The following is an 804,460-nucleotide window of genomic DNA, read 5'->3' as shown; positions in this document are numbered from 1 at the left end:
AAGGAACCGATCGATAAGGATTTGCACAATGGCCCGCATTCATATTCGCTACTGCACACAGTGTCAGTGGCTGCTACGCAGCGCTTGGTATGCGCAAGAACTTCTCTCTACGTTTGGTGAGCAGTTGACAGAAGTCGCGCTCTCACCCTCTCACGGCGGTACTTTCGAGATCTGGTGTGATGACTCGCTTCTCTGGGAGCGTAAGCGAGATGGTGGGTTTCCCGACATTAAAACGCTCAAACAGCAGGTGCGCGACCAGATCGATCCTGCCCAAGACCTGGGGCATATCGACCGATGACGCAAGATCAGCAGGCAGTACTGTATGGCTTGGGCGCCGTCGCGCTTTGGTCGACCGTGGCGACGGCATTCAAAGTCGCCCTGGCCTGGATGAGCCCGCTTGAACTCATGTGGTTGGCCGCTCTGGTGTCCTGGATGCTAATGGGCGCCATCGTCGTCAAGCAAGGGCATATGCGCGTTGCGCTACGCTGGGGGTGGGGGACGGCGCTTTGGGCTGGGTTAATGAACCCCGTGGCTTACTACTTGTTGCTATTTGCTGCCTATGACCGGCTACCTGGCCAAGAGGCCATGGCGCTCAACTATACATGGGCACTGGCGATGGCTTTTTTGGCAGTGCCGCTGCTGGGACATCGTCTCACCCGCTCGGATGTAGGGGCTGGTTTGGTGGCTTACAGCGGCGTTTGGGTCATTGCTACCCGAGGAGAGGTCTTCAACGTTGCTTTCGAAGATCCTCTGGGGGTCGTTTTCGCGTTGGCATCGACACTGGTATGGGCGCTTTACTGGCTGCTCAATGCGAAAGACGCGCGGCAGCCGTTGGTAGGGCAGTGGCAGAATTTCAGTGTTGGGTTACCTGTTTTAACACTATTGTTACTTTTTGGCCCTGGCCTGCAGTGGCACGGGTGGTCTGCGCTTGGGGCTGGTGCGTATGTCGGCCTCTTCGAAATGGGCGTTGCGTTCGTGCTTTGGCAAATGGCCGTGCAGAGCGTTTCACGAACTGCCAAGGTCTCTAATCTGATCTTCTTGTCGCCGCCTGTCTCCCTTTTGCTGCTGTTCTTGGTCGTCGGTGAGCCAATGCGGCTGTCTACCCTAGTGGGTTTAATACTGATTCTGTGCGGGTTGGCGATTCAACAGATTCCCCAAGCACGGCGTGAGCCAGCGCTGTAGTGTGTTTTTTTGGCCGCTTATTGTAAATTTTTGTGACTTTTGTTTTTATAGCTTGTCACTGCCGCTAATACGATTAATTTAAGCTAATATCATCCCGTTAGGGTGATTTAACTAAGACAATATCACCAGCGACGATAGCCAGCTTCATGTTGATCTGGCAGTGTTTAGTCGGGGTAAGCAGCCCAGGGGGTGACAATGCGTCGTGTGTTGTTACGAAGGAAAGGCGACTTGCTCATCGGTAGCGAAAACGTTCATTAGGGATCTCTGGCCATGAAAGACAACGTTACAACGAAACGCACACCTCTCTCACTTCAGCGCGCTGTCCGACCCTGGACACTGACCACGCTTGCCTGTTTACCGCTGACGGCGCTTGCCCAGCAGCTGCCTTCTACGCTGTACGCGCCTGGTATGACCGATCTCAATACCACAATTCAGCAAACGATCGTGAGTAACCCGCAGGTCAATGCAGCTTGGAACAATTTTAGCGCGGCGGGAAGTGATGTGCGCGTGGCTCAGGGTAACTACCTGCCGTCGATCGACGTGACGGCCGGGGTGGGGCGCCAAGACCAGCAAAACGATGGACGTGGCAGTTACAGCAGTGACTTTGCCGAGCTCACTCTGACGCAAATGGTATTCGATGGCTTTGCGACACGCAGCGAAGTAGAGCGCTTGGATCGTACGCGCCTCATCGCTTACTTCGAGTTGCTGGGGGCCAGCGAAACGGTAGCGCTGGAAGCGTTTGAAACCTATCTAGATGTCTTGCGATTCCGAGAAATGGTCCGCTTGGCGCAAGATAACTATCGCGAACACCAGCGTGTTTTCTCGCAGATCGAAGAGCGTGCACTGTCTGGTGCTGGGCGTGGAGTGGATCTGGAGCAAATCAGCGGTCGTTTGGCGCTGGCCGAATCCAATTTGATGACCGAAGCTTCGAACCTGCATGATGTGACGGCACGTTACCAGCGGATCGTCGGTGAGCTACCACCGCAAAATATGTCGCCTGCACCCTCGCTGGCTGACGAGCTGCCCAGCGATGTCAGCGAAGCAGTGCGAATGGCCTTTGAGGGCAATCCCGATTTCCATGCGGCCATTGAGAACATTGCCGTTCAGCGTGCTGAGCAAAATGCCGCTCGTGCCGCCTTCATGCCACGCCTGGATATTCAAGGCCGTACCGGTACCAATAACCAAGACGACTCGATCGCTGGTCGCAGCGATGAGCACAGCATTCAGCTCGTGGCAAGCATGAACCTCTATCGCGGTGGTTCTGATAGTGCCGCGTTCGAAGCTGCCACGACGCGCATCGAGCAGGCCGTCAATCAGCGTGAAGTGGCGTGTACCAATGTCCGTCAGACGACACAAATCGCCTACAACGATACGCAGCGTCTTAATGAGCAGTTGCGCTATCTCAACGACCACCGCCAATCCATCGATCGCGTGCGTGGCGCTTATCAGCAGCAGTTCGATATTGGCCAGCGCACCCTTTTGGACGTGCTGGACAGTGAGAATGAGTACTTCGAGGCCAGCCGTGCCTATGCCAATGCGGAATTCGACCTGACACTGGCCCAGGCGCGGACGCTGGCCGCCATGGGGCAGCTCATGCAAACGTTGGAAGTGGTCCGTGAAGACATTCCAACCTTGGCAGAGTTGGGCTACGAAGATTTAGCGCAAGACCCTGAGATGGCCTGCGCTACCGATGGCCCGCGTGGCTTCACTCTGGAAGATTTCACCCGTGGCATTTCCGCTTCGTCGTTGTCCAGCGACACGCTCACCACCGCCTACAACGAGCCGAGTGAGCCAGTCGTGATGCCAATCGATGCGCCTGTGTACGCCAACGCAGCGGTTGAGCCTGAGGCCATCGAGAGCAGTCTCTATATTCAAGTCGCCTCGCTAAGTGCCGCTGAGCGCGCTCAACAGTTAAGCGTTGAGTTAGGAGAGCAGCTAACAAGCCAGTCACGGGTGTATGCGTCGGCGGGAAATTATCGCGTTCAACTGGGGCCGGTGGCCTCGTTCAGTGATGCTCAGGCGCTACAGCAAACGCTACAACGAATGGGGTATGGTGATGCCTTTGTCACCAATGGTTAGAGCATCCAGCGTCTATGAGTAACTAGCCATCCTCTGAGCCTGCCGCGCAGGGCGGCAGGCAAGCACTACCCATTGGGTGTGTAATACGAGTCGCTTAATGCGTTTTAGGGTAATGAGGTCTTTGTGACACAACCAAACCTGAGTAGGGCGGAGGCTCCCCATTCGCGATCGGATGAAATCAGCCCCAATGAACTAGAGGGGCGTGATGAGCTGCTTGAGTGCCTCAAGGTAATCGCTTCTTTTCATCAACATGAAGTGTCATCGGAAGCACTTCGGGCAGGCCTGCCGTTGGAACAGGGCAAATTGACGCCCTCGGTGTTTGGGCGAGCTGCCTCACGGGCGGGTTTGACGGCTAGAATTACTAAAAGTCGGCTGTCTGGACTGAATCCAGCGCTATTCCCGGTGATTCTTCTGCTCGAACCCGGCCGAGCCTGTGTCTTGTTGGGGCTGGATCTTAAGCAGAAAAGAGCCCGCGTCATTTTTCCCGAACTCTCAGAGTCGGACGTCGACATTTCTCTCGACGAGCTTTACGCGGGTTATAGTGGCGAGGCTATTTACGTTCGCCCAAAGTTTTTAGCTGATAACGCATCCGAGCCGGGCGTTAAAAAACGCCGTGACCAGCACTGGTTTTGGGGCGTTATTCGTGAAAATCGTCGGCTTTACCGCGATATCGTTCTGGGGTCGGTGGCGATTAACGTATTCGCCATCGCCATGCCCCTATTCGTTCTCAATGTTTACGATCGTGTCGTGCCTAACCAAGCAACAGAAACGCTTTGGGTGCTCGCCGTCGGTATTTTTATCGTTCTCTGCTTCGACTTGGCCCTAAGGCTAATGCGAAGCAGCTTTGTCGACTTGGCCGCCAGCCGGGCAGACGTCAAGCTCTCATCAAGTATCATGGCCAAATCACTGGGGCTGCGTTTGGAAGAGCGGCCCGCCTCGACGGGGTCCTTCACCTCCACGCTTCAGTCGTTCGAATCAGTGCGTGCCTTTATCGGTTCTGCAACCATCCTAGGCATCGTGGACTTACCGTTCGTGCTGATGTTTGCCGCCATTATTGCGCTGATCAACCCCTGGCTCGTGCTCCCTGTACTGGTTGGGATCGTATTCGTATTGCTCTACGCCTTGGCGGCTCAAGGAAAGCTCCACGAACTTTCGCAAACGACCTGGGAGGTCGGCGCGCAGCGTAACTCGCTCTTGGTCGAGTCCATCTCCCAGTTGGAAAACGTCAAAGCGTTACGGGCCGAAAGTCGCATCCAGCGTCATTGGGAAAAAGCGTCGGCCTTTCTATCCAAGACCGGCGCGCAATTGAAAATGGTCAGCACGTCGGTCTCTAACGTCGCTCAGTGGGCACAGCATAGTGTGGCCGTTTGCGTCATCATCGTCGGGGTGTATCAAATCATCCAGGGGAATCTGACTCAGGGTGGCCTGATCGCTGCCTATATGCTCTCTTCGCGAGCCATGGCGCCTATCAGTCAAGCCGCTGCACTGCTGGCTCAGTATCATCAATCCTCCACCGCACTAGAGTCATTGAATGCGGTCATGAATAAAAAGGTAGAGCGGCACGAAGGCAAGGCGTACGTAGAAAAGCCCAGCTTTGCAGGCAATATTCGCCTTGAAAAAGTGACGTTACGCTATCCCAATGAAGAGCGTGACGCCTTGAAGGATGTTTCTGTTACGGTCAAAGCGGGCGAAAAAGTGGCGCTCCTGGGGCGCATTGGCTGTGGAAAATCGTCGCTCAATAAACTCGTGCTAGGTTTTTATCAGCCCACCGCCGGGGCGGTGCTGGTCGATAATGTCGATATTCGTCAGCTCGACCCGTTACAACTACGCCGCCACATAGGCTATGTGCCTCAGGATGTCAGCCTATTTTCAGGCTCGCTGCGTGACAATATCGTGGCAGGGGGTGGTAGTGACCGAGTGGATGACGATGCGCTGCTGCGGGCCATCGAGCTAGCGGGGCTGGAAAGCATGGTCAACAGCCATCCTCATGGCGTCGATCTGCAGGTAGGCGAGCGCGGCCAAGCGCTATCGGGTGGGCAGAAACAGTCGGTTGCCATTGCCCGCGCGTTGGTTCAAGACCCGCCCATCTTATTACTGGACGAGCCTACCAGCTCTATGGATAACGCCAGTGAAGAGACGTTCAAAGCCAATCTAAAAAACGTCGCAGCAGGCAAAACCATTCTCGTCGTAACGCATCGTACCTCGCTACTCTCTCTGGTGGATCGTATTATCGTCATGGATGCAGGTAAAGTCGTCGCCGACGGTCCGCGGGATACCGTGGTGGAAGCGCTGCGCAAAGGCCAAATCGGGAGGGCTTCGTAATGGCGCGTAAATCCTCCTCGACATCCGAACAAAAAGGCTTTGAAGCGATTGGGCGCTTCTCTGAAAAGGGCCAAAAACCGTTTCGACCCTTTATGGATCGCCTGTTTGCCAAACGAGTGACCTCCGCGCACCTCAATCGTGACTGGGCGAGCGACACCGACTGGGCGCGAATGCAGCAAGAGCCCATTCGGGCGCGGCTGTTTCTTTATACGGTTCTGTTGGCGATCGTGGCGCTGCTGATATGGTCTTACTTTGCCGCTATTGATGAAGTGACCCGCGGGTCTGGACGGGTGATTCCTGCCAGCCAACTTCAGCGTATCCAGTCCTTTGACGGCGGGGTGATCGAACAGATCATGGTGCGGGAAGGGCAGATGGTGAGCGCCGGTGAGGTGCTGATGCAGATCGACCCGACCCGGTTCGTCTCGGATTTTCGTGAAAATCGCGCCCAGCGATTCGCTTTGGAAGCCCGCGCTGAACGTCTGCGTGCGCTGGCGACCGGTACGGCTTTCGAGCCCTCCGAAGAGCTACGCCAGGAAGTGCCCAACATCGTCATGCAAGAGCGTGAGGTATACGAGAGCCGACGCGAAGAGCTGCGCGAGCAAAAGAACGTGTTAGAAGATCGCGTTCGCCAGCGCGAGCAGGAGTTGCGTGAGGCAGAGTCACGACGGGATACCGCTGCGCGTGAGGCTAGCATGGCCAGCCAGGAGCTGAACCTGACGCGGCCACTGCTGGCCTCGGGAGCGGTTTCTGAAGTCGAGGTGCTGCGTTTACAGCGGGAAGTTTCACGAGCATCTGGTGAGAGGAGTCAGGCCGATGCAGCGGTTGCCCGCCTGCAGGCAGCCGTCGAGGAGGCGCAAACGCAGCTGCGAGAGCTGGATGCCGAGCGTCGAAGCGAGTGGCGTAATGACCTCGCGCAAGCGCTGGGCGAGCTCAACGCACTACAGCAGTCGGGTACGGGGCTGCAGGATAGAGTGCGGCTGACGGAAATTCGCTCGCCGGTGGATGGCATCGTGCAGCGTATTCACATCAATACCATTGGCGGTGTTGCCCAGCCTGGCCAGGAAGTGGTGGAAATCGTGCCTACCGATGATCAACTGCTCGTGGAAGCACGGATTGCGCCTCAAGACATCGCCTTCCTTCACCCAGGCCAGCCAGCCACCATCAAGCTCACCGCCTACGACTATGCCATCTACGGCGGTCTACAGGCAGAGCTTGAGCACATCAGTGCCGATACCATCACCGATGATGACGGCAACACGTTTTATCTGGTGCGAGTGCGCAGCTTAGAGAATGAAAACGTAGCCGACCGGCTGCAGGTAATACCGGGCATGACGGCGCAGGTCGATATCGTCACCGGTAAGCGAACGGTGATGCAGTTTATGCTGAAACCTGTTTTAAGGGCGTGGCGAGATTCCATGGGGGAGCGCTGATGAAACACTGGTTTATCACAACAGATGGCAGTTTAAAGGCGCGGTGGAAAAAAGCGTTCCAAAATGTAGGAGCTTCGACGCCAGCCACCTACGAGCATCAGATATCACCCAACGATCTCGCTTGGCTCTCGACGACCGTCGAGAGCTGGCCCTCACTACTGCCTAAATTAGTCGAACAGGGTGCCATTGTCGTGGTGCTTAGCTACACCCCTGATGACCGAGAGGCGCTGAGTGCACTGGATCTGGGCGCAAGAGGCTATGTGCACACCCTGGCCGCCGCCGATGTGCTCAACCAAGTGGCGCTGGTCGTTACGAACCAGGGAGTCTGGGTAGGGCAAGAGTTACTGGCTAAAGTACTTGGCGGTACGTTCAAAGCTCTTCAGCAGCGTGTTGATCATGACCGCTACCAGCATAGCGATTACTTAGGGCTGCTGACCGAGCGAGAGCGCGGTGTTGCACTCGCGGTTGCGCGTGGTGCTACCAACAAGGAAGCGGCCCGCCAGTTGGATATCACCGAGCGAACGGTGAAAGCGCATTTGAGTGCTATTTTCAAGAAGTTGGAGGTGCGTGATCGGTTGCAATTGATCCTCAAATTAGCGCCAGTAGCAGAGCAGGCAGATATGTAGCTCGACTGCCGAAACGTGACAATCTCCTATATATACGTTTACTACCACGAGGCCTTAAGGGCCTCGTTTTTTTGTCCATCGGTACAATACTTTTTTGTTCCATACCCTCCTAATCTCGCTGTATATGCCACCGATCTATCTAGTCCCAACGTACTAGCGGGCGGCAACCTACAACGAGTGAGGAGTGACACATGGCGACGGCAACGGTTATCGCGATTACAGGTCAAGCATGGGCGCGTGACGAAGACGGCAACCTACGCGAATTGCGTATCGGGGATGTCCTTCAGGAAGGTGAAACGCTCATTACCTCTGCCGACGGCCGTGTCGAACTCGACTTTGCTGACGGCACGGGCGCTAACGTCGTCGAAGGTGGCCAAGAAGTCGCCGTCACATCCGATCTCGTCAGCGACTTGATCGTTGCCACCGATGCCAGTGCGCAAGATGACGATCTAGAAGCACTCCTCGCCGCGCTCGATGACGAAGATGGTGACCTGCTCGATATCCTAGACGCGACAGCCGCAGGTGCGGGTGCCGGCGGTGGCGGCGGTGGTGGCAACAGCTTCGTACGTGTTGCCCGTATCGCCGAAGAGACCGACCCCCTTAGCTTTAGTACAGAAGGCGGCTTAGAAGGCGCCGAGTTCGTTGAGTTTGATGGTGGTGCCGTTGCGGCTGACGATGGGGAGGATGTGACTGTTCCCACCCCTGCTCCAGAGCCCGGTGCTGACGTTGAGATTATTTTGACGGCTCCTCAGCAGGTGACAGAAGGTCAGCAGATTACGATAACTGCCACTGTCAGTGTTGCACCACAAGGCAGCCCGCTAGTGATTACGCTCAGCAACGGGCAGCAGATCACTATTGCCATTGGTGAGACTACCGGCAGCGTTACGTTCGATAGCCGTCCAGATGATGCCTACTTGCAGGGTGATGGATCAATTGCGATTGGCATTGATACGGCCACGGGAGGCGGATATGACACTATCGATACCACCTCTGAAGCCAATGTGATTGTTAGCGATGATAATGACATCACCACCATTACATTGACCGTTCCGGAAACCGTCACCGAAGGCGAGCCGATCACCGTCAGCGCGAGTGTTAATAACGCCCCGCAAGGCAGCCCGCTGGTCATTACGCTCAGCAACGGCCAACAGATCACCATCGCCGTGGGCGAGACCACCGGCAGCGTGACCTTCGAGAGTCGTGCTGACGATGTTTACCAGCAAGGCACCGACACGCTGAACCTGAGCATCGAGAGCGCCGAAGGCGGCAACTACGAAGCCCTCGACAGTGGCGCCACCGCCGCGGTCACCATCAACGATGACGCCGACGCTACCACCATCACGCTGAGCGCCCCGAGCGCCGTCACCGAAGGCGAGCCGATCACCGTCAGCGCGAGTGTTAATAACGCCCCGCAAGGCAGCCCGCTGGTCATTACGCTCAGCAACGGCCAACAGATCACCATCGCCGTGGGCGAGACCACCGGCAGCGTGACCTTCGAGAGCCGTGCTGACGATGTCTACCAGCAAGGCACCGACACGCTGAACCTGAGCATCGAGAGCGCCGCAGGCGGCAACTACGAAGCTCTCGACAGTGACGCCACCGCCGTGGTCACCATCAGCGATGACGACGACGCTACCACCATCACGCTGAGCGCCCCGAGCGCCGTCACCGAAGGCGAGCCGATCACCGTCAGCGCGAGTGTTAATAACGCCCCGCAAGGCGGCCCGCTGGTCATTACGCTCAGCAACGGCCAACAGATCACCATCGCCGTGGGCGAGACCACCGGCAGCGTGACCTTCGAGAGTCGTGCTGACGATGTCTACCAGCAAGGCACCGACACGCTGAACCTGAGCATTGAGAGCGCCGCAGGCGGCAACTACGAAGCCCTCGACAGTGACGCCACCGCCGCGGTCACCATCAACGATGACGCCGACGCTACCACCATCACGCTGAGCGCCCCGAGCTCCGTCACCGAAGGCGAGCCGATCACCGTCAGCGCGAGTGTTAATAACGCCCCGCAAGGCAGCCCGCTGGTCATTACGCTCAGCAACGGCCAACAGATCACCATCGCCGTGGGCGAGACCACCGGCAGCGTGACCTTCGAGAGTCGTGCTGACGATGTTTACCAGCAAGGCACCGACACGCTGAACCTGAGCATCGAGAGCGCCGAAGGCGGTAACTACGAAGCTCTCGACAGTGACGCCACCGCCGCGGTCACCATCAACGATGACGCCGACGCTACCACCATCACGCTGAGCGCCCCGAGCGCCGTCACCGAAGGCGAGCCGATCACCGTCAGCGCGAGTGTTAATAACGCCCCGCAAGGCAGCCCGTTGGTCATTACGCTCAGCAACGGCCAACAGATCACCATCGACGTGGGCGAGACCACCGGCAGCGTGACCTTCGAGAGTCGTGCTGACGATGTTTACCAGCAAGGCACCGACACGCTGAACCTGAGCATCGAGAGCGCCGAAGGCGGCAACTACGAAGCTCTAGACAGTGACGCCACTACAACAGTCAGCGTCGTCGACGATAATGACACCGTCACCGCCACCCTGAGTGCCGACGCCTCCAGCGTGGCCGAAGGCGGCACCGTCACCTACACCGTCACCCTAACCGGCCCGCAAGGCGCCGACCTCACGGGCCACAACGGCCTCGAGTTCCGCCTGGCCGATGGCAGCACCGTCACCATCGCCGCCGGACAGCTCAGCGGCAGCACCACCGTGACCGCCGCCGATGACGCCTTCGTGGGCGGCCAGGACACCCTGGTCAACCGCATCGACGCGGTGCTCAACAACAGCGACAGCGAGTTCGAAAACCTCGTCACCGCCGGCAACACCAGCGTCACCGTCACCGACGAACCCGGCACCCCCGGTAACCCCGGTGATCCCGGCACGCCCAACGGTGGCGACGGCATCACCGTCAGCATCGTGGCCGACAAAGCCGAGTTCACCGAAGCCGAAGCGCAGACCTTCACGGTCCGCCTCAGCGAAGCCGTAGATCGTGACGTCACCGTCACCCTGGACGGCGGCAACACCGTGACGATCATCGCCGGTGAGACCGAGACCACCTACACCCGTCCCGCCCAAGGCGACGACGTGTTCAACGACGGCGAGACCGTCACGGTTGAACTCGAAAGCGCCGCGGCCAGCGACGGCACCGCGTTCGAGAACGTCACCCTGGGTGACGCCGCTGAAACGCAAGTGGTCGACACCATCGACACCGTGACCGCCACCCTGAGTGCCGACGCCTCCAGCGTGGCCGAAGGCGGCACCGTCACCTACACCGTCACCCTAACCGGCCCGCAAGGCGCCGACCTCACGGGCCACAACGGCCTCGAGTTCCGCCTGGCCGATGGCAGCACCGTCACCATCGCCGCCGGACAGCTCAGCGGCAGCACCACCGTGACCGCCGCCGATGACGCCTTCGTGGGCGGCCAGGACACCCTGGTCAACCGCATCGACGCGGTGCTCAACAACAGCGACAGCGAGTTCGAAAACCTCGTCACCGCCGGCAACACCAGCGTCACCGTCACCGACGAACCCGGCACCCCCGGTAACCCCGGTGATCCCGGCACGCCCAACGGTGGCGACGGCATCACCGTCAGCATCGTGGCCGACAAAGCCGAGTTCACCGAAGCCGAAGCGCAGACCTTCACGGTCCGCCTCAGCGAAGCCGTAGATCGTGACGTCACCGTCACCCTGGACGGCGGCAACACCGTGACGATCATCGCCGGTGAGACCGAGACCACCTACACCCGTCCCGCCCAAGGCGACGACGTGTTCAACGACGGCGAGACCGTCACGGTTGAACTCGAAAGCGCCGCGGCCAGCGACGGCACCGCGTTCGAGAACGTCACCCTGGGTGACGCCGCTGAAACGCAAGTGGTCGACACCATCGACACCGTGACCGCCACCCTGAGTGCCGACGCCTCCAGCGTGGCCGAAGGCGGCACCGTCACCTACACCGTCACCCTAACCGGCCCGCAAGGCGCCGACCTCACGGGCCACAACGGCCTCGAGTTCCGCCTGGCCGATGGCAGCACCGTCACCATCGCCGCCGGACAGCTCAGCGGCAGCACCACCGTGACCGCCGCCGATGACGCCTTCGTGGGCGGCCAGGACACCCTGGTCAACCGCATCGACGCGGTGCTCAACAACAGCGACAGCGAGTTCGAAAACCTCGTCACCGCCGGCAACACCAGCGTCACCGTCACCGACGAACCCGGCACCCCCGGTAACCCCGGTGATCCCGGCACGCCCAACGGTGGCGACGGCATCACCGTCAGCATCGTGGCCGACAAAGCCGAGTTCACCGAAGCCGAAGCGCAGACCTTCACGGTCCGCCTCAGCGAAGCCGTAGATCGTGACGTCACCGTCACCCTGGACGGCGGCAACACCGTGACGATCATCGCCGGTGAGACCGAGACCACCTACACCCGTCCCGCCCAAGGCGACGACGTGTTCAACGACGGCGAGACCGTCACGGTTGAACTCGAAAGCGCCGCGGCCAGCGACGGCACCGCGTTCGAGAACGTCACCCTGGGTGACGCCGCTGAAACGCAAGTGGTCGACACCATCGACACCGTGACCGCCACCCTGAGTGCCGACGCCTCCAGCGTGGCCGAAGGCGGCACCGTCACCTACACCGTCACCCTAACCGGCCCGCAAGGCGCCGACCTCACGGGCCACAACGGCCTCGAGTTCCGCCTGGCCGATGGCAGCACCGTCACCATCGCCGCCGGACAGCTCAGCGGCAGCACCACCGTGACCGCCGCCGATGACGCCTTCGTGGGCGGCCAGGACACCCTGGTCAACCGCATCGACGCGGTGCTCAACAACAGCGACAGCGAGTTCGAAAACCTCGTCACCGCCGGCAACACCAGCGTCACCGTCACCGACGAACCCGGCACCCCCGGTAACCCCGGTGATCCCGGCACGCCCAACGGTGGCGACGGCATCACCGTCAGCATCGTGGCCGACAAAGCCGAGTTCACCGAAGCCGAAGCGCAGACCTTCACGGTCCGCCTCAGCGAAGCCGTAGATCGTGACGTCACCGTCACCCTGGACGGCGGCAACACCGTGACGATCATCGCCGGTGAGACCGAGACCACCTACACCCGTCCCGCCCAAGGCGACGACGTGTTCAACGACGGCGAGACCGTCACGGTTGAACTCGAAAGCGCCGCGGCCAGCGACGGCACCGCGTTCGAGAACGTCACCCTGGGTGACGCCGCTGAAACGCAAGTGGTCGACACCATCGACACCGTGACCGCCACCCTGAGTGCCGACGCCTCCAGCGTGGCCGAAGGCGGCACCGTCACCTACACCGTCACCCTAACCGGCCCGCAAGGCGCCGACCTCACGGGCCACAACGGCCTCGAGTTCCGCCTGGCCGATGGCAGCACCGTCACCATCGCCGCCGGACAGCTCAGCGGCAGCACCACCGTGACCGCCGCCGATGACGCCTTCGTGGGCGGCCAGGACACCCTGGTCAACCGCATCGACGCGGTGCTCAACAACAGCGACAGCGAGTTCGAAAACCTCGTCACCGCCGGCAACACCAGCGTCACCGTCACCGACGAACCCGGCACCCCCGGTAACCCCGGTGATCCCGGCACGCCCAACGGTGGCGACGGCATCACCGTCAGCATCGTGGCCGACAAAGCCGAGTTCACCGAAGCCGAAGCGCAGACCTTCACGGTCCGCCTCAGCGAAGCCGTAGATCGTGACGTCACCGTCACCCTGGACGGCGGCAACACCGTGACGATCATCGCCGGTGAGACCGAGACCACCTACACCCGTCCCGCCCAAGGCGACGACGTGTTCAACGACGGCGAGACCGTCACGGTTGAACTCGAAAGCGCCGCGGCCAGCGACGGCACCGCGTTCGAGAACGTCACCCTGGGTGACGCCGCTGAAACGCAAGTGGTCGACACCATCGACACCGTGACCGCCACCCTGAGTGCCGACGCCTCCAGCGTGGCCGAAGGCGGCACCGTCACCTACACCGTCACCCTAACCGGCCCGCAAGGCGCCGACCTCACGGGCCACAACGGCCTCGAGTTCCGCCTGGCCGATGGCAGCACCGTCACCATCGCCGCCGGACAGCTCAGCGGCAGCACCACCGTGACCGCCGCCGATGACGCCTTCGTGGGCGGCCAGGACACCCTGGTCAACCGCATCGACGCGGTGCTCAACAACAGCGACAGCGAGTTCGAAAACCTCGTCACCGCCGGCAACACCAGCGTCACCGTCACCGACGAACCCGGCACCCCCGGTAACCCCGGTGATCCCGGCACGCCCAACGGTGGCGACGGCATCACCGTCAGCATCGTGGCCGACAAAGCCGAGTTCACCGAAGCCGAAGCGCAGACCTTCACGGTCCGCCTCAGCGAAGCCGTAGATCGTGACGTCACCGTCACCCTGGACGGCGGCAACACCGTGACGATCATCGCCGGTGAGACCGAGACCACCTACACCCGTCCCGCCCAAGGCGACGACGTGTTCAACGACGGCGAGACCGTCACGGTTGAACTCGAAAGCGCCGCGGCCAGCGACGGCACCGCGTTCGAGAACGTCACCCTGGGTGACGCCGCTGAAACGCAAGTGGTCGACACCATCGACACCGTGACCGCCACCCTGAGTGCCGACGCCTCCAGCGTGGCCGAAGGCGGCACCGTCACCTACACCGTCACCCTAACCGGCCCGCAAGGCGCCGACCTCACGGGCCACAACGGCCTCGAGTTCCGCCTGGCCGATGGCAGCACCGTCACCATCGCCGCCGGACAGCTCAGCGGCAGCACCACCGTGACCGCCGCCGATGACGCCTTCGTGGGCGGCCAGGACACCCTGGTCAACCGCATCGACGCGGTGCTCAACAACAGCGACAGCGAGTTCGAAAACCTCGTCACCGCCGGCAACACCAGCGTCACCGTCACCGACGAACCCGGCACCCCCGGTAACCCCGGTGATCCCGGCACGCCCAACGGTGGCGACGGCATCACCGTCAGCATCGTGGCCGACAAAGCCGAGTTCACCGAAGCCGAAGCGCAGACCTTCACGGTCCGCCTCAGCGAAGCCGTAGATCGTGACGTCACCGTCACCCTGGACGGCGGCAACACCGTGACGATCATCGCCGGTGAGACCGAGACCACCTACACCCGTCCCGCCCAAGGCGACGACGTGTTCAACGACGGCGAGACCGTCACGGTTGAACTCGAAAGCGCCGCGGCCAGCGACGGCACCGCGTTCGAGAACGTCACCCTGGGTGACGCCGCTGAAACGCAAGTGGTCGACACCATCGACACCGTGACCGCCACCCTGAGTGCCGACGCCTCCAGCGTGGCCGAAGGCGGCACCGTCACCTACACCGTCACCCTAACCGGCCCGCAAGGCGCCGACCTCACGGGCCACAACGGCCTCGAGTTCCGCCTGGCCGATGGCAGCACCGTCACCATCGCCGCCGGACAGCTCAGCGGCAGCACCACCGTGACCGCCGCCGATGACGCCTTCGTGGGCGGCCAGGACACCCTGGTCAACCGCATCGACGCGGTGCTCAACAACAGCGACAGCGAGTTCGAAAACCTCGTCACCGCCGGCAACACCAGCGTCACCGTCACCGACGAACCCGGCACCCCCGGTAACCCCGGTGATCCCGGCACGCCCAACGGTGGCGACGGCATCACCGTCAGCATCGTGGCCGACAAAGCCGAGTTCACCGAAGCCGAAGCGCAGACCTTCACGGTCCGCCTCAGCGAAGCCGTAGATCGTGACGTCACCGTCACCCTGGACGGCGGCAACACCGTGACGATCATCGCCGGTGAGACCGAGACCACCTACACCCGTCCCGCCCAAGGCGACGACGTGTTCAACGACGGCGAGACCGTCACGGTTGAACTCGAAAGCGCCGCGGCCAGCGACGGCACCGCGTTCGAGAACGTCACCCTGGGTGACGCCGCTGAAACGCAAGTGGTCGACACCATCGACACCGTGACCGCCACCCTGAGTGCCGACGCCTCCAGCGTGGCCGAAGGCGGCACCGTCACCTACACCGTCACCCTAACCGGCCCGCAAGGCGCCGACCTCACGGGCCACAACGGCCTCGAGTTCCGCCTGGCCGATGGCAGCACCGTCACCATCGCCGCCGGACAGCTCAGCGGCAGCACCACCGTGACCGCCGCCGATGACGCCTTCGTGGGCGGCCAGGACACCCTGGTCAACCGCATCGACGCGGTGCTCAACAACAGCGACAGCGAGTTCGAAAACCTCGTCACCGCCGGCAACACCAGCGTCACCGTCACCGACGAACCCGGCACCCCCGGTAACCCCGGTGATCCCGGCACGCCCAACGGTGGCGACGGCATCACCGTCAGCATCGTGGCCGACAAAGCCGAGTTCACCGAAGCCGAAGCGCAGACCTTCACGGTCCGCCTCAGCGAAGCCGTAGATCGTGACGTCACCGTCACCCTGGACGGCGGCAACACCGTGACGATCATCGCCGGTGAGACCGAGACCACCTACACCCGTCCCGCCCAAGGCGACGACGTGTTCAACGACGGCGAGACCGTCACGGTTGAACTCGAAAGCGCCGCGGCCAGCGACGGCACCGCGTTCGAGAACGTCACCCTGGGTGACGCCGCTGAAACGCAAGTGGTCGACACCATCGACACCGTGACCGCCACCCTGAGTGCCGACGCCTCCAGCGTGGCCGAAGGCGGCACCGTCACCTACACCGTCACCCTAACCGGCCCGCAAGGCGCCGACCTCACGGGCCACAACGGCCTCGAGTTCCGCCTGGCCGATGGCAGCACCGTCACCATCGCCGCCGGACAGCTCAGCGGCAGCACCACCGTGACCGCCGCCGATGACGCCTTCGTGGGCGGCCAGGACACCCTGGTCAACCGCATCGACGCGGTGCTCAACAACAGCGACAGCGAGTTCGAAAACCTCGTCACCGCCGGCAACACCAGCGTCACCGTCACCGACGAACCCGGCACCCCCGGTAACCCCGGTGATCCCGGCACGCCCAACGGTGGCGACGGCATCACCGTCAGCATCGTGGCCGACAAAGCCGAGTTCACCGAAGCCGAAGCGCAGACCTTCACGGTCCGCCTCAGCGAAGCCGTAGATCGTGACGTCACCGTCACCCTGGACGGCGGCAACACCGTGACGATCATCGCCGGTGAGACCGAGACCACCTACACCCGTCCCGCCCAAGGCGACGACGTGTTCAACGACGGCGAGACCGTCACGGTTGAACTCGAAAGCGCCGCGGCCAGCGACGGCACCGCGTTCGAGAACGTCACCCTGGGTGACGCCGCTGAAACGCAAGTGGTCGACACCATCGACACCGTGACCGCCACCCTGAGTGCCGACGCCTCCAGCGTGGCCGAAGGCGGCACCGTCACCTACACCGTCACCCTAACCGGCCCGCAAGGCGCCGACCTCACGGGCCACAACGGCCTCGAGTTCCGCCTGGCCGATGGCAGCACCGTCACCATCGCCGCCGGACAGCTCAGCGGCAGCACCACCGTGACCGCCGCCGATGACGCCTTCGTGGGCGGCCAGGACACCCTGGTCAACCGCATCGACGCGGTGCTCAACAACAGCGACAGCGAGTTCGAAAACCTCGTCACCGCCGGCAACACCAGCGTCACCGTCACCGACGAACCCGGCACCCCCGGTAACCCCGGTGATCCCGGCACGCCCAACGGTGGCGACGGCATCACCGTCAGCATCGTGGCCGACAAAGCCGAGTTCACCGAAGCCGAAGCGCAGACCTTCACGGTCCGCCTCAGCGAAGCCGTAGATCGTGACGTCACCGTCACCCTGGACGGCGGCAACACCGTGACGATCATCGCCGGTGAGACCGAGACCACCTACACCCGTCCCGCCCAAGGCGACGACGTGTTCAACGACGGCGAGACCGTCACGGTTGAACTCGAAAGCGCCGCGGCCAGCGACGGCACCGCGTTCGAGAACGTCACCCTGGGTGACGCCGCTGAAACGCAAGTGGTCGACACCATCGACACCGTGACCGCCACCCTGAGTGCCGACGCCTCCAGCGTGGCCGAAGGCGGCACCGTCACCTACACCGTCACCCTAACCGGCCCGCAAGGCGCCGACCTCACGGGCCACAACGGCCTCGAGTTCCGCCTGGCCGATGGCAGCACCGTCACCATCGCCGCCGGACAGCTCAGCGGCAGCACCACCGTGACCGCCGCCGATGACGCCTTCGTGGGCGGCCAGGACACCCTGGTCAACCGCATCGACGCGGTGCTCAACAACAGCGACAGCGAGTTCGAAAACCTCGTCACCGCCGGCAACACCAGCGTCACCGTCACCGACGAACCCGGCACCCCCGGTAACCCCGGTGATCCCGGCACGCCCAACGGTGGCGACGGCATCACCGTCAGCATCGTGGCCGACAAAGCCGAGTTCACCGAAGCCGAAGCGCAGACCTTCACGGTCCGCCTCAGCGAAGCCGTAGATCGTGACGTCACCGTCACCCTGGACGGCGGCAACACCGTGACGATCATCGCCGGTGAGACCGAGACCACCTACACCCGTCCCGCCCAAGGCGACGACGTGTTCAACGACGGCGAGACCGTCACGGTTGAACTCGAAAGCGCCGCGGCCAGCGACGGCACCGCGTTCGAGAACGTCACCCTGGGTGACGCCGCTGAAACGCAAGTGGTCGACACCATCGACACCGTGACCGCCACCCTGAGTGCCGACGCCTCCAGCGTGGCCGAAGGCGGCACCGTCACCTACACCGTCACCCTAACCGGCCCGCAAGGCGCCGACCTCACGGGCCACAACGGCCTCGAGTTCCGCCTGGCCGATGGCAGCACCGTCACCATCGCCGCCGGACAGCTCAGCGGCAGCACCACCGTGACCGCCGCCGATGACGCCTTCGTGGGCGGCCAGGACACCCTGGTCAACCGCATCGACGCGGTGCTCAACAACAGCGACAGCGAGTTCGAAAACCTCGTCACCGCCGGCAACACCAGCGTCACCGTCACCGACGAACCCGGCACCCCCGGTAACCCCGGTGATCCCGGCACGCCCAACGGTGGCGACGGCATCACCGTCAGCATCGTGGCCGACAAAGCCGAGTTCACCGAAGCCGAAGCGCAGACCTTCACGGTCCGCCTCAGCGAAGCCGTAGATCGTGACGTCACCGTCACCCTGGACGGCGGCAACACCGTGACGATCATCGCCGGTGAGACCGAGACCACCTACACCCGTCCCGCCCAAGGCGACGACGTGTTCAACGACGGCGAGACCGTCACGGTTGAACTCGAAAGCGCCGCGGCCAGCGACGGCACCGCGTTCGAGAACGTCACCCTGGGTGACGCCGCTGAAACGCAAGTGGTCGACACCATCGACACCGTGACCGCCACCCTGAGTGCCGACGCCTCCAGCGTGGCCGAAGGCGGCACCGTCACCTACACCGTCACCCTAACCGGCCCGCAAGGCGCCGACCTCACGGGCCACAACGGCCTCGAGTTCCGCCTGGCCGATGGCAGCACCGTCACCATCGCCGCCGGACAGCTCAGCGGCAGCACCACCGTGACCGCCGCCGATGACGCCTTCGTGGGCGGCCAGGACACCCTGGTCAACCGCATCGACGCGGTGCTCAACAACAGCGACAGCGAGTTCGAAAACCTCGTCACCGCCGGCAACACCAGCGTCACCGTCACCGACGAACCCGGCACCCCCGGTAACCCCGGTGATCCCGGCACGCCCAACGGTGGCGACGGCATCACCGTCAGCATCGTGGCCGACAAAGCCGAGTTCACCGAAGCCGAAGCGCAGACCTTCACGGTCCGCCTCAGCGAAGCCGTAGATCGTGACGTCACCGTCACCCTGGACGGCGGCAACACCGTGACGATCATCGCCGGTGAGACCGAGACCACCTACACCCGTCCCGCCCAAGGCGACGACGTGTTCAACGACGGCGAGACCGTCACGGTTGAACTCGAAAGCGCCGCGGCCAGCGACGGCACCGCGTTCGAGAACGTCACCCTGGGTGACGCCGCTGAAACGCAAGTGGTCGACACCATCGACACCGTGACCGCCACCCTGAGTGCCGACGCCTCCAGCGTGGCCGAAGGCGGCACCGTCACCTACACCGTCACCCTAACCGGCCCGCAAGGCGCCGACCTCACGGGCCACAACGGCCTCGAGTTCCGCCTGGCCGATGGCAGCACCGTCACCATCGCCGCCGGACAGCTCAGCGGCAGCACCACCGTGACCGCCGCCGATGACGCCTTCGTGGGCGGCCAGGACACCCTGGTCAACCGCATCGACGCGGTGCTCAACAACAGCGACAGCGAGTTCGAAAACCTCGTCACCGCCGGCAACACCAGCGTCACCGTCACCGACGAACCCGGCACCCCCGGTAACCCCGGTGATCCCGGCACGCCCAACGGTGGCGACGGCATCACCGTCAGCATCGTGGCCGACAAAGCCGAGTTCACCGAAGCCGAAGCGCAGACCTTCACGGTCCGCCTCAGCGAAGCCGTAGATCGTGACGTCACCGTCACCCTGGACGGCGGCAACACCGTGACGATCATCGCCGGTGAGACCGAGACCACCTACACCCGTCCCGCCCAAGGCGACGACGTGTTCAACGACGGCGAGACCGTCACGGTTGAACTCGAAAGCGCCGCGGCCAGCGACGGCACCGCGTTCGAGAACGTCACCCTGGGTGACGCCGCTGAAACGCAAGTGGTCGACACCATCGACACCGTGACCGCCACCCTGAGTGCCGACGCCTCCAGCGTGGCCGAAGGCGGCACCGTCACCTACACCGTCACCCTAACCGGCCCGCAAGGCGCCGACCTCACGGGCCACAACGGCCTCGAGTTCCGCCTGGCCGATGGCAGCACCGTCACCATCGCCGCCGGACAGCTCAGCGGCAGCACCACCGTGACCGCCGCCGATGACGCCTTCGTGGGCGGCCAGGACACCCTGGTCAACCGCATCGACGCGGTGCTCAACAACAGCGACAGCGAGTTCGAAAACCTCGTCACCGCCGGCAACACCAGCGTCACCGTCACCGACGAACCCGGCACCCCCGGTAACCCCGGTGATCCCGGCACGCCCAACGGTGGCGACGGCATCACCGTCAGCATCGTGGCCGACAAAGCCGAGTTCACCGAAGCCGAAGCGCAGACCTTCACGGTCCGCCTCAGCGAAGCCGTAGATCGTGACGTCACCGTCACCCTGGACGGCGGCAACACCGTGACGATCATCGCCGGTGAGACCGAGACCACCTACACCCGTCCCGCCCAAGGCGACGACGTGTTCAACGACGGCGAGACCGTCACGGTTGAACTCGAAAGCGCCGCGGCCAGCGACGGCACCGCGTTCGAGAACGTCACCCTGGGTGACGCCGCTGAAACGCAAGTGGTCGACACCATCGACACCGTGACCGCCACCCTGAGTGCCGACGCCTCCAGCGTGGCCGAAGGCGGCACCGTCACCTACACCGTCACCCTAACCGGCCCGCAAGGCGCCGACCTCACGGGCCACAACGGCCTCGAGTTCCGCCTGGCCGATGGCAGCACCGTCACCATCGCCGCCGGACAGCTCAGCGGCAGCACCACCGTGACCGCCGCCGATGACGCCTTCGTGGGCGGCCAGGACACCCTGGTCAACCGCATCGACGCGGTGCTCAACAACAGCGACAGCGAGTTCGAAAACCTCGTCACCGCCGGCAACACCAGCGTCACCGTCACCGACGAACCCGGCACCCCCGGTAACCCCGGTGATCCCGGCACGCCCAACGGTGGCGACGGCATCACCGTCAGCATCGTGGCCGACAAAGCCGAGTTCACCGAAGCCGAAGCGCAGACCTTCACGGTCCGCCTCAGCGAAGCCGTAGATCGTGACGTCACCGTCACCCTGGACGGCGGCAACACCGTGACGATCATCGCCGGTGAGACCGAGACCACCTACACCCGTCCCGCCCAAGGCGACGACGTGTTCAACGACGGCGAGACCGTCACGGTTGAACTCGAAAGCGCCGCGGCCAGCGACGGCACCGCGTTCGAGAACGTCACCCTGGGTGACGCCGCTGAAACGCAAGTGGTCGACACCATCGACACCGTGACCGCCACCCTGAGTGCCGACGCCTCCAGCGTGGCCGAAGGCGGCACCGTCACCTACACCGTCACCCTAACCGGCCCGCAAGGCGCCGACCTCACGGGCCACAACGGCCTCGAGTTCCGCCTGGCCGATGGCAGCACCGTCACCATCGCCGCCGGACAGCTCAGCGGCAGCACCACCGTGACCGCCGCCGATGACGCCTTCGTGGGCGGCCAGGACACCCTGGTCAACCGCATCGACGCGGTGCTCAACAACAGCGACAGCGAGTTCGAAAACCTCGTCACCGCCGGCAACACCAGCGTCACCGTCACCGACGAACCCGGCACCCCCGGTAACCCCGGTGATCCCGGCACGCCCAACGGTGGCGACGGCATCACCGTCAGCATCGTGGCCGACAAAGCCGAGTTCACCGAAGCCGAAGCGCAGACCTTCACGGTCCGCCTCAGCGAAGCCGTAGATCGTGACGTCACCGTCACCCTGGACGGCGGCAACACCGTGACGATCATCGCCGGTGAGACCGAGACCACCTACACCCGTCCCGCCCAAGGCGACGACGTGTTCAACGACGGCGAGACCGTCACGGTTGAACTCGAAAGCGCCGCGGCCAGCGACGGCACCGCGTTCGAGAACGTCACCCTGGGTGACGCCGCTGAAACGCAAGTGGTCGACACCATCGACACCGTGACCGCCACCCTGAGTGCCGACGCCTCCAGCGTGGCCGAAGGCGGCACCGTCACCTACACCGTCACCCTAACCGGCCCGCAAGGCGCCGACCTCACGGGCCACAACGGCCTCGAGTTCCGCCTGGCCGATGGCAGCACCGTCACCATCGCCGCCGGACAGCTCAGCGGCAGCACCACCGTGACCGCCGCCGATGACGCCTTCGTGGGCGGCCAGGACACCCTGGTCAACCGCATCGACGCGGTGCTCAACAACAGCGACAGCGAGTTCGAAAACCTCGTCACCGCCGGCAACACCAGCGTCACCGTCACCGACGAACCCGGCACCCCCGGTAACCCCGGTGATCCCGGCACGCCCAACGGTGGCGACGGCATCACCGTCAGCATCGTGGCCGACAAAGCCGAGTTCACCGAAGCCGAAGCGCAGACCTTCACGGTCCGCCTCAGCGAAGCCGTAGATCGTGACGTCACCGTCACCCTGGACGGCGGCAACACCGTGACGATCATCGCCGGTGAGACCGAGACCACCTACACCCGTCCCGCCCAAGGCGACGACGTGTTCAACGACGGCGAGACCGTCACGGTTGAACTCGAAAGCGCCGCGGCCAGCGACGGCACCGCGTTCGAGAACGTCACCCTGGGTGACGCCGCTGAAACGCAAGTGGTCGACACCATCGACACCGTGACCGCCACCCTGAGTGCCGACGCCTCCAGCGTGGCCGAAGGCGGCACCGTCACCTACACCGTCACCCTAACCGGCCCGCAAGGCGCCGACCTCACGGGCCACAACGGCCTCGAGTTCCGCCTGGCCGACGGCAGCACCGTCACCATCGCCGCCGGACAGCTCAGCGGCAGCACCACCGTGACCGCCGCCGATGACGCCTTCGTGGGCGGCCAGGACACCCTGGTCAACCGCATCGACGCGGTGCTCAACAACAGCGACAGCGAGTTCGAAAACCTCGTCACCGCCGGCAACACCAGCGTCACCGTCACCGACGAACCCGGCACCCCCGGTAACCCCGGTGATCCCGGCACGCCCAACGGTGGCGACGGCATCACCGTCAGCATCGTGGCCGACAAAGCCGAGTTCACCGAAGCCGAAGCGCAGACCTTCACGGTCCGCCTCAGCGAAGCCGTAGATCGTGACGTCACCGTCACCCTGGACGGCGGCAACACCGTGACGATCATCGCCGGTGAGACCGAGACCACCTACACCCGTCCCGCCCAAGGCGACGACGTGTTCAACGACGGCGAGACCGTCACGGTTGAACTCGAAAGCGCCGCGGCCAGCGACGGCACCGCGTTCGAGAACGTCACCCTGGGTGACGCCGCTGAAACGACGCCGCTTGAAACGCAAGTGGTCGACACCATCGACACCGTGACCATCAAGCTCAGCGCCCCGGATGCCGTTACCGAAGGCGAGCCGATCACCGTTAGTGCGAGCGTCGACCACGCTCCGCAAGACAGCCCGCTGGTCATCAGGCTAAGCAACGGCCAACAGATCACCATCGCCGTGGGTGAAACCACTGGCAGCGTGACCTTCGAGAGCCGTGCTGACGATGTCTACCAGCAAGGCACCGACACGCTGAACCTGAGCATCGAGAGCGCCGAAGGCGGCAACTACGAAGCTCTCGACAGTGACGCCACCGCCGCGGTCACTATCAGCGATGACGCCGACGCTACCACCATCACGCTGAGCGCCCCGAGCGCCGTCACCGAGGGCGAGCCGATCACCGTCAGCGCGAGTGTTAATAACGCCCCGCAAGGCAGCCCGCTGGTCATTACGCTCAGCAATGGCCAACAGATCACCATCGCCGTGGGCGAGACCACCGGCAGCGTGACCTTCGAGAGTCGTGCTGACGATGTCTACCAGCAAGGCACCGACACGCTGAACCTGAGCATCGAGAGCGCCGAAGGCGGCAACTACGAAGCTCTGGACAGTGACGCCACTGCCGCTGTCACCATCAGCGATGACACTGACGCTGCCACCATTGCCCTCCACGACATTACTGTGAACGAAGGCAGCGGAACGGCTACGATCAGTGCCACATTGAGCCATCCAGCGGGTAAAGAATTCACGGTGACGTTGAGTAATGGAGCGACCATTACGTTTGCTCCTGGAGCAACGGAAAGCACCTCGACTGCGTTTGCTATTCAAGGTGATGATGTTTACCTCGATAGTGAAAGCTATGAAGTCTCGGTGAGTGATTCAGGCGATCATAATTTCGAAAGCTTGGATATCAGCGATAAAGCTACTGTGACAGTGAACGATACCGTTGATACGACGACCGTCAGTATCAGTGCGATTGTCACTAAAACGTCTGAAATCAACGTAGGTAACGTTGATACGACCAGCAGTTTTACCGTAACTGCTTATAAAGGTAACGGTGAGGTGGGGCAGATCTCTAAGGTCACGGGAACCGTCCATGATGGCTTTGGTGTGGTTGGCTCTTCATCGGGCGGTGCAGCCAGCAGCGAGCTTGGCTACGTTGGAAATGGCCAGAGTGAGAAGATTGCGGTTGAATTTAACAACCAGGTCAAGTCTTTTGACGTTCAGTTTGCATGGCGAAATAATGCTGAGAAGGCACGTGTAGACTTCTTTGACAGCGAAGGGAACTCTGTTGGTTGGGCTGTCGTGTCGGGCGGTGGCAGTGCCACAGATGCGTTAGTGACTTATTACGACGCTCAAGGCAATGTCACAAAAACAGAACATGCGCCGGGTGGCTCTGATAGGGTAGATAACGCTTATACGTTCGAGCCTGGAAGCGGCTTGCTCTTTACTCGAGCTGAATTTACAGCCGTTGGTCATGATGATGACTATTTGATACATGCTATCAAGTATAAAGAAGTGCTGTCTGAAGATGCGGCTACGATTGATGGTCCTTCTGACGTCGTCTTTGATATACAGACGTCCAATCCGCCGGATGTGAGCCAATATGATTTTGAATACACTTTCCCAACTGCACTCGTGGAAGTGGCCGGTACACAGTATTTAGTTAACCTTGACCGCAATGGTAAGGGGACGCTATCGGTAAGTGCGGACGGGAATAGCGACCTGACAGCAACAGTGCTTGAAGTCAATGGCAATTTCGAATCAGTAGCTGTGCCAGAAAGTGCCACTCTCTACAAAGGCCTGTTGGTTGTTGGCAGTAACCTAGATGATGATGGTAGCCAAGCGGCGCCGCCAGCACATAATACGCCTAACCCGCAAGAGCCCAATAGTGGTGTGATTCAAGGTGGCTCTGGTAACGACGTCATCATTGGTGATGTCGGTGGGGCGAAAGTGACTGTTGAGCCAGGCGGTAACTATAATATTGCCCTAATCGTCGACGTCTCGGGGAGTATGGGTAATGCTTCGGGCACCGCCGGTCTAACTCGGATGGAGCTAGCCAAGCAGGCGCTCTCACAACTTGTTACCGAGCTTGCGGGCCATTCCGGCGTCATCAATATTGCACTGATACCGTTTGCCGGTAGCGGACAAACGTCCATCAAAGCATCGGTAAAAGATTTACAAAGTGGCGAGCTTCTTAAGAACTTGACTGACGCCATTGATACGTTAAGTGCTAACGGCGGTACGAACTATTCTGCCGCGTTCAATGCCGCCGAGCAGTGGTTTAGCGGTAGTGATGCCAAGGCTGGGTATGAGAACCTAACCTTCTTTTTAACCGATGGTGATCCCACCTTCTACGGGGCTAACGATCAAGGGCCAGGGAACTCAACAAATGCTGACGTGTTGCGCGCCTCTATCGATGCTTATGGATCGTTGGTGCAGGCTAGTAGCACGAAGGTCTATGGCGTAGGCATTGGAAATGGGGTCAATCAAGATTATTTGAACTTCTTTGACAATACCAATAGCTTAGGTCAAGGAACTGTCAGTGTAATCGATACCGTTACGTTGGCTGATTTTAGTGGCAGTAATGACGTACTTGACAGAGCGTCTAATTGGGCAGGAGCTGGCAGTAATGGTCGCTTTGTCATCGATCAAGGCTATCTGCAAATTTCAGATTCAAGAAACCAGGGTGCCTTCTCTGTTACGAGCGATCAGTTTAACGTGGCCGCCGATGGTAGCCAGTTACGTTTCTCTTACTCCACTTTTAGTAACTCAAGTGACGTCTTTGGATATCAGCTTCAAAAATTGGTTGGAGGCTCTTGGAACTCGCTCATCAATAGCGGTTTGAGTAGAACGGCTGGCTCTACCATTGTCATCAATGATCTGGCTGCAGGTGACTACAGGCTTGTCTACTCTGTAGATGACCGGAGTAGCAATAACTCCAATGCAACAATGTCTTTGAATGAAATTAGCCTAGTGTCTCCTGTACCCGTGACAGCCGCTATTGGCCAACCACAAATCGTCAATACAGCAGATGAACTCTCTGTTGCGTTGAACCAAGGATCTACCGAACTGGAGTTGGCAGACGTCGGGGACGATATACTCCGTGGTGGTGAGGGTGACGATATTATCTTTGGCGATGCTATCTTCACTGATAATTTGACATGGGAGGGACGCGACTCGGCTGAGCTTCCTGATGGTTCTGGATTGAAGGCTCTGAAAGCGTACCTTGAGGATGATCTGGGCCGTGTGCCAACAACGGATGATATTTACAACTACATCAAGGATAACTATGAGAGCTTGGTAGATCCGGACCCTGTTAAAGGTGGCAATGACACGCTGATTGGAGGTCAAGGAGACGATATCTTGATTGGCGGACTCGGTGCCGATACTTTCAAGTGGGAGCTCAATGATCAAGGCACTACCGATCAACCTGCCACTGATATGGTGATGGACTTCAATGCTAGTGAAGGGGATGTTTTGGATATCTCTGAGTTGCTTCAGAACGAAGAGAATGCCACCGATCTGAGTACCTATATCGTTGCAGAAGAGGAGGGGACGGACACGGTTCTATATATCAGCTCGGACGGCAACTTGGCCGGCAATAAAGAGAACGCAGACCAAGTAGTTCGCTTAGAAGGTAAGAGCTTCTCTGACTTCGGCGGCGGAAGTGCTCAGGATGTCATTCAGCATATGTTGAATAACGACCAGCTCAAAATCGATCAATAACCCCTCACTCAACCCAAAGGCCGCCTCCGGGCGGCCTTGTTGTCTCTAACGAAGGTTTACGTTTCGCAACCAATCGGCGCGTTTACTTACAGAGGAAGCCGCTATGCTCTACATCAAACGAAATGCCCGTGGGGAGATTGTGATGCTCAGCAAAGAGCCCTCGCCTGAGTGTAATGACACCATCGCGGCGGACTCGCCGGAGGTGTTTGCCTTTCTGGCCCAGCAAACGGGGCAGTCGGCGCAAATGATCGCGTCGGATTTGGCGTTTGTACGGGTCGTCGAAGATATGCTGGAAGTGTTGCTGGAGAAGGGCGTGCTCAGTTTTACCGACTTGCCTGCTGCCGCTCAGAGCAAGGTGATGGAGCGTAAGTCGCTTCGTTCTAAGAACGATGTCAACTTGATCGGTGATGATGGCGGTATTATCTGACGCGGCAGGTGCCGCGTCATTCCTATCGTGTTATTTCTTCGAGTCGTCTTCCGTGTTAGCTCAAGCGAACACCGGGCCCCGTTGCACCGTCCACGCCTGTGCGGAATAGGCTTTGTAACTCCTCCGAGTCAATGACCCCCTCAGCGATGACCTGGATACCCAGGGAGTGGCACAGCGTGGCCATGCCGCGCACGATGGTCTGCTGCTCGTTCGAGACGTGAATCCCACGAATCAAGCTGCTATCGACCTTCAGGTAGGCAAGCCCCACATCGTGCAAGTCAGCGAGTTTGGTGAATTCGGCACCCACGTGCTCGATGCCGAACTGACAGCCGAGTGGGCGAAGAGCACTACACAATCCGCGTAGGCTACCAATGGAGTGGGCCGTTAACGTTGCGGGTACTTCGAAGCACAGCTTGCTGGCGAGAGCGGGCTGCTTTTCTAACAGTAAACGCAGCTCGTTGACGAACTGGGCATTGTTGATCGATGCAATCGAGAGGTTAACACCGATACGCTGATCAGGATTTGCCTCGAGTTGTCCCAATGCTTTTTTGACGACGGCCATATCCAGCGCGGGCTCGAGAGCGAAGCGCGTTACCCAAGGAATGAAGATACCGGCGGTCTGCCAAGCATTGGCAAGTTCCAATCGTGCGGGACATTCATAGTGAAGCACCTGGTTCTGGGCATCGATCACGGGGAAATATGCCAACTGTGGGCCTTGTTCGATGGCCACGGTCAGTGCGGTTCGCCACTCGTTATGGTTGCCAAATAGCGACCCTTGTTCCCGTTGGCGTAGGGCAATATTCGTTGAGCTGCTACCGCTTTCGGCTTCGGCCAGGGCGTCGTCTAAGGTAGCCAGTAGCGGCCCGCGTTCGTCGTCTGAGTGATACGCTACGATCGCGGTGGCCAAGCGTACATCGGCCTGAGGGGCGCTGGCAGTAACGGTGGCCAGCGCTTGCTGCAAACGGGGCAGCAGGGCATCCGGCTGCTCTTCGAGTGGTAGCATGAGCAGGAAGTCGCTGCCGTTCAAACGGCCGATGAGCGCCTCGTCGGCGCTGGTTTCCAGGGCGGCAAGTGCCTTAACCAACGTACTGAGCAGTTGGTCGGTGGCTTGGTGGCCAAGCTGATCGTTCAAGTGCTCTAGCGCCTGTACACGCACCATGACCATCAGGCCGGTGGCACGGGCATCGTCGCTACCCAAAAGTGAGGCCAATCTGCCCATCAGCACATCACGGTTCAGTGCGCCCGTCACCCGATCATGCTGCAAATCGCGACGCAGCTCATCGAGCTTTTGACTCTCTTGGCTCAGCATTTGGCGTACATTAGCGGACAGCACGTTCATCGCCTGGGCGACTTCGCGTAGCTCTAAGGTGCGGGGCTCTTGGATAGTCGTGAAGCGTCGCGCGCTGATATCTTTAGCTTGAGCCACAACGCGTACCAGCGGGTGCTTGATGCCCCGCACCAAGACGGTGGCAATCGCCAAGCTAATGGCACCTGCCAGCAAAAACCAGCCGGCAAGCTCTAGCATACTGCGCCATAGAGAAGCGTAGGCGTAGCTGTGCTGACTCTCTAGTTCCAGTGTACCGAACTGTCGCCAGCCATCTTGAATCGTTGCAGTACCGGTGGGGACATCAAACTGCACTAAGCTTCTAAACCATGCAGGCACGTCGCCGCTATATCCATCGGCGCGGCGCTCGACAAGAACTTCGCCCTCGGCGTCACGCAGAATGATCGAACGATAGTAGCCGGTATCGAACTGTGCAGAGATCAGCAGCTCCAGAATCACTAGATCTTTGTCGAGCTGGCTCATGGACAGGGCCAAGGTGGTGGCATTGTCTGCGTTCTTGATGCGCACTTCCTGCTCGATGTAGTCACGGCTGCTGGTAATACTGATCGCTAAGCTACCGACGAACGACAGTAGTAAGAGCGCAATAATGGCCAGCCAAAGCTGTTTAATCAGCGACATAGCGCCAGTCCTCTTAAATGAATCCTTGTGATTGCATCCGCCCGATCACGCTGCGCCAGCGCGACAGTCGTGCCAGTGGGTCGGCACGGGATTCTGAACCGCCACCTGCCCAAAGCCCGTCGCTGTTGAAGCTAAAAACGGGATCTAGATCGTTACGTTGGGAAGCGGGAGAAATAGAAGGCGCAATGTTATCCAGTACCAGTGGCTCGGCGTTCGGCGTCGAGTAGTAACCTAGCACCATGTGGGCTTGGGTGATTTGACTACGGCCAATTCGGGCGCGAACGTAGATCATGCGCAAGCGCTCACCCGGTACTCCCAACTGCTTTAAGGTAATGTATTTAGCAATGGAGTAGTCCTCACAGTCGCCTTGACCTTTACCTAGCGCTTCCAGGGGGGTGGCCCAAAAGTCTTCCTCTCCCCAAACGCGAATATCCTCCACCCAGCGGATGCGGCGGTTGAAAAAATCATTCACGTCACGCAGTTGGGCTTGTACATCCTGGCCGCGCAAGCGCTCCAGCAGGGCGAACCACTCTTCTAAAACGCTGAGCCCCCCCTGTCCATATAGCTGCTGCATACTTTGCCGAAGCCGTTGCGGGTTGAACGCCACAGCAGAGCTGGGATTGATCCCCAGCCCAACGCCCAATAACAACGCGCCAGCAGAAGCCAGAAACTGCCGGCGCGATAGGGAGCAGCATGGAGGGGATGATGAAGTCGACATGGACGCCATTAGCGTTGGTCAAATATCGCTTAAGACTACAAGCTAAGGCGTAAAAGCGCTATATCTCCTCAGTAGAAAGTACCAATGTTTACATGACGGGTTCTTCTTGGTGTGGTTTTGCCGTTAAGTCCATACCCAGTGCACGCATGACAGCTAACATCGTCTTCAGCGTTGGGTTGCCTTGCTCGCTGAACGAACGATAGAGCTGTTCACGGGAGAGGCCAGTTTCGCGAGCAAGTTCTGTCATTCCCTTAGCGCGCGCTACGATACCCATCGCTTTAGCAACATAAGTGGCATCTCCGGTTTCCAGGGCATCAGCGAGAAAGAGAGCGATGGCTTCATCGTTCTCTAATGCTGCTGCCGGGTCATAGTCGTAAATCTTATCGCTCATGATTCCTCCCATTGTGCTGCCAGACGCTGCGCTGTATCGATATCGTTTTGCTGCGTGCTTTTATCGCCACCACATAAAAGGATGACAAGTTCGTTACCGCGTTGTTTAAAATAGACACGATATCCTGGGCCATGATGAATACGCAGTTCACTGATGCCTTGGCCAACGGGTTTTACATCGCCAGCTAATCCGTTGGCTAGCCTGAAAATACGAGCAGCAATCAGTGCTTTTGCGCGCGAATCACGGAGCTTACGTTCCCACCGTCGGTAAGTGTCGGTCTGTTTAATAGCAATCATAAAAATATTGTAGTTCTTAGACTACATGCGTGCAAGCTATGAAAAACCGGTGCTTAGCCAGTCGGTGCTGTGCACCAAGTATACTACTGAGAAGAGGCCCGATACGTCTCTTCCAGCATGGGTTCAAGGGCGGGCCAAACGTTATCTAAGATAATGGGCTGTGCGTCAGCGGTAGGATGGATGCCATCGCTTTGCATTAATTGTTGATTGAGAGCGATATCTTCCAGCAAGAAGGGCACCAGCGAGAGCTCGTACTCCTGTGCCAGAGAGTGATAGACGCCGGTGAAGGCATCGCGGTAGGCTTGACCGTAGTTCGGCGGAATATCGATCCCTAGGAGTAATACTTCCGCACCCGCTTGCTGGCTCTGCTCGATTATAGTGGCTAAATTGGCGCGCATTTGAGCGGGAGGTAAACCGCGTAAACCATCGTTACCGCCAAGTTCTAAAAGAACGATATCCGGCTGACGCTGTCCGATAATATCGGCAAAACGTTGGGCACCGCCTGAGGTGGTCTCTCCGCTGATGCTGGCGTTCACCACCTGTGCGTCACCCTCGAGGCGCTCTGCCAGCAGCGACACCCAGCCCTGCTCCTGCTCGATACCATAAGCCGCACTCAGGCTGTCTCCCATGACGAGGAGCGTTGGCAAGCCCTCTTCGGCAGTGCTGGCTTGCAGCGGGACAGCCCCCAAGAATACGACCAGTAGAAGGGTGCTTGATAGACCACCACGAACGGCCGTTTGCCACGACTGAAAGGTCAGTATCTGCGTCAACCATGCTGGAACCACGCGTTTTTGTATCGCTAATATCCAAAGAGCTACAGGGAATTTACGCTTCATGTCTTACTCCTCTGACCCTACATCCCATACCGTGACCGAAGGTGCGCCGTTGCGCTCGCCCCACACCGACCCATCTGCTGCCCAGAAGGTTCCCCAAGCAGCCGCTAGCCAGCCCGTCCTGCAGGCCGAAAAGCTCGCCAAACGGGTGACCAGCGGTGAACGCACGCTAACTATCTTACATGACTTATCGTTGAGCGTAGCGGCCGGGGAGAGTGTGGCTATATTGGGCAAAAGCGGCGCGGGTAAATCCACGTTGCTGGGCTTGCTGGCCGGGTTGGATACGCCCAGCGACGGCGAATTGACTCTTTTTGGCCATGCCTTGAGTCGCTTGGATGAAGATGGTCGTGCGGCATTACGAGCGGGGCGAGTGGGCTTCGTGTTCCAGAACTTTCAACTGCTGCCGACGCTCAGCGCACTGGAAAACGTACTGCTGCCCCTAGAGCTCTCTCCTCGAGCCGGAGAATCGCACGCTGCCCAGCAGTGGTTGGAGCGTGTAGGGTTGGGGGAGCGCACGTCTCATCAGCCTAAGCAGCTTTCCGGCGGAGAGCAGCAGCGAGTAGCCATTGCACGCGCTTTCGTGACGGACCCCGAGCTGGTGTTCGCCGATGAACCTACCGGCAACCTAGACCCGGATACCGGTGCGCAGATCATCGACCTGCTGTTTACGCTCAATAAAGAAGCGGGCACGACGCTGATTCTCGTGACACACGACCACGCCTTGGCGCGCCGATGCGACCGCTGCCTGCGGCTGGCCAACGGCCAGCTCGTGCCGTTCGAACCGGCCCCAGTCAACAGCGAGGAAGGCGATGAGTGATATCAACTGGCGATTAGCCGCGCGGAGCCTCAAGCGCGACCTTCGCGCGGCGGACGTGCGAGCGCTGTTCGTGGCCCTGGTCTTGGCGGTGGCCGCGTCCACCATGATTGCGTTCTTCCTTGACCGCTTAGAGCGTGGTTTGGAGCGTCAAGCGGGTCAGATGCTAGGGGGCGACTTAGTCCTCGAACAGCGCGACCCGTTTTCAGACGAGCTGCGCGCCACTCTGAAGCAGGCTGGCTTCACGCTGAGCGATCAAGTGGATCTAGTCTCCATGATCAGCCAAGGGGAGCGCTTTCAGCCCGCCAGCCTCAAGGCAGTCGATGATGTGTATCCGCACTATGGTGTGTCACATGTGGACCGAGGAAACGGCGTTGAGCAAATCGCGTCAGGCCCGCCACCGGGCGAAGCCTGGGCCGATCCTCGGCTGGCCGAGTTGGTCGAGATCGCGATAGGCGACCGCGTACAGGTGGGGCAAGCGGAGCTGACCATTAGCGGGATTATCGAACGCGAAGCGGACCAGTCCGCCGGTTTTGGTAACTTCAACCCGCGCTTGATGCTCAATACCGCTGATCTCGAATCAACCGGGCTGGTACAGCCAGGGTCCCGTATCGAGTTCGAACTGTTGGCCGCTGGTCCACCCGAGGCATTGGATCAGGTTCAAGGGTTGTTGACGCAGCTTCGCCGTGACGGTGTCGAGGTGCGTGATGTTCGAGTCGATCGTCCGCAGTTGGGTAATGCGCTGCAACGGGCAGAAAGCTACTTGGGCTTGGCCGGTTTGGCGGCAGTGTTGCTGGCGGGTGTCGCGGTGGCGATGTCGACCCGCCGTTACGTAGAGCGCCACCTGGATACCGCTGCGCTGCTGCGCTGTTTCGGTGCCAGCCAGTATCAGCTGGTGACGATCTTTAGCCTACAGCTGCTGGGACTGGCGTTGATGGCCTCGCTCATCGGCGCGCTGTTGGGCTTGGTGGGGCAAGCCGTGCTGCTGTGGCTACTGACCAGTTTCCTGCCCATGACGCTGCCGCCGCCGGGCATCATGCCGCTATGGCTGGGTATTTTCACGGCGCTGGCGGTATTGGTCGGCTTTGCCGGGCCAACGCTGCTGCGTATCAAGCAGGTGAGCGCGCTCAAAGTACTGCGACGTGAGTTAGACCCGCTCCCGCCCGCGGCGTGGCTGGTGGTCGGCGTGGCTGGCATCGTCTTTGGAGGGCTGCTGTGGCTCTACTCGGGCAGCTTCTCGCTGGCCTTGGCGCTGCTGGTGGGCGGGGCAGTCCTCCTGTCGCTGCTATGGGGCGTGAGTTCCCTGTTAATGAGAGGCATGCTACGTGCCCTACAGCGCTTGACGGGCGGCAGTGAATGGGCGCAGGCGTTGCGTTTGGGGGGAAGACAGTTAGCCCGTCGTAAACAGGCGGGGCTAGGCCAACTGCTTGCCTTTTCGGTCACGTTCTTTGCCATGGCGATGATCGTGTTGGTGCGAGGCGATCTGCTCACGACATGGCAAGATCAACTGCCCGCTGACACGCCCAATTACTTTGCCATCAATATACAGCCCAGCGAACGCGATGCTTTCGAGCAGGCGGTCGCGCCTCGAGTAGAGACCCAAAGCACACTCTACCCGATGGTACGTGGGCGAATTACACAGATTAACGGCCAAGCACCCAGGGAGGCCGTACCTCCTGATGCTCGAGGCGATAACTCGCTACGCCGTGAGTTGAACCTCACCTGGCAATCAGAGCTGCCCGAAGGGAACCAGGTGGTGGCGGGGCAGTGGTTTGTCGCGGAGCCCCAAGGCTGGATGAGCGAAGTGGATGCCACCGCCTCCAGCGAGTCGCAAACCGTACCTATTTCGGTAGAGGATGGTTTGGCTGAACGCCTTGGTTTGGGGATAGGAGACGAAATCACGTTTGCCGTGGGGAGCGATAGCATCACCACGCATATTCAAAGCCTGCGTAGCTTGAACTGGGATAGCTTCAATCCGAACTTCTTCGTGATCTTCCCGCCCGGCGTGTTGGAGTCGTTTGGTCATAGCTTCATCACCGCCTTTCACTTGCCGGATCAAGAGCAGGGGCTGGTGCGCGAGCTGGTCAGCGACTTCCCAGGGGTGTCTCTGCTCAATGTGGATGCCATTCTAGGGCAGGTGCGCGACGTGCTGACCCAGGTCACTCGGGCGGTAGAACTCGTGCTGGTTCTAGTCCTGTTAGCGGGTGTCAGCGTGCTTTACGCTGCGCTTACCGCCAGCCGCCCGGTGCGTGCCCATGAAAGTGGTCTGCTAAGGGTGTTTGGTGCAGGTAACCGTATGATTTCCCGAGTGCAGGGGGCCGAATACGCGCTGCTCGGGTTTGCCAGCGGCGTGTTGGGAGCCCTATTGGCAGAGCTCGCTACCGCGGCGCTCTACCTCTATTGGCTGGATCTTACACCCCGCCTGCACCTGGGTCTGTGGCTAGCACTTCCCATTGGCGGCGCGCTGCTGATTGGTTTGATTGGCCACGCACTCTCCTACAGCCTGCGCAAACAAGCCCCCGCGGCGAGTCTGGGATTATTAGGCGAGGCGTAGCGTCTCTCTTACAAAAGGCGGTCACGAGCCGCCTTTTTACTACCTGGACGGCAGTGGCGGTATCGTGACTTGGTGATATGCTGAAGCCTTTCAACAGGGAGGTCAGGGTATGCGTAGTAAGGTAATGACATGGGGCGTTGCAGGGGTGTCATTTTGGCTGGTCATAGGGACTGCGCATGCGTCGCTAGAGCAGTTCGAGGCGGATTTGCAGGCGGAGTTGGCGGGCGACGATGCTCGAATGGCGATTGGGCAACTGGTGGAAGAAGCCAATGGCTATGTCGCAGAGGATGTAGCCGTTACCTACCCCAACGGCGATCTGCTCTCGATCGACCGCTATCGCGTGGACGGTCGATACGCGCAGCCCGAGTCGATTACGCTAGACGGCATCCGCCTCACGGAGCTGGGATTCGACACGCCCGTGTTGACGGTGGGCGAGCTGGTCATGCGAGACCCTAGCGCGGCCGTTCCCTCACTGGCCTCTTTCGAGACCGAAGACAGTACCCTCAATGCACTCAGCTTGACCGATATGACCTTTCGGTTGGAGGGTAGCCTGGGCGATGAACTAGCCGCCGAGTTCGATAGCCAAACGCTTGCTGGCTATCTCTCCATTGACGCTCTCGAGCTGGAGGAAGTGAGCCGTAGCGCCGTGGGTTTGATTGCGCTGCAAGGGGTGAGTGGGGAGTTCGATGATCTCGCCACCGGCATCTCCGCAACGCTGGCGTTAGGCGACATGCGGATCGAGGCGCTGGAAGGGCTCGACCAGCCCGGCGAAGAGCGCCTCGAACATGCCGAGTTGAACGGTTTCAGCTTGACCAGCGAGCAGTGGAGCGTGCTGCTGGATAACGCTTGGGTCAAAGGTAACAGCTACCTAGGCGAAGCAGGCTTTCGCGGTGCCGAATTCGATCTGGGGGGGCTGATTGACCTAGCGCCACCTTCCGAACGCGATGAGCTGCAGGCGTTGAATCGTGTGCTGACGGGCGGAACCGGGCGTTTGAGTGCCGAAGGGCAGAGTGCTTCCCAGTGGCATGAGCCCGAACCCGGCGAAGCGAACGGCCGTGCGCGCCTCACCTCCGAAGGCTATCTACAGCTGGACGGCGCAGGCGGGCTCGAATTCTCCATGGATGTGCCCATTAGCCTACCGAAGGGCGCCACACTCGAGCAGGCCAGCAAAAACCCCTCGCTGTTCGAAGCAGCGACGCTTTACGGTGGCAACGCGACCGTGGCTTACCGCGATGAGGGGTTGCTGCCGCGTATAGCCACCGAAATGGCGGCACAAGGGAGGATCAGCGAAGAACAGGCGATTTCGCAAGCCTGGTCGCAGGCCCAGCAGCTCGGGCCGCTCGTAGGCCCACAGCTCACCAAACTGATGGTGGGGATGGTGGATATCATGGCCGGAAAGGCCCAGTCGCTGACCGTTCACGTGGCGGTACCCAATCCCTTTATGCTCAATCAATTCATACTCGACCCCATGGGCAGCAGCGAGCGGCTCACCTTTACCTTCGAACTCAAGTAGCGTGGTTGTCCAGTCGGTCAGTTTTTAGCGCGGCTGGCAACATGAAACATGCTCATGCAAGACCTGACGCGGATGCGATGAAAGTCGCGTCCGGCTGCGGTATCATAGCCGCCTCGCTTCTCCATGATGATCCTTTCGTAACGAGGTTCCCGCCGATGTTCAGCCGCGACATGACAATTGCTGGATTCGATGATGCGCTGTTTGATGCCATGCAAAAAGAAGTGGCACGCCAAGAAGCCCACATCGAACTGATTGCTTCCGAAAACTACGCCAGCCCCCGCGTACTCGAAGCACAAGGCAGCCAGCTGACCAACAAATACGCCGAAGGCTATCCCGGCAAGCGCTACTACGGCGGCTGTGAATTCGTCGATATCGCCGAGAACCTGGCCATCGACTACGCCAAGCAGCTGTTCGGCGCGACCTACGTCAACGTGCAGCCGCACTCGGGCTCGCAAGCCAACAGCGCCGTGTTCCAAGCGCTGGTCACGCCAGGCGACACCATCCTCGGTATGAGTCTGGACGCGGGCGGCCACCTGACCCACGGCGCCAAGCCGAATTTCTCCGGCAAGCACTACAATGCCATTCAGTACGGCCTGAACGAGCAAGGCCTGATCGACTACGATCAAGTCGCCGAGCTGGCCCGTGAACACAAGCCGAAAATGATCATCGCCGGTTTTTCTGCCTACTCGCAAATCGTCGACTGGGCGAAATTCCGTGAAATCGCCGATGAAGTGGGTGCTTACCTACTGGTCGATATGGCCCACGTCTCTGGCTTGGTCGCTGCAGGCGTCTACCCCAGCCCGCTGCCCCATGCTCACGTGGTGACCTCCACGACGCATAAAACCCTGCGTGGCCCACGCAGCGGCGTGATTCTGTCGGCAGAGAACGACCCGGACATCGAGAAGAAGCTGCAGTCAGCGGTGTTTCCGGGCGGCCAGGGCGGCCCGCTGATGCACGTGATTGCGGCCAAAGCGATCTGCTTCAAAGAAGCCATGGCGCCCGAGTTCAAAACCTACCAGCAGCAGGTGGTCAAGAACGCTCAAGCCATGGCGTCGGTCTTCATCGAGCGTGGTTACGATATCGTCTCAGGCGGTACTGAAGACCACCTGTTCCTGCTGTCATTGATCAAGCAAGGCGTGACCGGCAAAGATGCGGACGCCGCGCTTGGCCGCGCCCATATCACCGTCAATAAGAACGCCGTGCCGAACGACCCGCAAAGTCCGTTCGTCACCTCTGGTCTGCGTATCGGCACCCCCGCCGTGACCACTCGCGGTTTTGGTGAGCAAGAGTGCGCACAGCTTGCCGGGTGGATTTGTGACATTCTCGACGTGCTCGCCAAAGGCGAAGACACCAGCGCGATCGAAGCCGACGTGCTGAATAAAGTCGCGGACGTATGTGGTCATTTCCCGGTGTATAAATAAGCACTGCATAGCCACGTGGTATGCAGAAGCGCTAGCCCTAGCGGGCTAGCGCTTTTTTTGTTGAAGTGCACCTATCAGGCCGAGGGGGGATTTTGGCGAATGATGCTTACCTTTTGCTGCTCTTTGGTCCATTTGCCTGCTTTCTTGTCGATATACTGGAAATGCTCGTTGGTGAAGCTTCCCTGGTTGCAAGCGTGACGGTAGGAAACCGTGGGCACGTCTGCTTGATCCAATAGCTTGATGAAAACGCCTGGCCCGGTCAGCTCGAAGACGTTGGTAAGCTGATTCTCGACAATGTTTTGATGTACCTGCTCGATCAATTTCAGCAGATTGGGATTGCCCGGGCGGCTGGCGATGAAGTAATTGCTCAACTCTCCTTTACGTGTCGTCACATACAATTCGTCGATATCTGCTGGTACGACCCGACCCAACGGCCAGATAGCGTGGGCATCGATATCCAGGTAAACGCCGCCATGTTTATACAGCGCCAATAGCCTCCAAAAATCGGCTTGGGCAGCACCAATTTGCAGCCTGTCGTAGCTCTCGAGCCACTCTGGGCTGAAGTTCTTTTCGATGAAGTCGTGGCGCGCTTGGGTGATCATGAATCGATACTCAAAGCGCGGTGCCATCAGGCGGTTGAACAGATAGTTGAGATACACCGGCAGGGTGACTCGGTTCGTAAAGTTGGTTTGCCAAATGATTCGAGGGATACTGCTCTCTTGCTTCGACGAAAGCCAAGGGGCTGCTCTTTCTGGCAGGGTAAAGCGCTTGGCAGGAAAGAGCGCGTGAAACCCATAGCTCAGCATCTTGGTAATGTTGGCAAACAGTTTGATCACCCGGCTGATGGCCACAATATGAGGCTGGCGGGTACGGCGACGTAGAGACATAGTCGTCCTTTCGATGAGCAAATGAAAAGCCTAGCGTATCGGCTAGGCTTTCAGAAGGTACTGTGCGTCAAATCGGGTGTTTTACCATCCGCCCTGAGCCTCTAATAGGCTGCGCATATTATTATCCAAAGGTAGCTGGAAGTCTGCACTGCCTAGCACCATGGCATCACCAGCGCGTACGACGCGGGCACTTACGTATAGATAGTCCTGGCCCTGAGCGTAGGTGCCCATTAGGATGGAGCGCGCATTGTGCTGAGAGCTTAGCCGTTGAACTTGGCGCGATAGAATCAATTCCCCCACGCTCTCTTCGATAAACATGCTATCGCGCATTTTGACTTCGCGAACCTGCATGCCTTGTTGGGCGAGTGAGGAGGCCATGATCTCGGAACTGATCCGACCAAAGGTCGACGATTGACTCAGATTATCGATACTGACGAACGTGGCTGCAATCATCGGGCTATAGCGAGTCAAGTCAGGATTGTTAGCGACCATCCGCTGCGCCGCTTCATGGGCGAGCTCTGACAAGTCTGGTTCTGGTTCTTGAGGTTGGGCGCTATTGCCTAGGTTAGCGCAGCCTGCCAGCAGTAGCGTCATGCAAAGCGTAGCCAACATGTCAGTGCGAAGCAGGCGCATCGACGGTAACGCAAAGATTGAGCGTAGAGACATAAACATTACCAAGTATCAGTGATAGAAACAGTCGACGTCGTAGGCGTTCTAGGTACCCGATGCGGGGCGTATTGGCGGCGATCACCCGAGTTAATGTAATAGATATTGGAGGAGGAGTAGAGGATTTGATCCTGTTCCACTATCTGGGTGGTGATGATGATTTCTTCATTGCCTTTGGGTGTCCAGCTACCGCTGGTGGTATCGGCCACCATCGCCGCTGGGATGAGCGCAAGTGCTGGTTCACTCCAGTTACCTAAAGGAATACTGGCCACCGCGATGCCGCTCGCTAAGGCCGTGTAAGCGCCAAAGGGTGGTCGTGTATAGCCACGATCTCGGTGCTCGACGACTTCCACATCGATTTGAATCGTGGCGCCGTTGGCACGTGGCTGTGTCGTGACGCTACCGCCGCCGGATACGAGCTCGCTGGTTAGCAGTGTTCTAAAGCCACGCTCGAATTCCCCGCCACTGTAATAGGAGCCGTACTGCTCATGCTCCGGCGCCGCAATGTGCAAGTCGCGAAAACGCACTCGTTCGCTGGATAAAATGCCCGCGGCTTCATGCTGTGCAAGGACCTCCCAATGCTGGGCTGCCTGCATCTTTTGCTGTTCCGAATAGGGGTATGTCGTAGCAATGGGCGCTTGGGAAGTGCTGGCGTAAAAACAGCCGCTGAGCATCAGGCTCGCAAGTCCCAGGCCAACGGGGCGTAAATAACGGGCAATGGGGTGTGTCATAGGACGAGTGCGCACCTGGTAGTTCCTTATCGCTACTAATCGGCTTTTTGATAGACTAGTTTGCCATGCTTAGCATAGATCGGCCACGAGGTTAAAAACTTGAATGAGTAATCACCCCCATGCTTGAGGACCACCGTAGCGGCCCGCGTCATGATTCGCTGCTATCGACATACCCTGAGGACGATAGCAACAGCGGATGGATGATTAGCTATATCGATATCATGACGCTCCTCGTCGCGCTGTTCGTCATCATTATCGCCGCCGCCGGCGTCACGGGTCCCAATTGGGCCCCTGACGAGCCAGTAGCGGACACAAGCACGGCCCATACGACACCATTGGAAGTGCCTTTGCCAACCCTGCTGGAGGAGCGGCGCCAGTCACGTCCGCTGATGCCGACAGTGGTGCCGGGTGAGCTCGACCCCATGGCGATCAGCGCCGCATTGGGTGTTGCAGGACTGCCGCCACGCGTCGCACGTTCGCCCAGCGCGCCGCCCTTATTGGCGCTTCCCGCTGATGCCGATGCAGAGCCCAGTTCAGAGTGGAACCTGGTCGCATCGCTGACGGACAGTCGCCAGGCCAGGCGGCCGTCTCCCTCTCTGTCACAGCCGCTTCCCCGGTTGCCCACGCCACTGGTCCAGGTAGAAGCACCGTCGGAGGCACTGCCTTTGGCCGATTATATGGTGCTGCTCACGGACCGGCCGCCGGTGAACGTCCGCGAGGTGAGCGATGAGGCAATCAGTGGCGCGCTTGCGCTGATGGACAACCTCGCTGAACGGGTCGATACCTCGCCTTACTTACCCAACCTGGAGGGTGTCGAAGTCTCGCGTGTGGCAGAGGGAATTAGTCTGAGGGTGCAAGATAGGCTGCTGTTCCCTTCGGCAACCGCCGAACTGACCCAGGGAGGTGCCTCGCTGGTGGGTAGTCTGTTGGAAACGATCCAGCGTTACGAGGGGGAGGTGTGGGTCGAAGGCCACTCCGATAGCCAAACTATCAACACCCCGGAATTTTCGTCCAATTGGGCACTCTCCAGCGCCCGTGCCATCGCCATCGTCGAAGCCTTGGAAGCGGCTGGCGTTGCTGCAGAGCGCTTGCGAGCCGTGGGGTTAGCCGCGACGCAGCCGCTCGAAGACAACAGCACCGCAGAGGGTAGGGCGCGTAATCGCCGTGTCGAAGTCGTCATTCACGTAGAGTGATGTTTTCGTCGAAGGGGGATGTACTAAATGAGCGTGTGGGAGGAGTGAGCTGAAAAAAAAGCCCGCCGGGGGAGGCGGGCATGAAAGGGCTTGGCTCACTGCAGCCCACTGACATCAGGTGAGGGGGTGTACAAGGTTGTCAGTGGGTACAATTCGAGTATAGCTATTTGCGAGCGTTTGCCAAGGCCTTGTGCAACTTTTTTACAGGTATTTCACGACTAGATATTTCACGACTGGGGTTGTTTATGACGCCCTAAACCGCACTATGTTAGTGCATTTTAGGTGCTCTATTTTGGTGCTCTCGTAATCGGTCATGCCGATTCTTTTTTAAGTTTTTGATTTATTTTATATAAATAGTGTTGGCACACATTCTGCTTTATTGCTTATCTGAGAACGACGCCTGAGTAACGGCTTTTCAGATTGCGATAAGGTGGCGCCATGAACGAACACTCCCGCACGACACAGACTCCTCCCATGTTGGCGAGTCTTCCTCTCCAGCCTCTTGGAAGCCCTGATCCGGCGCTGACACCACGTTTGGTGGTGACCGATCTCGACGGGTCGCTGCTCGATCATCATAGCTACGATTTTTCGCCTGCAGCACCTTGGCTCGCACGCCTGAAACAGCTGGGCGTGCCGGTGATTCCGGTGACCAGCAAAACCCGTGCCGAACTAGTGACGTTGCGTGAGTCGCTGGGCCTGACCGCAACGCCATTCGTAGCGGAAAACGGCGCAGTGATTGGCTTGCCCCCAGGCTGGTGCCATGCGCGGCTGGATCGCCCTGGTAGCGGTCGAGATGGGGTGGTCGTCAAGCACACCGGCGTGGACGTTGGGTTCATCCGCGCGCGACTGAACGTGTGGCGCACGCGGCTGGGCGTGCGTTTCACTCGAATGAGCGAGCTCGATATCACTGAGGTCATGTCGCTGACGGGATTGGATGAGACGCGCGCGAGAGCTGCCCGACAGCGCGAAGGCAGCGAGCCGCTCATCTGGCAAGACGACGACACTGCCCTAAAAAATTTCCGCTTAGCGCTAGAGGGCGACGGCCTGATGCTGACTCAAGGTGGGCGTTTTTGGCATGTAATGGGCAACGCTTCGGATAAAGGCAGCGCCGTCGATTGGCTCATCAAGCGCTTTACTGCGCTGCGCGGCCGTCCGCCGCTATCTCTAGGCCTGGGCGATGGCCCCAACGATATATCCATGCTCGAGGCGGTCGATCAGGCCGTGGTCATCAAAGGGTGCCACGAACTGGCCGTCACCCCGTCGAATGAAGCGCTGTATCGCACTCGAGCGGCCGGACCCGCCGGCTGGGCCGAGGGGGTGGCCTACTGGTGGGGGCGAGACGACCGCCGACTAGCGGCGGCCCCAGTACTGCTAGCCGTCACGGCCTAACCCATCAAGAGGTTCGCGTATGAGTGACTTCCATCAAAACGGCGTCATCACCGATTTTCATAATCTTACCCGTCGCCCGGTCGAGGCGCTCGAGCAAGAGCTAAGCCAGTTCGCCAACCGTCGACCGATGGGGCTCATCCTGCCGTCGCTGTTTTCCGAGTTGGAGGGACCCGCGCTATCGGCGATCGTCGATGAGTTGGTAAAGGTGCCGTATCTCAATGAAATCGTGATCGGCCTGGATCGTGCCGACCGTGAACAGTTTTTGTATGCCCGCGAGTTTTTCTCCCGTTTGCCTCAGCACACGCGCATTTTATGGAACGACGGCCCACGTTTGCGCGAACTCGATGCCGAGCTGGAGAGCCACGGCCTGGGCGCACTAGAGCCCGGCAAAGGACGCAACGTGTGGTACTGCGCGGGATACGTATTGGCCTCCGGCCGTTCATCGGTGGTAGGCCTACACGACTGCGATATTCTCACCTATGACCGTAGCTTGCTGGCGCGGCTCATGTATCCCGTGGCGCATCCGCGCTTCAACTACAGCTTCTGTAAAGGGTATTACCCTCGTATTGCCGAAGGAAAGTTGAATGGCCGCGTGTCGCGGTTGATGGTGACGCCGCTGCTGCGGGCGCTCAAGACCGTATGCGGGCCGCTGCCTTATCTGGATTATTTGGATAGCTTTCGTTATCCGCTCTCGGGCGAGTTTGCAATGCGCAGCGACGTGCTGGAAGGCATTCGTATTCCCGCCGACTGGGGGCTTGAAATCGGCGTGCTGTCCGAACTCCAGCGTAACTACTCTCATCGTCAACTATGTCAGGTGGATATTGCCGATGCCTATGACCACAAGCATCAACCCGTCAGCGAGGGGGATGCTACCGGTGGCCTGAACCGAATGAGCTTGGACATCGCCAAGGCCCTGTATCGCAAGTTAGCGACGCAAGGAGTGAGCTTTAGCAGTGAAGACTTCCGCACGCTCAAAGCCACGTACTATCGTTTGGCGCTCGATTTGATCGAAGCTTACGATCACGACGCCACCATGAATGGCCTCAGTTTGGATCGTCACTGTGAAGAGCAGGCGGTAGAGCTGTTTGCCAGCAACCTGTTGGAAGCGGGAAACCTGTTTTTGGACAATCCCCGGGAGCGGCCCTTCATTCCTAGCTGGAACCGCGTACAAGCCGCCGTGCCCGACCTGTTGGCCAGGATGCACGAGGCGGTAGAGCTGGATAATCAAGGCAAGGTCTAGTCGAGGCGTATTAGGCATGGCATGGCCTCCGCCGTGCTAGGCGGAGGCCATGTCTGGGCGATTAAAAATCGCTAAAGGAGGAGGAGCGGGCCATAGGTGGGGTAATGGCGGCCTGTGGTGCTTGGTGGTCGAGCTTGAAGTTCGTCACTAAATGGCGGAGCTGGGTGCTCAGCTGCGCGAGTTGCTGGGTCGCGTGGTTACTCTGCTGTACCAACCCTGCGTTTTGCTGCGTCATTTGGTCCATCTGTGTCACGGCCTGATTGACCTGCTCGATACCGCTGCTTTGTTCGATGGTGGCTGCCGAGATGTCCTGCACCAGCGTGCTGAGCTGCTGAATGTCAGCCACTACACCGTTGATCATTTCACCCGTGTTTTTAACTTGGCGGCTGCCTGCGACCACCTGAGCATCCGCGTTTTCGATCAAACCTTTGATCTCCTGGGCAGCAGACGCCGAGCGGCTAGCCAACTGGCGAACCTCGTTGGCCACCACCGCAAAACCACGCCCCTGCTCCCCCGCGCGGGCTGCTTCTACAGAAGCGTTAAGTGCCAGAATGTTGGTCTGGAACGCGATGGCATCAATGGTATTGACGATACTGCTCATCTGCGTGGCGCTGTTGTTGATGTTCTCCATGGTATGAATCACCGACGCCATGGCGTCGCTGCCACGTTGAGCACTTTCCGCCGTTTTGGTGGCGAGGGTACGAGCATGGTCAGCATGGTCGGCGTTCTGCTTCACCGTTGCCGTTAGCTGCTCCATGCTGGAGGCGGTCTCCGCCAGCGACGCAGCTTGCTCTTCGGTACGGGTGGAAAGCTCTTCGTTGACGCCAACGATTTGCTCCACGCCGTGATTCACCTGATCCGCGCCGTGGTGAATGTCACTGATGGTCCCAGCCAGCGTTTCGCGCATGCGGTTGATGTCATACAACAAGCTATGCTGATCGTTAGCGGAGAGGGTGGCCGCTTGAGTAAGATCGCCATCGGCGATGTGACGTACTACCGTGGCGGCATAGCGTGGATCACCGCCCAGTCGGCGGGCAACGTCACGAATGACCCAGCCCATCAGGAGGGTGACCGGTACACCGATCACCAAGAGGATGAAGGCGGAACGAATCAACCGGGCAATGAAGGCGGCATTGATATCGTCGACATACACGCCAGCCGCCAGCGACCAGCCCCACTCTGGCAGGTAGGCAACATAGCTCACTTTAGGCACTTGGTCGTCACCGCTAATACGCCGTGAGTAGTAGTCCACGTGGCCACCACCGGCTTGGGCAACGTCCAAAAAGGCTGAATAGAGTCGCATACCGCTGGCGTCTTGATAGGCGCTCATATCCTCGCCTCTGGGGCGGTTAGGGTGCGAAACGATCGCTAAATCGTCATCGAAAGCAAAGACGTACTCCCCCTCACCAAAACGAACGCTGGCGATGCTGTCGATGGCTCGCTGCTGCGCTTCTTCTTCGGTCAGTTCGCCGCTCTCGGCGCGTGCCTGTAGCGCTTCTAACTGTCCATGGATGCTGCTCACGATATGCTGAATACTGTCGCGTCGTTCACTTTCGATGGTTTGGCGGTTTTCCCACGCTAACCACCCCACCAGCAGTAGCATCGCCACCCAAATGATGCCCAGCGTGCCCCAAAGTTTCTGTGTCGTTGTCAAACGGTTCATGGTGTCCCTATAAAAAATTCCAAGCAGTAAGTAAGCCCTCACTGTTATCGGCCATTATCGTTCATACCTTAGTCGAGTGAATCGAAAAGTAGGGATGGAAAGCACTATTAATTCTTTAATGGTATAAATATATAACTTTATTTGCGCTACACTCAGGGCACGTACTCAACGACAGTTATCCATCAATGGGAGGCTCTCGATGCAACGCCCCATCGTGACCCACTTTTTCGACGAACCTACCAATACATTCAGCTATGTGGTGCAAGATCCCGACAGTGCTGCGTGCGCCATCATCGACTCCGTACTGGACTTCGATTACGCCGCTGGCCGCACCGACGTTCGCTCGGCGGAGCAGATCATCGCCTTTGTGCGCCGCCAGGGGTTGACGGTGGAATGGATCTTAGAAACGCACGTACACGCCGATCATCTGTCGGCGGCCCCCTATCTACACTTGGCGCTAGGCGGCAAGACCGGTATTGGTGCCCATATCGTCGATGTGCAGGAAATATTCGGTAAAGCCTTCAATGCAGGCTCGGAGTTTGCCCGAGACGGCAGCCAGTTCGATGCGCTCTTCAAAGAGGGCGATGTCTTCGCCATTGGTGGGCTCGAAGGGCGGGTGCTGCACACGCCGGGCCACACGCCCGCCTGTCTGACCTACGTGATAGGCGACGCCGCGTTTGTGGGGGATACCTTGTTCATGCCGGACTACGGTACCGCGCGCTGCGATTTCCCCGGCGGCGACGCACGCACGCTCTATCAATCCATTCAGAAAGTGCTGGCGCTACCCGAAAAAACGCGGCTGTTTTTATGCCACGACTATCAAGCACCTGGACGTGAGCACTATCAACATGAGACGAGCGTGGCCGAGCAGCGCCGAGCGAACGTCCATGTGCATGACGGCATTAGCGAAGAGGAGTTCGTCAAGATGCGTACCGAGAGGGATGCCACGTTAGGTATGCCGCGCCTGATCATTCCTTCGGTGCAGATCAATATGCGGGCGGGGGAAATGCCCCCAGCAGAAGATGACGGGCAAGTGTATTTAAAAGTGCCGATCAACCGGTTTTGATGTTGGAAAGTAGAAGGCGAGATCATCAGTCATGAATGAAACAGCCAATGGGTTGGCAAGTTTGCAAGGGTTGATGGGAGGCGTGTTGATAGGCCTCTCAGCGGTATGGCTAATGGGGGCGCTGGGCCGTATTGCCGGTATTAGCGGCATCATTGGAGGGCTGGTGACCCAGCGCCCGAGAGGAGACAGCGCGTGGCGCATGGCGTTCTTGGCTGGGTTAGTCAGCGGCCCGTTGCTGGTGATGGCGGCCGGGGGCGGGCTGGGTAACGTGGCAGGCGTGCCCGGTGCGGTGATCGGTGAACCCGCAGGCGGCGTGCCGCTCATGCTGTTGGCAGGCCTGCTGGTAGGGGTAGGCACGGGACTTGGCAGTGGCTGTACCAGCGGTCACGGCGTATGTGGCTTGGCGCGTTTGGCACCTCGGTCGATGGCGGCCACCGTCACCTTCCTGGTCGCGGCCATCGCGACGGTCTATGTGGTTCGCCATGTCATGGGAGGTGGAGCATGAGGGTTCCAGCGGTAAAAACAGCGGCGGGATATCTCGCTGGCCTGCTGTTCGGTGTCGGACTCGCGATCTCCGGGATGACCGACCCCGCGCGCGTGCTCGGCTTTTTGGATGTGGCTGGTGCCTGGGATCCGACGTTGATGTTCGTACTGGGTGGCGCCGTTGGCACCACGTTCGTGGGCTATCGCGTGGTCTTCGCTCGCGGCACGCCGCTGTTTGGCACCCACTTCCAACTGCCGAGCAAGCAAGAGCTGGACGCCAAACTGTTAGGCGGCGCGGCGCTGTTTGGCGTGGGCTGGGGGCTATCGGGTTACTGCCCTGGTCCTGCGATCGCCTCCATCGGCGGAGCAACGTTGCCGCTGCTCGCGCTGTTGGCGGCCATGGTGTTGGGCTGGTTCATTGCTCAGCGGCTGTCCCACTAGCCAAATGGGCAGCAATACCAGCCGCATCGACGCTCTCATGGCGCTTCGCTACCCATCATCTCGATGAAGCGCTCGTCGCTGGGTAGGCCTTGAATACGGTCTATGCGGACCGTGCCGCTGTCGGTTTCGCGTTGGAACGCACTGGTGGGAGTGGCGTAGAGGCCGAGCTGTTCGAAGAGTTGATTGTTGTCGTAGACTTGCTCTTCGATGTCTCGTGGCTGTGCGCTGGGAGAGAGTTCATCGCCCTCACTATGGCGATGTAGCGCGGCGGATGGGGCCTCGGCGCCCAGTATCGTGGCGGCGAGTGCCGGGCTATTGGGGGCTAGAATACCCACCATGATATGGCGCAGCTGCACTTCGCCAGCCTCTACCCAAGGGCGGGTTTGCTGCCACAGCTGACGGCAGTAGGGGCAGTTGGCGTCAGTGAACGTGTAGATGACGCGTGGCGCATCCGGGTTGCCATCCTGGATCCAGTGGCTCTCTTCGAGCAGCGCCCACGTGTCGGCTTCCAGCGGCGCTCGTACGTGCTCATCGAGCTGGGCCTCAGTCAGGTCGGTGCCTTCACCGTCGACCAGCGTGCCAATGATCGCATGCTCTCCATCGGGGGTGAGATAAATCGCCATGTCCTGCCCTTGCACGCTGGCCCCAAAGCCGCGCATTCCGCCCGGTGCATCGAACTGACCATGAATCGTCAAACCCTGGTTGGCGAGCGCCTGAATGGGCGCGGGCAGCTCGTCAGCGAAGCTGACAAAGGCAGTGCTAGCTGTCGCGGCCAGCAGGCTGACACGACCGAGACTTTTTAATGAAACCCATGACATCGCATAATCCTTTCAGTAAAACGGCGTGGGGCACTCGCGCCTCCTTGCCTCGTGACATGATCGTCACACAGTATCGCAGCGGATGATTATGTAAGAGTGACGATCATGGATGCCTGAGTCGTTATGTCGCAAGCGTCAAGCGTCAGCCACCAGCCAGCACACGGCATAGGGTGGCAGCGTCGCGTCATGGTGAGTACTCGCGCTGCCGATCGGCTGCCAGTCATGCTGAGTAAGCGTTTGATGGAGGGCATCCCCTGCGTGAGTGAGATCGACCTTGCCATCGGTCACGTTGTAGAGCGCGAGTAGGCGTCGACCGTCAGGCAGGGGGCCACGCTCGAGGGCGAGCAGCTCAGGGGGAGTGTCGATCACGCGCTGCGGGGCGTTGGGGTGGAAACAGGGCTCTTGACGACGCTGTGTTAGCAGCCGATGCAGGGCATGAAAAACGTCATGAGTCGGGGTGGCGGGGCTCTCTAATAACAAGGCAAGCTCATCGAGCTGCCAGCGTCGGCGGTTGATCGAGCGCAGGCGGCCGCTACGTTCCACACCTTCCACATCGTTCAGCGTGCCGGTGAGCGTGTGGATATAGAGCGCAGGGATCCCTTGCAAGCTGAGCATGATCGCTTGGCTGCAGAGAAAGCGTGCAATTTGCCACGGGTCCGGGCCACGGCGAGTGCCGCGCATCGCCTCGAACCATGTGATATTGATCTCGTAGGGCGTGTCGCTGCCGTCAGGATTGCTGCGCATACTGACAAACCCACCAAAGCGATGCATCAATTCCAGCAGCGCGTCACGCTCGTGGTCGGGTAGCAGGCCTTCAAGAGGCCGTACACCTATACCGTCGTGGCTGGCGGTAAAGTTCAAGTAGGTACACTGCGGCGGCAGTACCGGGAGGCTGTTCAACCACGTTTGTAGCGTCGTCGCTTCCCCGCGGGTCAGGGTATGCAGTAAAAGCGGGGGCAGGGCGAACTGATACACCATGTGGGCTTCGTCGGGAGTGCCCTGCGTCAACCGCTCCAAGCCAAAGTAGCTGATGTTTTCGGCGTGTGGCACGTTGGTTTCGGTAATCAACAGCGTGCCGGGCGCCACCTCATCCACGATAGCGCGCAGTAAGCGCACGACGGTATGGGTCTCTGGCAGATGGATGCACGGGGTGCCGAGCCGTTTCCATAGAAAGGCCACTGCATCCAGGCGAATGATGCGCACGCCTTGCTGCAGGTAGAACAGCAAAATGCCGACGAACTCGAGCAGCACGTCCGGGTTTTCGAAGTTGAGATCGATTTGATCTTCCGAAAAGGTGGCCCATACGTGGCGGGTGCCGCGGCGCGTCGAGATCGGCACCAATAACGGGCTGCTGCGCGGGCGGGTGACCTGGGAAACGTCCGTGTCAGGATCCACCTCTATGAAATAGTCGCGCCCGGGTAGGCTGCCGGTGAGATAGTCGACGAACCAGAGCGACTCTCGGGAGACATGGTTGAGTACCAAGTCAGCCATCAAGTCGTAGTGGCTGGCTAGGGTTTGGACGTCCGACCACGCGCCCAGCTCACTATTGACCTCACGATAATGAATCACCGAAAAGCCGTCGTCGCTGCTCCAAGGGAAAAAGGGCAGCACGTGAACCCCACTGACGGTGTCTCCCAGATAACGTTGCAAAAACGTATCCAGCACGGCTAGCGGTGGCGTTCCTTCATCGACGATCGAGTCGCCGTAACAGATGACCCACTGATCCTTTTCGCTCCACATTGGTGCATCGACAGACTGACCGTTAACGGTCGGTGCAGCGTTTGCTCCCCCGCGAAAATGCGCGACGTGTTGACCTATTCGCCGCTGCACTTCCCCTGCACGCGGGCCGTATAGGTGGGTGAGGTAGTGGTGAACGGTCTTTTCGAAATCGGTCATAACGGGCGTCCTTTCAATCATCCTTCGACAAACGCTGCAGCTTGTGTGCCAAATCGTTACAATACGTCGAGATAGGGGCCGTATAACACCGCCATGCGATAGCTCGGCGGTCGGCTACCGCCGACAGCTGGCGATAAAACAGTTTACAAAATAGCGAAGGGCTCGTAGAGCACGCACCGTGACGCTGCGTCCCTTCGTTCAGGCTGACACGCTGCACGTACTGGTTTTAGTGCGTACTGATAATAGGTTGACTGCCATGCATTGCCCTTTTTGTGGTGCAAACGATACGAGAGTGACGGATTCCAGGCTGGTGGCAGAGGGTGACCAGGTGCGCCGACGCCGCCAGTGCGCCAGCTGCCATGAGCGTTTTACGACGTACGAGACCGCTGAGTTGATCATGCCGCGGGTGGTGAAGTCCGACGGTTCTCGCGAGAGTTTCGATGAAGCAAAGCTACGTGCGGGGATGCTCCGCGCACTGGAAAAACGCCCGGTCAGTGCCGAGGCGATCGAAGCCTCGGTAGAGCGCATTCGTCAAACGTTGCGCGCACGTGGTGACCGTGAGGTGAACGCCCGGGAGGTGGGCGAGGCGGTCATGAAAGCGTTACGTAGCCTCGACCAAGTGGCTTACATTCGTTTTGCCTCTGTATACCGCAAGTTTCAGGACCTGGATGAGTTTCGTGCTGAAATCGATCGGCTCTCCCAAGAGCCCTCCGATGAGCCGGCCGGGCAGGGATCACCGAACGGAGCGTCATAATGGGTGAGTTCTCCACTGCCGATCATCGCTACATGGCCCGCGCGATTCAGCTGGCCAAGCGGGGACTTTACACCACCGACCCTAACCCAAGAGTGGGGTGCGTGATCGTGCGCTTCGATAGCGATGGAGACGCTCGCATCGTGGGGGAGGGGTATCACGTGCGGGCTGGGGAACCTCATGCCGAAATCCATGCGCTTCAAGCGGCAGGCAACGCTGCACAGGGCGCGACGGCGTACGTCACGTTAGAGCCGTGTTCTCACACGGGGCGCACGGGCCCTTGTGCCGTGGCCCTGACCAAGGCGGGTGTCCGTCGCGTGGTGGTCGCGATGCAAGACCCCAACCCCCAGGTCAGCGGTGGCGGTATCGCACACTTGGCCTCCGCCGGTATCGACGTGCAGGTAGGTTTGCTGGAAGCCGACGCCCGGGCGCTCAATCCCGGCTTCATCTCGCGCATGGTGCGCCGCCGTCCCTTTGTGCGGCTGAAGATGGCCATGAGCTTGGATGGTCGGACCGCGATGGGCTCAGGTGAGTCGCAATGGATTACCGGGCCCCAGGCGCGCACGCAGGTGCAGCGCCTGCGGGCGCGGTCGAGCGCCATCCTGAGCGGCGTAGAGTCGCTCATCATGGATGACTCCCGGTTGACGCTGCGCGCCGACCAATTAGCCTTGGGCAACGCCGACGACATCACCCAGCGCCAACCCCTGCGAGTGATTCTTGATTCTCGCCTGCGTCTTCCTCTGGCGGCAGCGTGTCTGCGCGAGCCCGGGCGCACGCTGATCATCACCACTGACCAGCACAGCGAAGAGAAACGGCACCGGTTGGCGCAGGCCGGGGCCGAGATTCATGTGTTGCCTGCCGAAGGCGGGCGCATTGCACTGGCTGACATGCTGCGCTGGCTGGCAGATAATGAGCAGGTGAACGAACTCTTGGTAGAAACGGGAGCGACGCTTGCGGGCGCGCTGCTGGAAGCCGGCCTGGTCGATGAAATGCAGCTTTTCGTCGCGCCGACATTGCTGGGCGGCGAGGCAAGACCGCTGTTTTCCCTGCCGGGAATGACCCAGATGGCCGATCAAAAGCGCTTGACGATCCTCGAGTCGCGAACCGTGGGAAACGACTGGTGGATCATAGCCGCCCCGCACGCTGACTAGCGCAAGCCGTCATTGCAAGGTACCCTGACGCCCGAATTCGCATACGATGCGAGCCTAATTTTTGGAGATTCCATGGCGCACTCCTCTTCAGAGGGTTTATCCCCCATCGCTGAGCTGGTAGACGACATTCGCCAGGGCAAAATGGTGATTCTCATGGACGATGAGGATCGCGAAAACGAAGGCGATATCATCATGGCCGCCGAAATGGTGAAGCCAGAGCATATCAATTTCATGGCGCGCTATGCCTGCGGCCTGATCTGCATGCCGATGACCCGTGAGCGCTGCGAGCAGCTCAATCTGCCGCTCATGGTGCGCGATAACGGCTCCGGCTTTGGCACCAAATTCACGCTCTCGATCGAGGCGACCGAAGGGGTCACCACCGGCATTTCAGCCGCCGACCGCGCCCGTACGGTGCAAGCCGCCGTTGCGCCGAATGCCAAACCGACGGATATCGTTCAGCCAGGGCATATTTTTCCGCTGATGGCCGAACCCGGTGGCGTGCTGCGTCGCGCAGGCCATACCGAAGCCGCTTGCGATTTAGCCGCGCTGGCCGGATTAGATCCCAGCGGCGTCATTTGTGAGATCATGAACGATGACGGCAGTATGGCCCGCCGCCCTGAGTTAGAGGCCTTTGCCAAAGCACACGATATCAAGATAGGCACCATCGCCGACTTGATTCACTACCGGATCGTCAACGAACAAACGGTAGATCACGTAGAAACGACGCAAGTGACCACCGTCCATGGTGAGCTGGCGCTGCATGTGTTCCGTGATCGTATTCAGGGCGCTCACCACCTCGCGCTCGTGAACGGGCAGCCCACACCCGAGCAGGCCACTACCGTGCGCGTGCATTTGGCCGATACCCTGCGCGATGTGATGGGGCTGATGAAGGGCGATCAATGCCGTTGGGATGCTCACCGCGCCATCGAACAGATTGCCCAGGCGCCTGCCGGGGTGTTCGTACTGATCGATGACGGGCGGCCACATCAAGATTTGAAGGATCAGCTAGATATCTATCTGGATCGCGTGCGTCAGCCGCGCACCAGCGACTCTGATGGCTCTGGCAATTATTTAACGATTGGTACGGGTTCGCAAATTCTACGCCATCTCGGCGTGGGTAAAATGCGCCTACTCAGCTCGCCGTGGAAGTTCTCAGCGCTCTCTGGGTTCGACCTAGAAGTGGTCGAGCGGCTGGGGCCCAATGACACGGCCGACGAGCCAACTTTTCAGCAGGAATAAATCGATGCAATCCCTTTCGCAAATTGAAGGTACCTTCGTAGACGTCGATGGGCGCTACGTGATCGTGGTGGGTCGTTTTAATCACCACGTCGTGGATAGCTTGGTAGAAGGTGCCGTCGACAGTCTGACGCGCCACGGTGTGGACATGGAAAACATCCACATCGTTCACGTCCCCGGTGCATGGGAGCTGCCCCTAGCCGTCAAGCGCGTGCTCAACGTGATGAAGCCCGATGCGGTGATTGCGCTTGGCGCCGTCATTCGCGGCGGCACACCGCACTTCGAGTACGTGGCGGGGGGCTGCAACACGGCCATCAATCATCTTCAGTTGGAGTTCGATACGCCAGTAGCCAACGGTGTGCTGACCGTCGAGTCCATCGAGCAGGCCATCGAGCGTGCCGGCACCAAGGCGGGTAACAAAGGCACTGAGGCGGCCATGGCGGCGATGGAAATGGTCTCTCTACTGCGTGCCCTGCCGGTGGGAGATTCCCAATGAGTGAGCGTCGTGAGCGCAAGCCCTCAGCCGCACAGCAGGGGCGTCACGCCGCCAGGGAATTAGCGGTACAAGGGCTTTATCAATGGCAGATGACCGGTAAATCGATTACCAGCATCGAAGCGGAATTTCGCAGTCAGGTGGCCGACGACGATCTCGAAGATCACGAGAACTGGGTCAAGGTCATGGAAATCGCCGACAAAGCGCTGTTCCATGAGCTTTTACACAACACGGTGCGCTTCAAAACCGAGCTGGACCGCGAAATCGCCCCGTTGTTGGATCGCCGCCTGGAAGATTTGGACGCGGTAGAGCTGGCCATTCTTCGCTTGGGAGCGTACGAGCTCTCCCGGCGAATGGAAGTGCCTTACCGCGTAGTGATTAACGAAGGCGTTGAGCTGGCAAAATCATTTGGCGCCACCGACGGCCATAAATACGTGAATGGCATTCTCGATAAGCTAGCCAACCGCTTACGAAGTGCCGAAGTCAGCGCCCGCCGCTTGTAAGCGGAGGGGGCTGATCAAGCGTTTAAGGGGCCTTTGTGCTTGCCGAATTCGATCTGATTCGACGTTTCTTTATGTCGCCGCAGGAGGCGCAAGCGACGAATGGCGTTGCCCTAGGATGCGGCGATGACGCCACCCTATTGATGCCTCAGGCCGGCCAAGAGCTGGCCGTGAGCGTTGACACGTCAGTGGTGAACGTACACTTCCCTCATGATGCGCCGGCTCAGGCAGTCGGTCACCGGGCGTTGGCGGTGGCCCTCAGCGATTTGGCGGCCATGGGAGCCGTCTCGCGCTGGTGCTTGATGGCACTGACGCTCGACCAGCGCGCCTTCGAGGATGACGCTCATGCGGAACAGTGGCTGTCCCGCTACGCGAGGGGGTTCCATGCGCTTTGCCAGCAGCATGCCACGGTGCTGGCGGGCGGCGATGTCACGTCCGGTGAGTTGAGTATCGGCGTTACAGTCATGGGCGAAGTGCCTGCAGGATCAGCAATGACCCGGTCAGGCGCCCGTCCAGGCGATGTCGTGGCGGTAACCGGGGCGCTAGGCGGCGGCGCGGGCGGGCTAGCGCTGTGGCAACGCGGTGAGCGAGACCTCGCACATCCGTTGCTCCAGCGCTACCTCATGCCACAGCCAAGGCTCGACGCCGGCATCGCTCTGCGCGGAGTGGCGACGGCGGCGATGGACATCTCCGACGGCTTGTTGGCGGATTTGACCCACCTGCGAGAGGCGTCTCACGTGGGGGTCGACCTGGCCCCCGAGTCGCTACCGCTGGCCGAGGGACTGGTCGAGTGCCTCGGCCACGAGCAAGCCCTGACGGCAGCGCTCTCCGGAGGAGACGATTACGAACTCTTGGTCACGCTACCGCCCGATCAAGTCACTAAGGCGGTTGCTAAACTGGCCGAGAGCGGCCTGTCGCTGAGGGTGATTGGTCGCTGCACGGAGACGTTGGGCGTGACGGGCGTGCCTGACGGCGGAGCGACGGGCTGGCAGCACTTCCGAGGGGGTGCATCATGAACCGTGCACCAGCGAGCGTTTGGCGACGCCCCACTCACTTTTTTGCCTTCGGTTTGGGCAGCGGGACAGTGCCTTGGGCACCGGGCACGTTTGGCACGTTGGCGGCCATTCCCTTCTACTGGATGATGGCCGACCTTTCCCTCGGTTGGTACTTGGGGATCGTGCTGGCCGCATTTATCGTTGGGGTTTGGCTATGTGACAAAACCTCCCACGACCTGGGTGTGCACGATCATTCGGGGATCGTCTGGGATGAGTTCGTTGGCTATTGGATTACCATGGCCGCCGTGCCATTCTCCTGGGAAGCGGCGCTGTGGGGGTTCGTGGTGTTCCGCATTTTCGATGTCTTTAAACCGTGGCCCATTCGCTGGGCTGACCGCCGAGTGGCCGGTGGGTTTGGCATCATGATCGACGATGTCATGGCAGGGATTTACGCCTGGAGTACCATGCACCTGTGGTTTTGGCTGCATTGATCGACGGGTGGCGTGGAATCGGGTCTCGTTGAGGGGCCGTTCAAGGAGATAGCATGCGCAAGGAACGTTTGATCGTGCCTGTTCTCGCGACGATTGCCGTCGTGTGGATGGTCGCGCAACTGCTATCCAGCGTGCTTTTCGAGCGCAGCCTCCGTCAGGCGCTCGAAGATCTAGAGGCACGCGGCGAGTGGCGTGTTAGCCAGGTAGAGAATCGACAAGGATGGCTCACTTCTCGGGGGCGGCTGATTCTTTCGCCGCTGCTGGGACGCCCCTGGCGTCTAGAGCTCACCTACCGAGCACGACACGGGGTGTTGAGTACCGATGTCGAAGGCACGCTGCTGCCGCGCTTGGATAGCGTGCTACAAAAGGCGGTGGGTGAAGTCTCGGCACCGTCGGTCCCCCGTTGGCAGGGCCGCTATCAAACCTTGAGCGGTCATACCGAGCTGCGCTTGGCACTGGCTCCCTTCGTCATTCAGCAAAACGGGCGCGAGCTGGAGGTTCGCGGTGCCCGAGTACGCTTGGAAGGCGTGTTTGGGGATTGGCGTCTGCGTGGACTGCTCGATCAGCTCACCCTGACCGACGGCCTATCACAACTCACGCTGGGTCCCGCCACCTTGGAAAGTCGCTATACCTACATCGACGATGCCTACCACTTTGCCCAGCGTGACCATCTGCACATCGAGCAGCTAGCGTTGCATTACCCTGCCTACGACATCAACGTAGCGCCTCTGGATCTCCATAGTCACATGGAGCTGGATGAGAGCGAGCTTCGTCTAAAAGGCGAGCTGGTCGTCGGCGACGTGCATGTGCCGAGTGAAGCGCCTGACACCCCGCTCCTGAATGGTCGTATCGAGGCAGAACTCTCGCGTTTGAATGGGGATGCCGTTCGGCAAACGATTCGTCGACTGCGCCAAGAGGCCGCCTGGGGAGACACTAGCTTGCCCATGGCAGAAGGGTTATTGGCTCGCTTGGAGCCCGACCTGCGTCAAGTATTGAGTGACTCTCCGCGCCTCGATATCACCACCATCGCCTTGGACAGCCCGTTATTGGGGCTGCAAGTCAATGCCGAGGGGGCCCTGTTCTTCGATGCACGTCGCTTGGAAGAGCTGAGCGTAACGTCACTGGATAAGCCGGTCGAACGCGCTCGCTGGATCGAGCGCATCGATGGTGACTTCGTGTGGCACGATGCGCCTACCGTGGCAGCGCTCTGGCTGGGGTTACCACTGGGCACCCGTGAACTGCAGTTCGACGTGATTCGAGGCGTATGGCGCGTCAACGGTCGACCCATGCCATCGTTGTGGCCGCCTAACGAGGGTTAGGTAAAACGCTTTTAGGGTTGAAGTTTTCCCACCCTGCCCACATTCCTTTCAACATACAAAGCGGCAACAGCCGCAGGCTACTGTTGATGGAGGGCGCATGAGCGACCAGGATTACGACCGCGATCAAGAACCCCTAGATTGGCTCACCGATGCTGAGTCACAGGAACAGGACGCTCAAGAGCAGAGCGCCCACGGCGAGGCCTACCGTTCGGACGGTGAGCGGGTAAGTTCGCTCGTGCCCGCCAGCGATATGTTGCCCGAGCGCATCTACTTGCTTCCGATTCATAATCGCCCCTTTTTCCCCGCCCAGGTGCAGCCCCTGGTCATCAACCGCGAACTCTGGGAAGAGACCATGCGTCGCGTTGGCAATACTCCGCACCACACCATTGGTGTCGCGTTCGTGGGTGAGCAGGGCGTCGACTCCCTGGATCACGACGGTTTTCCTGAGATTGGTACCGCCGTCAAGGTGCATAAGCTCAAAAGCGAAGATCAGCAAATCCAGTTCATTGCCCAAGGACTCCAGCGCTTTAAAATTCAGCGATGGCTCTCCAAAGAACCGCCGTACTTGGTGGAAGTCACCTACCCTAAAGAGCCGGTCAATGCCGAAGACGAAGAGACCCGTGCCTACGCCATGGCGATCATCAACGGCATCAAGGAACTGCTGCCGATCAATCCGCTCTACGGTGAGGAACTCAAACACTACTTGAACCGTTTCAGCCCCCACCAGCCAGGACCGCTGACCGACTTCGCTGCAGCCATTACGTCGGCCAAAGGCCCCGAGCTTCAGGATGTGCTGGCCACGCTGCCAGTGGCGGAGCGAATGCACAAAGTGCTGCCGCTGCTGCGCAAAGAGATCGATGTGGCTCAACTGCAAAGCGAGATCAGCGAGCAGGTCAACGCGCAGATGCAGGAGCGTCAGCGGGAGTTTTTCCTCCGCGAGCAGCTCAAGGTCATTCAGCGCGAGCTGGGCATCTCTAAAGACGATCGAGAGAACGATGTCGATACGTTCAGAAACCGCTTGGAAGCCCTGGTGGTGCCCGAGCGGGTGCAGGCGCGCATCGATGAGGAGTTGAACAAGCTCAGCGTGTTGGAAACCGGTTCCCCAGAATACGGCACCACGCGTAATTACCTCGACTGGCTGACCTCGTTGCCTTGGGGTGTCACCAGCCAGGACAAGCTGGATCTTGCCCATGCTCGTCAAATCCTCGACCGCGACCACGACGGCTTGAAAGATGTCAAAGAGCGCATCATCGAATTTCTGGCCGAAGGTACCTTCAAAGGTGATGTGGGCGGTTCTATCGTGCTGCTGGTTGGCCCGCCAGGGGTGGGGAAAACCTCCATTGGCCGCTCCATTGCCGAGGCGCTGGGTCGCGAGTTCTACCGCTTCTCCGTGGGCGGCATGCGAGACGAGGCCGAGATCAAAGGCCATCGTCGCACCTACGTAGGGGCGATGCCCGGCAAGTTGGTCCAGGCTTTCAAGGAGGTCGAGGTCGAGAACCCGGTCATCATGCTCGACGAGATCGACAAGCTAGGTCAGTCCTTCCAGGGCGATCCCGCCTCGGCCCTGCTCGAAGTCCTCGACCCTGAGCAGAACGTCGACTTTTTGGATCACTACCTCGACGTACGCATGGATCTGTCCAAGGTGCTCTTCGTATGCACGGCCAACACCCTGGATAGCATTCCTGGCCCGCTCTTGGACCGTATGGAGCAAATTCGTCTGTCGGGCTACATCGCCGAAGAGAAGCTGCAAATCGCCAAGCACCACCTTTGGCCGAAGCTGCTAAAACGCGACAACCTGCCGAAGAAACGTATCAACCTCAGCGATGCCGCGCTCAAACAGGTCATCGAGGGGTATGCACGTGAAGCTGGCGTTCGCCAACTGGAAAAGCAGCTCCACCGTATCGTGCGCAAAGCGGCGGTGAAACTGCTGGAAGAGGATATCGAGACCGTCAAAATTTCGGTCAAGAACCTCGAAGAGTTTCTTGGTGCTCCGCTTTTCCGCAAAGAGAAAGTGCTCAAAGGCGAAGGCGTGGTGACGGGGCTTGCCTGGACCTCCATGGGCGGCGCGACGCTCCCCATCGAAGCGGGCAAAGTGCACTCGCTGGATCGCGGCTTCAAGCTGACAGGCAAATTGGGCGATGTCATGAAAGAGTCTGCCAACATTGCTTACAGCTACACACTGGGTCACTTGGCCGAGTATGGTGCGGATGCCGACTTCTTCGACTCGGCGTTCGTGCACCTGCACGTGCCTGAAGGCGCCACGCCAAAGGATGGCCCCTCTGCCGGCGTGACCATGACGACGGCGCTGCTATCGTTGGCCAAACACCAGGCCATCGACCGGCCGCTGGCCATGACCGGGGAGCTGACGCTCACGGGGCAAGTGCTGCCGGTAGGGGGCATTCGTGAGAAGGTCATCGCCGCGCGCCGAAGCGATATCTTCGAGGTGATTCTCCCTGAGGCCAACCGTCGTGATTACGAGGAGTTGCCCGACTATCTCAAAGAGGGCATGACCGTTCATTTTGCCAATCGCTATAGAGATGTCGCCAACGTGGTCTTCAAATAGCGATTGAGCCTGACCCTCTTTCTGTTCACGCCTGCGCCGCTCTGAAGAGAGCGGCGCTTTTTTATAGCTATTCACTGGTTAGGTGCCCGGTAAATTCGTGATAATAGTTCAAAATCAATTATTAAAAATAAAACCTCTGGGGAGCTTCTATGCGCAATAACCAGCCCGTTACGCAACGTGAATACGTGCTCGACGAAGAGACGGTACTCATTTCACGCTCGGATTTGAAAGGGAACGTCACCTATGCCAACGCTGCTTTCGTAGAAGTCAGCGGCTATTCGAGAGATGAACTGCTGGGAGCACCGCACAACCTGATCCGTCACCCCGATATGCCCGAAGCGGCCTACGCCGATTTCTGGAAAACCATTCAAGCGGGCGGAACGTGGCAGGGAACGGTGAAAAACCGCCGCAAAAATGGCGATCACTATTGGGTCAACGCTACCGTCGCCCCCTTGCGAGACGGCGATCGCATCGTGGGCTATACCTCCCTGCGCCGTAAAGCGTCGTCAAAGCGCATTGCCTTGGCCGAGCAGGTGTACGCCGACATACGTGAAAAGGGCAAGTCGCGCCGCTACACGCTACAACAAGGCGCATTGCAGCGCCGGGGGCTGGGTGGCATTGTCGCCCGCTTTCAATTCACCAGTCTCAAAGCCAAATTGATCGGGATGGTCGTGGCAGCCGTCGTGTTGCTAGGGCTATCGGGTGGGCTGGGTCTTTACGGCTTGAGCGTGTCTGGTGAGCGACTGGAAACCCTCAACCGTTCTGGATTGGAGTCCGTCGCCGATTTGCAGCTCATCGAGCGCCATATTGGGCTGGCCGTCGAGGAGCTAGAGCCCGCCGTCAGAAACCCGCGTCGTGTCGATATGGAAACGGTATCGGCACAATTGGCGGCCAACACTCAAAGTGCCCAAACACTATGGGAGGCGTATCGCCAAACCAGCAGCGCGTCGTCAACGGTGCTTCAGGGGTTCGATGAAGCGTTCGCCGCTTGGCGCGGCGGCGTGACGGGCGCCATCGAAGCGATCGATCAAGCCAACGGTTTTGCAGCGTTCGAGGCGCTCAATAGCGTGGTGCTGCCCGCAACGGCCAATATCCGAGAGCTCAACAGCCAGCTAGTGGACGACGAGCGTGCCGGTGCCGCCGATCTGGTGGAGGACGCACGACAAGGCCGTCAGCAGATGTTCATTGCTCAGCTAGTACTGCTGTTGATCGGCCTTTGCATACTGGTGGCGCTCAGCGTGTTCATTTTGAAGTCGGTCTTTCGCAGTTTGGCGGGGGCGCGCTATATGACGTTTCAAATCGCGGCCGGTAACCTGGCGGCGCGTGAGCGTCGCCAGAGTAACGATGAGCTGGGGGAGCTGCTCTATTCGTTGGATACGATGCGCTTCAGTCTCTCTAGTATCGTGGGCGACGTCGAAAACCGCGTGTCGGTCGTCACGCCTGCGATCCAACAAATTGCTGCCGAAAACGAGGAGCTTGCTTCGCGCACGGAGCAGCAAGCGTCGTCGCTGCAGCAAACCGCCTCGAGTATGGAGGAGATGACCTCCACCGTTCAGCAGAATAACGACAATGCGCGTCAAGCCACGGAGCTAGCCCAGCAAAATGCCGCCAGCACGCGGGATACTCGCCAACAAATGGAGCAGCTCGTCGAGCGCATGCAGCGCATTGCCAAAAGCGCTGAAAAAATGACCGAAATGATCGGCGTCATCGACAGCATTGCTTTCCAAACCAATATCCTGGCGCTCAACGCCTCGGTAGAGGCCGCCCGTGCGGGCGAGCATGGCCGGGGCTTTGCCGTGGTCGCCAGTGAGGTACGCACCCTAGCCAGTCGTAGTGCCGATGCCGCCCAGGAAATTCGTAAAATGATCGATAGCACGACGCAAGAGGTGAGCGGCGGGCGTAGCGCTGTCGAGCAAGCCGAGAGCGCCATCGAGAACGTCGTGGCGCAGGTCAGCCGCGTCAGCGAGCTCATGGCCTCGATCAGTACGGCATCGAACGAACAGAGCAGCGGGATTGGTCAAATCAACGCCGCCATTGCCGAGATGGATAGCGTCACCCAGCAAAATGCCACTAAGGTGCAGTCGATTGCGGCCTCGGCAGACAACTTGGCACTGGAGGCCTTCGAGCTGGCCAACGTCGTCGATGCCTTCCGCCTAGAGGGCGCACAAGCCGAGAGTATCGGTGCTGCACGCGAAAAATTGGCACGTGCCCAAAGAGCCATCAAGCAGAACGTTCCAGGACTGCCTAGTGACGCGCCGTCGAAACACGCCCGTCGTCAAACGCGTTCGTACACACCGCCCCAAGACGAACAGGAGGAGTGGGATACGTTTTAAGGCGCTTCATGGGAAGCGCTGCGTTTAATCACCATTGATGATTCGCATGGTCGATCATTTGAATATGCCACCCGCCGGGTGGCATATTTTTTGCTGCGTTTTTGTGGATGGGCGTAGGTCGGAAAGTGGATCGACGCTCGATAACGGCTTGGTAAAAAGGACGTCGCTGGGTCACAGGCAAAACAGGCCTTTCATAAAAAAACAGTAGGGGTTCTTGATGAGCATATCCAGCCAAGCAGCATTCGAACTCTCTGATGATCAAGTGTTGATTTCACGCTCTGACCGCCAGGGAAAGATCACCTACGTGAACCAGACATTCGTCGATGTCAGTGGCTACGCGCAGACAGAGCTAATGGGGGAACCCCACAGTGTCTTTCGTGATCCGGACATGCCTGCGATGGTTTTCAGCAATATGTGGACGACCATCGAAAAGGGAAAAACGTGGCAAGGGGTCGTCAAAAATCGCTGTAAAAATGGCGACACGTATTGGGTACATACCACGGTAGCACCGTTACTCGATGGTCAACGAGTGGCAGGCTATACGGCGATTCGCCGTAAAGCCGGACAAAAAGCCATTGCCCGCGCCGCCAGGGCGTATAGCATTATGCAACAGGGCCGAAGCCGAGGGTTCAAGCTCCATCATGGTGCATTACGGCGCACCGGGGTGCGCGGATGGGTGCAGCGTTTTAGCTTCAGCAGTATGCAGGCCAAACTGATGGGGATGGTCATTGCCGCTATTGCGCTGCTGGCCGTGGCGGGGGCCGCCGGCGTGTATGGCATCACCAGCTCTGCTGACCGGCTGCGCACACTGAACCAAACCGGGCTCGAAGGGGTGGCCAATCTGCAGCAAATCGAGCAGGGTACCGCTCAGCTCTTGCAGGCGCTAGAGCCTGCCGTGCGTAACCCGCGACGTGCCGATCTGGATCTGCTCGAAGAGCAGTTGAACACACTCCAAGGTGATATCAACCAAACATGGCAGGGGTTCACCGCCCAGCGCACGGAAACCAGTGGCGTTCAGCAGGGGCTGACGGCGCATTTGACAACGTTCTTGAGCGGCGCTGACACGGCGTTCACCGCGATACGCGATGGCAATGGCTTTGCGGCGTTCGAGGCGTTCAACGATGTCGTGAAGCCGACCTCCGATAGCATTAGTGCCACCATCAATTTGCTGGTCGATAATGAGCGTGCCGCGGCTCAAACACTCATGGCCAATGCAGAGCGTCAGCAGCAATGGCTCTTGTGGGGGCAGTTGGGCGTCTTACTCTTCGGTATTTTGCTGATGGTAGGGCTCAGCGTGGCCGTGCTACGGTCGTTGATCAAGTCGCTCAATGAAGCACGTCGCGTCACGTTTCAAATTGCAGCAGGTAATTTGGCCAATCGGGTCACCCTCAAGCGAAACGATGAGCTTGGCGAGCTATTGGCTTCTCTGGAAACCATGCGTGCCAGCCTCTCAGGATTGATTACCGAAGTCGGCAACAAAGTGGAGATCGTCACGCCCGCCTCGGAGCACATCCATCAGCAAAACGAGGAGTTGGCTTCACGCACCGAACAGCAGGCTTCGTCGCTGCAGCAAACGGCCTCCAGCATGGACCAAATGACCGCAACGGTGCAGCAAAATACCGAAAACGCGCGTCAAGCCAATCAACTGGCCATGCAAAATGCGACGACCAGCCGCGAAACGGGTGAGCGCATGCAGGCCTTGGTGGAGCGGATGGAGCGCATCGCGGCAAGCGCCGCTAAAATGAACGATATCATCACGGTCATCGATGGTATTGCTTTCCAGACCAACATCCTGGCCTTGAACGCCTCGGTCGAAGCCGCTAGGGCAGGTGAGCAGGGCCGAGGATTTGCCGTAGTCGCCAACGAGGTACGCAATTTAGCCGGGCGCAGTGCCGATGCGGCGGGCGAGATTCGCCGATTGATCGATACCTCCTCTCAAGAGATTGCCGGTGGCGCGGATGCCGTCAAAGAGGCCGAGCGATCTATCGAGCAGGTCGTCAATCAAGTGATGCGGGTAAGCGACATCATGGAAGAGATCAGTACCGCCTCGGACGAGCAGAGCAGCGGCATTGCTCAGATCAACACGGCGGTCTCTGAAATGGATCATGTCACCCAGCAGAACGCGACCAAAGTGCAGTCGATTTCCAGCGCCGCCCAGCGCTTGACCCACGAAGCGCTAGACCTAGCGAACGTCATTGCCGCCTTCCGGTTAGAAGGCGCGGAGGAGGAGAGCAGCGAGACAGCGCGGATGCGACTGGCTCAGCGTAACGATCCAGCTCCCGGCCTACCGTCGCAACATGCGTTACAAGCGCGCGCAGAGGCGCTATCCACACCTGCGCCCAAGCGTCGAGAAACGGCCCCTGCCGAGGAGGAGTGGGAGACCTTTTAAGGAGGCATCAGCATCCCACGCGTTTGGTTGCCCTCTACATCTAGTCTAGGCGGTGCGCTCATGCCACAATCTAAGGCCGCTGGATTCAATTGCCTGCCGCCACGTATGCGGCAGGCCACGATAAAGATGTAGAGGACACCATGCCTGAGTACCGCTCCCGTACCACCACCGCTGGCCGCAATATGGCTGGCGCTCGTGCCCTTTGGCGTGCCACCGGTATGAAAGACGACGACTTTCATAAACCGATCATTGCCGTTGCTAACTCGTTTACCCAGTTCGTCCCAGGACATGTGCACCTAAAAGACATGGGGCAGCTGGTGGCGCGCGAGATCGAAAAAGCGGGAGGCGTGGCCAAAGAGTTCAACACGATCGCCGTGGATGACGGGATCGCCATGGGCCACGATGGCATGCTCTACTCGCTGCCGAGCCGCGACATCATCGCCGATAGCGTCGAGTACATGTGTAACGCCCACTGTGCCGATGCGCTGGTGTGTATTTCCAACTGCGACAAGATCACACCAGGCATGTTGATGGCTGCGATGCGTCTCAATATTCCGGTCATCTTTGTCTCCGGCGGCCCGATGGAAGCCGGGAAGACCAAGCTGCTGGATCACGGCCTCGACCTCGTCGATGCCATGGTCATGGCGGCCGACGACAGTGTCGACGACGAAACCCTCGCCGAAGTCGAGCGCAGTGCTTGCCCTACCTGCGGCAGCTGCTCGGGCATGTTCACCGCCAACTCCATGAACTGTCTGACCGAAGCGCTAGGGCTAGCGCTGCCGGGTAACGGTACCGTGCTGGCGACCCACGCTGACCGTCGTCGTTTGTTCGAGACCGCGGGGCATCGCATCGTCGAGCTGGCCAAACGCTATTACGAAGGTGAAGAGGCGCACCTGCTACCCCGCGCGATTGGTAGCAAAGCCGCTTTCAAGAACGCCATGACGCTGGACATCGCTATGGGCGGCTCGACCAACACCATCCTCCACCTGCTGGCCGCCGCCCAAGAAGCGGAAATCGACTTCACCATGGCGGACATCGACCGTCTTTCTCGGGAAGTGCCGCAGCTATGCAAGGTGGCCCCCAATACCCAGAAGTACCACATCGAAGACGTTCACCGTGCCGGGGGGATCATGGCCATCCTGGGTGAACTGGACCGCGCGGGCGTATTGGATACCTCGGTGCCGACCGTCTATGGCGACAGCCTGAAAGCGGCGCTGGATGAGTGGGACATCATGCGCTCGCCAAGCCCAGAGGTGGTGGAGTTCTTTAAAGCAGGCCCCGGCGGCGTTCCCACGCAAACCGCGTTTTCGCAAAGCGCCCGCTGGCCGAGTCTGGACGGCGACCGTGCCACCGGCTGTATTCGCGACCTGGCGCATGCGTTCTCTCGCGAGGGCGGCTTGGCCGTTCTCTACGGCAACATCGCGCTGGATGGCTGCGTCGTGAAGACCGCCGGCGTCGACGACTCCATTCTGGTCTTCGAGGGCAAAGCCCACGTGGTGGAGTCGCAAGACCAAGCGGTGGCCAACGTCTTGGATGGCAAGGTGAAAGAGGGGGATGTGGTGGTTATCCGCTACGAAGGTCCCAAAGGGGGGCCGGGCATGCAGGAGATGCTCTATCCAACCTCTTACTTGAAATCGAAAGGCCTAGGCAAAGCCTGCGCGCTGCTCACCGATGGCCGCTTCTCTGGCGGCACCTCTGGGCTGTCGATTGGCCACGTTTCCCCAGAAGCAGCGGCGGGCGGCGCCATAGGCTTGGTCGAGCAGGGCGACACCATCTTGATCGACATTCCCAACCGCGCGATCAACGTGCAACTGAGCGATGCCGAGCTGGCCAAGCGCCGCGAGGCAATGGACGCCAAAGGTAAAGATGCCTGGAAGCCCGTCGAGCAGCGCCCGCGTAAGGTCACACCTGCGCTCAAGGCGTATGCGCTGCTCGCTACCTCTGCGGACAAAGGCGCGGTGCGCGATCTGTCCAAGCTAGATTAAGTGACACCACAGCCCGTCTCGTGCGGGCTGTTTTTTTGCCAGCCTGAACCGTCACATCGACTAAGGATTGTAATGAAGGCGATCATCAACGTTGGCCTCGTTGGCTATGGTTTTGCGAGCAAGACGTTCCACGCCCCGCTCATCCAAGCAACCGAAGGGATGGACCTAGTGGCCGTCTCATCGAGCGATGCGGCCAAAGTGCAGGCAGACCTGCCCAATGTAGAGGTAGAAAGCCAAGCGCTGGCGCTATGTAAGCGACCGGATATCGACCTGATCGTCATCCCCACGCCAAACGACACTCACTTCCCGTTGGCCAAAGCGGCGCTCTCTGCTGGAAAGCACGTGGTGGTCGATAAACCCTTCACCGTCACGCTCTCCGAGGCCAAGCAGTTAAAAGCCCTGGGAATGGACAAAGAGCGGTTGATATCGGTGTTTCATAACCGCCGTTGGGACAGCGATTTCCTGACGCTCAAAGCGCTTTTGGAAGAAGGGACGCTGGGGCGAATAACGGGATTCGAGTCGCGCTTCGATCGCTTTCGCCCCGAAGTGCGTGATCGCTGGCGTGAAAAAGCCACCCCTGGCGGCGGTATTTGGTACGACCTAGGACCGCACCTCCTCGATCAAGCCTGCGAACTGTTTGGCATGCCCAGTGCCATTTTGCTCGAGCTAGGCGCACGCCGCGACGGTGCCAGGGCCGACGACGACTTTCTCGCTTTGCTGGAGTATGACGATCGACGTGTCAGCTTGAGTGCCGGTACGCTGGTGGCCGAGCCGACGCCGCGCTACCGCGTGCATGGCACGAAGGGGAGCTACATCAAATACGGCCTAGACCCGCAGGAAGATCGTCTGAAAGCCGGGGAGACGCCGTCAGCCGCTTGGGGCGCAGATGGCCCTGGCATACTCACGCTGCGCGAGGGAGAAGGCGAGGAGGCGCCACTGGTGCGCCACGATCATCCTTCTCTGCCAGGTGATTATCTCGCCTATTACCAAGGGGTGAGCGCGGCGATTCGTGATAAAGCGCCGCTTCCAGTGGATATCGATGACGCCCTTCGCAGCATGGCGCTTCTGGAAGCGGGCCTAGACAGCCACCGCCAGCGTCGCTGGATTCCGCTCAAGCATCATCTGTAATGCTCAACAGCCAGAACGCCCGGCGCGTTCTGGCCGTTGAACCAGGCGGTTAGAGCAAATCCATCTCACTACGGCGCTTCTCTTCGCGCAACTTATCCCGCGCAATATAGAGCGCTGCGATGGCGCGCGCTTCATGGAAGTCTTCGCGCATCAGTAGCGCGGGTAACTCTTCGAAGGCATGGGTCTCGACGATCAGCGGCTCGGGCTCGTCGCCCGGTAAGCGCTTGGGGTAGAGGTCCGTCGCCATGAGAACCTGCATACGGTGGCGCATGTAGTTAGGTGCCAACGACAGCTCGACCAGCGGTTCGATGCGATGTGCACCGAAACCGCACTCTTCCATTAGCTCGCGATTCGCGGCGGTCACGATGTCTTCACCGGGGTCGACCAAGCCTTTGGGTAGCGTGAGCACGTAGTCCTCGAACCCTGCGGCATACTCCCGAATGAGTAACACATGCTCTGGGTCGGGCATGGCAATGATCATGACCGCGCCTCGATCAGCGCCGGTCAACCGCTCGAACTGTCGCTCCTCTCCGTTGGAGAAGCGTAAGTCCAGCGCTTCGATTTGGAACAAGCGGCTTTGCGCAACACGCTGGCGCCCCAGGATTTGCGGCTTGCGTGGGTAGCCGTTTGGCGTATCGCCGTGTGCTGTATCGTCGCGTGACATCCTGCCTCCGTGGCTGCAAAAAACGGGTTACGCTACAATAGCACGCTTACTCTTTCAGACTGGAGCGGCAATGATTGATTGGCGAGAGATCGATACCGTCCTGCTCGATATGGATGGCACGCTGCTGGACCTCCACTTCGACAGCCACTTTTGGCTCGAGCATCTGCCACGTCGCTACGTCGAGCTGCACCAGTTAGACCAAGCCAGTCAAGACGCGTTGAAAACCCGCATCATGGGGGAGCAGGGGACGCTGAACTGGTATAGCCTGGCGTACTGGAGCCGCGAGCTCGATGTCGACATCGTCGCGCTCAAGCGCGAAGTGCAACACTTGATTGGTCTGCGCAGCGATGCACACGATTTTTTGACGTGGCTAAAGCAGTCGCACCCCCGGGTCGTATTGGCGACCAACGCCGACCGCGCAAGCTTAGCGTTGAAACTCCCCCTCACGGGGTTGGAAAACTACCTGGACGCCATCATCTCATCGGAAGACGTGGGGGCAGCCAAAGAGGAGCAGGCGTTTTGGTTGGCTCTGCAAGAACGGGAGCCGTTCGATCCTGCTCGTACGCTCTTCATCGATGATAACCCCCGCGTTTTAGAGAGCGCTCGCGAGTTCGGTATCAAGCATCTGTTGGGTATCAAGCAGCCCGATAGTCAGCGCCCCGAAAAAGAGCTGCAGGAATTCATCGCTCTGGATCGATTTGCCCAACTGCTGCCAGCCGATCTGCCAGGGCAGCATCCACCCACCTGAGGAGAGCGTGAATGAGTGATAGCGTTCGCTTGGATAAGTGGCTATGGGCAGCGCGGTTTTTCAAAACCCGCGCCTTAGCCAAAAAAGCCATTGAAGGCGGAAAAGTTCACTACGATGGCGCCCGCGTCAAAACCAGCAAGAACGTCGAACTGGGCGCGCTGATCCGCGTTCCGCAGGGCTGGGATATTTTCGAAGTGGAGGTAACGGCGCTCTCGGATCAGCGTCGGGGTGCCCCCGAGGCGCGCAAACTCTATGCAGAAACCCAAGAGAGCGCGACGCGACGTGCCAAAGAAGCCGAGGCGCGGCGGCTGACCAATGAAGTCATGCAGCACCCCCTCAAGCGTCCTGACAAAAAGCAGCGGCGCGATATCCAGCGTTTTCAGCGTCAACAAGGGGAGTAAGCCGCGGCTGACTCCCAGCGCTCTCTTTTGACTCTCTCTTTCATGGTCTCGTTATGTCCGATCAAATCCAACGTTTTCTGTTCGACCAAACCAACGTGCGTGGCGAAATCGTCACGCTCGGTACCGCCTATCAGGAGGTGCTCGACCGACACGCCTACCCACCGGCAGTGAACCAACTGCTGGGTGAGCTCCTGGCGGCGGTGGCGCTACTGACCGATACCGTCAAGCTCGATGGCACGCTCAGTATCGAAGTGCGTGGCCAAGGGGCGCTCGCTCTGCTCATGGCGGAATCCAACCCAGGTGGCGAGCTGCGAGCGATCGCGCGCATTGCCGAAGACGCCGCGCTGCCCAGCGAGCACGCCAGCTTCCGCGAGCTGGTCGGGGAGGGGCAAATCGTGATTACCCTAGACCCGCGAGAGGGCCATCGCTATCAAGGGATCGTCGCGCTGGACCACGACACGTTGGGTGGCTGCCTGGAAGCCTACTTTGGCCAATCCGAGCAGTTGCCGACCCGGCTTTGGCTCGCAGCCGATGGTGAGCGGGCAGGCGGCCTGCTGCTTCAGCGCCTGCCGGATGCGTCGCAAAATCAAGACGTCGACGCCTGGGAGCGCAGCGTGTACCTGGCCGACACCATCAAGTCAGAGGAGCTGCTGGGTCTGGAGCAGCGTGACGTGCTCTACCGTCTTTACCATGAAGAAACCGTACGGGTCTTCGATCCCAAAACGCTCCGCTTTGGCTGCACCTGCTCGCGGGAGCGCATGAGCCACGCGCTCTATACATTAGGAAAGGACGAACTGCGCGATATACTGCACGAGCAAGGCGCCATCGACACTCAATGCCATTTTTGTCACACGAAATATCACTACACCGCCGCCGATATTGAAATTTTATTGGAAGACCCAGGTGCGTCGCCGCCGGTGATTCACTAATTGTGTAGTCGGCGCTGGCTGGGCATGCTATTTGGCCTATCGTCTAGACCTCCCAGGTGGTCCCGTCTAGCGCCAGGCGGGCAAACGGTTGTTTGAAAAGTTACTGCGCTGCAACACAAAATGTAGTGGTATTGTAGTAGTTTAACTACAAGATATTTGCTCGAAGCCCCCGTTTCCCGGGGGTTTTCTTTTTGCCATAATGCGCCGGACTTCAGCGCACCTAGTCAGCTGTGACCACCCTGCCAGCGGCTAGGATGATTTCTCAAGGCGTCGGCGACGCCCGGTAAATTAGAGACCCAGGAATCGACATGACCACGACTCAAGCCGCCCCCCAAGCCCACGTTAATCTCAGCAGCGCCGAACTGATCGAGCACGCCGTGGCCCGTGGTGAAGGCCGCCTGTCCGCCAATGGTGCCCTGGTAGTCAATACAGGACTACGCACTGGGCGTTCGCCGAAAGATCGTTATATTGTCGATGAGCCGACCACCCGCGATAGCATCGACTGGGGCAGCGTCAACCGTCCCTTCGACGCCGACAAGTTTTCCGCCTTGTGGGCACGGGTCGAAGAGCACCTGGAGAGTCGTGATCACTTCGTCGCCGAGCTTCACGTTGGCAGCGATGCCACGCATTACCTGCCAGTACGCGTCACGACGGAAACCGCTTGGCAGAACCTATTTGGCCGTACCATGTTCGTGCGCCCTCAGGCCTACAACCAAGCTGCGAAAGACGAATGGACGATCCTTAACGCCGCCGGTTTCGAGTGCGACCCGAACCGTGACGGCACGAATTCCGATGGTTGTGTCATCATCAATTTCGCCGAGCGCAAAGTATTGATTGCGGGTATGCGCTATGCAGGCGAAATGAAGAAAGCCATGTTCTCCGTCCAAAACTTCCTGCTGCCAGCGTCCGACGTGCTGCCGATGCACTGCTCGGCCAACGTCGGTGAAGATGGCGAGACCTGCCTGTTCTTCGGCCTCTCGGGTACCGGTAAAACCACCCTGTCTGCCGACCAGGCACGGTTCTTGATTGGTGACGACGAGCACGCCTGGGGCGACGGTATCGTCTTCAACATGGAAGGCGGCTGCTACGCCAAGTGCATCGACCTGTCCGAGAAGAACGAGCCGGTCATCTGGAACGCGATCAAGTTCGGCACCGTGCTGGAAAACGTCGTCCTCGACGACCGTCGCGAGCCGGATTACGCCGACGACAGCCTGACCCAGAACTCCCGTGCGGCTTACCCGCTGGAGCACGTCGAGAAGCGCGTGGCGGAAAACCTGGCGGGCGAGCCGAACGCCATTGTCTTCCTGACCTGCGACATGTCGGGCGTGCTGCCACCCGTCTCCATATTGTCCAAAGAAGCGGCGGCTTACCACTTCCTGTCGGGCTACACCGCTAAGGTCGGCTCTACCGAAATGGGTTCGTCCGAAGGTCTGGCGGCAACGTTCTCCACCTGCTTCGGTGCACCGTTCTTCCCGCGTCCGGCCCGTGAGTACGCGGACCTGCTGATCAAGCGCGTCGAGAAAAAAGACGCTCAGGTCTACTTGGTCAACACCGGCTGGACCGGCGGTGCCTACGGTGAAGGCGGCTCGCGCTTCTCCATTCCGACCACCCGCGCGATCATCAGCGCCATTCAGTCGGGCATTCTGCGCGATGTAGAGACCAAACACATCGATGGCCTGAACCTGGATGTACCGGTCGCCGTGCCGGGCGTCGACTCCAGCCTGCTCGATCCGCGTGACACCTGGGCAGACCGCGACGCCTACGACCGCCATCTGCAGGAGCTGGCCACCAAGTTCGTCGATAACTTCAAGAAATTCGAAGGCGTCAACGACGCGATCATTCAAGCGGGCCCGCAGCTGACGTGATTTTTTACGTCTCGCGAACAGTTGCCGAACGTAAGGGCAACTAAGTAGTCAGAAAGGGACGGTGCGTAGGCACCGTCCCTTTTTCTTATCTGCTTGTTTCTCTTTGCTATTCGACCGTTGTCGATGGGAGTCACGCCAATGAAACGTCGCCACTTCCTAGGACTGGCAGGGTTGACCGGTTTGGCCGGTGTATTGCCGGGAGTCTCGTTCGGTTTTCCTCGTCTCGATCTCGAAGCCGCCCCGGATTTGGATACGCTGGAGCTGAGTGAAGAGCAGTGGCGGGAGCGCCTCTCTGACGACGCCTTTTATGTACTGCGCGAAGAGGGCACCGAAGCGGCGTTTTCGAGCCCCCTGGATGAACAGTACGGTGAGGGCGAGTACCGGTGTGCAGGCTGCGACTTGCTGCTGTTCACCAGCGCCATGAAGTACGACTCGGGTACCGGTTGGCCGAGTTTCTTCGACCATGTCGAAGGTCACTTGCTGACCAAACTGGATTTCAAGTTGGTCTGGCCGCGCACCGAGTACCACTGCGCCCGCTGCGGCGGACACCAGGGGCACGTGTTCGAAGATGGCCCTGAGCCTACCGGCCTGCGCTGGTGCAACAACGGCGTGGCGCTGCGCTTCGTACCTGCCTAGCGGTATCGGGTGTCGGCCACGCAGCCCATGCGACCCAAGCCATGCCACCCAAGCCATGCCACCCTAGGTGGTTTGTGGTACCTTGTCGACACCTCGAATGCTGCATGAGTTAGTTGCACGTTATGGATGTCAAACAACGCATTACTGCACGCTTGGCCGAAGAGCTAAGCGTCCGGCCGGAACAGGTCGCCGCCACGGTAGAGCTTCTGGATGGGGGCGCTACCGTGCCTTTCATTGCCCGTTACCGTAAAGAAGTCACTGGCGCGCTGGACGATACGCAGCTTCGCCAGTTGGACGAACGCCTGCGTTACCTGCGCGAGCTGGAAGAGCGTCGTGAGGCGGTATTAGCCGCCATCGATGAGCAGGGCAAACTGGATGCGAGCCTTAAAGCGACCATTCAAGCCGCCGATACCAAGCAGCGTTTGGAAGATTTATACCTTCCCTTCAAGAAAAAGCGCCGCACCAAAGCGCAAATTTCCCGTGAGGCGGGGTTGGAGCCCCTGGCCGACGCGCTGCTGGCGAATCCAGCGCTCGAGCCCGAAAGCGAAGCCGCCCACTACCTGCGTGAAGCCGAGGGGGATATCCCCGCCATCGATGATGCCAAAGCGGCGCTGGATGGCGCCAAGCAGATTCTGATGGAGCGCTTTGCCGAAGACCCGGAGCTCATTGGTCAACTGCGCGAGCGGCTATGGCAAGAGGGCGAACTCAGTGCGCGCGTGCTGGAGGGCAAACAGCAGGAGGGCGCGAAGTTCTCCGACTACTTCGAGCACGACGAAAAGCTGGCGAAAGTGCCCTCGCACCGGGCGCTGGCCATGCTCCGCGGCCGCAACGAAGGCATCTTGAGCCTGGCGATCCGCTTGCCGGGCGAAGACGACGCGCCCATCCATCCCGCCCAGGTAGCGATTGCCAAGCAGGTGGGCATTAGCGATGAGGGGCGTGCAGCGGATAAGTGGTTGAGCGAAGTGGTGCGCTGGACCTGGCGTGTGAAGCTCTACACCGCGCTGGAAACCGAGCTGCTGGGCCGCCTGCGCGAGCAGGCCGAACAGACCGCCATCGACGTGTTTGCCGCCAATTTGAAGGATCTGCTGCTCGCCGCACCGGCCGGACAGAAAGTGACCCTGGCGCTCGACCCCGGCCTACGTACCGGCTGTAAAGTAGCGGTGGTCGATGCCACTGGCCAGTTCGTCGACCAAGCCACCATTTATCCCCATGCGCCGCAAAACCGCTGGGACGAGTCGCTCAGCGTGCTCGCCAAGTTGGTCAAGCAGCATGGCGTGGAATTGATTGCCGTGGGTAACGGCACCGCCAGCCGGGAAACCGACAAGCTCGCGGGCGAGCTGGTAAAAGCGCTGGCCCCGGCCCATCGGCTGAGCAAGGTAATGGTATCCGAGGCGGGCGCATCGGTGTATTCGGCATCCGAGTACGCGGCGCGCGAACTGCCGGATCTCGACGTGACCATTCGCGGTGCCGTCTCGATTGCCCGCCGCTTGCAAGACCCCTTGGCCGAGCTGGTGAAGATCGAACCGAAATCCATCGGCGTCGGCCAATATCAGCACGACGTTTCCCAAGTGCAGCTCTCGCGCAGCCTGGAAGCGGTCATCGAAGACTGCGTGAACGCCGTGGGCGTGGATCTCAATACCGCCTCCAGCGCGCTGTTATCACGTGTGGCAGGCCTCAGCGCGGCGATCGCCGACAATATCGTGGCGCAGCGTAACATTCAGGGGGCGTTCAAGAGCCGTAAAGAGCTACTTGAAGTGAGCCGCCTGGGCCCGAAAACCTTCGAGCAATGCGCAGGCTTCTTGCGTATCAGCAACGCCGAGAACCCGCTGGACGCCAGTGCGGTTCACCCCGAGGCCTACACGCTGGTAGAGCGCATTGCCAAGCAGAACAGCCGCGACGTGAAAGGGCTGATTGGCGACAGCGCCACTCTGAAAGCGCTCAAGCCTGCCGACTTCGCCGATGAGCGCTTTGGTGTGCCTACCGTAAGCGACATCCTCAAAGAGCTGGATAAGCCCGGTCGCGACCCGCGCCCGGAGTTCAAGGCCGCTGAATTCCGAGAGGGCGTCGAAACCCTCAACGATTTGAAGCTGGGCATGGTGTTGGAAGGCACCGTCACTAACGTGACCCACTTTGGGGCGTTCGTGGATATTGGCGTTCATCAAGACGGCTTGGTGCATATCTCGGCGCTGTCCGACCGCTTCATCGATGATCCGCGCAGCATCGTCAAGGCGGGGGATATCGTCACGGTGAAAGTGATGAGCGTGGACATTCCGCGTAAACGGGTGGGGCTATCCATGCGCTTGGATGATGAACCGGAACAGCCCGAGGTGTCGGGCAGTCCGGCCTCGCCAGCGCCGCGCAAGCCTGCCCGAAGCCAGCGCCAAGGTGGCAAGCGTCCAGTGGGACAGCAAAATGAGGCCCCTGCCGCCATGGGGGCGCTCGGTGCTGCGTTGCTCAAAGCCAAGCGGGGCAAATAGTCGCGTGTCTTGAATATTTCACCATTGCCGCCATATCCTGCTGTCTATTCTCGATTAGAAAGCAGGGTAATGGTTATGGCGATGCCAGCTGATCTCAACGAGGCCTGCGCGATGCAGGCCTTACTAACAAGGAGTGTTCACCTTGTCTGAACCACTCACTGTGCCACCCTCGCTCACCGCCCAGGTAGAGCGGCTGCTGCCGAGCGCGCGGTTAGGGCGTTTGGGTCGCCTGCGTCGCGGATTGGAAAAAGAGGGTTTGCGGGTCGATGCCCATGGCCATATCGCCCAAACGCCTCACCCGCACGCGCTCGGATCGAAACTGACGCACCCGCATATCACCACCGATTACTCCGAAGCGCTGCTGGAGTACATCACCCCGGTCTACTCCGAGCCGAAGGAGGCACTGGCCTTCTTATCTGATCTGCACACATTTACCTATCATCATCTAGACAGCGAGTGGATCTGGCCGGGCAGCATGCCAGCACGTCTTTCTGGTAACGACAGCGTACCCATTGCCGATTACGGTCGCTCCAATGTGGGCACCATGAAGCACGTTTACCGCAAAGGGTTGGACGTGCGTTACGGGCGTATCATGCAGGCCATTGCAGGCGTGCATTACAACGTGTCGTTGCCAGAGGATATGTGGCACGCCCTACGGGAAATGGAAAAAGCCACCAATATTCCCTTCAATGATTACCGCTCGACCCGATATTTCGGGATGATTCGCCACTTTCGTCGCCATAGCTGGCTGCTGCTCTATCTGTTTGGCGCCTCGCCGGCCATCGACAAGAGCTTTCTGCCGAATGGCCACGTGCCGGATAAACTTCAGCCGCTGAGCGACGACACGTATTACGCGCCTTATGCGACCACACTGCGCATGTCGGATCTTGGTTACCAGAACAAGGTGCAGGCGCAGCTCAAAATCTGTTTCAACTCGCTGTCGAACTACGTCAATACGCTGCGTCATGCCATTTCCACTCCCTGGCCCGACTACGAAGCACTCGGCGTGAGAAACGGCGACGAGTGGCGGCAGCTCAATGCCAATATCCTGCAGATCGAAAACGAGTACTACAGTGATATTCGGCCCAAGCGTGTTGCCAAACACAACGAGACCCCCAGCCAAGCCCTGGAGGCGCGTGGCGTCGAGTACATCGAAGTGCGCTGCCTGGACCTCAACCCGTTCGACCCGCTGGGCGTCACCGAAACGCAGATGCGCTTCGTCGATACCTTCTTGATGTGGTGTCTACTTAGCGATAGCCCATGGATTTCCGACGAGGAGTGCGACCGTTTGGACGATAACCGTCGCCTAGTGGTAGAGCGGGGGCGCGATCCGGAGCTTCGTCTCACGCGGGATGGCGAGTCAGTCACACTGCCTGAGTGGGGCGAGCAAATCTTTGCGGAGATGGCCGATGTGGCGCGGCTGCTCGATGCGGTCGAAGAGGGCAAGCCCCACGCTGCTGCGCTCGACGAATTGGCGCCACGCCTTCAGGATCCATCGCTAACACCGTCAGGGCAGATGCTGGCGCGTCTGCAGGAAAGCAATGGCTCACTGAGCGATACGCTGCTTGAAATGGCGCAGGCGCAAGCCGATAAGCTAAAAGCCACGCCCATGTTACGCTCTCGCGAAGCACTGCTGGCGCAGTTGATCGATACCTCGCATCAGCAGCAACGGGATATCGAAGAGGCCGACCAAGAGAGCTTCAGCGCGTTTCTTGAGAGCTATTTTGCCAAGGCGCGTGAGTCACGGGCGCTGTCCGCTTTACCCTCCGAGGATGCCCAATGACCCCTTCCGCTATTCGTCCGGCGGCGCTTGCCGGTGTTGCCTTTTGCGTATTGATGATGGCCGTTGCCTTGAGCCTAGAGCACATTGCTGGCTTGGAGCCATGTCCGCTATGTATTTTTCAGCGCGTAGCGGTCATCGCGGCTGGCTTGGTGCTAGCCATGGCGGCCATCCATAACCCCAAAGGCGGTGTTGGCAAAGGCATCTACGGCATATTGGGGCTGGCTGCCGTAGGCACTGGCGCCTTCATTGCTGGGCGGCATGTGTGGCTGCAGGGGCTGCCTGCCGATGAAGTGCCGAGCTGCGGCCCAGGGCTCGATTACATGATGGATATCCTGCCCATGCAGGACGTTGTCGCCATGGTGCTGACAGGGTCAGGCGAGTGCGCTGAGATCGACTTCATGCTGTTAGGGCTGTCACTGCCTGCCTGGACGCTGATCGGTTTTCTGGTGCTGGCCCTGGCGCCGCTGCGTATGCTGTGGCTAGCCATCAAGCGCTAGCATAGTCGTTAGGCAGCCGATCTATCGACGGCTGTCTAACGCAAGCGTTGACTATCGAAGACGTACTCTCCAGTATCAAGGAAATCATTCCCGCCAGGATTGACAGAGGTAGAAGGAAAAGCGAGTCTAGCCCTGTTCAAGGCGGCTATCTGCAAGGAGAAAGCCCCATGCTCGAAGATTGCAAAAATGCCCTGGAGCGCTGGGGGGGCGTGCACAGCCTGATCGACCGCTGGCTGGATCAACGCCGAGCGCTGCTGGTGAGCTTCATTGAGCTAAAAGATGCCTGTGACGCGGAGCTGGAAGCCGTGAGCAAGGCGCGCATCGACACCTTTAGCGAGCTGCTGATGGACTACATCAGCGCGGGTCACTTCGAAGTGTATCCGCAGCTAGCGGAAGAAGCCAAAGCCTTCGACGACGATAGCGCGCTGCAAATCGCCGGTAAATTGCTCGAACGGCTAGAGATGTCCACGGCCATGGTGCTGGAGTTCGACGAGGATTTCGCCTCTTCAGTACGCTGCCAGCAAAACCTAGCGCGCCTCCCCGCCTGGATCGACCGCCTTGCCAAAGGCCTGACCGAGCGCTTTGCCCTGGAAGACCAGCTCATCGCCCGCTTGCACGCTGCCCACAGCCCCCAGCAGGCCAAATCCCCCGCCTAACATCTCATCATCAGGCAGCGCGCCCGCTGCCTGATGCACAATGCTTCACCACTCACCACTCACCACTCACCACTCACCACTCACCACTCACCACTCACCACTCACCACTCACCACTCACTATTCACCATTCACAATTTATTTATCACCCCTTAACTTACCTCCAATCACTAGCATGCACGGAGTAAGCAGGAGGGTAAGGGCGGTGGCGAAGGTGAGGCCGCCGGCAATGGCGCTGGACATTTGTGTCCACCACTGGGCAGACGGGGCGTTGAAACCTAATGCCGGGGCAAACAAATTGACGTTGACGCCCAACACCATCGGCATCAACCCCAGTACGGTCGTAATCGCGGTGAGTAGCACCGGGCGCAGGCGTAAACAGCCTGCTTCCAAGGCCGCTTGAGCGGGGGGCATGCCCTCGGCGCGCAGCTCGTTATAGGTATCGATCAAGACGATATTGTTGTTCACCACGATACCCGCTAGCGCGATGACCCCCATACCCACCATCACGATGCCAAAGGCTTGGCCGGTGATCAGCAACCCCATCAACACCCCGGCGGTCGAGAAAACGATCGCCGACAGCACCAGCGCGGCTTGGTAGTAGCTATTGAACTGCGTCACCAGAATCAGTGCCATCAAGCCAATCGCAACCAAGAAAGCGCTGACCAGAAACTGCATCGACTCCTGCTGATCCTCTTGCTCACCGGCGACGTTGACCATCAAACCGTCGGGCAGTTGGCCTTGGCCAGCGTCCAATAGCGCGCGCAGCCGCTCATCGGCCAAGAATCCTGGCGCTAAGTCGGCTTCGACCGTAATGGCGCGACGGCCATCGATGCGGTTGAGCGTGCCCACCTTGGGCGCAGGAGTGATCTCGACGAAGTGGGAAATCGGTACCTGGCCCCGTGGGGTGTTGATGGTCAAACGTTCGAGCTGGTTCAGCGTGCGCCAGTTCTCTGGTAGGCGCACGCGAATATCCACCTCGTCGTTGACCGTGGGCGGGCGGTAAGATGCCACTTGTAGGCCGGTCGTGAGTAGCTGCACGGCACTGCCAATCGTGGTGATGTCGGTTCCCATACGGGCGGCCGCTTCGCGGTCCACATTCACCTGCCACTCCACGCCCGGCAGGCTGCGGTTATCCTGAATATCGGTAAAACCGCCCAGTTGGCGCATCATGGCCGTCAATTGATCGACTCCCGCATCGGCCACCTCTGGGTCCGTCGCGCTGACTTCCAGGACGATGGGCTTACCGCCGCCGGGACCCATTTCCTGCTCTTGGAATTCCAGAGTAATGCCTGGGATGTCTTGGGTGCGCTCGGCCATGTCCGCCAAAATGGTGCGCGCCGGGCGACGCTGATACCAGTCGATGAACTGAAACTGCAGCATGCCAATCACATCGCTACCCATCTGCTGGTCAGGCACGGCGTAAGAGCGCGCATAGAGGGCTTCCACTTCGCCCATGCCTTCCAAACGCTGCTCTACGCGCTGCAGGATGGCATCCGTCTCTTCTGCCGAGAAATCACCGCGAGCGCGGACCAGCACTTGGGCGCTGTCGGGTTCGACGTTAGGAAAGAAATCCACGCCATGATTGAAACGTGCATAGCCGGTGTAGAGCAGGGCGATGAGCAGTACCGCAAACAGCAGTACCCAGGCCGGATGCTGCAGCAGGCGGCCTAATAGGCGACGATAACCACGCCCGAGCGCCGTGCTTTCGTCTATCGGCCCGGAGCCGCTAGCGTGCGAAGTGCGGGTGAACAATCGGCCGAGCGTAGGCAAAAACACCAGCGCCATGGCCAGCGAGGCCAGCAAGCATAGAATCACCGTAGCAGGCAGGTACTTCATGAATTGGCCCACTACACCCGGCCAAAACAGCAGCGGGATGAACACGGCGAGTGTCGTTGCCGTAGAGGCGATGACCGGCCAGCTCATGCGTGAGGCGGCATTGAGCCACGCTTGATGCGGCGCTTGGCCGTCGTGCAGATGCCGGTCGGCCAACTCGCTGACGACGATAGCCCCATCCACGAGCATGCCCGCGACCAAAATCAGGGCAAACAGCACCACGATATTGAGCGTGAAGCCAAACGCCCACACCAGCAGAATGCCGGTCAAAAACGCCCCTGGAATCGTCAGCCCTACCAGCAGCGCCATCCGCCAGCCCATCACGGCCACCACCACGATCAGCACCAGCACCACGGCGGTCAATACGTTATTGAGCAGCTCCGAGAGCATGTTCTGCACGGTCACCGATTCATCGAGAATGGTGGTGACACGCAGCTGCTCCGGCAGCAGCTCCTCTGCTTGGGCAAAAGTGGCCCGCACCGCCTCGATGGTGGCAATGATATTGGCCCCGGCGCGTTTGGAAATTTCCAATACCACGGCAGGCTGGCCATCGATCCGGGCGAACCCTTCCGCCTCTTTGTAGGTCGGGTGAATCCATGCCACATCGCCAAAGGTGACGACTTGGTCATCCTCGACCTTCACCGGCATGTTCATCACGTCGTTCAGCGACTCGATGATCCCAGGCACTTTTAGCGCTAGTCGCCCTGCACCGGTGTCCAGGCTGCCCGCGGCCACCAAGCGGTTATTGCGCGACACTTGATTGAACAGCGTATCGAAATCGACGCCGTAGCTCTCCAGCACCAATGGGTCGACGACGATTTCCAACAGGTCTTCCCGCTCCCCCGCGATGTCCACTTCGAGCACATCGGCAATGCCTTCGATCTCCTCTTTCAAGCGCCGGGCAATGGTCATGCGCTCGCGGGTATCCAACTCACCGGAGAGGCCAATGCTCAGCACAGGAAACTCGGAGACATTCACCTCCATCACCCGAGGCTCTTCGGCTTCGTCGGGTAGGCTGCTGCGGGCAATATCGACACGCTCACGGACGTCGGCCAGCGCGGTATCGGGATCAAATCCGGGGTCGAACTCCAGCGTCACCGAACCGTGCCCTTCGCTGGACTGTGCGGTGAACTTACGCAGCCCCTCGATGCCACGAAGCTCTTGCTCCATGGGGCGCACCAAGAGACGCTCGCCATCTTCAGGGCTCACGCCCTCTAGGGCGAGCGACACATAGATGATCGGGATCGTCACGTCCGGGTTCGCCTCTTTGGGAATCATCTGCCAAGCGGTCGTCCCCGCTAGCAATAGCCCGACGAGCAGTAGAAGCGTAGTGCGTGTATGGGTGAGGGCGGCATTAATCAGTCGACGCATGACCACCTTCCTGGGCAGACACGGGCGTCACTGCGTCGCCGGGGCTCACCAACCCCGCGCCCAGTGTGATCAGCGTGACGGGGTCGGGGAGGCCGGTCACGTAGGCGCGTTCGGTGTCGGCGCTCACTAGCTCGACCGCCGTTTGCACCACGCGGTTTTCGTCATCGACATGTTTGATGGCTAACTGACCACGATCATCCAGACTAAACAGCGCGGGAGAGAGCGTGTGCACCTGTCGAGGGGGCAGGGTGATGGTGAACTCCGCGCTTCCCCCGGCCAAGCGTAAGCGTTCGGGGTTATCCAGGGCGACTTCGATATAGAAAGTGCGCGTCGCCTCCTCGGCGCGGCTGCTGATGTAGCTGACCTCGCCGGTGAGCGAGCCACCGTTGAGCAGGCGCGCCGTCACAGGCAGGCTAACGGCCAATTCGCCTACCTGCTGTTGCGATACCCACGCGGTGCCGGTCAAACGGCGATCATCTATCAAGCGCGCCCACTCTTCGCCAGGCTGGAGCAGGTCGCCAAGCTCCACCTGAACACGATCCAGCACGCCTTCGAACGGGGCCGTGGGGCGGGTGTCTTCGAGCTGCTTCTCCAACTGAGCCACTTGAGCCGCGCTGGCGCTGAGTGCGCTTTGCAGGCGCAGCAGTTCCGGTTGCGAGATCAGCTCACGGCGGCGCAGGTTTTGGGCACCGGCGTACTCGGCCTCGGCCAGTGCCAGTTCGTCTCGGGCTTGCTGTAAGCGCTCGGGCAGGGCGTCGTTATCCAGCACGAGTAGCGTTTCCCCCTGATTCACGCTCTCCCCTTGCTCGATAGGTTTTTCGGCCACGTAACCTGCGACGTTGGCACGCAGTACCGTCTCACGCTCGGCGGTAAGTTGGCCCTGCAGCACCTGCTGGGGAATATAGGGTGTGCTCTGTTGCCTGTTGACCTCCACACGGGGCAGGGCGTTGGCCTCTTCCGCGTTGTTCTCTGGCGGAGACGATTGAAACTGCTGAAAATCGCCGACGGCCAACCAAACCACTAACGCCAGCACCAGCAGGCTTGCCAGCGCATAAGAAGGGGGAATTCGTCGCATGGGAAGTCACTGTTCCAAGGAAATGACAAAATAGATAGCGCGGTAAGGATGGTACCGCAGCCCGTCACACCATAGCGTAACTGGCCGTTTTCAGCGAGTATCAAGCCCGCGTGCAAATGGGTAGTCGTCTCATGTCTGATTGAGTTTTTGAGCATCTGGGCATAACATCGTGGCGCTATTCTTTACCAGGCGAACCTCCATTAGGCGAACCATCAAGGAGCAATGATGAAAGATCCAGTCCGTATTGCGATTACCGGCGGTGCCGGTCAAATCAGCTACTCTCTTATTTTCCGTATTGCCGCTGGCGACATGCTGGGGCCGGATCAGCCCGTCATTCTCCAGCTTCTCGAAATTCCCCAAGCGATGGACGCGCTGAACGGCGTCGTGATGGAAGTCAACGACTGTGCGTTCCCGCTGGTACAAGACATCGTCGCCACCGACGATCCGAACGTAGCGTTCAAAGATGCCGATTTCGCCCTGCTGGTAGGTGCACGTCCGCGTGGCCCGGGTATGGAGCGTAAAGATCTGCTGGAAGCCAACGCTGCGATCTTCTCCGTGCAGGGTAAAGCACTGAACGACCACGCCAGCCGTGACGTCAAAGTGCTGGTCGTCGGTAACCCGGCCAACACCAACGCGCTGATCGCTTCTTGCAACGCGCCGGATCTGGATGCAGGTCAGTTCACGGCCATGACGCGTCTGGACCACAACCGCGCGCTGACGCAGCTGGCTCAGAAAACCGGCAAGCACGTCACCGATGTCGAAAACATGATCATCTGGGGCAACCACAGCGCCACCCAGTATCCGGATCTGGCCCAGTGCAAAGTCGACGGCAAAGCCGCTTTCGATCTGGTCGAGCGCGACTGGTACGAAAACGACTTCATCCCGACCGTTCAGCAGCGCGGTGCTGCCATCATCAAAGCGCGCGGTGCGTCCTCTGCCGCGTCTGCCGCCTCTTCCGCCATCGACCACATGCGCGACTGGGCGCTGGGTTGCGACGGCATCGTCAGCATGGCGATTCCCTCCGACGGCAGCTACGGCATTGCCGAAGGCATCATCTACTCCTACCCGGTGCGCTGCCAGGGTGGCAAATATGAAATCGTCCAAGGCTTCGAACTGGACGCGTTCAGCAAAGAGAAGATGCAAGCCACCGAAAAAGAACTGCGTGAAGAGCGCGCCGCCGTCGAGCACCTGCTCGGCTAAACGCGCCGTTTGGCACCCGCCAACCGCATCCACCCCGCAAGCCATGCTTGCGGGGTTTTTTATGCCCAGCGCAATGGATTTGGATGGAACGTTATGTCGCTTGCGGGATAGCTTCAGTGGATAAACCCGTAGCGCGGCGTAAGCGGAGCGCACCCGCGAAGCAATCCGAGAAGCGTTGCCGATGGGGGCGCGGTGGGTGTTGGTGGCGTTTTGCGGTTCGAGGGAGTGTTGGGTTCGATGGCTTCATCGGGGCGGCTGGCGCCGCCTCCGCGAGTGCCTCTTTCGCTCGTTGCTCTCGCTCTTTCGTTACGCCGCGCTACGGGGGGCCTCGATTCACCGTGATGTGGTAGCCGGGTGCTCGATTTGTCGAGATGTATAGTAGCTGGGCACCTAGATGTCTCGTGGTGGTGGCGTCAGCAAATTTCCATACGGTTTCGGCCGCTACGTTTAGCTTCGTATAGGGCTTGGTCGCTTCGTGCGAGGAGGCTGGACAGGTCTTGGCTGGGCTGGGTGAGGCGTGTGACGCCCAGGCTCAACGAGACAGGGTTAGGCGTGGGGTACGTGTGCGAAGCCACGGTTTGAAATCGTTGGCGTAATTGTTGGCCTATGCGCAGTACAGCATCGTCATCGACGTCTTTCAGCAGGAATACGAACTCATCGCCGCCCAAGCGGGCCATCAGAGCGTCTGCTGGCAATGTTTGTTGAGCGATATCGCCCAGGGCGATCAGTAGGTGATCGCCCGCGGCGTGGCCATAGAGGTCATTGACCTGCTTGAAGTTGTCCAAATCGACCAGGAGTAGCGCCCCAGGTTGGCCTGGGGTGATGCGCTTTAGCACGCGAAGTGCCTGGGTTTCGAAGCCACGCCGATTGAGCAGTGACGTTAAGGCATCGCGTTCGGCGAGATGCGTGATGTGACGCTCTCGCTGGTAGCGCACGGTGCCGGTCATCGAGAGCGCAATCAGCAAGATGGCCATGGCACCCTCCACCAATGAAACGCGAATGATGGCTCCACGAAAGGCCATGAGGTCGACCAGCGTGTTGGGGGCCAAGGGCAGCAGCCCCTTGGCGATGTAAAAAAGACCGTGAATCAACAAGACGTAGTGCAATTGGCGAGTGCCGAGAGTGGCGCTGCTGGACTCCAGTTTGAGCGCCCAACTAGCCCTCAAGGCGAGCAGCCCTACCAATAACGAATTGAGTGCCAGATAGAGTTTGGAGCTGGTCAAGGGGGCGGGGAGTAGCAGCAGTGCGCACCAGATGACGACCAGCAGCCACCAGGTCTGGCTGGGACGTTGGCCGACGAAGCGCAAGACGCCCCGCAAGAAGAGCCAGTGGGCCAGGATCAGCAGGCCATTGGCAAACCACACGCCGACCAAGAAGAAACCATTGGCGCGTAGCAGTGAAAGACTTGAGCCCACCGTGATCGTGGCAAACCCTGCCGCCCATAGCAGCAGCGCCCGTTCTCGAGCGCCACGCCACTCCATCAGCAAATAAAGCGCCGCTGCAGCGGCAATGGCGATGGTTAGCGTCAATAGGGTAGGTGGGTCGAATGCCATTAATCCCGCAAGCTCATGATTCGCCAGTGTCGCTCTTCGGCCACTTGGCGAAGCGTATCGTCAGGATCTACGGCGACGGGGTTATCGACCACTTCCAGCAGCGGCAGGTCGTTATGGGAGTCGCTATAGAACCACGCATCATCGAGGGTGCACTCTTGCCCTTCCAGCCACGCTTCCAAGCGGGTAACTTTGCCTTCCCGGTAGCTGGGCACACCGGCCACGCGTCCTGTGTAACGGCCATCGACCATCTCGGGGTCGACAGCAATCAGGTCGTCCACGCCCAGCCGCTCGGCAATCGGACCAGTGATGAAACGGTTGGTGGCCGTAATGATCAGCAAGGTATCGCCCTTGGTGCGGTGTCGCGCCAGCAGCTCTTCCGCCTTGGGTAGAATGTTCGGCTCGATCTTGCTAATCATAAACTGTTGGTGCCAAGCAGCAAGTTGCTCTGGGCTATTGTCAGCCAGCGGTTTCAGCGCCAGCGCCAGAAACGCCATCATATCCAGCGTGCCGGCATTGTAATCGGCGAGAAAGCGCTCGTTGGCCTCGCGGTAGGCCACCGGGTCCACCGCACCTTGCTCCACCAGAAACTCCCCCCAGGCATGATCGCTATCGATGGATAGCAGCGTATTATCCAGGTCGAAAATGGCCAGACTCACGGCGCTCCCCTTGACGGTCAATGTTCGTTAGTTATAAGCGACACAAAGCGCGGGATTATCGCAGAGTCACCTGGGTTTAACCACTTAGCGTTATATTGTATTGATACGGTTGTCTCCCTTATGGAAAAATGGGGACAACTGAAAATTTATGAAGGTGATGTCCGTGATCGACGCTGACGGCTTTCGCCCCAATGTTGGCATTATCATTGCCAATAGCCAGGGGCAGCTGCTTTGGGCGCGTCGTGTAGGGCAAAATGCGTGGCAGTTTCCCCAGGGAGGCATCAAAGCAAGCGAGACTCCACAACAAGCGCTTTTTCGTGAACTCCACGAAGAGATCGGCCTAACCGCCGACGATGTTGATATTGTCGCCTGCACCCGGGGCTGGCTGCGCTACCGTCTGCCACGACGCATGATTCGTACCCACTCACGGCCGGTGTGTATCGGCCAGAAGCAGAAGTGGTTTTTACTCAAAATTCGTTGCCAAGAAAACCGCATCTGTATGACGGCCACGCCCAAGCCGGAATTCGACGGTTGGCGATGGGTTAGCTACTGGTACCCACTTGGGCAGGTAGTACCGTTCAAACGAGAGGTCTATCGGCGCGCACTCCGGGAGCTTTCCCCGCGTGTGCAGCGCTTGGCACAAGATGATGAAGGATAACGCGCACACCGTTGCGGGGTAAACGCAGCGGTCACCGGCGGGAGAATCCCTCAGCGAGGCAAATAATAGTGAATAGTAAAACGTCCATGCTTGAGGTGCTGCGACGCGTTATTCAAGAAGTGAATGGCGCAAGAAACCTCGATGCCGCGCTGTCGACCATGGTGCGCCGGATACGCAAAGCCATGCAGACCGACGTGTGTTCCTTTTATCTCTACGATAAAGAGCTGGAGTCGTTGGTGCTGATGGAAACCATCGGCCTGCGTACCCAAGCCGTGGGTCGTGTCGTGTTGCCGCTGGGTGAAGGCCTGGTGGGGCTGGTGGCCAAACGCAGTGAGCCGCTCAACCTGGAAGATGCTCGGTCGCACTCCCATTTTCGCTACTTCGAAGCCACGGGCGAAGAGCGTTACTCCAGCTTTTTAGGGGTGCCCATCATCCACCAGCGGCACATGCTCGGGGTGTTGGTGGTGCAGCAAGCGGAAAAACGCCGCTACGACGACGAAGACGAAGCCTTTTTGGTCACCATGGCCGCCCAGCTAGCCGGTGTGCTGGCGCATGCATTGGCCACGGGCAACCTCTCGCGACCGGCACTGCCGGGCGGCCAAGCCATGTTCAAAGGCGTGGCGGCGTCGCCCGGCATGGCCATGGGCGAAGCCGTGGTGATTACCCCGCCTGCCGATCTCAACAGCGTTCCTGATCTGATTCCCAGCGACCAAGAGTACGAAATCGCTCGCTTGAAAGAGGCCATTGGCAAAACCCGCGATGAGATTCGTGCGGCGGCAGAGCGCTTGGTCAATCGTATCTCCTCTCAAGAGCTAGCGCTGTTCGACGTCTACCAGCAGATGTTGGGCGAAGCGGCACTCTCCGAAGAAGTCGAAAAACGAATTCGGGAAGGGCAGTGGGCGCCTGGGGCGCTGGCCGATGTCGTTCGCCGCCACGTTCAGTACCTGGAGCGGGTAGATGACGACTACCTGCGTGAACGAGCGGCGGACATCCGTGATCTTGGCCGCCGCGTGCTGGCGCATCTTCAAGAAGATACGCCTTCCACCCCTGAAACCTATCCGGATAACGCCATTCTGGTAGGCGATGAAATCAGCGTGGCCATGCTGGGAGAAGTGCCCCGCGACAAGCTCAAAGGGTTGGTATCGGTGCGGGGCTCCAGCACGTCTCACGTCGCCATCGTCGCGCGCGCCATGGGCATTCCCACGGTGCTGGGTATGGTCGATCTCCCGTTGCCGCGTCTCAATGGCGCGCCCGTGGTGCTGGATGGTCACCGGGGGCGCTTGTTCGTTCGCCCGGCGGCCGAGCTGCAAACTCGCTATGCCAGCCTGATTGCCGAAGAGAAAGTGCTGAGCGAAGTACTCGAGCACGAGCAGGACCTGCCCAGTGAAACCCCCGACGGCTATGAGATGCCGCTGATGGTGAATACCGGGTTGGCGGTGGATGCCTCTGCGCTACTGAAAAGCCGCATTGGCGGGGTGGGGCTCTACCGCACCGAAGTGCCGTTCATGATCACCGAGCGCTTCCCTGGTGAAAAAGAGCAGATGCGCATGTACCGCGAACAGTTGGAAGGCTTTGCGCCCCTGCCGGTCGTCATGCGCACGCTGGATATCGGCGGCGACAAAGACTTGCCTTACTTCCCCATCGAGGAAGCCAACCCGTTTCTGGGCTGGCGGGGCATGCGGGTGACCCTGGATCATCCCGAGGTGTTGATGGTTCAGCTACGCGCCATGCTCAAAGCGTCCCACGACCTGGGCAACCTCTACGTTCTGTTCCCCATGATCACCAACGTCGAAGAGGTGGATGAAGCCATTCGTCTGCTCGATCGCGCCATCTTGGAACTGGGCGAAGAGGGCATGAGCGTCGAGCGGCCCAAGGTGGGGGTAATGATCGAAGTGCCCGCCACGATCTATCAGATGGACGCGCTGGCCAAGCGGGTCGATTTCTTCTCGGTGGGCAGTAACGACCTCACTCAATACCTGTTGGCGGTAGATCGCAACAACCCCCGCGTCTCGAGCTTGTACGATGCGCTGCACCCTGCCTTGCTCGGCGCGTTGCAAGAGCTTGCCCAAGACGCCAAGCGGCTCGACAAACCCATCTCGCTATGTGGTGAGTTGGCAGGGGACCCGGCGGGCGCGCTGCTGCTGATGGCGATGGGCTTTACCAGTCTCTCCATGAACGCCCCCAGCTTGCCAAAAGTGCGTGCAGCGATCCGCCGCGTCACGCTGGCCGACGCCCAAGCGCTGCTCGATGAGATCATGCAGCTCGATACGCCCGCGCGGGTTCATGAGCATCTCAATAAGCGATTGGACGAGTGGCAGCTATCGCACTTACTACCCCCTCGCGATTAACAGCGGCTACCGCGTCTCGCAGAGAACGTTTAGCGTCGTGTCACCCAGATAGCGACCGAAGGGGCCAAAACGCTGTTCGGTCAGGGTGGCGTTGCCTCGGGCGTCGAGCGTCAACCATGTGGTCGCGCGGGTGCCGTACTGCTCGCCAACGATGAAAGCCGCCGAAAGCTGGCGCTCGAGCTCGAGCCCAACGCCGGTATCCGGTAAAAGCGATATCTCCGCCAACGCGGAATCATGCAGCGCACCGCCGGTGTCACGCCGCCAGCGGTGCTCATCGCTGTCTGCCAGCGCCTGTCGCGCGGCCTGCAGTTTGGGCCATGGCGTATTCAAGTCGGCATTCGAAAGCCCATGACACCCAGGGGTGACCTCTCTCAGCGCGACGCCGTCGTACCCGCGGTGCAAGTGCCAACAGTGTTGGGGCGTCGCCACCAGTAAATTGAAGCCCGCGTAGCGCTCGGCATGTCGGCTTGCCAGGGCGTCGAGCCACTCGGCAGGGTCGCTGGCGGTCAGCGCACCCGAGACCAATTCGCCCCGGCTGGGGGCGTTTGCAGGGGTGACTAAGCGCGTGTCGCGCACGTTGGTGAGCGCGGCGACCACGCCATGCCGATTGGCCGCCAGCCACGTGCCCCCGGCTTCTAAATCGCGGCCTCCATATAAAGGAACATCTTGCCAAGTACCTAGTGGCGCAGTAGGGCGCGCATGGAACTCATCGCGATTGCCTGCCAAGCGAAACGGCGTAGCGCTATCGGGCGCCCAATGAAACGTGATTAAACACATACGAAGCCCTTGAACGGCAGCAGGCGTGCCGCTTTGTGTGAGTGGTGTACCGGCGTGGCATGACAGGTGTGCGGTGTCGACGTACACTTAGCACAGAAACGTGCGGCATAAAACGTAAGGATTCACGCCATCGCTCTTTACAAGGCATGCTGCCCTTTGCCAACCAGGAAGTCGAGAATGATGCAACGCTATCAGCGAGAGCACTTCTGGAATGCCGTTATCTGGCCGGTGTTATGGCCACTGCTCCTCGTACAGGCCGCCTTAGTGCTGCTCTGTGTGTTGGTAGGTGCCGTGATTTGGTTAATGTCACCTGGCCAGGCTTCGTGGTCCACCACACTCTGGCTCACGCTGACCCTGCTGCTGGGAAGCTGCCTGAACGTCGGCGCGTTTTTGATGTTGATCAAAGCACGGGCCAAGTTCAAAGATGCCTTGTTCATCCAAGGCCTCAATGAGCTGGAACGGCGCATCGATACGCTGCAGCAAGGCATCATGCCCCATGCGGCGTTGCTGCTGGACGAAGAGAGTCAAGAGCGCCCGCTCAAGCGGCTCACCCGCGCCAACGATCAGCTGGCAAGCTTGGTGAGCGCGTTACAGAAAAGTGGCCATGTCGCTACCGCAGAGACCGAGCAGTCCAAGTCCGACCAAGCGCTGCTGGATGACCTGCACCACCAGCAAAAGCAGCTCAAGCACCTCATGGCAGGAAGAGAGCGTGCCAGAGAAGAGTCGCGTTTGAAATCGGGTTATCTAACGCTCATGCAGCGGGAAGCCGACAGCCTGTTCGATCATCTTGGCACCATGCTGACCGAAGAATCCTCAGAAGCCTGTCGGCAAAACGTCACCCACGTGCGCGAGCGCTTGGCCGATATTCGTTCGCTGTTGGCCAACTTCGTTCAGCAGAGTGTGAACGAAGCCGATACCTACGATCTTCCTCTATCCAGCGAGCAAAGCCCGCGTGTGCTGGTCGTCGATGATGGCCCTGTGAACCTCATGCTCGCGCGGCAAATGCTCGAGTTGCAAGGGCTACACGTTGAAGGCGTGAGTAGCGGCGAACAGGCGCTCGAGCGTCAGCAGTCTGCGTTCTACGACCTGGTATTCATGGATATCTTCATGCCGACACTCGACGGGCTGGAAACCACCCGCCGCTGGCGCCGGTATGAGCATCAGCACGCGACCAAACGAAGTGTCATGATCGCCCTGACCGCCAATGCCGATAACGCCGGGCAAGACGCCTGCAGCGCCGCCGGGCTGGACGACATCCTCGCGAAACCCTACCAGCCCGATACCCTACACGGCATGATCAAAAAATGGTTGCCTAACGCCTTGGAGAAGCCCAACGAATGACCTTCGCAGCCATTTTGGCCAGTTATCTATTGCTCGGTGCCGCTGCAGGCACCATGGCCGGTTTGTTTGGTGTGGGCGGTGGCATCATCATCGTCCCCGTTCTGGTCTTTGCTTTCGGGCTGCAGGGCATTTCCCCCGAGATCACCATGCACCTTGCGGTGGGCACCTCGCTCGCCACGATCGTCGTGACGGGCGCCTCTTCAGCGTTGGGCCACTTTCGCAAGGGGAGTGTGCACCGTGCCTGGTTCATGGCGTTATTACCGGGCTTGATGCTGGGCGCCATTGGTGGGGTCTTCATTGCCGGTAATTTATCCGGCACCGTATTAGGCACCTTGTTTGGCGTCTTCGTGCTCTTGCTGGCCACTAAAATGGTCATGGGGCTGACCCCCAAACCGGGCACGCTGGCCCCCAGCAAATTTGCCATGACCCTCGCTGGAGGCGTGGTCGGGGCCATTTCGGCGCTATTTGGTATCGGGGGCGGGGCGATGACCGTGCCTTGGTTATCGCGCTGCGGTGCCACCATGACGCAGGCGGTGGGAACCTCTGCCGCCTGCGGCTTACCAATAGCGGCAGTAGGAGCGATCACGTTCATCGTGGTCGGCTGGGGCAATTCGCTGCTACCCCCTTGGGCGACGGGCTTCGTCATGTGGCCTGCGTTCATAGGCATCGTTGCGACCAGCGTGCCGTTTGCCCGTCTTGGCGTGCGCTTGGCTCACGTGTTACCCGCCCATGTCCTACGTTACTGTTTCGCTGCGCTGCTCGCTGTGGTGGGGATACGCTTCATACTGGCGTAACCCCGCCATGACAGGCGATGGCATGTCTTTTATTCAATTAGAGAAAGTGAATGATCAACTACCCAACGATAGATCCTGTCGCGATTTCCCTCGGCCCGTTGCAAGTGCATTGGTACGGCCTCATGTATGTGGTCGGCTTCGTGGCGGCGTGGTGGCTAGGCTGCAAACGTGCCCCGCGTCTAGGAATGAACAAAGACGACATCGGCGATTTGCTCTTCTACTGCGCCATTGGGGTGGTGGCCGGTGGCCGCTTAGGGTACGCGCTGTTCTACGGCTTAGAGCAGTGGCTGGCTGACCCGCTATGGATCTTCCGCGTTTGGGATGGCGGCATGAGCTTCCACGGCGGCTTGATAGGCGTACTGCTGGCCGCTTGGCTATTTGCCCGCCGCAAGCATCTGGCTTTCTTTACATTGACCGATTTCATTGCACCGCTCGTGCCCATTGGCCTTGGCGCAGGGCGCATTGGTAACTTTATCAACCATGAGTTGCCCGGCCGCGTGACCTCGCTCCCCTGGGGCATGCCCTTTCCCGGAATGGGGCCTGAACCCCGGCACCCATCGGCGCTCTACGAGGCGCTATTAGAAGGCGTCGTGCTATTTGCGATCCTCTGGTGGGTGTCTGCCCAACCCCGCGCACGTGGGTTCGTTTCAGGTCTTTTCCTGTTGGGTTATGGCGTCTTCCGCTTCATGGTCGAGTTCGTACGCATGCCCGATGCCCACATCGGCTTCATCGCTTTCGGCTGGGTCACCATGGGCATGCTGCTTACGTTACCTATGATCGCACTTGGGCTGGTATTCATAGCGTGGTCGCGTCATCAGCCTGTGGATGCCAAGGGGTGAGTAGTGAGTAGTGAGTAGTGAATGAGTGGTGAGTAGTGAGTAGTGAGTGGTGAGTAGTGAGTGGTGAATGGTGAATGGCGGGGGCACGCTCTCGTTGGTAGCCAATCAACACTGGGCGGCCTAGAATACAACCCCACATCCGCTGTTAATTTGGAACTTCTGTGACTGTCACAACGCCCACGCCTACCATGACATCAACGTTGCCCGCGTTGGAACAGCCTTACCTAGACCTGATGCGCACCGTGCTGGAGCAGGGCGTTGATCGCGGCGACCGCACCGGTACGGGGACGCGCTCGGTGTTTGGGCATCAAATGCGCTTTGATTTGTCCCGCGGCTTTCCACTGCTGACGACCAAAAAGCTACATTTGCGCTCCATCATCCACGAGCTTTTATGGTTTCTGAAAGGGGATACCAACATTGGGTATCTCAAAGAGAACGGCGTGCGTATTTGGGACGAATGGGCCGATGAGCACGGCAACCTGGGGCCTGTGTATGGCTACCAGTGGCGTAGCTGGCCAAACCCCAAGGGCGGCAGTGTAGATCAAATCGCCAATGTCCTCGAACAGATCCGCACGAACCCCCAGTCGCGTCGTTTGATCGTATCGGCATGGAACCCTGGTCAAGTCGATGAGATGAAGCTGCCGCCTTGTCACTGTCTGTTTCAGTTCTACGTCGCCAACGGGCGACTCTCCTGCCAGCTTTACCAGCGCAGTGCCGATATTTTTCTGGGCGTGCCGTTCAATATCGCCAGTTACGCGTTGCTGCTTAGCATGGTGGCCCAGGTCACGGGCTTACTGCCGGGGGAATTCGTTCACACGCTAGGAGACGCGCACCTGTACAGCAACCATTTGGAACAGGCGAACGAGCAGCTTGAGCGCACACCCATGCCACCGCCCAGGCTCGTGCTCAATCCAGAGGTCACGAACCTATTCGACTTCACCTTCGATGATATTCAGATCGAAGATTACGCGTCCCATCCGCATATCAAAGCAAAGGTAGCCGTATGAGTCAGCAAGCCACCGCCTATGAACCGCTGGTGCCCGTTGCGATGATCGTCGCCATGGCCAAGAATCGCGTCATTGGCGTCGATGGCAAGCTACCCTGGTACTTGCCTGAAGATTTGAAATTCTTCAAACGCATGACCCAGGCCAAGCCGCTGGTCATGGGGCGTAAAACCTTCGCCTCCATTGGCAAGCCGCTGCCCAATCGTCTCAATATCGTCGTGACTCGGGATGCCCAGTTTAGTGCTGAAGGCGCGCGGGTGTGCCATGAGCTACCGGCTGCGTTAGCGCTGGCCGATCAGCAGGCGACGATCGAAGCGGCAGAAGAAATCATGGTCATGGGCGGCGGCGAGATTTACCGTCAATCCTTACCGTTTGCCCAACGTCTCTACATCACGGAAGTCGATATAGAGGTGGAAGGCGATGCGCACTTCCCCGTGTTCTCGACGGAAGAGTGGCAAGAAGTTCAGCGAGTCGCCGGGCAGCCCGCAGAAGGGCAGCCAAATTATGACTTCGTCGTGTACGAGCGTGTCAGCGACTGATTTGGGTCAAAGGAGGGGGTTATGGCCGCCAGCGTACTGCATCTACTAGAAACGTTAGAAACACGGCTCGAACAAAACAAGGCCGAACTCATTGCGCTGCGCGAAGAGAATCAGCAGTTGAAACAGCAGCTAGCCGCGCTATCGACTCGCGCCTCAGGGGAGCCTACGGCATCGCCCGCTGAACACGAGACCGATGTCGCGGCGGCAGAAGAAGTGTCGAACAAAGTACCCGAGCACGTGCCAGCGGCGGTCAGCGAGCCAGCAACGCCAGATGTGCCAGAAGCCGTCACGCAACCCTCGCCGCAAGCGTTATTGAAGCAGTGGTATCAGCGTTACCCACATGCCTTCTTCAAAGGGCACACCAAACCCTTGAAAGTGGGGATTCACCAGGATTTGGCCGAGCGCGAGCCTTGGCCGAGTAAATTGATCCGTCGGGCGCTGGCCAACTACGTCAATTTGCCGCGTTATATCAAATCCATGCGTGAAGGAGCAGAGCGTGTCGATTTAGATGGCCAGCCTGCAGGCAAGGTAGACAAAGAAGCCGCGAAACATGCCAATGAGCGGCGGCAAGAAGCGCCCACGAAAAATCGAATGGAACGTCCGGCTCCCCCCACGAAAAGTCGCACGAATAAAACGCAGCCAGCCGCGAGTAAGTCATCGCCAAACGATGAAAAGCTCCCCGCGAGAACGCCCGTTCCAGAAAAAAGTGAGCAGAAAAAACCGCTTACCATGGAAGAGAAGCTCAAAGGCCTGCAGCAAAAATTCGAAGGGCGCTGAGACCTGAATCCTTGGACGGGGTTCCATAAAAAAACACAAATCGTAAAAAAACACTGTTTTTTTCTATTGCGTTCCCTGGAATCCCGGTATAGAGTTTGACCTGCGAGCATTGGACTATAACAAGGCTTTGTTGAGGACATGTCGCATACCTCCGGGAAAAACCGGCGGATGAGAAAAAGAGCATGGCCCGCAAGCCACTTACTGGCTTCTTCGAAGGCCAGTAATAACGATCGAAACAGTAAGCTAGTTAAGGAACCTACATCATGAAAAAGACACTTTTAGCGACTGCTATTGTTGGTGCCCTGGGCGCCTCCGCTGCAGCACAAGCAGCTACCGTTTATGACCAAGACGGCACCAAACTGGACGTCTATGGCCGTATCGCCATGGGTATCGCCGGTGGCGGCGCAGAGTACAACTCTGACGGCCAGAAAATCGACAACAGCGAAGAGTTCGTAGACGTTTACTCTCGTCTGGGTCTGCGCATGAGCCAGGAAGTGACTTCCGACCTGACCGCTTTCGGTCGCGTTGAGTGGCGCTTCACTGGTGACGAGCGCACTGGTCCGAGCGGCAACGGCAACTCTGGCTTCAACGAAGTTCGTCAGAGCTACATCGGTCTGCAAAGCAACCAGTACGGTACTTTCCAAGCCGGTAACTTCGACAGCTTCTACAACCAGTTCGTATCTCTGCCGTTCGACGTATACATCGACCGTGGCCTAGAGTTCTCTGGTCACCCGAAACAGTCTCGCGGCGACTCTATCGGTTACTACACACCTGACCTGCAAGGTTTCACTGCGTTCCTGCAGCTGAAACACTACAGCGAGCGTGGCGAGCTTGAGCCGGTTCGTGAAGAAGGCAACGTAATTGCACCGCAAGGTGGTGTTCGTTACCAGCAAGGTCCGTTCACTGTAGGTCTGGGCTTCGTTGAAGACGTCGTTCGTGGCGGCGGTAACGGCGAAATGCTGGGCGGCCTGATCGGTTCTTACGACATCAACGACCAGTTCTCTGTTCGTCTGGGCTACGAAGGCCGTGAGAACAGCGATACTCTGGGCGGCGGTTACGACATCGTTGGTCTGGGTGGTACTTACGCCACTGGCCCGTGGGCATTCACTGCTGACGTATACGACGTAAGCGAAGACGGTGCTGATGCAGACGACCGTACTGCATGGGCCCTGGGTACTTACTACAAAGTTTCCAGCAACTTCGACGTGTTCCTGGAGCTGAACCAGCGTGACCAGCAGTCCATCGACGTCACCATCGGTGGCAGCGAAGGTCCTGTTAACGTTGAGCGCGCTGACGGCGACGACATTTACTACCTGACAGGCGCTCGTTACCACTTCTAAGCCTGGGTCAAACCAAGCTTGATGCTGTAACTCCTGTAGTAGTTAATGAACCGGCCCCTTTTGGGGCCGGTTTTTTTGTAGCGATAGAAAGGTCAGGTATCTCCTTCACTCGGGATTCATATTGAGATAACTGCTCATTGCTGGGCTTAATTGTTACAATATAACGTTGCTTTGGTTTGTGTGAGCAATACAAAGCACCAAACGTCACAATTAACCGCAAGGGAAACCGATGAAACGGTCTGTTAAAGCAGTAGTGGTAACGGCAGTCGCAATGGCGCTAGGGGGAGTGGGCACAAGCGTCAATGCAGCGACGCTCTATGATGAGGAGGGCACGCAGTTCGATATCTACGGGCGTCTCGCCATGGGCGTGGCTGGCGGAGGACCAGGCGTCGATTCGGCAGGCCAAAAAGTCAGTGACAGCGCAGAGTTCGTCGACGTGTACTCCAGACTCGGTTTTCGAATGAGCCAACGAATAAGCAACGATGTCAGCGCCTTTGGGCGCTTAGAGTGGCGCTTCACGGGTGACGAGCGCAATACCGAGCAAGGCTTTAATGAGATTCGTCAAAGTTATCTTGGGCTAAAAATCGAACGCTATGGAACAGTGCAGGCCGGTAACTTTGATAGCCTCTACTACCAGTTTGTCTCTGCGCCGTTCGATGTTTACCTGGACCGAGGGTTGGAGTTCAGTTCTACAGGCTTACAGTCGCGTGGCGACGCCATCGGTTATTACACGCCAACACTCAATGGCTTCACCACCTTTTTGCAGGTCAAGCATTACAGTGAGCGGGGTTTGACCGATGCCGAGCAGCGCCGTGAAGGGAGTGTGCTAGCCGCCCAAGGCGGGGTTCACTATCAGTATGGCCCGCTGAGGGTAGGGGTGGGCGCCGTTGAAGATGTGGTTCGTGGTGGCGGTAATGGTGAGATGCTTTACGGTGTGATGGGGAGCTTCCAAGCCACGGATAGCATAAGCGCAAGGTTAGGTACCGAATGGCAGGGGCAGAACACCCAATATGGCGGCGGCTATGAAACGGTGGGGCTAGGCACGACGTATGTGACGGGGCCTTGGGCATTCACGGCCGATTACTATCGTATCAACCGAGACAACCAGGGCAATAGCAACGCCTGGGCAGCGGGTAGCTACTACAAGCTCTCCAGTGCCTTCGACGTCTTTGTCGAGCTGGCAGATAGCGACGCACCAGGGCTTGCTCAGCGTGGTGGCTTGAAAGACGCGTATTGGCTTACCGGGGCCCGTTACCATTTCTAAACATTACACCATAAGCCGCGTTGCAGAGCCCCATCGGCAGCGCGGCTTGAGCTTGTAAGGTTAGCCGCTGATTCTGAAGCGAAGAAAGTAGCAAGGTTTGTGAATTCTTTAGGTATCTTGTGCAAGGCAGCAGCAAAAAGAGTATTATTATACCTTTGGCTAAAGTTGTCTTTTTAAATTATTGGCTTATGAAACGCTAAAGCAACAATGATGCTCATTCTTTATTGATTATTATTCTTATATGGGCGCTAGTTTGACTAAGGCAATGATTTGACCGCTACAAGAGTCACGGATGATCAGGAAAATATTGCAAAGCCAGCTGCTCACTACGTTGGGTGCGCGTGGGCTCGCGGCTGGTGGTACGTTTTTGCTCTCCTATGTGCTGGCAACCTTTGTCAGTATACAGGCGTTTGGTGCCTTTATGCTGTGCCTGTCTCTCATGATTGGCATGCAGGTGTTTGCAAGCCTTGGCACAGACCGAGCCACGTTAAAATATATGGGGGTCGCCACCTCAAATAATAATCGTCGAGAAGTGGCGTGGATCTACAAGCACGCAATGCTCGTCAATCTCATCATGGGCAGTGTGCTGGGCGTAGGCCTATGGCTTGCGGCCCCATTACTGGCAGAAGCCCTACTTTCCACGACCGACCAAGCCATAGAAAGCCTACGCGTTACGGCGCTACTTTCCCCCATCTACAGCATGATTTACTTGTGCAACTTTTTGATGAAAGGCTGGGGTAGGGCGAACATATCTTGCCTATTTGAGATTGGTTGTATTTCCATTGTGCTCAGCCTAGTCGTGCTGGTGTCCACATGGGCGGGGGTTTCCCTTAGTGCCTTCAGCCTAGTCGCCGCACTTGGCGGTATCTTACTGATTTATTTATTCATCGCCTTATGGGTTGTACTTAGTTTTTATCGGCGCAGCGCATTGGTAGTAAAGCCGGAAGTGAGCTTCACAAAAGGTTTTTATCGCCATCTCCCAGATTTCCTACTTGTAGGTATTATTTTTTATTACACCCAATGGGGAGTAGCCCTTGTGCTTGGGGCATTCCACAGTGAAAGCGACGTAGCGCTGTTCAGCTTGGGCTTGCGTCTAGCGATGATTATCGGCTTCATCCTTACCGTATACGACAGCATCTTAGGGCCTCGATTCTCAAGGTTGCAGCATGAACGCGACCATGTAGGGCTGAAGCGGTTAGCGCAGAAAAGTGCCTTTCAAATGAGCTGTTTCGCGCTGCTACCTGCCATCGTTTTCATGATCTGGCCAAGCGACGTGCTAGCACTGTTTGGAAGTGACTATCGCGGTGCTACCGGCGTGGTGAGAATCCTAGTAGTAGGGCAATGGGTGAACGTAATGACAGGCTCGGTCATATTGCTGCTTTTAATGGCAGACCAACAGCAGGCAGCCCGAAATATACTAATCTGGTCAGTAATAGTGGGCGGCATCGCATCCTTATTACTCATCCCACGATACAGTGCTGAAGGGGCAGCGTATGCGCTGCTGCTGTGTCTATTGGTGCAAAACGGCGTGGCGGTGTACGTGGTGAAAAAGAAGTTCGGTTTTATGATGACCGACTGGCGATACGTGGTATCGCGCAAGAACCGTAATGGAAAAACGTAAAGTGAGCGCGAATGATTAAGCTTGAAAAGGAATTTTTCCTCCAAGAAGGCATGGATTACAGCTTTATTAATCCTTTTTCATTGGGAGTCGTGGCACAGGAGCTGAGCGAGCAAGAGTGCGATCGCATTCATTTTTATGCAGATGGCATTGCGGTTGTTCTCTATGTGCGGCTGTTCAAGCAGAAAAAAATTATCCGTACGAGCTTTGATGACACCTCGATTGCCCCCATGGTGTTCACGCATGCACAAGCCAATGGGCTCACTGTGTCATTAATAGGCGGCACTGAAGAGAATATGCATGAAGCTGCTCGGCTACTGCAGCAAAAATACCCCAGCCTAACATTGGCATATGTTCGGTCAGGATATTTTACTGACAATGAAGAGCGTACCCAGAGCCTTCAGCGCGCAGCCAGCTGCGATATCGTCGTGGTGGGAATGGGAGCAGGCAAGCAAGAGCGACTGTTGTTGGACCTACGTGAAACGGGGTGGAAAGGCACTGGGTTTACCTGCGGCGGCTACCTAGACCAGTTTGTGCATGCGAAAGGCCAAGATTACTACCCCGCTTGGGTAGATAAGCTTAACCTTCGCTGGCTTTACCGTATGGCCAAAGAGCCCCGCCGCTTATTAAAACGCTACTTAAAAGATTACCCCTATTTTCTGATTAAATACGGTAACAAGATTGAGTGACTTATGATTCCTAAAAAGATACATTTTTGCTGGTTTGGCGGTAATCCAATGACGGGGCTATACAAAGAGTGTATGGCAACATGGCGGGAAAAGATGCCCGACTTCGAGGTCATTGAGTGGAACGAAACGAACATTGATCGTAGTAACCCTTTTATTAAGTATTGCCTTGATAATAAAAAGTGGGCGTTTCTTTCCGACTATGTGCGCATGGCGGCATTGTATGAGCAGGGGGGAGTCTACCTTGATGTTGACATGGAAGTAGTGCAGTCCCTTGAGCCACTGCTGGATAGCCAATGCTTCCTTGGGTATGAAGACGAAGGACGGCTGAACACGGCAGTGGTGGGCGGCGTACCAGGGCATCATTTCTTCAAAAATGCACAAGCGTTAATTGAAGCACGCCACGAGCAGAAAAAGCCTTACCTGATAGCGCCGGAAGTCGCCAACGCATGTGTTGAGCAAGATGCTAGCGGAATCGATCTCAAACCATGGCACTTTTTCTACCCGTACAATCCCTATGCTAAGGCCCATAACCGTAAACAGCTAATGTATTGTTATATTCAAAGCGACACTTATCTCATTCACCACTGGGGGAAAGGATGGAAAATGGGCATAGGTGAAAAAATTTTTCGAAAGCTTTTTAAATAGTCGTCGGCGAACAGCAAGGCCAAAACATCTTCACAGTAGATAAGGCGCTTGGGAGCAAGGAATGCAACGTCGTTACTCGTTTAGGCATGATATTATTCAATCTCGAAAAAAAGGGCAGTCATTAGTGGCCATTCTAATGATGTTCTTAATCGTGGGATTAGGCGTGGCGGGTGCTCTATCACCTTGGGATTATAATGTACTGCCAGCAGTGCCTATGATGGAGCTAATGGTGCTGCTGCTATCTGTATTGGTGTTTCCGCCTAAAAGTCGTCTGTCCTGGCTTTTTATGCTGTCGGCAGGCGCTTATCTTTTAGCTACTTTTATCATTGCTGTCATCATAAACGATGCTCATATACTTGACTATGTACAAGCCTATAAAGCGTTCTTCTATGTGGCGCTGCTATGCTCGTTTATTGACGAAACGCTATTTAAAAAAGGACATGTCGCTACGTTTTTCTATGTGGTGTTGCTTCTTTTCTTTTTAAAATACTCTTATTCCCGCCTGCTAGGGTTGGACTCTTGGGTCAGTCAAAGGCCAGGTATTTTTACGGAAAATAATTTTGAATTAGTGTTGTTGATATTGTTGCTTTACTTAGTGCTACCTGTCATGCGGTGGCGATTTTTAGCGTTTGCAACAGTCATGCTGATTATCTTTCTGTCTGGCTCGCGAAGCGCATTTCTCTGCTTTGCTGTCGTTTATTTCTTTAGTGTTTTTCGCCTAGGGAAAAGCTTCATCAAGCAGTGGCTGTTGCTCTTTCCGCTATTGGTCTTGCTGGCGTATGGCATTGTCTCCGACCGAATGGATATCTCTCTCGGTGGTGGCGGAAGCGGCACAACTGTGCAAGCACCCAGCATGCCAGCGCCGGAGGCGCCGCAGGGATCCGTAACATCTCCAGAGTCTGGAGAGGCCGTGGAGCAAGAGCCACTAACGTTCCGCTCTTTTCTCGAGCGTGGTGCCTCCATCGATAGGGTGCGCTTCTTGCTTTACTTTCTGGATGAAACAGAAGATTGGCACTGGGGGAACGTCCTATTGGGAACGCAGCCGCTAACGCCCCTTTCGGCGCAGACCTGTGAGGATCTCTCCTACTGGAGCGATCTACATAGCTTTTCAGGAGATGGAAGCTGTTATTCCGTCATTCTGCACTCCTACATCATTCGTGTGCTATTTGACCATGGCGTAGCAGGACTTTTGTTCCTCATCGTGTTTACCGTTTATGCACTGAGAAAGAGTGGCTATAGCTGGGCAGACACACTCTGTGTTCTAGGGGTGCTGTTAGCCTCGTCACTTTCGGTATCCGCCTTCAACAGCGTGTTTGCCGTGCTCTCGATGATCTTTTATCTCGCTCATGAACGAAAGGCCGATAGTGACACGCTTTTGAAGGGTAGTGAGCGAACAGTGCAGAAAGTCTGAAAAGCCGGTGCCGCCCTATAATTAGAGAGTAAGTAGAGACCTAGCGATGCAATCACAGAGTAAATTTAAGCGCGCTCAGAAAAGGGGCGTCATCTTTTCAGAGCGCTATCCGCCGAAAATTATTTTCCCAGCTTTCGATATGCTTATCGTGATGTTGTCTGGGTTGCTCGCCTACTTGATCCGTTTCGACACGGTGCACCTGCACGAGCGCTATATGCTCGCGTTGGTGTGCATGGCGCTTCTGGTAGTCGTGGCAAACAGCTCGACAGGTAGCTATCGGCGCTGGCGTATTTCTTCTACGTTTAGCATTCTTTCTAAGCTCCTGCTCGTCTGGGTAGTGATAGGTATCATTGTCACTTCAATTATTTACTTTGCGCATGCCTCTGAGCGCTACTCCCGGTTATGGGTAGGGCTAACTTTACTGTTCTCATTTTTGCTGGCCTCCAGCGCACGGGCACTAGTGCAGTACGGGTTGCGGCGTATACGTATTCGAGGAGGCGCAAGGCGGCCGGTCTTTCTAGTCGGGCCTTCTGGCAATGTACTTCATGTTGCAAGGGGAATGCGCTCTGCTTCCTGGGAAGGGCACTCCATTGCGGGGGTAGAGCGCTTAAATGGCGTTCCATCCCAAGCGCAACTTGAACGCATTGCTAACCGGATTAGTGTCTCAGGCGCTGCAGAGGTATGGATTTGTGTACCGCTAGAAATGGGAGAGGTGGTACATAGCCTTTTTTACACACTACGTAACCACACCGAAGAGATTCGCCTCATTCCGGATTTTAAAGACATGCGGTTGTTAAACCACCGCACAAGCGAAGTGGCAGGGCACCTGGCCATTGATCTGAGTGTTACCCCGATTAACGGCATGTCACGGCTAGTGAAGCGAGCTGAAGATATCGTGCTGGGCAGCCTTATTTCCTTGATGATTCTGCCCGTGTGTTTGGCCATCGCCGTGGTCATTAAAGTCACCTCACCCGGTCCTATACTGTTCAAGCAACACCGTGCAGGCTCCAATGGAAAAGTATTTAAAGTCTATAAATTCCGCTCAATGAAGGTGCACCAAGAAAAAAGTGGAACCGTCACACAGGCAACGAAAAACGATGACCGCCTAACGCCGATTGGTGCTTTTTTAAGGCGCACGTCTCTTGATGAATTACCGCAGTTTTTTAACGTGCTACAAGGACGTATGTCCATTGTTGGGCCTCGCCCGCACGCGTTGGCGCACAACGAATATTACAAAGAGCTGGTGGAGTCCTATATGCGTAGGCACAAAGTGAAGCCCGGTATCACCGGCTGGGCACAGGTGAATGGCCTGCGCGGCGAAACCGAAGCACTCGAAAAAATGCAGCGAAGAGTCGAATACGATCTTTGGTATATCGATAACTGGTCCGTATGGCTTGATTTAAAGATCATTTTTATGACGGTGTTCAAAGGCTTTAAACATGCTAACGCCTATTAGTAGGAGCGCATCATGATCTTAGTAACAGGCGGAACGGGCTATATTGGCTCCCATGTGGCAGTAGAGCTGCTGGAAGCTGGCCACCGCGTCGCTATTTTAGATAATTTGGTGAATAGCGATGTGTCGGTGATTGAGCGAATTGAAAACATAACACGCCAGCGTGTGGCATTTTATCAAGGCGATGTGCGTGACTCAGCACTGCTAGCGACTGTTTTTCAAAACCATCCCATCGAAGCCGTCATTCACTGCGCAGGCCTTAAAGCCGTTGGTGAAAGCGTTGCTGACCCGCTCGCTTATTATGATGTCAACGTGTACGGAGCCATTGCCCTTTGCCGAGCGATGGCCAAGGCTAACGTCAAGCGGCTGATTTTCAGCTCTTCTGCGACTGTTTATGGCGTAGAAGCAACACCACCTTACTGCGAAACCATGGCTCGGGGCAGTTGCACCAGCCCCTATGGTTCCTCCAAAGCAATGGTGGAGAAACTGTTAGAAGATTTAGGCAGTAGCGACCCCGAGTGGTCAGTGACAATTCTGCGCTATTTCAATCCTATTGGGGCTCACCCTAGCGGTATGATTGGTGAGTCTCCTCAGGGAATCCCCAACAATTTAATGCCTTATATCAGTCAAGTGGCGGCAGGGGTATTGCCTGAGCTGTTAGTGTATGGAAACGACTACCCAACCCCTGATGGCACCTGCGTCCGCGATTACTTGCACGTGGTCGATCTTGCTAAGGGGCATCAAATGGCACTTAAAACGCTGATGCAGCCAGGGGTGAAACACTACAACTTAGGCACGGGGCAGGGGGTGTCTGTCAAGCAAATGATAGAAGCCTTCACACAAGCCACCCAAGTGCCAGTGCCTTACCGTTTCGCACCGCGTAGAAGCGGGGATATCGCTGCTTTTTGGGCCAGTGCCAATAAAGCGCAAAGCGAACTTGGCTGGCAAGCCCACAAGAGCTTGCATGAAATGATGGTAGATACCTGGCGGTGGCAGCAATACGTCGCCCAACGCTAGACCGCTAGCACAGCGAACTCGTGGTAAGGGAGTATGCCGCCTGTGCTAGTATCGCCTTCCTAAATGAATTGCCCGGCTGGGCCATGAAAGGAAGTCTGTTGAAATGCTGGCGACAACACCCTCTCCCCCTCCTACATACAGTAGTGCTCCTCAGCTATTTACAGGAGCCTCTGTTTTCCTACTAGCCGCCATTGCACTGGTCGTGCCCAGTGGTTATTCACTGGGTGCATTGCTACTGCTTCTCGCCGGGCTTGGGCTCATTGCTACTAAGCGCGTCCCTACCATTACCAAGCAAGATGGGGCCATCATTGCCGTGCTGCTTGCCTATGCGGCCATTACGATGTTCGAGGCCTGGTGGGACGGACAAGGCAGTAAAGGGTTCGATAAACCAAGCCGCTTTATTTTGGCGATTCCTGCGCTATTTTGGATGTTGCGCTATCCTCCAAAACTTGCATTCTTATGGAGTGGAGCGGCCACGGGTGCGCTATTAGCATGTGGCTGGGCTGGCTGGCAAAAGCTTGTGGAAGGAGTAGATCGTGCGCAAGGCCATACGCATGTCATTCAGTTTGGCAATCTGAGCATGCTTTTGGGCGTACTGTGTATGGCTGGGCTCGGCTGGGCAGTGGTTCAGCGAAAACGGGGCTTATGGATAGCACTTTTGTTGGCAGGTGCCATGGCGGGTGTACTAGGGTCGCTGTTTTCGGGCAGTCGGGGTGGATGGGTCGGCTTCCCCATTGTGCTACTGGTGCTCTACCGCGCCTACGGTACCCAGCTCTCAACAAGGCTGAAGATAATCGTAATAGCTACCGTACTAGTAGGCGGGGCCACGGTGTATGCTGTTCCACAAATAGGCGTGCAAGATCGGGTTCATCAGGCGTTTAGTGATATTTCTCTCTATGTGTCGGGTGAAAACCGCTCAACATCGGTTGGTTCACGTTTCGAGATGTGGCGTGGAGCGGCGCTTCTCATCCAAGAGAAGCCATTAACCGGCTGGGGCAGCAATGGCTATGCGGAAGCGATGGCCAACTTCGGCGAAGCGGGTGTTATAAGCGAAGAAGCGGCGCAATATGGCCACGCACATAATGAGTTCATTGATGCCTTCGCAAAGCGTGGGGTATTGGGGTTGGTGGCACTATTGACACTCTACTTAGTACCGATGAGATTATTCGCTCAGCAACTTCAGGCACCCTATTTACCAACGCGAGCAGTCGCCACGGCGGGCGTTTTGTTACCCGTTACCTTCCTGGACTTTGGTCTCTCTCAGGTGTTTTTGGAGCACAATAGCGGCGTCATGATGTATGCCTTCATGCTCGTGGTCCTGTGGGGGTGTTACCGCGCTACTGCTCGTCAAGAAGTTCAACACCACTAAGTGAGCGAACTGTCGGGTGCAGACATTCTGACGTCCGGCAGTATCCATCCAAATAGATATGGATCACTGGTTCGCTCGCGACGAATAGTATCCTTGCAAGTGAACTGATGGCCTATCTCAGCAAAGCATGTCCTCGCCACCGACCCCTCTTAGCCTTGTCAAACACAGGAATACGTATGTTAGGTCGTCTCGGTTCGATCTACCGGTCTGAAGCTTAACAAACGCTTTTGGCCGTATAGGGGGCGGGAGGTGGGTGGTTTCAAAGGGCTATATAGGTGGTTTCGGAGGCCTGGAAGGCGCCAAAATTAAATTTGCTGAGTGTACAAGCCTTGTCAACGTAGAGCCTCAGCGGTTAATCCCTTACAATGCTGGGTGCTTTTTTGATAGCGCCGGTTCATCACATTTCATCCGCACAGCGTAGGGCAAGGGAATGCGCCCGTTATAATCCCTGGGCGGTAGCGTGCCTTTTTATTGGAAATCATCATGTCAAACTCCCTCATTTTCATAGCGCGGCCAGCTCGCATGCTGTTGGCCGCCTTGAGCGTTGCCGTCGTTAGCGGCTGCGCTACCTACCCGAGCGGCAACCAGCAGCAGGTGCAGTACGTGCTTGGTAACGACACTGCCAAGCCGCTGCAAGATGAAAACCTCAACGGCTTTCTCGCACAAGCGCCTGCCGGTGCCGTGCTCAACCTAGTACAAAGCCCTTGGGGCGATAACGTCGAGATTGTGGCCGATGCGCCCTATTTGGCGGCCAGTGGTCGCGAGTGCCGCAAACTGCGGGTCATCGAGCAGGGTAGCGGTGCTGCCCGTACCGCGCTGACCTGCGCGACCCCCAACGGTTGGGTAAATCAGCGCATGCTGCTGCCAGAAAGCCAGCAGGGCGCGATGTCGCTTTCGCCAACGACGCACTCCCCAGGAACTACACAAGGGCGCTATTAATGAGCTTGCAACGCGTAATGAAACGGCTTTCCCTCACGCGCCCGGCAGCGGTGTTATCACTGGCCCTGTTGGGCACTGCCGTCAGCAGCGTTAGCTGGGCGCAGAGCATAAGCCTACCCAATACCATTCTCCCGGAAGATCAGGCCAGCCAGCAGCGGGTAGAGCCTCCGGTGAACGACACTCCCCGCGCCGACTGGCGCAGCGGCACCTACGGCCCGGTGGCGAACCAGCCCCAGCAAAACCCCGATGCGCTACCCCCCTTTGGGGCCAACCTCTTTACCGGTGGCTTTCGTGGGGCGATGGGAGACGGCCTAAATGCCGATTACCAAGTCAAACCCGGCGACCAAATCACCGTGCGTGCCTGGGGGGCGTTCGAGTTCGACCGCGTACTGCCGGTGGATGCCCAGGGCAACATCTTCATCCCAGGCTCCGGCCCGCTGAATGTAGAAGGCCAAAACAGCCAGCAGGTGGATAGTCGCGTGCGCGGTGCGATTACATCGGTCTACCCCGATAACGTGCAGGTGTATACCAACGTGCAGGGCGTGCAGCCGGTGGCGGTGTTCGTCACAGGCTACGTGGAAAACCCAGGCCGCTACGCGGGCACGCCCAACGACTCCGTGCTCTACTTCCTCGATCAAGCGGGTGGTATCGACCAAGACCTCGGCAGCTACCGCCAAATCCGCGTGATGCGTAATAACCAAACCGTGGCCACGGTGGATCTCTACGACTTCCTGATCAACGGCAGCATCGCGCGCCCGCAGTTTCAGGATGGCGACACCATCGTAGTGGAAGAGCGCGGCCCGGCCATTGCCGTAGTGGGCGATGTGCATCGTGAGCACCGCTACGAGCTAGTGGGTAACCAGCTAAGCGGTGCCGAGCTGGTAGAGCTTGCCCGCCTCCGAAGCGGCGTGTCTCACGTACTGCTGCGCGGCGACCGTGCCGACGGCCCCATGGCGCAATACTTCCCGCTGAACGAGTTTTATAGCCAAACTATTCGCAGCGGCGATGAAGTGGCGTTCAGCGCCGACCAGCGCAGCGAAACCATCGTGGTAGAAATCGAAGGCAGCTACTACGGTCCTTCGCGTTTTGCATTACCCCGCGATGCCCGCTTGAGCGAACTACTGGACGCCATCCCCGTGCCGGAAAACATGACCGCCGTGGAAAGCATTTCACTACAGCGTGAAAGCGTGAAACAGCAGCAACAGCAATCCATGGAAGACAGTCTGCGCCGCCTGGAAACCACCTATCTCAGTGCCCAGTCCAGCACCAACGAAGAAGCGCAGATTCGTGCCCAAGAAGCCGAGCTGATTCAAAACTTCGTGCAGCGCGCCCGCGAGCTAGAGCCCAGCGGCCGTTTGGTAGTGGCCTACAACGACCGCATTGCGGATATTCGCCTGCAAGATGGCGATGTGATCACCATTCCGGAAATCAGCGACTCCATCCTGATCAGCGGTGAAGTACTGGTGCCGCAAGCGGCGGTCTACCGCCCGGGCATGAGCGTGATCGACTACATCGAAAGCGCTGGCGGCTTCACCCAGCGCGCCGACGACGACCACATCCTGCTGGTTCGCCAAAACGGCGCGGTGGAAAACGCCCGCAACACGCCGCTGCGCCCGGGCGATGAAATCCTCGTGATGCCCGAAGCCCCCACCCACAACCTGCAGCTAGCCGCCACGCTCACGCAAATCCTCTACCAAGTGGCCGTCGCCACCCGCGTTGCTGTGGATTTGTGATTGGTAAATAGTGAATAGTGAATGGTAAATAGTGAATGGTGAATAGTAGGTGGTGAATGGTGAATAGTAGGTGGTGAGTAGTGAGTGGTGAGTGGTGAGTGGTGAGTAGTAGGTGGTAAATAGTGGAAATAGTGTCTCGTAGCGCGGCGTGACGAAAGAGCGAGAGTGCGAGCGTAAGAGGCAACCGCAGCGGCGGCCCGGCGCGAAGGGCGGCGCCATCCACTCCAATGCCGCCACCAAATATGACGACGTCACCTAAAACCAAGTAGTCCTTTACGTTCTCTTCAAAAGAAACGGCTTCATGAATAACTCACATAGCGCCCCAAAAGGGGCGCGCACCCCTTGGCAAGTCACCCGCAGCGTGTGGTACGCCATGTTCCTGCGGGAAGCACTTTCCCGCACCATGGGCGACCGCATGGGCTGGTTCTGGATGGTATTTGAGCCGGTAGCGCTGGTAGCCGTTATGGTAGGGATACGTAGTTTCGTAAGAGGCGGTAATCTGATTGCCAATGCAGAATTTATCCCTTGGCTTATCGCGGGCATGATGGGCTTTTTCTTAGTGCGTGAAGGTATGATGCGTGGAATGGGGGCAGTGGAGGCTAACCGCTCGCTGTTTGCGTATCGCCAAGTACAGCCTATTGACCCAGTACTCGTGCGTAATTTTTTAGAAGGAGCGCTGCGCAGTTTTGTCTTTTTGCTATTTATTGGCGGTGGCCTAATGCTGGGCCAAGACATGTATCCGGATAACGCCATTAGAGCCATGGCAGCTTGGCTCTCACTCTGGTGCTTGGGGCTTGGGCTTGGGCTCGTTACTTCTGTCTCAGCCACTTTGGTGCCAGAAGTGGGTAAAATTGTTCAGATGCTTTCACTACCTCTAATGATTTTATCGGGCGTTATTTTCCCGCTAAATAATATGCCCCACTGGCTGCTGGAATACCTCATGTTGAACCCTATTCCACATGGGCTGGAAACGCTGCGATTAGGTTTTTTTGAAAACTATAAAGTAGTGCATGGCACCAGCATGCTTTACTTCTGGTTATTTACTTTCTCATTAATAGCGATGGGGCTGCTAATGCACCTGCGCTTTGTTGATCGTTTAAAGGCAAAATAATTCATGCAAGTCTCTCTTGGACGTTTTATAAAGAAGTCGCCCCAGTGGGCTATTGCGTTTGCCGCTATTCTTCTGGTGTCTTTCTATTGGTTTGTGTGGGCAGAAGAGCGCTATGTTTCCCGTGCAACGGTGGTGCTAGAAAGCCCTCAAGTGGCCACACCTGAATTTAGCCTCTCATCGTTAATGGGCAGCGGTGCGGGGAATACCTCTGATTTACTGCTGCTCCGCGAGCACTTGCTTTCGGTCGATATGCTGCGTCTGCTGGATGAGCAGCTCGGCATTCGCGAACACTACAGCGAGCACGGCGACTTCTTCGCCAAGCTGCGCGATCCCAATGTACCCATCGAAGACCTACACGAGTACTACTTGCGCCGAGTAGAGGTCGAGCTAGACGAGTACGCAGGTGTGTTGAACATTCGTGTGCAAGGCTACACGCCCGAGTTTGCCCATGACATGGCATCGCTGCTGCTAGAAGCTGGCGAAAACCACATGAACGAAATGGGCCATCGCCTAGCCGATGAGCAAGTGCGTTTTCTAGAACGGCAAATGGTGCGGTTAGAAGAGCGCTTTGAAGAAACCCGCGCCCAACTGCTCGAATTCCAGAACGAATACGGCTTGGTATCGCCCACCGCCACGGTAGAGAGCATTAACCAAGTCGTGGCCACGCTAGAAGGCGATTTAGCCCGCTTACAAGCCCAGCGTAACGCCCTGGCCAGCTTCCAAAGCTCCCAGTCTGCTGAATTACGCCAAGTAGAGCGCAACATTGCAGCACTCCGCGACCAAATTGTGGAACAGCGCGACCGCCTAGCCCAAGCCACGGGCAATTCGCTCAACCGGGTCTCTGCCGAGTACGAAACCCTAGAGCTGCAAGCCCAGTTCGCCCAAGAGACCTACTCTAGCGCCCTGGCCGCCCTTGAAAACACCCGTTTAGAAGCCGCCCGCCAGCTCAAACAGGTCAGCGTGCTACAAAGCCCGCTGATGCCGGAATACCCCACCGAGCCCAACCGGCTCTACAACAGCAGCGTCTTCGCCATCATCACCATCTTCCTAGCCTTCATCCTCAGCATGATCATGATGATCGTCAAAGACCACCGCGATTAGGATTGTTGGTGAGTGGTGAGTGGTGAGTAGTGAGTGGTGAGTAGTGAGTTGGTGAAGGGAGCCGCCACCCCGTAGCGCGGCGTAACGAGAGAGCGAGAGCAACGAGCGAAAGAGGCACCCGCAGCGGCGGCCCGGCGCGAAGGCGTCTGCAAGACGCCCAAACCAAAAGTACAGAAAGTAAATATGCATAGTCACCGTTTCAAGGTAAATATTCATATAACACGTCATGCCCGTGAGCGCATGGCTACTCGAAATATTTCAGAAAATGAACTGCTAGAATTGGTAGAGCAGGGAACCGTAAAATACAAAGATGCTACGCGGTTTTGGATAGCGCGATATTTTGAAAATCGTCAAGACAACCTCTTGTCGATTGCAGCAGTCTTGGAAGAGAAAATAGTGGTAAAGACAGTCATGCATCACTTTGAGTGGGAGGATAAGTAATGCGAACTACCTACGATGAAGCAGATGATATTCTAGTTCTGCACCTATCCGAAAAGCCTACCGTTAGGGAGGTTTCTCAAGATTGGCATACACATATTAGTTACGCTGAGGATGGCACGATCAATGAAATCGTCATTCTGGAAGCCTCGAAGCAAGGTGCATGGCCACTCTTAAAAAGCCAAGCCGCTTAACGAACCCCATCACCGCTCCTCGCTGCTCCAGCGGGTGCGCTCGTCTACACCGCGCTACGGCTTATCGCTATCATCGGCAACCACCCCGTAGCGCGGCGTAACGAGAGAGCGAGAGTAACGAGCGAAAGAGGCACCCGCAGCGGCGGCCCGGCGCGAAGGGCGGCGCTAGCCGCTAGCCGCCCCGATAACGCCACCAAACGCCAAAATGCCTCATTGCTAGAAGAAAGCACGCTCAAAAAGCACGAAAAGGAAGTCAATGCTCAACATCACCCACCACGGCGGAGCCAAGGGCGTAACGGGAAGCTGCCATCAGCTCACCCTCGATAGCGAACACTCACTGCTGATCGACTGCGGGCTATTCCAAGGCGAAGACGCAAAAGAAGACGCTTTCGATCAGCTACAAATCGAATTCGATATCAGTACGGTCAAAGCGCTGGTCATCACCCACGTACACATCGACCACGTAGGCCGGTTGCCTTACCTACTGGCTGCTGGGTTCAAAGGGCCCATCATCTGCTCCATCCCCTCGGCCAAACTGCTGCCCCTGGTGATCGAAGACGCCTTAAAAATCGGCTTCACCCGCAACGCCCAGCTCATCGAGCGTTTCCAGCAGCAGCTAGAAAGCCAAATTGTCAGCGTGCCCTACGGCAAATGGCACAACGTGGTCGAAAACACCGAAGAAGGCCACATCACCACACGGGTAAAACTCAAGCGGGCAGGGCACATTCTTGGTTCCAGCTACGTAGAAGTCGCCCACCAGTACCCCAATGGTGAAAAGGAACGAGTGATATTCAGCGGCGATTTAGGCGCGCCCTACGCACCGCTACTCCCTGCACCACAATCCCCCTACGGCTGCGACCAGCTAGTACTCGAAAGCACCTACGGTGACCGACACCACCCTGACCGCCGCCAGCGTCGTGCCACACTGAAGCATGCCATCGAGCAAGCACTGACTAACGGCGGCACGGTCATGGTGCCCGCCTTCAGTATAGGCCGCACCCAAGAGCTACTCTATGAGCTGGAAGGCATCATTCATGAAGCCGAACGCAACGCCAAACGCGGCTTACCCAAAAGCCAGTGGCAAGCGCTAGAAATCATCGTCGATTCACCGCTCGCCGCCCGCTTCACCCAGGTATACCGCCAGCTAAAACCCTACTGGGACAAAGAAGCCCAACGCCGCCTACGCAGCGGCCGCCACCCGCTCAACTTCGATAACCTCTACACCGTAGAAAGTCACGACGCCCACGAGCAAACGGTAGCGTATTTAGCCAACACAGGCCGCCCCGCCGTAGTGATCGCCGCCAGCGGCATGTGCGCAGGTGGGCGCATCATGAACTACCTAAAAGCCATGCTAGGCGATGAACGCCACCAAGTACTGTTTGTAGGCTACCAAGGCGCAGGCACCCCAGGCCGCGCCATACAGCAGTACGGCCCCCAAGGCGGTTGGGTAGACATAGACGGCCAGCGGATCGATATCAAAGCAGGCGTCACCTCCATCAGCGGCTACTCAGCCCACGCCGACCAAAAAGGCCTGCTCAACTTCGTCAAACGCATGCGCCGCTGGCCTCATATCATCCATTTAGTACACGGCGAACAAACCGCCCGCAGCGCGCTCAAACGTAAATTGGAAGCGATGTATGTGCGTAAAGGAAGGGGGGTGAGAGTGGTGGATAGTGAGTGGTGATTGGTGATTGGTGATTGGTGAGTAGGGAGTGGTGAGTGGTGAGTGGTGAAGGGTGAGTGATGAATGGTTTGGGGAGGTGGGATGAGGAAGCATCAGGAGTTGAGAGTGTGGCAGCAGACGATGGATCTTGTCGAACATGTATACACACTCACCAAAACCTTCCCAGATGATGAAACATACGGCCTCACCAGCCAAATGCGGCGCAGTGCAGTCTCCGTTCCCAGTAACATCGCTGAAGGTGCCGCCCGGGGCAGCACACAAGAGTTCATCCGTTTTCTCTACATCTCCCAAGGCTCACTCAGTGAATTAGAAACGCAGTTGCTCATTGCACAGCGCCTTAACTACTTACCAGATATTTCGTTAGCACTAGCATCTATTAACCAAGCGTCTTCCCAGCTAGGCGGCTTAATCAAACATTTAAAGAATCGGTGAGTAGTGAGTAGTGAGTAGTGAGTAGTGAGTAGTGAGTAGTGAGTAGTGAGTAGTGAATGGTGAGTAGTGAAAGTAAATGGCAAGCCCACATAATCTGCTCACCATTCACCATTCACCATTCACCATTCACCATTCACCATTCACCATTCACCATTCACCATTCACCATTCACAAACCCAAAATGATCGAAATAAACAACCTCTACAAGCGCTACCACAACCACCACGGTAGCGATTGGGTGCTCAAAGACATCAATCTCACCATTCCTCAGGGCGTCAGCGTTGGGTTGATTGGTTCGAATGGTGCGGGTAAATCAACACTCCTACGCCTGATTGCCGGAATGGACTCCCCCGAACGCGGTGAAGTGATCCGCCGTAGCCGCGTTTCCTGGCCGGTAGGGCTTTCAGGCGGCATGCAAGGCAACATGACCGGACGGCAGAACGTTAAGTTCGTCGCCAGGGTGCAAGGCAGCAGCCCAGCAGAAGTAAAGCGGGTGATAGAGTTCGTCGAAGACTTTGCCGAAATCGGCGCAGCATTTGATGAACCCATTCGCACTTACTCCTCCGGTATGAAATCCCGGATCTCCTTTGGCTTATCGCTCGCCTTTAACTTCGATGTGTACATTTCAGATGAAGCCACCGCCGTAGGCGACAGGGCCTTCAAAGCCAAAGCCAAAGCACTCTTTGAGGAAAAAATAGGCAAAGCATCGCTGATTATGGTGTCTCACTCAGAAGGCATATTGAAAGATCTCTGCCAAGCAGGCGTATACCTTAAAAAAGGCTCCGCGTATTGGTACGACGATATTAACGAAGCCATTACTGCCTACCACCAAGACGTAGATGCCAAGCGCAAAGCAGGTGAGAGCACCCTGCCTAGCGATGTGAAAGGTGCAAAACGCTATCTAGCCGAATGCCACCAAGTGCTCAAAAGCGCCCAGGAGCTGCTAAAGGATATTCAAGAAGAGGGCACAGGCGGTGAAAAATTAAGTGCAGCCAAGCAAGATGTAAAAGCCGCACGAGAAGCCGCAAAAGAAGCACGCGAACACTTGGAAGCCCTGCAAACATCTGCACCTGCCAAAAAGTAATCCACCCACATAGCGTGTGAAAGTCATTGGCTACTGCTAAGCAAGCAGTACTGACGGGCATTGATACGAAGGAAAGTATGAATAGCAAAACATTTCTAATTACCGGCGGTGCGGGCTTTATCGGTTCTGCTGTCGTGCGTGAGTTGGTGGCGAATACACAACACCATGTGATTAATGTCGATAAGCTCACCTACGCGGGTAATTTAGAATCGCTAGTGACCGTTCAGGATAACGAGCGCTACACCTTCATACAGGCCGATATTTGCGACGCCCCCGCCATGCAGCGCCTGTTTGATGAGCATCAGCCAGACATCGTGATGCACCTAGCTGCTGAAAGCCACGTAGACCGCTCCATCGATGGCCCAGCCGAGTTCATCCAAACCAACGTAGTAGGCACCGCCGTACTGCTAGAAGCCGCCCGCGCTTATTGGAAAGCGCTTCAACAGCAGAATGCCGCCAAGGCCGAAGCCTTCCGCTTTCACCACATCTCCACCGATGAAGTCTACGGTGACTTGGAAGGAACGGACGATCTCTTTACAGAGACAACGCCCTACGCGCCCAGCTCGCCATACTCCGCTAGCAAGGCCAGTTCTGATCATCTGGTACGTGCCTGGCAGCGCACCTACGGCCTGCCCACACTAGTTACCAACTGCTCGAATAACTACGGCCCGTATCACTTCCCAGAAAAACTGATTCCGCTGATGATCCTCAATGCCTTAGCAGGCAAGCCGCTGCCCGTGTACGGCGATGGCCAGCAAATCCGAGACTGGCTCTACGTGGAAGACCACGCCCGCGCGCTCATCAAAGTCGCCACCGAAGGCCAAGTAGGCGAAACCTACAACATCGGCGGGCACAACGAACAAACGAACTTACACGTCGTAGAAACCATCTGTGACATCCTGGACGAGTTGGTGCCCTTAAAGGCAAACGAGAGCACACAAAACGCCACTCACCATTCACCATTCACCATTCACCACTCACCATTCACCATTCACAACTCACCACTCACCACCTACAAACAACTCATCACCTTCGTCACCGACCGCCCCGGCCACGACGTACGCTACGCCATTGATGCCAGCAAAATTGAGCGCGAACTCGGCTGGAAGCCAGCAGAAACCTTTGAAACCGGGCTGCGCAAAACGGTCGAATGGTACCTCGCGAACGAAACGTGGTGGAAACGCGTACAAGACGGCAGCTACCAAGGCCAACGCCTTGGCAGCCTATAAGGAGTCAGCCCCATGACCCCTAACCACTCACCAAACACCACTCACCACTCACCAACCACCATTCTCATCACCGGCGGCAACGGCCAAGTCGGCTTTGAGCTTCAGCGCCAGTTTGCCCCGTTGGGCACTATTCTTGCCCCCACGCGGCAAGAACTTGATTTAACCGATGCCAGCGCTGTAGATGCCTACTTAACGCAGCACCAGCCCGCGCTGATTCTGAACGCTGCCGCCTACACAGCGGTAGATAAAGCCGAAAGCGAGCCAGCGCAAGCCCAGCGGTTAAACGCCGAGCTACCGGCGCAACTAGCCGCGTATGCCGCCAAGCAGGGCATTACGCTAGTGCACTACTCAAGTGATTACGTATATCCCGGCAACGGCGAAACCCCCTGGCAAGAAGACAGCCCCACAGCGCCATTAAGCGTATACGGGCAAACCAAGCTGGAAGGGGACGAAGCCGTTGCCAAAAGCGGTGCCCATTACCTGATATTCCGCACCAGTTGGGTATACGCCGCCCGTGGCAACAACTTTATGAAAACCATGCTGCGCCTGGGCCGCAAGCGCGAATCGCTTAACATCGTGAACGACCAAATAGGCGCGCCCACCCCGGCACGCCTAATCGCCCAACTCACCGCGATGTCATTCACTACCCATGGTTCCCCAACTCACGATTCACAAATCACCACTCACCTCCAAAAAGGCATCTACCATCTTGCCCCGCGTGGAGAAACCAGCTGGCACGGCTTCGCAAGCGAAATTTTCCAGCAAGCCAGAGAGGTAGGTGAAGCATTAGCGGTAACGCCTGAGCGCACCCAAGGCATCACTACCGCGGATTACCCAACACCGGCTAAGCGGCCGTTAAACTCACGCTTGGCACTAAGTAAGCTAGAGCGAGCACTAGGCATCACTATGCCTACATGGCAAAGCCAGCTGGCGCTAACGCTGCAAGAACACCTAGAACATTATTAAGTCACGGAAAGCACAGCACACGGAAAATCCTTATTAGTTATTAGTCATTAATATCATCCGTGTAGTCAGTGATTCCCCGTGGCAAAATGAATAAAGAGACCCCAATGAGTCAAAGCACACCCAGAAAAGGCATTATTCTTGCCGGTGGCTCGGGTACGCGCCTGCACCCCATTACTCGGGGCGTTTCAAAGCAACTGCTACCCATTTACGACAAGCCGATGATCTATTACCCGATATCGGTACTCATGCTAGCAGGCATCCGTGAAATACTCGTGATCTCCACACCGGAAGACCTTCCCCAATACCAAAATTTGCTCGGCAGTGGTGAAGATTTTGGCCTTCGATTTGAATACGCCGAACAGCCAAGCCCAGATGGCCTAGCGCAAGCCTTTATTATTGGTGAAGAGTTTATCGGTGAAAGCTCGGTATGTTTGGTATTAGGGGACAATATTTTTCATGGCCAGCACTTTTCTGATCAGCTAAAGCGAGCCAGTGCCCATACAAGTGGAGCGACGGTGTTCGGCTACTTGGTAAAAGACCCCGAACGTTTTGGCGTTGTAGAATTTAATGAAACCGGCAAAGCGATCTCAATTGAAGAGAAACCCAAAAAGCCGAAATCTGCCTACGCAGTCACGGGGCTTTACTTCTACGACAAAGACGTGGTCGAAATCGCCAAACAGGTCAAGCCCTCTGAGCGTGGCGAGCTAGAAATTACCAGCGTGAATAACGCCTACCTACAACGTGGCGATTTACGCGTAGAGCGCCTAGGCCGAGGCTTCGCCTGGTTAGACACCGGCACCCACGATAGCCTCTTGGAAGCCAGCCAGTACGTACAAACCATCGAACACCGGCAAGGCTTGAAAATCGCCTGCCTTGAAGAAATTGCCTGGCAGCAAGGCTGGATCACAAGCGAACAGCTAGCCCACTTGGCCAAACCCCTAGCCAAAACTCAATACGGCCAATACCTCCAGCGCCTTTTAAAAGGTAAAAAGTGATTTTTTTATTAGTGATTAGTGATTAGTGATTAGTGATTAGTGAATAGGTAATAGTAAGTACATTCACCACTCACCACTCACCACTCACCATTCACCATTCACCATTCACCATTCACCATTCACCATTCACGGCTCCCCAATGCAATACGAAAAACTTGACATTCCCGATGTGGTTCTACTCACGCCACAGGTGTTTGGAGACGATCGGGGTTTTTTTATGGAAACCTTTCGCCAAAGCGATTTCGAAGCGAATTGTGGTGATTACCAGTTTGTTCAAGATAATCATAGTAAATCCAAGCAGGGCATACTGCGTGGGCTGCACTACCAGCATCAAAAGCCACAGGGCAAACTAGTGCGCGTTACCCAAGGTGAAGTATTCGACGTAGCGGTTGATATGCGTAAGCACTCAACCACATTTGGGCAATGGGTGGGAGTAACCCTAAGTGCAGCAAACAAACAAATGCTATGGGTGCCCCCAGGTTTTGCCCATGGCTTTTATGTAATAAGCGAAGAAGCAGAATTTCAGTACAAATGTACTGACTATTACGCACCTAACGATGAGGTATCCATCCGTTGGGATGATGCCGCAATAAATATTCAGTGGCCTTTGGTTGATGCAGGGTCCCCCAGCCTATCTAAAAAAGATGAGGTGGGTTTGGAGTTTTCAAAAGCACCTTATTTTTGGTAGGGGTTGATAGATATGCAAAATGATATGAAAAGCGCTCAGAAAGCCCTGTTGTCTGTGTACGTGTCAACAAAATGCTTTGAATCTGATGATGCTTTTATTAAAGAAGACCTCGCGGGGTTAGAAGGTGCTGCCCAAAAAGGCATAGAGGTCGAAAATGGCTCTAAAGCAATGTCAGCTGAAGAAGTAACAGAGAATGAAGTTAAGCTGTTGCTAGATTGGTTGAAAAAGAGTGCTGATCATCACTGTCATATTATTTGGCCGCACCCTGTGCCGTGGCTAGCAGCCAATATGGATAACGGTCAAAGTGCCAAAGAAATACTGTGGCTCTGGTGCAGTCAGGCGAATGCTGTTGTTGATTTCTATAAAAAAAATCGTAGCCAAGTAACAATGGAAGGCTACGTGCCTGGTGTGAGCGTAAATGACTCACCTTCTCTCATTAGCTCTCTGACATTAAAAAAAATACCCTCCATTAATCTGTTGATGGCGAGCCAGCTGCTACTAGATGAAAAGTTTTTACAACAGTCCTACAGCTATTTAAAAGCGTGCAGTGTCCAAGTTGCCCCCTTTAGCTTGTCTTCGTTAGAGTTAGTGGAGAAATGCAAGGAGGAAGCTGTACGGCCATTAGTAGCGGAGCAGCTGGCAGAGGAAAATGGGTTGCTGCTCGAGCAGCTCTTAGTAGTTCAAGAAGAGCTAGAGGCAAACTTCATAAAGCTTAATGAGTTTAAGCGTGTCAAGAAGGACTATGAGTTAGTGCTTAACCAGCTGCACCAGACACAAGAGCAGCTGGTAGAAAATACAGCAGGAACGCAACACTATAAAAAACAGGCGGAGAGCCGCCAAAAAACCATTAATGTACTTAAGCAAGAACAGCAAGTGATTCGTCACCAGTTTGAGCGTATTACCCAGTGGCTACGAACCAGTGGCCAACGCCATGCGGCAGCCGCTTATCGCTATAGCCGCCCCTTCAAACGTGCGCTACCCAAGCAGTTAGCCTCTATTAAAGCGAGCAGCTTCTTCGATGAACAATGGTATTGTGAACAATATCCGGATGTAAAAAGATCAGGCATCGATCCCGCTGAACATTATTTGAAATTTGGCGCGATTGAAGGTCGTAACCCAAGCGATTGCTTCGATACTTACTTTTATTTGTGTGAGTATCCCGATGTGGCCGCCTCTGGCCAAAATCCATTGCTCCATTACATTCGCTACGGCCAGCATGAAGAGCGACTTCCCGCTAAGCCGCGTAAAAGCCTACCGGCCCCTATCCAGCACTAAGCGAAGCGCCTACTAAGCTGCCTAATAAAGCGAGTCATTATGAGCACACACTTACTCTATCTAGGGCCATTACGGCCTGAAACAGTTTCCTTGCTAGAACCACTAAGCTCTACAGAGCAAGCTTTGTTCGTTATGCCTTCAGAGAGCAGTGAACAGTGGAAAGAGGTGCAGACTGCCTTTCCCAACGCAACGCAGCAGGTGATGAGAGTTGCGGAAACAAGTGGTGAAAAGCCCTATTATGAATTTAATTTGCCAGAATTTAACGCCAGCCAGCCCGCTACAGGGCTGTATCAACTGTATCCAGGTTTAGAGCTTATTGAAAGCAATCCCCAGCCCTTGGTGTCCGTCGAAAAACTGTTGAGCGAGCTTGAGAATCCGCATGTGAATACCCTAGTGGTTGAGCAACCGGAACTCGTATGGCCGCTGCTGCAAGCGTTGGCAGCACTACCCATCTCCAAACAGATCAACAGGATATGGTTCAGGTTAGGGTCGGTACCGCTTTATCAAGGCATGCCTGCGGCAAAAGAAATACTGAGCTGGTGCCAAGAGCAAGGGTTTGAGCTCAAGGCTACGCATGATGAAGACCCAGATTTACCGCTGCTCCAATTAAGCCGTCACCCATTTTATAACCGTTGGCAGGATGAAGCCGAACATTCAGCTGCATTGGCTGAGCAGTTAAAAGCCGCCCAAGCCGCCATCGAAACCAGCCAAGCAGAGCATCAAACCCTTTCCGCCCAGCACGAACAGCTACAGCAGAGATATGAAGCACTGCAAGCGCAACAGGCCGAGCAAGCAGCGCAGCAAACAGCGTTGCAAGAAAAGCTCGCCGAGCAGCAAGCGCTTCAGATAACAATGGAACAATTGCATAAAGATATAAATAAAAAATTTGAAGAGCAGCATGGCTTTATTAAAGACGCTGCCAATGCGTTGGGTCAGCATATCACACGCCGTACAGCTGATTAGCATTGAGTACTGCATAAGTAACTGATTTTAGTGACTGAGAGTTAGAGAGCATGGATGTGACACAACGAATTGTTGCTAACGCTGCAAAATATTTTCGAAAAGGCAATTATCAAGAAGCCTTAAGCCTGTACCAACAAGCAGCTAAGCTTTATGATACCCGCTTTTTTAGCGCTAATATCGCTGTATGCCAGCAGCGGATAAACGGCAAAAGACCTAGCGATCAAGTAAGGCAAGCTTTGCCTGCTGAATCGAGACAGCTAAAAGAGACGCAAAGCTTATTAGAGCATTATTACCGCCGCTGCCAAGAACTGGAATATCAACTGTTAGAAACCGCCACGCCATAGGCAAGGAATAGGGAACACCAATGAAAGTTTTAACCGTGTTTGGTACACGCCCTGAAGCCATCAAAATGGCCCCGCTAGCATTACAGTTAGCGGAAGATGATCGTTTTGAAGCCAAAGTGTGTGTAACGGCCCAACACCGCGAAATGCTTGACCAAGTGCTAGCGCTATTTGAGCTAACGCCCGAATACGACCTCAACATCATGAAACCGGGCCAAGACCTCAACGATGTTACCTGCGGTATTTTGCAAGGGTTAAAGAGTGTTCTGGAAGAGTTTAAGCCGGATATTGTATTAGTACACGGTGATACGGCCACTACCTTTGCCACAACGCTCGCGTGCTACTACCAGCAAATTCCCGTAGGCCATGTAGAAGCGGGCTTGCGCACGGGCAACCTGTACTCACCCTGGCCGGAAGAGGGCAACCGCAAGCTAACCGGCGCGTTAGCTGCCGTACACTTTGCCCCCACCAATACCTCCAAGCAAAACCTGTTAGAAGAGGGTATTGCCCCCGCCACTATTCACGTAACCGGCAATACGGTGATTGATGCGCTGCTGGAAGTGGTTGCAAAACTCAAGAACCAGCCGGAGCTTGCTGCAGAACAATCCAAACGCTTCCCCATGCTAGATGCTAGCAAAAAGCTAATTCTGGTCACCGGCCACCGGCGTGAAAGCTTTGGTGGTGGTTTTGAGCGCATTTGCCAAGCCTTGGCGGAAACCGCAAAAGCGCATCCTGAAACACAAATTCTCTATCCCGTACATTTGAACCCCAATGTACGGGAGCCGGTAAACCGCCTGCTAGCCGATGTGGGCAACGTGCATTTGGTAGAGCCGCAAGACTACCTGCCATTTGTTTACTTAATGAACCAAGCGCACATTATCCTGACAGACTCTGGCGGTATTCAAGAAGAAGCGCCCTCATTAGGCAAGCCCGTGCTGGTAATGCGCGATACCACTGAACGCCCTGAGGCCGTAGAGGCAGGTACCGTGAAATTAGTAGGTACCGATGTAGCCGCCATCACCAGCGCCCTCAACACGCTGCTAACCGATGAGCAGGCGTACAACGCCATGAGCTACGCCCACAACCCCTACGGCGATGGCAACGCCTGCCAACGTATTCGCGATGTGTTAGCGAAGTAGTACGCGTGCTAGCTTTGTCATGCTACGGAATAGCCCGGATGAGTGGGATAAAAGAAAGAGTACTTATTTGTGTAAGTACCTGTTGCTATAAGAGCTTCTCTGTATAAGTACTTATCCGTGTTTTCAGTGGCTAACTAACTTTACCTTTTGCAAGAGCATGAAAATGAAATTCGATACTATCTCCATGATTGGCTTGGGCTACATTGGCCTACCTACCGCTGCGGTATTTGCCTCACGTAAGAAAAAAGTCATTGGCGTTGATGTTAACCAGCACGCCGTAGACACGATTAACAGCGGCCAGATCCATATTGTAGAACCTGAGCTGGACATGGTGGTACACGCCGCCGTTACTGAAGGTTTTTTACGCGCAACCACCAAGCCTGAACCCGCTGATGCCTTTATGGTGGCAGTACCCACGCCGTTCCACACTGACGAGCATGGCCAGAATCACAAAGCCGACTTGAGCTATATTGAAGCTGCTTCCAAATCCATCGCTCCCGTTCTGAAGTCAGGCAACTTAGTGGTGCTGGAGTCTACTAGCCCCATTGGTGCCACCGAGCAAATGGCGGCATGGTTAGCAGAAGCACGGCCAGACCTCACATTCCCGCAAACTCACGGCGAAGCCTCGGATATCCGCATTGCTCACTGCCCAGAGCGTGTACTGCCCGGCCATGTGATTCGTGAGCTTGTTGAGAACGACCGCGTGATTGGCGGTATGACCCCTAAATGTGCCGAAGCTGCCTGTGCACTTTATGAAATAGTGGTAGAAGGCGAGTGCGTGCCTACCACTGCCCGCACGGCAGAAATGGCCAAGCTGACCGAGAACAGCTTCCGCGATGTGAACATTGCGTTTGCCAACGAACTTTCCACTATTTGCCACGAGCTAGACATTAATGTGTGGGAACTGATAGCGCTGGCAAACCGCCACCCACGGGTCAATATTCTGACCCCTGGCGCAGGCGTAGGGGGCCACTGCATCGCTGTAGACCCCTGGTTTATCGTAGATGCCTGCCCAGAACAAGCCAAGATTGTTCGCGCCGCCCGTGAAGTGAATGATGCCAAACCCCAATGGGTGCTATCGCGCGTAAAAGAGGCGTTAGATTATTACCATCAACAAAACCCTGAAGCTAAACGCAGTGACCTTACCGTGGCCTGCTTAGGCGTTGCCTTCAAACCCGATATTGACGACCTGCGCGAAAGCCCCGCCCTAGGCATTGCAGAACAAGTAGCCGCCCTAGGTTGCCGTCTACAGGTAGTAGAGCCCAACATTGAAGCTCTGCCTAAAACACTTCAACACCCCAACGTAGAACTAAAAACCCTGGAAGAAGCGCTAACGCAAGCAGACGTAGTGTGTGTACTCGTGAAGCACAAACCGTTTATCAAAAATGTCGAGAAAGTACGTGAAAAAGAGAGCGTCATCGACGCCGTAGGCTTACTGGGCTAAAGCCTATCGTAAGAGTGAGGGGGTGATGAGCAGCACAATCATCCCACTCACCATTCACCACCCACCACTCACCATTCACACTTCATCAACGGACACCCATGGACGAGTTGCTTTCACACGCCTCTAAGCTAGCGGAAACCTCTGCGCAACCAATCAATGTGCCTATTCAAGGAAGAATTGCCTATGTGGTAAGCCATGGGCAAAGTTACGCCAGCAACGGCTACGCGATTAGAACCCAAGGGATTGCCCACGCATTGAACCAGCACGGGTTTGAAACACTCTGCTTTGTGCGCCCAGGCAGGCCGTGGGAGCTGAACGCAGAAAGCAACGTAGCACCGGAAACAACCATTGAAGGCGTGCGTTATATTCATACACGCTGGAAAAGCGATGCCACCCCAAAAAACGGCAAGCCGCTGTTAGAAGAGAGCATCAATAAGTACATAGAGTTATTCAGGGTGTACCGCCCCAGCGCGGTATTGGCCGCTTCTAACCATGCAGTGGGACTGCCTGCGTGGGTGGCCGCTAAGCGGTTAGGCCTACCGTTCTATAACGAGGTACGCGGTTTTTGGGAGCTTTCACGTGCCGCCCGCGAACCCGAGTATGAAAACAGCGCAGCCTTCCAAAAAGAAGCCGAGCGTGATGCCTTTGTAGCACAGCAGGCGCAAAAGGTATTTACCCTCAATCAACCCATGCAAGAAGAGCTGGTAAAGCGCGGCGTAAAGCCTGAAAACATTGCCATTGTGCCTAATGGCGTGACCGCGCTTCCCAGCATCAAACCAGCTAACCCAGCTTTGAAAAAACGCCTAGGCATTGAAGAGGGCGATAAAGTAGTAGGCTATATTGGCAGCTTTAATGCTTATGAAGGCATAGAGGTACTGCTGGAAGCCTGTGCCCAGCTGGTAGCCCAAGGTGAAAAAATCAAGCTGCTGTTGGTAGGTGACGAGCAGCCGATCACCAAAGTAGTAGGCGACCATAGTGTAACTAAAGAAGCAGACAGCACCCCTTGGTTGATACAAGTAGGGCGGGTACCTCATGAGCAGGTAGGCGATTACTACGCATTACTGGATGCAGTCGTGATTCCCCGCAAGCCGCTAGCCGTTTGCAACATTGTGCCGCCGATTAAAGCGGCAGAAACGCTTTCTTACGGTAAGCGCCTAGTGGTTTCTGATATAGCACCCTTGATAGAATACGCAAAAGAAAACAAAGGAGTCGTGAGTTTTAAAGCTGATAATGCCAGCAGCTTGGCCGAATCTCTTCAGGGGGCACTGAAGCTTCCGGCACCCAAGTCGAGTACCGAGTTACTGTTCTCCGCGCATACCGTGACGATGGCTAAGGTGTTGAAGGGGGGAGGGGCGGGGCAAGTGCAGAAGGCTGCGCCAAAACCAAAACTTCTCACGACTATCGATCCTCTGGTCAAGCTTGCCCAGCGTCTAGCCAAGAAATGTCAGTCCGCGCTTCTTCCCACTGAAGGGCGAGTGGCCTTGGTGGCAAGCTACCACTGGGGCGTTAATAAACCAGGCTATGCCAAGCGTGTTCAGCAGTTGGCCAAGCGGTTCCAGGCTAGTAACCAGGAAGTGCTGTGCATGGTGGGCCCCTTTGGGGTTGGAAACCAAACACAGTTTGGAGAGCCCGAAGTGATCGAAGATGGTGTGCGTTACTTGCACGGCCAGTGGCCGCAGGGAGCGGCCCCAACCACGGCTGAAAGCGGTTTTATCTCCAGCGTCGAGATGTTTAGCGAGTGGTTCAAGTCGCATAGGCCCCAGGTGGTCGTGGCTGCGGGGGACTTCACCTCGGCTTTGCCAGCCATTGTGGCCGCTCGGCAGCTATCACTCCCGGTCATCAAGGAGCAGCTACACTTCGCCGATGTGTTTGAGGAAACTCAGTCCCTTGGTCTTTTCGAGAGACTTGACTTCGCCCAGAAATTTGCCGCCGAGCAGGCTTGCCTAGAGCTGGCAGATGCCAGCTACTATCTCTATCCGGGTGATGAGGCTAGCTGGGATGCCCTACGGCAGGTTGTGGACCAGGTGTGCCTTGATGCACCATCAGAAAAACCGTTAGCAACGCTCAAGCCAAAAAGCCGCTACACCGTCAGGCAGCCTGTTGAAGGCGCCGGGCTCTACTTTCTTGAACTAAATGCTGAGGACGCTGCCAGCGGTAACCCGAAAGGTATCGTGGCCAGCTTTCGGTTTCTGGGCAGGGATGGCAAGCCTTTGCCGGAGAAGCTACCGGGTTTCTCATCGTCCAAAGATTTTTCCCACTATCAGTACGTCGATACATCTGCAGCCAATGGGAGGCACCGCTCGCTGGTGTTCCAACTGCCCGCTGGTGTTAACCAGGTGGAGGTCGACGTTGTTGCCTTTGTGACTCAGGACCGGCTTACCCTGCATAATGCCAGAGTCGGCAAAGTCAGCCTGGTGGAAGTTGCTCGCTGGCTTAGCCTCAAGGTACCAGGCGTTCAGTGGATCAAAGCCGTAGACGTCTTTGTTCACAAGGAGGGCGCTGCTAGCCTGCGCCTGGCGCTTCTCGATTATAAGCACCGCCTTTCAAAGCACCCCAATGACCAAAAGCAGCTCAACGGAGCCATTCAAGAAATGGTCGAGCTGGACCGTGCCTGGTTGCCTGAGCTGGCCCATAGCGGCAAGATATTACCGATCAAGGCAAACGGCCGATTGACCGTGGCCCACCTTCATAAGACCGCTTACCCCTATGAGAATACGGGGGGAGCGATTCGTTGCCTGAACACAGCGCTCTCTCAACAGCGCATGGGCATCGATCCCTATATCGTCACGCCAATTGGTTACCCCCTCTCCGCTGGCGTTGAAGGGGCCAAGAACCATGAGATGATCGAGGGTATTGAGCATTTTCGCATCGGTGCCAATACCAATGGCCTGCGAGGCATTTCCCTCGCGGATCGTACACGTTACTCGGCATTCCATATCGCTAAGCTACTTAAGCAGCGTGGGGCCAGCGTGATTCATGCGGCCTCCGGAGTGCGCGGCTACGAGCTTGCCTTGCAGGCATTGGCCCTGAAGAGGCTCACAGGGCTGCCGCTGCTTTACGAAGTCCGTTCCTTCCACGAGCATACCTGGACACCGGTACGCAACGATGTAATGGAACTCGAAAGAACGCAGCTGCGGGTGATAAAGGAAAACTTCTGCATGGACGAGGCCGATTTTGTCACTACCATCTCCTACAGCATGAAGAAGATCCTGATTGAGCGGGGCGTGGCGCAGGAGAAGATCGAGGTCATCCCCAACGCTATCGATGAAAGTAAGTATCTCGGCAAGACCTTTTCGCCGATGCCCATTCCTGGACTGGAAGGGGCTGAGTTGGTGGTCGGGTATATCTCGAATATGTCACGCCGTGAAGGGCACCAGTACCTGATACGGGCCATCCATCAGCTGCGTCAGAGAACAGGCCGCGATATCCGAGGGCTGCTGGTCGGTAATGGCCCCGAGCGCGAGAGTCTGGAGCAGTTGGCTGCCGAGCTTGGCATGGAGAAGATGATCGTCTTCCCGGGAGAGGTCGACCATAGCCAGATCAACGCCTACTACAAGGCTATCGACCTGTTCGTAATCCCACGCATTCCCGATTACGCTGCGGATTGGGTGACGCCGCTCAAGCCCTATGAGGCCATGGCCCTGGAGCGGCCGATCATTGTCAGCGACCTGCCTGCCCTAAAAGAGATCGTTGGTGATCATGAAGAGCGCGGGCTGGTGGCCAAGCCTGCTGATGTGGAAAGCCTGGTTACGCAGCTGCAGCGCTACATCGATGACCCAGCCATGCGTCAAAGTAAGGTGAATACCGCTAGAGAGTGGGTGTTTGCTGAGCGGACCTGGAGCGCCAATGCCAAGCGTTACGATGCAATCTATCGCCGCTTGATGGCGAACCATGACATTAGCGACAAGGAGATGCCGCATGCTTAATATCGTCAAAACACCTGAAGGACTCTGGCAAGAGTTTGCCAGGTTGGCCAAGCAGCCAAGCGTTATCGATTCTGAGCTGCACGATGAAACGAATGACCACTTCGTGCTTGCCTATGGCCCGGTCGCCCAACGCAATCAGTTCCAGGCACTGCTCTACTCGGCGCAGGATCAGTTCAACGTCAGCATCGTGCCGATTCATGACCTTGGCCTGTGTGGGGAGATTCCCTGGCCCGGCAAGGTAATCTGCCACTTCCATTGGATTCATGACAAGACGAAGAATGCCAAGACCGAGGCTGAAGCGGATGAAGCAGTGGTGTACTGGGAAAACTTGCTGCAACGCATTAAGGGGAATGGTCATAAAATCGTGTGGACAGTCCACAACGTGATGCCCCATGAAACGGTGTGGGTCGAGCAGGACAAGAAGATTCACCAGATGATGGCTGACGCCGCTGATGCCCTGCATGTCATGGCAAGTGACAGTGCCACGCTCACCGCACCTTACTATACCCTGGACGAGCGCAAGATGTCCGTGGTGCCACACCCTACGTATGAAGGGGCTCAACCGGACGAGGTTTCTCGGGCCGAAGCGCGCACTCAACTGCAGATCAGCGAGGATGAGTTTGTCTTTCTTTCCTTCGGCGCAATCATGGAATACAAAGGTTATGATCGGCTCATGGCCGCCTACGACCAGTTGCGTGGTAAGACAGCAAAGAAAACGAAGCTAATAATCGCTGGGCTGCCATCGGATAAAGCATTAGTAGGGAAAATAGCTGCTTGGGGTGAGGATAAGCCGGATGTCATTCTTGATATGACGCCTGTACCGCACGATAAGCTACAAGTCTATTTCCGCTCTGCTGATATCTCAGTGTGCCCTTATCGACGGACCATGAACTCGGGCGCTGCTATGATGGCTATTACTTTTGATGTGCCTGTGCTTGGCCCCAACAGTGGTGGTTTTTTGGATATCGAAACTAGTGGTTGTGGTGTTACGTTCAATAACACAAATGACTTGGCACTTGTTGAAAAGATGCGTTCTTTGGCTGATGAAAAGCTGTTGGCAAGTGAAGATTTAGTGAGGGCTAAGAAAAAATTAACCCCTCTGGCTATATCGAAATGTTTTTTTTCTAATATTAAAGAGATGGTGGTCTAATTGTTAAAGTATTCTCCCTCCCCATATGTTACTTGGATTAAACATTTATCTGAGTATGAAGGCGGTTCTTGCGTAATGGTTGAGAAAGATGGAGGTGTAGAGATACTCGTTCATCCAAATCACAAACCGCTTTTTGTGCCTAATTCTGGCAATTTATATAACACAATAGATAAAGAAGATAAGACTATACAGCTTTATTTTTATTCACTTGCTTGGGTTGTGCCTATCCTGGTTCAAGGTGATGAGGCAAAAGTTGCTGCAGCTTTAAGTGTAGTATCAAATATTTTTGATATCCCAGCTGAAGATGAGCGCACCGGTGCTTGGAACATGCTATGGGATGATCATGCTGTATGTGAGCGGCTTTGCGTTATAATTGAGTTGTTACTAATAGACGAGCTGCGATTTCGTATAAATTGGAAGAAGTTTGAGGATCATCTTGAAAAGACATATGGTTATATAGAAAAACTGGTGCGCAGTGATAGGTGGCTTAATAATAATCATCGCCTATTTCATTTTTTAGCCTCGTTTGTTTATTACCATTATAAGTGCAATGACGAAAAAGTTGCAGAGTTTGCAAGTCATATTTCAAATTTTTGTCATGATCTGATAGATATAGAAACTGGGTTTGCAAGAGAGCAGTGCATATCATATTGCTTTTTTGATATTAATGTTGTCGAGAAAGTGATGAAAACACTTTCTGGACTATCAATTAGGATTGACTTTGATGTCGATGATGTGCACAAAAAACTTCTTCATCATATTAATGCAATAGCGTTTCCTGATGATACATTGCCTGCCAGTGGCGATACTCCTTATGGCTTGAAGTTAAGTAGTTTTCAAAAAAAGTTTAATGTTTCTGATTCTGATTTAAGTGGTTATTGGGCGAGATTGGATAAGCTAGGTTTCTATCGCGGAAAGTCTAAGGATGAAAAGTTTCAATTCTTAATGTTAGATCATAATGCTGAGAGTGGCCATGGTCATTATTCACCATTGCATATAGATCTATGGTGTTCAGAATTTGGTCCAGTTTTGGCTGATGCTGGGGGGCCATATAAGTATGGTGATAAGCAACGATATAATTGGTTTAGAGCTTTAATGGGTCATAATTCGTTAGCTATTAACGATGTTGGTGAATACAGTCATAAAATGGTTGACATTGTTTCTGACAGAAGTGGTGTTAGTGGCTTTATTCGGTATGATAATGCAAGCCACTCTAGAATTGCTTCTGCTTATGAGAATGAATTTATAATTTCTGAGAATATTTTTTCAGAAAAAGATTGGAGTATATATTATAGTTTTGCTCCAGGGGTTTATGTTGATGAGTTGAATCCTGCTGCTTTCGTACTTCAAAATGAAAAGGGTCACAAGCTTTTGTTTTCTTTTTCATCGGAATCATTGCCAATAGTAATTAAGAAAACTAGTCGTTGTATCGGTCACTCTTTATCAGTCGAAGGTGATAGCCTGCATGTATCTGGAGGTAAAGGGATGATGTCTTATGCGATCAGTATTAAATCGCTTTGAAACGAGATGATTAAATTTCTAAATGAACTGTTCTATTTGGATGGATTGTTTTGATGGATAAGTTGGTTGATCCTTATTTCGAGTTTTTTGGTGACTTTTTAGAGCGAGAAGTTCCAAATGCCTACAGGATATATTTAAGAGGTCGGCGATATCTTGAAGAAGGTAACGTTGAAATGGCTAAAAAATGTGAAGCGCTAAACTATCTTCTTCATAATAGCGCAATACCATTTGATTCAGTTTTGGGAAATAATACTAGATTTGCTTATGGGGGTATTGGTGTTATATTGCATAAAGATGTAGAGGTTGGTGATCATTGTACTATTGGTGCTAATGTTACATTAGGTGCAAAAAGAGATTTTGGTAGAAAAAAATTAAATGGCGATTTGACAAGTACCCCTCTTTTGGAAGATTGCGTTTATCTTTCTGCTGGTGTGAAGATTGTTGGAGCTGTTGTAGTAGGTGCATTTTCTATTATTGGGCAAAACTGTGTGCTAACTAAAAGTGTTCCACCCTTTTCAGTAGTTGTAGGTGTCCCAGGTAAAGTGGTTGACTCTATTACACCTGAGAATATTCATCAATATAGGAGTACTTTTCTGCCTTTAAGAAGGTTGAGTGATGATGAATTTAATACCATGTTTATGGATTATTATTCCAGGTTTTCAAAAATTTTGTAGCGATTTTGTTGGTAGGTTACCTCTAATCTATATTAGTGGTATGTCAAAGTGTTCTAGAATAAATTAGGTGAAAGAAATGCATATTTTAATCATAGCAGGAGGGGCGGGGTCGCGACTTTGGCCTGTTTCTCGTGAGTCTAATCCCAAGCCATTCATTAAAATAGAAGATGGTTTATCACTTCTTCAGAAAACATTTTTGCGTGCTAATGGGATTGATGATGTTGAAAGTGTAATGACGGTTACTAACTATGAGCTCTTCTTTCGCACTGAGGATGAATACAGAGATTTATTCCCCTCTATGCCACTCCATTATCTGCTTGAGCCCTTTGGGCGCAATACTGCCCCAGCCATGTGTGCAGGAGCTCTAGAATTAAAAAATAGATATGGCGACGATGCATTAATGTTGGTATTGCCAGCAGATCATTTAGTTCGAAATGACGCCGCTTTTACCAAAGCAGTAGCTTTAGCTAGTAAAGCTGCCGAAAATGGGCAGTTAGTAACCTTCGGTATTCAGCCCACTCATGCAGAAACCGGCTTTGGTTACATTGAGGTGCAAGAAGGTAGTGATGTGACTGCGAATCAAGTGCTGAAGGTTGCCCGTTTCGTTGAGAAGCCTGACCATGAACTGGCTCAGCAGTATCTAGCAGGTGGCCGACACCTTTGGAACTCTGGCATGTTCTGCTTCCGTGTGGGCACGTTGCTGGAAGAGCTGGATTCTCATGACCCAGACTTGTTGCAGTGCGTGTCATTAGCCCTGGAAGCGGCGAGTTGTAGCGAAGGTACAGGACATACCGTCACACGCTTGATGCCTGAGACTTTCGGAGCTGTTAAAGACGATTCTATTGACTATGCCTTAATGGAGAAATCTGACCGAGTTGCGGTAGTTCCGTGTGACCTAGGATGGAGCGATATCGGCTCTTGGCAGGCTATGGCTGGGCTCGTGGAGCCAGATGAATCAGGAAACCGAATTGTTGGTAAGGCTGAAGTAGAGGGAAGTCTCAATACCTACATTCGTAGCCCTCATCGTCTTACCGCTGCAGTAGGCGTTGAAGATCTGATAATAGTGGATACTCCCGACGCGCTGCTGGTGGCCCACAAAGATCGCAGCCAGGAAGTGAAAAAAATCGTCCAGCGACTCAAGGCCAGTGGTGGTGAGTTGCATCAGCACCATGTCACCGCACATCGCCCTTGGGGCACCTATACCGTGCTGGAAGAAGGCGAAGGTTTTAAGATGAAGCGCATTGAAGTAAAACCCGGTGCTTCGCTTTCCCTTCAAATGCATCATCATCGTAGTGAACACTGGATTGTGGTCCGCGGCACCGCCAAGGTGGTCAACGGTGATCAGGAGATTCTGCTGCGTACTAACGAGTCGACCTATATTCCTTCCGGCCATAAGCACCGCCTGGAGAACCCAGGAATCATTCCGCTAGTGATGATTGAAGTGCAGAGCGGCGAGTACTTGGGCGAGGATGATATCGTGCGCTTTGAAGATAGCTACGGGCGTTGCTAATCATGAAGTCTCCCAATATCAACGAGGTTTTGGCGGAAAGTGGGGTGGCTTTTGGCACCAGCGGGGCACGCGGGTTGGTTGAGCGGTTCACTGATGATGTTTGTGCGGCCTTCACGGCCGCCTTTTTATACGTTATGCGAGAACAAGGTGAAATCAATCAGTTAGCCATCGGGCTTGATCGCCGCCCCAGCAGCCCAGCGATGGCTGCAGCATGTACTGCTGCTGCCCGGGCGTTAGGTGTTCAGGTAACCGACTACGGTGTGCTTCCAACGCCAGCACTAGCTCTCCAAGCCATGGCCGATGGTGTGCCGGCTATTATGATTACTGGTAGCCATATTCCCTTTGATCGCAACGGGATTAAGTTTTATCGGCCGGACGGTGAGATTACGAAGGCAGATGAGCAAGCCATCATGCAGGTTGCAAAGGCATTACCTTCCCTGTCTGATGTCAAGCGTGAGATCGTGAGCAACCGTGCCTCAGACAGCTACAGAGCACGCTACAGTGAGTGGTTTTTTGGTCAACCGCTACTTGGTCGGCGCATTGGGCTTTATCAACATTCTGCAGCTGGTCGAGACCTAAACCAGCGAGTACTTGAGGATCTTGGAGCTGAAGTGGTGGTGCTCGGCCGCAGCGAACAGTTTGTCCCGGTAGATACGGAAGCTGTCAGCGATCAAGATCGCGCCAGAGGAAGAGACTGGGCACGTAAATATCACCTTGATGCATTACTGACAACCGACGGTGATGGAGACCGACCGTTGTTGGCCGATGAGCAAGGTCATTGGCTACGTGGCGATATTGTCGGCCTGTTGTGCGCTCGAGCGCTAGGAATCCAGGCGCTTGCAATACCTGTTAGCTGTAATACTGCCATTGAATTGTGCAAGGCATTTAATAAAGTCTTACGTACGCGCATTGGCTCTCCTTATGTATTAGCTGGGATGGCGCAGTTGGCCGTGGAACATGAGCGTGTCGCAGGTTTCGAGGCGAACGGAGGCTTTATGTTGGGTAGTCCAGTGACAGCAGTAGAGCGTGGGCTTGTCTCGTTACCAACCCGAGATGCATTGCTCCCCGCGCTAACCCTGATGGTGGCGGCTGCTCGTGAGAGTAAACCGCTTTCGGCTCTAGTAGCCGGGCTGCCAGAGCGCTATACCTACAGTGACCGGGTCAAGAACTTCCCTACTAAACAGAGCCAGTCTCTTCTGGTCCGCTGGCAGTCAGACCTTCCTGCTATGCAGGCGGCGCTGGGCTTGGATTGCCAAATTATCCGGGTAGATACCACTGATGGCCTGCGAGTTACCTTGGACAACGGTGATATTGTGCATTTGCGGCCATCAGGAAATGCGCCTGAATTACGCTGCTATGCAGAGTCTGATAGCGAGAATCGGGCAAGTGAACTAGTTTTTCATGTTTTGTATAAACTAGAGTGCTGCGTTAAGCATGATCATTAAGCTATGCCACGCAAAATAAAAGCTAAGTAGAGGGCTGGATGAATTGTTTTCTTTGGACTGAGGCATCTCAGGAACGCTATAAACTGACACTGAAGCAAGAACCATTTCAGCCTTTTCTATTTTTGAGCTTTCTAGAGTTTTCTCAGGCTCAAATTGTGTTAGATATCGGGGCTAATGTTGGTATGTACAGTTTGCTATCTACACTCGCAGATTCAGTAGATACCATCTATGCCTTTGAGCCGGAGCAAGTCGCTTACAAAGCATTAGAAAAAAATATTTTGCTTAATGGGGTTGGTGGTAAAGTCCAGCCGAGTAATTATGCTATTTCTGAGAAGGAAACAATACTAAAATTTGCTACCCATGCTCCCATGGCAGGCGTCAACGGTGTTTTAGATTCGTCAATTCATGACTCCAGACTTTTCAATGAATTTACGGATGTTGAGGCGGTTTCAGTTGATGGATTAGAAGGCCTGAAAGGTAAAGTGTTGGGGATAAAAATTGATGTTGAAGGTCATGAGCTGAATGTTGTTCACGGAGCTAAGCAGACCCTTTTACATTCTCCTGCAATTGTACAAGTAGAGCACTATCTTGGAGGGAGTATTGATCGGGAATTGTCTGAGCTAGGCTATTTTCGAATTTTTGCTGCTGGGCATGACCACTACTTTACAAATATTAAGAACTTCGCAAATCCTCTGTTTGTCATGCGAGCAATCGAGTATGCGGGCACACTTCTAGTTGAAAGTCAGGCAGGCCGTTGGCCTATGGATGGAACAATAAAATATGCGGTATCTCTATCGGCTCATAAGAGCGATGGTAAGGTGAAAGTTAGTACTGAGAAAGATAGCCGCTTTTTTTCAGAAGATGTTGAGTATGCATTTTACCTTTTGGAGAATGGTAAGAAAGTTGACGAAGTATGGTATACCCCTGAGCCCTACACTGAGTTTCCTTTTAACGAAAAAGCTGAGTCTATTGAAGTTAAGGGCTTTGTTCGTGAAAGAAAGGTTCCCGAGAAGAAAGCGGCGACGGGTTTGTTTGTCAAAAAGCCTGTTGAAGGCTATCGAGCAGAGTCAGCTGTTGATGAAGCACTAGGGCTGCCGAGCCAGTATACGGCAGTTGCCAATCAATTAGGCGGTGCATGGTTGGGCTACTCTGATCTTAATCTTGCTCCCTTGTTACAAGTCGTTGCGGATGAAGAACCTAAAAGCATTCTTCAGCTGGGCGGCGATTTATCAGCGTTTGCGATTGCTCGTAAGCTTAAACAAAGTCATCGAGGGCATTTAAATGTTCTCTATGCACAAGGCCAAGCCTTTTCGTTCAAGCAATGCTATCAGAGTATTGGTGAAGGATCTCAAGTTCTTTCTCGCTGTATGAGTATGCATAGTGTTTCTAGCGCTTATGAGTTTGAGACAACGCTAAGATCTTTAATACAGCACTTACACTCAGTGGTCCATGTACTGATCAGGGGGCAGTTTCTTGTAGATATTGGAATAAGCGTTGCGGAGTTGATACCGTTGTTTATTGACCTTCCCAAGGGCAGTAAGCTGTATACAGAAGGCCTTGCCAATACATCATACAGGCAAGAATTGACTGAGTTGTCAGCTAAGTATGACGTAACTATAGAGTGGCTTTATCCGCATTCGACGATAAAGATGCCTGGCAAGCTGAGTTTTGAAGAGCCTCAAGGCGTTACGGATAACGGGTTATGGGCGATGGATGAGACGCTGGAACAAAGTGCCGGGCTTTTATTTTCAGCTACAAGTGACGACCACCCCGAACGTGCCTTTGGTCTTGACTTCTCTTTGCCTGAGTCTCGCGACAAAGGTAATTCTAATAATAATTAATATTTTGTTGTGCTATTTTAGGTGATGACCCCGCTTATAGGTGAGTGGGCCATAGACTTTTTAAGTTTTAAGTGGGAAATAAATAGGTATGTGCGGAATCGTCGGCGCCGTGGGCGCAATGGAATGTAACCCTTTTTTGCTCTCGGGCTTGAAGGTTCTTGAGTACCGTGGATATGACTCTGCCGGATTAGCGGTGTTAGATACTTCTGGAACATTGGTGCGTGCTCGGGCTAAGGGCAGGGTAACTGAGCTTGAAACACGTGTTAAACAACAGGCACTTAGCGGTACTATCGGCATTGCCCATACCCGTTGGGCAACCCACGGGGTGCCCGCAGAGCGTAATGCCCACCCGCATATCTCGGCAGGCTTGGCCGTGGTGCATAACGGCATTATCGAAAACTACGAAGCCCTGCGTGAACAGTTACAGGCGTTGGGCTATGTGTTTACATCAGATACCGACACCGAAACTATCGCTCACCTTATTCAAGCGTGCTTTAAAGGTGAAATAGGCGAACCCGCAGAAAACCTGTTTTCAGCTGTTCAATGTGCGGTCAAGCATTTAACCGGGGCGTTTGCTCTGGCGGTCGTCAGTGAAGAAGAGCCGGATGGCCTCGTGGTGGCCCGTGAAGGCTCGCCGCTGATGCTGGGCATTACGGAAGAGGGCCACTACGCCGCATCTGATGCCTCTGCGCTGCTCTCAGTCACTCAGCAAATGATGTATCTGGAAAATGGGGATGTTGCCCGTTTAACCCGTGATGCGGTGGTGGTGGTAGATGCTGTTGGCCAACCTGTTAAGCGAGATGTCGTTACCTCTCACCTTTCTGCCAATGCGGTAGAACTGGGTGAGTTTAACCACCACATGCAAAAAGAGATGTTTGAGCAGCCCCAAGCGCTAGGCAATACGCTGGAAATGCTCAGCGGGGCAGGGCAGCTGCACCCCGGTATTTTTGGGGCCGATGCTCAGGCCGTGTTTGAGCAGGTAGATTCTGTATTGATCTTGGCTTGTGGTACATCAAGCTATGCGGGCATGACTGCCAAGTACTGGATAGAGCAAGTGTCCGGTATTCCTTGCAACGTGGAAATTGCCAGCGAATACCGCTACCGCGTGAGTGTGCCCAACCCGAACCAGCTGGTGGTAGTAATATCTCAATCTGGTGAAACCGCAGATACGCTAGCTGCGTTACAGCACGCCAAAACGCTGGGCCACACCCATACGTTGGCCATCTGTAACGTGCCAGAATCCGCCATTGTGCGTGAAACCGCTCTGCGGTTTATTACCCGTGCAGGGCCAGAAATTGGCGTGGCCTCTACTAAGGCGTTTACCACTCAGTTGGCTGCGCTGTTTTTGCTTACCTTGCTGCTGGCGAAGGGCAAGCAGCGGCTATTAGAAGCCGATGAAAAGGCTTACCTAGAAGAACTGCGCCACCTGCCCATTGCGGTTGAAAAGGTGTTGAAGTTAGAACCTAGCATTCAAGCTTGGTCACAGCAATTTGCCAATAAACACCATGCGCTGTTTTTAGGCCGTGGCCGCCACTTCCCGGTTGCCTTGGAAGGCGCGCTGAAACTTAAAGAGATCTCCTACATTCACGCAGAAGCCTACCCAGCAGGGGAGCTGAAACACGGCCCGCTCGCCCTGGTCGATGCCGAAATGCCCGTGGTGGTGGTGGCCCCCAACGATGAAATGCTGGAAAAGCTAAAAGCCAACATGCAGGAAGTGAGTGCCCGCGGTGGTCAGCTGTATGTGTTTGCCGATGGTGATAGCACAGTGAAGCCATCTGAAGGAGTGAATGTACTGGCAATGCCAGAACACTACGGCTTGCTTTCTCCCGTGCTGCACGTGGTGGCACTTCAGTTGTTCTCTTATCACGTAGCGTTGGTAAAAGGCACCGATGTGGATAAGCCGCGCAATTTGGCTAAAAGTGTCACTGTGGAGTAAGGCGAGTTGAACAAGAATTCTTTAAAAGTACCTTCTATTCGTTTTCAAGATATTGAGCGGGCAAGTTGCTGGCTCTCCGCTTCAGCTAACCTGTTAACTTTAGGTACAGCTATCGGTATTGTGATAGGTTTTGCGCTAGTATGGCATTATTTGAATGGCTTTGAGATTGGCTATGAGATTGTAAATGTTTTAGGATCTCCACAGCATCTGCTAGTTGCTGCTGCTGTTGCCCTGGCGTTTTCGGTTTGGCTAGTTGGTCTTTTTCTAATGATTCCTTCTATGCTTAAGATCTTGAGTGACCCTAGTTCTCGTTATAGAGAAAATACGAGTTGTATCCCAATATGGTTTTTTCATCTTATATTGTGTTTTTCCCCGTTTATTTTTTTCTCTTTATTGCTCTGGCTTGATGTGCCGATTTTTTTGCAAGTTACACTTTTTATTGCGTTGCTAACTATGCAAACTGCCATGTTTTATTTTTTTCATGGAGGCCCGCCTAAAAAGAAATGGTGGGATGATAATCAAGGAATTGGGTGGATAGGCTATGTTCTATCACTTCTGTTGATACTTACAGTTCTGTTTGCGCTGCTTTGCTACGGACTCTTATTGATAGGTAAATTAGCATATCAAAGTACTGAAGCAGGCGGTTTAGGCCTATCTCTGGTTTTAGTGGGATATTTTCTTTATTGCATGGTTATAGTATTGAGTGTGCACTGGCGGCAGGGTGTGATTAGTTATCTTGCCTCTGGCTTAGTTGCTATTTCATTACTTGCTCTATTTTTCGCTAATATTAATAACAGTGCTGTCGCGCTCATTCGAATAGGCCATTATCAAGGCGATTTTATAGTGACTGAAAAGGTGATAGATAAGCTAGGTGAGGAGCATAATTTTCAGTTAGCTGCCATGTTGACAGAAGATATATGGAAAATTGAAAACGCTTGGGTGATTGCTAACCTTCCAGACCGGATCATTCTTTCTCCCACGAAAGATATTGAAGGGAAATTTTCGATCCCAAAAGCTGAACTTCGCCCAACATCCTACTGGTTTGATGGTCATAACTGATAATGTTGTGGCGTTACCTGAGTGGCGATGCACTGCCCTCCGAACTTGCCCTTTTGCACGTTACAGCACGCGCATTCACTGTGGTCTTTCACCCCTTCACGACTAATTTTCATTTTGTACTCCTCATCATCTATTTTTAGGTTTTTAAATCATGCGACACTATTTTGGCACCGACGGCGTTCGCGGCCGTGTAGGCGAATTCCCGATGACACCGGCCTTTGCTATGAAGCTAGGCTGGGCGGCCGGTAAGGTATTGGGTGCTGAAGGCGTTAAAGAAGTTCTTATCGGGAAAGATACACGTGCCAGCGGTTATATGCTGGAATCTGCTTTAGAAGCGGGTTTTTCAGCAGCGGGTGTGAATATTGCGTTGGTAGGCCCGCTGCCTACGCCTGCGGTGGCATACCTTACCTCTACGTTTCGGGCCGATGCGGGCGTGGTGATCAGTGCGTCTCATAACCCGTTTTACGATAACGGCATTAAAATTTTCGGCCAGGGCGGCTTTAAGCTGACCGATGTTCAGGAGCAAGAAATTGAAGCCATGCTGCATATTGCCTTAGAAGGCGGAATGGAATGTGTGGAATCGGAAGCGTTAGGTAAAGCTCGCCGTGTTGATGATGCCGCTGGTCGTTACATCGAGTATTGCAAAGCTGTGTTGCCCAGCTCGTTAAGTTTGCAGGGCCTTAAGATAGTGGTCGATTGCGCGAACGGTGCAGGCTACAAAGTGGCTCCGGCCGTGTATAGAGAGTTAGGCGCAGAGGTGATCAGTATTCACGACCAGCCTAATGGCGTGAATATCAATGCCAAGTGTGGCGCAACCTCAATGGGTAGCCTATGTGGGGCAGTGCTGGCCCATGAAGCGGATTTGGGTATTGCGCTGGATGGCGATGCAGACCGCTTAATGATGGTGGACCACACAGGCACCGTAGTAGATGGTGATGAACTGTTATTCCTGTTAGCAAAAGATGCCAAGCAGGCGGGCTACACTGGTGGTGTAGTGGGCACGCAGATGAGCAATTTAGGGCTAGAGCAAGCCTTGAATACATTAGATATACTGTTTGTGCGTGCTCAGGTGGGCGACCGCTATGTGATGGAACAGCTTAAAGCCACTGGTTGGCGTTTAGGTGGGGAAGGCTCTGGGCACCTGCTAAGCCTAGACCACGCCTCCACGGGTGATGCTATTATTGCCTCACTACGTGTGCTTACCTCGTTACTCAATCAAAGTAATACGCTGTTTATGGCGAAGCAGGGCATGCAGAAGTTGCCACAGGTATTGGTTAACGTGCGATTTAAAGCTGACGAAGGGGATCCGCTCGCGAGCCGAGATGTGCAGCAAGCTCTGCAAGAAGCCGAGTTAAAGCTAGGTGCCGAAGGACGCGTCTTGCTGCGTAAGTCTGGTACAGAACCGTTGATTCGGGTAATGGTGGAAGCCAGCGATGCTTCTCTTGCTGAGTGGTGTGCACAACATATTGCGAATTCTTTGCCTCAAACGGTGTGAACATCTATGTACCTCGTGATTACTTAGGTGGCACGATACGGCCGTTACTAATTTTATTAGCTCTTATTCATCTGCCTATTGCTAAGTAGGCTTTTATTTTAATACTAGGCTTGATTATTATGCTGTTTCAAAAAGGTAATGAGCTACTGCGTGATGGCGCTTATAAACAGGCTGCTCAGTACTATATAGATGCATTGGCGCAGCATGGTAACTTGGCACCAATTTGTGTAAATTTGGCATTTTCGCTAAGAAAGATTGATGATTCATTATTTGTAAATCAGCTGCTGAAAAATGCTTTTATTGTTTTATACCCTAAGACGCATCTTAAGAAATATCAGCGGATCGCTGATTCAGGGTTGGTAGATGAAAACTGGTATAGAGAAAGCTATAAAGACTGGTTAGATAGCGAAGTCGACGTGGTTTTTCACTATTTGGTTGTTGGCTGGTGCCTGGATTTTTATCCGTCTGCAAGTTTTAATGGAAGTGCTTATCTTTCGGCTAATTTTAAGCTCTCAGTTAAACGTGAAAACCCACTTATTCATTTTTTATATAGAAAAAATAAAAAAGAGAAAAGCAAAGAGAAAAGCAAAGAGAAGAATGTATCTGAAACCTCCAACTTAGCCATTCAACTCTGGAATGGCCACTCTGAATCGGCGCTGAAAGCCTTGGAGGCTCTGCACCGTGATGATAGCAATACAGAGGTGTCTCGCTGGTGGGCGTTGTGGCATATCGCTAGATGGCGTTATTTCTGTGGCGAATTTGAAGAGGCTCTAGCGCTAGCTAAGCAAATGCAACAACTGGCGAAGGCAAATCGGTCACGTAAAGAAACGGTGTACTTGGTCTATTTCTGCTTGCTGATGCTGGGGCAGCCAAAAGAGGCGTACACAGAGCTGCAAGCGTATGTGCAACAAAACCCCAACGATGCAGATGCTAAATTTGCGTTAGCCAACGCTGCAGAAGACGATCAGCAGCGCATCGCGCTCATCAATCAAGCCTATGCTGTGCATGGCTTTTCTGGCATACGGCTGAAAGATAGAGCCAAGCCGCTTTCGATGAGTAATGTAGTGGGCCTGCCTGCGGCGAAGGTGAAAGGGCGTTTGAAAGTCTCGATTGTGATGCCTATCTATAATGCCGGTGAGCAGGTGCGCATTGCGATTGAATCGTTGTTAGCGCAAACCTATGAAAATATTGAAATCATCGCGGTAGATGACTGCTCGCCCGATAATACCTTTGAGATACTCAAGGCGTTAGAGAAACAGGATGCGCGGGTAAAAGCCGTACAGCCTACTAAAAACGGTGGGGCCTACGCTGCCCGCAATGTTGGCCTTAGCTACGCTACGGGTGATTTACTCACCACCCACGATAGTGATGACTGGTCTCACCCGCAAAAAATTGCCACCCAGGTGGCCTATTTAGAACAGCACCTTGATGTGAAAGGCTGCTCTGCCCATTGGATTCGCGCCCACGAGAATTTGGCCTTTACCCAAAACTGGCGGCCTAATAATGTGCTTATCCATTGGAGCCAATCATCGTTCATGTTCCGCCGTGAAGTGTTAGAAAGCATTGGCGAGTGGGACCATGTGCGCATCGGCGGCGACACCGAGTACATCTGGCGAATGCAGGCGCACTTCGGCAAAAAGGCATTCGCTAAAATCTACAGCGACACGCCGCTTGCCTTTGCACTGGATGAAGAGTCTTCCCTCACCCGTACTAAAGCCACGCATGTGCGCACGGTGTACTTTGGGCTACGGCATATTTACCGTGAAATCTGCGCATGGTGGCACGCCAATCACGCTAACTTGCACGTGAAAAACGCGAAAGAAAAGCGCACGTTCCCAGCCCCCCGCAGCATGTTTGAACGTTCAGACGAGCCGCTGGTATTCGATACCGTGATCGCTGGGGATTTCTCCCGCTTGCAAGATTGCCAGCAAGCCGCACGCTGGGTGAGCCAGCACGGCAGCCAGAAAGTGGCGCTGTTCCACTGGCCTAGCTTTCATAAAAAACCAGAGTCACTCTGCAACCTCTATTTTGAAATGTTACATCAAGGCAAGGTTGAGCCTATTGTGATGGGGCAGGTTGTACAGGCTGAGAGTTACTACGTTACAGAGCAAGAGTTGCTCGACTACACTTTAGACGGCTACCCAGAGCTAATAGGCTTGGATACTTGGAAGCTTTGGTATACATAAATAAAGAGATTTTCTATGACAATTGCTGCTCTAGCACATAAAGGCCTATTGGACGTTTCTCCTGCTGTGTCAACTATTGATGATGCTGAGGTTAGCTTAGCTTTTGCGCTGGATAAAGGGTATGTCGAGTGCTTCAAAGTCATGCTGGCAAGTATGGCTAAGCAGGGCGCGCTTTGTAATAGTCCAATCGTGATTTACTCGGATGATGAGACGCTTTTTGATGATCCAATTATCAAGCTAGTGTCTGATAAACAGGTGCTTTTGAGAGGAAGTAAAAAAGACACTATCTATTCTCTTGCAAGAGATAACGTTAAAAGGCCCGAAAAATCAGACTGGAATCGTGGCACTTTTCTCAAGTGGTGTGTGTTTGAACCACAGGCCACTCGTCGATTGCTTTTCTTAGATGTCGATATGTTGGTGCTAGGTTCACTGGAAGGATTGTTGAATAGCTCGAAAGATACTCCTCTGGTGACGTGCCCTCAATTTCAACAGTCGTTGAAAGAAGGCGATGTGCAGAACCAGCTTTTGGATATGCTGAGGGGAGATTTTGATGCAAAGCATAAGCGGCGTATTAATTCTGGTGTGATGTTGATCAATGAGGCTTTGTTAACGGATGCGTTTTTTGATGAAATAACGGGGTATGCAGGCCAGCGCGTTGCCATTCATGAACAAGGTCATCTGAGTGATTATTTTGGCAAGAAAAGCGACCTTTTTGCTATGGCGCCATCTAAATACAATTACCAGGACAGCTATCTCCGGTTGTTGAAAAATGAAGGCTACCAGGAAATTCTAGATCAGGTTTCAGTACTACATTATGCAGGCGGTGCAAAGCCTTGGAATGATGCCGGTAGCAAACTAGCTGGTTTGGCTTCTATCGATATTTGGCACGAGTATAAAAAACTCGCTCATGATGTTCTTTTATACCGGTAAGTAGGTAAACAAGTGATTGAGTTTTTAGAAGAAAGTCTGCCTAGCAATGTAGTGTTCAACGCTTCTTTTGATCCGAGTAGTCGTGTGCTACTGGCGTCGCACACAGTCACAGCACTGCAGAATAATAAACTAAAAATAAGTATTAAACAGCATTCTGGAAAAAAGCCCTTGGCGGGCGTTGTGGTTTCTATTGGGGCTGTCGCTGGTCATGTTTCCATATCTTTGAGCGATCATTCTCAAAAAGTGACTATTGGTCACTATGTTAAAGGCAGTTACATGCTGCGCCTTACTAGAAAAGCATTAGTTGCTATTGGTGATAAGACAACCTCTAATGGTATCAGTGTTTACTGCAATAACTCAGGTTTTTCGTGTGGGGTTGACTGTATGTTTTCTAGTGATGTTTTAATACAGACATCCGATCAGCACGGTATTGTGGATCTGGAAAGCGGAAAAATTATTAATGATGAGTGGAAAACCACGGTGCTTGGCGATCACGTTTGGTTGGGTAGAAATTCAAGCCTAGCTCCCAACGTTACGATTGGTGAAGGATCCGTAATAGGTACCGGGGCTATCGTCACAAAAAATCTGCCTGAAAAGGTGGTTGCTGTGGGCGTGCCAGCCAAGATTGTTAAAGAAAACCATTCCTGGAGTCGGCAACCAGATGCTTTTGACGATTTTTCTTTGCAATATATCCAAGAGCTAAGCTAAGCAGCTCTGTAGCCTTAAGTAAGAACACGTCTTGGTGTCTGAGCATACTAGTTGATGAATAAGCTTTGGATAACCCTTGGTACCTTGCTTTTTTTATTGTTATTGGCATGGCAGCCTTGGGAAGCAACCTCAACCCTCGACGATGCTATAGAGCGCTTCGAGAGCAAACCGCTATCTCCAGTAGGGCAAGCCATTCTCGATCATCCTCTAACCTATTTAGTCCCTTTAGAAGGAATGGGTGGAACGCAGGCACTCAAAGTTGAGTATCAAGGATTTGAAAGAGGGAGTAGGCGGGTGGTTGCTACACCGCGAATTCCTCGCGCCGATGTTTACGAGCTGTCGTTTTGGGTACGGTTTTGTGATGGCTTTGATTTTGCTCGTGGCGGCAAGCTCCATGGATTAGGCCCTGCACGCCCGGTAACAGGAGGCGACGGCATTACGCCTGAAGGGTGGAGCGCTCGCCTGATGTTTCGTGGTGATGGGGGCTTACAAACCTACGTTTATCACCAAGACATGGCGGGTAGGTTTGGCGACACTGACGTGGCCAATGGTTTTTCATTCGAGCCTGGCCGCTATCATCACATTGTCATGCGCGTCCAGATGAATACACCGGCGTCGGCCCGTAATGGCAGCATTGATGTTTGGGTTGATGATAAACTGGTCATCCAGCACGATGCGCTTCGCTTTCGTGATCGTGTGACACCCGAGAGCAACATTCAGCGTCTTCTTTTCAGCACGTTTCATGGGGGCAGTAGCCCAGAGTGGGCACCTCGAAACGACGACGGCAGTTATAAAACCGATTGCGCCTTTTTTGATGACATCACAGTAACGTCATCAACGTGATTTTTGGTGGAGTATTTTAAGGATGAAGATTGCAGTAGCTGGCACCGGTTATGTGGGGCTCTCTAACGCGATGCTTCTGGCCCAGCATCATGACGTGGTCGCGGTAGACATCGTGCCTGAGAAGGTCGAGCTGCTGAACAACCGCGTATCACCTATTGATGATGCTGAAATTTCAGCGTTTTTGGCGCGTGAAGACCTGCATTTTACGGCCACCCTGGATGCCGAAGCCGCTTACCAAGATGCGGCGTTTGTAATTATTGCCACCCCTACGGATTACGATCCACAAACCAACTACTTCAACACTAAAAGCGTTGAAGCGGTGATTCAGCAGGTGATGGGTATTAACCCAAATGCGGTCATGGTGATTAAATCTACTGTGCCGGTAGGGTATACCCAAGAGGCCTCTGAACGCTTTAATACCGAAAACCTGCTGTTCTCTCCTGAGTTTTTGCGGGAAGGTAAGGCGCTTCACGATAACCTTTACCCTTCGCGCATCATCGTGGGTGAGCGTTCTGAACGAGCGGCTACATTTGCCGAGCTGCTTAAACAGGGGGCGATTAAGCAAGAGGTTGACGTGCTGCTTACCAACAGCACAGAGGCTGAAGCCATCAAGCTCTTTGCCAATACGTACTTGGCCATGCGCGTGGCGTACTTTAACGAGCTGGACACTTACGCCGAAACCCACGGGTTAGATGCCAAGCAGATTATTGAAGGCGTGGGCCTAGACCCGCGAATTGGCAAGCACTACAACAACCCAAGCTTTGGATACGGCGGCTACTGCCTGCCTAAAGACACCAAGCAGCTGCTCGCCAACTACGAGGATGTGCCGAACAATATGATTCAGGCCATCGTTGACGCAAACCGCACCCGTAAGGATTTTATTGCCGAGTCGGTAATGCGCCGTAACCCTGAAGTGGTTGGGGTGTACCGTTTAATTATGAAAACGGGGTCTGATAACTTCCGCGCCAGCGCCATGCAAGGCGTGATGAAGCGCTTGAAGGCTAAAGGCATCGAAGTGGTGGTGTATGAGCCGGTGCTGAAGGAAGAGAAGTTCTTCGGCTCTAAGGTCATTCGTGATTTCTCCACCTTCAAAGAGACATGCGACGTTATTCTCGCTAACCGTATGGTGGAAGAGTTACAAGACGTGGCGGATAAGGTGTATACCCGCGACCTGTTTGGCAGTGATTAAGCTTGGCCCGTCGGTCATCATCGGTTGTTGTAAAATCGGTTGTCGTAAAAGGGGCCTGTAAGGGCCCTTTCCTTTTTAGTGAATAGGCGGTAAGCACGTTGTTAAGCCAATTGTTAAAGCGCTGGTTCGCACGCAAGCCTGCTGCTGAAAGTGCAGAGCAGCAGGCGGCTCGGCTTTCGTTCGATGCCCAGTGGTATTTGGCGCGCTACCCGGATGTGGCGGCTGCAGGCATGGACCCATGGCAGCACTATTGGCAGCATGGGCGCTTTGAAGGGCGGCTGCCTCAGCAAAATCGTGCGATTGCCTGGGAGCACGCCCTTTGGCGCGGTGCCGAGGCGGTTATGCTACCTCGCTTGCAGCGGCTACTAAGCGATGAAACGGTCAGTGCTGAAGAGGAGCTGTCGGCTCGGGTGGCGCTAGCGCGTTGGTTCCGTTGGCAGGAGCAATGGGGGCAAGTGGTTGCGCTGTTAATGCCTAACGGCGTGCTTGCCCACCCGCCACAACAGGCGCACGCGCAGCAGGAGCGTGAGCGTTTACATACTTTACTGTTACTAACCGAGGCGTATTGCCGGTTAACCGGTGATGCCGCTGAACCCAGTGTGCTCTCTCAACTTAGCCAAGTTGTCGAAGCGCTAGAGGGTGAGTTCCCCAACTCGCCGGATACCGCCTTGGCCCGAGCGAATCTGTTATGGGTGCAGCATGATCCCGCGACGACTCAGCACTTTAAGACTGCTCGGCTTGAGCACCTGAACCGGTTTTTTTCGGCCCATGGATTAGGCGAATTAACGCTTCAGCAGCCGTCCCAGCCGCTTACCATTGATAACCTGTGCGCGGTGGCTATGCCTGCGCCCTCTAATAGCGACCAGGCTTGGCCGTTGGTGAGTGTCATTGTGCCGCTGTTCAATGCCGGGGCGTCTATTGATACGGCCTTGGGGTGCTTACTGGCCCAGCGGGGCGTTCGGTTAGATATCGTGGTGGTGGATGATGCTAGCCAAGATGACTCCGCGGCGCGCGTACAACGCTGGATAGCCCGCTGCCCACCGCATATCACCCTGCAATGCATTCAGCACGAGGTGAATCAAGGCGCTTATGCCGCTCGTAATACGGGAGCTGCCCAGGCGCGTGGCGATTACATTACCGTGCACGATAGCGATGATTGGTCGCATCCCGATAAGCTGCGTTTGCAAGTGGCAGCACTTGAGCAGCACCCCCATGCCAAGGCGTCGTTGAGTGATTGGGTGCGTGCGACGCCAGCACTGCTATTTCATCGTTGGCGGTTAGACGAGTATGGCTGGGTGTACCCCAATATTTCTTCGCTGATGGTGCGCCGTGAGGTACTCGATACACTGGGCTACTGGGATGATGTAAAGGTCAATGCCGATACCGAATACCGGGAGCGTTTGGTGGCTGCCTATGGGGAATCGGCCGTGCAGCACGTACTGCCGGGTGTTCCGTTAGCGATCGGCAGGGCGAGTGCGGAGTCGCTTAGCCAGCGCAGTGAGTCCCATCTTATTTCTCAGTTTACCGGCGTTCGGTATCACTACATGGCGGCTGCACGGCGTTGGCATCAGGCGGCTTCTACCCCGGCGGCGCTCTATATGCCGCGCTACCCGCAGCAACGCCTGTTTTATGCGCCTACTGCTATGCTTCGCGATGGTAAACAAAACGCCTCCCCGCTGGCGCTGGAAGACCAGTTAAGAGCCTCTGGGTTATTCGATGCGGGCTGGTACCTAACGCGCTATATCGATTTACAGCAAGCCATGGTGGACCCCTTCGAGCACTTCTGTCGGGCTGGTTCAGCAGAAGGGCGTGACCCCGGCCCAGGGTTTTCAACCAGCGGTTACCGCCGCCGCCATGCCAATGCGTTGGCGCAAACAGGCCTATCCCTTAGCGAGCAAGCCCCTTGGGAACACTACCTGCTTCACGTTGCTGATTTGCCAGAGCAGCAGGCTATTCAAGAAGCGCTGCCAGAGTGGCAAGGGCAGCCGATGATAGCAGGCAGGCCTACGGTGATGGTGTGCGCCCACCAGTTAGGTTCACAGCTGTTTGGTGCAGAACGTAGCTTGCTGGATGTGTTGGATGCCATGCAGGCGCTGAGCTGGAACACCATTGTAGTGCTCCCTGAGGCCGGTAATGCCGATTATGAGGCCGAGTTGCTGGCGCGGTGTTGTGTATTAGCCGTGGTGCCTTATGGCTGGTGGCAGGTGGGTAAAGTGCCAGTAGAGCCGTGTGTGGCTCACCTTCAGGCGATGATTGGGCGCTACTCTGTACAGGCGGTGCATGCCAATACCCTGGTGTTGGATGAGCCGCTGGTGGCAGCCAAACGCGCTGGCGTGCCAGCCGTAGTGCATGTCCGTGAACTGCCCGCGCATGACCCGGCGCTGTGCTCTACGCTTGGTGCAACTGCAGAGGAGCTGCGCCTGCGGGTGCATCACTGCTCGGATATCGTGATAGCCAACTCCCAGGCGGTGGCCCAAGCGTTTGATGGTGAAGCACTGAAAGATGCCTCACCCATCTACGTGGTGCCCAATACCATTCACATGGCACCGCTATTAACGTTGCCGGTTCCCCAGCCATCTCCTGTGTTCAACGTGGGTATGCTGAGCAGCAACTTGCCCAAAAAGGGGCTGGACGATATTGAGGCGGTCGCGAGGCGCCTAGAAGGCGTTATAAACGTGCAGTTTCGTCTTTACGGGCCTGAGACCCCGGCGATGAACGCGCTTATGGAACGCGTAAGTAAAGGCTTGGCACCGTCATCGCTAGTGCATGCGGGGTACGTGGAACATCCTGTCCAAGCGCTTGCCGAGGTGGATGTGGTGGTGAACCTCTCGCGTTTCCAGGAGTCTTTTGGCCGAACTGTACTGGAAGCCATGGCCGCAGCGCGGCCTGTCGTGGCTTACGCTTGGGGGGCGCTGCCGGAATTGGTGGTGGACGGTGAAACGGGTTATCTCATCCCTTTCGGCGGAAGCAGCCACATAGATGAGCAACCAGTTGCACACGCAATGGATTCAACCGCTGAAAACGTCGCTGAAAAAATCGCGTTCTTGGCTCAGTCGCCTGATGTGGTTGAGCAGCTTGGCAAAGCGGGCCGAGAGCGGGCGCTTGCTCATTTTTCTGCCGATGCACTGGCGGCGGCGCTTCAAAAGGCTTATCAGCCCTGGTTGTGAAACACAGATATTAATCTCGTACACCGACCGCTTATCACCAACCCTGGGTCATTCGTGGCGTTAATGCGGTATTGAGTGATGAATATTCACCTTGGCGATGATCACGTTTTAGGTTGTGTGGGTCGCTGATCGCTGGGTTAGACAAGGAATGCACTGTTTGGGTACGAAACACGAGTTAAAACGTAGTTTGAAAAATTGGTTAAAACGCTGTTTATCAGACCGGCCTGCTGATGCCCTGGAAGGCGCTCCGGTGAAAGCGTGGTCGTTGGATTATCCTTCACCAGAGCGCGAGGCGTGCTTTGTCGCTGCTGGCCGAGTGGTGCAGGGCTGGGTGCTGTTTGATGACGCTGCGTTTGCAGACAGTGCAGAACGCGATGCCGTGCTCAGCAGCGCCCGTGTGGCGGCAGGCTGGGATGCGGTTTATGAGTTAAGCCATCCGCTGGAGGTGGCGAGGCCCGATGTGATTGAGAGAGTGCTGCAAGCAGAGCCTTCACAGCACGCTCAACGACATTGCGGGTTTCGATTCTCTATTCCTCATCGCGTTAAGCGCTTCAAGCTTTGGTTGGTGATTGATGATCAGCGCTGGCCGCTTAAAGATATTGTGATTGAAGAAGAGGGTAATACGCCGCTGCCTTCTGTTCTAAAAGTGCTGAAAGGGCGGGATGGCTGGCTGTTTCTAGATAACGATACCAACGGCAGCGTTGACCAATATGCGGGGCGTTTGCTGCTCACCGCCGAGGGGGTAGGCGCTTGGCAGCACTACCTGCAGGAAGTTGAGCGGCAGGCCAACTTACAGCAGGCTCACTATGCGGTGCTCGTTGCGCCTTCTAAAGAGAGCGTGATGGGGCCGCGCTATCACCCGGTGGCGGAAGGCAGTACAGGGCCTATTTTTCAGCTGCTGGCGCTGCCAGAGGCAAGCCGGTTTGTTTACCCCGTGCCAGCGTTAACGGCATTGGGGAATGACGCCTTTATTCAAACGGATACCCACTGGGCACCCTTGGGTGCGTTAGCCGCCACCAAGGAGTTGGCACTGGCACTTGGAATCAGCGCAGAGGCCATAGAGGCGCAGTTCGCAGCGGATAGCTACCATGCACGCTCAGTCGGCGGGGATCTGGGGAATAAGCTAGAACCAAAGCAGCGTTGCCAGGTGCAGTCGCTTCGCTCGTTCAACTACAACCGCTGCCGGTATTTTGATAATGGGTTGCCCAACTTTGGCCGCTTGTTGGTCTTGGTAAATGAAGCGGCCTTACTCCCAGTTACCTGCCTCATTTTCGGCTCCTCCTCCAGCTACTCGACGTTTAACTATCTTTGCCGATTGTTTAAGCATGTCGTTTTTGTGCATAGCGCAGGTAGCCTAGACCCTGAGCTTATTTCCGCCGTGAAGCCGGAGTATCTGGTGATTCAAACCAATGCCCGTTTTGTGGTGCAAGTGCCCAAAGTGGAGCAGTCGCTGCACCAGTTAATAGATGAAAAGCGTGCCCGGCTCAGTGATGACGACATCGTGCAGGTGAATAAGCGCCAGGTGCTGGTGCCAGAAGATGACGCGGTTATCCAATCACTTGGTTTGGTGGCTTGGGCATCGCTGTAACCCATTGGTTTAGAAACCACACTAGGCGTGTGGGTTCTTGTTGGGGCTGGTAACATGCCTCTTTCTGTATGCCGGACGTTTGTTTAATGAAATTGATGACTGACCAGCTCAAGTCTGCATGGCCTTTGCACCAACGCAGTCCCGCTCACTTTGCGCCTATACAGCAAATAGAGGCTGGTAAGGGCGGGGAGTGGGTGAGTCATGGCGAAACCCCCCTACTGAATATGCAGGGGGCGCTGCCTTGGCCCGGCTGGAATATGATCGAGATAGAGGCAGAGCCCAGCATCGCCGGTTCTGCGGCGACGGTCACGTTTGAGTCGTCTCGCGCTACGGTCTCCTACGAGTTTCCTATTCGTCACGGTAAAGTGACCAAGCGCATTGTGTATGTGCCTTGGGGGGTAAAGCGTGCAACATTGATGCCTATGGGGTCTGCTGGGCGCTTTATGCTGCGCCAGTTGCGGTTTGTGTGGCTTACCCCACCCTTTGCGTATAACCGCATGCTTCAGCGGCTTGCCAATATTCACGACCACTACCGGGATTTACCGCTGCCCGAGGTCATGCAAAGCCTCAAGCAGCAAGCAGCCAAGCAAGGCCGGAAGTGGCAGCAGATTGCGCTTGAAGATTATGAAACCACGCTGATCAGTATGTCGATTAAGCGCCATTATCAAAAATGGATACGCTTAATCGAACGCCGCCGTGCGCCCAGCGAACACGATGTGGCTAAACAGCGTCATCTTCAGCGTTTCGAGTGCAGCGTGCTGCTGCTGAGCAGTACCCTTGAAACACTGCCCTTGGCGCAGTTCAAAGCTCAGCTGGGCGAGAGTTTGGCGAGTGTGGCTGAACAGTCGTTGGCGGCGCATCAAGTCGTGCTTTTATTATCCCCCAACCGGCGCGAAGCCCTGCAGCATTGGCTGGAAGAGTGGCAGCGGGAACTTGCTGGCTTGGTGGTAGTAGAGAGCGAAGCAACGACCCTGGCCAGCCAACGCGTTGAGGCGCTCACTTACTGCGAACATGCCTGGGTGTGGTATTTGCGGCCAGGGGATCGCTTGGCCACGGCAGCCATCTACTATGCGGCTAAGATTGCTGAAGGTAACCCCCAAGCGAAGCTGCTTATCGCCGATGAAGATGCATTAGATGAGCATGGAATACGCCACTCACCGCGCTTTAAGCCCGACTGGAACCCAGACTTACTGCTCTCTATGCCCTATACAGGGCGTGCGGTGTGCTATCAGCACGCCATTATTCCGCGTTTATCCGCTCAACAGTGTGGCGAACACAGCGACCATGCCGATTGGTTAGATTATGCGCAGGTGCTCAGCGTTGTTCGTCGTGCTGATTTTAGCCCTGAATGGGTGGCACATGTGCCACACGTGGCCTATCACGGCCACCCAGAAACGGTCTCGCTTTCTTATGTGCCGCTGGTGCAGCAACACCTCAATAGCGTGCACACCCAAGCGCAGGTAAGTGAAGGGCTGTTGCCGGGCACTCAGCGAGTGCGCTGGCCGATGCCATCGCCTGAGCCGTTAGTCAGCCTGCTGGTGCCCACTCGAGATGGCGTGAATATTTTAAAGCCCTGCGTAGACGCTATTTTGGATCGCACGGACTACACCCACTTTGAATTGCTGATTCTGGATAACCAGAGCACCTGCCCGGAAACCCTGGCCTATTTGAAAGAAGTCGCCGCGCGGGATTCCCGCGTGAAGGTGCTGTTGTGGGATGCGCCCTTCAACTACTCCACGATTAATAACTTTGGTGCCGCCAATGCCAAAGGCAGCATTATCGGCTTGATCAACAATGATGTGGAACCCACCGAAGGTACGTGGCTAACGGAAATGGTGGAGCAGGTGTCTCGCCCCGAGGTGGGCTGTGTGGGGGCGAAGCTCTATTACCCCAATGATACCGTGCAGCATGGCGGTGTGATTCTTGGGCTTGGCGGGTTAGCCGGTCACGCTCACCGTTTCTTCCAGCGCGATGACGATGGTTACATGGGGCGCTTGAAGGTCACTCAAAACCTCTCGGCGGTGACGGCTGCTTGCCTACTGCTTCGTAAAGAGGTGTTCGATGAGGTGAGCGGGCTGAATGAGCAGGATTTAGCCGTTGCTTACAACGATGTAGATTTATGTATTAAGGTGCGCGAGGCGGGGTACCGCAACGTTTGGACCCCTTATGCGGCGCTTTATCACCATGAGTCTATTTCTCGCGGGGCGGATGACACCCCTGAAAAGCGGGCGCGTTGGCTGAGTGAGTACGCATACATGCGTAAAACCTGGGGCGAGCTGTTAGATAGTGACCCTGCCTATAACCCTAATTTGACGCTGGTGCATGAAGATTTTTCGCTCCGTTAATGCTGTGCAGGGGGCGCTTGATCGGGTTAGTGCCGACGGGGTGCGGGGTTGGTGTGCTTCTTCCCCGGCGGTGAGCATCCGCGTGAATGGTATGCCCTATTTTTCCGCCTTTTGTCATGTGGAACGGCGCGATGTGCAAGCTGCCTTAGGGATTGAAAAACCGGTGGGCTTTAATGTGCCACTGCGTTTGGCTTTGGGCGACATGGTGGAGGTAGCCGGTGTGGATTGCCAACCGTTGCCGGGCAGCCCGCAGCGTGTAGGGGCTAGTGCTTGGTTGCCTGTTTCAGCAGCCCAACGGCCCGCTTTTGCACCATTAGAAGCGCTTTTAAAAGCATTTGGTGCCAGCCATTTCAAGCCGTTTTTTAAGCGCAGTGCTGAACTTACCGCCGTGGCGCTACGGGGTAATAACCAGCCCGATATGCTGGTCAAGCTAGCAGGCACGCCCGCCCATATTGCTGATATCAAGGCGTTTTATCGGCAGGTAATAGAGCCCCATGCATTGCCCGCGCCTGGGTTGATACCGCCATCCACTACGCCATTACCAAATGACTATTTGATATACCGTTATGTAGACGGTGCATCGTATTCGGCAGCGTCACAGCTATCAGACAGCGCTCGGCAGCAGGTCATTCAGCTGCTAGCAACGTTGCATGCCATACCTGGCGGTACCTTAAAGCGTGAGAATACACAGCAACCCTACTGGCAACAGCTGCAGCGCCAGGTGTTACGTCAAGCGCTTGCCACACTGGATATCGCTTATGTCCGGCAGATAGTCTCCATGCGCCGCCTAGTTCAGCGGCTGCCTACGGTGCTTTCCCATGGCGATTTACACGCAGGTAATGTGCTGGTGGATGACACTGAAGGGGCGCTGGCTTTAATTGACTGGGACCGCTGGGGGGCATTGCCAGTGGGCTATGATGAGGCGTGTTTTTTGCGTGGCCTGCCATTTCGACAGGCATTGGATTACTTGCCTAAACAGCGTGATCTACGGTTAGGGTTTGCGATTATTAGCTTTTGGCTAGGTGTCGTGCAAAACGAGCAGTTTCGCACAACATCACAAGCGCAAGAGATGATGGGTTATATTGAGGGGCGCTTGTGAACCAGCCAAGCAGATGGCTCGTGCTCAGCGATGGCGCTAAGCCTACCGAGGATATTTACTTCCTCGAATCCGCTGTACCGGCACTGCGCGAGAAGGGCGTTCAGGTTGAACGGGTAGTGGCTGCGCGTTTTTTCGCAGCGGCAAGGTTTCACGGCCCATCGTTACTGCGCCGTTTTGCGGGTGCGAATCTTTTGCTCTGCCGGTCGTTGCCCTTTAGTTGGCTGCGCTGGTTGGCCCGCCATCGCCGTGACTTCGGTTATGTGGTGTATTTAATTGATGACGATATTGTGGCCGCGGCTGACGATGTCACGCTGCCTGCGGCGTACCGCCAGCGTATGGCGGGTATCGCAAAACGGCAGCCCGACTTGCTAGCCCTGTGCGATGAAGTGGTGGCCTGTAGCGATGCACTGGCTGCACGCTTTTCAGCTAGGCATCCCAATGTATCAGTATTAACACCACCGTTAATCGCGCCGCTCCCCACTCTGAAACATTTTGATGCACCACCTTCGGTGCACTCACCGTGGCAGATTGGTTTTCATGGCACCCGCGCGCACTTACAGGATCTTCTTCACATTACGCCTGCCCTTAGGGCATTGCTCAACGCACGCCAGGATAGTCAGTGTGAGGTAATGCTGGGTAAACATACGCCTCCGGCACTAGCCTCATTGCCTAATCTATCGGCGCCTGACCCCTTGCCTTGGTCGGTGTTTCGCCATTATCAGGCGCGCCGACGGGTCCATATCGGCTTGGCACCGTTATTGCAAACTCCCTTCAACGAAGGGAAGTCGTTTATTAAGTTCTTAGACATCGCAGCGATGGGTGGCGTGGGTATCTACTCGAAACGCTACCCTTACACAGAGGTGGTGCAACACGGTGAAAATGGATTGCTGGTGGGGGATACCCCCGATGAGTGGCGAGCCGCGCTGCAACAATTGCTTAATAATCCTGAGGCGACTGCTAACATGGCGCAACAAGCAGCTGCCGATGCGCTGCGCGTAGGTGCACCTCAACATGCGGTCGATTTTTGGCAGGCGCGTCAGCGTTAAGCGTCAGGCTTTTGATTTTAAGGGAGTAATAGAATGGATGCCGTTATACAGGCTTTTTTTGACCAAACTCCAGATGCCAATGTGGCAAAAGAGCGGGTTGCGTTTGGCACGTCCGGCCACCGTGGGCGCGCCACCGAACGCACGTTTAACGAAGCGCACATTATCGCCATTACCCAGGCGGTGGTAGATTATCGTAAAGAGGAAGACTACCAAGGCCCGCTGTTTTTAGGCGTGGATACCCATGCGCTATCACGCCCCGCCTGGGAGTGCGCGCTGCGGGTGCTGGCGGCGAATAAAGTGCCGGTGATGGTAGAAAAAGGCCACGGCTACACCGCGACTCCCTTGGTCAGCCACGCAATCTTGCAGCACAACGCGCAGCAACGCCACGCCATGCCTGCCATGAAAGCTGACGGCTTGATTATCACGCCTAGCCATAACCCGCCGGAAGATGGCGGTATTAAGTACAACCCTTACCACGGCGGCCCCGCCGATACCGAAGCCACCCAATGGATTGAGCTACGCGCCAACGCTTATTTGCTGCGTCAGCTAAGCGATATTGCGTTAGTGCCGTTGGAAGAGGCGCTTGCCCACGCCCAAGAGTATGACTTCACCGCGCACTATGTAGCGCAGTTGGGTCACGTGGTTGATATGGCGGCGATTCAAAAAGCCAACTTAACGCTGGGCGTAGACCCCATGGGCGGCACGGCGCTGCCCGTGTGGCAGGCGATTGGTGAGCATTTTGGCCTGAACCTGGAAGTCGTGAACACCACTCTTGATGCCAGCTTCGGATTTATGCCGCCCGATCACGATGGCAAGATCCGCATGGACTGCTCCAGCGCGGATGCCATGGCGAATCTGCTGAAGATTAAAGACCGCTTCGATATCGCCTTTGGCAACGACCCGGACGCCGACCGCCACGGCATTGTGGATGCCAACGGGCTGATGAACCCAAACCACTTTTTAGCGGTGTGTGTGGATTACCTGATTAGCCATCGCCCGCAGTGGAGCGATTCGCTGAAAATTGGTAAAACGCTGGTCTCTTCTTCCATGATTGACCGTGTAGTGGCGTCGCACAACCGCGAGCTGTTTGAAGTACCGGTCGGTTTTAAGTGGTTTGTGGATGGCCTGCACGAAGGCTGGCTTGCGTTTGGCGGCGAGGAGAGCGCTGGCGCAAGCCTGCTCACCCAAGACGGCGAGGCGTGGTCTACCGATAAAGACGGTATCGTGCTGTGTTTGCTGGCTGCTGAAATCATGGCCGTGACCGGTAAAACGCCCAGTGAGTATTACCAAACCCTCACCGAGCGCTTTGGCGAGCCGTTCTACAAGCGGGTCGATACCGCCTGCAGCGCGGAAGAGAAAGCTGCATTCAAAAAACTCACCGCCGAGAGCATCACCGATACCACGTTGGCAGGCGACCCGATCACCGCCATATTGGTAAAAGCGCCGGGGAACCAAGCCGCCATCGGTGGTTTGAAAGTCACCACCGAAAACGGTTGGTTCGCCGCCCGCCCCAGCGGCACGGAATCGCTCTACAAAGTGTACGCGGAAAGCTTCAAAGGGCCGCAACATCTCGACGAGCTGATTGAAAGTGCCACCACGCTGTTGTCGAGCGTGTTGACAGGGCAGTGAGTGATTCAAGATAGGCTCGCGTAGCGCGTGCGCTCCTAGGTTAAATGGAGTCTGGTGGAGTCGTGCGCTTTTCATGATGTTGTAAGTTATATGATTAACATTGGAGAGATATGGGCTGGCGTGACGCTTGCTTAGTAAATATAGGTGGCATCGCCTGTCAAATATCAAGGAAGACATATGTACACACCGTTATCAGCTCCTACTCAGCGTGTTTATACACCCGTTAATGCTCTGGTCGCTCATGCTGAGCGCCTGCAGGCTCAATCGCTCAGTGATTTGCTAGGTACGACGGAGTCCGCACAGCGTCGGGCGGAGTCTCTTGCATTCACCTTTGGCCCCCTACATGTTGATGCCAGCAAACAGCGTGTCACCTCTGAAACGCTTGCTTTGTTGGTGGAGTGGGCTCACAGCTGTGGGCTGGAATCGAAACGCCAGGCATTTTTCGGTGGTACTGAGGTTAACCCTTCTGAAAAACGGCCCGCGTTGCACATGGCCGCTCGCTGGCCAGCCAACAAAGCAGCGCCCGAGGGGATGGAAGCTGCAGCGGCATTTTGTCAAAAGCAGCACGCCAAAATGGCGAGTTTGGTTCAGCGAGTTCACCAAGGCGAGTGGTTTGGAGCGACTGGGCAAGCTATCACTGATATTGTGCACATCGGTGTAGGAGGCTCTGATTTAGGCCCCAAATTGGTGAGTGAGGCACTGGCAGACCGCCCCAGCCGTACCAAAGTGGGGGTGCACTATGTTTCGACGATGGATGGATCGCAACTGTTGCCCTTGATGGAAACGCTTAACCCAGCGACAACCTTGCTGGTACTGGCGTCAAAATCTTTCACTACGGCCGATACGCAATTTAATGTCCGTACCGCGCTATTGTGGCTTAGTGATGCGCTTGAAGTCGAAGAAGCAACCATTCGCCGCTATCAGTTGCTCGGAGTGTCATCTAAACCCGATAAAATGACCGAATTTGGCATCCCTGAAGCGCATCAATTGGCATTCAAAGAGTGGATTGGCGGCCGGTTTTCGTTATGGTCTCCGATTGGTGTGAGTGTGGCTATGCAGCTTGGGGTAGAGCACTTTGATGCTCTTTTGGCTGGCGCGCATGCCATGGACCAGCATTTCACGGCCACGCCATTAGAAGCGAATCTACCTGTGATCATGGCGCTACTGGGTGCTTGGAATTGTCAGTTTTTGAATATCCCGACGCATGCCGTACTGCCTTACGATGGTCGCTTGAAGTGTCTGGCTGCTTACTTGCAGCAGCTAGAGATGGAATCGAACGGGAAAAGCGTTGGCCTAGATGGCCGCTCCATCAATCATGCGACGTGTCCTATTTTGTGGGGCGATGTTGGACCAAACGCACAGCATGCTTTTTATCAGTTACTACATCAGGGCGGCCATACCGTCAGCGCTGATTTTGTTGCAGTGGCAGAGCGATCCGCTAGCGCGTTTGACAATGCAAATACCGCGCTGCAAGAGCAGGAAGCACTAACGCTGGCGAATTGCTTGGCACAATCGCAGCTTTTTGCGCTAGGGGATGATGCCATACCCCCTGCGTTGCGTGGCTATATGGCCCAAGGATATCGAGGCAATCAGCCTAACTCCGTTATACTGCTTAAATCGCTGAATGCTTGGTCGATAGGCGCGCTGTTGGCGCTGTATGAACATAAAGTGTTTGTTCAGTCTGTATTATGGAATATCAATCCTTTTGATCAACCTGGCGTAGAATTGGGTAAGCAGTTAGCGAATAGCTTATATCAAACCCTGGCGGGCCAGCCGATTGAACATCAGAATGTAGAAGATCCCGGTACTGCTCAGCTGCTGCGTAAAGTGAGTGAGTGGCGTCAGCAATGTAATGAAAAAGGAAGTGGTAAATGACTCAAGTACGCAAAGCGATTATTCCGGTAGCCGGTTTTGGTACGCGTTTGCTCCCGATCAGCAAGGCGATTCCTAAAGAGATGGTGCCGGTGGTGGATCGCCCCCTTATCCAGCACGTAGTGGAAGAAGCGCTGGCGTCGGGTATCAACGAAATCATTTTGGTCACGCGTGCCGGAAAATCGGCCATTGAAGATCACTTCGATGCTCACTTTGAACTCGAGCACTCGCTGGCCAGCAAGGGTAAAGATGCGCTGCTGGAAACCCTTTCGGCCATTTCGCCTAAAAAGCTGAAAGTGACTAGCGTTCGTCAGCCCAACGCCAAAGGGCTGGGTCATGCTATTTTCTGTGCCGCACACCTGTTAGATCAAGATGAGCCCTTCGCGGTGATTCTGCCGGACGTACTTGTCAAGCCGCAGGTAGGCAGCAACGTGTGTGATTTGGGTAGTATGGTTGAGCGTTGGAATGCGAACGATGCGTCGCAAATCATGGTAGAAGCGGTGCCGCAAGAAGACGTTTACCGTTACGGCATTGTCGACTGCGATGAGCCAGCCGCGGGTGAGAGCGCCACCATGCGTGGCGTGGTGGAAAAGCCCAAGCCGGAAGACGCGCCATCGCGACTTTCTGTCATTGGCCGCTATGTGCTGCCGTACCGCATCATGGAGCTGCTGCGCGATCAGCCGCCGGGTGCGGGTAATGAAATCCAGCTAACCGATGCCATCGACCGCTTGATGCAAGAAGGTCAAACCGTGCAGGCGTTCCGCATGCATGGCCGCACCTTTGATTGCGGGCACATCGAAGGCTGGCTGCAAGCCAACACCACGCTCGCCCGGGAAGCGGGATACGACGTTTGACGAGCTGTTGAACACTAAGTGTTTGAAAACCGTCCTATGGGCGGTTTTTTACTATCTGGGGGGAGTATGCGGGAATTACTCGAACAGGTGTTGGCCATTGCCAAGGACGCTGATCGCGCCATTATGACCGTGTATGCTCGTGAGTTTGATGTCACGGTTAAAGAAGATAACAGCCCGCTCACAGAAGCGGATCGAGTGGCGCATCAAGTGATACGGCGCGGGTTGGAGGCGCTATCGACGACGCTGCCGATCTTGTCGGAAGAAGATATAGAGGGCTTTTCAGGCGTGGGGAAAGAGGGCCGCTATTGGCTGGTCGACCCGCTGGATGGCACCAAAGAGTTCATCAAGCGTAATGATGAGTTTACGGTGAATATTGCGCTGATTGAACACGGTGCGCCTATTTTGGGGGTTGTCACGGCGCCTGCGCTGGGAGTCGCCTATATCGCTGCAGACGGTATGGGGGCTTTTAGAATCGACGCTGATGGACAGCGCCATGTAATTCAAGTGGCCGGCAAACCTTCACCAGGAAGCGCATGGCGGGTACTGGGCAGCCGCTCCCATGCAAGCCCCGCCTTGTCCGCTTGGTTGGAGACGCTGGGCGCTTATGAGATTCAGCCCATGGGAAGCTCGCTGAAAAGTTGTCTGATTGCGGAAGGTAAAGCCGATGTGTACCCACGGTTAGGCCCCACCAGCCTCTGGGATACCGCTGCCGCCCATGCCGTCGTGCGTTATGCAGGTGGTCGAATAGAGACCTTGGAAGGACAGCCGCTTAGCTACGCCAACCCTGCCGAGCCCCTGAATCCCTCCTTTATCGTGTGGGGATATTCGTAGCCCGACTACGATATTGCCACTCACCACTCACCACTCACCACTCACCACTCACCACTCACCACTCACCACTCACCACTCACAATTCACCGCTTCTCTAAACTCTCTACAGAAAGTTCAACATGTTGTGGGCGTTGGAGAACGTTGAGCAATACGATGGCGCGTTCTTCACCTTTGCAGCGGGTGAAGATGGCTTCTAGGTCTTTGAAGGGGCCGTCGGTGATGGTGACTTTTTCGCCAGCGGTGAAGTAACTGTGGCTGCCTTCTTGGCGATGGGGCTGGGCACGCAGGGTGTCGACGAGGGCGTCGGGTACGGCGATGGGCGTGTTGCCAAAGGTGAGCAGGCGCAGGACGCCACGCGTAGAGCGGATGGGCCGCCAGTTGCTGACGACCTGGTCTAAACGGATGAATAGATAGTAGGGAAACAGCGGCTCGGTGACGGTAGTGAGCTTGCCTTGCCGTTTGCGTTTGACATCGAGGACCGGGTGGAACACCTCATAGCCTTGATTGACGAGGTGTTCGGCGGCGCGGAAGGATTCGCTGCCTTTGCATTGAATGACGTACCAGTGGGCAGTGCTGGTCTCGATGGTTTCTTCTGCCATATGTTGCTACCCCTATTGCCCAGGTGGTTCTTCAGGTTAACGTGCCACCTTCCAGGCGGCTATCGCCGCCCCCGCGGGTGCCTCTATCGCTCGTTGCTCTCGCTCTTTCGTTACGCCGCGCTACAGTATTGGCATTCACCATTCACCATTCACCATTCACCATTCACCATTCACCACTCACCACTCACCACTCACCACTCACCACTCACCACCACTCACATCCCTTCGGCTAACAGCTTCTCCAGTACCTCTAGCGTCTCGTCGATGTGCGCTTGGGTGTGTTCGCATGAGAGGAAGAAGCGCAGGCGGGCGCTTTTTTCCGGCACGGCGGGGTACAGGATGGGCTGTACGTTGATGTCTCGCGCGAGCAGTGCGTTGGAGAGGTGCGCTGCCAGTGGCGAGCTGCCAACGATGACGGGAACCACGGCGGAGCCGCTGCTGTGGCCGGTATCCATGCCTCGGGCTTGGGCTTGCTCGAGGAAGTAGCGAGAGATGGCCTGCAGTTTGGCGACGCGCTCGGGTTCTTGGGGCATCAGCTCCAACACTTTGAGCGAAGGTGCGGCCACTTGGGCGGGCATACCGACGCTGTACAAAAAGCCCGGTGCGAAGTAGCGCAGCGTCTCGACTAACGCGGTGCTACCCGCAATGTAGCCACCGCAGCCGGAGAGCGTTTTGCTCATGGTGCCCATCCAGATATCGACATCGGTGGGGTCGATGGCAAAGTGTTCACGCAGGCCCAAGCCGGTTTTGCCCATCACGCCGAAGGAGTGGGCTTCATCCACCATGAGCCAGGCTTGATGGCGCTGTTTGAGGGCAATGAAGCGCGGCAGGTCGGGGATGTCGCCGTCCATGCTGTAAAGCCCTTCGATCACGACCAGGACGCGCTCGAACTGATGGCGGTGTTGGACAAGCAATGCCTCCAAAGCGTCCGGGTCGTTGTGGCTAAACGACATGCGTTTGGCGCCCGAGAGCTGCGCGCCCACCAACGAGCTATTGTGGATGTACTCGTCGTGTAGGATGAGGTCTTTTGGGCCGAGCAGATAGCCCAACGTGGAGACGTTGGTTGCGTGGCCGCTGACGAACGCGACGGCGTCTTCAACGGCGTAAGCGCTGGCAATGGCGCGTTCGAGCTCGCCGTGGATAGGGCGTTCCCCAGAAACGACGCGGCTCGCCGAGACGGACGTCCCGTAATGAGCGGCTGCCTCGCTAGCGGCTTGCACCACACGGGGGTCGCCGGAGTAACCCAAGTAGTTGTAGCTGGCAAAGTTGATGCAGGTGCGGCCATCCATCACGCTCGTGGCCCCCGCCAGGCCCTCATGTACCTTGAAGAAGGGCACCTCCAGGCCGAGCTGCTCAGCGCCTTGGCGCATCATCATGAGCTGCTGATAGCCTGGGTGCGCATCGAAGCGCGTAAAGCGCTCGGGCACGGAACGGGCTGCCCCCGCGCCTTGGGCGCTGGGGGCAGAGGGAGCGGCGGCTCTGGCGGTGGGGCGCTGGCGCGCTTTTTCCAGAAGCTGGCGTTTTAACTCAGAACGCTTGGCGGTCATGGTGTCTCGGTCGCAGGGGAGGATGCGGGCTCGCTGTTGATGCCATCCGCACCGTGGCGGGCGGCCAGAGAGGCTAACGCATCTTGTGGCGACTCTTCAACATCCTCATCGTGCTGGTGCAGTTTCTGAATCAGCACGCCCGCGAGCTTGTCGAGCGTCGACGCTTCGCTGAGCACCATCACCGGTACTTGGACGCCTAAACGGTTCTCGATGGCCGTCATTAACTCGACCCCCATGAGCGAATCGAAGCCCATGTCGTAGACCGAGCGATTCACGTCGATTTTTTCTTCATCGATCAGCAGAATGCTGGCCAGTTCGGCGCGCAGCAGCTCGGTGATCGTGCTGTGCAGCTCTTCGGGCGAGAGATCTGCCAGCAGGGCACTGATGTCGTCGTCGCTATCCAGGCTACCGTCGTCGTCGCTGGCGCGGGCAACCTCATCGAAGCGCGGCACGCTGGAGGTGGGCAGGAAGCGCGCCAGCGCACCCCACTCGAGCTCTAACACACCCAGGCTTGGCCCAGGCGTCAGCAGCATTTGTTCGAGCACCTTGAGGGCGTCGTCTGAGCGTAGTGCCGAGCCGCCCAGGCGCTCTTGCAGTGCGTCGCGGGTGCGGGTGTTGCGCGCCAAGAAGCCAACGTCGTCGATGGCGCCCCAACGCACGCAGGTGGCCGGTAGACCTTGGGCGCGACGGCGGGCCGCGAATGCTTCGAGCCAGTGGTTCGCAGCCACATAGTTGGCTTGGCCAGGGTTGCCGAACAGGGTAGTGGCCGATGAGTAGAGCACGAAGAAGTCGAGGGTGTCGTTGGCCGTTAGCGCCTCTAAGTGCTTGGCACCGTCGATCTTCGGTGACAGCACGTTTTGAATCCGCTCGGCATCCAGGTTGCGAATCAGACCGTCATCGATGACCGTGGCGGCATGCACGATACCGCGCAGCGGACTGAGCTCGCGTTTGGCGCGCTCGAACACCTGTGCCAGGGCATCGCGGTCGGTAATGTCACACGCCGCCGCCAGCACGTTCACACCTTGCGCTTCGAAGTCAGCCACGGCTGTTTGCGCTTCTTCACTGGCCGGGCCGCTGCGGCTGAGTAGAATCAGCTCGCGTGCGCCCTTATCGACCAGCCATTGTGCGGTTTTTAGGCCAAAGCCACCCAGGCCGCCGGTCACCAGGTAGCTGGCATCGCTGGGTAGCTGCATGTTGGCGGTGCCTAGCTGCTCCTGGCGCGGCGGGGCAATGGGCTGCTCGTAGGTGACGACGACCTTGCCGATCTGGCGCGCCTGCTGCATGTAGCGGAAGGCATCGATGACTTGGCTGTGGCTGAAGGCGGTAAACGGCAGCGGGCTCAGCGTGCCGTCGTTGAACAGTGCCATCATTTCGCCGAACAGGCGCTGTGTGAGGGCCGGCTGCACTTTCATCAGCTGGTCGGAGTCGATGCCGAAGTAGCTCAGGTTGTTGCGGAACGGCCGTAGACCGATATGGGTATTTTCGTAGAAGTCGCGCTTGCCAAGCTCCAGGAAGCGACCGAACGGGCGTAAAGCGCGCAGGTTCTGGTTGATGGCTTCACCGGCCAGGGAGTTGAGGACGACATCGACGCCCTCACCCTGGGTGTCTTCGAGGATCTCTTCCGCGAAGGTGAGCGAGCGGGAGTCGTACAGGCGCTCTTCGCCCATTAGGCGGAGGAAATCACGCTTCTCTTCCGAGCCCACCGTGGCGTAAATCTCGGCCCCCATCCACTGGGCGATTTGTAGCGCGGCAATGCCCACACCGCCAGCAGCGCCGTGAATCAGCACTTTTTCGCCGGGTTCTAAACGTGCCAAGTGTTTTAGCGCGTAGTACACGGTAAAAAAGGTCGTCGGGATGGTGGCGGCAGCGGCGTAGCTGACGCCTTCCGGCAGGGGCGCCACAGCGTGCTGGCTGGCCATCAGGCGGTCGCTGAAGCTGGCGGGACCAAACCCTACGACGCCTTGGCCGGGTGTTAGGTGGTGAACGTTGCTGCCCACGGCCACCACTTCACCGGAAAATTCGAGGCCGAGGGTGGGGCCAGCAAAGCCGTTTTCGATGGCTTCATCCGACAGCAAGCCCAGGGTATACATGACATCGCGGAAGTTGAGGCCGGTCGCTTTGACGCGTACCTCGACGTCGTCAGCGCCAAGCTCGGGCAACTGGCGAGGCCGCCACTGCAGCTGGCGCAATTGGCCGGGCAGGGCGAAGCCGAGCGTCATGGCTTGGCGCGGTGCGGGGTTGCTGGCGGTATGCGGGTGCGGCGCAGGCAGGGTACGCAGGCGCGTGGCAAGGCGGGTGCCTTCTTGCGTCATCACCAGCTCGTTTTCGCTATCCGGTTCCGCGATAGAGGCCGCGAAGGTGGCGAGCGCAGACGCACTGGGGGCATCTGGCAAGTCAACGAGGGTGACGCTGTGGCCCACGGCCTCGTTGGCCAGCGAGCGGCCAAAGCCCCATAGCGCGGCGTCGTCGGCACGCTGGTAGCCTTGAGTGGTCAGCCATAAGGTCACATGGCAGCCTTGCGCGTCCAGGCCGCTCGCTTCCAGCGCCAACGACCACTGCTGCGCGGCGAAACAGCGCTGCGTTTGTGCCTCGGTGGACGTGCTGCCTAGCTCACGCAGATCGAGCACGTTCAGTGCTACAGGTGTGTCGGTGAGGTCGGCCAGCGCGTCATTGAGTAGCGTTTGCGGCGCTGCGTCGCTGATCCGAAGCCATACGCGGTGGCCCGTGTGGTGGCTTAGATGCTCCGCCAGCTCTGCAGCAAGCGCTTCTCGTGATGCATCGGCTACCACCAGGGTCTGCGCGCTGGCTACCTGCGCGTCGGTGTCACCAAGCTCTGGGTGTTGCGCATGCAGCAAGTAAGCGCCCGCTTCCTCTAGTTCGATAGGCGCGGAAACGCTCAGCCCCTGGTGGCTCAGCCACTCGATCAGCGTGCTCTGTTCGAGCGCCGCTTGGTCGATGCCCGGCGTTGCCAGCAGGTCGTCCAGCCAACGGCTCGGATGAAGGCCAATCACCATGATCTGCGCGCCGGGCGCCAATTGTGCGGGCAGGGCGTCGATCAGTTGGCGTGTGCGCTCGGGTTGGGTGACATCTGCGCTGACGAACGCAAGCTGTGCCTTTTGCGCGGCTGTCAGCGAAGGTAGCGCCTCGTCTAATGGCTGAATGTCCATCAGCGGGTAGCGCTCTTGCAGCTGTTCCGCCTGGTGGCGCGCCGTGTCGCTCGTGGTGAGCGCGCGGTAGCGATAACGGTCGTTCGTACCTGGGGCGCCGTGGGCAAGCTGTTCCAGCAAGCGCTGGCCCAACGCGGGCGCGCAGGGGCCTGCTTCCAGTAGATTGAGGCGTTGGCCATCTGGCAGGGTGGCCAGAGAGGCCTCCATCAGCGCACCTAGCTCATGGGCCAGAACTTGCCAACCGCTTTCACCCACCAGGACACGATTGATGCCGGCCAAATGCTCGGCAGTGATGCCCAGGCTTTCCAGCGTATCACGGCCATTGAGTAGCGGTTCACGGTGCAGGCCCAAGCGGCCGACGAGGTGAATGGGCGCGAAGTAGTCGGGATACTCCTGTACCAAGAGCTGCCAAATGGTCTCTGGCGCTGGGGATGCGTCGTCATCGCCGCCATTAGCCTGCTGGACGAAGGCCTCGCTAAGGCTATCGAGCAGGGGGGCAACCTCTTGCGCATAGCGCTGGCCAGTGCTGGCGGTGTAAGCATCGTTCAAGCCCATCAGGCGCGTCAGCGCGTCTGCGGGAAGCGGTAGCGCGGCGGCTTTCAGCGGAGCGGGCGTGAGCTCCACGTCTAAATAGCTAAAGTGTTGGTGGTGCGCACGGTTGAGGCGAATGGCCTTGAAGCGTGTTTGGCTCAGCACCGCCACGGCGCGCCCTTGGGCATCGTAAAGCTCGAAGTCCGCCGTGAAAGAGTGCGGAGCGCGTTTGCCCATGACCGCACGCGCCAACACGGGCGCGCCTGCCTCGGCATTGACTTGGATACGACCGACGCGCACCGGTACGAAGGCGAGTTGGGCGGCGAATTCACTGTGCTGTGCCAGCAGCGGAATGAACATTTGGAAAGCGCTATCCAGAATTCCTGGATGCACGTGTAGCGTGTTTAACTGAGCCGTCACCGCCTCTGAGAGGGCGATTTCTCCAATGACGCTATCGCCCTCGATCCAGCCGCGTTGAATCGCCTGAAACGCTGGGCCATAGTGCAGGCCAATGCGTTCGGCCATGTGCAGATGCTCGTCCAGGGTGTAGTCTGCATCGCGTTTGGGTAGCGCTGGCGCCCTGCGGTTGAGCAGGAAACCGCGGCTTTCGCGCATCCGGCGTGCCACGGCATTGAGCTGCCACTCGCTTCCCGTGGCGGGCTCTCGGGAGTGGATGGCCAGACGTCCATCATCGGGGTCGAGGGTGAGACGCATGGTACGGCCATTGGGCCCGTCCAGCAGCAGCGGGGCGCGAATCTCCAGCTCTTCGATATCGAGAGCCGGCGTCTCTTTCTGGTGTAGCGCGGCGGCCAGCGCCAGCTCGACGAAGCCCGCGCCGGGGAAGACGGCCCCTTCACCCACCACATGGTCGGCCAGCCAAGGCTGTCGCTTGGTGTCTAATTGGCTTTCCCAAGTGTGCTCTTGCTGGGCCAGCGGGTAGCCAAGCAACGGGTGCTGGTAATAGCGCGCCAGCAGGCCTTGCCCATCGTGGGTGCCCTGGACCCAGAGCTGGGTGCGCTGCCATGCGTAACGTGGCAGCAGCACGCGTTGACCTTCCACGGGAAAAAAGTGCTGGCTGTCGAGGCTCAAGCCACTGAGCAGCAGTTGGCTGGTGGTGCGGTTCAAGCCCTCTAACCCTGACTTGTGACGCTCGATGGTGCCGAAGACCAAGCCGCTGCGCTCTTGCTGGCGCAGCGATTCGTTGAGATAGCGGCGTAAGATCGGGTGCGCCCCGACTTCGACGAAGACGTTGTAACCCTGCTCGATGAGGGCGGTCGCTGCGCTATCGAAGAGCACCGGCTCGCGGATGTTGAGCCACCAGTAGTGGGCATCCAGTTGTGTGCCTTCACTGATCGCCCCGGTCACGGTAGAGACGTAGGGGATCTGGGTGGCTTGGGGCTCGATGTCCGCCAGCGCGTCGACCACACCCGACTGGATGCTATCCATGGCAGGGCTGTGGAAGGCGTAATCCAGCGGCAGGCGCTTGGCAAAGGTGCCTTCGGCACTCAGCGCAGCTTCCAGCTCGCCGAGCTGGTCGCGATCGCCCGCCAGGGTAATGCCTTTGGGGCTATTGATGCCCGCCAGACTGATCTTGTCGAATTCGGGCTTGGCGAGCCAAGGAGTGATCTCATCGGCACTCATCGCCACCGCCGTCATTTCCCCTAGGCCGCGAGTTTTGCCCTGATAGTCACTGCGGTAATAAATCACTTTGACCGCGTCTTCCAGGCTCAGTGCGCCAGATGCCCACGCGGCCGCTACCTCGCCTACGCTGTGCCCAAACACGGCGGCTGGCGTGATGCCTTGCGCTTTTAGCCACTCGGTCAGCGCTACCTGCAGGGCAAACAGTGCGGGCTGGGCGATTTCGGTGCGTACGAAGCGGCTCTCTTCGCCTTCTGACCGGTTGCGGCCTGCTAATTCATCACGCAGAGAGAAGCGACCGTAGCGCTGGAACAGAGCGTCGACACGGTCGATGGCGGCCGTGAAGTCGGCGTCGGTATCCAGCAGGTCATGGCCCATGGTTTCCCACTGGCAGCCGTTACCGTCGTAGACGAACACCGGGCCTCGGGCATTGGCGAGGCGCTCTAGCGTCATGACGGGGCTGGCCTCTCCTTCGGCAAACTGGCGCAGTGCCGTGGCGGCTTCGTCAGCGCTGCTGGCAAAGCAGAGCGCGCCGTGGCTGTGTTGCTCACGGTGGTGATAAAGCGTATGGGCTATATCGTAAAAATCCTGCCCGGATACCTGCAGGTGCTTGGCCAGCGCCAGCGCATTGTCGGTCAGGGCCGCTTCACTGCGGGCGCTAAGGCGAATGGGCAGCGGGTTAGCGGGTGTTTGGCGAGGCGTTTCCGCTTTTTCCGGTGCGCTCTCCAAAATGACGTGGGCGTTGGCGCCACCAAAGCCAAACGAGTTGATGCCAATCACCAAACGGCCTTTGGGTTTCAGCGGTTGGGCTTTGGTGACCACGCTCAAGTTCCATTCGTCGAACTTGATGCGCGGATTCAGCTTGCGAATGCCAATGGTCGCGGGCACCTCGCGGTGCTGCAGGCTATAAAGCGCTTTGGCAAGCCCCGCCACGCCCGAGGCGGTTTCCAAGTGGCCGACATTACTTTTTACCGAACCAATCGGCAGCGGCGTTTGCCGATGCTTGCCAATGGCCTCGCCAATGGCGCGGGTTTCGATGGGGTCGCCAACGGCGGTGCCGGTGCCGTGGGCTTCTAAATAGTCGATCTCATCGGGGGAGATGCCCGCTTGCTCGTAGGCGCGACGCATCAAGTCGGTTTGAGCGCTGGGGTTGGGTACCGTCAGGCCGGATTTATGACCGTCGGTATTCACGGCTGACCCGGCGACCACGGCCAGTATGTTGTCACCGTCGGCGACGGCTAAGTCGTAATCTTTGAGCAGGAAAAGTCCTGCGCCTTCGGAGCGTACGTAGCCATTACCCGCTTCGTCGAACACCTGACAGCGTCCGGTGGGCGACAGCATGCTGGCTTTGGAAAAGATGATGAAGCCATAGGGGTGCAAGTGCAGGCTGATACCGCCCGCCAGCGCCATCGTGGTTTCACCGCTGCGAATGGATTGGCAAGCTTGGTGAAACGCCACCATCGAGGACGAGCACGCGGTATCCAGCGACATGCTGGGGCCGTGCAGGTCGAACACGTAAGAGAGACGGTTGGAGGCGATGCTCGAGGTGTTACCCGTGGCGGTAGAGGCATCGATGGCGGCCATGTCATCCGCCAAGCGGTACGAGTAGTCCAGGCTGGCGACACCCACGAAGACACCACACTGGCTGCCACGCAGCGTGCTGGGTACGATGCCGGCACTTTCCATGGTTTCCCAGGCGAGCTCTAGCAGCATGCGCTGCTGCGGGTCCATGTTGGCGGCTTCGCGGGGAGAAATGCCGAAAAACGCTGCGTCGAACCCGCTAATATCGCCCAGGCTGCCCGCTGCGAAGGTGACGCTGGTGCCGGGGTGGCGTTTGTCTGGGTGCCAGAAGGCGTCGTGGCTCCAGCGATCTGGGGCCACTTGGGTGACGAGGTCTTTTTCGGCTTGCAGGTCTTGCCAGAACGTTTCAGGGGTGGTGCCGGGGAAACGATGGGCGGCGCCGATGATGGCCACACGTTTAGTCATTCTTGCTCCTGAGGTTCTGGTTCTGCCTTGATCACATCGTTACTTATATCGTGTCCAAACACTTGTTTAAATAGCCGAAGGCCAAGTTCGTTGGCGGCTATGTCCTGCGGCGGCTGCTTGGCAGGCGTTTGGTCGGGCGGCGTTGGTTGCGTCGACCATATCATGTATGGGGTGCTGCCCGTAGGGGGCATGAAGTGCCCGTAGGCATCTGGCAGTATAGGCACATGGTCGCCATACCAGCCCAGTATGCCAGGCCTCATGCGCTCGTTTAGCGCGGTTTTAACGTTCGCCAACATTTGATCAGCTTCACCTAAGTGGTGCAAATAGACGGCGAGTTCACGCAGGTGGTCTGCAAGCGGCCAAGTCGCGTTGGGTAGGGTCGCCGCCAAGCGTGCCTGCGTAGGCGCCTCCAAATGCAGCGGGCCGTGGTTTTCCATGGTGATCACGAAAATAAACAGCGGCCTATTATCGTCATCTTTCAGCAGGCGTCCAACCTTTCGTGCCACGGCCTGGTCACCGATGTATTGCCCGTGTTTGTCGCTACTGTCAAACGCGCTGATATCGATGAACGTATCGAAACCCAACTGCGGCATGACGTTATCGCGCATGTAGAAGGTAGCGGGGTAGGGGTGCACGCAAATAGTGCGGTATCCCTGCGCGCGAAAAGCGCTCGCCACGCTGGGTAGCGGGTGACGGCTTAGCGTGCGGTAGGGGTTGAACTGGCGGGCACCCCAGGTGCTGGGTGCCAACCCCGTGAGCACGGCGCATTCGGTGCGTACGGTATTGGCCCCCCAGGCCGGCACGCTCAGTTCGCCCTTTTCGACGGCCTCGGTAAAGGTGGCATCGAAATGTTGCAGTAGCGTCGGCGCAACCTCTGGACACCATGGGCGCGGATCGAAAAAGGATTCGCTCTGGACCAGGACGACATTGGGTCGCTCGGCGCTATCTTGCGAAGCGACGGCACTGGGCTGGCTGGCAGCCGCGTAGGGGGATGCCGAAGGGGCAGGCGGTGACGAGCGCATCAATGCTACCCCATAGGCCCAAAGGCTGGCATATAGCCCCACGCGATGTAGGTCCTCGACCGGTTGCAGGGACATGGCGCCGAGTGAGCGTAAACCAACGGCTACCAGCACCGCCCCGAGCCCGGCGAGCAGTCCGGTGCTTTGTAAAAAGAGCACAGTGCTCCACTGGCTAACCAGCGACGGCTCCACATAGAGAAAGCCGCCAATAGCGATGGCCCCCGCGCTGCTGGCCGCGATGGCGAGGCCAATGCCAAAAAACGGGACATAAAGCCGTGGGTGCAGGATGGCGTCCCAGAAGTACTCGAAGTCGTGGCAGATGAACGGTTCGTTGAGCGTTTTGGACTTGGTATTGCTCGACTGGACCACCACGAGCTGGAGCGATAGCACGAAGACCACGGCAAACCAGGGGCGCTGGAGCAGCAGCGTGAAAAGCCCAAATAGCAGTAGCCAACTACCAAGATGGATCACATTGGCTGCCATCGGGCGCTGCCAGAGAGGAGCAGGCCGTGGAGACAGCAGCGCTTCGAACGCTAGGCTGAACACTAGCCCGATGAAGAGCGGCAGGCTAAGCGATAGGAGCAGGTGGTCAAGCATCTTACCGGCCTCCTACATGATCGAAACCCAGTCGTTTGATGAGCCACTGCGACACGCCTGCTGGCAAGACGGCCAGCCACCAAGTGCCGAAGTTGAGCGGAAACGGGAAGCTGACTCGCGCACGGTTGGCGCGAATGCCACGAACGATCACTTTGGCGGCTCGTTCGGGTGGCCACTCAAAGGGCTTGGGGCCAGGCATGGCATTGCACATGGGGGAGGTGACGTAGCCGGGCATGACGACCGTTACCCCGATGCCGCAGGGGGCGAGCAAGCCGCGCAAGGCTTCGCCATACGCTTTGATGCCCGCTTTGCTGGCACTGTACGTGGGCGTGCTGGGTAGTCCATGCCAACCTGCCAGTGAGCTAATGAATACCAGTTGGCCGCTACCCCGTGCGCGCATGGCGGGCACCAAGTGCTGCGCCATGGCAATGGGGGTGATGAGGTTGATGTCCAGCAAGGCTTGAACATCGGCCCAGGGCTCGAGCTCGCCCAACTGATCAGGATGTGTGTTCTTGCCTGCGTTGGCGATCACGATATCCGGCAACTGCTCGGCACTGAGCGTAGTAAGCCACTGCGCCAGTGCCTCCTCATCGGTGAGGTCGATGGAGGAGAGCGACACGTCAGCCCCTTTTTCGCGACAGGCGTTAGCCACGTGCTCTAAGGCGCTGACGTTGCGTCCATGCAGAATGAGATGCGTCTGGGGCGTCGCATACGCCTTGGCGAGCGCTCCGCCGATGGCCCCCGTGGCGCCGGTAATCAGCACGCAGCGTGTGTGTGGTGTCTTCGTCGAGTACGTTGCATCAACACTCACAGCAGCTTCTCCAGAGGGGATGGGCAGGCTTCTAATATGTGCGCAGCATTATTGACTGCGAGATCGATGCTGGGCTGGCAGTAAAAACCGCCGTTTACCTGGGCGGTATGCATCACGGTATTGCGAAAATAGCCAAACAATTCGTCACTGGGCGGTGGTGGCTGGTGCCAAAACTCCTCCAGCGAGCCTTCGTAGGTAAGCCCTGCCAGATTATAAATGGGGTCGCTGAGCGCAAAGGTGGGGCAGTGTGATTCCAGTGAGACGATGCCCACGGTACTGTTCACCGTGACGGTGCCCACTGCATGCTTGATCAGCGCATTCAGATCGCCGGACTCGAGGTACACGATGCGCCCATCCAAGCCGTAAAAGTCTGAGAGACGTTGAATGATGGAGGGGTAATCCACGAGTCCCATATCGAGCGGATGGTTCTTGATGCACAGCAAGGCATCGCTTGGTGCATGCTCGGCAAACGAGCCCATCACGTGGTCCATGACCTCTTCCATGTTGGCGTAGGGAGAGTGGTCACGAATTTGCGCATCGGTATTTAGCTGCAACGGCAGCATGAAGTAGGGCTTGCCGCTTCCGATCAATCGTTTAATCCGTGCTGCGTCGCGTTTTTTCCACTGTTTGAGCAGCGTGAAGCGCTTTAGGTAGCCCGCATACTCCACCGGTGCGGTAATGGGCGCGTGGTTGCGATAGCGCGGTGCGACCAGGGGGTTCGCCAGACCGGCGACATGGTACGCCACATCGTGCATGGCGCGGATTTTAAACGATGAGCGAAAGCGTACCGGAGAGGGAAGCTCAGGTAACGCTTTGCCCGTTTCATAAAACCAGGTGGGATCGCGAGGCAGCAGCGAGTGGCCGTTGACTCCCTCACGTTCCAGCGTGATCCAGAAGGGGCGGAAGTAGCCCTCTTCAAACACGTGGGTGCGAATGCCTGCGGCCGGGGCTTGGTCGACCGCCGGGCGGTGCACGGGACGCCGGTCGCCGAACAGGACCTGGTCGGTAATGCCGTAGCGTTGCCATAGTGAGGTGACGAAGGCGGGCAGCTCGCTCAGAGGGCCGCGAAACAAGTGGCTATGACTGTGCGTGCGCTGCCAATAGAGGAGATCGCCCGCGTTGAAGTTAACTTTCACCACGCGGTGGCCGTCGTCGGTGAGGCGTCGGGCTAAGCGTTGGTAAAAGGGCGAGCAAACGCCTTGTAAGAATAAGAATGCGCGCTTCTGCTTCAACTCAATGGCTTCCAATCAACAAGTTACGATAGCAGCGATAAAGGCGCTGCTTCCATGTAAGTAGCGGTGTTTGTGCACTAGATTGTTGTAACTTTGCCCGCTCCAATAGGCTGACGACGGTCTCGGCATTGCAAAGCTGACCAGAGGTGGGGTCGACGTAATTGGGGTACAGCAATAGCGTGCCAGCAACGAGGGCATCCAGGGTGAGCGTCCGGTTGCGCCTTGGGCAGCGCAGGGCGTCTTGCGTTAGCCCCCAACCCGCATAAAAAGGCAGGCCATAGGTCGTCACTTGACGATGACGCAACAGAGCTTCAAAACCGGTCAGCGAGCTCATTGTATGCACGGCATCCACGCGCTCTAGCAACGCGGTGATGTCGACGTGGCTGGCGTCCAAATCATACAGACGTTTGGCATCAGTATCGAGTTTGCCCACTCGAGCCCCGCTGATCACATCAGGGTGTGCTTTGTAGATGATGAAAGCGTTCGGCTGAGATTGGCGCACGGCTTTTAGCAGTGCGCTATTGGTGCGGATCTCCGGTGAGCCGGTGGCGATGGACGCATCGCTCTCGACTTGTCCCGGCACCAAAATGACCGTTCGATGATCGGGTAAGGCAACGTCAGCCGCCCCAGGGACGTTATATTTCGATAGCTTCAGGGTGACGAGGCGCTGGCGCAATTCGGCGGCCCTGGCCAGTAAGTCATCGCTAAATTCATGCTCGTTGAGCAGCGTTTCCAGGTCGCTTGGCTGACTGGGGTCGTAATAAATACCGTGGCGATCTATCACCAGCGACAGGGGTTGAGTGAGGTCGACGCCCAGGCCTACCGAGCGGATAAAACCGTCTTCCATGCGCCAAAGATGAGGCAACAGTTCGCTGTGCTGCGTTTTGAAGGTGCCGTCGATACGGCTCGACCATACCAGCAGCCGTTGCGTCTCGACGGCTTGCTGGGGGAGGCTCTTTTGGTAACGAACGCGGGCAGCAGGACCCAGAAAATCGCTGATGAAACGTCGCTTCCAAGAGGAGAAGCCGCAAGCGAGCCATGCGCCTTTCAACCGTTCTTGCTGACGCTTTTGGTCAGCGATGAGGTATATCGTCTCTTCCAGCGTGGATGGCTGGCCCGTGTAGGGGTTAACGTAACGGCAATAGCGAAGATAGGCCGCCGCGAACACTTCTGGCAATGTACGAGAACGCGTGCGCCGCGGGCAGGGGAGTTGGTCTTGGGTCAGGCCCCAGCCAGCATAGAAAGGGGTGCCAAAGCAGTGGACACGTTTGCCCGCCATGAGCGCTTCGAAGCCAAGCTGGCTAGTCACCACATAGACATCGTCGACTTGGTCGAACAGGGCCCAGGGGTTGATATCTTCGCTGATCACCTGGCAGCGCGGGTGTTGAAGAGCGCTGGTAAGGTGCCCTTGCTTTTTACCCGCAATCACATCGGGATGAATTTTGACCAGCACTTTGGCCTGGGGGTGATAGGCCAGTGCGTGCTCCAGCATGGCTGAAAAACTGGCGGCGCTCGCGCCACCATACTCGATGGATGCATCCCCCGCCGTTTGGTCGACCACTAACACGCTGGCGCCACTAGCGCTCAGAGGCTTGTCCGGCGCATGGTTATATTTCGATAAGCGATAACGCTTTAGTAAGGCGATGCAATGTTCTGCCCTGGATACTTCTTCCGACGAAAAGTCGGCGGTCGCTAGCCACTGCTCTAGGTCGCTGGGTCGTGAGGCATCGTAATAAATGCCGCTGTAATCCACTACGAGACTATGCGGTTGGTAACCGGCACTACTAAGCCCTAAAGAGCGTAAAAAACCATCTTCCAGGGCGACGTAGGGAAGACGACGCTTGTCGGCGTAGCGCCTCGCTCGGCGGCTGGTAGGTTTCAACCCCCATCCAATGACGGCGTCTGGCTGGGCGCTGAGGGGACGAAGCGGGAGGACGTCGTCGAATTCTCTTAAAAATGCGGCGAGTGGTGTGATGCTGCCAATGCCTTTAGAGGTGTAACCCGCCGTACGTTTTGCCATGGAGTGTGCCGAAATGTTTTGTCGGGTGGTTTGCGAGATAGGCGGCGAACATACGTGAAATAAGCGTGGTTATCAATTCGCACGCGCTTGGCTTAGAGTTAAGGCGCTTTCGTTACGCAAAGAAACGGTTTAGAAAAAAATAGCTAAGTTGATTTGTCTCAACGCGCACATTTCAGTTGTTTTTGATAAGTTATTTCTTTCGAGCCATGATAGCGTCTGAACTCGCGAACCCCATTCAAGGAAAGTTAACGAAATAGGGATTTCTGGTGCGCCTAGCCCCCCTGATCCATCGACTGATTACGTTTCGTTCGCTAAAAAGCCGGCTGCTGCTGGGGCTTTCCTGTGCGCTGGCCATCTTGGCGGGGGCCGTGCTGGGCATGGCGTGGCAGGTCGGCAAAATCATGGTGCACGAGACCAATATCGCCCACCTGCGCTATGAAGCCGATTTGCTGGCCGATGAGATTACCCAACAGATCAACCAGCGCATCAACGCGCTACAGCGGTTGAACGGGGCCATTGGGCTGTCAGACGATCCCACCTGGTTGAATTACGAGCTGCAAAAGAACGACTCCCTGCTGGCTTGGTTCGAAGGTTTGGTGGTCAGCGATGAGAACGGCGTGATTTTGAGCGACTGGCCGAGCGTGGTGGGGCGAGTGGGCCTCGAGACCAAAGACCTCGAGTATTTCAAAATGGTGCGCGGTATTCGCCGCCCCTACGTGAGCGAGCCCTTCGTGGGCCGGGCTAGCGGTATGCCGCTGGTGCTCATCAGCATTCCTCGTTTGGATGAAAACGGGCGTTTTGCGGGCTTTGTCGGGGGCATCGTCAGCCTCAAGAGCAGCGGACTCTTCAATCGTTTGAGCACCATTCGTTTGGGTGACAGTGGCTATGCGGCCGTTTCGACCGCTTCTGGCAAAATTCTTTACCATCCTGATCACGAGTTGGTGAACGCCGAGATCAGCAACGTCCAATTGAACCCGATGTTAGAGCTTGCGCTGGCGGGTTGGAGAGGGGAAGGGGTTGCCGAACTGTCGAGTGGTCGCGTAGCGCTGCAAGCGTATGCCCAAGTGTGGCCAGCCGATTGGATAGTAGGCCTGTTTTTGCCCACCACTCAAGCACAGTTACCGCTCTCGGGGTTCATTTATAAGCTGCTGGGCATTTGGTTCGTCCTGGCGTTACTCATGATGCCGCTCTTATGGTGGCTGCTGGCGCGCATTCTCAAGCCATTGGACCATCTTGAATCGCAAATTGGTGAAGTGGGTAAGGGCGAGCGCGCGAGTCTCGATCTCGCCACCAGCATGCAGGAGTTGCAGCAAGTCGCGATGACTTTCAACCGCGTAGAGCATGAGCGCCAGCAGTTGGTCGGCCATTTGCAAGAGCGCCAGGCGTTTTTGGATTCCGTATTGAGCGCTACACCCCAGGGCATGTTCGTTGCCAATTTTGGCGGCAAGATCACTTATATGAACCCGGCACTGCTGGAGATGCTGGATATCCCTCCCGATACGCCCATGGAGGCGTGGATGGAGCAGGTGCACCCTGACGACCGAGAAGGGGCGAGGGACATGTGGGTTCACAGCTTGAAAACCGGTAGCGATTTCGTGCGCCAACTACGGTTCGTGCGCAGCGACCATGAAACGCTGTGGCTGGACATTCATGCACGGGTGGTCATGTTGTCTCAAGGGGGGCACTCGCTGGGCTTGGTCGGGGTCGTGAAGGACATTACCGAGCGTCGCCAGCAAGAGGCGTTGCAGCGCTGGGAGGCAGAGCACGACCCGTTGACGGGGCTACTCAATCGACGTGGATTCGAGCGCCGGTTGGAAGAGGCGTTTGCCGACTTCCAGAAGACCAGCACGCCCTCTGCGCTGCTTCTCTTCGATCTGGACCATTTCAAGCCTATCAACGACGAGGGCGGCCACGCGCTGGGAGACGAGATGCTCCGCCGTATCGCTCAAATCGTGGCCTGGGAAGTACGTCGCAGTGACCATGTGGCGCGCCAAGGGGGAGATGAGTTTGCTGTGCTGTTACCCAGCTGTACGCTGGGACAGGCCGAGCGTATCGCAGAGTCGTTGCGTCAGTCGGTGAGCGAGGTGACCGTGACCCATGAGGGCAAAGAGTACAGCGTGACGCTCAGCATCGGCGTGACGACCTTCGATGAAAGCGACGAAACGGTCGATGTGGCGATTTCCCGGGCAGATGCGGCCAGTTATGAAGCCAAAGGGGAGGGGCGAGACGCCGTGGTCGTCAAATTGCCCGAACAGTTCGACCCTATAGAGCTGTTCGATTAAGACGCGTCTGGGAAACCTTCCCGCTGCCAAGTGATCAGCCACTGGGGGAGCGCTTCGGCGGGCATGGGGCGCGCAATACCGTAGCCCTGGGCCAAGTAGCAGCCCAGCGACAGCAGCGCTTGAGCGTGTGCCAGGGTCTCGACGCCCTCTGCTAGCACGGGGCGCGCGAACTTCTTGGCCAAGAATACGATACTCTCTACGATCGCACGATCATCTTCGCTCGCCAGCATATCGCGAACGAAGTCTCTATCGACTTTGATCAACTGCACCGGCAGGCGGCGAAAGTACGCCAGCGACGAGTAGCCGGTGCCGAAATCGTCCAGCGCCACGTCGATCCCCAGCCGTTGACAGTTTTCGAGCACATGCAGCGCCGCTTGCATGTCATCCAGCGTGGCGGACTCCAAAATTTCGATGGCCAGCAGCTTGGTGGGCACATCGGCATAGCGAGCTAATAACTTTTCCAGCTGAGGCAAAAATCCTTGGTGCAGCAGGTGCTGCGGGCTGACATTGACGCTGACCTGCAGCGAAATACCGACGCGTTGCCACTGCTGAAGCTGTTTCAGAGCGGCTTCGATGACCCACTCTCCCAGTAGAAACTCCAGTTCGCTGCCTTCGATGAGGGGTAAAAACTCACCTGGAGCGCAAATCCCCCGCGTAGGATGCTGCCAGCGGATCAGCGCTTCGGCACCTACCACCTCTTTCGATTGCAAATCGACTTGAGGTTGATAGAAAAGCTGGAACTCGCCGTGACTCAATCCATGCTGAATGGCGGTGCGCTCTTGCTGACGTAGCCGGGAAAGGTACTCTTCATCGGTGCTGTAGCGAACGCACTGGGAGACGCCTTGGGTTTTGGCTTTATACAGCGCTTGGTAAGCGTGTCGAAAGAGCGTGTCAGGGTCTACTTCGTCCTCTGGGAAACACGTCATCCCAATGCACGTCGTTAGCTTTAAGCTATGCCCATGTACCTTCATGGGTTGCTGGATGGCGCTTTGCAGCGCTGCGCTGTTGAAGTGCTGGGTGGGGGCGACCACCACGAACTCATCGCCGCTAAGCCGTGCGGCAATGCCTTGCCCGCGCAACGGTTTGATCGACGCCTGCAGGCGTTTCGCTATCCGCGTTAGAATACGATTACCCACGGGGTAGCCGAACATGTCGTTAAGGCGTTTGAAATCATCGATGTTGAGTACGTAGACCGTCAACGGTTCGCGCTGCTGGATGAGCGCCTCTAATTGCGTGCGGGCTAAGCGTTGATTGGGTAGTCCCGTCAATTCATCGATGTTCGCAGCTTTATACAGCGCTTCTTCGTGACGCTTCGTGTCGGTAATATCCGACTGAATGGCAATGAACCCTCCACCTGACTGCTCGCTATCGGGAAGTGGGTTACAGCTAATGTGCACCCAATAAGGCGTGCCGTCTTTACGGTAGTTGAGCAGCTCTTCTTCGAACCGCTGCCTGTCGCGCAGCGCATGCGCAATACGCCGCACGGTGGCTTTATCGGTGGCGCTTCCCTGGACTAGCTTGCCAGGTTTTTTACCCACGGCTTCTTCGAAGGTATAGCCGCTTAGCCGTGTAAAGCCGTCGTTGATCCACTCGATATTGCCCTTGGCATCGGTGATGACGACACCGTTACTGGTATTTTTGGCCACCATCGACAGGCGGGCAATGGCCTGCTGGTCTTGGCGCTGCTGACGGTGATTGCGAAGGTTATTGATGAACTGCCCTATGCTACCTAGTAGCGGTGCCAAAAATTCGACCAGGGCGTCGTCATAGCCGTTCGGGCGGTTAGCGAGGCCAATCATCCCGATACAGTGGCCGTTAGAGTGAATCGGCACGCCCAAGAAGGCATTCAGCGGCGGATGCCCTGGCGGTAACCCGCCTCGTCGGGTATCGAGGGCGGGCGTATTGGAGATCACCACCTGTTGATGGCGCATTACATGACCAAAAAGGGTGTCGAGATTGCTGAACACCATTCCATCGGGAGCATTCTGATCATAAAACAGCTTGGAGGCTCGATCCCACGTGATGTCGGTGATTGCGTGGGCGACGAGGTAGGGGACCTGGCTCTCGTTATATAGCACCTCGCCAATGAAGCCATATTCGCTGCTGGTCAATGCCAATAGATCTTCGAGCAGCGGGTCGAGCGCTTTGGCATTGCCTTGGCCATCGATGAAGCTCGCCTGAGCACGCATGATGGCTTGCTCCAACGCCTGCTGGCGCAGTAATTGGGTTTCGATCTGTTTACGCGGAGTGACATCCAGCATCGTACCGATGAGCTGCACCACGTGGCCGTTGACCACTAGCGGGTTGCCGGTGATTCTGACCCAGCGCGGCTCGCCACTGACCGTGATCAATTGAAACGTGTCGTTAAACGCAAGGCCTTGCTCGATAGCCGAATCGATGGCGTCCATCAGGCGCTGGCGGTCTTCGGGAGTATAAGCTTCCATGCGCTGCTCGAAGGTGCGAGCATCACGCTTGTCTACGTCGTAGAGCTCGTTGACGACATCGTTCCAGTGCGTAGCGCGACTGGGAACGTCCATTTCCCAGAGACCAATCGCTGCGTTGCCAATGGCATCGTAGGCACGTTGAGATACATAGTGCTCGAACTGCAGGACCGCGCTACTGGCCAGTTGCTGAAGTAGCGCGCTTTGTACGCTGGAGAGCCGACGGGGCTGGGTATCCATGACGCAGAGCGTGCCGATGATGCTGCCATTGTCTGCGATCAGAGGCGCTCCGGCATAGAACACGATGTGCGGAGGCGAACTCACTAGGGGTAATTGCTTTAGCGAGGCGTCCTGGCGGGCATCTTGTACTTCGTAGAGCGCTCGTTTTTCGATGGCGATGCCGCATAATGAGTGTTCTCGCAGCATCCGCTGCGTGGATTGGCCCACGCTACTCTTGACCCACACATGGGTGTCATCGACGAGCGTCATTAGCGCAATGGGCGTATCGCAGTAGGCAGCAGCCAGTTGAGTGATACGGTCGAAGTGGTCGTCAGCCGACAAGTCCCCTAGCGTATAACGCTTGAGCGTGAGAAGGCGCTGCTCTTCGTTTTCATGGTTGAGGGGCAAAACCATAAGTGACCTATCAGTGACGGTGCGCGTTTGTGCTTACTTTCCCTTATGGTGACGAGACTGTCTAGCGAGTCGACAAATCTCAGTCAACGGTAGAGTATAAGAGGATGCTGATTCGACTGAGAGCGACTTCGTGGACTTACTTGAACTCTTTACACGCACCTTAGACGTTACCCTGCCTGTTTTTGCCATGGTGTTCATCGGGATTGCCTTGAAGCGCCTGGGCTGGATCGATAGCGCCTTCATTTCGACCGCCTCGTCTCTCGTGTTCAAAGCCACACTGCCCACGCTGATCTTTCTCAGCCTAGTCAAAGCTGACTTGAGCGTTGCTCTAGATGTGCCGTTACTGCTCTTTTTTGCCCTCGCCACGTTGGGCCAGTTTTTGCTGAGTTGGGGTTGGGCGCACCTGCGCGTGCCAAGAGCCGACCGCGGCATTTATGTTCAAGGAGCGTTTCGCGGAAATTGTGGGGTCGTAGGCTTGGCCTTGGCGGCGGGCATGTACGGCAATTATGGGTTATCCGCCGGTAGTTTGCTGCTGGGGGTGGTGATCGTGATGTATAACGCGCTCTCCGTCGTTGCCTTGGCGGCCTATCAGCCCGGCCAAGCGACCGATTGGCGGAGTTTGCTGGGTCATATCATCAAAAATCCGCTGATTCTTTCGGTGTTTGCTGCGCTACCGTTTACAGCGTTTTCCATTTCGTTGCCTAGCTGGGTCATGACCTCTGGCGACTACTTTGCTTCCCTCACGCTGCCGCTGGCGCTGATCTGTATTGGCGCGACGCTCTCGGTTACCAGCATGCGCGAGGGTAGCCAAGTGGCGCTCAGCGCCAGCAGTATGAAAATGGTGGTTTTACCCGTGCTTTCCACATTGGCTGCGTGGCTGATGGGGTTTTCGGGGAATCAGCTCGGCTTACTGTTTCTTTTCTTTGCCAGCCCCACCGCTGCCGCCAGCTTCGTGATGGTCAAAGCGATCAATGGAAACGTGGCCTTGGCCGCTAATATCATCGCCATGACCACGCTCATGGCCAGCGTGACCGTGACACTGGGTATCTTCGCTCTTCGCCTGCTCGGTTGGATATGACCTTTGCCGATGCAAAACCGCGGTTGGCCGGGGCGGATCAAACCGCTATACTATGCGCCCCGTAAGTCCCTGTAGCTCAGTAGGATAGAGCAGCCGCCTCCTAAGCGGCAGGTCGCAGGTTCGACTCCTGCCAGGGACGCCAAACGCCCCCATGTCTTCTTCATTTCTAACGACTAGCGCGGCGCGCCTAGTGTTTGCACCCAGTAGTGCGTAAATCGCGAGTCACTATCTTCCGCGTGCGCCATGCCCATGTCGGTAAAGGCATCGTTCATGAGGTTGCGGCAGTGGCCTGGTGTAAGCGAGCGCCAGCTTTGGCACTACTTAGCGGCGCAGTTGGCACCGCCCAGCACTTAGCATAATTCGTAATTTTGCACCCAATTTGGCACAGCTTTTAACCAAAGAGTTCTGACCACTTCGATATCAAGTTGTTCTCGTCAACCTCATTCAAAATCTTTTGCCCGCCTGGCCAGACAACCGCAATATCGCAGACGCTAGAAACTGATAAGCTGGTTCTGGCTACCTGTTGCATAGTCTCAACTATCAACCTCATGTTTTGAGCTAGTGCTTCACTTATATCTACATTGTCCCCAGGCAATTGCATTTTTTCGTTCAACAAGGCGTCTAATTCAACTGCTTCATCAAAGGTGAAGTCGCTTGGGGGGAAGCATTTTGCTCGATATGATTCAAGGCCAACCAGATTTTCTTGGTTCAAGGATGGGTGGTAAGCAGCCATTTTTAAAACAGTCCCAGGGCCTTCAGGGGCTGGAGATGAGTAACTGGCAAGCCAGCCTGTTGTCTGTAACGCTCTGGCAGATACACTCGACTCTGGGTGGGATCGCAAAAAGCTATTTCTAGCATCATGTATAGCTGAAAGGACTTGATCCATATAACATATCTTTGCCGTCTGTAGGTGCTCCTTGACTGGGGTAAGCAGCTCAACCAATCCGCATCCCGTTACGACGCCGAAAGGCGTGTGAACTATTTTATCTGCTTGCTGATGGACTGGGTGCATATCCCCAGCCGAGTCGATGCATACCTCTGCTTTATCGGCAGCAATCAGGCCTACCTTTCCCATGTGAATTGCTACTAGAAGAGTCACATTATCGCCCCTTTAAAATAGTCCCGCCGGTTCAGCCTCAACATCCCAACTTAAGATCACCACCTCCTTGGCATCTGACCCTTTCCCACCCCCGACGGTGTAGCGGATGTCGGTGGTTTCGATGTGGTAGTCCGAGAAGATCCGACGGATGTCTGAGTGGTCGTTGAGGCTGATGATGGCCTTGCCTTTGAGCTTGGCCAGCATGCTCGCCATTTCCTCATACTGCTCTATGCCAAAGGGTACCCCATATCCTTCTGTCTGCCAGTAGGGCGGGTCCATATAGAACAGCGTGTGTGGGCGATCGTATCGCTCGATGCAGTCTTGCCAGCTTAGGTGTTCGATGAACGTGCTGGCCAAACGTAAGTGTGCAGTGGACAGCGACTCCTCCAGGCGCAGCAGGTTTAGCCCTGGCGGGGTGGTGGTGGCGGTGCCAAACGTCTGGCCTTCGATGCGGGCACCAAAGGCGTTCTGCTGTAAGTAGTAGAAGCGGGCGGCTCTCTGGATGTCCGTGAGCGTTTCCGGGCGTGTCATTTTCAGCCACTCGAACACCTGACGGCTGGAGAGCGCCCACTTAAACTGCCTGACGAACTCTTCTAAATGGTTCTGAACCACACGATATAGGTTCACCAGATCGCCGTTGACGTCGTTTAGTACCTCAACGTCTGCGGGCGAGGGGCGTAGGAAGAACAACGCGGCCCCTCCTGCGAATGGTTCGACATAGCACTGATGCGGCGGCATCAGCGGGAAAATACGATCAGCGAGGCGGCGCTTGCCGCCCATCCAGGGAATGATTGGGGTAGCCACGAGGCATCTCCTTTGGTGGTTTGGAGCTCGTGGCTCTCTGCTGGTTTAAGTGCCTGCAGCGCGGGCACTTTATTTCAATGAACTGATAGTCGCTGACGTTGGCCAGCTTGCGATTGCACTGCTTACAACGGATTTCGATTAACACCATGTCAAGCCTTCTAACGTTCTAACGTTTGGCTTAGACTGCTTGTGCCTCGCGAGGCAGGGGAGTCTAGGCCGACTTGCAGGCTTGATCTGCTTGTTGGTGGCCACCTCGGGTGTTACAGCACCTTATGTGGCCACTCCTCTTTTAAAATTTGGCCCCTTCTGGGGATGATCGGGTGTTGATAGGTAGCATCCAGTGGCATGGTTTAGTGCCTAAGTATTGCCCCTCAGTACGGGGATCTAGCTCATGGATGAGCTTCTACACCTCCCAGCTAAGCCCCTCAATGCTCTCAATCTCTCCCGCCACTACCTGGGCCTGATACTGACCCTCCAGCGCGATCAGTGCGCCACGGCGTTGCGCGATGGCCTGAAGCGCTTGCTCAACGTCTGATAGGGGGTGATTAGCGTGGAACTGGCCGTCGCTATCTTTCCACGCTGCGAATGTGGCTTGCTGGCCTTCTCGGGCGAACTGGACGACCTCTAGTAGAGCGGCGCGGTTGCTGGGGTCTCCGCTGTAGCGGATGCCGTTGACCACTACTCCAGCCGCTTCCGCCTTTTTCCTTAACTCTTCCAGTGCTGCTGTTAATGCCATTTTACGCTCTTCTTGGCGCATCTCGGCAGTTGTGACGTGTGCATCATTTAACCAGCTCATTCTGACACCTCATCTTCTGGCTCAGGCACTATGTCATACGGAGGTAATTCAATCGGACCGCTGTGGTTTTCCAGCACCAGCGGTGAAGGGAAACGCGTTTCGTTAGGGGCATTGGGGCCGTGTCCCAAATGGATCGTGCATTCGTACTCTTCACCGTTTCTCTTCACAGTGCCTAGCGCGTGATGCTTGGCAGTCGCGCCGTCGGGAAGTTCTGATAGGTCATAGTCAGTGCCGTTGATGTTAAGCACAGTTCCAGCGAGGTTTGCGGTGGTTTCTTCGTCACTACGAATGGGGGATAGATTGAGTGTTAGCTTCATGTTGCTCTCCTTTAGTACCATTTTAGCCAGCCTGAGAATATTAAGCGCTCGCTGTTAGTACCCGGCGCTGAAGAGACACCTGCGGTTTTTAATCGTAAAGCGTATCCCGCTGTAGGGTCTAAAAATAGTGCTCTTATATTTTCAAAATACAGTGCTGGATTAGGCGAGCTAGTAGAAACATGCGCCACTGTTATTGCTGGTGCAGAGCCAGGGATATATACAACCGGCGGTGTAAAGAACTGCACACCTGAGTCAGCAACGTTTACATCTTTCACACTTGAGAAGAAAAGGCTCCCATCAGCAAACTTCACATACTCTCCGTTCGCGTTTGAGCCACGCTCTATAATTGCTCCAGTGGGTACACCTCCGGACTGGGACACGGTACCAATGACGTTTTTATCGTGGAAAATTCTAAAATCGAATGATAAATCTTCAGCAACCCACCCCCGAATAAATGCACCCAAATTAGAAAACATTAACCGAATAGAATGCCCTGAACTGAGTCGGTACAAATCGACCCCAGGCCAATACTTAGCCCCCAATAAATCATTACTACCAGATGCACCAGCACCGTAATAAAACTGGTTCGCAGAGGGAGCTGCATTAAAATCCGATAATTGGTAACCCTGACCACCAAGGCCCCCAAAACCTTTAGCCATTAGTGGCCCATCACCACCTTCTACTTCACGGTTATAAGCCGCGCCTGCAGCATTCGGCAATCCACTGCCTGGCTTATGAACAATATTGTCGGCGTTGACGCTGGCGGCGCTTTGCGCGGCGGAGGCTGCTGCTGTGTCGACCGCTTGACGCTGCTGGTCGACGTGTTGGCGGTCAGCCGCCACGGCGAGCCGATCATTACCCACTTCTTCGCGTAGTGTTTGGCACTGCTGCACATAGTCAGCGCAAGCTTGGGCGTTGCTTTGTGCCGATAGGCCCATGATTACGGCTTGTTGAAGGCACGGTATAAAGCGGACTGTATAACCCAGGCCGTCCAGGCCTGTGTTGGGGTCGGCGTCGTCGGTGTAGGTCTGGCCGTTGCCGCCCAGCGCTTCGGGGAACGTGACGCTGTTCATTACAGGATCTCCAGGAGTGACATGGCGTTCTCATAGTTCGCGTAATAGGGGTGCGTGATGCCATTCAGCTCGGTTTGCTGGGCAATCATGGCCCGCGCAAAGTTGGTAGGGGATGGCCTCGGTGACCAGAGGTAGAGGATCTCGCCGACGATATCTTGCGTGCGCTGCAACCGGTGCAAGCGCAGGAATGCCTCGTCTTCTGTGAGGTTCGAGAGTTGAAAATTGACGGTACGCTTCGGCGTGACGCGGCGGGCGTAGCCAGTCCGCGCTGCATCACCTGCACGGGTGATCTGGGTACCGCTGTCGTAGCCGTGCTGAACGCCGTAATCGAGGTTGTAGCGAGGCTGCCAGACGTCAGCGAGCATCACGCGCCCTAACGTGATTGCACCATCCAGGTTGCCGGTATCGAGCAGCTCCACATGCACGCTGCTGCCCAGCAGACGGTCAGCGAAAAACACCGTCATAAGCGGGGTGTATGCGCTACGGTCTTCTTCCGTCAGCCGCCGGTTCCAAAAGTTGTCGTTGCCCCACACCACATCATCCAGGCCGTACACCACCGGCCAAACGTTTTGCCAACCGCTGTCGTAGATCTGGTCGGTTTGTTCAGGGTCGCGGTAGACACGCGCTCGTACCGTGGCGGCTGCACTGAGGTTGTGGGCGAGGATGGCCAACACGTACAGCGGGCGTCGCCGGTCGGTCGTGATAGAGAACTGGGTATGGGCCGGGTCGAGCGATGCCGATTTTGAGACCACCGACGTGCGGTTGTCCTTCACATGCTCCAGAGGCAGCGTGCTTAACCACTGACCACCGCTGACCACAGACGTGTCGATGTAGTTAGGCCAGCACAGCGCTATTTTCTTGGAATCAAGTGCCATGGTTAGCCCCACAGGTTCAAAGTGATTTCGTCGGTTTGCGCGTTGAGCCGGTAGCCTGTCACACGCATCGCTCGGCCCACGCCGTAGCCTTGGCGTGGGGTGATCAGCGTTAGGTTGCCGCCCACGGTGGGCAGTAGCGCCTCATTCGCTTCGACCGTGACCGTGTCGCGGCGGACGCCCAATAGGGCAAGCACGCGGTTAGCGACTGCCTGGCTCTGCGCGTAGCTGGCAAGCACGCTGTTAATCGTGAGTTCACCGGCTAATGGATGGCGTTCAATCACGGTTTCATCGGTGGCCACCACGCGGCGAGTCTGTCGCGCCAAGCGGGCGCGGCGGGACTCAGAAACGTTACTCTCAAGGTCCGGCTGCACGGTTTCGATGCGGTCGCAGTCGATGTTCACGCGCCACACCGGCAAGCCACCTGGGCCTGCGCCGGTGGCGCTGCGGCTGACGGTTTGAATGGCGTAGTCACGAATCGCAGCCTCAGTTGGCTCTGGTTCTTCCCAGGTGCCTAAGCGCAGCACTTGGTCAGCCTGTGCGGTGAGGTAGCCGCCGATGCTATCGGCGATACGATCTAGCAGGTCTAACGTGTTGGTTTGGGTGGTGATATAGAAGCGCACCGCGCCGTAGGCGTTAAGCGCGGTCACATCGCTTGCATGTAAGGTGTAGCCGCGTTCTGCCGCCAACGCCTGGGCAACGGCACCGGCACGTGGGTCGGCTTGGGCGGCATCGACGGTGAGCGTGCCCGTGGCGTTATCGCCTAGGCGCACATAGCCCTGGTAGGCGCGAAAGGTGCCTTCAACAGGAGCGGTGCTTTGCAGCTGCGCCAGGCTGCTATACGCGCCGCCGTTATTGAGCGCCACGCCTTTGTCGTAAACCGCTCGAATTGTGCAGTCGGGCAGCGATGACACTTGGTAGATGAGCTTGGCCGTGTTGACCTGCACCGGCTGGGCGTTGCGTACTTCACCGAACACCAACGGCTTGGGTTCGCCTGCGATGTCGTCTTGGGTGCCTTCCAGTCCATTGGGCAGTACGTTATCACCGGCATAGGTTTCCATGGGGTGCGGCGAGCGTAGCGGCTCCAGGGGGTCGCGCAGCACCACCGATACTTCGTCATCTGAAAACGCCAAGCGTGCGACTGTGCCGACCACTTGAGGCTCGCCATCAAGTGCTAGCACCATCTCGCGACCGTCCACGGCGTAGTCTGCGAGGTAGTCCAAGCCGCCATCAGTGTTGATCAGCGTCGTTTCACCGTAACCGCTGCGGCTCTGTTGCAGCAGTTGGCCAGCGTAGAGGCCTGCCTCGTATAGCCCAGGCTGTTGGATGCGAGGGTCATAGAAGTTGTCTGCCTCATCTAGGTAGCGGCCTAAGCTAAAGCGCAGCGTTTGTGGCTGGTTCTCTTCGTCGCGGGCTTGAATTGTGAGTGTCCACGTCATCGTTTCGCTGCCTCCAGCCGCTTGTCGTCTTCCATCTTTTTCAGCATCCGGTTGCCGCGCTCAGTGGCGGCGATCTGCTGAGTTGCGGCGGCTCCGCGCTGGTTGTTAGCGGCAGCCAGGTGCTTGTTGCTTTCACCCTGCAAGCGGGCGTTATCGCGGCGTAGCTCGGCGACTTCGCGTTTGAGGTCGCGCAGGGTTTCCACGATGTCGCTGTTGCCCAGTAGTGGGTAGTTGGGGAGTGGAGCTGCACGCGGTGTTGTTGTTGAGCCTACCGCCTGCCCACTGTTAAGCGCTTCGAGCATGCCGCGAACGCCTGGCTGCTTAACGACTTCGCTACGTACGACGAACTCTTCAGCATGCACAATACCTGCCGGGTCCCACTTGCCGCCGGGGCCTGTCCATCCGCCGTTTGCGAATGGTGCCAGCTCACCGGTTAAAGAGCGGTATTCCTGGCGCATGCGCTCCAGTTCGTTCTCTCTGCCGTCTGCTAGTTCTAAGCGTCGAGCCGTCCACGCGGCCTGCTGGCTTTGGTATGTCCAGCCTTGTATCTGGCTTAGGAAATTACCTTGATCACCATCTATCCAGTTGTAGCTGCGGTACCTGTCCACGTTGCCATTTGCGTTTTGGCCAGTGGCGGCTGCTAACGAGTAAAACTCATCAATTTTCGACTGTGTGGCAGCTGCATCAGCCCTTATCGATGACGCTTGGCGTTCCTTTGAAATACGGTCACGCTCGGCCTGCTCTGCCGCTGCCCGCTCGCGCTCAATCCGGGCGCGCTCTGCATTCGCAACGCCCAGGGCGTTGATAGAGTCGGTGAGGCTATCGATGCCGCTGTTGAAGCCCACCATCTGATCGGTTGAGCGTGCCATTTCGCTCACTAGCCCATTCAGCTCACGCAACTGGTCGCGGGCCTGTTTTTCCAGTGAGTCGGTGTTTGCTTCTGTGCCTTCGTTGGAGCGGTTGAGTGCTTCGAGTCGGCTGATCGTGCCGCTGCCGTCGGCATCTAGCTTTTGGAAGATGCGCCGCAGCTCTTGGTCGCTAGCGAGGCCATTGAACGCGCCGTAAAACTCGTTCCAGTCGATTAGGCCGGAGGTATCGAGGTCGATAGCGTCGAACATCGGTTTCAGCGTTGCACCGATGCCGCCCGCTAAACCTGACAGGCGAGCGTTGCCCAGCTCTTGACGGCTGATGATGCCATCGCCGTTCACGTCGATTTCACGGATGAGCCGCTTAATTTCGTCGTCAGTGGCGATCGGAGAGAGCGCTGAGCGTACTTGTGCAGAAGTGAGCTGGTTTTTATCAAGCTCATTCATCTTGTTGCGTAGAACCGTGCCGAGCACGGTGTCGCTCGGTAGCGACTGGATGATGACGCTCTCCAGACCTGACATGACGCCGTCGCCGTTGAGATCCACCGCACGCAGAATGGCCGTTAATTGGGCATCACTGGCTTTGCCGTTCATGACGATCGCGAGCTGCTCGCGGGTCAGTACGCCATCAATACCACCTGCCAGGGTAGTGAAATACCCGGCTAAATTTCCCGCTATATTGCTCGGGTTATCGCCTCGCAATACATCGCTCAGCTGGGTGCTAATGCCTTGAGTTTGCTCACGTAGGGCCGTTTTAATCTCATCGGCCAAAAACTGCTCAGCACTGATCGATTCCGGCAGTGCCCGGATAGCGTCGTAAACATCTTGCTGTATGCGCTGGCCAGCGGCGCTGCTGGCGTTATATGCCTTGTTGGCATCCAGCACCTGCTGGGCGTACTGGGTGATGTTCTGGAGCGCCGTACGGTCGCCGTTTTCAGCGAGCACGAGCTGGCGGGCGAGCTGCTCTTGGGCGGTGGCCAGGTTCATCTCTGGCGTGCCGCTGGTGGCCTGCTGCTGGTCTAGCCAGTTGCCGATATTGCCGAGCTGCTGGTTTAACTGGTCGCGTACACGCGCCACTTCGTTTTGATAGTTGCGCGCTGCCTGGGTCGCGTTCTGCTGAACCGCGATCTCATCCTGAATCGCCCAAATGCGCTCCTGGGTGGGGCGTAGGGCTTCGTCGATCGTTGCTAGTTCGCGCTCGCGCTCAAGTGCTAGAGCGCCTTCGGCATCGCCCATCAGGTTCAGCAGCTCGATCTGCTGGCTGAAGGACTGGCGGTCGAAAGTTTGCCAGGCTTGGCGCACTTGCGCTTCAGTGTCAGCAACAACCGCGCTGGCGTCGGCGAGCATCTGCTCGAACTGTTGGCCAACACGCTCTAGGCCTCGCTCGATTTCGACAAGCGCCGGTGCTAGGTTCATCGCCTGGTTGTACAGCTCACGCCCGGAAGCGGTGGTGAGATCGATGCCGTCTACCAGCTCACGCAGGGCGTCGGTGGATTCGATCACGCGCCCGGTGCGGGCTGTAAAGGCACCCATAGACTGTGCAGCGGCGTTCATAGCGCGCTCTTGGCGCTCGGCTTCGGTGAGTACGTTCTGATAGTAGAAGTCGGCGCGGGCGCTGAACGCATCGATGCCGCCTGCAAGCTCAGCGAGGTGGCTGGCTGCATCGCCACCAGCCAGTGATGCGGCCAGGCTATTCTCGTGCAGCTGCTCTAGGATCGGGTTGATGCCGTTGAGCGCGGTCGCTAGGCGGCTGAGCGTGTCTACGGTGGTCTCGCCAGCGCGGGCGTACTGACTAGGGTCTGTGACCGATTGCGCGGCGCTGTTCACCACGTTTTGCAGCCACTCTTGAACCGCTTGCTCTACCTCCGCTTCATCCAGCCCTTTGGTGCTGATACGGGTGAGGCCGCTGCTGAACGCGTTCAAAGCGCTGGATTGCTGCCCTAGGGTTTCGAGGGTGACGGCTAGCGATGCTTCTTGCGCTGCGTAGGCGTCTTGCAGCATTGCCTCCAGTTCGCCATTGAGAGCGCTCGTACGGGTGCGTGATTTGGAGCTGGAGAACCAACCGCCGCTCTTGCGCTGGTTCTCGAATTGATTACCGGTGATGTCGCCAGCGGAGACACCGAGATTCAGCCCGGCGTCTTTGGTTTCCCAGGAGCCGCCGAAGATCCCGCCCAAGGCAGAGCCCAGGGTGGAGCCAGCGAGCGCGCCCAACGGGCCGCCAAAATAGGTGCCCACCGCGCCGCCGATGGTGCCCAGCGTGCTGGAGTGCTTACCCTGGCCAAACAGCTGGCCACCGAGCCAGCTACCCGCCAAGCCTGCGCCCAGGCCCGCCAAGCCCTGCATGCCGCTGAAGTTGCGCAGGCTGCCACCCATGAAACTGGTGCCGCCACTGGCCCCCATGCCTGCCGTGGCGCTGCCTGCCCAGCCGCTTGAGTAGGCCGTGGGCACGCCACCCCATTGGATGCCGCCCAGGCCGCCCTGAAGGGCATTCCACATATTGCCCACGCTGCCGGGGCTGATGCCAAAGCCGCCGCCAGGCTGGCCACCGGCACCACCCCCAAAACCCATGCTGGCCGCCAACTGCACCGTGATAGGCCGGGTAATGGTCATGTGCAGCAGCTCGGCGAGGGTTTGATCCCAGACGCGCTTGATCGTGTCAGTAGCGCTGCGACTCCCATCTACGGCACCTAGCCAAAGGTCGGCAAAGCCATCGTCTAAGCGCCGTAGACCATTAACGCGCAGTTCTTCCATCGCGCCTTCCATGGTGTAGAGGGCGTTGGTGGTGCTGGTGGCCAGGTCGCTGGCGTCGTTTTGGGTGTCGATGTACGCGGTTTGCAGCGCGCCGATCATCTGGAGGTAGTCAGCGACGCCAATGCGGCCCATGGCGAAGGCGAGGTTGAGGGTGTTCTGGTCTTGCGCCAGTTGCACGACCTCGGCCCGGCCTGGGCGTAGGCGGTTGCGCAGTTGCTCAAGGCGGGCTGAGAATGCGGCGGCCGCATCCGCTTGTTGGCGCATAGATTCAGAGTTGGCGGCATTGGCCGAAGAACTTTGCTCTGTTGTCTTGATCGTTTCAAACAGCCACTGGTCGAGCGTTTTGAACTCGTGGGTGGTTTGCCTGGTAGCGTTCTGGAGAGCATCCGCCTCCTCGCGGTTTTTCCGCTGAGCTGTTTGAATTCGAACTTGCTCAGCCCATAGGCTAGCGAGCGCTTGTTCTTGCTCGCCGATTGCTTCGGTAATACTTTCAGAGATGCCTTGATGCGAGTTTTCGTAGAACCGCTGTCGAGCCGTTAACTCTGTCAACTGTGCCATCGCTTCCTGGGCTTGTAGTGACACCGCCTCCAGAGCGTTCACTAGCGTGTCATAGTTGGCATTTAACGCCGCGACGTTACCGCTGCCTATCGCTTGAGCATACTCTTCAAGCGCCCGTTTGGTGTTTTGGGCCGTATCGTCGATCAGACCTAATTCTTCTCGATAGGCCAGCATGGCACCTGTCGCAGCGCCTAGCAGCGTAATGGCGATGCCCAGCGGGTTGGCACGCACCGCAGTATTAAACGCCCACTGCGCCACCGTGGCGGCGACCAATACGGATCGATAGGTGGCATACGCACCCGCCGCCGTGCCGACGATGGTAGCGGTGGTGGTCATAAGGCGGATGTGCCCATCCAGGTCGCCGGAGGCCAAGGCATCATTGAATCTGAAAATGTTGTTGGCAGTGGTGTTGTAGAAGCTGGAAAGGCGCTCTCCGACGCTGAGGTAATCGCCTATCTCAAGCCGGGCTTCTTGCATTGCCTGGCTCAAGGTGTCTTGGGCACCCGCTAAGCCTTGCGCTTCCGCTTGCGCAACACCACCGTATTGGGCGGCGAGTTCGCTCAGGATGAATCCCTGGGCTTCTGCCACGCGGTTGGTTTCCACCATTTCCCGAACCATATCGCGTTGCGCAGCGGTAAACACCGTGCCGGATCGCGTTAGTGCGGTCATGCCTGTCACGGGATCTTCCAATGCTTTGGCGACCTGCAGTATGGTGCTGTTCAGGTCAGTGCCCATGGCTGCTGACAAGTCCAGCGCACCTTCGATCGCTTGGTCGAATACTTCACCCCGGATATTTCGAAACGTCATCAGCGTCTGCTGCGCCTGCATGACGCCTTCGGTGCTTTGCAGTGTTGAGAGCGCTAATGCGCGAGACTGCTCCAGCATCTGCTGTGCTGTACGCTCCGCTGATCGCCCGGTCGTTTCAATCAACTGCTGCTGACGAAACAGGTTTCGCTCAAGTAGCTCTGACTCTCGGCGAATCTCCGACCACTCATTGCTAATGCCACGAATACCCACAAAGCCCACCAGCGTTGTCAGCGCTGCTGTAGCCATGCGTTGCATACCTGCCAAGTGGTTAGAAACGGTGGTGACTTCACCGCCGGTTGCCCGCAAGGCGTTAGCGGCTTTGGTGCTTTCTGTTTGCGCCGTACCACCAAAGTCACGCAGCGAGCGCTCAGCGCGCCCACCCTCACGCTCGGTGGTACCGCCAAACTCACGCACTTCACCCTGCGCATTGCGCAAGGTGCCGGTGAGCTGGCGGCCATCGCCAGTGAGGGTGACGCTAAGCGTTAGATTGTTTGCCACGGTGTGTCCTTCTAACGTTTAGTTGCGGGGTTTGTTCATAACGCTGAGTGCGCCGAGTTCGATGATTTGCACTTGATCCAGCCGCTCAAGTTGTTGCTCTGGGGGAAGCTGGTAGAGGCTGATAACGCTGATCACCGCTTGCACATCCAGCCCTTCGCGGCGTCCTTCCATACCTCTAAAAAGCCATTGGCGAGAGCAGCGAATGAAGGTTTCGACGGCTTGCCAGTTCTCTGGCAGCACTTCGAACAGCTCAGGCTCGGCTTCCTCTGCCTCTGCCTCCTCGGCTAGCTCGCCGCCTAGGGTGATGCCCAAGGCGGCGAGGTCGTCCTTGACCAAGTTGGGCTTGCCGTTACTGGCTTCTGCCCAGTGCTTGCCTGCGTCGATCAGATTCGCGGACGGTTCTTTTTTGAGACGCTCTCTTGGTAAGCCGTGACCAGTGCGGTGCTCGCGGCGGGGTCGTTTTTCACGGCGTGCAGCAGTGCTTCACCCTGTAGCGGCTGGCCATCTTCACCTGGTACCTCCAGTTCGCTCACACCAATCAGTACATGATCCAGCAGCAGCGAGTCGGCGGGCATTTCACGCAACTTGTCCTGCGGCAGTGCTTTGAACTTGGCCGTGAATTTCCCGGTCTGCTCTTTGCCTGCTTCGTCGTAAATGGTCAGCGAGACGGGGTAGGTGTATGAGCGGTTGGTGTTGAGTTTGAACACGGGTATTTCTCCTGGGGTTAATCGCGTTTGAAACGCTGGTTAACTGCTGGTTAGCCGAGGCTTAAGGGACTTCTGGAATCGGGTTACCCACGACGATCACTACTTCATCGTTGCCTTCGGTGGGCTCGGGCATATAGTTGATGCTCAGCATCTGGATACCGTCTTGATCGGCGTAGGTCGGTGATTCGATGCCGACCTTTTGCATGCTGATCTCGATGCGTTCTTCAGGTGTTTTACCGTGCACGAGCTTCAGTGGGCCGGTGGCGGCGTTTTGCGACATCTCGAAGTAATTCACCGTACCAACACCCGGATCTTCGATACTCAACTGACCGGAAGGTGAGCGACCAGTGATCTCAATGTCGTTGGAGCCAACGATTTTTTTGTGGATGACCTGACCCGACATATCCAGTGAGAACTGGTTAAACGGTACGGTTGCCCCCATGAACGCCAGCGGCTCAGTGTTGAGCGTGTTAACGGCCAACGCCGCACGCCACTGGCTAAGCGTGACGTTAGGCAACTGTTCAGCTGTCACGGGGCTGATCAATGCACGGAAGGTGAACCGGATCACCGGCATGTTTTCAGCGTTGACAGTGAAGGCAGGAGTGCCTCGCGCCCCGCGCCCCTTATGCAGGTTGCCATCAACGTTGCAGAAGAAAACGCCGGAGTCTTCGTCTTCTGAGACGGGCGAATAGATCACGCGCTCGCCGACCTCAATCACTTCGCTCCAGCCACAGGCGCGCAGCAGCTTGCCCCAGGGCGGTGGCGTGCCCAGCTCTCCGCTGGTGTTCCATTCCACCTCAACGACCGCTTCCACATGCTTTTCGCCGGGGGCCTGCGGTGAGTTGCCGTAGTACGGCCGCACAAAGTTGCGCTCGATATTGCTGCCCGATAACGGCGTGACGGTAATCTCGCGCATCAGGATGGCATCTGTTGCTGCTTCGGGCGTTGTGGTGCCATCGTTGTATTCGGATTCCAGAGCGAATCGCATCGCCCGGCGGTTCGTTTTCAGGCTCACGGTGAAGTCTCCTCAAGTGGCCAAAAGTATTCGGTGGTAAACACGTCAGCCCAAAACAGGGCGTGGCTTTCCAGCGCCAGCAGTTGGCCGCGATGCCATTTCACGGGGATGTCGCAACCGGCTGGCAGCCAGTTGATCAAGCCGTTCAGCGCGGGCTGCCGCAGCCTAGCCAGTTCGTCGTCACCTGATGTCGCCACTGGGCCAAGCGGCGCGTTCGTGCGTTTAATACCCGTGACCAGGAGCACTTCGGTTTTCACCCGGTGGCGTGCCTGGTTGCTCATTGGCCCGTGGCTCACTGTCTCGCGCCCTAGCACCAGCATCATGTTGGGCAGGCCCACCTTGTTCTTGGCCGCTTCAACATCGGCGGCCAGCTTCACGCTGGGCAGCCCTTCCAGGGCGTTTAAACGGTCGAGCCACGGGATGAGCGAGAGCATTACTTGGCCTCTTTGCCTGGTTCGTCAGTTGCTGCTGGCTTGGCAGGCGGAGCGGCTAGCTCTACAACCAGCGCGGGGTCGTCGCTGATCGACTTGTAGGCGCTGCCTTTGTCGTCCAACGTCAGGTACTTCCATTCGTTGGTGAAGATCACCCCGCTGTTGGTGCGCTTGGCCCCGGTGGCTTTGGTCTTTACTCGCACCTGTACGTCTTTGCGTGGTATCGGCTTCTCAGCGCTTTGCTCGGTAGGCGCTGCTTTGGTGGTCTGTTTGGCACTCATGGTGGCTCCTTATGTCCAGGGATGGACGGTATCCCGGCGCGCCAGGACGTTAGCGCGGCGGGTTAAAAACCGCCGCCGTTGAACACTTGGCGGCCTGGGTTCATTTGCACGCTGCCTGCGCTGCTGCTGGCGGGGCCGGTCGAGATGCCCAGCTTCACTTCACCGCGTGACACGCTGCGTAGGAACTTCACGGCGTCGTCGTAGCGCTTCTGCACCTGGTCGGTCGCGTGTTCGTCGTAGAGCCGGTAACGGGCGATGTCGCAGGCGTAGGCGGTGACGATGCGCGGCACGGGCGACAGCGGCACGCGGTAGCCTGCCGCGCTGACGTAGCCATCGATCTCGCCGCTGGCGTCGTCGCAGGCGCGATCAATCACGGCGTCATCCATCGTGCCATCCTGATCGTGAGCCAGTGAGAGCAGCTCGTCTTCGCCAAAGCGCTCGATGAGATCCGCTTTCGTGCAGTACGGCATCGGTTAGGCCTCCGGCTCGCTGGTCGCTTCAGCCAGCGGGAAGGTGCAGTCTTCCACTTCCAGGGCCGGGTCATCGCGGAGCTGCTGGAGCTGTTCTTCGCTGAGCAGTTCTAGCGCGATACCCATGCCTTCGCGGTTGAAGCGGAAGCCAGCGCGGCGGCGGCTTTTGATGCGGCGCTTGGTGCGCACGAACACGCCTGGCATTTCTTCGATGGGCGGTAGCGCTTTGCCGGTGCCATCACCTGTGACGGTGTTGCCCTGGGCCTCGGTGGGCTGGGTCGCTTCGGTCTGCGCCGCTTCCTCCGTGGCTGCCGCATCTTCGCTCGCCTGAGCTTCCTGCTCATCGCTGGGCGCTACGGCGTCTGCTGCCGCCTCCGGCACCGGCTCGGCCTGTTCTTGGGGCTGGGCCTCGGTCGCGGCTGCTGCGGCTTTGTCTTGCTTGGCCTTGGCAGCGGCGCTTTGCTTACGTGTGGTCATAGGGGTGCTCTCCGTTGCGCAGTGCCTGGATCAGCAGGCACTGCGAATTGCGGTTTAACGTGCCGTTAAGCGCTGGTTAACCAGGGGTTCAACACCAGCGTTGAGGTGTTGGCCCATTTGTTGGTCTCACCGCCAGCGCCCAGCTGGCTTTGAAGCACGGCACGGGCAGCCCCTTCCATGGAGTTGGGCACCATGGTGTGCGAGTGGCGCAGCGCCAGCGGGCGTTCGTAGTCGCCTTTCAGCGTCGTCAGTGCTTGGCGGGCTTCTTCGTAGTTCTCGGCGGTAAACGGCTTGCGAGAACGCACGGCGAGCTGCCAAAGACCGGCACCTGCATTCACGCGGGCATCCACACCGAACAAAAACTTATCGGTCATGAATATTTGCGCGTCGTTGAGATCGGTAATGGAGCGGAAGTTGTAATCACGGCGCTTCTGGAACATGACCGCTTTAATCACGCGGGTGTTGTCCATCACGTACCAGGCGTCGCCCGTGCCGCCCATGTCGTTACTGACGGAGATCTCTTTGCCCGACTTATCCAGCACAGGGTGGTCGGTATCGAACAGCGGCTGGCCGTCGTAGCACTCGGGGTTGCCTTCCAGCACTTCTACGGCGAGTTCGTTGGGGTGCTCGCGGGAGCTTCGACCAAACTCCTGGAAGACCGGCGACCAAAGGCCGTAGGTGTCGTCTTCCACAGCATCACGTGAAACGCCTTCCGTTAGCTCGAAGGGGCGATTCTTGATCGAGAAGGCGGCACCTTCGAGCGAGTGGATGACGCGATCACCCAACCATTCGCGCATGCGCGGCAGGCTCTTGAGGAACGGGTACACTTCCACGGCAGTGGTGCTGGGCACGGTGGTACAGAACAGCTGGTACAGCGCCGCCTGTTCGCCTATCGAGCTAAAGCCCTGCTGGAAGGCCGTGTTGTAGGCCTGGAACAGCACCTTCAAATTGGCTTGGGTAAGATTCATGTAGGCAGTCCTTACGCGATAGCGGCGAGAGCAGCCACGCCGTTAGTCGGGTCGATGTTGACCCACACGCCTGCGTCGTCGACGTCGTCGACAATGCCAGCGGGGGAGCGAGTCGCGGTGCCGTCGGTTTTGGCGACGGTCTGGTTATCGACGATGTAGCAAACCTGGCCGATGTCGGCGGCGGTAATCTCGTCGGCACCGGCAGAGTTATCCAGGCGGAAGTTTCCGCGTTTCACTTCCACGACCTGGTCGCCATCGCCGCCGCTGGTGTTGTCTTGGTAGTGCTCGAACACACCGGCAGCGGTCAGGCCGGTGGCGGTGGTGCCTGGCTCGGTAAAGCCAGTGGCATTGATGACGGCGATGGTGCCCGCGAAGCACTCGGTTGCCGCCGCGACCAGATGGCCACGAGACAGCCCTAAGCGGTGCGGGGTGTTTCGGTTTTGGGTTGCAGCGGTCACGGTGTGATCCTCTTGCGTGTGGAGTGTGGCCAGCCGTTACGCTGGGTTAGCGGCGCGGTACTGCTCGGGCGTTAGGCCCATCGCCTTGCACACCGCCAGCTCGGTCTCGTTGAGCTTGCCGTCGCCTTTGGTGTCTTTGCCCTCCGGGGGCTTGCCTTGGGTCTGGGTGGTTTTTAGTGCGGCGATGCTGGGTGCTTCGGCCAGATGAGCTTTGCAGGCGGCTAGGCCGCTCTTACGTAGCCAGTCCGCCGTTTTCTGGCCGGGGATGCGGCCATCTTCCAAACCTTCCTTGATCAAGGCGTCCAGCTCGGCGGTCTCACTGCCTGACTTGAGCGCGGCCAGTTGCTGAGTGGCTTCCTGGTACACCTCAACCGGCACGTACTGGCTCATGTCCGCAGGGGCTGTTGCACTGGAGGCCTTGAGCGCCGCCACGGCTTCCGCTGGCTTTGCGTCGTCTTTGGCACCTAACGCGGTGCGGAAGGCGTCGGCATCTGCCTTGGCGGCTTTCAGTGCGGCGATGGCGGTGTCGATCTGTTCGTCGGTGGCATCGGTGGCCAGGCCGAGCGTGGCAATCAGTTGTTCACGTTTCACGGTGTCGATCTCCTGGGCGTCAACATTGACGTCGTGGGTAATCGCCATCCGAGCGGCGGCCAGCTGCGCCGCGCCCTCATCAATGGCGGGGGTGTTGGTCAACGCCAGGTGCAGCAGATCGAGCGGCACGCCGTTGGCGTCGTAGGGGAATACGGGGGAGAGGTAGCGGTATTCGGGTGGCTCGCCATTGGGGCCTTCTTCGATAGCAGCACGCGCCTTGGCCGTCCAAGTCACCGTGCCGTACAGGCCATCTTCCCGATACTCAAGCGAGCGCGGGTCGACCCAGCCAGACGCAGGCGCGGGCTGGCCGTTCTTTTCGGAGTAGAGGATCTGGTGCTCGTAATCGATGGCGATGTCGGTGCTGCGCGCAGCGGCCAAGCGGATGATGGCTTGCGCGGCTTCGGCAGACAGGTGCCAGGGGCCGGTGCCTTCAGCAGCCCCACGCGGTGCGTGAAAGGTGCCAGCAGGCATCAGGCGCGTCTTGTTGTCGGTGACTTGCACTCGGAGAGCGCAGGCGGCGACGCGGGGCTTGGTGTGAAGGCTGTGTGTAGTCATGCCCCCATGATCGGGGGCGGGGGAGGCTAGCGGGATTTAGCGTGGGTTAAAGGAATTTATAGAGGGAAAGCTATTTTTTTGAGCCTGTTTCTTTATCCCTTCGTGTGCGGATCTGGTGTTCCATCGCTTGAATATGTTTACGGCTGATAATCTCAGGTAGATGAAATGAAGAGAGAATTCCCAGGCTGGCTGAGAAAATAAGGACGCGTTCCAGCCAAAGCTGCACACAATCGGGCCATTGAGCTTCTAAACTCGTTAAAAACGCAAGGATAAGCACCATTAGGTATAAGTAAAAAATTAACTTATACAGAGCCAATTCCCCACGTATAAGCTCCAGATAAAAGGTATCTTGTCTCCAGTTCCTACCTCTCAGAACGCGGTCATTTGCGACGATCGCCATTACCGCTGCCAGGAAACCAGTAAGAATTGAAAAGACAGTGATAAGCACGCTCACAGCATCATCGCTGGAGTGATACCAAGGCTGTAGCTTCCATGCGTTCAGCGCAGCGATGGCAACGCTTACACAAGCAAGGATAGGCTTTGTAAAATTCCGCCTTGGTTGATTCTCGGTCATCGTTGCCAAGCACCTCGTTGCATTAACTCATCTCTGAACCTGTCGAGCTCTTCCCACGCGTCCAAGTGGTCTATGTCATTTCTATACTCTTTTCTGTAAAGCCTAACGACTTTGGTTAGTATCACATCGCCTGATTTGATTTTGTTGCCTGATCGCGTGGTGATTGTGACCTCCGCATCGTCAGGTATTTCATCCACAAGCTCTTGGGCAGCTTCGTCTATCGTTCTAAGCAGAATAGGTGACTGAATGCTTTTATGCTTGGGCCTGATCGTCGTGGTTACGTTGACCTCACCCCAGCTTCTAGCGAGGGCTTCTAGCTGTTCTTCGTTTTGAGCGCCGCCGGAAAAAATAGCCTGTAGCCCGCGCTTCATATCTCTGATTGACTGGTGCACACCGCCATCTCTCCTTTCTGCGAGAGCTTCTGTGGCAGCATACATGGTCCCTTTTATGGCTAGTGATTCCACGCCTTCTGTCACTAGGGTTTGTCGCTTATCTTGATTAGAAGCAGGATGAAAGTCGAAAGCCTGAGCATTCGGGGGAAGGTTGGCGCTATCAAAAAGCCCTTTTAAATATCGGTATACCACACCGTATCCGCGTATAGCTCCGTCAGTGATGACCAGCACATCATTTCCATCAATGAGTACAAAGGCCTCTGCTAATTTGAAAGCGCGATTCTCAAGTGGTTCATGAGGTGTATCGTCATCGTCAACGCCTTCCGTATTTAGCCCAAGCGTGCCGATAGATTCGTTTGGAGTACCACCGCCAAGCGACAATTTGATAACAGCACCTTCTGTGTCCCATTCACGGTGACGAACCCTCACTCCAACGACCCCTAACTGGCGCATAGGTACATGTGTGTCTGTCGATGTTGGCTTTAGTCTCAGAGCTTGCCTGACAAGCTCCTCAAGGGTGGCACCTGGATCGTAATTTTGACTGTAAACAGCGCGTACATAATGAATCTTCTTTTGAGCTTCGCGTCGTGACATCCTGCCATCCCCTGTATTTTTTCTGCCTCCAACCTTCGATGATGACTCTATATCGAAATCTAACGCACGTCTAACGCGCCTTTGGTTACAAATTCGAGTCAGCGTAGCGGGCAACGCCTTAGCGGCGCTTACAGAGGCACGTTGCGGGATGGCCGTTAGAGACTTAGGTGGTCGGCGAGGATGCCCAGCACTTCGTCTTCGTCGTCATCGTTCAGGCCGATAAATTCACGGCTGGGGATGTCGCCCCAGAGATACGGGAACTCCGCTTTGGTACCGCCAAAGTTCTGCATCGCGGCGTAGACCATTAGGCTGCCCCATTCGACGCCTTCGCTGCTGGCGCTGTAGCTGAACTGCTTGGCGAGCTGCTTGCTCTCGCCTTCGAGTACGCGGCCATGCCCTTTGCGTTTTTCAGTCACTGAGGAGTTGGGTGCCCAGGGCGTGCCGTCCGGTGTTTCTTTATCGCGGAAGCGTTGCTGGGTGCGGTTGATCATCTCTTCACCAATGCTCTTCATCGGTGCGGTGAGGTCGTCGCCTTTGTTGATCAGTTCCTGAATGGCGCGTTCGATGGCGTCGGTATTGGCGTTGATGGTGATCACGGTTCTCTCCTATACTGCTTATGTGGTGCGAAAGACCAATATTCGCCTGGTGTACCCTGCGCAAGCAGATGAGGTATCTGGGGATGGCGAACCAGCGTTGCACCACGTTCCTCAAGCGCAGTTCCTCTAGCGCACGCGCTCCATCTTCTGTCTCACTTCCCGCTCGGCTTTTTCATCGCTCACGATAAACAGCGTGAGGAAGTAGTTCTTCTTGCCATCGCTTGTCCGCTTTAGCGCGGCTCTGTACAGCCGTTCGCCCAGGCTTAGATAGACCATGCGCCCTGGTTCGCCTTCGCGTTGGTACACCTCGCCTTCATCCAGTATCTGCTGAATGCGGCGGTAATCCTCCAGCCCCACTTCGGGGTGGCTGACCTTGTGCGCCGTTAGGCTCTCTTGAGAGAGCAGCACCACGGGCGACTCAGCCCCTAGCACCTGACGTTCCAGCGGCGGCACTACGGCCACGGGATATTCACCTCGCACTTCGCCATTCCAAAAGCGGTTGAATAACGGCGCTTCGACCAGGTTGGCGACGTTCTGCCGGGCAATCGTGGCCTCTACACTATCCAGCCGGTTCAGGCGGGCCGCGATCGCACGCTCGGTGGCGGTTTGCCCTGGGGCGTAGTCCCACCCTGGCTGGATGCCGTTGGGCACGGTGATGACTTCGCCGGTGGTGTTATCGACGCTTTCATACGTGCCGTCGTTGGGTGCTGTGTCCGACCCCTCTTTGCCCAGGCGGCGCAAGCCGCGTTCGTTCAGGGTTTCCACACCGCAGTTACAGCCAAAGCCATTCGGCGGGTAGTGCGCTTGCCACCAAGGGTCATCGGCCCTTAGCACCAGGTTGTTCCAGCGTTGGTGCTGCTGGCGTGGGTTTTCGATGGTGTTGTGGATGTAGCGCCAGTAGGGGCGCAGGCGCACGACGTCCGGGTCGGTCATCTGTGCCCACCGGCCAGCGGCGTAGGACGTATCGAGATTTGTCTTGTAGATAAGCCGGGTGCGCCAGGCGCGGCCTGCTTTGCTGCCTTCGCCTGTCCAGCCAGTCCAACCACGCCGGGCCACGATCTCTTCAAACTGCTTGCGGAACTCACCCAGGCTTTGGCCGTTGCTGATCGCATCGTCCACCGCGCCGCGCAGATCCGCGAGCAGATCCGCCTTAGTGGCACCCGCCACCACGAACGCGGCGTCGTTTTGATCGCGGGTGATCTGGCCGCTGCGAGTCGTGGGCATGTTCAACTTGTTACGGAAGAACTCGGTTTGCTCTGCGAACGGGCGGTTGAACTGGGCACTAATCGGCATCGCCGGTTTCCTCATCGACGCTTGCACGACCTGCCAAGTTAGCCGCCTCAAACGCGGTGGCCATCACGTTGGCCAACTCGGTTTCATCCAGGTCATCGAAGGCTGTGGCGATCATCTCTTGCAGCTGCTCAAAGCTCTCGGCCCGTTCTGCCAACTGCTGCACTTGGTTGACCCAGGCGTCTACGATCGGCTGCGCCTTGTCGTCGAGCTGGTCGAGGGTGGCATCGCGGTAGTAGCTGGGCTGGCCGGGTTGCGTGGGTGCCTGGCGCAGGGCGGCTAGCGGTGGCCGTGAGGCGGGAATGCGCAGGGCCCCAAACGGATTTGGCGCTGCCTTTGGCATTAGCACGTCTTCACCTTTGGCCGCTTTGGGGATGCCGCTTTTCTCATGGAACCACCACATGGGCACTTTTACGCCCATGTCCACAATCGTCGGCAAGCTCTTGGAGAGGCGCTCCAGGTCTTCGGTTTCGCCACAGTCGAGGTAGAAACGAGGCGCACGCTGTGGCTTGTCGATGCCGAAGTTGAGCGCGGCCATGGGCCACAGGATGGCATTACGGATGCTGCCTGCGTACTGGCGGGCATCGGAGCGGATCAGGCTCATCTGCCCGCGTTCATGCACGTTGCCCAGTGCGTTGGTGTTGGTGCCTTCACCGGTACCGCTGGTGAGCGTGCCGCCCAAGATGGCCTTGGCTTTGGCGCGCTCGCACCAGTCCATCATCGTTTTGAAAATATCCGACGATGCGCCTTTACCCGCAGCTTCCATGAACTCAATGCCCATGCCCTCCGGGATGATGCCCGCCGCGTTCTGGCCCAGCGTGACCACGGCGCGCAGCAGCGTTGCCTTCTCTCGCTCGGTGGCGTTGCGTGGGTACTTACCGATGCGCGCCGGTAGGCCGTAGATTTCCAGCAGCTGCGCCAAATCGCCAAGTGCGTAGTTCTGGAACAGGTAGGGCCATGCGAGCATACGGTGTAAACCCATGCGAGCGACGTAGCCGGATTTAGCGCGGTGGCGGTGTTGCACCCAGCCCAACGGCCACAGCTCCTCACCCGTGGCGCTGTTATCGCGCAGGGTGATGCAGTTCTGGTCGTCGGGGTGGAGCCTGAACCAGCTATGGGGGCGCAGCGTGGGCTGCTCGATGTAACGCAGTGCGCCGTCGCGCTGCCAGGGCAGCTCCAGGTTGGCCCAGCCGTGGCCGATGCCGGTGCCGAGATCCAAGATCAGGTCTTCGACTTCCAGCCCTGAGAACACCTCAATGGCGTGTTCGGTGGCGCGTTTCTCTTGGGCGCTGGCGTTATCCGGTGGCACGATCTGCCACTCGCGCTCTGCGGCTAGCTGACGGCGCTTGCCTAGGTCGGCACCGATCTGGGGGTCTTTCTCCTCCATATCATCGAACAGTTCAGACTGCGCCTTCAGGTCGCCTTGTTCGGCGGCTTCCAGGATCTGGTACAACCGCGCAGGCGTGAGCCCCTTGGTGGGGTGCTCGGCGAACTCGCGCTTGAGCTGCCCGATCCGGGCGTCATTGGTTTGTTGCTCTTTGAGTGCGGGCGCGTTGGCTTTGACCAGGTTGCGCCGATACTTCGCGGTGGGGCTTACCATGCGCCGCCTCCTATTCCAAAACCGTGCATATCAATGTCGTCGCTGTCGTCGTCCTGGCGGGAAGCACCAGGCAGGGGCGCGGGGGTAAATTCAATCGGCACCACATCCATCAGGCTGGCGTAGTGCGCGAGCGCTAAGGCGATAGCGGCATCGCCGTGGCGGTCTTTGCTGTCGCCAGTTTTGGCATCGGGCAGCTTAGGCACGCCCTTGATCACTTGCAGGGCGCGCAGGTCGTCGACTACTTGGCTGTCGCGGGGCAGCGTGATGAGTTCGTCTTCGAACGCGGCTTTGAACGGGGGCATGTTGTTCAGGTACCAGCTTTGGGAAAGCATGATGACCTCGACAATGCTGCCGTAGCGCTCGGCGGCTTGCTCTGCCAGGTACTGGCCGTTGCCACGACCGTCCAGTGCGCCGCCTTGCAGGCGCGGCAGGCGGTCCACGATGAAGAACAGCACTTGCTCTTGCTGCTTGAACGGCACGTTGCGCAGCTCTACCAGGAACGGCACCTGGCGCACGAGCTGCTGAGTGATGGCCATGGGGGCAATCACGGTTAAGTCGCCGCTGCGGCCAAAGTCTTCGCCAAAGCAGTGGGCTAAACGCGGGTCGAGTTTGTCGAGCAGCGGCAGCAAATGCTCTTGGCACCAGGCGTCTATCTCTAGGGCGCGGTAGTGCTCCGGTACCGCGTTGAATTCGGCACTGCCTTCAAAGCGAATCACCGGCGCATCGACCATGCGCGCCTCGATCATGGCGCGTGAGAGGTAAGCACCGCCGCCTGCCTTGGGCACGCAGTAGTATTCCTCTAGGGCGTCTTCCCGCGTGGCGGTGTCCTTGAGCAGGTTGGCCTTCCATTCTTCCTCTGACTCTGGCGTCCAGGGCTTGCCGCGCACTTGGCAAATGCGTTTATAGAGCCCTTTCTCGCACGCATCATCCAGCGTGATGCGGTGAACGCTGTAGCGCTTCTTGCCTGCACGGCTGTCTTGAATCAGCTCATTGAACAGGTTCTCGACGCCGTTATGAGTGCTGATAAGGCGCACTTTCGCGCCCCACATGGTGAGGGCTAGTGCGGCCTTGAGTACTTCGGCGAGCTGATCGTGGAAGGCGGCTTCGTCAATCGTGACGTTACCCTGGCGGCCACGCATGTTGCTGGGGCGGGAGCTGAGCGCTTGGATCTTGAAGCCGCTGGAAAAGTGGATGTTGAAGGTGAGGATGTCTTTGTCCTCGTCCTGGTACAGCTCCTCCTGGATGTGGCTAGCCGCGCGATTGAAGGCCTTGGCCCACATGGCGCAGGCATCGATAAACTCGATGGCCATGTCTTTGTTGGAGCCGACATAGAAGTGGTTGGTGCCCCCGGCGGCTTTGGCGCTGCTGGCCGTTAACACGGCATCGGCAGCCTCACCCCAGGTCAAGCCGGTACGGCGGCTCTTCTCGGCGATCTTGAGGTCGGAGTCGTCTTCGATCCACGCCTTTTGGTAGGGCAGCAGGACGGATTCGGGGAGTGCGCTCATTTGTTCAAGAACCCTCGAATAAGTGCGGCCACCACAATTGCATAGCCAAGGCTGTCACCAGCCTTAACGATGGCCTGTGCAATGGTGAGTTCGTCCATTAGGCAATCCCCAGGATGTCGCGCTTGATGGCGTCGATGGCTTCGCGGCTCATGCCCTGAGTCGCCATGCTGGTCTCGGCTTTTTCCGCTGCCTCTCTGGCCACTTCCACCCGCAGCTCCTTGGCCCATTTCTTCTGGCTCAAACTCACGCGCCCAATATCGGCCAGCGCTTTGGTCACGCTGCCGAGCTGCTTGGCAGCTTTGGCGGGGTCTTCTTCGGCTTTGCGCATGGCGATAGAGATGCGCAGGAGCTGGTCTTGCACGATGCGGGCGGTGGCGTCGATCAGGTGGCCGCTTTCGTCTTCGCCGTCGCTGGCCATGGCGCGGGCTAGCTCGGTGGTTTTACGCACGTCGCCCATGGCTTCTTCGAACTCCTCTTGGAGATCTTGGCCATAGCGATGCACTGAGCTTTTGGAAACGTTATAACCGCGCTCACCTAGCCACCCGGCTAACGCTTCATAACCTTGGAAGCCGCTGCTGACGAGCTTTTCGTTTAGCTCTTCGCGCACCTCTTGTGGAAGGTCAAACACCTTATTGCGTGGCGGCATGGCTCATGCTCCTGGGCGCGGTTTGGCGACGCCAGGTACATTGGCGAGGCCTTCGGCACAGTCGGCACCGCGAGAGGTGAGGGTCACGATCCAGCCAGCGCGGGGCTGCTGGGCAATCACCAAGCCTTGTTCTTCCAGCCAGGCAATATCGCCGTGTAGCTTGTCGCGGCTGATGTGGTGGGCATAGGCACCTTTCAGCTCATCGTTCAGGCTGTATTCGTTGGTCGTGAACTGGCTGCGGCGCGACAGAATCCGCAGGATGCCCAAGCGGCGGCCCTCGGTTTCAAAGTCAGAAAAGTGTTGCCCGGTCATGAACGGCCCCCTTGGTTCAGCAAATAGTCGTTAATGCGATTGACCTGCACCGACGTGCTTTTTTGGTTAGCGCTGATCTCCGCCAGCAGTACGTTGGTGCGAGCCATTTGCTCCTGTAGCTTTTCGATGTCTTCGTGATCGGGTAGGCGTTCCACTTTGTGCTCCAGGTTGACCACTTTCTTCTCAACGCCATCGATACGATCATTGGTGCCTTTAATCGCGGCTTGGCTGGCGCGGTGCTTGTTCAGCCAGTAAACGTAGGCCGCCATGAGCGCGGTGAGCAGTGCCTGCATCACGTCGAAGATCACCTTGGCGGCTGACCAGTTGATGAGTTCCATTGCGTTCCCTTAGTCGGTTTCTTCTTCGTCGTCTGCCATGGCTTGGCAGCGGGTTGAGCGTTCACGCACACGGGCAACCTTCAGCCAGCCGCGTGAGCCCCATTGGTGGAGTTGGGTGATGTAGAGCGCGACATCTTCTTGTGTGTAGTCGCCCACCGGTGGGCGTGGCACGCTTTCTGGCTCGGTCGTTCCGGCAGAGGGCGCGCACTGATACACCCGGATGGTGGGCGCAGGCGGTGGCGTGGGTGGCATAGATTCACACGCGGCAAGCGCAGCGCTGGCGGCGAGGATCACGATGGTTCTCATTGCAAAGCCTCCAGCGTTGAGCGCAGCACTGGGGCCACGGGGCCGTTGTCGCTGGCGGGGGCGCGGCGGATGCGCTGGCGCAGGTCGTCGTAGTCTTCCGCTTGTTCGGCCAATGCTTCTTGAAGCGCTTTAATCTCAGCCTCTACGGCACGGCGTTGGCGCTCGACGTCGGCCAGTTCATCCATGGCAGCGAGTGTCTGTTGGCGCGCCTCTTGGGTGCGCTGCTCGGCGCTTTCTGCTGCCTGACGTTCGATGGCCACCATCTCTTTTAGGTGGTTGACGTAGATGTGCTGAAACCACAGCCCCAGCACCAGCGCGCCGATCAGCGCGAGGATGGCCTTGTTCAACATGGCGCACCCCCTTGCCAGCCAGCGCGCTCATAGCGTGGCGTGAGATCAAGCAGGATGTGGCGCACGTAGTGGCGGTTTTCGCGCCGTGCCCAGCTAGCGCGGCTGGTGTACTGCTCGACGCTGCCAAACCACACGCGGGCATCGTCACCGGCGGCGGTGGCTAAGCGCCTATCGCGGTTTACCCAGCCGAGGCCGCCGTTGTAGGCGCTGAGCGCGAAGGCCCAACGCTGGCATTCGTCAGCGGCGCTGCTAAGCCGCTGCCAATGCCAACGGTTGTAACGCGCTTGGGCGCGCATGGCCCAGGTAGGGGAATACGGCGCAGCGCGGCCTAGGTCGGGGTAGATCTCGGCAATCCATGCGGAAGTAGACGGCATAAACTGCGATAGCCCTTGCGCACCCACCGGGCTATTCACGTTAGGCCGCCAGCCGCTTTCCTGGTGGATTTGCGCGGCATGCACGGCCACGCGGCCATTCATGCCCCATTCCTGCTGCACGATGCGCGTTAGCTCGCGCTGGTAGCCGTTCGCCGCGCTAGGGATCTGGGCGTGTGCGGGTTGGCAGAAAGAGAGGAGTAGCAGCGTGGCCAGCATTAGGCAGAGCGCTATCCAGGTGCCGCATTCGCGTAGGTAGGCTTTGAGATTGTTCATTCGGGCCGTTCCTCTCTGAGCCCTGACTCCACTTGAGCCAGCAACTGTTTCAGGCGCAGGTACAGGGGCAGCACGCGAGCGCCAGGCGGCAGCGCGTCGATCTGCGCTTTGACGCGCTCGGCTTCTGCGAGCAGCTCAGCGGTGCCCATATCAGACCCCTAGGCCTAGCGCCAACAGAGCAGCGGCAATAATCAGGGCACGGCGAAGCATGAGCAGCTCCCATAGGGTGCGCTCTTTGGAGTCGCGGTCGGGGTTGAAGGCGTCTGGGCGGGCGTAAGGGAATATTGAACGGTCGATCCAGTAGCCGAGGTAGGCACCCCAGCACAATTTGGTGAGCGACCAGAGCAGCACGCCGAGTTGGTGCGGATATAAGAAGCTGACGACCAAGGTGGTGATGATGGCGAGGATCAGCCAGGGGCCAATGCGGAGTTTGTCGAGAAGGTTGTGGCGGGTTTGGGGTTTCACGAAGGTGACCTCAAGCAGGTGGGCGTAAGCACAATGCAGTGAGGTTCAGGATAGGGCGGCGGGGTGAGGCGTCGGGATTAGCGGGAATTAAAGAAAACAACCCGCCGAAGCGGGTTTGTTGGGAGTTCAGGCAGGCTGCGTTATCGCAAGTGCAGCTCTGCCATTGTATTGATGTACTGCATGCTTTCGTTGAGCCGGGAGACGGTGCGTTGATGCATTTCCAAATCCACAATGTCTGCATCGCCGTACGCGTCGTTACCTTCGCTGGCTAAGCGATTGGCAAATTGCGCATAGAGAGCCATGTGACTTTCCATGTGGCTATAGAAACGATCGCATCGCTCCCCGTACTCTTGTTGTACTTCAACTCTACAGAGAGCGGCTAAATCAGCAGCTACTTCAGTGGAAACTTTGTACTCTGAAAATGATGGATTAGCTTGCGCTGTAGCTGTCGTGGTGGCCAATAACGCCAGTGCGACTCCTGCAAGTGCTTTCATGTTCTCCTCCCTTAAAACAACCCAGGCTGGATGCGGTTGCGGTGCAGTGCCCGCTGTTCGGCCAAGATCTTGTAGATCTGGATTACGTTCTTATCGTAGCGCCGTGCCAGCTCGGCGTGGTTGCTGCCGTTAAACTCGCACCATATTTGGTGGTCGCGCAGCGCTCGGTCGAGCTGGTCGCCTTTGGCTAAATAGAATACCTGCCCGCCGTGGTAATACGCCAGAATTCTTAGGGTGGAAAACGCTAGGCGTTGGGCGATGCGCGGCTCCAGACCTATCTCGACGTATTCCGCTTCGATCACCTGCAGCATGTCCACCAGTGACTGTGGCCAGTGGCGGGCTAGCTCTGGGTCGGGCAGGCGTTCTAGGGCATCGGCGGGGATCTTATCGAACCCAAAATCGAGGTTGTCGTCATTTGAGGTCATAGGGGTACCGTCCTTGCCGTTTGGCGTCGATGATGAGCCCGGTCATCAGGCGGTGTAGCTGGTCATCGTCTAACCAGTCCACTCGCTCAACGTCGAACATCCGCTTGGCCATGTTGTCGGCGTAGGCCCATGGGCGCTCTGCATGGGTGAGCATCGCTTCAATCTTGCTCATCACGTTCTGGCGTGAGCGCGGCGGACGCGGTGCCTTCCGGCCTGCTTTCTTGGAAGGCTTGGGCTCAAAACCGAGGCGGCGAAACTCGTGCATAACGCCGCCCACGGTGCGGTTTGTTAGCGCTTTGGCACTGCTCACGCCAGCGGTGCGGGCGAGGATGGCGCGGTAGTCTTCATCACTCAGGCCCAACTGCGCCTTGGCGATATGGATCTGGGCCAGCTTGCCTTTGCTGATCATCACGCTACCTCTTCGGCCTTGATCTCAAGATCTGGAAAGTGCTTCTTTAGATGAGCCACCACAGCGCCTTCCGTGCCAAAGGTGGGCACTACGCCAACGACCCGAGGCGTGACCATGCGATCGGCTTCTTTCTTGCCAAACGCCCGCTTCGCATGCGCATACACTTTTTTGCGATATGCCGCGCGCTTCATTGGCCGCCAGAATCGCCCTTCGGGATACACTGGCTTTTCATCCTTGGTTTCGGTCCACTTACCTTCCACCGCGCCATTCACGTAGACGATCACGAAGATCTTCTTACCGTCATGAGCCTTTTTCAGCGTCAGCTCGTAGCCATCGGCCAGTAGCTTTACGGCACCGCCCAGGTGCCGTAAGCGCTCTTTGATATCTGTCCACTTATCCATTTCTCTCCCCTTGGCTGCTCATCAGTGCCGGGCCACCACGCCCAGCAGACGCCCCCTCTTCACAAGAGCGGGGGCGTTTCGCTTAGTGGATGGTTGTTTGGGTAGTCGCGTGTGCGTCTTGCAGCTCCAGCGCTTTGGCGATGGCCAGCATTCCCAGTAGGGCTAAATCGCCGGCCTTTTTCATCTGTGGCGACTCGGGTTTATCGCCATTGAATCCGGCGTATACCGTGAATCCGCCAGCTTCGTTGGGCTCAATCGTGATCATGGCCTGGGTGCTGGTTTTGGTTGGCTCGCTCATGCCACACCTCGCTGGTGGGTGATGTGATAGCGGTACTGGATGCCCGCCAGTGGGTCTGCATCGCGCAGGTAGTCGCTGCGTACGTTGACCTTTGGGCCGTACACCTGGCGTGCGACGGTCAGCGCCGCTTCGCGATGCGTGGCACCCGTGGCACGCTTGCCGCGCAGGGTGGCGACATATCCGCCCATGGCGGCGCTGACGCGGATCGAAGACGCATTCAAAACGGTGCTCATTGGGTCACCTCGTCGGTCATGTTCTCGCTCGCCCAACGCCATGCGGAGTGCTTCCATTTGCGCGGCGGTGGGTTTGCCTTGAGCCACTGCTTGGCCTGCGCGGCACTGATGCCGCGTTCTTGTAGCTGGTAGAAATAGGCGCACTTGCTGGGCATGGTTAAACCCCCGCGATATCTAGGCTGATGGGCTGGTATTGGTCGGTGCTGCCGACGCGCTCATAGATGCGGATGTAGCTTTTGGAGCCTGTCACTTGCACCGCGTCACTAATGGCGTCCATCGCCTTCAGCCAACGCTTGTCCTGAATGTTTAAGCGTCGCAGCCCCAGCACTTGGCCGGTGCGGATGTTGCCCGCTTGGTCGACGCGGAAGGCGTCTTGAACGATGGTGGCCACCTCGGGGCGGGCGTCGGTTGTCCAGTCGCGCAGACAGTCTTCGATCAGCCCTTTGGCAGCCTGTAAGCGCTCATCGAAGGTGATGGTCTCGGAGATGGCGCGCAGCACCTTGTAGCGGCCACAGAAGGAAACGAGCTGCACGTTGCCTTTCTTGCCGCCGATCTGAACGTCGTACTCCTGGGCGGAGGTCTCGATGAGCGCGGCGATCTCGCTAAACACATCGGCTTTGAAGTCGCGTAGCTGGTCGCGAAGCTCGGTGGCGCGGTCGACGATGGAGAGCACCAGTTCATCGCGGATCTGATCGATTTCTTTGATCTGGGCTTCGGGAATCAAGCGGCCCTTGGCATCCATGCGGAAGCCTTCGGGTACTTGCTGAATCTCTGTAGTGGCGGTGTTCATGGTTAGGCTCCTTTACGGGCAAAGTTGGCGCTGCGGTTACGGGGGTTGTGGCGGTGGTGGTGCATCGGCTCGACATAGGCACCGTTGCGCTGGCGTATGGCCTTGTTGTTGCCGATGCCCAGCAGGAACTCCTCCCACACGGCGTATTCACCGGGCAGCTCGAACGGCTTTTCTTCGGGGGCTTCAGGAGCCGCTGCCTGCTCTGCTAGGCCGGTGTCCCAGCGCTGCCAGATGCGCAGCACTGCCATTTGCTGCTTGGGTAGCAACGGCTCTGGCTCTAATGCCAGGCGCTCAAACTGCGTGGGGTTGATCAGGTACTGTGCGAGATCCACGCCGTGGCGGGCGATGCGCAGGGCGATGAAGCGGTCGGCGTAATGCTCGATATGGGCATCGCTGTACGTTCTCATGGCTGTTCTCCCTGACTGGCTGCCCCTTTCAGTAGGTCGCTCAGGCGCTTGGGGGCGTTGGCTTTTTCAGCGGCTTTGTCGTGTTGCGGCGGGCGCTGATGGGTAACGTGCGCTTTGCGCTGTGCTAACCGCTCATGCTCGGCAAGTACGTCATCGGTGGTGCGCTCGCGTAGGGGGGCAACGGCGGCGCGGTTTGCAGGCTGTTTGGCACTGCTTTGAAAACCGTTACGCGCTTGCTCTTCACGCTGCTTTTCCACGTCGGCGGCGTGGCGGTCGGCGCAGTTGGCCACTACCTCATAGAGGTAGCCGTGGCCGGTGAGCGGCAGGTTGCTGGGCGGGCGCTCTAGCAGTTGATCTAACGCCATTACCCAGACCTTGAGCGGGGCTTGGCGGGTGATGCCTTTGCGTTCGATCACTTCACTGGCGATGACGTCTTTCAGTTCGCTAAGCAGGCGGGCGCTTTTGGCGCTGGCCAGCGCACGCGATTTGGGCCGGAACATGCCGAGGTAGCGCACGATGCGACTGCTCAGTAAGGCGGGCATTTCCAGCGCGGCGGCCAGCGCCTGGTTGTGTTCGCCCTGGGTGACGAACGCGGCCATGTCGCCGCTCATGCCGCATTCGGGGCAGGTGGCTTTGAGGGTCATTGGGCTTCTCCCTGCTGGCGGTCGGGGTTGTTCGGGCAGGTTTGGCAGCTGCGCCATAGGCGCATGGCCATGGGGTTGTGGGTGGGCGCTGGGCGCGAGCGGTATTCGCGGCACTGTTCCACGCTGATGGTGCGTTCTTGTGCAGGGCAGTTCAGGCCGTCTAGCGCTTCCAGCACCTTCTTTTCGATGCTGCTGGTAGAAGGGCTGGGGTAGCGGTTAGCGAGTGCCAAAGAGACCGCGCTGCGCGAGACGCCGATACGATCACCGGCCATCTTGCGATTAGTGGCGCGCACTTCGTTGGCGAGCAGGGTGATCCAGCGGGGCGGCTCTTCGCCCCAGTTGGAAATATCCACGCTGCGGGTGCGGCGAATGGCGTTCATGGCTCACCCCCTTCGGTTTTGATTACGCGGGAGTAGATGACGGTGCCGGTATTCGGGTCGTACATCTCTTTCGTGCGGCGAATCTGCGGGGCCATGGGGCCGGTCCAGCGGCTGGGCACCAATCGGTAGCGACCCGGCACACCGGGCGAGGCGGGTGTCACAACGCTGAGGTAGTCAGCGCGCACCAGCATCGTGATGTATTCGTCAGCCGTCGTTTTGGCCACCGGCTGGTGAACGGTACTGGCGGCATCGGCCAGCTCTGCACCGGTGAAGTCGCCGATGATTTTGAGGGTGCGCCACATTTGCTCACGGCCTGGCGGTGGCGGGCAGGTGCCATCGCGGCGCACACGCGGCGCTTCTATGCCCACGTCTCGCAGTAGCGTGTATACGGCACGTTCGCCGGGGCGCTTACTGACATTGGTACGCTCTATGTAACCACCGGCGGCTAGGTTGCGAAGGTAGTCGACAATGCGGTGTTGCTTGACGCGGCGAACGCACTCTAGCCCCATCGCCGTTTGAATACTGGCCATGGTGATGGGCGCATCGGCATCGTTGAGCTGGCGAATAGCGTCCCAAATGTATTGGCGTGGCGGCACATCACCGGCCATGGTGGAGGGTTTCTTCTTGGACATGCTTAACCCCTCCGCGCCGGTGGTTGGCCGGTGTGGATGTCTTGCTCGCTCCACTCGCGTAGGCCCACTGTCTTCCAGCCTTGAGCGCTGGCTTCGGAGTGGATCTGGTAGAGGTTCACCGCCACACGGCGCAGGCAGCCTTTGACGCGGTTGTTTATGGCGTCCAGCAGGTCGTCTTCGATGGTGATATCGGGGTAGCTCTTGGCGGCTAGGGCACACACGTCGTCTAGGCTGGCCGCTTGGGCGGGCACCCATTCCAGTACGCGGTTATGCAGGCGCTCCAGGCGAGCCATGGAGGCAGGCACGCGCTCTTCACCGATCAGAATCAGGGTGCCTTGGCTGGCGTTATAGATGTCCGTTAAAACGTTGGCGGCGGCTTTGTCGATGACGTACTGAACGTCATCAATAATCAGCGGGCGGCCAGAGCGGGAGAGCTGCTCGGCGATCTGGTCGACCATCTCGCTCAGCGTCTTCATGGGGATGATGCCCATCTCGCGCAGGATGGCGACGACAAAGGCTTTCTTCGTCCAGCTTTCGCGGCACTCGACGTAGTAGGCGCGGTGCAGGTTAGCGGCATAGGCGGCTGCTAGGCTTTTGCCGTAGCCGCTGGGGCCGTACATGACGACCAAGCCAGGTAGTTCTGGTGGGCGGTTGGCGGCGCTTTCGACAGCGGCGGCCAGTAGGCCAACGTTGGTGAGTGGTACAATGGTGTTGACGCTCATAGTGCTTCCTTATCCAAGGTTGGGGTGTCGTGGGCCGTGGTCTAGACGGCCCGTCGGTTGCGGGCGGGTGACAGCCCGCCCGCTTCCATTACGCGCTGGATGGCGCGGAAATCGTTGTGGTGCTGGTAACTGTCGTGCCACTGGCGTGCCTGTTCGGGCATGTCTTCGTTCTGCTGAAGCTGGGCATCCAGCTTTTGCCAAAGCCGATAACGCTCGACTTTGTTTTGGGGTATCTGAAAGCGTGTGCCTTGATCGGCCAGTTGCTTGGCATAGGCGCGGCCTTGGGCTGCCTGCTTTTCGTCTGATTGACGGGCGGCGGGGGTAATCGTTCTGAATTCCACATCGCTGCCGGTGACCACCTTGGCTTTTTGCACCAAGCGGTTGAGCTGGCCTTTTTCGCGTTTTTCGGCGGCGCGTTCGATCATGCTGGCAGGCATCGCGGGGGTGGCGTTGCCATCCAGCTGGGCATCGCCGAGGTATTCACCTTCCAGGGTGAAGATGCCGACGCAGCCGGTGTCGCGGTAATCCCAGGCCACGCGGATCTCTTCGCCGTGGAAGTCGCGCAGGGCATCCATGAAGTAGACGCCGCCATTGATGCGCACTTCGCCACGGTTGGTTTTGCGCACTTCTTGTGGGCGCATGAGCGAGGAGACCACATCACTGGGTGCGGTGAGCGCCTCAAAGCCTTCGGCCTCGGCACTTTTCCAGGCTTCCATGGGGCTTTGGTGGCGCAGCTTTCCGCTGTCTAAGTCGCGCACTTTGGGCAGCCCTTTGTGGGGCCGGTGGTTATAAACATCCAGGGCGTCGTTCAAGCGCTCGAAGAACTCTTGAAACGTGGGAATAAACGCGGGCTTTAACCCTTGTTTAATATCGCGGCGGCTTAACTTGTGCGCTTTGGTGGCGGCTTCTTTATCCATATCTGCGCCAATAAAGCTGGGCATCTCTTTAGCCAGTTTCACCAGGATGGTTTGGTGGGCACGTTCAATGACGCCGCGTGCCTGGGAGTTGTAGGGCAGTGAGTGGGTAATGCTGCCACCCAGGCGGTCGACCACTTCGTAAACAGTGGCGTTGTCAAAGCCTGAACCGTTATCGACGTAAAACAGGTTGAACATGCCCACGCGGCTCACGGCATCGCGCAGGGCATCCAGCGTGGCCACGGTGGATTCGGCAAGGTTGAGGGCAAAGCCGACGATGCGCCGGGTGCCCCAATCGATGATCAACGTGATCTCGGGCCGGAAAGCCTGGCCGGTGAGTGGGTTGATCACTTCGGCGTCGAAGGTGTGGCCATCCGCTACCCACACATCGTTGGGCAGTAGCGCGTCGCTGGTGCGGCGCTTGAATGGCTGGAGCGCCTTCAGCTCATGCGCGCCCATGCGGCCACGCTCACGCGCTTCGGGTGAAAGCTTCGCAAGCCAGCGGCGCACCTGATGTATAGAGGGATGCGGTGGCTCGGTTTGTTCGACCAGCAGCTGGTAGGCCGCTTCTACGCTGGGCTTCTGCGGTTTCTGGTAGCGCTTGAGAAAATCTCCCGCCCACGACGGCATGCTCATATCCGCCTTGCGGCGTTTGGGGGCGAGGCCGCGTTCACCGTGCTTGCGGAAGTCAGCGATCCAGCGCTTGAGAGTGCGCTCGCTAAGGGAGCGAGTTTCTGTTTTACGGTCGTTGGCCAACACCACCCGTTCTTTTAAGTAGGGCGTTAGATCGTTCTCCCTCGCGTGGGAGACTAACGTTTCGATAGCGCGCTGCTGGCTGACCATCTTGCTCATGCGTTCGATCTCGCGGACGAACGCAACGCGGGCACCCATTACTTGGCGCTGGGCATCGGTGAGTTGCTGCTGGCCTGGGCGCTGCTCTTCTTGCGGCGGCGCTACGGTGCTAGCAGGCGCAGGAGCAGCTTGGTCGGCCTGTGCCAACAGCAGGGCGTTCTGGGTTTCTTTGGGTAGTACGGCGAAGGCGTATTCGTAACCGCCGCCACGTCCCATACGTTTCTGTGCTTCCCAGCGTTGAGTATTGGCTTTGGCCTTAACACCCTGAACGGTGCCGGGCATGCCTGGTAGCCCGGCCAACTCTTTGGCGGAGTACCAGTTCATACACGCCCCCGCTTGAATAGGCGGGCGTTGCACTCTGCGGTAGATTGGGAGGTGCGACCCAAACCCAAACCACCCTTAGAGGAACGCCCATGAAACTGCTTGACCGAGTTGACGGCTTGATGGCTTTTACAAAAGCAACCATTGATATCGCCAGGGGTGGAGGTGACCCGGCCACTGTGGTTATTGCTCTGCGTGAGCGTTTGCAGACGCTGAGAGAGGATCTGTTGACGGTGCGCGAGGAGGTAACGACGCTTCGTGAAGAAAAACGTGAACTTGAGGAACGGCTCGCTCAAAGAGCGGAGTTTGAGAGCGAGCGCCACATGTACACGCTGGTAACGCTCGAAACGGGGAGTGTTGTATATAAACGTGACGGCCTTGGCCAAGGGGCAAATAGCAAGCCAGTTTATTTTTGTGCCCACTGTTTCGAGAAACGCAGACGCTCGATCATCCAAGTGAATAAACCAGGATTTGGCGAGGATGGCGCTTATTGCCCTGAATGTAGCGCTACTTTTATTCTCCCCAACGATAAAGGAAGAGGTGAGTCCTTCATTTTTAGTACAGAACGCACACGTGGGTTTTGAGCGCCAACTTTCTAAACGTGACCAATATTGTTGGTACGGTTTGGAGGGATGAAATGTCATTTCTCTTCTCCCATTAGCTTCTTCAGGCGACGTAGATCCGCATTTACACGCTCTTGCACACGCGAGAGCTTTCCGTACTCAGCTGCCAAAGCCTCACGCCCATACGCCACCCGGCCACCGCGCAAATGCACGAGCCAATCGGTAAAGGCGTGGCTTTGGCACACCTCTTCCAAAAGCGGAATGCGGTAGAAAGGAATGTTGTGGTCGGCGCGGCCTGGGCTCGACCACGCATCCAGCATGTGCTTGGAAACGTCGTCACCTGAGAGGCGGCTCATTTGCGCGGCAATCTCGTAGCGGTCTACCGGGCACTCTTTCAGCACTACCCCTACTAGCTCGCTGACCTGGGAGGCATAGTTACCGCTGCCTGGCGTAGGCACGACCGGTACCGGCACTTCGAAGATGTCTAGCGTTAAGTCGTCTTTGACACGGCGCATGGTTATGCCCTCCGGGCCAATTGACGATGCGCGATAGCGTTAGAGCCGCTATCATGCAGACTTAATGTTGATGCGCTCTTTTCCGCTCGATTGGGGCGCTGACGGCAGGGGGTGCCATCGTTGTTCCAGCGCTCAGGCCAAATCACTGCAGGCTTGAGATCTAACGCTGCTGCGATAGCTCGTTCCATACGTGGGTAGGGCGTGCGCTTTACGGATGCCAGCGTTCCCAGCTCTACGCCAAGGCGGCGAGATAACTCCGCCAACGTAAGGCCACGAGAACGGATCTGATATTTGATCCACTCCCATCGCGCCGTTGGGTTGGTAGGTATGTCCAGTTTCATAGCGTCACTCCGTGGCGTTTTTTCTGGCTGTCTAACCCTCACTTGTGAGTAAACATAACGCTATTCGGTTAGGTGATCAAGTCGGATAGAGGTTTTTAAAGTTCTTTTCGACTATCAATTTAGTCGAATATGGTTAATTTGCTGATGTTTCAAGGACTTGGCTAAAGATGAAAGTTGAAAGCTCAGATAGCCCAACGCTTTCAAGTTCAAAGAAAGAACTTGAAAGAGATGAAGCGTTTATCGAGCGCCTGCGTAGTCTTGCTGAAGCCCATGGGAGTGTTAACGCTTTAGCGAAAGCGGCTGGTGTATCGCAAAGCGGTTTGCAACGCTATCTGAATGGAGGTGAGCCTAGTCGGAAAGCGCTTATCGCAATCGCGGTTGCTGGTGGCGTTTCATTAGAGTGGCTGGCAACAGGAAGCGGTGAGTCAGCGATAACTGAGGGTCATCAAGCAGAAGTGCTTGGCATGGAGGACTACGCCTTTGTGCCGCTGTATGACGCACAGTGCAGCGCCGGGGCGGGTGCCTGGAATGAGAACTGTCGTGTGCTCACGCATATCAGCTTCACGCGCTACTCATTGCGTAAGCAGGGGCTGACGCCGGATCACCTATCAGCGATCCGCATTGACGGCGATAGCATGGAGCCGGTACTGCACAGCGGTGATACGGTGCTGATCGATCACACGCGCACCACGATTGAGGGCGAGGGTATCTATATCCTGCGCCTGGATGGACACCTCTACGCCAAACGGTTGCAGCGCAACTTTGATGGGGTCGCCATCATCAGCGCCAACAGCGCGTACGACAAGGTGACCGTGCCGCGTGACCGTCTGGCAGAGCTGGAGATTATCGGGCGGGCTGTTTGGTCGGCTGGGTGGTTGTGAGGCTGTGCCAAATATCTAACGAAAGAGGCCGCTCCACATAGGAACGGCCTCTTTTTCAATTTGCGCATCTTTGGCACTGCTGGTGTCTATCTTGCGGGCGCTTTATACTGGCTTCCTGCATGTAACTCTCTGAATCTATGGCGCTAAATTTCGCCGCTCGTCCCACCTTATCCCTCTTTGTTGTTTATAGTCCCACATTAGGCCGCTGTGCCATATCTCCTGCTAACCCACACCTGGGCTTTCGATCCAGCTTTCGATGGCTGCGTCGGCGGTGGTGTGGCCAGCGGCGATGTTCTCGCCAATCCTTCGCCACCTATAGCCGTGCTGAGTAGCGCGATCACTCATGCTGCTGCCGCCTTGCCCGGTATGGCTGAAGTAGTCGTTCGTGGCCATGTCGTCGGCGTGAGCTTGGGCGGCGGTGGTGAGCGAGCAGCTCCAAGTAAGGGGGCTAGCGGCATCGAAAGAGCGTTCGCCGCATTGGCGGGCTTGGCCTCGAGCTTGGTTGACGCGGTCCAACATCGTTTGCTGCCGTTCGGTGGGAGCGCACGCTTCAGACGTGGGGGATGCCTCATTGGCGGATAAGGCGGGCGCATGCGTTATCCAGACCGTTGCCATCCACGCGATCGAACAAAGCGCCCGGGCAGCCGGGCGCTTCATGAACGGCTTATCCACCGAACTTCTCGTTTTCGCCCAAGTTGGGTGTGGCGTCTTTTTTGAGATTGGCTTTGGCGATTTCGTACAGCTGGAACGTTTTGCTCTCTTTGGCTTTCCAGTGCTCACCCATTTCTACTTTCACTTCCAGTAGGGCGACATCAGGGTCGTCTTTGCCTTCAGGGAACCAAGCCGCGACGAAGGGGTTCCAGTACTTGTCGATCAGCTCACGGTCGTCGATGACGTTGGCCTTACCGGATAAGGAGACGTAGACACCGTCGTCTTGGTCCGAAAAGCTAAGACAGACATCGTGATCGCTTTTGGTTTCCAGTACTTTTTCAGCACTACGGCGAGTATAGAACCAAAGCGTGCCGTCGTAGTCGTCTTGCACGAGGTGCATGGGGCGGGCGCGTGGCATGTCATGGTCTAACGTCACCAGCATGCCGACTTTGATATCCTTGATCATTTTCCAGATTTTTTGCTTATGCTCTGGGCTAGACATGGCGTCACTCTCCTTATGAATGGCTAGCAGTGGGCGATTGCCAAGCGCCTCTTTCTGGGGCAATGCTTATGCAAAAGCTAATAGGATTCGTGCGGTGTTGTACAAATCCTTTCATTAGCCTAGCTGCCATTGAGGAGATCAGCAAATCCGCTCTCCGGGGAGTTCGATAATGAATTCGCCACCGCCGCCCTTGGCATCTCGGTAGTACACCTCGCCCCCCAGCTGCTGGGCAATTTCTCGGGTAATGGCGAGCCCCAAGCCGGTACCGGGGAGCTTGCGCGTGTCACTAGCGTCCGCTTGGGAAAAACGCTTGAAGAGGTGGGGTTGAAAGTCGGGGTCGACACCTGGTCCGTGATCGCGGACGCTAATGTTGACGGTTGACTGTTGGTGCGCAACGGAGATTTCGACCGGACGATCTTTCGGCGTGAATTTGACGGCATTCGACATCAAGTTGGTTAGCGCTTGAATCAGCCGTGGACCGTCGACGTTGACGCGCACCTCTGGCCACTGTGGCGTGGCTTCAATACGGACCCCGTGCTGCTCTCCGTACCCGGCCATGGAGTCGATCGCCTCTACCACCAGCGGGGTCAATGGCTGCGCGGCCAGGTTCATGGGCATTTTGCCTGCCACCAATTTCTCCATATCCAGCAGGTCGTTGATGAGCGTGGCAAGCCGCTGCACGTTGCGCTGGGCGGTTTCCAACAGCGCATTGGCGGGGGCGGGCAGTTCGCCCACGACGCCGCCTGCCAGAAGCCCTAACGAGCCATTGATGGAGGTGAGCGGGGTGCGCAGTTCGTGGCTCACGGTAGCGATGAACTGATTCTTCATCTTATCCAGCCGTCGTCGCTCGGTAATGTCCTCTATCAGTGACCAGATGACGGGGCGCCCGTCGGGGTCATGGCTCAGCATGCCCTGCAAACGAACCGGGTAGCGGCTGCCATCCTTGCGGATGTACTCTTTTTCGAAAGGCCCGTAGCGGCCCTCGTTTTTGAGGCTCACGAGTACTTGCTCTTCCATGGCTTGGTACTCTCGGGGCGTAAGGTCCCAGTAGCTGAGCTTGACGAACTCGTCGCGGGTATAGCCGGAGGGCAGCGTCAAGGCGTCGTTGAGATCGATGAACTGCCCGGTCTCGTAATCGTTGAGCGCAATGCCAATGGGAGCAAACTCAAAAAGGCCTCTAAGACGACTCTCGTTGCGCTCCAGGGCTTTTCGTGCCAACTCTTGTTCATGGATATCGTGCAGGTAGCCATGCCATAGCACGCTGCCATCGGCGAGCCGCTCTGGCCGCGCCTGACCGGCTGTCCAGCGGTACACGCCCTGATCGTTTCGTACGCGATACGTGGCATGCCAGTCCCCGAGCGCGTTGGCGGAATGCTGTATGGCGGACGCCACGGATGCCAGGTCGTCTGGATGGATGCGCTCGAAGGCGGGAGTGGCGTCTTGGGCCGCCTGTTTGGGCGTCATGCCGTAAAGGGTTTGAATTTGCGGTGAGCTGAACGGGAACGTGGGCCGTCCGTCGGGAAACTGTCGGTACTGATAAATGACGCCAGGCAGTTGCGCCATGAGCTTGGTAATCCGCTCGTTGCTCAAACTGTTGGTCAAGGTATCAGCCAGCCAGCGGGCGAGTAGTCTTAGAAACAAGGTTTCGCTTTCATCAAACTCGCTGCCCCGGGGTGAGGCTGAGGAGAAGTTGAGCGTACCGAACACTTGGCCCTCCACTTCGATGACGATGGCGGCATAGGCGCCAAGAGGAAAGGCTTGATAACAGGGGTGAGCATGAAATTCACTGTTGGCGACATTGGCGATAAACAGCTCTTTTTTCTGTCCGGTGAAGAGTAGTTGGCACCAAGTGCTGCCTAAATCGAAGCGCTCACCGGCCGCCAGTGGCATGCCGGGGGCGCACTCTACCCATCGAGCGGTGTATACCTCGCCCTCGATCTGGCTGAGGATCGCTAGGTCCAAACCGAGATAGTGACGCGTCGTATGCAGTGCATACTGAATTTTGGCATCGAGGGTGTCGAGCGTATTGAACGCGATATCGTTGAGCAACAGCAGCGCATCGTGGTGTTTGCGAAGCTGCACGCGGGCTTCGTGCTCACGGGTAATGTCGACGATGAACCCTTCCATGATCAAGGGGTGTTGGGCATCGCCTGTCACCCAGTTGCCGCGCTCTTCGACCCAGCGCCAACGGCCATCGCGGTGGCGTATCCGGTACTCAATATGCCAACCTTCGCTGGCGGCGCGGGCGGTTTCGATCGCGTCGCCCACGGCGGCGGCATCGTCGGGATGAATGATGTCGGCATAGCTGAGGCACGCGTTATTGATGAGTTCTTTCGCGGTATGGCCGCTGACCTGGTCGATTTGCCCGCTGATGTAGAGCATGGTCCAGTTCTCATCCGGTAAGCAGCGATAGGTCACCCCGGGCATGTTGCTCAACAGTGACGCAAACTCATCCCGGCTGGCTTGCAAGGCCTGCTGCGCCTCGATCTCGTGGGTGATGTCGGTATGGGTACCATACATCAACAGCGGCTGACCCTCTGAGGTCCAGTCGAACACCTGCCCGCGGTCGTGCACCCACACCCAGTGGCCCTGCTTGTGACGCATTCTTGCTTTGCAGCTATAGCTTTCCGTTTCCCCTCGAAAATGCGCATCGAGTAGGGCGGCGGAGTGAGCCAAGTCGTCGGGGTGTGCAAGGTCCAACCACGTATTGATGGTGATGGGGCAGAGCTCTTCCAGCGTATAGCCAACGATCTGTGCCCACCGCTCGTTGAAAACGGTCTCTCCCGTTTGTACGTTCCACTGCCAGGTGCCGACGCCGGTGCCTTCGATGACCAATCGGGCACGGCGCTCGCTTTTTTGCAGTGCCAGCGACAGCGCAGAGTGAGATGCGTGGTGACCGATATCGCCCTGGATCAGTGCCTCTATCGTAGCGGCGATGTCGTGAAGCAGCGCAATCTGTTCTTTCGTGAAGACTCTTGGAACCGTGTCGAACAGGCAGAGACAGCCTGCCGAGCGATCTGAAGACGTAGCCAACGGTATCCCGGCAAAGAAGCGGACGAAGGGGGCGGCCTGAACCATGGGGTGATCGGCGAAGCGGATATCCGCCTGGGCGTCCTCGACGATCAAACAATCGCTTGGAAAGAGCGCATGGCGACGAAATGTGTGTGCTAACGCGGCTGCGCTGGTTTCCGACAGGCCCTGGCTCGTCGCGAGCTCCAAGCGGTCATGTTGACGTAGATAGACTTGCACGATGGGCACGCCGAACACCTGTTGCGCGAGGCGCGCCACACGCTCGAAACGAGGGGGCTTGCCATCGTTCAAACCGTGGTCAACATTCGCTTCTAACGAAGGTGCAGCGCGGCTTATTGAGCCCTGGGGTGTTTTCATGGCGTGACCATCGAGTGACCTACTGAAAGTGTGCAAGGGTGACGACGCGCTAGCCGATGCGCTTAAATTTATATTGGTCCGTCAAGCTGCCTTCACAGCATAATGGCTTATGGTGGTGGGGTGTAGAGAGAGACGTGGCTTGAGCGTCGTTGAGATGTGAAAAATTGTGGAGCGCCGTTTGGCGGGCCTGATGCGGCGAAGTAGAGTGAGGAGTACCACGAATGAAACATAGCGTCTTAATAATGATGGTGGCGTTAGTGGGCTGTGCGGGAGGAGAAGGCGCTGATATGCAGACGGCGGCTGCGGCGTATTGCGTCAGCCTGGGCGGCGAGCGCCTCACCCGCGAAAGCGCTTTCGGAACGGGACGTTACTGTCGACTGCCGGATGGCCGGGTCGAAAACGAGTGGCACTTATATCGAACAGAGCGATTGGATAATGATTAACGCCACCACCGAATAGGCGTTTGAAACGCATCAAACGTGCTATCAACGCAATTTTGAGCGTATAAGGTTAGTGTCAATAAAAAAATAGGGTGAGCTGGTGGGTCACGCCAGCTAGGGGATCGGATGGGTACGTTCAACGTCTTGTTGCGCTTTTTTTGCGTAGGAATAATGGCTGGCTTGCTGTTGCTGTCCGGTTCTTCGGCCTACGCTAGCGCGCCTGCACCGCTGACCGATTGGGAGTATCGCTGGGGAGATGCTTCTTTAGAGGATGACGCGCCTTGGAGCCCCATCGATTTTCCTTCTAACCCCCCGGAGCGCAACGGCCAGAAGTCCGTGTGGTTTAAAACGGTCTTGCCAGAGGGAGAGTGGCGTGACCCGGTGTTGCACATTACCAGCATTAACTTGGTGGGGCAGATCTACCTCGATGGCACGCTGATTTATCAGCATGGCGATATGGAGGCGCCTCGTTTCATCGGTTGGCCGTGGCATTTGGTTCCGCTGCCGGAGAATTCGGCGGGCAAGACGCTGGCGCTACGTGTCCACTCCGATTACACCAGCATCGGGCTGTGGGGCGATGTAGAAATCACCGATCGTATCGATGCGCTGAAGGGGATGCTCCACGCTTCGGTACAGGACCTTGCGGTGAGTGCCTTCAGCCTGCTACTAGCGACGTTGGCAGCGATTTTTGCCATGATTGGGCCTGAGCGTCGGGGCTTTTTCGCCATCGCGCTGTTTGCGTTTTCGTCAGGGTTGATGCTGTTGGCAGAGACCCCCGTTCGGCAGCTGTTGGCAGACGCGCCGCTTACCTGGGACATTTTAAGAGCCGCCAGCTACTTTACACTGCCCATTGCCATAGGCTTGTTGCTGAGCCACTGGTTGGATGGTGTACCAAAGCGCTGGATGAGGCGTTTATGGCAGCTCCATTTGGCGTACCTCGTGGCTTCGATTGGTCTGGTCGCACTTGGCGTGGTGAACTTGGCACTAACGTTCCCCATATTCGATGTGCTGCTGTTGCTCACGCTCCCCCTCATGCTTCTGCTGGCGCTGCTGCGAGTGCGTCGTTTGAATTTGGAGCAGCGGCTGTTCGTCACTAGTTTCCTGCTGTTTGCGCCACTTCTGTTGCTGGACATGTTGGTGGCGCACGAGCTGATCCCTCGGCGCGATGTGCCACTGAGCTATGGGGCGTTGGGCTTCTCTTTGGCTATCGTGGGGATTTCGCTGTGGCACTACCGTCATACGCAGCGTCAGCTTGCTGCGGCCAACCAGACGCTAGAAGCACAGGTGACGGCGCGAACGGCAGAGCTAGATACCTTGGTCGAGCAGCTCAAGGGGCTCTCGCTTCAGGATGCCCTGACCGGCCTCAATAACCGTCGCCATTTCGACACCTTGCTACATCAGGAAATGGCGCTCGCGCAGCGTAAGGGAAGCCTGCTCTCGCTGCTGATGATCGATATCGATCATTTCAAGAAAGTGAACGATAACTTTGGCCACGACGCTGGCGATGCCGTTTTGATCGAGGTCGCGGCGCTGTTAAAGAAGCATTTTCGCGGTACGGACGTGGTGTGCCGGTTGGGGGGCGAGGAGTTCGTCGCGCTCCTACCGGGCACCGGAACGGCCGAGGCGCAAACGCGTGCCGAGAAACTGCTGAAGGCACAGCGTAACCAAGCGTTGAGTCACCTTCATCAGCCGCTTGGGCGCATTACGCTCTCTTGCGGAATCGCCACGTATCCGGCTCACACCATGGACCCTAAAAGGCTACTGCGCTTAGCCGACACAGCGTTGTACAAAGCCAAGAATAACGGCCGCGACCGTTGTGAAGTATGGGAAGGGGCCGTGTCGTCCAGCGAGCAGTAGCTAGCGGCTATGATGACTCGTTTTGCCAGACGTTTGGCCATGCCCAGCCATCTTTATGCACGTAGGCAGCCAGTAACCGCTGTTGGCGGGTGGCAAGCTGTTGATGTATATCTTGGTGAGCGGCGGTGATGCCAGGCAATCGTTGGTACTCTGCTAGCGAAGGTAGCTCTGGGAGGGTAGGGGTAGGGTCGATGAACGCGCTGTCTAACGTCGCGAGAAAGTTTTCAAGCGTGACGATGCCCGTTTTAAGCTGTTGCCGCGTCGCGTGGTCGATATCGGGGCAAGCAATTCGTGCAATGACCAGCGCTTGATAGAGTTTCGCGAGAGCAACCGGTAGCGATTTTTGACGGTTAGGGTCGTGATAATAGTGCAAAATGGGATACGCCAGATGCTGCTGCCCCAACCGGCTAATGGCCTGTTGGAGTGGTTGTAGCTGCTGTACCAAGCTTGTGTACTTCCCATTATCATGGGTCGCGCGAAGAATTTGTAAGGGGCTATTGCCCAGCGCATGGATGGACAGCGCGACATGGCGTTTTTCGGTGACATTGGCCATGATGCTCAGCATATACGTAATGGTGAGCGTAAAGAGAAAAAAGCCGTTGGCAGCTGCCAGCGGTGGTGCAAGCCGCCAAGTGTCGCTGCCCGGAACGAAGTCGCCGTAGCCCAGAGTGGTCAATGTATAGCCCGCATAGTACAGGCGCTCGACATCGTTGGCAGGGGCTTTGGTCGTGGCGTTCACCACGGCGTCTTCGGTGCTGCAAAACAGTAGCCACCATCCGACTAGGGCAAGCAGCAGCCAAACGGTCATCAAACCTACGGTCAGCCAAGGGCCTGCTGCAGACAGTACGCGGTGGCAGCGATGACGTTGATGCAATGCCAGTAACAGGGTCCATACCGTGCTAATGGAGCGGTTGGTCAAAGGGCCAGAGTGAGAGGCAGACAGCGTCGTCTTGATGGCATCATAATTGGCAAGGGTTATTAGAAGAATGCCAACGATACCGAGCCAGTGATGTCCTATCATGCTCGCTTCCTAGTTCGAAGAATCGGATGGGGTGACACTCACCACCACTTCATAAATACGCCAATCATAATGATTCAGCATGGCCTCTGCCGAGGCAACGCGCTCGGCCAGTCGATGCGTATCGCGCGGGACAATGAACGCTTCACCGCTGAACACGTGTCCCTCTTCTCGTAGTCGAACGGCAGCGTCCAAGACCCACTCGTATCGTTTGAGTGCCGTTTCCAGCGACTCGGCTAACGGCTCGGGTTGGGTGTTCGACGTAAATCGCGGGCGGCGATCCAATAAATCACCCACGGCCTCTTTCAGGTTCACTACGCCGTCCTTGGTCACATCGATGGCGATGAGCGCTGCCGCTAGCGCATCTGCCCACCAGATACCGGCACCAATCCCCAAAATGCCGATGATCGCTGCCAAACCGGTCATCCAGTCCGCTTTGCTCATCTTACCATCGACATAGACGGTTTTTTCATGCACCTGTATGGCGGCTTTGGTCTGCAAGCGGCCAATCACCATGGGAGGAATCACGCTATAGATGAGGGCACCGATCATTAACCAGCCCATCCAAAACGTATGCCCAAAGAGCGAGATAGCGCCTACTGAGGGGTGCTCATGACTGATCAGTTTCATGATCGAATCCAGTAACAGCAAGCTTCCCATCAGGCTCAGTGCCGTGGCCGCGCATAAAAACGCAATCACCGTGGCGCGCTGGTAGCCGTAGGGAAAGGTATCGTTAGGGGGGCGGTTACGAAAATGCATGGCGATCAAGAATGCCACAGGAGGAATGAGCGATAGGATGTCCTCTATCCAGGCCGCTTTCATGGCTTGGCTGCTGCCTAACACCAGCCCAAGCACCAGAATGATTGAGACCCGAAACCCCAAGTTCCACCACTCCAGTCTCACCAAATAATCGAGCTGGCGCTGTTTGTCAGCAGGCATACGGTAGGGCTTGCGTATTTTCATTCAGCGGCCTCGACGCGTTTTAGCTGCTCATAGAGAGAGGATTGGGCATTGAGATGGCGTTGAAGCGCCAACATGAGGGCGTTTTCCCCTTTGGGTAGCGCCATCACATGGTGTTCGCTGGTGAGTCGATGAGCCGTTGGTCGAAAGCCATGGGCCTCTAACCACCATTGAGGGCCAGCTACCCAGCCCGGCGCGTCATGCACGCGCTCGGTGATCACGGGAGTCGCACCCAGCGCACGGATCGACTGCGTGACGCTATTGAGACGCGCCACGGCGATGTCTTGGCCCTCGAGGGCAGCGTCGCCCGCTGCGTGAGCGCTAGGGTGATGAGGCGCGATACCAATGACATGATGTGAGGTGAAGTACGGGCGTGTCGTGGCGGCTAGCTGAGTAAGACGCGTATTGTGAGTAAAGCCGCCGGCCACGATATCGAGCTGGTGGTGGTTGAGCGCTTTCAGTAGCTCGTTTTCACTGCCCCAGTGCCACTCGATGGACGCATCGAGGCTATTGGCAAACTGGGATAGAAGGCCGATGTCCACCCCTTTGGGGCCCGCAGCGGTAGCGATGACCCAAGGTGGGTTTTCCGTGATACCGATGAAGAGTGTGCCGCCCTCGATATCGCTCATTTTGCGTTCTACATTTTGGGGATAGCGACAGCCAACAAGCGTTAAAAAAAACGCTATACATAGGCATAGTGCGTAACTTTTATGTGACGATTTTTTTCTCACGTTGATGTAAATCTTAGTATTAAAGGGGCGGCTAATAAGCGGCTACTTTTATGTTTCGTTCACTACTGCATGATATAACGAACACAGTAGAAACAGCCGTACTGTTATCAGCACGGCTGAGCCATTGAAAGACAATGTCGTTAAAGGCGCGGACATTAAGCGGCAATGCTCGCACAGGCGTTGGCACACTGTTGGCAAGCTTGGGCACACGCTTGGCAGTGATCAGCGTCGTGTTTGGCACACTCGTCGGCACACTTTTGGCAAATGTCGGCGCAAAGTTGGCAGATGTCTTTGGCGTATTCGCTGTTTTGGGCCATGTAGGACGCCGCCAAGCGACAGATCTGAGCGCACTGAATATCCATGCGTATGCACTCGGCCATTTTGTGTACTTCATCCTCTTGAAGGCACTGGGTAGCGCACTGGTCACAATACGCGGCGCAGATATGACAAGCCTCGATTTTTTCCTTGAACGCTCCAAAATGCATCGTCAGCTCCTGTAGCCACTCTAGTCAACGAATGGGAGGTATTCCCTTATGGGTCGAGAGTTAAAGCTAGCCGACGATGAGACAACGTACCTGCAATGCCTCTAATTTTTAATATTGTTTAATTTTTAAATAAGGTTTTTTTAAGCATTGTATAGCTTATGTTGAGCCTAAGGGGGAATGTCAAATAATGTGACATGCTAGGTAACTACCGTTACTTTTTTTAGCGTCTGAGCCATAGTACGCCTACTGGGCTTGCAGGTGTAAAAAGTATTCTCCCAAAGGGGGTGGCAATGCGTAATAACGGCTATGTATCACAAACGAATTATCCGATTGAACCCGATGACTTCTTAATCTCCCGCACGGATATCAACGGCTATATTACGTATGCCAACCCGCGCTTTATCGAGGTGAGCGGCTTCGCCATCGAAGAGTTGATGAATGAACCGCACAATGTCGTTCGGCATCCGGATATGCCGCCCGAGGTGTACCGGGATATGTGGGCAACCCTGAGAGAAGGGCTCTCTTGGCAAGGATACGTCAAAAATCGCCGTAAAAACGGCGACCACTACTGGGTGCACGCCAATGTCGTGCCCGTCGTCGATAAAGGCGAGCTACAAGGCTACGCGTCGCTTCGCTCTTATGCGGGGGAAGAGAAGGCGCGCTATTTCGATCACCTGTATCGTCAAATGCGTGAAAACAACTGCCCCTACTATTTAAAGCGCGGCAAACTCAAGCGCAAAGGGTTGCGCGGCAAGTTGCCATCGTTTCAGTGGGAGGGAGTGAAGGCGCGCGTCGTTCTGTCGTCTTTGGCGAGCGTAGCGCTACTGGGGGGTGGCTTGTGGATCACGCAACGCTTTTCTCTCGAGAGCTGGTCTTTGGTTGTGCTTGCCCTAGTGCTGGCAAGTGCGATCTGGTCGGTGAACGCGTTGCTGCTAGGCTCCTTGAGTCGTTCGGTCGCATCGCTGAAAGACATTGCGCTGCAGCTGGCAGCGGGCAACTTGAACACGGTGATTCCTTCCACTCGCCGCCAATCGCTTCGTCAAACGCTGGAGGCACTTCAGCTCATGCGCCGCTCGCTGCTCTCTACCGCCAGTGATATTCAGCGCAATATGGACACCATTGGCCCGGTGGTGAGCCAAATTCTAAGCAATAACGCCAACATGGCGGATCGCCTGGAACAGCAAGCCTCCGCAGTACAAGAGACGGCTGCCAGCATGGAGGAGATTTCCAGCACCGTGCGTCAAAGCGCCTCGAATGCGCAGCTTGCGAGCAAGGCGGCCGATACCAACCTCGCCGAAGTGGGCACCGCGTCGCGCCTGACAGACGAGTTGGCTCAGGCCATGGACGCGTTGACCAAGCAGTCCGAACGGATGAAACACATGGTGCAAGCCATCGATGCCATCGCGTTTCAAACCAATATTCTGGCTCTCAATGCGTCGGTGGAAGCGGCGCGTGCTGGCGAACACGGACGTGGCTTTGCGGTAGTAGCCCAAGAGGTGCGAAAGCTATCCAATCAGACCGCTGAAGCGGCCAAAGAAGTGCAACGCATGATCGTGGACACCAATCAAAGCGTGCTGGAAAGCGCGTCTCATACGCGAGAAACGCAAGCGGCGACCCAGCGTATCCGACATGCCAGTCAGCGGGTCAACGACCTGATGGCAGAGATTAGCCGAGCGGCCAGCGAGCAGAGCGACGGCGTTGCCCAAGTAGGACTAGCCATTGCCGAGATCGACAGCACGACCCAAGCCAGCGCCTCGGATATGGAGAGCTACCGGCGGGTGGCCGATACGCTCAGTGGGGAAGCCGCCGCTCTGACCAACAGCGTCAACGCCTTCAGAACCTCACAAGGCGCGCAGCCTTTGCCAGCGCTACGCCGCTCGCAGCCGCTTGGGCGCTATCAGTCCGCCGCCAAAGCGCTGCCCTCCAAGCAGTCGTCAGCGGGTGAGTGGGAGCAGTTCTAGTCCTAGCTGTGACCATCGCGCCTTGGACTGCTCAACCATGCTGCCCGGGGTGCGATTTTCCTGACGATAACGGGTAAACTAGCGCCCCTTTAAACTGTGGTGGCTAGAGGCATGCACCCGACCTACGAATTAACCGACGCTGGCGACCGCTACTTTGATGGCTTGGCAGATAAGTTCTCTCGCTCGCTCTACCAAGCACCCCGGGGCGAGCTGCGCCTCGCGATGTTGGACTATCTGCTGCCGCGAATGCTGCGCTTGACGGCCCAGCCCGTGCTGGATGTTGGCGGTGGGTTGGGGCAGCTCTCCGGCTGGTTTGCCGCACGTGGTCACACGGTCACCATGGCGGAGCCTTCCCACGATATGCTGTCCCACGCCAAGGCGTGGCACGCTGAGCAAGAGGCCGCTGTGGCGTGGCCACCGGGGCAGCTTTGCTATGTGGAGGCTCCTCTACAGGCGCTGCCCAGCCAAGCACTTGGTCCTTGGCCGCTGATCGCCTGTCACGCGGTGTTGGAGTGGTTAGGCAATCCCGAGCAAGCGCTGAACACCCTCGCAACGCTGCTTGCTCCCGGTGGTCAACTGAGTCTGATGGTGTTCAACCGCGACGCGCTGCGCTTTTCCAACGTGGTGAAGGGCAACTATCAAAAAGCCTTGAGCGATCAGTTGGAAGGTAAAGGCAAGCGCCAGCGCTTAACGCCGATTACCCCCGTTACCCATGACGAGATTGGCCAGTGGGTGAGTCAGAACGGCTTACGTATCGAGAGCGTCGCGGGTATCCGTATTTTTCAGGATTACGTGCGTCAGGCGCCTGAGAAGGCAAGCGATCAAGCAGCATTGCTGGCGCTTGAAAAGCAGTATTGCCAGCAAGACCCCCATTGGCGTTTAGGCCGCTATTTGCTTTATACCGTTACCAAACCCGAGGCTGATGTATGAGTGCTCAACTGCCTACTTGCCAGCTGCTAGAACGTTACTACGGGCAGGCCGCTCGGCTATGGCCTGTCGCGCCTCCAGACGATACGTGGCTGTTAAACCACTCCGCCGCGATGGTGAGTGACAATGTTGCCCTGCGGGAGCAGTGGCAGACCAGTGCGCGTCAAGCCATGAGTCCTTTCGCGCCGTTCGACTGCCTACCCGACGGTCAGGTGGTGCTGTTTTGGCCCAAAGCCCATCAGCTAGGCAAATGGTGGCTGGCGTGGCTCTGCCACGTGCTGCCTGACGATACGCCGGTCGATATCGTGGGCGAGCATCAAGGGGGCATCAAACGCGTGCCCAAGATACTGGATGAGCTGGGCATGGCATGCGACAAGCTCGATAACGCCCGCCGCTGCACGCTCTTTGCCACCCGCACGGTGAACATGGCAGCGCCTGAGAGCGCCTGGCAAACCTTTGACGCCCTGGATATGCGTTTGGTCAGCCACCCAGGCGTGTTTGGTCACGGCAAAGTCGACGAGGGAACGCAGCTTCTGCTGCAGGCCCTGGAGACAGCGCTGCCGAAAAAACCGCTAAAAGTGCTGGATATGGGCTGTGGCGACGGCATCATCAGCGCGTGGCTCGCCAAACGCGGCCATGCGGTCACGGCTGTCGACGTCAGCGCCTTCGCCGCCGAAGCCTGCCGACGAACGCTGCGTGAGAACGCGCTGGAGGGCAGGGTGCTGGAGAGCGACGTTTACTCGGCGTTGGACGACGAGCGTTTCGATGTCATCGTGAGTAACCCGCCGTTTCATCAGGAGCGAGACATCAGCTATGGCCCCAGCTCGCGCTTGATCGATCAAGCGGTAGAGCACCTCCAGGCAAAAGGGCAGTTGTGGCTGGTGGCCAATGCGTTTCTGCCCTATCCTGAGCGATTACAGCGCGCGCTGGGCGAGTTCGAGACGCTGTCGGACAACCGGCGTTTCCGGGTGTATCGCGCCGTCAACTAGTCGTCTTTGGCGTCGAGCTCATGGGCCGCTTGGCGTATCGTAGTGAATGGCCGTCACGGTATAGAACGTTTCGCCGTTGGGAGTCAGCACCGTGACGTCGTCATCGACCTCTTTGCCCAACAGTGCCTTTGCCATGGGCGCGTCGATGCTGATCCAGCGCTTTTGCGTATCGAGCTCGTCGTGGCCGACGATGCGAATCTGAAGTGTTTCTCCCTCGTCGTCCTCCAGACTCACGTAGGCCCCAAAAAAGACCTTGTCGGTATTGGCGGGCAGTCGGTCCACTACCTGCAACTCGTCGAGCCGCTTGGTGAGATAGCGGATGCGCGCAATGACCCGGTTGAGTTCCTTCTTGTTATAGGTGTAATCCGCATTTTCGCTGCGGTCACCCAGCGCGGCGGCTTCGCCCACTTTGGCGGATAGCGCCGGGCGCTTTACCCGTGAAAGGTGATCGAGAATGCCGCGCAGTCGGGCGGCCCCTTCGGCGGTGATCAAATTGCTTTTGGGCGCTTGGCGTGGGTCTTTTGCCGGATCCCGCCAGCGGGTCATGTTGCGACCTTTCATACGTCCATCGTCTCCTTGTACGCCCAAACGGGCGCTTCTGCGGGTAGCCATAAGCTTACGTCGAGGGGGTGTTTTATAACAACGTCGTGAATGTCTGGCGAATCATTCAAACGTTCGTTACATTGTCTAGGTAAGCTATCGTTGGGCTTTAAGGCCCCGATGAAAAAGCCGCTACAACAACAAACCTGGAGGTTTCCATGCGCGCTATTCCCTTTTTCCGCTTGTTGATCGCCGCCGCCCTGGGCAGCACGCTGGCGCTGGCCCCCTTGAGTGCATCGGCGTTCGAGGGGGAGGTCTTTTCACTCAAGAACCGTTGGGAGCACACGGTGACGCAAATGCCCGCGAATCAGCGGGAAGACACGCTGAAAGCGCTCGCCAGCGAAGCCGAGCAGCTCGCCAACCAGTATCCCAATGAGGCCGAGGTGCTGATTTGGCAGGGTATTGTGCTGGCCTCCTACGCGCGTGAACGCGGTGGATTGGGCGCGCTGGGGACGGCCGGTGACGCCCGCGACGTGTTGGAGCGCGCCATCGAGATCGACCCCACGGGAGGCAACGGCTCGGCCTATGTCACGCTGGGTGCTTTATATGACCGAGCCCCAGGCCGCCCGCTGGGATTTGGTAACAGCGATACTGCCGAGCGCATGTTCCAGCGCGCGCTGGAGCTGCGCCCGGACGGCATCGATGTCAACTACTACTACGCGGCGTTTTTAAAAGAAGAGGGCAACACCCCAGCGGCGCGCGAGCATGCCCAGCGCGCGGTGAACGGCACGGCCCGAGAGAATCGCCAGGTGTCCGATGAGGCGCTGCGCCGTGAGGCCGAGGCGTTGCTTGGTCAGCTATGAAATGATGTACCTTTTCCCCTGAACCCTACGCGCGGTTAATCACCGCATTGGCATTCCCGGTGAGCAGCATTGATAATAGGACGATTGTGAACACCGGGAGTGCCGTATGGGCCCTACGCTTGGTCGTGAGGATGTCGAGCTCATCCAACGCGATACCCTCTATCAAGGTTTCTTTCGCCTGGAAGCGCTGGAGCTGCGCCATCGCTTGTTCGAGGGTGGCTGGAGCAAAGCCATGCGCCGCGAAGTGCATCACCGCCACGATGCGGTCGGTGTGCTTTTGTACGATCCACACCGTGACGCGCTGGTGCTAGTCGAGCAGTTTCGCGCCGGGGCGATCGATGACCCTGCCTCTCCGTGGAAATTAGAATTCGTCGCGGGTCTCGTGGATAAAGAGGAATCCCTGGAGGACGTTGCCCGCCGCGAAGCGGTGGAAGAGGCCGGCTGCCAAGTAGGGCAACTGACCAAATTGCACACCTACTACCCTAGCCCCGGCGCCTGCAACGAGCGTGTGACGCTGTTTTGCGGCCTGGTGGATACCCAAGGGCTAGGCGGTGTGTATGGCGTGGACGATGAGCACGAAGACATCCGCGTGCATATCGTCACGTTTACTCGTGCTTGGGAACTCCTAGAGCAGGGAAGACTCGACAACGCCATGTCGTTGATTGGGCTGCATTGGCTGGCGGGGCAGCGGGCATCGCTGCGTGCCGCCTCGCAACGCGCCGCCCTCTCGACGACGGACGCCAAGCGAACCCAGTAAGGAGTCATCATGGCAAGAGCCGCCTACGTTACCGATTTAAAAACCCTGCAGGGCGAATGCAGCGCGAACTATTTGCGCCTGTTGCGTCTGGTGGGGGATATGGAGAGCGGTCAGCGCCGTGATATCGCCCTGCGTGGCGACCACCAGCACTTTGGCGATCTGCATCTCACCATTCTTCAGCAAGCGCCCTATACCACGCTGGTGGAAGTGACCCAGAGCGGGCCACTGGATAGCGTCATCGAAGGGCCGCGCATGCGGGTACATCTCTATCATGATGTGCGTATGGCGGAGGTCATCGATTTTCAGCGCGAACGCCACTTCAGCGGCCGCTACCGCTATCCCAACGCCCGTATGCACCAGCCGGACGAGAAGCTTCAGCTCAATTGCTTCCTAGGCGAATGGTTGGCCCACGGCCTTGCCCATGGGCATGCTGTGGACATACCCGAACTACGTTAATTCACGTCGTATACGATTCAGGTCAAGGGAGCCAGGTGAATGCGGCTTATCCAAATCACCGATTCACACTTACATGCAGATAAGCGGGCGCGCTCCCGCGCGGGAATTCCGTGGCAGCAGTTCCAGCGCGTATTGGAAGCCGTTGCTGCCGAGCGACCCGACGTCGTCGTGTTCACAGGGGATGTCAGCCAAGACGAAACTGCCGCGTCCTATGCCCACGCCCGAGAAGCGCTGAGTGCGCTGCCCTGTCCGTGGTTTTGGATACCGGGTAACCATGATCAGCTAGAGCTGATGAGTGCCGAGCAGCCGCTGCTCGACGAAGTGGATTTGGATCAGTGGCGCTTACTGTTGCTCGATACCCAGGTCGTCGGCAAGCCCCACGGCGAGTTAGGGAGCGATACCCTGAGCGCGCTGGCAGGGCGGCTCGAGCACGACGATCGCCCGACAATGATTGCCATGCACCACCCGCCGGTGGATGTGGGGGCTGCCTGGATGGATGCCATCGGCCTGCAAGACCGCGAGGCGTTTTGGCAGATGTTGAGTGCTTACCCGCAGGTCAAGATGATTCTGTTTGGCCATGCCCATCAAGCTTATGCGCAGTTTCATCCAGTGGCAGGCAGTGATATCGGGGTCTACGGCTGCCCGGCCATGTCAGACCAGTTTCTGCCGGGCGCAAAGGCGTTTGCTATCGATGAAGCGTCGCGCCCTGGCTATCGTATCGTCGATATTCACAGCCATGAGTGGCAGACCTGGGTGGAGCGCGTCGCCGTCTAGCGGCTGTTAGGCATTATGGTTCTAAAAAGATAGTTATTAATTCTTTTGGGTTATTATTGACCTGGCGTTACCCTACCCACAAATGCCCGCCTTGCGTTTCGTACGCGCTGGGCAGTGTACCTGTTTGCAAAGGCTTCCTTGAAAAGCCGTCTAATAAACGCAAGCACCGTTTTGTGAGGGAGTAGGTAATGAACCAGTTTTCTGCGCCGTCGGCGGCGTCGCAACAGGTGCCAAGCGCACCAGATGCTGCCCGACTGACCCACTTGAAGCAGCTCGAAGCCGAGTCGATCCATATCATTCGAGAAGTGGCGGCGGAGTTCAGCAATCCGGTGATGATGTACTCCATCGGTAAAGACTCCTCGGTGATGCTGCACCTGGCGCGCAAAGCCTTCTATCCCGGCACGCCGCCGTTCCCGCTAATGCACATCGACACCACCTGGAAATTCCGCGAAATGATCGCGTTCCGCAACCGTATGGCGGAAGAAGCGGGCATGGAGCTGATCGTGCACACCAACGAGGAGGGGCGGGCGGCCAATATCAACCCCTTCGATCACGGTAGTGCCAAGTACACCGACATCATGAAAACCCAGGCGCTCAAGCAGGCCTTGACCCAACATGGTTTCGATGCCGCGTTTGGCGGTGCGCGCCGCGACGAGGAAGCATCGCGCGCTAAAGAGCGCGTTTACTCCTTCCGTGACAAGTACCATCGCTGGGACCCGAAGAGCCAGCGCCCCGAGCTGTGGAACGTCTACAACGCCAAGGTCAATAAAGGCGAGTCGATTCGTGTCTTTCCGCTCTCCAACTGGACCGAGCTGGATATCTGGCAGTACATCTACCTTGAGTCGATTCCGATCGTGCCGCTGTATTACGCCGCCAAACGCCCGGTGGTCGAGCGCGACGGCATGCAGATCATGGTGGACGATGACCGTCTGCCGTTAGCGCCTGGCGAAGTGCCCGAAGAGAAGTGGGTGCGTTTCCGAACCCTGGGCTGCTACCCGCTCACCGGCGCGGTGGAGTCCAAGGCCGCCACGCTGCCGGAAATCATCCAGGAGATGCTGTTGACCAAAACCAGCGAGCGCAGCGGCCGTGCCATCGACCACGACCAGGCCGGTTCCATGGAGAAGAAAAAGCGTGAGGGGTACTTCTAATGGCACACCAATCGACGTTAATTGCCGATAACATCGAGCAATATCTGCACGAGCACGAAAACAAAGACCTGCTGCGCTTCATTACCTGCGGCAGCGTCGATGACGGTAAATCTACCCTCATCGGCCGGATGCTCCATGACTCCAAGATGATCTTCGAGGATCAATTGGCAGCCATCACCCAGGCCTCTAAAACCAGCGGCACCACCGGCGATACGGTGGATCTGGCACTGCTTGTGGATGGCTTGCAGTCCGAGCGCGAGCAGGGCATCACCATCGATGTGGCCTATCGTTTCTTCTCCACGGACAAGCGCAAGTTCATCATTGCCGACACGCCGGGACATGAGCAGTACACCCGCAACATGGCCACGGGCGCCTCGACGGCCAGTTTGGCGATCATTTTGATCGACGCACGTTACGGTGTGCAGACCCAGACACGTCGCCACAGCTTCATTGCCGACCTGCTGGGTATTCAGCACTTGGTCATTGCGGTCAATAAGATGGACTTAGTGGGCTTCTCGGAAGCGCGCTTCAACGAGATCGTCGACGAGTACCGCGAATTCGCCACCAACCTGCAGGCGCCGGACATCCGCTTCGTGCCAATGTCAGCGCTCAATGGCGACAACGTCGTCAACCGCAGCGAGCAAACGCCCTGGTACTTCGAGGATGGCCAGCGCTACGAGAGCAAAACGCTGATCGAACTGCTGGAAAACGTCGAGATCACCCGCGACCAGAACCTCACCGACTTGCGTCTGCCTGTTCAGTACGTCAATCGCCCGAACCTGGACTTTCGGGGTTACTGCGGCACGCTCTCGGCAGGAGTGTTGCGCCCAGGCCAGGCGGTCAAGGCGCTGCCGTCCGGTAAAACGTCCCGTGTGGCGCGCGTGGTGACCTTCGACGGCGACTTGGATGCGGCCTATCCCGGCCAGGCGGTGACCGTCACCCTGGAAGACGAGATCGACATTTCCCGCGGCGATTGGATCGTCAGCGCCGATGCCGAGATTCCGCTGTCGAACGTCTTCAGCGCCGATATCGTGTGGATGCACGAAGATGCCCTCACGCCCGGCAAGCTCTACGACATCAAGCTGGCCACCCGGGATTTGGCGGGGCAGGTCAGCGCCATCGAGTACCAGATCGACGTCAACACGCTGGAGAAGCATGCCACCGATGCGTTGAGCCTCAACGCCATTGCCCGCTGTGAGGTGGAGTTGACCGCCGCTATCCCCGTCGACGACTATCGCACCAGCCCAGGCACTGGCAGCTTCATCGTGATCGACCGGCTGACCAACGTGACCGTGGGCGCGGGTATGATTCGCGGCGTGGCGAACGCTCGCGAGCAGGCGGTGACCACCGACTGGGCTGCCTTCGAGCGCGATCTGAACGCCCTGGTGCGTAAACATTTCCCGCATTGGGAAGCCAAAGATATTGGGTTGCTGCTGGGACGCTAACACTGCCCCCATTGAACCCTTGTTGACGCCGCTCTGCGGCGTCAACTTTTAGGTAAAGCTGAATCGAGACACCAAGGAGCCAGAGTCGATGTTAACCCTATTGGACGGTGGTTTAGGGCGTGAGTTAAAGCGGCTGGGAGCGCCGTTTCGCCAGCCGGAGTGGTCGGCGCTGGCGCTCATGGAAGCCCCCGAGTGTGTGACCCAAGCGCATCGCGCGTTCATCCAAGCGGGCGCCGAGGTGATTACCACCAATGCCTATGCCGTCGTGCCGTTTCATATTGGCGAGGCGTGTTTTGCCGAGCGCGGCCTGGCACTGGCGACGCTGGCGGGAAAGTTGGCGCGTGACAGCGTGGCGGGGGAGGCGGTGACCGTCGCCGGATCGCTGCCGCCGCTGTTCGGCTCCTATCAGCCGGCGCTCTTCGATGCCCAGCGCGCGCCCGAGCTGTTGGCGACGCTGATCGAAGGGCAGGCCCCTTACGTGGACGTGTGGCTGGCAGAGACGCTGAGCGCCACGCAGGAGGCTCGAGCGGTGGCCACCGCGCTGGGGAACGATCCTCGTCCGCGCTGGTTCTCGTTCACCTTGCAAGACGCCGACGAAAACGGCGAACTGCCCTGCGCGCTGCGCTCCGGCGAGGGAGTAGCGGTGGCGGTGAGTGCGGTGCTCGAGGCGGGTGGCGAGGCGCTGCTGTTCAACTGTAGCCAAGCCGAGGTGATGGAAGAGGCGCTACGCCAGGCGCAGGCGGCCATGGACGCCAAAGGGGCCACGCTGCGTTTGGGGGTGTACGCCAATAGCTTCGTGCCGCAGAGCAACCGCATCGCCGCCAATGCCGGTGTGAGCGATATGCGCGATGACCTAGGGCCAGACGCCTACGCCGACTTCGCCAAGCGCTGGCAGGCGGCGGGGGCCACCATGATCGGCGGCTGCTGTGGCATTGGCCCGGAGCATATTGCCAAGTTGGCCGACGCGGTACGCCGCTAATCGCTGGTTGTTATTGATTGCAGAGGATGAATCACCCCATGAAGAAAGCAACGAACTTGCCCGGTGAGGGGCGTGCGGCAGGCGTGACACGGCGCCAGTTTCTGCAGCACTCCGCCGCGCTGTCGGTGTCTGCCAGCGCTTTGGGCGGGCTACTGCTGCCACGCTGGGCGAGCGCGCAAACGGAGGTCACTCCGCAACGCGGCGGGCACCTGGTTTTGGCGATTGACAATGCCTCCACCAGCGACCGCCTGGACCCGGCCTATTACTTCGAGCAGTACATGTACCACGTGGGGCGCCAGCTGTTTAACACCCTGACCGAACTTCACGATGACGGGTCGCTGGCGCCCGGTTTGGCCGAGTCTTGGGAAACGAACGATGCGACGCACTGGGTGTTTACCCTGCGGCAAGGGGTGACGTTCCACAACGGCAAGACCCTCACTGCGGAGGACGTGGTGTACTCGCTGAACCATCACCGTGCCGAGGAGTCGCCCTCGGCGGTGAAGGGCTACATGGAGCAGATCATCGAGCTGACCGCCCGTGGCAGCCACGACGTGGTCATGACGCTCTCTGCCCCCAATATGGATCTGCCGTATTTGCTGGGAGAGGTAAACTTTGCCATCACGCCGGCAGGTGCCAATTTCGATGAGGGCATCGGCACCGGGCCGTTCGTGCTGGAAAGCTTCGAGCCGGGCGTGCGTACCCTGGTCAAGCGCAACGACAACTACTGGAAGTCGGATCGTGCCTTCGTCGATAGCGTCGAAACCCGCGCCTTCAACGATGCCACCGCCCGGGTGGCGGCGCTGATGAGTGGGTCGGTGCACTTCGTCAACCGCGTGACGCCGAGCATCGTCAGCCGTTTGGAGGGCGCGTCATCGCTCACCATCAACCGTAATTCGGGCAGCTTCCAAGTGACGTTTCCTGGCTTGGCTGATCGTGCGCCCTTCGATAACAAAGACGTTCGTTTGGCCATGAAATACGCCCTCGACCGAGAGCAGCTGTTGAATCTGCTGGTGCAAGGCTATGGCCAAGTAGGTAACGATACGCCGCTGTTCCCCAGCAATCGTTATTTCACCACCGACCTTCCCAGCCATGCCTTCGATCCTGACAAAGCGCTTCACCATTGGTGTCAATCGGGTATGGACAGGCCCATTCGGCTGAGTACTGCGGATGGCGCTACCTTCGAAGGGGCGGTCTCGGCAGCGGAGCTTTACCAACAGTCGGCCCAGCGCGCAGGCATCCCGCTGGAGGTCAATCGCGTACCCGCCGATGGCTATTGGTCGGAAGTGTGGCGTCAGCACGAATTCTGCGCGTCCGGTTGGTCGAGCCGCCCTACGGCGGATGCCTATCTCTCCATGGTCAATTTATCCAACGCGCCGTGGAACGAAGCGCGCTGGGCCAATGAGCAGCTCGATCAATTGATCATCGCGGCGCGCGGCGAACAGGACGAGGCCACGCGGCGTCAGATGTACCATGACATTCAGGTGCTCTATCAGCAGGAGGGTAGCACCGTGGCACCGCTGTATATGGATTCGATTTCGGCCAATCGTGCCAACGTGCGGGGGTATGTCGACGTGCCGGGAGAGGTAGCGACTCGCTCGGTCGAAAAGATGTGGATCGCCAGTTGAACCGAGGGTGATTCCTGCGCCAGCCCGTTCAATGCGGGCTGGCGCTTTGTCGATAGGCTTACTCAGCGTTGGGGAAAAACAGCTGTTGGCCGTCTACTTTAAAGTCGGCAATCGCCTGCTGGCCTTCCTCAGAGACCAGCCACTGGTGCCACTGGGCAGCTAAATCGTGCTTCAAGTGCGGATGACGCTCCTCCGAGAGCAGTAGACTGCCGTACTGATTGAACAGCGCCTCGTCGCCTTCGAACAGCAGCGTGAGGTTTTGCGGATTATCGAACGCGACCCAGGTGGCACGGTCGGTAAAGGTGTAAGCGTCCATACCCGCAGCGGTATTCAATGTCGGGCCCATACCGCTGCCCAGCTCCCGGTACCACTCGCCTTGGGGCGTCACGCCCGCATCTTCCCACAAACGCAGCTCGGCGCGGTTCGTACCGCTATCATCGCCGCGTGAGGCAAACGGTGATTCGCTCTCGGCGATACGTGCAAAGGCGTCGGCAACGCTCTCGCTGTCACTGATGCCCGCCGGGTCGTCACTGGGTCCTACGATCACGAAGTCGTTGTACATCACGTCCAAACGCTCCGTAGCGTAACCCTCCGCCACGAACTGCTCCTCGCCTGCCGTATCATGTACCAGAAGGCTGTCGGCATCACCACGGCGGCCGATTTCGAACGCCTGTCCGGTGCCGACGGCCACCACGCGCACATCGATGCCGGTGGCCTCGGTGAAGGTGGGAATGATGGCGTCGAACAGTCCTGAGTTTTCGGTCGAGGTCGTAGAGGCGAGCGTAATGAAATCGTCATCCGCGAGTAGCGAAGCGCTCCAGGCCAAGGCGGTCGTGCATACGCTGGCGGTGATTAGCGTGGTGGTTTTGTTCACGGTCTGCTCCTTTGGGTCTTGTTCAACGCTGGGTGGGGCTTACCAAACCAGCTCGCCCCGGATGAACGCCCTGGCCTGGGAAGAGGTCGGGGCGTCGAAAAAACGCTCGGCGGGGGTGTGTTCCAATACCTGTCCGCCATACATGAACAGCACGTCATCGGCGAGCCGCTTCGCCTGGTGCAAGTCGTGGGTCGTCATCACGATGCGCGTGCCGCTCTGGTGAAATTCGTTGACCGCGTCCTCGACGGCCTTGATGGCGGCAGGGTCGAGGGCCGAGGTCGGTTCATCCAAAAACAGCACGGCGGGGTTCAGCAGCCAAGCGCGGGCCAGGGTTAGACGCTGCTGTTCGCCGCCCGACAGCACCCGGGCAGGGCGCTTGGCCAGTGCGGCAAGGCCAAATTTTTCCAACGCTTGCAGGGCGAGCGCTTGGCGTTTTGGGCGTGGCACGTCTTTGACGGCCAGCGCATAGCGCAAGTTATCGATCACCGAGCGGCGTAGCAGAACCGGCCGCTGGAACACCATGGCCTGCACCGGCGGCTTGCCCTCCCAACGGACTTGGCCGCTACTTGGGCTGAGCAGACCGTGGGCCAAGCGCATGAATAGGCTTTTACCCGCTCCGTTGGGCCCCATGATGAGCGTGCGCTGACAGCCGGACAGCGTGAGCGTGGTCGGCACCAACAGGGCGTGGCCGCGGTGGGTAAAGCTCGCCTGCTGAAAGTGCAGGGCTGGCACATCGGCCAGTGGGGTGAGAGAGGAGGAAGTGAGCGGTGCGTTCATCCTAATCGCCTCTTGGCCGCTTCACTGACCGCATGGGCCAGCGCGTTGATCAGCGTGACCAGCGCCAGCAGGATGATGCCCAGGCCGAGTGCCAACGGCAGATCGCCCTTGCTGGTTTCCAGCACGATGCTGGTGGTCATCACGCGCGTCACCCCATCGATATTGCCACCGACGATCATCACCGCACCCACTTCGGCACTGGCACGGCCGAAGCCAGCCAAAACGACCGTCAGCAGGCCAAAGCGTGCATCCCACAGCAGGGTGGGCATCATGCGTAGCGGCGTTAGCCCGAGTGAGCGAAGCTGTTCGTCATACTCGTGGTGCAAGGCTTCCACTTGTTGGCGTGTCAGCGCAGCGATAATGGGAAAGACCAGGATGACTTGGGCAACCACCATGGCGCTGGGTGTGAACAGCAGGCCAAGCGATCCCAGCGGCCCCGCTCTGGAGAGCATCAAATAGACGCATAGACCCGCCACGACCGGCGGTAACCCCATCAGCGCGTTGAGCACCACGATCATGCCGTTGCGACCAGGGAAGCGCCACAACGCCAGCGCGGCACCCACCGGCAGCGCCAAAGCGCTGGCGACCAGCACGGCGCTCAGCGACACCTGCAGCGAAAGCGCCACGATGTCGATCAAGTTCGAGTCCATGCCCAGAATCAGCGTGAGCGCCGTGTAGAAAGGATTATCACTAGCTGCCATAAGGACCTGATTCAATAGCACCGGGTTGCGCACACGCCAGTGCGATGGCCGCGGAATAAAGAGAAAAATTCAGCATGTTCGTCAAGCTGCATAGTGTACGTTTACTTGATGTAATGCATTGGTTGCTGAAATATATGCAGTCATACGCAGTTGGATGCAGGATGAACCATGCCGAACGACTATTTGACCACCGCTGAAGTGGCAGACTATTTGCGTTTGAAAGAGCGCAAGGTGTACGACCTCGTCCGACAAGGTCATATTCCCTGCAGCCGTGCTACGGGAAAGCTGCTGTTTCCTCGGCAGCACATCGATATGTGGGTGCTTAGCCACTTGGAGGGCGACCAAGCGCAGCGGCAGCCGCCGCCGCCCGTGTTGGTGGGCAGCCAGGACCCGCTGTTGGAGTGGGCCGTGCGCGAAAGTGGCAGCGATCTGGCCTCGTTGTGTCAGGGCAGTGGCGACGGCGTGCGCCGCTTGCTGGAGGGCAAGGCGATGCTGGCGGGAATTCATTTGCTGGACGCAGCTTCCGGGCGCTATAACGAACCGGCCGCGTTGGGCCTTGGGGGCGTGCGCGATTTGATCGTATTGCACTGGGCCACACGACGCCAGGGCCTGCTGTTAGCTCCGGGTAATCCGCTGGGCATTCAATCGGTGGGCGACATTGCCAAGCGCAAAGCCGTGCTGGCCCATCGCCAGCCGGGTGCCGGGGCCGCGCAACTCTTGAGCTGTTTGCTAGAGCAGGCGGGCATCCCTCCGGAAGCCCTGAGATGGTCGGCGCACCCTGCGCTCAGCGAAGACGACTTGGCGCTGACCATCGCTCAGGGCGATGCCGATGTCGGTCTTGGTATGCAGGCCGCGGCACAGCGCCAGCAGTTGGCGTTCGTCCCGCTCGTAGAGGAGTCGTTCGATGTAGTGATGCATCGACGCAGCTATTTCGAGCCTGCCGTACAGGCGCTCTTTGCGTTTGCCCGTACGGCCCGTTTTGCCCAGCGGGCCAGTACGCTGAGCGGTTACGATGTGCGCCTGCTGGGTCGCGTGTTGTACAACGCTTAAGCGCCCAGCGGCTGGACGATTTCGGTATCTGCGCTTGACGATTGTATAAGATGCGCCACACTGGGAGAGGCGTTGTAAACGCACACTCATCACGAAAAGGAGAGCATGATGAATCAAGCACTGAACGGTAAACGCGTGGCTATTTTAGCCACCGACGGTTTCGAAGAGTCTGAGCTGAGCGTACCTCGCGCGGCGCTTCAAAAAGAAGGTGTCGAGGTGCATGTCGTGTCCCCGGAAGGCAAGGGCATTCGCGCCTGGGCCGAAACCGATTGGGGCGATACTTACGATGCCGATAAGGCGCTAGCCGATGCCCACGAGTCGGACTATCACGCCCTGGTCCTCCCAGGCGGTCTGTTCAACCCTGACGAGCTGCGTTTGAATGAAGGCGCGCTGAGCTTCGTCAAAGCGTTCTTCCAAGCGGGCAAGCCCGTTGCTGCCATCTGTCACGCGCCTTGGATTCTCATTAATGCAGGCGTTGTCGACGGGCGCAAGATGACCTCCGTGCCCAGCGTTGCCCAAGACCTGCGCAATGCGGGTGTCAACTGGGTCGACGAGCCGGTAGTGGTCGATAGCGGTCTCGTGACCAGCCGTACTCCTAAAGACCTGGACGCCTTCAACGCCAAACTGCTGGAGGAGCTGCAGGAAGGGCGGCATTCAGGTCAGCACGCTTAATGGCGTGGTACCACCAGTGGGCAAGCTTCGCCAAAAGGCTTGCCCACGTCATTGCAAAACCGATGAAGCGGGACAGCGGCCGCAGTGGGGTGATGGTACATCCCTATCGTGGCTATGGCTCTCAGCAGGAAGTTTTCGTTATGGGCCGAGTGTTCCGCCAGGCGGCACTCGGTCGCGCCATTCCTAGGCGCGGCGTGCTGCGTGATACCGCCGATGTCGCGCGTCGCGTCTTTCGTCGTGGCCTCGCCAATGCCCAGGTAGATCTACGAATTGGCGACAACGAGCTCTGCTTGACCACCGACCGCGACGGCTACTTTGATGCTCACTTGCCTATCAAAACGCCCTTGCCGGTCGACGTTTCCTGGCACCGCGCCGATATTTTGGTGCGCGCCAAGGGACACCCACCCGTTCGTACCAGCGTCGAGGTCTATGTTCCGCCTCCTGAAGCGGATCTGCTAGTGATTAGCGATATCGATGACACGGTGATGTTCACGGGTGTCGCGGAAAAGCTCAAAATGCTCTATCGGTTGTTCGTGCGTAAGCCGCACCGCCGAACGGCATTCCCCGGTGTGGCGTCGCTCTACCAAGCGCTTTACCGTGGCCGAACCGAAAAGGGTGAACGCCCGATCCTATACGTCTCCCGGGGTCCTTGGGCTATTTATGAGATGCTGGAAGCCTTTTTCCAAATGAACCGGATTCCGATTGGGCCAATACTGTTTTTGCGCGAGTGGGGCATCTCCTGGCGCAAACCATGGCCCCGCCGAGCGGAAGCGCACAAACGAGAACTCATCGATCGTATGCTGGCGTTATACGACGACATGCCCTGCATCTTGATTGGTGACAGCGGTCAACATGACCCCGAAGTTTATACGGAGGTCGTCAAAGCCTACCCGGATCGGATCAAATCGATCTACATACGTCGTGTCGATAACAATCCACAGCGGGAGGCCGCCATTCAGCGCTTGCGCGATGAGTTAGCTCATACCGAGTGTGAGCTCGTTCTGGCGGCAGATAGCATTTTGATTGCCGAACACGCCCACGCCCAAGGCGATATTTCGGCGCGTGGCTTGCAGGCCGTTCAGCGTGATGTGGAAGCACATCGCAACGAGCCTGCCTAAGCTGTGTTTCCCCGCCATTCGTGATAAAAACTAATCTCGAAGAGCGTTTCTCGAAGAGCGATTCTCGAAAACTATTATCGAAAACCCTATTCGAATAACGAAACGCTACTCGAACGGTCCTCTCATTACCCATCGATAGGGTGATGCTGGCGTATTCCTAACTGGCAGGTCTGCGGTGTTGCGATGCTGATTCTTCTTGTCGTATTGGCACTGGCCATTTTCGTCTTGCCCAATCTGTGGGCGAAGTGGGTGTTGAAGCGCCATACCCGTGGGCGTGACGACTACCCGGGCACCGGCGCGGAGTTGGCCGAGCATCTGCTGCGCCGCTTGGGCGTCGAGGGCGTGCGAGTCGAGCGTACCGAGCAGGGGGACCATTACGACCCCGAATCGCGCTGCGTGCGCTTGACCCCCGACCATTACGATGGCCGCTCGCTCACGGCGGTGACCGTTGCCGCCCATGAAGTGGGTCATGCCATTCAGCACCATGAAGGCTACGCGCCGCTGCTGGCTCGCAGCCGCTTGGTCACGTTGGCGCAAAAAGCCGAAAAGCTGGGCGCCATTTTGATGATGGCCGCGCCTTTTCTCTTCCTACTCACGCGGTTACCCGGTGGGCTGGCCATGGTCATTGCCATGGCGGTGATCAGCTTCGGCACGGCGGCGCTGGTGCATCTCGTCACGCTGCCGGTGGAGTTCGATGCCAGCTTCAATCGTGCGCTGCCGCTGCTCAAAGAGTACGTCCCGCCCGCCGATATGGCCGGTGCCCGCCACGTGCTCACCGCCTGCGCCTTTACCTACGTGGCCGCGTCACTGGCCAGCGTGATGAACCTAGGCCGCTGGCTGGTGATTCTCCGGCGTTAGGCGACGCTGAGATTGCCTACGTCGGCTTGTTTGCCAGAATCACCGCCCGGCGCGGCGCCGGATAGCCCTCGACGGTGCGGCTGCGATCATGGGGGTCGAGAAAGTCCGCCAGCGACTGGTAGGTCATCCACTCGGTGGAGCGCTGCTCGTCGAGTGTCGTCACTGCTTCGTCAACGACCCGCACATTGGTATAGCCGCAGCGCGAAAGCCAGTGGTACAGCGCTTTGGAGGAGGGCAGAAAGTAGACGTTAGGCATGGCGGCGTAACGCTCGCCGGGGACGAACACGGTCTGCTCGTCGCCTTCCACCACCAGGGTTTCCAGTACCAGCTCGCCGCCGGGGGCCAAAGCGTCTTTTAGCTGCTGCAGGTGTTCGAGCGGCGATGGACGGTGGTAAAGCACGCCCATGGAGAACACCGTATCGAAGAAACCCAGGTTCTCCGGTACGTCTTCGATACCCACCGGCAGAAACTGCGTGCGGCCGTCGTCGGCGTTGCCAACGAAATGGCGCACTGCCTGGAACTGCCAGTAAAAGCGCGGCGATGGGTCGATCACTAACACGAAAGCGGCACCTGCACCCGCCATCCGCCAAGCGTGATAGCCGCTGCCGCCGCCGACATCCAACACTTTGCGATACTTAAGCGGTGCCAGATGCGGGGAGACCCTTTGCCATTTCCAATCCGAGCGCCACTCGGTGTCGATCTCGATACCCCCCAGGCTAAACGGGCCTTTGCGCCATGGGGCCAGCTTGCGCAGCAGGTTGAAGCACTGGCGCTGCTGGCTGTCGGTGAGCTCGAGTTCGACTGTCAGCGTATCGCTGTTCAAATCCACACGGCGCTCGTCCGGCAGCGGCGGCAGTTTGGCCACGGCTTTTTCCCAGGCAGAGAGGTCGCCGTGGCGCTGGCGGTCCAGTCCGCTGGCGAGCTGCTCGGGGAGTTTGGCCAGCCAAGGCGTCAGCGAGGCATCCTGGGCCGCTTGGTCCAGAAACGCTTGATACAGCACGCGATGATCGTCGGGGAGTAGCGCCACCTTAACCCTCCTTGAAGGCGATCAGCGAGGTGAAGTTCAGGTACTGGAACCAGGTCATGGAGCGGGGGAAACCCGCCAGCGACAAGCGCTCGTGCAGCGCATCGAGCGTATCGGGAATCAGCACGTTCTCGAGCGCGGTGCGCTTTTGGCTGATCTCCATATCGCTATAGCCGTTGGCACGCTTGAAGTCGTGGTAGCGCTCGACCCGCCAGGCATTGTCGCGCTCGTCGGCATCGACGGTCTTTTCCGACAAAATCAGCACGCCGCCGGGCTCCAGTGCATCATAAAGGCGCTCGAGCAGCGCATCCCGGTCGGCCGGGGGCAAGAATTGCAGCGTAAAGTTGAGAATGATCATCCCCGACGGCGCATACTCGTAGGTACGAATATCGGCTTCTTCGACCTGCAACGCATGGTCGGGGCACTCCTCGAGAAAGGTCTGCTTGGCGCGGACGGCCATGGCCGGGGAAAGGTCGATACCGGTATAGCGGAACGCATCGGCGGGCAGGGCGCCTGCCAGGGCAAGGCCGGAGGCGCCCAGCGAGCAGCCCAGATCGTACACGTGGGCACCGTGGCGCAGATGGCGTTTGGCAATCAGGCTCAGCATACCCAGGATTTGGCCATAGCCGGGCACCGAGCGGCGGATCATATCAGGGAAGCATGCGACGACCTGCTCATCAAAGGAGAACCTAGCCACCTTGTCTAGGGGTGTTGAAAAGATAGCGTCGCGGTAAGATGCATCACTCATGGGCAAGCCAGGATGGTTAATGAGGTTGCGTAGTTTACGCGCCCTTGTTATCGCAGAACAGGCCTGATCCATTCAGATTCCTGCCTCACGGAACGACGCCACAGGAGAGGGCACATGGCTTTCGCAACAGCAACTCCCGATACGCTTCCCGCTTGGCAAACGTTACAGCAGCATGCGCAAGCGCTTAAACACGTTCACTTGAAAAACCTGTTTGGGGACGACCCTGGACGCTGGCAGCACTTTACGCGTCAGGTAGCGGGGCTGACCCTCGATCTTTCCAAGCAGCGTTGGGACGACGATACGCTGGAGCATCTGCTGGCGCTGGCGCGCGAAGCGGGTGTTCCAGGCGCTATCGAGGCGCTGTTGAGCGGCAAACGGGTGAACGTCAGTGAGAACCGCCCGGCGCTGCATACTGCCTTGCGCTTACCTGCGGATGCGAGCCTGGACGTGGAAGGCGAGGATATCGTCGAGGCCGTGCATGACAGCTTGGCGCAGATGGAGCGTCTGGTGCAGCGCCTGCACGCTGGCCAGTGGCGTGGGGCCACTGGCAAGCCGATTCGTCACGTGGTGAACTTAGGTGTGGGCGGCTCGGATTTGGGGCCGCTCATGGTAACCCATGCGCTATCGGACTATCGGCCCCGGGATATTCATCCGGTCGAGGTGCATTTTGCCTCGACCATGGATGGCTCGCAGCTGGCGGATTACCTCAGCCGTTTCAACCCGGAGACCACGCTGTTCGTGCTGTCGTCCAAGTCGTTCACCACCATCGATACGCTCTCCAATGCGAACACGGCCCGCGACTGGTTGATCGGGCGACTCACCCAGCACGCCGACCTGCCGGACGCGAGCCCTCATGCCAAACCGGTCAGCGAGGCGCTGATCGTGCGCCAGCATTTCATCGGTGTATCGGCCAGCCCTGAAAAGATGAGTGAATGGGGGATAGCCTCTGACCATCAGCTGATGTTTTGGGAGTGGGTCGGCGGGCGCTACTCGCTGTGGGGCACCATTGGGCTGCCCATCGCACTGGTGGTAGGCATGGCGCATTTTCGAGAACTGTTGGCGGGTGCCCACGCTATGGATAGCCACTTCCGCGATGCGCCGCTGGCCGACAATCTGCCGGTGCTGTTGGGCTTGGCGGGCATCTGGAACGTCAACTTTCTGGATATTCGCGCCCACTCGATTCTGCCCTACGACGGACGGTTGGAGTACTTTGCCGCTTACCTAGAGCAGCTCGAGATGGAGTCCAACGGTAAGTCGGTCACCCGACAGGGCCAAGCAGTCAACTACTCCACCTGCCCGGTACTCTGGGGGCAGCTCGGCCCGAACGCCCAGCACGCCTTTTATCAGTTGCTGCACCAGGGCACCCAACCGGTGGTCTGCGATTTCATTGCTCCCCTGAAGCGTTACGACGAGGTAGAGGAGCCGGATACCCGCCGCCACTTGAAGGCTCAGCATCGCCTGGCGTTGGCCAACTGCTTTGCACAATCCCGCGTGCTGATGCTGGGGGATGACGCCCTCGACGAAGAGGGCCCACGGCCCGAGCACAAGCGATACCGGGGCAATCAGCCCTCGACCACGGTGCTGCTGGATCAGTTGACGCCCGCCACGTTGGGCGCGCTGATTGCACTTTACGAGCACAAGGTCTTCGTTCAGGCCGTCATTTGGGACATCAACCCCTTCGATCAGTGGGGCGTCGAGCTGGGTAAGCAGATTGCCACCGATACCCAGGCCATCATCGATGGCGAGGGCGATATCGCTCGTATGGATGCGTCTAGCCGCGGTCTCATCGAGGCATTGTGGGCGGCAGAGCAGGCGTAGGCCGTTCGATCTATATGGCTGGATATACAGCTTTTTGCTTTTCCGCTATCCTGTGTGCGTTTAGGCGCGGTCTATCGTGTTGAGCCTCTGTGATGAGTGTTCGAGGTGGCGTCTTTGCACGCCACTCAGCCAGACCGCGTCTGCGCTTTTGTTCAGTCCGTTTTTTCAGGAACCGACGTTACATGACCCAGTTTGATGCCTCCCAGTACGGCGCGAGTTCGATCGAGGTCCTTTCAGGGCTCGAGCCGGTGCGCAAGCGTCCCGGTATGTATACCGATACCTCGCGTCCCAATCACCTCGCGCAAGAAGTCATCGACAACAGTGTCGACGAGGCGCTGGCCGGGCATGCGTCGAGCATTAGCGTGGTGCTGCAGAGTGACGGCGCCATCGAGGTGCAGGATAACGGTCGGGGCATGCCCATCGACCTGCACCCGGAGCACGGCGTATCGGGGGTCGAGCTCATTCTCACCAAGCTGCACGCGGGCGGTAAGTTCTCTTCGTCGAGCTACCGCTTTTCGGGCGGCCTTCACGGCGTGGGCGTCTCGGTGGTCAATGCGCTGTCGCGACGCTTGGAAGTCGAAGTCACCCGCGACGGCGCCCGCCACGCCATTGCCTTCGAGCACGGCGAAAAGGTCGAAGAGCTGCACGAAGTCGGTAAGGCCGCCAAACGTGCCACCGGCACCCTGGTGCGCTTCTGGCCGGACGAGAGCTACTTCGACAGCCCGAAGCTCGCGCTCTCCAAACTCAAACACCTGCTGCGCGCCAAAGCGGTGCTTTGTCCAGGGCTCGCGGTCACCCTGGTCGAGCCGGATGGCACCAAAACCGAGTGGGCCTACGCCGATGGCCTGCGCGACTACTTGGCCGAAGCCACCGATGGTTACGAGGTGCTGCCCAAAGAGCCGTTCGTCGGCCACTTCAGCGACGACGAGCACGGCGTGGACTGGGCCATTCAGTGGCTGCCGGAGGGCGGCGAGGCGCTGCTCGAAAGTTACGTCAACCTGATTCCCACGCCCCAGGGTGGCACGCATGTCAACGGCTTTCGGTCTGGCCTGCTGGACGCCCTCCGGGAGTTCTGTGAATATCGCAGCCTGCTGCCACGCGGCATCAAGCTGACCGCCGAGGATTTATGGGAGCGCGCCTCCTTCGTGCTTTCGGTGAAAATGCTCGACCCCCAGTTTGCGGGACAGACCAAGGAGCGCCTCTCGTCGCGCACCATTGCGGGGTTCGTGTCCGGGGTCGTCAAAGACGCCTTTTCGCTGTGGCTGAACCATCACGTCGAGCAGGCCGAACAGCTAGCCGAGCTGGTGATCAGCGCCGCCCAGCAGCGTCAAAAGAAGTCGAAGAAGGTCGCGCGGAAGAAGGTCACGTCAGGCCCAGCGCTGCCCGGCAAGTTGGCGGACTGCTCCGGTCAGGATCCGGCGCAGAGCGAGCTGTTTTTAGTCGAGGGGGACTCGGCCGGTGGCAGCGCCAAGCAGGCGCGTAACCGCGATACTCAGGCCATCCTGCCGCTGCGTGGCAAGATCCTCAACACCTGGGAAGTCGACTCCCACGATATTTACGGCTCCCAGGAAGTGCACGATATTGCCGTGGCGATTGGCGCCGACCCCGGCAGCGCCGACCTCGAAAAGCTGCGCTATCACAAGATCTGCATCCTGGCGGATGCCGACTCCGACGGGCTGCACATCGCCACGTTGCTCTGCGCGCTGTTCGTCAAACACTTCCCCGCTCTGGTCGATGCCGGGCATGTCTTCGTGGCCATGCCGCCGCTCTACCGGATCGACCTGGGTAAAGAGGTGCATTACGCCCTGGATGAGAGCGAGAAAGCCGCCATTTTGAAACAGCTAGCGAAAAAACGCGGCACCCCCAACGTTCAGCGCTTCAAAGGGCTGGGGGAGATGAGCCCGCTGCAGCTACGCGAAACCACCATGGCCGTGGAAACCCGCCGTCTCGTACAGCTCACGCTGGACGAGGGCGACGGCACCCTGGAAATGATGGACATGCTGCTCGCCAAAAAGCGCGCCAGCGACCGCAAGAAGTGGTTGGAAGATTACGGTAACTTGGCAGACATTGAGGTATGACCCCCCGATGACCATGGATATTCAGGTAGCGGAGGGCGACGTCGAGCGTCTGTCCCTGCGCGATTACACCGAAAAAGCGTACCTCGACTACTCGATGTACGTCATTCTAGACCGCGCGTTGCCCAACATTGGCGATGGCATGAAGCCCGTACAGCGGCGCATCATTTACGCCATGCGCGAGCTGGCGCTGCACGCCAATGCCAAGTACAAGAAGTCGGCGCGTACCGTGGGTGACGTGCTGGGTAAGTTCCATCCCCACGGGGATAGCGCCTGCTACGAAGCCATGGTGCTGATGGCGCAGTCGTTCAGCTACCGCTACCCGCTGGTGGATGGCCAAGGCAACTGGGGGAGCCCCGATGACCCCAAATCGTTTGCGGCCATGCGCTACACCGAGGCCAAGCTTTCCAAATTTGCCGAGGTGTTGCTGAGTGAGTTGGGCCAGGGCACTGTGGAGTGGGCGCCCAACTTCGATGGCACCATGCAGGAGCCGGTGGTATTGCCCGCGAGGCTGCCCCACGTGCTGCTCAACGGGGGCACCGGGATTGCCGTGGGCATGGCCACCGATATTCCGCCCCATAACGTCTCCGAGGTGGTGGAGGCCACTTGCCATCTGCTGCGTCACCCCGAGGCCACCACGGCGGACTTGATGGCGTTCGTCCCTGCCCCGGATTTCCCGACGGATGCAGAGATCATCACGCCGAAAGCGGATCTGCGTAAGCTCTACGAGACCGGCCGTGGCTCGGTCAAGCTGCGCGCCCGCTACGTGCGCGAAGAGGCCAATATCGTCATTACCGCCGTGCCTTATCAGGTTAGCGGTGCCAAGGTGTTGGAGCAGATCGCCGCGCAAATGCAGGCGAAGAAGCTGCCCATGGTCGCCGACCTGCGCGACGAGTCGACCCACGAAGAGCCAACCCGCCTGGTGATCGAGCCGCGCTCGAGCCGTGTGGATGTCGAATCGCTGATGGCGCACCTGTTTGCCACCACGGATCTCGAAAAGAACGTGCGGGTCAACATGAACGTGATCGGCCTGGATGGGCGCCCGCGGGTGATGCCGCTGACCGACATGCTGGGGGAGTGGCTGCGTTTCCGCCGTGCCACCGTGCGCCGCCGCTTGGAGCACCGCCTTGGCAAGGTGGAAGATCGGCTGCATATTCTGGAAGGCCTGCTCACGGCGTATCTGAACATCGACGAGGTGATTCGTATCATCCGTGAAGAGGATGAGCCCAAACCTGCGCTGATGAGTGCCTTTGGCCTGAGCGAGCGTCAGGCAGAAGCGATTCTCGAGCTGCGTCTTCGTCATCTCGCCAAGCTGGAAGAGATGAAGATTCGCGGTGAGCAGGACGAGCTGGAGAAAGAGCGGAAGACCCTGCAAGGGCTGTTGGCGAGCGACGCCAAGCTCACCACGCTGATCGAAAAAGAGATTCGCGCTGCGGGTAAAGAACATGGCGACGACCGCCGCTCGCCGCTGGTCGAGCGCAGCGAAGCCAAGGCGCTGTCAGAAGTGGAGCTGCTGGGCGCCGACCCGATTACCGTCGTGCTGTCGGATAAGGGGTGGATTCGTGCGGCCAAAGGCCACGATATCGACCCGGAGGGGCTCTCTTATAAAGCGGGCGATGGCTTTCGTCTCGCTGCGCGTGGCAAGACCAACCAGCCATTGGTGCTGTTGGACGATACGGGCCGCGCGTATACCTTGGCGGCACATAACTTACCCAGTGCCCGAGGGCAGGGCGAGCCGGTGACGGGCCGCGTGAATGTCGCCGCCGGGGCACAAATGGCGGGGTTGATGCTTGCGCCGCCTACCACGCGCTTTCTGCTGGCCAGCGACGGCGGTTACGGGTTCGTGGCTCAGCTCGAAGCGCTCACGGGCAAAAACAAGGCGGGTAAAGCCGTGCTCAGCGTGCCCAAGGGGTGTAGCGTCATGCCTCCCATCGAGGTGCCGGAGGGCGAAGGGCTGTGGGTCGCCTCGGTCTCCAATGAGGGGCGCTTGCTGCTGTTTCCTCTGGATCAGTTGCCGGAAATGGCCAAGGGCAAGGGCAACAAAATGCTCGATATCCCCGGCCCCCGCGCGTCGCGCCGGGAAGAGTTCGTGCGCGACATCGCCATCGTGACGGAAGGAAGTGAGCTCATCATTCATGCTGGCAAACGTAAATTGACGCTCAAAGCGGACGATCTCGCGTATTATCGCGGTGAGCGCGGCCGGCGGGGCAGTAAGCTGCCGCGTGGTTTCCAAAAAGTCGATCGTTTAGAAGCAGGGGAGTAACGGATGGCACGCGGGAATGTGGTGGTCACGCTGATAGCGCCGCGCCTGACGGCAACGGTGGAGCTGGCAGTGGCGTCGCTCATGGAGCAGTTTGGCCTACAGGAGGAGCGTCGCCAGACGTTGGCGGACACGGCACGTGGCAGCGTCATGGATTGTTTGGAGCTTCACGTCAGCGGCGCGCCCGAATCGCTCACGGCGCTGCGTCAGGCGGCGCTGGCGTTGGGGGATACCCATGGTGTGGATCTCGTCGTACAGCCACTCCGCTCCGGCGAGGCGCCGCGTTTGGCCTGCTTCGACATGGACTCGACGCTGATCGAGGCGGAAGTGATCGACGAGCTGGCCCGGCGCCATGGCGTCGGTGAAGAAGTAGCAGAAGTGACCGAGCGAGCCATGCGCGGCGAGCTGGATTTCAAAGCCAGTTTCCGCGAGCGCATGAGCAAGCTGGAAGGTCTCGAAGAGTCGGTACTGGCGAACATTGCCGCAGAGCTGCCGCTCATGGAGGGCGTCGAGCGCCTGCTGGTCAATTTGAAACGCTTGGGCTTCCGAACCGTGATTCTTTCCGGGGGCTTTACCTATTTCGCTCGCTATTTGCAGGAGCGGCTGGGTTTCGACGAAATTCATGCCAACGAGTTGGTCATCGAGCAGGGTAAAGTGACCGGCGCGGTGCAGGAGCCCATCGTCGATGCGGAGCGGAAAGCGGCGCTGCTGACGCAGATCGCCAAGCGGGAAGGGGTGCCGTTGGCGCAGACCGTTGCCGTGGGCGATGGCGCGAACGATTTAAAAATGCTCGCGACGGCAGGCATGGGGGTGGCCTTTCGCGCCAAACCGCTAGTGCGGGCAGAAGCGCGACAAGCCATTTCCGTGGCGGGGCTGGATGGCGTGCTGTATCTGCTGGGCTATAGCGACGCTGAGCTTCTCTAAGTCGGCGACGGATCGGTGAAAACGGCGGTGCTGATCTGCTCAGCGCCGCCGTTTTATGAGTGGCTATCTGTTAATCATCGCTAGCGCCGCTATCCGCGGTTTGAGGGCGTATTCCTTCATACTCCTCGCGCAGCGATGTGAGTCGTTCCGTCTCGCTGTCGGTGAGCGGTGGCGCGTTCCATAGCGGCTCGCCGTTGGCATCGTTGACGCCCAAGAGGGTCAGCGATAGTTCGGCATTGCGGGGAATTTGATCGTTGCCCCAGGGCCCGAAACGGTTGGGCGCTAGGCTCCAGGTGGCGCTTTCGCCGGGCGCTAGCCCCCCTGAAATCACGTAGTAGAAGGTTTGATCCACCCAGGCGATATCCCGCTCGGGGCTTTCCAGTAACCCACGCAGCATGAGCTCTGAGATAGTGTGATCCGTGCCATTCGTTACGGCCAATTCGATCACTGGCTCTAGCGCGCCAAAGGGGCTAGTGGCAAGGTAGTAGCGAGCGTTATCGATGCGGATTTGTGCCAAGCGCTCCTGGTCACGCTGAGCGTTAGCCTGTTTGGCTTCGAGACGATTGAGCGTGCGCAACGCTTGCTCGCGTTCACGCGCGCGTCGTTCGCGTAGCATGCTGTCGGCGCGCTCGATGATTTCATCTCCTGTCAGTCCATGCATGTACGCATTGGCCGATTCGGCAATTTCAGCCGCGTTCATGCGCTGGGGATTGAAGGGATCGATACCGCTAAACGATGACATGGCAATGATTTTGACCGCGGTATCGAACTCGTCGCGCTTGTAAGTGGGCAGCGACTCGCGCACTTTTTCGATCGATACCACCGCGGCAGGCATGGAGCTCGTATCCACCTTGGGGTCGGAGCAGCCCGCAAACATCAGGGCAGACAAAGAAAGTGCAGATAGCCTGAGTAGGCGCCACATAGTTACGTTACCTCATAAAATCGATCGGCAAGAGCTTACCGGAAAGTGGCATTTGCCACTACTTTCTGTCGAGTACTTCTCAGGCTGATCGCCAAGTCTTTTGCTGCTTGGTCGGCGGTTTAGCAGCCGACCAAAAAAAAGCGCTGGCGAGATGCCAACGCTCGCAGAGAGAGGCGATGCCTAGCCGTGCCCTTTGTCCGGGTGGGGCACCGGCTTTTCACCGACTTCTTCTGAACGTAACTCAATCGGTTTGCCCTGGGTCTTTTGAGTATGCTTCAACTGCATATGAAGGCCGGTTTTGGCCAGCAGATGGGCGCTGACCGGTGCGGTGATGAAGAGGAAGAGCGTGATCAGCAGCTCCTGGATATCCGGTTTACCATCGACGCTCCAGAAATAGCCCATGGAGGCAATCAGCATGCAGCCGATGCCGAGCGTGGTGGCTTTGGTAGGGCCATGTAAGCGCATGTAGAAATCGCGCAGGTGTGCCATACCTAACGAGCCGATGAATACGAATACACCGCCCGCTAACAGCAGCAAAGAAATGATCGCTTCAACGAAAAATGGCATCACTGCACCCCATCGATCAGGTTCATTCGATAATATCTCCGCGCAGAATGTATTTGCACACGGCCACGGTGCTAATAAAGCCGAGCATGGCGATCAGCAGGGCCGACTCGAAATAGGTCTTACTGTTGAGCCATAACCCGAGCAGCACGATCAAGGCGATGGAGTTGACGTACATGGTGTCCAGCGCCAGCACCCGATCAGGGAGGTCGGGGCCCACCGTCAGTCGGTAAAGGTTCATTAGTAGAGCCATCACCACCAGCGCTAAGGTGATATAGAGCGCAATACTCAGCATTCGTAAATCTCCTTGAGCGGCCGTTCGTAGCGTTCGCGAATTTGCTCGATGAGCGCCTCTTCATCGTCCACATTCAACGCATGGATCAGCAGGGATTTGCCATCCATACGCAGGTTGGCCGATACGGTTCCCGGCGTCAGGCTGATCGTGCTGGCGAGCAGCGTGATGGTAAAACGCTCCTCCAACATCAGGGGGTACTCGATGAAGTGGGGTTTGAGTTTGCGCCACGGGTTCGCGATCAGGTACGCCACCTCGAAATTGGCGGTCACGATATCGCCTAATACTCGCAATCCAAAGCGCAGTAGCAGCATGGGTTTGTTGATACGTGGCCGGGCATCCCAAAAGCGATGGGTCAACAAAGGAATCACGATGGCCAGCGCGCCCCCCAATACCAGCTGACCAAAAGCGTAGCTGCGTACCAGGAGCAGCCATACCAGAAGCAGCAGTAACGATAGCACCGGTGTGGGTAGCCATTTGCGTGGGATAATCATGGTGTTTCTCCTGCGTCGGGCAGCAGCGTTTCGATCAATCGCTGAGGGTTGGCAAGCTGCTCACCCGTGGCTTGGGTGTAGCTGCTTACCGGCCCGGCAAAGGCCACCAGCAGCGGCGCAGCGCTGAGTAGCCACAGCATGCCCATCCACTGATAGCGGGATAGCGGACTGCCGCTAGGGCTGCCCCGGTGGCTGCGCCAAAACAGCGTTGAGCCCGCCCGGGAGAGGGCGATGAGCGAGGCGAGACTGGCCAGCAGCAGCAGCGGCCATAGCCACACGCGCTGGGTGCCCTCGGCCGCTACCAGGACCATCGCTTTCCCCAAAGCACCCGACAGCGGTGGCATTCCCACCACGGCAATCGCACCGATGAAAAAGGCGATCGCCAGCGCATTGCCTTGTACCAGTGGGCGTCCTTTGACGATCCGCGTGCCGGCCTTGCCGCGCTGTAAGCCAATCATTTCCGCCAGTAGGAACAGGCCACCGGTCACCAGGGTCGTGTGGATGAGGTAGTAGAGCAGGGCAGACGTGGCCTCGGCGGAGCGCATGCCTACACCCGCCAGCAGCGTGCCAACCGAAATCAACACCAAGTAAGCCACCAACAGGCGTAGGTCACGGGCGGCCATCACGCCCACGCCAGCCGCTGCCAAGGTGGCAAGGGCTAGCCACCATACCCACGGCTGTTCCAGCGCGACGAGCCCGCCTGCCTGCTCGCCAAACATCAGCGAATAGACCCGAAGAATGGCGTAGATACCCACCTTGGTCATGATGGCAAACAGGGCTGCCACCGGGGCAGGTGCCGCTGCGTAGGCGCGGGGGAGCCAGAAATAGAGCGGCAAAATGGCCGCTTTCAGGCCAAATACCACCAGCAGCATTAACGCACCGGCCGTTACAAGCCCTTCACGCTCGGCGGGCAGGCTGGCGATTTTATAGCCCATATCCGCCATATTGAGCGTGCCGGTGGCCCCGTACAGAATGCCAACCGCAATCAAGAACAGCGACGAGCCTGCCAGGTTGAGCACCACATAGTGAACGCTGGCCTGAATGCGCGCTTTGCCGCCGCCGTGTAGCAGCAGTGCGTAGGAAGCCAACAGCAGCACTTCGAAGAAAACGAACAGGTTGAACAGATCGCCGGTCAAGAACGCGCCGTTGATACCCAGCAACTGCCACTGGAACAAGCCGTGGAAGTTACTGCCTTTCTCGTCGTCGCCACCGCAGGCAAACACCACAGCGCCCACGGCTAACAGAGACGTCAGGAGCACCATCAGCGCGGAGAGGCGGTCGAGCACTAGTACGACGCCAAACGGGGGTTGCCAGTCGCCCAACGCGTAGTAGGTGATATCGCCGCTGGCGGCTTGGTGCAGCAGAGCAATCGAAGCTAGCAGCAATAGAAACGTGGCAACGACACTGACGGCGCGCTTGTAATGCACGAGCCCCTGGCGTTGGTAAAGCAACAAAATACCTGCGACCAGCGGCAGTACCACGGGCAATACAATCAGATGCTGAATCATTCGCGGTCTTCCTTTTTACCATCCACGTGGTCGTTACCGACTTCGCTACGCGCCCGCATGGCGAGAATGACGACGAACGCCGTCATGGCAAAGCCGATGACGATGGCGGTGAGGACCAGTGCTTGAGGAAGCGGGTCGGCGAACTGAGAGCCCTCATTGACTAACGCGGCGCCATCCGTGGTCAGCCCGCCCATGGAGAACAAGAACAGATTGACCGCATAAGAGAGCAGCGTAAGGCCCACCACGACCGGGAACGTCCTTCCACGCAGCGTCAGATACAGCCCGCAGGCAGTCAAAACGCCCGTGGTAATGGCGTAGAGCATTTCCATTAGTGGGACTCCTTTTCGTTCGGCGTGTCGTGGTGGTCGGACATCTTCGGATCGGTCACCGGTCGGTGCGGTGTCGTCACCTTGCCCAAATTGGCCAAAATCATCAGTGTGGCGCCCACCACCGCGAGATACACACCCAAGTCGAACAGCAGCGCCGTGGCAAGCTCGAACGTGCCAATCAGCGGTAGACTGAAATAGCCAAACGACGAGGTTAGGAAGGGGTAACCCAGCAGCCAACTACCCAGCCCGGTGAGGGTGGCAATGGCCACACCGACCACGGCGACGGGCTGGAAGGGAAAGTTCAGGCGCTCCTGTGCCCACTCGACGCCCCGCGCCATGTACAGCAGGATCAACGCAACCGCGGTGATCAAACCGGCAATGAAGCCGCCGCCGGGCTGGTTATGGCCGCGTAAGAAGATGAAGGCCGAGACCAGCAGGGCCAACGGCAGCAGTGCCATGGAGATCGAGGTCAAAATGGCCGGGTAGCGATCCGGCGACCAGACGCGCCCTTCGCCATCGCTGTGTGGCATGAACAGGCGCAGGCGGTTGAGCAGTTTGAAAATGGCCAGGCCGGCAATCGCCAATACGGTAATTTCGCCCAGCGTATCGAAGCCCCGGAAGTCGACCAGGATGACGTTGACCACGTTGTAGCCGCCGCCGCCAGGCTTGCTGTTCTCCACGAAGAAGTTGGAAATCGAAAGCGTCTCGCGAGTCATCACCGCGTAGTTCAAACTGGCCACCACAAGGCCCAGCGCACCGGCTAGCAGGATGTCGCGTACGTTGCGCATCGGACTCGATTCGGTTGGTGTTTTTTGCGGCAGAAAGAAGAGTGCCAGCATGAGCAAAATCATCGTCACGACCTCCACCGACAGCTGGGTCAACGCGAGATCCGGTGCGGAGAAGCGGGCAAAGGTCAGGGCGACGAACAGGCCCACTACCGACAGCATCAATAGTGATATCAAACGGTAGCGGTGGGTGGCCGCAGTAGCGACACCTCCAAACATCAGCATGCCTGCGCCGAGCAGTACGACGCCATCGATGGGCTGATTGCCTTGGCTCCCCGTCAGTTCTTGGATGCTGGCAAGACCGATCACCCCCATGAGTAGAGCGGCCCCCAGTAACCAGCCCATGTAGCGCTGTAGCGAATTGCCTTCCAGCTTGGTCATGACCTGTTCGGCGCGATAGCCGGTGGTAAGGATCAAACGCTCGAAAACGCGACGGGCATCGACGCTGTCGAAGGGCTGCATGAAACGACGCAGATCGGCATGGCGCCAGTACATGGCAATGCCCGCTGCAAAGGCGAGCAAGCTCATCATCAATGGCAAATTCACGCCGTGCCAGATGGCGAGATAGAACGATAACGGCTCACCCAACACGGTGTGGGTGGCTAGCTCCAAAATACCGGTCGCAAAAAAAGCAGGGAATAGGCCCACCAAGACACATAGCGCGACCAAAAGCTCCACGGGCAAACGCATGAGGTGAGGCGGCTCGTGAGGGGCTTTGGGCGTCTTCTCGCGGGCGGGCTTGTAGAAGACCGCATGGACCAGTCGCAGCGAGTATGCCACCGAAAGAATGCCGCCCAGCGCCGCCAACGCGGGCAGTACCCAGCTCAAGCCGCCCAGCACGGGAGTGGCGAGTGTCTCGGTAAAAAACATCTCTTTCGATAAAAAGCCGTTGAACAGCGGTACCCCCGCCATGGCGGCGGCGGCCAAGGTGGTGAGCAGGGCGGTGACCGGCATCGCTTTTTTTAGCCCGCCAAGCTGCTTCAGCTCCCGGGTGCCGGTTTCATGGTCGATGATGCCCGCGCTCATGAACAGCGCTGCTTTGAAGGTGGCGTGGTTCAGGATATGGAACAGCGCCGCCAGCACGGCCATGGGGCTGCCAATCCCCAGAAGTACGGTGATCAAGCCCAAGTGGCTGACGGTCGAAAACGCCAAAATGCCTTTCAAGTCGGTTTTGAACAGCGCAAACCACGCGCCATAGAGCAGCGTGATGGTACCCACCAGTGGCACGATCACGCTCCACAGCGCGCTATCGGCAATGGCCGGATGCAAACGCGCCATAAGAAAAATGCCCGCTTTCACCATGGTGGCCGAGTGCAGGTAAGCCGATACCGGCGTAGGAGCCGCCATGGCGTGGGGAAGCCAGAACTGAAAAGGAAACTGTGCGGACTTGGTGAACGCTCCCAGTAATACTAGGACCAGCATCAGCGGGTAGCGCGCATCCTCGACGATGGCAGCGCCGCTAGTCAGTACGACATCCATGCGGTAGCTGCCTGCCATATCACCCAGCAGTAGCAGGCCCGCCAGCAGAGCCAGTCCGCCTGCACCGGTCACGGTCAGTGCCATGCGTGCCCCTTTACGAGCATCGCTTCGGTAGGACCAAAAACCAATCAGCAGAAACGACGATAGGCTGGTCAGCTCCCAGAACAGCCAAAGTAGGATCAAATTGTCGGACATGGAAATGCCGACCATCGATGCCATGAACAGCATCAAGAATGCGTAAAAACGTCCAAAAGGCTCATCGCTTGCCAAATAAAAGTGGGCATACAATAGAATTAACAGTCCTATGCCCAGTATGAGCAGGTTGAAAAGCAGCGACAGGCCATCAAGGCGAAACGCCAGCTCCAGGCCAAGGGCGGGCATCCAGTCGGCTGCAAAACGCAGCACTTCGCCCTCCAGCAGGGCCGGAATTTGCAGCAGCGTGAGTAGTAGCGCCGTTGCTGGCAGTATGCCCGTGGCAAGCGAGCACCAAGTGCGGCCGCGTTGGGCAGTCAGTGCCGGCACCAGTACGCCCAGTAACGGCAGTAAGGCGATCCACAGCAGTGTCATGAGGTCATCCAGCGCAAAAAATCAAAAAGTCCCCCAAGCAACGAGCGTTGCCCAGGAGGCGAAGATACATCAAGTGAAACAACAGGATATCACTTGTATGGAAGGTGCGTGATTTTAGTATAAAGTGTCGACGTTAATCGTTAAGAGACTCCTTGCTCCATGAGTGAACCCTTTAATACCTGGCAAGCCCGCTTTGAAAAGCTGCGTAGCAACAAGTTTTTTGAAGGGTTGGTCATTTCCATTATCGTGATCTCTGCGCTGGTGATTGGCGCGAAAACCTACGAAGAAACGTCCCGAATAGAGCAGTGGTTGCTCTATCTGGATGTCGCCGTCACGGTGTTCTTCCTGGTCGAGATTCTGATCAGAATGGCAGCCGAGCGCAACTTAGTCAGCTTTTTTAAGAAGGGCTGGAACGTTTTTGATTTTTTGATCGTCACCGCCAGCCTGATTCCCATGGACGATTCGGAGATGGTGCTGCTGGCGAGACTGCTACGGATCTTCCGTGTACTGCGCTTGGTATCGATGATTCCCGAGCTACAGATGCTGCTCGCGGCGCTGGTCAAGTCGATTCCCCGCATGGGCTACGTCGTACTGCTCATGTTCATCATCTTTTATATCTATGCGGCGCTGGGAAGCTTTCTTTTTCACGACGTGGATGAGTTTTTATGGGGCAACATCTCCATTGCCATGTTGACGCTGTTTCGCATTGCGACGTTCGAGGACTGGACGGACGTGATGTACGCCACTCAGGAAGTGTACGTTTGGAGCTGGATTTACTACTTGACGTTCATTTTTCTTACGGCGTTTATTTTTCTTAATATGATGATAGGTATCGTGCTGGACGTGATGCAAAAAGAGAGCGCGCAACTCGATACCGACTATGAGGAAGGCGATCCGGCACAGCTGCAGGCGCTGCGTGATGACGTCCACTCGCTGAAAATGCAGCTCGATCGTATGGAAGCCGCCATGGCAGAGCGTCATGCAGCTACGACGCCTCCACATCGCCCTTCAGACTCTGCGACAACCGATTAACGACAGGAGCGCCACTATGATGCTGTCCGACCCCTCTAAAAAGTATCGCCCCTTCGTGGCCGTGGACTTGCCTGACCGCCAGTGGCCAAGCCAGCGTATCGACACTCCGCCCATCTGGTGCAGCGTGGATCTGCGCGATGGCAACCAGTCGCTGATCGATCCGATGGATCAAGAGCGTAAACAGCGCCTGTTCGACATGCTCTTGAAAATCGGTTTCAAAGAGATCGAAGTGGGTTTCCCTTCCGCGTCGCAAACCGACTTCGACTTCGTACGTTCGCTGATCGAGCAAGACAAAATTCCTGAGGACGTGACCATTCAGGTGCTGACCCAAGCGCGTCCACACCTGATCGAGCGCACCTTCGAGGCGTTGAAGGGCGTCAAGAACGCCATCGTTCACGTCTACAATGCCACCGACCCGATGTTTCGTCGGGTGGTGTTCAACGTGGATAAAACCGAGTGCGTGCAGATTGCCGTCGATGCGACAGCACAGATTCGTGACTTGATGGCGTCCAACTCGGAGACGAACTGGACTTTTCAGTACTCCCCCGAGCTATTCACCACCACCGAGATGGACTTCGCCGTCGAGATCGTCGAGGCGGTGATGGATACCTTTGGCCCTAGCGTCGACAATAAAATGATCGTCAACCTGCCGGCCACGGTGGAAGTCGCCACGCCGAACAACTACGCCGACCAGATCGAGTGGTTCTGCCGCCATGTGAAAAAGCGCGATACCCTGATCGTCAGCGTTCACCCGCACAACGACCGTGGTACTGGCGTGGCGGCCGCCGAGCTAACGCTGATGGCGGGAGCGGATCGCGTCGAGGGCACGCTGTTTGGCAACGGCGAGCGTACGGGTAACGTGGATATCGTCACGCTGGCGATGAACATGTATACCCAAGGCGTTCACCCGCAGCTCGACTTCTCCAACATCACTCCCATCATGCGTGAGGCCGAGTATTGTAACCAGTTGCCCGTTCACCCACGTCATCCCTATGTGGGCGATCTGGTCTTCACCGCATTCTCGGGCTCTCACCAGGATGCCATCAAAAAGGGCATGGCCGACCGTCGCGTTCACCCTGAAGCGCCGTGGGATGTCCCCTACTTGCCCATCGACCCCCTAGACGTTGGCCGTAGCTACGAAGCGGTCATTCGCGTGAATAGCCAGTCGGGCAAGGGCGGTATCTCCTACTTATTAGAGCAGGAGTACGGGATCGAACTGCCGCGCAGACTCTCTATCGAGTTCAGCCAAGTGGTCCAGGAAGTCGCCGACCGCACGGGTAAAGAGATCACCTCGCAGATGATCTACCAAGCCTTCGCCGACGAATACTTGGAACAGCGTTCACCCCTGGCACTGGTCAACCATCGCCTCTCGTCCGAGCCAGATAGCCCTAAAGTGGCGCTGGAAGCGACGGTCGAGAATGGTGGTCAGCGGCAAACTCTGACCGGCGAAGGCAACGGCCCGCTGGCCGCGTTCATCAAAGCGCTGGTGGCAAGCGGGCAAGAGGTGGAAATCATCGACTACCACGAGCACTCCCGTGGCCAGGGAGCCGATGCCGAGGCCATCGCCTACGTCGAGGTGCGTATCGATGGCAAAGCGGTGTTCGGCGTAGGCACCGATGAGAGCATCACCAGCGCCTCCATGAAGGGAGTGCTGAGCGCCATTAATCGCCACTACTCCACTCAGCCCGCAGCGGCAAACGTGACGGCAGCGACATTGGGATAAGTGCTCAGACGATTCCTCCAAAAAGGATATCAACGCACTGACAGTGGGCGTTAATCAAAACGGAGCTGCCCCCTATAGGCCGCTCCGTTAATGGATGCCTCAACCGCCGACGCTATTCTGGCAGGGCGTAAACGGCGATCTGATCACCTACCTGATTTTTCAGAATGGTATTGCCACCAGAGACGAAGGCGACGTATTGCCGGCCCTCGTACTCATAGACCGCGGGGTTGGAGACGGAAGGGGCTTCGGTTTGGTCCGACCATAGCTCCTCACCGGTTTCCAGCGAGTAGGCACGTACCTTGGCATCCATCGAGGCGCCGATGAAAATGACGTTACCTGCGGTGACGGCTGGACCGCCAATGGTAGGCGAGCCCCAACGTTCGGGCATGAAGAAGCCATACTGTTGAGAAACGCCCATTGGTCGGCGCCATTTGATGTCTCCCGTGGTCATATCGATGGCAACGAGTTCGCCGAAGGGCGGCTCCCAGCAAGGCATGCCCCAGCGATTGAGCGCGACTTCCAAACGCATACCGTAGGGCGCTCCTTCCTGAGGGGCGAAGCCGCTTTCGTTGCCTGATCCGCTATCTGCTTTTTCATAGGCCTCGCGCTCATATAGCTTGATGTACTGCACGATGTGCGAGGTATTGACAATAGCGGTCTGGCTGTCAGGCTCGAAGGCCACTCCACCCCACTGCACGCCGCCGGCGCTAATGGGATAGCCCAGCGTGCCTTCACCTTGAGTCGTCGGTGGGGTGTACATGCCTTCGTAGCGGAGTTCATCCCAGAGCGCCGAGCATTCGCCAAAGCTGACTGCGTCGGCAAGCGCCCAAACGTTGGGTTTCTCGGATTGATCCAACAGCGGTACCGGTTTGGTCGGGAATGGCTGGGTGGGCGCGTAAACCTCACCTTCGACGCTACCGTCGCCGCTCGGCACTGGCCGCTCTTCGATAGGCCACACGTCCTCGCCGGTTTCGCGATTCACCACGAAGAGAAAGCCCATTTTGGTCGCCTGAAGCAGTGCCGGGATCTCTTCGCCATCGACGGTAATGTCCATCAACGTCGGGGCCGCAACGGTATCGTAATCCCAGATATCGTGGTGAACCCATTGGCGTGACCACACCACCTCGCCTGTCTCGATATCCACGGCGGTGGTGGATGTTCCTAAGGGCACTTCCTCGGTGCGATTGCCGCCCCAGTAGTTGGGGGATGGCGAAGACACGGGTAAATATACCAACCCTAGCTCTTCATCAGCGGACATATGTGTCCACACGTTAGCCGTTCCGCTCTGCTCTCGCACCTCATCAGAGAGCGCCTGGAATGTCCATTCGCGCTCGCCGGTGCGCGCATTGATGGAGAAGACCGTGCCAGGGGGCGCCTGCTCGTAGGCCCAATCATTGCCTGCCCAGCCAAGAATCAAGTGGTCGCCCACAACGGTGGGAGGCTGCAGTAATGACAAGGGCCATTTATCGTGGGTGTCGTTCCATTGATTGACGTCGAGCACGCCGTTCTCGGCAAAGTCTGCGCACTGTTCGCCGGTATCGGCGTCGACTGCAAACAGCTGGGCATCCATGGTGCCCATGTAGATTATTTTTTGGCAGGGCTCGCCTGCTACTGAATCATTCGCCTCCCAATAGGCGACACCGCGATTCTTCAAGGCGGGCTGGGTGAGAGCTTCCAAGGAGGATTGTGTATCGAAACTCCATTTCTCTTCACCACTTGCAGGGTCAAGTGCCAGGATCCGGTAAAACGGCGTGCCGATGTACAGCGTATCATTGGCAAACACCGGCGTGGCTGACCAAACCGTCGCGGGCAGATCGCCTGAGCCATCGGCCACATCGCCCGTATGCAACTCCCAGACTTTTTCCAAATCGGCGACGTTATCTGCAGTGATCTGATCGAGCGGGCTGTACTTCTGGGCGTTGAGCTGGCCGTGGAAGCTGTCCCAGGTAGGCTCTCCAGGTACCAATGGGATGGGCGCGGCGCTAGAAGCTGTTTCCAATGAAGCATTGTCTTGCGCTGTTGATGGTTCGTTCTCGACTGAGACCTCCTGAGCCATGAGCGGCAACGGGGTTAGGCCGAGGGTCAAAGCGGTCATCGCGCTTAAACCAGGCTTAAAGGACATCAGTGGAGCGCTGGAGAAGGATAAACGGGTCGTCATGAGCAACTCCTTAAGAATGGGCAAGGTGCGCTGGGCGCATCAGGTCGAGTATCAGGCCTATCAGGCCTACTACCATGGCTACGCCTATCCACCATTGATGAAGTAGCACAGCGGCGAATCCCGTGCCGCCGAGACCCAGCAGAATGAGTATCCGGAGGAAAATGGCAGAGCCGGGACCTTGAGTAGACGCCAGTAGCAAGGCCAATATGGCAAGCGCGAGACAGGCCAAGATGGCTACCAATGCACCGAGTGTTCCAGTGACGCCGGTCAGTGGAGTGAAATAGGCATACAGCGCGATGGCAAGCCCCGTAAGCGACGCGATTAGCAGGACGATCGCGCCCGATTTTGAGGGAAAAGATGACGACATGACGAGTTGGCCTCCTGCCGTGGGTGGTTCCTGATCTGAAATCTAACGCCGCATCAAGCAGAGTTAGACTTATAAACCTAGCAGAAAACGACATCCTTACGATCTGGAAACATGCAAAAGCTCCAAAGACGCCTATCCCGTTTTCGTAAGCAGAGGGATAGCGCGTGCATGTTGGGTGCCTGATATGGTTCTACTTGCGACAAGACTAGGCCTCTTTGGTCGGCGGCATCCCCGGAACAGCTTTCGAAGGAGGCGTCATCGCGGATCAATGACGAGAAGTAGCTATTTAAAACGCTCATTATTTCAATACATGTGCAGAGCGTCGCTAGTTTACCCAGTATTTATGAAGGCTCTGTTGATCAAACCTTAGAGGCCCAAGCATAGGCAGGAGGTGTTGCTCATCACGGCGGATGAACTGGTGGCTGTACGCTGGGCCTATCTGAAAGATGTAAACTAACGTCTCGGTCGTCGCTTCATTGCTGAGTCACCCGAGCTACTGAGAGCCGCAGTTTTACCAAATGTATCACAGCGGCGTTTTACTCCCTTTTCCGGGGATCTCCCGCACCAAGCGCGGCATCAAAAAACCGGGCAAATGATCGCGCAGTGCAGCCACCAAGTCGCGGGCTTCGTCGTCGGGCACATCGAAATGGGCAGCGCCCTGTACAGGATCGAGTACATGCAGGTAGTAGGGCAGAATGGCTGCCTCGAACAGCCGCTCCGACAGCGCTGCCAAGGTGGCGACGTCATCGTTGATGCCGCGCAGCAGCACGCTCTGGTTGAGGAGCGTTGCGCCCGCTCGTTTGAGTCGCGCGCAGGCATCGACGACCGCCTGATCGATCTCGTTGGCGTGGTTGATATGCAATACCACGACCGTTTGCAGGCGTGTCGATGTGAGCCAGCCGAGTAAAGCGTCATCTACTCGGTCAGGAATCACCACCGGTAGACGGGTATGAATGCGCAGTCGCTTGAGGTGAGCAATGCTTTCTAACTGTTCGACCAGCCAGGCCAGTTGGCGGTCATTGGCCGCCAACGGGTCACCACCCGACAAAATTGCCTCGTGTAGGGTCGTGTCGCTACGTAGGTAGTCGAGTGCTTCCTGCCACTGCGCTCTTGAGGGGGAGTTATCGCTGTAGGGGAAATGGCGGCGAAAGCAGTAACGACAGTTGATCGCACAGTTAGGGCTGGCGATCAGCAGCACCCGGCCCGCATACTTATGGATCAACCCTTTCGCTGGCCGATGGTCGGCCTCTTCCAGAGGATCGACGACGTAGCCTTGAGGCGTCAGCGCCTCTTCGCTTAGCGGCATCACTTGGCGCAACAAGGGGTCGTTGATGTCGGCATGGGCGATTCGTGTGAGGTACGCTTCCGGCACGCACACGTCGAAAAGGTCATGCCCTATTCGAGCGCCCGCTAGCCAGTCACGGCTCAAACCCAGCCGTTCACACAGTATTTGTGGGTCGCGAATGGCGTGAGTAAGCTGCTGCTGCCAAGTGGAAGGCACCCGTGCGTCACGATGGCTTTGCGCTTCAGACGCGGCAATAATGATGTTCTCCTGCAAAAAAGCCCTCCTTCGGGTTATCATGCGCGCACTTATTGAGCGACGCCATAGGCAACGTATGGCATCGCGCATCACCTGTCGAAGCCAATAACTGAAATGGATGATTGAGAAACATTATGGCGAACTATTCTACCAACGAATTCAAGGCCGGTCTGAAAGTAATGCTCGACGGCGACCCTTGCTCGATCGTCGAGAACGAGCTGGTCAAGCCGGGTAAAGGCCAAGCGTTCAACCGCGTCAAGCTGCGCAACTTGATGACGGGTCGTGTCGGTGAGCGTACGTTCAAATCTGGCGACTCACTGGAAGGTGCCGACGTCATGGACCTGGAAATGGAGTACCTCTACACCGACGGTGATATGTGGCACTTCATGAAGACCGACGGCTCTTTCGAGCAGTATGCCGTCGAGAAAAAAGCGCTCGGCGATACTGAAAAATGGCTCAAAGAGCAGGTGCCGTATACGCTGACCCTTTGGAACGACAAGGCGATCTCGGTCACGCCGCCCAACTTTATCGAGCTGGAAGTAGTCGAAACCGATCCCGGCTTGAAGGGCGATACGGCCCAGGGCGGCTCGAAGCCAGCCACACTGTCGTCAGGTGCCGTGGTTCGCGTTCCGCTGTTCATTAACCAGGGGGAAGTCCTGAAAATCGACACCCGTTCTGGTGAGTACGTATCACGCGCTTGATCGCGCGATAACCAAAGCGGCAGACGTAGTCGCTCGAGCATTTCATTGATAAAGCCACGCGATACTATTGCGTGGCTTTATGCTGTTAGGGAGAAGGGAATGACACTGAACTGGCAGCCAACGGCAACGGTGGACACCTTGCGCGAGCGCGCTCGCTTGATCGCTACGATGCGCGCCTTTTTTGCCGCGCGGGACATATGGGAAGTGGAGACGCCAGTGCTCGGCCAGGGAGGGAGTACCGATGTGCATTTGGTGTCGCTAGCGACGCTTGCCCGCACGGATAAAGGTCAGCGCAAACTGTGGCTGCAAACCTCGCCCGAGTTTCATATGAAGCGGCTGCTGGCAGCCGACAGCGGCCCCATCTTTCAACTGGCCAAAAGCTTTCGTGATGGTGAAGTGGGGGCACGACACAATATCGAATTCACCATGCTGGAGTGGTATCGCCCTGGATTCACACTCGCACAGCTGATCGAGGAAACGACGGCGTTGGTGGCGCACGTACTGCCGCAGTCACCGGGCCCGGTGGTGCACTACCGTTATCGTGAACTTTTCCATCGTCACTTGGAAGTCGACCCGTTCACCACGTCGCTGGAAACGCTGCGAACGCTAGCGGCGCAGCGGGGCAATATGTCGGCCCAAGCGCTAGCCGAAGAGGGGCGCGATACGTGTCTGGATCTATTGATGGGCATGGTCATCGAGCCCACGCTTGGGCAGCAGGAGCTGAGCGTGGTAGTGGATTACCCGGCGAGCCAGGCGGCGCTGGCGCGCCGCCATCGAGATGCCGATGGTGAGTGGGTGGCGTCGCGCTTCGAGCTATACATGAACGGCATCGAGCTGGCCAACGGTTACGATGAGCTGACCGATGCCGAAGAGCAGCGCCAGCGTTTCGATGCGGATAATGCCGAACGCCGCCGGTTAGGGCTGACGGAAGTGGAGGTCGATGCTCATTTGCTGGCAGCGCTAGAGCAGGGGCTGCCCGCCTCTTCCGGCGTAGCGCTAGGACTGGATCGTTTGATTCAGCTGGCGCTGGGCAAAGCACGTTTGGAAGAGGTCTTGGCGTTTTCGACGGCCAACTGCTGACCAATAGCGTTGGCCGTCTTGCATTAAGGCGTGGCTGTCGCTAGGGACTGGCCCATCTGGATTTTCGTCCCTAGCGCATGGTTGCCGAACGTAATGGGGTTGGCAAAGCACATGACCACGGTGGAACCCAGCTTGAAGCGGCCCATCTCCGCGCCTTTTTCCAGCACGATGGGCTGCCCGAAGCGCATACGCTGCGGGTGGCCCGACAGCGGCGTGACCTGACCAGACCAAACCGTCTCGATGGCCGCCACGATCATGGCGCCCACCAGCACCATGGCCATCGGGCCGTGTTCGGTATCGAAGATACAGACTAAGCGTTCATTACGGGCGAACAAGCCGGGCACATGGTTAGCGGTAGCTTGATTGACCGAGAAGAGACGCCCAGGCACGTAGATCATTTCCCGGAGCGTGCCGGTTACCGGCATATGCACGCGGTGATAATCGCTTGGCGAGAGATAGACTGTCGCAAAGCTGCCGTTCAAAAACTCATCGGCCAACCTTTTGTCGCCGCCCAGCAACGTTTGAGCGGAAAACGTGTGCCCCTTGGCCTGCACTAGCATGCCCGCCGTGGTGAGGCGGCCAAACTGAGAGAGCGTGCCGTCAGCAGGGCTCAGCACACCGTCACCCAGTGGGCGCGCATCGGCTCTTAGCGCCCGGGTGAAGAAGTCGTTGAACGTGGGATAGGCGGTCGGGTCTGGCTCGAGCGCCTGGCTCATATCCACGTTGAAGCGCTTGATGAACGCATTGATCAGAGTGTTTTTTACCCAAGGGTGATCGCACTGACCAAACTTACCCGTTAGGCGTGATAGGGCGTGCTGAGGCAGCGGGTACTGCAGCAGTGAAAAGGCTTTTTGGGAAAGAGTCACAGTAATGTCTTCATTTCTCGATAGGTGTGTCGTCGCGATTGCCCCACTCGCCCCAAGATCCCGCATAGCCGCGCATGTTGAAGCCAAGCGCCTTGCCGACTAGCCAAGTAAAGCTGCTGCGGTGATGGCTTTGGCAGTGAGTGGCAATTTCCATGTCGGGAGTGAGTCCAAGCGCATTGAGTTCGGTCATCAGCTCGGCGTAGTCGCGGATTCTCAGCGCGCGGCTGCGATCCATGGCGTCCAGCCAATCCATGTTCACTGCACCAGGAATGTGTCCTAAGTGTTTGTTATTACCGCGTTCGCCGTCGTACTCCGCCTTGGAGCGGGCGTCCCAGATGGCAAACCGCTTGTCGCCGAGCTTCTCTTTGATCTCGTCGCAGGTGATGGCGACGTTGGGGTTGAGAATCTCGGCGTGGTAGTCGCTGGGTGTCGGGGCGGTCAGCTCGGTGCTCTCTTCCAGCCCTGCGTCACGCCAGGCGTGAATGCCGCCGTTCAGGTAGGAGTAGCGGGTGTGGCCAATCAGCTCCAGCGTCCAGAGCAGCCGTGCCGCCCAGCCGCCGCCTTCGTCATCGTAGGCCACCACATGGGTGTCGCGGGTCAATCCCAGCGCGCTAAACAGCCTAGAGAGAAATGCGACCGATGGCACGTCATTGGGGACTGGACCTTCCCCGCGCATCAGGTAGCGGAAATCGAGATAGACGGCGCCAGGAACGTGGCCTTGGCGGTAGCTGTCGCCGTTGACGGGCACGTCGATGATGAGCAGTTGGGGCGCCTGCAGGTGCGCGTGTAGCTGCTCCGGCTCGACGATGAGCGGGAGTAGGTTGTGCTCTGATGAGTGGCTGGCAGTGCTCATGTCCGGTTCCCTGTCCTGGATGGTAAAACGAACACGACAGGGTGTCGCGATGCCACCCCATCATGGAGAATTCGTTACTACGGGTTCAAGCTATCGAGTATGCGTCGGTAGCTGGCAAAGCGCTCTGGATGAATCTTGCCTGCCTCGACGGCCTCTAGTAAAGCACAGCCTGGCTCATTGCGGTGGCGACAGTCGCGAAAACGGCACAGGCCCAAATAGGGATGAAACTCGATGAAGCCCTCGGTTACGTCCTGCTCGTCCAGATGGATCAGACCAAATTCCCGAATCCCTGGTGAGTCGATCAGCTCGCCATTGCTGACCTCGTCGCGGCGCATGGCGTAGAGCCTTGCCGTGGTGGTCGTGTGGGTCCCTTTGCGTGAATCTTCCGACAGCGCGCCAATGCGTAGGTTTTCATCGGGCAAGAGCAGGTCGATCAATGAAGACTTGCCCACCCCGCTTTGGCCGACGAAGACCGATGTGCGCCCCTCTAACTGCTGGCGCAGCGCATCCAAACCGTGGGGATTGGCCGTTGTCGTGCGTATGACGGGATAGCCCAGCGCACGATAACGCTCCAAGAGCTTACCTAGTTCGCCGCCATCGTCGGGCAGCAGGTCCGTTTTGTTGAGTACCAGTACCGGCGCGATTCCCGTCGCTTCGGCAGCGACCAGATAACGGTCGATCAGGTTGGTGTGGGGCGCGGGCTCCACGGCAAACACGATCAGCAGCTGGTCGATGTTGGCCGCGACCGGCTTGAGCTGACCGCGGGGGTCGGGACGCTTTAAGATGCTGTCGCGCTCTTCGCGGGCAACGACCACCCCCGAGCCGTCCTGGCCTGCCCGCCAGATGACTCGGTCACCGGTCACCAAACCCTCGAGGTTGGCGCGCAGGTGGCAGCGTATGGGCGTCCCGTCGGCGTCACGAACTTCCAGCGTGCGGCCAAAATGGGCCATGACGCGGCCCGGCTGTTCGGGGCCATATTCGCCCGCGGAGAGCTTTTCGGCGTCCTTGGCATCACGTTTTTCGGCACGCTGGGCGCGTTCGGCTTGGATTTTCTCGACGCGCCACTGCTGCTGACGGCTTAATTTACGTTTGCTCATGACCACCCGATGATCGTTACAATAGACGGCATTGTACCCATCTAGGCGGCCCACTGTCCTGTATGGGGTGCGGGTTGGCGCAAGATAAGCGACACTTTTGTTCACTGCGCCGAAACAAGGGCGACTCTGACCAAGGAATGAATGTAATGAGCGAGCAAAACGGCGCACCGCGTAGTGACCTGTTGGTGTGGATCGATTTGGAAATGACCGGTCTGGAACCGGATAAAGAGCGTATTATCGAGGTGGCGACACTGATCACCGATGCTCGTTTGAATGTCGTGGCAGAAGGGCCGGTGATCGCCGTCAAGCAGCCCGATCGCTTGCTGGCCAATATGGACGATTGGAACCAGAAAACTCACGGTGAGTCTGGATTGGTGGCGCGCGTGAAAGCGAGCACCGTCGAGACGCAAGAAGCAGAGCGTCAGACACTCGATTTCTTACGCCAGTACGTCGTTGCAGGCTCTTCGCCGATGTGCGGCAACAGTATTCACCAGGACCGCCGCTTTTTGGAGCGGGAAATGCCCGAACTTTGGGCGTTTTTCCACTACCGCAACCTGGATGTCTCGACCGTCAAAGAGCTGGCCAAGCGCTGGAACCCTGGTGCGCTGGCGGGCTTCAAGAAGCAAAACGCCCACTTGGCCATGGACGACATCAAGGAGTCGATCGCGGAACTGGCCCACTATCGTCGCACGTTTTTACGCGTGGAAGATGGCAGAGACGAAGAGGAGTAGCGTTCAGGCGCGCGTGGCGATACGCGCATCTCGCTTGCGGCGCTGCTCCGCGAGTGCCCAGGCAACATGTTCACGCACTAGGTCGCTTGGGTAGGCCCGTCTGGCCCATAGCGCGGCCTCGACGGCATCGCTCCACGGGGCGTTGCCCAGGCCAACGGCGAGATTGCGCAGCCAGCGCTCGTAACCGATGCGGCGAATGGGGCTACCGGCGGTCTTGTCGAGAAACTCCTCTTCGCCCCAACTGAACAGCGCAATGAGCGAGGCGCGATCGAGATCGTGGCGTGGCGTGAAGTCTGCTTCTTGGGTGATTTTCGTGAAGCGTGTGAACGGGCAAACGAGCTGGCAATCGTCGCAGCCATACACGCGATTGCCCATGGCGCGCCGATACTCTTCGGGTATGGCGCCGGGTAGCTCGATGGTGAGATATGAGATGCACTTGCGCGAATCGACGACCTTATCGTCCACGATGGCCCCGGTGGGGCAGGCAGTGCGGCAGGCGCTACAGCTACCGCAGTGCTCCTGCTCGAAGGGCGCATCGACGGGCAGGGGGAGGTCGGTATACAGCTCGCCAAGAAAAAACAGCGAGCCTGCTTTGGGGTTCAGTAGCATAGCGTTTTTGCCGAACCACCCCAAGCCCGCCTTCTGGGCAAGCGCGCGCTCCATCACCGGCGCCGAGTCCACGAAGGCGCGGAAGCCAAATTTTCCTACTTCCCGCTCGATTTGCTTGGCTAGCTGCGCCAAACGTTTGCGCATCAATTTGTGATAATCACGCCCCAATGCATAGCGAGATACGTAGGCGCGGTGCGGCTGCCCCAATACTTTGGCACTCTCTACTTCGGCGGGCAGATAGTCCATGCGCACGCTGATCACCCGCTGCGTGCCGGGTTCCAGCTCCTCGGGGCGCGTGCGCTTGGTGCCGTGCTTGGCCATGAAAGCCATCTCGCCGTGATAGCCACTCTCCAGCCAGCGGTTCAAGTGCGCCTCGTGGGCAGCTAGGTCCGTGTCGGCGATGCCGACCTGTTGAAAGCCCAACTCGCGTCCCCACTGCTTGATCTGCTCGGCCAGCCGATGCAGGTGGTCATGGGTCAGAGCGTCGCTGGAGGGTGGAAATGTGATGGAACTTGGCATGGTCAGTCAACGGTGATGCGTTAAGCGCGCTATGCTAACGCATTAGCCGCTGGCACGACATGCCGCGTATGACGACGCGGGTAAGGTATGCGCATGAGGGTTGATTTAAGGCCTTTACAAGGAGTCATTGTGTCTACGTTGAACACCTCTTCACTTCGTCCTCTCTACACCGCATCACAGGTCCGTGAGTTGGATAGGCGTACCATTGCCGGGGGGATCGACAGCTTTGCCTTGATGCAGCGAGCGGCCTCCAGCGCTTGGCACAGTTTTCGCTCGCGCTGGCCCCAGGCGCGCAGCGTGACCGTGCTGTGTGGCGGCGGTCACAACGGCGGTGACGGTCACGTGCTGGCAGCGCTGGCCATGCAGTCGGGCCTCAAAGTGCAGCGTCTTTCTCTGAAGCCGCTAGATACGCTTTCTGGTGACGTGGCGCGCGCCGCCGAGCTGGCCACGGCTGCAGGCGTCAGCTTCGAAGAGTGGCAGCCAAGCACGACGCTGACTGGCGAGGTCATCGTCGATGCGCTGCTGGGTACGGGATTGACCGGTGAGGTCGAAGGCAGCGTCAAGCAGGCCATTACGGCCATTAACACCGCGTCTCAGCCCGTGCTGGCGCTGGATATCCCTTCGGGAGTGTCGGCCGATACCGGCGCGATGCTGGGTACGGCGGTCGAGGCCACCTGCACGGTAACGTTCATTGGCGACAAAATCGGCCTACATACTGGCGAGGCGCCTGCCTACGCCGGTGACATCGATTTTCGCCCCCTGGGCGTCAAAGCGCAGGCGTTTTTCGATATTCCGCCGACCGCTTGGCGGTTGGATGAGGCAATGCTCAGTGAGGCATTGCCACCTCGTTCGCGCACCAGCCATAAGGGGAGCCTAGGGCACGTACTGGTGATGGGCGGCGCGCCGGGGTTTGGTGGTGCGGCGCTGCTAGCCTCTCAGGCGGCAGCGCGCTTAGGAGCAGGTAAGGTGACGCTCGCTACCGCACAGGAACACCTGACTGCCAGTCTCGTGCGCTGCCCAGAAGTCATGGCGCGTGCAGTGCGTAGCGGGGCCGACGTGGCCGAGTTGCCCGCCAATGCGGATGTCGTGGTGGTTGGGCCAGGGATGGGGCAAGAGGCCTGGGGCCAGGCAGTGCTGCAAAGTGCACTACAGGCATCGACACCGCTCGTCATCGATGCCGATGCGCTCAACCTGCTGGCCAGTCGCTGGCCAACGCTTCGTCGGGACGACTGGATATTGACGCCTCACCCTGGCGAAGCGGCCAGACTGCTGGGCTGCAGTGTGGCCGATGTCCAGGCGGATCGTCCGGCGGCCGCCCGGGCGTTGCAGCGCGCCCGTGGGGGCGTCGTGATTCTGAAAGGTGCTGGCAGCCTGGTGGCGGGTCCCAGCGGACTGGTCGTCTGCCCTTACGGGAATCCCGGCATGGCGAGCGGCGGTATGGGCGATGTGCTGAGCGGCATGTTGGGCGCCTTGATGGCTCAACTGGGCGGCTTGGAGCAGAGCGCTTGGCTGGGTACGATGCTGCATGCTCTGGCAGGCGACGAGGCGGCCAAAGCCGCCGGAGAGCGTGGCCTGTTAGCCAGTGATCTGGCATCCTATGCACGAGTGCTCATTAACCCGTGAAGGCGGCCAACATGCAGGTGCAATTGAACGATGAAGTGGCCCACGTTGCCTTTGGTGAGGCGCTGGGTCGAGCGCTAAGTGGTCGCGGGCGCGTTTATTTGGAAGGCGATTTAGGGGCAGGTAAAACCACCCTGACGCGCGGCATTTTGAGAGCATACGGCTATCAGGGAGCCGTTAAGAGCCCAACCTATACTTTGGTGGAGCCTTACGAGCTGGGCGATCAACGCATTTACCATCTGGATTTGTATCGTTTGGCAGACCCAGAAGAGCTTGAATTCATGGGCGGACGAGACGTTCTCGCCGATGATGCTCTTTGTCTGATCGAATGGCCCAGCAGAGGCGAGGGTTGGTTACCCGCACCCGATGTGCGCATTCAGCTCTGCGTAGCGGCGCAGGGTCGAACGGCGCGTTTGACGGCCGAAACCGCCTTTGGCCAGCGTGTCTTAGCGCCGTTGGAGGCAAGGATCATCGATAATTCGCGGGAGAGTGGTGGGATTCAATGGATATGAAACGACCCCTCGTTCGGCTATTCATCCGCTGCGCAGTAGGATGTGCGTTTTTATTGACCGCCAGTGCGACCACCGCGCAGGCGGCCAACGTCGAGAGTATGCGGCTTTGGGCGGCACCCGATCACGCGCGTTTGGTGTTCGATCTCACGGGGGCCACGCAAGCCAACGTATTTTCGTTGGACAATCCGTCACGTCTGGTGATCGATCTAGACGACAGTCAGCTCAATACCGATGCCTCCACGCTGCCACTGGAAGGCAGCGCCATTTCCGCCGTTCGCACGGGGGTGCGAGACGAGGGCGGCTTGAGGGTGGTGCTCGAGCTTAACCGTGCTATCGAGCCTCGTCATTTTACGCTTCCGCCTAACGACCAGTATGGGCATCGTCTGGTGGTCGATCTGGAGTATCCCGGCGAGAGTGCAGTGGAAAATCCCATCGATCCCATCGAAGCGATGATTCGTGACCAGGAGATGATGGCACAGCGCTCGGCCCAGGCGCGGCTACCCGGCGTAGAGGCCGACGTGCCATCTCCAGCGCCAGATCAGCCGCCGGTAGAGGTGCAGCCCGCTCAGCCGCACCCACAGCGGGACATTATCATTGCCATCGACGCCGGGCACGGTGGCGAGGACCCGGGTGCCATTGGCCCGGCGGGCACCCGTGAAAAAGATGTCGTGCTGGAAATTGCCCGTCGGCTCGCCTCCGACGTCAATCGCACGCAGGGGTTCAAAGCCGTGCTGATTCGCGATGGCGACTACTACCTCGGTTTACGCCAGCGCACCCAACTGGCTCGTGAGCAGAAGGCCGATTTCTTCGTCTCGATTCACGCCGATGCCTTCACTAGTCCCCGCCCTCAGGGTAGCTCGGTGTATGCGCTGTCACAGCGTGGGGCGACATCAGAAACGGCACAGTGGCTGGCCGATAGTGAAAATCGCTCGGATCTGATCGGCGGTGTCGATGGCAGTTTGTCGCTGCGTGACAAAGACCAAGTGCTGCGCGGGGTGCTGCTGGACCTTACCATGACCGCGACGCTCAACGACTCGCTGTCGATTGGCGGGCAGGTACTCGAACAGCTTGGGCGAGTCAACCGGTTGCATAAATCCCGGGTCGAGCAGGCGGGCTTTATGGTGCTGAAATCACCGGATATTCCATCGCTGCTGATTGAGGTGGGCTTTATATCGAATCCCGACGAAGAGCGTCGCCTGCGCGACCCAGTGCACCAACAGGGGCTTTCGACGGCCATTTTCAGCGGCCTGCGCGACCATTTTCAGCGTAATCCACCGCCAGCCAGCCTGCTGGCGTGGCAGCGGGATCATCAGCGCAGCCCCACGGGCGACGAATATCGCATCCAATCAGGCGACACGCTCTCCTCGATTGCCGTTCGCCACGGTGTCCCGGTGAACCAGCTGAAACAGGCCAACGATTTGAATGGCGACATCATTCGTGTGGGGCAGGTGCTACGTATCCCCAGTTCGTGACACGCATGCTTAATAAACCACTTAGATGCTGAATATTGAGGTGTTGGTTGACTGAATTGAACTCGTTCTCTGGTCGTATCCATGTGCTCGACCCTCGCCTGGCCAACCAAATTGCCGCAGGTGAGGTGGTCGAACGCCCTTCGTCAGTCACAAAAGAGCTGATCGAGAATGCCATCGATGCGGGCAGTCAGCGGATCGAAGTAGAGATCGAACAGGGCGGCGCAAGGCTGATCAAAGTGCGCGATGACGGCATCGGTATCGGCGAGGCGGACCTGCCGCTGGCATTAGCGCGCCATGCCACGAGTAAGATCAGTAGCCTCGAGGATCTGGAAGGGGTTAGTTCACTGGGCTTTCGTGGAGAAGCGCTGGCGTCGATCAGTTCTGTGTCGCGCTTGGAGCTGGTCTCCAACGCGGAGGAAGATCCCCGCCTGGGGTGGCGGGTCGTAGCCGAAGGGCGCGGTATGGAGGCCCGGGTGACACCTGCACCGCACCCCCGGGGCACCAGTGTCTCGGTGCGCGACCTGTTTTTCAACACGCCCGCGCGGCGCAAGTTCTTACGCACTGAAAAGACCGAATTTGCCCATGTGGAGGAGGCCTTTCGTCGTCAGGCGCTATCGCGTTATGACATTGCATGGGTGTTGAAGCACAATCAGAAAGTGGTGCATCAGCTTCCCCAGGGAGATTCACCCGCCTCTCGTGAGCGGCGTATTGCATCGCTGTTGGGCAAGAATTTTATCGAACACGCCCGCTACATCGAACGCGAAGCGGGTGGCCTGCGGCTCAGTGGCTGGGTGGGATTGCCAACTCACTCGCGCTCACAGGCCGATCAGCAGTACTTCTTCGTCAATGGCCGCGTGGTCCGCGATCGCCTCGTTGCGCATGCGGTTCGTCAGGCGTATCGCGACGTGCTCTACAACGGTCGCCACCCGGTGTTCGTGCTTTATCTTGAGCTCGATCCCGACGTGGTGGATGTCAATGTCCACCCAACCAAGCATGAAGTACGTTTTCGTGATGGGCGTATGGTGCATGATTTCCTATACTCCAGTTTGCACCACTGCTTGGCGGCCTCCAAGCCCACCGATGAGGAGCAAAATGAGGTGGCTGCTCCGACGGGCCAAGTCGAAACCGTCTCTAGCGTGGGCGATGCGCCAGAGACTCCCCGCTGGCAGCAGCAGGGTATGCCGCTGTCGGAAGCGTCCGAGCGACACCCCGGCGCTGAGCGGGTGCGCCGCTTTATGCAGGGGTATCAGGCGCTGCATCCCGATCACGAAGAGACGCTGTTAACGCCACAACCTAGCCCGCCCCACCCGCACACAACCGCATCGGAAGTGCGTGAGGCGCCGCCACCTGTCATGCCGGAGCATGATGCCACGACAGCGCCGCCGCTTGGCTTTGCGCTGGGCCAGCTGCATGGCGTGTACATCTTGGCACAGAACGCACAGGGACTCGTTCTGGTGGATATGCATGCAGCCCACGAGCGGATCGTCTACGAGCGTATGAAAAACCAGCTGGCAGCGGCAAAGGGGATCGATACCCAGCCGCTGCTGGTGCCCGTGTCGCTGGCGGCCAGCCGCAGCGAAGTGGCCATCGCAGAGAGCGAGCGTGACGCCATTGCTCAGCTAGGCGTCGAGCTGGATGTGGCTGGTCCGGAAACGCTGCTAGTACGCCAGCTGCCCGCGCTGCTGGCCCAGGCCGACCCCGAGGAGCTGGTGCGTGAAATGCTCGAAGAGCTGTCACGCTATGGTCGTACGCATCAGGTCGAGGCGCGTATTCATGAACTGCTCTCTACCATGGCGTGCCACGGCAGCGTGCGGGCCAACCGGCGTTTGACGCTCGATGAAATGAACGCGTTGCTACGTGATATGGAGCGCACTGAGCGCAGCGATCAATGTAATCATGGCCGTCCCACTTGGACGCAAATGAGCATGAAAGCGCTCGACCGCCTATTTTTGCGCGGCCAGTGACGATGAAAAGGACTAACGGAGTGCGTCGAGCATATGGCTGATACACGCCCCTGGGCGATATTTCTAATGGGGCCGACGGCTGCTGGCAAAACCGACGCTGCGATAGCGCTCCATGAGCAGCTAGGCCATGAACTGATCAGCGTCGATTCTGCCATGGTCTACCAAGGCATGGATGTGGGTAGCGCCAAGCCCAGCGCGGCAGAACTGGCGCGGGCGCCTCACCGTTTGATCGATATTCGTGATCCTGCAGCCCCCTATTCAGCGGCAGATTTTCGTGAAGACGCCCTGCGTGAAATGCGTCAAATCAGCGCAGCCGGTCGAGTGCCGCTATTAGTGGGTGGCACGATGCTTTACTTCAAGCGCTTGGTCGAAGGCGTGGATAATTTGCCAGGAGCAGACGTTGCCATTCGCGAACGCCTGGAGGCACAGCGTCAGCATGAGGGATTGGCTGGCCTGCATCGCACGCTGGCCGAAGTCGACCCATCCTCAGCGGCACGTATACACCCCAATGATCCTCAACGGCTGATGCGCGCGTTGGAAGTGTACTATGCGAGCGGTCGGCCGATGAGCGAGCTATGGGCAGAGCAGCAGCCGGAAACCTTTCCATGGCGGGTGCTGTCGATAGCCCTAGCACCCAACGAACGACAGGTGCTTCATCAGCGTATTGCCCGGCGTTTCGAAATGATGTTGGCAGAGGGCTTGATAGACGAGGTCGCTGCCCTCAAAAAGCGTAGTGATCTTCATATTAACTTGCCATCCATGAAGAGCGTTGGCTACCGTCAGGTATGGGAGTATCTAGACGGTGCTTATGATCGCGATGAACTCGTGGCACGAGGTATCATTGCCACTCGTCAGCTTGCCAAGCGTCAATTGACGTGGCTGAGAAGCTGGCCGTCCTTGACATGGGTCGATTCGCAGCAGCCAGATGCGCTGGATAAGCTTCTGAAATTCGTGCGTGAAAGCGGTGCTTAGCGTAAGATAGTGATTTCGTAAGCAAGTGTTTTCGAGTGGCCGGCTAACGCGTTTGACACATTAGGCCTTTCGGGCAACAAGATTGCGGCGTAGCACCAGTAGGGCACGCCATTTGATAACCAACCCCAACGACAGTTTTAGGGAGAGCAACATGTCCAAAGGGCAGTCCCTTCAAGACCCGTACCTGAACATTTTGCGCAAGGAGCGCATTCCGGTCTCTATTTTCCTGGTAAACGGCATTAAATTGCAGGGCCAGATTGAATCGTTTGACCAGTTTGTCATCTTGTTGCGCAATACCGTCAGTCAGATGGTTTATAAACACGCTATTTCCACGGTGGTGCCCTCGCGCAACGTGCGTTTGCCGGCACAGGATCCGTCAGCACCCGACGCTGACATCTAACACCGCTGGATAGCAAAAGAGTCCATGAGGTATTGATTGTTTTTTGAACGCCCAGACGCCGGTGAAACGGCAGTACTTGTTCACGTAGATTTCTACGATGAGCAGGCACGTGAAGACCCGGGTGAGTTCTTGGAGCTCGTGCGCTCTGCTGGCGCAGAGCCCGCGACATTGCTCACAGCGAGTCGACAGCGGCCTGATTCCCGCACCTTCATAGGGTCAGGTAAGTTGGACGAGCTGCGGGCAATGCTCGCAGCTCATGACGCTGAACTGGTTATCTTCAACCACAGTTTAAGTCCTTCCCAGCAGCGCAACCTGGAGCAAGAGCTCAAGTGCCGCGTGTTGGACCGTACCGGTCTGATACTCGATATTTTTGCGCAGCGGGCACGAACGCATGAAGGTAAGTTGCAAGTAGAGCTTGCTCAACTCGAGTACATGTCCACGCGCTTGATTCGCGGCTGGACGCACCTCGAGCGTCAAAAAGGCGGTATCGGCCTGCGCGGTCCCGGCGAAACACAGCTAGAGACCGACCGTCGTTTGCTACGCGGCCGTATCAAATCGATTCATAAGCGCTTGGATAAAGTGCGCAGCCAGCGTGAGCAGAACCGGCGTGCTCGAGCCCGTGCAGAAATTCATAGCGTGTCGCTAGTTGGCTATACCAACGCGGGTAAGTCGACGCTATTCAATGCGCTGACCAGCGCTGAGGTCTACGCAGCGGATCAGCTCTTTGCGACCCTAGATCCGACACTCCGTCGTTTGGAAATCGAAGACGTAGGGCCTGTCGTCATGGCCGATACCGTCGGTTTTATCCGCCACTTGCCGCATAAGTTGGTGGAAGCTTTTCAGGCGACGCTGCAAGAAGCGGCGGAAGCGACGCTGTTGGTGCATGTCATCGATGCGGCCGACCCTGACCGCGATCTTAACGTTGAGCAGGTCGATAGCGTACTGAAAGAGATTGGGGCGGATAGCGTTCCGGTACTCAAAGTGATGAACAAGATCGACAAACTCGATAGTGCGCCACGTATCGAGCGAGATGGTCACGGCGTACCTGAGGTGGTCTGGCTATCGGCTCAGCAGGGCCAAGGGCTTGAGCTGTTACATGAAGCGTTGACCGAGCGGCTCGCCAACGACGTGATTGGTTTTTCGCTCACCCTGTCGCCAGAGCAAGGTAAGCTGCGCGCAGGCCTGCATGAACTCAATGCCGTGCGCGAAGAGAGTTTTGACGAGCAGGGGCGCTCCGTATTGGATGTGCGCTTGCCGAGGCGCGACTTCAACCAGTTGATGGCTCAGTTGGGAGAGCGTGCCAATACCTATTTACCAGAAGCATTACGCGAATCTGACGAATGGTAGCCCATCGAGTACCTACCCCCATAGTCATCGGCTGTAAAGGTATGGTACAAGATTGATATAGCAATAATATCAAAAGCACCCGGCCTTGCATTCAGTATCAAGGCAAAGTGCAGGTGAACACCTTAGTGGAGACGAAGTATGGCCTGGAATGAGCCCGGTGGTGGCAACCAGCACGACCCCTGGAGCGGTGGCGGCCGACGCGGTAATGGCGGCGATCGCGGTGGGAACAATGGTGGTGGAAACAACGGCGGCAATAATGGTGGCAACAACCAGGGGCCGCCTGATCTGGATGAAGCGCTGAAAAAGTTCCAAGACAAGCTCAACGGCATGCTAGGCGGCAGCGGCAAGAAGAGCGGCGGTGGTGGCGGCAAGAGTGGTGGCGGTAAGCCTCGTAACTCGTTTGCTCTGCCAGGCCTTCTGCTCATCGTGGCGCTTGCCATCTGGGGAGCCTCGGGCTTCTATCTGGTGGACCAATCGGAGCGGGGCGTCGTGCTGCGTTTTGGTGAGTACCAGGGCATCGTCGAGCCGGGCCTCCAGTGGAACCCGCCGCTCATCGATGACGTGCGCATGGTCAACGTGACGCGCGTACGCTCTGTCTCTCAAACTCAGTCCATGCTGACGCGTGATGAAAACATCGTCGAAGTGGAAATTTCTGCTCAGTACCAGGTCGCGAATCCGCGCGATTTCGTGCTGAACGTTCGTGATCCGGCGCTCTCCATCGAGAACGCACTGGACTCTGCGCTGCGGCACGTGGTCGGTGGCACGGACATGATCGATATCCTGACCTCTGGTCGTGAGATACTCGGTAGCTCCGTCGCGAGCCGTCTGCAAACGTATCTGGATGCCTATGGCGCAGGTATTCGCCTGCAAACCATCAACATCGAATCCACGTCGGCACCTGCGCCCGTCATCGATGCTTTTGATGACGTTATCCGTGCCCGTGAAGATCGTCAGAGAACGATCAACGAAGGTATGGCGTACGCCAATGCGATCATTCCGGCCGCACAGGGTCAGGCTCAGCGTATCGTCGAGCAGGGCCAAGGGTACCGTGAGTCGGTGGTGGCCGAAGCACAGGGTCAAGCTAACCGTTTCAATGCGCTGCTGACCGAGTATCGCAACGCGCCGGAAGTGATGCGCGAACGTATGTACCTGGATGCCATCGAAGAAGTCTTTGGTGGGACGCCGAAAGTTCTGCTGGACGTGAGCGACAATGCGCCGCTGATGTATTTGCCACTCGATCAAATGCGCGGCGGTAGCAGTAACGACAGTCGTTCGGCGAGCAATGATAGCGGTGCTAACAGCAGCGATACGGTCGATCCGCGCGTGTTAGAGTCGCTGCGAGGCAGCCAAAGTAGCTCCTCATCGTCGTCCAGCAATAACCCCATTCGCAGGGAGGGCCGCTAAATGATTAATAACCGATCCCTGCTTATCGTAGGTGGTTTGGCCGCCGTCGCGTGGCTAGCGAGCAACAGTCTTTATGTCGTGGATGAAACCGAACGCGCTGTGAAGCTGCGCTTTGGTGAAGTCATCGAAGAGAATATTCAGCCGGGTCTGCATGTAAAAATTCCGATTGCGCAGACCATCCGCAAGTTCGACGTGCGGCTGCTGACGCTGGATACCGATACTAGCCGTTATCTGACTCTTGAGCAGAAAGCGGTCATCGTCGACTCCTATGTCAAGTGGCAAGTCGTCAACCCGACCCGCTACTACGAGGCTACCGCAGGCGATGAACTGATGGCGATCCGCCTCATTCAGCCGCGAGTGGATGAGAGTCTGCGTAATGAATTCGGTCGTTTGAATCTTCAGGAAATCATTGCCGAGCGCCGTGATGACCTGATGACAGGCCCCACCGAAGAGCTCGATCAGCTCATGCGTGAAGAACTCGGCGTGGCGATTCGCGATATTCGTATCAAGCGCATCGACCTGCCTGAAGATGTCTCGGCAGCCGTCTTCGAGCGCATGCGCTCAGAGCGTGAGCGTGAGGCTCGCGAGTGGCGCGCACAGGGTCAGGAAGAGGCCGAGCGGATTCGCGCTAATGCCGACCGTCGCCGTCAGGTGCTGCTTGCTCAAGCCAACGAGCGTGCCGAGACGCTGCGCGGTGAGGGGGATGCCGAAGCAGCCGCTATCTTCTCGCAGGCTTATAGCCAGGACCAAGAGTTCTTCGCTTTCTGGCGCAGCCTGAACGCTTATCGTGAAAGCTTCTCTGGCGATGGTAATCTGCTGGTGCTAGAACCGGATAGCGACTTCTTCCGCTATCTACGCAGCGCCGTTCCCGACAGCGCCGAGTGATGCGCCCATCCCGCCAAGCACTGCGCTTGGCGGGGTTCATATAGCGCATAAACGTGATAGACTTTACCTACCGGGCGTCGCCCGGTTTTTTTGTGGCCCTCGTTTCGTGAACGTTCCACACAGCGCCTCGTGAGGCAGCGAGTGGTGTCGTTAGAAAGGGCCTTCATCGTCTCGCAGGATTGTTCACATGACCATCGCTGACCGCTGGCTACTGCCCGACGGCATGGATGAGGTGCTGCCGCCTCAGGCAAGCCGCATGGAAGAGCTGCGCCGTGCGCTGCTCGATCTTTACCATTGCTGGGGCTACGACCAGGTCATGCCGCCGCCGGTGGAGTTTTTGGACTCCTTGCTGACCGGTACCGGTACGGACCTCGATCTTCAAACGTTCAAGCTGACCGACCAACTGACGGGTCGCATGATGGGCGCCTCGGCAGACGTCACACCGCAGGTGGCGCGGATGGACGCCCACTCCCTAAAACGCCAGGGGCCAGTTCGGCTGTGTTACTGCACCAATGTGCTGCGTGCCAAAGCCGACCAGCATCAAGGGGGACGCAGCCCAATGCAGGTCGGAGTCGAGCTGTTTGGCCATGCTGGCCTCGAAGCCGACAGTGAGATTATTCATCTGGCGCTTGCCAGTCTTCATGCGGCAGGCGCTGACGAGATACATTTGGCATTAGGGCACATCGGGATCTACCGTAGCCTGGTGGAAGCCGCTGCCCTTAACGATGAGCAAGAGCGCGCGCTGTTCGAAGCGTTGGCGCTTAAATCGCCGGGGCAACTGGTTGAGCAGGTCAGTGCCAGCGTTAGCGACCCTGTGTTGGCAGATATGCTAGTGGCGCTAGGCGAGCTGCATGGGGATGCCAGCGTTCTGAGCGAGGCGCGCGAGCGTTTTGCTGGCGCGCCTACCCCCGTGACGGCGGCGCTAGATCAGCTCGAGGCGCTTTACAAAGGCGTTTTGGCGCGCTTTGACGTATCGCTCTATTTTGATCTAGCGGAGCTGCGCGGTTATCAGTATCACACGGGTATGATGTTCGCGGCGTACGTGCCCGGCTATGGTCATGCGCTGGTCAAAGGTGGGCGCTATGATGATACTGGGCGCGCGTTTGGCCGAGCCCGACCCGCTACCGGCTTCTCCATGGACCTGAAGCAGTTGGCATCGCTGGCATTGGCGTCACCCAGCCAGGGGGCCATTTGGGCGCCAGCCCAAGAAGAAGAGTCGCTCAACGCTGCCATCGTCGCGCTGCGTGAGCAGGGTGAACGCGTAATTCAAGCGCTGCCTGGGCAGCGTACTGGGCCGGCGGAGCACAGCTGTGACCGCCGTCTTGAGTTTATCGATGGTCGTTGGCAGACAACGGCCCTGACACAAGAGACGAGTGCATAATGGGTAAGAATGTCGTAGTCCTGGGTACCCAATGGGGCGATGAAGGCAAAGGTAAGATCGTTGACCTGCTCACCGAATCCGCTGCTGCCGTGGTGCGCTTCCAAGGGGGGCATAATGCCGGTCACACGCTGGTCATCGACGGTGAGAAAACCGTCCTACACCTGATCCCCTCGGGTGTGCTACGTCCAGGTAAAACCTGTGTGATCGGTAACGGGGTCGTATTGTCACCGGAAGCGCTGATCAAAGAGATCCGCGAACTGGAAGCGAAGGGCGTTCCCGTTCGTGAGCGTTTGCGTCTTTCCCCGGCGTGTCCGCTGATCCTGCCTTACCACGTGCGTCTCGACCAGGCACGTGAGAAGGCCCGTGGCGTGGCTAAGATCGGCACCACCGGTCGCGGCATTGGCCCGGCATACGAAGACAAGGTGGCGCGCCGTGGTCTACGGTTGGGTGACATGCTCCACCGTGAGCGTTTTGCCTCCAAACTCGGTGAGGTGCTCGACTACCATAATTTCGTGCTAGTGAATTACCACGGCGAACCGGCGGTAGATTTCCAGGAAGTGCTCGATAGCGCCATGCAGATGGCCGAAGAGTTGCGCCCCATGGTCAGTGATACCGTCAGTATGGTGCACGACCTGCGCAAGGCCGGTGAGAACATTCTATTCGAAGGCGCCCAAGGTTCGCTGTTGGATATCGACCACGGTACTTACCCGTTCGTCACCAGCTCCAACACCACGGCTGGCGGCACGGCAACCGGCTCTGGCGTCGGCCCGCTCTATTTGGACTACGTGCTGGGTATCACCAAGGCTTACACCACGCGTGTTGGCTCGGGTCCGTTCCCCACCGAGCTGTTCGACGATCATGGTCGTCACCTAGCCGAGCGTGGGCACGAGTTTGGCGCGACCACCGGGCGTCCACGTCGCTGCGGCTGGTTCGATGCGGTAGCGCTGCGTCATGCGGTGCAAATCAACTCGGTTTCCGGTATCTGCCTGACCAAACTGGACGTGCTGGACGGTTTGGAAAACATCCGTGTGTGTGTTGGCTACCGCAGCAAGGATGGTGACGTGCTGGATAACCCGGTGGATTCAGAGGGCTACGAAGCGGTAGAGCCGGTCTATCACGATCTGCCAGGCTGGAAAGAGTCCACACTGGGCGCTAAGAAGGTGGAAGACTTACCGGCTAATGCCCGTGCATACATCAGCTTCCTCGAAGAGCAGGTAGGCACCAGCATCGATATCATTTCTACCGGTCCCGATCGTATTGAAACCATCGTGCTGCGCAACCCGTTCGAAGGCTAGGTCGCACACCCTCAGGTGATACCCAAAGGGCGGCTTGGCCGCCCTTTATCGTGCTTAGAAATCGATGCCTCGCCGGGCCTGAAGGCCGTTGTTGAAAGCGTGTCGCACCTCCTGCATGTCGGTCACGGTGTCCGCCATGGCCACCAGCTCACGGTGGGCATTTCGCCCGGTAATGATCACGGTTTGTTCCTGCGGACGGTCCAGTAGCGCCTGTTTGACCGTGGCGATATCGAGATAGCCAAACTTCAGCATGTAGGTGAGTTCGTCCAACACCACGAGATACGTCTCGGGGTCTGCCAGCATTTTCTGCGCTTCTTGCCAGACCTCCATACAGGCGGCGGTGTCCGCTTCGCGATTTTGCGTATCCCAGGTAAAGCCGGTTGCCATGATAGCGACGCTCAAATGTGGATCGTCTTCCAGCCGATTGCGCTCGCCACACTCCCATAACCCCTTGATGAACTGCACCACGCCTACTTTGTAGCCATAACCCAGCGCGCGCGTGACGGTGCCCCAGGCGGCGGTGGTTTTGCCTTTTCCGTTACCCGTGTTGATGAGCAGCAGTCCGCGCTGCTCGGTGGCATTGGCGACTTTTTCGTCCACTCGCGCTTTGAGTTTTTCCATCGATGCTTTATGGCGGGTATCGCGATCACTCATGGTCTCTCCTCTTTGAAAGAGTGCAGGGCTATGTCAGCAGGTTACGACAGAGGCGCACAATTTAACATCGCCCTGAGAGGTGTTTGTATAGCTTTTAAGCTTGACGTGACCGGCTTGCAGAGTTTTTGTCCAGCTTTTTCTAAGAGAATTGGCCGGTTGGGGGCTTGCTGCTCTAGAATGGTGGGTCATGTCTTGTTAGGAATAGTGCCATGCCCTCATTTGATATCGTGTCAGAATTAGATCAGCACGAAGCCGCCAATGCGGTGGACCAGGCCAATCGTGAAGTCCAGTCACGCTTCGACTTCAAAGGCGTCGATGCCAGCTTCACGTTGGAAGGCGATAAGGTGCTGCTCGAAGCCGAAGTAGATTTCCAGCTCAAGCAAATGCTGGACGTGTTGCGTAACCGACTGATTGCCCGCGGTATCGACGCACGTTGCATGGATGTCAAAGATGCCGTGCTGTCCGGTGTCAAGGCGCGTCAAGAGGTGTTACTCAAGCAGGGGCTCGACCAAGCTGAAGCCAAGGATGTGGTCAAGCGCATCAAAGGCAGTAAGTTAAAAGTGCAGGCTCAAATTCAGGGTGAAAAAGTGCGCGTGACGGGCAAAAAGCGAGATGACCTGCAGAGTGTCATGGCGCTACTGCGTGGCGAAGAGGGGCCTGACTTGCCATTACAGTTCGACAACTTTCGCGATTGACGATCACAAAAAATATTCATTGAGTAGCGCCGTATAGGCGCTACTCGACTACTGAAAAGCTTACAGGAGTTTCGCGCTATGTCTGATCCGCAGCCGGTTTATTTAAGCGACTACCAGCCACCCGCCTACCACGTAATTCATACCGAGCTGACGTTTGATCTTGACCCCACCGAGACCCGTGTGAAAGCACGTCTGACCATGCAGCGCCACCTAAGCGCTGACGCGGCTGCGCCGCTGGTGCTCGATGGTGAGCATCTATCGCTGCGCGCGCTTGCCATCGATGGTCAAGCGTTGAGCGATGCCGATTACCAGCTCACTGATGAAACGCTGACGATTACCCGTGTACCTGCTGCCTTTACGTTAGAAAGCGACGTGGCGATCTCGCCCAGTAGTAATACGGCTTTGGAAGGGCTTTATCAATCAAATGGCATGTACTGCACGCAGTGTGAAGCAGAGGGCTTTCGACGTATTACCTATTATCCGGATCGCCCCGATGTCATGGCCACGTTCAAGGTCACGGTCATCGGTGATGCGCAAAAGGAGCCGGTGCTCCTCGCCAACGGCAATCCGGTCGAGCAGGGAACGCGAGAGGGCGGCCGTCACTTCGTGACCTGGGAAGATCCGCATCCCAAGCCCTGCTACCTCTTTGCGCTGGTGGCTGGGGATTTGCAAAAAGTCGAAGATCACTTTACGACCATGAGCGGCCGCGACGTGACGCTGCAGCTGTGGGTAGAGAAGGAGAATCTCGATAAAACCGACCATGCTATGGCCTCACTCAAGCGCGCCATGCGCTGGGATGAAGAGACTTACGGGCGCGAGTACGATCTGGATCTGTTCATGATCGTGGCGGTCAACGACTTCAATATGGGGGCCATGGAGAACAAAGGCCTCAACATCTTCAACTCCGCGGCGGTGCTCACGCACCCCAAGACCGCCACCGATGCGGCGTTTCAAAATGTCGAAGGGATCGTTGCCCACGAGTATTTCCACAACTGGTCGGGGAATCGCGTGACGTGCCGCGATTGGTTCCAGCTCTCGCTAAAGGAAGGTTTTACGGTATTCCGCGATCAGTGTTTTTCTGCGGATACCAATTCAGCCCCCGTCAAGCGCATTCAAGACGTCTCGTTTTTCCGCACCGCGCAATTTGCCGAAGACGCAGGTCCCACGGCGCATCCGATTCGTCCGGATCACTATATCGAGATCACCAACTTCTACACGCTGACTATCTATGAAAAAGGGGCAGAAGTGGTGCGCATGCTGCGCAACCTGCTGGGCTGGGAGGCCTTCCGCCGTGGCTCGGATCTCTATTTCGAGCGCTTTGACGGGCAGGCCGTGACGATCGAAGACTTCGTGGGCTGCATGGCCGAGGTATCGGGCATCGATTTAAGCCAGTTCATGCGCTGGTACTCCCAGGCGGGCACGCCGGAAATCGATGCCCACGGTGAGTACGACTACGCCAACGCCGAGTACCATTTGACGCTTCGCCAGCGCACGCCAGCCACGCCCGGACAGCCGGACAAGCAGCCGCTGCACATTCCGGTACGCATGGGCCTGGTGGGCACCAAATCCGGTCAGGATTTAACGCTCACGCTCGACGGCAACAAGATTGGGAAAGACGCGGTCATTCACCTGACCGACGATGAGCAGACCTTCATCTTCACGGAAGTGGCCGAGGCACCCGTGCCGTCGCTACTGCGCGATTTTTCCGCACCGGTCAAGCTGCACTTCCCTTATTCCCGCGAAGATTTGGCCTTTCTATTGACCCACGATAGCGATGGTTTCAACCGCTGGGATGCCGGTCAGCGATTGGCGCTACTGGCGCTGGACGACCTGATTGCTGCCCATCGAAACGGCGTCGAAAAAGTGATGGACAACCGAGTGATCGAGGCATTCCGCTTGCTCTTGACCTCTTCCATGGACGATAAAGCGGTGCTGGCCGAGATGCTGACACTGCCCTCGGAAGCCTATATCGCCGAACAGCAGCCAATCGTCGACGTGGATGCCATTCACGCTGCCCGCGAGTTCGTGCGCCAATCCCTGGCGCTGGCACTGCGTGATGAGTTCTTGGCCGTCTATAAGGCGAACGTCAGTGACGCCCCATACGCGCCTACGCCTGAACAAATGGCTCAGCGCAGCCTCAAAAACGTAGCGCTCGCTTATTTGATGTCCATTGAGGACGACGAGAGCGTCGCGCTGTGTGAAGCGCAGTTTGCGACGGATCACAACATGACCGACGTTCGCCACGCGCTGACACTGCTCGTGCACAGTGATCGTGACGACGTGTCGGCACCGGCTTTGAAAGCCTTTGGGGAAGCCTGGGCTCACGATCCACTCGTGATGGATCAGTGGTTTACGATTCAGGTAACGCGCCCTCAGCCCGATGTACTGGAGCGCGTGGAGTACTTAATGCAGCACCCTGCGTTCTCGATGAAGAACCCCAACAAAGTGCGTGCGTTGATTGGCGCTTTTGCGCAAAACCGTATCAATTTCCACCGCCTGGATGGCAAAGGGTATGCCCTGTTGGCGGATGCGGTGATCGAGCTCAACCGCCTCAACCCTGAAATTGCCGCGCGGCTGATTACCCCATTGACGCGCTGGCAGCGGTTCGATGAGACACGACAGCAGTTGATGCGAGCAGAACTCGAAAGAATCAAACGCGAGCCGCTGTCGTCCAACGTGTTCGAGGTGGTCGAGAAAGCGCTGGCATAACGTGCATCCAGTGAATTAACCATGGAGAGGGAAGACACCGGTGACAGACCCACAACAGCGTTATTTATTGATTATCAACGGTAAGTCGGCCGGGAATCCGGCGCTGCGCGACGCCGTCGAAGCGCAGCGCAAGGCAGGGACGCCCATCATTGTTCGCGCGACGTGGGAAGGTGGCGATGCCGCTGATTTTGCAGCCCAAGCGCTCGATTTGGGCGCGACATGCGTCATCGCATGCGGTGGTGATGGCACCGTCAACGAAGTCGTCAATGGACTCATGCGGCTGCCCCATGACCATCGTCCGAGCTTGGGCGTGGTGCCGATGGGCAGCGCGAATGATTTTGCCACTTCGGTGGGGTTACCTTTGGAGCTGGATCGCGCACTGGCGGATGCCGTTCGCTTGCCGTCTGCGCCCATCGATGTGATTCGTATGACGGCGGAAGCCAGAGGCGAACCGTCGGTATGCTATTACATCAATATGACCACCGGTGGTTTCGGCGCAGAAATTACCTCCTCTACCCCCAAAACGTTAAAACGCATGTTAGGGGGAGGAGCCTACTCACTGATGGGTGCGCTCAAGGCGTGGCGTCATCGCAGTTATCGCGGCACGTTGCACTGGGGCGATCATGAGCAGGCCGCGTCACTGCTGCTGCTGGCACTGGGCAATGGGCGTCAATCGGGTGGGGGGCAGGTGCTGGCCCCTCGTGCCAAGCTCGATGATGGGCGATTGGACGTTCTGCTAGTCAAAGATTTTCATTCGGTGACGGAGCTTCCTGCGCTGCTCGGCGAGCTACAGCAGTTCCCCGCAGAAGGGCGTTATGTGCGCTACTTCACTGCCAGCCAGTTGACCGTTACCACTCGGTCCGATGATGAACCTTGGCCGCTGACCCTGGATGGTGAGGCAAAACGCTATCAACGATTTACCGCTGAAGTCGTCCCGCTAGCGTTGAAGGTACGCTTACCAGAAGGCTGTTCGCTGTTGTCTGCCAACGACCGCCACTAATGAATTCGAACCATTAAGGAGCATGACTCGATGAGCTACCGTGTATGGATGCCGCTACTGGCCAGTTTGGCCCTACTGCTGAGTGCCTGCGGCGACAGTCAAGAAGAGGCAAACGTCGTACCGGAAGAGAGCGCGGCCGAGCAGCCCAGTGAGACGCCAGCCGCTGCACCTGACACCGGTAGTGACGATGTTCCTTCGCCCTCCCAGGTGGAAGACGACATTGAACGTCAGGCGTCCGAGGCGTCCGAGCCTTCCAATGCTCAGGAAGACCTGTCTTCCACCGCCAGTGAGCCAACCTCGGAGCCCCTGCAGGCGGACGAAGAGACGCTGGCCGCCGACCCCGACGAAGCCCTTGACGAAGCTAGCGCAATGCCGGGTGAAACCACGCGTTCTGATGTCGATGACGTGATTGCCGAGACCGAGCGTCGTTTCGAAGAGGCACAGCGTCAGTTGGAGCAACAGTTTCAAGAAATCGAGCAGCAGTCGCCCGAACTGGCGCCCATGGAGAACGACCCCATCGAGCCAAGCTGGGAGCGCGAAAGCAGCTTACCCGAAGGCACTTCCGTGGAAGGAGGGTTAGAAGCGCAAGATGTGGATGCGCTCATCGAAGATACCGAACGTCAATTCGAAGAGGCCCAGCAGCGCCTAGAAGAGCAGTTCCAAGCCTTGGAGAGTGAGCGCCCCACCAATGGTGCACCCCTGGCGTCTGACGAACTCCAAGACCGCGACGTTGGTGACGACCACCCTGTTGAAGAGCGCTCTACCAATGACGATAGCGAAGCGCAAGAGGCCGAAAGCTCCTCGGACGACACGTTGGATACATCGTCTTAAGAAGGAAACCCCAACCTATAAAAAAGGCCCGCATTCGCGGGCCTTTATCCATTCGGTGCGGTTCAAGCAACGCGAATGTTGGAAGCCTGAAGGCCTTTTTTACCCTGAGTCACCTCGAAGCTGACTTTCTGACCATCTTGCAGGGTCTTAAAACCTTCAGCTTGAATTTCAGAGAAGTGGGCAAAGAGATCGTCACCGCCGTCATCGGGAGAGATGAAGCCGTAACCTTTGGTGTCGTTGAACCACTTGACAGTGCCAGTTGCCATCGTTCATATCCTTAACGTGCTTAATGATTGAGCAGGCGACGCTCTGCCAACCTGCCAAATTCACTTTAGAAGCAAATAATCAGCACGTCCAGTCACGTGATTAAGATTCTTTATCACTCAGCGAGCCAAGTACATGATGGAACTCAACCTCATCGATGCGCAGTTCATTCCCTTTTTAGTGGCCATCACGCTGCTGTCGATAAGCCCAGGAGTCGACACGCTTCTGGTGATTCGCAACACCGCGCGAGGCGGTATCCGAGACGGCATAGCCACGAGCGTAGCCATTTGCTGTGGTTTGTTCGTTCATGCCACCGTTTCGGCGTTGGGTATCTCGTTCATTTTGCTGCAGTCGGCCTGGGCGTTCAACATGCTGAAGTTGGCAGGGGCGGCGTATTTGATTTGGCTGGGGGTCACGAGCCTGCTGGCAGCCCGCCGAGGAACGCCGCTGCCGGTGAAGGGCGTCCTGAAGGAGGCGGCGCCCGTTCCGCTGTGGCAGCCAGTCAAAGAAGGGCTGCTATCCAACGTGCTCAACCCCAAAACCGTGGTGTTCTACATGGCGTTTTTACCTCAGTTCATCGCGCCAACTGACCCCGCACTCGTCAAATCCCTCTGGTTGGCGGGCGTGCACTTCGTGATTGCCAATATTTGGCAGATTAGCGTCGTGTTGATGGTTGGTGGGGCGAGTAAATGGCTGGCCAGCGCACGCTTTGCGCAAACCTTGAATGCTGCCACTGGCGCGGTGTTGGTCGTTTTCGGCGTGCGGCTGGCGCTGGAGCAACGCCCGGTGTAACCGGGCGTTGTGGGGGGATCGCGATACGCGTCGCTGGGACTAGCGCTGTACGAGGGCGCGGTCGTAGCGCACGGCCTGCTCGCTTTCGTTGAGTAGCGAGACCCCATCGCTGCTACCGCCGTTGGCTAAGCTCTCAAAAATCACCCGGTAGCTCAGCACTGCCTGTACGTAATCGCGTGTCTCGCGAAATGGAATACTCTCCACGAAGAGATCGAACGACTCCATGCTCTGAGTGCCTAACCACTGATCGACGCGTCCAGGTCCTGCATTGTAGGCAGCTGTGGCCGCAAGACGATTGCCTCGGTAGCGCGCGAGCTTGTCGCGCAAGTAGGTACTTCCAAGGCGAATGTTCAGCTCAGGATCCAGCACGCCGTAGGGACCGGGGTCGTTCAGCCCCAGTTGACGGCTCACTTGGGCGGCCGTGCCGGGCATCAACTGCATCAAGCCCCTAGCGCCTGCGGGTGAGAGCGCCACCGGGTTGTACGCACTTTCTCGGCGGGTAATTGCCATTAATAGGTAAGGGTCTACCCCTGTTTGAGCGCCCCATTGAAGGAAGCTCTCGCGGTAGGCGGGAGGAAAGCGCCACTCCAGGGCGTCCCACATTTTGCCTGCAATGGTGGTTTGTACTAGCCGTGCGTGCCACTGCTGCTGGGCGGCATAGTCGGCTAGCGCGCGGGCTTGCTGGGGCGTGCCGTGCTCGATGGCGTAAAGCCACTCGCTGTTGGCTAAACCGTCTTCACCGATACGCAGCAGCGCCTCGGTGCGCTGCACGACCGGTAGTCGTGCCGTCTGCTCGCGGGTAGCCTCGTCGAAGTGATGGCGCTCGTTGTTGAGTCGGTAAGGCTGGTCGATTCTATCGGCGGCGGCGAAGCCGTAGAAGCTGCGGTCAGTGGCTGCTTGCTGATAACGTGCCATGGCCGCCTCGGGGTTGCCAAGCTGCTCGTTGGCGCGCCCCAGCCAATACTGCCAGCGACTGCTCGCTTGCTGGCTCGCGGGCATTTCGGCAATCCAGTGTACGACGTCGGTCCACTGGCGGTCGGCCAGCGCGCGACGCACGCGCAGCTCCAGTACGCGCTCGCTGGCTAGCGAGGGCAGCACGCTATCGACCCAGCCGAGCGTGCCGGGCAACTCCCGAACGAGGGTGTAAAACGCTAGCTCTTCCTCGATGACTTGGCGCTCTTGCGCCGTCAAGTTCAAGCGAGGCGAGAGCTGCTGCCAAGCGGCGAAAGCGGTAGGCGTGTCATCTCGGGTCAGGCGCTGCATGGCGGCTTGGTAGAAAGCCGCCGTGGCCCTGCACTCCGGGCCTAGGCAGGTGGGGGCGCTGGTGATGGCCCTGGCGTTGTTGCTGACCGCGTCCACCGTGTCGAGGGCCGTTTGCCACTCGCTGCTCAGCAGTCCGCCTAGGTAGTTACTCAGGCGCGATTCGCCCGCTTGCCAAGCTAGCATCTTGCGTTCCCAGATGGCGGTCGCATCGATAGTGCCATCGGCCCGTAGGCGGTTGAAAAGGGGGTCACAGGCATCGGGCTGTGAGCTTCCTACTCGCCAAAGCGCCAAGCCCGCGCGTCGCGACTCTTCTGGGGCACGGTCGATGAGCGCCATGTAGTAGTAACACTGACGTGCCGTTCCAGCAGGCTCGCCATCGGCGACGGTGAGTAGATCGCCGTAACGTCCTGCATGACCATATTTGGCAATGGCTTGGCCGCGCATCCATTCCGATAGCGGAGAGTCGGCATGCTGTTCGATGAACTGCAGCACTTGACTGGCGGCCACGTTGGGCAACTGGTTGCGTAAGCGGTGATAGGTGACATAACCGCTGAGTATGTGTCCTTCGATGGCGCGCTCATCGATGTGTTGCCACTGCTGCTGGCGTGCGGCGTTGAGCGCATCACGCATAGCGTCATCAGTGGCTGCCCAACTCCCCGTCGGTAGGCCGATGATGGCTGCTGCACACAGAGTGCGAAGGGTAGAACGTAATGGCGTAGCCGGCATGGCACTCCCTCTTGCTCGGTGGTGGGGTCAAAGGCGCAATAGTGAACTATACGGACAAGTGAACTATACGCACAGATAAGGTTCTGACAATCGTGACACTAAGAGGATTCGATAACGATGGCACGATTATCCGTTTGGGGATTGTTTCGTCGATTGAAAACACGCGTATGGGCCGTTAAACGTATCGCCCGTGCGCTCAAGCTATTTTTACCCATGACCCGCGATGTGCTGAAAGGAGATTTCAGGCCGATTCCCTGGTCTGCGTTTGGCACCATGGCGCTGGCGTTGGCCTACCTGGTCATGCCATTCGATCTGATCCCCGACTTTTTGGTGCTGCTAGGTGTGGTCGATGACGTATTGATCGTGGGCTGGTTACTAAATCGCGTCGATACGCAGTTGGCCGACTATCGCGCTTGGAAATCGGCTACTGAGGCAGCCACCGCTTCTTCACACACACCTTCTTGAAATCCCTTCGCTTATCCCCATATTGAGTTCACTACCTTTTCCGCCTCTGCCTATGGGCAGAGGCGTCAAGCAACACGTGATCAATGAGGGCTAAGCGCATGACCACTGCGACCCATGAAGAAACTCTTGGCTTTCAGACGGAAGTCAAACAGCTCCTGAATCTGATGATCCACTCCCTGTACTCGAATCGGGAGATTTTTCTACGCGAGCTGATTTCCAACGCCGCCGATGCCTGTGACAAGTTGCGCTATGCCGCACTCGATAACGACGCTCTATACGAAGGCGATAGCGAGCTGCGTATCGAGATCGAGCACGACCGCGACGCCAACACCATCACGCTGCGCGATAATGGTATCGGCATGAACCGCGAAGATGTGATTGCCAACTTGGGCACCATCGCGCGTTCCGGTACGGCAGAGTTTTTGAAGCAGCTCTCCGGCGAGCAGCAAAAAGACGCCAAGCTGATCGGTCAGTTCGGGGTTGGTTTCTATTCGGGCTTCATCGTGGCCGACGAAGTGGCCGTACGTACTCGTAAAGCAGGCACCGCTGCATCGGAAGGCGTCGAGTGGCGCTCCAAAGGCGAAGGCGAGTTTACCGTTGCCGACATCGAGCGTGACGCTCACGGCACGGAAATCACTCTGCATTTAAAAGACGATGCAAAAGAGTTCGCCGACGACTACCGCCTGCAAAGCTTGGTGCGCAAGTACTCTGATCACATCGAAGTGCCGGTGCGTATGCCCAAGGTCGAAACCGCCAAGGATGACGACGGTAACGAGATCGAAGGTAGCGAAGTGACGACGTGGGAAACCGTCAACGAAGCTACCGCGCTGTGGGCGCGCCCGAAGAGCGATGTCAGCGACGACGAGTATAAGGCGTTCTACAAGCACGTTGCCCACGACTTCAGTGACCCGCTTACCTGGAGTCACAATAAAGTCGAGGGTAAGCTCGAGTACACCAGCTTGCTCTACGTGCCGGGCCGCGCACCGTTCGACATGTTCGACCGTGACGGCTCGCGCGGTGTGAAGCTTTACGTGCAACGTGTCTTCATCATGGATGATGCCGAGCAGTTCCTGCCCCTCTACCTGCGTTTCATCAAGGGTGTGCTGGATACGCGCGATCTCTCATTGAACGTCTCCCGTGAGTTGCTGCAGCAAGATCCCAAGGTCGACAAGATCAAAGGGGCGCTCACCAAGCGTGCGCTGGACATGCTCAAGAAACTGTCCAAAGATAGCGAGCAGTATCAAACGTTCTGGAACACCTTTGGCAGTGTGCTGAAAGAGGGCCCAGGTGAAGACTTCGCTAACCGCGAAAAAGTCGCTGGCCTCCTGCGTTTCGCCTCTACCCATACCGATACCGCCACGCAAGAACACTCTCTGGCGGATTACGTCGAACGTATGAAAGAGGGCCAGAAGAAGATCTACTACGTGGTGGCGGATAGCTTCAATGCAGCGAAGAACAGCCCGCACCTGGAGATTTTCCGCAAGAAAGGCATCGAAGTGCTGCTGCTCTCTGACCGGATCGACGAGTGGCTGATGAGCCATCTGACAGAATTTGACGGCAAGCCCTTTGCCGATGTGGCAAAAGGTGAGCTGGATCTTGGGGACGTAGAGGACGAAGCCGAGAAAAAAGCCCAGGAAGAGACGGCCAAGGCGAAGGAAGATCTCGTAAAGCGCGTCAAAGAAGCGCTGAGCGATGGCGTTCAAGAGGTCAAAATCACCCATCGTCTGACCGATTCGCCCGCTTGCGTGGTGTTGCCCGAGCACGAAATGGGCTATCAGATGCGCCGTATCATGGAAGCGGCCGGGCAAAAACTCCCGGATGTGAAACCCATCCTCGAGCTCAACCCCAACCATGCCCTAGTGGCCCGTTTGGAAAATGCAGAGGGTGATCTATTTGGCCAGTTAGCCCACATCCTTCTGGATCAGGCGATCATTGCCGAGGGCGGTCATCTGGACGACCCGGCTGCCTACGTGAAGCGTCTCAATAGTGTGTTGACGGCTTAATGCCCTAAGCTCGCTAGTCGCGGCCCGCTTGGTCAACCAAGCGGGCCGCTTGTTTTGTTAAGGTAGTACTTATCAAAATGGGGGGTGTTGAGGCCCACCGTTACGTAAAAGAACTCAGGACATGGCTATGGCAGAGCAGCAAAGTAACGTCGCGGTGCTGGGGGGCGGGAGTTTTGGTACCGCGCTGGCCAGTATCGCTGCCGACAATGGCGCTAACGTGCGTCAATGGTTGCGCGACGAGGCGCTGGTCGCGCAGATCAACCGAGAGCACCGCAACGGCCGCTATCTTCCCGACTATGCGATCAACCCTGCCGTCACCGCATCGACCGACTTGAAAACGGTGCTGACGGGTGCCGAACTGGTGCTGATTGCCATCCCGTCGAAAGCGTTTCGCAGCGTGGTGCAAGCGGCCAAGCCTTGGCTCTCGCCCGAACAAATCCTGGTCAGCACCACCAAAGGGATTGAGCAAGATGGCTTTTTACTGATGAGCCAAGTGCTGGAGCAAGAGACCGGCTTCCCCCATATTGGCGTCATTGCAGGGCCTAATTTGGCCTCCGAGATTGCTGACAAGCAGTTGACCGCCACGGTGATCGCCAGTGCGGATGCGCTAACGCGCACTCGAGTACAGCAAGTGCTGGGCTGTCGCTATTTCCGCGTTTACGCCAGTAATGATCGTCACGGCGTGGAGCTGGGGGGCGCATTAAAGAATATTTACGCCATTGCAGCGGGCATGGCCGCGGCGCTGGGGATGGGGGAGAACACACGCAGCATGCTGATGACCCGAGCGCTGGCCGAGATGAGCCGTTTCGCCGTTGCCCAGGGGGCCAACCCCATGACGTTTCTTGGTTTGGCAGGCGTGGGCGACCTGATCGTCACTTGCTCGTCTAACTTGTCGCGCAATTACCGCGTGGGCCATGCACTGGGTACGGGGCTGTCGTTAGAGGAAGCGGTGGCTGCGCTTGGCCAAGTGGCGGAAGGCGTCAATACCGTCAAGCTGGTCTGCGCAAAAGCGCGCGAGATGGGGGTTTATATGCCGTTGGCCGAAGGGTTGAATCGTGTGCTCTTCGAAGGCGTGCCTGCCGAGGACATGGCGGGAACGCTCATGATGGGCGAGCAGAGTAGCGACGTGGAGTTCATTCTGCCCCGCGAAGCGGTTCAGCAGGCGCATCGCGAGCAGGCTCATCAGGATCAGCAAGGCAGCGGAGGTTCCCATGAATAGCCACCGACAGCAAGGTAGTTGCAGCGTATTGATCATGCGTCATGGCGAAGCCGCGCCAGGTTTTCCAGACCACGCCCGGCCGCTGACGCCCAGGGGGGAGCACGAGGCCGAGACCATGGCTCGCTGGCTGGCGACGCGTATCGATCAAGGCGAGCTGTCTAGGCCAACGCTCTACGCCAGCCCTTACGTCCGTGCTCAGCAAACCGCCCAGCGAATCAGCGATGCCCTGGGCGCCCCCCTCAATACGCTGTCCTTCATTACCCCGGAAGATCCGCCCGGCGATGTCAGCGACTGGTTGCTCAGGCATCCCGTTGACTCGCCGATCATGCTGGTTAGCCACATGCCGCTGGTGGGCGACTTGGCTGGGCTGTTGGTCGAAGGCGCGCCAAGCCAGGGCGTTGGCTTCCCCACGGCGGCCATTGCCGAGCTAGAGGCTGACGTCTGGGCGGCAGGCTGCGCGCAGCTCAAGCGTTTTACTCAGCCGAGTCAACTGGCTTAACGAGACGCTCGAGACCAAAAAAGCGGCTGCCGAGGCAGCCGCTTTTGGTTGATGGCCGTGCCGACTAGCCGTGGCTAGAGCAGCGCATCCAACTTCTCTTTCAACAAGCCGTTGACCTGCTGGGGGTTGGCGGTGCCGCGTGAGGCTTTCATCACCTGGCCCACGAAGTAGCCAATCATCTTGCCACGCTTCTCGGGCTCGGAATCACGGTACTGCGCCACCTGTGCCGGGCTTTCGGCAATGACTTGGTCGATCATTGCTTCGATGGCGCCGGTGTCGGTCACCTGTTTTAGGCCTTTGGCCTCGATGACGGCATCTGCGCTCTCGCCCTGGCCGTTCCACAGCGCTTGGAAGACCTGCTTGGCGGCTTTGCCGTTGATGGTGTCGTCCAGCACGCGGCTGATCAACTCACCCAGCTGTTGGGCGGATACCGGACTGTGTTGAATGCTCAGGTTCTCCCGGTTCAATGCACCAGAGAGCTCGCCCTGTACCCAATTGGCTGCCTGCTTGGCGTCGCCACAGACGCGATGCACTTCTTCGAAGAACTCCGCCATGTCACGGCTGGCCGACAGCACGTTGGCGTCGTACGCCGAGAGGCCTAGTTCGCTCTGGAAACGGGTGCGCTTGTCGGCGGGTAGTTCCGGCAGTTGGCTGCGCAGGTGGTCCAGATAGGCCTGGTCCAACACCACCGGTAGCAGGTCGGGGCAGGGGAAGTAGCGGTAGTCGTTGGCTTCTTCCTTGGTCCGCATGCTGCGGGTCTCGTCACGCTCTGGATCGAACAGGCGAGTCTCTTGGACGACTTTACCGCCATCTTCGATGAGCTCGATCTGCCGCTCGACTTCGAACGCAATGGCGCGCTCGACGAAGCGGAAGGAGTTGACGTTCTTGATCTCCGCCCGGGTGCCAAACACGTCTTGGCCTTTTGGACGTACCGACACGTTGACGTCGCAGCGCATCGAGCCCTCGGCCATGTTGCCATCGGAAATACCCAGGTAGGTCACGATGGAGTGAATCGCTTTTAGATAGGCGGCGGCTTCTTTGGCGCTGCGCATGTCCGGCTCGGAGACGATCTCTAAAAGTGGCGTGCCCGCCCGGTTCAGGTCGATCCCGGTCATGCCGTGGAAGTCTTCGTGCAGCGATTTGCCGGCGTCCTCTTCCAGGTGGGCGTGGTGAATACGAATCCGTTTGGTGGTGTCGTCATCCAGCGTGATCTCGACTTCACCCGCGCCCACGATGGGGTGGTACATCTGACTGGTTTGGTAGCCCTTCGGCAAATCTGGATAGAAGTAATTCTTACGGTCGAACACCGAGACTTCAGGGATCTCGGCGTGGACGGCGAGGCCAAACTGCACGGCCATGGCGACGGCCTGCTCATTGAGCACCGGCAGCACGCCCGGCAGGCCCAAGTCGACGGCGCAGGCCTGGGTGTTCGGCTCGGCGCCAAACGCAGTGGAGGCGCCGGAAAAGATCTTAGAGCGCGTTGCGAGCTGAACGTGGACCTCGAGCCCGATCACGGTTTCCCATTGCATTAGGCGTTCTCCTCGGCAAAAGCAGGCAGTTGAAGGTGCCAGTCGGTCGCTTGCTGGAACTGGTGAGCAACGTTGAGCAGCTGCGCTTCGGCAAAGTGGGTGCCCAGAATCTGCAGGCCTACCGGGCGGCCACCGGCAAAGCCAGCGGGAACGCTAATACCTGGGATGCCTGCCAGGTTGACGGCGATGGTGTAGATGTCTTGCAAATACATGGAAACCGGATCTTTCTTGGCGCCCAGGTCGAAGGCAGGCGTCGGTGAGGCGGGGCCCATGAGCACGTCGACATCCTCGAAAGCATCGAGAAAATCTTGACGAATCAAGCGACGAACCTGCTGCGCTTTGGTGTAGTAGGCGTCGAAGAAGCCCTCCGATAGCGTGTGTGTGCCAATGAGAATGCGGCGTTTCACCTCTTCACCGAACCCTTCCGCCCGTGAGCGGGTGTAGAGGTCGACGAGATCCGCAGGCGCATCGCAGCGATGACCAAAACGCACGCCGTCGAAGCGCGATAGGTTCGACGAGGCCTCGGCAGGGGCGATGACGTAGTAAGCCGGAATCGCGTAGTGGGTGTGCGGCAAGCTGACGTCGCGCACCGAAGCGCCCAGCGATTCATACACTTTCACCGCGTCACGAACGGCCTTCTCGACCTCGGGGTCCAGGCCGTCACCAAAATACTCCGTCGGTAGGCCGATTTTGAGGCCAGAGAGCGGGGCGTTGAGCGTCTCGGTGTAGTCCGGCACGCCACGGGCGACGCTGGTGGAGTCGCGTACATCGTGACCGGCAATCACGTTCATCAGGTGCGCACAATCTTCGGCAGTGCGTGCCATGGGGCCTGCCTGGTCGAGACTGGAGGCGTAGGCGATCATGCCGTAACGAGAGACACGTCCGTAAGTGGGCTTCAGACCGGTAATGCCACAAAATGCTGCTGGCTGGCGTATGGAGCCGCCGGTGTCGGTGCCCATAGCCGCGGGTACGAGCCCGGCAGCCACGGCAGCAGCGCTACCGCCCGAGCTTCCACCGGGCACGGCTGAGAGATCCCAAGGATTTTTGACGGCACCGTAGTGGCTGTTTTCGTTGGAAGAGCCCATGGCGAACTCATCCATATTGGTTTTACCCAGGCTAATGGTGCCTGCAGCGCTCAGTTTTTCGACCACGGTGGCATCGTAAGGCGCGATAAAGTTATCGAGCATTTTGGAGCCGCAGCTAGTTTTCACGCCTTGGGTACAAAAAATATCTTTTAGCGCTAGAGGAATTCCGGTGAGCTTGCCTGCTTTACCGCTGGCTCGTGCTTTATCAGCGGCGTCGGCTTTTATGAGCGCCTGCTCGGCGGTCACGGTAATGAAGCTATTCAGCTGGTCGTCGGTTTTCTCGATGCGCTGTAAAAAATGAGACGTCAGCTCTCGGCAGGAGAGTTCACCACTGTCTAAGGCGGCGGCGAGCTGCGTTACGGTTTTGTCATGCATGACCCGGAAGCTCCGTTCAGAGGCGGATGGAAGGAGTGGAAACGAACGATGAGCGCGGCTTATTCGACCACGCGCGGGACCAGATAAAGGCCGTTTTCCACTGCCGGGGCGCAGTGTTGGAACGTATCGCGCTGATTCGTTTCGGTGACCTCGTCGGCGCGAAGGCGCTGGGTCGCATCGAGCGGATGGGACAGCGGCGCGACGCCTTCGGTGTTCAGGCTCTGGAGCTGGTCGACCATGTCCAGAATGCGGCTAAGATCGTCGACGAAGCCGCTGGCTTGGTCGTCGCTAACGGCGAGTCGGGCCAAGTGTGCGGCCCGGCGCACATGAGATTCTTCAAGCGCCATGATCGAGGTTTCCTCGCAATGGTGATGGAACATATTTCGCTTTGAGCGGTATACGTACGGTCATCTTAAATTCGTCTGACGGAGCAGACGTGGAAAATAGCCGCAAAAGGTACCACATATTGGCCTTGGCGGGCAGTGTTCGGGACGACTCGTGCTTGCTGCCAAGGGGTTGCGGTGATACCGTTTGCATCCGCACAGGGTTCCCGGTCTGCACTAGGTAACAACATCCATGTTCAAACGTTTGAGGGGGCTGTTTTCCAGCGATCTGTCGATCGACTTGGGTACGGCCAACACACTGATTTATGTACGCGGTCGTGGCATCGTGCTCGATGAACCGTCCGTAGTCGCCATTCGCCAGTCTGGCAACATGCGCAGCGTCGCCTCGGTGGGTGCCGATGCCAAGCGCATGCTTGGTCGCACGCCTGGCAATATTACGGCCATTCGTCCGATGAAAGACGGTGTTATCGCCGACTTCACCGTTACCGAGCAGATGCTTCAGCACTTCATTCGCAAAGTGCATCAAAGTACGTTCCTCACCCCCAGTCCGCGCGTTCTAGTCTGCGTGCCCTGCATGTCGACGCAGGTGGAGCGACGCGCCATTCGTGAATCGGCGGAAGGCGCCGGCGCGCGTGAAGTGTTCCTGATCGAAGAGCCCATGGCGGCAGCGATCGGTGCTGGCTTGCCGGTGGAAGAAGCGCAGGGCTCGATGGTCGTGGATATCGGTGGGGGCACCACGGAAATCGCGATCATATCGCTCAACGGCGTCGTATATTCAGAATCGATCCGCGTAGGCGGTGACCGTTTTGATGAGGCGATCACCGCGTACGTGCGCCGTCACTATGGCAGCCTGATTGGTGAAGCGACGGCTGAGCGTATCAAAGAAGAGATTGGCTGTGCTTATCCAGGTGGCGAGCTGCGCGAGATCGATGTGCGTGGCCGTAACCTTGCCGAGGGTATTCCACGCAGCTTTACCTTGAACTCCCACGAAATTCTCGAAGCACTGCAAGAGACGCTGGGCTCTATCGTAGCCGCCGTCAAAAGCGCGCTGGAGCAGTCTCCACCCGAGCTGGCCTCGGATATCGCCGAGCGCGGCTTGGTGCTGACCGGCGGTGGCGCACTGCTGCGTGACCTGGATAAGTTGATCGCCGAAGAGACCGGCTTGCCGGTGATCGTGGCGGAAGATCCGCTGACCTGCGTTGCACGTGGTGGCGGCAAGGCATTGGAGATGATCGATCAGCACACGTTTGAGTTGCTGTCGAGCGACTGATCGCAGCGGTTTATCGCGGGGGATTGCCTATCAAACCGCTGTTTTCACACGGGCCGCTACCCGGTTACCGGCTATTCTTCTGTGTTGTGGCGGCAAGCGCATTGATGTTTGTCGACCACCGTTTCACTCGCATGGAAGATCTGCGCGCCCAAATGACCACGATCGTTGCACCCATTCAGTGGGCGGTTAGTGTGCCCAGCGACCTGCTGAACTGGGGGGCGCTGGCGCTCTCCGACCAGCAGGCGCTGGTGGATGAAAATCGACGCTTGCGCGAGCAAATTTTGACACTTTCCCACCGTGGTCAACGCTTGGCGAATTTGACTGCTGAGAACGCGGAGCTGCGCCAACTGCTGGGTGCCGCCGAGCGGCGGGACATTCCCTATATGACGGCGGAACTGCTGTCGTTGGACAACGACCCTTTTAGCCATCAGATGGTGGTCGACCGTGGGCATCGCAACGGTGCCTACGTGGGGCAGCCGGTGATCGATGCATCAGGACTCGTCGGCCAGGTGACGGCCGTCTCGGCATACTCGAGTCGGGTCTTGTTGCTGGCCGATGCCAGCCACGCGCTGCCGGTCCAGGTCAATCGCAACGGTCTACGCTTCATTGTTCAGGGCACTGGCCGCTACGGTAGTGTGAACGTGCTTCACGTACCGGATACGGCCGATATCCGTGAAGGTGATCTGCTGACCACGTCCGGATTGGCGGGGCGCTTTCCGCCGGGCTACCCCGTGGCGAGGGTAACTGAGGTTTATCACGATCCTGGCCAGCCGTTTGCTCGTGTGGTCGCTGAACCATCTGCCCAGCTCCAGCGTTCGCGACATTTTTTGCTGCTTTTTCCACCTCCCCGTGAAGAGTTGGATCCGTCTATTTGGGATGAGTCCATGGAGATTTCAGCCGACGCGCTCCATGCTGCTCAGCGGCTTGGGCAACCAGCCCCCCCGTCCGAAGAGGAGGCGCGCTAATGGCACGTGCGCCGATGGTACCGCTCGTGGTGGTCTGGCTCAGTCTCGTATTGGCGCTGTGCCTGCAGGTCATGCCACTTGCTGATGGTTGGCAAGTGTTTCGCCCCGAATGGGTGGGGCTCATGCTCATCTACTGGTGCATGCGTGCCCCTGATAGAGTCGGTGTCTTTCATGGCTTCGTATTTGGCCTATTGATGGATCTCATCGAGGGGACGGCACTAGGGCAGCACGCGCTCATCCTGTCGTTACTGGCGTTTTTAGCGGCGCTGGTCTATCCCCGTTTTCGCGCTTACTCGTTGGTACAGCAATCGGTGCTGGTGCTGGTGCTGCTGGGATTGGTTCAGCTCATCGAGCAGTGGCTGCGCACGTTGACCGGCGACTTCTCGATCCACCTCTCTTTCTTGATTCCCTCGCTGGTGAGCGCGCTGCTGTGGCCGTGGCTGGCGACGATGTTCCACGCCATCGAACGGCGCATGGCCAATGCGTGACGTTGCCACGACTCCCGTGCTCTGCTTGGCGTCTGCTTCACCGCGACGACAGGCGCTGCTCGCGTCGATCGGCGTGCCCGTCACCGTCATGCCCAGTAACGTCGACGAAACGCCCATCGAGGGAGAATCCCCCGCCGCTTATGTTGAGCGGCTGGCCATTGCCAAGGCAGAGGCAGCGACGGGGAAAACCACGCTGCCCGTGCTAGGGTCGGACACGGCGGTGGTCGTCGACGATACGATTCTGGGCAAGCCGCGCGACCAGCAGCACGCGGCTGATATGTTATCGCTGTTAGCAGGGCGGTCGCACCGAGTACTCACGGCAGTAGCGGTCAGCGGGTCGCGGGGTATACTCTCCTGCTGTGTGACCACCGAGGTCATCATGCGCGCGTTAACGGCAGACGAGATCGAATGCTATTGGCATACCGGTGAACCTATCGATAAAGCGGGCGGGTATGCCATCCAGGGGCTAGCCGCTATTTTTATCGAACGAATTCAAGGCAGTCATTCCGCCGTGGTAGGGCTGCCTCTTTTTGAAACCACGCGCTTGCTTCGCCAGCAAGGGGTTCCCATTTGGGCGGGCCGTTATCTTACGTAGCCACCGACTCATCGCCCGCTGCGCTGGCAAGGAATTGGACACCCAATAAGGAATTTTGCATGAGCGGTGAAGTCCTCATCAATTTAACGCCCATGGAGACCCGCGTTGCGCTGGTAGAAAACGGCGTACTGCAAGAGGCGCTCATCGAGCGCTCTCGCAGGCGCGGTATCGTAGGCAATATCTACAAAGGCAAAGTCGTTCGCGTACTGCCTGGCATGCAGGCTGCTTTTGTCGATATTGGCTTGGAGCGTGCGGCGTTCATCCATGCACACGAAGTCATGCCGCCCGGCACTCCTAGCGAGGAGCAGCAAACCATTGGGCAACTGCTCCACGAAGGCCAAGCCCTGGTCGTTCAGGTCACCAAAGATCCCATCGGCACCAAAGGGGCGCGTCTAACCACGCACTTATCGATCCCCTCGCGGTACTTGGTTTACATGCCTGACTCGCCACACCACGGCGTGTCGCAGCGCATCGAGGACGAGCGTGAGCGTGAGCGCTTGAAGATGCTGCTAGATAAGAGCATCGAGGAGCAAACCCTCGAGGTGACAGGCGGCTTCATCGTGCGGACTGCCGCAGAGGGCGTGGGTGATGAAGAACTGGCCAGCGATATGTACTTCCTGTTGCGCATTTGGCGAAAAGTCAGCGAGCGCAAAATCACTGCTGCACCGCCCAGCGTCATTTATGACGACCTGCCGCTGTTCATGCGCACGCTCCGAGACGTGATGCGCGATGACATCGAGAAGGTGCGCATCGATTCCCGGGAAAATTTCGTCAAGCTCGTGGAGTTCGCAGAAGAGTTCATGCCCGATGCGGTCGACCGTATAGAGTACTATCCCGGTGAGCGTCCGATCTTCGATCTCTATAGTGTCGAAGACGAGATTCAGAAAGCGCTGGGGCGCAAGGTGCAACTCAAATCGGGCGGGTATTTGGTCATCGACCCGACCGAGGCCATGACGACCATCGATGTGAATACCGGTGGCTATGTGGGGCATCGCAATCTCGAAGAGACGATTTTCAAGACCAATTTGGAAGCCGCCACTGCCATTGCGCGCCAGCTTCGTTTACGCAATCTGGGCGGTATCATCATCATCGACTTCATCGATATGGTGGATGTCGAGCACCAGCGTCAAGTGTTGCGCGTGTTAGAGAAAGCGTTAGAGCGTGATCACGCCAAAACCAAATGCACCGGTGTTACCGAGCTTGGACTGGTGCAGTTAACGCGTAAGCGTACCCGGGAAAGCTTAGAGCAGACTCTCTGCGAAGCATGTCCGACCTGTGGCGGCCGCGGGACCCTCAAAACTCCAGAAACCATCTGTTACGAAATCTTCCGGGAGATCCTCCGCGAAGAGCGTGCCTATAGCGCAGAGACCTATATGGTGCTGGCGTCGCAGCCGGTGGTGGATCGCCTGCTGGATGAAGAGTCTGCCGCTGTCGCCGATCTGGAGACCTTCATCAATAAAACGATCCGTTTCCAGGTCGAGCAGCACTACTCTCAAGAGCAGTACGACATCGTGCTGATGTAATGATGTCATCACGCTCTCTCGTTCGCGGCTGTTGGATCAGCGTCGCTGCCGTGCTGGCGACGCTGGCTGTGGTGCTGCTGGCGTTTCGTCTATTGGCCAGCCAGGCGGATGCCTTGACCCCACGTATCGAAGCCATGCTCGAAGCGCGCATCGGGGTGCCGGTACACGTCGACCGGCTAGCACTCTCGTTAGAACGTAATGTTCTGCACCTAGCGCTCGATGAACTTAAGGCGCAAACCCCTGAGGGACAGGCCTTGGTGGAGGTCGACCGCCTGTCGCTGCGTCTTGATGTCTGGGAGAGCTTGCGTCGGTTGGCGCCCATCTTCAGCGATGCGCGTATGTTTGGGCTGCGCTTTCATCTTTACCAACAGCAGGATAGCGGATGGGGGTGGCCCTCTCCGGCCGAACTCCCCCTGGGCGTGACGCCCCAGCCCGACGTCGACCTCGACGCCTTAGATGCTTGGGCGGGCCTGTTACTGCGCCAGCGCGTCTGGGTGGATGATAGTCGCGTCACCCTGCATGGCGCGGAGCAAACCGTGATGCTGCACGCGCCCACGCTCTTGTTGAGCGGTGATCGGCGACGGACGCGTCTAGAGGGCGCGCTGACCATCGTCGATACGCCTGATGCGGCGAATGCCGAGCTTCCGGCCATGACCCTTCATGCCGAAATGCAGCCAGGAAAGCAGGGGTTTAGCGACTTTTCGGCGGCGCTTCAGCTGGACATGCAGCTTGACCACTTGGTGGTACTGGCCGCCCTGTTTCGGCCGGATCGGATGCCTTTTTTGGAGCAGGTGGGTGGCCAGGTACAGCTTTGGGGCCGTTGGCAAGAGGGTGCCTTGGTCGATGCGCGGCTGGCACTGGATGTTCCTGAGCTCACTCTACGTCAGGATGTCGAATACGCCGTGCTTCGCAATATTCAGGCCAGCGGACAGTGGCTGCGTGATGGCGATGGGGGGGAGGCATGGCTCAGCGGCAGTGCCGAGACCGTCGAGTGGGCACAACCCGAGGGGGGCAGCGATGGCCCGGCACTACCACGTCACTGGTATCTATCGCATCAACCCGGACAGTGGGAGTTGCGCACCAGCGCATTCGAGCTCGCCTCTTTGGCGGCGTGGCGTGAGTATGCACTATTGCCTGAGTCGGTGACGCGGGTTCTGCAAACACTTTCACCCCGCGGGCAGGTGCAGGGCTTACGTCTAGGCCAGCGTGACGGCCGTTGGGGGGTCGATGCAGCCCTGACCAACGTTGCCGTTTTGCCATGGCAGCAGGCACCGGGCGGCGGGCCGCTGGATGCCTGGGTTCAGGCGCGCGATTTGCGTGGGCGTGTGACCTTTAATAGCGCGGGCGATAGCGCGCTTTACTTCCCTGAACTGTTTGATGCGCCGATGCAGCTTGGCCATGCAGAAGGGGTCGTCGAGTGGGTTTACGACGGCCCCAATACCATGATCAGCGGTCGCGATCTGAACGTCGATTGGGAGGGAGCTCGTGTCAGCGGTGGCTTTGGCCTGATCACTGGGCAGCAAAACGGCCAGTTCGGTCTCGACATCGCCTTTGCCGACGTGGATGCGCGCGCTCGTCCGCTCTCGCAGTGGCTGCCGATGAAAGCGTTCGACCCAGCGCTGCGCGATTGGTTGGCCAGCGATATAGGGGGCATGGTGCCTCAGGGCTCTTTGAAGCTCAGCCAGCCGCTGGGGCCGCGCGCGTCATCGGATCAGCTATCGGCAACGCTGGCACTGGCGATCGAGCAGGGCTATCTACCGATAGCGCCTGATTGGCCCCTACTAGAGGATCTTGAGGGACGCTTGCTCTGGCAAGGAGGCGTATTGCAAGCCGAAGTGGCGCATGCGCAGAGTCAGGGTGTGGAAGTCGCCAATGGTGTGGTACGTATGGAAGAGAAGCAGCCACTGATGCTATCGGCAGACGTACATAGTCATGGCGCTGCGTTGCTGAGTTTCCTTCGCGCCATGCCCGACATGGATACGCTACCCCTCGACGCGCTGTCGGCGCAGGGACATCTTGACGGTGACGTCGCGCTGGAGCTGCCACTCGAATCCCCAGAGATGCTTCAGCTCGAGATCAATGTCCGCCCGGTGCTATCGGCTGTCGGCTATACGCCGCTGCCTATCACGCTGCGCGAACTGGGGGGGGAACTTCACTGGCAACAAGTGGGGCAGGCGCATACCCTGACCGGCGACTTGAGTAGTCAGTGGCAGGGAGGGGATTTACGGGCGACATTCTTGGCCGATGAGCGCATCGCCCTTGAAGGGAGCGTAGCGACCTCAGCGCTCTGGTCGCTGGCGAGCGTGCCTGCCGAACAAGCTCGTCAAATCATCGACGGTAGCACGCCGTGGCAAGGGGAGGTCACGCTGACGCCTAGCCCCGTGGTGACGTTGCAAAGTCGCCTTCTCGGCGTGACGAGCGAGCTGCCCGAGCCGTTTGCCAAGCGCAGCGAAGAGGCCTGGCCGTTACAGTTACGCGCTGAGTTGGCCTCTGGGCGTACTTCCGTTGAGTTGGCCGATAAGCTCGTGGCCAAGGTACACTCTTTAGAGGGTGGCGCACAGGCAGGGCAAGTAGCGCTAGGCAGCGCGGTATCGCGCTCCGGCTGGTCCCGACAGCCGGGCTGGCGCTTGGATGCAGGTCTTGACACACTGGACCCGTTGGCGTGGCAAGCAGCCCTTGCTCCGCTGATGTCAGGAAATCTGGAAAACGCTTCCAGCCGTGGTGACCGTTCGCCTTTCGACGTGCGGCTGCGCACTGAGTGTCTGATGTATCGTGAGACCTGTCTGGGTGCGATGACGGCTTCAGGAACGATCGAACCTCGGCGTGCAGCCTTAACCCTCAATGGTGATGTGCTGAACGGCCGGGTCGACTACCAACCTGCCAGCGAGCGTCCGCTGGACATCGCCATCACCACGCTGACGCTGAATCCATTGTTCGATCTCCCCGCCAACACCCACGATGCCAGCGTCGCTGCTCCCGACTCCTGGATCGAGGCGGTCGATACCCAGTACGCAGATCCCGTGCCAATCCCAGACGGCTTGGCGGCGCTGCCTAATGGCCGGTTGCGACTGGCGGAAGTGAGTGTGGGTAATCGCCGCTACGGACCGCTTACCGCGTTTTGGCAAGCCGATGAGCGTCGTTTTACGCTTGCGCCGGTGGGGCTGACACTCGGTCAGCTCTCTGCGCGAGGCGAACTGGTGTGGGAGGGCAATGCGGTGAACAGTCGAACCCGCGCCGATATTTCTATTCAGGGAGGCGATGTCGGTACGGCGCTAGAGCGGCTAGGGCAGCCGGTGGCCATGCGAAGCCGTACGACGGATGTATCCGCCAACCTCACGTGGCCCGGCGCACCCTGGCAGGTGGATTTGAGCCGAGCCGGTGGAGAGATGAGCGCGGATCTTCGTGATGGGCGTTTCGTGACGCTCGAATCGACGCCAGCCCGCCTGGTTGGACTGCTCAATTTCGATAACATTCTGCGCCGCTTGCGCTTCGATTTTTCCGATTTGACGGGTCAAGGCACCGCCTTCGATCGTGTGCACGGTACCGCTGACGTGGCCCAGGGGCAGCTGCTGCTGCGCGGCCCCCTACAAATTGATGCCCCTGCGACCACGCTGACGCTGACAGGAAGTGTTAACCTCTTACAGCGTGAACTCGATCAGCGTCTCGGCGTCACACTGCCTGTGAGCCAAAGTTTACCCATCGCCGCCATTGCGGTCGGCGCGCCCATCGTTGGCGGCGCGCTATTCATTGCCGACCAGCTATTCGGCGATGCGTTGGATCAAGCAACCACTCTCTATTATCGCGTGCGAGGTCCTTGGACCTCGCCGCAAGTGACTTTAGAAGGCCCCCAATGACCCCACAAACAAGCGATATCGAGTCTGCCGTTTCCATTTTGCTTACCCCTGGTGGTCTCGATCTTGACGCCCTGGATACTGGCCTTGGTTATGCCCTGGGAGCGGGCATCGATTATGCCGATCTCTATTTTCAGCGAACTTGGCAAGAAGGGTGGGTGCTGGAGGATGGCGAGGTCAAAGAGGCCAGCTATAACATTGATGGTGGCGTGGGCGTGCGCTCGCTGGCGGGTGAGAAAACGGGGTTTGCGTACTCCAATCAAATCACCGCCGATGCGTTGATGGACACCGGGCGAACGGCGGCTGGTATCGTTCGCAGCGGAAAACAGTTACCCGGTCAGAAAGTAACGCCGGTCAGCGCCGCCGCGCGTTATTCAGGAATCGATCCGCTTGCCGGGTTATCAGCGGAAGAAAAGGTCGCGATGTTGAAAGAGGCCGATCGCATAGCGCGAGCCGCAGATCCCAGTATCAGCCAAGTGAGCGCGTCGCTCTCTGGCACCTACGAAGTCGTGTTGGTACGCGCCAGCGACGGCACCCTTGCCGCCGATATTCGCCCCCTCGTGCGTTTCAACGTCAGTGTGATTGCGGCCAAAAACGGCCGCCGGGAGCGCGGTGGCGCGGGCGGCGGTGGTCGTTACTCGATGTCGCGTCTGCGTGATGAAGGCGTGGCCGAGCGCTACGCAAAAGAAGCGGTGCGTCAAGCGCTGGTCAACCTGGAGGCCGTCGACGCACCGGCCGGGCAGATGCCGGTGGTGTTAGGGGCGGGTTGGCCTGGTATTCTTCTGCACGAAGCCGTTGGGCACGGATTGGAAGGCGATTTCAACCGCAAAGGCAGCTCGGCGTTTGCCGGGCGGATGGGGCAGCAGGTCGCCGCCAAGGGCGTCACGGTGGTCGACGATGCCACGGTGGCCGATAGCCGTGGCGCGCTCAGTGTGGACGACGAAGGCACGCCCGGTCAGTACACGCCGTTGATCGAAGACGGTATTTTGACGGGCTATATGCAGGATAAGCTGAATGCGCGCTTGATGAAAATGGCGCCCACCGGTAATGCGCGTCGCGAGTCGTTTGCGCATTTGCCAATGCCACGTATGACCAACACGATCATGCTGGCGGGGCAGGATGATCCTGACGACATCATCAAAAGCGTCAAGCGGGGTATCTATGCCGTCAGCTTTGGCGGCGGTCAAGTAGACATTACCTCGGGTAAGTTCGTCTTTTCGGCCAGCGAAGCTTACATGATCGAAGATGGCAAGATCACAGCGCCGGTCAAGGGCGCGACGCTGATAGGCAACGGGCCCGAAGCCATGGGCAGAGTGTCGATGATTGGCCATGACATGGCGATGGATACCGGCATTGGCGTGTGTGGTAAAGAGGGGCAGGGCGTGCCCGTCGGTGTCGGTCAGCCCACGCTTAAGCTGGATGAGCTGACCGTCGGCGGTACGCAGTCTTCATGACTGGCTTACAGCGCTAGCGTCTCACGCAGGTGTTTGAACAGCTTGCGCGAGCTGGTGGGGGGCTTGCCCTGTTCGCGTTCTTTACGCGCGTTGCGCACGAGTTGGCGCAGCGCTTGCCGATCCGCATTGGGATAATCGACCACGAAGAGATCGACGGCATCGTCGCCCTCGTCGATCATGCGGTCTCGCCACTTTTCCAGGCGATGAAAAGCATGATCGCGCTGCTCTTTTTCTTGTTCGATGGCGTCGAAAACGCCTTGAATGGCCGTTAGATCCTCTTTGCGGATGAGCTTGCCAACGTACTGCATGTGACGTCGGCGGCCCTCATGGGAGCGAATGCGAGCGGTTTCATCGATGGCGCGCAGCATATCGTCAGACAGCGGAAAGCGTGAGCGTTCGGTGGGGTTCATGGCAATCAGGGTTTCGCCAAGCGCCTGTAAGGCGTGCATTTCTCGCTTTAGCTGCGATTTACTGGGGCGCTCTACCTGTTCGTCGATGTCAATTGGCTCGGGACGTTGCTTGGGCATATAGCTACTCACAGATTAGATTCGTTCGCAGCATTATATCAGGCTGTGACCACAACATTGATCCGCCAACGCGTTTCAGGCGAAAAGGAGGCCACATGGCACAGGCATTTGATGCATCGGCGCAGCAGGCATTACTGACACAGCGCGCTGAAGAAGCGCTTGCCCTAGCAAAGCAGCTAGGTGCAGATGCTGCTGAAGTGGGTGCCAGCGTCGATCAAGGCATGGGCGTCAGCGTTCGTTTAGGCGAGGTGGAAACCGTTGAGCTGTCGCGCGATCAGGGAATTGCGGTAACGCTATACGTGGGCAAGAGAAAGGGGAGCGCCTCGTCTACCGATGCCAGCAGCGCGTCGATTCGCGCAACGGTCGAGAAAGCGCTCGCGATCGCGCGCTATACCGGAGAAGATCCTGCCGCCGGTTTGGCAGACGCGTCGCTGATGGCCACCGAGCTACCCGATTTGAAAGTCCACCACCCGTGGACGCTCACCACGGATGAGGCCATCGACCTGGCCCTTCGCTGCGAGCAGGCTGGACGCAGCGCGGAGGGGATTCATCAGTCGGAGGGTGCGTCACTCTCCAGCGGCGAGGGTGTCCGTGTTTATGCCAACAGCCACGGATTTTTGGGCACTCAAAAAGGCAGCAATCACTCGCTCTCATGCATGCTGATCGCCCAGGACGATCAGGGTATGCAACGCGACTATGATTACACCGCCGCACGTAATCCACACCATTTACGCAGCCCGGAAGAAGTCGGTCGAGAAGCGGCAACTCGCACGCTTCGCCGACTGGGTGCGCGTCGGCCACCGACCGGTACCTTTCCGGTGCTGTTCGACCCTACGCTAGCCAGCGGCCTGATCGGTCATCTAATGAGCGCCTTGGCAGGCGGTGCGCTATACCGAGAAGCCTCTTTTCTGTGTGACCGTCTGGGAACGCCGCTTTTTCCCGATTGGTTTGGCTTGGAAGAGCGACCCATGGAAGTGGGGGCGACGGCGAGCTCGCCGTTCGATGCCGAGGGCGTGCAAACCCGTAATAATCGATTCATCGATCGGGGGCAGGTTGCCAGCTACATGCTTTCTGCTTATAGCGCACGGCGTTTAGGTATGCACTCGACTGGAAATGCAGGTGGCGCGCGCAATTTACGCCTGCTGGCTCCGTTAACGCCACGAGCCGAGCTGTTGAGTCAGATGGGGCAAGGTATTTGGGTCACCGAACTCATGGGGCAGGGGGTGAACGGTGTGACCGGTGATTACTCGCGGGGAGCGGCAGGCTTTTGGATTGAAAACGGTGAAGTTCAGTACCCAATCGAGGAGTTCACGATCGCCAGTAACCTGAACAAGATGTTTGCCGGGCTGAGTGGCGTAGGGGATGACACGGATACACGGGGCAGCATTCACACGGGGAGCTGGCTGGTGGATGCGATGACCGTGGCGGGCAGCTAAGCGTTCACGCTGCATCGATTACTGATCTTCTTCAAACCGAGCGTCGAATAGCGCCTCGATAGCATCGAGCGCTCGTTCGGCGTCTTCCCCTTCTGCAATGACGGTGAGCTCGGTACCGCAGGGCGCGGCGAGCATGAGCAGTGACATGATATTGGCAGCATCCGCTTTTTGCTGCTTCTTGTACACATGAATCTGGGCAGAGAACTGCTGGCCACACTGAACCAGTTTGGTGGCTGCGCGGGCGTGAAGGCCGCGCTGATTGGTAAGGGTCAACGTTCTTTCGGGCACTCTGGTTCCTTTTTGCCGAGTGGAGTTTTAGGGAGGGCTCAGGGAGTACTGGGCGTCGCCGCCGTATGTTGGGTTGTCGGCGTTTCGCTGAGCGTGTACTGCAGCCCTAGCTCGCGATGCCTCAACTGCACTTCCCCTGTTTGTTTGACGAGCCGCTGTGCAAGCTGCTCGATCATATAAACGGACCGGTGTTGGCCGCCCGTGCAGCCAATGGCCACGGTCATATAGCTGCGATGGCTATTTTGATAAGCCGGTAGCCACTTCTCCAGCCACGTTTCAATATCGCTTGCCATGGCCTCTACCACGGGGTAGCCGCTCAAGAAGTCGATGATGTTGGCGTCGCGACCGGTATATTGGCGCAGAGTAGGGTCCCAATAAGGATTGGGCAAGCAGCGTACGTCGAACACGAGGTCGGCATCCAGCGGAACGCCGCGTTTGTAGCCAAAGGACTCGAAGGTGAGCGTCAGTTGATGCTGGCGCTGATGAGCTACTTGGTCGGTAATGCGGCGTCGCAGATCGTGTACGGAGAGTCGAGACGTATCGATCAATAAATCGGCGAGGTCGCGAATGTCATTCAGCGTCTCTTCTTCTTTGTTGATCGCTTCTTCCAGCGTCATGTCGCTATCACGGGTGAGGGGATGACGACGGCGGGTGGCCGAGTAACGCTCCAGCAAAATACGCGCATCGGTTGTCAGGTAGATCACCTGAAAACGAATTTCCCGGTGGCGCAATTCTTCAAGTAGCGCTGGCAGACGCTCCAGCGCAGTAGGTAAGTTGCGTGCGTCGATACTGACGGCAATCCGGGTGCGCTCACCCTGGGCGCGCAACTCGTCGATAAGCGAGCCCAACAGCATGGCAGGCAAGTTATCGATCGCGTAATAGCCAAGATCTTCCAGCGCTTGTAAGGCGATAGACTTACCGGAACCTGAACGGCCGCTAATGATCACCAGTTGCATAGCGTCTCTCTTGGCGTTTGAGCGTAAGAAGTAAAGACAAATTGAAGGAGTAGATCTGTTACGCAGCTTGTTCGCGTATCTTGGCCGTTATCAGCGTCAACAGTTCTTTTTGGCTGCCTGCTTTGCGCAGCTGTTGGCGAGTATCGGCGTCGTTCATGATCGTCGCGACTTGTCCGAGCAAAGCAAGGTGCGTGTCATCGGCTTCTTCAGGCACCAGCAAAACGAACACGAGATCGACCGGGTCCCCATCGATGGCATCGAAATCGACGGGTTCCGCCAGTTTCAAAAAGCCAGCAATGGGGGCACTGCAGTGTGGGCTTCTTGCGTGGGGAATGGCAACACCGTTGCCAATCCCCGTGCTGCCAAGACGCTCGCGCCCAATCAAACGACTGAACACTTCTTGGCTGTCAAGGCTGGGCGTGTTTTGGGCGATGAAGGTGCTGAAAAACTCCAGCACCCGCTTTTTGCTGCCCCCGGGTACGTCATAAAGCACGCGCTCCGGGGGGAGAATGGTTTCCAACGTCATTGAGTTAACGCACGCCTGCGCCTTGAGCGCGAGCTTGTGCTTTTTCCTTGTGTTTGACGAGTTGACGATCGATTTTGTCCGCAAGGGCATCGATGGCAGCATACATATCGTTATCGAGTGCCTCGGCATGAAGGTCAGCACCGGCGGCATGTAGCGTGCACGTTGCCTGCTGGCGCTCCTTTTCGACAGATAAGGTCACTTGTACCGTGGTGATATTGTCGTAGTGTCGTTCGACGCGTTCCAGCTTTTCGTTAACGTAGTCACGCAAGGCGTCAGTCAGTTCAACGTGATGACCAGTGATGTTTACTTGCATTGACGTGCTCCTTATCCATCGGGCTGTACTTCGATTGTAACCCTTTTTACGCTATTGCAAAGCCCTTGCGGTGAGTTTGTCACGACCAAGCGTTTAACTAGCGTAAACGGCGGCGCTCGCTCGAAGAGGGAATGCCCATCGACTCGCGATATTTCGCGACGGTACGTCGTGCCACGCTTATTCCGCCCTCTTCGAGAAGCGTCACCAAGCGACTATCGGAGAGCGGTTTGCCTGAGGGCTCCTCTTGAATGAGCTTTTTGATACGTGCGCGAATGGCCGTGCTCGAGTGGCTGTCGCCGCCGTCTTGGCCACTGACTTGACTGGAGAAAAAGTATTTCAACTCGAACACGCCACGCGGTGTATGAATGAACTTCTGTGTCGTCACGCGTGAGATGGTCGACTCATGCATCTCTACGGCTTCGGCGATGTCGGCCAAGATCAGTGGCTTCATGGCCTCTTCGCCGTGCTCTAGAAAGCCAATTTGGCGAGCGATGATTTCACGCCCCACGCGCAGCAAGGTGTCATTGCGGCTAGAGAGGCTTTTGATCAGCCAGCGCGCTTCTTGAAGGTGCTCTTTCAAGAACTGGTTGTCCTGGCTCTTGTCGGCGCGTTTGATCAAGCTGGCGTAGTCGGGTTGGATGCGTAGCCGTGGAAGAGCGTCCGGGTTGAGCTCTAAATGCCAGCCTTCGTTGTCATGGCGCACGACCAGATCGGGAGTGATGTAGCTATCGTCGGTCACGCCGTAGGCGCTGCCGGGTCGGGGATCGAGGCTGCGAATTAATCGAATGACGTCATCCAGCTGTTCATCGTCCAGGCTCAAACGGCGCTTGAGGAGGCGCATATCGTCTTTGCCTAGCGCCTCCAAAAACTGTCGTACCAGCCGTTTGGCTGGCATCAATAGCGGGGTGTCTTCCGGCAACGCAGCAAGTTGAAGCATCAGACATTCGCGCAGGTCGCGAGCGAACACGCCGGTCGGCTCGAACTGCTGCAAGCGCAGTAGGGTATTTTCCACTTCCCGTTGGCTCAAGCCGTCATGACCTTGTGCTTTGAGCCCTTCACGAATGTCGTTGAGCGGCTGGGTAAGATAACCATTGGCGTCCAGCGCATCGATCAGGCTCTCCGCAATTGCATATTCCCGTGAGCTGACATCGGTCATGGCCAGTTGCCACAGCAAATGGCCATGCAGGCTTTGGCCAGCGGCTTGGCGCTCGAAGTCGGGTCCTTCGCTACCACCGCTCAGACTGCCCATGTCTTGGTAGGTGTCCGACCAGTCGCTGTCGACGGAGAGTTCGTTGGGAATGCTGTCAGACCACTCGGCCTCTTGCGGCTCGCTGACTGCCTGTTCCCCAAACTCGTCCTCTTGCTCGAGCATAGGGTTGGCGTCAAGTGCTTGCTGAATTTCTTGACGGAGGTCCAGCGTAGAGAGCTGCAGCAGGGCAATGGCCTGTTGCAGCTGGGGTGTCATGGTCAGCTGTGTGCCGATACGCAATTGGAGAGAAGCTTTCATGACCATCTGAGAACCACTCGTTAATCAGAAAGCTCCACCCTAGAGCGAGTTATGGCTAGGTGCAAGTGCAATAAGCATGCCACTAAAAGAAAAGTTTGGTCAGGCCTCGGTTTAGAGCCGGAAATCAGCGCCCAGATAGACGTCGCGGACCTTTTGGTTATTGAGAATCTCCTGGGCGTTTCCACTGGCGATGATGTGGCCATCGCCAACGATGTAGGCGATATCGCAAATATCCAGGGTTTCACGCACGTTGTGGTCGGTGATCAAGACGCCGATGTGGCGTTTTTTGAGTGCGCGGATAATGGTTTTGATTTCGCCGACCGAAATAGGGTCGACCCCTGCAAAGGGTTCGTCGAGTAGAATGAACGCGGGCTCGGTGGCCAGCGACCGCGCGATCTCTACTCGACGGCGCTCGCCTCCTGAGAGGCTCATGCCTAGGTTGTCACGAATATGGGTGATATGAAAATCTTCGAGCAGTGACTCCAGGCGAGCTTCTCTGGCACTGCGATCGAGCGTTTTGCGCGTCTCGAGGATGGCCATGATGTTATCGGCTACCGAGAGCTTGCGAAAAATGGAGGCCTCTTGGGGAAGATACCCAATGCCTGCCATGGCGCGTTCGTGCATGGGCGCGTGGGTCAAATCCAGATCGTCGATACCCACATTGCCCGCATCGGATTTGACCAGTCCGACGATCATGTAAAACGAGGTGGTTTTACCGGCTCCATTGGGGCCCAACAGTCCAACGACACTGCCCTGGGCGATTTCCAGGTTGATGTCCTTGACGACACGGCGGCGTTTGTAGCTCTTCGCTAGGTGGTGGGCGTAGAGCGTTTTGACAGGTGCGGAATCTGCAGACGTTGATGCTGCCACGTGTGGGCGCTCCCTATTGTTCCGGCTGAAGGGTCATGCGAATGCGCTGGTTGTCGCTACCGTTCACGTCGGAGCGAGCTTGCACCACTTCCTGGTCGATGAAGTACTCCAGGCGGCCCCCTTGAAAGCGGTCGCCTTGCTGGGTCAGTTCGGCTTGGTCGATCAGCTCCACGCGGCGTTCGGCGACATGATAGATGATGCGCCGTGCCCAACCTTCCATGGGGGTCTCCTGGTCGTCGAGACGATTGCGCAAGTAGGCACGCTCACCCGTGGCAATGGCTTGAGAAAGTTCCCCTGCATCATTGCGCTGAATCTCGACGCGTTCGCCGCGCAATTGCATTTCGCCTTGACGAATATCCACGTTACCTGAGTAAACTGCGGTGCCCGCGCGCTGGTCGAGGTCCAGGCGGTCGGCTTCTACTTCGATGGGTGCTTGGCTTTGCGCCATGGCAGCCGTCGCCAGCGGTAGCGTTAAAGCAAAGAGGGTGCTGCGGAGAGAGGCATTCATCGCGACTCCTAGGGGGTACGAGTGGCCGGCGGATGCACGCCGCGCACGTTGTTGGTCAGGCGGACCTGGCTGTCATCCAGCCAAACGTCCATGCGGGAAGCTTCCATACGCTGAGGGGGCTGCTGCAACAGCACGGGCGTAGTGCTCCAGGCGTGGCGGGTCACGCCATCGTAGTTGAGTTGCTGTGTATCGAGCTGCCAACCCTCTTCAGGCGCGAGCAGCCGGGCAGACCCGCGCAGCGTCAAGGCCTGAGTATCGGTATTCAGGGTGCCGGTATCCGCGGTCGCCAACCACTCCCGCTGTTCGCTATCGAACAGCGTAGCACGTGGCGACACGACATCTGTCATGGCCGTTTGAGGTGTATGCACTAGCCGGGGAGTGACCAGCGACTGCTGAATCGTCCCCGATTCCCCAAATAGGGTGATTTCGGCATTCTCTAATACATGACCTGGCTCCTGAGCGCGCGCTTGCTCGTCGATATCTCGCTCTTGGGCGCTGCGCGGGTCGAGCCAAACCAAAAGCATGCCCAGGACGACGACCAGTGCCGTTACCCAAACTCGTTTTCTGAGCTTTACGCCCATCATGAGTGCCTGTGAAGATAGGTGTCGAGTACGGCATCCCAATGCCCTTGGGAGGTGAGCAGCGTATCGCAAATTTCACGCACCGCGCCGTGCCCGCCCAGCCGTTCGGTGATCCAATCGGCGTGGGTATGCATATAATCGGGTGCATTGGGGACCGTGATGCCAACGCCTGCGCGCTTGATGGGTGCCAAGTCTGGCAGGTCGTCCCCGCAGTAAGCGACTTGTTCGAGCGTAATATCCAGCCGCTGGCAGAGGGCTCGCAGGGTCGTGAGTTTGTCTTCGCAGCCTTGATGCACATGGCTGATACCTAGTGCCGCAGCGCGCTGGCTGACCATCGGCGAATCGCGGCCGGTGATGAGCGCCACATGAATGCCAACGCGTTTGAGCAGTTTCAAGCCATGCCCATCCTGAGTGTGAAACGCTTTGATCTCGATGCCGTCGGCTTGAAAGTAGAGTCGGCCGTCCGTCAAAACGCCATCTACGTCTAGCGCAAGTAGTTTTACGCGGCGGAGCCGGTCGAGTAGTGCATCGGGTAGGGCCATATAGCCTCCTTAACATCCATGGCAAAAAGCGTTATCACGCAGTTAAATCACACCGCTGGCCAGTAAGTCATGCATATGTAGCGCGCCGATGGGACGCTGTTGCTCGTCGACGACGGCCAGCGCGGTTATCCGGCTATCTTCCATAATACGTACCGCTTCGGCTGCTAGCACGTCAGGACCGATGCGTTTGCCTGGGCGCGTCATGACGTCGTCGACTCGCACATCGCGCAAGTCATGAAATTGGTCCAATGTGCGTCTCAGGTCACCGTCGGTATATACACCTGCCAAACGGCCTTCGCTATCGATGACGCAGGTGAACCCAAGCCCTTGGCGTGTGATCTCTAAAAGCGCATCGCGTAGCGGGCTACCCAATGCAACCTGAGGCAGCCGCGTGCCGTCGTGCATGAGATCGCGGACTCGCAGCAGCAGCCGCTTGCCGAGGCTTCCGCCCGGATGAGAGAGCGCAAAATCTTCCGCTGTAAAGCCACGTGCTTCAAGCAAGGCCACGGCAAGGGCGTCCCCCAGTGCTAGCGCGGCGGTGGTCGAGCTTGTCGGGGCAAGATCCAGCGGGCAGGCTTCGCGCTCGACGCCGCTGTCCAAATGGGCATCGGCGTGGCGTGCCAGGGTAGAGCCTGGACGTCCAGTCATGCTCACCAGCGGGGTGCCAAGCCTTTTAAGCAGAGGGAGTAGCGCCGTGACTTCAGCTGTTTCGCCGGAGTTAGAGAGCGCCAACACCACGTCGGTACGGGTGATCATACCGAGATCGCCGTGGCTGGCTTCACCTGGGTGTACGAAAAAGGCGGGCGTGCCGGTGCTTGCCAGTGTGGCAGCCAGTTTGCCTGCAATATGACCCGACTTGCCCATGCCGGTCACTACCACGCGGCCTTGGCAGGCGAGAATGAGCTGGCAGGCATGGTCGAATTGGTCGTCTAGCTTGGCTTGGAGGCCGCCGATGGCTGCTTGCTCGATTTGCAGCGTGCGCAGCGCACTTTCACGCAGTTGGCTGGGTGTAGAGAGTGGCTGGCCCATGGCATGTCTCGTTTTCATGATGTGAATGGGTAGCTGGTAAGAATAACATCTTGCGGCGCTATTTAGCTAAATCACGACAAGGTCGTCGATGGTATGGAGGGCTCCATTGCATGAACGATGGTGCGCTCACTATTAGCGTCGCTGCTGTTGAGAGTAGCGTTGGATCATGATGTTCGATACTATTTCGAAAACACTGTTTTTTAAACTGCCCTGTGGCTTGTCGGTTTATACTGACGCGTTCTGGCATCAACGAGGAAGGTCAAACATCACATGACGGATGTACCCTTCATACAGGTCGAAGACATCTACTTTTCCCGTGGTGAGAGCGAAATTTTTCGCGGTGTCAGCATGACCATACCTCGCGGGCAAGTGACGGCCATCATGGGGCCAAGCGGTACCGGTAAGACGACGTTGTTGAAGCTCATCGGTGGCCAGCTCACACCCGACCGTGGACGTATCCTCATCGATGGGCAGGACGTGCATCGGCTCTCACGTAAAGCGCTATTCGCGCTGCGCAAACGCATGGGCATGCTGTTTCAAAGCGGTGCCCTGTTTTCGGATTTGGACGTTTTTGAAAACGTTGCGTTTCCGCTGCGCGTTCATACGGACCTGCCGGACGCGATGATTCGCGATCTGGTGCTATTGAAGCTTCAGGCGGTAGGGCTGCGCGGCGCGAAGCACCTAACGCCCGCCGAGCTGTCCGGAGGGATGGCGCGTCGGGTGGCGTTGGCGCGTGCCGTGGCACTCGACCCTGAGCTAATACTCTACGACGAGCCATTCGTCGGCCAGGATCCTATTTCCATGGGCGTGCTGGTGCAACTGATCAAACGGCTCAATCAGGCGCTGTCACTCACCTCGGTGGTAGTGTCGCATGACATCAAAGAAACGCTGAGCATCGCGGATTACCTCTACTTGATCGCCGATGGTCAAGTCGTTGCTCACGGGACCCCCAGCACGCTGGAAACGAACCAGGATCCTCGCGTCAACCAATTCATGCACGGCAAGCCAGACGGTCCCGTGCCGTTTCACTATCCCGCAGACCCACTTCACCGGGATATCTTCGGTCACGATTCAGTCACAAAGGCAGGGTAGATGCAGGGCAAATTGACACAATATGCGTCGCGCGTGGCCCGTCTGGGGCGAAAAAGCAGCGATGTCGTCGAGGCGCTGGGGCGCGCGACGGTGTTTCTAGCGCAGTCGGCGATAGGCGTGCCGTCACGGGAAGGGTGGTCGCTTTGGATGCGCCAAATGCACTTCGTCGGAGTGCTGTCGCTGGCCATCGTCCTCGTGTCGGGGCTGTTCATTGGCATGGTGCTGGCGCTACAGGGATACACCATTTTGGTGGATTTTGGTGCCGAACAGGCGCTGGGCCAAATGGTGGCGCTCTCACTGCTGCGTGAGCTTGCCCCTGTGGTGGCTGCGCTGCTGTTTGCGGGGCGAGCCGGGTCTGCTTTGACCGCCGAAATCGGTCTGATGAAAGCCACCGAGCAGCTCACTAGTATGGAGATGATTGGCGTCGACCCGCTGCGGCGTGTGGTGGCGCCTAGGCTGTGGGCGGGTTTCGTGGCGTTACCGATATTGACCGTGGGCTTCAGTGTCGTGGGCATTTGGGGCGGCTACTTGGTCGGTGTCGAGTGGCTGGGCGTGTTCGAGGGCTCGTACTGGAGCAACATGCAGGCCAGCGTGTCGTTTCTCGACGATGTTGGTAACGGTATGATCAAAAGCGTGGTCTTTGCCCTCGTCGTAACCTGGATCGCCGTGTTTCAAGGCTATGACCTCGTGCCGACTTCCGAAGGGATCTCCCGAGCCACCACCCGCACGGTGGTATATTCCTCGCTGGCCGTGCTTGGATTGGATTTCGTTTTAACTGCCGTGATGTTCGGCGGTCTTTAAGGGTGGAGTAATGTCATGAAACGCAGCAAAACCATGGAGTTCGGTGTTGGCCTATTTATGTTGGCTGGCATCGTCGGGCTGGTATTTCTCGGCTTGCGGGTCAGCGGCTTAACGCTGTCGGCCCCCTCCGATACGTTCCGCCTGGAGGCCAATTTTGCCAACATCGGCGGGTTGAAGCCGCGTGCTCGGGTCACTATGGCGGGTGTGACCGTAGGCCGAGTAGAGGCCATCGAACTCGATACTCAGTGGTACGACGCCCGTGTAACGATGACGCTGGATAGTGCGCTCGAAGGGCAGCTGTCTCAAGACACCACGGCTGCCATCTTGACGGCCGGCTTACTGGGTGAACAGTACATTGGGTTGAGTGTTGGCGGAGCGCCAGAGGTGTTGGAAGAGGGCGACGTGATTCGCGACACACAGTCCGCTCTAGTGTTGGAAGAACTTATTCAGCAATTCGTATCCAATATGGTCAGCAACGGATGATGGTCAGTCACTCATTGCCATCGGTTTTTTCCTGCAAGAGGTCATGAAGATGTTCAACCTTTATTCTGCTTTTATTCAGCGCTTCGCGTTGGCTGCTGTGCTGATGCTGGCGCCGCTAATGGCGCAAGCGCAAACGCAGTCCCCCGAAGAAGTGGTTCGTGACAATGTCGAATCCTTTATGAGCCAACTCGATGGTAAGAAAGCGTACTATGCCGATAACCTCGATGAGCTAAAAGCATTGGTCGACGAGAGCCTCGATGACGTGGCGGATTTTCGTTACATCGGCGCTAGCGTCATGGGTAGCTATTTCCGCAATGCAACGCCCGAGCAGCGGAGCCGGTTTGCCGACGTGTTCCGCCAAACGCTGATCGATACTTACACGCGTGGGTTGGTGACGTTTGATTACAACGAGCTACGTGTGCTGAACCAGCAGCGCGGCCAGCGCTACGAAGACCAGGCCAGCGTGGATATGGAAGTCGTGGCAAACAATGGTCAGGTCTACCCAGTGAGCTATAGCCTTCGTCTGTCGGATGGTGAGTGGCGTGTAGTGAACGTCATCGTCAACGGCATCAACCTGGGGCTGACTTTCCGTAATCAGTTCGATCAAGCCATGCGTGACAATAACCGCGATTACGATGCAGTCATACGTGGTTGGGCGCCTGAAATCGGTGTCGATGAGCTGGAGCAGGGAGGCGATGCGTGACATCGCTCCTCTCTCGCTCAGAGGTGACGCTGTCCGCACAGGGCGATTCGCTGATGGTCGCAGGCGACTTGACCATGAGTGTCGCCGCCGACGTGGCCGCTCGCGGCGTTCAGTGGCTGCGTCAGTCCGATCATTCTGAGGTCTGTCTGGATTTTGCGAAAATCAATAAAGCGAGCAGCGCAGCGCTGAGCGTGCTGTTTGAGTGGCTACGTGCCTGCCAGGCGCTCCAGGTCAAGGTGCGATCCATCGTGCTGTCGCCGCCGCTGCAGCGTTTGGCGTCTTTGGCAGAACTCGATACCTTGGTTTCACAAGACGTTTTTGCAGACATCGCGTGATCTCTAGAGCAGCCCCCGGGCTGCTCTCTTTATAGTGGGCACGGCTCGGCATCGCCAAGCGAGCCGCTTTTCTTTATCATGTTCGCCCATTACTCACTATTTCAACGACCCCAAAGGAGTTTCCTGTCTCATGCAACCCAACGAGGTAAAAGCACTGCTTGAATCCCGCATCGATGGGTGTGAGTTTCACATCCAGGGTGAAGGCTGCAATTTTCAGGTGATTGCGGTTGGTGAAGCCTTTGAAGGTCTTTCTCCCGTTAAGCGCCAGCAGCTCGTTTACGCCGCGCTCAGCGACGAAATCGCATCGGGTGCCCTACACGCGATCAGCATCAAAACGTTTACACCGACGCAGTGGCAAACTGCGTCGGAAAACGCTCAGTAACGGTCGCCCCCATGGATAAACTCATTATTACGGGTAATGGCTCGGTCGATGGAGAAGTGTGGGCAAGCGGTGCCAAAAACGCGGCGCTGCCCATTTTATGTGCGAGCCTTTTGGCAGATGGGCCGGTAGTCATCGGTAATTTGCCGCATCTTCAAGATATTACGACCACGCTAGAGCTGCTTGGGCGGATGGGCGTCGAGCCGGTCATGGGTGAGAAGTTGAGCATTCAGCTTGATGGCTCCCAAGTGACCCAGTGCCATGCGCCCTACGAGCTAGTGAAAAAAATGCGCGCCTCCATTTTGGTGTTAGGGCCGCTGCTGGCGCACTTCGGTAAGGCGGACGTGTCGCTGCCTGGTGGTTGCGCCATTGGTTCGCGCCCGGTGGATCTGCACCTGCGTGGCCTGGAGGCCATGGGGGCGGAGATCCATGTCGAAGCAGGCTATATCCGTGCCCGTGTTGATGGGCGTTTAAAAGGCGCTACGATCTTTTTCGACACCGTGACCGTGACCGGCACGGAAAACTTGCTGATGGCAGCGACCCTGGCAGACGGGCGGACCGTTCTCGAGAACGCCGCCCGAGAGCCCGAGGTCGTCGATCTCGCCGAGTGCCTGATCAAAATGGGCGCGCAGATTCGAGGTCACGGCACCGACACCATCGTCATCGACGGTGTTGCGTCGCTGCATGGCTGCGAGCACGATGTCATGCCCGATCGTATCGAGACCGGCACGTTTTTAGTGGCCGCCGCCATGACGGGTGGGCGCGTCAAAGTGAAGCGTACGCGAGCCGATATCCTGGAAGCCGTGCTTGCCAAATTGGAAGAGGCGGGCGCGACGATCGAGAGTGGCGACGATTGGATATCATTGGATATGCACGGTAAACGCCCGAAGGCCGTCAATATTCGTACGGCGCCGTATCCCGCATTTCCTACTGACATGCAGGCCCAGTTCGTTGCCATGAATGCCGTTGCCGAGGGGCATTCAAGGGTCGTGGAGACCATCTTCGAGAATCGCTTCATGCATGTTCAAGAGCTAAACCGCATGGGCGCCAACATCGTCCTGGAGGGTAACGCCGCGTTGATCAATGGCGTTGATAAACTCTCGGGCGCTCCCGTCATGGCGACGGATCTTCGTGCGTCAGCGTCTCTCGTCATTGCTGCCATGATGGCTGAAGGGGAAACCTTGGTCGATCGGATCTATCACATCGATCGCGGCTATGAGTGTATCGAGGAAAAATTACAGCTGCTGGGGGCGAAGATTCGCCGTATCCCCGGCTAAGCCACGCGGACAACACTGGCCTTTGACCATGAGTAAGCAACTGATTTTGGCCCTCTCGAAAGGGCGTATCTTGGAAGAAACCCTTCCGCTACTGGCAGATGCGGGCATTACACCTGCCGAGGATCTGAGTAAAAGCCGCAAGCTTTTGTTCGATACCAACTTGCCGGACGTCAAACTGGTGATTATTCGTGCCACTGACGTGCCAACCTACGTGCAGCTAGGCGCGGCGGATGTAGGTATCGCCGGTAAAGACGTGCTGCTGGAGCACGGCGCGGAAGGTCTTTACGAGCCGCTCGACCTGGATATTGCGCGGTGCAAGCTGATGACGGCAGGCGTGACGGGGCAGCCGCCCGCCAAAGCGCGACGCCGTGTAGCGACCAAATTCGTCAACGTGGCACGTCGCTACTACGCAGAGCAGGGTATCCAAGCAGAAGTCATCAAGCTTTATGGTGCCATGGAGCTCGCACCGCTGATGAATTTGGCCGATGAGATCGTCGATATCGTCGATACCGGTAACACGCTGCGCGCCAATGGTATGGAGCCGCGCGAGCTCATTGCCCACATCAGCACGCGTTTGGTGGTCAACAAAGCCGCTATGACCATGAAGCACGACCGTATCAAGCCGCTGCTAGCGCGTCTGGAAAGCGCCGTAAAATCGCGTCAGACGCAGCCTATTGAATGACAAGAGGTTCATCATGAGCGATACAACCACAGCTACCATTGCCCGCCTATCGACCCGTGATGCGGCTTTTCATCAGCGCCTAGATGCGCTGTTGGATTGGGAGGGCGTGTCTGATAAAGCGGTGCAGGCTCGTGTTGAAGAAATCTTGGCAGACGTCAAACAGCGTGGCGATCAGGCGGTCATCGAGGCAACGAATCGTTTTGACCGTTTGTCCGTCGACGCCATGGAGCAGCTATGCCTCACGCCTGACCAGTTAAAAAAAGCGTATGATGGATTGCCTGCCGAGCAACGGGATGCGCTAGCGACTGCCGCCGAGCGCATCAAGCGCTACCACGAGCGGCAAAAACCGACCTCCTGGCAATACGAAGAGGCTGACGGGACGGTGCTCGGCCAGAAAGTCACGCCGCTCGATCGGGCCGGTATTTATGTGCCGGGTGGGAAGGCTGCCTATCCGTCCTCCGTATTGATGAATGCTATCCCTGCCCACGTGGCGGGCGTGCGTGAAATCGTCATGGTGGTACCTACGCCCGATGGCGTGTTGAATGATCTAGTATTAGCGGCAGCGCATCTGGCGGGCGTGGACTACGTGTTCACCATTGGCGGCGCTCAAGCCGTCGCCGCGCTGGCTTACGGGACACAAAGCGTTCCACGTGTCGATAAGATCGTGGGGCCGGGTAACATCTACGTCGCCACGGCTAAACGGGCCGTATTTGGGCAGGTCGGTATCGATATGATTGCGGGGCCTTCGGAAATCATGGTGGTGTCGGACGGGAAAACCGACCCGGATTGGATCGCCATGGATCTCTTTTCTCAGGCAGAGCATGATGAAGATGCGCAAGCCATTCTCGTGAGCTGGGACGCCGAGCATTTGGATGCTGTGGCGAGTTCCATCGAACGATTGCTGCCGACGCTAGAGCGGGAGCCAATTGCACGCGCGTCGCTGAATCGCCGCGGTGCATTGATTCTGTGTCGCGATCAGGCAGAAGCCGTCGAGATGATCAATCGTATTGCGCCAGAGCATCTCGAGCTGTCAGTGGCCGAGCCCGGCGCATGGCTGGATGATATTCGCCATGCAGGGGCGATCTTCATGGGGCGACACACGTCGGAAGCGTTGGGCGACTACTGTGCAGGCCCGAACCACGTCCTGCCGACGTCGGGAACTGCGCGGTTCTCCTCCCCGCTAGGCGTGTACGACTTTCAGAAGCGCTCCTCGATCATCCATTGCTCACCTGAAGGGGCATCCGAGCTGGGTAAGGTGGCCTCCGTACTGGCGCGTGGCGAATACCTTACGGCTCATGCCCGTTCAGCGGAGTATCGCATTCGCAATCGATGAGCAGTTCGGTCGGGCAGGGCGGCGCTAGGAGCCGCTCTGCCGGTCGGCCGATGTGGCATTGGTCGGCACGGGACGCTCGCCTACCTCAACGGTCATTTCCATGCGTTCGCCGCCGCGTACGATCGTCAGCGGCAGCGACGTCCCTGGTGGGATCGACGCGATATCGCTCATGGTCGCCCTAGCATCCAGAATGACCTGTCCATCGATGGAGAGCAGTACGTCGCCTGGCTGTAAGCCTGCCTGGGCGGCAGGTCCGCCACTCACCACGCCTGCGACGATGACGCCCTGGGGCGTACGCAACCCAAACGACGCGGCCAGCTCGCGCGAAAGCGCTTGGGCCTCGATGCCCAGCCATCCCCGAATGACTCTTCCGCGCGTCACCAGCTCATCCAATATGCTGTGTGCGAGGTTGGCGGGAATCGCAAAACCAATTCCCTGAGAGCCCCCGGAGCGAGAGAAAATGGCGGTATTGATACCCACCAGAGCGCCCTCTGGATTGACCAGTGCCCCGCCCGAATTACCGGGGTTAATGGCTGCATCGGTCTGAATGAAGTCTTCGTAAGCGTTCAGGCCCAAATGGCTTCGTCCAGTGGCGCTGATGATGCCCATGGTGACGGTCTGCCCCACGCCAAAGGGGTTGCCAATGGCCAGCGCCACATCGCCGACGGCGACCTCCTCCGAGTCAGCAAGCTCGATGACCGGCAAGTCTTCTAGACCGATCCGCAGCACGGCCAAATCGCTCTCTGGATCGGTGCCGATGACCTCTGCCAGGGTTTCGCGACCGTCGCGAAGCGCGACCTGGATTTGGTCGGCGCCGTTGATGACGTGATGGTTGGTCAGTACATAGCCATCATTGCTAACGATGACGCCCGATCCGAGGCTCGACAGCATACGCTGGTGGGTGGTGGCGTCGTCGCCACTAAAAAACTGGTTGAAGAACGGGTCGGACATTAGCGGGTGCTGGTCGCGCTCGACGATGCGTGAAGAGTAAATGTTCACCACGGCGGGAGCGGCTTGGTTGACGGCATTGGAGTAACTGGCTGGGCCTTGATGTCGGGTCAGCGGAGCCGCTTGCCTGATATCCGGTGCCGGGCGATTCGCGCTTGATTCACTGCTAGTGGTGGGCACCAATGCGGGCGGAGTCTCGACGTTAGCAGGCGGAGTCTCCGACACGGGGGGCGTGTGGCGGAACGGGTTGGGTAGCTGCTCAGGAAAGGCGAGCAGGATAACGGCCGCTAGCAGAAGCCCCGTAAGTACGGGCCAGAGATAAGGCAGCACTGAACGGTGCATGCGAAAGTTCCTCAGCGTGTGGCAGTCTAAACGGTCGCGAGGTTCGCGATAACGTAAAGCGAGTTTTACAATGGCGCTATGGTAACACCGAATGACGCTGCGCCTCACGGGGCTGGACTTAATTGTGAAAAGGAGGGAACGTGAATCATCGTGATCAACTGGTCGCTGCCTGTGACCACCAGTTGCGCTCTGCTCAATTCAAAGATTTCACGGTCAATGGCCTGCAAATCGAGGGACGAGAGCAAGTGCGTCGCGTCATGTCGGGGGTAACGGCCTGCCAAGCGCTGCTCGACGAGGCCGTCGCATGGCAGGCCGATATGGTGCTCGTTCATCATGGCTATTTCTGGAAGAACGAGCCTGTTGCCATCACCGGTATGAAGCAGCGTCGGATCAAAACGTTGCTGGCCAACGATATCAGCTTGCTGGCTTACCATTTGCCGCTTGATGCTCATACAGAGATGGGCAATAACGCGCAGTTGGCCAAGCGAATGGGCTGGAAAGTCGAGGGATGCCTAGACGGTGAGTTGGGAGAGGGGCTGCTCTGGTCGGGCCGGTTGGTGGTTCCACAATCGATTGGCGAGTTGGCCCGCCAAGTAGCGGGTGTTCTCGCCCGCGAGCCGCTGCTGGTCGAGGCGCCGTGTCAGAAGCCAATTGAGCGAGTCGCATGGTGTACCGGTGGTGCGCAAGACATGATTACGGAAGCCTATGAGGCCGGTGCGCAGGTGTTCGTTTCAGGAGAGATCTCTGAGCGGACGACCCATTTAGCGCGTGAAATGGGAATTCATTACTTGGCAGCAGGCCATCACGCGACCGAGCGCTACGGTGTGCAAGCGCTCGGCGAGTGGCTGGCCAGTGAGTTCGATGTTGAGCATCGCTTCGTCGACATTGATAACCCCGCCTAGCGAAAGGCTTCAGCTGTCGCACAGGTGCAGACCAGGGTGATACTGACACGTTGCCCTGGTCGCGTCTGAGTCATGCAAAAATGCGCTCATGAATAGGTTAGTAGCGTGGCGGCTGAGGAGAGTCGTCGTCGGTTGCTTTGCTCTCTTTCAAGCCGAAATCTTCCGATAGCGTACCGTTTTTGCCAGCGGCGTAATCTCTTGGCATGGCAACGCTTGAGTCGCTGTCTGGCATCGCAATGGGCTCAGAAGGCGTTTTGACGCTGGGTAATTTCCACTGCTTGGCTTCGTCTTCGATGTGCTGTTCGAGGTGATCAGCCTCATGGCGAATGTTCTCAAGGCGCTGCTGTATGCCCGTGAGGTGGCTGCTCATGTTTTTCTTCAAGTCGGCGATCTGGTGCTCACGTTCAAGCAGTGTCTGCTTGAGTGAAGCGACGTCTCGCGCACCTTTGCTAAAGAGCCGATAGCATACCAAGCCGATGACGAACCCTACGGCCAAGCCGATAAGTGCAAAAGTAAATGGCGAGCTTGCTTCCACAGTCCTTCTCCCTAAGTAATGCGCGCCACCAGACACAGGGGCGTGGCTTTAAATACGCACCCATTATAGGCGCGTCTCAGTCGGTTGGGTCAATCCACTCATGCGCTTAGCCTTCAAGCGACGTATAATCACCCCCATTTTTGTCGAGTCCGTTTTGTTAGGCGCCCCTAGCGGTGCCAGCAAAAAGGTATGGGCCATGCGTTGCGGGAGCACCTTCATGCCATCAGTATCTGAGCGTCAGGCCTCCGGCCACACTCGTCGCCCCACGCCGCTTGAGCGCTATCAAGCCGACCTCAAGCGCAGCGATTTTCAGTATGACCCGGCCCAAGAGCAGGCGGTCAAGCATCTCCAGCGGCTCTATGATGAGCTGTTGGCGACGCCAACGACGGTGCCCAAGGCTGTGGTGGCCAGCAAAGGAATCAAAGCCAAAATGGCAGGTTTGCTGGGTAAGAAGCATGCGCCTGCCAAACCGCCGTTGCCCCAAGTAAAAGGGCTCTACTTCTGGGGAGGCGTGGGGCGTGGTAAGACCTACTTGGTCGATACCTTTTATGAAGCGCTGCCGTTTCCTGAAAAGATGCGCACGCACTTTCATCGCTTCATGCAGCGAGTTCACAATGAGCTGACCCATTATAAAGGCGAGAAAAACCCACTCACGCTTATTGCGGGTAAGTTTGCCGCCGAAGCGCGTGTCATCTGTTTCGATGAGTTCTTCGTCAAGGACATCACCGACGCCATGATTCTCGCCAACTTGCTTGAAGCGCTTTTCGAGCGTGGCGTGGTGTTGGTGGCGACCTCGAATATCGTTCCCGACGAGCTGTATAAAGATGGATTGCAGCGTGCGAGATTCGTGCCTGCCATTGAATTGCTGAATCGTCATTGTGAGGTGGTCAATGTCGACTCGGGTATCGATTATCGCCTGCGGGCGCTGGAGCGTGCTGAAATTTTTCATGCGCCTCTCGACGCTGCTGCCGAAAGAGAGCTGGCGCGCAGCTTTCGAGAGATTGCTGGTCAGTCAGGTGAGGAGAACGCGCCATTGGAGGTCAATCACCGGGTGCTTAAAACGCGTCGCTTGCATGAGGATGTCGTGTGGTTTGAGTTTGCTGAGCTGTGTGACGGGCCGCGTAGCCAAAATGACTATATCGAACTAGCCCGCGAGTTCCATACCGTTTTGGTAGCCAACGTGCCGCGTATGGACGGCAAGACAGACGATCAAGCACGACGCTTCATCAATATGGTGGACGAGTTTTATGATCGTGGCGTAAAGCTGTTGATGTCGGCAGAGGTGCCGGTGGAATCCCTCTATAGTGACGGGAAGCTGACCTTCGAATTCCAGCGCACGCTATCTCGGCTGCAGGAAATGCAGTCGCGCGAATACTTGGCGCTGGCGCACAAGCCCTAGCGTGGGGGATATAAAAAAAGTCATGGGACACTTAACTTGAGCAGATGGTTACTGTAGAATGCCGCCTCGCTGCACGTTGCTGGCATTGGTCGGCAACCAAAAAAAATAGGGATGGTGCTCCGCCGCTTGGCGGTGTGAGTTACCCAACACACTTAATCTGGTGATTTCATCCATGAAGACGTTCAGTGCTAAGCCGCAGTCCGTCCAGCGCGACTGGTACATTGTCGACGCTACGGACAAAACGCTCGGTCGTCTGGCAACCGAGATTGCTCGCCGCCTGCGTGGCAAGCATAAGCCCGAGTTTACCCCGCACGTTGATACCGGCGATTACATCGTTGTCGTTAACGCAGAGAAAGTCCAAGTGACGGGTAACAAGGCAAAAGCCAAGACTTACTACCGCCACACAGGTTACCCGGGCGGTCTGCGCTCCATGACATTCGACAAAATGATCGATCACGCTCCCGAGCGTATCATCGAGTCTGCCGTGAAAGGCATGCTGCCGAAAGGTCCGCTGGGTCGCGCCATGTACTCCAAGTTGAAAGTGTACGCCGGTGCCGAGCATCCGCACGCTGCCCAGCAGCCGCTTGAACTGAACATCTGAGGAAATCTTCGCCATGACACAGCAGTATTACGGTACCGGGCGCCGCAAGACTTCCACCGCTCGCGTGTTTCTGAAGCCGGGTTCCGGCAAAATTACCGTCAACAACCGCGAGCTCGACCAGTACTTCGGTCGTGTGACGGGTCGTATGGTTGTGCGTCAGCCGCTCGAGCTGACCGAGACGCTGAACCAGTTCGATGTGTACGTCACCGTTGAAGGCGGTGGCGGCTCTTCACAAGCCGGCGCTATTCGTCACGGCATTACACGTGCCCTGATGGATTACAACGAGGACTTGCGTCCTACGCTGCGCGCAGCGGGTTATGTCACCCGTGATGCTCGTCAGGTCGAGCGTAAGAAAGTCGGTCTGCGTAAAGCACGTCGTCGTCCGCAGTTCTCCAAGCGTTAATTCTACGCTATGCGGCAAAAACGCCCAGGTCAAAGACCTGGGCGTTTTTTATTGGAATATCAAAAAATTATAACGCTCCTACCACCATGGTCCGGGGCGGTTGTTCTTGTGCAGAGCGTTTTGTTTTTTTAACATAGACTGTATTTGATATTCGTCGTCGCAAGACGCCTTTGCGACGGAACGGGTAAGCTGATGGGAGAAACCAGAAATGGCAGATAACGGCGTAAACAAAGGTCGGCGCCGTTTCCTCGTGGGCGCCACCTCCGTTGTGGGGGCGGTTGGCGCTGTCGGGGTTGCGGTCCCCTTTGTGGCATCTTGGCAGCCTAGTGCCAAGGCAAGAGCGGCAGGCGCGCCGGTTCAAGCGGATATTTCCAAGCTTGAGCCAGGTCAGCGTATGACCGTCGAGTGGCGTGGTCGCCCGATTTGGATCATTAATCGTACGCCTGAGATGATCGAACGGACCGAAGCGCTAGGGGCTGACAGCTTGGCGGATCCAGAGTCCGAAGTGCCACAGCAGCCTGCCTATATCCAGGGTGGTCTGCGCTCGATCAAGCCTGAGATTGGTGTCTTGATCGGCATCTGTACCCATTTGGGCTGTTCTCCCTTGTATCGGCCCGAGCCGGATGCGGAAGGGGTGGGCGTCGATAACTGGCCGGGTGGTTTCTTCTGCCCATGCCACGGCTCTCGTTTTGACTTGGCCGGTCGCGTCTTTAGCAACGTTCCTGCGCCGACGAACCTTGAAGTGCCGCCCTACCGCTTTGAAAGCGATGACATCATCGTGGTCGGCGAAGATGAGGAGAGTGCCTAATGGCTAATCCAAATAAGGCGAAGGCCGAGAGTGGCATCATGCGCTGGGTGGACGACCGATTCCCCGCCACGCAAATGATGCAAGACCATCTGACGAAGTACTACGCGCCGAAGAACTTCAACTTCTTCTATATATTTGGCGTGTTGGCGCTGCTGGTGCTGGTCAACCAAATCCTGACCGGCGTTTGGTTGACCATGAGTTTCAATCCCTCTGCCGAAGGCGCGTTTGCCTCCGTCGAGTACATCATGCGTGATGTCGAATGGGGCTGGTTGATTCGCTACATGCATACGACGGGGGCATCCGCCTTCTTCGTGGTCATCTATCTGCATATGTTCCGCGGCTTGCTTTATGGTTCCTACAAAGCGCCACGTGAGCTGGTGTGGATTTTTGGTATGGCCATCTATCTTCTGCTGATGGCCGAAGCCTTTATGGGCTATCTGCTCCCATGGGGTCAGATGTCTTACTGGGGGGCGCAGGTCATTATCTCGCTGTTCTCGGCCATCCCGGGTATTGGCCCTGATCTAGCGCAGTGGGTGCGCGGTGACTTCCTAATTTCAGGCATCACGTTGAACCGTTTCTTTGCGCTTCACGTCGTTGCGTTGCCCATCGTGATTTTGGCATTGGTCGTGCTTCACATCATTGCTCTGCATGAAGTGGGTTCTAACAACCCTGATGGTATCGACATCAAGCAGAAGAAAGACGAGACCGGCAAGCCGCTCGACGGCATCGCTTTCCACCCGTACTACACCGTGAAGGACTTGGTGGGTATTGCGGTGTTCTTGTTTGTCTTCAGTGTCGTGGTGTTCTACTTCCCGGAAGGGGGGGGCTACTTCATCGAGCGGCCTAACTTCGAGCCGGCTAACCCGCTGAAAACGCCTGACCACATTGCACCGGTCTGGTACTTCACGCCGTTCTACGCCATTCTGCGTGCGATTACCTTCTCGCTGTTTGGTCTTGACGCTAAGTTCTTGGGTGTCGTCTGCATGGGTGCGGCCATCGCGGTGTTGTTCGTGCTGCCGTGGCTCGACCGTAGCCCGGTGCGCTCGATGCGCTACAAAGGCTGGATGTCCAAAGTCATGCTACTGCTGTTCTGCATTAGCTTTGTGATTTTGGGCGTTCTAGGTGTGTTGCCGTCAACGACAGGTCGCACCATCTTGGCGCAAGTGTGTACAGCCATTTACTTCGCCTTCTTCCTGCTGATGCCGTTCTACACCAAGCTGGAGAAGACCAAACCCGTTCCGGAAAGGGTGACTGGCTAATGAAAAAGCAACTATTAGCACTGCTCTTCGCAATCGTGCCAGTCACCGCGATGGCGGCTGGTGGCGCAAGCGTGCCCCACAGCATGGAGCCTGACCTGCACGACCAGGCGTCGCTGCAAAACGGTATGAAGCTCTACGTCAACTACTGCATGGGCTGTCATTCACTAGAGCATCAACGCTTTGCACGTGCTGCGGATGATTTGGGTATTCCGCAAGATCTAGTGGAAGAGAACCTGATCTTCTCCTCGGACCTGGCATTCAATGACCAAATGCACATTGCCATGGACCGTGGGGATGCAGAGTCTTGGTTTGGCGCTCCGCCGCCTGACTTGACGCTGGAGGCGCGTTTACGTGGCACCGACTGGATCTACTCCTATCTGTTAGGGTTTTACAAAGACCCTAGCCGCCCAACCGGTGTCAACAATACGGTCTTTGATTTGGTGGCGATGCCTAACGTGTTGGAGCCTCTCCAAGGCGTTCAGGAATTGGTGTGTGCCGAAACCGATCAGCCGGTGGCGGGACAGTCTCCCGACCCGCTATCAGGTAAGTATCAGTCTTGTGATGTGCTGCAAGTGACTCAACCAGGGGCGATGGAGCCAGCCGAGTTCGAGGAAGCGGTATATGACTTGACCAACTTCCTGGCCTACGTGGGTGAGCCCTCCAAGCTGCAGGCGCAAGCCCTGGCACCTAAAGTGCTCATCTTCATCTTTATTTTTGGTGTGATTGCTTACCTGCTCAAGCGTGAGTACTGGCGAGACGTCCACTGATCGATAAAGTCTGATAGGTCGTTCGGGCGCACGGCGAGAGCCGTGCGCCTTTTGCTTGTCTTTAGTATCGCTTTGTATCGCTGGCTACCTTCCCATAAGAGGGTGCTGGCATGTTATTATCGAAAATTGTTTTGATGCGAGGATGCTTTCATGGGTGTTGTGGCCAAGCGGTCGTCAATGATCTTTTACTCAGGTAGTGATGATCATTTCAGTCATCGAGTGCGCATTGTTTTGGCTGAAAAAGGAGTGGCGGTCGACATCGTTGATGTCACCGAAGAGCAGCCGCCTGAAGAGTTAGCAGACCTCAACCCGTACAACAGCGTCCCGACGCTGCTGGACCGTGATCTGGTGCTTTACGAGTCCAAGGTCATGATGGAGTACTTGGATGAGCGCTTTCCTCATCCGCCGCTGCTGCCGGTCTATCCGGTAGCGCGTGCACAAAGCCGACTATGGATGCATCGCATCGAGAGGGAGTGGTGTCCGATGCTCGAGCAGATTCGCACTGGCGGTAAAAAAGAGGCCGAGAAAGCGCGTAAAGAGCTGCGCGAGAGTCTGATCGGTATTTCACCGATCTTCGAAGACATGCCTTACTTCATGAGCGAAGAATTCACGCTGGTGGATTGCTGTTTGGCGCCGATTTTATGGCGTTTACCGGAGCTGAACATCGAACTGCCCGAAAAACAGGTCAAACCGCTGCTGGGTTACATGTCTCGGGTATTCGAGCGTGAAGCGTTTAAAGCATCTCTGAACGAGCGTGAAAAAGAGATGCGCGCTTGAATTCATTCGGCCTCTTCCTGTTAGAGGCCATTCACGTTAGGAGGAGGGAGCCTTATGAAGTCGAGTCGTCCCTATCTCGCCCGAGCCCTTTACGAGTGGCTGTTGGATAATGAGCTGACACCGTACCTCGTGGTGGACGCTACTCAGCCTGGTGTCGAGGTGCCGAGGCAGTTCGTACAAAACGGACAAATCGTACTCAACGTGGCGCCGACGGCTGTTCGCGATCTATTCATGGAAAATCAGGCGATTGGTTTCAATGCGCGTTTCGGCGGTCAGCCCATGCAGGTGATGATCCCAACGCCTGCGCTGATTGCTATTTATGCCCGTGAGAATGGTGCGGGTATGGTGTTTGGTCATGAGCCTGAGCTAGATGCAGAAGGCTTCGATGAGCATGATGATTCGTCTGACGAGTCGGAAAGCGCGGGTTCGGAGGCTTCGAAACCTGAGCTGACCCTAACGGAGACCACGCCGGACACGCCGTCCAGCGACTCTTCCGAGGCTGACACTAGCGCTGCAAAGCCCAAGAAGAAGCCCACGTTGCGTGTCGTTAAGTAACTTCTTGGGGGCGTCATACATAAAAAAACCTCGCCAGGCATCTGGCGAGGTTTTTCCGTTTATGGGGACTAATCGAGGTAATCGAACACCTTCACGATGCGCTGAACGCCCCCTACCGATGAGGCAGCATTGACGATGCGGTCAGCCTCTTCACGCGTCACCATGCCCATCAAATAGACGCTGGCATTTTCCGTGGTGACCTTCAGCTTTGAAGAGTCAATGCGGTCATTGGTGGCGAGCTGGCTGATGACATTGGTGGTGAGCCAAGTGTCCGTCAGTCTCTGCGTCGCGGGTAGATTGGCCGCCACGGTCAGTTCGTTGTGGACTTTTTGCACGCCACGCAGGTTGGAGGCCACGCTACCGGCCATGTTTTTTAGTTCTTCGCTGGGTACTTGTCCGACGAGTAGTAGGGCTCCATTATAGCTGTGAGCGCGGATGCGGGCATCGCCAAGGCGGGCATCTGCGCGGGCCAGGGCGCGCTCTACTTCTCGCTCGATGGTGGCATCGACGGCTTCTACGTCATTGCTGCGTTGGCCGTAGTTGGACGGGTTGGAGGCGCTATTGTTGGCGCAACCACTGAGTGCGATCGCACCACAAAGCGTTGCAGCCAGTAAGGTTTTGGAGGAGAAGCGCAGGGCCATGAGAATGACTCCTTGATCAGTAGGGATTCGCAAAACGCGCGTGATTAGTCAGCGCCGCCAAACAGTTGTTCGTCAATTAAATCACAAAGACAGTGAATGACGAGCAAATGCACCTCTTGAATGCGCGCGGTGGAGGTGGCGGGTACGCGAATTTCGCAGTCATCTTGGCCTAGCAGCGAGGCCATGTTGCCACCGTCACGTCCGGTGAGCGCCACCACGGTCATGTCACGGTCGTGGGCAGCCTGGATGGCTTGAACGACGTTAGCCGAGTTGCCGCTGGTGGAGATTGCCAGCAAGACATCGCCAGGCTGGCCCAGTGCGCGGATCTGCTTGGAAAAGACTTCGTTGTAGCTGTAGTCGTTGGCAATGGAGGTGAGTGTCGATGTATCGGACGTTAGAGCCAAGGCAGGTAGGCTGGGGCGCTCGCGCTCGAAACGATTCAGTAACTCAGACGAAAAGTGCTGGCTATCGCCAGCGCTACCACCGTTGCCACAAGCGAGAATTTTCCCTTCGTTGACCAAGCACTGCACCATCATTTGACTGGCGACCTCGATGAACGGAGGCAAGACTTCGCTGGCGTAGGTTTTGGTATCGATGCTGGCATTGAAATGGCTGAGTATACGAGATTGAAAGTCCATCAGGGCTTCCTAGTTAAGAGTATTAATACGCGTCGAAAGCCGCTTGCTCCCATTGGAACTCGAGAGCGGGCGGTCTGCCTGTGATGGCTAGGATATCAAAGCGACAGGGGCATGCGAGATCATGTCGTGCAAGATAGAGCGTTGCCGCACGAATCAACCGGCGGCGCTTTTGCGTGTTGACCATTTCGAGTGGATGCCCATGACGTGTCGTGGCGCGATGTTTTACTTCGACAAAGACCAGCGTGTCGCGGTCGTACATCACCAAGTCCAATTCACCGCCCTTTACATGGTGATTGCTGGTCACGAGCTTGAGGCCACGCTGCTGCAGCCATTGAGCCGCTATTTGCTCAATGGCTGCGCCGCGTGAACGAGCGGTCTGTGAGTTACTGCTCATTATCCCGCAAACCGGGGATCAAAATGGGGGAAGGCGTACCGTTCTGGAACTTGGCCCAGGGGAGTTCGCGGTGAATTCGCCCATCATTGGAGAGCGATAGCGTGCCGGTGCTGCCGTTCAAACCGTTCAGGTCAGACAGATCCGACATGCGTTTAGCCAGTTCGTAGGCATCCACGCCCATGGCCATCAAGCGGAACATGGAGGCGTCCGCCTCATCGCGTAGCGCTTGGTAAGTGGGGTAGAAAGGCAGTACTTCTTCACCGCCTACCGCGGCATCTGGAATTTGCCACGGGATATCCATGAACATGACGTCATTGAGATCTTGGTCCAGGCGCGTTTGTAAGCGGCCTTCATGGAGATGTGACGTGGCGTAGATGGGCAGGTCCGGCGCGTAGTAGTAATCCAGCGTGGGCGGCACTTGGCGTGCGTAGTCCGGGAGCGCCAGTAGGAAAAGGGCATCAATGTTGCCAAGGCGAGCGCGTTCTCCGCTGACATTGAGTGCCGTTTGCACCGCATTCGATACCGGGCTGCTGGGGTTGTAGCGCACGGCATTCGTGACTTCGCCACCTAGGCGCTGATACTCGTTCCAGAAGGCTTCACCGACTCGGCGGCCCCAGTCGTTATCGGGCACCATGAGCGACATTTGACGTTGTCCATCCTGGTAGGCGCGGCGTGCCGCTTGGCGCGCCTCGTCTTCCGCCGACAAGCCATATTGCAGCAGGCGCTGGGCCTGGTTGTTTGCGCTGCTACCGTAGTTAAGTGCCAACGTAGGTAGTGGCACGCTGTCACGCTGTTCGAGCTGAGTGACTTGGTCTTTATCGAGCGGCCCGATCATGAGTTGTGCGTTGATCTGTTGCGCCCGGCTATAGAGCTCGTCGAGGGAGAATTGCGCAGCGTCGATGAAGCTTAGCTGAACGCCGTCAGCGCTAATCTCGTGATGGCGGCGCATGGCGCTGGCTATAGTGTTGGCAACGCTGCTCAGTGGGCCGGACTCTGGCAGTGCAACAATGATACGTCGAACCTCGGTGCCGTCCAGTTCAGGAAGCGCGACTTGAACAGAGCCCGGCTGCTGGTCTAGAGCCTGTTGTGCCCACTGACGACGCTCGGCCAGCGTCTGCTGCTGGTTCGCCTGCATGGGCAGCTCGTCATCCAGGACCTGTGTGGCGCGAAGGACGGCACGCGGATCGTTCAGGCCGCGGGCAAGTTCCGAGAACAGCATGGCCCAGCGAACACGGTCGGTATCGTTGAGCTGCGCCTCGTCGATGCTATTGGCGGCATCGAAGGCGTTTTCACGCTGGCCTTGGCGGGCCAGAATGTTGGCCGCTTCCAAGCGGGTGCGGGCAGCTTGCTCCGGCGCTTGCTGCTCGGCCTGACTGAGCAAGCGTCCTGCATCCTGATCAGGCACTCGATCAACCACGCTGGGGGGCTGCATGGCGCACCCGGTGATGAGAAGTGCCATGAAGGCAGTGGCCAATAGGCCACGAAGTGACTGTTTCATGTATCCTTCCTTAGTTTCCATTTGCGCTGTCGCGGTCTATCAGCTGGTTAGCGTGGCTTTTTCACAAGCATAGCGCACCGTCAGGGCAAGCCATCAACAAATCGGGAGTCATGATGACACACCAACATCCGGGCACATTGTACGTGGTTGCCACGCCAATTGGGAATTTGGACGATTTGACCCCGCGCGCCGCTCGCGTCTTGGCCGACGTATCACGTATTGCGGCTGAGGATACTCGGCATAGTGCGCGCCTGCTCGGCCATCTTGGTGTGAATACGCCGATGATGTCGTTGCACGAACATAACGAAGCCCAGCGAGTAGATACCCTGGATGGCTATTTGTTGACGGGCGAAAACATTGCGTTGATCAGTGATGCGGGCACGCCGCTGATTTGCGACCCAGGGTTCGTGTTGGTGCGTGAGCTACGCGCTAGAGGCCGAAGCGTCGTGCCATTGCCCGGTCCCTGTGCGCTGATTACGGCGCTATCCGGTGCTGGGCTGCCTACCGATCGTTTTACGTTTGGCGGTTTTTTACCTGCCAAGCCAAGCGCTCGCCGCCAGACGCTCGAGCAGTGGCAGTGTCGTGAGGAAACGCTTGTGTTCTATGAATCGCCCCACCGCATTGTTCACACGCTGGAAGCGTTGTGCGACCAGATGCCCGATCGATTCGTGGTGTTGGCCCGTGAGCTGACCAAAACGTACGAGACGTTTCTGCAGGGCTCTCCGGCATCGCTGCGCGATCGGCTCGCGGATGATCCTAACCAGAGTCGTGGCGAATTCGTGATCATGATTTCGGGCGCACCCAAGATGGAGCCGAGCGATGAGCAGACGATGTCGGCCGACGAACTGCTCGCTGCTTTGCTGGCCGAAGGTATTGGCGTCAAGCAGGGGGCGTCGGTTGCGGCACGAATGCTAGGCGGGCGCAAGCAGGAGTGGTATGCCCGGTTGCAGGCAATGAAAGGTCAGCATTGAGGCGAACGCGGGGCACTGGTATGCTTGCCGCCGGAGTTGGCCAGACAGTCGCCGCTGGTGTGCCCGTTAGGGCCGCCGGGGGAGGAAAGTCCGGGCTCCATAGGGCAGAGTGCCAGGTAACGCCTGGGCGGCGTAAGCCGACGGAAAGTGCAGCAGAGAGCAGACCGCCTAAGTCTCTGACATCAACCTCAGGGGCCGGTAAGGGTGAAAGGGTGCGGTAAGAGCGCACCGCGCGCCTGGCAACAGTGCGTGGCATGGTAAACCCCACTCGGAGCAAGACCAAATAGGGACCCAACGGCGTGGCCCGCGCTGGGTCCGGGTAGGTTGCTTGAGCGCTGCGGTGACGCAGCGCCTAGAGGAATGACTGTCCACGACAGAACCCGGCTTATCGGCCGACTCCCCATTTCCATGAAAGGCGTGCCCGGCGCGCCTTCCCAAATTTTGTGTGAGAGTACCATGCCTTCTGCTGACGCTGATCAGGTCACCCGTTTTCGTCATACCAGCGTTTTATTGGAAGGAGCGGTAGATGCCCTGGTGCATGATCCAGAAGGCGTTTACCTAGATGGCACCTTTGGTCGTGGTGGTCACTCCCGGTTGATTCTTTCCCGTTTGAGTCATCAAGGTCGTTTGCTGGCCATGGATCGCGACCCACAGGCCATCGCAGCGGCCGCTGACATAGATGATCCTCGGTTTTTTATCACTCAGCGCGAGTTCGCCCAGCTGGCGGAGTTTGCCAAAGAGCAAGGGCTCTATGGCAAGCTTTCCGGCATTCTGCTGGATGTGGGTGTCTCATCCCCCCAGCTCGATGACCCCGAACGCGGGTTTAGCTTCATGCGTAACGGTCCGCTGGATATGCGCATGGACCCTACCCAAGGGGAGAGCGCGGCCGAGTTTTTGGCCCGCGCCAATGAAGCCGATATTACCCATGTCTTCAAAGCCTACGGGGAAGAGCGCTACGCCAAACGTCTAGCGAATGCCGTGATAAAGCGTCGCGTAGAGAAGCCCTTTACCCATACGGTGGACTTGGCTGAGGTGCTGAAAGCCGCGCACCCTGCGTGGGAAAAAGGGCGCCATCCGGCCACCAAGGCATTCCAAGGGCTGCGCATTTATCTCAATGGGGAACTTGACCAGCTCGATGCCGCCTTAGAAGCAGCGCTCGAAGCGCTGGCACCCGGTGGGCACTTGGTGGTGATCAGCTTCCACTCGTTGGAAGACCGTCGTGTGAAGCGTTTTATTCGACATCACGTGCGTGGAGATACCCATCTGCCCCGAGGGGTACCCATTCGTGACGATCAGTTGAACCGCCGTCTGGAAGCGCTGGGTAAAGGCAGTCGTCCAAGTGACGAGGAAGTCGATGCCAACCCCCGCGCGCGAAGTGCCGTCATGCGGGCGGCGCGTAAGCGAGGCTAATCATGAGTATGGAGCGGTTAGGGCTCTGGGCTTCCACGCTAAGGGCAGAGTGGCCATTCAAACTACGTCTTCGTTGGTGGCCCATGACGATGATCGGGCTGTTTATGGCCTGTTTGCTGACCGGTTTGGCCGTGGTCACGACGACTCACATGACGCGCACGCAGTTTGCCGAGTTGCAGCGGTTGGAGCAGGAAAAGAATCAGTTGCAAACCGAGTGGGGGCAGTTATTGCTGGAGGAGGGGGCCTGGTCAACGCCGGCCCGCATTGAACAAATTGCCACGGAACGGCTAGAGATGCGCATTCCTGACGTAAACGATGTCGAGGTGATTCGGCCATGAGGCGTGAAGGTCGGGGAGGGACGTCCCGCCAATATCCCATCGCGCCGCCGCTTGCCGGTGGGCGCTTTTTCTTCATCTTATTGGCCATTGGCTTGGCATCGGCGATTCTGATTGGACGGATTACGCTGCTTCAGGTCATCGACCGCCCCTTCTTGCAGAGCCAGGGTGATGCCCGCACGCTGCGCCACGAAACCATTCCCGCCCACCGCGGGATGATCACTGATCGTAACGGGGAGCCGCTGGCGATTTCGACGCCGGTCGTGACGCTTTGGGCGAACCCTCAAGAGTTGCCTACAGACGCCATCCAGCGTGTCATGCTGGCGCAGGCGCTGGGGATGTCACTGGATGACTTCGAGTCCCGAGTGGCGCGCTACAGTAGCCGCGAATTCATGTATTTGCGCCGACAGATGACCCCAGACGCTGCGCAGCGCATCCTCGATCTGCGCACGCCGGGTGTCTATCCCCAGCGTGAATACAAGCGCTACTACCCGGCTGGAGAGGTGGCGGCCCAAATACTCGGCGTCACCAACGTAGACGACGTCGGTCAGGAGGGCTTAGAGCTCGCTTATCAGCCCTACCTAGCGGGTCACCCGGGGCAGCGTCGCGTCATCAAAGACAGGCGCGGCCGCTTGGTGCGAGAGTTGGGTGTGATTCGTGAAGCGCAGCCGGGTGGAGAATTAACCCTGGCGATCGATCAACGTATTCAGTACATGGCCTATCGGGAGCTGCGTGCCGCCGTTGCCGAGCACCAAGCAGACGGTGGCGTGCTTGTGATGATGGATGCCCGTACCGGTGAAGTACTGGCGATGGCCAACTTTCCCTCTTATAACCCCAACAATCGCGCCGGGTTAGACCCTCGCGGCTTACGCAATCAAGCGCTGGTCGATGTGTTTGAACCGGGATCGGTGATGAAGCCTCTTGCTATGGCCGCTGTGCTGGAAAGCGGCATCGTTGGGCGCGATGCGGTCGTAGATACCTCGCCGGGGTGGATGCGGCTCGACCAGTTCACGATTCGCGATTTCCGTAACTATGGCGAATTGGATCTGGCGGGTATTCTCGAAAAGTCCTCGAATATTGGTATGTCACGTTTGGCGCTTCAGCTCAGCGATACGGCCATCTGGGAAAAATACAACCAACTGGGCCTAGGTCAAAGCCCAGGTACAGGGTTTCCTGGAGAGTCTACGGGAACGTTACCGGCGCGGATTCAGTGGTCACGCAGCGAGCGAGCCGCGCTCTCTTATGGGTATGGGCTCTCGGTGACGGCGGTCCAATTGGCCAGTGCCTACACGGCGTTAGCCAATGACGGTCAGCGTCTACCTCCTTCGTTGTTGAGGTTGTCAGAGCCCCCGCCAGGTATTCCTGCCATCGAGCCTAGCGTTGCCAACGACCTACTCGATATCTTGGAGACGTCGGTGGGCGCTTACACCGGCGGTCGACGAGCTCGGGTAGAGGGGTATCGCGTGGGCGGTAAAACCGGCACCGTGCGTAAAACGGGACAGCAAGGGTATGCCACCGATGCGTATCGCAGCGTGTTTGCTGGCATTGCTCCGATTTCGGACCCGCGTATCGTGACGGTGGTCATGATCGATCACCCTAAAGCGGGCGAGTTCTATGGTGGCGCCGTAGCCGCTCCGGTGTTTTCGAGTGTCACCGGCAACGCTCTGCGGCTGTTGGATGTACCGCCGGATTACGAGGTCGATTAGTGTTTAAGGAGATGGCATGACTCTATGCCCAGACCAGTTACGGAAAGCGTTACGCTTGGTATGGCCGAGCGCCGAACTGCCAGCGCTGCCTGACCTACCTCAGCAGCTTCATCTGATCACCGATTCTCGCAAGCTCCAGGCAGGCGATGTGTTCGTTGCCGTGCCCGGCAGCCAGAGTGATGGCCGAGCGTATATCGAGCAAGCGTTGGCAAGTGGAGCCGCCCTCGTGCTGGCGCATACCAAAGAGAGTGACGTGAGCCTGGACGAACGCGTGCTGTTTTTGCCGCATTTGTCGCTGCGTCTGGGTGAGCTGGGTCGGGCGTTGTTTGACGTGCCGAGCGGGCTTGAGATCATTGCAGTCACGGGAACCAACGGCAAGAGCTCGGTGACCCACTACATTGCCGAGCTCAGCGAACGCTTGGGGACACCTGCCGGTGTGATTGGGACCTTGGGCGTAGGACGACCGGGTCAGCTGTTAGAAAGCGGGTTGACGACGCCTGGTCCCCTTGCCCTGCAATCGACGCTGGGTGAGTTGGCGCGCCAGGGCGTCAAGCGGGTTGCGCTGGAGGCCTCTTCCCACGCGCTGGATCAGCAGCGCTTGGACGCGGTGGATGTGAACGTCGGGGTATTTACCAATTTGACCCGGGATCATTTGGATTATCACGGCAGTATGGCCGCTTACGCAGCGGCAAAGGCAAAACTCTTCCGTCGAGCCGAGTTGACATTGGCCGTTGTGAACGGTGACGACCCCTTGGCTCGCTTGATGCTGGCCGGGTGTGACCAGCGCGTGCGCGTGTTGGCGACTGGCAGCGATGATGCCGTCACGCTACGGGTGCTAGATTGGCAGCCGCATGCCCTTGGACAGCAGGCGCTGATTGCGACCCCGGAAGGTGAGAAAGCGCTGCAGCTAGGTCTCATGGGGCGGTTCAATCTGGACAACGTGTTGCTGGCTATCGCCGTGCTGTATGGATTGGGCGAGTCATTGGAGTCGCTGTTCGCGGCAGCGGCTAGCCTTTCCCCAGTGCCGGGACGTATGGCGTGCTTTGGTGGTGATCGTGCACCCAGCGTGGTAGTAGATTACGCCCACACGCCAGATGCGCTACAGAGTGCGCTAGGCGCGCTGCGCGCCCATCTGGGTAGCCGGGGCAAGTTGTGGTGTGTGTTTGGCTGTGGGGGAGAGCGCGATACGGGAAAGCGCGCCGAAATGGCCAGCGTCGCTGAGCAGCTAGCCGACCACATCGTGGTGACCGATGATAACCCTCGCGGGGAGTCGGCGGCGCGTATTCGTGAGCAAATTCTCACTGGCTTTACCGAACGTGCGACGGTCGACGAGGTCGGTGATCGTGGCCAAGCTATTCTCCACGCGGTACATCAGGCCTCGCCGGAAGATGTGGTTCTCGTGGCAGGTAAAGGTCACGAAGCCTATCAAGAGATCGATGGCGTGCGTCATGCGTTTCAAGATGACGAGCAGGTTCGAGATGCATTAGCGACTCGAGGTGTCGTCTGATGTGGACGTTAACAGAAGTGGCCGCTGCACTGGGTGTCGGCGTGTCGCCCATCAATGGCGCTCAATGGGTGTCGTCTGTCGTGACCGACACGCGGAAAATCATTCCTGGATGCCTGTTTGTCGCATTAAAAGGACCGCGTTTCGATGGCCACGCGTTCGTCGAGCAAGCAAGGGAGCAGGGGGCTGTCGCCGCGTTGGTGGAGCGTCAGGTAGAAAGCGCTCTGCCGCAGTTGGTGTGTTCGGATACGCGGCTTGGGCTGGGGCTGTTGGCCAAGGCTTGGCGTCGTCGGTTCGACCTCCCGCTCATCGCCGTCACCGGTAATAGCGGCAAGACCACGGTAAAAGAGATCACCGCTGCCTTGCTGTCACCGCTCGGTGACGTACTAGCGACCTCGGGCAATTTGAATAACGATATCGGTGCGCCGCTGACGCTGTTGCGTTTATCTCACGAGCATCAAGCGGGCGTGATCGAGCTGGGTGCTAATCATCTGGGCGAGATCGCTTGGACGAGCCAGCTCACCGCACCGCAAGTAGCAATCATTACCAACGTGACCGGGGCGCATGTTGGCGAATTTGGCGGCATGGGGCAGATTGCTCAGGCAAAAAGTGAGATCTTATCTGGGCTTGGGTCCGATGGCACGGCCGTCATCAACCGAGACGATCGCTACCACGATTTTTGGTCAGCTTGTGCCGCCCCTAGGCGTTGTGTCAGCTACGGCTTACATGAGGATGCCGACGTTCACGCCCAGGCACTTTCCTGCGACCCTCAGGGGCGGTATGCTTTCACGCTTGTTGCGCACGGCCAGCGCCTCGGTGACGTTAATCTGCCACTGATTGGGAAGCATAACGTCAGCAACGCACTCGCTGCATCGGCAGCGGCACTGGCGCTCGGCGTGTCATCGCAAGACGTGGTGGCCGGGTTGGGCGGATTGACGTCACTGTCAGGTCGCCTAAGCCTAGTGGCTGGTCTACGTCATTCTACGCTGCTCGATGACACCTACAATGCCAACCCCGGCGCAGTGAAAGCCGCGCTAGACGCGCTAGCCAGCTTTCCAGCGCCACGCTGGTGCGCGTTGGGGGCGATGGGGGAGTTAGGCGGCGAGTCGCAAGCCCTTCACGCCGAGGTGGGTCGCTACGCTGCGTCGCTGGGCATCGATATGCTGGTGACCTACGGCGAAGCAGCCCGTGCGGCCTCGGATGCCTTTGGTCGTGGGCAGCATTTTGACGATCACGAGACGCTTGTGCGTCATATTATTCATTCTCTTCCACCCCACGCCACATTGCTGGTGAAAGGGTCGCGTAGTGCTGGCATGGAAACGGTCATTACGGCATTGCGCGCGGATGAAACAAGGTAAGCGCCGTTCATGTTACTTCATTTGGCGAATTTCTTAGCCCAATATCAGTCTACGTTTCAAGTTTTTAACTATTTGACGTTACGCGTGATTTTGGCAGCGCTAACGGCATTGATGCTGTGTCTTTGGTTAGGACCGTGGGTCATTCGCCGACTGGTAGAAGGCCAAATTGGCCAAGCAGTGAGAGATGATGGCCCCCAGTCGCATCTCTCGAAAGCGGGCACCCCGACCATGGGGGGCGCGATGATTCTATTGGCAATTGCCATTAGTACGCTGGTCTGGGGCGATTTGACCAACCACTATGTGTGGGTCGTGCTACTGGTGACACTGGGGTTTGGGGCGATTGGTTGGGTCGATGATTACCGTAAAGTGGTCGAGAAGAATCCCCGAGGCCTGCCAGCGCGTTGGAAATACTTCTGGCAGTCGGTCGTGGGTATTGGAGCGGCCGTGGTGCTCTACGCAACGGCCACCACGCCTGCAGAAACCAGCCTGCTCATTCCCATGTTCAAGGACGTCGCGCTTCCGCTGGGCGTCTTTTACATCGTGCTGAGTTACTTTGTGATCGTGGGTAGCTCGAATGCCGTCAATCTCACTGATGGCTTGGATGGTTTGGCGATCATGCCGACCGTGCTCGTGGCCATGGGGCTCTCGGTCTTTGCCTACGCCAGCGGCAACGCGGTATTCGCGAACTATCTCCATATTCCTTTCATTCACGGTACCGGTGAGCTGGCGGTCTTTTGCGCCACCATCGCGGGCGCTGGTCTTGGCTTTCTGTGGTTCAACACGTATCCCGCCCAAGTGTTCATGGGGGATGTCGGTGCCCTGGCGCTGGGCGCGGCGCTCGGCGTGGTGGCGGTCATCGTTCGTCAAGAGATCGTGCTGTTCATCATGGGCGGTATTTTCGTGTTGGAAACCGTCTCCGTGATCTTACAGGTGGGCTCCTACAAACTCACCGGTCGCCGTATCTTCCGCATGGCCCCGTTACACCACCATTATGAGTTGAAAGGGTGGCCGGAACCTCGGGTCATCGTGCGCTTTTGGATTATTACGGTGGTGCTGGTACTACTCGGCCTCGCCACGCTGAAACTGCGATAAGTTGAGACCCGATAGGCGGCGTTAGGGCCGCCTTTAGCGCAAGGCAGAAGGAGCCACATGGTGCAGGTACCCAACGGATTTACGGTGGTCGTCGGGCTAGGAGTTTCTGGCCAGGCCATTTGCCGTCATCTTACCCAGTTGGGTAGGCCGTTCATGGTGGCGGATACCCGCGAGACCCCGCCGGGACTCGAAGCCTTTCAGCAAGCGCACCCTGCTGTTCACGTACACTGCGGTGCCTTGACACTGTTGGATATGCGCGATGCGTACGAGGTCGTCGTCAGTCCCGGTGTCGATCCCTATACGGCAGGTTTGGAGGGGTTGTTAGAGCGTCATAACCCGACCACCGGAGAGCCTATGCTCGTGGGGGAAATTGCGCTGTTCAAGCGTGCCGTCAAGGCACCCATCGCCGCGATTACCGGGTCAAATGCCAAATCCACCGTTACCACACTGCTCGGCGAGATGGCCGCTGCCTCGGGAATCAAGGCCGCGGTGGGGGGCAATTTAGGGACACCCGCGCTCGATCTGTTGGCGGAGCAGCCGGACGCTGAGCTCTTCATTTTGGAGCTATCCAGCTTTCAGCTAGAAACGACCCCGTGGCTAGGCGCTGCGTCGGTAGCGTTCTTGAATCTTTGCGACGACCATCTGGATCGGCACGGCGACTTGGCGGGTTACCGTCAGGCCAAGCAGCGCATCTTCCTGGGGGCCGATCACGCCGTGGTGAACGCAGACGACGACCAGACGTGGCCAGAGCCGATGCTAGACCATGTCGAGTACTTCAGCAGTGAGCCACCCATCGGCCAGTCCTGGGGGCTCGACGAGCGCCAGGGGCGCTGGTGGTTGATGCATGCGCAGACGCCTTGGTTGGCGGCTGACGAGCTTCAGTTGGCGGGTCGGCATCATTATGCCAATGCGCTGGCTGCACTGGCGATGGGAAACGCGCTAGGCTTTGGCCGCGCGGACATGTGCCGTGCTCTGCGAACATTCGCGGGTTTGCCCCATCGAAGCGAATGGATCGCCGATATTAACGGGGTCCGCTGGGTCAATGATTCCAAAGGAACCAACGTTGGGGCCACGCTGGCGGCCATCAACGGTATTGGTCCCACTCTCGATGGAAAGCTCATCCTGCTGGCGGGGGGCGTGGGCAAGGGCGCTGACTTTACGCCCCTAACGGCTCCACTTGCTGAGTGTGCCCGAGCGGCGATCGTGTTTGGCACCGATGCGCCTCGTTTGATGGAAACGCTGGCAGGGGCACTGCCCGTGGAGCGGGTCGAGCACTTGACGCAGGCCATGGAAGTCGCCTTTGCCATGGCCGAGCCCGGCGATTGTGTGCTGCTGTCTCCCGCCTGTGCCAGCTTGGATCAATTTGCTAACTATCAAGCCCGTGGTGATGCCTTTCGTCAGTGGGTGATACATAAACGCAATGAGTTGACGACATGAGCGACGAGTCACTTAGCCGACTACAGCGCCTGCGCGCTGCTCTGACGACCCAGCATCTTCCCTGTGATATCTGGTTGATTCTTGCCGTCGTAGCGTTGGCTGGGCTGGGCTGGATCATGGTCAGCTCTGCATCCATAGGGCTGCTAGAAAATAGCTACCACTATTCCCGGCAGCACGGCATTTTTCTCGTGCTGGCCATTACGGCTTGCCTGTTCATGCTGTGCGTGCCGCTGGAGCTATGGCGTCAGAACGCGGCGCTCATCCTGCTCGTCAGTATTTTCATGCTCGTGGTGGTACTGATCGTCGGTCAAGAAGTGAACGGCAGTAAGCGCTGGATTTCTCTGCCGGGGCCGCTACCGAGCCTGCAGGTCTCGGAGCTGGCAAAAGTGGGGCTGATTTTCTACATGGCGGCGTTCATGTCCCGCTTCACTTACGAATTGCGTCAACGGGCATTTACCATGTGGCGGCCGTTGGCCGTACTGGCCGTGCCCGCTAGCCTATTGTTTCTCGCACCAGATTTCGGCGGTATGGTGGTCTATACCGTGTGTGTCATCGGCATGCTGATGATGAGTGGCGCCTCGTTGACGCTGCTACTGGGCAGCGGCGGGGTGTTGGGGTTTGGCGCGGTCATGATGGTCGTCATGGAGCCTTATCGCTTGGCGCGCTGGACCAGCTTTCTCGACCCTTGGGCCGATCAGTTCGCCACCGGTTATCAGTTGACCCAGGCATTGATTGCCTTTGGTCGTGGCCATGTCACCGGCACTGGCCTTGGCAATAGCGTGCAAAAACTTCACTACCTGCCGGAAGCGCATACGGACTTCATTTTTGCCGTGGTGGCCGAAGAGTTGGGCATGTTGGGCGCTATTGCCGTGGTCCTGCTGTTTACCCTGTTCATCGTACGCGCGATGTGGGTAGGCCGTCGGGCAGAGCTGGCAGGTCATCTATTCGGTGCTTACGTCAGCTATGGCATTGGATTCATCGTGGCCGCTCAGGCGTTCATCAATATGGCGGTGAGCTCAGGATTGCTCCCTACCAAAGGGCTCACGTTGCCGCTGATTAGTTATGGCGGTTCGAGCCTACTGGTGACCGGTATGATGATTGGGCTGCTGCTTCGGGTCGATGCCGAGACCCGTCATCGCCCGCGTCGTACGCCGACGCCCTACCGCGCTCGCCGAGAGCCGCGTTTATCGTAATTATTCAAGGAGCCGTTTGTAGTGACCAACTCACGTCGACGGATATTGATCATGGCCGGGGGAACCGGCGGGCACGTCATTCCTGCGCTCTCGTTGGCGCATGCGTTACAGGCCAAGGGTGTCGACGTGGAATGGCTAGGAAGCCCGCGCGGTATCGAAAATCAGTTGGTGCCCAAGGCAGGTATTCTACTGCACACCATTGCCATTGGAGGGCTGCGCGGTAAAGGGCTCGCTGGCTGGTGCAAAGCCCCTCTCAATCTTTCCAAGGCGGTGTTGCAGGCCCGACGTGTTATTCAGCGTTTCAAGCCCGATGTCGTCGTGGGTCTGGGGGGCTTTGCCAGTGGTCCTGGCGGGTTAGCGGCGTGGTTGTCACGGGTGCCGCTGGTCATTCATGAACAGAATGCCGTCGCGGGTCTCACCAATAAGGTGCTGTCTCGGCTGGCGACTCGAACCTATGCGGCTTTCGACGATGCGTTCGGCCACCGCGCCGAGGTCATCGGTAACCCGGTGCGCGAAGAAATCGCGGCATTGGGAGAGTGCCCCAGACAGACGACCGAGCTGGAGGGCCGTCCGCTGAGGCTATTGGTAGTTGGTGGCTCTCTGGGTGCCGTTGCGCTCAATGAGCGGCTTCCCGCAGCGCTGGCTGCGCTACCGCCAGAGCGGCGTCCCGATGTTCGTCATCAAGCCGGTAAAGAGCGTGATGTCGCCACGGCTCAAGCCTATGCGGAACGGGGCATTGTCGCGGACGTTAGCCCTTTTATTGATGATATGGCAGCAGCCTACGCATGGGCTGATCTAGTGGTCTGCCGTGCGGGGGCGTTGACGGTGGCCGAGCTGGCGGCTGCCGCCAAGCCTGCCCTGTTGGTGCCTTTTCCCTTTGCTGTCGATGACCATCAGCGTGTCAATGCCGATGTGTTGGTCAAGGCGGGAGCGGCGCAGTGCGTGGTGCAATCGGCCCTCACGCCGGAGCGTTTGACTCGATTACTCGATGAATTATTAGACCCTGACAGGCTGGCAGACATGGCGTCGAAGGCGCGACAGGCCGCGCACCTCGACGCTACAGAGCGTCTTGCAGCAGGCTGTTTGGGCTTGGCGAAGCAAGGAGAAACTGCGTGACCGATTCAGTGACTAACATGCCGCCGCAAGGGGTCCGTCCGTCGGGCCCCGGTATGCGTCGTATTCAGCGGCTGCATTTCGTGGGTATCGGTGGGGCAGGCATGTGCGGAATCGCCGAGGTATTGGCGAACCAAGGCTACCAAGTCAGCGGTAGCGATATGAAAGCATCCCCCGTAGTAGAGCGGCTGCGCCAGTGCGGTGTCACGGTGGCGATCGGCCATGCAGAAGCAAATGTTCGAGGGGCTGACGTGGTCGTCGTCTCCAGCGCCATCGATGAAACCAACCCTGAGATAAGCTGGGCCCATGAGCACCGGGTGCCGGTGGTGCGTCGTGCCGAGATGCTGGCAGAGTTGATGCGTTTTCGCCACGGCATTGCCGTGGCGGGTACCCATGGTAAAACCACCACGACTAGCTTGACGGCCACGCTACTCGCAGAAGGAGGGTTGGACCCAACGTTCGTCATCGGTGGCAAGCTGACGAGTGCAGGCGCCAATGCCCGTTTGGGCGAGGGCGATTATCTGGTGGCCGAGGCCGACGAGTCCGACGCGTCGTTTTTGCACCTGCAGCCCATGGTATCGATCGTGACCAACATCGATGCCGACCATATGGCGACGTATGGCGGTGACTTCGAGCGGCTCAAAAGCACCTTCATCGAATTTCTACATAATCTGCCTTTTTATGGATTGGCCGTGCTGTGCATAGATGACCCGCATGTGCGCGGTTTATGTGAGCAAGTAAAACGGCAGTTCGTGACGTATGGCTTCGATGACGATGCCGACTACCGTATCGTCGATTTTGCACAGCAAGGTGGCGAAGTGTCGTTCACTGCGCTGCGTCCAGGTGGCGCTGCACCGTTGGCCATTCGACTAGCCATGCCGGGTCGGCATAACGCGCTCAATGCTATGGCGGCGATCGTAGTGGCGACGGACGCAGGCGTTAGCGATGAGGCGATTCAACGGGGCCTTACCGGGTTTGCAGGTGTTGGACGTCGTTTTCAAGTGCATGGACACTTCCCTGCCCCCACGGGGGGAGGTGAGGTCATGCTGGTGGACGACTACGGGCACCACCCCCGCGAGGTCGACATGGTGATTCAAGCCGTGCGAGCGGGTTGGCCCGACCGCCGGTTGGTGATGCTCTACCAGCCCCATCGCTACAGCCGAACGCGGGATCTCTACGAAGACTTCGTGCGTGTTCTTTCCCAAGTAGATACGCTGGTGCTCTTGGACGTGTACAGTGCGGGCGAAGCCGTGCTGCCGGGAGCCGAAGGGCGCACACTAGCCGGTTCTATTCGCCAGCGAGGCGAGGTCGATCCGCTATTTGTCGAGCACAAGCATGAACTGCCCGCTTTGCTGACCAACGTGTTACGTCCCGGAGATATCCTAATTACTCAGGGGGCAGGGGACGTGGGCGGTATTTCGCTACGTTTGGCGCAGGCCAGATTGGAGTTGGATGAGGTGGCGTTATGAACGGCAGTCAAGTCGGCTCCTTGGAGCGCGTCGTCGTGGTATATGGCGGCATTTCCGCCGAGCGAGAGGTGTCTCTCAAAAGTGGCGCGGCGATTTTAGCTGCCCTGAGGCGACAGGGTGTCGACGCGATCGGTTATGACCCTAAAGAGGGCGGCCTCGCTGGGCTCGAGCGCTTGGATCCCAGCGCGGTGTTCGTTGCGCTGCATGGTCGCGGTGGAGAGGATGGTACCTTTCAAGGGGCGCTAGAGCTGCTGGGCGTACCCTACACTGGAAGCGGCGTCTTGGCCTCTGCGCTGGGAATGGATAAACAGCGCACCAAACAGGTGTGGCAGGCCGTAGGCCTGCCCACGCCTGAGTGCATCATGCTCGACGAGCGCGCCGACTGGGTCGCTGTGGTCGAGCGGCTCGGGCTCCCGATGATGGTCAAACCGGTGCATGAGGGCTCCACCCTGGGCATCAGTATCGTCAAGAGCCAAGAAGAGCTTCGAGCGGCGTATACGGAGGCGGCCAAATTCGATGCGCGTGTAATGGCCGAACGATTTGTCGTCGGCGATGAGTACACCGTAGCGCTGCTGGGAGATGATGTCTTGCCTGCCATTCGCGTTGAGGTGCCAGGCGGTTTCTACGACTACGAAGCCAAGTACATCGCCAACACTACGCAGTATCACTTACCCTGTGGTCTATCCTGGGAGGATGAGCAGTCCCTGGCAGCGTTGTGCAAAGAGGCGTTTGCCGCTGTAGGAGGCGAGGGGTGGGGACGTATTGACGTCATGCGTGACACGTCAGGTCAGTTCTGGCTCATCGAGGTCAATACGGTGCCGGGAATGACCGATCATAGTCTCGTTCCGCAGGCGGCTGCCCACGCAGGTATTGGCTTCGACGAGTTGGTCTTGCGGATCCTACAGACTGCCCTCTCAGCGGCCAGCGCATCATGATGGGCTCGGTAAAAGGGACGTTATGAAAAAACGCAACGCATGGTTGGGCGTTGTGCTATTGGCGCTGCTGCTGGGTGCCGGTGGTCGAGCGCTATGGCTATGGTTGGATCGCCCCATCGAGCGCGTGTCGATACGAGGCGAATGGGAGTACGTCAGCGCCGACTATCTGCGCACTCAGTTAGCACCCTTGGTACAAGAGGCAACGTGGCTATCGGCTGACTTGGGGGAGCTTCGGCGCCGTGCGCTCACCATCGGCTGGCTCAATGAAGTGCGAATCTCGCGTGAGTGGCCGAATGCGTTGGTGTTCGAACTGGTAGAGCAGACGCCAGTGGCGCGCTGGAACGATGACTTTCTTTTGAATCCCGAAGGCGAGCCGTTTGCTTTTGCGCCGCTAACCGTACCGGCAGGGCTTCCCGACTTGGCAGGACCAAGTGGCAGCAGTGAAGAGGTGTTGGCTTACTATCAGCGCTTGTTACCGCATTTTGCCGGGTTATCGCTATCCCTCTCTCAGCTGCGGTTAGAACCGCGCGGAGCTTGGCGTTTGCAGCTATCCAGTGGTGCCTGGGTCATGCTGGGTCGCCGCCAGCACGGCGAGCGTTTAGCGAGATTGTCAGCCTCATGGCAGCGCGAGCTGGCGAATGTCAGTGATCATATTCGTTACATCGATTTGCGTTACCCTAACGGAGTAGCGGTCGCTTGGCATGGAGAAACAGAGTTTCAGGAAAATGAGTCCACTCCCAGTGCAGAGTAACGTTCGATGACAATGTGCAAAAAGCGGGTAAAGGTGAGTGATCGCCAACGCTGAAAAAGCCGCAAATGGGGTTTAAATTGCGGCTAAAGCCAATTATCGTGGGTACGGACTAGTCGTATAGCGTCTATTGTTTCTATACTATGTGTCGAGCGGAGCTGTGGGTCTGTTTTTATTATCCAGTCAGCGGTTAACCCGCATCAGCGAGTTTCAAGTTTAACGTTACTAATTTTAATTTGGCGGAAGCTCTTTTTTGCTCAGGCAAATAATGTACCCGCCGTATTCATTAAAACAATGGCAAGGAGATTTACCGACTCATGGCAGGCTCACCCAACGCATCCAATATGGTTGTCGGGCTGGACATTGGAACGTCCAAGGTCGTCGCGATAGTCGGTCAACCCACCGATGACGGTGGAATTGAAATTGCCGGTATCGGTTCTCATCCGTCGCGCGGCATGAAGCGTGGTGTCGTCATCAACATCGAATCAACGGTTCAGTCGATTCAACGTGCTGTCGAAGAGGCGGAGTTGATGGCAGGTTGCGATATCCACTCGGTGTATGTGGGTGTGGCGGGCAGTCATATTAGCTCGATGAACTCCGATGGCGTAGTGGCCATTAAAGAGCGTGAAGTGACGCCGTCCGATATCGACCGGGTGATCGATTCTGCTCGCGCGCGGGCGATCTCCGAAGGCCAACGCGTACTGCACGTATTGCCTCAGGAGTTCTCGATCGACGCCCAAGGGGGCATCCGAGAGCCGCTGGGCATGTCGGGCGTTCGTCTGGAAGCGCAAGTGCATTTGGTCACGGCAGCCCTCAACGCCGTCCAGAATATCGAGAAGTGCGTACGACGCTGTGGTTTGGATGTCGACGCGATCATTCTCGAACAGCTGGCGTCGAGTATGGCCGTGCTGACCGAAGACGAGCGAGAGCTCGGGGTGTGCATGGTCGATATTGGTGGCGGCACGACCGATATGGCGATTTTCAGCGAAGGTGCCATTCGTCATACGGCGGTGATTCCCATTGCCGGTGATCAAGTCACTAACGATATTGCTATGGCGTTACGTACCCCGACGCAGCACGCTGAAGAGATCAAAGTGAAGTATGCTTGCGCGCTAACCCAGTTGGCGGCAAGTGATGAGATGATCAAGGTTCCCAGTGTCGGTGATCGTCCGGCCAGAGATCTGTCACGCCAAGCGCTGGCAGAGGTGGTCGAGCCGCGTTACGAAGAGCTGTTTACCTTGGTAAGAGACGAATTACGCCGCAGCGGCTATGAAGATATGGTGGCTGCGGGTGTGGTGCTCACCGGCGGCACTTCGCGCATGGAGGGTGTAAGCGAGCTGGCAGAAGAGATATTTCACATGCCGGTTCGTATTGCCTGCCCGCAAAATGTCAGAGGCTTGGCAGATGTGGTTCGCAATCCTATCTATGCGACGGGCGTTGGTTTGCTGCATTATGCACTGCAGGAAACGCGTCATGGGCAAGGCCTAGAAAGCCACGGGGGAGGCGTTGCGGCCCATAAAGGGCGTAACGAATTAGCCCGGCGTGATATCAAGGATGGCCATTCGGCGCTGGCAAGAATCAAAGGCTGGTTCAAAGGAAATTTCTGATAGGGCCGCAAGCGCGGTTCAGGAGACGGGGCTTATGTTCGAATTGGTAGATAACGCACCCTCGAGCAGTGCGGTCATCAAAGTAGTGGGCGTTGGCGGCGGTGGCGGTAACGCTGTCAACCATATGGTCGAAAGCAACATCGAAGGCGTCGAGTTCATTTGCGCCAACACCGATGCTCAGGCCCTCAAGCGCGTATCGGCAAAGACGGTGCTGCAGTTGGGTGGTGAAATCACCAAAGGGCTCGGGGCAGGTGCTAACCCTGAAGTAGGGCGGCAGGCGGCCATGGAAGACCGTGAGCGCATTGCCGAACTGCTGAGCGGCGCCGACATGGTCTTCATTACGGCAGGTATGGGCGGCGGCACCGGCACTGGCGGGGCGCCCGTCGTAGCGCAAGTCGCCAAAGAGCTTGGCATTTTGACGGTGGCCGTGGTGACACGCCCCTTCCCCTTCGAAGGGCCCAAGCGAATGCGTGCGGCAGAAGAGGGAATGAAAGAGCTCTCCGAGCATGTCGACTCGTTGATCACTATACCCAACGAAAAGCTGCTGTCGGTCCTAGGCAAGAACGCCACGCTGCTGACGGCGTTCAGCGCAGCCAACGATGTGCTGCTGGGCGCGGTGCAGGGTATTGCAGAGCTGATCACCAGCCCAGGGATCATCAACGTGGACTTTGCCGATGTGCGCACCGTCATGTCAGAAATGGGCATGGCCATGATGGGGACCGGCGGCGCTACGGGGGAAAACCGCGCCCGTGAAGCCGCTGAAAAAGCCATTCGCAGCCCGCTACTCGAGGATATCGATCTTCATGGCGCGCGCGGTATTCTGGTCAACATTACCGCAGGCCCGGATCTTTCCATCGGCGAATTCAACGATGTGGGTGCAACGGTCCAAGAATTTGCATCTCAAGAGGCGACCATCGTGGTGGGTACCTCCATCGATATGGAAATGTCCGATGAGCTGCGCGTTACGGTGGTGGCGGCCGGACTGGATGGTAGCAAAGCCAAGGCGACGGCGGCGCGAGAACCGGCTCGTCGCTCTGCGGCGGAAGCCGGTGGTTCCGATTATCGTAAATTGCAGCAACCCACTGTCATGCGCCAGCAAGCCACGGCACGCGCCGAAGCTCCCGATGCAGCGCCAAAGCCGCGTGCTGAAAAGCGTCGTGCAGCGGATGCCGACGACTACTTGGATATCCCCGCGTTCCTGCGTCGTCAAGCGGATTAACCCCCGCCATCGGGTTCATTGCAGCAGCAAACGAGAGTTTTATTGGTTAAAACGCTCGTTTGCTGTTAAAGTGAACACTGTTTGATAACTTTCTTCCTTTGCGGATCCTGTAGCAGCTTGCTGCAAGCCGCCGTCATTAGAGCTTGACCACTACCCATGATCAGACAACGCACACTACAAAACGTCATTCGCGCCACTGGAGTGGGTCTGCACTCCGGCAAAAAAGTCCATATGGCTTTGCGTCCGGCACCGGCCAACACCGGCATTGTGTTTGTCAGAACCGATCTGGATCCCGTGGTACATGTGCCTGCCCGTGCCGAACTGGTTGAAGACACCACGCTGTGCACGGCGCTCTCTTATGAAGGTGTCAAAGTCGCGACCGTCGAGCACCTTATGTCCGCCTTTGCGGGCTTGGGCATCGATAATGCCTACGTCGATATCAGTGCCCCGGAAGTGCCCATCATGGATGGTAGCGCCAGCCCATTTGTCTTTTTGATTCAGTCTGCGGGCATTTTGGAGCAAGAGGCGGCCAAGAAATTCATTCGCATCAAGCGCCGCATTGGTGTGACCGATGGTGATAAAGAAGCCACTTTTTTGCCTCACCAAGGTTTTAAAGTGTCGTTTGCCATCGATTTCGACCATCCGGTTTTCGAGCAGCAGAAGCAAACTGCGCTGATCGACTTTTCGACCACGTCGTTCGTCAAAGAAGTCTCCCGTGCGCGAACTTTTGGCTTCATGCGCGATCTCGAGTACCTTCGCTCCAACAATTTGGCTCTTGGGGGCAGCCTCGAGAATGCGATCGTTGTTGATGATTACCGTATCGTCAATGAAGGTGGCCTGCGCTATGAAGATGAGTTCGTCAAACACAAGGTGCTAGATGCCATCGGTGACCTGTATCAGTTGGGCTATAGTTTGATTGGCGAATTCCGCGGCGTGAAATCAGGCCATGCGCTCAATAACCAGCTGTGCCGTGAGCTAATGGCTCAGCCTGATGCCTATGAAATTGTCACGTTCGAAGAAGAGAAAGCCGTGGCACCCATCTCTTATGCGGCTCCAGCGATGGCGTAATTCGTCAAAATAAAAATGTCTGGGGCGTTGAGTTGAAAACGTGACATGGCTCCCCATCTACAAAGCACTGCTTCGGCGGTGCTTTTTGCGTGTAAGGGGAGGCGCTTTTAAATTACGTTTTGGTGTCTTTCGGGCGAGCGTGAGAGGCCAGGCGCTCTAGGGCATGTTTGAGGCTGAGGCTGTCAGTGTCTTTGGCGCATTCGGCCAGGGTTTTGCCCGCACTGTCGGAAAGCGTTCGCGTGAAGCGTCTGGGTGACTCGATGGGGCGTACGGGGCGCACTTTAAGGGTGAACCCTGTTACTCCCTCAAAGCCAGGGAGCTGGTGAAGCAGCGATAACAGGCGAGATTGTTCGTAGCGTAGCCACGTCAGCCAGCTCGCTTGCCCGCTGATGAGGGTCAAGCGCCCATTGCTAAAACCGCCTACGAAAATATGTTCACGCATCTCTTCGGGTAAATGAGCACGGAGATGCCGCTGTGCTTGATCGATCAAGCGTGATTGTCGCATGAGCTGGCCGACGCCGCCTGACTTGGTTAGCAGTTGGGCAATGGGCTGTGCGCGAGAACGCTTAACCTTTATACTCATCAACTTGATTCCTAGGGTGTTGCGAGTGGCGTCGTACTGGTTACTACGTGCATCACCTGTGATTGACCGCCAATAGACAGAGCCTAACACGCTCAGGAGCCAGTCCACAGCATGTCATCAACGTCAGAGATCGAATCCGCTTCGCTAAAGCGTCCTCGACGCTATGGCCTGGCGCGTTGGTGGTTGGCTGGTTTGCTGGTGAGTTGTTTACTACCCGCTAGTTTACACCCATCCGACGCGTTGAGAAGCAGCGACCGTGGTGTTTGCATCTGCTTTTGGATGCCTGCCATGCTTCGCGCGAAGTCTCATTGGATCGCGAAGAAACGGCGCGCGCTTCGCCGCTGGTTTCATCGCCAAACGCGACGAGAGCCCCAATCCTTCCGTCGCCCGTTACCTTTTCTTCGGTTTGCGCTCCCGCTCGTCGCCGCAAGCGATGTCGTGACGCCCCGTGGCCCGCCTACTCGATAATGCCTCGCTTGATTACCACCCTTTTTGCCTGATACCTGAGCGTACCTGGATGGGGCGCTCACGATGATTTGGAAATTTCATGATTAATAATTTGTTACGTAAAGTGGTCGGCTCCAAGAACGACCGTGAAGTCAAGCGCATGCAAAAAAGTGTGCAGAGCATCAATGCATTGGAAGAGACCCTGGCGGGCCTAAGCGATGCAGAGCTTCAAGCAAAAACTCCAGAACTACGTCAGCGTCTAGACGAAGGGGCAACGCTGGACAGCCTCTTGCCCGATGCGTTTGCTGTGGTGCGCGAGGCCAGTAAGCGGGTGATGGGGATGCGTCATTTTGACGTGCAGATGGTGGGGGGTATGACCCTACACCGCGGCCGTATCGCCGAAATGAAGACTGGTGAAGGTAAAACCCTGGTCGCCACGCTCGCGGTCTATTTGAACGCGCTGACTCGCAAAGGCGTTCATGTCGTGACCGTGAACGACTACCTCGCCCGTCGCGATGCTGAATGGATGCGCCCCCTGTATGAATTTCTAGGGCTCACGGTGGGTGTTATTTTCGCCGGACAGACGGGGGAAGAGAAGCGTCACGCGTATCAATGCGATATTACCTACGGCACCAACAACGAGTTTGGCTTCGACTACCTCCGCGACAACATGGCGTTCTCACTGGAAGACAAAGTCCAGCGCGGTTTGCACTACGCCATTGTGGACGAAGTCGACTCCATCTTGATCGATGAAGCGCGCACGCCGCTGATCATCTCCGGTGCGGTGGACGAAAATACGGACCTCTACGGCATCGTGAATCGTTTGGCTCAGCAGCTCGAGCAGGGGGAGGTCTCCGAAGATGACGAAGCGCCAGTGAGCGGCGATTTCGTGCTCGACGAAAAGCAGAAACAGGTAGAACTGACCGAGCAAGGACACAATAAGGTCGAAGAACTCATGCGGGCCGAGGGGCTGCTGGGGGAGGGCGAATCGCTTTATGCTGCGCAAAACCTCAACTTGCTGCAGCACATGCACTCGGCGCTACGTGCGCGTCACCTCTATCACCTCGACGTGGACTACATCGTCGCGGAAGGTCAGGTCGTGATCGTCGACGAACATACCGGTCGTACCATGCCTGGGCGTCGTTGGTCCGAGGGGTTGCACCAGGCCGTCGAAGCCAAAGAAGGGGTGACGGTTCAGCGTGAAAGTCAGACGCTGGCATCCACTACCTTCCAGAACTACTTTCGTCTGTATGAAAAGCTGTCGGGCATGACTGGCACGGCGGACACCGAAGCGTTCGAATTCCGTCAAATTTACGGTCTGGACGTCATCGTCATCCCTACCAACCGTCCGTTGGCGCGCAAGGATCTCAATGATCTCGTCTACCTGAGCGCCGAAGAGAAGTACGAAGCCATCATCAAAGACGTCAAGGCAGAAACAGAGGCGGGTCGCCCTGTGCTGGTCGGTACGGCGTCGATCGAAACGTCCGAGTACCTCGCACGCCTGATGCGCAATGCAGGCTTGAAATTTAACGTGCTCAACGCAAAACAGCACCAAAGCGAAGCGGAAATCATCGCCCAGGCGGGCCGACCAGGTGCCATTACCATCGCCACCAACATGGCGGGGCGTGGAACGGACATCATGTTGGGTGGCAACTGGGAGGCCGAGGCAGCCAAGCTGCAAAACCCCAGTCAAACCCAAATCGATACGCTCAAGGCCGAATGGCAAAAGCGCCATGATGCGGTTTTGGAAGCGGGTGGCCTGCACGTCGTGGGTTCCGAGCGGCACGAATCACGGCGTATCGATAACCAGCTTCGCGGTCGCGCCGGGCGTCAGGGGGATCCTGGCTCGACACGCTTCTTCCTCTCCTTGGAAGATAGCCTGATGCGTCTGTTTGGCTCGGATCGCGTGAAGCGTTTGATGCAGGCGTTGGGGCTCGAGCGTGGCGAAGCCATCGAGCACAAAATGGTCTCTAACGCGGTCGAGCGCGCACAGAAGAAAGTCGAAGGCCGTAACTTCGACATCCGTAAGCAGTTGCTGGAGTACGATGACGTCGCCAACGACCAGCGCCGCGTCATCTATGAGCAGCGTAACGAAATTCTCGCCTCCGACGATGTCTCCGCCGCTGTGTTAGGTATTCGTGAGGAGGTCATGGAGGAGGCGATTAGCGACTACGTGCCCCCACAAAGTCTGGCTGAGCAGTGGGATCTGCCTGGGCTGGAAGCGCACCTGAAAACGGAGTTCAATCTCGATGCTCCGGTCGTGCAGTGGGCGGACGAGGATGAGCGCTTCAGTGAAGAGAAGCTGCGCGAGCGCCTGCAAACCATGCATCGCGACGCGTACCAGGCGAAGATCGAGTCCGCTGGTGAAGCGCTGATTCGTCGCTTCGAGAAACAAGTGATGCTGCAAGTGCTGGATACCCGCTGGAAAGAGCATCTGCAGTCCATGGATCATTTGCGTCGCGGTATCCACTTGCGTGGCTATGCACAGAAAAACCCCAAGCAGGAGTACAAGCGCGAGTCCTTCGAGCTGTTCCAGCATCTGTTGACCAACATTAAAGCCGATGTCACGCGCATTCTCAGCCACGTTCAGGTGCGTCAGCCAGAAGAGGTCGATGCGCTGGAGCAGAAGCGCCGTGAAGAGCTGGCCCGTGAAAAAGCCACGGCTGCCAGCCGCCACGATGCGCCCGATGCCGAGCCTGGCGAGGCCGCACCCGGTGCCGACGGTCGCCCGCTGCGTCGTGAAAATCCCAAAGTAGGCCGCAACGATCCTTGCGTGTGTGGTTCGGGTAAGAAATACAAGCAGTGCTGCGGAAAATTGAGCTAATCACGCGCTCTCGTCAGCGAGCGTAAAGGAGAAAAACATGGCGGTGGGACATCTTCCCTTTCCGGAATTGCCACCTCTTGACGGGGTGCGTCTAGGGACTGCAAAGGCGGGCATCAAGAAGCCGGACCGCCGTGACATGGTCGTGATCGAGCTGCCTGAGGCGGCCACCGTCGCCGGTGTGTTCACGCGCAATGCGTTTTGTGCCGCTCCCGTGGTGGTGGCTAAGACACACCTTGAGGCGTGTGCAAAGAACGGTCTGTCTGCCCGGTACTGGCTGATCAATACCGGCAATGCCAATGCGGGTACGGGTGAGTCAGGACTGCAGGATGCCTATGCCAGCTGCGCCGCGGTGGCCGAGCAAGCCGGGGTGGACGCCACCCAGGTACTGCCGTTCTCGACTGGCGTGATTGGCGAGCCATTGCCCATGGCCCGCCTTTTGGCGGGTTTGCCAAATGCGCTGGGGTCGTTGGCTGATTCAAGTCAAGCCTGGCAGCAGGCAGGGGAAGGCATTCTTACTACTGACACTCGCGCAAAAGGCGCGACGGTTAGCGTGGCGATTGGCGACCAGCAGGTGACCATCAACGGCATTACCAAAGGGTCGGGCATGATCAAACCCAACATGGCGACCATGCTGGGATTCGTCGTTACCGACGCGGCGATTGAGCAGCCCTTACTCGCCTCGCTACTCCGGGAAACGGTGGATCGCTCTTTCAACTGTATCACCGTGGATAGCGATACTTCTACCAACGATGCCTGCATGCTGGCAGCGACGGGCACGGGGGCGCGTATCGAAAGCGACGAGCATATTGTCGTGTTCCGCAATGCACTGCAGCGAGTGATGACCGAGCTAGCTCAGTCGATCATCCGCGATGGCGAGGGGGCGACTAAGTTCATCACCCTGCAGGTGAACGATGCCTGCACGCGCCAAGAGGCGCTGGACGTAGCATTTACCGTGGCCCATTCGCCGCTGGTCAAAACCGCCCTTTATGCTTCCGATGCCAACTGGGGGCGTATTTTAGCGGCAGTGGGACGGGCACCGGTGGAGTCGTTCGATGTCAGCCGTGTCGTCATTGATTTGGGCGATGTGCGACTGGTGGAGAACGGTGGCCGTGCTAATAGCTACACCGAGGCAGCTGGCAGTGCCGTCATGGCCGAGGAAGAGATTACAATTCGCATTAATTTGGGGCGTGGTGACGAGGCGGCCACTGTGTGGACCTCGGATCTGTCCCATGACTATGTGTCCATCAACGCGGATTACCGCAGCTAAGTCTGTGGCAACGTGCTAACGCAGCGAGATAGCGCCGTGCAAGCATGGCGGTGCGCACAAAGTGGATTAGACGTAATGAGTGTAATGGTAAAACGACGGGTACATGTTGCGGCGGCTGCAATGATCAGCGCCGATCAAAAGCACGTGCTGATCGCGCGTCGGCCTTCCAACGTCGATCACGGCGGTTTATGGGAGTTTCCTGGCGGTAAACTGGCCCCCTATGAAACTGGGTTAGAAGGCCTGAAACGTGAGTTGCATGAAGAGTTGGGCGTGGAGATCGTCCGTGCTCAGCCGCTCATTCGCGTTCACCATGAGTACCCTGATAAGCATATCTTGCTCGACGTATGGCAGGTGCATGAGTTCGCCGGCGAGCCGTTTGGCCGTGAGGGTCAAGCGGTGCGGTGGGTGCCGATGAACGAGCTGGTGAACTACCCGTTCCCGGCAGCGAACCTGCCGATCCTCCGCGCTGTGATGCTACCTACTGAGTATTTGATTACCGGTGAAGAGCCTGACGACGAGCGCTTCGCAGCGCTGCTCGAGCGCGCTCTGCGCGAAGACAATATTCGTCTTGTTCAGCTGCGTGCCAAAAGTTTGGATGAGGCAGCCTACGTGGCTCGTGCCGAGCGTGCGCTCACGCTTTGCCGTGAATATGGGGCAAAACTGCTGCTCAACGGTGAGCCTACGCTCTTGGAACAGGTCGATGCCGATGGCATCCATCTGACCAGTGCGCGGTTGATGGAGCTGGATCGTCGCCCGATTGCCGAAAACAAGTGGCTGTCGGCATCAACGCATGACCAGAAGCAGCTCTCCCAAGCGGCCGTGTTGGGGTGTGATTTCGTCACCCTGTCGCCGCTACGCACTACGCCTTCGCACCCGGAAGTGGCCCCCATGGGCTGGCACGACTTCCAACAACTGGTGGAGCGGGCCGGTATGCCGGTGTTCGCGCTGGGCGGCATGACCCGCTTCGACGCCAACCACGCGCGCGCGGTGGGCGCGCAAGGCATCGCCTCTATTCGCGATTTTTGGAAGTAAGTACTTTTGCCGTGGGTACTCTTGCTGTAGGTACGCTTGTCTGATCGCCAATAGTAAAACGCCTGCTCTGGTCACAGGGCAGGCGTTATTAGTTGTTAGGGAGAAGTAAATACCTAGTCGCGGTAGCGGCGGGTCAGGTCGCCATAGGCGTCGACCCGGCGGTCGCGCAGGTAGGGCCAAATACGTCGGGTGTTTTCGCTACGCGCCATATCCAGGCTTACGACCAACTGCTCGGTCTCTTCACCCGCATGTGCTAACAGCTCGCCTTGTGGGCCGCAAATAAAGCTACCGCCCCAAAAAGCGATACCGTCGCCCACGCCGGAGTGATCCGCTTCAAGGCCGATGCGGTTGGCCACCAGGACTGGCAGACCGTTGGCAACGCCATGGGCTCGCTGAATGAGCGTCCACGCCTCTTTTTGGCGCGCCTTTTCGGCGTCGTCGTCGTTAGGGTCCCAGCCAATGGCGGTGGGATAGAGCAGCAGCTCGGCACCCGCCAGCGCCATCAGGCGCGCCGCTTCCGGATACCACTGGTCCCAGCACACCAAAATCCCTAACCGCCCCACGGACGTGTCGATGGGCGTAAAGCCCTCTTTGCGGGTGTCGTCGGCGTCGCCAGGGGTGAAGTAAAACTTTTCGTAGAACCCTGGGTCGTCGGGAATGTGCATCTTACGATACTGACCCACTCGCCCCTGAGCACGGTCGTAGACCACGGCAGTATTGTGGTAAAGCCCCGCTGCGCGTTTCTCGAACAGCGAGCCTACCAGCACGATATCCAGCTCTTTGGCCAGTGCCGCTAGCCGCTGGCCGGTGGGGCCGTCCAGTGGTTCGGCAAGATCGAACAGTGCCGGGTCTTCGTATTGGCAGAAGTAGTGGGTGGCGTGCAGCTCTTGTAATAGTACGAGCTGTGCTCCTTGGCTCGCTGCTTTGCGAATGCCCGCTTCGCTTTCGGCTAGACTGCGCGCTTTGTCCGGCCATGCGGCTTGTTGAATCACCGCCACGTTGAGTGTCTGAGACATGCTGCTCTCCTTAAGAGTGAGTGGTCGCAGGCACAAGCGTACCTTTGGGTAGCTGCATGGTTAAGCAGTGCAGGCTGCCGTGCTGTCGAATCACGCTGACGCACTCGATGGGAATCAGAGTATGTTCCGGGAACGCCACGGCCAGCGCCTGGAGGGCCGTGACATCCGCAGGATCTCCGTAAGTGGGTACGAGCACGGCGTCGTTAATGATCAGAAAGTTAGCATAGGTGGCTGGCAGGCGATGACCGTCTTCAGGATCGAAACAGGCCTGGGGCCAGGGAAGCGGAACGAGCCGGTAGGGCTCGCCGTTACGCTGACGAAACGCTTTTAGCTCCTGTTCCATGGCCTGGAGGGCCGTATAGTGGCGATCGGTGGGATCATCGCAGCGCACGTAGGCAATAGTGGTGGGGCTACAAAAACGAGCCAGTGTATCCACATGACTGTCGGTATCGTCACCTTCTAAGTGCCCGTGCGTTAGCCATAGTATTCGGTCGACACCAAAGTCGTCTGCCAATCTCGCTTCGATATCGGCACGGGAGAGTGACGGGTTGCGGTTGGTATTCAGCAAGCACGCTTCGGTGGTGAGCAGTGTGCCCTCGCCGTCGGTTTCGATGGCGCCGCCTTCCAGTACCATGTCACGCGAGGCCACCGGACAAGCCCATACGCCTGCGTCTGCCAGCCACTGCGTCAGCTGATTGTCCCGCTCGGCGGGAAATTTACCGCCCCAGCCGGTAAAGGTGTAATCCAGCAGCAACGGTTGGTCATCGTCATCCAACACCGTCATCGGCCCGTGATCCCGCGCCCAGGTATCGTCGGTGGGTGCGACAATGAGCAGCAATTGCTGTTGGGGAATTCCATACGCCTCGAAAGTGGCGGTCAGACGCTGGTAAGTCGCCTCGTCGGGCACGCAAATGATCACCTTCTGGTAGCGCGCGGTGGCCAGTACGATTCGCTCTAGCGTGGCTTCGATACGCGCCAGCATATAGGCCCAGTCGCCGTCAGGGCGGGGCCAAGTGAGCTGCAGACCATCTTGAGGATGCCACTCGGGCAATAGGCGGTGAGTATGGGTAGCCAACGTCAACGGTGCTCTCTCTAGTCAGAATAAGCTTACCCAGCGGGCAAGAGGAACGGGCGCAATTTAGGGGGTTGCCTCACAACTTGCAAGCGTTACTGACCATCGAGGGAACGCTGTGGGTAGCCGCCACTCTAAGGCTGCGTTTGCACATGCAGCCATGCTAAAAAAACCGTACCATGGACGCCCATTATTAAGGAATGTCGTCATGCTTGATCGTTTGCCTTTTCTGGTGGGGCTGCGCTATGTGCGCGCTAAACGCCGGAACCATTTCATTTCATTTATCTCTCTGACGTCGATGCTGGGACTGATGCTGGGCGTGGCGGTGTTGATTCTCGTCTTGTCGGTGATGAACGGCTTCGATCACGAGCTGCGTACGCGCATTCTGGGTATGGTGCCCCACACTAAGATCGAATCCCAAGAAGGGCTGGTGGAGTGGGAAGCGTTAGCTGAGCGGCTAATGCAGCGTGAGCGGGTGATCGGTGCGGCGCCCTACGTCGAGCAACAGGGCATGTTCTCTGCCGGAGGCCGTAATCAAGGGGCGATGGTCAATGGCATTCACCCTGACTGGGAAGATCGCGTCTCCATCATTGGCGAGCATATGCGTCAGGGGGAGTTGGCCGATCTCGTGCCCGGCGAGTGGAATGTCGTGTTGGGCTCTATGCTTGCACGTCGGTTGGGCGTGGGAGTAGGGGACCGTGTGACGTTGCTGGTGCCTGAAGCCTCGATTACACCGGCAGGCGTATTTCCACGACTCAAGCGGTTTACCGTGAGCGGTATCTTTAGCGTCGGGGCCGATCTCGATGCGAGCCTTGCCTATGCCAACATTGAAGACATGCAAACGCTGGCTCGCATGGGTGATGCAGTGGGTGGGTTACGCCTGGAGCTGGATGACCTGTTCATTGCCGGTAGTGAAACCCAAGCCATCGTCAATGAGCTGGGCCCTGGCTATCGTGGCACCGACTGGACGTTTTCCCAAGGAAACCTCTTTCAAGCGATTCAGATGGAAAAGCGCATGATCGCGCTGCTATTGACGGTGATCATCGCCGTTGCCGCTTTCAATATCGTCTCGACGCTGGTGATGGTGGTCACCGACAAGCGCGCCGATATTGCCATTTTACGCACCATTGGTGCCACCCCGCGGTCGATCATGGGGATTTTCATCGTGCAGGGACTGGCGATTGGATTGATCGGCATTGCCGTTGGCGTTGCGGTGGGTATCGTGCTGGCGCTGACCATTGCCGACCTGATCGCTTGGTTCGAGAGTGCCTTTGGCATTCAGTTCCTGGATGCGGGGGTTTATTTTATCAGCGATCTTCCATCTCGGTTGGTGTGGAGCGACGTGCGTGACATCGTGCTGGCCGCGTTTGGTCTAACCTTCCTCTCGACGCTTTACCCTGCATGGCGAGCCGCCCGAGTTCAGCCTGCCGATGTACTTCGCTATGAATAAGGAGGCTCAGATGACGCCAACCAACGCCAACGCCATCATGTTGGAATGCCGCGAGCTTACCCGCGTTTACAGCGAAGGCCCACAGGATCTGACCGTGCTGGATCAGCTCGAACTCACCGTGCACGCGGGCGAGCGCGTCGCGATCGTGGGTAGTTCCGGGTCGGGCAAGACGACCCTGTTGAACTTGCTGGGAGGGCTGGATCGACCCAGCTCAGGCAGCGTGGTGATTGGCGGCGAACCGCTGTCGGGATTGAACGAAGCCGCACTGGGCCGCTTTCGCAACCAGTACATCGGTTTCGTATATCAATTCCACCACCTGCTGGCGGAATTCACGGCCGTCGAGAACGCGGCACTGCCGCTGATCATTCGTGGTCAGTCGAAAAAAGCTGCCGAGCAGCGTGCCATGCGGTTACTGGAGCGGGTAGGTATGAAGGCTCGCGCCGATCATAAGCCAGGTGAGCTGTCTGGAGGCGAGCGCCAGCGGGTAGCGATTGCCCGAGCACTCGTCACAGACCCAAGTCTGGTTTTGATGGACGAGCCAACGGGTAACCTCGACCAAGCTACCGCTGCCACCATTCTGAGCTTGATGGACGAGCTGGCCAAGGAGAGCGCCTGTGCCTTTGTGATCGTTACTCACGATGTGAGCCTTGCCGCCCACCAAGATCGGGTGATGAAGTTGGATGGAGGCCGCCTGGTGGCTCAGGCGAGGTGAGTCAATCATCAAACTCCGATTCGATGCGGGCTCGGCGCCGCCGTCTTTTAAGGCGGCGGCGTTTCCAGTTATGGGAGACGTGCCAGCGCCAGATTAAGCGAATCCCGATGTTCGCAACAATGGCCAGTACGAGGGCTGTGATCAATGATCCCAGCAACAGTGGCGGCAGAATGTCGTGCATCTGCTCGGCAATCCAGCGCGTCGAAATACGTGAAGGAGCCTCCCGCGCAGGGGCGCCTAGCAAAAACGTACCGATGCGATAATTGACGTAAAAAATCAGCGGCATGGTGAGCGGGTTGGTGACCCATACCAGGCCGACCGAGAGGGCCAAGTTACAACGGCTCAGCCGCGCGCCCAATGCTGCCACTACCATCTGAAAGGGGATGGGCAGCATTGCACAGAACAACCCGACGCTGAACGCGTTGGCCACGCTGCGTCGGGTCAGTAGCCATAGGCCCGGGTCCGCAATTAGCGGTGCAATGAAGCGCAGCGAGCGCTGACGCTTTAATGTGTCGGGCTTTGGCATGTAGCGCTGCAGGAAACGGCGCGGCATGTCAGGTACTCTTGAAATAAGTTGTTGCTATTATCCATATCGCGCAGGGCTTCGGCTATGGCGCATGCAGGAATGGTGAGCCACCAGGGAGGGGTGCATGGGCCAAGGCATCGCGATGCCCGCGGCAGTCGCGGCGCTGATAGGCGGTTTTTTCGCGTGGTGGACCGGGGCGCAGAGCGGCCCATGGTGGCTTCCATCCGTCATGGGCATGGGCGTGCTGCTGTGTCTGGCTTCTCGTCCTAACGCGTTACCGTGGCTGTTCATTGCTGCGGTCGTTGCGGTGAGCATTCAGCAAGAGTGGTCACGCCAACTGCCCGTCGGACTGAGCGGGCAGGATATCGTCATCGACGCCTACATCACTGAGGTGCAAGAGCAGCCGGGCGCAAGGCGGCTGCGCTTGAAGGTCGAACGCTGTACGGCCCCTCGACACTTACCTAGTTGCGAGCGATTGGGAAGTGTCAGGGTTAGCGCATACGACCATGCTTTCACCCCAGGCGAGCGCTGGCGGATGACCGTGCGGCTGCGCCCGCCCTCTGGATTTCTCAATCCGCATACGTTCAATTACGAGCAGTGGCTGTGGCGCGAAGGGATACATGCCACGGGTTACGTACGCGCGAATCCTGCGCCCCAGAAGCTGGCTGCGGCGACGCCCCGATTGCGGTCTTGGGCGCAGGATTATTTGGCACAGAGTCCTTTGGCGCCTCGCACCCAGCGGTGGTTGGCGGCATTGACGCTGGGCGATAGCGAACAGCTCACGCAAGACGACTGGACGCTGTTGAACGCTACGGGGACCACGCATCTGGTGGTGATTTCTGGCCTTCACGTGGGGTTGGTGGCCTCTTTCGTGCTGCTATTGGGTCGCTATGGCGCCCGTCTGATAACACCCACTGATTGGCGCCTGCGAACATGGCCCTGGTGGTTGGCGGGGGCAGCGGCCATTGCCTATGCGGCACTGGCGGGACTGGCACCCCCGGCGATGCGGGCGATGATCATGACCCTGCTGGGTCTATGGGTGCTTAGTGGACGCCATGCCCCCGGCTCCTGGCAGGCGTGGTGGTTAGCCTTAGCGCTGGTACTATTCTTCGATCCTCTCGCGCTTTGGCGGCCAGGGCTATGGCTATCGTTTCTGGCGGTTGGCTGGCTCATTCTCTTATGGCAAGGGCGTCCCCGACCCGTGGGAATAAGGGGGTGGTGCTGGGCGCTGCTGCGTTCGCAACTGTTGCTCGCGCCGTTGATGGCCGCTGCAGTGCTGCTGGCATTCGGGCGAGTAGCCCCCGTGGCGCCGCTGGTCAATCTGATCGCCGTGCCGTGGGTTAGCTCGATAATGGTGCCTAGCGCGCTGCTTGGTTGGCTACTCTCACCGCTACCTGGCCTGGGCGCGCTGACGTGGTGGGCGTTCGAGCAGGCGTTGGGAGGGTTCCACTGGCTGTTGCGCCTCGCGGTCGATGCAGCACCTCTTTGGCAGCCGCCCTCATCGATGGTCTATCCCCTGGCGGGTAGCCTAGTGCTGGTATCGCTGTGCTGGGGGCTGCCCGCCATTCCGCGTTGGCTGGGTATCGCATCACTGGCGCTCGTCGCGACACTCCCCTTATGGCCTAGAGAGCCGACGCTAGCCCCTGGACGGCTGGACGTAACCGTCTATGACGTGGGGCAAGGTCAGTTGGTCGAGCTGCGCAGCGTCCATTATCGGATGTTATATGATACGGGGCCGCGTTTTCGTAGCGGCTTCATGCCTCTGCAAAGCCTGTGGCCCCCTGGCCAGCTCATTGATCGAGTCATCGTCAGTCACGCGGACACCGACCATGCCGGTGGCATCGAAGCACTGCTATCCGAACACCGCGTCCGCCAGTGGTGGGCTCCTGAGGGGGAAGTGTTGCCGGTGGACAGTCACCCTTGCCAGCAGGGGCAGCAGTGGCAACAGGACGGTGTTCGCTACCGTATCCTTTGGCCACCGAAAGGGGAGAATGCGCTCTCCTCGAACGACCGCTCCTGCGTGTTGGTGGTAGAGGTCGGCGAACATCGTTTGCTATTGACAGGAGATGTCGGGCGACAGATCGAGCGACAGCTGCTCAACCAGCTCGATGGCCCGGTAAGCGTCCTAGTGGCAGGGCATCACGGCAGCTCGACAAGCTCTAGCGTTCAGTTCGTGCGCGATACCTCTCCCAGCCACGTCGTGTTTAGCGCAGGAAGGGGTAATCCGTTCGGGCATCCCGCCGATGAGGTGGTGCGTCGCTTTCGCCAGCAGAAGAGCTGCCTGTGGAGTACTGCCCACGATGGCGCACTGCGTTTTTCGCTTATCCCGCAACAGCCTATTGAGCTGCGGTCTCTGCGCGTTCTTGCAGGTGGTCATCAGCGGTGTTGAAGCGGGCCACCATCAGGTAGAATCGCCGACACTGCACACTACTGCCGGGAGCGCGTGTGACTGATTCAGGTTGGATGTTATATAGAAGGTTATTGGGGTACGTAAAGCCACACTGGCGTGCGTTTGCGCTAGCGGTGGTAGGGTTCGTGATTTATGCCGCATCGAGCACGGCGCTGGCGGAGATGATGAAGCGACTGATTGACGGCATCCAGAATCCAGATGCCGCTTTTCGTTTGTTTTTGCCGCTGTTCGTCGTGCTCATGTTCGCCTCTCGCGGGCTAGGAACGTTCTTGAGCACCTATTTCATGGCTTACGTTGGACGCTATGTCATTCACACCCTGCGCTGCGACGTATTTGCCCATTTGTTGCACCTGCCGGGGCGCTTCTTCGATCACCACTCTAGCGGCCATCTGGTCTCACGCGTCACTTATCATGTCGAGCAGGTGGCGGGCGCCGCCACCAATGCGGTCACGATCATTTTACGAGAAGGGCTGTTCGTCATTGGGCTGATCGGTTATCTATTCTGGACCAACTGGATGCTGACACTGCTGTTTCTGGGCGTCACGCCAATCATTGCGGGTGTCGTGAGCTATGTAAGCAAGCGCTTTCGACGTATCTCCAAGCGCATTCAGCACTCCATGGGTGATGTGACGCACGTTGCTTCAGAGGCGCTCTCCGGTTACAGAGTGGTGCGTACCCACGGTGCAGAAGCGTATGAGAAGCAGCGTTTCGAACGGGTCAGTGAAGAGAACCGTCGCCAAAGCATGAAGGAGGCCATGACGCGCGCGGTCAGCTCGCCTGTGGTGCTAATGCTGGTGGCGATTTCCATGGCGCTATTGGTTTGGCTGGCCATGGCCCCTTCACTCATGGAAGACATGACGCCAGGTGAGTTCGTTGCCTTCATTACGGCAGCGGCGCTGATGATCAAACCGGTTCGTCAGCTCACCGAAATCAACGGTGAGATTCAGAAAGGCATTGCCGCGGCGTCCGAGCTGTTTGGCTTGTTGGATCTGACGCCTGAACAAGACGAGGGCAAACGCTTACCCAACAAACTGAGTGGCCACGTGGTGATCGAGGATGTCAGCTTTCGCTATGACGACGACCACCCAAATGTGCTGCACCACATTGATCTCGACGTTGCCCCCGGCGAGTTGGTGGCGATCGTGGGGCGCTCGGGGAGCGGAAAATCCACTTTAGTGAGCCTGCTACCGCGCTTCTATCGACCGAGTGAAGGGCGTATCTTGATCGATGGCGTCAATGCTGACGAGTATGCCTTAGGCCCGTTGCGCCAGAACATTGCTTTGGTCTCCCAGCAGGTAACGCTGTTTAACGCATCGATTGCCGCCAACATTGCCTATGGGGAGGCAGATCCTGATCCTGTCGCTATCAAAGCCGCCGCCGAAGCCGCCTATGCCAGCGAGTTCATCGAAAAGCTGCCCGAAGGCTTCGCGACGATAGTTGGGGAGAATGGTGTCATGCTTTCAGGCGGTCAGCGTCAGCGGCTTGCCATCGCTCGGGCGATCTTCAAAGATGCGCCTATTTTGATCTTGGATGAAGCGACTTCCGCCCTCGATACCGAATCCGAGCGCTATATTCAAAAAGCGCTGGAACACGTCTGTCAGGGGCGAACCACGCTAGTGATCGCCCATCGCCTCTCTACCATCGAGCGTGCCGACCGTATCCTTGTGATGGATCAGGGACGCATCGTGGAGCAGGGGACGCATTTTGAGCTGTTGGAAAAAGCCGGTGCCTACGCAGCCCTCCATCAGCTTCAGTTTCAGGAGAGTGAATGAGCTTGTCGCAGCGCTGGCTGAAAGCCGCCTATGAAGGCAGCGCGTGGCTGACGCCGCTCTATCCGCTCGGCTTTTTATACCGTTATCTCATGAGGCGGAGAGCGGCGCTTTACCGTCGTGGTGATAAGCCAACATGGCGAGCGCCAGTGCCGGTGATCGTGGTCGGCAATATTAGCTTGGGGGGAACCGGTAAGTCGCCACTGGTCGCATGGCTAAGCCGTTGGCTCAAAATGCAAGGGTTTTCACCGGGTATCGTCACACGTGGCTATGGCGGAAAGGCGCCGGTCTATCCCTTGCTGGTGACGCCGTCAACCGACCCGCGTCATAGCGGTGACGAGCCGCTCATGCTAGCTCAGCAGACCGGTGTACCGGTCGTTGCCGATCCGCAGAGGTCACGCGGGGCCGATATGCTGATGCGGCAGGGGTGCGACGTGTTAATTAGCGATGATGGCTTGCAGCACTTGGCGATGGGACGCGATATTGAGTTAGTGGTGGTTGATGGTGCCAGAGGGCTCGGCAATCGTCGTTGTCTTCCGGCGGGTCCACTGAGGGAGGCGCCGGCGCGGTTGGCGAGCGTAGATGCAGTGATCATTAACGGAACTCCCCAGCGTCCGCTGGGTATTGAGGGGGTGCCCATGACACTTGTACCCACGCGTTGGCGCTACTTGAAGACTGGGCAGGAGTGGCCACTTCAGCCGCTGCCATTTTCTCTTCCTGTCGATGCGATGGCGGGAATTGGCAATCCTCAGCGCTTTTTCGATACGCTTCGATCATTGGGTGTTAGCGGAGCGATGCACCCTTTGAATGACCATCAGCCTTTCGATGCCAGCACCTTTCAGTTCGTATCGAAACGCCCCGTTATCATGACGGCCAAAGACGCCGTGAAGTGTCAGGCGTTTGCACCGCCTGATAGCTGGGTATTAGACGTGGAAGCGCAGCTTCCACACGCATTCGAGGACTGGCTGCTCAATAAGCTGTCCGACTTGACTCAAAGGGGAAGCACCGATGGATAAGGAATTATTGGCGATGCTGGTTTGCCCACTATGTAACGGCAAACTGAAGTATGACCGAGACGCGCAGGAGCTTTGCTGCCATTACGATGGATTGGCGTACCCTATCCAGGACGGCATTCCTGTCATGCTGCCTGAAGAGGCGCGACGCATGGATGCCGATGAAAAACTCGCTACCTCGCCTGGCCGCACTGGGGAGGCGTGATGGGAGACACATCGACGCCGTTCATCGCCGTATTGCCCGCGCGTTTTGGCTCCTCACGGCTGCCGGGGAAGCCGCTCCTAGACATTGCGGGAGAGCCGATGGTGGCCCACGTGTGGCGGCGGGCCTGCCAGAGCCAAGCCAGCCGCGTCGTGGTCGCCACCGATGATGATCGCATTCGCGACGCCATGCTGTCTTACGGTGCAGACGTCGTCATGACGCGCGACGATCACCCGTCGGGTACTGATCGACTGGCCGAGGTCGTCGAGCAGCTCGGTCTCGACGACGAGACGCTGGTAGTCAATGTCCAGGGTGATGAGCCGCTTATTCCTCCCGTACTCATCGACCAAGTGGCGCATCGCTTGGCCGATGATCCCGATGCTGCGATGGCCACGTTGGCGGAACCGATCACGGATGTAGATACGCTCTTCAATCCTAACGTGGTGAAAGTCGTGCGCTCATTGCAAGGGCGTGCGCTTTATTTCTCTCGGGCACCGATTCCGTGGGATCGGGAGCACTTCACACGCCAGCCCAACCTATTGGAAACCGATGCATGGCTACGCCATATCGGTATCTATGCCTATCGGGCTAGCTTTTTGGCAGCTTATCAGGATTTGCCGACCTCCACGCTGGAGCAATTGGAGCAGTTAGAGCAGCTTCGCGCTCTCCAGCATGGCTACGCGATTCAAGTGGCGTTGGCCAGCGCGGTGAATCCTGCCGGTGTGGATACGCAAGAGGATCTAGCGCGTGTCAGAGCGCTGCTGGCGGTAGAGGAGGGGCGGTCATGACACGCGTACTGTTCGTTTGTCTGGGCAACATCTGCCGCTCGCCCACGGCGGAAGGCGTATTTCAGCAGGCGTTAGCGCGTGCAGGGCTCACTCATCTTGTCGACATCGACTCCTGCGGCGTAGGCGATTGGCACGTGGGTAAAGCCCCTGATCTGCGTGCCCAGGCGGCCGCACGTCGGCGTGGCGTGGACATCAGCCACCTGCGTGCCCGACAGCTAACCGCGAACGACTTCCATGCGTTTGATTACGTGCTAGGTATGGATCATGACAACTTGGCGGCCATCCATGCGTTACAGCCCGCCGATAGTCAAGCCAATACAGGGTTGCTATTGGCGTATGCCGGGTTGCCCAATACGGATGTGCCTGATCCCTACTACGGCGGAGAGGAGGGATTCGAGCAGGTATTGGACATGATCGAGCAGGCCAGTGCCGGATTGATCGACGAGTTGACCCGTGGTCGCTGACGCTGTGAATCAACCAGCAGCCTGGGTGGATTTGTCTGCCGCCAATACGCTGCGTCTGCCTTGTCAGGTGGAGCATTATGCCGCGCCCACTTCGCTAACGAGCCTACAGGCGGCGCTTCACCATGCCCATGCTCGGCAGTGGCCCATAACGCTGCTCGGCGGTGGCAGCAACGTACTTTTGCCGCCTACTCTCATGGGCATGGCGTTGCGCCCAGCGCTTTGCCACTGGTGGTTGGAGCGCCAGGATGAGAGCGTCGTGGCGTTCGTCGGCGCTGGCGTCAACTGGCACTCGCTGGTCATGGCCTTGGCGGCCAGAGGGCTTTGGGGGACGGAGAATCTAGCGCTCATTCCAGGTGATTGCGGTGCGGCTCCGGTACAGAACATTGGGGCCTACGGCGTCGAGCTGAGCGATGTGCTGGAAGGTGTCCAGGTGGTCGAGTTGGACACGGGCGAGGTGCGCTGGTTGAGCGCTCAGGCCTGTCAGTTCGGCTATCGAGATAGTATCTTCAAACGGGCACTGGCTGGTCGAGTGGTGATTACCCAACTGGCACTTCGGCTCTCCGAGCGCCCACGTCCCGTGCTGGGCTATGGCGATTTGGCCTCTCGTGTGACGGCTTCACCCACGCCGCTGGCGGTCGCTCAGGCGGTTTGCGCCATTCGACGAGAGAAGCTGCCAGACCCGGCCGTGCTCGCCAATGTGGGTAGCTTCTTCAAGAACCCGCTGGTGGACGAGTCGCAAGCGCAACGCCTTCTACAAGCATATCCGCAGATGCCGCACTTTCCTCAAGCTCACCACCAAACCAAGCTGGCGGCAGGATGGCTGATCGATCAGTGTGGCTTGAAGGGCTATCGTGACGGCGCTTTCGGCGTGCATGAGCGTCAAGCCCTGGTACTCGTGCACTTCGGGGGAGGCGACCGTCCTGGGCTGCTGCGTTTTGCTGAAAGCGTGGCAAACGCTGTATACGATCGGTTTGCCGTCACGCTGGAGCCCGAGCCTCGCGTGGTTTAAGCAAAGCATCGAGTGGCTATAAAAAACCCCGCCGAGGCGGGGTTTTTTGTGCTTGGCCGTTACTCTTGCGAGTTCTGACCTTGAGCGTTCTGCTGCTTGCGCAGCTCACGCGGATCGTTATGGGCACGACGGCGACGACGGCGGGGTTTAGGCGCTTCTTCATCGGTGGCAATGCTAGCTGGCGTTGGCGCAGACACCTCGTCGGTCGAGGCAGTGGCCGCGGGTTTCTGCTCGGACGCATGGGCAGTCGCTGATGTGGCTTCATCGGCGACGGCATCGCTGGGCGTCTTCTCGGCAGTTCGTTCGCTTGCCGGCGTGGTCGCCTCTGAGGTCGGTGCGTCGTTTTCAGGCTTCGCAGAGGGCGTTGTGTCAACGTTGTCCTGCTCCGCTTCTGCCGTGGGTTGGGCATCGACGTCTGCTACTGGCGCTACCGATACGTTGGTCTTCGCCGCTTGGGCGTGTGCTTTGTCAGGCGCAGCGCTGCTTGCCTCGGTCTCTGCCGGAGTGGCCGCGGGCGCTTGAGGCGCATTCGTGGCCTGCGGCGCCTTTGCGTGATCAGTTGGCTGAGCCTGAGCATCGTTCGCATCGGCAACGCTTGCATCCGGCACTTCGGCTTTGGGGGCCTCAACTGCTGACGACTCTACGTGGGGTTCTTGCTGCACGTCCGTGGTGCGTGCGCGGTCTGTAGTAGCGTCGTCAGGCTCCGCGTGGCTAGCTGCTTCCGTGGAGGCGGGCTCGGGCTGCGGTCTGCTCGGTGCCGCTGCTTCTTGAGCGGTGGCTTCCGGCTTGGATTGACGACGCTGGCGCGTCGGTTTGCGAGCTTTGTCGGCACTGTTGACTGTGCGCTCTGTGGGAGTGCTCTCTTTGGTGCTCTCTCCAGTGCTGCCGCCAGTACCTTCGCCAGCGCTCACTTCGGACGTCTGGTCGGCCTGATCGCTTCGTAGGGTCGCGGCATCAGTCGGTGCCTCGGTGGCCGTTGCCTGAGAGGCTTCGGCTGTCTGTGTGGAGGCCTCAACCGTGGGAGTCACGTCAGCAGGCGCTGTGTCGGCCATGCCATCAGTGGCTTGAGGAGCCTTTGCAGCTTCGGCTTGCAGCTTCAACTGCTCGGCTTCCGCCTGCGGATTGAGTGCCTGTTTACGCGAGCGGTTACGCGGGTTGTTGCGGGTGCGCTTTGGCTTGCCGTCATCTTGCTGTCCGTCGTCGGCTTGCGCCGCAGGTGCGCGCTCCTCTTGCTTATCCTGCTTGGGTTTGCCGTCCCGTGGCTTGTCGCGACGAGGCTCCTGAGGTTTGCCAGACTCTTCTTTGGACGTCTCTTTCTGGGCCTCTTTAGGACTCTGCTGACGCGGGTTTTTCGCGTTCTCTTGGCCTTTGCTATCGTCCTGTTGGGGGTGGCGGCGGCGATTACGCGTACGGCTTGGGCCGCTGCGCTTGTCGCTGGCATCTTCATTACGTGATCCGGTGTTTCCCGCCGCGTTGCCGCGCTGATCGTTCTTGGCGTTATCGCTGCGCTGTTCCTGCTTAGGCGTGCTGTCGCTGCGCTCCTGGGCCGGTTTGCTGCGGCGCTCGTTGCGTGGCGGGCGGCTTGGCTGCTCGGACTGCTTGCGTGGCGCTTCTGCCTCTTTAGCCGTCTGCTGAGCGCTGTCATCGCCGCCCAATAGCTTGGCGAAGCCGCGAATGAAGCGGCCGAGTACGCTGGGCTGTTCGGCGGTCGGCGCTGGAGCGGCGGCTACCTTGGCAGGCGCTTCTTCGGTTTGTAGCGATGCAGGCGCCGGGGCGTTATGTACGACGCTCTTCACGGCAGCTTCGGCACGCTGCGCAGGGGGCGCAAAGCTTGGGTCTGGCTCTTTGCCGACGTCGGTGTCGGTCGACAGCTCGAAGCTGGAGAGCGAGTGGCTATCATCTTCGTCTAAATGATCATCCCGCAGGCGCTGGACATCATAATGCGGCGTGTCCATGTCAGGGCTGGGAAGCAGGACCACGCGAACCCCTTGGCGTGACTCTATGTCTGCCAGCACGCTGCGCTTTTCGTTCAGCAAGTAGGTGGCCACGGACACTGGCAAGATGGCGCGTATTTGGGCGCTGCGCTCTTTCATGGCTTCTTCTTCGATTAGACGCATGATCGAGAGTGATAGTGAGCGTACGTCCCGAATGGTGCCCTGTCCGTTGCAGCGCGGGCACACCACGCCGCTGGTTTCGCCGAGAGAAGGGCGCAGGCGCTGGCGCGACATTTCCATCAGACCAAAGCGAGAAATGCGACCGATTTGAACCCGCGCGCGATCCAGCTTCAAGGCATCGCGCATGCGGTTTTCGACTTCACGCTGGTTGCGCGCGGGCCCCATGTCGATAAAGTCGATGACGACCAAGCCACCAATATCCCGCAGGCGCAGCTGTCGGGCGATCTCGTCGGCGGCTTCCGAGTTGGTTTGCAGTGCCGTTTCCTCGATATCGCTACCCCGCGTGGCACGGGCGGAGTTGATGTCGATCGAGACCAGCGCTTCGGTGTGGTCGATCACGATCGAGCCGCCTGATGGCAGCTTCACTTCCCGCTGATAGGCGGTTTCGATTTGCGACTCAATCTGGAAACGGGAGAAGAGTGGAACTTCGTCCGCGTAGAGCTTGATCTTCTGCTGGTACGAGGGCATGACCTGGCGAATGAACGCCAGCGCCTCGGCGTGAATCTCGGGGCTATCGATCAATACCTCGCCGATATCCTGGCGCAGGTAGTCGCGCATGGCGCGAATGATGACGTTGGATTCACGGTAAATCAGAAACGGTGCCGAGCGTTTGCCTGCTTCCGTCGTGATGGACTCCCACACCTGAACGAGGTAATCCAAGTCCCACTGTAGCTCCTCGGAGCTACGTCCGATGCCGGCCGTACGAACGATCAGTCCCATTTTATCAGGAACGGTGAGCTGACCCATTGCATCTTTGAGCTGGCTGCGGTCATCGCCCTCGATACGGCGTGAAATCCCTCCTGCGCGTGGGTTGTTGGGCATCAACACCAAAAAGCGACCCGCGAGACTGATAAAAGTGGTCAGCGCTGCGCCTTTGTTGCCGCGTTCCTCTTTATCGACCTGAACGATGACTTCCTGGCCCTCTTTTAGCACCTCTTTGATGCTAGGGCGACCAGAGACGTCTTTGATGAAGTATTCGCGCGAGATCTCTTTCAGAGGAAGGAAACCGTGGCGCTCGGCACCAAAGTCCACGAACGCGGCTTCGAGAGAGGGTTCTACTCGGGTGATCTTACCCCGATAAATATTGGCTTTTTTCTGTTCCCGAGCGCCGGATTCGATATCCAAATCGTAAAGGCGCTGTCCATCTACCAGTGCGACCCGCAGCTCTTCAGGCTGGGTCGCGTTAATTAGCATCCGTTTCATGTTGTCTCACGTAGCATGGCGTGCCGACATACTTTTGAAAGCGTGCGTCGGCGAATCGCTGGGTGCTGCGTGCTTGTGCTCGGCGCATGGTTATGCTGACGCATTAAGCCGGGAAGGCAGTCGTGCCGACCCGGCCGAAAGGGCGTTGAGTACGTGGCGGCGGCAGAACATGTTTCGGTGGCTGTCACGTCCATCCGGCTCTGCTGACACCGCCTACACCTGGCATTCATCGATTCGCCAACGCCGGTATCGGCACAGCGTTGATCTTAGCGCCCTAGCGTTGCAACGACTTGTGACGAAAAGAGGCTGCAAGGCTGAGGCGTAACGTTTATTTAGTGACGGGCCCGCCGTTTCTGGCCGAGCCTGACGTTCTCTCTCGTCCGACGGGTGTCAAACGACAGAGTTACTACATTTCAATACGTTGTCAGTAGGCAGTGCGTACACTTATCACTACTGAGTGCGCTCTGACCTGCGTGTTGGTCGTGCAGGTGCGAAGCCAAAACGTGGAACATCCTTCTTTATACCAATGTTATAAAAGCGGGCCACGTTCGGCCCGGCCACGTTGGCCGATGAGCGCTTTGGAATATAACAGTAAAGACAACCACCAGCAATTGACGCAATGCCGGGAGCTCTACGTTAGAATGCCGTTTTTAATCTGACGTCAAAGAATGTCACCAGGAGTAAGCGGCAATGTCCGAAGGGCGTGAAGTACAGTGGGTGGAAATCGCCCCGGAACAAGCAGGTCAGAGAATCGATAATTTTTTGATGACCCGATTAAAAGGGGCTCCCCGCGCACTGATTTACCGTATCGTTCGTAAAGGGGAAGTTCGGGTCAATAAAAAACGGGTCAAAGTCGATTATCGCCTGCAGTCGGGTGATTTGGTGCGAGTGCCGCCGCTGCGTCTTGCCCCTAAAGAGGCGGTGAAAGAAGTCAGCGATAATCTGCGCGACCTGCTGGTGGGAAGCGTGATCATGGAAGGGCCCGACTGGATGGTGATGAACAAGCCGTCGGGCTTGGCCGTCCATGGGGGAAGTGGTGTCAAGATTGGCTTGATCGAGGCTCTTCGCCAAGTGCGTGACGACCTGACGTTCTTGGAGTTGGTGCATCGTCTCGATCGCGATACTTCCGGCTGTTTACTGCTCGCCAAGTCCCGTGATGCGTTGGTTACTCTCAACGAGTCTTTGAAAAAACACGGCATGGACAAACGCTATTTGGCGCTGGTGGCCGGACGCTGGCCTGCCCGCAAAACCTACGAAAGCGCGCGGCTGGATCGTTTCGATGCAGGCAACGGCGAGCGGCGCGTGCGGGTAGACCCCAATGGTAAGGTGTCACGCACTCACTTCTCCGTGATCGAGACGTTCGAAAAAGTCACGCTGATCGAAGCGGAGCCAGTGACCGGTCGCACTCACCAAATTCGCGTGCACGCTGCCCATGCAGGGCATGCGCTATTGGGTGATGATAAATACGCGACCCGTGAAAGCGCAGTGCTGACCAAGCAATTGGGCTTGGGCCGCCTCTTTCTACATGCTCGCTCGCTGACCTTTCCAGAGCCTGGTAACGGCAGACCTGTGACGGTTAAAGCGCCGCTTCCAGAGGCACTTGAAGAGACGCTCAAGCGCGCACGTCAATGAGAGAAATGCTATGCGTTACGAGCTGATTATTTTCGACTGGGACGGCACGCTAATGAATTCCGTGCCCAAAATCGTCGCTTGCATGCAGGCGGCGGCGATGGATGCCGAGTGGGGCGAACTGGACGTCAGTGCCATCGAAGACATCATCGGTTTAGGGTTGCCTGAGGCAATCGCCAAGCTATGCCCGGGCATTGCGTCCGAGCAGGCCGAGCGGCTGCGCCAGCGTTACTCCCATCACTTTGTAGAGGGCAATACGACGCCAATGCCTTTTTTCGACGGGGTAGAGGCGCAGCTGGCGAGATTGCGGGAGCGACCCCAGCAACGTCTTGCGGTCGCGACGGGTAAAAGTCGTCGCGGTCTCGATCGAATCTTTCGTGAGACGGGGAGCGGCGAGTTTTTTCACGCGAGCCGCACGGCCGATGAGACACGTTCAAAGCCACATCCCCAGATGCTAGAGGAGATTTTGGCCGAGCTGCAGGTGCCAGTAGAGCGCGCTGTTATGGTGGGAGACACCGAATACGATTTGGAGATGGCCCGCGCCCTGGGGATGGATCGGGTGGGGGTGACCTACGGTGTGCACACGCCCGCTCGTCTGGCGGCTAGCCAGCCCGTGTGGGTGGCTGACGACATACCGTCACTGTTCGATTGGCTCTACAGCGAGCCGCTATACAGACAGGCCTAGACGTGAATACACGCAACGTAGGAGTCGACGATGAGTGATGATCAGCGGCGTGACGAGCGCCATGGAGAGGCACCCAGCAGCCGTGATCCATCGAGTGAGCATGATCGCTGGACGCAAGGACCTGAAGTGCCTGCGCAGCAAAAGCGGGCAGCGCAGACAGATCACCAAGAGGACGATGCAGAGACCCTAAGAGAGCGTCAGCGGCTAGCTCAGCTTGAGATGATGGATCGTTGGATCGGTGGTGTGCTGACCGAGCAGCGTAGAAGCCGCCGCTGGAAGCTATTCTTTAGGTTGATGTTACTCGCGCTGGTGCTCATCTCGCTGACGACGACGCTCTATCGGGTATTTTTGGCAGAACCTACCGCTGCAGTGCCCGCGCAGCAACACTTGGCGTTGATAGAAGTGCACGGAGTGATTGCCAGCGATGCGCCTGCCAATGCGGAGCGCATCATCCAAGGTTTGAATCAAGCCTGGGACAATGCCGGTGTTGCCGCCGTGGTGCTGCACATCGACAGCCCGGGAGGAAGTCCTGTCCAGTCTCAACGTATTTATACCGAAATCATGCGCCTGCGCGAGCAGGGTGATAAGCCGATCATTGCAGTGATCGAAGATATCGGTGCCAGCGGTGCTTACTACGTTGCGTCGGCGGCAGACGAGATCGTTGCGTCTCCGGCCAGCTTGGTGGGATCGATTGGCGTGATTTATGCGGGATTTGGCTTTCAAGAAGCCATTGCCGAGCTGGGAGTCGAGCGCCGAGTCATGACGGCGGGTGAGAACAAGGCGTTTCTAGACCCCTTTCAGCCGTTGGACGAGGACGTGGCGCGCTTTTGGCAAAGCGTGCTCACCCAAACGCATGAGCAATTCATTGGTGATGTGCGAGCGGGGCGCGGAGAGCGTTTGAGCGATAACCCGGATATTTTTTCCGGGCTAGTCTGGAGCGGCGAGCAGGCGCTTGGCTTAGGGTTGGTCGATGAGTTGGCGAGTCTAGAGCAGGTTGCCCGTGCACAGGTGGGCGAGGCGTCCTGGGAGAACTACACGCCTCGTTTAGATCCCTTCGAGCGGCTAACGCGCCGATTTACTCAAGCGGCTGCCGAGGTGCTGGGTGTGCACACTAGTCATGCGCCGATAAAGTTTCAGGCCCAGTAGCGTCAGACGTCGCCAAGGGGTTCATGCCCACGTGGCGAAGCATGTCGCAAAGGGCGATGAGGGGCAGTCCGATCAATGCGTTGGGGTCACGGCCCTCCAGACGCTCGAATAGTGTGATTCCCAACCCCTCCATGCGAAAGCTTCCGGCGCTATCGAGGGGTTGCTCAAGGGCAACGTAACGTTCTATTTCCTGTTCGCTCAAGGTGCGGAATACCACCTCGAACGGCTCGATATGCACGTGGTGGCGCTGATGTCGCGTGTCGACCAGAGCGAGTCCCGTCAAGAACGTGACCTTACGGCCCGAAAAACGCGCTAGATTGGCACGTGCGCGCTCCGATGTGTGTGGTTTGCCGAGAATGTCACCTTCGAACAGGGCAATTTGATCAGAGCCAATGATACAGTGGTGGGGGAAACGCTCGGCCACCGCGTTGGCTTTGCTCAGCGCAAGGCGGTGAACGAGTGCCTGCGGGGATTCGTTATCGAGGGGCGTCTCGTCGATGTCAGGGGAGTGACATTGGTAAGGTAGCTGCAGACGGTCTAGCAGCGCTTGGCGAAAGCGAGAGCTAGACGCAAGGACGAGGGGGGCGTTTTGCATTTGCGGCACTGTCGTCTCCTTTTGACTGGGATGGCGCCATCAGCACGGGCATTGAGTGTAGCGAAAGCGCGGCGACATGCCTAATAGCCCCGTTTTCACCGAGCTATCGATAAGAATTATGCTATGAGCTTTGACACCAGGGGGGCGAGTGCCTATCATTGCGCGCCTATGTTGACCTCACAACTCCCCAGCCGGGTTGAGCCTTATAAGCTTGCAGCCCGCCGCGAACGACTCGAAGGCTTAGTGGCGCTGAATAAGCTGCCCCGCCTTGCTGAAGAAGCAGGCGACCAAACGGGCGACTGTCATGTCGTACTCGAGTTTGGTGTCGATGCCCAAGGTCGCCGCGAAATTCGTGGCCATTTGCAAGCGACGCTGGCACTGCCTTGTCGTCGCTGTATGGTGCCGCTTAGCCAAGACGTTTCCAGTGACTTCCTGCTTGGGATGATTACCGACGAAGCCTTGGCCGCCGAGCTGCCTGCCAGTCATGAGCCGGTGCTGGTGGAAAACGAACAGCTGGACCTGCTGACGGTGGTCGAGGATGAGCTCATTCTCAGCCTTCCCCAGGTGGTCTACCACGATGAGACCGAATGCCATGTCTCGGCGGAGCAGCTGGTCAGCAAGACCGAAGGCGCGGCGGACGAGTCCGCTTCAGCCAAGAATCCTTTCGCGGTGCTCAATGCTTTGAAAAGCAGTGGCGCTTTGAAAGGCAAAAAGTAAGCATCACTTACCCTACATACCTTGGAGTAAACACTCATGGCAGTTCAACAGAACCGTAAAACTCGTTCCAAGCGCGGCATGCGTCGTAGTCACGATGCGCTGAGCGCACCGACTCTGTCTCAAGACAAAGAAACGGGCACCACTCATCTGCGTCACCATGTTTCTCCCGATGGTTTCTATCGCGGCCGTAAGGTGGTTGAGGTTTAAGCCTTAACACTTTACGAGTGGCATAACAGCGTGGGTGCAATGCGCCTAGCGATCGATGTCATGGGGGGTGACCAAGGCCCTCGTGCCATTATCGAAGGCTCTGCAAAGGCGGTCATCGAGCGACCTGACATTGAACTCACCCTGTTCGGCCCGCGTCAGCGTATCATCGCTGAACTTTCGCGCTTGCCGCAGCCTTTGGCTGCGGCAGCGTCACGTTTAGTCGCCTGCGATGTTTCTGATGCAGTGCCGCCCAGCGCATCGGCTGCCTGGGCGCTGCGGCGTGGGCACGAGACGAGCATGGCGCGCATGCTGCGCTATGTAGCAGAAGGTGGCGCCCATGCCGGGCTCAGTGCTGGCAATACCGCGGCGTTAGTCGCGCTGTCGCGGCGTGAGCTTGGCATGATCTCTGGGTTCTCCCGGCCCGCTATCAGTACTGCCATACCCTCACGGGGCGGTCGACGTTGCTACCTGCTGGATTTGGGGGCAAATGTAGATTCCCCCGCCTCACGGCTCGTTGATTTTGCCGTATTAGGGGCTGCTATGGCGCACTGCATAGATGGGATCGACCGTCCTCGCGTTGCGTTATTGAACGTTGGGGCAGAGGCCACAAAAGGCAGTGTGACCGTGCGGGAGACGGATCACTTGCTTCGGGAGTGTGCATCCTCACTGCCATTTGTATATCTAGGCTATGCGGAAGGTGGCGACATCTTTCAAGGCGAGATCGATGTCATGGTGTGCGATGGCTTTGTCGGTAACGTGACGTTGAAGGCGAGCGAAGGTTTGACTCGTATGTTGGTTGAGCGTGTGCAGTGGGCGTTTGAATCACGCCTATGTGGACGTTTGGCAAGTGTACTGGCCAAACCTGTGCTGAAACGGCTCAAGCAGGAGCTTGACCCCGTACGTTATAACGGCGCAAGCCTACTTGGGCTAAAACGGATTGTGGTGAAGAGCCATGGGAGTGCCGGTGCAGATGGGTTCTACTACGCTATTCAGCGAGCCTTGCAAGAAGTAGAACGCGATCTGCCAACCCAGCTTGCCAGTCGCTGGTCTTGAACCGAAGGCAAGCAAGACGCCACAAAACGTCGTACGATTTTTGCGGGTTATCGGTGGCCATTGGAGATGCCGTTCGCTGCGCGTCAGCGTTACCGATGACTACGCCTATCGCTCAACTGAGCAAATGCCTACAAGAGCAAAGGTGAACGACATGTCTCAACCCCTTGCCCTCATTTTTCCCGGGCAAGGCTCTCAGCAGCTTGGAATGCTGCGGGAGCTGGCCGAGCGCTATAGTGTGGTGGGAACGACATTTGAGGAAGCGTCCGATGCGCTGGGCTATGACCTATGGAAGGTCGTCCAGGAAGGCCCCGAAGATGCACTGAATGCAACGGCTTGCACCCAGCCAGCGCTGCTCACATCCAGCGTGGCTATCTGGCGAGTTTGGCAGGAGCTGGAAGGCCCTCGCCCTAGCGTAATGGCAGGTCATAGCCTTGGCGAGTACAGTGCGATGGTCTGCGCGGGCGTGATGGGCTTTGCCGAAGGTGTGCAGCTCGTTCGTCTACGTGGTGAAGCCATGCAGGAGGCCGTTCCCGCTGGCGAAGGCGGCATGGCTGCGATACTTGGTCTTGACGATGCCGTTGTTGAAGCCGCCTGCGCTAGCGCCGCCCAGGGTGACGTCGTATCGGCCGTGAATTATAACTCTCCTGGGCAGGTGGTCATCGCTGGCAGTAAAGCGGCGGTTGAGCGTGCCATTACGGCCTGCCAAGAGGCCGGTGCCAAGCGTGCACTGGCTTTGCCCGTTTCTGTACCGTCCCACTGTGCGTTGATGCGCCCCGCTGCCGAGCGTTTGGCCAATGCGATGCAATCGATCGAGCTACGCACGCCTCGCTACACCGTCATCCAAAACGTCGACGCCCAAGCCCATGCGGATGTCGACACGCTTCGTACGCGCTTGATCGAGCAGCTCTATCAACCTGTGCGATGGTCCTCTTGCGTTGAAGCCATGGCAGAGCAAGGTGCTAATGTCTTCATCGAATGTGGCCCGGGCAAGGTGCTGACCGGCCTCAACAAGCGTATCGTGCGTGGTGCCAAGGGATTGGCGGTCAACGACCCCGACAGTTTGGACGCAGCGCTCGAGCTTGCGCGCGAAACATTGGCGGGTAATGCGTGATAAACGGCGAATATCAGCTACCCTTGCTTAGTTCAGTGGAAGGAAACGTGTTATGACGCAAGAGAAACGTGTCGCCCTAGTAACGGGAGCAAGTCGCGGCATTGGTCGTGCCATTGCTCACGAGCTTGGTCGTCAGGGCCGTATCGTCATCGGTACGGCCACTAGCGACGCTGGTGCTGAGAAAATCGATGCCGATTTGAAAGCCAATGGCATTGAAGGCGCAGGCATGTGCCTGAACGTCACCGATCAGGCGAGCATCGATGAGGTGTTAAAGACGATCGGTGAGCGTTTTGGGGCTCCCACGATTTTGGTTAACAATGCAGGGATTACCCGTGATAACCTCCTCATGCGGATGAAAGAGGAGGAGTGGGATTCCGTGATGGATACCAACCTCAAATCCGTCTACCGTGTGAGCAAGGCTTGCCTGCGTGGCATGACCAAGGCGCGCTTTGGTCGAATCGTATCGATCAGTTCGGTCGTCGCGACCATGGGTAACTTGGGTCAAGCGAACTATGCAGCGGCCAAGGCTGGCATGGAGGGCTTTAGTCGTGCACTTGCGCGCGAGGTAGCGTCACGTGCCATCACGGTCAATGCCGTTGCGCCGGGTTTTATCGCCACTGATATGACTGAATCGCTGCCCGAAGCACAGCACGACATGTTGCTGAAACAGATTCCTTTGGCACGTCTGGGCGGGCCAGAAGAGATTGCTGCTGCCGTTGGCTTTTTGACGAGTGACGCTGCAGGGTATATCACTGGTGAAACGCTGCACGTGAATGGCGGTATGAATATGCGTTGATGGCCTTGGGTTTGGCGGTTGCGTCAACCTAAGGGCGTCTATAAACTACCCCGCAGCTTTTGGCTTGCGGTTTCCAAATAGCTGGTTATCTATAACGGCTAATGTGAACGACTGGAGTACGTTGATGAGTACTATTGAAGAGCGCGTAAAAAAAGTAGTGGCAGAGCGCCTGAACGTTAAAGAAGAAGACATCCAGAACAGCTCTTCTTTCACTGAAGACCTGGGTGCCGACTCTCTGGACACCGTTGAGCTGGTGATGGCATTGGAAGAGGAATTCGATACTGAAATTCCTGACGAAGAAGCCGAAAAAATCACCACGGTTCAAGAAGCGATCGACTACGTAAACGCCCACCAGTAAGGGCGCGATCATCGCGAAGAGCCAGGGTGGGGTGTCTCCCGCCCGTATTAAAAAAGCCGTCCTGATAGGGGACGGCTTTTTTGCTTTACGCTCTCAATGAATATAACGTTCAAACTCCGTTATACTAGTCACCAAATTTCTGCAGCAAATGACCCAGATGGGTCGTGTCACCATGGATGCCTGGAGGAAAGCTGATGGCGCGAAGAAGGGTAGTGGTAACTGGGTTAGGCCTGGTGACCCCAGTGGGCAATAGCGTAGACGAGTCGTGGGCCAATATCGTCGCAGGGAAAAGTGGCATTGCGCCTATCGAGCACTTCGATACCAGTGGCTTCAATACACGCTTTGGCGGTTCGGTAAAGAATTTCGATATCAGCCCCTACTTGAACCCCAAAGATGCACGCAAGATGGATCTGTTCATTCAGTACGGCATGGCGGCCGGTGCGCAGGCCATCCAGGATTCAGGCATAGAGTGTAACGACGAGAACGCCGAGCGCATCGGTGTGGCTATCGGTTCAGGCATCGGCGGCTTGCCAATGATTGAACATAACCACAATGCGCTCAATAAAGGCGGCGCGCGCCGCGTGTCGCCATTCTTTGTGCCGGGGTCCATCATCAATATGATCTCGGGCAACATGGCGATCCAGCACGGCTTCAAAGGGCCGAATATTGCCATTACGACGGCATGCACCACCGGTACGCATAATATTGGCTACAGCGCACGTACCATCGCCTACGGCGATGCAGACGTGATGATTTGTGGCGGTGCGGAAATGGCCACGACGCCGCTGGGTTTGGGCGGTTTCTCGGCGGCGCGTGCGCTTTCCACACGCAATGACGACCCTGAAGCGGCAAGCCGTCCTTGGGATGCCGAGCGCGATGGCTTCGTGCTCTCGGATGGTGCGGGCGTGTTGGTGTTAGAAGAGTACGAGCATGCCAAAGCACGTGGAGCCCACATTTATGCGGAGCTTGCAGGCTTTGGAATGAGTGATGATGCCTATCATATGACGGCACCTCCAGAGGACGGCCGTGGCGCGGCGCTCTCTATGAGTAATGCGATCAAAGATGCCGCCATCGATCCATCGGCCGTGCATTATATCAATGCTCACGGTACGTCGACGGCGGCTGGTGATTTGGCGGAGAGCCGTGCGATCGAGAAAGTGTTGGGTCATGCGGCTCAGCACGTGGCCGTAAGCTCCACCAAGTCGATGATTGGTCACTTGCTGGGAGCTGCTGGCGCCGTTGAAGCCGTTTTCAGCATTCTGGCCATTCGTGATCAGGTTGCGCCGCCCACCATCAACCTGGACAACCCTCAGGAGGGCTGCAATCTCGACTACGTCCCCCATACCGCTCGTGACATGCGTATCGATGTAACGCTGTCGAACTCGTTTGGTTTTGGTGGCACGAACGGCTCGCTGTTGTTCAAAAAGGTATAAGCCTTGATGCCGATGCCCCAGGTGCCTTTCGATGACCGCGGGCTGGCGTATGGCGATGGTCTATTCGAAACCGTCTTGCTACGTGATGGGCAGCCCGTGCTGTGGGAGTACCATCACGCCCGGTTGGCAAAGGGCTGCCAACGTTTGAATATTCCATTGCCGTCTGCTCGGCAGCTGTCTCAGGCGTGGCAAGCCCCCCCTAGGGCCGCTCTCGAGGTTCTCAAGCTCATTTTGACCCGTGGGAGTGGTGGTCGTGGCTACGCGATTCCTAACCAGGTAGCGCCCCGGCTGATGACTCGGCGTACGCCCTTTACGACAAACGAAACGCACTGGCGTGAGGGCGTATGCGTTCGTATGTGTCAACTGCGTTTGGGGCATCAACCGCTTCTGGCCGGGATCAAACATCTCAATCGGCTAGAGAACGTGCTGGCGCGTCAGGAGTGGCAAGAGCCTGACATCGCCGAAGGGTTGCTGACCGATCAAGCGAGTAATGTCGTGGAGGCCACCAGTATGAACCTGTTCTGGTCGTCAGAAGGGCGTTTGTATACGCCCTACATTGATCGTTGCGGTGTAGAGGGCACCCTGCGTGCTGCCTTGCTGTCTGAGGGCCTCATCCACGAAAGCCGGTTGTCCGCTGCAGCGTTGTCAAGCGTGGAACGGCTTTGGGTCGGTAATTCAGTTCAAGGGGTTTGGCCCGTGCGTGAGCTACGCGATGCCCACGGCAGTCGACTAGCGGCGTGGCCGCGCTTCAAGGCGGATCCGCTGCAAGTCGCGGCGCATCGGCTGCTCGGTTATCCAGGTACATTTCTATCGTAGGCAACCCCATAACTTGATCGAGGTATCAACGTGAAACGGTTATTTGCCGTCTTAGCGGTATTGGTAGTGCTGGCGATTGCCGCCGTGCTAGGTGGCTATGCCTATTGGCAGCAGCGCCTTGCGGCACCCATTGTCGTTGAGGAACCCATGCTTTACCAAGTGCCTGCGGGTGCTGGATTTCATCAAGTCGTACGTGACCTGGCTTCTCAAGGTGTATTGAAAGACGTCTGGGCGTATCAACTGCTGGCTCGTATCGACCCAGAGCAGGTGCCGCAACTGCGGGTGGGGGAATATCGGCTGATGCCCGGGATGAGCGGACTGGATGTCATTGCGTTATTGGGCAGCAATAACGTGGTGACATATTCGTTGACCGTACCGGAAGGTTGGACGTTTCGCCAGATGCGCACGTTGCTCGATACGGCCCCCAAGCTCGAGCATCGCACGACTGGCATGAGTGACGAAGCGATCATGACGCTTTTGGGGCGTGAGGGAGCTCATCCAGAAGGTTGGTTCTTTCCCGATACCTATCGCTACCATTTGGGCATGAGCGATGTGGATATCTTGCGTCAGTCCCTGCAGCGGATGGAGCGTATTTTGGAAGAGGTCTGGGCAGAGCGGGATGAGGATCTCACTATCGGGTCTCCTTACGAAGCACTCATCATGGCCTCGTTAATCGAACGCGAAACCGGAGCGCCGGAAGAGCGTCGGGAAATTGCCGGCGTTTTCAAGCGGCGTATGGAGCGCGGCATGCGTCTTCAAACGGACCCTACGGTCATTTATGGAATGGGCGAGCGCTACGAAGGGCGGATTACCCGTGCCGACCTGAGGGAAGCGACTCCCTACAACACGTACGTGATCGATGGTATGCCGCCGACACCCATCGCCATGCCAGGGCGTGCCTCGTTGGAAGCTGCGGTGAATCCGCTACCTGGTGAAACACTCTACTTTGTGTCGCGGGGAGATGGCACCCACCATTTTTCACGTACCCTGCGTGAGCACAATAATGCCGTCAACCGCTATATTCGTAATCGTTAAATCGCTGCCATCGACCAAGATGGCGTATCAATTGAGTAAGGGGCAGCAATGAGTAAGCGTGGGCGCTTCATCACGCTGGAAGGCGGTGAAGGGGTCGGTAAGTCGACCAACGTGGCGTTCGTCGAAGCGTGGCTGACATCGCGTGGAATCGATGTGGTGCGCACGCGGGAGCCGGGAGGCACGTCGCGCGCGGAGGCCATTCGCGAGCTGTTGCTAGACCCTGCGCCCAACGAGCCGCTCAGTGTCGATGCGGAGTTGTTGCTCGTCTTTGCCGCCCGTGCACAGCATTTGGCGGAGAAAATTCTGCCAGCCCTGGCGCGCGGCGCATGGGTGGTCTGTGACCGTTTTACCGATGCGACCTTTGCCTATCAGGGCGGTGGGCGAGGTATCGATACGTACCGAATTGCTCAGCTAGAAGCATTCGTTCAGAAAGGGCTTTCTCCTGATTTGACGCTTTTGCTCGATATGCCGCCTGACGCTGCCAGAGTGCGGCTAGAGGGGCGTTTACGCGATCTCAATACGCAGCGTGACCGGTTCGAGCAAGAGCGTGTCGAATTTTTCATGGACGTTCGCCAGGCTTACCTTGAGAGAGCTGCATCTGCTCCGGAGCGTTTTGCTCTCATTGACGCGGCCCAGCCGCTGCAAGACGTTCAAATGGTGCTGGGTCGTGTGCTGGAAGAGCGGGTTGCGCAATGGCAGTAACCGGCGTCTTGCCCTGGCACCACTCGACCTGGCAGCAGTTGGTGCGTCTGGCCGATAGCGGACGTTTGCCCCATGCGCTGCTGATCAGCGGTGCTCACGGCGTCGGCAAACAGCAGTTAGCGGAGGCGCTGATCGCCAGAGCGTTGTGTGCAGCGCCAAGCGAGCAGGCCTGCGGGCAGTGTCATAGCTGTGCCATGCTGGCGTCAGGCTATCACCCTGACTTGCTGCGGGTGTCGCCGGAGGAGGGGAAGCGTCAAATTCGTATCGACCCTATTCGCGATGTGAATCGGTTCGTGTCGCAAACGGCGCAGCAGGGCGGTTATCGCGTCATTGTCATTTCCCCGGCGGAAGCGATGAACGTTGCCGCGGCCAATGCGCTGTTAAAAAGCTTGGAAGAGCCTGGCGACAAAACGCTCTTTATCCTGCTCTCGGACGTGCCGTCTCGCACGTTGCCGACCATTCGCTCACGCTGTCAGCAGTGGCCACTGGCCAGCGTAGCGTTCGAGGCATGTAAAGGCTGGCTGACGCAGCATCTGGGAGGTGATGAGGCGCACTTTTGGTGGCGTGTCTCCGGTGGTTTACCGCTCTTGGCAGTGGAGCTTGCCGCTCCCGACGAGCGTGCCCTGAGGCATCAAATTCACGACTGTTTCGAGCAGTTAGTGCGCGGGGCAGAGCCGGTATCCGAGGCAGCAAGGTTGGACCGCCAGGCGATCGATGCCATCTTATGGTACGGTATCGCTTGGCTTGAGGACTTGATTCGTCTGGGGCTTTCCGGCGAGCAGAGTGTGTTGCACAATCCTGATTTGGTGCCACTCTACCGACAGGCGGTAAAAAACGGTCGCGTTCAAGACTGGTTCCGGCTGCTGGATTATGCCCGAGAGCAGCGCCGCTTGTTCGCCGTAGGGGCCAACCCAAATCCCCAACTCGTTTTGGAAGCGTGGCTAGTTCGCTGGTCTGCGCTGCTACGCTCCTAACCACTGGTTGTAACGAGGTCGTGATGGCTGCCCAAAAAGCGCTCTCTTTGACGATACCGGATGTACCAACGCTGCTGTCCGCCTACATGCCCTTTTTGGACCGAGGTGGGATTTTCGTACCGACGAAAACACTCTACAGCCTGGGGCAGTCGGTCATGCTGCTGCTGACCCTGCCAGGGGAGAGTGAGCGTCTTTCGGTGACAGGACAGGTGATTTGGATATCTCCCGAAGGCGTGAGCGGTCGGCGTATGCCGGGCATCGGCGTTCACTTCAGCCAGCAGGATTACTCCGTTCGCGACCGTATCGAGACGCTGTTGGCGGGCCAGCTCGATAAAGCGCCCCCTTCATTTACGCTTTAATTCAGCGATTTTTCTATACACTCAAAGAGCCCTGCATGTTTGTCGACTCTCACTGCCATCTCGATCGTTTATCGGAACATACCCACGGTGGCGACGTAGCAGCCACCCTGGCCGCTGCGCGTCAAGCGAACGTTAGCCAGTTTCTCGCGATTTCGACGACGCTGGAGGAGCTGCCTGGGCTGGCCGCCATTGCCAGAGAGCACCCTGACGTTGCGATCTCCGCCGGTCTGCACCCGCTGCATCAGACGGCGCACGAACCCAGCGTGGACGAGATCGTCGAAGCTGCCGAGCAGTATGGCGCGGTGGCCATTGGCGAGACCGGGCTGGATTATCACTACCAGGAGAGCGTACCGCTAAGCGTCCAGCATGAGCGCTTCAAACAGCACCTAATGGCCGCAAGCGAATTAGAACTACCGGTGATCATTCATACCCGTGAGGCGAAAGACGATACGTTGGCGCTGCTGCGGGAGCACAGCAATCCTCAGGTGGGGGGGGTGATTCACTGCTTCACCGAAGATCTGGAGATGGCCCGGGAAGCCGTGCGGCTGGGTTTTTACATTTCGCTTTCCGGTATTATCACCTTCCGTAACGCTGCGTCACTGCGTACCCTGGCACGCCAGCTTCCACTGGATAGGCTGCTCATCGAAACCGACAGCCCCTATTTGGCACCCGTTCCCCATCGCGGAAAGCCCAACGAGCCCGCGTGGGTCGTCGAGGTGGCTGAGTGTATTGCCCGTGAACGAGGCATCAGCGTCGATGAAGTTGCGATGCAGACGACGGTGAACTTCTACCATCTTTTCCGGGCTGCCGCGCCCGATGCGCCTGCCCATGTGAAAGAGGCGCTGGCACGATCTGGGCTGGTAGTGTAACGCGCTATCTTTTGGGGAGCATGGCAATGAACATTGATCGGCTACTTCAGCAATCCGGCGGCTCGGCGACCATTCCCCCTGTCGATACTTGGCAGCCCGAGCTCACGGGCGATATCGACATACGCATCCAGGCGGATGGCACTTGGCTGCATGAAGGCAAGCCTTTCGCACGCCCGGCGATTGCCAAGGTGCTTGCCAGTCTTTTGCGGCGGGATGCGGAAGGGTATTGCCTGGTGACCCCCGCTGAGCGCTGGCGCGTCAGCGTCGAGGATCGTCCATTAGTGATCGTCGAGGCCGATTTTCGCGACGACGCCTGGTGGCTGACCACCCAGTTCGAGGATGTGGTGCGCCTGGACGCTGATCATCCCTTATCGCTGTCGATGACGCCTGAAGGTGATTTAGCGCCCGAGTGTGCCATTCGCTTTGGCTTGGCAGCTCGGCTGCACCGCAACGTGTTCTATCGCTTAGTGGAGCAAGCCCGCGTCGAAGAAGCGGCAAGTGGACAAACGGTTTGCCGACTCCATAGTGCAGGAAGCTGGCATCCACTTGGTCAATGGAGCGATAGCTTGCCAAGTGAGGCGCCGTGAAGCTAACGGCCGAACAGCAAGCAGTGGTTCACCATGGCGAAGGGCATGCTCGTGTTGCCGCCGTGGCGGGAGCGGGTAAGACCACGACCATGGCCGCTCGAGTACTTCATCTGCTATCGAGCGGCGTTGCTCCCAAGCGAATGCTGGTGCTGATGTTCAATCGTTCTGCTAAAGAGGATTTCCAGCGGCGCCTGGCCACCATGGCCCCAGATGGGCAACCGCTGCCCGATGTGCGCACGTTTCACTCTCTGGGGCATCGTCTGACGCAAAGCTTGTGCCGTTGGGGGGCGCTGGCCCCTAGACGGTTACTCTCTGCCGAGTGGCAGATGGAGCGCTTGCTGCGTCAGGCTAGTTTGAACGTGCTGGCCGACCAAATGGAGCGCCGTGACGCTGCGCTAGAGGGCGACCGCCTGGAAGCACTGGCGCATTTTTGCGGGTTGGTAAAGGCGGAAATGCTATCTGCCGAGACCCTCTACGAGCGGCTTCAGTTCGAGCCTGACACCGATTACTTTCCTGCTGCCTTCGCCGAGGCCGAACGCCTTTTGGAGGCGGAAGGAGTGATGAGCTATGCGGATCTGCTCTACCGTCCCGTAGAGGCCCTGGAAGCCGATGACGCACTTCGCCAGCGCGTCGAGGGGTTTTTGGATCACGTGATCGTCGATGAGTATCAGGACATCAATACGGTTCAGCAACGACTGCTCGCCGTGCTGGCCGGTTCCACTGCGAGCGTTATGGCGGTGGGCGATGCCAACCAGTGCATATACGAGTGGCGGGGGGCACGCCCTGATACGATGCTGGAAAACTTTACCGCGACGTTTGGTGACGCCACCGACTATCCGCTCTCAATGACCTTTCGTCATGGGCACGCGCTGGCGCTCACGGCCAATCACGCCATCATGGCCAACCGCCGACGGCCTGATCAGCTCTGCTTGGCAGGGGCTCGCAACCCGGCGACCCGCATCAACGCAGGTCAAGGCAGCCGTTTTTTGCTGGATGCGCTGATCGATTGGCAATCGCAAGGGCGCGCTCTGAGCGATGCCAGCCTGCTCGTGCGCAGTTGGGCACTGTCGGTGCCGTTCCAGCTCGCACTGCTTCAGGCGGGTATTCCCTTTCGAATGTTGCGAGAAGACCGCTTTGTGTTTCGCTTGCCTTTGGTGCAGGCATTGGCGGGCTATCTGAAGCTCTCCAGGCGCCCAGAGCTGTTACAGGATCCCGAGCAGTTGCTGCTGTTATTAGCTCAGCCAACCCCGTTCGTTGCCAGAGAGCGCTTGCAGCGCCTGGCCTACCAGCTTGCGAGTACTCAGCAGTGGCCGGAGCGCCATGAACCCGTGCTGGCCGCATTGAAACCGCTTCAGCGGCGCACCCTCAAAAAACGCTGGGAATTGCTGTGTGAGTTGCCGAGGCTGAGTGCTTGGCCACCGGCAAAACTGCTCAGTCACGTGGTCGAGGTTATCGATGCAGAAAAGACGTTGAAGCGTGCCGCTGCGAGACGCGACAAGGGGGAGGAGGACGTACGACTGCTAGATGTACTGATCGAGCAGGCCGAGAGTGTACAAGACCCCGATGCGTTCATCGAACTGCTCGAGCGCCCCGTGGAGAATCAGGCGGGTGGCGTATTGATCAGTACGGTGCACGGTGCCAAAGGCCTCGAATGGCCTTTGGTGGCGGTGGCCGGGGTCAACGAAGAAGACTTTCCTTACTACAGTCACGATAACCCCCTGAGCGACGAGCGATTGGAAGAGGAGCGAAGGCTATTTTACGTCGCCATTACTCGTGCCAAAGAGCAGTTGCTCGTTCTGCACGATGGCGGTGTCCACAAGCCAAGCCGCTTCATTGCTGAAAGTGCCTGGCAAGACGGTATGCGCATTGCCGAGCATCTTGCACACGCCCAGCCACCGAGTGACCCGGTAGCGGTGAATGCACCAAGCTTGGTCGAGCGCTACTTGAAAAAGATCGGGCGCGAGGATATTGCCCTGGCGGCACCTCAGGTGAACGAAACCGTGGCTGGTTATCGTGTACACAGCCATTTCTACCCTGGTCAACGGCTGCTACATGCGGTGTTTGGCGAAGGTGAAGTGGCCGCCGTCGAAGGCAACCCCTCCGACCCCGTCATCGACGTTCGCTTTGTCCAAGCCGGCCGGCGACGTTTGATTGCCCGTCGTGCGCCCATCGAGATCATGGAGTCCGCAAGCTAGCGTTGACGTTCCGTTTAGCTTGTCAAGGAGGCTCTTTTAACTGTTGTCAGGACCGATTGGTTCAATGGCGTTTGACTTAGTCTAGTCTGGCCGATTAAATGCTTGGCAGTTAACCATTTATCCAGCAGGTAATCGGCATGCTAAGGCAGTTTGTCAGGTCGTGCGCCATTTCCCTTGCGGTTTACAGCGGCGTTATATCGGCCGACACGTCACTGCCCAGCGTTAGCCTGAATGGGTTCGGCACGATAGGTGTCGTGCATTCAGATATTACTGATGCCGATTTCGTGGCCGATCCGTTCGCCTCCTCGGGTGCGGGTTTCAGCGGGGAGTGGAGTGCTGAAGTTGATAGCCGATTGGGGCTTCAAACGACGCTTGCCGCGACGTCTTCCCTCTCCGCGACCGTTCAGGTGGTCAGCGAAAAACGCTTCGATGGCTCCTACTCGCCGGATATCGAGTGGGCCTATCTTCAGTATGACGCGACGCCGTCGTTAAGCTTTCGCGTAGGTCGCATGGTGCAAGGAAGCTTCATGAATTCCGAGTACCGCAAAGTGAGTTTTGCTACCCCTTGGATCAGACCGCCTGCTGAGATTTATCGTCTCGTTCCCGTCGCCAATTTCGATGGAATCGATCTTCGCTATCGCTACTATTTGGGTGAGGCGATCAACGATGTGCGTCTGAGCTATGGTGGCGGTAGCGTGGAGTATGAGACAGGAGATATCGACTCTTCCGACTCGTGGGGCCTTTCTCAGCATACGCGGTGGGGCAATACGACACTTTTTGCCAGCTATGGCGAGCTCAGTGTACAAGCCGATGAGTTGACCCAGTTCTTCGATGTTTACCGGCTTTTTGGGCCTCCGGGAGAGACCTTGGCCGAGCGTTATGAAGTCGATGGCAAACCCATCCGCATTTTGAGCTTTGGCGTCAACTACGACCCCGGTTCATGGTTTGTGGAGGGGGAGTGGGCCAAGTTTTCTTCGTCGACTCTCCTGGGCAGTAGTGAAAACGCTCACTTGACGGCGGGCTATCGTATTGGCCAATGGACCCCCTATGCGGCACTCGGACGTGCCCGTGTTCTGAGCAATCGATCCGAGCCCGGACTGACCCCTGGATTTTATCCCTCTCCCTTTTCTGAGGCGGCCGTGGTGCTCAACAGCACGCTGAATGCCGTGCTGTCGTCTGGGCTATCACAAGACAGCAGCACCCTTGGTTTGCGTTGGGATTTTCGCCCGGGGATGGCGCTAACGGCACAATATGACCATATCGATTTTCGCTCCGGTTCCCCTGGCGGGCTGATCAATCAGCAGCCCAATTTCCAGCCAGGGGGCAATATAAATCTGTTTAGCCTCGCGCTCGACTTTGTGTTTTAAGGAGCGTGACAATGGCAAAGCGACTATCTCAAGCATGCTGTTGTTTACTGCTCGGCTTGCTTCCCTGTGCAGGCGTTGCTGACTTGGTCGTGGTGGTATCTGCAGAGACAGGACTGACTCGGATCCAGCGTCAAGAGCTGAAAGACCTTTATTTGGACAGCCGAACGCGGCTTCAAGGGGGGGCGGCGATAACGCCTATCGACCAATCCGAACGGTCACGTGAGCGAGACGAGTTTTATCGTCGCTACATCGAAAAGACACCGGCACAGTTGCGCGCCCATTGGGCGAGGTTGATTTTTACTGGTCGAGGCCAGCCGCCTCAAACGCTTGCCGATAGCCAGGCCGTGGTAGAGAGGCTCGCTCGCGACCCCGGCGCCCTTGGCTACATTGATGCCCGTTATTTGGATGATCGGTTGCGGGTGGTGACGATTGAGTAACCTCAAAGGACCATCGCTGCGCCTGGACGCGCAGCATAGGGTACATTCGTGGCGCGATCGATTAGCCGAACCATTGGTGCTTTTTGGTACGGTCGGCCTTTTGATCGTGCTGATCATCGTAAGCAGTACCCACTATTTGGTCAGTCGTGAGCAAGCGGCGATCAGGCGTCAAATCGAGCATTCGATCGGCGATATAGCAGATACCTACGAAGCTAGGGTGTTGAGATCGCTGCGAGAGATCGATGCCACCTTGAAACTCGTCGATTTCGTCGCTACCCAGCAGCGTTCAGATATCTTGACCACGCTTTCTGAGAGGAACTTGCTGCCACCCGGGTTGATTTTTTCAGTGAGCATCGTTGATGGACAAGGAAGGGTAAAAGAGAGCACGAGCCCTTGGGAGCTAGCCACACAGGGCGACACTTTTCCCACGCTGCCAGATGTAACCGAGTTAGTGGTCGAGGCGTTTTCGGCGGCGGGGCGCCAACAGCTGCTATTTGCTAGAAAGCTTAGCAATGAGAGTAACGTCCCTGAGTGGGTGACGTTAACCGTCAGTGCTGACTACTTCGTCAGTGGGTATGATGCGGGGTCACTGGGGGAGCGCGGGTTACTCGCGTTAGTGGATGCTGGGAACGTCACGCGTATTGCCCGAAGTGGCTCCCAGCTAACCTCTCGCACCATCATGGCGTTGCCGTCCTATGACGAGATTATGAATAGCGACGATACGCCCTTCCTCACGCATTGGATGGAGGTCGAGAGAATGACCTTGGTCCGGCCGCTGTTTCGTTTTCCTCTGTCCATCGTGGTAGGTATCTCGGTGGAGGAGCAGTTGGCGAGTGCTTACCCGATGGCGCGTCGCTACTGGTTGCGTGCGCTGTTTGTGAGTGTCGCCGCCCTGATGTTTCTTGGGCTCTTGGCGCGGCTTAGCCATCAGTTGCAGCGAGAGCGTCAGCGAGTGATGGATGAACGGCTGCGCCACGCCCGCCATATCGAGCACCTTGCGTTTCACGATACCCTGACCCAGCTACCTAATCGAGCTTACCTGAGCTATGTGGTGGACCAAGCGATTGGGCAGCATCGTGAGTCAGAAGAAGGCTTTGCCTTGCTGTTCTTGGATTTGGACCGCTTCAAGAGCGTCAACGATACCCAAGGCCATGAAGCGGGAGATAAGTTGCTACGGCTGGTTGCTAAGAGGCTGCTGGCTTCCGTGCGCGAACATGATGTCGTTGCTCGGCTGGGGGGCGATGAATTCGTTATTTTATTGAGAAACATCACCCAGCGAGAGCCTGTGACACGAATTACCGAACAGCTGGTGACCGCTATACAAGAGCCTTTCGCTTTACAAGGGCAAACGTGTTTGATTTCGGTCAGTATTGGCGTGGCGTTATTCCCCCATGATGGGGCCGACGAGCAAACGTTGATGAAGCGTGCTGATGCCGCCATGTATCGCGCCAAGCAGGCGGGCAAGAACACCGCGTATTTTCATGAGCGGTGGTCGGTGTAAGAGCGCGAAGGTAGCCAGAGGCATGTATGCTGCCCCTTTGAAGGGGCAGCAACAATCGAGGTGGACTTACATATTGGGATAGTTCGGTCCGCCGCCACCTTCTGGTGCTACCCAGGTGATGTTCTGGGCAGGGTCCTTGATATCGCAAGTCTTGCAGTGCACGCAGTTTTGGAAGTTGATCTGGAAACGCGGCTGGCCTTGATCGTCTTCGACGACTTCATACACGCCCGCCGGACAGTAGCGCTGCGCGGGCTCGGCGTATTTAGGTAGGTTATGGCGAATCGGTAGGTCGGGGTCTGCGAGACGCAGGTGGCAAGGCTGATCCTCTTCATGGTTCGTGTTGGACAAGAACACTGACGTGGATTTGTCGAACGATAGCTTGCCATCCGGCTTCGGGTAGACGATTTTCTCGAACTCAGCGGCCGGCTTCAGCGCCCCATGATCGGTCGTCGTATCATGGACGTTAGGTAGTTTATTGCCCAGAAGTTGATTCACGAAGTTATAGGCACCGCCACCTACCGTACCGTATTTATGAATGGCGGGTCCGAAGCTCGCACTCTCTTTTAGCTCCTGGTAGGCCCAGCTAGCTTCCCACTTGCTGGTGAAGTTGGCGAGCTCTTGTCCCCCTTCATCACCCTCTTTGATGGCCTCGAAGACGCTCTCGGCAGCCACCATGCCCGATTTCATGGCGGTATGCAGGCCTTTGATTTTGGCAAAGTTTAGCGTGCCCGCGTCGCAGCCAATCAGCAGACCACCTGGGAACGTCATTTTCGGCAGGCAGTTGAACCCACCTTTGGCAATGGCCCGTGCGCCGTAAGCGACGCGTTTCCCGCCTTCTAGGTATTGGCTGAGCTCCGGATGATGTTTCATACGTTGGAATTCATCGAACGGGGAGAGCCACGGGTTTTGGTAGCCAAGATCCATGATCAGTCCAACGACGACCTGCTGATTCTCTGCATGGTAGAGGAACCAGCCGCCGTGGGTGTTGCTATCTAGCGGCCATCCGGAACCGTGCACCACTAGGCCAGGTTCGTGCTTGTCGGCGGGCACATCCCACAGCTCTTTCAGGCCAATACCGTAGTGCTGCGGATCGCGGCCTTCATTCAGAGAAAAGTCGTTGATCAGTCGCTTGCCCAAGTGGCCTCGCGCACCCTCGGCAAAGAGCGTGTACTTAGCGCGCAGCTCCATACCAGGCATATGGCCATCTTTGGGCGTGCCATCGGCACCCACGCCCATATCACCAATCAAAATACCGCGAACGACATCCTCTTCGATGATGACTTCCTGGGCGGCAAAGCCAGGGAAAATCTCGACGCCCAGCGACTCCGCCTGTTCCGCAAGCCAGCGGCACAGGTTGCCCGCACTAATCACGTAGCGCGTCAGATCGCCGCCAGTGTTGTGCATGCTTTTGGGAACGAGCGCATTGGGGATTTTCTGCGCTTTCTCGGCATCTTTGAGCAGATATACCTCGTCGCGAACGGCGGGCGTCGTCAGAGGGGCGCCGCGCTCTTCCCAATCAGGAAACAGCTCTGCCAGTGCGCGGGGTTCGAAGACCGCGCCAGATAGAATGTGGGCGCCCACTTCCGAGCCTTTTTCGACGACACAGACGGTGAGTTCCTGCTCGGCTTCGTTTGCTTGTTGCATCAAGCGGCAAGCGGCTGCAAGGCCTGATGGGCCTGCGCCGACGACGACAACGTCAAAGTCCATTACATCGCGCTCAACGTTTTCCACCCGGTTTCTCCTTATTCTCATAAGCGCCATCGTTGTCGGGCTAGTGAATAGGCACTAGCTTATGAAAAGATGGCCTTAATTTAAAACGGTCGTTTGCTTCTGGTTATCTCCCATGATAGGCATAATACCCGTGTCAGGTCACCCCTACGATGGCAAATGCGCACTTTATCCATACTGATTAGGCAAGTGACTCCCATGGGCTACGACCAAGGCCGCACGCAGAGAGAGTTGTTGATGGTGGGTAGGCTGTGGCAAATTGATAGGGTTTTTCATTTACCAGCCTATCAAACGCTTGCATGAATTTTTTAGCGTTGCCCCGTTAGTGGCGGCGCCTGTTCGGGTTAACGGCCTCTATCACGAGCCAAGCGAGGAACCTATGAAAGTACTCGTCGCGGTGAAACGCGTCATCGACTACAACGTCAAAATCCGCGTCAAAGCGGACCACTCCGATGTGGACCTTACCAACGTCAAAATGGCCATGAACCCCTTCTGCGAAATTGCCGTGGAAGAGGCGGTGCGCCTGAAAGAGAAGGGCGTGGCCACCGACGTCGTGGCCGTCACGGTCGGCCCCAAGGCCGCCCAAGAGCAGCTGCGCACCGCGCTGGCGCTAGGGGCCGACCGCGCCATCCACATTGAAACCGACGAGCGCGCCGAATCGCTGGCGGTGGCCAAGCTGCTGGCCAAGGTGGTGGACGACGAGCAGCCCGGTTTGGTGATTCTCGGTAAGCAAGCCATCGACACCGACAACAACCAGACCGGCCAGATGCTCGCCGCGCTGACCAACCTGCCGCAAGGCACGTTCGCGTCGGAAGTGGCCGTAGACGGCGACAAGGTCAACGTGACCCGTGAAATCGACGGCGGCTTGCAAACCGTTGCCCTCACGCTGCCCGCCATCGTCACCACCGACCTACGCCTCAACGAGCCGCGCTACGCCAAACTGCCGGACATCATGAAGGCCAAGAAAAAGCCGCTGGATGTCAAAACCCCCGCCGACTACGGCGTCGAGGTGGCCTCCAAGGTCACGCTGCTCAAAGTGGAATCCCCCGCCGAGCGCAAAGGCGGCATCAAAGTCGCCTCGGTGGACGAGCTGATCGACAAACTGAAAAACGAAGCCAAAGTGCTTTAAAAGGAGCTGATCTCATGAGCATTCTGGTACTTGCCGACCTGCATGAAGGTCAGTTAGCGGGCGCCACCGCCCACGTCGTCGCAGCGGCCCAAGCCATCGGCGGCGATATCGACGTGCTGGTGGCCGGTGAAGGCGTCCAGGCCGCCGCCGACGCCGCTGCCCAGCTCGACGGCGTCAACAAAGTACGCGTGGCGGACAACGCCGTGTACGCCCACCAGCTGGCCGAGCCCATGGGCGCGCTGCTGGTGGAGCTGGCGGGCGACTATACCCACGTACTGGCCAGCGCCTCCACCACGGGTAAGAACGTCCTGCCGCGCCTAGCGGCGCTGAAAGACGTCAGCCAGCTATCGGACGTGATTGGCGTCGACAGCGCCGATACTTTCCTGCGTCCGATCTACGCCGGAAACGCCATCGCGACGGTGAAAAGCGACGACGCGCTGAAAGTGATCACCGTGCGTACCACTGCCTTCGACGCAGTGGGAAGTGGCGGAAGCGCCAGCGTGGAAGCGGTGGACGTGGTCGTCGACAACGCCCAATCGCGCTTCGTCAAGCAAGAGCTGGCGCAGAGCGACCGCCCCGAACTCGGCGGTGCCAAGGTGGTGATCTCCGGCGGCCGCGGCATGGGCAACGGCGAGAACTTCAAACTGCTCGACGGCATTGCCGACAAGCTGGGCGCGGCCATCGGTGCGTCACGCGCGGCGGTGGATGCTGGCTTCGTGCCCAATGACATGCAGGTGGGCCAGACCGGCAAGATCGTCGCGCCTGAGCTTTATATTGCGGTGGGTATATCCGGTGCGATTCAGCACCTGGCGGGCATGAAAGACTCCAAGGTGATCGTCGCGATCAACAAAGACGACGAAGCACCGATCTTCCAGGTGGCCGATTACGGTCTGGTAGGAGATCTGTTCGAGATCCTGCCGGAGCTGGAAAGCAAGTTATAAGCTATTGAACTGCTTGCCTAGCAAAAGCCGACTTCGCCAGAAGTCGGCTTTTTTATTGCGGGCGGGTTCGATAAACTGACAATAGTTGACTAAGGTACTGGGATAAAGGTTTGCCGCCCATGGTAAAAAATTGCCGTGGCGGTGGTTGAAAAGGGTGAAGTAAGACCACACCTACTGTAGTGAACGCAATAGAAGCCACTCAAGGAGAAGATAGCATGGCACATACCCTTCCTGAACTGCCGTACGCCTACGATGCACTCGAGCCGCACATCGATGCGATGACGATGGAAATTCACCACTCTCGCCACCACAATACCTATGTCACCAACTTGAATGGTGCGCTGGAAGGTACTGGCCTTGAAGATGTGCCAGTGGAAGAGCTGATCTCCAATCTGGACCGCGTACCCGAAGAAAAACGTCAAGCCGTTATCAATAACGGTGGTGGGCACGCGAATCACTCCATGTTTTGGCAAATGATGTCGCCTAAGGGTGGCGGCCAGCCGCATGGTGATATTGCTAAAGCCATCGACGCCGAGTTGGGCGGCTTGGATGCATTTAAAGACGCTTTCAAAAAAGCCGCGTTGGGCCGTTTCGGCAGCGGTTGGGCATGGTTGTCCGTCACGCCTGAGAAAAAACTAGTCGTCGAAAATACCCTCAACCAAGATAGCCCGTTGATGCACGGCAACACGCCCGTACTCGGTCTGGACGTTTGGGAGCACGCTTACTACCTGAAGTTCCAGAACAAGCGCCCCGACTACGTCGATGCCTTCTTCAATGTGGTGAACTGGGACGATGTCGAGCGTCGTTACCAAGCCGCCACCGCCTAAGACTCACGCTTCGTGAGCGCGATGTAAGCGCTTTACATCGCCTAAAACCGTCCCCTGATCAGGGGGCGGTTTTTTTGTGCCTGGGTATAGCGCTGGGCATGAGCTGTCAATAACCTGTGGATGAAAAAATACCATATATGCTTGAATTGATTTTCTCTTGGTCTATATATAGTATGCGTGGTGACTTTTAGAGAGGTAGGGCAAGCGCTGCGCACTACCTGAAAACTGCCGCTATGAAAAGGAAAAATAGCCATGGAAATCCAAATTTATAGCAAGCCTGCCTGCGTCCAGTGCACCGCTACGTATCGTGCGCTGGATAAGCAGGGTCTCGACTACACCGTCATCGACATTACCGCTGAATCAGGCGCACAAGCAGAAGTCGAAGCGCTTGGCTATCGTCAACTACCGGTCGTCGTGGTTGGTGAAGAGCACTGGTCGGGCTTCCGCCCGGATCGCATTCAAGCGCTGGCGTAATCGTCACCCATGCACACGGCTGACGTGGAAGCCAATCAGGCAGGTACGCTGGTCTATTTTTCCACCAAGTCAGGCAATACCCATCGTTTCATAGAAAAGCTTGGTTTGGGTGCACAGCGGCTACCGTTAAATCGTGAAGCCCCTACGCCACGCATCGAGCAGCCCTATATATTGATCACCCCCACCTATGGGGGTGGTTCGGCCAACGGGGCCGTGCCAAAGCAGGTAATTCAGTTTTTAAATGACGCGCACAATCGACACCTTATACGGGGTGTCATTGCTGCTGGTAATACTAATTTTGGTGACGCATACGGTTTGGCGGGGCGAATTATTGCCCAAAAGTGCCAGGTGCCACTGCTTTATCGTTTTGAATTATTTGGCACCGATGACGATGTCGCCAAGGTCCGCAAAGGAGTAGAAGAGTTTTGGAAACGTCAAGCTCAGTCTCTAAGAACGTAGCTGCAAAAAACTCGACAGATCAACGCCCTGCTGCGGGAGCCACCGAGGCGCGCACGCTGGATTACCATGCGCTGAATGCGATGTTGAACCTGTACGGTGCCAACGGCGAGCTGCAGTTGGACAAGGATCGCGAAGCGGCGCGTCAGTACTTCCTTCAGCATGTCAATCAGAACACGGTGTTCTTCCACTCTTTAGAAGAGAAGTTGGATTATCTGGTGGAAGAGCAGTACTACGAAGCCGACGTGCTGGCGCAGTACAGCTTCGCGTTCGTCAAAGCGCTGTTCGAGCAAGCGTATGCGTATAAATTCCGCTTCCCGAGCTTCCTGGGTGCGTTCAAGTACTACACCAGCTACACGCTCAAAACCTTCGACGGCAAGCGCTACCTCGAGCGGTATGAAGACCGCGTCTGCATGGTGGCGCTGACCTTGGCTCGCGGCGACGAAGCGCTGGCCAAGTCGCTAGTCGACGAGATCATTAGCGGTCGTTTCCAGCCCGCGACCCCCACCTTTCTGAACTGCGGTAAGCGTCAGCGGGGCGAGCTGGTCTCTTGCTTCTTGCTGCGCATCGAAGACAACATGGAGTCCATCGGGCGCTCCATCAACTCTGCGCTGCAGCTCTCCAAGCGTGGCGGCGGCGTGGCTTTCTTGCTCAGCAACATTCGCGAATCCGGCGCGCCGATCAAGCGTATCGAGAATCAGTCATCGGGCATCATCCCGATCATGAAATTGCTCGAAGACGCCTTTTCTTACGCTAACCAGCTGGGCGCTCGTCAGGGGGCCGGGGCGGTCTATCTCAACGCTCACCACCCGGATATTTTGCGCTTTCTGGACACCAAGCGTGAAAACGCGGACGAGAAAATTCGTATCAAAACGCTATCACTGGGCGTGACTATTCCTGACATCACCTTCGAGCTGGCCAAGCGTAACGACGATATGTACCTCTTCTCGCCTTACGACGTCGAGCGCGTCTACGGCGTACCGTTTGGTGATATCAGCGTGACCGAGAAGTACCATGAAATGGTGGCTGATGCGCGCATTCGTAAACATAAGATCAATGCGCGCGCCTTCTTCCAAACCCTGGCTGAACTGCAGTTCGAGTCTGGTTACCCATACATCATGTTCGAAGATACGGTCAACCGCGCCAACCCGATTGCGGGTCGTATCAACATGAGTAATCTCTGCTCTGAGATTCTGCAGGTCAATACGCCCACCGAGTACGATGACGATCTCGGCTACCGTCAGGTAGGGCAGGATATCTCCTGTAACCTCGGGTCGATGAACATAGCCAAGGTGATGGATTCTGGCGATATCGGGACCAGTGTCGAGATCGCCATTCGTGGCCTCACCGCCGTGTCTGAAATGAGCAACTTGCGTAGCGTTCCCTCTATCGCTGAAGGTAATGCCAAATCTCGCGCCATCGGCCTTGGTCAGATGAACCTGCATGGTTTCCTGGCCCGCGAGCATATCTACTACGGTTCAGAAGAGGGGTTGGATTTCACCAACCTGTACTTCTATAGCGTGGCGTTCCATGCGCTTCGCGCGTCGAATCGACTGGCCATTGAGCATGGCGAGACCTTTACTGGTTTTGAAGACTCCACCTATGCGTCGGGTACCTTCTTCGACAAGTACACCGATCAGGCGTGGCTCCCGCGTACCGAGAAAGTGCGTCATCTCTTCGAGCGCAGCGGCATTGCACTGCCTACGCAAGACGACTGGCAATCGCTCAAAGCCTCGGTGATGGCGCACGGCCTGTACAACCGTAACCTGCAAGCGGTACCGCCGACCGGTTCTATCTCTTACATCAATCACTCCACGTCGAGCATTCACCCGGTGGCGGCGAAGATTGAAATTCGCAAAGAGGGCAAATTGGGTCGCGTTTACTACCCGGCACCTTTTTTGAACGAAGAGAACTTCGACTACTTCCAGGATGCCTACGAAATCGGCCCTGAAAAAATCATCGATACTTACGCAGAAGCGTCCAAGCACGTGGACCAAGGCCTCTCGTTGACACTGTTCTTCCCGGATACGGCCACCACGCGGGATATCAACAAGGCGCAAATTTACGCTTGGCGTAAAGGCATCAAGACGCTTTATTACATCCGTCTACGTCAAAGTGCTTTAGAAGGCACCGAGGTGGAAGGCTGCGTCTCCTGCACGCTTTGAACGGGTAACGCTTTTAAGATGATGTTTGTGAGAGAACGCTGATGACCATGATGCAACGTTTGTCGCGAGTGAATGCGATCAACTGGAACCGCCTTCAGGATGATAAAGACCTTGAGGTGTGGAACCGTCTGACCAGTAACTTCTGGTTGCCGGAAAAAGTGCCCCTCTCCAACGACATTCAGTCTTGGAATACGCTGACGCAGCAGGAGAAGCAGCTGACCATTCGCGTATTTACCGGTCTGACGCTGTTGGATACCATTCAAAGCAGCGTGGGCGCGCCCGTGTTGATGGAGGACGCACGCACCCCTCATGAAGAAGCGGTATATACCAATATCGCTTTCATGGAGTCGGTGCATGCCCGCTCCTACAGTTCGATTTTCTCGACGCTGTGTGCCACGCGGGATGTGGACGATGCCTTCCGCTGGAGCGAGGAGAATCCGACGCTGCAGATGAAGTCAGAGCTGATTTTGAATCGCTATCGCTCCGACGATCCACTCATGCGTAAGGTGGCGAGTGTTTTCCTGGAATCGTTCCTGTTCTACTCAGGCTTCTACCTGCCGATGTATTGGTCCAGTCACGCCAAACTGACCAATACCGCTGACCTGATTCGTTTGATCATTCGTGATGAGGCGGTACACGGCTATTACGTGGGCTACAAATTCCAGCAGGCGTTGGCAGAAGAGACGCCCGAGCGGCAGCAGGAAGTGAAAGACTACGCCTACGAGCTACTGCTAGAGCTTTACGACAACGAAGTTCGCTACACGGAATCGCTGTACGATGACGTGGGTCTAACGGAAGACGTGAAGAAATTTCTTCACTACAACGCTAACAAAGCCTTGATGAACCTGGGTTTTGAGCCGCTATTCCCCAGTAGCGTGACGGACGTAGACCCAACGATCATGGCCGCGCTGTCGCCCAGCGCGGACGAGAACCACGACTTCTTCTCAGGGTCGGGATCCTCTTATGTCATTGGTAAAGCCGTCGCCACCGAGGACGACGACTGGGCGTTTTGATAGTGCTGCCAATGGGTGGGGGCGTCAGTTATCTGGTGGATGAATGATGCAAACAAGTAACGCGAATGTATTGAAAATAGCAGCCGCCGTAGTGAGCGATTCAACAGGTCGATTGCTATTGGTGCGTAAACGCAATACATCTTTTTTCATGCAGCCAGGCGGCAAGATCGATGCAGGAGAAACTGCCCTAGAGGCTCTTTGTCGTGAACTCAATGAGGAGTTGGGGCTGATAGTGAATAGTGACCGTCTCTCTCCACTCGGATTGTACTCAGCGCCCGCTGCCAATGAGCTAGGTGTGATGTTGGACGCATATCTCTTTAGCCTTGTGCTTGATGAGCGTGTCACGGCGGCAGCTGAAATAGCTGAAGCAAAATGGGTGACTCGGGAAGAAGCATGGCAGCTCCCTTTGGCGCCACTCACTAAAGAGCATATCGTAGCAAATCACCATTAATTTTAATTAGTCATCAAGGCGCCGGTAGGCGCCTTTTTTGTGTGCAGAAAATACGCTGGTGACTGAATGTTAATGATAAATATTGTCATTAATTCTATTAGTGGTACGCTATGCACTGCACGCGTTAAACGCAAATCGTTCTTATACCTAATGAGTTTTAGCACGCCGATCGTGATGGCGCGCTGAGCAGTGACGGAGACATAACGTGCGGAACAGGCCTTTCTTTGCCTTGCGTGGATGCTGTCTAGCGGGCGTGCTAGCCAGCGGTGCGCTCATGGCAAGTGATGAGACGGTGGATCAAGCGGCCCAAAGTGTCGAGGCCCAGCAAGCCCAGTCTGAGCTGCAGCAGCAAATCGATAGGGCGGATGAAGCCACGCGATCCGCCATTGAAGAACTTCGCCGCCTGGAGCAGGAAACCCGCCAGATGGAAGCCGCCAACGCCACGCTCAGCAGCCGCTTGGTCAGTGAGGCCGAACGCCAGCAACGTTTGAATCAAGCGCTGGATACCTTGAGCGATACGCGCGCAGCGCTGCCCATGATCGAACAGGATATGACCGAACAGCTCACTCGATGGATCGAGTCAGATCTTCCCTTCTTGACCGATGAGCGCCTCGCCCGGGTGGCGTCTGCAGGTAGCCCTGAGGCGAGTAGTGCCGAACGCATTGCGAGCCTGATCGAAGCTTGGCGTGCAGAACTCGCTTATGGACGCGAGGTTGATAGCTGGCGTGGCCGCTTGGAGATAGAGGGCGCTTCCCCCAGGGAGGTGGAATACTTGCGGATTGGCCGTATTGGCTTTTATTACTTGACACCGGATGGCCGAGAGGGCGGTGTCTGGGATAAAGAAGAGAGAACTTGGCTCGCGTTAGACGAGCCCGCTCGTCGCCAGGTACGTAATGGACTGCGGATTGCGGCCGACCAGCGTACCCCAGAACTTCTAAAGCTCCCGCTCTCGATCACGGCTAATGACCAAGGAGGGCAGCCATGAGTCTGTTTTCTCGCTCCAAGGCTAGGCTTTGCCTCACCCTATTGGTCGGCGTGTTGACCAGCAGCGTTGGCATGGCCCAAAGCGACGATGTCAGCTCGTTAAGAGAGGCCCGCGAGGCTGCCCAGGCGCGTGACCAGGTGCGTCTTCAATCTTTCTTGGATGATCAAGACGCGCTAGAAGCCGCTTTGCAAGAGGCGCGTGATGCCCACTCGGCTGCCGAGGAGCAGCAGGCTGCGCTCGAAGCGCAACAGGATGAGCAAAACGAGCAGGCGCAGGCACTTGCTCAGCGCCAGGCGGAACAAGGCGAGGCGTTAACGGCGCTACTGGCGGAGCTAACGCGTCATAGCGAAGAGGTTCGCAACGAGCTAGGCGGCGATAGCTGGCTAACGCTTGAGGCCGATGCTTTGCCACCGCGTTTGAACGATGTCGACGTGCTCGAACGGCAAAACATTGAGGCCGTCGTTGATCGTCTAGCGGCTCTCACCATGGATACGGGCCGTGCCGAGCGCTTGGCGTTACCGGTAGCAGATGCCAGCGGTGACATAGCGTCGCGCAGCATCGTGCGACTGGGTGATTTCGCTGCGTTCACCGAGTCTGCGCTGCTTCGACAAGGGCAAGATGAGGAAGGTGGCCTCGCCGAGGTGCCACGCACCCCCGCCGATATTCGCGATCTATTAGCGGCTTATCACAGCGGCGAGAGCCGCGAATTCGCTATCGACCCTACCCAGGGCAGCGTGCTCGAAGCGCTGGCCCAGCAGCCCACGCTATGGGAGCGCTTTCAGCAGGGCGGTTACGTCGGTTACGTGGTCGTGGTGCTAGGGGGCATCGGCCTGCTAGTCGCCTTGGCACAGTATCTGTATCTGTTGGTGGTCAGCGCCCGCGTGCGTCGCCAGCGTCAAGCGCTGCATCAGCCCAGCGCGGACAACCCTTTGGGGCGTGTTCTGCAGCGCTTTAAAGAAATGGACAAACATCAAGCGCCGGAAGCGCTCGAAGCAAGGCTGGATGAGGCGGTACTCGCCGAGCTACCTAAAATCGAACGTGGTCAACCCATCGTCAAGCTGCTGGCCGCCATTGCGCCGCTGATGGGTCTGCTGGGTACCGTGACAGGCATGATCGTGACCTTCCAGGCCATCACGGTCTTTGGCACGGGGGACCCCCAGCTCATGGCAGGGGGGATCAGTCAGGCGCTGGTCACTACCGTGTTGGGTCTCGTCACGGCAGTGCCGCTGCTGTTTGCCCAAACGGCGCTGTCTAGCCGCAGTCGCTTCATTGTTCAGGTGATCGAAGGCGAAGCAAGCGCCACGCTGGCAGACCATCTGGAAGCGCAGTCCGCTGGCCATGCGCACTCGGTGACTTAGTATGCCTACGCTACCCCTATGGCTTTCGCCCGTCGAGCGGTTGCTCGATGCAGGTGGTGCCGTCATCGTGGTGCTGGCGCTGGTGGCCGTGGCGGTGTTCGCCATGGCGATCGAGCGGTGGTGGTACTACCGCTTCAGCTGGCGGCAATCGCGACATGAGCTGGTGCGTCGCTGGACGGCCCGTAACGACCATCGCAGTTGGAGCGCGCGCACGCTACGCCATGTGTGGAGTGCTGCACTGGTGGCCAAGCTGCGTCGGCCGTTGCCTTGGATCAAGCTGCTCGTGGCGCTTTGCCCGCTGCTCGGGTTATTGGGAACGGTCACGGGCATGATTACCGTTTTCGATAGCCTTTCGATGAGTGATACCCACCAAGCCCGAGCCATGGCCGATGGGGTTGCCCGGGCTACGTTGCCCACGCTGACGGGCATGGCCATTGCGGTGGTGGGTATGTTGTTTATTAGCCGTTTAGAGCACGTTATTCGTCGCGAAGACCAGCGTCTGCATGACCGTTTAGCGCGTGCCTTGGAGGAGAGTGATGCGTAGACGCCGTTCCATAGAGGCTGCTGACGATAGCAATGAGGTAAACCTGACGCCGATGTTGGACGTGGTGTTCATCATGCTGATCTTCTTTATCGTCACGACCAGCTTTATCAAGGAGAGCGGGGTGGACATCGATCGCCCTGAGGCCTCAGCGGCCACTCCGCGTCCCGATGCGCAAGTGTTGATTGCCGTCACGCCGGAAGGAGCCGTATGGGTCGATGGCCAGCCAGTGGACGTTCACCGTGTGGGCCAGCAGGTGGCTGGAATGCTGAGCGGTGAGGGCTCCGTGGTTATTCAGGCTGACCGGGCGTCGACGACCGGCGTTCTGATCGAGGTCATGGACCGCCTTCAGCAGGCGGGCGTCGAGCAGGTTGCCGTGGCAGCGAGCCGGAGTGCGCCATGATGCGCCATGTGTTGTCGATGCTAGGTGGTATCGCTCTGGCCGTTGGACTTCTCTGGATGCTGGCACTGCTGGTCGCTCCCCCCGAGCAGCAGGTGGATGAGCCCATCATGTCGATGTCGATGACCATGGTGGAGGCACCGGAGGTGGCGCCGGAGCAGGAGACATCGCCCCCTGTACCTACTCAAGCCGCTTCAGCGCCACCGCCCATGCCCGTGCCATCACCAGCGCCGGTCGCCACGAGCGCGATTGCGCTGCCAGATGTAGAGCTACCCGACGCGCCGGTAGAGCCCGTCGAGTTGGAAAGCGAGCTGCCGGAGCTGACCGAGGTGCGCCCTGAGCCTACGCCGCAGCCCCAGCCCCAGCCAGCACCTGAGCCCGCCCCCGAACCTTCAGAAACGGCGGCCCCCTCTCCTGAGCCTGCCACCGCGCAGCGGGAAGCGGCACCAGCCGCAGAGCCCGCGCCCTCGAATGAGCCCGTGAGTGTCGGTCAAGTGGCGCCCACGAATCGCGTCAACCCGTCTTATCCTCCACGTGCTCAACGCCGAGGTTTGGAAGGGTTTGTGGAGGTGGAATTTGTCATTCAGCGTAATGGAAGGGTAGATGGAGGCTCCATTCGGGTAACCAATGCACAGCCTCGCCGGGTATTCGAAGACGCCGCTCGTGAGGCAATTGCGCGCTGGCAGTTCGAGCCCAGCCAGCAGCTGCGGCGCGCCACCCAGCGTATCGAGTTCCAGTTAAGGTAGCGGTGACATGTCTCGTATAGAAAATACGCCAAACAGGCCCGTCGTTATGGTTGACCACAAACGCGCGTTAACACAATGGATAGGTATCGTGTTGCTAAGCGCGTTGAGCGTCACCGCAACGGCCAATGAGCCGCTACCGGGCGATATGATTCAGGACCTGAACCGGCTCCAGAGTCAGTTGGCCAGCCAGACAAGCGGCTCAGCCGATCCTGACGTGCTGAACAGTATCATCGCTCATGCGCGCGCTCAGTCCGAGCGACTCGCAGGTGGTAACCGTGCAGATCAATGGGCGAGTGCGCTGTATCATCAGCTAACCGCCAGCGCACTGGTGCGTCAGGGGGACCCCCTGGCTGCTGCCGACGAGCTTGCCAGTGCCCGTCAGCGGCCAAGTGTCCCCGATAGTCAAGTGCGTCGCTGGTTACGTGACGAAGCGTCGCTGCGCCGTGCCGCAGGAGAACGGGGTCAGGCTATCACACTGTACGAGCAGTGGCTGAATGAGTCGTCGGGCAGTGATCGCTACGCGGAAACGGCTTGGCAGCTCGTACGCCTGTTGGCGGAAGAGGAGCGCTGGCAAGAGGCGATGGAGTGGCTGGCGCCGCTGCTTGAACAAGGGGAGTTGACGGCTGATCAGCAAACGCTCACCCATGTCGTGCTTCGAAACACAGGGGATAACGCACAGGCACTTGGCTGGCTGCTGAATGGGTTGAGTGCTGAGAGTGACGCCGAGGCGTGGCGTCAGGCTGCCGGTCTTGCCCAGCAGGCCGGCCAACTGGGCGTGGCCGCCGCCGTTTGGGAGGCAGCCTGGCAATTGGGTAAGTTTTCTACGCCTGAGGAACGCCGCACCCTGATCGAGCTGCATATGGCCGGGGGGACGCCTGCGCGCGCTGCCGAGCACTTAGAAGCGGCGCTAGAGGCGGATTCGCTTCCCCGTGATGAAGACACGCTTCGCCTGCGCGCCACGGCTTGGCAGCAGGCCAAGGATGTCGATAAAGCGCTAGCGGCGTGGCGCGAACTGGCCGCGCTGACCCAGACAGCGGAGGATTGGCGACGTTACGGCCAGTTAGCTTATGGGTGGGGTGAAGACGCACAGGCCGAAGCGGCCCTGACCCAGGCGGCCGATCTAGGCGATGACCAAGCAGAGCAGTGGTTGGCTTATTTCGATTGATGGCTGCTTCAAGCGAATGTGATATAAACATCGGGCTGCCTGTAGGGGCTGTCCGGTTGCCTTGCTCGTCGAGGCCTCTCTTCCATCGATACATTAGACTGCCATGAATAAAACAACGTATTTACCCGCCGTACTGCTGGTTGCGGGTACGCTCGCTGGCTCGGCGGCTCACGCTCAAGAGCGGAACCTCACCCTGTCGCCTGGCTTCATGCCCGACCCCATGCAGCGCAGCTATGTATCAGGCGGTGGTCAAGACGCCAGCGGTATCTTTGGCACCGACATGCGTGGCGTAGGCTGTTCAGGCAGCATTTCACAAACGCCGGATCACATCATGACGCTGAACGACCGGTTCGATTTTTTGCAGATATGGAACCAGTCGGGAGCCGATACCACCTTGGTCATCGACGGCCCCGGGCGCTTTCTACTGTGTGACGACGACGGGGGAGAGGGTCTCAATGAGCGCATCGAGCACAGCGACTGGGTGCCGGGTGAGTACCGTATTTATGTCGGTAGCTATGGCGGCGGAGTTCATAACTATGGCCTGTTCGTCAGCGAGCTGCCTGGCAGTCGCCTCGAGGGAGCGAGCGGGGGCTATGCCGATACCAGTGAAGATCGCCATCTAGCGATTTCACCCGGTTTCTCTCCCGATCCCTGGCGGGTCAGTTTCGTGTCTGGCGGCGCGCAGGAGGCCGCGAGCCAGTTTGGAACGGACATGCGCGGCAACCGCTGCCAAGGTAGCGTCGCCACCACGCCCGATCATCAAATGACGCTCAACGAGTCCTTCTCTTATCTGCAGCTTTGGACACTCGCCGATGGCGATACCACGCTGATCGTCGATGGCCCTGGCAAGTTCCTGCTGTGCGATGACGACGGCGGAATGGGCCTCAACGAGCACATCGAATACACGAATTGGCCCGCTGGTGACTACCAGATTTACGTAGGCAGCTACAGCGACGATTATTTGAACTACCAGCTCAGTATTTCCGAACTGGCGTCAGAGGGCCCCAGCCGCTAACTAAGCCGCGCCGGAAAGTCTGTCCGGCGCCACCTCATCACGCGCTTAGGGTGAGCGTAAAATCGCTCCAGGTGGGAGCGTGGTCGGACGGGCGCTCCATGGCGCGTAGCGGGTAATCGATACCTGCATCGGTCACGCACTCGGCCAGCGGCTTCGAGACCAGGATGTAGTCGATGCGCAGCCCTCGTTTGGGGTCGCGATCAAAGCCCTTGGAGCGGTAGTCGAACCAGCTAAACCACTCATCGTTGTCTGGATGGCACAGCCGATAGCTGTCGCTCAGCCCCCACGCTTTGATGCCTTCCAGCCACTCACGCTCGATGGGCTGAAAACTGGTTTTGCCTTCTCGAAGCCAACGTTTGCGGTTGGCTTCACCAATGCCGATGTCTTGGTCCTCAGGCGAGATATTGAAATCGCCCATGACCGCCAAGCGCTCGTTGGGAGCATGCTGGGTATTAAGCAGGTTGGCGAGCTGTCGATAAAAGCGCGCCTTGTGCGGAAACTTGGTAGGGTGATCGATACTTTCGCCTTGAGGGAAGTAGCCATTCCATACCGTGACGGGTTTGCCGTCTTCCACGAGCAATTTGACGCCAATCATGCGCCGCTGGGCATCGTCGTCGTCATCGGGAAAGCCGTAATACACCGCTTGCGGCCGTTGACGGCATAAAAGTGCAACGCCGTAATGCCCTTTTTGGCCATAGTAAAAAACGTGATAGCCCATGGCTTCGACGTCAGCCGTGGGAAATTCACTGTCTTGCACTTTGGTTTCTTGAAGGCCGATGACATCGGGCTGATGGGTGTCGATCAGCGCTTGAAGCTGGTGCAGTCGTGCTCGAATTCCGTTGATGTTGAACGAAACCAAACGCATCAAGACGGCTCTCCTGGTGAGTTGTCGCCCGCTTTGTCAGGATGGATGGCGATCGTTTGGCCACTTTGCTGGCGCGCCAGCTTGCGCACCGCCTGAAGCTTGCGCTGCTGCTGCTTTTTGGCGACGAAGCGGCGCGACGAGGTCACCTGATCAGGATTCTCATGGCGCCACTTTTTATAATCTTTGCGGCGACCAGTGCGGATCGTTACTTTATCCGCCAATGAACGAGTCTTTTTCTTACGCGTCATGTCGCGCTCCCTGGGTTAATGTAGGCCTTATTCTAACAGGCTAGTGTGCTCCTTCGACAGCAGGGCGCGCTCTTATCGCCAACCCCTGGTACAATGCGCACTTCGTGATGCCTAACATCCACAGCAATGGACAGATACACAGCCTATGAGCGAGTCGGAACAGACCACAGCATCGGCCCAGAACCGCAAGCCAAAACGTCGTCGTCGTAAACCGCGTCGTCGTCAGTCGAACTGGGATCTTCGTCAGTTTCAGGTGCCCGCCGTTGCCGGCAAGTGGCGCTTCCATGACTTTGATCTGCCGCTGCCTTTGATGCGTGCGATTCACGCCCAAGGGTTCGAGTACTGCACGCCTATCCAAGCGGAAGCACTGCGCCATACGCTGTTGGGAGGCGACATCGTCGGTAAAGCGCAGACGGGAACCGGTAAAACCGCCGCCTTTTTGATCTCCGTGTTGGCCTATTTTCTCGAAGAGCCCACACCGGAGGGCCAAAAGCCGGGGGCTCCCCGCGCGCTGATCATCGCGCCGACCCGTGAGCTGGCGCTGCAAATCGAGAAAGACGCCAAGGCGCTTGCGCGCTTTACTCAGCTTAATGTCGCCAGTGTCGTCGGCGGCATGGATTATCAAAAACAGCGCGATAGCCTGAGCAAGAAGATCGATATCCTGGTCGCCACGCCTGGGCGCCTGCTTGATTTTCATCAGAAGCGTGATATCGACCTCTCTGAAACCGAAGTGCTGGTGCTCGACGAAGCAGATCGTATGCTCTCCATGGGGTTCATCCCCGACGTGAAGCGGATCATTCGCTACACGCCAAAAAAAGAGGAGCGCCAGACGTTCCTGTTCTCGGCCACCTTCACCGACGATATTCTCAATCTGGCGAGTCAGTGGACGCTCGATCCGGCGCATGTCGAAATCGAAGTGACCGTTGAAAATCAGGCGGATATCGATCAGCGGGTCTATCTCGTCTCCGATGACGACAAGCAACGCCTGCTGGTCAAGCTACTGGAGCAGGAGAGCTTCGAGCGCGTTATGGTGTTCGGAAACCGCCGCGATCTCGTGCGTAAGTTGGATGACCTGCTGAAAAAAGCCGGTGTCAGTGCGGCCATGCTATCGGGTGATGTGCCGCAGAATCAGCGCATCAAGACGCTGGAAAGCTTCCGCGAAGGGGACGTGCAGGTGCTGGTGGCCACCGACGTGGCCGGCCGCGGAATTCATATCGAAGACGTGAGCCACGTGATCAACTATACCTTGCCAGAAGACCCGGAAGATTACGTTCATCGTATCGGACGTACCGGCCGTGCCGGGGCGAAAGGGGTGTCGATCAGCTTCGTCGGCGAAGAGGACGCTTTCTCGTTGCCTGAAATCGAGCGCTATATCAACGGTAAGTTGCCCTGCGAACACCCGCCGGAAGGCATGCTGTAACTCGGATGTTGAGTGACGCGCTAAAAAACGATATCCAGCAGGCTTACCGTAACGTGGTGGAGAAGCTCGAACTCACACCGCGTTACGGGCAGCGCTTGATGATCGCCGAAATCGCCCGAACCTTGGGCGACATCGAGTGCGATAGCGAGGGAAAGCGCGTTAGCGATAGCCACGTCTGCGTGCTGGAGGCCGGTACTGGCACGGGCAAAACACTGGCGTATCTCATTGCGGGGCTGCCCATCGCCAAGGCGCAGGGTAAGCGCTTGATCGTGTCCACGGCCACCGTGGCGCTTCAAGAGCAGGTACTCAACCAGGACTTGCCCTCACTGGCGAGCCATAGCGGGGTTGCCTTTCGCTACGCGTTAGCCAAAGGGCGTGGCCGTTACGTTTGCGTAGCGCGGTTGGATCAAGCGCTAGAAGGAAGTGAGCCCAACCCAACGCTTTCGCTATTCGAGCAGTCGTTGCAAGCCGATAGCAGCGACTTCAACGTGCTGGCCACCGATATGGCCGACGCTTACGGCAAGGGCGACTGGGAGGGCGACCGCGATACCTGGCCGGTGTCGATCGATGACTCGCACTGGCGACAGCTTACGGTCGACCATCGCCAGTGCACCGGTCGCCGGTGCGGCCATTTCGGTGCTTGTGCCTTTTTCCGCTCGCGACGAGAGCTGGAAAATGCCGACGTGATCGTTGCCAATCACGACCTCGTGCTGGCGGATCTAGCCCTGGGGGGCGGTGCGATTTTGCCGGACCCCGCCGACTGCATTTTTGTCTTCGACGAAGGTCACCACCTGCCGGACAAAGCGCTATCGCACTTTGCTCACCGTTTTGCCGTGCATGGTTGTCTACGCTGGTTGAAAACATTGAAAACCAGTCTGACGGACTTGCACCAGGGGCTGGCGGTTCAGCCTACCATCGCTCGGCTATTGGCAGGGTTGCCCGAATTGCTGCATGGCTTGGAGCCCGCGCTGGGCGATGTGTTTAGCATGGGGCATCAGCTTGCCGGGCGAGAAAACGGCCTTGCCGATGAAGAAGCCAGCCACCAGCAGCGTTTCGAGAAAGGCCAAGTGCCTGAGGCGCTGCGCGAACAGGCACAACAACTACTGGTCATGTTTGCCACGCTGTCGAGGAGCTTGGAGAGCATTAGCGATATCTTACGGGAAAGCCTCGATCCCGATAAGCCAACCGGCCTGGATCGGGAGCAGGCGGAAGCTTGGCTGCCGCTGATGGCGCTGCTGCATGGCCGCGCGCTGGAAGCCCACGCGCTTTGGCAGGCGTTCAGCGAGCAGGATGCTCCCAATGCGCCACCCAGTGCGCGCTGGTTAACGCTGAGCCGTGTGGCAGGGGAGCCGGAAATCGAGTTTTCGGCGAGTCCCGTCTCCGCCGCACATACCCTCGCCAAGCATTTGTGGGGCCGCTGCCACGGGGCCGTGGTGACCTCCGCCACGCTAACGGCGCTAGGCCGCTTCGAGCGTCTGCAAGAGCGCGCCGGTTTGGCAAACCGCTACCGCTACCAGGCGCTGCCCAGTCCTTTCGACTACGCCAACGCAGTGCTGCGGGTGCCTGCCGAAGCCGCAGACCCCGGCGACCGAGAGGCGCACGAGCGGGCGATCGTGAGCTTTGTCTCGCAACTGGGAGAGGAGGAAGCAGTGCTGGTACTGTTCTCCTCGCGAGCTCAGCTGCGCGCGGTCGAAAAGGCGCTGCCCGTTGCGGCAAAAGAGCGCATCCTGGCTCAAGACGCACTGCCCAAGCGGGAGCTCATCGAGCGACACAGAGCAGCGGTGGATGGTGGCAAGGGGAGCGTGATTTTTGGCTTGGCGAGTTTTGCGGAGGGGATCGATTTGCCGGGAGATTACCTTACCCATGTCGTGATTACCCGGCTGCCGTTTGCCGTGCCCGATGACCCCGTAGGTGCAACGCTGGCCGAGTGGATCGAGAGTCAAGGCGGTAACCCCTTCATGCGCATCAGTGTGCCGGATGCCTCGATCAAGCTCGTGCAGGCCTGCGGTCGCTTGATCCGAAAAGAGAGTGATCGCGGAGTGATTACGCTGTTGGATCGCCGAGTGATCACACGGCGCTACGGTCAGGCGTTGTTAGATGCGCTGCCGCCTTTCAAGCGTGACATCCAAGCCTAGGGATTAGGCAACGTTAAATAGCGACAACCAAAATGCCCCGCCGTGCGGCAGGGCATTGTAGAGGGCGAGGCCGCGTTATTGAGCGGTGGCGCGCTTGGCCAGTACCGGGGCGAGTTTCTCGTTCATGCGCGTGAACGTCTCGACGGTCGTGTCCCAGTCGATGCAAGCGTCGGTGATTGAGACGCCGTACTGCAGTTGGTTCAAGTCTGCCGGTACTTTTTGGTTTCCCCAGCCAATGTTCGATTCCACCATCAAACCAATGATTGAGGTGTTGCCTTCTAAAATCTGATTGGTGACGTTTTCCAGCACCAGCGGCTGCAGGGCAGCGTCCTTGTTCGAGTTGGCGTGGGAACAGTCGATCATGATATTGGCTGAGAGGCCGGATTTTTTCAGCTCTTTCTCTGCCAGGGCGACGCTGACGCTATCATAGTTAGGCTTTCCGTTACCGCCGCGCAGCACCACATGGCCATAGCCATTGCCGCGGGTACGGATGATGGCCACTTGTCCCGCTTGGTTGATGCCCAAGAAGTTATGCGGATTTGCCACGGACTGCAGTGCATTGATCGCCACGTCCAGGCTTCCATCGGTACCGTTTTTGAACCCAACGGGACAAGAGAGGCCGGAAGCCATCTCGCGGTGCGTTTGGGACTCGGTCGTGCGCGCGCCAATCGCTGACCAGCTGATGCAGTCTTGCAGGTACTGAGGGGAGATCGGATCGAGCGCCTCGGTGGCCAACGGCAGGCCCATTTCCGCTAGGTCGACTAGCAGTTTGCGGGCAATGTGCAGGCCTTCGTCGATTTCGAAAGAGTCGTTCAGGTGAGGGTCGTTGATCAACCCTTTCCAGCCTACGGTCGTCCTCGGCTTTTCGAAATAGACGCGCATCACGATATATAGGCTATCGCTGACTTGTTCCGCTAGCGTGCGCAAACGGCGTGCATAATCCAGCGCGGCCTCGACATCGTGAATGGAGCAAGGGCCCACGACGACGAGCAAACGTGGGTCTTTACCATCCAGGATGTTTTGAATGGTCCGACGGCCCTCGATCACCGAGCGTTCGGCGCTTTCCGTGAGCGGGATGGTATTTTTCAATGCTTCGGGGGTGGTAAGAACATCCTGAGCGAGGACGTTGAGGTTACTAACCTGTTGATCTGACATCTTGCTACCTGTGCGTGCGCGATGGACGAAACGTGGTCACTACTATGGCGCGTTAGGGTGGTAAAAATCAATTGTTACGGAACTTTGCATTAAGGAAAAATGTCAGCCTCAGGGTTTCGAGAAAGGGGGTAAGCGCTTGATGCGCTGCTAAGAACGCGTAACACTAGACGGCATTGTCGCAAGCTGCCTTGCGCGCCACCACCGGCGGTAGGCCGAGATTGCTTGCTGATGTCCTCCATGAAAATTAATAGATGCCCAAGGGACGCTATGCTGCTTGCTGTGAAGGCCCGATTACTAGGGCGACAACGAAACAACGCTCGGCATCAAACGTGCGAGCCAAAGGAGCGTGTGAATGGGCACTCGTGAAACGGATCAACAGTTGGTTGAACGTGCTCAAAAAGGTGACACACGCGCTTTTGATCTACTGGTAAAGAAGTACCAGCATAAGATTATTGGGTTGATCGGGCGCTACGTGCATGACCACGCAGAAGTGCAGGACGTTGCGCAGGAAGCTTTCATTAAAGCCTATCGAGCACTGGGTAAGTTTCGAGCGGAAAGCGCGTTCTATACCTGGATGTATCGTATTGCCATCAACACGGCTAAAAACCATTTAGTGTCACGCGGTCGCAGACCGCCCGGTAGCGATTTAGATATCGTCGATGCTGAAATCGTCGATCAAAGCGGTCGTTTGGCGGATTCCGAATCACCTGAGGCATCCATCGCCCGCGACCAACTGGAAGCCGCCGTCTTCGAAGCGATCGAAAAGCTGCCAGATGATCTGCGCACGGCCATCACACTGCGCGAGCTGGACGGTTTGGCCTATGAAGACATCGCTCAAGTCATGCAGTGCCCGGTAGGCACCGTGCGTTCGCGTATCTTTCGTGCCAGGGAGGCAGTGGATGAGCACATTCGTCCGCTGGTCAGCACCGCACGTAACAGCCGAGATGAGTGATGTATGCCAGGTTGTTCATGTAGGCGGCGGTCACAAATACTTACGTTTTTGTATTTTTAGTGAACTGTCTCGCAAGTGAAGCGTCATAGAGGCTGTCTAGCATGTTCGAGTTGAACCGTTGACTGTCATGCATGAGCGATAAATGAGTCATTAGGTCTTGGCCTGCGAGGTTTTGCGGCTAAAACACGCATGAGCCGTGTGGTCGCTGAACGTCTCCTAACACAGTGTGAGGGTGTGAAGTATGAGTCAAAACACACGGGAATCACTTTCAGCATTGATGGACAACGAAAGTGATGAGCTTGAATTGCGCCGAGTGTTGAAATCACTGCCTGACGATGCCGATGCGGCAGAGACGTGGCGTCGCTACCACCTAGCGCGCAGCATGATGCAGCGGGAGCGCAGCGTGGATGTCAGCGTTGATCTCTCTGCTGGTATCATGGCGCGCCTCGAAGACGAGCCCGTGCCGTCCGTCGAGAGTGACGTTACGACTGTACCTGCCCGCACGGGAGGCATCTCCTTTGCCCGCGGCGCCGGGGTGGCGGCTGCCGTATCGCTCATGGTGATTACCGGCGTACAGTTCTTCAACGGTAACGGCTCCACCGGTACCGCCCAGCCAACAGGCAATACGGTGGCGTCGCAGTCTAACCCTGGGACGCAAGTGCAGCCAGTGAGTTTGAGTGCGGCTCAGCCTGCATCGATGGTTGCATCAGACATGCCTATGTTCGAGCCAACCCCATTCCGGATTAGCGGACAATCGGGTAGCAGTGGTTTGATGAATATCAGTGAGACGGGGTTTTCAACGCCCGTGGCACCCCAGGGTATGATGGCGCAACAAGCAACGACCATCGATGTGGATCAACTTCGTATGCTGCAATCCTATCTTGAGCAGCATGCACAAGGCGCTGCGATTGGTGGTGGCGATAGCTGGACACCGCTGATGCGTTCATCAGTGACCGAGCCGTTAGGCCAGCGATAAATCGATAGCTAAGGTTGACCTTAATCGTTCTAAAGAGGCTGTTTGATCGGTATGGCGACTGCTAAGAAAAGCGTTTGGGGAGTGGCGCTGGCGCTCGGTATGGCTGGCGCTGGCCTTATCCCGACTCTGGCCCTCGCCGATGTGCAGCCGCCCATCGTTTGTTCGGCGCTTGACGACGAATCATCCCCTGACACCGCTTTGGCATGGTTAGCGCGCAGTATGGTGGCAGGGCACTGTTACGATTTTCAGGCCCGAGCCGTGACCATCGATGCGATAGGTGTCAGAACGTTGGCGCTCTCTCATCGTATTCGAGATGGCGTGCGCCAGCAGGTCGTTCAGCACTTGGATGGACCGTCCGTGAGTGTCGAGAGACGTTCCATTGCAGGCTACATGGCACGCTTTACCCCAAACGAGGGCAACGATCTAAGCGCCTCTCAAGCTTGGGCTCAGCACATCGCTTCTTATTACGATGTCTCTTTGCAAGAAAACACCCGTGTGGCGGGGCGTGACGCAGTTGCGCTTCGTTTTGTGCCACAAGACCAGCAGCGCTACCAGCATGTATGGTGGGTCGATAAATCAACGGGACTGCTACTCAAGCATGTCTTGAGTGACCATCAAGATCGCGTGTTAGAAACCTTCCAGATTACCCAACTGCAATCTCCTGTGCTTTATGAGGGGCACGTTGCCAGCGACGTGACCACCGAACGGTCTTCTTTCTCATGGCGAGTAGACTGGTTGCCTGAAGGGTTTATTGCTCAGCCACAAGAGCCAGGTCAGTCAGCAGAGAATCAGCAGGTTTTTAGTGATGGTCTAGCGGCGGTGAGCCTCTTCGTCACTCCGGTCGAGCAACCCATGCTCGAAGAGGGCGTGCATCGATTAGGCGTATCGACTGCCGCCATTTCGATGCTGTCAGAGGGCGAGCAGCGCTGGCAACTGATTGGTATCGGTGAGCTTCCGCCGGCTACCATGGAGCGTGTCGTGCAATCTGTGCGTATCGAGCCTCGATGATGACTATGTCGGACGCTGGATGTGGAGCGCTACTCAGAGTAGGTAAAGTAGCTGGTTACACCGATACCGGACTGATCGTTGATGTCTCGCTGAGCGGTGCTTGCCAGCGCTGTGCGGAGGGACGTGGTTGCGGGATGGGGCTCTTGGCGCGTCGCCAGCAGCAGCGAATTATCGTTTTTGCTTCTGCCCCTCGCCCCTCACTTCCGGCGGCTTATCCTCTGAACAGTGACGTCACTATTGCGCTACCCAAGCGTCAGATAAACTATCTAACGCTTCTGATTTATGTCATTCCTTTGCTGTTAGCGTTATTGGTGGCAGGCGCTGCTTCGCTACTTGATGCGCGCGAATGGTTGAGCGTAGCGCTCTTCTTTAGCGCCTTGATGTGCAGCGTACTGGCCCTTAAATATCTACTGCGCGAGCGGATGGAACGCTTCCGTCCACGCTTGGTCAGTTAGTTGTTCCGTAGCTCGCTAAGAGTTGCACTCCCTTCGTTTCGTATCTGCTTGACTAGGAGCTGTTGCATGAAGCGCTTGGTTCTCCCCTCGACACTATGGCTCTGCTTGGTCGCGATGTTTCTGATCGGCCAAAATGCCTATGCGCAAACGCTGCCCGATTTCACTGAGTTGGTAGAAGACGCTGCACCAGGCGTCGTCAATATTTCCACCAGTCGAACGGTGCAGCGCAGCCCAGCCCTCCAAGGGTTTGGCAATCAGGAAATTCCCGAAATTTTCCGCCACTTCTTTGGCGATAGCTTTCCAACACCTCCCGGTGGTGGAGGTGGTAGCCGTAGCCAAGAGCGACAGTCGCTTGGTTCTGGGTTCATCATCAGTGCCGATGGTTATGTGATGACCAACGCACACGTAGTGCAGGACGCCGATGAAATTCTGGTGCGTCTCAATGACCGCCGTGAACTACCCGCTGAATTGATTGGTAGTGATGCACAAACCGACGTGGCACTGCTGAAAATCGATGCCAACAACCTGCCAGTGCTCAATTTGGGCGATTCCGACGAGCTGAAAGTGGGGGCTTGGGTCGCGGCCATTGGTTCTCCCTTTGGCTTCGATCACTCGGTGACGGCGGGTATCGTCAGTGCAATCAACCGCACGCTACCTCGTGATGCTTATGTACCGTTCATCCAAACCGACGTGGCCATCAACCCGGGTAACTCCGGCGGCCCGCTGTTTAATCTGGAAGGCGAAGTCATCGGTATCAATTCGCAAATCTTTACCCGCAGCGGTGGCTTTATGGGCCTCTCGTTTGCCATCCCAATCAACGTGGCGATGGACGTGGCAGATCAGCTCCGTGAAGATGGCCGTGTAAATCGTGGGTGGTTGGGCGTGATGATCCAGCCGGTGTCGCAGGATCTAGCCGAGTCTTTCGGTATGAGCGAAGCGGTTGGTGCTCTGGTTGCCGATTTAGATCCCGAAGGCCCTGCGGCTCAGGGCGGCTTGCAAGCCGGTGACGTCATCATCGAAGTCAACGGTGAAGAAGTGGATCGCTCCAGCACCTTGCCGCGGCTGATCGGTCGCGTTGCACCCGGTAACGATGTCGAATTGACGCTGATGCGAGATGGCGAGCAGGTGTCGGAAACCGTTGAGCTGGGTAGCTGGCCAGATATGGCGTCATCCGCCTCGGCATCGGGCAGCGATAACCAAGTGCGGTTAGGCGTCGCCGTTGCCGAAGTCGATCAAGCAACGCGTGAGCGTTTGGGGATCAGTGGCGGCGTCGAAGTACGCCAGGTCGAACCGGATAGCGTTGCGGCGCAGGCAGGGCTGCGTGCTGGCGACATTTTGGTGAGTATTGACCACCGCAGTGTCTCTTCGGCGGACGAGCTGATGCAAATCGTCGAAGCGCTACCGAACGACCGAGCGATTCCCGTGCGTCTCTATCGCGACGGCCGCTCGCTGTTCGTTGCCCTTCGCCTCGATTAACCCAAGCGTCAATTCCCTCCAGTCCGGCGGTTCTCGCCGGACTGCTGTTCCTATCCCGCGCATATCGCTACAATAGCGCTTATCTTTTGACGAACTTTGGCAATGCAGTGGTGCGGTTTCCGTTTTTTCGCCCTTCGGCCCAGCGCCGCAACTCCCACGCTTGCGCACCAATAAGGTAGAACACACTCGATGTCTCATGACGTTTCCAGCGGAAAGCTCAAGCATATTCGCAATTTCTCCATCATTGCCCACATCGATCACGGTAAATCGACGCTGTCGGATCGTCTGATTCAAACCTGTGGTGGTTTGACCGAACGTGAGCTGAAAGAGCAAGTGCTCGACTCCATGGATATCGAGCGTGAACGGGGCATCACCATCAAAGCTCAGTCCGTCACGCTGGACTACACCGCTGCCGATGGCCAGGTGTACCAGCTCAACTTCATCGATACCCCTGGGCACGTCGACTTCTCCTACGAAGTGTCGCGTTCGCTCTATGCCTGCGAAGGGGCCCTGTTGGTCGTCGACGCGGCGCAGGGGGTGGAAGCGCAGTCGGTAGCTAACTGCTACACCGCCATCGAGCAGGGGCTGGAAGTACTACCCGTACTCAACAAGATCGATCTGCCGCAGGCCGACCCGGATCGCGTCGCCCAAGAGGTAGAGGAAATCATTGGCCTGGACGCCACTGACGCGTGCCAAGTGTCTGCAAAAAGCGGTATTGGCATCAACGAGCTGCTCGAACGGCTGGTGCGAGACATTCCGCCGCCTAAAGGTGATCCCGAAGCGCCCCTGCAAGCGCTGATCATCGACTCTTGGTTCGATAACTATCTGGGCGTCGTCTCGCTGGTGCGCTTATTCGACGGCACGCTGCGCAAAGGCGATAAGATCCGTATCAAGTCGACCGGACGCGACTGGAACGCCACCGAAGTAGGCATCTTCACACCGCTGCGCAAAGAGACCAACATTCTGCGCGCCGGTGAGGTCGGCTTCATCGTGGCCGGTATCAAAGAGATTCACGGCGCGCCGGTGGGGGATACCATTACCCATACCAAGACACCAGACGTACCACGTTTACCGGGCTTTCAAAAAGTGAAGCCGCAGGTCTACGCCGGTATGTTCCCGGTCAGCGCCGACGATTACGAAGATTTCCGCGATGCCTTGGAAAAGCTGGCCCTCAATGATGCCTCTCTCGAGTACGAGCCGGAGAACTCCGATGCGCTGGGCTTTGGTTTCCGGGTGGGCTTCCTTGGTACGCTGCACATGGAGATCATCCAAGAGCGTCTGGAGCGCGAGTACGATCTAGATCTGCTCACCACGGCGCCGACGGTGGTTTACGAGCTCGCCATGAAGAACGGCGACATTCAGTACGTCTCCAACCCCTCCAAGCTACCCGATATGGCCGATGTCGAGCAGATGCGTGAGCCTATCGTGCGGGCCAGCATTCTGGTGCCTCAGGAGTTCGTTGGCAACGTGATCGCCGAGTGTGAACAGCGCCGCGGCACCCAGCTCGACATGCAGTTTCTGGGTAACCAGATCCAGCTCACCTACGAGCTGCCCATGTCGGAAGTAGTCATGGATTTCTTTGACCGTTTAAAATCCATCTCGCGTGGCTATGCGTCGCTCGAGTACAACTTCGAGCGCTTCGAAGCGGCAAAACTCGTGCGCTTGGATGTGCTGATCAACGGTGACAAAGTCGATGCGCTGGCGGTCATCATTCACCGCGACCATGCTCACTCCCGCGGCCGTTTGCTGGTGGAGAAAATGAAAGAGCTGATCCCCCGTCAAATGTTCGACGTGGCGATTCAGGCAGCGATTGGTGGCCAGGTCGTGGCCCGCTCGACGGTAAAAGCGCTACGTAAAAACGTCACGGCGAAATGTTACGGCGGCGACGTCAGCCGTAAGAAAAAGCTGCTCGAAAAACAGAAAGCCGGTAAGAAGCGGATGAAACAGGTGGGGCGTGTCGAAATTCCCCAGGATGCCTTCCTTGCTGTGCTCAAGGTAAACGACTAGGGATACGAACCCCACATGGATTTTTCACTGTTATTGGTACTTGCGGTCGCGCTCTCAGGGGCCATTTATCTGTTGGATGTGCTGGTGCTTCGGCCTAAGCGCCGTGAGCGCGTGGCAAAAGCAGAGTCGGCCACCATGGAAGGGCTGGATGCGCCGACGCGGGAGAAGCTCTTAAAAGAGCCTTGGCCGGTCGACTACTCGCGTTCTTTCTTTCCGGTGCTGTTGGTGGTGCTGGTGGTGCGCAGCTTCATCATCGAGCCATTTCAAATTCCCTCTGGCTCCATGAAGCCCACGTTGGAAGTCGGCGATTTCATTCTCGTCAATAAATTCGCCTACGGCCTACGTTTACCGGTCGTTCATCATCGTTTTTTGGAAGTAGACGATCCCGAGCGGGGCGATGTCATGGTGTTCCGTTTTCCTGAAGAGCCATCGGTGAACTTCATCAAACGCGTGGTGGGGCTGCCCGGCGACCGTATTCGCTATGAAGGTAAGCAGCTCTATGTCAATGGCGAGCCGGTCAGTAAGGCATTGATCGAAGAGGGGCCGATGCTTTCCCCTCAGCAGCTGTTGCTGGAGGAGGAGTTGGGTGACGTGAGTCACTTCATCTATAACAATCCCCGTGATCCAGGCCCGCAAATGCGTGAAGTGGTCGTACCGCAAGGCCACTATTTCATGATGGGCGATAACCGCGACCACTCCAACGATAGCCGCTACTGGGGCTTCGTGCCGGAAGAGAACATCGTCGGTCGCGCCTTTGCCGTGTGGATGCATTGGGATGGCGGGCTACCTAGCTTTACCAGCATACGGCGTATCGAATGAAGCAGTACCGTTTTCAAATCGTAAGTGTGGTTGTCTTAGTTAACGTCAATGACGTAGGAGCACTGTGAGTAATTCCTTAACCGCTTTTTGCCGACGAATCGGCCATACCTTTGGCGACCCAACGCTTTTGGAACTGGCCATGACTCATCGAAGCTACGGTGGTCGCAACAATGAGCGCCTGGAATTTCTGGGTGACTCCATCGTCAATTTCGTGATTGCCGAAGCGCTGTTTCAGCGCTTTCCCCAGGCGCGGGAAGGGCAGCTCTCGCGTTTGCGCGCCCGCTTGGTCAAGGGCCAAACCCTAGCGGAGCTGGCCCGAGAAATGGCCTTTGGCGAGTGCTTGAGGCTGGGGTCGGGAGAAATGAAGAGCGGCGGCCATCGCCGTGAATCGATTCTAGCGGATGCTGTAGAAGCCGTGATTGGCGCGATTTATCTAGACGCTGGAATGGATGCCGTGCGCGAGCGCGTACTCGCATGGTACGCCGACCGCCTGGAAAACATCTCGCTGCAAGATACTCAGAAAGATCCCAAAACACGCTTACAAGAGTTTTTGCAGTCGCGCCAAGCGGCGCTGCCACGTTATGAAGTGGTCTCTGTAAAGGGTGAGGCGCATGCCCAGACCTTTACCGTGGAGTGCTACATCGAGCTTTTAAGCGAGCATACCACGGGTAAAGGCCCCAGCCGCCGCCATGCCGAACAGCAGGCTGCGGAAGAAGCATTGTCCTATCTCGAGCAACCCCCTGGAGACAAATCATGAGCCAAACCTGCGGCTTCGTGGCCATCGTTGGCCGTCCCAACGTAGGCAAGTCAACCCTCATGAACCGGATTCTGGGGCAAAAAATCTCGATCACTTCTCGGCGACCGCAAACCACGCGCCACCAAGTGATGGGTATCAAAACCGTCGACGATACGCAGTTCATCTATGTCGACACGCCGGGCATGCACATCATGTCCAAGGATCGTAACAAGGCTATCAACCGCTTCATGAACCAAGCGGCGACCCAGGCACTGCGCGATGTCGACTGCGTGGTGTTCATCATCGACCGCACCCGTTGGACAGACGAAGACCAAGCCGTACTGAAGCGTCTAGAGCACGTGAAGGCGCCGGTCATTCTCGCGGTCAACAAGGTCGACCGTCTTCAAGACAAAGGCGATCTGCTGCCTTGGCTGGCCGATGTGGGCGCACGCCGTGAATTTGCCGCCGTGGTACCCATTTCTGCCAAGCATGGCACTCAAGTAGAGACCCTGGAAGAGGAAGTCGCCAAGCACCTGCCCGAGAGTATCCATTTCTTCCCGGAAGACCAGATCACCGATAAAAGCCTGCGTTTCATGGCGGCTGAACTAGTGCGTGAAAAAGTCATGCGTCAGCTCGGCGACGAGCTGCCCTACCAGATGACGGTCGAGATCGAAGAGTTCCGCGAGACCGAGCGGGTCACGCATATCAGCGCGCTGATTCTGGTAGAGCGTCAGGGGCAGAAGGTGATTTTGATTGGCGAGAACGGCGACCGAATCAAGAGCATTGGCCGCGAGGCGCGCCTGGACATGGAGCGTGCGCTGGGGACGAAAGTCATGCTGAATCTCTGGGTGAAGGTGAAGCGTGGCTGGTCGGATGACGAACGGGCGCTGAAGAGCCTGGGTTACGATCTCGATTGAGTGGCTCCATGACCGCCGAGCCTGCGTTTTTGCTTCACCGCCGTGCCTACCGTGAAACCAGCGCGCTAGTCGATCTATTGACACTCGACCATGGCCGCATCCGTGCGGTAGCTCACGGGGGGCAGCGGCCCGGCTCGAAATCTCGTCAGCGGCTGCAACCCTTTACCCCGCTGTTCGTCTCCTGGCGCGGCGAACGAGAGCTGAAGCGACTGACGTTGATGGAGTCGCGTGGGCACACCGCGTTGCTGGCCGGCGAGGGGCTGCTATGTGGCCTGTACGCTAACGAAATTGCCACTCGCTTGCTGCCCCTTGAACTCGCGGCGACCGAAGTGTTTGCTTTTTACAGCGCGCTGCTGGAGGCACTGCCAGTGCCCGCCGAGCGCGGTCTGGCGCTCAGGCGGTACGAATGGGCGCTTCTGAACGTGCTCGAGGCCACGCCGCGCTTTAGCACCCCAGAGGGAGGTGCGCTGGACCCACATCAGCGCTACCGTTTCGAAGCCGACACTCGCGCGTTCGTTGCCGCACCTCAAGGCATCGAAGGACGTACCCTTCGCTTAATCGAACAGGGTGATTGGCAGCCAGCGGGCCTGGCCAATGCATTGAAAGCGGTCATGCGGGCAGCGCTGGCTCCTCACTTAGGAACTACCGCGCTGCGTTCCCGTGAATTGATGCTGGATTTGGCTCGCCGCCGTCATCGCTCTTGAGCCACCGTTACCACTGATCGCGATAGTGTTCTATCGCTGTTGATTGATTGGAGTCTCTGCATGCACCCCCCACGGATTTTACTCGGCGTAAACATCGATCATATCGCCACGCTGCGTCAGGCGCGTGGTACACGCTATCCCGACCCGGTGCAGGCAGCGCTGCTGGCCGAGGAGGCAGGAGCCGATGGCATTACCGTTCATTTGCGCGAAGACCGTCGCCATATTCAGCCCCGCGACGTGCGGCTTTTGGCCGAGGTGCTCAATACGCGCATGAACCTGGAAATGGCCGTCACCGAAGAAATGCTGGCGCTGGCAGAAGAGGTACGCCCGGCACACGTGTGTTTAGTGCCTGAAAAGCGCGAAGAGCTCACCACCGAAGGCGGCCTGGATGTGGTTGGCGGCTTCGAGCAGATCGCTAGCGCCTGCCAGCGCTTAGCGGCGGCGGGGTGTGACGTGTCGCTATTCATCGACCCCGACGAATCACAGATCGATGCTGCCCATCGTGCCGGTGCGCCCACCATTGAGCTACACACTGGCGCTTACGCCGACGCCAAGCCGGGCAGTGCCGAGGCCAACGCCGAGTATGATCGCCTCAGCGCGGCGGCGGTGTACGCGGTTTCACTAGGCTTGGTGGTCAATGCCGGACACGGTCTGCATTACCACAATGCGGAAGCGATTGCCGCACTGCCCGGCGTCAACGAGCTCAATATCGGTCATGCCATCATTGCCCGAGCGCTCTTCGTTGGTTTGAAGGAAGCCATTCAAGAGATGAAGCGTTTGATCATCGCGGGTCAGGAAGCGGGCTTGATGGCCGCCCTGGACGCCCACGAACATGACCACGATCACGGCGATGGTCACCACTGCTGCAGTCATTGATATGATCGTCGGAATTGGCTCGGACATTGCTCGGGTTGAACGCTTTCGTCAGGCCGTGACGCGTCACGGTCCTCGTTTTGCGCAGCGCATCTTAGGGCCAGACGAGCAGCGTGCATGGCAGTCGAAGGGGCAGGCGACGGCTTATTTGGCAAAACGCTTTGCGGCCAAGGAGGCTTTCGTTAAGGCGCTTGGGCTAGGGCTCCGCCAGGGCATGCAGTGGGGCGAGATACAGGTGCTCAACGATGCACTGGGTAAGCCGAGCCTCAAGCTCAGCGGTGAAGCGCAGCGCCGATTTCTCGAAAGCGGCGCCACCGCCGCCCACATTACCTTAAGCGATGAAGCCGATTATGCCGTTGCTTTTGTCGTACTGGAGCGATGACGTCGGTCATCACTTTTCGACCAGCGCAGCCCGCTCCTGGCTGAGTCTTTCCATGGCGGTGTAGAGCTCGTCCAGCAGCGTTTCCACATGCCGCAGTCCGCTGGTGCGCAGCCGCGTTTCCAATGTTTCTACCAGTAGCGCAAGCTCCGGCGCACCGCAATATCGGCTAGCGCCATTCAAGCCGTGTACCCAATCCAGTAGTGTCGTCAAATCCTCCGCTGCAAACGCACGACGGATGTGTCGCTCGCTTTCGGGCAGGCTATCGATGAGCCGTACCAACTGCTGCTTGGCCAGCGTTTCTTTGCCACCAGCCAGTCGGGCACCCAGCGTCAGGTCGACGGCAGGCAGCGAGCTTGAGGGTTCGATAGGGGCTTGCAAGGCGCGAGTGGGCTCTGTCGACGCAGGCTTGGCTGCCACCCCTAAAAAGCGCTGGAGCAGCTGCTGTAGCTGAACATCGTCGATGGGCTTGACCATGACGTCGTCCAACCCCTCGGATAGCCACTGCTGGCGTTCCGCGCTCAACACGTGGGCCGTCACCGCAATGATGGGGCAGCGTGCCCAGCTATTGTTGATACGTCGCAATGCTTGGGTCGTTTGAATGCCATCCATACCGGGCATTCGAATGTCCATGAGCACCATGTCAGCGGTGGCATGTTTGGCAAACTCTAACGCCTCATGGCCGCTCTCGGCGAGTGCGATTCGCAGGGTATCGCTCTCCAGCATCGCTTTGAGCAGCTCGCGGTTAGGCGCATTATCGTCGACGATCAAAATCGTCAAGCGCGGGGCCGGTAGCGGTTTAGAAACGTTGGCGCTGGGCGCTGTCTGTGCCTGTGGCTGCAAGAGGTGGCGTAGCGTGGTGGCCAGCTGCGCTCGGGTAAATGGCTTGCACAGCATCTCACCACCGTGGGGAAGCTCCCAGGTGGGTAGATCGAAGCTGGTGGTATTGGCCAGCACCAGTACCGGACAAGGCGTCTGCTCAATGACCGACTGCCAGTAGCCTTTTCGCTCGTCGTTAAAATCCTCAGCCGAGAGGCAGAGAATCAGCAGTGACTCATTGCCTGCATCGATGAACGAGACAGGACGCGCTCCCCAGCGCTCTAACAGGTGCTCGAGCACGTTGCGGGTAGGAAGGTGCGGCTCGTGAAGTCGAATGATCGGGCCATCCAGGGTCAATTCTGGAGGGCGTTCGTCGGCAAGATGCGCCAACAGCGGCAGAGTGAAAGAGAACGTCGAGCCTTTGCCGAGTTCACTATCGACGGTGATTTCACCGCCCATTCGTTGAATGAGTTGGCGGCAGATGGTCAGCCCAAGACCGGTGCCGCCAAATTGACGCGAATGGCTGGGCTCTGCCTGGGAGAAGGCACTAAAGAGCTGCTGCTGATGCTCTTCGCTCAGCCCGATGCCCGTATCGCTGACGCTAATGTGCAGCACGACATGCTGCCCCTCTTGGTTCTCTAGCATCACGCGAACGATCACCTCCCCCTCGGTGGTGAACTTGATCGCATTGCCTAGCAAGTTGTTGAGCACCTGATGAATGCGCAGCGGATCGCCACAAAGCGGCGTGGGCACGTCGTCGTACACCATGGCGACCAAATGGAGCTGCTTGCGCTGCGCTTCCGGGGCATGTAGGCCTATGATCTCATCCACTAAAGCAACGATATCGACGTCCACCTCTTCCAGCGTAAGCCGGTCGGCTTCCAGTTTGGAGAAGTCCAAGACATCGTTCACCAGCATGAGCAGGTTGTCGCAGGCGCGACGAACGTGTTCTAGCCACTCTTTTTGACGGCTATCCAGCGAAGAGCGCCCGAGTAGGCGGCAGAAACCCACGATGCCATTGAGCGGCGTGCGGATTTCATGACTCATATTGGCTAGAAATTCGGATTTGACCGCGTTGGCCCGAAGTGCGCTGCGGTGGGCGAGGTCTAGCTTGATGTTCTGCTCTTCGATGGTTTCCATCGACTCTTGCAGCTCGCTGGTCGCCTGCTCGATTTGACTCTGCATATCTCGTTGAGCCTGTTGGAAATGCTCGGCCAGTCGATTGATGTGTTTGGCTAGCTGCTTGAATTCGGTGGGCTTGGCGTGGGACATCACGAGGCTGTAATCGCCACGGGACAAGCGATATAGGGCTTGGTTGGCCTCTTCGATAGGTCGGCTGGCGTAGCGGCTGATGGCAAAGGCCGCCAGGAATAGCAGCAGGCCGAGCAGCATGCCACCGAGGCTCAAGCTGGCGATCAAACGGTAGCGCTCGAGCGTTAGTGCGCGGATATCCATCTCGGCTTCCAACCAGCCGTTGGTAACAAGGCTGGTCCCACCCACCGCCTGACTGGTGATCGGTACCTGTAGGCGCCACGTGTCTTCCTCTTTGGCGATGACGGTCACGTCGGGCGCGTTCAGGCGCGGCGGAGGCGGCATCGAACGGCCCAGTACCAACAAGCGGTTGCCCTGCTCGTCGAACAGTGTCACCGCTCTTAGACCACGGTGCTCCAACAACTGACGGGCCAACGCTTCCAGTCGTGGCAAGTCGCCATCGGCCATGGCAGCCCCAAGGCTGGGAGCTAGCAATTCTCCAGCGCTGGTCAACCGATCTTCGAGCACGCTTCTACCGGTATGTTCATTTTGCAGAACCAGCAGAACGGCCATGACGGCATAGACAAGCAGAGGGAAACCAAGCAGAGCGAACAGCAGGCGCGTATTTAATGACATGAAAGAAGCTCGTCGAATCTGGAAGGTTGCCTGTCCACTCACAGGCAGCACCGATATAATGCAGCATAACGGTTACGATAAGGAGTGTCCGATGAATTATCCCACGCTCGAAGAGGTGGTGGGCAATACGCCCTTGGTGCGCCTTAAGCGCATCAGTGCTGGAAAGAACAACACGCTATTGGCCAAGCTGGAGGGGAATAACCCGGCCGGCTCGGTCAAGGACCGCCCGGCGCTTTCCATGCTCAGCGAAGCCGAAGCCCGCGGTGAGATCTCGCCGGGAGATACGCTCATCGAAGCGACCTCTGGAAATACCGGCATTGCACTTGCTATGGCAGCGGCCATCAAAGGGTACAACATGACGTTGGTCATGCCGGAAAACGCCTCCGCCGAGCGCAAGCAGGCCATGGCCGCTTACGGCGCCAAGCTGATCACGGCCAGTAAAGAGGGCGGTATGGAAGAAGCGCGGGACATCGCTGACGCCATGATCGCTCGGGGAGAAGGCAAACCACTGAACCAGTTTGCCAACCCGGATAACCCGCTGGCGCATTATCGTACCACCGGGCCGGAAGTGTGGCGGCAAACGGGCGGAGAGGTAACCCACTTCGTGAGTTCAATGGGAACCACCGGAACGATCATGGGCGTGTCGCGCTACCTGAAAGAGCAGAATAGTGCGATTCAAATCGTCGGTTTACAGCCCGCCGATGGGGCCAGTATTCCAGGCATCCGCCGCTGGCCACAGGAGTATCTGCCCGCCATATTCGAAGCGCCGCGGGTGGATATCACACTCGATATCAGTCAACAGGAAGCCGAGACACACATGCGCCGTTTGGCCCGTGAAGAGGGCATTTTGGCGGGCGTGTCATCGGGTGGCAGCTTGGCAGGCGCCCTGCGTATTGCCGAGCAAACCGAAAATGCGGTCATCGTGTTCATTGTGTGTGACCGTGGCGATCGCTATCTCTCCACGGGCCTGTTCGCCCCGGAGGTATAGATGGCTATGTTGGGTAAGCGGCGGCCACCACGGCCCGCCTCGGGCCACTCTGGGTTGGCCCGCCAACCTTACAGCAACGGCGTGCCGACCAAGCAGCCTATCGGCATCGATGTCGGCGCGCCGCTGTCGATCGAGCGTTTGGCCCATGATGGGCGTGGCGTGGCCCATCACCCGGACGGTAAAACCGTGTTCGTCGATAGGGCGCTGCCTGGAGAGCAGGTCGAGGTGGCGGTACATGTCACGCGCAAGCGCTTCGACGAAGCGCACGTCAAAACGTTAGTAACCCGCTCTCCCCAGCGTGTAGAGCCGCCGTGCGCGCATTTCGGCCACTGTGGCGGATGTGATTTGCAGCACCTAGCGCTCGATGCACAGCGTGCCCATAAGCGTGAGGTCGTTAGTGAACTGATGGCCCGTCAAGGCGTGAGGCTATCGGCGGTGACGCCCATTAACGGGCAGTCCGAACACTATCGCCGACGGGCTCGTCTAGGCGTCAAGGTCGATGGTCAGGGTAACGTGCGCCTGGGATTTAGAGCAGCCAATAGCCATCGGTTGGTCGATATCGAACACTGCCATGTGTTGGTGCCGTCGCTACAGGCGCTACTAGACCCGTTAAAACAGCTGCTTATCGAGTTGGATGCACCGCGCTCCATCGGCCATATCGAATTGCTCTCGACCCCTAAGGCCACGGTAGTGCTGGTGCGACAGCTCAAAGAGCAGCCTCAAGATAGGGGGCGCTGGCAATCCTTTGCAGATCAACACCACGTGTGTTTTGGCATATGGCTGGGCCGGGAGTCACCCTCGCTGCACTGGTATGGTGAGGCACCTGCACTAGAAGAGCGCTATTCATTGAGCGCATTGGGCGTGACTGACTCACAGACCGCTGACGAACTGGTGCTGACGTTTGCCCCCGGCGATTTTTTACAAGTAAATGCCGAAGTCAACCAAAAGATGGTGGCGCAGGTGATAGCATGGTTGGCGCCTGGACAAGGAGGGCGGCTGCTCGACCTGTTTGCCGGGATAGGGAACTTCAGCCTGCCGATAGCCGCTGCAGGAGCCAGCGTGCATGCCGTAGAGGGAAGCGCCGCCATGGTCGAGCGCTTGAAAGCCAATGCGGAGCTGAATCGACTGGATGTGAGTGCCCAGCAGGCGGATCTCAATGAGTCGACGGCAGTCAAGGCGCTGCTTGATGAACACCCGGTCGATGCGGTGGTACTCGATCCGCCGCGCAGCGGTGCCGAAGCCGTATGCCAAGCGCTAGGGCGTCGAAAAGTAGCGAAAATTGCCTATGTTTCCTGCGATCCGGCTACGCTGGCCAGGGATGCGGCACACCTTGTGCATGCAGGTTATCGCGTCGAGCACGTCGCCGTCGCGGATATGTTTCTACACACTGCCCACATGGAAACGCTGATGCTGTTTGAATACGCGGGCTAGTCTGCCCTTTGCAGCAAGCATTGGTGGCGGCGGTGTGAGGCCGTCACCCAGAAAGGATGAGTGAACGTCATGGTGAAAGTGCGTGAAGACCAACCGCTGACAGAAAGCGGAAAGGTGGACATACAACAATGGTTAACGCGCCTTCAAGAAGATGTGCGCCTACGCGAACCCGAACGCTTATTGGAAGCCTGTGAGCTGGCCGAGCAGTTGGAGCGAGAAGCACCGCGTACGCATCGCGTGTGGCTATCGCCGGGCTCTAGCTTCCGTATGGGCCTCGAGATGGCGGATATCCTCGCCGATCTCAAACTCGATCAGGCCACGCTGGAAGCCGCCGTTCTCTACCGCGCCGTGCGGGAAGGGCTGTTGAGTTTAGAAGGTGTCAGCAAGCGCTTTGGAGAGGAGGTCGCCAAGCTGATCGACGGTGTGCTGCAAATGGCCGCCATCAGCTACCCATTGGCACCTAACCATGGCATGAGCCAGCACAACCAGCAGGAAAACCTGCGCAAAATGCTGGTGAACATGGTCGGTGACGTACGCGTTGCGCTAATCAAAATTGCCGAGCGTACCTGTGCGCTACGTCAAGTTAAAGATGCGCCCCGTGAGAAATGCCTGCAAGTTGCGCGGGAAGTGGCCGATATCTATGCGCCGCTGGCTCACCGACTGGGCATTGGTCAGATCAAGTGGGAGCTTGAAGACCTGTCGTTCCGTTATCTACATGAAGAGGATTACAAGGCCATCGCCAAACTCTTGGCGGAAAAGCGCTTGGATCGCGACCGATACATTCACGACGTGGTGGAAACCCTTAAAGGCTTGATGGAGGCTCAGCATATTCACCGCTACGACGTGAGCGGGCGAGCTAAGCATATCTACTCCATTTGGCGCAAAATGAAGCGCAAGCGGATCGATTTTTCCCAGGTACACGACGTGCGCGCCGTGCGTATTTTGGTGCCTGAAGTCACCGACTGCTACACCGTACTGGGTATCGTCCACTCTCGCTGGCACCATGTACCCAACGAGTTCGACGACTATATCGCCAACCCCAAGAAAAACGGCTATCAATCGCTGCATACGGCCGTCATGGGGCCGGATAACAAGGTGCTGGAAATACAGATTCGCACCTTCTCCATGCACGATGAAGCCGAGCTGGGCGTGTGTGCCCACTGGCGCTATAAAGGCCACGACACCAACGCTAAAAGTCGCAGTTACGAGGATAAGATCGCTTGGCTGCGCCAAGTATTGGAGTGGCAGGACGAAGTGGGCGGATTTGGCGACCTGCGCGAAGGACTCTCCAGCGATGTTGCCCCAGACCGCATTTACGTGTTCACGCCAGATGGGCACGTTATCGACCTACCGCGCATCGCGACACCCATCGACTTTGCTTATCGGGTTCACACCGAGATTGGCCATCTTTGCCGGGGAGCCAAGGTCAATGGGCGTATCGTGCCTCTGACCTACAAACTCAAGACGGGCCAGCAGATCGAGATTTTGACCGCCACCAAAGGTGGCCCCAGCCGCGATTGGCTCAATCCCAGTCTTGGCTATGTACGCACGTCGCGAGCGCGTGCCAAGATTCAAGCGTGGTTCAAGCATCAGGCCCGTGACCAGAATTTGGACGAAGGGCGCACGCTCTTTGAGCGCGAAATGCGGCGTCTGGATGTGGAAGGGCTGGATCTGGCCAAGCTCGCCAAAGCCGTCAACTACCAAAATGCCGACGACATGTACGCGGCGTTGGGCGCGGGCGACCTACGTATCGGTCAAGTGCTGCATCAGGCGCAGCAACTGTTTGGTGAAACCGACGACCAAGAGCAGCTCGATCGCCTGCTAGCCAAACCCCGCCGCCAGCCCAGCAAGGCGACCCAAAGCGACATCACCGTGCTGGGCGTGGGCAACCTGAAAACCAGCATGGCCAACTGTTGCCGCCCTGTGCCCGGCGAGCCGATCGTCGGCTTCATTACCCAGGGGCGTGGCGTCACCGTGCACCGCCAGGACTGTCCCAACATTCTCCAATTGCGCATGGAAGAGCCCCAGCGCATTATCGAAGTGGAGTGGGGCGAGCGGGCACACACCCGCTACCCGGTGACCATCGAGATTCAAGCCTGGGACCGCTCCGGCCTGCTGCGCGATGTGACCGGTCTCTTGGGTAATGAAAAGGTCAATGTGCTAGCGGTCAACACGCTCACGGATACCGACGAGGGCATCGCCCGACTGCGGATTACCCTGGAAGTGGACGGGCTGGAGTCGCTCGGCAGACTCTTTTCACGTATCCAACAACTGCCCAATGTCACCGAAGTGCGCCGTTTGCGTAACGCCGATCCCGAGAAAAGTGCCCGTAAAGGAGGGGCCTGATGCGTCATACCCTGGAGGATTTGCTCACCCTAATGGCCGTGCTGCGCGATCGGGAGCAGGGCTGTCCATGGGACATCAAGCAGGATTGGGACAGCATCGTGCCCCACACGCTGGAAGAGGCTTACGAAGTGGCCGACGCCATCGAGCGTCGCGCCTTCGACGAACTGCCCGGCGAGCTCGGCGACCTGCTTTTTCAAGTGGTCTACTACGCCCAATTTGGCGCAGAAGAGCAGCGCTTCGATTTTCACGATATCGTCGATACGCTGACCGCCAAGATGCTGCGCCGTCATCCCCATGTGTTCCCAGACGGCACGCTGGCGTCACGCCGCCCGACCGGCGTGAGTGCCGATGAAGTAAAGACCCAGCAGGTGAATAGCCGCTGGGAAGCGCTCAAAGCCGACGAACGCGCCGAGCGTGCTACGCAACCTCCTTCGGTGCTGGACGATGTGCCCCGAACGCTGCCTGCGTTAAGCCGCGCCGCCAAGCTCTCGAAGCGGGCCGCCCGCGTAGGCTTTGATTGGCCGAATGTCGAGGGAGTACTGGCCAAAATTCGCGAGGAACTGGAGGAGGTCGAAGAGGCGCTGGCGGCGGGGGATCGACAGCACGCCCAGGAAGAGGTCGGCGACCTGCTATTTGCCGTCACCAATTTGGCGCGCACATTGGGTACCGATCCCGAACAGTGCTTGCGCCGTACCAACGCAAAATTCGAACGTCGCTTTCGTTTTGTCGAGCGCGCGCTTACTGAATCAGAGCGCCCTCTGAACGAGGCCTCGCTGGATGAGATGGAAAGTCACTGGCAAGCCGCGAAAGCACAAGAACAACGCTAATGTCACAACCTATCAACGCGACCCCGCAAGGAGGCCACGCCAATGAGTCATGATCTACACGAATCACTGCGCGATAACGTGCGTATTCTGGGGGACAGTCTTGGGCGTACCATCGCCGATGACTTAGGCCAGTCGTTTGTCGATAAGATTGAAACCATTCGTGCCCACGCCAAGCGCGGTCGCCAGGGCGACTCGCTTCAACAGCGCCAGCTCATCGAGTATTTGCGTCAGCTACCCGAGCGGGACCTGCTCCCGGTGACCCGCGCATTCAACCAGTTCTTGAATTTGGCCAATATCGCCGAGCAGCACTACCGGGCACGGTTCCGTCGGGTGGAGGATTACAAACCCGGTTCGCAGCCCGCGCTAGGGGAGCTCTTGGGGCGCGCTCAGCAGGCCGGTAACTCGCCCCGCAAGCTGGTGGAAACCCTGGCTAATATGCGCGTCGAGCTCGTACTGACAGCGCACCCCACCGAGGTCATCCGTCGTACGCTGATCCAAAAATACGATGCGATCGATGAGTGCTTGACTGCGATCGAAAGCTCCGAGGATTACCCCGAGCGCGGTGCCCGCGCCCAAGGCCGCTTGGAAGAGCTGATCAGCCAGGCGTGGCATACCGACGAGATTCGCCACGAACGCCCCACGCCGGTAGACGAAGCGAAGTGGGGCTTTGCCGTCATCGAGAACTCACTGTGGCAGGCCGTGCCGGATTTTCATCGCGACCTGGATAACCTGCTGCTGGACACCGCAGGCGAACGCCTGCCGCTGGATGCCGCGCCGATCCGCTACGCTTCCTGGATGGGCGGCGACCGTGACGGCAATCCGAATGTCACCGCCAAAGTGACCCAGGAAGTGCTGCTGCTAGGCCGCTGGATGGCGGCGGACCTCTACTTGCGTGATTTGGAACAGCTCAAGACCGAGCTCTCCATGTGGAAAGCCAACAGCGCCCTCAAAGCCGAAGTGGGCGACGTGGCGGAGCCTTACCGCGAGCTTTTGAAACGGCTGCTCACCAAAATGGAGGCCACCCGCGACTGGGCGAAAGCGCAGCTCGATGGCCGTAACTATGACGGCGGGCCGATCATCGAGACCCGCGACCAGATTTATGCGCCGCTGCTGGCCTGCTATCGCTCGCTCTGCGACGTGGGGCTGGATACCATCGCCAACGGCGCGCTGTTGGATACACTGCGCCGCGTGGCCGTGTTCGGTGTAACGCTGACCAAGCTTGACCTTCGTCAGGAAGCCAGCCGCCACGCCCAAGTGATGGAAGAACTCACCAGTTCCCTGGGGCTAGGTCATTATCAGGAGTGGAGCGAAACCCAGCGCCAGGAGTTTTTACTAGCGGAGCTTGACTCCCGTCGTCCGCTGATCCCGCGTCGCTGGGAGTGTTCGGCGGAGTCCCGTGAGGTCATTGACACCTTCAAGGTGATCGCCCAGGAGCATGCAGAAGCGCTCGGCACCTACATTATCTCGATGGCCGCCGAACCATCCGATGTGCTCACCGTGGCGCTGCTGATGAAGGAAGTGGGGGGGCAAGTTTCGTTGCCCATTGCACCGCTGTTCGAAACCTTGAACGACCTGGACCACGCGGGCGATGTGATCGACAAACTACTGGCATTGCCGGGCTATCGCACGTTGGCTAAAGACCGTCAAGAGGTGATGATCGGCTACTCGGACTCCGCCAAAGATGCGGGGCAATTGGCCGCTGCCTGGGCGCAATACCGTGCCCAGGAAGCGCTGGTCAACGTGTGCGACAAGCACGGTGTTGATCTGACGCTGTTCCACGGCCGCGGCGGCACCGTGGGCCGCGGGGGCGGCCCGGCCCATGCGGCGATTCTCTCCCAGCCGCCGGGCTCCGTGAACGGCAGCCTGCGCGTGACCGAGCAGGGCGAGATGATTCGCTTTAAGTTCGGCCAGCCAGATATCGCCCTGCGCTCCATGGAAATTTATGCCTGTGCAGTGCTGGAAGCCACTCTGCTGCCACCTCCGGCACCCGAGCCGCACTGGCGCGAAGAGATGGATCAACTGGCCAGTGTTGCTCATGCTGCTTACGTTGGCGTGGTTCGCGAAGATCCCGATTTCGTGCCCTATTTCCGTGCGGTGACGCCGGAGGGGGCGCTGGGCAGGCTGCCGCTTGGTTCGCGACCTACCAAGCGTCGCCAGGACGGCGGGGTGGAAACGCTGCGTGCTATCCCATGGATTTTCGCCTGGACACAGATCCGTCTAATGTTACCCGCTTGGTTGGGCAGCGGTGAGGCTTTTTCCCGACGCGTGGAGCAGCCCGGCGGCCGCGAAGTATTGCAAGAAATGCGCACCCAATGGCCGTTCTTCGGCACTTATCTCGACATGTTGGAAATGCTGCTGGCCAAGGCTGATGTCGCCATTGCCGCTTACTACGAGCACCGCTTGGTGGACGAGCCCTCGCTGAAAGCGCTGGGCAAGAAACTCCGCGAACGCTTCGAACGTCTGGAAGATGTCGTGCTGGATATCCTGCAGCAGGAAAAACTGTTGGAGAACACGCCGCTGATCCGTCAAGCGATCGATGTACGCAACCCCTACATCGACCCGCTGCATGGCCTCCAAGCGGAGCTTTTGCAGCGTAACCGCGATGCCGATGGGGCGATTAGCCCAGATCTCTCCCGCGCACTGATGGTCACCATGGCTGGCATTGCGGCTGGCCTGCGTAACACGGGATAAGCTAATAGCTGCCTACCTGCGCCGCTACCGCTAGGTGGCGGCGCTTTTCTTTACGTTCAGCGTTGGAGACAGGGACATGACTGTAGACGCTCAGGCTGTATTGGCCTTCTGGTTTCAGGAACTGACGCCCGCACAGTGGTTTAAAAAAGACGACAACATGGATCGCCAGATAGCCGAACGATTCAGCGACGTGCTGGCGCGGGCGGCTGCATGCGAGTGTTTCGAGTGGCGTCGCACGGCTCAGGGTCGGCTAGCGGAGATCATCGTGCTGGATCAGTTCTCACGCAACATTTACCGCAACGAGGCGCGAGCCTTTGTCAACGACGCGCTTGCGCTTGGGCTTGCCCAGGAAGCAGTGGCCAATGGGGCTGACCAGACACTCTCGGCGGTGGAGCGCAGTTTTCTCTATATGCCCTATATGCACAGCGAGTCGGCGGCGATTCACACGGTGGCTCTGCAGTTGTTCGATCAGGCGGGGCTTGAAAACAACCTGGATTTCGAAAAACGTCACAAGGCCATCATTGACCGCTTTGGGCGCTACCCGCATCGCAATGCACTGTTGGGTAGACCCTCTACCCCAGAAGAGATCGAATTTCTCCAGCAGCCCAGCTCCTCTTTTTAACGTTTATTTAAGCTACATGGCGTTTTATGTCGTTACGAACATCGATCCGTATCAATAAATACATCAGCGAAAGTGGCCTCTGCTCCCGCCGCGAAGCCGACCGCTTTGTCGAGCAGGGCAATGTGTGGATCAACGGACGCCGCGCCACCACCGGTGATCAAGTGGTCCCAGGAGACCGGGTAAAGGTCAATGGCCAGGAGATCGAGCCGCAAGAGGAAGAGGACCTCGTTCTCATCGCCTTGAACAAACCGGTGGGTATCGTGAGCACCACGGAGTCGGCAGAAAAGGACAACATCGTTGATTTCGTGAAGCACGGCACACGCATTTTTCCGATCGGCCGCTTGGATAAAGATTCTCAAGGGCTGATTTTTCTCACCAACAACGGCGACTTGGTCAATAAGATCCTGCGCGCTAACAACAACCACGAAAAAGAGTACGTGGTAACGGTGAATAAGCCGATCACCGATGAGTTCATTACGGGTATGCAGGGCGGCGTACCGATTCTGGGGCAGATGACCAAAAAGTGTCGAGTGGTCAAAGAGTCCACGTTCGTTTTCAATATCACGCTAGTGCAGGGCCTCAACCGACAAATTCGCCGAATGTGCGAATACTTTGGCTATGAGGTGACGCAGTTGGTACGCACCCGCATCATGAACGTGTCGCTGAAAGGGCTGGCGCTGGGGGATTGGCGTGATTTGACGCCTAAAGAGATCGAGACGATCATCGCCCTCACCGAAACCTCCGCCGTCGCACCGGAGAAGAAAGCGTCCGAGAAGAAAAAGCCAGCCAGGCCCAACTACAGCGGCGGTAGGAGTAGCACGAAGGAGAAAAAGCCGGTGTCCAAGCGCGCTTCCCCCGGTGCCAAGGCGGGTAACAAAACACGTAAAGACGCCAAGGCCAAAGGGGCCGTGCCCGGTAAACCGAGTGCCAAAGGAAAACCCGCTGGCAAACCAGCTGCGAAAGGTAAGGGTAGGCCCGGCGGTAATCCGGTGGCGAAGGGGGTGGGTAAGGGCTCAGTGAAGGGTGGTCGCCCAAGCGGTAAGCCTGCCGGTGGCAAGCCACCCCGCGCACGGGGAAAGCGTTAATCGCCCCGCGTTGGCTTGCTAAAAGCTAAAGTTGTCCGCGCGGCTTGCGGGCGTTTGCATAGAGCCACTACGTTGAAGAGTGCCCGGATCAGGAATACGAAGAGGACGCTAGGATGGCAGACGATACTTTGAAAGACGCAAAAATAGTCGATCACCACGGCTTGTTAGTTGGGCAGGTGGTCAACATTAGTGAGCGCCAAAATGCCGAGATACGTACACCCTACGGACGCCACTTTTGGGTGAAACCAGAGTCGTTGGCCAAGAGCCAGGGGCAGTGGTGCTTATTGAAGGATTTCAAGGCATATACGGCGGATAACACGGAAACGGTGTGGTCGGAGAGCGACCTGGACGCCGCCGCCGATGACACCTTTCCCGCCAGCGACCCGCCCTCCTTCACGCTGGGCGATGAGGGCAAAGGCCGCTAAAGGGCAGGCATCTGCAGATACAAGGCGGAATTCGTCAGTAGCGGTCAGAAAATAGAAAGTTGGCAATTAACTCTTTGCCGCCTTCGGTGGCAAACGACTCTGGGTGAAACTGAATGCCGTGAATGGGGTAGTCGCGGTGCTTCACGCCCATCAGCTCGAATTCACCCGCCGACTGCCAATGGCTTCGCTCGGCAAACTGCGCGGCGGTCAGCTCACCCACCGTGGCAGTGACTTCCAGGCACTCCGGCAGCGTTGCCGCATCGGCAATCAGCGAGTGGTAACGCATCACCTCGAGCTGGTCAGGCACGCCTTTGAACACCGAGCGATTATTGTGATGGATGGGGCTGATTTTGCCGTGCATCGGCAGCGGTGCTTTGATTACTTTGCCGCCAAACACATGAACGATGCCCTGCATGCCCAAACAGACGCCCAGTAGTGGCGTCGTTTTGCCCAGCTTTTCGATGACTTCGGCGCATACGCCAAAATAGCGAGGGTCATCCGGTGAGCCGGGGCCAGGCGAGATAATGATGCGGTTCGGTGCCATGGCTTCAATCGCTTTAAAATCAATCTGGTTATTGCGCTTCACCACGATCTCGAAGTGAGGCAGCTCGCCGCGATTCTTCTCCGTGGTCAGAATCTCACCAATAAACTGGTAGAGGTTATAGGTGAAGGAGTCGTAGTTATCGATGATCAGCACCTTCATGCGGGGCTCTCCGTTTCCGTATCCATAAAGGGGGCCAAGGCCTTGCGGGTGCCGGCAAATTTGCGACGAATCTCCTCGTATTCATCGTCGGCGTTGCTGTCATACACGTTGCCGCCGCAGGTTTGCACGTAGGCGTGCTCGCCGTTGACGAACACCGTGCGAATGGGGATCGCAAAGGTGCAGTCGCCGTTGAAGGAGAACTGGCCCACCGCGCCGCCGTAGGGGCCGCGCCCGTCGGTTTCCAGGTCGTCGATGATTTTCATCGCCTCGATTTTGGGCGCACCGGTGAGCGTGCCTGCCGGGAAGTTGCTGGCCAGCGCGGTAAACATATCTTCGCTCTCGGCAATGATGCCGACGATCTCGCTCGAAATGTGTTGTACGTGGCTGAAGCGCTTGATATCCATCAGGCTGCGCACTTTGACCGTACCAAACTGCGCCACTCGGCCAATATCGTTGCGGTGCAGGTCCACGATCATATTGTGCTCGGCGATCTCTTTGGGGTCGTTGAGCAGCGCGCGGGCAAGCTGGGTATCCTCCTGGGGCGTTTGGCCGCGCAGGGTGGTGCCCGCCAGTGGGAACGTCTCCATCTCACCCTGGCGCAGGCGGAACAGCAGTTCGGGGCTCGCGCCAATCAGTTTCTGCTCGCCAAACTTCACGTAATACATCTGCGGTGAGGGGTTGATGGTGCGTAACTGGTCATACAGTGCTAGCGTATCGCCCTGAATCCGAAAGCGTTTCTTGAAGCCCACTTCGCACTGGAAAACCTTGCCGTCGATGATGTCCTGCTTCACCTTGGCCACGGCCTTGGCGTGCTCGGCCTTACTCATGGTGTCGCCCAGCGCGGTAATGCGCAGCGGGCCTGCTGGCTCGTCGTCGGCGTCGATCAGCGTCTGCAGAAACGCGTAACGGCTATTGTCGTAGTAGAAGTAAGTGACTTCTCCGGTCATCTTGTCGAGAATCAGGCCGTCTTTGTACAGCCCAAAGCGGAACGTATCGAAGTCGTCGCTGGCTTTTAGCGTCAGCGACGGCTCGAAGTACTGCATGGCGTCGTAGCCCAGGTAGCCGCTCAACCCTCCCGCGTATTTACGAGAAATGATGTTTTGCGGAATGAGACTGCGCAGTAGTTCGTAGGGGTTGTCGCTGGGGTAGTGGTTGGCATCGCCGTCGCGGCTTTCGATGGTCAGTGTGTTGCCATTGGCATAGAGCGTGTACTCGGGGTCGAAGCCAATGATCGAGTGGCGCGCCATGTGGCTATCTTCGCCCAGCGACTCCAGCATGTAGCAGGTATCGAAGCGCCGCTCGATTTTCTGAAACAGGGCAAAGAAGTCGCAGTCTGCCGCCAGCGTGACGTAGTGGGGCTTACGTGGCAGTGTGAACGGCTGTGGGCCTGCCGCAGCGCCCGTATCGGTGGTGCTCATAGGTGTTCATTCCGTGAAGAGGCTAACATCGTCAGCGCGCGTGATCCGCGTGACACGGTCGCAATACCCACGCCCAGGGTTTCAGCGATTTTGCGATGGGGCACGCCTTCCCGCAGCAGCTTAAAAATCTGTAGGCGTTTGCTGATTTCTTGGTACTCTGCTGGCGTTAGCAGGCTGGCTAGCGCTTCGTCCATGGCGTCGGGCGTGTCGATCGCAAGCAGGTGGCGCACCAAGTCAGCTTGAAACGTATCGTGTAAGGACATCATGACACCGAGTGGTTACTCATGTACTAGTGTACTAGTACGTTAACCGATTGCTCAGGGAAGTCAAGTCGCAGCAACGTTAAGGAATCGTCATGACCGGCTATTTTATTCAAGCATTCATCTATTTAGTGGCGGCGGTGATTGCCGTGCCGCTGGCCAAGCGGTTCGGGCTCGGCTCGGTGTTGGGCTATTTGGTGGCTGGGGTGGTGATTGGCCCGGTGCTCGGGCTGGTCGGCCAGGAGACCACTACCATTCAGCACTTTGCCGAATTCGGCGTGGTCATGATGCTGTTTTTAGTCGGTATGGAGCTAGATCCAAAAGGCTTATGGGCCATGCGGGTGCGCCTTCTAGGCCTGGGCGGTTTGCAGGTGGTGCTGACCGCAGCGGCAGGCGCTGCGATTGCCTGGTGGCTTGGGCTCGTTTGGCAAACCGCGTTAGCCGTGGGGCTGATTTTTGCGCTTTCCTCCACCGCCATCGTGCTGCAAACCCTGAACGAAAAGGGCCTTTCCAAAACCGAGGGCGGCCGCAGCGCCTTTTCGGTGCTGCTGTTCCAGGACATTGCCGTCATTCCCATGCTGGCGCTCATCCCCTTGCTGGCGCTGCCCGAATTGATGGGCGCTCCCGGCGACGACCACGGACATGCGGGACTAAGCCTAGTGGCGCATTTGCCCGCCTGGGCGCATGCTCTCGTAGTCGTCGCCGCCATTGGCGGTGTGATTGTCGGCGGTTACTACTTGGGGCCGCTGCTGTTTCGCTACGTGATTGGGTCCGGACTGCGGGAAGTGTTTACCGCCTCGGCGTTGATGCTGGTGATTGGTATTGCTGCCTTAATGAGCCTGGTAAACCTATCGCCTGCTTTGGGGGCGTTTCTGGCCGGTATCGTTCTGGCCAATAGCGAGTTCAAGCACGAAATTGAAGCCAACATCGAGCCGTTCAAAGGGCTGCTGCTGGGGCTTTTCTTCATTACCGTGGGCGCAGGGATTAACTTTGACGTGCTGGCGGCGGAGTGGATCACGGTGCTGGGGCTTGGGTTAGCGGTCATCGTCGTGAAAGCGGCCATACTGCTGGCGCTGGCGCTGCTGTTCAAAGTACGCGGCAGCAACGGCTGGCTGTTCACGTTGAGTCTTGCTCAGGCGGGGGAATTCGGCTTCGTGCTGCTGACCTACAGCGTGCAGAACAGCGTGATTCCGGTAGCGCTCTCTCAGGTGCTCTCGCTGGTGGTGGCGCTGTCGATGTTCTTAACGCCGCTGCTGTTTATCGCCTATGACCGCTTGGTGCTGCCGCGCTATCAAACCGCCAAAAATGACCCCCGGGAGGCCGACACCATCGAAGAGCAGGCGCCGGTCATCGTGGCGGGCGTGGGGCGCTTTGGGCAGATCATCTGCCGTCTGCTGCGGGCCAATAACATTCCCATCGTGGCGCTGGATCATGAAATCGAGCAGATCGAGAACCTGCGCAATATCCGTATCAAGAGCTATTTTGGCGATGCAAGCCGCTCGGATCTGCTGGAAACCGCCGGTATCGAGCACGCGCGCTTGCTGGTGGTTGCCATCGACGACCGTGAGCGTGCAGTGGGTATCGTCAAGCACGTCAAACAGTTCTACCCCAATGTATGGGTGCTGGCCCGCGCCTTCGACCGGGGCCACGGCTACCAGCTACGCGAGGCCGGAGCCGACGACGTGATCAGCGAAACCTACCACTCGGCGCTGGAGCTCGGCGGTCATGCGCTTACTGCCATGGGTGTTCACCCCATGCGCGCCAAACAGATGACCTGGGCATTCGTGCAAAACGAAGATGCCCATGCCGACGAACTGTTCGAAGCCTGGAAAGAGATCGACGAAGGCATCAGCTTCAGCCCGCGCTATGGCGAACTCTTCATGAAGCTGGAAGAGGCGCTGAACTCAGCGATGCATTAGGAGTGGCAGCCGCCGCAACAGGAGGAAGTGCCGGTTTGGACGGTCCCCGCTCAGAACCGCGAGCAGTCAGGGGCTCCGGCGAGAAATGCCTAGGCAGGGTAATGTCGTTTAAAACGGTAGATGCAGCGATGCGCTAAGCATATTGAGGTGGCTGAGCGAGGGTGCATCGATACGCTCGTACTCCAAACGGCTGATGAGACGGTTAACGGTCATGGTGGCACCAAACCCTTGCAGTAGGGCAGTGCCGCCCTCTTCCTCGATGGGCTGGTCGGTGTCGCCGCGCCACTCGGTGAGGCCCGATTTGGCGTAAATGCTGAAAGCACCCATACGAATGCCGGCGACGATGGCGCCACCCAGGCTTAACGTATCCATGATGACCGGATTGGCACTGGAGGCGAGAGGGACTTCATCGCTTTCGCGGTAGGCGATTTCAGCGCCAATGTCTAGCTGGGGAAGCTGCCAGGGGCTGAAGCCAGCGGTGAGCCGAAAACCAGAGGTGTAGCTGTCCAAGCTGCTGAGATCGCTGCCTTCCAACACCACGCCGTTATCGAGGCGCATCCATTCGCTATTGGGGGCTGCATAGGAGAGAGCAGGAGCGTCATCATCGGCCAAGGTGGCTTCTAGGGGTAGGAGCATGCCGAACAGACTCAAGAGCAGGGTGCTTGCCAAGCGGTTCATTGGCGTTCCTCTTGTCCTTTCTCGTTGACGTTATCCCTAACAGCCTAGCAACGGGCGCTGATTTCCACCACGTTAATTGCGCCGTTGGCCAAATTTTCTAGCAAATTTTTTCCCATCTGCACAAACCTCTCACCGAACACCCACTGCGGCGAAAGCACAGCGGCATGCGCTGCCTGCTCTTTTTGCCGCTGGCGCTGGCGCCATTCAAGTGCCGTGTCGCTCCAGTCTTCGCAGTGTCGAATATCGAAGCCCGCCGTTTGCAGTCGCTGTGTCAATGCCGCCAACGTCAGCAAATGCGAGTGTGTCGGCTCTTCTGCCCAGGGCACCGGAAAACGCAGTGCCTCGCAGTGAGGGCCGCTGACCACCTCATGCATCACCAGCTGCCCGCCGGGGCGCAGCACGCGGCGACACTCGGCCAGCACGCGGTGGGGGGCAGGCATGTTCATCAGACTGTGTTGAAACAGCACCGCATCGAAGCAGGCATCCCTAAACGGCAGCGCGCGGGCATCGCCCGTCACACAGCGCAGCGTGCCTGCTGATGAAAGGGGAGCCGACGGTTTGGCGGCTAATTGGCTGATAGCGTCGTTAAGGGCGCTGAAGCGGTGGGTAATATCCAGCCCAGTGATATGTAAGCCCAGCGCGGCACCTTGGCGCATTAACCCTCCCAGCCCGGCACCCATATCCAACACCTGAGAGGCGCTATGATCGAGAAGGCCCAATAGCCGGGCAGACGCCGCGATACCACCAACATGCAGCTGATCCAGCGGGGCGAGCTGGTGCAGGGTGGGGCCATCGGGGTAGTGGGCGCGCAGTTGGGTGAGAATATCCTGGTCGCGCAGCCCTTGGTGATAATGGTCAGCTAGGGAATTGGGCATGGGACGTCTCGAGTTGGGTCGACGACTGATGAGCAGAGTTGCCTAAACGGGGCTTTCGTCATCTCTGTCGAAAGCCCCGCGCTCAGGGTAGCTGGGTGGGATCGCCTGCTACTTTTCATCGAGTCCCAGTTCTTTGATCGAAATTTCGCGCATCTTGAATTTCTGTATTTTGCCGGTGACGGTCATTGGAAACTCATCGACAAATTTGAAGTAGCGCGGGATCTTGAAGTGGGTGATTTTACCTTTGCAGTAGTCGCGTAACTCTTCACCAGTAATCTCGCCCGCGGTGGCGTTGAGTTTCACCCAGGCGATTAGCTCTTCGCCGTACTTTTTGTCCGGCACGCCGGTGACCTGCACTTCTGAAATGGCTGGGTGTGCGTACAAGAACTCCTCGATCTCTTTCGGGTAGACGTTCTCGCCGCCGCGAATCACCATGTCTTTGATGCGCCCAACGATCTGGATGTAGCCCTCGTTATCCATGGTGGCCAAGTCGCCGGTATGCATCCAGCCCGCTTCATCGATGGCCTCGGCAGTGGCTTTGTCATTGTTCCAATACTTCAGCATCACGCTATAGCCCCGGGTACATAGCTCACCGATTTCTCCGCGAGGCAGAATGCCGCCGTTGCCGGGGTCGACGATCTTGCTCTCCAGGTGGGGCTGGGTGCGGCCCACGGTGGAAACACGTTTGTCGATGGTATCGTTAGCGCCGGTTTGCGTAGAGACCGGGCTGGTTTCGGTCATGCCGTAGGCGATTTGCACGCCCTTCATGTTCATCTTGTTGATGACCTGCTTCATGATCTCCGCCGGGCAAATGGAACCCGCCATGATGCCGGTGCGCAGCGTCGAAAAATCGGTGCTAGCGAAATCCGGGTGTTCGAGCTCGGCGATGAACATGGTGGGCACGCCGTAGAGCGCGGTGGCTTTCTGCTCGTGAACGGCGTTCAGCACTTTACCCGGGTCGAAGCCTTCATCGGGATAGATCATCGCGGCGCCGTGGGTCATGCAGCCCAGGTTACCCATCACCATGCCGAAACAGTGATAGAGCGGTACTGGAATCACCAAGCGGTCTTCGCTGGTGAAACCCATGCTCTCCGCCACGAAAAAGCCGTTGTTGAGAATGTTGTGGTGCGAAAGCGTAGCGCCTTTGGGGAAGCCGGTGGTGCCTGAGGTGTACTGGATATTGATTGGGTCATCGAACTGCAACGTGGCCTGCAGGTCGTCTACGTCGGTTTGGCTCACGTTGTCGGCTTCGGCAATGAAGTCTGACCAGCGCCACATACCGCTGTGCTTGTCGGCACTCAGGTTGATGATGCACTCCAGTTGCGGCAGTGTCTGCGACTGAAGCTGGCCTTCGGCGCAGCTGCTTAGCTCGGGCGCTAGCTCGAACAGCATCGAGGTGTAATCGGACGTTTTGAACCGGTGGGCGGTGACTAAAAAGCGCGCGCCAGACTGATTGAGCGCGTACTCCAGCTCATGGGTGCGGTACGAGGGATTGATGTTGACCAGGATCGCACCGATTTTGGCGGTAGCGAACTGGGTCAGCGTCCACTCACTACAGTTGGGGGCCCAAATTCCCACGCGGTCGCCTTTTTTGACACCCAGTGCCAGCAGCGCACGCGCACAGCGGTTCACTTCCTGCTGTAGCTCGCGGTAGCTCCAGTGTATGTTTTGGTGTAGCGCAATCAGCGCGTCATTATCGGGATATTGAGCGGCAATTTGGTCGAACTTGTCGCCAATGGTCATGCCCAGAAGCGGCTTGTCAGCCGTGCTGCTGGTGTAGCTGGGCAAACGGCTAGAAGCGGGTGCAGGTGATACCATGATCGATCTCTCCGATATGTTTTTCTTGTCTGAACGGGAAGTGATGCGTTTCTAATTATTAGGGAGTGCGTGAGCTGCCCAGCGCCAGCGCAACTTTGGCGCTGGGCTGGCGCCCCAACTGCCGCGTGATCCAATCGCCGGTGTCGATCACCGCCTGAAGATCGATCCCCGTCTCGATGCCTAATCCTTCGAGTAAGTAGAGGACGTCTTCGGTGGCCACGTTGCCCGACGCTCCCTTGGCGTAGGGGCAGCCGCCCAAGCCCGCCGTAGCGGCATCGATGACGCTGACGCCTTCTTCCATCACGGCATACAGGTTGGCGATGGCCATCCCGTAGGTATCGTGGAAGTGGGCGGCCAGCTTCTCGATCGGTACCTGCTGGCGGGTCGCGTCGATCATTCGCTTGGCGGCCAGCGGCGTGCCTACGCCTATCGTATCGCCCAGCGAAATCTCGTAGCAGCCCATCTCATAAAGCGCGTTGGCCACTTCCGCGACTTTTTCGGGGGCGATGTGCCCCTCATAAGGACAGCCCAGCACGCAGGAGACGTAGCCGCGCACGCGAATGCCTGCCTCGTTGGCGCGGGCAAGCACCGGTTCGAAGCGCGCTAAAGAGTCGGCAATCGAGCAGTTGATGTTCTTCTGTGAGAACGCTTCCGACGCGGCGCCGAACACCGCGACTTCCTCGACGCCTACCGCCAGGGCGCTCTCGAGCCCTTTGAGGTTAGGCGTTAGCGCCGAATACACCACGCCGGACTGGCGCTGGATACCGTGCATGACCTCGGTGGCATCGCCCATTTGCGGTACCCACTTGGGCGACACGAAACTGGCCGCTTCAATATGACGAATGCCCGCCTTCGCCAGCCGCTCGATCAGCTCGATTTTGGTGCCGGTGGGCACTAGGGTGCCCGGTTCGTTTTGCAGCCCGTCGCGGGGGGACATTTCGAATAGCTTGATAGACGTAGGCAGTGTCATGTTCGGCTCCTATTCGCTGGGGGCAAAGTCGAGTAGCACATCGCCCTGGCCGACGGTATCGCCTGCTTGGAAGTGGAACGTCTCGACGCTGCCATCGGCGGGAGCGGTCATGGTGTGCTCCATTTTCATAGCCTCCATCACCATCAGCGGCATGCCTTTCTCCACCGATATGCCTGGCTCCACCAGCAGCGCCACCACGGTGCCGTGCATGGGGGCGGTGAGGGTGGATTCCGTTTCGTGGTGGCCGTGATCGATGGCATCGATGCGTCGCCACAGCAGGCGGGTTTCACCGCTAGGCTCGGCCATTACGACGACGTGGCCGTCTTTGCGCGCCTGCAAACGGCGGCGGTGGCCGTCGAGCGTGACGGCGACGGCGTCGCCTTCCAACGGCTGTAGACTGGCACTCAGCGTGCTGCCGTCGATGGTGAGCTGCCACTGAGCCTCCAGGGGCGCGCGCTTTCCTTCGACGACCACGACGGCAGAGTCGCTATCCGGCGCTTGGGCGCTCGACGGGTCACACAGTGCGATGCGGATGGTATGCGGCGCATTCAGCCGGAAACCGTCGTGGCGGTCCCAGGGGGAGTCGCTTTCACACTCTTGGGCGAGCTGGTGCAGGCCAATCAGTGCGGCGCTGGCGTAGTCTTCCGTGGAGAACTGTCGCGGAGCAAACAGGGTGGCTTCGTTGCGTTCGATGAATCGCGTATCCAGCTCGACGTTCTTGAAGCCCGGGTGGTTGGCCAAGCGCTGCAGGAAGGCGCGATTGGTCACCACACCCTGCACGTCCAGGGCGGCCAGCGCGCGATTGAGCGTTGCCAGCGCCGCGTCGCGATCCACGCCGCGAACGATGAGCTTGGCGAGCATCGGGTCGTAGTGCATCGACACCGTATCGCCGCTCTCTACGCCGCTGTCCAGGCGTACTTGATCCGCGCCTAGCCCGGCACCTTCCAAGTCCAGCGCAAAGCGGGTCAGCAGACCGGTGGCGGGTAGGAAATCCTGCTCCGGGTCTTCGGCGTAAAGGCGTGCTTCGAAACTGTGGCCGGTAATGGTCAGTTCCTCTTGTCGGCAGGGCAGCGGCTCGCCCATGGCGACTCTTAGCTGCCACTCCACCAGGTCTTGGCCGGTAATCATCTCGGTGACCGGGTGTTCGACCTGTAGGCGGGTGTTCATCTCCATGAAGTAGAACGAGCCGTCGGCGTCTAGCAGGAACTCCACCGTGCCCGCGCCCACGTAGCCAATCTCTTTGGCGGCGCGAACGGCGGCGTCGCCCATGGCGGCGCGCAGTTCAGGTGTCATGCCCGGGGCGGGCGCTTCCTCGATCACTTTTTGATGGCGGCGCTGCACGCTGCAGTCCCGCTCGAAGAGGTAGACGCCGTTGCTGTAGCGGTCGCAGAACACTTGTACTTCCACATGGCGAGGCTGTACCAGATACTTTTCGATCAGCATGCGGTCATCGCCAAACGCGGCTTTCGATTCCCGGCGGCAGCCATCCAGCGCCGCTTTGAAGCCCTCGCCGCTTTCGACGACGCGCATGCCTTTACCACCGCCACCGGCACTGGCTTTGAGCATCACCGGATAGCCGATCTTATCGGCCTCGGAACGCAGTAGTGCATCGTCCTGGTCGTCGCCATGGTAGCCGGGCACCAGCGGCACGCCCGCATTCGCCATGCGCGCTTTGGCGGCAGATTTGTCGCCCATGGCGGCAATCGCAGAAGCGGGCGGGCCGACGAAGGTAATGCCCGCTTGCTCCAACGCTTTGACGAAGGTGCCGTTCTCGGAGAGGAAGCCGTAGCCCGGGTGAATGGCGCCGGTACCGGTGCGTTGGGCGGCCTCAATCACCGCGTCAACGTTCAGATAGCTTTCCCGGGCGGCGGCAGGGCCGAGGCGCACGGCTTCATCGGCGTCACGCACGTGGCGGGCGCTGGCGTCCGCATCTGAGTAAACGGCGACGGTCTTCAAGCCCATACGCCGGGCGGTACGCATCACGCGGCAGGCGATTTCGCCGCGGTTAGCCACCAGCAGCGTGTCGAATTTGGTTGGGGTCAACGTCATGAGCGTGGCTCCGCAGCGTGTTTGTGTTCTTCGGGGGACGTCCAGGCGGGGCGGCGCTTGTCGAAAAAGCTGGCGAGGCCCTCTTGGCCCTCGTCGCTCACTCGCAGCTTGGCAATCACCTGGCAGGTGTGCTCACGGGTGGCGTCGCTATCCGGTGCTTGGGCCACGGCGGCCAGCAGCGCTTTCGTTGCCCGCTGCGCTTGGGGAGAGCCCTGCAGCAGCGTGTCGATCATCGCGTCCACGGCGCTATCCAAGGCGTCGGGGTCTACCACTTGGTGGGCCAATCCCAGGGCGAGCGCAGTGGGGGCATCCATGATTTCCGCGCTCAGCGCGTAGCGGCGCGTCTGGCGCGGGCCAAGCGCGCGTTGCACGTAGGGGCTGATCACCGCTGGCGACAGGCCAATCTTGACCTCCGAGAGGCAGAACTTGGCCTTGTTGGAAGCGATGACGATATCGCAGCAGGCGGCCAAGCCCACCGCACCGCCAAACGCCGCCCCCTGTACGCGGCAAACGGTCGGGCAGGGCAGCGTGTCGAGCCCGTGCATCAGCGCCGACAGCTTGCGGGAGTCGGCGAGGTTATCTTCCAGGTCGTAATCGACCATGCGCTTCATCCAATTCAGATCAGCGCCTGCGGAGAAGCTTTTGCCTTCGGAACCGAGCACCATCACCCGAACGTCACCTGAGCTTGCCAAGTCATGCAGCTTTTCCAGGTGTGCGTTGAGTTCGGCAATCAGGCTGTCGTCAAAGGCGTTATGCACCTCTGGGCGGTTTAAGGTGAGCCGCGCCACGCCTGCTTCGATGAGTAAGGTCGAGTAAGCCATGTGTGCGCCCCTTACATCCGGAACACGCCGAAGCGTGTCTCTTTGACTTCCGCATTCATCGCAGCGGCCAGTGACAGCCCCAGCACGTCGCGGGTTTGTAGCGGATCGATCACGCCGTCATCCCATAGGCGGGCGCTGGCGTAGTACGGGTGGCCCTGGTGCTCGTACTGGTCACGGGTAGGCTTCTTGAAGGCCTCTTCATCCTCTTTGCTCCACTCACGGCCTTCGCGCTCGTACTGCTCGCGTTTTACTTGGGAAAGTACCCCCGCCGCCTGTTCGCCACCCATCACCGAAATACGTGCGTTGGGCCACATGAACAGCAGATTGGGGTCATAGGCTCGGCCACACATGCCGTAGTTCCCGGCTCCGAAGCTGCCGCCAATCAGCACGGTGTATTTCGGCACGTTGGCGCAGGCCACGGCGGTGACGAGTTTCGCGCCGTGCTTGGCTATGCCTTCGTGCTCGTACTTGGAGCCGACCATGAAGCCGGTGATGTTTTGCAGGAAGACCAGAGGGATCTTGCGCTGAGCGCACAGCTCGATGAAGTGCGCGCCTTTCACGGCGCTTTCCGAAAACAGCACGCCGTTATTGGCCACGATGCCGACCGGATAGCCGTGGATGTGGGCGAAACCGGTTACTAGCGTGTCGCCGTAGTAGCGTTTGAACTCGTCAAAGTCGGAGCCATCGACGATGCGGCCGATGACTTCGCGCACGTCGTAAGGCTTTTTCAGATCGATGCCGACGATGCCGTAAAGTTCGGACGGGTCGAGCTTCGGCGGCCTGGGTGGCTGCATGGCCAGCTGGCCGCGTTTTTGCCAGTTCAGCCGCGACACGCAGGCGCGGGCGAGTTGCAGCGCATGGGCGTCGTTTTCGGCGTAGTGGTCGGCTACGCCGCTCACTTTGGCGTGAACGTCCGCCCCGCCCAGGTCTTCTGCACTAATGCTCTCGCCCGTGGCGGCTTTCACCAGCGGCGGGCCGCCCAGGAAAATCGTTCCCTGCTCTTTGACGATGATCGACTCATCCGCCATGGCAGGTACATACGCACCGCCAGCGGTACAGGAACCCATGACCACGGCAATTTGCGGGATGCCTTCGGCGGACATCGTGGCCTGATTGTAGAAAATGCGCCCGAAGTGGTCGCGGTCGGGGAAGACTTCGTCCTGGCGGGGCAGAAAGGCACCGCCAGAATCGACCAGATAGATACACGGCAGGCGGTGCTTGCGGGCGATCTCTTGCGCGCGCAGGTGTTTTTTGACCGTCAGAGGAAAGTAGGTGCCGCCTTTCACGGTGGCGTCGTTGGCCACGATGACGCATTCGACCCCCGAGACGCGGCCAATGCCGGTCACCACGCCAGCGGCCGGCACATCGTCGTCGTAAACGTGGTGGGCGGCCAGCGCAGAAAATTCCAAAAACGGCGAGCCTTCGTCAATCAAGTGGTCGATGCGATCACGTACGAACAGCTTGCCACGGCTCTCATGGCGGGCACGCGCCTTCTCACCGCCGCCTTGCGCAATGGCGGCGGTGAGATCGCGCAGTTGGTGGACTTCGCCGCGCATGGCGGCGTCGTTGGCTTGAAACGCATCGCTGCGCGGGTTGATCTGTGTCGAGAGTGTGCTCATAGCCCGGCCCCGGTTATTATTGTTAAAGACTTTCGCTAAACAGTTCGCGGCCAATCAGCATCCGACGGATTTCGCTCGTACCAGCGCCAATCTCATACAGCTTCGCGTCGCGCAGCAGGCGGCCGGTGGGGTATTCGTTGATATATCCATTGCCGCCCAGTAGCTGAATGGCGTCCAGCGCGACCTGGGTGGCTTTTTCGGCACAGTAAAGAATGACGCCAGCGGCATCCTTGCGTGAGGTTTGCCCACGGTCGCAGGCGGCGGCGACGGCGTATAGATATGCCCGGCAGGCGTTTAGGGTAGTGTACATGTCGGCCACTTTGCCCTGCACCAGCTGGAACTCACCGATAGACTGGTTGAACTGCTTACGCTCATGGATATAGGGAATGACCACATCCATAGCTGCCTGCATGATGCCGATGGGGCCTGCCGCCAGGACGGCACGCTCGTAATCCAAGCCGCTCATCAAGACACGAACGCCTTTGCCGACTTCACCTAGTACGTTTTCGGCGGGCACGCGGCAATCTTGGAAGACCAGCTCGCAGGTGTTGGAGCCCCGCATACCCAGCTTGTCGAGTTTCTGGGCAGTCGAGAAGCCCGGCATCCCTTTTTCGATGATGAAGGCCGTAATCCCTTTGGAGCCAGCATCCGGATCGGTTTTGGCATAGACCACCAGCACGTCGGCATCCGGCCCGTTGGTGATCCACATTTTGTTGCCGTTGAGCACGTAGTGGTCGCCATCTTCTTTGGCGCGAAGCTGCATGGACACCACGTCGGAACCGGCACCCGGCTCTGACATGGCCAGCGCACCTACGTGGTCACCGCTGATCAGCTTGGGCAGGTATTTGGCTTTCTGTTCGGCTGAGGCGTTGATCTTGAGTTGGTTTACGCACAGGTTGGAGTGCGCGCCATAAGAAAGGGCCACCGAGGCGCTGGCGCGGGAGATCTCTTCCATGGCAATGCAGTGGGCTAGATAACCCATGCCGCTGCCGCCATCCTCTTCCGGTACCGTAATGCCCAGTAGCCCCATATCTCCGAACTTCTTCCACAAATCGCTTGGAAATTCGTTGTTCTGATCGATCTCCGCGGCGCGAGGAGCGATTTCGCTGGCGGCAAAGGCGTTGACCTGCTCACGCAGCATGTTGAGCTCGTCGTCGAGGCCGAAATTGAGTTCTGTATAGTGGGAAAACATGGTCAATCACCTTGTCTTTGATTGTTAATGGTCGATGGTTAGCAGGTCGTTGGTTTGCGCGTTGCGTTTGCCGTCATTTCGAGGTGGCCGGATGCTTCTCGTTGAGCTCTTCCAGGGCCTGTCGGCAGCGGATCTCCGCACTCTCGAGCTCTAGCTGCACCATCGTGATGTCTTTCATCTGTTGCTCTAGCGCCGCTTTACGCTCGCTGATCTTACTCAGCATCAGGTGCAACTGTTTTTCACTGCCGCTGCGGGTTTCGTCCCACAGTTCGAACAGCTCACGAATCTCTGCCAGCGAGAACCCCAGCCGTTTGCCGCGAAGCGTCAGCTTCAGCCGTACACGATCTTTGCTGCTGTAGATGCGTGTCTGGCCGCGGCGGGTGGGGTGCAGCAACTCTTGATCTTCGTAAAAGCGAATGCTGCGCGTGGTGACATCGAATTCACTGGCTAGCTCGCTGATCGAGTAGGTCTTGCTCATGATCGTTATTCTCGTCGATAGGGGAATGTCCCTATGGAACACTGACCATGAGGCTAAAACAAGTTTACGTTAACGTAAAGCTGACCTTGGCAGCGGGTGCGTAACGCTGAATTTTTATAACTCGTTGTTAAGTAAGAAATATAGTGTTTTATTTGGATGCGCCAGCATGGTGCGTAGACCAAAGTTGTAATTGTAATACCCACTGAGAGGTTGCTAGTTTGCAGCTACACCTTACGTTCAGGTAAGGATGCGTTGCTGGCTAACGAGTTTCGCTTCCCACCGTACAAGAACAACAAGAGGCGTATTACCTCATGCGTGCAGACGAAGTGACCAAGGGGCCAGTGCTCGAAACACGAGGGCTGACCAAGGAGTTTCGCGGCTTCACCGCCGTGGATAACGTTAACCTGCAAGTGCAGGAAGGGCATATCCACGCGTTGATTGGCCCTAATGGGGCAGGAAAAACCACGGTGTTCAACCTGCTCACCAAGTTTCTCCCCCCTACACGGGGTGACATTCTCTATCGTGGCCAATCCATCACTAGCAAAAAATCCAACGAAATCGCCCAGCTGGGCTTGGTACGTTCGTTCCAAATTTCGGCGGTGTTTGCTCATATGACCGCGCTAGAAAACGTTCGCGTGGCGCTCCAGCGCCAGCTGGGCACCTCCTTCCATTTCTGGAAATCGGAAAAGTCGCTGGATCACCTCAACGACCGCGCTCTGGCGCTGCTCGATGAAGTAGGCTTGCGCGAATACGCCGATACGCTCACCGTCGAAATGCCCTACGGCCGCAAACGCGCGCTGGAAGTAGCGACGACGTTGGCCCTGGACCCCAGCATGATGCTGCTGGACGAACCCACTCAGGGGATGGGCGCCGAAGACGTCGATCGCATCGTGGCACTGATCAAGCGAGTCTCCCAAGGCCGTACGGTGCTGATGGTCGAGCACAACTTGAGCGTGGTCAGCCGGCTGTGTGATCGCATTACCGTGCTGGCGCGGGGGGCGGTGTTGGCAGAGGGCGACTACGACAGCGTGTCGCGTAACCCCTTGGTGCGTGAAGCCTATATGGGCAGCGAAGCAGCAGAGGAGGCGACTGCATGAACACCGCTGAAGCTCTCGACTATCAAGATGCGCCCGACAATCAAAGCTTGGAAATGCTGCGCGTGCAGGACCTGCACGCCTTCTACGGCGAGTCGCACATTCTGCACGGCGTGAATTTTGACGTGAAGCGGGGTGAGCTGGTCACTTTGCTGGGCCGCAACGGTGCAGGGCGTAGTACCACGCTCAAAGCGATCATGAACATGGTGGGTCGACGCACGGGGTCGATCGTCATCAATGGCAACGAAACGCTACGCATGAAGCCGCACCACATTCCTCGGTTAGGCATTGGCTACTGCCCGGAAGAGCGCGGCATTTTCGCAAGCTTGGACGTGCATGAAAACCTGCTGCTACCGCCCACCGTGCGTTCCGGCGGTATGAGCCTAGACGAAATTTACGCCATGTTCCCCAATCTCTATGAGCGCCGTAGAAGCCAGGGCACGCGGCTCTCAGGCGGCGAGCAGCAGATGCTGGCCATGGCACGTATTCTGCGTACCGGCGCACGTTTGCTACTGCTCGATGAGATCACCGAGGGGTTGGCCCCGGTCATTGTGCAGAAGCTGGGCGAGGTACTGGTGCAGTTGAAGGAGCGCGGTATGACCATCGTGCTGGTCGAGCAGAACTTCCGCTTTGCCGCGCCGCTGGCCGATCGCCACTTCGTGATGGACCACGGTCAAATCGTCGAAGAGATCACGGCAGAGCAGTTGCCGTCACGGCGGGAACACTTGAACAGCATGCTGGGGGTATGAATCGCACACTATCTAAACGGTAAGTACGGCCTTAAAAACAACAAACGCAGTACAGATGCTCCACACATCAACGCTTTAGAACGTCCGCATCATAAAAACAAAGGCCCTCGGGGCCAGGAGACGAACATGACCTTTATGAAAAAAACGCTGGCCGCCAGCATCGCCGTTGCCGCTGCCTCTAGCATGGCGATTTCGACCGCTCACGCCGAGATCAGCGATGGCGAGGTACGTATTGGCTATTTGGCCGATATGTCCGGCACCTATCGCGATCTGGCAGGCCCAGGCGGTCAAACCGCCATGGAAATGGCGGTGGCCGATTTTGGCGGTAGCGTGAACGGCTCGCCCATCGTGGTGTTTAGTGCCGATGACCGTAACAGCGCCGACGTAGGGGCCAACACCGTGCGCGAGTGGATCGATCAGCGCAACGTCGATATGGTCGGTGGCCTGGTGGCCTCATCGGTTTCCATTGCCGTGACCAAGGTGCTGGAAGAGAACGACGGTCTGGGTATCGTCTCTGGCTCGGCAGCATCCAGTATTACCAATGAACACTGCACCCCGAACCACATTCATTGGGTATACGACACCTATCCGCTGGCCAACGGTACGGCAAAAGCCGTCGTCGAACAGGGCGGCGATAGCTGGTTCCTACTGACCGCTGACTACGCCTTCGGTCATGCGCTGGAAGCCGACGTGACCAGCGTGGTCGAGGCCAACGGCGGCGAAATCGTCGGTGGCGTGCGTCATCCGTTCCCCACCAGTGATTTCTCCTCCTATATTCTTCAGGCACAAGGTTCTGGCGCGAAAATCGTGGGTCTCGCCAACGCCGGAGCCGACACGGTCAACGCCATTACCACCGCCAGCCAGTTCGGCTTGACCCAAAGCGGCCAGCAGCTTGCGGGCCTGCTGATCTTCTTGAACGACGTGCACGCGCTGGGCCTGGAGGCCACCCAAGGTCTGCTGCTGACCACCGGTTGGTACTGGGATATGGATGACGAGGCGCGCGCGTGGTCCGAGCGTTACTTTGAAGAGACCGGACGCATGCCCACCATGGTGCAAGCTGGTATTTACTCCAGCACCATGCACTACCTGAAAGCCGTGGAAGCCGCAGGGACAGATGACCCCGAAACCGTGCGCGCCAAAATGGCCGAAGAGCCGATCAACGACTTCTTCGCCCGTAACGGCAGCATCCGTGAAGATGGCCGCATGATCCATGACATGTACCTCGCTCAAGTCAAAACGCCGGAAGAGTCCACCGGCGAATGGGATCTTTACGAAATCCTGAGCACTATCCCTGCCGCAGAAGCCTACCGTCCGCTATCAGAAAGTCAGTGCTCGCTGGTGCAAAACTGAGGGGCTAAACGCCGCGAGTCAGGGTGTTGGTCGCCTTGGCTCGCCGCCAAGCAAGCCGTAACGGCGTAATGAAAAGGCGTTATTCACTATAAATGCGCTGGGGCGGCCCGCTGGGCTGCCCGCTTAGCGGCGAGGAGAGTCATACCATGACGATGATATTCGGCGTGCCAATGGCCGTGTTCATGGGCCAGCTAACGCTTGGGCTCGTGAACGGTGCCTTTTACGCACTGCTTAGTTTGGGCCTGGCGGTCATCTTCGGCCTACTGAAGATCGTCAACTTTGCCCACGGGGCGCAGTACATGCTGGGCGCCTTTGCCGCGCTGCTGGGCTTTCGTTATCTGGGCATCAATTATTGGCTAGCTCTGATTTTGGTGCCGCTGGTGGTGGGCGGTTTTGGCATGCTGATGGAGCGTTTTCTGCTGCGTCGCATTGCTCACCTGGACCACCTTTACGGACTACTGCTGACCTTCGGATTAGCGCTGATTTTCGAAGGCACGCTGATCAACTTTTTCGGCGTTTCTGGAGCGCGTTACGCCACCCCCGAGATTCTGCAGGGCGGCCTGAACCTGGGCTTCATGTTCCTGCCGACCTACCGCGCATGGGTATTGGTAGCGGCGCTTGCTATGTGTCTTTTCACCTGGTTCATGATCGAGCGTACCCGTTTGGGCGCTTACCTGCGGGCGGGTACCGAAAACTCCCAGCTCATGCAGGCGTTTGGCGTGAACGTACCGCTGCTGATTACGTTGACCTACGGGTTCGGGGTTGGGCTTGCCGCCTTTGCAGGCGTGCTGGCGGCACCGCTGTACCCGGTGTCGCCCACCATGGGATCTAGCCTGCTGATCGTGGTGTTTGCCGTGGTGGTGATTGGCGGTATGGGCTCGATCTTAGGCGCTATTTTGACGGGGTTGGGTATGGGGATCATCGAAGGGCTGACCAAGGTGTACTACCCCGAAGCCTCTAACACCGTGATCTTTTTGGTCATGATCTTGGTGCTCATGTTACGCCCCGCTGGGCTGTTTGGTAAGGAGGCTTAACCATGACAACCACGTCTTCCTCTTCATCTTCGGCCACGTCGCTGCCCTCGGCAGTGCAGGAGCGCCAGCGGCGCGCCAAACTCCGCCGCAACATGTTTTATCTGGCGCTGTTGGTAGTGGGGTTGGTTGCGCCCTTCGTAGCGTACCCGGTCTTTTTGATGAAGATTCTCTGTTTTGCGCTGTTTGCTTGCGCGTTTAACCTGCTGTTGGGCTATGCCGGGCTGCTCTCGTTTGGCCATGCGGCCTTCTTGGCGACCGGTGGCTATGTGACGGGCTATCTACTGGCCAGCTATCCAGGTCTCACGCCCGAACTGGGTATTCTCGCAGGCACGGCGATGGCGACGCTGCTGGGGGCGCTGTTTGGCGTGCTCTCCATTCGCCGCCAGGGCATCTACTTCGCCATGGTAACGCTGGCGCTCGCACAGCTGATGTTCTTCGTGTTCGTGCAGTCGTCGTTCACCGGTGGGGAAGATGGCCTGCACGGTGTGCCGAGAGGGCATCTGTTCGGGATGCTCGACCTGAGCAGTAACCTCGCCATGTACTACTTCGTGTTTGCAGTTTTCGTGTTCGGCTTTGCCGTCATTCAGCGCGCCGTTCACTCCCCTTTTGGGCAAGTTCTGAAAGCCATTCGTGAAAACGAGCCGCGTGCCGTGTCGCTGGGCTATAACGTGGATGCCTACAAGCTGTTGGCATTCGTTCTCTCGGCGGCGCTGGCGGGGTTGGCGGGTTCCACCAAAACCGTCGTCTTTCAGTTGGCCTCGCTCACCGATGCTCACTGGCACATGTCGGGCGAAGTCATTTTGATGACGCTGCTGGGCGGCGTCGGGACGCTGCTCGGTCCTCTAATGGGAGCGGGGCTGGTGGTCAGCTTACAGCACCTGCTGGCGCAGTCGCCGCTAGGTAACTGGGTGAGTGTGATTCTCGGCATCATCTTCGTGATATGCGTACTCAGCTTCCGTAGCGGCATCGTTGGCGAGCTGGCCAAGATGTACCGCAAGAACTTCAAATGACCGATTCCCGTTAACCGCGTCTGTCCGTGGATTGGGTGCCTTTGGGCACCCTTTTTTCTGCCTGATCGGAAGCGTTGGCCACCTTCTACGCCAAAGGTATTGGGGGATTGGGTTGCGCCGCACAAGCTAAAAATATAAGTTAACGTAAACGTCAACATTGCCAATAATGACAACAACCGTGTGTGACTGTCCCACTGCCTCAAAAGGGCGCAGGCCACCCACGCGCTGTGGAGATACGCCATGAATTTCGAGCTAAGTGAAGACCAAGTCGCCTTTTCCGATATGGCCCGAGCGTTCGCTCAGAACGAGCTAGAGCCCCACGCCGCCGAATGGGACGCAGAATCTTTTTTCCCTGTCGATGTGATTCGTAAAGCAGGAGAGTTGGGCTTTTGCTCGCTCTACGCCCCGGAAAGCGTCGGTGGGCTGGGACTTTCACGGCTGGATGCCAGCATCATTTTCGAGCAGCTCTCGATGGGCTGCACTTCCACTACCGCGTACCTCACCATCCATAACATGGTGACCTGGATGCTGGCTGATTTCGGCACGCGGGAGGCCGTGGCGCAGTGGGGCGAAAAGCTGGCGACGGGTGAGCTATTGGGCTCCTACTGTCTGACCGAGCCCAATTCAGGGTCCGATGCAGCATCCCTTAAAACTACTGCAAAGCGCGATGGTGAACACTATGTGTTGAACGGCAGCAAGATGTTCATTTCCGGGGCGGGCAGTACCGACTTCCTGGTGGTGATGGCTCGGACCGGCGGTGAAGGCCCCGGCGGCGTTTCCGCCTTTGCGGTGGATGCCAAGAGCGAGGGCATCAGCTACGGCCGTAAAGAGGACAAGATGGGCTGGAATAGCCAGCCCACCCGTATGATTACCTTCGAAGACGTGCGCGTCCCCGCTAACCACCTGCTGGGTAACGAAGGTGACGGTTTCAAAATCGCCATGAAGGGGCTGGACGGCGGGCGTATCAACATTGCCACCTGTTCCATCGGCACGGCCCAGCAGGCGCTGAATAAAGCCCGCGAGTACATGCTCGAGCGCAAGCAGTTCGGCAAGCGTTTGGCCGATTTTCAGGCCCTGCAATTTCGCCTGGCCGATATGGTCACCGAGCTCGTCGCCGCCCGTCAGCTAGTGCGCATGGCCGCCACCAAGCTGGACGCGGGTCACCCGGATGCCACCACCTATTGCGCCATGGCCAAACGCTTCGCGACGGACGTGGGCTTCAAAGTATGCGATGAAGCGCTGCAGCTTTATGGCGGCAATGGCTACATCAAGGAGTACCCAATGGAGCGCTACGTGCGTGATACCCGCGTACACCGTATTCTGGAAGGCACCAACGAAATCATGCGGCTGATCATTTCCCGCCGCGTACTGGCCGACGGTGCCGCCGAGCTATAGTCGCCGGGGCACCTGCCACCGAGCCCCTTTCATAACAAGGACAAACGATGAGTTGCGTACTGTTTGAAGAGCACACCACCCAAGATGGCCATGTGATTGGCGAGATCACCTTGAACGCCGAGCGCTCGCTCAACGCGCTGACGTTGGACATGATCGAAGAGATCCTACCGCGCCTGAGTCAGTGGCAATCTGACGATCGGGTCGTGGCCGTGCTGCTGGATAGCGCCGGTGAGAAAGCCTTCTGCGCCGGTGGCGATGTGGTCAATCTCTACAAAGCCATTCAAGGCGAGGGGGCCGCCGATTTCCCCGAGCGCTTCTTCGAGAACGAATACCGTCTGGATTATCAGCTCCATACGTTTCCCAAACCGGTGATTTGCTGGGGCAACGGCATCGTGATGGGCGGCGGCATGGGGTTACTCAGCGGCAGCAGCCACCGCATCGTCACCGAAACCTCGCGGCTGGCCATGCCGGAAGTCACCATTGGGCTATACCCAGACGTGGGGGCGAGCTGGTTCCTCAACCGTTTGCCGGGCGGTGCCGGGCGGTTTTTGGCGATGACCGGCGGGCAAATCAACGCACCGGACGCGGTTCATTTAGGCCTGGCCGACCGCGCCATTGCCAGCCACCACCGTGGCGCATTGGCTGAAAAGCTGTTGGCCGCTAACTGGGGCGAGGGCGCAGACACCGACGCCCATGGCGTGGTGAACCGCGTGCTACGCGAGCTGGAGCAAGCCTCCCAAAACGTCTTTGCGGAGATGGAAGCGCCGGTTTACAAGTTTGCTTCCCTGATTCGTGAGCTAATGGACCACGACAACGTCGAGCAGATGGTCGAGGCCGTATTGGCCGTGCAGACCGACGACCAGTGGTTCAGCAAAGCGCAAAAAACCTTGGCCCACGGCAGTCCCGTGTCGGTCAAACTGATCCACGAGCAGCTCAGCCGCGCCAAACACATGTCGTTGGCGGAAGTCTTCCAATTCGAGCTGGCGCTTTCGGTGCAGTGCTGCCGCCACCGAGAGTTCCCCGAAGGGGTGCGCGCGCTGCTGGTGGATAAAGACGGTCAGCCAAGCTGGACCTATCCGGATGTGGCCTCGGTCGAACCTGCTTTCATCGACGAGTTGCTGGCATCGCCTTGGGATACCAACCCGCTGGCAGACTTGGCATAACGTACCCTCATGCACCGCACATGACACGCTAACAAGGACAAAAAGATGACTACCGTTGCGTTTATTGGATTAGGCAATATGGGCGGCCCCATGGCCGCCAATCTGGCGAAAGCAGGCTTTACCGTGCGGGCCTTCGATCTCTCCGCTCAGGCGCTGGAGACCGCCCAATCGCAAGGCTGCGAGGTTGCCGCCACCGCCACAGAGGCCGCTACCGACGCCGATTTCATCATCTCCATGCTACCCGCAGGCAAGCACGTGCGGGGGCTTTACGTAGACGGCGCCGCGCCGCTGTTCGACGTCATCAAACCCAGTGCCTTGGTGATCGATTGTTCTACCATTGACGCCGACACCGCCCGCCAAGTCGCCGCCGCCGGAGCAGAAAAGAGCATTGGTTTTATGGATGCGCCGGTCTCCGGTGGGGTAGGCGGTGCCCAAGCGGGCACGCTGACGTTTATCGTCGGTGGCTCGGAAGAGCAGTTCGCCCAGGCGCAGCCGGTGCTGCAAGCCATGGGTAAAAACATCTTCCACGCGGGCAACCACGGCGCGGGGCAGGTCGCCAAAGTGTGCAACAACATGCTGCTGTCGATTCTGATGGCAGGTACCTGCGAAGCGATCAACATGGGCGTCAAAAATGGCCTCGACCCCGCCGTGCTGTCGGAAATCATGAAGCAAAGCTCCGGCGGCAACTGGGCACTGAACGTCTACAATCCTTATCCAGGGGTCATGGAAAACGCACCCGCCTCGAAAGGCTACCAAGGCGGTTTCCAGGTCGACCTGATGATCAAAGACCTCGGCCTTGCCATGGATGTCAGCCAGCAAAGCGCATCCCCGGTGCCCATGGGCTCCGCCGCTCGCTCGCTGTTCACCCTGCATAAAGCAGGCGGTAACGGTAAACTCGACTTCTCCAGCCTGCTCAAGTTGTATCAAGATAAGAGTGAGTAGTGAGTGGTAAACCGTGAGGCGATGGCGTAGCGCGGGGTAACGAGTAGCGCGAGGCACCTGCGAAGAGCGGCAACGCCGCCCTGGCTCGCCACTTCAATCTATCTAGCATAAGGACTTCCATGTTTACGCTTTGGGGCCGCAACAACTCCACCAACGTCAAAAAAGTACTCTGGGTACTGGAAGAGCTAGCGCTGCCCCACGAGCAGATCGTGGCGGGCCTGCACCACGGCGTGAACGACACGCCGGAATACCTCGCCATGAACCCCAATGGCCTGGTACCGCTACTCAAAGACGACGCGACGCAAAGCGTGCTGTGGGAGTCCAATACCATTCTGCGCTACTTGGCAGCGCAGTACGCCCCTAACCACTTCTGGATCGAAGAGCCCGCCAAGCGGGCGCAGATGGAAAAGTGGATGGACTGGTCCACCAGTCTGCTCACCCCCGCCCACCGCACCATTTTGATGGGGTACGTTCGCACCCCGCCGGAACAGCGCGATAGCGAACGGCTAAACCCCGCCATTGCTACCTGTGAAAAACTCCTTGCCCAGCTAGACACCGCGTTGAGCCAGCAGCCTTGGTTCTCCGGCGACGCCTTCGGCCTCGCCGATATCGCCATCGCTCCGTTCACTTACAACCTGCTCAACAGCGGCCTCTCCTGGCAACCCCGCCCGCACCTCCAGCGCTGGACAGAACGACTCGCCGAACGGCCCGCCTACCGCAAGATCGTGATGATTCCCGTTACCTAAAAACTCATTTTGAGCTCATCGTTTATTGTCGTTGCCGCTGAAGAGGGGCAATTATCCCGTAGCGCGGCGTAACGAGCCACGCGAGGCACCCGCTAAGGGCAGCATCGCTGCCCCTGTGCTGTTGTCTTAAAAGCCGACTTCCACTTGCGCCAACTCCCTATCCAACCCCTTCAACACCTCACACCTCAACCCATACCGCTCGGCACATTCAATCAACGGCCCCAAAATCGCCCCTCGCTCGGTCAGCCGTTTGGCCTCCACATCCTGCAACATCGAGGCTTTATTGTTCGCGGTGTTCTCCACCACCTGCCACACCAGTTCCAACCAGGCGGCTTCACCCTCGCCACCGTTCGGCGGCACAACCCCTTCCTTCGCTAAAATCGCCGCGACTTCCCTCACCACGGCCACTACGCGGTCTGAATAGGCATCTCCACGAAGCTCCCCATTACGCACGCCATGCAGCGCTACTAACGGGTTAATCGCCGCATTCACCGCTAACTTCTGCCACAGACGGCTGCGAATATCGTTCACCGCCGAAGCAGTAAGCCCAGCCTCACTCAGCAGCACCGCTAAGGATGCCGCTAACCCGGCGTGCTGGTTATCCAAATCCCCCACAAACGTTGGCCCGCGCCCGGCGTGTACTACGCCATCATCCCCGGTTAAGTACGCCCCCTGAGTCGTGGTGGCGCACAGCACCGGCCCGAACCACGTGTCGGTAATGCGCGGCTGCGCATAAAAACCGTTCTGCCACAGTACCAGTGGAGTAGAAGGGGGTAGCGCGCTGGTAATATTCGACAGCGCCGCCTCGGCGGCCATGGCTTTGGTGGTGATATGCACGAACGCAGGTGGTGCAGGCGTATCCGCCACCAACTGTTCAGCGGTAAGTGAGGTTAAGTGCTGAACATGCACGTCGCTTTCCGGTGTGGTTAGCACCTGCCGCGATGGCAATGCACGGCGGCCAATTATCGTCACATCAACGAGCGGGGCTAGGAAGTGCGCTAACAAACGGCCAATGGCCCCAGGGCCAAGAATCCAGTGGGTGGTCATGGAGGAAGCATCTTCAGCAGCGAACGTGTTGCAAAGCTTACCTTTTTCGGTGTGAAGAGGCTAAGAGTGAAAAGAACGGTGTGTGACTAGTTTCAATTGACGTCGATTCAAAAGATATGCCAATTCGTTCGGTAGTGTATTTGAAGAGGTCTAATCAAGACGATGAGCAAATGGTGGAGAACAATCCCGGTCATCAGTGGAAATCGCGCACAATCCACAAAAATAGAGCAACAAATGGAGCGGTAAGCCAAACCACAATAACCCTCAGCCCGATAACCCCCCAGGACCACCCACAAAACCGCTCAACAGCCGTTCGATTTCCTGGGCAGGCATCGGGCGGAAGAAGAAGAATCCTTGGATGAGATCGCAATGTAGGTCGCGCAGCAGGGAGAGCTGTTCGGCGTTCTCGACGCCTTCGGCCACTACCTCTAATCCCAATCGATGACCGATGAGGATGGCGCCTTCCAGAATGGCTCGGTCTTTTGGTTGGGTAGGCGCATCCTGAATGAAGGAGCGGTCGATCTTCAGGGCCGTGGCGGGGAAGTGCTTGAGATAGCTTAGGGAAGAGTAACCAATCCCGAAATCATCGATCGCAATGCGAATACCCCGATGATAAAGACGCCAAAGGTCTTCGAGGACGGTCTCGTCGGCTTCGATGAGGATGTTCTCGGTCAACTCGATGCCGATATCCTGCGGGGCCAAGCCGTGGCGCTGTAGCGTGTCCTCGAAACGTTTGAGGGCGCCGGGACGTGTCAGTTGCCGTCCCGAGATATTGATGTCGATCCGATGCTGATGAAACCCCTTGGCACGCCACGCTACCTGCTGGTGACAGGCTTCTTCGATGACCCAGTCGCCGAGACGATGGATCAAACCGGAGCGCTCGGCCAGCGGGATGAACTCGGCAGGCGAGATCGTCGGGCCCTCGGGGGGCTCCCAGCGCAGCAACGCTTCGAGGTTCTCTATTCCTCCGCTGACCGCGGAGACTTGCGGTTGGTAGTGCAGGGAGAGTTCGCCATTATCCAAGGCCTCTTCGAGTCGCGACGAAAGATAGTGCTGGCGAACCAGCTCATCATGCAGCTTCTGCTGGAAGAAACGTACGGTACCCCGGCCCTCGAGTTTGGCCCGGTTCTTGGCCACATCGGCATTTCGTATCAATTCCCGTGACGATTCACCATTGTCAGGAAAGAGCGCCACGCCCAGGCAGGCCGTGACCTGACGCTCCCGCCCATCCAAGACGAACGGTTTCCGAAAAACATTCTGAATACGACGAACCACGCGTTCGACATTGGTGGCTAAATGGCCGCAGGGAAAGGCCAGCACGAACTCATCGCTAGAGACGCGAGACACCAGGTCAGTGACGCGCTGGCACTCCCGCAGGCGTCGAGTCAGCTCCACGAGCAGGCGATCGCCCTGGTCATAACCAAGGGCATCATTGATCTCGACGAAGTGATCGATATCTAAATAAAGGGTGGCAAGACTGTTGCCCACACGGCGACAGGATTCCAGCAGGTTGTCCAGGTCCATCTCGAAGGTCTGCCGGTTAGGGAGATGGGTGAGCCTGTCGAATCGGGTGGCAAACTCCAGGTCCCGGTGGGCACGTTTCTGGTCAGAAAGATCGACATCCACGCAAAACAGCAAGGGGGCATCGGTATGCTCATTGAGCATCAGGTGCTGTGAATAGACCGATATCAGTTCGCCGGTTTTGTGCATGAGTTCGAGCTCTCCGGCGGGTATGGCGACGCCTTCTTCGATCCAGGCGCTATGCGCCTGAATCACTCCCTCACGCATAGGGCCCGGAATGATCAGGTCCTCCAGTAACTCTCCCAAGGCCTCTTCAGGTGTATAGCCATAGAGGCGGGTGCTGCCTTCGTTCCAGTAAATGACGCGTCGATCGCGGTCGTACCCTTGAACGGCCACTTTGGGAAGGCTTTCCAGCAGGGTGCGAAATCGTTGTTCACTTTCTAAGTATTGGCGGCGTACTAACTCGATCTCTTCTCTGCCTGCATCATGTAGATCGACGTCCTCCGCTGGCGGCGGCTTGGACACCTGACACCGCTCATTGGAAAACGCCTTGGGGTGCTTCTTCGGACGTTCCAGATCTCTGTGATGTCGGGAATCGCGGGCAGTCATGGGATCCACTTAAAGAAAAACACTTTCAATGGCCATCATAAGGGTAACCATAAGGCATTTTGTTGTATTTATCCTACACCTATTGGTAGGAGATGAATTACTCCGATATAACGCCGACGGTCTGATCCTTTTGGCAACAAAATCACTCTTTTTACCTACATTTCTTTGACATATCCTTGCAACTCTTTTCATTTTTCTTCTGTTGGCCGGGGTATTGATACCGGCCGCACCGGGCAATTCCGCCCAAAGAACAGGAGAATACTCACATGAAACTCGATACTCTCACACACGGTGTCGAACTTCCCTCTATGTCTGTCCATCCCATTGCCGAGTATTGGCGTCCGGAAGTGATCGAGGCGCTGCGGCATCAGGATTGGGCGAAGACCGATCTTCGCGAGCGAATCGATCTGGCTGCCTGGCAGGGGTTCGTGGCGGACTTGCCCCGCGATCCTTATGTCAATCTTCGCTGGAAGCGGATGTCATGGCTCGCTCTGAATGATCAGGGAGAGGTAGAGGATATGGGCCAGTGCCCCATGGCACAGGGAGGCGCTTTCAACGATGCGGAAAGCATGGCGGATCGCTTGCGGTATTATGATCCGCTGACGCAAGCGTTTTTAGAACGCCCCGATGTCAAGGCCTTCGTTCTCGCCTGGGCAACGCTTTGGGGCATCGGTGCGCACGAACCCATTCTGATGCAGATCACTGGGGTTCGCGGGGAAGGTGCCGTCGACCCTCTTCAGGGGCAGGGGATTCATGCCGATGGCTGCAAGGCGCTTAGCATTCTGGTCCTCAATCGGGAAAACGTCGCGGGCGCCGAAAACCACCTCTTTGCCGACAAGGCGGGCACGCAGTCATTGGTCGATATCACGCTGAACCCTGGTGATATTCTTCATCTGCGCGACGATCGGCTGTTTCACAGTGTCGATGGGATCGAACAGCTCGATAGTGAGGCCCCTTTCGAGCGTTTTATCATCATTATAAATAGCCGATTCGTGGATGATTTCCAAAACCGGATATTGCGTCGTCATTTCCCAAAAGCGGTCCTCAATGAGCGTCGCTGACACTCGCGGTAACTTGAACAACGAGTAATCACAGCGCCCCCGGGGTTCCGGGGGCGTTTTGCGTCGAGTCACTGTTTTCAGGGAGCGACGCGGTTACTGGCACTGGTGAAGCCCATCAATGAAATATCCAAATCTATACGGTCGCCGCGGGGACCTATCATGCTGAGGGTGGCTGTCGTTCCATTGCGCAGCTGTTGCAGCATAGCGGGCTCGATGGGGGCGTCAGCGCGGCAGCCTTGTTCCTGACAAACCTGATAGGGGAACTGGATAGGCTCTCCATTATCCACCACTAACTGCAAGCCCGCTGCCAAGCGAACCCCCAGTGGCACGAAGAAGCTCATGACGGGTCCGTCGATTTGCGGGGGGTGTTCGAGCACGACCTGCATCAATGGTTGGTCGCCGCCGGGCTGTGTGACCATTTGTACCATCGCGCAGCGAGCCGGGCCTTGGCTATCTTGGCAGCGTACTTCCCAATCTTGAAACGACTCGGTCGTGACATTACTTCCAGGTGCTGATCCCGGCTGTTGGCCGAAGGCGCTGGATGAAAACGCCAAGATCGATAACAGTCCCATCGTGCATAAGGTTTGAGTAAACCGGTGTGGCATTGCCTAATCTCCTATAGGTTTATGGATGGTGGATGAGGCTACCACCATGCCTGCTTGCTCCCTCGATATCCAGCGTAGTGACGATAGGCGCCAGGGTCGAGTGGGGACGCCTCTCTTCGACGCTAGTTGCTAACCTTTAGTAAGCTGCTTTGCCAGCGAAGCGACGTATACTCTGCGTCATGTTTCTCGATTTAGGCGACCTTTACGCATGTGTCTTCGATGTGTCAGACCCGTTTTCTTCCTCGCTCTATTGGCTTTGCTGGCGGGCTGTGGAGAAACGCCCACCGGGCGCTCCCAGCTGGCTCTGGTACCCGGCCCGTTAATGGCGGATATGGGCGCCGATGCTTTCGATCAGTTACGCAACACACAACCCATCAGCCGTGATGCGCAAGCGAACCAACTCGTCCAGTGCGTGGCGCGTTACGTGGTGGCCGGTGCCGAGGCGAGCTACCCTGGGCTCGATTTCCCTGAACGCTGGGAGGTGGTGGTATTTGAAGACCCTTCCCCCAATGCGTTTGCGCTGCCGGGCGGGCGGATCGGTGTGCATAGCGGCTTGCTGCGAGTGGCGCAAACCCCTGCACAGCTCGCTGCCGTCATGGGGCATGAAGTGGCTCACGTACTGGCCGACCACGGCAACGAACGCTTGACCCAAGAGCTGGGCATCAAGGCCGTGCTCGTAGTGGTAGGGCTGTTGGGAGAGGGCGAGTTTGGTAACCAGCAACTGATGCAGGCGTTGGGCGTGGGCGCTCAACTGGGCATTAGCCTGCCGTTTAGTCGTACTCACGAAGAGGAGGCCGACTTGATGGGCCTTGAGATCATGGCTCATGCCGGGTTCGACCCTCAGCAGAGCGTGGCGTTATGGCAGAACATGGCGGCTGCGGGTGGGGGGCAGCCGCCGGAATTCCTGTCCACCCACCCTGCCCATGAATCGCGCATACGGGCACTGCGAGGGGCGCTGGAAGAGGCCGATGCGACTTACCGCACGGTTGCTCCAGCGCAGTGTTGAGCAGAGCAGCCACCTTGTATTATCGAATTGAAAAATGGCGGAATAACGTGGGGAGTGTGGCGCTGTGCCGTTACAAAAAAAGCAGGATGTGGTGCATGGGCTAACCGGCCAATTTTGCGATGCTAGGCGTGAGCAGAGGTATCGTTGGTCTATCCAAGAACGCGTGCGAAGCGAGTTCCGTCTTGCCGTGAGCGTGGCGGCTGGTGTGTTTGGCATGTTTGCCATCGCGGATTACTACTTGTTGGGTCTTACCCGTGCGTTTTATACGCTGTTGGCCCTGCGCGTTGTGGTGGTCAGTCTATGCCTGTTGGTGGTGTATTTGGTGCGGCAGGGTAGCAAGTGTGATGACCGTCGTTGGCTACATGCCATACCGTTGTGGGTATTCGCCACGGGTATCATTTTGATCGTGCCGTTGCGTCCTGAGAGCCTATCCACGCAAATCACGGCCGTAGTGGTAGCCACGATGGCGTTCTATCTGCTGATTCCCAATCGCTTGATGATCGTGACGGCGGCAAGCCTCTATCTAAATATTGGCTTTTTAGTGGCGGCGGTGCTGTTTGCTGATGTGGCACCCGTGCCGACACTGTTGATCTCGTTGCTGCTGATCATGGGCATGGTGGTGGGGTTTTTTGCCTTGCTGCGCCTGGAAATCTTGCAGCGCAAGCAGTATGCGCTATTGCATGAAGAGCGCGATCAAAATAGCCAGCTTCATCAAGAAATCGCCCATCGGAAGTCGTTAGAAGAGCAGTTGAGGGTGCTGGCTGAGCGGGATGCGTTGACGAAACTCAATAACCGGGGCCACTTTATGAACGTGGCTAAACAGCTGCTGCAGAGCTGCCAAGCCGATCGTACGCCGTTCAGCCTATTGATGATCGATGTGGATCACTTCAAACACATCAACGACACCTGGGGGCACAGCTATGGCGATGGGGTGCTGGTCCGTATTGCCGAGGTCTGCGCCAATGCGCTGCGCCCATCGGATGTGATCGGACGCTTTGGTGGGGAAGAGTTCGTGGTGGCTCTGCCGAGCACAAGTGCTGCCGAGGCGGAGCACATCGCCGAACGCTTGAAGCAGCGAGTGGCGGCATTGGTCTTTAAAGATGGCGTGAGCGAACTGACACCGAGCGTCACCATCGGCGTAGCCACCAAAGATGCAGAAGCGAGTGGATTGGAGGCGTTGATCAAACGCGCTGATGAATTACTCTATGAAGGCAAACGCGCTGGTAGAGACCGCGTGGTGGTAGGCCGCGAAGGTCTCAGTCCCCGTTAACCAACCGGCTTTGATGTGATGTTGCCCAGCCAATGGCTACTACTTGCCGATCTCGTGCTGATTCTCCACGTGCTGTTCGTCGCTTTCGTGGTGGTTGGCGTGGTGGCTATTTACGTTGGGCGAGGATGCCGCTGGGCGTGGGTCCATCATCGTCCGTTTCGGTTACTCCATTTGAGCGCCATTGGTTATGTAGTGGCGCAGGCATGGTTAGGAGTGGTATGCCCGTTAACTACCCTGGAAATGGCGCTACGCGCCGAGGCGGGCGTTGCTACCTATGCAGGATCGTTTATTCAGCACTGGTTGCATCGTTTGCTTTATTTCTCCGCGCCAGAATGGGTGTTTGCGGTGGTCTACACGCTGTTTGGTGGATTAGTGCTGGCCAGTTGGTGGGTCGTCCCACCGAGGCGGCGAGGTAAACCACGCGGTTAAACACTCTACATGGTGATATATATTTGAATAACCGGCGGTTAGCCAGCAATGCCGTGCCGATTTCGAGAGACAGATGTAACCTCCCATCCCAATAGCGCCACCCCTGACACCGTTGGCCCTCGGCAGGCCATTTTGTTGATGGCAGCCGTCACTTGCTGCGCCTATTTTGAAAATATATGATACGTATATATTGTGTATTCATTTCATATATTAGGTGGCGTGATGGGTATCGTGAAGATTGACGATCAGTTGCATGAAGAATTGCGCAAAGCGAGCACGGTGATGGTGCGTTCAATCAACGCACAGGCGGAGTATTGGATCAAAATAGGCATGCTGGCTGAGGCAAACCCCAGTATGTCTTTCACTGACATTATTCATGAACAAATGAAGCAAGCCGACGTGGATGTCAGGAAGGTGATGGGTGAGTAGGGTTGCGCTGAAAAGTCCAGCAGAGCTTGCCTTGATGCGTGAGGCTGGAAAGCTGCTGGCGCAGGTATTTCACTATCTCGACACGCGCATCGTGCCGGGGATCTCGACGATGGCTATCGACCGCTGGGCCGAGCGTTACATTGTCGATGAACTGCACGCCCGGCCGGCGAGCAAGGGCCAGTACGATTATCCCTTCGTATTGAATGCCTCGGTGAATCACGTGGTATGTCATGGTATCCCATCCGACACCCAGATATTGACATCGGGGGATATCGTTAATGTGGATATCACCCTGGAAAAAAACGGCTTTATCGCCGATTCCAGCAAAACGTATTTGGTAGGGGACGTGACGCCCAACGCCAAGCGTTTGGTGGATAAAACCTATGAAGCCATGTGGCAGGGTATCCATGCGGTCAAGCCCGGTGCCACATTGGGCGACGTGGGGTACGCCATTCAGTATCACGCTGAACGCCACGGCTATTCGGTTGTACGTGAATACTGCGGCCACGGCATTGGTCGTGAGATGCACGAAGAGCCTCAAGTGCTGCACTATGGTAAGCGGGGCAAAGGCCTTACGCTGCAAGAGGGAATGGTGTTCACCATTGAGCCCATGATCAATATGGGCAAAGCCAAAATCAAAACCAAGCGCGATGGCTGGACCGTTGTCACCAGCGACAAAAAGCTCTCGGCTCAGTGGGAGCACACCGTGGCTGTGACGGCGACGGGGGTTGAAGTGCTGACGCTGCGCGATGACGAACACCTACCCGTCCTCAGCGATTAGCGCGGCGTCATCATCCTCTTCTGGCGAAGCGTCCCATGTGCGTTAAGCTGAAACGGCAGGTGCTAACATGTGCTTGTCGTACTGCGCTAATGCTCAAAGAAAAGGATGTCGACGATGGCGAAAAAACCAACGGATAAGGGCAATATGCCCACACAGCAGCCACGCGCCACGGTTGCTTGTGGCCCTGAGAAGCTGCTGCTGGACGCCCTGGAGCGCGGAGGGAGCTGCCTGGAGACCGGGCGCTTTCTCATTAGCTATCGCGATGGCCAAGTGGAAGAGGGCATCCAGGCATTGAAAGCCCATCACCTACGCGTCGCGGATGCCCGTGACTTCAACGATCAAGCGGTGAGCCTCGAGGAAGCCGGAGATGCCGAGGCAATGGTGTTTCCTGAGATCGGCGTGGCGCTGATCGGCGGTGATGCCATCGAGCATCATGGCATGGGCGTGCTGGATGCGCTTGCGGCAGATAGCCCCATCGAGATCATCGAGCCGGAGTATTTTGCGTTCTCGGAACACTCGGAGTATCTCCGTGGCTTCTTACGTGCTGCCACTACTATCGCACAGGATTTGGGCGTAGAACTGGATAGCGAAGAGGCCCCGTCCGAACTAGAAACAGCGCTGCGGCCGACCTGGGGGTTAAGCCGATGCAAGGTGCCGCAAAGCTGCTGGAGCGGAGCGGGCATCAAAGTCGCTGTATTGGATACCGGCATGGATCTGGGCCACCCCGATTTTGCAGGCAGGGAGTTCGTTACCCGCTCGTTCGTTGGAGAGGCCGTCCAGGACATGAACGGGCACGGTACCCACTGTATCGGCACCGCCTGCGGCCCTCAGGCTCCTGCCGGTACGACGCCGCGCTACGGCATCGCTTACGACGCGCAGATTCAGGTGGGAAAAGTCCTCACTAATGCCGGCAGCAGTACCGGAGCCGGCGTGCTGGCCGGTTTGAACTGGGCGATTGCCAATCGGTGTGAAGTGATTTCGATGTCGTTGGGCAGCCAAAGCCCGGTACAGGCGGCCTACACTCATGCCGGGGCCGCGGCGCTGCGTAACGGCAGCCTGGTGATTGCCGCCGCGGGGAATGCCGCGACGCAAACGGGGGCACCGGCCAATTCGCCCACGGTGATGTCGGTGGCGTCTCTAGACCCCAGCTTATCGCCCTCTAATTTTTCCAACTACGGAAAAATTGAGATTGCGGCCCCTGGCCGCGATGTTTTTTCATCGTGGCCACGGCCCACGCGGCATAAATCGATCAGCGGCACCAGCATGGCCGCGCCCCACGTGGCGGGCTGCGCGGCGCTCTGGGCACAGTCGGATGCCTCGCTGCGTGGCCGCAAACTCTGGGAGCAGTTAGTGGCTTCTGCTAAAGCGTTGCCTCTGCCTGACGCTCAGGTAGGCGTTGGACTGGTGCAGGCCCCTTAACTCTCACTATGCGCTGGGTGTCTAAGCTCCAGCGCCCAGCGCACGACTTGTGGAGAGACACTCAATGGCAACGGTCACGCTATGGCTAATCACGATCTCCAGCGATCAACCGATTCAAGACATCGCCACCCGCCTCAGCGCCGAAGGGCTCATCGTACGTGAGGTGCTAGAGGAGATCGGCTGCATTACCGGTGCTGCCGACGATGCCACCGCGCAGCGGCTTAAACAGGTGCAAGGGGTGTTAGATGTTGCTCCCGATGTACCCATGGATCTTGGCCCACCGGGGGCAGATGAGACGTGGTGACGACCACTATTATCATCCTGTTAACTAACCGAAATTCCTATGGTCATGCACTAAAGTAGCTTCTGTACTGAGGCGACGTCAGCATTGGACGACGTTCATTTCGCTAAGTAGTGAAGGGCTACGTCATGCCTCCCATTTCCATCGATGTGCAATTCACTGAGCTCATGAATCAGCTCCGTCACTTAGGTGCCATTCGGTTTGTGATGATGGGAGTTTGTGCCGCCTTTACTATTGGGCTTCTAACGGCACATTACTCACTGCTAGATGAATGCAACATGCAAGCAATCGAGCGCGCGTTTCATACTCGAATGATCGGCATTATCATCATCGTACTCTTCGCCATCTTCGAGTTATCAGCAAGCTGGCAATACAAACAATTTGCTGATCGAGCGAAAGCGTTAGAGGGCGAAAATGGCGCTGTGTTCAAAGACAGAAAAGTACGCTTATTTGGCCTTGTCACACTCATATCGCTGATCGTTTACGCGCTGCTTCTGGTAGTTTGGTGGTTTTTGTAGCAACGCGTCGCCAGGCGGGAGTGCCTAGACCGTTGCTTTCTTGGTTCGCCGCTTCCCCGCCGCACTGCTGCGGCTCCCCGTGGTTTTCTTACTGCCGGTACTCTTGTTGCCAGTACTTTTACGTCGCGTATAGCTTTTCTTAGAAGTACCGCTGCGTTTGGCGGGGCTAGCCGCCTCGCCTTGTGCGTTTTGTAGGCTGTGGCGCAGTTTGGCCGCGTCGCTTTGGCCGAGCAGCGCGCGTAGGTCTTCTAGCAGCGCGTGTTGAAAGGCGTTGGGGTCGTCTTGCTGTTCGGAAATGGCCCGCAGGCGCTGCTCCCAAAGGGCGGTACGTTCCGGCGAGCTGACGGCGCTGGGCAGGGCGGCGATGAGCGCGCAGCCGAGTTTGGTGGCGCGTAGGGCTTTTTGCTGTCGCACCAAGTAGCCTCGCTGTACCAGGGTTTCGATGATGCCAGCGCGAGTGGCTTCGGTACCCAGGCCATCGGTGTCACGCAGCGTACGGCGCACCTCTGGATCCTCCACGTAGCGGCCAATGTTCATCATCGCTTTGATCAGGCTGGCATCGGTGAACGGCTCCGGCGGCCGGGTTTCTTTCTCTTCCACGCCTGTGCCAAGGACCTGGCAGGCCTCGCCTTGGGTGAGCGGCGGCAGCGGCGGGGCTTCTTCGCGGGTGGTGAACAGCGGCTTCCAGCCAGGGTCGAGAATGCTTTGCCCGCGGGCGCGAAAGACTTCGTTTAGCAGAGTGAACTCGGCTTTCACTTCGAAGGTGCGCAGCGGACGGTAGAACTGCGCCATGACGTTGCGCACGATCAGCCGAAATACATGGGCTTCGGTAGCGGAAAGCTGGCTGACATCGGCGGGTTTTCCCGTCGGAGCCAACGCGTGGTGCGCGCCTACCTGCTTGTCGTTCCAGGCTTTCGAGCGCAGGGTGAAGTCGGCCCCGTCGAGCCATCCTCGTAACATGTCGTCATTCTGGCAAGCACCACTTAGGCTGCGCTGGGCAAGCGCCAGGTGCTCCTCGGGCAAGTAGCGGCAGTCGGAGCGAGGGTAGGTAATCAGCTTGTGCTGTTCATAAAGCCGCTGACAAATATCCAGCACCATCTGGGCGGAAAGCCCGTGTCGACGGGCGGCATCAACCTGGAGGGCTGAGAGCGAGTAGGGTAGCGGGGGCGCTTGGCGTTTCTCCTGCTGCTCTAGACTGCTGAGTGTACCATGCGTGCCGGGGAGCTGGGCGGCCAGTGCATCAGCGGGCGTGCGGTCCGTCAGTCGGCCTTGATCATCCAGCGGTTGATGGGCTTTCGGTGCCCACCACGCGCGCAGCTGCCCCTGCGCCACCTGTAAATCTACCCAAAGCGGGTAGAACGGGTAGGGCTTGAAGTCGCGGATGCTGTTGTCTCGCCGCACGATCAGCCCCAGCACCGGGGTTTGTACCCGGCCCACCGAGAGCACGCCATCGTGCCCGGCCTGGCGGCCGGTGAGCGTCCAAGCGCGCGTCAGGTTGATGCCGTATAGCCAATCGGCCCGGGAGCGAGCCTGGGCGGCCTGAAACAGCGGCTGAAACTCAGCATTCGACCGCAGGCTGGCTAGCGCTCGGCTGACCGCTGGGCGGTTGAGGTCGCTAATTAAAAGCCGCTGCACCGGGCCACGGTACTTCAAATGTTCGATCACCTCTTGCACCAGGAGTTGACCTTCACGGTCTGGATCGCCTGCGTGCACCACGCTGGTCGCCTGTTTGATCAGTTTGCGAATCACCGCGAGCTGGCTGCGGGCTTTGGGGCGCGGGGCGAGTTGCCATGTGCCGGGCACGATGGGCAGCCGGTCGAGGCGCCACTGTTTATCGGCAGGGTCGTAGGCTTCAGGTGGGGCTTGCTCCAGCAAGTGACCCAAACACCAAGTCACCGTGGTATCGCCGCACACAATCGCGCCTTCCTGGCGCTTGCCGCCACCGGGCAGGGCGTCGGCAATGGCACGGGCGAGGCTGGGTTTCTCGGCGATAATCAAGCGCATACGGTAGGGCCCTGGCAGCGGTCTTCGACAGAGGGTCATGGTAGCAGAAGCCGCCCGGCGGTTGGGCGTGAGGCGTGAAAATTTATACAGCTACTCGAAGGGTGTCGCGTAAAATTTTGGCGTATAGTTTTTGTATAAAATTAGCGAATTGAGTAAGCTGATACTAAATCTTAAGAGGTCAAGTTCATGCGCGAGCGCGGTAGAACACGACGGTTATTTGGGCTGGGTGCCCGCACGGGTGGGGCTTTGCTTAAAACGCGGCTGGGAGGCCAAGCGGATTGGCGGTCGCTGGGCGAGGCGCTTTTCGAAGGGCTTTCGGAATTGAAGGGCCCGGCCATGAAGCTGGCGCAAATCATGTCCCAGTGGGATGACCTGCTGCCACCCGATCTTGCCAACGAGCTGGCGCGTCTACAGCGTCAGGCTGAACCCATGCCCTGGACTAAGATTCACGAGGCGCTGGTGCTCCAGTACGGCGATATCGACCAGCACTTCCATGAGATCGAAGAGCGCCCCTTTGCCAGTGCCTCCATGGGGCAGGTTCATAAAGCGGTCACGCTAGACGGCGAGACGGTGGTGCTCAAAGTGCAGTATCCCGGCCTTGCCGACGTGTTGGAGAGCGATCTAAAGCAAGTCAAGCGCATCATGGGGCTGGGGCGCTGGTTCAAGGTGCCCCAAGCACGGCTGGATGCGCTGTTCGAGGAGCTGGCGGCGGGCCTGCGTGACGAGCTGGATTACCACGCCGAGGCCGAGGCGCTGGCTCGCTACCGGGAGCGCTACCGTGATAATCCCGCGCTGGTGATCCCTGAGCCGCTGTTCGAACTCTCTGGCCAGCACGTGCTGGCCATGCGCTTTGTCGACGGCACGCCGCTGCGCGATTTAGAAAGTGCCGACGACGCTACACGGCAAAAGGTGGCGGTGGCACTGGCAGATTGGATCACCGAAGAGCTGTTTACCTACCGTGAACTGCACGCCGATCCCCATGCGGGTAACTTCGCTTGTGACGACCAGGGCCGTTTGGTGATTTACGATCTAGGTGCGGTGATCCCCGTCCCCGAAGCGCGGCTCAAAGCCATGATGCAGCTACTGGATGCCACCCTGGCTCGAGACCCGCTGGCCATGGATGAGGCGCTAATGAAGATGGGCGGCCGCCAGGGCCAAGGGGCACCGCTGGCACTGTATCGGGAATCCGCCGAGTGCATTACGCCGCTGTTTGCGCCCGGCGAGCAGGATTTTAGCGACGTGCGCGTTCACCGCCGCTTGCGGGAACTCACTCCTAAAGTATGGGCGGCCATGGACCGCCTGCAGCCACCGGCAGATACGCTTCTGCTCTCACGTGCGCTCAATGGCCACTACTGGAATCTGGTGCGCTTGAAGGCGCGTTTGGACATGCATGGACGCACCGAGCCGCTGCTGCGCTGGGCTAGAGGTTCGGCATGAGCCGTATCAGCTCGTCAATGGCTTGAGCCAGAACACCAGGGTCTTTTCGGTCTCCTGGTCATGGCCGCGATCTTTCCAGGCAAAGCGTGCCCGCAGGTTTGGGTAGCGCTGGTAGCCTTGGCTCTTCCAAAAGCCGTTCAGCGGTGCATATGCTGGCGGTTTGTCAGGATGATCGACCTCGCGCTCGACGGCGCAAAAGGCCGCCGTTTCGAATCCTCGAGCCTTGGCATGAGCTTCCCGGGTTTGCATGAACGCTTTGCCAATGCCTTGACCACGATAGTCGTGTAACAGCACCGACTCGCCGTAATAAAAGACACCGGTGGGGGCGATGCCCGCCGTTTCGAAAGGCTGACGAAATGCCTCCACCTCGTTGACCAGCGGTTGGCCCGTGGAGGCCCCCACGAGGCGTTCACCATCGAAAGCGAGCACGAACAAACTGGCCGGATTGTCTGCGTAGCGGCCCAGGTAATCTGCCTCGTAGTCCAGATCACCTTCGTAAAGGTAAGGGTAGTCGTGAAAGACCTGGATGCGCAGCCGCGCCAACGCGTGTAGGTGAGGGGCTATGGCGCGTCCCTGGCGAGTGATTAGCTGAAGATCGTTCATCGCGTCGTCGCTCTTGTCTAGCATCGTTGTCGTTACACTAGCAGGACCAGGGGCGAGGGCCAATCCTCCTGCGTGTGGCGCATCGACCGTGTTAGACTATGCCGCCGAATAGTCGGTGACCGATCAACGTGTTGGAGATGGCAATGCTAGCGGTATGGGTCGATCAACTGCTGGGATTTGCCTCAGGGGCACTCTCGGCAATCAGGCAGCAGGAACACTACCCCGATTTCATGACCTGGGTGCGTGACCAAGGCGCTGCCTGCTTCAACGATAACGTGGCGACAGCACAAGCCTTGGCGCCCATTCTATGGTCGCAGACACCCTTGGAAAGGTTGAATTTTGCCTGCGAACCCTTGGCGACGCCAGGTCGCAACGAGCCTTGCTGGTGCGATTCAGGGCGCAAATACAAGCAGTGCTGCTACCGCGTCGAGTTTCCAACGGACATTCCCGAGCAGATGATGTGGATGCTGTCGCTGCGCGAGTGGAAGGGCGCCACGCTGAAAGCTGCGCTGGAGAGCCAGCAGGCACCGGCGCAAGCCCTGCTGGAAGCGGGATTAATTGCCGCTGAGAGTGGTCAAACGGGCCGCTCTATGCAGATTTTAGAGTCGCTGTTCGATGGCAGCGACTGGTCGCGCCTGCCTGAGCAAGCCGAGCCCGCTTTCGAGATTCTGTTGGATATCTACCAAGAGCGCGGTTTTACTCGCAAGCGCGCCGATTTACTGGACGACGTCATGGAGCGTGGGCCGCTCTTCCTGCGTGGCGTCGCCCTGGAGCGGCTATGCTTGATGCACTTGGATAACGATGATCTAGACAGCGCCCGGGCGGCGTTCGTAAAAGCCCAACAGGCGCTACCCGATTCTCCAACGCTGGCGTATATCGAAGCCATGCTGCTGCTCCACGAAGGCCATGAGGCCGAGGCTAAAGAGCGTGCCAACTTTTGGTATCGCCGCTTGGTGCGTCAGGGTGATCTGGAGGAAGACCAGCTCGACTTCTTGGCCGCTTTGGCGGATAACCCGGGTGCCACGCTGGCCGATCAGCTCTTGAGTGCCGAAGAGGACATGGCCACGCCGCTGGTCTCCCTCCAAGCGCTGTTGGCCGCGCTGCCCGTGGCGCCAAAGCTTTCGATCGAGCAGGATCCGGACTCGGGACGGTTGCTTTACACCACCTCGGCTCGTGAAGAGACGCTGTTTGCTGCCTGGCACGAGCAGTTCCAGGTCATGGTAGACGAGGACGTGGCCCTGGGCTTCCGTGACGATCCTTGGGGCAATGCCGTGGAGTGGATGTCGGCGTTGTGCGCACATCCGGAGTGGCTAGACGCCCCTCAGGTGGTGCAAGATCTGACGTTGGCACTGACCAGCCGCTTCGGCAGCTTGCCGTGGATGGCGCCGTCGCTGCTGGAGCCGCTGGCCCTGCGGTTGTCACGCTGGTTGGAACAGGCGCGCGCGGCTGGCGAAGGCAGCCTATGCTGGGACGATGCCGATAACGCCATTTTGCTGCGCACCGGTTTGGCGCTGGTGGTAGGCATGGAGCGCGGCGCTCGCCAGCACTCCCGAGAGCTGGCCGAAGAACTGCTGACCATCGATCAAGAGGACAGTTTGGGTTTGAGAGAACTGGTGCTCGATCAATTGCTACGCGACGACCGTAACGCAGAAGCGCTGGCGCTGACCGAAGAGCCCCAGAAAGACGATGGCTCACTGTTGCTGGGGCTGCTCATGGGACGCACGCTCGCGCTTTATCGTTTAGGCCAGCAAGACGCGGCGGAGTTGGCCATTCAAGCCGTCAAGGCCCATAATCGCCACGCGCTGGAGATGATTTGCGCCGAGAATCCGAGGCCTTCCATGCCCCATGCCGATGGCCAAGTGGACCCGGGTTCACGGGCGGAAGCGTGGCAGTATCGTACGCTGATGCGTGACCAGTGGCGCACAACGCCTGGGGCGCTGGAGTGGCTGGCCACTCACTGCTGATGACGGCTCGTCTCGTTGGACGAGCGGCTAATCACGTGCGCCGCTCGTCGGAGCGGCCACCAGCTGCTTGTCGCGGCTTATCCATATCGCCAGCACGATGGCAGGCAAGCCAAGCAGCGTCGCGATGACGAAAAACGTTGGATAGCCTTGAGCGCTCACCACGATGCCGCCAAAGCCGCTCAGGAATTTCCCCGGTAGTGTCATTAGCGATGAAAACAACGCGTATTGTGTGGCGGTATAGGCGCGCGAGGTCAAGCTCGACAAGAATGCGATAAACACGGCACTTGCCAAGCCGTTGGCCAGATTATCGCCGATGATCGTCACCACCAGCATGGGTAGCTGGTTACCGACCAGCGCGAGCACTGCAAACAATAGGTTGGTGATCATCACCAGCCCCGCACCCACTATCAACAGCGCTCCAATACCGTACCGGGCGACTAGCAGTCCCCCCAAAATCCCCCCTGTGATACTCATGGCGATCCCAAACACATTGGTGACGTTAGCAATGGTCGCCAGCGAAAAGCCCAGGTCGATATAGAGCGGATTGGCCATGGAGGCCATGGCCAAGTCGCTGATACGAAATACGGCAATGAAGATTAAAAGAGCGATCGCTTTCACGCCGAAGCGACGAAAGAAATCGGTAAACGGGCAAACGATAGCGCCAATGGCCCAGGCCCCCAAACGTCGCAGTGTTTTAGGCTGCCCCCGGCTGGCACGAATGAAGGCGCGTACTTTGGGTTCATGGATGAGCTGCACGGTTAACGAGGCCCGCTTGGGTTCGGGGCGAATCAACACGGTCATCACGCCAATGCCCACCAGCGCCGCCATGGTCAGATACGCCGCGTGCCACGAAACCGCCGAGGCCACGTAGAGCGCCCCGGCGCCCGCTGCTAACAGTCCGCCGCGATAACCGATGATGTAGGTCGATGCCATGGCTGCCTGCACATCGTCATCGGCGGATTCGATACGATAGGCATCGATGGCAATGTCCTGCGTAGCGGAGCCAAATGCCACCAGCAGTGCAAAGGCGGCCACCCAACCCAGATTGCCTACCGGCTCTAGCCCCGCTAGCCCGATGAGGCCAGCTGCAATCATCCCTTGGGCGAGTAACATCCATCCCCGGCGTTGCCCAAAGGCGCGGGTCAGTAGCGGTAGTGCGAGCCGGTCTACCACCGGGGCCCAGAAGAATTTGATCGAATAGAGCATGCCAATCCAGGCGAAAAAGCCGATGGCGGCAACGTCGACGCCGTCGCTGCGCAGCCAGGCCGAGAGTGTCGAGAACACCAATAAAAAGGGCAAGCCTGCCGAAAAGCCTAAAAACAGCATGGTGATCACGGGCGCTTTGCAGTAGATGCCAAGCGCCGCCAGCCAACTGCGCTGGGGTATCGGGGTGGGCATGAAAGGGGCTTCTCCAGAAAGAAAACATCGGTGACGTGGCCCGCTGGAAAACCCGACGATGTTAGACTGTGCCAAGGATTCATGGTCAGCGTGCCATGACAAAGGCGACAGCTTACCGGAGAGGAGTTTTCCATGTCGATTACCGCCCATCAGGTAGTGACCTTGCACTACGTACTCAGCGATGTGCTCAGCGATGGTAGCACCCGCGTGCTGGATGACTCCCGTGCACGTCAAAAGCCGCTGGAGTACCTTCACGGTCATGACAATATTCTGCCGGGCCTCGAGCGTGATTTAGCCGGTAAAACCGCAGGCGATGAAGTGAGCGTCACGCTGACGGCGGCGGATGCGTATGGACTGCGTAACGAAGCGTTGGTGCAGAAGGTGAGCCGCGCTTCGTTTGGTGGCGCGGACATCGAGCCCGGTAGCCGTTTTCAAACGGAAGGCGAAGCGGGGCCACAAATCGTGACCGTGCTGGCCATTGACGGTGATGACGTCACCGTGGACACCAATCACCCCCTGGCTGGCCACACACTGCGCTACCAAGTGAGCATTCTTGACGTGCGTGAGGCAACCCGTGCCGAGCTTGCCAAGGGCCACCCGCTGCCGCCGGGCACCGAACATAGTAAAGTAGAAGATCGCAAAGTGTTGTAAGCCCCCCCTAAAAACTGACCTGCATCAAGTGCACGGCTGCCTTTGAGGCGGTCATTTTGAAAGCTTGATCCAGGTCAGTTTCCTCTTGGCTGAACGCAGTACGATGGCCCCATACATCACAGCGGGAGGGGAACATCATGTACTGGGACGACGCTGTTATTTTTGGCTTGGCCACGGTCGCCTTAGTGATCGCTTTCATGGTGGGGTGGGTAGGCTTCGTGATTCGTGACCACCTGCGCAAAGACGAACGCAAAAAACCGTGATTGCAACGACTCTCATGTGCAGATAGCTCGCAGCGTGATACTGCTTTCGTCAATCGACGGTATCAGTCGTCAGGGGAGGGGGCTTACGCCAAGGTGTAAGCTTCCTGTTGCCGGCCCTTTTGGGTCGGCTTTTTTGTGCTTTTTACTTCACTAATTCTCATTGGCCACGGACCCCCAAAGGGAATCGATTGAGCCGAAAGTGTTAATAGACGTTGAAGAGCATTGGCCTTCTTGCTCTGGTAAAGTGCATGGATCTTATCGTGCACTAAACCAAACTAGGAAGCTGCCTGCTATGAATGCTGTTCCGTCTCGTCTGCCCCTGCGCTTCGGTAGGGCGTGCTCCAAAGCAGCCATGGTCCTCGTTACCTTATTACTGGTTGGCGTGTCGCCCGCGGTTCAAGCACAAGCGCTGAGCTTGATCAATGGGGAGTCCACGCAAAAGGTAGCACTGGGTGATTTGCGTGATCGTGCCGATACCGCCTTTACCGTTTTCGATCCTTTCCAAGGCCGTGATGTCGACATGCGCGGCATCTCTTTCCGTGATTTTTTGATCGAGCATTTTGGCGAGGTGCCGCCGACATTGCACTTTACCGCCTGGGATGATTACGAGGTCAGTCTTGGCGGCTGGGACGACCCGAGTTGGTACTTGGTGACCATCGAAGATGGCGAGCCCCTAAGCCTGCGCTCGCGGGGGCCCATCCGGCTAGTCGAGCGGGAGTATTCTGGACGAGATATCGAAAACTTGCGCGACTTCAACGACTGGATTTGGATGATTCGCAGCATTGAGGCACAGTGGTGACCTCTCCAGATCCAAATAAGCAGCAAGGCTTGTCAGTTCGCTGGGGGGTGCATCGGCTGTTTAACTGGCTGTCGCTGAGTCTGATGAGTTTCGTGGGCCTGATGGTACTGATCGTTTACGAAGCGCGCTGGGTCTACCCTGAAATCCAAGCCTATTTCAGCCAGACCGGCAGTCTCACTGGCCAGCAGTTGGCGACCCGTGCCCGAGGCTATGTGCAGCGCGCTCAAGAGGAGCTGTTGGTCGCCGCCTCACCTCTCGAAATCAATAGCGCTCGTCACTCGCTGGAACTTGCCTACGGTCTGTTCGACGTGGACGTTTACCGTCAAAAATATGCCTGCACCGAACCTAGCTTGGCACTCATGGATGAACTTGCCGAGCTCCTCGATACTCAGCAGGTCGCCCCCTTCGATGCCGCTCATGCCCTGTTCATTCCGGTTCAGTGCCTGACTCGCATCGAGATGAATCAGCTAGACCAACGCGGTATGGTCATCAATGATTTTTCATCCAGCACACGTCGGCACCATCAGATACTGACGTACTTAAGCGTGCTAATTTTTGCGCTGGGCCTGCTGTTTTGGATCATGCACCAACGCCAGCTCAAACGCACCGAGCGGGCGAATTCGGAAAAAATTGCCTGGATGGCTAGGGCCATGTGCGACCCTCTGACCGGCATTGGCAATCGCAGCGCGCTCTACCAAGACGTTGCGGCGTATACAGGTTGTTCGATGGGCTTGATCCTGGTCGATATCGATTTCTTCAAGCAGTATAACGATGCTCTGGGCCACCCGGAGGGGGACTGCCTGTTACGGAGGCTCGCAAGGCTACTGAAGAGCGCATTGGGAGAACAGGCGCGTCTTTACCGGCTCGGGGGTGATGAGTTTGCGGCACTACTGCCATGCCCCAACGACCAAATGCTGGTGCATCATTGTGAAGCACTGCAATTGGGACTGGAAGAAGCCCAATGCCACCATCCAGCGCATCCCGACAATAAGGACGTGACGTTGAGTATTGGGGGCGCCCGCTTTGTGGCCGACGCTACTTCGTTCGCGGCGGCCTATGAAGCGGCCGACAAAGCGCTTTATCAAGTCAAAACCGCAGGGCGCGACGGCTGGCAAATTACTGCAAGCGCATGACGTCGTCGTACATGGGGGCCAAACGGCCCAGCATGTCGTTGCGGGCGGCTAGCGGTACGTTTTCATCCGCCATGGCGGCGTCGAGATATTCCACCACACGATTGAAGTGGGCGTTGGTGATGCCCATGGTTTGGTGGGCGCGGTCCATGGGTGGGCCATCATACTGACAGGGGCCATCGGCCACATCGCAAAGTTGCGTCGCAAGCGAAGCTGCAAACAGATCGATGTTGCTATTGGCGAAGTAGCTGACGATCTCGTCGTCATCGGCAATGCGGTAAAGCAGATTCTCGACCACTGCATCGATGGTCGCCTGTCCGCCCATGCGCTCATAGAGCGTGGCGTTCTGGGGCTGATGTGCGCTGCAGCCTGTGATGAGCAGCGCTCCAGCGAATACGCTCGCCATGGTCGTGCAGCGTAACGCGCATAGTGATCTCATCTTGAAAAATCCCATGGCGGCTCCTTTCGTGATCTTTTTGATTAGGCGTTGTAGGGGGGGGGTATAAGCCTGGTGGGTCGGTGTGAACGATTTAGAACGCTGCTTGCAGCGAAAGGTAGCCGCCACGCTGAGACGGCAGCCCGGCGATATCGCCTAAATCCAACCACGCGCCGGTCAACGAGACGTGTTTATTGAAGAAGTAGGCACTGTAGACACTTTGCCAATCCTCCTCTTCGGTAACGCTCAGGTTGTCGGGTTTTTGGCGGTATTCGGTCCCTACAATCCAGTTGGGAGTGACGAAGACCCCAACACTACCTTCCGCCATCCATGCGTGACCGCCTTGATCCCCGCCAAATCCTAACAGGCCGCCCTGGTTGGCTGAGGTGTTGCGCAGCGTACCGTTGATCAGCACGTTACGCCCCAAGAAAGCATTGAAGAGCAGTTTGCTGGCACTCAAGTAGGTATCGGTACCGTTCACGTCATCGGCTCCGAGGGCCGTTGGCACGCTGCCATCCACCAGACGTTTATGCATGACGCCAGCGCTCCATATGCCAAGCGGGTGATACAGCACGTCCCCGAAGAGGCGTACTTTTGCTCCGTAAATGTTCTGCTCCAGTTCTCCACCTAGCGTCGACAGCTCGAACGATTGGCGAGCAATGGAGAATTCCATGCGATCATGGAGGTTTAGGCTGGCGCTGGTCACAGTGAGTCGATAGTCATCGACCCAGGCGCGTGTTGCCGCAGCGGTTACGCCGATTTCATCGTCGCTTGCGGTGCTCGACAGCACGGCCCAGGGGGAGAGGCCGCCCCCGGCTGCTCCCTCAATGGCACTGACGGCACCGGTGCCTAGAATACGGCTGCCCGCCATGCTGGCGGTAGCGACCAACAGCGTACTGAGCGCGGTCGCCGTGACAATGGCGCGCCGTTTTGATGAGCCAGTCTTGCGCATAACGTTCCCTTTTTTAATTAGTGAGCCGTTTCGGCCGAGAGTGACAACGGCTTGAATTCGTCTAGCCAGTCGGTGATGGCTTCCGCGGGCATGGGTTTGGCAATCCAATAGCCCTGAAGATAGTCGCAGCGTAGGTGGCTCAATATCTCGGCACTGGCGCTGTTCTCTACCCCTTCCGCAACGATCTTGAGCCCTAAATGGTGGCCCATCTCGATGGTCGAACGGACGATGGTGAGATCTTCTTGCTGGGTATCCAGCTTCAAAACGAACGATTTATCGATTTTGAGCTCATTGACCGGTAACCGTCTGATTTGCGCCAGAGATGAATAGCCGGTGCCATAGTCATCAACGGCAATCGTAAGCCCCATTTGGCTAAGCGCCATTAACGTTTCAGTCGCAGCATCAACATCTTGCATGACGGCGCTTTCGGTGACTTCCAGTGCAAGCTGGTCAGGCGACAGGCCGTAAGTCTCGAACAGCTCGTGGATATGCATTGACAGGCCAGGATCGATCACGTCGCTTGCCGAGAGGTTGATGGCCACCGAGAGATGGCAACCTTGACGTTTCCAGTCGCTAAGCTGCTCACATACGTGGTCTAGCATCCAGTCAGTGAGTAAGCCAATATTGCCGGAGCGTTCGGCCAAACCGATGAATTCGTCCGGGGGAACGAAACCGAGCGTGGGGTGGCGCCAGCGCATCAGCGCCTCGAATTGGCAAACGTTGCCCGTGGTGGTGTCGACTTTGGGCTGGTAGGCCATCCATAGTTCACCGTTGTCTACCGCTTCCTGAAGATCACGAATCAACATGAGCTGGCGCAGGTGCTGTTCGTCTTGGCCCTCTACGTAGCGCTCGTGGGAGTGACGGTGGCGACGCGCTTTATCGAGGGCAATGTCCGAGCGACGCAGTAGCAGTTGGGCGCCGTCGCCATGGGTGGGATAACTGACTTCACCGACAGAGAGCGATGGGACGATCAGCGATTTTTCCAAGCTAATCGGTTCGCTGATCTCTTCGATTATCTCTTCACGTTTGCGCTGGTCAAGCTCGGGCGCGTCGATCATCAGCATCAGCTCGTCGCCATCCAGGCGATACGCCTTTTCGACGGGGGCGGGCAAGCGGTGCAAACGTTCAGCGAGGGTCACCAGAAGATGATCGCCGAGCTCGTAGCCGAAGGTATCGTTGATGTCGCGAAAGTCATTGATGGATAAACGCAGCAGTGTAAAAGGTGTCTTCAACCGAATGTAGCGTTGGATGTCTTCAAAAGCGCTGACTCTGTTGGGCAGATTAGTGAGTAGATCGTGACGCGACTGATGCAGCAGCGTGGCTTCACGCTCGGCAATGTCCCCCTGCATGGAGAGTAGCGTTTTGGCTAATTGATTGGTCTCGGTCACCGAGCTGCCGCTTGCGATAGTGTCGATATGCTCACCCTGACCAATACGTTTAGCCGCTTGGGCTAGCCCAATTAGCGGCTTGCTGATGCTTCGTGCGCTCCAGAGCGCCACGACCAGCGTCAAAAGCAGCATTAGCGCAACGATACTCAGTAGCTGCCACTGCAAGCGACTGTAAGCCCCCAGTAGCTCGTCGCGGGAGAGCTGAATGAGCGCGAATGTTTGGAAGTTTGGGTCTGCCATCAAGGTCGTCTCATAAGAGAAGTAGCCATTCTCCTGCGACAGTTGATGACTGGGCGTGTAAGCACCCTCTATCAGTTGTTTTCCGCTATCGCTCATCAAGCTGACGGCCAACTGATCGCTATGGGAGCTGGCGAGGTAACTGATATCGCCACTGGCGTCGTAAGTGACGATGCTGACTTCCAAGCCGGTGAGTGCATTGAGCTCTGAAGTCACGTTCTCGTCGATCAAAAACCCCATGCCGACCCAGCCAATCAGATTGGGCGCGCGTACCGGTAGGAGCACGAACTCGTAAGGTTCGCCATCATTGATCACCACACCGACTCCGCTGCCGGTTTGCTGGGCACGTTGAAACAGGTCTGGAAACGGCATGGGGCTGTTTTGGGCATGGTGGCTGCTGGCTAGAACGTTACCGTTCAAATCGCTCAGCATCACCAAGTCGGCCTTGGCACGATCGCCATGATTGGCCAACACCGAGTAGAGCGTGGCCGTATCCTGGGTGGCAACGGCGCTTTTAAAGCCAAAATCCTCGGCGAGAATGGCCACGTTACCTAGTAACTGCTCGCCGCGAATGTTCAGCAACTGCTCAAACACCCTGGCACCGACCTCCAAGCGCTGATTGCCTTTGGTTAACGCATCGTTTTGGGTCGCGCGCAAAAACGCGATCCCCGTTGCCAGCTGTGAAATGATCACGACCGTCAACAGAACGAGCGTTAATCGCGTGCGAAAGCGCATGGTTCCCTCGTTCAGTGACTATGCGTAGCGTTTTGAAAACGCTGTTGCAGCGGCGAGAGTGTAGGGGCGGGGGGAGGCACTGCGTTGAGCTCCAACGCCACGGTCAAAGTGTCAGCATCGCTGATCTCACCTTCCCACCATACGTTCTGACTATCGTCCATGCGGCTATGCCATACGCGCATTCGGTGGGCGCCGTCGGGAAGCGCTGGGAGGGAAAGACGGCCTTCGCTGTCAGTCAGTGCTGCATAAGGCGCATCGCTGACCACGATGAACGCCTGCATTTGGTCGTGAATGTTGCAACCCAGCACCACAACGCCGGCTTGGTCAAAGTGAACGGGCGGCGGTGTTTCGCTGAGAAACAACTCGAGCTCGAAGGTTTTCGCAGGTGAAAAAGAGAAAACGTGGTGCCGCGTGGTATCTTCGTTCGGAAACGCCACATAGCTGCCGGTAGGGATCGTTGTGACTCGGGGGTTAAAGGAGGCATTACGCTGAACGATATTTTTCGTCTGAATGTCGCTAGGCGCGGCAGGCTGGTAATAGACCTCCACTACGGCATTTTCCAAGGGGATGCCATCGGTGTCGGTGACGCTTACATTCGCGGCCTGTGCAGCAAAGCTCGTCATGGTCGTCAAGCAACCAAGCGTCCATAGAGTGAGGGTAAAACGCACACCTTGACGCAATGTAAGCATGGGGAGTTACCTAAGTAAGTACGAGATGGCCAATCATGTAATGATTATGTGGCAAAGTCATGTTGATGCACTAACGATCTACTCACAGAAAGTAAAAAGCATCAGCATCCGACTCTATATCGGCACCTGCAAGCTCGGCTTGAGGATGCCTAGCGCCAGTGGTTTTGCCACGCATCGAACACCCGTTCCGGGTACCACGTTTTACCTAGACTGCCATTGTAGCGAGCGAGTGCGCGGGTAAAGTCGCCCCGTTCGATGGCTAGATAGTGGGCGAGAATCGTGCAGCCATAGCGCAGATTGCGGTTGGGATCGGTGAGATCGTCCATGGGTAGGCCAAGCTCTTCTACCCAAAATGGCATGATTTGCATCAAGCCGACGGCACCCGCAGAAGACACTGCCTCGGCGTTAAAGGCGCTTTCTACCTGGATGAGTGCCAATACGAGATCGGGCGGTAGCCCGGCGAGCCGAGCTTCTTGGTAGAGGCGCGTCAGTAGAGCGTGGCGCCGCTCAGGCGAGGCGACAAATCTGGCAAGCGGCGCATCCTTGCGGCTGCGCCACTGCTGTAACTGCCACTGACCATAGGGCGTTCGTAGATCGGCGGCTTCCAGCGTAGCTCGCAGTGGTGGCTCCGCCACGCTGGGCGAAGCGATGGCGGTCATCATTAGGATGACCGCCATCGTCCTTATCACATGTCGCTGCCGCCAACGCCCCCGAAAAGAGCTCAGTGACATACGTGCTGATTACTTAGCGCTAATAAGGCCCGCTTGTTCACGCAGGAAGTCCACGATGTTGTCGGCAGGGATCATGGTGGCCTCGCTGTCGCGACGTCCTTTGTACTCCAACTCGCCGTTGTCCAGGCCGCGGTCGCCGATCACTACGCGGTGTGGCACACCCATGAGCTCTAAATCGGCAAACTTCACACCAGGACGCGTATCCCGGTCATCTAGCAGGACGTCCAAACCTGCTGCGGTCAGCGTTTGGTAGAGGCGCTCGGACTCTTCGCGCACACGCTGTGATTTATGTGCATTCATGGGCACCAGCGCGACGTGGAAGGGGGCAATGGCATTGGGCCAAATAATGCCGGCATCGTCGTGGTTCTGTTCGATCGCCGCCGCGACCACGCGCGTTACGCCAATGCCATAGCAACCCATCCATGGATGGCTGGTTTTGCCATTGTCGCCCAGCACGCTGGCATTCATCGCTTCAGAGTACTTCTTGCCAAGCTGGAACACGTGGCCGACTTCGATGCCACGCTTGATCGAGAGCGTGCCTTGGCCGTCAGGTGACGGGTCGCCTTCTACCACATTACGAAGGTCGGCGACCTGTGGCAGAGCTGCATCGCGTTCCCAGTTGATGCCGAAGTAGTGTTTTCCGTCGATATTGGCACCTGCGCCGAAATCGCTCATCAGGGCCACGCTTCGGTCGATGATGATCGGCATTTCCAGGCCGACCGGGCCTAGCGAGCCGGGACCTGCACCCACTGCCGCACGGATTTCTTCCTCGTTGGCCATGGTCAGCGGGGCTTTTACCTGGGGCAGGTTCTCGGCTTTGACTTCGTTGAGTTCGTGATCACCGCGCACCAGCAGGGCAATCAGGCCGCCTTCTGCTGCATGTACCATCAAGGTTTTAATGGTCTTTTCAATAGGCAGCTTGAACTGCTCCACCAGCGTGGCAATGGTTTTGGCATTGGGGGTATCGACCAAGCGCATCTCCTCGCTGGGAGCGGCGCGCTCGACGTTGCTGCCGAGTGGTGCGGGCAGCGCTTCGGCTTTTTCAATGTTGGCAGCGTAATCGGAGGCATCCGAGAAGACGATATCGTCTTCGCCGGAATCGGCCAGCACATGAAATTCGTGAGAGCCTGTGCCGCCAATGGAGCCGTTATCGGCAATCACCGGGCGGAAGTCGAGACCAAGGCGAGTAAAAATGCGCGTATAGGCGTCGTACATACCCTGGTAGGTCTCTTTGAGAGATTCCTCGTCCAGGTGGAAGGAGTAGGCATCCTTCATGATGAATTCACGCGAGCGCATCACGCCGAAACGCGGACGAATCTCATCACGGAATTTGGTTTGAATTTGGTAGAAGTTCACCGGCAGCTGCTTGTAGCTGGCGATCTCTTTGCGCACGAGATCGGTGATGACTTCTTCATGAGTGGGGCCTACGCAGTAATCGCGCTCGTGGCGATCTTTCAAACGCAGCAATTCCGGGCCGTACTGCTCCCAGCGGCCAGACTCCTGCCATAGATCGGCGGGCTGAACGGCAGGCATCAATACTTCTTGGGCACCGGCCCGGTTCATCTCTTCACGCACGATAGCTTCCACTTTGCGCAGAGTGCGTAGCCCCAGGGGCAGCCAAGTGTACAGGCCCGAGGTGAGACGGCGGATCATCCCGGCGCGCAGCATTAACTGGTGGCTGATGACTTCAGCATCGGCCGGGGTTTCTTTTAATGTCGCAATCAATAATTGGCTGGCGCGCATGGGTGTGAGCATTCCTTGGTTAACAGCGGTGACGCTGAATGTTGTATCGAACGTAGCGCTTAATCGAGCGTTGAATCGCGCATTGTACGGCGAAGCGGGTAAGGCGGCAAAATCCTAATCGGCTCGGTGAGCGTGCGCGGTAGCGGAAGTGTGCTAGAATCGAGCGGCATTTGAGTCGATAGTCGTTGATTTGACCATAACAAGCAGCCATGCGTCGGCTATCGGGACGTTTAGTTTTCGAGGGAACCTCCATGCAGCAAGCAGTTCGCCGTTGGTTAACGGGGGCCGTTATAGGCGTCTCCATTGTGGCATTGAGCGGTTGTGGAACCATGTTTTACCCTGAGCGTAAAGGGCAAATGAGCGGCGATGTCGATCCAGTCGTGGCGATTGCCAACGGTGTGGGTTTGCTGTTTTTCATTGTGCCTGGAGTAATTGCTTACGCCGTCGATTTTTCGAATGGCACCATCTATCTCCCTAGTGCGAGTAGCGCATCGGTAGATGTTCATCATTTAAACGACGCGATGGACATGGCCTCTTTGGAGAAGCTGCTGTCAGAGAAAGCCGGTCAGCCCGTGAGCTTGGAGAACGAGCTGCTGGTGATCGAGGAGATGGACAGTTTGGATGAGGCTCTGGCCATGGTGAGGATGTCCGGCGTGTTGGATGAAGAGCGGCTGGCCACAATGTGAATGGTCGGCGTCTGTATACCAACGCCCCTCTTAAACGCCCCTGTCAGGTTACCTGACAGGGGCGTTTATCTATTGCTGCACAGCTTTTACGATGTTGCTTTCGCTGAGGTTATTTTCAATACCGTCAAGCCGACTACCAACCCCCAAAAGGCTCCCCCGATCCCCAGCAGCGTAATGCCCGAACCGGTCAGCAAAAAGGTCACGATGGCTGCGTCGCGCTGCTCGCTCTTTTCAAACGCACTTGCCAACCCTGCGCTCAGCGTGCCAAGCAGGGCAATACCCGCCAGCGCTAGGACAAGAATACTCGGTAATGCATTGAAGATGCCGGTGACCGTGGCGCCAAATATACCCATCGCCATATAGAAAACACCTGCGGCAACGCCAGCGGTATAGCGTTTTTTAGGGTTTGGGTGCGCATCTGGCCCCAGGCAAACCGCAGCGCTAATGGCGGCCATGTTCAACGCATAGCCGCCCAACGGGGCGAGCAGCAGCGTAGCGCCGCCTGTCCATGTCATCAGCGGCGAGCTATTGGGCTGGTAGCCTGCTGCCCGTAAAACCGCAACACCCGGTAAATTTTGAGTCGCCATAGTTATCACGAACAGCGGAATACCGATACTCAGCATCGTCATTGGGTTAAACACTGGGGCAGTAAAGACCGGGAGCGTGGGTGTTAGCGGAATATCCTGGGCACTGATTTGGCCTTGCAGCAGGGCTACCACGACGCCGGTGAGCAGCACCCCCGGCACCGCGAGCGTTGGCCATAAACGCCTGCCTACCACCCAAGCCGTCAACATCACAAGCGGTAGCAGCCACTGGCGTTCCATGGCGTTAAAAAGTTCTAGCCCAAAGCGCAGCAGAATACCGGCCAGCATGGCGGCGGCAATGGCGCTGGGGATATGGCGCATCAAGCGCTCGAAAAGCCCCGTCACGCCACACAGCGTGATCAGTAACGCTGAAAAAAGAAACGCCCCGATAGCCTCTTCGATCGGAATGCCAGGTAGGCTCGTGGCGAGAAACGCCGCGCCTGGCGTCGACCAGGCCGTCAACAGCGGCATTCGGTAGCGCAGCGACAGGCCCAGTGAGGTCACACCCATGCCAATGCCCAGCGCCCAAAGCCACGAGCTAATTTGCGCCGTGCTGGCGCCGGCGGCCGCTGCGGCTTGAAAGATGATCGCCGCCGAGCTGGTGTAACCAATCAATACGGCAACGAAGCCCGCAATGACGGTTGATAGACTAGTATCGCGCCATAGGCTAGGCGCAGGTTCGGCGTGAGTAGTGGAGGGCGCTTCCATGGGTGGCCTCGTGCAAGCTGGGGTGGCACTATGTGCGTCATAACGTACAAGCGCCACGTTACCACTGTGCGCTATAGCGCACAACTGGAGTTGAGACAGGGTTTGAAATAGGACCTGAAACAGGAGAGAGGAATGGCAATCGAACCGCACACCATTGCTGCACATATTGCGGGGACAGTGCGTCAGTTGCGCAAAGAGCGCGGCTGGAGCCTTGACCGGGCGGCCGGTGAAACGGGGGTGAGTAAAGCCATGTTGGGTCAGATAGAGCGCGGTGAGTCTAGCCCTACTGTTTCGACGCTCTGGAAGATTGCCAGCGGCTTTCGGGTATCTTTCTCGACACTGTTCGATAATGACAAACCCGCGTTAGGTGAGCTACACCGAGATGGTCGAGAGTCCGTCTGGGGTGATGACAGCGCCGGTATGCAGGCGCGCTTGCTGTTTCCCTACGACCCTCTGCTGGGGTTCGAGATGTTCATGATCGAACTTGCCCCTGGAGCGATCAGCGAATCATCGGCCCATGCCAGCGGCGTGGTGGAACACATCGTGATAGTGGAAGGGGAGATGGAGCTGCGCATTGATGAGCGCTGGCAAACGCTGCGGGCTGGCGAGGGGCTGCGTTTTTTTGCTGACCGGCCCCACGCCATGCGCAATAACACGGAGGGCCGGTTACGCTTTCACGATGTGATTCATTATTTGCCCGGCGCGGCGTCGGGCATTTGAGCGCGCAGCCAGTTGAGTTCCTCGGCCCAGATCTCGGGTTCGATGGTCTCCAGAATCATCGGGATGCCTTGGATGCGCTGGTCTTGCATGATAGCGCTAAAAGCGTCCAGTCCGATATTGCCCTTACCTAGGCTGTGATGTCGGTCGACGCGGCTGGCAAAAGCGCTTTTGGCGTCGTTCAGGTGCATGCCGCGCAAGTACTGGAAACCCACGACCTTGCCAAGCTCATCCAGAGTGGCCTGTGTCGCGTCGCGGGTGCGGAGATCGTACCCAGCAGCGAAGGCGTGGCAGGTATCGATGCATACGCCTACCCGTGATTTATCATCGACTTGCTCAATAATCTCGGCCAGGTGCTCGAAGCGCCAGCCGAGGTTGGTGCCTTGACCTGCGGTATTTTCGATCACCGCGGTCACGTCCTGGGTATCCGCCAGCGCTTCATTGATCGAGTCGGCAATACGCGACAGACACTCGGTATCGCTGATTTTGTTCAAGTGGCTGCCGGGGTGAAAGTTGAGCAGCGTCAACCCTAGCTGCTCGCAGCGTTGCATCTCGTCTAGAAACGCGGCACGGGATTTTCTAAGCCCCTCTGACTCTGGATGGCCCAGATTAATCAGATAGCTGTCGTGGGGCAGAATTTGCTCTGGGCCAAAGCCGTGGTCTTGGCAGGCCTCCTTGAAGGCGGCAATGGCCTCGTCCGTCAGCGGTTTCCCCTTCCACTGACGCTGATTCTTGGTGAACAGCGCAAACGCCGTTGCACCGATCTCGACCGCGCGCAGCACGGCCTGATCCGCGCCGCCCGCTGCACTCACATGAGCACCCAGATAGTTCATCATTTCCCTTAAGTGGCAGGTTAAGCAGACTGGCCCGCACGTTGGCGATTATCTAAATATCGCTTAAAGGCGGCGGGCTCATCGGTAATGGCACTGGTCACGCCCCACGACCAGCGGCTGGCAAAAGCGCTGGGGTCGTTAGCGGTGTAGCAGAGTATCTGGTAGCCATCGCGGCACATGGCAGCGGCTTGCATCTGCTTGAGCCTTGGCCAGTGGGGGTGAATACTAAACGCCTGTACCGCCTCACACTGCTCACGCCAGTGCTTGGGCACACTACCAAACAGGGCGCCTAGTGCCAGTGCTTCTTTAGGGGCGTGGTGTCGGCAATGGGCAAGGGCGGTCGAGTCAAACGACGAGATCACCACCCGCTCGGGAGGTAGAGCCTCTAAAACGACGGGCAGTACCTCATCCACCAGGCGGATGGGGTCACGGCCTTTATTGACCTTGATCTCTAGGTTAACGCCCATCTCCAGCTCGTTCAGCAGGGAGAGCATGGCCTCCAGGCTGGCCATTTTTTCTCCGGCAAAGCGATCACCAAACCAGCGGCCTACATCGAGCTGTTGGGCCTGCTGCCACGTGAGGTTGGCAAGCTCTCCTCGACCATCCGAGCAGCGGCTCACATCGCTGTCGTGCCAGATGACGGGTGTATCGTCTTTCAATAGCTGCACATCCAGCTCTACCCAGGTGGCACCGGCTTGTTGGGCCGCACGGACGGCGGTTAGGGTGTTTTCAGGCGCTGCCGCTGAGTAGCCTCGATGGGCAATAAGCGTAGGAACAGAAATAGCAGGATGCGTCATGTCCAGTCCGTGGGTAGTGGCTGATAAACGGAGTGATCACCATTGTTGGCACAGTCTAGCACGCAGCCATGACAGCCGTGTGTCGGTTTAGCGGGCTAATCACTTGATTTAATGTGCCCAACGCGGTTGGATAGCGTCCAGGGTATGTCCAATAATCAATAACAGGAGTCTCATGAATGTCTAAGCGTATCCAGTTTTCCAAGACCGGTGGTGCCGAGGTGTTGGAGTGGGTGGAGGTCGAACCGGCTGCCCCCGCCGCCGGCGAAGTGCGTATCGCCAATAAAGCGGTGGGGCTCAACTTTATCGATATCTATTTCCGCACGGGGCTGTATCCCGCGCCTGCCATGCCGTCTGGGCTGGGAACGGAGGGCGCTGGCACGGTGGATGCCGTCGGCGAAGGTGTGACGCATCTCAAGGTGGGTGACCGTGTGGCGTATGCCCAAGGCCCGCTGGGTGCTTATGCGGAATTGCACACGCTACCTGCCGCTAAAGTCGTCAAATTGCCTGACTTTATCGATTTCGACACTGCCGCTGCCAGCATGCTCAAAGGCCTAACGGTGCAGTACCTGCTGCGCCAAACCTATGCACTCAAGGGCGGTGAGACCATTTTGTTCCACGCGGCGGCTGGTGGCGTTGGCTCCATTGCTTGCCAGTGGGCCAAAGCGCTCGGCGTCAAGCTGATTGGCACGGTCAGCTCCCAAGAAAAAGCCGATCTTGCCATGGCCAACGGCGCTTGGGCGACCATCGACTACACCAAGGAAAATGTGGTGGAGCGCGTACGCGAACTCACCCAGGGTGAGATGTGCGACGTGGTTTATGACTCCGTCGGTAAAGATACCTGGGAAATGTCGCTGGACTGCTTGAAGCCCCGCTCGTTGATGGTGAGCTTTGGCAACGCTTCTGGCCCCGTCGATGGCGTGAACATCGGTATTCTGAACCAGAAGGGCGCGCTTTTCGTCACGCGCCCGAGCCTGAACGGCTACGCTGACACGCGTGAGCGCCTAGAAATGATGTGCGACGAATTCTTCGGCATGATCGAAAGCGGAAAAATCCACATCGACGTGGCTAACCGCTACCCGCTACAAGAGGCTGGCAAGGCACAGGATGCGCTGCAAAGCCGTAAAACGACGGGCTCTACGATTCTATTGCCGTGATACCTACTCGTTATCGACACTTACTCGATATCGACGTAAGCACCCAACTGACGCATTCGGCTCTCAAAACGGGTCACGTTGTCGACCAGCTGGTCAGGGCCGAATGCCACGCACTCCGCTAGAATCGCTTCGCTGAGCGTAATCGCCGCCAGTATCGACGGGAAAAAGTGCGGCGTGGCGTTGGCGACGGTAAACGTCATGCAGGCACCCGGCACGAGTGGCGATCGCAGCGTATCGGTAATCACGATGGCTTGAACGCCGTTGGCGCGGGTAATTTCCAGCGCCTTCATCGTCTCGGCGCAGTAGGGCTCAAAGCCAAACGCCACCACCACATCCTGCTCACTGAACGGAGCCAATTCGGTGAGCAAGCCTCCCTCCTGGCCGCGAATGAGCGTCACTTCCGGCATCGCAATGCGCCCCACGTAGGCAAAGTGGTACGCGCAGGCGAAGGTGTCTCGAAACCCGACCACGGCGACTCGCCGTGCGGCCAAGATTCGCTCGGCGGCCTCTTTGACGCGCGTTTGGTTATCCGCCGTAAACAGCCTGCCAATATTATCGAAGGCAGCGTCGCCTACCTCCGCAAACAGCGCCGCTTCTGGTTTTCGGTGCTGCTGCTTCAACTGGCTGGCGCGGCCGGATAGCTCCACCGGCGCTGCTTGCACTGCCGATTGAAACACTTCCCGAAATGGCTCGTAGCTCTCGAACCCAAGCCGCTTGGCTAACCTGACCAGAGTGGAGGGAGTGACGGATGCTGCCTGAGCCGTTTTGCGGATCGACTGAAACGCCATCTCTGCAGGGTGTTCCAGCACATAGCTGGCGGCACGCTTGAGCTGTGGGCTAAGCGCTGCGTAGCTCTCGGCTAGCTGCAGGTGAATGCTGTCCAGGCTGATGGCGTGAGTGGCGTTGTCTGGCATGGCACCCTCTTTCATGGAAAATAAAACATTTGTACCAATTATAAATGTTTTTGCTACAGATGTATTGACGCCGTCCCAGCGACTACTTTATCGTTCAAAAAACACATTCGTTTCTTTTTATTTTAAATAAAGAAACAAACGTTTCGTTGAGTTTTGACGACTGTTCCGAGGAGGTTAGAAAAAGCACCATGCCTGCTGACGCTACTGCGCTGCCCAATTATGAAACGCTGCTGGTGAGTTTAAATGCCCGCGTAATGACCGTACGACTGAATCGCCCGCAGCGCCTCAACGCCGTTGTTGAGGCGCTCTACCAAGAGCTGCTGGATGTGCTGCGAATAGCACAGCAGTCGCCTCAGGTCCGGGCGGTGGTGCTGACCGGTGAAGGGCGCGCGTTTTGTGTCGGTGCCGATATGAAGGCCCACGGCAGCGCTAAGCGCACGCTGTTTCAGCGCCGGGCCTATTTGCAGCTGGGTAACGACGTATGCGAGGCCATCACCCAGCTCGGTAAGCCGGTGGTGGCGGCAGTGAACGGTTATGCGCTGGGGGCAGGCGCGGAAATGGCCGTCGCCTGCGATTTTGTCGTCATGGCCGATGACGCGCAGATAGGCTTTCCAGAAACCAGTATCGGGACGTGCGTAGGTGGCGGCGTTTCCAAACTGCTTCCCCAACTGGTGGGGCTCACTCAGGCCCGCCGCCTGCTCTACTTAGGTGACAAACTTTATGGGCCTGAAGCCGCCGAGATGGGGCTAGCGCTGGCGAGCCATCCGCAAACGCAACTGATGGCCGAAGCCCAGCTGCTTGCCGAACGGCTGGCCAAGCAGGCGCCTGTGTCCATGGCGATGTTAAAGCCGCTGGTCAATCGCAGTACCCATACAAGCATGGAGAGCCAGCTACAGCAGGAGTTGGACGCGGTGTTTACCTGTTCCACGACCGATGATTGGCAAGAGGGGGTCGATGCCTTTGCCGAGCGGCGAGCGCCTAATTTTCAGGGCCAATGAGTGTGGGCTTAACCCTTAAAAACGAGTTCTGAATCAAGCCGTCGCGCACTTCTTTGTCAAACAGGTTTCGCCATGAACACTATCGAAGGTCATCTTCCAATCCGCAGCCCGCTGCATGACATCTTAGCCCCCACCGGCATTGCCATCGTTGGAGCCTCTGCGGACCCGACCAAGCGGGGCTATAAAGCCATGATCGGGCTGATCAACGGCAGCTACCGGGGAAACATCTACCCGATCAACCCAAAAGCCGATCATATTCTAGGTGTGAAGGCGTGGCCCTCTATTGCCAAGATGCCGGGCAGCCCCGAGCTTGCGCTGCTGTGTACGCCTGCCGCCACCGTGCCTGCGCTGATTGCCGAGTGTGGCCGCCGGGGGGTGAAAGGGGCGGTCATTCTGGCCAGCGGGTTTGGCGAAACCGGCGAAGAGGGGGCAGCGCTGGAGGCACAGATGATGGAGATCGCCCGTGCCCACGGCGTGCGTATCATCGGCCCAAACACTTCTGGCATGTTTAACCTGCACCACCAAATTAACTTGCTGGCGCTGGATAACGTCAAGCCGGGTGATATCGGTATTATTTCCCAATCCGGCAATATGCTGCTCTCTCTTGCGCTGGAAGCCCAGCATAACGGGCAAGTGGGGTTCAGCACCTACGCTGGTCCTGGCAACCAGAGCGATATCGGCTTTAACGATTACCTGCGCTATTTAGGGGAGGACGAGCACACTCGCGTGGCTACGCTCTACGTGGAGGGCTTCCGTGATGGGCAGCAGTTTCTGAAAGTGGCCCGTGACGTGACCGCCATGAAGCCGGTGGTGGTGTATAAATCCGGTGCCACCGAGCAGGGCCAAAAAGCCGCCAGCTCCCATACCGGTGCGTTGGCCGGTAGCTACCAAATGACCGTCAATTTGTTGCGCCAGGCAGGCGTTAGCGTGGTGCAGTACTCCGATGAAATCCTGCCCGTGGCGGAAGGATTGGGGCGGCTCCAAAAAGCCCCCGGTAAGCGCGTGGCGGTGATTTCTGACGGCGGTGGCCAAGCCACCATTGCCGCCGACCGGTTATCGGAAGCGGGACTGACACTGGCCGAGCTTTCTGACGCTACTCGCTCTGCACTGCGCGAGGTGTTACTGCCTCAGGCATCTACCCTTAACCCGGTGGACGTGGCAGGCTCCTCGGATGCTAACCCTTCGCTGCTTGCACGCTGCATCGAGCTGGTGATGGCGGATGAAGGCGTCGATAGCGTCTTTCTGGTGGGCATGTTCGGCGGGTACAGCCTGCGTTTTGCAGAATCACTGATGGGCGACGAAATGCGCGGCGCAGAGCGCATGGTAGAGCTTGCTCAAGCCTCTGAGAAACCCCTGGTGATTTACAGCCTTTATGCGCCGATCAAACCGCCTGCGTTGCGCCGTCTACACGAAGCCGGTTTGCCGGTGTATTCCTCGATTGAGCATGCGGTGCGCGTGCTTGCTGCCCTAGGTGAGCGAGGAGAGTACCTGGCCCGCCAACAGGCACAAGAGACGATAGCGCCCGCCGCGCCATCGGAAACAGGCAAGACCATGCTAAAAGCGGCCAAGGCGGAAGGGCGCGATTTATTGGAGTTTGAAGCAAAGGCGCTGCTGGCGGAGCACGGGATTACCGTACCTACCGAGTGGCTGGTACGCCAGGAGGAAGAGCTGGCCAAGATCGCCGAGCAAACCGCAAAAGCGCCGCTGGCGATGAAGGTGGTTTCAAAAGACATTCTGCATAAATCCGACGCGGGCGGGGTCAAGCTCAACTTAGTGGGTGACGCCGCACTGCGCGATGCCTTTCAGGCCATTCACTCAAACGCCCAGGCTTACGACCCGAACGCCGAGATAGAGGGCGTGCTGGTCACGCCCATGGCTGAGAAAGGCGTCGAGATGATTATCGGCATGCTGCGCGATCCGATGTTTGGCCCGGTGCTGATGTTTGGCTTAGGCGGCATTTTCGTGGAGGTGCTAGAGGACGTTGCCTTCCGCTCGCTGCCGCTGACCCTGCGCGACGCACGCTCCATGGTCGATCAAATTAAAGCGCAGAAAGTGCTGGCAGGGGTGCGGGGGGCTGCAGGGGTCGATAAGGAAGCGCTAGTGTCGCTGCTGATGCAGGTGTCTCAGCTCGTAGAGGCTTACCCAGATATTTGCGAACTAGACTTGAACCCGGTGATTGCCTATCCAAAAGGCCATTCTGCCGCTAACTACGCCATCGTCGATGCCCGAATCATTGTGGAGCGCCAACCATGAGCCAACCATTACCCGCATTAACCGATACCACTCTCACTCTAGATAATCGTGTGGCGACACTTACCCTTAATCGCCACGACGTGCGTAATGCCTTAACGGGCACCGCACTCGTTGACGACATCGTCGCCACCGCCGCCTGGGTGAATGGCTGCCAGGAGGTATCGGTGCTGTTGATTACCGGAGCGGGCAGTGCGTTTTGTGCCGGTGGAAACGTAAAAGACATGGCCGAGCGCGGCGGCGATTTTGCGGGGGATGTGGCGGAAGTCGCCGAGCGCTACCGCACGGGCATTCAGCGGATGCCGCTGGCACTCCATAAGGTCGAAGTGCCCATCATTGCCGCCGTCAATGGTGCGGCCATCGGTGCCGGATTCGATTTGGCCAATATGGCGGATATGCGTATTGCCTCTCGCAAGGCGAGCTTTGGGGAGACCTTTCTCAATCTGGGGATCATTCCCGGTGATGGCGGGGCATGGTTCATGCAGCGGCAGATTGGTTATCAGCGTGCCTTCGAACTGACGCTCTCTGGCCGAGTGATCAGTGCCGAGGAGGCGTTTGCTTACGGCATAGTGCTGGAGGTGGTCGAGCCCGAACAGCTTATGGAAACCGCGATGGCCCATGCCCAACGCATTGCGGCTCAGCCGCCCAAGGCGACACGTCTGACTAAACGGCTAATGAAAATGGCGCCGGATATGGAGCTGAGAGCCTTTCTGGATGTCTGTGCCGTTTTTCAAGGCATGTGTCATAACGAGCCGGAGCATCTTCGAGCCGTGGAGCGGCTGATGGCACGTATGAAACGCTAACCCGCGTCTTACCACTGGCAGTTCGTGGCGATATTGATTTGCCAGAGCTTGTACGTTCGTATAGTCATCGTCTAATGTGTCGCTCAGTACGCTGCACTTTCCTCGTCGGGAGAGCGGTGGGTATCACATAGGGAGATGGCGCTCTGATGACTCTGGAAAGTTTAGGACTGACCCCCAGCACGCTGGTGTTTATCGTGTTGGGACTCACGCTGGCAGCCTTCATCTGGGGGCGATTTCGTTACGATTTAGTGGCCCTGGCGGCGTTGCTAGGCTCGGTGATGCTGGGCCTTGTCCCTGCCGATGAAGCGTTTTCCGGTTTTGGCCATCCAGCGGTGATTACCGTGGCGGCCGTGTTGGTGTTAAGCCGTGGTTTCGAGCGCTCTGGCGTGGTGGATGTCATTGCCAATCAGGTGCTCAAAGTGGGTGAGCGCTTGATGCTACAGCTACTCGTGTTGGTGGGCACCGTGGTGGTGCTTTCTGGCGTGATGAATAACGTCGGCGCACTGGCGCTGTTGTTACCGGTGGCGATGCGCCTTGCCCGTGAACACAATACATCTCCCTCATTGCTGCTGATGCCGCTGGCATTTGGCTCTCTGTTGGGTGGTCTGACCACGCTGATTGGCACGCCACCCAATATCATTATTTCCGCCTACCGAGGCAATATCACTGGCGACAATTTTGGGATGTTCAGTTTCTCGCCCGTGGGAGTCGCGGTGGCACTGGTGGGGTTGATGTTTATCGTGATCGTGGGCTGGCGATTGACGCCCAAGCGCAATAGCCAAGCCGCTACGGACGATATGTTCGATACCGCCAACTACTTGGTCGAGCTGAAAGTGACCGAGGATTCCAAAGCCAACGGGCTTACCCTGCAGCAGCTGCGCGACGAACTGGAGGAAACCATTCCCGTCTTGGCGGTGGTACGTGAAGACAACCGTCGAGCAGGCTATCAGTTTCATGGCGTGCTTCGCGAGGGCGATATTCTGCTGTTGGAAGCGGGTCCCGACGAGCTGAAACTACTGGAAGATAAAGTGGGCTTGAGCGCGATTGCCGAGCCGGAAGAGCCTGAGGAGGGGCAGTCAAAGGGCGATGATGAAGGCAAAGACGATGAACGTCAGCCGGTCGATACCGAAGGGTTGCAGCTCATCGAAGCCGTCGTGCGCAACGATTCGATGATGATCAATCGCAGCGTGCGCCAGTTACGTCTCAACCATCAGTTTGGCCTGCACCTCGTGGCCGTAGCCCGTGACGGTGGCCGCTTGAAACAGCGCCTGCGCGACATTCGTTTTCAAACCGGCGACGTGCTGCTATTGCAGGGCAGCGAAAACGAAATCGCCGATAGTTTATCGACGCTGGGTTGTTTGCCGCTGGCCAACCGCGAGCTTCACCTGGGACAGCCGCGAAAATTGGCCGTTTCAGTGGGGATTTTCGCCCTGGCAATCGTGGCCATGCTGCTCGATTTGCTGCCTGCTGCCGTCGCCATGAGCAGCGCCGCACTGGTGTCTCTATTGATCGGCGTGCTGCCCTTGCGTGATGGCTACCAGGCCATCGACGGGCCGGTGATCGTGTTGCTGGCCGCCATGCTGCCGGTGGGTGAAGCGCTGGAGACCAGCGGCGGTGCAGATATCATCGCCGAGGCGCTGCTACGGTTTGGCGTGGAGTGGCCGATCGTCGTGTCCTTGGTGGGGCTATTTTTGCTCTCCATGCTGCTCTCCAACGTGGTCAACAACGCCGCGGCGGCGCTGCTCATGGCGCCCATTGCGTCCAGTCTTGCCAACGGCTTCGACGCCTCGCTCGATCCGTTTTTAATGGTGGTGGCCGTCAGCGCCTCCTGTGCGTTTTTAACGCCCATTGGGCACCAATCGAATACCTTGGTTCTCGGGCCAGGTGGTTACCGGTTTGGCGACTACTGGAAACTGGGACTGCCACTCTCGCTGGTGGTCATGGCCACTGCCATCCCAGCCATATTGTGGGTATGGCCCCTGTAGAAGATCAATGGAGCACTGGGCTCCGGCCTGTTCGTGGTTCGCGCTATTAGATTCCGAAAATTTTGCTAATCTATTACGCACATAGACCAATAAATATCGAACAGGCCGGGCTTATGAATCAACAGTATCGCCAGGATGCCATCGTCGAACTGGTTCGCCAGCACGGCTACATGAGTATCGAACAGCTCACCGAACACTTCGCGGTCACGCCACAAACCATTCGTCGAGACTTGAACACTCTGGCCAACGAAGGTCGCGTGCGCCGCGTACATGGTGGTGTCGGGGTCGAGTCAAGTACGGTCAATACGGCTTACAGCACCCGCAAAACGTTGCACCTCGAAGAGAAAGAGCGCATTGCCCGCTGCTTGGCACAGCATATACCCCATCATGCCTCGCTGTTCATCAATATCGGGACCAGCAATGAAATGATCGCCCAAGCGCTACTGGAGCACCAAGGTTTGGAGATCATTACCAACAACCTCAATGTGGCGGCGATTCTGCAACACAAAGAGGACTTCACGGTGATCATCGCGGGCGGTCAAGTGCGCTCCCGTGATGGCGGGATCATCGGCGAAGCCACCATCGACTTCATCAATCAGTTCAAAGTGGATTATGGAATCATCGGGATCAGTGGCATCGACGAAGATGGCTCGCTTCTGGAGTTTGACTACCAAGAGGTACGCGTTGCCCAGGCGATCATTGCCAATTCGCGAAGGGTGTATTTAGCCGCAGACTACTCGAAATTCCACCGAAACCCAGTGGTGCGCCAAGGTAACATTTCCCAACTGGATGCGCTGTTTACCGATCGTAAGCCCCCCGAGGCGATTCAGCGACTGCTCAACCAGCACGATGTGGCGCTGCACATTGCTTAGCGCCTGTCACGACAGTGCTCAGGCTTTGGCTAAGGTGGCAGAGTTTCATACTTGAGCATTCCAGGCGCCTAGAGTAGCCTCTGATGATAATAAAACGAAACAAAACAGACAAAATCGAAAGAACCTACAACAAAGTGAATGCGCTATGTCCTCCTTTATTCTCGCCATCGATCAAGGCACGACCAGCTCCCGCGCCATTCTTTTTGACCGCCAAGGCCAAATTGCGGCAGTTGCCCAACAAGAGTTTCCTCAACACTTCCCACAAGATGGGTGGATCGAACACGACCCGGAAGATATCTGGGAATCGGTGATCGCGACCTGCCGGGAAGTGCTCAGCAAAGCCCAGATAACCCCCGAGCAAGTGGATGGGGTCGGCATTACCAACCAGCGTGAGACCACGGTGGTGTGGGATCGCGACACAGGCAAGCCGCTGTACAACGCCATCGTTTGGCAAGATCGTCGCACCTCCGAGCGCTGTCAGGCGCTACGCGACGAGGGGCATACTGAGTTAGTACAGTCGAAAACTGGCCTATTGATCGACCCTTACTTTTCTGCCACCAAACTGGCCTGGATTCTCGATTGCGTCGAGGGCGCCCGCGAGCGTGCTGCCCGGGGCGAGCTGGCGTTCGGCACCGTCGATAGCTTTTTGATGTGGCGTTTGACCGATGGTAAACGTCACGTGACCGATGCCACCAATGCCTCGCGCACGGCGCTGTTCAACATTCATGACCAAACCTGGGACGAAGAACTGCTGGCGCTATTTGATGTACCCGCCAATATGCTCCCCGAGGTGAACGATTCCAGCGATGATTTTGGCACGGTCGAGGCCCACTGGCTGGGCGCGCCGCTGCCGATTGCAGGTGTCGCGGGTGATCAGCAGGCGGCGCTGGTGGGGCAGGCGTGTTTCAAACCTGGTATGGGTAAAAGCACCTACGGCACCGGCTGTTTCATGATCGTGAATACCGGGGAAACGGCCTCGGTATCGCGTAATCGCCTGCTGACCACCATTGGCTACCGTATCAACGGCAAACCTACTTACGCCATGGAGGGGAGTATTTTCGTAGCAGGCGCCACGGTGCAGTGGCTGCGAGATGGTCTGAATCTGTTTGCGGATGCCTCGGAAACCGAAGCACTGGCCCAGAAAACCCGCAGAGGGCACAGCGTTTACTTGGTGCCTGCGTTTACCGGCCTGGGCGCCCCGCACTGGGACCCTAAGGCCCGTGGCGCTATTTTTGGCCTGACGCGTGACACTGGCATCGCCGAAATCGTCGCGGCGGGGCTTCAGGCGGTGTGTTACCAAACCCGCGACCTGCAGCACTGCATGAACGATGATATGGAAGCGTCACCGGGTAACCTCCGTGTGGATGGCGGTATGGTGAAAAACAGCTGGGTCATGCAGTTTTTGGCCGATATGCTCAATGTCCAAGTTGACCGTCCGACCATTTTGGAAACGACGGCCCTGGGGGCGGCTTACTTGGCAGGGTTACGTCTTGGCTGGTACGACACGTTAGAGGAGATCGAGCAGCTCTGGCGTTGCGAGCGCAGCTTTACGCCCTCCATGGAAGAGGCGATCCGTGAGAAGCTCTACCAGGGCTGGTTGGATGCGGTATCCCGGGTGCGCTCTACGTAAAGAACGTCGCCGCGAAGCGCCATAAAAGATGCCGTTGTCAAACAGCGGCGTTTTTTTATGGCGGTTTTTTAACGAAGCCATCGTCCTTGGTCGTATAGAGAAATCGTTATTTAGGAGTAAACTGCATCCGTTTTTAATGAGCAGGCGTTTTTCATCTTTTAAAGGCGCGTTAGTTCTTCTCCATTGATTTTTTCTTACCCTTTTAAAACAGTCGTTTAACTCTCTTCTTGAAAGTCTACGTCATCGATAGCGCTTCTATGGGTGTTATGTAGTCAAACTACAACCCAGCCTGCTGCCAATGATGCATTGTGAGCATGGCAGCCGTGAACCATAGTGAAGTCATGGATCAGGGCGGTGTTTTGTTATCCCGATACGTCGCACTCATCCTTGCTACATACCGAGGCGCTGCCGTATTACCAGGGCGCTTAAGGCGAAGGTCTTGTAACGCTTGTGACCGTTTCGCAGTTACCGAACTGGGCACTTACCCGGCCCAGCATGAGTAGCAATGTCACCATTCGTCGTTAATTAAGATGGCTGCTCGATTATTCATTACGAAGTATCAAACAATAACGAGCAGCGGCTGACCATACCATGAGGGACTAACCATGAACTGCATCGAATTGAGCCAACAAGCCGACCGTATCGCTAGCTCTTTCAGCAAGCAAGATTTAGCCAAGCTAGTATTGGCGCTGAAGAGCAATCGTGAGTCGCTCCAACATGCCGTCGAAGTCATCGACACCATTGATAGTCGTTCGGGCTGTACGCTGGAAGAAGCATGGGATGAGGTATTAGCGGGCGATTCTCAACTTCTCGTCGAACACGAAGAGTGATGCCTTAACACACTGACTCACGATATTAATACCCCCTGCTATTGCGTTAGCAGGGGGATTTTTATGTGAGCAAGAGTGACGGTTTAGGATGATCGCTTCTGTTTAAGAGAGCGTTTCAACCGGCGGCCGAGATGTATCACGATTCTCTTTGAAGTAGGTGGTAAACCGTTCTTCTGCTTCTTCGCCAAAGAGGACCCGACAGGCCTCTTTGAGGCCTGGCGACTGGCGCAGCTGCTCATGGTGAACGACCAGCGACACCTTGGCGCGGCGGCGTAAGAAGTCTTCCAACTGCGTGATCATCTCATGGTCACGCGCGTGCTCGAGTTCGCAGCGGATGTACTCGGTGCCTTCGATCAAAATATCGGCTTCAGAAGGGTCTTGGCGAATTTTCTCAAGCATGGGAATCGCTTGTTCTGCATAACGTCGCCATAGTCTTGAGGAGAGCGGCTCTGAAGAGGTAGCCGCCGTCATGGCATCCAGGTTCATGCGCTTGGCTTGATCCATAAACTGCTGCTTCACCGGCTCGGGCGGCTCGCCATACCAGTGAAAGTTAGGATCGCTGAGCGCCACGCCAAGCGCTTTTACCTCTTCGGCAATTTCATCGCCCACGTTGAGGCAATCAGTGAGCTTGCCGCCAAAGATACTGATATGGGCACTCTCTGCATTGGTATCGATGACATGCTTGCGCGATAGCTGCAGGAAGTCGCGGTCGCTGCCCTGGTCGGCCTTGATGGCGAGAGGGCGTACCCCGCAGCGCGTCGATATGATGTCGGCTTGGGTGAGCGGTTTGTCGAGCGTCAGGCGCTTGTTGATGTTCTCCAAAACGAACGCGATATCGTCGGCGGTGACGTCGACCTCGGGGTGCTCCATATGGGTGTCGGTGGTGCCGACACAGGTGCGGTTGCCCATCGGAATGACGAAAAATAAGCGTCCATCATCGGCAAAGAACGCCAGCACCCGCTTGGTGTCGGTTAACTGCGGCACAATCAAGTGAATGCCTTTCGAGTAGAGGTGCTGGTGGGACGTTTTTTGCCCCGTCAGGGCATTGTGCTGGTCGACCCAGGGGCCAGCGGCGTTGATCAATACTTTGGAACGAATATTGAAAGTGCTGCCATCCATTACGTTGCGGGCTTTGGTCACCCACACGTCGCCTTCACGCTCAGCGCCCAGCGATTCGACATAGTTGGCAGCGACGGCACCGTAATTGAGCGCATGGCGCACGAAGTTGAACACGAAGCGAGCGTCGTTATCATGCAGGTAAGCATCCGAGTACTCGAACCCGCCAACGGCACCTTCAATGTCGATAATCGGCTCTTCTTGCTTGATCTTTTTGGGCGAGAGTAGGCGCGGTAGCTTGGTAAAGCCGTTGCCCATGAGCCAGTAAAGCCAAGTGCCCGCCCACAAATAGCGCGGAGAGTGGCGGAAACCTTGTGTAATCGTGGTGAGGAAACGAATTTCTTGAACGGTAGACGGGTAGCTTTTGATTAAGTGGTTGCGGCTTTTGCAGAGCTTACGTACCAGCGCAAAGTCTTTGCTTTCCATGTATTTGATGCCGCCCCAAACCAGGTTCGAGGAGTGCATGCTGGTACTGCCAGCAAAGTCGCCACGGTCGATTAGGGCTACTTTAGCACCTTTGCCCGCAAGAGCAGCGGCGGTTGCTGCACCATTGATGCCGCCACCGATAATCAGTGCGTCAAAGTCATCAGTGTGCAATTTCTCGACATTACGGTTACGCAGTTTCATAGCGGTTCCAATTAATTAAGAAAAAGCCCCGTGTCGGTTGCGGTCTCAACGAGTGGAGAGGGCAACAATGCCCGCCGCTGATGACACCACGGAAAAGGGGCGGGCTGGCGCCCGCCCTATAGGTCTTAGCGGGTGCCGGCCGCCATCCATGCTTCCATCATTTCATCGTAAGGAACGGTGGTGCCTTGCGGCATCTCGTTATCCAGCTTTGCTTTGGGTGCGCCTTCCTGGTCAAGCCAGTACTGCGGGTCGCGTTCTTCGTTCAGCACCGGGGCATAGCTGTCGAAGACGTTGGCCCGTGCCAAGCGGTTCATGGTGTTGTCCATGTCGGCGGCGAGCTTGTCGAGGCCTTCTTGGGGCGTGACTTCACCACTCATCACCGGTGCCAGGTTCTGCCACCACAGCGGTGCCATGCGTGGGTAGTCCGGTACGTTGGTGCCGGTAGGGGTCCAGTTAGACTCGTTGGGGCTGCGGTAGAACTCCACCAGGCCGCCCAGTCGGGGTGCCATTTCGGTCATCTGCTCGGAGAAGATGTCCGACTCGCGAATTGGCGTTAGGCCCGCCATCAGTTTTTCCAGCGAGGTGGTTTTCGCCACGGTGAACTGGGCAAACAGCCAAGCGGCCGTGCGGCGATCTTCAGGCGTAGAATCGAAGAAGGTCCAGGCACCTACGTCCTGATAACCCACCTTCATGCCCTCTTCCCAATAGGGGCCAGTGGGAGAGGGTGCCATGCGCCACAGCGGGTTGCCTTCGTCGTCGGTGACGGCAACAGACGGGTCGGTCATGTCGGCGGTGAAGGCGGTGTACCAGAAGATCTGCTGAGCGATATGGCCCTGGGCGGGCACGGGGCCAGCTTCACCAAAGGTCATGCCCTGGGCTTCGGGCGGTGCGAAATCACGCAGCCAATCCACGGCTTTCTGCATGGCGAAGACGGAAGCAGGTGAGTTGGTCGCACCACCCCGGCTTACGCTTGCGCCGACCGGCTGGCTCTCTTCATTCACACGAATACCCCAGTCATCCACCGGATTGCCGGACGGTACGCCGGGGCTACCCATGCCTGCCATGGAGAGCCAGGAGTCGTGGAAGCGCCAACCCAAAGAGGGGTCGCGGCGGCCGTAGTCCATGTGCCCGTAGACCTTAGTACCGTCGATCTCACCGACATGCTCGGTAAAGAATTCGGCGATATCTTCATAAGCGGTCCAGTTGGTGGGCACGCCTAAATCGTAGCCGTAAATGTCACGGAACTGCTCTTGCAAGTCTTCACGCTGGAACCAGTCATAACGGAACCAGTACAGGTTGGCGAACTGCTGGGTAGGGAGCTGATAGAGGCTGCCATCGGGGCCGGTGCCATACTGCAAACCGATGAAGTCGTCCAGGTCCAGCGTCGGCAGGGTATAGTCTGCCCACTCGTTCTCCATGGCTTCGCTAAGGTTGATGGTGGTGCCGTAGCGAATATGCGTGCCGATGGAGTCGGTGTCGTTGACGAAGCCGTCGTAGATGCTGTTGCCCGACTGCATCTGGTTCTGCATGGTGTCGACCACGTCACCTTCGCCGATGATGTTATGGGTCAGGTTGATGCCGGTCAGCTCGCTAAACGCGGGAGCGAGCACTTCGCTTTCATACACGTGCGTGGTCAGGCCTTCCGCTACGGTCTGAATATCCATGCCCCGGAACGGCTCGGCCGCTTTGGCAAACCAGAGTAGTTCTTCGATCTGCTCCTCGCGGCTGAGCGTCGAATCTTGGAAGTGCTCGTCTACCAGGCGCTCCGCTATGGCCCGCGCGTCGTGGTCATCTGCCATGAGACTTCCCGATGCGAGCATTAGGCTAGCGGCGAGGGTAGTGAGTTTGAACTTGTTATTACGCATGTTGACCTCGTTTTGTTGTGCTCTTCCTTGATGACGTGAGCGTCCTTGATACCGCCGTACATCCGCTGAGAAAGCCGTTGGCCTAGCCCCAGCGCATCAACACCAGCAGCCATACCGCTGATAGTGCCAGCGCTATCCAAATGGATAGCGTTGTGAAGCCAATCACCCCCAGGTGAATAAACGCGGCGGAGAGCAGGCCGATGAACAGCCGGTCGCCGCGGGTGGTGCTAATGGGTAGAAACCCCTTGCGTTCGACGGTGGGGGATAAGATCTCCCACAGCGTCATCCCTGCTAGCATCGCTGCAATGGATGAAAAGAAAATGGCAGTCGGTGTCGTCCATACCATCCAAGACATAACGGTGCTCCTTAGGTGCGGCCCAGGGCAAAGCCCTTGGCGATATGGTTGCGAACGAAGTACACCACCAAAATGCCCGGCACGATGGTCAGCACCCCGGCGGCGGCCAGTGTGCCCCAATCGATACCCGACGCGGTGGAGGTCCGTGTCATGATCATGCCAATCGGTTGGGCATCGGTCGCTGTTAGCGTGCGAGCCAGCAGCAGCTCGACCCACGAGAACATGAACAGGAAGAAGAGCGTCACACCGATACCGGAACGGATCATAGGGATGAAGATCTTGATGAAGAAGCGTGGAAAGCTATACCCATCGATATAGGCCGTCTCATCGATCTCTTTCGGCACGCTGCTCATGAAACCTTCCAAAATCCAGATGGCCAACGGAATGTTGAACAGGCAGTGGGCCAACGCCACGGCAATGTGGGTATCGAACAAGCCTACCGAGTAGTAGAGCTGGAAATAGGGCAGCAGGAACACCGCAGGCGGTGCCATCAGGTTGGTGAGCAGCCAGAAGAACAGGTGCTTGTCGCCGATGAAGCGGTAACGGCTGAACGCATAGGCGGCAGGTAGCGCCACACAGATGGTGATCAGCATGTTGAGCGCTACATACAACATCGAGTTCACATAACCCATGTACCAGCTTGAGTTAGTGAAAATGCCGATGTAGTTATCGAACGTCAGGTTTTGGGGCCATAGCGTCATGGAGCCCAAAATCTCGCTGTTGGTTTGCAGCGACATGTTGATAAGCCAGTAAATTGGCAAGATCATCAGAAACAGATAGAGCCCCAAGAGAAACCGCGCGCGAAAGCGACTGCGAGCGTTGCGCTTGCGCCGTTGGGCCGGGGTCGTGCGGCTAAATATGGTGTTGTACTTCTCGCCCTGCTGGGCGTTGTCTATGCGGTACATATCATGCTCCCCCGTGCGGGTTCTTATCTTTTTGCATGTGCATGATGGTGGTGTAGAAGACCCAGCTCACCAGCAAAATGACCAGGAAGTAGATGATCGAGAACGCGGCAGAGGGTCCTAGATCCTGCTGGCCGATGGCCATGGTGGCCAGTGACTGGCTCAGAAAGGTCGTGGAGCTACCCGGGCCGCCGCCGGTCAGTACGAAAGGTTCGGCGTAAATCATGAACGAGTGCATGAAACGCAGGAGCACCGCAATGACCAGCACGTTGGTGAGCTTGGGAAGCTGGATGTAGCGGAAGATGGCCCACTTGGAGGCGCGGTCGATACGCGCGGCTTGGTAGTAAGCCTCGGGAATCGAACGCAGGCCGCTGTAGCAGAGCATGGCCACCAGTGGGGTCCAGTGCCACACGTCCATCAAAATGATCGTCGCCCAGGCATCCCCCGCATTGCGGGTAATGTTGTAGTTGATGCCCAACTCCCGCAGGCCCCAGCCCATCAGGCCGATATCGCCACGGGTGAAGATCTGCCAAATGCTGCCCACCACGTTCCAAGGGATCAGAAGCGGCAGGGTAATCAAGATCAGTACGGCAGAGGCCTGCCAGCCGCGCTTAGGCATGATCAGCGCAATGCCAATGCCCAAAGGCACTTGGATGGCGAGAATGGTCAGGGAAAACAAAATCTGACGCACGAAGGCATCGCGCAGCGCCGAGTCGTTCAAGATGCTATGAAACCACTCGGTACCGGTGAAGAAGCGGGCATTAGGGCCGAGCACGTCCTGTACCGAGTAGTTGACCACGGTCATCAAAGGAATGATGGCGGAAAAGGCCACCAGCACCAGCATGGGAAGTACCAGTAGCCATGCGCGGTTATTGAGTACTTTGTTATTCATGGCCGATCTCCACTAGGTATTCATCGACATAAAGCGCGATGTGCTGATCGGAAAACGTGGCGTGGGCCGCGTCCCCGATCGGCGCATGCCCCTCGGGCAGCCTTGCCTTGAACAACTGGCCATTGAGGGTAAAGCTCAGCAATGAATAGGTGCCCAAGTCCTGCAGGTTGACCACTTCAATAGGTACGCTGTCAGCCCCGGGGGTTTGGCTGACGGAAATGAACTCAGGGCGAATGCCGAGTTTGATATTGCTAGAGCTAGACGCCGCCACGCTGCGGCTAATGGCCTCGTTCACAGGTAGTGGCAGATCGCCAAACATCACATTGCCCGCTCGATGGGTAACGCTCATGAAGTTCATGCCTGGGCTGCCAATGAAGTAACCCACGAAGGTATGCGCCGGTTTTTCGAACAGCTCACGAGGCGTGCCGAACTGCACCACCTGGCCGTCGTACATCACTGCGATCTTGTCCGCGAAGGTAGAGGCTTCGAGCTGATCGTGGGTGACGTAGATCATGGTGATATTGAAGCGCTCATGGATCTCTTTGAGCTTGCGGCGCAGCTTCCACTTCAGCTGTGGATCGATCACCGTGAGCGGCTCATCGAACAAGATGGCGGAGACGTCGTCACGCACTAGGCCGCGGCCCATGGACACTTTCTGCTTCTCATCGGCGGTGAGGTTTTTGGCTTTCCGAGAGAGCAGCGGCGTAAGATCGAGTATGTCGGCAATTTCACGAACTTTCGGGTCGACCTTGTACTCGGGAGTGTTCATGTTGCGTAACGGAAAAGCCAGGTTGTCGTACACCGTCATGGTGTCGTAGATCACCGGGAACTGAAACACCTGGGCAATGTTGCGCTCCTCCGGTGGCAGCTCGTTCACGCGATGCCCGTCGAACAGTACGTCACCTTCTGAAGGCTCCAGCAGGCCCGAAATGATGTTCAACAGCGTTGATTTACCGCAGCCCGACGGGCCCAGCAGGGCATAAGCGCCGCCCTGATGCCACACGTGATCCATCTGACGAATCGCGTAGTCGCTGTGGCTGCTAGGACTTTTGCTATAGCTGTGCGCCAAGCCTTTTAAAGTAATCTCAGCCATGGGCAACGCTCCCTTGAGCAGAAGAGGGGATGTGCACGGTGCTGCCCTGTTTATCGAAGGCGTAGAGCTGATGCGTTGGGAAGTACACGTTGATCGCATCGTTGACGTGAAACTCGTGAATTCCCGCTAAATGTAGCACCAGTGGGAAGCGCTCATGGCGCACGTGTAAGAACGTTTCAGAACCGCTTATCTCGGCGACGTCGACCCTGACTGGCAGCTCGAGATCGTCGACTGACTGTGGGTTGAGGGTGATATGAGAGGCGCGCACGCCAAAGTCGTAATCGCCAGGGGCTAGCATCTGCAGCGCTGGGTCGCAGGGAAAATGTAGCGACTGATCGAAGGTGATGTCCGTCGCGGTGAGTTTGCCGGGCACGATGTTGATCGGCGGCTCGGAGAACATCTCGGCGCTGTGGCGACCGTTGGGCTCGCGATAGACTTGCTCGGTGGGGCCGTACTGGAGCAGCCGTCCTTCGTGCAGCACGGCCGTATTGCCGCCGAGTGCCAGCGCTTCGTTGGGTTCGGTGGTCGCATAAACGGCAATGCAGTTACGGGCTTTGAACAGCTCACGCAGCTCGTCGCGGAGTTCTTCGCGCAGTTTGTAGTCCAGATTGACCAACGGCTCGTCGAACAAAATCAGATCGGCATCTTTGACAAGTGCCCGTCCCATGGCCGTCCGCTGCTGCTGTCCGCCGGAGAGCTCTTGCGGGTAGCGATCAAGGAGATGTTCGATATGCAGCATTTCGGCAATGCTGCCGACACGGCGATCGATTTCCTGCTGAGGCGTTTTGGCTAGTTTCAGCGGTGAAGCAATATTGTCGCGTACCGTCAGGCTGGGGTAATTGATGAACTGTTGGTAGACCATCGACACGTTGCGTTTGCGAACCGACACGCCCGTGACGTCTTTGCCGTCCATGAAGATGCGCCCGCGGGTAGGTTGCTCCAAGCCTGCCATGAGACGCATGAGCGTGGTTTTGCCTGCTAAGGTCCGTCCCAGCAATACGTTGAAGGAACCGGGTTCCAGTTCGAGATCCACCCCACTGATGTGGGATTGACCCCCGACGACATGGTCGATGTGTTGCAAATGTAAGGACATGCCAATCTCGCTAGCGTCGTTGTTATTGATAGGTGGTATCGATATGGGTGGTATCGTCGATAGTTGCGCAGCGCGCTGATCGCGGGATGGGTGGTTGGTCATGTTTGTTGACCGTTTATTATCAGACAACCTACCCAGGCGATATTTTCATTAACGAAAGGCTAGTTGATCATTTTCGAACTTGCAACGCTTTTGATGGCCGTTTGTATTCGCTTTTAGGCGTAGAAAGAGCCCGAATGGTGCTTTTTTGACTCGTTGAATCGACAGCTGAGCGTTCGGCAATGGCTTTTGAGTGCTTTCATGTTCGTTTGCTTCGTTTTAGAACATGACGTCCGCGCAAAAAAAACCGGCCCCAAAAGGGCCGGTCGAGGGTCTCGCTAGATGAGGGTCGTGTTATTTGACGCTGGTTTCTGCCGATGGTGACGCCTTGGCCGATGTTGCGTTGTGGTCGATCAATGTCGACTTGTCGTTGGCAAAGGCGTCGTAAGCGAAGTCATCGACGGTCAGCATTTCCAGTACTTCGGCTTCGAACGTGCGCATGAAGGCAGCGTCCTCTTCGTTGATCAAGCCTTTCTCCAACGCGGCTTCCACACGTGCTTCGGGGTGCAGCGCGGTGTGTGGCAGTTCCCCTTTGGCGTAGGCTTTGTTAACCGTGCGGTAGATCGATTCGGCGCGGTCGTAATCACCCAGCAGAGCGTTATAGCGTGCCAGCGGATTGCTCACCGCACCGTCGTCTTTGTCCCAGGTGTTCGAAAGCAGCTTGCTGCGCAGCGCGCTATGAGTCGATACCCGCTGGGCAATATCCCGCGCCAGGTCGTCATGGGGTTTGTTCCAACGGCGGCCCGTCGGCATGACAACCACTTTTAGCACCTTGCCCAGGGCGCGGTTGGGCAGGTTGTCGAAGATCTCGACAAACGCCTGTTCAGCGCGGTTGAGCAGGAACTGCAGGCTGTAGTGCAGCAGCGCTTCTTCGCCTTCTACCTTGTTGCCGGTGTGCCACTGCTTGAGCACCATGGATGCCAGATAGAGGTTGGAGAGAATGTCGCCCAGTCGTGCCGAGAGCATTTCGCGCTTCTTCAGCGTGGAGCCCAGGCTGGCCATGGCGGCGTCGGCGCAGAGGCCAAAGCCGGCTGACAGGCGCGCGATGTCCTGCGCGTAGCCAACGGCCGGACCGCTGAACGGCACGCTGGGCTTGCCGAGGCCGAAGCCCAGCGTGAAGGCGCGGGCCGCGTTGCCGAAAATCAGGCCCGCATGACCAAAGAACGCCTTGTCGAATGCTTTCGCGTCGTTGGCATCCTTGGCAGCCAGCTCCTCCAGCACGTAGGGGTGGCAGCGGATGGCGCCCTGACCAAAGATCATCAGGTTGCGGGTCATGATGTTGGCGCCTTCCACAGTAATGGCCACCGGGTTGGCGCTATAGCCAATACCCAGATAGTTACGCGGGCCAAGCGTGACCGCTTTACCACCGTGAACATCCATTGCATCGCTGAGTAGTACGCGCTGGAACTCGGTCAGCTGGCTTTTCAGAATGGCCGAGGGTACCGCCGGTTTCTCGCCGTGATCGATCAGGTTAGCGGTTTGGTACACCGTGGCGGCGGAAATGTAAGCCAGCGACGCCATGCGCGCCAACGGCTCTTGAACGCCTTCCATTTCAGCAACCGGCACGTTGAACTGACGACGCACGCGGGTGAAACCGCCGCTCCAGCCCAACGCGTAACGCGCGGTGCCGGTGGCGCCCGAGGGTAGCGTGATGCAGCGGCCAATCGACAGGCACTCGACCAGCATACGCCAGCCTTGGCCGATCATATCCGGGCCACCGATGATGGTGTCCAGCGGTACGAACACGTCTTTGCCCTTGATCGGGCCATTCATGAACGGGCTGCCAATAGGGTGGTGGCGACGACCGATGTCCATCCCTTGGGTGTCGCGGGGAATTAGCGCCAGGGTAATGCCCCGATCTTCTTCGTCGCCGAGCAGGTTGTCCGGGTCGAAGAGACGGAATGCTAGGCCAACCACGGTGGCGATGGGCGCCAGGGTGATCCAGCGCTTCTCGAAGTTCAGGCGCACGCCGACCACTTCCTCGCCATTAATGACCTGCTTACACACCACGCCGGTATCCGGCAGGGAGGTCGCATCGGAGCCTGCACGGGGGCCGGTGAGGCCAAAACAGGGAATTTCACGACCATCGGCCAGGCGCGGCAGATAGTGGTCTTTCTGCGCTTCGGTGCCGTACTTCAGCAGCAGTTCGCCCGGGCCCAGAGAGTTGGGCACGCCTACGGTGACCATCAACGTTTCGTTGGCGGAGAGCTTTTGCAGCACCATGGACTGCGCTTTGGCCGAGAACCCCAGGCCGCCGTACTCCTTCGGAATGATCATGCCGAAGAAGCCCTCTTTCTTCAGGTAATCCCACAACTCCTGGGGCAGATCGGCGCGCTCACGGGCAATCTCCCAAGCGTTGCACATGCCGGCAGCTTTGGCGCACTGGTTGTCTAGAAACGCCTGCTCTTCATCACTCAAGCCGTCGTCTTTGAAGTCGAGCAGCGATTGCCATTGGGGTTTACCCGAGAAGAGTTCGCCGTCCCAAGAGACGCTGCCCGCTTCCAAGGCGGTACGCTCGGTCGCCGATACTTTGGGAGCGACTTTTTTGAAGGTGGCAAAGATGCGCGGCGTCAACCATTGGCGACGCAGTGCAGGTAGGCCTGCAACGGCCACTGCCGCAGCGCCAATCAACAGCAGTGTGCCCACGATTGGGGCGCCGAGTACCAGGCCGGCTAAGCCCAGTACGCCTAACAGAGCAAGCGCAGGGGTGGCCCCTGCCTCGCGACGCATCACCACGAGCAAGCCGGCAGCGGCAAGCACGATGAGGAGTAAGGTGAGCATGGGTGTTCTCCGTGGGTGGTTATCGATGAACGTATTTAAACGTATGTTTGAATATTCGCAGAGTCATGATGCTTAGTGCAAGCCTTTCACCGTCATACGTTCGCTTTATATCTTCAATGTAGCGCAGTTAGGGCATAAAAAAACGCCATGGCGCGAGGCCATGGCGTTTTGACGCAGCGGGTTGGCGAACCCGTGTCGATATCGGCTTACGATGCCTGCTTGGCAGGCGCGCCGTTGGCGACATAGTAGTCGACGTTGGCACGGGGCAGGGGCTCGCGTCCGCGAATGCGGTCGGCGATTTTCTCCGCCAACATGATGGTGGGAGCATTCAAATTGCCGGTAGGAATGACCGGGAACAGCGAGGCATCCACCACGCGCAGCCCTTCGAGCCCGTGTACCCGGCCTTGGGCATCGGTGACGGCCATGTCGCCTTCGCCCATGCGGCAGCTGCCGCAGGGGTGGTAGGCGGTTTCGGCGTGCTGTTTGACGAAGTTGTCGAGCGCTTCGTCGCTCTGCACGTCTGGACCGGGGGCGATTTCCCGGCCTCGATACTGATCGAAGGCGGGCTGGGCGATGATCTCGCGCGTCAAGCGAATCGCATCGCGGAACTCTTCCCAATCCTTCTCCTTGGCCATGTAGTTGAACAGAATGCTGGGTGCCGCATGGGGGTCTTTCGACGTAAGGCGAATGCGTCCACGGCTCTCTGAACGCATGGAACCGACGTGGGCTTGGAAACCGTGCGCCTCGACGGCACTTTTACCGTTATAGCTGATGGCAATGGGCAGGAAGTGGTACTGCAGGTTGGGCCACTCCTCGTCATCGCGGCTACGGATGAAGCCACAGGACTCGAACTGGTTGCTGGCGCCCACTCCGGTGCCCTTGAACAGCCATTCTGCGCCGATTTTCGGCTGGTTGTACCACTTTAGCGCCGGGTAAAGCGAAATGGGCTCCTTGCACTCGTACTGAATGTACATTTCCAGATGGTCTTGCAGGTTTTCGCCGACGCCGGGCAGTTCATGCACGACGGGAATGCCCAGTTCTTTCAACCACTCAGGATTGCCCACGCCGGAGCGCTGGAGGATTTGCGGCGAGGCAATCGCACCACCGCACAGCAGCACTTCGCGACGCGCGCGAGCCTGCTTGGGCTGGCCTTTCTGCTCGTAGCGGACGCCGACGGCGCGCTTACCATCGAATTCGATCACGTCGGTGACGGCGCGGGTTTCGATGGTCAGGTTGCTGCGCTGTTTGGCCGTATCCAGGTAGCCACGTGCGGTGGAGGCGCGGCGGCCCTTCGGCGTCACGAAGCGGTCCATCGGGCCGAAGCCCTCTTGTTGGTAGCCGTTGACGTCATCGGTTTCTGGATAACCGGCTTGCTTGCCCGCCTCGATAAAGGTGCGGTAAAGCGGATTGTTGCCCGCTTTGGGCGTGGTCACGCTGACGGGCCCGTCGCCGCCGTGGTAATCGTTCGGGCCGATATCGCGGGTTTCGCTCTTCTTGAAGTAGGGCAGGCAGCTCAAGTAGTCCCACTCCTCCAAGCCGGGCTGTTTGGCCCAGTGGTCGTAATCAAGCGCATTGCCGCGGATGTAGCACATGCCGTTGATCAGCGAGGAGCCGCCAAGGCCCTTACCACGGCCGCACTCCATACGGCGGTTGTCCATATGGGGTTCGGGGTCGGTTTCGAACGCCCAGTTGTAACGCTTGCCCTGCAGCGGGTAAGCCAGCGCCGCAGGCATTTGGGTGCGAAAATCGAAGCGGTAGTCGGGGCCGCCGGCCTCCAGCAGCAGCACGCTGACATCGCTGTCTTCGGTCAAGCGCGTGGCCAGCACGTTACCCGCTGACCCGGCGCCGATGATAATGTAATCGAACTCAGTTGCTTGAGACATAGCGGTTCTCTCATCAAGAAGGAGGAGTGGCGTGTTCGAAAGCTGGGTTCAGCCTTAAAACACCGACTCGAACGGTCCCATCTCGATCTGTACGGACTTGGTTTGCGTGTAGTGATTGAGGGTTTCTACACCGTTTTCACGGCCAATGCCGGACTCTTTATAGCCGCCCACCGGCATTTCGGACGGGGATTCGCCCCAGGTGTTGACCCAGCAGATGCCGGCTTCTAACCGGTGAATCACACGGTGCGCGCGGTTCAGGCTTTCGCTGAAGACGCCGGCGGCTAGGCCGTATTTGGTGTCGTTGGCGCGACGGATGACTTCCTCTTCGTCGTCGAAGACCAGTACTGACATGACCGGGCCAAAGATCTCCTCTTTGACGACACGCATCTCGTCGGTGCAGTCGGTGAACACGGTGGGGGCTGCCCAGGCGCCTTTGGCCCATTCGCCGCTGTCCCACGCGTCGCCACCGGCCAGCACGCGTGCGCCTTGCTCTTTGCCCAGCGCGATGTAGGAGAGCACTTTTTCCTGATGTTCGAAGCTGACGAGCGGGCCGAAGTTGACGCTTGGGTCCATGGGGTCGCCCGCTTTGATGCGCGCCACGCGCTCGACCAGCTTGGCCTCGAACGCGTCTTTGACGCTGCGCTCGACGAACACGCGGGTGCCGTTGGTGCAGATTTGGCCGCTGGAGTAGAAGTTCGCCATCATGGCGGCATCGGCTGCGCGGTCCAGATCCGCATCGGCAAACACGATCAGCGGAGATTTACCGCCCAGCTCCATCGTCACGTCTTTCAGCGTGGAGCCACCGGCGGCCGCCATGACCTTCTTGCCCGTACCGACTTCACCCGTGAACGAGACTTTGGCAATGCCCTCGTGCTCGGTCAGCATGGCCCCGACGCGGCCATCGCCCTGCACCACGTTGAATACGCCGTTGGGCAGGCCAGCTTCACTGAAGATTTCAGCCAACTTCATGGCCGTTAGCGGCGTCACTTCGCTGGGCTTGAACACGATCGCATTACCCGCTGCTAGCGCCGGAGCGGCTTTCCAGCAGGCAATTTGAATCGGGTAGTTCCATGCACCAATGGCGCCGATCACACCCAGCGGTTCGCGGCGGGTATATACGAACGAGCTGTCGCGCAGAGGAATCTGGTGGCCCTCGATGGCGGGGGCAAGGCCTGCGTAGTACTCCAGGGCATCGGCACCGGTCACGATATCGACGCTGGCGGTTTCGCTGATGGGTTTGCCGGTATTGCGCGTTTCCAGCTCGGCGAGTTCGTCGTTGCGTTCGCGCAGAAGTGCCACGGCGCGTAGCAGGATGCGCGAGCGCTCCATGCCGGTCATGGCGGCCCACTCGCGCTGGCCACGCTGTGCGGCCTGAACGGCGCTATCGACATCGGCTTGGCTTGCTTGACCAATGGTGGCCAGCAGGCTGCCATCATAAGGATTGGTCACGGTAAACGTCTCGCCGGAGGTGGCATCAACCGGGCGACCATCGATATAGAGGGGCTGTACGTCTTGAGCGGCCATGTCGATCTCCTTAATAAAGTTCGGCAGTGGATGCGTCTTGAAAGCATCCGTAATGTGTCAGTAACTGGTCGAGATAGGTGTGCGCAAGATGGCGCGCCTCAGCGGCATCCAGGCCTTCGGGGGCCAGCGCGCCGCGCAGCCATAAGCCATCGATCATGGCCGCCAGACCACGGGCCGCGTTGCGCGCATCGGCTCGGGGCATGACGCGATGAAACTGGTGGCACAGGTTGGTATATAGGCGGCGGTCGTTGACGTATTGAAGACGTTGCAAGACGGGCTTGTGCATGCTGCTTGCCCAGAAGGCAAGCCACGTCTTCGCGGCAGGCCCGGTGACCTGAGTCCTGTCGAAGTTACCCTCGATAATGGCACCAATATGGGCGCGGGGAGAGTCATCTTCTAGTGCACGGCGTCGCGCCGCAACGGCATCGCTGAGATCGGTCAAAATTTGCCGCATCGTGGCTTCCAGCAAGCCATCCTTGCCGCCGAAGTAGTGGCTAATGATGCCAGCGGAAACCCCCGCATGACGGGCGATACGCATGACCGTCGCCTCGGCAAGACCCATTTCGTCAATGGCCGCCATCGTTGCCTTGATTAACTGCTGGCGGCGTATTGGTTCCATTCCCACCTTTGGCACAGCTATCTCCTAATGACGTTGAATGCCCATTGGCTCCTCACCTTGAAATGAAGGAGTAGGCATGATTACCTAACCATGATGGCATTTTTTTATTGAACGTTCAATCAATAAAAGTGTGTCGAATAGTTTCTCGCCTCTGCATTGCTCGCCGTAGAGGGCGTTTCAACATAACGGATAACGAGGAAAGACGACGGATGAAACAGCTAACCAAACGCCACTTGAGTGCTCTGTTCGTGACCGCCTGCCTGCCGATGACGGCTGCTGCCAATGAGTGTAGTAGCGTTCGTTTTGCCGAGGTGGGCTGGACCGATATCACCGCCACGACGGCCTTGGCCAGCGAAGTATTGGAAGCGCTAGGCTATGAACCCCGTGTCGATACGGTCTCGGTGCCCATTGCCTACGCCGGCATGCGTAATGACGATTTCGACGTCTTCTTGGGTAACTGGATGCCCTCCATGGCCTCCATCAGCGACCCCTACATCGAGCGTGGCGAGGTCGAACGTCTAACGGCCAACCTCGAAGGGGCCAAGTACACACTGGCAGTGCCGCAGTACGTATATGACGCGGGCGTGACCTCGGTGAATGATCTAGCCGAGCATGCCGATCGGTTCGAGCAGCGCATTCACGGCATCGAGGCGGGCAATGACGGCAACGAACTCATTCAGCAAATGATCGATGATGATGCCTACGGGCTAGGTGATTGGCAGGTGATCGATTCCAGCGAGGCGGGCATGCTGGCCGAGCTGAGTGCGCGGGTTCCCAATGAGAAGTGGATGGTGTTCCTGGGTTGGGAGCCGCACCCCATGAACACCAATTTCGAGATGGCGTACCTGTCTGACGCAGACGACTATTTTGGCCCCAATCTCGGTGGCGCGACGGTCTATACCAATACCCGCGCTGGTTTCGTCGAGTCTTGCCCGAACATCGGTGAGTTGCTGAGCAACATGACGTTCACGCTGGAGATGGAAAACCAGTTGATGAGCGCCATCATGGACGAGGGGGTCGAACCTCGAGAAGCGGCGCGTGACTACCTGAGTGCACATCCCGATGTATTGGAGGCGTGGTTGGAAGGCGTGACGACGCGTGATGGCGGCGACGCACTACCTGCCGTACAGTCGGCGTTGTAAGCGCGTGCGTTGAGCGCATGAAAAGGCAGGCCATTTCGGCTTGCCTTTTGCCGCTAATATAGGCATACTCTGCACCCGCTGATCTCGGAAAGGCTACGTAGCTCAGTTGGTTAGAGCACATCACTCATAATGATGGGGTCCCCTGTTCAAATCAGGGCGTAGCCACCAATCAGCGTCAGTATGCATTCAAACGCATACGACTATGGTGGCCCCTTAGGTCCTCCCGCAACGCTAAACTGCGAACCCCGCCAGGCCCGGAAGGGAGCAACGGTAGTGGTGGCTGCGTGTGCCGGGATGTGGCTTTTGGGGCCGCCTCCATTTCTGAGTTCTACTTTCCAGACAATTACCCTTCGTCCTAATTCTTTACCGCCTGTTAAGTCTACTGATTGCTCATGATCGCATCGTCGGAATGTGGGCAATGTCATCTGTCCGGTAAAAGTGCCAGTCATTGAATGGTGAGGGCGCTTCTGGAAAGCACCCTCGCTCTTGGCATGTGCTGATTGGCAACCCTCGTTATCACTCCATATGGAGTTGGTTGGAGGGAAGGGCGGGGCCACCCAACGAAGCGCCGTGATGGCTGACGAGCGGTCGCGATCCCGAGAGTTTACGCAGTGACACGTAAAACACCGGTGTCAAGAACAGGCCAAACAGAGTGACGCCGATCATGCCCGCAAACACCGCCGTGCCAAGTGCTGCGCGTACCTCGGCGCCTGCGCCGGTAGCGATCACCGACGGTAAAACTGCTGCCGTGAAAGCAATCGAGGTCATGATGATCGGCCGCAACCGTAGTCGGCAGGCTTCCAGGGCGGCTTCCACGATGCTCTTGCCCTGCAGTTCCAACTCGCGGGCGAATTCCACGATCAGTATGGCGTTTTTACACGCCAGGCCAATCAGCACGACCAGCCCTACCTGCACGAAGATATTGTTATCGCCACTGCCAAACCATACGCCGATCAGCGCGGCCAGCATCGACATGGGTACAATCAGAATGACGGCGAGTGGTAGCGTCCAACTCTCGTAAAGCGCGGCCAACACCAAAAATACCAGTAGGATCGACAGCGGGAAGACGATCATCGCCGCATTACCCTGGGTGGATTGCTGGTAGCTCAAGTCGGTCCATTCAAGCGCCATGCCTGGTGGTAACACTTCTTCCGCCAGGGCGTTAATAGTCTCCATTGCTTGGGCAGAGGAGAGGTCGCGGGGATCAAATTCGCCGGCCAAGTCCGCCGCTGGGTAGCCGTTGTAGCGCAGCACCGGGTCGGGCCCGAAGGTTTGCTTGATATCTACCATCGTGCCGATGGGTACCATCTCCCCCCGATCATTACGGGTACGTAGCTGGGCGATATCTTCAACGCTGGTGCGGTAAGGAGCGTCTGCCTGGGCGATTACCTGCCAGGTGCGGCCAAAGCGGTTGAAGTCATTCACGTAGGTCGAGCCAAGATAGGTCTGCAGGGTATCGAACAGTTCGGTCAACGGCACGCCTTGGGCCTTGGCTCTCAGCCGATCCACCTCGGCATCCAACTGCGGTACGTTGGATTGATAGCTGCTGATCGGAAAGCCCATCCCCGGTGTTTGCGCAATCGCGCCCTGGAGTTGATTGACCGCCTGCTGCAGCGCCCCGAAGCCAAGATTGCCGCGATCCTCAATGAATAGCTGGAACCCCGATCCATTGCCCAGGCCAAGAATCGGTGGTGGCATGAAAGAAAATGCAAACCCCTCTTTCAAACCACCAATGCCCTGGTTGATGCGGGCATTTATCTCCGCGGCGCTAAGGCTGCGCTCATCAAAGGCGCTGAGAGTAAGAAAGGCCACCCCGGTGTTGGAGGTGTTGGTAAACTGCAGCGCGTTCAGGCCTGGAAAGGCAATGGCGTGCTCCACGCCTTCGGTCTCCATGGCAATATCCACCACGTCCTGAAGCATCTCGTCGGTTCGCTCCAGCGACGCCCCTTCCGGCAGGATGACGCCAGCAATCAGGTAGAGCTTGTCTTGCACTGGAATGAAGCCAGGCGGAACTGCTTTGAACATCACGCCGGTGCCTAATAGAAGTAGGGCGTAAATTACGAACACCGCGCCACGATGCTTTAGGGAGCGGGCCACGCTGCTCTGGTACTTGTTGGAGCTGGCATTAAAGAAACGGTTGAAAGGACGGAAAATCCAGCCGAACAGGGTATCTATCACACGGGTGAGGCGATCTTTGGGCGCGTTATGGGGCTTGAGTAGCATCGCCGCCAGCGCGGGAGAGAGCGTCAGGGAGTTGATGGTGGAGATCACCGTGGAGATGGCAATCGTCACCGCGAACTGTCGATAGAACTGACCGGTCACCCCAGACAGGAAAGCCATGGGGATAAACACTGCGCACAGTACCAGGCCTACGGCAATGATAGGGCCAGAGACTTCCCGCATGGCCTGATGAGCGGCGGCCTGTGGCTTTAAGCCCTCTTCGATATTGCGCTCGACGTTTTCCACCACCACGATGGCGTCGTCCACCACGATACCGATGGCCAACACCAGGCCAAACAGTGTCAGCGTGTTGATGGAGTAGCCCAGCAGGTAGAGCGCGCCAAAGGTGCCGATCACCGAGACCGGTACCGCCAGCAATGGAATGATAGAAGCTCGCCATGTTTGCAAGAACAGCGTGACGACCAGCACCACCAGCAGTACGGCTTCCAGTAGGGTGGCGATCACCGACTTTATAGAATCATTCACAAAGATCGTGGTGTCGTAGACGGCTTCGTACTCGACACCTTCAGGGAACTGCTCGGACAGCTCCTCCATGGTGGCAATCACCTGCTCGCGAATCTCCAGCGCATTGGCACCCGGTGCCTGGAATATACCCACTCCTACCGCGTTATTGCCGTCTAGCTGCGAGCGCAGCGTATAGTCCCCGGCACCCATTTCCAGCCGGGCCACATCCGCCAGCCTCAGTATTTCGCCGCTGTCACCACGACTAAGTACGATGTCACCAAACTCTTCCACCGTTTCCAACCGCCCGCGGGCGTTGATCAGAGTGAGAAAATCGCTATTCGCGATGGGTTCGGCGCCCAACTGCCCGGCAGAGACCTGCACGTTCTGCTCGCGCATGGCCCCAACGACATCGCTGGCCGTCAGGCCTCGGGCGGCTATTCGGTCTGGATCCAGCCATGCGCGCATGGCGTAATCTCCGCCACCGAAGATTTGCGCATCCCCTATCCCATCGAGCCGGGCGAGTCGGTCGCGTACATTCAGTCGAACATAGTTGCGCAGATAAAGGGTGTCGTACTCACCGCTAGGTGAGGTTAGATGAACGACCATCAAAAACGTTGGCGATTGTTTCTGGGTAGTGACGCCTTGACGACGTACGGCTTCCGGCAACCTAGCCTCTGCCTGGCTAACGCGGTTCTGCACGCGAACCGCCGCCTGTTCAGCATCGGTGCCGGGACGGAAGTTGACGGTCATTTGCAGTACGCCATCAGAGCCTGCAACAGACTTGAGGTACATCATGTCCTCAACGCCATTGATGGCTTCCTCCAACGGCGTCGCTACGGTCTCGGCAATCTCCTGCGGATTGGCACCGGGGTAAACGGTTCTCACCACCACTGAGGGCGGCACGACATCCGGGTACTCGCTTATCGGTAGATTGGGAATGGAGATCAGCCCCACCGCCAGAATGATGATCGATAGCACGGCCGCAAAAATCGGACGGTCCACGAAAAAACGGGAGAAATTCATGGCGATTTACTCTTCCCTGGCCGCAATGGCGGGGGGCTCATTGGAAGCACGGATGTTAGCCACCGGTGCGGTCGCTACGCTTTTGGGGCTCACTTCCATACCGGGGAAGAACACTTTTTGTACACCATTGACGATCACTCGATCACCTGCTTGAAGCCCATCGATGATGACGGTACGTTCTGCTACCTGCCTTCCTGTGGTGACCTGTCGCTGTTCTGCTAGGTTATGCTCATTGACGACATAGACGTAGCGGCGATCTTGATTAGTCAGCACTGCCTTACGGTCTATCAGTAAGGCTTGCTCTAAGCGAGCAACCGGCATTTCGACCCTTGCAAACTCTCCAGGCCGAATGCGGCCATCTGGATTGGCCAGCACCGCCCGGAATTGTAAGGTGCCCGTACTGGGATTTAAGTGATTGTCGATAAAGTCTAGGGTGCCCGTGTACTGCCGTTGCGGGTCGCCGCCCAGTTCGATGGCCAAGTGATTCGACACCTCATTGCTTAAGAGTGCACGGCTGGCAAATGCAGCTTGCTCGTCTGCATCAAAGTAAACGTGTACCGGATCAATACTCACCAGCGTGGTCAACAGGCTCTGGTCGGCATTGGCTAGGTTGCCGCGAGTTACCATCGCCCGTCCGACGCGTCCACTAATCGGAGCCGTTATGCGTGTATACGCGAGGTCAAGCTCGGCGGTCTGCAGCGCAGCTTCGGCAGCAGCCACCATAGCGCGGTTATTATTCAGAGCCGATTGGCGCTGATCATGCACCTCTTGGGAAATGGCCTGACGCCCCAGTAACACCCTGGCACGCTCGGCCTCGCTGCTGGCCTGAGCCAATTGGCTCCTGGCTTGTGCAAGATCCGCTTGGGCCGCGCTCACGCGGGCTTGGTAGGGACGTGGATCGATGAGAAACAGTAACTCTCCCTGTTCGACCAGGTCGCCCTCTACAAAGGCCACCTCTTGGATATAGCCGCTAACCCGAGCTCTCAACTCCACCGTTTCGGCGGCTTCTACCCGCCCAGTGAATGACTCGCTCAACACCATCGGCTGAGTTACCACTTCCACTACGTCAACCTCGGGTGGCGGCTGCGAGGGGGCGGCTGCCCCATCGCTCTGAGCCTCGCAGCCAGCGAGTAAGACCATGATGAGTAAAAACGGTATGACAGCCCGACTACGTTCAAGGCGGACTCTTCGAGAAAAACTTCTCATGAGGGTTTGCTCCCTTGGCTACCGGCAACCAGTAGCGGCTTTCGTTATGCTTTTGGAGGGCACGTTGGCAGTCATGTCGTTGGTTCAGTAGCGCCAGATTCGACCAGAGACCCTAAGCACTGATTGGATACGAGCTAACATAGGGGATCGGGGATCGTGAGAGGTATCAGGTTCCTGCGGAAAGATTGCCTAATTCTGTCGCAGTGAGTGAAAGCACAAAGAAGCCGGTGGAGGCGAAATAACGACGTGTCTCGGTGCAAAGGAAAGATGACAACCTGATGACACTGAGTGCGAATTGTCGGTTTCGACGGTGTACTTGCCTAATTCTGCAAAACCAACCGAAAAGCCTTCGGTTCTTCAGGAGAGGGCATATACTGCAAATTATTAAGGAGGAAATCCCGTGACCGTTATCGCGCCCGAACAGATTGCCCAGTGCAGCGACAGCTTGTTACCGCAATTGAGCCAGGTCGTCCGCCGTTGGTCGCCGCTGGAAGCCCTTCAAGACACGGCGATTGCCGAAGTCCAACTGGTGCGCACTGATGCCCCTAGTAGTTTTCACTGTGCCGTCTATGAGCCGTGCCTGTGCTTCGTTATTCAGGGCAGCAAAACCGTATTGCTGGGTGACAAGGAGATCATCTACACCGGCCCCAGCTACATGGCGAGCGCCGTTCATTTACCGGTGGTGGGCAGGATTGACCATGCTTCACCAGAAAGACCTTTCCTAGCAGTAAAGGTCTCGGTGGACCCCCAGGAGGTGGCGGGACTAATACTAGAGTTAGGGGATAGGGCTCCAAATGGGGGGCGTGATGCTATCTGTCCTGAGATGGACTGCGGGTTAACGTCGGCGTACATGGATCCCCTGATGCAGGGCGCGCTCTATCGTTTGTTAAGTCTACTCGACTCACCGGAAGATATTCAGGTGCTTTCGCCGCTAGCGCGACGAGAGTTAATCTACCGAGCATTAACGGGTGCCATGGGCCCGCACATGCGTCGGTTTGCTGCCTCAGACTCCCAGGCTAATCGGATTGCGCAAGTGATTGACACGCTTAAAGAGCACTATGCCCAGCCGCTTAAGATCCGCGAATTGGCAGCGACCGTTAACATGAGCGAATCGACGCTTTATCATAGCTTTCGTCAAGTGACACGCATGTCGCCCCTGCAGTTCCAAAAGAAGCTGCGTCTACACGAGGCGCGACGGCTGATGCTGGCGGAGGGGCTCGAGGCAGCCACTGCAAGCTACCGGGTAGGCTATGAAAGCCCTTCCCACTTCAGCCGCGAATATAGCCGCATGTTTGGCGCACCACCACGCGCCGACGTCAGCCAGTTGCGAAGGGCATACGCAGAGTCGCAGCCCGCCTGAACAATAGCGTCATGGGTAGTTGCTGCAGTGGATTTCCCTCTCTCATCTGGATAGTTTCATGAAAACCGTACTGCGCTGGCTGGCTGCCATGACGGCCTTGTTGGTCTTATTGCTGGCAGGCCCGGTGTGGATATTGGCCAGTCAACAGGTCATTACCGATGGGCACTGGTCGAATCTCGATCGTTCGTCTGCAGGGTTGGCCCCCTCTCCGGATCGCGTCCAAGATGCTGTCGTACAGGTCTATGCGGCCCGTGCCTATAGCTGGCGCGGCGCCTTTGGTGTGCATATTTGGATTGCGACCAAAGCAGAGGGGGCGCGGGAGTATCAACTGCATCAAGTGTTGAGCTGGCGACGCCCAACGGTCGTCTCCTCCATCGATACGCCTGACCGAGCCTGGTTTGGACACCCGCCTGAGCTGCTTGCTGACTATCGCGGCGCGGCGGCTGCTGATTTGATCCCCCATATACAAGACGCCGTAGCGCGCTATCCGCAAGCCGATCTGTACCGAGTTTGGCCAGGACCCAATAGCAACAGCTTCATTGCTTGGGTGATCCGCGAGGTCGATGGTTTCGATGTGGCGCTACCCACGACCGCCGTGGGGAAAGACTATCTGTTCAATGGCGTCGTCGCCCGTGTGCCCAGCGGGACGGGGTATCAACTCTCGCTGGGAGGCGTGTTGGGCATCATGCTAGCGCTGGAGGAGGGCATCGAGCTCAACCTGCTGGGCATGAGTGTCGGTATCGATATTATGCGCCCCGCTCTCAAACTGCCTGGCATTGGTCGACTGGGTATGCCTGCCAAGGTGGCGGGAAGCAGTAACGCATCGTCGTCAGCGCAGTGATATGGCGTTGCCAGTCTTGAGTAGACGTGCACATGTCTTTCTAGGCACTTTTGTTCTAAAATGGTGTTTGTAGACATTAAGCTGGGAAGAGCCATGCAAACAGCGCAAGAGTTTGCCCATGATAAGTCAGCGGCTGCGGTGGGGTTGAAAGCCGCGGTACGTATTCTCGAGAAGTGGCGAGCCTCTGGAGAGCAAGGCGAGGCGATTCTGCGCGTCTCTCACAGTACCTACGCTCGTGCTCGGCGCGGCGATCTGGCAGCGATCAAGTTAGATAGTGACCAGCTTACGCGTATCAGCTATGTGCTGAACATCCACGCGGCACTGCGTATGATCTTCGATAACCCGGACAACCTGTATGGGTTCGTGAACATGGTCAATCACAACCCCTTTTTCAATGGTCGCACACCGCTGGCCATTATGGGCACGGGGGACTTTGCCGCGCTTTACGAAACCTATAAACGCATCGACAGCCTGCGGGGTGGGCAGTGGTAAAGGCGGCTGATTTGCCCGTACTGCCAGCCCGTGACGTCACCGGCTATCGGTTGGTGAACAGTAAATTCCCGCCCATCGATTTGTTCGATGACGTGGCAGGCCCTGACGAGTTCGCCGCTCTCCATGCGCTTCAGTCGCTCACCAACCCGCGGTTGCAAAACGAGGTGGGGGACTTGGCGCTGCTGCCGCTCGACCAGATTCCTTTCGGTATTCGTGGCTGCTCGTATGCCGTGGCGCCCTTTACGCACATCAATCCCGAAGGGTCACGTTTCAGCGATGGCAGTTTTGGCGTGCTGTATTTTGCCGATACGCTGGAGACTGCGATTGCGGAGGTCAAACATCATCAGCAAACGTACTGGCGGCGCGTGCCAGGTCTTCGCTATGAGCGGTTCGTTTTTCGGGGGTTGAGAGGCGTCTTCAATGAGGTATCAATAGGCGATGCGCTGACGCTGCCGAGCGATCATCTCGTCTACGCCCCCGATCATTACACGGCGTCTCAGCCCTTCGGTAGAGACGTCCGACGTATGCTGAACGGTCTCCGTTACCGCTCGGTCCGTCGACCCGGTGCCCACTGTTGGGCGCTCATGACGCCGCGTCATGTGACGGACATCATCCAGACCACCCATTTGGAGATGATCTGGAGCGGCGCCATCACCCAGGTGAATCATCTACGTGTCACCCAGCCATAGAGGCGTGCGGAAAAGAGGTTCAGTTATTTTGCTGCTGGTCAGTAAAGCGCTGCATGATCGTGAGCGTCTCATCGCTGACATGGTGTTCCATGCCTTCCGCGTCGATGCGGGCAGTGCTGTCGTCCACGCCTAACGCTCGCAAGAAATGCAGCACGATATCGTGACGAGCACGAGACGTTTCCGCCATTTTTTGACCTTCGTCGGTCAAAAACAGCGAGCGATATGGCTTGCTGGTCACCAGACCTAACTCGTTCAATCGACGGATCATTTTCGATACCGTCGCTTGACTAACGGCCATTCGGTTAGCAATGTCGGCCGCGCGCGCCTCACCGCGATGACGAATCAGGTCGCCAATCAATTCGACGTAGTCTTCGATGAGCTCCGTTTCGTGGGCATTGCGCACGGCTTCGTATTGCTGGGCGTGCTGTTCCACAGGCGGTAGTGCATCACCACTGTGTCCAGAGGGGGGTGAGGTGCGCCGCTGTTGGTGATCACTCATTGGCAAAGGTTATCAAAGTTAGTGGAAACGTTAATTGGCGATGGTAGCGCATTTTTGAAGATAATTGTTAGCCAAGGCTAAACTGTTTGCACATTGCTTTTTTGTTGAGCTAAAGTTATCTGTAACACGAGCCTAGCACAGAGGAGAGATCCAGTGGCTAAACCATACTTGCTAGCAGCCTTGAGCGTGCCGTTCGCCTGGTGTGGCGTTGTGACCAGTGCTCAGGCCGATGAGTTGCAAAACCCGCCCATCGAGATTGCCGTGACGTTTTCAGTTCTTGGCGACTTGGTGAAGAAAGTGGCCGGCGATGATGCGAACGTCACGGTACTGACACCGATCAACGCCGAAGTGCACGAGTGGGAGCTCACCCCAGATAATTTTGCTGCGCTCGAGGACGCCGACATCGTTTTTTATAACGGCTATCAGCTCGAGCAGTGGATGCGCCAAGTATCGGCGACGGTCAACGATGACATACCTATGATCGCCGTGGCAGAGGCGTCGGGTTACCCGACGCAAACGATCGTCACCGGTGAGATGGAAGGCGACGTGGACCCACACCTGTGGATGGACCCGCGGGCTGCCAGTGCCTATGTGCAAGCCATTGCCAACACGTTGGAGGATAGCCTGCCCCATCAAGCCGATGCGATTCAGCAGCGTGCAGCGGCACTGGAAGCGCAACTGCACGACCTACATGTCGAGCTCCAAGAAACGCTCGAAGCCATTCCCGAAGAGCGCCGCGTGCTGCTCTCCAGTGAAGCAGCCTTTCTCTACTTTGCCGACGCGTATCGGTTCGAGCACGACGGCATTTGGGGGACCAATGCCGAAACAGAGGGCTCTCCGCGTCAGTTGATGCGGGTCATCGATCGAATCAACGAGCGTCAACCGGCGGCACTGTTTTGGGAAAGCACGATTTCTGACCGCCATGTGACCAGTATCGCACGTGATACGGGGCTGCCCGTTGCCGGGCCGCTGTATGTCGACTCGTTGAGTGAGCCTGACGGGGAGGCTGCCGACTACTTTGCCATGCAGCGTCATAACGTTGCCTTGCTGCGTCGCTACTTGGCTAGCGAGTAAATCACGATGTCCTCACTACCGTCTCAACCAGCCAGCGCCATCGATGTGAGCGGTGTCTATGCGGCTTACCAGCGTCAGCCCGTGCTAGAGGATATTCACCTCTCGCTGCCAAGCGGGCGTTGGACGGCCATCGTCGGGCCGAACGGCGCAGGCAAGTCGACGCTGTTTCACGTGCTGACCGGTAGTATGAAACCCTTACGCGGCCGCGTGACGGCATTTGGTCAAGCCATCGAGCACCATCGAAAAGCCGGGCGCATTGCCTACATGGCCCAGCGAGAGGCCATCGAGTGGGACTTCCCTATTTCGGTGTGGGAAACCGTGATGAGCGCCCGCTATGGCCACATGCGTCAAGATGCGTGGTGGCGGAGGCTGCTGCCTGCGCGGTGGCATTCATCACGGCATCGTGATGCGGTGGAAAAGGCGTTAGACGACGTTGATATGCTGGCATATGCCGAGCGGCCGATCGGGGCCTTATCGGGCGGACAAAAAAAACGCGTGCTGCTAGCGCGTGCGTTAGCGCAAGAGGCGAGTATCCTGCTGCTCGATGAGCCGCTCGCGGGGGTCGACCCACCTAGCGAGCGACTCATTCTCGACGTGCTCAAACGCGAACGTGAAGCCGGACGAACCATCGTGATGGTGACGCACGATATGCCGGGCGCGCGTCGCTACGTGGATCATGTGGTACTGATCAATCGATTCATTCGCGGCGAGGGCGCGCCCGACGAAATGCTGAGCGATAGCAAGTTGGCCGAACTTGCGGTGAGTTCTATTGCAAATTCTCCAGCGGATGTCGAGCGTGTCCGCCTTCCTGCATTTGCCAGCAAAGAATAGGCGACTCGAATGTTAGAAACGTTGGATGCTTGGAGTAGTGCGCTGGTGGCGGGGCTCATCGCGGCGCTGATGGTGCCCGTGAATCTAATGCCCGACAGCGTATCAGAGGCGTTTCAGTACGCCTTCATGCAGCGTGCGCTGCTCACGTCGATGATGGTGGGAGCCATCTGCGGCATGCTTTCGTGTTACGTCGTGCTCAAGCGTTGGTCGTTGCTGGGGGATGCGATCTCTCATGCGGTGCTGCCCGGGGTGGCGGTTGCCTACCTGCTGGGCCTGCCTTTTTTTATCGGTGCCTTCGTCACAGGAGCGCTGACGTCGCTCGGCATTGGGGCGATCGAACGGCATACACGGATCAAATCCGATGCCGCCATGGGCATCATGTTTACCGGGGCATTTGCGCTGGGCGTCGTGCTAATCAGTAAAATCGCCTCCAGCACCCACTTGATGCATATTCTGTTCGGCAACGTGCTAGGAGTGCAACAGTCGGCACTACTGCTCACGTTGGCGGCCAGCCTCGTTGCGCTGCTGATGGTATGGCTAGCTTATCGTCCGCTCATGCTCTACGCCTTCGATCCGACTCAGGCGCAGGCACTCGGCTTCAATACCGGCGTGATTCATTACGGTTTGATTCTGCTGCTCACGCTCACCATCGTGGCCAGTTTGGAAACCGTCGGTATCATCCTCGTGGTGGCCATGCTGATTACCCCGGGCGCCACGGCCCACTTGATGACCGACCGCTTCAAAACGATGCTGTTTATCTCCGTGGGGATTGGGGTGGGGTCTGCCGTGTTGGGGCTATGGCTCTCGTTTGCGTTTGACGTAGCGTCCGGTGGCACCATCGTCTTGGTGGCAACGGGGTGCTTCTTCACGGCGCTGCTGTTTTCGCCCAAGCACGGTGTGCTGATGCGGCTCTGGCGGCATCGAAGCTTGGGCGGCGCTAATTAGTTTCCCACCCGATGACGAGCCGTGGGTAGTCGATGATCCCAATGACGCTGTGTTTTGCATCGACGACCGGTGCTTGGGATAAACCAAACTGAGCAAACAGGCGAGCGCAATAGCGAATATTCATTTCCGGACGGACGCTAATGATCGGTTTGCTCATGATTTCGTAAAGGCTTACACGGTCTGCAGAGCGATTGACTGCGAGCACTTTTTTAGCAATATCAGAGGCTAACACAAGCCCCAGTTCATCTTTCTCATCGCGCCTATCAACGATGATAGCGGTGGCATCGTATTGCCTCATTAATTCAATGCCGTCAGTAACGGTCATAAAACCATCGGTCGTCACATAGCGTGAGTGCATGACGTCCTGGGCAGTGCGCTCCGTCAGTGATGAGCTTGCCATTGTTAAAGCCTCTCTCTAGCCTAGCGGTTGATCGAATGCATCTTCGAGGGATTTCACTTGGTGTGCGACGCCTACCGCATCCTCGACGTCTAGCTGAAAGGCGATGCCTGTTCCCGACGTGTCGTCAAATGCACCCACTTCCGCGATCGCTTCGAGAATTGAACGGCTAATATGCTCCTCCACTAAAAAGAGCAGCACGTCGCGTTGCGACGTAATGTCCATGCCAAAAATGCCTTTTGCTTTTTTTAAGCCTTCGCCACGCGCGTTATTGATGACAGTGGCGCCGGTGGCTCCAGCATCTCTAGCTGCCTGAAGTATCTGGTCGCTTAGCTCATCTTCTACAAGTGCGACAATGAGTTTAAAGCGCATGGGTATCTCCTTGATGAGGCTTTGTCACTGACGTGCCTGAGAGCGGCTGTATTTTCGATGGCCTATTGCTTCGCCATCGAGCAATTTGGGCGTATCCCATTACCGTGATAATAGGGAATAGGCAGGCAAGCGCGATCATTCCAAAGCCATCCATTAACGCGCTACGACCGGGTATCGAGGAGGCTAATCCAAGACCTAGCGCGGCGATGATCGGCACGGTAATGGTCGATGTCGTGACGCCCCCGGAATCGAATGCAAGAGGGATAATCGACTTTGGGGATCGTAGGGTTTGTACAATCACTAGGCAGTAGGCTCCTAGCACGAACCACTGCAAAGGTAGGCCCATGACGATGCGCCATGCGCCCAGGGTGATTCCAAAGGCCATGCCGAGGGCAACGGCGAGCCGCAGGGTAAAAGGGTTGATCGTACCGCCGGATATTTCGCCAGCTTTGATCGACACCGCGATCAGCGATGGCTCGGCAATCGTAGTGCTTGCGCCAATCGTAAACGCGAAAATATAGACCCAGTAGTAGTCGCTCCAATGCCGCTGAGCTCCCTCTGTCATGGCAGGTAGAAAATCGGGGTGCGTCAATTGGCTAGCCATCAACTCACCCATGGGAAACAGGGCTTGCTCTAGCCCTATCAAAAAGAAAGAGAGTCCTACCCATACCATGAAAAAACCAATAGCGACCTTAAGAAACCGTTTGACCGGCTTGCGGATCACCAAATATTGGAAGCCAAAAATAATCGCCACGATGGGAAGAATATCGCGTAGCGTCCCCCAAAAAACAGCCAGCATATTCATGATCTTCCCTCTGCAACGAGATCAAGGCCAACAATACCGAAAAGCAGTACGAAAATGATGGGCATAACGGAAGCAAATGCAATCAAACCAAAGCCGTCCAGCATAGGGTTGCGGCCTTTGATGGCCGTGGCCAAGCCAACACCGAGTGCCGTAACAAGAGGGACAGTAATGGTCGATGTCGTGACACCGCCCGAATCATAAGCAATGCCAACGAGCTCAGCAGGCGCTAACAGCGTCAAGAGCAGTACAAGAATATAACCACCAATGATCATCAAATGCAGCGGCCAGCCTTTGAAGATACGCAGTACGCCAACGACCACGGCGGTGCCTACGGAAAGCGCTACGATCATGCGGAGCGTGAACGCAAAGGACGTTTGTGCGAGACTGCTATTCTCGATCAGACCGCTTTCGGAGACGACAATCGCTGCGCGAGCCGCCACGGCAATCAGTGCTGGCTCTGCGACGGTGGATCCAAACCCCAGTGCAAAAGCAAATAGAAGGAGCCAAACGACAGAACCTTTATGAACGAAAGCACGTGCGAGGTTCTCTCCTAAAGGAAACAGTCCCAGCTCTAGCCCCTTGATGAAGAGCGTTAGCCCGATCACTACAAACAGTAGCCCTAGTGCTAAATCGAAAAGCGCCAATGTATCGGGCAGAGGTTGTTGGATGACGAGCGTTTGAAAGAAGCTCAGAACCAGTACAACGGGTAGCAAATCCCGAAGGCTGTTTTTGAGCTGCAGGGCGAGAGAGTGAATAAAGTTCATTAGCGCCCTTTTTCAATGGCTGATACGTCTATGCTCATCAGTGTAATGGTTACGCATGTCGTCTCTTTTGATCTAGGACACGTTGCGAGTGTTCTCTAGTCAACAAAGTTGGCTGCCTAACAGCAGCATCGAAGGGTCTAGTGCGTGCCAGCCCCACCATGCCAGCAATATCAAGCCACTCACTATCGGTAGAGCAATCAAACTCCACCATAGACTTGAACGCATCATGTCGTCACCTGTCCCGCAGAGGGGCGTGACAGCGGCTTCTCACTGATGAACCAGTGGAGCGCGGCGGCGACCACGGACAGCACGATGGCAATCTGCCACACCGTATCGTAGTGGCCGGTGAGGTCGTACAAAAATCCACCCAGCCACACGCCCATGAACGAGCCCAGCTGATGAAAGAGAAACACGATGCCGCCCAACATCGAGAGATGGCGAACGCCAAACACCGATGCGACGATACCGTTGGTGAGCGGAACGGTGGAGAGCCATAACAGCCCCATGGCGATCCCGAAGAGATAAGCGCTGGTCGTTGTCAGGGGTAGGGCGATAAAGGCTGTGATGATCACGCCCCGGATGAGGTAAAGCCAGCTCAATAGGCGCGGTTTCGACCAGATACCCCCCATCCAGCCAGCGGTGTAGGTGCCCACGATATTGAACAGACCCACCAGCGCGAGCACCGTGGTGCCGACTTGGACGGCCAAGCCGTTATCGAACAGGTAGCCTGGCAAGTGGACCGCAATGAACACCACTTGGAAGCCGCAGACGAAAAAGCCCAGGCAAAGTAGCCAAAATCCTTTTTGCCCCGCCGCTTCGTTAAGCGCATCGCGCAGGCTCAAGTCGCCCAGTGCCTTGGGGCTGGGCCGGTCTTTGAGCATCGCGCCCAGCGGTATCATGAGTGCGGCAATCGCCCCCATGGCCAGGAGCGCAGAGGACCAGCCTAGCCACTCGATCAATCCCAGCGTGCCGGGCAGCATGGCAAATTGACCAAACGAGCCCGCCGCACTGACGATCCCCATGGCCATGCTGCGCTTCTCAGCGGGAACGGCCCGGCCGACGGCGCCCAGAATCACCGAAAACGTCGTTCCCGATAGGCCGAAGCCAATCAGCAGACCCGCGCTGACGGTCATGCCGAGCGCGCTGGTCGAGAGGCTCATGAAGCAGAGCCCCAGTACGTAGAGGATGCCGCCCGCCACGATGATTTTGGCCGCGCCAAAACGGTCGGCCAGCGCCCCGGTAAACGGCTGGGACAGCCCCCAAATGAGGTTTTGGACGGCCAGTGCGAACGCAAAGACGCCGCGCCCCCAGCCGAAATCGCTGCTCATGGGCTCGAGAAACAGCCCGAACCCATGACGCAGCCCCATGGCCGTGGAAATAACCAAGCTGGCGAGCACGATCAACAGCAGCGTATGGTGTTTCTTGAGGGCCATGGCACGTCTCTTATGGTGGATTGGTTAACGCGTTAATCAACTATCGCATGGCATTGGCGACTTTAGAAGCTTCCAAATAGGGTGCCGAGCGTAATCACACTCATCAGCGCGGCGATGGGGAGCACGATGGTGACCATGGCGACATTGCCATACGACTGGCGGTGGGTCAGCCCGCAGATGGCCAGAAGTGTGATGACGGCGCCGGAATGGGGGAGCGTATCCATGCCGCCCGCGGCCAGCGTCGCCACGCGGTGCATGAGCTCTGGGTCGATGCCAGCCTGTTGCGCCATGGCCAGATACTCGCTACCCAAGGTTTGGAGTGCAATGGAGAGCCCGCCTGAGGAGGAGCCGGTGATGCCTGCCAGCACGCTCATCGCCATGGCTTCGGAGATGAGGGGGTTACCGGGGGAGACATTGAGCACCGCATCGCGAAGGATGGCAAAGCCTGCCAAGCTGGCGATGACCGCGCCGTAACCCACTTCAGAGGCCGTGTTGAAAATAGGTAGCAGTGAACCAAAGCAGCCTTGATTGATGGTGACTTTCAAGTCTTGCCAGTGGTGCCAGCGGGTGATGATCAGCCAAGCCGAGGCGCTCAGCAGGGCAATCAGAATGGCCCAAAGCCCGGTCTGTCGGCTGGGTGTGACGTTATCGAACGCGTCGCTGATGAAGCTCAGGTCCATGGCCGGGAATACCCCGTAAGTAAAGAGGGCATTGAGGCCAATCACCATAACCAGTGGAATCAACGCGATGGCCAGCGGCATGCCGGGTGCTGTGTCAGTGTCGCTGTGGGTATCGGTTTCACGTTCCGTGTGGGTACCGTAACCCTCCCCTTGAGCAGCGGCTTTCTTGACTCGGGACTGAAGGTAGAACGTTCCTAAACCTAGCATGATCAACCCAGCGACGATGCCAAGCCCCGGTGCCGCGAAACTGTTGGTACCAAAGTAAGGAATGGGAATGGCGTTTTGGATGGCCGGCGTGCCGGGGAGCGCCGTCATGGTAAAGGTGAAGGAGCCTAGAGCGATGGAGGCGGGGATAAGGCGCTTGGGCACATTGGCCTGGCGGAACAGTTCACGGCTGATCGGGTAAATGGCAAAGGCCACGACGAACAGCGAGACACCGCCATAGGTCAGAACGGCACAGGCCATGACCACCGTCAGTACCACGTGATGGGTACCCAACCGCTTTACGATGCCATTGGAGATCGACTGGGCGGCGCCTGAGTCTGCCATCAACTGGCCGAAGAGCGCGCCCAGCAAGAAGAGAGGGAAGAACTGCATGACATAGTTGCCCAGGGCGCCCATGAAGGTATCGGTGTAAATGGGCAGTAAAAAAGCACCGTCGCCTGATAGTAAAACCGCTAACGCGGCCATTAACGGCGCAAGGAGGAGGACAGAAATGCCGCGATAGGCAAGCAGCATCAATAGCGACAACGAAATAATAATGGCGAGCATGCCCATACAGGCTCCTAAGCATTTGTTAATTTAGTAAGCGGTGCGTTTAAACAAAGGCCGGGATACTAGGCATAATGTTGCATAGCAGCAATAGCGTTGTGACTAAAGTCGTAACCAAAAGAGAGCGTCACTTTCGCCTGATTAAGCGCGCCCCATCTGTTAAAATCCGCCACCTTTGGCGTTGATGACCTTCCAATAACCCTGGGTATTTCCATGAATGCAGTAATTCTTGCAGTGCTCGTCATGGTGGCACTGTCACTTCTTCGCGTGTCCGTCGTTTTCGCACTGGTGGTTGGTGCGTTGGTAGGGGGGCTGGTCGGAGGCCTTTCCCTAGACGATACGCTCAGCGCGTTCAACGAGGGCGTCGGTGGGGGCGCTCAGGTGGCGCTGGCGTACGCAACGTTAGGCGCTTTTGCCGTGGCCATCTCTCGTTCTGGGTTGCCGGACATGCTGGCGAACCGATTGATCACTCTGTTGGGTAAAGAAGCGACCGCCGCCCACCAAGCACGGGTGAAGATGCTGCTGCTGGTGGCCGTACTGCTGGTCGCGATCTCCTCACAAAATGCCATTCCGGTCCATATCGCGTTCATTCCCGTGCTGATTCCACCGCTGCTGGCGGTGATGAATCGTCTGCAACTCGACCGCCGCGCCGTGGCCTGCGCTTTGACCTTTGGTCTTACTGCGCCCTATATGCTGCTGCCGGTAGGATTCGGGGCGATCTTCTTGAACGATATTCTGTTAGCCAATCTCAACAGTGCCGGAGAGCCACTAGGGCTTGAGATCTCGCGTGGCATGGTGCCCATGGCCATGGCGCTTCCGGTGGGCGGCATGGCCATGGGCCTGTTGGTCGCCCTACTGTTTAGCTACCGCGGCCAGCGTAGCTACGCGAGTAAGGACGTGGCCGCGCCCAATGGCCAGACGCACACGCCTGTCGAACCGCACCTCTTAGGGTTAGTCATGTCAGGCGTGGCGATCGTGGCAGCGTTAGGCCTTCAGCTCTACACCGGCTCGATGATCGTTGGAGGCTTGGTGGGTATCGGCTTGCTGTCATTGGGTGGTATTTTCAAATGGCGCGAGGCTGATGATCTGTTCACCAGCGGTATGCGGATGATGGCTTTGATTGGCTTTATTATGATTTCGGCGGCAGGCTTTGCGGAAGTCATGAAAGCCACCGGCGATATCGACTCGCTGGTTGCGGGTGCCTTCGATCTGTTTGGCGATAATCGTGGCTTGGCCGCTTTGGTCATGCTGCTGGTCGGCCTGTTCATTACCCTGGGCATCGGCTCTTCGTTCTCAACCATTCCCATCATTGCGGCGATCTTCGTACCGCTGGCCGTGCAGTTTGGTTTCTCACCCATGGCGACTGTAGTGCTGGTGGGCACCGCTGCCGCCTTGGGCGATGCGGGGTCGCCAGCCTCGGATTCCACTTTGGGGCCCACCTCAGGATTGAACGTAGACGGTCAGCACGACCATATGTGGGACAGCGTGGTGCCCACGTTCCTGCACTATAATCTTCCGCTGATTGCGTTTGGCTGGCTGGCGGCCATGACGCTTTAAGCACACTCAATACTTACCAAAAGGGCAGCGCTAAGGCTGCCCTTTTTTGATGGAAGTGCTTGATGAAAGCGCGTTGAGTGGATAAGACGTTACTGTTTAGGCAAGTGCGCTTCAAAGGCACTTAGCAGACCACGGAGTAGGGACAGCTCTTTGCGGCTAGGCTGTGCACGGGCAAACAGCGCTTGAAGCTGCTCTTCGGTACGGGCGTGGGGCTGGGTTAAAAAACCGCTTTGCTGCATCAAGCGGCCAAGATGTTCCTGGAAATAGCCAAACTGTTCGCGGCTAGGCGGCGTGGCTTCCAGCGGGCGCTGATACTCAAAACCGCTGACGTCGCGCTTGCGCCAGGCGCGATGCACTTCGTAGGCAAGAATCTGGACCGCTTGCGATAGATTGAGAATGCCATACTCGGGATTGGCGGGAATGCTGACTTGGTGGCTGCAGCAGCGAATCTCATCGTTGGTCAACCCGGAGCGTTCGCGGCCAAACACCAGGGCCACCGGGGCATGATGGGCGTTGTCGATGACTTGCTGGGCCATCTCGTCAGGCTCGTCGAAATGGGGCAGCGGCATGCTGCGTAGCCGAGCGCTGGCGCCGATTACCTGCACGCAGTCGCGTACGGCCTCTTCTAGCGTGCTCACACAGCGAGCATTCTCCAGTACGTCCGTGGCACCGGCGGCTAGGCGAGTGGCTTCTTCATCGGGAAATGTACGGGGATTGACCAGCACAAGCTCTGTCAGTCCCATGGTTTTCATGGCGCGGGCTGTAGCGCCAATGTTGCCCGGGTGGAATGTTTGCACCAGCACGATACGAATATTGGAAAGCACGGGAAGTCGAACCTAAAAGCTGCCAAATAAAGTCGGTGATGGTAGCACGCTTTATGACGCCATGAAGGCGGCAGCAACGAAAGAACCCCGCCGAAGCGGGGTTCTTAATGACGTTAAACGTCAGAGCGTTAGGCTCATGGGTGCATTACATCATGCCGCCCATGCCACCCATTCCGCCCATGCCACCCATATCCGGGGCAGCTTCTTTCTCTTCCGGGTCGTCGGCGATCATGCACTCGGTGGTGATCATCAGGCCAGCAACGGAACCAGCAGACTGCAACGCAGTGCGGGTTACTTTTGCCGGGTCGAGAACACCCATTTCGAACAGGTCGCCGTACTCGCTGGTTTGCGCGTTGTAACCGAAGTTGCCTTCACCATCTTTCACGCGGTTGATGACCACAGCAGCTTCTTCGCCCGCGTTGGTGACGATCTGACGCAGCGGTGCCTGCATGGCACGAAGCGCCATGTTGATACCGTGGTTCTGGTCTTCGTTGTCACCGGTCAGGCCTTGTACTTTGGCCATCACGCGTACCAGGGCAGTACCGCCACCAGGTACGACGCCTTCTTCTACGGCAGCGCGAGTTGAGTGCAGAGCATCTTCAACACGGGCTTTCTTCTCTTTCATTTCAACTTCTGTTGCTGCACCGACGCGAATGACGGCAACGCCGCCTGCCAGCTTGGCAACGCGCTCTTGCAGCTTCTCTTTGTCGTAGTCAGAAGAGGTTTCTTCGATTTGCGCGCGGATTTGATTAACGCGCGCTTCGATGTCGTCTTCAGCACCTGCGCCATCGATGATGGTGGTGTTCTCTTTAGACATGGTCATGCGCTTGGCAGTACCCAGGTGATCCAGGTTTGCCTGCTCAAGGGTCAGACCTACTTCTTCGGAGATCACGGTGCCGTTGGTCAGGATAGCGATATCCTGCAGCATCGCTTTGCGACGGTCGCCGAAGCCAGGTGCTTTGGCAGCCGCAACTTTCACGATACCGCGCATGTTGTTCACGACCAGCGTCGCAAGCGCTTCGCCTTCGATATCTTCAGCGATGATGGCCAGCGGCTTGCCTTGCTTGGCAACGGCTTCCAGCACCGGCAGTAGTTCGCGAATGTTGGAGATCTTCTTGTCAACGAGCAGGATGTACGGATCTTCCAACTCGACGGTCATGGTGTCTTGGTTGGTGACGAAGTAGGGCGAGAGGTAGCCGCGGTCGAACTGCATGCCTTCAACCACTTCAAGCTCGTCTTCAAAGCCGCGACCTTCATCAACGGTGATGACGCCTTCTTTACCGACTTTTTCCATCGCTTCGGCGATGATTTCGCCAATGCGCTTGTCGCCGTTGGCAGAGATCGTGCCTACTTGCGCAATGGACTTGGTGTCGGTGCAGGGCACGGACATCGCCTGAATCTCTTTGACCGCTGCGGTCACGGCTTGGTCGATACCGCGTTTCAAATCCATCGGGTTCATGCCCGCGGTCACGCCTTTCAAGCCTTCCGCTACGATGGCCTGTGCCAGAACGGTGGCCGTGGTGGTACCGTCACCGGCGGCGTCGGAAGTCTTGGAAGCGACTTCTTTCACCATCTGGGCGCCCATGTTCTCGAACTTGTCTTTCAGTTCGATCTCTTTTGCGACAGAGACACCGTCTTTAGTGACGGTCGGCGCGCCGAAGGATTTGTCCAAAACCACGTTGCGGCCTTTCGGGCCCAGCGTGACTTTAACGGCGTTCGCCAGGACGTCGACACCACGTGCCATGCGTTTGCGAGCATCATCGGAGAACTTAACTTGCTTAGCTGCCATGTTCGTTACTTCCTAACAATTGAAATAAAAATGGGAAAGTAATTAGCCGAGTCGGATTAGCCTTCGACGACGGCCAGAATATCGGCTTCGCTCATGATCAGAACTTCTTCGCCGTTGATTTTTTGCTTCTCAACGCCAAAGCCGTCTTTAAAAATCACCGTATCGCCCACTTTTACATCCAGTGGACGTACGTCGCCGTTATCCAGAATACGGCCATTACCAACGGCCAGAACTTCACCACGCGTGGGTTTTTCCTGCGCATTACCCGGTAGCACGATGCCGCCAGCGGTTTTCTGCTCTTCTTCCACGCGACGGATGACGACGCGATCGTGCAAAGGACGGATATTCATGCTCACGTTCTCCTGAGGTTCGTCAAAGCCCAAAAGGGGCAGTTAGCTTAAAGGGATTTCCGCGGGCTCAGCCCTCGGAAAGCGAAGGCGTGCTGCCTTCATGTCAATGGCGAAAGCAAAGCCTTCGCCGAACCTGTGTGCTGACACAAAAGTGGGGGCTGCCCAACGCCTTTCAAGGGGTAGGTATGAAAAAAAATACCTCGCCACCTTTGGCAATCAGGTGAATGACTTAGCGACGGCGCGGCTCATCGTCACCGCTTATGAATTCACCTTCGATAGGGCCTTCTTCACGATGGGAGGAGGGCTGTTCGTTCGACCGCCCCCAGTCTTCTGCGCCACGCTGATACGTGTGCCGATGCGAAGCGCTTTTTAAACCAACCCAGGTCAGGGCTTTCATGAGTAGTTGGCGAGCGTTGGGAATCAAGCAGGCGATACCGAGCGCGTCGGATAGGAACCCTGGGGCAAGCAAAAGAGCGCCACCAAAGATGAGGGCGGCGCCAGTCAGTAGCTCCTGAGAGGGGATTTCACCCATTTGCATGCGCTGTCGGGCGCGGGCGAAGGTGGAGACACCTTCCTTGCGAATGAGGTGAAGTCCGATGAAGCCGGTGCTTAACACCAATATCAGTGTGGCCAATAAGCCTATCTGGCTGCCGAGTGAAAAAAGCAGCACAAAGTCCAGTAGCGTAAAGAGCGATATAAAGAGAAGAATAGGCATAGCCAGCTCCAAGACGGTCGTAATTAACGGATATGGTGACAGAAATATAAAAAACAAGCAGTCCCATGAGTGTCCCAACGCCCTGGTGGGCTCGATATTTTTCGTGGGCTATTCTATGCTGCAATGCAAAAAGAAAGGCGACGCGTGCTGGATGGGTTGTCAATGCGGCAGACAAACCTGCTAAGGAGAGAGAGATGCAAGTGGACAAGAAAGTGATTGCAATAACGGGGGGCGCTCGAGGCCTTGGGTTTGCTATTGCGCAACGGTTAGGTAGACAAGGAGCCCACCTTGCGCTGTTGGATATGAGTGCTGAGGCCCTGGATGGGGCGGTGTCTGCTTTAAGTGCAGAGGGGGTGACCGCTCAGGCTTTCGTAGTCAACGTTGCAGATGAGGCATCCGTCGAGCGTGCGTTTGCCGATATCGCCGATCGAATGGGCCCGGTCAGTGGCTGTGTGAACAATGCTGGGATTACTGATGATGGCCTATTGATCAAAGCTAGAGATGGCGTCGTTGAAAAACGCATGTCACTCTCCGCGTGGCAGCGCGTACTGGACGTTAATTTGACGGGGGTATTCTTATGCGGTCGTGAGGCGGCGGCCCAGATGGTCGAGGCGGGACATGACGGCGTTATCGTCAATATTTCCAGCATTTCTCGCGCGGGCAATATGGGGCAAAGCAATTACGCTGCCGCCAAAGCGGGAGTGCATGCCCTAACCGTTACGTGGGGAAAAGAGTTGGCACGCTACGGGGTGCGCACCGGTACCGTCGCGCCTGGCTTTATCGAAACCGAGATGACGGCCTCGATGCGTCCCGATATGTTAGAAAGAATCGAATCTAACGTTCCGTTAAAGCATTTAGGCGAGCCGGATCATATTGCTCAAAGTGTCGCGTTCATTTTTGATAATGATTATTTCACCGCACGCATTATCGAATGTGATGGGGGTTTGCGGCTTTAAAACCGCTTACCGATGACGACGCTGCGGTTAGAATTGAAAGTAGTCTCGCTGAATATCACGCTGAAAGTACATTTCTAAACGCAGTGTCATTGCCCAGCGGGGGTCGTAACTATCCTCGCGCTGAAAATGCAGCTCTGGTATGACATCGCCAAACAGAATGCCTTTGTGAAGATCGCGACGGTAGCGGGTTTGTAGGTAATAGTTGGTCATGCGTGGATTGGAAGCGCTTTCACCAATCGCAATGGCTGAATGACGTAGTGCACTGCGGTCGTTCAGACGCTGATTGAGCTGAGCGACTTCGCTAAACTCCAGCTTGTCTTCTTCCTCTCGCCATTGGACGGTAGTGATAAAGCGCAAATGTCTATTTTCGGAGAGTGGGCGACCTATGTCCCACGTCGTGCGTGCCGAATAGCCTTCATTATTGAACCAGGATAGACGGTTGAAGGACTCCAGCTGCCAGGGGCCGTCGCCAATGTCCCACAGCCGCTCGCTAGTGAAACGAACATACGGGTCGAGTGGCATACGTAGGCGAATACCTGCGCCTATCCGATTGCTCCAATTTTCTCGTTTATCACGGCTTTCTAACCAATCGAGGCCAAATGTAGACGTGCTGCGGTCTCTCTGATCATTGTAGAGGCGACCCGAACCTTGATCGGCTAGCGTACCCTGCGACTCTTCTGGATCGCTCTCGACCACGAGTCTCAAACGCTCCTCGGTGGTGGGCAGGTCGATGCGATAACGAACGCTAATGTCACCGTTGGTGCCGTCACCTTCCATCCAGTCGATTTCTTGGCCTAAACGTAAGTAGGACTTGTTTTGGACAGTGGCCGAGTGTTCACCGCCAAAAAAAGCATCAATATTACGAGACGTATTGTCGACCCAATTGCCGATGCGGGCGCGGAAAGGTTCTACCCGTTCTTCGGCCCAGTCAGGTAAGTCGCTGTCTTCCTCATCCGCATGCACACCGAACGAGAGGGTACTCAGCGCGCCTAACCAAACGAGCGCAATGATAGGTTTCATAGGAACGTCCCCGCCTTTTAATTAGGTGCGCACATCATTGTGCTTTATGCATCTCGATGGCTTTTGCCCACTCCAGTACTCGCTTACGATCGCGCCGACTGTTCATGCGCTCGGTATCTACTTTAAGTGGCGTGAGTTGATGGAGCGGATCTGCGTTTAAATCCAAAGCAAAGCGCCTCGAGGCACCGACCGGCATATCTTCGGAGCCATAAATTGCGATGACTCGTATCTCGAGCTCTGGTGTTTGCTCTTGCAAGGTGCCTTGGTCTAGCTTCCAGTGCTGAACCAACTGATCCACGATCGAGCCAAACGACTGTATGTGCAAATAATCTCCCGATGCCAAAGGCCCCTGATGGGTGCGGTAGCACTCTTCGTTGTCATCCCCGCTTTGCTGCTGATACTCGACGACATCCAATTCATACACTCCTTCGCGAGTGTGCAGGACGGCGACCAAGTGTTGAATATAGATAGCCTCACTGCTCATATTGCTGATCAAGCACAGGGCTTTGGTGCCGATACCTTTACCCCGATTGACGATGATGCGAGGTCGGCGTTGTCGCACGTAGCCGTTATAGAGCAATTGCGCGTAAAACACCCATACGAACAGTGTACAAATACTGGCCACTGCAGAAATTGCCTGAGCATTGTCGTTCAGCCATTGCATAAGTTGAGATCCTTCTCAAAATTGACGGCGTAGATAGACCGATAACGTAGCCTAAAAAAAGGGCGAAGTCAGCTAGTTAGGTTGATACGATGAAGGGGAGTTGGAAACAAAAAAATTCGGCTAGCTATGCGCTACCGAATCCTTTGAGGTTTTACATTTTAAATTGGTGCGGATGGGGAGACTCGAACTCCCACACCTTACGGCACTAGAACCTAAATCTAGCGTGTCTACCAATTCCACCACATCCGCAGAAGACGAGGCGTATATTATCAACTTCAGCGTTAATGTCAATCACGATGCGCTGCTATTTTGACTGTCAGACATGGGATGTACATACAATGATGAAATGGACCATGGTCATGAATCAGTGGCTTAAGCGAGGTTTGCCAGGTTACTGCGCCTTTTGTTTGTGCTCTCGAGCAACTGAAAGCGGATGGTGTGAGGAGTGCTATGCGCAACTGCCTTGGAATCGAGTGAGCTGCGAGCAGTGTGCCGAACCGCTTTTGGGCGCCGGTGAGAGTCGCTGCGGCCACTGTTTGGTAGAGCCGCCGAGCTTTACGATCACCACTGCAGCACTTTGCTATCAAGAGGTTGTGTCGCAACTAGTGCATGATTTCAAATTTCAGGCGTCGCCTCGTGCCGGTCAGTTGCTAGTGAATTTGATGCTTTCACAACCACCGCCCGCGTTGGGTAACGCTTTGCTTCCCGTCCCCATGTTTCCAGCGCGGGCTAAAGAGCGTGGCTTTAATCAAGCACATTGGCTGGCCAAACGGCTCGGCAAGAACACGGGTATGCCAGTCCTTCGAGCGCGTTGTATCAAACAGGTGCCTTCACAACGCTCTTTGAATCGTAAAGAGCGGCGCCGAAACGTAAGCGACGCCTTTAGGATGGAGGGGGGCATACCTGAACATGTCACCATCGTCGATGATGTAGTCACCACAGGGGCAACCGGCCATGCCTTGGCCGCCGCTGCGCTGGCACAGGGTGCGAAGCGCGTGGACGTGTGGGCAGCTGCTCGCACACCCTTTCAGAAGAGTTGATAAACTAGTCAGCTCTTTTAAGGAGTCATTTATGTCGCATCCGTTTAGTGCGCTGTCACCTGACCTCGTCATGTCGGCAATAGAGTCAATCGGTATCTGGCCTTCAGGGGAACCCTTTGCTTTGAATAGCTATGAAAACCGTGTGCTGATGTTCCGTGATGACACGGGTGCCCGTTGGGTCGTGAAATTTTACCGGCCGGGACGTTGGTCCAACGAAGCGATCGAAGAAGAGCACGCGTTCTTAACCGAATTGACCCAGGCAGGCGTGCCTGTCGTCGCACCTTGGCGAGATGCGCATTACAAATCTTTGCATACGTTTGGGCCATTTCGTTTTGCGCTGTTTTCTCAATGCTCTGGTCAAGCGCCGGAGTTGGATAACCCGGACCACTTGTTTGCCTTAGGGGAGGTGTTAGGACGGCTTCACGAAGTGGCAGCGCAAGCCCCTTTTCAGCACCGTGACACGCTGCGGCTAGCGGAAGGTGTCAGTGATGCCGAGCGGCGTGTTCTGGCAAGCCCGTGGCTGAATGACCATCAGGCGCGCGCTTATCAACGGGTAGTGAATAAGATACGTCAACATTTAGAGAGCGTAGCGTTGAGCGCTGAGTGTATGATTCGGGCTCACGGTGACTGCCACTTAGGTAACGTATTAGGTCGTGATGGAGACTTCCATCTGGTCGATTTCGACGACTGCTTGATGGCGCCTGCCATTCAGGACGTTTGGATGCTGTTACCCATGGAAGAGCCTCAGCAGTGGCGCACGCAGCTTAGTGAAATCGTCGAGGGGTACGAAGAAACCAGGCCATTTCCGCATGAGCAAATGTCACTCATCGAGCCTTTAAGAGCGTATCGTCTCACACGACACGCGGCTTGGTTGGTTAGTCGCTGGGAAGACCCGGCTTTTCCTCGCGCATTTCCCTGGTTGGCGGAAGCGGGTTACTGGGATCAACACATACGACAGCTCGAGCAGCAGTTGCTTCAGTTAGAAACGCCATTGTGGCTGGCCTAGCATCGAACAACGATGAGGAAAGGACACAGCGACCTTTCGTATTCAACGACGAAAGGCCGCGGTATGAAAAAGTAGGCGTTAATTAGGCTGTTCAGTCGGCGCTGGGTTTTCGATACTTTGGTCAGGATCAGGGCGTTCGCCAGGAATTGGGTTGGCCACGCCTTCACCATTGGCTTGACGCCGAGTCGCGTTTATCTCGGCAGAGGGGTTATCTTGCGCGGCGATCTGAATGCTTTCATCCAACGTAAGAACGAACGATTGTCCAGGTGCAAGCGTGCAGTCACTGTTACCGCAGGGGATACCATATTGGCCATCTTCTGCGTAAGCGCTCGCAGAGAATGAGCCGGAGTAAATGGCGCTTTCTGCATCATGGGTTTCAATGCAGGTGGCATCCTGCGTGGTAATACGTATGCGATCACCGTTTAGCTGTGCGTTCGCCACCAGCAAGCAATATTCAGGAAGCGCGTCTGTGGTCCCGTTAGCGGTCGTTGGATGAAGAAGAATGTCGCTATAACGTGACTGGGTATTATCGAACGCCAGAGCCTCGACGACTTCAACGCCCACCTTTGCGCCGCTTGGCAAGGTCAGCATCGACTCTTCTGCATAAGTGGAGGATACCCATAACGTACCCAGCAGGGCGGCTAGCCAAAAGGGCGATGATTTAAATGACATGGCTTACTCTCAACAGTGATACCTGCATTGTCAGCAGGAAAATGATGCCCATAGCATAGCACAGCTCTTATAGTGCCGAAGGGGGGTGCGTGTCACTCTGCCACAGCCTGCTTAGGTGCGTTAAAATAGATTAATAGGCCGTTCTTGTTGTACATAAATTTTTTAAGGTATATTTTTTGTACAGGATGGTTGTCCAAGATAGGCGTTCAGCTAGCACGCTAGGTAAGGCAGCTAAACGGATAACACTGCAAGCTAAAAATAGTTTGCCGAAAATGAGGCTCGCTGGCGCGATGACATTGCTGCAAAGCGATTGAGTGATAGCGAACAAGCACAGTTTAATGAGGCCTACCATGACCGACGACATCGCCCAACATTACCGTCACATCATTACCGCTTTGGGTGAAAACCCGGATCGCGAGGGCCTAAGAGATACGCCCAAGCGAGCCGCTAAGGCCATGCAGTTTTTGAACGCTGGTTATCACCAGTCGCTCGAAGAGATCGTCAATGGCGCCGTGTTCGAATCACAAACCGACGAAATGGTGTTGGTCAAGGATATCGAGCTCTACTCGATGTGCGAGCACCATTTGCTGCCATTTATTGGCAAGTGTCACATAGCTTACTTGCCCAGTGGCAAGGTGTTGGGTTTGTCCAAGTTCGCGCGCATCGTCGACATGTATGCGCGACGTATGCAGATTCAGGAAAACCTGACCAGAGAAATTGCAGAAGCGGTGCAGCAAGTCACCCAGGCGCGAGGAGTGGCGGTCGTCATCGAAGCTCGACACCTTTGCATGATGATGCGTGGGGTCGAAAAGCAGAACTCGAGCATGACCTCTTCCGTCATGCTGGGAGGGTTCCGCAGTAACCAAGCCACTCGCCAGGAATTTTTGACATTGATTAGTTAGGCCGAGTGGCGCTGACCTTTTGTATCAAAGGTTTGGTGAAACGCGTCGTTTCGTCTTAGCATGAACGGGTCAATGAGCCGATTAGGCCGTCATTTGGTCAGGAGTCTGTCATGGAAGCGCTGAGAGAAACGCAGCTATATTGCCCATTTGCCTATATCGATGGCAGTTGGGTAGCCGCTGACAGCGGTGAGCAAATCAACGTCACGAATCCCGCTACTGGCGAGCCAGTAGGGGATATCCCTCGACTGGGTAGAGCGGAAACCGAGCGTGCCATCGAGGCAGCCGATGCAGCACTGCCGGCATGGCGGGCGCTAACTGCTCAAGAGCGGGCGGACTTGTTGCTCAAATGGCATGATTTGATGCTCGAACATAAGCAGGATCTCGCGCTTCTCATGACGCATGAGCAAGGTAAGCCGGTCAAAGAAGCTGAAGGTGAAATCGTTTATGCTGCGAGCTTTCTACGTTGGTTTGCTGAAGAGGCTCGTCGCGTTTACGGTGAAACGATTCCTGCAGCCAATGCCAATCAGCGCATCGTCGTTACCAAGCAGCCCGTGGGTGTAGTGGGGGCGATCACTCCTTGGAACTTCCCAGCAGCGATGATTACACGCAAAGCCGGTGCCGCTCTGGCTGCTGGTTGCACGATCGTTGTCAAGCCTGCAAGCCAAACCCCGTTTTCGGCGACGGCATTGGCTCTGCTAGCCGAACGTGCAGGCATCCCTCGTGGTGTGTTCAACGTGGTGCCTGGCAGCGCGTCAGATATTGCCAAAGCGCTGACTGAGTCTCCCAAGGTTCGCAAAATCACCTTTACAGGATCGACGGAGGTGGGGCGCAAGCTAATGGCTCAAGCAGCGGAACACATCCAAAAGATTTCGCTTGAGCTGGGTGGCAATGCGCCGTTCATTGTGTTCGAAGATGCGGATTTAGACGCCGCGGTAGAAGGCGCCATGGCGGCAAAGTTTCGTAATGCGGGTCAGACATGCGTATGTACGAACCGATTTTTGGTTCAATCCAGTGTCATCAATGCGTTTTGCGAAAAACTGGCCGTTGCGATGAACAGTGAACTCAAAGTGGGGGATGGTACTAAGCCAGGCGTAAACATCGGGCCGTTAATCGATGAGAGCGCCGTGAAAAAGGTGAGCGAACACGTCCAGGATGCCGTCGATCACGGTGCCGAACTTCTGCTAGGTGGCCATCCGCACCCCTTAGGGGGCAATTACTTTACGCCTACGCTCATCAGTTTTGCCACCGATGCCATGAAAGTGGCGCATGAAGAGACGTTTGGTCCGCTTGCTGCCGTGTTTCCTTTCGATGATGAGGAAACCGCTATCGAGATGGCCAACGATACTCAGTACGGCTTGGCGTCTTACTTCTATTCCCGGGATTTGGCTCGCGTATGGCGTGTAGCAGAGGCGTTAGAATATGGCATGGTAGGCATTAATACCGGCCTTATCTCCAATGCGGCGGCACCGTTTGGTGGCGTCAAGGCGTCAGGTCTCGGCAGAGAAGGGGGACATCAGGGCTTGGAAGAGTACCTGGAAACGAAGTATCTCTGCATCGATCTTGGTAAGTAGTTCATCATAGACCTGAAAGCCCTCACTAGTGAGGGCTTTTTTAATGCAGGTGAGATGACCTGACCGTTTAGTGGCGGAAGTGACGCATGCCGGTGAAGACCATGGCAATGCCTGCTTCGTTAGCCGCATCGATCACTTCTTGGTCGCGCATGGAGCCGCCAGGCTGAATGACGGCAGTGATGCCAGCGGAAGCGGCGGCGTCGATGCCGTCCCTGAAGGGGAAGAAGGCATCGGAGGCCATCACTGAGCCTGGTACGGAAAGCCCTTCATCGGCGGCTTTGATACCTGCGATCTTAGCGGAGTACACGCGGCTCATCTGTCCTGCGCCGACACCAATGGTTTGGCCCGCTTTTGCATAAACGATGGCGTTGGATTTCACGAACTTGGCAACGCGCCATGCAAAGGTGAGATCGCGCATCTCTTCGCTGGTCGGGGCGCGCTCGCTGACCACGGTGAGCGCCTCTTCAGTGACCATCCCTTGATCACGATCTTGTACCAATAGGCCGCCATTCACACGTTTAAAGTCGAATGCAGGCTGCGCAGTACCCGGCCAATGGTCGCCGACATCCAGCAAGCGGACGTTCTGTTTCTCCGCCACGATGCGGGCCGCTTCATCATGGACGCCAGGCGCAATGATGACTTCCACGAACTGGCGGTCAACGATGGCTCGCGCGGTGTCCGCATCAAGCGGCACATTAAAGGCAATGATGCCGCCAAAGGCGCTGGTGGGGTCGGTGGCAAAGGCCTTGTCGTAAGCTTCCAATGCGGTCGCGCCTACGGCGACCCCGCACGGGTTGGCGTGCTTAACGATGACACAGGCGGTCTCGTCAAAGGCTTTCACGCACTCGAATGCTGCGTCGGTATCGGCCACGTTGTTGAAAGAGAGCGGCTTGCCTTGCAGCGTTTTGGCGGTGGCTACACTAGGCTCGCTGGCGGCGGGGTCGACATAGAACGCAGCATTTTGATGCGGGTTTTCGCCGTATCGCATGTCTTGCTTTTTGTGAAGCTGCAGGTTGAAGGTGCGAGCAAAGGTGGTGCCGTCGCTGGCGACCTGGCGGCCCAGGTAGTCGGCGATGGCGCCGTCATAACCGGCGGTATGTTCGAACGCTTTAACGGCCAGGTCAAAACGCGTGGAAGCGCTGACTTGGCCCGCATTTTCGTCGAGCTCGCCAAGCACACGAGTGTAATCGTCGGCATTCACCACGATGGTGGTATAGGCATGGTTTTTGGCACAGGCGCGCACCATGGTGGGGCCGCCGATGTCGATGTTCTCGATGGCATCTTCGAGCGTGCAATCTGGTTTAGCGACCGTTGCTGCAAACGGGTACAGGTTGACGACCACCATATCGATAGGGGTGATGTCATTGTCAGCCATGACGGCATCGTCCTGGCCGCGGCGCGCCAAAATGCCGCCATGGATTTTCGGATGCAGCGTTTTGACCCGACCGTCCATGATTTCTGGAAAGCCGGTGTGTTCCGATACTTCTTTTACCGTCATTCCGTTTTCTTTCAACAAACGGTAAGTGCCGCCGGTGGAGAGCAGCTCGACGCCGTGTGCGGCAAGGCCTTGGGCAAACTCCACGATGCCGGTTTTATCGGATACGCTCAGCAGGGCGCGGCGGACGGGGGTAGGGGTGCTATCAGCCATAAGGATGCTCGTCATCTACGGGTCTAAGGTGAAAAAACGGCAACGCCCCATCAAGGGGCGTCACTTTCAATCAATCCATACTGCTTGAGTTTTTTGCGTAGCGTGCCACGGTTCAGGCCAAGTACGTCGGCGGCGCGAGTTTGATTACCGTCGGTATGCTCCATCACGCACGCTAACAGTGGGGCCTCTACTTCGGCCATCACCATGGCATATAAGTCAGATGTTTGGCTGCCATCGAGATGCTCGAAGTAACGGCGCATGGCGGTCTCTACCGCTTCTCTCAGTGGCTGTGGCTGTGCGCTGGCGGAGGGGGCTGCTAGCGTGCCTGAGAGTCGTGAGGAGCGTTCGCTGGAGAGCAGGTCGCGTTCAGTCATGCCGCATGGCTTCCTTTGGCTAGCAGACGCTTCGAAGCGTCCTGGGTCATGGCGTTGTGGATCCAGTCAAACTGCTCGTCAGGCGTGGTCAGAGCGTTGAACTGCTGCTTGAGCGTGCGCTGCTGGGTATTGTTAAAGCGCGTGTCGTCGTCGAGATACCAGCCGACGTGCTTGCGCGCGATGCGCACTCCCATGGTGGTGCCATAGAAGTCATGAAGTGCCTGCAGATGCTCCAGCAGGACGCTGCATCGCTCAGCCAAGCCGGGTGATGCCAAGTGCTCACCATGGGTCAGGTAATGCGTGATTTGTTGAAAAATCCACGGATTGCCCTGTGCGCCGCGGCCAACCATCACTGCATCAGCGCCAGTGTAACGCAGCACATGAGCGGCTTTCTCCGGGGTGGTGATATCGCCATTGGCAATCACGGGGATCGTGAGGTGCGATTTTATGTCGGCGATCGTGTCGTACTCGGCTTCACCAGTATAGCGCTGTTCGCGGTGACGGCCATGAATGGCCAGCGCTTGGATGCCCGCAGATTCCGCCAGCTTGGCAATACGCAGTGCATTGTTAGAAGCGGCACACCAACCGGTGCGTATCTTGAGCGTGACGGGGATGTCCACCGCTTTCACAACGGCATCTAAAATCTCGGCGACCAGCGTTTCATCACGCATGAGGGCTGAGCCAGCGGCTTTGTTGCACACTTTTTTTGCCGGGCACCCCATATTGATGTCGATGATTTGCGCGCCTAGTTCGACATTGAGTCTCGCCGCCTGCGCCAGCATCTCGGCATCCCCGCCAGCGACCTGCACGACCCGTGGGTCGGGTTCGCCCTGATGATCCATACGTAGCTGGGATTTGCGCGTGTGCCAAAGCGAAGGGTCTGACGTGACCATCTCTCCCACGACCCAGCCCGCGCCTAACCGACGGCATAGCTGGCGAAATGGGCGATCAGTGACGCCCGCCATCGGGGCCAGCATGACCGGGTTAGGCAGTTGGTAAGGCCCAATCGCAGGTGGCGAAGTAGTCATCAACGTCATGGCGGTATACTTTGCTAGGCATGAAAGCGGCGAGTAGGGCGTTTCAAGGGAGCGTATGATACGCCTACTCGGCAAGCTATTGAAGGCCAATCCCGATTTTATGCGGGGCGACGGCCTGTCAAACGCACCCAGCCCTCTCGAAGGGTAGGCTCATCCATGTAGAGCCCTTGTGCTTCGTAGGCTTCTCGTACTTCGGTGGCTTGGTTGGCCAGTATGCCTGATAGCGCGATACGGCCACCAGGGGCCACGTGTCCAGCAATCGTATTGGATAGCTCGACCAGTGGGCCTGCTAAAATGTTGGCTGTAACGATGGGGTAGGGGCCGCCTTCCAACTGTTCAGGGTAACAGAGAGTGAACTGCTGGGCGTCGATGGCATTGCGCTCGGCATTGTCACGGCTAGCCTGCAATGCTTGCGGGTCGATATCCGTGCCATCGGCGTGGGAGGCGCCTAGCTTCAAGGCCGCAATGGCGAGAATGCCAGAGCCACAGCCGACGTCCAGCACATCTTTGCCCTGCAGTTCATGGTTTACCGCTAAACCATCCAGCCACTCGAGACACAGCGCGGTGGTCGGATGAGTGCCGGTCCCGAACGCAAGGCCCGGGTCGAGGATCAGATTGACCGCGCCCGCCTCGGGCGGCTCATGCCAACTCGGCACGATCCATAGTCGTTCCCCCATGCGCAGCGGCGTGAAGTCATCCATCCACTCCCGCTCCCAGTCGCGGTCTGCTAGCAGTTCGTACTCGATGGCCGGGCAGGGTTCACCTGGCATCTGTTCTGCCCAAGCCGCTTCGATACGGCTCAGCATGCCATCGATCCCATCAAGATCGTCGTAAAGCCCCGTCAATATGGTGTCTTGCCATAGCGGTGTCGTGCCGCGCTCGGGTTCGAAGACCGGGTCGTCGTGGGCATCTTGCATACCAATTGCCGTCGCGCCCTCTTCGAGCAGTAATTCTTCGAGAAGCTCGGCTTGTTCGGGAGCGACGTGTGCTTTTAATTGGAGCCAGGGCATGGGGAGTCTCCACGGCGAATAAGGAAGAAACAAACGGGTGATATCATCAAGACGACATCACGAAGCGGGTACATTAGCGGAATGATAGGGGCCACCTCACGAAAATGCCCGCCAATAGGCGGGCATCGTCGCCACCAAAAGATTAGCTGCTCAGCTTTTTCTCGAGGTAGTGGATATTGACACCGCCCTGGCGGAAGTAGCTATCGCGGACCAGGTCTTTCTGCAGGTCGATATTGGTTTTGATGCCTTCGACCAGCAGCTCGTCGAGTGCGTTGCGCATGCGCGTCAAGGCGATGTCGCGGTCAGCGCCCCAGGTAATCAACTTACCGATCAAGGAGTCGTAATGCGGCGGTACGGTGTAGCCGGTATACAGGTGTGAGTCCATGCGAACGCCGAGCCCACCAGGCGCGTGAAACAGGGTCACCTTGCCGGGAGACGGCATGAAGGTGCGCGAATCTTCAGCGTTAATACGACATTCGAACGCATGGCCGTTCAGCTTCACATCTTCCTGGCGAATCGACAGGGGTAGGCCAGCTGCAATGCGCAGCTGCTCTTTGACGATATCGACACCCGTCACCATTTCCGTCACCGGGTGCTCGACCTGAACACGGGTGTTCATTTCGATGAAGAAGAATTCACCATCTTCGTAGAGGAATTCGAAAGTGCCCGCGCCGCGATAGTTGATCTCGATACACGCTTGGCGACAAGCGTCGAGTACTTTCGCGCGCGCGTCAGGATCAAGGCCTGGCGCAGGTGCTTCTTCTAACACTTTCTGATGTCGACGCTGCAGCGAACAGTCGCGGTCATAGAGGTGAATGGCATTCCCCTGGCCGTCAGCCAATACCTGCACCTCCACATGGCGAGGCTTCTCTAGAAACTTCTCCATGTAGACCGTTCCGTCGCCGAAGGCTGCATGCGCTTCGGTTTGCGTGACGGTAATGGCAGACAGTAAGTGGCCTTCGGTGTGCACCACGCGCATACCGCGGCCGCCGCCACCCGCCGCTGCCTTGATGATCACCGGATAGCCAATGCGCTTCGCTGTGGCCAAGTTGGTGGCGTCATCGTCGCCAAGCGGCCCATCGGAGCCAGGCACAGTGGGAACGCCCGCCGCTTTCATGGCGTTGATAGCGCTCACTTTGTCGCCCATTAAGCGGATGGTCTCAGCGCGCGGGCCGATGAAGGTGAACCCCGAGCGCTCTACCTGCTCGGCAAAGTTGGCATTCTCAGAGAGAAAGCCATAACCGGGGTGAATGGCGCTCGAATCAGTGACTTCCGCCGCGCTGATCAACGCCGGGATGTTTAAGTACGACTGCGCTGATGAGGCGGGGCCGATACACACGGCTTCATCGGCGAGACGAACGTGCATCAGTTCGCGATCTGCCTTGGAGTGAACCGCTACGGTTTTGATCCCGAGTTCTTTGCAGGCGCGTAAGATACGAAGGGCAATCTCGCCGCGGTTCGCGATAAGTACCTTGTCCAGCATGGGAGAATCCACCCGTGTTGATATGAAAGATTAAGCGAGGACGATCATCGGTTGATCGAATTCCACTGGCTCGCCATCTTCCACTAGGATGGCCTCGACCACGCCATCGCGGTCAGCTTCGATTTGGTTCATCATTTTCATGGCTTCGACGATACAAACGGTATCGCCTTGCTTCACGGTGTCGCCCACTTCAACGAAGGCTTTGGCACCCGGTGCCGGGCTGCGGTAAAAGGTGCCTACCATGGGGGAGTTGACGGCTTCACCACGGTAGCTGGCACCCTGAGGCTCGGCTTCGGCCGGCGAAGTGGCTGCCGATGCTTGAGGAGCTGCCGGTGCGGGCTGCGCGTACTGCGGCATTGGCTGCGGCTGCCAAACGGCGCCATTGGGGTGACGGCTAATACGAACCGACTCTTCACCTTCTTGAATTTCGATTTCGCTGATATTGGACTCTTCCAGCAGCTCGATTAGTTTTTTGACTTTGCGAATATCCATCCGTAGGCCCCAAAAGTTGATCAAATTAGCACGTTGTCACAGGCCGACTAGGCCCGTATCGCGTGGCGCTCGCAAGCGCAGTAAACCAAATTCAAAAACGAAGAGAACGAGGCACGATCTCGAACGTTACCCCACGCTCATCGCTAAAAGATGCATTTTTAGCAAATATGGCTGCGGAGTTTGCCGAAAAACTCTACCAGTGTCTAGTATCCACCTAAAGAGGAGCAAATTTTGCGATTTAAACAATTGTTTGACGACGTTCGCGACACAGTGGCTGTAAAGGTGTGCTGAAGCGCTGTCGTTTAGCGTGTTGCCTGTCTAGCTCTCTTGCCAGCGTTTGAAGGCATTTAAATGCTGCACGAGGGCTCCGGCAGACACCTCCCCTTGGATACGCGCTTCACGCACTTCTTGCCCTTGGTCAAACAGTAGCAGGCTAGGAGGACCAAAGAGTTGGAAATGATCGAGTAGTTCTCGGCTCTGCGTATTGGTCTTCGTGACATCGACCGAAATGAGTTGAAAATCGTTCAACGCCTCGGCGACTTGCGGAGTCGGGTAGACATCACGCTCCATGAGTTTGCACGATATACACCAATCGGCAGTGAAGTGTGCAAATACGGGACGTCCTTCGTGTGAGGCTTGCGCTAGGACAGCCTCTAGCGCATCGAGACTGTCGACGTCTTCAAATTCTAGCGTGTCCACGGCCTGGGCAGTGCCAGAGGTAGTGGCCGCCAGAGGGCGAAGCGGGTTGCTACTGCCCTGAGCCGCGCCAAGCACCAGAGCGACCCCCCATGCCAGTAGCATCAAGCCTAGCGTTTGGCGCACTTTGGCCCAGCCAGATGTGCTTGCCGTCGTGAGAGCGCCAAGTGCAAGTGCGCTGCCGATGGCTAGCGCCGCCCACAGCAAGAGCGCCACTGAGGGGGCGATCAAACGCTCGACCATCCAAACGGCAACGCCGAGTAATAAAAGGCCAAACGCAATTTTGACGCCATTCATCCAGCCGCCAGAGCGTGGCATTAGTGTGGCGCCAAACGTGCCGACGAGCAATAGTGGGACCCCCATGCCGAGCCCTAGTGCAAACAGCACGGCGCCGCCCATGGCGGCATCTCCGGTTGAGGAGATGAATACTAATGCGCCCGCAAGGGGGGCCGTGACGCAAGGTGATACCACCAGTACCGATAGCGCGCCGGCAGCGGCGAGACCAAGTGGGCCGCTGCGCTGGGCGCGTGCTTGCCAGGTGTCTACTTTACCGGCAAGACGTGGCGAGACACGTAGATCGAACGCACCAAACATCGCCAACGCAAAAAGGCTAAACAGAATGGCGAAGGTGATCAGAACCGGTGCTGACTGTAAATGTGCCTGGAGGTTCAGCCCCGCGCCAAATAGGCCCATCAATACGCCCACCAGCGCATAAGTGACGGACATGCCAAGTACGTAGCTGGCAGAAAGTAAGAAAGCACGGGGTTTGGTGGGGTTCTGTCCAACGACGATGGACGCCAGGATTGGGATCATGGGCAGCACGCAGGGGGTAAAGGTAAGACCGATACCCGCGAGAAAAAAGAGCCCAAGAGCGAGCGGTAGACTGGTATTGCTGATGAGCGCGCTGAATTGGCTATCCTCACTTTGCGGCGCAGCGAAGCCAGTGTTTCCGCCCGCTAGTGAGGCTGAGTCGTTTGATGCGGATTCGCCTGAAGCAGCCGACGTTGATGCGCTTGATGTTTTCTCGTTTTGCCAGTGGGCAAATACGCTGGGGGGCGACGCTTCAGCAGCCGTCAAGGTAATTTGCTCTGGCGGGTAGCACAGCCCTGCATCGGCACATCCCTGAAAGGTCAACGCGATGTCGATAGGACCGCTATAGGGTTGGCTAAGCGGGATATCGAACACTACTTTTTCGCGGAAAACGTACACGTCTCCCATGAATTCATCAGTAGTAAAGATGCCCTGTGGCAGGGTGGGCGTACCGAGTTCAATGGAGGGTTGCTCGCTTGTGACCGACAGCTGATGACGGTAAAGATAGTAGGCATCGGCAATGTCGAAGCCAACGCTCAGCGTTTCCCCATCGTGCCATGCGCTCGGCTGAAACGCTTCCATGACGGGCAAGAAGTCGCTGTCGCTGCTGGAAGAGAACCACTGCCCGTGGGCGAATAGAGGTAGCCAACAGAGCATGAAAAACAAGCTGAAACGTCGCATGAGTGGCACGTAGTATCCTTACGCAGTGATATCGAAAGGGCGCAAAAGAGCAGGATAACGCACCTGTCGAGGTTGGCGTACTGTCTGCGGTGACGTGACGCGGTCCTACGCCGTTCATCCCTACGTAAAAGGCCGCCTCGAGAGGCGGCCTTTCATAGGGCAGTGAGGCTTATGCTTTCTTGTAAGCAGCGGCCGATTTTTCGATAGCTTTACGCGCAGCTTCTACGCCTTCCCAAGACTCGACTTTCACCCACTTGCCTTTTTCGAGGTCTTTGTAGTTCTCGAAGAAGTGTGCGATTTGTTGGCGCAACAGTTCGGGCAGATCGGTCACTTCCTGAACGTCGTCATACAGCGATGAAAGTTTCGGGTGCGGTACGCAGACCAGTTTGGCATCTTCACCCGCTTCATCGGTCATGTTCAAGATGCCCACCGGGCGTGCGCGAATGATGCTGCCGGGCGCAACCGGGTGAGGAGTGACGACCAGGGCGTCCAAGGGGTCGCCGTCATCTGCCAGAGTATGCGGAATGAAGCCGTAGTTGGCCGGGTAGAACATGGGTGTAGCCATGAAACGATCAACGAGGAGGGCACCCATATCCTTGTCGATTTCGTACTTAATCGGCGCGTGGTTAGCAGGAATTTCAATGGCCACGTAGATATCGTTGGGCAAATCCTTTCCAGCGGGGATGTTATCAAAGTTCATCGTTGGTTCCTTGGCTTGGCTTTTCTTACCTAGTGCAGATTGCAGTAGCTAAGCAGTTGATGCATTGCATTAATGGTGAAGAATTATACGAACAAGGTGGATAGATTACCAATGCGACATAGGTGTTTGCCGTCACATACCCGCATCGATGGCAGCTTGACCTTCCTCGGCGATCTCGGTGGCGTCTCTTGGTGCATTGGCTGGGTAGTGGGCATGGCAGGGTGTCTTTTTGTGCTACTCTCGACGTTTGGTGGGCATCGCTTCGTCATGCCAGCATGTATGATAGCGCCTGATGCAGTAAGGATCGCGAGAAGTGCTCGCAATGATCGTTGCGATGGTGAGCCGTAAGTCTAGGAGGATGAGTTGGCGCACGCCCAGTTGCTAATGAGTTATGGACAAGCGTTCGTAGCCCCAGAACGCCGGCAGCACCGCAGTTCAATGTCGGTACGCCTACCAGAAGCGCCGCTGTTGAAGTTAAAGGGCGGCTGCGCAGTGATTAGTGACTCGATTTCTCGCAATACGATGGCGAAGCAGGCGGGGGATTTGAGCGTGCGCGGATTTCTCGCCGATTATTACTCCACGCCTGACCACTGGGACACCAAGACGTCGGCAACCCGCGTGCTACGTGCGTTGAATAGTTGGTGTTACAGCCAGAGCCAGCATGTCAAAGAGGGTAGCTTCGTCTCGTCGCTCTCGGCCATGGTGTTTTTAGGTCGCGAAGGTCATCTGTTTCACATGGGAGATACGCTGGTCTTTCGCCTGCGAGGTGCCGAGTTTGAGCAGCTTACCCGTGATCACGTGACCGATGTGGGTGGGTATCGCTACCCCTCTCGCGCGTTAGGCATGGATGGCAGCGTCGATATCGATTACACCCATCTGGGCTTGAAGCAGGGTGACTTGTTCGTTTTCACCACTCAGGCCGTGCGCGGCACCTTGATGCCCTCTGATTATGTGCGGCTCATTCGCCAAGATGCTAGCGACCTAGATGCTGCTTGCGAGCGCTTGGCTGGCGAGGCAAAGCAGCGCGCGCAAGAGCGAGGGTATGGCGGCGATCAATTTTGCTTCCAATTACTCCGCATCGACGAACTGCCGGAAGAGGCAACCGATCACCCCAGCTTACTATATGGCGACCTGCCCATTCCTCCCGAATTGGCTCCCGGCGAGCGTCTAGATGGGTTGGAGGTGCAGGCCGTGCTGTCACGCAATGCACAGTCGAGGGTGTATCGCGTCCGCGATGTCTACAGTGATCGAGTCATGGTGATGAAGGCACCAAGCCCCGAGCTATCGTTGCGTAACGCCTATCTAGAGCACTTTTTGCTGCAGCAGTGGGTGGTCGAGCGGGTGAACTCCCCCTTTGTCGTCAAGGTCATGGAACCATCACGCCCGCGAAGATACCTCTATTACCTCATGCAAAACGTAGAAGGTGAGACGCTGCGTCAATGGGCCGAGCGGCACCCCCAGGCCAGTCTTGCTCAGCGTTTGGATATCGCCAACCAGTTGGGTAAGGCGGTCCAAGCCCTGCACCATCGCGACATCATTCACCAACAGATCATGCCTGACAACGTGCTTATCGACTCGCACGGTAAGCTCGTGCTCGCTGACTTTAGTGCTTGCCATATGCGAGAAGTCGATGGACACCGCCACTCGGGCGAGCTGCTTCGTCAAATCGGTTTCAACGAACATACAGCTCCAGAGTATGCGCTTGGCGACAGCGTGGGTCGCCGCAGCGACCAGTATTCGTTGGCTTCTACGGTCTACTGGCTTTTGACCGGGGCATTACCTTATACGCTTACCCCCAATAAGTTGCGTTGCCATACCGATCTGGAAGAGCTCAGCTACCGTAGCGCTCGTACCACCAATCCAGAGATTACCCCTGCGCTTGACGAGGCGCTGCGTCGCGCGCTGGACCCGCAACGGCCACTGCGTTTTCGACGGATGTCGGAGTTCCTTCACGCGCTGAGGCTACCCCTGGGGCGTGCTGTGCAACGCGAAGAGCCCCGCACCGAGTCTCGACGCTTTTGGCAGGGCGTGGCGGGTATTTTGCTGCTGCTGTTGGTGCTTTCGTGGCTGCTGCGCTAGGCACGTTTCAAGCGCATACTGCGAATGTCAAAAGGGCGATGACACGAATCATCGCCCTTTTATCTTTCGCCATCTCTGATGTTAGAACAGAGGTTACAGCGTGAAGGTTGGCAACTTCTGTTCCACTTTCGCAAGCTTCAACTTGGCGACTTTCGGAAGACCATTCTCGAACGGCGGAAAATCTTCGCCCTGGATCAGCGGTGATAAGTAGTCACGGCACGCTTGGGTAATATCGAAACCGCTGTCGCTGATAAAGTCGCGGGGCATGAACTTCTCTTGGTTGGCGATTTGCGATAGCGGAGCAGAAATCACGTCCCACTGGTACGGGCTTTGTGAGATGCGGCGTATGGCCGGCATCATGGAGTTTTTGCCCGCCAGCGCCAGCGTGACCGCTTCACGGCCAACGGCATAAGCTTGTTCAACATCGGTTTTGGAAGCCAAGTGACGCGCCGCACGCTGCAGGTAGTCGGCCACGGCCCAATGGTATTTGTAGCCCAGGTCCTGCTTGATCATGCCGGCCAGGGTGGGCGCCACGCCGCCTAGCTGGCGGTGACCAAAGGCATCGGTATTGCCTGCATCCGCAAGGAAAGTGCCATCTTCGTAGCGCGCGCCTTCCGACACCACGATCACGCAGTAGCCAAATTTTTTGACGCTTTCATCGACTCGCGCCATGACCGCTTTACGGTTAAATGCCACTTCCGGGAAGATAATCAGGTGCGGTGGCTCGCCTTCTCCTTCGCCAGCCAGGCCTCCAGCCGCAGCAATCCAGCCCGCATGGCGTCCCATCACTTCCAGTACGAACACCTTGGTCGAGGTGGCGCACATGGACGCGATATCCAGCGACGCTTCCCGGGTCGAGGTGGCGATGTACTTCGCGACGCTGCCGAAACCAGGGCTGTTATCAGTGATGGGAAGATCATTGTCGACGGTTTTGGGAACGTGAATGGCCGTCAGCGGATACCCTAGTTTTTCGGAGAGCTGCGAGACTTTTAGGCAGGTATCGGCACTGTCGCCACCGCCGTTGTAGAAGAAATAGCGAATGTCGTGCGCTTTGAAAACCTCGATAAGACGCTCGTACTGCGCGCGGTGCGTATCGATGTCTTTCAGCTTGTAGCGACAAGAGCCAAACGCTCCGCCCGGGGTGTGTCGCAGAGCGGCAATGGCGTCATCGCTCTCCTGAGTGACATCGATCAAATCTTCCGTCAGTGCACCAATAATGCCGTTATGGCCGGCATACACCTTGCCGATCTGATCAGGGGCTTGCCGGCAAGCTTCGATAACGCCACAGGCGCTGGCATTGATGACGGCGGTAACGCCACCGGACTGGGCGTAAAAGGCATTATGCTGGGCCATGGAAACGTCTCATCTCCTCAAAACGGGTGGGATATCACATTGTGGCGGCAAGCGTTGGCTGCATTGCTTGCCTGAGAGCCAAGCGCTCGTAAATGACGTAAAGTTTATCGTAAAGCCATTTTTGGTGCATTAGATGCTGTTTCAAAAGCGCTGCTGGCGGATTTATTCATCGCCGCCATCTAGCGCTTGTTCACGCTGAGCCAGCCGCCAGCCGCCTAAGTCTTTGTAGCGGTTGACCATGGCGCAAAACAGTTCGGCCGTTCGCTCGGTGTCATAGCGTGCCGAGTGGGCCGCCTTGTTGTCGAACTCGATCCCCGCGGCACGGCACGCTCTGGCTAGCACGGTTTGTCCATACACAAACCCCGCCAACGTCGCCGTGTCGAAACTGGAAAAGGGGTGAAACGGATTGCGCTTGACGTTGCAGCGGTTGGCCGCTGCATTCAAAAAGCCATGGTCGAATGCCGCATTGTGACCCACGAGTATCGCCCGGGAACAGCCGTGCGCCTTTAGCGATTTGCGTATGGGTCGAAATATTTCCCCTAGTGCTTCAGCCTCGCTTAACGCAACGTGCCGACGAAGCGGGTCATCCAGATTGATGCCGGTGAAATCCAACGCTGATTGCTCGACGTTGGCGCCTTCAAAAGGGTGAACATGATACGCGTAGGTGGCATCAGGCAGTAAATTGCCGTCGGGGTCCATGGTGAGTGTGACCGCTGCAATCTCCAACACGGCGTCCGTTTGGGCGTTAAACCCACCTGTCTCCAAATCAATGACAACCGGTAAGTAACTGCGAAAACGCTGGGCCATCAATTCGCGGGCAATTGCCTCGCTCATGCAGCTCTCCTTAGTAAAGCGAGTAGTCGGTCAGGGGTAGCGGTCAAGCTAGCCGCTAGGGTTTGGGTGATTCTAGCAGCTTTACCCCCAAGGCGTCGTTGACGGTATTCGCTGGGCATCGAGAACGCTATACTGACAGTTTGAATGAACAAGTAGTGCGTAAGGGCGCTACTCCTTCTGGTGAACTGCTTTTTACAAGGAGCAAAGAATGTCCGATGTCAAAAAGGTTGTGCTGGCATATTCAGGCGGCCTGGACACATCCGTTATCGTCAAGTGGTTGCAAGAAACCTACAACTGCGAGGTTGTGACCTTTACTGCCGACATCGGTCAGGGTGAAGAAGTCGAGCCTGCCCGCGCCAAGGCTCAGGCTCTCGGCGTCAAAGAGATTTACATCGAAGACCTACGCGAAGAGTTCGTGCGTGACTACGTCTTTCCGATGTTTCGTGCCAATACCATCTATGAAGGTGAGTACCTGCTGGGCACCTCCATCGCTCGCCCGCTGATCGCCAAGCGCCTGATCGAAATCGCCAATGAAACCGGCGCCGATGCCATCTCCCATGGCGCAACGGGTAAAGGTAACGATCAAGTGCGTTTCGAACTGGGCGGTTACGCGCTAAAGCCGGGCGTTAAAGTCATTGCTCCCTGGCGCGAGTGGGACCTGACGTCTCGCGAAAAGCTGATGGCTTACTGCGAAGAACACAGCATCCCGGTGGATTTCTCCAACAAGAAAAAGAAATCTCCCTACTCCATGGACGCCAACCTGCTGCACATCTCCTATGAAGGCGGCATTCTGGAAGATCCGTGGGCGGAAGCCGAAGAGGACATGTGGCGCTGGAGTGTTTCTCCCGAAGCTGCGCCCGAGCAGCCCACTTACGTTGAGCTGACGTTCGAGAAAGGCGACATCGTGGCCATCGATGGCGAAACGATGAAGCCGCACGAAGTGCTCGAAAAGCTCAACAAGCTGGGCGGCGACAACGGTATCGGACGTTTGGATATCGTCGAAAACCGCTACGTGGGCATGAAGTCGCGGGGTTGCTACGAAACGCCGGGGGGGACGATCATGCTGCGTGCCCACCGTGCGATCGAATCACTGACGCTGGATCGTGAAGAAGCGCATCTTAAAGATCAGCTCATGCCCAAGTATGCCGAAGTGATCTACAACGGCTATTGGTGGAGCCCTGAACGCCGCATGCTGCAAGCCGCTATCGACGAGACTCAGAAGAGTGTTTCTGGCGTGGTGCGTATGAAGCTGTACAAAGGCAACGCAACGGTCGTTGGCCGCAAGTCCGAGCAGTCTCTGTTCGATGAGTCCATTGCCACGTTTGAAGACGACGCGGGTGCGTATAACCAAAAAGACGCCGAAGGCTTCATTAAGCTGAACGCGCTGCGTCTGCGTATTGCCGCTGGCAAAGGCCGTCAGCAGAGCTAGCGTTGAGCGGTGGCCAGTGAACACTGGCCACCGCCTACCAGGAGTCTTTATGTTTAAAAGATTGCTTTCAGGCCTGTTTGGGGGCCACGGCAGCGACGAAACGAACACCGGCACCAAAGCCGCCGAACCGGTGGAGTACAAAGAGTATCTCATCGTTTCGCAGCCCGATCATCAAAGTGGTCAGTATCGGGTCAGCGGTTGGATCCGTAAACTGGACAACCAGGGCGGGGCGCAGGAGCACCGTTTCGAGCGTTCTGACATGGTGCCTGGGCGGGACGCCTGCGACGCCTTGATGGTGTCGAAGGCGCAACGCTATATCGATGAAGTGGGCGATGCGATGTTCGAGCCAGACCCTCGCCGGGAGAACCCACCCACTAGCTAATGTGCGAGTCCATTAGCGTTCGTGCTTCAGCCGCCGCCTGCAGTATCAACTCTGCAGGCACATCGGCAGGAGGGCTGCCGCGCTCAGTGGCTTCGATATGTGCAAGCAGCTCGCCAAGTGGGCCTTGACGCTGGATAAGCGCCTGATGGATCGGCTGGCTCAGTGGTAGCTCCTTAAGCATCGTTTCGAGGTCGATCCCTATGATGACCGGCATATGCGAAAAGAGTCCGGTGATAAAGCCTTCTTCCTCGTCTAACCCGCGCTGTTCGGCAAGTGCTTCGCATGCAAATGCCCGAGTCAATCCGCTAATGAGGTTGATTTTGCTCGCAGGATTATTCCCCGCTAACATGATGATCGATACCAGCGTGCGTAACTCTTTCAACCCGATGATATGAATACAGTCGAGAAGTTTGTGGACAGGGTGCTGAGCTGCCTTTTCTGCCGAATTGGCGCGTTTGAGGACGGCGTTCAATAAATAGGGGTCACGAGCAATGAACGTACTCAAAGCAGGCAAGCGCACTCTATCGCTGTAAAGCTGAGCCAGCAGTTGCATTTGATTAGCGCGTGACGTGCTATGTCGCTGCGTGCTTGTGGTTTGTACCTGAGGCCGCTGGTAAAAATACCCTTGAAATAAGCTAAATCCAAGCGCCTTACACTTTTCAAACTCTTCGTAAGTTTCTACACGCTCGGCTAACAGCGTGTAGCCCTCTTTATAAAGGCGTTGAATGAGCGCAGTGGGGAGCCCGGTAGAGATATCGAATTTAACAATATCCGCTAAGGCTAATAATGCACGGTTTGCGTCGGTCAATTCGAAATCATCAAGCGCTAACGTATAGCCTTGGTATTTCAGCTTACGTAATGCATGCAATAGCGCGTCATTGACCTCGATGTCTTCGAGTATTTCAATGACGATTTGACTCTGCGGCAGGCCGCCTAAATCGGGGTTGAGTAACCACTCGCCAGAGGCATTGATAAAAAGCTTACGTTGGCCACACAGTTTATCCAGGCCAATTTCATAAATAGCGACAGCACAAGCTCGAGCGGTGGCTTGCACATCATCGAAAATGGCGGCACTAATGGCCGAACAGTCGCCACGATACAGTAGCTCATCAGCTACATGTTGTAGGCGAGCGTCGACAATTGGCTGTATTGCAATGGTGTACTGGTCGGTAGTCGTCTTATCTTGCGCTGACCCTTGCATAATGCCGCTGCTCCAACTGTCAGAGGGAAAACGGGCGGACGCGCAGAATAGCGTAAAAATACAAACGTGTGCTAGTTACACTAGGTCACAGTGCGTTGAATGGCACAATTGTTTACTTAAACGATGTGTCGTGGAAGCGAAAGCGTCATCGCAGCACCGCCTAAAGAAGAAGCGTCTACCCAGAGCTCGCCACCTAAGTGGTGAATAATGGCACGGCTGATGGGTAAGCCTAAACCGCTTCCTTTGGGCCGGTGAGACGCATGCTCGTTTTTCGATAACGTCAATTGATAAAACTTTTCGAATACATTGTCACGTTCACCGATCGGGATGCCTGGCCCATTATCCTCAACGCTCAGGCAATATCCTTGGTCCGCTTCGTAAACATGTAAACGTATGCGCGGATGTTCTGGGTTGGCAAACTTTCGCGCATTCTCCAACAGATTGATGATGACCTGTTCAAGGCGATCTGGATCGGCCATGACGGGCGCATTGGAGACATCACAGACCCACTCGACATCGATGCCCTGCTCGGCGTGCAGTCGTGCCAGTGCTTGGCGGCTTTGCTGCGCAATGTGAATCAAGTCAACCGTAATGGGCTGGAGGGATAGGTGGCCGCTCTCGAGCCGCGCCAAGTCAAGAATTTCGTCGATCAATCGAGACAAACGCTCACTCTCGAGCACCATGATGTCCAGAAATTGCTGGCGTTTTTCAGCCTCAATGGTGGGTGTGTCACGCAAAATCTCGGCAAACGAACGGATGGAAGTGAGCGGAGTGCGAAGCTCGTGACTGACCATCGCCACGAACTCATCCTTCATTCGATCCACTTCCCGCAGCTGCTCGTTGGCACGGCGCAGCTCCTCGCCAATGCGAGCTAACTCCTGGGATTTTTGCTCTAATTGGCGGTTGTACTCCAAAGCCTGCGAGGTCGTGTCGAGAATGGTGAGTACCGAGGCCATGTCCAGTGCCTCACCGCGTAGAACGGAGTGTATCAAGACGCTGGCAGACGCGTTGCCAAGCGACCCGGCCAGAGCTTGTTCGGCACGAGTGATCAACTCTCTCGACGCGGGACGTTGCTGAGCATCGGTCTCCTTCAAGAGCGAAGGAGGGGCGTTGCGAAATACCTTGTGCGTTGCCCCATGGCCCAGATAGCGGACGAGTAGGGCATACAAGTCACCTTCGGTAGTTTGGCCTTGCCAGCTAGACGCTGTAGGTAAATGGGGGTGCAGAGCCTCGGTGAAGAGCGCTGCCTGCGCATGCTCCATGGGCGTGGCTCGCGTGAAGAGCGACACAGCGACCAATAAGCCGACGTTTGCGGTCATGCTCCAAAACAGCGAGTGTGTGTAGATATCCCACCCGCTGAGTCCCAGTAAGGCGTAGGGGGCGAGCCAGCCGATGCCCCAAGGGCCTTGTGTCATGAACTCTGCTTCCAACCAACCGGACTGGGCAAATCCCGGCAGTAGCAGCGTGTAGCACCATACCCAAAAGCCTGCCACTAATCCCCAGGTGGCGCCTTGACGAGTCGCCCCGCGCCAATAAAGGCCGATCAATAGCGCAGGTGCAAATTGTGCCACGCCCGCAAACGAGACCAGTCCAATAGTCACCAAACTGTAGCTATCGCCAATCAGTGCATGGTAGAGATAGCCCATGATCAAAATGACCAAAATGGCGATACGCCGGATGTTCAAAAGCCAAATGGCGAGGCGACCATGACGTCCTGTTTGCCAGCCTTTTAGTTTTAATAAAAGTGGCATCACTAGTTGGTTACTCACCATGGTAGACAGCGCGATGGTCTCGACGATGACCATGCCGGTGGCCGCCGAGAGTCCGCCAATGAACACCAATAATGGTAAACCTTCTAGCCCTGCGGAGAGCGGTAGCGTGAGCACGAAGCTATCCGGGTCACTCTCGCCCAAGAGGACGCCTGCCAACGCAATGGGAATGACGAACAGGTTGATCAGTAGCAAATAGAGCGGAAAGAGCCAACTGGCACGCTCCAAGTGCTGCTCATCCACGCTCTCTACGACCAAGACTTGAAACTGCCGAGGCAACGTGAAGAAGGCCAAAAACGCGAGCATTAGCATGCCGACCCAGCCCGTCGCACCACCAGGAACGTTCTCCAAATGCATGCTAGTGATGAGCGCTGGCGCCTCGGCAGCGGCTGCTAGAAGAGCGCCAGGGCCTTCGAACAGGAGGAAAGTGACGAAGATACCGACTGCCAGAAACGCCACCAGCTTGACCAAGGACTCGACGGCGATGGCCGCTACCATGCCTTCATGTCGCTCGCTGGCATCAAGATGACGCGTGCCGAACAGAATGATGAACAGGGCCAAGACGATCGCAATCCAAAAGGAACGATCCATCCAGAAGCGTTCATGTTCGAGCGTGGTATCGGCACCTAGGGGATAGTTCATCAGCACCGCATGACTCACCGTGATGGCTTTGAGCTGGAGTGCTATATACGGCGTAATCGTGATCAATGCCATGACGGCCACCAGTGCGCCAAGTAGCGAACTTTTCCCATAACGGGCGCTAATGAAATCGGCGATGGAAGTGATACGCTGCCGAGCGGCGATCCGCACCATTTTGCGCAACGTAAAAGGGGCCAGCAGCATGGCCAGCGTGGGTCCCAAATAGATCAGCAAGAAGCTAGGTCCGAACTGCGCTGCGCGCCCGACGCTGCCGTAAAACGTCCAGGCAGTGCAGTACACGGCTATCGATAACGCATAGACAGTAGGCGAGTTGATGAGTGAGCGCCCCTGTTCGGCTCGTCGGTCCCCCCAGGCTGCGACCAAGAAAAGCAGGGCTAAGTAGCCAAAGGCGGCGCCCAACACTACCCAGTCGCTGCGCATGTTCATGGTTGCTTGGGGCGTTTTGCCAGCCAGGCAGCCAGGCCAATCACCCACCCCCAAGCCAAGAAGAGATAGAGCGGTAGCCAGCCCAGTATACCAGGCAACCGATCGACTATAAGTAAGATGGGCGGGCTGAATAAAAACAGCGCCAGCAGCCCAAGGGCGAAGCGACGCGCCTGCTGCCGAGGGTGAGGGGCAGGTGCATTATGGCGCACTGGCGTCTTCCTTATCGAACGCATTGGCCTGGAGGGCCAGCAGCTCCTCTAACGTGTCGATGCCGCGGGCTTCTAAGCGGGGCAAGAGGGCTAGCCAAAGCTCGGCGGTGACGCGAGCATCGCCCAGTGCGGTATGCCGGGTGTTGGGCGGAAAATGTAAATCATAACGCCTGGCTAACGTATCCAGGTCGTGCCCATCCAGCGCTTCATCTAGCGCTTTGGAGATCAGCAGCGTGTCCAGCACGGGGATGTCGAAATGAACGCCGTGCCCGCTGATGGCCAACATGTCGAACGCCGCATTATGAGCGAGCATGACGGCGTCCCCCACGTAATCCCGGAACTGGCCCAACACGGTGTGAAGCGGTTCTGCATCCGCTACGTCCGCATCGGTAATGCCATGAATGACGGTGCTGGCGGCGGGAATGGGCCGTTGGGGATTGACGTAGTGATCGAACGCGTCGCTTGCCAATAAGCGGCCATTGACGATGCGACAAGCGCCAAGGCTTACCACCGTGTCTCCCCGGCGTAGCTCGAGACCAGTGGTTTCCGTATCGAACGCCACGATCTCCAAGCAGCGTAGCGCCCGATGGGCGAGGGCTTCGTCGGGCGCAGGTAGCTGTGCGATACCAAAATCATGAAATTCCGGACGAGGGGGAGCCATCTCCCTTGGCGCGTGAGTTTGTGTAATCGCGGGTAGCGGGAGTCGCAGTCGAGCATGGCACTTATCCGCATCGGCTACGCTCCAAATATCTGTAGCGTGCTGACGCAGAATATCGGCCACCGCCGGGCCAAGTGGTAGCGTGTTCAAGATCGTATCTCGCCAAACGCTGAGTTCGCCTTCAGGAACGGGCGCGCCCTGCCACATCAAGTCAACGTAGGCACGTTTCGGTTGAAGCGAGATTTCTCCTTCAAAGCCACGGGTAGGCAAGTGGCAGCGAAGATGGTCCACCAATGATGCGAAGAGTTCGATCAGTGCCGGGGCATCCCCTTTGAACCAAGCGGGAACACCAATCGGTGTAATCAAACGGTGGGCTGGGTCGAGACGCTCATCCAGCGCCTGCCAGAAGTCATTGGACCAAATGGGCCGCAAGCGTTCACCGTGATACTGAAGATCATCCAGTAGCGTGGCGAACTCAGCCACGTGCTGATTCAGTGCTTGGCTCTCATCGTGCATGACCCCCTCTAAGCGTGTTCGCAGTTCAAGGGGGACGCTCGTGACGTGAATATGACGCAGCGCGTCGACGGCACTGCTAACGTTGGCGGCATGCTGGCGCAGTGGCGGGAGGCGACGGTTGAGCTCGGCCCGCACGCCCATTTCATTGTTCCAAGTGGTCGTGGCATCGCTACAGGTCACGAGCGTCTCGCGCTCACTGCCGGGAACCCGCCGAATCACCACTTTTACCCAGCGCTGGCCGCAGTGGGTGAGCATTTCACGTGGTGAACCATCGTCGGGCAGTTGTGCCATGGCATTGGCTAGCGTTGCGGTCGGCAGTAGGGCATCCAGACGCTTCCCCAACCCTAACCCGGTATTGCCAGTAAAGAACGTTTCGGCGGCTTGATTGAACAGCATCACCCGACGATGCCGATCACACAGCAGCAGTGGTGTTTCCAGTACCTGAAGCAGGGTTTCCAACTCTTGCCGAATACGCGAAGCGCTACGCGCCCCCTCGGCATGGGCGGTGGCGAGCCGCATGCGGTCGGCCCGCCAGCTTTGGCTGACGCGGCGTAGATCAGGGCCTAGCCCTTTTAGCCAACCTTCTGGAGCCTCCTCGTCTTGGGCGTCTGGGTTGGCCACCCACCGGGCCAACTGAGTTTGTAAATGCCGTAAGGGCGCTAATAAACGACGTTCTAGCAGTACGCCCATCAGGCACAAAGTCATCCCCCCGGAAAGGCTGCCAAGCCACAGCGCCACACGCGCCAAGCCGGAGAGCGCGATCTGACTATCCAGCCACGCCGCAAACAGCACGCCGCCCAACAGGCTGATGCCACTGAGAAGCAGCCAAGCACCCACCAGGCGCTGTCGCTTTGGAAGGCCTTTGAACATCATGTGTCACGCTCGCCAAGCAGTGCTTTGACTTTCTCGACTAATTGGTGGGTCGAGAACGGCTTAGTAACGTAGTCATCGGCACCCAACGCTAATCCCTTTTCGCGCTCTACTTCCCGTCCATGTGCCGTTAACATGATGACCGGCAGGTGCTGCTCGCGCTCTGAGCGACGCAGCTGTTCCAATACTTCGAAGCCACTGATACCCGGCAGGCTAATGTCTAGCAGCAGCAGGTCGGGAGAGGTGTCGGCAATTCGCTGCAATGCCGTTTCACCGTCGGTAGCGGTAATCACCGTCAGCCCGGCATGGGACATGAGGAACTCGAGGGACAGTAGAATATTCGGTTCATCATCGACCACTAATACATTGGCCATTACGGTTTCCCCAGCGGCGTTAGATGCGCAGTCAGACTGCAAGCGATGATTTAAGTGTATGTAGCGTGAGGCATTCGGCCAAGACGACCTTGGCCGAATGTGACATACGGCGAGGACGTTTCACCGGTAGAGAGATGATGCGCATTTTATTGTTATCGGCTTACGAAGCGGTTAGCCACCGCTATTGGGCAAATACATTGATGGCGGAGGTGACCGAAGTCGAATGGACGCTGCTGAGCTTGCCAGCGCGTCACTTCTCTTGGCGTATTCGTGGCAACCCTTTGAGTTGGTGGTTGAAAGAGCAGGCGACATTGAGCCAGCGCTACGATGTGGTCCTGGCGACTTCCATGGTGGATATCGCCACGTTGGTGGGATTGTTCCCCCACTTAGGACAGGCACGCAAGGTGGTCTATTTTCATGAAAACCAGTTTGCTTACCCGGAATCCAGCGAGCAAATTCCCCAAGTCGAGGCAAAGATGGTCAACCTGTACGCTGCGCTGGCGGCAGATGAGCTGGTATTCAACACGGCCTACAACCGTGACTCCTTTTTCGATGGCGCGCGACGTTTCTTGAAAAAAATGCCGGAGAATCTGCCCGCGGCCCAACCCCTTGAACGTTTGCGGAGAGCGGCCCGCATCGTGCCCGTGCCGATTGCTGCCGCCGGTGGTCGTGCGGTCGTCAACCCCAATCCGCAGCGACTGATTTGGAACCACCGCTGGGAGTATGACAAAAACCCAGAGGATTTCTTCAAGGTACTGTTCAAGCTTAGCGAGCAGCAAGTGCCGTTCGAGTTGGCGGTGTTGGGACAGCAGTTTCGCGAGGTGCCGGGGATTTTCGCCGAGGCCCAGGAGCGTTTGGCGGCACATATCGTTTGCTGGGGGGCACAGCCAGAGGCAGAGTATCGCGCGCTGCTCGAAGGCGGCGGCATCGTCGTGTCGACCACCTGGCATGAGTTCCAAGGATTGGCCATCATGGAAGCCACCCAACGAGGTGCCACGCCGCTAGTGCCGGACCGGCTTTGCTTCCCGGAGCTTTACCCAAATGAATATCGCTATGATGGCACGCAAGAGGGGCTGTTTCATCGTTTAAAAGCGTGGTTATTGGATCCGACGTGCCAGCCTGCGCCGCTTGACACGTGCTCCTGGGAGTGGCCGCAGTGGCAAGCCGTATATCGTCAACTGCTGATGCAAGGGGCGTCGAGTGACTCCATGCGCCGGGTGGGCCAGTGAACGATCGCCGTATGGCGGCGCATCTTGTCGGCAAGCCCAGGGTGATGATCACGAATCACCTGCTCGGCAAAATTCGATAAAAATCGCGATTTCAATACGGCCCTCGCACGGTCCACACCGCTATCTTGATAAGGCGTTGACGCCAAAAGCATAAAACCGTCCTTGGGAATTCGCCCCGCGCGCATGTTGGCCTCGATAATGCTTGCGGCGGTCGACAATGGGGCCGCTAGGTCTGGTCCGTAGGGACCGATGATCAACGCGGTGTTAGGTAGGTGCAAGAAGTCGAAGCCGCGTCCAATGCAGATGACCCACTCGCGATGCTCGATTTCGAGCTCTCGGGTCACGCCGCTTAGCTCGCTTACATGGGCCATGTTGCCCAGCAGCAGCGGCAGCAGATCTCGTTGAACATCATCAGGCATGTCGGGACAAAGGCTCGCTAACGTGGCATGTAAATCATTCGCTGGTCGATCGATCCAGTCGCGTATATCGAGCACCTCGCCACCTTGGCCGTGAAGAATCATGGCGTCGCTGTCGGTTTCAAAGCCGCACACGAGCGGGTAGACCTGCTGATGGTCGTGGCCAAACAGCTGGCCTGCTTGCTGAGCAATGGCGTACGCGTGGGCTTTGGCCGCGTCGGCATCGCAGTTGAACCCGGCGCACCCCCGTGCGGGATGTCCGCTGGAAAAATGGTAAGTAATCAGCAACAGCGTGGCGCGACCGCTCTGAGTGGCTTGCAAGACAGTCTCGGTGAGCAGCTCGCCGAGATAAGGCCAGCCTAGGTCGAAAATACCGCCTAGATTACGAAACGGTGTGATGATTCCAAGCGGTGTCTGCGTGGCGTGGGGAATATGGATTCGGCCATCCATACATTTCATCACCACAATCGACGTCGGATGCTTGGCCATATAGCGCTGGCGGGCCAGCCAGGCATCGGGGCTGCAAAAACGTTCGGCGTGCTGCCTGGAAAGTTGCAGCAGGGCATCGATACGCTGGGTAATAGGCTGGCGGTAGAGGTCAGCAGTGGTGCTTGGCATGGGACGATCCTGGCGGTGGCATGCCGTTAGGCAAGCTCGGTCTTTTCTTTATAGTCGCACAGATCTTCGATGATACAGCTACCGCAGCGAGGTTTTCGCGCAATGCACGTGTAACGCCCATGTAGTATCAGCCAATGATGGGCGTCTTGCTTGAAGACACTGGGGACATGGCGCAGCAGCTTTCGTTCGACCTCGATGACGTCCTTGCCCTTGGCGATGCCGGTGCGGTTCGATACGCGAAAAATGTGCGTATCCACCGCAATGGTAGGCTGACCAAAGGCCGTATTTAAAATCACATTGGCGGTCTTGCGACCCACCCCGGGGAGCGCCTCAAGCGCTTTGCGAGTTTGCGGGACCTGACCGCCATGCTGGTCGACCAGCAGGTGGCAGGTTTTCATGAGATTGTCTGCCTTGGTATTGAACAGCCCAATGGTTTTGATGTGCTGTTTTAGGCCGTCGATACCTAGTTCGATAATGGCTTGGGGCGTATTGGCGACCGGAAAAAGCCGGGCCGTTGCTTTGTTGACGCCTACGTCGGTGGCTTGGGCGGAAAGCAGTACCGCCGCGAGCAGCTCGAACGGCGTGCTCCAGTTGAGTTCGGTGGTGGGGTGCGGGTTTTCCGCCTGTAGGCGCGCGAAAATCTCATGACGCTTTTGGGCATTCATGGTGTGTTCTCTTGGTTACTTGATGGTGCCGGTCACTCGCACGCGCCGCTCGGCGCGCGGGGTGCTCGTCGTCGGCGCTGCCCGGAAAGCGCGCCGCGCATCCAGCGCATTTTTGAGTGCGATCAAAAGCCCGGCTACGAAGAAAGCGCCAGGCGGCAGAAGGAAAAAGAGAAACTGGTAATCCGCCACCAGGGTGATCTGCCAGTCAGCGGCCACGGGCCCCAACAGCAGCGCCATGTCGCTCAACAGGGTGCCCTGGCCCATGAGCTCGCGAATCGCGCCCATGAGCACCAGCACGGCACCAAACCCCAATCCCATCATCAAACCATCGATCGCCGCGGGCAGCACGGGTTGGCGGGAGGCAAACGCCTCCGCGCGACCCAATATGGCGCAGTTGGTCACGATAAGCGGAATGAAGATGCCTAGTATTTGATACAGCGAATAAGCAAACGCGGCCATCAGCAGCTCGGCGCAGGTCACGAAGGCGGCAATCACCATGACGAACGCAGGCAAGCGCACGGCACTGGGCACTTGGTGGCGAATCAGCGAGATCGTCGTGCTGGACCCCACCAGCACCAACAGTGTCGCCAGCGCCAAGCCTAATGCGTTCACTACGCTGGCGCTGACGGCCAGCAGTGGGCATAGGCCGAGTAATTGCACCAGCGCTGGATTGTTCGACCAAAGCCCTTCACGGGCCAGCTCTCTCCATTGGCTCATAGGGCTGAATCCTGCCGGGCGAGCTGTTGGTGATAATAGCGTAACGTATCGTGTACGGCGTTGATCACGGCCCGTGGCGTGATCGTTGCGCCGGTAAAACTGTCGAAGTCGCCGCCCTCTTTACGAACCGCCCAGCCGCTGGGGGATAGGCTTTGTAGGCTCAATCCGTCGAACGATGTGATCCAGTCGCTCCGGGAGCGTTCGATATCGTCGCCAAGCCCTGGCGTCTCTTGATGGTGAGTGACGCGCACACCGGTTATCTCGCCGCTCTGGTCAATGGCTACTAGCAGGCGAATCTCGCCATTATACCCTTGGCGGGTAACGACCGGCAGAATGGTGACGGCGTCGCCGCCTTGCTGCACCCGCCAACCCTCTTGTGGCATCCGGTGGCCCAATAATGAGGGAGCGGGTAACGAAAACGTGCCCTCTAGAACGGTTTGAACCGGTGCCGTGTCCAGTGACCCGGGGAGTACTTCCTGTAGCTGACGATGCTGATAGGCGAGCTGATGCGCGGCAATACGTTCCGCCGTCACGGCGCGGGTGAGGGTGACGCTACCGGCAGTGACGAGGGCAAACAGGCCCAGAGCCAACGCACCGCGTCGCATGGCGTGCTGGGGCGTCATGGCGCGCTCCTCTTGGTGCCGGAGTGAGCGGTAGATTGCCCCACTGGGCGTGGTACGCTGACAGTATCCAGCAGTGGCACGCAGAGGTTCATCAGCAACACCGCAAAAGCGACGGCATCGGGATAACCGCCTAAATGTCGAATCAGGATGATCAGTACCCCAATGCCCGCGCCGTAGAACAGCTTTCCCCGGCGGCTGGTGGCTGACGACACCGGGTCGGTGGCAATGAAAAAGGCGCCAAACAGCGTTGCCCCAGTGACAAGATGAAACAGCGGAGAGGCAAAGTGGCTGGTGTCGCTGGCGTAAAACAGCGCAGAGAGCAGCAGCATGCTGCCCAGCATGGCAACCGGGATATGCCAACTGATCAGCCGCTTGACGATCAATACCAAGCCCCCTATCAGCCATGCCAGGGCGATATTGCGCCAAGCCGCCAACGTGCCTTCTGGAAGTGGCGACGATGCCCAGAACTCACTGGCGAGCACGGCCTCGCCCTTGTGTTTGAAGGCATCGAGTGGCGTAGCGCCGCTGAGTGCATCCAGCGTGGTCATGGGCACGGTTCCTAATATTTGCGGCCATAACGTATCGGACCAGATTGCTTGTGGAGGTGCCCAGAGCGTCATTTGCGTGGGAAACGATACGAGCAGAAGTGCATAACCCACCATTGCAGGGTTGAACGGATTGTGGCCCAAGCCACCGTAAAGTTGCTTGGCAACGACGACGGCGGCGATCACACCCACGCCTATTAGCCACCATGGGCTGGCAGGCGGTAGTGAGGCACCTAGCAAAACCCCGGTGAGCAGGGCGCTGGCGTCATTGAGCGTTGGCCAGACGGGGCGACGGCGTAGTCTCAGAATGAACGCTTCAGCGGCGACGGCCAAAAGCGCCGCGATCAGTACGTTGCTGAGCACCCCGAGTCCAAAATAGAGCGTCATCATCCCGAGACCGGGTAGCATGGCGGCGATGACCCAGCGCATGGTATGAGCTGTCGAGGGAGTGCCCCCTAGATGAGAGGCGTGCATCATGCTCATGGGGCTTCCTTATACTCACTGGCGGCGCGGGCTTCGGCCAGTCGCGCTTCTGCCGCTTTGAGATTCTCTTGAGCAGTGGCGAGTTGGGTCTCCAAGTCGTCGTGGCGCTGCTGCGGGTCTTCAGCGGCGGCCCGCGCCAATACTTTCTCCGCTTTACGCACGGCCGCTTTTGCAGCCGTTTGAGCAATGCGCAAGCTGCGCAGATCCGCCACGGGGAGGGAGGGCGAGTCCATGGTGCCATTCGCGCTGGGCGACTGTTGGGCAAGGCGAGCCTGGCGGCGCGCTTTCTTCTCTGCCTCTTCTCTGGCCAGCCGTGCCTGACGAAATTCAAAGCGATGTTTGGCGTGTTCCGCTTTGGCGGTCTCGATGCGTTTATGTCGAATGCGCTGTTTCGCCGAGCGGTAGTCCTGCACCAGGGGGATCGCGCTCGGGCAAACGTAGCTGCAGGCACCGCACTCGATGCAATCGAACAGATGGTGAGCGTCGAGGGCGGTGTCGTTTTGGGCGCGGGCATACCAGTGCAACTGCTGGGGAAGCAATTGAGCAGGACACACGCTTTCACACGCTCCGCAGCGAATGCAGGGGGCTTCCGCTGGCGCTGGCGGCAGCTCCTCTTCTGTGGCAGCAATCAGACAGTTGGTGGTTTTGGTGACGGGAGCGGCCAATGAGGTTAGAGGCGTACCCATCATCGGCCCGCCGACTACCACGCGATGGAGCCGTTCTTGCACTAAGCCCACCTGCTCCAGAAGCGACGCGATCGAGGTGCCTACACGCACCCAGTAGTTGCCAGGATGAGCAATGGCATCACCGGTGAGCGTGACGACTCTTTCTACCACAGGCGTCCCGTCGCGAACCGCTTGCAGTGCCGCCATCAGCGTTCCGGGGTTGTGGCACAGCACGCCGATATCGGCAGGTAGACCGCCGCTGGGCACGTCGCGATTCAGCAGTTTTTTGATGAGCTGGCGTTCCCCCCCACTGGGGTAGCGCGTCTCGATGACCTTGAGTGCCACCTTGGCGGGCCGCCCAAGGTCAGCGAGAACGGCTTGGAGCGCTTGACAGGCCTCAGGCTTGTTATCTTCGATACCGACGATGATGTGTGCGGCTCCGCATAGACGGGCCAGCAACTGAGCTCCCTCGAGCACATCCGCCGCATGGTAACGTAGCGTCAGGTCATCGGCGGTAATGTAAGGCTCGCACTCGGCGGCATTGACCACTAGCGTGTCAATCGCGTGCTGCTGGCTGACATTGGCTTTGAGGTAGGTTGGAAAGCCTGCACCGCCCAGGCCCACCAGCCCCGCCTCGTCCAGTCTTGATAGCAGCGCGTCGCAATGGGTGGTGCGCCAATCCAATGGCGGTAGCGTTATCCGGCGATCTTCACCATCGCCTTGAATGACGATGTCGCTGTCGGTGATCTCGATCACGGTGCCGCTGATACTGGCGTGCACATTGGCTGAGACCATTCCGTCGCGACGGGCGACTGGCGTGCCTGTGTCGACCGCATCGCCCACGTTCACGCAGGGCAGCGCCGCTTTACCGGTGTGTTGCGACAGCGGTAGCGCGACCACATTGGGCAGCGGTGCGATGCGCAGCGGCGCTCGATTCGAGCGCTCTTTGCGTTCGGGCGGGTAGATGCCGCCTGGAAAGTCATTGGCTCGCATGCACGCTCCTAAGTGGTTGGCGGTCGCTCACGATCGGGTCCCACTGAGTCAGCGGTTTGCGTCGGGGCAGCATATCGATGCAATCCACCGGGCAGGGCGCCACGCAGAGGTCGCAGCCGGTACATTCGTCCTCGATCACCGTATGCATCTGTTTGGCCGCGCCGACAATGGCATCCACCGGGCACGCCTGAATACACTTGGTGCAGCCGATACACTCGGCTTCGCGAATGTAGGCCACCGTATCCTCATCAGTGGCTTCGCCGTCCAGTGGAGCGGGGTCACGGCCCAGCAGGTCCGCCAGTGCTTGTATGGTCGCATCGCCCCCGGGAGGGCACTTATTGATGGCGTCGCCCTGATTGATCGCTTCGGCGTAGGGTCGGCAACCGGGGTAGCCACACTGACCACATTGGGTTTGAGGCAGCAGCGCATCGATGTTCTCGACGAGGGGGTTCTCTTCGCCTTTGAAGCGAGCGCTTGCCATACCCAACAAGGCGCCAAACACGATGCCCAGGCCGGTAAGGACGCCAGCGGCGCTCAGCACGCCCCACCATGAAAAAGGTTCGCTCATGGTCGTTACCCCTGTGCCAATCCAGAAAAACCAAGAAACGCCAGCGACATCAGACTGGCAGTGATCATGGCAATGGCCGCACCGCGAAAGGGTTTGGGCACATCTGCACTGGCCAAGCGTTCGCGCATGGCAGCGAATAGCACCAACACTAGCGAGAAGCCTAACGCCGCGCCTAGACCATACAGCGTGGTATGGAAAAAGCTTAGCTCGCGGTTGAGCGACAGTAGTGCTACGCCTAGCACGGCGCAGTTGGTGGTGATGAGCGGCAGAAATATACCTAATACCTGATGCAATAACGGACTGAGCTGGCGCACCATGATCTCGGTAAATTGCACGACAGCGGCAATCACGACGATGAAACTGATGGTTCGTAAGTAGGTGACGTCCAGCGGAACGAGCAAGCCATGGTAAACCACGTAGCTCGCGGCGGACGCGAGGGTCAAAACGAACGTGGTCGCCAGTGACATGCCCAGAGCCGATTCGAGCTTGTTCGACACGCCCATGAAGGGACAAAGCCCGAGAAACTGGACCAGCACGAAATTGTTCACCAGCGCGGTGGTGATCAGGATGACGAAGAGTTCATTCATGACGGCGTATTTTGCTTCGAAATTGGGCAGCTGACTAGAGACGGCTCGAAGAGGATGACACAGTGGCGACCTTGTGCTTTGGCAAGGTAGAGTGCTTGGTCGGCGGTCGTCATGATGGCGCTGGGGAGTGATGCCTCGCTATCGTCTAGCATGCCAATCCCAACGCTGATGGTGACATGTTCGCAGACCGGGGAGCGTTCATGGCGTAAGTGTAACTGATCCACGGCATCGACCAGCGCGTTGGCAAGTGTCTTGGCGTGCTGTGAGGTGACGCCTGGCAGCAACGCACTGAACTCCTCGCCGCCGGTGCGTGCGATGAAAAAGCCGTGACGGCTTGCCACGTCCTGTAGTGCAGCGGCTACTCGTTTTAAGCATTCGTCGCCTTGTTGATGGCCGTAGCCATCGTTGTAGAGCTTGAAGTGATCGATATCGAGCATCATGACCGCCAGCGGTGCCACCTCCTGCGTGGCTTGACTCACCGCAGCCGTCAAGCGCTGGTCGAACAGCCGCCGATTGGGTAGCTCTGTCAACGCATCGTGGGTGGACATACGCAATAGCTCCGCATTGAGCTGGTGCTGGCAGGCGAGCTGCTCGCGAAATGCCCTGGAAAGGAGACCGATTTCATCGCGACGCTCGGTCAACCCCTCGCTGTCATCGAATTGGCCCGCAAACTGTGTGAACGCAGTGAGCTGGCGCAAAGGCTTCAGCACCATACGTTCTAGCAAAAACAGTACCAAACCAATGACGAGCAGCATCAAACCCGCCGTCCACACCAACAGATAGCGAAACGTAGTAAGGTTTGCCAGGTACTGCACGCGATTGAGTTCTATCGTCAACGACACGGCCTCGGAAGTGCCGTAGGCAGCGAACAAGTGAGAGGCCGTTACCTGATCCCCCGAGAACGTGAGCTCGGTTGAATGGGCAGCGGCAAAGGGCTCGACCTGCAGCGATAGAGAGAGCCCTGTGTAATCCGTCATTCTTTCGAGCCAAGCATCATCCAGGGCGCGGACCTTGAATAGCCAGCCGTTAGGCGGACCGCTCTCGTCGGTGTGGAGTATGTGGCTGGCGGCGACAAGGGCGGGCCACTGTTCGATGTACATGGCCATTGGCGCTACCTGGGTAGCGATGGCCGACTGCATGGTATCGACCCAGGGTGCCATCCACGCGCAGGGACCAACGGCGGCTGTGCAGGTTTGGTAGCGCCCGGTGGTCGGCTCCAACCCCGCCAAGAAATGAACCTCACCTTGTAGCGTAAAGAACGCCATGAGGTGATAGTTCATATCTTCGAACATTTGCTGGCTAAAATTGACCTCGGCGTAGCGAGGATAGCTGCCCTCGATGAACTGGTAGGTGTCATCCCAGTGTGCCCAGTCCTGCGCCTGAGCAAGCAGGCTTTCCTGGTTGAGCTCGAGGCTACGCGTCGCCCGGTCGAGTTCACGCTGCACCGCAGTGCGCTCTTCGGCTTTCAGCGCTGGAAAAATCAGCCATTTGCTGATGGCTGCGAGTGCTACCATGGCCACGATCAATACTCCGCCCAGTACGGCAAAGAAACGAAAACGCAAGGACAAGGAGAAGCGCTGGCCCATAGAGCAGACTCATGTTGTTGTTAATGAATGAAGGCCACTAACGGTGTGAATGAAAGTCCCTTAAAGACGAAAGGGGCAGGCTCATCGCCTTGCCCCTTTCGTCCATGAACGGCGGCGTTACGTTACACGTTGACCTGGTTCCGCGCCAGCGTCCGGTGAGAGCAAATAAATGCCCTCTTTGTTAGCCGAGGCGAGTACCATACCTTCGGAAATGCCAAATCGCATCTTGCGAGGCGCTAGGTTGGCGACCATGACGGTCAGGCGGCCTTCCAACGCTTCGGGCGAGTACGCAGAGCGAATGCCCGAGAAGACGTTGCGGGTTTCGCCGCCCAAATCCAAGGTAAGCTGGAGGAGCTTGTCAGCGCCCTCGACATACTGCGCTTTGGCAATGCGTGCAATACGCAGGTCCACTTGGGCGAACGCGTCAAAGTCGATTTCCGCAGCGATGGGCGTCTCGGCCAGCGGGCCCTTGGGTGCGCTTTTCAACTTCTGCTCTTCGACCAGATCCTCTTTCGATGCCTCGATCATTGCATCGATTTTCTCACGCTCGACGCGAGTCATGAGCGGCTTGAATTTGTTGATCGAATGATTGACGAGTACGTTACCACGGCTTCCCCAATCCAGAGTGTCAACATTTATAAACTCGCGTGCCTGCTCGGCCATGGCGGGGACGACGGGTGCCAAGTAGACCATCAGCTGGCGGAACAGATTAATGCCGACCGAGCAGATGTCCAGCACCTCCTGGTCACGTCCCTCTTGCTTGGCCAGCGCCCAGGGCTCTTTTTCAGCAATGTAGGTATTCGCTTCATCGGCCAATTCCATGATTTTACGCATGGCGCGGCTGAATTCGCGGGCTTCGAAATCGGCGGCGATCTCGTCGCCTGCAGCGATGAAACGCGCGACCATTTGCGGCTCGGCGCAATGCGGCGAGAGCGTGCCGCCACCGAGCTTTTTGACGAAACCGGCGCAGCGGCTAGCGATATTCACGACCTTACCCACGAGATCCGAATTCACGCGTGCGGCGAAATCCTCGAGGTTCAAGTCGAGATCATCCACTTTCGAGGTGAGCTTGGCAGCAAAGTAGTAGCGCAGGTACTCAGGATTGAGGTGTTCGGCGTAGGTGGCCGCTTTGATAAAGGTGCCGCGGGACTTCGACATCTTCGCGCCATCGACGGTCAAGAAACCGTGGCAGTTGACCGCGGTGGGAGTGCGCAGGTCGGCACCGTGGAGCATGGCGGGCCAGAACAGCGCATGAAAGTAGACGATGTCTTTACCGATGAAGTGGTAGACCTCGGCGTCGGAGTCCTTTTTCCAGAAACGGTCGAAATCGAGCCCATCGCGCTCGCATAGGTTTTTGAAACTGGCGAGATAGCCAATCGGAGCGTCGAGCCAGACATAGAAGTACTTGCCTGGGGCGTCGGGGATCTCGAACCCAAAATAGGGCGCGTCGCGGGAAATGTCCCACTCGTTGAAACCGGACTCGAACCACTCCATTAGTTTGTTACGGATTTGCGGCTGCACGTGGCCGTCGTTGATCCACTCCTGTAGAAAATCAGCGAAGTCCGGCAGTTTGAAGAAGTAGTGGGTAGAACTCCGCACCTCGGGCGTTGCACCAGAGATGGCGGACACCGGATTGATCAAGTCTGCTGGCGTGTAGGTCGCGCCGCATTTTTCGCAGTTGTCGCCGTACTGATCGTCCGAATGGCATTTCGGGCAGGTGCCTTTGATGAAGCGGTCAGCAAGAAACAAGCCTTTCTGCGGGTCGAACATCTGCTCGATATCGCGAGTCGCGATATGGCCTTTGTCACGCAGGCGGGTATAGATCAATTCGCTAAAGTGGCGGTTTTCGTCCGAGTGCGTGGAATGATAGTTATCGAACCCTACACCGAAGCGGGCAAAATCTTCCTGATGATCTTGTGAGACGCGCTCGATCAGCGCTTCTGGCGAGATACCTTCCTGCTCGGCACGCAGCATGATCGCCGTGCCGTGCGCATCGTCGGCGCAAACGTAGTAACACCGCTGGCCACGGCTTTTTTGAAAGCGTACCCATATATCTGTTTGGATATACTCCAGAAGGTGACCGAGATGAATGGCGCCATTGGCATAGGGAAGGGCGCTCGTCACCAGAATGTTGCGCGGGGCAGTATTGGACATGGTGAGTGAAAATTCCGGTTAGACAATACAAATAAAGACGTCGAAGGGGAGGTGCTTCGCCGGTAACGTCAGGTTGAAGGCGAATTAGTCGCCAGTAACAACGGCTTAGTAGAGCGCCTGCTCTTCTTGCACCACTTCGCGCAATAATTCTAAGAACAGTTTATCAGCCTCGGAGTGCTCGGCAGGGTCTTCGGGAATATGCACGCTGGTCGTGTCAGAAATTTCATTGGCAATGCGCGCCATGACGGCTGGGCTGCTGCCTTCGGTGAGCTGCGAACGGGCAATGGCCAAAGACTGCTCGAGAATTTTAGGATCTTGTAGTAGTTTGCGGATAAAGCCGCGTAGCTCATTGATAATACGTGTTTTTTGAATTTCTGATGCGGACATGGGGAGTCTCCTTAAGACCGCGCTTGGCAAAACGACCAAGCGTGACCAATGAATGCCTTGACCATAGCACTTTTTCTACTCGTCAGCATGCGCAGATTGACGGCTAAAGACTCAGCCTGCCTGCCTTGTGTTTCACAGGGTTGGCGTACTGCTCGAGCCAATAGGGATGCAGTGCTTCGGGGACACTGGCCAAGCGCGCCTTGAACCGCTCACGATCCTGTCGAGTAATTGCTTTACGGGCGACCAGCTCGGGTGACTCGCCTAGTGCTTCCAGCGCCAAATAGTGGCTGGGGAAGAGGCGATAGCCGCCAATGACTTGCCGATCGATTTCAGCGGCCACCTCGTCGGGGGTGGCCATGTCGGCACCGACCGGCGTGCCGAATTTGAGCTGAACGCGCCCTTTAGACCCGGTGATCCCTGCTACGATAGAGCGAATGTCTTCAAACTCGCTTTTGGCGTAGCTGCCCTGGTGGGCGATATCGTGCAGCTCTTGGGCTTTTTGCACGTCGCAGGGATCATACTCGTAGCTGATCGAGACCGGCACCAACTTGAGCTCGGCAATGGCGTCACCAAACACCATGTCGCGTTCGGCGTGACGTTTGGCCATGATGAGCATTTTGATGATGGCAGGGTCCGTTCGGTCAATGCCGTTTTTGGCACGGCCTTCGCGCTGAGCCATCCATATGGAGTGGTTGTCTTCGGTAATCGAGTGGCGGATATACGAAGAGAGCTGCTGATAGGCGGCCAGCATGGCCCGCTTGCCGCGCGCGCTGCGAGGCACGATGAAGCTCTTGTTAAGGCGCATCAGGTCGGTGACATAGGGTTTTTTCAGTAAGTTATCACCTATGGCGATGCGCACGGTGTCTCGTCCCGCTTCATAAAGCGCATAATTGACGAAGGCAGGATCCAGTGAAATGTCGCGGTGGTTACCAATGAAGAGGTAAGCGCCGTCATCGTCGAGTTTGTCGAGGCCCGACACATCGAAGGCATCGGTCGTCGTGCGGATCATGCGCACCATATAGCTGGCAATGCGCATCTGAAATTCTCGGACGCTGGTCACTCCTTTGACTTCTCTTCGAACGGCATGGCCTGCCAGCGCGCGCGCCAGCGGTGGCGCCCACTTGGCCATGCGGGGCAGCCGGAAGCGGGTTAGCGCATCGAGCAGCTCGCTGTCGCGAGAAAGCCTTTCGAGTACATCGGCTACCTCATGATCCGCATAAGGACGAATGTCGGCCCAGGGGTCATTCGGCGTGTCAGCGTGTGGTGCGTTATTGTGTTGAGTCATGCGATCCGTTGGGTATCTACTAAATAATCGAGTGACGGTATCTGTGCGTATCGTTCGTTAGGCGTCTGATGGAGTCGTCGGTTCCCGCTGAGTTTCGCCACCGAGCCATTCGAGTAGGCGGGATACGTCCTCGGACAATGCCTGTGCCATCAAAATAAAATCGGTTTCCAATCGAGCCAGCGCATCGTCGCCGTCATCGGCATGATCCGCTTCTTCGATGAGCGCGTTGCCAAAGCGTAGCGATTTGAGCGCTAGATCGTCGTGCAGCACGAAGCTTAGACGGCCGTCGAGACTCATCGCCAGTTTGCTGGCTTGGCGCCCGCTTTCGAGAAGCTGTTGAATTTCGTCGCTGTCGAGATCGACCTGGCGCGCGCGCAGTACGCCGTCGTCACCTTTGGCCTTGAGCTCCACTTGGTCGCCAAGCTGGAGGTCGGCAGGGCGGCTGGCCGGGTCGCCAAGCCAAGTAGTCATGGCGCGGATGGGCAACGTTTGGCTACTGAGCGGCGTGACTTTCAAGCTGCCGAGGGTTTCGCGCAGCAGGTCCAGTACATCCTCAGCGCGGCTGCGCGAGCTGGCATTCACGCCAATGAGCTGACGCTTCGTGTCCCACCAGAGGTCGATTTTTTGGCTGCGGACGAAGGCGCGGGGCAAGAGCGCTTCGGTAACTTGCTCTTTGAGTGCCATTTTTTCTTTACGGGTCACTTTACGCCCTTCGCTGGCCTCGATGTCAGCGACCTTTTCATCGACTTCTTCTTTGACGACCGAGGCGGGAAGCAGACGTTCCTGGCGCAAGGCCGAGAGTAGGCGGTGCCCCTGAATCTCATGGACACGCTGGTCGCCGCCTAGCCGTCCGGCAGGAGCCGTCCAGCCCAAGCGGCGTGCATCCGCATTGCCTAGCGGCTTGGCCGCGTGCTCATCCAGTGCATTGGCCAGGGTTTGGCTATCTAGCTCGGGAGCGCCGTGCAGGCGATATAAATGCAGGTGCTTAAACCACATGTCACCGATCCTATGAAAAAGGTGGCACATTATGTCGAAACGCGGCCTTTCCTACCAGCACCTTGGCGCAGCGACTTGCTGTTGCACTAGTTTAAAACTTGTGTTTGATTTGCAAGGTGTTAACGATTCCTTGCCCATTTCCATAAGCAGTGAACAAGAGGATGCTATGTCTGAATCAATTTCCCAAGTTGGTATGCGGGTTCGTGGTTACCATTTGGATGGCTATGGCCATGTCAACAATGCGCGCTACTTGGAGTTCATGGAGGAGGGGCGATGGGCGTTCTTTGATGAACATCCCCGGCTCATTGGGCAGCTTCACAGTGCTGGTCGCGCTTTCGTCGTCGTCAATTTGAACATCGACTATCGCGCGGCGGCCGTGCAGGGGGACGATTTGCAGGTATTCACGGGCATCGTCGACGTGGGTGAGCGAAGTGCGCTCTGCCATCACCGCATCATTCGATCTGACGGCACCTTGATCGCCCAGGCCGACCTCACCTTCGTTCTGTTGGATGTGAAGGACAATAAAGCCGCCGCCATCGAAGGGGAGGTGCGCGATGTGCTGCAGGGGATGGTCGTGGCCAAGGAGTCGTTCACGCCCTGAGTGGTAATGGTGGTGTCATCGACTGCCCTTGATGCGTATGCAGTGGTATGATGGCCTGGTCTCTGCGCGCCGTCTTCCCGTGCTAAGTCTCGTACGGCAAAAGACGGCATTTTCAAGCGCTTTCAACTCTCGCAGTGCCAATGCAGTGCAAAGGATCTGACTTTCATGGGTGACATCGCCAGAGAAATCTTGCCCGTCAATATTGAAGACGAGCTCAAACAGTCGTACCTCGACTATGCGATGAGTGTCATTATCGGTCGCGCGCTCCCCGACGTGCGCGACGGCCTAAAGCCCGTTCACCGGCGTGTGCTGTTTGCCATGCACGAGCTGGGCAATGACTGGAATAAACCGTACAAAAAGTCGGCGCGTGTCGTCGGCGATGTCATCGGTAAATACCACCCGCACGGAGATAGTGCGGTGTATGACACCATCGTACGCATGGCGCAGCACTTCTCCATGCGTCATGTGCTGGTGGATGGACAAGGTAACTTTGGTTCCATCGACGGTGACAACGCGGCGGCCATGCGTTACACCGAGGTGCGCATGGCGCGCCTAGCCCACGAGCTGCTGGCGGATCTCGAAAAAGACACGGTCGATTGGGTCGATAACTACGACGGCACCGAACGAATCCCAGACGTGCTGCCTACGAAAGTTCCCAACCTGTTGATCAACGGGTCGTCGGGCATCGCGGTGGGCATGGCGACGAACATACCGCCGCACAACATGCGGGAAGTGATCGACGGTTGCTTGGCGCTCATCGACGACTACACGCTCTCGGTGGATGATCTGATGCAATACATCCCCGGTCCTGATTTCCCCACCGGGGGGATCATCAACGGGCGTGCGGGCATTCTCGATGCCTATCGCACTGGCCGTGGACGTATTTACGTACGCGCGTGCCACACCATCGAGCACGACGATAAAACCGGCCGTGACCATATCATCATCACCGAGCTGCCGTATCAGGTGAACAAGGCGCGGCTGATCGAGAAAATTGCCGAGCTGGTCAAAGAGAAGAAAATCGACGGCATCGCCGAGCTGCGTGACGAGTCAGACAAGGATGGCCTGCGCGTGGTGATCGAAATCAAGCGCGGTGAGTCCGGCGAGGTCGTCGTCAATAACCTGTTTGCGCAAACTCAGCTTCAGAACGTGTTTGGCATCAACATGGTGGCGCTTGAGAACGGCCAGCCGCGTACGCTCAATCTCAAAGAGATGCTCGAGGCGTTCATTCGCCATCGCCGCGAGGTCGTCACCCGCAGGACGCTTTTCGAACTCAAGAAAGCCCGTGAACGTGGTCATCTGTTGGAAGGCCTAGCCGTTGCTATCTCCAACATCGATGAGGTCATCGAGCTGATCAAGGCCTCTCCCAATGCCGCTGAAGCGCGTGAAAAGCTGCTGGCGAAGGTGTGGCGGCCCGGGCAGGTGACGGCCATGCTGGAGCGCGCTGGCGCGACTTCCTGTAAGCCAGAAGAGTTGGAAGAGGGCTTTGGCCTCAACCCCTCGGCCACGGAATATCGGCTCTCGCCCGCCCAGGCGCAGGCCATTCTAGAGCTTCGCCTACACCGTTTGACCGGGCTGGAAACCGAGAAGCTGCTCGATGAGTATCTCTCCATCCTCGAAAAGATCGCCGAGTTTACCGAGATTTTGGCCTCCGCCGATCGCCTGATGGAAGTGATCCGCGAAGAGCTACATGCGGTGCGTGATCAGTTCGGGGACGATCGCCGCACGGAGATCCAGGCAAGCCACTTGGATCTTTCCATCGAAGATTTGATTGCCGAAGAGGACATGGTCGTCACCGTTTCCCGCTCGGGCTATGCGAAGACGCAACCGCTATCGGATTATCAGGCGCAGCGCCGCGGCGGTCGTGGCAAGTCGGCGACGTCCATGAAAGACGAAGACGTCATCGAGCACCTGCTGGTGGCCTCGACCCACGACACCGTGCTGCTCTTCTCCAACCGTGGCAAGGTGTACTGGCTGAAAGTGTACGAAATGCCGAATGCCAGCCGTGGCTCCCGTGGTAAACCGTTGGTCAACATGCTGCCGCTGGAAGAGGGCGAGTCGGTCAACGCCATTTTGCCGGTGCGCGACTATGACCCCGAGCACTACATCTTCTTCGCTACAGCCAATGGCACGGTGAAGCGTACCAGCCTCGAACAGTTCTCCCGTCCGCGCAGCGTTGGTTTGATTGCGATCGATCTTGAAGAGGGCGACCGTTTGGTGGGGGCGGCGATTACGTCGGGCTCCGATCACGCGATGCTGCTCTCTTCCAACGGTAAAGCGATCCGTTTCGAAGAGGGTAACGTGCGCGCTATGGGCCGTACCGCTCGCGGCGTGCGTGGCATGCGTCTCGCCGATGAGGCGGAAGTGATCAGCCTGATCATTCCCAAGAGTCAGCAGATCGATGCCGAAGCCGATACCGACGCAGATGTGGATGCCCCAGAAGAAGCCCTTGCTTCAAGCGAAAGCGAGGGCCAGATATATATCCTTACGGCCAGTGAGAATGGATACGGCAAGCGTACACGCCTCGAAGAGTTCCCGCTGCGCGGCCGAGGTGGACAAGGCGTCATCGCCATGCAAACCAGTGAGCGTAACGGCTCGCTAGTGGCGGCGATGCAGGTCTACGACAGCGACGAAATGATGTTGATCACCGATCGCGGTACGTTGGTACGCACCCGCGTGGAGGAGGTCTCCATCACCTCCCGAAACACGCAAGGGGTCATGCTGATTCGTTTGGGGAAAGAAGAGAAATTGGTGAAAACCGTTCGCGTGGACGAGCCTGAAGAGACGGATGACGTAGACACGGGCGAACCAGCAGACGCAGACAATGGCGCACAGGAACCGGGAACCGATGACACGTCATTATAATTTTTGTGCAGGGCCCGCAGCCCTGCCTAGCGCCGTACTCGAGCGCGCCCGTAGCGAGCTGCTGGACTATCAAGGTCGCGGCTTGTCGGTCATGGAGATGAGTCACCGCAGCGACGAGTTCGTTGCGATTGCAGAGCGCGCCGAAGCCGATCTTCGTGACCTGTTAGCCATTCCTAGTCACTACCGCGTGCTCTTTCTTCAAGGCGGCGCGAGCATGCAGTTCTCGATGATTCCGATGAACCTGCTGGGCCAAGGGGGCAGTGCCAATTTCATCCAAACGGGGATTTGGGGGAAGAAAGCGCTGAATGAGGCCAAGCGACTGGGTTTTGCCTGCCACGTCGCGGCCAGCAGCGAGGCAAATGGGCATACGGCCGTCCCGGGTGAGGAATCACTGACGATCAGCGATGATGCGGCTTACTTGCATTACACCTCCAATGAAACCATTGGAGGGTTGGAGTTCGACTACATCCCGCAGTCGATTCGAGTAGATGGCAACGACGTGCCGCTGGTGTGCGACATGTCGTCGAACATCCTCTCTGGCCCCATTGATGTCAGTGAGTTTGGCGTCATTTATGCGGGCGCTCAGAAGAACATTGGTCCGGCAGGTTTGACCATCGTCTTGGTTCGCGATGACCTGCTGGGAAGCGCGCCCAGCACCATCCCGTCACTATTCGATTATCAACTGCTGGCGGAAGCGGGTTCCATGGTGAACACGCCACCTACTTACGCGTGGTATTTATCGGGCCTTGTTTTTCAATGGTTGAAAAACGATGTGGGTGGCTTGGAAGCGATGGATGCGATGAATCAGCGTAAAGCGCAAAAGCTATACGCCGCGATCGACGGCAGTCGTTTTTACAGCAATCCCATTGCGCGACAGAACCGTTCTCGTATGAACGTACCGTTCGTACTGGCAGATGAACGTCTGGACGCGGTGTTCTTACGGGAGGCCGACGAGGCTGGGCTGCTCAACTTGAAAGGGCATCGTAGCGTAGGCGGCATGCGCGCTAGTTTGTATAACGCCGTTCCCGAAGAGGCGGTCGATGCTTTAATTGCCTTCATGGCGGATTTCGAACAACGAAGAGGCTAACCAACATGTCCGATACGCCGATCCATTTAGACGACTTGCGTCAACGTATCGACCAGTTGGATGGCGATATTCTGCGCTTGATCAGTGAGCGAGCGAACTGTGCTCAGCAGGTCGCTCATGTGAAGCTTGCTCAAGATAAAGATGCCGTCTTCTATCGTCCTGAGCGGGAAGCGCAGGTGCTGCGACGCATCATGGCGCTGAATAAAGGCCCGCTGGACTCCGAAGAGATGGCTCGCTTGTTCCGTGAAATCATGTCGGCCTGCCTCGCGCTGGAGCAGCCGGTCAAAGTGGCTTACCTCGGCCCAGAAGGCACGTTTACCCAGCAAGCCGCGCTGAAGCACTTTGGTGAAAGCGCGGTCAGCTTGCCCATGGCCGCGATCGACGAAGTGTTTCGTGAAGTGGAAGCGGGCGCGGTGAATTATGGCGTCGTCCCGGTGGAGAACTCCACCGAAGGCGTCGTCAATCATACGCTCGACACCTTCATGGATTCGTCCATCAAAATTTGTGGCGAAGTGGTGCTGCGTATTCATCATCATTTGTTGATCAGCGAAACCACGCGTCAAGACAAAGTATCGCGGATCTATTCGCATCCGCAGTCATTTGGCCAGTGCCGCAAATGGTTGGACGCGCATTATCCCCATGCCGAGCGTGTGCCGGTGTCGTCCAACGCAGAAGCAGCGAAGCTAGTGAAAACCGAGTGGCACAGCGCTGCGATTGCTGGGGACATGGCCGCCAAGCTTTACGGTTTGGAGCGCATCGCCGATAAAATCGAAGACCGTCCGGATAACTCCACGCGCTTTTTGATCATCGGCAATCAAGATATTCCCATGTCGGGTGAAGACAAAACCTCCATCGTCGTGGCCATGCGTAACCAGCCGGGTGCGCTGCACGACCTGTTGGAGCCTTTTCATCGTCATAAGATCGATTTAACGCGTATCGAAACGCGCCCGTCACGTACGGGGGTTTGGAACTACGTTTTCTTCATCGATTTCAAAGGCCACCGCGACGAGCCACAAGTGGCGGCGGTACTAGAAGAGGTGCGCCTGCGCGCATCCGAGCTTCGCGTGTTGGGCTCCTACCCTCAGGGCGTGCTGTGACAGTGTCGGCGCGCTCGAGTAAGCACACTCCTTGCCTCGAATCACGTGTGCTGATCGTGGGTCTTGGATTGATAGGAGGGTCATTGGCCGCTGCGCTTCGCGTCGACGGCTATCAGGGCCATATCGTGGCCTGCGATCCCAATCCAGATGAGATCGCGCTCGGCATCGAGCTTGGGGTCGTCGATTCTGGGGGCACTCGGCTTGACGAGCTGCTCGAGGGCGTCTCAATGGTCGTCCTGGCAGTGCCTGTGCTGGCTATGGAGAGCGTCATGGCCCAGTTGGCCGCGGCGCTCCCTCGTGCGGCTCGCGACGTCGTCATTACCGACGTGGGCAGTACCAAGGCAACGATCCGCGAGTGTGCCGAGCGGGTCTTTGGCAGCATGCCGCCGAACATGGTGCTAGGTCATCCTATCGCAGGGTCCGAAAAGAGCGGTGTGGTGGCGGCCAACCCCACGCTGTATGTGAATCATAAGGTGATTTTGACACCGGAGCCCAACGTCGACGAGCAGGCGCTGATGCGAGTAGAAGCGTTATGGCTGGCCTGTGGCGCGGACGTTCTCCACATGAGTGTGGAGCGCCATGACCAAGTATTGGCGCGCACCAGCCATCTGCCCCACCTGTTGGCCTTTTCCCTGGTGGACACCCTAGCGCGTCAGGATGAGCGGCTGGATATTTTTCGTTATGCCGCAGGCGGGTTCCGAGACTTCACGCGCATTGCGGGCAGCGATCCGGTCATGTGGCGGGATATTTTCATTGCCAACCGAGAGGCAGTGCTATCGTCGCTGGATGATTTCGAGGCCGGTCTAAAGCGTCTGCGTCAAGCCGTGGAGGAGGGGAATAGCGATGCACTCATCGCCACCTTCGATCGGGCCAGTCATGCGCGTCACTATTTCGATACGTTATTGAACAAAACCAGTTATCAGGCGGAATATCATATGCAACCACACGGTAAAGTGACTTATCGGGTGCAGCCAGGCGGCAAGGCGCAGGGGCGCCTGCGCGTGCCGGGCGATAAATCCATGTCCCACCGCTCGATCATGCTAGGCGCTCTGGCCGAAGGCGTGACGGAAGTCAAAGGCTTCCTGGAGGGCGAAGATAGTCTGGCCACCTTACAGGCCTTTCGTGAAATGGGGGTGGCCATCGAAGGTCCGCACCAGGGACGCGTGACCATTCACGGTGTTGGTATGCACGGTCTCAAGGCGCCGGCAGGCCCGCTGTATGTGGGTAACTCTGGCACCGCCATGCGCCTGTTTGCCGGGCTGCTGGCGGGTCAGGCGTTCGATAGCGAATTGACTGGCGATGAGTCGCTCACCAAGCGTCCAATGGGCCGAGTGGCCGACCCGCTGCGCCTGATGGGCGCAATGATCGACACCGCCGAAGGCGGTCGCCCGCCGCTGAAAATCCACGGTGGCAAAGCGCTGAAAGGCATTCACTACGATATGCCCATGGCCAGCGCCCAAGTGAAGTCTTGTCTGCTGCTCGCGGGGCTTTATGCCGAGGGCGAAACCCGTGTGCGTGAGCCGGCGCCGACCCGTGACCATACCGAACGCATGCTCAATGGGTTTGGTTATGAAGTGTCCCGTGAAGGCGATACCTGCTGGCTGCAAGGCGGCGGTCGACTCACTGCAGGGCCCATCGACGTTCCCTCCGATATCTCTTCGGCGACGTTCTTTCTCGTCGCGGCTGCGATTACGCCAGGTTCCGATATCGTTTTGGAGCACGTGGGCATCAATCCGACGCGGATTGGCGTTATTAATATTTTGCAGCTCATGGGCGCTGATTTAACGCTTCAAAACGAGCGCGAAGTGGGAGGCGAGCCGGTTGCCGATATTCGTATTCGTTACGCGCCTTTGAAAGGCATCGATATTCCCGTCGATCAAGTGCCGCTGGCCATCGATGAGTTCCCCGCGCTGTTCATTGCGGCGTCCAATGCGTACGGGACGACGCGCCTGCGCGGCGCAGAAGAGCTTCGCGTGAAGGAGTCCGACCGTATTCAGGCAATGGCCGATGGCCTTGCGGTGCTTGGCGTTGAACATACGGTGGTAGAGGATGGTATCGACATTGTCGGTAACGGCAATGACAGTGGCCCGAGCTATGGCGGTGGTCGTATCGATAGTCTGGGCGATCACCGTATTGCCATGGCGTTTGCCATTGCGTCGCTACGTGCGGGTGCCGAGATCATCATCGATGACTGTGCCAACGTGGCGACCTCGTTCCCCGATTTCGTCGCGCTCGCTCAACGGATTGGGATGAGCATCGAGGTGGAGGGTGCCAATGACCACTAAGGTACCTGTGCTGACGATCGATGGCCCCGGCGGTGCCGGTAAAGGCACGATTAGCAGCCTCGTGGCCGAGCGGTTGGGTTGGCATCTGCTGGATAGTGGGGCGCTTTATCGTTTGACGGCGCAAGCCGCCGTCAAACATGGCGTCTCGTTGGAGAATGAGGCGGCACTGGCGAGTATCGCGGCATCGTTGGATGTCGAGTTTCCGGTAGAGGATGGCTTGCCTTGCACGCTCTTAGAGGGTGAGGACGTTGGTCGCGCCATCCGTACAGAGCAAGCCGGTGAACGCGCCTCCAAGGTGGCCGCTTTGCCGCAAGTGCGTTCGGCACTGCTCCAGCGCCAGCGCGATTTTTGTCAAGCGCCTGGGCTCGTGGCAGATGGGCGCGATATGGGAACGGTCGTCTTCCCCGATGCCCCCTTGAAGATTTTTTTGACGGCCAGTGCCGAAGAACGGGCACGCAGACGGTATCTACAGTTGCAGGAAGCAGGGGTGGATGCTAGTCTGTCGAGTCTTTTAAAGGAGATTCAGGCACGCGATGCACGCGACACGCAGCGCAGTGTGGCTCCTCTCAAGCCGGCAGACGATGCCATCACGCTTGATACCACGCGCCTGAGCATACCGGAAGTGGTTGATCGGCTGACCGAACTGCTTGCCCAACGCGGCATGGCTGACGGCATTTGATTCTCCCTTGCGGCGTTTTTGGAAAGGTGTCACGACGTGGCAGGGCGACAGCCTCATCTCAGTGAGCCCGGTCAGGTCTAACCAGCGCTAACGCCTCCAAAAGCTGAGTGACATTAGGCCCGTACTCGCTGGTGGTACGGAGAAGGCAGTTATGCCTCAACAACGTTGATCACGTAGGAAAACCATGAGCGAAAGCTTTGCTGAACTGTTTGAACAGTCTCTTAACGACATCAACATGGAGCCAGGCGCCATCGTCGCGGCTCAGGTTGTCGACATTGACGGTGACTGGGTTACCGTTAACGCGGGTCTGAAGTCCGAAGGACAAATTCCTGCGGCACAATTCCGCGATGAAAACGGTGAACTGACCATCGCCATCGGTGACGACGTTCACGTTGCATTGGAAGCCGTCGAAGATGGTTTCGGTGAAACACGTCTGTCCCGTGAAAAAGCCAAGCGTGCAGAAGCTTGGAAGATTCTGGAAGCAGCCTTCGAGAAAGACGAAATCGTCAAGGGCGTGATCAACGGTAAAGTCAAAGGCGGCTTCACTGTCGACGTCGACTCTATCCGTGCCTTCTTGCCGGGCTCTCTGGTTGACGTTCGTCCGGTTCGTGACACTGCGCACCTGGAAAATAAAGAGCTGGATTTCAAAGTCATCAAGCTCGATCCGAAGCGCAACAACGTCGTCGTATCGCGTCGTGCCGTGCTGGAAGCAGAAAACAGCGCCGAGCGTGAAGCGCTGCTGGCCACTCTGCAAGAGGGTCAGCAAATCAAAGGTATCGTCAAGAATCTGACCGATTACGGTGCCTTCGTTGATCTGGGCGGCGTCGATGGCCTGCTGCACATCACCGACATGGCGTGGAAGCGCATCAAGCATCCGTCTGAAATCGTTGCCGTTGGCGACGAAATCAACGTCAAAGTGCTGAAGTTCGACCGTGAGCGCAACCGCGTATCACTGGGTCTGAAACAGCTGGGCGAAGATCCGTGGGTCAACATCAAAGACCGTTACCCGGAAGGCACCAAAGTGCACGCGGTCGTCACTAATCTGACGGACTACGGCTGCTTTGCTGAGCTGGAAGAGGGTGTCGAAGGTCTGGTTCACGTGTCCGAAATGGACTGGACCAACAAGAACATTCATCCGTCTAAAGTCGTTCAAGTGGGCGATGACGTTGACGTGATGGTTCTTGATATCGACGAAGAGCGTCGTCGTATTTCTCTGGGTATCAAGCAGTGCACTGCTAACCCGTGGGAAACCTTCAACGCCGAGTACAACAAGGGTGACCGTGTTTCCGGTACCATCAAGTCCATCACTGACTTCGGTATCTTTATCGGTCTTGAAGGCGGTATCGACGGTCTAGTTCACCTGTCCGACATCTCCTGGACTGAAACAGGCGAAGAAGCCGTTCGTAACTTCAAGAAGGGTGATGAAGCAGAAGCGGTTATTCTGTCTATCGACCCGGAGCGCGAGCGCATCTCCCTGGGTATCAAGCAAATGGATTCCGATCCGGTTGCCGAGTACCTGTCTGTCAACGACAAGGGCAGCATCGTGACTGGCCGCGTTGTGGAAGTTGACGCCAAAGAAGCGCACGTTGAGCTGGCGACAGACGTTATCGCTATCCTCAAAGCCTCTGAAATCAGCGCTGACCGTGTTGAAGATGCACGCAACGTTCTGAATGAAGGCGACAGCGTCGAAGCGCGCATCGTGAGTGTCGATCGTAAGAGCCGTCAGATCAATCTGTCGGTGAAAGCGAAAGAGCAAGACGATACTCGTCAGAACTTGAAAAAACTGCGTGAGCAAGAGCCGGAAGCTGCCGGCGGCCCGACGACCATCGGTGATCTGATCAAGCAGCAGATGGGTCAAGACTAATTCATTAGTCTATTGCCTATGAAAGCGCCGCCCCTAAGGGCGGCGTTTTTTTTAGCAAACATTTATTTTGTCTCGTTCTGAGTGTTTGTTCGTTATTAATCGCGGTGTTTTTTTGAAAAAGTGGCTTTAAGCGTTACCTCGTTGTCGAAGTTGTCGCTTAAAAAAATGTTTAGTAAGTAGGTCAAAATCAACTAGACTGTTGTCAATTAGCATAATTAAGGCAATAATGTCATCGCATCCTGAACTCGTCGGTATTGAGTTGTCCAGCTGAATACCATTGCCGTTGAATCTAAGCAGAAAGGGACCCCTCATGTCTTTGTTAAACGACTACATCCAGAAAGAACAACAGCTCAAGCAGCTACAAGAAGAGTTGCAGCGCTTAGAAGGTGATCAGCGTCTTAAGAGCGAGCTAGAATTTAAAGCTAAACTTGAAGCATTGATGAACGAGTTTGGTAAACGTCCTGCCGACGTCATTGCGCTGCTCGACCCTTCAGCGGACCAGCGTGTCAATGCTAAAGCACCTGCCTCTGCCTCACGCCGCAAGCGTCGTTTGAAGATTTACAAGAACCCGCACACGGGCGAAGTCATCGAAACACGTGGCGGCAACCATAAAGGCCTGCGTAGCTGGAAAGACGAACACGGTGACGATACCGTCGAGTCTTGGCTCGTTCGTATGGAAGATTAAGGTCGCCGTACCGGCACTTCTGCAAAGAAGTGCCGGATTTGCTTAAAGGGTAATGAAAGAACGACGTGCCAAAACGCTATAAGCCCTGGCAGTACTCTAAGGGAACGCGTAGCTCTAAATGACTTGGGTGCCATAGCACTCTTGGTGGCTCGCCGCTGATTTGAAACGCCTCTTCTTGTTGAGTGACGCGACAGAGGGTGGAAGCCAATACATCAGAAAGCTGTTCGAATTGCTCAAAGCGACTGCTGGCATAGTGTTGAGCAGGCGAGTCTACCCTTCGATAAGCCAATGGAAGTGCCAAATTTTCCATGGTTGCTGTGGGTTCTAAATAGAGGCCAACATCGGTTCTTGCTTTGCTATGGTGCTGTGACGTATCTAATGCAGACACGGTGTCGGCCAGTAGGTCTGGCAAAGCAACGGTCGGCGTGGCACGTCCCAGCTGTGCCTCAAAGCAGCTTAGGTGACTAGCGTGGTGTTTTTTGTTTCCCAGCCCTAAGATGGTGTCGGGCGCTTCATAGACACGCATAAAAACGGCCTGGCGCGGGCGGCTCTTCTCTATAGAAGTGATAAACTGATGTCGATGGGCAGTCAAATGTCGCATACCGCTGAGTGCCTGGCGATAATGCCGTGGCGTTAGCTGGTAGCGTCTTTGAAAGGCTCTCGAAAAAGAAGAGTGATTGACGTACCCGCAACGTAAGGCGATGCGAGCTATATGATGCGACGTCAGCGATAATAAAACGGCGGCGCGCTCCAAACGACGTTGCTCTCGGTAAGCACTTGGGGATAGATGAAAGCATTGTCGAAATTGTCGGCGTACCTGCGATGCGGAATAGCCCAGGTGATTGGCTAAGTCTTCGATACTCAATGATTGATCGAGCGTGTCCTGTAGCCAGATTTCAGCTCGTGACATGGCAATGAACATTATCTGGCCTCCTATGCGTCAGTCATACAGGTCAGTATTTGCCTGTAGAGCACCGTCCCGGTGCGTATGGTGCAAGTGCTGGTAGCTCTTCAGCCCAATTCTCTGTGCAGAATGTTGAGGAGAGAGCTAATATTCATGGCGTCGATAGCGCAAAATGTCACCATTGATACGCTATCGGTAAACCACTGTTACCGATTAGTGTTGCTAGAACGGTATTGTCTTTATGCTGCTAAGCTCAAGCAAAGGCAAGTTTGCTCTGCATGTTTACGCGTTTGTGCACAGTTTTTCGTGAGATTGACCTATTAGGCAGACGTATCGACCATTTCTGTAAGGTGTAAATGAAACATCAATGAAATATCAAAAGGTTCAAAAGCAACTGGATGAGCGTGAAAAGCTACGTAAATTTCGTGAGCTGGATGACGCCTTTGCGCAAGCACTGCGTCAGTTGGACGATCCTGATAGTGATGTTGATATCCCCACTGGGCCGCCTGTGCGCTCGTTAGAGGCACTTGAAGCGGATGATCAGGCAGCGCACGAAAGAACGCAGCAAGCGCGCTTTGCAGAGCGCCTGACAGCGCTCATGATCGAATACGGTCAGTCAGACCGTGAAGTGAAAGAGCTCATCGAGACGCTACTTGCTTACGGTTTATGGGAAATAGATCAGTTACCGGTGGTAAAAAGTGATCCACTAGCGGTAGCGGTAAACGCGTAAGCTAGGCAAAAACACATCACTTTCTAACTTTTCATCCCGCCGTTTGGCTCGTGTTCGGTGTGCAGGTGGTTCTGAAGGAGGCGCCTTTATGTGTGGCAGGCGTCCTTCGTGGGCAGGCACGATCAGCGGCATGGCAATATTTAGCGCCCGCCGCGTGTGTCCGTCTTCGAGAGGCTCTGTATAAAAGAGGTTAGCCCGCATCAAAGGCGCCTGATTCTGTACCTGAGCCAATGGCTCACTACTGGGAATGCCAGCGAGCTTACGTAGCTGTATGCGAACGTGCGGGGCATCGCTATCGAGCTGCAATAGCTTCTGCTCTGCTTGCTGGACAGTAATGCGTTTGATGGAGCGTCCGCTGCTGTACCACGCTAACCGAACTCGCGCGACAGGCGCATCGGCAATGGGAAGTTGACGCCAGCACTGTTTTAAATGTAAGCGCGCCATCCCCCCTTGGCGTAGCACACTATCGACCCCTGGGTGACGTTGAGGAAGGCGTCGTTTTACTTCACTGAGCCCACTTGGCTGACTTTGCTTGATCCGTTGCAGTAGGGCCCTAATGGTGCTCTTGACCGTATTAACCGCGTTGAAGGCGTCCATCAGTGGCTCATCTGCGGCAATGAGGGCAATGTAATTACGTGTTTCTCGCCCGTCTTGATCTTGCTGATGCCACATGTCGAGCAGTGCGTTCCTCAACCAATGGGGATCACTGGTGCCTTCCAAATGCCATGTCGGAGATGTGCGGGTTTCATAGAGCGTTGCAGCACGATGAATGGCCGCCGTTAGCTGGTCGAAGTGAGCATCCAGTTCATGCAGCAACCGGTAGTGCGCAGGCGTGGCGTTAGGCATGGGCAAGGGGGCGACTCAAGTGAGTGGTGCGTCTTTATCGGCTTGCGCCAAAAGCGTTTCGATATCGGCCTCATCCATGGCGGACTCTCCAGATATACGGTGCGACTCTTCAGCCCAAGCCCCAAGATCGAGAAGTTGGCACCGTTTACTGCAAAAAGGACGATAAAGACTATTGGGTTCCCAAACTACCCGTTTGCTGCACTGCGGGCAATCGACCTCTAGAGGGGCGTCATTGGCGGGAATCGTCACAGGGTAAATCTCCTTTAAGTTATAGGGTCTCGATACTGCCGGTCCAGTGCGAGCACTTGGCGGCGGGTGTCGTCACGCCCCCGGCTATTATCGATAATATCGTCGGCACGAGCGCATCGCTCGTCGCGGGGTAGTTGGGCGGCGAGAATAGCACGCACCTGCTGTTCGCTCACATGATCCCGGGCCAACGTGCGCGCAATCTGCTCGGCTTCGGAGACATCTACGACGAGCGTGCGATCTACTAGCGCGTCCTGCCCGGATTCGAAGAGCAGTGGAGAGACAAGCAACACATAAGGCGAATGAGCCCCTAGCCGCGTTAGGTGCTCAACCAACCGTTCACGGATGCGTGGATGGGTGATGGATTCCAACCAAACACGCTGGTTGGCGTCTTCAAAAACGATGTCGCGCAGTGCGGCTCGGTGCAGGGTGCCGTCTTCGTGCATTACCTCGGGGCCAAAGCGTTCGATGATGGCATCGAGCGCTGGCTCGCCAGGCGCCACGATGTCACGCGCTACGTCATCGGCATCCACCCAGCCTATCCCTAACTCTCCGAACAGGCGGGCAACGGTCGATTTGCCTGAGCCAATACCGCCAGTAACGCCAATAATCATGTCATCCCTTGAGTGAAAAGTGACTATGTCGGTCAGTAGAGCAAAGCCAAATAGAGCGCCATGAGATCATCCCCCACGAGCAAGCCCACCCAACCCGCCAATGCCAAAAAAGGCCCAAAAGGCATGGCTTGGCCACGTAGCCTAGGCATCAGCATTTGGACCACTAGGCCAATGAGCGCCCCGAGTCCTGCCGATACGATAAGCAATAGGGGAAGCATACTCCACCCTAACCACGCGCCCAATGCGGCTAGGAGTTTGAAGTCCCCGTAACCCATGCCCTCTTTGCCCGTCACGAGCTTGAAGAGCCAATAAAAGCTCCACAACACGAGATAGCCAGCCATCGCTCCCAGTACAGCATTCGATAGCATGACGGGCTGGTACAGAAGTTGGTAGGCCAATCCTGCCCACAGTAGCGGCAGTGTCAACATGTCTGGCAGCAGATAAGTACGCAAATCGATGACTGCCAATGCCAGCAGTGTCATGCAAGCAGCGTAGATCCACAGGCTCGATAGTTGCCAGCCATGCAGTGCCAGAACGGTAACTGCCAGCACGCTTCCGATGAGTTCAACGATGGGGTACTGAGGGCTAATACGCGTTTGACAGTGCGCACAGCGCCCGCGGCGTTTTAGCCAACCGATCAGTGGCAGATTGTCGTGCCATGCAATCGCGTGCTCGCAACGAGGACACATCGAGGGTGGGTAAGCGAGATTGAAACGCGGGGTAGACTCTGTTGGTTGTTCTAGCGAAGCGAGCGCCTCGTTTCGCCACTGTCGCATCAGCATGACCGGCAGTCGGGTGATCACCACATTCAGAAAGCTACCCAAACATAGGCCCATCATTCCTGCAAAAAACGTCAATAGTAGTGGCGGTAAACCCATGGTGCTCCTAACAGATTGAGTGGCGCGCTTTATAGCGCCGTGCCGATTTCGAAAATGGGCAGATACATCGACACTACGACACCGCCAACCAGGGCGCCAAGCACGACAATGATGATGGGCTCCATGAGTGACGTCAGCGCGTCGACTTTATTATCGACTTCCTCTTCGTAATAATCTGCTACGCGGTTGAGCATTGCATCGAGCGAACCGGCCTCTTCACCGATGCTCACCATTTGAACGGCGAGGGCGGGGAAACGGTTCGTCATCCGCATGGCAAAATGTAGCTGCTGGCCCGTCGTCACATCCTGGCGCACTTCATTGATGGCTTTGATATAAACACGATTATCGGCCGCTCCGGCGGCGGTTTCTAGCCCCTCGATCAGCGGTACCCCAGAAGCAAAGGTCGTGGCAAGCGTGCGCGTGAACCGCGACACTGCAGATTTATGCATGATATCGCCAATCACCGGGAGCTTCAGTAGCAGGGCATCGAGCCGATACGCCACCTTGGGAGAGCGGCGAGAGGCCGTTTTCAACAGCATGACGCTGCCGACGAGGAAACCCAAAGCGTGCAGCCAGTACTGCTGGGCCAGATCAGAGAGATTGACGGTGAATTGTGTCAATGCGGGTAGCTCGGCGCCAAAACCTTGAAACATGCTTTCGAACTCAGGTACCACTTTGATCAGCAGCAGCATGGTTACCCCCACGCCGATGGCCATGACCGATGTGGGATACCAAAGGGCTTTTTTAACCCGGTTTTTGAGCGACTCGACTTTCTCTTTGTAGCTGGCGATGCGTTCGAGCATCTGATCGAGCGCGCCAGCCTGTTCACCAGCATCCACCAAATTGACGAACAGACGGTCGAACTGCTTGGGGTGTTTGGCCATGGCGCTGGAGAGACTGTCCCCCGAGGAAACGTCTTCCATGATGTGTTGTGTCAACGCGACCATTGCAGGCTTCTTCAAGCTTTCCGACACGGCCTGAAGTGCCTGCAAGATAGGAATACCAGCCCGCACCATGGTCGCCATTTGGCGAGCGAAGACCATGATATCGACATTGGTGACTTTGCCTCGTCCACTGAAGCTGCTGCGTTTTTGAATTTTGCTGGCCACGATGCGCTGTTTCGCCAGCTGCTCGACGATCTCGGCTTTGGTGCGACCAATCAGCTCGCCTCGCATGGGGCGATCCTGCGGACCTTTGCCCGCCCACTTCCAGCGATGAAGCGGCGCGGGTTTATTGGCGCGGCGTGCCTTGGCTTTAGCCATGGGCGGCGTTACTCCTTGCTGATACGATTGACTTCTTCCAGGCTGGTGCTGCCATCCAGAACTCGGCTCAAGCAGCTCTGATACAGGCTAGGGTAGCCTTCGCGGCGTGCCTGCTGGTCGATCTCGATGGCGTTGCCATCGCGCATGATCAGTTGGCGCATGTCATCGGTAATCGGCACCACCTCGTAAACGCCTAAACGCCCTTTGTACCCCTGGGTGCACTGCTTGCAGCCCACCGCTTTATAGATCGTCGCGTTGCGGATATCTTGCTGAGTGAAGCCTGCTTTACGAAGCGCCTCCGCCGGAATGTCGGCTGGTGTTTTACACTGATTACACAGTTTGCGTGCTAGTCGCTGTGCAATGATCAGGCTGACCGAGCTGGCGATGTTATAGGTTGCCACCCCCATGTTCGCGAGACGGGTCAGCGTTTCCGCCGCCGAGTTGGTATGCACGGTAGAGAGCACCAAGTGGCCGGTTTGGGCCGCTTTGACCGCAATTTCTGCGGTTTCCAAATCGCGAATTTCCCCCACCATGACCACATCTGGGTCTTGGCGCAGAAATGCGCGCAGCGCACTGGCAAAATTGAGCCCTATTTTAGGCAGCACGTTGACCTGGTTGATGCCCGATACTTTGATTTCGACCGGATCTTCAGCGGTGCAGATATTGCGTTGAACTTGGTTCAAGATATTGATGCCGGTGTAGAGCGTCACCGTTTTACCGCTACCCGTGGGTCCCGTCACCAAAATCATTCCTTGGGGCTTTTTCAACGCATACTCATAGGCGGCCTGCTGTTCAGGACTAAAGCCGAGCTGGTCGATCCCGAGTTGAGCGGACGTAGGATCCAAAATCCGCAGTACGACTTTTTCTCCCCATACCGTGGGTAGCGAGTTCACCCGAAAGTCGATAGAGCGGGTCCGCGACAGTTGCAGCTTCAAGGCGCCATCTTGTGGCAAGCGGCGCTCTGAAATATCCAGTCGAGACATGATCTTCAAGCGGGCCGCAATGCGGTGGCGCAGCGCAAAAGGTGGTCGTGCGATTTCGACCAACATGCCATCGATACGGAAACGCACCCGGTACTGCGTTTCGTAGGGCTCAAAATGAATGTCCGACGCGCCTCGGCTGATCGCATCGAGCAGGATTTTATTGACGAATTTAACGACCGGCGCGTCATCGCTATTTTGAGCGGCTTTGTCGAGTTCGACCTCGTCTCCATCAGCGTGCTGAACGATATTGAGCGCGCTGACGGCATCATCGATATTTTCGAGCTCATCGAGCATGCTGCGCTCGTTCTGCGCTAGGTACTGCACTAGCGTGTTGCGCAGTTGATCGGCAGGCGCCAGAACGCCATCCACACTCAGCCCTGTGGCGAACTGCAGTTCATCGAGCTGTGTCAATGTGGCCGGGTAGGGCACGGCGACGGTCAGACGGTGACCATGGCGAGCCAGAGGCAAAATATCCAGCCGCTCGAGTATTTTGACGGGGTAGTCGCTGGCAGGTGGTAGTGCGCTGACACGTATGGCTTCGAGATCCACCACCGGCAAGCCATATTCCCACGCAGCCGCCACCGCTGCGGCATCCGCATCGACCAGGCCACTATCGATGACATGTTGCAGTAGCGATATCTCGAGTTCAGCCGCCGTGGTCTCTGCAACGGTCGCTTGCGCATCCGTTAAAAGACCATGCTTGACCAGGCGCTTAGCAATGCCTCGCAACCCTCCATTGAGGGCCGCATGGCTAAGCGTCGACTCTGGGACGGTTTGGCTCATGGCGTACTCGGAAGCTAAAGAATCGTGCTGAGAGTTGTACCATATTTGCCTGACGTGAGGTACTGACGAGGTGCTTGCAACGTACCCAAATAGGCTGAAAAAACGTCGATGAGCGGTTGAGAAACCTGGTTGCCAACCCTAAGGCGGTAGGCTAGTGTAAGCCGTATGTTAGGCCTAGGTTCACTTACCTTTGGTCTGCTGATGACTCTACCACTGCAAGGGAACCCCGCAATGCAAACAATCCAATCCAACCAGCCCCGTCGCTTCAAGCAGCAGGGCTTCACCCTCATCGAGCTGCTGATCGTTGTGGCGATTATTGGTGTGCTTGCTGCTGTAGGGGTGCCTCAGTATCAGAATTATGTTGAGCGTGCTGAGCTCACAGCTGAGTATGGGGAATTGAACTCGTATAGGGCTTTAGTAGAGGCTGAAGCAGTGTCCAATAATACTTCTCAAGATGATGTAGCAAGCGCCCTTGGAATCCCAACTGCTTTACCTGAAGACGGCAGCGAAAATGTAGCTTTAACCTCCTTTGGTGGAGAGGACAGCCAAGCAGTATTAAGTTCGGAAAACTTTACTTACACACTGTCGGATAACGCATGGAATTGTGATCCAGTAGCGGGTTCAACGGCCGCAGGGTTGGCTACTTCAAACCCATCGCAGCTACCGCAGGCCTGCCGCTAAGTCATTCTATAAGCCGCTTACCTCAAGCGGCTTTAATCTTTCCACACTCTCTGCGCAATTGCCTTTTACACTCAAAGCTCCTAGCTAGAATTACTGTCTTCAGGAGCTTGCGATGAAACCCATCACTTTAGGCATTGTGATCACCGCGCTACTTTGGCAAACCTCTGCGATGGCTCAGCCTGCCCATGCGCCAGCCCACGGTGCGCGCCAACACCACGATCAGCGATCCCATGAGCACTCGTCGCGCCACGAAGAGTCTCGCCGACATCATCAGCGGGATTATCGCTCGGTCGATTTGCCACGTATCAACGAGCGTGAGCTGCTTCGCTTATTGAGTCAGTACGATGCGCCCCGTGCCGAGCCGTTGCCGCCGGGCATTCAGCGCCAATTAGAGCGCGGTAAGCCGCTGCCGCCTGGTATCGCCAAGCGCTTTGATGGCCCGCTTGCCAACCAGTTACCTCGATACCCTGGCTATGAGTGGGAGCGTGTTGGCGCGGATGTGGTGTTGATCGAAGCAGCCACGCGTGTCGTGGTCGACGTGCTGGTCGACGCACTGCGCTAGCCGCCGAAAAGAGCAGCGTTTATGCTAGTTTATGTGTGATGTACCTCATAAACAGCAGGAGCACTTATGGCGAACGTTTCCTTGGAAGAGCGCTTGGCGCTGGCCATATCGATTGCGGAAGAAGCAGGGCAGATGATTCGTCATGCTCGTGACCAGCAATCATTTAGCCAGCGGTTAAAAGCGGGGATAGAGCTCGTGACCGATGTCGACGTTGCCGTCGATAAGCTCATCAGTGAGCGATTAGACGCGCACTTTCCCGGGGAAGCACGCCTTAGCGAAGAGTTGCGTCCTGAGGAGGCCTTACACAACCCCGCCGAGCAGTTATGGGTAGTGGACCCCATCGATGGTACGGTGAATTTTGCCCAAGGGCTTCGTCACGTTGCCGTCTCGATTGGATGGATCGAGCAGGGTGTCGGCAAAGTGGGGGTGGTACACGCGCCGTTTTTGAACGAGACGTTCAGTGCCGCTCAGGGGCTGGGGGCATTTTGCAATCAGCGGCCTATAGCACCAAGTCATGCAGTGTCCCTCGACAATACGTTGGTAGCCACTGGTTTCCCCTACGATAAAGCTGCCCGTAAGGCCCTGTTGCCTCGTTTGGAGGCGGCGCTGACCCATTGCCAAGACGTACGACGTAATGGCTCTGCGGCGCTGGATATTTGTGACGTGGCCTGCGGACGTTTAGACGCCTACTACGAAACCGTCTCCCCCTGGGATTTTGTCGCTGGCTGGGTCATTGCCCGTGAGGCAGGCGCACGCGTGGGGCATCTGGTAAACGTACCCAAGGAGGTGCCGGCCGACCTTTACCCTGAACAGCTCTTGATCACCACGCCGAAGGTGTATGATGCAATGGCCAAGCTGTTAAAAGAGTCGGATCGTTAGTGGCCTCTTGGACGCATCGGCAACCATTTGAAAAGAAAGCGCAAAAAGGGCTTTTCATTTGGCTAATAAAGCGCTAGTATACGCACCGTCTTGAGGCAAATGCCAAACAGACATCGGAGTGTGGCGCAGCTTGGTAGCGCGTTGCAATGGGGTTGCAAAGGTCGCAGGTTCGAATCCTGTCACTCCGACCAATACTGAAAAGCCGCTTCGTTTATCGAAGCGGCTTTTTTGTGTTTCACTCAACATAAAAACGGGCCCCGTTTCAGGGCCCGCCGGGTAATAAAAGGATTAGCGGTGACTGTCGCTAGGGGAGTTGGGCTGCCGAGGCGTGCTTCTTCCTGACATCGGTGTGGAAGCGCCCGATGGACGCTTCCGCTGCCCGCGTAAGTCATTCCAGGCTGCTTTGGCTTTCTGGCGATTGGCTGGCTTGCGAAGCCAGTTGACGAGGGCCATCACTATCCATTTCCTCATAGAAACCTCCGGGTTTCCTGTGCGCCAATTATCGGTCTCCGGTTCTCATCTCTGCGTCACAATTGTGTATGTGTGAAACGTCATCAGCAGCGAGATGATTATCCCTGCGCTTTGTGATCGGCGAGCGCTGCCGCCACGGCCTCTTCCCATTGACCGGCGGTAATACCCCAGTGCTCCATTTCTGCTTGATCGGGAGCGCCTTCTGCGGCGCTGTTGAGCTCCTCGGGGGAGTTACGCTCGAAACAGTGCTTGGCGAAGGCTTTAGTTTTACCGTCTTGCAGTTGGTCGATCATTTCCATATCGAATTTCTCTCCTTGAGACGCGGTGATATGACTCCATGGCCGACGGCGATGTGTGGTCGTCGAACTCAGGCTTAGTGTAGCGGCAATTGGGCTACTCTGCAGAGAGAAGGAGGCTGTCGATCATGCCCAATACGTATCGATGATGATTTTCAATGCAATACTGGCCAGCAGGCACATGATCAGGTTATCGAACCAGCGATGTGGCAAGCGCTTACCTAACCGAGCACCCAAAGGCATGCCAGTGAGAATCACTATCAGCGCACCCAGGCTGTAGAGAGTGCGTTCAGCCGTCAGAATGCCTGCGCTTAGAAGGGCAGGAATTTGCACCAGAGTGATGGCGACGAAGAATACCGAAATGGACCCGATGAAGACGCGTCGCTCCAGTCGCATGGCGTTTAGGAAAGTGACCGATGCCGGTGCGGACATTCCTGCGGCGCCTTGAAGCAATCCCGCCAACAGGCCAACGGGAAGAGCGATGCGTTCGGCCACGGATAAAGGTAGCGTGGCCGAACGTTTGGAAAGTTTGATGGCAAGATACATGGCAATGGCGCCCGCGACTCCCAGCGAGAGATAGTCTGGCGAGATGACGACGAGCCCCCAGGTGCCGAGGACGATGCCTACGCCGCCAGCGATGGCGAACGTCAACAAAAAGCGCCAGGGCAAAAGGGAGTGGCGGTATTGCCATACCTGAAGGGCATTGCTAAATAAATTAGGCGCAACCAACACCGCAATGGCCAATTTGACATCGTAGAGCATGGTCAGCACTGGGACGACGACAACGGGTACGCCAGAGCCGATCGCACCTTTGATGATGCCAGCAATGACAAGAGTAAGCAGGGCTATGATCACGGTCAGAACCTGTCGGCAGGCACCGATGTGCCTGCCTGGGCGATAGTGCTATTTCAGCACGTAGCAGGGCGTGTAGGGCTGCCCATCCAGTTTCATGCGGCCTTGAGCAACAAACGAGCTGAGCAGGGCGTCCAGTCGCTCCATGAGCGCCGGTTCGGCGGTCAGCACGAACGGACCATGGGCTTCGATGGCTCGGATGCCAGGTTCTTTGACATTACCTGCCACGATGCCAGAGAAAGCACGGCGGAGGTTGGCGGCTAGCTCATGCGTGGGCTGCTGGCGGTGGAGTGCTAGCGCACGCATGGCGTCGTGAGTGGGCTCGAAGGGGGCTTGAAACTCACGCGCGATGGTCAAGCGCCAGTTGTAATAGAACGCATCCTGGTGTTGGCGGCGGAAATCGGCAATTTGATCGATGCCCTCACGCATTTTACGCGCGACCGCCACCGGGTCGCCGGTAATGATGGTGTAATAGCGGCGGATCTCCTCTCCCAGCGTGTAGACCAAGAACTCGTCGATTTTTTGGAAATAAGCCGCCGAGCTGGCTGGGCCGGTGAAGACGAGCGGAAAAGGAATCTCTTTGTTGCTGGGGTGCAGCAAAATGCCCAGCAGGTAAAGGATCTCTTCGGCGGTGCCCACGCCGCCGGGAAAGACGATGATGCCATGGCCTAGCCGAACGAACGCCTCAAGGCGCTTCTCGATGTCGGGCATGACCACCAGTTCGTTGACGATGGGGTTGGGGGCTTCGGCGGCGATGATACCCGGCTCCGAAATACCCAGGTAGCGGCCATCTTTACGGCGCTGTTTGGCATGCGCCACGTTGGCACCTTTCATAGGGCCTTTCATTGCGCCAGGGCCACAGCCGGTGCAAATGTCCAAATCGCGCAACCCAAGGTGGTAACCCACATCCTTGGTGTACTCATACTCTTCGCGAGAAATCGAATGGCCACCCCAGCACACGACTAGACTCGGGTCGCGGCCCGGTTTAAGCGTGCCCGCCTTGCGCAGGATGTGGAACACCGCGTTGGTCGTGCCTTCGCCGGTGGTTAGGTCAAAACGGTTATGGTGCTGAATCTCGTTATAGACGTAGACGATGTCGCGAATGATCGACGAGAGATGTTCACGAATACCGCGAATCATGCGCCCATCCACGAAGGCCTCAGCGGGGGCATTGGTCAGCTTCAGCCGAATGCCCCGGTCTTGCTGTAGGACCTCGATATCGAAGTCTTTGTAGGCTTCGAGGATCGCCAAGCTGTCATCGGTGGGGCTGCCGCAATTGAGAACAGCCAGCGCACATCGGCGCAATAAATCGTGCAAACCACTTTTGGACGTGCTCTTCAGCCGGTTGACCTCATGCTGAGAGAGGACTTCAAGGCTGCCTTCGGGAGAAATAATGCTGGAAATCGTGGCACGAGGCGCTGGGGTCTGCGTCATTAGTTGAACTATCCCTAAGTGTGTTCATAACGAGCCTGCATACTAGCACGCTGCTTGGTACGGTTCAGCAGTGGGTCCTGCGACCGACCCCGCGGGGTTTATGCTACTCTAGGCCAGCGGCGCGCACGGTAGGCCGAACCGCGACGGTGACGTTAGTACGCCAAAGAGCGGCTAACGATGATGGATAATGAGGATGTTGTTCGAACCCTATGTTTAATGCCCAATATTTTCGGACGTTTATAACGTTGGTGGAAACTGGCAGTTTCACACGAACGGCGCGTCGCCTAGAAATGACGCAGCCAGGGGTTAGCCAGCATATTCGCAAGTTGGAAAGCTATCTGGGCAAAACGCTGCTCGAGCGTCGTGGTAGGAGCTTCACACTGACCGAATCGGGACGTCGTGCCTACGACTATGCGTTAAAGCTGTTTGCCGAGCATGAGCAATTTCGCCATGGTCTCGATGATGATTCGCTGGATAGCGGCGAGTGCCGCATCGCCTCGCCCGGCAGTGTGGGACTGATGTTCTACCCCTATATTCTAGGGCAGCAACAGATGCATCCCAATCTAACGGTCAATTACAGCTTTGCGTTCAACCATGAGATCGTCAACGACCTGTTAGAAGGGCGGTACGACATCGGTATCGTGACCGAGCAGGTCAATCATCCAGAGCTTACCTGTACGGTATGGCATAAAGAGCCGCTTTGCTTGGTGGTGCCCGCTGACTTTGCAGGCAGTACGCTATCGGAGCTAATGGGCATTGGCTTCATCAATTACTACGACGGTATCAATCACGCCAACGCGCTGTTGCGCGCGAATTACCCCGATGATTTTCGCTCCATGACACACTTTCGCCATCAGGGCTTCACTAATGAGGTCAGCATGGTGTTGGACGCCGTAGCACGTGGCTTGGGCTTTACGGTGGTGTCGCGCCTAGTGCTCGAAACATCGCCTTGGCAGCGGCAGGTCAAGGCGTTAGCGCTGCCGCAAGCGATTAATGAAGTTCTCTATCTATTGCGCCGCCAAGACTCCGTGCTGCCTAAGCGCTATGAAAAACTGCTGAACGGTTTTCACGACCAGCGTCTTCAAGAAACGACGCCCCTGGTACCCGAATAACGGGCCAGGGACGCTATTGGCTGCTAAACGCTCAAGCGTTATTGGCGATATTCGTCGATACTAGGGCACGAGCAGATCAATTGGCGATCGCCAAAGACGTTGTCGACCCGGTTCACCGAAGGCCAATATTTAGACGCCATCACCGCTTCGGTAGGGAAGGCGCCAAGCTGACGGTCGTAGGGCCGTTGCCAGCTGCTATCCATCAGGTCGGCTTGCGTATGTGGCGCATTCACCAGCGGGTTGTTATCCAGCGGCCACTCACCGCTTTCAACCCGGGCAATCTCTTCACGAATCGCAATCATGGCATCGCAGAAGCGGTCAATTTCATAAAGCGACTCTGACTCCGTCGGCTCGATCATCAGCGTGCCCGGCACCGGGAACGACATGGTCGGCGCGTGGAAGCCATAATCCATCAAGCGCTTGGCGATATCCTCTTCACTAATGCCAGAGGCGCTCTTTAGCGGACGGATATCGATGATGCATTCGTGAGCGACCGTGCCGTTCTGACCGCGATAGAGAATCGGGTAGGAGGCTTCTAAACGCTTGGCAATGTAATTAGCGTTGAGAATGGCCAACTCGGTAGCCTCGCGCAGACCACGGGCTCCCATCATCTTAATGTACGCCCATGAAATCGGGAGAATGGACGCACTGCCGAAAGCCGCCGCCGAGACCGCGCCGCTGTCTGGATTGACACCGTTAATGGGCGTCACCACATGGTTGGAGACGAACGGAGCAAGGTGCGCTTTCACACCGATGGGGCCCATGCCGGGGCCACCGCCGCCGTGGGGGATGCAAAACGTTTTGTGCAGGTTGAGGTGAGAAACGTCACCACCGAAGTCACCAGGGCGGGTTAGGCCCACTTGGGCATTCATGTTTGCTCCATCGACATACACTTGTCCGCCATTCCGGTGTACCACGTCACATACCTTGCGAACGTGAGATTCGAATACGCCGTGCGTCGATGGATAGGTAATCATGACCGCTGAAAGACGCTCGCTGTGCTGTTCGGCTTTGCGGGTCAAATCGTCTAAGTCGATGTTGCCGTTTGCATCACATTCGACGACGACCACTTCCATGCTGAGCATGGCGGCAGAGGCAGGGTTCGTGCCGTGTGCCGAGCTAGGAATCAAGCAGACGTCACGGTGCGCTTCACCTTGTGCTGCTTGGTAACGGCGAATTGCCAGCAGGCCCGCGTACTCCCCCTGGGCACCCGAGTTGGGCTGCATCGAGATGTGGTCATAGCCGGTGACTTCGACCAGAAACGCCGCCAATTCATCGATCATTTGATGATACCCCGCCACTTGGTCGCGGGGCGCAAACGGGTGCAGGTTGGCAAACGCAGGCCAAGAGACAGGAATCATCTCGCTCGTCGCATTGAGCTTCATGGTGCACGACCCCAGCGGAATCATGGCGTGGGCTAGCGACAAATCTTTGTTTTCGAGACGCTTTAGGTAACGCAGCATTTCGGTTTCGCTGCGATAGCGCTTGAACGTTGGGTGCGTCAGGAAATCGCTGTTTCGCTGGTACGCCGTTGGAATCCCACTTAGCTGCTCGGCAACGACCTGCTCATCTAGTGCGGAAACCGCCAAACCATGCTCATCGCCCAGCAGAACGTCGAAAAGGGCGGCGACATCGTGAGCAGTGGTCGTTTCGTCCAGGCTGATGCCTACGTCACCATTGGCGAAATAGTGCAAGTTGATGTCGTGGGTCATGGCGCGGCCATGAAGTTTACCCGCGTCCACCTGCGTGAGGCGCAGCGTATCGAACCACGTGTCGTTGGCTAGCTGAACGCCTGCGCGCTTCAAGCCGGTTGCCAGCACCGTGGTGAGGCGGTGCACGCGGCCAGCAATTTTTCGCAGACCTTCAGCCCCATGATAGGTAGCGTAGAAACCAGCGATATTGGCCAGTAGCGCTTGCGCGGTGCAAATGTTCGAGGTCGCTTTCTCACGACGAATGTGCTGCTCGCGGGTCTGCATGGCCATACGTAGCGCCGTTTTGCCTCGGCTGTCTTTGGAGACGCCGATGATTCGCCCTGGAATCGACCGCTTGAGTTTGTCGGAGGTTGCGAAGAAAGCGGCATGTGGCCCACCAAAGCCCATAGGCACACCAAATCGCTGCGAGTTACCGACGACGATGTCTGCGCCCATTGCGCCCGGCTCTTTGAGGAGTACCAGGCTGAGCAAATCGGTCGCTACACATGTCATGATACCGCGCGCTTGCGCCGCCTCGAGCATTGGGGCGAGATCGATAACGCGGCCGCTAGCAGAGGGGTACTGCACCAGTGCTCCAAATACATCGTGCTCGGCAAGGCGCTCGGCAGGAGCGATGATCAGTTCGAAGCCGAAGAACTCTGCGCGGGTCTTCACGACGTCTAGCGTTTGCGGAAAGAGGTCGTCGGCGACGAAAAAGGCGTTCGACTTGCTCTTTTTGTTGCCACGCTTGCAAAGCGCCATGGCCTCTGCGGCGGCCGTGGCTTCATCCAGCAAGGAGGCATTGGCCAGTTCCATGCCGGTTAGGTCCATGATGACCTGCTGGAAATTGAGCAGACCTTCCAGGCGGCCCTGAGAAATTTCCGGCTGGTAAGGCGTGTAGGCGGTATACCAGCCTGGGTTTTCCAGCACGTTTCGCTGAATCACTGCTGGCATATGGGTGTTGTAGTAACCCTGGCCAATATAGCTCTTGGTGACGCGGTTTTGACGGGCAAGCTGGCTCAAGTACTCCAACGCTTCCGCTTCACTGCGAGGGTCGTCAAGGGCAAGTTCACGACCAAGACGAATATCGCTTGGCACGGTTTGCTCGATCAGGTCTTCCATGCGCTGCATGTTGAGCGCTTTTAACATGGTGGCGACATCGTCGGGGCTTGGCCCGTTATGGCGTTTGATAAAAGCATCGTGGTCGGCCAATTCGGCCAAACGGCGTGATTCGAAAGGCATGGGGAGATTCCGGACGTGATGAGAAAACCGTGCAGAGGCGATCGATCAGCGCCTGTCAGATGGGCAGGCGCTGAGGCGACGTTGATCAGTCGTCGTTGCTTAGCGTCGCTTGATACGCATCGGCGTCTAATAAGCCTTCAAGGGCTTGGTCGGTGACACGAACTTTCATGATCCAGCCACCTTCGTAAGGGGCATCATTGACCGTTTCAGGGGCGTCTTCGAGGGCTTCGTTGACTTCCACCACTTCGCCATCGACGGGGGAGTAAAGGTCGGAAGCCGCTTTGACGGACTCGATGACACCAAACTCCTTGCCTTTATTCAGGGCTTGACCGACCTCGGGTAGCTCGACAAACACCACATCGCCTAATGCTTCTTGTGCGTGGTCAGTGATCCCAACGGTCACGGTGCCGTCTTGGTTGTCCAGCACCCATTCGTGGCTGGCAGCGTAACGAAGATTGGCAGGAAGATTGCTCATGATGTTTCCCTTTGCATTCAGTGGACGGAACAACGGCATACTAGCGCTTGTCGTTCGCCTTGGCGACTGTAGCCAGCTCGATGGAGCTTATGAGTCTCTCTATGGTACCGTGTTTCTTATCGGAAACAAGTTTCTTCATTGGTACTAAAACCTCACTTGTGGAGCGCCTTTTCCTAGCCTCCGGTCGTTTGTCGATTTCATAAAGAGAAGCTTTCTCTGCTAGCAAGCGACACGGGCGTGGATGCCCACTAAGAAAATGGTGTAAAACATACTCATCATGCGTTTTTCCAGCGAGAATTAAGCGCTATGGTAGAGACGCTTGGTGTTTTCATCTGCCTGATGGGTGGTGGGTGAGCAACCTAACCTTCATAACAAACGCATCAATCGAATTGGGTAAGGAGAGTCGTGTGGAAACGTTGACCAGCCTATTAGGCGCTATTAACGGGGTTGTGTGGGGCCCGTTGATGCTGATCCTGTTGCTAGGGGTCGGTATCTATCTGCAAATTGGCTTGAAACTGATGCCGATACGCAAACTCGGCATGGGTTTCAAGCTAATGTGGCAAGGACGAGATGCCAAACCGTCTGCAAAGGCATCGTCAACGCCCAGCGATGAGGGGGAAATTTCTCCCTTTAACGCGCTGATGACCGCGCTATCGGCAACGATTGGTACCGGTAATATCGCCGGTGTGGCAACCGCCATTGCGCTCGGTGGCCCTGGCGCCGTTTTTTGGATGTGGATCACCGCGTTAGTGGGTATGGCGACCAAGTTTGCCGAGGCAGTGCTGGCGGTGCGCTACCGGGAGACCGATAGCACCGGTTATCATGTGGGCGGGCCGATGTTCTATATCAAAAATGGCCTAGGCCGTAAGTGGCTCTGGTTGGGCGGCCTGTTCTCTTTCTTTGGCGCAGTGGCGGCGTTTGGAATCGGTAACACCGTTCAGTCCAACTCGGTAGCGGACGCCATGGATGCCACTTTTGGTGTTCCTCACTGGTTAACCGGCGTCATCATCATGGTCCTGGCAGGCGCGGTGATTCTCGGCGGCATCAAACGTATTGCCAAGGTTGCTGGTAAACTGGTGCCGGTGATGGGCATTGCCTACGTCATTGCGGGCTTGCTGGTACTGGTCGTCAATGCAGGCCAAATTGGCGATGCCTTTGGGCTGATCTTCTACTACGCCTTCAACCCCATGGCAGCGGCCGGTGGGTTTGCTGGTGCCGCGGTGATGGCTGCCATCCGCTTTGGTGTGGCGCGCGGTATTTTCTCCAACGAAGCCGGTTTGGGGAGCGCACCTATCGCCCACGCAGCGGCACAAACGAAAAATCCGGTACGTCAGGGTTTGATTGCCATGCTGGGGACGTTCATCGATACCATCATCGTATGTACCATCACTGCGCTGGTCATTTTGACCTCGACGGTGTGGATGGAAGGAGAGGCGGGAGCGTCACTGACCGCGCTCTCTTTCGATGCAGCGCTGCCTGGTTTTGGTAACCAAATCGTGGCCATTGCGCTGGCGATCTTTGCCTTCACCACGATTTTGGGATGGTCTTTTTATGGGGAGAAGTGCTGCCAGTTCCTGTTTGGCACTCGCTCCATCATGCTCTACCGCGTATTGTTCGTGCTGGCCATTCCGTTGGGTGCCATTGCTCAGCTGGGCTTTATCTGGCTGATGGCCGACACCTTCAACGCCATGATGGCTATCCCCAACCTGATTGCGTTGGCGCTGCTCTCTCCCGTTGTCTTCAAGCTGACTCGGGATTATTTTGCAGGTAAGGACGTGCTGCCGGGCGAAGCCCTGGATCATGACAAGTAAGGCCTGCGCTTAAGGGCCATGCACGTTGTAGTAGAGCCGGGAAGCCTAGTCAGGCTTCCCGTTTCTCTTTTTTGATAGAGGATATGCCATGACTGATCTGAACCGAACGCCACTTCACACGCTGCACACACAACTGGGTGCCAAGATGGTACCTTTCGCTGGGTACGAGATGCCGGTGCAGTACCCGTTAGGGGTGAAAAAAGAGCACGAGCATACCCGACAGTACTGCGGTTTGTTTGATGTGTCGCATATGGGACAGATTCTAGTGTCGGGTGAGCAAGTCGCTGAAGCGCTGGAAAGCTTGATTCCCGCTGATTTGGTGGGATTGCAAAAAGGGCAGCAGCGTTATGGTCTTTTCACCAGTACCGACGGTGGCATTCTCGATGATCTGATGGCCGTCAATGCAGGGGATCACTTCTATCTGGTGGTGAATGCGGCATGCAAAGAGCAAGATATTGCCCATTTGCGTGCCAATTTGGGGAATAGCCACCAAATTGACGTGCTCGACCGCGGGTTGCTGGCGCTACAAGGACCCCAAGCGCGGGAAGTGATGCAGCGACTTTGCCCCCAGGCTTGCGAATTGACGTTCATGCAGCATGGGCGTTATACCCTGGCGGGGCATGACGTTTGGGTCAGCCGCAGCGGCTACACCGGTGAAGATGGTTTCGAGATCTCTGTCGCTGCCGACGAGAGCCAAGCGTTAGCAGAGACGCTACTGGCTGAGCCGGAAGTCGAAGCAATTGGCTTGGGGGCTCGGGATTCTCTGCGCCTTGAAGCAGGCTTATGTCTCTATGGCCACGATATGGATCAGAACACCACGCCCGTCGAAGCCGGCTTGATTTGGGCCATTGGTAAGTCGCGTCGGCGCGGTGGCGAGCGCGCAGCGGGTTTTCCGGGTGCCGATGTGATTCTGCATCAAGTGGATGCCAAAGATCATCCCCGAAAGCGCGTGGGCTTGGTCGGAGAAGGACGAGCGCCGGTCCGTGAAGGCAGCCTGCTAGTTGACGAAGCGGGTAACGAGATCGGTGTGGTGACCTCGGGGGGCTTCGGACCTAGCGTCGGTAAACCCGTCGCCATGGGGTATGTGACTCGAGAATGGGAGGCTCCCGGTACCGCCGTCTATGCACTGGTGCGCGGCAAGCAGCTCCCGATGAACGTCACTTCCATGCCTTTCGTAACGCCCGGCTACTATCGAGGATAGTCGTTCAGATAGTGGAAGAGCCCCTCATCGTGGAGGGGCTTTTTGTCAGCGCAGTACTTGTTGTCAGCGCAGTACTTGGCGCGGATCGATGGGTTTGCCTCCTTGGCGTAAATCGAACAACAAATCATAGCGCTGTGTTGCGTTGCTTTGTCCCACTTCGCAGAGCTCGTCCCCCGCGCTGACTTGATCGCCTACGCGGACCAATATTCGTTCGCAAAGGGCATAGACGGTTTGCAAATTGTCTGCATGGTGAACGATGACGACATCGCCAAGCTGCCGCATGCTGTCTGCAAAACGAACCTCCCCGGGGGCGACGGCCTTAGCTCGGGCACCTTCCTGCGTGGCGAGTAACATGGGTTGCAGGGTGCCACGGCTATCCGCCCCAAAGCGGCGCACCACGCGGTAATCCTCCAGTGGCCATGGCCAACGACGCGCTGACGCGGGCAGGCTCGCGCTGGGTGCGGGTGTCGGCGCCGATGAAGCACTCGACGAGCTGGTGCTTCGTGAACCGTTACGCTGGCTTGACGGCGTGGTTCTGGCCGCACTGCTGAGAGGAACGCTGATAATTTGTCCGACGCGCAGCCCGGTCGGCGACGTGCCCTGATTCGCGCTCTGTATACGTCCGGACGTGGTACCAAAATGTCGTGCGATGCCTGAAAAGGTATCCCCAGGGCGAATTTGATAGCGGTAAGGGCCGCCAGAAGGCGCTCGTTCCTGCTGAGTGGGGATGAGTAGACGCTGTCCCACCGCTAAACGGCGTGGGTCGACGCCCGGATTGAAGCGCTCGAGTCGCTCCAGTGGTACGTTGGCTCGCGCCGCGAGCTGACCAAGCGTATCGCCTCGTCTAACGACTACCCAGTCACCACTGATACTGCTCGTCGAGCTGGCGGCAGGCACGCGCTGTCCCGAAGAGGAGGGCGACGAGCCAGCACAGCCAACGAGCATGCTCGCCAATACGCAAATCGTCAGCCAGTGGCTTAATCGTGGTCGCTGAGGCGGTCCAGCAAGGTATCTTTTTCCTGCCAGAGTGAATTGATCCATGCGTGGAAGCGTTCCTTGTGCTGCGGTTCGTCATGGTAATGAGCAGTCGACATCCACTCCGGAATGTCGAGCTGCCGAGCTTTAAGCGTAATGGGGGCTTCTTGACCACATAAAAAGCCTAAGAACGTGGGCGATGGGTTGGTATAGCTGATGGTGACATCTAAAATGCCATCTAACTGGTCGCCTAAAAGGCTCAATACTTGGGCAATACCGCCTGCTTTAGGGCGCAACAGGTGCTGAAAAGGGCTTTGTTGAGCGTCTCGCTTGGCGACGGTGAAGCGGGTCCCCTCGACAAAATTAAAGATCGCAATGGGCGCATGTCGTGCCCGGCGGCACATCCGCTCGGTGGATTCTCTATCCACGGTAGCCAGTCTAGGATTTAGCGCAATTTGTTCACGGCTGAAGCGGCGCATGAAAGGAAACTCGAGCGCCCAAAAAGCGAGGCCGACGATGGGAATCCAAATGAGCTGATGCTTGAGGAAAAAGCGCGGCATGGGAATACGGCGATGCAGGGCCATGAAAAGAATGAAAATATCGGTCCAACTACGGTGGTTGGAAATGACGAGCCACCACTGTTCTGAACTCAATGCATCGGGCACGTCAATCGATACATCGGGCTTGAGCCAGCGTCGCATCCACCATAAGTTGACGCCAATCCAATTTAGCGCCACGGCACAAAGCCCTTTCAGCAGCCACTCCTTTTGTCGCCGCCCAGGAGCGATGACTTTCAGCAGTGTCAACAAAATGAGGGGAACGCCCCAAAACAGCGTGCACAACGTCAGCAACAAGATGCTAACGCCCCCTTTTATGATTGGCATACCACAATCCTCACAGCGACCTGACAGCGTGTCCTGTCTTACTCGACACGCGCTCTAGGATAAATGCTAATGGATCAACGTCACGCTGCCCAGCATAACCGCATCAAGATGTTAGGACGACGCCAACAGCGAGGGTGTTTTGATGCATTCCAATAGAACGCTGCGCAGCGCATGGGCGGCTACCGAAAGTTCTTCTTGCGTGAGGATGCCCACTCGACAAGCGATACTGGGTGCTTCAAGGGGCACGCAGTGAGCCCCTAGTTCATGCATTTGCCGAATGCACATCGATGGGACAGCGCTAACCCCCAGCCCCTCCGCCACCATACGGCCCACCGTGGCTAGCTGATGGCTCTCGAAGGCGACGGGAAGCGCCATTTGGCGTTTCCCGAGTTCCTGTTCCAATAAACGCCGTACCATCGAAGGGCGCTGAAGTGTCATGAAGTCGTGCGCCAGGAGCTGCTGCCAAGAGAGCGAGGTGGAGCCCGCCAGCGGGGAGGAGGAGGAGACGACGGCAACGAATCGATCCTCAAAAAGCGGCGTGAAATTCAAGCTACCAGTGCCTTCCGGAGCGAAGGCAATGCCAATTTCTACCTGCCGAGAGCGGACCATGTCCATCACCTCTTCATTGATGACGTCATGAACGGTGACGTTGATCTTAGGATACTGCTGACGAAACTTGATCAGCGCGCTTGGCAACAAGTTACCGGCAAATGAGGGCATGGCGGCCACGCTGAGTCGTCCCAGCTGGAGGGTGAAGCGCTGACGCAGTCGCTCTTCGGTATTGTCCCATTGGGCTAGCAAATGCTTGGCGAGAGGGAGTAGGGACGCTCCCTCGGGGGTAAGTCTCACGCTTCGCGTACTGCGGATGAGTAGTTTTCCGCCGAGAGAATCCTCTAACCCTTTGATAGCAAGGCTCAAGGCGGGCTGTGAAAGGTGCAGACGCTCGCATGCTTGAGTGAAGCTGAGGGTTTGCGCTACAGCCAAGAAGGCGCGAAGCTGCTTAACGGTCATGGCGTCTCTTTATAAGTTGTTAAAATAAATTGATAAGAAAAACAAACTTAACAAATATATCATCCGAGACAACACTGGCAATAGGGCGACAGCCGAGCTAACGCTGCTTACACTGTTTCAATCAGCATTCTCGACACCGAACCGTATTCAACAACAACGTGAGGCATGACAATGGCAGGATTCGATAAGCGTGTGGCTTCCTACGAAGAAGCAATGGAAGGCATCGAGAGCGGTATGACCGTAATTGCCGGTGGTTTTGGGTTATGTGGTATCCCTGAAAACCTAATTGCCGAGATCAAACGTCGTGGCGTCAAAGACCTTACCGTGGTTTCCAATAACTGTGGCGTGGATGGTTTTGGTTTGGGCGTACTGCTCGAGGACCGCCAAATCAGTAAGATTATCGCCTCGTACGTGGGCGAGAACGCCCTGTTCGAACAGCAGATGTTGAACGACGAAATCGATGTCGTACTGACGCCACAAGGGACGCTCGCCGAAAAGATGCGGGCAGGCGGGGCGGGTATTCCTGCATTCTATACCGCCACCGGCTATGGCACGCCGATTGGTGAAGGCAAAGAAGTACGGGTCTTTGATGGACGTCATTACATTTTGGAAGAGGCGATCAAAGGCGATTTTGCAATCGTTAAAGGCTGGAAAGCCGACCGGTATGGCAACGTCATGTATCGCCATACGGCACAGAATTTCAATCCCATGGCGGCAACCGCAGGCAAAATTACCGTCGTTGAAGTTGAGGAGATCGTTGAGCCAGGTGAACTGGAGCCCAGCCAGATTCATACACCGGGAATCTACGTCGATCGCATAATTCAAGGTACGTTCGAGAAACGTATCGAGAAGCGCACCGTGCGCAGTTAAGCGAAGAACGCCAACAATCAACTCAGGACTAAGACAAGAGGTGGCACCATGGCTTTAACTCGTGAACAAATGGCGCAGCGTGTAGCGCGTGAATTGCAGGATGGTTTCTACGTCAATCTAGGTATCGGTATTCCCACGCTGGTGGCCAACTATATCCCGGATGGCATGGATGTCATGCTCCAGTCCGAAAATGGGCTGCTAGGAATGGGGCGGTTTCCCACCGAGGAAGAAGTAGATCCAGACATGATCAATGCGGGTAAGCAGACCGTTACTGCCCGACCAGGGGCGGCGATTTTTTCCTCCGCTGAGTCGTTTGCCATGATTCGCGGCGGTCATGTGGATTTGACCGTTCTGGGTGCGTTTGAAGTCGACCAAGAGGGCAACATTGCGTCCTGGATGATACCCGGAAAGCTCATCAAAGGCATGGGCGGCGCCATGGATCTCGTGGCAGGTGCAGAAAACATCATTTGCACCATGACCCATGCGTCGAAACACGGCGAATCCAAATTGCTAGAAAAGTGTAACTTGCCTCTGACAGGTGCTGGTTGCATCAATCGTGTGTTGACGGACCTAGCCTATTTGGAGATCAAAGATGGCGCCTTCATTCTCAAGGAGCGAGCGCCAGGCATTAGCGTCGAAGAGATCGTCGAGAAAACCGCTGGTAAACTGATCGTTCCCGATCACGTCCCGGAAATGACGTTCGACGAATAAGCGTTTTTCTTTCAGTAGCATAAGGCGTGGGCGAGCGCTCACGCCATTTCGCAGCGAGTGTGAAAAGGCAGCAAAATCTCTGCCACACGTTCGTGATCATCACTGACCTGTTTTTGAATCAGGGCTAATCCACCCAAGCACAAGCGGTGCTCGTCGCCGTCGTTGAAGACCATTTTTTGCGGCATCGCCGGGTAAAAACGGTGCTCGAGTAGATTGGAAACGGAAAAGACACCGTTTTGTTGGCCACTTAGTGGCGGCATGCCGGCCTTCTCTAACTGTTCGTTTAGGGTGGCGAGGGGTGCCTGCATTCGATGGCAGTCGAAACCGGCATGATGCAGCCGAGGCCCCATGACGGCAAGCCAAGCGGCCAGTGGGTGCGCGCTGTGTAGCTGTCGGTAGAGTGTCCATGAGGGCATTGGCCAAGGCCTACCTCGGCACAAAAGATTATGCCCTTTGCAATCAGCCGGGTGGCTTTGATGCACCAGCGTCGTCAGCGCTTCTCTGGGCGCTTTCGAAAGCGTGCCTATTTGTAGCTCAGCAAGGACCAGCCAACTGGTATCGTCGCTGGGAGCCATCAAGTGAATCAGCAGCCCTTTGTCAGCCATGGCGTAATACCCCGCCGAGCGGTAGCCCATGCGTGCCAAAGGGAGTCCTAGAGCGTTCATGGCGAAGGGGCCGTAATTCAGCGTGACCAGCGTCAAGTATTCTGCCTGGGTGCTGAGCGGCCATAACCTTAAGCTGCCGATATCGGGGTGGGTGTGGACGTAGTCCAGCCACAGCTGTTGTAAAAACTCCTCGCGCTGCATGGGGAATCCTCGCCGCCTAAAGACGTCCGTAAGTCAACGGATAGTTGAAAGGTCAGTATAGGCAAGCAAGGAATTGACAGGTTCAACGGGCTTAAACGGCCAATTTAACGCCTATTAGGAAGCCAGCAGCTGTTTTTCACGCACGAACTGATCAAATTCGGTATAGCCGCCGACGTGCTGCTGATCGACGAAGATTTGAGGAACGGTATGGATGGGCTTACCCGCCGTTTTGGCGATATCGTCCTTGGTGACCCCTTCTGAGGGCATGTCCACATAGCGGTAACCGTCGATCTTGCCGCTGTTTTCAAGATGCTCGGCAAGTTGTTTGGCGCGAACGCAAAAAGGGCACGACATGCGCCCAAAAATGACCACAAACATGGCAGTGACTCCTTTACGATATGAGCGTTAAATGAAAATCGATGCTCATTGTGGCGTAGGGAGCGCTTTTTAGCCAATAGCGCCACGCTACGTTTGCTATAAAGCACACCAATCAGCGACATAGATCAGGAGAATCCATGCAGACCTTGGCACCGCATGAGTATGGACATTTAGCCGAGCTGGCTAAGTGTTATCGCGATGATCATTTGGCAACGCTGAAGCAGCAGCCGCACTTCAACCCTCGATTAGGGGTGGATGCTCTCTGTTTTCAACATCTCGACACGCGGATTAGCGGTGCTAGCGTCATGGCGGGTGCACTGATTACCCCCTGTGAGCTGTGGTTGGTGGCGTTACCGGAACAGGCTACGTTACAGGCTCCGCTGGATTCGCAGTGTGTGCTGGCGCTGCCATCTGGCCGTTATGCGTTGGTGTTGGAGCGTTTGTCTACGGGTATCGAGCTCTACAAGCGAAAGATACTGGATGACTTGAGCGATCTAGAGTCTTTGCAAGAAACGGCTCGCCTCGCCCAGCGCATGATGCAGCAGTTGATGACGCAGCCCAGCGCTGCTTATGCGTCGCCCGAGTAGGCAGAAGCAGTAGGTGGCTCCTATACTCACCAACGTTTATCTCTTCATTTTCATGTACGTCATAAAAGGAAACTGGGATGGCATCGCAAAAAGCGACAACACCACGGGTTGCCGTGGTAACGGGTACCAGCAGTGGCATCGGGGAAGCCGTCGTTCGACATTTCTGTGAGCAGGGGCATCAAGTATTGGCCGTCGACTTCAACCCGGCTGGTAAAGAGATTGCGGAGGCAGCAGGTGCCGCGTTCTATCAAGCGGATCTTACCGATCCCGATGCGTGTCGTGGCGCGATCGCCGAGGCGGTCAAGCGTTTTGGTGGCGTGGATATTCTCGTCAATAACGCAGGCATTCAGCATGTTGCTTCGATCGAGACTTTTCCTGAAGCGAAGTGGCGCCAAATCATCGATCTGATGCTGACAGCCCCTTTCCTGCTCACCCAGGCCGCCTGGCCTTACATGCGTGAGAAGGGTTGGGGCCGTGTGGTGAACATCGCTTCTATTCATGCGCAGGTGGCGTCACCAGGCAAAGCGGCGTATATCAGCGCCAAACATGGCATGATCGGGTTGACCAAAACCGCAGCGCTGGAGGGTGGCGAGCAGGGCATTACAGCAAATGCGATTTGCCCAGCATACGTGAAAACGCCGCTGGTCGATAATCAGATCGCGGATCAAGCGAAGCTCAATCATATGGATGAGCAAGAGGTCATCGAGAAGATCATGCTCAAAAATGCCGCCGTCAAACGCCTCATCGAACCATCCGAAGTGGCTCAGCTGGTGGCTTATCTGACCTCGGACGCGGCAGGGGCCGTGACGGGGGCTAGCTGGAACATCGACCTTGGTTGGACGGCGCACTAAACAGTGCCGATTGCCTGCTCTCCTAAAAGACTCATGGGGGAGCAGGCTCAAAAGCTTAGCGGCGAACCGGACGTTTTTGCAGTTTGCGCTGCAGCGTGCGGCGGTGCATGCCCAGTGCCCGAGCTGTCGCTGAGATATTGCCGTCGTGCTCTTGTAGCACTTTTTGAATATGCTCCCAGGTGATCCGGTTGATGGAAGGAGGGTTGTCTGCCAATTCCACATTGGGATCGGCATCAGGATGCTCGAACGCTGTCATCACATCATCTGCATCCGCTGGTTTGCATAGGTAGTTGATGGCGCCCAGTTTGATGGCCTCGACTGCCGTCGCGATACTGGAATAGCCGGTCAGCACCACGATACGACAATCGGGCACGGCAGACAGGAGATCGGGCAGCAGTTTGAGTCCAGAGCTGTGTTCCAGCTTCAGGTCCAGAGTGGCCATGGTCGGCTTGAAGTGTGACGCAGTGCTCAGCGCTTGATCGGCATCATGCGCGACCATGACCTCAAAACCTCGCCGGGTCAAGGCGCGGCTCAGTACGTGGCAAAACATCTCATCGTCATCGACAATCAGCAGGCGCTGCGCTTGGTTCTGCATACTTCCCTCGTTTGTCTTGATCACTGTTGCCTCCGCTTAGTTGGGCGCTGAGCCGCGTGGCAGCGTGACCTCGGTCAGCGTTCCACCTTCGGGATGATTGTACAGGCTTACGCCGCCGCCGAAGCGGTTGATGGTGGCATGGGTGAGAAACAGGCCAATGCCCAACCCTTTGCTTTTGGTCGAGACGAACGTATCACCTAGCTGGTCGGCAATCGACATGGCCACGCCTGGGCCGTGGTCGCGTATATCGATGATCACGCTGTCGTCTTGCCAATCCAAACGAATCGCGATGTGTTCAGGGTTGGCGTCTGCCGCGTTATTCAATAAATTGGTCAGCGCCTGGTCCAGCGTGGCATCTACCGCTAGCCAGGGTCGGCCGCGGCGCTCTGCGACGTCGAAGCGATGACTGACATCGGGACGAATGACCAGCCAGCGCTGTACCACGCCCGCTAGCCATACTTCGGCGTCCAGCACTTCGGGCTCGGCCATGCGCCGACGGTCGGCACTCGTCACCAAATGCTGCAGGCGTGACTTGCAGATATCGACCTGCTGACGTAACAGCGCGATATCCTCCTCCAGTGCGCTATCTCTTGTTGCATCGGCCTGCATCTCCTTGAGCAGGACGGCCATCGTCGACAAAGGTGTGCCCAGCTCGTGGGCAGTGCCCGCCGCTTGGGTGGCAACGGCCAGTACCTGCTCGTTACGAAGGGCGGCTTCACGAGTACGCGATAGCGCTTTGTCACGACTGCGCAGTGCATGCGCCATTTTATAGATAAAAAACGTCACGAGCCCAGCCGACAGTCCAAAGTTGAGCCACATGCCCAAGATATGCAGGCTCAGCGGTCCTTCGCTACTGATATGGCCCAGCTGTGGAATCGGGTGATAGTAAAACATCAAGAAGCTGTAACCGGCCATGGCACAGGCTGCGATGATCCAGGCGTGCCGCCAAGGCAGCGTTGCAGCTGCAATGGTGACAGGGACCAAGTAGTACGTAATGAAAGGGTTCGTAGAACCACCCGAAAAATAGAACAGCAGTGTCAATCCGGCGATATCGGCCAAGAGATGCGATAGGTACTCGCCATGGCTTACGGCCTTGGGTCGGCCTAACCGCCACCAAGTGGCAATGTTGAGCAGCCCCATGGCAATGACCACGCTCACTACGGCCGTGACGGGTAGGTCGAATGCCAGGAGTTCGATGCCAACGATGATGGCCATCAAAAAGCCCGTCCAGGTGATCCCCCGAACGATGGTAAGCCGAACCAGGTTACGATTGGGCGTAGAGAGCGGTAAGGGCAGGGCAGTAGGCATGGTTCGACTTATTTGCTCGATGTTTTGACGCTATGAATGACGAACTTGATGAAAAGTGTCATGACAAACGTCAGCCAACCCGCCGATGCTAGCAGGTTGAACAGCAATATTTTGGGAGGAAGCCACGCCGAACCGAGGAGTGCCTCCAGCATGATATGAAAAAACATGGCTAGCAATAGCGGCAAGGCAAGCGTGTGGATCCACATGTCGGTGCGGCGTTTGCGAATGTGATAGCGACGCAGTAAGTGGCGTAGCGGCCTATGTGCCCAGCTAAAGAGTACCAGCGTTGCCACGACGAACATCACCGCAAGTGTCGGTTCGGTGCTTTGACGGTGCATCGATATGGAAATGGACCATGCAAGCCCCAGCCATGCCAACCCTTCCAGGCTGGCAATGAAATCTGCATAGCGGCGTACGTTCTGCATAAACAACTGAATCCTTGATCTTACAGCGTGGCGTCATGATACGACACTTGCGCGGACCTGTGGGAGCACGCGCAGATTTATCCTAACGGCGTATTGGGTATACTGTGGCCGCTCGCAGATCCCCTTCACCTAGATCAATAGGATTCGCCGTGGACGCTATTACTTTGACCCGCCCTGACGATTGGCACCTACACTTGCGTGATGATGAGGCACTTCGTGCCGTGGTGGGGCACACCGCCGCACAAATGGGTCGCGCGATCATCATGCCGAACCTAAAACCACCGGTGACCACGACAGAGCAGGCCGTCGCGTACCGCGAGCGCATCCTTGCCGCTTTGCCCAAAGGCAGCACCTTCGAGCCGTTGATGGTCCTTTACCTGACGGATACGACACCGCCCGAGGAGATCGAGCGTGCCGTCGAGAGTGGTATCGTCAAAGCCGTGAAGCTATATCCAGCAGGGGCCACGACCAACTCTGCCTCGGGTGTGACAGATATTGCTCACTGCGACGCCACCATTGCCATGATGGCAAAGCTGGGTATGCCGCTGTTGGTGCATGGAGAGGTCACCGATCATGAGATCGATATTTTTGACCGGGAAGCGGTGTTCATCGAGCGCGTTATGAAGCCGTTGTTGGCGCGACACCCTAACTTGAAAGTCGTATTCGAACACATCACCACGCAGCAGGCGGCGGAGTTCGTGGCTAGCGCGCCTGATAACGTGGCGGCTACTATTACTGCTCACCACCTTCTTTTCAATCGCAACCAGATGTTGGCTGGTGGTATCCGCCCTCACTACTATTGCCTGCCCATTTTAAAGCGCGAGCAGCATCGCCAAGCGCTGTTGAGAGCCGCTACGAGCGGAAGCCATAAATTTTTCTTAGGCACCGATAGCGCGCCCCATGCCAAGGGCGACAAAGAGTCCAGCTGTGGCTGCGCGGGTGCTTACACCGCCCCAGCCGCCATCGAGCTCTATGCCACTGCCTTCGAACAGATGCAGGCCCTCGACCAGTTGGAAGCGTTTGCGAGCTTGAATGGGCCACGCTTTTACGGCCTTACCCCGAATGCGGATAGCATCACTCTCGAGCGTCGTGAATGGACGCTGCCAGCGAGTTATCCCTATGCGTCTGGACAAACCATCGTGCCATTACTGGCGGGCGAGACGTTGGCCTGGGCGATGAAGAAGTAGCGGCTAAGTAGCATAAGTGCTCACATAAAGTGCTCTTAACAAAGCACTTTCAATGGAAAACGGAGCCTGGGTGGCTCCGTTTTTTTATGCATGGGCGAGCGACGAATATGAGCCGGGTTTACTGCTGTCCTAATGTCAACAGCATTTGATCGACCATGCGCGAAGAGTGGTCGGCCGCGGTATCGAGAAACTGCTCGAAAGAGAGGTGATTGTCGCCGCTGCCGGGGATGTCGGAGAGGGCGCGAATGACCACGAAAGGGCAGTCATAGAGGTAGCACGTTTGGGCAATGGCCGCGCCTTCCATCTCGACGGCAAGCATGGAGGGGAATTGAGCGCGTGTGGCGGCTACTCGATCTGGATCGGCCATGAACGCGTCGCCTGTAGCAATCATCCCTTCACGCACGTTGACTTCTCCCAGAGCGGCAATGGCGCCACGAGCGATCTCGCGTAGGCGCTTATCCGCAGGGTAAGCGGCGGGCATGCCGGGCACCTGGCCTAATTCGTAGCCAAAGACGACGGCATCGACATCGTGATGGCGAAGCTCATCGGAAATGACCACATCACCAATGGCCAAATCGGTGGCAAAACCGCCTGCTGAGCCCGTATTGATAATGGCATCCGGCTGGTGACGCTCGAGTAAAATGGCCGTGCCTACCGCTGCGTTCACTTTGCCGATACCCGATTGCAAAATGACGATCTCTAGGCCATGGCGCGTGCCGGTATGAAAGACGAAACCGGCGTGTTCGTAGCGTTCAGCGTTTTCGAGCTGTCCCGCTAAGATGCTCACTTCCTGCGCCATAGCGCCAATAATTCCAATGCGTTGCACGGGTATTCTCCGTCCTGATGCGTTGAGTACAATCGAAGGGCATTCGGTCTTTACGATTGCTGGTCGTGGCGTTCAGCCGCTTCTAACGTGTTCTCTAACAGTGTGGCGACCGTCATGGGGCCCACCCCCCCCGGAACAGGCGTGATGTGACTAGCGCGCTCGGCAGCGGCGGTAAAATCTACATCACCTACGAGAGTGCCATCTGCCTGGCGATTGATACCTACATCGATGACCACTGCACCCGGTTTGATCCACTCACCCTTGACGATACCTGGTTTGCCCACGGCGACGACGACTAAGTCAGCGCGGCTGACGTGACTGGCCAAATCTTGTGTAAAGCGGTGACATACCGTCGTGGTACAGCCCGCCAACATGAGTTCCAACGCCATGGGGCGACCAACGATATTGGAAGCGCCTACGATGGTGGCATCGAGTCCGCGCACTTCGACACCGCTTTGGGCCAGCATGGTCATGATCCCTTTGGGCGTGCAGGGGCGTAGCGAAGGGAGTCGCTGAGCCAGTCGACCCAAGTTGTAGGGGTGGAAGCCGTCGACATCTTTATCTGGGCGTATACGTTCGAGAATGGGGCGAGCATCCAAATGGGCTGGCAACGGTAACTGAACCAGGATGCCATCGACAGTGGGATCAGCGTTTAATTGGTCCACCAGCGTCTCGAGCGCTTCTTGCGAGGTGTCGGCAGGTAGCGCATGTTGAAAAGAGAGGATGCCTGCCTGTTCGCAGGCACGGTGCTTGTTGTTGACGTAAACATGAGAGGCGGGGTCCTCGCCGACCACGACAACGGCTAGTCCGGGAGCGCGAGCGCCCGCTTGCTGGCGCGCCGCGATGAGATCGGCCACGCGTTGACGGACATTAGCGGCGATGGCTTTACCATCGATGAGTTGGGCGGTCATGTAATGAGATCCCTATGCGGTTTAAAAGCGAAGCAATGACAAGCGCCGACGACAAGGCGCGTTTTAAAGAGAAGGCGATTTTCGCATGGTAGGACATCAAGGCAAAGCGCCCAGCGAATCAATCACTTTAAGTGTTGACTTTAAAATCAGAAATAGTAATATATGCCTCGCTTGAGACGGGACACGCAGCAGCGTCTAAAGCAAGCAATCGGGATGTAGCGCAGTCTGGTAGCGCGCCTGCTTTGGGAGCAGGATGTCGGGGGTTCGAATCCCTCCATCCCGACCACTTGCCTAAAACGGAAGGTGTTAATCTGCTTCTCCAAATTTTGGTTGTGGTCAAGTGCTCATCCGTATTCTTTGGATACATCATGTGCGCCCATAGCTCAACCGGATAGAGCAACGGCCTTCTAAGCCGTAGGTTGCGGGTTCGAGTCCTGCTGGGCGTGCCAATCAAATACGTATCCGTGTTTGTTTTCCAGTCGGATGTTATCAAGCGCGCTTTCGTCAGTGGTGGATGTAGCTCAGTGGTAGAGCCCCGGATTGTGGCTCCGGTGGTCGTGGGTTCGATCCCCATCATCCACCCCATTGACGAACAAGCGTATTGTTTTACAGGTTGTGGTGGATGTAGCTCAGTGGTAGAGCCCCGGATTGTGGCTCCGGTGGTCGTGGGTTCGATCCCCATCATCCACCCCATTAACCTGATCGCTGTTTTCTTGCCTCTCATATTTTCCCTCTTTTCTTCTCCTTCCTTTTTGTGCTTCTTCTTATTTGTTCGGCCGTTTTGTTTATCTCGGCATGACTTTTATCCGTCCCTCCGCTGTCACGGTGATGGGCTCCGGTTGACCCAGTAAATACCCCTGCGCGTAATCGATTCCCAGTGAACGCAGCGTGTCCAATGTCGATTGATGTTCGACGTATTCGGCTACCGTGTCGATGTGCAGAGCTTTCCCAACCGCATGAATGGCTTCTACCATCGCGCGATCGATAGGATCGGTATGAATATTGCGGATGAAGCTGCCATCGATTTTGAGGTAGTCGACGGAGAGTTGCTTCAAGTAGCTAAAAGAAGAGAGACCGGTGCCGAAGTCATCGAGGGCAAATCGGCAGCCTAGAGATTTGAGCGACTGAATCAGTTCGCTCACCTTGGAGAGCTGTGCAATCGCAGCGCTTTCGGTAATTTCGAAACATAGGGTGCCGTCAGGCAGACTGGCACCACGCACGTGCTGTATCAGCTCCTGACAAAAATCGCTGTCTGATAGGGAGTCCCCCGATAAATTGATCCCCCACTGGCCAATGGTATCTCCCTCAGCGCAGCGATGGCGGTCACTCAGCCAGGCGAGCGTATTGCGCACCACCCAGCGATCGATGCGGGGCATGAAGTGATAGCGTTCAGCGGCAGGTAGAAAGCTGCCAGGAGCGATCAGTGTGCCGTTCTCCTCCAAGCGCAGCAAGATCTCTCGATAGCCTGAGTGATGACCGTTAACCGCGGTAATAGGCTGTGCGAACAAGCGAAATGTATCGTTATCCAAGGCATTTTGCAGCCGCTGAACCCACTGCAACTCTCCATGACGCTCTAGTAGCAGATGATCGTCCGGTTGGTAGCAATGAAGACGATTTCGACCCGCTTCCTTGGCGGTATAGCACGCAGCATCGGCGGCGTGGAGTATGTCCGACAGACGCATGGCGTGCTCGGGCGTCATCGCGACCAAGCCGATGCTAACGCCAATGCCAAAGGTGTGGCCTTGCCATGCAAAGCGAAAATGTTCGATATCGCGACGAATCGCTTCACAGATGATATTGGCCTTCTTCATCGGGCAGTGAGTCAAGACGAGCGCAAATTCGTCCCCGCCTAGACGAGCAACCGTATCGCTATCCCGAACGTGTGCTTTCAGTTTTAACGCTATCTGTCGCAAAAGCTCATCCCCCGCCAGGTGTCCGCAGGTATCGTTGACGATCTTGAATTGATCCAGATCGAGATAGCAGAGCACGTGGTGGTGCTTCTCCTCCTGGGTGAGCAGTTTGGTCATCAGCGTCTCGAAGGCTCGCCGATTGAGGAGCCCTGTCAGATTGTCATGGGTCGCCTGGTAGCTGAGCTGTTCCGAAAGCTGTCGGGTCAAACTAACGTCTTGAAACACCACCACGGCACCAAGAGTCAGGCCGCCCCTCGAACGAATCGGGGCAGCGCTGTGCTGAATGGGCACGCGTTTGCCGCTATGGTGCAGTAGCTGGCAATGCTCGCTGAAATGCACCGCACGATGTTGGGTCAATACCTGTCGCGCGGGATTGCTGATGGGCTCGTCGCTCAGCTCGTCGCGAAGCTGATAAACGGTGTGAATCGGTTTGTTCGTCGCTTCGGCGAGCGTCCACCCTGTTAGCCGTTCGGCCTCACCATTGATAAAGGTAATGTTACCGCTGGCATCACAGGTGATCACGCCGTCGCCAATGGACGCTAGCGTGGTACGGGCCAAGTCTCGCTCTCTATTCAACTGCTCCTGAAGCTGCTTGCGCTCGGTGATGTCGCGCACCATGCCAGAACACTCTGAAGCCGAGCCGATAGCACCTTCACTTATTTGGAGTTCCAAGTAACGCACTTGCTGGTCCTCCAGTCGAAGCTTGATTTCATGCTTAGCGCCAGGGGCGAGGGGGGTATGGGGAAGCAGCGTGGTCACCGGACGACCAACCAGCTGTTCGGCGTCCACGTCGAACAGTGCTTCTGCGCCGGGATTCAGTCCCGTCAGTGTTCCATCGGCTTGCCAAGTAATGACACCATCGCGCAGGTTGCGCAGCATGACCTGCGTATGTCCCACTGCGCGTTCCAGCGCCGCTGATACACGGTTGTAACTAGCGGCGATTTCGCCTACTTCGGTGAACGGGTCCGCTTCGATCCGCTGGCGCATATCGCCCTGCCTTTCATGTTGGCGCATATGCTCGAGGAGTTGGTGGAGTTCGTTCTTGGCGCCATGCTCGGCGAGGTTGAGCCCCATTTTTTCCGCGTCCTCAGAGACCCGCAGAGGAAGAAAGCGACGTGTGATGCGAAACAGCATCCAGGCCATGCCAAAACTCCAAAGGCCGCAGGTCAACACGCCGAGTAGTTGAGTCCCAAATTGCTCCATGCGGCTAACATCGTTGCCAAGTCTGCTCATGTCCGCGAACCAAGGAAGGGCGAGGGTGCCCCACACACCGCTAACCAAATGAGCTGGGATGGCGCCTACTGCATCATCGATACGCTTTTTCAGCAGCCATTCGCTGGCCAGTACCATCAGCACGCCGCTTACGCTACCCAGTAAAAAGGCGGCATGGAGTGACAGCGCATGAGCACCTGCCGTGACGGCCACCAGACCAGCGATGGCCCCGTTGATGGCATACATGACATCGGCGTAGCGGCGCACCCGCCAGCCCACCAGCAGGGCCGATAAAATGCCGCCTACGGCACCCAGCATGGTGTTGGCGATAATCCCAGGCACGGAGCTATTCAGCGCGAGTGTGCTACCACCGTTAAATCCAAACCAACCCAGTATCATGAAGAGCGCCCCCAGCATTGCCAGCGGCAAGTTCCCCGCTGGAAACGCGGTGGGGGGATGATCGATCTGAAAGCGCCCTTGGCGCGGACCAATGACGATTACGGCTGCGAGGGCTACCCAGCCGCCAACACTGTGCACCACGGTCGCCCCGGCAAAGTCGATGAAGCCAAGTGTGGCCAACCAGCCAGGCATGCCTCCCAGTAAGCCGCCCCAGGCCCAGTGGCCGAACACCGGGTAAATCAATAGGGCAATCCAAAAGGCGGTCCATAAATAGCCAAGGAAAAGCATGCGCTCGGCAACGGCGCCTGCAACGATGGTAGCGGCCGTGGCGCAAAACATGGCCTGAAAGATGAAGACCGTCATGAGCCATGCGTTGGTAGGTTCCAATTGCCAGCCAAACAGGGAGCTGCCTAGCCATCCCATTTGCGAAACGCCAAACATCATGCCGAAACCGGCTAGCCAGAAAACGCTAACGGCAATAGCAAAATCCGCCAAGTTCTTCATTGCTACGTTGATGGCGTTTTTCGTGCGCGTAGTGCCCGCTTCCAAACAGAGAAAACCTGCTTGCATGACGAAGACGAGCGCTGCCGCCCATAGCACCCAAAGCGTGTCGATCAAGGTGGAGTCGAAGCTATCGGCCATGGTGTTTTCCTTGTACTGTTTTGGTGCATCGCAGACATGAAGGGGGTGCAAAGAATGTCGAGTTGCTTCTCATGGACGCAGCGTCCAGCCTAAAAGTGTCCATAACGATGGAGTGGCTCAGGTAGTGTTAATGGTAATGAAGCAATTGTTGTGCCGCGGATAGTTAAGTCATCCTTTATTGCGCTTTAAGCGTGATAAATGACTAAAAATGATAGATAAAACAGTTTTTATGACTGTGCAAATGCGGTTTGATTGGTGATATTTTTCAGTATGTTAACCATGCTGCTCACAGTATGAGTCTGAACAATATCCAGATAGAAAGGAGTGCATCAAAATGGCGCGTCAAACGGTGGTGTTGGGGGCAGGCATGGTAGGGGTCAGTATTGCTTGGCAGCTGCAGAAACGTGGCCATCAAGTCACGCTGGTCGATCGTCGCCAACCTGGCCGAGAAACCTCGTTTGGTAACGCGGGCATCATTCAGCGAGAGGCGGTTCGGCCCTATCCGTTTCCTCGCGATATGAAGACCATCCTTAGCGTGTTGCCTAATCGTCGTGTCGATATCCGTTACCGGCCTGCCGGAATGGTCAATGCCGCTTCACCGCTGCTGAGCTACTGGCACCACTCCTCATCTCGGCTTTATAAAAAAATCGTGCCCGAGTACGCCTCACTGATTCAGCTTTGCCTAGACGCCCATGGCCCGATGATCGAAGCGGCAAAGGCCGATCATTTGGTGCGTAAGGAGGGCTGGTTGGAGATATATCGCACTCAAGCGAAGCTCGATAAACGCATTCAAGAAGCTAAAGAGGCCCGCGAACTCTATGGCGTCGAATTTGCTGTGCTCAACCGCGCTGCGTTAAGCGTTAAAGAACCGCAGCTTGGTGATGACATTATTGGTGCCATTCACTGGCTCGATCCCTGGACCGTTGCTGACCCCGGTGGCCTGGTGGCGGCGTATGCGACGTCATTCGAGGCCATGGGTGGGGAGTTGTTACAGGCCGATATTACCGGCGTCACCCAGCACGGTGAGCGCTGGACCGTAACGACCAACGCAGCGTCGTTAGAGGTAGATCAAGTCGTCATGGCCTTGGGGCCGTGGGCGGGCCAGTGGATGAAGCCGCTGGGCTACCATTTCCCAACGTTCGTAAAGCGCGGCTATCACATGCACTATGCGACTCAGCCAGAAGCGAAGCTGAATTACTGGTTGATGGATGCCGAAGTTGGTTATTTGCTGGCACCTATGAATGCGGGAGTGCGCTTGACCACTGGCGCGGAGCTGGACCGTCTTGAATCCCCAGCCGATGAAGAGCAATTGGGCGCTGCTGAGAAAGTCGCGCGCTCGATCTTTCCACTTGGGGAACGCAAGGACAGTGCGGCATGGAAAGGGGCTCGTCCATGCCTGCCGGACATGAAACCCGTTATTGGCCCAGCACCGCGCCATCCCGGCCTTTGGCTTGCGTTTGGCCATGGCCACCAAGGGTTTACTCTGGGACCTGCGACTGGCCAATTACTAGCGGATATGATGGAAAATAAACCAACGGCCATCGATATGAGTCCCTTCCGTGCGGATCGTTTTTAAACGCCTTGTCGCACATCTTTACATAATCACGAGGGAGAAACATGGCTCCGTCGGTTTGGGTTTGCTAGGCTATGGATGTCATCTATAGGAGTGAGGTGTAGTATGGATGTAGCTGCAAGCAATGCCGTCAGCACCGCGCTGTACATGAATCAGGCGCAAACCGCTGAGCAAGCGCAAATGCAAATGTTCCGCGAGGCTCTGGACGTTCAAGCTGAGCAAATCACTGAAGTGTTGGCATCTGCTGACACCGGTGCTCAGCCGAACCTTGCTCAAGAGGGTAGCGTGGGCACCCAGGTGAATACCTACGCCTAACGCTTGCTCTTGTTGAGTGCTTGCCTCAATAGACCCAAACGCCGACACTGTCGGCGTTTTTTTGTGCACTGGACGTTACTCACGTGGTGGTATGCCGTTGCAGGCGACTTGCGTTACCATAGGCTTATTGCGTCGAGGATTTGGCGCCAAGTTTTAAGTCATCACGTTGCACCTTCTTAGAGAACTCCATGTCTGACGCCCAAATAGCGCGCGAAGCCGAGCTGCGCCGTACTTTTGCGATTATTTCGCACCCTGACGCCGGTAAAACCACGATCACAGAAAAGATGCTGCTGTTCGGGAATGCCATTCAGCTGGCGGGGTCGGTGAAAAGTAAACGTAATGATCGCCACGCAACGTCCGACTGGATGAAGATGGAGCAGGAGCGCGGTATTTCGGTCACCACCTCCGTGATGCAGTTTCCTTACGGCGGCCGTATCGTCAATCTGCTGGATACGCCGGGTCACGAGGATTTCTCCGAAGATACCTATCGTACCCTGACGGCGGTGGATTCTGCGCTGATGGTCATCGACGGCGCGAAAGGCGTCGAAGATCGCACGATCAAGTTGATGGAAGTATGCCGTTTGCGCACGACGCCCATTCTGACGTTCATCAATAAAATGGATCGCGATATACGCGATCCCATCGAAGTCATGGATGAGGTCGAAACGGTCCTCAATATCCAGTGTGCGCCGATGACGTGGCCGATCGGGATGGGGCGCCATTTCAAAGGGGTGTATCACCTCTACAATGATGTCATCCATCTTTACACGCAAGGGCAAGGCAACCGTATTCCTGAGGATAAGCGAATTGAGGGATTGGATAACCCTGAGGTAGACGCGATCCTGGGCGAGGAGCAAGCCGAAGAGCTTCGCATGGAGGTCGATTTGGTGCGCGGCGCGTCTCACGAATTCGACTTAGAAGCCTATCGTCGTGGTGAACTGACGCCGGTCTATTTTGGTACCGCCATGGGTAACTTTGGCGTGCGTGAAATGTTGGATGGCTTCGTTGAGCATGCGCCATCACCACAACCTCGCGAGACCGATACCCGCGAAGTGACCGCGAAAGACGAGCGATTCACTGGTTTCGTCTTCAAAATTCAAGCCAATATGGATCCGAATCATCGTGACCGCATTGCGTTTCTGCGCGTCTGTTCGGGTAAGTATGAAAAGAACATGAAAATGCGCCATGTGCGCATTGGTAAAGACGTCAAGATCGCCGATGCCCTGACGTTCATGGCCTCGGACCGCTCTCAAGTAGAGGAGGCGTGGCCTGGCGATATCATCGGCTTACATAACCACGGCACGATTCAGATTGGCGATACGTTCACCGTCGGTGAAGATATGCGCTTTACGGGGATCCCTCATTTCGCTCCTGAGCTTTTCAAGCGGGTTCGCCTAAAGGATCCTCTCAAGATGAAAGCGCTGCAAAAAGGCCTGCAGCAGCTCTCTGAAGAGGGCGCTACGCAGGTATTCATGCCGATGGACAACAACGACCTGATTCTGGGGGCCGTGGGTACGCTTCAGTTCGATGTGGTCGCCCACCGTTTGAAAGAGGAGTACAAGGTCGACTGCCTTTACGAGGGCGTCAATGTGCAAACCGCACGCTGGGTCTATTGTGACGACGCGAAAATGCTCGAAGAGTTCAAGCGTAAGGCAAGCGCCAACTTGGCTATCGACGGTGGTGGCTATCTAACCTACATCGCGCCGACGCGGGTCAACCTGCAAATGACCCAGGAGCGCTGGCCAGACATTCGTTTCCAGCCAACCCGCGAGCATTAATATCCGCAAGGGGGATAGATGCTGATAGACGCCCACTGTCATTTGGACGTTGCGGAGTTCGAGACGGACCGTGATGCCGTCATCGCCGCTGCGAAGGCCGTGGGCGTCTGCCGCTTCATCGTGCCTGCGACGGTGCGGCAGCGTTGGCCGCATGTGCTGGCGCTCGGCGAGCGTGACGATGTCCGCATCTGTCTCGGGCTTCATCCTTACTTCATTGAGCACCATCACCCAGATGATTTGACGGCTCTCGAGGCGCTGGTCACCCAGCAGCTCGAGGGGGCGCCTAAGGACCGGCCGGTGGCGATTGGTGAGTGCGGTATCGATGGTCGTTTTACCGATAGTCTGGACGCTCAGTGGCACTACTTCGATGCCCAGCTTTCTATCGCCAAGCGAAGCCGTCTACCGGTCGTGGTTCACTGCGTCAAGGCCAATGACAAAGTCAGTCAGCGGTTGCGCCAACAAGCGTTGCCAAGGGCAGGGCTCGTTCATGCCTTTTCTGGCTCCTACGAACAGGCCGCCAAGTTTTTGGATATGGGCTACATGCTGGGATTGGGGGGGGCGGTGACCTATGAGCGTGCTCAAAAGTTACGCCGCGTAGTGGCAAAATTGCCTGATGATGGGTTCGTGCTGGAAACCGATAGCCCCGATATGCCGTTAAGTGGCTACCAAGGCCAGCGCAACGAACCTTCGCACGTGGCGCAGGTGGCGAAGGTAGTGGCAGAGTTGAGAAAACAGCGCTTCGCAACCGTGGCGGCATTGAGCAGTGCCAACGCCGCCCGGCTGTTTGCATTAGACGATCAGTTCTGAGCAAGCTGAGCGGCTATCTGCTCAGGGTCCAAGCGCTCAATCGGATAGGGAAGCGCCTGCAAGGTAAGAGGTGTTGTCTGCCAATAGACGGTCACGCCGTCTTCCATCACCTTGGTATTCATTACGGCCAGAAGCTCGATGTGCTGATCATCGCTGGTTGCACTGCTGACGACTTCGCCTAACGATTTACCGCTCTCATCCATTAGGGTGGCACCCAGCTCGGGCAGCGAGGCAGTGTGTGCGCGGGCGTGCACGAGGCGCTTCTTGACTTGGCCGCGGAAATGGGCGCGGGCAACGACCTCCTGGCCGGTATAGCACCCTTTCTTGAAACTAATCCCGCCCAACGCTTCCCAATTCAGCATTTGTGGTAGGAACTGGTCCTGCTGAGCGGCTGTGAGCCACGCCAGTCCGCTACGGATATCTGACAGCTTCCAGGCGTTGAGCAATGCCTCGCTGTCTGTCAAGAGATTTTGAGGCTCTTCTTCGAACATGAATAGCCAACGAGGAGACCCTGGGAGGCGTAGCACCGTGCCAGACGTGCTAGTGGCGTGGGTGTAGGGCTGCTCTGGCAACGTCACGCCCAGACAATAGGCCAAGTTTTCGGCTGACTCACTGACGCCTGCGAAAATGATGTTTTGTGCCACTGTTAACTCCGCTTTGTAAAAAGCGGCAAATTTGTTCAGGTGTTTGGCCAGATCATTCGCCAGAGAGGCGTCGAGAATCAGCCGATAATGATTCATCTCGAGCCTACACAGCTGTCCGTTGGCCAACATGCGGCCCTTTGGGGTACAAAAACAGGTAAGCGGCGCAAACGAGCCGTTTGCCAATCCCACTTGCGCGCTGGTTTGACCTTGCAAGAATTTCTCCGCATCGGCCCCTTTGATATCCAGTGCAGCATATTGATCCAACCGTACGGCACTAGAGGGCGGCGTCTTCTCCATGGTCATGGTCGCTCCTGAACATTGTGGGTAAGCATCGTCTATCTTTATCAAAATGTGGGCAGACTTGTTGGATTGCAAGGCCTTGACGGCATGCTAGACTCTTCATTCTGTATCAGGTTTGCATAGGTAATGGTCGTTGCCGGTTACCACGACGCAACCTAGGCAAACACTTTTCCTCGAAAGGACGTTCCATGGCAGTTCAATCATTGAGTTTTCAGGGTGTTACCACCGCAGAACAAGTCAACAAAATTACCACCGCTCTGATGATGTTGGATGGCGTCGATAGCGCTGAAGTGGGGCGCTATGGTGCAGAAGTGGAGGGGCGCGCGAAACGAGACGCTCTCATCAAGGCCATTGAAAAACTCAACCTGCGCATCAAGGTATCGTAAATGCACCCGCCTATCGTGGTGATCAGTGAACGAAATAGCGCCTTTCGTCAGCGCGTCGAGGTCAACGGCATGGATGACCTCTTTGCGGACGTGCCCACGGTGGTAGGAGGAGATGAAAGCGCTCCAGATCCCCATGACTATTTTGATATTGCGCTGGGAACCTGCAAGGCGATCACGGTCCAAATGTACGCCAAACGTAAGCAGTGGCCGTTGGAAGGGGTGACCGTCACAGTGCAGCGCGATGACAGCGGCGAACGCCAAGGTCACTACAAGCTGGACGTGACGTTAGAGCTTCATGGCATCAGCGTTCCAGAGCAACGCGCTAAACTGGAGGAGATAAGCCATCGCTGCCCGATCCAACGCCTGATGACCCAGGCGACGATCGAGATAGCCACCCACACCGTGTAGGCCCATTCGCCAATAGGAGCAAAGATGAGCAAGGAATTTCGTCTGCAGTCAAAATTTCAGCCTGCGGGCGATCAGCCTGCGGCCATCCGCGGGTTGATTAGCGGTTTGGAATCCGGGCTTGCCCATCAGACGCTGCTTGGTGTCACCGGTTCGGGTAAAACCTTCACTATGGCCAACGTGGTTCAGCAGTTGCAACGACCCACGATCGTCATGGCGCCCAACAAAACGCTAGCAGCCCAGCTTTACGGGGAGTTCAAGTCGTTCTTTCCTGATAACGCCGTCGAGTACTTCGTTTCGTATTACGACTACTACCAGCCAGAGGCCTACGTGCCTTCTTCAGATACGTTCATCGAGAAAGACGCTTCGATCAATGACCATATCGAGCAAATGCGCCTGTCCGCCACCAAAGCCCTGTTAGAGCGTCGGGATGCGCTGATCGTCGTTTCCGTATCGGCGATCTATGGTTTGGGGGATCCCGATCAGTACTTGAAGATGCGTCTTCATTTTACACGCGGTGAACTGATCGATCAGCGTGCGTTTTTGCGCCGTTTGGCCGAGCTTCAGTACACCCGTAACGATATGGATTTCCGTCGCGGTACCTACCGCGTGCGGGGCGATGTCATCGATATTTTTCCAGCGGACTCGGACGAAGAGGCGGTGCGCGTCGAGCTGTTCGACGACGAAATCGACTCTATTCGTTTGTTTGATCCGCTGACCGGCGATGTTCGTGGTCAAGTACCTCGCATGACGATCTACCCGAAGTCCCACTACGTGACGCCCCGAGAAACCATTCTTGAAGCTATCGACGCCATCAAAGCCGAGCTCAAAGAGCGCTTGGAGTGGCTGCGTCATCACGAGCGTCTGGTAGAGGCTCAGCGGCTAGAGCAGCGAACGCTCTACGACATCGAGATGATGCTCGAATTGGGCTACTGCAACGGGATTGAAAACTACTCGCGCTACCTCTCAGGCCGTGCTCCTGGCGAGCCGCCTCCCACGTTTTTCGACTACTTGCCGGATGATGCGCTGCTGTTTATCGACGAGTCACACGTCAGCGTGCCTCAAGTGGGAGGGATGTACAAAGGCGACCGTTCGCGTAAAGAAACGCTGGTGGAGTATGGATTTCGCTTACCGTCCGCGTTGGATAACCGGCCGATGAAGTTCGAGGAGTGGGAGGCGATCTCACCCCAAACGATTTTCGTGTCGGCGACACCTGGGCCTTACGAGGCCGAGCACGCAGGTCAAATCGTCGAGCAGGTCGTGCGACCAACGGGCTTGTTGGATCCGCAGATCGAAGTGCGCCCGGCCAGTTCGCAGGTGGACGACCTGCTGTCGGAGATTGGCTTACGTAACGCCGTTGGCGAGCGTGTGCTGGTGACAACGCTGACCAAGCGCATGGCGGAAGACCTGACGGATTACCTCGATGAACACGATATCCGGGTGCGCTACCTGCACTCCGATATCGATACGGTCGAGCGTGTCGAGATCATCCGAGACCTGCGGCTGGGTAAGTTCGATGTCCTGGTGGGTATCAACCTGCTTCGGGAAGGGTTGGACATTCCTGAAGTATCGCTGGTCGCCATTTTGGATGCCGACAAAGAAGGCTTCCTGCGCGCTGAACGCTCGTTGATCCAAACCATTGGACGTGCCGCACGCAATGCCAGCGGCAAGGCGATTCTGTACGGTGATCGAATCACCGATTCCATGCGTAAAGCGATCGATGAGACCGAGCGACGCCGTGCCAAACAGATGGCGCATAATGAAAAGCATGGTATTACGCCCACGACGGTCACGCGCTCCGTGGCGGACATCCTCGAAGCGGCCCAAACGCCGGGTAAAAAGGGCAATCGCCGTAAGGGTAGCGAGCGTAAAGTGGCCGAGCTATCGGGCGGATACGATGTGGCGTCCATGAACCAGCAGGAGCTTCTGGCCGCCATCAGCAAGATCGAAGATGCCATGTTCGAAGCAGCGCAAAACCTGGAGTTCGAAGAGGCTGCCCGGCTCCGCGACCAGCTGCATCAAATGAAAGAAAAACAGCTGGCGCTAGGATAACCGATGCCCGAAGGTCCCGAGATCCGCCGAGCGGCGGATCGCATTGAAAAGCAGATTGGTGGAAAAATTCTCGAGGATGCCTGGTTCGCCTTTCCCGAGCTTGCCAGTCAAGCCAGCTCGCTGATCGGTGTCAGGGTGTCGGCAGTGGACTCGTGGGGAAAAGCCATGCTGATTCGGTTTGCCGACCGTCGTGTGCTTTACTCGCACAACCAGCTTTATGGCGTATGGAAACTGCATGCTGACGACAAGCCACCCAATACGTCGCGCTCCTTACGAGTTCGTTTGGTGGCGGAAGGGCGTGCTGCTAGTTTATACAGTGCTTCTGACGTTTCGCTTTGGGAAGAGGACAGGCTGGCGCATCATCCGTTTTTATCCCGTTTAGGACCTGACTTGCTGAGCCAGCAAGTCAGTGCTGCCGACGTAGAGCAACGTCTTTTGTTACCGGCGTTTAGGCGCAGAAGTTTGGGAGCACTACTGCTCGACCAGGGGCTGGTCGCCGGCCTGGGTAACTACTTACGTTCTGAGATTCTGTTTTTTTCCCAGTTGCATCCCAAGCAGCGTCCTTGTGACCTCACGAGTGAGCAGCTAGCGGTGTTGTCGTCGCGCATCATCGATATTACCCGCACGGCTTACCGAACAGCAGGTGTCACCAATCAGGACGCGTGGATCGAACAAGCCGTTGCCTCTGGTGAGTCTCGCCGCCAATGGCGGTTCAGCGTGTTCGAGCGTGCCGGATTATCGTGCCACCGCTGTGGTTATGTGATTGAACGTACGACAATAGGGTCACGGCGACTCTATTGGTGCCCTCGGTGTCAGCCACCTCCTTCCCCGTAAATTTTATACCGTTATCTCAATTTTGATGATTCATAATCCTACCAAAGAGCTAAGTGAACAAAGCGCGTAGCCCACTGGATTGGCTGCCGCCTTGGGCCTCAATACGGTATACTTCCCGCACACTTAGACGGCCGCCAAGGCTGCAGCCTAGACGTTAACCGAGGAGCTGTTAATCCATGACCGTGATTCGCCAGGACGACGTGATCCAAAGCGTTGCCGATGCTCTGCAGTACATCTCTTACTACCATCCCAAAGATTTCATTGACGCCATGGCGGCGGCCTACGAGCGGGAAGAGAACCCGGCAGCCAAAGATGCCATCGCACAGATTTTGATCAATTCCCGCATGTGCGCTACGGGTCACCGCCCGATTTGCCAAGACACCGGCATCGTGACGGTCTTCGTACATGTGGGCATGAACGTCACATGGGACGCCGAGATGAGCCTTGACGACATGGTCAACGAAGGCGTGCGTCGTGCATACCAGTTGCCGGATAACGTATTGCGAGCCTCGGTTCTGGCCGATCCGGACGGCAAGCGTCAGAACACCAAAGACAACACGCCCGCCATCATCCACCATAAAATCGTGCCGGGCGATAAAGTCGACATCCATGTGGCCGCGAAGGGAGGCGGTAGCGAAGCAAAATCGAAATTCGCCATGCTTAACCCTTCCGACAGCGTAGTCGATTGGGTAATGGAGCAGCTTCCCAAAATGGGGGCGGGCTGGTGCCCACCGGGTATGCTGGGTATTGGGATTGGTGGCACCGCTGAAAAAGCGATGGAGATTGCCAAAGAAGCGCTGCTCGACCCTATCGATATCCAAGAACTACAGGCTCGCGGTGCCAGCAACCGTGCCGAAGAGCTGCGTCTCGAGCTATTCGACAAGGTGAACAAGAGTGGTATCGGCGCGCAGGGGCTGGGGGGCTTGACCACCGTGCTGGATATCAAAGTCAAAGATTACCCCACCCACGCGGCGAACAAGCCAGTGGCGATCATTCCCAACTGTGCCGCTACCCGCCACGCCCATTTCACGCTGGACGGTTCCGGCCCTGTGGCCTTACCGGCGCCGAAGCTCGAAGACTGGCCGGAAATTACCCGTGAAGCGGGCGACAACGTGAAGCGTGTCAATCTGGATACCGTCACCCCCGAGGAAGTGAAAACCTGGCAGCCTGGCGACACGCTGTTATTGAACGGTAAACTGCTCACGGGCCGTGATGCGGCTCACAAGCGCATGGTCGATATGATCGCCAAAGGCGAGCCGCTGCCTGTCGATATGAAAGGTCGTTTCATCTACTACGTTGGGCCGGTCGATCCGGTGGGTGACGAGGTAGTCGGCCCGGCTGGCCCTACGACGGCGACGCGAATGGACAAATTTACCCGTACGATGTTGGAGGAGACGGGGCTATTGGGCATGGTGGGTAAGGCCGAGCGTGGTCAAGCTGCCATCGAGGCAATTCGTGATAACCAAGCCGTTTATCTCATGGCGGTGGGTGGCTCTGCCTACTTAGTGGCGCAGGCCATCAAGAAATCACGGGTCGTAGGGTTCGAGGACCTAGGGATGGAAGCCATCTACGAATTCGAAGTGGAAGACATGCCCGTTACCGTTGCGGTGGATAGCCAAGGCACATCGGTGCACCAGACCGGTCCGGCCAAATGGAAAGAGATCATTGCTGAAAAAGCGTGATAGGCTGATGCAATAGACGTTGTATCACGACAGGAGCCCCGTTTTAGCGGGGCTCCTGTGTATGGAGCGACGTCGTGAGACCTAACGGATGTTGAGGAATAGCCCATGACCTCTTGGTTGCTAGGGACAGGGATTATGTTGATTCACGTGCTGGGTATGATCTCGGCCGTGATGGCTCTGATGTCGAGTCGCACGTCACAAGGTGCAGTCGCGTGGATCATTTCATTACTGACGTTTCCCTACGCCGCAGTCCCTGCCTACTGGCTATTTGGTCGTCCACGTTTTTATGGTTATGTGACCGCAAGAGGCGCTCGCGATTCGGTACTGCGCCGGGTGCTCGTACGTTATAGGCATAACGTAAAACCTCACGTTGCACACTCTAACAATACCGACATACAGGCCGTCGAGCAGTTGGCCATGATGCCGTTGACGAAGGGCAATAGCACCAAGCTTTTGATCGATGGCAAAGCAACGTTCGAGAGTTTGTTCCAAGGTATCGAACAAGCGCAGGACTACCTGCTCATCCAGTTCTTCATCGTCCGTGACGACGAGTTGGGTCGACAGCTCCACCGACAATTGAGCGCGGCGGCCAAGCGAGGAGTGCGCGTCTATTTTCTGTATGACGAAATTGGCAGCCGTAAACTCAACGACAGCTACTTTAACGAGTTGAGAGAAAACGGCGTCGAAGTATCGCCATTCCGTTCGTCACGCGGACTCAAACACCGTTTCCAGCTCAATTTCCGAAACCATCGCAAGATTGCTGTAGTAGATGGTAAGCAAGGGTGGATTGGCGGCTTCAATGTGGGGAACGAGTATCTAGGTAAGAGCGCCAAACATGGCCCTTGGCGAGATACCCATTTAAACGTGCAAGGCCCTTGCGTGTTGGGGTTACAAGAAGCCTTTTGGGAAGATTGGCACTGGGCAACAGGAGACGTCCTTACCTTGAACTGGCATGCAGAGTGCCACCCACAGCAAGATCAGCAAGTAGTCATCGTGCCTTCTGGCCCAGCCGACAAGCAGGATACCGCAGGGTTACTCGTACAGCAGCTGATTCATAGTGCCAATCACCGCTTTTGGGTTACAAGTCCCTATTTCGTACCCGATCAAGGCGTACAAGACTCGCTACGGCTAGCCGCCATGCGTGGTGTTGATGTACGCGTGATGATTCCAGAACGGCCAGATCATTTACTGGTGTTTCTTTCCGCCTTTTCGTTTTTGCCTGACATGTTAAGAGCAGGCGTAAAAATATACCGTTATCAACCTGGGTTCTTGCATCAGAAGATCATGCTCATCGATGACTCTTCAGCAACAGTCGGTACAGTAAACTTAGATAATCGTTCGTTTCGGCTAAATTTTGAGATTACGGCATTCGTGCCAAGTGCTGATTTTGCTGCCGATGTGGCCACCATGTTAGAAGCCGATTTTGCAAGGTGTCGCCGTGTAACGCTCGATGAAGTGAGCCAGCGACCTATGTGGAAAAAGGTCGTTTCTCGCGCTGCTTATTTAATGGCCCCCGTGCAATAGAGTCTCAGCGTCACCAACGGACGAAACTCTCAACGAACAAACAATAGGAGACATGGGTGAACCTAGAAACAAAATGGCTGGAAGACTTTGTCGCCCTTGCAAACACTCGGAGTTTTTCAGCCTCTGCCCGACAGCGCCATGTCACCCAGCCCGCGTTCAGTCGGCGTATCAGGGCCTTGGAGCAGGCCGTTGGCGTCACCCTGGTGGATCGATCCACCACCCCCATTGGGTTGACCTCGGAAGGGCAACTCTTTTTGGTGACTGCACGCAATTTAGTCGAACAGCTTAATGAATCGTTGAGTCATTTACGCGGCTTGTCGATTGCCAACGAAGCGCTGGACATCGTCGCGGCGCATTCGCTCGCGCTGAGTTTCTACCCCCCCTGGATCTCAAGACTGCAAAAAGGGCTGGGGGAGTTGCCGACGCGCTTGGTCGCCATGAATGTCGGTGAAGCCATTCATGTGCTTCGCGAGGGTAACTGCGATCTGATGCTGGCCTACTACGACCCTTTCGCGACGATGCAGTTAGATGCGGAGGTCTTTCCATCGTTCTCCATCGGTAAGGTCAAGATGTTGCCCGTCTCACTACCTGATACGCAGGGTAAGCCGCTATTTTCGCTGCAGCGTGATAGCTCGATTCCTTATTTGGCTTATACCCAAGGGGCCTTTCTAGGTCGCAGCGTGCGCATGCTGCTGAAAAATGACCCATTACGAATGAAACTTCGAACCGTTTATGAGACGGCGATGGCCGAAGGTTTGAAGGGCATGGTATTACAAGGCGTTGGTGTTGCTTGGATACCTGATTTTTGTATACGCGACGAGTTAAAAACCGGCAAGCTCGTGAGAGCTGGGGATGAGAGTTGGGATATACCGCTAGAAATACGTCTCTATCGCTGTTCGCTAGTGCACAAGCCGGGGGTAGAGCGGCTGTGGCGGCAGATGATGAAACTGCCGCGTGATTTCTTGCAGGCCTAAACGTGTAGCTCTAAAGAGAGCCAAAATCTGCGGGCAGGCCGAGGAAGTTTTGGATAATGAAAAAATGGTCTTCAAAGAGGCTTTCGGGCTCCAGGTCGGCAAGCGCCACCCAGCGTGCGTGATCGCCGCCCTTGACGGGTTTAAGGCGGGGCAACTGCTGGTCGGGCCGCAAAGCAAAGTAAAACGCCTCGGCCAACGTGCGACCTCGCCAGCTGCGGTGTGGCTCATCGAACAGCCGCTGACCCTTTAGCGAGCCTTTCAAAACGGGCTCTGGTACTTTCAGCCGGAGCCGTTCGCGAAGTTCACGCAAGCAAGCATCTAGCAAACGCTCATGGGGGTTGATGAAACCACCGGGGAGGGCGAACAATCCTTTGCCCGGCGCCGCCGTACGCTTGACTAACAGCACATGACCCGACTGAACGACAACAGCGTTCACCGTGACGAAAATAGGCGGATAGGGTGCCTGGGACCAGGCGTGACGATATTGGTCTAGAAGCTGCTGCTCTTCCAGCAGCCGATGGTAAGCATTTCCTTTGCAAAAATCTCTGACGCTCTCTACGACGCCGGGTGGCAAGTCATGGTAAGCACCGGTACTCAAGTAGTCATCGGTAGAGCCAGGGGAACGAAACAGCCGCTCACGAATGTGACTAGCTGAAATACCTTCGACCAACGGGACACTGACGGACTCCCACTGGGGGAAAAGCGAGAGATAGTAGCTTGATTGGCCGCGACTCGCACCAATGAGCCCAATGCGCGGTAAGCGTGCATTGGCGGGGGTAGCCAGATCGCGCACCTTGCGCTGTACGTCTCTCACCCACACATCATCGTTATAAAGCGCATCCAACAGGGGAGTGATTTCAAGCCGCTGATTGTCCGCATCGTCAAATCCTGAGCGAAGCATCGATTGGCGCTCATTGAAATGCCAGGGATTGCGTAACGACCGTGCTTGCCAGGATGAGCCCACCATGACGATCACTTGGCGCGCTTTTTTGAGCGCTTCTCGAATAATGGCCAGATGCCCCAAGTGGGGTGGCTGAAATCGACCTATGAACACTAAGCAATCAAAGTCGTAAGATGTGGCAGATCGGGCTGCATCTGAGTTCATCGCATTTCCTGATTGCGGAAAATGAAGAATAGAGCGGTGCCATTATGATCGCCACCCTACATCCCTGCAATGCAATCATGACTGCGCTCAACGCTTTGATTAGGTATGCTTATTCATTCGTTGTCAGACCGGCGTTGCAAAAGAACGCTATACACTGCGTTGAAGGGAAACACTATGATTAAAAAGACACTCACGTTTTGGTGGAACGTGGTTCAGGATGCAACGTCGTTATGGCTCGAGCGCAATGCGTTCAGTTATGCCGGATCATTGGCATTTTATACGCTGTTTTCGCTCGCACCGACGGTTATCATTGCCGTTACCGTGATTGGTGTGGTGTTAGGAGAAGAGGCCGCCCAGGGCCAAATTGTCGCCCAATTACAAGGCACTTTAGGAGTGGATGCGGCCTTGGCGATCGAGCAAGCCGTGGCGCAATCGCGCATTGAAGAGTCGGGTATCCTGCCGACCTTACTTGGCTTTATTGCGTTACTCGTCGGTGCCACGACCGTCTTTGCCCAGATGCAGTTCTCGCTCAATACCATTTGGGGAGTGACCGCTAAACCGACCAGTAACAGTGCATTTATTTTCATCAAAAACCGACTGCTCTCGCTGACCGTCGTACTTTCGATTGGCTTTATTCTGCTCGTCTCGCTTGTGCTCGGTGTCATGCTCAGAGGGATGCTTCACGCTGCTAATGATCTTCTCCCTTTCGCAAGTCTACTGACGACGACCGCAGAATCTTTGATTTCACTGGCCATGGTCGCTTTACTCTTTGCCACTATCTTTAAAGTACTGCCGGATGTCGTGTTACGCTGGCAGGATGTATTGATTGGCGCTGTCGTCACTGCCGTGCTTTTCACCATTGGGCGCAGCGTGATTGCGATCTACTTGGCTTATACCGCGACGGCGTCGACCTATGGAGCGGCGGGGTCCGTCGTCATGATTCTTTTGTGGGTGTACTATAGCTCGCTTATTTTGCTGTTTGGTGCTGCTTTTACGCGCTCGCTGCTGTTACGCCGTGGACGTCCGCTAGTGCCACGCAATAGCGCCGTACTGGTCAAGCGAGAACTGCTTTGATGTCAAGGAGTGGACGATGGCTCAATGCTGTGTACGTGCATTCGTAACGGGAAAAGTGCAGGGCGTCTGGTATCGCCGTGCTACTCAAGAGCAAGCACTCTTGAGAGGCGTCACCGGCTATGCGAAAAACTTGCCTGATGGTCGTGTGGAAGTGCTCATGTGTGGCCAGGTTGCGGCCGTCTCAGAGCTTGGTCAATGGCTATGGCAAGGTCCACAAGGGGCGCAGGTCACTCATGTCACGTTGGAGACACTCGAGAACCAACACGCCCCTGACCACTTCTCGACCTACTAGATACGTGCTACTGGCACTGGGTGAAAAAGTTAGTGAGCCTCGGTTTGCCAAGCGCGGATATTGTCGGCAGTGAGGCCAACGATGTTTTGCCGTGCTTCAGGCGTTATCCAAGCGTTGTGAGGCGTTACGATCAAATTGAGCGGTTCTGCTTTTGCCAGAGCATCGAGGAGCGGATGCCCGTTTTTGGGCGGCTCGGTAGGCAGCACATCGACCGCTAACCCACCAATGTTCCCGTTACGAAGGGCCTCGAGCGCCGCCACTTCGTCGATGATGCCGCCACGGGCACAGTTGACGATCAAGAGTGACGGCTTGGCCTTGGCAAGACGCTCCTTGTTGAGAAGGTGTTTCGTAGCCTCGTTCAGCGGACAGTGTAGGCTGATGACGTCGGCGGTGGGCAGCAGTTCGTCCAAGGACGGCCGCTGATCGTTGTGCTCATTGCCGGGTCGGGCGGCAAACGTGACCTGCATACCAAAGGCTTCGGCTAAACGTGCCACTTCAGACCCCAGTTCCCCTTGGCCGACCATGACCAGTTGCTTGCCAGACAACTGCAGTGTGGGATGTTCCTGCAAGCAGAAAAAGTCACTGTCCTGCCATTTTCCATCGGCAATGTCCGCTTGATAGCGGGGGAGGCGATTGGCCAATGACAGCATGAGCATGAGGGTATGTTGCGAGACACTGGCTGTGCCATAGGCCGAGACGTTCTTGACGGCGATGTTATGCGCTTTAGCGGCCTCCAGATCGATGTTGTTCAGCCCAGTGGCCAGCACACAAATGAGTCGCAACGAAGGTAGCTGAGCGAGCGTGTCGGCGTCGAGTTTGACCTTGTTGACGATCGCGATCTCTGCTTCGACCAAGCGTTCACGAGCTTGCGTCGTGGTGCTCTGCTGATGGATCTCTAAGTGCGTGACAGCGTTACGAATCGCCGTCAAATCGATGTCTGGGCCAAGGCTTTGGGCATCCAGTATGACCGCGTTGGGCATTGCATGTTCTCCATTCATTGCCGAAAGCCGCTTGGCCTTGCTCGGCAGGGGGCACAAAAGGGTATAATGACCGCTCTATCGACCGCAGTCTTGGAATTTATCCTGGCAGGCCACATATTGTCAGCCTGGTAACGTCGGGTGAACCGCGATACCGACAAGACGAAACCTGTTGGAGTTGAGCTTTTTCAGGAGCCATCAACATGCCCATCTATGAGTACGAGTGCAAGGCCTGCGGCCATCGCATGGAAAAACTTCAGAAAATTAGCGCAGATCCGTTAAAAAGCTGCCCTGCATGTCAGCAAGATGATCTGGAGCGCTTGGTCTCTGCAGCCGGGTTCCGCTTAGCGGGTGGCGGTTGGTACGAAACTGATTTCAAGACAGGCAGCAAAAAGAATCTTGCTGCTGAAGGACAAGCTTCCGGTAGCGCGAAAAGCGATGCCAGCAGCACGTCAACAAACAAAGGCGCCGCGGCATAGCCGCGGCTGTCAGGGCCATGGCCCAAGACAACTTAATTGCCACGAAACAGAACAGGATGTGACATGCGCAGCCATTATTGCGGCCAGCTTAACGAAACATTGGTGGATCAAACGGTCACCGTTTGCGGTTGGGTTCACCGCCGTCGTGACCACGGTGGGGTTATTTTTCTCGACATGCGCGACCGTGACGGTATCGCCCAGTTCGTCGTCGACCCCGATACCGCCGAGGCGTTTGCTAATGCCGATCGTGCTCGCAGTGAATACGTTCTGCGCATCACTGGCCGCGTTCGGCTGCGCCCCGAAGGCACTCAGAACCCCAACATGCCCACCGGCATGATCGAAGTGCTGGCAAAAGACGTCGAGGTGCTCAATACCGCCGCAACGCCGCCTTTCCAGCTCGACGAGCATGGCAAAGTCGGTGAAGAAGTGCGTTTGAAGCATCGCTATATCGATTTACGTCGGCCCGATATGATCGAGAAACTGCGTCTTCGTTCGCGTATTTCACATAGCGTTCGTGCCTACTTGGAAAACCAGGGCTTTCTCGATATCGAAACGCCGGTACTGACTCGTGCAACACCTGAAGGCGCGCGAGACTATCTGGTACCTAGCCGCACCCATGCAGGCAGCTTCTTTGCGCTACCGCAGTCTCCCCAGCTGTTCAAGCAGCTGCTGATGGTGGCGGGTTTCGATCGCTACTACCAAATTGCCAAGTGTTTCCGTGACGAGGACCTGCGCGCTGACCGTCAGCCGGAGTTTACGCAGATCGATATCGAAGCCTCTTTCGTGGAAGAGAACGACATCATGGGCATTACCGAAGCCATGATTCGTCAGTTGTTCCAGGAAGTGTTGAGCGTCGAACTTCCCGAGTTCCCGCGCATGACCTGGCAAGAAGCCATGGACCGCTTTGGTTCCGACAAGCCCGACCTGCGTATTCCGCTGGAGCTGACGGATGTCGATGACCTCATGAAGCAGGTCGATTTCAAAGTCTTTTCCGGCCCGGCCAGCGCAGACGACGGTCGTGTAGCGGCGCTCAAAGTGCCGGGTGGTGCCAAACTTTCCCGTAAAGAGATCGACGACTACACCAAGTTCGTGGGTATTTATGGTGCGAAAGGCCTGGCGTGGATCAAGGTCAACGAGCGTTCAAAAGGCCTGGATGGTCTGCAGTCGCCGATCGTCAAGTTCATGGAGAACGTCGTCGAGGAGCTGCTGGACCGTGTGGGAGCCGAGGATGGCGACATCATCTTCTTCGGTGCCGACAAAGCGCGTATCGTCAATGAAGCCATTGGGGCGCTGCGCGTCAAGCTCGGGGCCGATCTTGACCTCTACACCCAGGCGTGGGCTCCGCTCTGGGTCGTTGACTTCCCTATGTTCGAAGCCGACGACCATGGCCGCTTAAGCCCGCTTCATCACCCGTTTACGGCACCGTCTTGCTCGCCGGAAGCGCTGAAGGCCGACCCTGCCAAAGCGCTCTCCCGCGCTTACGACATGGTGCTTAATGGTACGGAACTTGGCGGTGGCTCTATCCGTATCCATGACCAAACCATGCAGAGCACCGTGTTCGAGATTTTGGGTATTGGGCAAGAAGAAGCGCAAGAGAAGTTCGGCTTCTTGCTGGATGCGCTGCAGTACGGCGCACCGCCCCACGGCGGCCTTGCCTTTGGTTTGGATCGTCTGGTCATGCTCATGGCGGGCGCAAAAACCATTCGTGAAGTCATTGCCTTCCCGAAAACGCAAAGTGCGGCTTGTTTGATGACCGACGCCCCGGGTGAGGTCAGCGCTGACCAGCTCAAAGAGCTCAACATTCGCTTGCGCCAAAAAGTAAAGGCGGATGCTGCGGGCGAATAAGATCGCCTTATCGCATTGACGAGTCAAACACCGACGCGCCAGCGTCGGTGTTTTTGTTTCAGGTAGTACTAAAGGAAGAGGGCGAAGAGAAGTGTCCATGGACGAAAGACAGCCCCCTACGACGATTAGAATTCTGGGGATCGATCCAGGTTCCAGGATCACCGGGTATGGAGTGATTGACCTAGTAGGGATGAAGCCACGCTATGTAGCCAGCGGCTGCATTCGAACGGCTGAGGGAGCGCTAGAGCAGCGCCTGGCTCAGATTTATGCAGGGATTGGCGAGGTGATAGGGCATCATCGCCCCGATGCCGTCGCCGTCGAGCGGGTGTTTATGGCCAAAAATGCAGACTCCGCGCTGAAACTCGGTCAAGCCCGTGGAGCGGCGCTGGTCTGCCTAGCGAACCATGGATTAAGCATTGCCGAGTACGCAGCGCGGCAGATCAAACAGGCGGTAACCGGGCAAGGGGGAGCCGATAAAAGCCAAGTTCAGCACATGGTCACTACGCTGCTTGGCCTATCGGCCACCCCCCAAGCGGATGCTGCCGACGCGCTGGCGATTGCCTTGACGCACGCCTATGCAGGGAGTGCGCTCGTCATGGCGACGCCATCTCGCAGTAAACGCCGCGCTACCGGTCGTTGGCGGCTTTAGGGTTACTGGTCATCTGTACAGAGTAGCTTTATAGTGACCGCTACTTCGAATGGCTGTGAGGCAAAGGATGATTGGACGTTTGACGGGCTTATTGCTGGAAAAACAGCCGCCGTGGATGGTGGTTGACGTTCACGGGGTAGGTTACGAGCTCGAAGCCTCAATGAACACCTTCGTGGCGCTGCCAGCCCCTGGCGAGCAGGTGATGCTATATACCCATCTGACAATACGTGACGATGCCCATTTGCTTTATGGCTTTGGACGCGAGCATGAACGGGCATTATTTCGTGCGCTAATCAAAGTCAACGGCGTCGGCCCCAAGCTCGCCTTGGCGATTCTATCCGGTATGGATGAAGACGCTTTTATGCGCTGCGTGCGAGACGACGACAGCAAAGCACTGACGAAGCTGCCAGGAGTGGGCAAAAAAACGGCGGAGCGTTTAATCATCGAAATGCGCGACCGCTTTCCGGATTGGGAGCAGGGCAGTCATGCTCCCCTCGCTTTAGAAGCTACCAGTGGACGAGCCGCGCCTAGAGACCATTTGGCAGACGCAGAAGCCGCTCTCGTCAGCCTGGGTTATAAGTTGACCGAGGCGGCCAAAATGCTCGCCGATGTTGATCCGAACCAGAGCACCGAAGCCCTCATCAAAGCCGCATTGACCAAGCGAATGTCTGGTTGAGCTGTACGGGTATCATGAGTACGCCTTGGTAAGCACTCCAGAAGAGTCACTATGTTAGAACACGACCGATTAATTGCCGCCGAGCCCGAGCAAGGCGAAGTGCGCATCGACCATGCGATTCGTCCCAAGCACCTTAAGGATTATATTGGCCAGCCACGGGTGCGCGAGCAGTTGGAGATTTTCATTGGGGCGGCAAGGCTGCGCGAGGAGAGTCTGGACCACACCCTAGTCTTCGGCCCGCCAGGGTTGGGCAAAACGACGCTCGCAAACATCATTGCCACTGAAATGGGCGTCGGGTTGAAATCGACGTCTGGTCCGGTGCTCGAGCGCGCCGGCGACCTTGCCGCCATGCTCACTAATCTCGAGCCTGGCGATGTGCTGTTCATCGATGAAATCCACCGCCTCTCTCCCGTGGTAGAGGAAGTTCTGTATCCGGCGATGGAGGATTTTCAACTCGATATCATGATCGGTGAAGGCCCCGCAGCGCGATCCATCAAGCTGGATCTGCCAAAGTTCACACTGGTAGGTGCCACGACACGAGCAGGACTGCTCACGTCTCCGCTACGCGACCGTTTTGGCATCGTGCAACGCCTCGAATTTTATAACCTCGAAGAGCTGACCGAAATCGTCGCGCGCTCCGCCCGCTTGCTTGGCGTGGAAACCAGCCGTGAAGGGGCCATCGAAGTCGCCCGCCGCTCTCGTGGAACGCCTCGTATTGCCAATCGGTTGCTGCGCAGGGTACGCGACTACGCCGACATCAAGGGCGACGGCGTGGTGGACGTGACGCTCGCCGATGCGGCACTCAATATGCTAAACGTCGATCATCACGGGTTGGATCATATGGACCGACGCCTGCTGCTGGCCATGATCGACAAGTTCGATGGCGGTCCGGTCGGGGTCGATTCACTGTCTGCCGCCATTGGCGAAGAGCGCGATACCATCGAAGACGTCATCGAGCCGTATTTGATTCAGCAAGGCCTAATGATGCGTACCCCCAGGGGACGCGTGGTTACCCGCCAAGCTTGGTTGCACTTCGACCGCGTGCCCCACGAGCATTCGATCAATGCCGAGGGAGAGCGTCGACCATGAGCGAAACATTTAGCATCCCCGTGCGGGTTTATATGGAAGATACTGACGCGGGGGGAATTGTCTACTACGTTAACTACTTGAAGTTTATGGAGCGTGCACGCAGTGAGTGGTTGAGAGATTTAGGCCTCGACCAGCAAACGCTGCTAGACGAAGGTACGCAGCTAGTGGTATACCGCATGGCCTGTCACTATGCCAAACCGGCCCGGTTAGATGAGGCGCTCACGGTGACGGCCAGCATCGCGGAGCAGGGACGCTGCCGAATGACGTTCGCGCAGCAGGTTTTTCGTGAAAAGGAACTCTTGTGCTCTGCCACAGTCGAGATAGCCTGCTTGCACGCAGCAACACTGCGCCCTAAAGCGTGGCCATCATCACTTAACACCGTATCCCGTCGATAACGACACTAATTGATTGAAGAGGGCAACTGTGAACGATAACGCCATGTCCATTCCCCACTTGATAATGAGCGCCAGCACGGTCGTACAGCTGGTCATGTTGCTGCTCGTGGTGGGGTCAATTCTCTCGTGGGTGGTGATTTTTCAGCGCAGTATCGCGCTACGACGAGCCAAGCAGGAGTACAACCAGTTCGAAGAGTCGTTTTGGTCTGGCGTTGACTTGAACGAACTCTACCGTGAGATTCCTGCGGACGATCCTCGGCACGGCGCAGAGCATATTTTTCAAGCTGGTTTTCGTGAGTTCAATCGCTTGATGCCCAAGACTCGCAGTGCTGACACCGTACTCGAAGGCGTTCAACGCAGCATGCGTGTTGCCTGGTCGCGGGAAGAGGATCGTCTGACTCAGCATCTCGTGTTCTTGGCAACGGTCGCCTCTGCCAGTCCCTATATCGGCCTATTTGGCACGGTGTGGGGCATCATGGGGTCGTTCCAGTCGCTCTCCATGACGCAACAAGCCACGCTCGCCACGGTGGCCCCCTGGATTGCAGAGGCGCTGATTGCCACCGCCATGGGGCTCTTCGCCGCAATACCCGCCGTTATTTTTTATAACCGTCTCTCCAACAATGCGTCCCGCCTACTGGGCAAATACGAAGACTTTGCTGAGGAGTTTCACGCCATTTTGCATCGTAATCTGCAAGGGCGTGACGGCAAACCTAGCGCTGGTTAAGGGAGTCTGCCATGCAAGGTCCGTTCAATCGTAGTGGCAAAAGCAAGCCGATGGGGGAAATCAATGTCGTCCCCTTCATCGACGTCATGCTCGTGCTGTTGGTCATCTTTATGATTACCGCTCCTATGCTGACGCAGGGTGTTCAGGTCGACCTTCCACAGGTCACCTCCGAGCCTATTGAGACTCAGGAAGATAATGACCCGATCATCATCTCAGTCGATCGAGAGGGCGGCTACTTCATTACGTTGGGTGAGGACTCGACGGCCGTGACGCTCGACGAGATGTCGGAAAGGGTCGTGGCCATTCTGCAACGCCGCCCGGGAACACCGGTCATGGTGAGGGGTGACCGCAATGTACCCTATGGCCAGATCGTTCTTCTGATGAGCACGCTGCAGCGCTCGGGTGTCGCCAACGTGGGGCTGCTTTCCGAGCCGCCGCAAGATGGTTAAGGGCGAGTCGCACATGGCTGTGAAACCACCGCGTGACCCTCAAGACGTTGGCTATACGTGTCCGACGATTTTGGCCATTGCCGTGCACCTGCTCGTCATCGTGTTTAGCTTGATAAAGCTACCCAGTATGACGGCCGAGCCTGACTCCTCTTCGATCGTACAAGCGACGTTCGTGAGCACGGAAACGTTTACCGATCAGGCTCAGCAAGTCATCGAGCAGCAGGCGGCTATGAACAGTGCCACTGAGCCTGAAACGCCCGATCCAGAACCGCCCAGCGAAGAGCCCTCTGCAGAGGAGCAGGCCGCCGCCGAAGCCCAGCGACAAGCGGAGGCCGAAGCGGCTGAACAAGCCCGCGCCCTCGAACAAGCGCAAGCAGAGGCCGAAGCCGAGGCGCAGCGTCGTGCTGAAGAGGCTGAACGGTTGGCCGAACAGCAGGCAGCCGAAGCTCAGGCTCGCGAAGCCGAAGCGCAGCGTGCTCGCGAAGAAGCAGAAGCCCAGCGTCAGCGAGAGGTGGAAGCAGAGCGTGCACGAGCGGAAGCGGAGGCTCAGCGTCAGCGTGAGGCCGAGGAACAGCGCCAACGCGAGGAAGAAGCTCAACGTCAGCGCGAGGCGGAAGAGCAGCGTGCTCGCGAAGAGGAGGCTAGACGTCAGCGCGAAGCCGAAGAGCAGCGCGCACGTGAAGAAGCCGAAGCGCAACGTGCTCGGGAGGCAGAGGCGGAGCGTCAGCGCGAAGAGGAAGCTCGTCGCCAACGAGAAGCAGAGGAGCAGCGCGCGCGTGAGGCAGAAGCCCAGCGCCAACGGGAAGCCGAAGAGCGTCGCGCCGCAGAGGCGGCAGAAGCCGCTATGCAGCGCCAGCTCGCTGGAGAAGCAGAGGCGGCTGCCAATGCTCAGCAAGCACAGCAAGCAGCCAATAGCTTCATCAACATCGTGCGCCGTGCCGTTGAGCAGGCGTGGCTGATTCCGCCCGCTGCGAGTGATTCGATGAGTGCTACGATACAAGTACGGCTTGGCCCATCGGGTGAGCTGTTAGCGACTTCTGTGGCCGCCTCCAGCGGCGACAGTGCATTTGATCGTTCGGCCATGCAAGCGGTCGAGCATGCTGCCCCGTTCAGCGAGTTACGTGACTTGCCAGCGGAGCAGCAGCGTTCTTTACGTCAATTTAATCTGCGATTTACCCCGGGGGATGTTCGCTGATGCAAACGTTAAGCAAAGTGTGGCTCTTTTGCGTACTGCTACTGATCAGCAGCGTAGCAAGTGCCAATCTAACCATTGAAATTACCCGCGGCAGTGATCAAGCGCTGCCCATTGGCGTCGTTCCCTTTGCAGGCAACGAAGGATTACCCGAGGACGTTGCTCAAATCGTGCAAGACGACCTCGAGCGTAGCGGTTTTTTCGCACCGCTCGAGCGTAGCGCCATGTTTGACCGTCCCAGCCAAGCGTCGGACGTCGAGTTTGGCACCTGGAGGTCGCTGGACGTTCGCTACCTCGTCGTGGGGCGTGCCCAGCAAACAGGTGGGGGGTATGAGTTACAGTTCGATTTGGTCGACATTAGTGGCCAGCGCCCCATGATCAGTGAAACCGTCACGGCGAGCAGTAACGATCTTCGCGGCGCAGCGCACTACATCAGCGATCAAATCTTCGAAGCCATTACGGATATTCGCGGTGCATTTTCGACGCGCATTGCCTATGTGACGGCTCAGGGGCTGGGCGACAACATGCAGTTTGGCCTGTACGTTGCCGATGCCGATGGCCGCCGCAGTCAGCAAGTATTGACATCCGATCAGCCGATTATGTCACCGGCATGGTCCCCGGATGGCCGCAAACTTGCTTACGTCTCGTTCGAGACTGGCAAGCCATCTATTTACATCCAGGATGTCAATACAGGCCAGCGCGTTCAAGCCACCTCGTTCGACGGCATCAATGGCGCACCGACGTGGTCTCCCGATGGTCGCCGTATCGCCATGTCACTTTCTAAAGACGGTCAGCCAGAAATTTACGTGCTGGACGTGGCCAATCGTTCTTTGGAGCGTATCACTCAAAGCAATAGTATCGACACCGAACCCGCTTGGTCTCCGGATGGGCGTAGCCTGATTTTTACCTCCGATCGCAGCGGCGGCCCACAAATCTATCAGACCTCGCTGGGTAGTGGAGAGACCAACCGATTGACCTTCACGGGTAACTATAACGCCCGTGCACGCTTTTCACCTGACGGTGAAGAGATCTTTATGATTCACCGTTCGAGCCGCGGTTTCCAAGTGGCCAAGCAAAATCTTGATGGCGGTCGCTTGGTGGTGTTGAGCGAATCCACAAGAGATGAATCTCCTAGTGTTGCACCGAACGGGACCATGGTAATCTTCGCTACCCAACAGGGTAATAGCGGAGTACTAAGTGCCGTTTCAGCCGATGGCCGCTCGTCATTTAGGTTGCCCGCAGCACAAGGTGATGTACGTGACCCTGCGTGGTCGCCTTTCTTAAATTAATAGATGAACAGCACTAATCTCTGTTTTCAGGCAAGGAGTCTGATTATGCAACTTAAGCCGTTGGCTCGCTCATTGGCAGTCGCGTTATCTATCGTAGTGATCGCTGGCTGTTCCAGCACCGGCGGAACCCAGGACGGTGACTCGTACGGAAGCCAGGATGGCAGCAGTATGGGTGCTAACACGTCGGGTGTGGGCACAGGTGGTCAGTATGGTTCAACATCGGGTTCAGGCGCTGGCCAGCAGGCCGATTCGCGCATTCCTGAAGTGCGTACGATCTACTTCGATTACGATCGTGACACGATCAAGAGCGAGTATGAATCCGTCGTGATGGCGCATGCGCGCTACCTGCGTGCCAACCCGAATGCCCGTGTGGTTTTGCACGGCCACACCGACGAACGTGGTACTCGTGAATACAACATGGCACTAGGCGAGCGTCGTGCCGGCGCCGTGCAGCGCTTCCTGAACATTCAGGGCGTTTCTCCGTCACAAATGAGCGTAGTTAGCTACGGTGAAGAGCGTCCGGCAGCGAGCGGCCAAAACGAAAGTGCTTACTCGCAGAACCGTCGCGTCGTCTTTAACTACTGATCGTATTGGCGTGTGCAGGCACGCCAATCGCATCGCTCGGAGCTAATATGAATCACAGTCTCAAGCGCTATGTTGAGAGGCTGTGCGGTGCGGGAGCCCTGGCGCTCCCGCTTTCCGTATTGCCCTTATCATTTTTGTCCGGTACAGCATTGGCACAACAGCCCCTCGTGCAAGATCTCTCTTCTGGTTCTTCCAGCGGCTTTTATCAGCAAACGCAGCGGCAAGAAGCATCGGGGGGCAATCTGGTGCTGTTCAATCAAGTGCAGGAACATCAGCAGGAAATCCAGCAGCTACGGGGCCAAATCGAAGAGCTGCGGCATCAATTGGAGCAATTGCGAAACCAGTCGCAGCAGCAATACCTGGATATCGAAGATCGCTTGATGAGCAGCGCGCCAAGTCAAATCGAGCAGGCCACTCCTGAGGTCGAGCCCGAGGCTGCAGAGCAGGTCGTACAGGCACCTTCCTCGCGAAACGTTTCCGAAGATGCCCAGGCCGACTATCAAGCTGCCTTTGCCCATGTACAAGCCCGCCAATTTGGGGACGCTATTGCGGCGTTCGAGGCCTTCGTGTCCAACCACCCCGATAGCAGCTTGACCGCGAACGGTCATTACTGGCTTGGCGAGCTCTACGCTGCGGAGGGTGAGCTGGACGCTGCAGACCAAGCGTTTACCCGTGTCATCGAGCAGTACAGCGGCAGTACCAAAGTGCCCGATGCGCTCTACAAGCTTGGCTTGGTCAAAGCACGTCAAGGGGAAGCTCAACGCAGTCGTGAACTGTTAGAGCAGGTCCGCGACGACTATCCGCAAAGCAGTGCCGCAGGGTTGGCCAACGATTTCTTACGCCAATCCGCAGGTTAACAAGTGTGAAGAGAAACGCCTCAAGGAAACCTCATGAGCTGTAAAATCGACTATCAACCAGCGCCCAATCTGCTCGAAAATCGCGTCGTGTTGGTAACCGGTGCGGGAGATGGGATTGGTCGCGCGGCGGCATTAGCCTATGCCCGCCATGGGGCTACCGTGGTGCTGTTAGGGCGCACGATTGCCAAGCTTGAACGCGTTTATGATGAAATCGAAGCAGCGGGAGGCCCACAGCCCGCCATTTTTCCGCTCAACTTCGAAGGCGCGACCCTCAAGGACTTCCATGACATGGCAGAAACGCTGGACAAAGAGTTCGGGCGTTTGGATGGCCTATTGCATAATGCGGGATTGCTGGGCCGTATCACTCCTTTCGAGCAGTATAATCCTGAGCTGTGGGAACAGGTGATGCAGGTCAATATCAATGGTCCCATTTGGATGACACAGGCGCTGCTGCCGTTGCTGCAAGCATCCGATGATGCTTCGGTAGTTTTTACGTCGTCTAGCGTAGGGCGGAAGGGCCGCGCTTACTGGGGAGCCTATTCGGTCTCCAAATTTGCAACGGAAGGCTTTGTGGAAGTGCTCGCTGACGAGCTGGATAAGCAGCCCAACGTGCGGGTCAATACGTTGAACCCTGGGGCAACGCGGACACAAATGCGCCGTACCGCTTACCCTGGAGAAGATCCCTTCACGCTGCGCACGCCTGAAGAGATCATGCCAACATATCTATGGCTCATGGGGCCCGATAGTAAAGGCGTCAGCGGCCAGAAATTCGATGCCCAGCCGCCACGCGCCTGACCGTTTCTCTTTTTAAGTCGTTCGGTGGCCGTGCAAAGCGGCCACCAGCTCGGCGCAGGTCGCAAACCATAGGTCGGCGGGCCACTGCTGATAGTCCTCCTCTTCACTGATATAGCCATAGCCCACGGCCACGGCGGTCATGCCAGCCGCTTTGGCGGCTTCCATGTCTCTCACATGATCCCCGACGTACCAACACGCCTCGGGTGGAATGCCCAATCGCTTTGCTGCTTCCCAAAGTGGTTCAGGCGCTGGTTTTTTGACCCTCAAGTCATCAGCACACAACAAAGCCCCCGGGGTAAGCGCCAGCGCCTCGATCAATGGTTCGGTATAGCGGCGTGGTTTGTTGGTGACGATTCCCCACTTACGTGCTTCCCCCTCCCAGGTAATCAACCACTCATCTAGGGGAGCGAACAGTCTGCTATCGACGGCCAAGGCCTGCTCGTACGCATCCAACAAGAACTGCCTGGCCGCATCGTGCTCAGCACTACCCGCCTCCAGTCCGAGTGCCAACGTCACCAATGCGCTGCCGCCATTCGAGACTTGGGCGCGTATGACGTGAAACGGCAAAGGATCTAAACCGTGATGCGCACGCAGTGCATTCGTCGCCGCCGCGAGATCCGGTGCGGTGTCGACCAGCGTGCCGTCCAAGTCGAATAGAATCGCAATGGGGGGAGTAGCTGACGTCATCATTCGCTCACTTTACGGCAATACATCATATAGTTAACCGACACATCGTGGGGCACCAAGCGATAATGACGCGTAATGGGGTTATACGTCAGCCCTGTTTGTTCGCGTACTTCTAGCGCTGACGAGCGTGCCCATTGGGCCATCTCAGAAGGGCGGATGAATTTCGAGTAATCGTGAGTGCCGCGGGGCAATAATTTGAGCACGTACTCTGCGCCTACAATGGCAAACGCGTAGGATTTTGGTGTTCTGTTCAACGTAGAGAAAAAAACATAACCACCGGGACGCACCAGTACGCTACAGGCACGAATGACCGAAGCAGGATCAGGGACGTGCTCCAGCATCTCCATGCAGGTCACCACATCGTAATGACCAGGCTGTTCGGCTGCTAAGCCTTCGACGCTAACATGGCGATAATCGACCTCGACCCCACTTTCTTCAGCATGCAAGCGGGCAACGCCAAGCGGTGCTTCGCCCAGGTCGATACCCGTCACATGGGCACCTCGATGGGCCATCGCTTCACTCAGAATGCCGCCACCGCAGCCAACGTCTAAGACCTTTTTTCCGGCAAGCCCCGCTCTGGCATCGATAAAATCAAGTCGCAGTGGATTGATATCGTGGAGCGGTTTGAATTCACTGTTTGGATCCCACCAGCGACTGGCAAGTGCTTCAAATTTCGCAACTTCTGCGGCGTCGACGTTGTCTTGGTGGCGCCCAGTAGTGCTATCCTGAAGTGTCTCTGGCATGGTGTAACCCCTATCAGCGATGAATGGTGAGTAGTCGATGCGCCCTTTGCCATTGTTAGGCGAGGTGCCATCCACTCTTACGTTGAGTATGATGGTTATTCTAACCACTCCTGGCGTGGAACGCATGGAAAGGAACGCAGCATGAGGCCTAACACTTTATTTTACCGGCGCTTATCGGATAAGGAGAGCCGCTGATGAAGGTACTGCTGCATGGAAGTGAGCTCAGCGCGGCCACGGCGGCGGCCGCCCTGGCCTGGGTCGGACACCGTGTAGATTGGCTGCTCCACGACAGCGTTCCGTGGTCCACTCTGGTCAATGCAGATTGGCTGCGGCGCGAGCCTTCTCTCATGGGGCATATCGAACAGGCCATGGCTGCTGGTAACTTACGTGTCATCGACGCCCCGGAGATGTGTAAGACGCCCGATGTTGTTTGGCTAGGGCTCTCTCCTAGCCAGCGACAAGCGGCCAGCACGCTTCTCGGGCACGGCATGTTCGACGCCTACAGTGGGGCAGTATTGGTCAATAACTCGACGTTCCCGGTAGGCGAGACGGAACGGCTGCACTCTCTCATGGGGCAGCAGCATAGTCGTGTTGCCCTGCCTGATACATTAGAGGAAGGACGTGCATGGCAATCGTTTACGCGGCCCATGCGCTGGCTGCTGGGTTGTGATGACGCCAAGGGCGAACAGGTGACTCGAGAGCTACTGCGCGCTTTCAACCGTCGTAGCGAAGTGTTTCAGTGTATGCCTTGTCGGGCAGCGGAACTGACCAAGCTGGCCATCAATGGCATGCTCGCGACACGCATTAGCTACATGAATGAGATTGCGGGGTTGGCGGACACGCTGGGAGTCGATGTCGAACACGTTCGCCAGGGAATGGGGGCCGATACACGTATCGGTTTTGAGTACCTCTATCCGGGCTGCGGCTTCGGCGGGCCCAATTTTTCGAGGGATTTGATGCGCCTAGCCGACGTACAATCCGCTAGCGGACGTTACTCGGCGTTGCTCGAGCAAGTCATGGACATCAATGAGCAGAAGAAAGAGACTCTGTTCAGAAAACTATGGGGGTTCTTCGAAGGCGATCTAGCGGGTAAAACTGTGGCGATATGGGGAGCGGCCTTTAAGCCCGGCACCGCACGCATCGACCACGCGCCGGTGCTCACGTTGCTCGAAGCCTTGTGGGCACAGGGCGTCACGGTCAAGCTCCACGACCCGGCCGCCACTCATGCGCTGCACGCTACCGTTGGCCAGCGGGACGGTCTAATGACTTTCGACGCAGATCCCTATTTGGCTTGCCAAGATGCGGATGCGTTGATGTTAGTGACCGAATGGAAGGCCTACTGGAACCCCGATTGGCATCGCTTAGCGAGTCTCCTCAACGCAAGGCTTATTTTGGACGGTCGTAACATTTACGATCCGGCTTTTGTGGCGAGCTGTGGCCTGCATTACCGAGGGATTGGGCGCCGCGCCGATCCAACGACGCTTTAAGGAAACATCATGTCTGACGCGACTTCATCTCAGCGTATTGTTCCCGATGTGGATCAAAGCCTGACGGCGCATCATTTACGTCATCGCAGAGGCCCGAAGCTTTGGCCCCTGTGGCTCATGTTAGTGTTGATTCTACTTCTCTTGGGAGCTGCGGCGGCGGGATTGTGGTACGAGAGAGAACGGCTGCTGGGCGAAGTACATCGCGTTAGTGGTGAAGTCTCTAATCTACACGCCAGGCTGGACTCAGGTGACACGGATGCTCAGGATGCGTTAACCTTTGTACAAGCTCAAATGACGACGCTGTTTCAAGAGCAGGAGCAGCTCTCCATTGCGCTCACCAATACCCGGGAAGAACTCTATGGGCTGCTGACGGATAATGAGGAGCTAGTCTCCGATGAAGCACTGGAGCCACTCGCTTTACAGTTGGAACAAGTCCAAGAGCAAGCCGAGTTACGCGACCGTCAGCTCGCCTCGATACGCTCTTCGTTGGATGCGTTGGAGCAAGCAGGAACGTCAGGGCGGCAAAATTTGGTCGAAGAAGTAGCGCATTTGGAGAACGTTCTGGGGCAGCGTCTGACCTCCATGGAGCGCCAAGTTTCCAGCGACCGAGAAGCACTAGAGGCACAGTTTCAAAACTGGCAGGCAGAGGTCGAGCAGCAGTTGACTCAGCTATCAAACGACGTGACGGCCGTTGCATCAGTCGATGAATCTGCCACTCAGGCGGAGCTATCGGCCCTTCAGGAGCAGTGGTCTCAACGCTTGAGTACACTCGAAAGCGACGTTAGGCAGGTCCGCCAAGCGCAGCTTGCCTTTAGCGCGCAGATGGAGATGCTGAGAAATTAAGTACCTGTTTATGCGGTCAAGTGTAGTCGCCACACAGCCGGTCATGGGGTTAGGGATATCACGGTATGGGAAGACAACGGCATTGGCCCTCGGCCAAACAAATGGCCTGTGTAGTGACACTGCCACTTTTATCGGTTGCCACCTCCACATGGGCGTTAGAGGCGGCTATTAGCGGTGTCAGCGGTCAAGTCTCCGATAACATCGGTGCTTACTTGGAAACTATCGACGCCGAACAATACACCGACACGCGTTTAGAGGGGGAAATTCGCCAGCGTAGCCAAGAGGCCATGCGCGTATATGGCTACTATGAGCCCGACGTCACGGTGGATCTAAACGCGACGCCTATTTCCATAAGCATAGAACCAGGCCCACAAGTCACGATCGAAGTGCTCGACATCACCCTCAATGGAGATGCCAACGACGATCCACCGTTCCAAGAAGCGCTAGATGACTTTCCTCTCAAAGAAGGCGACCCTTTACGTCATGCTCCATGGGATAACTTGCGCTCGCAGTTCGCTGGGTTAGCGATCGAACGCGGCTATTTCGACTGGGGCTTCTCCGACCGCAGAATGGAAGTCCGTCCTTATTTGGAAAGCGCGCGTCTCTACATGACCTTCGATAGCGGCCCTCGTTATCAGTTTGGCGAGACGTTGATCACGGGCAGCCATATCCAGCCCGAGCGGTTACGTGAAATGCAAACCTTCGAAACAGGGGACCCTTACCTCGCCGAGTCGCTAGCCCGCTATAATCAGCGGCTGGCGGAAACAGGTTGGTTCAGTTCTGTTTCTGTGAGGCCACGCTTGGAAACCGCGCAAGAATTGACGATCGCTCCTCCCAGCGGTGGATCTCCCTGGTGGAACGAAGCGACGGCATCGCAACCCCAGCGTCCGCGACTGAGCAGCGCAGCACTGGCCAGCGCACTGAGCATTCACAGCCACAATGACACTCGGCTTCCCATCGACATCAATGTAGAGCCCGCTGATCGACACCAATTCGAAGTGGGTGTGGGCTTTGCTACCGACGTGGGCCCCCGTCTCCGCTTTGGGTGGCAACAGCCCTGGATCAACCGGTTTGGCCATAGCCTCAACCATGATCTCTATGTATCTGCTCCAGAGCAGCGGTTTACCGGTGTGTACAACATTCCGCTCGAAGATCCCCTACGTGACAGCTACCGTCTCCAATACGGCGTGCGAAACGTCGATGATAGCGACACCCAGTCGTTAGAAGGCACGGTGGAAGTGGCGCGGCGCTGGGAGTTCGATAACCGCTGGGTGCAAACGCTTTACTTCAGAACGACCTATGAAGATTTTACTCAAGGTGGTCAGGCAGACGAAGTTTGGCTGTTCTATCCCGGTATTCAGTGGTCGAGAACCCGCACGCGCCCTCAACGTTTTCCGTTATGGGGCGACCGCCAGCAGCTGTCGATCGAATACTCCGACCGCGCCTGGGGATCCGATGCGCGATTCACCCGGCTCACGGGGGATACTGAGTGGATTCGTATGATCGGTAACGATAATCGCTTTTCTGCACGGTTGAGCATAGGGGCCATTGAGACGGATGACTTTGACAAACTACCGCCTTCGCTACGTTTCTTTGCCGGCGGTGACCGCAGCGTACGTGGCTACTCCTACGAGAGTTTGTCCCCCCGCAACCCAGAAGGGCGTTTACGCGGTGGCCAGCAAATGCTGACGTCGACGCTTGAGTACCAGCGCCGTGTGACCGGAGACTGGTGGGGCGCCACCTTCATCGATGCCGGTGATGCATTCGATAATTGGGGGCCCAATGATCTCAAAACAGGCGCAGGGGTAGGGGTTCGCTGGATCTCTCCTGTAGGGCCTATTCGCTTCGATATAGCCCACCCCTTCGATGTGGACGACGCTTTCCGCGTGCACTTCTCTATCGGTCCGGAATTCTAGGAGAGCGCCTTGACTCAGGTCGATAAACCAACAGCCCCACAGCGTCAGCCGCTCTCGGCCAAACGCCGCCTCTGGTTAGCCCTATGGAGCTTGCTGCGTCTGCTCATCGTCTTCCCGCTATGGGTGCTGGGCATAATCATCGTTATGCTCGGCGTTGCCTTGTCGCCTTGGGGGACGGAGCAGCTGTTCTCGCAGGGCGAACAGCGCGGTTTCTTTACCTATGAACAACAAGAGGGCGCGCTTCTCGATCGTTTTCGTCTTCAAGGCTTTCAGATGGCCGTTGCAGGCACTCGGATCGAGATTGATGATGTCGAGCTTGCGTGGGCAGAAGACTGTTTACTCTCCGGTAAGCTTTGCCTGGAGTCACTGCGGATAGAACAGGCTGACATTCGTCTCTCCAGCGGGTCAGGGGCGGAAGAGCCGCCTCAAGAAGAACCGGGGCCTTTAAATATAACGCTGCCGTTTCCCATTGAGCTGCGCGACATCGCACTGAATGACGTGCGGCTTACCTTGGGCGATGGTACTCGTATCGAATGGACAGCATTTACCACCTCGATCTCTGCTGAAGGGCAGCAGGTCACCATTGCACCCACGACGCTCGAATCGCCGTCGATCTACTTGCCGCCATCTCCAGGTGTACTGCTGACGCAAGACACCAACACAGCATTGAGCGCAACTGCCATTGACGCTGCCGTGCAGGCCACTCGCCCCGTCGAAGCTGACGATGGAGCGCCGTCACTTGCGCTGAGCGATCGGGAGCGCCTGTCGCTACCCGAATTCACCATGCCAATCGACGTCGAGTTGGCCTCCTTGCTCGTCACGGATGTCGATATTTCAGGTGCCTTCGAGTACCAGGTCGAGCGACTGTTGTTAGAAGCGCAGGCACGGGAAAGCCGTATCACGCTCAGTACATTGGAGCTTGCCACCCCAGATGCCGATGCCAGTTTAACGGCTGACATCAGCTTGAGCGGTGATTATCCCCTGGATGCGGCGCTTCGCGCAGAGCTATGGTTGCCCGACATTTTTCCCGCGCTAAGGGGAGAGCAGGTAGCCCTCGATCTCTCCGGTAGCCTTGCCGACTTGACGGCTGATCTAAGGTTATCCGGTCAGGTGGGAGCTACGTTGACGGCTCAAGTCGATGCGCTTGCGCCCACGCTGCCTTTCGAGGCACGTCTCGAAAGTGATCGCTTGCAGTGGCCGTTGAGCGACCCTTCCAGCGAAGGTGCAGGCAGCGAAGAGACCGATAGTGGCAATGAAAGCCAAAGCGACCCCTATATACTGGAGAACCTCGATCTCGCTGTCAGTGGAAGCCTAGCGTCGTATCGAGTGAACTTGGCCACGGTGGCGCAAGGCCCTCAAGTTCCAACGACCGCCATCGAATTGGAGGGTGAAGGGGATTTGTCCTCTTTCCGCTGGCTCCCGCTCGCGATCACCGTCGATGAGAGCGTTGTGAGCAGTGAAGGCGAAGTGAACTGGTCCGAGGCCATCGCCGTGGACGCACAGGTACGTTTGGATGCGTTGGATCCTTCACTCTTCGTCCCCCAGTTGGAAGGCAATCTCAGCGGCAGCATCGTGGCGAGTGTCCGCCAGCGGGGAGCGCGCTGGGACGTCAGCGTGCCTGAACTCGATATTCAGGGGCGATTGCAGGAGTATCCTCTCACTCTTCAAGCAGAACTCGCCGCCAACAGTGATCTAGAAGTCGATATCCAAACGCTGCTATTCACCCAAGGCAATAATCGCCTGACCGCGTCTGGTCAAATGAGCCAAGAGGCAATGTCCCTAGAGGCCAATATCGCGCTCAACCAATTGCAAAGCCTCCATCCTGATCTAGCCGGGGAGCTGACCGGCGACATTCAGGCACAAGGCAGCTTTACGCAGCCTAACATCGTAGCGAATGTGAACGGCCGCAATCTGCGTTTTGCCGAGAACCGCTTAGCGGTGCTTTCGCTATCTGGAAGAGTGGAAGGTCTGGATGATCCTGACCTACGCATCGACCTGGATGCCCAAGGCGTCAACGCAGCAGGTCAATCATTGGCCTCTGTCGCGTTGGTTCTGACCGGCCGACTCTCAGAGCATGCCCTACGCCTTGATGCCACCGGCGACACCAACAATGTTCTAAGCCGCGCGAACGTGGCGCTTAATGGCCGTTTCAACCAACAAGCTCAGCGTTATCAAGCCCGGCTGACACCTCTGGAAGTCGATTCGGAGGCTGGGGACATCCGACTGGAAGAGCCTCTGGACATTACTTACAACCTGGCCAATGGGCAGGCCAACCTCAGCCCGTTTTGTCTGCGTCGCTTGCAGGGAGGGCTAGTGTGCTCTGAAGAGCCAATAACGGCCTCTGCTGACCAAGGGCGCGCCGTGCTGAGCGTGCGCGAGGTGCCTATGGAAATGTTGGAGCCGTTCCTGCCAGAGGAGTGGAGCTTCCAGGGGGACACCACGGCCGATCTAGTCGCTAGTTGGCGTCAGGGCGGCGCACAGTGGCAAGCCAATCTTCAATTATTGAGTGAGTTGGCCATCACTGCGGTTAACGATTATGGCCAGCCCGTCGAGCTACCGGTGATCGATCTCGATACACGAATCGAAGCCAATCAAGCGCAAGCGCAGGCAGACGTGCTGTTATCCCTCTCCGAAGCGGGAGAATTGACGCTCAACTTGGCGGTTAACGACCCTCTAGGTCAGGGTGCCCTAGACGGTCAGCTGCGCGCCAATAACGTCACTCTAGCGCCGTATCGCCCCATGGTAGTGGGTATGGACGAGTTAGAAGGCGGCCTGAATGGCACCGTTACCATTGGCGGCTCGACTAGCCAGCCGGACTTACAGGGTGAGCTTGCTCTGCGTCGTTTAAAAGTGAGCGGGCCAGACATTCCCATTGCGATCGTGGATGGTGAACTAGCCGTTGCCTTCGATGGTGAAGAGGGGGAGATCGATGGATTCATTGCCGCAGAACGCGGACGCCTTAACATCAGCGGTAACGCCTATTGGCCCACCGGTGACGCCTGGCGAATCGGGGTCGATCTCAATGCAACACAAGAACCCTTGCTCGTCGTTCTCCCGCAGTTTGGCCGCTTGGAGGCAGCGCCGGACATTCGCATACGCGTCACTCCTGAGCGTCTTCAAGTTCGTGGTAACGTGGACCTCCCCTGGGCGCGTCTGGAGGTCGGTGATTTACCAGCGTCAGCAACATCACCTAGCCCCGATGAGATCATCATCACCGAGCGAGATGACCGCGAGGCCGAGCGCCAAGCACGTCTGGCCGCAGAAGCAGGCAACGACCCCAGCGCGGCCGACGAGTTAGCATCCACCGGCATGGTGCTTGACGTTCTGATCACGCTCAATCTTGGCCGGGATATGCAGATTTCAGCTTACGGGCTGGAATCAGGGCTGAGCGGCAGTCTCGAAGTTCGCCAAGACAGCGGCGCGCTGCAGCTATTTGGCGATGTCAATCTCGTCGATGGCCGCAATCTCGTCGATGGCCGTTTCCAAGCCTTTGGCCAGGATCTGTTGATTCGTCGTGGTCAGCTTATTTTCAGTGGGCCACCTGGACTTCCGGTATTGGACTTCGAAGCCATTCGAAACCCTGAAGTCACCGAAGATGACGTGATTGCTGGCTTGCGGGTCACCGGCAACGCAGAGCAGCCGAACGTCATGATCTTCTCCGAACCTGCGATGGACGAAACGCGCTCCCTTTCGTACCTGCTGCGCGGCCGGGCACCGGATGCGTCGGGTGGCGGGATCGACAGCGCGTTGACCACGGCGCTGATCGGAATGTCATTAGGACGGACGGGCGGCGCCGTGGGCTCGATTGGGGAAGCATTCGGTATCGACGATCTTACGCTGGATACCACCGGTGCCGGTGATGATAGCCAGGTCGCCGTGAGCGGTCAGCTCACTGATGACTTACGCATTAGCTACGGTGTAGGTATTTTCTCTCCCATCGCGGAACTTACGTTACGCTACACGCTTTGGCGGAACCTGTATGTTCAAGCAGTGTCTGGAGCTAACCAGGCAGTGGACCTGATCTATAGATTCACCCGTTCGGGCGATCCTTATATTTATCCCCAGCAATAGAGAGGGTGTTATGACGCTATTGACGAAAAAAAGCGCACCAGAAGGGCGCCACACACCTATCGAGACAAGCGACCTTCATACCATTACCGGACACTCGATCCATCCTCCTTATCCGGAAGGACATGAAGAGATCGTGTTCGGTATGGGTTGCTTTTGGGGAGTTGAGCGCCTTTTTTGGCAGCAGCCGGGGGTATATGTCACGGCGGCTGGCTATGCCGGTGGCACGACGCCCAACCCGACCTACAAAGAAACCTGCACTGGCCTGACCGGCCACACCGAAGTCGTCCGGGTCATTTTTGATCCCAAACAGGTCCCTCTAGAGACTCTGCTGCAAATTTTCTGGGAGCAGCACGACCCAACGCAAGGTAATCGCCAGGGTAACGATATCGGCAGCCAGTACCGTTCAGCCATCTTTACCACCACGGACGCGCAGCTGGCGGTCGCTCGGCAGAGTGCCGAAGCCTTTCAGCAGGCCCTTACACAAGCCGGTAAAGGCACTATCACCACAGAAATCAGACCGCTGGACGTTTTCTATTATGCCGAGGCGTATCATCAGCAGTACCTCGATAAAAATCCGGGGGGATACTGCGGCTTGAAAGGCACAGGCGTCACCTGCGCCATAGGGTAAAGGACATCATTATGCAGCATCGATCTTCAAGGGGGCGAAGAGCCCCCCAGTGGGCATGCGTCATGACGCTACTAGGGCTTTTTGCCATGAGTGCAAAGGCTGAGCAGTCTCTCCCTGCAATGCCGCAGACGGCAGAAGATACGCCGTTTGCGAGCGAACGTGAGGCGGTCATTTGGCGCCAAGACGAACTCAAAGACCTGGAGCGTCTGCTCCGGCAGCTTCGCTTCGACTTGGTCAACAATCAGGATGCTCGTGGAGCAGCCCCGCGACTGGCAGAGTTGCAAGAGAAAGCGACCCAAGCCCATTTTTTGCCAGCCTTTATTGCAGGAACCGATGGACGTGGCTCTGACGCCAAGCCAGACATCTGGGAAGAGTGGGAAGATTTTGCTGCCGGGTTCACCGACCTGGAAGAGAAAGTGAGCGTTTTGGTAGAAGCGGCAGAACGGGAAGATTACCGAGCAGCGACGCGCGCGTTTTCCGATGTTGGACTGAGCTGTCGTAGCTGCCACCGAGCTTACCGCTACGACTGACGGCAACGGATCGTGGCGATGGTGGAGCTGTTGCATTAGGGACCGAGAGGAAAATCGCCATCAGTCGCTAGGCTGAACACGGTCGATGCGATACAGCGTTTCGACTTGATCGAGGCCACTGACCGTACAGTTCAAGTCTTTGACGCGGCCGTCGCTCAAGCCGTATACCCAGCCGTGTACCGAGACCGACTGGCCGCGTTGCCAAGCTCGCTGCAAGATTTTCGTCCGGCATAGGCTACTGACCTGGGCGTTGACGTTTAGCTCACACATGCGGTCGATCTGCTCCTCTAACGGCAGATGCTCCAGGGTGTCACGATGGCGTGTGTACTGTTCGCGGACCGAGTGTAGCCAGTAGTCCACCACCCCGCATTCTCCGCCGGTCACGGCTGCTTTGATGCCGCCACACCCGTAGTGGCCCACGATCATGATATGGCGCACGTTGAGCACATCGACTGCGTACTGGACCACCGAGAGCGCGTTCATATCGGTATGGTGAAGCAGGTTGGCGACGTTACGGTGAACGAACACTTCGCCAGGCGGCAGAGCAATGATCTGGTTGGCCGGTACGCGACTATCCGAGCAGCCGATCCATAAATAGTCTGGGGATTGTTGGTTCTCCAACCGTTTGAAAAAGTCCGGATCCTCTTTGCGCATGCGCTCAGCCCATGTGCGGTTGTTCTCTAGCAGCGTTGCAATTCGATGAGGCATCCAATCTCCAGGCGGCATTGTTAGTTGAGTTTATTCGGGGGCCAACGGCGTTGTTAACAAACTGTTGCGTTTTTAACCTCCCTTGCCCGCAAGGTCAATCTTATTAGCTCTTACCCAACCGTGGTAAGTTCGGCAGAGGACAGGAGATAACCATGTCAGCAGAGGCTGCATATGACTTCGATTTATTCGTGATTGGCGCAGGCTCCGGCGGCGTTCGCGCGGCACGTATGGCGGCGGCGGCTGGAGCTCGCGTGGCGATTGCAGAAGATCGTTACTTAGGAGGCACCTGTGTGAACGTGGGCTGCGTGCCCAAGAAGCTCTATTCATATGCGGCACACTTTCATGACAGTTTCGATGACGCAGCGGGGTTTGGCTGGCAGCTGCCATCCCCTGCAACCTTTGATTGGCCGACTCTGAGAGACAACAAAACCAGCGAGATCAAACGACTCAACGGTATCTATCAGCGCATGTTGGAGGGAGCAGGGGTGACGCTCTTCAACGCGCGCGCCCGGGTGACCGATCCGCATACGGTTACTTTGTCCAATGCCGAGGGCGACGTCAGCATCAGTGCCGACAAGATTTTGCTGGCCACCGGCGGCTGGCCTTGGGTGCCTGAGTTCCCTGGCAGCGACCTTGCCTTGACCTCCAACCAGATATTCGACCTGGAAACCTTCCCCGAGCGTTTTTTGGTGCTGGGGGGCGGCTATATCGCCGTTGAGTTTGCGAGCATTTTTAACGGTTTAGGTAGTGAGACGCACCTGATTTATCGAGGCGATCTTTTTTTGAAAGGCTTCGATCAGGAAGTACGAGAATTCACCCGAGACGAGATGGCTAAGAAAGGTGTGAAATTACATTTTGCTGCCAACATTGCTCGTATCGAACAGTCGAACGGCGCGCTGCAAGTGGCACTCACCACGGGTGAAACGCTGGAAGTAGATGCCGTTTTGGCGGCCACTGGCCGCCAAGCCAACGTGACCGGTCTGGGCGTCGAGTCGTTGGGTATCACATTAAATGGTGATGGCAAACTGCCGGTCAATGAGCGTTATGAAACCACGGTGCCTTCGATTCTCGCCTTGGGAGATCTGATCGAGGGGCCTGAATTGACGCCGGTAGCGCTGGCAGAAGCCATGCAATTAGTAGACATTCACTTCCACCAAAAAGCGCCAAGGCCGTTGAATTACGACACCATCCCCACCGCCGTTTTTTGCCATCCTAACATTGGCACGGTGGGACTTTCGGAAGAGGCTGCAAGGGAAAAATTCGATAAAATCCGCGTCTACCGTACCGATTTTAGAGCCATGAAGCATACGCTTTCCGGAAGTCAGGAACGCATGCTGATGAAACTTATCGTCGATGACGCCAGCGACGTAGTCGTAGGTGCCCATATGGTGGGCGAGGAGGCCGGTGAATTGATTCAAGGTATCGCCATCGCGGTACGCGCTGGGCTGACCAAAGAAGATTTTGACCTTACCGTTGGCATCCATCCCACCGGAGCAGAGGAGTTCGTGACCATGCGCACTCCCTCCCGTTATTGAACGGCCTTTTGCTTATGCAAGGCGAGCATCGGCTCGCCTTTTTTGTCTCGCGTAGCGGTCAGCCTGATCTAAACTCATTGAGTGATCTCGCCAAGAGCAGGCGTGGGAGTCGGCCTGTTTGATAACCACAATTTATGGAAAGTAGGGAGATGAATAATATGGCTTTTGAATTGCTCATAATCAGCTGTTATAATGAAACTCAAATTCGCTACAGCGAAGCATAACCATGAGTACGCCCATCAAGCCGTTTACACCCTCTGCCGAGCTGGCTCGACCTACCGTTGCAGACGCCGTGGTAGGCCATGCAGAAATGCCAATGTTTATTCGTAAGCCTAATGCCGACGACGGTTGGGGCATTTACGAATTGATCAAAGCGTGTCCACCGCTCGACGTGAACTCAGCCTATGCGTACCTGTTGCTGGCGACCCAGTTCCGAGATACCTGCGCCGTTGCCACCAATGAAGAGGGCGAAGTCGTGGGATTCGTTTCGGGTTATGTCAAAGACAACGCGCCAGATACCTATTTCTTATGGCAAGTAGCGGTGGGTGAGAAAGCGCGTGGAACGGGGTTAGCACGCCGTTTGGTAGAAGCCATCATGTCGCGCCCCGAACTGGATGATGTCCACCACCTCGAAACCACCATCACACCTGATAACCAGGCTTCTTGGGGGCTGTTTCGACGCTTGGCAGCGCGCTGGCAGGCTCCCCTCAATAGCCGGGAATATTTCTCCACTGAGCAGTTAGGTGGAGAGCACGACCCGGAAAACCTCGTCCGCATCGGGCCGTTTCAGACGAACCATATTTGATCTGTCGTCTTGAGCGAGCGTTTTCCCGCTCGTGTTGACCTAGCTGCTTTTCTCGCTTGGCTCACAACACTGATATGGAGGTCGCAAATGCAGACCCAGACACTCGAACGCATGGAATCCAACGTTCGTACCTACTCACGTTCGTTTCCCGTTGTTTTTACGAAGGCACAGAATGCACGTTTGACCGATGAAAATGGCCGAGAGTATATCGACTTTCTGGCCGGTGCCGGCACGCTGAACTACGGCCACAACAATCCGCACCTAAAAGAAGCCATGATTGACTACCTGTCCAGTGACGGTGTGGTTCACGGCTTGGATATGTGGACCAGTGCCAAACGCGATTATCTGGAAACACTGGAGAACGTGATCCTCAAGCCCCGCGGGCTCGATTACAAAGTGCATCTGCCAGGTCCGACGGGCACGAACGCCGTTGAGGCAGCCATCCGCTTGGCGCGTGTTGCTAAAGGTCGCCATAACATTGTGACCTTCACCAACGGCTTCCACGGCGTGACCATGGGCGCACTGGCTACCACCGGCAACCGCAAGTTCCGTGAAGCTACCGGGGGGATTCCCACCCAAGGTGCCAGCTTCCTGCCGTTCGATGGCTACATGGGCGAGCACGCGGACACATTGGACTATTTTGAGAAACTGCTGAATGACAAGTCAGGCGGTTTAGACATTCCTGCAGGTGTCATCGTCGAAACCGTGCAAGGCGAGGGCGGCATCAACGTTGCGGGTCTGGATTGGCTCAAGCGCTTGGAGGGCATTTGCCACGCCCACGATATTCTATTGATCGTCGATGACATCCAGGCAGGGTGTGGCCGTACGGGTAAATTCTTCAGCTTCGAGCATGCAGGTATCACGCCGGATATCGTAACCAATTCGAAATCGCTGTCGGGCTTTGGACTGCCATTTGCTCATGTGTTGATGCGTCCTGAACTGGATAAGTGGAAGCCCGGTCAGTACAACGGAACTTTCCGCGGCTTTAACCTAGCCATGGTGACGGCGACTGCAGCGCTGAAAAAATATTGGTCGAACGATACCTTCGAGCGTGACGTGCAGCGTAAGGCACGTATCGTTGAAGAGCGTTTTCAGAAGCTAGCGGCACTGCTGACTGAAAACGGCATGCCGGCAACTGAGCGCGGTCGCGGTTTGATGCGCGGTATCGATGTCGTGTCGGGTGATATCGCCGATAAGATTACCAGCACGGCCTTCGAACATGGCCTGATCATTGAAACCAGCGGTCAAGACGGGGAAGTCGTGAAGTGCCTATGTCCGCTCACCATTACCGACGCAGACTTGTTGGAAGCACTGGATATTCTGGAAACGTCAGTTAAGACTGTCATTAGCGCGTAGTTGAGCGTTAGTCTAACCGTCCTAACGCCATTACGTCCTTGAATAGGAACGGGCAGCCTGTACGGGCTGCCATGCAACGGAGCACGTTATATGATCGTTCGTAATATTGAAGAAGCTCGTCAAACGGACCGCCTAGTCACCGCGGAAAACGGCAACTGGGATAGCACCCGTCTCGTGCTGGCCAACGATGGCGGAAACTTCTCGTTCCACATCACGCGTATTTTCGAAGGCACCGAGACGCATATTCACTACAAGCATCATTACGAGTCCGTTTACTGCATCGAAGGGGAAGGCGAGGTAGAAACCCTGGCGGATGGCAAAATTTGGCCCATCAAACCAGGCGATATCTATATACTGGATCAGCACGATGAACACCTGCTGCGTGCCCATAAGACGATGCATCTGGCCTGTGTTTTCACGCCGCCGATCACTGGCAACGAAGTTCATCGTGAAGATGGCTCTTACGCGCCTGCTGATGAATAAACTCTTGCTTTGATGTCGCTAGTGAAAGCAGCTTGGCGTGCCGCCAAGCTGCTTTTTTAATGGCTGCCTAGCGGTCGACTTGTTCGAATACGAGCGTTATTTCTCCCAGTGTCAGGCCAAATTTGCGCATGGCGGTGCGGTTAATGAGTCGCCCGTCGGGCTGAAGGTACATCCAGTCATCCATGGTGAAACTGAGCGTACGTCCTCCCACGTCGATGTCGAGTGGGTAGCGCATGTGAAACGCGTGGCCATATTGCCGGGCATCGACTTGGCCCTCGACGTCATTGGCGGTACCAATCCAGCGGTGCTCGTCGACACGCTCGAATTCCCAAACGCGCTGGTCGGTTTCACCATCGGAAAATACGAAGGCTTCATCTAGCGTTAGCGTGTCGCCCTCGAAAGTACCCGTGATATCGACTGTAAAACGCCGCTGTACTTCACCTGAGTAGTCTTGCACCATTCCCCAAGCGCGAGTTTGGCCCGTAAAGTACTCCGCAATGTCTAAGCGGGGGGCGGTATCAGCATACTCCTCGATGTTGACGCTGGTACAGCCAGTAAGCAGCACAACACTAGATACGAGCAAGAAGGCACGCAGGCGCTTTCGTGAGAGTTTCATTGAGGAAATCCTTGATATCAATGTCGAAGTGTATAGTTATTGTAGGAGAAAATATGGCGGTTCAATAGATGCTGTTAGCGCTATGCCATGCTAGACGTTATCCTCAGTTCGCATAATATATATTATGTTAAATCAGATGAAATGGTCTGATGAAAAACCGCTACCATGTTGGACAAGCGGACTGCCTTCTCCTTATCATTCGTGCTCTTACTGTCCAAGGATATCCCTCGTTATGCGCTCAGGTGTTTTATGGCTAATGGCCGGTTTGTCAATGTCGTTTGCAGGCTGCGCAGTGACACAGCCAGAGTCGAATGAACCGCCGCCGTTGAGCGAGGCCTCGTTCAATAACCGCATCCTTGAACTTGAAGCGTCCCTTTCACAACGTTGTGAAGCGACGACGCAATTGCATGAACAGCAAAGTAGTCAGCAGCAGGTGCTAACGGCCGACGTTCGCGAGGTAGGCAGCTTGTTGCGGCTAATGCGCCAAGATATTGCGAGCTTGGAAGCACGCGGTGAAGAGCCCGTCATCATACGTGAAGAGTGCAGTGTCACAGAGCCTGCAGACAACAAAACGCTGCTGGGACGCAGCGAATGGGTGGGATTACCCAGCATTGGTACTTATCTGAAGGCTCGGGTGGACTCAGGGGCCAACACCTCTTCCCTGTCTGCCGCTGACATCACGCGTTTTGAGCGTGACGGTGAAGACTGGGTGCGTTTCAAGTTAGCGCTCAATGATGACGACGTCGTCGTCGATCAAGTGCGCGATGAGTGGATCGAGGCGCCTATCGAGCGACGCGTCAAAATCGTGCAGGCTTCTGGCGAAGAGTCCCGTCCTGTCATTTCTCTACTCATGACATTGGGCCCCATCCGCGAAAATGTCGAATTCACCTTGAACGACCGTACGCATTTGGATTACCCGGTGCTACTGGGTCGTCGCTTCATGATGGATATTGCCACGATCGATGTGGCCGAAACGTATCTGCATGACCGCCCGGAATTTCCAGGTGGTGAGCCCTCTGAAGAAGCGGCTGACGATGAAGCGGCCGATCAAGACGATACCGAAGAGTAATACCACTCCCCTGCCGCTTTACGCTGAAAGGAATCACCATGTCCCGGTTGCCGTTTTATTTTATCGTTGGGTTACTACTGCTGGTCGGGATCGTCGCCAGCGTGCATCGCCATTTACAGTTCGAGATTCCCTGGTTTCCAGGCGAACAGCGCCAAGTGTGGGAAATTGAAGCAGTCATTAACTTCAACGCACAAAATGGTCCAGTGCAGGTCGATTTGGCGTTGCCATCTCACCAGGCCGGGTTTCGCGTACTGACTGAAAACACCGCCTCATCCGGTTATGGGCTTGCCTATCAGGCGGATGAGCTGGGTCGGCAAGCCCAGTGGACCATCCGTGAGGCAGCAGGCAGCCAGCAACTTTATTACTCCGTGCAGATGCTGGTATCCCCTGATTCGCGTGCGCCCGTACAAACGCCGCCCGGCATTCCAGCCGTCACTCCCTGGGAAAGCCCCTACGACACGGCGGCCAACCAGCTAATCGAGCGCGCCTGGGGGCGTAGCGCCAATAACGCCACGTTCGCTCGTGAACTTATCTTGGATATCAATGGCGAGCGACAAGGTGAAAACGCCCGCTTGCTGCTAACTCAGATGCAGCCTTCCGCGCTGATCGTTCGCCTTTTGAATCAGGCAGGCGTGCAGGCAAGAGAAGTCAGCGGTTTGCTCCTCGAGGACGGTCGCCGCCGCCAAACGCTGAGTAGTTGGATTCAAGTATTCGACCAAACCGCCGAAGAGTGGGCGCTGTTCAACCCTGCCACTGGCGAGCAGGGACAGCCTGATAACCTGCTGCTGTGGGAAACCGGTGGTCGTGCCGTACTCGAAGTGCAAGGTGGCACTAACTCTCGCGTATCGTTCTCGATGTTGACCCATTATCAGCCAGCATCCGCGGCGGTCCGTAACCACTACTCGGACGATACGCTGCTGAATTTCTCGATTCACAGCCTACCATTAGAAGAGCAAGCGCTGTTCCAAACGATCCTTTTGATACCGATTGGCGCGCTGGTCGTGGTGTTCCTACGTGTGCTGGTGGGCGTAAAGACATCGGGCACGTTCATGCCGGTACTGATTGCGCTGGCCTTCATTCAAACGACGCTACTGACCGGTTTGATTGGGTTCTTGCTGATCGTCGCCGTTGGCTTGATCATCCGTAACTACCTTTCTTACTTGAATTTGCTGTTGGTGGCGAGGGTGTCGGCGGTCATCATTACGGTCATCGCGATCATCTCGATCTTCACTGTGCTGGCCTACCGTATGGGTTTGAGTGCCGGATTGACGGTCACGTTCTTCCCGATGATCATCCTAGCGTGGACCATCGAGCGGATGTCGATCCTTTGGGAGGAGGAAGGCCCCAAGCAGGTACTAATCCAGGGCGGTGGTAGCCTGCTGACCGCCGTGTTGGCTTTCCTGGCCATGAACAACCCGTGGGTGCGCCATATCACGTTCAACTTCCTGGGCGTGCAGCTCATCTTGATGGCATTCATTTTGCTGCTGGGTAATTACACCGGCTATCGCCTGCTGGAGTTGCGCCGTTTCAAACCCATCACCGAAGACGAGAAGCCGTCATGAGTTGGCTGAAAAACTGGACGTGGCCTACCCGTCTTCGGGATAAAGGCATCGTGGGTATGAACCGGCGTAACATTCGTTACATAGGGCGGTATAACGCACGTCGGCTCTATCCGCTGGTGGATGATAAGTTAAAGACGAAACTGCTGGCTCAGCAGTACGGCATTACCACCCCTGAGCTGATTGGCACGGTCACGACACAGTTTGGTGTTCAACACATTAGCGAAATGCTAGATGGCCATGCGGGATTCGTGATCAAGCCTGCCAAAGGGAGCGGTGGCAAAGGTATTTTGGTCATCGAGAAAGTAGAGAATGGTTTGTTCTACAAACCCAGCGGTGCGAGCCTAACGATCAGCGATATCGAACGTCACGTCTCCAACCTCCTCTCGGGGTTGTATTCGCTTGGTGGTTCACCCGACGTGGCCGTGATCGAAACGCTGATCAATTTCGAAGAGAGCTTATTGGAGTATACCTACGAAGGCGTTCCCGATATTCGCGTCATCGTCTTCAAGGGTTACCCAGTCATGGCGATGATGCGCCTCTCCACCGCCGCCTCCGATGGTAAAGCGAATCTTCACCAAGGCGCCGTCGGCGTGGGGTTGAACATTGCCACCGGGGCAGCGCTGCGTGGCGTGCAGTTCGACCGTCCTTGTTACAGCCATCCCGATACGGGGCACGACTTGGCCAGTCTGGTCGTACCCCAGTGGGAAACACTGCTGCACCTAGCGGCGGGCTGCTACGAGATGACCGGCCTTGGCTACCTGGGGACCGATATGGTGTTGGATCGTCAACACGGACCAATGCTGCTGGAGCTCAATGCCCGACCCGGCTTGGCGATTCAGATGACCAACGGCGAAGGCTTGCGCCGTCGCTTGGATCTCATCGAGCGTCAACCCGACAACGTCCCGGTGGCCAAGCGTGTCGCGTTTGCCCAGCACCACTTTGCGCGCAAGAGCGAGCTGGTCGATACCCCTGACACACCTTCGGCAACGGCGTAGACTGCTTGTCTAATGCCCAACGAGTGATCCAATGACAGAAGCCAATACGCTATTGCAGCAAGCAGAATCTCAGTGCCACACCCGCGGTGTTCGGTTCACCCCGATACGCCGCAGGGTGCTTGAGCTCATCGCAGAGCATGGCGGAGGGCTGAAAGCGTATGACCTGCTGGACCAGCTTTCTACGGAGCACGCTGCCGCTCGCCCGCCCACCGTCTACCGCGCGCTGGAATTTCTTATCGAGCAGGGGTTGGTGCACCGTATCGAATCGCAGAATGCGTATGTCGCCTGCGCCTGCCCTGAGCATACCCACGGCTTCCAGCTGCTCATCTGCCGTCAATGTGGTTACGTCGAAGAGCTGCACTTGGATGAAATCAGCGATCAGCTTGCGGCCCTGGCAAAGCGCCAAGGCTTCAACGTCGAGCGTCAAACCATCGAGCTTCAGGGTTTGTGCCAAGCGTGCCGAACAGCGAGTAATGCCTAATGTCTCAACTTGACTCAATGACTCCCAAGCAATTTTTCAAGGCGCTAGAGTCCGCCTCACCCACCGATAGCTTGCCCTCATTGGCCACACTGTTAGATGCTGTCCAATTCAACGAAGATGGCCTAATCCCCGCCATCGCCCAGCAGCACGATACCAAAGAGGTGCTGATGATGGCATGGATGAACCGCGAAGCCCTTGAGGAGACGTTGACCACGCAGCGAGTATGCTACTACTCGCGCTCGCGCCAGAAGCTTTGGCGCAAAGGCGAAACCTCGGGCCAACAACAGCGCCTTATTAACGCGGCGCTGGACTGTGACGGCGATACGCTGCTCGTACAGGTCGATCAAACGGGGCCTGCCTGTCACACTGGACGTCGCAGCTGTTTCTATGTCTCGTTAGGGGCAGACGGCGCAAAGATCACCAGCGAGCCGATGATCGATCCGGCAACGCTTTACGGTAAAAAAACACCGTGAAAAACGTATGGCGGCTCCTGCAGCGAGGCTGTCATAGATTACTGACCGCCATATTGGTGGGCTGCATACGCATCTACCAATACACTCTCAGCCCATTATTGGGCCCGCGGTGCCGCTTTTGGCCAAGCTGCTCTGCCTACGCCATCGAAGCGCTCCAGGTGCATGGTCCGATCAAAGGAGGCTGGATGGCCGCCAAGCGCATCGTAAAATGCCACCCTGGCCATCCAGGGGGCATGGATCCGGTACCCGGTGGGCGCAGCGAAGCGTTATGCCGTGATGATCAGGAGCAAACGTCAAAGCGCTGCTGCTCGACCTGCGGCCATCACTAATCGCGTGCTCCTCGTTTATCACTGCTTGGCTACTTGATAAATACGCTCTAGCATCGCGTGTAAGCCATTACTGCGCGTTGGCGAAAGATGTTTATCAAGCCCCAAGTCTTTATCAAGCCCCAAGTCTTTCAAGAAATGCGGCTCGGTCTGACTGATCTCTTCTGGCGTACGCTCGCTATAGATGCGTAGCAGCACGGCGATCAGTCCAGAGACAATGGCCGCATCCGAGGTCGCTTTAAACACGAGCTTGTCACCCGCCTGTTCATGGCACATCCATACATTGGATTGGCAGCCCTGAATTTTGAACTCGTCGGTTCGCCGCTCTTCGGGAAAGTCAGGAAGCTGCTTGCCCATATCGATGATGTATTGATAGCGGTCCATCCAGTTATCGAACATCTCGAACTCTTCCACCAGCTCCTGCTGGGCTAGCTCTGCGCCTGAAGTCGCCATGGCGTATCCTTTGGGTTGATGAGTCTTTATAGCCGCTATTATAACGGTTCAGCCCGTTTTTTTGGGGGCGTTTTCAAGCGGTGTCGCTGCTGCTCGTGATGCCACTCGTCGGCTTCGGTGTGTAAATAGCGACGGGTGGTATCCAGCTTGGCGTGGCGGGCGCTTTCCGCCAAGTAGCGTAAGCTAACGCCTGATTGCGCTTGGTGGGTAATCGCCGTATGCCTCAGCCAGTGAGGCGTTGCTCGCCGAAGCGCCTCGACATAAGCAGGCTTGCCGCCCTTCTCTTCGAGTGCGTCAGCAGCGTTGGCCAACGTCTCTTTGATCAATCGGTAAAGCTGGTTGTCGCTTATACCTCTGCGCTTATCCAGCGCGCGAATCACCGGGGTTGGCTCGTGATAGCCTGGCAATGATACGAGACCCAGCGCTTCTCGCCAGGTTTGCAGGCTCTCGAGCATGTCCACGGGCACGGGTATGCGGGCTTGCTTACTGCCCTTCCCTATCACGCTCCACCACCAGCGACCTTCGACTTCGTGAAAGTCACTCATTTGAGCATTGGCCATCTCGCTAACGCGTGGCGCTAGTAGGTAGGCAAAGCTAAAGATAAACCGTCTTCGGGCACCCTCATAAACGAGCCGTGCGTCATTGCTATGGCTCGGCTGGTTTAGCCACTGCCACAACCAAGCCCATAGCGGCTGCTCCAGATAGCGCTCTATGCGCTGCCCCTGATTGTTCATTCGCCGCGCTTTGTCGCGCATCAGCGCAAAGGGGTTGTGCCCTACCCAGCCGGCCTCCACCAGCCAGCTAAACAAGCCCTGCAGAATGATCAGGCTCTGCCGACGACTCGTGGGAGAAAGACCGTTTCTAAACGGCCGCCACTCAGGATGCTCTCGGGGTTTTGAAGGCCCCACCCATACTGCCCGGGGCTGCGGGTTCTCTAGAAAAGCTTCGAACTGGCGCAGTAATTCACGGTTCATATCGGGCAGCCGTTTATCCTGGCTGGCTAGCCAAAGCAGCAATCGTTCGGCTTCTCGCCGGTAGCTTTTGAGTGTTTGTGGGCTGTCTCGATACTCCGTTAACCACAGCAGCACGGCCTGGTGGTCGTTGTCCGCTTCGATTCGTGAACGCAGATGAGGAGACAGCGCTCGTTGGCTCGCTGGCCAGTGACTCCCCTCCCGCTTATCGCTGATGCCAGTCTCCGCACCAATGGGTGCGTACTCGTCCGGGCCAAATCGAGTCATTGAAGGGGGCATGCTGGCTCCTTGCTAGCCGTGGTCTATATCGCTGTGAGCAGTGTGGCGTTACAGCGTTATAAATTCAAGATAATGAGCGTAATCTTGAATTTTACTGTTATTAAATAAATAATATTACGTTTTATTTATTACGTAATAATTGTTTTTTTCTAACAAAGACAGGACAATGCCCCTCAAGTAACGCCACTCAACGCATGAGGAGGACGCAATGGCGCGCAACGGAGTTCAGTACAGTGACGTTCAGCAAGCAATCGACACGCTGCTTGCTCAAGGGGACTCCCCCAGCGTGCAGCGTATCCGCGAAGTGCTTGGCACCGGCAGTTTTACCACCATCAGCGAACACTTCCGGCAATGGCGCACCGAGCGTGAGCAAAATCGCGATGTACCGCCTCCCAAAGGGGTACCAGAAGTCGTCGTCAATGTAGCCAGTGAGCTATGGCGGGAAGCGCAAGAGTCGGCCTACCAAGCCCTAGTGCACTATCGAGAAGAGGCCAATCGTCAGGTGGAGGGCGCGCAGCGAGAAGCGGCCGAAGCACGTCAACAGGCTGCCAATGCCGAACAGCGTGAAAGCGCCCTGGCCGAGCACCTTCGCCACACAGAACTACGCCTGGAGGTGCTTCAGCGTGACCTGGGCGAAAGCCAGACCCATGAACGTCACTGGCAGCAGCAGGCTGAGAAAGCCGCTGAAGAAGTTAGCCACTATCGAGGGCAATTCGAGCAAGCCCAGCAAACTCTCAAAGCGGATCAGCAGCGTTTTAATGAGCAACAGGCCGCGCAGCAAACTGCTTGGGAGCAGCGCTTGGCCCAAGAAGAGCAGCGCAATGAGGCGTCAGAAGGCAAATTGATGGCGTTATTGGACACGCTGCGTCAAGAGCGGGCTCAAGAAGAGAAAGTGCTGCAAAAGCGTCTACAGCAGCGGGAAGAGCGAGCAGAAGCGCTATCCAAAGAGGTTCGGCAGGTGACCGATGAACTACATCGCTATCAGCAGGAAAGCGCCTCTCAGCAGCAGCGCTTGGCAGAGCTCGAGCGCCACAATGCCGAGCTACAAACGCAGCGCAGCGAACTGCAGGTAGCGCTGGACAGGGCGAATCAGGCATTAGAGGCACAGCAGCAACAAGCACGCGATAGCGATCAGTGGCAAGAACAGCTATGGCAGCGTATGGCGTCCTTGCAAGCTCAGTTGGCGGCACTACCAGAAGCACTCACGCCGCCTGCCAATGACCCGACCCAACCAAAAAAGCCACCCCAATAGTGGGATGGCTATTCGCTATCAAGAGCGACGTTTAGCGCTGGCAGGTTAGTAAACCTAGCTCATGCGACCACGCTCTTTTTGGCATCTGCCGGATACGCTCAGCGGTAGTAGGCGTTCGTGGTATCGGTGTGATCGGTCACGTCACGGATACCTGCCAGCTCGGGAATACGCTCCATCAGTGTCTTCTCGACACCGTCCTTGAGCGTGAGATCCACTGCGGCACACCCCTGGCAACCCCCGCCAAAGGCCAGGATGGCCACTTTGTCGTCGGTCAGTTCGACGAGTTTGATTTCACCGCCATGCGCCGCCAGTCCAGGATTGATTTCGCTGTAGAGCGTGTAATTAATGCGATCTTCGAGCGGACTGTCGGCATTGACCTTGGGCATTTTGGCATTGGGGGCCTTGATGGTCAGTTGGCCACCCATGCGGTCGGCGTTGAAATCGACCACCGCTTCTTCCAAAAAGGCAAGGCTGTTTTTGTCGAGAAAAACGTTGATTTTCTCGAGTTCGAGTTTGACGTCAGTGGGCTCTTCTTCACCAGGACGGCAGTACGCCAAGCAAGTTTCTGCGTAGGGAGTGCCGGGTTGAGTGATAAAAATGCGGACGGCTATTCCCTCGACGTTCTGTTTTTCGAGCAGTTCGGCGAGATATGTTTGTGCGCTGTCGGTAATGTCGATACCAGGCGCTTCGATAGTCGTGGTCATATGGGACACTGTCCTCCCGTGGTAGTGGCAACGCCACATCACATGTCATTTGCCACTATGGTAAGCAAAACCGCCTGCCGACACAATCCCGAGTATTTTAGTCGGCTATTGCGGTGTGCATGAGAAAGCCTAATAGAGAGACTGCAATAACTTCACGCCCACGTTTGCTGCCCTACAGGGTGCCCTTTGGTATGATAAGCCCCGCTCACCTATCGACGACTATAAAAAACATCCTTTCCGACTGCGACGCTGGAGAATGTCCCCTGCCATGGCTGCTAGTGATTTGACTGCTTCCCTCACCCATCGCCTTTCCCAACGCATTCTCATTCTGGATGGCGGTATGGGCACCATGCTGCAGAATGCCCAACTCAGCGAGGAGGATTTCCGCGGAGAACGCTTCCGCGCTTGGCCATCGGATCTGAAAGGTAATAACGATCTACTTGCGTTGACCTGCCCCGATGTGGTCGCCCGTATCCACCGCGACTATCTGGAAGCGGGCGCAGACATCCTGGAAACGAACACGTTCAACAGTACTCGGCTCTCTCAAGCCGATTACGGCATGGAAGACCTGGTGCCGGAACTCAACCGCGAGTCGGCTCGCCTGGCGCGCGAGGTGTGCGACGCCGTGGCGGCGGAGACCGATGTCCCGCGTTATGTGGCCGGGGTGCTGGGGCCAACGTCGCGCACGGCGTCGCTTTCGCCCGACGTCAACGACCCCGCCAAACGTAACGTCACCTTCGACGAATTGCGTGACAACTATTACGAAGCGGCCAGCGCTCTGATCGAAGGCGGTGCCGATTTGATCATGATCGAAACGATTTTCGACACGCTCAACGCCAAAGCCGCCATTTACGCCCTCGAGGAGTTATTCGATGATCTCGGTCGTCGTTTGCCGGTGATGATCTCCGGCACGATCACCGATGCCTCGGGCCGCACGCTGTCCGGCCAAACGACAGAGGCCTTTTGGAACTCCGTGCGTCATGCTAACCCGCTGTCGGTGGGCTTGAACTGCGCCCTGGGGGCCGAGGAGCTGCGCCCCTATCTGGAAGAACTCGCCACCAAAGCCGATACGTTCGTCTCTGCCCACCCTAACGCGGGTTTGCCGAATGAGTTTGGCGAGTACGACCAAACTCCAGAAGAGATGGCGGCGATCGTTGGTGAGTTTGCCCAGAGCGGCTTGGTCAACATCATTGGCGGCTGCTGCGGCTCGACGCCTGACCATATCCGCGCCATTGCCGAAGCCGTGCATTCTATGGCGCCCCGTCAAGTGCCTGAGCGCAGCAAAGCGTGCCGGCTGTCGGGTCTCGAGCCGTTCAACATCGAAGCCGACTCGCTGTTCGTCAACGTAGGCGAGCGCACCAACGTCACCGGCTCTGCTCGCTTCAAGCGCTTGATCGTAGAGGAAGATTTCACCACGGCTCTAGAAGTGGCTTTAGAGCAGGTCGAAAACGGCGCGCAGATCATCGACATCAACATGGATGAGGGGATGTTGGAGTCGCAAGAAGCCATGGTGCGCTTTTTGAACCTGATCGCAGGCGAGCCGGACATCGCCCGCGTGCCCATCATGATCGACTCCTCGAAGTGGGACATCATCGAAGCGGGCCTGAAGTGCGTTCAGGGCAAGGCAGTGGTCAACTCGATCTCGCTCAAGGAGGGGGAAGCCGCCTTCCGCGAACAGGCCACCAAGTGCCGTCGTTTTGGCGCCGCTATTGTCGTCATGGCGTTCGACGAAGAGGGCCAGGCCGATACGTTTGCGCGCAAGACCGAGATCTGCGAGCGTGCCTACCGGCTGCTCGTCGACGAGATTGGCTTCCCGCCAGAAGACATCATTTTCGACCCTAACATCTTTGCCATCGCCACGGGTATTGAAGAGCACAACAACTACGCCGTCGATTTCATCGAAGCCACCCAATGGATTCGTGAACACCTACCCCACGCCATGGTCTCTGGGGGCGTGTCCAACGTGTCTTTCTCGTTTCGAGGCAACAACCCCGTGCGGGAGGCGATTCACTCGGTCTTTTTCTACCACGCCATTCGTGCGGGCCTCACCATGGGCATCGTCAACGCGGGGCAGCTCGCAGTCTATGACGACCTGCCCACCGAGCTGCGTGAAGCCGTCGAAGACGTTGTGCTCAATCGCCGCAGCGACGGTACCGAGCGATTGCTGGAGATCGCCGATCAGTACAAGGGCGACGGCAGCGGCGCCGCCAAGAAAGAGGATCTTGAGTGGCGCAGTTGGCCGGTCAACAAGCGTATCGAGCATGCGCTGGTGAAAGGGGTCACCGCATACATCGAAGAGGATACCGAGGAAGCCCGAGCCCAGGCGGAACGTCCTATCGAGGTGATCGAAGGTCCGTTGATGGATGGCATGAACGTGGTCGGCGACCTGTTTGGGGCGGGTAAGATGTTTTTGCCCCAGGTGGTCAAGTCCGCCCGTGTCATGAAGCAGGCGGTGGCGTATCTGATTCCCTTCATCGAAGCGGAAAAAAGTGAGGACACTCAGGCCAAGGGCAAAATCGTGATGGCCACGGTCAAGGGTGACGTCCACGACATCGGCAAGAACATCGTCGGCGTGGTACTGCAGTGTAACAACTACGAAGTCATCGACCTGGGCGTCATGGTACCGACCGAGAAAATTCTCCAGGCCGCCATCGACAACGATGCCGATATCATCGGCCTCTCTGGTTTGATTACCCCGTCGCTGGACGAGATGGTACACGTTGCCAAAGAGATGCAGCGCCGCGGTATGAACCTGCCGCTGCTGATTGGCGGCGCCACCACCTCAAAAGCACACACGGCGGTGAAAATCGAACCGCAGTATGAGCACCCCGTGATTTATGTCACCGACGCATCTCGCGCCGTGGGCGTGGCAGGCAGACTGCTAGCCCCCAATTTGAAGTCGGCCTACGTGGCCGAGATCCGTGAAGAGTACGAGAAAGTCCGCGAGCGCAACGCCAAACGCCGCCCCAAAGCGGCAGACCTGGACTATACCCAGGCGCGTAAACGACGCTTTCGCACCGATTGGGTAAATCACACGCCCGCCAAGCCGAATACCCTGGGTCTGATGACCTTCGACGATTACGACCTGGACGACTGGACGCCCTTCTTCATGAGTTGGCAACTTGCCGGGAAGTACCCAAAAATCCTCAATGACGAAGTGGTGGGCGAAGCCGCCCAGAGCCTGTTTGCCGATGCGCAAGTGATGCTACGCAAATTGATCGATGAACAGCGCGTGCATGCCCGCGGGGTCATTGGTTTATGGCCCGCCAACAGCGTGGATGACGACGTGATCGAGGTCTACGCCGATGAGAGTCGCACCAAGGTTATCGAGCGTTTGCACCACATCCGTCAGCAAACCACTAAGGGCCGTGACGGTATCTGCTACAGCCTGGCTGATTTCATCGCCCCGAAAGAGAGCGGCAAACCCGACTGGATTGGGGGCTTTGCGGTGACCACCGGACATGGCGTGGATGAACTCTCCAAAGCCTACGAGGCCGCCGGTGACGATTACAACGCCATCATGGTACAGGCGCTGACCGATCGGCTAGCCGAAGCCTTTGCCGAACGCATGCACGAGCGGGTGCGTAAAGAGTTTTGGGGCTACGTGCCCGAAGAGGCGCTGGATAACGATGCGCTGATTGCCGAGAAATATCAGGGTATTCGCCCTGCCCCCGGCTATCCTGCGTGCCCTGACCATACTGAAAAAGCGACGTTGTTCCGCCTGTTAAACGCCACGGAGAATACTGGCCTAACGCTCACGGAAAACTTTGCTATGTGGCCAGCGGCCGCCGTGTCGGGCTGGTACTTTGCGCACCCCCAGTCGAAGTACTTCTCCACCGGCAAAATCACCCGAGATCAGGTCGAGGTGCTGGCCGAGCGCAAGCAGATGCCGCTGACCGAAATGGAGCGTTGGCTCTCGCCGGTGCTCTCTTACGACCCTAGTTGATCGACTCATCCATGACGCCGGTAGTGCGCCGTCAAGGTAAGGTCATGCGTTTGGCCCTTCCGATCATGTTGGGCATGCTTTCTCAGAGCGTGCTCAACTTGATCGATGCTGCCCTAGTGAGTCATCTGGGACAAGAGGCGTTGGCAGGGGTCGGACTCGGCGGCTATGCCATGTTCATGATGACAGCGCTGGTGTTCGGTCTCTCTTCCAGCGTCCAGTCGCAAACCGCCCAGGCAGTAGGTGCCAATCAAAGTTGTCTTACACGTCCCCTAGGGTCCGGGTTGGTCATTGGTGTGGCTGTCGGTTTACCCATCTCTTGCATCGCTTGGTGGCAGGCGCCGGAGCTCATCCGATGGATTGCTCCCTCGCAAGCGGTCACGCACATTGCCGTCGACTACTTTCGCTTGCGGATCGTCGCACTGACCGCCATCGCGCTGACGCTATGCCTGCGCGGCTACTGGAACGGGCGACAGCAAACGCACCTCTACCTTCGTATCATCGTCGTCGTCCACACAACTAACGTTGCACTGAGCGCGGCTCTCATTTATGGGGTCGCTGGACTGCCAGGCTTAGGGGTGAACGGAGCCGCCATCGGTACGACCTTGTCACTGCTCTTGGGACTGGGGATCTGGGGAGTCATCACGTGGCGACAGTGTCAGCCAAACGCGCTTTCGATACCCTCCTGGCAGAGCATTTTGTCGACGCTGACGCTAGCGTTTCCCCATTCGCTACAGCAGCTTTGGTTTGCCGCTGGTTATGTCGTGCTCTTTTGGCTACTGGGTAAACTCGGCACGCCGAGCGTTGCGGTCGGTCATGTCTTAGTGAATCTATCTCTTCTGCTGATTCTACCAGGCGTGGGCGTTGGAGTGGCGGCCATGAGTCTTGTCGGCGAGGCGCTGGGCCGTGACGATCGGCAGGCGGCACACCGCTGGGGCATTGACGCCTTGAGCGTTGCCGGTATGCTGCTGACTGTTTTAGCGTTACCAATGCTGGTGATACCCGACACGATTCTAGGCATTTTCTTTACCAATGAAGCGTTGGTTCAGTTAGGGAGACTGCCCCTGCAAATTACGGGCCTGATGATCGTGTTCGACGCCGCCGCGCTAGTACTGGCGCAGGCGTTGATGGGCGCTGGTGCTCAGCGTACCGTCATGCTGCTCACGCTAGGGATGCAGTGGCTACTCTTTTTACCCCTGGCGTGGTGGGTCGGTATTTGGCTCGGTTACGGGTTAGTCGGGGTCTGGTTGACACAGCTCTTTTACCGGCTGATCAACTCCACTGGCTTTTTATGGGTGTGGCAGCGCCGCCGCTGGTTAGTCCATGACACTCACTCGCAGTTTAAATAGCATTTAACGATAAAAAGATAATTATATATTCTTTTGTAGAATATGACGCCCGCGTTAGAGTGACGGTATATTACCGTCCGTCTTGACGTGACCATTTCGCTTTTAGCAGGATCGTGCCACATGTACCGTTATGATATTCACGACCAAACGCTGGTTGACGAGCGCGTAGCGCAGTTCCGCGATCAGATGGAGCGCTACCAAGCCGGTCGTTTGGGAGAAGAAGAGTTTCGCCCGCTGCGGCTGCAAAACGGCCTGTACATTCAAAGGCATGCGCCGATGCTACGTATTGCTATACCTTACGGTATGCTGGCGGGCCATCAGCTGCGTGCTTTGGCCGAGATCACTCGCCGCTACGACCGCGGCTACGGCCACTTCACCACGCGACAAAACCTGCAGCTCAACTGGCCTGCACTGGAAGACGTGCCGGATATCTTGGCCGAGCTGGCCAAAGTGCAGATGCACGCCATCCAAACCAGCGGTAACTGTATCCGCAATACCACCAGCGACCAGTTTGCGGGGATTGCCAACGACGAAGTCGAAGACCCGCGCCCTTGGTGCGAGCTGATCCGCCAGTGGTCTACCTTACACCCCGAGTTTGCTTACCTGCCGCGCAAATTCAAAATTGCCGTCAGCGGCGCCGCCCAAGATCGGGCAGCGATTCAGGTTCATGACATTGGCCTGCGCTTGTGGCGCAACGCTGACGGCGAGCTTCGCGTCAAAGTATTGGCGGGTGGCGGTTTAGGCCGCACGCCGATGATTGGCGACGTGGTGCGTGAGGACCTGCCCTGGCAGCACCTGCTGACCTATCTCGAAGCGTGCGTGCGGGTTTATAACCAGTTCGGTCGCCGTGACAACAAGTTCAAGGCGCGTATCAAAATATTGGTGAAGGCACTCGGTATCGAAGAGTTCCGCCGACGTGTCGACGAAGAGTGGGCGCATTTGAAAGATGGCCCCCAGACACTGAATCAAGCCGCCGTCGACGCGGCCAAAGCGCACTTCCCCGAGCCTGAGCGCCGCTCGGTGGCCGACAGCTCGGTGGAAGCGTTCGATCAACTGCGTCGTGACAATCGCAGCTTTGCGCGTTTCGTCACCAATAATGTGACCGACCACAAAGTGCCGGGGTATAAAGCGGTCACACTGTCGCTGAAGCGCCGCGAGCATGCTCCAGGTGACGTGACTGCCGACCAGATGGACGCCGTGGCCGACCTCGCCGACCGCTACAGCTTTGGCGAAGTGCGGGTGACTCACGAACAGAATTTGGTGCTATCCGACGTGCCAGTCGACGAGCTCGAAGCGCTTTGGAAAGAACTGGATGCCCTGGGAATGGCCAACCCCACTGTAGGCACGCTGAACGACATCATCTGCTGCCCTGGTGGCGACTACTGCAGTCTTGCCAATGCGGTCTCCATTCCCATTGCTCAGGCGTTACAAGAGCGCTTCGAAGATTTGGATTTCCTGTACGACCTGGGGCCCCTGGATCTCAACATCTCAGGCTGCATGAATGCCTGCGGACACCACCACGTTGGCCATATCGGCATTCTTGGCGTGGATAAAAAAGGCGAAGAGTATTACCAAGTCTCGATTGGCGGTAATTCAACGGATGACGCCTCACTGGGTAAAATTCTGGGCCCCTCTTTCTTCCGTGAGGACGTGCCGGGCGTGGTCGAGAAGGTGCTCGAAGTTTACGTAGCCGAACGTCACGAAGATGAGCGCTTTCTGGATACGTATCGCCGTATTGGCCTAAAACCCTTCAAGGAGCGTGTTTATGCCCAGCAATGATACCCAAGTCGAGGCAATGGAACAGACCCCGGTCCACGTCGATCACTTGATCGACAACGGCGAACTGGCCGCGGAAAATGCTTGGTGCGTCTCCTACGATGCGCAAACACTGCCCGAGCAGCGCCCTGCCTTCGTCCCCCTTGCGCTATGGCAGAACAACCAGGCTGATACAGAACTGGCACCGCTGCTAGCGAGCGACACAGAGCTCAACGCTGAGCTGGCTAGTGAACTAAAGGCAGCACCCGCCGTCGCCGTCGACTTCCCCGCTTTCACCGACGGGCGTGGGTACACCATTGCCCGCCTACTCAGAGAACGTTACGGGTTTACGGGAGAGATACGTGCGGTAGGTGACGTTCTGGTCGATCAGTTGGATTACATGCGTCGCTGCGGTTTTTCGACCATGGCATTACGAGATGATCAGCACCCAGAAGATGCTCTGCGCGCCCTCAATGCGTTTAGCGTCCGGTACCAGACCGACGTAGAAGTACGCCAGGCGCTCTTCGAAAAGCGTTTAGCCACTACCCACTAAAGACAAGCTGCATCGCTAACGCCGACAAGGGCATGCCTTTGTCGGCGTTTTTTGTTTAGCCGCGCCGTTTCTGCTGGCGCTCGCGATTATTGGCTTTAGCACGGTCGCTTTTGCGTAGCATGATCCAGGTAGCGCCGAGCCCGCCTTCAGAGGGCTGGGCCGACACGTAAGCCTGCACCTCATCGAACTGAGCGAGCCACTTGGCGATATAGGAGCGCAACACGTTGGCCGGGCTGTCCACCTCCCGCCCTCGCCCATGAACGACCATTACCGAGCGGAGGTCGTGGGCATAGGCCTCCTGAATAAAGGGAAAGAGCATGCGTCGACACTCTGCTAGCGGTCGGCGAAGCAGATGAAGCTGGGCTTGCACGCTGTATCCGCCATGCTTCAATTTGTCGACCACCCCTTGTTGAATACCTTCACGGCGAAACTCGATAGGATCGAAAGGTGGCAGTAAATCGACGAAATCGTCCGAGAGAAAGTTACGCTCATCCAAACGCTCTTCGGCGCTTTCGCGTCTGGCCAACTGTGCTTCCGATGGCCGCTGACGTTGGGGACCTGTATCTGCACGATTGCGCTTTGGCAGTGGCTTCACATCACCCACTAACGCGCGGAAGTCCATTTCATCACGAAGTGACTGGCTCATAACAGGCTCCTCCGATAGGGTCTAGGCCTAGACAGCGTAATGTATCTTAGCAAAATCACCGACACTGCTTAAGACTTGTCTTATCACAGGCCGTTCTGCACCCTATACATCTACCTATCACCAAGGAATGAGATATGAGCTGGGGAAAGCGATTAAGCGTCGGGTTGCTGGCTGGCGCGGTAGGCGTGACCGCTTGGCTCTGGCTGACCATGCTCAGCCCATGGTTCTATGAACGGCCTGATGAGCTGCCCACGATCGAACAGCGCACCCACCAAGTATTCGTTTACGGCACGCTGCGTTATTGGCCGGTTCGTTGGATTGTCATGGGAGACTCAGGCTCGCCAGAGCCGGCACGCCTGGAAGGGTTCGAGCGTCATGGATTGGATCTCTCGCCGAGTGATCATAGCCATGTCGATGGTCTATTGTTGACCGTGTCACCACGCGCGCTCGAGCGCCTCGATCGTTATGAACGGCTCGGCATTCGCTATGAGCGCGGCATTCGCTATGAGCGCATAGAGCAGACACTGGCCGATGGCACCACCGCGTGGGTTTATGTTCGGCTTCCGGAAGTCAGCCTGATCGATAGCGCTCCTGCCTATGGGATAGCTCTGTTACCATATGAGGCGTTGCCAGTGACCGCTCAACGCCTGGTCGCTCTGCCCACCAATTAGGATACGTCATGAGTGAAGCCACGCCTTTTGTCTTGATTCTGTATTACTCCCGTTCAGGAGCTACGGCAGACATGGCCCGCCAACTAGCAGCGGGCGTCGAGAGCATTCCCGGTATAGAAGCGCGACTGCGCACGGTACCTTCGGTTTCCCCCACCTGTGAAGCCGTCGACCCCGAGATTCCCGCTGAAGGGGCAGTCTACGCCGACCTGAACGATTTACGCCACTGCAGCGCACTGGCGTTGGGTAGCCCTACGCGCTTTGGCAATATGGCCGCGCCACTCAAGTTTTTTCTCGACACCACTAGCAGTCTTTGGATGAACGGCGCGCTAATCGACAAGCCCGCCTGTGCGTTTACCTCGACGTCTAGCTTGCATGGCGGCCAAGAAAGCACGTTGCTGACCATGCTGGTGCCACTTTTGCATCACGGTATGGTCTATGCGGGCATCCCCTATAGCGAGACGGAATTACTGAGCACTCAGCATGGCGGCACGCCTTACGGGGCCAGCCATGTGGCTGGCACACGCAGTGACCGACCGGTTGACGAGCACGAACGAGCGTTGTGCCAAGCACAAGGAAGACGGCTCGCCAAACTCGCGTTAGCCTTACATAAAATGCGCCAGGAGACGTCGTCATCATGAGACAGTGGTTAGAGACGCTGGAAGAGAAACACGGACTCGACACGTTGACGCGACAAGCACGACTGTTAGTGCTCGTCAGTTTTGGCGTGCTGCTTCTGCTGGTGATTTATCGTGGCTTCTTCGTACAGGGCGAAACGTTCAATTGGCGACCCGTGGTGGCGTTCATTTTGCCTTTGGTGCTGTTCTTGCCATCGATCATTGGTCAACGTGCCCGTGGGCACGCTTGGCTTGCCTTCGTCAGCTTGCTCTACTTCACCCAGGGTGTGATGTTGGCGACCTTGCCAGAACAGGGAATGAGAGGCGTATTAGAAGCGCTTGTATCGCTGGCGCTCTTTACGGGCTGCATGGGCTACGCGCGCTTTCGAAGCCGACAACTCCGTCTTAACGGTTAAACGATATCAATAAAACCATAGCCAGCCACTGACGCCTGCTGCGATCAGCAGCGCCCCAACGGCGTAGCAAGTTTGCCTGCGCGACGAGACGGGTTTTGCGTCGACGGGCTGGCTATGAAACCTTTTCACTCCCGTCAACATGGCGGGAATGAGCCGCTCGCCTTGTAGCGTGTGCCAAAGTAGCCCTGCGACATGCAAACCAATCAACACTAACAGTAGATCGCTATTGAGTGAGTGTAACTGAGCGAGCAGATCGCCCATGTTAGCGCCTAACACACCGTAAAGCGGTGCCTGAAAGAAAATATCATCGCTCAAGAACAGCCCACTCAACGCTTGAAATCCAAGCGACACTAGCAACAGCACGACCATCCACCCGCCGAGCGGATTATGGCTGGCGTAGGGAGATGCGCGCCGTGTCATTAGCGCTTTGGTATAGCGTGCGGTAGTCCTAGGGCCATATACGAACGTACTAAAGCGAGCATAAGGGGTGCCCACCCAGCCCCAGATCAAGCGAAAAACGAGTAACCCAATGATCAAATAGCCCGCCTGAGCATGTACTTCCAGCGGAAATAGAAAGGGCTGACCCATGGTTTTAGTGGTGTAGAAAGAAATAATCACCGCTGCCAGCAGGGACCAATGAAACAAGCGGATGAACGCATCCCATACGGCTATGCGTGTCGTGCGGCTCTGCATCGCGCTATCCTCAATCTTCGTACGGGTATATTTTCGCATTTATGGCAATATTCTCATAGAAGGATTCCGCGAGCGCTCCAACGCTGTGTCACTGGGCCATCCTGAACGAACAACACTTGAGCTTTAGCGTTAGACCAGCGAACATGACCTCAATGTAATTTATCACCTCAGGGGAGCTTCACCGATGACACGTAACATTGCCGACGTCAGGCGTGACTATGAGGGCGGGCGTTTGGACGAAACGCACACCTCCGACGACCCATTCGTGACGTTCGATGAGTGGTTCAGTCTGGCCCTTGACAGCGAAGGTAAAGATGGCAATGCCATGACGCTCTCTACGGTCGACAGTCAGGGTCGTCCCCATGCACGCGTTGTGCTGCTGAAAGGGTTCGACGAGCGAGGCATGGTGTTTTTCACCAACTATCATAGCCATAAAGGTAGCGAGCTGAGCAATGTGCCCTATGCCGCTCTCACCTTTTGGTGGCCGTCTCTATCACGTCAAGTGCGGATAGAGGGCCCGGTGGAGCAAGTTTCCGCCGAAGAGTCGGATGAATACTTTGCCAGTCGCCCACGCGGTAGTCAGCTCGGTGCTTGGATTGCCACCCAAAGCGTGGTGATTCCTGACAGGAACTGGATCGAAGAGCGTCAAAAGCGCTTCGAACAAGCTTATGAAGGCCAGGATATTCCCCGCCCTATTCACTGGGGAGGCTATCGGGTAAACCCGGAAATGATCGAGTTTTGGCAGGGGCAGCCCAGCCGCTTGCACGACCGACTGCGCTACGAACGGCGCGACGGCGGTGAGTGGAGCCGCTTCCGTTTAGCGCCCTGATGCCCAGGCGCAAGACGTAACACTCAAACGGTCTGCGGGTGACAAGCCACAGACCGTTCATTGGAAGGGTCAATCCGGTTGACTCTCCAAACGATGGCGCTGCCACTCGCTGTCGGGTTCATTCAGGCGCAGTACGGCATCGATCACCTGCTCTTCCATATTGTAACGGCAACGAAAACCAAGATGTTTCATCAACGCTCGCATGGGGTGATTATCCACCATGATTTTACCGATCATTTCGAGCGTGCCGATACTGGTGCAGTAGTCGATCATTTTCTTCATCAGTAGACTGCCAATGCCCAGTCCCTGAAGATCATCCCGAATGATCACGGAGAACTCGGTGCGGATATTGTCAGGGTCGTTCCATACCCGAACCACCCCCAACATCTCCTTACTGCCATCATCGTGCTGATGCTCGGCGATGAATGCCATCTGACGGTCATAGTTGATATGCGACAAAATCGACAAGTCGCGCTGGGTAAGGTTCGACTTGTTATGGAAGTAGCGGAAACGGATGCTCTCCTCTGAGAGCTGCCGGTGAAAGGTGGTGATCAGTGGTGCATCCTCTGCGCGGATGGGTCGCACTTCTACCTGCCAGCCATTTTTCAACGTCACCCACTGACGAAGCTCTTCCGGGTACGGCATGATCGCAAAACGCGCGGGGTGCCCCAGATCCATGGCAAAATCCACTGCCAACATACCGTCGCGGTTCAACAGCAATGGATTGAGCTCCAGGCCACGTAAATCGGTCAAATCCGACGCCATTTGGGAAAGTTTGACTAGCAACTGGCATAGATGCTGGATATCCCTCTCTGGGTCGGCGGAGTGCTCGCGGATCAAAGAGGCCGCGTGGGTGCGCCCCACGACGTCGGAGGCGAGGCTCATATTGAGCGGGGGCAACGCCACCTGCCGGTCAGCCAACACGTTGACCTTATACCCCCCAATACCAAACACGATCAGCGGCCCAAATACCGGGTCCCGGGTGATGCCTGCACAAATCTGCATCGAATGTTTGCCCCGCTGCATCGGCTGCAAACAGTATTCGCGGATGGCATGCTCGGGAAATTTCTCCTGCACTTTATCGCCTAATTGCCTCACCCCGTCGGCGACTTGTTCGGGCGTCTCTAAATCTTGCAGTAACCCAGCGGAAATCTTATGCGGATGCTTGCGGTAGCGATACGGCCGACAGTTTCCTTCGTGAACCACTTTCAGCGCCTTTGGTCCTGGAAAGCGTTCGGCGACCACCAAGGCTTCTTCTGGTGAGTTCACGTAGGCGCTGGGGGCAGTGGGTATACCATAAGCTTCCAATACTTGGGCGGTTTCAGAGTGAGCGAGAGTTTGGCGGCCCTGTTCTTTTGCTTGCTTGATCAGCGCACGACACTCGGCGCGAATCTCTGGGCTCGTGGAAAACGGCAGGCTGGGCGGTATTTCATGCAGCAACGCCTGAACGCGCTGATAATCCACCATATGCATAAAGGCCTTCACCGCTTTTTCAGGTGACGTATAGGTAGGAATACCCGCGAGGTTGCAGACATGTCGCGCATTGAGCGCCTCTTTCAAACCCATCCAACTCGTGAGTAAATTACGTTTGAAAGAGCGACGGTGATCGATGAGCGCTTGAGCCGTGACCTGGGAAGGCGCTAAACGTGTAGGTGCATGAACGACTAGGACGGCATCGACGTTCGGGTCAGCGGTGACGATTTGCAGCGCCTCAACAAACCGCTCCGGAGTCGCGTTTCCGCCCAAGTCCACCGGGTTTTCGCCGGGCTTGCTCATATCGACTTGACTTTTATGTAACGCCGCTTGGGTTTCGGGGCTGAATTCAGCCAGCTTGCCACCCGCGCTAATTAACTTATCGATGGCCAGCATGGCAGGCCCAAGTCCATTGGAGACGATTGCCAAGCGATCACCGCGTAGCGGTTTCATACGTGACAGCGTTTCTAGGGCATCGAGCATTTCATCCGAATCGTTGACACGCACCACGCCGGCACGTGCAAAAGCGGCATCGAACACGACATCGCGATTGGCAATGCCCGGCGTGGGCGGCATACCAGATATGTCCGACTGAGCGGTGCGACCACTTTTAATCGCCACCACGAGTCGGTTGCGTGAGGCATCCCGGACAGACGTCATAAAGTGCTGGGCATCCGTCACCCGCTCGAGATGTAGAAGAATCGCTTGCGCAGGCGAATACTGATTGACGTAGTCGATGAGATCCGGCAATAACACATCGACACTATCGCCAACGGTAATGAGGTGAGAGAAGCCCACATCTCGGCCCGCTGCCCAGTCGATCATCGCATTGGCCAGCATTCCTGATTGGCCTAGATATGCTACGCGCCCCGCCTTGATCGGCTGGCTGGCATACGAAGCATTGAGTTTTTTTCCCGGTACGATTAGCCCCATACACTCCGGGCCTAGAACGCGGATGCCGGATTCACGGGCAGCCTGCAGCATGCGCTGGCGTATCGACCCCTTGCTGCCCTCCTCACGGTCTAGGTACGCACCCCCGGAAAGCACCAAAGCCGCCTTCACACCGTACTTACCCAACTTTTTAATCAGTCTGGGAACGCCCTCAATGGGCGAACACACGACGGCGAGATCAGGAATGTCGGGCAGTTCCTCCACTGTACGTACGCAATCTACGCCAAACACCTTTTCATAACCTTTCAGGTTAACGGCCCAGAGCTTGCCTCTGAATTGGCCATCTTGCAGGTTGCCCAACACCAAACCACCCAAAGATTCTGGCTTTTCAGAGGCACCGAACACCGCCACCGAGCGAGGTTCGAAAAAATGATGCAGAAAGCGTGTGCTCACTATGCGTCTCCCTCTGACATGAATGACTAATGTGTACGACTTATTGACACTGTCGCGCAAGCCCTCGAGGCGATTAAGGTGATGCTAACGTTACCGGAGCGCTCGAATGATCACTGCCTACCTTACCCACCCCGACTGCGTATTGCATCATATGGGGCCAGAGCACCCTGAAAGCCCCTTGCGGCTAGAGGCGATTCGGGCGCGCCTGTCACTTTCTGGACTGTTACAGCAAACCATGCAGGGCGATGCCAAAGAGGCGAGTGACGAGGCGTTGGCCAGGGTTCATCCTTTGCGCCACCTTCATGCCTTGGAGAAATGCCTGCCTAGCGAAGGAATCGTGACGCTGGATAGCGACACCATGATGAACCCGGATAGCTTGAAAGCAGCGCGTGTAGCCGCAGGTGCCGTCATTCGCGGCGTGGATCAGGTGTTCAAACGGCAAGCGGATAACGTCTTTTGCGCCGTGCGCCCCCCCGGCCACCATGCCGAAGCAGCCGATGCCATGGGCTTCTGCTTTTACAACAACATTGCCGTGGGGGCCGCCCATGCAAAAGCAACCTATGGTGCTAGACGGATCGCCATTCTCGATTTCGATGTTCACCAATGCAACGGCACCATCGACATTTTTAAGAACGATCCAGACGTGCTCATTTGCACCAGCTTTCAATACCCGTTTTATCCTTGGCGTTACTTGCGCAGCGAATGGCAAAATGTGGTGAATACACCGCTGGAAGTCGGTACCGGCAGTGAAGAGTATCGACGAGTCATCGAACGTCATTGGCTCCCCGCACTGCATGCCTTCAAACCCGACCTGGTAATGTTATCGGCAGGGTTCGATGCTCATAAAGAGGACCCAATGGGCGATATTTGCTTAGAAGATGAAGACTTCTATTGGGTAACGCACCTGGCCATGGAAATTGCGGCGCTTTATGCCGACAATCGCGTCGTGTCCGTACTAGAGGGAGGTTACAATCCAACCTCCCTTGCCAGCAGCGCCGAGGCGCATATCAAAGCGCTTTTGGGACTCCCCTTCACCGATGCTCCCTAGTGGCGCCCTGAGCGCAAGAGCTGTGGTACCATGCGGCGTTCATGTTGCCCTCTACCTCACGTGACCGTTATGACCGCCACTTCTGAAGAGCACGCAGCGCTGCGCATCGCGTCAGGGCGAAAGCCGTTCGTCGAACCACTACGGTTGGGCGAACGGCTCAAACAGATTCGACTAGCTAATCAATGGACGCTGGAGGACGTGAGCCAGCGTACCGGTATAGCTCGTTCTACGCTTTCTAAAATCGAGAACGACCAAGTCTCGCCAACGTTCAGCGTAGTACAGAAGCTAATGAGCGGTCTCGATATCGATCTACCGCAGCTTTTTACGCCTCCCAAGCGCGAGCGCTACACCATGGGACGTCGCGATCTGACGCGTAGAGGAAAAGGCCAACTGCACCCTACCCCAACCTACGAACATGAACTGCTGGGCCATCAGCTCGCGCAAAAGCGCATGATCCCATTTAAAACGATCGTTCGAGCACGCAGCTTTGACGAATATCATCAGTGGGTACGGCACGATGGCGAGGAGTTTTTAATGGTACTGCACGGCGACATCATGCTTTATACGGAATTCTATGCACCGTTAGTGCTAGCGGAGGGGGACAGCATCTACTTTGACAGTGACATGGGCCACGCCCTAGTCTCTACCAGCCAAGAAGATGCGGTCGTGCTATCAGTATGCACTCGCGGCGATCTGGTATAACCCTGTTCAGTCGGCTATAGACAGTTCGTTGGCTTAGGTAACCCAGCAATACGAGCCAAACGTTTTGGCGGGCTGCCGGGGAATAAACGCATTAAATAGACCGAGCGCCCTTTTTCCTCGCCTAGGGCTTGCTTGGTGGCTTTGACTAATGGGCGCATCGCCGGCGCCATTTCGTAGCGCGTATAAAAATCCCGAACCACACGAATGAGCTCCCAATGCTCCTCCGTCAGTGCTAGCCCTTCATCCGCAGCTAATAATGCGGCAACACCATCGTCCCAGTCGCTTTGCTTAACTAAATAGCCCTCAAGGTCAATTTTGATTTTTTTATTTGCATCAAGATAACGGTATAAATTTGTATCGTTCATTAATCAGTACCAAGATAAAATCTTCGTATGCTGCTCGGTCAACGCAACAAACCCTCTCATATCCAGCCATCGATCTTGAGACACGGGGAAAGCTGGATACACACCCCGAGATATTGCGTCTTCTTCCAATATAAACACGCGGATATCATTTTCCAGGTGCCAGCCCCGCCAATTAACGTGCAGTAACGCTTGAACGGCATCTTCGATGAGCAAAATACTATCGCCCTCGGCAATGGTGAGGAGCATCTGTTCTGCGGGCTCGCTATGCGTGGGCTTGTTCAAAATATGTAACATGGCGCTGCCCATTCAAAAATTCATCACTTGAGAGTGGCGATGTAACAACTCGGGCAACCCCGCGTCGGCCACTACAGTCGCCCCCTCTACTAGCTGGTCGACTTGCAAGTGCAGCGCATCCAGCGCGCTTTGTGGCACTAACAGTTGATCGATGTCGTACATCTCCAGCATATCGATGGTCGGTAGCGTCGCTTTCTGCCCTGGCGCACCCGTTTTTTGCTCTTTTAGCAGGGCCAGTACGCCCTGCCCAAGAAACAGTAGACTGACCGTTTGGCCAAACGCGGCCGCTACCAAAGCCACGTCCAGCCCCTCTCGCAGGGCATTGGAGCTATACGGCGCATGACGAATGATCACCAGCCGCTCGTTTTCATGACTCATCGTACTGCTCCCTACGCAAAGGTGATCACACGATCGCAACGCTGTTGAAGGGCGAGCAATTGCCCCAGGCCGGTCAATTCGAACGGCGCTTGTAGGTTGAAGTGCGTTTGGCCATGGCGCTTGGCCTCGGTCTCGCTCATTATCCCCCGGCGCAGCGCGGCAGCAATGCATACTTCCAGTGCAACGCCATGCTCGTGGTGCAACGCAATCCACGCATCACGCATGTTGAGTTCGTCTTGTGGCGGAGTCATTAACTGTGAAGCGTTATGAACTCCCTCTTGATAGAAGAAAATTCCCGCCACTCGGTGACCTGTATCAATGAGCGCCTTGGCAAAGCGAAGTGCCGAGTGCGGTGCTGCACTGGCGTAAGGCGCGCCCATGACCAATAAGCCGTACTCCATTGTATCGTCTCTTACTGAACCCGTGAAAAAAAACAGACCCTACCTAGTAGGGTCTGTTGGGGATGCCGCGTCAAGTGACAGCCTGCATGCTAACGATCAGTCGTTGCTCATGATACCCAGAATAGAGAGCAGGCTGACGAACAGATTGTAGATAGAGACGTAGAGCGTCACCGTGGCGAGGATGTAGTTCGTTTCACCAGCGCGGTGCACGATTTCACTCGTTTGATAGAGGATCGCGGCAGACGCAAATAGCACGAAACCTGCAGACACCATTAGCGACAGCGCGGGGATGTTGAAGAAGATACCCGCCACCATGGCGAGGATCAGCACGATGGCACCCGCCATCAGGAAATTACTCAAGAAGCTGAAGTCTTTTTTTGTCGTTAGCGCCACAGCAGACAGGCCAATGAACGTCAGGCCGGTCATGGCCAAAGCGTTCATGATCAACGCGCCACCGTTTGGCAGCGTTAAATAGGCAGAAATAATCGGCCCTAGGGTGAACCCCATGAAACCCGTAAACGCAAAGGTTGCCAGCAGACCTGCTGCGGAGTTGGCGGTCTTGTGGACCAAGAACATCAAGCCATAAGCCCCAATGAAGAACACGAAAATGTTCATCTGCTGGATACCCATGGCTACAGAGGCGCCCGCCGTGACAGCCGAAAACAGCAGTGTCATGGCCAAAAGAGCGTAAGTGTTGCGCAACACCTTGTTGGCACTAGCGCCGCTCACCACACTCTGGGGTTGCGTTCTCGCCGTGTTCGAATCGTTAAAAGCCATGTATCTATGCTCCCTAGTGGTCATACTATCAACGGACAAGGATGCCGTTAGCTAGTTCCAGACGCAAGTCTTAGTCTTCCACGCTAAACATCCGCGTTCGTGTCTCTCCTTTCGATTGGGTTGACTATGCTTTAACTCCTACACCCACTTGGACAGATCCATGCGCCATAAAATTCCTACTTCATTTACTTGCTTCGGTCTTTTGACACTCGCGTCGCTGTCGTTCGCCACGACGGCTAATGCGTATACGCCCAGTGGAGAGGACGTTAGCTACGATGTAAACGGCGAACGTTTCGAAGGCTACTTCATCTCAGGGGGCGACAACGCCAAGGGGAGCGTCATCATCGTCCACGATTGGGACGGTATAGATGATTACGAACGACAGCGCGCCGATATGCTTGCAGAGCAAGGATACGATGCGTTTGCCGTCGACCTATTTGGGGCAGGCAATCGTCCCCAGGCCACTGAAGACAAGCAGGCAGCCACACAAGCCCTTTATCAAGACCGCGAACGCATGCGAACGCTGACACTGGCAGGGCTCGATCAAGCACGAGCATCAGGCACCGCCACACAGGCGGTCATCATGGGGTATTGCTTTGGGGGTGCAGTCGCCCTAGAGATCGCTCGTTCGGGCGAAGCCAACGATATTGCTGCTTACACGAGTTTCCATGGCGGACTAGACACACCCGATGGGCAAGCCTATTCAAGTGACACGCCGCCGATTTTCATTGCTCATGGCGGTGCTGATGAGGCAGTGAGCCTAGACGATGTGGCAACTCTAGCGGAGGAACTGGAAGCCGCGGGAGTGACGTATGAAGTCGGCATCTATTCGGGTGCACCGCACGCGTTCAGTGTCTTCGGCAGCGATCGTTACCACCCACGTGCCGATGAGCAGTCCTGGGCAACGTTCAATCAGTGGCTAGAAGAGATGCTGTAGACACACGGTAGAAGGTCACCGAATAAAAAAGGGTAGCTGATGCTACCCTTGTTCGATGCCCGAAGGCTCGGCTTTTATGCCATGAAATGCTTACAGCAGCGGCGGCTCGTGATCGTCGCCATCTTCTTCTTTTTGCGGTGTGACGACCGTCGACGTGACTTGGCGAGCATCTTGAGCGTTATAAAGACGCGCATCGATAATACTCAGCACGCTTAACTGTGCAAACAACACCGCAAAACAAACGATTAAGCCTTTTAACATGGTCGTGGCCCTTTGCCAGACGAAACGCTCGTCTGAATGATGAGAATAGTAGCGCAGGGCCAATAGAAAGCAACGCGGCGCTCAAAATAAATGGCGCGTCTACTAGGCGAATTCTTCGGTATCGATATCCGCCTGCTGTGCTTCGTTGTAGCGCGCGCCAGCGACATCGTTGGGACGCATCATTTCGTTGAGCAGCGCAAGGTCTGGCTCGCTCAACACCAGCTGTTCGGCTCGTAGATTTTCCCGCATATGGATGACAGAGCGCGTACCGGGAATCGGTACGACATGGCTCCCCTGCGCTTTTACCCACGCCAACGCCAACTGGGCGGGAGTGACCTCCAAGCGGCTTGCCACGGCCGTGAACTGCGCCAGCAGCGCGAGGTTATGGTGACGATTATCGCCATTGAAACGCGGCATTCCGGCGCGCATGTCGCCCTCGGTAAAGACGGTATCGGCATCGATGGCGCCGGAGAGAAACCCCCGACCCAAAGGGCTAAACGCCACCAGCGCCGTCCCTAGGATTTGGCACGTCTGGCTCAAGGCGATCTCGGGATTACGTGTCCATAGCGAGTATTCGGATTGCACCGCCGCAATGGGATACTCGGCGTGCGCCTTACGCAGCGTGTCGGCCGAAATTTCTGAAAGACCGACGCCCCTGATTTTTCCCTCCTCGACCAGCCGCCCCAGTGCGCCCACACTCTCTTCGATGGGCACTTGGCGATCCATACGATGAAGGTAATAAAGATCCAGGTGATCGGTTTGCAAGCGCGCCAGGCTCTCTTCACACTGCCGGCGCAGCGTCTTGGGCCGCCCGTCGATCACTCTTTTGCCGCTCTCTGGGTCCATGGCCATGCCGCATTTGCTAGCCAAGAAGAATCCTTGCCGTTTGGACGCGAGCGCCTTACCCAGCAAGCGCTCGTTAGCCGTCGCACCATATAGCGTGGCCGTATCAAAATGGCGATATCCCATTTCGAAGGCCTCGTTAAGTGCTCGTATGCCCGCTTGCTCGGGCACGTGTTGCCCATAGCCATGGGATAAATTCATACAGCAGGCCACTTCTTTCAAACGATCATAAAACGCTGACATACCACTCCTCACTCAATAGGCAGACCATCAATAGAAAGATCACGACGCTATCGTCTGCCTGGACTGCAAGATTGCACAAACAGGCACCTGTGTCCCCAGCCAATCCGGCAAGCGGTGTTCGAGATAATATCGCGGCCGCCAAGGGGCGCCCTCGATGAAACCAACATGGCCGCCACTGGCCCAGAGTTCCAGCGTCACACACTCTGGTATCATATCGGCCTCGGGTACGCTGTGCGGGTAAATGAAGGGATCGTCTTGGGCGTGCACGATCAGCGTCGGCACTTGAATGGCTGATACGAAGAAGGCGCTACTGCAGCGTCGGTAATACTCCTCAGCGCTGGCAAAGCCGTGCAAAGGGGCCGTGACGCGACCGTCGAAATCCCAAAACGTTTCCATTCCGTCCAACGTTTCCAGAGACGTCAAACGCTCAAGCTCTTGCTCTCGGCCCTGCGTACGGAAAGCTCTCTGTTTGGATTCCACATAATGACGCAAACCGCGTAGAAATCGCGCCTGGTAAACCCTCGAGAAGCCATGGCGAATTCGTTCGGCACAGTGGTCCAGCCGAAACGGTACTGATACCGCCACGGCGGCTCGGAGCATGCTTTGGCTGCCTGTCTCACCGAGATATTTCAACAGCACGTTGCCGCCTAGGGAGTAGCCCACGGCCACGAGCGGCTTATTCGGATAGCGTGCGGCTAACTGCGTGACGATATCGGCAAGGTCTTCGCTGGCACCGGAATGATAACCACGGGCTCGATGATTGGGTTCGCCGGAGCAGCCGCGCCAATTGACCGCCACACTTTGCCAACCCTGCTCGGCCAGCGCCTGCTGCTGGCCTAGAATGTACAGCGATGACGAGCTCCCGGTGAGGCCATGGAGTAGAATAGCGCAGCGCGTCGCTTCCCCTCGTGGCCCGTACCAGTCCAGATCGATGAAATCGCCGTCCTCCAGTGTGATACGCTCTCGATGACGCTGGAGCCGAGGCGTGGCTCGAAAAAGAGGGCTATACAGCGTTTGCAGATGCCCGCCGGGTAGCCAACGCGTTGGACGAAAAGTGAAAGGGGAAGAGCGCATGCCATGAGTACCCGCCGAGAAAATCGTCGATCAGCTTAGCAAATTTTCGATAAAAAACGGCGGTTGAGCGCTCTTCTCAGTTCTAATCGTCGACATCGACTTTACGTAAATCATCGACGGCCACCCCGCTTGGCAACTCCTCTGGTGATGCAGGCAGCCAAACCGGTGATAGATCACTATCTTCACGACCGTCTTTATGGGTATGGCCAGGAATGCGATACACCACCTGCTCATGTCGATGATCCCACGCGTAAATCCTTTCCATATGCGCTCCTTGTGACTTTGAAACTTTTCGATAGGGTCATGCACGCAACGATAGACCCGTAACGCCCGAGAGGATTCCCTGTGCTTTGCTATAGTCAGGCTTCCTCTCTCCTAGGAGACACCTATGCTTGCTCTGCAACGGCTTCGTAAAACCTTCAGCACGCCTCAGGGCAAACTCCAGGTACTGGGTGGGGTCGACCTCCATCTCGCCCGCGGCGAAAGCCTCGCGCTGATGGGCGAGTCCGGTAGTGGCAAGTCCACCCTGCTCCATCTTGCCGCCGGCCTGGATACACCCGATAGTGGTCAAGTCGTTATCGATGGCCAGTCACTCTCCGAGCTCAATGAAACCCAGTGTGCCCTTCTCCGCCGTCAGCAGTTAGGGCTGGTGTTTCAGCAATTTCACCTCGTGCCGAGCCTGAACGTTGCCGACAACCTACGCTTGCAGGCAAGGCTAGCAAACAAAGAAGATCCTGGGTGGAGCCGTTATTTAATAGAGCGGTTAGGGCTTGCCGGGCGTGAAGCGCACTACCCCGAACAGCTTTCCGGGGGCCAGCAGCAGCGGCTTGCCATTGGACGAGCGCTCGCCGTGCGCCCGTCGCTCCTGCTGGCCGATGAGCCCACCGGCAATTTAGACGAGCAAACGGCGGGGCGCGTGCTGGAGCTGCTGCTTGAACTGGTCAAGGAGACCCGCTGCGCGATGTTGATGGTGACGCACAGTCGCCGCGTTGCTGCGCCACTGGATCGCTCCCTGCGTTTACATCGTGGCCAATTTCAGGACGCTGTCGCATGATGGGACGTGTACTGAGGACACTGCTCAGCCACTATAAGCGCCACCCGACGCAGTTGGCGATGCTACTAATAGGTTTATGGGTCGCCAGCGCGCTATGGAGCAGCGTGCAGGCGATTAACACCACTGCAAAAGAGAGCTATGCCCGCGCTAGCGCACTGTTCACTGCAAGCAGCGACCAGCTCGACCGCTTGGAAGGCGCACCGCTGGGCATGGACGACTACCTAGCGCTACGCCGGGCGGGACTGCCTGTTTCACCGCTGCTCGAAGCCACGATCCTCCACCAGGGCACCACCCTAACGCTACTGGGTATCGACCCCTTCACGCTCCCCTCCGGTGACGGCACTAGCTCGCTCACAGCGTTCATGACACCTCCTTGGCAGACACAGCTCGCAGCGGACTCCCTACCCTCCATTGGGCTGAACCGCGCGGACGCGCCAGGCGCAACACCCCTCCTTGGCGGATACCACTTACCGCCCTTAACGCTGCGTAATGATCTCCCTCCCGGCACACTGGTCATGGACATTGGCGCGCTATCTGCGCTGCTTGGCGAGCGGGCAACGCTTAGCTTGGTCGCCGAACCAGACGCCATTAGGCAACCCCCTAGCGGCTACCGAATGACCCGGGCGGCCAGCGTGGCCTCACCGGGCCAGTTGACCGATAGCTTCCATCTCAACCTGACGGCACTGGCTTTTCTTTCCCTGATCGTTGGACTATTTATCGTCCAAGCCACGCTTGGCTTGGCCATGGAGCAGCGGCTGGCGACGATGCGCACGCTACGGGCACTGGGAGTACCGGCCGCTACACTTACTGCCGCCATATTGTTGGAACTTTTAGTGTTAGGTGGCATTGGTGCCGCCGCCGGATTGGTCAGCGGGCTGTGGCTGGCAGGTAAACTCCTGCCTGATGTCGCTAGTACGCTAAACACACTCTATAGCACCGAGGTGCAGAGCGCCTTGAGCCTGCCTTGGCATTACTGGCTTGGAAGCCTCGCCATCACACTGGGTGGCTTGTTGCTTGCCGGTAGCGGTACGCTATGGCGTGCCGCCACGCTCGATGTGCTTGCCTTGGGCCATGACCACGCTTGGCGAAGCAGCTATCAGCGCCAGCTACGCCGCCTCACCATCGCGGGGGGCGCTGCAGCACTCACGACGCTGGGGCTGGCACTCTGGTTGAGCAGACTTCCTAGCGGCAGCGGCTTACTGCTGAGTTTTGGACTCGTCGCGGCTCTGCTACTGACCTGTGCGCTCTGCTTACCGCCGCTTCTTGACATCTTACTACGCTGCTTGCAGCGCATCTTTCGCCGCGCCGCCCTGCTGCAATGGTCCGTGGCCGATATGCAGCGGCAGCTTCCTCGACTATCGCTGGCCATGATGGCGCTCCTCATCGCCCTGGCTACGAATTTAGGGGTGAGCAGTATGGTCGGCGGCTTTCGGCTGACCTTTTTAGAGTGGCTGGACCAGCGTCTCACGGCTCCCCTATACATTAACGCCGCTCCCTCGACCCTAGCGCCCCTCAACATGTGGCTTCACGAACAAGCGAGCGTGTTGGACACTCTTCCCACCGCCAGAGGCACGGCGGAGGTACTCGACGTGAGCACGGCGTCCGCGCATCAAGCCCCTCCAGCAGGCGCTGTTTCGCTCTTCGGGATCCATCCCATACCCAGACTGACCGACTACTGGCCCCTGCTAGCCACCGAGCGAGGCATCTCTGCAGCTTGGCAAGCACTGCGCGAAGACGACGTATTCATCAACGAGCAAATGGCGTTTACCTATGGCTTTGTCCCCGGGGACACTCTGACACTCGCCACTCGACAGGGCAGCCAGGAAGCGACCATTGCTGCGATCTACCCTGATTATGGCAACCCGCAGTCGCAGATCGTCATGACCGTCGACGCGCTAACCCAACGCTTTGCGGGTGAGCTGGCTACCGTGGGGGTGGCTCTGCGAACCGACGCAGACGAAGCGCGGTTTCGTCGCGACCTCATGGATACGTTCGGCCTGTCAGGTGAGGCGCTGGTGGACCAGCAGGAGATCAAGCGAACGGCGAGGCAAATTTTCGAGCGCACCTTTACTATTACCCGCGCGCTCAATGCACTTACCCTCGGCGTGGCCGCCTTGGCACTGCTGGCCACACTGCTGGCCCAGGCGCATCAGCGCCAGCGTCATCTCGCCGCGCTATGGGCGCTGGGAGTGCCACGCAGGACGTTGGTGGTGCTACCGTTGATGCAGTTAGGCGGACTCTCGCTTCTCACCGGGCTATTAGCCCTACCGCTGGGCATTGCGATCACTTGGCTGTTGGTGGCCGTCATCAACGTCGCGGCGTTTGGCTGGCGATTACCGCTCCAACTGTTTCCCAGCGACATCATGACGATGTTGTTGACGGCGGTCGGAGTGGCACTGCTTGCGGCCATCCTTCCCTGCTGGAAGCTCTGGCGCAGCGCGCCTAGCACGTTGCTCAACGAAGGAGTCACATGAACAAACGCACCCAGCGAGCGTTGCTGACCGCGTGGATGATCGGCATGGCCACCCTGCTGGTGGGTTGCAGTGAGCCAAGTGACATGTCGTCCCCCCAAGCGGGCTTTGCTGGACTAGGAGCGGAGGCAGAAGGTTACGCCCAGGCTAGTGCCGAGACGCCGCTCGTTTTCCCCGACGACCACGGACCCCATCCCGACTACCGTATCGAGTGGTGGTATCTTACTGCCAATTTGGAGGATAGCGTCGGCCAGCCGCTAGGCCTTCAATGGACGCTCTTTCGCCAAGCACTGATGCCCCCCGATGAGCGTCCAGCGCCTATTGAGTGGGCCAGTGACCAAGTCTGGATGGCTCACATGGGATTATCTAAAGGGGGCACGCATTTGGCGGCGGAACGCTTTGCTCGCAGCCACAGTGAACAGTCCCAGGGTCAGGCGGGCGTCACGGCGTCGCCGTTTCAAGCTTGGATAGACGATTGGCGCTTTCAAAGTCCCGCCTCCGCGAACTTCGAGCACTTCACCCTTAGCGCCTACAGCGGTGAGGGCAATGAGCGCTTTGGCTACGCGCTAACGCTGTCGGCAAAAGGCCCGCTGGTGTGGCACGGCGACAACGGATTCAATGCCAAAACCGTGCAAGGCCAGGGGTCGCATTACTACAGCCAGCCCTATCTACAGATCGAAGGAAGCGTCACACTCAATGGCGAACAAACGAGCGTGACCGGCAGGGGCTGGCTGGACCGCGAGTGGAGTAGCCAACTACTCACCGCGGAGCAGACCGGTTGGGATTGGTTTTCCCTGCACTTGAACGATGGGCGCAAGCTAATGGCCTATCGGCTACGGGGCGGCGGAGAGAACGGCGGCGACTACTCGTTTGCCCATCTGTTCGACGCGAATGGCCACACCGAGCAGATAGGCTCCCAGGAGATTACCCTGGCCCCGCTTACGACCGAGCGCGTCGCGCAGCGCGATATACCGACGACCTGGCAATTGGAAATGCCCAACGCCGGGTTGGATCTCACGATCGAGGCCCGCCATCCCAATCGCTGGATGCCGACCACCGTGCCCTATTGGGAAGGGGATGTGACGGTGCGAGACACCATCACGCAAGAGGCGCTAGGAGTCGGCTATCTAGAAATGACCGGCTACGCAACGAGCAAATGAGCCGTATTCACTCGCGCTCGCCCGCGATGGGCTGCCAGCCTTGGGGTGAGTAGCGCTCCAGGCCATTTTCGCCCAATCGCGTTAGCCACAGCCAGCGGTGGTGAATCAACTCGGCAACGACCGGCTGGCGCTCGATGATGGCCTCGATACGCGCCTTGGGCGCATCCACGACCACCGTAAGACGCAGCGGTTCGTGGTGCAGCGTATCGCCATCGCGCAGCGACTGCTCTGGCAAACCGATACGTAGCTGGGGGGAGTTCCCTTCGATCACGCCCACGTGACCGCCCACCACCGAATGCAATAGCTTGTTGCCCCCACCGTACAGGTCGGGTACCACGGTCGACGCGTAGTACTGCAGATTGATCCAACTAGCGACCAGCATTGGCGCCATCATCAATCCTTCCAGTACGCTGCCTTCCGGGTCTTGCTCGGGGTAGTACTCGTGCAGAAAAGCGCGGCCATCCAACGCTTTACCTTGGGTGCGCGCCCTGGGCGCGAGAATCAACGCGGCGTTATTGACCAGACCCCACTCCGGGCGCGGCTGCGACCAGTCGGCGCCGCGCATGGCCATACTCTCCAAGCGCTCGGTGGCACCCTGTTTCTCGACGCCCAGAGCGGGAGCACGCTCCAAGCGGGTGGCCGCACCGGCGCGCTGGGCAGCAGTTTCGAAAGCCCTCAGTGCGCTTTCCAACGTCTCGGGCATCTGCTCGTCGTGATAGACGTGCACCCGGTCGGTCAGCGTACAGTGCGTCGCCGCTAGCGCGAAAAATGGCGAAGGCAGCACGATACCCATCTGTGGCAACGCCTGCTGAACCTCCGTGTCATTCAGTAGCGCAGCGGCGACCCGGGCATTCATGCCGCCACCCTGGCCGCCACAGGCACCGCAGGTCAGCCCGGCGTGGTGGGGGTTGTTGTCACTTTGTGAATCGTGCCCCACCAGTACCAACAGCGAAGCGCTTGGGTGCCCCAAGAGCGTGAGCAGGTTTTTCGCCAGAGCCACCTTGTCATGGCCTGCAATCGGTTCGCCGTCGTAGGTATGAAACAACCCTTCGGGCGCCTCGCACTGCGGCACCGGTGCCTGCTTGCGCAGACTGTCTTTGATCAGCTTCCAGCCCCAGGCAATCCCGGTGGTCTCGACGAGCGTGAACGTCGAGAGCGGCGCGTATTTGGCATGGCGTACGCTTTGACGCTGGCTCTCTTGCTGATAGCGCTGAATGCCTTGTGCATGAGGATCAGGCGTGCCGATGCGGTAGGCGGGCTTCAGCAGCCCCGGCACGCGGGGTTGAGCCCGCTCGGGGCCGGTGTCCGCATCGGCGACCGGCATGCCGAAAAACCCGGCTACCCCAAGCGTGCCCACCGAGGCGTCGGCGTTCTCCAAGTGGCGACGAAAGCGCTCCGAACGTACGTCGATACAAAACGCAGCTTGCACCTTGGGTACGTGGGGCAGCGGCTCACTCGGTGCCGCCAGCACCGATGCAAGCGCGCGCTGATACCCCAGCTCATAGGCGTGCTGCCAGCACCACAGCGCCTCGTGTAGGTCAAGCGTGCTCTGCCCGGTTTGCCACTGGGAAAACCATTCTCTTCGCTGAACGGTGGTGAGCTGATCGACTCCGAGCCACTCCCAAACCAGCGCCATGGCCGCCAGCTGGTGTATTCCAGCACTCGGCTGTTGATCAGCCGAGTGCCACCCAATCCCCTGACACCAGGAAGCCCAGCCGTTGACTCTCAATAGCAGCGTATGGGTCAACGCCTCGAAGGCCTCTGGCGTCAGCGCCCAATCCGCTGCGACCTGCTCGACCGCGGCCATGGGCTCATCGGGCAGCGTCCGTAGCGACTGGCGAAGCGTTTTAGGCCAGCGTAAATCGTGCTGTACCGTATGTTTCCAGAAGGGATACAGCGACTCCCCAGTAGGATTTGACCAGCGCTGCTGATGCTGGTCGAAGTAGCTGGCGCAGCTTTCTGCAAGCGCATTGAACCCATCGTGCCCTTTCAGCACCTCCCAGGCGCTGCGCAGCGGCGTGGCTGCTTTCGGCGGAGATGCCAAGTAGCCGACTAGGCTCTGTTCACTGTAAGCATAGCCGCCCTGACGCAGCGCTTGCTGCACATCCTGAGATGTGATGCGCCCCGCCTCCCATGCATGGCGATAAAACTCGGCGGGCATGGTCATTGGCTGCCCAGCACGGCGGCTCAACGCTTGGCTCACCTGCTCGATGGGCTGATGTTTGAGCCCCCACCAAGGGTTGACCGCAATCCACTGATCCAGAGGCCATACCGGGGCAATGGCGTCGGTGGCACGCTTCAAAGCATCGAGGTACGACGACGTCATGACCACTCTCCTTTCAAACCGTGGGCCAGCGGTGCAGGACGTGACCAATCATGAATGGGAGCAATGGCATCGACGGCGCGCTGGAACGGCAGCGCCAAGTAGAGGCCTTGGCTAAAGTGAACCCGCCAGCGCGCCACACAAGCCGCCTGCGGAAAGAGCGTGACCGCTCCGGCGGCCAGCACCAAACTCGCCAGCATCAGCGTGCCCAGCAAGCCCGCCATCAGCGTCAAGGGGGCATACGCACTGGGTAGCGCAGGCGCGAGCATGCTGTGAAGCAAGGCATACAGTGGCACCAGCCCCAGCGCCATGACGAATAGCGCTAAACGCTTGCGCTTTGCCGTGCCCACGGGCATGCCCAATAGCGTGCTACCCACGGCCAAGCTCAGCAGTGCCCCGAGTAGCGGGTTGTGGCTTACCAGCGTGGGGAACACGGCCAATACCACTGCGGCAAGCGCAGCCGCAGGCAGCGCAAGGGCCAGTCGCTGACGGATCGGGGCCAGCGGCAAGCGCTCACAGCGAGCCGCACGGGCGGTACGGCCAGACGCCAAGAACGAGTGAGCTTTGTAGAGCGAGTGCGCCAGCAGATGCGCCAACGCCAGGGTGTAGGCACCGACGCCGATTTCGAACAGCATGAAGCCCATCTGCGCACAGGTCGACCAGGCCAGCGCGTGCTTGACAGACGTTTGGGTCAGCATCGTCATGACGGCCACCAGAGCCGTGAAACCACCCACGGCGATGAGCAGATAGTGCCCCAGCGTCAAGCCATCGAAGACTGGAAATAGACGTAGCCACACGAAGCCCCCCAAGTTGATCACCCCTGCATGCAGCAGCGCCGACACGGGCGTGGGTGCTTCCATGACTTTGATTAGCCAGCCGTGCATGGGCACCTGGGCACACTTACACAGTGCCGCCACCGCCAGGGCAACGGAGGCCGCCTCTACCTGCCAGCCACCTGAGCCAGCGGCAGCCGCGGCAAACAGTTCGGGCAGTTCGAACGTGCCAAAACGCGCATAGAGCAGCGCTACCGCTGCGATCAGCGCAATATCGCCGATACGGCTGACGACGAATTTCTGCCAGGCCGCCCGCTGCGCCTCCACACGCTCGGGATAGAGTGTCAAGAGATGGTGCAAGGCAACACTGACGCCGACCCAGGCAATCAACATCACGACCAAGTGATGGGTAAACACCAACAGCATCACGCTGGCGAGGACGACCAGACACCACGGCAAAAAGCGACGCTCTCCCCGGTCACCTTTCAAGTAGCCCTCGGCAAAGCGCAGTAATACGGTACCCAGCAGGCTGATGAGCAGCGCCATCCACACCGCCAAACCGTCGGGGTACAATCCTAAAGGCTGGGCGGTTTCGGGCAGGCCGGTCGGTAACCCCCAGGCATCCATCAAAAGCAGCGCGCCCACGGCAAGGCTCGCTACCAGCGCACTTAGGGTCAGTAGACGGCCCGCTTTCCATGCACGGCCTAGCGATTTGGAGGTGCCAGCTCGGGCGCTCGCGCCTGCCACTACCAGTAGCGATACCGGAATCAGTAGCCATAACGCGAGCAGTGCCAGCACCGCGAAGTCGATGAATTGAGGCATAGCCGTTCTCCCTTGGTCGTATCCCAAAGACTATGCCGCCCTCGTCACCATATAAAAAATAGTTTATATCTGATAAAACGTTCGCTAAAAAAGAACGAAAAGACCCACCTTGCTGAGATCTCCTGCCATGAAGCTCAACTACCACCATCTTTACTACTTTTGGCAAGTGGCAAAATTAGGCCATCTCACCCGCACGGCCGAGGCGCTGCATGTCTCTCAGTCGTCCCTCTCGCAGCAGATTCGTCAGTTAGAGGAGCGCTTGGGCCAAGCGCTGTTCATTCGAGAGGGGCGCCAGCTGCATCTTTCCGAAGCCGGCAGGCTCGCCTTCGATTACGCCGAGGCCATTTTTACCCAGGGAGAAGAGCTCAGCGCGCTGTTCGCCGAGGGTGGCCACGCCCACCGCGAGGTCGTTCGCGTGGGGGCGGTCGCCACGCTGTCGCGTAACTTTCAGGAGGGGTTCGTAAGGCCGCTTCTAGGTCGAGACGATTTGGATTTGATTTTGCAAAGCGGTGGGCTCGACGACCTGCTCAGACGGCTTTCTGCCCATAAGCTCGACGTGGTGCTCTCGAACCAGCCCGTTCGCGGCGATAGCGAACACCCCTGGCACTCTCAGCGACTGGCGCGCCAGCCTGTGAGCCTGATCGCCACGCCTCATCTTTCCCCCCCGCCCATATTTCCTAGCGCGCTAAACGGGCATGCTTTCATCTTACCCGGCGTGGAAAACGCTACGCGCCACGCGTTCGATCAGCTTTGCGGCCATCATCGTCTCACGCCCAAAATCGCCGCCGAGGTGGACGACATGGCCATGATGCGTCTGCTGGCGCGGGATACCCAGCACATCGCCGTCATGCCACCGGTCGTCGTGCGTGACGAGCTCAATAACGGAACGCTCAAAGATTACGGCGCGCTCCCCGGCGTCTGGGAAGAGTTCTACGCCATTACCATCCAGCGCCGGTTCGAGTCGCCTAGCTTGAAAGCGCTGTTAACACGCACGGGGGAATCGCTGCTGGATTGAGCCAGAAGTGAACGTAACGCAATTCGCTAAGTTTGGCTAGGAATCGTGGACAGCTTAATTGGCATCAAAAAAACCCGCCGAAGCGGGTTTTTAGGCACCATTTACGTCAAGGTCTTTCCCAAAGCATGCTCCCTGAGGGATCGTCCAGGCGAAGCACCTCAATACTTAGACTGGCGTCATCACCAATCGATGGGTTGCCCCATGGGCCAGTGCTATCGGGCGCTAAATTCCATTCCAACGTTTCGCCCGGCTCGATACCGCCAGAAATGGTGTAGTAGAACGTCTCGTCGACCCAAGGCACCGAACGACCTGGGCTTTGCAATACACCTCGGAAGTGCGCCCTCGCGACTGGCTCGCCAGTGTTGTTGGTCACGCGCAACGTTATCACGGGAGCAGCATTCAACGAGTCATCTTCAATCAACTGGTACTCGGCGCTTTCGATAACGAAGCGGTCCAGCATTTCTTGCGCAATGGGAATGTCAAGATCGTCAGCCTCTTTGCTTTTCTCGGGGAGCTCTCCCGCGAGTTCGAGCACCTCAGGGCCGCTAAGGCCGTGCAGACTGCGACGAGCCTCTGTGGCCATGTCTTCAAGTTCATCATCACTTAGCTCGCTGATCTCGACAATCGTCATCCCTTGCTGAGATCGACGCATCAACAGAGCTTCGACGGCTTCGTTAAAGCGCTCTGCCTCTGCTTCATCTAACGAGGCGCGAATTTCTTGAAGTGACCTGTCGAAATAGCGCGGGTTTGAGCCGTCAATGGTCGGTTCTGCATGGGCAATGCCTGACATGGCCAACGCTATCGCTAGAGCTAATACCCGTTTCATAAACTCACCGTCCTATTGGTTGAGGTATCAACATAAGCCAAATGGCCGCGTTTGGACATTCTCAACTTTCATGGCCAAGCTACTCATAAGTCTTGATGGTCTTGATGGATTTACTGAGCTGTAATCCTACATTCTGCCAATAATACTGCCCCACACGTTGCTGAGGTGTACCTTTTGGCATGAACTCAATGTAGTCACCCGTTGGTCAAATCTCCATAACGGAGCCAGACGCACGAGCCTTGCGATGTGGTTTGATGCGTAATTTCATGTGTTAGCTTTTATGTTCCGCCCGCACCTACAGGTGTCCGCAAAACATCATTAACCTAAAGCTTGTGCTCATTATCCGTTAGAGACATCGCATTCTCCTGTTGAATTCCCATCATCTCAACAGAGGATTGTTAGTTGCTACATGGATTAGAGCAAAATCGTACCAGATGTGTGGGTTAGCAGGAGATATGGCACAGCGGCCTAATGTGGGACTATAAACAACAAAGAGGGATAAGGTGGGACGAGCGGCGAAATTTAGCGCCATAGATTCAGAGAGTTACATGCAGGTAGCCAGTATAAAGCTCCAGCAAGATAGACGCCAGCAGTGCCAAAGATGCGCAAATTGAAAAATAGGCCGTTCCTATGTGGAGCGGCCTTTTTCGTTAGATGTTTGGCACAGCCTCACAACCACCCTGCAGACCAAACAGCCCGCCCGATAATCTCCAGCTCTGCCAGGCGGTCACGCGGTACGATCACCTTATCGTACGCGCTGTTGGCGCTGATGATGGCGACCCCATCAAAGTTACGCTGTAACCGCTTGGCGTAGAGGTGTCCATCCAGACGCAGGATATAGATACCCTCACCCTCAATCGTGGTGCGCGTGTGATCGATCAGCACCGTGTCACCGCTGTGCAGTACCGGTTCCATGCTATCACCGTCAATGCGGATCGCTGAGAGGTGATCCGGCGTCAGCCCCTGCTTGCGCAGTGAGTAGCGCGTGAAGCTGATATGCGTGAGCACACGACAGTTCTCATTCCAGGCACCCGCCCCAGCGCTGCACTGCGCGTCATACAACGGCACAAAGGCGTAGTCCTCCATGCCTTGCACGTCTGCCGTACCGTTCGCCTCATCACCAAACGCTAGCCACTGCATATCTTTGCCCAACGCATTAGCAATTTGCGCTAGGCGATCAAGCGTCGGATAGGTATCACCGCTCAGATAACTGCGTATCGCACCCTCAGAAAGACCACACCTGCGTGAAAAAGCGCGCGCACTCTCTCCTCCGAGCACGCTTTTCAAGCGTGCGGGGAAGCATCCGATTCCATCAGTAGGCATCGGATGCTGACCTTCATCTTGCTGCTCAATATCCTTTTCTTCGTAACCCACTGTTTTAAAACCTTATACGCATAAAAAAGCGCAAAATACGCAATTAAAAACAACGGATGCTCATTTATCCGCTTGATGTGCGTTTTTATCCGCGTTATGTTTATGGGGAACCACAGGTTAGACACCCCAAAAAAACGCCACTGAGGTGACGCCATGAACAGAGAAATTCCAATCAATCCATCTCAGCGTTGGGAGTGGCTGAAATATCAGCTGCGAAGCAAAGGCTACAGCTTGCGCAAATTAGGCGACGAGCTAGGCGTCACCGATAACGCAGTCCAGCTAGCTAAGTACACGCCCTACCCCCGCATGGAGCGCGCTATTGCCAAAAAGCTTGGCTTTGCTCCACAAGCTATTTGGCCAGAGCGCTGGAACCATGATGGAACCCCCTGCCGAGAGCGCCCCAACCGTTCAGAAAAGCTGACAGTCGTAAAAGCGCAAAAACGTTTATGCGACAAGGATAGCGTTTCTAACGCTTCGGCGCATCGTCAAATGGCGCAGGGAGCGTAGCCATGAAGCGCGTCAAAGACACCCAAACGCTAGACATCTTTGAGGTACCGGCTCCAGTCGTGCCTGCACCAGGTAGCGGTAACTACGCCGCTCAGGTGAGTGAGCTAGTAGGGGTAGTTCTCAAAGAGTGCCCCGTTGACCGTTATGAGGTGGCGGCGCAAATGAGCCGTCTATCGGGTGACGACGTTTCCAAACACATGCTGGACGCCTGGAGTTCTCCTGGACGTTGTGACCACAACATCCCCTTCTACCGCATTCCGCTATTAGAAGAAGTTTGTCAGAGCCACATTTTTACCAATTGGCTAGTGCATCAGCGTGGTGGCCGAGTGGCCTATGGCCGTGAAGCACTCGCTGCGGAATATGGCAAACGCCAGCAAATGCTCGAAAAGCTCAAGCAAGACATGAAAGAGCTGAAGCGTTTAATGGGAGATGTGGAATGAACTGGTTCACCGCCAAAGAGCTGGCAGGTCTACCAGGGCTGCCTGGCACCGAACGAAACGTGCGCGAATACGCCAAGCGCCATGGTTGGGAAGGCCAACGCCGCATAGGCAGCAAGGCCGTGGAATACGCCTTCGCCGTACTCCCCAAAGAAACCCAGAACGCCCTGCTGCTGGCACAGGCGGATAAAGCCGCGCCCACGCCTGCTAGCACCGTTGCGCCGCCGCAAGAAGAGCAGCGCCCAGGCCAGCAACAACTGACCGATGCACAGCGCCAAGTGATGGGTGCCCGCGTTGCGTTCGTCCGCGAGATCGAGCGCATGAGCAAGATGGTCAGCCAGCAGCGCGCAATCGAAACGTTAGTCGCTCACGCCCAAGCCGACGATCTAACGCCTTACCTCAAACAGCGGGTAGTGCTAGCCAACGACCGTAAAACAGAAACTCGCACCCTTAGCGAGCGCACCCTCAAGCGCTGGATCGCTGACTTCCGCAAGCACGGTGAACGCGGCCTAGCGCCCAAACGCCGTAAGGCCGATATGAGCATGCCGCCGTGGGCGGGCGATTTTCTCAAGCGCTACCAGAAGCCGCAAAAGCCCAGCGTGGAAGCGGCCTACCAGTTGCTGGTCGAACAGACTGAGCCGCCACACCCTTCCATACATCAGGTGCGCCGCTGGCTAGCCAAGCTTTCACCGGAAGCGCGTGAGCGTGGCCGCATGGGTGCCCACGAGCTGAAAGCTCTACAGCCCTTCAAGCGCCGCACCAGCGACGCGCTACTGCCGAATGACGTGTGGGTAGCGGATGGCCACACCTTCGATGCCGAAGTGATCAACCCGCTCACCGGCCAAGCCTTCCGACCCGAGATCACCTTAATCATCGATTGGGGCACCCGCCGCATCGTTGGCTTTGCCCTCAACTTGGCCGAATCCACCGTGGCCACGCTGGATGCACTGCGCGATGCCGTGAGCCGCGTCGGCATGTTCAACCTGTTTTACGTCGATAACGGCAGCGGCTTTGACAACGCCACTGTTTATGAAGTGGTCGACCGCCTAGGGGGCAGCATCACCCACTCACTGCCTTATAACTCCCAGGCACGCGGCGTCATTGAGCGCGCCCACAAAACCATCCTAGTGAAACTAGCAAAACAAATGCCCAGCTTTATTGGCGCAGATATGGATAAAGAAGCCGCCACTAAGGCCCACAAGTTCAGCCGCCGCGATATTAAACAAGGGTTAAAGCCCGCCTTTATTCCCACGTTTCAAGAGTTCTTTGACCGCTTAAACGACGCCTTAGATACCTATAACCATCGGCCCCACAAAGGGCTGCCCAAAGTGCGCGACTTAGACAGCGGCAAGCTGCGCCACCAAAGCCCCATGGAGGCCTGGAAAAGTGCCGAGGCCGAAGGCTTTGAAGCGCTCACCGCGCCCTCCGATGTCGTTGCCTCGCTCATGCGCCCGCAAGAAGTGCGTAAAACCAACCGTGGCGAAGTGCGCATCAATGGCGGCGTCTACTTCATGGACGCCCTACGCGACTTCCACGGCGAAGAGATCCGCGTGGCCTGGGATTACCGCGACACCGGTTGCGTCGGCATCTTCACCCTGGAAGGTGAATACCTCGGCGATGCCCAGCTAGATGGCAACGCCACACCCGCGATGCCCGCCAGCATGATCGAACGCGCCGCCGAAAAACGCGAAAAAGGCCAGCTCAACCGCTTGGTGCAAAAAGCCAAGGTGGTCACCGGCAGCGATGTGGAAATCAAAACGATTACCCCCGCCGCCCGCCAATCAGACGAAAAGCAGGCAGCCCAAGGCCGCGCCTACGCCAAGCAACTGGCGGATCAAGGCACACGCTTTCAGATACCCCACAACAAGATGGAGCGCTATCGGCTCTGGAAGAAGCTGGATGGACAACTACAGCAAGGAGAAGAAGTACCCGAAGCCGCCCGCGAATGGCACGAGCGTTACCAGCACCACAACGATTTAAAAGCCATCGCCAAAGTGATGGATACCGAAATGGATGCAGGTGGGCGGCAACCCACCCGCACCCGACGGGCCGTCTGAACCACGGCCCATGACACCCGCAGCAATTAAGGAACTGATATGAGCGTCAACACCATTGTACCACTCACTAACGTTGGCCTACTGGCAGCCGCTGTCGAAAGCGCCGCCAACCGCCCACCAGAACTACCCGGCTTAGTGGTCATGTACGGCCCCAGCGGCTACGGCAAAAGCCTAGCAGCCGCCTATGCCGCCAACATGCACCGCGCCTACTACGTCGAGTGCCGCGAAAGCTGGACGAAGAAAGCGTTCGTGGTCGCCATACTACGCGAGATGGGCATCATCCCCATGAAGACGCTCAGCGAGATGGTCGACCAGATCGCGGAGCAGCTCTCCCGCTCTGGCCGCCCGCTGATTATTGATGACGTTCAGTACGTCATCGACAAAGCCGCCGCCAACGTCCTCACCGACATCTATAACGCCAGCCAAGGCACCCTGATTCTGATCGGTGAAGAGCGCGTGCCTGCCTCCATGGCTCGCCTGGAGCGCCTGCATAACCGCGTACTGGAATGGGTGCCCGCCCAAGCCGCCAGCCTAGACGACGTGTGCGCCCTAGCCGCCAAGAGCTACCCCGATATCACCATCGAAGACGACCTGCTGAACGCCATCAACAACCGCGTTAAAGGCTGCCTGCGCCGTGTGGCGGTGAACCTCTACCAGATCCACTCCGAAGCCAGCGCTCAAGGCTGGAAGACAGTGGGCCTACGCGAGTGGAGCGAGCAAGACATCCACACCGGCCAACCACCGGCGCGGAGGGGTTAAGGCATGGCGAAACAAACGCAACTCACCGCCCAAGGCCTCAAGGGAGACCGCCAAGCAATGTGGGAAGCTATCCGCAGCTTCCACATCCAAGGCCGATCTTTTTCGATCACTGACGTATGGGAACACATTGCGATCGGTGTTTCGCAAAACCGAGTACGTGACTACTTCACCGGCCTCAAAAAAGCAGGCTTTATCGAATGCACGGCATTTCCGAAAGGAGGATCTCGCTACTACACCTTGGTGAAAGACATTGGTGTAGAAGCTCCCCGTGTACGGCGCGATGGCACTCTCCCCCCACCCCTAGGCAGGGAACAGATGTGGCGCACCCTGAAAATCATTGGTGAGTGTACCGCTGCCGAACTCGCAGATGCCGCCAGTACTCCCGAAGTGTCGGTCAGCCATGAAACCGCCATCGAGTATCTGCGTTACCTCACTTATGCCAAATACGTGACGATCACCCGCCAAGCAACGGCAGGCACGGGGGCCGTTAACGCTAAGTACCGGTTCAACGCCAGCCGCTGGACAGGGCCGATTGCCCCACAGATCCGACGCACTCAACAGCTCTTCGACCCCAACACCAACGAAGTAGTGTACAGCCGCGTCACCAAAACCGAAGGGGGCGAGCCATGAACGCCATTCGCCGCACACGCGCCGTAGATATTTCCAACTGGGGCGAAGAGCCGCCCCGCTGGATCACCCTGCTGGCCAACGAGGTACGCGCCACCAATCGCAAGATGGCCGGTGATCGTATCGGCGTATCGCGCAGCGCGGTCTCTTTGGCACTGGCTAACCGCTACCCCAGCCCATCTACTAGCAGCATCGAAAAGAAGGTGCTGGAAGCGCTAGACGGCCTGAACTGCCCCGCGCAGGAACGCACCATCAGCGTTGAACAATGCCGCGAGTACCGCTCGCGCCCAGCGCCCACCCACAACCCCATGGCCATGCGCCTATGGCGCAGCTGCCAAACCTGCCCGAACAACCCCGACCGCCAGCAGGGAGAAGACCAATGACCCTCAAAGCCACCTGCCCTGAATGCGGCATGAGCGGCGACATGGCCGCGTTCGTCACCCAAGGCGAACACAACCAGGCACTAGCCGCCGCGCTAGAGATGCCCGCCTTGCTGAGCAGCCGCATCGTGCGCTACCTCGGCATGTTCCGGCCCAAATCGCGCGCCCTGGCCAGCGCCAAAAGCGCCCGCCTGCTGGGCGAGCTGAAAGACGTCATCACCAGCGGCGTGATTGAGCGTAAAGGCATCACCCGTGAAGCGCCGCTCAAGGTCTGGGTGATGGCGCTGGATCAACTGCTAGAGCGCCCACCCAGCAACCTACCGCTCACCGGCCACGGCTACCTCTATGAGGTAGTGGCCAACTGCGCCGACCGCCACGCCACCGACGTGGAAAAGCAGAGAGAGGAGCAAGTTCGTAGCGGTGCCAAACAGCCTGCAAGCCGCGCCGCCGTTGCCCCCCTGCGCGAGCGTTCCACCGATGACGTACTTGCCGAACACGAACGGTTAGCCCAGCGCAAAGCGCACGTTACTCATCAGCGCCCGCCGCAACACGACAAAGCCGCTGAAAAAGCCAACGCCCCCAAACGCCTGAGCGACCTACTCAAAGGGGCAGCCAGTCAGGGAGAACAACAATGAATACCTACACCGACAGCGAACTGGAGTACTACGCCGACCGCTTCATGCGTCTGCGCATCTTCCGCCACGGCATCAACTTGGCGCAGTACATGGCAAACCCAGTGGCCTACGAGCTGCTCGACCTCCCGGTTGAACCGCTACTACCCACACAGCAAGCGGCCATGTTGCGCATTTGGCAGCGCTGGGACACTGGCCTAGCAGCGGCATCCGAAACCGCCAATGAAGACGACGACATCGAGATCCAAGCCGCCGCCTGGGACTGGCGCGACCTGCTCGACCGCTGGCGTGAAGAAACCGCCGAAGCCGAGCGCGCCTTAGACCGCATGAGCCAGCGCAACGGCGCATACGTCGAACCCATGCGCCACCACCGCCACCATGGCCGCAACCGCACCGCCGCCAACTTTGCACGCAAGGGAGCCTGATATGAGCACACACACCGCCAACCCCGTGCTGCGCCTGATCGACACCGACGAAATCGGCACCGCCAGCGTAAGCCAACTGCTGCACGACCTGGGCGCCGACAGCGCTGAACAGGTCGCGGTAGGCATCACTCGCAGCCACCAATTTGAACCGTTCGCCGCTCTGATCTGCCTGCACGGCCCCCACACCCAGCGCTATCTCGACGCCATTAACAACGTCACGCGGGATATCAAACTCGACCAACGTTTTGGAGCCAACCAATGAACAGCCCAGCCACTGATACCACCCAGATCCCCGACGGCTACCGCATGGATGCTAAAGGGCGACTGATCCCCGAAGAGAGCATCAAGCCGATTGATCAGGCCCGTGATGAACTCGCCATCGAGCTGGTGACCAAGGCCATCGAGCTGAACCGACAACTGCAGCAGTTCAAAGCCGCCGCCTTTGGCGACATCGAAACATTCGTGCAGCTCTCTGCCGAGCAGTACGGCGTCAACGTGGGCGGCAAGAAAGGCAACGTCACGCTGCTGAGCTTCGATGGCCGCTACAAGATTCAGCGCCAAGTAGCTGATCACATCACCTTCGATGAGCGCCTCGAAGCTGCTAAGGGCTTGATTGATGAATGCTTGAAGGATTGGACGTCCGGCGCTGGGCACGAAGTGAAAACCATCGTTCAGGACGCCTTTCGCACCGACAAGCAAGGCAACCTGCGTACCGGCGCGGTGCTAGCCCTGCGCCGCCACGACTTCGACGACAAGCGTTGGCTCAAAGCCATGGATGCCATCGCCGACGCGGTGCAGGTCACCGGTTCCAAAAGCTACGTGCGGATCTACGAGCGCATCGGCGATACCGAGCGTTACCAGCCTATCAGCCTGAACATCGCGGAGGTGTAACCCATGCCCAGCAAGTGCGCCTATTTCTACCAGCTACAAGAACGCGGCATCAGTGCCGCGCAGGCCAAGCAGTGGCTCAAGAAGAACCCGATGCCGCGTAACTGGAAACACAGCGCTTGGCGTTGGGCCGCTGAGAACATGACCGACGAGGTGACCCAATGAGCACCGTTTTGAATGCCTCCTCCATCCGCGTTAGCCCCGCCATGGGCGGCTTTGTTGCCACCCTGCGCGGCAAACGTGCCACTGGTATCACGCACCGCGACGCAGCTCTCAACGTAGCGCGTCAGGTGTATGGGCCAAAGGTCAACGTACGCAGTGATTACCTGCGCGATGCAGATCCACTCGCGGGTATCCAGTACCGCTACCACATCACCCACCAGCGAGGTGTGGCATGAGCGAGAAAGTAAAAACCAGCACCAAGGCCATGATCACGATTGAGCCTAACGAAGGTGGCGGCTTCACGGTATGCGCCGGATTCAATGGCGATAAAGCCGAGACGCCACAGCTGAAACAGGCAGGCAAGTTAGCGCTGCTGGGAATGCTGGCCATCAAAGAGGCCTTGGAAGAAGTCGGCGGCACCACTCCAACCACCCTCCATTAAGCGAAACGCCCTGCCAATAGCGGGGCGTCTGCTGGGCGTGGTGGCCCAGCACTGATGAGCAGCCAAGGGGAGAGAAATGGATAGCAAAGCGTTAGACAAAATCAAGAAGTGCCTACGGCTTGCCAAGTCGAGCAATGCCAATGAAGCCGCCGCCGCATTGCGCCAGGCGCAAAAGCTGATGGCCATTCATGGCGTCACCAGCGAAGACGTGGCCTTGAGCGATGTGGAAACGCACACCGCTAAAACAGGTGCGGGGAAAACGCCGCCCGCCTACATCACCATGCTGGGCTCTATGGTGGCCAGTGCCTTTGGCGCTGAGAAGGTCTATCAGCAGGTTTACGACGGCGAGCGATGGGCGCTGAATGTTGAGTTCTACGGCGTCAATGGTGCTGCCGAAGTAGCGGGCTACGCCTTTGAAGTGCTGGGCCGACAGCTAAAGCGCGATCGTAGCGCCTACTTAGCCACGCTCAACAAGCGCCTAAAGCGAACCACCAAGGTGCGCCGTGGCGATCTCTACGCACAGGCATGGCTTAACGCCGTGGCTAAACAGGTGACACGCCAGCATCGCACTGAAGCTGAGAACGCCATTGTTGAAGCCTACAAGGCCAAACGCTGGGAAGACCTGGACACAATGAAGCCCCGCGATAACACCAAGGGCATGCGCAGCCATGATCTCGGCGCTATCCACCAGGGCTACCAGGACGGCAAGAAAGTCAGCTTCCACCAAGGTGTGAATGGCAGCCGACACGCCCAGATCGGTGAGGTAGCGTCATGATCAGCAAAGGCAAGCTCGCTCAAATTCACATCGCCAAGGCCCAGCTGGGCCTGACCGATGAAGACTACCGCGCCATCCTCGCTCGCACAGCGGGCGTGAGCAGTGCCAAAGAACTCACCAACCGCACCGTTGGCGGCGTGATGTATGAGTTTCGGCGGCTGGGGTTTGAGCCTAAGCCCGCCAAAAAAGCGGGCCGCAAGGCACCGCGCCCACCGCGCTCACGCCAGAGCGTGATGAGCAAGATTGAAGCTATGCTGACCCACGCAGAGCGCCCATGGGCCTACGCCGACAGCATGGCAAAGCGGATGTTCGACGTTGAGCGAGTGGACTGGTTAGACGATGACCAGCTACACCGCCTGATGACCGGGCTCATCATCGACGCCAAACGGCAAGGACGGTACCCCGATGACCTCAAATGACGACAACCTCGATTTTGGGTTTGATGAGATCCCCGCCGATGCCCTGGAGCGCCTTCCAGACCCAGAGCTGGCACGTCACTGGCCACAGTCACTGGTGGACATGCTGCAGGTGATCGAAGCGGAGTACATCGAGATAGGTCTGGAGCCACGAATCGCCCAACGCCTAGCGTTTTCCACCCTAAGAATTCTGGCGTATTACCACGGCGGGCAGGTATTCTATTTAGCCAAAGGGGATCAGCTCGACCGAGCGCTGCGCGACCACCAAATATGGTGCGAGTTTAACGGCAGCAACCACGCCGAACTGGCACGGCGCTATGATAAAAACGTGATCCAGATCTACAAGATCCTGGCCGAACAGCGGTCATTGCACCGCAACCGCATCCAGCCAGGGCTGTTTTAAGGAGAAGGGCTATGAAAATAATGGCAGGATTTATAGTAGCCAGTACTGCGTTGCTTGTTGGCTGCAGCGAAGGCAATGCGACCAGCAGTGTCACCATCGACGAAGACGCTATTAAATCAACCGTGATGCAAGACAGCGCTGCCCAAGACTTTTTGGTCACCGATGATGGCGCTATCTACGTTGGAGTGCTGGACAACGGCAGCAACCGAGATGGGTATGCAGCGTCTGTATGTGAAGTGGTGCGGGAAAACGCCACTGGTGAAGGTAATCGCCTAGTACGTATTATCGACATTGCGGCTGTCTCCAGAGGAGAAGGGTTCAAGACACTTGGTCGCCATCAGTGTGAGGTATAACCCCAACCAGCTCCTGAACAACGCCTCCAACAAACCCGCTTCGGCGGGTTGTTTTCTTTAATCCCCGCTAATCCCGACGCCGTACCCTACCGCCCTATCCTGACCTCATCGCATGGCAACCCCTACCTGCAATGAGGCTCCCCCGTGAACCCCCAAACCCGCCACAACCTGCTCGACAAACTCCGCATCGGCCCCTGGCTGATCCTCGCCATCATCACCACCTTGGTCGTCAGCTTCTTATATCCGCACCAACTCGGCGTGCTGCTCTGGTCGCTCACCAAATTGTGCTGGGGAGCCTACCTCGGCTACTGGATCGACCGTTCGATATTCCCCTATGCCCGCCCGGATGGCTTCAACCCCGACCGCGATCCCAAAGAGCGCACCCTATGGGAGCTGCTCATGCTGCGCCGCGCCCTAATTATCGCCGCTGCTCTGTTGGCGCTAGGCCTAGGGGTATGACATGGGCACCGCTGAGCTACTGGCAGAAGCCGAGCGCGTCAAAGCGCAAATCGACGCGCTGCCGCCTGGCGCTCGCGTGCTGCCCCTGTACCTGCGCCTGAAACAGTTGCTGACTCAAGTCGAGTCAGGGCTCAAAGAGGAACGGCCCGAATGAACAATCTTAAAGCCTACCTGCGCGAATGCGGCACCTGGATAGCGCTCTGCCTGGTGCTGGCCACGCTGCTACTGCTCTCGTTCTGCCAGCCCGCTCATGCCCAGATCCCTAGCGCGGCGAACGGCTACCAGCGCGAACTCACCCGCGTCGTGCAGCAGGAATGGGGCATGAATGGCCGTGTGGCCGTGCATGCCGCGCAGATCCACCAGGAAAGCGGCTGGCGGCCCAACGTGAATAGCCCTGTGGGTGCGCAAGGGCTATCGCAGTTTATGCCCAGCACCTCGGCATGGATTGCCGAGATCTACCCCGACCTGGGCCGCGCTGCCCCGTATTCCCCTACCTGGGCAATGCGCGCCCAAGCCCGTTACAACAAATGGCATTGGCAGCGGCTCAGCGGTTCTGCCAACGAATGCCAACGCTGGGCGTTCGCGCTCAGCGCCTACAACGGTGGCCTCGGATGGGTGAACCGCGATAGGCGCTTAGCCACCGCCGCCGGTGACGATGCCGGCGTGTGGTTTGGTAGCGTCGAGCAGTACACCAGCCGCGCCAGCTGGGCACGTCGTGAAAACCGCCACTACGTGCGCCACATCCTGCTCGACCTTACACCCCGCTATGCGGGTGCTGGCTGGCAAGGGGGTGCGCCATGTTGAACAAGGCCATCATTGCGCTGATCGGTGCGCTCGCTCTAGGGCTGTGGTTTCAGCACATCTATGTCAACCACCTAAAAGAGATGGTGGCCATCGAACGTCAGGCAGCAGAAAGCGCCGAGCAGCGCACCCAGGAAGCACGCCAACAGGCACTCGCCGCCATCGATGAGCTGGCCGACGCCGAGCGCCAACGCCGTGCCGCCGAAACCGATATTAAAGCGCTTCAAGAGGAACTCGCCGAGCAGGCCGAGAGCTACGACGCCCTACGTCAGCGCATCCGCCGCGCCCCCGCCAGCGACAACGGCCCCGTGGCCCCGGTGCTGCGCTCAACGCTGGAGGCACTGCCATGAGAACCGTCGTGATCCTCGCTGCCAGCGCCGCGCTTGCTGCCTGTAGCAGCACGCCTGCCGAGCAACCAACGCCCCCCGCGATCACCCTTTACCAGTGCGCTGCCCCAGCGGGCATGACCGCACCAGAACACCAGCCGCTGCGCCCCGTGGGCAACTACACCCAAGAGGACGTCGCGCTCTACATCACTGACTTACACCACTGGGCAACGCGAGGCTGGCGGAAGCTCGCCCGCGTGCGCGAACACGCCGATAAGTGCGTGGCCAGTAATGACGAAGACGACGAGGACTGAGGGGAACATGGAAATTACCAACGTATGGGATGCCCGCTTTTTGTTTGAACTGCTCAAGAACGGCTTCCTGCTAGCCGGTGGCGTGTACGTGTGGTGGACAACGCGCAACCGCGCCACCAGCACGGCCATCCGTGAAGTGCATGCACGCATTGATGAGGTGGATCGTCACGTGTCACGCCTAGAACAAACGCTGGAAAACCGCCCAGGCTTCAGCGAAATCGACAAGCTGCGTGGGGAAATGGCGGGTATGAACAGATCAGTGGGAGAGCTGGCAACGCAAGTACAGGCCAGTAACGCTCTCCTCAACCGCTTGCACGAATACCTGCTGACGGAAAAAGGGAGCCGATAAATGAGCTTACAAGACTTTGAAACCGAAGGGCGACGCCTGTGCATCCTGCGCATTCTCTCGCGCCGAACGCATTTCACCACCAATGAATACTCGCTCAATGACGAGTTGAAAGGCGCGTATGCCCATATCGTAAGCACTGATCGGCTACGCAGCGACTTGGCTTGGCTGGAAGAACAAGACCTCGTCATTCTACAAAGCCCCCGAGCGGGATTGATCATCACGCTCACCTCACGCGGTAGCGACGTAGCGGAAGGGCTAGCCAAAGTACCAGGCATCGCCAAGCCGCGCCCAGGAGCGTGACCCATGCCGCCACGCAACAAGGTCTTTGACCTTCCCCAAGAGGTGCGCGAAGAGTTAAACGAGAAGCTCGTTAGCAGCGGCTTCCAGGGTTACGAAGCGTTAGCCGGGTGGCTAAGTGATCGCGGCTATAACGTTTCCAAAAGCTCCGTGCATCGCTATGGCCAGGATCTCCAAGAGGAGTTCGAAGAAGCCATGGGCAGCGTTCGCCGCACCACCGAAATGGCCAAAGCCATGGCGGATGCCGTGGAAGACGACGAAGGCAACTTGATCGACGCCACGGCGCGCCTGGTGCAAGAGCACCTGCTACGCATCTCGTTAGAGTTTCGCAAGATGGAAATCGAGCCAGATGCTGCCGCCCACCACCTGGGCAAGGTCTCCAAAGCGCTGGATAGTCTGGGCCGGTTATCGCTGAGCCAGAAGAAACACGCCAAGGAAATGCGTGCCGAAGTGGCTAAAGAAGCTGCCGCCAAAGCTGAAACCAGCATGGCTAGCCAAGGCATGAGCCGCGAAGCCATCGACGCCATCAAGCGCGACATCCTGGGGATTGCCTAATGAGCGCACTTCCCACAGCGCCCGCTGCCGCGCTGCCTGAATCCGTTCTGCTGCCCTACCAAAAAGCGTGGATCGAAGATGACTCAGATCTCAAGATTGCCGAGAAGAGCCGCCGTACCGGCTTAACATGGGGCGAAGCCGCCGATGCTGTGCTGTCCGCTAGCAGTGCCAAAGCTGCGGGGGGCACCAACCACTTCTATGTGGGCAGCAACAAAGACATGGCCATCGAGTTTATCGATGCCTGCGCCATGTGGGCCAAGGCCTTCAACCGCGCCGCTAGTCACATCCAGGAGGAGCTGTACCACGACGAAGACAAGGATATTTTGACCTTCAATATCCACTTCTCCAGCGGCTTCAAGATCCAAGCGCTCAGCTCGCGCCCCAGCAACATGCGTGGCCGTCAGGGTAACGTCACCATTGACGAAGCAGCCTTCCACGATCAGCTGGCCGAAGTACTCAAGGCCGCGCTTGCCCTCACAATGTGGGGCGCAAAGGTACGCCTGATCAGCACGCACAACGGCGTTGAAAACCTGTTCAGTGAGCTGATCCAGGACAGCCGAGCAAAGAAAAAGCGCTACAGCGTCCACCGCATCACCCTGGATAACGCATGCGAGCAAGGTCTCTATAAGCGCATTTGCCAAGTGCGCGGCAAGCCCTGGACGCCAGAGGCAGAGGAAGAATGGAAGGCCAACTTACTCAAGGACACCGCCACGCGGGAAGACGCTCTAGAGGAATACTACTGCGTGCCGAAGGCAGGCGGAGGTGCCTACCTCTCCCGCGCCATGATCGAAGCACGCATGGTCGATGCCCCGGTGATTCGCTATGAAGGCAGCGCCGAATTCAACGCGGTACCGGAACACTACCGCGCCCTAGAGATAGACGCCTGGTGCCAAGAGCAGCTGCTTCCGCTGCTGGATAAGCTCGATCCCAAGTTGGCTCATTGCTTTGGCGAAGACTTTGGCCGCAGCGGCGACTTAACCGTGATTGCCCCCATGGCCATCACCCAGCAGCTCGTGCGCCAGGTGCCGTTCCTAGTGGAGCTGCGCAACGTGCCGTTCAAGCAGCAAGAGCAAGTGCTGTTCTTCATCGTGGACCGCCTGCCACGCCTACAAGGCGGAGCGCTGGACGGTCGCGGCAACGGCCAGTACCTGGCAGAACAGGCGGCAGAACGCTACGGCAGCATTGTAGAAGTGATCATGCTTTCCCAAAGCTGGTACCTGAACAACATGCCCCCGTTCAAAGCCGCGTTCGAAGACGAACTCATCACGCTGCCCCGCGACAGCCAAGTGGTCGACGACCTGCGCGCCCTGCAAGTGATCAAGGGCGTGCCTAAGCTGCCGGATGCCAAAACCGGCGACAGCAAAGACCGCCACGGCGATGCCGCTATCGCCCTAGCGCTCGCGCACTACGCCAGCCTGATGGATGTGGTACCGATTGAATTCACCCCCGCGCCCCTGCCTGGTGCTTCCCGCCAGGACGACGACAGCGACGACATTGATATGCACGGTTTTGGAATAGGAGGCGGCGCATGGTAAGCCCCACCGCGAAGTATCGGCGCAACCTGGTCAAAGCCAACGCGCCCGCACTGAAAGAGCAGCAAACCAACGATGCACGTATTGGTCAGCTCAAGCGCGAATTTGCCGAGCACCCCACCAAGGGGCTCACGCCTGCGCGCCTGTACCAGATCCTTGAGGCCGCTGAGCAAGGCGACCTGAAGGCGCAAAGCGAGCTGTTCGATGATATGGAGGAGAAAGACCCTCAGATCGGTGCCGACTTGGGCAAGCGCCGCCAGCTCGCCGCAGAGCGTGAGTGGCAGATCGTGCCGCCAGATAACGCCAGCGCCCAAGAGAAACGCGCCACCGAACATGCCATTGAGGTGTTCTCAGGGCTTGAAGTCGAAGACCTGATCTTGGATCTCGGTACCGGCATCGGCCACGGCTGGGCCAACCTGGAGCTTTCGTGGCAGCGTGATGGCGCACTGCGCTACATTGAGCAGCCCACGCTTCGACCGCACTCTTGGTTCCGCTTGCACCCCGACGACCAGAACTGCATCACCCTGCGCGATAACAGCGCGACCGGTGAGGAGCTGTGGCCGTTGGGCTGGGTGCAACACCGACACCGAGCCAAGAGCGGCTACGTCGCTCGCATGGGCTTACACCGCATGCTGGCATGGCCCTACCTGTTCCAGAATTACGCGCTTGGCGATTTGGCGCAGCTGCTGGAAATCTACGGCCTGCCTGCTCGTATCGGTAAGTACCCACGCAACGCCACCGAGCGAGAGAAAGCGACGCTCTTACGCGCTGTGGTCACGCTAGGCCAGAACGCGGCGGGCATCATCCCGGAGGGCATGGGCATCGAGTTCATGGAGGCTGCGGGTAAAGGCGCATCCTCGGATATTTTTAAAACGATGATGGACTGGTGCGAGCGTGCCAAAGCCAAGGCCATCTTGGGCGGCACGCTCACCAGCGGCACCGGAGAAGGCACCAACACCAACGCGCTGGGCAATGTTCACGAACGCGGGCAGATGAGCCTGATTCGCTCCGATGCCCGCCAATACGCAGGCAGCATTCGCAACGCGATTCTCTGGCCCATGGCCGCGCTCAACTTCGGCATTGATAAGCCGCAGCGTGCGCCTCGGTTCTACCTCGACTGTGGCGAGACTGAGGATCTCGAACGCCTCTCCAAGAGCCTGCCCACCATTGTGGACATGGGCGTAAAAGTGCCCATGTGGTGGTTCCATGAGAAAAGCGGCATCCCCAAAGCTGCCGAAGGCGAAGACGTACTGATGCCAAAGGCAGCGCCAAACCCGTTCGGTGCGCTGCGAATTCCAGCATCACGGCCACCCCTCGCTGCCCTACGCCAAGCGCCCACGCAACCGGGCCAGCCCAGCTACTACCGCGATGCCACGCTGGACCAGCTCGATGACCAAGCGCAGCCGATCGTAGACGCCTGGGTCAATCAGGTGCAGCAGCTCGTCGAACAGGCCAGCAGCCTAGAGCAGCTGCAAGAGCTGATCGCCACAGCGTTCGATGACCTGGATGAAACCGAGTTGGCCAACGTGATGGCCACCGCATTTGAAGCGGCTAACTTGGCAGGTCGTGCAAGCGTCGATGAGGAAATCGGCGATGCCGATTAGCGCCCAGTTCAACCGCCCGTTCCCGGAACAGGTCACATTCTTCCGTAACAAGCTGAACTTGCCCACCACGCGCTCCGGGCAAATCACCCGCGACCAAAACGACGCGGCCTTCGTTGTGGCCGGTGCCACCAAGGCGGATCTGCTGGCGGATCTACGCGGTGCGGTCGATGACGCCATCAGCAAAGGCCAAAGCCTAGGCGAGTTTCGCCAGCAGTTTGAGGAGATCGTGGCCAAGCGAGGGTGGACCGGCTGGACAGGTGAAGGCAGCAAAGCGGGCCGGGCATGGCGTACCCGGCTTATCTACAAGACGAACCTCGATACCAGCTACGCCGCTGGCCGCTGGGCACAGATGACCGACCCGGACGTCGTGCGCCTGCGCCCCTACTGGCGCTACATCCACAACACAATCGAGAACCCACGCCAGCAGCACCAGCGCTGGAACAACCTGGTGCTGCGTGCCGATGACCCGTGGTGGCAAGCGCACTACCCGCCGAATGGCTTTGGCTGCAACTGCGGTGTGGAAACACTAAACGAACGCGGCCTGCGCCGCCTGGGTAAAGATGGGCCGGATGCTGCGCCGAATGACGGCACTTATGAAAGCGTTGATAACACCACCGGCGAAGTGGTGACGGTGCCCAACGGCATCCAGCCAGGGTGGGACTACGCCCCAGGGCAAACGGCAACGGAGCGTGCGATCGCTGCACGGCTAGAGCGCTTGGGTGGCGTCGAGGCCACCATTGCTCGGCAGAACGTAGCGCAGCTGGTAGACGCGCCCATATTTAACCGTTTTATGAGCGGTGAGATAGGCGGGGAATTCCCGGTGGGCGTTGTACCCACCGCAGAACGCCAGGTGTTTGGTGACGACTCCCCCGTGGTGTTGCTCTCTCAAGCGGCGCGGCAGGCTAACCCGGAGATCAGCGCGAACGACTACCGGCGCATTCAGGAAGTAATCGACGGCGGCGAGGTCTATCAGCCATCGGATCTCGCGCGCCTGGTGTATCTCATCATCGACGGCGTGACGTACCGTGCAGAGCTACGCCGTGAAGCCGAAGCAGGCAGCTACTACGTGACCCTGTTTAAATCCGAGACCGACACACCACCGGCGGATGCCGTGAGGCTACGGTAGGAGGACTCATGATCAACGCCAACACCGACGCCATCAAACGCGCCATTCAGGAACTGATCAACAAAGGCGACGACCTCACCGCACCGATGAAGTCGATTGGCGAGGAGATGATCAACCGCACTCAACAGCGGTTCAGAGACAAGGAAGCGCCGGATGGCACGCCCTGGCAAGATAACTCCCCCGTCACAGAAAAGCGCAAAGGCCATGGCCGCGTACTCGAAGGCGAAAGCAAGCAGCTCGCCAAGCAGTTCAGCTACAGCGCCAGCAGCGAAGGCGTCGAATGGGGCAGCCTGATGGTCTACGCCGCCATGCAAAACTACGGCGGCACCAAGGCCGAGTTTCCCCACTTGTGGGGTGACATCCCAGGGAGAGAATTTGTCGGTCTCAACGATGACGACGAAGACGAAGTGCTGGCCACCCTCGCCGACTATTTGACTGAGTCTTAAGAAAATTGAAAAAAACAAAATTGATCTAACGTTTCATACAAATTAAAGTTACTGGGGGAATGACAGTAGTTTCCATATAAAACAATCGGTTACGTAAGGGAGCGGCGAATGCCTCAAGATAAAGCAAAAATTACTTTCTATAAAATTACCGAATGTGGTTTTTACGGACGTGGAGAAGAAGCCCCTGAATTCGGGAATATGCAAAGTTTGCTTTCTAGTCTTGAGGAATGGAGTGGAGGAAAACAGCTTGTCGAAACAAAAACTTATGAACCTAGTGGCATTGATGAGCAAATGCCTTGCTACCTCCTAAACATACATCGCTTGAACAACAATTGGTTAGTGACCATTTGGAATGAGACGCCCTCTACCGACGGACAAACTGCATCAGCCGTTGGAACCTCTAGCGTTGGCAACGCAGAGATTGTGATGAATGAGCTACCAGAGGGAGGTATACCTGGGTTCGCAACTTATTTTTGGTTTCTCCCTGATCTGGAAGTTTTTGCAAGCATACGTTTTCAACATTTGATCACCGGACAGAAGCCGATGCAGCTTTACATGGAGTCATACCTAGCGGAATTTTCTCCTTATGTAGTATTAACAGATCCTGATGACGACACAGATATTGAAATCATTGGTTATAAAGCAGCTGACGACGGGGAAGCTCAGCATTTGTACCCAAGATTTAGAACATGCCTGTTCAAAAAGCCCGGCAATCGACAGTATCTTTTTGATAATGCACAGTTTATCCGTAAAATTATATGTAAGTCATCGCTAAAGCTTAGCAGACCTGAAGACTTGGGCGACTGGCAAAGGTTTCTCACCAACGTCCGTCTCAGAAGCGCTGAACCTAATGATGAATCAGTCAAGATAAAATACGAGGTGGGTGCTAGCCTTTCTCGTGCTGACCTCAATGAGCTTGTAAACGACTGGGATCAACAGCACGAGCGTCAGTGGGATGATTATGGTTTTAAAATTAGAGGGGAAAAAACTATTCACTGGCTGAGTCACTCTATAGCTAGAGACGAATTCCAGGTTGAAGTTCAGAGAGATAACGCTGAGGTCGTCAACGCCCACAGCCTGTTAAGTGAACTCAACCGCCTGCAGCCCTCAATAACTAGGCTCTTAAATTAAAGTGATGATACGAGTACTTGCCTACGTAGCGTCCATTGCTATCTTGACTATGTCTTTTTGGCTTGGACGTGAAGTCCCTTTCAGTGAGCAGTGGCCCTTGTTTGAAGCGCTGCGCACCACTGCCGCAATCATTTTTGCGGTTGTTGGTGCTTGGTTAGCAATTATCTATCCAGATCGCTTAAAAATTTCTTTTAGCCAGCTCAAAGGGGGAAAGAAAACTGCTCAAAATGGCTCAGGCATCGGAAAGCTTTTCACGCCAGTTGCGCACTCTACCGCTATTTTGTGTGTGATATTGCTTTTAGGAATCCTTGCCCCTCTCATCAAGACGATTGACGTGCTTCACGACCACGTTGAGTTACTGCGCGGATGCTCTTACCTAGTTCTATCATCTCTTACGCTATGGCAATTATGGACTGTCATTCTGTCTTTGGTGCCCGCCGATGTAATTGTCACACAATCAAATAATGATGAGCGTAGGCAAAAAACACTGAATGGCCTAACTTCTCAAGCGCGATTTGAAAAGCGCCCACCAGAAAGAGATGAACGGAAAGGTAAAGACGATGAAAGCGGAAACTAAACATGGCTACTCGTTTGTGATTCAAGCTTGCCGCAACGAAGCTTTCTAACCGCCGATAATCACCGACCTGCTACGATGCCCCGACTTTTCTGTTACAGCCGCGTTAGACCCACGTTAGATGTCGATTTTGATGGACAATAATGCTGCTCGGCTCTTGAGATCCCACTTTAAGTCCTCTTCAAGCCCCTAAAACTCTTTAACCCACGCTAAATCCCGCTAGCCTCCCTCGCCCCCGATCATGGGGGCATGAAAACACAAAGCCTTCACACCAAGCCCCGCGTCGCCGCCTGCGCTCTCCGAGTGCAAGTCACCGACGACAAGACGCGCCTGATGCCTGCTGGCACCTTTCACGCACCGCGTGGGGCTGCTGAAGGCACCGGCCCCTGGCACCTGTCTGCCGAAGCCGCTCAAGCCATCATCCGCTTGGCTGCTGCGCGCAGCACCGATATCGCCATCGACTACGAGCACCAGATCCTTTACTCCGAAAAGAACGGCCAGCCCGCTCCTGCGTCTGGCTGGGTGGACCCGCGCTCGCTTGAGTATCGGGAGGATGGTCTGTACGGCACGGTGACTTGGACGGCCAAGGCGCGTGCTGCTATCGAAGAAGGCCCCAATGGCGAGCCACCCGAATACCGCTACCTCTCCCCCGTTTTCCCCTACGACGCCAACGGTGTGCCGCTCGATCTGCTGCACCTGGCGTTAACCAACACCCCCGCCATTGATGAGGGCGCGGCGCAGCTGGCCGCCGCTCGGATGGCGATTGCCCATGACGTCACTGACGACGCCCAGGAGATCGACACCGTGAAACGTGAACAACTGATTAAAACCCTTGGCTTGGCCGCTGAAGCAACCGATGAGCAGATCGACACTGCCATTGCTGCATTGAAAGCCGCCAAGGCAGATGCCGACGCCTTCCGCACCGCGTTGGGTGCCAAAGACGACGCGAAGCCAGCGGAAGCCGTAGCAGCGCTCAAAGCGACTAGTGCAGCCGCTACCCCGGACATGACGCAGTTTGTGCCCGTAGCCGTGTACCAAGAAACCACTCAGCAGCTTGCGGCCCTGAAAGCCAACAGCAACACCGCTGAACTGGAAGCGCTCATCACCGAAGGCCTTAACGATGGCCGTATTGCCGGTAAAGCCACCGCCGATTGGCTGCGCACGCAAGGCCTAGCGGCCTGCAAGGCACACATTGAAGGTGCCCCAAGCATCGCCGCACTAAAAGCCACACAAACTCAGGGCAAGCCCCCGGAGGGCATCGAGACCAAAGGCGACGGCAAGCTGACTGACGCCGAGCTGGCGGTGTGCAAGAGCATTGGTCTAACGCCCGAGCAGTACCGCGCCGCCAACCCCGCGTAACGACGGCACCCACTAACTCCGCAAGAGGATATCACCGTGGCTCTTAGCAAAAACCGCAATACGCCGTACCGCCATCACACCAGCCGTAACTATCCCTTAGCAGCCAGTGCCGTGGTATTTGCAGGCGGCATCGTGGCCCTGGCCGCCAGCGGCTTTGTGGCGGCGGGCACTACCGCAACCGGTTTGGTGGCCGTTGGCGTCGCGACCCACTACCAAGACAACACCACCGGCGGTGCAGGTGACCAGCACGTCGATGTGAAGATCGGCTGCTTTGCCTTCGACAACTCCGCAGCGGCAGAGGAAATCACCGCCGCTGATGTTGGCAAGCCCTGCTACCTGGTGGACGACCACACAGTGGCCAAAACCGATGGCGAGGCGACCCGCTCCCTTGCCGGAATCATCGACGGCGTAGACGACTTTGGCGTGTGGGTGCTGATTGACCCCACCTCTGGCGTCTACCTGTAACGCCCTACTAACGGCCCGCTTGGCCCAAGAGGATAGCAACCATGGATTTGAATAACGCCAACCTGAACGCCCTGTTCAAGGCCTACCGGGCCAACTTCCAGCAAGGCTTTAACTCTGTCGGCGACGCGGGCAGCGTTTACGAACAGTTCTGCACAGTCGTGAACAGCACCACCGCTGTGGAAGTGTACCCATGGCTCAAAGCCTTGCCGCGTATGCGTGAGTGGCTGGGTGATCGAGTCATCCACGGCCTGGAAGGCGCGGACTTCTCGATCAGAAACCGCAAGTTCGAGCTGACTGCTGGCGTGCCTCGCGACAGTATCGAAGACGACACCTACGGCCTGTATGCACCGGTGTACGAAGAGTTTGGTCGCTCCAGCCGTCAGCACCCCAATGAAATCGCCGTTGAGGTACTGGCCGCCAACCCAATCTGCTACGACGGCAAGCGCCTGTTTGCCAATGACCATCCGGTGCTGGATGCCAAAAACAAGCTGGTCGGCGTTTCCAATGATATGGGCGGTAATGGCGCGGCTTGGTACGTCATGGACTTAACCCGTGCCATCAAGCCGATGGTGTTCCAGAAGCGCCGTGATTATGACTTCCGCGCCCTGACCAATTTGAACGACACCCAAGTCTTCATGACCGACAACTTCCTCATGGGCGTAGATGCCCGAGTGAATGCCGGTGCAGGCCTGTGGCAACTGGTGGTGCGCTCCAATCAGCCGTTCAACGCAGAGAACTATGAGCTGGCTCGCAAAAAGCTTCAGGAATTGAAGGGCGACCATGAGCGGCCACTGGCCCTGCGCCATAGCCACACCATGGTGCCGAGCAACATGGAAGGCCCCGCACGGCGTGTGCTCACCAACGCCATGAATGAGGCAGGCGCGACCAACGAATGGGCCAACACCTCACAGCTCATCATGAACCCCTGGCTGCCCAGCGCAGCGGCGTAACGGAGCACTAACCCATGCCGTACTGCACGAAAGCGGATCTCATCGCACGGTTCGGCGAAGACGAGCTACAGGCCATCGCCCATGACGCTAATGGTGAGATTGATGACGCAGCCGTCGACCGCGCCTGCGACGACGCCAGCGGCGAGATCGACGGCTACGTGAGTGCGGCGGGCTACCCCGTACCGTTGTCGCCCGTGCCGCGCATCGTCACCGCATACGCCTGCGACATTGCCCGTTACCGGCTGTACGACGAACACGCTAGCGAGCAGGTGCAGAAGCGCTACGACGACGCGGTGAAGTTCCTGCGCTCGGTCTCGCGTGGCGAGGTCAAGCTGGGCATCTCCACCGGCCCTTCATCCAGCAGCGCAGGCAGCGTGCACATGAACCCAGGCCGCCAGGTGTTCAACGGCGGCGGTTTTTAGGAGATGGCCATGAGTGCCAAACAGACCACAAAAGCGCCTGAGCAAAGCGCTGAGAAGAAAGCCCCGCCGGTACCGCGCAAAGACGTCCAGGTGCGGGTGAAAACGAAAGCCACCGGTGCCAAACGCACCAACAGCGGGGTGATCTTCACGAACGAGTGGAAGTACCTGACGCTGGACGACAAAGGCAGCGCCTACAAAGCCATCAGCGACGACCCCGCGCTGACCGTAGAGCTAGCCCCACCGCCTGCTAAGCCAGCGGCTGACGAACCAGGCAAAGAGGCCACGTAATGCTCTCGCTCACGCCCTGGCTAGCACGGCTTAACGCGCTGGGTGGCCCCAAGGTGCAGCTAGCTGCTGACGTAGACGCTGCCCAGAACACCAAGCAGAACCCCAGCAGGATGCTGGTGTTAGGGCGTGAGACCGTCATTCACCATGACATGAGCAACGGAGCCGATCACCTGGTGCGGCCCGAGGTGCTGCTCGTTACCGGCATTCAGCGGCGCAACTTACCGCTGGGCAATACCGACGATGAGTTGGCACTACTGCGCGAGCCGATGCTGAACAGCCTGATCAACTGGATACCGGACGACTGCGACAGCGCCATCAAATGGCAACGCGGCCAAATCCTGAACCTAAAGAGTCACGCCCTTTTCTGGGTCGACGTATTCACCACTGAATACCGGTGGTAGGAGAACGAACCGTGAGCATGAAAGAAAACCGCCGGGCGCTCAGAGTCGCCCTAGAATCAGAATACAACGACGGCACCACCACGCCCGATTCCGCTATTGATGCGGTACTGGCGCGTGAAATCACCACCACCCCGCTGGCCGGTAACAACATCGAGCGCAACTTCGTGCGCCCCTACTACGGCAACTCACCTCAAGCCCCCGGTGAAAAGCATATTCAGGTGGTGGTTGAGGTGGAACTCAACACCAGCGGTGAGCTAGGCACCCCGCCGCCGTGGGGCAAGATGCTGCGCGCATGCGGCTGGAGCGAAGTCATTGAAGTGGGCGAGCGCGTCATCTACAGCCCTGTCTCTGATGACGAAGACTCGTGTGTGTTTTTCGCCCACATGGACGGCAACCTTCACAAGGGGCGCGGCGCACACGGCACGCCAGAGTTCACGCTGAACGGTAACAGTACGCCGGTGGTTCGCTTCACGCTGTACGGATTGGTTAGTCCAGTCACAGCAGAGGAGTTGCCAGCAGTCACGTTGAGCCAGTGGCGTAAAGCCTTAACGGTCAACAGTACCAACACTGAGAACCTCAGACTGTACGGTGCCAGCTCTCCCTTCAGCCAGTTCTCGCTCAACATGGCTGGCCAGGTCGAGCACATGTCTGAAGTCGTGGGTGGTGCAGATATCGAGATCACCGGGCGTGGCCCTTCAGGCACCGTGCAGATCCAAGACCCTGGCGTCGGCGTAAAGGACTACTTCGCCATTCACCAAAACGCCGAAATCGGCGAACTCCAGCTCACGCACGGCAAAACGCCGGAAGAGATGATCACGTTCTACATGCCCGCGATCGGCATTGAGCAACCGACATACAGCGGCGTGAAAGGCAAGCAAATGCTCACGATCAACTACATGCCCGAGTCAGTCGACGGCAACGACGAAGTACGCATCGTCGTGGGCACCCCAATTCCCGAAGCCCCTTAACCACCGGCTAACCAGCACTTAACCAGCGTTTCAAGCGCGATTAACCCCAGGAGAAAGACCCGTGTTCACAGTTAATACAAAGCGCACCTATAAGTACCCCGTTTCACTCACCGTGTATGACGAACACGGCAAAGAGAACAGCGGCAAGTTCAAAGCCGTATTCAAAGTCATGCCACAAAACGAACTTCGCGATATGCCCGCCGACACGCTGCTGCTCGATCAGGTGCTGGTGGGCGTCGAAGACATTTGCCTAACGGACGATGAAGGGAAAGAGCTGGCAGGCGACGACAAGCTGCAAGCCGCCAAAAATGATCCAGCGATCAGCACCGCGTTGGTCAACGCATATCACGAGAGCGTCTCAAAAAAGAACCGTCCGCGAACCTAGTCGAGGCTGGTGCGTACTGGGCTGAGGCCAGCAGTGGCCAGCCCAACTTGGTCAAGGAAGACCTCGCCGCCTTAGGCATCACCCTAGGCGGCGAGCTAGCCGAAGAGGCGGAAGCAGAAGCCGTCGAGCCGGAGCTGTTCGAAGTGCTGCCAGAGAACTGGCAAGCCCTCGAAACCTTCCTTCGCTGCTCTCGCCAATGGCTCTGCAGGGGCATGGAAGGCCACCGCGAAGGGCTAGATGTACAGGCCATTATTAGCGTTATCAGCCTCTACCAGCTTTCACCATCAGAACAACTTGAGCGGCTGGATCAAGTGCAGCTTATCGAGCGCGGCGCGCTCAGCGTCATGAACCAACCCCGCAACTAAACGTTAGAAGGACACACCGTGGCGAACAATCTAACGCTTAGCGTCACCCTCACTGGCGATGGCCGCCAGCTTTCGGGCACTCTCAAAGATGCCCGGAATGACGTGCGGGAATTTGGTACCACCACCGAGCGGGAAAGCCGCAAAGCCGATACCGCGCTCACGGCACCAGGCCGTAGCGCGGTGACGGTCTCAGAACACCTACGCGATGCAGGCCGAGAGGCACGCACGTTTGGTACCGAAACCGCCCAAGGTGGGCGCGTGGCATCTCAGGCGCTGTCTCAAACCAGCGGCGAAGCGCAAACCGTCACCGGCCATTTAGATCAGCTAAGAACGGTAGCCGCAGGCGTAGGCGTTGCCCTGGCCACCATCGGTGCTCGTGACTTTGTAATGAATGCCTACGCCGCTGTTAGTAGCTCTCAGCAGCTTCAGGGGTCACTCAAAACGGTGACTGGGTCGATTGAGAACGCATCAGCAGCATGGGATACGCTGTTAGGTTTTGCCGCTGAAACCCCCTTCACGCTGGATCAATCAGTCCAAGCGTTTATTCGCATGCAGTCACTCGGCTTAAACCCCAGCCTGGAAGCGCTGCGCTCTTATGGCAACACCGCCTCTGCCATGGGTAAAGACATGATGCAGATGGTGGAGGCCGTCGCCGATGCCACCACTGGCGAGTTTGAGCGCTTAAAAGAGTTTGGTATTCGTGCCAGCAAAGAAGGTGAGCAAATATCATTCACCTTCCAAGGCGTGACAACCACCGTGGCCAACAGCGCCGCAGCTATCAGCCAGTACCTGCAACAGATTGGTGAGAACCAGTTTGCAGGGGCAATGGGCGACCAGATGGACACCTTGAGCGGTAAGGCGTCCAACCTGGAAGACACCATCTACCAGTTCTATCTTGCCGTGGGTGATGCAGGGGCTGCCGATATATTCGAGAGCACGCTTGCCAACGCCAGTAATACGGTTCAATTCCTCACCGATAATATCGACACACTGGCAACAGGCGCGGAATTAATGGCCGTGCTGATTGGCGGGCGCGTCGTTGTTGCGTTGGCCAATGTCACTGCGGCCAAGGTGTTGGCCACACAACAGACTATCGCCTATCAACTAGCCTTGGCTCGTATGGCAGGTGTGTCTGGTACCGCCGCCGCTGCCCAAACGGCTTTAGCAGGCGCTACACGCGTAGCTTCTGGCGCAATGATGCTATTGGGTGGCCCCGCTGGTGCTGTCGCACTAGCAGGCTTAGCCATTTACACCTTCCGCGACGAACTGGGCCTAACCATTCCCCAGATCGACGCCAACACCACAGCGGTCAACCAGCTGACGAATGGGCTTGACGACATGAACCAGGCCGCTGCTCAGCTCAAGCTGACATCGCTGGTGGGTCAGTTGGCGGAAGTACGCGCACAGGCTGAAGTGACAGCTGAAGCCTTTACCAAGGTCGGCCAGATCGAAGGCGATGGCGGCGGTGGTTTCTTGGGCGTTGACGTAACGGCACAGACCAATGCCGTTCGTGAGCTGGGCGAAACCAGCAACGCTACCCAGCAAGAAGCCGCCAACCTTGAAGCGGCTATTGCGCTAGTAGAAAGCCGAATTGGTCAGTTGGGTGAACGCAATCGCGAAGTCACTCCCACGGTTACTGAAATTGGCGATGCTAGCGAAGCCGCTGCGGCAAAGGCCAAAGAGATGGCGAAAGCAGCCAGCGAGCAAGCCGACGCTATCGAAGCCCTACGCAACCGCATGATCCCCCACCGCCAAGAGACGGTGCAGCTCGCCCAGGATCAAAACACCCTCAACCTGGCATTCGCCATGGGCCGTGTCAGCGCCGCTGACTACTTATCGCTTATGGGCGCGCTGCAGCAGTCGTATATGGAGGTCACCGACACCTCTAAAAAAGCAGCCGACCAAATCAGCGTGGATGTTTCTACCTGGACCACCATCTCTGAAAACGGCATCCGCCGCGTGGACGATGCTGGGGTGGATCTCTGGCTCGGCCTGATTGATGGCAGCCGCAACGCCATGGATACCGTCAAAGGCGGCATTCAGCAGTCGCTCGCTGAAATTGCCCACATGCTCACCACCCAACGGCTGACGGTGGCCATCGCGGGTTCGCTAGGTTTTAACACTGGCGGTGCAGGTGGTATGGGGGGCGCCGGTGCTAACGGTGGATTTGGCATAAACCCCGGCAGCATTAACAACGCGTGGCATGCACTGCAAGGCGGTATCGGCGGCATTCAGTGGGGCGGTGTTGGCAGCGCATCAGCGTATGGCGGTACCGGCTTTGCAAATGCGGCCACCAGTGGCCTGGGGCAAACCGGCTTCATGGGCGGCAGCCTGAACAACTTCAGCGGCATGCAGGGCTTAGCGGGCCTGGGCGCAGGCTTGGCGGGTAACTGGCTCGGCGGCCAACTGTTTGGCCAGGGTAAGCATTCCAGTACACTGGGCACTATCGGCGGCGCGGTGGGCACCTATTTTGGCGGCCCCTTGGGCGCGCTTGCTGGCTCCACGCTAGGCTCTGCACTGGGCGGCATCTTCGGCGGCTCCTGGGAAACCAAAGACGCCGGGCTGAATCTCGGCGTCTCTTCTGGCGACATCACCGGTAATCAGTTCGAGAGCCAACGCAAGAGCGGCGGCTGGTTCTCCAGTTCTAAATCACGCACCCGCACTAGCGCTCTAGATGGCGAGCTTGAGGCGATGCTGCAGGACGCCTACGCCGCCCAGGAAGCATCGCTAGCCGTGACGCTAGAAACCCTAGGGCAGCAATCCAGCGCATTAAACGCGTTCAGCAGCGGCCTCACTCGCATCAGCACCAAAGGGCTGGATGAAGCGGAGGTAGAGCAAGCGGTTCAAGAGTGGCTGCAAAACGTGGTGAACAGCGCCGCGCAATCGGTTACCGACCCCAGTCAGTACGCCCGCGCAGGTGAGACCACCGTAGACACACTCAGCCGCCTAGCGACCGCGCTCAACGGCATCAACCCGATCCTAGAGCAGCTGCACGAGAACAGCCTGGCAGCCTCGCTAGCCGGTGGCGATGCCGCCAGCCACCTAGCCGAGCTGGCGGGCGGCATCGATGCGTTCAGCGCCCGCGCCGACTTCTACTATCAAAACGTACTCACCGAGGCCGAGCGCCAAGAGCGCGCTATGAACGCCGCCGCGCAGTCTATGGGTGCCTTTACAGCACGCACCGGGCGCGTGATCGAATCCACCGATGCCCTGCGTGAGCTTGTCGACGGTATCGACCTCACTACCGTCTCCGGGCGTGAGCTGTACAACCAGGCAATGAACCTAGCCCCGGCCCTGGTGGAAATCGAGCGCGGCCTGGAGCGTGTTGGCCAGCAGTTCGAGCAGATGCTCGCCGACGCCAGCGCGGTTGTTTCTGACGCTGAAGCGCAAGTGCGCCAAGCCTGGCAAACCTTCGACCGCCAGTCCTTCAGCCAGCAGATCGAGCTGCTGAACCTGATGGGCGATGCCGAAGGCGCTCTAGCACTTGAGCGCGAACGCGAACTAGCCACGATCGACGAAGCCCTACGCCCCACCCAGGAGCGCATCTGGGCGATTCAAGATGAGATCGCGGTTCAGCAGAACGCGACCCAGGCAGCACGTAACTACCAGAGCGAAGTGGCGCGTGTACGCGACCAGCTCAACCAGCAGCTAGGCAACATCGGCAACTGGCTAGACCAGCAGATGGCCACCAGCGGCACCCCAGAGAGGAACCTGGCCACGGCACAAGAGCAGCTCGCTCGCCAGCTCGTGCTCGCTGAAAACGGCGACCGCACGGCGCTCCAGAACATCACTCAATACGCGCAGCAGGTGCTGGAGGCCAATAAGGCTTATAACGCCAGCAGCGCCGCTGGACAGCGCATCCAAGAAGACGTTTATGCGGCTATCCGAGCGCTGCCGGAGTCGATTAGCGCTGAGCAATTCCTGGCCGATGAGATTAAAACGGCCCTGCGTGAGCAAACACAAGGCATCAGCACTCGACTGGGCGACGTGCTACGCGGCGATAACCCATCCAGCATTGCGGGCAATTTAGCCAACTACTTCGAGACGCTAGCAGGCGGCATTGATGGCGTACTGACACGCGAGCAGCTCGCGATAGTCATGAACGGCAAAGCCAGTGATGCCCAATTAACGGCCATTCTGCGTGCGGTGGATCTCAACAGCGACGGCGTCATGTCAGGCCTGGAGAGCGTCATCATCCAGTCGCTACCGAGCGACACCGTGCTCGGCACGGTTCTACGCAACAAGATGAATGAGCTTGATAAAAACCAGCTCACTTCTGCACAAGTACGCTCAGCGCTCTCTCCGATCGCCACTGACGACGAAATTAAGCGGCTCATCCGTGAAATCGACGTGAACGGCGATAGCATTATCAGCCGTCAAGAACTGGGCAATGCTCGTCTATCAGGCCTCGCAGGCGGTATTGGTGCCGCCTTGAAGCCGATGTTCGACGCGATCGACCTCGATACCTCCGGCCTGATCGACTGGAACGAGTTTTACGGCGCATTTAGTGGCCTCGCAAGCGACCAAGAGCTGAAGCGTATTTTCGCTAAATTGGACGCCGACGGCAGCGGCACCATCAGCCGACTCGAAGCGCTCAACCGCTCAAACGAAGGCACCGAAGCAAACACCGACTCATTGGAAAAACAGGCCCGCGACCAGTTGCGTGAGTTGAATGGTTTGGTAAGCGAGATGGCACGCTCCACCGATCAGATGGTGGGCTTCAACAGCGGCATCGATAGCCTCACCGACTCTATCAACGCCTTGGGCGTCGCCAACGCAGAGCGCGCCCGAATTGAGCGCGAGCGGGCAGCGGCGGAACAGGCCGAGCGTGACCGTATTTCAAAGGAACGCCAAGCGTCATCGATAAGGGCTGATGCAGCTGCCACACAGTCGAAAATTGATGAGTTTTACTCGTTAGCAGCCGCCACTGGCCAAAACGCAAATGGCAACGTGGACAGGTACCGCAGCTACAACTGGATAGATGGTGATCAAGGTAATTTCCTAAGCCAGATACAAGGCTGGACATACCAAAGCCAGCAGGCCGCGTGGACGGCTCGGCGCTTAGAACTAGCAGACGGCAGAGAGAACGAACTGGAGCGCATGCGCCGGGAATACCGCTCACTGACCGGTGAGCTGGCACCGTTCGCCAACGGCGGCTGGACAGGCCCCGGCGGCAAGTGGGACCCGGCAGGCATCGTGCACGCTGAAGAGTTCGTCGTACGTAGCGAAGTCGTTAAGCAGCCAGGCGTTCGCGGCATGCTCGAAGCCCTCAACAGTGGGCAGGCGGTAGGCTCAACACCAACACCGCGTGCCACACCACTCCCCAGTTACCCGCTGCTGGGCAACAGCGACATCGTGGAAACCCTACGCGACCTAAAACGAGAAGTCGCAGAGCTACGCCGCGATAACGCCCGGCTCCAAGGCGAAAGCAACAAGCACCTGGCAGCCGCCAACAACCAGCGCGGAGCCGCCGCCACGCAGCAGATCGCCGCCACTGAGCGCGGCAATCGCATGCTGAAAAAACTGGAAGACGACAAGCGGCTGGAGGCGGCGAAACGATGACGTGGACACTCACCATTCAAGCTCGCGACGAAGAGAACCAGCCGCAAACGATCCGCTTTAGCTTGGGCCGCTACATGGATGATGCCGACCACTTCTACGACCCGCGCATTATGCAGCCGGGCTTGTATGAAGCGGGGCTTTACGCTGGCCAACTGCTGCAACAAAGCCGCAGCGGCTACGGTGAAACGACGCTGATCAACGCCGATGGCGGCTTGGACTACCTCGCAGACTACGCCGTGGACGGTCGCGAGATGGTGCTCGCTCTCGATGGCGTGCCGCAAGTAGTGGGTACCGTCGCACGCCTGGCGTTTTCAGATGACGAAGTCTCTGTGGTGCTGCGTGATCCGCTGGAGCCGCTACGCTCGCCGCACCCCATGGAGACCTATGCAGGCGATAACGTACTGCCCAATGGACTGGAAGGCACCCAAGACGACATCGCAGGCGAACCTAAGCCGCTGGTGTTGGGTGAGGCCCGAAACGCCCAGCCGGTGCTGGTCAATACTGCGAAGCTGATCTACCAGGTGTCATCGCTGCCCGACTGCACGATTCAAGCGGTTTACGACAAAGGCGTGGCGCTTGATAACGGCGGTGCCTATACAAGCCTGGCGCAGCTGCAAAGCACAGCTCCGATTGAGGGCACCTTCCGGGCTTTTCAGGGCTATATGCGCCTAGGCGATAACGCTACGGGCACGCTCACCGTCGATGCCGAACAAGCCGACCCACGCGCCGGTGCCGTTGCCCAAGCGTTGGCGGCAGAACGCGGCTACACCCTGCATGAAGACGATGTGACCACGCTGAATACCTACGGCGCAGTGCGTGTCTACCTCACCACTCAAACCAACACGTTAGACCTGCTCGATCGTATCGCGGAGAGCATCGGCGGCTACCTATCCGCACAAGCTGACCAAGTTCTGCGTTTAGGCACCTGGGAAGAACCCGAGCCAACCGACACTGCGATTCGTGACTACGCGATTCAAACCGTCAGCCGCAGCGCCACCGGCGCTGGCCCCGGCGGGCTGCCAGTGTGGCGCGTCAATATCGACTGTGACCGCATCGAAACCGTGCAGCCGGACCTTGAGAGCAACGTTTCTGAGGCCCGCCGCGCTCGCTTGGCGCGACAGACTCGCCGCGTGGTGGCCACCGATGAAACTGTGATTGAACGCCATCCATTAGCCGGTGAACTCACGATTAACAGCGTGCTGGCCAGCTACGCGCAGAGCCAGGCAGTCGCTGACCGCGTGCTGGCCCTGCTCGGCGTCCGCCGCGACACAGTCACGGTCGAAGCCAATGAGGCGCTACTGCCCACCGTGGGCGGCAACCTAACGCTGATCACTCCTCGCCAGGGCTACGGCGCAGGCCGAACGATGCGTGTGACAGGCTACCGGCTCAACGCGCAAACCGACGAAATCACTTTGAACCTGTGGGGCTAACATGGCACTTGATCCTAAAAAAATAGCGCTGTGCTGGCCTAACTACATCGATACGTCCGTAGTCAGCGGCGGCGAATGGTTAAACACGCTGCCCCTGGAGCATGTTAAGGACAACCGTACCTCAGTGGTCTCCAAATCGGCATCGCTCGACCCGGCACATACACAGTTCTCAATCACGACCGATCGGCGACGCCCGCTGTACGTATTAGCCATCCTCGCTCACAACCTCAGTGCAGCTGCCACAGTGCGTGCGCGTGTCTACCGCGACCCTGAGCAAACCGACCTGATCTACGACACAGGCTGGCAAAACGTTTGGCCTGTGGTGTACGGCCTGGATGATGTCGTGTGGGGCAACGACAACTTCTGGAACCGGCGGCTGACCGAAGAAGACCGTAGCGCCTACACCCCGCTCATGACTGTATTTTTCGCTGACCGTCTGCTGGGCAGCAGCGTGCATGTGGAGCTGCTCGATACCGGCAACCTGGACGGTGCAATCACATTAGGGCGCGTGATGCTCGCTGACGTCTGGCAGCCCCGCTACAACCTAGATTACGGCGTTCAGCACGGCTACGACAGCGGTACCCAGATCACCCGTGCAGGTGATGCAGCGCGGACTGGCTACGCCCGCCGCGTGACGCCCAAGCGCACCGTGAATTTTCAGCTCTCGAACCTCAATGAAGACGAGGCATTTTTGCGCCTTCATCGGTTGCAACGCGCGCAAGACATCGTCGGCGAGATCCTCTATCTGTGGTCGCCGGTACCCAGCGCCGCCAACTTCGCCCGCACGATGATTGCCCAGCAAACCGAGCTGAACGGCATCACGCACCCCTATCACGCGAACTATGAAAACACGATGTCACTACTGGAGATCCTATAAATGGCGAGCGTAACGTTCCCCGAAGCGCTGGGCGGTAACGGCCAGACCTACACCGACGACGCCGACCCCAACACAGGCCTGGACGGCCTGGGTTATACCGTCCGCTTTATACCGTGCCTTCAACAAGCCGTAATCATGGGCCTATCGGCCCAAAGCAACGCCCAAGCCGCCGCTGAGTATGTGCAACAGTGCCAAACACTACGTGAAGAAGTAGGTAATGATCGGCTCGCCGTGGCGGCTGACCGTCAACACGTCGACCAGCAGCGTCAAGCGGTCGACACAGCAGCCGCCTCCGCCGCGCAAAGCGCGGCTAGCGTCAACGCAGACAATATTGTTCACGCGCCGGGCAGTGGGTTGCCGAATGAGGCAGGAGAAGCTTATAGCCGAGGGGTTGTGGGTGGCCCTGGTGATTTAATCGCTCAGGGAGCTTTTGGGTTTGGTGCAGCTATCTCGCCGCCTGTTTGGCCTCTAGCATCTCTAAATGACAATCCGACCAGTGTGCCGTCGGGATTATATCGAGTAAATCAATCGGTTCCAGGATCGCCGGGTTTCGGCACGTTGTTCTGGCAAAGATACAATGCCACGGAGGGCACTTTAACGTGGAGAAATATTGCTGGGGCAACAGTCCGTGTACAGGAACGTAGCTATTCCGGCGTGTGGGGTGAGTGGAGTCGCGTTTTTCACGACCGCAGCATCCTCGGCACAGTCTCACATTCAGACGGTGTCCCCACAGGCGCTATCTTCCAGCGTGACAGCAATGACTTTGGATCATGGTCTAAATGCGCAGATGGCACTGTGGAGTTTAAGTCAACAACTATTTCTAATATCCAAGTAGATATAGCTGAGGGTGGCTTATATAAGAGCCAAACCATTGCATTTACCTATCCCTTGCCAAATTTAAGCTTCCCGCGAGTTTACGGCTGCACCAACAACGATTCGACAGCAGTGGCTGTGAGTGTCGGAGCAACACAAGCGAATGCGCGCCTGATCAAAGGTTCTCCTGGTTCGGGCGGTCAATTATATCTTCAGGGCTTAGCCTATTGGTTCTAAAAAAGAGGCTTAAAATGAAACTGAAATTTCTAGCGGGCGCTGGCCCTGCATCTTACGCAATTAGTGGTTTAGTAGTTAATGGTTTCGACCTTTCGCCATTCAGTGAAGGTGCACAGTTTGTCGGTAACGATCAGACGCGAGCGTCTGGCATTTTCGACATGACCTGGAGTGAGAGTGAGCTGCATGTCGTACTGGCACAACCCACCCAGACTGGCGACATTCCTTGGGGTGCCCGTGCAGCCGGATGGTTTGATGCAGCAACATACGATCCTGAAGCTCGCTACGTCGAAGCAACTAATTCGCAGGCCATAGAGCTGATTGAAAGCGGCAAGGCAGAGTACTGGCGCGACCCAACCACTGGAGCATGGACGGTACGTCTCATCCACCACGAGCCCCAAAGCATGGAGCCTGCCCAATGAGCGCTCAACCTTGGTTTATCCCCGCAGAACAAATAGCGCAGCAGCGTAAAGCACAACTGCTAGCTTCACTGGAAGAAGCCCGCAAAGCTGCTGAGGCCGAGGGCGTGGTCATCAACGGCATTCGCTACAGCGGAGACCCCAGCAACCGCGCCGCTCTACTAGAGGTCGTCCAGTTCGCCCGTGAGGGCCAGCAAGCAACCTTCGCAGCATGGAAAGATAGCGACGGCCAGTTCCACGCCAATCACCCCCTATCAGACGTCGAGCAAGCCCTACAGGCCATCGCACAACGCCGTGGCGCACTGATCGCATTGGAGGGGCAGTATCAGGCCCAAATAGTGGCGGGAGAGATTGGGAGCATTGAGGGGCTTAGCTGGCAGGTTTAGAAGCTCATCCATGAGCTAGATCCCCGTACTGAGGGGCTATCACTTACAATTGCTAATGACACAAAGATCACTCGCGATCATCCCCAAAGGGGCATACTTACATAAAATAGTGTAGCACAGGGAGGAGTGGCCACCCGAAGTGCGGACACATCGAGGGTGGCCACCAACAAGCAGAACACTTGTAAGTGGGACAAGGCGGTTCTCTCTATAGGATTACATCTCTCAGTTAGTTTAGCTCTATAATCAAGACTTACTAATGAGATGGAGTATCCGAAATGGCGGCAGGCGTACGCATAGAAGGAAATAGTTTTGCAGATCTCACTGGGGCCAGTGTATGCAATAACGGAGGTGACGGTGTCAGTGTCGCATCCGGTAGCATTGCGATACTAGACAACGCAAAAATTACCGGCAATAGAGGCGATGGCGTTGTTGTATCAGACAGCCAAGTCTCTCTTTTGAATGCACTTATAGCAAATAATGGGCCACAGGTTGTTTATGAAAATCTAGGAATTGACCCCAAGGCGGTGCCAAAAAAACAACTCGACACACTACTTGCGTTGGCTATTGAGTGTAAATCTCAAGGCCAGGAAGAGACAGTTATTCATAGGATTCTTAGTGCCGCTGCAGCCGGTGCTGGACTTTTAGCAATAGAGCCGATGACAGCTGCTTTGGCTATTGTTGCAGCATCAGGCATAGAGGTATTGAGAAAGTATCGTGAAGCGATAAGAGCAGAAGAGGAGTGACCACCCTAGGTGCGGACACACCTAAGGTGGTCACCAACAAGCAGAACACACCTGCAAGTCGGCCAAGACTCCCCTGCCTAGCTAGGCATTAGAGAGTCTAAGCCAAACGTTAGATTCGTTATAGGCTTGACATGGTGTTAATCGAAATCCGTTGTAAGCAGTGCAATCGCAAGCTGGCCAACGTCAGCGACTATCAGTTCATCGAAATAAAGTGCCCGCGCTGTAGGCACTTAAACCAGCAGAGAGCCACGAGCTCCAAACCCTTAAAGGAGACGCCTCGTGGCTACCCCAATTATTCCTTGGATGGGCGGCAAGCGCCGCCTCGCTGATCGTATTTTCCCTCTGATGCCGCCGCACCAGTGCTACGTAGAGCCCTTCGCAGGAGGGGCCGCGCTGTTCTTCCTGCGCCCTTCTCCCGCAGACGTCGAGGTGTTAAACGACGTCAACGGCGATTTGGTAAACCTGTATCGCGTGGTTCAGAACCACCTAGAAGAGTTTGTTAGGCAGTTCAAGTGGGTGCTATCCAGCCGACAAGTGTTCGAGTGGCTAAAGATGACTCGACCAGAAACGCTCACGGACATCCAGCGTGCAGCTCGCTTCTACTACTTACAGCAAAACGCCTTCGGTGCCCGCATCGAAGGCCAAACGTTTGGCACCGCTACCACCACCCCACCAGGGCTAAACCTGCTACGCCTAGAGGAGACGTTGTCCGCTGCACACTTACGCTTAGCCAGCACGTTCATCGAACACCTAAGCTGGCAAGACTGCATCGAGCGATACGACCGCCCACACACGCTCTTCTATATGGACCCGCCCTACTGGCAGACAGAAGGATATGGAGTACCCTTTGGCATAGAGCAGTACGAGGAAATGGCGAGCATGCTGACCAAGCTGAAAGGCAAGGCCATCATCAGCCTCAACGACCACCCAGACATCCGCCGGATCTTCGCGGGCTACCACATCGAAACCACCGACATACGCTACACCGTCGGCGGCGGCAAAGGCTCAGACGCCAAAGAGGTGCTGATCTTCAGTTGGGATGTAGATGCCGAACCGGCGGGTTTGTTTTAGGCTGGTCGCTTTAGGAGGTACATATGGCTGAAGTAAAACTTAAAGATTGCTACTCCGCTCGTGAGCTAATTGATTACCTATCGCCGTTAGATCGAGAGCGATGGCCAAGAGGTCATTATGTATTTCGCGGGCAGCCTTGTGCTAGTTATGGCCTTGCTCCAGCGGCATACCGCACTAACAGCTTCTTCACCCCTAACAACATGCTAGGTCGCTTAGGAAAAGTGCAAGCACAGGGCCAAGTATTTTTCGAAGTTCAAGTGCTCATCTCTTTCTTAGAAGCCTGTGATGGGTCTGGTATTCAGGTCGCAGGCGACTCTACTGAATTACGACAGCTTCTTGAGCAGCCTGATCGTTATTACATCAGACCAAGTGAGTGGCCGCCAAAAACTGTGTTACCGGTACTTGCCACCGCCCAACATCATGGTGCACCAACTTGTCTTCTTGACTGGACAAGAAGGTCTTTTGTCGCAGCCTACTTCGCTGCTTCCGGGGCTCTCAGATCTACCCAGCAGCAAAGCCACCTAGCTGTATGGGCTCTCAATATTCACAACCATATGGCCTGGGAAAATATTTCCCTTGTGAAGATGCCGGGTGGTACTAGCGCCAATCTTGCCGCTCAAGCAGGCGTATTCACGGTATCGAGTATAAAAGCAACAAGGGGTGAGCATTTCGAGTCGACAGCCCTGGAGTATCAAGAAGATGTCTACAGACACCAGTCTGAGGAGCAGCCTGGCTTGATTAAAATGACGCTTCCAGTCAGTGAGGCGGGTGAATTACTTCGGTTATGCTCGGACTTAGGCGTTAAAGGATCAGTTTTATTTCCTGGCTATGAGGGGGCAGCTCGGGAAGTTAATGACTATGCCTATGCCAACCTACCGAACCCATTCAAAAACGAGTCTTTCAGCGGTGCCAAATAGGCTATGAAATCATCCTAAACCCAGCAAATAGCTCGATGCCAAATACGGCGCAAGGAAGTGCCAAATGCGGCGCGCGCTTACAAGATGACACACTGAAAGACCGGTGCCTTTTATAAAGGGCTTGTAGGTAGGAAGGAAGCGCGGGGCCTAGAAACGAAAAAAGCCCCTGACGAATCAGGGGCTTTTCGAGATAAGTGGCGGAGGGACAGGGATTCGAACCCTGGATAGGCTATTAACCTATGCCGGTTTTCAAGACCAGACAACTAGCCTCAAATTCCCTCTTAAAAACAGATGCTTAGAATACAGCAGTATAACGGTAAGCGGTTATACTCGTGTATTTTTGCTCTGTTCCCACCTAAATCTCAAGCCTTACCGTTCCCCTATATTACCATGTTGCGCCTCCCCTGCTAACCTGAATTGAAGCCACCAAACTCCTCAAGTGCCCTCGCCGATGACGACAGCCGGACGCCTGAACGACAACCGCTATAAGTATCTGGCACTCCAATGGCGCAAAGCCATGGAGCGGCGTGGCTGGCACAACATCAGAAAAGGCGTGCCGACCAAGAGAGTCGTGGAGTTTCACATCATCTATCGCGGAGAGCTGCATAGCGGGCGCTGCAAAGTCAGGCACCTCAGCGCTCAAGATACCTACGACCCTGGCACGCTTGCTTTTTTGTTCAGGCGAACTGACCAGATCACGGAAGGCGTTTGGCGATTGCCCCGCGATCAGAATGCAGAGCTAGGCTGGGTGGTTCGAGATTTTGACTTGGGCGGATAATGCAACGCGTGCGACATGCTGATAGCGGCGTAAAGGCGTTGCATTCCTGATTGGGTTAGTGGCAGTGGCGAGTGCCTGCCTTTGTATCGCGGTGACAACCATTGCTGTCAGTACGACCACCATGCTCGACTACATCTTCGCTGCTGATGCTAGTAGCTGCGGTGACATTGCCAGCCGCCATCAGCGCGCCTGCGAGCATTAGGGCTACTAATACCTTTTTCATCATCGCTTCCTCATTAATGATGGCACAGTGCCAACCGTTGGAGATTAGCACCGTTCTCAGATAGGCAAAGCTGACTTTAGTCAAAAGCCTACTTAATTTTTATCATCAGGTCGCACCAATTGCGAAATTTTATTAGTCTTCCCGCACACTTGCAGGGATGACTATGATGAAACAACTTTCCTTCCTTATTGCCTTTTTCCCGGCGTTAGTCCTACCTGGCCAATCCGTCGCCGATGTGCCCTCCTCTTTCAATGCGTCCAAACGTATTGCTGAAGAACAAATCTATTACGATCAGGACACGTCTTTTTACTGCGGTTGCCAGTTCGACTTTGAAGCTGGCCCCAATCTGGACGCCTGCGGTTACGAGATTAGAAAGCAGACAAAACGGGCAAGCCGTATCGAGTGGGAGCATGTAATGCCAGCCTATGACTTTGGACGACAACGCCAATGCTGGATAGACGATGGCCGGGATAATTGCCGCAGGACAGATGAGGTATTCAGGCGCGCAGAGGCAGACTTGCATAATCTGGTACCGGCAATTGGCGAGGTCAACGGCGACCGATCCAACATGCGATTCGGTATGGTTAACTCGCCGGTACATGAATACGGCGCTTGCGACGTGGCAGTCTCATTTGAGGAGCGCACCTTTCAGCCACCACCACATCGTCGTGGCGACATAGCGCGCACCTACTGGTACATGCGTGACACCTACGGTATTGAGATCAGCCGACAGCAACAGCAACTCTTCACGGCTTGGGCTAACCAAGATCCGGTCGATGAATGGGAGCTAGAGCGAAACCGCCGAATTGCTGCTGTTCAAGGGAACGCCAACCCCTATGTGGGAGAGGTCGCTATTCAATCAACGCCTGAGCTGGTTAGGCCTGCGCCTGTAATCCCTCAGAACTCAGCAAGCTCTGAATTTAGCTGTTCGACCAGAAAAACTTGCGGCTCCATGGCGTCCTGTGAGGAGGCAATGTTCCACTTGAATCAGTGTGGAAACGGTCGCCTCGATGGTGATAGTGATGGCGTACCTTGCGAGTCGATTTGTCGATAATTAAAAAGCCGCCCGTAGGCGGCTTGGTAAGCTGATAGTTTTTTAGGCTACTAAGCGAACGAAAAGCTTTTCTTCAAGCTCTGCATTTACCGCGTAAGTAGCTGCGCCGATCCAGCGCCGCGCCTCAAAAATGGAGCGGCCGATCATGGCTAGCGGCTTGTCGTCTGATTCAAGATAGCGCGACTGAATACTTAGCACTGCCGCTTCGATGCTGCTTAAGCGCACAGAAACATAATCATCCAGTAGCGTTGCCGCATCCTCAGATAGGCCGCTTTCGCCCAGCATGGACACAACATCTATTTGCAGCGCCTCGCTGGCAGTAAGCGCCGTGGCTTTCAGATCAATAGCTTCCTGCAGCAGCTCCAACTGCTGGATGGTGCCCATTAGGGCCCCATAATGCACGTCCTCAACATCAGCAGATAGAGACGTTAAAAGGCTGGCGGCATTGCGCACAAGGTCGTTAGCGTATTTTAGTCGGTTCATGCCGCTTGCCCTCTTTCTGACTCCCATAGCTGCTGCAGCTTCACCAGTCCCTTGCCAGTGACGAGAGCGGTCACCGTCTCCTGCAACCCTTGCTCTGGATGCTCCCAATGGCCGATTTTGGTGTCCAGAAGGCCTGCATCGATCTTGGATTGATAGGGCTCATTCCGGCGAGTTACCCAACTATGTTGGCGAAGAAATGCGAACAAGCGTGTTCGCCCGGTGCCAATCACCTTCGCTGCTTGGCCAACTGTGATTGCGTCATGAGACAACTCGACAGCCTTTGCGAAGGCGATTTTAGGCGCGGCGGCTTGCAGTGCTCGCTCTTGCTGCTCAAGGCGCTCAGCCTGATCAGCGGCTAGGCGAAGTGCTTCTGCCATTGATTGAGGTAATTGCGGTTGTGAGCGCTGCTTTTCAAGCTCCTGCCAGCGATCTACGAGCCGGGCTGTGAACTCCGGGCAGAGCTGAGCTACCACTACATAGCTATCGCGCTTTCCTTGCTCGCCTTCAAAGGTGTAGAAGGACTTGGGTTTTGTGGCTGTTTGAATTACCCCCAATGGGGGTAATCCAATAACCATGCGGGCTACGAGCCGTTCGATAGACTGTTTTACTTTGTCGTGACGCGCTCCAACAATCTCCGCAATTTCCAGGCTGGTCATGCGCGCATTGTCTGGATTGGAAAATAATTGACTGCTATTATTCACGTCATCACCTTTCGTAGATGGTTGGTGGTAATCCGAAGCCCTAGCGACCCCCATCGCTGGGGCTTCTTCATTTTTAGCTTGCCTTCTGCTCACGTTGCCGCGCCTCCTTGACAATTTGCTTAAGGACGCCATTCATGCTCCTGCAATCACGGCTTCCCTTTTCTTTAATCCACTCCAGATCGTCTCGGTCAGTACGAAATGGAAAAGGACTTGCTTGCTTGGTTCTCATGCTGTTCTCCTATGTGAACACATCAATAACTTAGATTCTTTTAGATTCAGAGTCAAACAGATTCTTTGAATCTTTTTGATACCCCTCGCACAATATGATCATTGTCCCGAGGAAAAGAGTCATGAGCGATAAGCAACAAAAAGCCCCATACCCTTTGAGAATGCCTGATGAGATGAGGGATCAGCTAAAGGAGTGCGCACACAATAATCGTCGTAGTCTTAATGCTGAAATTGTGGCGCGCTTGGAGCTCAGTTTGTTGGAGGAGGCACATCTAGGTGCAAGCATGGAAGGCCCCGACTATGATGACGAAGAGGATAAATTCGAACCAATATATCTGGATGTCAGTGAAGATGAGCTGGCAAAAATGCTATCAAGGGTTCACAAGGATTTTCTTAACAAACTAAAGAAAGAGCATGGAGTCAAAATCAAAGACAAAGATGAATAAGCACGAGATGAGCATCAGAAATACAACGAAAACCACCAAACCTTAGCAGCAAATTACTATCTAAGAAGCATCGATATGCGCTATGTTGTCACGATATACACCAATACCCATGTGGTTTCTGGAAGGAGGTAACCATGGCTATCTCCGCGATGCAGGCGGCAAAAACAGCATGTGCCGCGTCTGGGTGGACGCTGAGCAACCTACAGCTGCACAAAATTCTCTATATCGCTCACATGGTCTACTCTGGCGAATATGGAGAGCCTCTCATCAATGATGAGCGTTTCCAGGCTTGGGACTACGGCCCGGTGCTACCCTCTGTTTACAATTACGCCTCAGGCTATGGCAGCTCAAATATACAGAATATTTTCAATCACATTCCTGACGTTGCGCCATGGGAAGACGAATACTACACAATCGTCCGAGCCGTGAATGAGCTTGGCCCCCTCGACCCGTTCAGGCTGGTTGATATTACCCACGAACCTATTTCAGCGTGGGCGCACGCGTACGCCCCTGGCATGCGCCACGTTGTCATCGATCAAGAAGCTATCCTAAATGAGTACCGATCACGATTCTCCGAAGCCTGACCGCTTCCGTACTCTCGCGAATAAAAACGCGGCCTCCGACCCTGAGAATGCAAGAAGTACGGCTGAGGCAGAGCTTGAAAAAAAGCTGGCCTTCGAGCAGGATGCTCGCAAAGAGGACAGATTCGTTTTCATGATCATTCTGGTGGTCATCTTCAATGCGTGGGGATTGCAAAACGCGTCTACCTGGACCTTGCCGCTATTGATCGGCATCCTCCAGCTATTTGCCCTTGTGGTCTTGGCACGGCGCTTTGGTGTTCAAGAAATCCAGTATTGGCTCAACCAGTTCCTGGCGCACATGGGGCCTGGTAGCGCAAAAACTGAGCGGCCTACACCTCAGTCAAAGGTTGAGCCAAAGCCCGCCGAACCAATCACCCCGCATAATGGGGACGACAAGCAATAGCAGGCCCTCGCATTGCTCTTCCTTTGAGGCTAGTCTTTCCGCTGCTACAGAAAAGTTGACTCCAGGACTCTGGCAGGGAGAACATATATGCTTAATGCGGTGAAGCTGGTATTGCTAGCGCAATCATATACTGGCGCTTTTTTCGTTATGTCATGGTGGCACGATGATTTACAGTTCGCGCCCTGGTGGCTTAAAACGCCTGTGTTTATTGTGGTGTGTACATTTCTTATTGCCCCAGTATTTTGGATGCACTTAGATAACGAGGAATGTAAGAAAAACAGCCGCAGATCAGAGCGGCTGCAATATCTCGAAAAGAAACACTATTTTTCAGACTGAACCGCTCCCTCTGCCTGGTTATAAAGCAGGTTAAAGAAATCCACTTCGCTATCCATCGCATCTTCAATCTCGTCGAGCTGCTCGTCACGCTCTTCAGGAGTAAGGCGTTCATCGGCTTCGATGGCGTCACGCACCTTGCGTAGTTCTGTCAGCGTTTTTTCAAGATCCGTCGCCATATCAAACAGCCCTATCTTGCCGCCATGCTCGTCATAGAAGCTTCGCGCCTCCTCTTTGGGTAGATTAATAAACTCCTCATGCAGCTGCCCAACCTCGGTACGGCGCTCGTAGAACGTTTGAATATCGCCGTACTCATTGACCTCAGACTTGAAGCGGCCCACAAACGGAATGCGGTGGGCGTCGATGGTCTCGCCAGTCGCTGTGCGCTTAATGCTGTCGGCCACTTTCTCAGTAAACGACCAAGCACCGCCGCCGTAATAGTTGACCACATGCTGCAGTACGTCAGGGCTAACATCGATACCGCCTGACCGGTACTCGCTGCCGCCTGTCAGCTCATTAATGAACTGGGCAAAGCTTTGGTAAGCCGATGGCGTAGAGCGGAAGGCGAGTGAGCTATCCGGCTTGGGCGTGCCGAAGGGGAAATTGTCTTTGAAGATCACGCGGCCTGCAAAGTCTTCGTTAACGGCTACCTGGGTCACCGAGCCTAACAGTGTAGGCGTGAGGTTTTTCATCACCAAGTTGGATGTATCCTCTGAATCTTGGAAGCCGATGGGTGAGAAGCTACCAAGAATAGCCAGCGTCATATCTTTACCCGCCTCTGTCAGCGATGATTTACCCGACATGACGGATTCAGCGTGCGTGCCGATGTTTGAGAATACGTTATATCCATAAGGCAAAGGAATGCGAACATAGTCCTTGCCGCCTGTCATGATGATCAGGTTGCGCTCTTTGACGTGACCGGGAATCTTGTCATAGAACAGCTCGCCGTCATCATCCTCGTCTGAAATCATGCGGTTGAACATGGCCATTGCGTAACTGCCTACGGCCATACCTACCGCTAGCTTTTGAGCGGCGTTCATGCGGCCCCAGATGTTCATCCGGTTACCGCCCACCGGCGTATCTTTCACGGTGGCCATGGTGCGGGCGACGTTCATGGTGCCCTGAATGGATGCGTTGGCGAACATGTACGCAGCATTAAGCGCAGTACCTGCCTCACCGCGGCGGTTAAAGTTGACCGTTAGATTTTTGGCTAAGCTGGCGGCCTTCTTGCGGCTAATGCCTGCCCTGCGCGCATTGACGTAGGCGGATAGGCGCACCGCGTTTTCAACGGAGCCGTTCATGTTCTCAACGAAGTCGGCTACGGTCTTCTTCGCCTTCAGCATATTGCCCATAGTGCCGCCGTTCTCGCGACCAATAATGCTTTTGATCTCTTTGGCTTGGCCAGCCAAATCCTTCATATCGAAATAGCCTGTTTTGGCCCCATCCTCGATAAACTCATCGAACCAGCGGTCCCACTCGGTATTGCGCGGCGCACCAGGGTCGGCCAGCCCTCGATAGGCCGCTTTCATTGCGCGGGGAATATCTCTCGCGGTCTGCCTAGCAATCTTCTGGCCTTTTATCTTGCCGTCGTCCCGGGTCTGCTCTGCGGCCACGTTGAGCAGCGCCGTCTGCACGTCTCGGGTGAAGTTGGTCAGCATGAACTCAGGGTTATAGCTGGTCATCATGGCAGATAGAGCACGCGTGCCAGCTGCGGCAGTACGTACCAGCAGGCTGTTCTGCTCGGGGCCTACATTGCGCATGGCGTTCAGTAGGCGCTGGTCGTTGATTTTAATGTAGTACGTGCGGCCCGCCTTCTTGGTTTTGAAATAGCGCTCATTCATTTCCATAGCTACCGGGCGATCTTCCACCTCAATGCGCTTGGTGCCGTCTGCGTTAGTGCGCTCGACCTGAGTGCGCTGACTATCCGGGTCGTTGTTGGTGAACACCTGCCATAAATCAGGGTTGGGATTGTCGGTGATCAGCGATAGCAGAGCGTTGCCGACTTCGTTTTTGCGCTTGCGAATCACTGACTCAGTGGTATCGACAATCGCCTGCGTAGAGGGTGAAGCAGCTTTTGATAAGCGACCAAGCGCCGTTTTGGCTTCTCGCCCACCAATCTCATAGCCGCGACCCGAACGCATCCGGCCACTACCGTCTTGACCTACCGGTACATCTTCATCATTCGCCCAACCTTTCAACGGCACGTAGTAGTCATAGCTGGCGTCCCAGGCGTCTAGCGTTTCATCAGATTCAAGCCCGCCTTCGCGGATTATCTCGCGGCGATGTGCCAGCATGTCATCCACGATAGCGGCCAAGCGCTCAAGCCGGAGCTTCTTGCCGCTGCTTTCGGCCTCTTGCATGATGGCGGCCGCTTCGGAATTAGTCATGCCTGAGCCGCCATCTGCGTAGCGCGGATCATCAGGGTTGCGTTCGGCAACACGGGCATTGCGCTCTGGCGCATGGCGAGCATAAAGGTAGGCGTCCAACTCTTCTTGCTGAATGCCGCGCGCAGCCATGCCTTTGGCTAGCTTCTCGACGTAGTTGCGGCTTAGCTCATTCAAGTCACGCTCTGTTTTACCGTGGAAAAGCTCCTCCGCTAGGTACACATCATTGTCTTCATTGATGTTGCCACCGGCTTTCTTGATCGCCTCCTGCGTGACTTTGAGGCGGTTCATTTTGTCGGCCATTTTACGTAGCGCGGTTTGACTTAACGTTTCATCCGGCAGCGCGAAGTTGGTGCTGTCGCTGTCATAGTCACCAACAGGTGTGGGGCTAAGACTGAAGAGCATGTCATCTGCCTGCTGAGACGGTTCACGATACATGCCTTCGCTGATCTCAAAGTCTCGCTTTTTACCTTTGTTGTCGATAAAGCCAAAGCGCTTGTAAAACTCCCGCAGTCGGCGTGTATTGCCTCCAAAATCTGAGGAGGGAGTCAGCGCCAGGGTGACGTCATTGGCATCTGCCCAACGCGCTAGGTGTTGCATCACTTGGCTGCCAGTGCCTTCTTCGCGGCCGTTATCAGGCACTACAATGCGAGAAAGGGTTGCTCGCTTCCCTTTGCTCATCAGGTCTATCTTTAATCCAGGGTGTGCTTCGCTTAGCTGTGCTGCCACCTCTTGCGCGGATAAACCGTCCAAGGGGGTGTTCAAGCTGAAGAGTGTCGTTTCTGAGCCGTTAGCTTGCTGCTCGCGACGCAAGTACTCCCGGGAACGCTCTGAAAGCTGCATTACATCTGCGTCCGTCCAGCTCATGCTGGGGAAAAAGCGGCGCAGAAGTTCACGGATTTTGGCAACAGCGCGACGCAGCACACTAGGTTGCCAACCCTTCTCAGTAAGGTGGGCTACCATCTCTTCAGCAATGGTAATTTGGTGCTCAGGGTTAGACCGATCTAGGAAGGGATAGCTTTCCAGCACCTCTTTCAGCGCTTCGCGCCCACGCGGATCTAACGGTAGCGTGTTATAGACTTGATGCATGACCGGCTCTAACTCTTCGCCCAACACGCCACGAATACCCTTATGGCCTACCGCTTCGTGAACGGCAGTTTGTACACCTTCTTCAATGCTGGCGACATTATCAGCAACGACATACAGCTCTTCGCCAATAAACATGCCACGCACATCCCGTGGATTAACACCACGCAGCATCATGCCCAGCAAGGCCTGCGGCGGCAGCTCAGTCGTGGATTGAATAATACGGGTACCGGCTAGCTCTGGGGATTCGGTCACTGCAGCAGAAATGTCAGCGGCACTAGGTACATCATTTGGCTGACGTGGCGCTGCCTCTGGCTTAGTACTAAATAGGGCGTCTTGCTCTGTCGATGTTTTAGTTTGATCTGTGCCGCTTAGTACTTCTGCAACGGGACCTTGCCCCCTTCTGTACGCTTGGGTCCACTCACCTTGGCTAATAAGCACTGAGCTCCCGCGCTCTACATTAGTGGCTTGAATGGTGCCATCTTTATTAATTGAGTCGACGGTATAGGCAGCGTCAGCCTTTGAGTAGCCAACATCGATCAACAACTTGACAGTATCGCCCACCACCGCACCGCCAAAAACATCGCTAGCTCGCTGTTGCCGTGGTGTTAATGGCGTGGGCTTTCGTAATTTGGGCGCAGCTGCTGAGGGCTGTGCTGGCTGTGCTGGCTGTGCTGGCTGTGCTGGCTGTGCTGGCTGTGCTGGCTGTGCTGGCTGTGCGCCAAAGATATCACTCTGCCCGCGTGCTGCGGCAATATCAGCAGAGCGATTGCTACCACTAAGAATAAAATCATTAGCGTCTAGGTCTGCTTGGACGCGCTGTTCCTGCTCGCGGTGCTGATCGGCTTCTACTTGTCCAGCCTGCTGAACCTGTTGCTCCCGCTGTGCTAGGCTTTCCTCTGTCTGGGTTTCGAGCAGAGGCGCGGCCTGGGCGCGCTCATCCGATGCGGCCAATTGCTTGGCCTCGGTCAGCGTTTTACCCGTCGCGTAGTTGTTACCTTGGTCATAAGCTTGCTGGTCAGCGAAGACCATGAACATGGGGATACGGCGTCCACCACTGCCCATAGAATGATCGGCAATAACAGTGCCGTCACTACCTTCCCATACTCGCCTGCCGTTGCTGCGCCGCTGCCAACTCATTTTCTCCGCAGACGTCGCTTGCTGTGCTTCTGCGGCCTGGGCTGAAGAGCCTGTAGTCGCATGCGGGGAATCTTGAATCGCAAAGCCCCATCCACCCGCTATCTCAACAGGTTGGGCGTTAGGCGTATCTCGGAAACGCTTAGATAGCTCAACGGCTTTGCGCGTTTGGAAAGGCGTGCCGTCGGTCTTTAGCGTTACGCCTCCTTGTGATTGCCCTGAGTCATCGCCCACTCGTTGTTGGCGTGCACCCGCTGCTCGTGCGTTGTTTCGTCCAGGTACTGGGTTATCTTCTCGTTGCTCCAACCCTGCTTGCGTAGCCTGTCCGTCGCTAGGTGCTGGTGTACGTGGTTGTTGCGCTGCTGCTGTGTCAGAGCCATTAAGCAAGGTCTCCTTGAGTTGTCGCGTCACGCTGGCCAGTGTTTCGCCTTCTTTCACGCGTCGCGCGGCTTCATTAATCTTCTGGTTAATTTCTGGCGTCGTGGTGGCCCGCTCAAGTAGCGAAATCGCGTCTGCCGAGGTTTCTTGCAGGGCGTTGTTGCGATCTTTGGCGATGCGGTTACCTGCCTGCTCCGCTGTTTGAGCGTTTTCGTTCAGCGTAGCGAATAAGCGTTTATCGCGCACCAGAGTTTGACGCAAACTGTCCATGACACGAACACGCTCACCAATGAGCGATTCAGCGGGGTCTTCGCCAAACAAGCCACCTTGCTCGCCTTGGCTTTCTGCAAAGCCTGCCTGGCGTACTTCATTCGCTAGGAGTGCGCGCTGGTTTTCATTGCTCGGCTTTACGCGTTGAAATACGTCAATCGCCGCCATTTGTTGCTCAGGCTCGCTAAACGTACGGCCAATAGTAGCACCGTCTTTTTCGGTGATTACGCCGTTCAGCACTGCACCAAAGGCATCGTTAGCTAACTTGGCAATATCAATACCATCACGCACTAATGGCGAGGTGCGCGGTAGGTCAAAACGGTTAATTGCCTCGGAGGGCTTTACATCGGTATTACGGAATACCTTAGCGGCATCCATGGCAGTAGCGCTGCCTGCCGCAATATTGGCGGTGGCTGCTTCTATGCGTGCATCTTCTACTGTTACACCATCAGCCTCGCGAAGCACCACGGCATTTACGTCGGGCTGCTCAAGCTGACGGGCTAAGCTAATGCGGTGGTGGCCATCGGCAGCGTATAGCGTGCCATCTAGACGCTCATGTAGCACCAGGTTACCGGCGCGTAGATCATCCCATTTCTCGACGCCTTCCAAGCGCGAGTCTACGCCATCCTGATTGACGTTAGAACGGAACTGGTACGCCTGTGGGTCTACTTGAATGTCAGCAACTGGCACGCGACGCGGCGTCATTCGCTCAGGGTTTGGCGACGGCTGGTCGGGGGGAAGCGTTGGCTCAGCAGTATGTTGCGCAAGTGGCTGTGCAGGCGCGGCTTGTGGGGCTTCTTCGGTCTGCTCATTTTGTCGCGACATGTCGGGCGCAGCAGGTGAAGATAGCTCATTGTCAGCGGGCTGCTGGCCTTCTATATCAATCGTGGTATCAGGCAAGTCAGCATTGGGATCGTAGTCGGCGATACCATCTTGTGCTGCCTGCTCCCGCCATGCTTCTTCCCACTGGGCGTTGCCATCCTCGTTAGCGCTAGACGTGCCTGCTTCGCTCTCAGTCTCGGGCGAATTAAGGCGGTCCATGACGAGTGTGAAGCGCTCAGACGCGCTTTGTAGCTGCTCACGAATAGGCGCAAAGGCGTCGCTATCGTTTCGCGTGCGCGCTATGGTTTCCGCTTCCAGCGCCGCTGAAATCTCGCTGCTAACGGCGTCCAGCTCTGCAACGGCGTCGCTATCACCACGTTCTTCAGCAGCCGCTCGCAGTGCCTTAAAAGCGTCGCCGTAGCTAATAGAGTCACGCACCTCACGCTCAGCGGATGACAGCTCAAAACGAGGCTTGGCGATTAGTTCGGCAGCGGTGCCGACTGCCTCAGCATTAGCGGTTTCGGCTTCTGGAGTCGACGCTTCCTCTGGAGCGGGGGAAGATTGCTCCGTAGGGGATTCGCTAGGCTCTGGTTGCTCGCTTCCCTGCTGGTTATTTCCTCGCATCTCCATGGCGGCGGTACCAGCTCGCACAGCGCCCCCGGTGGGGCCGCCAACAATTACGCCACCTGCCGCTCGGCGAGCAGCGGTTGTGGCATTCCAGCCTGTCTCTGTGCCCACAGACTCCCCAGCGTACTCAATACCGCCTTCTTGAATCGCCTCAGTCACACTTTCTGTAGCGGCGGCGCGACCAACAGCCCCGGGTATTTGTCGTGCGCTAGTTACAGCATTTCCACTTCCTGGAAGTAATCGGCCAAGGGCAAAGCGGTCTAGCAGCACAGAGGCGGCAGCCGTCGGGCCAGAGACGGCATAGTCGCGACCTTCCGGCATTCCTTCGCGGTTATCGTTTGCTACACGCCCTTCGCCAATTTCTTGAGTCCGGGCAGCTAGATAGGCAGGTAGGTTAATCACCAAACCCGCCATATCAGCAAGCGCAGCGGGCCCTTGCTCAGCAGCTGCGCCTGCAATGGTTTTAAGGCTTGGCTCGTCTAATGCGCGGTCAATCGTGTAGTTAGGCTGATAGCCGAGGCCGATATCTTCTACCGCCTGCCCAGTGTCGATAAGTCCAGTACTGGTGTCTTGGGGCTTGGCGCGCATAGTGAAATCTAGGCCAAATCCACCTAATTCAATATCTGGCTCGTACCCACGCGCGCGCATCTCGTCAACGCTGCCACCGATCACGCCTGGATTAATCCCTCCAAGCGCATCGGTAATCGCCTGCTCTCCGCGATCTGCTACGTTGCCCACAAACTGCAGCGCATTCCCCGCCAAATCGAGGCCGCGCTCACCAGCGTTACGCAAAGCGTTGCTGGCTAAATTGGGTGTTTCGGGCTGGCTATCGTCAGCGCTGGGCTGATTTTCACGCTCACCAAATACATCAACCGCCGTACGGGTAAAAAATTGGCTTTGCACATCATCACGTAGCGACTCTGGCGTATTAGGCTCTATAGCACGGCGGTAGAACTCCCCTCGCACACGTTGTTTGGTCTGCCAGTCAGCGGCCTGAAAGTCTGGATCGTTGGCGATGTCTGTCCATTTAGGCTGAGTTCGATTATTGGCGGCGTTCACACGCGGCTCCTTCAAGGCTAGAAATATTTGTTCAAGATGGCAGCGGCAGGGTCTTCGTCAGTTTCTTCGCCAGGTGCTGGGCCAGGCCTCAAACCGCGCTCTCGCTCTGGCTGCGACGGTTGGTCTGCACTAGAGCTTGCCGTCGTCGAAGACTGCCTTGATGCGGGTATGCTTAATCCTGCGGGCTGACGTCCAAAGGCACGGCTTTCTAGCTCGGGTAACATATCCCGAATGGCCTGTCTTTCGCCTTGAAATTGAGCAAGCTCTTCATCGCTCATGGTGTTCGCTGCGCCAGGCGCGCTTAATATGCTTTCGATATCTTCTAGCCGACCCGTGTAATATTTGAGCTCGTCACGTGAGGAGTCGTTGCTGCGATTCAGCATTTGCCATGCCGCTTCGCGGCTGGGGGCTAAGCCATTGCTCACCAAATATTCGATATCTTTTTGCGTGGCTGTTGGCCGATCCCAATAATTGCCCCCTGACTGCGGCGCGCGACCAACCACCGACTCCAGTTTTCCAGTATCCATGTTTCGCTGTAGCAATGAACCGCCAGGCCCCTGCACTTGCTCCCAGCGCTCCTTCGAGTCACCACGCAGCAGGCTGAGTACCTGAGTGGCGCGCTGCTGGGCTTCTGGCGTGCGCATGGTGTTGCGAAGTAAACGCATACCCTGCACCTGCTCCACCAGCGCTTCGATCGGCACTGCCTTAATAAGATCATCCTCAGCGGTACCGCGCCCTTCGGTCATCGGCGCTCGGTAGATGTTGCCGTCCTCGCCCACTACTTCCAGTTCAAGCATAACGCTATGCCCGTCCGTGCCGGGGTACATGCCAACCACTCGCTTTTGGCCGCCATCGCCGCGGTTAATCTCAGCGCCAAACATTTGATTGAGGGCTTCCAGGCTTTCGGGATCGTTGGCGTCGACAGTGGTATCAGGGTCAATCACTGCCATGGCCTGGTTGATCGACGCGTCTGTCTGCGGGTCTAGCGCGGCCCAAAACTTCGGGTACCGGCGCAGGGTTTCCAGTTCATCCTCGGCTACATCCATGCCGGAGCCGATCTTGCCGAGCGTGAACTGTATTTCTTCCATATCGCGCTGCCGCTGCACATCTTCTTGCTGGGCACTGAACTGTTGCTTCTGCATGTCGAATTGCTCGGCTTGCATCGCATCCTGTTTTTCAGCGCGCTCATTCTGGAATTGCTGCTGCTGATACTGGTTCATCAGCCCAAAGCCCTGCGCGAAGCCACTGGCCAAGCCGCGTGTATCGAGTCCTGCCATGGTGACCTCCTAAAAGATTGAGCTGGCGAGAAAGCCAACGCCCGCGCCAATCGCAGCGCCTACTGGCCCTCCGGCCATCATGCCGATACCTGCGCCCGTGCCGATGGCGCTCATCTTCTGGGTTTTCTCGGCTTGCTCCATTTGCTCTTCGGCTTGCTTGGCTTGGCGCTGCTGGCCCGATAGATCACTTAGCCCCTGCATGGCCTGGCCTTCCATTTGTTGGCGAAGGCCTAATAGTCCGTAGCTCATTGGTTCATCACCCTGTCAGGAATATTGGAGAGGCCCATGCCGCCCGCCAGAATGGCGTCCTGACGATCTTGGGCAGAGATGCGTGCCTCATTGCCCGCACTCACCATGGAGGCGCTACGTTCTAGGCTGGTGCGACGCTCTTCGGCGGCTTGCTGCTGGGGAGTCTGGCTAATGCCGTACCCTTGGCGCTGCTGGGCAAGCCCTTGCTGGCTGCTGTCGAACGCCAAGCCCACGGCATTGCTGGCATTGGCAGCGGCTGCGCCTGGGGCGTTGTTGTCTTGGGCCACGCGGGCCAGCTCATCGACGTACGGCGCAAAGCGGTTCTTCCAGTCTGTCCATTGGGCGCGGTTGAGCTGGCCAAGTAGTTGTGAGGCTCCTTGGTCGCCGCGCATGGCTTGGCTTGGGTCAATGCGTTGCTGTGCCGTTTGAGAGGGCGCGTAATTAATCTGCCCTAGCGTGGGTTGGTATTGCATGGTTCCCCCTTACCCATTCCACAATTGGTTAGACACGTCGATAGCTGTCTGGCTAATGCCGCCATCCATACCTAATCCAGAATTGGGGGCACTTAAGTTATCTAGACCGTAAGCAGTTCCAGCGCCCGCCACTTGGCCAACCAGCTGTAGGTTGGCGCTGCGACGGTTAAAGCGCGTAGCAGCGGATTGCCGAGCATCGGCCGCCGACTGGCTGGCAACGCTCGATAACCCTTGCTGTGCTTGCCCTGCCTGCCCCTGGCCGATGGCCACAATATTCTGCAGGCCCTGCACCTGCTGGTTCTCTTGCTCAAACTGAGCGCGCCCGAGGGTTTCACCGCCTGCGCTGGCACCGCCCAGCGCGATGCCGCTCATCGTGGATTGCGCGCGACCGCTAGAAGGGTCGATGCCTGCTTGGCTTAACTGCAAACCCGCTTGGTCACTTGCCTCACTCACGGCCTGCTGCTGGCTTTGCAGCGTGCGGCCCGCGATGTAGCTCATATTGGCGTCGCTGGTCATATCGCCCACCGACTCCATGTACGCGTTCTCAAGCGGGGCTAGCTTCTCTTGGGCAAAGTTCCACTTTTCGGCAGCGACTTGGGCCAGCTGGCGTTGCTCAGGGGTATCCTTAACTGTGTTGTCACCACCGCCACCGCCGCTCACTGGTCACCCCCGTTCAGCGATGCGTCGACATCTTGCTGATACGTTTCGTCTTGCGTGGGGTCGAGTCCAGCCAAGTAGTCATCAAGGCCGTCTTCATGGAAGTGGTCGCGAATCGATAAGCTGACCTTGTTCATCCACTCATAGCCACCGACCAGATAGGCACACTGCGTCACCACGGCCGTTAACTGGTCGCGAAGCACGAAGGCTAGGGTTTTGTAGTGGCGGCTGTCAGAGCGCTCCAGGCACGCGCTATCACGCCAGTCTTGCAGTGCGCTGGCCATTAGCGGGCGTAGATAAGGTTCATGCTCGCGGTAAAACGGATTCGCAGGCAGCTCAATCAGCGCTTCCCAGAACGTGCGGATTAGCGTGGTGTCGGCTACTGGGTTGTCTTTATCAACGAGGTCGTCGAGCGTTTGGGAAATACGAAACAGCATCTCGCAAAATTGCGCGGCCGCTTCGTTATTGCGGAGTACGCCACGTAAAAACGTAGCTTCATTCTGGCGGGGCATGCGGCACCTCACGGTGGGGCAATTGAACAGTAATTATATCATCGTTAGTTGCTGCTTGAATCTATTAACTAGCATATGCATCTCAGATGCAGATGCTGCTTTGCGAACAAGAGACTTGGTTTTGATACGCGCCAACTCAATCTGTTGTGTCCACTTTTGACGCCTTTGATGCTGATGAAGCACAGAACTAACTAGCACATCCAGCGGCATTCCTACCTCGATAGCTTCGGCCTCCAAATACTCGCCTCCGCCCTGGTTGGCTTCTAGTAGTTTTTGACGATGCAGATCGAGCAAAGCAGGATCTACATACCGTTTATCCGCAGCCAAGCTGTCAATCAAACTCAGATAGTGCAGCTTCGCGGCCTCACGGCTTTTGAAAGTACACGCATTAAGCATTGCCAACAGTCACATCCTCGATGCAGTCTAAATAATCAAAGCGACCATTAAATGATATTTGATATGTTCCTGGCACATCATAGGTTATAGACAAAGGCTGGCTATCCGTAAGTGTGCTGACATTATTGGTTGAAACCTTTAGGCCAACAGGCAAGCCAGTTAGAACTACTGTCATCCCCTCTACTAATTTTTCGAACTGCAACATTTTTTTGTGTTTCACACTGCCAGAGGCAGTATCAACATAATGGCTTGCATCGCTAACAGCATCATCACAAGGAACATACAGATAAGGGCCTGACGTCACCTGTAAAATCTCTCCACGACTATTTGCCATAGCATAACGATATACGTGGTCATCCATGTTAGCTACCTCAAGGTTGCGATTAGGCCTATCGACCTACCAGTGATATTCCCATTGCCCCACACATACACACTAAATACGTTTGTGTTGGTCGTTCCTCCTACATGCGCTGAAACACTCATGGCTCCTGTGCCTCCTGGCCTAGCCACTACCACCTCGCCATCACGCCGTATTTCGAACCCATTAATCGAACCATCCGTAACACCAAACGACACGCTGACGAGCACATTTTGACCCTGAGAGTTAATCGAAGCCGCGATAATGGGTACTTTTCCCATGGTAGGAATAAAACTGAGTAGACTTGAGGCTGCAGAGGAGACGGGGATAGTGACGGCACGTCCTTTTATTTGGAGTGTGTCGACATACGCATCTCCTGTGAAAATTTTATTGCCATCTATCAGTGTAGAGCTGGGGCGCGTCCAGCTATCCGTTCGCCCTTTTGCTTCGCTGCCTTCCCTAGCTTCATTCTTTACCGTGTTGGCAGAGCGGCCATTCACTAGGTACGTGTCAGATGCTGTGTTGTCGGCCGTTCGATCTGCGTTTGCCGGTGGGCCTCCGGTTACCTGCGTAAATTCAACAGGGCCACGATACACGCCCTGATTGAACTCAACGGTGCCATTCTGCCGGATTCGCCAACCGCTTTGACCCGCGATGTAGTTACCTGACTGAACATCACCGTAAAACCGAGCCGCCTCAGCGACGCTTAGGTTATCTGCGTCAATTGCATCGGCACGGATTAAGCCACCTGCGGTTGTGACAGGCGTACCATCATCAAGAAAGAACTTACCAATGGTAATGGCACCTAGCTGGCCCTCTTGGATGGAGCCATTGCGAATCATGGCCATATTCATGTAGGCCACATCATTCACGATGGTGAACGGCCGCCGCTTGTTGGCATTCGTGCGTCCTACAAAGAAACGATCCACGTCAAAGCCCGCATCCACCTGGGAGCCGTCGTTGTAAACACCAAAGCCGCCCACCAGCCCATTCGCCTGAACCTGCACGGTGTACAACGCACCAAGGCTGGTCAGCTCGCCGTCGACTCTCGTAATTTCCGTCTCGAACGTCTGCTGCACACCTGCGAGGTTGTCGCCTAGCTCAGAGGCTACGGTCGTGACTTGGCTGGATAAGGCCTGCGTCTCAGAGGCGAGAAGGCTTTGCGTCTGCTCGATGGCGGCGAAAGCGTCCCCGAGCTCTACCTCTAGCCCATCGATTCTGCGCGCCGTCGCTTGCTTATCATCGGTGCGCACCTCTTCCAGCCCATAAAACGTTGCCGCCGCCGTTTTGCGCGTCGCTGACATCACCCGCTGAATCGAGCCCAGCAGCTCATCCTCTGCCGCCCTAATACGTGCTTCTTCGGATACCAGCACCACATCATCGCCCACCGACGCCATTAGGCTTTCTACGTCCAGCGCTAATGCGTCAACCGCCGACGACCAAGCCTCACGCTCGGCCACAATGTCAGCCGTATTATTTTGAGTTTGAGCTGTCAGCGTTTGAAGGTCGGAGGCCAGCGCGTCGATCTGAGTACTACGCGTCTCTGACTCGTTTTGAATAGACGCAGTATTGGCATTGAGCTGCGACAAAAACGCCTGTAGCTCATTCGCGACGGCTTGCTCCTGATCCGCCAGTGCCTGCTGAATTTGTTCGATCGCCGCGGTGACTTCGGGTATGTCGACTTCGGCAAACGTCACCAGCACGCGATCTACCAGCACGCTCTTACCTGTTCCCGATGTGTCGCCCCAAATCACCAGTTCATGCGACGCCCCGGCATTACCTGCCGGAACATCAACGATCACATCGTAAAACGCATACTCGCTGGTAGGCGTTAAGCGCACCCACTCGCCAAAGACACCGTCCACGCAGTAAGCAACGGCAAACTCACTACTGGCGTTACTGCTCGGACGCTTGGCATAAAGCGAAAAGCGCACTTCATTGCCTGCAAACTCGGTCGCTGTATCGGCATCCACGGCACGGCGTACGCCCCCTGTTTGCGGATTAGCGCTCGACTGCGAAGAGGTAATACGAGCCGCTTGCTGGCCTGCGTAAACATCGCTGGTTTCCGCAGCAAGAGCGTTGTTGCTGGTAGCAGACCAAGCGTTGAAGTCGCTCCCCGCCTCGAAACTGCTGGCAAGAGAGGGCCTAGCATCGAGGCGCGCCGATAAAATGCCAACCTGCGTCGACAACGAGCTGAATTGATCGGTGCGAATTTGCTGCTCAAGAAGAATCAGTGCTTCGTTATCGTCGACACTGCCAAACAACTGGTCGATCTGCGTAGCAAAGACTTCGTTGTCATTAATACGCACTTGCGACATAGAGTAGATCGAGGCCGCATTGGCATTGTAGGAAGCCGCTATCACGTTTTGCTGTAGAGCCAGCAAGCTGTCTTCTAGCTCAAGCTGCTCTACGGCTTGCGTTATCGCGGTCGTGAGATTCTCCACTTCCTGCTGAATCGCCTGGGCGCGCGCTTGAGCCTCAAACGTCAAGCCGTCGATTCGCTCCAGTCGCTCGCTATCAAGGGCGGCAATACGCGCCTCGCGCTCTTGGGACAAACGGTTCGCTACCGTGCCATCCAGTGATTCAGGGCCATTCAGAGCGGTATCAAGCTCTCCTATGCGGGCGATCTCTTCCTGCAGCGACTGCGCCAGAATACTGTTATCAATCTCTCCGGTGATTAGCTCGATGACATAGCCAAGGTCTGCTATCGGCGCGGCATAGGTGCCGTTAGGGCTATTGGGCGGCCCCTCTACATCTGCAATCGAGGTAAACGTGATCCAGTAGTAATAACCCTTGAGCTTTGTGGGGTCGTTAGGGTCAACCGCATCGTCACGCACGTAGTCGGTATAGAAGCTCCCGTTCTCGCGACCAATCAGCTCCGCGTTTGCGAAGTTATCTTCTTCGCTGCGAAAGATGCTGGTATAGGCATGGTTGCGGTACTGCTGGCCGGGAATCGTCCAGCTCAGATTGATCATGCCGTAGAAACCGCCCTGCACATCAAAGCCTGCAGGCGCGGGAGGAATTGTGAGATCAGGAGCGGGCGGCAGTGCACCAGAATCCAAGTTCCCATCCTGGCCAGGGCGCATACCGGGCTTTAACCGCCCAATGCCGCTATCCAGAATATCGCGCAGCGTTACTTTGCGATCTAAGGGGTCGCCGCGCACGCCTTCACCGGTTTCCAGAATCTCCGTCATGGCGGCAATCAGGGGGCGTAACTCGCTCGGTGCCTTGGGCGGCACGGGCGGCAGTGTCCGACGGCGTCGGTTCATGGGCACCTCACGGTGAGCCTGAAAGGGTTAAATCAATTCGCTAGGGGAAGTCGCGATCTGGATGGACTGCACTTCGTGGCTACTTTGAATCTCGATCTCCCAATCACGGCACAAGGTGTAACCCGCCGGAAGTCGAAACATGCCGGAATTGGGAACTTGCGTATCCAGCACTTGGTTGCCGTCTGCAAGAATGATGAGGCGAACAGGGTAGTCGGACGCAATCAGCTTGCCGCAGGTAAAGCCTGCGCTGCCTGGAGGTACTTCATGCAAGCGCGAACGCCACGTGTAAGTCATTGGCACGCCCTGTCCCCATGCGCTAATAGCATCGTCTTGGATCAGGTAAAGCGCACCTGCTGCTATGTCGTGATACCCGCCGCTGGCATCGATATCCAAAAACTCAACGCCTTCACCGGGCGTAAACACCATGCAGCCACCTTCATAGAAGGCAAGGTAACGACCATCGTAACGATAAGCGTGCATCGTCTCAGGATTCAGCGCTTGCCACTGGTCTTTGGTAAACACCTCGGCAGTCACCACGCGGGCATCACGACCCCCGGCAGCAACTAGCCCTTCGTGGCCTGCGTAAATAACGTACTCGCCCATATCCACTAGTGAGCGCGCGGATATGCAGGGCTGGTCAACGTCTAATTGCATGGGCGACATAGCTTCAGGACTGGCACCACTGACAAGGTAGGGCTGCCCTTGCGTGGCCACGATCAAGCCCGACGACGTAGCGCCAATGGCGACGATGTTGTCTTTGAAAGCCAACTGGTAAGCCACTGGCCACGCGTGCGGCAAGTAAGCCTCGCTAAAGCACAACGTGTTTTCAAAGAATCCGGCGAGAATGCCGCCAGGGAGAGCCGTTAACCCGTGCAAGCGAGCATCAGGCATATCCCACTCCACCGAGGGCAATGCGCGTCCAAGCTGGGCGCTAGTGATATTGTCGAAGTATTCCGTGTTGGCGATGTTCACATCGGCCACGTACTGGTAAATGCCACCCGATTCTGCGCGGTAAATGCGTTTCGTCACAATGTCGTGACTACCGCTCGGCACGCTTGGCAATGCCAGCTGCACCTCGCCACCCGCAGGCGCGCCACTGACCATATCCCAACGCTCAATGATATTGCTGGGCGCACTGGGCGGCCCCTCCTCACCAAAGCGAGAGATCAGCGTGACTACGTACGAGGTTTCCAGCGTGGTCGGTGGGCGTTCGCTGATAGGTGTCCGCCCACTTGGGGGGGTCGCTGACGGCGCATTTGTAGGCGCGGGAATGCCCAAGCGGAAGCTATTGCCGGGGTATGGCGGCGTGCCGCTGGTAATATCGCTAATGCCACCCATCTTTGGCGGGCCATCACCGGTCCAGTACACGCGTGAAAAGTCGTCATTCGCGAGCGGCAACTTCACAACGTCAACGTTCTTTCCAAGGCCCCACGTCAACCAGTAACCCTGGCCTTCATTTCCCGCTGGGTAGCGGTAAAGCGTGGAAGGGTTCGCCACCGTGCTAAGTGACTCAACCGCGAGCGGTGCACGTTCGGGCTTGAGCGTACCCCGTTTCAGGTAAACATTTCGCGCGAGTTGGGCATTGTTTTCTGGCAGTAGCCGCGCGCTTAAGATCGGCAGCTCGCCGCGAAAGGCGCTATGTTGGATTTTCAATATGTCCACCTTTCAGGCATAAAAAAACCGCTTACGCGGCCGTTGTTCTGATACGTTTTGCTGCCCTACCAGCTGATAGCGTTTACGGCCTCATCTGTCCCAGCCGTCTTCACCGCTTTAACCAGCCGCTGCCGCTTCCCCGTCAACTGCTGAAACTGCGTGAAACGCTCGGCATTACTCACCACCGCTTCGCACAGCTCGGCCAGCGTTTCGGTGCCGTGTTCACCGTTCCGACCTATCAGAATGTTGTCGAGCACAGGCGTTGCCGGGGCGTCGCCTTGCGGGGCTGCGTGCCAATCCAGAAACGCCCGCGCCTCGCGGTTCTGTTCTGTCCAGCTTTGCTGCTCGATCTCGGGATACTCTTTAATCAACGGCTCGGCGGCGGCGGTGTAAGCGTCGTTGATCTCTTTGATCTTTGACGCTTGGGCCTCTGCTAAAAGCTCGGCGTCGGTTTTGGGCAGCGTAACTTCTGCATCTGCTAACCAGCTCATGGGGTGGGCTCCTGTTCTTCTTCGGGCACTACGTCGTACATCGGCAGCTCAATCGGGCCGTTGTGGTTTTCCAACACAATGGGCGCAGGGAACCGCGTTTCGTGCGGGGCGTTGGGACCGTGGCCTAAGCGGATCGTGCATTCGTACTCGCTGCCGTTGCGCTTCACGGTGCCGAGTTCGGGATGTTGAGCGGTCGCGCCGTCGGGTAGTTCAGAAAGGTCGTAGTCGGTGCCGTTGACGGTTAGTACCGTGCCTGAGATTGCGGCGGTAGTTTCTTCGTCACTGCGGACGGGAGAAAGATTTAGTGTAAGTTTCATGGGTGCTCCTTAGTACCAGCGGCCGATGGCGATTACTTCGTATCTGAGGTTAGAGACCGTCACGGCGGATGTTCTGTATGCTCTAAGGGACGTGCTATTGTTAGATGTCCCTGAATCACCCAGCCCAGCCCATGTGCCGGATGCACCAAACGACGATCCCAATGAAACTACAGGGTTGCTAATAAAAGCCGCGGGAAAACTTACATTTATAGACGGTGTTGAAAATAAAGCCCCCAAAGGTGAAAAAACACCACTTGGGAAGGTGCCTCGTAAAAAGCATATGAGCGTCCCATCAGCGAACTTTACATAGTCCCCGTTCGCGTTACTCCCACGCTCAATAACCGCACCCGTCGGTACACCGCCTGATTGGGACACGGCGCCTAAAATGTTTTTATCATGTAACAGCTTAAAATCGAACGATGGACTTCCCCCTACCCAGCCCCTTATAACTGCGCCCAAATTAGAAAACATTAATCGAATAGAATGCCCGGAACTGAGTCTGTACAAATCGACCCCAGGCCAATACTTGGCTCCCAACAAATCATTGCTACCAGGTGCCCCAGCACCAAAATAAAACTGGTTAGCAGAGGGTGCCGCATTAAAATCCGATAATTGGTAACCTTGCCCCCCCAGTCCAAACGCCCCTTGGGCCATCAAATCCCCAGGCCCCGTTACCCCCCGGCCACCAAACACATCAACAATCCCCTGCACTTGCGCGCGGTCGGGGAACTCTGCAATCAGCGACGCGGTTGAACCTGAGCGCCGGTAGAGGCGCATATACGCACCGCTGCCCGGTACGCTGAAATACTTGCCATCGGCCGTGTTCTGCCGCCCTTCCGTGATCGTCGGATAAATGGCGCTAAGGCCCATCGCCGCGTCGCGGAAGCGAACCACCTCCTCTTGCAACGCGGCGTTTGTTTGTTCTAGCTGTACAACAGCTTGCTCGAATGACATACGACCCCCTAGATAAATCGGCGTGGTTGAACGCGCGCGCCCTGCTGCTGCCCGTAAACCGATAGGCGATAAGCGTCGTTAATACCCGCCTTAAAGTAGGTTTCGTGGTAAGCCGCCTGCTCGACGCTGCGCCACGGCTGAGGCAATAGCAGCAATCGATGAGTCGCGCCGTGGCGCAGCGTCTCAAAGTGCTGGCGGCGCAAATCGTCTGGCAAGCTGCCGTCGCTAGTCGGCTTGACGGCAACACGCGCTGTAAACGTATCGCCATCGCCCACCCGATGAATGCTTACGCTTTCCGGCGATAGCTGCTCATAGTCGACGCCTGGGGTCATAACGCGGACGTCACGGAAGAGCGTAAGCACCCGCACGCAATGGGTGCCCTCGGGAGCTATCACGACTCCCTCCTGTGTTACAGGGGCGTCAACGATCCAGCCATTGCCGTCCTGACACAGCCGGAACTCTGCCCATTTGATAGCGTCGCGAACGGTCATTAGTGGCGATTCAGGAACGTCCTGCACCACTGTTTGTAGCAAATCCATTACTGACGCGTCCGCGGCGGATTGGATGAGTTGTCAGGCGCGTTCGGTGAAATAGCTCGCGCCACTTCCACCTTTTGGCCCAGCGCCCCCATATACGCCTGCATGTGCATCTGGGCGCGGTTAAGGTTGGCCGCGTGTTCAGCGTCTTTGGAGTAGGCGCGGTACAAGATGTAATCGGTAATCACCGGTGCGTAGCTGTCATTGAGCCGTATGGTTTCAGCTTCTAGACCGGTAAGGCCTAGCGCTACATCATGCGGCGATGGCGTCGAGGAGTAGATCAACTCAACCTCAGCGCCTACAGCAGCGGGCGGATAAACGTAGAATCGCGTAGGGTCTTGGTCATCGAACATGTACTGCTCGATATCCACGCTTGGGTCATCGCCATGCCAGCTCCGTCGCGTGGTATCTAGTGAGCGCCGCGTGGTCACCATGATGCCCATCTTCTGGCTAGCGGCAGCGGTATTGCGTACCACGTCAATCAGACGCATGCCATCGCTAGGAATTTCTTGCCGAGTGCCAGCGACGAGCTCAACGCTGGTATTGATCGCAGAGGCATCGGGCTTGATCTGGACAATGGCCTGGTAGGCTTCATTCAGCCAACCGATCAGCTCTTCGTTCGTCCAGCGGGTACCGGCGGCCGTCACTTCCTGCAACACCAGCTTGGTGTTACGAATGACGGTGCCTACAGTCGTGACGGCCATCGCTTACACCTCCTGCATGTAACGGTTTTTAGCCAGCGCAGCCGTCCACGGGAAGACGCGCCCATTCTTCAGATGCTTAAGCATCCGTCCTTGATACTTAGGCTTTTCGTGCTCTTCAGGCTCGGTTGGCATCTCGTTAGGTGTAAGCTCTTCAGACGTGGTGACGCCCTGCTCTGCTAGCGTTTCGGCGGCCTCCAGCAGCTCGGCCCGGATGGTCTCAACGCCTTGGCGCTTATTGAGCTCAACACCTAGCTTCTCGGCTAGTGGGTCGAAATCATCCTTGGTCACCGCGTCTTCAATTTGCTCAATCAGTGTCTTGGTCATGCGTGTTTCCTCACGGAAAGTAAAACGCCACCCCGAAGGGTGGCGATATGGAGCGCTTAGGCGGCGCGCTCGGCGTACAGGTGGCCCATGGCGTTGGGGTCAATGACCTCATAGCCAAAGACGTTCAGGCCGCGCACCAGCTGGCCGAAGTCCTGCGGGTTAGGCAAGTTCTCCATCTTGGTCATCTGCGACGCGAAGGTGAGCGCCTTCTTGTGACCAAAGATTGCGTTAGTAGCCTGCCGTGTGGTGGTGGCGTCTGTGACCTTCGACATGTTGTTGCTGATATACACGTCGAAGCGGTCCAGCATCCCTACCTTGCCGTTACGGAACACGGAGGTGTTATCACCCATGGCGCTCGCGTCGCGCAGGTCGGACTTCTTGAGCATGCCGTTCATCCAGGCGGGCAGAACAATCCAGCGGCCGTCGTCAGGCACGTTCTGCTCATCCAGTACCGAACCACAATCCACCAGCACATCGAGGATGTTGGTTTTGTCCACGGATACTGGCGCGCCCGCCTCACCCATGTTGTACCCGCCAGACTCACGACCAGCGGCAGCGCCTGCGTTCTCTGCGGCCGCGTCGGCGAACACGTCACCGAGAATCACCTTGTCGATGGCGATCTTCATCTGCTGGCCAGCATCGTCCGACCAGTTATCCATCAACTTGATATCGGCTTGATACTCGTCAACGTCGTTCACCTCAAAGGCAAAATACTTCGCCTTGTCGATGTGCAGCTCGACCTTGTCGCTGGTCGGCTTCTCGTAGTTGAGACCGCCGCCAACTTCATAGTCGCGGATGGTGATAGACGGCGTGGTGCGAATCATCACCGTATCACCTTGCGACTTGATCTCACCCTCGTAGTCAGTGTTGGAGATTTCAGCGAAACAGGTTCGCTGATACAGCTTTTCAACCATCTTTCCCGACCAGACCTGCGGGATAAACCCGGAGGCAGACGTGCTGGAGTAGTCGGGATGCGATGCGTCGCGTGTTGGACCTGCCATTGGAATACCCTCTTATCGCCTCACGGCGAGGAATCGGAACCGCCAGCCGGGTTATCGAACCCGGCCTTCACGTTGGGCGGCAAAAATATCGGCTTCCAGGCGTTGCGCTTCGTCAGCGGAGTAGCGGCCAGCAGTCTTGTCGCGATAGAACTGCGTAATGTCGGCACCGGTCCACAGCTTCCCGCCTTGGGCTTGCGGTGTGGGCGCTGCTTTCGTGGTGCGCGGCTCTACTTGCTCATCGGGGACTTGGCGCTGCTGCTGCGTTGGTTTCGCCTGATTCAGATAGAGTTTGAAAACGTCGGCCACCCCTTTGGCGTCTAGGTTCTGTTGCGCCTGACTGAGGGCCTGTTGGTACTGCTTGCCTGTTTGTGGGTCGAACTTACTGAGGAATTGCAGGAAAGCGGCTTCGCTGTTGACCTGTCGGAAATTGGGCACCGCTTGCTCTAGGCTCACCCAAAAGCGTGCTTCAGCGTCTTCGTGCTTCTCGGATTCGAGACGATCCAGGCGCTCCTGCAGCTCTTTGGTGTTACCGGCATCAGCTGGGGCCGCTCCCTTTTGGGTCATGCGCTCGATAAACGTCACCAGGTCTTCGCCATACTCCTGCTTGAAGTGGGCGAGCTGTTCGTCAGTAATGCCGCTGTTATCGGGCGCTTTATGCTCCTGCGCTTTCAGTTGCTGGTCTTTGCCCGCAACCTGCTCTTTCAGTTGTTCAACCTCTTGGCGCAGCGCTGGCAGCTCGCTGTTGTACTTGCCTTGCAGCACTTGAAAGCGGTGTTGCCAGTAAAGGGCGTCTTGGCTTTCAGGCTTAGGCTCGTCCTTCGGTGGCTCAGCGGGTTGCGCGTCGGGCTTGGCAGTGTCCGGCTTCTCAGCGTCGCGTGGCGGGTTTTGCTCACGATCAGGAGCCTTGGCCTTATCGGCGTCGGGATTCTCTGGCTCGCGGTCAAAGTGCTTAGCGGCAGCGGCAGCTTGTGCCTGTACGGACTGGGGTAGTGACATTTCAACTCCTATGACGCCTCTCGGCGTGTCTGTGAGCCGGGCTTAGCCGGGGTTCACGATTCGGGTAACGGGTTCAACCTGCAGTGTTGAGCGTTGCCCACAAAAAAGCCGCCTCCAAAGAAGCGGCTTGCTTGTGAGGCCGGGCGAACCCGGCTACTTGAAACGTTTATCAATTACCTCGCGTGCGGTTTTCAGCTTTTCGATCAAACCGGCCAACGCGGTCGCCTCGCCCTGCTTGCGCGCAATCTCGTTACTGTCGCGGCATTGCTCCAGCTGGTTGCGACAGTCCTCGCGCTGGGAGTTGAGGATATCCAGAAGATGCTGGCCCTCGGGGCTGGCGTGGATTCGCGACAGGGCTTTCCATTGCGGCTCGTTCATTCTGGCCTCTCTGCGTTTCGGCAATGAGCTTAGCGATCTCTGCCAGCAGGTGTTGGGCATCCAGCGGTGCCATTTGCTGGGCGATCTGGGTGTCGGCTTGGGTTTCGGCCGCGTCGGCGCCGTACTTCTGCGCCTGAGCCTGCTTGACGGCCACTTCAGCCTGCGCCTTGGCTTGCTCAATCTGTTGTTGAGCCTCTAGCTGCGCTTGCTGTGCCTTCTGCTGCTCGGCTAGGTTCTGCTCCATTTGCTCTTTCGTGGGAATCAGGCCTGGCATATCCAGCTTCTCAGCCACGCTATCCAACAGCTTGCGACGGCCTTCCATGCCCACGATGCCCATGTCCATTTCATTTTGAGTCAGCTGCAGGAACTGCTGGCGTAGCATGTTCGTCTGCTCGCGAATCAGCATGGCAGAGCTACCACGCGCGACAACGTTGCAATCACCTTTGATGCTCGGGTCTTCGCTGTACTGCATGTTGTAGAGCCAAAGCGCCTCGATCACTCGGCGCAACACGCCGCGGTCAATATGCCGGATGGCGTCTTTGATCCCCTTATTCGCGGATTCCATGAGCATCGATAGGCCACTCGCAGTATTACCAGCACCGCCTACGTTCTCATTGCCATAGGTGTAGCGAGGGATGTTGGTCGCATCATCGGCACGTCGTTCAAACTGATCGTAAACAGCGAGCAATTCAGCCGCGTTACTGCTGGGCTGGTAAAAACGAACGGCGGCGTTATTACCGGTGACCTGACTGTCTTTGGTACGCCAGATTTTCCACGGATAAATGTTGGTCGGGTCTTCCTGAGGTTGCAGGCGGTCTTCATACACTTCCACTTGCGGCCCAGAGGAAATAGCGAGGTTGTTAACCAAGCTGCGTGCCGTGGCGTTGCACACGTCTTGAATATCAGCCATCAGCTCGGGGATAGCCTGGCCCCAGAAGCTGCCTGGTACCGGTTGATAGCTCGCCTTGTGGTAAGGTCGACGCTCCAACGGGTCGCGGTTGATGCGCACGCGTATAACGTGCTGACCAATCAAGATGGCTTCAATCTCATACTCTGCCAACGGGTCTTCAATATCGTCGGGATTGACGCCCCACTGCAGTAGCGTTACGCCCTGGGCACCGCCGGAGTAGATCAGCCCGTCAATGGTTTCGCCGTGGGTTAGCCATTCATGCCCGCGCCCTTCTAGCTCGGCCCGCTCTCCATCGGTCCAAAGCCAGTCGCGTAAGCCGCCTTGGCCATACTGCTCCAGAACACGACGGATAGATTCTTCATTGAATGACGGCACACCAATCAGTTGGTTGAGCTGCATTCGGGTAAAGCGTGCACGCTCAATGATGAACGCGCCGTCATCCACATTGGTGGCGTCTGGACTGGGATACATATCGAACGGTGATACCCGTTCAAACTCAGGCCGGATAGTGGTGCTCTTGACCGGCTGCCAGCCTTCTAGCCATTCCAGCGTGGGCACGCGACGCAGGATGGGTGCGCGCACGAACGCAGCGGGATAAGTGACAAAGTCGTCAACGAACTGCTCAAACGCCTCACTCCAGCCGCCTTCGGCTAGCTGATCGGCTATCACATCTTCATGGCGCTCGGCGGCTTCCTCTGCCTTCTCTTGCGCCATTTGCCGCACTTGCTCGCGCGCCTGTTCGATCAGCGCTGCCATATCAACTTGCTGGCCTTCTTGCTGTGCCTGCGCTGCCTGTTGCTGTAGCTGTTGAAACACGGGCATCACGTACTCATCGGGTACGTCAGCCACTGGTGTAGGCTGTAGGCCCCAAGGCTGTTCATTCGCAGGCATCATGATGTCGCGAATCCAAGCCCCGGCGGCGCGACACTTGGTGGCGGTCAGCATCATGTAAATCTCAGCACCGCCCTCCTTGCGGATAGCAGCCAGCTTGCTCGGGTCGTACTCGCCTTTACGGCGGCGAAGGCAATCCAGCAAGCGGTATTCGACCTCCTGCTTAGCGGTCTTGGCGGACTCCCATGAACGGCGAATATGCGCGCCCAGTGAAGACTCCATCAGCTGGCGACAACGCTCTTCCTCTGCGGCCATTTGCTGGGCTTCGGAAGCTTGCTCGGCGTGCAGGGTCGACGCTGACTTGTACTGCAGCAGTCCCAAACTAGCCATTAGCAGCACCCTGCGTTAGCGCCTTGTAGATAGCGGCATCGGCAGCACGCTTATGGGTACGCATGCGCTGTACGTTGCGGCGCATCGGCCCGAGCTGCTTGAACAGGTCAGTGATATAGCCAGCAGGGT

738 protein-coding genes, 8 tRNA genes, 4 other RNA genes and 1 pseudogene (1 of these 751 cut by a window edge) are annotated in these 804,460 nt (G+C 57.3%); 457 read left to right on the top strand and 294 right to left on the bottom strand.

The window, feature by feature from the left end; genetic code table 11:
* The first annotated feature begins 28 nt into the window (after positions 1 to 28).
* The 8 genes from FRH_RS18505 (at position 29) to FRH_RS18470 (ending at position 27,925) form a co-directional block, all read left to right on the top strand.
* Positions 29 to 298, top strand: a complete 270-nt coding sequence (locus FRH_RS18505; RefSeq protein WP_139526857.1) for a SelT/SelW/SelH family protein — start codon at positions 29 to 31, stop codon at positions 296 to 298.
* Positions 295 to 1,182 (top strand): DMT family transporter, encoded by an 888-nt coding sequence (locus FRH_RS18500; RefSeq protein WP_239286462.1) that lies wholly within the window; start codon positions 295 to 297, stop codon positions 1,180 to 1,182. The genes FRH_RS18505 and FRH_RS18500 overlap by 4 nt, the downstream gene beginning before the upstream one ends.
* Positions 1,183 to 1,452: 270 nt before the next feature.
* Positions 1,453 to 3,261: a TolC family outer membrane protein gene (locus FRH_RS18495; RefSeq protein WP_139526862.1), complete on the top strand. Its 1,809-nt coding sequence runs from the start codon at positions 1,453 to 1,455 to the stop codon at positions 3,259 to 3,261.
* Positions 3,262 to 3,471: 210 nt separating this feature from the next.
* Complete coding sequence (locus FRH_RS18490; protein ID WP_281998183.1) at positions 3,472 to 5,583, top strand: type I secretion system permease/ATPase; 2,112 nt, start codon at positions 3,472 to 3,474, stop codon at positions 5,581 to 5,583.
* Positions 5,583 to 7,013 (top strand): HlyD family type I secretion periplasmic adaptor subunit, encoded by a 1,431-nt coding sequence (locus FRH_RS18485; RefSeq protein WP_139526864.1) that lies wholly within the window; start codon positions 5,583 to 5,585, stop codon positions 7,011 to 7,013. Before FRH_RS18490 ends, FRH_RS18485 begins: the two co-directional genes overlap by 1 nt.
* Positions 7,013 to 7,639 carry a response regulator transcription factor gene (locus FRH_RS18480; protein ID WP_044628520.1) on the top strand — a complete coding sequence of 209 codons (627 nt, stop codon included), beginning with the start codon at positions 7,013 to 7,015 and terminating at the stop codon, positions 7,637 to 7,639. Before FRH_RS18485 ends, FRH_RS18480 begins: the two co-directional genes overlap by 1 nt.
* 191 nt (positions 7,640 to 7,830) lie before the next feature.
* On the top strand, positions 7,831 to 27,498 hold the full coding sequence (locus FRH_RS18475; protein ID WP_281997496.1) for an immunoglobulin-like domain-containing protein: 19,668 nt from the start codon (positions 7,831 to 7,833) through the stop codon (positions 27,496 to 27,498).
* 103 nt (positions 27,499 to 27,601) lie between these two features.
* A complete protein-coding gene (locus tag FRH_RS18470) occupies positions 27,602 to 27,925 on the top strand; it encodes a tryptophan synthase subunit beta like protein (RefSeq protein WP_139526945.1) in 324 nt (107 codons plus the stop codon).
* Positions 27,926 to 27,980: 55 nt separating this feature from the next.
* Here the strand turns inward: FRH_RS18470 and FRH_RS18465 are convergent, their stop codons facing one another.
* The 5 genes from FRH_RS18465 to FRH_RS18445 all read right to left on the bottom strand — a co-directional run bounded on the left by FRH_RS18465 (position 27,981) and on the right by FRH_RS18445 (position 31,922).
* On the bottom strand, positions 27,981 to 29,888 hold the full coding sequence (locus FRH_RS18465; protein ID WP_153842729.1) for an EAL domain-containing protein: 1,908 nt from the start codon (positions 29,886 to 29,888) through the stop codon (positions 27,981 to 27,983).
* A 13-nt stretch (positions 29,889 to 29,901) separates the two neighbouring features.
* Positions 29,902 to 30,615, bottom strand: coding sequence for a transglutaminase-like cysteine peptidase (locus tag FRH_RS18460; protein WP_153842730.1), 714 nt, complete (start codon positions 30,613 to 30,615; stop codon positions 29,902 to 29,904).
* A 79-nt stretch (positions 30,616 to 30,694) separates the two neighbouring features.
* On the bottom strand, positions 30,695 to 30,997 hold the full coding sequence (locus tag FRH_RS18455; protein WP_044630743.1) for an addiction module antidote protein: 303 nt from the start codon (positions 30,995 to 30,997) through the stop codon (positions 30,695 to 30,697).
* Positions 30,994 to 31,293 (bottom strand): type II toxin-antitoxin system RelE/ParE family toxin, encoded by a 300-nt coding sequence (locus FRH_RS18450; RefSeq protein WP_239296521.1) that lies wholly within the window; start codon positions 31,291 to 31,293, stop codon positions 30,994 to 30,996. Before FRH_RS18450 ends, FRH_RS18455 begins: the two co-directional genes overlap by 4 nt.
* A gap of 83 nt (positions 31,294 to 31,376) precedes the next feature.
* Positions 31,377 to 31,922, bottom strand: a complete 546-nt coding sequence (locus FRH_RS18445) for an arylesterase (RefSeq protein WP_281998182.1) — start codon at positions 31,920 to 31,922, stop codon at positions 31,377 to 31,379.
* 205 nt (positions 31,923 to 32,127) lie between these two features.
* Here FRH_RS18445 and FRH_RS18440 point away from each other — a divergent pair, with 205 nt between their 5' ends.
* The 4 genes from FRH_RS18440 to glyA all read left to right on the top strand — a co-directional run bounded on the left by FRH_RS18440 (position 32,128) and on the right by glyA (position 38,428).
* Complete coding sequence (locus FRH_RS18440; RefSeq protein ID WP_139526950.1) at positions 32,128 to 32,943, top strand: ABC transporter ATP-binding protein; 816 nt, start codon at positions 32,128 to 32,130, stop codon at positions 32,941 to 32,943.
* On the top strand, positions 32,936 to 35,494 hold the full coding sequence (locus FRH_RS18435) for an FtsX-like permease family protein (RefSeq protein ID WP_281997495.1): 2,559 nt from the start codon (positions 32,936 to 32,938) through the stop codon (positions 35,492 to 35,494). Before FRH_RS18440 ends, FRH_RS18435 begins: the two co-directional genes overlap by 8 nt.
* Positions 35,495 to 35,603: 109 nt before the next feature.
* Complete coding sequence (locus FRH_RS18430) at positions 35,604 to 37,007, top strand: hypothetical protein (RefSeq protein WP_153842732.1); 1,404 nt, start codon at positions 35,604 to 35,606, stop codon at positions 37,005 to 37,007.
* A 155-nt stretch (positions 37,008 to 37,162) separates the two neighbouring features.
* The gene (gene glyA, locus FRH_RS18425; protein ID WP_281997494.1) at positions 37,163 to 38,428 is read left to right on the top strand and encodes a serine hydroxymethyltransferase; all 1,266 of its coding nucleotides are present in this window, start codon (positions 37,163 to 37,165) and stop codon (positions 38,426 to 38,428) included.
* A gap of 74 nt (positions 38,429 to 38,502) precedes the next feature.
* Here the strand turns inward: glyA and FRH_RS18420 are convergent, their stop codons facing one another.
* The 3 genes from FRH_RS18420 to FRH_RS18410 form a co-directional block, all read right to left on the bottom strand.
* Positions 38,503 to 39,315: a glycosyltransferase gene (locus FRH_RS18420; RefSeq protein ID WP_153842734.1), complete on the bottom strand. Its 813-nt coding sequence runs from the start codon at positions 39,313 to 39,315 to the stop codon at positions 38,503 to 38,505.
* Positions 39,316 to 39,396: 81 nt separating this feature from the next.
* Positions 39,397 to 39,981, bottom strand: coding sequence for a FlgO family outer membrane protein (locus FRH_RS18415; protein ID WP_281997493.1), 585 nt, complete (start codon positions 39,979 to 39,981; stop codon positions 39,397 to 39,399).
* A 5-nt stretch (positions 39,982 to 39,986) separates the two neighbouring features.
* Positions 39,987 to 40,727 carry a hypothetical protein gene (locus tag FRH_RS18410; protein ID WP_348773455.1) on the bottom strand — a complete coding sequence of 247 codons (741 nt, stop codon included), beginning with the start codon at positions 40,725 to 40,727 and terminating at the stop codon, positions 39,987 to 39,989.
* A gap of 104 nt (positions 40,728 to 40,831) precedes the next feature.
* On the opposite strand from FRH_RS18410, the gene FRH_RS18405 reads away from it, so the two are divergent.
* The 3 genes from FRH_RS18405 to FRH_RS18395 all read left to right on the top strand — a co-directional run bounded on the left by FRH_RS18405 (position 40,832) and on the right by FRH_RS18395 (position 44,534).
* Positions 40,832 to 41,905: an OmpA family protein gene (locus tag FRH_RS18405; RefSeq protein WP_281997492.1), complete on the top strand. Its 1,074-nt coding sequence runs from the start codon at positions 40,832 to 40,834 to the stop codon at positions 41,903 to 41,905.
* Between the two features lie 474 nt (positions 41,906 to 42,379).
* Positions 42,380 to 43,294 carry an HAD-IIB family hydrolase gene (locus FRH_RS18400; RefSeq protein WP_239296601.1) on the top strand — a complete coding sequence of 305 codons (915 nt, stop codon included), beginning with the start codon at positions 42,380 to 42,382 and terminating at the stop codon, positions 43,292 to 43,294.
* Between the two features lie 19 nt (positions 43,295 to 43,313).
* Positions 43,314 to 44,534, top strand: a complete 1,221-nt coding sequence (locus FRH_RS18395; RefSeq protein ID WP_139526964.1) for a glycosyl transferase — start codon at positions 43,314 to 43,316, stop codon at positions 44,532 to 44,534.
* 61 nt (positions 44,535 to 44,595) lie between these two features.
* Here FRH_RS18395 and FRH_RS18390 read toward each other — a convergent pair whose 3' ends face one another.
* Complete coding sequence (locus tag FRH_RS18390) at positions 44,596 to 46,197, bottom strand: methyl-accepting chemotaxis protein (protein ID WP_239296530.1); 1,602 nt, start codon at positions 46,195 to 46,197, stop codon at positions 44,596 to 44,598.
* 199 nt (positions 46,198 to 46,396) lie between these two features.
* On the opposite strand from FRH_RS18390, the gene FRH_RS18385 reads away from it, so the two are divergent.
* The 3 genes from FRH_RS18385 to FRH_RS18375 are packed head-to-tail and all read left to right on the top strand — an operon-like array spanning position 46,397 to position 48,187.
* Positions 46,397 to 47,263, top strand: a complete 867-nt coding sequence (locus FRH_RS18385) for an MBL fold metallo-hydrolase (protein ID WP_139526967.1) — start codon at positions 46,397 to 46,399, stop codon at positions 47,261 to 47,263.
* 31 nt (positions 47,264 to 47,294) lie between these two features.
* The gene (locus FRH_RS18380; protein ID WP_281997491.1) at positions 47,295 to 47,768 is read left to right on the top strand and encodes a YeeE/YedE family protein; all 474 of its coding nucleotides are present in this window, start codon (positions 47,295 to 47,297) and stop codon (positions 47,766 to 47,768) included.
* Positions 47,765 to 48,187, top strand: coding sequence for a DUF6691 family protein (locus FRH_RS18375; protein WP_281997490.1), 423 nt, complete (start codon positions 47,765 to 47,767; stop codon positions 48,185 to 48,187). The genes FRH_RS18380 and FRH_RS18375 overlap by 4 nt, the downstream gene beginning before the upstream one ends.
* Before the next feature lie 35 nt (positions 48,188 to 48,222).
* Here FRH_RS18375 and dsbG read toward each other — a convergent pair whose 3' ends face one another.
* Positions 48,223 to 49,005 (bottom strand): thiol:disulfide interchange protein DsbG, encoded by a 783-nt coding sequence (dsbG, locus tag FRH_RS18370; protein WP_281997489.1) that lies wholly within the window; start codon positions 49,003 to 49,005, stop codon positions 48,223 to 48,225.
* A gap of 135 nt (positions 49,006 to 49,140) precedes the next feature.
* Positions 49,141 to 50,901 carry a sugar phosphorylase gene (locus FRH_RS18365; protein WP_281997488.1) on the bottom strand — a complete coding sequence of 587 codons (1,761 nt, stop codon included), beginning with the start codon at positions 50,899 to 50,901 and terminating at the stop codon, positions 49,141 to 49,143.
* Positions 50,902 to 51,157: 256 nt separating this feature from the next.
* On the opposite strand from FRH_RS18365, the gene nrdR reads away from it, so the two are divergent.
* The 13 genes from nrdR to FRH_RS18300 all read left to right on the top strand — a co-directional run bounded on the left by nrdR (position 51,158) and on the right by FRH_RS18300 (position 68,235).
* Positions 51,158 to 51,655, top strand: a complete 498-nt coding sequence (gene nrdR / locus FRH_RS18360; protein WP_139526974.1) for a transcriptional regulator NrdR — start codon at positions 51,158 to 51,160, stop codon at positions 51,653 to 51,655.
* Positions 51,655 to 52,803, top strand: coding sequence for a bifunctional diaminohydroxyphosphoribosylaminopyrimidine deaminase/5-amino-6-(5-phosphoribosylamino)uracil reductase RibD (gene ribD, locus FRH_RS18355; protein WP_281997487.1), 1,149 nt, complete (start codon positions 51,655 to 51,657; stop codon positions 52,801 to 52,803). The genes nrdR and ribD overlap by 1 nt, the downstream gene beginning before the upstream one ends.
* 72 nt (positions 52,804 to 52,875) lie before the next feature.
* On the top strand, positions 52,876 to 54,042 hold the full coding sequence (gene ribBA, locus FRH_RS18350) for a bifunctional 3,4-dihydroxy-2-butanone-4-phosphate synthase/GTP cyclohydrolase II (RefSeq protein WP_281997486.1): 1,167 nt from the start codon (positions 52,876 to 52,878) through the stop codon (positions 54,040 to 54,042).
* A 4-nt stretch (positions 54,043 to 54,046) separates the two neighbouring features.
* On the top strand, positions 54,047 to 54,535 hold the full coding sequence (gene ribE / locus FRH_RS18345) for a 6,7-dimethyl-8-ribityllumazine synthase (protein ID WP_139526976.1): 489 nt from the start codon (positions 54,047 to 54,049) through the stop codon (positions 54,533 to 54,535).
* Positions 54,532 to 55,035: a transcription antitermination factor NusB gene (gene nusB / locus FRH_RS18340; protein ID WP_139526977.1), complete on the top strand. Its 504-nt coding sequence runs from the start codon at positions 54,532 to 54,534 to the stop codon at positions 55,033 to 55,035. Before ribE ends, nusB begins: the two co-directional genes overlap by 4 nt.
* Positions 55,036 to 55,070: 35 nt before the next feature.
* Complete coding sequence (thiL, locus tag FRH_RS18335; protein ID WP_281997485.1) at positions 55,071 to 56,048, top strand: thiamine-phosphate kinase; 978 nt, start codon at positions 55,071 to 55,073, stop codon at positions 56,046 to 56,048.
* The gene (locus FRH_RS18330; protein WP_139526979.1) at positions 56,045 to 56,518 is read left to right on the top strand and encodes a phosphatidylglycerophosphatase A; all 474 of its coding nucleotides are present in this window, start codon (positions 56,045 to 56,047) and stop codon (positions 56,516 to 56,518) included. The genes thiL and FRH_RS18330 overlap by 4 nt, the downstream gene beginning before the upstream one ends.
* A gap of 53 nt (positions 56,519 to 56,571) precedes the next feature.
* On the top strand, positions 56,572 to 57,837 hold the full coding sequence (locus tag FRH_RS18325) for a DUF945 family protein (RefSeq protein ID WP_281997484.1): 1,266 nt from the start codon (positions 56,572 to 56,574) through the stop codon (positions 57,835 to 57,837).
* Positions 57,838 to 57,934: 97 nt separating this feature from the next.
* Positions 57,935 to 60,400: an endopeptidase La gene (gene lon, locus FRH_RS18320; protein ID WP_281997483.1), complete on the top strand. Its 2,466-nt coding sequence runs from the start codon at positions 57,935 to 57,937 to the stop codon at positions 60,398 to 60,400.
* A gap of 149 nt (positions 60,401 to 60,549) precedes the next feature.
* The gene (locus FRH_RS18315; protein WP_281997482.1) at positions 60,550 to 62,733 is read left to right on the top strand and encodes a PAS domain-containing methyl-accepting chemotaxis protein; all 2,184 of its coding nucleotides are present in this window, start codon (positions 60,550 to 60,552) and stop codon (positions 62,731 to 62,733) included.
* Between the two features lie 217 nt (positions 62,734 to 62,950).
* Positions 62,951 to 65,122 (top strand): PAS domain-containing methyl-accepting chemotaxis protein, encoded by a 2,172-nt coding sequence (locus FRH_RS18310; protein WP_281997481.1) that lies wholly within the window; start codon positions 62,951 to 62,953, stop codon positions 65,120 to 65,122.
* 140 nt (positions 65,123 to 65,262) lie between these two features.
* Positions 65,263 to 67,107 carry a dihydroxy-acid dehydratase gene (gene ilvD / locus FRH_RS18305; protein ID WP_139526984.1) on the top strand — a complete coding sequence of 615 codons (1,845 nt, stop codon included), beginning with the start codon at positions 65,263 to 65,265 and terminating at the stop codon, positions 67,105 to 67,107.
* 72 nt (positions 67,108 to 67,179) lie between these two features.
* Positions 67,180 to 68,235, top strand: coding sequence for an oxidoreductase (locus FRH_RS18300; RefSeq protein ID WP_281997480.1), 1,056 nt, complete (start codon positions 67,180 to 67,182; stop codon positions 68,233 to 68,235).
* Positions 68,236 to 68,284: 49 nt separating this feature from the next.
* Here the strand turns inward: FRH_RS18300 and nudE are convergent, their stop codons facing one another.
* Complete coding sequence (gene nudE, locus FRH_RS18295; RefSeq protein ID WP_281997479.1) at positions 68,285 to 68,899, bottom strand: ADP compounds hydrolase NudE; 615 nt, start codon at positions 68,897 to 68,899, stop codon at positions 68,285 to 68,287.
* 70 nt (positions 68,900 to 68,969) lie between these two features.
* Here nudE and yrfG point away from each other — a divergent pair, with 70 nt between their 5' ends.
* From yrfG to rsd, 9 genes are all read left to right on the top strand, one after another.
* A complete protein-coding gene (gene yrfG / locus FRH_RS18290) occupies positions 68,970 to 69,647 on the top strand; it encodes a GMP/IMP nucleotidase (protein WP_139526987.1) in 678 nt (225 codons plus the stop codon).
* 11 nt (positions 69,648 to 69,658) lie between these two features.
* Positions 69,659 to 70,048 (top strand): ribosome-associated heat shock protein Hsp15, encoded by a 390-nt coding sequence (hslR, locus tag FRH_RS18285; RefSeq protein ID WP_139526988.1) that lies wholly within the window; start codon positions 69,659 to 69,661, stop codon positions 70,046 to 70,048.
* A gap of 53 nt (positions 70,049 to 70,101) precedes the next feature.
* Positions 70,102 to 70,977 carry an Hsp33 family molecular chaperone HslO gene (gene hslO / locus FRH_RS18280; protein WP_281997478.1) on the top strand — a complete coding sequence of 292 codons (876 nt, stop codon included), beginning with the start codon at positions 70,102 to 70,104 and terminating at the stop codon, positions 70,975 to 70,977.
* A gap of 308 nt (positions 70,978 to 71,285) precedes the next feature.
* Entirely contained in the window at positions 71,286 to 72,842 is a 1,557-nt protein-coding gene (locus FRH_RS18275; RefSeq protein WP_281997477.1) for a phosphoenolpyruvate carboxykinase, read from the top strand.
* 138 nt (positions 72,843 to 72,980) lie between these two features.
* Positions 72,981 to 73,478, top strand: coding sequence for a peptide-methionine (R)-S-oxide reductase MsrB (gene msrB / locus FRH_RS18270; protein ID WP_153842746.1), 498 nt, complete (start codon positions 72,981 to 72,983; stop codon positions 73,476 to 73,478).
* A 122-nt stretch (positions 73,479 to 73,600) separates the two neighbouring features.
* Positions 73,601 to 75,955 (top strand): Tex family protein, encoded by a 2,355-nt coding sequence (locus tag FRH_RS18265; RefSeq protein WP_281997476.1) that lies wholly within the window; start codon positions 73,601 to 73,603, stop codon positions 75,953 to 75,955.
* A 142-nt stretch (positions 75,956 to 76,097) separates the two neighbouring features.
* A complete protein-coding gene (gshA, locus tag FRH_RS18260; RefSeq protein ID WP_281997475.1) occupies positions 76,098 to 77,738 on the top strand; it encodes a glutamate--cysteine ligase in 1,641 nt (546 codons plus the stop codon).
* On the top strand, positions 77,735 to 78,235 hold the full coding sequence (locus FRH_RS18255) for a disulfide bond formation protein B (RefSeq protein ID WP_281997474.1): 501 nt from the start codon (positions 77,735 to 77,737) through the stop codon (positions 78,233 to 78,235). The genes gshA and FRH_RS18255 overlap by 4 nt, the downstream gene beginning before the upstream one ends.
* 167 nt (positions 78,236 to 78,402) lie before the next feature.
* Positions 78,403 to 78,891 (top strand): sigma D regulator, encoded by a 489-nt coding sequence (gene rsd / locus FRH_RS18250; RefSeq protein WP_139526997.1) that lies wholly within the window; start codon positions 78,403 to 78,405, stop codon positions 78,889 to 78,891.
* 136 nt (positions 78,892 to 79,027) lie between these two features.
* Here rsd and FRH_RS18245 read toward each other — a convergent pair whose 3' ends face one another.
* Positions 79,028 to 82,096 (bottom strand): efflux RND transporter permease subunit, encoded by a 3,069-nt coding sequence (locus FRH_RS18245; RefSeq protein WP_281997473.1) that lies wholly within the window; start codon positions 82,094 to 82,096, stop codon positions 79,028 to 79,030.
* The gene (locus tag FRH_RS18240; protein WP_281997472.1) at positions 82,080 to 83,171 is read right to left on the bottom strand and encodes an efflux RND transporter periplasmic adaptor subunit; all 1,092 of its coding nucleotides are present in this window, start codon (positions 83,169 to 83,171) and stop codon (positions 82,080 to 82,082) included. Before FRH_RS18240 ends, FRH_RS18245 begins: the two co-directional genes overlap by 17 nt.
* Before the next feature lie 225 nt (positions 83,172 to 83,396).
* Between FRH_RS18240 and FRH_RS18235 the strand changes: the two genes are divergently transcribed.
* A complete protein-coding gene (locus FRH_RS18235; protein WP_016913321.1) occupies positions 83,397 to 84,371 on the top strand; it encodes a malate dehydrogenase in 975 nt (324 codons plus the stop codon).
* Between the two features lie 413 nt (positions 84,372 to 84,784).
* On the opposite strand, the gene FRH_RS18230 is transcribed toward FRH_RS18235, so the two are convergent.
* Positions 84,785 to 85,924 (bottom strand): GGDEF domain-containing protein, encoded by a 1,140-nt coding sequence (locus FRH_RS18230; protein ID WP_281997471.1) that lies wholly within the window; start codon positions 85,922 to 85,924, stop codon positions 84,785 to 84,787.
* Positions 85,924 to 86,580 carry an HAD family hydrolase gene (locus tag FRH_RS18225; protein WP_139527001.1) on the bottom strand — a complete coding sequence of 219 codons (657 nt, stop codon included), beginning with the start codon at positions 86,578 to 86,580 and terminating at the stop codon, positions 85,924 to 85,926. The genes FRH_RS18230 and FRH_RS18225 overlap by 1 nt, the downstream gene beginning before the upstream one ends.
* A gap of 163 nt (positions 86,581 to 86,743) precedes the next feature.
* Here FRH_RS18225 and FRH_RS18220 point away from each other — a divergent pair, with 163 nt between their 5' ends.
* Together FRH_RS18220 and ptsP are read left to right on the top strand one after the other, a co-directional pair.
* On the top strand, positions 86,744 to 87,238 hold the full coding sequence (locus FRH_RS18220; protein WP_139527002.1) for an RNA pyrophosphohydrolase: 495 nt from the start codon (positions 86,744 to 86,746) through the stop codon (positions 87,236 to 87,238).
* A gap of 86 nt (positions 87,239 to 87,324) precedes the next feature.
* On the top strand, positions 87,325 to 89,586 hold the full coding sequence (gene ptsP / locus FRH_RS18215; protein ID WP_281998180.1) for a phosphoenolpyruvate--protein phosphotransferase: 2,262 nt from the start codon (positions 87,325 to 87,327) through the stop codon (positions 89,584 to 89,586).
* Positions 89,587 to 89,592: 6 nt separating this feature from the next.
* On the opposite strand, the gene FRH_RS18210 is transcribed toward ptsP, so the two are convergent.
* Positions 89,593 to 90,363, bottom strand: coding sequence for an NRDE family protein (locus FRH_RS18210; protein WP_281997470.1), 771 nt, complete (start codon positions 90,361 to 90,363; stop codon positions 89,593 to 89,595).
* Between the two features lie 177 nt (positions 90,364 to 90,540).
* Here FRH_RS18210 and FRH_RS18205 point away from each other — a divergent pair, with 177 nt between their 5' ends.
* From FRH_RS18205 to FRH_RS18125, 17 genes are all read left to right on the top strand, one after another.
* Entirely contained in the window at positions 90,541 to 91,704 is a 1,164-nt protein-coding gene (locus FRH_RS18205; RefSeq protein WP_340162662.1) for a response regulator, read from the top strand.
* The gene (locus FRH_RS18200; RefSeq protein ID WP_281997469.1) at positions 91,701 to 92,498 is read left to right on the top strand and encodes a sulfite exporter TauE/SafE family protein; all 798 of its coding nucleotides are present in this window, start codon (positions 91,701 to 91,703) and stop codon (positions 92,496 to 92,498) included. The genes FRH_RS18205 and FRH_RS18200 overlap by 4 nt, the downstream gene beginning before the upstream one ends.
* Before the next feature lie 50 nt (positions 92,499 to 92,548).
* On the top strand, positions 92,549 to 93,337 hold the full coding sequence (lgt, locus tag FRH_RS18195; RefSeq protein ID WP_281997468.1) for a prolipoprotein diacylglyceryl transferase: 789 nt from the start codon (positions 92,549 to 92,551) through the stop codon (positions 93,335 to 93,337).
* 188 nt (positions 93,338 to 93,525) lie between these two features.
* Positions 93,526 to 94,344, top strand: a complete 819-nt coding sequence (locus FRH_RS18190; RefSeq protein WP_281997467.1) for a thymidylate synthase — start codon at positions 93,526 to 93,528, stop codon at positions 94,342 to 94,344.
* Positions 94,341 to 94,880 carry a dihydrofolate reductase gene (locus FRH_RS18185; protein WP_281997466.1) on the top strand — a complete coding sequence of 180 codons (540 nt, stop codon included), beginning with the start codon at positions 94,341 to 94,343 and terminating at the stop codon, positions 94,878 to 94,880. Before FRH_RS18190 ends, FRH_RS18185 begins: the two co-directional genes overlap by 4 nt.
* A gap of 21 nt (positions 94,881 to 94,901) precedes the next feature.
* Positions 94,902 to 95,657 carry a ProQ/FINO family protein gene (locus tag FRH_RS18180; RefSeq protein ID WP_281997465.1) on the top strand — a complete coding sequence of 252 codons (756 nt, stop codon included), beginning with the start codon at positions 94,902 to 94,904 and terminating at the stop codon, positions 95,655 to 95,657.
* Between the two features lie 263 nt (positions 95,658 to 95,920).
* Positions 95,921 to 96,997 (top strand): porin, encoded by a 1,077-nt coding sequence (locus tag FRH_RS18175; RefSeq protein WP_281997464.1) that lies wholly within the window; start codon positions 95,921 to 95,923, stop codon positions 96,995 to 96,997.
* Positions 96,998 to 97,226: 229 nt separating this feature from the next.
* A complete protein-coding gene (locus FRH_RS18170) occupies positions 97,227 to 98,261 on the top strand; it encodes a porin (RefSeq protein WP_281997463.1) in 1,035 nt (344 codons plus the stop codon).
* 292 nt (positions 98,262 to 98,553) lie between these two features.
* Positions 98,554 to 99,882: an oligosaccharide flippase family protein gene (locus tag FRH_RS18165; protein WP_281997462.1), complete on the top strand. Its 1,329-nt coding sequence runs from the start codon at positions 98,554 to 98,556 to the stop codon at positions 99,880 to 99,882.
* A gap of 11 nt (positions 99,883 to 99,893) precedes the next feature.
* Positions 99,894 to 100,568, top strand: coding sequence for a WecB/TagA/CpsF family glycosyltransferase (locus FRH_RS18160; RefSeq protein ID WP_281997461.1), 675 nt, complete (start codon positions 99,894 to 99,896; stop codon positions 100,566 to 100,568).
* A gap of 3 nt (positions 100,569 to 100,571) precedes the next feature.
* On the top strand, positions 100,572 to 101,213 hold the full coding sequence (locus FRH_RS18155; RefSeq protein ID WP_281997460.1) for a glycosyltransferase: 642 nt from the start codon (positions 100,572 to 100,574) through the stop codon (positions 101,211 to 101,213).
* Positions 101,214 to 101,274: 61 nt separating this feature from the next.
* Positions 101,275 to 102,624, top strand: coding sequence for a hypothetical protein (locus FRH_RS18150; RefSeq protein WP_281997459.1), 1,350 nt, complete (start codon positions 101,275 to 101,277; stop codon positions 102,622 to 102,624).
* Positions 102,625 to 102,670: 46 nt separating this feature from the next.
* The gene (locus tag FRH_RS18145) at positions 102,671 to 104,080 is read left to right on the top strand and encodes an undecaprenyl-phosphate glucose phosphotransferase (protein WP_281997458.1); all 1,410 of its coding nucleotides are present in this window, start codon (positions 102,671 to 102,673) and stop codon (positions 104,078 to 104,080) included.
* 9 nt (positions 104,081 to 104,089) lie between these two features.
* Entirely contained in the window at positions 104,090 to 105,094 is a 1,005-nt protein-coding gene (gene galE / locus FRH_RS18140) for a UDP-glucose 4-epimerase GalE (RefSeq protein ID WP_281998179.1), read from the top strand.
* A 103-nt stretch (positions 105,095 to 105,197) separates the two neighbouring features.
* Positions 105,198 to 106,463, top strand: coding sequence for an O-antigen ligase (locus tag FRH_RS18135; RefSeq protein ID WP_281997457.1), 1,266 nt, complete (start codon positions 105,198 to 105,200; stop codon positions 106,461 to 106,463).
* Between the two features lie 483 nt (positions 106,464 to 106,946).
* A complete protein-coding gene (locus tag FRH_RS18130; RefSeq protein ID WP_044630585.1) occupies positions 106,947 to 107,402 on the top strand; it encodes a DVU3141 family protein in 456 nt (151 codons plus the stop codon).
* Positions 107,402 to 109,135 (top strand): polysaccharide biosynthesis/export family protein, encoded by a 1,734-nt coding sequence (locus FRH_RS18125; RefSeq protein ID WP_281997456.1) that lies wholly within the window; start codon positions 107,402 to 107,404, stop codon positions 109,133 to 109,135. Before FRH_RS18130 ends, FRH_RS18125 begins: the two co-directional genes overlap by 1 nt.
* Here FRH_RS18125 and FRH_RS18120 read toward each other — a convergent pair.
* Positions 109,067 to 109,390, bottom strand: coding sequence for a hypothetical protein (locus FRH_RS18120; RefSeq protein ID WP_281997455.1), 324 nt, complete (start codon positions 109,388 to 109,390; stop codon positions 109,067 to 109,069). The genes FRH_RS18125 and FRH_RS18120 overlap by 69 nt on opposite strands.
* A 46-nt stretch (positions 109,391 to 109,436) precedes the next feature.
* On the opposite strand from FRH_RS18120, the gene FRH_RS18115 reads away from it, so the two are divergent.
* The 40 genes from FRH_RS18115 to cysQ all read left to right on the top strand — a co-directional run bounded on the left by FRH_RS18115 (position 109,437) and on the right by cysQ (position 161,063).
* Entirely contained in the window at positions 109,437 to 110,246 is an 810-nt protein-coding gene (locus tag FRH_RS18115) for an ABC transporter permease (RefSeq protein WP_281997454.1), read from the top strand.
* Positions 110,247 to 110,249: 3 nt separating this feature from the next.
* On the top strand, positions 110,250 to 111,347 hold the full coding sequence (locus tag FRH_RS18110) for a chain-length determining protein (protein WP_281997453.1): 1,098 nt from the start codon (positions 110,250 to 110,252) through the stop codon (positions 111,345 to 111,347).
* 183 nt (positions 111,348 to 111,530) lie between these two features.
* Positions 111,531 to 111,788: a DUF4258 domain-containing protein gene (locus FRH_RS18105; protein ID WP_281997452.1), complete on the top strand. Its 258-nt coding sequence runs from the start codon at positions 111,531 to 111,533 to the stop codon at positions 111,786 to 111,788.
* Positions 111,788 to 111,979 (top strand): DUF2283 domain-containing protein, encoded by a 192-nt coding sequence (locus tag FRH_RS18100; RefSeq protein ID WP_016913348.1) that lies wholly within the window; start codon positions 111,788 to 111,790, stop codon positions 111,977 to 111,979. The genes FRH_RS18105 and FRH_RS18100 overlap by 1 nt, the downstream gene beginning before the upstream one ends.
* Positions 111,980 to 112,235: 256 nt before the next feature.
* Entirely contained in the window at positions 112,236 to 113,663 is a 1,428-nt protein-coding gene (locus FRH_RS18095; protein ID WP_281997451.1) for an MBL fold metallo-hydrolase, read from the top strand.
* Positions 113,664 to 113,726: 63 nt separating this feature from the next.
* Positions 113,727 to 114,095, top strand: a complete 369-nt coding sequence (locus tag FRH_RS18090) for a four helix bundle protein (RefSeq protein ID WP_348773454.1) — start codon at positions 113,727 to 113,729, stop codon at positions 114,093 to 114,095.
* A 76-nt stretch (positions 114,096 to 114,171) separates the two neighbouring features.
* Complete coding sequence (locus FRH_RS18085) at positions 114,172 to 115,179, top strand: ABC transporter ATP-binding protein (RefSeq protein WP_281997449.1); 1,008 nt, start codon at positions 114,172 to 114,174, stop codon at positions 115,177 to 115,179.
* A 77-nt stretch (positions 115,180 to 115,256) separates the two neighbouring features.
* A complete protein-coding gene (gene rfbB, locus FRH_RS18080; RefSeq protein WP_281997448.1) occupies positions 115,257 to 116,408 on the top strand; it encodes a dTDP-glucose 4,6-dehydratase in 1,152 nt (383 codons plus the stop codon).
* Between the two features lie 12 nt (positions 116,409 to 116,420).
* Complete coding sequence (gene rfbD, locus FRH_RS18075; RefSeq protein WP_281997447.1) at positions 116,421 to 117,374, top strand: dTDP-4-dehydrorhamnose reductase; 954 nt, start codon at positions 116,421 to 116,423, stop codon at positions 117,372 to 117,374.
* A 104-nt stretch (positions 117,375 to 117,478) separates the two neighbouring features.
* Positions 117,479 to 118,369: a glucose-1-phosphate thymidylyltransferase RfbA gene (gene rfbA, locus FRH_RS18070; protein ID WP_281997446.1), complete on the top strand. Its 891-nt coding sequence runs from the start codon at positions 117,479 to 117,481 to the stop codon at positions 118,367 to 118,369.
* 139 nt (positions 118,370 to 118,508) lie between these two features.
* The gene (gene rfbC, locus FRH_RS18065) at positions 118,509 to 119,057 is read left to right on the top strand and encodes a dTDP-4-dehydrorhamnose 3,5-epimerase (RefSeq protein ID WP_281997445.1); all 549 of its coding nucleotides are present in this window, start codon (positions 118,509 to 118,511) and stop codon (positions 119,055 to 119,057) included.
* A gap of 12 nt (positions 119,058 to 119,069) precedes the next feature.
* Entirely contained in the window at positions 119,070 to 120,332 is a 1,263-nt protein-coding gene (locus tag FRH_RS18060; protein WP_281997444.1) for a hypothetical protein, read from the top strand.
* Positions 120,333 to 120,371: 39 nt separating this feature from the next.
* The gene (locus tag FRH_RS18055) at positions 120,372 to 121,295 is read left to right on the top strand and encodes a hypothetical protein (RefSeq protein ID WP_281997443.1); all 924 of its coding nucleotides are present in this window, start codon (positions 120,372 to 120,374) and stop codon (positions 121,293 to 121,295) included.
* A 50-nt stretch (positions 121,296 to 121,345) separates the two neighbouring features.
* Positions 121,346 to 121,639 (top strand): hypothetical protein, encoded by a 294-nt coding sequence (locus FRH_RS18050; protein WP_281997442.1) that lies wholly within the window; start codon positions 121,346 to 121,348, stop codon positions 121,637 to 121,639.
* A gap of 20 nt (positions 121,640 to 121,659) precedes the next feature.
* Entirely contained in the window at positions 121,660 to 122,775 is a 1,116-nt protein-coding gene (wecB, locus tag FRH_RS18045) for a UDP-N-acetylglucosamine 2-epimerase (non-hydrolyzing) (RefSeq protein ID WP_281997441.1), read from the top strand.
* Positions 122,776 to 122,938: 163 nt separating this feature from the next.
* Positions 122,939 to 124,219, top strand: a complete 1,281-nt coding sequence (gene wecC / locus FRH_RS18040; protein WP_281997440.1) for a UDP-N-acetyl-D-mannosamine dehydrogenase — start codon at positions 122,939 to 122,941, stop codon at positions 124,217 to 124,219.
* A 98-nt stretch (positions 124,220 to 124,317) separates the two neighbouring features.
* Positions 124,318 to 128,145: a glycosyltransferase gene (locus FRH_RS18035; RefSeq protein WP_281997439.1), complete on the top strand. Its 3,828-nt coding sequence runs from the start codon at positions 124,318 to 124,320 to the stop codon at positions 128,143 to 128,145.
* Entirely contained in the window at positions 128,138 to 129,295 is a 1,158-nt protein-coding gene (locus FRH_RS18030; protein WP_281997438.1) for a glycosyltransferase, read from the top strand. Before FRH_RS18035 ends, FRH_RS18030 begins: the two co-directional genes overlap by 8 nt.
* A gap of 75 nt (positions 129,296 to 129,370) precedes the next feature.
* On the top strand, positions 129,371 to 130,816 hold the full coding sequence (locus FRH_RS18025; RefSeq protein ID WP_281997437.1) for a heparinase II/III family protein: 1,446 nt from the start codon (positions 129,371 to 129,373) through the stop codon (positions 130,814 to 130,816).
* Positions 130,817 to 130,869: 53 nt separating this feature from the next.
* Positions 130,870 to 131,490: a hypothetical protein gene (locus FRH_RS18020; RefSeq protein WP_281997436.1), complete on the top strand. Its 621-nt coding sequence runs from the start codon at positions 130,870 to 130,872 to the stop codon at positions 131,488 to 131,490.
* Positions 131,491 to 131,566: 76 nt separating this feature from the next.
* Positions 131,567 to 133,000 carry a mannose-1-phosphate guanylyltransferase/mannose-6-phosphate isomerase gene (locus FRH_RS18015; RefSeq protein ID WP_281997435.1) on the top strand — a complete coding sequence of 478 codons (1,434 nt, stop codon included), beginning with the start codon at positions 131,567 to 131,569 and terminating at the stop codon, positions 132,998 to 133,000.
* A gap of 2 nt (positions 133,001 to 133,002) precedes the next feature.
* Positions 133,003 to 134,445, top strand: a complete 1,443-nt coding sequence (locus FRH_RS18010) for a phosphomannomutase (RefSeq protein ID WP_281997434.1) — start codon at positions 133,003 to 133,005, stop codon at positions 134,443 to 134,445.
* A gap of 38 nt (positions 134,446 to 134,483) precedes the next feature.
* Entirely contained in the window at positions 134,484 to 136,286 is a 1,803-nt protein-coding gene (locus tag FRH_RS18005) for an FkbM family methyltransferase (RefSeq protein WP_281997433.1), read from the top strand.
* Between the two features lie 88 nt (positions 136,287 to 136,374).
* The gene (glmS, locus tag FRH_RS18000; RefSeq protein WP_281997432.1) at positions 136,375 to 138,222 is read left to right on the top strand and encodes a glutamine--fructose-6-phosphate transaminase (isomerizing); all 1,848 of its coding nucleotides are present in this window, start codon (positions 136,375 to 136,377) and stop codon (positions 138,220 to 138,222) included.
* Between the two features lie 6 nt (positions 138,223 to 138,228).
* The gene (locus FRH_RS17995; RefSeq protein WP_281997431.1) at positions 138,229 to 139,281 is read left to right on the top strand and encodes a hypothetical protein; all 1,053 of its coding nucleotides are present in this window, start codon (positions 138,229 to 138,231) and stop codon (positions 139,279 to 139,281) included.
* 151 nt (positions 139,282 to 139,432) lie between these two features.
* A complete protein-coding gene (glmM, locus tag FRH_RS17990) occupies positions 139,433 to 140,776 on the top strand; it encodes a phosphoglucosamine mutase (protein WP_281997430.1) in 1,344 nt (447 codons plus the stop codon).
* Between the two features lie 119 nt (positions 140,777 to 140,895).
* Complete coding sequence (locus tag FRH_RS17985) at positions 140,896 to 142,962, top strand: glycosyltransferase (RefSeq protein WP_281997429.1); 2,067 nt, start codon at positions 140,896 to 140,898, stop codon at positions 142,960 to 142,962.
* 15 nt (positions 142,963 to 142,977) lie between these two features.
* Positions 142,978 to 143,892, top strand: coding sequence for a glycosyltransferase (locus FRH_RS17980; protein ID WP_281997428.1), 915 nt, complete (start codon positions 142,978 to 142,980; stop codon positions 143,890 to 143,892).
* A gap of 12 nt (positions 143,893 to 143,904) precedes the next feature.
* Positions 143,905 to 144,600 carry an acyltransferase gene (locus FRH_RS17975; RefSeq protein WP_281997427.1) on the top strand — a complete coding sequence of 232 codons (696 nt, stop codon included), beginning with the start codon at positions 143,905 to 143,907 and terminating at the stop codon, positions 144,598 to 144,600.
* A 54-nt stretch (positions 144,601 to 144,654) separates the two neighbouring features.
* On the top strand, positions 144,655 to 145,443 hold the full coding sequence (locus FRH_RS17970) for a polysaccharide lyase (protein ID WP_281997426.1): 789 nt from the start codon (positions 144,655 to 144,657) through the stop codon (positions 145,441 to 145,443).
* 22 nt (positions 145,444 to 145,465) lie between these two features.
* Entirely contained in the window at positions 145,466 to 146,632 is a 1,167-nt protein-coding gene (locus tag FRH_RS17965) for a nucleotide sugar dehydrogenase (RefSeq protein ID WP_281997425.1), read from the top strand.
* Positions 146,633 to 146,730: 98 nt separating this feature from the next.
* Complete coding sequence (locus FRH_RS17960) at positions 146,731 to 149,799, top strand: glycosyltransferase (RefSeq protein ID WP_281997424.1); 3,069 nt, start codon at positions 146,731 to 146,733, stop codon at positions 149,797 to 149,799.
* A 187-nt stretch (positions 149,800 to 149,986) separates the two neighbouring features.
* Positions 149,987 to 151,387, top strand: a complete 1,401-nt coding sequence (locus FRH_RS17955) for a hypothetical protein (protein WP_281997423.1) — start codon at positions 149,987 to 149,989, stop codon at positions 151,385 to 151,387.
* 86 nt (positions 151,388 to 151,473) lie between these two features.
* Positions 151,474 to 153,732 (top strand): glycosyltransferase family 2 protein, encoded by a 2,259-nt coding sequence (locus FRH_RS17950; protein WP_281997422.1) that lies wholly within the window; start codon positions 151,474 to 151,476, stop codon positions 153,730 to 153,732.
* A complete protein-coding gene (locus tag FRH_RS17945; RefSeq protein WP_281997421.1) occupies positions 153,710 to 154,831 on the top strand; it encodes an aminoglycoside phosphotransferase family protein in 1,122 nt (373 codons plus the stop codon). Before FRH_RS17950 ends, FRH_RS17945 begins: the two co-directional genes overlap by 23 nt.
* Positions 154,828 to 155,877, top strand: a complete 1,050-nt coding sequence (locus FRH_RS17940) for a glycosyltransferase (protein ID WP_281997420.1) — start codon at positions 154,828 to 154,830, stop codon at positions 155,875 to 155,877. The genes FRH_RS17945 and FRH_RS17940 overlap by 4 nt, the downstream gene beginning before the upstream one ends.
* A 33-nt stretch (positions 155,878 to 155,910) precedes the next feature.
* A complete protein-coding gene (gene pgm, locus FRH_RS17935) occupies positions 155,911 to 157,506 on the top strand; it encodes a phosphoglucomutase (alpha-D-glucose-1,6-bisphosphate-dependent) (RefSeq protein WP_281997419.1) in 1,596 nt (531 codons plus the stop codon).
* Positions 157,507 to 157,683: 177 nt separating this feature from the next.
* The gene (gene pgi / locus FRH_RS17930; protein WP_281997418.1) at positions 157,684 to 159,381 is read left to right on the top strand and encodes a glucose-6-phosphate isomerase; all 1,698 of its coding nucleotides are present in this window, start codon (positions 157,684 to 157,686) and stop codon (positions 159,379 to 159,381) included.
* Entirely contained in the window at positions 159,378 to 160,232 is an 855-nt protein-coding gene (locus FRH_RS17925) for a UTP--glucose-1-phosphate uridylyltransferase (protein WP_281997417.1), read from the top strand. Before pgi (FRH_RS17930) ends, FRH_RS17925 begins: the two co-directional genes overlap by 4 nt.
* 66 nt (positions 160,233 to 160,298) lie before the next feature.
* The gene (gene cysQ / locus FRH_RS17920) at positions 160,299 to 161,063 is read left to right on the top strand and encodes a 3'(2'),5'-bisphosphate nucleotidase CysQ (RefSeq protein ID WP_281997416.1); all 765 of its coding nucleotides are present in this window, start codon (positions 160,299 to 160,301) and stop codon (positions 161,061 to 161,063) included.
* A gap of 83 nt (positions 161,064 to 161,146) precedes the next feature.
* On the opposite strand, the gene rfaH is transcribed toward cysQ, so the two are convergent.
* The 7 genes from rfaH to FRH_RS17885 all read right to left on the bottom strand — a co-directional run bounded on the left by rfaH (position 161,147) and on the right by FRH_RS17885 (position 176,210).
* Positions 161,147 to 161,662: a transcription/translation regulatory transformer protein RfaH gene (gene rfaH / locus FRH_RS17915; RefSeq protein ID WP_281997415.1), complete on the bottom strand. Its 516-nt coding sequence runs from the start codon at positions 161,660 to 161,662 to the stop codon at positions 161,147 to 161,149.
* A 215-nt stretch (positions 161,663 to 161,877) separates the two neighbouring features.
* The gene (locus FRH_RS17910) at positions 161,878 to 163,209 is read right to left on the bottom strand and encodes an aminotransferase class I/II-fold pyridoxal phosphate-dependent enzyme (RefSeq protein ID WP_281997414.1); all 1,332 of its coding nucleotides are present in this window, start codon (positions 163,207 to 163,209) and stop codon (positions 161,878 to 161,880) included.
* Positions 163,206 to 170,531 carry a type I polyketide synthase gene (locus FRH_RS17905; RefSeq protein ID WP_281997413.1) on the bottom strand — a complete coding sequence of 2,442 codons (7,326 nt, stop codon included), beginning with the start codon at positions 170,529 to 170,531 and terminating at the stop codon, positions 163,206 to 163,208. The genes FRH_RS17910 and FRH_RS17905 overlap by 4 nt, the downstream gene beginning before the upstream one ends.
* On the bottom strand, positions 170,528 to 172,147 hold the full coding sequence (locus FRH_RS17900; RefSeq protein ID WP_281997412.1) for an LTA synthase family protein: 1,620 nt from the start codon (positions 172,145 to 172,147) through the stop codon (positions 170,528 to 170,530). The genes FRH_RS17905 and FRH_RS17900 overlap by 4 nt, the downstream gene beginning before the upstream one ends.
* Before the next feature lies 1 nt (position 172,148).
* Entirely contained in the window at positions 172,149 to 172,958 is an 810-nt protein-coding gene (locus tag FRH_RS17895; RefSeq protein ID WP_281997411.1) for an SDR family NAD(P)-dependent oxidoreductase, read from the bottom strand.
* Positions 172,955 to 174,190, bottom strand: a complete 1,236-nt coding sequence (locus FRH_RS17890) for a capsular biosynthesis protein (RefSeq protein ID WP_281997410.1) — start codon at positions 174,188 to 174,190, stop codon at positions 172,955 to 172,957. Before FRH_RS17890 ends, FRH_RS17895 begins: the two co-directional genes overlap by 4 nt.
* A 1-nt stretch (position 174,191) precedes the next feature.
* Positions 174,192 to 176,210 (bottom strand): capsular polysaccharide biosynthesis protein, encoded by a 2,019-nt coding sequence (locus tag FRH_RS17885; RefSeq protein ID WP_281997409.1) that lies wholly within the window; start codon positions 176,208 to 176,210, stop codon positions 174,192 to 174,194.
* A gap of 266 nt (positions 176,211 to 176,476) precedes the next feature.
* Between FRH_RS17885 and FRH_RS17880 the strand changes: the two genes are divergently transcribed.
* A complete protein-coding gene (locus FRH_RS17880; RefSeq protein WP_153842795.1) occupies positions 176,477 to 178,492 on the top strand; it encodes a diguanylate cyclase in 2,016 nt (671 codons plus the stop codon).
* Here the strand turns inward: FRH_RS17880 and FRH_RS17875 are convergent.
* Positions 178,489 to 181,566 carry an EAL domain-containing protein gene (locus FRH_RS17875; protein WP_281997408.1) on the bottom strand — a complete coding sequence of 1,026 codons (3,078 nt, stop codon included), beginning with the start codon at positions 181,564 to 181,566 and terminating at the stop codon, positions 178,489 to 178,491. The two genes, FRH_RS17880 and FRH_RS17875, sit on opposite strands and share 4 nt — an antisense overlap.
* Positions 181,567 to 181,696: 130 nt before the next feature.
* On the opposite strand from FRH_RS17875, the gene FRH_RS17870 reads away from it, so the two are divergent.
* Entirely contained in the window at positions 181,697 to 182,644 is a 948-nt protein-coding gene (locus FRH_RS17870) for an AEC family transporter (RefSeq protein WP_281997407.1), read from the top strand.
* A gap of 65 nt (positions 182,645 to 182,709) precedes the next feature.
* Positions 182,710 to 182,786 (top strand) — tRNA-Arg (locus FRH_RS17865).
* A 31-nt stretch (positions 182,787 to 182,817) separates the two neighbouring features.
* Here the strand turns inward: FRH_RS17865 and FRH_RS17860 are convergent.
* From FRH_RS17860 to FRH_RS17625, 48 genes and pseudogenes are all read right to left on the bottom strand, one after another.
* Positions 182,818 to 182,943: pseudogene (locus tag FRH_RS17860) on the bottom strand (CAP domain-containing protein); the annotation flags it as partial.
* A gap of 92 nt (positions 182,944 to 183,035) precedes the next feature.
* Complete coding sequence (locus FRH_RS17855; RefSeq protein ID WP_281997406.1) at positions 183,036 to 183,743, bottom strand: hypothetical protein; 708 nt, start codon at positions 183,741 to 183,743, stop codon at positions 183,036 to 183,038.
* Between the two features lie 12 nt (positions 183,744 to 183,755).
* The gene (locus FRH_RS17850) at positions 183,756 to 184,547 is read right to left on the bottom strand and encodes a DNA adenine methylase (protein ID WP_281997405.1); all 792 of its coding nucleotides are present in this window, start codon (positions 184,545 to 184,547) and stop codon (positions 183,756 to 183,758) included.
* Between the two features lie 403 nt (positions 184,548 to 184,950).
* Complete coding sequence (locus FRH_RS17845) at positions 184,951 to 185,343, bottom strand: DUF4376 domain-containing protein (RefSeq protein WP_281997404.1); 393 nt, start codon at positions 185,341 to 185,343, stop codon at positions 184,951 to 184,953.
* The gene (locus FRH_RS17840; RefSeq protein ID WP_281997403.1) at positions 185,340 to 185,660 is read right to left on the bottom strand and encodes a hypothetical protein; all 321 of its coding nucleotides are present in this window, start codon (positions 185,658 to 185,660) and stop codon (positions 185,340 to 185,342) included. Before FRH_RS17840 ends, FRH_RS17845 begins: the two co-directional genes overlap by 4 nt.
* 11 nt (positions 185,661 to 185,671) lie before the next feature.
* A complete protein-coding gene (locus FRH_RS17835) occupies positions 185,672 to 186,733 on the bottom strand; it encodes a hypothetical protein (protein ID WP_281997402.1) in 1,062 nt (353 codons plus the stop codon).
* Positions 186,733 to 187,608, bottom strand: coding sequence for a hypothetical protein (locus FRH_RS17830; RefSeq protein WP_281997401.1), 876 nt, complete (start codon positions 187,606 to 187,608; stop codon positions 186,733 to 186,735). Before FRH_RS17830 ends, FRH_RS17835 begins: the two co-directional genes overlap by 1 nt.
* Positions 187,609 to 187,610: 2 nt before the next feature.
* Entirely contained in the window at positions 187,611 to 189,044 is a 1,434-nt protein-coding gene (locus FRH_RS17825; RefSeq protein WP_281997400.1) for a hypothetical protein, read from the bottom strand.
* On the bottom strand, positions 189,041 to 194,524 hold the full coding sequence (locus tag FRH_RS17820; protein ID WP_281997399.1) for an EF-hand domain-containing protein: 5,484 nt from the start codon (positions 194,522 to 194,524) through the stop codon (positions 189,041 to 189,043). Before FRH_RS17820 ends, FRH_RS17825 begins: the two co-directional genes overlap by 4 nt.
* Positions 194,525 to 194,542: 18 nt before the next feature.
* Complete coding sequence (locus FRH_RS17815; RefSeq protein WP_281997398.1) at positions 194,543 to 194,860, bottom strand: DUF1799 domain-containing protein; 318 nt, start codon at positions 194,858 to 194,860, stop codon at positions 194,543 to 194,545.
* A 47-nt stretch (positions 194,861 to 194,907) separates the two neighbouring features.
* Positions 194,908 to 195,231, bottom strand: a complete 324-nt coding sequence (locus FRH_RS17810; protein WP_281997397.1) for a hypothetical protein — start codon at positions 195,229 to 195,231, stop codon at positions 194,908 to 194,910.
* A 61-nt stretch (positions 195,232 to 195,292) separates the two neighbouring features.
* Positions 195,293 to 196,246 carry a phage tail tube protein gene (locus tag FRH_RS17805; RefSeq protein WP_281997396.1) on the bottom strand — a complete coding sequence of 318 codons (954 nt, stop codon included), beginning with the start codon at positions 196,244 to 196,246 and terminating at the stop codon, positions 195,293 to 195,295.
* Positions 196,243 to 196,680 (bottom strand): hypothetical protein, encoded by a 438-nt coding sequence (locus tag FRH_RS17800; protein ID WP_281997395.1) that lies wholly within the window; start codon positions 196,678 to 196,680, stop codon positions 196,243 to 196,245. The genes FRH_RS17805 and FRH_RS17800 overlap by 4 nt, the downstream gene beginning before the upstream one ends.
* Positions 196,680 to 196,958 carry a hypothetical protein gene (locus tag FRH_RS17795; protein ID WP_281997394.1) on the bottom strand — a complete coding sequence of 93 codons (279 nt, stop codon included), beginning with the start codon at positions 196,956 to 196,958 and terminating at the stop codon, positions 196,680 to 196,682. The genes FRH_RS17800 and FRH_RS17795 overlap by 1 nt, the downstream gene beginning before the upstream one ends.
* Positions 196,959 to 197,020: 62 nt before the next feature.
* Positions 197,021 to 197,428 (bottom strand): DUF1320 domain-containing protein, encoded by a 408-nt coding sequence (locus tag FRH_RS17790; protein WP_281997393.1) that lies wholly within the window; start codon positions 197,426 to 197,428, stop codon positions 197,021 to 197,023.
* Between the two features lie 3 nt (positions 197,429 to 197,431).
* Positions 197,432 to 197,905 carry a hypothetical protein gene (locus FRH_RS17785; RefSeq protein WP_281997392.1) on the bottom strand — a complete coding sequence of 158 codons (474 nt, stop codon included), beginning with the start codon at positions 197,903 to 197,905 and terminating at the stop codon, positions 197,432 to 197,434.
* Positions 197,906 to 197,970: 65 nt separating this feature from the next.
* A complete protein-coding gene (locus tag FRH_RS17780; RefSeq protein WP_281997390.1) occupies positions 197,971 to 198,873 on the bottom strand; it encodes a Mu-like prophage major head subunit gpT family protein in 903 nt (300 codons plus the stop codon).
* Between the two features lie 11 nt (positions 198,874 to 198,884).
* A complete protein-coding gene (locus tag FRH_RS17775; protein WP_281997389.1) occupies positions 198,885 to 199,331 on the bottom strand; it encodes a hypothetical protein in 447 nt (148 codons plus the stop codon).
* Positions 199,332 to 199,367: 36 nt separating this feature from the next.
* A complete protein-coding gene (locus tag FRH_RS17770; protein ID WP_281997388.1) occupies positions 199,368 to 200,477 on the bottom strand; it encodes a phage protease in 1,110 nt (369 codons plus the stop codon).
* A 70-nt stretch (positions 200,478 to 200,547) separates the two neighbouring features.
* Complete coding sequence (locus tag FRH_RS17765) at positions 200,548 to 201,051, bottom strand: hypothetical protein (protein WP_281997387.1); 504 nt, start codon at positions 201,049 to 201,051, stop codon at positions 200,548 to 200,550.
* Complete coding sequence (locus FRH_RS17760; RefSeq protein ID WP_281997386.1) at positions 201,048 to 202,037, bottom strand: hypothetical protein; 990 nt, start codon at positions 202,035 to 202,037, stop codon at positions 201,048 to 201,050. The genes FRH_RS17765 and FRH_RS17760 overlap by 4 nt, the downstream gene beginning before the upstream one ends.
* A gap of 155 nt (positions 202,038 to 202,192) precedes the next feature.
* Positions 202,193 to 202,633 (bottom strand): phage virion morphogenesis protein, encoded by a 441-nt coding sequence (locus FRH_RS17755; protein ID WP_281997385.1) that lies wholly within the window; start codon positions 202,631 to 202,633, stop codon positions 202,193 to 202,195.
* Between the two features lie 126 nt (positions 202,634 to 202,759).
* Positions 202,760 to 203,926: a phage minor head protein gene (locus FRH_RS17750; protein WP_281997384.1), complete on the bottom strand. Its 1,167-nt coding sequence runs from the start codon at positions 203,924 to 203,926 to the stop codon at positions 202,760 to 202,762.
* Positions 203,916 to 205,523 (bottom strand): DUF935 domain-containing protein, encoded by a 1,608-nt coding sequence (locus FRH_RS17745; protein ID WP_281997383.1) that lies wholly within the window; start codon positions 205,521 to 205,523, stop codon positions 203,916 to 203,918. Before FRH_RS17745 ends, FRH_RS17750 begins: the two co-directional genes overlap by 11 nt.
* Positions 205,517 to 207,028, bottom strand: a complete 1,512-nt coding sequence (locus tag FRH_RS17740; RefSeq protein ID WP_281997382.1) for a terminase family protein — start codon at positions 207,026 to 207,028, stop codon at positions 205,517 to 205,519. Before FRH_RS17740 ends, FRH_RS17745 begins: the two co-directional genes overlap by 7 nt.
* A 97-nt stretch (positions 207,029 to 207,125) precedes the next feature.
* Entirely contained in the window at positions 207,126 to 207,674 is a 549-nt protein-coding gene (locus FRH_RS17735; protein ID WP_281997381.1) for a DUF3486 family protein, read from the bottom strand.
* 3 nt (positions 207,675 to 207,677) lie between these two features.
* Positions 207,678 to 207,986, bottom strand: a complete 309-nt coding sequence (locus FRH_RS17730) for a hypothetical protein (RefSeq protein ID WP_058577592.1) — start codon at positions 207,984 to 207,986, stop codon at positions 207,678 to 207,680.
* On the bottom strand, positions 207,983 to 208,324 hold the full coding sequence (locus FRH_RS17725) for a DUF2730 family protein (protein ID WP_281997380.1): 342 nt from the start codon (positions 208,322 to 208,324) through the stop codon (positions 207,983 to 207,985). The genes FRH_RS17730 and FRH_RS17725 overlap by 4 nt, the downstream gene beginning before the upstream one ends.
* Before the next feature lie 9 nt (positions 208,325 to 208,333).
* Entirely contained in the window at positions 208,334 to 208,630 is a 297-nt protein-coding gene (locus FRH_RS17720; protein WP_281997379.1) for a hypothetical protein, read from the bottom strand.
* Positions 208,627 to 208,980 (bottom strand): hypothetical protein, encoded by a 354-nt coding sequence (locus FRH_RS17715; protein ID WP_281997378.1) that lies wholly within the window; start codon positions 208,978 to 208,980, stop codon positions 208,627 to 208,629. The genes FRH_RS17720 and FRH_RS17715 overlap by 4 nt, the downstream gene beginning before the upstream one ends.
* Complete coding sequence (locus FRH_RS17710) at positions 208,974 to 209,627, bottom strand: transglycosylase SLT domain-containing protein (protein WP_281997377.1); 654 nt, start codon at positions 209,625 to 209,627, stop codon at positions 208,974 to 208,976. Before FRH_RS17710 ends, FRH_RS17715 begins: the two co-directional genes overlap by 7 nt.
* The gene (locus FRH_RS17705; protein ID WP_281997376.1) at positions 209,624 to 209,776 is read right to left on the bottom strand and encodes a hypothetical protein; all 153 of its coding nucleotides are present in this window, start codon (positions 209,774 to 209,776) and stop codon (positions 209,624 to 209,626) included. The genes FRH_RS17710 and FRH_RS17705 overlap by 4 nt, the downstream gene beginning before the upstream one ends.
* Position 209,777: 1 nt before the next feature.
* Complete coding sequence (locus FRH_RS17700; protein WP_281997375.1) at positions 209,778 to 210,092, bottom strand: putative holin; 315 nt, start codon at positions 210,090 to 210,092, stop codon at positions 209,778 to 209,780.
* A gap of 140 nt (positions 210,093 to 210,232) precedes the next feature.
* Positions 210,233 to 210,586, bottom strand: coding sequence for a hypothetical protein (locus FRH_RS17695; RefSeq protein WP_281997374.1), 354 nt, complete (start codon positions 210,584 to 210,586; stop codon positions 210,233 to 210,235).
* An 11-nt stretch (positions 210,587 to 210,597) separates the two neighbouring features.
* The gene (locus tag FRH_RS17690) at positions 210,598 to 211,011 is read right to left on the bottom strand and encodes a Mor transcription activator family protein (RefSeq protein WP_281997373.1); all 414 of its coding nucleotides are present in this window, start codon (positions 211,009 to 211,011) and stop codon (positions 210,598 to 210,600) included.
* A complete protein-coding gene (locus tag FRH_RS17685) occupies positions 210,998 to 211,420 on the bottom strand; it encodes a regulatory protein GemA (protein WP_281998178.1) in 423 nt (140 codons plus the stop codon). Before FRH_RS17685 ends, FRH_RS17690 begins: the two co-directional genes overlap by 14 nt.
* Complete coding sequence (locus FRH_RS17680) at positions 211,420 to 211,821, bottom strand: hypothetical protein (RefSeq protein WP_281997372.1); 402 nt, start codon at positions 211,819 to 211,821, stop codon at positions 211,420 to 211,422. The genes FRH_RS17685 and FRH_RS17680 overlap by 1 nt, the downstream gene beginning before the upstream one ends.
* A gap of 8 nt (positions 211,822 to 211,829) precedes the next feature.
* Positions 211,830 to 211,905: hammerhead ribozyme type II (locus tag FRH_RS17675), an RNA gene on the bottom strand.
* On the bottom strand, positions 211,904 to 212,119 hold the full coding sequence (locus FRH_RS17670; protein ID WP_281997371.1) for a hypothetical protein: 216 nt from the start codon (positions 212,117 to 212,119) through the stop codon (positions 211,904 to 211,906). The genes FRH_RS17675 and FRH_RS17670 overlap by 2 nt, the downstream gene beginning before the upstream one ends.
* Positions 212,116 to 212,352, bottom strand: a complete 237-nt coding sequence (locus tag FRH_RS17665) for a hypothetical protein (RefSeq protein WP_281997370.1) — start codon at positions 212,350 to 212,352, stop codon at positions 212,116 to 212,118. The genes FRH_RS17670 and FRH_RS17665 overlap by 4 nt, the downstream gene beginning before the upstream one ends.
* Positions 212,349 to 212,507, bottom strand: coding sequence for a hypothetical protein (locus tag FRH_RS17660; RefSeq protein WP_281997369.1), 159 nt, complete (start codon positions 212,505 to 212,507; stop codon positions 212,349 to 212,351). Before FRH_RS17660 ends, FRH_RS17665 begins: the two co-directional genes overlap by 4 nt.
* A 2-nt stretch (positions 212,508 to 212,509) precedes the next feature.
* Positions 212,510 to 213,142 carry a DUF3164 family protein gene (locus FRH_RS17655; protein ID WP_281997368.1) on the bottom strand — a complete coding sequence of 211 codons (633 nt, stop codon included), beginning with the start codon at positions 213,140 to 213,142 and terminating at the stop codon, positions 212,510 to 212,512.
* A 2-nt stretch (positions 213,143 to 213,144) separates the two neighbouring features.
* Positions 213,145 to 213,549, bottom strand: a complete 405-nt coding sequence (locus tag FRH_RS17650; protein WP_281997367.1) for a hypothetical protein — start codon at positions 213,547 to 213,549, stop codon at positions 213,145 to 213,147.
* Positions 213,546 to 214,193, bottom strand: coding sequence for a hypothetical protein (locus FRH_RS17645; protein ID WP_281997366.1), 648 nt, complete (start codon positions 214,191 to 214,193; stop codon positions 213,546 to 213,548). Before FRH_RS17645 ends, FRH_RS17650 begins: the two co-directional genes overlap by 4 nt.
* Entirely contained in the window at positions 214,190 to 214,573 is a 384-nt protein-coding gene (locus FRH_RS17640) for a hypothetical protein (RefSeq protein WP_281997365.1), read from the bottom strand. Before FRH_RS17640 ends, FRH_RS17645 begins: the two co-directional genes overlap by 4 nt.
* Positions 214,570 to 215,205 (bottom strand): hypothetical protein, encoded by a 636-nt coding sequence (locus FRH_RS17635; protein ID WP_281997364.1) that lies wholly within the window; start codon positions 215,203 to 215,205, stop codon positions 214,570 to 214,572. Before FRH_RS17635 ends, FRH_RS17640 begins: the two co-directional genes overlap by 4 nt.
* A 2-nt stretch (positions 215,206 to 215,207) precedes the next feature.
* Positions 215,208 to 215,927: an ATP-binding protein gene (locus FRH_RS17630; protein ID WP_281997363.1), complete on the bottom strand. Its 720-nt coding sequence runs from the start codon at positions 215,925 to 215,927 to the stop codon at positions 215,208 to 215,210.
* Positions 215,928 to 215,968: 41 nt separating this feature from the next.
* Positions 215,969 to 218,017 (bottom strand): DNA-binding protein, encoded by a 2,049-nt coding sequence (locus FRH_RS17625; protein WP_281997362.1) that lies wholly within the window; start codon positions 218,015 to 218,017, stop codon positions 215,969 to 215,971.
* An 89-nt stretch (positions 218,018 to 218,106) separates the two neighbouring features.
* Between FRH_RS17625 and FRH_RS17620 the strand changes: the two genes are divergently transcribed.
* Positions 218,107 to 218,598 (top strand): hypothetical protein, encoded by a 492-nt coding sequence (locus tag FRH_RS17620; RefSeq protein ID WP_281997361.1) that lies wholly within the window; start codon positions 218,107 to 218,109, stop codon positions 218,596 to 218,598.
* Positions 218,599 to 218,654: 56 nt separating this feature from the next.
* Here FRH_RS17620 and FRH_RS17615 read toward each other — a convergent pair whose 3' ends face one another.
* Positions 218,655 to 219,092, bottom strand: coding sequence for a hypothetical protein (locus FRH_RS17615; protein ID WP_281997360.1), 438 nt, complete (start codon positions 219,090 to 219,092; stop codon positions 218,655 to 218,657).
* A 2-nt stretch (positions 219,093 to 219,094) separates the two neighbouring features.
* On the bottom strand, positions 219,095 to 219,433 hold the full coding sequence (locus FRH_RS17610; protein ID WP_137093648.1) for a helix-turn-helix domain-containing protein: 339 nt from the start codon (positions 219,431 to 219,433) through the stop codon (positions 219,095 to 219,097).
* Between the two features lie 167 nt (positions 219,434 to 219,600).
* Between FRH_RS17610 and FRH_RS17605 the strand changes: the two genes are divergently transcribed.
* On the top strand, positions 219,601 to 220,314 hold the full coding sequence (locus tag FRH_RS17605) for a helix-turn-helix transcriptional regulator (protein ID WP_281997359.1): 714 nt from the start codon (positions 219,601 to 219,603) through the stop codon (positions 220,312 to 220,314).
* Positions 220,315 to 220,536: 222 nt separating this feature from the next.
* On the opposite strand, the gene FRH_RS17600 is transcribed toward FRH_RS17605, so the two are convergent.
* The 3 genes from FRH_RS17600 to FRH_RS17590 form a co-directional block, all read right to left on the bottom strand.
* Positions 220,537 to 220,986, bottom strand: a complete 450-nt coding sequence (locus FRH_RS17600) for a CAP domain-containing protein (protein ID WP_281997358.1) — start codon at positions 220,984 to 220,986, stop codon at positions 220,537 to 220,539.
* Positions 220,979 to 221,467: a pyridoxamine 5'-phosphate oxidase family protein gene (locus tag FRH_RS17595; RefSeq protein WP_139527050.1), complete on the bottom strand. Its 489-nt coding sequence runs from the start codon at positions 221,465 to 221,467 to the stop codon at positions 220,979 to 220,981. The genes FRH_RS17600 and FRH_RS17595 overlap by 8 nt, the downstream gene beginning before the upstream one ends.
* 138 nt (positions 221,468 to 221,605) lie before the next feature.
* On the bottom strand, positions 221,606 to 224,854 hold the full coding sequence (locus tag FRH_RS17590; protein WP_281997357.1) for a PAS domain-containing protein: 3,249 nt from the start codon (positions 224,852 to 224,854) through the stop codon (positions 221,606 to 221,608).
* 221 nt (positions 224,855 to 225,075) lie between these two features.
* On the opposite strand from FRH_RS17590, the gene FRH_RS17585 reads away from it, so the two are divergent.
* Positions 225,076 to 225,297, top strand: coding sequence for a DUF333 domain-containing protein (locus FRH_RS17585; RefSeq protein WP_281997356.1), 222 nt, complete (start codon positions 225,076 to 225,078; stop codon positions 225,295 to 225,297).
* 168 nt (positions 225,298 to 225,465) lie between these two features.
* On the top strand, positions 225,466 to 227,151 hold the full coding sequence (locus tag FRH_RS17580) for a GGDEF domain-containing protein (RefSeq protein WP_281997355.1): 1,686 nt from the start codon (positions 225,466 to 225,468) through the stop codon (positions 227,149 to 227,151).
* A 7-nt stretch (positions 227,152 to 227,158) separates the two neighbouring features.
* On the opposite strand, the gene FRH_RS17575 is transcribed toward FRH_RS17580, so the two are convergent.
* The 4 genes from FRH_RS17575 to FRH_RS18585 form a co-directional block, all read right to left on the bottom strand.
* Positions 227,159 to 228,172, bottom strand: a complete 1,014-nt coding sequence (locus FRH_RS17575) for a potassium channel family protein (protein ID WP_281997354.1) — start codon at positions 228,170 to 228,172, stop codon at positions 227,159 to 227,161.
* A 9-nt stretch (positions 228,173 to 228,181) separates the two neighbouring features.
* Entirely contained in the window at positions 228,182 to 229,132 is a 951-nt protein-coding gene (locus FRH_RS17570) for a cation transporter (protein ID WP_281997353.1), read from the bottom strand.
* Positions 229,129 to 229,758, bottom strand: a complete 630-nt coding sequence (locus FRH_RS17565) for a transporter substrate-binding domain-containing protein (RefSeq protein WP_281997352.1) — start codon at positions 229,756 to 229,758, stop codon at positions 229,129 to 229,131. Before FRH_RS17565 ends, FRH_RS17570 begins: the two co-directional genes overlap by 4 nt.
* Before the next feature lie 257 nt (positions 229,759 to 230,015).
* Entirely contained in the window at positions 230,016 to 230,177 is a 162-nt protein-coding gene (locus tag FRH_RS18585; RefSeq protein WP_348773464.1) for a four-helix bundle copper-binding protein, read from the bottom strand.
* 458 nt (positions 230,178 to 230,635) lie between these two features.
* On the opposite strand from FRH_RS18585, the gene FRH_RS17555 reads away from it, so the two are divergent.
* From FRH_RS17555 to FRH_RS17545, 3 genes are all read left to right on the top strand, one after another.
* Positions 230,636 to 232,306, top strand: coding sequence for a PAS domain-containing methyl-accepting chemotaxis protein (locus tag FRH_RS17555; protein ID WP_281997350.1), 1,671 nt, complete (start codon positions 230,636 to 230,638; stop codon positions 232,304 to 232,306).
* A 111-nt stretch (positions 232,307 to 232,417) separates the two neighbouring features.
* Positions 232,418 to 233,236: a methyltransferase domain-containing protein gene (locus FRH_RS17550; RefSeq protein WP_281997349.1), complete on the top strand. Its 819-nt coding sequence runs from the start codon at positions 232,418 to 232,420 to the stop codon at positions 233,234 to 233,236.
* Positions 233,233 to 234,222 (top strand): methyltransferase, encoded by a 990-nt coding sequence (locus FRH_RS17545; protein WP_281997347.1) that lies wholly within the window; start codon positions 233,233 to 233,235, stop codon positions 234,220 to 234,222. Before FRH_RS17550 ends, FRH_RS17545 begins: the two co-directional genes overlap by 4 nt.
* An 18-nt stretch (positions 234,223 to 234,240) precedes the next feature.
* Here the strand turns inward: FRH_RS17545 and greB are convergent, their stop codons facing one another.
* Complete coding sequence (greB, locus tag FRH_RS17540) at positions 234,241 to 234,783, bottom strand: transcription elongation factor GreB (protein WP_219861174.1); 543 nt, start codon at positions 234,781 to 234,783, stop codon at positions 234,241 to 234,243.
* A gap of 197 nt (positions 234,784 to 234,980) precedes the next feature.
* Here greB and FRH_RS17535 point away from each other — a divergent pair, with 197 nt between their 5' ends.
* The 8 genes from FRH_RS17535 (at position 234,981) to FRH_RS17500 (ending at position 242,809) form a co-directional block, all read left to right on the top strand.
* The gene (locus FRH_RS17535) at positions 234,981 to 235,625 is read left to right on the top strand and encodes a TRAP transporter TatT component family protein (protein ID WP_281997346.1); all 645 of its coding nucleotides are present in this window, start codon (positions 234,981 to 234,983) and stop codon (positions 235,623 to 235,625) included.
* 106 nt (positions 235,626 to 235,731) lie between these two features.
* Positions 235,732 to 236,382 carry an NUDIX domain-containing protein gene (locus FRH_RS17530; protein WP_153842808.1) on the top strand — a complete coding sequence of 217 codons (651 nt, stop codon included), beginning with the start codon at positions 235,732 to 235,734 and terminating at the stop codon, positions 236,380 to 236,382.
* Positions 236,383 to 236,391: 9 nt separating this feature from the next.
* Complete coding sequence (locus FRH_RS17525) at positions 236,392 to 236,838, top strand: DUF1249 domain-containing protein (RefSeq protein ID WP_139527076.1); 447 nt, start codon at positions 236,392 to 236,394, stop codon at positions 236,836 to 236,838.
* A gap of 39 nt (positions 236,839 to 236,877) precedes the next feature.
* A complete protein-coding gene (locus FRH_RS17520; RefSeq protein ID WP_281997344.1) occupies positions 236,878 to 237,612 on the top strand; it encodes a phosphodiesterase in 735 nt (244 codons plus the stop codon).
* 188 nt (positions 237,613 to 237,800) lie between these two features.
* Positions 237,801 to 238,760, top strand: a complete 960-nt coding sequence (cysD, locus tag FRH_RS17515; RefSeq protein WP_153842810.1) for a sulfate adenylyltransferase subunit CysD — start codon at positions 237,801 to 237,803, stop codon at positions 238,758 to 238,760.
* Complete coding sequence (gene cysN, locus FRH_RS17510) at positions 238,760 to 240,205, top strand: sulfate adenylyltransferase subunit CysN (protein WP_281997343.1); 1,446 nt, start codon at positions 238,760 to 238,762, stop codon at positions 240,203 to 240,205. Before cysD ends, cysN begins: the two co-directional genes overlap by 1 nt.
* A gap of 88 nt (positions 240,206 to 240,293) precedes the next feature.
* Positions 240,294 to 241,184, top strand: a complete 891-nt coding sequence (locus FRH_RS17505; RefSeq protein WP_281997342.1) for a homocysteine S-methyltransferase family protein — start codon at positions 240,294 to 240,296, stop codon at positions 241,182 to 241,184.
* A gap of 38 nt (positions 241,185 to 241,222) precedes the next feature.
* Entirely contained in the window at positions 241,223 to 242,809 is a 1,587-nt protein-coding gene (locus FRH_RS17500; RefSeq protein ID WP_281997340.1) for an ABC transporter substrate-binding protein, read from the top strand.
* A gap of 58 nt (positions 242,810 to 242,867) precedes the next feature.
* On the opposite strand, the gene FRH_RS17495 is transcribed toward FRH_RS17500, so the two are convergent.
* From FRH_RS17495 to FRH_RS17485, 3 genes are read right to left on the bottom strand one after another with little or no spacing between them, the layout of a single operon-like run.
* Entirely contained in the window at positions 242,868 to 243,683 is an 816-nt protein-coding gene (locus FRH_RS17495; RefSeq protein WP_139527082.1) for a substrate-binding domain-containing protein, read from the bottom strand.
* A 39-nt stretch (positions 243,684 to 243,722) separates the two neighbouring features.
* Positions 243,723 to 244,460, bottom strand: a complete 738-nt coding sequence (locus FRH_RS17490; RefSeq protein WP_139527083.1) for an ATP-binding cassette domain-containing protein — start codon at positions 244,458 to 244,460, stop codon at positions 243,723 to 243,725.
* Positions 244,457 to 245,161 (bottom strand): ABC transporter permease, encoded by a 705-nt coding sequence (locus FRH_RS17485; RefSeq protein WP_281997339.1) that lies wholly within the window; start codon positions 245,159 to 245,161, stop codon positions 244,457 to 244,459. Before FRH_RS17485 ends, FRH_RS17490 begins: the two co-directional genes overlap by 4 nt.
* A gap of 168 nt (positions 245,162 to 245,329) precedes the next feature.
* Here FRH_RS17485 and FRH_RS17480 point away from each other — a divergent pair, with 168 nt between their 5' ends.
* The 4 genes from FRH_RS17480 (at position 245,330) to FRH_RS17465 (ending at position 248,859) form a co-directional block, all read left to right on the top strand.
* Positions 245,330 to 246,211: a helix-turn-helix transcriptional regulator gene (locus tag FRH_RS17480; protein WP_281997338.1), complete on the top strand. Its 882-nt coding sequence runs from the start codon at positions 245,330 to 245,332 to the stop codon at positions 246,209 to 246,211.
* A 108-nt stretch (positions 246,212 to 246,319) separates the two neighbouring features.
* On the top strand, positions 246,320 to 246,883 hold the full coding sequence (locus FRH_RS17475) for a type 1 glutamine amidotransferase domain-containing protein (RefSeq protein ID WP_281998177.1): 564 nt from the start codon (positions 246,320 to 246,322) through the stop codon (positions 246,881 to 246,883).
* A complete protein-coding gene (locus FRH_RS17470; protein ID WP_281997337.1) occupies positions 246,883 to 248,001 on the top strand; it encodes a phosphatase domain-containing protein in 1,119 nt (372 codons plus the stop codon). Before FRH_RS17475 ends, FRH_RS17470 begins: the two co-directional genes overlap by 1 nt.
* A 183-nt stretch (positions 248,002 to 248,184) precedes the next feature.
* A complete protein-coding gene (locus FRH_RS17465; RefSeq protein ID WP_139527088.1) occupies positions 248,185 to 248,859 on the top strand; it encodes a zinc metallopeptidase in 675 nt (224 codons plus the stop codon).
* 16 nt (positions 248,860 to 248,875) lie between these two features.
* On the opposite strand, the gene cmoB is transcribed toward FRH_RS17465, so the two are convergent.
* The gene (cmoB, locus tag FRH_RS17460) at positions 248,876 to 249,886 is read right to left on the bottom strand and encodes a tRNA 5-methoxyuridine(34)/uridine 5-oxyacetic acid(34) synthase CmoB (RefSeq protein WP_281997336.1); all 1,011 of its coding nucleotides are present in this window, start codon (positions 249,884 to 249,886) and stop codon (positions 248,876 to 248,878) included.
* A gap of 1 nt (position 249,887) precedes the next feature.
* Positions 249,888 to 250,631, bottom strand: coding sequence for a carboxy-S-adenosyl-L-methionine synthase CmoA (gene cmoA / locus FRH_RS17455; RefSeq protein ID WP_281997335.1), 744 nt, complete (start codon positions 250,629 to 250,631; stop codon positions 249,888 to 249,890).
* 114 nt (positions 250,632 to 250,745) lie between these two features.
* Here cmoA and pgi (FRH_RS17450) point away from each other — a divergent pair, with 114 nt between their 5' ends.
* From pgi (FRH_RS17450) to serB, 4 genes are all read left to right on the top strand, one after another.
* The gene (pgi, locus tag FRH_RS17450; protein WP_281997334.1) at positions 250,746 to 252,449 is read left to right on the top strand and encodes a glucose-6-phosphate isomerase; all 1,704 of its coding nucleotides are present in this window, start codon (positions 250,746 to 250,748) and stop codon (positions 252,447 to 252,449) included.
* A gap of 182 nt (positions 252,450 to 252,631) precedes the next feature.
* Positions 252,632 to 254,527: a DNA topoisomerase IV subunit B gene (gene parE / locus FRH_RS17445; RefSeq protein WP_153842821.1), complete on the top strand. Its 1,896-nt coding sequence runs from the start codon at positions 252,632 to 252,634 to the stop codon at positions 254,525 to 254,527.
* Between the two features lie 7 nt (positions 254,528 to 254,534).
* Positions 254,535 to 256,787 carry a DNA topoisomerase IV subunit A gene (gene parC, locus FRH_RS17440; protein ID WP_281997333.1) on the top strand — a complete coding sequence of 751 codons (2,253 nt, stop codon included), beginning with the start codon at positions 254,535 to 254,537 and terminating at the stop codon, positions 256,785 to 256,787.
* 3 nt (positions 256,788 to 256,790) lie between these two features.
* Entirely contained in the window at positions 256,791 to 257,708 is a 918-nt protein-coding gene (gene serB / locus FRH_RS17435; RefSeq protein WP_153842823.1) for a phosphoserine phosphatase SerB, read from the top strand.
* A gap of 70 nt (positions 257,709 to 257,778) precedes the next feature.
* Here the strand turns inward: serB and FRH_RS17430 are convergent, their stop codons facing one another.
* The 7 genes from FRH_RS17430 to FRH_RS17400 form a co-directional block, all read right to left on the bottom strand.
* Positions 257,779 to 258,630, bottom strand: coding sequence for a DUF6694 family lipoprotein (locus FRH_RS17430; protein ID WP_331250795.1), 852 nt, complete (start codon positions 258,628 to 258,630; stop codon positions 257,779 to 257,781).
* A 180-nt stretch (positions 258,631 to 258,810) separates the two neighbouring features.
* Entirely contained in the window at positions 258,811 to 259,197 is a 387-nt protein-coding gene (locus tag FRH_RS17425) for a Na+/H+ antiporter subunit G (protein WP_139527096.1), read from the bottom strand.
* A gap of 22 nt (positions 259,198 to 259,219) precedes the next feature.
* A complete protein-coding gene (locus tag FRH_RS17420) occupies positions 259,220 to 259,489 on the bottom strand; it encodes a K+/H+ antiporter subunit F (RefSeq protein WP_044629074.1) in 270 nt (89 codons plus the stop codon).
* Positions 259,483 to 259,980: a Na+/H+ antiporter subunit E gene (locus tag FRH_RS17415; RefSeq protein ID WP_139527097.1), complete on the bottom strand. Its 498-nt coding sequence runs from the start codon at positions 259,978 to 259,980 to the stop codon at positions 259,483 to 259,485. The genes FRH_RS17420 and FRH_RS17415 overlap by 7 nt, the downstream gene beginning before the upstream one ends.
* Positions 259,977 to 261,488, bottom strand: a complete 1,512-nt coding sequence (locus FRH_RS17410) for a monovalent cation/H+ antiporter subunit D (protein WP_139527098.1) — start codon at positions 261,486 to 261,488, stop codon at positions 259,977 to 259,979. Before FRH_RS17410 ends, FRH_RS17415 begins: the two co-directional genes overlap by 4 nt.
* Positions 261,485 to 261,817, bottom strand: a complete 333-nt coding sequence (locus FRH_RS17405; protein WP_139527099.1) for a Na+/H+ antiporter subunit C — start codon at positions 261,815 to 261,817, stop codon at positions 261,485 to 261,487. The genes FRH_RS17410 and FRH_RS17405 overlap by 4 nt, the downstream gene beginning before the upstream one ends.
* The gene (locus FRH_RS17400) at positions 261,817 to 264,648 is read right to left on the bottom strand and encodes a monovalent cation/H+ antiporter subunit A (RefSeq protein WP_281997332.1); all 2,832 of its coding nucleotides are present in this window, start codon (positions 264,646 to 264,648) and stop codon (positions 261,817 to 261,819) included. Before FRH_RS17400 ends, FRH_RS17405 begins: the two co-directional genes overlap by 1 nt.
* A gap of 159 nt (positions 264,649 to 264,807) precedes the next feature.
* Between FRH_RS17400 and FRH_RS17395 the strand changes: the two genes are divergently transcribed.
* Together FRH_RS17395 and leuA are read left to right on the top strand one after the other, a co-directional pair.
* Positions 264,808 to 265,680, top strand: coding sequence for an ion transporter (locus FRH_RS17395; protein ID WP_139527101.1), 873 nt, complete (start codon positions 264,808 to 264,810; stop codon positions 265,678 to 265,680).
* Between the two features lie 16 nt (positions 265,681 to 265,696).
* Positions 265,697 to 267,403: a 2-isopropylmalate synthase gene (gene leuA, locus FRH_RS17390; protein WP_281997331.1), complete on the top strand. Its 1,707-nt coding sequence runs from the start codon at positions 265,697 to 265,699 to the stop codon at positions 267,401 to 267,403.
* Between the two features lie 112 nt (positions 267,404 to 267,515).
* Here the strand turns inward: leuA and FRH_RS17385 are convergent, their stop codons facing one another.
* The 3 genes from FRH_RS17385 to epmB form a co-directional block, all read right to left on the bottom strand.
* Positions 267,516 to 269,525 (bottom strand): pyrroloquinoline quinone-dependent dehydrogenase, encoded by a 2,010-nt coding sequence (locus tag FRH_RS17385; protein ID WP_139527255.1) that lies wholly within the window; start codon positions 269,523 to 269,525, stop codon positions 267,516 to 267,518.
* Between the two features lie 46 nt (positions 269,526 to 269,571).
* Positions 269,572 to 269,928 carry a hypothetical protein gene (locus FRH_RS17380; RefSeq protein WP_281997330.1) on the bottom strand — a complete coding sequence of 119 codons (357 nt, stop codon included), beginning with the start codon at positions 269,926 to 269,928 and terminating at the stop codon, positions 269,572 to 269,574.
* A 523-nt stretch (positions 269,929 to 270,451) separates the two neighbouring features.
* Entirely contained in the window at positions 270,452 to 271,486 is a 1,035-nt protein-coding gene (gene epmB, locus FRH_RS17375; protein ID WP_239296937.1) for an EF-P beta-lysylation protein EpmB, read from the bottom strand.
* Between the two features lie 116 nt (positions 271,487 to 271,602).
* Here epmB and efp point away from each other — a divergent pair, with 116 nt between their 5' ends.
* On the top strand, positions 271,603 to 272,169 hold the full coding sequence (efp, locus tag FRH_RS17370; RefSeq protein ID WP_139527117.1) for an elongation factor P: 567 nt from the start codon (positions 271,603 to 271,605) through the stop codon (positions 272,167 to 272,169).
* Positions 272,170 to 272,268: 99 nt separating this feature from the next.
* Positions 272,269 to 273,249, top strand: coding sequence for an EF-P lysine aminoacylase EpmA (epmA, locus tag FRH_RS17365; RefSeq protein WP_281997329.1), 981 nt, complete (start codon positions 272,269 to 272,271; stop codon positions 273,247 to 273,249).
* Positions 273,250 to 273,272: 23 nt separating this feature from the next.
* On the opposite strand, the gene asd is transcribed toward epmA, so the two are convergent.
* The 3 genes from asd to rsgA all read right to left on the bottom strand — a co-directional run bounded on the left by asd (position 273,273) and on the right by rsgA (position 276,065).
* A complete protein-coding gene (asd, locus tag FRH_RS17360; RefSeq protein ID WP_281997328.1) occupies positions 273,273 to 274,115 on the bottom strand; it encodes an archaetidylserine decarboxylase in 843 nt (280 codons plus the stop codon).
* A gap of 10 nt (positions 274,116 to 274,125) precedes the next feature.
* Entirely contained in the window at positions 274,126 to 274,968 is an 843-nt protein-coding gene (locus FRH_RS17355) for a sulfurtransferase (RefSeq protein ID WP_219861135.1), read from the bottom strand.
* A 77-nt stretch (positions 274,969 to 275,045) separates the two neighbouring features.
* The gene (gene rsgA, locus FRH_RS17350; protein ID WP_281997327.1) at positions 275,046 to 276,065 is read right to left on the bottom strand and encodes a small ribosomal subunit biogenesis GTPase RsgA; all 1,020 of its coding nucleotides are present in this window, start codon (positions 276,063 to 276,065) and stop codon (positions 275,046 to 275,048) included.
* A gap of 146 nt (positions 276,066 to 276,211) precedes the next feature.
* On the opposite strand from rsgA, the gene orn reads away from it, so the two are divergent.
* Entirely contained in the window at positions 276,212 to 276,796 is a 585-nt protein-coding gene (gene orn / locus FRH_RS17345; RefSeq protein WP_139527122.1) for an oligoribonuclease, read from the top strand.
* Between the two features lie 3 nt (positions 276,797 to 276,799).
* Here the strand turns inward: orn and queG are convergent, their stop codons facing one another.
* Entirely contained in the window at positions 276,800 to 277,924 is a 1,125-nt protein-coding gene (queG, locus tag FRH_RS17340) for a tRNA epoxyqueuosine(34) reductase QueG (protein WP_153842845.1), read from the bottom strand.
* 129 nt (positions 277,925 to 278,053) lie between these two features.
* Here queG and FRH_RS17335 point away from each other — a divergent pair, with 129 nt between their 5' ends.
* The 11 genes from FRH_RS17335 (at position 278,054) to FRH_RS17285 (ending at position 291,176) form a co-directional block, all read left to right on the top strand.
* Positions 278,054 to 279,547 carry an NAD(P)H-hydrate dehydratase gene (locus FRH_RS17335; protein ID WP_219861129.1) on the top strand — a complete coding sequence of 498 codons (1,494 nt, stop codon included), beginning with the start codon at positions 278,054 to 278,056 and terminating at the stop codon, positions 279,545 to 279,547.
* 11 nt (positions 279,548 to 279,558) lie between these two features.
* On the top strand, positions 279,559 to 280,056 hold the full coding sequence (tsaE, locus tag FRH_RS17330; RefSeq protein WP_153842847.1) for a tRNA (adenosine(37)-N6)-threonylcarbamoyltransferase complex ATPase subunit type 1 TsaE: 498 nt from the start codon (positions 279,559 to 279,561) through the stop codon (positions 280,054 to 280,056).
* Entirely contained in the window at positions 280,047 to 281,528 is a 1,482-nt protein-coding gene (locus FRH_RS17325) for an N-acetylmuramoyl-L-alanine amidase (RefSeq protein ID WP_139527126.1), read from the top strand. Before tsaE ends, FRH_RS17325 begins: the two co-directional genes overlap by 10 nt.
* 47 nt (positions 281,529 to 281,575) lie before the next feature.
* The gene (gene mutL, locus FRH_RS17320) at positions 281,576 to 283,492 is read left to right on the top strand and encodes a DNA mismatch repair endonuclease MutL (RefSeq protein WP_281997326.1); all 1,917 of its coding nucleotides are present in this window, start codon (positions 281,576 to 281,578) and stop codon (positions 283,490 to 283,492) included.
* Positions 283,493 to 283,525: 33 nt separating this feature from the next.
* Complete coding sequence (gene miaA / locus FRH_RS17315; protein WP_239296946.1) at positions 283,526 to 284,464, top strand: tRNA (adenosine(37)-N6)-dimethylallyltransferase MiaA; 939 nt, start codon at positions 283,526 to 283,528, stop codon at positions 284,462 to 284,464.
* Positions 284,465 to 284,615: 151 nt separating this feature from the next.
* Positions 284,616 to 284,864 carry an RNA chaperone Hfq gene (gene hfq / locus FRH_RS17310; RefSeq protein ID WP_139527128.1) on the top strand — a complete coding sequence of 83 codons (249 nt, stop codon included), beginning with the start codon at positions 284,616 to 284,618 and terminating at the stop codon, positions 284,862 to 284,864.
* A gap of 36 nt (positions 284,865 to 284,900) precedes the next feature.
* The gene (hflX, locus tag FRH_RS17305) at positions 284,901 to 286,211 is read left to right on the top strand and encodes a ribosome rescue GTPase HflX (RefSeq protein ID WP_139527129.1); all 1,311 of its coding nucleotides are present in this window, start codon (positions 284,901 to 284,903) and stop codon (positions 286,209 to 286,211) included.
* Positions 286,212 to 286,349: 138 nt separating this feature from the next.
* The gene (hflK, locus tag FRH_RS17300) at positions 286,350 to 287,615 is read left to right on the top strand and encodes an FtsH protease activity modulator HflK (protein WP_139527130.1); all 1,266 of its coding nucleotides are present in this window, start codon (positions 286,350 to 286,352) and stop codon (positions 287,613 to 287,615) included.
* Complete coding sequence (gene hflC / locus FRH_RS17295; RefSeq protein ID WP_139527131.1) at positions 287,616 to 288,500, top strand: protease modulator HflC; 885 nt, start codon at positions 287,616 to 287,618, stop codon at positions 288,498 to 288,500.
* A 187-nt stretch (positions 288,501 to 288,687) separates the two neighbouring features.
* Positions 288,688 to 289,881: an ATP phosphoribosyltransferase regulatory subunit gene (locus FRH_RS17290; RefSeq protein WP_281997325.1), complete on the top strand. Its 1,194-nt coding sequence runs from the start codon at positions 288,688 to 288,690 to the stop codon at positions 289,879 to 289,881.
* Complete coding sequence (locus FRH_RS17285) at positions 289,881 to 291,176, top strand: adenylosuccinate synthase (protein ID WP_139527133.1); 1,296 nt, start codon at positions 289,881 to 289,883, stop codon at positions 291,174 to 291,176. Before FRH_RS17290 ends, FRH_RS17285 begins: the two co-directional genes overlap by 1 nt.
* Positions 291,177 to 291,230: 54 nt before the next feature.
* Here the strand turns inward: FRH_RS17285 and cobO are convergent, their stop codons facing one another.
* On the bottom strand, positions 291,231 to 291,830 hold the full coding sequence (gene cobO, locus FRH_RS17280) for a cob(I)yrinic acid a,c-diamide adenosyltransferase (RefSeq protein WP_219861119.1): 600 nt from the start codon (positions 291,828 to 291,830) through the stop codon (positions 291,231 to 291,233).
* 209 nt (positions 291,831 to 292,039) lie between these two features.
* Between cobO and FRH_RS17275 the strand changes: the two genes are divergently transcribed.
* From FRH_RS17275 to FRH_RS17260, 4 genes are all read left to right on the top strand, one after another.
* The gene (locus tag FRH_RS17275; RefSeq protein ID WP_281997324.1) at positions 292,040 to 292,525 is read left to right on the top strand and encodes a YajQ family cyclic di-GMP-binding protein; all 486 of its coding nucleotides are present in this window, start codon (positions 292,040 to 292,042) and stop codon (positions 292,523 to 292,525) included.
* Positions 292,526 to 292,603: 78 nt separating this feature from the next.
* Positions 292,604 to 295,234, top strand: a complete 2,631-nt coding sequence (gene pepN / locus FRH_RS17270) for an aminopeptidase N (RefSeq protein ID WP_281997323.1) — start codon at positions 292,604 to 292,606, stop codon at positions 295,232 to 295,234.
* A gap of 40 nt (positions 295,235 to 295,274) precedes the next feature.
* Positions 295,275 to 296,234, top strand: coding sequence for a lipid kinase YegS (gene yegS, locus FRH_RS17265; RefSeq protein WP_153842854.1), 960 nt, complete (start codon positions 295,275 to 295,277; stop codon positions 296,232 to 296,234).
* A 30-nt stretch (positions 296,235 to 296,264) separates the two neighbouring features.
* Positions 296,265 to 297,065 carry a hypothetical protein gene (locus FRH_RS17260; RefSeq protein WP_281997322.1) on the top strand — a complete coding sequence of 267 codons (801 nt, stop codon included), beginning with the start codon at positions 296,265 to 296,267 and terminating at the stop codon, positions 297,063 to 297,065.
* Positions 297,066 to 297,127: 62 nt separating this feature from the next.
* On the opposite strand, the gene FRH_RS17255 is transcribed toward FRH_RS17260, so the two are convergent.
* On the bottom strand, positions 297,128 to 297,331 hold the full coding sequence (locus FRH_RS17255; RefSeq protein WP_044630763.1) for a cold-shock protein: 204 nt from the start codon (positions 297,329 to 297,331) through the stop codon (positions 297,128 to 297,130).
* A 133-nt stretch (positions 297,332 to 297,464) separates the two neighbouring features.
* Between FRH_RS17255 and FRH_RS17250 the strand changes: the two genes are divergently transcribed.
* Entirely contained in the window at positions 297,465 to 298,121 is a 657-nt protein-coding gene (locus FRH_RS17250; protein WP_281997321.1) for a LysE family translocator, read from the top strand.
* Positions 298,122 to 298,160: 39 nt separating this feature from the next.
* Here the strand turns inward: FRH_RS17250 and FRH_RS17245 are convergent, their stop codons facing one another.
* On the bottom strand, positions 298,161 to 300,110 hold the full coding sequence (locus tag FRH_RS17245; RefSeq protein WP_281997320.1) for a transglycosylase SLT domain-containing protein: 1,950 nt from the start codon (positions 300,108 to 300,110) through the stop codon (positions 298,161 to 298,163).
* 117 nt (positions 300,111 to 300,227) lie between these two features.
* On the opposite strand from FRH_RS17245, the gene FRH_RS17240 reads away from it, so the two are divergent.
* From FRH_RS17240 to sixA, 4 genes are all read left to right on the top strand, one after another.
* Entirely contained in the window at positions 300,228 to 300,575 is a 348-nt protein-coding gene (locus tag FRH_RS17240; protein ID WP_139527141.1) for a DUF1232 domain-containing protein, read from the top strand.
* A 98-nt stretch (positions 300,576 to 300,673) separates the two neighbouring features.
* Positions 300,674 to 302,578 (top strand): molecular chaperone HtpG, encoded by a 1,905-nt coding sequence (htpG, locus tag FRH_RS17235; protein ID WP_153842858.1) that lies wholly within the window; start codon positions 300,674 to 300,676, stop codon positions 302,576 to 302,578.
* Positions 302,579 to 302,705: 127 nt separating this feature from the next.
* A complete protein-coding gene (locus FRH_RS17230; RefSeq protein WP_153842859.1) occupies positions 302,706 to 303,797 on the top strand; it encodes an NAD(P)H-dependent glycerol-3-phosphate dehydrogenase in 1,092 nt (363 codons plus the stop codon).
* Positions 303,790 to 304,296, top strand: coding sequence for a phosphohistidine phosphatase SixA (gene sixA, locus FRH_RS17225; RefSeq protein ID WP_139527144.1), 507 nt, complete (start codon positions 303,790 to 303,792; stop codon positions 304,294 to 304,296). The genes FRH_RS17230 and sixA overlap by 8 nt, the downstream gene beginning before the upstream one ends.
* A gap of 74 nt (positions 304,297 to 304,370) precedes the next feature.
* Here sixA and gatB read toward each other — a convergent pair whose 3' ends face one another.
* From gatB to gatC, 3 genes are read right to left on the bottom strand one after another with little or no spacing between them, the layout of a single operon-like run.
* Positions 304,371 to 305,825, bottom strand: a complete 1,455-nt coding sequence (gene gatB, locus FRH_RS17220) for an Asp-tRNA(Asn)/Glu-tRNA(Gln) amidotransferase subunit GatB (RefSeq protein ID WP_281997319.1) — start codon at positions 305,823 to 305,825, stop codon at positions 304,371 to 304,373.
* Positions 305,825 to 307,285: an Asp-tRNA(Asn)/Glu-tRNA(Gln) amidotransferase subunit GatA gene (gene gatA / locus FRH_RS17215; protein WP_139527146.1), complete on the bottom strand. Its 1,461-nt coding sequence runs from the start codon at positions 307,283 to 307,285 to the stop codon at positions 305,825 to 305,827. Before gatA ends, gatB begins: the two co-directional genes overlap by 1 nt.
* A 59-nt stretch (positions 307,286 to 307,344) precedes the next feature.
* On the bottom strand, positions 307,345 to 307,632 hold the full coding sequence (gene gatC / locus FRH_RS17210; RefSeq protein WP_139527147.1) for an Asp-tRNA(Asn)/Glu-tRNA(Gln) amidotransferase subunit GatC: 288 nt from the start codon (positions 307,630 to 307,632) through the stop codon (positions 307,345 to 307,347).
* 229 nt (positions 307,633 to 307,861) lie between these two features.
* On the opposite strand from gatC, the gene FRH_RS17205 reads away from it, so the two are divergent.
* Genes FRH_RS17205 through tldD form a run of 7 tightly spaced genes read left to right on the top strand, consistent with a single transcriptional unit; the run spans position 307,862 to position 317,775 of the window.
* A complete protein-coding gene (locus FRH_RS17205) occupies positions 307,862 to 308,899 on the top strand; it encodes a rod shape-determining protein (RefSeq protein WP_018915723.1) in 1,038 nt (345 codons plus the stop codon).
* Positions 308,900 to 308,922: 23 nt separating this feature from the next.
* Complete coding sequence (gene mreC / locus FRH_RS17200; protein ID WP_153842862.1) at positions 308,923 to 309,864, top strand: rod shape-determining protein MreC; 942 nt, start codon at positions 308,923 to 308,925, stop codon at positions 309,862 to 309,864.
* Entirely contained in the window at positions 309,864 to 310,352 is a 489-nt protein-coding gene (gene mreD / locus FRH_RS17195; protein ID WP_139527149.1) for a rod shape-determining protein MreD, read from the top strand. The genes mreC and mreD overlap by 1 nt, the downstream gene beginning before the upstream one ends.
* Positions 310,345 to 310,947: a Maf family protein gene (locus FRH_RS17190; RefSeq protein ID WP_281997318.1), complete on the top strand. Its 603-nt coding sequence runs from the start codon at positions 310,345 to 310,347 to the stop codon at positions 310,945 to 310,947. The genes mreD and FRH_RS17190 overlap by 8 nt, the downstream gene beginning before the upstream one ends.
* Before the next feature lie 59 nt (positions 310,948 to 311,006).
* On the top strand, positions 311,007 to 312,470 hold the full coding sequence (gene rng, locus FRH_RS17185; protein ID WP_139527151.1) for a ribonuclease G: 1,464 nt from the start codon (positions 311,007 to 311,009) through the stop codon (positions 312,468 to 312,470).
* Positions 312,470 to 316,324 (top strand): AsmA-like C-terminal region-containing protein, encoded by a 3,855-nt coding sequence (locus FRH_RS17180; protein WP_348773453.1) that lies wholly within the window; start codon positions 312,470 to 312,472, stop codon positions 316,322 to 316,324. Before rng ends, FRH_RS17180 begins: the two co-directional genes overlap by 1 nt.
* The gene (gene tldD / locus FRH_RS17175) at positions 316,321 to 317,775 is read left to right on the top strand and encodes a metalloprotease TldD (protein ID WP_281997317.1); all 1,455 of its coding nucleotides are present in this window, start codon (positions 316,321 to 316,323) and stop codon (positions 317,773 to 317,775) included. Before FRH_RS17180 ends, tldD begins: the two co-directional genes overlap by 4 nt.
* A 5-nt stretch (positions 317,776 to 317,780) precedes the next feature.
* On the opposite strand, the gene yjgA is transcribed toward tldD, so the two are convergent.
* On the bottom strand, positions 317,781 to 318,302 hold the full coding sequence (gene yjgA, locus FRH_RS17170; protein WP_139527154.1) for a ribosome biogenesis factor YjgA: 522 nt from the start codon (positions 318,300 to 318,302) through the stop codon (positions 317,781 to 317,783).
* 95 nt (positions 318,303 to 318,397) lie between these two features.
* On the opposite strand from yjgA, the gene pmbA reads away from it, so the two are divergent.
* Entirely contained in the window at positions 318,398 to 319,738 is a 1,341-nt protein-coding gene (gene pmbA / locus FRH_RS17165; RefSeq protein ID WP_281997316.1) for a metalloprotease PmbA, read from the top strand.
* 18 nt (positions 319,739 to 319,756) lie between these two features.
* On the opposite strand, the gene FRH_RS17160 is transcribed toward pmbA, so the two are convergent.
* From FRH_RS17160 to FRH_RS17115, 10 genes are all read right to left on the bottom strand, one after another.
* Positions 319,757 to 320,026, bottom strand: coding sequence for an HPr family phosphocarrier protein (locus FRH_RS17160; protein ID WP_139527156.1), 270 nt, complete (start codon positions 320,024 to 320,026; stop codon positions 319,757 to 319,759).
* 38 nt (positions 320,027 to 320,064) lie between these two features.
* Entirely contained in the window at positions 320,065 to 320,982 is a 918-nt protein-coding gene (gene rapZ / locus FRH_RS17155; protein ID WP_139527157.1) for an RNase adapter RapZ, read from the bottom strand.
* A gap of 58 nt (positions 320,983 to 321,040) precedes the next feature.
* Positions 321,041 to 321,508: a PTS IIA-like nitrogen regulatory protein PtsN gene (gene ptsN / locus FRH_RS17150; RefSeq protein ID WP_139527158.1), complete on the bottom strand. Its 468-nt coding sequence runs from the start codon at positions 321,506 to 321,508 to the stop codon at positions 321,041 to 321,043.
* Positions 321,509 to 321,512: 4 nt separating this feature from the next.
* Complete coding sequence (gene raiA / locus FRH_RS17145) at positions 321,513 to 321,821, bottom strand: ribosome-associated translation inhibitor RaiA (RefSeq protein WP_281997315.1); 309 nt, start codon at positions 321,819 to 321,821, stop codon at positions 321,513 to 321,515.
* Positions 321,822 to 321,918: 97 nt separating this feature from the next.
* On the bottom strand, positions 321,919 to 323,334 hold the full coding sequence (locus FRH_RS17140; RefSeq protein ID WP_139527159.1) for an RNA polymerase factor sigma-54: 1,416 nt from the start codon (positions 323,332 to 323,334) through the stop codon (positions 321,919 to 321,921).
* A gap of 105 nt (positions 323,335 to 323,439) precedes the next feature.
* A complete protein-coding gene (gene lptB / locus FRH_RS17135; protein ID WP_139527160.1) occupies positions 323,440 to 324,198 on the bottom strand; it encodes an LPS export ABC transporter ATP-binding protein in 759 nt (252 codons plus the stop codon).
* Positions 324,199 to 324,211: 13 nt separating this feature from the next.
* Complete coding sequence (lptA, locus tag FRH_RS17130; protein ID WP_281997314.1) at positions 324,212 to 324,706, bottom strand: lipopolysaccharide transport periplasmic protein LptA; 495 nt, start codon at positions 324,704 to 324,706, stop codon at positions 324,212 to 324,214.
* Positions 324,707 to 324,714: 8 nt separating this feature from the next.
* The gene (gene lptC / locus FRH_RS17125) at positions 324,715 to 325,287 is read right to left on the bottom strand and encodes an LPS export ABC transporter periplasmic protein LptC (RefSeq protein WP_281998175.1); all 573 of its coding nucleotides are present in this window, start codon (positions 325,285 to 325,287) and stop codon (positions 324,715 to 324,717) included.
* Positions 325,287 to 325,829: an HAD hydrolase family protein gene (locus tag FRH_RS17120; protein WP_139527163.1), complete on the bottom strand. Its 543-nt coding sequence runs from the start codon at positions 325,827 to 325,829 to the stop codon at positions 325,287 to 325,289. Before FRH_RS17120 ends, lptC begins: the two co-directional genes overlap by 1 nt.
* Positions 325,830 to 325,871: 42 nt before the next feature.
* The gene (locus FRH_RS17115) at positions 325,872 to 326,858 is read right to left on the bottom strand and encodes a KpsF/GutQ family sugar-phosphate isomerase (RefSeq protein ID WP_139527164.1); all 987 of its coding nucleotides are present in this window, start codon (positions 326,856 to 326,858) and stop codon (positions 325,872 to 325,874) included.
* Between the two features lie 270 nt (positions 326,859 to 327,128).
* Between FRH_RS17115 and FRH_RS17110 the strand changes: the two genes are divergently transcribed.
* The 9 genes from FRH_RS17110 to hisD all read left to right on the top strand — a co-directional run bounded on the left by FRH_RS17110 (position 327,129) and on the right by hisD (position 333,943).
* Entirely contained in the window at positions 327,129 to 327,950 is an 822-nt protein-coding gene (locus FRH_RS17110; protein ID WP_281997313.1) for an ATP-binding cassette domain-containing protein, read from the top strand.
* Positions 327,951 to 328,751 (top strand): lipid asymmetry maintenance ABC transporter permease subunit MlaE, encoded by an 801-nt coding sequence (gene mlaE, locus FRH_RS17105; RefSeq protein ID WP_281997312.1) that lies wholly within the window; start codon positions 327,951 to 327,953, stop codon positions 328,749 to 328,751.
* A gap of 15 nt (positions 328,752 to 328,766) precedes the next feature.
* Positions 328,767 to 329,234, top strand: coding sequence for an outer membrane lipid asymmetry maintenance protein MlaD (gene mlaD / locus FRH_RS17100; RefSeq protein ID WP_139527167.1), 468 nt, complete (start codon positions 328,767 to 328,769; stop codon positions 329,232 to 329,234).
* Between the two features lie 43 nt (positions 329,235 to 329,277).
* Positions 329,278 to 329,937 (top strand): ABC transporter substrate-binding protein, encoded by a 660-nt coding sequence (locus FRH_RS17095; protein ID WP_139527168.1) that lies wholly within the window; start codon positions 329,278 to 329,280, stop codon positions 329,935 to 329,937.
* Positions 329,934 to 330,272, top strand: coding sequence for an STAS domain-containing protein (locus FRH_RS17090; RefSeq protein WP_139527169.1), 339 nt, complete (start codon positions 329,934 to 329,936; stop codon positions 330,270 to 330,272). Before FRH_RS17095 ends, FRH_RS17090 begins: the two co-directional genes overlap by 4 nt.
* A 130-nt stretch (positions 330,273 to 330,402) precedes the next feature.
* The gene (locus tag FRH_RS17085; RefSeq protein WP_139527170.1) at positions 330,403 to 330,654 is read left to right on the top strand and encodes a BolA family protein; all 252 of its coding nucleotides are present in this window, start codon (positions 330,403 to 330,405) and stop codon (positions 330,652 to 330,654) included.
* An 11-nt stretch (positions 330,655 to 330,665) separates the two neighbouring features.
* A complete protein-coding gene (murA, locus tag FRH_RS17080) occupies positions 330,666 to 331,928 on the top strand; it encodes a UDP-N-acetylglucosamine 1-carboxyvinyltransferase (protein WP_281997311.1) in 1,263 nt (420 codons plus the stop codon).
* A 28-nt stretch (positions 331,929 to 331,956) separates the two neighbouring features.
* Positions 331,957 to 332,610: an ATP phosphoribosyltransferase gene (gene hisG / locus FRH_RS17075; protein ID WP_281997310.1), complete on the top strand. Its 654-nt coding sequence runs from the start codon at positions 331,957 to 331,959 to the stop codon at positions 332,608 to 332,610.
* Between the two features lie 13 nt (positions 332,611 to 332,623).
* Positions 332,624 to 333,943: a histidinol dehydrogenase gene (hisD, locus tag FRH_RS17070; RefSeq protein ID WP_281997309.1), complete on the top strand. Its 1,320-nt coding sequence runs from the start codon at positions 332,624 to 332,626 to the stop codon at positions 333,941 to 333,943.
* A gap of 24 nt (positions 333,944 to 333,967) precedes the next feature.
* Here the strand turns inward: hisD and FRH_RS17065 are convergent, their stop codons facing one another.
* Positions 333,968 to 335,233 (bottom strand): Do family serine endopeptidase, encoded by a 1,266-nt coding sequence (locus FRH_RS17065; protein ID WP_281997308.1) that lies wholly within the window; start codon positions 335,231 to 335,233, stop codon positions 333,968 to 333,970.
* 140 nt (positions 335,234 to 335,373) lie between these two features.
* Here FRH_RS17065 and FRH_RS17060 point away from each other — a divergent pair, with 140 nt between their 5' ends.
* The gene (locus FRH_RS17060) at positions 335,374 to 336,135 is read left to right on the top strand and encodes a Nif3-like dinuclear metal center hexameric protein (RefSeq protein ID WP_281997307.1); all 762 of its coding nucleotides are present in this window, start codon (positions 335,374 to 335,376) and stop codon (positions 336,133 to 336,135) included.
* 97 nt (positions 336,136 to 336,232) lie between these two features.
* Here the strand turns inward: FRH_RS17060 and FRH_RS17055 are convergent, their stop codons facing one another.
* On the bottom strand, positions 336,233 to 336,670 hold the full coding sequence (locus FRH_RS17055; protein ID WP_281997306.1) for a DUF1043 family protein: 438 nt from the start codon (positions 336,668 to 336,670) through the stop codon (positions 336,233 to 336,235).
* A gap of 217 nt (positions 336,671 to 336,887) precedes the next feature.
* Between FRH_RS17055 and zapE the strand changes: the two genes are divergently transcribed.
* Positions 336,888 to 338,069, top strand: a complete 1,182-nt coding sequence (gene zapE / locus FRH_RS17050) for a cell division protein ZapE (RefSeq protein WP_139527177.1) — start codon at positions 336,888 to 336,890, stop codon at positions 338,067 to 338,069.
* Between the two features lie 48 nt (positions 338,070 to 338,117).
* Here zapE and FRH_RS17045 read toward each other — a convergent pair whose 3' ends face one another.
* Complete coding sequence (locus FRH_RS17045) at positions 338,118 to 338,243, bottom strand: hypothetical protein (RefSeq protein ID WP_281997305.1); 126 nt, start codon at positions 338,241 to 338,243, stop codon at positions 338,118 to 338,120.
* On the opposite strand from FRH_RS17045, the gene rplM reads away from it, so the two are divergent.
* The 7 genes from rplM (at position 338,242) to FRH_RS17010 (ending at position 343,239) form a co-directional block, all read left to right on the top strand.
* A complete protein-coding gene (rplM, locus tag FRH_RS17040) occupies positions 338,242 to 338,670 on the top strand; it encodes a 50S ribosomal protein L13 (RefSeq protein ID WP_139527178.1) in 429 nt (142 codons plus the stop codon). The genes FRH_RS17045 and rplM overlap by 2 nt on opposite strands.
* Before the next feature lie 13 nt (positions 338,671 to 338,683).
* The gene (gene rpsI / locus FRH_RS17035) at positions 338,684 to 339,073 is read left to right on the top strand and encodes a 30S ribosomal protein S9 (RefSeq protein ID WP_139527179.1); all 390 of its coding nucleotides are present in this window, start codon (positions 338,684 to 338,686) and stop codon (positions 339,071 to 339,073) included.
* A 208-nt stretch (positions 339,074 to 339,281) separates the two neighbouring features.
* Positions 339,282 to 339,881, top strand: coding sequence for a ubiquinol-cytochrome c reductase iron-sulfur subunit (gene petA, locus FRH_RS17030; protein WP_044629967.1), 600 nt, complete (start codon positions 339,282 to 339,284; stop codon positions 339,879 to 339,881).
* On the top strand, positions 339,881 to 341,140 hold the full coding sequence (locus FRH_RS17025; protein ID WP_139527180.1) for a cytochrome bc complex cytochrome b subunit: 1,260 nt from the start codon (positions 339,881 to 339,883) through the stop codon (positions 341,138 to 341,140). Before petA ends, FRH_RS17025 begins: the two co-directional genes overlap by 1 nt.
* Entirely contained in the window at positions 341,140 to 341,907 is a 768-nt protein-coding gene (locus tag FRH_RS17020; protein WP_139527181.1) for a cytochrome c1, read from the top strand. Before FRH_RS17025 ends, FRH_RS17020 begins: the two co-directional genes overlap by 1 nt.
* Positions 341,908 to 342,057: 150 nt before the next feature.
* On the top strand, positions 342,058 to 342,684 hold the full coding sequence (sspA, locus tag FRH_RS17015; protein WP_139527182.1) for a stringent starvation protein SspA: 627 nt from the start codon (positions 342,058 to 342,060) through the stop codon (positions 342,682 to 342,684).
* A gap of 54 nt (positions 342,685 to 342,738) precedes the next feature.
* Positions 342,739 to 343,239, top strand: a complete 501-nt coding sequence (locus FRH_RS17010; protein ID WP_239295619.1) for a ClpXP protease specificity-enhancing factor — start codon at positions 342,739 to 342,741, stop codon at positions 343,237 to 343,239.
* 68 nt (positions 343,240 to 343,307) lie between these two features.
* Here FRH_RS17010 and FRH_RS17005 read toward each other — a convergent pair whose 3' ends face one another.
* The 4 genes from FRH_RS17005 to FRH_RS16990 are packed head-to-tail and all read right to left on the bottom strand — an operon-like array spanning position 343,308 to position 346,410.
* Entirely contained in the window at positions 343,308 to 343,880 is a 573-nt protein-coding gene (locus FRH_RS17005; RefSeq protein ID WP_139527184.1) for a BON domain-containing protein, read from the bottom strand.
* A gap of 44 nt (positions 343,881 to 343,924) precedes the next feature.
* Positions 343,925 to 344,518 (bottom strand): phosphoheptose isomerase, encoded by a 594-nt coding sequence (locus FRH_RS17000; RefSeq protein WP_281997304.1) that lies wholly within the window; start codon positions 344,516 to 344,518, stop codon positions 343,925 to 343,927.
* A 22-nt stretch (positions 344,519 to 344,540) separates the two neighbouring features.
* Positions 344,541 to 344,912 carry a YraN family protein gene (locus FRH_RS16995; protein ID WP_281997303.1) on the bottom strand — a complete coding sequence of 124 codons (372 nt, stop codon included), beginning with the start codon at positions 344,910 to 344,912 and terminating at the stop codon, positions 344,541 to 344,543.
* Complete coding sequence (locus FRH_RS16990) at positions 344,902 to 346,410, bottom strand: penicillin-binding protein activator (protein ID WP_139527187.1); 1,509 nt, start codon at positions 346,408 to 346,410, stop codon at positions 344,902 to 344,904. Before FRH_RS16990 ends, FRH_RS16995 begins: the two co-directional genes overlap by 11 nt.
* 113 nt (positions 346,411 to 346,523) lie before the next feature.
* Here FRH_RS16990 and rsmI point away from each other — a divergent pair, with 113 nt between their 5' ends.
* The 17 genes from rsmI (at position 346,524) to lpxC (ending at position 365,575) form a co-directional block, all read left to right on the top strand.
* Complete coding sequence (gene rsmI / locus FRH_RS16985; protein ID WP_281998174.1) at positions 346,524 to 347,381, top strand: 16S rRNA (cytidine(1402)-2'-O)-methyltransferase; 858 nt, start codon at positions 346,524 to 346,526, stop codon at positions 347,379 to 347,381.
* Between the two features lie 32 nt (positions 347,382 to 347,413).
* Positions 347,414 to 347,785: RNase P RNA component class A (rnpB, locus tag FRH_RS16980), an RNA gene on the top strand.
* Between the two features lie 52 nt (positions 347,786 to 347,837).
* Complete coding sequence (gene rsmH / locus FRH_RS16975; protein ID WP_281997301.1) at positions 347,838 to 348,791, top strand: 16S rRNA (cytosine(1402)-N(4))-methyltransferase RsmH; 954 nt, start codon at positions 347,838 to 347,840, stop codon at positions 348,789 to 348,791.
* A gap of 2 nt (positions 348,792 to 348,793) precedes the next feature.
* Positions 348,794 to 349,129: a cell division protein FtsL gene (gene ftsL / locus FRH_RS16970; protein ID WP_139527190.1), complete on the top strand. Its 336-nt coding sequence runs from the start codon at positions 348,794 to 348,796 to the stop codon at positions 349,127 to 349,129.
* On the top strand, positions 349,126 to 350,832 hold the full coding sequence (locus FRH_RS16965) for a penicillin-binding transpeptidase domain-containing protein (protein WP_139527191.1): 1,707 nt from the start codon (positions 349,126 to 349,128) through the stop codon (positions 350,830 to 350,832). Before ftsL ends, FRH_RS16965 begins: the two co-directional genes overlap by 4 nt.
* A gap of 16 nt (positions 350,833 to 350,848) precedes the next feature.
* Entirely contained in the window at positions 350,849 to 352,339 is a 1,491-nt protein-coding gene (locus tag FRH_RS16960; protein ID WP_153842877.1) for a UDP-N-acetylmuramoyl-L-alanyl-D-glutamate--2,6-diaminopimelate ligase, read from the top strand.
* A complete protein-coding gene (murF, locus tag FRH_RS16955; protein WP_139527193.1) occupies positions 352,336 to 353,694 on the top strand; it encodes a UDP-N-acetylmuramoyl-tripeptide--D-alanyl-D-alanine ligase in 1,359 nt (452 codons plus the stop codon). Before FRH_RS16960 ends, murF begins: the two co-directional genes overlap by 4 nt.
* A 9-nt stretch (positions 353,695 to 353,703) precedes the next feature.
* Positions 353,704 to 354,786, top strand: coding sequence for a phospho-N-acetylmuramoyl-pentapeptide-transferase (gene mraY / locus FRH_RS16950; RefSeq protein ID WP_139527194.1), 1,083 nt, complete (start codon positions 353,704 to 353,706; stop codon positions 354,784 to 354,786).
* A gap of 57 nt (positions 354,787 to 354,843) precedes the next feature.
* On the top strand, positions 354,844 to 356,223 hold the full coding sequence (murD, locus tag FRH_RS16945; RefSeq protein ID WP_139527195.1) for a UDP-N-acetylmuramoyl-L-alanine--D-glutamate ligase: 1,380 nt from the start codon (positions 354,844 to 354,846) through the stop codon (positions 356,221 to 356,223).
* Entirely contained in the window at positions 356,220 to 357,416 is a 1,197-nt protein-coding gene (gene ftsW, locus FRH_RS16940; RefSeq protein WP_139527196.1) for a putative lipid II flippase FtsW, read from the top strand. Before murD ends, ftsW begins: the two co-directional genes overlap by 4 nt.
* Positions 357,417 to 357,437: 21 nt before the next feature.
* Positions 357,438 to 358,532: an undecaprenyldiphospho-muramoylpentapeptide beta-N-acetylglucosaminyltransferase gene (gene murG / locus FRH_RS16935; RefSeq protein ID WP_139527197.1), complete on the top strand. Its 1,095-nt coding sequence runs from the start codon at positions 357,438 to 357,440 to the stop codon at positions 358,530 to 358,532.
* A gap of 17 nt (positions 358,533 to 358,549) precedes the next feature.
* Positions 358,550 to 359,998, top strand: coding sequence for a UDP-N-acetylmuramate--L-alanine ligase (gene murC / locus FRH_RS16930; protein WP_139527259.1), 1,449 nt, complete (start codon positions 358,550 to 358,552; stop codon positions 359,996 to 359,998).
* Positions 359,995 to 360,933, top strand: a complete 939-nt coding sequence (locus FRH_RS16925; protein WP_139527198.1) for a D-alanine--D-alanine ligase — start codon at positions 359,995 to 359,997, stop codon at positions 360,931 to 360,933. Before murC ends, FRH_RS16925 begins: the two co-directional genes overlap by 4 nt.
* A 22-nt stretch (positions 360,934 to 360,955) precedes the next feature.
* Entirely contained in the window at positions 360,956 to 361,684 is a 729-nt protein-coding gene (locus FRH_RS16920) for a cell division protein FtsQ/DivIB (protein ID WP_139527199.1), read from the top strand.
* Positions 361,685 to 361,998: 314 nt separating this feature from the next.
* Positions 361,999 to 363,288 carry a cell division protein FtsA gene (ftsA, locus tag FRH_RS16915; RefSeq protein ID WP_139527200.1) on the top strand — a complete coding sequence of 430 codons (1,290 nt, stop codon included), beginning with the start codon at positions 361,999 to 362,001 and terminating at the stop codon, positions 363,286 to 363,288.
* A 34-nt stretch (positions 363,289 to 363,322) separates the two neighbouring features.
* The gene (ftsZ, locus tag FRH_RS16910) at positions 363,323 to 364,507 is read left to right on the top strand and encodes a cell division protein FtsZ (RefSeq protein ID WP_139527201.1); all 1,185 of its coding nucleotides are present in this window, start codon (positions 363,323 to 363,325) and stop codon (positions 364,505 to 364,507) included.
* Between the two features lie 156 nt (positions 364,508 to 364,663).
* Entirely contained in the window at positions 364,664 to 365,575 is a 912-nt protein-coding gene (lpxC, locus tag FRH_RS16905) for a UDP-3-O-acyl-N-acetylglucosamine deacetylase (protein ID WP_139527202.1), read from the top strand.
* 112 nt (positions 365,576 to 365,687) lie between these two features.
* On the opposite strand, the gene FRH_RS16900 is transcribed toward lpxC, so the two are convergent.
* The gene (locus FRH_RS16900; protein WP_139527203.1) at positions 365,688 to 366,158 is read right to left on the bottom strand and encodes a DciA family protein; all 471 of its coding nucleotides are present in this window, start codon (positions 366,156 to 366,158) and stop codon (positions 365,688 to 365,690) included.
* Between the two features lie 547 nt (positions 366,159 to 366,705).
* Here FRH_RS16900 and secA point away from each other — a divergent pair.
* The 3 genes from secA to FRH_RS16885 all read left to right on the top strand — a co-directional run bounded on the left by secA (position 366,706) and on the right by FRH_RS16885 (position 371,728).
* Entirely contained in the window at positions 366,706 to 369,429 is a 2,724-nt protein-coding gene (gene secA / locus FRH_RS16895; RefSeq protein WP_281997300.1) for a preprotein translocase subunit SecA, read from the top strand.
* Positions 369,430 to 369,466: 37 nt separating this feature from the next.
* The gene (gene argJ, locus FRH_RS16890; RefSeq protein ID WP_139527206.1) at positions 369,467 to 370,696 is read left to right on the top strand and encodes a bifunctional glutamate N-acetyltransferase/amino-acid acetyltransferase ArgJ; all 1,230 of its coding nucleotides are present in this window, start codon (positions 369,467 to 369,469) and stop codon (positions 370,694 to 370,696) included.
* Between the two features lie 75 nt (positions 370,697 to 370,771).
* On the top strand, positions 370,772 to 371,728 hold the full coding sequence (locus FRH_RS16885) for a Nudix family hydrolase (protein WP_239284014.1): 957 nt from the start codon (positions 370,772 to 370,774) through the stop codon (positions 371,726 to 371,728).
* 113 nt (positions 371,729 to 371,841) lie between these two features.
* Here FRH_RS16885 and FRH_RS16880 read toward each other — a convergent pair whose 3' ends face one another.
* Together FRH_RS16880 and FRH_RS16875 are read right to left on the bottom strand one after the other, a co-directional pair.
* The gene (locus FRH_RS16880; protein WP_219861089.1) at positions 371,842 to 372,744 is read right to left on the bottom strand and encodes a carbon-nitrogen hydrolase; all 903 of its coding nucleotides are present in this window, start codon (positions 372,742 to 372,744) and stop codon (positions 371,842 to 371,844) included.
* Positions 372,745 to 372,754: 10 nt separating this feature from the next.
* The gene (locus FRH_RS16875; RefSeq protein WP_139527208.1) at positions 372,755 to 373,825 is read right to left on the bottom strand and encodes an agmatine deiminase family protein; all 1,071 of its coding nucleotides are present in this window, start codon (positions 373,823 to 373,825) and stop codon (positions 372,755 to 372,757) included.
* A gap of 199 nt (positions 373,826 to 374,024) precedes the next feature.
* Between FRH_RS16875 and FRH_RS16870 the strand changes: the two genes are divergently transcribed.
* Together FRH_RS16870 and FRH_RS16865 are read left to right on the top strand one after the other, a co-directional pair.
* Positions 374,025 to 375,266 carry a lipoprotein-releasing ABC transporter permease subunit gene (locus FRH_RS16870; RefSeq protein ID WP_139527209.1) on the top strand — a complete coding sequence of 414 codons (1,242 nt, stop codon included), beginning with the start codon at positions 374,025 to 374,027 and terminating at the stop codon, positions 375,264 to 375,266.
* Between the two features lie 10 nt (positions 375,267 to 375,276).
* Positions 375,277 to 375,978, top strand: a complete 702-nt coding sequence (locus tag FRH_RS16865) for an ATP-binding cassette domain-containing protein (protein ID WP_139527210.1) — start codon at positions 375,277 to 375,279, stop codon at positions 375,976 to 375,978.
* A 1-nt stretch (position 375,979) separates the two neighbouring features.
* Here FRH_RS16865 and FRH_RS16860 read toward each other — a convergent pair whose 3' ends face one another.
* The gene (locus FRH_RS16860; protein WP_139527211.1) at positions 375,980 to 376,531 is read right to left on the bottom strand and encodes a DUF2062 domain-containing protein; all 552 of its coding nucleotides are present in this window, start codon (positions 376,529 to 376,531) and stop codon (positions 375,980 to 375,982) included.
* Positions 376,532 to 376,628: 97 nt separating this feature from the next.
* Between FRH_RS16860 and FRH_RS16855 the strand changes: the two genes are divergently transcribed.
* The 7 genes from FRH_RS16855 to murB are packed head-to-tail and all read left to right on the top strand — an operon-like array spanning position 376,629 to position 384,159.
* Positions 376,629 to 378,893 carry a DNA internalization-related competence protein ComEC/Rec2 gene (locus FRH_RS16855; protein WP_219861087.1) on the top strand — a complete coding sequence of 755 codons (2,265 nt, stop codon included), beginning with the start codon at positions 376,629 to 376,631 and terminating at the stop codon, positions 378,891 to 378,893.
* A gap of 56 nt (positions 378,894 to 378,949) precedes the next feature.
* Positions 378,950 to 380,686, top strand: coding sequence for a lipid A export permease/ATP-binding protein MsbA (gene msbA, locus FRH_RS16850; RefSeq protein WP_139527213.1), 1,737 nt, complete (start codon positions 378,950 to 378,952; stop codon positions 380,684 to 380,686).
* The gene (gene lpxK, locus FRH_RS16845) at positions 380,683 to 381,699 is read left to right on the top strand and encodes a tetraacyldisaccharide 4'-kinase (RefSeq protein WP_281997299.1); all 1,017 of its coding nucleotides are present in this window, start codon (positions 380,683 to 380,685) and stop codon (positions 381,697 to 381,699) included. Before msbA ends, lpxK begins: the two co-directional genes overlap by 4 nt.
* Positions 381,692 to 381,901 (top strand): Trm112 family protein, encoded by a 210-nt coding sequence (locus tag FRH_RS16840; protein ID WP_139527215.1) that lies wholly within the window; start codon positions 381,692 to 381,694, stop codon positions 381,899 to 381,901. The genes lpxK and FRH_RS16840 overlap by 8 nt, the downstream gene beginning before the upstream one ends.
* Positions 381,901 to 382,686: a 3-deoxy-manno-octulosonate cytidylyltransferase gene (gene kdsB, locus FRH_RS16835; protein WP_281997298.1), complete on the top strand. Its 786-nt coding sequence runs from the start codon at positions 381,901 to 381,903 to the stop codon at positions 382,684 to 382,686. The genes FRH_RS16840 and kdsB overlap by 1 nt, the downstream gene beginning before the upstream one ends.
* A complete protein-coding gene (locus tag FRH_RS16830; protein ID WP_281997297.1) occupies positions 382,683 to 383,150 on the top strand; it encodes a low molecular weight protein-tyrosine-phosphatase in 468 nt (155 codons plus the stop codon). Before kdsB ends, FRH_RS16830 begins: the two co-directional genes overlap by 4 nt.
* On the top strand, positions 383,140 to 384,159 hold the full coding sequence (gene murB, locus FRH_RS16825) for a UDP-N-acetylmuramate dehydrogenase (RefSeq protein ID WP_281997296.1): 1,020 nt from the start codon (positions 383,140 to 383,142) through the stop codon (positions 384,157 to 384,159). Before FRH_RS16830 ends, murB begins: the two co-directional genes overlap by 11 nt.
* Before the next feature lie 59 nt (positions 384,160 to 384,218).
* Here the strand turns inward: murB and rne are convergent, their stop codons facing one another.
* Positions 384,219 to 387,536 (bottom strand): ribonuclease E, encoded by a 3,318-nt coding sequence (rne, locus tag FRH_RS16820; protein WP_281997295.1) that lies wholly within the window; start codon positions 387,534 to 387,536, stop codon positions 384,219 to 384,221.
* 690 nt (positions 387,537 to 388,226) lie between these two features.
* On the opposite strand from rne, the gene FRH_RS16815 reads away from it, so the two are divergent.
* From FRH_RS16815 to sppA, 3 genes are read left to right on the top strand one after another with little or no spacing between them, the layout of a single operon-like run.
* Positions 388,227 to 389,168, top strand: a complete 942-nt coding sequence (locus FRH_RS16815) for an RluA family pseudouridine synthase (RefSeq protein WP_281997294.1) — start codon at positions 388,227 to 388,229, stop codon at positions 389,166 to 389,168.
* A 10-nt stretch (positions 389,169 to 389,178) separates the two neighbouring features.
* Entirely contained in the window at positions 389,179 to 389,850 is a 672-nt protein-coding gene (locus FRH_RS16810; protein ID WP_139527220.1) for an HAD-IA family hydrolase, read from the top strand.
* Positions 389,851 to 389,880: 30 nt separating this feature from the next.
* The gene (gene sppA, locus FRH_RS16805) at positions 389,881 to 390,996 is read left to right on the top strand and encodes a signal peptide peptidase SppA (RefSeq protein ID WP_281997293.1); all 1,116 of its coding nucleotides are present in this window, start codon (positions 389,881 to 389,883) and stop codon (positions 390,994 to 390,996) included.
* On the opposite strand, the gene FRH_RS16800 is transcribed toward sppA, so the two are convergent.
* Positions 390,962 to 391,591, bottom strand: a complete 630-nt coding sequence (locus tag FRH_RS16800; protein ID WP_281998173.1) for a nucleoside triphosphate pyrophosphatase — start codon at positions 391,589 to 391,591, stop codon at positions 390,962 to 390,964. The two genes, sppA and FRH_RS16800, sit on opposite strands and share 35 nt — an antisense overlap.
* Before the next feature lie 168 nt (positions 391,592 to 391,759).
* Between FRH_RS16800 and FRH_RS16795 the strand changes: the two genes are divergently transcribed.
* The 18 genes from FRH_RS16795 to FRH_RS16710 all read left to right on the top strand — a co-directional run bounded on the left by FRH_RS16795 (position 391,760) and on the right by FRH_RS16710 (position 408,108).
* Positions 391,760 to 392,308, top strand: a complete 549-nt coding sequence (locus tag FRH_RS16795) for a YceD family protein (RefSeq protein WP_139527222.1) — start codon at positions 391,760 to 391,762, stop codon at positions 392,306 to 392,308.
* Positions 392,309 to 392,344: 36 nt separating this feature from the next.
* Positions 392,345 to 392,515, top strand: a complete 171-nt coding sequence (gene rpmF / locus FRH_RS16790; protein ID WP_009099300.1) for a 50S ribosomal protein L32 — start codon at positions 392,345 to 392,347, stop codon at positions 392,513 to 392,515.
* Positions 392,516 to 392,554: 39 nt separating this feature from the next.
* Positions 392,555 to 393,568, top strand: a complete 1,014-nt coding sequence (gene plsX, locus FRH_RS16785; protein ID WP_153842896.1) for a phosphate acyltransferase PlsX — start codon at positions 392,555 to 392,557, stop codon at positions 393,566 to 393,568.
* 151 nt (positions 393,569 to 393,719) lie between these two features.
* Entirely contained in the window at positions 393,720 to 394,679 is a 960-nt protein-coding gene (fabD, locus tag FRH_RS16780; protein WP_139527224.1) for an ACP S-malonyltransferase, read from the top strand.
* A gap of 52 nt (positions 394,680 to 394,731) precedes the next feature.
* Positions 394,732 to 395,475 (top strand): 3-oxoacyl-ACP reductase FabG, encoded by a 744-nt coding sequence (gene fabG, locus FRH_RS16775; protein WP_139527225.1) that lies wholly within the window; start codon positions 394,732 to 394,734, stop codon positions 395,473 to 395,475.
* A 124-nt stretch (positions 395,476 to 395,599) separates the two neighbouring features.
* Positions 395,600 to 395,833: an acyl carrier protein gene (acpP, locus tag FRH_RS16770; RefSeq protein ID WP_008956801.1), complete on the top strand. Its 234-nt coding sequence runs from the start codon at positions 395,600 to 395,602 to the stop codon at positions 395,831 to 395,833.
* Between the two features lie 194 nt (positions 395,834 to 396,027).
* Positions 396,028 to 397,266, top strand: coding sequence for a beta-ketoacyl-ACP synthase II (fabF, locus tag FRH_RS16765; RefSeq protein ID WP_139527226.1), 1,239 nt, complete (start codon positions 396,028 to 396,030; stop codon positions 397,264 to 397,266).
* 6 nt (positions 397,267 to 397,272) lie between these two features.
* Positions 397,273 to 398,082, top strand: a complete 810-nt coding sequence (pabC, locus tag FRH_RS16760; protein WP_139527227.1) for an aminodeoxychorismate lyase — start codon at positions 397,273 to 397,275, stop codon at positions 398,080 to 398,082.
* 30 nt (positions 398,083 to 398,112) lie between these two features.
* Complete coding sequence (mltG, locus tag FRH_RS16755; RefSeq protein WP_239295638.1) at positions 398,113 to 399,117, top strand: endolytic transglycosylase MltG; 1,005 nt, start codon at positions 398,113 to 398,115, stop codon at positions 399,115 to 399,117.
* A 48-nt stretch (positions 399,118 to 399,165) separates the two neighbouring features.
* A complete protein-coding gene (gene tmk / locus FRH_RS16750) occupies positions 399,166 to 399,819 on the top strand; it encodes a dTMP kinase (RefSeq protein ID WP_139527229.1) in 654 nt (217 codons plus the stop codon).
* On the top strand, positions 399,810 to 400,793 hold the full coding sequence (locus tag FRH_RS16745) for a DNA polymerase III subunit delta' (protein WP_153842901.1): 984 nt from the start codon (positions 399,810 to 399,812) through the stop codon (positions 400,791 to 400,793). Before tmk ends, FRH_RS16745 begins: the two co-directional genes overlap by 10 nt.
* A gap of 23 nt (positions 400,794 to 400,816) precedes the next feature.
* Positions 400,817 to 401,152 carry a PilZ domain-containing protein gene (locus FRH_RS16740; protein WP_139527231.1) on the top strand — a complete coding sequence of 112 codons (336 nt, stop codon included), beginning with the start codon at positions 400,817 to 400,819 and terminating at the stop codon, positions 401,150 to 401,152.
* Positions 401,153 to 401,187: 35 nt separating this feature from the next.
* Positions 401,188 to 402,021 (top strand): TatD family hydrolase, encoded by an 834-nt coding sequence (locus tag FRH_RS16735; protein ID WP_281997292.1) that lies wholly within the window; start codon positions 401,188 to 401,190, stop codon positions 402,019 to 402,021.
* 26 nt (positions 402,022 to 402,047) lie between these two features.
* Positions 402,048 to 402,608, top strand: coding sequence for a DUF1285 domain-containing protein (locus FRH_RS16730; RefSeq protein WP_281997291.1), 561 nt, complete (start codon positions 402,048 to 402,050; stop codon positions 402,606 to 402,608).
* Entirely contained in the window at positions 402,605 to 404,803 is a 2,199-nt protein-coding gene (locus tag FRH_RS16725; RefSeq protein ID WP_281997290.1) for an ATP-dependent helicase, read from the top strand. Before FRH_RS16730 ends, FRH_RS16725 begins: the two co-directional genes overlap by 4 nt.
* Positions 404,804 to 405,057: 254 nt before the next feature.
* Positions 405,058 to 406,170, top strand: a complete 1,113-nt coding sequence (locus FRH_RS16720; protein WP_281997289.1) for a porin — start codon at positions 405,058 to 405,060, stop codon at positions 406,168 to 406,170.
* Positions 406,171 to 406,181: 11 nt separating this feature from the next.
* Positions 406,182 to 406,607, top strand: coding sequence for a phosphate ABC transporter substrate-binding protein (locus FRH_RS16715; RefSeq protein WP_139527236.1), 426 nt, complete (start codon positions 406,182 to 406,184; stop codon positions 406,605 to 406,607).
* The gene (locus FRH_RS16710; protein WP_239283948.1) at positions 406,600 to 408,108 is read left to right on the top strand and encodes a GGDEF domain-containing protein; all 1,509 of its coding nucleotides are present in this window, start codon (positions 406,600 to 406,602) and stop codon (positions 408,106 to 408,108) included. Before FRH_RS16715 ends, FRH_RS16710 begins: the two co-directional genes overlap by 8 nt.
* Positions 408,109 to 408,174: 66 nt before the next feature.
* Here the strand turns inward: FRH_RS16710 and FRH_RS16705 are convergent, their stop codons facing one another.
* The gene (locus FRH_RS16705; RefSeq protein ID WP_281997288.1) at positions 408,175 to 409,839 is read right to left on the bottom strand and encodes an electron transfer flavoprotein-ubiquinone oxidoreductase; all 1,665 of its coding nucleotides are present in this window, start codon (positions 409,837 to 409,839) and stop codon (positions 408,175 to 408,177) included.
* A 376-nt stretch (positions 409,840 to 410,215) separates the two neighbouring features.
* On the opposite strand from FRH_RS16705, the gene FRH_RS16700 reads away from it, so the two are divergent.
* The 15 genes from FRH_RS16700 (at position 410,216) to FRH_RS16630 (ending at position 423,502) form a co-directional block, all read left to right on the top strand.
* Positions 410,216 to 410,965, top strand: a complete 750-nt coding sequence (locus FRH_RS16700) for an electron transfer flavoprotein subunit beta/FixA family protein (RefSeq protein WP_219861074.1) — start codon at positions 410,216 to 410,218, stop codon at positions 410,963 to 410,965.
* Positions 410,966 to 410,979: 14 nt separating this feature from the next.
* Positions 410,980 to 411,906, top strand: a complete 927-nt coding sequence (locus tag FRH_RS16695) for an FAD-binding protein (RefSeq protein WP_281997287.1) — start codon at positions 410,980 to 410,982, stop codon at positions 411,904 to 411,906.
* Between the two features lie 215 nt (positions 411,907 to 412,121).
* Positions 412,122 to 412,733 carry a superoxide dismutase gene (locus FRH_RS16690; RefSeq protein WP_239295643.1) on the top strand — a complete coding sequence of 204 codons (612 nt, stop codon included), beginning with the start codon at positions 412,122 to 412,124 and terminating at the stop codon, positions 412,731 to 412,733.
* A gap of 252 nt (positions 412,734 to 412,985) precedes the next feature.
* A complete protein-coding gene (gene nrdH, locus FRH_RS16685) occupies positions 412,986 to 413,207 on the top strand; it encodes a glutaredoxin-like protein NrdH (RefSeq protein ID WP_139527265.1) in 222 nt (73 codons plus the stop codon).
* 9 nt (positions 413,208 to 413,216) lie between these two features.
* Positions 413,217 to 413,666 carry a class Ib ribonucleoside-diphosphate reductase assembly flavoprotein NrdI gene (gene nrdI, locus FRH_RS16680; RefSeq protein ID WP_139527266.1) on the top strand — a complete coding sequence of 150 codons (450 nt, stop codon included), beginning with the start codon at positions 413,217 to 413,219 and terminating at the stop codon, positions 413,664 to 413,666.
* Positions 413,667 to 413,722: 56 nt separating this feature from the next.
* A complete protein-coding gene (gene nrdE, locus FRH_RS16675; RefSeq protein WP_153843728.1) occupies positions 413,723 to 415,828 on the top strand; it encodes a class 1b ribonucleoside-diphosphate reductase subunit alpha in 2,106 nt (701 codons plus the stop codon).
* A 41-nt stretch (positions 415,829 to 415,869) separates the two neighbouring features.
* Positions 415,870 to 416,841 (top strand): class 1b ribonucleoside-diphosphate reductase subunit beta, encoded by a 972-nt coding sequence (nrdF, locus tag FRH_RS16670; RefSeq protein ID WP_139527267.1) that lies wholly within the window; start codon positions 415,870 to 415,872, stop codon positions 416,839 to 416,841.
* A gap of 43 nt (positions 416,842 to 416,884) precedes the next feature.
* The gene (locus FRH_RS16665) at positions 416,885 to 417,292 is read left to right on the top strand and encodes an NUDIX domain-containing protein (RefSeq protein WP_281997285.1); all 408 of its coding nucleotides are present in this window, start codon (positions 416,885 to 416,887) and stop codon (positions 417,290 to 417,292) included.
* A gap of 205 nt (positions 417,293 to 417,497) precedes the next feature.
* The gene (locus tag FRH_RS16660) at positions 417,498 to 418,277 is read left to right on the top strand and encodes a DUF3450 domain-containing protein (RefSeq protein ID WP_153843668.1); all 780 of its coding nucleotides are present in this window, start codon (positions 417,498 to 417,500) and stop codon (positions 418,275 to 418,277) included.
* Complete coding sequence (locus tag FRH_RS16655) at positions 418,274 to 419,635, top strand: MotA/TolQ/ExbB proton channel family protein (protein WP_281997284.1); 1,362 nt, start codon at positions 418,274 to 418,276, stop codon at positions 419,633 to 419,635. The genes FRH_RS16660 and FRH_RS16655 overlap by 4 nt, the downstream gene beginning before the upstream one ends.
* A gap of 1 nt (position 419,636) precedes the next feature.
* Positions 419,637 to 420,179: a MotA/TolQ/ExbB proton channel family protein gene (locus tag FRH_RS16650; protein WP_139527270.1), complete on the top strand. Its 543-nt coding sequence runs from the start codon at positions 419,637 to 419,639 to the stop codon at positions 420,177 to 420,179.
* Positions 420,172 to 420,579, top strand: a complete 408-nt coding sequence (locus FRH_RS16645) for a biopolymer transporter ExbD (RefSeq protein WP_139527271.1) — start codon at positions 420,172 to 420,174, stop codon at positions 420,577 to 420,579. Before FRH_RS16650 ends, FRH_RS16645 begins: the two co-directional genes overlap by 8 nt.
* Positions 420,576 to 421,322 (top strand): energy transducer TonB, encoded by a 747-nt coding sequence (locus FRH_RS16640; protein ID WP_139527272.1) that lies wholly within the window; start codon positions 420,576 to 420,578, stop codon positions 421,320 to 421,322. The genes FRH_RS16645 and FRH_RS16640 overlap by 4 nt, the downstream gene beginning before the upstream one ends.
* A gap of 46 nt (positions 421,323 to 421,368) precedes the next feature.
* Positions 421,369 to 422,487, top strand: a complete 1,119-nt coding sequence (locus FRH_RS16635) for a hypothetical protein (RefSeq protein WP_281997283.1) — start codon at positions 421,369 to 421,371, stop codon at positions 422,485 to 422,487.
* 103 nt (positions 422,488 to 422,590) lie between these two features.
* Positions 422,591 to 423,502 carry a hypothetical protein gene (locus FRH_RS16630; protein ID WP_281997282.1) on the top strand — a complete coding sequence of 304 codons (912 nt, stop codon included), beginning with the start codon at positions 422,591 to 422,593 and terminating at the stop codon, positions 423,500 to 423,502.
* A 37-nt stretch (positions 423,503 to 423,539) separates the two neighbouring features.
* Here FRH_RS16630 and xthA read toward each other — a convergent pair whose 3' ends face one another.
* Both xthA and FRH_RS16620 read right to left on the bottom strand, forming a co-directional pair.
* On the bottom strand, positions 423,540 to 424,367 hold the full coding sequence (gene xthA, locus FRH_RS16625) for an exodeoxyribonuclease III (RefSeq protein ID WP_239295770.1): 828 nt from the start codon (positions 424,365 to 424,367) through the stop codon (positions 423,540 to 423,542).
* Positions 424,367 to 424,615: a hypothetical protein gene (locus tag FRH_RS16620; protein WP_153843672.1), complete on the bottom strand. Its 249-nt coding sequence runs from the start codon at positions 424,613 to 424,615 to the stop codon at positions 424,367 to 424,369. Before FRH_RS16620 ends, xthA begins: the two co-directional genes overlap by 1 nt.
* Positions 424,616 to 424,760: 145 nt before the next feature.
* On the opposite strand from FRH_RS16620, the gene rhlB reads away from it, so the two are divergent.
* Both rhlB and dinG read left to right on the top strand, forming a co-directional pair.
* The gene (rhlB, locus tag FRH_RS16615) at positions 424,761 to 426,035 is read left to right on the top strand and encodes an ATP-dependent RNA helicase RhlB (protein WP_219861067.1); all 1,275 of its coding nucleotides are present in this window, start codon (positions 424,761 to 424,763) and stop codon (positions 426,033 to 426,035) included.
* A gap of 5 nt (positions 426,036 to 426,040) precedes the next feature.
* Positions 426,041 to 428,170, top strand: a complete 2,130-nt coding sequence (gene dinG, locus FRH_RS16610; RefSeq protein WP_281997281.1) for an ATP-dependent DNA helicase DinG — start codon at positions 426,041 to 426,043, stop codon at positions 428,168 to 428,170.
* Between the two features lie 75 nt (positions 428,171 to 428,245).
* Here the strand turns inward: dinG and FRH_RS16605 are convergent, their stop codons facing one another.
* On the bottom strand, positions 428,246 to 429,325 hold the full coding sequence (locus tag FRH_RS16605; RefSeq protein WP_219861065.1) for a 3-deoxy-7-phosphoheptulonate synthase: 1,080 nt from the start codon (positions 429,323 to 429,325) through the stop codon (positions 428,246 to 428,248).
* Positions 429,326 to 429,677: 352 nt separating this feature from the next.
* On the opposite strand from FRH_RS16605, the gene rpoE reads away from it, so the two are divergent.
* From rpoE to acpS, 12 genes are all read left to right on the top strand, one after another.
* Positions 429,678 to 430,277, top strand: a complete 600-nt coding sequence (gene rpoE / locus FRH_RS16600; RefSeq protein ID WP_139527280.1) for an RNA polymerase sigma factor RpoE — start codon at positions 429,678 to 429,680, stop codon at positions 430,275 to 430,277.
* Positions 430,278 to 430,518: 241 nt separating this feature from the next.
* The gene (locus tag FRH_RS16595) at positions 430,519 to 431,253 is read left to right on the top strand and encodes a sigma-E factor negative regulatory protein (protein WP_219861064.1); all 735 of its coding nucleotides are present in this window, start codon (positions 430,519 to 430,521) and stop codon (positions 431,251 to 431,253) included.
* Positions 431,254 to 431,304: 51 nt separating this feature from the next.
* Positions 431,305 to 432,261 carry a MucB/RseB C-terminal domain-containing protein gene (locus tag FRH_RS16590; RefSeq protein ID WP_281997280.1) on the top strand — a complete coding sequence of 319 codons (957 nt, stop codon included), beginning with the start codon at positions 431,305 to 431,307 and terminating at the stop codon, positions 432,259 to 432,261.
* Positions 432,258 to 432,716: a SoxR reducing system RseC family protein gene (locus tag FRH_RS16585; RefSeq protein WP_281997279.1), complete on the top strand. Its 459-nt coding sequence runs from the start codon at positions 432,258 to 432,260 to the stop codon at positions 432,714 to 432,716. Before FRH_RS16590 ends, FRH_RS16585 begins: the two co-directional genes overlap by 4 nt.
* 66 nt (positions 432,717 to 432,782) lie before the next feature.
* Entirely contained in the window at positions 432,783 to 434,192 is a 1,410-nt protein-coding gene (locus tag FRH_RS16580; protein WP_139527282.1) for a DegQ family serine endoprotease, read from the top strand.
* Positions 434,193 to 434,381: 189 nt separating this feature from the next.
* A complete protein-coding gene (lepA, locus tag FRH_RS16575) occupies positions 434,382 to 436,199 on the top strand; it encodes a translation elongation factor 4 (RefSeq protein ID WP_153843674.1) in 1,818 nt (605 codons plus the stop codon).
* Between the two features lie 15 nt (positions 436,200 to 436,214).
* Positions 436,215 to 437,018, top strand: coding sequence for a signal peptidase I (lepB, locus tag FRH_RS16570; RefSeq protein ID WP_153843675.1), 804 nt, complete (start codon positions 436,215 to 436,217; stop codon positions 437,016 to 437,018).
* Between the two features lie 64 nt (positions 437,019 to 437,082).
* Positions 437,083 to 437,775 (top strand): ribonuclease III, encoded by a 693-nt coding sequence (gene rnc, locus FRH_RS16565; protein ID WP_139527285.1) that lies wholly within the window; start codon positions 437,083 to 437,085, stop codon positions 437,773 to 437,775.
* Positions 437,772 to 438,671 carry a GTPase Era gene (era, locus tag FRH_RS16560; protein WP_139527286.1) on the top strand — a complete coding sequence of 300 codons (900 nt, stop codon included), beginning with the start codon at positions 437,772 to 437,774 and terminating at the stop codon, positions 438,669 to 438,671. Before rnc ends, era begins: the two co-directional genes overlap by 4 nt.
* An 8-nt stretch (positions 438,672 to 438,679) precedes the next feature.
* On the top strand, positions 438,680 to 439,375 hold the full coding sequence (recO, locus tag FRH_RS16555; RefSeq protein WP_281997278.1) for a DNA repair protein RecO: 696 nt from the start codon (positions 438,680 to 438,682) through the stop codon (positions 439,373 to 439,375).
* 60 nt (positions 439,376 to 439,435) lie between these two features.
* Positions 439,436 to 440,251 (top strand): pyridoxine 5'-phosphate synthase, encoded by an 816-nt coding sequence (gene pdxJ / locus FRH_RS16550; RefSeq protein ID WP_153843676.1) that lies wholly within the window; start codon positions 439,436 to 439,438, stop codon positions 440,249 to 440,251.
* A gap of 1 nt (position 440,252) precedes the next feature.
* Entirely contained in the window at positions 440,253 to 440,630 is a 378-nt protein-coding gene (gene acpS / locus FRH_RS16545; protein ID WP_139527730.1) for a holo-ACP synthase, read from the top strand.
* A gap of 9 nt (positions 440,631 to 440,639) precedes the next feature.
* On the opposite strand, the gene FRH_RS16540 is transcribed toward acpS, so the two are convergent.
* Positions 440,640 to 443,333: an ATP-binding protein gene (locus FRH_RS16540; protein ID WP_281997277.1), complete on the bottom strand. Its 2,694-nt coding sequence runs from the start codon at positions 443,331 to 443,333 to the stop codon at positions 440,640 to 440,642.
* A 91-nt stretch (positions 443,334 to 443,424) separates the two neighbouring features.
* On the opposite strand from FRH_RS16540, the gene cysM reads away from it, so the two are divergent.
* From cysM to FRH_RS16500, 8 genes are all read left to right on the top strand, one after another.
* A complete protein-coding gene (cysM, locus tag FRH_RS16535) occupies positions 443,425 to 444,321 on the top strand; it encodes a cysteine synthase CysM (RefSeq protein WP_139527290.1) in 897 nt (298 codons plus the stop codon).
* Complete coding sequence (gene rlmD / locus FRH_RS16530) at positions 444,322 to 445,752, top strand: 23S rRNA (uracil(1939)-C(5))-methyltransferase RlmD (RefSeq protein WP_281997276.1); 1,431 nt, start codon at positions 444,322 to 444,324, stop codon at positions 445,750 to 445,752.
* 69 nt (positions 445,753 to 445,821) lie between these two features.
* Positions 445,822 to 448,098: a GTP diphosphokinase gene (gene relA, locus FRH_RS16525; protein WP_281997275.1), complete on the top strand. Its 2,277-nt coding sequence runs from the start codon at positions 445,822 to 445,824 to the stop codon at positions 448,096 to 448,098.
* Complete coding sequence (mazG, locus tag FRH_RS16520) at positions 448,098 to 448,925, top strand: nucleoside triphosphate pyrophosphohydrolase (RefSeq protein WP_281997274.1); 828 nt, start codon at positions 448,098 to 448,100, stop codon at positions 448,923 to 448,925. Before relA ends, mazG begins: the two co-directional genes overlap by 1 nt.
* Before the next feature lie 42 nt (positions 448,926 to 448,967).
* Entirely contained in the window at positions 448,968 to 451,616 is a 2,649-nt protein-coding gene (gene ppc / locus FRH_RS16515; RefSeq protein WP_239295655.1) for a phosphoenolpyruvate carboxylase, read from the top strand.
* Positions 451,617 to 451,692: 76 nt separating this feature from the next.
* Positions 451,693 to 452,238, top strand: coding sequence for a DUF924 family protein (locus tag FRH_RS16510; RefSeq protein ID WP_281997273.1), 546 nt, complete (start codon positions 451,693 to 451,695; stop codon positions 452,236 to 452,238).
* Between the two features lie 26 nt (positions 452,239 to 452,264).
* Entirely contained in the window at positions 452,265 to 453,323 is a 1,059-nt protein-coding gene (rluF, locus tag FRH_RS16505) for a 23S rRNA pseudouridine(2604) synthase RluF (RefSeq protein WP_281997272.1), read from the top strand.
* Between the two features lie 113 nt (positions 453,324 to 453,436).
* The gene (locus FRH_RS16500) at positions 453,437 to 453,748 is read left to right on the top strand and encodes a hypothetical protein (protein ID WP_139527297.1); all 312 of its coding nucleotides are present in this window, start codon (positions 453,437 to 453,439) and stop codon (positions 453,746 to 453,748) included.
* Between the two features lie 34 nt (positions 453,749 to 453,782).
* Here FRH_RS16500 and FRH_RS16495 read toward each other — a convergent pair whose 3' ends face one another.
* The 3 genes from FRH_RS16495 to FRH_RS16485 are packed head-to-tail and all read right to left on the bottom strand — an operon-like array spanning position 453,783 to position 456,132.
* The gene (locus FRH_RS16495; RefSeq protein ID WP_281997271.1) at positions 453,783 to 454,451 is read right to left on the bottom strand and encodes an aminodeoxychorismate/anthranilate synthase component II; all 669 of its coding nucleotides are present in this window, start codon (positions 454,449 to 454,451) and stop codon (positions 453,783 to 453,785) included.
* Positions 454,448 to 455,869: an anthranilate synthase component I family protein gene (locus tag FRH_RS16490; protein ID WP_219861060.1), complete on the bottom strand. Its 1,422-nt coding sequence runs from the start codon at positions 455,867 to 455,869 to the stop codon at positions 454,448 to 454,450. Before FRH_RS16490 ends, FRH_RS16495 begins: the two co-directional genes overlap by 4 nt.
* Positions 455,866 to 456,132: a Trp family transcriptional regulator gene (locus FRH_RS16485; protein ID WP_139527300.1), complete on the bottom strand. Its 267-nt coding sequence runs from the start codon at positions 456,130 to 456,132 to the stop codon at positions 455,866 to 455,868. Before FRH_RS16485 ends, FRH_RS16490 begins: the two co-directional genes overlap by 4 nt.
* Before the next feature lie 92 nt (positions 456,133 to 456,224).
* On the opposite strand from FRH_RS16485, the gene FRH_RS16480 reads away from it, so the two are divergent.
* Complete coding sequence (locus FRH_RS16480; RefSeq protein WP_281997270.1) at positions 456,225 to 458,048, top strand: monovalent cation:proton antiporter-2 (CPA2) family protein; 1,824 nt, start codon at positions 456,225 to 456,227, stop codon at positions 458,046 to 458,048.
* 108 nt (positions 458,049 to 458,156) lie between these two features.
* Here FRH_RS16480 and FRH_RS16475 read toward each other — a convergent pair whose 3' ends face one another.
* From FRH_RS16475 to FRH_RS16435, 9 genes are all read right to left on the bottom strand, one after another.
* Positions 458,157 to 458,726, bottom strand: coding sequence for a hypothetical protein (locus FRH_RS16475; protein WP_139527302.1), 570 nt, complete (start codon positions 458,724 to 458,726; stop codon positions 458,157 to 458,159).
* 44 nt (positions 458,727 to 458,770) lie between these two features.
* Positions 458,771 to 459,601, bottom strand: coding sequence for a class I SAM-dependent methyltransferase (locus FRH_RS16470; RefSeq protein WP_281997269.1), 831 nt, complete (start codon positions 459,599 to 459,601; stop codon positions 458,771 to 458,773).
* A gap of 108 nt (positions 459,602 to 459,709) precedes the next feature.
* Complete coding sequence (locus FRH_RS16465; RefSeq protein ID WP_139527304.1) at positions 459,710 to 461,419, bottom strand: AMP-binding protein; 1,710 nt, start codon at positions 461,417 to 461,419, stop codon at positions 459,710 to 459,712.
* Between the two features lie 58 nt (positions 461,420 to 461,477).
* Positions 461,478 to 462,389, bottom strand: coding sequence for a hydroxymethylglutaryl-CoA lyase (locus tag FRH_RS16460; protein WP_153843688.1), 912 nt, complete (start codon positions 462,387 to 462,389; stop codon positions 461,478 to 461,480).
* A 9-nt stretch (positions 462,390 to 462,398) separates the two neighbouring features.
* Positions 462,399 to 464,438, bottom strand: coding sequence for an acetyl/propionyl/methylcrotonyl-CoA carboxylase subunit alpha (locus FRH_RS16455; protein ID WP_281997268.1), 2,040 nt, complete (start codon positions 464,436 to 464,438; stop codon positions 462,399 to 462,401).
* The gene (locus tag FRH_RS16450; protein ID WP_239283744.1) at positions 464,435 to 465,259 is read right to left on the bottom strand and encodes an enoyl-CoA hydratase/isomerase family protein; all 825 of its coding nucleotides are present in this window, start codon (positions 465,257 to 465,259) and stop codon (positions 464,435 to 464,437) included. The genes FRH_RS16455 and FRH_RS16450 overlap by 4 nt, the downstream gene beginning before the upstream one ends.
* An 11-nt stretch (positions 465,260 to 465,270) precedes the next feature.
* Positions 465,271 to 466,878 (bottom strand): carboxyl transferase domain-containing protein, encoded by a 1,608-nt coding sequence (locus FRH_RS16445; RefSeq protein ID WP_281997267.1) that lies wholly within the window; start codon positions 466,876 to 466,878, stop codon positions 465,271 to 465,273.
* Positions 466,879 to 466,900: 22 nt separating this feature from the next.
* A complete protein-coding gene (locus tag FRH_RS16440; RefSeq protein ID WP_139527309.1) occupies positions 466,901 to 468,070 on the bottom strand; it encodes an isovaleryl-CoA dehydrogenase in 1,170 nt (389 codons plus the stop codon).
* A gap of 73 nt (positions 468,071 to 468,143) precedes the next feature.
* Positions 468,144 to 468,548: a MerR family DNA-binding transcriptional regulator gene (locus FRH_RS16435; RefSeq protein ID WP_139527310.1), complete on the bottom strand. Its 405-nt coding sequence runs from the start codon at positions 468,546 to 468,548 to the stop codon at positions 468,144 to 468,146.
* A gap of 311 nt (positions 468,549 to 468,859) precedes the next feature.
* On the opposite strand from FRH_RS16435, the gene FRH_RS16430 reads away from it, so the two are divergent.
* The 9 genes from FRH_RS16430 (at position 468,860) to FRH_RS16390 (ending at position 478,031) form a co-directional block, all read left to right on the top strand.
* Positions 468,860 to 469,645, top strand: coding sequence for an ABC transporter ATP-binding protein (locus FRH_RS16430; protein WP_153843692.1), 786 nt, complete (start codon positions 468,860 to 468,862; stop codon positions 469,643 to 469,645).
* Complete coding sequence (locus FRH_RS16425; protein WP_139527312.1) at positions 469,642 to 470,391, top strand: ABC transporter ATP-binding protein; 750 nt, start codon at positions 469,642 to 469,644, stop codon at positions 470,389 to 470,391. Before FRH_RS16430 ends, FRH_RS16425 begins: the two co-directional genes overlap by 4 nt.
* A 126-nt stretch (positions 470,392 to 470,517) precedes the next feature.
* Positions 470,518 to 471,741, top strand: a complete 1,224-nt coding sequence (locus FRH_RS16420) for an ABC transporter substrate-binding protein (protein ID WP_153843693.1) — start codon at positions 470,518 to 470,520, stop codon at positions 471,739 to 471,741.
* Between the two features lie 146 nt (positions 471,742 to 471,887).
* Positions 471,888 to 472,775 (top strand): branched-chain amino acid ABC transporter permease, encoded by an 888-nt coding sequence (locus FRH_RS16415; RefSeq protein ID WP_139527314.1) that lies wholly within the window; start codon positions 471,888 to 471,890, stop codon positions 472,773 to 472,775.
* A gap of 2 nt (positions 472,776 to 472,777) precedes the next feature.
* Entirely contained in the window at positions 472,778 to 473,785 is a 1,008-nt protein-coding gene (locus FRH_RS16410; protein WP_239295667.1) for a branched-chain amino acid ABC transporter permease, read from the top strand.
* Between the two features lie 240 nt (positions 473,786 to 474,025).
* Positions 474,026 to 475,180, top strand: coding sequence for an acyl-CoA dehydrogenase family protein (locus tag FRH_RS16405; protein ID WP_239295668.1), 1,155 nt, complete (start codon positions 474,026 to 474,028; stop codon positions 475,178 to 475,180).
* Between the two features lie 47 nt (positions 475,181 to 475,227).
* Positions 475,228 to 476,343, top strand: a complete 1,116-nt coding sequence (locus FRH_RS16400; protein WP_281997266.1) for an enoyl-CoA hydratase/isomerase family protein — start codon at positions 475,228 to 475,230, stop codon at positions 476,341 to 476,343.
* Positions 476,344 to 476,388: 45 nt separating this feature from the next.
* Positions 476,389 to 477,285, top strand: a complete 897-nt coding sequence (gene mmsB / locus FRH_RS16395) for a 3-hydroxyisobutyrate dehydrogenase (protein WP_281997265.1) — start codon at positions 476,389 to 476,391, stop codon at positions 477,283 to 477,285.
* A 119-nt stretch (positions 477,286 to 477,404) separates the two neighbouring features.
* Entirely contained in the window at positions 477,405 to 478,031 is a 627-nt protein-coding gene (locus tag FRH_RS16390; RefSeq protein ID WP_281997264.1) for a glutathione S-transferase family protein, read from the top strand.
* Between the two features lie 126 nt (positions 478,032 to 478,157).
* On the opposite strand, the gene FRH_RS16385 is transcribed toward FRH_RS16390, so the two are convergent.
* Together FRH_RS16385 and FRH_RS16380 are read right to left on the bottom strand one after the other, a co-directional pair.
* Positions 478,158 to 479,078: a 2-dehydropantoate 2-reductase gene (locus tag FRH_RS16385; protein WP_281997263.1), complete on the bottom strand. Its 921-nt coding sequence runs from the start codon at positions 479,076 to 479,078 to the stop codon at positions 478,158 to 478,160.
* A 264-nt stretch (positions 479,079 to 479,342) separates the two neighbouring features.
* Complete coding sequence (locus FRH_RS16380; RefSeq protein WP_239283695.1) at positions 479,343 to 481,208, bottom strand: EAL domain-containing protein; 1,866 nt, start codon at positions 481,206 to 481,208, stop codon at positions 479,343 to 479,345.
* Between the two features lie 266 nt (positions 481,209 to 481,474).
* On the opposite strand from FRH_RS16380, the gene FRH_RS16375 reads away from it, so the two are divergent.
* Positions 481,475 to 482,269 (top strand): 2OG-Fe dioxygenase family protein, encoded by a 795-nt coding sequence (locus FRH_RS16375; RefSeq protein ID WP_239283677.1) that lies wholly within the window; start codon positions 481,475 to 481,477, stop codon positions 482,267 to 482,269.
* Positions 482,270 to 482,346: 77 nt separating this feature from the next.
* Here FRH_RS16375 and FRH_RS16370 read toward each other — a convergent pair whose 3' ends face one another.
* Positions 482,347 to 482,874 carry an invasion associated locus B family protein gene (locus FRH_RS16370; protein WP_231125638.1) on the bottom strand — a complete coding sequence of 176 codons (528 nt, stop codon included), beginning with the start codon at positions 482,872 to 482,874 and terminating at the stop codon, positions 482,347 to 482,349.
* A gap of 208 nt (positions 482,875 to 483,082) precedes the next feature.
* On the opposite strand from FRH_RS16370, the gene FRH_RS16365 reads away from it, so the two are divergent.
* The 8 genes from FRH_RS16365 to FRH_RS16330 all read left to right on the top strand — a co-directional run bounded on the left by FRH_RS16365 (position 483,083) and on the right by FRH_RS16330 (position 489,027).
* A complete protein-coding gene (locus tag FRH_RS16365) occupies positions 483,083 to 483,880 on the top strand; it encodes a M48 family metallopeptidase (protein ID WP_139527323.1) in 798 nt (265 codons plus the stop codon).
* 64 nt (positions 483,881 to 483,944) lie between these two features.
* Positions 483,945 to 485,150, top strand: a complete 1,206-nt coding sequence (locus tag FRH_RS16360) for a GGDEF domain-containing protein (protein WP_153843701.1) — start codon at positions 483,945 to 483,947, stop codon at positions 485,148 to 485,150.
* Between the two features lie 18 nt (positions 485,151 to 485,168).
* On the top strand, positions 485,169 to 485,579 hold the full coding sequence (locus tag FRH_RS16355; RefSeq protein WP_139527325.1) for a DUF2784 domain-containing protein: 411 nt from the start codon (positions 485,169 to 485,171) through the stop codon (positions 485,577 to 485,579).
* Between the two features lie 222 nt (positions 485,580 to 485,801).
* Positions 485,802 to 486,008, top strand: coding sequence for a ParD-like family protein (locus tag FRH_RS16350; RefSeq protein WP_139527326.1), 207 nt, complete (start codon positions 485,802 to 485,804; stop codon positions 486,006 to 486,008).
* Entirely contained in the window at positions 486,001 to 486,789 is a 789-nt protein-coding gene (map, locus tag FRH_RS16345) for a type I methionyl aminopeptidase (RefSeq protein WP_139527327.1), read from the top strand. Before FRH_RS16350 ends, map begins: the two co-directional genes overlap by 8 nt.
* Before the next feature lie 114 nt (positions 486,790 to 486,903).
* A complete protein-coding gene (locus tag FRH_RS16340; protein ID WP_239283652.1) occupies positions 486,904 to 488,208 on the top strand; it encodes a S8 family serine peptidase in 1,305 nt (434 codons plus the stop codon).
* A gap of 64 nt (positions 488,209 to 488,272) precedes the next feature.
* On the top strand, positions 488,273 to 488,512 hold the full coding sequence (locus FRH_RS16335; RefSeq protein ID WP_239283641.1) for a hypothetical protein: 240 nt from the start codon (positions 488,273 to 488,275) through the stop codon (positions 488,510 to 488,512).
* 125 nt (positions 488,513 to 488,637) lie between these two features.
* Positions 488,638 to 489,027, top strand: a complete 390-nt coding sequence (locus FRH_RS16330) for a hypothetical protein (RefSeq protein WP_139527330.1) — start codon at positions 488,638 to 488,640, stop codon at positions 489,025 to 489,027.
* Positions 489,028 to 489,051: 24 nt separating this feature from the next.
* On the opposite strand, the gene FRH_RS16325 is transcribed toward FRH_RS16330, so the two are convergent.
* A complete protein-coding gene (locus FRH_RS16325; RefSeq protein ID WP_153843705.1) occupies positions 489,052 to 491,031 on the bottom strand; it encodes a DNA topoisomerase III in 1,980 nt (659 codons plus the stop codon).
* A gap of 186 nt (positions 491,032 to 491,217) precedes the next feature.
* On the opposite strand from FRH_RS16325, the gene FRH_RS16320 reads away from it, so the two are divergent.
* A complete protein-coding gene (locus tag FRH_RS16320) occupies positions 491,218 to 492,468 on the top strand; it encodes an AarF/ABC1/UbiB kinase family protein (protein ID WP_139527332.1) in 1,251 nt (416 codons plus the stop codon).
* Between the two features lie 6 nt (positions 492,469 to 492,474).
* Here FRH_RS16320 and FRH_RS16315 read toward each other — a convergent pair whose 3' ends face one another.
* The gene (locus FRH_RS16315) at positions 492,475 to 493,095 is read right to left on the bottom strand and encodes a GNAT family N-acetyltransferase (protein WP_239283639.1); all 621 of its coding nucleotides are present in this window, start codon (positions 493,093 to 493,095) and stop codon (positions 492,475 to 492,477) included.
* 119 nt (positions 493,096 to 493,214) lie between these two features.
* Between FRH_RS16315 and FRH_RS16310 the strand changes: the two genes are divergently transcribed.
* Positions 493,215 to 495,035 carry an SEC-C domain-containing protein gene (locus FRH_RS16310; protein ID WP_239284478.1) on the top strand — a complete coding sequence of 607 codons (1,821 nt, stop codon included), beginning with the start codon at positions 493,215 to 493,217 and terminating at the stop codon, positions 495,033 to 495,035.
* Between the two features lie 27 nt (positions 495,036 to 495,062).
* Here the strand turns inward: FRH_RS16310 and FRH_RS16305 are convergent, their stop codons facing one another.
* The gene (locus FRH_RS16305) at positions 495,063 to 496,433 is read right to left on the bottom strand and encodes an MFS transporter (RefSeq protein ID WP_139527333.1); all 1,371 of its coding nucleotides are present in this window, start codon (positions 496,431 to 496,433) and stop codon (positions 495,063 to 495,065) included.
* Between the two features lie 132 nt (positions 496,434 to 496,565).
* On the opposite strand from FRH_RS16305, the gene FRH_RS16300 reads away from it, so the two are divergent.
* The 4 genes from FRH_RS16300 to FRH_RS16285 all read left to right on the top strand — a co-directional run bounded on the left by FRH_RS16300 (position 496,566) and on the right by FRH_RS16285 (position 499,279).
* A complete protein-coding gene (locus tag FRH_RS16300; protein WP_139527334.1) occupies positions 496,566 to 497,084 on the top strand; it encodes a peptidylprolyl isomerase in 519 nt (172 codons plus the stop codon).
* Positions 497,085 to 497,221: 137 nt separating this feature from the next.
* Positions 497,222 to 497,347, top strand: a complete 126-nt coding sequence (gene ccoM / locus FRH_RS16295) for a cytochrome c oxidase subunit CcoM (RefSeq protein ID WP_255303935.1) — start codon at positions 497,222 to 497,224, stop codon at positions 497,345 to 497,347.
* Positions 497,348 to 497,639: 292 nt separating this feature from the next.
* A complete protein-coding gene (locus tag FRH_RS16290; RefSeq protein ID WP_231125641.1) occupies positions 497,640 to 498,146 on the top strand; it encodes a hypothetical protein in 507 nt (168 codons plus the stop codon).
* Between the two features lie 29 nt (positions 498,147 to 498,175).
* Positions 498,176 to 499,279: a GGDEF domain-containing protein gene (locus tag FRH_RS16285; RefSeq protein WP_281997262.1), complete on the top strand. Its 1,104-nt coding sequence runs from the start codon at positions 498,176 to 498,178 to the stop codon at positions 499,277 to 499,279.
* Here the strand turns inward: FRH_RS16285 and FRH_RS16280 are convergent.
* The 6 genes from FRH_RS16280 to FRH_RS16255 form a co-directional block, all read right to left on the bottom strand.
* The gene (locus tag FRH_RS16280) at positions 499,263 to 499,730 is read right to left on the bottom strand and encodes a group 1 truncated hemoglobin (RefSeq protein WP_231125643.1); all 468 of its coding nucleotides are present in this window, start codon (positions 499,728 to 499,730) and stop codon (positions 499,263 to 499,265) included. The two genes, FRH_RS16285 and FRH_RS16280, sit on opposite strands and share 17 nt — an antisense overlap.
* A gap of 76 nt (positions 499,731 to 499,806) precedes the next feature.
* The gene (locus FRH_RS16275) at positions 499,807 to 500,664 is read right to left on the bottom strand and encodes a DUF3034 family protein (protein WP_239283627.1); all 858 of its coding nucleotides are present in this window, start codon (positions 500,662 to 500,664) and stop codon (positions 499,807 to 499,809) included.
* A gap of 17 nt (positions 500,665 to 500,681) precedes the next feature.
* On the bottom strand, positions 500,682 to 503,024 hold the full coding sequence (locus FRH_RS16270) for an EAL domain-containing protein (RefSeq protein WP_239283617.1): 2,343 nt from the start codon (positions 503,022 to 503,024) through the stop codon (positions 500,682 to 500,684).
* An 11-nt stretch (positions 503,025 to 503,035) separates the two neighbouring features.
* A complete protein-coding gene (locus tag FRH_RS16265) occupies positions 503,036 to 503,713 on the bottom strand; it encodes a Cupredoxin (protein WP_139527337.1) in 678 nt (225 codons plus the stop codon).
* A 149-nt stretch (positions 503,714 to 503,862) separates the two neighbouring features.
* Positions 503,863 to 504,375: a transglycosylase SLT domain-containing protein gene (locus FRH_RS16260; protein ID WP_239283607.1), complete on the bottom strand. Its 513-nt coding sequence runs from the start codon at positions 504,373 to 504,375 to the stop codon at positions 503,863 to 503,865.
* A 78-nt stretch (positions 504,376 to 504,453) separates the two neighbouring features.
* Complete coding sequence (locus tag FRH_RS16255; RefSeq protein WP_239283596.1) at positions 504,454 to 506,187, bottom strand: proline--tRNA ligase; 1,734 nt, start codon at positions 506,185 to 506,187, stop codon at positions 504,454 to 504,456.
* Positions 506,188 to 506,438: 251 nt separating this feature from the next.
* On the opposite strand from FRH_RS16255, the gene FRH_RS16250 reads away from it, so the two are divergent.
* Positions 506,439 to 506,873, top strand: a complete 435-nt coding sequence (locus FRH_RS16250; protein WP_239283583.1) for a hypothetical protein — start codon at positions 506,439 to 506,441, stop codon at positions 506,871 to 506,873.
* An 86-nt stretch (positions 506,874 to 506,959) separates the two neighbouring features.
* Here the strand turns inward: FRH_RS16250 and FRH_RS16245 are convergent, their stop codons facing one another.
* On the bottom strand, positions 506,960 to 508,165 hold the full coding sequence (locus tag FRH_RS16245; RefSeq protein ID WP_281997261.1) for a benzoate/H(+) symporter BenE family transporter: 1,206 nt from the start codon (positions 508,163 to 508,165) through the stop codon (positions 506,960 to 506,962).
* A 132-nt stretch (positions 508,166 to 508,297) separates the two neighbouring features.
* Here FRH_RS16245 and FRH_RS16240 point away from each other — a divergent pair, with 132 nt between their 5' ends.
* A complete protein-coding gene (locus FRH_RS16240) occupies positions 508,298 to 508,885 on the top strand; it encodes a helix-turn-helix domain-containing protein (RefSeq protein WP_239283571.1) in 588 nt (195 codons plus the stop codon).
* Here FRH_RS16240 and nfo read toward each other — a convergent pair.
* Both nfo and FRH_RS16230 read right to left on the bottom strand, forming a co-directional pair.
* Positions 508,855 to 509,715, bottom strand: coding sequence for a deoxyribonuclease IV (gene nfo / locus FRH_RS16235; protein ID WP_239284476.1), 861 nt, complete (start codon positions 509,713 to 509,715; stop codon positions 508,855 to 508,857). The genes FRH_RS16240 and nfo overlap by 31 nt on opposite strands.
* A 20-nt stretch (positions 509,716 to 509,735) precedes the next feature.
* The gene (locus tag FRH_RS16230) at positions 509,736 to 510,512 is read right to left on the bottom strand and encodes a glycerophosphodiester phosphodiesterase family protein (RefSeq protein WP_239283553.1); all 777 of its coding nucleotides are present in this window, start codon (positions 510,510 to 510,512) and stop codon (positions 509,736 to 509,738) included.
* A gap of 176 nt (positions 510,513 to 510,688) precedes the next feature.
* On the opposite strand from FRH_RS16230, the gene FRH_RS16225 reads away from it, so the two are divergent.
* On the top strand, positions 510,689 to 511,666 hold the full coding sequence (locus FRH_RS16225) for an NADPH:quinone reductase (protein ID WP_139527344.1): 978 nt from the start codon (positions 510,689 to 510,691) through the stop codon (positions 511,664 to 511,666).
* A 20-nt stretch (positions 511,667 to 511,686) separates the two neighbouring features.
* On the opposite strand, the gene FRH_RS16220 is transcribed toward FRH_RS16225, so the two are convergent.
* Complete coding sequence (locus tag FRH_RS16220; RefSeq protein WP_239283551.1) at positions 511,687 to 512,580, bottom strand: MurR/RpiR family transcriptional regulator; 894 nt, start codon at positions 512,578 to 512,580, stop codon at positions 511,687 to 511,689.
* 188 nt (positions 512,581 to 512,768) lie between these two features.
* Here FRH_RS16220 and FRH_RS16215 point away from each other — a divergent pair, with 188 nt between their 5' ends.
* The 7 genes from FRH_RS16215 (at position 512,769) to FRH_RS16185 (ending at position 521,948) form a co-directional block, all read left to right on the top strand.
* The gene (locus FRH_RS16215) at positions 512,769 to 513,578 is read left to right on the top strand and encodes an enoyl-CoA hydratase-related protein (RefSeq protein WP_239283533.1); all 810 of its coding nucleotides are present in this window, start codon (positions 512,769 to 512,771) and stop codon (positions 513,576 to 513,578) included.
* A 72-nt stretch (positions 513,579 to 513,650) separates the two neighbouring features.
* Entirely contained in the window at positions 513,651 to 515,831 is a 2,181-nt protein-coding gene (locus FRH_RS16210; protein WP_239283531.1) for an acetate--CoA ligase, read from the top strand.
* Positions 515,828 to 516,631 carry an enoyl-CoA hydratase-related protein gene (locus tag FRH_RS16205; protein ID WP_239283520.1) on the top strand — a complete coding sequence of 268 codons (804 nt, stop codon included), beginning with the start codon at positions 515,828 to 515,830 and terminating at the stop codon, positions 516,629 to 516,631. Before FRH_RS16210 ends, FRH_RS16205 begins: the two co-directional genes overlap by 4 nt.
* A 146-nt stretch (positions 516,632 to 516,777) precedes the next feature.
* Positions 516,778 to 518,616, top strand: coding sequence for an SLC13 family permease (locus FRH_RS16200; RefSeq protein WP_153843714.1), 1,839 nt, complete (start codon positions 516,778 to 516,780; stop codon positions 518,614 to 518,616).
* Between the two features lie 113 nt (positions 518,617 to 518,729).
* The gene (locus FRH_RS16195) at positions 518,730 to 519,488 is read left to right on the top strand and encodes a DeoR/GlpR family transcriptional regulator (protein WP_139527350.1); all 759 of its coding nucleotides are present in this window, start codon (positions 518,730 to 518,732) and stop codon (positions 519,486 to 519,488) included.
* A gap of 145 nt (positions 519,489 to 519,633) precedes the next feature.
* On the top strand, positions 519,634 to 521,118 hold the full coding sequence (glpK, locus tag FRH_RS16190) for a glycerol kinase GlpK (protein ID WP_281997260.1): 1,485 nt from the start codon (positions 519,634 to 519,636) through the stop codon (positions 521,116 to 521,118).
* Positions 521,119 to 521,723: 605 nt separating this feature from the next.
* Positions 521,724 to 521,948 carry a hypothetical protein gene (locus FRH_RS16185; RefSeq protein ID WP_044628033.1) on the top strand — a complete coding sequence of 75 codons (225 nt, stop codon included), beginning with the start codon at positions 521,724 to 521,726 and terminating at the stop codon, positions 521,946 to 521,948.
* 102 nt (positions 521,949 to 522,050) lie between these two features.
* On the opposite strand, the gene FRH_RS16180 is transcribed toward FRH_RS16185, so the two are convergent.
* From FRH_RS16180 to betI, 11 genes are all read right to left on the bottom strand, one after another.
* The gene (locus tag FRH_RS16180; RefSeq protein WP_139527352.1) at positions 522,051 to 523,691 is read right to left on the bottom strand and encodes an FAD-dependent oxidoreductase; all 1,641 of its coding nucleotides are present in this window, start codon (positions 523,689 to 523,691) and stop codon (positions 522,051 to 522,053) included.
* Positions 523,692 to 523,816: 125 nt separating this feature from the next.
* A complete protein-coding gene (locus FRH_RS16175) occupies positions 523,817 to 525,556 on the bottom strand; it encodes an ABC transporter substrate-binding protein (protein WP_153843717.1) in 1,740 nt (579 codons plus the stop codon).
* An 82-nt stretch (positions 525,557 to 525,638) separates the two neighbouring features.
* Positions 525,639 to 525,911, bottom strand: coding sequence for a DUF2160 domain-containing protein (locus FRH_RS16170; RefSeq protein WP_044628030.1), 273 nt, complete (start codon positions 525,909 to 525,911; stop codon positions 525,639 to 525,641).
* Between the two features lie 11 nt (positions 525,912 to 525,922).
* Positions 525,923 to 526,816, bottom strand: coding sequence for a carbohydrate ABC transporter permease (locus FRH_RS16165; RefSeq protein ID WP_062359364.1), 894 nt, complete (start codon positions 526,814 to 526,816; stop codon positions 525,923 to 525,925).
* A gap of 1 nt (position 526,817) precedes the next feature.
* Positions 526,818 to 527,705: a sugar ABC transporter permease gene (locus tag FRH_RS16160; RefSeq protein ID WP_044628028.1), complete on the bottom strand. Its 888-nt coding sequence runs from the start codon at positions 527,703 to 527,705 to the stop codon at positions 526,818 to 526,820.
* Positions 527,698 to 528,798, bottom strand: a complete 1,101-nt coding sequence (locus FRH_RS16155; protein ID WP_139527355.1) for an ABC transporter ATP-binding protein — start codon at positions 528,796 to 528,798, stop codon at positions 527,698 to 527,700. Before FRH_RS16155 ends, FRH_RS16160 begins: the two co-directional genes overlap by 8 nt.
* Positions 528,791 to 529,891 (bottom strand): ABC transporter ATP-binding protein, encoded by a 1,101-nt coding sequence (locus FRH_RS16150; RefSeq protein ID WP_239283518.1) that lies wholly within the window; start codon positions 529,889 to 529,891, stop codon positions 528,791 to 528,793. Before FRH_RS16150 ends, FRH_RS16155 begins: the two co-directional genes overlap by 8 nt.
* A gap of 393 nt (positions 529,892 to 530,284) precedes the next feature.
* Complete coding sequence (locus FRH_RS16145) at positions 530,285 to 532,771, bottom strand: acyl-CoA dehydrogenase (RefSeq protein ID WP_281997258.1); 2,487 nt, start codon at positions 532,769 to 532,771, stop codon at positions 530,285 to 530,287.
* Between the two features lie 206 nt (positions 532,772 to 532,977).
* Positions 532,978 to 534,654, bottom strand: coding sequence for a choline dehydrogenase (gene betA, locus FRH_RS16140; protein ID WP_281997257.1), 1,677 nt, complete (start codon positions 534,652 to 534,654; stop codon positions 532,978 to 532,980).
* Between the two features lie 54 nt (positions 534,655 to 534,708).
* Positions 534,709 to 536,178, bottom strand: coding sequence for a betaine-aldehyde dehydrogenase (betB, locus tag FRH_RS16135; protein WP_281997256.1), 1,470 nt, complete (start codon positions 536,176 to 536,178; stop codon positions 534,709 to 534,711).
* A 10-nt stretch (positions 536,179 to 536,188) separates the two neighbouring features.
* Positions 536,189 to 536,812, bottom strand: a complete 624-nt coding sequence (gene betI / locus FRH_RS16130; RefSeq protein ID WP_281997255.1) for a transcriptional regulator BetI — start codon at positions 536,810 to 536,812, stop codon at positions 536,189 to 536,191.
* 194 nt (positions 536,813 to 537,006) lie between these two features.
* On the opposite strand from betI, the gene FRH_RS16125 reads away from it, so the two are divergent.
* The 3 genes from FRH_RS16125 (at position 537,007) to ffs (ending at position 538,248) form a co-directional block, all read left to right on the top strand.
* The gene (locus FRH_RS16125) at positions 537,007 to 537,939 is read left to right on the top strand and encodes a choline ABC transporter substrate-binding protein (RefSeq protein WP_281997254.1); all 933 of its coding nucleotides are present in this window, start codon (positions 537,007 to 537,009) and stop codon (positions 537,937 to 537,939) included.
* 91 nt (positions 537,940 to 538,030) lie between these two features.
* Positions 538,031 to 538,107 (top strand) — tRNA-Met (locus FRH_RS16120).
* 44 nt (positions 538,108 to 538,151) lie between these two features.
* Positions 538,152 to 538,248: signal recognition particle sRNA small type (ffs, locus tag FRH_RS16115), an RNA gene on the top strand.
* Between the two features lie 207 nt (positions 538,249 to 538,455).
* Here the strand turns inward: ffs and FRH_RS16110 are convergent.
* Both FRH_RS16110 and FRH_RS16105 read right to left on the bottom strand, forming a co-directional pair.
* Positions 538,456 to 541,647, bottom strand: a complete 3,192-nt coding sequence (locus tag FRH_RS16110; RefSeq protein WP_281997253.1) for a multidrug efflux RND transporter permease subunit — start codon at positions 541,645 to 541,647, stop codon at positions 538,456 to 538,458.
* A 6-nt stretch (positions 541,648 to 541,653) separates the two neighbouring features.
* Positions 541,654 to 542,709 (bottom strand): efflux RND transporter periplasmic adaptor subunit, encoded by a 1,056-nt coding sequence (locus FRH_RS16105; RefSeq protein ID WP_281997252.1) that lies wholly within the window; start codon positions 542,707 to 542,709, stop codon positions 541,654 to 541,656.
* A 544-nt stretch (positions 542,710 to 543,253) separates the two neighbouring features.
* On the opposite strand from FRH_RS16105, the gene FRH_RS16100 reads away from it, so the two are divergent.
* The 4 genes from FRH_RS16100 to FRH_RS16085 all read left to right on the top strand — a co-directional run bounded on the left by FRH_RS16100 (position 543,254) and on the right by FRH_RS16085 (position 546,235).
* Complete coding sequence (locus FRH_RS16100; RefSeq protein ID WP_239283494.1) at positions 543,254 to 544,213, top strand: AraC family transcriptional regulator; 960 nt, start codon at positions 543,254 to 543,256, stop codon at positions 544,211 to 544,213.
* 58 nt (positions 544,214 to 544,271) lie between these two features.
* A complete protein-coding gene (locus FRH_RS16095) occupies positions 544,272 to 545,054 on the top strand; it encodes a DUF3750 domain-containing protein (protein ID WP_153843391.1) in 783 nt (260 codons plus the stop codon).
* Between the two features lie 93 nt (positions 545,055 to 545,147).
* The gene (locus FRH_RS16090) at positions 545,148 to 545,546 is read left to right on the top strand and encodes an antitoxin Xre-like helix-turn-helix domain-containing protein (protein ID WP_139527366.1); all 399 of its coding nucleotides are present in this window, start codon (positions 545,148 to 545,150) and stop codon (positions 545,544 to 545,546) included.
* 11 nt (positions 545,547 to 545,557) lie between these two features.
* On the top strand, positions 545,558 to 546,235 hold the full coding sequence (locus tag FRH_RS16085) for an RES family NAD+ phosphorylase (RefSeq protein ID WP_281997251.1): 678 nt from the start codon (positions 545,558 to 545,560) through the stop codon (positions 546,233 to 546,235).
* Positions 546,236 to 546,254: 19 nt separating this feature from the next.
* On the opposite strand, the gene mntR is transcribed toward FRH_RS16085, so the two are convergent.
* A complete protein-coding gene (gene mntR / locus FRH_RS16080) occupies positions 546,255 to 546,734 on the bottom strand; it encodes a manganese-binding transcriptional regulator MntR (RefSeq protein WP_139527368.1) in 480 nt (159 codons plus the stop codon).
* A 153-nt stretch (positions 546,735 to 546,887) separates the two neighbouring features.
* On the opposite strand from mntR, the gene FRH_RS16075 reads away from it, so the two are divergent.
* From FRH_RS16075 to FRH_RS16065, 3 genes are read left to right on the top strand one after another with little or no spacing between them, the layout of a single operon-like run.
* On the top strand, positions 546,888 to 547,808 hold the full coding sequence (locus tag FRH_RS16075; RefSeq protein WP_058577761.1) for a metal ABC transporter substrate-binding protein: 921 nt from the start codon (positions 546,888 to 546,890) through the stop codon (positions 547,806 to 547,808).
* Between the two features lie 6 nt (positions 547,809 to 547,814).
* Positions 547,815 to 548,639 carry a metal ABC transporter ATP-binding protein gene (locus tag FRH_RS16070; protein ID WP_239283491.1) on the top strand — a complete coding sequence of 275 codons (825 nt, stop codon included), beginning with the start codon at positions 547,815 to 547,817 and terminating at the stop codon, positions 548,637 to 548,639.
* A gap of 9 nt (positions 548,640 to 548,648) precedes the next feature.
* The gene (locus FRH_RS16065; protein ID WP_281997250.1) at positions 548,649 to 549,584 is read left to right on the top strand and encodes a metal ABC transporter permease; all 936 of its coding nucleotides are present in this window, start codon (positions 548,649 to 548,651) and stop codon (positions 549,582 to 549,584) included.
* Here FRH_RS16065 and FRH_RS16060 read toward each other — a convergent pair.
* The 6 genes from FRH_RS16060 to FRH_RS16035 form a co-directional block, all read right to left on the bottom strand.
* Positions 549,577 to 549,984: a CBS domain-containing protein gene (locus FRH_RS16060; protein ID WP_044628016.1), complete on the bottom strand. Its 408-nt coding sequence runs from the start codon at positions 549,982 to 549,984 to the stop codon at positions 549,577 to 549,579. The two genes, FRH_RS16065 and FRH_RS16060, sit on opposite strands and share 8 nt — an antisense overlap.
* A gap of 15 nt (positions 549,985 to 549,999) precedes the next feature.
* A complete protein-coding gene (locus FRH_RS16055; RefSeq protein ID WP_044628015.1) occupies positions 550,000 to 550,353 on the bottom strand; it encodes a P-II family nitrogen regulator in 354 nt (117 codons plus the stop codon).
* Positions 550,343 to 551,158 (bottom strand): Na,Li,K/H(+) antiporter subunit UmpB, encoded by an 816-nt coding sequence (umpB, locus tag FRH_RS16050; protein WP_281997249.1) that lies wholly within the window; start codon positions 551,156 to 551,158, stop codon positions 550,343 to 550,345. Before umpB ends, FRH_RS16055 begins: the two co-directional genes overlap by 11 nt.
* Positions 551,155 to 551,922, bottom strand: a complete 768-nt coding sequence (locus FRH_RS16045; RefSeq protein WP_281997248.1) for a DUF1538 domain-containing protein — start codon at positions 551,920 to 551,922, stop codon at positions 551,155 to 551,157. The genes umpB and FRH_RS16045 overlap by 4 nt, the downstream gene beginning before the upstream one ends.
* A gap of 224 nt (positions 551,923 to 552,146) precedes the next feature.
* A complete protein-coding gene (locus tag FRH_RS16040; RefSeq protein ID WP_239295701.1) occupies positions 552,147 to 553,355 on the bottom strand; it encodes an MFS transporter in 1,209 nt (402 codons plus the stop codon).
* Between the two features lie 62 nt (positions 553,356 to 553,417).
* The gene (locus FRH_RS16035) at positions 553,418 to 554,812 is read right to left on the bottom strand and encodes a GntP family permease (protein ID WP_281997247.1); all 1,395 of its coding nucleotides are present in this window, start codon (positions 554,810 to 554,812) and stop codon (positions 553,418 to 553,420) included.
* Between the two features lie 207 nt (positions 554,813 to 555,019).
* Between FRH_RS16035 and FRH_RS16030 the strand changes: the two genes are divergently transcribed.
* A complete protein-coding gene (locus FRH_RS16030) occupies positions 555,020 to 556,363 on the top strand; it encodes a Na+/H+ antiporter NhaC family protein (RefSeq protein WP_062374386.1) in 1,344 nt (447 codons plus the stop codon).
* An 89-nt stretch (positions 556,364 to 556,452) separates the two neighbouring features.
* Here the strand turns inward: FRH_RS16030 and FRH_RS16025 are convergent, their stop codons facing one another.
* The 4 genes from FRH_RS16025 to FRH_RS16010 form a co-directional block, all read right to left on the bottom strand.
* Positions 556,453 to 557,187, bottom strand: coding sequence for an RNA methyltransferase (locus tag FRH_RS16025; protein WP_281997246.1), 735 nt, complete (start codon positions 557,185 to 557,187; stop codon positions 556,453 to 556,455).
* A 145-nt stretch (positions 557,188 to 557,332) separates the two neighbouring features.
* On the bottom strand, positions 557,333 to 558,976 hold the full coding sequence (gene groL / locus FRH_RS16020; RefSeq protein WP_139527376.1) for a chaperonin GroEL: 1,644 nt from the start codon (positions 558,974 to 558,976) through the stop codon (positions 557,333 to 557,335).
* 56 nt (positions 558,977 to 559,032) lie between these two features.
* Entirely contained in the window at positions 559,033 to 559,326 is a 294-nt protein-coding gene (locus tag FRH_RS16015) for a co-chaperone GroES (protein ID WP_139527377.1), read from the bottom strand.
* 229 nt (positions 559,327 to 559,555) lie between these two features.
* Positions 559,556 to 560,041 (bottom strand): FxsA family protein, encoded by a 486-nt coding sequence (locus tag FRH_RS16010; RefSeq protein ID WP_281997245.1) that lies wholly within the window; start codon positions 560,039 to 560,041, stop codon positions 559,556 to 559,558.
* 194 nt (positions 560,042 to 560,235) lie between these two features.
* On the opposite strand from FRH_RS16010, the gene FRH_RS16005 reads away from it, so the two are divergent.
* The gene (locus FRH_RS16005; RefSeq protein ID WP_281997244.1) at positions 560,236 to 560,997 is read left to right on the top strand and encodes an SDR family oxidoreductase; all 762 of its coding nucleotides are present in this window, start codon (positions 560,236 to 560,238) and stop codon (positions 560,995 to 560,997) included.
* Between the two features lie 27 nt (positions 560,998 to 561,024).
* Here the strand turns inward: FRH_RS16005 and FRH_RS16000 are convergent, their stop codons facing one another.
* The 3 genes from FRH_RS16000 to FRH_RS15990 form a co-directional block, all read right to left on the bottom strand.
* Positions 561,025 to 562,017, bottom strand: a complete 993-nt coding sequence (locus tag FRH_RS16000; RefSeq protein WP_139527380.1) for a hypothetical protein — start codon at positions 562,015 to 562,017, stop codon at positions 561,025 to 561,027.
* 34 nt (positions 562,018 to 562,051) lie between these two features.
* A complete protein-coding gene (locus FRH_RS15995) occupies positions 562,052 to 562,681 on the bottom strand; it encodes a hypothetical protein (protein WP_139527381.1) in 630 nt (209 codons plus the stop codon).
* Positions 562,682 to 562,845: 164 nt separating this feature from the next.
* Positions 562,846 to 562,930 (bottom strand) — tRNA-Leu (locus FRH_RS15990).
* Positions 562,931 to 562,965: 35 nt separating this feature from the next.
* Here FRH_RS15990 and FRH_RS18580 point away from each other — a divergent pair.
* Both FRH_RS18580 and FRH_RS15985 read left to right on the top strand, forming a co-directional pair.
* Positions 562,966 to 563,721: a ComF family protein gene (locus FRH_RS18580; RefSeq protein ID WP_348773452.1), complete on the top strand. Its 756-nt coding sequence runs from the start codon at positions 562,966 to 562,968 to the stop codon at positions 563,719 to 563,721.
* A 31-nt stretch (positions 563,722 to 563,752) separates the two neighbouring features.
* Complete coding sequence (locus FRH_RS15985; protein ID WP_281997243.1) at positions 563,753 to 564,727, top strand: serine/threonine protein kinase; 975 nt, start codon at positions 563,753 to 563,755, stop codon at positions 564,725 to 564,727.
* 78 nt (positions 564,728 to 564,805) lie between these two features.
* Here FRH_RS15985 and FRH_RS15980 read toward each other — a convergent pair whose 3' ends face one another.
* Positions 564,806 to 565,399 (bottom strand): hypothetical protein, encoded by a 594-nt coding sequence (locus tag FRH_RS15980; RefSeq protein ID WP_281997242.1) that lies wholly within the window; start codon positions 565,397 to 565,399, stop codon positions 564,806 to 564,808.
* Between the two features lie 350 nt (positions 565,400 to 565,749).
* Between FRH_RS15980 and folE the strand changes: the two genes are divergently transcribed.
* Positions 565,750 to 566,301: a GTP cyclohydrolase I FolE gene (gene folE / locus FRH_RS15975; protein WP_139527385.1), complete on the top strand. Its 552-nt coding sequence runs from the start codon at positions 565,750 to 565,752 to the stop codon at positions 566,299 to 566,301.
* 110 nt (positions 566,302 to 566,411) lie between these two features.
* Positions 566,412 to 567,872: an NAD-dependent succinate-semialdehyde dehydrogenase gene (locus FRH_RS15970; protein ID WP_153843379.1), complete on the top strand. Its 1,461-nt coding sequence runs from the start codon at positions 566,412 to 566,414 to the stop codon at positions 567,870 to 567,872.
* A 67-nt stretch (positions 567,873 to 567,939) separates the two neighbouring features.
* On the opposite strand, the gene purH is transcribed toward FRH_RS15970, so the two are convergent.
* The 8 genes from purH to ppa form a co-directional block, all read right to left on the bottom strand.
* The gene (gene purH, locus FRH_RS15965) at positions 567,940 to 569,520 is read right to left on the bottom strand and encodes a bifunctional phosphoribosylaminoimidazolecarboxamide formyltransferase/IMP cyclohydrolase (RefSeq protein WP_281997241.1); all 1,581 of its coding nucleotides are present in this window, start codon (positions 569,518 to 569,520) and stop codon (positions 567,940 to 567,942) included.
* A gap of 50 nt (positions 569,521 to 569,570) precedes the next feature.
* On the bottom strand, positions 569,571 to 569,894 hold the full coding sequence (gene fis, locus FRH_RS15960; protein ID WP_153843377.1) for a DNA-binding transcriptional regulator Fis: 324 nt from the start codon (positions 569,892 to 569,894) through the stop codon (positions 569,571 to 569,573).
* Positions 569,891 to 570,931: a tRNA dihydrouridine synthase DusB gene (dusB, locus tag FRH_RS15955; protein WP_239295710.1), complete on the bottom strand. Its 1,041-nt coding sequence runs from the start codon at positions 570,929 to 570,931 to the stop codon at positions 569,891 to 569,893. The genes fis and dusB overlap by 4 nt, the downstream gene beginning before the upstream one ends.
* A gap of 98 nt (positions 570,932 to 571,029) precedes the next feature.
* A complete protein-coding gene (gene prmA / locus FRH_RS15950) occupies positions 571,030 to 571,941 on the bottom strand; it encodes a 50S ribosomal protein L11 methyltransferase (RefSeq protein ID WP_139527390.1) in 912 nt (303 codons plus the stop codon).
* 142 nt (positions 571,942 to 572,083) lie between these two features.
* The gene (accC, locus tag FRH_RS15945; protein ID WP_139527391.1) at positions 572,084 to 573,424 is read right to left on the bottom strand and encodes an acetyl-CoA carboxylase biotin carboxylase subunit; all 1,341 of its coding nucleotides are present in this window, start codon (positions 573,422 to 573,424) and stop codon (positions 572,084 to 572,086) included.
* A gap of 30 nt (positions 573,425 to 573,454) precedes the next feature.
* Complete coding sequence (gene accB, locus FRH_RS15940; protein ID WP_139527392.1) at positions 573,455 to 573,916, bottom strand: acetyl-CoA carboxylase biotin carboxyl carrier protein; 462 nt, start codon at positions 573,914 to 573,916, stop codon at positions 573,455 to 573,457.
* Between the two features lie 318 nt (positions 573,917 to 574,234).
* Positions 574,235 to 576,103 (bottom strand): protein-disulfide reductase DsbD, encoded by a 1,869-nt coding sequence (gene dsbD / locus FRH_RS15935; RefSeq protein WP_281997240.1) that lies wholly within the window; start codon positions 576,101 to 576,103, stop codon positions 574,235 to 574,237.
* Positions 576,104 to 576,272: 169 nt separating this feature from the next.
* Positions 576,273 to 576,803 carry an inorganic diphosphatase gene (gene ppa / locus FRH_RS15930; protein WP_139527394.1) on the bottom strand — a complete coding sequence of 177 codons (531 nt, stop codon included), beginning with the start codon at positions 576,801 to 576,803 and terminating at the stop codon, positions 576,273 to 576,275.
* Positions 576,804 to 577,166: 363 nt separating this feature from the next.
* Here ppa and FRH_RS15925 point away from each other — a divergent pair, with 363 nt between their 5' ends.
* The gene (locus FRH_RS15925; protein WP_139527395.1) at positions 577,167 to 578,882 is read left to right on the top strand and encodes a bifunctional protein-serine/threonine kinase/phosphatase; all 1,716 of its coding nucleotides are present in this window, start codon (positions 577,167 to 577,169) and stop codon (positions 578,880 to 578,882) included.
* A 93-nt stretch (positions 578,883 to 578,975) separates the two neighbouring features.
* On the opposite strand, the gene FRH_RS15920 is transcribed toward FRH_RS15925, so the two are convergent.
* Positions 578,976 to 580,235 carry a 6-phosphofructokinase gene (locus FRH_RS15920; protein ID WP_153843372.1) on the bottom strand — a complete coding sequence of 420 codons (1,260 nt, stop codon included), beginning with the start codon at positions 580,233 to 580,235 and terminating at the stop codon, positions 578,976 to 578,978.
* A gap of 162 nt (positions 580,236 to 580,397) precedes the next feature.
* Entirely contained in the window at positions 580,398 to 581,069 is a 672-nt protein-coding gene (rnt, locus tag FRH_RS15915; RefSeq protein WP_139527398.1) for a ribonuclease T, read from the bottom strand.
* A gap of 208 nt (positions 581,070 to 581,277) precedes the next feature.
* On the opposite strand from rnt, the gene FRH_RS15910 reads away from it, so the two are divergent.
* Both FRH_RS15910 and FRH_RS15905 read left to right on the top strand, forming a co-directional pair.
* Positions 581,278 to 582,498 carry an argininosuccinate synthase gene (locus tag FRH_RS15910; protein WP_139527400.1) on the top strand — a complete coding sequence of 407 codons (1,221 nt, stop codon included), beginning with the start codon at positions 581,278 to 581,280 and terminating at the stop codon, positions 582,496 to 582,498.
* Between the two features lie 49 nt (positions 582,499 to 582,547).
* Positions 582,548 to 582,880 (top strand): HlyU family transcriptional regulator, encoded by a 333-nt coding sequence (locus FRH_RS15905; protein ID WP_153843371.1) that lies wholly within the window; start codon positions 582,548 to 582,550, stop codon positions 582,878 to 582,880.
* Here the strand turns inward: FRH_RS15905 and FRH_RS15900 are convergent.
* The 5 genes from FRH_RS15900 to FRH_RS15880 all read right to left on the bottom strand — a co-directional run bounded on the left by FRH_RS15900 (position 582,873) and on the right by FRH_RS15880 (position 589,563).
* Positions 582,873 to 584,081 (bottom strand): EAL domain-containing protein, encoded by a 1,209-nt coding sequence (locus FRH_RS15900; RefSeq protein WP_281997239.1) that lies wholly within the window; start codon positions 584,079 to 584,081, stop codon positions 582,873 to 582,875. The two genes, FRH_RS15905 and FRH_RS15900, sit on opposite strands and share 8 nt — an antisense overlap.
* A gap of 116 nt (positions 584,082 to 584,197) precedes the next feature.
* The gene (locus tag FRH_RS15895; RefSeq protein ID WP_239295773.1) at positions 584,198 to 586,930 is read right to left on the bottom strand and encodes a sensor histidine kinase; all 2,733 of its coding nucleotides are present in this window, start codon (positions 586,928 to 586,930) and stop codon (positions 584,198 to 584,200) included.
* Between the two features lie 2 nt (positions 586,931 to 586,932).
* Positions 586,933 to 587,145, bottom strand: a complete 213-nt coding sequence (locus tag FRH_RS15890; RefSeq protein WP_153843368.1) for a hypothetical protein — start codon at positions 587,143 to 587,145, stop codon at positions 586,933 to 586,935.
* Positions 587,135 to 589,192, bottom strand: a complete 2,058-nt coding sequence (locus FRH_RS15885; protein WP_219861049.1) for a 3'-5' exonuclease — start codon at positions 589,190 to 589,192, stop codon at positions 587,135 to 587,137. The genes FRH_RS15890 and FRH_RS15885 overlap by 11 nt, the downstream gene beginning before the upstream one ends.
* Complete coding sequence (locus FRH_RS15880; RefSeq protein WP_219861048.1) at positions 589,189 to 589,563, bottom strand: response regulator; 375 nt, start codon at positions 589,561 to 589,563, stop codon at positions 589,189 to 589,191. Before FRH_RS15880 ends, FRH_RS15885 begins: the two co-directional genes overlap by 4 nt.
* Positions 589,564 to 589,700: 137 nt before the next feature.
* Here FRH_RS15880 and FRH_RS15875 point away from each other — a divergent pair, with 137 nt between their 5' ends.
* Positions 589,701 to 590,792 (top strand): DUF3524 domain-containing protein, encoded by a 1,092-nt coding sequence (locus FRH_RS15875; RefSeq protein WP_281998172.1) that lies wholly within the window; start codon positions 589,701 to 589,703, stop codon positions 590,790 to 590,792.
* On the opposite strand, the gene FRH_RS15870 is transcribed toward FRH_RS15875, so the two are convergent.
* From FRH_RS15870 to FRH_RS15810, 13 genes are all read right to left on the bottom strand, one after another.
* Positions 590,738 to 591,826 carry a hypothetical protein gene (locus tag FRH_RS15870; protein WP_153843366.1) on the bottom strand — a complete coding sequence of 363 codons (1,089 nt, stop codon included), beginning with the start codon at positions 591,824 to 591,826 and terminating at the stop codon, positions 590,738 to 590,740. The genes FRH_RS15875 and FRH_RS15870 overlap by 55 nt on opposite strands.
* A 26-nt stretch (positions 591,827 to 591,852) precedes the next feature.
* Positions 591,853 to 592,491 carry an endonuclease III gene (nth, locus tag FRH_RS15865; RefSeq protein WP_139527415.1) on the bottom strand — a complete coding sequence of 213 codons (639 nt, stop codon included), beginning with the start codon at positions 592,489 to 592,491 and terminating at the stop codon, positions 591,853 to 591,855.
* Between the two features lie 15 nt (positions 592,492 to 592,506).
* Positions 592,507 to 593,208, bottom strand: coding sequence for an electron transport complex subunit E (locus FRH_RS15860; protein WP_139527417.1), 702 nt, complete (start codon positions 593,206 to 593,208; stop codon positions 592,507 to 592,509).
* Positions 593,205 to 593,831, bottom strand: a complete 627-nt coding sequence (rsxG, locus tag FRH_RS15855) for an electron transport complex subunit RsxG (RefSeq protein WP_281997237.1) — start codon at positions 593,829 to 593,831, stop codon at positions 593,205 to 593,207. The genes FRH_RS15860 and rsxG overlap by 4 nt, the downstream gene beginning before the upstream one ends.
* Positions 593,828 to 594,859, bottom strand: a complete 1,032-nt coding sequence (locus FRH_RS15850) for an RnfABCDGE type electron transport complex subunit D (RefSeq protein ID WP_139527421.1) — start codon at positions 594,857 to 594,859, stop codon at positions 593,828 to 593,830. Before FRH_RS15850 ends, rsxG begins: the two co-directional genes overlap by 4 nt.
* On the bottom strand, positions 594,856 to 596,517 hold the full coding sequence (gene rsxC / locus FRH_RS15845) for an electron transport complex subunit RsxC (RefSeq protein ID WP_139527423.1): 1,662 nt from the start codon (positions 596,515 to 596,517) through the stop codon (positions 594,856 to 594,858). Before rsxC ends, FRH_RS15850 begins: the two co-directional genes overlap by 4 nt.
* Positions 596,504 to 597,085, bottom strand: coding sequence for an electron transport complex subunit RsxB (gene rsxB, locus FRH_RS15840; RefSeq protein WP_139527425.1), 582 nt, complete (start codon positions 597,083 to 597,085; stop codon positions 596,504 to 596,506). The genes rsxC and rsxB overlap by 14 nt, the downstream gene beginning before the upstream one ends.
* A gap of 5 nt (positions 597,086 to 597,090) precedes the next feature.
* Positions 597,091 to 597,672: an electron transport complex subunit RsxA gene (gene rsxA / locus FRH_RS15835; RefSeq protein ID WP_139527427.1), complete on the bottom strand. Its 582-nt coding sequence runs from the start codon at positions 597,670 to 597,672 to the stop codon at positions 597,091 to 597,093.
* The gene (locus FRH_RS15830; protein ID WP_139527428.1) at positions 597,669 to 599,258 is read right to left on the bottom strand and encodes a diguanylate cyclase; all 1,590 of its coding nucleotides are present in this window, start codon (positions 599,256 to 599,258) and stop codon (positions 597,669 to 597,671) included. Before FRH_RS15830 ends, rsxA begins: the two co-directional genes overlap by 4 nt.
* A 117-nt stretch (positions 599,259 to 599,375) precedes the next feature.
* Positions 599,376 to 601,412, bottom strand: a complete 2,037-nt coding sequence (gene metG / locus FRH_RS15825; RefSeq protein ID WP_239283339.1) for a methionine--tRNA ligase — start codon at positions 601,410 to 601,412, stop codon at positions 599,376 to 599,378.
* A gap of 105 nt (positions 601,413 to 601,517) precedes the next feature.
* Positions 601,518 to 601,799, bottom strand: coding sequence for a hypothetical protein (locus tag FRH_RS15820; RefSeq protein WP_139527432.1), 282 nt, complete (start codon positions 601,797 to 601,799; stop codon positions 601,518 to 601,520).
* Between the two features lie 103 nt (positions 601,800 to 601,902).
* Positions 601,903 to 603,084, bottom strand: a complete 1,182-nt coding sequence (locus tag FRH_RS15815) for a 1-acyl-sn-glycerol-3-phosphate acyltransferase (RefSeq protein ID WP_281997236.1) — start codon at positions 603,082 to 603,084, stop codon at positions 601,903 to 601,905.
* A 57-nt stretch (positions 603,085 to 603,141) separates the two neighbouring features.
* Entirely contained in the window at positions 603,142 to 604,080 is a 939-nt protein-coding gene (locus tag FRH_RS15810) for a recombination-associated protein RdgC (protein WP_281997235.1), read from the bottom strand.
* Between the two features lie 166 nt (positions 604,081 to 604,246).
* Between FRH_RS15810 and FRH_RS15805 the strand changes: the two genes are divergently transcribed.
* From FRH_RS15805 to FRH_RS15770, 8 genes are all read left to right on the top strand, one after another.
* Positions 604,247 to 604,681 (top strand): thioesterase family protein, encoded by a 435-nt coding sequence (locus FRH_RS15805; RefSeq protein ID WP_139527438.1) that lies wholly within the window; start codon positions 604,247 to 604,249, stop codon positions 604,679 to 604,681.
* Between the two features lie 165 nt (positions 604,682 to 604,846).
* The gene (gene gyrA, locus FRH_RS15800) at positions 604,847 to 607,546 is read left to right on the top strand and encodes a DNA gyrase subunit A (protein ID WP_139527440.1); all 2,700 of its coding nucleotides are present in this window, start codon (positions 604,847 to 604,849) and stop codon (positions 607,544 to 607,546) included.
* The gene (serC, locus tag FRH_RS15795) at positions 607,530 to 608,633 is read left to right on the top strand and encodes a 3-phosphoserine/phosphohydroxythreonine transaminase (protein ID WP_281997234.1); all 1,104 of its coding nucleotides are present in this window, start codon (positions 607,530 to 607,532) and stop codon (positions 608,631 to 608,633) included. Before gyrA ends, serC begins: the two co-directional genes overlap by 17 nt.
* A gap of 5 nt (positions 608,634 to 608,638) precedes the next feature.
* Positions 608,639 to 609,730: a prephenate dehydratase gene (pheA, locus tag FRH_RS15790; protein WP_139527444.1), complete on the top strand. Its 1,092-nt coding sequence runs from the start codon at positions 608,639 to 608,641 to the stop codon at positions 609,728 to 609,730.
* 2 nt (positions 609,731 to 609,732) lie between these two features.
* The gene (locus tag FRH_RS15785) at positions 609,733 to 612,015 is read left to right on the top strand and encodes a bifunctional prephenate dehydrogenase/3-phosphoshikimate 1-carboxyvinyltransferase (RefSeq protein ID WP_281998171.1); all 2,283 of its coding nucleotides are present in this window, start codon (positions 609,733 to 609,735) and stop codon (positions 612,013 to 612,015) included.
* Positions 612,005 to 612,694: a (d)CMP kinase gene (gene cmk, locus FRH_RS15780; RefSeq protein WP_139527446.1), complete on the top strand. Its 690-nt coding sequence runs from the start codon at positions 612,005 to 612,007 to the stop codon at positions 612,692 to 612,694. The genes FRH_RS15785 and cmk overlap by 11 nt, the downstream gene beginning before the upstream one ends.
* A 184-nt stretch (positions 612,695 to 612,878) precedes the next feature.
* Positions 612,879 to 614,558, top strand: coding sequence for a 30S ribosomal protein S1 (rpsA, locus tag FRH_RS15775; RefSeq protein WP_139527448.1), 1,680 nt, complete (start codon positions 612,879 to 612,881; stop codon positions 614,556 to 614,558).
* Between the two features lie 310 nt (positions 614,559 to 614,868).
* On the top strand, positions 614,869 to 615,243 hold the full coding sequence (locus FRH_RS15770) for a histone-like nucleoid-structuring protein, MvaT/MvaU family (protein ID WP_139527449.1): 375 nt from the start codon (positions 614,869 to 614,871) through the stop codon (positions 615,241 to 615,243).
* Positions 615,244 to 615,319: 76 nt separating this feature from the next.
* Here FRH_RS15770 and FRH_RS15765 read toward each other — a convergent pair whose 3' ends face one another.
* Positions 615,320 to 616,165 (bottom strand): helix-turn-helix transcriptional regulator, encoded by an 846-nt coding sequence (locus FRH_RS15765; protein ID WP_139527451.1) that lies wholly within the window; start codon positions 616,163 to 616,165, stop codon positions 615,320 to 615,322.
* 349 nt (positions 616,166 to 616,514) lie between these two features.
* Here FRH_RS15765 and FRH_RS15760 point away from each other — a divergent pair, with 349 nt between their 5' ends.
* A complete protein-coding gene (locus FRH_RS15760; protein WP_153843355.1) occupies positions 616,515 to 616,877 on the top strand; it encodes a hypothetical protein in 363 nt (120 codons plus the stop codon).
* Here the strand turns inward: FRH_RS15760 and FRH_RS15755 are convergent.
* Genes FRH_RS15755 through pilB form a run of 6 tightly spaced genes read right to left on the bottom strand, consistent with a single transcriptional unit; the run spans position 616,854 to position 622,489 of the window.
* Positions 616,854 to 617,723 carry a DNA replication terminus site-binding protein gene (locus FRH_RS15755; protein ID WP_281998170.1) on the bottom strand — a complete coding sequence of 290 codons (870 nt, stop codon included), beginning with the start codon at positions 617,721 to 617,723 and terminating at the stop codon, positions 616,854 to 616,856. The genes FRH_RS15760 and FRH_RS15755 overlap by 24 nt on opposite strands.
* Before the next feature lie 15 nt (positions 617,724 to 617,738).
* Entirely contained in the window at positions 617,739 to 617,972 is a 234-nt protein-coding gene (gene yacG / locus FRH_RS15750) for a DNA gyrase inhibitor YacG (RefSeq protein WP_139527455.1), read from the bottom strand.
* A 14-nt stretch (positions 617,973 to 617,986) separates the two neighbouring features.
* Entirely contained in the window at positions 617,987 to 618,583 is a 597-nt protein-coding gene (gene coaE / locus FRH_RS15745) for a dephospho-CoA kinase (RefSeq protein WP_219861042.1), read from the bottom strand.
* Positions 618,584 to 618,615: 32 nt separating this feature from the next.
* Positions 618,616 to 619,461 (bottom strand): A24 family peptidase, encoded by an 846-nt coding sequence (locus tag FRH_RS15740; protein WP_219861041.1) that lies wholly within the window; start codon positions 619,459 to 619,461, stop codon positions 618,616 to 618,618.
* 29 nt (positions 619,462 to 619,490) lie between these two features.
* A complete protein-coding gene (locus FRH_RS15735) occupies positions 619,491 to 620,723 on the bottom strand; it encodes a type II secretion system F family protein (RefSeq protein ID WP_139527461.1) in 1,233 nt (410 codons plus the stop codon).
* 8 nt (positions 620,724 to 620,731) lie between these two features.
* A complete protein-coding gene (pilB, locus tag FRH_RS15730; protein WP_139527463.1) occupies positions 620,732 to 622,489 on the bottom strand; it encodes a type IV-A pilus assembly ATPase PilB in 1,758 nt (585 codons plus the stop codon).
* Positions 622,490 to 622,720: 231 nt separating this feature from the next.
* Between pilB and FRH_RS15725 the strand changes: the two genes are divergently transcribed.
* The 4 genes from FRH_RS15725 (at position 622,721) to FRH_RS15710 (ending at position 624,802) form a co-directional block, all read left to right on the top strand.
* On the top strand, positions 622,721 to 623,170 hold the full coding sequence (locus tag FRH_RS15725; RefSeq protein WP_275443247.1) for a pilin: 450 nt from the start codon (positions 622,721 to 622,723) through the stop codon (positions 623,168 to 623,170).
* Between the two features lie 112 nt (positions 623,171 to 623,282).
* Entirely contained in the window at positions 623,283 to 623,732 is a 450-nt protein-coding gene (locus FRH_RS15720; protein ID WP_153843349.1) for an anti-virulence regulator CigR family protein, read from the top strand.
* Positions 623,733 to 623,798: 66 nt separating this feature from the next.
* A complete protein-coding gene (locus FRH_RS15715) occupies positions 623,799 to 624,611 on the top strand; it encodes an inositol monophosphatase family protein (protein ID WP_281997233.1) in 813 nt (270 codons plus the stop codon).
* A gap of 114 nt (positions 624,612 to 624,725) precedes the next feature.
* A tRNA-Pro gene (locus FRH_RS15710) sits at positions 624,726 to 624,802 on the top strand.
* Positions 624,803 to 625,180: 378 nt separating this feature from the next.
* Here FRH_RS15710 and FRH_RS15705 read toward each other — a convergent pair.
* The 3 genes from FRH_RS15705 to ppnN all read right to left on the bottom strand — a co-directional run bounded on the left by FRH_RS15705 (position 625,181) and on the right by ppnN (position 627,664).
* Positions 625,181 to 625,381 carry a hypothetical protein gene (locus tag FRH_RS15705; RefSeq protein ID WP_139527470.1) on the bottom strand — a complete coding sequence of 67 codons (201 nt, stop codon included), beginning with the start codon at positions 625,379 to 625,381 and terminating at the stop codon, positions 625,181 to 625,183.
* Between the two features lie 123 nt (positions 625,382 to 625,504).
* On the bottom strand, positions 625,505 to 626,233 hold the full coding sequence (locus tag FRH_RS15700; protein WP_281997232.1) for a sulfite exporter TauE/SafE family protein: 729 nt from the start codon (positions 626,231 to 626,233) through the stop codon (positions 625,505 to 625,507).
* Positions 626,234 to 626,281: 48 nt separating this feature from the next.
* Positions 626,282 to 627,664 (bottom strand): nucleotide 5'-monophosphate nucleosidase PpnN, encoded by a 1,383-nt coding sequence (ppnN, locus tag FRH_RS15695; RefSeq protein ID WP_280636895.1) that lies wholly within the window; start codon positions 627,662 to 627,664, stop codon positions 626,282 to 626,284.
* 209 nt (positions 627,665 to 627,873) lie between these two features.
* Here ppnN and FRH_RS15690 point away from each other — a divergent pair, with 209 nt between their 5' ends.
* Positions 627,874 to 628,776: a LysR family transcriptional regulator gene (locus FRH_RS15690; protein ID WP_219861036.1), complete on the top strand. Its 903-nt coding sequence runs from the start codon at positions 627,874 to 627,876 to the stop codon at positions 628,774 to 628,776.
* Between the two features lie 38 nt (positions 628,777 to 628,814).
* On the opposite strand, the gene gcvP is transcribed toward FRH_RS15690, so the two are convergent.
* Both gcvP and gcvH read right to left on the bottom strand, forming a co-directional pair.
* Positions 628,815 to 631,709, bottom strand: a complete 2,895-nt coding sequence (gcvP, locus tag FRH_RS15685; RefSeq protein ID WP_281997231.1) for an aminomethyl-transferring glycine dehydrogenase — start codon at positions 631,707 to 631,709, stop codon at positions 628,815 to 628,817.
* Positions 631,710 to 631,794: 85 nt separating this feature from the next.
* The gene (gene gcvH / locus FRH_RS15680) at positions 631,795 to 632,184 is read right to left on the bottom strand and encodes a glycine cleavage system protein GcvH (protein WP_139527479.1); all 390 of its coding nucleotides are present in this window, start codon (positions 632,182 to 632,184) and stop codon (positions 631,795 to 631,797) included.
* A 407-nt stretch (positions 632,185 to 632,591) separates the two neighbouring features.
* Between gcvH and FRH_RS15675 the strand changes: the two genes are divergently transcribed.
* Positions 632,592 to 633,995 (top strand): sodium:alanine symporter family protein, encoded by a 1,404-nt coding sequence (locus FRH_RS15675; protein WP_139527480.1) that lies wholly within the window; start codon positions 632,592 to 632,594, stop codon positions 633,993 to 633,995.
* 88 nt (positions 633,996 to 634,083) lie between these two features.
* Positions 634,084 to 635,196, top strand: coding sequence for a glycine cleavage system aminomethyltransferase GcvT (gene gcvT / locus FRH_RS15670; RefSeq protein ID WP_281997230.1), 1,113 nt, complete (start codon positions 634,084 to 634,086; stop codon positions 635,194 to 635,196).
* Between the two features lie 63 nt (positions 635,197 to 635,259).
* Here the strand turns inward: gcvT and FRH_RS15665 are convergent, their stop codons facing one another.
* The 3 genes from FRH_RS15665 to FRH_RS15655 all read right to left on the bottom strand — a co-directional run bounded on the left by FRH_RS15665 (position 635,260) and on the right by FRH_RS15655 (position 638,066).
* The gene (locus tag FRH_RS15665; RefSeq protein ID WP_219863852.1) at positions 635,260 to 636,141 is read right to left on the bottom strand and encodes a LysM peptidoglycan-binding domain-containing protein; all 882 of its coding nucleotides are present in this window, start codon (positions 636,139 to 636,141) and stop codon (positions 635,260 to 635,262) included.
* 32 nt (positions 636,142 to 636,173) lie between these two features.
* Positions 636,174 to 637,055, bottom strand: a complete 882-nt coding sequence (locus FRH_RS15660; RefSeq protein WP_281997229.1) for an acyltransferase — start codon at positions 637,053 to 637,055, stop codon at positions 636,174 to 636,176.
* 111 nt (positions 637,056 to 637,166) lie between these two features.
* The gene (locus FRH_RS15655) at positions 637,167 to 638,066 is read right to left on the bottom strand and encodes a LysR family transcriptional regulator (protein WP_153843341.1); all 900 of its coding nucleotides are present in this window, start codon (positions 638,064 to 638,066) and stop codon (positions 637,167 to 637,169) included.
* Positions 638,067 to 638,237: 171 nt separating this feature from the next.
* Between FRH_RS15655 and FRH_RS15650 the strand changes: the two genes are divergently transcribed.
* The gene (locus tag FRH_RS15650; RefSeq protein ID WP_139527488.1) at positions 638,238 to 638,936 is read left to right on the top strand and encodes a CoA transferase subunit A; all 699 of its coding nucleotides are present in this window, start codon (positions 638,238 to 638,240) and stop codon (positions 638,934 to 638,936) included.
* 48 nt (positions 638,937 to 638,984) lie between these two features.
* A complete protein-coding gene (locus FRH_RS15645; protein WP_139527491.1) occupies positions 638,985 to 639,647 on the top strand; it encodes a CoA transferase subunit B in 663 nt (220 codons plus the stop codon).
* A gap of 38 nt (positions 639,648 to 639,685) precedes the next feature.
* On the opposite strand, the gene FRH_RS15640 is transcribed toward FRH_RS15645, so the two are convergent.
* Positions 639,686 to 640,453: a DUF1338 family protein gene (locus FRH_RS15640; protein WP_153843340.1), complete on the bottom strand. Its 768-nt coding sequence runs from the start codon at positions 640,451 to 640,453 to the stop codon at positions 639,686 to 639,688.
* Positions 640,454 to 640,567: 114 nt separating this feature from the next.
* Positions 640,568 to 640,831 (bottom strand): GrxA family glutaredoxin, encoded by a 264-nt coding sequence (locus FRH_RS15635; protein ID WP_139527494.1) that lies wholly within the window; start codon positions 640,829 to 640,831, stop codon positions 640,568 to 640,570.
* 137 nt (positions 640,832 to 640,968) lie between these two features.
* Here FRH_RS15635 and hybE point away from each other — a divergent pair, with 137 nt between their 5' ends.
* Both hybE and FRH_RS15625 read left to right on the top strand, forming a co-directional pair.
* Positions 640,969 to 641,418, top strand: a complete 450-nt coding sequence (gene hybE, locus FRH_RS15630; protein ID WP_139527496.1) for a [NiFe]-hydrogenase assembly chaperone HybE — start codon at positions 640,969 to 640,971, stop codon at positions 641,416 to 641,418.
* A gap of 77 nt (positions 641,419 to 641,495) precedes the next feature.
* A complete protein-coding gene (locus tag FRH_RS15625) occupies positions 641,496 to 642,269 on the top strand; it encodes a 3-hydroxybutyrate dehydrogenase (RefSeq protein WP_139527497.1) in 774 nt (257 codons plus the stop codon).
* A gap of 55 nt (positions 642,270 to 642,324) precedes the next feature.
* Here the strand turns inward: FRH_RS15625 and FRH_RS15620 are convergent, their stop codons facing one another.
* From FRH_RS15620 to FRH_RS15610, 3 genes are read right to left on the bottom strand one after another with little or no spacing between them, the layout of a single operon-like run.
* A complete protein-coding gene (locus FRH_RS15620) occupies positions 642,325 to 642,864 on the bottom strand; it encodes a response regulator transcription factor (protein WP_139527499.1) in 540 nt (179 codons plus the stop codon).
* A gap of 36 nt (positions 642,865 to 642,900) precedes the next feature.
* Positions 642,901 to 644,172, bottom strand: a complete 1,272-nt coding sequence (locus FRH_RS15615) for an ATP-binding protein (RefSeq protein WP_139527501.1) — start codon at positions 644,170 to 644,172, stop codon at positions 642,901 to 642,903.
* Between the two features lie 8 nt (positions 644,173 to 644,180).
* Positions 644,181 to 644,597 carry a hypothetical protein gene (locus FRH_RS15610; RefSeq protein ID WP_139527503.1) on the bottom strand — a complete coding sequence of 139 codons (417 nt, stop codon included), beginning with the start codon at positions 644,595 to 644,597 and terminating at the stop codon, positions 644,181 to 644,183.
* A 149-nt stretch (positions 644,598 to 644,746) separates the two neighbouring features.
* Here FRH_RS15610 and pyrC point away from each other — a divergent pair, with 149 nt between their 5' ends.
* On the top strand, positions 644,747 to 645,784 hold the full coding sequence (pyrC, locus tag FRH_RS15605; protein WP_139527505.1) for a dihydroorotase: 1,038 nt from the start codon (positions 644,747 to 644,749) through the stop codon (positions 645,782 to 645,784).
* A gap of 118 nt (positions 645,785 to 645,902) precedes the next feature.
* On the opposite strand, the gene mtnN is transcribed toward pyrC, so the two are convergent.
* On the bottom strand, positions 645,903 to 646,610 hold the full coding sequence (gene mtnN / locus FRH_RS15600) for a 5'-methylthioadenosine/S-adenosylhomocysteine nucleosidase (RefSeq protein WP_139527507.1): 708 nt from the start codon (positions 646,608 to 646,610) through the stop codon (positions 645,903 to 645,905).
* 50 nt (positions 646,611 to 646,660) lie between these two features.
* Positions 646,661 to 647,521 carry a bifunctional methylenetetrahydrofolate dehydrogenase/methenyltetrahydrofolate cyclohydrolase FolD gene (gene folD / locus FRH_RS15595; protein WP_139527509.1) on the bottom strand — a complete coding sequence of 287 codons (861 nt, stop codon included), beginning with the start codon at positions 647,519 to 647,521 and terminating at the stop codon, positions 646,661 to 646,663.
* Between the two features lie 209 nt (positions 647,522 to 647,730).
* Between folD and FRH_RS15590 the strand changes: the two genes are divergently transcribed.
* The 4 genes from FRH_RS15590 (at position 647,731) to FRH_RS15575 (ending at position 648,214) form a co-directional block, all read left to right on the top strand.
* A tRNA-Pro gene (locus FRH_RS15590) sits at positions 647,731 to 647,807 on the top strand.
* A gap of 86 nt (positions 647,808 to 647,893) precedes the next feature.
* Positions 647,894 to 647,970, top strand: a tRNA-Arg gene (locus tag FRH_RS15585).
* A gap of 61 nt (positions 647,971 to 648,031) precedes the next feature.
* A tRNA-His gene (locus tag FRH_RS15580) sits at positions 648,032 to 648,106 on the top strand.
* A gap of 33 nt (positions 648,107 to 648,139) precedes the next feature.
* Positions 648,140 to 648,214, top strand: a tRNA-His gene (locus FRH_RS15575).
* A 92-nt stretch (positions 648,215 to 648,306) separates the two neighbouring features.
* Here FRH_RS15575 and amt read toward each other — a convergent pair.
* Positions 648,307 to 651,684 (bottom strand): ammonium transporter, encoded by a 3,378-nt coding sequence (gene amt, locus FRH_RS15570; RefSeq protein WP_281997227.1) that lies wholly within the window; start codon positions 651,682 to 651,684, stop codon positions 648,307 to 648,309.
* 334 nt (positions 651,685 to 652,018) lie between these two features.
* On the opposite strand from amt, the gene FRH_RS15565 reads away from it, so the two are divergent.
* The 4 genes from FRH_RS15565 (at position 652,019) to FRH_RS15550 (ending at position 656,157) form a co-directional block, all read left to right on the top strand.
* Positions 652,019 to 653,260, top strand: coding sequence for an FAD-dependent oxidoreductase (locus tag FRH_RS15565; protein ID WP_281997226.1), 1,242 nt, complete (start codon positions 652,019 to 652,021; stop codon positions 653,258 to 653,260).
* A gap of 102 nt (positions 653,261 to 653,362) precedes the next feature.
* Entirely contained in the window at positions 653,363 to 653,572 is a 210-nt protein-coding gene (locus tag FRH_RS15560) for a putative motility protein (protein ID WP_139527516.1), read from the top strand.
* Between the two features lie 188 nt (positions 653,573 to 653,760).
* A complete protein-coding gene (locus tag FRH_RS15555; RefSeq protein WP_139527518.1) occupies positions 653,761 to 655,350 on the top strand; it encodes a peptide chain release factor 3 in 1,590 nt (529 codons plus the stop codon).
* An 18-nt stretch (positions 655,351 to 655,368) separates the two neighbouring features.
* A complete protein-coding gene (locus tag FRH_RS15550) occupies positions 655,369 to 656,157 on the top strand; it encodes a TatD family hydrolase (protein ID WP_281997225.1) in 789 nt (262 codons plus the stop codon).
* Here FRH_RS15550 and FRH_RS15545 read toward each other — a convergent pair.
* Positions 656,148 to 657,104, bottom strand: a complete 957-nt coding sequence (locus tag FRH_RS15545) for a folate-binding protein (RefSeq protein ID WP_281997224.1) — start codon at positions 657,102 to 657,104, stop codon at positions 656,148 to 656,150. The genes FRH_RS15550 and FRH_RS15545 overlap by 10 nt on opposite strands.
* Before the next feature lie 185 nt (positions 657,105 to 657,289).
* Between FRH_RS15545 and FRH_RS15540 the strand changes: the two genes are divergently transcribed.
* From FRH_RS15540 to FRH_RS15510, 7 genes are all read left to right on the top strand, one after another.
* Positions 657,290 to 657,487 carry a hypothetical protein gene (locus FRH_RS15540; protein ID WP_139527524.1) on the top strand — a complete coding sequence of 66 codons (198 nt, stop codon included), beginning with the start codon at positions 657,290 to 657,292 and terminating at the stop codon, positions 657,485 to 657,487.
* On the top strand, positions 657,488 to 657,895 hold the full coding sequence (locus FRH_RS15535) for an OsmC family protein (protein ID WP_239295737.1): 408 nt from the start codon (positions 657,488 to 657,490) through the stop codon (positions 657,893 to 657,895).
* Between the two features lie 24 nt (positions 657,896 to 657,919).
* Positions 657,920 to 659,944: an excinuclease ABC subunit UvrB gene (uvrB, locus tag FRH_RS15530; RefSeq protein WP_281997223.1), complete on the top strand. Its 2,025-nt coding sequence runs from the start codon at positions 657,920 to 657,922 to the stop codon at positions 659,942 to 659,944.
* 3 nt (positions 659,945 to 659,947) lie between these two features.
* Positions 659,948 to 660,778 (top strand): endonuclease VIII, encoded by an 831-nt coding sequence (gene nei / locus FRH_RS15525; protein ID WP_139527529.1) that lies wholly within the window; start codon positions 659,948 to 659,950, stop codon positions 660,776 to 660,778.
* Positions 660,779 to 660,954: 176 nt separating this feature from the next.
* Positions 660,955 to 662,460, top strand: coding sequence for a fumarate hydratase (locus tag FRH_RS15520; protein WP_139527531.1), 1,506 nt, complete (start codon positions 660,955 to 660,957; stop codon positions 662,458 to 662,460).
* A gap of 105 nt (positions 662,461 to 662,565) precedes the next feature.
* Positions 662,566 to 663,984, top strand: coding sequence for a cardiolipin synthase (cls, locus tag FRH_RS15515; protein ID WP_281997221.1), 1,419 nt, complete (start codon positions 662,566 to 662,568; stop codon positions 663,982 to 663,984).
* A 56-nt stretch (positions 663,985 to 664,040) separates the two neighbouring features.
* A complete protein-coding gene (locus tag FRH_RS15510) occupies positions 664,041 to 664,958 on the top strand; it encodes a LysR substrate-binding domain-containing protein (RefSeq protein WP_139527535.1) in 918 nt (305 codons plus the stop codon).
* A gap of 10 nt (positions 664,959 to 664,968) precedes the next feature.
* Here FRH_RS15510 and FRH_RS15505 read toward each other — a convergent pair whose 3' ends face one another.
* Complete coding sequence (locus FRH_RS15505) at positions 664,969 to 666,063, bottom strand: bifunctional nicotinamide-nucleotide adenylyltransferase/Nudix hydroxylase (protein WP_139527536.1); 1,095 nt, start codon at positions 666,061 to 666,063, stop codon at positions 664,969 to 664,971.
* A gap of 174 nt (positions 666,064 to 666,237) precedes the next feature.
* Between FRH_RS15505 and FRH_RS15500 the strand changes: the two genes are divergently transcribed.
* Both FRH_RS15500 and FRH_RS15495 read left to right on the top strand, forming a co-directional pair.
* On the top strand, positions 666,238 to 667,137 hold the full coding sequence (locus FRH_RS15500) for a YihY/virulence factor BrkB family protein (protein WP_219863769.1): 900 nt from the start codon (positions 666,238 to 666,240) through the stop codon (positions 667,135 to 667,137).
* 16 nt (positions 667,138 to 667,153) lie between these two features.
* Positions 667,154 to 667,429 (top strand): acylphosphatase, encoded by a 276-nt coding sequence (locus FRH_RS15495; protein ID WP_219863766.1) that lies wholly within the window; start codon positions 667,154 to 667,156, stop codon positions 667,427 to 667,429.
* A 29-nt stretch (positions 667,430 to 667,458) separates the two neighbouring features.
* Here FRH_RS15495 and FRH_RS15490 read toward each other — a convergent pair whose 3' ends face one another.
* Complete coding sequence (locus FRH_RS15490) at positions 667,459 to 668,409, bottom strand: D-2-hydroxyacid dehydrogenase (protein ID WP_281997220.1); 951 nt, start codon at positions 668,407 to 668,409, stop codon at positions 667,459 to 667,461.
* 200 nt (positions 668,410 to 668,609) lie between these two features.
* Here FRH_RS15490 and FRH_RS15485 point away from each other — a divergent pair, with 200 nt between their 5' ends.
* The 13 genes from FRH_RS15485 to FRH_RS15425 all read left to right on the top strand — a co-directional run bounded on the left by FRH_RS15485 (position 668,610) and on the right by FRH_RS15425 (position 679,430).
* Positions 668,610 to 668,885: a zinc ribbon domain-containing protein gene (locus tag FRH_RS15485; RefSeq protein ID WP_139527544.1), complete on the top strand. Its 276-nt coding sequence runs from the start codon at positions 668,610 to 668,612 to the stop codon at positions 668,883 to 668,885.
* Between the two features lie 63 nt (positions 668,886 to 668,948).
* Positions 668,949 to 670,730, top strand: a complete 1,782-nt coding sequence (gene aspS, locus FRH_RS15480; protein WP_219863761.1) for an aspartate--tRNA ligase — start codon at positions 668,949 to 668,951, stop codon at positions 670,728 to 670,730.
* 97 nt (positions 670,731 to 670,827) lie between these two features.
* Complete coding sequence (gene ruvC / locus FRH_RS15475; RefSeq protein WP_281997219.1) at positions 670,828 to 671,379, top strand: crossover junction endodeoxyribonuclease RuvC; 552 nt, start codon at positions 670,828 to 670,830, stop codon at positions 671,377 to 671,379.
* Positions 671,380 to 671,446: 67 nt separating this feature from the next.
* A complete protein-coding gene (gene ruvA / locus FRH_RS15470) occupies positions 671,447 to 672,055 on the top strand; it encodes a Holliday junction branch migration protein RuvA (protein ID WP_139527553.1) in 609 nt (202 codons plus the stop codon).
* A 51-nt stretch (positions 672,056 to 672,106) separates the two neighbouring features.
* Complete coding sequence (ruvB, locus tag FRH_RS15465; RefSeq protein ID WP_139527555.1) at positions 672,107 to 673,144, top strand: Holliday junction branch migration DNA helicase RuvB; 1,038 nt, start codon at positions 672,107 to 672,109, stop codon at positions 673,142 to 673,144.
* Positions 673,141 to 673,539, top strand: a complete 399-nt coding sequence (gene ybgC, locus FRH_RS15460) for a tol-pal system-associated acyl-CoA thioesterase (protein ID WP_139527557.1) — start codon at positions 673,141 to 673,143, stop codon at positions 673,537 to 673,539. Before ruvB ends, ybgC begins: the two co-directional genes overlap by 4 nt.
* A 28-nt stretch (positions 673,540 to 673,567) precedes the next feature.
* Positions 673,568 to 674,263, top strand: coding sequence for a protein TolQ (gene tolQ / locus FRH_RS15455; protein ID WP_139527559.1), 696 nt, complete (start codon positions 673,568 to 673,570; stop codon positions 674,261 to 674,263).
* Positions 674,264 to 674,274: 11 nt separating this feature from the next.
* Entirely contained in the window at positions 674,275 to 674,712 is a 438-nt protein-coding gene (tolR, locus tag FRH_RS15450) for a protein TolR (RefSeq protein WP_139527561.1), read from the top strand.
* 13 nt (positions 674,713 to 674,725) lie between these two features.
* Complete coding sequence (gene tolA / locus FRH_RS15445; RefSeq protein ID WP_281997218.1) at positions 674,726 to 675,907, top strand: cell envelope integrity protein TolA; 1,182 nt, start codon at positions 674,726 to 674,728, stop codon at positions 675,905 to 675,907.
* On the top strand, positions 675,907 to 677,193 hold the full coding sequence (gene tolB / locus FRH_RS15440) for a Tol-Pal system beta propeller repeat protein TolB (protein WP_219863750.1): 1,287 nt from the start codon (positions 675,907 to 675,909) through the stop codon (positions 677,191 to 677,193). The genes tolA and tolB overlap by 1 nt, the downstream gene beginning before the upstream one ends.
* Before the next feature lie 45 nt (positions 677,194 to 677,238).
* Positions 677,239 to 677,778 carry a peptidoglycan-associated lipoprotein Pal gene (pal, locus tag FRH_RS15435; RefSeq protein ID WP_139527566.1) on the top strand — a complete coding sequence of 180 codons (540 nt, stop codon included), beginning with the start codon at positions 677,239 to 677,241 and terminating at the stop codon, positions 677,776 to 677,778.
* Between the two features lie 47 nt (positions 677,779 to 677,825).
* Positions 677,826 to 678,635 (top strand): tol-pal system protein YbgF, encoded by an 810-nt coding sequence (gene ybgF, locus FRH_RS15430; protein ID WP_139527568.1) that lies wholly within the window; start codon positions 677,826 to 677,828, stop codon positions 678,633 to 678,635.
* Between the two features lie 33 nt (positions 678,636 to 678,668).
* On the top strand, positions 678,669 to 679,430 hold the full coding sequence (locus FRH_RS15425; protein WP_139527570.1) for a YciK family oxidoreductase: 762 nt from the start codon (positions 678,669 to 678,671) through the stop codon (positions 679,428 to 679,430).
* A 12-nt stretch (positions 679,431 to 679,442) separates the two neighbouring features.
* On the opposite strand, the gene FRH_RS15420 is transcribed toward FRH_RS15425, so the two are convergent.
* Together FRH_RS15420 and ubiG are read right to left on the bottom strand one after the other, a co-directional pair.
* Complete coding sequence (locus FRH_RS15420; RefSeq protein WP_139527755.1) at positions 679,443 to 680,117, bottom strand: HAD-IA family hydrolase; 675 nt, start codon at positions 680,115 to 680,117, stop codon at positions 679,443 to 679,445.
* Positions 680,117 to 680,860 (bottom strand): bifunctional 2-polyprenyl-6-hydroxyphenol methylase/3-demethylubiquinol 3-O-methyltransferase UbiG, encoded by a 744-nt coding sequence (gene ubiG, locus FRH_RS15415; protein WP_139527572.1) that lies wholly within the window; start codon positions 680,858 to 680,860, stop codon positions 680,117 to 680,119. The genes FRH_RS15420 and ubiG overlap by 1 nt, the downstream gene beginning before the upstream one ends.
* 194 nt (positions 680,861 to 681,054) lie before the next feature.
* Between ubiG and FRH_RS15410 the strand changes: the two genes are divergently transcribed.
* From FRH_RS15410 to FRH_RS15385, 6 genes are all read left to right on the top strand, one after another.
* Positions 681,055 to 682,347: a nucleotide sugar dehydrogenase gene (locus FRH_RS15410; protein WP_139527574.1), complete on the top strand. Its 1,293-nt coding sequence runs from the start codon at positions 681,055 to 681,057 to the stop codon at positions 682,345 to 682,347.
* A gap of 9 nt (positions 682,348 to 682,356) precedes the next feature.
* Positions 682,357 to 683,190, top strand: coding sequence for a hypothetical protein (locus FRH_RS15405; RefSeq protein ID WP_139527576.1), 834 nt, complete (start codon positions 682,357 to 682,359; stop codon positions 683,188 to 683,190).
* 65 nt (positions 683,191 to 683,255) lie between these two features.
* Positions 683,256 to 685,106: an autotransporter assembly complex family protein gene (locus FRH_RS15400; RefSeq protein WP_239295745.1), complete on the top strand. Its 1,851-nt coding sequence runs from the start codon at positions 683,256 to 683,258 to the stop codon at positions 685,104 to 685,106.
* Positions 685,107 to 685,115: 9 nt separating this feature from the next.
* Positions 685,116 to 689,177 (top strand): translocation/assembly module TamB domain-containing protein, encoded by a 4,062-nt coding sequence (locus FRH_RS15395; RefSeq protein WP_281997217.1) that lies wholly within the window; start codon positions 685,116 to 685,118, stop codon positions 689,175 to 689,177.
* A gap of 10 nt (positions 689,178 to 689,187) precedes the next feature.
* Complete coding sequence (gene msrA / locus FRH_RS15390) at positions 689,188 to 689,805, top strand: peptide-methionine (S)-S-oxide reductase MsrA (RefSeq protein ID WP_139527580.1); 618 nt, start codon at positions 689,188 to 689,190, stop codon at positions 689,803 to 689,805.
* Positions 689,806 to 689,891: 86 nt separating this feature from the next.
* Positions 689,892 to 690,335, top strand: coding sequence for a cytochrome c (locus tag FRH_RS15385; protein WP_231125611.1), 444 nt, complete (start codon positions 689,892 to 689,894; stop codon positions 690,333 to 690,335).
* Positions 690,336 to 690,395: 60 nt separating this feature from the next.
* Here the strand turns inward: FRH_RS15385 and can are convergent, their stop codons facing one another.
* Positions 690,396 to 691,043 carry a carbonate dehydratase gene (gene can, locus FRH_RS15380; RefSeq protein ID WP_281997216.1) on the bottom strand — a complete coding sequence of 216 codons (648 nt, stop codon included), beginning with the start codon at positions 691,041 to 691,043 and terminating at the stop codon, positions 690,396 to 690,398.
* 152 nt (positions 691,044 to 691,195) lie between these two features.
* On the opposite strand from can, the gene gorA reads away from it, so the two are divergent.
* The 4 genes from gorA to FRH_RS15360 all read left to right on the top strand — a co-directional run bounded on the left by gorA (position 691,196) and on the right by FRH_RS15360 (position 695,222).
* Complete coding sequence (gorA, locus tag FRH_RS15375) at positions 691,196 to 692,578, top strand: glutathione-disulfide reductase (protein WP_219863739.1); 1,383 nt, start codon at positions 691,196 to 691,198, stop codon at positions 692,576 to 692,578.
* A gap of 226 nt (positions 692,579 to 692,804) precedes the next feature.
* Positions 692,805 to 693,383 (top strand): diaminobutyrate acetyltransferase, encoded by a 579-nt coding sequence (ectA, locus tag FRH_RS15370; protein ID WP_281997215.1) that lies wholly within the window; start codon positions 692,805 to 692,807, stop codon positions 693,381 to 693,383.
* Positions 693,384 to 693,470: 87 nt separating this feature from the next.
* On the top strand, positions 693,471 to 694,739 hold the full coding sequence (ectB, locus tag FRH_RS15365) for a diaminobutyrate--2-oxoglutarate transaminase (protein ID WP_219863737.1): 1,269 nt from the start codon (positions 693,471 to 693,473) through the stop codon (positions 694,737 to 694,739).
* Positions 694,740 to 694,829: 90 nt separating this feature from the next.
* On the top strand, positions 694,830 to 695,222 hold the full coding sequence (locus FRH_RS15360) for an ectoine synthase (protein ID WP_139527592.1): 393 nt from the start codon (positions 694,830 to 694,832) through the stop codon (positions 695,220 to 695,222).
* 67 nt (positions 695,223 to 695,289) lie between these two features.
* On the opposite strand, the gene FRH_RS15355 is transcribed toward FRH_RS15360, so the two are convergent.
* Positions 695,290 to 695,838: a DUF3833 domain-containing protein gene (locus tag FRH_RS15355; RefSeq protein ID WP_139527594.1), complete on the bottom strand. Its 549-nt coding sequence runs from the start codon at positions 695,836 to 695,838 to the stop codon at positions 695,290 to 695,292.
* 232 nt (positions 695,839 to 696,070) lie between these two features.
* Between FRH_RS15355 and FRH_RS15350 the strand changes: the two genes are divergently transcribed.
* The 6 genes from FRH_RS15350 to yidD are packed head-to-tail and all read left to right on the top strand — an operon-like array spanning position 696,071 to position 700,747.
* Positions 696,071 to 696,907 (top strand): ATP-dependent zinc protease, encoded by an 837-nt coding sequence (locus tag FRH_RS15350; RefSeq protein ID WP_139527596.1) that lies wholly within the window; start codon positions 696,071 to 696,073, stop codon positions 696,905 to 696,907.
* A gap of 38 nt (positions 696,908 to 696,945) precedes the next feature.
* A complete protein-coding gene (locus FRH_RS15345; protein WP_139527598.1) occupies positions 696,946 to 698,469 on the top strand; it encodes an inactive transglutaminase family protein in 1,524 nt (507 codons plus the stop codon).
* Complete coding sequence (locus tag FRH_RS15340) at positions 698,466 to 699,464, top strand: alpha-L-glutamate ligase-like protein (protein ID WP_139527600.1); 999 nt, start codon at positions 698,466 to 698,468, stop codon at positions 699,462 to 699,464. Before FRH_RS15345 ends, FRH_RS15340 begins: the two co-directional genes overlap by 4 nt.
* A 31-nt stretch (positions 699,465 to 699,495) precedes the next feature.
* On the top strand, positions 699,496 to 699,945 hold the full coding sequence (locus FRH_RS15335) for a transcriptional repressor (protein WP_139527601.1): 450 nt from the start codon (positions 699,496 to 699,498) through the stop codon (positions 699,943 to 699,945).
* Positions 699,945 to 700,418: a phosphoribosyl-AMP cyclohydrolase gene (gene hisI / locus FRH_RS15330; RefSeq protein WP_139527603.1), complete on the top strand. Its 474-nt coding sequence runs from the start codon at positions 699,945 to 699,947 to the stop codon at positions 700,416 to 700,418. The genes FRH_RS15335 and hisI overlap by 1 nt, the downstream gene beginning before the upstream one ends.
* A gap of 17 nt (positions 700,419 to 700,435) precedes the next feature.
* Positions 700,436 to 700,747 carry a membrane protein insertion efficiency factor YidD gene (yidD, locus tag FRH_RS15325; protein WP_239286386.1) on the top strand — a complete coding sequence of 104 codons (312 nt, stop codon included), beginning with the start codon at positions 700,436 to 700,438 and terminating at the stop codon, positions 700,745 to 700,747.
* A gap of 18 nt (positions 700,748 to 700,765) precedes the next feature.
* On the opposite strand, the gene FRH_RS15320 is transcribed toward yidD, so the two are convergent.
* Positions 700,766 to 701,197: a SufE family protein gene (locus FRH_RS15320; protein WP_281997214.1), complete on the bottom strand. Its 432-nt coding sequence runs from the start codon at positions 701,195 to 701,197 to the stop codon at positions 700,766 to 700,768.
* Between the two features lie 38 nt (positions 701,198 to 701,235).
* The gene (locus FRH_RS15315) at positions 701,236 to 702,447 is read right to left on the bottom strand and encodes a site-specific integrase (protein WP_281997213.1); all 1,212 of its coding nucleotides are present in this window, start codon (positions 702,445 to 702,447) and stop codon (positions 701,236 to 701,238) included.
* A gap of 208 nt (positions 702,448 to 702,655) precedes the next feature.
* Here FRH_RS15315 and FRH_RS15310 point away from each other — a divergent pair, with 208 nt between their 5' ends.
* Complete coding sequence (locus FRH_RS15310; protein WP_281997212.1) at positions 702,656 to 703,699, top strand: DNA-binding protein; 1,044 nt, start codon at positions 702,656 to 702,658, stop codon at positions 703,697 to 703,699.
* Positions 703,700 to 703,797: 98 nt separating this feature from the next.
* Here the strand turns inward: FRH_RS15310 and nfuA are convergent, their stop codons facing one another.
* On the bottom strand, positions 703,798 to 704,403 hold the full coding sequence (gene nfuA / locus FRH_RS15305) for a Fe-S biogenesis protein NfuA (RefSeq protein WP_139527610.1): 606 nt from the start codon (positions 704,401 to 704,403) through the stop codon (positions 703,798 to 703,800).
* A gap of 268 nt (positions 704,404 to 704,671) precedes the next feature.
* On the opposite strand from nfuA, the gene metH reads away from it, so the two are divergent.
* The 4 genes from metH (at position 704,672) to FRH_RS15285 (ending at position 712,003) form a co-directional block, all read left to right on the top strand.
* Positions 704,672 to 708,349, top strand: coding sequence for a methionine synthase (gene metH / locus FRH_RS15300; protein WP_281997211.1), 3,678 nt, complete (start codon positions 704,672 to 704,674; stop codon positions 708,347 to 708,349).
* A gap of 11 nt (positions 708,350 to 708,360) precedes the next feature.
* The gene (locus tag FRH_RS15295; protein ID WP_281997210.1) at positions 708,361 to 709,695 is read left to right on the top strand and encodes an MATE family efflux transporter; all 1,335 of its coding nucleotides are present in this window, start codon (positions 708,361 to 708,363) and stop codon (positions 709,693 to 709,695) included.
* A gap of 120 nt (positions 709,696 to 709,815) precedes the next feature.
* Complete coding sequence (locus FRH_RS15290; RefSeq protein WP_219863727.1) at positions 709,816 to 711,474, top strand: nitrite/sulfite reductase; 1,659 nt, start codon at positions 709,816 to 709,818, stop codon at positions 711,472 to 711,474.
* On the top strand, positions 711,461 to 712,003 hold the full coding sequence (locus FRH_RS15285) for a DUF934 domain-containing protein (protein WP_139527618.1): 543 nt from the start codon (positions 711,461 to 711,463) through the stop codon (positions 712,001 to 712,003). Before FRH_RS15290 ends, FRH_RS15285 begins: the two co-directional genes overlap by 14 nt.
* A 55-nt stretch (positions 712,004 to 712,058) precedes the next feature.
* On the opposite strand, the gene smrA is transcribed toward FRH_RS15285, so the two are convergent.
* Entirely contained in the window at positions 712,059 to 712,649 is a 591-nt protein-coding gene (gene smrA, locus FRH_RS15280; RefSeq protein ID WP_139527620.1) for a DNA endonuclease SmrA, read from the bottom strand.
* Positions 712,650 to 712,783: 134 nt separating this feature from the next.
* On the opposite strand from smrA, the gene FRH_RS15275 reads away from it, so the two are divergent.
* The 3 genes from FRH_RS15275 to FRH_RS15265 are packed head-to-tail and all read left to right on the top strand — an operon-like array spanning position 712,784 to position 714,350.
* Positions 712,784 to 713,320 (top strand): gamma-glutamylcyclotransferase family protein, encoded by a 537-nt coding sequence (locus FRH_RS15275; RefSeq protein ID WP_281997209.1) that lies wholly within the window; start codon positions 712,784 to 712,786, stop codon positions 713,318 to 713,320.
* 8 nt (positions 713,321 to 713,328) lie between these two features.
* Complete coding sequence (gene wrbA, locus FRH_RS15270) at positions 713,329 to 713,958, top strand: NAD(P)H:quinone oxidoreductase (protein ID WP_219863725.1); 630 nt, start codon at positions 713,329 to 713,331, stop codon at positions 713,956 to 713,958.
* On the top strand, positions 713,955 to 714,350 hold the full coding sequence (locus FRH_RS15265; protein ID WP_219863723.1) for a DUF2069 domain-containing protein: 396 nt from the start codon (positions 713,955 to 713,957) through the stop codon (positions 714,348 to 714,350). Before wrbA ends, FRH_RS15265 begins: the two co-directional genes overlap by 4 nt.
* 6 nt (positions 714,351 to 714,356) lie before the next feature.
* On the opposite strand, the gene FRH_RS15260 is transcribed toward FRH_RS15265, so the two are convergent.
* On the bottom strand, positions 714,357 to 715,043 hold the full coding sequence (locus FRH_RS15260) for a cytochrome b/b6 domain-containing protein (RefSeq protein ID WP_281997208.1): 687 nt from the start codon (positions 715,041 to 715,043) through the stop codon (positions 714,357 to 714,359).
* A gap of 184 nt (positions 715,044 to 715,227) precedes the next feature.
* Between FRH_RS15260 and pdxH the strand changes: the two genes are divergently transcribed.
* Positions 715,228 to 715,872: a pyridoxamine 5'-phosphate oxidase gene (gene pdxH / locus FRH_RS15255; protein ID WP_139527629.1), complete on the top strand. Its 645-nt coding sequence runs from the start codon at positions 715,228 to 715,230 to the stop codon at positions 715,870 to 715,872.
* Between the two features lie 69 nt (positions 715,873 to 715,941).
* Here the strand turns inward: pdxH and FRH_RS15250 are convergent, their stop codons facing one another.
* Positions 715,942 to 718,689 (bottom strand): bifunctional acetate--CoA ligase family protein/GNAT family N-acetyltransferase, encoded by a 2,748-nt coding sequence (locus FRH_RS15250; protein WP_139527631.1) that lies wholly within the window; start codon positions 718,687 to 718,689, stop codon positions 715,942 to 715,944.
* A 106-nt stretch (positions 718,690 to 718,795) separates the two neighbouring features.
* On the opposite strand from FRH_RS15250, the gene FRH_RS15245 reads away from it, so the two are divergent.
* Together FRH_RS15245 and FRH_RS15240 are read left to right on the top strand one after the other, a co-directional pair.
* Positions 718,796 to 719,737, top strand: a complete 942-nt coding sequence (locus FRH_RS15245; protein WP_139527633.1) for a histone deacetylase family protein — start codon at positions 718,796 to 718,798, stop codon at positions 719,735 to 719,737.
* Positions 719,738 to 719,806: 69 nt separating this feature from the next.
* The gene (locus FRH_RS15240; protein WP_281997207.1) at positions 719,807 to 720,439 is read left to right on the top strand and encodes an XRE family transcriptional regulator; all 633 of its coding nucleotides are present in this window, start codon (positions 719,807 to 719,809) and stop codon (positions 720,437 to 720,439) included.
* Positions 720,440 to 720,453: 14 nt separating this feature from the next.
* On the opposite strand, the gene FRH_RS15235 is transcribed toward FRH_RS15240, so the two are convergent.
* The 5 genes from FRH_RS15235 to FRH_RS15215 all read right to left on the bottom strand — a co-directional run bounded on the left by FRH_RS15235 (position 720,454) and on the right by FRH_RS15215 (position 722,654).
* Positions 720,454 to 720,804 carry a TusE/DsrC/DsvC family sulfur relay protein gene (locus FRH_RS15235; protein WP_281997206.1) on the bottom strand — a complete coding sequence of 117 codons (351 nt, stop codon included), beginning with the start codon at positions 720,802 to 720,804 and terminating at the stop codon, positions 720,454 to 720,456.
* Between the two features lie 3 nt (positions 720,805 to 720,807).
* Positions 720,808 to 721,110 carry a sulfurtransferase complex subunit TusB gene (gene tusB, locus FRH_RS15230; protein ID WP_281997205.1) on the bottom strand — a complete coding sequence of 101 codons (303 nt, stop codon included), beginning with the start codon at positions 721,108 to 721,110 and terminating at the stop codon, positions 720,808 to 720,810.
* Positions 721,111 to 721,476 (bottom strand): sulfurtransferase complex subunit TusC, encoded by a 366-nt coding sequence (tusC, locus tag FRH_RS15225; RefSeq protein ID WP_219863842.1) that lies wholly within the window; start codon positions 721,474 to 721,476, stop codon positions 721,111 to 721,113.
* An 11-nt stretch (positions 721,477 to 721,487) separates the two neighbouring features.
* On the bottom strand, positions 721,488 to 721,877 hold the full coding sequence (tusD, locus tag FRH_RS15220) for a sulfurtransferase complex subunit TusD (RefSeq protein WP_139527643.1): 390 nt from the start codon (positions 721,875 to 721,877) through the stop codon (positions 721,488 to 721,490).
* 96 nt (positions 721,878 to 721,973) lie between these two features.
* A complete protein-coding gene (locus FRH_RS15215) occupies positions 721,974 to 722,654 on the bottom strand; it encodes a Bax inhibitor-1/YccA family protein (protein WP_139527645.1) in 681 nt (226 codons plus the stop codon).
* A 160-nt stretch (positions 722,655 to 722,814) separates the two neighbouring features.
* Between FRH_RS15215 and FRH_RS15210 the strand changes: the two genes are divergently transcribed.
* Positions 722,815 to 723,591 carry a dienelactone hydrolase family protein gene (locus FRH_RS15210; protein ID WP_281997204.1) on the top strand — a complete coding sequence of 259 codons (777 nt, stop codon included), beginning with the start codon at positions 722,815 to 722,817 and terminating at the stop codon, positions 723,589 to 723,591.
* A 90-nt stretch (positions 723,592 to 723,681) separates the two neighbouring features.
* Here FRH_RS15210 and FRH_RS15205 read toward each other — a convergent pair whose 3' ends face one another.
* From FRH_RS15205 to FRH_RS15190, 4 genes are all read right to left on the bottom strand, one after another.
* Positions 723,682 to 723,852 (bottom strand): hypothetical protein, encoded by a 171-nt coding sequence (locus tag FRH_RS15205; protein ID WP_239295758.1) that lies wholly within the window; start codon positions 723,850 to 723,852, stop codon positions 723,682 to 723,684.
* A gap of 102 nt (positions 723,853 to 723,954) precedes the next feature.
* Positions 723,955 to 724,938 carry an aldo/keto reductase gene (locus tag FRH_RS15200; protein WP_281997203.1) on the bottom strand — a complete coding sequence of 328 codons (984 nt, stop codon included), beginning with the start codon at positions 724,936 to 724,938 and terminating at the stop codon, positions 723,955 to 723,957.
* Positions 724,939 to 724,977: 39 nt separating this feature from the next.
* On the bottom strand, positions 724,978 to 726,012 hold the full coding sequence (locus FRH_RS15195) for a hydrolase (protein WP_239295760.1): 1,035 nt from the start codon (positions 726,010 to 726,012) through the stop codon (positions 724,978 to 724,980).
* Between the two features lie 82 nt (positions 726,013 to 726,094).
* Positions 726,095 to 726,277 carry a hypothetical protein gene (locus tag FRH_RS15190; protein ID WP_139527652.1) on the bottom strand — a complete coding sequence of 61 codons (183 nt, stop codon included), beginning with the start codon at positions 726,275 to 726,277 and terminating at the stop codon, positions 726,095 to 726,097.
* A 123-nt stretch (positions 726,278 to 726,400) separates the two neighbouring features.
* Here FRH_RS15190 and FRH_RS15185 point away from each other — a divergent pair, with 123 nt between their 5' ends.
* The 3 genes from FRH_RS15185 to FRH_RS15175 are packed head-to-tail and all read left to right on the top strand — an operon-like array spanning position 726,401 to position 730,697.
* Positions 726,401 to 727,066, top strand: a complete 666-nt coding sequence (locus tag FRH_RS15185; RefSeq protein WP_281997202.1) for an ABC transporter ATP-binding protein — start codon at positions 726,401 to 726,403, stop codon at positions 727,064 to 727,066.
* Entirely contained in the window at positions 727,063 to 729,540 is a 2,478-nt protein-coding gene (locus tag FRH_RS15180; protein WP_281997201.1) for an ABC transporter permease, read from the top strand. The genes FRH_RS15185 and FRH_RS15180 overlap by 4 nt, the downstream gene beginning before the upstream one ends.
* Entirely contained in the window at positions 729,537 to 730,697 is a 1,161-nt protein-coding gene (locus FRH_RS15175) for a lipocalin-like domain-containing protein (RefSeq protein ID WP_139527655.1), read from the top strand. The genes FRH_RS15180 and FRH_RS15175 overlap by 4 nt, the downstream gene beginning before the upstream one ends.
* Before the next feature lie 7 nt (positions 730,698 to 730,704).
* Here FRH_RS15175 and FRH_RS15170 read toward each other — a convergent pair whose 3' ends face one another.
* Together FRH_RS15170 and FRH_RS15165 are read right to left on the bottom strand one after the other, a co-directional pair.
* Positions 730,705 to 733,023 carry a putative inorganic carbon transporter subunit DabA gene (locus tag FRH_RS15170; protein ID WP_139527657.1) on the bottom strand — a complete coding sequence of 773 codons (2,319 nt, stop codon included), beginning with the start codon at positions 733,021 to 733,023 and terminating at the stop codon, positions 730,705 to 730,707.
* The gene (locus tag FRH_RS15165; RefSeq protein WP_139527658.1) at positions 733,020 to 734,615 is read right to left on the bottom strand and encodes an NADH-quinone oxidoreductase subunit L; all 1,596 of its coding nucleotides are present in this window, start codon (positions 734,613 to 734,615) and stop codon (positions 733,020 to 733,022) included. Before FRH_RS15165 ends, FRH_RS15170 begins: the two co-directional genes overlap by 4 nt.
* A 109-nt stretch (positions 734,616 to 734,724) precedes the next feature.
* Here FRH_RS15165 and FRH_RS15160 point away from each other — a divergent pair, with 109 nt between their 5' ends.
* Positions 734,725 to 735,630 (top strand): LysR substrate-binding domain-containing protein, encoded by a 906-nt coding sequence (locus tag FRH_RS15160; RefSeq protein ID WP_239295764.1) that lies wholly within the window; start codon positions 734,725 to 734,727, stop codon positions 735,628 to 735,630.
* A gap of 106 nt (positions 735,631 to 735,736) precedes the next feature.
* On the opposite strand, the gene FRH_RS15155 is transcribed toward FRH_RS15160, so the two are convergent.
* Together FRH_RS15155 and FRH_RS15150 are read right to left on the bottom strand one after the other, a co-directional pair.
* On the bottom strand, positions 735,737 to 736,456 hold the full coding sequence (locus tag FRH_RS15155) for a DUF6694 family lipoprotein (protein ID WP_281997200.1): 720 nt from the start codon (positions 736,454 to 736,456) through the stop codon (positions 735,737 to 735,739).
* A gap of 669 nt (positions 736,457 to 737,125) precedes the next feature.
* Entirely contained in the window at positions 737,126 to 737,779 is a 654-nt protein-coding gene (locus FRH_RS15150) for an XRE family transcriptional regulator (protein WP_281997199.1), read from the bottom strand.
* A gap of 204 nt (positions 737,780 to 737,983) precedes the next feature.
* Here FRH_RS15150 and FRH_RS15145 point away from each other — a divergent pair, with 204 nt between their 5' ends.
* From FRH_RS15145 to FRH_RS14895, 51 genes are all read left to right on the top strand, one after another.
* Positions 737,984 to 738,337 (top strand): helix-turn-helix domain-containing protein, encoded by a 354-nt coding sequence (locus tag FRH_RS15145; protein WP_281997198.1) that lies wholly within the window; start codon positions 737,984 to 737,986, stop codon positions 738,335 to 738,337.
* A 2-nt stretch (positions 738,338 to 738,339) separates the two neighbouring features.
* A complete protein-coding gene (locus tag FRH_RS15140) occupies positions 738,340 to 738,777 on the top strand; it encodes a hypothetical protein (RefSeq protein WP_281997197.1) in 438 nt (145 codons plus the stop codon).
* Positions 738,774 to 740,831, top strand: coding sequence for a DNA-binding protein (locus FRH_RS15135; protein WP_281997196.1), 2,058 nt, complete (start codon positions 738,774 to 738,776; stop codon positions 740,829 to 740,831). The genes FRH_RS15140 and FRH_RS15135 overlap by 4 nt, the downstream gene beginning before the upstream one ends.
* Before the next feature lie 39 nt (positions 740,832 to 740,870).
* Positions 740,871 to 741,590 (top strand): ATP-binding protein, encoded by a 720-nt coding sequence (locus FRH_RS15130; RefSeq protein ID WP_281997195.1) that lies wholly within the window; start codon positions 740,871 to 740,873, stop codon positions 741,588 to 741,590.
* Positions 741,591 to 741,593: 3 nt separating this feature from the next.
* Positions 741,594 to 742,220: a hypothetical protein gene (locus tag FRH_RS15125; RefSeq protein WP_281997194.1), complete on the top strand. Its 627-nt coding sequence runs from the start codon at positions 741,594 to 741,596 to the stop codon at positions 742,218 to 742,220.
* Complete coding sequence (locus FRH_RS15120; protein WP_281997193.1) at positions 742,217 to 742,600, top strand: hypothetical protein; 384 nt, start codon at positions 742,217 to 742,219, stop codon at positions 742,598 to 742,600. Before FRH_RS15125 ends, FRH_RS15120 begins: the two co-directional genes overlap by 4 nt.
* Complete coding sequence (locus FRH_RS15115; RefSeq protein WP_281997192.1) at positions 742,597 to 743,232, top strand: hypothetical protein; 636 nt, start codon at positions 742,597 to 742,599, stop codon at positions 743,230 to 743,232. The genes FRH_RS15120 and FRH_RS15115 overlap by 4 nt, the downstream gene beginning before the upstream one ends.
* Positions 743,229 to 743,654, top strand: a complete 426-nt coding sequence (locus FRH_RS15110) for a hypothetical protein (protein ID WP_281997191.1) — start codon at positions 743,229 to 743,231, stop codon at positions 743,652 to 743,654. The genes FRH_RS15115 and FRH_RS15110 overlap by 4 nt, the downstream gene beginning before the upstream one ends.
* 1 nt (position 743,655) lies before the next feature.
* Complete coding sequence (locus FRH_RS15105) at positions 743,656 to 743,916, top strand: hypothetical protein (RefSeq protein ID WP_281997190.1); 261 nt, start codon at positions 743,656 to 743,658, stop codon at positions 743,914 to 743,916.
* Complete coding sequence (locus FRH_RS15100; protein ID WP_281997189.1) at positions 743,913 to 744,545, top strand: DUF3164 family protein; 633 nt, start codon at positions 743,913 to 743,915, stop codon at positions 744,543 to 744,545. Before FRH_RS15105 ends, FRH_RS15100 begins: the two co-directional genes overlap by 4 nt.
* A 3-nt stretch (positions 744,546 to 744,548) precedes the next feature.
* Positions 744,549 to 744,707 (top strand): hypothetical protein, encoded by a 159-nt coding sequence (locus FRH_RS15095; protein ID WP_281997188.1) that lies wholly within the window; start codon positions 744,549 to 744,551, stop codon positions 744,705 to 744,707.
* Positions 744,704 to 744,940, top strand: coding sequence for a hypothetical protein (locus FRH_RS15090; RefSeq protein WP_281997187.1), 237 nt, complete (start codon positions 744,704 to 744,706; stop codon positions 744,938 to 744,940). The genes FRH_RS15095 and FRH_RS15090 overlap by 4 nt, the downstream gene beginning before the upstream one ends.
* Positions 744,937 to 745,146, top strand: a complete 210-nt coding sequence (locus FRH_RS15085; RefSeq protein ID WP_281997186.1) for a hypothetical protein — start codon at positions 744,937 to 744,939, stop codon at positions 745,144 to 745,146. Before FRH_RS15090 ends, FRH_RS15085 begins: the two co-directional genes overlap by 4 nt.
* Positions 745,145 to 745,214, top strand: an RNA gene (locus tag FRH_RS15080) — hammerhead ribozyme type II. The genes FRH_RS15085 and FRH_RS15080 overlap by 2 nt, the downstream gene beginning before the upstream one ends.
* Before the next feature lie 8 nt (positions 745,215 to 745,222).
* Complete coding sequence (locus FRH_RS15075; RefSeq protein WP_281997185.1) at positions 745,223 to 745,921, top strand: DUF2786 domain-containing protein; 699 nt, start codon at positions 745,223 to 745,225, stop codon at positions 745,919 to 745,921.
* Positions 745,918 to 746,340 (top strand): regulatory protein GemA, encoded by a 423-nt coding sequence (locus FRH_RS15070; protein WP_281997184.1) that lies wholly within the window; start codon positions 745,918 to 745,920, stop codon positions 746,338 to 746,340. The genes FRH_RS15075 and FRH_RS15070 overlap by 4 nt, the downstream gene beginning before the upstream one ends.
* Positions 746,327 to 746,740, top strand: a complete 414-nt coding sequence (locus FRH_RS15065) for a Mor transcription activator family protein (protein ID WP_058577597.1) — start codon at positions 746,327 to 746,329, stop codon at positions 746,738 to 746,740. The genes FRH_RS15070 and FRH_RS15065 overlap by 14 nt, the downstream gene beginning before the upstream one ends.
* A gap of 11 nt (positions 746,741 to 746,751) precedes the next feature.
* Positions 746,752 to 747,093, top strand: a complete 342-nt coding sequence (locus FRH_RS15060) for a hypothetical protein (protein WP_281997183.1) — start codon at positions 746,752 to 746,754, stop codon at positions 747,091 to 747,093.
* Positions 747,094 to 747,237: 144 nt separating this feature from the next.
* Complete coding sequence (locus tag FRH_RS15055; protein WP_281997182.1) at positions 747,238 to 747,552, top strand: putative holin; 315 nt, start codon at positions 747,238 to 747,240, stop codon at positions 747,550 to 747,552.
* A gap of 1 nt (position 747,553) precedes the next feature.
* Positions 747,554 to 747,706, top strand: coding sequence for a hypothetical protein (locus tag FRH_RS15050; RefSeq protein WP_281997180.1), 153 nt, complete (start codon positions 747,554 to 747,556; stop codon positions 747,704 to 747,706).
* Positions 747,703 to 748,356 carry a transglycosylase SLT domain-containing protein gene (locus tag FRH_RS15045; RefSeq protein ID WP_281997179.1) on the top strand — a complete coding sequence of 218 codons (654 nt, stop codon included), beginning with the start codon at positions 747,703 to 747,705 and terminating at the stop codon, positions 748,354 to 748,356. Before FRH_RS15050 ends, FRH_RS15045 begins: the two co-directional genes overlap by 4 nt.
* Complete coding sequence (locus FRH_RS15040) at positions 748,350 to 748,703, top strand: hypothetical protein (protein ID WP_281997178.1); 354 nt, start codon at positions 748,350 to 748,352, stop codon at positions 748,701 to 748,703. Before FRH_RS15045 ends, FRH_RS15040 begins: the two co-directional genes overlap by 7 nt.
* Complete coding sequence (locus FRH_RS15035) at positions 748,700 to 748,993, top strand: hypothetical protein (protein ID WP_281997177.1); 294 nt, start codon at positions 748,700 to 748,702, stop codon at positions 748,991 to 748,993. Before FRH_RS15040 ends, FRH_RS15035 begins: the two co-directional genes overlap by 4 nt.
* A gap of 7 nt (positions 748,994 to 749,000) precedes the next feature.
* Positions 749,001 to 749,342 carry a hypothetical protein gene (locus tag FRH_RS15030; RefSeq protein WP_281997176.1) on the top strand — a complete coding sequence of 114 codons (342 nt, stop codon included), beginning with the start codon at positions 749,001 to 749,003 and terminating at the stop codon, positions 749,340 to 749,342.
* On the top strand, positions 749,343 to 749,642 hold the full coding sequence (locus FRH_RS15025) for an ArsR family transcriptional regulator (protein WP_281997175.1): 300 nt from the start codon (positions 749,343 to 749,345) through the stop codon (positions 749,640 to 749,642).
* Positions 749,643 to 749,645: 3 nt separating this feature from the next.
* Positions 749,646 to 750,194, top strand: coding sequence for a DUF3486 family protein (locus FRH_RS15020; RefSeq protein ID WP_281997174.1), 549 nt, complete (start codon positions 749,646 to 749,648; stop codon positions 750,192 to 750,194).
* Positions 750,194 to 751,729 (top strand): terminase family protein, encoded by a 1,536-nt coding sequence (locus FRH_RS15015; RefSeq protein ID WP_281997173.1) that lies wholly within the window; start codon positions 750,194 to 750,196, stop codon positions 751,727 to 751,729. Before FRH_RS15020 ends, FRH_RS15015 begins: the two co-directional genes overlap by 1 nt.
* Complete coding sequence (locus tag FRH_RS15010) at positions 751,723 to 753,330, top strand: DUF935 domain-containing protein (RefSeq protein ID WP_281997172.1); 1,608 nt, start codon at positions 751,723 to 751,725, stop codon at positions 753,328 to 753,330. Before FRH_RS15015 ends, FRH_RS15010 begins: the two co-directional genes overlap by 7 nt.
* Positions 753,320 to 754,456, top strand: coding sequence for a phage minor head protein (locus FRH_RS15005; RefSeq protein ID WP_281997171.1), 1,137 nt, complete (start codon positions 753,320 to 753,322; stop codon positions 754,454 to 754,456). Before FRH_RS15010 ends, FRH_RS15005 begins: the two co-directional genes overlap by 11 nt.
* Positions 754,457 to 754,464: 8 nt before the next feature.
* Complete coding sequence (locus FRH_RS15000; protein WP_281997170.1) at positions 754,465 to 754,902, top strand: phage virion morphogenesis protein; 438 nt, start codon at positions 754,465 to 754,467, stop codon at positions 754,900 to 754,902.
* Between the two features lie 108 nt (positions 754,903 to 755,010).
* A complete protein-coding gene (locus FRH_RS14995) occupies positions 755,011 to 756,033 on the top strand; it encodes a hypothetical protein (protein WP_281997169.1) in 1,023 nt (340 codons plus the stop codon).
* 97 nt (positions 756,034 to 756,130) lie between these two features.
* Positions 756,131 to 756,610 (top strand): hypothetical protein, encoded by a 480-nt coding sequence (locus FRH_RS14990; RefSeq protein ID WP_281997168.1) that lies wholly within the window; start codon positions 756,131 to 756,133, stop codon positions 756,608 to 756,610.
* A 246-nt stretch (positions 756,611 to 756,856) separates the two neighbouring features.
* Positions 756,857 to 757,966, top strand: coding sequence for a phage protease (locus FRH_RS14985; protein WP_281997167.1), 1,110 nt, complete (start codon positions 756,857 to 756,859; stop codon positions 757,964 to 757,966).
* A gap of 36 nt (positions 757,967 to 758,002) precedes the next feature.
* Positions 758,003 to 758,431 carry a hypothetical protein gene (locus tag FRH_RS14980; protein WP_281997166.1) on the top strand — a complete coding sequence of 143 codons (429 nt, stop codon included), beginning with the start codon at positions 758,003 to 758,005 and terminating at the stop codon, positions 758,429 to 758,431.
* Between the two features lie 41 nt (positions 758,432 to 758,472).
* Entirely contained in the window at positions 758,473 to 759,381 is a 909-nt protein-coding gene (locus FRH_RS14975) for a Mu-like prophage major head subunit gpT family protein (RefSeq protein ID WP_227407548.1), read from the top strand.
* Between the two features lie 14 nt (positions 759,382 to 759,395).
* Positions 759,396 to 759,803 carry a DUF1320 domain-containing protein gene (locus FRH_RS14970; RefSeq protein ID WP_281997165.1) on the top strand — a complete coding sequence of 136 codons (408 nt, stop codon included), beginning with the start codon at positions 759,396 to 759,398 and terminating at the stop codon, positions 759,801 to 759,803.
* Between the two features lie 9 nt (positions 759,804 to 759,812).
* A complete protein-coding gene (locus FRH_RS14965) occupies positions 759,813 to 760,091 on the top strand; it encodes a hypothetical protein (protein WP_281997164.1) in 279 nt (92 codons plus the stop codon).
* Positions 760,091 to 760,492: a hypothetical protein gene (locus FRH_RS14960; protein ID WP_281997163.1), complete on the top strand. Its 402-nt coding sequence runs from the start codon at positions 760,091 to 760,093 to the stop codon at positions 760,490 to 760,492. Before FRH_RS14965 ends, FRH_RS14960 begins: the two co-directional genes overlap by 1 nt.
* An 11-nt stretch (positions 760,493 to 760,503) precedes the next feature.
* Positions 760,504 to 761,460 carry a hypothetical protein gene (locus FRH_RS14955; RefSeq protein ID WP_281997162.1) on the top strand — a complete coding sequence of 319 codons (957 nt, stop codon included), beginning with the start codon at positions 760,504 to 760,506 and terminating at the stop codon, positions 761,458 to 761,460.
* Positions 761,461 to 761,521: 61 nt separating this feature from the next.
* Entirely contained in the window at positions 761,522 to 761,845 is a 324-nt protein-coding gene (locus FRH_RS14950; RefSeq protein WP_281997161.1) for a hypothetical protein, read from the top strand.
* 47 nt (positions 761,846 to 761,892) lie between these two features.
* Positions 761,893 to 762,210: a DUF1799 domain-containing protein gene (locus FRH_RS14945; RefSeq protein WP_281997160.1), complete on the top strand. Its 318-nt coding sequence runs from the start codon at positions 761,893 to 761,895 to the stop codon at positions 762,208 to 762,210.
* 18 nt (positions 762,211 to 762,228) lie between these two features.
* The gene (locus tag FRH_RS14940; RefSeq protein ID WP_281997159.1) at positions 762,229 to 767,772 is read left to right on the top strand and encodes an EF-hand domain-containing protein; all 5,544 of its coding nucleotides are present in this window, start codon (positions 762,229 to 762,231) and stop codon (positions 767,770 to 767,772) included.
* Positions 767,769 to 769,202: a hypothetical protein gene (locus FRH_RS14935; protein ID WP_281997158.1), complete on the top strand. Its 1,434-nt coding sequence runs from the start codon at positions 767,769 to 767,771 to the stop codon at positions 769,200 to 769,202. Before FRH_RS14940 ends, FRH_RS14935 begins: the two co-directional genes overlap by 4 nt.
* Before the next feature lies 1 nt (position 769,203).
* Entirely contained in the window at positions 769,204 to 770,079 is an 876-nt protein-coding gene (locus FRH_RS14930) for a hypothetical protein (RefSeq protein ID WP_281997157.1), read from the top strand.
* Entirely contained in the window at positions 770,080 to 771,129 is a 1,050-nt protein-coding gene (locus FRH_RS14925) for a hypothetical protein (RefSeq protein WP_281997156.1), read from the top strand.
* A 14-nt stretch (positions 771,130 to 771,143) separates the two neighbouring features.
* Complete coding sequence (locus FRH_RS14920) at positions 771,144 to 771,548, top strand: hypothetical protein (RefSeq protein ID WP_281997155.1); 405 nt, start codon at positions 771,144 to 771,146, stop codon at positions 771,546 to 771,548.
* Complete coding sequence (locus FRH_RS14915) at positions 771,545 to 771,931, top strand: DUF4376 domain-containing protein (RefSeq protein ID WP_281997154.1); 387 nt, start codon at positions 771,545 to 771,547, stop codon at positions 771,929 to 771,931. Before FRH_RS14920 ends, FRH_RS14915 begins: the two co-directional genes overlap by 4 nt.
* Before the next feature lie 275 nt (positions 771,932 to 772,206).
* Complete coding sequence (locus tag FRH_RS14910) at positions 772,207 to 772,674, top strand: right-handed parallel beta-helix repeat-containing protein (RefSeq protein ID WP_281997153.1); 468 nt, start codon at positions 772,207 to 772,209, stop codon at positions 772,672 to 772,674.
* Between the two features lie 279 nt (positions 772,675 to 772,953).
* On the top strand, positions 772,954 to 773,745 hold the full coding sequence (locus tag FRH_RS14905) for a DNA adenine methylase (protein WP_281997152.1): 792 nt from the start codon (positions 772,954 to 772,956) through the stop codon (positions 773,743 to 773,745).
* Between the two features lie 23 nt (positions 773,746 to 773,768).
* On the top strand, positions 773,769 to 774,662 hold the full coding sequence (locus tag FRH_RS14900; RefSeq protein ID WP_281997151.1) for an FRG domain-containing protein: 894 nt from the start codon (positions 773,769 to 773,771) through the stop codon (positions 774,660 to 774,662).
* Between the two features lie 451 nt (positions 774,663 to 775,113).
* On the top strand, positions 775,114 to 775,440 hold the full coding sequence (locus FRH_RS14895; protein WP_281997150.1) for a hypothetical protein: 327 nt from the start codon (positions 775,114 to 775,116) through the stop codon (positions 775,438 to 775,440).
* A 55-nt stretch (positions 775,441 to 775,495) separates the two neighbouring features.
* Here the strand turns inward: FRH_RS14895 and FRH_RS14890 are convergent, their stop codons facing one another.
* Complete coding sequence (locus FRH_RS14890; RefSeq protein ID WP_281997149.1) at positions 775,496 to 775,666, bottom strand: YHYH domain-containing protein; 171 nt, start codon at positions 775,664 to 775,666, stop codon at positions 775,496 to 775,498.
* 160 nt (positions 775,667 to 775,826) lie between these two features.
* Here FRH_RS14890 and FRH_RS14885 point away from each other — a divergent pair, with 160 nt between their 5' ends.
* A complete protein-coding gene (locus FRH_RS14885) occupies positions 775,827 to 776,717 on the top strand; it encodes an endonuclease (protein ID WP_281997148.1) in 891 nt (296 codons plus the stop codon).
* A gap of 42 nt (positions 776,718 to 776,759) precedes the next feature.
* Here the strand turns inward: FRH_RS14885 and FRH_RS14880 are convergent, their stop codons facing one another.
* Together FRH_RS14880 and FRH_RS14875 are read right to left on the bottom strand one after the other, a co-directional pair.
* Positions 776,760 to 777,200 carry a hypothetical protein gene (locus tag FRH_RS14880; RefSeq protein WP_281997147.1) on the bottom strand — a complete coding sequence of 147 codons (441 nt, stop codon included), beginning with the start codon at positions 777,198 to 777,200 and terminating at the stop codon, positions 776,760 to 776,762.
* Positions 777,197 to 778,033 (bottom strand): phage antirepressor KilAC domain-containing protein, encoded by an 837-nt coding sequence (locus FRH_RS14875; protein ID WP_281997146.1) that lies wholly within the window; start codon positions 778,031 to 778,033, stop codon positions 777,197 to 777,199. The genes FRH_RS14880 and FRH_RS14875 overlap by 4 nt, the downstream gene beginning before the upstream one ends.
* 218 nt (positions 778,034 to 778,251) lie before the next feature.
* On the opposite strand from FRH_RS14875, the gene FRH_RS14870 reads away from it, so the two are divergent.
* From FRH_RS14870 to FRH_RS14860, 3 genes are all read left to right on the top strand, one after another.
* Positions 778,252 to 778,575 (top strand): Arc family DNA-binding protein, encoded by a 324-nt coding sequence (locus tag FRH_RS14870; RefSeq protein WP_281997145.1) that lies wholly within the window; start codon positions 778,252 to 778,254, stop codon positions 778,573 to 778,575.
* 134 nt (positions 778,576 to 778,709) lie between these two features.
* On the top strand, positions 778,710 to 779,159 hold the full coding sequence (locus tag FRH_RS14865; RefSeq protein ID WP_281997144.1) for a type II toxin-antitoxin system antitoxin SocA domain-containing protein: 450 nt from the start codon (positions 778,710 to 778,712) through the stop codon (positions 779,157 to 779,159).
* Positions 779,128 to 779,559, top strand: coding sequence for a hypothetical protein (locus FRH_RS14860; RefSeq protein WP_281997143.1), 432 nt, complete (start codon positions 779,128 to 779,130; stop codon positions 779,557 to 779,559). The genes FRH_RS14865 and FRH_RS14860 overlap by 32 nt, the downstream gene beginning before the upstream one ends.
* A 320-nt stretch (positions 779,560 to 779,879) precedes the next feature.
* Here FRH_RS14860 and FRH_RS14855 read toward each other — a convergent pair whose 3' ends face one another.
* The 20 genes from FRH_RS14855 to FRH_RS14760 form a co-directional block, all read right to left on the bottom strand.
* Positions 779,880 to 787,655 (bottom strand): LPD38 domain-containing protein, encoded by a 7,776-nt coding sequence (locus FRH_RS14855; protein WP_281997142.1) that lies wholly within the window; start codon positions 787,653 to 787,655, stop codon positions 779,880 to 779,882.
* A gap of 17 nt (positions 787,656 to 787,672) precedes the next feature.
* A complete protein-coding gene (locus FRH_RS14850) occupies positions 787,673 to 788,932 on the bottom strand; it encodes a hypothetical protein (RefSeq protein WP_281997141.1) in 1,260 nt (419 codons plus the stop codon).
* Positions 788,933 to 788,941: 9 nt separating this feature from the next.
* Entirely contained in the window at positions 788,942 to 789,181 is a 240-nt protein-coding gene (locus FRH_RS14845) for a hypothetical protein (protein WP_281997140.1), read from the bottom strand.
* A complete protein-coding gene (locus FRH_RS14840; RefSeq protein ID WP_281997139.1) occupies positions 789,178 to 789,654 on the bottom strand; it encodes a hypothetical protein in 477 nt (158 codons plus the stop codon). The genes FRH_RS14845 and FRH_RS14840 overlap by 4 nt, the downstream gene beginning before the upstream one ends.
* 9 nt (positions 789,655 to 789,663) lie before the next feature.
* Entirely contained in the window at positions 789,664 to 790,314 is a 651-nt protein-coding gene (locus tag FRH_RS14835; protein WP_281997138.1) for a hypothetical protein, read from the bottom strand.
* Complete coding sequence (locus FRH_RS14830) at positions 790,311 to 790,823, bottom strand: hypothetical protein (protein ID WP_235253352.1); 513 nt, start codon at positions 790,821 to 790,823, stop codon at positions 790,311 to 790,313. The genes FRH_RS14835 and FRH_RS14830 overlap by 4 nt, the downstream gene beginning before the upstream one ends.
* A gap of 33 nt (positions 790,824 to 790,856) precedes the next feature.
* Positions 790,857 to 791,225 carry a hypothetical protein gene (locus tag FRH_RS14825; RefSeq protein WP_281997137.1) on the bottom strand — a complete coding sequence of 123 codons (369 nt, stop codon included), beginning with the start codon at positions 791,223 to 791,225 and terminating at the stop codon, positions 790,857 to 790,859.
* The gene (locus FRH_RS14820) at positions 791,212 to 791,580 is read right to left on the bottom strand and encodes a hypothetical protein (protein ID WP_281997136.1); all 369 of its coding nucleotides are present in this window, start codon (positions 791,578 to 791,580) and stop codon (positions 791,212 to 791,214) included. The genes FRH_RS14825 and FRH_RS14820 overlap by 14 nt, the downstream gene beginning before the upstream one ends.
* Positions 791,581 to 791,585: 5 nt before the next feature.
* Positions 791,586 to 794,846, bottom strand: coding sequence for a hypothetical protein (locus FRH_RS14815; RefSeq protein ID WP_281997135.1), 3,261 nt, complete (start codon positions 794,844 to 794,846; stop codon positions 791,586 to 791,588).
* Between the two features lie 27 nt (positions 794,847 to 794,873).
* The gene (locus tag FRH_RS14810) at positions 794,874 to 796,499 is read right to left on the bottom strand and encodes a hypothetical protein (protein ID WP_281997134.1); all 1,626 of its coding nucleotides are present in this window, start codon (positions 796,497 to 796,499) and stop codon (positions 794,874 to 794,876) included.
* A gap of 65 nt (positions 796,500 to 796,564) precedes the next feature.
* Positions 796,565 to 796,990, bottom strand: a complete 426-nt coding sequence (locus tag FRH_RS14805; protein WP_281997133.1) for a hypothetical protein — start codon at positions 796,988 to 796,990, stop codon at positions 796,565 to 796,567.
* Complete coding sequence (locus tag FRH_RS14800; RefSeq protein WP_281997132.1) at positions 796,987 to 797,307, bottom strand: hypothetical protein; 321 nt, start codon at positions 797,305 to 797,307, stop codon at positions 796,987 to 796,989. Before FRH_RS14800 ends, FRH_RS14805 begins: the two co-directional genes overlap by 4 nt.
* Before the next feature lie 9 nt (positions 797,308 to 797,316).
* Positions 797,317 to 798,261, bottom strand: a complete 945-nt coding sequence (locus tag FRH_RS14795) for a hypothetical protein (RefSeq protein WP_281997131.1) — start codon at positions 798,259 to 798,261, stop codon at positions 797,317 to 797,319.
* 8 nt (positions 798,262 to 798,269) lie between these two features.
* Positions 798,270 to 798,800, bottom strand: coding sequence for a hypothetical protein (locus tag FRH_RS14790; RefSeq protein ID WP_281997130.1), 531 nt, complete (start codon positions 798,798 to 798,800; stop codon positions 798,270 to 798,272).
* The gene (locus FRH_RS14785; RefSeq protein WP_281997129.1) at positions 798,800 to 799,501 is read right to left on the bottom strand and encodes a DUF6682 family protein; all 702 of its coding nucleotides are present in this window, start codon (positions 799,499 to 799,501) and stop codon (positions 798,800 to 798,802) included. Before FRH_RS14785 ends, FRH_RS14790 begins: the two co-directional genes overlap by 1 nt.
* Before the next feature lie 3 nt (positions 799,502 to 799,504).
* Positions 799,505 to 799,825 (bottom strand): hypothetical protein, encoded by a 321-nt coding sequence (locus tag FRH_RS14780; protein WP_281997128.1) that lies wholly within the window; start codon positions 799,823 to 799,825, stop codon positions 799,505 to 799,507.
* Between the two features lie 56 nt (positions 799,826 to 799,881).
* Positions 799,882 to 800,826, bottom strand: coding sequence for a P22 phage major capsid protein family protein (locus FRH_RS14775; protein ID WP_281997127.1), 945 nt, complete (start codon positions 800,824 to 800,826; stop codon positions 799,882 to 799,884).
* A 51-nt stretch (positions 800,827 to 800,877) separates the two neighbouring features.
* Complete coding sequence (locus FRH_RS14770; RefSeq protein ID WP_281997126.1) at positions 800,878 to 801,822, bottom strand: hypothetical protein; 945 nt, start codon at positions 801,820 to 801,822, stop codon at positions 800,878 to 800,880.
* A 250-nt stretch (positions 801,823 to 802,072) separates the two neighbouring features.
* Positions 802,073 to 804,331: a hypothetical protein gene (locus tag FRH_RS14765; RefSeq protein ID WP_281997125.1), complete on the bottom strand. Its 2,259-nt coding sequence runs from the start codon at positions 804,329 to 804,331 to the stop codon at positions 802,073 to 802,075.
* Positions 804,324 to 804,460, bottom strand: the final stretch of a protein-coding gene (locus tag FRH_RS14760; protein ID WP_281997124.1) for a hypothetical protein. The gene runs 313 nt beyond the window's last position; the window shows 137 of its 450 coding nt (coding positions 314–450); its start codon lies off the right edge, out of view; it ends in the stop codon at positions 804,324 to 804,326. Before FRH_RS14760 ends, FRH_RS14765 begins: the two co-directional genes overlap by 8 nt.

This window comes from Halomonas sp. A020, assembly GCF_027943625.1.
Taxonomy (GTDB): Bacteria; Pseudomonadota; Gammaproteobacteria; order Pseudomonadales; family Halomonadaceae; genus Vreelandella; species Vreelandella piezotolerans.
This window is presented reverse-complemented; position numbering and strand designations above follow the sequence as displayed.

Bases quoted from the DNA above. Each gene is read 5' to 3' on its own strand.
- FRH_RS18505 (WP_139526857.1), top strand. From the start codon at position 29: ATGGCCCGCATTCATATTCGCTACTGCACACAGTGTCAGTGGCTGCTA.
- FRH_RS18500 (WP_239286462.1), top strand. From the start codon at position 295: ATGACGCAAGATCAGCAGGCAGTACTGTATGGCTTGGGCGCCGTCGCG.
- FRH_RS18495 (WP_139526862.1), top strand. From the start codon at position 1,453: ATGAAAGACAACGTTACAACGAAACGCACACCTCTCTCACTTCAGCGC.
- FRH_RS18485 (WP_139526864.1), top strand. From the start codon at position 5,583: ATGGCGCGTAAATCCTCCTCGACATCCGAACAAAAAGGCTTTGAAGCG.
- FRH_RS18480 (WP_044628520.1), top strand. From the start codon at position 7,013: ATGAAACACTGGTTTATCACAACAGATGGCAGTTTAAAGGCGCGGTGG.
- FRH_RS18475 (WP_281997496.1), top strand. From the start codon at position 7,831: ATGGCGACGGCAACGGTTATCGCGATTACAGGTCAAGCATGGGCGCGT.
- FRH_RS18470 (WP_139526945.1), top strand. From the start codon at position 27,602: ATGCTCTACATCAAACGAAATGCCCGTGGGGAGATTGTGATGCTCAGC.
- FRH_RS18465 (WP_153842729.1), bottom strand. From the start codon at position 29,888: ATGTCGCTGATTAAACAGCTTTGGCTGGCCATTATTGCGCTCTTACTA.
- FRH_RS18460 (WP_153842730.1), bottom strand. From the start codon at position 30,615: ATGGCGTCCATGTCGACTTCATCATCCCCTCCATGCTGCTCCCTATCG.
- FRH_RS18455 (WP_044630743.1), bottom strand. From the start codon at position 30,997: ATGAGCGATAAGATTTACGACTATGACCCGGCAGCAGCATTAGAGAAC.
- FRH_RS18450 (WP_239296521.1), bottom strand. From the start codon at position 31,293: ATGATTGCTATTAAACAGACCGACACTTACCGACGGTGGGAACGTAAG.
- FRH_RS18445 (WP_281998182.1), bottom strand. From the start codon at position 31,922: ATGGGAGACAGCCTGAGTGCGGCTTATGGTATCGAGCAGGAGCAGGGC.
- FRH_RS18440 (WP_139526950.1), top strand. From the start codon at position 32,128: ATGTCTTACTCCTCTGACCCTACATCCCATACCGTGACCGAAGGTGCG.
- FRH_RS18435 (WP_281997495.1), top strand. From the start codon at position 32,936: ATGAGTGATATCAACTGGCGATTAGCCGCGCGGAGCCTCAAGCGCGAC.
- FRH_RS18430 (WP_153842732.1), top strand. From the start codon at position 35,604: ATGCGTAGTAAGGTAATGACATGGGGCGTTGCAGGGGTGTCATTTTGG.
- glyA (WP_281997494.1), top strand. From the start codon at position 37,163: ATGTTCAGCCGCGACATGACAATTGCTGGATTCGATGATGCGCTGTTT.
- FRH_RS18420 (WP_153842734.1), bottom strand. From the start codon at position 39,315: ATGTCTCTACGTCGCCGTACCCGCCAGCCTCATATTGTGGCCATCAGC.
- FRH_RS18415 (WP_281997493.1), bottom strand. From the start codon at position 39,981: ATGTCTCTACGCTCAATCTTTGCGTTACCGTCGATGCGCCTGCTTCGC.
- FRH_RS18405 (WP_281997492.1), top strand. From the start codon at position 40,832: ATGCTTGAGGACCACCGTAGCGGCCCGCGTCATGATTCGCTGCTATCG.
- FRH_RS18400 (WP_239296601.1), top strand. From the start codon at position 42,380: ATGTTGGCGAGTCTTCCTCTCCAGCCTCTTGGAAGCCCTGATCCGGCG.
- FRH_RS18395 (WP_139526964.1), top strand. From the start codon at position 43,314: ATGAGTGACTTCCATCAAAACGGCGTCATCACCGATTTTCATAATCTT.
- FRH_RS18390 (WP_239296530.1), bottom strand. From the start codon at position 46,197: ATGAACCGTTTGACAACGACACAGAAACTTTGGGGCACGCTGGGCATC.
- FRH_RS18385 (WP_139526967.1), top strand. From the start codon at position 46,397: ATGCAACGCCCCATCGTGACCCACTTTTTCGACGAACCTACCAATACA.
- FRH_RS18380 (WP_281997491.1), top strand. From the start codon at position 47,295: ATGAATGAAACAGCCAATGGGTTGGCAAGTTTGCAAGGGTTGATGGGA.
- FRH_RS18375 (WP_281997490.1), top strand. From the start codon at position 47,765: ATGAGGGTTCCAGCGGTAAAAACAGCGGCGGGATATCTCGCTGGCCTG.
- dsbG (WP_281997489.1), bottom strand. From the start codon at position 49,005: ATGTCATGGGTTTCATTAAAAAGTCTCGGTCGTGTCAGCCTGCTGGCC.
- FRH_RS18365 (WP_281997488.1), bottom strand. From the start codon at position 50,901: ATGACCGATTTCGAAAAGACCGTTCACCACTACCTCACCCACCTATAC.
- nrdR (WP_139526974.1), top strand. From the start codon at position 51,158: ATGCATTGCCCTTTTTGTGGTGCAAACGATACGAGAGTGACGGATTCC.
- ribD (WP_281997487.1), top strand. From the start codon at position 51,655: ATGGGTGAGTTCTCCACTGCCGATCATCGCTACATGGCCCGCGCGATT.
- ribBA (WP_281997486.1), top strand. From the start codon at position 52,876: ATGGCGCACTCCTCTTCAGAGGGTTTATCCCCCATCGCTGAGCTGGTA.
- ribE (WP_139526976.1), top strand. From the start codon at position 54,047: ATGCAATCCCTTTCGCAAATTGAAGGTACCTTCGTAGACGTCGATGGG.
- nusB (WP_139526977.1), top strand. From the start codon at position 54,532: ATGAGTGAGCGTCGTGAGCGCAAGCCCTCAGCCGCACAGCAGGGGCGT.
- FRH_RS18330 (WP_139526979.1), top strand. From the start codon at position 56,045: ATGAACCGTGCACCAGCGAGCGTTTGGCGACGCCCCACTCACTTTTTT.
- FRH_RS18325 (WP_281997484.1), top strand. From the start codon at position 56,572: ATGCGCAAGGAACGTTTGATCGTGCCTGTTCTCGCGACGATTGCCGTC.
- lon (WP_281997483.1), top strand. From the start codon at position 57,935: ATGAGCGACCAGGATTACGACCGCGATCAAGAACCCCTAGATTGGCTC.
- FRH_RS18315 (WP_281997482.1), top strand. From the start codon at position 60,550: ATGCGCAATAACCAGCCCGTTACGCAACGTGAATACGTGCTCGACGAA.
- FRH_RS18310 (WP_281997481.1), top strand. From the start codon at position 62,951: ATGAGCATATCCAGCCAAGCAGCATTCGAACTCTCTGATGATCAAGTG.
- ilvD (WP_139526984.1), top strand. From the start codon at position 65,263: ATGCCTGAGTACCGCTCCCGTACCACCACCGCTGGCCGCAATATGGCT.
- FRH_RS18300 (WP_281997480.1), top strand. From the start codon at position 67,180: ATGAAGGCGATCATCAACGTTGGCCTCGTTGGCTATGGTTTTGCGAGC.
- nudE (WP_281997479.1), bottom strand. From the start codon at position 68,899: ATGTCACGCGACGATACAGCACACGGCGATACGCCAAACGGCTACCCA.
- yrfG (WP_139526987.1), top strand. From the start codon at position 68,970: ATGATTGATTGGCGAGAGATCGATACCGTCCTGCTCGATATGGATGGC.
- hslR (WP_139526988.1), top strand. From the start codon at position 69,659: ATGAGTGATAGCGTTCGCTTGGATAAGTGGCTATGGGCAGCGCGGTTT.
- hslO (WP_281997478.1), top strand. From the start codon at position 70,102: ATGTCCGATCAAATCCAACGTTTTCTGTTCGACCAAACCAACGTGCGT.
- FRH_RS18275 (WP_281997477.1), top strand. From the start codon at position 71,286: ATGACCACGACTCAAGCCGCCCCCCAAGCCCACGTTAATCTCAGCAGC.
- msrB (WP_153842746.1), top strand. From the start codon at position 72,981: ATGAAACGTCGCCACTTCCTAGGACTGGCAGGGTTGACCGGTTTGGCC.
- FRH_RS18265 (WP_281997476.1), top strand. From the start codon at position 73,601: ATGGATGTCAAACAACGCATTACTGCACGCTTGGCCGAAGAGCTAAGC.
- FRH_RS18255 (WP_281997474.1), top strand. From the start codon at position 77,735: ATGACCCCTTCCGCTATTCGTCCGGCGGCGCTTGCCGGTGTTGCCTTT.
- rsd (WP_139526997.1), top strand. From the start codon at position 78,403: ATGCTCGAAGATTGCAAAAATGCCCTGGAGCGCTGGGGGGGCGTGCAC.
- FRH_RS18245 (WP_281997473.1), bottom strand. From the start codon at position 82,096: ATGCGTCGACTGATTAATGCCGCCCTCACCCATACACGCACTACGCTT.
- FRH_RS18240 (WP_281997472.1), bottom strand. From the start codon at position 83,171: ATGCGACGAATTCCCCCTTCTTATGCGCTGGCAAGCCTGCTGGTGCTG.
- FRH_RS18235 (WP_016913321.1), top strand. From the start codon at position 83,397: ATGAAAGATCCAGTCCGTATTGCGATTACCGGCGGTGCCGGTCAAATC.
- FRH_RS18230 (WP_281997471.1), bottom strand. From the start codon at position 85,924: ATGGCATTCGACCCACCTACCCTATTGACGCTAACCATCGCCATTGCC.
- ptsP (WP_281998180.1), top strand. From the start codon at position 87,325: ATGCTTGAGGTGCTGCGACGCGTTATTCAAGAAGTGAATGGCGCAAGA.
- FRH_RS18210 (WP_281997470.1), bottom strand. From the start codon at position 90,363: ATGTGTTTAATCACGTTTCATTGGGCGCCCGATAGCGCTACGCCGTTT.
- FRH_RS18205 (WP_340162662.1), top strand. From the start codon at position 90,541: ATGATGCAACGCTATCAGCGAGAGCACTTCTGGAATGCCGTTATCTGG.
- FRH_RS18200 (WP_281997469.1), top strand. From the start codon at position 91,701: ATGACCTTCGCAGCCATTTTGGCCAGTTATCTATTGCTCGGTGCCGCT.
- lgt (WP_281997468.1), top strand. From the start codon at position 92,549: ATGATCAACTACCCAACGATAGATCCTGTCGCGATTTCCCTCGGCCCG.
- FRH_RS18190 (WP_281997467.1), top strand. From the start codon at position 93,526: ATGACATCAACGTTGCCCGCGTTGGAACAGCCTTACCTAGACCTGATG.
- FRH_RS18185 (WP_281997466.1), top strand. From the start codon at position 94,341: ATGAGTCAGCAAGCCACCGCCTATGAACCGCTGGTGCCCGTTGCGATG.
- FRH_RS18180 (WP_281997465.1), top strand. From the start codon at position 94,902: ATGGCCGCCAGCGTACTGCATCTACTAGAAACGTTAGAAACACGGCTC.
- FRH_RS18175 (WP_281997464.1), top strand. From the start codon at position 95,921: ATGAAAAAGACACTTTTAGCGACTGCTATTGTTGGTGCCCTGGGCGCC.
- FRH_RS18170 (WP_281997463.1), top strand. From the start codon at position 97,227: ATGAAACGGTCTGTTAAAGCAGTAGTGGTAACGGCAGTCGCAATGGCG.
- FRH_RS18165 (WP_281997462.1), top strand. From the start codon at position 98,554: ATGATCAGGAAAATATTGCAAAGCCAGCTGCTCACTACGTTGGGTGCG.
- FRH_RS18160 (WP_281997461.1), top strand. From the start codon at position 99,894: ATGATTAAGCTTGAAAAGGAATTTTTCCTCCAAGAAGGCATGGATTAC.
- FRH_RS18155 (WP_281997460.1), top strand. From the start codon at position 100,572: ATGATTCCTAAAAAGATACATTTTTGCTGGTTTGGCGGTAATCCAATG.
- FRH_RS18150 (WP_281997459.1), top strand. From the start codon at position 101,275: ATGCAACGTCGTTACTCGTTTAGGCATGATATTATTCAATCTCGAAAA.
- FRH_RS18145 (WP_281997458.1), top strand. From the start codon at position 102,671: ATGCAATCACAGAGTAAATTTAAGCGCGCTCAGAAAAGGGGCGTCATC.
- FRH_RS18135 (WP_281997457.1), top strand. From the start codon at position 105,198: ATGCTGGCGACAACACCCTCTCCCCCTCCTACATACAGTAGTGCTCCT.
- FRH_RS18130 (WP_044630585.1), top strand. From the start codon at position 106,947: ATGTCAAACTCCCTCATTTTCATAGCGCGGCCAGCTCGCATGCTGTTG.
- FRH_RS18125 (WP_281997456.1), top strand. From the start codon at position 107,402: ATGAGCTTGCAACGCGTAATGAAACGGCTTTCCCTCACGCGCCCGGCA.
- FRH_RS18115 (WP_281997454.1), top strand. From the start codon at position 109,437: ATGAATAACTCACATAGCGCCCCAAAAGGGGCGCGCACCCCTTGGCAA.
- FRH_RS18110 (WP_281997453.1), top strand. From the start codon at position 110,250: ATGCAAGTCTCTCTTGGACGTTTTATAAAGAAGTCGCCCCAGTGGGCT.
- FRH_RS18105 (WP_281997452.1), top strand. From the start codon at position 111,531: ATGCATAGTCACCGTTTCAAGGTAAATATTCATATAACACGTCATGCC.
- FRH_RS18100 (WP_016913348.1), top strand. From the start codon at position 111,788: ATGCGAACTACCTACGATGAAGCAGATGATATTCTAGTTCTGCACCTA.
- FRH_RS18095 (WP_281997451.1), top strand. From the start codon at position 112,236: ATGCTCAACATCACCCACCACGGCGGAGCCAAGGGCGTAACGGGAAGC.
- FRH_RS18090 (WP_348773454.1), top strand. From the start codon at position 113,727: ATGGTTTGGGGAGGTGGGATGAGGAAGCATCAGGAGTTGAGAGTGTGG.
- FRH_RS18085 (WP_281997449.1), top strand. From the start codon at position 114,172: ATGGCAAGCCCACATAATCTGCTCACCATTCACCATTCACCATTCACC.
- rfbB (WP_281997448.1), top strand. From the start codon at position 115,257: ATGAATAGCAAAACATTTCTAATTACCGGCGGTGCGGGCTTTATCGGT.
- rfbD (WP_281997447.1), top strand. From the start codon at position 116,421: ATGACCCCTAACCACTCACCAAACACCACTCACCACTCACCAACCACC.
- rfbA (WP_281997446.1), top strand. From the start codon at position 117,479: ATGAGTCAAAGCACACCCAGAAAAGGCATTATTCTTGCCGGTGGCTCG.
- rfbC (WP_281997445.1), top strand. From the start codon at position 118,509: ATGCAATACGAAAAACTTGACATTCCCGATGTGGTTCTACTCACGCCA.
- FRH_RS18060 (WP_281997444.1), top strand. From the start codon at position 119,070: ATGCAAAATGATATGAAAAGCGCTCAGAAAGCCCTGTTGTCTGTGTAC.
- FRH_RS18055 (WP_281997443.1), top strand. From the start codon at position 120,372: ATGAGCACACACTTACTCTATCTAGGGCCATTACGGCCTGAAACAGTT.
- FRH_RS18050 (WP_281997442.1), top strand. From the start codon at position 121,346: ATGGATGTGACACAACGAATTGTTGCTAACGCTGCAAAATATTTTCGA.
- wecB (WP_281997441.1), top strand. From the start codon at position 121,660: ATGAAAGTTTTAACCGTGTTTGGTACACGCCCTGAAGCCATCAAAATG.
- wecC (WP_281997440.1), top strand. From the start codon at position 122,939: ATGAAATTCGATACTATCTCCATGATTGGCTTGGGCTACATTGGCCTA.
- FRH_RS18035 (WP_281997439.1), top strand. From the start codon at position 124,318: ATGGACGAGTTGCTTTCACACGCCTCTAAGCTAGCGGAAACCTCTGCG.
- FRH_RS18030 (WP_281997438.1), top strand. From the start codon at position 128,138: ATGCTTAATATCGTCAAAACACCTGAAGGACTCTGGCAAGAGTTTGCC.
- FRH_RS18025 (WP_281997437.1), top strand. From the start codon at position 129,371: ATGGTTGAGAAAGATGGAGGTGTAGAGATACTCGTTCATCCAAATCAC.
- FRH_RS18020 (WP_281997436.1), top strand. From the start codon at position 130,870: ATGGATAAGTTGGTTGATCCTTATTTCGAGTTTTTTGGTGACTTTTTA.
- FRH_RS18015 (WP_281997435.1), top strand. From the start codon at position 131,567: ATGCATATTTTAATCATAGCAGGAGGGGCGGGGTCGCGACTTTGGCCT.
- FRH_RS18010 (WP_281997434.1), top strand. From the start codon at position 133,003: ATGAAGTCTCCCAATATCAACGAGGTTTTGGCGGAAAGTGGGGTGGCT.
- FRH_RS18005 (WP_281997433.1), top strand. From the start codon at position 134,484: ATGAATTGTTTTCTTTGGACTGAGGCATCTCAGGAACGCTATAAACTG.
- glmS (WP_281997432.1), top strand. From the start codon at position 136,375: ATGTGCGGAATCGTCGGCGCCGTGGGCGCAATGGAATGTAACCCTTTT.
- glmM (WP_281997430.1), top strand. From the start codon at position 139,433: ATGCGACACTATTTTGGCACCGACGGCGTTCGCGGCCGTGTAGGCGAA.
- FRH_RS17985 (WP_281997429.1), top strand. From the start codon at position 140,896: ATGCTGTTTCAAAAAGGTAATGAGCTACTGCGTGATGGCGCTTATAAA.
- FRH_RS17980 (WP_281997428.1), top strand. From the start codon at position 142,978: ATGACAATTGCTGCTCTAGCACATAAAGGCCTATTGGACGTTTCTCCT.
- FRH_RS17970 (WP_281997426.1), top strand. From the start codon at position 144,655: ATGAATAAGCTTTGGATAACCCTTGGTACCTTGCTTTTTTTATTGTTA.
- FRH_RS17965 (WP_281997425.1), top strand. From the start codon at position 145,466: ATGAAGATTGCAGTAGCTGGCACCGGTTATGTGGGGCTCTCTAACGCG.
- FRH_RS17950 (WP_281997422.1), top strand. From the start codon at position 151,474: ATGAAATTGATGACTGACCAGCTCAAGTCTGCATGGCCTTTGCACCAA.
- FRH_RS17945 (WP_281997421.1), top strand. From the start codon at position 153,710: ATGAAGATTTTTCGCTCCGTTAATGCTGTGCAGGGGGCGCTTGATCGG.
- pgm (WP_281997419.1), top strand. From the start codon at position 155,911: ATGGATGCCGTTATACAGGCTTTTTTTGACCAAACTCCAGATGCCAAT.
- pgi (WP_281997418.1), top strand. From the start codon at position 157,684: ATGTACACACCGTTATCAGCTCCTACTCAGCGTGTTTATACACCCGTT.
- FRH_RS17925 (WP_281997417.1), top strand. From the start codon at position 159,378: ATGACTCAAGTACGCAAAGCGATTATTCCGGTAGCCGGTTTTGGTACG.
- cysQ (WP_281997416.1), top strand. From the start codon at position 160,299: ATGCGGGAATTACTCGAACAGGTGTTGGCCATTGCCAAGGACGCTGAT.
- rfaH (WP_281997415.1), bottom strand. From the start codon at position 161,662: ATGGCAGAAGAAACCATCGAGACCAGCACTGCCCACTGGTACGTCATT.
- FRH_RS17910 (WP_281997414.1), bottom strand. From the start codon at position 163,209: ATGACCGCCAAGCGTTCTGAGTTAAAACGCCAGCTTCTGGAAAAAGCG.
- FRH_RS17905 (WP_281997413.1), bottom strand. From the start codon at position 170,531: ATGACTAAACGTGTGGCCATCATCGGCGCCGCCCATCGTTTCCCCGGC.
- FRH_RS17900 (WP_281997412.1), bottom strand. From the start codon at position 172,147: ATGCTTGACCACCTGCTCCTATCGCTTAGCCTGCCGCTCTTCATCGGG.
- FRH_RS17885 (WP_281997409.1), bottom strand. From the start codon at position 176,210: ATGGCAAAACGTACGGCGGGTTACACCTCTAAAGGCATTGGCAGCATC.
- FRH_RS17875 (WP_281997408.1), bottom strand. From the start codon at position 181,566: ATGGTTTTGCCCCTCAACCATGAAAACGAAGAGCAGCGCCTTCTCACG.
- FRH_RS17845 (WP_281997404.1), bottom strand. From the start codon at position 185,343: ATGAGCTGGTTAAATGATGCACACGTCACAACTGCCGAGATGCGCCAA.
- FRH_RS17840 (WP_281997403.1), bottom strand. From the start codon at position 185,660: ATGAAGCTAACACTCAATCTATCCCCCATTCGTAGTGACGAAGAAACC.
- FRH_RS17835 (WP_281997402.1), bottom strand. From the start codon at position 186,733: ATGAACAGCGTCACGTTCCCCGAAGCGCTGGGCGGCAACGGCCAGACC.
- FRH_RS17830 (WP_281997401.1), bottom strand. From the start codon at position 187,608: ATGGCACTTGATTCCAAGAAAATAGCGCTGTGCTGGCCTAACTACATC.
- FRH_RS17825 (WP_281997400.1), bottom strand. From the start codon at position 189,044: ATGACGTGGACACTCACAATTCAAGCCCGCGACGAAGAGAACCAGCCA.
- FRH_RS17800 (WP_281997395.1), bottom strand. From the start codon at position 196,680: ATGCTCTCGCTCATCCCGTGGCTCGACCGTTTAAACGCCCTGGAAGGG.
- FRH_RS17795 (WP_281997394.1), bottom strand. From the start codon at position 196,958: ATGAGTGCCAAACAGACCACCAAAGCAGCGCCTACCGAGCAAAGCGCT.
- FRH_RS17790 (WP_281997393.1), bottom strand. From the start codon at position 197,428: ATGCCGTACTGCACGAAAGCGGATCTCATCGAGCGCTTTGGCGAAGAC.
- FRH_RS17785 (WP_281997392.1), bottom strand. From the start codon at position 197,905: ATGACCACACGTAAGCAAAGCGCCGCTGCCAAGGCCAAGCAAGACAAA.
- FRH_RS17780 (WP_281997390.1), bottom strand. From the start codon at position 198,873: ATGAATCTTACCCAAGCCAATTTGAAGGTGCTGTTCCAGGCCTACAAC.
- FRH_RS17770 (WP_281997388.1), bottom strand. From the start codon at position 200,477: ATGACTACACACAGCCTTCACACCAAGCCCCGCGTCGCCGCCTGCGCT.
- FRH_RS17765 (WP_281997387.1), bottom strand. From the start codon at position 201,051: ATGACCGAGAATCAACCAAGGCGGAATTTTACAAAGCCTATCCTTGCT.
- FRH_RS17760 (WP_281997386.1), bottom strand. From the start codon at position 202,037: ATGTCACGACGCGAAGCTCAAAAGAAGATTCATTATGTACGCGCTGTT.
- FRH_RS17750 (WP_281997384.1), bottom strand. From the start codon at position 203,926: ATGCCGATTAGTGCCCAGTTCAACCGCCCGTTCGCAGAGCAAACCGAG.
- FRH_RS17745 (WP_281997383.1), bottom strand. From the start codon at position 205,523: ATGGTAAGCCCCACCGCGAAGTATCGGCGCAACCTGGTCAAAGCCAAC.
- FRH_RS17740 (WP_281997382.1), bottom strand. From the start codon at position 207,028: ATGAGCGCACTCCCCGAATCCGTCCTGCTGCCCTACCAAAAGGCGTGG.
- FRH_RS17735 (WP_281997381.1), bottom strand. From the start codon at position 207,674: ATGCCGCCACGCAATAAGGTGTTTGACCTTCCACAAGAGGTGCGCGAA.
- FRH_RS17730 (WP_058577592.1), bottom strand. From the start codon at position 207,986: ATGACCGGGCAACACTTTTCTGACTTTGAAACCGAGGGCCGCCGCTTG.
- FRH_RS17725 (WP_281997380.1), bottom strand. From the start codon at position 208,324: ATGGAACTCATCAACTGGTCAGCCGCCAAGGTGATCTTCGACGTGATG.
- FRH_RS17720 (WP_281997379.1), bottom strand. From the start codon at position 208,630: ATGAGAACCATCGTGATCCTCGCCGCCAGCGCTGCGCTTGCCGCGTGT.
- FRH_RS17715 (WP_281997378.1), bottom strand. From the start codon at position 208,980: ATGTTGAACAAGGCCATCCTCGCGCTGATCGGCGCGCTGGTGCTGGGG.
- FRH_RS17710 (WP_281997377.1), bottom strand. From the start codon at position 209,627: ATGAACAATCTCAAAGCCTACCTACGCGAATGCGGCACCTGGATAGCG.
- FRH_RS17705 (WP_281997376.1), bottom strand. From the start codon at position 209,776: ATGGGCACCGCTGAGCTGCTCGCAGAAGCCGAGCGCGTCAAAGCGCAG.
- FRH_RS17695 (WP_281997374.1), bottom strand. From the start codon at position 210,586: ATGAAAGCACTTGCAGGAGTCGCACTGGCGTTATTGGCCACCACGACA.
- FRH_RS17690 (WP_281997373.1), bottom strand. From the start codon at position 211,011: ATGACCTCAAATGACGACAACCTCGATTTTGGGTTCGATAAGATCCCC.
- FRH_RS17685 (WP_281998178.1), bottom strand. From the start codon at position 211,420: ATGATCAGCAAAGGCAAGCTGGCCCAGATCCATATCGCCAAGGCGCAG.
- FRH_RS17680 (WP_281997372.1), bottom strand. From the start codon at position 211,821: ATGGATAAGTGGACAGATATCAAAGAGCGCTTACGGCACCTGGGCGGT.
- FRH_RS17670 (WP_281997371.1), bottom strand. From the start codon at position 212,119: ATGAGCGAGCCAACCAAAACCAGCACCCAGGCCATGATCACGATTGAG.
- FRH_RS17665 (WP_281997370.1), bottom strand. From the start codon at position 212,352: ATGAGCACCGTTTTGAATGCGTCTTCGATCCGCGTCAGCGCCGCCATG.
- FRH_RS17660 (WP_281997369.1), bottom strand. From the start codon at position 212,507: ATGCCCAGCAAGTGCGCCTATTTCTACCAGCTACAAGAACGCGGCATC.
- FRH_RS17655 (WP_281997368.1), bottom strand. From the start codon at position 213,142: ATGAACACCGCCACTACAGAGATTCAGCAAGTACCCGAAGGCTTCCGC.
- FRH_RS17650 (WP_281997367.1), bottom strand. From the start codon at position 213,549: ATGAGAACGTACAGCGATGCCCATATCGAGCATTACGCCGACCGCTTC.
- FRH_RS17645 (WP_281997366.1), bottom strand. From the start codon at position 214,193: ATGACCCTCAAAGCCACCTGCCCCGAATGCGGCATGAGCGGCGACATG.
- FRH_RS17640 (WP_281997365.1), bottom strand. From the start codon at position 214,573: ATGAACGCCATTCGCCGCACCCGCAGCGTGGATATTTCCAACTGGGGC.
- FRH_RS17635 (WP_281997364.1), bottom strand. From the start codon at position 215,205: ATGTCCAAGAAGAAACCCTCCACCATGGCCGGTGATGTGCCGCCACGC.
- FRH_RS17630 (WP_281997363.1), bottom strand. From the start codon at position 215,927: ATGAGCGTCAACACCATTGTACCACTCACCAACGTTGGCCTACTGGCC.
- FRH_RS17625 (WP_281997362.1), bottom strand. From the start codon at position 218,017: ATGAACTGGTACTCCGCCAAAGAGTTGGCCGGGCTACCAGGCATGCCC.
- FRH_RS17620 (WP_281997361.1), top strand. From the start codon at position 218,107: ATGAAACTGCTTGACCGAGTTGACGGCTTGATGGCTTTTACAAAAGCA.
- FRH_RS17615 (WP_281997360.1), bottom strand. From the start codon at position 219,092: ATGCGCCGTGTCAAAGACGACTTAACGCTAGACATCTTCGAAGTGCCG.
- FRH_RS17610 (WP_137093648.1), bottom strand. From the start codon at position 219,433: ATGAAACTGGACATACCTACCAACCCAACGGCGCGATGGGAGTGGATC.
- FRH_RS17605 (WP_281997359.1), top strand. From the start codon at position 219,601: ATGAAAGTTGAAAGCTCAGATAGCCCAACGCTTTCAAGTTCAAAGAAA.
- FRH_RS17595 (WP_139527050.1), bottom strand. From the start codon at position 221,467: ATGTCTAGCCCAGAGCATAAGCAAAAAATCTGGAAAATGATCAAGGAT.
- FRH_RS17590 (WP_281997357.1), bottom strand. From the start codon at position 224,854: ATGAAAACACCCCAGGGCTCAATAAGCCGCGCTGCACCTTCGTTAGAA.
- FRH_RS17585 (WP_281997356.1), top strand. From the start codon at position 225,076: ATGAAACATAGCGTCTTAATAATGATGGTGGCGTTAGTGGGCTGTGCG.
- FRH_RS17580 (WP_281997355.1), top strand. From the start codon at position 225,466: ATGGCTGGCTTGCTGTTGCTGTCCGGTTCTTCGGCCTACGCTAGCGCG.
- FRH_RS17575 (WP_281997354.1), bottom strand. From the start codon at position 228,172: ATGATAGGACATCACTGGCTCGGTATCGTTGGCATTCTTCTAATAACC.
- FRH_RS17570 (WP_281997353.1), bottom strand. From the start codon at position 229,132: ATGAAAATACGCAAGCCCTACCGTATGCCTGCTGACAAACAGCGCCAG.
- FRH_RS17565 (WP_281997352.1), bottom strand. From the start codon at position 229,758: ATGAGCGATATCGAGGGCGGCACACTCTTCATCGGTATCACGGAAAAC.
- FRH_RS18585 (WP_348773464.1), bottom strand. From the start codon at position 230,177: ATGGCCCAAAACAGCGAATACGCCAAAGACATCTGCCAACTTTGCGCC.
- FRH_RS17555 (WP_281997350.1), top strand. From the start codon at position 230,636: ATGCGTAATAACGGCTATGTATCACAAACGAATTATCCGATTGAACCC.
- FRH_RS17550 (WP_281997349.1), top strand. From the start codon at position 232,418: ATGCACCCGACCTACGAATTAACCGACGCTGGCGACCGCTACTTTGAT.
- FRH_RS17545 (WP_281997347.1), top strand. From the start codon at position 233,233: ATGAGTGCTCAACTGCCTACTTGCCAGCTGCTAGAACGTTACTACGGG.
- greB (WP_219861174.1), bottom strand. From the start codon at position 234,783: ATGAAAGGTCGCAACATGACCCGCTGGCGGGATCCGGCAAAAGACCCA.
- FRH_RS17535 (WP_281997346.1), top strand. From the start codon at position 234,981: ATGCGCGCTATTCCCTTTTTCCGCTTGTTGATCGCCGCCGCCCTGGGC.
- FRH_RS17530 (WP_153842808.1), top strand. From the start codon at position 235,732: ATGGGCCCTACGCTTGGTCGTGAGGATGTCGAGCTCATCCAACGCGAT.
- FRH_RS17525 (WP_139527076.1), top strand. From the start codon at position 236,392: ATGGCAAGAGCCGCCTACGTTACCGATTTAAAAACCCTGCAGGGCGAA.
- FRH_RS17520 (WP_281997344.1), top strand. From the start codon at position 236,878: ATGCGGCTTATCCAAATCACCGATTCACACTTACATGCAGATAAGCGG.
- cysD (WP_153842810.1), top strand. From the start codon at position 237,801: ATGAACCAGTTTTCTGCGCCGTCGGCGGCGTCGCAACAGGTGCCAAGC.
- cysN (WP_281997343.1), top strand. From the start codon at position 238,760: ATGGCACACCAATCGACGTTAATTGCCGATAACATCGAGCAATATCTG.
- FRH_RS17505 (WP_281997342.1), top strand. From the start codon at position 240,294: ATGTTAACCCTATTGGACGGTGGTTTAGGGCGTGAGTTAAAGCGGCTG.
- FRH_RS17500 (WP_281997340.1), top strand. From the start codon at position 241,223: ATGAAGAAAGCAACGAACTTGCCCGGTGAGGGGCGTGCGGCAGGCGTG.
- FRH_RS17490 (WP_139527083.1), bottom strand. From the start codon at position 244,460: ATGAACGCACCGCTCACTTCCTCCTCTCTCACCCCACTGGCCGATGTG.
- FRH_RS17485 (WP_281997339.1), bottom strand. From the start codon at position 245,161: ATGGCAGCTAGTGATAATCCTTTCTACACGGCGCTCACGCTGATTCTG.
- FRH_RS17480 (WP_281997338.1), top strand. From the start codon at position 245,330: ATGCCGAACGACTATTTGACCACCGCTGAAGTGGCAGACTATTTGCGT.
- FRH_RS17475 (WP_281998177.1), top strand. From the start codon at position 246,320: ATGAATCAAGCACTGAACGGTAAACGCGTGGCTATTTTAGCCACCGAC.
- FRH_RS17470 (WP_281997337.1), top strand. From the start codon at position 246,883: ATGGCGTGGTACCACCAGTGGGCAAGCTTCGCCAAAAGGCTTGCCCAC.
- FRH_RS17465 (WP_139527088.1), top strand. From the start codon at position 248,185: ATGCTGATTCTTCTTGTCGTATTGGCACTGGCCATTTTCGTCTTGCCC.
- cmoA (WP_281997335.1), bottom strand. From the start codon at position 250,631: ATGAGTGATGCATCTTACCGCGACGCTATCTTTTCAACACCCCTAGAC.
- pgi (WP_281997334.1), top strand. From the start codon at position 250,746: ATGGCTTTCGCAACAGCAACTCCCGATACGCTTCCCGCTTGGCAAACG.
- parE (WP_153842821.1), top strand. From the start codon at position 252,632: ATGACCCAGTTTGATGCCTCCCAGTACGGCGCGAGTTCGATCGAGGTC.
- parC (WP_281997333.1), top strand. From the start codon at position 254,535: ATGACCATGGATATTCAGGTAGCGGAGGGCGACGTCGAGCGTCTGTCC.
- serB (WP_153842823.1), top strand. From the start codon at position 256,791: ATGGCACGCGGGAATGTGGTGGTCACGCTGATAGCGCCGCGCCTGACG.
- FRH_RS17430 (WP_331250795.1), bottom strand. From the start codon at position 258,630: ATGTGGCGCCTACTCAGGCTATCTGCACTTTCTTTGTCTGCCCTGATG.
- FRH_RS17425 (WP_139527096.1), bottom strand. From the start codon at position 259,197: ATGCCATTTTTCGTTGAAGCGATCATTTCTTTGCTGCTGTTAGCGGGC.
- FRH_RS17420 (WP_044629074.1), bottom strand. From the start codon at position 259,489: ATGCTGAGTATTGCGCTCTATATCACCTTAGCGCTGGTGGTGATGGCT.
- FRH_RS17415 (WP_139527097.1), bottom strand. From the start codon at position 259,980: ATGATTATCCCACGCAAATGGCTACCCACACCGGTGCTATCGTTACTG.
- FRH_RS17410 (WP_139527098.1), bottom strand. From the start codon at position 261,488: ATGATTCAGCATCTGATTGTATTGCCCGTGGTACTGCCGCTGGTCGCA.
- FRH_RS17405 (WP_139527099.1), bottom strand. From the start codon at position 261,817: ATGGAAATGCTCTACGCCATTACCACGGGCGTTTTGACTGCCTGCGGG.
- FRH_RS17400 (WP_281997332.1), bottom strand. From the start codon at position 264,648: ATGACACTGCTGTGGATCGCCTTACTGCCGTTACTGGGCGTACTGGTG.
- FRH_RS17395 (WP_139527101.1), top strand. From the start codon at position 264,808: ATGAGTGAACCCTTTAATACCTGGCAAGCCCGCTTTGAAAAGCTGCGT.
- leuA (WP_281997331.1), top strand. From the start codon at position 265,697: ATGATGCTGTCCGACCCCTCTAAAAAGTATCGCCCCTTCGTGGCCGTG.
- FRH_RS17385 (WP_139527255.1), bottom strand. From the start codon at position 269,525: ATGTCCTTTAAGCCTGGTTTAAGCGCGATGACCGCTTTGACCCTCGGC.
- FRH_RS17380 (WP_281997330.1), bottom strand. From the start codon at position 269,928: ATGTCGTCATCTTTTCCCTCAAAATCGGGCGCGATCGTCCTGCTAATC.
- efp (WP_139527117.1), top strand. From the start codon at position 271,603: ATGGCGAACTATTCTACCAACGAATTCAAGGCCGGTCTGAAAGTAATG.
- epmA (WP_281997329.1), top strand. From the start codon at position 272,269: ATGACACTGAACTGGCAGCCAACGGCAACGGTGGACACCTTGCGCGAG.
- FRH_RS17355 (WP_219861135.1), bottom strand. From the start codon at position 274,968: ATGAGCACTGCCAGCCACTCATCAGAGCACAACCTACTCCCGCTCATC.
- rsgA (WP_281997327.1), bottom strand. From the start codon at position 276,065: ATGAGCAAACGTAAATTAAGCCGTCAGCAGCAGTGGCGCGTCGAGAAA.
- orn (WP_139527122.1), top strand. From the start codon at position 276,212: ATGAGCGAGCAAAACGGCGCACCGCGTAGTGACCTGTTGGTGTGGATC.
- queG (WP_153842845.1), bottom strand. From the start codon at position 277,924: ATGCCAAGTTCCATCACATTTCCACCCTCCAGCGACGCTCTGACCCAT.
- tsaE (WP_153842847.1), top strand. From the start codon at position 279,559: ATGCAGGTGCAATTGAACGATGAAGTGGCCCACGTTGCCTTTGGTGAG.
- FRH_RS17325 (WP_139527126.1), top strand. From the start codon at position 280,047: ATGGATATGAAACGACCCCTCGTTCGGCTATTCATCCGCTGCGCAGTA.
- miaA (WP_239296946.1), top strand. From the start codon at position 283,526: ATGGCTGATACACGCCCCTGGGCGATATTTCTAATGGGGCCGACGGCT.
- hfq (WP_139527128.1), top strand. From the start codon at position 284,616: ATGTCCAAAGGGCAGTCCCTTCAAGACCCGTACCTGAACATTTTGCGC.
- hflK (WP_139527130.1), top strand. From the start codon at position 286,350: ATGGCCTGGAATGAGCCCGGTGGTGGCAACCAGCACGACCCCTGGAGC.
- hflC (WP_139527131.1), top strand. From the start codon at position 287,616: ATGATTAATAACCGATCCCTGCTTATCGTAGGTGGTTTGGCCGCCGTC.
- FRH_RS17290 (WP_281997325.1), top strand. From the start codon at position 288,688: ATGACCATCGCTGACCGCTGGCTACTGCCCGACGGCATGGATGAGGTG.
- FRH_RS17285 (WP_139527133.1), top strand. From the start codon at position 289,881: ATGGGTAAGAATGTCGTAGTCCTGGGTACCCAATGGGGCGATGAAGGC.
- cobO (WP_219861119.1), bottom strand. From the start codon at position 291,830: ATGAGTGATCGCGATACCCGCCATAAAGCATCGATGGAAAAACTCAAA.
- FRH_RS17275 (WP_281997324.1), top strand. From the start codon at position 292,040: ATGCCCTCATTTGATATCGTGTCAGAATTAGATCAGCACGAAGCCGCC.
- pepN (WP_281997323.1), top strand. From the start codon at position 292,604: ATGTCTGATCCGCAGCCGGTTTATTTAAGCGACTACCAGCCACCCGCC.
- FRH_RS17260 (WP_281997322.1), top strand. From the start codon at position 296,265: ATGAGCTACCGTGTATGGATGCCGCTACTGGCCAGTTTGGCCCTACTG.
- FRH_RS17255 (WP_044630763.1), bottom strand. From the start codon at position 297,331: ATGGCAACTGGCACTGTCAAGTGGTTCAACGACACCAAAGGTTACGGC.
- FRH_RS17250 (WP_281997321.1), top strand. From the start codon at position 297,465: ATGATGGAACTCAACCTCATCGATGCGCAGTTCATTCCCTTTTTAGTG.
- FRH_RS17245 (WP_281997320.1), bottom strand. From the start codon at position 300,110: ATGCCGGCTACGCCATTACGTTCTACCCTTCGCACTCTGTGTGCAGCA.
- FRH_RS17240 (WP_139527141.1), top strand. From the start codon at position 300,228: ATGGCACGATTATCCGTTTGGGGATTGTTTCGTCGATTGAAAACACGC.
- htpG (WP_153842858.1), top strand. From the start codon at position 300,674: ATGACCACTGCGACCCATGAAGAAACTCTTGGCTTTCAGACGGAAGTC.
- FRH_RS17230 (WP_153842859.1), top strand. From the start codon at position 302,706: ATGGCAGAGCAGCAAAGTAACGTCGCGGTGCTGGGGGGCGGGAGTTTT.
- sixA (WP_139527144.1), top strand. From the start codon at position 303,790: ATGAATAGCCACCGACAGCAAGGTAGTTGCAGCGTATTGATCATGCGT.
- gatB (WP_281997319.1), bottom strand. From the start codon at position 305,825: ATGCAATGGGAAACCGTGATCGGGCTCGAGGTCCACGTTCAGCTCGCA.
- gatA (WP_139527146.1), bottom strand. From the start codon at position 307,285: ATGCATGACAAAACCGTAACGCAGCTCGCCGCCGCCTTAGACAGTGGT.
- gatC (WP_139527147.1), bottom strand. From the start codon at position 307,632: ATGGCGCTTGAAGAATCTCATGTGCGCCGGGCCGCACACTTGGCCCGA.
- FRH_RS17205 (WP_018915723.1), top strand. From the start codon at position 307,862: ATGTTCAAACGTTTGAGGGGGCTGTTTTCCAGCGATCTGTCGATCGAC.
- mreD (WP_139527149.1), top strand. From the start codon at position 309,864: ATGGCACGTGCGCCGATGGTACCGCTCGTGGTGGTCTGGCTCAGTCTC.
- FRH_RS17190 (WP_281997318.1), top strand. From the start codon at position 310,345: ATGCGTGACGTTGCCACGACTCCCGTGCTCTGCTTGGCGTCTGCTTCA.
- rng (WP_139527151.1), top strand. From the start codon at position 311,007: ATGAGCGGTGAAGTCCTCATCAATTTAACGCCCATGGAGACCCGCGTT.
- FRH_RS17180 (WP_348773453.1), top strand. From the start codon at position 312,470: ATGATGTCATCACGCTCTCTCGTTCGCGGCTGTTGGATCAGCGTCGCT.
- tldD (WP_281997317.1), top strand. From the start codon at position 316,321: ATGACCCCACAAACAAGCGATATCGAGTCTGCCGTTTCCATTTTGCTT.
- yjgA (WP_139527154.1), bottom strand. From the start codon at position 318,302: ATGCCCAAGCAACGTCCCGAGCCAATTGACATCGACGAACAGGTAGAG.
- pmbA (WP_281997316.1), top strand. From the start codon at position 318,398: ATGGCACAGGCATTTGATGCATCGGCGCAGCAGGCATTACTGACACAG.
- rapZ (WP_139527157.1), bottom strand. From the start codon at position 320,982: ATGCAACTGGTGATCATTAGCGGCCGTTCAGGTTCCGGTAAGTCTATC.
- ptsN (WP_139527158.1), bottom strand. From the start codon at position 321,508: ATGACGTTGGAAACCATTCTCCCCCCGGAGCGCGTGCTTTATGACGTA.
- raiA (WP_281997315.1), bottom strand. From the start codon at position 321,821: ATGCAAGTAAACATCACTGGTCATCACGTTGAACTGACTGACGCCTTG.
- FRH_RS17140 (WP_139527159.1), bottom strand. From the start codon at position 323,334: ATGGTCATGAAAGCTTCTCTCCAATTGCGTATCGGCACACAGCTGACC.
- lptA (WP_281997314.1), bottom strand. From the start codon at position 324,706: ATGAATGCCTCTCTCCGCAGCACCCTCTTTGCTTTAACGCTACCGCTG.
- lptC (WP_281998175.1), bottom strand. From the start codon at position 325,287: ATGGGCGTAAAGCTCAGAAAACGAGTTTGGGTAACGGCACTGGTCGTC.
- FRH_RS17120 (WP_139527163.1), bottom strand. From the start codon at position 325,829: ATGGCCCTACCCGATGCACTACTCGACCGGCTCCGCCGCGTAAAACTA.
- FRH_RS17115 (WP_139527164.1), bottom strand. From the start codon at position 326,858: ATGGGCCAGCCACTCTCTACACCCAGCCAACTGCGTGAAAGTGCGCTG.
- FRH_RS17110 (WP_281997313.1), top strand. From the start codon at position 327,129: ATGACGGATGTACCCTTCATACAGGTCGAAGACATCTACTTTTCCCGT.
- mlaE (WP_281997312.1), top strand. From the start codon at position 327,951: ATGCAGGGCAAATTGACACAATATGCGTCGCGCGTGGCCCGTCTGGGG.
- mlaD (WP_139527167.1), top strand. From the start codon at position 328,767: ATGAAACGCAGCAAAACCATGGAGTTCGGTGTTGGCCTATTTATGTTG.
- FRH_RS17095 (WP_139527168.1), top strand. From the start codon at position 329,278: ATGAAGATGTTCAACCTTTATTCTGCTTTTATTCAGCGCTTCGCGTTG.
- FRH_RS17085 (WP_139527170.1), top strand. From the start codon at position 330,403: ATGCAACCCAACGAGGTAAAAGCACTGCTTGAATCCCGCATCGATGGG.
- murA (WP_281997311.1), top strand. From the start codon at position 330,666: ATGGATAAACTCATTATTACGGGTAATGGCTCGGTCGATGGAGAAGTG.
- hisG (WP_281997310.1), top strand. From the start codon at position 331,957: ATGAGTAAGCAACTGATTTTGGCCCTCTCGAAAGGGCGTATCTTGGAA.
- hisD (WP_281997309.1), top strand. From the start codon at position 332,624: ATGAGCGATACAACCACAGCTACCATTGCCCGCCTATCGACCCGTGAT.
- FRH_RS17065 (WP_281997308.1), bottom strand. From the start codon at position 335,233: ATGCACCGTTCAGTGCTGCCTTATCTCTGGCCCGTACTTACGGGGCTT.
- zapE (WP_139527177.1), top strand. From the start codon at position 336,888: ATGCCATCAGTATCTGAGCGTCAGGCCTCCGGCCACACTCGTCGCCCC.
- rplM (WP_139527178.1), top strand. From the start codon at position 338,242: ATGAAGACGTTCAGTGCTAAGCCGCAGTCCGTCCAGCGCGACTGGTAC.
- FRH_RS17045 (WP_281997305.1), bottom strand. From the start codon at position 338,243: ATGGATGAAATCACCAGATTAAGTGTGTTGGGTAACTCACACCGCCAA.
- rpsI (WP_139527179.1), top strand. From the start codon at position 338,684: ATGACACAGCAGTATTACGGTACCGGGCGCCGCAAGACTTCCACCGCT.
- petA (WP_044629967.1), top strand. From the start codon at position 339,282: ATGGCAGATAACGGCGTAAACAAAGGTCGGCGCCGTTTCCTCGTGGGC.
- FRH_RS17025 (WP_139527180.1), top strand. From the start codon at position 339,881: ATGGCTAATCCAAATAAGGCGAAGGCCGAGAGTGGCATCATGCGCTGG.
- FRH_RS17020 (WP_139527181.1), top strand. From the start codon at position 341,140: ATGAAAAAGCAACTATTAGCACTGCTCTTCGCAATCGTGCCAGTCACC.
- sspA (WP_139527182.1), top strand. From the start codon at position 342,058: ATGGGTGTTGTGGCCAAGCGGTCGTCAATGATCTTTTACTCAGGTAGT.
- FRH_RS17010 (WP_239295619.1), top strand. From the start codon at position 342,739: ATGAAGTCGAGTCGTCCCTATCTCGCCCGAGCCCTTTACGAGTGGCTG.
- FRH_RS17005 (WP_139527184.1), bottom strand. From the start codon at position 343,880: ATGGCCCTGCGCTTCTCCTCCAAAACCTTACTGGCTGCAACGCTTTGT.
- FRH_RS17000 (WP_281997304.1), bottom strand. From the start codon at position 344,518: ATGGACTTTCAATCTCGTATACTCAGCCATTTCAATGCCAGCATCGAT.
- FRH_RS16995 (WP_281997303.1), bottom strand. From the start codon at position 344,912: ATGAGCAGTAACTCACAGACCGCTCGTTCACGCGGCGCAGCCATTGAG.
- FRH_RS16990 (WP_139527187.1), bottom strand. From the start codon at position 346,410: ATGAAACAGTCACTTCGTGGCCTATTGGCCACTGCCTTCATGGCACTT.
- rsmI (WP_281998174.1), top strand. From the start codon at position 346,524: ATGACACACCAACATCCGGGCACATTGTACGTGGTTGCCACGCCAATT.
- rsmH (WP_281997301.1), top strand. From the start codon at position 347,838: ATGCCTTCTGCTGACGCTGATCAGGTCACCCGTTTTCGTCATACCAGC.
- ftsL (WP_139527190.1), top strand. From the start codon at position 348,794: ATGAGTATGGAGCGGTTAGGGCTCTGGGCTTCCACGCTAAGGGCAGAG.
- FRH_RS16965 (WP_139527191.1), top strand. From the start codon at position 349,126: ATGAGGCGTGAAGGTCGGGGAGGGACGTCCCGCCAATATCCCATCGCG.
- FRH_RS16960 (WP_153842877.1), top strand. From the start codon at position 350,849: ATGACTCTATGCCCAGACCAGTTACGGAAAGCGTTACGCTTGGTATGG.
- mraY (WP_139527194.1), top strand. From the start codon at position 353,704: ATGTTACTTCATTTGGCGAATTTCTTAGCCCAATATCAGTCTACGTTT.
- murD (WP_139527195.1), top strand. From the start codon at position 354,844: ATGGTGCAGGTACCCAACGGATTTACGGTGGTCGTCGGGCTAGGAGTT.
- ftsW (WP_139527196.1), top strand. From the start codon at position 356,220: ATGAGCGACGAGTCACTTAGCCGACTACAGCGCCTGCGCGCTGCTCTG.
- murC (WP_139527259.1), top strand. From the start codon at position 358,550: ATGCCGCCGCAAGGGGTCCGTCCGTCGGGCCCCGGTATGCGTCGTATT.
- FRH_RS16925 (WP_139527198.1), top strand. From the start codon at position 359,995: ATGAACGGCAGTCAAGTCGGCTCCTTGGAGCGCGTCGTCGTGGTATAT.
- FRH_RS16920 (WP_139527199.1), top strand. From the start codon at position 360,956: ATGAAAAAACGCAACGCATGGTTGGGCGTTGTGCTATTGGCGCTGCTG.
- ftsA (WP_139527200.1), top strand. From the start codon at position 361,999: ATGGCAGGCTCACCCAACGCATCCAATATGGTTGTCGGGCTGGACATT.
- ftsZ (WP_139527201.1), top strand. From the start codon at position 363,323: ATGTTCGAATTGGTAGATAACGCACCCTCGAGCAGTGCGGTCATCAAA.
- lpxC (WP_139527202.1), top strand. From the start codon at position 364,664: ATGATCAGACAACGCACACTACAAAACGTCATTCGCGCCACTGGAGTG.
- FRH_RS16900 (WP_139527203.1), bottom strand. From the start codon at position 366,158: ATGAGTATAAAGGTTAAGCGTTCTCGCGCACAGCCCATTGCCCAACTG.
- secA (WP_281997300.1), top strand. From the start codon at position 366,706: ATGATTAATAATTTGTTACGTAAAGTGGTCGGCTCCAAGAACGACCGT.
- argJ (WP_139527206.1), top strand. From the start codon at position 369,467: ATGGCGGTGGGACATCTTCCCTTTCCGGAATTGCCACCTCTTGACGGG.
- FRH_RS16885 (WP_239284014.1), top strand. From the start codon at position 370,772: ATGAGTGTAATGGTAAAACGACGGGTACATGTTGCGGCGGCTGCAATG.
- FRH_RS16880 (WP_219861089.1), bottom strand. From the start codon at position 372,744: ATGTCTCAGACACTCAACGTGGCGGTGATTCAACAAGCCGCATGGCCG.
- FRH_RS16870 (WP_139527209.1), top strand. From the start codon at position 374,025: ATGCTTGATCGTTTGCCTTTTCTGGTGGGGCTGCGCTATGTGCGCGCT.
- FRH_RS16865 (WP_139527210.1), top strand. From the start codon at position 375,277: ATGACGCCAACCAACGCCAACGCCATCATGTTGGAATGCCGCGAGCTT.
- FRH_RS16860 (WP_139527211.1), bottom strand. From the start codon at position 376,531: ATGCCGCGCCGTTTCCTGCAGCGCTACATGCCAAAGCCCGACACATTA.
- FRH_RS16855 (WP_219861087.1), top strand. From the start codon at position 376,629: ATGGGCCAAGGCATCGCGATGCCCGCGGCAGTCGCGGCGCTGATAGGC.
- lpxK (WP_281997299.1), top strand. From the start codon at position 380,683: ATGAGCTTGTCGCAGCGCTGGCTGAAAGCCGCCTATGAAGGCAGCGCG.
- FRH_RS16840 (WP_139527215.1), top strand. From the start codon at position 381,692: ATGGATAAGGAATTATTGGCGATGCTGGTTTGCCCACTATGTAACGGC.
- kdsB (WP_281997298.1), top strand. From the start codon at position 381,901: ATGGGAGACACATCGACGCCGTTCATCGCCGTATTGCCCGCGCGTTTT.
- FRH_RS16830 (WP_281997297.1), top strand. From the start codon at position 382,683: ATGACACGCGTACTGTTCGTTTGTCTGGGCAACATCTGCCGCTCGCCC.
- rne (WP_281997295.1), bottom strand. From the start codon at position 387,536: ATGAAACGGATGCTAATTAACGCGACCCAGCCTGAAGAGCTGCGGGTC.
- FRH_RS16815 (WP_281997294.1), top strand. From the start codon at position 388,227: ATGTCCGAAGGGCGTGAAGTACAGTGGGTGGAAATCGCCCCGGAACAA.
- FRH_RS16810 (WP_139527220.1), top strand. From the start codon at position 389,179: ATGCGTTACGAGCTGATTATTTTCGACTGGGACGGCACGCTAATGAAT.
- sppA (WP_281997293.1), top strand. From the start codon at position 389,881: ATGAGTGATGATCAGCGGCGTGACGAGCGCCATGGAGAGGCACCCAGC.
- FRH_RS16800 (WP_281998173.1), bottom strand. From the start codon at position 391,591: ATGCAAAACGCCCCCCTCGTCCTTGCGTCTAGCTCTCGCTTTCGCCAA.
- FRH_RS16795 (WP_139527222.1), top strand. From the start codon at position 391,760: ATGTTGACCTCACAACTCCCCAGCCGGGTTGAGCCTTATAAGCTTGCA.
- rpmF (WP_009099300.1), top strand. From the start codon at position 392,345: ATGGCAGTTCAACAGAACCGTAAAACTCGTTCCAAGCGCGGCATGCGT.
- plsX (WP_153842896.1), top strand. From the start codon at position 392,555: ATGCGCCTAGCGATCGATGTCATGGGGGGTGACCAAGGCCCTCGTGCC.
- fabD (WP_139527224.1), top strand. From the start codon at position 393,720: ATGTCTCAACCCCTTGCCCTCATTTTTCCCGGGCAAGGCTCTCAGCAG.
- fabG (WP_139527225.1), top strand. From the start codon at position 394,732: ATGACGCAAGAGAAACGTGTCGCCCTAGTAACGGGAGCAAGTCGCGGC.
- acpP (WP_008956801.1), top strand. From the start codon at position 395,600: ATGAGTACTATTGAAGAGCGCGTAAAAAAAGTAGTGGCAGAGCGCCTG.
- fabF (WP_139527226.1), top strand. From the start codon at position 396,028: ATGGCGCGAAGAAGGGTAGTGGTAACTGGGTTAGGCCTGGTGACCCCA.
- pabC (WP_139527227.1), top strand. From the start codon at position 397,273: ATGCCGATGCCCCAGGTGCCTTTCGATGACCGCGGGCTGGCGTATGGC.
- tmk (WP_139527229.1), top strand. From the start codon at position 399,166: ATGAGTAAGCGTGGGCGCTTCATCACGCTGGAAGGCGGTGAAGGGGTC.
- FRH_RS16745 (WP_153842901.1), top strand. From the start codon at position 399,810: ATGGCAGTAACCGGCGTCTTGCCCTGGCACCACTCGACCTGGCAGCAG.
- FRH_RS16740 (WP_139527231.1), top strand. From the start codon at position 400,817: ATGGCTGCCCAAAAAGCGCTCTCTTTGACGATACCGGATGTACCAACG.
- FRH_RS16735 (WP_281997292.1), top strand. From the start codon at position 401,188: ATGTTTGTCGACTCTCACTGCCATCTCGATCGTTTATCGGAACATACC.
- FRH_RS16730 (WP_281997291.1), top strand. From the start codon at position 402,048: ATGAACATTGATCGGCTACTTCAGCAATCCGGCGGCTCGGCGACCATT.
- FRH_RS16715 (WP_139527236.1), top strand. From the start codon at position 406,182: ATGGCAAAGCGACTATCTCAAGCATGCTGTTGTTTACTGCTCGGCTTG.
- FRH_RS16700 (WP_219861074.1), top strand. From the start codon at position 410,216: ATGAAAGTACTCGTCGCGGTGAAACGCGTCATCGACTACAACGTCAAA.
- FRH_RS16695 (WP_281997287.1), top strand. From the start codon at position 410,980: ATGAGCATTCTGGTACTTGCCGACCTGCATGAAGGTCAGTTAGCGGGC.
- FRH_RS16690 (WP_239295643.1), top strand. From the start codon at position 412,122: ATGGCACATACCCTTCCTGAACTGCCGTACGCCTACGATGCACTCGAG.
- nrdH (WP_139527265.1), top strand. From the start codon at position 412,986: ATGGAAATCCAAATTTATAGCAAGCCTGCCTGCGTCCAGTGCACCGCT.
- nrdI (WP_139527266.1), top strand. From the start codon at position 413,217: ATGCACACGGCTGACGTGGAAGCCAATCAGGCAGGTACGCTGGTCTAT.
- nrdF (WP_139527267.1), top strand. From the start codon at position 415,870: ATGACCATGATGCAACGTTTGTCGCGAGTGAATGCGATCAACTGGAAC.
- FRH_RS16665 (WP_281997285.1), top strand. From the start codon at position 416,885: ATGATGCAAACAAGTAACGCGAATGTATTGAAAATAGCAGCCGCCGTA.
- FRH_RS16655 (WP_281997284.1), top strand. From the start codon at position 418,274: ATGAGTCTGTTTTCTCGCTCCAAGGCTAGGCTTTGCCTCACCCTATTG.
- FRH_RS16650 (WP_139527270.1), top strand. From the start codon at position 419,637: ATGCCTACGCTACCCCTATGGCTTTCGCCCGTCGAGCGGTTGCTCGAT.
- FRH_RS16645 (WP_139527271.1), top strand. From the start codon at position 420,172: ATGCGTAGACGCCGTTCCATAGAGGCTGCTGACGATAGCAATGAGGTA.
- FRH_RS16640 (WP_139527272.1), top strand. From the start codon at position 420,576: ATGATGCGCCATGTGTTGTCGATGCTAGGTGGTATCGCTCTGGCCGTT.
- FRH_RS16635 (WP_281997283.1), top strand. From the start codon at position 421,369: ATGGTTGACCACAAACGCGCGTTAACACAATGGATAGGTATCGTGTTG.
- FRH_RS16630 (WP_281997282.1), top strand. From the start codon at position 422,591: ATGAATAAAACAACGTATTTACCCGCCGTACTGCTGGTTGCGGGTACG.
- xthA (WP_239295770.1), bottom strand. From the start codon at position 424,367: ATGCGTTTGGTTTCGTTCAACATCAACGGAATTCGAGCACGACTGCAC.
- FRH_RS16620 (WP_153843672.1), bottom strand. From the start codon at position 424,615: ATGACGCGTAAGAAAAAGACTCGTTCATTGGCGGATAAAGTAACGATC.
- rhlB (WP_219861067.1), top strand. From the start codon at position 424,761: ATGAGCGAGTCGGAACAGACCACAGCATCGGCCCAGAACCGCAAGCCA.
- dinG (WP_281997281.1), top strand. From the start codon at position 426,041: ATGTTGAGTGACGCGCTAAAAAACGATATCCAGCAGGCTTACCGTAAC.
- FRH_RS16605 (WP_219861065.1), bottom strand. From the start codon at position 429,325: ATGTCAGATCAACAGGTTAGTAACCTCAACGTCCTCGCTCAGGATGTT.
- rpoE (WP_139527280.1), top strand. From the start codon at position 429,678: ATGGGCACTCGTGAAACGGATCAACAGTTGGTTGAACGTGCTCAAAAA.
- FRH_RS16595 (WP_219861064.1), top strand. From the start codon at position 430,519: ATGAGTCAAAACACACGGGAATCACTTTCAGCATTGATGGACAACGAA.
- FRH_RS16590 (WP_281997280.1), top strand. From the start codon at position 431,305: ATGGCGACTGCTAAGAAAAGCGTTTGGGGAGTGGCGCTGGCGCTCGGT.
- FRH_RS16585 (WP_281997279.1), top strand. From the start codon at position 432,258: ATGATGACTATGTCGGACGCTGGATGTGGAGCGCTACTCAGAGTAGGT.
- FRH_RS16580 (WP_139527282.1), top strand. From the start codon at position 432,783: ATGAAGCGCTTGGTTCTCCCCTCGACACTATGGCTCTGCTTGGTCGCG.
- lepA (WP_153843674.1), top strand. From the start codon at position 434,382: ATGTCTCATGACGTTTCCAGCGGAAAGCTCAAGCATATTCGCAATTTC.
- lepB (WP_153843675.1), top strand. From the start codon at position 436,215: ATGGATTTTTCACTGTTATTGGTACTTGCGGTCGCGCTCTCAGGGGCC.
- era (WP_139527286.1), top strand. From the start codon at position 437,772: ATGAGCCAAACCTGCGGCTTCGTGGCCATCGTTGGCCGTCCCAACGTA.
- recO (WP_281997278.1), top strand. From the start codon at position 438,680: ATGACCGCCGAGCCTGCGTTTTTGCTTCACCGCCGTGCCTACCGTGAA.
- pdxJ (WP_153843676.1), top strand. From the start codon at position 439,436: ATGCACCCCCCACGGATTTTACTCGGCGTAAACATCGATCATATCGCC.
- acpS (WP_139527730.1), top strand. From the start codon at position 440,253: ATGATCGTCGGAATTGGCTCGGACATTGCTCGGGTTGAACGCTTTCGT.
- FRH_RS16540 (WP_281997277.1), bottom strand. From the start codon at position 443,333: ATGTCATTAAATACGCGCCTGCTGTTCGCTCTGCTTGGTTTCCCTCTG.
- cysM (WP_139527290.1), top strand. From the start codon at position 443,425: ATGAATTATCCCACGCTCGAAGAGGTGGTGGGCAATACGCCCTTGGTG.
- rlmD (WP_281997276.1), top strand. From the start codon at position 444,322: ATGGCTATGTTGGGTAAGCGGCGGCCACCACGGCCCGCCTCGGGCCAC.
- relA (WP_281997275.1), top strand. From the start codon at position 445,822: ATGGTGAAAGTGCGTGAAGACCAACCGCTGACAGAAAGCGGAAAGGTG.
- mazG (WP_281997274.1), top strand. From the start codon at position 448,098: ATGCGTCATACCCTGGAGGATTTGCTCACCCTAATGGCCGTGCTGCGC.
- ppc (WP_239295655.1), top strand. From the start codon at position 448,968: ATGAGTCATGATCTACACGAATCACTGCGCGATAACGTGCGTATTCTG.
- FRH_RS16510 (WP_281997273.1), top strand. From the start codon at position 451,693: ATGACTGTAGACGCTCAGGCTGTATTGGCCTTCTGGTTTCAGGAACTG.
- rluF (WP_281997272.1), top strand. From the start codon at position 452,265: ATGTCGTTACGAACATCGATCCGTATCAATAAATACATCAGCGAAAGT.
- FRH_RS16500 (WP_139527297.1), top strand. From the start codon at position 453,437: ATGGCAGACGATACTTTGAAAGACGCAAAAATAGTCGATCACCACGGC.
- FRH_RS16495 (WP_281997271.1), bottom strand. From the start codon at position 454,451: ATGAAGGTGCTGATCATCGATAACTACGACTCCTTCACCTATAACCTC.
- FRH_RS16490 (WP_219861060.1), bottom strand. From the start codon at position 455,869: ATGAGCACCACCGATACGGGCGCTGCGGCAGGCCCACAGCCGTTCACA.
- FRH_RS16485 (WP_139527300.1), bottom strand. From the start codon at position 456,132: ATGTCCTTACACGATACGTTTCAAGCTGACTTGGTGCGCCACCTGCTT.
- FRH_RS16480 (WP_281997270.1), top strand. From the start codon at position 456,225: ATGACCGGCTATTTTATTCAAGCATTCATCTATTTAGTGGCGGCGGTG.
- FRH_RS16475 (WP_139527302.1), bottom strand. From the start codon at position 458,726: ATGAACCGCTTGGCAAGCACCCTGCTCTTGAGTCTGTTCGGCATGCTC.
- FRH_RS16470 (WP_281997269.1), bottom strand. From the start codon at position 459,601: ATGCCCAATTCCCTAGCTGACCATTATCACCAAGGGCTGCGCGACCAG.
- FRH_RS16465 (WP_139527304.1), bottom strand. From the start codon at position 461,419: ATGGTATCACCTGCACCCGCTTCTAGCCGTTTGCCCAGCTACACCAGC.
- FRH_RS16460 (WP_153843688.1), bottom strand. From the start codon at position 462,389: ATGACACTGCCTACGTCTATCAAGCTATTCGAAATGTCCCCCCGCGAC.
- FRH_RS16455 (WP_281997268.1), bottom strand. From the start codon at position 464,438: ATGACGTTGACCCCAACCAAATTCGACACGCTGCTGGTGGCTAACCGC.
- FRH_RS16450 (WP_239283744.1), bottom strand. From the start codon at position 465,259: ATGGCTTACTCGACCTTACTCATCGAAGCAGGCGTGGCGCGGCTCACC.
- FRH_RS16445 (WP_281997267.1), bottom strand. From the start codon at position 466,878: ATGAGCACACTCTCGACACAGATCAACCCGCGCAGCGATGCGTTTCAA.
- FRH_RS16440 (WP_139527309.1), bottom strand. From the start codon at position 468,070: ATGTTTTCCCACTATACAGAACTCAATTTCGGCCTCGACGACGAGCTC.
- FRH_RS16435 (WP_139527310.1), bottom strand. From the start codon at position 468,548: ATGAGCAAGACCTACTCGATCAGCGAGCTAGCCAGTGAATTCGATGTC.
- FRH_RS16430 (WP_153843692.1), top strand. From the start codon at position 468,860: ATGCGTGCAGACGAAGTGACCAAGGGGCCAGTGCTCGAAACACGAGGG.
- FRH_RS16425 (WP_139527312.1), top strand. From the start codon at position 469,642: ATGAACACCGCTGAAGCTCTCGACTATCAAGATGCGCCCGACAATCAA.
- FRH_RS16420 (WP_153843693.1), top strand. From the start codon at position 470,518: ATGACCTTTATGAAAAAAACGCTGGCCGCCAGCATCGCCGTTGCCGCT.
- FRH_RS16415 (WP_139527314.1), top strand. From the start codon at position 471,888: ATGACGATGATATTCGGCGTGCCAATGGCCGTGTTCATGGGCCAGCTA.
- FRH_RS16410 (WP_239295667.1), top strand. From the start codon at position 472,778: ATGACAACCACGTCTTCCTCTTCATCTTCGGCCACGTCGCTGCCCTCG.
- FRH_RS16405 (WP_239295668.1), top strand. From the start codon at position 474,026: ATGAATTTCGAGCTAAGTGAAGACCAAGTCGCCTTTTCCGATATGGCC.
- FRH_RS16400 (WP_281997266.1), top strand. From the start codon at position 475,228: ATGAGTTGCGTACTGTTTGAAGAGCACACCACCCAAGATGGCCATGTG.
- mmsB (WP_281997265.1), top strand. From the start codon at position 476,389: ATGACTACCGTTGCGTTTATTGGATTAGGCAATATGGGCGGCCCCATG.
- FRH_RS16390 (WP_281997264.1), top strand. From the start codon at position 477,405: ATGTTTACGCTTTGGGGCCGCAACAACTCCACCAACGTCAAAAAAGTA.
- FRH_RS16385 (WP_281997263.1), bottom strand. From the start codon at position 479,078: ATGACCACCCACTGGATTCTTGGCCCTGGGGCCATTGGCCGTTTGTTA.
- FRH_RS16380 (WP_239283695.1), bottom strand. From the start codon at position 481,208: ATGACTGCCCGCGATTCCCGACATCACAGAGATCTGGAACGTCCGAAG.
- FRH_RS16375 (WP_239283677.1), top strand. From the start codon at position 481,475: ATGAAACTCGATACTCTCACACACGGTGTCGAACTTCCCTCTATGTCT.
- FRH_RS16370 (WP_231125638.1), bottom strand. From the start codon at position 482,874: ATGCCACACCGGTTTACTCAAACCTTATGCACGATGGGACTGTTATCG.
- FRH_RS16365 (WP_139527323.1), top strand. From the start codon at position 483,083: ATGTGTCTTCGATGTGTCAGACCCGTTTTCTTCCTCGCTCTATTGGCT.
- FRH_RS16355 (WP_139527325.1), top strand. From the start codon at position 485,169: ATGTTGCCCAGCCAATGGCTACTACTTGCCGATCTCGTGCTGATTCTC.
- FRH_RS16350 (WP_139527326.1), top strand. From the start codon at position 485,802: ATGGGTATCGTGAAGATTGACGATCAGTTGCATGAAGAATTGCGCAAA.
- FRH_RS16340 (WP_239283652.1), top strand. From the start codon at position 486,904: ATGGCGAAAAAACCAACGGATAAGGGCAATATGCCCACACAGCAGCCA.
- FRH_RS16335 (WP_239283641.1), top strand. From the start codon at position 488,273: ATGGCAACGGTCACGCTATGGCTAATCACGATCTCCAGCGATCAACCG.
- FRH_RS16330 (WP_139527330.1), top strand. From the start codon at position 488,638: ATGCCTCCCATTTCCATCGATGTGCAATTCACTGAGCTCATGAATCAG.
- FRH_RS16325 (WP_153843705.1), bottom strand. From the start codon at position 491,031: ATGCGCTTGATTATCGCCGAGAAACCCAGCCTCGCCCGTGCCATTGCC.
- FRH_RS16320 (WP_139527332.1), top strand. From the start codon at position 491,218: ATGCGCGAGCGCGGTAGAACACGACGGTTATTTGGGCTGGGTGCCCGC.
- FRH_RS16315 (WP_239283639.1), bottom strand. From the start codon at position 493,095: ATGCTAGACAAGAGCGACGACGCGATGAACGATCTTCAGCTAATCACT.
- FRH_RS16310 (WP_239284478.1), top strand. From the start codon at position 493,215: ATGCTAGCGGTATGGGTCGATCAACTGCTGGGATTTGCCTCAGGGGCA.
- FRH_RS16305 (WP_139527333.1), bottom strand. From the start codon at position 496,433: ATGCCCACCCCGATACCCCAGCGCAGTTGGCTGGCGGCGCTTGGCATC.
- FRH_RS16300 (WP_139527334.1), top strand. From the start codon at position 496,566: ATGTCGATTACCGCCCATCAGGTAGTGACCTTGCACTACGTACTCAGC.
- ccoM (WP_255303935.1), top strand. From the start codon at position 497,222: ATGTACTGGGACGACGCTGTTATTTTTGGCTTGGCCACGGTCGCCTTA.
- FRH_RS16290 (WP_231125641.1), top strand. From the start codon at position 497,640: ATGAATGCTGTTCCGTCTCGTCTGCCCCTGCGCTTCGGTAGGGCGTGC.
- FRH_RS16280 (WP_231125643.1), bottom strand. From the start codon at position 499,730: ATGGGATTTTTCAAGATGAGATCACTATGCGCGTTACGCTGCACGACC.
- FRH_RS16275 (WP_239283627.1), bottom strand. From the start codon at position 500,664: ATGCGCAAGACTGGCTCATCAAAACGGCGCGCCATTGTCACGGCGACC.
- FRH_RS16270 (WP_239283617.1), bottom strand. From the start codon at position 503,024: ATGCGCTTTCGCACGCGATTAACGCTCGTTCTGTTGACGGTCGTGATC.
- FRH_RS16265 (WP_139527337.1), bottom strand. From the start codon at position 503,713: ATGCTTACATTGCGTCAAGGTGTGCGTTTTACCCTCACTCTATGGACG.
- FRH_RS16260 (WP_239283607.1), bottom strand. From the start codon at position 504,375: ATGATGACCGCCATCGCTTCGCCCAGCGTGGCGGAGCCACCACTGCGA.
- FRH_RS16255 (WP_239283596.1), bottom strand. From the start codon at position 506,187: ATGCGCGCCAGCCAATTATTGATTGCGACATTAAAAGAAACCCCGGCC.
- FRH_RS16250 (WP_239283583.1), top strand. From the start codon at position 506,439: ATGCAGCAAGCAGTTCGCCGTTGGTTAACGGGGGCCGTTATAGGCGTC.
- FRH_RS16245 (WP_281997261.1), bottom strand. From the start codon at position 508,165: ATGGAAGCGCCCTCCACTACTCACGCCGAACCTGCGCCTAGCCTATGG.
- FRH_RS16240 (WP_239283571.1), top strand. From the start codon at position 508,298: ATGGCAATCGAACCGCACACCATTGCTGCACATATTGCGGGGACAGTG.
- nfo (WP_239284476.1), bottom strand. From the start codon at position 509,715: ATGAACTATCTGGGTGCTCATGTGAGTGCAGCGGGCGGCGCGGATCAG.
- FRH_RS16230 (WP_239283553.1), bottom strand. From the start codon at position 510,512: ATGACGCATCCTGCTATTTCTGTTCCTACGCTTATTGCCCATCGAGGC.
- FRH_RS16225 (WP_139527344.1), top strand. From the start codon at position 510,689: ATGTCTAAGCGTATCCAGTTTTCCAAGACCGGTGGTGCCGAGGTGTTG.
- FRH_RS16220 (WP_239283551.1), bottom strand. From the start codon at position 512,580: ATGCCAGACAACGCCACTCACGCCATCAGCCTGGACAGCATTCACCTG.
- FRH_RS16215 (WP_239283533.1), top strand. From the start codon at position 512,769: ATGCCTGCTGACGCTACTGCGCTGCCCAATTATGAAACGCTGCTGGTG.
- FRH_RS16210 (WP_239283531.1), top strand. From the start codon at position 513,651: ATGAACACTATCGAAGGTCATCTTCCAATCCGCAGCCCGCTGCATGAC.
- FRH_RS16205 (WP_239283520.1), top strand. From the start codon at position 515,828: ATGAGCCAACCATTACCCGCATTAACCGATACCACTCTCACTCTAGAT.
- FRH_RS16200 (WP_153843714.1), top strand. From the start codon at position 516,778: ATGACTCTGGAAAGTTTAGGACTGACCCCCAGCACGCTGGTGTTTATC.
- FRH_RS16195 (WP_139527350.1), top strand. From the start codon at position 518,730: ATGAATCAACAGTATCGCCAGGATGCCATCGTCGAACTGGTTCGCCAG.
- glpK (WP_281997260.1), top strand. From the start codon at position 519,634: ATGTCCTCCTTTATTCTCGCCATCGATCAAGGCACGACCAGCTCCCGC.
- FRH_RS16185 (WP_044628033.1), top strand. From the start codon at position 521,724: ATGAACTGCATCGAATTGAGCCAACAAGCCGACCGTATCGCTAGCTCT.
- FRH_RS16180 (WP_139527352.1), bottom strand. From the start codon at position 523,691: ATGAAACTGCGTAACCGTAATGTCGAGAAATTGCACACTGATGACTTT.
- FRH_RS16175 (WP_153843717.1), bottom strand. From the start codon at position 525,556: ATGCGTAATAACAAGTTCAAACTCACTACCCTCGCCGCTAGCCTAATG.
- FRH_RS16170 (WP_044628030.1), bottom strand. From the start codon at position 525,911: ATGTCTTGGATGGTATGGACGACACCGACTGCCATTTTCTTTTCATCC.
- FRH_RS16165 (WP_062359364.1), bottom strand. From the start codon at position 526,816: ATGTACCGCATAGACAACGCCCAGCAGGGCGAGAAGTACAACACCATA.
- FRH_RS16160 (WP_044628028.1), bottom strand. From the start codon at position 527,705: ATGAATAACAAAGTACTCAATAACCGCGCATGGCTACTGGTACTTCCC.
- FRH_RS16155 (WP_139527355.1), bottom strand. From the start codon at position 528,798: ATGGCTGAGATTACTTTAAAAGGCTTGGCGCACAGCTATAGCAAAAGT.
- FRH_RS16150 (WP_239283518.1), bottom strand. From the start codon at position 529,891: ATGTCCTTACATTTGCAACACATCGACCATGTCGTCGGGGGTCAATCC.
- FRH_RS16145 (WP_281997258.1), bottom strand. From the start codon at position 532,771: ATGCTCACCTTACTCCTCATCGTGCTTGCCGCTGCCGGCTTGCTCGTG.
- betA (WP_281997257.1), bottom strand. From the start codon at position 534,654: ATGTCTCAAGCAACTGAGTTCGATTACATTATCATCGGCGCCGGGTCA.
- betB (WP_281997256.1), bottom strand. From the start codon at position 536,178: ATGGCCGCTCAAGACGTACAGCCCCTCTATATCGATGGTCGCCCGGTT.
- FRH_RS16125 (WP_281997254.1), top strand. From the start codon at position 537,007: ATGAAACAGCTAACCAAACGCCACTTGAGTGCTCTGTTCGTGACCGCC.
- FRH_RS16110 (WP_281997253.1), bottom strand. From the start codon at position 541,647: ATGAATTTCTCCCGTTTTTTCGTGGACCGTCCGATTTTTGCGGCCGTG.
- FRH_RS16095 (WP_153843391.1), top strand. From the start codon at position 544,272: ATGAAAACCGTACTGCGCTGGCTGGCTGCCATGACGGCCTTGTTGGTC.
- FRH_RS16090 (WP_139527366.1), top strand. From the start codon at position 545,148: ATGCAAACAGCGCAAGAGTTTGCCCATGATAAGTCAGCGGCTGCGGTG.
- mntR (WP_139527368.1), bottom strand. From the start codon at position 546,734: ATGAGTGATCACCAACAGCGGCGCACCTCACCCCCCTCTGGACACAGT.
- FRH_RS16070 (WP_239283491.1), top strand. From the start codon at position 547,815: ATGTCCTCACTACCGTCTCAACCAGCCAGCGCCATCGATGTGAGCGGT.
- FRH_RS16065 (WP_281997250.1), top strand. From the start codon at position 548,649: ATGTTAGAAACGTTGGATGCTTGGAGTAGTGCGCTGGTGGCGGGGCTC.
- FRH_RS16060 (WP_044628016.1), bottom strand. From the start codon at position 549,984: ATGGCAAGCTCATCACTGACGGAGCGCACTGCCCAGGACGTCATGCAC.
- FRH_RS16055 (WP_044628015.1), bottom strand. From the start codon at position 550,353: ATGCGCTTTAAACTCATTGTCGCACTTGTAGAAGATGAGCTAAGCGAC.
- umpB (WP_281997249.1), bottom strand. From the start codon at position 551,158: ATGAATATGCTGGCTGTTTTTTGGGGGACGCTACGCGATATTCTTCCC.
- FRH_RS16045 (WP_281997248.1), bottom strand. From the start codon at position 551,922: ATGAACTTTATTCACTCTCTCGCCCTGCAGCTCAAAAACAGCCTTCGG.
- FRH_RS16040 (WP_239295701.1), bottom strand. From the start codon at position 553,355: ATGGCCCTCAAGAAACACCATACGCTGCTGTTGATCGTGCTCGCCAGC.
- FRH_RS16035 (WP_281997247.1), bottom strand. From the start codon at position 554,812: ATGGGCATGCTCGCCATTATTATTTCGTTGTCGCTATTGATGCTGCTT.
- FRH_RS16030 (WP_062374386.1), top strand. From the start codon at position 555,020: ATGAATGCAGTAATTCTTGCAGTGCTCGTCATGGTGGCACTGTCACTT.
- groL (WP_139527376.1), bottom strand. From the start codon at position 558,976: ATGGCAGCTAAGCAAGTTAAGTTCTCCGATGATGCTCGCAAACGCATG.
- FRH_RS16015 (WP_139527377.1), bottom strand. From the start codon at position 559,326: ATGAATATCCGTCCTTTGCACGATCGCGTCGTCATCCGTCGCGTGGAA.
- FRH_RS16010 (WP_281997245.1), bottom strand. From the start codon at position 560,041: ATGCCTATTCTTCTCTTTATATCGCTCTTTACGCTACTGGACTTTGTG.
- FRH_RS16005 (WP_281997244.1), top strand. From the start codon at position 560,236: ATGCAAGTGGACAAGAAAGTGATTGCAATAACGGGGGGCGCTCGAGGC.
- FRH_RS16000 (WP_139527380.1), bottom strand. From the start codon at position 562,017: ATGAAACCTATCATTGCGCTCGTTTGGTTAGGCGCGCTGAGTACCCTC.
- FRH_RS15995 (WP_139527381.1), bottom strand. From the start codon at position 562,681: ATGCAATGGCTGAACGACAATGCTCAGGCAATTTCTGCAGTGGCCAGT.
- FRH_RS18580 (WP_348773452.1), top strand. From the start codon at position 562,966: ATGTCAATCACGATGCGCTGCTATTTTGACTGTCAGACATGGGATGTA.
- FRH_RS15985 (WP_281997243.1), top strand. From the start codon at position 563,753: ATGTCGCATCCGTTTAGTGCGCTGTCACCTGACCTCGTCATGTCGGCA.
- FRH_RS15980 (WP_281997242.1), bottom strand. From the start codon at position 565,399: ATGTCATTTAAATCATCGCCCTTTTGGCTAGCCGCCCTGCTGGGTACG.
- folE (WP_139527385.1), top strand. From the start codon at position 565,750: ATGACCGACGACATCGCCCAACATTACCGTCACATCATTACCGCTTTG.
- FRH_RS15970 (WP_153843379.1), top strand. From the start codon at position 566,412: ATGGAAGCGCTGAGAGAAACGCAGCTATATTGCCCATTTGCCTATATC.
- purH (WP_281997241.1), bottom strand. From the start codon at position 569,520: ATGGCTGATAGCACCCCTACCCCCGTCCGCCGCGCCCTGCTGAGCGTA.
- fis (WP_153843377.1), bottom strand. From the start codon at position 569,894: ATGACTGAACGCGACCTGCTCTCCAGCGAACGCTCCTCACGACTCTCA.
- dusB (WP_239295710.1), bottom strand. From the start codon at position 570,931: ATGACGTTGATGACTACTTCGCCACCTGCGATTGGGCCTTACCAACTG.
- prmA (WP_139527390.1), bottom strand. From the start codon at position 571,941: ATGCCCTGGCTCCAATTAAAAGCACACGTCGCTCCCGAACAAGCCGAG.
- accC (WP_139527391.1), bottom strand. From the start codon at position 573,424: ATGCTGGACAAGGTACTTATCGCGAACCGCGGCGAGATTGCCCTTCGT.
- accB (WP_139527392.1), bottom strand. From the start codon at position 573,916: ATGGATATTCGCAAAGTCAAAAAACTAATCGAGCTGCTGGAAGAGTCC.
- dsbD (WP_281997240.1), bottom strand. From the start codon at position 576,103: ATGCGACGTTTCAGCTTGTTTTTCATGCTCTGTTGGCTACCTCTATTC.
- ppa (WP_139527394.1), bottom strand. From the start codon at position 576,803: ATGAACTTTGATAACATCCCCGCTGGAAAGGATTTGCCCAACGATATC.
- FRH_RS15920 (WP_153843372.1), bottom strand. From the start codon at position 580,235: ATGGCCCAGCATAATGCCTTTTACGCCCAGTCCGGTGGCGTTACCGCC.
- rnt (WP_139527398.1), bottom strand. From the start codon at position 581,069: ATGAGCGAGGCAATTGCCCGCGAATTGATGGCCCAGCGTTTTCGCAGT.
- FRH_RS15910 (WP_139527400.1), top strand. From the start codon at position 581,278: ATGTCCGATGTCAAAAAGGTTGTGCTGGCATATTCAGGCGGCCTGGAC.
- FRH_RS15905 (WP_153843371.1), top strand. From the start codon at position 582,548: ATGTTTAAAAGATTGCTTTCAGGCCTGTTTGGGGGCCACGGCAGCGAC.
- FRH_RS15900 (WP_281997239.1), bottom strand. From the start codon at position 584,081: ATGCAAGGGTCAGCGCAAGATAAGACGACTACCGACCAGTACACCATT.
- FRH_RS15895 (WP_239295773.1), bottom strand. From the start codon at position 586,930: ATGCGCAGCGACTGGGTAGTGTTGGGCGCCGCCTTTGGCTACTTAGCC.
- FRH_RS15885 (WP_219861049.1), bottom strand. From the start codon at position 589,192: ATGATGTTCAAAGGCCTTCCAAAGCGACAGCGCCTGGTGGGTGCTTGG.
- FRH_RS15880 (WP_219861048.1), bottom strand. From the start codon at position 589,563: ATGGCCAATGTATTAGTGGTCGATGATGAACCGAATATTCTACTGTCC.
- FRH_RS15875 (WP_281998172.1), top strand. From the start codon at position 589,701: ATGCGCATTTTATTGTTATCGGCTTACGAAGCGGTTAGCCACCGCTAT.
- FRH_RS15870 (WP_153843366.1), bottom strand. From the start codon at position 591,826: ATGCCAAGCACCACTGCTGACCTCTACCGCCAGCCTATTACCCAGCGT.
- nth (WP_139527415.1), bottom strand. From the start codon at position 592,491: ATGAATGCCCAAAAGCGTCATGAGATTTTCGCGCGCCTACAGGCGGAA.
- FRH_RS15860 (WP_139527417.1), bottom strand. From the start codon at position 593,208: ATGAGCCAATGGAGAGAGCTGGCCCGTGAAGGGCTTTGGTCGAACAAT.
- rsxG (WP_281997237.1), bottom strand. From the start codon at position 593,831: ATGACGCCCCAGCACGCCATGCGACGCGGTGCGTTGGCTCTGGGCCTG.
- FRH_RS15850 (WP_139527421.1), bottom strand. From the start codon at position 594,859: ATGAGCATGATGCACGCCTCTCATCTAGGGGGCACTCCCTCGACAGCT.
- rsxC (WP_139527423.1), bottom strand. From the start codon at position 596,517: ATGCGAGCCAATGACTTTCCAGGCGGCATCTACCCGCCCGAACGCAAA.
- rsxB (WP_139527425.1), bottom strand. From the start codon at position 597,085: ATGAGCGAACCTTTTTCATGGTGGGGCGTGCTGAGCGCCGCTGGCGTC.
- rsxA (WP_139527427.1), bottom strand. From the start codon at position 597,672: ATGAATGAACTCTTCGTCATCCTGATCACCACCGCGCTGGTGAACAAT.
- FRH_RS15830 (WP_139527428.1), bottom strand. From the start codon at position 599,258: ATGGGCCAGCGCTTCTCCTTGTCCTTGCGTTTTCGTTTCTTTGCCGTA.
- metG (WP_239283339.1), bottom strand. From the start codon at position 601,412: ATGTCCAATACTGCCCCGCGCAACATTCTGGTGACGAGCGCCCTTCCC.
- FRH_RS15820 (WP_139527432.1), bottom strand. From the start codon at position 601,799: ATGTCCGCATCAGAAATTCAAAAAACACGTATTATCAATGAGCTACGC.
- FRH_RS15815 (WP_281997236.1), bottom strand. From the start codon at position 603,084: ATGACTCAACACAATAACGCACCACACGCTGACACGCCGAATGACCCC.
- FRH_RS15810 (WP_281997235.1), bottom strand. From the start codon at position 604,080: ATGTGGTTTAAGCACCTGCATTTATATCGCCTGCACGGCGCTCCCGAG.
- FRH_RS15805 (WP_139527438.1), top strand. From the start codon at position 604,247: ATGTCTGAATCAATTTCCCAAGTTGGTATGCGGGTTCGTGGTTACCAT.
- gyrA (WP_139527440.1), top strand. From the start codon at position 604,847: ATGGGTGACATCGCCAGAGAAATCTTGCCCGTCAATATTGAAGACGAG.
- serC (WP_281997234.1), top strand. From the start codon at position 607,530: ATGACACGTCATTATAATTTTTGTGCAGGGCCCGCAGCCCTGCCTAGC.
- pheA (WP_139527444.1), top strand. From the start codon at position 608,639: ATGTCCGATACGCCGATCCATTTAGACGACTTGCGTCAACGTATCGAC.
- cmk (WP_139527446.1), top strand. From the start codon at position 612,005: ATGACCACTAAGGTACCTGTGCTGACGATCGATGGCCCCGGCGGTGCC.
- rpsA (WP_139527448.1), top strand. From the start codon at position 612,879: ATGAGCGAAAGCTTTGCTGAACTGTTTGAACAGTCTCTTAACGACATC.
- FRH_RS15770 (WP_139527449.1), top strand. From the start codon at position 614,869: ATGTCTTTGTTAAACGACTACATCCAGAAAGAACAACAGCTCAAGCAG.
- FRH_RS15765 (WP_139527451.1), bottom strand. From the start codon at position 616,165: ATGTTCATTGCCATGTCACGAGCTGAAATCTGGCTACAGGACACGCTC.
- FRH_RS15760 (WP_153843355.1), top strand. From the start codon at position 616,515: ATGAAATATCAAAAGGTTCAAAAGCAACTGGATGAGCGTGAAAAGCTA.
- FRH_RS15755 (WP_281998170.1), bottom strand. From the start codon at position 617,723: ATGCCTAACGCCACGCCTGCGCACTACCGGTTGCTGCATGAACTGGAT.
- coaE (WP_219861042.1), bottom strand. From the start codon at position 618,583: ATGATTATTGGCGTTACTGGCGGTATTGGCTCAGGCAAATCGACCGTT.
- FRH_RS15740 (WP_219861041.1), bottom strand. From the start codon at position 619,461: ATGGGTTTACCGCCACTACTATTGACGTTTTTTGCAGGAATGATGGGC.
- FRH_RS15735 (WP_139527461.1), bottom strand. From the start codon at position 620,723: ATGGCTAAAGCCAAGGCACGCCGCGCCAATAAACCCGCGCCGCTTCAT.
- pilB (WP_139527463.1), bottom strand. From the start codon at position 622,489: ATGAGCCAAACCGTCCCAGAGTCGACGCTTAGCCATGCGGCCCTCAAT.
- FRH_RS15725 (WP_275443247.1), top strand. From the start codon at position 622,721: ATGCAAACAATCCAATCCAACCAGCCCCGTCGCTTCAAGCAGCAGGGC.
- FRH_RS15720 (WP_153843349.1), top strand. From the start codon at position 623,283: ATGAAACCCATCACTTTAGGCATTGTGATCACCGCGCTACTTTGGCAA.
- FRH_RS15715 (WP_281997233.1), top strand. From the start codon at position 623,799: ATGGCGAACGTTTCCTTGGAAGAGCGCTTGGCGCTGGCCATATCGATT.
- FRH_RS15705 (WP_139527470.1), bottom strand. From the start codon at position 625,381: ATGGAAATGATCGACCAACTGCAAGACGGTAAAACTAAAGCCTTCGCC.
- ppnN (WP_280636895.1), bottom strand. From the start codon at position 627,664: ATGACGCAGACCCCAGCGCCTCGTGCCACGATTTCCAGCATTATTTCT.
- FRH_RS15690 (WP_219861036.1), top strand. From the start codon at position 627,874: ATGTTTAATGCCCAATATTTTCGGACGTTTATAACGTTGGTGGAAACT.
- gcvP (WP_281997231.1), bottom strand. From the start codon at position 631,709: ATGCCTTTCGAATCACGCCGTTTGGCCGAATTGGCCGACCACGATGCT.
- gcvH (WP_139527479.1), bottom strand. From the start codon at position 632,184: ATGAGCAATCTTCCTGCCAATCTTCGTTACGCTGCCAGCCACGAATGG.
- gcvT (WP_281997230.1), top strand. From the start codon at position 634,084: ATGACTGATCTGAACCGAACGCCACTTCACACGCTGCACACACAACTG.
- FRH_RS15665 (WP_219863852.1), bottom strand. From the start codon at position 636,141: ATGCTCGTTGGCTGTGCTGGCTCGTCGCCCTCCTCTTCGGGACAGCGC.
- FRH_RS15660 (WP_281997229.1), bottom strand. From the start codon at position 637,055: ATGCCAATCATAAAAGGGGGCGTTAGCATCTTGTTGCTGACGTTGTGC.
- FRH_RS15655 (WP_153843341.1), bottom strand. From the start codon at position 638,066: ATGACCGTTAAGCAGCTTCGCGCCTTCTTGGCTGTAGCGCAAACCCTC.
- FRH_RS15650 (WP_139527488.1), top strand. From the start codon at position 638,238: ATGGCAGGATTCGATAAGCGTGTGGCTTCCTACGAAGAAGCAATGGAA.
- FRH_RS15645 (WP_139527491.1), top strand. From the start codon at position 638,985: ATGGCTTTAACTCGTGAACAAATGGCGCAGCGTGTAGCGCGTGAATTG.
- FRH_RS15640 (WP_153843340.1), bottom strand. From the start codon at position 640,453: ATGCAGCGCGAGGAGTTTTTACAACAGCTGTGGCTGGACTACGTCCAC.
- FRH_RS15635 (WP_139527494.1), bottom strand. From the start codon at position 640,831: ATGTTTGTGGTCATTTTTGGGCGCATGTCGTGCCCTTTTTGCGTTCGC.
- hybE (WP_139527496.1), top strand. From the start codon at position 640,969: ATGCAGACCTTGGCACCGCATGAGTATGGACATTTAGCCGAGCTGGCT.
- FRH_RS15625 (WP_139527497.1), top strand. From the start codon at position 641,496: ATGGCATCGCAAAAAGCGACAACACCACGGGTTGCCGTGGTAACGGGT.
- FRH_RS15620 (WP_139527499.1), bottom strand. From the start codon at position 642,864: ATGCAGAACCAAGCGCAGCGCCTGCTGATTGTCGATGACGATGAGATG.
- FRH_RS15615 (WP_139527501.1), bottom strand. From the start codon at position 644,172: ATGCCTACTGCCCTGCCCTTACCGCTCTCTACGCCCAATCGTAACCTG.
- FRH_RS15610 (WP_139527503.1), bottom strand. From the start codon at position 644,597: ATGCAGAACGTACGCCGCTATGCAGATTTCATTGCCAGCCTGGAAGGG.
- folD (WP_139527509.1), bottom strand. From the start codon at position 647,521: ATGACCGCCCAACTCATCGATGGTAAAGCCATCGCCGCTAATGTCCGT.
- amt (WP_281997227.1), bottom strand. From the start codon at position 651,684: ATGGCCGATAGCTTCGACTCCACCTTGATCGACACGCTTTGGGTGCTA.
- FRH_RS15565 (WP_281997226.1), top strand. From the start codon at position 652,019: ATGGCGCGTCAAACGGTGGTGTTGGGGGCAGGCATGGTAGGGGTCAGT.
- FRH_RS15560 (WP_139527516.1), top strand. From the start codon at position 653,363: ATGGATGTAGCTGCAAGCAATGCCGTCAGCACCGCGCTGTACATGAAT.
- FRH_RS15555 (WP_139527518.1), top strand. From the start codon at position 653,761: ATGTCTGACGCCCAAATAGCGCGCGAAGCCGAGCTGCGCCGTACTTTT.
- FRH_RS15550 (WP_281997225.1), top strand. From the start codon at position 655,369: ATGCTGATAGACGCCCACTGTCATTTGGACGTTGCGGAGTTCGAGACG.
- FRH_RS15545 (WP_281997224.1), bottom strand. From the start codon at position 657,104: ATGACCATGGAGAAGACGCCGCCCTCTAGTGCCGTACGGTTGGATCAA.
- FRH_RS15540 (WP_139527524.1), top strand. From the start codon at position 657,290: ATGGCAGTTCAATCATTGAGTTTTCAGGGTGTTACCACCGCAGAACAA.
- FRH_RS15535 (WP_239295737.1), top strand. From the start codon at position 657,488: ATGCACCCGCCTATCGTGGTGATCAGTGAACGAAATAGCGCCTTTCGT.
- uvrB (WP_281997223.1), top strand. From the start codon at position 657,920: ATGAGCAAGGAATTTCGTCTGCAGTCAAAATTTCAGCCTGCGGGCGAT.
- nei (WP_139527529.1), top strand. From the start codon at position 659,948: ATGCCCGAAGGTCCCGAGATCCGCCGAGCGGCGGATCGCATTGAAAAG.
- FRH_RS15520 (WP_139527531.1), top strand. From the start codon at position 660,955: ATGACCGTGATTCGCCAGGACGACGTGATCCAAAGCGTTGCCGATGCT.
- cls (WP_281997221.1), top strand. From the start codon at position 662,566: ATGACCTCTTGGTTGCTAGGGACAGGGATTATGTTGATTCACGTGCTG.
- FRH_RS15505 (WP_139527536.1), bottom strand. From the start codon at position 666,063: ATGAACTCAGATGCAGCCCGATCTGCCACATCTTACGACTTTGATTGC.
- FRH_RS15500 (WP_219863769.1), top strand. From the start codon at position 666,238: ATGATTAAAAAGACACTCACGTTTTGGTGGAACGTGGTTCAGGATGCA.
- FRH_RS15495 (WP_219863766.1), top strand. From the start codon at position 667,154: ATGGCTCAATGCTGTGTACGTGCATTCGTAACGGGAAAAGTGCAGGGC.
- FRH_RS15490 (WP_281997220.1), bottom strand. From the start codon at position 668,409: ATGCCCAACGCGGTCATACTGGATGCCCAAAGCCTTGGCCCAGACATC.
- FRH_RS15485 (WP_139527544.1), top strand. From the start codon at position 668,610: ATGCCCATCTATGAGTACGAGTGCAAGGCCTGCGGCCATCGCATGGAA.
- aspS (WP_219863761.1), top strand. From the start codon at position 668,949: ATGCGCAGCCATTATTGCGGCCAGCTTAACGAAACATTGGTGGATCAA.
- ruvC (WP_281997219.1), top strand. From the start codon at position 670,828: ATGGACGAAAGACAGCCCCCTACGACGATTAGAATTCTGGGGATCGAT.
- ruvA (WP_139527553.1), top strand. From the start codon at position 671,447: ATGATTGGACGTTTGACGGGCTTATTGCTGGAAAAACAGCCGCCGTGG.
- ruvB (WP_139527555.1), top strand. From the start codon at position 672,107: ATGTTAGAACACGACCGATTAATTGCCGCCGAGCCCGAGCAAGGCGAA.
- ybgC (WP_139527557.1), top strand. From the start codon at position 673,141: ATGAGCGAAACATTTAGCATCCCCGTGCGGGTTTATATGGAAGATACT.
- tolR (WP_139527561.1), top strand. From the start codon at position 674,275: ATGCAAGGTCCGTTCAATCGTAGTGGCAAAAGCAAGCCGATGGGGGAA.
- tolA (WP_281997218.1), top strand. From the start codon at position 674,726: ATGGCTGTGAAACCACCGCGTGACCCTCAAGACGTTGGCTATACGTGT.
- tolB (WP_219863750.1), top strand. From the start codon at position 675,907: ATGCAAACGTTAAGCAAAGTGTGGCTCTTTTGCGTACTGCTACTGATC.
- pal (WP_139527566.1), top strand. From the start codon at position 677,239: ATGCAACTTAAGCCGTTGGCTCGCTCATTGGCAGTCGCGTTATCTATC.
- ybgF (WP_139527568.1), top strand. From the start codon at position 677,826: ATGAATCACAGTCTCAAGCGCTATGTTGAGAGGCTGTGCGGTGCGGGA.
- FRH_RS15425 (WP_139527570.1), top strand. From the start codon at position 678,669: ATGAGCTGTAAAATCGACTATCAACCAGCGCCCAATCTGCTCGAAAAT.
- FRH_RS15420 (WP_139527755.1), bottom strand. From the start codon at position 680,117: ATGACGTCAGCTACTCCCCCCATTGCGATTCTATTCGACTTGGACGGC.
- ubiG (WP_139527572.1), bottom strand. From the start codon at position 680,860: ATGCCAGAGACACTTCAGGATAGCACTACTGGGCGCCACCAAGACAAC.
- FRH_RS15410 (WP_139527574.1), top strand. From the start codon at position 681,055: ATGAAGGTACTGCTGCATGGAAGTGAGCTCAGCGCGGCCACGGCGGCG.
- FRH_RS15405 (WP_139527576.1), top strand. From the start codon at position 682,357: ATGTCTGACGCGACTTCATCTCAGCGTATTGTTCCCGATGTGGATCAA.
- FRH_RS15400 (WP_239295745.1), top strand. From the start codon at position 683,256: ATGGGAAGACAACGGCATTGGCCCTCGGCCAAACAAATGGCCTGTGTA.
- msrA (WP_139527580.1), top strand. From the start codon at position 689,188: ATGACGCTATTGACGAAAAAAAGCGCACCAGAAGGGCGCCACACACCT.
- FRH_RS15385 (WP_231125611.1), top strand. From the start codon at position 689,892: ATGAGTGCAAAGGCTGAGCAGTCTCTCCCTGCAATGCCGCAGACGGCA.
- can (WP_281997216.1), bottom strand. From the start codon at position 691,043: ATGCCTCATCGAATTGCAACGCTGCTAGAGAACAACCGCACATGGGCT.
- gorA (WP_219863739.1), top strand. From the start codon at position 691,196: ATGTCAGCAGAGGCTGCATATGACTTCGATTTATTCGTGATTGGCGCA.
- ectA (WP_281997215.1), top strand. From the start codon at position 692,805: ATGAGTACGCCCATCAAGCCGTTTACACCCTCTGCCGAGCTGGCTCGA.
- ectB (WP_219863737.1), top strand. From the start codon at position 693,471: ATGCAGACCCAGACACTCGAACGCATGGAATCCAACGTTCGTACCTAC.
- FRH_RS15360 (WP_139527592.1), top strand. From the start codon at position 694,830: ATGATCGTTCGTAATATTGAAGAAGCTCGTCAAACGGACCGCCTAGTC.
- FRH_RS15355 (WP_139527594.1), bottom strand. From the start codon at position 695,838: ATGAAACTCTCACGAAAGCGCCTGCGTGCCTTCTTGCTCGTATCTAGT.
- FRH_RS15350 (WP_139527596.1), top strand. From the start codon at position 696,071: ATGCGCTCAGGTGTTTTATGGCTAATGGCCGGTTTGTCAATGTCGTTT.
- FRH_RS15345 (WP_139527598.1), top strand. From the start codon at position 696,946: ATGTCCCGGTTGCCGTTTTATTTTATCGTTGGGTTACTACTGCTGGTC.
- FRH_RS15340 (WP_139527600.1), top strand. From the start codon at position 698,466: ATGAGTTGGCTGAAAAACTGGACGTGGCCTACCCGTCTTCGGGATAAA.
- FRH_RS15335 (WP_139527601.1), top strand. From the start codon at position 699,496: ATGACAGAAGCCAATACGCTATTGCAGCAAGCAGAATCTCAGTGCCAC.
- hisI (WP_139527603.1), top strand. From the start codon at position 699,945: ATGTCTCAACTTGACTCAATGACTCCCAAGCAATTTTTCAAGGCGCTA.
- FRH_RS15320 (WP_281997214.1), bottom strand. From the start codon at position 701,197: ATGGCGACTTCAGGCGCAGAGCTAGCCCAGCAGGAGCTGGTGGAAGAG.
- FRH_RS15315 (WP_281997213.1), bottom strand. From the start codon at position 702,447: ATGCCCCCTTCAATGACTCGATTTGGCCCGGACGAGTACGCACCCATT.
- FRH_RS15310 (WP_281997212.1), top strand. From the start codon at position 702,656: ATGGCGCGCAACGGAGTTCAGTACAGTGACGTTCAGCAAGCAATCGAC.
- nfuA (WP_139527610.1), bottom strand. From the start codon at position 704,403: ATGACCACGACTATCGAAGCGCCTGGTATCGACATTACCGACAGCGCA.
- metH (WP_281997211.1), top strand. From the start codon at position 704,672: ATGGCTGCTAGTGATTTGACTGCTTCCCTCACCCATCGCCTTTCCCAA.
- FRH_RS15295 (WP_281997210.1), top strand. From the start codon at position 708,361: ATGACGCCGGTAGTGCGCCGTCAAGGTAAGGTCATGCGTTTGGCCCTT.
- FRH_RS15290 (WP_219863727.1), top strand. From the start codon at position 709,816: ATGTACCGTTATGATATTCACGACCAAACGCTGGTTGACGAGCGCGTA.
- FRH_RS15285 (WP_139527618.1), top strand. From the start codon at position 711,461: ATGCCCAGCAATGATACCCAAGTCGAGGCAATGGAACAGACCCCGGTC.
- smrA (WP_139527620.1), bottom strand. From the start codon at position 712,649: ATGAGCCAGTCACTTCGTGATGAAATGGACTTCCGCGCGTTAGTGGGT.
- FRH_RS15275 (WP_281997209.1), top strand. From the start codon at position 712,784: ATGAGCTGGGGAAAGCGATTAAGCGTCGGGTTGCTGGCTGGCGCGGTA.
- wrbA (WP_219863725.1), top strand. From the start codon at position 713,329: ATGAGTGAAGCCACGCCTTTTGTCTTGATTCTGTATTACTCCCGTTCA.
- FRH_RS15265 (WP_219863723.1), top strand. From the start codon at position 713,955: ATGAGACAGTGGTTAGAGACGCTGGAAGAGAAACACGGACTCGACACG.
- FRH_RS15260 (WP_281997208.1), bottom strand. From the start codon at position 715,043: ATGCAGAGCCGCACGACACGCATAGCCGTATGGGATGCGTTCATCCGC.
- pdxH (WP_139527629.1), top strand. From the start codon at position 715,228: ATGACACGTAACATTGCCGACGTCAGGCGTGACTATGAGGGCGGGCGT.
- FRH_RS15245 (WP_139527633.1), top strand. From the start codon at position 718,796: ATGATCACTGCCTACCTTACCCACCCCGACTGCGTATTGCATCATATG.
- FRH_RS15240 (WP_281997207.1), top strand. From the start codon at position 719,807: ATGACCGCCACTTCTGAAGAGCACGCAGCGCTGCGCATCGCGTCAGGG.
- FRH_RS15235 (WP_281997206.1), bottom strand. From the start codon at position 720,804: ATGAACGATACAAATTTATACCGTTATCTTGATGCAAATAAAAAAATC.
- tusB (WP_281997205.1), bottom strand. From the start codon at position 721,110: ATGGGCAGCGCCATGTTACATATTTTGAACAAGCCCACGCATAGCGAG.
- tusC (WP_219863842.1), bottom strand. From the start codon at position 721,476: ATGAGTCATGAAAACGAGCGGCTGGTGATCATTCGTCATGCGCCGTAT.
- tusD (WP_139527643.1), bottom strand. From the start codon at position 721,877: ATGGAGTACGGCTTATTGGTCATGGGCGCGCCTTACGCCAGTGCAGCA.
- FRH_RS15215 (WP_139527645.1), bottom strand. From the start codon at position 722,654: ATGGCTTTTAACGATTCGAACACGGCGAGAACGCAACCCCAGAGTGTG.
- FRH_RS15210 (WP_281997204.1), top strand. From the start codon at position 722,815: ATGCGCCATAAAATTCCTACTTCATTTACTTGCTTCGGTCTTTTGACA.
- FRH_RS15205 (WP_239295758.1), bottom strand. From the start codon at position 723,852: ATGTTAAAAGGCTTAATCGTTTGTTTTGCGGTGTTGTTTGCACAGTTA.
- FRH_RS15200 (WP_281997203.1), bottom strand. From the start codon at position 724,938: ATGTCAGCGTTTTATGATCGTTTGAAAGAAGTGGCCTGCTGTATGAAT.
- FRH_RS15195 (WP_239295760.1), bottom strand. From the start codon at position 726,012: ATGCGCTCTTCCCCTTTCACTTTTCGTCCAACGCGTTGGCTACCCGGC.
- FRH_RS15190 (WP_139527652.1), bottom strand. From the start codon at position 726,277: ATGGAAAGGATTTACGCGTGGGATCATCGACATGAGCAGGTGGTGTAT.
- FRH_RS15185 (WP_281997202.1), top strand. From the start codon at position 726,401: ATGCTTGCTCTGCAACGGCTTCGTAAAACCTTCAGCACGCCTCAGGGC.
- FRH_RS15180 (WP_281997201.1), top strand. From the start codon at position 727,063: ATGATGGGACGTGTACTGAGGACACTGCTCAGCCACTATAAGCGCCAC.
- FRH_RS15175 (WP_139527655.1), top strand. From the start codon at position 729,537: ATGAACAAACGCACCCAGCGAGCGTTGCTGACCGCGTGGATGATCGGC.
- FRH_RS15170 (WP_139527657.1), bottom strand. From the start codon at position 733,023: ATGACGTCGTCGTACCTCGATGCTTTGAAGCGTGCCACCGACGCCATT.
- FRH_RS15165 (WP_139527658.1), bottom strand. From the start codon at position 734,615: ATGCCTCAATTCATCGACTTCGCGGTGCTGGCACTGCTCGCGTTATGG.
- FRH_RS15155 (WP_281997200.1), bottom strand. From the start codon at position 736,456: ATGAAACGGGTATTAGCTCTAGCGATAGCGTTGGCCATGTCAGGCATT.
- FRH_RS15150 (WP_281997199.1), bottom strand. From the start codon at position 737,779: ATGCCTACTGATGGAATCGGATGCTTCCCCGCACGCTTGAAAAGCGTG.
- FRH_RS15145 (WP_281997198.1), top strand. From the start codon at position 737,984: ATGAACAGAGAAATTCCAATCAATCCATCTCAGCGTTGGGAGTGGCTG.
- FRH_RS15140 (WP_281997197.1), top strand. From the start codon at position 738,340: ATGAAGCGCGTCAAAGACACCCAAACGCTAGACATCTTTGAGGTACCG.
- FRH_RS15135 (WP_281997196.1), top strand. From the start codon at position 738,774: ATGAACTGGTTCACCGCCAAAGAGCTGGCAGGTCTACCAGGGCTGCCT.
- FRH_RS15130 (WP_281997195.1), top strand. From the start codon at position 740,871: ATGAGCGTCAACACCATTGTACCACTCACTAACGTTGGCCTACTGGCA.
- FRH_RS15125 (WP_281997194.1), top strand. From the start codon at position 741,594: ATGGCGAAACAAACGCAACTCACCGCCCAAGGCCTCAAGGGAGACCGC.
- FRH_RS15120 (WP_281997193.1), top strand. From the start codon at position 742,217: ATGAACGCCATTCGCCGCACACGCGCCGTAGATATTTCCAACTGGGGC.
- FRH_RS15115 (WP_281997192.1), top strand. From the start codon at position 742,597: ATGACCCTCAAAGCCACCTGCCCTGAATGCGGCATGAGCGGCGACATG.
- FRH_RS15110 (WP_281997191.1), top strand. From the start codon at position 743,229: ATGAATACCTACACCGACAGCGAACTGGAGTACTACGCCGACCGCTTC.
- FRH_RS15105 (WP_281997190.1), top strand. From the start codon at position 743,656: ATGAGCACACACACCGCCAACCCCGTGCTGCGCCTGATCGACACCGAC.
- FRH_RS15100 (WP_281997189.1), top strand. From the start codon at position 743,913: ATGAACAGCCCAGCCACTGATACCACCCAGATCCCCGACGGCTACCGC.
- FRH_RS15095 (WP_281997188.1), top strand. From the start codon at position 744,549: ATGCCCAGCAAGTGCGCCTATTTCTACCAGCTACAAGAACGCGGCATC.
- FRH_RS15090 (WP_281997187.1), top strand. From the start codon at position 744,704: ATGAGCACCGTTTTGAATGCCTCCTCCATCCGCGTTAGCCCCGCCATG.
- FRH_RS15085 (WP_281997186.1), top strand. From the start codon at position 744,937: ATGAGCGAGAAAGTAAAAACCAGCACCAAGGCCATGATCACGATTGAG.
- FRH_RS15075 (WP_281997185.1), top strand. From the start codon at position 745,223: ATGGATAGCAAAGCGTTAGACAAAATCAAGAAGTGCCTACGGCTTGCC.
- FRH_RS15070 (WP_281997184.1), top strand. From the start codon at position 745,918: ATGATCAGCAAAGGCAAGCTCGCTCAAATTCACATCGCCAAGGCCCAG.
- FRH_RS15065 (WP_058577597.1), top strand. From the start codon at position 746,327: ATGACCTCAAATGACGACAACCTCGATTTTGGGTTTGATGAGATCCCC.
- FRH_RS15060 (WP_281997183.1), top strand. From the start codon at position 746,752: ATGAAAATAATGGCAGGATTTATAGTAGCCAGTACTGCGTTGCTTGTT.
- FRH_RS15050 (WP_281997180.1), top strand. From the start codon at position 747,554: ATGGGCACCGCTGAGCTACTGGCAGAAGCCGAGCGCGTCAAAGCGCAA.
- FRH_RS15045 (WP_281997179.1), top strand. From the start codon at position 747,703: ATGAACAATCTTAAAGCCTACCTGCGCGAATGCGGCACCTGGATAGCG.
- FRH_RS15040 (WP_281997178.1), top strand. From the start codon at position 748,350: ATGTTGAACAAGGCCATCATTGCGCTGATCGGTGCGCTCGCTCTAGGG.
- FRH_RS15035 (WP_281997177.1), top strand. From the start codon at position 748,700: ATGAGAACCGTCGTGATCCTCGCTGCCAGCGCCGCGCTTGCTGCCTGT.
- FRH_RS15030 (WP_281997176.1), top strand. From the start codon at position 749,001: ATGGAAATTACCAACGTATGGGATGCCCGCTTTTTGTTTGAACTGCTC.
- FRH_RS15025 (WP_281997175.1), top strand. From the start codon at position 749,343: ATGAGCTTACAAGACTTTGAAACCGAAGGGCGACGCCTGTGCATCCTG.
- FRH_RS15020 (WP_281997174.1), top strand. From the start codon at position 749,646: ATGCCGCCACGCAACAAGGTCTTTGACCTTCCCCAAGAGGTGCGCGAA.
- FRH_RS15015 (WP_281997173.1), top strand. From the start codon at position 750,194: ATGAGCGCACTTCCCACAGCGCCCGCTGCCGCGCTGCCTGAATCCGTT.
- FRH_RS15010 (WP_281997172.1), top strand. From the start codon at position 751,723: ATGGTAAGCCCCACCGCGAAGTATCGGCGCAACCTGGTCAAAGCCAAC.
- FRH_RS15005 (WP_281997171.1), top strand. From the start codon at position 753,320: ATGCCGATTAGCGCCCAGTTCAACCGCCCGTTCCCGGAACAGGTCACA.
- FRH_RS15000 (WP_281997170.1), top strand. From the start codon at position 754,465: ATGATCAACGCCAACACCGACGCCATCAAACGCGCCATTCAGGAACTG.
- FRH_RS14995 (WP_281997169.1), top strand. From the start codon at position 755,011: ATGCCTCAAGATAAAGCAAAAATTACTTTCTATAAAATTACCGAATGT.
- FRH_RS14985 (WP_281997167.1), top strand. From the start codon at position 756,857: ATGAAAACACAAAGCCTTCACACCAAGCCCCGCGTCGCCGCCTGCGCT.
- FRH_RS14975 (WP_227407548.1), top strand. From the start codon at position 758,473: ATGGATTTGAATAACGCCAACCTGAACGCCCTGTTCAAGGCCTACCGG.
- FRH_RS14970 (WP_281997165.1), top strand. From the start codon at position 759,396: ATGCCGTACTGCACGAAAGCGGATCTCATCGCACGGTTCGGCGAAGAC.
- FRH_RS14965 (WP_281997164.1), top strand. From the start codon at position 759,813: ATGAGTGCCAAACAGACCACAAAAGCGCCTGAGCAAAGCGCTGAGAAG.
- FRH_RS14960 (WP_281997163.1), top strand. From the start codon at position 760,091: ATGCTCTCGCTCACGCCCTGGCTAGCACGGCTTAACGCGCTGGGTGGC.
- FRH_RS14935 (WP_281997158.1), top strand. From the start codon at position 767,769: ATGACGTGGACACTCACCATTCAAGCTCGCGACGAAGAGAACCAGCCG.
- FRH_RS14930 (WP_281997157.1), top strand. From the start codon at position 769,204: ATGGCACTTGATCCTAAAAAAATAGCGCTGTGCTGGCCTAACTACATC.
- FRH_RS14925 (WP_281997156.1), top strand. From the start codon at position 770,080: ATGGCGAGCGTAACGTTCCCCGAAGCGCTGGGCGGTAACGGCCAGACC.
- FRH_RS14920 (WP_281997155.1), top strand. From the start codon at position 771,144: ATGAAACTGAAATTTCTAGCGGGCGCTGGCCCTGCATCTTACGCAATT.
- FRH_RS14915 (WP_281997154.1), top strand. From the start codon at position 771,545: ATGAGCGCTCAACCTTGGTTTATCCCCGCAGAACAAATAGCGCAGCAG.
- FRH_RS14910 (WP_281997153.1), top strand. From the start codon at position 772,207: ATGGCGGCAGGCGTACGCATAGAAGGAAATAGTTTTGCAGATCTCACT.
- FRH_RS14900 (WP_281997151.1), top strand. From the start codon at position 773,769: ATGGCTGAAGTAAAACTTAAAGATTGCTACTCCGCTCGTGAGCTAATT.
- FRH_RS14895 (WP_281997150.1), top strand. From the start codon at position 775,114: ATGACGACAGCCGGACGCCTGAACGACAACCGCTATAAGTATCTGGCA.
- FRH_RS14890 (WP_281997149.1), bottom strand. From the start codon at position 775,666: ATGATGAAAAAGGTATTAGTAGCCCTAATGCTCGCAGGCGCGCTGATG.
- FRH_RS14885 (WP_281997148.1), top strand. From the start codon at position 775,827: ATGATGAAACAACTTTCCTTCCTTATTGCCTTTTTCCCGGCGTTAGTC.
- FRH_RS14880 (WP_281997147.1), bottom strand. From the start codon at position 777,200: ATGAACCGACTAAAATACGCTAACGACCTTGTGCGCAATGCCGCCAGC.
- FRH_RS14875 (WP_281997146.1), bottom strand. From the start codon at position 778,033: ATGGCGTCCTTAAGCAAATTGTCAAGGAGGCGCGGCAACGTGAGCAGA.
- FRH_RS14870 (WP_281997145.1), top strand. From the start codon at position 778,252: ATGAGCGATAAGCAACAAAAAGCCCCATACCCTTTGAGAATGCCTGAT.
- FRH_RS14865 (WP_281997144.1), top strand. From the start codon at position 778,710: ATGGCTATCTCCGCGATGCAGGCGGCAAAAACAGCATGTGCCGCGTCT.
- FRH_RS14860 (WP_281997143.1), top strand. From the start codon at position 779,128: ATGAGTACCGATCACGATTCTCCGAAGCCTGACCGCTTCCGTACTCTC.
- FRH_RS14850 (WP_281997141.1), bottom strand. From the start codon at position 788,932: ATGGCAGGACTCGATACACGCGGCTTGGCCAGTGGCTTCGCGCAGGGC.
- FRH_RS14845 (WP_281997140.1), bottom strand. From the start codon at position 789,181: ATGAGCTACGGACTATTAGGCCTTCGCCAACAAATGGAAGGCCAGGCC.
- FRH_RS14840 (WP_281997139.1), bottom strand. From the start codon at position 789,654: ATGCAATACCAACCCACGCTAGGGCAGATTAATTACGCGCCCTCTCAA.
- FRH_RS14830 (WP_235253352.1), bottom strand. From the start codon at position 790,823: ATGCCCCGCCAGAATGAAGCTACGTTTTTACGTGGCGTACTCCGCAAT.
- FRH_RS14820 (WP_281997136.1), bottom strand. From the start codon at position 791,580: ATGGATGACCACGTATATCGTTATGCTATGGCAAATAGTCGTGGAGAG.
- FRH_RS14815 (WP_281997135.1), bottom strand. From the start codon at position 794,846: ATGAACCGACGCCGTCGGACACTGCCGCCCGTGCCGCCCAAGGCACCG.
- FRH_RS14805 (WP_281997133.1), bottom strand. From the start codon at position 796,990: ATGAGCTGGTTAGCAGATGCAGAAGTTACGCTGCCCAAAACCGACGCC.
- FRH_RS14800 (WP_281997132.1), bottom strand. From the start codon at position 797,307: ATGAAACTTACACTAAATCTTTCTCCCGTCCGCAGTGACGAAGAAACT.
- FRH_RS14795 (WP_281997131.1), bottom strand. From the start codon at position 798,261: ATGTCATTCGAGCAAGCTGTTGTACAGCTAGAACAAACAAACGCCGCG.
- FRH_RS14790 (WP_281997130.1), bottom strand. From the start codon at position 798,800: ATGGATTTGCTACAAACAGTGGTGCAGGACGTTCCTGAATCGCCACTA.
- FRH_RS14785 (WP_281997129.1), bottom strand. From the start codon at position 799,501: ATGGCCGTCACGACTGTAGGCACCGTCATTCGTAACACCAAGCTGGTG.
- FRH_RS14780 (WP_281997128.1), bottom strand. From the start codon at position 799,825: ATGACCAAGACACTGATTGAGCAAATTGAAGACGCGGTGACCAAGGAT.
- FRH_RS14775 (WP_281997127.1), bottom strand. From the start codon at position 800,826: ATGGCAGGTCCAACACGCGACGCATCGCATCCCGACTACTCCAGCACG.
- FRH_RS14770 (WP_281997126.1), bottom strand. From the start codon at position 801,822: ATGTCACTACCCCAGTCCGTACAGGCACAAGCTGCCGCTGCCGCTAAG.
- FRH_RS14765 (WP_281997125.1), bottom strand. From the start codon at position 804,331: ATGGCTAGTTTGGGACTGCTGCAGTACAAGTCAGCGTCGACCCTGCAC.